The organism is Gordonia sp. SID5947 (assembly GCF_009862785.1).
Classification (GTDB): domain Bacteria; phylum Actinomycetota; class Actinomycetes; order Mycobacteriales; family Mycobacteriaceae; genus Gordonia.
Genome location: NZ_WWHU01000001.1, coordinates 2933098 through 3855843, shown reverse-complemented (window position 1 = coordinate 3855843; position 922746 = coordinate 2933098). Strand labels below are relative to the sequence as shown.

General features: G+C 66.0%; 780 protein-coding genes, 9 tRNA genes, 1 other RNA gene and 45 pseudogenes (2 of these 835 cut by a window edge). 407 read left to right on the top strand and 428 right to left on the bottom strand.

Annotation, left to right across the window (positions count from 1 at the left end; genetic code table 11):
• The 7 genes from GTV32_RS17595 to GTV32_RS17565 form a co-directional block, all read right to left on the bottom strand.
• Positions 1 to 936 carry the beginning of an acetate--CoA ligase family protein gene (locus GTV32_RS17595; protein WP_161061413.1) on the bottom strand. The gene continues 1221 nt to the left of window position 1, outside the view, so the window shows 936 of its 2157 coding nt (coding positions 1–936); the start codon lies at positions 934 to 936; its stop codon lies off the left edge, out of view.
• Between the two features lie 2 nt (positions 937 to 938).
• Positions 939 to 2111: an acyl-CoA dehydrogenase family protein gene (locus GTV32_RS17590; protein WP_161061412.1), complete on the bottom strand. Its 1173-nt coding sequence runs from the start codon at positions 2109 to 2111 to the stop codon at positions 939 to 941.
• A 49-nt stretch (positions 2112 to 2160) separates the two neighbouring features.
• Complete coding sequence (gene fabG / locus GTV32_RS17585) at positions 2161 to 2910, bottom strand: 3-oxoacyl-ACP reductase FabG (RefSeq protein WP_161061411.1); 750 nt, start codon at positions 2908 to 2910, stop codon at positions 2161 to 2163.
• Positions 2911 to 2987: 77 nt separating this feature from the next.
• On the bottom strand, positions 2988 to 3380 hold the full coding sequence (locus GTV32_RS17580) for an acyl-CoA thioesterase (RefSeq protein ID WP_343287369.1): 393 nt from the start codon (positions 3378 to 3380) through the stop codon (positions 2988 to 2990).
• A 37-nt stretch (positions 3381 to 3417) separates the two neighbouring features.
• A complete protein-coding gene (locus GTV32_RS17575) occupies positions 3418 to 4632 on the bottom strand; it encodes an acetyl-CoA C-acetyltransferase (RefSeq protein WP_161061409.1) in 1215 nt (404 codons plus the stop codon).
• A gap of 78 nt (positions 4633 to 4710) precedes the next feature.
• Positions 4711 to 5451 (bottom strand): MBL fold metallo-hydrolase, encoded by a 741-nt coding sequence (locus GTV32_RS17570; RefSeq protein ID WP_161061408.1) that lies wholly within the window; start codon positions 5449 to 5451, stop codon positions 4711 to 4713.
• Positions 5452 to 5525: 74 nt separating this feature from the next.
• Complete coding sequence (locus GTV32_RS17565) at positions 5526 to 7052, bottom strand: MFS transporter (protein WP_161061407.1); 1527 nt, start codon at positions 7050 to 7052, stop codon at positions 5526 to 5528.
• A gap of 239 nt (positions 7053 to 7291) precedes the next feature.
• Here GTV32_RS17565 and GTV32_RS17560 point away from each other — a divergent pair, with 239 nt between their 5' ends.
• The 3 genes from GTV32_RS17560 to GTV32_RS17550 all read left to right on the top strand — a co-directional run bounded on the left by GTV32_RS17560 (position 7292) and on the right by GTV32_RS17550 (position 10701).
• The gene (locus GTV32_RS17560; protein ID WP_161061406.1) at positions 7292 to 7852 is read left to right on the top strand and encodes a TetR/AcrR family transcriptional regulator; all 561 of its coding nucleotides are present in this window, start codon (positions 7292 to 7294) and stop codon (positions 7850 to 7852) included.
• Positions 7853 to 7954: 102 nt separating this feature from the next.
• Positions 7955 to 9466 (top strand): aldehyde dehydrogenase (NADP(+)), encoded by a 1512-nt coding sequence (locus tag GTV32_RS17555; RefSeq protein WP_161061405.1) that lies wholly within the window; start codon positions 7955 to 7957, stop codon positions 9464 to 9466.
• A 125-nt stretch (positions 9467 to 9591) separates the two neighbouring features.
• Positions 9592 to 10701: a class II histone deacetylase gene (locus GTV32_RS17550; protein ID WP_161061404.1), complete on the top strand. Its 1110-nt coding sequence runs from the start codon at positions 9592 to 9594 to the stop codon at positions 10699 to 10701.
• Between the two features lie 49 nt (positions 10702 to 10750).
• Here the strand turns inward: GTV32_RS17550 and GTV32_RS17545 are convergent, their stop codons facing one another.
• The 21 genes from GTV32_RS17545 to GTV32_RS17445 all read right to left on the bottom strand — a co-directional run bounded on the left by GTV32_RS17545 (position 10751) and on the right by GTV32_RS17445 (position 34432).
• Positions 10751 to 12361, bottom strand: a complete 1611-nt coding sequence (locus tag GTV32_RS17545; RefSeq protein WP_161061403.1) for an ABC transporter substrate-binding protein — start codon at positions 12359 to 12361, stop codon at positions 10751 to 10753.
• 74 nt (positions 12362 to 12435) lie between these two features.
• Positions 12436 to 14055 carry an ABC transporter substrate-binding protein gene (locus tag GTV32_RS17540; RefSeq protein ID WP_161061402.1) on the bottom strand — a complete coding sequence of 540 codons (1620 nt, stop codon included), beginning with the start codon at positions 14053 to 14055 and terminating at the stop codon, positions 12436 to 12438.
• Between the two features lie 65 nt (positions 14056 to 14120).
• Positions 14121 to 15938, bottom strand: a complete 1818-nt coding sequence (locus tag GTV32_RS17535; protein ID WP_161061401.1) for an ABC transporter ATP-binding protein — start codon at positions 15936 to 15938, stop codon at positions 14121 to 14123.
• The gene (locus tag GTV32_RS17530; protein ID WP_202421835.1) at positions 15935 to 16846 is read right to left on the bottom strand and encodes an ABC transporter permease; all 912 of its coding nucleotides are present in this window, start codon (positions 16844 to 16846) and stop codon (positions 15935 to 15937) included. The genes GTV32_RS17535 and GTV32_RS17530 overlap by 4 nt, the downstream gene beginning before the upstream one ends.
• Positions 16843 to 17898, bottom strand: coding sequence for an ABC transporter permease (locus tag GTV32_RS17525; protein WP_161061400.1), 1056 nt, complete (start codon positions 17896 to 17898; stop codon positions 16843 to 16845). Before GTV32_RS17525 ends, GTV32_RS17530 begins: the two co-directional genes overlap by 4 nt.
• A 364-nt stretch (positions 17899 to 18262) precedes the next feature.
• Positions 18263 to 19096 carry an MFS transporter gene (locus tag GTV32_RS17520; RefSeq protein WP_161061399.1) on the bottom strand — a complete coding sequence of 278 codons (834 nt, stop codon included), beginning with the start codon at positions 19094 to 19096 and terminating at the stop codon, positions 18263 to 18265.
• Positions 19060 to 19521, bottom strand: a complete 462-nt coding sequence (locus GTV32_RS17515; protein ID WP_161061398.1) for a hypothetical protein — start codon at positions 19519 to 19521, stop codon at positions 19060 to 19062. Before GTV32_RS17515 ends, GTV32_RS17520 begins: the two co-directional genes overlap by 37 nt.
• A gap of 156 nt (positions 19522 to 19677) precedes the next feature.
• Positions 19678 to 21117 (bottom strand): aldehyde dehydrogenase family protein, encoded by a 1440-nt coding sequence (locus tag GTV32_RS17510; protein ID WP_343287454.1) that lies wholly within the window; start codon positions 21115 to 21117, stop codon positions 19678 to 19680.
• 34 nt (positions 21118 to 21151) lie between these two features.
• The gene (locus GTV32_RS17505) at positions 21152 to 21421 is read right to left on the bottom strand and encodes a hypothetical protein (protein ID WP_161061397.1); all 270 of its coding nucleotides are present in this window, start codon (positions 21419 to 21421) and stop codon (positions 21152 to 21154) included.
• Positions 21411 to 21785 (bottom strand): Rieske (2Fe-2S) protein, encoded by a 375-nt coding sequence (locus GTV32_RS17500; protein ID WP_161061396.1) that lies wholly within the window; start codon positions 21783 to 21785, stop codon positions 21411 to 21413. Before GTV32_RS17500 ends, GTV32_RS17505 begins: the two co-directional genes overlap by 11 nt.
• A 9-nt stretch (positions 21786 to 21794) precedes the next feature.
• Positions 21795 to 23036: an amidohydrolase family protein gene (locus GTV32_RS17495; RefSeq protein ID WP_161061395.1), complete on the bottom strand. Its 1242-nt coding sequence runs from the start codon at positions 23034 to 23036 to the stop codon at positions 21795 to 21797.
• A 161-nt stretch (positions 23037 to 23197) separates the two neighbouring features.
• Entirely contained in the window at positions 23198 to 24895 is a 1698-nt protein-coding gene (locus GTV32_RS17490) for an ABC transporter substrate-binding protein (protein ID WP_161061394.1), read from the bottom strand.
• A gap of 398 nt (positions 24896 to 25293) precedes the next feature.
• Positions 25294 to 26748, bottom strand: a complete 1455-nt coding sequence (locus GTV32_RS17485) for an FAD-binding oxidoreductase (protein ID WP_237421924.1) — start codon at positions 26746 to 26748, stop codon at positions 25294 to 25296.
• A 41-nt stretch (positions 26749 to 26789) separates the two neighbouring features.
• Positions 26790 to 27164 (bottom strand): hypothetical protein, encoded by a 375-nt coding sequence (locus tag GTV32_RS17480; RefSeq protein ID WP_161061392.1) that lies wholly within the window; start codon positions 27162 to 27164, stop codon positions 26790 to 26792.
• A gap of 206 nt (positions 27165 to 27370) precedes the next feature.
• Entirely contained in the window at positions 27371 to 28843 is a 1473-nt protein-coding gene (locus GTV32_RS17475; protein WP_161061391.1) for an MFS transporter, read from the bottom strand.
• 229 nt (positions 28844 to 29072) lie between these two features.
• Positions 29073 to 29564: a flavin reductase family protein gene (locus GTV32_RS17470; RefSeq protein ID WP_161061390.1), complete on the bottom strand. Its 492-nt coding sequence runs from the start codon at positions 29562 to 29564 to the stop codon at positions 29073 to 29075.
• A 63-nt stretch (positions 29565 to 29627) separates the two neighbouring features.
• On the bottom strand, positions 29628 to 30080 hold the full coding sequence (locus GTV32_RS17465; protein WP_161061389.1) for a PPOX class F420-dependent oxidoreductase: 453 nt from the start codon (positions 30078 to 30080) through the stop codon (positions 29628 to 29630).
• A gap of 312 nt (positions 30081 to 30392) precedes the next feature.
• Positions 30393 to 31196, bottom strand: coding sequence for a hypothetical protein (locus GTV32_RS17460; RefSeq protein ID WP_161061388.1), 804 nt, complete (start codon positions 31194 to 31196; stop codon positions 30393 to 30395).
• A gap of 36 nt (positions 31197 to 31232) precedes the next feature.
• Positions 31233 to 32645 (bottom strand): FAD-binding oxidoreductase, encoded by a 1413-nt coding sequence (locus GTV32_RS17455; protein ID WP_161062597.1) that lies wholly within the window; start codon positions 32643 to 32645, stop codon positions 31233 to 31235.
• Positions 32642 to 33949, bottom strand: a complete 1308-nt coding sequence (locus GTV32_RS17450; RefSeq protein ID WP_161061387.1) for an NAD(P)/FAD-dependent oxidoreductase — start codon at positions 33947 to 33949, stop codon at positions 32642 to 32644. Before GTV32_RS17450 ends, GTV32_RS17455 begins: the two co-directional genes overlap by 4 nt.
• 129 nt (positions 33950 to 34078) lie before the next feature.
• The gene (locus tag GTV32_RS17445) at positions 34079 to 34432 is read right to left on the bottom strand and encodes a cupin domain-containing protein (RefSeq protein ID WP_161061386.1); all 354 of its coding nucleotides are present in this window, start codon (positions 34430 to 34432) and stop codon (positions 34079 to 34081) included.
• A gap of 134 nt (positions 34433 to 34566) precedes the next feature.
• Between GTV32_RS17445 and GTV32_RS17440 the strand changes: the two genes are divergently transcribed.
• The gene (locus GTV32_RS17440) at positions 34567 to 35331 is read left to right on the top strand and encodes a VOC family protein (protein WP_161061385.1); all 765 of its coding nucleotides are present in this window, start codon (positions 34567 to 34569) and stop codon (positions 35329 to 35331) included.
• A gap of 29 nt (positions 35332 to 35360) precedes the next feature.
• On the opposite strand, the gene GTV32_RS17435 is transcribed toward GTV32_RS17440, so the two are convergent.
• The 7 genes from GTV32_RS17435 to GTV32_RS17405 all read right to left on the bottom strand — a co-directional run bounded on the left by GTV32_RS17435 (position 35361) and on the right by GTV32_RS17405 (position 43228).
• Positions 35361 to 36746 carry an FAD-binding oxidoreductase gene (locus GTV32_RS17435; protein ID WP_161061384.1) on the bottom strand — a complete coding sequence of 462 codons (1386 nt, stop codon included), beginning with the start codon at positions 36744 to 36746 and terminating at the stop codon, positions 35361 to 35363.
• A gap of 5 nt (positions 36747 to 36751) precedes the next feature.
• The gene (locus GTV32_RS17430; RefSeq protein ID WP_161061383.1) at positions 36752 to 37090 is read right to left on the bottom strand and encodes a cupin domain-containing protein; all 339 of its coding nucleotides are present in this window, start codon (positions 37088 to 37090) and stop codon (positions 36752 to 36754) included.
• 147 nt (positions 37091 to 37237) lie between these two features.
• Entirely contained in the window at positions 37238 to 38365 is a 1128-nt protein-coding gene (locus GTV32_RS17425) for an acyl-CoA dehydrogenase family protein (RefSeq protein WP_161061382.1), read from the bottom strand.
• Between the two features lie 10 nt (positions 38366 to 38375).
• Positions 38376 to 39551 (bottom strand): acyl-CoA dehydrogenase family protein, encoded by a 1176-nt coding sequence (locus tag GTV32_RS17420; RefSeq protein WP_161061381.1) that lies wholly within the window; start codon positions 39549 to 39551, stop codon positions 38376 to 38378.
• Positions 39548 to 41680 (bottom strand): acetate--CoA ligase family protein, encoded by a 2133-nt coding sequence (locus tag GTV32_RS17415; protein ID WP_161061380.1) that lies wholly within the window; start codon positions 41678 to 41680, stop codon positions 39548 to 39550. The genes GTV32_RS17420 and GTV32_RS17415 overlap by 4 nt, the downstream gene beginning before the upstream one ends.
• Positions 41677 to 42072, bottom strand: a complete 396-nt coding sequence (locus tag GTV32_RS17410; protein ID WP_161061379.1) for a Zn-ribbon domain-containing OB-fold protein — start codon at positions 42070 to 42072, stop codon at positions 41677 to 41679. The genes GTV32_RS17415 and GTV32_RS17410 overlap by 4 nt, the downstream gene beginning before the upstream one ends.
• A 4-nt stretch (positions 42073 to 42076) precedes the next feature.
• Positions 42077 to 43228: an acetyl-CoA acetyltransferase gene (locus GTV32_RS17405; protein WP_161061378.1), complete on the bottom strand. Its 1152-nt coding sequence runs from the start codon at positions 43226 to 43228 to the stop codon at positions 42077 to 42079.
• Between the two features lie 272 nt (positions 43229 to 43500).
• Here GTV32_RS17405 and GTV32_RS17400 point away from each other — a divergent pair, with 272 nt between their 5' ends.
• On the top strand, positions 43501 to 44418 hold the full coding sequence (locus GTV32_RS17400; RefSeq protein ID WP_161061377.1) for an SDR family oxidoreductase: 918 nt from the start codon (positions 43501 to 43503) through the stop codon (positions 44416 to 44418).
• Positions 44419 to 44452: 34 nt separating this feature from the next.
• Here the strand turns inward: GTV32_RS17400 and GTV32_RS23175 are convergent, their stop codons facing one another.
• The 5 genes from GTV32_RS23175 to GTV32_RS17375 form a co-directional block, all read right to left on the bottom strand.
• Positions 44453 to 44890: a hypothetical protein gene (locus GTV32_RS23175; RefSeq protein ID WP_202422914.1), complete on the bottom strand. Its 438-nt coding sequence runs from the start codon at positions 44888 to 44890 to the stop codon at positions 44453 to 44455.
• Between the two features lie 501 nt (positions 44891 to 45391).
• Positions 45392 to 46465: a 3,4-dihydroxy-2-butanone-4-phosphate synthase gene (locus GTV32_RS17390; protein WP_161061376.1), complete on the bottom strand. Its 1074-nt coding sequence runs from the start codon at positions 46463 to 46465 to the stop codon at positions 45392 to 45394.
• A gap of 72 nt (positions 46466 to 46537) precedes the next feature.
• Complete coding sequence (locus tag GTV32_RS17385; RefSeq protein WP_237421577.1) at positions 46538 to 47935, bottom strand: aspartate aminotransferase family protein; 1398 nt, start codon at positions 47933 to 47935, stop codon at positions 46538 to 46540.
• Positions 47936 to 48022: 87 nt separating this feature from the next.
• A complete protein-coding gene (locus tag GTV32_RS17380) occupies positions 48023 to 48412 on the bottom strand; it encodes a RidA family protein (protein WP_161061375.1) in 390 nt (129 codons plus the stop codon).
• An 84-nt stretch (positions 48413 to 48496) separates the two neighbouring features.
• Positions 48497 to 48859 (bottom strand): cupin domain-containing protein, encoded by a 363-nt coding sequence (locus tag GTV32_RS17375; protein WP_161061374.1) that lies wholly within the window; start codon positions 48857 to 48859, stop codon positions 48497 to 48499.
• A gap of 313 nt (positions 48860 to 49172) precedes the next feature.
• On the opposite strand from GTV32_RS17375, the gene GTV32_RS17370 reads away from it, so the two are divergent.
• Positions 49173 to 50303, top strand: coding sequence for an LLM class flavin-dependent oxidoreductase (locus GTV32_RS17370; RefSeq protein ID WP_161061373.1), 1131 nt, complete (start codon positions 49173 to 49175; stop codon positions 50301 to 50303).
• A 94-nt stretch (positions 50304 to 50397) separates the two neighbouring features.
• On the top strand, positions 50398 to 51174 hold the full coding sequence (locus GTV32_RS17365; protein ID WP_161061372.1) for an FCD domain-containing protein: 777 nt from the start codon (positions 50398 to 50400) through the stop codon (positions 51172 to 51174).
• A gap of 109 nt (positions 51175 to 51283) precedes the next feature.
• On the opposite strand, the gene GTV32_RS17360 is transcribed toward GTV32_RS17365, so the two are convergent.
• The 7 genes from GTV32_RS17360 to GTV32_RS17335 form a co-directional block, all read right to left on the bottom strand.
• A complete protein-coding gene (locus GTV32_RS17360; protein WP_161061371.1) occupies positions 51284 to 52135 on the bottom strand; it encodes an amidohydrolase family protein in 852 nt (283 codons plus the stop codon).
• 676 nt (positions 52136 to 52811) lie between these two features.
• On the bottom strand, positions 52812 to 53672 hold the full coding sequence (locus GTV32_RS17355; RefSeq protein WP_237421576.1) for an ATP-binding cassette domain-containing protein: 861 nt from the start codon (positions 53670 to 53672) through the stop codon (positions 52812 to 52814).
• The gene (locus GTV32_RS23170) at positions 53669 to 54187 is read right to left on the bottom strand and encodes an oligopeptide/dipeptide ABC transporter ATP-binding protein (protein WP_237421922.1); all 519 of its coding nucleotides are present in this window, start codon (positions 54185 to 54187) and stop codon (positions 53669 to 53671) included. Before GTV32_RS23170 ends, GTV32_RS17355 begins: the two co-directional genes overlap by 4 nt.
• The gene (locus GTV32_RS23165) at positions 54187 to 54672 is read right to left on the bottom strand and encodes an ATP-binding cassette domain-containing protein (protein WP_202421832.1); all 486 of its coding nucleotides are present in this window, start codon (positions 54670 to 54672) and stop codon (positions 54187 to 54189) included. Before GTV32_RS23165 ends, GTV32_RS23170 begins: the two co-directional genes overlap by 1 nt.
• Positions 54672 to 55538 (bottom strand): ABC transporter permease, encoded by an 867-nt coding sequence (locus GTV32_RS17345; protein WP_161061370.1) that lies wholly within the window; start codon positions 55536 to 55538, stop codon positions 54672 to 54674. Before GTV32_RS17345 ends, GTV32_RS23165 begins: the two co-directional genes overlap by 1 nt.
• 2 nt (positions 55539 to 55540) lie before the next feature.
• Entirely contained in the window at positions 55541 to 56509 is a 969-nt protein-coding gene (locus tag GTV32_RS17340; RefSeq protein WP_161061369.1) for an ABC transporter permease, read from the bottom strand.
• 127 nt (positions 56510 to 56636) lie between these two features.
• Positions 56637 to 58238 (bottom strand): ABC transporter substrate-binding protein, encoded by a 1602-nt coding sequence (locus tag GTV32_RS17335; RefSeq protein ID WP_161061368.1) that lies wholly within the window; start codon positions 58236 to 58238, stop codon positions 56637 to 56639.
• Between the two features lie 563 nt (positions 58239 to 58801).
• Here GTV32_RS17335 and GTV32_RS17330 point away from each other — a divergent pair.
• The 3 genes and pseudogenes from GTV32_RS17330 to styD all read left to right on the top strand — a co-directional run bounded on the left by GTV32_RS17330 (position 58802) and on the right by styD (position 62350).
• Entirely contained in the window at positions 58802 to 59650 is an 849-nt protein-coding gene (locus GTV32_RS17330; RefSeq protein ID WP_161061367.1) for a MaoC family dehydratase, read from the top strand.
• Positions 59651 to 59738: 88 nt separating this feature from the next.
• Positions 59739 to 60850, top strand: a pseudogene (locus GTV32_RS17325) (NDMA-dependent alcohol dehydrogenase).
• Positions 60851 to 60863: 13 nt separating this feature from the next.
• A pseudogene (gene styD / locus GTV32_RS17320) lies at positions 60864 to 62350 on the top strand (phenylacetaldehyde dehydrogenase StyD).
• A 3-nt stretch (positions 62351 to 62353) separates the two neighbouring features.
• On the opposite strand, the gene GTV32_RS17315 reads toward styD, so the two are convergent.
• Genes GTV32_RS17315 through GTV32_RS17305 form a run of 3 tightly spaced genes read right to left on the bottom strand, consistent with a single transcriptional unit; the run spans position 62354 to position 65146 of the window.
• On the bottom strand, positions 62354 to 62971 hold the full coding sequence (locus GTV32_RS17315) for a hypothetical protein (protein WP_161061366.1): 618 nt from the start codon (positions 62969 to 62971) through the stop codon (positions 62354 to 62356).
• 49 nt (positions 62972 to 63020) lie between these two features.
• Positions 63021 to 64553 (bottom strand): MFS transporter, encoded by a 1533-nt coding sequence (locus tag GTV32_RS17310; protein WP_202421831.1) that lies wholly within the window; start codon positions 64551 to 64553, stop codon positions 63021 to 63023.
• A complete protein-coding gene (locus tag GTV32_RS17305) occupies positions 64550 to 65146 on the bottom strand; it encodes a TetR family transcriptional regulator (RefSeq protein ID WP_161061365.1) in 597 nt (198 codons plus the stop codon). The genes GTV32_RS17310 and GTV32_RS17305 overlap by 4 nt, the downstream gene beginning before the upstream one ends.
• Before the next feature lie 99 nt (positions 65147 to 65245).
• On the opposite strand from GTV32_RS17305, the gene GTV32_RS17300 reads away from it, so the two are divergent.
• Together GTV32_RS17300 and GTV32_RS17295 are read left to right on the top strand one after the other, a co-directional pair.
• Positions 65246 to 66511 (top strand): cation:proton antiporter, encoded by a 1266-nt coding sequence (locus tag GTV32_RS17300; protein WP_161061364.1) that lies wholly within the window; start codon positions 65246 to 65248, stop codon positions 66509 to 66511.
• Positions 66512 to 66675: 164 nt separating this feature from the next.
• Positions 66676 to 67398: an FCD domain-containing protein gene (locus tag GTV32_RS17295; RefSeq protein ID WP_161061363.1), complete on the top strand. Its 723-nt coding sequence runs from the start codon at positions 66676 to 66678 to the stop codon at positions 67396 to 67398.
• Positions 67399 to 67549: 151 nt separating this feature from the next.
• Here GTV32_RS17295 and GTV32_RS17290 read toward each other — a convergent pair whose 3' ends face one another.
• Complete coding sequence (locus GTV32_RS17290) at positions 67550 to 68746, bottom strand: aminotransferase class III-fold pyridoxal phosphate-dependent enzyme (protein ID WP_343287368.1); 1197 nt, start codon at positions 68744 to 68746, stop codon at positions 67550 to 67552.
• A 456-nt stretch (positions 68747 to 69202) separates the two neighbouring features.
• Here GTV32_RS17290 and GTV32_RS17285 point away from each other — a divergent pair, with 456 nt between their 5' ends.
• The 4 genes from GTV32_RS17285 to GTV32_RS17270 are packed head-to-tail and all read left to right on the top strand — an operon-like array spanning position 69203 to position 72427.
• Positions 69203 to 69748, top strand: a complete 546-nt coding sequence (locus GTV32_RS17285) for a flavin reductase family protein (protein ID WP_161061362.1) — start codon at positions 69203 to 69205, stop codon at positions 69746 to 69748.
• Positions 69745 to 70416, top strand: a complete 672-nt coding sequence (locus GTV32_RS17280; protein WP_161061361.1) for a 3,4-dihydroxy-2-butanone-4-phosphate synthase — start codon at positions 69745 to 69747, stop codon at positions 70414 to 70416. The genes GTV32_RS17285 and GTV32_RS17280 overlap by 4 nt, the downstream gene beginning before the upstream one ends.
• A 31-nt stretch (positions 70417 to 70447) precedes the next feature.
• Complete coding sequence (locus GTV32_RS17275) at positions 70448 to 71290, top strand: mycofactocin-coupled SDR family oxidoreductase (RefSeq protein WP_161061360.1); 843 nt, start codon at positions 70448 to 70450, stop codon at positions 71288 to 71290.
• Positions 71291 to 71335: 45 nt separating this feature from the next.
• A complete protein-coding gene (locus tag GTV32_RS17270; protein ID WP_161061359.1) occupies positions 71336 to 72427 on the top strand; it encodes an LLM class flavin-dependent oxidoreductase in 1092 nt (363 codons plus the stop codon).
• 102 nt (positions 72428 to 72529) lie between these two features.
• On the opposite strand, the gene GTV32_RS17265 is transcribed toward GTV32_RS17270, so the two are convergent.
• On the bottom strand, positions 72530 to 73330 hold the full coding sequence (locus tag GTV32_RS17265) for a helix-turn-helix domain-containing protein (RefSeq protein ID WP_161061358.1): 801 nt from the start codon (positions 73328 to 73330) through the stop codon (positions 72530 to 72532).
• A gap of 201 nt (positions 73331 to 73531) precedes the next feature.
• On the opposite strand from GTV32_RS17265, the gene GTV32_RS17260 reads away from it, so the two are divergent.
• The gene (locus GTV32_RS17260) at positions 73532 to 74392 is read left to right on the top strand and encodes an alpha/beta hydrolase (RefSeq protein ID WP_161061357.1); all 861 of its coding nucleotides are present in this window, start codon (positions 73532 to 73534) and stop codon (positions 74390 to 74392) included.
• 55 nt (positions 74393 to 74447) lie between these two features.
• Positions 74448 to 75950 carry an NAD(P)/FAD-dependent oxidoreductase gene (locus GTV32_RS17255; RefSeq protein WP_161061356.1) on the top strand — a complete coding sequence of 501 codons (1503 nt, stop codon included), beginning with the start codon at positions 74448 to 74450 and terminating at the stop codon, positions 75948 to 75950.
• Positions 75951 to 76381: 431 nt separating this feature from the next.
• Here the strand turns inward: GTV32_RS17255 and GTV32_RS17250 are convergent, their stop codons facing one another.
• Entirely contained in the window at positions 76382 to 77014 is a 633-nt protein-coding gene (locus tag GTV32_RS17250) for a TetR/AcrR family transcriptional regulator (protein ID WP_161061355.1), read from the bottom strand.
• Positions 77015 to 77310: 296 nt separating this feature from the next.
• On the opposite strand from GTV32_RS17250, the gene GTV32_RS17245 reads away from it, so the two are divergent.
• The gene (locus GTV32_RS17245) at positions 77311 to 77712 is read left to right on the top strand and encodes a helix-turn-helix transcriptional regulator (RefSeq protein WP_161061354.1); all 402 of its coding nucleotides are present in this window, start codon (positions 77311 to 77313) and stop codon (positions 77710 to 77712) included.
• A gap of 76 nt (positions 77713 to 77788) precedes the next feature.
• Complete coding sequence (locus GTV32_RS17240; RefSeq protein ID WP_161061353.1) at positions 77789 to 78247, top strand: thioesterase family protein; 459 nt, start codon at positions 77789 to 77791, stop codon at positions 78245 to 78247.
• Positions 78248 to 79430: 1183 nt separating this feature from the next.
• On the opposite strand, the gene GTV32_RS23610 is transcribed toward GTV32_RS17240, so the two are convergent.
• Positions 79431 to 79727: a hypothetical protein gene (locus GTV32_RS23610; protein WP_237421575.1), complete on the bottom strand. Its 297-nt coding sequence runs from the start codon at positions 79725 to 79727 to the stop codon at positions 79431 to 79433.
• Positions 79728 to 79772: 45 nt separating this feature from the next.
• Between GTV32_RS23610 and GTV32_RS23605 the strand changes: the two genes are divergently transcribed.
• The 8 genes from GTV32_RS23605 (at position 79773) to GTV32_RS17200 (ending at position 89465) form a co-directional block, all read left to right on the top strand.
• Complete coding sequence (locus GTV32_RS23605) at positions 79773 to 80390, top strand: hypothetical protein (RefSeq protein WP_237421574.1); 618 nt, start codon at positions 79773 to 79775, stop codon at positions 80388 to 80390.
• Positions 80391 to 80530: 140 nt separating this feature from the next.
• The gene (locus GTV32_RS17225; RefSeq protein WP_161061350.1) at positions 80531 to 82738 is read left to right on the top strand and encodes a molybdopterin-dependent oxidoreductase; all 2208 of its coding nucleotides are present in this window, start codon (positions 80531 to 80533) and stop codon (positions 82736 to 82738) included.
• A gap of 723 nt (positions 82739 to 83461) precedes the next feature.
• Positions 83462 to 84319 (top strand): alpha/beta hydrolase, encoded by an 858-nt coding sequence (locus tag GTV32_RS17220; protein WP_161061349.1) that lies wholly within the window; start codon positions 83462 to 83464, stop codon positions 84317 to 84319.
• A 40-nt stretch (positions 84320 to 84359) separates the two neighbouring features.
• Positions 84360 to 85895 carry an NAD(P)/FAD-dependent oxidoreductase gene (locus tag GTV32_RS17215; protein WP_343287367.1) on the top strand — a complete coding sequence of 512 codons (1536 nt, stop codon included), beginning with the start codon at positions 84360 to 84362 and terminating at the stop codon, positions 85893 to 85895.
• Between the two features lie 58 nt (positions 85896 to 85953).
• Positions 85954 to 86925 (top strand): Glu/Leu/Phe/Val dehydrogenase, encoded by a 972-nt coding sequence (locus GTV32_RS17210; protein WP_272918237.1) that lies wholly within the window; start codon positions 85954 to 85956, stop codon positions 86923 to 86925.
• Entirely contained in the window at positions 86883 to 87242 is a 360-nt protein-coding gene (locus GTV32_RS23895) for a hypothetical protein (RefSeq protein ID WP_343287366.1), read from the top strand. The genes GTV32_RS17210 and GTV32_RS23895 overlap by 43 nt, the downstream gene beginning before the upstream one ends.
• Positions 87243 to 87544: 302 nt before the next feature.
• Positions 87545 to 88645, top strand: coding sequence for an alcohol dehydrogenase catalytic domain-containing protein (locus GTV32_RS17205; protein WP_161061348.1), 1101 nt, complete (start codon positions 87545 to 87547; stop codon positions 88643 to 88645).
• Positions 88646 to 88820: 175 nt separating this feature from the next.
• A complete protein-coding gene (locus GTV32_RS17200; protein WP_161061347.1) occupies positions 88821 to 89465 on the top strand; it encodes a DUF1345 domain-containing protein in 645 nt (214 codons plus the stop codon).
• Positions 89466 to 89677: 212 nt separating this feature from the next.
• Here the strand turns inward: GTV32_RS17200 and GTV32_RS17195 are convergent, their stop codons facing one another.
• From GTV32_RS17195 to lysX (GTV32_RS17185), 3 genes are read right to left on the bottom strand one after another with little or no spacing between them, the layout of a single operon-like run.
• On the bottom strand, positions 89678 to 90520 hold the full coding sequence (locus tag GTV32_RS17195; protein WP_161061346.1) for an alpha/beta hydrolase: 843 nt from the start codon (positions 90518 to 90520) through the stop codon (positions 89678 to 89680).
• On the bottom strand, positions 90520 to 91191 hold the full coding sequence (locus GTV32_RS17190; protein ID WP_161061345.1) for a DUF998 domain-containing protein: 672 nt from the start codon (positions 91189 to 91191) through the stop codon (positions 90520 to 90522). The genes GTV32_RS17195 and GTV32_RS17190 overlap by 1 nt, the downstream gene beginning before the upstream one ends.
• Entirely contained in the window at positions 91188 to 94397 is a 3210-nt protein-coding gene (gene lysX, locus GTV32_RS17185) for a bifunctional lysylphosphatidylglycerol synthetase/lysine--tRNA ligase LysX (RefSeq protein WP_161061344.1), read from the bottom strand. The genes GTV32_RS17190 and lysX (GTV32_RS17185) overlap by 4 nt, the downstream gene beginning before the upstream one ends.
• Before the next feature lie 389 nt (positions 94398 to 94786).
• Between lysX (GTV32_RS17185) and GTV32_RS17180 the strand changes: the two genes are divergently transcribed.
• The 6 genes from GTV32_RS17180 to GTV32_RS17155 all read left to right on the top strand — a co-directional run bounded on the left by GTV32_RS17180 (position 94787) and on the right by GTV32_RS17155 (position 101215).
• The gene (locus tag GTV32_RS17180; RefSeq protein WP_161061343.1) at positions 94787 to 95461 is read left to right on the top strand and encodes a response regulator transcription factor; all 675 of its coding nucleotides are present in this window, start codon (positions 94787 to 94789) and stop codon (positions 95459 to 95461) included.
• Positions 95458 to 96594 (top strand): histidine kinase, encoded by a 1137-nt coding sequence (locus GTV32_RS17175; RefSeq protein WP_161061342.1) that lies wholly within the window; start codon positions 95458 to 95460, stop codon positions 96592 to 96594. The genes GTV32_RS17180 and GTV32_RS17175 overlap by 4 nt, the downstream gene beginning before the upstream one ends.
• A gap of 320 nt (positions 96595 to 96914) precedes the next feature.
• A complete protein-coding gene (locus GTV32_RS17170; protein ID WP_161061341.1) occupies positions 96915 to 97865 on the top strand; it encodes a DUF6206 family protein in 951 nt (316 codons plus the stop codon).
• Positions 97862 to 98485: a histidine phosphatase family protein gene (locus GTV32_RS17165; RefSeq protein WP_161061340.1), complete on the top strand. Its 624-nt coding sequence runs from the start codon at positions 97862 to 97864 to the stop codon at positions 98483 to 98485. The genes GTV32_RS17170 and GTV32_RS17165 overlap by 4 nt, the downstream gene beginning before the upstream one ends.
• Positions 98486 to 98705: 220 nt before the next feature.
• Positions 98706 to 99671 carry an AraC family transcriptional regulator gene (locus GTV32_RS24120; protein WP_161061339.1) on the top strand — a complete coding sequence of 322 codons (966 nt, stop codon included), beginning with the start codon at positions 98706 to 98708 and terminating at the stop codon, positions 99669 to 99671.
• Positions 99672 to 99904: 233 nt separating this feature from the next.
• The gene (locus GTV32_RS17155) at positions 99905 to 101215 is read left to right on the top strand and encodes an MFS transporter (protein ID WP_161061338.1); all 1311 of its coding nucleotides are present in this window, start codon (positions 99905 to 99907) and stop codon (positions 101213 to 101215) included.
• Positions 101216 to 101291: 76 nt separating this feature from the next.
• Here GTV32_RS17155 and GTV32_RS17150 read toward each other — a convergent pair whose 3' ends face one another.
• On the bottom strand, positions 101292 to 102293 hold the full coding sequence (locus GTV32_RS17150) for an AraC family transcriptional regulator (protein WP_161061337.1): 1002 nt from the start codon (positions 102291 to 102293) through the stop codon (positions 101292 to 101294).
• 168 nt (positions 102294 to 102461) lie between these two features.
• Here GTV32_RS17150 and GTV32_RS17145 point away from each other — a divergent pair, with 168 nt between their 5' ends.
• From GTV32_RS17145 to GTV32_RS17130, 4 genes are all read left to right on the top strand, one after another.
• Entirely contained in the window at positions 102462 to 103673 is a 1212-nt protein-coding gene (locus tag GTV32_RS17145; RefSeq protein WP_161061336.1) for a cytochrome P450, read from the top strand.
• Between the two features lie 5 nt (positions 103674 to 103678).
• Positions 103679 to 104704 carry a 2Fe-2S iron-sulfur cluster-binding protein gene (locus GTV32_RS17140; RefSeq protein WP_237421573.1) on the top strand — a complete coding sequence of 342 codons (1026 nt, stop codon included), beginning with the start codon at positions 103679 to 103681 and terminating at the stop codon, positions 104702 to 104704.
• 33 nt (positions 104705 to 104737) lie between these two features.
• Positions 104738 to 104929, top strand: coding sequence for a hypothetical protein (locus tag GTV32_RS17135; protein WP_161061334.1), 192 nt, complete (start codon positions 104738 to 104740; stop codon positions 104927 to 104929).
• A gap of 83 nt (positions 104930 to 105012) precedes the next feature.
• Positions 105013 to 105657: an LppP/LprE family lipoprotein gene (locus GTV32_RS17130; RefSeq protein WP_161061333.1), complete on the top strand. Its 645-nt coding sequence runs from the start codon at positions 105013 to 105015 to the stop codon at positions 105655 to 105657.
• A gap of 13 nt (positions 105658 to 105670) precedes the next feature.
• Here GTV32_RS17130 and GTV32_RS17125 read toward each other — a convergent pair whose 3' ends face one another.
• Complete coding sequence (locus GTV32_RS17125) at positions 105671 to 105949, bottom strand: hypothetical protein (protein ID WP_161061332.1); 279 nt, start codon at positions 105947 to 105949, stop codon at positions 105671 to 105673.
• A 139-nt stretch (positions 105950 to 106088) separates the two neighbouring features.
• Positions 106089 to 106162, bottom strand: a tRNA-Pro gene (locus GTV32_RS17120).
• Positions 106163 to 106364: 202 nt separating this feature from the next.
• On the opposite strand from GTV32_RS17120, the gene GTV32_RS17115 reads away from it, so the two are divergent.
• Both GTV32_RS17115 and GTV32_RS17110 read left to right on the top strand, forming a co-directional pair.
• Positions 106365 to 106802: a hypothetical protein gene (locus GTV32_RS17115; RefSeq protein ID WP_202421830.1), complete on the top strand. Its 438-nt coding sequence runs from the start codon at positions 106365 to 106367 to the stop codon at positions 106800 to 106802.
• A gap of 63 nt (positions 106803 to 106865) precedes the next feature.
• Positions 106866 to 107492 carry a lipocalin family protein gene (locus GTV32_RS17110; protein ID WP_161061331.1) on the top strand — a complete coding sequence of 209 codons (627 nt, stop codon included), beginning with the start codon at positions 106866 to 106868 and terminating at the stop codon, positions 107490 to 107492.
• Positions 107493 to 107566: 74 nt separating this feature from the next.
• Here GTV32_RS17110 and GTV32_RS17105 read toward each other — a convergent pair whose 3' ends face one another.
• Positions 107567 to 109219 carry an HNH endonuclease signature motif containing protein gene (locus GTV32_RS17105; protein WP_161061330.1) on the bottom strand — a complete coding sequence of 551 codons (1653 nt, stop codon included), beginning with the start codon at positions 109217 to 109219 and terminating at the stop codon, positions 107567 to 107569.
• A 159-nt stretch (positions 109220 to 109378) separates the two neighbouring features.
• On the opposite strand from GTV32_RS17105, the gene GTV32_RS17100 reads away from it, so the two are divergent.
• Entirely contained in the window at positions 109379 to 110425 is a 1047-nt protein-coding gene (locus GTV32_RS17100) for an acyl-CoA dehydrogenase family protein (RefSeq protein WP_161061329.1), read from the top strand.
• Here the strand turns inward: GTV32_RS17100 and GTV32_RS17095 are convergent.
• From GTV32_RS17095 to GTV32_RS17085, 3 genes are read right to left on the bottom strand one after another with little or no spacing between them, the layout of a single operon-like run.
• Complete coding sequence (locus GTV32_RS17095) at positions 110412 to 111770, bottom strand: dipeptidase (RefSeq protein WP_161061328.1); 1359 nt, start codon at positions 111768 to 111770, stop codon at positions 110412 to 110414. The two genes, GTV32_RS17100 and GTV32_RS17095, sit on opposite strands and share 14 nt — an antisense overlap.
• A gap of 54 nt (positions 111771 to 111824) precedes the next feature.
• Positions 111825 to 112226 carry a hypothetical protein gene (locus GTV32_RS17090; protein ID WP_161061327.1) on the bottom strand — a complete coding sequence of 134 codons (402 nt, stop codon included), beginning with the start codon at positions 112224 to 112226 and terminating at the stop codon, positions 111825 to 111827.
• The gene (locus GTV32_RS17085; protein WP_161061326.1) at positions 112223 to 113692 is read right to left on the bottom strand and encodes an APC family permease; all 1470 of its coding nucleotides are present in this window, start codon (positions 113690 to 113692) and stop codon (positions 112223 to 112225) included. Before GTV32_RS17085 ends, GTV32_RS17090 begins: the two co-directional genes overlap by 4 nt.
• A 331-nt stretch (positions 113693 to 114023) precedes the next feature.
• Between GTV32_RS17085 and GTV32_RS17080 the strand changes: the two genes are divergently transcribed.
• Complete coding sequence (locus tag GTV32_RS17080) at positions 114024 to 114230, top strand: hypothetical protein (protein WP_237422002.1); 207 nt, start codon at positions 114024 to 114026, stop codon at positions 114228 to 114230.
• Between the two features lie 21 nt (positions 114231 to 114251).
• Here the strand turns inward: GTV32_RS17080 and GTV32_RS24115 are convergent, their stop codons facing one another.
• From GTV32_RS24115 to GTV32_RS17060, 4 genes are all read right to left on the bottom strand, one after another.
• On the bottom strand, positions 114252 to 115481 hold the full coding sequence (locus tag GTV32_RS24115) for a helix-turn-helix transcriptional regulator (protein ID WP_161061325.1): 1230 nt from the start codon (positions 115479 to 115481) through the stop codon (positions 114252 to 114254).
• Positions 115385 to 116914, bottom strand: a complete 1530-nt coding sequence (locus GTV32_RS17070) for an AAA family ATPase (RefSeq protein WP_161061324.1) — start codon at positions 116912 to 116914, stop codon at positions 115385 to 115387. The genes GTV32_RS24115 and GTV32_RS17070 overlap by 97 nt, the downstream gene beginning before the upstream one ends.
• Positions 116915 to 117044: 130 nt before the next feature.
• Complete coding sequence (locus tag GTV32_RS17065; RefSeq protein WP_161061323.1) at positions 117045 to 118385, bottom strand: DUF2252 domain-containing protein; 1341 nt, start codon at positions 118383 to 118385, stop codon at positions 117045 to 117047.
• An 83-nt stretch (positions 118386 to 118468) separates the two neighbouring features.
• Positions 118469 to 118651: a hypothetical protein gene (locus tag GTV32_RS17060; protein ID WP_202421829.1), complete on the bottom strand. Its 183-nt coding sequence runs from the start codon at positions 118649 to 118651 to the stop codon at positions 118469 to 118471.
• Between the two features lie 82 nt (positions 118652 to 118733).
• On the opposite strand from GTV32_RS17060, the gene GTV32_RS17055 reads away from it, so the two are divergent.
• On the top strand, positions 118734 to 119681 hold the full coding sequence (locus GTV32_RS17055; protein WP_161061322.1) for a helix-turn-helix domain-containing protein: 948 nt from the start codon (positions 118734 to 118736) through the stop codon (positions 119679 to 119681).
• A gap of 7 nt (positions 119682 to 119688) precedes the next feature.
• On the opposite strand, the gene GTV32_RS17050 is transcribed toward GTV32_RS17055, so the two are convergent.
• From GTV32_RS17050 to GTV32_RS17035, 4 genes are all read right to left on the bottom strand, one after another.
• The gene (locus GTV32_RS17050; protein ID WP_161061321.1) at positions 119689 to 120153 is read right to left on the bottom strand and encodes a hypothetical protein; all 465 of its coding nucleotides are present in this window, start codon (positions 120151 to 120153) and stop codon (positions 119689 to 119691) included.
• A gap of 187 nt (positions 120154 to 120340) precedes the next feature.
• Positions 120341 to 120820, bottom strand: a complete 480-nt coding sequence (locus GTV32_RS17045; protein ID WP_161061320.1) for a DNA starvation/stationary phase protection protein — start codon at positions 120818 to 120820, stop codon at positions 120341 to 120343.
• 55 nt (positions 120821 to 120875) lie between these two features.
• Complete coding sequence (locus GTV32_RS17040) at positions 120876 to 121307, bottom strand: organic hydroperoxide resistance protein (protein ID WP_161061319.1); 432 nt, start codon at positions 121305 to 121307, stop codon at positions 120876 to 120878.
• Between the two features lie 95 nt (positions 121308 to 121402).
• Positions 121403 to 121843 carry a Fur family transcriptional regulator gene (locus GTV32_RS17035; protein WP_161061318.1) on the bottom strand — a complete coding sequence of 147 codons (441 nt, stop codon included), beginning with the start codon at positions 121841 to 121843 and terminating at the stop codon, positions 121403 to 121405.
• A gap of 325 nt (positions 121844 to 122168) precedes the next feature.
• Between GTV32_RS17035 and GTV32_RS17030 the strand changes: the two genes are divergently transcribed.
• Both GTV32_RS17030 and GTV32_RS17025 read left to right on the top strand, forming a co-directional pair.
• Entirely contained in the window at positions 122169 to 123137 is a 969-nt protein-coding gene (locus tag GTV32_RS17030; RefSeq protein WP_237421912.1) for a 2OG-Fe(II) oxygenase family protein, read from the top strand.
• A 7-nt stretch (positions 123138 to 123144) separates the two neighbouring features.
• A complete protein-coding gene (locus GTV32_RS17025; protein ID WP_161061316.1) occupies positions 123145 to 124452 on the top strand; it encodes an amidohydrolase family protein in 1308 nt (435 codons plus the stop codon).
• A 130-nt stretch (positions 124453 to 124582) separates the two neighbouring features.
• On the opposite strand, the gene GTV32_RS17020 is transcribed toward GTV32_RS17025, so the two are convergent.
• From GTV32_RS17020 to GTV32_RS16995, 6 genes are all read right to left on the bottom strand, one after another.
• Entirely contained in the window at positions 124583 to 125233 is a 651-nt protein-coding gene (locus tag GTV32_RS17020; protein WP_161061315.1) for a hypothetical protein, read from the bottom strand.
• Between the two features lie 40 nt (positions 125234 to 125273).
• Positions 125274 to 126668, bottom strand: a complete 1395-nt coding sequence (locus GTV32_RS17015) for a hypothetical protein (protein WP_161061314.1) — start codon at positions 126666 to 126668, stop codon at positions 125274 to 125276.
• A gap of 149 nt (positions 126669 to 126817) precedes the next feature.
• Positions 126818 to 128116, bottom strand: a complete 1299-nt coding sequence (locus GTV32_RS17010) for a lipase family protein (RefSeq protein WP_161061313.1) — start codon at positions 128114 to 128116, stop codon at positions 126818 to 126820.
• 93 nt (positions 128117 to 128209) lie between these two features.
• Positions 128210 to 128686: a gluconokinase gene (locus GTV32_RS17005; RefSeq protein WP_161062588.1), complete on the bottom strand. Its 477-nt coding sequence runs from the start codon at positions 128684 to 128686 to the stop codon at positions 128210 to 128212.
• A 128-nt stretch (positions 128687 to 128814) separates the two neighbouring features.
• The gene (locus GTV32_RS17000; protein ID WP_161061312.1) at positions 128815 to 129840 is read right to left on the bottom strand and encodes an aspartate-semialdehyde dehydrogenase; all 1026 of its coding nucleotides are present in this window, start codon (positions 129838 to 129840) and stop codon (positions 128815 to 128817) included.
• Positions 129841 to 129842: 2 nt separating this feature from the next.
• A complete protein-coding gene (locus GTV32_RS16995) occupies positions 129843 to 131108 on the bottom strand; it encodes an aspartate kinase (protein ID WP_161061311.1) in 1266 nt (421 codons plus the stop codon).
• A gap of 416 nt (positions 131109 to 131524) precedes the next feature.
• Here GTV32_RS16995 and GTV32_RS16990 point away from each other — a divergent pair, with 416 nt between their 5' ends.
• A complete protein-coding gene (locus GTV32_RS16990; protein WP_343287453.1) occupies positions 131525 to 132643 on the top strand; it encodes a hypothetical protein in 1119 nt (372 codons plus the stop codon).
• A gap of 24 nt (positions 132644 to 132667) precedes the next feature.
• Here the strand turns inward: GTV32_RS16990 and GTV32_RS16985 are convergent, their stop codons facing one another.
• Complete coding sequence (locus GTV32_RS16985) at positions 132668 to 133297, bottom strand: TetR/AcrR family transcriptional regulator (protein ID WP_161061310.1); 630 nt, start codon at positions 133295 to 133297, stop codon at positions 132668 to 132670.
• A gap of 174 nt (positions 133298 to 133471) precedes the next feature.
• On the opposite strand from GTV32_RS16985, the gene GTV32_RS16980 reads away from it, so the two are divergent.
• Positions 133472 to 134944 carry an MFS transporter gene (locus GTV32_RS16980; RefSeq protein WP_161061309.1) on the top strand — a complete coding sequence of 491 codons (1473 nt, stop codon included), beginning with the start codon at positions 133472 to 133474 and terminating at the stop codon, positions 134942 to 134944.
• Here the strand turns inward: GTV32_RS16980 and GTV32_RS16975 are convergent.
• Entirely contained in the window at positions 134892 to 135617 is a 726-nt protein-coding gene (locus GTV32_RS16975) for a TetR/AcrR family transcriptional regulator (protein WP_237421572.1), read from the bottom strand. The two genes, GTV32_RS16980 and GTV32_RS16975, sit on opposite strands and share 53 nt — an antisense overlap.
• Positions 135618 to 135779: 162 nt before the next feature.
• Here GTV32_RS16975 and GTV32_RS16970 point away from each other — a divergent pair, with 162 nt between their 5' ends.
• Positions 135780 to 137330 carry an MFS transporter gene (locus GTV32_RS16970; protein WP_161061307.1) on the top strand — a complete coding sequence of 517 codons (1551 nt, stop codon included), beginning with the start codon at positions 135780 to 135782 and terminating at the stop codon, positions 137328 to 137330.
• A gap of 10 nt (positions 137331 to 137340) precedes the next feature.
• A complete protein-coding gene (locus tag GTV32_RS16965; protein ID WP_161061306.1) occupies positions 137341 to 137907 on the top strand; it encodes a nitroreductase family protein in 567 nt (188 codons plus the stop codon).
• A gap of 65 nt (positions 137908 to 137972) precedes the next feature.
• Here the strand turns inward: GTV32_RS16965 and GTV32_RS16960 are convergent, their stop codons facing one another.
• Entirely contained in the window at positions 137973 to 138407 is a 435-nt protein-coding gene (locus GTV32_RS16960) for a hemophore-related protein (RefSeq protein ID WP_161061305.1), read from the bottom strand.
• A 385-nt stretch (positions 138408 to 138792) separates the two neighbouring features.
• Here GTV32_RS16960 and leuA point away from each other — a divergent pair, with 385 nt between their 5' ends.
• Positions 138793 to 140640 (top strand): 2-isopropylmalate synthase, encoded by a 1848-nt coding sequence (gene leuA / locus GTV32_RS16955; protein WP_161061304.1) that lies wholly within the window; start codon positions 138793 to 138795, stop codon positions 140638 to 140640.
• Positions 140641 to 140841: 201 nt separating this feature from the next.
• Here leuA and GTV32_RS16950 read toward each other — a convergent pair whose 3' ends face one another.
• Both GTV32_RS16950 and GTV32_RS16945 read right to left on the bottom strand, forming a co-directional pair.
• Entirely contained in the window at positions 140842 to 141768 is a 927-nt protein-coding gene (locus GTV32_RS16950; protein ID WP_343287365.1) for a hypothetical protein, read from the bottom strand.
• A 505-nt stretch (positions 141769 to 142273) separates the two neighbouring features.
• Positions 142274 to 143488, bottom strand: a complete 1215-nt coding sequence (locus GTV32_RS16945) for a DUF2252 domain-containing protein (protein WP_202421827.1) — start codon at positions 143486 to 143488, stop codon at positions 142274 to 142276.
• A 408-nt stretch (positions 143489 to 143896) separates the two neighbouring features.
• Between GTV32_RS16945 and GTV32_RS16940 the strand changes: the two genes are divergently transcribed.
• Positions 143897 to 144277: a hypothetical protein gene (locus GTV32_RS16940; protein ID WP_161061303.1), complete on the top strand. Its 381-nt coding sequence runs from the start codon at positions 143897 to 143899 to the stop codon at positions 144275 to 144277.
• Between the two features lie 139 nt (positions 144278 to 144416).
• Positions 144417 to 144569, top strand: a complete 153-nt coding sequence (locus tag GTV32_RS16935) for a hypothetical protein (protein ID WP_161061302.1) — start codon at positions 144417 to 144419, stop codon at positions 144567 to 144569.
• A 14-nt stretch (positions 144570 to 144583) separates the two neighbouring features.
• Here GTV32_RS16935 and GTV32_RS16930 read toward each other — a convergent pair.
• Positions 144584 to 145857, bottom strand: a pseudogene (locus GTV32_RS16930) (cytochrome P450).
• Positions 145858 to 146073: 216 nt separating this feature from the next.
• Between GTV32_RS16930 and GTV32_RS16925 the strand changes: the two are divergent.
• From GTV32_RS16925 to GTV32_RS16915, 3 genes are all read left to right on the top strand, one after another.
• Positions 146074 to 146220, top strand: coding sequence for a DUF1059 domain-containing protein (locus GTV32_RS16925; protein WP_161061301.1), 147 nt, complete (start codon positions 146074 to 146076; stop codon positions 146218 to 146220).
• Between the two features lie 152 nt (positions 146221 to 146372).
• Positions 146373 to 147170, top strand: coding sequence for a TetR/AcrR family transcriptional regulator C-terminal domain-containing protein (locus GTV32_RS16920; protein ID WP_161061300.1), 798 nt, complete (start codon positions 146373 to 146375; stop codon positions 147168 to 147170).
• A 134-nt stretch (positions 147171 to 147304) separates the two neighbouring features.
• Entirely contained in the window at positions 147305 to 149392 is a 2088-nt protein-coding gene (locus GTV32_RS16915) for a DNA/RNA non-specific endonuclease (protein WP_161061299.1), read from the top strand.
• Positions 149393 to 149436: 44 nt separating this feature from the next.
• Here GTV32_RS16915 and GTV32_RS16910 read toward each other — a convergent pair whose 3' ends face one another.
• The 3 genes and pseudogenes from GTV32_RS16910 to GTV32_RS16900 all read right to left on the bottom strand — a co-directional run bounded on the left by GTV32_RS16910 (position 149437) and on the right by GTV32_RS16900 (position 152647).
• Positions 149437 to 150180 carry a DUF2182 domain-containing protein gene (locus GTV32_RS16910; protein WP_161061298.1) on the bottom strand — a complete coding sequence of 248 codons (744 nt, stop codon included), beginning with the start codon at positions 150178 to 150180 and terminating at the stop codon, positions 149437 to 149439.
• Positions 150177 to 151649 carry a tyrosinase family protein gene (locus GTV32_RS16905; protein WP_161061297.1) on the bottom strand — a complete coding sequence of 491 codons (1473 nt, stop codon included), beginning with the start codon at positions 151647 to 151649 and terminating at the stop codon, positions 150177 to 150179. The genes GTV32_RS16910 and GTV32_RS16905 overlap by 4 nt, the downstream gene beginning before the upstream one ends.
• A gap of 111 nt (positions 151650 to 151760) precedes the next feature.
• Positions 151761 to 152647 (bottom strand): annotated as a pseudogene (locus GTV32_RS16900) (LysR family transcriptional regulator).
• 108 nt (positions 152648 to 152755) lie between these two features.
• Here GTV32_RS16900 and GTV32_RS16895 point away from each other — a divergent pair.
• Positions 152756 to 153775 (top strand): LLM class flavin-dependent oxidoreductase, encoded by a 1020-nt coding sequence (locus GTV32_RS16895; RefSeq protein ID WP_161061296.1) that lies wholly within the window; start codon positions 152756 to 152758, stop codon positions 153773 to 153775.
• A gap of 39 nt (positions 153776 to 153814) precedes the next feature.
• Here GTV32_RS16895 and GTV32_RS16890 read toward each other — a convergent pair whose 3' ends face one another.
• Positions 153815 to 154828 (bottom strand): cyclase family protein, encoded by a 1014-nt coding sequence (locus GTV32_RS16890; RefSeq protein WP_161061295.1) that lies wholly within the window; start codon positions 154826 to 154828, stop codon positions 153815 to 153817.
• A gap of 39 nt (positions 154829 to 154867) precedes the next feature.
• Positions 154868 to 156427, bottom strand: coding sequence for a long-chain-fatty-acid--CoA ligase (locus GTV32_RS16885; protein ID WP_161061294.1), 1560 nt, complete (start codon positions 156425 to 156427; stop codon positions 154868 to 154870).
• Positions 156428 to 156723: 296 nt separating this feature from the next.
• Here GTV32_RS16885 and GTV32_RS16880 point away from each other — a divergent pair.
• Positions 156724 to 157536: pseudogene (locus GTV32_RS16880) on the top strand (EamA family transporter); the annotation flags it as partial.
• 114 nt (positions 157537 to 157650) lie between these two features.
• Here GTV32_RS16880 and GTV32_RS23590 read toward each other — a convergent pair.
• Entirely contained in the window at positions 157651 to 158709 is a 1059-nt protein-coding gene (locus GTV32_RS23590; protein ID WP_161061292.1) for an alpha/beta hydrolase, read from the bottom strand.
• Positions 158710 to 158772: 63 nt separating this feature from the next.
• Here GTV32_RS23590 and GTV32_RS16870 point away from each other — a divergent pair, with 63 nt between their 5' ends.
• Both GTV32_RS16870 and GTV32_RS16865 read left to right on the top strand, forming a co-directional pair.
• Complete coding sequence (locus GTV32_RS16870; RefSeq protein WP_161061291.1) at positions 158773 to 160056, top strand: MurT ligase domain-containing protein; 1284 nt, start codon at positions 158773 to 158775, stop codon at positions 160054 to 160056.
• A complete protein-coding gene (locus GTV32_RS16865) occupies positions 160053 to 160775 on the top strand; it encodes a glutamine amidotransferase (protein ID WP_161061290.1) in 723 nt (240 codons plus the stop codon). The genes GTV32_RS16870 and GTV32_RS16865 overlap by 4 nt, the downstream gene beginning before the upstream one ends.
• Before the next feature lie 26 nt (positions 160776 to 160801).
• Here GTV32_RS16865 and GTV32_RS16860 read toward each other — a convergent pair whose 3' ends face one another.
• From GTV32_RS16860 to GTV32_RS16830, 7 genes and pseudogenes are all read right to left on the bottom strand, one after another.
• On the bottom strand, positions 160802 to 161527 hold the full coding sequence (locus tag GTV32_RS16860) for a uracil-DNA glycosylase (protein ID WP_161061289.1): 726 nt from the start codon (positions 161525 to 161527) through the stop codon (positions 160802 to 160804).
• 28 nt (positions 161528 to 161555) lie between these two features.
• Complete coding sequence (locus GTV32_RS16855) at positions 161556 to 162101, bottom strand: (d)CMP kinase (protein ID WP_161061288.1); 546 nt, start codon at positions 162099 to 162101, stop codon at positions 161556 to 161558.
• Positions 162102 to 162713, bottom strand: a complete 612-nt coding sequence (gene recR, locus GTV32_RS16850) for a recombination mediator RecR (RefSeq protein WP_161061287.1) — start codon at positions 162711 to 162713, stop codon at positions 162102 to 162104.
• Positions 162714 to 162719: 6 nt separating this feature from the next.
• On the bottom strand, positions 162720 to 163139 hold the full coding sequence (locus GTV32_RS16845; RefSeq protein ID WP_202421826.1) for a YbaB/EbfC family nucleoid-associated protein: 420 nt from the start codon (positions 163137 to 163139) through the stop codon (positions 162720 to 162722).
• Entirely contained in the window at positions 163117 to 163446 is a 330-nt protein-coding gene (locus GTV32_RS16840; RefSeq protein ID WP_161061285.1) for a hypothetical protein, read from the bottom strand. The genes GTV32_RS16845 and GTV32_RS16840 overlap by 23 nt, the downstream gene beginning before the upstream one ends.
• Before the next feature lie 24 nt (positions 163447 to 163470).
• Positions 163471 to 164378 (bottom strand): annotated as a pseudogene (locus GTV32_RS16835) (pseudouridine synthase).
• A 32-nt stretch (positions 164379 to 164410) separates the two neighbouring features.
• Positions 164411 to 164848, bottom strand: a complete 438-nt coding sequence (locus GTV32_RS16830; protein ID WP_161061284.1) for an SRPBCC family protein — start codon at positions 164846 to 164848, stop codon at positions 164411 to 164413.
• 78 nt (positions 164849 to 164926) lie between these two features.
• Here GTV32_RS16830 and GTV32_RS16825 point away from each other — a divergent pair, with 78 nt between their 5' ends.
• The gene (locus tag GTV32_RS16825) at positions 164927 to 166348 is read left to right on the top strand and encodes an FAD-binding oxidoreductase (RefSeq protein WP_161062586.1); all 1422 of its coding nucleotides are present in this window, start codon (positions 164927 to 164929) and stop codon (positions 166346 to 166348) included.
• A complete protein-coding gene (locus GTV32_RS16820; protein WP_161061283.1) occupies positions 166345 to 167673 on the top strand; it encodes a class I SAM-dependent methyltransferase in 1329 nt (442 codons plus the stop codon). The genes GTV32_RS16825 and GTV32_RS16820 overlap by 4 nt, the downstream gene beginning before the upstream one ends.
• Positions 167674 to 167871: 198 nt before the next feature.
• Here the strand turns inward: GTV32_RS16820 and GTV32_RS16815 are convergent.
• The 4 genes and pseudogenes from GTV32_RS16815 to ffs all read right to left on the bottom strand — a co-directional run bounded on the left by GTV32_RS16815 (position 167872) and on the right by ffs (position 173166).
• Positions 167872 to 170183, bottom strand: a pseudogene (locus GTV32_RS16815) (DNA polymerase III subunit gamma and tau).
• Between the two features lie 120 nt (positions 170184 to 170303).
• Positions 170304 to 171698, bottom strand: coding sequence for a glycosyltransferase 87 family protein (locus GTV32_RS16810; protein ID WP_161061282.1), 1395 nt, complete (start codon positions 171696 to 171698; stop codon positions 170304 to 170306).
• Positions 171699 to 171729: 31 nt separating this feature from the next.
• On the bottom strand, positions 171730 to 173007 hold the full coding sequence (locus GTV32_RS16805) for an aminotransferase class I/II-fold pyridoxal phosphate-dependent enzyme (protein ID WP_161061281.1): 1278 nt from the start codon (positions 173005 to 173007) through the stop codon (positions 171730 to 171732).
• Positions 173008 to 173071: 64 nt separating this feature from the next.
• Positions 173072 to 173166, bottom strand: an RNA gene (ffs, locus tag GTV32_RS16800) — signal recognition particle sRNA small type.
• A 206-nt stretch (positions 173167 to 173372) separates the two neighbouring features.
• On the opposite strand from ffs, the gene GTV32_RS16795 reads away from it, so the two are divergent.
• From GTV32_RS16795 to GTV32_RS16770, 6 genes are all read left to right on the top strand, one after another.
• A tRNA-Ser gene (locus GTV32_RS16795) sits at positions 173373 to 173461 on the top strand.
• A gap of 104 nt (positions 173462 to 173565) precedes the next feature.
• Positions 173566 to 174402 carry an NmrA/HSCARG family protein gene (locus GTV32_RS16790; RefSeq protein ID WP_161061280.1) on the top strand — a complete coding sequence of 279 codons (837 nt, stop codon included), beginning with the start codon at positions 173566 to 173568 and terminating at the stop codon, positions 174400 to 174402.
• Positions 174403 to 174582: 180 nt separating this feature from the next.
• The gene (locus tag GTV32_RS16785) at positions 174583 to 175974 is read left to right on the top strand and encodes an acyl-CoA synthetase (RefSeq protein ID WP_161061279.1); all 1392 of its coding nucleotides are present in this window, start codon (positions 174583 to 174585) and stop codon (positions 175972 to 175974) included.
• Positions 175975 to 176042: 68 nt separating this feature from the next.
• The gene (locus tag GTV32_RS16780) at positions 176043 to 177047 is read left to right on the top strand and encodes a DJ-1/PfpI family protein (RefSeq protein ID WP_161061278.1); all 1005 of its coding nucleotides are present in this window, start codon (positions 176043 to 176045) and stop codon (positions 177045 to 177047) included.
• A 173-nt stretch (positions 177048 to 177220) separates the two neighbouring features.
• The gene (locus GTV32_RS16775; protein WP_161061277.1) at positions 177221 to 178045 is read left to right on the top strand and encodes an alpha/beta hydrolase; all 825 of its coding nucleotides are present in this window, start codon (positions 177221 to 177223) and stop codon (positions 178043 to 178045) included.
• An 87-nt stretch (positions 178046 to 178132) separates the two neighbouring features.
• Positions 178133 to 178702, top strand: coding sequence for a GNAT family N-acetyltransferase (locus GTV32_RS16770; protein WP_161061276.1), 570 nt, complete (start codon positions 178133 to 178135; stop codon positions 178700 to 178702).
• 90 nt (positions 178703 to 178792) lie between these two features.
• Here GTV32_RS16770 and GTV32_RS16765 read toward each other — a convergent pair whose 3' ends face one another.
• The 6 genes and pseudogenes from GTV32_RS16765 to dinB all read right to left on the bottom strand — a co-directional run bounded on the left by GTV32_RS16765 (position 178793) and on the right by dinB (position 187463).
• Positions 178793 to 181186, bottom strand: a complete 2394-nt coding sequence (locus GTV32_RS16765; protein ID WP_161061275.1) for a phosphoketolase family protein — start codon at positions 181184 to 181186, stop codon at positions 178793 to 178795.
• A 122-nt stretch (positions 181187 to 181308) separates the two neighbouring features.
• Positions 181309 to 182127 (bottom strand): mycofactocin-coupled SDR family oxidoreductase, encoded by an 819-nt coding sequence (locus GTV32_RS16760; RefSeq protein WP_161061274.1) that lies wholly within the window; start codon positions 182125 to 182127, stop codon positions 181309 to 181311.
• A gap of 93 nt (positions 182128 to 182220) precedes the next feature.
• Positions 182221 to 182886: a response regulator gene (locus GTV32_RS16755; RefSeq protein ID WP_161061273.1), complete on the bottom strand. Its 666-nt coding sequence runs from the start codon at positions 182884 to 182886 to the stop codon at positions 182221 to 182223.
• Positions 182883 to 184604 (bottom strand): sensor histidine kinase, encoded by a 1722-nt coding sequence (locus GTV32_RS16750; protein ID WP_161061272.1) that lies wholly within the window; start codon positions 184602 to 184604, stop codon positions 182883 to 182885. The genes GTV32_RS16755 and GTV32_RS16750 overlap by 4 nt, the downstream gene beginning before the upstream one ends.
• A gap of 34 nt (positions 184605 to 184638) precedes the next feature.
• Entirely contained in the window at positions 184639 to 186111 is a 1473-nt protein-coding gene (locus GTV32_RS16745; protein WP_161061271.1) for an SLC13 family permease, read from the bottom strand.
• A gap of 144 nt (positions 186112 to 186255) precedes the next feature.
• A pseudogene (dinB, locus tag GTV32_RS16740) lies at positions 186256 to 187463 on the bottom strand (DNA polymerase IV).
• A gap of 43 nt (positions 187464 to 187506) precedes the next feature.
• Here dinB and GTV32_RS16735 point away from each other — a divergent pair.
• On the top strand, positions 187507 to 188112 hold the full coding sequence (locus GTV32_RS16735) for a class I SAM-dependent methyltransferase (protein ID WP_161061270.1): 606 nt from the start codon (positions 187507 to 187509) through the stop codon (positions 188110 to 188112).
• A gap of 14 nt (positions 188113 to 188126) precedes the next feature.
• Here GTV32_RS16735 and GTV32_RS16730 read toward each other — a convergent pair.
• Both GTV32_RS16730 and GTV32_RS16725 read right to left on the bottom strand, forming a co-directional pair.
• Positions 188127 to 189403, bottom strand: a pseudogene (locus tag GTV32_RS16730) (GAF domain-containing protein).
• Between the two features lie 146 nt (positions 189404 to 189549).
• Positions 189550 to 190392 (bottom strand): helix-turn-helix domain-containing protein, encoded by an 843-nt coding sequence (locus GTV32_RS16725; RefSeq protein ID WP_161062585.1) that lies wholly within the window; start codon positions 190390 to 190392, stop codon positions 189550 to 189552.
• Positions 190393 to 190429: 37 nt separating this feature from the next.
• Here GTV32_RS16725 and GTV32_RS16720 point away from each other — a divergent pair, with 37 nt between their 5' ends.
• Positions 190430 to 190996 carry a TIGR03086 family metal-binding protein gene (locus tag GTV32_RS16720; protein WP_161061269.1) on the top strand — a complete coding sequence of 189 codons (567 nt, stop codon included), beginning with the start codon at positions 190430 to 190432 and terminating at the stop codon, positions 190994 to 190996.
• Between the two features lie 19 nt (positions 190997 to 191015).
• Here GTV32_RS16720 and GTV32_RS16715 read toward each other — a convergent pair whose 3' ends face one another.
• The gene (locus GTV32_RS16715; protein ID WP_161061268.1) at positions 191016 to 191261 is read right to left on the bottom strand and encodes a hypothetical protein; all 246 of its coding nucleotides are present in this window, start codon (positions 191259 to 191261) and stop codon (positions 191016 to 191018) included.
• A 113-nt stretch (positions 191262 to 191374) separates the two neighbouring features.
• Here GTV32_RS16715 and GTV32_RS16710 point away from each other — a divergent pair, with 113 nt between their 5' ends.
• The 7 genes from GTV32_RS16710 (at position 191375) to GTV32_RS16680 (ending at position 197673) form a co-directional block, all read left to right on the top strand.
• The gene (locus GTV32_RS16710) at positions 191375 to 191794 is read left to right on the top strand and encodes a YccF domain-containing protein (protein ID WP_161061267.1); all 420 of its coding nucleotides are present in this window, start codon (positions 191375 to 191377) and stop codon (positions 191792 to 191794) included.
• An 80-nt stretch (positions 191795 to 191874) separates the two neighbouring features.
• Positions 191875 to 193245, top strand: coding sequence for an FAD-dependent oxidoreductase (locus tag GTV32_RS16705; protein WP_161061266.1), 1371 nt, complete (start codon positions 191875 to 191877; stop codon positions 193243 to 193245).
• Complete coding sequence (locus GTV32_RS16700; RefSeq protein WP_237421571.1) at positions 193242 to 194168, top strand: DUF1365 domain-containing protein; 927 nt, start codon at positions 193242 to 193244, stop codon at positions 194166 to 194168. Before GTV32_RS16705 ends, GTV32_RS16700 begins: the two co-directional genes overlap by 4 nt.
• The gene (locus GTV32_RS16695; protein ID WP_161061265.1) at positions 194165 to 195469 is read left to right on the top strand and encodes a class I SAM-dependent methyltransferase; all 1305 of its coding nucleotides are present in this window, start codon (positions 194165 to 194167) and stop codon (positions 195467 to 195469) included. Before GTV32_RS16700 ends, GTV32_RS16695 begins: the two co-directional genes overlap by 4 nt.
• Before the next feature lie 8 nt (positions 195470 to 195477).
• Entirely contained in the window at positions 195478 to 196281 is an 804-nt protein-coding gene (locus GTV32_RS16690) for a DUF1295 domain-containing protein (RefSeq protein WP_161062583.1), read from the top strand.
• A gap of 71 nt (positions 196282 to 196352) precedes the next feature.
• Positions 196353 to 196925 (top strand): ECF RNA polymerase sigma factor SigK, encoded by a 573-nt coding sequence (gene sigK, locus GTV32_RS16685; RefSeq protein ID WP_343287364.1) that lies wholly within the window; start codon positions 196353 to 196355, stop codon positions 196923 to 196925.
• On the top strand, positions 196918 to 197673 hold the full coding sequence (locus tag GTV32_RS16680; protein ID WP_161061263.1) for an anti-sigma factor: 756 nt from the start codon (positions 196918 to 196920) through the stop codon (positions 197671 to 197673). The genes sigK and GTV32_RS16680 overlap by 8 nt, the downstream gene beginning before the upstream one ends.
• 163 nt (positions 197674 to 197836) lie before the next feature.
• On the opposite strand, the pseudogene GTV32_RS16675 reads toward GTV32_RS16680, so the two are convergent.
• From GTV32_RS16675 to GTV32_RS16655, 5 genes and pseudogenes are all read right to left on the bottom strand, one after another.
• Positions 197837 to 199356, bottom strand: a pseudogene (locus GTV32_RS16675) (ATP-dependent DNA ligase).
• Positions 199357 to 199413: 57 nt separating this feature from the next.
• A complete protein-coding gene (locus GTV32_RS16670; protein WP_161061262.1) occupies positions 199414 to 200052 on the bottom strand; it encodes an MBL fold metallo-hydrolase in 639 nt (212 codons plus the stop codon).
• The gene (locus tag GTV32_RS16665; protein ID WP_161061261.1) at positions 200052 to 201140 is read right to left on the bottom strand and encodes an S-(hydroxymethyl)mycothiol dehydrogenase; all 1089 of its coding nucleotides are present in this window, start codon (positions 201138 to 201140) and stop codon (positions 200052 to 200054) included. The genes GTV32_RS16670 and GTV32_RS16665 overlap by 1 nt, the downstream gene beginning before the upstream one ends.
• 164 nt (positions 201141 to 201304) lie before the next feature.
• Positions 201305 to 202567 (bottom strand): LuxR C-terminal-related transcriptional regulator, encoded by a 1263-nt coding sequence (locus GTV32_RS16660; RefSeq protein WP_161061260.1) that lies wholly within the window; start codon positions 202565 to 202567, stop codon positions 201305 to 201307.
• An 87-nt stretch (positions 202568 to 202654) separates the two neighbouring features.
• Positions 202655 to 203317, bottom strand: a complete 663-nt coding sequence (locus GTV32_RS16655; RefSeq protein WP_161061259.1) for a hypothetical protein — start codon at positions 203315 to 203317, stop codon at positions 202655 to 202657.
• Positions 203318 to 203408: 91 nt separating this feature from the next.
• Between GTV32_RS16655 and GTV32_RS16650 the strand changes: the two genes are divergently transcribed.
• Positions 203409 to 203681, top strand: coding sequence for a Rho termination factor N-terminal domain-containing protein (locus GTV32_RS16650; RefSeq protein ID WP_161061258.1), 273 nt, complete (start codon positions 203409 to 203411; stop codon positions 203679 to 203681).
• Positions 203682 to 203703: 22 nt separating this feature from the next.
• Here GTV32_RS16650 and GTV32_RS16645 read toward each other — a convergent pair whose 3' ends face one another.
• A complete protein-coding gene (locus tag GTV32_RS16645; RefSeq protein WP_161061257.1) occupies positions 203704 to 204522 on the bottom strand; it encodes a LuxR C-terminal-related transcriptional regulator in 819 nt (272 codons plus the stop codon).
• Positions 204523 to 204660: 138 nt separating this feature from the next.
• Here GTV32_RS16645 and GTV32_RS16640 point away from each other — a divergent pair, with 138 nt between their 5' ends.
• Positions 204661 to 206235, top strand: a complete 1575-nt coding sequence (locus GTV32_RS16640; protein ID WP_161061256.1) for an AMP-binding protein — start codon at positions 204661 to 204663, stop codon at positions 206233 to 206235.
• A 202-nt stretch (positions 206236 to 206437) separates the two neighbouring features.
• On the top strand, positions 206438 to 206992 hold the full coding sequence (locus GTV32_RS16635) for a DinB family protein (protein WP_161061255.1): 555 nt from the start codon (positions 206438 to 206440) through the stop codon (positions 206990 to 206992).
• Here GTV32_RS16635 and GTV32_RS16630 read toward each other — a convergent pair.
• Entirely contained in the window at positions 206989 to 207564 is a 576-nt protein-coding gene (locus tag GTV32_RS16630) for a TetR/AcrR family transcriptional regulator (RefSeq protein ID WP_343287363.1), read from the bottom strand. The two genes, GTV32_RS16635 and GTV32_RS16630, sit on opposite strands and share 4 nt — an antisense overlap.
• 86 nt (positions 207565 to 207650) lie before the next feature.
• Here GTV32_RS16630 and hpnE point away from each other — a divergent pair, with 86 nt between their 5' ends.
• Positions 207651 to 209075: a hydroxysqualene dehydroxylase HpnE gene (hpnE, locus tag GTV32_RS16625; RefSeq protein WP_161061253.1), complete on the top strand. Its 1425-nt coding sequence runs from the start codon at positions 207651 to 207653 to the stop codon at positions 209073 to 209075.
• Positions 209076 to 209115: 40 nt separating this feature from the next.
• The gene (locus GTV32_RS16620; RefSeq protein ID WP_161061252.1) at positions 209116 to 210645 is read left to right on the top strand and encodes an NAD(P)/FAD-dependent oxidoreductase; all 1530 of its coding nucleotides are present in this window, start codon (positions 209116 to 209118) and stop codon (positions 210643 to 210645) included.
• On the opposite strand, the gene GTV32_RS16615 is transcribed toward GTV32_RS16620, so the two are convergent.
• A complete protein-coding gene (locus tag GTV32_RS16615; RefSeq protein ID WP_161061251.1) occupies positions 210646 to 212211 on the bottom strand; it encodes a molybdopterin-dependent oxidoreductase in 1566 nt (521 codons plus the stop codon).
• 252 nt (positions 212212 to 212463) lie between these two features.
• On the opposite strand from GTV32_RS16615, the gene GTV32_RS16610 reads away from it, so the two are divergent.
• The 4 genes from GTV32_RS16610 (at position 212464) to GTV32_RS23580 (ending at position 216056) form a co-directional block, all read left to right on the top strand.
• A complete protein-coding gene (locus tag GTV32_RS16610) occupies positions 212464 to 213132 on the top strand; it encodes a fasciclin domain-containing protein (RefSeq protein ID WP_161061250.1) in 669 nt (222 codons plus the stop codon).
• Between the two features lie 132 nt (positions 213133 to 213264).
• Positions 213265 to 214455: a hypothetical protein gene (locus GTV32_RS16605; protein ID WP_161061249.1), complete on the top strand. Its 1191-nt coding sequence runs from the start codon at positions 213265 to 213267 to the stop codon at positions 214453 to 214455.
• A gap of 345 nt (positions 214456 to 214800) precedes the next feature.
• Positions 214801 to 215589 (top strand): DUF222 domain-containing protein, encoded by a 789-nt coding sequence (locus tag GTV32_RS23585; protein ID WP_237421570.1) that lies wholly within the window; start codon positions 214801 to 214803, stop codon positions 215587 to 215589.
• Between the two features lie 2 nt (positions 215590 to 215591).
• Positions 215592 to 216056, top strand: a complete 465-nt coding sequence (locus tag GTV32_RS23580) for an HNH endonuclease signature motif containing protein (RefSeq protein WP_343287362.1) — start codon at positions 215592 to 215594, stop codon at positions 216054 to 216056.
• Between the two features lie 154 nt (positions 216057 to 216210).
• On the opposite strand, the gene GTV32_RS16595 is transcribed toward GTV32_RS23580, so the two are convergent.
• Together GTV32_RS16595 and GTV32_RS16590 are read right to left on the bottom strand one after the other, a co-directional pair.
• Complete coding sequence (locus GTV32_RS16595; RefSeq protein ID WP_161061248.1) at positions 216211 to 217452, bottom strand: fatty acid desaturase; 1242 nt, start codon at positions 217450 to 217452, stop codon at positions 216211 to 216213.
• A 10-nt stretch (positions 217453 to 217462) separates the two neighbouring features.
• Complete coding sequence (locus tag GTV32_RS16590) at positions 217463 to 218575, bottom strand: ferredoxin reductase (RefSeq protein WP_161061247.1); 1113 nt, start codon at positions 218573 to 218575, stop codon at positions 217463 to 217465.
• 132 nt (positions 218576 to 218707) lie between these two features.
• On the opposite strand from GTV32_RS16590, the pseudogene GTV32_RS23575 reads away from it, so the two are divergent.
• Positions 218708 to 219322, top strand: a pseudogene (locus GTV32_RS23575) (phosphatase PAP2 family protein); the annotation flags it as partial.
• 66 nt (positions 219323 to 219388) lie between these two features.
• Here the strand turns inward: GTV32_RS23575 and GTV32_RS16580 are convergent.
• The 8 genes from GTV32_RS16580 to GTV32_RS16545 form a co-directional block, all read right to left on the bottom strand.
• Complete coding sequence (locus tag GTV32_RS16580) at positions 219389 to 220369, bottom strand: 2-hydroxyacid dehydrogenase (protein ID WP_161062582.1); 981 nt, start codon at positions 220367 to 220369, stop codon at positions 219389 to 219391.
• Positions 220370 to 220400: 31 nt separating this feature from the next.
• Entirely contained in the window at positions 220401 to 221735 is a 1335-nt protein-coding gene (locus tag GTV32_RS16575; protein WP_161061245.1) for an enolase C-terminal domain-like protein, read from the bottom strand.
• Positions 221736 to 221745: 10 nt separating this feature from the next.
• The gene (locus GTV32_RS16570) at positions 221746 to 222462 is read right to left on the bottom strand and encodes a sulfite exporter TauE/SafE family protein (protein ID WP_161061244.1); all 717 of its coding nucleotides are present in this window, start codon (positions 222460 to 222462) and stop codon (positions 221746 to 221748) included.
• A complete protein-coding gene (locus tag GTV32_RS16565; RefSeq protein ID WP_161061243.1) occupies positions 222459 to 223475 on the bottom strand; it encodes an oligopeptide/dipeptide ABC transporter ATP-binding protein in 1017 nt (338 codons plus the stop codon). The genes GTV32_RS16570 and GTV32_RS16565 overlap by 4 nt, the downstream gene beginning before the upstream one ends.
• Positions 223468 to 224487 (bottom strand): ABC transporter ATP-binding protein, encoded by a 1020-nt coding sequence (locus GTV32_RS16560; RefSeq protein ID WP_161061242.1) that lies wholly within the window; start codon positions 224485 to 224487, stop codon positions 223468 to 223470. Before GTV32_RS16560 ends, GTV32_RS16565 begins: the two co-directional genes overlap by 8 nt.
• Positions 224484 to 225425, bottom strand: a complete 942-nt coding sequence (locus GTV32_RS16555) for an ABC transporter permease (RefSeq protein WP_237421906.1) — start codon at positions 225423 to 225425, stop codon at positions 224484 to 224486. The genes GTV32_RS16560 and GTV32_RS16555 overlap by 4 nt, the downstream gene beginning before the upstream one ends.
• Before the next feature lie 83 nt (positions 225426 to 225508).
• Positions 225509 to 226435, bottom strand: coding sequence for an ABC transporter permease (locus GTV32_RS16550; protein ID WP_161061240.1), 927 nt, complete (start codon positions 226433 to 226435; stop codon positions 225509 to 225511).
• A 17-nt stretch (positions 226436 to 226452) separates the two neighbouring features.
• Entirely contained in the window at positions 226453 to 228027 is a 1575-nt protein-coding gene (locus tag GTV32_RS16545) for an ABC transporter substrate-binding protein (RefSeq protein WP_161061239.1), read from the bottom strand.
• 380 nt (positions 228028 to 228407) lie between these two features.
• Here GTV32_RS16545 and GTV32_RS16540 point away from each other — a divergent pair, with 380 nt between their 5' ends.
• Positions 228408 to 229451: a 2-hydroxyacid dehydrogenase gene (locus GTV32_RS16540; protein ID WP_161061238.1), complete on the top strand. Its 1044-nt coding sequence runs from the start codon at positions 228408 to 228410 to the stop codon at positions 229449 to 229451.
• A complete protein-coding gene (locus tag GTV32_RS16535; protein ID WP_161061237.1) occupies positions 229448 to 229843 on the top strand; it encodes a universal stress protein in 396 nt (131 codons plus the stop codon). Before GTV32_RS16540 ends, GTV32_RS16535 begins: the two co-directional genes overlap by 4 nt.
• A 62-nt stretch (positions 229844 to 229905) precedes the next feature.
• On the opposite strand, the gene GTV32_RS16530 is transcribed toward GTV32_RS16535, so the two are convergent.
• Positions 229906 to 230799, bottom strand: coding sequence for a LysR substrate-binding domain-containing protein (locus tag GTV32_RS16530; RefSeq protein ID WP_161061236.1), 894 nt, complete (start codon positions 230797 to 230799; stop codon positions 229906 to 229908).
• A gap of 155 nt (positions 230800 to 230954) precedes the next feature.
• On the opposite strand from GTV32_RS16530, the gene GTV32_RS16525 reads away from it, so the two are divergent.
• The gene (locus GTV32_RS16525; protein WP_161062581.1) at positions 230955 to 232139 is read left to right on the top strand and encodes an APC family permease; all 1185 of its coding nucleotides are present in this window, start codon (positions 230955 to 230957) and stop codon (positions 232137 to 232139) included.
• A 13-nt stretch (positions 232140 to 232152) separates the two neighbouring features.
• Here GTV32_RS16525 and GTV32_RS16520 read toward each other — a convergent pair whose 3' ends face one another.
• From GTV32_RS16520 to GTV32_RS23570, 4 genes are all read right to left on the bottom strand, one after another.
• Complete coding sequence (locus GTV32_RS16520) at positions 232153 to 233418, bottom strand: glucarate dehydratase family protein (protein ID WP_161061235.1); 1266 nt, start codon at positions 233416 to 233418, stop codon at positions 232153 to 232155.
• Positions 233418 to 234353 carry a 5-dehydro-4-deoxyglucarate dehydratase gene (locus GTV32_RS16515; RefSeq protein WP_161061234.1) on the bottom strand — a complete coding sequence of 312 codons (936 nt, stop codon included), beginning with the start codon at positions 234351 to 234353 and terminating at the stop codon, positions 233418 to 233420. The genes GTV32_RS16520 and GTV32_RS16515 overlap by 1 nt, the downstream gene beginning before the upstream one ends.
• 36 nt (positions 234354 to 234389) lie before the next feature.
• Positions 234390 to 236000 carry an aldehyde dehydrogenase (NADP(+)) gene (locus GTV32_RS16510; RefSeq protein WP_161062580.1) on the bottom strand — a complete coding sequence of 537 codons (1611 nt, stop codon included), beginning with the start codon at positions 235998 to 236000 and terminating at the stop codon, positions 234390 to 234392.
• Positions 236001 to 236333: 333 nt separating this feature from the next.
• Entirely contained in the window at positions 236334 to 237062 is a 729-nt protein-coding gene (locus tag GTV32_RS23570; RefSeq protein ID WP_237422001.1) for a hypothetical protein, read from the bottom strand.
• Here GTV32_RS23570 and GTV32_RS23565 point away from each other — a divergent pair.
• From GTV32_RS23565 to GTV32_RS16495, 4 genes and pseudogenes are all read left to right on the top strand, one after another.
• Positions 236961 to 237344 (top strand): annotated as a pseudogene (locus GTV32_RS23565) (aldehyde dehydrogenase family protein); the annotation flags it as partial. The gene GTV32_RS23570 and the pseudogene GTV32_RS23565 overlap by 102 nt on opposite strands.
• An 89-nt stretch (positions 237345 to 237433) precedes the next feature.
• Positions 237434 to 238057, top strand: coding sequence for a hypothetical protein (locus GTV32_RS23560; RefSeq protein ID WP_237422000.1), 624 nt, complete (start codon positions 237434 to 237436; stop codon positions 238055 to 238057).
• Positions 238058 to 238157: 100 nt separating this feature from the next.
• Positions 238158 to 241421, top strand: a complete 3264-nt coding sequence (locus GTV32_RS16500; protein WP_161061233.1) for a BTAD domain-containing putative transcriptional regulator — start codon at positions 238158 to 238160, stop codon at positions 241419 to 241421.
• Positions 241422 to 241501: 80 nt separating this feature from the next.
• Positions 241502 to 242230: a hypothetical protein gene (locus GTV32_RS16495; RefSeq protein ID WP_202421823.1), complete on the top strand. Its 729-nt coding sequence runs from the start codon at positions 241502 to 241504 to the stop codon at positions 242228 to 242230.
• A gap of 14 nt (positions 242231 to 242244) precedes the next feature.
• On the opposite strand, the gene GTV32_RS16490 is transcribed toward GTV32_RS16495, so the two are convergent.
• Positions 242245 to 242856 (bottom strand): MmpS family transport accessory protein, encoded by a 612-nt coding sequence (locus GTV32_RS16490; protein ID WP_161061231.1) that lies wholly within the window; start codon positions 242854 to 242856, stop codon positions 242245 to 242247.
• 353 nt (positions 242857 to 243209) lie between these two features.
• Between GTV32_RS16490 and GTV32_RS16485 the strand changes: the two genes are divergently transcribed.
• Complete coding sequence (locus GTV32_RS16485; protein ID WP_343287361.1) at positions 243210 to 244748, top strand: DUF222 domain-containing protein; 1539 nt, start codon at positions 243210 to 243212, stop codon at positions 244746 to 244748.
• Positions 244749 to 244775: 27 nt separating this feature from the next.
• On the opposite strand, the gene GTV32_RS16480 is transcribed toward GTV32_RS16485, so the two are convergent.
• The 3 genes from GTV32_RS16480 to GTV32_RS16470 all read right to left on the bottom strand — a co-directional run bounded on the left by GTV32_RS16480 (position 244776) and on the right by GTV32_RS16470 (position 248097).
• Complete coding sequence (locus GTV32_RS16480) at positions 244776 to 245795, bottom strand: PHB depolymerase family esterase (protein WP_161061230.1); 1020 nt, start codon at positions 245793 to 245795, stop codon at positions 244776 to 244778.
• A gap of 41 nt (positions 245796 to 245836) precedes the next feature.
• Positions 245837 to 246436 carry a TetR/AcrR family transcriptional regulator gene (locus GTV32_RS16475; protein WP_161061229.1) on the bottom strand — a complete coding sequence of 200 codons (600 nt, stop codon included), beginning with the start codon at positions 246434 to 246436 and terminating at the stop codon, positions 245837 to 245839.
• A 62-nt stretch (positions 246437 to 246498) separates the two neighbouring features.
• Positions 246499 to 248097, bottom strand: a complete 1599-nt coding sequence (locus GTV32_RS16470; RefSeq protein ID WP_161061228.1) for an AMP-binding protein — start codon at positions 248095 to 248097, stop codon at positions 246499 to 246501.
• Between the two features lie 85 nt (positions 248098 to 248182).
• Between GTV32_RS16470 and GTV32_RS16465 the strand changes: the two genes are divergently transcribed.
• Positions 248183 to 249154: a 2-dehydropantoate 2-reductase gene (locus tag GTV32_RS16465; protein ID WP_161062578.1), complete on the top strand. Its 972-nt coding sequence runs from the start codon at positions 248183 to 248185 to the stop codon at positions 249152 to 249154.
• A gap of 15 nt (positions 249155 to 249169) precedes the next feature.
• Here GTV32_RS16465 and GTV32_RS16460 read toward each other — a convergent pair whose 3' ends face one another.
• Positions 249170 to 249676 carry a nuclear transport factor 2 family protein gene (locus GTV32_RS16460; protein WP_161061227.1) on the bottom strand — a complete coding sequence of 169 codons (507 nt, stop codon included), beginning with the start codon at positions 249674 to 249676 and terminating at the stop codon, positions 249170 to 249172.
• Positions 249677 to 249764: 88 nt separating this feature from the next.
• Between GTV32_RS16460 and GTV32_RS16455 the strand changes: the two genes are divergently transcribed.
• Positions 249765 to 250607, top strand: a complete 843-nt coding sequence (locus tag GTV32_RS16455; RefSeq protein WP_161061226.1) for a DNA-3-methyladenine glycosylase 2 family protein — start codon at positions 249765 to 249767, stop codon at positions 250605 to 250607.
• Positions 250608 to 250632: 25 nt separating this feature from the next.
• Here the strand turns inward: GTV32_RS16455 and GTV32_RS16450 are convergent, their stop codons facing one another.
• Positions 250633 to 251817 (bottom strand): cytochrome P450, encoded by a 1185-nt coding sequence (locus GTV32_RS16450; RefSeq protein ID WP_161061225.1) that lies wholly within the window; start codon positions 251815 to 251817, stop codon positions 250633 to 250635.
• 154 nt (positions 251818 to 251971) lie between these two features.
• Here GTV32_RS16450 and GTV32_RS16445 point away from each other — a divergent pair, with 154 nt between their 5' ends.
• The gene (locus GTV32_RS16445) at positions 251972 to 252517 is read left to right on the top strand and encodes a TetR family transcriptional regulator (protein WP_343287360.1); all 546 of its coding nucleotides are present in this window, start codon (positions 251972 to 251974) and stop codon (positions 252515 to 252517) included.
• Positions 252518 to 252692: 175 nt separating this feature from the next.
• Positions 252693 to 253163 (top strand): WS/DGAT domain-containing protein, encoded by a 471-nt coding sequence (locus GTV32_RS16440; RefSeq protein ID WP_161061223.1) that lies wholly within the window; start codon positions 252693 to 252695, stop codon positions 253161 to 253163.
• A 41-nt stretch (positions 253164 to 253204) separates the two neighbouring features.
• On the opposite strand, the gene GTV32_RS23555 is transcribed toward GTV32_RS16440, so the two are convergent.
• The 14 genes from GTV32_RS23555 to GTV32_RS16375 form a co-directional block, all read right to left on the bottom strand.
• A complete protein-coding gene (locus GTV32_RS23555; protein WP_237421568.1) occupies positions 253205 to 253432 on the bottom strand; it encodes a hypothetical protein in 228 nt (75 codons plus the stop codon).
• 20 nt (positions 253433 to 253452) lie between these two features.
• Positions 253453 to 254676 (bottom strand): L-fucose/L-arabinose isomerase family protein, encoded by a 1224-nt coding sequence (locus GTV32_RS16435; protein ID WP_237421567.1) that lies wholly within the window; start codon positions 254674 to 254676, stop codon positions 253453 to 253455.
• 112 nt (positions 254677 to 254788) lie between these two features.
• The gene (locus GTV32_RS16430) at positions 254789 to 255829 is read right to left on the bottom strand and encodes a LacI family DNA-binding transcriptional regulator (RefSeq protein ID WP_202421822.1); all 1041 of its coding nucleotides are present in this window, start codon (positions 255827 to 255829) and stop codon (positions 254789 to 254791) included.
• A 68-nt stretch (positions 255830 to 255897) separates the two neighbouring features.
• On the bottom strand, positions 255898 to 256035 hold the full coding sequence (locus GTV32_RS16425) for a hypothetical protein (RefSeq protein WP_237421566.1): 138 nt from the start codon (positions 256033 to 256035) through the stop codon (positions 255898 to 255900).
• Between the two features lie 125 nt (positions 256036 to 256160).
• On the bottom strand, positions 256161 to 257096 hold the full coding sequence (locus GTV32_RS16420; RefSeq protein WP_161061222.1) for a polysaccharide deacetylase: 936 nt from the start codon (positions 257094 to 257096) through the stop codon (positions 256161 to 256163).
• Positions 257089 to 257772: an aspartate/glutamate racemase family protein gene (locus GTV32_RS16415; RefSeq protein WP_237421902.1), complete on the bottom strand. Its 684-nt coding sequence runs from the start codon at positions 257770 to 257772 to the stop codon at positions 257089 to 257091. The genes GTV32_RS16420 and GTV32_RS16415 overlap by 8 nt, the downstream gene beginning before the upstream one ends.
• 11 nt (positions 257773 to 257783) lie before the next feature.
• On the bottom strand, positions 257784 to 258731 hold the full coding sequence (locus GTV32_RS16410) for an allantoinase PuuE (RefSeq protein WP_161061220.1): 948 nt from the start codon (positions 258729 to 258731) through the stop codon (positions 257784 to 257786).
• A complete protein-coding gene (locus GTV32_RS16405) occupies positions 258724 to 259419 on the bottom strand; it encodes a hypothetical protein (RefSeq protein WP_161061219.1) in 696 nt (231 codons plus the stop codon). The genes GTV32_RS16410 and GTV32_RS16405 overlap by 8 nt, the downstream gene beginning before the upstream one ends.
• Positions 259416 to 260756 (bottom strand): amidase, encoded by a 1341-nt coding sequence (locus GTV32_RS16400; RefSeq protein ID WP_161061218.1) that lies wholly within the window; start codon positions 260754 to 260756, stop codon positions 259416 to 259418. The genes GTV32_RS16405 and GTV32_RS16400 overlap by 4 nt, the downstream gene beginning before the upstream one ends.
• The gene (locus tag GTV32_RS16395) at positions 260753 to 261544 is read right to left on the bottom strand and encodes an ABC transporter ATP-binding protein (RefSeq protein ID WP_202421821.1); all 792 of its coding nucleotides are present in this window, start codon (positions 261542 to 261544) and stop codon (positions 260753 to 260755) included. Before GTV32_RS16395 ends, GTV32_RS16400 begins: the two co-directional genes overlap by 4 nt.
• On the bottom strand, positions 261541 to 262326 hold the full coding sequence (locus tag GTV32_RS16390) for an ABC transporter permease (RefSeq protein WP_161061217.1): 786 nt from the start codon (positions 262324 to 262326) through the stop codon (positions 261541 to 261543). Before GTV32_RS16390 ends, GTV32_RS16395 begins: the two co-directional genes overlap by 4 nt.
• Before the next feature lie 107 nt (positions 262327 to 262433).
• Positions 262434 to 263477, bottom strand: a complete 1044-nt coding sequence (locus GTV32_RS16385) for an ABC transporter substrate-binding protein (protein ID WP_161061216.1) — start codon at positions 263475 to 263477, stop codon at positions 262434 to 262436.
• 162 nt (positions 263478 to 263639) lie between these two features.
• The gene (locus tag GTV32_RS16380) at positions 263640 to 264569 is read right to left on the bottom strand and encodes an FCD domain-containing protein (RefSeq protein WP_237421565.1); all 930 of its coding nucleotides are present in this window, start codon (positions 264567 to 264569) and stop codon (positions 263640 to 263642) included.
• The gene (locus GTV32_RS16375; protein WP_161061214.1) at positions 264523 to 265155 is read right to left on the bottom strand and encodes a hypothetical protein; all 633 of its coding nucleotides are present in this window, start codon (positions 265153 to 265155) and stop codon (positions 264523 to 264525) included. The genes GTV32_RS16380 and GTV32_RS16375 overlap by 47 nt, the downstream gene beginning before the upstream one ends.
• A 297-nt stretch (positions 265156 to 265452) precedes the next feature.
• Between GTV32_RS16375 and GTV32_RS16370 the strand changes: the two genes are divergently transcribed.
• Positions 265453 to 266007: an LppP/LprE family lipoprotein gene (locus GTV32_RS16370; protein ID WP_161061213.1), complete on the top strand. Its 555-nt coding sequence runs from the start codon at positions 265453 to 265455 to the stop codon at positions 266005 to 266007.
• Between the two features lie 32 nt (positions 266008 to 266039).
• Here the strand turns inward: GTV32_RS16370 and GTV32_RS16365 are convergent, their stop codons facing one another.
• Entirely contained in the window at positions 266040 to 267695 is a 1656-nt protein-coding gene (locus GTV32_RS16365) for an NERD domain-containing protein/DEAD/DEAH box helicase (RefSeq protein WP_161061212.1), read from the bottom strand.
• Positions 267696 to 267875: 180 nt separating this feature from the next.
• Between GTV32_RS16365 and GTV32_RS16360 the strand changes: the two genes are divergently transcribed.
• Entirely contained in the window at positions 267876 to 269066 is a 1191-nt protein-coding gene (locus tag GTV32_RS16360; RefSeq protein ID WP_161061211.1) for a serpin family protein, read from the top strand.
• A 101-nt stretch (positions 269067 to 269167) separates the two neighbouring features.
• Here the strand turns inward: GTV32_RS16360 and GTV32_RS16355 are convergent, their stop codons facing one another.
• Positions 269168 to 269326, bottom strand: a complete 159-nt coding sequence (locus tag GTV32_RS16355) for a hypothetical protein (RefSeq protein WP_161061210.1) — start codon at positions 269324 to 269326, stop codon at positions 269168 to 269170.
• Between the two features lies 1 nt (position 269327).
• Positions 269328 to 269543, bottom strand: a complete 216-nt coding sequence (locus GTV32_RS16350) for a hypothetical protein (protein ID WP_161061209.1) — start codon at positions 269541 to 269543, stop codon at positions 269328 to 269330.
• 123 nt (positions 269544 to 269666) lie between these two features.
• Here GTV32_RS16350 and GTV32_RS16345 point away from each other — a divergent pair, with 123 nt between their 5' ends.
• The 4 genes and pseudogenes from GTV32_RS16345 (at position 269667) to GTV32_RS16330 (ending at position 273743) form a co-directional block, all read left to right on the top strand.
• Positions 269667 to 270266 (top strand): DUF6642 family protein, encoded by a 600-nt coding sequence (locus tag GTV32_RS16345; protein WP_161061208.1) that lies wholly within the window; start codon positions 269667 to 269669, stop codon positions 270264 to 270266.
• Positions 270267 to 271336: 1070 nt separating this feature from the next.
• Positions 271337 to 271804, top strand: a complete 468-nt coding sequence (locus tag GTV32_RS16340) for a hypothetical protein (RefSeq protein ID WP_161061207.1) — start codon at positions 271337 to 271339, stop codon at positions 271802 to 271804.
• Positions 271804 to 272349 carry a protein BatD gene (locus GTV32_RS16335; RefSeq protein WP_161061206.1) on the top strand — a complete coding sequence of 182 codons (546 nt, stop codon included), beginning with the start codon at positions 271804 to 271806 and terminating at the stop codon, positions 272347 to 272349. The genes GTV32_RS16340 and GTV32_RS16335 overlap by 1 nt, the downstream gene beginning before the upstream one ends.
• A 249-nt stretch (positions 272350 to 272598) precedes the next feature.
• A pseudogene (locus tag GTV32_RS16330) lies at positions 272599 to 273743 on the top strand (IS3 family transposase).
• Between the two features lie 23 nt (positions 273744 to 273766).
• Here GTV32_RS16330 and GTV32_RS16325 read toward each other — a convergent pair.
• Together GTV32_RS16325 and GTV32_RS16320 are read right to left on the bottom strand one after the other, a co-directional pair.
• The gene (locus tag GTV32_RS16325; RefSeq protein WP_202421820.1) at positions 273767 to 274003 is read right to left on the bottom strand and encodes a hypothetical protein; all 237 of its coding nucleotides are present in this window, start codon (positions 274001 to 274003) and stop codon (positions 273767 to 273769) included.
• Complete coding sequence (locus GTV32_RS16320) at positions 274000 to 274179, bottom strand: hypothetical protein (RefSeq protein ID WP_161061205.1); 180 nt, start codon at positions 274177 to 274179, stop codon at positions 274000 to 274002. Before GTV32_RS16320 ends, GTV32_RS16325 begins: the two co-directional genes overlap by 4 nt.
• Positions 274180 to 274594: 415 nt before the next feature.
• Between GTV32_RS16320 and GTV32_RS16315 the strand changes: the two genes are divergently transcribed.
• Complete coding sequence (locus GTV32_RS16315) at positions 274595 to 275809, top strand: hypothetical protein (protein ID WP_161061204.1); 1215 nt, start codon at positions 274595 to 274597, stop codon at positions 275807 to 275809.
• A 282-nt stretch (positions 275810 to 276091) separates the two neighbouring features.
• Here the strand turns inward: GTV32_RS16315 and GTV32_RS16310 are convergent, their stop codons facing one another.
• The 8 genes from GTV32_RS16310 to GTV32_RS16275 all read right to left on the bottom strand — a co-directional run bounded on the left by GTV32_RS16310 (position 276092) and on the right by GTV32_RS16275 (position 297349).
• A complete protein-coding gene (locus GTV32_RS16310; RefSeq protein WP_161061203.1) occupies positions 276092 to 278332 on the bottom strand; it encodes a 3'-5' exonuclease in 2241 nt (746 codons plus the stop codon).
• Entirely contained in the window at positions 278333 to 281056 is a 2724-nt protein-coding gene (locus tag GTV32_RS16305) for a DUF262 domain-containing protein (RefSeq protein WP_202421819.1), read from the bottom strand. It lies immediately after the preceding gene.
• 92 nt (positions 281057 to 281148) lie between these two features.
• Complete coding sequence (locus tag GTV32_RS16300) at positions 281149 to 287523, bottom strand: DEAD/DEAH box helicase (RefSeq protein ID WP_161061201.1); 6375 nt, start codon at positions 287521 to 287523, stop codon at positions 281149 to 281151.
• 135 nt (positions 287524 to 287658) lie between these two features.
• Positions 287659 to 288387: an adenylate/guanylate cyclase domain-containing protein gene (locus GTV32_RS16295; protein ID WP_161061200.1), complete on the bottom strand. Its 729-nt coding sequence runs from the start codon at positions 288385 to 288387 to the stop codon at positions 287659 to 287661.
• Between the two features lie 7 nt (positions 288388 to 288394).
• On the bottom strand, positions 288395 to 288868 hold the full coding sequence (locus GTV32_RS16290; protein ID WP_161061199.1) for a Pycsar system effector family protein: 474 nt from the start codon (positions 288866 to 288868) through the stop codon (positions 288395 to 288397).
• An 83-nt stretch (positions 288869 to 288951) separates the two neighbouring features.
• Entirely contained in the window at positions 288952 to 289869 is a 918-nt protein-coding gene (locus tag GTV32_RS16285; RefSeq protein ID WP_161061198.1) for a hypothetical protein, read from the bottom strand.
• 58 nt (positions 289870 to 289927) lie between these two features.
• Positions 289928 to 294529, bottom strand: coding sequence for a DNA methyltransferase (locus GTV32_RS16280; RefSeq protein ID WP_161061197.1), 4602 nt, complete (start codon positions 294527 to 294529; stop codon positions 289928 to 289930).
• Positions 294530 to 294532: 3 nt separating this feature from the next.
• Entirely contained in the window at positions 294533 to 297349 is a 2817-nt protein-coding gene (locus tag GTV32_RS16275) for a helicase-related protein (protein WP_343287359.1), read from the bottom strand.
• Positions 297350 to 297604: 255 nt separating this feature from the next.
• Here GTV32_RS16275 and GTV32_RS16270 point away from each other — a divergent pair, with 255 nt between their 5' ends.
• The 6 genes from GTV32_RS16270 to GTV32_RS16245 all read left to right on the top strand — a co-directional run bounded on the left by GTV32_RS16270 (position 297605) and on the right by GTV32_RS16245 (position 311184).
• Positions 297605 to 301009 (top strand): hypothetical protein, encoded by a 3405-nt coding sequence (locus GTV32_RS16270; RefSeq protein WP_343287358.1) that lies wholly within the window; start codon positions 297605 to 297607, stop codon positions 301007 to 301009.
• Between the two features lie 257 nt (positions 301010 to 301266).
• Positions 301267 to 305940: a DEAD/DEAH box helicase gene (locus tag GTV32_RS16265; protein WP_343287357.1), complete on the top strand. Its 4674-nt coding sequence runs from the start codon at positions 301267 to 301269 to the stop codon at positions 305938 to 305940.
• 34 nt (positions 305941 to 305974) lie between these two features.
• Positions 305975 to 307771 (top strand): alpha/beta hydrolase, encoded by a 1797-nt coding sequence (locus GTV32_RS16260; protein ID WP_161061194.1) that lies wholly within the window; start codon positions 305975 to 305977, stop codon positions 307769 to 307771.
• A 49-nt stretch (positions 307772 to 307820) separates the two neighbouring features.
• Positions 307821 to 309422, top strand: coding sequence for an AAA family ATPase (locus tag GTV32_RS24110; RefSeq protein WP_161061193.1), 1602 nt, complete (start codon positions 307821 to 307823; stop codon positions 309420 to 309422).
• 11 nt (positions 309423 to 309433) lie between these two features.
• Positions 309434 to 309874 (top strand): hypothetical protein, encoded by a 441-nt coding sequence (locus tag GTV32_RS16250; RefSeq protein WP_161061192.1) that lies wholly within the window; start codon positions 309434 to 309436, stop codon positions 309872 to 309874.
• Positions 309875 to 309942: 68 nt separating this feature from the next.
• Entirely contained in the window at positions 309943 to 311184 is a 1242-nt protein-coding gene (locus GTV32_RS16245; RefSeq protein WP_161061191.1) for a hypothetical protein, read from the top strand.
• A 29-nt stretch (positions 311185 to 311213) separates the two neighbouring features.
• On the opposite strand, the gene GTV32_RS16240 is transcribed toward GTV32_RS16245, so the two are convergent.
• Positions 311214 to 311738 carry a hypothetical protein gene (locus tag GTV32_RS16240; protein ID WP_161061190.1) on the bottom strand — a complete coding sequence of 175 codons (525 nt, stop codon included), beginning with the start codon at positions 311736 to 311738 and terminating at the stop codon, positions 311214 to 311216.
• A gap of 99 nt (positions 311739 to 311837) precedes the next feature.
• On the opposite strand from GTV32_RS16240, the gene GTV32_RS16235 reads away from it, so the two are divergent.
• Positions 311838 to 312245, top strand: coding sequence for an ankyrin repeat domain-containing protein (locus tag GTV32_RS16235; protein ID WP_161061189.1), 408 nt, complete (start codon positions 311838 to 311840; stop codon positions 312243 to 312245).
• A 182-nt stretch (positions 312246 to 312427) separates the two neighbouring features.
• Here the strand turns inward: GTV32_RS16235 and GTV32_RS16230 are convergent.
• Both GTV32_RS16230 and GTV32_RS16225 read right to left on the bottom strand, forming a co-directional pair.
• Positions 312428 to 313549, bottom strand: a pseudogene (locus GTV32_RS16230) (IS3 family transposase).
• Between the two features lie 226 nt (positions 313550 to 313775).
• Positions 313776 to 314312 carry an XRE family transcriptional regulator gene (locus GTV32_RS16225; protein WP_161061188.1) on the bottom strand — a complete coding sequence of 179 codons (537 nt, stop codon included), beginning with the start codon at positions 314310 to 314312 and terminating at the stop codon, positions 313776 to 313778.
• Positions 314313 to 314406: 94 nt separating this feature from the next.
• Between GTV32_RS16225 and GTV32_RS16220 the strand changes: the two genes are divergently transcribed.
• Together GTV32_RS16220 and GTV32_RS16215 are read left to right on the top strand one after the other, a co-directional pair.
• Positions 314407 to 315564, top strand: a complete 1158-nt coding sequence (locus GTV32_RS16220; RefSeq protein WP_161061187.1) for an aminotransferase class V-fold PLP-dependent enzyme — start codon at positions 314407 to 314409, stop codon at positions 315562 to 315564.
• Positions 315565 to 315578: 14 nt separating this feature from the next.
• On the top strand, positions 315579 to 317087 hold the full coding sequence (locus tag GTV32_RS16215) for a Na+/H+ antiporter NhaC family protein (RefSeq protein ID WP_161061186.1): 1509 nt from the start codon (positions 315579 to 315581) through the stop codon (positions 317085 to 317087).
• Between the two features lie 5 nt (positions 317088 to 317092).
• On the opposite strand, the gene GTV32_RS16210 is transcribed toward GTV32_RS16215, so the two are convergent.
• On the bottom strand, positions 317093 to 318064 hold the full coding sequence (locus GTV32_RS16210; protein ID WP_161061185.1) for a DUF808 domain-containing protein: 972 nt from the start codon (positions 318062 to 318064) through the stop codon (positions 317093 to 317095).
• Positions 318065 to 318253: 189 nt separating this feature from the next.
• Here GTV32_RS16210 and GTV32_RS16205 point away from each other — a divergent pair, with 189 nt between their 5' ends.
• The 4 genes from GTV32_RS16205 to GTV32_RS16190 all read left to right on the top strand — a co-directional run bounded on the left by GTV32_RS16205 (position 318254) and on the right by GTV32_RS16190 (position 321845).
• Positions 318254 to 318715 (top strand): hypothetical protein, encoded by a 462-nt coding sequence (locus tag GTV32_RS16205; protein ID WP_161061184.1) that lies wholly within the window; start codon positions 318254 to 318256, stop codon positions 318713 to 318715.
• A 275-nt stretch (positions 318716 to 318990) separates the two neighbouring features.
• The gene (locus tag GTV32_RS16200) at positions 318991 to 320187 is read left to right on the top strand and encodes a hypothetical protein (RefSeq protein WP_161061183.1); all 1197 of its coding nucleotides are present in this window, start codon (positions 318991 to 318993) and stop codon (positions 320185 to 320187) included.
• Positions 320188 to 320959: 772 nt separating this feature from the next.
• Complete coding sequence (locus GTV32_RS16195; RefSeq protein ID WP_161061182.1) at positions 320960 to 321502, top strand: DUF1990 domain-containing protein; 543 nt, start codon at positions 320960 to 320962, stop codon at positions 321500 to 321502.
• A gap of 40 nt (positions 321503 to 321542) precedes the next feature.
• Positions 321543 to 321845: a hypothetical protein gene (locus GTV32_RS16190; RefSeq protein WP_161061181.1), complete on the top strand. Its 303-nt coding sequence runs from the start codon at positions 321543 to 321545 to the stop codon at positions 321843 to 321845.
• A 100-nt stretch (positions 321846 to 321945) separates the two neighbouring features.
• Here the strand turns inward: GTV32_RS16190 and GTV32_RS16185 are convergent, their stop codons facing one another.
• The 4 genes from GTV32_RS16185 to GTV32_RS16170 are packed head-to-tail and all read right to left on the bottom strand — an operon-like array spanning position 321946 to position 327929.
• A complete protein-coding gene (locus GTV32_RS16185; protein WP_161061180.1) occupies positions 321946 to 323370 on the bottom strand; it encodes an aldehyde dehydrogenase family protein in 1425 nt (474 codons plus the stop codon).
• 37 nt (positions 323371 to 323407) lie between these two features.
• On the bottom strand, positions 323408 to 324532 hold the full coding sequence (locus GTV32_RS16180) for an NDMA-dependent alcohol dehydrogenase (RefSeq protein ID WP_161061179.1): 1125 nt from the start codon (positions 324530 to 324532) through the stop codon (positions 323408 to 323410).
• Positions 324533 to 324591: 59 nt separating this feature from the next.
• Positions 324592 to 326517 (bottom strand): alkyl sulfatase dimerization domain-containing protein, encoded by a 1926-nt coding sequence (locus tag GTV32_RS16175; protein ID WP_237421562.1) that lies wholly within the window; start codon positions 326515 to 326517, stop codon positions 324592 to 324594.
• Positions 326518 to 326537: 20 nt separating this feature from the next.
• On the bottom strand, positions 326538 to 327929 hold the full coding sequence (locus tag GTV32_RS16170) for an MFS transporter (protein WP_161061178.1): 1392 nt from the start codon (positions 327927 to 327929) through the stop codon (positions 326538 to 326540).
• A gap of 246 nt (positions 327930 to 328175) precedes the next feature.
• Here GTV32_RS16170 and GTV32_RS16165 point away from each other — a divergent pair, with 246 nt between their 5' ends.
• Entirely contained in the window at positions 328176 to 329381 is a 1206-nt protein-coding gene (locus GTV32_RS16165) for a helix-turn-helix domain-containing protein (protein ID WP_161061177.1), read from the top strand.
• Positions 329382 to 329534: 153 nt separating this feature from the next.
• Positions 329535 to 331157 carry a long-chain fatty acid--CoA ligase gene (locus GTV32_RS16160; protein WP_161061176.1) on the top strand — a complete coding sequence of 541 codons (1623 nt, stop codon included), beginning with the start codon at positions 329535 to 329537 and terminating at the stop codon, positions 331155 to 331157.
• 88 nt (positions 331158 to 331245) lie between these two features.
• Here the strand turns inward: GTV32_RS16160 and GTV32_RS16155 are convergent, their stop codons facing one another.
• From GTV32_RS16155 to GTV32_RS16140, 4 genes are read right to left on the bottom strand one after another with little or no spacing between them, the layout of a single operon-like run.
• Positions 331246 to 331557, bottom strand: coding sequence for a DUF202 domain-containing protein (locus tag GTV32_RS16155; RefSeq protein WP_161061175.1), 312 nt, complete (start codon positions 331555 to 331557; stop codon positions 331246 to 331248).
• Entirely contained in the window at positions 331554 to 331946 is a 393-nt protein-coding gene (locus tag GTV32_RS16150; RefSeq protein ID WP_343287356.1) for a DUF202 domain-containing protein, read from the bottom strand. The genes GTV32_RS16155 and GTV32_RS16150 overlap by 4 nt, the downstream gene beginning before the upstream one ends.
• Complete coding sequence (locus GTV32_RS16145; RefSeq protein ID WP_161061174.1) at positions 331943 to 333838, bottom strand: alkyl sulfatase dimerization domain-containing protein; 1896 nt, start codon at positions 333836 to 333838, stop codon at positions 331943 to 331945. The genes GTV32_RS16150 and GTV32_RS16145 overlap by 4 nt, the downstream gene beginning before the upstream one ends.
• Positions 333839 to 333889: 51 nt before the next feature.
• Positions 333890 to 335239, bottom strand: a complete 1350-nt coding sequence (locus GTV32_RS16140; protein ID WP_161061173.1) for an MFS transporter — start codon at positions 335237 to 335239, stop codon at positions 333890 to 333892.
• A 312-nt stretch (positions 335240 to 335551) separates the two neighbouring features.
• Here GTV32_RS16140 and GTV32_RS16135 point away from each other — a divergent pair, with 312 nt between their 5' ends.
• The 4 genes from GTV32_RS16135 (at position 335552) to GTV32_RS16120 (ending at position 339441) form a co-directional block, all read left to right on the top strand.
• The gene (locus GTV32_RS16135; protein ID WP_161061172.1) at positions 335552 to 336793 is read left to right on the top strand and encodes a PucR family transcriptional regulator; all 1242 of its coding nucleotides are present in this window, start codon (positions 335552 to 335554) and stop codon (positions 336791 to 336793) included.
• A 45-nt stretch (positions 336794 to 336838) separates the two neighbouring features.
• The gene (locus tag GTV32_RS16130; RefSeq protein WP_161061171.1) at positions 336839 to 337321 is read left to right on the top strand and encodes a hypothetical protein; all 483 of its coding nucleotides are present in this window, start codon (positions 336839 to 336841) and stop codon (positions 337319 to 337321) included.
• 172 nt (positions 337322 to 337493) lie between these two features.
• Entirely contained in the window at positions 337494 to 338459 is a 966-nt protein-coding gene (locus GTV32_RS16125) for an alpha/beta hydrolase (RefSeq protein WP_161061170.1), read from the top strand.
• A gap of 184 nt (positions 338460 to 338643) precedes the next feature.
• Positions 338644 to 339441: a hypothetical protein gene (locus tag GTV32_RS16120; RefSeq protein ID WP_202421817.1), complete on the top strand. Its 798-nt coding sequence runs from the start codon at positions 338644 to 338646 to the stop codon at positions 339439 to 339441.
• A gap of 12 nt (positions 339442 to 339453) precedes the next feature.
• Here GTV32_RS16120 and GTV32_RS16115 read toward each other — a convergent pair whose 3' ends face one another.
• Both GTV32_RS16115 and GTV32_RS16110 read right to left on the bottom strand, forming a co-directional pair.
• Positions 339454 to 339858, bottom strand: coding sequence for a hypothetical protein (locus GTV32_RS16115; RefSeq protein ID WP_161061169.1), 405 nt, complete (start codon positions 339856 to 339858; stop codon positions 339454 to 339456).
• A 108-nt stretch (positions 339859 to 339966) separates the two neighbouring features.
• Complete coding sequence (locus GTV32_RS16110; protein WP_237421561.1) at positions 339967 to 340623, bottom strand: hypothetical protein; 657 nt, start codon at positions 340621 to 340623, stop codon at positions 339967 to 339969.
• 111 nt (positions 340624 to 340734) lie between these two features.
• Between GTV32_RS16110 and GTV32_RS16105 the strand changes: the two are divergent.
• Together GTV32_RS16105 and GTV32_RS16100 are read left to right on the top strand one after the other, a co-directional pair.
• Positions 340735 to 341459 (top strand): annotated as a pseudogene (locus GTV32_RS16105) (GNAT family N-acetyltransferase).
• 155 nt (positions 341460 to 341614) lie between these two features.
• On the top strand, positions 341615 to 343468 hold the full coding sequence (locus GTV32_RS16100; RefSeq protein WP_343287355.1) for a DUF3556 domain-containing protein: 1854 nt from the start codon (positions 341615 to 341617) through the stop codon (positions 343466 to 343468).
• A 76-nt stretch (positions 343469 to 343544) separates the two neighbouring features.
• On the opposite strand, the gene GTV32_RS16090 is transcribed toward GTV32_RS16100, so the two are convergent.
• On the bottom strand, positions 343545 to 343931 hold the full coding sequence (locus GTV32_RS16090; protein WP_161061167.1) for a VOC family protein: 387 nt from the start codon (positions 343929 to 343931) through the stop codon (positions 343545 to 343547).
• 150 nt (positions 343932 to 344081) lie between these two features.
• Between GTV32_RS16090 and GTV32_RS16085 the strand changes: the two genes are divergently transcribed.
• The gene (locus GTV32_RS16085) at positions 344082 to 344948 is read left to right on the top strand and encodes a hypothetical protein (protein ID WP_161061166.1); all 867 of its coding nucleotides are present in this window, start codon (positions 344082 to 344084) and stop codon (positions 344946 to 344948) included.
• Between the two features lie 617 nt (positions 344949 to 345565).
• On the opposite strand, the gene GTV32_RS16080 is transcribed toward GTV32_RS16085, so the two are convergent.
• Positions 345566 to 348946 carry a DEAD/DEAH box helicase gene (locus GTV32_RS16080; protein WP_161061165.1) on the bottom strand — a complete coding sequence of 1127 codons (3381 nt, stop codon included), beginning with the start codon at positions 348944 to 348946 and terminating at the stop codon, positions 345566 to 345568.
• Between the two features lie 81 nt (positions 348947 to 349027).
• Between GTV32_RS16080 and GTV32_RS16075 the strand changes: the two genes are divergently transcribed.
• Positions 349028 to 350215, top strand: a complete 1188-nt coding sequence (locus tag GTV32_RS16075; RefSeq protein ID WP_161061164.1) for a nucleotide pyrophosphatase/phosphodiesterase family protein — start codon at positions 349028 to 349030, stop codon at positions 350213 to 350215.
• A gap of 24 nt (positions 350216 to 350239) precedes the next feature.
• Here the strand turns inward: GTV32_RS16075 and GTV32_RS16070 are convergent.
• Positions 350240 to 351157, bottom strand: a pseudogene (locus GTV32_RS16070) (aldo/keto reductase).
• Positions 351158 to 351249: 92 nt separating this feature from the next.
• Here GTV32_RS16070 and GTV32_RS16065 point away from each other — a divergent pair.
• A complete protein-coding gene (locus tag GTV32_RS16065) occupies positions 351250 to 351693 on the top strand; it encodes a MarR family winged helix-turn-helix transcriptional regulator (protein ID WP_161061163.1) in 444 nt (147 codons plus the stop codon).
• Between the two features lie 256 nt (positions 351694 to 351949).
• Here the strand turns inward: GTV32_RS16065 and GTV32_RS16060 are convergent, their stop codons facing one another.
• Positions 351950 to 353359, bottom strand: coding sequence for an FAD-dependent monooxygenase (locus GTV32_RS16060; RefSeq protein ID WP_161061162.1), 1410 nt, complete (start codon positions 353357 to 353359; stop codon positions 351950 to 351952).
• A 106-nt stretch (positions 353360 to 353465) separates the two neighbouring features.
• On the opposite strand from GTV32_RS16060, the gene GTV32_RS16055 reads away from it, so the two are divergent.
• Positions 353466 to 354104, top strand: coding sequence for a TetR/AcrR family transcriptional regulator (locus GTV32_RS16055; RefSeq protein ID WP_161061161.1), 639 nt, complete (start codon positions 353466 to 353468; stop codon positions 354102 to 354104).
• On the opposite strand, the gene GTV32_RS16050 is transcribed toward GTV32_RS16055, so the two are convergent.
• Entirely contained in the window at positions 354079 to 354666 is a 588-nt protein-coding gene (locus GTV32_RS16050; RefSeq protein WP_161061160.1) for a histidine phosphatase family protein, read from the bottom strand. The two genes, GTV32_RS16055 and GTV32_RS16050, sit on opposite strands and share 26 nt — an antisense overlap.
• Before the next feature lie 45 nt (positions 354667 to 354711).
• Positions 354712 to 356124: an NAD(P)/FAD-dependent oxidoreductase gene (locus GTV32_RS16045; RefSeq protein WP_161061159.1), complete on the bottom strand. Its 1413-nt coding sequence runs from the start codon at positions 356122 to 356124 to the stop codon at positions 354712 to 354714.
• Between the two features lie 193 nt (positions 356125 to 356317).
• Between GTV32_RS16045 and GTV32_RS16040 the strand changes: the two genes are divergently transcribed.
• On the top strand, positions 356318 to 357127 hold the full coding sequence (locus GTV32_RS16040) for a DUF1266 domain-containing protein (protein WP_343287354.1): 810 nt from the start codon (positions 356318 to 356320) through the stop codon (positions 357125 to 357127).
• Here the strand turns inward: GTV32_RS16040 and GTV32_RS16035 are convergent.
• The 3 genes from GTV32_RS16035 to GTV32_RS16025 all read right to left on the bottom strand — a co-directional run bounded on the left by GTV32_RS16035 (position 357062) and on the right by GTV32_RS16025 (position 359896).
• The gene (locus GTV32_RS16035; RefSeq protein ID WP_161061158.1) at positions 357062 to 357688 is read right to left on the bottom strand and encodes a hypothetical protein; all 627 of its coding nucleotides are present in this window, start codon (positions 357686 to 357688) and stop codon (positions 357062 to 357064) included. The two genes, GTV32_RS16040 and GTV32_RS16035, sit on opposite strands and share 66 nt — an antisense overlap.
• Before the next feature lie 48 nt (positions 357689 to 357736).
• Entirely contained in the window at positions 357737 to 358453 is a 717-nt protein-coding gene (locus tag GTV32_RS16030) for a hypothetical protein (RefSeq protein WP_161061157.1), read from the bottom strand.
• Between the two features lie 123 nt (positions 358454 to 358576).
• Entirely contained in the window at positions 358577 to 359896 is a 1320-nt protein-coding gene (locus GTV32_RS16025; RefSeq protein WP_161061156.1) for a sulfatase, read from the bottom strand.
• A 194-nt stretch (positions 359897 to 360090) separates the two neighbouring features.
• Between GTV32_RS16025 and GTV32_RS16020 the strand changes: the two genes are divergently transcribed.
• On the top strand, positions 360091 to 361050 hold the full coding sequence (locus tag GTV32_RS16020; RefSeq protein WP_161061155.1) for a phosphotriesterase: 960 nt from the start codon (positions 360091 to 360093) through the stop codon (positions 361048 to 361050).
• A gap of 28 nt (positions 361051 to 361078) precedes the next feature.
• Here GTV32_RS16020 and GTV32_RS16015 read toward each other — a convergent pair whose 3' ends face one another.
• Genes GTV32_RS16015 through GTV32_RS16005 form a run of 3 tightly spaced genes read right to left on the bottom strand, consistent with a single transcriptional unit; the run spans position 361079 to position 363796 of the window.
• Complete coding sequence (locus GTV32_RS16015; protein WP_161061154.1) at positions 361079 to 361699, bottom strand: TetR/AcrR family transcriptional regulator; 621 nt, start codon at positions 361697 to 361699, stop codon at positions 361079 to 361081.
• Positions 361696 to 362961, bottom strand: a complete 1266-nt coding sequence (locus GTV32_RS16010) for an acyl-CoA dehydrogenase family protein (protein ID WP_161061153.1) — start codon at positions 362959 to 362961, stop codon at positions 361696 to 361698. Before GTV32_RS16010 ends, GTV32_RS16015 begins: the two co-directional genes overlap by 4 nt.
• 10 nt (positions 362962 to 362971) lie before the next feature.
• Positions 362972 to 363796 (bottom strand): SDR family oxidoreductase, encoded by an 825-nt coding sequence (locus GTV32_RS16005; RefSeq protein WP_161061152.1) that lies wholly within the window; start codon positions 363794 to 363796, stop codon positions 362972 to 362974.
• Positions 363797 to 363969: 173 nt separating this feature from the next.
• On the opposite strand from GTV32_RS16005, the gene GTV32_RS23160 reads away from it, so the two are divergent.
• Entirely contained in the window at positions 363970 to 364125 is a 156-nt protein-coding gene (locus GTV32_RS23160; RefSeq protein ID WP_190267130.1) for a DUF6131 family protein, read from the top strand.
• A 101-nt stretch (positions 364126 to 364226) separates the two neighbouring features.
• Here GTV32_RS23160 and GTV32_RS16000 read toward each other — a convergent pair whose 3' ends face one another.
• Together GTV32_RS16000 and GTV32_RS15995 are read right to left on the bottom strand one after the other, a co-directional pair.
• Positions 364227 to 365210: a TauD/TfdA family dioxygenase gene (locus GTV32_RS16000; RefSeq protein ID WP_161061151.1), complete on the bottom strand. Its 984-nt coding sequence runs from the start codon at positions 365208 to 365210 to the stop codon at positions 364227 to 364229.
• A gap of 92 nt (positions 365211 to 365302) precedes the next feature.
• Positions 365303 to 367642, bottom strand: coding sequence for an arylsulfatase (locus GTV32_RS15995; RefSeq protein WP_161061150.1), 2340 nt, complete (start codon positions 367640 to 367642; stop codon positions 365303 to 365305).
• 225 nt (positions 367643 to 367867) lie between these two features.
• Here GTV32_RS15995 and GTV32_RS15990 point away from each other — a divergent pair, with 225 nt between their 5' ends.
• From GTV32_RS15990 to GTV32_RS15975, 4 genes and pseudogenes are all read left to right on the top strand, one after another.
• Positions 367868 to 369463 (top strand): ABC transporter substrate-binding protein, encoded by a 1596-nt coding sequence (locus GTV32_RS15990; RefSeq protein WP_161061149.1) that lies wholly within the window; start codon positions 367868 to 367870, stop codon positions 369461 to 369463.
• A complete protein-coding gene (locus GTV32_RS15985) occupies positions 369463 to 370419 on the top strand; it encodes an ABC transporter permease (RefSeq protein WP_161061148.1) in 957 nt (318 codons plus the stop codon). Before GTV32_RS15990 ends, GTV32_RS15985 begins: the two co-directional genes overlap by 1 nt.
• Positions 370419 to 371365, top strand: a pseudogene (locus GTV32_RS15980) (ABC transporter permease). The gene GTV32_RS15985 and the pseudogene GTV32_RS15980 overlap by 1 nt, the downstream one beginning before the upstream one ends.
• Entirely contained in the window at positions 371365 to 373047 is a 1683-nt protein-coding gene (locus GTV32_RS15975) for an ABC transporter ATP-binding protein (RefSeq protein ID WP_161061147.1), read from the top strand. Before GTV32_RS15980 ends, GTV32_RS15975 begins: the two are co-directional and overlap by 1 nt.
• A gap of 360 nt (positions 373048 to 373407) precedes the next feature.
• Here GTV32_RS15975 and GTV32_RS15970 read toward each other — a convergent pair whose 3' ends face one another.
• Entirely contained in the window at positions 373408 to 374250 is an 843-nt protein-coding gene (locus GTV32_RS15970) for an SDR family NAD(P)-dependent oxidoreductase (RefSeq protein WP_161061146.1), read from the bottom strand.
• Between the two features lie 128 nt (positions 374251 to 374378).
• Between GTV32_RS15970 and GTV32_RS24105 the strand changes: the two genes are divergently transcribed.
• Entirely contained in the window at positions 374379 to 375605 is a 1227-nt protein-coding gene (locus GTV32_RS24105; RefSeq protein ID WP_343287353.1) for a multicopper oxidase domain-containing protein, read from the top strand.
• A gap of 8 nt (positions 375606 to 375613) precedes the next feature.
• Complete coding sequence (locus GTV32_RS24100) at positions 375614 to 376240, top strand: multicopper oxidase domain-containing protein (protein WP_343287352.1); 627 nt, start codon at positions 375614 to 375616, stop codon at positions 376238 to 376240.
• A 70-nt stretch (positions 376241 to 376310) separates the two neighbouring features.
• Here GTV32_RS24100 and GTV32_RS15960 read toward each other — a convergent pair.
• A tRNA-Leu gene (locus tag GTV32_RS15960) sits at positions 376311 to 376396 on the bottom strand.
• Between the two features lie 388 nt (positions 376397 to 376784).
• On the opposite strand from GTV32_RS15960, the gene GTV32_RS15955 reads away from it, so the two are divergent.
• The 7 genes and pseudogenes from GTV32_RS15955 to pknB all read left to right on the top strand — a co-directional run bounded on the left by GTV32_RS15955 (position 376785) and on the right by pknB (position 386488).
• On the top strand, positions 376785 to 377996 hold the full coding sequence (locus tag GTV32_RS15955) for a DUF3662 and FHA domain-containing protein (protein WP_161061145.1): 1212 nt from the start codon (positions 376785 to 376787) through the stop codon (positions 377994 to 377996).
• Positions 377997 to 378230: 234 nt separating this feature from the next.
• Positions 378231 to 378698: an FHA domain-containing protein gene (locus GTV32_RS15950; protein WP_161061144.1), complete on the top strand. Its 468-nt coding sequence runs from the start codon at positions 378231 to 378233 to the stop codon at positions 378696 to 378698.
• Positions 378695 to 380136 (top strand): annotated as a pseudogene (locus tag GTV32_RS15945) (protein phosphatase 2C domain-containing protein). The gene GTV32_RS15950 and the pseudogene GTV32_RS15945 overlap by 4 nt, the downstream one beginning before the upstream one ends.
• The gene (locus tag GTV32_RS15940) at positions 380136 to 381566 is read left to right on the top strand and encodes an FtsW/RodA/SpoVE family cell cycle protein (protein WP_161061143.1); all 1431 of its coding nucleotides are present in this window, start codon (positions 380136 to 380138) and stop codon (positions 381564 to 381566) included. Before GTV32_RS15945 ends, GTV32_RS15940 begins: the two are co-directional and overlap by 1 nt.
• Positions 381563 to 383068, top strand: a complete 1506-nt coding sequence (locus GTV32_RS15935) for a penicillin-binding protein 2 (protein WP_161061142.1) — start codon at positions 381563 to 381565, stop codon at positions 383066 to 383068. The genes GTV32_RS15940 and GTV32_RS15935 overlap by 4 nt, the downstream gene beginning before the upstream one ends.
• On the top strand, positions 383068 to 384453 hold the full coding sequence (locus GTV32_RS15930) for a serine/threonine-protein kinase (RefSeq protein ID WP_161061141.1): 1386 nt from the start codon (positions 383068 to 383070) through the stop codon (positions 384451 to 384453). The genes GTV32_RS15935 and GTV32_RS15930 overlap by 1 nt, the downstream gene beginning before the upstream one ends.
• A gap of 106 nt (positions 384454 to 384559) precedes the next feature.
• The gene (gene pknB / locus GTV32_RS15925) at positions 384560 to 386488 is read left to right on the top strand and encodes a Stk1 family PASTA domain-containing Ser/Thr kinase (protein WP_161061140.1); all 1929 of its coding nucleotides are present in this window, start codon (positions 384560 to 384562) and stop codon (positions 386486 to 386488) included.
• A 118-nt stretch (positions 386489 to 386606) separates the two neighbouring features.
• Here pknB and GTV32_RS15920 read toward each other — a convergent pair whose 3' ends face one another.
• Positions 386607 to 387290, bottom strand: a complete 684-nt coding sequence (locus GTV32_RS15920) for an aminodeoxychorismate/anthranilate synthase component II (protein WP_161061139.1) — start codon at positions 387288 to 387290, stop codon at positions 386607 to 386609.
• Between the two features lie 218 nt (positions 387291 to 387508).
• Here GTV32_RS15920 and crgA point away from each other — a divergent pair, with 218 nt between their 5' ends.
• Both crgA and GTV32_RS15910 read left to right on the top strand, forming a co-directional pair.
• A complete protein-coding gene (gene crgA, locus GTV32_RS15915) occupies positions 387509 to 387799 on the top strand; it encodes a cell division protein CrgA (RefSeq protein WP_124709472.1) in 291 nt (96 codons plus the stop codon).
• A gap of 92 nt (positions 387800 to 387891) precedes the next feature.
• Positions 387892 to 388395, top strand: coding sequence for a PH domain-containing protein (locus GTV32_RS15910; protein ID WP_161061138.1), 504 nt, complete (start codon positions 387892 to 387894; stop codon positions 388393 to 388395).
• An 18-nt stretch (positions 388396 to 388413) separates the two neighbouring features.
• Here GTV32_RS15910 and GTV32_RS15905 read toward each other — a convergent pair whose 3' ends face one another.
• Positions 388414 to 389307: a rhomboid family intramembrane serine protease gene (locus tag GTV32_RS15905; RefSeq protein ID WP_161061137.1), complete on the bottom strand. Its 894-nt coding sequence runs from the start codon at positions 389305 to 389307 to the stop codon at positions 388414 to 388416.
• Between the two features lie 47 nt (positions 389308 to 389354).
• Positions 389355 to 389876, bottom strand: coding sequence for a peptidylprolyl isomerase (locus tag GTV32_RS15900; RefSeq protein ID WP_161061136.1), 522 nt, complete (start codon positions 389874 to 389876; stop codon positions 389355 to 389357).
• 144 nt (positions 389877 to 390020) lie between these two features.
• Between GTV32_RS15900 and GTV32_RS23155 the strand changes: the two genes are divergently transcribed.
• The gene (locus GTV32_RS23155; RefSeq protein ID WP_202421815.1) at positions 390021 to 390197 is read left to right on the top strand and encodes a hypothetical protein; all 177 of its coding nucleotides are present in this window, start codon (positions 390021 to 390023) and stop codon (positions 390195 to 390197) included.
• Between the two features lie 895 nt (positions 390198 to 391092).
• Complete coding sequence (locus GTV32_RS23885; protein WP_343287351.1) at positions 391093 to 391374, top strand: DUF4190 domain-containing protein; 282 nt, start codon at positions 391093 to 391095, stop codon at positions 391372 to 391374.
• Positions 391375 to 392830: 1456 nt separating this feature from the next.
• Here GTV32_RS23885 and GTV32_RS15890 read toward each other — a convergent pair.
• From GTV32_RS15890 to dnaA, 13 genes and pseudogenes are all read right to left on the bottom strand, one after another.
• Positions 392831 to 394027, bottom strand: a complete 1197-nt coding sequence (locus GTV32_RS15890) for a hypothetical protein (protein ID WP_237421559.1) — start codon at positions 394025 to 394027, stop codon at positions 392831 to 392833.
• A 130-nt stretch (positions 394028 to 394157) separates the two neighbouring features.
• Positions 394158 to 395012 carry a hypothetical protein gene (locus tag GTV32_RS15885; RefSeq protein WP_202421813.1) on the bottom strand — a complete coding sequence of 285 codons (855 nt, stop codon included), beginning with the start codon at positions 395010 to 395012 and terminating at the stop codon, positions 394158 to 394160.
• A gap of 306 nt (positions 395013 to 395318) precedes the next feature.
• Positions 395319 to 395798 carry an enoyl-CoA hydratase gene (locus GTV32_RS15880; protein WP_161061133.1) on the bottom strand — a complete coding sequence of 160 codons (480 nt, stop codon included), beginning with the start codon at positions 395796 to 395798 and terminating at the stop codon, positions 395319 to 395321.
• A 243-nt stretch (positions 395799 to 396041) separates the two neighbouring features.
• A tRNA-Ala gene (locus GTV32_RS15875) sits at positions 396042 to 396117 on the bottom strand.
• A gap of 60 nt (positions 396118 to 396177) precedes the next feature.
• A tRNA-Ile gene (locus GTV32_RS15870) sits at positions 396178 to 396251 on the bottom strand.
• Positions 396252 to 396576: 325 nt separating this feature from the next.
• A complete protein-coding gene (locus GTV32_RS15865; protein WP_161061132.1) occupies positions 396577 to 397551 on the bottom strand; it encodes a DUF3566 domain-containing protein in 975 nt (324 codons plus the stop codon).
• Positions 397552 to 397611: 60 nt separating this feature from the next.
• Entirely contained in the window at positions 397612 to 400116 is a 2505-nt protein-coding gene (gyrA, locus tag GTV32_RS15860) for a DNA gyrase subunit A (RefSeq protein WP_161061131.1), read from the bottom strand.
• Positions 400117 to 400217: 101 nt separating this feature from the next.
• A complete protein-coding gene (gene gyrB, locus GTV32_RS15855; protein ID WP_161062571.1) occupies positions 400218 to 402293 on the bottom strand; it encodes a DNA topoisomerase (ATP-hydrolyzing) subunit B in 2076 nt (691 codons plus the stop codon).
• Between the two features lie 321 nt (positions 402294 to 402614).
• On the bottom strand, positions 402615 to 403178 hold the full coding sequence (locus tag GTV32_RS15850) for a DUF721 family protein (protein WP_161061130.1): 564 nt from the start codon (positions 403176 to 403178) through the stop codon (positions 402615 to 402617).
• Positions 403175 to 404367, bottom strand: a pseudogene (gene recF, locus GTV32_RS15845) (DNA replication/repair protein RecF). Before recF ends, GTV32_RS15850 begins: the two are co-directional and overlap by 4 nt.
• 1 nt (position 404368) lies before the next feature.
• Positions 404369 to 405295, bottom strand: coding sequence for a phosphogluconate dehydrogenase (NAD(+)-dependent, decarboxylating) (gnd, locus tag GTV32_RS15840; protein ID WP_161061129.1), 927 nt, complete (start codon positions 405293 to 405295; stop codon positions 404369 to 404371).
• A 48-nt stretch (positions 405296 to 405343) separates the two neighbouring features.
• Entirely contained in the window at positions 405344 to 406516 is a 1173-nt protein-coding gene (gene dnaN / locus GTV32_RS15835; protein WP_161061128.1) for a DNA polymerase III subunit beta, read from the bottom strand.
• A gap of 587 nt (positions 406517 to 407103) precedes the next feature.
• On the bottom strand, positions 407104 to 408606 hold the full coding sequence (dnaA, locus tag GTV32_RS15830) for a chromosomal replication initiator protein DnaA (RefSeq protein ID WP_161061127.1): 1503 nt from the start codon (positions 408604 to 408606) through the stop codon (positions 407104 to 407106).
• A 562-nt stretch (positions 408607 to 409168) separates the two neighbouring features.
• Between dnaA and rpmH the strand changes: the two genes are divergently transcribed.
• The 9 genes and pseudogenes from rpmH to GTV32_RS15785 all read left to right on the top strand — a co-directional run bounded on the left by rpmH (position 409169) and on the right by GTV32_RS15785 (position 416482).
• Positions 409169 to 409312, top strand: coding sequence for a 50S ribosomal protein L34 (gene rpmH, locus GTV32_RS15825; protein WP_006337454.1), 144 nt, complete (start codon positions 409169 to 409171; stop codon positions 409310 to 409312).
• Positions 409313 to 409365: 53 nt separating this feature from the next.
• The gene (rnpA, locus tag GTV32_RS15820; RefSeq protein ID WP_161061126.1) at positions 409366 to 409788 is read left to right on the top strand and encodes a ribonuclease P protein component; all 423 of its coding nucleotides are present in this window, start codon (positions 409366 to 409368) and stop codon (positions 409786 to 409788) included.
• Positions 409785 to 410060: pseudogene (gene yidD / locus GTV32_RS15815) on the top strand (membrane protein insertion efficiency factor YidD); the annotation flags it as partial. The gene rnpA and the pseudogene yidD, both read left to right, overlap by 4 nt.
• Before the next feature lie 60 nt (positions 410061 to 410120).
• On the top strand, positions 410121 to 411440 hold the full coding sequence (gene yidC / locus GTV32_RS15810) for a membrane protein insertase YidC (RefSeq protein WP_161061124.1): 1320 nt from the start codon (positions 410121 to 410123) through the stop codon (positions 411438 to 411440).
• A gap of 79 nt (positions 411441 to 411519) precedes the next feature.
• Positions 411520 to 412248 (top strand): R3H domain-containing nucleic acid-binding protein, encoded by a 729-nt coding sequence (locus GTV32_RS15805; RefSeq protein WP_161061123.1) that lies wholly within the window; start codon positions 411520 to 411522, stop codon positions 412246 to 412248.
• A 175-nt stretch (positions 412249 to 412423) separates the two neighbouring features.
• Complete coding sequence (rsmG, locus tag GTV32_RS15800; protein WP_161061122.1) at positions 412424 to 413134, top strand: 16S rRNA (guanine(527)-N(7))-methyltransferase RsmG; 711 nt, start codon at positions 412424 to 412426, stop codon at positions 413132 to 413134.
• A gap of 143 nt (positions 413135 to 413277) precedes the next feature.
• A complete protein-coding gene (locus tag GTV32_RS15795; RefSeq protein ID WP_161061121.1) occupies positions 413278 to 414246 on the top strand; it encodes a ParA family protein in 969 nt (322 codons plus the stop codon).
• A 142-nt stretch (positions 414247 to 414388) separates the two neighbouring features.
• Positions 414389 to 415501 (top strand): ParB/RepB/Spo0J family partition protein, encoded by a 1113-nt coding sequence (locus GTV32_RS15790; RefSeq protein ID WP_161061120.1) that lies wholly within the window; start codon positions 414389 to 414391, stop codon positions 415499 to 415501.
• Positions 415502 to 415642: 141 nt separating this feature from the next.
• Positions 415643 to 416482: a hypothetical protein gene (locus GTV32_RS15785; RefSeq protein WP_161061119.1), complete on the top strand. Its 840-nt coding sequence runs from the start codon at positions 415643 to 415645 to the stop codon at positions 416480 to 416482.
• Positions 416483 to 416484: 2 nt separating this feature from the next.
• Here GTV32_RS15785 and GTV32_RS15780 read toward each other — a convergent pair whose 3' ends face one another.
• The 4 genes from GTV32_RS15780 to GTV32_RS15765 all read right to left on the bottom strand — a co-directional run bounded on the left by GTV32_RS15780 (position 416485) and on the right by GTV32_RS15765 (position 420163).
• Positions 416485 to 417663 carry an N-acetylmuramoyl-L-alanine amidase gene (locus GTV32_RS15780; protein WP_161062570.1) on the bottom strand — a complete coding sequence of 393 codons (1179 nt, stop codon included), beginning with the start codon at positions 417661 to 417663 and terminating at the stop codon, positions 416485 to 416487.
• Between the two features lie 208 nt (positions 417664 to 417871).
• The gene (trxA, locus tag GTV32_RS15775) at positions 417872 to 418210 is read right to left on the bottom strand and encodes a thioredoxin (protein ID WP_161061118.1); all 339 of its coding nucleotides are present in this window, start codon (positions 418208 to 418210) and stop codon (positions 417872 to 417874) included.
• Between the two features lie 44 nt (positions 418211 to 418254).
• Positions 418255 to 419253: a thioredoxin-disulfide reductase gene (gene trxB, locus GTV32_RS15770; protein ID WP_161061117.1), complete on the bottom strand. Its 999-nt coding sequence runs from the start codon at positions 419251 to 419253 to the stop codon at positions 418255 to 418257.
• Positions 419254 to 419407: 154 nt separating this feature from the next.
• Positions 419408 to 420163 carry a hypothetical protein gene (locus GTV32_RS15765; RefSeq protein WP_161061116.1) on the bottom strand — a complete coding sequence of 252 codons (756 nt, stop codon included), beginning with the start codon at positions 420161 to 420163 and terminating at the stop codon, positions 419408 to 419410.
• A gap of 251 nt (positions 420164 to 420414) precedes the next feature.
• On the opposite strand from GTV32_RS15765, the gene GTV32_RS15760 reads away from it, so the two are divergent.
• The 3 genes from GTV32_RS15760 to sigM (GTV32_RS15750) all read left to right on the top strand — a co-directional run bounded on the left by GTV32_RS15760 (position 420415) and on the right by sigM (GTV32_RS15750) (position 423585).
• Positions 420415 to 421794 (top strand): cytochrome P450, encoded by a 1380-nt coding sequence (locus tag GTV32_RS15760; protein WP_343287350.1) that lies wholly within the window; start codon positions 420415 to 420417, stop codon positions 421792 to 421794.
• 3 nt (positions 421795 to 421797) lie between these two features.
• Complete coding sequence (locus tag GTV32_RS15755) at positions 421798 to 422823, top strand: GAF domain-containing protein (RefSeq protein WP_161061115.1); 1026 nt, start codon at positions 421798 to 421800, stop codon at positions 422821 to 422823.
• A 183-nt stretch (positions 422824 to 423006) separates the two neighbouring features.
• Complete coding sequence (sigM, locus tag GTV32_RS15750) at positions 423007 to 423585, top strand: RNA polymerase sigma factor SigM (RefSeq protein ID WP_161062568.1); 579 nt, start codon at positions 423007 to 423009, stop codon at positions 423583 to 423585.
• A 19-nt stretch (positions 423586 to 423604) separates the two neighbouring features.
• Here sigM (GTV32_RS15750) and sigM (GTV32_RS15745) read toward each other — a convergent pair.
• A pseudogene (sigM, locus tag GTV32_RS15745) lies at positions 423605 to 424153 on the bottom strand (RNA polymerase sigma factor SigM); the annotation flags it as partial.
• 135 nt (positions 424154 to 424288) lie between these two features.
• Positions 424289 to 424984: a TetR/AcrR family transcriptional regulator gene (locus tag GTV32_RS15740; protein ID WP_161061114.1), complete on the bottom strand. Its 696-nt coding sequence runs from the start codon at positions 424982 to 424984 to the stop codon at positions 424289 to 424291.
• A 133-nt stretch (positions 424985 to 425117) separates the two neighbouring features.
• Here GTV32_RS15740 and GTV32_RS15735 point away from each other — a divergent pair, with 133 nt between their 5' ends.
• Positions 425118 to 426017, top strand: coding sequence for a sterol desaturase family protein (locus GTV32_RS15735; protein ID WP_161062566.1), 900 nt, complete (start codon positions 425118 to 425120; stop codon positions 426015 to 426017).
• A gap of 13 nt (positions 426018 to 426030) precedes the next feature.
• Here GTV32_RS15735 and murJ read toward each other — a convergent pair.
• From murJ to GTV32_RS15720, 3 genes and pseudogenes are all read right to left on the bottom strand, one after another.
• Positions 426031 to 430100 (bottom strand): annotated as a pseudogene (murJ, locus tag GTV32_RS15730) (murein biosynthesis integral membrane protein MurJ).
• Between the two features lie 1927 nt (positions 430101 to 432027).
• Positions 432028 to 432852 carry a DUF6049 family protein gene (locus tag GTV32_RS24095; protein ID WP_343287349.1) on the bottom strand — a complete coding sequence of 275 codons (825 nt, stop codon included), beginning with the start codon at positions 432850 to 432852 and terminating at the stop codon, positions 432028 to 432030.
• A complete protein-coding gene (locus tag GTV32_RS15720; RefSeq protein WP_161061113.1) occupies positions 432845 to 434047 on the bottom strand; it encodes an NUDIX domain-containing protein in 1203 nt (400 codons plus the stop codon). Before GTV32_RS15720 ends, GTV32_RS24095 begins: the two co-directional genes overlap by 8 nt.
• 122 nt (positions 434048 to 434169) lie before the next feature.
• On the opposite strand from GTV32_RS15720, the gene GTV32_RS15715 reads away from it, so the two are divergent.
• The 3 genes from GTV32_RS15715 to GTV32_RS15705 are packed head-to-tail and all read left to right on the top strand — an operon-like array spanning position 434170 to position 437834.
• Positions 434170 to 435606 (top strand): CCA tRNA nucleotidyltransferase, encoded by a 1437-nt coding sequence (locus GTV32_RS15715; protein WP_161061112.1) that lies wholly within the window; start codon positions 434170 to 434172, stop codon positions 435604 to 435606.
• A 54-nt stretch (positions 435607 to 435660) separates the two neighbouring features.
• Positions 435661 to 436140, top strand: a complete 480-nt coding sequence (locus tag GTV32_RS15710) for a MarR family transcriptional regulator (protein WP_161061111.1) — start codon at positions 435661 to 435663, stop codon at positions 436138 to 436140.
• Positions 436141 to 436160: 20 nt separating this feature from the next.
• The gene (locus tag GTV32_RS15705) at positions 436161 to 437834 is read left to right on the top strand and encodes a chloride channel protein (protein WP_343287348.1); all 1674 of its coding nucleotides are present in this window, start codon (positions 436161 to 436163) and stop codon (positions 437832 to 437834) included.
• A 21-nt stretch (positions 437835 to 437855) separates the two neighbouring features.
• Here the strand turns inward: GTV32_RS15705 and GTV32_RS15700 are convergent, their stop codons facing one another.
• Complete coding sequence (locus tag GTV32_RS15700; RefSeq protein ID WP_161061110.1) at positions 437856 to 438791, bottom strand: YegS/Rv2252/BmrU family lipid kinase; 936 nt, start codon at positions 438789 to 438791, stop codon at positions 437856 to 437858.
• Between the two features lie 20 nt (positions 438792 to 438811).
• On the opposite strand from GTV32_RS15700, the gene GTV32_RS15695 reads away from it, so the two are divergent.
• Both GTV32_RS15695 and GTV32_RS15690 read left to right on the top strand, forming a co-directional pair.
• Positions 438812 to 439414 carry a TetR/AcrR family transcriptional regulator gene (locus tag GTV32_RS15695; protein ID WP_161061109.1) on the top strand — a complete coding sequence of 201 codons (603 nt, stop codon included), beginning with the start codon at positions 438812 to 438814 and terminating at the stop codon, positions 439412 to 439414.
• Positions 439415 to 439427: 13 nt separating this feature from the next.
• Positions 439428 to 440972 (top strand): glycerol-3-phosphate dehydrogenase/oxidase, encoded by a 1545-nt coding sequence (locus GTV32_RS15690; protein WP_161061108.1) that lies wholly within the window; start codon positions 439428 to 439430, stop codon positions 440970 to 440972.
• Between the two features lie 60 nt (positions 440973 to 441032).
• On the opposite strand, the gene GTV32_RS15685 is transcribed toward GTV32_RS15690, so the two are convergent.
• Entirely contained in the window at positions 441033 to 442124 is a 1092-nt protein-coding gene (locus GTV32_RS15685; RefSeq protein WP_161061107.1) for an aminotransferase class V-fold PLP-dependent enzyme, read from the bottom strand.
• Positions 442125 to 442332: 208 nt separating this feature from the next.
• Between GTV32_RS15685 and GTV32_RS15680 the strand changes: the two genes are divergently transcribed.
• On the top strand, positions 442333 to 442644 hold the full coding sequence (locus tag GTV32_RS15680) for a hypothetical protein (RefSeq protein ID WP_161061106.1): 312 nt from the start codon (positions 442333 to 442335) through the stop codon (positions 442642 to 442644).
• Between the two features lie 22 nt (positions 442645 to 442666).
• Complete coding sequence (locus GTV32_RS15675; RefSeq protein WP_161061105.1) at positions 442667 to 443260, top strand: hypothetical protein; 594 nt, start codon at positions 442667 to 442669, stop codon at positions 443258 to 443260.
• Here GTV32_RS15675 and GTV32_RS15670 read toward each other — a convergent pair.
• Positions 443220 to 444554, bottom strand: coding sequence for an MFS transporter (locus GTV32_RS15670; protein WP_161061104.1), 1335 nt, complete (start codon positions 444552 to 444554; stop codon positions 443220 to 443222). The two genes, GTV32_RS15675 and GTV32_RS15670, sit on opposite strands and share 41 nt — an antisense overlap.
• A gap of 135 nt (positions 444555 to 444689) precedes the next feature.
• Between GTV32_RS15670 and GTV32_RS15665 the strand changes: the two genes are divergently transcribed.
• A complete protein-coding gene (locus GTV32_RS15665) occupies positions 444690 to 445253 on the top strand; it encodes a YqgE/AlgH family protein (RefSeq protein WP_343287452.1) in 564 nt (187 codons plus the stop codon).
• A 103-nt stretch (positions 445254 to 445356) separates the two neighbouring features.
• Positions 445357 to 447378, top strand: coding sequence for a CocE/NonD family hydrolase (locus GTV32_RS15660; RefSeq protein ID WP_161062564.1), 2022 nt, complete (start codon positions 445357 to 445359; stop codon positions 447376 to 447378).
• Positions 447379 to 447401: 23 nt separating this feature from the next.
• Here the strand turns inward: GTV32_RS15660 and GTV32_RS15655 are convergent, their stop codons facing one another.
• From GTV32_RS15655 to GTV32_RS15645, 3 genes are read right to left on the bottom strand one after another with little or no spacing between them, the layout of a single operon-like run.
• Complete coding sequence (locus tag GTV32_RS15655) at positions 447402 to 448067, bottom strand: XRE family transcriptional regulator (protein ID WP_161061102.1); 666 nt, start codon at positions 448065 to 448067, stop codon at positions 447402 to 447404.
• A gap of 44 nt (positions 448068 to 448111) precedes the next feature.
• Positions 448112 to 449119: a bile acid:sodium symporter family protein gene (locus GTV32_RS15650; protein WP_343287347.1), complete on the bottom strand. Its 1008-nt coding sequence runs from the start codon at positions 449117 to 449119 to the stop codon at positions 448112 to 448114.
• A gap of 4 nt (positions 449120 to 449123) precedes the next feature.
• The gene (locus GTV32_RS15645; protein ID WP_161061100.1) at positions 449124 to 449570 is read right to left on the bottom strand and encodes an SdpI family protein; all 447 of its coding nucleotides are present in this window, start codon (positions 449568 to 449570) and stop codon (positions 449124 to 449126) included.
• A 105-nt stretch (positions 449571 to 449675) separates the two neighbouring features.
• Between GTV32_RS15645 and leuS the strand changes: the two genes are divergently transcribed.
• Positions 449676 to 452561, top strand: coding sequence for a leucine--tRNA ligase (gene leuS / locus GTV32_RS15640; protein WP_161061099.1), 2886 nt, complete (start codon positions 449676 to 449678; stop codon positions 452559 to 452561).
• On the opposite strand, the gene GTV32_RS15635 is transcribed toward leuS, so the two are convergent.
• Both GTV32_RS15635 and GTV32_RS15630 read right to left on the bottom strand, forming a co-directional pair.
• Positions 452545 to 453489, bottom strand: a complete 945-nt coding sequence (locus GTV32_RS15635; protein WP_161061098.1) for a hypothetical protein — start codon at positions 453487 to 453489, stop codon at positions 452545 to 452547. The two genes, leuS and GTV32_RS15635, sit on opposite strands and share 17 nt — an antisense overlap.
• Positions 453490 to 453609: 120 nt before the next feature.
• Entirely contained in the window at positions 453610 to 453942 is a 333-nt protein-coding gene (locus GTV32_RS15630; RefSeq protein WP_161061097.1) for a TfoX/Sxy family protein, read from the bottom strand.
• Between the two features lie 62 nt (positions 453943 to 454004).
• On the opposite strand from GTV32_RS15630, the gene GTV32_RS15625 reads away from it, so the two are divergent.
• Positions 454005 to 455198, top strand: a complete 1194-nt coding sequence (locus tag GTV32_RS15625) for an acyl-CoA dehydrogenase family protein (protein ID WP_161061096.1) — start codon at positions 454005 to 454007, stop codon at positions 455196 to 455198.
• 25 nt (positions 455199 to 455223) lie between these two features.
• Here GTV32_RS15625 and GTV32_RS15620 read toward each other — a convergent pair whose 3' ends face one another.
• A complete protein-coding gene (locus GTV32_RS15620; protein WP_237421557.1) occupies positions 455224 to 457560 on the bottom strand; it encodes an arylsulfatase in 2337 nt (778 codons plus the stop codon).
• Between the two features lie 144 nt (positions 457561 to 457704).
• The gene (locus GTV32_RS15615) at positions 457705 to 458193 is read right to left on the bottom strand and encodes a helix-turn-helix domain-containing protein (protein WP_161061095.1); all 489 of its coding nucleotides are present in this window, start codon (positions 458191 to 458193) and stop codon (positions 457705 to 457707) included.
• 96 nt (positions 458194 to 458289) lie between these two features.
• Here GTV32_RS15615 and GTV32_RS15610 point away from each other — a divergent pair, with 96 nt between their 5' ends.
• Both GTV32_RS15610 and GTV32_RS15605 read left to right on the top strand, forming a co-directional pair.
• Positions 458290 to 459465, top strand: a complete 1176-nt coding sequence (locus GTV32_RS15610) for an acetyl-CoA C-acyltransferase (protein WP_161061094.1) — start codon at positions 458290 to 458292, stop codon at positions 459463 to 459465.
• A 51-nt stretch (positions 459466 to 459516) separates the two neighbouring features.
• A complete protein-coding gene (locus GTV32_RS15605) occupies positions 459517 to 459906 on the top strand; it encodes a nuclear transport factor 2 family protein (protein ID WP_161061093.1) in 390 nt (129 codons plus the stop codon).
• A gap of 55 nt (positions 459907 to 459961) precedes the next feature.
• On the opposite strand, the gene GTV32_RS15600 is transcribed toward GTV32_RS15605, so the two are convergent.
• Complete coding sequence (locus GTV32_RS15600) at positions 459962 to 460642, bottom strand: SDR family oxidoreductase (RefSeq protein ID WP_161061092.1); 681 nt, start codon at positions 460640 to 460642, stop codon at positions 459962 to 459964.
• A gap of 84 nt (positions 460643 to 460726) precedes the next feature.
• Here GTV32_RS15600 and GTV32_RS15595 point away from each other — a divergent pair, with 84 nt between their 5' ends.
• Positions 460727 to 462067, top strand: coding sequence for a glycogen debranching protein (locus GTV32_RS15595; protein ID WP_161061091.1), 1341 nt, complete (start codon positions 460727 to 460729; stop codon positions 462065 to 462067).
• Positions 462068 to 462179: 112 nt separating this feature from the next.
• Here GTV32_RS15595 and GTV32_RS23535 read toward each other — a convergent pair whose 3' ends face one another.
• Genes GTV32_RS23535 through GTV32_RS15585 form a run of 3 tightly spaced genes read right to left on the bottom strand, consistent with a single transcriptional unit; the run spans position 462180 to position 463949 of the window.
• Entirely contained in the window at positions 462180 to 462698 is a 519-nt protein-coding gene (locus GTV32_RS23535; protein ID WP_237421556.1) for a hypothetical protein, read from the bottom strand.
• Positions 462644 to 463462 (bottom strand): MFS transporter, encoded by an 819-nt coding sequence (locus GTV32_RS23530; protein WP_237421555.1) that lies wholly within the window; start codon positions 463460 to 463462, stop codon positions 462644 to 462646. Before GTV32_RS23530 ends, GTV32_RS23535 begins: the two co-directional genes overlap by 55 nt.
• 16 nt (positions 463463 to 463478) lie before the next feature.
• Positions 463479 to 463949 (bottom strand): MarR family transcriptional regulator, encoded by a 471-nt coding sequence (locus GTV32_RS15585; protein ID WP_161061090.1) that lies wholly within the window; start codon positions 463947 to 463949, stop codon positions 463479 to 463481.
• Positions 463950 to 464005: 56 nt separating this feature from the next.
• On the opposite strand from GTV32_RS15585, the gene GTV32_RS15580 reads away from it, so the two are divergent.
• Positions 464006 to 464230 carry a PLDc N-terminal domain-containing protein gene (locus GTV32_RS15580; protein WP_161061089.1) on the top strand — a complete coding sequence of 75 codons (225 nt, stop codon included), beginning with the start codon at positions 464006 to 464008 and terminating at the stop codon, positions 464228 to 464230.
• A 6-nt stretch (positions 464231 to 464236) separates the two neighbouring features.
• Here GTV32_RS15580 and GTV32_RS15575 read toward each other — a convergent pair whose 3' ends face one another.
• From GTV32_RS15575 to GTV32_RS15565, 3 genes are all read right to left on the bottom strand, one after another.
• Complete coding sequence (locus GTV32_RS15575) at positions 464237 to 466324, bottom strand: PhoX family phosphatase (RefSeq protein WP_161061088.1); 2088 nt, start codon at positions 466322 to 466324, stop codon at positions 464237 to 464239.
• Between the two features lie 113 nt (positions 466325 to 466437).
• Positions 466438 to 468516: a TPM domain-containing protein gene (locus GTV32_RS15570; protein WP_161061087.1), complete on the bottom strand. Its 2079-nt coding sequence runs from the start codon at positions 468514 to 468516 to the stop codon at positions 466438 to 466440.
• A 59-nt stretch (positions 468517 to 468575) separates the two neighbouring features.
• Positions 468576 to 469382 (bottom strand): LLM class F420-dependent oxidoreductase, encoded by an 807-nt coding sequence (locus GTV32_RS15565; RefSeq protein WP_161061086.1) that lies wholly within the window; start codon positions 469380 to 469382, stop codon positions 468576 to 468578.
• Positions 469383 to 469607: 225 nt separating this feature from the next.
• Here GTV32_RS15565 and GTV32_RS15560 point away from each other — a divergent pair, with 225 nt between their 5' ends.
• The 11 genes from GTV32_RS15560 to GTV32_RS23520 all read left to right on the top strand — a co-directional run bounded on the left by GTV32_RS15560 (position 469608) and on the right by GTV32_RS23520 (position 482220).
• A complete protein-coding gene (locus GTV32_RS15560; protein ID WP_161061085.1) occupies positions 469608 to 471131 on the top strand; it encodes an aldehyde dehydrogenase family protein in 1524 nt (507 codons plus the stop codon).
• A gap of 43 nt (positions 471132 to 471174) precedes the next feature.
• A complete protein-coding gene (locus GTV32_RS15555; protein ID WP_161061084.1) occupies positions 471175 to 471597 on the top strand; it encodes a DUF779 domain-containing protein in 423 nt (140 codons plus the stop codon).
• A gap of 401 nt (positions 471598 to 471998) precedes the next feature.
• Entirely contained in the window at positions 471999 to 473093 is a 1095-nt protein-coding gene (locus tag GTV32_RS15550; protein ID WP_161061083.1) for a homogentisate 1,2-dioxygenase, read from the top strand.
• A complete protein-coding gene (locus GTV32_RS15545) occupies positions 473090 to 474274 on the top strand; it encodes an alpha/beta hydrolase (RefSeq protein WP_161061082.1) in 1185 nt (394 codons plus the stop codon). Before GTV32_RS15550 ends, GTV32_RS15545 begins: the two co-directional genes overlap by 4 nt.
• Before the next feature lie 81 nt (positions 474275 to 474355).
• Positions 474356 to 475885, top strand: coding sequence for an AMP-binding protein (locus GTV32_RS15540; protein WP_161061081.1), 1530 nt, complete (start codon positions 474356 to 474358; stop codon positions 475883 to 475885).
• A complete protein-coding gene (locus GTV32_RS15535) occupies positions 475882 to 476703 on the top strand; it encodes an enoyl-CoA hydratase/isomerase family protein (RefSeq protein ID WP_161061080.1) in 822 nt (273 codons plus the stop codon). The genes GTV32_RS15540 and GTV32_RS15535 overlap by 4 nt, the downstream gene beginning before the upstream one ends.
• Positions 476704 to 476899: 196 nt before the next feature.
• On the top strand, positions 476900 to 478396 hold the full coding sequence (locus tag GTV32_RS15530; protein WP_161061079.1) for an ABC transporter substrate-binding protein: 1497 nt from the start codon (positions 476900 to 476902) through the stop codon (positions 478394 to 478396).
• 74 nt (positions 478397 to 478470) lie between these two features.
• Positions 478471 to 479403, top strand: a complete 933-nt coding sequence (locus GTV32_RS15525; RefSeq protein WP_237421883.1) for an ABC transporter permease — start codon at positions 478471 to 478473, stop codon at positions 479401 to 479403.
• A complete protein-coding gene (locus GTV32_RS15520) occupies positions 479400 to 481346 on the top strand; it encodes a dipeptide/oligopeptide/nickel ABC transporter permease/ATP-binding protein (protein WP_161061077.1) in 1947 nt (648 codons plus the stop codon). The genes GTV32_RS15525 and GTV32_RS15520 overlap by 4 nt, the downstream gene beginning before the upstream one ends.
• Positions 481343 to 481909, top strand: coding sequence for an ATP-binding cassette domain-containing protein (locus GTV32_RS23525; RefSeq protein ID WP_237421554.1), 567 nt, complete (start codon positions 481343 to 481345; stop codon positions 481907 to 481909). Before GTV32_RS15520 ends, GTV32_RS23525 begins: the two co-directional genes overlap by 4 nt.
• Entirely contained in the window at positions 481876 to 482220 is a 345-nt protein-coding gene (locus GTV32_RS23520) for an ABC transporter ATP-binding protein (RefSeq protein ID WP_343287451.1), read from the top strand. The genes GTV32_RS23525 and GTV32_RS23520 overlap by 34 nt, the downstream gene beginning before the upstream one ends.
• A gap of 18 nt (positions 482221 to 482238) precedes the next feature.
• On the opposite strand, the gene GTV32_RS24090 is transcribed toward GTV32_RS23520, so the two are convergent.
• Entirely contained in the window at positions 482239 to 484656 is a 2418-nt protein-coding gene (locus GTV32_RS24090) for a LuxR C-terminal-related transcriptional regulator (protein WP_161061076.1), read from the bottom strand.
• 121 nt (positions 484657 to 484777) lie between these two features.
• On the opposite strand from GTV32_RS24090, the gene GTV32_RS23510 reads away from it, so the two are divergent.
• On the top strand, positions 484778 to 488734 hold the full coding sequence (locus tag GTV32_RS23510; RefSeq protein WP_237421552.1) for an AMP-binding protein: 3957 nt from the start codon (positions 484778 to 484780) through the stop codon (positions 488732 to 488734).
• A complete protein-coding gene (locus GTV32_RS15495; protein ID WP_161061075.1) occupies positions 488731 to 489984 on the top strand; it encodes a CoA transferase in 1254 nt (417 codons plus the stop codon). Before GTV32_RS23510 ends, GTV32_RS15495 begins: the two co-directional genes overlap by 4 nt.
• A 68-nt stretch (positions 489985 to 490052) precedes the next feature.
• On the opposite strand, the gene GTV32_RS15490 is transcribed toward GTV32_RS15495, so the two are convergent.
• Together GTV32_RS15490 and GTV32_RS15485 are read right to left on the bottom strand one after the other, a co-directional pair.
• Positions 490053 to 490733 (bottom strand): nitroreductase, encoded by a 681-nt coding sequence (locus GTV32_RS15490; RefSeq protein ID WP_161061074.1) that lies wholly within the window; start codon positions 490731 to 490733, stop codon positions 490053 to 490055.
• A 123-nt stretch (positions 490734 to 490856) separates the two neighbouring features.
• Positions 490857 to 491684 carry a PIG-L family deacetylase gene (locus tag GTV32_RS15485; RefSeq protein ID WP_161061073.1) on the bottom strand — a complete coding sequence of 276 codons (828 nt, stop codon included), beginning with the start codon at positions 491682 to 491684 and terminating at the stop codon, positions 490857 to 490859.
• Between the two features lie 315 nt (positions 491685 to 491999).
• Here GTV32_RS15485 and GTV32_RS15480 point away from each other — a divergent pair, with 315 nt between their 5' ends.
• Positions 492000 to 493586 (top strand): HNH endonuclease signature motif containing protein, encoded by a 1587-nt coding sequence (locus GTV32_RS15480; protein WP_161061072.1) that lies wholly within the window; start codon positions 492000 to 492002, stop codon positions 493584 to 493586.
• 17 nt (positions 493587 to 493603) lie between these two features.
• On the opposite strand, the gene GTV32_RS15475 is transcribed toward GTV32_RS15480, so the two are convergent.
• Together GTV32_RS15475 and GTV32_RS15470 are read right to left on the bottom strand one after the other, a co-directional pair.
• On the bottom strand, positions 493604 to 494572 hold the full coding sequence (locus GTV32_RS15475; RefSeq protein ID WP_161061071.1) for a PDR/VanB family oxidoreductase: 969 nt from the start codon (positions 494570 to 494572) through the stop codon (positions 493604 to 493606).
• A gap of 1 nt (position 494573) precedes the next feature.
• Complete coding sequence (locus tag GTV32_RS15470) at positions 494574 to 495698, bottom strand: aromatic ring-hydroxylating dioxygenase subunit alpha (RefSeq protein WP_161061070.1); 1125 nt, start codon at positions 495696 to 495698, stop codon at positions 494574 to 494576.
• Between the two features lie 130 nt (positions 495699 to 495828).
• On the opposite strand from GTV32_RS15470, the gene GTV32_RS15465 reads away from it, so the two are divergent.
• Entirely contained in the window at positions 495829 to 496413 is a 585-nt protein-coding gene (locus GTV32_RS15465; protein ID WP_161061069.1) for a helix-turn-helix transcriptional regulator, read from the top strand.
• Between the two features lie 11 nt (positions 496414 to 496424).
• Here the strand turns inward: GTV32_RS15465 and GTV32_RS15460 are convergent, their stop codons facing one another.
• Positions 496425 to 497627 (bottom strand): MFS transporter, encoded by a 1203-nt coding sequence (locus tag GTV32_RS15460; protein WP_161061068.1) that lies wholly within the window; start codon positions 497625 to 497627, stop codon positions 496425 to 496427.
• Between the two features lie 99 nt (positions 497628 to 497726).
• Between GTV32_RS15460 and GTV32_RS15455 the strand changes: the two genes are divergently transcribed.
• Together GTV32_RS15455 and GTV32_RS15450 are read left to right on the top strand one after the other, a co-directional pair.
• Positions 497727 to 498617 (top strand): LysR family transcriptional regulator, encoded by an 891-nt coding sequence (locus tag GTV32_RS15455; RefSeq protein ID WP_161061067.1) that lies wholly within the window; start codon positions 497727 to 497729, stop codon positions 498615 to 498617.
• Between the two features lie 135 nt (positions 498618 to 498752).
• Positions 498753 to 499454, top strand: a complete 702-nt coding sequence (locus GTV32_RS15450; protein WP_161062561.1) for a hypothetical protein — start codon at positions 498753 to 498755, stop codon at positions 499452 to 499454.
• Between the two features lie 72 nt (positions 499455 to 499526).
• Here GTV32_RS15450 and GTV32_RS15445 read toward each other — a convergent pair whose 3' ends face one another.
• The 3 genes from GTV32_RS15445 to GTV32_RS15435 are packed head-to-tail and all read right to left on the bottom strand — an operon-like array spanning position 499527 to position 501908.
• The gene (locus GTV32_RS15445) at positions 499527 to 500027 is read right to left on the bottom strand and encodes a hypothetical protein (RefSeq protein WP_161062560.1); all 501 of its coding nucleotides are present in this window, start codon (positions 500025 to 500027) and stop codon (positions 499527 to 499529) included.
• The gene (locus GTV32_RS15440; protein WP_161061066.1) at positions 500027 to 501289 is read right to left on the bottom strand and encodes an ATP-binding protein; all 1263 of its coding nucleotides are present in this window, start codon (positions 501287 to 501289) and stop codon (positions 500027 to 500029) included. Before GTV32_RS15440 ends, GTV32_RS15445 begins: the two co-directional genes overlap by 1 nt.
• On the bottom strand, positions 501273 to 501908 hold the full coding sequence (locus GTV32_RS15435; RefSeq protein ID WP_161061065.1) for a response regulator transcription factor: 636 nt from the start codon (positions 501906 to 501908) through the stop codon (positions 501273 to 501275). The genes GTV32_RS15440 and GTV32_RS15435 overlap by 17 nt, the downstream gene beginning before the upstream one ends.
• A 95-nt stretch (positions 501909 to 502003) precedes the next feature.
• Here GTV32_RS15435 and GTV32_RS24085 point away from each other — a divergent pair.
• Positions 502004 to 503344: pseudogene (locus GTV32_RS24085) on the top strand (DUF2254 family protein); the annotation flags it as partial.
• Between the two features lie 119 nt (positions 503345 to 503463).
• Positions 503464 to 504192, top strand: a complete 729-nt coding sequence (locus GTV32_RS23875; protein ID WP_272918236.1) for a DUF2254 family protein — start codon at positions 503464 to 503466, stop codon at positions 504190 to 504192.
• A gap of 20 nt (positions 504193 to 504212) precedes the next feature.
• On the opposite strand, the gene GTV32_RS15425 is transcribed toward GTV32_RS23875, so the two are convergent.
• On the bottom strand, positions 504213 to 505289 hold the full coding sequence (locus tag GTV32_RS15425) for an alpha/beta hydrolase (protein ID WP_343287346.1): 1077 nt from the start codon (positions 505287 to 505289) through the stop codon (positions 504213 to 504215).
• Between the two features lie 435 nt (positions 505290 to 505724).
• On the opposite strand from GTV32_RS15425, the gene gltB reads away from it, so the two are divergent.
• The 3 genes from gltB (at position 505725) to GTV32_RS15410 (ending at position 513134) form a co-directional block, all read left to right on the top strand.
• Positions 505725 to 510311 (top strand): glutamate synthase large subunit, encoded by a 4587-nt coding sequence (gene gltB / locus GTV32_RS15420; RefSeq protein WP_161061063.1) that lies wholly within the window; start codon positions 505725 to 505727, stop codon positions 510309 to 510311.
• Positions 510304 to 511758 (top strand): glutamate synthase subunit beta, encoded by a 1455-nt coding sequence (locus GTV32_RS15415; RefSeq protein WP_161061062.1) that lies wholly within the window; start codon positions 510304 to 510306, stop codon positions 511756 to 511758. Before gltB ends, GTV32_RS15415 begins: the two co-directional genes overlap by 8 nt.
• Before the next feature lie 119 nt (positions 511759 to 511877).
• Complete coding sequence (locus GTV32_RS15410) at positions 511878 to 513134, top strand: TetR/AcrR family transcriptional regulator (protein ID WP_161061061.1); 1257 nt, start codon at positions 511878 to 511880, stop codon at positions 513132 to 513134.
• A 21-nt stretch (positions 513135 to 513155) separates the two neighbouring features.
• On the opposite strand, the gene GTV32_RS15405 is transcribed toward GTV32_RS15410, so the two are convergent.
• Entirely contained in the window at positions 513156 to 513590 is a 435-nt protein-coding gene (locus tag GTV32_RS15405) for an SRPBCC family protein (RefSeq protein WP_161061060.1), read from the bottom strand.
• 147 nt (positions 513591 to 513737) lie between these two features.
• On the opposite strand from GTV32_RS15405, the gene GTV32_RS15400 reads away from it, so the two are divergent.
• Positions 513738 to 514631, top strand: coding sequence for a cutinase family protein (locus tag GTV32_RS15400; protein WP_202421810.1), 894 nt, complete (start codon positions 513738 to 513740; stop codon positions 514629 to 514631).
• 420 nt (positions 514632 to 515051) lie between these two features.
• On the opposite strand, the gene GTV32_RS15395 is transcribed toward GTV32_RS15400, so the two are convergent.
• Positions 515052 to 515273: an RNA-binding S4 domain-containing protein gene (locus GTV32_RS15395; RefSeq protein WP_161061059.1), complete on the bottom strand. Its 222-nt coding sequence runs from the start codon at positions 515271 to 515273 to the stop codon at positions 515052 to 515054.
• 50 nt (positions 515274 to 515323) lie between these two features.
• Here GTV32_RS15395 and lysX (GTV32_RS15390) point away from each other — a divergent pair.
• Positions 515324 to 518745, top strand: a pseudogene (lysX, locus tag GTV32_RS15390) (bifunctional lysylphosphatidylglycerol synthetase/lysine--tRNA ligase LysX).
• A gap of 172 nt (positions 518746 to 518917) precedes the next feature.
• The gene (locus tag GTV32_RS15385; protein ID WP_161061058.1) at positions 518918 to 519427 is read left to right on the top strand and encodes a hypothetical protein; all 510 of its coding nucleotides are present in this window, start codon (positions 518918 to 518920) and stop codon (positions 519425 to 519427) included.
• Here GTV32_RS15385 and GTV32_RS15380 read toward each other — a convergent pair.
• Positions 519358 to 520350: an MBL fold metallo-hydrolase gene (locus GTV32_RS15380; RefSeq protein ID WP_161061057.1), complete on the bottom strand. Its 993-nt coding sequence runs from the start codon at positions 520348 to 520350 to the stop codon at positions 519358 to 519360. The two genes, GTV32_RS15385 and GTV32_RS15380, sit on opposite strands and share 70 nt — an antisense overlap.
• Positions 520351 to 520485: 135 nt before the next feature.
• Between GTV32_RS15380 and rraA the strand changes: the two genes are divergently transcribed.
• Together rraA and GTV32_RS15370 are read left to right on the top strand one after the other, a co-directional pair.
• Positions 520486 to 521079, top strand: coding sequence for a ribonuclease E activity regulator RraA (gene rraA, locus GTV32_RS15375; protein WP_161061056.1), 594 nt, complete (start codon positions 520486 to 520488; stop codon positions 521077 to 521079).
• Between the two features lie 10 nt (positions 521080 to 521089).
• The gene (locus GTV32_RS15370; RefSeq protein WP_161061055.1) at positions 521090 to 522643 is read left to right on the top strand and encodes a succinic semialdehyde dehydrogenase; all 1554 of its coding nucleotides are present in this window, start codon (positions 521090 to 521092) and stop codon (positions 522641 to 522643) included.
• A 75-nt stretch (positions 522644 to 522718) separates the two neighbouring features.
• Here the strand turns inward: GTV32_RS15370 and GTV32_RS15365 are convergent, their stop codons facing one another.
• Complete coding sequence (locus GTV32_RS15365) at positions 522719 to 523279, bottom strand: hypothetical protein (protein ID WP_161061054.1); 561 nt, start codon at positions 523277 to 523279, stop codon at positions 522719 to 522721.
• Positions 523280 to 523499: 220 nt separating this feature from the next.
• Between GTV32_RS15365 and GTV32_RS15360 the strand changes: the two genes are divergently transcribed.
• Positions 523500 to 525572, top strand: a complete 2073-nt coding sequence (locus GTV32_RS15360; RefSeq protein ID WP_161061053.1) for a glycosyltransferase family 39 protein — start codon at positions 523500 to 523502, stop codon at positions 525570 to 525572.
• A gap of 144 nt (positions 525573 to 525716) precedes the next feature.
• On the top strand, positions 525717 to 526565 hold the full coding sequence (locus tag GTV32_RS15355) for an alpha/beta fold hydrolase (protein ID WP_161061052.1): 849 nt from the start codon (positions 525717 to 525719) through the stop codon (positions 526563 to 526565).
• On the opposite strand, the gene GTV32_RS15350 is transcribed toward GTV32_RS15355, so the two are convergent.
• The gene (locus GTV32_RS15350; RefSeq protein ID WP_161061051.1) at positions 526562 to 527215 is read right to left on the bottom strand and encodes a hypothetical protein; all 654 of its coding nucleotides are present in this window, start codon (positions 527213 to 527215) and stop codon (positions 526562 to 526564) included. The genes GTV32_RS15355 and GTV32_RS15350 overlap by 4 nt on opposite strands.
• 101 nt (positions 527216 to 527316) lie before the next feature.
• Positions 527317 to 528009: a DUF6474 family protein gene (locus GTV32_RS15345; protein ID WP_161061050.1), complete on the bottom strand. Its 693-nt coding sequence runs from the start codon at positions 528007 to 528009 to the stop codon at positions 527317 to 527319.
• Between the two features lie 175 nt (positions 528010 to 528184).
• Between GTV32_RS15345 and GTV32_RS15340 the strand changes: the two genes are divergently transcribed.
• Positions 528185 to 529846 (top strand): TM0106 family RecB-like putative nuclease, encoded by a 1662-nt coding sequence (locus GTV32_RS15340; RefSeq protein ID WP_161061049.1) that lies wholly within the window; start codon positions 528185 to 528187, stop codon positions 529844 to 529846.
• Positions 529847 to 529871: 25 nt separating this feature from the next.
• On the opposite strand, the gene GTV32_RS15335 is transcribed toward GTV32_RS15340, so the two are convergent.
• Positions 529872 to 530831, bottom strand: a complete 960-nt coding sequence (locus GTV32_RS15335; RefSeq protein WP_161061048.1) for a hypothetical protein — start codon at positions 530829 to 530831, stop codon at positions 529872 to 529874.
• A gap of 319 nt (positions 530832 to 531150) precedes the next feature.
• Here GTV32_RS15335 and GTV32_RS15330 point away from each other — a divergent pair, with 319 nt between their 5' ends.
• The 3 genes and pseudogenes from GTV32_RS15330 (at position 531151) to GTV32_RS15320 (ending at position 533329) form a co-directional block, all read left to right on the top strand.
• On the top strand, positions 531151 to 531693 hold the full coding sequence (locus tag GTV32_RS15330; RefSeq protein WP_161062558.1) for a helix-turn-helix transcriptional regulator: 543 nt from the start codon (positions 531151 to 531153) through the stop codon (positions 531691 to 531693).
• 30 nt (positions 531694 to 531723) lie between these two features.
• Positions 531724 to 532230 (top strand): annotated as a pseudogene (locus GTV32_RS15325) (hypothetical protein); the annotation flags it as partial.
• A 31-nt stretch (positions 532231 to 532261) separates the two neighbouring features.
• Positions 532262 to 533329 (top strand): MAB_1171c family putative transporter, encoded by a 1068-nt coding sequence (locus tag GTV32_RS15320; protein ID WP_343287345.1) that lies wholly within the window; start codon positions 532262 to 532264, stop codon positions 533327 to 533329.
• Between the two features lie 22 nt (positions 533330 to 533351).
• Here the strand turns inward: GTV32_RS15320 and GTV32_RS15315 are convergent, their stop codons facing one another.
• The 3 genes from GTV32_RS15315 to GTV32_RS15305 form a co-directional block, all read right to left on the bottom strand.
• Positions 533352 to 534113, bottom strand: a complete 762-nt coding sequence (locus GTV32_RS15315) for an SDR family NAD(P)-dependent oxidoreductase (RefSeq protein WP_161061046.1) — start codon at positions 534111 to 534113, stop codon at positions 533352 to 533354.
• Between the two features lie 106 nt (positions 534114 to 534219).
• The gene (locus tag GTV32_RS15310; protein ID WP_161061045.1) at positions 534220 to 534957 is read right to left on the bottom strand and encodes a TMEM165/GDT1 family protein; all 738 of its coding nucleotides are present in this window, start codon (positions 534955 to 534957) and stop codon (positions 534220 to 534222) included.
• A gap of 114 nt (positions 534958 to 535071) precedes the next feature.
• Entirely contained in the window at positions 535072 to 535596 is a 525-nt protein-coding gene (locus tag GTV32_RS15305) for a peptidase (RefSeq protein WP_161061044.1), read from the bottom strand.
• A 263-nt stretch (positions 535597 to 535859) separates the two neighbouring features.
• On the opposite strand from GTV32_RS15305, the gene GTV32_RS15300 reads away from it, so the two are divergent.
• On the top strand, positions 535860 to 537917 hold the full coding sequence (locus GTV32_RS15300) for an ATP-binding cassette domain-containing protein (RefSeq protein WP_161062557.1): 2058 nt from the start codon (positions 535860 to 535862) through the stop codon (positions 537915 to 537917).
• The gene (locus GTV32_RS15295; RefSeq protein WP_161061043.1) at positions 537914 to 538663 is read left to right on the top strand and encodes an energy-coupling factor transporter transmembrane protein EcfT; all 750 of its coding nucleotides are present in this window, start codon (positions 537914 to 537916) and stop codon (positions 538661 to 538663) included. The genes GTV32_RS15300 and GTV32_RS15295 overlap by 4 nt, the downstream gene beginning before the upstream one ends.
• A 129-nt stretch (positions 538664 to 538792) precedes the next feature.
• On the opposite strand, the gene GTV32_RS15290 is transcribed toward GTV32_RS15295, so the two are convergent.
• Both GTV32_RS15290 and GTV32_RS15285 read right to left on the bottom strand, forming a co-directional pair.
• Positions 538793 to 539422: a superoxide dismutase gene (locus GTV32_RS15290; RefSeq protein ID WP_161061042.1), complete on the bottom strand. Its 630-nt coding sequence runs from the start codon at positions 539420 to 539422 to the stop codon at positions 538793 to 538795.
• A gap of 183 nt (positions 539423 to 539605) precedes the next feature.
• Positions 539606 to 539758 carry a hypothetical protein gene (locus GTV32_RS15285; protein ID WP_161061041.1) on the bottom strand — a complete coding sequence of 51 codons (153 nt, stop codon included), beginning with the start codon at positions 539756 to 539758 and terminating at the stop codon, positions 539606 to 539608.
• A gap of 165 nt (positions 539759 to 539923) precedes the next feature.
• On the opposite strand from GTV32_RS15285, the gene msrA reads away from it, so the two are divergent.
• Complete coding sequence (gene msrA / locus GTV32_RS15280) at positions 539924 to 540628, top strand: peptide-methionine (S)-S-oxide reductase MsrA (protein WP_161061040.1); 705 nt, start codon at positions 539924 to 539926, stop codon at positions 540626 to 540628.
• A gap of 3 nt (positions 540629 to 540631) precedes the next feature.
• The gene (locus GTV32_RS15275; RefSeq protein ID WP_161061039.1) at positions 540632 to 541702 is read left to right on the top strand and encodes a winged helix DNA-binding domain-containing protein; all 1071 of its coding nucleotides are present in this window, start codon (positions 540632 to 540634) and stop codon (positions 541700 to 541702) included.
• 1 nt (position 541703) lies between these two features.
• Here GTV32_RS15275 and GTV32_RS15270 read toward each other — a convergent pair whose 3' ends face one another.
• Positions 541704 to 542456 (bottom strand): VOC family protein, encoded by a 753-nt coding sequence (locus GTV32_RS15270; protein WP_161061038.1) that lies wholly within the window; start codon positions 542454 to 542456, stop codon positions 541704 to 541706.
• A 73-nt stretch (positions 542457 to 542529) separates the two neighbouring features.
• On the opposite strand from GTV32_RS15270, the gene GTV32_RS15265 reads away from it, so the two are divergent.
• The 4 genes from GTV32_RS15265 to GTV32_RS15250 all read left to right on the top strand — a co-directional run bounded on the left by GTV32_RS15265 (position 542530) and on the right by GTV32_RS15250 (position 545911).
• Positions 542530 to 543378 (top strand): S49 family peptidase, encoded by an 849-nt coding sequence (locus GTV32_RS15265; RefSeq protein ID WP_161061037.1) that lies wholly within the window; start codon positions 542530 to 542532, stop codon positions 543376 to 543378.
• 393 nt (positions 543379 to 543771) lie between these two features.
• Positions 543772 to 544107: a rhodanese-like domain-containing protein gene (locus GTV32_RS15260; RefSeq protein WP_161062556.1), complete on the top strand. Its 336-nt coding sequence runs from the start codon at positions 543772 to 543774 to the stop codon at positions 544105 to 544107.
• A gap of 77 nt (positions 544108 to 544184) precedes the next feature.
• Entirely contained in the window at positions 544185 to 545123 is a 939-nt protein-coding gene (locus GTV32_RS15255; protein WP_237421551.1) for a DUF4328 domain-containing protein, read from the top strand.
• A complete protein-coding gene (locus GTV32_RS15250) occupies positions 545120 to 545911 on the top strand; it encodes a glycerophosphodiester phosphodiesterase (protein WP_161061035.1) in 792 nt (263 codons plus the stop codon). The genes GTV32_RS15255 and GTV32_RS15250 overlap by 4 nt, the downstream gene beginning before the upstream one ends.
• Position 545912: 1 nt before the next feature.
• Here the strand turns inward: GTV32_RS15250 and GTV32_RS15245 are convergent, their stop codons facing one another.
• Both GTV32_RS15245 and GTV32_RS15240 read right to left on the bottom strand, forming a co-directional pair.
• Positions 545913 to 546167 (bottom strand): hypothetical protein, encoded by a 255-nt coding sequence (locus tag GTV32_RS15245; protein WP_161061034.1) that lies wholly within the window; start codon positions 546165 to 546167, stop codon positions 545913 to 545915.
• A 30-nt stretch (positions 546168 to 546197) separates the two neighbouring features.
• Complete coding sequence (locus GTV32_RS15240) at positions 546198 to 546476, bottom strand: hypothetical protein (RefSeq protein ID WP_161061033.1); 279 nt, start codon at positions 546474 to 546476, stop codon at positions 546198 to 546200.
• A gap of 302 nt (positions 546477 to 546778) precedes the next feature.
• Between GTV32_RS15240 and GTV32_RS15235 the strand changes: the two genes are divergently transcribed.
• The gene (locus GTV32_RS15235; RefSeq protein WP_161061032.1) at positions 546779 to 547768 is read left to right on the top strand and encodes a DUF5926 family protein; all 990 of its coding nucleotides are present in this window, start codon (positions 546779 to 546781) and stop codon (positions 547766 to 547768) included.
• A gap of 32 nt (positions 547769 to 547800) precedes the next feature.
• Here GTV32_RS15235 and GTV32_RS23870 read toward each other — a convergent pair whose 3' ends face one another.
• Entirely contained in the window at positions 547801 to 548859 is a 1059-nt protein-coding gene (locus GTV32_RS23870) for a C40 family peptidase (protein ID WP_161061031.1), read from the bottom strand.
• Positions 548793 to 549536: a hypothetical protein gene (locus GTV32_RS15225; RefSeq protein ID WP_161061030.1), complete on the bottom strand. Its 744-nt coding sequence runs from the start codon at positions 549534 to 549536 to the stop codon at positions 548793 to 548795. The genes GTV32_RS23870 and GTV32_RS15225 overlap by 67 nt, the downstream gene beginning before the upstream one ends.
• Positions 549537 to 549861: 325 nt before the next feature.
• On the opposite strand from GTV32_RS15225, the gene GTV32_RS15220 reads away from it, so the two are divergent.
• Positions 549862 to 551415 (top strand): Tox-REase-5 domain-containing protein, encoded by a 1554-nt coding sequence (locus tag GTV32_RS15220; protein ID WP_161061029.1) that lies wholly within the window; start codon positions 549862 to 549864, stop codon positions 551413 to 551415.
• Positions 551416 to 551430: 15 nt separating this feature from the next.
• On the opposite strand, the gene eccA is transcribed toward GTV32_RS15220, so the two are convergent.
• Entirely contained in the window at positions 551431 to 553200 is a 1770-nt protein-coding gene (gene eccA, locus GTV32_RS15215; protein WP_161061028.1) for a type VII secretion AAA-ATPase EccA, read from the bottom strand.
• A 13-nt stretch (positions 553201 to 553213) separates the two neighbouring features.
• Positions 553214 to 554743: a MinD/ParA family protein gene (locus tag GTV32_RS23495; protein WP_237421879.1), complete on the bottom strand. Its 1530-nt coding sequence runs from the start codon at positions 554741 to 554743 to the stop codon at positions 553214 to 553216.
• 210 nt (positions 554744 to 554953) lie between these two features.
• Between GTV32_RS23495 and GTV32_RS15205 the strand changes: the two genes are divergently transcribed.
• The 9 genes from GTV32_RS15205 to GTV32_RS15165 all read left to right on the top strand — a co-directional run bounded on the left by GTV32_RS15205 (position 554954) and on the right by GTV32_RS15165 (position 560473).
• Positions 554954 to 555232 (top strand): hypothetical protein, encoded by a 279-nt coding sequence (locus GTV32_RS15205; protein ID WP_161061027.1) that lies wholly within the window; start codon positions 554954 to 554956, stop codon positions 555230 to 555232.
• The gene (locus GTV32_RS15200) at positions 555229 to 555585 is read left to right on the top strand and encodes a YbaB/EbfC family nucleoid-associated protein (RefSeq protein ID WP_161061026.1); all 357 of its coding nucleotides are present in this window, start codon (positions 555229 to 555231) and stop codon (positions 555583 to 555585) included. The genes GTV32_RS15205 and GTV32_RS15200 overlap by 4 nt, the downstream gene beginning before the upstream one ends.
• A 141-nt stretch (positions 555586 to 555726) precedes the next feature.
• Positions 555727 to 556044 carry a hypothetical protein gene (locus tag GTV32_RS15195; RefSeq protein WP_161061025.1) on the top strand — a complete coding sequence of 106 codons (318 nt, stop codon included), beginning with the start codon at positions 555727 to 555729 and terminating at the stop codon, positions 556042 to 556044.
• 20 nt (positions 556045 to 556064) lie between these two features.
• The gene (locus GTV32_RS15190) at positions 556065 to 557408 is read left to right on the top strand and encodes a hypothetical protein (RefSeq protein WP_161061024.1); all 1344 of its coding nucleotides are present in this window, start codon (positions 556065 to 556067) and stop codon (positions 557406 to 557408) included.
• Positions 557409 to 557454: 46 nt separating this feature from the next.
• Positions 557455 to 557760, top strand: a complete 306-nt coding sequence (locus GTV32_RS15185) for a PE family protein (protein ID WP_161061023.1) — start codon at positions 557455 to 557457, stop codon at positions 557758 to 557760.
• A gap of 42 nt (positions 557761 to 557802) precedes the next feature.
• A complete protein-coding gene (locus tag GTV32_RS15180; protein WP_161061022.1) occupies positions 557803 to 558903 on the top strand; it encodes a PPE domain-containing protein in 1101 nt (366 codons plus the stop codon).
• A gap of 11 nt (positions 558904 to 558914) precedes the next feature.
• Positions 558915 to 559709, top strand: coding sequence for an ESX secretion-associated protein EspG (locus GTV32_RS15175; protein ID WP_237421550.1), 795 nt, complete (start codon positions 558915 to 558917; stop codon positions 559707 to 559709).
• Positions 559710 to 559821: 112 nt separating this feature from the next.
• The gene (locus tag GTV32_RS15170) at positions 559822 to 560148 is read left to right on the top strand and encodes a WXG100 family type VII secretion target (protein ID WP_161061020.1); all 327 of its coding nucleotides are present in this window, start codon (positions 559822 to 559824) and stop codon (positions 560146 to 560148) included.
• Between the two features lie 40 nt (positions 560149 to 560188).
• A complete protein-coding gene (locus tag GTV32_RS15165) occupies positions 560189 to 560473 on the top strand; it encodes a WXG100 family type VII secretion target (protein WP_161061019.1) in 285 nt (94 codons plus the stop codon).
• A gap of 81 nt (positions 560474 to 560554) precedes the next feature.
• On the opposite strand, the gene eccE is transcribed toward GTV32_RS15165, so the two are convergent.
• Positions 560555 to 562246 carry a type VII secretion protein EccE gene (eccE, locus tag GTV32_RS15160; RefSeq protein ID WP_161061018.1) on the bottom strand — a complete coding sequence of 564 codons (1692 nt, stop codon included), beginning with the start codon at positions 562244 to 562246 and terminating at the stop codon, positions 560555 to 560557.
• Positions 562247 to 562335: 89 nt separating this feature from the next.
• On the opposite strand from eccE, the gene eccB reads away from it, so the two are divergent.
• Complete coding sequence (gene eccB / locus GTV32_RS15155; RefSeq protein ID WP_161061017.1) at positions 562336 to 563823, top strand: type VII secretion protein EccB; 1488 nt, start codon at positions 562336 to 562338, stop codon at positions 563821 to 563823.
• A gap of 221 nt (positions 563824 to 564044) precedes the next feature.
• Here eccB and GTV32_RS15150 read toward each other — a convergent pair whose 3' ends face one another.
• From GTV32_RS15150 to GTV32_RS15080, 15 genes are all read right to left on the bottom strand, one after another.
• The gene (locus GTV32_RS15150) at positions 564045 to 564545 is read right to left on the bottom strand and encodes a VOC family protein (protein ID WP_161061016.1); all 501 of its coding nucleotides are present in this window, start codon (positions 564543 to 564545) and stop codon (positions 564045 to 564047) included.
• Positions 564473 to 564868 (bottom strand): VOC family protein, encoded by a 396-nt coding sequence (locus GTV32_RS15145; RefSeq protein WP_161061015.1) that lies wholly within the window; start codon positions 564866 to 564868, stop codon positions 564473 to 564475. The genes GTV32_RS15150 and GTV32_RS15145 overlap by 73 nt, the downstream gene beginning before the upstream one ends.
• A 19-nt stretch (positions 564869 to 564887) precedes the next feature.
• Positions 564888 to 566045, bottom strand: coding sequence for a hypothetical protein (locus GTV32_RS15140; RefSeq protein ID WP_161061014.1), 1158 nt, complete (start codon positions 566043 to 566045; stop codon positions 564888 to 564890).
• Positions 566046 to 566051: 6 nt separating this feature from the next.
• Complete coding sequence (locus GTV32_RS15135; RefSeq protein WP_161061013.1) at positions 566052 to 566369, bottom strand: hypothetical protein; 318 nt, start codon at positions 566367 to 566369, stop codon at positions 566052 to 566054.
• 29 nt (positions 566370 to 566398) lie between these two features.
• On the bottom strand, positions 566399 to 566929 hold the full coding sequence (locus GTV32_RS15130; RefSeq protein WP_161061012.1) for a YbaB/EbfC family nucleoid-associated protein: 531 nt from the start codon (positions 566927 to 566929) through the stop codon (positions 566399 to 566401).
• 102 nt (positions 566930 to 567031) lie between these two features.
• On the bottom strand, positions 567032 to 569614 hold the full coding sequence (locus GTV32_RS15125) for a hypothetical protein (protein WP_161061011.1): 2583 nt from the start codon (positions 569612 to 569614) through the stop codon (positions 567032 to 567034).
• Positions 569611 to 570438, bottom strand: a complete 828-nt coding sequence (locus tag GTV32_RS15120) for a VOC family protein (protein ID WP_161061010.1) — start codon at positions 570436 to 570438, stop codon at positions 569611 to 569613. The genes GTV32_RS15125 and GTV32_RS15120 overlap by 4 nt, the downstream gene beginning before the upstream one ends.
• 20 nt (positions 570439 to 570458) lie before the next feature.
• Entirely contained in the window at positions 570459 to 571667 is a 1209-nt protein-coding gene (locus tag GTV32_RS15115; RefSeq protein ID WP_161061009.1) for a hypothetical protein, read from the bottom strand.
• A gap of 5 nt (positions 571668 to 571672) precedes the next feature.
• Positions 571673 to 571984 carry a hypothetical protein gene (locus GTV32_RS15110; protein ID WP_161061008.1) on the bottom strand — a complete coding sequence of 104 codons (312 nt, stop codon included), beginning with the start codon at positions 571982 to 571984 and terminating at the stop codon, positions 571673 to 571675.
• Positions 571985 to 572032: 48 nt separating this feature from the next.
• Entirely contained in the window at positions 572033 to 572533 is a 501-nt protein-coding gene (locus GTV32_RS15105) for a YbaB/EbfC family nucleoid-associated protein (protein ID WP_161061007.1), read from the bottom strand.
• A gap of 250 nt (positions 572534 to 572783) precedes the next feature.
• Positions 572784 to 573407 (bottom strand): DUF3558 family protein, encoded by a 624-nt coding sequence (locus GTV32_RS15100; protein ID WP_161061006.1) that lies wholly within the window; start codon positions 573405 to 573407, stop codon positions 572784 to 572786.
• Positions 573408 to 573555: 148 nt separating this feature from the next.
• Complete coding sequence (locus GTV32_RS15095) at positions 573556 to 574173, bottom strand: DUF3558 family protein (RefSeq protein ID WP_161061005.1); 618 nt, start codon at positions 574171 to 574173, stop codon at positions 573556 to 573558.
• Between the two features lie 230 nt (positions 574174 to 574403).
• Entirely contained in the window at positions 574404 to 574946 is a 543-nt protein-coding gene (locus tag GTV32_RS15090) for a hypothetical protein (protein WP_161061004.1), read from the bottom strand.
• 21 nt (positions 574947 to 574967) lie between these two features.
• Positions 574968 to 575606, bottom strand: coding sequence for a DUF3558 family protein (locus GTV32_RS15085; RefSeq protein ID WP_202421807.1), 639 nt, complete (start codon positions 575604 to 575606; stop codon positions 574968 to 574970).
• A gap of 1 nt (position 575607) precedes the next feature.
• Positions 575608 to 576903, bottom strand: a complete 1296-nt coding sequence (locus GTV32_RS15080) for a hypothetical protein (protein ID WP_161061003.1) — start codon at positions 576901 to 576903, stop codon at positions 575608 to 575610.
• Positions 576904 to 577018: 115 nt separating this feature from the next.
• Here GTV32_RS15080 and GTV32_RS15075 point away from each other — a divergent pair, with 115 nt between their 5' ends.
• Positions 577019 to 577849, top strand: coding sequence for an ESX secretion-associated protein EspG (locus GTV32_RS15075; RefSeq protein WP_161061002.1), 831 nt, complete (start codon positions 577019 to 577021; stop codon positions 577847 to 577849).
• 6 nt (positions 577850 to 577855) lie between these two features.
• On the opposite strand, the gene GTV32_RS15070 is transcribed toward GTV32_RS15075, so the two are convergent.
• Positions 577856 to 578644, bottom strand: coding sequence for a hypothetical protein (locus tag GTV32_RS15070; protein WP_161061001.1), 789 nt, complete (start codon positions 578642 to 578644; stop codon positions 577856 to 577858).
• A gap of 1446 nt (positions 578645 to 580090) precedes the next feature.
• Here GTV32_RS15070 and GTV32_RS15065 point away from each other — a divergent pair.
• The gene (locus tag GTV32_RS15065) at positions 580091 to 580816 is read left to right on the top strand and encodes a hypothetical protein (RefSeq protein ID WP_161061000.1); all 726 of its coding nucleotides are present in this window, start codon (positions 580091 to 580093) and stop codon (positions 580814 to 580816) included.
• Between the two features lie 2688 nt (positions 580817 to 583504).
• Here the strand turns inward: GTV32_RS15065 and GTV32_RS15060 are convergent.
• The gene (locus GTV32_RS15060; RefSeq protein ID WP_161060999.1) at positions 583505 to 583657 is read right to left on the bottom strand and encodes a hypothetical protein; all 153 of its coding nucleotides are present in this window, start codon (positions 583655 to 583657) and stop codon (positions 583505 to 583507) included.
• Between the two features lie 1001 nt (positions 583658 to 584658).
• On the opposite strand from GTV32_RS15060, the gene GTV32_RS15055 reads away from it, so the two are divergent.
• Together GTV32_RS15055 and GTV32_RS15050 are read left to right on the top strand one after the other, a co-directional pair.
• On the top strand, positions 584659 to 585498 hold the full coding sequence (locus tag GTV32_RS15055) for a hypothetical protein (RefSeq protein WP_161060998.1): 840 nt from the start codon (positions 584659 to 584661) through the stop codon (positions 585496 to 585498).
• Positions 585495 to 586166 (top strand): pentapeptide repeat-containing protein, encoded by a 672-nt coding sequence (locus GTV32_RS15050; RefSeq protein ID WP_161060997.1) that lies wholly within the window; start codon positions 585495 to 585497, stop codon positions 586164 to 586166. The genes GTV32_RS15055 and GTV32_RS15050 overlap by 4 nt, the downstream gene beginning before the upstream one ends.
• Positions 586167 to 586218: 52 nt before the next feature.
• On the opposite strand, the gene GTV32_RS15045 is transcribed toward GTV32_RS15050, so the two are convergent.
• On the bottom strand, positions 586219 to 587187 hold the full coding sequence (locus GTV32_RS15045; RefSeq protein ID WP_161060996.1) for a hypothetical protein: 969 nt from the start codon (positions 587185 to 587187) through the stop codon (positions 586219 to 586221).
• A 106-nt stretch (positions 587188 to 587293) separates the two neighbouring features.
• On the opposite strand from GTV32_RS15045, the gene GTV32_RS15040 reads away from it, so the two are divergent.
• The 6 genes from GTV32_RS15040 to GTV32_RS15015 all read left to right on the top strand — a co-directional run bounded on the left by GTV32_RS15040 (position 587294) and on the right by GTV32_RS15015 (position 592191).
• Complete coding sequence (locus GTV32_RS15040; RefSeq protein ID WP_161060995.1) at positions 587294 to 587800, top strand: hypothetical protein; 507 nt, start codon at positions 587294 to 587296, stop codon at positions 587798 to 587800.
• 51 nt (positions 587801 to 587851) lie between these two features.
• Positions 587852 to 589021: a hypothetical protein gene (locus GTV32_RS15035; protein ID WP_161060994.1), complete on the top strand. Its 1170-nt coding sequence runs from the start codon at positions 587852 to 587854 to the stop codon at positions 589019 to 589021.
• A gap of 52 nt (positions 589022 to 589073) precedes the next feature.
• Positions 589074 to 589586 carry a YbaB/EbfC family nucleoid-associated protein gene (locus GTV32_RS15030; protein ID WP_161060993.1) on the top strand — a complete coding sequence of 171 codons (513 nt, stop codon included), beginning with the start codon at positions 589074 to 589076 and terminating at the stop codon, positions 589584 to 589586.
• Positions 589587 to 589627: 41 nt separating this feature from the next.
• On the top strand, positions 589628 to 589939 hold the full coding sequence (locus GTV32_RS15025) for a hypothetical protein (protein WP_161060992.1): 312 nt from the start codon (positions 589628 to 589630) through the stop codon (positions 589937 to 589939).
• Between the two features lie 61 nt (positions 589940 to 590000).
• Complete coding sequence (locus tag GTV32_RS15020) at positions 590001 to 590513, top strand: enoyl-CoA hydratase (protein ID WP_161060991.1); 513 nt, start codon at positions 590001 to 590003, stop codon at positions 590511 to 590513.
• A gap of 385 nt (positions 590514 to 590898) precedes the next feature.
• Positions 590899 to 592191 carry a hypothetical protein gene (locus tag GTV32_RS15015; protein ID WP_161060990.1) on the top strand — a complete coding sequence of 431 codons (1293 nt, stop codon included), beginning with the start codon at positions 590899 to 590901 and terminating at the stop codon, positions 592189 to 592191.
• A gap of 68 nt (positions 592192 to 592259) precedes the next feature.
• Here GTV32_RS15015 and mycP read toward each other — a convergent pair whose 3' ends face one another.
• Together mycP and eccD are read right to left on the bottom strand one after the other, a co-directional pair.
• Positions 592260 to 593636 (bottom strand): type VII secretion-associated serine protease mycosin, encoded by a 1377-nt coding sequence (gene mycP, locus GTV32_RS15010; RefSeq protein ID WP_161060989.1) that lies wholly within the window; start codon positions 593634 to 593636, stop codon positions 592260 to 592262.
• Positions 593636 to 595123, bottom strand: a complete 1488-nt coding sequence (gene eccD, locus GTV32_RS15005; protein ID WP_161060988.1) for a type VII secretion integral membrane protein EccD — start codon at positions 595121 to 595123, stop codon at positions 593636 to 593638. Before eccD ends, mycP begins: the two co-directional genes overlap by 1 nt.
• Positions 595124 to 595263: 140 nt before the next feature.
• Here eccD and eccCa point away from each other — a divergent pair, with 140 nt between their 5' ends.
• Positions 595264 to 599316, top strand: coding sequence for a type VII secretion protein EccCa (gene eccCa, locus GTV32_RS15000; RefSeq protein WP_161060987.1), 4053 nt, complete (start codon positions 595264 to 595266; stop codon positions 599314 to 599316).
• Between the two features lie 13 nt (positions 599317 to 599329).
• Here the strand turns inward: eccCa and GTV32_RS14995 are convergent.
• Both GTV32_RS14995 and GTV32_RS23490 read right to left on the bottom strand, forming a co-directional pair.
• Positions 599330 to 599874: pseudogene (locus GTV32_RS14995) on the bottom strand (ferritin).
• A gap of 81 nt (positions 599875 to 599955) precedes the next feature.
• The gene (locus GTV32_RS23490) at positions 599956 to 600852 is read right to left on the bottom strand and encodes an LCP family protein (protein ID WP_343287344.1); all 897 of its coding nucleotides are present in this window, start codon (positions 600850 to 600852) and stop codon (positions 599956 to 599958) included.
• Between the two features lie 698 nt (positions 600853 to 601550).
• Between GTV32_RS23490 and GTV32_RS14985 the strand changes: the two genes are divergently transcribed.
• Positions 601551 to 602474, top strand: a complete 924-nt coding sequence (locus GTV32_RS14985; RefSeq protein ID WP_161060985.1) for a diiron oxygenase — start codon at positions 601551 to 601553, stop codon at positions 602472 to 602474.
• A 20-nt stretch (positions 602475 to 602494) separates the two neighbouring features.
• The gene (locus tag GTV32_RS14980; RefSeq protein ID WP_161060984.1) at positions 602495 to 603160 is read left to right on the top strand and encodes a DUF4873 domain-containing protein; all 666 of its coding nucleotides are present in this window, start codon (positions 602495 to 602497) and stop codon (positions 603158 to 603160) included.
• A gap of 21 nt (positions 603161 to 603181) precedes the next feature.
• Here the strand turns inward: GTV32_RS14980 and GTV32_RS14975 are convergent, their stop codons facing one another.
• Both GTV32_RS14975 and GTV32_RS14970 read right to left on the bottom strand, forming a co-directional pair.
• A complete protein-coding gene (locus GTV32_RS14975; protein WP_161060983.1) occupies positions 603182 to 603991 on the bottom strand; it encodes a CPBP family intramembrane glutamic endopeptidase in 810 nt (269 codons plus the stop codon).
• A 32-nt stretch (positions 603992 to 604023) separates the two neighbouring features.
• The gene (locus tag GTV32_RS14970; RefSeq protein WP_161060982.1) at positions 604024 to 604779 is read right to left on the bottom strand and encodes a DUF2470 domain-containing protein; all 756 of its coding nucleotides are present in this window, start codon (positions 604777 to 604779) and stop codon (positions 604024 to 604026) included.
• A gap of 128 nt (positions 604780 to 604907) precedes the next feature.
• Between GTV32_RS14970 and pheA the strand changes: the two genes are divergently transcribed.
• Together pheA and GTV32_RS14960 are read left to right on the top strand one after the other, a co-directional pair.
• Positions 604908 to 605849, top strand: coding sequence for a prephenate dehydratase (gene pheA / locus GTV32_RS14965; protein ID WP_161060981.1), 942 nt, complete (start codon positions 604908 to 604910; stop codon positions 605847 to 605849).
• A complete protein-coding gene (locus tag GTV32_RS14960) occupies positions 605849 to 606511 on the top strand; it encodes a histidine phosphatase family protein (RefSeq protein ID WP_161060980.1) in 663 nt (220 codons plus the stop codon). Before pheA ends, GTV32_RS14960 begins: the two co-directional genes overlap by 1 nt.
• Before the next feature lie 4 nt (positions 606512 to 606515).
• Here GTV32_RS14960 and GTV32_RS14955 read toward each other — a convergent pair whose 3' ends face one another.
• Together GTV32_RS14955 and GTV32_RS14950 are read right to left on the bottom strand one after the other, a co-directional pair.
• Entirely contained in the window at positions 606516 to 606866 is a 351-nt protein-coding gene (locus GTV32_RS14955; RefSeq protein WP_161060979.1) for a metallopeptidase family protein, read from the bottom strand.
• 4 nt (positions 606867 to 606870) lie between these two features.
• Positions 606871 to 608052: a septum formation family protein gene (locus tag GTV32_RS14950; RefSeq protein ID WP_161060978.1), complete on the bottom strand. Its 1182-nt coding sequence runs from the start codon at positions 608050 to 608052 to the stop codon at positions 606871 to 606873.
• A gap of 94 nt (positions 608053 to 608146) precedes the next feature.
• On the opposite strand from GTV32_RS14950, the gene GTV32_RS14945 reads away from it, so the two are divergent.
• Positions 608147 to 608557 (top strand): ankyrin repeat domain-containing protein, encoded by a 411-nt coding sequence (locus tag GTV32_RS14945; RefSeq protein ID WP_343287343.1) that lies wholly within the window; start codon positions 608147 to 608149, stop codon positions 608555 to 608557.
• 6 nt (positions 608558 to 608563) lie between these two features.
• Here GTV32_RS14945 and GTV32_RS14940 read toward each other — a convergent pair whose 3' ends face one another.
• Entirely contained in the window at positions 608564 to 609496 is a 933-nt protein-coding gene (locus GTV32_RS14940; RefSeq protein WP_202421806.1) for an SGNH/GDSL hydrolase family protein, read from the bottom strand.
• A gap of 134 nt (positions 609497 to 609630) precedes the next feature.
• Here GTV32_RS14940 and serS point away from each other — a divergent pair, with 134 nt between their 5' ends.
• The 3 genes from serS to GTV32_RS14925 are packed head-to-tail and all read left to right on the top strand — an operon-like array spanning position 609631 to position 612778.
• Positions 609631 to 610887 (top strand): serine--tRNA ligase, encoded by a 1257-nt coding sequence (serS, locus tag GTV32_RS14935; RefSeq protein ID WP_161060977.1) that lies wholly within the window; start codon positions 609631 to 609633, stop codon positions 610885 to 610887.
• 27 nt (positions 610888 to 610914) lie between these two features.
• On the top strand, positions 610915 to 611853 hold the full coding sequence (locus GTV32_RS14930) for an EamA/RhaT family transporter (protein ID WP_161060976.1): 939 nt from the start codon (positions 610915 to 610917) through the stop codon (positions 611851 to 611853).
• 58 nt (positions 611854 to 611911) lie between these two features.
• Complete coding sequence (locus GTV32_RS14925) at positions 611912 to 612778, top strand: hypothetical protein (protein ID WP_161060975.1); 867 nt, start codon at positions 611912 to 611914, stop codon at positions 612776 to 612778.
• A gap of 191 nt (positions 612779 to 612969) precedes the next feature.
• On the opposite strand, the gene GTV32_RS14920 is transcribed toward GTV32_RS14925, so the two are convergent.
• Positions 612970 to 613611 carry a TetR/AcrR family transcriptional regulator gene (locus GTV32_RS14920; RefSeq protein ID WP_161060974.1) on the bottom strand — a complete coding sequence of 214 codons (642 nt, stop codon included), beginning with the start codon at positions 613609 to 613611 and terminating at the stop codon, positions 612970 to 612972.
• A gap of 36 nt (positions 613612 to 613647) precedes the next feature.
• On the bottom strand, positions 613648 to 615228 hold the full coding sequence (locus GTV32_RS14915) for an MBL fold metallo-hydrolase (protein WP_161060973.1): 1581 nt from the start codon (positions 615226 to 615228) through the stop codon (positions 613648 to 613650).
• Positions 615229 to 615322: 94 nt separating this feature from the next.
• Between GTV32_RS14915 and GTV32_RS14910 the strand changes: the two genes are divergently transcribed.
• The 6 genes from GTV32_RS14910 to GTV32_RS14885 all read left to right on the top strand — a co-directional run bounded on the left by GTV32_RS14910 (position 615323) and on the right by GTV32_RS14885 (position 621349).
• Positions 615323 to 616093 (top strand): lysophospholipid acyltransferase family protein, encoded by a 771-nt coding sequence (locus tag GTV32_RS14910; RefSeq protein ID WP_161060972.1) that lies wholly within the window; start codon positions 615323 to 615325, stop codon positions 616091 to 616093.
• A 27-nt stretch (positions 616094 to 616120) separates the two neighbouring features.
• Positions 616121 to 616894 carry a lysophospholipid acyltransferase family protein gene (locus GTV32_RS14905; RefSeq protein WP_161060971.1) on the top strand — a complete coding sequence of 258 codons (774 nt, stop codon included), beginning with the start codon at positions 616121 to 616123 and terminating at the stop codon, positions 616892 to 616894.
• Positions 616891 to 617748 (top strand): HAD family hydrolase, encoded by an 858-nt coding sequence (locus GTV32_RS14900; protein ID WP_161060970.1) that lies wholly within the window; start codon positions 616891 to 616893, stop codon positions 617746 to 617748. Before GTV32_RS14905 ends, GTV32_RS14900 begins: the two co-directional genes overlap by 4 nt.
• A 131-nt stretch (positions 617749 to 617879) precedes the next feature.
• The gene (locus tag GTV32_RS14895) at positions 617880 to 618665 is read left to right on the top strand and encodes an SDR family oxidoreductase (RefSeq protein WP_161060969.1); all 786 of its coding nucleotides are present in this window, start codon (positions 617880 to 617882) and stop codon (positions 618663 to 618665) included.
• 25 nt (positions 618666 to 618690) lie between these two features.
• Positions 618691 to 619500: an alpha/beta hydrolase gene (locus tag GTV32_RS14890; RefSeq protein ID WP_161060968.1), complete on the top strand. Its 810-nt coding sequence runs from the start codon at positions 618691 to 618693 to the stop codon at positions 619498 to 619500.
• A gap of 244 nt (positions 619501 to 619744) precedes the next feature.
• Positions 619745 to 621349, top strand: a complete 1605-nt coding sequence (locus tag GTV32_RS14885) for a DUF222 domain-containing protein (protein WP_161060967.1) — start codon at positions 619745 to 619747, stop codon at positions 621347 to 621349.
• Here the strand turns inward: GTV32_RS14885 and GTV32_RS14880 are convergent.
• Positions 621314 to 622651, bottom strand: coding sequence for a peptidoglycan recognition protein (locus GTV32_RS14880; protein ID WP_161060966.1), 1338 nt, complete (start codon positions 622649 to 622651; stop codon positions 621314 to 621316). The genes GTV32_RS14885 and GTV32_RS14880 overlap by 36 nt on opposite strands.
• A gap of 196 nt (positions 622652 to 622847) precedes the next feature.
• Here GTV32_RS14880 and GTV32_RS14875 point away from each other — a divergent pair, with 196 nt between their 5' ends.
• Positions 622848 to 624380, top strand: coding sequence for a SpoIID/LytB domain-containing protein (locus GTV32_RS14875; RefSeq protein WP_237421548.1), 1533 nt, complete (start codon positions 622848 to 622850; stop codon positions 624378 to 624380).
• Between the two features lie 7 nt (positions 624381 to 624387).
• Here the strand turns inward: GTV32_RS14875 and GTV32_RS14870 are convergent, their stop codons facing one another.
• From GTV32_RS14870 to GTV32_RS14850, 6 genes are read right to left on the bottom strand one after another with little or no spacing between them, the layout of a single operon-like run.
• Positions 624388 to 625065 carry a GAF and ANTAR domain-containing protein gene (locus tag GTV32_RS14870; RefSeq protein WP_161060965.1) on the bottom strand — a complete coding sequence of 226 codons (678 nt, stop codon included), beginning with the start codon at positions 625063 to 625065 and terminating at the stop codon, positions 624388 to 624390.
• A 51-nt stretch (positions 625066 to 625116) separates the two neighbouring features.
• A complete protein-coding gene (locus GTV32_RS14865; RefSeq protein WP_161060964.1) occupies positions 625117 to 625770 on the bottom strand; it encodes a class I SAM-dependent methyltransferase in 654 nt (217 codons plus the stop codon).
• Positions 625767 to 626555: a PIG-L deacetylase family protein gene (locus GTV32_RS14860; RefSeq protein WP_161060963.1), complete on the bottom strand. Its 789-nt coding sequence runs from the start codon at positions 626553 to 626555 to the stop codon at positions 625767 to 625769. Before GTV32_RS14860 ends, GTV32_RS14865 begins: the two co-directional genes overlap by 4 nt.
• Positions 626556 to 626571: 16 nt before the next feature.
• Positions 626572 to 627273, bottom strand: a complete 702-nt coding sequence (locus GTV32_RS14855; protein WP_343287342.1) for a hypothetical protein — start codon at positions 627271 to 627273, stop codon at positions 626572 to 626574.
• Complete coding sequence (locus GTV32_RS24080; RefSeq protein WP_343287341.1) at positions 627270 to 627611, bottom strand: hypothetical protein; 342 nt, start codon at positions 627609 to 627611, stop codon at positions 627270 to 627272. Before GTV32_RS24080 ends, GTV32_RS14855 begins: the two co-directional genes overlap by 4 nt.
• The gene (locus GTV32_RS14850; RefSeq protein WP_202421805.1) at positions 627608 to 628354 is read right to left on the bottom strand and encodes a glycosyltransferase; all 747 of its coding nucleotides are present in this window, start codon (positions 628352 to 628354) and stop codon (positions 627608 to 627610) included. The genes GTV32_RS24080 and GTV32_RS14850 overlap by 4 nt, the downstream gene beginning before the upstream one ends.
• A 171-nt stretch (positions 628355 to 628525) precedes the next feature.
• On the opposite strand from GTV32_RS14850, the gene glf reads away from it, so the two are divergent.
• The 7 genes from glf (at position 628526) to GTV32_RS14815 (ending at position 638418) form a co-directional block, all read left to right on the top strand.
• Positions 628526 to 629737 (top strand): UDP-galactopyranose mutase, encoded by a 1212-nt coding sequence (glf, locus tag GTV32_RS14845; RefSeq protein WP_161060962.1) that lies wholly within the window; start codon positions 628526 to 628528, stop codon positions 629735 to 629737.
• Between the two features lie 40 nt (positions 629738 to 629777).
• Positions 629778 to 631718, top strand: a complete 1941-nt coding sequence (locus tag GTV32_RS14840; RefSeq protein WP_161060961.1) for a glycosyltransferase — start codon at positions 629778 to 629780, stop codon at positions 631716 to 631718.
• Positions 631699 to 632313, top strand: coding sequence for a phosphatase PAP2 family protein (locus tag GTV32_RS14835; protein ID WP_161060960.1), 615 nt, complete (start codon positions 631699 to 631701; stop codon positions 632311 to 632313). Before GTV32_RS14840 ends, GTV32_RS14835 begins: the two co-directional genes overlap by 20 nt.
• Complete coding sequence (locus GTV32_RS14830) at positions 632310 to 633230, top strand: decaprenyl-phosphate phosphoribosyltransferase (protein ID WP_161060959.1); 921 nt, start codon at positions 632310 to 632312, stop codon at positions 633228 to 633230. Before GTV32_RS14835 ends, GTV32_RS14830 begins: the two co-directional genes overlap by 4 nt.
• The gene (locus tag GTV32_RS14825) at positions 633217 to 635352 is read left to right on the top strand and encodes a hypothetical protein (protein WP_161060958.1); all 2136 of its coding nucleotides are present in this window, start codon (positions 633217 to 633219) and stop codon (positions 635350 to 635352) included. The genes GTV32_RS14830 and GTV32_RS14825 overlap by 14 nt, the downstream gene beginning before the upstream one ends.
• A 331-nt stretch (positions 635353 to 635683) precedes the next feature.
• Entirely contained in the window at positions 635684 to 636673 is a 990-nt protein-coding gene (locus tag GTV32_RS14820) for an alpha/beta hydrolase-fold protein (protein WP_161060957.1), read from the top strand.
• A gap of 260 nt (positions 636674 to 636933) precedes the next feature.
• Positions 636934 to 638418 (top strand): alpha/beta hydrolase-fold protein, encoded by a 1485-nt coding sequence (locus tag GTV32_RS14815; RefSeq protein WP_161062549.1) that lies wholly within the window; start codon positions 636934 to 636936, stop codon positions 638416 to 638418.
• 165 nt (positions 638419 to 638583) lie between these two features.
• On the opposite strand, the gene GTV32_RS23485 is transcribed toward GTV32_RS14815, so the two are convergent.
• On the bottom strand, positions 638584 to 638781 hold the full coding sequence (locus GTV32_RS23485) for a hypothetical protein (protein WP_237421547.1): 198 nt from the start codon (positions 638779 to 638781) through the stop codon (positions 638584 to 638586).
• Between the two features lie 144 nt (positions 638782 to 638925).
• On the opposite strand from GTV32_RS23485, the gene GTV32_RS23480 reads away from it, so the two are divergent.
• From GTV32_RS23480 to GTV32_RS14785, 6 genes and pseudogenes are all read left to right on the top strand, one after another.
• On the top strand, positions 638926 to 639210 hold the full coding sequence (locus GTV32_RS23480) for a DUF732 domain-containing protein (RefSeq protein ID WP_343287340.1): 285 nt from the start codon (positions 638926 to 638928) through the stop codon (positions 639208 to 639210).
• Between the two features lie 2 nt (positions 639211 to 639212).
• Positions 639213 to 640213: pseudogene (locus GTV32_RS14805) on the top strand (cutinase family protein).
• Between the two features lie 163 nt (positions 640214 to 640376).
• On the top strand, positions 640377 to 641363 hold the full coding sequence (locus tag GTV32_RS14800) for an LLM class F420-dependent oxidoreductase (protein ID WP_161060956.1): 987 nt from the start codon (positions 640377 to 640379) through the stop codon (positions 641361 to 641363).
• A 250-nt stretch (positions 641364 to 641613) separates the two neighbouring features.
• Positions 641614 to 643515, top strand: a complete 1902-nt coding sequence (gene fadD32, locus GTV32_RS14795) for a long-chain-fatty-acid--AMP ligase FadD32 (protein WP_161060955.1) — start codon at positions 641614 to 641616, stop codon at positions 643513 to 643515.
• 132 nt (positions 643516 to 643647) lie between these two features.
• A pseudogene (gene pks13, locus GTV32_RS14790) lies at positions 643648 to 648958 on the top strand (polyketide synthase Pks13).
• Positions 648959 to 648971: 13 nt separating this feature from the next.
• A complete protein-coding gene (locus tag GTV32_RS14785) occupies positions 648972 to 650522 on the top strand; it encodes an acyl-CoA carboxylase subunit beta (RefSeq protein ID WP_161060954.1) in 1551 nt (516 codons plus the stop codon).
• Between the two features lie 42 nt (positions 650523 to 650564).
• Here GTV32_RS14785 and GTV32_RS14780 read toward each other — a convergent pair whose 3' ends face one another.
• Together GTV32_RS14780 and GTV32_RS14775 are read right to left on the bottom strand one after the other, a co-directional pair.
• Complete coding sequence (locus tag GTV32_RS14780) at positions 650565 to 651797, bottom strand: DICT sensory domain-containing protein (RefSeq protein WP_161060953.1); 1233 nt, start codon at positions 651795 to 651797, stop codon at positions 650565 to 650567.
• A gap of 160 nt (positions 651798 to 651957) precedes the next feature.
• Positions 651958 to 652841, bottom strand: a pseudogene (locus tag GTV32_RS14775) (LysR family transcriptional regulator).
• Positions 652842 to 652933: 92 nt separating this feature from the next.
• Here GTV32_RS14775 and mqo point away from each other — a divergent pair.
• Positions 652934 to 654430 (top strand): malate dehydrogenase (quinone), encoded by a 1497-nt coding sequence (gene mqo, locus GTV32_RS14770; RefSeq protein WP_161060952.1) that lies wholly within the window; start codon positions 652934 to 652936, stop codon positions 654428 to 654430.
• 181 nt (positions 654431 to 654611) lie between these two features.
• Here the strand turns inward: mqo and GTV32_RS14765 are convergent, their stop codons facing one another.
• The 5 genes from GTV32_RS14765 to GTV32_RS14745 form a co-directional block, all read right to left on the bottom strand.
• Positions 654612 to 655847, bottom strand: coding sequence for an HNH endonuclease (locus GTV32_RS14765; protein ID WP_161060951.1), 1236 nt, complete (start codon positions 655845 to 655847; stop codon positions 654612 to 654614).
• A 136-nt stretch (positions 655848 to 655983) separates the two neighbouring features.
• Positions 655984 to 656709: a VIT family protein gene (locus tag GTV32_RS14760; RefSeq protein ID WP_161060950.1), complete on the bottom strand. Its 726-nt coding sequence runs from the start codon at positions 656707 to 656709 to the stop codon at positions 655984 to 655986.
• 78 nt (positions 656710 to 656787) lie between these two features.
• Positions 656788 to 657681, bottom strand: coding sequence for an oxygenase MpaB family protein (locus GTV32_RS14755; protein ID WP_161060949.1), 894 nt, complete (start codon positions 657679 to 657681; stop codon positions 656788 to 656790).
• A gap of 117 nt (positions 657682 to 657798) precedes the next feature.
• Positions 657799 to 661116: an arabinosyltransferase domain-containing protein gene (locus GTV32_RS14750; RefSeq protein ID WP_161060948.1), complete on the bottom strand. Its 3318-nt coding sequence runs from the start codon at positions 661114 to 661116 to the stop codon at positions 657799 to 657801.
• Positions 661106 to 664474: an arabinosyltransferase domain-containing protein gene (locus GTV32_RS14745; RefSeq protein ID WP_161060947.1), complete on the bottom strand. Its 3369-nt coding sequence runs from the start codon at positions 664472 to 664474 to the stop codon at positions 661106 to 661108. Before GTV32_RS14745 ends, GTV32_RS14750 begins: the two co-directional genes overlap by 11 nt.
• A gap of 94 nt (positions 664475 to 664568) precedes the next feature.
• On the opposite strand from GTV32_RS14745, the gene GTV32_RS14740 reads away from it, so the two are divergent.
• Positions 664569 to 667859 (top strand): arabinosyltransferase domain-containing protein, encoded by a 3291-nt coding sequence (locus GTV32_RS14740; protein WP_161060946.1) that lies wholly within the window; start codon positions 664569 to 664571, stop codon positions 667857 to 667859.
• 49 nt (positions 667860 to 667908) lie between these two features.
• Positions 667909 to 671349: an arabinosyltransferase domain-containing protein gene (locus GTV32_RS14735; RefSeq protein ID WP_161062548.1), complete on the top strand. Its 3441-nt coding sequence runs from the start codon at positions 667909 to 667911 to the stop codon at positions 671347 to 671349.
• A 245-nt stretch (positions 671350 to 671594) separates the two neighbouring features.
• Here the strand turns inward: GTV32_RS14735 and GTV32_RS14730 are convergent.
• A pseudogene (locus GTV32_RS14730) lies at positions 671595 to 674923 on the bottom strand (arabinosyltransferase domain-containing protein).
• A gap of 69 nt (positions 674924 to 674992) precedes the next feature.
• Between GTV32_RS14730 and aroQ the strand changes: the two are divergent.
• Together aroQ and GTV32_RS14720 are read left to right on the top strand one after the other, a co-directional pair.
• A complete protein-coding gene (gene aroQ, locus GTV32_RS14725) occupies positions 674993 to 675454 on the top strand; it encodes a type II 3-dehydroquinate dehydratase (protein ID WP_161060945.1) in 462 nt (153 codons plus the stop codon).
• A 30-nt stretch (positions 675455 to 675484) separates the two neighbouring features.
• Positions 675485 to 676453 (top strand): DUF389 domain-containing protein, encoded by a 969-nt coding sequence (locus tag GTV32_RS14720; RefSeq protein WP_161060944.1) that lies wholly within the window; start codon positions 675485 to 675487, stop codon positions 676451 to 676453.
• Positions 676454 to 676458: 5 nt separating this feature from the next.
• Here the strand turns inward: GTV32_RS14720 and GTV32_RS14715 are convergent, their stop codons facing one another.
• Positions 676459 to 676773, bottom strand: coding sequence for an antibiotic biosynthesis monooxygenase (locus GTV32_RS14715; RefSeq protein WP_161060943.1), 315 nt, complete (start codon positions 676771 to 676773; stop codon positions 676459 to 676461).
• Positions 676774 to 676903: 130 nt separating this feature from the next.
• On the opposite strand from GTV32_RS14715, the gene GTV32_RS14710 reads away from it, so the two are divergent.
• The gene (locus GTV32_RS14710; RefSeq protein WP_161060942.1) at positions 676904 to 677353 is read left to right on the top strand and encodes an SRPBCC domain-containing protein; all 450 of its coding nucleotides are present in this window, start codon (positions 676904 to 676906) and stop codon (positions 677351 to 677353) included.
• Between the two features lie 7 nt (positions 677354 to 677360).
• Positions 677361 to 677681: a metalloregulator ArsR/SmtB family transcription factor gene (locus tag GTV32_RS14705; RefSeq protein ID WP_202422585.1), complete on the top strand. Its 321-nt coding sequence runs from the start codon at positions 677361 to 677363 to the stop codon at positions 677679 to 677681.
• A 48-nt stretch (positions 677682 to 677729) separates the two neighbouring features.
• Here the strand turns inward: GTV32_RS14705 and GTV32_RS14700 are convergent, their stop codons facing one another.
• From GTV32_RS14700 to GTV32_RS14685, 4 genes and pseudogenes are all read right to left on the bottom strand, one after another.
• Complete coding sequence (locus GTV32_RS14700; RefSeq protein WP_161060941.1) at positions 677730 to 678491, bottom strand: MBL fold metallo-hydrolase; 762 nt, start codon at positions 678489 to 678491, stop codon at positions 677730 to 677732.
• Positions 678492 to 678504: 13 nt separating this feature from the next.
• Positions 678505 to 680442: a galactan 5-O-arabinofuranosyltransferase gene (locus tag GTV32_RS14695; RefSeq protein ID WP_161060940.1), complete on the bottom strand. Its 1938-nt coding sequence runs from the start codon at positions 680440 to 680442 to the stop codon at positions 678505 to 678507.
• A 2-nt stretch (positions 680443 to 680444) separates the two neighbouring features.
• Entirely contained in the window at positions 680445 to 681206 is a 762-nt protein-coding gene (locus GTV32_RS14690) for a decaprenylphospho-beta-D-erythro-pentofuranosid-2-ulose 2-reductase (protein WP_161060939.1), read from the bottom strand.
• A 51-nt stretch (positions 681207 to 681257) separates the two neighbouring features.
• Positions 681258 to 682675, bottom strand: a pseudogene (locus tag GTV32_RS14685) (FAD-binding oxidoreductase).
• 334 nt (positions 682676 to 683009) lie between these two features.
• Between GTV32_RS14685 and GTV32_RS23865 the strand changes: the two are divergent.
• A complete protein-coding gene (locus GTV32_RS23865; protein WP_272918235.1) occupies positions 683010 to 683138 on the top strand; it encodes a hypothetical protein in 129 nt (42 codons plus the stop codon).
• Positions 683139 to 683192: 54 nt separating this feature from the next.
• Here the strand turns inward: GTV32_RS23865 and GTV32_RS14680 are convergent.
• The 3 genes and pseudogenes from GTV32_RS14680 to GTV32_RS14670 form a co-directional block, all read right to left on the bottom strand.
• Positions 683193 to 683998: pseudogene (locus GTV32_RS14680) on the bottom strand (DUF72 domain-containing protein).
• A 78-nt stretch (positions 683999 to 684076) separates the two neighbouring features.
• Positions 684077 to 685618, bottom strand: a complete 1542-nt coding sequence (locus tag GTV32_RS14675; protein ID WP_161060938.1) for an NAD(P)/FAD-dependent oxidoreductase — start codon at positions 685616 to 685618, stop codon at positions 684077 to 684079.
• A 19-nt stretch (positions 685619 to 685637) separates the two neighbouring features.
• Entirely contained in the window at positions 685638 to 686855 is a 1218-nt protein-coding gene (locus GTV32_RS14670) for a prolyl oligopeptidase family serine peptidase (protein WP_161060937.1), read from the bottom strand.
• Positions 686856 to 686922: 67 nt separating this feature from the next.
• Between GTV32_RS14670 and GTV32_RS14665 the strand changes: the two genes are divergently transcribed.
• Both GTV32_RS14665 and GTV32_RS14660 read left to right on the top strand, forming a co-directional pair.
• On the top strand, positions 686923 to 687753 hold the full coding sequence (locus GTV32_RS14665; RefSeq protein ID WP_161060936.1) for an aldo/keto reductase: 831 nt from the start codon (positions 686923 to 686925) through the stop codon (positions 687751 to 687753).
• Positions 687754 to 687771: 18 nt separating this feature from the next.
• Positions 687772 to 688275: a GtrA family protein gene (locus GTV32_RS14660; protein ID WP_161060935.1), complete on the top strand. Its 504-nt coding sequence runs from the start codon at positions 687772 to 687774 to the stop codon at positions 688273 to 688275.
• A 31-nt stretch (positions 688276 to 688306) separates the two neighbouring features.
• On the opposite strand, the pseudogene GTV32_RS14655 reads toward GTV32_RS14660, so the two are convergent.
• Positions 688307 to 689184, bottom strand: a pseudogene (locus GTV32_RS14655) (LLM class flavin-dependent oxidoreductase).
• 119 nt (positions 689185 to 689303) lie between these two features.
• Between GTV32_RS14655 and GTV32_RS14650 the strand changes: the two are divergent.
• The gene (locus tag GTV32_RS14650) at positions 689304 to 689732 is read left to right on the top strand and encodes a pyridoxamine 5'-phosphate oxidase family protein (RefSeq protein WP_161060934.1); all 429 of its coding nucleotides are present in this window, start codon (positions 689304 to 689306) and stop codon (positions 689730 to 689732) included.
• A gap of 215 nt (positions 689733 to 689947) precedes the next feature.
• Here the strand turns inward: GTV32_RS14650 and GTV32_RS14645 are convergent, their stop codons facing one another.
• Genes GTV32_RS14645 through GTV32_RS14630 form a run of 4 tightly spaced genes read right to left on the bottom strand, consistent with a single transcriptional unit; the run spans position 689948 to position 693109 of the window.
• Complete coding sequence (locus GTV32_RS14645) at positions 689948 to 690862, bottom strand: glycosyltransferase family 2 protein (protein WP_161060933.1); 915 nt, start codon at positions 690860 to 690862, stop codon at positions 689948 to 689950.
• Positions 690859 to 691668, bottom strand: coding sequence for an ABC transporter ATP-binding protein (locus GTV32_RS14640; RefSeq protein WP_161060932.1), 810 nt, complete (start codon positions 691666 to 691668; stop codon positions 690859 to 690861). The genes GTV32_RS14645 and GTV32_RS14640 overlap by 4 nt, the downstream gene beginning before the upstream one ends.
• Before the next feature lie 12 nt (positions 691669 to 691680).
• Positions 691681 to 692544, bottom strand: a complete 864-nt coding sequence (locus tag GTV32_RS14635) for an ABC transporter permease (RefSeq protein WP_161060931.1) — start codon at positions 692542 to 692544, stop codon at positions 691681 to 691683.
• Positions 692545 to 692569: 25 nt separating this feature from the next.
• A complete protein-coding gene (locus GTV32_RS14630) occupies positions 692570 to 693109 on the bottom strand; it encodes a bacterial proteasome activator family protein (protein WP_161060930.1) in 540 nt (179 codons plus the stop codon).
• Positions 693110 to 693173: 64 nt separating this feature from the next.
• Between GTV32_RS14630 and GTV32_RS14625 the strand changes: the two genes are divergently transcribed.
• On the top strand, positions 693174 to 694370 hold the full coding sequence (locus GTV32_RS14625; RefSeq protein WP_161060929.1) for a cysteine desulfurase-like protein: 1197 nt from the start codon (positions 693174 to 693176) through the stop codon (positions 694368 to 694370).
• Positions 694371 to 694550: 180 nt separating this feature from the next.
• Positions 694551 to 694952 (top strand): MarR family transcriptional regulator, encoded by a 402-nt coding sequence (locus tag GTV32_RS14620; RefSeq protein ID WP_343287339.1) that lies wholly within the window; start codon positions 694551 to 694553, stop codon positions 694950 to 694952.
• A 1-nt stretch (position 694953) separates the two neighbouring features.
• On the opposite strand, the gene GTV32_RS14615 is transcribed toward GTV32_RS14620, so the two are convergent.
• The gene (locus tag GTV32_RS14615) at positions 694954 to 695919 is read right to left on the bottom strand and encodes an NAD(P)H-quinone oxidoreductase (RefSeq protein ID WP_161060928.1); all 966 of its coding nucleotides are present in this window, start codon (positions 695917 to 695919) and stop codon (positions 694954 to 694956) included.
• Positions 695920 to 695972: 53 nt separating this feature from the next.
• Here GTV32_RS14615 and GTV32_RS14610 point away from each other — a divergent pair, with 53 nt between their 5' ends.
• Both GTV32_RS14610 and GTV32_RS14605 read left to right on the top strand, forming a co-directional pair.
• A complete protein-coding gene (locus GTV32_RS14610; protein WP_161060927.1) occupies positions 695973 to 696431 on the top strand; it encodes a MarR family winged helix-turn-helix transcriptional regulator in 459 nt (152 codons plus the stop codon).
• Between the two features lie 12 nt (positions 696432 to 696443).
• Positions 696444 to 696528, top strand: a tRNA-Ser gene (locus tag GTV32_RS14605).
• A gap of 41 nt (positions 696529 to 696569) precedes the next feature.
• Here GTV32_RS14605 and GTV32_RS14600 read toward each other — a convergent pair.
• Together GTV32_RS14600 and GTV32_RS14595 are read right to left on the bottom strand one after the other, a co-directional pair.
• Complete coding sequence (locus GTV32_RS14600) at positions 696570 to 697733, bottom strand: site-specific integrase (protein ID WP_161060926.1); 1164 nt, start codon at positions 697731 to 697733, stop codon at positions 696570 to 696572.
• Positions 697734 to 698015: 282 nt separating this feature from the next.
• A complete protein-coding gene (locus GTV32_RS14595) occupies positions 698016 to 698252 on the bottom strand; it encodes a helix-turn-helix transcriptional regulator (RefSeq protein WP_161060925.1) in 237 nt (78 codons plus the stop codon).
• 101 nt (positions 698253 to 698353) lie between these two features.
• On the opposite strand from GTV32_RS14595, the gene GTV32_RS14590 reads away from it, so the two are divergent.
• The 8 genes from GTV32_RS14590 to GTV32_RS14555 all read left to right on the top strand — a co-directional run bounded on the left by GTV32_RS14590 (position 698354) and on the right by GTV32_RS14555 (position 708356).
• Positions 698354 to 698566, top strand: coding sequence for a helix-turn-helix domain-containing protein (locus GTV32_RS14590; protein WP_161060924.1), 213 nt, complete (start codon positions 698354 to 698356; stop codon positions 698564 to 698566).
• On the top strand, positions 698563 to 698865 hold the full coding sequence (locus tag GTV32_RS14585) for a hypothetical protein (protein ID WP_161060923.1): 303 nt from the start codon (positions 698563 to 698565) through the stop codon (positions 698863 to 698865). Before GTV32_RS14590 ends, GTV32_RS14585 begins: the two co-directional genes overlap by 4 nt.
• Positions 698862 to 699635, top strand: coding sequence for a hypothetical protein (locus GTV32_RS14580; RefSeq protein WP_161060922.1), 774 nt, complete (start codon positions 698862 to 698864; stop codon positions 699633 to 699635). Before GTV32_RS14585 ends, GTV32_RS14580 begins: the two co-directional genes overlap by 4 nt.
• Positions 699636 to 699719: 84 nt before the next feature.
• Positions 699720 to 700052: a helix-turn-helix domain-containing protein gene (locus GTV32_RS14575; RefSeq protein WP_161060921.1), complete on the top strand. Its 333-nt coding sequence runs from the start codon at positions 699720 to 699722 to the stop codon at positions 700050 to 700052.
• A gap of 533 nt (positions 700053 to 700585) precedes the next feature.
• A complete protein-coding gene (locus GTV32_RS14570; RefSeq protein ID WP_161060920.1) occupies positions 700586 to 704653 on the top strand; it encodes a phage tail tape measure protein in 4068 nt (1355 codons plus the stop codon).
• A gap of 1 nt (position 704654) precedes the next feature.
• Positions 704655 to 704927 (top strand): hypothetical protein, encoded by a 273-nt coding sequence (locus tag GTV32_RS14565; RefSeq protein ID WP_161060919.1) that lies wholly within the window; start codon positions 704655 to 704657, stop codon positions 704925 to 704927.
• Positions 704928 to 705155: 228 nt separating this feature from the next.
• Positions 705156 to 706328, top strand: a complete 1173-nt coding sequence (locus GTV32_RS14560; RefSeq protein WP_161060918.1) for a phage major capsid protein — start codon at positions 705156 to 705158, stop codon at positions 706326 to 706328.
• A 690-nt stretch (positions 706329 to 707018) separates the two neighbouring features.
• The gene (locus GTV32_RS14555) at positions 707019 to 708356 is read left to right on the top strand and encodes an HNH endonuclease signature motif containing protein (RefSeq protein ID WP_161060917.1); all 1338 of its coding nucleotides are present in this window, start codon (positions 707019 to 707021) and stop codon (positions 708354 to 708356) included.
• Here GTV32_RS14555 and GTV32_RS14550 read toward each other — a convergent pair.
• Both GTV32_RS14550 and GTV32_RS14545 read right to left on the bottom strand, forming a co-directional pair.
• Positions 708340 to 708996 (bottom strand): DUF5701 family protein, encoded by a 657-nt coding sequence (locus tag GTV32_RS14550; protein ID WP_161060916.1) that lies wholly within the window; start codon positions 708994 to 708996, stop codon positions 708340 to 708342. The two genes, GTV32_RS14555 and GTV32_RS14550, sit on opposite strands and share 17 nt — an antisense overlap.
• A gap of 38 nt (positions 708997 to 709034) precedes the next feature.
• On the bottom strand, positions 709035 to 709865 hold the full coding sequence (locus GTV32_RS14545) for a class I SAM-dependent methyltransferase (RefSeq protein ID WP_161060915.1): 831 nt from the start codon (positions 709863 to 709865) through the stop codon (positions 709035 to 709037).
• Positions 709866 to 710020: 155 nt separating this feature from the next.
• On the opposite strand from GTV32_RS14545, the gene GTV32_RS14540 reads away from it, so the two are divergent.
• Entirely contained in the window at positions 710021 to 710695 is a 675-nt protein-coding gene (locus GTV32_RS14540; protein ID WP_161060914.1) for a helix-turn-helix domain-containing protein, read from the top strand.
• Positions 710696 to 710719: 24 nt separating this feature from the next.
• Here the strand turns inward: GTV32_RS14540 and GTV32_RS14535 are convergent, their stop codons facing one another.
• Positions 710720 to 711769 carry a magnesium transporter CorA family protein gene (locus tag GTV32_RS14535; RefSeq protein WP_161060913.1) on the bottom strand — a complete coding sequence of 350 codons (1050 nt, stop codon included), beginning with the start codon at positions 711767 to 711769 and terminating at the stop codon, positions 710720 to 710722.
• A gap of 43 nt (positions 711770 to 711812) precedes the next feature.
• On the opposite strand from GTV32_RS14535, the gene GTV32_RS14530 reads away from it, so the two are divergent.
• Both GTV32_RS14530 and GTV32_RS14525 read left to right on the top strand, forming a co-directional pair.
• A complete protein-coding gene (locus GTV32_RS14530; protein ID WP_161060912.1) occupies positions 711813 to 712931 on the top strand; it encodes an acyltransferase in 1119 nt (372 codons plus the stop codon).
• 53 nt (positions 712932 to 712984) lie between these two features.
• Positions 712985 to 714226 carry a hypothetical protein gene (locus GTV32_RS14525; protein ID WP_161060911.1) on the top strand — a complete coding sequence of 414 codons (1242 nt, stop codon included), beginning with the start codon at positions 712985 to 712987 and terminating at the stop codon, positions 714224 to 714226.
• Positions 714227 to 714256: 30 nt separating this feature from the next.
• On the opposite strand, the gene GTV32_RS14520 is transcribed toward GTV32_RS14525, so the two are convergent.
• Entirely contained in the window at positions 714257 to 714736 is a 480-nt protein-coding gene (locus GTV32_RS14520; protein WP_161060910.1) for a thioesterase family protein, read from the bottom strand.
• Between the two features lie 206 nt (positions 714737 to 714942).
• Here GTV32_RS14520 and GTV32_RS14515 point away from each other — a divergent pair, with 206 nt between their 5' ends.
• Entirely contained in the window at positions 714943 to 715926 is a 984-nt protein-coding gene (locus GTV32_RS14515; RefSeq protein ID WP_161060909.1) for an alpha/beta hydrolase family protein, read from the top strand.
• A 7-nt stretch (positions 715927 to 715933) separates the two neighbouring features.
• Here the strand turns inward: GTV32_RS14515 and hisC are convergent, their stop codons facing one another.
• Positions 715934 to 716992 carry a histidinol-phosphate transaminase gene (gene hisC, locus GTV32_RS14510; RefSeq protein WP_161060908.1) on the bottom strand — a complete coding sequence of 353 codons (1059 nt, stop codon included), beginning with the start codon at positions 716990 to 716992 and terminating at the stop codon, positions 715934 to 715936.
• A gap of 109 nt (positions 716993 to 717101) precedes the next feature.
• On the opposite strand from hisC, the gene GTV32_RS14505 reads away from it, so the two are divergent.
• A tRNA-Ser gene (locus tag GTV32_RS14505) sits at positions 717102 to 717190 on the top strand.
• A gap of 70 nt (positions 717191 to 717260) precedes the next feature.
• Positions 717261 to 717333: transfer RNA gene (locus GTV32_RS14500), tRNA-Arg, on the top strand.
• 56 nt (positions 717334 to 717389) lie between these two features.
• Here the strand turns inward: GTV32_RS14500 and GTV32_RS14495 are convergent.
• Positions 717390 to 717857 carry a hypothetical protein gene (locus GTV32_RS14495; RefSeq protein WP_161060907.1) on the bottom strand — a complete coding sequence of 156 codons (468 nt, stop codon included), beginning with the start codon at positions 717855 to 717857 and terminating at the stop codon, positions 717390 to 717392.
• Complete coding sequence (locus tag GTV32_RS14490; RefSeq protein ID WP_161060906.1) at positions 717854 to 718774, bottom strand: bile acid:sodium symporter family protein; 921 nt, start codon at positions 718772 to 718774, stop codon at positions 717854 to 717856. The genes GTV32_RS14495 and GTV32_RS14490 overlap by 4 nt, the downstream gene beginning before the upstream one ends.
• Positions 718775 to 718894: 120 nt before the next feature.
• Here GTV32_RS14490 and GTV32_RS14485 point away from each other — a divergent pair, with 120 nt between their 5' ends.
• From GTV32_RS14485 to GTV32_RS14470, 4 genes are all read left to right on the top strand, one after another.
• On the top strand, positions 718895 to 719317 hold the full coding sequence (locus GTV32_RS14485; protein ID WP_161060905.1) for an NUDIX domain-containing protein: 423 nt from the start codon (positions 718895 to 718897) through the stop codon (positions 719315 to 719317).
• Between the two features lie 101 nt (positions 719318 to 719418).
• Positions 719419 to 720216 carry an aquaporin Z gene (aqpZ, locus tag GTV32_RS14480; protein WP_161060904.1) on the top strand — a complete coding sequence of 266 codons (798 nt, stop codon included), beginning with the start codon at positions 719419 to 719421 and terminating at the stop codon, positions 720214 to 720216.
• Between the two features lie 219 nt (positions 720217 to 720435).
• Complete coding sequence (locus GTV32_RS14475) at positions 720436 to 721158, top strand: hypothetical protein (RefSeq protein WP_161060903.1); 723 nt, start codon at positions 720436 to 720438, stop codon at positions 721156 to 721158.
• Between the two features lie 79 nt (positions 721159 to 721237).
• On the top strand, positions 721238 to 721861 hold the full coding sequence (locus GTV32_RS14470) for a putative glycolipid-binding domain-containing protein (RefSeq protein WP_343287338.1): 624 nt from the start codon (positions 721238 to 721240) through the stop codon (positions 721859 to 721861).
• A gap of 1 nt (position 721862) precedes the next feature.
• On the opposite strand, the gene GTV32_RS14465 is transcribed toward GTV32_RS14470, so the two are convergent.
• Positions 721863 to 722837: a prephenate dehydrogenase gene (locus tag GTV32_RS14465; protein WP_161060902.1), complete on the bottom strand. Its 975-nt coding sequence runs from the start codon at positions 722835 to 722837 to the stop codon at positions 721863 to 721865.
• Between the two features lie 93 nt (positions 722838 to 722930).
• On the opposite strand from GTV32_RS14465, the gene GTV32_RS14460 reads away from it, so the two are divergent.
• The 5 genes from GTV32_RS14460 (at position 722931) to GTV32_RS14440 (ending at position 724990) form a co-directional block, all read left to right on the top strand.
• Positions 722931 to 723476, top strand: a complete 546-nt coding sequence (locus GTV32_RS14460; RefSeq protein WP_161060901.1) for a tRNA adenosine deaminase-associated protein — start codon at positions 722931 to 722933, stop codon at positions 723474 to 723476.
• A 38-nt stretch (positions 723477 to 723514) separates the two neighbouring features.
• Positions 723515 to 723955, top strand: a complete 441-nt coding sequence (locus GTV32_RS14455) for a nucleoside deaminase (RefSeq protein ID WP_161062544.1) — start codon at positions 723515 to 723517, stop codon at positions 723953 to 723955.
• Positions 723956 to 724079: 124 nt separating this feature from the next.
• Positions 724080 to 724289 carry a hypothetical protein gene (locus GTV32_RS14450; RefSeq protein ID WP_161060900.1) on the top strand — a complete coding sequence of 70 codons (210 nt, stop codon included), beginning with the start codon at positions 724080 to 724082 and terminating at the stop codon, positions 724287 to 724289.
• A gap of 215 nt (positions 724290 to 724504) precedes the next feature.
• Positions 724505 to 724717 carry a CsbD family protein gene (locus GTV32_RS14445; protein ID WP_161060899.1) on the top strand — a complete coding sequence of 71 codons (213 nt, stop codon included), beginning with the start codon at positions 724505 to 724507 and terminating at the stop codon, positions 724715 to 724717.
• Between the two features lie 185 nt (positions 724718 to 724902).
• A tRNA-Ser gene (locus GTV32_RS14440) sits at positions 724903 to 724990 on the top strand.
• 510 nt (positions 724991 to 725500) lie between these two features.
• Here the strand turns inward: GTV32_RS14440 and GTV32_RS14435 are convergent.
• From GTV32_RS14435 to GTV32_RS14360, 16 genes and pseudogenes are all read right to left on the bottom strand, one after another.
• Positions 725501 to 729307 carry a PD40 domain-containing protein gene (locus GTV32_RS14435; protein WP_161060898.1) on the bottom strand — a complete coding sequence of 1269 codons (3807 nt, stop codon included), beginning with the start codon at positions 729305 to 729307 and terminating at the stop codon, positions 725501 to 725503.
• A gap of 13 nt (positions 729308 to 729320) precedes the next feature.
• The gene (gene nuoN, locus GTV32_RS14430) at positions 729321 to 731012 is read right to left on the bottom strand and encodes an NADH-quinone oxidoreductase subunit NuoN (RefSeq protein ID WP_161060897.1); all 1692 of its coding nucleotides are present in this window, start codon (positions 731010 to 731012) and stop codon (positions 729321 to 729323) included.
• A pseudogene (locus GTV32_RS14425) lies at positions 731009 to 732648 on the bottom strand (NADH-quinone oxidoreductase subunit M). Before GTV32_RS14425 ends, nuoN begins: the two are co-directional and overlap by 4 nt.
• Entirely contained in the window at positions 732645 to 734543 is a 1899-nt protein-coding gene (nuoL, locus tag GTV32_RS14420) for an NADH-quinone oxidoreductase subunit L (protein ID WP_161060896.1), read from the bottom strand. Before nuoL ends, GTV32_RS14425 begins: the two are co-directional and overlap by 4 nt.
• A gap of 9 nt (positions 734544 to 734552) precedes the next feature.
• Positions 734553 to 734852 (bottom strand): NADH-quinone oxidoreductase subunit NuoK, encoded by a 300-nt coding sequence (nuoK, locus tag GTV32_RS14415; protein ID WP_161060895.1) that lies wholly within the window; start codon positions 734850 to 734852, stop codon positions 734553 to 734555.
• Positions 734849 to 735658 (bottom strand): NADH-quinone oxidoreductase subunit J, encoded by an 810-nt coding sequence (locus GTV32_RS14410; protein WP_161060894.1) that lies wholly within the window; start codon positions 735656 to 735658, stop codon positions 734849 to 734851. The genes nuoK and GTV32_RS14410 overlap by 4 nt, the downstream gene beginning before the upstream one ends.
• Entirely contained in the window at positions 735655 to 736191 is a 537-nt protein-coding gene (nuoI, locus tag GTV32_RS14405) for an NADH-quinone oxidoreductase subunit NuoI (RefSeq protein WP_161060893.1), read from the bottom strand. Before nuoI ends, GTV32_RS14410 begins: the two co-directional genes overlap by 4 nt.
• The gene (nuoH, locus tag GTV32_RS14400) at positions 736184 to 737521 is read right to left on the bottom strand and encodes an NADH-quinone oxidoreductase subunit NuoH (RefSeq protein ID WP_161060892.1); all 1338 of its coding nucleotides are present in this window, start codon (positions 737519 to 737521) and stop codon (positions 736184 to 736186) included. Before nuoH ends, nuoI begins: the two co-directional genes overlap by 8 nt.
• A pseudogene (locus tag GTV32_RS14395) lies at positions 737518 to 739931 on the bottom strand (NADH-quinone oxidoreductase subunit G). Before GTV32_RS14395 ends, nuoH begins: the two are co-directional and overlap by 4 nt.
• A pseudogene (nuoF, locus tag GTV32_RS14390) lies at positions 739928 to 741987 on the bottom strand (NADH-quinone oxidoreductase subunit NuoF). Before nuoF ends, GTV32_RS14395 begins: the two co-directional pseudogenes overlap by 4 nt.
• Entirely contained in the window at positions 741984 to 743339 is a 1356-nt protein-coding gene (nuoD, locus tag GTV32_RS14385; protein ID WP_161060891.1) for an NADH dehydrogenase (quinone) subunit D, read from the bottom strand. Before nuoD ends, nuoF begins: the two are co-directional and overlap by 4 nt.
• On the bottom strand, positions 743339 to 744025 hold the full coding sequence (locus GTV32_RS14380; protein ID WP_161060890.1) for an NADH-quinone oxidoreductase subunit C: 687 nt from the start codon (positions 744023 to 744025) through the stop codon (positions 743339 to 743341). The genes nuoD and GTV32_RS14380 overlap by 1 nt, the downstream gene beginning before the upstream one ends.
• A 227-nt stretch (positions 744026 to 744252) precedes the next feature.
• Positions 744253 to 744807, bottom strand: a complete 555-nt coding sequence (locus GTV32_RS14375; protein ID WP_161060889.1) for an NADH-quinone oxidoreductase subunit B — start codon at positions 744805 to 744807, stop codon at positions 744253 to 744255.
• A 69-nt stretch (positions 744808 to 744876) separates the two neighbouring features.
• Entirely contained in the window at positions 744877 to 745290 is a 414-nt protein-coding gene (locus tag GTV32_RS14370; RefSeq protein WP_161060888.1) for an NADH-quinone oxidoreductase subunit A, read from the bottom strand.
• An 83-nt stretch (positions 745291 to 745373) separates the two neighbouring features.
• Entirely contained in the window at positions 745374 to 745787 is a 414-nt protein-coding gene (locus tag GTV32_RS14365; protein WP_161060887.1) for a hypothetical protein, read from the bottom strand.
• 124 nt (positions 745788 to 745911) lie between these two features.
• The gene (locus tag GTV32_RS14360) at positions 745912 to 746991 is read right to left on the bottom strand and encodes a D-alanine--D-alanine ligase family protein (RefSeq protein WP_161060886.1); all 1080 of its coding nucleotides are present in this window, start codon (positions 746989 to 746991) and stop codon (positions 745912 to 745914) included.
• 60 nt (positions 746992 to 747051) lie between these two features.
• Between GTV32_RS14360 and murF the strand changes: the two genes are divergently transcribed.
• Positions 747052 to 748371: a UDP-N-acetylmuramoyl-tripeptide--D-alanyl-D-alanine ligase gene (gene murF / locus GTV32_RS14355; RefSeq protein ID WP_161060885.1), complete on the top strand. Its 1320-nt coding sequence runs from the start codon at positions 747052 to 747054 to the stop codon at positions 748369 to 748371.
• A gap of 19 nt (positions 748372 to 748390) precedes the next feature.
• On the opposite strand, the gene GTV32_RS14350 is transcribed toward murF, so the two are convergent.
• Positions 748391 to 749014 carry a TetR/AcrR family transcriptional regulator gene (locus tag GTV32_RS14350; RefSeq protein ID WP_161060884.1) on the bottom strand — a complete coding sequence of 208 codons (624 nt, stop codon included), beginning with the start codon at positions 749012 to 749014 and terminating at the stop codon, positions 748391 to 748393.
• A gap of 54 nt (positions 749015 to 749068) precedes the next feature.
• Here GTV32_RS14350 and GTV32_RS14345 point away from each other — a divergent pair, with 54 nt between their 5' ends.
• Positions 749069 to 750313: a glycosyltransferase gene (locus tag GTV32_RS14345; RefSeq protein ID WP_161060883.1), complete on the top strand. Its 1245-nt coding sequence runs from the start codon at positions 749069 to 749071 to the stop codon at positions 750311 to 750313.
• Positions 750314 to 750323: 10 nt separating this feature from the next.
• Here the strand turns inward: GTV32_RS14345 and GTV32_RS14340 are convergent, their stop codons facing one another.
• The gene (locus GTV32_RS14340; RefSeq protein ID WP_161060882.1) at positions 750324 to 751097 is read right to left on the bottom strand and encodes a MerR family transcriptional regulator; all 774 of its coding nucleotides are present in this window, start codon (positions 751095 to 751097) and stop codon (positions 750324 to 750326) included.
• Between the two features lie 43 nt (positions 751098 to 751140).
• On the bottom strand, positions 751141 to 751575 hold the full coding sequence (locus tag GTV32_RS14335) for a hypothetical protein (protein ID WP_161060881.1): 435 nt from the start codon (positions 751573 to 751575) through the stop codon (positions 751141 to 751143).
• 151 nt (positions 751576 to 751726) lie between these two features.
• Here GTV32_RS14335 and tgt point away from each other — a divergent pair.
• The 3 genes and pseudogenes from tgt to GTV32_RS14320 all read left to right on the top strand — a co-directional run bounded on the left by tgt (position 751727) and on the right by GTV32_RS14320 (position 755538).
• Positions 751727 to 752925, top strand: a pseudogene (tgt, locus tag GTV32_RS14330) (tRNA guanosine(34) transglycosylase Tgt).
• A gap of 184 nt (positions 752926 to 753109) precedes the next feature.
• The gene (locus GTV32_RS14325; RefSeq protein ID WP_161060880.1) at positions 753110 to 754507 is read left to right on the top strand and encodes a hemolysin family protein; all 1398 of its coding nucleotides are present in this window, start codon (positions 753110 to 753112) and stop codon (positions 754505 to 754507) included.
• A complete protein-coding gene (locus GTV32_RS14320; protein ID WP_161060879.1) occupies positions 754504 to 755538 on the top strand; it encodes a hemolysin family protein in 1035 nt (344 codons plus the stop codon). The genes GTV32_RS14325 and GTV32_RS14320 overlap by 4 nt, the downstream gene beginning before the upstream one ends.
• A gap of 123 nt (positions 755539 to 755661) precedes the next feature.
• On the opposite strand, the gene GTV32_RS24075 is transcribed toward GTV32_RS14320, so the two are convergent.
• From GTV32_RS24075 to gluQRS, 3 genes are all read right to left on the bottom strand, one after another.
• Positions 755662 to 756153, bottom strand: a complete 492-nt coding sequence (locus tag GTV32_RS24075; RefSeq protein ID WP_343287337.1) for an HNH endonuclease signature motif containing protein — start codon at positions 756151 to 756153, stop codon at positions 755662 to 755664.
• On the bottom strand, positions 756150 to 756896 hold the full coding sequence (locus GTV32_RS24070) for a hypothetical protein (protein WP_343287336.1): 747 nt from the start codon (positions 756894 to 756896) through the stop codon (positions 756150 to 756152). The genes GTV32_RS24075 and GTV32_RS24070 overlap by 4 nt, the downstream gene beginning before the upstream one ends.
• 171 nt (positions 756897 to 757067) lie before the next feature.
• Positions 757068 to 757991, bottom strand: a complete 924-nt coding sequence (gene gluQRS, locus GTV32_RS14310) for a tRNA glutamyl-Q(34) synthetase GluQRS (protein ID WP_161060878.1) — start codon at positions 757989 to 757991, stop codon at positions 757068 to 757070.
• 35 nt (positions 757992 to 758026) lie between these two features.
• Between gluQRS and GTV32_RS14305 the strand changes: the two genes are divergently transcribed.
• Both GTV32_RS14305 and GTV32_RS14300 read left to right on the top strand, forming a co-directional pair.
• The gene (locus tag GTV32_RS14305; RefSeq protein ID WP_161060877.1) at positions 758027 to 759082 is read left to right on the top strand and encodes an ATP-dependent DNA ligase; all 1056 of its coding nucleotides are present in this window, start codon (positions 758027 to 758029) and stop codon (positions 759080 to 759082) included.
• A gap of 1 nt (position 759083) precedes the next feature.
• Positions 759084 to 760148: a DNA primase small subunit domain-containing protein gene (locus GTV32_RS14300; RefSeq protein WP_161060876.1), complete on the top strand. Its 1065-nt coding sequence runs from the start codon at positions 759084 to 759086 to the stop codon at positions 760146 to 760148.
• 129 nt (positions 760149 to 760277) lie between these two features.
• Here the strand turns inward: GTV32_RS14300 and GTV32_RS14295 are convergent, their stop codons facing one another.
• On the bottom strand, positions 760278 to 761246 hold the full coding sequence (locus tag GTV32_RS14295; protein WP_161060875.1) for a calcium/sodium antiporter: 969 nt from the start codon (positions 761244 to 761246) through the stop codon (positions 760278 to 760280).
• 30 nt (positions 761247 to 761276) lie between these two features.
• A complete protein-coding gene (locus GTV32_RS14290) occupies positions 761277 to 761903 on the bottom strand; it encodes an SRPBCC family protein (protein ID WP_161060874.1) in 627 nt (208 codons plus the stop codon).
• Between the two features lie 254 nt (positions 761904 to 762157).
• Here GTV32_RS14290 and GTV32_RS14285 point away from each other — a divergent pair, with 254 nt between their 5' ends.
• Positions 762158 to 764164, top strand: coding sequence for an aconitate hydratase (locus GTV32_RS14285; RefSeq protein WP_161060873.1), 2007 nt, complete (start codon positions 762158 to 762160; stop codon positions 764162 to 764164).
• Between the two features lie 8 nt (positions 764165 to 764172).
• Here GTV32_RS14285 and GTV32_RS14280 read toward each other — a convergent pair whose 3' ends face one another.
• The 3 genes from GTV32_RS14280 to GTV32_RS14270 all read right to left on the bottom strand — a co-directional run bounded on the left by GTV32_RS14280 (position 764173) and on the right by GTV32_RS14270 (position 767015).
• Positions 764173 to 765111: an NADP-dependent oxidoreductase gene (locus GTV32_RS14280; RefSeq protein ID WP_161060872.1), complete on the bottom strand. Its 939-nt coding sequence runs from the start codon at positions 765109 to 765111 to the stop codon at positions 764173 to 764175.
• A 121-nt stretch (positions 765112 to 765232) separates the two neighbouring features.
• Positions 765233 to 766324, bottom strand: coding sequence for an inositol-3-phosphate synthase (locus GTV32_RS14275; protein WP_161060871.1), 1092 nt, complete (start codon positions 766322 to 766324; stop codon positions 765233 to 765235).
• Complete coding sequence (locus tag GTV32_RS14270; protein ID WP_161060870.1) at positions 766317 to 767015, bottom strand: PadR family transcriptional regulator; 699 nt, start codon at positions 767013 to 767015, stop codon at positions 766317 to 766319. Before GTV32_RS14270 ends, GTV32_RS14275 begins: the two co-directional genes overlap by 8 nt.
• Before the next feature lie 172 nt (positions 767016 to 767187).
• Here GTV32_RS14270 and GTV32_RS14265 point away from each other — a divergent pair, with 172 nt between their 5' ends.
• From GTV32_RS14265 to GTV32_RS14250, 4 genes are all read left to right on the top strand, one after another.
• Positions 767188 to 767577, top strand: a complete 390-nt coding sequence (locus GTV32_RS14265; protein ID WP_161060869.1) for a DUF5318 family protein — start codon at positions 767188 to 767190, stop codon at positions 767575 to 767577.
• Between the two features lie 160 nt (positions 767578 to 767737).
• On the top strand, positions 767738 to 770050 hold the full coding sequence (locus tag GTV32_RS14260; protein WP_161060868.1) for a transglycosylase domain-containing protein: 2313 nt from the start codon (positions 767738 to 767740) through the stop codon (positions 770048 to 770050).
• 61 nt (positions 770051 to 770111) lie between these two features.
• Positions 770112 to 771728 (top strand): glycosyltransferase 87 family protein, encoded by a 1617-nt coding sequence (locus GTV32_RS14255; protein WP_161062543.1) that lies wholly within the window; start codon positions 770112 to 770114, stop codon positions 771726 to 771728.
• Between the two features lie 111 nt (positions 771729 to 771839).
• The gene (locus GTV32_RS14250; protein WP_237421544.1) at positions 771840 to 772241 is read left to right on the top strand and encodes an HNH endonuclease signature motif containing protein; all 402 of its coding nucleotides are present in this window, start codon (positions 771840 to 771842) and stop codon (positions 772239 to 772241) included.
• Positions 772242 to 772249: 8 nt separating this feature from the next.
• Here the strand turns inward: GTV32_RS14250 and GTV32_RS14245 are convergent, their stop codons facing one another.
• Both GTV32_RS14245 and GTV32_RS14240 read right to left on the bottom strand, forming a co-directional pair.
• On the bottom strand, positions 772250 to 772837 hold the full coding sequence (locus tag GTV32_RS14245; protein ID WP_161060867.1) for a GNAT family protein: 588 nt from the start codon (positions 772835 to 772837) through the stop codon (positions 772250 to 772252).
• Positions 772834 to 774282 carry a hypothetical protein gene (locus GTV32_RS14240; RefSeq protein ID WP_161060866.1) on the bottom strand — a complete coding sequence of 483 codons (1449 nt, stop codon included), beginning with the start codon at positions 774280 to 774282 and terminating at the stop codon, positions 772834 to 772836. The genes GTV32_RS14245 and GTV32_RS14240 overlap by 4 nt, the downstream gene beginning before the upstream one ends.
• 206 nt (positions 774283 to 774488) lie before the next feature.
• On the opposite strand from GTV32_RS14240, the gene rpsF reads away from it, so the two are divergent.
• From rpsF to GTV32_RS14215, 5 genes are all read left to right on the top strand, one after another.
• Positions 774489 to 774770, top strand: coding sequence for a 30S ribosomal protein S6 (gene rpsF, locus GTV32_RS14235; RefSeq protein WP_161060865.1), 282 nt, complete (start codon positions 774489 to 774491; stop codon positions 774768 to 774770).
• Between the two features lie 125 nt (positions 774771 to 774895).
• Positions 774896 to 775402, top strand: a complete 507-nt coding sequence (locus tag GTV32_RS14230) for a single-stranded DNA-binding protein (protein WP_161060864.1) — start codon at positions 774896 to 774898, stop codon at positions 775400 to 775402.
• Between the two features lie 18 nt (positions 775403 to 775420).
• Positions 775421 to 775678, top strand: a complete 258-nt coding sequence (gene rpsR, locus GTV32_RS14225) for a 30S ribosomal protein S18 (RefSeq protein WP_161060863.1) — start codon at positions 775421 to 775423, stop codon at positions 775676 to 775678.
• Between the two features lie 17 nt (positions 775679 to 775695).
• Positions 775696 to 776148 (top strand): 50S ribosomal protein L9, encoded by a 453-nt coding sequence (rplI, locus tag GTV32_RS14220; protein WP_161060862.1) that lies wholly within the window; start codon positions 775696 to 775698, stop codon positions 776146 to 776148.
• A gap of 272 nt (positions 776149 to 776420) precedes the next feature.
• The gene (locus GTV32_RS14215; protein ID WP_161060861.1) at positions 776421 to 776684 is read left to right on the top strand and encodes a hypothetical protein; all 264 of its coding nucleotides are present in this window, start codon (positions 776421 to 776423) and stop codon (positions 776682 to 776684) included.
• Positions 776685 to 776733: 49 nt separating this feature from the next.
• Here GTV32_RS14215 and GTV32_RS14210 read toward each other — a convergent pair whose 3' ends face one another.
• Entirely contained in the window at positions 776734 to 777285 is a 552-nt protein-coding gene (locus GTV32_RS14210; RefSeq protein ID WP_237421859.1) for a hypothetical protein, read from the bottom strand.
• 795 nt (positions 777286 to 778080) lie between these two features.
• Here GTV32_RS14210 and dnaB point away from each other — a divergent pair.
• Positions 778081 to 780189 carry a replicative DNA helicase gene (dnaB, locus tag GTV32_RS14205; RefSeq protein WP_343287450.1) on the top strand — a complete coding sequence of 703 codons (2109 nt, stop codon included), beginning with the start codon at positions 778081 to 778083 and terminating at the stop codon, positions 780187 to 780189.
• 376 nt (positions 780190 to 780565) lie between these two features.
• Here the strand turns inward: dnaB and GTV32_RS14200 are convergent.
• A protein-coding gene (locus GTV32_RS14200) for an IS3 family transposase (RefSeq protein ID WP_161060858.1) occupies positions 780566 to 781728 on the bottom strand; the annotation gives its coding sequence in 2 pieces (ribosomal slippage) (positions 780566 to 781441 and positions 781444 to 781728; 1161 coding nt in all).
• Between the two features lie 50 nt (positions 781729 to 781778).
• Between GTV32_RS14200 and GTV32_RS14195 the strand changes: the two genes are divergently transcribed.
• Positions 781779 to 782240: a hypothetical protein gene (locus GTV32_RS14195; RefSeq protein WP_161060857.1), complete on the top strand. Its 462-nt coding sequence runs from the start codon at positions 781779 to 781781 to the stop codon at positions 782238 to 782240.
• A 781-nt stretch (positions 782241 to 783021) separates the two neighbouring features.
• Positions 783022 to 783258, top strand: a complete 237-nt coding sequence (locus GTV32_RS14190; RefSeq protein WP_202422912.1) for a hypothetical protein — start codon at positions 783022 to 783024, stop codon at positions 783256 to 783258.
• 30 nt (positions 783259 to 783288) lie between these two features.
• Here the strand turns inward: GTV32_RS14190 and GTV32_RS14185 are convergent.
• Positions 783289 to 784433: pseudogene (locus tag GTV32_RS14185) on the bottom strand (IS3 family transposase).
• 319 nt (positions 784434 to 784752) lie between these two features.
• On the opposite strand from GTV32_RS14185, the gene GTV32_RS14180 reads away from it, so the two are divergent.
• The 4 genes from GTV32_RS14180 to GTV32_RS14165 are packed head-to-tail and all read left to right on the top strand — an operon-like array spanning position 784753 to position 790218.
• Complete coding sequence (locus GTV32_RS14180) at positions 784753 to 786042, top strand: hypothetical protein (protein WP_161060856.1); 1290 nt, start codon at positions 784753 to 784755, stop codon at positions 786040 to 786042.
• Positions 786043 to 786044: 2 nt separating this feature from the next.
• Positions 786045 to 787421 (top strand): hypothetical protein, encoded by a 1377-nt coding sequence (locus GTV32_RS14175; RefSeq protein WP_161060855.1) that lies wholly within the window; start codon positions 786045 to 786047, stop codon positions 787419 to 787421.
• A complete protein-coding gene (locus GTV32_RS14170; protein ID WP_161060854.1) occupies positions 787418 to 788809 on the top strand; it encodes a CHAT domain-containing protein in 1392 nt (463 codons plus the stop codon). Before GTV32_RS14175 ends, GTV32_RS14170 begins: the two co-directional genes overlap by 4 nt.
• A complete protein-coding gene (locus GTV32_RS14165) occupies positions 788809 to 790218 on the top strand; it encodes a hypothetical protein (RefSeq protein ID WP_161060853.1) in 1410 nt (469 codons plus the stop codon). The genes GTV32_RS14170 and GTV32_RS14165 overlap by 1 nt, the downstream gene beginning before the upstream one ends.
• Before the next feature lie 38 nt (positions 790219 to 790256).
• On the opposite strand, the pseudogene GTV32_RS14160 reads toward GTV32_RS14165, so the two are convergent.
• Positions 790257 to 790430, bottom strand: a pseudogene (locus GTV32_RS14160) (nuclease); the annotation flags it as partial.
• A 300-nt stretch (positions 790431 to 790730) separates the two neighbouring features.
• On the bottom strand, positions 790731 to 792143 hold the full coding sequence (locus tag GTV32_RS14155; RefSeq protein WP_343287335.1) for a DUF222 domain-containing protein: 1413 nt from the start codon (positions 792141 to 792143) through the stop codon (positions 790731 to 790733).
• 364 nt (positions 792144 to 792507) lie between these two features.
• Between GTV32_RS14155 and GTV32_RS14150 the strand changes: the two genes are divergently transcribed.
• Positions 792508 to 793041, top strand: coding sequence for a ferritin-like domain-containing protein (locus GTV32_RS14150; RefSeq protein ID WP_161060851.1), 534 nt, complete (start codon positions 792508 to 792510; stop codon positions 793039 to 793041).
• Positions 793042 to 793162: 121 nt separating this feature from the next.
• On the opposite strand, the gene GTV32_RS14145 is transcribed toward GTV32_RS14150, so the two are convergent.
• Positions 793163 to 793840, bottom strand: coding sequence for a DUF6308 family protein (locus GTV32_RS14145; protein ID WP_161060850.1), 678 nt, complete (start codon positions 793838 to 793840; stop codon positions 793163 to 793165).
• 175 nt (positions 793841 to 794015) lie between these two features.
• Between GTV32_RS14145 and GTV32_RS14140 the strand changes: the two genes are divergently transcribed.
• Positions 794016 to 794498, top strand: a complete 483-nt coding sequence (locus GTV32_RS14140) for a hypothetical protein (protein ID WP_161060849.1) — start codon at positions 794016 to 794018, stop codon at positions 794496 to 794498.
• On the opposite strand, the gene GTV32_RS14135 is transcribed toward GTV32_RS14140, so the two are convergent.
• Entirely contained in the window at positions 794480 to 794953 is a 474-nt protein-coding gene (locus GTV32_RS14135; RefSeq protein ID WP_161060848.1) for a hypothetical protein, read from the bottom strand. The genes GTV32_RS14140 and GTV32_RS14135 overlap by 19 nt on opposite strands.
• A 180-nt stretch (positions 794954 to 795133) precedes the next feature.
• On the opposite strand from GTV32_RS14135, the gene GTV32_RS14130 reads away from it, so the two are divergent.
• The 4 genes and pseudogenes from GTV32_RS14130 to GTV32_RS14120 all read left to right on the top strand — a co-directional run bounded on the left by GTV32_RS14130 (position 795134) and on the right by GTV32_RS14120 (position 797266).
• A complete protein-coding gene (locus GTV32_RS14130) occupies positions 795134 to 795451 on the top strand; it encodes a CD225/dispanin family protein (protein WP_161060847.1) in 318 nt (105 codons plus the stop codon).
• 47 nt (positions 795452 to 795498) lie between these two features.
• A pseudogene (locus GTV32_RS23470) lies at positions 795499 to 795648 on the top strand (type II toxin-antitoxin system death-on-curing family toxin); the annotation flags it as partial.
• 161 nt (positions 795649 to 795809) lie between these two features.
• On the top strand, positions 795810 to 796040 hold the full coding sequence (locus GTV32_RS24065) for a YciI family protein (protein ID WP_343287334.1): 231 nt from the start codon (positions 795810 to 795812) through the stop codon (positions 796038 to 796040).
• Positions 796037 to 797266 carry a sigma-70 family RNA polymerase sigma factor gene (locus GTV32_RS14120; protein ID WP_161060846.1) on the top strand — a complete coding sequence of 410 codons (1230 nt, stop codon included), beginning with the start codon at positions 796037 to 796039 and terminating at the stop codon, positions 797264 to 797266. Before GTV32_RS24065 ends, GTV32_RS14120 begins: the two co-directional genes overlap by 4 nt.
• Here GTV32_RS14120 and GTV32_RS14115 read toward each other — a convergent pair.
• Positions 797251 to 799866: a carboxylate--amine ligase/circularly permuted type 2 ATP-grasp protein gene (locus GTV32_RS14115; protein ID WP_237421543.1), complete on the bottom strand. Its 2616-nt coding sequence runs from the start codon at positions 799864 to 799866 to the stop codon at positions 797251 to 797253. The genes GTV32_RS14120 and GTV32_RS14115 overlap by 16 nt on opposite strands.
• A 161-nt stretch (positions 799867 to 800027) precedes the next feature.
• Between GTV32_RS14115 and GTV32_RS14110 the strand changes: the two genes are divergently transcribed.
• Both GTV32_RS14110 and GTV32_RS14105 read left to right on the top strand, forming a co-directional pair.
• The gene (locus GTV32_RS14110) at positions 800028 to 801605 is read left to right on the top strand and encodes an FMN-binding glutamate synthase family protein (protein WP_161060845.1); all 1578 of its coding nucleotides are present in this window, start codon (positions 800028 to 800030) and stop codon (positions 801603 to 801605) included.
• A gap of 106 nt (positions 801606 to 801711) precedes the next feature.
• The gene (locus GTV32_RS14105; protein WP_161060844.1) at positions 801712 to 802800 is read left to right on the top strand and encodes an alpha/beta hydrolase family protein; all 1089 of its coding nucleotides are present in this window, start codon (positions 801712 to 801714) and stop codon (positions 802798 to 802800) included.
• Positions 802801 to 802845: 45 nt separating this feature from the next.
• On the opposite strand, the gene GTV32_RS14100 is transcribed toward GTV32_RS14105, so the two are convergent.
• Positions 802846 to 807291 (bottom strand): non-ribosomal peptide synthetase, encoded by a 4446-nt coding sequence (locus GTV32_RS14100; RefSeq protein WP_161060843.1) that lies wholly within the window; start codon positions 807289 to 807291, stop codon positions 802846 to 802848.
• 66 nt (positions 807292 to 807357) lie between these two features.
• Here GTV32_RS14100 and GTV32_RS14095 point away from each other — a divergent pair, with 66 nt between their 5' ends.
• Entirely contained in the window at positions 807358 to 807834 is a 477-nt protein-coding gene (locus GTV32_RS14095; RefSeq protein ID WP_161060842.1) for a DUF2231 domain-containing protein, read from the top strand.
• A 42-nt stretch (positions 807835 to 807876) separates the two neighbouring features.
• On the opposite strand, the gene GTV32_RS14090 is transcribed toward GTV32_RS14095, so the two are convergent.
• Positions 807877 to 808518, bottom strand: a complete 642-nt coding sequence (locus GTV32_RS14090; RefSeq protein ID WP_161060841.1) for a TetR/AcrR family transcriptional regulator — start codon at positions 808516 to 808518, stop codon at positions 807877 to 807879.
• A gap of 95 nt (positions 808519 to 808613) precedes the next feature.
• On the opposite strand from GTV32_RS14090, the gene GTV32_RS14085 reads away from it, so the two are divergent.
• Positions 808614 to 809984 (top strand): cytochrome P450, encoded by a 1371-nt coding sequence (locus GTV32_RS14085; RefSeq protein WP_161060840.1) that lies wholly within the window; start codon positions 808614 to 808616, stop codon positions 809982 to 809984.
• Between the two features lie 26 nt (positions 809985 to 810010).
• Here the strand turns inward: GTV32_RS14085 and GTV32_RS14080 are convergent, their stop codons facing one another.
• Positions 810011 to 810238 (bottom strand): hypothetical protein, encoded by a 228-nt coding sequence (locus tag GTV32_RS14080; RefSeq protein ID WP_161060839.1) that lies wholly within the window; start codon positions 810236 to 810238, stop codon positions 810011 to 810013.
• Between the two features lie 77 nt (positions 810239 to 810315).
• On the opposite strand from GTV32_RS14080, the gene GTV32_RS14075 reads away from it, so the two are divergent.
• On the top strand, positions 810316 to 810783 hold the full coding sequence (locus tag GTV32_RS14075; protein WP_161060838.1) for an SRPBCC family protein: 468 nt from the start codon (positions 810316 to 810318) through the stop codon (positions 810781 to 810783).
• Between the two features lie 3 nt (positions 810784 to 810786).
• Here the strand turns inward: GTV32_RS14075 and GTV32_RS14070 are convergent, their stop codons facing one another.
• The gene (locus tag GTV32_RS14070; RefSeq protein WP_161060837.1) at positions 810787 to 811506 is read right to left on the bottom strand and encodes an SHOCT domain-containing protein; all 720 of its coding nucleotides are present in this window, start codon (positions 811504 to 811506) and stop codon (positions 810787 to 810789) included.
• Between the two features lie 74 nt (positions 811507 to 811580).
• A complete protein-coding gene (locus GTV32_RS14065; RefSeq protein ID WP_161060836.1) occupies positions 811581 to 812354 on the bottom strand; it encodes a class I SAM-dependent methyltransferase in 774 nt (257 codons plus the stop codon).
• Between the two features lie 142 nt (positions 812355 to 812496).
• On the opposite strand from GTV32_RS14065, the gene GTV32_RS14060 reads away from it, so the two are divergent.
• The 3 genes from GTV32_RS14060 (at position 812497) to GTV32_RS14050 (ending at position 815550) form a co-directional block, all read left to right on the top strand.
• The gene (locus GTV32_RS14060; RefSeq protein WP_161060835.1) at positions 812497 to 813405 is read left to right on the top strand and encodes a LysR substrate-binding domain-containing protein; all 909 of its coding nucleotides are present in this window, start codon (positions 812497 to 812499) and stop codon (positions 813403 to 813405) included.
• Between the two features lie 91 nt (positions 813406 to 813496).
• Positions 813497 to 814480: an alpha/beta hydrolase gene (locus GTV32_RS14055; RefSeq protein WP_343287333.1), complete on the top strand. Its 984-nt coding sequence runs from the start codon at positions 813497 to 813499 to the stop codon at positions 814478 to 814480.
• The gene (locus GTV32_RS14050; RefSeq protein WP_161060834.1) at positions 814477 to 815550 is read left to right on the top strand and encodes a quercetin 2,3-dioxygenase; all 1074 of its coding nucleotides are present in this window, start codon (positions 814477 to 814479) and stop codon (positions 815548 to 815550) included. Before GTV32_RS14055 ends, GTV32_RS14050 begins: the two co-directional genes overlap by 4 nt.
• A 133-nt stretch (positions 815551 to 815683) precedes the next feature.
• Here the strand turns inward: GTV32_RS14050 and GTV32_RS14045 are convergent.
• From GTV32_RS14045 to GTV32_RS14025, 5 genes and pseudogenes are all read right to left on the bottom strand, one after another.
• Positions 815684 to 817397 (bottom strand): annotated as a pseudogene (locus GTV32_RS14045) (AMP-binding protein).
• Positions 817398 to 817451: 54 nt separating this feature from the next.
• The gene (locus GTV32_RS14040) at positions 817452 to 818795 is read right to left on the bottom strand and encodes an MFS transporter (RefSeq protein WP_161060833.1); all 1344 of its coding nucleotides are present in this window, start codon (positions 818793 to 818795) and stop codon (positions 817452 to 817454) included.
• Positions 818792 to 819331, bottom strand: a complete 540-nt coding sequence (locus tag GTV32_RS14035) for a 3-isopropylmalate dehydratase (protein WP_161060832.1) — start codon at positions 819329 to 819331, stop codon at positions 818792 to 818794. The genes GTV32_RS14040 and GTV32_RS14035 overlap by 4 nt, the downstream gene beginning before the upstream one ends.
• Positions 819328 to 820572, bottom strand: a complete 1245-nt coding sequence (locus tag GTV32_RS14030) for an aconitase family protein (protein WP_161060831.1) — start codon at positions 820570 to 820572, stop codon at positions 819328 to 819330. The genes GTV32_RS14035 and GTV32_RS14030 overlap by 4 nt, the downstream gene beginning before the upstream one ends.
• Before the next feature lie 17 nt (positions 820573 to 820589).
• Positions 820590 to 821465 carry an isocitrate lyase/PEP mutase family protein gene (locus tag GTV32_RS14025; protein ID WP_161062540.1) on the bottom strand — a complete coding sequence of 292 codons (876 nt, stop codon included), beginning with the start codon at positions 821463 to 821465 and terminating at the stop codon, positions 820590 to 820592.
• A gap of 213 nt (positions 821466 to 821678) precedes the next feature.
• On the opposite strand from GTV32_RS14025, the gene GTV32_RS14020 reads away from it, so the two are divergent.
• Both GTV32_RS14020 and GTV32_RS14015 read left to right on the top strand, forming a co-directional pair.
• Positions 821679 to 822479, top strand: coding sequence for an IclR family transcriptional regulator (locus GTV32_RS14020; protein WP_343287332.1), 801 nt, complete (start codon positions 821679 to 821681; stop codon positions 822477 to 822479).
• Between the two features lie 471 nt (positions 822480 to 822950).
• A complete protein-coding gene (locus tag GTV32_RS14015; protein ID WP_161060830.1) occupies positions 822951 to 823574 on the top strand; it encodes a transglycosylase SLT domain-containing protein in 624 nt (207 codons plus the stop codon).
• Between the two features lie 142 nt (positions 823575 to 823716).
• Here GTV32_RS14015 and helR read toward each other — a convergent pair whose 3' ends face one another.
• The 6 genes and pseudogenes from helR to GTV32_RS13985 form a co-directional block, all read right to left on the bottom strand.
• Positions 823717 to 825867 (bottom strand): RNA polymerase recycling motor ATPase HelR, encoded by a 2151-nt coding sequence (gene helR, locus GTV32_RS14010; RefSeq protein WP_161060829.1) that lies wholly within the window; start codon positions 825865 to 825867, stop codon positions 823717 to 823719.
• 282 nt (positions 825868 to 826149) lie between these two features.
• A pseudogene (locus GTV32_RS14005) lies at positions 826150 to 827732 on the bottom strand (GMC oxidoreductase).
• 364 nt (positions 827733 to 828096) lie between these two features.
• Entirely contained in the window at positions 828097 to 828747 is a 651-nt protein-coding gene (locus GTV32_RS14000) for a TetR family transcriptional regulator (protein WP_202421798.1), read from the bottom strand.
• A 25-nt stretch (positions 828748 to 828772) separates the two neighbouring features.
• Positions 828773 to 830052, bottom strand: a pseudogene (locus GTV32_RS13995) (competence/damage-inducible protein A).
• A gap of 60 nt (positions 830053 to 830112) precedes the next feature.
• Positions 830113 to 830367: an acyl carrier protein gene (locus GTV32_RS13990; RefSeq protein ID WP_161060828.1), complete on the bottom strand. Its 255-nt coding sequence runs from the start codon at positions 830365 to 830367 to the stop codon at positions 830113 to 830115.
• 102 nt (positions 830368 to 830469) lie between these two features.
• The gene (locus GTV32_RS13985; RefSeq protein WP_161060827.1) at positions 830470 to 831327 is read right to left on the bottom strand and encodes an LLM class flavin-dependent oxidoreductase; all 858 of its coding nucleotides are present in this window, start codon (positions 831325 to 831327) and stop codon (positions 830470 to 830472) included.
• Positions 831328 to 831419: 92 nt separating this feature from the next.
• On the opposite strand from GTV32_RS13985, the gene GTV32_RS13980 reads away from it, so the two are divergent.
• The 4 genes from GTV32_RS13980 to GTV32_RS13965 are packed head-to-tail and all read left to right on the top strand — an operon-like array spanning position 831420 to position 834599.
• A complete protein-coding gene (locus GTV32_RS13980; protein WP_161060826.1) occupies positions 831420 to 832145 on the top strand; it encodes a hypothetical protein in 726 nt (241 codons plus the stop codon).
• A gap of 41 nt (positions 832146 to 832186) precedes the next feature.
• Positions 832187 to 832663, top strand: coding sequence for a glutathione peroxidase (locus tag GTV32_RS13975; protein ID WP_161060825.1), 477 nt, complete (start codon positions 832187 to 832189; stop codon positions 832661 to 832663).
• 47 nt (positions 832664 to 832710) lie between these two features.
• Positions 832711 to 833352 (top strand): GntR family transcriptional regulator, encoded by a 642-nt coding sequence (locus GTV32_RS13970; RefSeq protein WP_161060824.1) that lies wholly within the window; start codon positions 832711 to 832713, stop codon positions 833350 to 833352.
• A complete protein-coding gene (locus GTV32_RS13965) occupies positions 833349 to 834599 on the top strand; it encodes an MFS transporter (protein WP_161060823.1) in 1251 nt (416 codons plus the stop codon). The genes GTV32_RS13970 and GTV32_RS13965 overlap by 4 nt, the downstream gene beginning before the upstream one ends.
• 93 nt (positions 834600 to 834692) lie before the next feature.
• Here GTV32_RS13965 and GTV32_RS13960 read toward each other — a convergent pair whose 3' ends face one another.
• Positions 834693 to 835157 carry a TetR/AcrR family transcriptional regulator gene (locus GTV32_RS13960; RefSeq protein WP_161060822.1) on the bottom strand — a complete coding sequence of 155 codons (465 nt, stop codon included), beginning with the start codon at positions 835155 to 835157 and terminating at the stop codon, positions 834693 to 834695.
• 90 nt (positions 835158 to 835247) lie between these two features.
• On the opposite strand from GTV32_RS13960, the gene GTV32_RS13955 reads away from it, so the two are divergent.
• The gene (locus GTV32_RS13955; protein ID WP_202421797.1) at positions 835248 to 836264 is read left to right on the top strand and encodes a hypothetical protein; all 1017 of its coding nucleotides are present in this window, start codon (positions 835248 to 835250) and stop codon (positions 836262 to 836264) included.
• Positions 836265 to 836297: 33 nt separating this feature from the next.
• On the opposite strand, the gene GTV32_RS13950 is transcribed toward GTV32_RS13955, so the two are convergent.
• Together GTV32_RS13950 and GTV32_RS13945 are read right to left on the bottom strand one after the other, a co-directional pair.
• Positions 836298 to 837527, bottom strand: coding sequence for an FAD-dependent oxidoreductase (locus GTV32_RS13950; protein ID WP_202421795.1), 1230 nt, complete (start codon positions 837525 to 837527; stop codon positions 836298 to 836300).
• 107 nt (positions 837528 to 837634) lie between these two features.
• The gene (locus GTV32_RS13945) at positions 837635 to 838825 is read right to left on the bottom strand and encodes an ROK family transcriptional regulator (protein ID WP_202421793.1); all 1191 of its coding nucleotides are present in this window, start codon (positions 838823 to 838825) and stop codon (positions 837635 to 837637) included.
• 48 nt (positions 838826 to 838873) lie between these two features.
• Here GTV32_RS13945 and GTV32_RS13940 point away from each other — a divergent pair, with 48 nt between their 5' ends.
• The 6 genes from GTV32_RS13940 to crtI (GTV32_RS13915) all read left to right on the top strand — a co-directional run bounded on the left by GTV32_RS13940 (position 838874) and on the right by crtI (GTV32_RS13915) (position 845449).
• The gene (locus GTV32_RS13940; RefSeq protein WP_343287331.1) at positions 838874 to 840061 is read left to right on the top strand and encodes an MFS transporter; all 1188 of its coding nucleotides are present in this window, start codon (positions 838874 to 838876) and stop codon (positions 840059 to 840061) included.
• A 168-nt stretch (positions 840062 to 840229) separates the two neighbouring features.
• Positions 840230 to 841252: a polyprenyl synthetase family protein gene (locus GTV32_RS13935; protein ID WP_343287330.1), complete on the top strand. Its 1023-nt coding sequence runs from the start codon at positions 840230 to 840232 to the stop codon at positions 841250 to 841252.
• Positions 841253 to 841313: 61 nt separating this feature from the next.
• The gene (locus tag GTV32_RS13930; RefSeq protein ID WP_161062534.1) at positions 841314 to 841982 is read left to right on the top strand and encodes a monooxygenase; all 669 of its coding nucleotides are present in this window, start codon (positions 841314 to 841316) and stop codon (positions 841980 to 841982) included.
• The gene (locus GTV32_RS13925) at positions 841979 to 842830 is read left to right on the top strand and encodes a carotenoid biosynthesis protein (protein WP_161060821.1); all 852 of its coding nucleotides are present in this window, start codon (positions 841979 to 841981) and stop codon (positions 842828 to 842830) included. Before GTV32_RS13930 ends, GTV32_RS13925 begins: the two co-directional genes overlap by 4 nt.
• Positions 842817 to 843950, top strand: a complete 1134-nt coding sequence (locus tag GTV32_RS13920; protein WP_343287329.1) for a glycosyltransferase — start codon at positions 842817 to 842819, stop codon at positions 843948 to 843950. The genes GTV32_RS13925 and GTV32_RS13920 overlap by 14 nt, the downstream gene beginning before the upstream one ends.
• Positions 843947 to 845449, top strand: coding sequence for a phytoene desaturase family protein (gene crtI / locus GTV32_RS13915; protein ID WP_161060820.1), 1503 nt, complete (start codon positions 843947 to 843949; stop codon positions 845447 to 845449). The genes GTV32_RS13920 and crtI (GTV32_RS13915) overlap by 4 nt, the downstream gene beginning before the upstream one ends.
• 86 nt (positions 845450 to 845535) lie before the next feature.
• Here crtI (GTV32_RS13915) and crtI (GTV32_RS13910) read toward each other — a convergent pair whose 3' ends face one another.
• From crtI (GTV32_RS13910) to GTV32_RS13890, 5 genes are all read right to left on the bottom strand, one after another.
• A complete protein-coding gene (gene crtI, locus GTV32_RS13910; protein ID WP_161062532.1) occupies positions 845536 to 847119 on the bottom strand; it encodes a phytoene desaturase family protein in 1584 nt (527 codons plus the stop codon).
• A gap of 5 nt (positions 847120 to 847124) precedes the next feature.
• Positions 847125 to 848033 (bottom strand): squalene/phytoene synthase family protein, encoded by a 909-nt coding sequence (locus GTV32_RS13905; RefSeq protein ID WP_161062531.1) that lies wholly within the window; start codon positions 848031 to 848033, stop codon positions 847125 to 847127.
• 8 nt (positions 848034 to 848041) lie between these two features.
• Positions 848042 to 848581, bottom strand: coding sequence for an isopentenyl-diphosphate Delta-isomerase (gene idi / locus GTV32_RS13900; protein WP_161060819.1), 540 nt, complete (start codon positions 848579 to 848581; stop codon positions 848042 to 848044).
• A gap of 139 nt (positions 848582 to 848720) precedes the next feature.
• Entirely contained in the window at positions 848721 to 849761 is a 1041-nt protein-coding gene (locus GTV32_RS13895; protein WP_161060818.1) for an acyl-CoA dehydrogenase family protein, read from the bottom strand.
• Entirely contained in the window at positions 849758 to 850909 is a 1152-nt protein-coding gene (locus GTV32_RS13890) for an acyl-CoA dehydrogenase family protein (RefSeq protein WP_161060817.1), read from the bottom strand. The genes GTV32_RS13895 and GTV32_RS13890 overlap by 4 nt, the downstream gene beginning before the upstream one ends.
• A 177-nt stretch (positions 850910 to 851086) precedes the next feature.
• Between GTV32_RS13890 and GTV32_RS13885 the strand changes: the two genes are divergently transcribed.
• Entirely contained in the window at positions 851087 to 852274 is a 1188-nt protein-coding gene (locus GTV32_RS13885; RefSeq protein WP_161060816.1) for a hypothetical protein, read from the top strand.
• 19 nt (positions 852275 to 852293) lie between these two features.
• Positions 852294 to 853520, top strand: a complete 1227-nt coding sequence (locus GTV32_RS13880) for a sulfotransferase (RefSeq protein WP_161060815.1) — start codon at positions 852294 to 852296, stop codon at positions 853518 to 853520.
• A 43-nt stretch (positions 853521 to 853563) separates the two neighbouring features.
• Here GTV32_RS13880 and GTV32_RS13875 read toward each other — a convergent pair whose 3' ends face one another.
• Positions 853564 to 854436 (bottom strand): SDR family NAD(P)-dependent oxidoreductase, encoded by an 873-nt coding sequence (locus tag GTV32_RS13875; protein ID WP_161060814.1) that lies wholly within the window; start codon positions 854434 to 854436, stop codon positions 853564 to 853566.
• Positions 854437 to 854460: 24 nt separating this feature from the next.
• On the bottom strand, positions 854461 to 854964 hold the full coding sequence (locus GTV32_RS13870; RefSeq protein WP_161060813.1) for a methylated-DNA--[protein]-cysteine S-methyltransferase: 504 nt from the start codon (positions 854962 to 854964) through the stop codon (positions 854461 to 854463).
• A gap of 102 nt (positions 854965 to 855066) precedes the next feature.
• On the opposite strand from GTV32_RS13870, the gene GTV32_RS13865 reads away from it, so the two are divergent.
• The gene (locus GTV32_RS13865; protein WP_161060812.1) at positions 855067 to 856311 is read left to right on the top strand and encodes an oxygenase MpaB family protein; all 1245 of its coding nucleotides are present in this window, start codon (positions 855067 to 855069) and stop codon (positions 856309 to 856311) included.
• 5 nt (positions 856312 to 856316) lie between these two features.
• Here GTV32_RS13865 and GTV32_RS13860 read toward each other — a convergent pair whose 3' ends face one another.
• The 3 genes from GTV32_RS13860 to GTV32_RS13850 form a co-directional block, all read right to left on the bottom strand.
• Complete coding sequence (locus GTV32_RS13860; protein ID WP_237421542.1) at positions 856317 to 857264, bottom strand: SDR family oxidoreductase; 948 nt, start codon at positions 857262 to 857264, stop codon at positions 856317 to 856319.
• Between the two features lie 101 nt (positions 857265 to 857365).
• Positions 857366 to 857707, bottom strand: a complete 342-nt coding sequence (locus tag GTV32_RS13855) for a hypothetical protein (RefSeq protein WP_161060811.1) — start codon at positions 857705 to 857707, stop codon at positions 857366 to 857368.
• A gap of 146 nt (positions 857708 to 857853) precedes the next feature.
• Positions 857854 to 858471 (bottom strand): MarR family winged helix-turn-helix transcriptional regulator, encoded by a 618-nt coding sequence (locus GTV32_RS13850; RefSeq protein ID WP_343287328.1) that lies wholly within the window; start codon positions 858469 to 858471, stop codon positions 857854 to 857856.
• Between GTV32_RS13850 and GTV32_RS13845 the strand changes: the two genes are divergently transcribed.
• Together GTV32_RS13845 and GTV32_RS13840 are read left to right on the top strand one after the other, a co-directional pair.
• Entirely contained in the window at positions 858470 to 859210 is a 741-nt protein-coding gene (locus GTV32_RS13845) for a DsbA family oxidoreductase (RefSeq protein WP_161060810.1), read from the top strand. The genes GTV32_RS13850 and GTV32_RS13845 overlap by 2 nt on opposite strands.
• Positions 859211 to 859350: 140 nt before the next feature.
• Entirely contained in the window at positions 859351 to 861378 is a 2028-nt protein-coding gene (locus tag GTV32_RS13840) for an oligopeptide transporter, OPT family (RefSeq protein ID WP_161060809.1), read from the top strand.
• A gap of 367 nt (positions 861379 to 861745) precedes the next feature.
• Here GTV32_RS13840 and GTV32_RS13835 read toward each other — a convergent pair whose 3' ends face one another.
• Genes GTV32_RS13835 through GTV32_RS13820 form a run of 4 tightly spaced genes read right to left on the bottom strand, consistent with a single transcriptional unit; the run spans position 861746 to position 864180 of the window.
• Positions 861746 to 862351, bottom strand: coding sequence for a hypothetical protein (locus GTV32_RS13835; protein WP_161060808.1), 606 nt, complete (start codon positions 862349 to 862351; stop codon positions 861746 to 861748).
• Positions 862348 to 862620 carry a hypothetical protein gene (locus GTV32_RS13830; protein ID WP_343287327.1) on the bottom strand — a complete coding sequence of 91 codons (273 nt, stop codon included), beginning with the start codon at positions 862618 to 862620 and terminating at the stop codon, positions 862348 to 862350. The genes GTV32_RS13835 and GTV32_RS13830 overlap by 4 nt, the downstream gene beginning before the upstream one ends.
• Entirely contained in the window at positions 862568 to 863503 is a 936-nt protein-coding gene (locus tag GTV32_RS13825; RefSeq protein ID WP_343287326.1) for an SDR family NAD(P)-dependent oxidoreductase, read from the bottom strand. Before GTV32_RS13825 ends, GTV32_RS13830 begins: the two co-directional genes overlap by 53 nt.
• The gene (locus GTV32_RS13820) at positions 863500 to 864180 is read right to left on the bottom strand and encodes a hypothetical protein (RefSeq protein ID WP_161060806.1); all 681 of its coding nucleotides are present in this window, start codon (positions 864178 to 864180) and stop codon (positions 863500 to 863502) included. The genes GTV32_RS13825 and GTV32_RS13820 overlap by 4 nt, the downstream gene beginning before the upstream one ends.
• A 168-nt stretch (positions 864181 to 864348) precedes the next feature.
• Here GTV32_RS13820 and GTV32_RS13815 point away from each other — a divergent pair, with 168 nt between their 5' ends.
• On the top strand, positions 864349 to 865032 hold the full coding sequence (locus GTV32_RS13815; RefSeq protein WP_161060805.1) for a TetR/AcrR family transcriptional regulator: 684 nt from the start codon (positions 864349 to 864351) through the stop codon (positions 865030 to 865032).
• A gap of 179 nt (positions 865033 to 865211) precedes the next feature.
• Here the strand turns inward: GTV32_RS13815 and GTV32_RS13810 are convergent, their stop codons facing one another.
• Positions 865212 to 865358, bottom strand: a complete 147-nt coding sequence (locus GTV32_RS13810; RefSeq protein WP_161060804.1) for a hypothetical protein — start codon at positions 865356 to 865358, stop codon at positions 865212 to 865214.
• 613 nt (positions 865359 to 865971) lie between these two features.
• Between GTV32_RS13810 and GTV32_RS13805 the strand changes: the two genes are divergently transcribed.
• Entirely contained in the window at positions 865972 to 866748 is a 777-nt protein-coding gene (locus GTV32_RS13805; RefSeq protein ID WP_161060803.1) for a crotonase/enoyl-CoA hydratase family protein, read from the top strand.
• An 82-nt stretch (positions 866749 to 866830) separates the two neighbouring features.
• The gene (locus tag GTV32_RS13800; protein WP_161060802.1) at positions 866831 to 867355 is read left to right on the top strand and encodes a dihydrofolate reductase; all 525 of its coding nucleotides are present in this window, start codon (positions 866831 to 866833) and stop codon (positions 867353 to 867355) included.
• A gap of 3 nt (positions 867356 to 867358) precedes the next feature.
• Here the strand turns inward: GTV32_RS13800 and GTV32_RS13795 are convergent, their stop codons facing one another.
• A complete protein-coding gene (locus GTV32_RS13795; protein ID WP_161060801.1) occupies positions 867359 to 868225 on the bottom strand; it encodes a ribokinase in 867 nt (288 codons plus the stop codon).
• 167 nt (positions 868226 to 868392) lie between these two features.
• On the opposite strand from GTV32_RS13795, the gene GTV32_RS13790 reads away from it, so the two are divergent.
• From GTV32_RS13790 to GTV32_RS13705, 18 genes and pseudogenes are all read left to right on the top strand, one after another.
• Positions 868393 to 868779, top strand: a complete 387-nt coding sequence (locus GTV32_RS13790) for an ethanolamine utilization protein (protein ID WP_161060800.1) — start codon at positions 868393 to 868395, stop codon at positions 868777 to 868779.
• A 6-nt stretch (positions 868780 to 868785) separates the two neighbouring features.
• The gene (locus tag GTV32_RS13785; RefSeq protein ID WP_161060799.1) at positions 868786 to 869334 is read left to right on the top strand and encodes a dimethylamine monooxygenase subunit DmmA family protein; all 549 of its coding nucleotides are present in this window, start codon (positions 868786 to 868788) and stop codon (positions 869332 to 869334) included.
• Positions 869331 to 870263 carry a PDR/VanB family oxidoreductase gene (locus tag GTV32_RS13780; RefSeq protein ID WP_161060798.1) on the top strand — a complete coding sequence of 311 codons (933 nt, stop codon included), beginning with the start codon at positions 869331 to 869333 and terminating at the stop codon, positions 870261 to 870263. The genes GTV32_RS13785 and GTV32_RS13780 overlap by 4 nt, the downstream gene beginning before the upstream one ends.
• Positions 870260 to 871780 (top strand): DUF3445 domain-containing protein, encoded by a 1521-nt coding sequence (locus tag GTV32_RS13775; RefSeq protein WP_343287325.1) that lies wholly within the window; start codon positions 870260 to 870262, stop codon positions 871778 to 871780. The genes GTV32_RS13780 and GTV32_RS13775 overlap by 4 nt, the downstream gene beginning before the upstream one ends.
• 65 nt (positions 871781 to 871845) lie before the next feature.
• The gene (locus GTV32_RS13770) at positions 871846 to 872769 is read left to right on the top strand and encodes a PDR/VanB family oxidoreductase (RefSeq protein ID WP_161062528.1); all 924 of its coding nucleotides are present in this window, start codon (positions 871846 to 871848) and stop codon (positions 872767 to 872769) included.
• Positions 872766 to 873791, top strand: a complete 1026-nt coding sequence (locus GTV32_RS13765) for a DUF3445 domain-containing protein (RefSeq protein ID WP_161060796.1) — start codon at positions 872766 to 872768, stop codon at positions 873789 to 873791. The genes GTV32_RS13770 and GTV32_RS13765 overlap by 4 nt, the downstream gene beginning before the upstream one ends.
• Positions 873792 to 873840: 49 nt before the next feature.
• Complete coding sequence (locus tag GTV32_RS13760; RefSeq protein WP_161060795.1) at positions 873841 to 875199, top strand: ammonium transporter; 1359 nt, start codon at positions 873841 to 873843, stop codon at positions 875197 to 875199.
• A gap of 212 nt (positions 875200 to 875411) precedes the next feature.
• A pseudogene (gene glnT, locus GTV32_RS13755) lies at positions 875412 to 876756 on the top strand (type III glutamate--ammonia ligase).
• Positions 876757 to 876775: 19 nt separating this feature from the next.
• Positions 876776 to 877675 carry a glutamine amidotransferase gene (locus GTV32_RS13750; protein WP_161060794.1) on the top strand — a complete coding sequence of 300 codons (900 nt, stop codon included), beginning with the start codon at positions 876776 to 876778 and terminating at the stop codon, positions 877673 to 877675.
• The gene (locus GTV32_RS13745; protein ID WP_161060793.1) at positions 877663 to 878358 is read left to right on the top strand and encodes a protein glxC; all 696 of its coding nucleotides are present in this window, start codon (positions 877663 to 877665) and stop codon (positions 878356 to 878358) included. Before GTV32_RS13750 ends, GTV32_RS13745 begins: the two co-directional genes overlap by 13 nt.
• Positions 878359 to 878465: 107 nt before the next feature.
• Positions 878466 to 879827, top strand: a complete 1362-nt coding sequence (locus GTV32_RS13740; protein ID WP_161060792.1) for an FMN-binding glutamate synthase family protein — start codon at positions 878466 to 878468, stop codon at positions 879825 to 879827.
• Positions 879824 to 881023: an FAD-binding oxidoreductase gene (locus GTV32_RS13735; RefSeq protein ID WP_202422910.1), complete on the top strand. Its 1200-nt coding sequence runs from the start codon at positions 879824 to 879826 to the stop codon at positions 881021 to 881023. Before GTV32_RS13740 ends, GTV32_RS13735 begins: the two co-directional genes overlap by 4 nt.
• Positions 881024 to 881136: 113 nt before the next feature.
• The gene (locus tag GTV32_RS13730; protein ID WP_161060790.1) at positions 881137 to 882315 is read left to right on the top strand and encodes a 4-hydroxybenzoate 3-monooxygenase; all 1179 of its coding nucleotides are present in this window, start codon (positions 881137 to 881139) and stop codon (positions 882313 to 882315) included.
• Positions 882300 to 883139: a protocatechuate 3,4-dioxygenase subunit beta gene (gene pcaH, locus GTV32_RS13725; protein ID WP_161060789.1), complete on the top strand. Its 840-nt coding sequence runs from the start codon at positions 882300 to 882302 to the stop codon at positions 883137 to 883139. The genes GTV32_RS13730 and pcaH overlap by 16 nt, the downstream gene beginning before the upstream one ends.
• Entirely contained in the window at positions 883136 to 883690 is a 555-nt protein-coding gene (gene pcaG / locus GTV32_RS13720; protein WP_161060788.1) for a protocatechuate 3,4-dioxygenase subunit alpha, read from the top strand. The genes pcaH and pcaG overlap by 4 nt, the downstream gene beginning before the upstream one ends.
• Positions 883691 to 883693: 3 nt before the next feature.
• The gene (locus tag GTV32_RS13715; RefSeq protein ID WP_161060787.1) at positions 883694 to 884926 is read left to right on the top strand and encodes a lyase family protein; all 1233 of its coding nucleotides are present in this window, start codon (positions 883694 to 883696) and stop codon (positions 884924 to 884926) included.
• Positions 884923 to 885315 carry a 4-carboxymuconolactone decarboxylase gene (gene pcaC, locus GTV32_RS13710; RefSeq protein WP_161060786.1) on the top strand — a complete coding sequence of 131 codons (393 nt, stop codon included), beginning with the start codon at positions 884923 to 884925 and terminating at the stop codon, positions 885313 to 885315. Before GTV32_RS13715 ends, pcaC begins: the two co-directional genes overlap by 4 nt.
• Before the next feature lie 326 nt (positions 885316 to 885641).
• Positions 885642 to 886430 (top strand): IclR family transcriptional regulator, encoded by a 789-nt coding sequence (locus GTV32_RS13705; RefSeq protein ID WP_161062527.1) that lies wholly within the window; start codon positions 885642 to 885644, stop codon positions 886428 to 886430.
• Positions 886431 to 886465: 35 nt separating this feature from the next.
• Here GTV32_RS13705 and GTV32_RS13700 read toward each other — a convergent pair whose 3' ends face one another.
• Positions 886466 to 887533, bottom strand: a complete 1068-nt coding sequence (locus GTV32_RS13700; RefSeq protein ID WP_161060785.1) for an alpha/beta fold hydrolase — start codon at positions 887531 to 887533, stop codon at positions 886466 to 886468.
• Between the two features lie 163 nt (positions 887534 to 887696).
• Positions 887697 to 888848 carry a serine hydrolase domain-containing protein gene (locus GTV32_RS13695; protein WP_161060784.1) on the bottom strand — a complete coding sequence of 384 codons (1152 nt, stop codon included), beginning with the start codon at positions 888846 to 888848 and terminating at the stop codon, positions 887697 to 887699.
• A gap of 173 nt (positions 888849 to 889021) precedes the next feature.
• On the opposite strand from GTV32_RS13695, the gene GTV32_RS13690 reads away from it, so the two are divergent.
• Genes GTV32_RS13690 through GTV32_RS13675 form a run of 4 tightly spaced genes read left to right on the top strand, consistent with a single transcriptional unit; the run spans position 889022 to position 891946 of the window.
• Positions 889022 to 889825 carry an SDR family NAD(P)-dependent oxidoreductase gene (locus GTV32_RS13690; protein ID WP_161060783.1) on the top strand — a complete coding sequence of 268 codons (804 nt, stop codon included), beginning with the start codon at positions 889022 to 889024 and terminating at the stop codon, positions 889823 to 889825.
• Positions 889825 to 890676, top strand: a complete 852-nt coding sequence (locus GTV32_RS13685; RefSeq protein ID WP_161060782.1) for an LLM class F420-dependent oxidoreductase — start codon at positions 889825 to 889827, stop codon at positions 890674 to 890676. The genes GTV32_RS13690 and GTV32_RS13685 overlap by 1 nt, the downstream gene beginning before the upstream one ends.
• Before the next feature lie 11 nt (positions 890677 to 890687).
• Positions 890688 to 891200, top strand: coding sequence for a nuclear transport factor 2 family protein (locus GTV32_RS13680; RefSeq protein ID WP_343287324.1), 513 nt, complete (start codon positions 890688 to 890690; stop codon positions 891198 to 891200).
• Between the two features lie 23 nt (positions 891201 to 891223).
• Positions 891224 to 891946, top strand: coding sequence for an alpha/beta hydrolase (locus GTV32_RS13675; protein WP_161062526.1), 723 nt, complete (start codon positions 891224 to 891226; stop codon positions 891944 to 891946).
• A gap of 63 nt (positions 891947 to 892009) precedes the next feature.
• Here the strand turns inward: GTV32_RS13675 and GTV32_RS13670 are convergent, their stop codons facing one another.
• From GTV32_RS13670 to GTV32_RS13650, 5 genes and pseudogenes are all read right to left on the bottom strand, one after another.
• Positions 892010 to 893161: an acyl-CoA dehydrogenase family protein gene (locus GTV32_RS13670; protein ID WP_161060780.1), complete on the bottom strand. Its 1152-nt coding sequence runs from the start codon at positions 893159 to 893161 to the stop codon at positions 892010 to 892012.
• A 38-nt stretch (positions 893162 to 893199) separates the two neighbouring features.
• The gene (locus GTV32_RS13665) at positions 893200 to 893850 is read right to left on the bottom strand and encodes a TetR/AcrR family transcriptional regulator (RefSeq protein WP_343287323.1); all 651 of its coding nucleotides are present in this window, start codon (positions 893848 to 893850) and stop codon (positions 893200 to 893202) included.
• Positions 893843 to 895036 (bottom strand): thiolase family protein, encoded by a 1194-nt coding sequence (locus tag GTV32_RS13660; RefSeq protein ID WP_161060778.1) that lies wholly within the window; start codon positions 895034 to 895036, stop codon positions 893843 to 893845. The genes GTV32_RS13665 and GTV32_RS13660 overlap by 8 nt, the downstream gene beginning before the upstream one ends.
• A 173-nt stretch (positions 895037 to 895209) precedes the next feature.
• Positions 895210 to 895530 carry a putative quinol monooxygenase gene (locus tag GTV32_RS13655; protein WP_161060777.1) on the bottom strand — a complete coding sequence of 107 codons (321 nt, stop codon included), beginning with the start codon at positions 895528 to 895530 and terminating at the stop codon, positions 895210 to 895212.
• Positions 895531 to 895640: 110 nt separating this feature from the next.
• Positions 895641 to 896275: pseudogene (locus GTV32_RS13650) on the bottom strand (TetR/AcrR family transcriptional regulator).
• A gap of 117 nt (positions 896276 to 896392) precedes the next feature.
• Here GTV32_RS13650 and GTV32_RS13645 point away from each other — a divergent pair.
• Genes GTV32_RS13645 through GTV32_RS13635 form a run of 3 tightly spaced genes read left to right on the top strand, consistent with a single transcriptional unit; the run spans position 896393 to position 899062 of the window.
• Complete coding sequence (locus GTV32_RS13645) at positions 896393 to 897457, top strand: Rieske 2Fe-2S domain-containing protein (protein WP_161060776.1); 1065 nt, start codon at positions 896393 to 896395, stop codon at positions 897455 to 897457.
• Positions 897454 to 898539, top strand: a complete 1086-nt coding sequence (locus GTV32_RS13640) for a dihydrodipicolinate reductase (protein WP_161060775.1) — start codon at positions 897454 to 897456, stop codon at positions 898537 to 898539. Before GTV32_RS13645 ends, GTV32_RS13640 begins: the two co-directional genes overlap by 4 nt.
• Before the next feature lie 37 nt (positions 898540 to 898576).
• A complete protein-coding gene (locus GTV32_RS13635; protein WP_161060774.1) occupies positions 898577 to 899062 on the top strand; it encodes a PPOX class F420-dependent oxidoreductase in 486 nt (161 codons plus the stop codon).
• 11 nt (positions 899063 to 899073) lie between these two features.
• Here the strand turns inward: GTV32_RS13635 and GTV32_RS13630 are convergent, their stop codons facing one another.
• Positions 899074 to 899637 carry a type 1 glutamine amidotransferase domain-containing protein gene (locus GTV32_RS13630; protein ID WP_161060773.1) on the bottom strand — a complete coding sequence of 188 codons (564 nt, stop codon included), beginning with the start codon at positions 899635 to 899637 and terminating at the stop codon, positions 899074 to 899076.
• A gap of 128 nt (positions 899638 to 899765) precedes the next feature.
• Between GTV32_RS13630 and GTV32_RS13625 the strand changes: the two genes are divergently transcribed.
• On the top strand, positions 899766 to 900857 hold the full coding sequence (locus GTV32_RS13625; RefSeq protein WP_161060772.1) for an FAD-dependent oxidoreductase: 1092 nt from the start codon (positions 899766 to 899768) through the stop codon (positions 900855 to 900857).
• A 6-nt stretch (positions 900858 to 900863) separates the two neighbouring features.
• Here the strand turns inward: GTV32_RS13625 and GTV32_RS13620 are convergent, their stop codons facing one another.
• Positions 900864 to 902075, bottom strand: a complete 1212-nt coding sequence (locus GTV32_RS13620; RefSeq protein WP_161060771.1) for a helix-turn-helix domain-containing protein — start codon at positions 902073 to 902075, stop codon at positions 900864 to 900866.
• Positions 902076 to 902193: 118 nt separating this feature from the next.
• Here GTV32_RS13620 and GTV32_RS13615 point away from each other — a divergent pair, with 118 nt between their 5' ends.
• Positions 902194 to 903687, top strand: a complete 1494-nt coding sequence (locus GTV32_RS13615; RefSeq protein WP_161060770.1) for an NAD(P)/FAD-dependent oxidoreductase — start codon at positions 902194 to 902196, stop codon at positions 903685 to 903687.
• Positions 903688 to 903753: 66 nt separating this feature from the next.
• On the opposite strand, the gene GTV32_RS13610 is transcribed toward GTV32_RS13615, so the two are convergent.
• Positions 903754 to 904296: a hypothetical protein gene (locus GTV32_RS13610; protein WP_161060769.1), complete on the bottom strand. Its 543-nt coding sequence runs from the start codon at positions 904294 to 904296 to the stop codon at positions 903754 to 903756.
• Between the two features lie 143 nt (positions 904297 to 904439).
• Here GTV32_RS13610 and GTV32_RS13605 point away from each other — a divergent pair, with 143 nt between their 5' ends.
• Both GTV32_RS13605 and GTV32_RS13600 read left to right on the top strand, forming a co-directional pair.
• Positions 904440 to 905762 carry an NAD(P)/FAD-dependent oxidoreductase gene (locus GTV32_RS13605; RefSeq protein ID WP_343287322.1) on the top strand — a complete coding sequence of 441 codons (1323 nt, stop codon included), beginning with the start codon at positions 904440 to 904442 and terminating at the stop codon, positions 905760 to 905762.
• 107 nt (positions 905763 to 905869) lie between these two features.
• Entirely contained in the window at positions 905870 to 906202 is a 333-nt protein-coding gene (locus tag GTV32_RS13600) for a hypothetical protein (protein WP_161060767.1), read from the top strand.
• A gap of 15 nt (positions 906203 to 906217) precedes the next feature.
• On the opposite strand, the gene GTV32_RS13595 is transcribed toward GTV32_RS13600, so the two are convergent.
• The 3 genes from GTV32_RS13595 to GTV32_RS13585 all read right to left on the bottom strand — a co-directional run bounded on the left by GTV32_RS13595 (position 906218) and on the right by GTV32_RS13585 (position 909684).
• Positions 906218 to 907930, bottom strand: a complete 1713-nt coding sequence (locus GTV32_RS13595; protein ID WP_161060766.1) for an HNH endonuclease signature motif containing protein — start codon at positions 907928 to 907930, stop codon at positions 906218 to 906220.
• Between the two features lie 222 nt (positions 907931 to 908152).
• Complete coding sequence (locus GTV32_RS13590) at positions 908153 to 908935, bottom strand: sulfite exporter TauE/SafE family protein (RefSeq protein WP_161060765.1); 783 nt, start codon at positions 908933 to 908935, stop codon at positions 908153 to 908155.
• Between the two features lie 77 nt (positions 908936 to 909012).
• Positions 909013 to 909684 (bottom strand): hypothetical protein, encoded by a 672-nt coding sequence (locus GTV32_RS13585; RefSeq protein WP_202421791.1) that lies wholly within the window; start codon positions 909682 to 909684, stop codon positions 909013 to 909015.
• Positions 909685 to 909770: 86 nt separating this feature from the next.
• Here GTV32_RS13585 and GTV32_RS13580 point away from each other — a divergent pair, with 86 nt between their 5' ends.
• Both GTV32_RS13580 and GTV32_RS13575 read left to right on the top strand, forming a co-directional pair.
• Positions 909771 to 910193 carry a CoA-binding protein gene (locus GTV32_RS13580; RefSeq protein WP_161060764.1) on the top strand — a complete coding sequence of 141 codons (423 nt, stop codon included), beginning with the start codon at positions 909771 to 909773 and terminating at the stop codon, positions 910191 to 910193.
• Positions 910194 to 910215: 22 nt separating this feature from the next.
• On the top strand, positions 910216 to 910977 hold the full coding sequence (locus tag GTV32_RS13575) for a hypothetical protein (protein WP_161060763.1): 762 nt from the start codon (positions 910216 to 910218) through the stop codon (positions 910975 to 910977).
• Here GTV32_RS13575 and GTV32_RS13570 read toward each other — a convergent pair.
• Positions 910962 to 911849: a LysR family transcriptional regulator gene (locus tag GTV32_RS13570; protein ID WP_161060762.1), complete on the bottom strand. Its 888-nt coding sequence runs from the start codon at positions 911847 to 911849 to the stop codon at positions 910962 to 910964. The genes GTV32_RS13575 and GTV32_RS13570 overlap by 16 nt on opposite strands.
• 122 nt (positions 911850 to 911971) lie before the next feature.
• Between GTV32_RS13570 and GTV32_RS13565 the strand changes: the two genes are divergently transcribed.
• From GTV32_RS13565 to GTV32_RS13545, 5 genes are all read left to right on the top strand, one after another.
• Positions 911972 to 912346, top strand: a complete 375-nt coding sequence (locus GTV32_RS13565) for a nuclear transport factor 2 family protein (protein WP_161062524.1) — start codon at positions 911972 to 911974, stop codon at positions 912344 to 912346.
• A 76-nt stretch (positions 912347 to 912422) separates the two neighbouring features.
• On the top strand, positions 912423 to 912890 hold the full coding sequence (locus GTV32_RS13560) for a MarR family transcriptional regulator (protein WP_161060761.1): 468 nt from the start codon (positions 912423 to 912425) through the stop codon (positions 912888 to 912890).
• A 96-nt stretch (positions 912891 to 912986) separates the two neighbouring features.
• The gene (locus GTV32_RS13555) at positions 912987 to 913523 is read left to right on the top strand and encodes a hypothetical protein (protein WP_161060760.1); all 537 of its coding nucleotides are present in this window, start codon (positions 912987 to 912989) and stop codon (positions 913521 to 913523) included.
• 73 nt (positions 913524 to 913596) lie between these two features.
• Complete coding sequence (locus GTV32_RS13550; RefSeq protein ID WP_161060759.1) at positions 913597 to 914076, top strand: hypothetical protein; 480 nt, start codon at positions 913597 to 913599, stop codon at positions 914074 to 914076.
• 43 nt (positions 914077 to 914119) lie between these two features.
• Positions 914120 to 915508, top strand: coding sequence for a ClC family H(+)/Cl(-) exchange transporter (locus GTV32_RS13545; RefSeq protein ID WP_161060758.1), 1389 nt, complete (start codon positions 914120 to 914122; stop codon positions 915506 to 915508).
• Here GTV32_RS13545 and GTV32_RS13540 read toward each other — a convergent pair whose 3' ends face one another.
• The 4 genes from GTV32_RS13540 to GTV32_RS13525 form a co-directional block, all read right to left on the bottom strand.
• Positions 915509 to 916039 carry a DUF1697 domain-containing protein gene (locus GTV32_RS13540; protein WP_161060757.1) on the bottom strand — a complete coding sequence of 177 codons (531 nt, stop codon included), beginning with the start codon at positions 916037 to 916039 and terminating at the stop codon, positions 915509 to 915511.
• A 28-nt stretch (positions 916040 to 916067) separates the two neighbouring features.
• Positions 916068 to 916265, bottom strand: a complete 198-nt coding sequence (locus tag GTV32_RS13535) for a hypothetical protein (RefSeq protein ID WP_161060756.1) — start codon at positions 916263 to 916265, stop codon at positions 916068 to 916070.
• Positions 916266 to 916363: 98 nt separating this feature from the next.
• Entirely contained in the window at positions 916364 to 917623 is a 1260-nt protein-coding gene (locus GTV32_RS13530) for a DUF4185 domain-containing protein (protein WP_161060755.1), read from the bottom strand.
• 99 nt (positions 917624 to 917722) lie between these two features.
• Positions 917723 to 918865 (bottom strand): citrate/2-methylcitrate synthase, encoded by a 1143-nt coding sequence (locus tag GTV32_RS13525; RefSeq protein WP_161060754.1) that lies wholly within the window; start codon positions 918863 to 918865, stop codon positions 917723 to 917725.
• A 98-nt stretch (positions 918866 to 918963) separates the two neighbouring features.
• On the opposite strand from GTV32_RS13525, the gene GTV32_RS13520 reads away from it, so the two are divergent.
• On the top strand, positions 918964 to 920187 hold the full coding sequence (locus GTV32_RS13520; protein ID WP_161060753.1) for a citrate synthase: 1224 nt from the start codon (positions 918964 to 918966) through the stop codon (positions 920185 to 920187).
• Between the two features lie 13 nt (positions 920188 to 920200).
• Here the strand turns inward: GTV32_RS13520 and GTV32_RS13515 are convergent, their stop codons facing one another.
• Positions 920201 to 920971 (bottom strand): methyltransferase domain-containing protein, encoded by a 771-nt coding sequence (locus GTV32_RS13515; protein ID WP_161060752.1) that lies wholly within the window; start codon positions 920969 to 920971, stop codon positions 920201 to 920203.
• Positions 920972 to 921100: 129 nt separating this feature from the next.
• On the opposite strand from GTV32_RS13515, the gene rnhA reads away from it, so the two are divergent.
• The 3 genes from rnhA to GTV32_RS13500 all read left to right on the top strand — a co-directional run.
• The gene (gene rnhA, locus GTV32_RS13510) at positions 921101 to 921580 is read left to right on the top strand and encodes a ribonuclease HI (RefSeq protein ID WP_161062523.1); all 480 of its coding nucleotides are present in this window, start codon (positions 921101 to 921103) and stop codon (positions 921578 to 921580) included.
• A complete protein-coding gene (locus tag GTV32_RS13505) occupies positions 921577 to 922491 on the top strand; it encodes a D-isomer specific 2-hydroxyacid dehydrogenase family protein (protein WP_161060751.1) in 915 nt (304 codons plus the stop codon). The genes rnhA and GTV32_RS13505 overlap by 4 nt, the downstream gene beginning before the upstream one ends.
• A gap of 63 nt (positions 922492 to 922554) precedes the next feature.
• Positions 922555 to 922746, top strand: partial view of a MerR family transcriptional regulator gene (locus tag GTV32_RS13500; protein WP_161060750.1) — the beginning only. The gene runs 276 nt beyond the window's last position; the window shows 192 of its 468 coding nt (coding positions 1–192); the start codon lies at positions 922555 to 922557; the stop codon falls past the right edge of the window.

Below are 922746 nucleotides of genomic sequence, written 5' to 3'. Positions count from 1 at the left end.
GGCGAGCCCACCGCACCGCGCGAGAAGGTCTGACGTCGTGACGAGGTCCTCCAGTGCGCGGACACGAATGACGCCGTTGGCCCGGAAGACCGCGTCGACCACTGCGTCATCGCCTACCAGTGAACCGGTGTGCGCCATGGCGACACGTGCACTCGCCTGACTGCTGCCGACCTTCAGCGCGACGACCGGCTTGCCGGCCTCGAAGGCAAGCTGCAGCGCGCGCAGGAACTCCTCCGGATCGCGAATCGACTCGACGAACAGCGCTATCACCTTGGTATCCGGATCGGCGACGAGATACCTGACCACATCACTGAGTGACATCATCAGTTCGTTGCCCATGGAAACCAGGACGCTGATGCCCACGGCTCGCGAGTGCATGTGTTTGAGCACCGCACTGGCGAGGCCGCCGCTCTGGAGGACGACGCCCACGGACCCGGCTTCGAGCGTCGCAGGGATGCCGAGACCGAACGGGGTGATGTTGTCACTCGCGTTCACGTACCCGTTGCCGTTCGGCCCCAGGATGAGCATTCCGCTCTCGGTCGCGAAGTCGTGCACCTCACGTTCGAGCTTGCGTCCCTCCTCGCCGGCTTCGCCGAAGCCTGCGGTCAGGATCACGGCGTTACGGATGTCGCGCAACGCCAGGTCGCGCAGCACCGGGAGCACATTCGCGACCGACACCATGATGTATGCCAGGTCAACTCCGTCCGGCAGATCCGCGATGGACGCGAACGACTGACGGCCGTGGACCACGTTCCCTCGTGGGTTCACCAGGTGGACGTCTCCGTCGAACCCGCGGCTCACCAGGTTGGAGAACGTCACGGCAGACCACTCGGACTTGTCGGTGGCGCCGATGAGCGCGATCGAGCGCGGGTGGAACAGCGAGTGCACTCGGTCCGGCTCGACACGGTTGCGCTGGGACGCGGCAACAGTCGTCATGATCAGCTACCGACTTCGCCGAGCTTCGCGTAGCCACGAAGAAGGTTGCGGGCGATCGTACGACGCTGGATCTCGTCGGTGCCTTCGTAGATACGCAGCAAACGCAACTCGCGGTACCAGCGCTCGATCGGCAGTTCCTTGGTGTAACCCATACCGCCGTGGATCTGCAGCACCCGGTCGACGACCTCGTTGGCCATGATCGCGCCGGTCAGCTTCGCGACCGAGGCACTGTGGCGGCTGTCGATGCCGTTCTCCAACTGCCATGCCGACAGCAGCGTGAGCCACTTTGCCGATTCGATCTGCACGTAGGAGTCCGCGATCTGCCACTGGATCGCCTGGTAGTCGGCGATCGGACGGCCCATGGAGACACGGTTCTTGGACTGCTCGATGGCCATCGACAGCAGACGCTCCGCGGCACCGACCGCCCCGGCCGGGATAAGGTAGCGGCCGGCGCCGATCCACTGCATGGCCAGCTCGAATCCTCGATCGACCTCTCCGAGAATATTCGTCTCGGGGACCCGCACGTCCTCGAACACCAGCGATGCCGGACCCCACTCACCCATGGTGGAGATGGGTTCGGACTTCCAGCCCATGTCGCGGTCCACGAGGAAGCAGGTCACGCCTTCACCGGCGGACGCGTCGGGATTGGTGACGGCGAAGACCATCACGAAGTCGGCCTCGTTGCCGTTGGTGATGAAGATCTTCTCGCCGCGGATGATCCAGTCCGATCCGTCACGGATGGCACGGGTCCTGATGTTGCGCGCATCCGAGCCCGCGCCGGGCTCGGTGATCGCGAAGCAGGAGCGCCGTTCACCCTCGATCGTCGGGAGTAGGTACTCCTGCTTCTGCTTCTCGTTGCAGGCATACAGAATGTTGTCGGCCTCGCCGCCGAAGCCGAAGGGCACGAAGGTGCGACCGACCTCCATCGCGATGATGGCCGACATCACCGGGCCGAGATTGATGCCGCCGTACTCTTCCGGGGTGTTGATGCCCCAGTAGCCGGCCTTCTTCGCCTTGAGCTGCAGTTCCCGGATGGCTCCGTCCTCGAGGCCGGGCCGGCCTGCGCGCTCGTTGCGCAGGACATCCTGCTCCAGCGGCATTACCTCTTTTTCGATGAAGCTGCGGATCGTGTCACGAACCTGCTTCTCCTCGTAGCTCAACGAGAAGTCAACCATGTCAATTCCTTTCGAGAAATGATGTCTGTGTGTGTGGCGGCCGCGACGCTCAGTCGGGCGAGCCGCTCACGTAAATGACCTGCCCGGTGACATACGACGCGTCGTCGCCGGCCAGGAAGGCGACCACGTTTGCGATGTCCTCCGGTCGACCCACGCGACGAACGGCGATCTCCTTCTCGGCGGCCGCCTTCATGTCGTCGAAGTCGACCCCCGTCCGTTCTGCCACCGAGCGGGTCATCTCCGTCTCGATGAAGCCCGGTGCAACGGCGTTCGCAGTGATGCCATAGCGGCCGAGTTCGATCGCGAGCGTCCTCGTGAAGCCCTGGATGCCTGCCTTCGCAGCGGCGTAATTGGCTTGGCCGCGACTGCCTTTCGCGGAGGTGCTGCTGAGGTTGATGATCCGCCCCCACTTGCGCTCCACCATGTGGCTCTGGACCGCCTTGCTGCACAGGAAATTCCCGCGAAGGTGCGTGTTCATCACCGCATCCCAGTCGTTCACCGACATCTTGAAGAGCAGGTCGTCGCGAATGATCCCGGCGTTGTTCACCAAGATGTCCACCGAACCCAGCTCACCCACGACCGTTTCGACCATGGACTCGACTGCCGACGGGTCCGTGACGTCGCAGGCCACAAAAGTCGCTTTGCCACCGTTCCGTGAGATGTCCTCTGCCACCGCAGATCCGGCAAGATCGACCACCGCCACCGCTGCGCCCATTCCGGCCAGCTTCCGGGCCGTTGCCGCACCGATCCCCCGGCCGGCTCCGGTCACCACAGCGACCTTGCCCTCAAACTCGTTCATTCTTGTCGTGCACTCCTCTTCACCCCTGATCCAGAACCTCCGAATCCGATTCTAGAATTAGTTTTAGGTACGGCGCCTCATGTGTCAAGGGCCACATCGGCACGAAACGACTCGGCCCTCGCGATTTCCGCCCGAGTCAGCGGACGACTGGCACCGCCGTACGGCATGAACGCGACAATCGTTGTGCGACAAGTTGCCACGACCAACCCATCAGGATTGGTCATCTCTTCGTGAAGCGTGAGGCTCGACGTCCCGATTCGCTGGACGCGGATACAGACCGTCAACTCTCGGTCGGCACGCGTGACCTCACGCCGGTAAGTGATGTCCAGATTTGCGACAACGTACTGCTCGACCAGATCAGCTGATACGAAGCGGTGCAGCCACGCAACCCGCGCGATGTCCAGCAGTTCGACGGTCACCGCGTGATAGAGGTGTCCGGACCCGCCGATGTCGCGTTCTCGCAGCGCCACGCGAACGGCACCTTCCGACACCGAGGTGACCGCCACGTCAGGAGAGCCGTTCCACGAGCATCGCCATGCCCTGCCCGCCACCGACACACATGGTCTCGATGCCGAATCGGGCGTCTCGCTCGGCCATGTTGTTCAGCAACGTCGCGGTGATTCTCGCTCCGGTCATGCCGAAGGGATGTCCGAGGGCAATGGCGCCGCCCGACACGTTGACGCGGTCCTCGTCGATCTTCAGACGCCGGATCGACCCGAGCACCTGAGAGGCAAACGCCTCGTTGATCTCGAACAGGTCGATGTCTGCGACCGAGAGGCCTGCGGAAGCGAGCACAGCCTCGACAGCGCCAACCGGTCCGAGCCCCATGATCTCCGGGGACAGGCCGGTCACCGACGTCGCGACGATGCGCGCCAAGGGAGTGATACCCAGTTCTGCCGCCTTGGTGTCCGACATGACGACGACCGCGGCCGCCCCATCGTTGAGCGGACACGCGTTACCGGCTGTGACCGTGCCGTTCTCGCGAAACGCCGGATTCAGGCCGGCCAGACCCTCGAGCGTCGTCGACGGACGTGGGCTGTCATCTGCCTCGACGACCGAACCGTCGGCGAGGGTGAGGGGGCTGATCTCCCGGGCATAGAACCCGCGTTCGATGGCCTCCTTGGTCCGTCGCTGCGACCGCTCGGCCCACGCGTCCTGATCGGCGCGGGAGATGCCATCGAGTTCGGCGACGTTCTCTGCGGTCAGACCCATTCCGATGTAGACATCCGGCAGACGTCCGGAAACTCGGGGATCGACCCACTTATCGCCGGAAGCCGCGCGCTCGGCACTGCGCGCCATCGCCTCGGAGAAGAGGGGGTTCTCGGTGCCCGGAATGTCGGTTGGGCCGAGCGCCGCCGATGAAACCGATTCGACCCCTGCCGAGATGTATACGTCGCCTTCGCCGGCGCGGATCGCATGCATGGCCATGCGGGTCGTCTGCAACGACGACGCGCAATACCTGTTCACGGTCGTGCCGGGCAGGCCGTCCTGGTCCAGGAGCACCGAGATGACCCGCCCCATGTTGAAGCCGGACGGTCCGGCAGGTCCCGCGTTTCCGACGATCAGATCGTTCACGTCACCGACGGCAAGTTCGGGCACCTTCGCCAGGGCGGCGGTGACCATCTGTGCGGCCATGTCATCCGGGCGCATCTCCCGCAACGATCCCTTGAATGCGCGTCCGATCGGGGAACGGGCGTATGACGCAATGACAGCTTCGGTCATGTGAACCTCCTGGTGTGGGGTGTAACTGGTGTCTGGGTGAACTCGTGGGGGTGAACTCGCTCGGACGAGCAAGCAGGATCAGTTGCCGCGGATGGCATCTGCCGCCACGTACCGGATGATCGAGCGGACGTAGACCTCCGCGTCGAAGCGCTTCTCATCGTCGATTCCCGGGTATAGCGCGGCGAGGATCTCGTCGACGGTCGTGATCCCGCGACGGTTCAATTCTTTGACCTGGTCGATCCGGTGTTGTCGCCGAGCCCGCGCATCCGCGAGCGCCGATGTCGGTTCGTCGATCACCGGGCCGTGGCCCGGTAGGAAGATCGCATCCCTACCGGCCGACAGACTGTGCAGGACGTCCAGCGTGCGCATGTAGTCATCGAGGCGGCCGTACACGGCCGACGGACGACCGTTCAGCAACGTGTCGCCGGTCAGCAGGCAGTCGGTGCCGACGATGGAGAAAGAGATCGAATCGTCCGAATGACCAGGCGTGTGGATGACCTCGACCTCGATATCACCCAGCGGGATGCGATCGCCGTCCAAGACCGGATCGGCGACCCCTGTGCCCTCGAAAGTCAGCAGACGGGCCCCGGTCATCGCCGCGAGCTCAGCGGCCCCGTCGAGGTGGTCTTCGTGATCGTGCGTCACCGAGACCCACTTGATGGTCCAACCATGATCGTCGGCCGCCTGCACGATGGCGCTGAGATGCGCGGCCTCCGCCGAGCCGGGGTCGACTACAAGGCAGTCCGACCCGGTCGACTCGGAACCGACGATCCAGGTGTTGGTGCCCTCATAAGACCACCAGGTCGCGTTCGGCGCCAACAGCAAAAGGCAATTCGGAGCAACCGCCCACGGGGCCTCGCCAGGTGGCGGCCATGTCTCAACTCGTCTGCCCTTCATCGACCTTCCTTCTGATATCTGACGAGAGCGGTGCTCGACCAAGCGGCACGGCGGGCCCGGCTCGTCGCCACTGCGAGCAACACACCGATCAGGGCGACCGCAATCATCATTGAGAACCCGACGACATAGGCCGTCACGACCTCGTCCCCGGCTGGACCGTCGTGACCGATCGGCATACCTGCGAACAGGTCGGTTCGGAGCGCAGGGGACAGCGGGGCGGTCAGTACCACCAATCCGACAGCCGATCCGAGCAGGTACGCGATGTTCTGCGCGGTCATCCGGATCGCATTGATCGTGCCCATGCGCGACGCCGGAACACCGGTGAGGATGACGGTGATGTTGGCGGGCAGGAAGGCGCCGCCGCCGAGTCCGGCCACGAATGAGGCCGCCATGAGGACCGCGGGCGGCTGGTGATCTGCGATCGAAAAGGTCAGTGCGATCAGCCCGACGGTGCTGACGACCGCCGCCCATACGGCGACCGAATCAGCCCACCACCGCCTCAAGACGAGGCCCACCAGAAGCGAACCGACGAGTGTCCCGCCGGCAAGCGGGAGAGCTGCGAGGCCCGCGTGGAACGCCGACATACCGGACATGGCCTGGAAGTAGAGCGCCAGTGCCACCACCACCGCGGCGACCGAGCTGACGTTGGCAACCGACGAGATGTTGGCGAGTGAGAAGACCTTGTCGCGGAAGACCGACAGATCCAGCAGTGGGTCGTCGATCCTCCGCTCGTACCAGACGAACAACGGGAAACAGACCACGAAGATCGCGAACGCCCCCAACACCAGTGGATCGCCCCATCCACGTCCGTTCGCCTCCGAGAGCCCGGCCACCAAGCCGCTCACCGTGCCGATGAACAGCACGTTGCCCACGATGTCCAAGGAACGAGGTCGACGAACCGTCTTCTCTCCGCGCCGGAGCAGCAGAGCTGCGGCGACGACACAGATGATCCCGATGGGCACGTTGAACCAGAAGATCCAGCGCCATCCGACCGTTGTCGCGATGAGACCTCCGACAGTGGGTCCGACTAGCTCTGCCCCCGACCACGCGGCCAGATAGAGACCCATCGCGGACCCGAGAAGGCGAGGCGGCATCGCGGCACCGATGATCGCAGCGCTGTTCGCGAGCAACATCGCGGTCGCTGCGGACTGCAGGATGCGGAGGACGATGAGCACCTCGATGCTCGGGGAGAAACCGGATGCCAACGCTGTGATGGCGTACAACCCCATGGCCGCGATGAATACCGCTCGCCGCCCGTACTGGTCTGAGATCCGACCGCAGAAGAGCAGCAACGCGGTGCTGATCAACGCCGGGCTCAGAACCGTCCAGCTCGCAGCGGCCGGGCCGGCATCGAAATAGCGGACCACCACGGGAAGCGCCGTGGTGAGGGTGCTCATGTTCAGCCCCGCCATGATCGCGGCCAGGCTGACCACGGCCACCATGGTCCAGCCGTACCTGGCGTCGCGGTTCTCGAGATCCTCGAGTTCGTCCAGCTCCTTGAGTGGAGACGCGACGTCTGTCATCGAACAGAACCCTTCATCTGGCGGCCCGACGGGAGGATCGAACGCAATTCTAGAATTAGCTGACGCAATTGTGCCTAAGATGGAATGTCAAATGCAACTCCGCCGCCGACGCCGTCGAGACGTCGTGCCAGACCGACCAGGATGTGACTGCCATGCGACCCGATGCCGGCGCCAAGCCCGATGACAGGTCCCGCAGGGACTGGACATGGAAGCGGACATCGCAGACTCGACTCGCTCTCTTGAACGCCGCACGCGACTCCTTCGTCGAGGTCGGCTTCACCCGCTCGAGCATCGCCGATGTCGTCGAGCGCGCGGGATCGAGCGTCGGCAGCATCTACCACCACTTCGGCGGTAAGGCCGAACTCTTCGTGGCATTGTTCGAGGACTTCGACCGACGCACCACGGCCGTGGCGGACGCGGCAACCGACGACGCCCGCGCCCAGGGGATCACCGATCCAGTGGAACTGTTCGTCGCCGGTGCGCGTGCCTACCTCGAGTACACCCGGGACAACCTCGCCGAGTCCCGGCTTTTTGCATCGAGCAGCGACGTTCCGCCTGGCTTCGACATCCTGATCAACAAGGACAGTCGTGTATGGCAACGACGGACCCAGGGACTTCTCTCGGCCATGCAGGACGACGATGTCGAGAGCGCGATGCTACCGACCGTGCTGACGGCCATCGTCGTCGCCGGGGTCCAGGAACTGATCACGACCGAGTCCGTCGCCGACACCGCCCATTCGGAACGAATCATCGATACCACCATCGCCTACGTCCGCCGGGCCGGAACGCGCCCGGACTGAGCTCACCGGAGTGTCGTCTTGCGGTCCGGGACCAGCTCTCGCGCGACGGCTCAGTTTGTCGACCGCCATTGCAGGCGACTTTAAAGGCGCTATGCTTAGACCATGAAAACGGTGACGGCCTTCGATCCGCGCTCCGGCGCGGCGTGCGGCGAATTCGCCACGAGCGGTGTGGACGATGTGCGGGAGGCGGCGCGGGCCGCGGCGCAGGCTTTCGAGAGCACAGAGTTCGGCGACACACTTCGGCGTGCCCGGTTCCTCGATCTGATCGCAGATCGGGTGCGACAGCGTGCGTCCGAGATCATCGAGATCTGCTCCCGTGAAACCGGTCTGCCACTCCAGCGGCTGACGGTAGAGGTGGAACGCACCAGTCGTCAGCTGTCGATGTTCGCGGAAATGGTGCGCGCCGGACGTCACCTCGATGCGGTTATCGACACCGCGGACCCGGACCTCACACCGGTCCCGCGCCCGGATATGCGCCGGATGAATGTACCCATCGGACCCGTCGCGGTTTTTGGCGCCAGCAATATGCCTTTGGCCTTCGGAGTTCTCGGCGGCGACACCGCATCGGCCTTGGCCGCCGGATGCCCGGTGGTCATCAAAGGCCACCCCGCCCATCCCGGAACGGGTCGGCTCCTTGCCGTCATCGCCGCCGAATGTGTCGCTGAGGCCGGGCTCCCCGCCGGCGTTTTCTCCTACTGCCTCGCGGCTGATTTCGAGGTGGGGGCGGCGCTCGCCCAAGCGCCGGAGATCACCGCGGTGGGTTTCACCGGCTCCCTGGGAGGCGGCCGCGCGCTCTCGGACATCGCCGCAGCCCGCCCGGTGCCGATCCCGGTCTACGCCGAGATGGGCTCCCTCAATCCCGTTGTGATCACCGAGGCAGCGCTGCGCTCGCGCTCAACAGACATCGCCGACACGATCATCGGCAACGTCACTGCCGCATCCGGCCAGTACTGCACCAAGCCCGGTCTGTTGTTCGTGCCGGCCGGCACGGCCGGCGACGCTCTGGTACAGACCGTCGCCGACCGCCTACGGCAGGCGCAACCGTGTCCGCTGCTCTCGGAGCCGGTGAAGGTCCGGCTGACCGCCGCGATGGAGCAGTTGGCGTCGTCAGGTGACGGAACTCCGGTCGGAGAATCGACACCACCGTCGGATGTGGGCTATTTCGTCTCTCCCGCTGTCTATGTCGTCGGGGACGGTCCGTTGGACGCAATGCCGAGCGCCATCGAGGAGTACTTCGGTCCAATCGTGCTGATCAGGCGATACGATTCGACTGATGCTGTACTGGAAGACATCTCGCGGCTGGCCGGCCAGCTCACCGGGACCGTGTACAGCGACCCCGGCGACGATGTCTCACGAATCGTGACAGCGCTGTGCCGGCGGGTCGGACGCATGGTGTTCGACAGCTCCCCCGTCTCGGTGGTCGTCACCGATGCCCAGCAGCACGGCGGGCCCTACCCGGCATCCACGGCGGCATGGTCCACGTCGGTCGGATCGCAGGCGATCTTCCGCTTCTTGCGTCCCGTCGTCTTCCAGAATGCGCCTCAGGGGCTGTTGCCCGCAGCCCTGCGTGATGACAATCGACGATCTGTTGAACGTCACCGCAACAGTCGATGAGCTCGAGCTTTGAGCCACTGCCAGAACAGAGCTCGTGCTCCAAATGACATTCCGTGTCGGCCGAGCCCCAACAGCCAGATAAGGACTACTCTTTAGTACTCAACACCCAGCGACGAGGAGACACCTTGACCACCGGCTATATCTGGCACGAGATCATGTTCTGGCACGACACCGGACGCGGGGCCGGCTCGCTGCCCAGCGGCGGTTGGTTGCAGCCCGGTGAGAGTTCGGACAGTGAAGAGCCGAAACGCCGGGTGCACAATCTGATCATGGCGAGCGAGTACATCGATGAGCTGGTCGAGATGCGCGCGCCTGTCGCATCGCGGGAGGCGCTGGAGCGCGTGCACACGACGGCCTATCTGGATCGTGTGGAGGCATTGTCGCAGACCACCGGCGGTGATGCCGGAGACGGATCGACCCCGTTCACCGTCGGCGGATACGACATAGCGCGACGCGCCGCGGGCGCGGCCATCGCCGGCACCGACGCCGTGCTGTCGGGTACAGTCGCCACTGCATATGCACTGTCGCGTCCACCGGGGCACCATGCCGAGCCCGACGCGGGAATGGGCTACTGCATTTTCAACAACATCGCGATCGCGGTCGAACACGCCCGCGCCGTGCGCGGCGTGCGCCGGATCGCGGTCATCGACTGGGATGTCCATCATGGCAACGGGACCGAGACAATCTTCTACGAAGACCCCGATGTCCTCACCATCTCGTTCCATCAGGAGCACTCCTATCCCAAAGGCCGCGGCGAGGCATCGGACCGCGGGTGCGGGGCGGGCGAAGGGTACAACGTCAACATCCCGCTGCCACCCGGAAGCGGCACCGGTGCTTATGAATACGCCATGGCTCACCTGGTCGATCCGTTGATCCGTCGATTCGCCCCGGAGTTGATCTTCGTCGCCTCCGGCTACGACGCATCCGCCGCCGACCCACTCGGGCGCATGATGCTGCACTCCGACGGCTACCGATCGTTGACCACATCGGTGAAATCGCTCGCGACCGACACCGGCGCCAAACTGGTTGTGGTACACGAAGGCGGCTACTCGAGTTGGTACGCGCCGATGTGCGCGTTGGCCGTGATCGAAGCGCTCCGAGGGACTCGGTCCGTGGTGACCGACCCGTATCTGCAGGGGTACGCCGAGGCTCCGGGCCAGGCCCTACAGGACCGTCAGCGCGCGATCGTCGACGCGATGGCCGAGAACCTGCCCGAGTGGGCAAGGGCCGAGTAGCCGCCGACCGTGGCCGTCGTGCATAGCCGGTGCACGACGGCCACAAGGGTCACGCCACGAAGTAGGTGTCCCGGAAGTTGTGCATTCCCAGCGACGCCGACTGCGCGGTCTCACCGATACCGGAGAGATCGGTCGATACGGCGTCGAAAACGTACTGAGCCCCCCAGTTGATGTAACCACCCCGCTCCCACTCGAGACGCATGCAGTCGTGCACGGCCTGGCGACGCTTGGCTTCGTCCGGCGAGCTCAGCGCGACAGACCACGCCTGCGCCCAGTCCTTGTCGGCGAAATGGGTCTCGTTGAAAGGAACGCCCGGAGGCGGCGCCAACGTCGTGTCGGCCTGAGCGTAGTACGACAGCCTGGTCCAGTAGTCCGACGACAAATTCCGGTTGGAAGCGTCACCGGAGTAGAACTGGCCGGTGTCGAGTTGCCTTACGCGAACGTCGACGCCGGCCGCCTTGGCCTGCGCGGCAAACACTTCCGCCGTGCCGATCGCTTCGGCGACAAAAGGAGCGGTGACCAACTCGACCTGGAATCCTTCGTGACCCGCCGCTTTGAGCAAGGATTTGGCCTTGTCCACATCGAGACTGCGCTGTGGAATACCGGGATCGCCGTACAGACCCGGGTAGACGAGCTGATAGTCGTTCTCGATCTCGCCGTGGCCACCGAACACCTGCTTGACCATCTGATCGCGATCGACCAACAGCTTCATCGCTTCCCGGACCCGCGGGTCGGTGAACGGTTCGAGATCGACACGCATGAAGACCGGTATCCACTGGTCGGGGTTCACGCCTCGGAGCACGAGAACCTCGGGGTTCTGTGAAAGCTGGGGAACCGCGGACAGACTGACGGCCTCGATGGCGTCGATTTGACCACTCATCATGGAATTGACGAGGGCGGTCGAGTCGGGGAACGACAGAATGCGGACCTCGTCGACGTAGGGCCGGCCCTCGATCCGGTAGTTGTCGAAACGCGGGAACACACTCTCCCGGCCCGCGGTGAAACTCCCGAACCGAAACGGCCCCGTACCAACCGGCTTGAGTGGGTCATAACCGACCGGGACCACCCGAGCGGTGAAGTCGTTGAGCATGTCCGGGACGGGAAAGAACGGTTGGCGGGTGCGAAACCGCAGAGTCCGCTTGTCCAGCATCTGGTAGCTGTTGTCGTCGATGAGCGTCTTGAACAGCTGCGAACCGCCTGCGGTCGAGGCCTTGATCCGGCCGAACGTGAACCGGACATCCTCGGCATCAAGGGTTTTGCCGTTGTGGAACTCGATCCCGTCCTTGACCCGGATCGTCCACTCGTCACCCGTGGCGTTCGGCTCCACGGATTCTGCCAAGACGTTCTCATACCCGGTGGCATCCGGCTTCAACTGCATCAACGGTTCGTAGAGCTGAGCCAACCGGGTCCCATCGATCCGGCTGTAGTAGACCTGGGCATCGATCGTCTCCGACGACCCGCCGCCGACCAATCCCACCTTCAACGATCCGCCTCGACGCGGGGTACCCGAAGCCGGTGCTGCGCTGGCGAAGCGTTGGCTCTGTCCGGTCTGGTCACCGCCGCACGCGCCGAGCAGTGGCACAGCACCCGCAGCGAGGCCCGCCACCGCCAATCCCCGCAACATCTGTCGTCGTGTGAGCGCCTTGTGAGAAAGATCCATCTGCGTCCTTACTCGGTAGTGTCAAGTGCCAGGCCACGGCGTCGTTGCCGCGCATGATGCCGGTCGTGTCCGAATCATTTGATGAAATAGGTCTTCACATAGTTGTGCCCGCCCATCGGCTCGCCGTCCGAGGTCTCCCCCAGTCCGGAGAGGTTGGTCGACACCGCGTCGAAGACATACTCGGCCCCCCAGTTGATATATCCGCCCCGTTCCCATTCCAGCCGCATGCACTCATGCACAGCGTCTTTCCGTGCGGCCTCGTCGCGCGAACTCAGGGCTGCCGACCACGCTCGCGACCAGTCCTGGTCGACGAAGTGGGTCTCGTTGAACGGCTCGCCCGGCCGTGGGACCAGCGTCGCGTCGGCCTGGGCGTAGTAGGACAGCTTTGTCCAGTAGTTCGACGAGAGCGTACGACCACCGGCATCACCGGAATAGAACTGACCGGTGTCGAGCTGCCGCACGCGCACGTCGATCCCGGCTGCTTTGGCTTGGGTGGCGAACACCTCTGCCGTCGATATCGCCTCCGGAACGAAAGGTGCAGTGACGAGTTCTGCCTGCAACCCTTCACGGCCCGCCGCCTTGAGCAGCGACTTGGCCTTGTCGAGATCCAGGCTGCGCTGCGGGATTCCCGGATTGCCGTACAGAGCCTCGTAGGTCAACTGGTAGTCGTTGGCCACGTCGCCCAGTCCGCCGAACACCTGCTTGACCATCTGCTCCCGGTCCACCAACAGCTTCATGGCTTCCCGCACCCGCACATCGCTCCACGGCTCGGCATCGATCCGCATCTGTATCGGAACCCACTGCACCGGTGACACGGACCGCAGGACCTGTACCGCTGAGTTGCTCCGGAGCTGGCTGACGGCGGTCAACGGGACAACTTCGACGACGTCCATCTGACCGCTCATCATTGCGTTGACCAGTCCGTCGGTGTCCGCGAACGACACGATACGGATTTCGTCGAGATAGGGCCGTCCCTCGATCCGGTAGTTGTCGAAACGCGGGAACACACTCTCCCTGCCCGCGGTAAATCTCCCGAACCGAAACGGCCCCGTCCCAACAGGTTTGCGCGGATCGTAACCGACTGGGACGATCCGAGCGGTGTAGCCGTACAGCATGTCCGGGACCGGAAAGTACGGTTGGCGGGTGCGGAACCGCAGAGTCCGCTTGTCCAGCATCTGGTAGCTGTTGTCGTCGATGAGCGACTTGAACAGCTCCGATCCACCGGCAGCCGAGTCCTTGATCCGACCGAACGTGAACCGGACGTCCTCGGCATCAAGGGTCTTGCCGTTGTGGAACTCGACACCGTCCTTGACCCTGATCGTCCACTCGTCACCGGTGGCGTTCGGCTCTACGGATTCGGCCAGCACGTTCTCATATCCGGAGGCATCTGGCTTCAGCTGCATCAACGGCTCGTAGAGCTGATACAACCGCGTCCCATCGATCGGGCCGTAGTAGGCCTGCGCGTCGATGGACTCCGAAGCGCCGCTGCCCATCACGCCCACTCGAAGCGTCCCTCCGCGGCGTGGCTTGCCGGCGTCGGGAGCAGCGGCGGGAAACAGGGTGCCTGCCGTGTCCGGGCCCGGACTCGAGCTCCCGCAGGCGCCCAGCAGCGTCATCGATCCCGCTGCGAGGCCGCCGACCACCATCCCTCTCAGTAGTTGTCTGCGCGACAACAGGTTTTGTTCCAGAAACAAGTCAGGCGACCTTTCACTGCGGATGGAGAGCCGTTGATTGATCTGCTGTCGCGCCGATACGGCTATCAGATGCTCGATATCTCGAACTGACGACCTGTCGGGTTGTTGGTTGCCTGCCACAGGCTCGGCGTGTCGGCGAGCAACTGCCGTGTGTAGTCGGCTGCGGGATCGGCGAAGAGTTGCTCGCACACACCGGCATCCACCACTCGTCCCTGCTTGAGCACGAAGACACGGTCAGCGATACTCCGAACCAACGCCAAGTCGTGGGTTACGAACAGGATCGACAGACCTTGTTCCTCGATGAGTCCCTGAAGCAAGGTCACGATCGTCGCCTGCACGGAAACATCCAGCGCCGAGGTGATCTCATCGCATATCAGTACGTCTGGTTCGCAAACAAGTGCACGCGCAATGGCCGCACGTTGCCGCTCTCCACCGGACAGTTCCGACGGCCAGGCATCATAAACTGATGACGGAAGCGCGACGCGCTCGAGCGTTTCGCGCACCGCGGTACGCCGCGCTGTCGCACTCAGGTCGGTGAACTCGCGCAGCGGGACCTCGATGCTGGCACCGACGGTTCGCCGAGGATTCAGTGCGCTGTTCGCGTTCTGGAAAACGTACTGCAGCTTTCTGCGGACGTCACCCGGTCTGCGCCGCGCCACTGGATCCACCTTGTCACCGTCGACGAGAATGTCGCCGGTCTGTTGGCCCGAGAGTCCGATGATCGCACGTGACAGTGTGGTCTTACCGCTCCCGGATTCACCCACCAAGGCGACACATTCACGCTGTCGCAGCGAGATCGAGACATCCTGCAGCACAACCAATTCCGCGTATGACACGCTGAGCTCGCGCACCTCGACCTTGACCGGAGCCTCGCTTTGCGCCGGCTGTTCCTGCCGAGCTTCCACGGCCGGACGCACCGAACTCGCCTCGGCATCAGCCCGGATGCACCGGGCGCCGTGGCCGTCGCCGAACTCGAGGATGACAGGTTCATCCGACTCGCATTCTGGCAGCACATCGGGACACCGGGGCGCGAAGAAACAACCACTCGGGCGGCTGCCTGGTGCCGGTGCGCGGCCGGGGATCGGCCGGAGCCGCGTTGGCGCGTTCACGTCCGGGATCGCCTGGAGCAACAGTCGAGTGTACGGATGGGCTGGAACGCTGAAAACCTGATCCCGCGAACCGACTTCGGCGACCCGACCCGCATACAAGACGAGGACGTTGTGCGCGATATCTGACACAACGGCCAGGTCGTGGGAAATGTAGAGCCCGGCGATTCCATACGCCTCGCACAGCGCCTTCACCGTCTCGAGCAAACCAGCTTGGGTCGTCACATCGAGACCGGTCGTCGGCTCGTCCATCACCACGACCTTGGGTCGACAGATCAGCGCGATGGCAATGGTCACCCGCTGTTGCTGGCCACCGGAAAGCTGATGCGGGTAACGGCGTTGGAAACCGACATCGCTCGGCAGGCCGACGCCCCGCAAGGCCTCGGCGACCCGGTCCGCGATCTCGGCCTTGTCGTGGTGGCGTTGATGCGCGCGCAGCGTCTCGCTCAGCTGCGGCCCGATTCTCAGCGCCGGATTCAACGAAGCCGAGGGATCCTGTGGCACATAGGCCACCGTGCTGCCCCGCAGTTGCCGGAGCTCCTCACCGGTCATAGTCCGAACGTCTCGGCCGTCGACCAGTATCTCACCATCGATGATCCGGGCACCGTCGCGGCAGTATCCGAGCAGTGCGCTGCCGATCGTGGACTTTCCGCTACCGGACTCCCCGACCACGCCCAGCAGCTGTCCGGCTTCGATGGTGAAACTGACACCGTCCACAATGTCGACACCAGTTCGTGCGGTCTCGATTCGCAGGTTCCGAACGTCGATGACGGTCATGCCGCCACCCCTGAATCATTACGACGGGCGATTGCTCGCGAATAGCCTTCGGACATCAGGTTGATGCCAATAGCGAACAGCGCGATCAGTAGTACCGGGACAACCACCGCCCAAGGTTGGGTCGCCAACCCACCTCTGTTCTGTTGAATCATCAGACCCCAATCGACGTCAGGCGGTTGGACCCCCAGGCCCAGGAAGCTGATACTGGCGATCAGGCCGATCGACCAGGCCATGCGCACGCCGACCTCGACCAGAAGTGGCGTCGAGATGTTCGGCAGGATCTCCTGAAGCAGGATCCGCCAGCGCGGCTCGCCCAAGACCTCACTCGCCTCGATGTACTCGCGGGTGGACACCTGCGTCGTCGTGGCCCGAGCCAACCGGGCCACCCGGGGTGCGTGTGACAGCGCGACGAGCAACACGATGAGCCAGAGCGACGGCTGCAACATCGAGATCACCATGAGCGGCAACACGAACTGAGGAAAGGCCAGGACCAAGTCCATCAACCACATCAGCACCGAGTCGACACGACCCTTGGCATATCCGGCGATCAAGCCTATGAGGGTCCCTACGACCATGCCGATGGCTGTCGCGGCCGTCGCCATCCAGACCACCGTCCAGCCGCCATGCAATACCGACGACAACACATCGTGGCCGAGATAATCGGTACCGAGCGGGGTACCGGGCGCCGGCCCCGAGAGCGGGAAAGCCACCAGATCTGAGGCACTGTGGGGCGCAACGAGCGGACCGATCACCGCGATTCCCACCACCAGTAAGGTGATCGCGGCGCCGATACGCGTACCCCAGCTCTGAAAAGCGCGCCGCAGTGCACCCTTTCTCCTCGGCGCAGCACCCGCCGGTTCGACGGGATCGATGGGTTCGGCGGTCATCGGATCGAGCCTGGTGGTCATCGACGGCCTCCGGTGCGTAGTCGCGGGGTGGTCAGGACCGTGAGTACATCAGCGAGCAGGTTGGCGGCGATCGTCACCGCGGCCAGCACGAGTGTCACCGACTGGATCAGCGGTAGGTCACGCGTTGTGACGGATTTCTGCATTGCGCTTCCCAAGCCGGGCACGTTGAACAAGAACTCGATGATCACCAGGCTGCCGGCCAGCCACGCGACGGTGAGCGCCACCGCCTGGAGCAGCGGAGCCCAAGTGTTCGACAACGCGTGCAGATAGACGATCCTGCGCTCGGAAAGCCCTTTCAAACGCGCAAACACGATGTAATCGCTGTCGAGGGCCTCGCACAGCGCCGAACGGATGGTCAGCACCAGATACGGAAGCGTGACCAGGGTCAGGGCCGCGACCGGCAGCACGAGCTGGTCGGCATAGTTCAACGCCAATTGGTCGGGCGGAATCAGGGCCACCGCAGGCAGAATCGGAAACACCACGGTGGCGAAGAGAATGACCAGCACCATGCCGATGACGAACTCCGGGATCACCGAGAAGATCATCGAGGCCGACAGCAGCACGCGATCCACTCGGCCGTTTCGGTGCACGGCCGCATAACAGCCGATCGCCAGAGCCAGCGGGACACAGACCAGGAGGGTGAGTCCGATGAGGACCGCCGAGTTGATGGCCGCCGGGACGACGATGCTACTGACCGGCTGCCGCGAGGTGAGCGACGTACCCAGGTCACCGGTGAAGAAGCCTTGCAGCCAACTCAGATACTGCTCTACCGGCGGCCGGGTCAGGCCCAACTGCTCACGCAACGCGGCCAGCTCTTGGGGTTTGGCGCTCTTGCCCAGGATTGCTTGGGCAGCGTCCCCCGGCAGCATCGTGGTGGCCAAGAAGATGAGCACCGAGACAACTGCCAAGGCCAGGAAACCCAACAAGATACGTCGAAAGATCCAGAAACCGAGATGACCGGACTTCGGCCCACGTCTCTTTCCCGAGGCCGCCGCCGCGTTCTCGACACCCTCTGCGTTTTCGGCGCTCTCTGCCTCGACTGCTGTCGTCATGCGACCTCCTTGTCGACGTCGAGTCTGCGGCTGGACGACAGCTCCGAATCCCGACCTGACGACGAACTCGATGCGGAAGTGCCAATCGGAGTGATCGGCCAATCGAAGTGATCCAACACTTGGATCGCCTCCGAAGTGATCGGCATCACCAGTATTAATGGATTGTAATATGATCCTTCTGAGGTGTCCAGTGAAACCTCGGGTGATATCGTTCGGCCGCGAATTGCGTCTGCTAGCTGCGCAAATATGGCCGCCGATATGACGATCCGCGTGTGGATGAGAATCGGACGGCTGGGCAAGAACTCATTTAAAGGTCATTCTAATAGTCCTTGAACGACCCGCTGCAGGTTCCTGCGAGCGGTCCCTACAGGCCGTCCGCGCCCGCTTCGGTCGCGCCGCGCAAGTGTGGCCATCCGGTCAGAACCGTCAGGGCAGCACCGACGGCGAGTGCGAGTGTCACCGCGGCGGCACCTGCCGGTCCCCCCTTGTCGACCGCCATGCCTGCGACCGCCGCGCCGACGGCGCTGCCCACCATGAGTGCCGAACTCAGCCAGGCAAAGGACTCGGTCAGCGAGTTCCCCGAGGCGAGTTCGCCCACCAGCGCGTACGCGCTGCCCAACGCCGGCGCAACCGGCAGACCCGCTATTGCCATCGCGACCAACAGAACCCACTGACCGTCGAGGATCAAGAGGGGAAACAGAGCCACCGCATGCATCGACAGCGCCCAGAGAAGTCTGTTCCTCAGACGTCCGGGAGCTGCGGGCGTCGAAGAGGCCCACAGACCACCGAGGAGTGATCCGACCGACAGCGCGGCCATCGCGTACCCGGGCATGGCCGCGGGATACCCAGGGTGGTCACCAAGGGCGGTGAACACCAACATCACTGCGTTGAACGCTCCGCCGATGAAGAAGAAGGCGATCGCGACGGTGCGCACCGAACTGAGTCGCCACGGAGAGGTTCCTGCGACCTGGCCGCCTTTCCTGCCCACTCGCTGCCCCCGACGTGACCGCGCCGCCCTGGACAGAGCGAAGACCAGTGTGCCCAGCCCTCCACTCGCGGCGGACACATAGATCGCGCCGGTCGGTCCCATGGCGGCGTTCGCGGCCACGACGATCAGCGGAGCCCCGAGGAAGATGATTTCCTGGAGCAAGGCATCGAGCGTCAGCGCACGTTCGCGCAGCGACTGCGAACCCAACAAGGCCGGCCACGCGGTCCGCACACACGCCGGAATAGGAGGGAAGAGGGCGCCCCCAACGCCGCCACCACTGCCGTCATCACGAACATGTGGCGGTCGGCGAACGGGATGATCAGCAACGAGGCGACCGGCGATGCGATTGCCAGCGGCAGCAAGACCGGCGTCTGCCCGAACCTGTCGATGATGCGGGCCAGCACCGGGCCCATCAGCGCGGCGCACGTTGTGCTGATCGCGACGATGGATCCGATCTCCAGATAGCCGAACCCGCTGGCTCGCAGGAACAGCACGACCACCAGGCCAGCCGTGCCGAGTGGGATGCGCCCCACCAGTCCCGCGAGAACCGGCACAATTGCGCCATCGGCTGACAACGGTTCGAGTTGTGCTCTGGCGCGCGCCCGCAATCCTATTGAGAGCTCACCGGTCGACACCATCTGATCGCATTCCTCACCGCATCGGAGAGCATCGAGTGACGCCCTACCGGCAGCAGTTTCCAGTGGATTGAACTCGGGTGTGTCTCCCGTGCCTACAGATCGTCGCGACTCGCGAGATCACGCGGCAGAAACATCATTGGGAGACGACACAACTCAGCGGTCGGCCAGCAAGGCCTTCGTCTCGAGGAATTCCTCCAGGCCGTACACGCCGTTCTCACGTCCATTCCCGGATTGCCGATAGCCCCCGAACGGCACGCCGGTCCCATAGCCGCTGCCGTTGATACGCACCATGCCGACCCGCAGCCGGCGTGCCACCCGTTCCGCTCGCTGGGCGTCCGCCGACCACACGCCGCCGGCGAGCCCGTAGACAGAGTCGTTTGCGATCTCGATCGCTTCGGCCTCGGTGTCGTAGGGAAGGATTGACAGCACCGGGCCGAAGATCTCCTCCTGAGCGATCGACATGCCCGTCTGTACATCCGAAAACACCGTGGGCGCAACAAAATACCCGCGATCAAAGCCCTCGGGCCGGTCCGCGCCGCCGATGAGCAGCCGAGCGCCTTCCTCGACACCCATGCGGATGTAGTGCCGGACACGCTCGTACTGCCTGCTGGTGACGATCGGGCCCACGCTGATCCCGTCGCCGTCCTCGAGCGGCCGCACGACGTTGACCTGCTCCACAGCCTCCTTGGCAATGCGTTCCGCCTCGGGCAACACCGCACGGGGCACCAGCATGCGCGTCAACGCGCTACAGGTCTGCCCGGTGTTGTAGAAGGCATCCGCGACACCGTCGCGCACCGCTGTCTCCAGGTCTGCGTCGTCGAGGATCACATTGGGCGACTTACCGCCCAACTCGAGTGTCACGCGCTTGACCGTCTTGCTCGCCAGCTCGCTGACTCGCGTCCCGGCCCTGGTCGAGCCGGTGAAGGTGACCATGTCGACATCCGGGTGCCCGGCCAGCGCCTCGCCGATCTCCGGTCCGTAGCCACTGACCAGGTTGAACACCCCAGCCGGCAGACCGATATCGGTACACACCTCTGCCAGGATGTACAGACTCAGCGGAGCCACCTCGCTGGGCTTCACCACGATCGTGCATCCCGCAGCGAGCGCCGGCGCGACCTTGAAAGCCACCTGGCTGAGGGGGAAGTTCCACGGGGTGATGGCGCCCACCACCCCGATCGCTTCCCGGGCCACGACAGCAGCCCCGATGTCGGAGTCGAACTCATAGTCCCGAACGAGCTCGGCGGCGTCGCGGAACTGCTGAATCGATCCGCCCACCTGGGAACCGATGGACTGCCTCATCGGCGTCCCCACCTCGCGCGAGATGAGCAACGCGAGCTCGTCGGTCCGGGCCTCTAGCCCATCGGCGATCGCCGCCAGGTAGTCCGCCCGGCGCCCTGCGTCAGTGGCCGACCAGTCCGCGAATGCTGCGCGGGCGGCCCGCACCGCTCTGTCCACGTCGTCCCGATCGCCTTCGGCGACGGTACCGATCGTCTCCTCGGTCGTCGGATCGATGACATCGATGGTGCCATCACCGGCAGAAGCGCACCACTGCCCGGCGATGTAGAGGTTGTTACGGTCGATCACGGATCTCACACCAGCTTGTGCGATGCTCATTACTCGTCCTCGATTACAGACTCGATTGTCCGCGTTGGGTTTTCAATGTGTGAAGGGAGTCGAACATGGCCAGTTCGAAGAACTCGATCTGGGCGCAGTCCAGCAACCTGGATGCCGCGATCGCCGCTTCGGTCTGCGTCAACGGATCCTCGTCACGGAACGGCTGCAGCTCTGGATGGTCCTCCAGGACCGCCGCATAGTCCCGCAACGCGCGAACCAACGCATCCTGCACGGCAACCGGATCGAGGATCTGGCCCTCGGATGATCTGTTCTCAGCTGACATAGATGTCATCACCGTCATAGTTCGCCTCGATGCGCCGCAGCCGATACTTCGGATCGGCGGCACACACGCCGTCTTCGATCTTGAACTCGACTCCGTGCCAGGGGCACACGATCCGCCATTCGTTCTTGTCGAAGCGTTCCTCGATGACCGCCCCGTCGCTGTCGAGAACCGCCTCGACACGAGGCGCTAGCTTCCCCTCGCACACCGGTCCACCCATGTGCGGGCACAAGTTCTCGAAGCCGTACAACCGACCGCGATGCTCGAAGACCACGATCTCCCGACCGTCGACATGCGCCATGATCCGCTTGTTGTCGGCAACCTCGGCGCGTACACCGACCCGGGTGCGCTGACTCACAATGCTCACCAGTCCCACCTATCCCTTAGTGCTCAAACCGACAGAATCCGGGGCCGGCGGCTGCGTCATGGTGTCCGGAATCGGCAGATTGAACACACGGCTTGCGTTGTACCCCAAAATATTCCGCTTCTCGGCCTCGTCCAGGAACGGCAGATCCCAGATCCGTGACGGCGGATCCCAGTCCCAGTGCGGCCAGTCCGAGGCGTACAACACCTGCGTCTTGGCGTTGATCATGTCGAACGTCATCTCCAGATAGTCCAGGTTCGCCGCCTCCAGCGGCTGCGTGGTGTAGAAGAACTCACGCATGTACTCGCTGGGCAGCCGTTTGAGCAGCGGCGCCTCCGACTGGCGCATCAGGTACTCGTGATCCAGCCGCTGCATCAGGAACGGCACCCACGCCAGCCCGCCCTCGATCATCAGGATCTTCAGGTTCGGGTACCGCTCCGGCATACCGTTGATGACCCAGTTGGTCGTCTGGATGATCTGGAAGAGCGGGAACCCTACCGAGTGCACCGAGATGAACTTGTTCAGCTGACGTACCGGGCGATCCTGCGTCGTGAAGCTGGCGTGGAAGCCGAGCAGCTTCCCGCGCTCCTCGATCGCGCGCCACAACTTCGCATACGGCTTCGTGTAGAGCGGGTCGTACCGCAGGCTTGTCACCATGAATCCCTGCACGCCCGGCTTGTCCGCGAACTCTTCTACGAGTTTCAGGGCCTCGTCGGGGCTGCCGAGCGGGAGCGGGAGCAAGGTCACGATCCGCGGATCCGCCGGCAGGACCCGCTCGGTCGCCCAGCGTGCCCACGCTCGCGCCAGCGGTACCTCCAGGTCGTAACCGAACGTCCCGAGATCGAGCAACCAGCCGGGGAAGAACGACAGGAAGTTGCTCCCCATCGAATCCATCGCTTCCCGGCACAATTGCACATCACGCTGCGAAGCGGTGAGTTCGTTGCGCGAATCCGCCCACGACTGCGCCGGGTGGATACGACCGGCGACCTCCTGGATGACGCCGCCGTCGGGCAGGCCTGGAATCCACATCTGTCCGCGGCCGCCCGCTTTCAGAAAATGCTGCAGCACATCGCTTTCAACGTACTCCAGGATCTCCGCCCACGATCGTCGCTCGGTGTGGTGAAAATCCGCGTCCACGATGAAGACATCATCGAATCCGCGCTGCTGCGCCTGCGTTCCTGCGTGACGCAGCAGATCCGCATGATCCAGGTTCGTCCCGATCAGCGGTTCGGGCCCTTCGTACCGTGTATCCATAGCCACCGTTTCCAGCTCCAGAATCTATTCGATGCGATCACTAAGGATCACTGTTTAGACCTTAATGTGGGTCAGCCCACATGTCAATGAGAATCCACCTGCGACCACATTGCGTCGGGCATCGATGTGCGGCCTCTCCCGCCACTCCCGACAATTCGCACTCACTTCGCCGAGCCGATTGCCGCCGCCCAGGGCGCACCGTTGAAATACGGCGAACTCAGGGCTGCTCCGGCCAACCGATTGTTCACGAACGTATTGGAGTTCAGCATGAACAGCGGGATGGTGACGGCCTCGTCTGCCATCTTGGTGAAGATCGGCGTGACGCTGCGCGCCAGCTCCGCCGGGTCGGTCGTACCCACCGCTTTGGCGAGGTTCGCATCCACGTCCGGGTCCGAGAAGCCGAGCATGTTGACAGTGGCGGTCGGTCCGACGAAGGCCGGTAGCAGGCCGAGCGGAGACGTGTTCGTGAAACCGTCGAGATCCCACAGCAGATCGATTCCCGCACGTGACTTCTCGTCGTAGAACATGGTGTTCATCGCCGCCTGCGTAGCAGTCCTGATCTCGAGATCCACACCGATCGACCGCGCGGCCGCTTGGATGATCGTCGCTACCCTGCGATCGGTGTCGGAGTCCTCACCGATGGCCAGGACCAGCGGCCGGTTCGGAACGCCGGCTTGCTGGACCAGCTTTTTCGCCTCGTCGAGGCTTCCTGATTGGACTTGATCCAACCCATCCTGGTAGATGCGAGCGACATCGTCGGAGACCACCGGCGGCGTCATGGCGGCGTCCGGCAGCATCCATTTCATCGGAGTCGCCAGGCCGGGGAGCACAGCCTTGACCAGCGCGTCCCGGTCGATGGCCATACTGAGTGCCCGTCGCAGCCGGACGTCGGCCATCGGCCCTGTCTTTCCGGCCGGTACGAGCTGCACAAACGACAATGACGCCGTCGAGCTGAAGAACTTGCCGTTCGAGGCTTCTCGCAAGGATGGCGCCGTCGCGGCGGGGATCATGAACGAGCCGTCGACCTCACCTTGGGAGAGCGCCCGAGACAACGTGTTGCCGTTCGTGATGAAGGTGAATCGCACCGATCCGCTGTGCGCTCGGTACTCCGGGTCCCAGTAGTCCGGATTTCGCTCCATGTCGATCTCTTTCCCGGGAATCCACTTCGTGAACTTGAACGGACCCGTGCACATCAGACCACCGGATGCAGTCCCGTACGCCGTACCCTTCTCCCGGGCGAACGACGCTTCGGATACGACCGCTCCATTCCCGGCGAGGTACTGCAGGAAGATCGTGCTGGGCACCTTCATCTTGATGGTGACCTCGAGTGGACCGGTGGCCGTGATGCTCTTGACGTCCTGGTAGGCCAATTCGTAGTACGAGGCAACATTCGGGTCGATATTCTGACCGAGGCTGTAAGCCACGTCCTCGGCTGTCAGCGGCGCACCATCCCAGAACTTCACCCCCTCGCGGATCTTGAACACGTAGGTCAGCGGATCTGGATTGGTATAGCTCTCGGCGAGCGCCGGCTCCATCGTGAGGTCTGGCTTGAATCGCATCAGGCCCTCACACATACTCGAGTTCACGGTGTTCGGGCTGTAGTCGTAGGTGTGCGGCGGATAGAGGGTCGCCGGCTCGCCGGTCGGCAGATTCCACGTGAAGGTCGGGATGTCGCCACGTGCGGCGGGCATGGTCAGCAACCGTTCCGCCTGCATGGACGAGGCTGTCTCGCCGCTGCTGTTGCCGCATGCCGTGACGACAGATGCCGCCGCCACCGCGACCGCCGCCACACGCACGAGCCTCGACGTGTTCCCACGCCGGGTCCCGGAACAATGCTTGTACTTCAGTCCCTTGGGCATTGATCTCTCCAGATGGTGTCAGTTTTCGTGAATCCGCCAACGGCGATGGCATGTCGAGCGGGGTGGAACAACGGTCCAGGAAGTGGATTACATTGCGGCCAAGGATTTCCCGATGCGCCTAACGATTCCCTCATGTCGCTACGACCACCGGCTCACTCGCGGTGAGTCGGTCGTCTCGGTAGCGAGGGCCGCCCCCAGCTGCTGTTCCCGACTGCATCAAGGCGTTCCCGGCTCAGCCACGGCGTCCGCGTGACATGTCGTCCGCGATCCGGTGATGGAAGGTCCCAGTAGCTGAACATAATTCTAGAAAGAAACTCTGGATTCCGGACGGGATTCGGCAAAGCACTTATCGGGAGTTCTGCACCCCGTGCAGCGCGCTTCCGGGGCGAAGCTGATGCTCATCCGCCGGCCGGTCGGATACCGATGCTCCGGCGGAAGACATCATTCGGGTCCCAGACCGCCTTGAGCTGTTGCAACCGACGGTAAGAGTGGTCACCGAAGATCTCCCGGACGGTCTCCGTGGTCAGTTCCGATGTCCAGTTCGGCGCCGTGAGGTTCATCCCGCCCCTGGTCAATCCCGCCGCGACCAATCGTGTGATGCCGGTGTCGGCGAATCGTTTCTGGATATCGTCCTGCGCGGCATCTGTGTAGTAGACCTGGATGAGCAAGGAGTAGCCGTCGCTCTTGGGGTAGACGCTCGGCGGGCTGACCTCCCGGCTGACGCCGAAGGCCTTGCTCCCGAACTCGACCATGCGGCCACTGCGTACGGCATCGGGCGCCTTGTCCATCTCGCCGGCCAGATCGAGCAGGATATCCGCCAATCCGGGGGCGCTGATGGTGTCGAACTCGCATCCGGCCAGGTATGCCCGCGAGTACGTGGTGGATACCGCGAGCCCATCTGGTCCGGTGTTCGGGGACGAGTCATCGGGATGGAACAACTCGGGGTATGTGCACGACCGGTGTTGCTGGGTGAGGGGCACACCGATGGAACTCAGTAGATCGAGGTCCAACTCGTACTGGTCTGCGCTGCCGACGTGCGTGTACTCGACCACGAACTCGGTCTGCCCACCAGGCGGCGCCATGAGCAGCCCGTGCCACATGCAGTCTTCGGAGATCTGCCGGTCCCGTGCTTCCAGGCGAGCGACGACCTGCGGCAGCGTCTCGACAGCGAATGTGAACGACCCGGTGTGCACGACCTCCGGAATCGGATGCAGCGCAACCTCGAACGAGGTGATTACCCCGAATGAGTCCCCTGCGCCACGCAGCGCCCAGAACAGGTCGGGGTCGGATGTCGCCGAAACGGTCAGCTGCTCACCTGTCGCCAGCATCAGGTCTGCGGACAGCACGTTGTCACATGCGTGTCCGTGCCGGCGAGACAGCGGTCCCCGCCCGCTGACGCTGGCGAGGCCACCGAATCCGACGTCTGCCAGCGACCCGGTGACCGCTGCGAGTCCGTAACGCTCAGTGGCCCGGGCGATGTCGCCCAACCTGGCTCCCGGCCTGATCCGCGCGGTACGGCGGGCCGCATCGACATGGACGTCGCGCAGCTGGGACACATCGATGACGACGCCGTCATCCACTGTCGACAAACCGCGGAAACTGTGTCCGCCGCTGCGCACCGCGACCGGCAGCGCCGCGGTCCGCGCGTAACGCAGTGCGTCGCCGACGTCGGCGACCGAAGCACACTCGGCTATGAGCGCCGGCGTGCAGTCATGCCGTCGATCGACCAGCAGACGCCGTTCGGCGAAGTCCTCGTCATCCGGACCGAGGAGCCGGCCCTGGAAGTATTCAAGTGCCGGAACAGCTTCGGTGAGTTCTCGTGCGTCCGCCCGGGTACACGTATCGGATTGCATGGTCAATGGACATGTCTCCTCTGTGGAGTCCCGTAGGTCGGTCATGTCGCGGGTGGCGGGACTTCGCCCTCGACAAGGAAATGGCCGAACGACAGCGGATGGAAACTGACGAAGGGCTGTGTGGTGGGGACATGCATGTGCTCGCTGAGGACACGCCCGACTTCATGCAGGAGTGCCGCGACCGCCTCCTGCTCCTTCGGGGCCGACTCGATGCGCACCACTGGGGCGTGGGTGTGGTCTGTTCGCTCGGCGAGGGTGAGACCGTACTCCAGGTGCTCGGCCGGTTCGATCCAGAACGTCGTGACGTCGCGCGCTTCATAGCCCAGACCAGCGCCGACCACCTCCGCAATGGCTCGTATTGTCGCGGCCGTCGCACCACCGGCGGGACGTCGACCGATGACTGTGACGATGGGCATTGATCCTCCTGGAGCTCGAATGCTGAGCGCCCGGTCGCCGGCCACCATGGATGCGCGAGAAGTCATCTACGCATCGAGGCTCATCCACGGCATTCCGGGACCGCATGGAACGGGTCGGGCATGAGATTGAGCGAACATCGCGATCTTTAACTACTATTTAGTAGTCCTTTTTGTTCGACCAGTCAAGACAACCTCGGCCACGGTCTTCACCGATCGACGGACACCCTCCGGGCTCGAGATGCGAACACCGACAACATCAACGCCAACACCGAGATACCGGCCATCACCCCGAAGCCGCCGACGTAGGCGTCAACCAGCTGAGCGCCGGTCGAGCCCCCGCGATCCTGGGGCACGCCGGCGAAGAAGGCGTCTCTGGCACCTGCACCGAGCGAGGCCGTCAGCGCAACCAGTCCGATGGCCGAACCCAGCAGGTACGCGATGTTCTGCAGTGTCAGTCGGATTGCGTTGAGCGAGCCGAGCTGCCCGGGGTCTGCTCGGGCGAGGATGATCGTCACATTTGCCGGCAGGAAGGCACCCGACCCGAGACCCACCATGAAGGTGCACAGGCCGACGACAGCAGCGGGCTGATCCGTCGCGATGGCTGCCAGCACCGCTACCAGGCCCAGAGCGGTTGCCCCGCAAGCCCAGATCGCAATGACGTCGGCCCACCATCGGCGAGTGAGGAACCCGACGAGCAACGAGCCGGCGAGCGTCCCGACGGCAAGCGGCAACACCGACATGCCTGCGTGTAGGGGTGACATCCCTTCGAGTACCTGGAAATAGAGCGACAACGCGATCACGACCGCGCTCACCGACCCGACCGCGGCCATCCCGGCGAGGTTGGCCAGAGAGAAGGTCCTGCTGCGGAACACCCCGAGGTTCAGTATCGGGTCTTCCGCACGTCTTTCCCACACCACGAAGAACACACCGGCGACCGCGAAGACGACCACCGCGCACATGACAACCGGGTCCGACCAACCACGCCCGTTGCCCTCGGACAGTGCAGTCACCAGACCACAGATGGCAACGACGAACAGCATGGTCCCCGGTATGTCGAATGAGCGCTTCTGAGCGGGGCCACGGGGCAGATGCAGGATGGGAAATGCCACCATCAGACAGATCGCAGCGGCGGGCACGTTGGCCCAGAAGACCCACTGCCACCCAAACGCCGTGGTGATCAGCCCACCGATGGTCGGGCCCACCAACTCGGCCCCCGTCCAGCATGCCAGGTAGACACCCATGCCGAGGCCCAGCGATCGTGCCGACAGCACAGATCCGACGATGGCCGCGCTGTTGGAGACCAGCATGGCCGTGGCAACGGCCTGCAGTAGCCGCAGACCCACGAGGACCTCGATCGAATGCGCGAATCCCTGCGCCAGCGAGGTCATCGTGAACAAAGCCATCGACAGCAGGAACATCCCGCGCCGCCCGACGCGATCGGAGATCCTGCCGCAGACCAGCATCAGCGAGGTGCTGGTCATGATCGGGCCGAGTACCGTCCACGTCGCGGCGGCCGAACCCGCACCGAAATACCGCACCACTGCGGGAAGGGCAGTGCTCAGGCCGGTCAGGCTCAGGCCGGCCATCACGGCGGCGAGACTGACCAACGCGACGACTGACCAGTTGTCGCGTTCGGTGGGCTTCTCGCATTCCTGTTCGGGGCGCGCGACCTCGGTCATCGGTGAAGCGCCTTTCTGTCTCGAACCGCCCCAGATTGACAGAATATGATTCTAGAAACTTATACGGATTGTGCCGTCGAACCCCATCCGCGTCAATCGCAGCACCGGGTCAACCGCAGCACCGGGTCAACGGAGCACAGTGCGGTGAGGCAGCGCAGAACAACTCCGCGAATCATCGGCGGCATGGGCGGCTGAAGCATCGAGTCGGCATCGACCCATCCGACGCGAGCTAGCGGGGCGTCAGGCCGCCACCATTCCAGAACTCGGATCGCCACCACACCAACGGATGGCCATCGCGGCCACGCGCCGACGTCACTGTCGAATAGAAAAGGGTGAAACCACCGATCGAATGCCGCTCCGTCACGTCGAGTTCATATGCGGCGAGGACATCGGGCAGCATCGGCGCACCATTGGCACCGGACTGCCAGTCGATGCCCGCGAATCGGTCTATCCCATGCGTCGCGAACTGACCCGCCAGCGCCTTCTGGTCGGCACCGAGCACCGACAGTCCGATCACGGTGCTGGCATAGAGCCGATCGTGAATGGACGCATCCTCGAGCACCCACATCGCGACGTGGTTCGCCCCCAGGGCGGTGAAAGCCGAGACGGTGGTGCCGAACGGAACGCCGTCCGCAATACCCGTCACGATCGTGACCCCGGTCGGGAAGCTGCCCTTGGCGGCAGCTGACGTTGCTCTGCCCTCAGCGGTGTCCGTGCTCATGGTTCGTTCGCCTCTCTTCAGGTGTTGTTCTGTGTTGCTCGCCAGGCTTTGTCGTCTTGTCGGTCAAAGCTCGGTCTGCGCTGCTCCATCGGCAATCGAGGAGTCGACCGGTGGCCTGTGCTGCACCTCGGTGTAGTTGAGGTAGCTCCCCCGCCCGATCTCGACCACCACCAGGATCGATGGTTCGGTCAGCTTCGACGGGTATGGGGCCCCGGTGTATTTCACCGCCACTCGGTCAAGCCACTCCGCCGGAGCCGCCCCGTCGCGGATCTCGCGGACACGTCCGCGGACCTGTGCGCACTCGTACGGGTTGTCCGTGTTGTGGATCGATATGGCCACTCGCGGATCGGCTCGCAGATTCCGTGCCGCAACTGAATCGGCAGCTTTGAGAAAGACCAGATCGTCCCCCTCGACGTCGATCCACACCGGCGTCGAATGTGGAGCTCCGGCCTGGGAGACCGTCGCCACATGCGCATAGTTCGGGCCCGCGAAAAGAGCGCGCACGTCAGGATTCATGCCTAGTCCCACCGATACTGTGTCGGCGACCGGAGAATCAGGGCTCTCGGTTCGGTCTCGATCAACCAGCGTCTCATCTTGTGGAATATACCTTAGTCCAATAACTACCGCCATCAGGAGCGCCCGTCATTCCCATTGCTGTAGCGCTGGCCGCGAAATATCCAGTCCGCACATGGAAATGCGAGTTCAAGGGTCGGCAGAGCTGCGCGATGTCGCACCGCAGGCCGAGATCATCGGCTCACCGATAAAGGCATACATCAAAGTCATTCAAAGTTCGCCGCCCGCCGGTCATCCGAGGTCGGGCGATCAGCGTCACGCACGATGCAGTCCGGCCAACCCTCGCATGAGGTCGACCCGCCGATAGGTCTCGCAGACCGCGCCTCGACGCTGGGCGGACCGGCGTCGCAGAGTCAATGCGAGACGAACACTCGCATCGACCTCGTCCAATCTCGCGCGGCGACGCGCGAGCCATTCCGCGTCGTTCTCCTTCGGGCTCGGCGTCGCCCGGCCACCCGCCGCCGCTCGGCGCCCGGTTTCCCGCTCCCCACCGACTGTCCGCAGAACCGTTTCCCGGTCCAGGGTCAGCGTGACGTTCGCCTCGGATCGACCGTCCCTCCCGCAGATGGAGATGTCGCCGTCGACCACGTCGCCGACCGGCGAGTAGAGGAACGCGTCCGTCATGCGGTCGACCGCCGAGTTCACATCTTTGACGTGGAGAGCCGCCGCCACCGGCGGGCGATCAGGCACTGCCACGCGGGTGATGGCGCGATCATTGAGTGCGTCGAGTACCTGCTGCGGGCCACCCGAGACGAAGACCTCCTTGCGTGCCGGCCACATGTCATACGCACTGAAATCGCCGAACCGGCCGTTCACGTGAAAGACGTAGACCTCTGGATACTGCGCCAGTTCGTCTCGGCGCGACTGTCGCGCTTCGTAATACGCAACCATTGCCAGCTGCATCAGATGACTCGCACCCACCGCGCCGAAGGGTTCCACCACGATGATTCCCAGCCTGTCGTGAGGGTGCCAGGCGGGGAAGACGTCCTCGAGGCGACCGGGCCTGCCATCGATCGCGATCCCGAAGAGCTCTCGGCGCAATTGTTTGATCACGTGCATGCGAGATGATCTCCGCGTGTGCAGCCGACGGTGACGTCAGCCACCCGACTTCCGGATACCGATACTCCGACGGAACATGTCGTCGGGATCGTACCGATCCTTCAAGAGGGTCAGACGTTTCATCGAATTGTCACCGAAGAACTCGCGCAACGCCTCGGGAGGCGTTTCCGACGTCCAGTTGGGCGGTCCGACGTTCATCCCGCCCCGCGTCACGCCCGCGTCGATCAAACGTTGCGCGACGCCGTCTGCGAACGACTTCTGCGCCGCATCGTGGACCGGGTCCGTGTAATAGACCTGTGACAGCAGGGAGAAGCCTGGCCGCTTGGGGAAGACGCTGGGCGGAACGACCTCTCGGCTCACGCCGAACGCCAGGGTGTCGATCTGGACCATGCGCCCGGCGCGCTCGGACTCCGTCGCGCTGTCCATCTGGCGCGCCGTATCCATCAGAACTGCCGCGACGGTCTCGTCATCGATGGTCGGCAGCTCACACCCCGCCAGATAACAGCGCGTATAGGACGCCGAGGCAGGCGCGGCGCCCGCCGTGTCCCTGGGTAGCGTCCGGGCGGGGTTGAAGAGGTCCAGGTAGCCGCACGTGGTGTGGACATCCTTGATCGGCTGTCCCACCGTCTGGAGGATTGCCACGTCACGTTCGCGTTGCTCGGGAGACCCGAGGTGGGTGTATTCGACCGTGAACTGGGTCGTCATCCCCGGCAAGGCGATCAAGAGCCCTGTCCAGCAGCAGTCCTCGGACAACTGCGTGTCGACCTGCGCCAATCGCTTCAGCACGCTCGGCACGTCGCTGACGGCGAACGAGAATCGACCGCAGCTCACCGTCTCGGGAATCGGATGCAGCATCACCTCGAACGCGGTGATCACGCCGAACGAGTCGCCCGCCCCGCGCACCGCCCAGAAGAGATCCGGGTGCGACACGGCCGAGATCGACAACACCTCGCCGGTCGCGGTCACCATCTCGACCGCGAGCACGTTGTCGCACGAGTGCCCGTGACGCCGCGACATCTTCCCACGGCCGCTCACCGCGGTCAGACCGCCGAAACCGACGGTGCTCTGGGTACCGGTGACCGCCGCCAGGCCGAAGCCGGCTGTTGCCCTGGCCACATCCCACAGACGCGCGCCCGGGCGTACTCGAGCGGTGCGCCCGACACGGTCGACATACACGTCACGCATCGCCGAGAGATCGATGACCAGACCGCCGTCGACCGTCGACAGCCCGCGAAAGCTGTGCCCGCCACTGCGAACCGCCACCGGTAGGCCGGCTGTGCGAGCCAGGTTCACCGCATCCTGCACATCCGCGACCGAGAGGCATTCCGCGATCGCCGCCGGGACGCTGTCGTACCGGTGATCGGTGAGTCGTCGACGTTCCTCGAAGCCCGGCACGCCTTCGGTCAGAAAACGCCCCTCGAAATGCGCGGGTGCCCGTAGAGACGTCATTCCCGACCTCGATCCGACCGGCCGAGTGCCCAGCGGACGGCCTGGTCGGCGCTGTGGATCGCACCGTCCACCCAGGTCTGCCACATCGACGTGGCAACATCTGCACCGGCGAAGACGATGCGATTCTCCGGTTCGCTCATGGCGGCGAGGAATGGCCGCACACCGCCGGGACCGTCGGTTCGCCACGTGCCCTTGTAGTTCGGATCGCGGTTCCAATCGTGCGAATCGAACGCCACCAGGTGCGCCTCCGGCAGGTACTCGTGCAGAGCGGCCAGCACCTGAGTGCGATCCGTGAGATCTATGTCGGTGAGATCGTGGGCTCCGAAGGCGGTCAGCAGCTGTCGGCCCGCGCCGACGTCGTCGACGGACAGCACCTCCAGGAACGGCACACCCCAGCCGCGGCAGGCGACGGTCTCGACGAGGTTCTCCACGACCATGTTGACCTTGAAGCCACGTCCGATGTGCGGCTGCGCCAGAGCCTCGCGCTTCTGCGGACTCAACGGTGGATCGAAGGTGATGTCACGGACGGCATTGGTGGGTACCGCCACGATGCAGACCGAGGCGCGGAAGGTGTCACCTGTCGCGGTGCAGACCGACACATCGTCGCCCGACGTCGTCACAGCGGTGACCGGTGACGACAACTCGGTGACGAATCCACCATCTGCGACGACGGTTTCGGCGATGGCGTTGATCCCGTGCGGGAACCGGTCCGCATCGGTGGAGATCCGGTCCTTCACGCCTCCTGCCGCGGCGGTGCGTCCGAGCAACTGCAGGATCGAGGCCGCACCCGAACCCATCTCGCCGGCGACATATCCGCGGAGCAGATCCAACAGTGGTGGAGAAAGACTCTCCGCGCCCGCATCCTTGAGCACGGTGTCCAGATCGGCGTCGAGGTCACCGATGTCCTGCCGGTGCCACGGCACCTCGGGGTCGATCCTGCCGATCAATTCGTCTGCGGCGCGACGCAGGGTCTCCGCATCGGCACGGATCGTGTCGTCCACCGTGATGCGTTGGCCGGCGACCAGGAGCACCGTGTGCGCCGCGTCCTGCTGGGGAACCGTCGGTATGCCGTACCTGTCGACCTCCCGCATCACGTAGGGCTGCAGATCGGGATGAATCCATGTCCCGCCCACCTCTGCGAGGACATCGGTGCCGGGAACGGTCCGGGAGTACGTGCGGCCGCCGATCCGATCACTGGCCTCGAGCAGCACCGTGGACAGGCCTGCCGCTCTCAGGTCACGCGCGGCCACGGCTCCCGCGATCCCCCCTCCGACCACGATCGCATCGTAGTGTCGCTCTGTCATCAGTTCATCCTTTCCAGCCCGGCAATGGTGCGGCACTTCCGCAGCCGCACCGCCGTGCGCACAGACTTCTGTTCCGGAGACTCGAGATCTGGTCCGTCGCGCACCCATGGCGACCGGCGACGGTGTGGGTCAGCGGACGCAGACCCACCGGACGAAGTCGCGGATCGAGTACTTGGCCTTGGTCCCCTTCTCGAAGGATGCGATGTCGCCCGCGGTCAAGGTCTGTGGCTCCAAACCCTCTATCTCCATGACGATCTCGCCGTCGATCACGATGTAGGTGTCGTCAGCCGGAAAGACGTAATCCGGATCCTCATAGGGCCCGTTCCGGAAGTCCGAGAGCACGACACGGGCCCCGTGGTAGTCATCCCGACCATCAGGTCCGGGACGCACGACGTGAAACTCCGTGCCCCCGTCATCGGGCGCATCCGGCCCGGCCAGAACGAAGTCTGCGGTGTCAACTCTGCTGCGGTAGATGCGCGGCACGCTCGTCCTCCATCGGATTTGACAGGCTGTCGCCCGATCGCTGTGGCGATAGATTCACCGAACCGGTGAGATAACATCTAAAGAATATGCCTTTACTGGTGCGGTGGTCAAGACTCGGTGCTACCGTTCCCTTCATGATCGAGCGAACCGCACATCCGGTCGGCGACTTCTGTTTCGCCGAATTGTCGAGCAGTGACCAGGAGGGCTCAATTTCCTTCTACAGCAACCTGTTCGGCTGGGAACGTCGTGACGACCCCATCGGCGACGGGGTGGTCTTCTCGGACATGTTCGTCGATGGCCGTCAGGTCTGCGAGATCACGCCCCAGGACCCGGCCGCGCGGGCAGCCGGCGAACGGCCACAATGGAATTGCTATATCGCTGTCGACAGCGCAGACGATTCCGCTTCCCGCGCAACGCACTTCGGCGGAACCGTGGCGGTCTCGCCGAGGGACGTACCGGGCGCCGGCCGACTGGCCGTCATCGCGGATCCACAGGGCGCCTCTTTCCGGGTATGGGAAGCCAGAGGCCATATCGGCGCGAGCCTGCTCGACCATCCGGGGGCGATCGCCTGGTACAGCCTGGGTTCGCCGGATCCGGCCGGGGTGGCCGACTTCTATCGGGGTCTGTTCGGTTGGGAGCTGACCACATCCGACCACTCCGGCGAGACGCATGTCGACATTCGCAACAATGACCGCCTGCAAGGCTGTATTCGCTCGGTGGCAAGCGACCAGGATTCGGGATGGATCGTCAGTTTCGGTACCGCACAACTTGATTCGACGCTACAACGGGCCCGGCAACTCGGCGGCGACTGCCGGACCGATCCCACCTCGACCTCGCGGGGCGGATGGGCGCACCTCACCGACGCGCAGGGAACCAGATTCGATCTGCTCGGTATCTGACGTCGGTGCGGGGCGTCCCGCCGCCGACGTCAGTCGCCGGTCGCCACGACCGGTAGCGCCCGCCGGAAGACGTTGGCGGGATCGTAGCGATGTTTCAGCTGCGCGAGTCTGCAGCACACGTCGGCTCCGTATGCCCGCTCCATTCGGTGGAGGTCAGCAACACTGACCGCATTGAGGTAGGCCCGACCCATGCCTGCGGTCGCGGTGCGTAGATCCGCAACGCAACCGGTGACCCAGTCATCGAAGAAGGCATCCCGCGACGGATCGTCCCATCCCGCACAGACACTCAACGTCCAGCCAGGCGTCCGTTGTGCGAAGGATGCGGACACCGCCGAGTTGCGCACGAGCGCCTCGCGGTGTGGGTAGAGCTCCACCAGGCCGTGTTCGGCAGTGCCGAAGTCGGCGATGCGCTCGCTGTGCGCGGCGATCTGCCGACCCAGGTCCGCGGTCAGGCCTGCGCTGAAGTCTTCATCCCAGAATGTCCGCATGGGACGGGACAACGGATAGTCGTCGATCGCGAAATGCATGTCGCGGAAGTCCAACGACGTCATCTCGCTCGTCAACGCCGGCGGCGCGGCGGTACGGAAGGCGCCGAAGACTCGATCTGCCTCGTCCCTCCCGCCGAGGAACGAGAGGTTCACGCCGGCCATGACCCTGCCGGCGAAGTCGCCACTCTCCGGTCGGCGCATCACCAGCACCGACATGGTCACGCCGTCGCCGGCCTCACGACTCGTCTGGTCGAGAACCGGCAGCACCTCGCTCAGCGCATCCGGTTCATACATCAGGCGTGCTGCGATGTACTCGGTGGGAAGGGGATACAGACGCGTCACCAATCGGGTCACGACGCCGAATGCGCCGCCTGCACCGCGCAGCGCCCACATCAGGTCGGGATGGTCAGCATCGGAGACCTGCAGGATCTGACCGTCGGCGGTCACCAACTCGCCTTCCAGCACGCTGTCACACGCCCAGCCGTGTCTGTTGGACAATGCACCGATTCCACCATGCAGCGTGGCACCGACCACACCCGTGGGCGCAAAGACACCGGTGATGGCCCCGAGACCATGCCTCGACGCGGCCGACTGCAGGTCTCCGGTGGTCGCGCCGCCACCGAATGACGCTGTGCGGGCACGAGAATCGACCTGGACGTCCCGCATGGACGACAGGTCGATGACGATCCCACCATCATTGGTGGCGAAACCTGCCATGTGGAGTCCACCGCCACGCACCGACAGAGGGAGGCCCGCTTCGCGGGCAGCCCGAACCGCCACCGCGACGTCGGAAGTGTCACGGGGCCGCACGATGAATGCCGGCCGGCAGTCGAACCTCCGGTTGTGGATGAGTCGCGCCTCGTCATACGCGTCGTGTTCCGCGGTGATCACCTCACCGCGGAAGTCAGCATTCAATACTGTTGCCATGGAACTTATTTCGTGGCGTCTTTGCCAACGGTCTTGAGGTAGACCCAACGGAACGTCGAATCGACGATCAACGTGCAGTCGGTTCCGGCGGTGAGCACCACGATGTCTCCCTCGGCGACCCGCATCGGATCTCGGTCGGGAAACTGGACCGTCAGCTCGCCGGCCAGCCCGAGGATGAACTCATCCTCATCACAGTGGTACGGCGCATTGAAAGCCCCGCATTCCGCGATGCTCGCGTGCGTCATCGACGCACCGTCGGCGTCGCGGAAGGTGTGGTAGCTGACTCCGTGCTCGGTGCGTGTGTATTCGGTCGCGTCGGTCCGCGCGGTGTAGACGAGCGTCATGTCGTGCTCCATTCAAGTGTGTTGTTCGGTGATCACGAGCGGCAGCAATGGCGACCCGCACCCGCCGACACGTTGCCTCGGCGGGTGCGGGTCTCGGCGGGTGCGGGTCTCGCTCGATGCAGGCCCGACCCTGCGACAGGTCCGGGGCTATCCGCCGTCGCCGTCCACGGCCACCATGCAGGACAGGCGACGCATGTGGTCCTCGACGGTTCCGATCTCCCGTCCCAACGCCGTGAGCCGGCTGAAGTGATGACCCACGGTGTATTCCGCCGTGATACCGATACCACCGTGCATCTGCACGGATTGCTGTCCGATGAATCTGGCCGCCCGGCCCACCACGACCTTGGCCCGCGACACCGTCACGTCGTCGACGACACCGTCCTCCAGCGAAGCCGCCAGGTAGAAACACATGCTCCTGGCGGCTTCCAACGCAACGTACATGTCGACGGCGCGGTGGGTGAGCGCCTGGAACTGCGACAGTGTCTTGCCGAACTGCTTGCGCTGCTTGAGATAGTCGACGGTCAGTCGCAGCGACTCCTCCATGGAGCCGACCGCTTCGGCACACTGTGCAGAAACAGCGTAGGACTGGGCGATTCGGATGACTTCGGTCGCGTCGCCGCCGGCTCCGAGCGGCTCTGCGGTCACACCGGACAGAGTGATCTCTGCACCGCGGCGCCGATCGTAGGTGCGGTAGGGCGCCCGCGACACACCCGGCGCCGCGACATCGATGACGAACAATCCGACTCCGCCAGACTCCAGCGCGGCCGACACGATCAGGGTGTCGCAGCAATCACCGCCCGGCACAACCGATTTGGTGCCACTGATGGTGAACGTGCCGTCGCTTCCGCCGGCCTTGGTGGAGCACGCCAGGTCCGGCCAGCGCAGACCGGACTCCTCATGTGCGAACGCCACGAGCAGTTCGCCCTCTGCCAAACCGGGAAGGAAGCGGGCCTTCTGCTCGTCGCTGCCCCACCGACCGATGAGGAGTGCGGGCAAGAATGCGCAGTCCAGGTAGGGCTCGGGTGCCAGCCGGCGGCCGACCTCCAGCAGGATCGCGGCCATCTCCAGCGGTCCGGCGCCCAACCCGCCGTACCCTTCGTCGACCATCGCTCCGAGTACGCCCATCTCCGCAGCCTGCGACCACACCTCACGCCGCCAGCCGAGCTCGCTGCGCGCCGCGTCGTTGAGCACTTCCACACTCGGGTAGGCGCTGGCCAACAGATCGCCCACAGCGCCGCGGAACAGTTCTTGATCTTCGTTGAACTCGAGTTTCATCAGCCTGGCCTCACAGTCCCAGAATCGAGGAAGCCACGATGGTGCGCTGCACCTCGCTGGATCCGCCGTAGATCGACTTCTTGCGCATGTTGAAGTACCGACGTGCGGCATGCTGGGTCCAGACCTCGGTCCGCAGTCCGCCATCGGCGTAGATCGGGTCCGCGTCCCGTCCCGAGACATCCAGGAGCAGCTCGGTGACCTCTTGCTGGAGCTCGGAATCCAGAAGCTTCAGAACCGACGACGCCGAGCTCGGCTTGCCGTTTGATGATTCACCGACGACCCGCAACAACGTGATGTCCAGCGCGTCAATCCGGCACTCCAGATCGGCTATCCGAGCGGCGAAGTGCGGATCCTCCAGCAACGGACGTCCGCCCAGCAGTGTCGAGGCAGCGGCACGTTTGGCCTTCTCGATGTCCATTCGCAACGGGCGCACCGAACGGGCCGCGCCACGCTCGTTGCCCAGCAGGAACTTTGCGTAGTCCCAACCCTTGTTCTCCTCGCCGACCAGGTTCTCCGCCGGTACCCGCACGTTGTCGAAGAAGACCTCGTTGACCTCGTGATACCCGTCGATCAACTCGATGGGACGCACCGTTATCCCGGGCGTCTTCATGTCGACCAGTATGAAAGAAATGCCCTGCTGGCGCTTCGGAGCGTTCGGATCTGTGCGAACCAAACAGAAAATCCAGTCCGCCAGATGCGCTTCGCTCGTCCAGGTCTTCTGGCCGTTGAGCACATAGTCCGACCCGTCCCGAACCGCGCGCATCTTGACCGCGGCGAGATCAGAACCGGCTTCGGGTTCCGAAAACCCCTGAGCCCACCAGATGTCCAGGTTGGCGGTCGGTGGGATGAACTTCTCCTGCTGTTCCGGGCTACCGAACTCGATGAGGAGCGGCCCGACCAGCGTGGTGTTGAACGTGTTGGGCATCGGGCTCGATGCGCGGTGCAACTCGTCGAGCCAGATGTGGAACTGCAGCGGCGTCCAGTCCTTGCCGCCGAACTCGACCGACCAGTTCGGAGAGGCGAGTCCACCGTCGTTCAGGATCCGATGAGCCGCCACCATCTCGTCGCGGCTCAGCTCCACCCCGGCGCGCACCTTGTCCCGCAGTTGAATCGGCATCTCGGTGGTGAAAAAGGTTCGCAGCTCGTCGCGGAACTGCTGCTCTTCGGGAGTCAGCGTGAGCTTCATGATTGCCTCCAGGTGATGAGTGCATCCAGCGCCTCGATACGCTCGGCCGTGGCGGACAGCGGATTGATCTCCAGTGACTCGAGATCATCGCCCAGCCGGCAGGCAAGGTCGGCGACCTTGCCGATCACATTCGCCAGCGTGGTGATGTCGACGGGTGCACTACCTCGCACCCCCTCCAGCAACCGGTACGCGCGCAGTCGCTGCAATGCCTGGCGGATGTCCACCTCATCGACGGGGAGCACGAGATGTGAGACGTCCTTCAATATCTCGACCCAGATGCCCCCCATCCCGAGGACCATCGTCAAGCCCCAGCTCGGGTCGCGGACGACACCGACGATCAGTTCGACACCAGTCGACCGCATCGGCTGAACCAGGACCTGTCCACCCGCGTAGCCGCTCGCCGAAAGACCGCTCTGAATGACGTCGAATGCCGTCGTCACCTCGACCGCGTCCCGCAGATTCAACTGGACGCCACCGATATCGCTCTTGTGGCCCAGCCCTTCGGCGGCCGCCTTCAGCACCACCGGGAAGCCCATGCCCTCGGCGGCGGCAACAGCGTCGGCCGCACTACCCACCAACTCCGACGGGACCATCGGGATTCCTTGTGAGGCAAGAAGTCTGGCGGCGCGATGCTCGGCCCAGACACCGGTGGTCTCGCCGTCCAACACGATCGGTTCGTCGATGGTGGCGGAGACGCTGCGTTCCCGGGCGCGGGTTGTCAGTTGCTGCGCCCGCGCCACCGCACCGAAGGCCGTCATCGCATTGTCGATGCCTGCGACATAACGGAACCCGTACTTCGCCTGGACCTCCAGCCCCTGCTCGGTGGTGTCCCCGATGACGGTGGCGAGAATGGCGGAAGGAATCGGCGAACGGGCCATCATCGGCGCCAGCGGAGCCACGATCGCGTCGATCTCATCCCAGGCGGTCTTCGACGTGGACCGCGGGAAGCTGTTGAGCAATACCACCATGTCGTAACCACCGTCCTCGATCACCACCTCGTAGGCCCGGGCCAGCAACGTCGGGTCGACCGAGATGTACCCGGTGATGTCGAGGGGGTTCTGCGGCGTCGCGAAGTCCGGAAGGATCGCCCTGAGGCGCTGTACCGTCTCGGGTTTGAACGCCGGAAGCTGCACTCCCTCGTCCGCCGCCCGGTCGGCCATGATCTCCGAAGCACCTCCGGAGGGAGTCACGATGGCCATCCGGTCGCCCGCCGGCATACCGACCTCAGACAGCAGATAAGCGGTGTAGAGCAGGTCCTCCACACTGCGCACCCGGACGATGCCGAGCTGACGGAAGGCTGCGTCGGCCACCTGGTCATCACCGACGAGCGCGCCCGTATGCGCTTGTGCCGTATGGGCAGCGAGCTCGCTCGTCCCGATCTTCAGTACAACCACCGGCTTGCCCACCGCCGCCGCCCGCATCGCGACCTGACGGAACCGTTCGGGATCTCGGACAGTCTCGAGGAAGAGCGCGATGACCTTGGTTGCCGGGTCGTCGATCAGGTAGTCCATCACATCGGTGACGGTCAGCACGGTCTCGTTACCCATCGACGTCAGCAAGCTCAGGCCGACATTGTGCGCATGCGAGAAGTTCAGGAAGGCAGACGCCAGTGCGCCGCTCTGCAGGACGACGCCCACGCCTCCCGCGATGAGCGGGGTCGGCACCGGCAGACCGTATGGCGCGGTGTTCGCAGTCACGTTGATGTAGCCGACCCCGTTGGGTCCCAGGATCGTCAGTCCGTGTTCACGGGCGAGTTCGCGCAACTCGGCCTCGCGACGGTGGCCCTCTCCCCCGACCTCGCCGAATCCCGCCGTCAGCACGACGAAGTTCCGGATACCCAGGGCTGCGGCCTCGAGCAGCACCGCCGTCACAGCCGGTGTCGGGACCATCACGTAGACGACGTCGACCTTGACGCCGATCTCGGCGAGCGTCTGAAAAGCCTTCTGGCCCAGGATTGTTCCACCGCGGGGGTTGACGAGGTAGAGATCGCCGTCATAGCCGAATTCGGTCAGGTGGGAGACGATGTACTGTGCCCAGGTGGATTTCTCGGATGCGCCCACCAGAGCGATCGACCGGGGCTCGAAGAGCGCGCGCACGGATGCCGGATCCGCTCCGCTCTGACTGTTCATCGGGTCACCTTTCGGAAGCACGGGAGCGTGGGACCGTCATCGATCCCCAGGTCGGAGAAGACCACCTCTGCCCGATCACCGATCGCCACCTCGTCGGTGTCGATGATTCGGGTCATCATCCGCGGACCTTCTTCGAGATCCACCAAGGCGACGATGTAGGGAACCTGATCGGCGAATGCGCCCCACGTCCGGCGCACCACGGTGTAGGTGTACACGACACCGGAACCCGACGCGGTGAACCAGTCGAGCCGATCGGAATGACAGAACGGACAGAGCGCACGCGGGAAGAAGACCGCCTTGTCGCAGTCCGCGCATCGCTGCAAGCGGAGTTCGCCCTCCTGCACTCCGTCCCAGAACGGCACCGTTTCCGGGCTCGTGGCGAATTGTGACATCTGATCATCCCTTTCCGAGAATGACGGTGGACGTCGATGAGAGAGTGCCGCCGGTACCGTGCACCAGAGCCACGTCCGCATCGGATACCTGACGAAGACCTTCGCCGGCGTAATCGCCGCGCAACTGCCGGGTCGCCTCGATCAGCAGAAAGATCCCGTACATGCCCGGATGGGTGAACGAGAGACCACCGCCGTTCGTGTTGAGTGGGAATTCGCCACCAGGTGCGATCCGCCCGTTCTCGACGAACGATGCGGCTTCTCCTGGTTTGCAGAACCCGAGGGACTCCAGCGTCAACAAGACGGTGATGGTGAATGAGTCATAGACCTCGACGAGATCGATGTCCTCGAAGTGAACACCGGCCATCTGCATCGCCGCCGGCCCCGATACCGCGGCACCGGTCACGGTGATGTCGGGACTGTTCGCGATGCTCATGTGGGTCATCGACTCGCCGTAGCCGAGGATCTCGACAGGCTTCGTCGCGATCTCTGCCCAGCGCTCCTCTGCCGCAACCACGATCGCTCCGCCGCCGTCGGTCACCAGGCAGCAGTCCATCTTGTGCAACGGATCGGCGATCATGGTCGAGTTGAGCACATCATCGACGGTGATCGGTTCCCGCAGGTATGCCTCCGGATTCATCCCGGCCCAGGCGCGCGCAGCCACCGCGACCTCGGCAAGTTGGGCGCTCGTGGCACCGTAGGTGTGCATATAGCGTTGTGCCGCCATGGCATACGCACCGATCGGATCCGGGAATCCGTAGGGAAAGACGAATTGGCGCTCCATCACGTCTGCGGCATCCGCCCAGTTGGAGCCACCGGTCTTGGCCGTGCTTCCGTAGGTGATCAGCGCGACATCGATCATGCCTGCCTCGATGGCAGCCATCGCATGGCCCACGTGCGTCTCGAATGAGCATCCGCCGACGCTGGACGTGTCCATGTACTTGGGCTGGATGCCGAGATACTCGGCCAGCGACAGCGCGGGCGCCCACGACCACATGCCACTGGTGAACAGGGCGTCGACGTCGCCGAAGCCGAGTCCCGACTCATCGAGCGCTTTCTTGGCAGCCAGAGCCTGCTGCGACATGACGCTGAGGTGTGGCGTCTTCCCCAAGTCGGAGTGAGCGACGCCGACGACGGCGGCGCGACGACTTCTAGTCACGCTGTTCCTCTTTCGGATACTGTGATTGGCTTGTGTTTCAGACCACTGATGTGGCCATACGGCGCGAGCATTGTGGATTGTGATGCGCGCCGCATACTGGCGAGCGTAAAGGATTAGTTATCGATCCACAAGATCCGCACCTCGCCCCAACTCGGCAGCCTTCACATGCCCGTATCTGATGCAAAGGTCTAAGTAGTGATAGTTTCGAAGCGACCGCGCTCGCGCTGAGCCGGTCGTAGTCGAATCCAGATATCCAAGGAACAGGAGCAGTCATGGCGGGCGTTCTCGACGGAAAAGTGGTCATCGTCACCGGTGCAGGGCAGGGCATCGGTAGAGGTCATGCTCTGGAGTTCGCGCGGCACGGTGCCAAAGTGGTCGTCAACGACATCGGTGCCGACGTGCACGGTGTGGGCGGCTCCGAGCAGCCCGCGGCGGGTGTGGTCGAGGAAATCCGTTCTGCCGGTGGCGAAGCGGTGATCAACGGGGACGACGTCGCCGATTTCGACGGCGCGGGCCGCCTCGTCAACTCAGCCATCGAGCACTTCGGCCGGCTCGATGTCTTGGTCAACAACGCGGGCATCCTCCGAGACCGCATGCTGGTCAACATGACACCCGAAGAGTGGGACGCCGTCATCCGAGTGCATCTTCGAGGGACCTTCGCGCCCTTGCGCCATGCGGCCGACCATTGGCGCGCCCGGGCAAAGGCGGGCGAAGATGTCGACGCTCGCGTCATCAACACGACTTCGTCGTCCGGTATCTACGGGGCGGTCGGCCAGACGAACTACGGTGCCGCAAAGGCCGGTATCGCGGCCATGACCATCATCGCCGCCGACGAGTTGACCCGCTACGGTGTGCGCGTCAATGCCATCGCGCCGGGTGCGCTGACGCGGATGACCGAGGGACTGACTGCCGAACCGGATCCCGATCAGCCGTTCTTCTCTCGCGATCCGGAGAACATCGCCCCGATGGTCGTGTGGCTGGCAACTCCAGCCGCGGCGGCGATCACGGGTCGTGTTTTCAATGTCGCAGGCGGCACGATCAGTGTCGCAGAGGGCTGGCGTGCCGGACCTCGTGCCGACAAAGAGGGCCGATGGGCGGTTGAGGAGCTCGACGAGGTCGTTCCGGGCCTGGTCGCCGAGGCCAAGCCGAATGTCGAATGGACCGGTTACCCAGCCGGCGAGGAACATTGAGATGCCGCTGCGACTCAGCAGCGTCGGTGAGACATCAAGGGCGGTACAGGTTTCGTGGGTCGAGCGGGACACGTTGCTGTACGCGATCGGCGTCGGAGCGGGCATCGACGCTCCCGACCAGGAGTTGGCATTCACCACGGAGAACAGCAATGGTCTGACCCAGCAGGCCCTGCCGACGTTTGGCGTCATCGTCGCATCCGGCTACGACGACGTCGACGTCGGCCCCTACGACGATGCCCAACTGGTGCACGCCGAACAGTTCGTGGAACTGCATCGGCCCTTGCCGACGGCTGGAGAGCTGACTGTCACCATGACGATCGAGGGCATCTTCGACAAGGGTTCCGGCGCGCTGGTCCGTCGGCGAGTCGATGCCGTCGACCCGACGGACGGTGCCGCGGTGCTGACGTCGCGCAGCTCGATGTTCATCCGCGGCGAAGGCGGTTTCGGCGGTGATCGCGGGCCGGCCGACCAATGGGCGAGCCCGACCTCGGCACCCGATTCCGTGGTCACCTACCCGACCCGACCGGAACAGGCTCTGCTGTATCGCCTCAGCGGTGACCGTAACCCGTTGCATTCGGATCCCTGGTTCGCACTCAGAGGCGGTTTCGACCGGCCGATCCTGCACGGTCTGTGCAGCTATGGTGTCGCCGGTCGCGCGCTGTTACACCATGTGGCGGAATCGAATCCCGCACTCTTCGGATCGATGGGCGCCCGTTTCACATCGCCGGTCTATCCCGGAGACACCCTTTCGGTCGCGCTGTGGCCCATGCGGAGGGGGCATACTTCCGGGTCCACCGACAGGACGGAACGGTCGTGCTCGATCGTGGTGTCTTCACCTTCGCACCTGGCGCGACCGCTTAGCCCCGTCCAGGCCGGTTCCGAGCGCCGACGGCCGAGCATTCCCGGAGGCGCTCGGGATCGCCCGAAGCACGGATCTCGTAATGTCGTGCTCGTAGCCGCATCCAGGGTCCGCTCAGAGATCGAGCTGCTCGATCCGGTCTGGGCGCAGCGCACTTCCTGCCGTCACGTCGAAGAGACCCACGCCGAGGTCCGCCAGTATCTGCGCGACGACGTCGTAGGGTACATCCGCGCGATCGCTCTGTCCGCCATCCGGACACGACCCCGTCCGGAAGCCTGTCGGCAGTGGTGATCGCAGGTACAGCAGCACACCGGATCCGGCATCCCGGATCTGTTGTTGCGACTGTGCCAGCAACGTCCGGCACTCGCAGTCCGCAGAACCGAACACATCACCCTTCAAGCATTCGTGATGTACCGCGACCAGGGTGCGTCCCGCATCTCGGATCGATCCGAACGTCAGAGCCAGATGCTCCACACCGTCCAGAGTGGATTCATACCCGATCGCAGTGAAGGCACCGTAAGCAGTCGGTAGGCGTGCTTGTGCCCATCGCCGGATCAGGCTGGTCGTCCGGCGGAGGTGGCGGACGAGATCGGTGAGTCGCACCGCAGGCAGCGTGAGCTGCGCGGCGACCTCGTCGGCGTCGTCACGTCCGACGAGCATTCCCTCGCGGTCGACGAGTTTCGCCACGACGGCAACGGGCTCCAGACCCGCGATCTGGCACAGGTCGACCGCCGCCTCCGCTCGGCTTGCGACCCTGAGCACCCCCTCGGGCCGGGTCCGCAGGGGGAACACACAGCCCGGCATGCTCAGGTCGGTTCGGCGTGTGTGTGGATCGGCGAGCGCACGGATGGTCGCGGCCCGACCGGCCGCGCTCACAACCGGGAAGTCGGATCGGGCGTCGACGGTGACCGCGAACACGTCACCGAGTGGCCGCTCGACCCGAGAACCGACCATCGGGACCAGGCCCAGCCTGTCTGCACGGGATTCTTCCAGCGCGACACACAGCAGTCCGCTGGTGCGTCCGCCCATGCCGGCCACGGCATCCGCGGTGATGCGCTCGGCCGCCATCACCAAGGACACGTCTCCGGTCGCGCAGACACCTGTGGTGTCGTCGACCAGCACCACGGCCAGTCCGGCGCGCAGATGTGTGACTGCGGCGTCGAACTGTTGAGAGACAGCGGTATTCATCGTCATGGTCTCCCTGGGGCAGGGTACGGCGGCCGTGGATCCCGTACGGGATCCACGGCCGCCATGAGCAGGCTATTTTCCGAGGCCCAGCTTGTCGGTGGCGTTCTCCAGGACGGGACGCAGATGACCGAGGATCTCGTCGAAATGCTCCGGACCACAGATCAGCGGTGGCGAGAGCGTGATCGCGGGCTCTCCGCGCCGGTCCGTGCGCAGCAACAGACCACGACGTTCGAGCTCCATCGAGATCAGATCCCTGAGCAACTCGTCCACCTCGGAGTAGCCGAACTTCTCCTTGGTCTCGTTGTCGCGGACCAGCTCGATGCTCCACAGGTATCCGGCACCGCGGACGTCTCCCACGATCGGAATGTCTCTCAGAGAATCCAGCGAAGCTCTCAACGTGCCTTCGTTGGACCGAACGTGCTGCGGGATCTGTTCACGCTCGAGGATCTCGATGTTCGCCAGTGCCACGGCTGCCGACAGCGGATGTCCCGAGAAGGTGTGTCCGTGCTGGAAGGTCGTCGTGCCCTCGAGGAACGGTTCCATCACCTTGTCCGTTGCGATCAACGCACCCATCGGCGCGTATGCGGACGTCAGGCCTTTGGCCGTGGTGAGCAGATCCGGGGCGAACCCATAGCGGTTCGACGCAAACCAGTCACCGATTCGGCCCCAGCCACAGATCACCTCGTCGGCGATCAGCAGGATGCCGTTCTCGTCGCAGATTTCACGAACACGTTCGTAGTATCCCGGCGGTGCCACCAGCGCACCGCCGCCGGCCTGAACCGGCTCCATGATGACCGCACTGATCGTCTTCGGTCCCTCGAAGGCGATGGTCCGCTCCAAGGGAGCGGTCAGCGCCTCGGCGGTCCAGTCTCCCTCACACCGGTATCGGTCGGTGTTCGGGATGAACCGGGCTCCCCCCACCATCGGCTCGAATGGTTCACGGCAGTAGTTCAGAGGTGTCACCGACGTCGCGTACATCGTGCAGCCGTGATAGGCGGTCATACGCGAGATCACCTTGTAACGGCCGCGATCCCCGCGCTCGTAGTGGTACTGCCGCGCGAGCTTGAGCGCAGCCTCGACTGCCTCGCTGCCACCAGAGGTGAACAACACCCGGTTCAGGTCTCCGGGGGCGTAGTGCGCAATCTTGGCCGCCAGTTCGGCCGCGACCGGGTGAGCGCCACCCCATGTGGGAGCGAACGCCAGCGTGCGCAACTGGCGTTCGGCTGCTTCGGCGATCTCGACCCGGCCGTGTCCGATGTTGTTGCAGAACAGGCCGGACAGACCGTCGAGATACTTCTTGCCGGTGTCGTCGAAGATGTAAGGGCCTTCGCCGCGCACCCACATGGGCAGGTCGTCGCGGCTGTAGTCAGACATCCGGGTGAAGTTCATCCAAAGGTGCCGGAGCACTTGTTCACGCTGGCGCATTGCGTCCGGCGCGACCGTTCCGTGCTCCGGGGTCATGATTGACATCGTGAGTCCTTCTGAGTGGTTATCTGGGGCGCGCTCCTAGGCCGCCATGGATTCTTGTCGGTGCATTGAGCTGATCGCGACGCCAGGTCATTTTCGTTTGACTGCGATGGCGTCGAGCTCGACACGGCAGTCGCGGGCTATACCCACGAAGTGCGTCGACCGCATCGGGTACTCACCGTCGGGCCAGTACTCCTTGTAGACCTTGGCAAACTCGGCCTGATAGTTGCGATCACTGAGGTACACCGTCATCTTGCAGACGTGGCTCAGATCGCAGCCCACCGCCTGCAGCTTCTGCTGCATACGGTCCAGACAGATACGTGTCTCGTCCGCGATCGTCACAGCCTCGTCGGCACGGCGCAACTCCGTGTCGTGGTACGCCATCGATGCGACGAACACGAATTCGTCTGTCTCGACACCGTGGGACAGACCTGCCCGCCTGAGATCCGGAAGACCCGGGACCTGGAATGACCGGCGCATACTTGTTTCTCCTCAATCTCTCTGGTGACCATGCCTCGTGGGCCGAATGCGTTGTCAGACGATGCTCACGCGTCCGGCACGAGATCAGTCGTCCTCCATCTCGTTCTCGGACGGTTCCATGATGGCGATATGGGTCATATCGCAATCGTCCAACGCCCCGTGCGCGTGACGTTCGCGTGCCGGGATGAACACCAGGTCGCCGGTCGAGATCTCCTTGCGCCCCTCGTCTGTGGCGATGAAACCGTGGCCGTTGGTGACCAGCAGGTATTGGTCGACGGAGTGCTTGTGCCACACGGTGCGCCCGCCGGGACGGAAGGTGACCTCGAGGACCCGGACGCGTTCGGCTTCGGGCGGGGCGACGAGCGAGCGCATGTACACCTCTCCACGGAACATCGGATTGTCCCCGGTGGATTCCGGAAGCGGCCGGCCGATGTTGACGATTTTCATTTGGCTGTGACTCTCCTTCGAGCGAGGGTTTTCCGGTCGTTCCTGGCGCGACCGATGCGTACCAGAAGGATCATAGCCTAGACCAATACGCCCGGGAAGGGCATCTGCCCATCACGCACGACCGCTACCGCGGCCACATCGAAGGAATGCCTTTTACCTGCACATTTCCTCAGATACGCCGCCCATCGGGCTCACTGAGGACGCTCGCGACGGCCTTCAATTTGAAGGCCTACCTAAGGATTCGGGCGAGGTGGTACATTCTGCATAGGAATATTCAGAATCCTTAAAGAGCCCGCGTCCGAGGAGATGTACTGTGCGTTTCGACTACATGGTCAATGTTTGGACCCACGGCCGAAACCTGCCCTATCGCGATGTAATCCGCGAGTACGTCGAGCAGGTACGGCAAGCAGAGAAGGCCGGCTTCACCGGAGCATGGGTCGGCGAGCACCACTTCCAGGAGGAGGGTTTCGACGTACTGCCCAACCCCACCCTGCTCGCAACTCATATTGCAGCGCACACCGAGTCCATTCGAATCGGCTTGGGGGCGGTCACACTTCCGGCATGGAATCCCCTGCGCGCCGCGGAGGACATCGCCAGCCTCGACCACTACAGCGACGGCCGGGTCGACTGCGCCTTCAGCCGCGGGATCGATCCACGAGACATCGTGCACCTCAACCCCGATGCCGACCGGTCCAACGAGAAGGCAAGCCTGCAGCTGTTCGTAGAGTCCTTGGATATCGTCGAGAAGGCTTGGACCACTTCCGATCTCAACTACTCGGGCGAACACTTCAGCTACCCGAGGCCGGGGCTCAAGGTCCGACCGATGCCATGGCATGAGCGCAGCAGTTCAGTCGTCGACGCCGACGGCACACAGATTGCACTCGATGTGCTTCCGAAACCCCTCCAGTCGCCGCATCCTCCGTTGCACCTGGTCACCGAGAGCCCAGGTGGGGTGAGCCTGGCGGCTGCCCGTGACATGGGTGTGATCACCTGGCTGCCATCCGGCGACCGTCTCCGGCAGCTCTTCGCGACGTACGCGCGCGCCTCCGAAGAGGCGGGGCGACCGGTGCGCCCCGGCGAGCGCACCGCGATACTCCGGCCGTGTTTCGTGGCCGAGTCCATGAAGGAGGCTCGCGCCAAGACCGAAGCCGCGGCAAACCGGATGGGCGGCGCGATGACAGGTGGACCACGTGGCCGCACCGCGTTCTACAGCAGCGCCGACGATGTGGACAACGGTGAGGACATGTTCGATTTCCTGCTGGCCCGCGATCACCTCTTGATCGGCACGCCTGAATCGGTGCGTGATCAGATGATTCGACTGCGCGACGAATACGACGTCAACCACATTCTGTGTTGGACACCGTTCTACGGCGTGAGCCATGAGGATGCATTGTCGTCGATACGACTGTTCGCGGAGGAGATTGCCCCGAAACTCGCCTACTGAGAGATTCCGGCGGCTCGTATTCGCCTGATCCACAAGGTATGTGAGGCCGAGCGTCGGCATCGGCCGTCACTCCCCGACCTGCGACAGGAAGAACATGTCTGATGCAAACATAGTTGATCTCCCGATAGCGCCGATGCGATCCGCCGACCGGCAACCGATGCGCAACCGCGTCATCGCCATCATCGTGGACGCCCTTCGATCGGGTGTGTACAAGGAGGGCGATCGTCTCCCCTCCGAGCGCACGCTGGCAGCCGACATCGGTGTCAGCCGGGCGATCGTCAGCTTCGCCATCGACGAGCTGGCGAGCAAGGGTGTGTTGGAGTCTCGGCGTGGTCGCGGTGGCGGGACGTTTGTGGTCTCGGTGTCGGATCTGCCCACCACCGATGAGCGTCTACCCGGTGACCGACGCGATGTGATGGCGTGGCTGCTCGAGGCACGCGAGCCCATCGAGTTGACTGTCGCGCTGTTGGTCTCTGCCAGAGGGCGAGTCGCGGATTTGCGAGATCTGCGGGCCATCTATACCGAGATGGCGGACGCCCTCGACAGCGCAGGCGAATACGCAGAGGCCGCGATGCGTTTCAACCTACGGCTGGCCGAGGCCTCTGGTAATCCGCTGCTGCGTGAGATCGTCAGACAGCTCGTGAACGAACAGGCCGCACTGCGTCACGAGTTCAGCGGGCAACCGACCTCGGACGAGTTGCGCGAGACGTCCCTGGCCACCCACGCCCGCCTCCTCGATGCACTGGAGAGCGGTGCGCCCCACCAGATCGCAGCAGCCGTGAATGCGCACATGCGCGGAATCCGGCAGATCTATCTGGGTGACGACGAGTCAGAGCACGGGTTTGTGAACACACTGCTTCCAGAGGTCTAGCGCGCTTCTCGATCGACGGTGCGCGAATGGGCCTGCCGAGCACCGCGACAGGCGGGCGCGCGGTAGTCGATCACCGGACGCCCGCACATGCCGTCGGCTTACAGCCTCGTCAGCTCCTCCGAGATGCCGGCTCAACAGCACCTGTGCGCGTGATCAGACTGAGCGGCCGGTTGTGCAGCAGACCCTCGATCACGTCATCGGGGATGGGCGTGACACCCTGCAACCGGGTGTTGAGGCCGCGCAACAGCTCAGCGCCCCGTTGAGGCGTCACCAGTGGGAAATCGGTGCCGAACAGGACTCGGTCGATGGTGTTGTAGTCCAACGCGCCCATCAGTCCGTTGTAGAGCTGCCATGGTCGGGTCAGCCGGGCGGAGACATCGGTGAACACGTTCTTGTGTCTGGCCATCACAGCAGTGGTCTCACCGATCCACGGCTGGCCCAGGTGTGCGATGATCATCGGCATCTGCGGAAACGCGCCGGCCACCGGATCCAGGAGAATCGGATTGGCTGCCGCCAGACTGCATCGCGGGTGGAACACGGTGCCCTGATGGAAGATCAGGAACATGCCAAAGCGATCGGCCAGCTCGTAGATCGCAAAGGCCTCGTCGGACTGCGGATGAAAGTTCTGGTATGGCGGCGAGAGTTTCAGGCCACGCAGCTTCAATTCCGTCGCCGCGCGCTCGAGTTCCTCCAGCGCGCCGGGATCATTGGGGTCCACGGACGCCACGCCCACACCTAGTCCGCCGCTGTTGTTGACGTATTCGGCCACGTAGTCGTTCGGCACTGACATGTTCAAGAACCGACTCGTCAGCGCGATCGCGATGAACCCTTCGACTCCCGCCTCGGCCATTGCCTTGGCGTGCTGTTCGTGACTGCCCTCTTCTGGCGCGCCGTGCAGGTAGTCGCCCCAGTCGCCCAGATGTTCCGGCAGCCACACGTGGGTGTGCCAATCAACGATCAAAGTTCCGCTCCCTTCCGAAGACCAGTCACCGACGATGGCCATCCGGATCTATAGTTAATGGATTGAACTATAGACCTCTAAAGCGGTCAGCACAACGCGCTTGGAGCGCAAATCCGCGGCCTCCGCCATCACCATCGCTTCGGATTTTCGCAGCATATCCGCGAGTGCATGCTCACAGAAGGTCATCCTCGGCTCATCAAAGGCACACAAGGGGCCGCGAGGCACGTTGGACTTTGGGTTTCAGAAAGGCGTTCTTGATAGTCCATACCCTGGGCACAGGGGTCGGAACTGGTACTCCAAAGCCGCGCGATGATCACCAAGACGGGCCGACGACACCTCGGGGTCGGCGGATCGCCGGTACGCAAGACATGAATGTCGTCAGATCAGCACCATTAGGGGCCTGGCGCTTCGATGGACAGCGCTGCAGGCTGTGGAATCGGCAACAGCCTCGATCTGCGCACCTCGCTCGATCTGTCGCACCTCGGCCGACAAGGGGAGCCGGCGGCGTCAGAATGCGCAGGGAGTGTCAGAATGCGCTGCGTGTGGACATGGCGTACTCACACTCGCGCTGTGGTGAGACCTATCAGGGCGGTCTTCTCATGCCGCGGCGCGCCCGGCCTCAGAGACACGGGCGCGCCGCCCCCTCATGGTTGTGGCAGATGGCGTCGGCCATCTCTCATGTGACGGACCGTTTCGTCGGCGTCCACCCCGGCGCGGGCACAGACTGCCGCAGCAGTTGGGTGTAGGCGTTCTGCGGGGTATCGAGTACTGCGTCCGTCTGACCCGCTTCCACGACCTCGCCCTTGCACATCACCAGGACCTGTTCGGTCATCTGGCGGATCACCGCCAGATCGTGTGACACGAAGAGGTAGGCGATACCGGTGTCACGGCGAATGTCCGCCAGCAGGTTCAGAACCTGCGCCTGCATCGACACATCGAGCGCCGACGTCGGTTCGTCGAGGATCAGGACTTCCGGTTCGGTCGCCAAGGCCCGGGCGATGGCAACACGCTGTCGCTGACCGCCGGAGAGCGCACGCGGGTAGGCGCGACCGTGGCGGGGGTCCAATCCGACCTGCTCGAGCAGTCTGGCGGTACGTTCGCGACGTTCGGCGCGACTCAGTGAGAAGTGCATCCGCAGGACCTCGTCCAGTGACTCCGACACTCGCTGCATCGGATCGAGAGACGCATAGGGATTCTGGAACACGATCTGGGCTTCCCGTCCGCGCCGAAGACGCTCGGCCTTTCGCGCCTTCGAACCGATGCGAGGACGACCGGCCACGACGATCTCGCCCGACGTCGGTGTTTCGAGTCCGAGCACCATCCGGACCGTGGTGGTCTTGCCCGATCCGGATTCGCCGACGATCCCGACCGACCCGCCGGCCGGAACCGTGAACGACACGTCGTTCACGGCCACGAACTCCGACGTGCGCCAGGTCCCGGCGTCACGAACCTGGTACACCTTCCGTAACTCACGCACTTCGATGACCGGCTCGGCGATCGCACTCTCACCGGTGTCCGCAACCATCGTTCGTGTCATGAGCTGAGTCCTTCACTTCTGGCACCACTTAGTTCTGCGTGGATTTCCTCGGCACGGTGACACGCGACGCGTCCGCCTCGCAGCGGAGCCAACTCGGGTAGGTCGGTCTCGCACTCGTCCACCGCGAATGTGCATCGTGGGCAGAAGGCGCACCCGGGCGGAGCGTCGAGCGGAGAAATGGGCCTGCCGGGAACAACGTCTAATCTGTCCATGCGCTTGTCGACGCTCGGACGCGATCGTGCCAGTGCGGCCGAGTACGGATGCAGTGGTGCGTCATGCAAATCGACCGATCGACGTTCCTCGACCACCCGGCCGGCGTACATCACCAGCGTTCGATCGCACACCGCCGACGCAAGTTCGAGATTGTGTGTGATGAACAAAAGTGCCATGTCCCGGCTGCGACGTTGCTCGTCGAGGATGGCCATCACATCAGCCTGGGTGGTCACATCGAGTGCCGTCGTGGGCTCGTCGGCGACCAGCAGGCGTGGACCCGGTGCCAGGGCCGCTGCGATCATCACCCGCTGAAGAAGTCCTCCGAGAGCTGATGGGGGTATTGGGTGAGACGCCTTGCCGCATCGTTGATCCCGACTTCCTCCAACGACCTCACCGCGAGATCGACCGCGGCCTGCCGCGACATGCCGGAAGTCGATGTCATTGCCTCGGTGAGGAAATCGCCGATGGTGTACACCGGATTGATGTGCGAGCGCGGGTCCTGAAAGATGAAACCCACGCCGTTGGAGTAGAAATCACGTAGTGCTGAGCCGCGTAGCTGCGCGACGTCATCTCCGTCGAACCGCACGCTCCCCGACATCCGCGCGCCGGGAGGAAGACTCCGGGTGATTGCTCGGGCCGTCATGCTCTTACCGGACCCAGACTCGCCCACCACCCCCAGGGACTCACCGGGCTCGAGGGAGAACGAGCTACCGTAGAGGACGGTCTCGAACTCGTGTCGGATTCTCAGCTGTACCGAGAGGTTCTCGACTTCCAATAGGTTCGCCATCACTCCTCAACTCCCCAGCGTTCTGACATGCGATTTCCGAGCAAGATGACCGTCAGAACGGTCACCACGATTGCCGCACCCGCGAAGAGTGACTGGTATGGCTGTCCGTTCAGGAGCCCCTGCTGGCCCTGCGAGACCATCAGGCCCCAGTCCGACTTGGGTTCCTGCACACCGAGTCCGATATAGGACACCGCCGCCAGTTCCATGACCACGTAGCCGAAGCTGATGGTCGCCTGCGCGAACACCAGCGGCATGACGTTCGGCAGCACGTGCCGCATCGTGGTCGCAAAACCGCCGGCGCCCTGTACCGAGGACGCCTCGACATAACCCATTCGCCGCTCGCGCAACGCCATACTGCGTACCACCCGGGCGATGTAGGGCAGGTAGGCGATACTCAACGCGATCACCGGCCCGGTGAGGCCGGGTCCCGCCACCGCTGTCGCGAGGATCGCCAGCATCAGGCCGGGAAAGGCGAAGATGATGTTGAGGACCCGGCTGATCACGGTGTCCGTCAATCTGCCTCGCCACGCGGCGAACAGGGCCAGCGCGGTGCCCACGACGGAAGCCAGCAACACGATCCCGGCCGATGCCAACAGAGTCGGACGCGCTCCCACGAGCAACCGGGACAGGATGTCTCGACCGGTGTCGTCGGTACCGAGCCAGTGCGCGCTCGACGGTGCTGCCCCGATGTCCGTGAGGTTGAGGGCGTTCGGGTCATACGGTGCCATGAGCGGACCGAAGGCGACGATCACGATGAGGATCGCGATCACGCTCCCGCAGATCCATTCGGTGGCATTGAAACTCGACTTCACACGTGCGAACCCGGCAGAGATGGTCGGCCGTGTGAACGATGCCGCGATGGCCATGATCACGCTCCTTCTGTGCGGCCGCTGAGCCGCGGGTCGAGCAGCGCGTACAGCACGTCCACAACTGCGTTGACGATGACGAAAATCGCTACGAGCAACAACGCGATCGCCTGTACGACGGCGAAGTCCCGCTGATTGATGGCGGCGATCAGGTAGGCGCCCAACCCGTTCAGGCTGAAGGCGTCTTCGACCACGGCGACCGCCGCGAACAAAGAGGCGACGGTCAGACCCACGACGGTGGTGATCGGGATCATCGCGTTACGGAGCACATGGCGACGAAGCACGCGTCCCCGGGACAAACCGCGAACGGTCGCGGTCTGCACGTGTTCGCTCCTCAGCTGATTCCGCACCTCGGCGTTCGCCACGAGGGTCACATACGCCAGACCGGAGAGGGCGAGAGAAACAGCGGGAAGCGTCAGGTGCCACAGGCGGTCGACGAGCCCGCTGCCCTCACCCAGAACCGGGAACCACCCGAGCGTCACCGAGAAGACCGACACAAGAAGCATCGCTGCCACGAACTGTGGGATGGCCATACCCAGTGACGTCGCAGCCACGATACCCGTTCCGAGGAGCCGCGGTCGCAGCGCGGCCAGGACGCCGAGACCGATGCCGCACAACACGATCAACATCCCGGCGTAGCCCACCAACTGAAGCGTCACGACCAGCCGGGAACCGACGAGGTTGCTGACGGGTTCTTTGTAGATCAGTGAGGTCCCCAGGTCACCGTGCAGGACATTGGACAGCCAATGCCAGTACTGAACGAAGAAGGGATCGTTCAGGTGATACTGCTCTTTGAGTCGCTCGATCGAGGCGGGGTCCATCGAGCGCCCTCCGAGGAGCGCGCCCAACGGTCCGCCTCCCGGTGCGATGTAGAGCGCACCGTAGATCAGCAAGCTGGATACGAAGAGAGTCAGGATCAACCAGAACAGTTGCACGCCGAGCAATCTCAGCGCTGGCGTCGCTCGTGTCATTTTTGCTATCCACCTTCAGTTCATGCACGGCGCGCAACGCGCCGCCGCGTGTGGGTACTCGCACGACATCCGGACCGATACCGAGGCCGCATGGCGCCGGCCATCGCGCCCGGATGTCGTTCGGGTGCTACTTCGCGGCGCCTATGGACGGCGCCCAGATTCCGGATGCGAAGAACGGGTCCGCGAGTCCCACGCCCGTCAGTTGTTTGCTGAGGAACGTGTTCGCGTTGGGGGTGTACAGGGTGATCATCACCGCATCCTCCGCCACCTTCACGAGTACCGGCGCCAAGATCTTCGCCTGCTCGACCTGATCATCGGTCGCGGCCGCCTTGTCCATCGCAGCGTCGACCTCGGGGTTCTGGTAGTTGAGGAGGTTGTTGCCGGCATCCGGTCCGAGGTAGGAACCGAACATGCTCAACGGTGACCCGCCGGCCATCGTGTCGTTGTCCCACAGAAGGTCGATGCCGGCACGTTGCTGCGGGTCGTAATACATGTTGTTCAGGTCGGCCGGCGGCGTCACGCGTAGGTCGAGCTTCAGACCGACCTGCTCCGCCGTGGACTGCAAAACAGTCCCCACTCGACGGATCTCCTCATCACCTTCCGGAATCGCAAGAACCAGCGGACGATTGGGCGCTCCGGCCTCTTCGACCAGCTTCTTGGCCTCGTCGAGGCTTCCCTTGGGCACGGTGGCCAGGGCGTCCTTGTAGACCTTCGATGACGCCTCGGTCTGTACCGGGGTGTCCATGACCGTGTCAGGCATCATCCAGTTGAGCGGAGTGCCGAGACCGTGCAACACGCCCTGGACCAGACCCGCACGGTCGATGGCCATGCTCAGTGCCCGACGAATCCGCACATCTGCGATCGGTCCGTCACTCGTGGCCGGCAGCAGCGCACTGATCGTTCGGGTGGCGGTCGAGGAGTACAGGGTCCCGGTACTGGAGTTCTGGAGCCCCGGCACGCTCGCGGACGAGAGCTGGAACGAGCCGTCGACCGCTCCGGACTGCAGCGCCTGCATCATGGTGTTCGACGAGGTGATGAACTGGAAGGACATCGCCGCGGAATGCGCGCGGTGCTTCGGGTTCCAGTAGTCGTCGTTGCGCTGCAACTCGATCTGTTCACCCGGCGTCCATTTCTTCAACCTGTACGGACCAGAGCACATCAGACCACCCGACGGGGTGCCATAGCGTGCGCCCGCGGCACGCATGAACTTTTCCTGGCCGATCGCGCCGCCGGCGCTGTCGAGATAGTTGTAGAACGACACGTCCGGCTTACGCAGCTTCACCGTCACCTCTAGCGGTCCGGTTGCCTTGATGCTCTCGACGTTCTTGTACATCGCACCGTAGTAGGTCGCGACTGCCGGGTCCAGATTGATGCCCAGGCTGTACGCGACGTCCTCGGCGGTGAGCGGATCGCCGTTCCAGAAGCGGACACCATCATGGATTGTGAACACGTAAGTCGTCAGATCGGGATGATCGACCTTCTCCGCGAGCCCCATTCCATCGGTGAGGTCCGGTTCGGTCGTGACCAATGTGTCACAGAGATTCGACATGACCGTGCCCGCGCTGAAGTCGAACGAGTGCGGTGGATACATCGTCGCCGGCTCCCCAGTCGGCAGATTCCACTTGATCATGTCGACGTCACCCTTGGCCGGTGGTGTGTCGTATACGCGAGACGCGCTGTTCTGCGCGGAATCCGACGTCGTGGTGCCCCCGCACGCCGCGATGGACACCGCGAGCGCAGACGTTGCGGCGACCGTGACAACCGCACGTAAGCAGCGGCTCCGATCGAGAACTCCACTGCGGCGCCGGTGAGACGCAGCATCAGCTGACGGTCGCATCATATCTGTTCCTATCCGACAGCGGCCGAGAGGCCGCGACTGACGAGTGATGGTCTACCCCACCCTCACTACACCGTTGTGATCACTGCCACACCGCTGAATGGCCTATACGCTAAACCTTAGAACCAGAACGCGCAACACTTCGTACGACCGTTCGTACTTCTGCCGTTATAGAGGCAGGGACGCTCATGCGATACAGTCGGTAGCCTGGTAGAACCGCCGAGAGTCCGAACTGTTTTGCCGAACCTTCGTTCAGTAACACCTATGCACATCGAGACCGCAGAGATCCAAAATGTCCAACTTATGATATTTTTGCGGCGACCGGAGGCCGTCTGGCGAATCACGGCTCACCCGGTCCTACCCATCCTCTTGCACCCGCGTGGTCGCGCGTTGCTACGCGGTACTCCTCATCGCGGCCGATCCCAATCGGTCTCGCCTCAGAAAGGATCACGACGATGCCGCTGAACCCGGCCAGTGTGGGACAGAAGACTCGACCGGTCGAGGTGTCCTGGACGAGCAAGGACACGCTCCTGTACGCGGTCGGTGTGGGCGCGGGCCTGGGCGCACCTGCACACGAACTCGCCTACACCACCGAGAACAGCAACGATCTGACCCAGCGCGCCTTGCCGACGTTCGCGGTCGTCCTCAACGACGACGGCCCCCAGGTGGACATAGGCACCTACGACGAATCTCAACTGGTGCACGCCGAGCAAGGCCTTGTTCTGCACACATCCCTGCCGCCCGCCGGCACGGTCCGAGTGGCGACCACGGTCACGGGAATCCACGACAAGGGGTCGGGCGGGCTGGTGGCGTACCAGACGGACGCCGTCGATCCCGCCGACGGAAGCCCTGTCTTCACCACGCACAGCACCATGTTCATCCGCGGTGAAGGCGGCTTCGGTGGCGAGCGCGGGCCGGTCGACGAGTGGACTCGGCCGAGCACTCCGCCCGACGCGGTCGTCACCTACGCCACCCGGCCGGAACAGGCTCTGCTCTATCGACTGTCGGGAGACCGCAACCCGTTGCACTCCGACCCTCACTTCGCCGCGAGAGCCGGATTCGACCGCCCCATCCTGCATGGACTGTGCACGTACGGTGTCGCCGGCCGAGCGCTCCTCGAGCACGTGGCAGACAACGACGTCGCGCGTTTTGGCGCGATGCGGTCGAGGTTCACCGCCCCGGTATACCCGGGCGATTCCCTCTCGGTCGCGCTGTGGCGCACCGCCGAGGGCGCCTCGTTCCAGGTCTTCCGAGATGGCGGCGAGCTGGTGATCGACCGCGGCCGCTTCACCCTGCGTTCGTGAACAGAATCTACTGAGCCACAAATATTTCGGACAACCGAGCCGATCACACCATGACGATGGCAATCGTCCGACGACAAAGGATAAGACAGTGACCTTGCAGGCAGCAGTTCTCTGGGAGCCGGGACAAGACTGGCAGATCGAAGAGCTCGTGCTCGACGCCCCCAAGCACGGTGAGGTGAAGGTCGAGCTGGCCGCGTCCGGCATGTGCCACTCGGACGAACACGTCCGCGATGGCAGCGTTCCGGTTGGGCTCCTCCCCTTCATCGGCGGTCACGAGGGCGCCGGGGTCGTCACCGAAGTCGGCCCCAACGTCAGCTCGGTCGAGGTCGGTGACCACGTCGCACTCGGTTTCATCCCGGCCTGCGGCAGATGCCGCGCTTGCGCCACCGGCCAGTCGAGTGTCTGCGACCTCGGCGCCTATCTTCTCGAGGGCTACCAGGTCGGCGACGGCACGGCACGGCACCACGTGCGGGGTCAGGACGCCGGCATCCAGTGTCTCCTCGGTACTTTCGCCCCCAGACGGTGGTGAACGAGGCGTCCTGCGTCAAGATCACCAAGGACGTCCCGCTGGACAAGGCGGCACTCGTCGGGTGTGGCGTGACCACCGGCTGGGGGTCGTCGGTCTACGCCGCCGGCGTCGCGGCAGGCGAGACCGTCGTCATCCTCGGTATGGGCGGTGTCGGTTGCGGAGCGGTCCAGGGTGCGGCCCTGGCCGGCGCCCGGCATGTCGTCGTCGTGGATCCGTCACCCTTCAAACGCGAACAGGCCTCGATCTTCGGTGCCAGTCATACCGCCGAGAACATCGAGGAGGCGTTCGCACTCGTCAATGACCTCACCTGGGGCGCAATGGCCGACAAGGTCCTCATCACCATCGACGTGGCCTCCGGCGCCATCATCGCCCCGGCGATGAGCCTCGTGGGCAAGGGCGGTATCTGCGTGAACGTCTCGGTCGGCGACATCAATCAGATCGACACATCACTGAGCCTGTTCGACCTGACCGCGATGCGCAAGACACTGAAGGGGTCCTGGTTCGGCAATGCCAACATCCGCTTCGACATTCCTCACCTCTTGCGGCTGTACATGGAGGGACATCTCAAACTCGACGAGATGATCACTCGCACATACTCCCTCGATCAGGTCAACGACGGATACGAGGCAATGCGCAAGGCCGAGAACGTACGCGGCCTCATCACCTACTGAAGGAATAACCCAGATGACCACGACAGACGAGACATTCACCGACATCCGACTTCCCGACGACACCGCCACCCGGCTGTTCATCGGCGGGAACTGGCGCAACGCGTCGGACGATCGCACGTTCACCGACATCAATCCGACTACCGGGCGGCCTCTCATCGACGTGGCGTCTGGCACCGCGGCCGACATCGACGCCGCGGTGGACGCTGCCCGCGCGCAGTCGAACGGAGAATGGGGATCGACCCCGGGCACGGTGCGCGGCGACCTGTTGAACCGCCTTGCAGCCCTCATCGAGCGTGACGGAGAGATCCTCGCCTCCCTCGAAGCGCACGACATCGGCAAGCCGATCGGGCAGCCGGCGATGATGGATGTTCCGAACGCCGTCGCCACCTTCCGCCACTTCGCGGGCTGGGCCGACAAGATCCAGGGTTCCACCATCCCGACCAGCGGATATGCCGGACAGCCGACGCATTCTTACACCGTCCGCGAACCGGTCGGCGTCATCGGTGCGATCATCCCGTGGAACACCCCGCTGATGATTGCGGCGTGGAAACTGGCACCCGCCCTCGCTGCCGGGAACACGTTGGTCGTGAAACCGCCGGAGGACGCCCCCCTCTCGGTGCTGCATCTCGCGCGGCTCATCGACGAAGCCGGGTTCCCGGCCGGCGTCGTCAACGTCGTCCCGGGGCTGGGCGAGGTGGCGGGGGACGCGCTCGTCGGACACCCGGACGTCGACAAGATCAGCTTCACCGGCAGTCCGCGTGTGGGAAGACTCATCTCGAAGAAGGCCGCGGACACTTTCAAGCGCACCACCCTCGAGCTGGGGGGAAAGTCCCCCAGATCATCCTCGCCGATGCGGACTTGGAGTCGGCCATCATGACGACCGCGATGGGACTGTTCTTCAACCAGGGGCAGGTCTGTGCCGCGGGAACGCGTGTACTGGCTCATCGTTCGGTGTACTCGCAGGTCGTGGACGGCCTGGCCGCCGCTGCCGCAGGTCAGGTTCTCGGCGACCCGTTCGACCCACACACGACGATGGGCTCACTCATCAATGAGCGGCAACGGGACTCGGTACTCGGCTTCATCGCCGCGGGCCGATCCGAGGGCGCCAGGCTGGCGGCAGGCGGGGGCACCCCCGACCGCGCGGGGTTCTTCGTCGAGCCGACCATCTTCGCCGACGCCACCAACGACATGACCATTGCGCGCCAGGAGATTTTCGGACCCGTGGGCACGGTCATCCCGTTCGACACCCCAGAAGAGGCGGTGTCCATCGCCAATGCCACCGATTATGGTCTCGCAGCGAGCATCTGGACCCGCGACGTCTCCCACGCCCACACGCTCTCGGCTCGGGTTCGCGCGGGTGCAGTGTGGGTGAATGGCTGGGCAGCGATCGACCCCGCACTCCCGTGGGGTGGGATGAAGACCAGTGGTGTCGGTCGTGAACTCGGTTGGGCCGGAATCGAGGCGAACACCGAGGAGAAGGTCGTCACCGTCGTTCTGTAGCAGTCACGGCAACCGGTCGTCGGATCGTCCGCGCACTATCGCCGCCTCGCCGACCTGCCCATCGCGCTCGTACAGGAACACTCCGTTGTCGAAATCGGTTTCGCGTTCCCGCATGAACAGGCCGGGTATCCCGTCCCCCGGTTTCCCGTATCGAAGGATCGTGCCCGCCGTGTCCGTCGTCAGTGTGGCGGGCACGGCGGGTTCGTAAGGCCACTCCGGGTCCTGCGAGCGAGAGACGGGGACGATGTGGAGGTCTGCCTCGGGAACCGCCCGCATGATCTCCTCCGCCGTCGTCCACCCGAATGCGCGAAGTATGGCTCCATCCTGCCGCTCACCGATCAGGATCTGCGTCGCTGCCACCTCACGGGCGTGCCGGCGAATCGCCTCGACCATCTGGTCGGGCTGGGCACGAACGTGCCGGACAGTCCCGCGAGCCGCACCCGCCATCTGCTCGAGGATCGGCAATTCGAGAAGCCGATCGCCGTCATGGTCGTCCGAGAACGAATCGAAGATCAGCACATGCAGCGGGGCATCTGACTCCGTCGCAAGTGTGATGGCACGTTGGGTCAGCGCGAAACCGTTCTCTCCGTACACGACGCAGGCCATGAGCACTTCGGTCATGTGGTGTCCCTTCTGCGGACCGGCGGGGAGCGTATCCCTCGCCGGCCTGTCAGTGATGCTGAGTACTGATATCTGTGCCTTTCGGGGTGGTCACGAACACGACCGCCGCGACGACGAACATGATGACACCACCGATCAGTCCCGTGGTCTGCAGGGAGTCGGTGAACACCCGGTTGGCCGCCGAGGCCAGTTCGGGGATGTGCAGTTCGTCGGCGACCCCGATCGCGCTGCTGATGGATGACTGCGCGTGCTCCCGGACCTCCGGTCCGAGTCCGCTCAGCGAAGGGTCGCCCGCCAGTCCTGATTTGAAGAGCACCGCCGAGGCGCTGCCGAGGATTGCCACGCCGAGTACGTTTCCGAGGTCGTACGACGTTTCCTCGAGAGCTGCGGCATTTCCGGCCTTCTCGTCCGGTGTGTGCGACATGATCATCGCCGAAGCGACGGCGAGCGATGCGATTCCGGCACCGACCAGGACGAGAGCAACGATGGCGCGTGTAGTCGTCAGGTCACCTGGTGGAATGGCGAGGATCACCATCCCCAGCCCCGCAACCGCGAGTCCACCGGCGAGGACCAGGCGAGCGCCGAGCCGTTGCGCCAGCCACGGGACGACGAGCGAGAAAACGGTGCCGGCAACAGCCGCCGGCAGCAATCGGATGCCTGTCTCGATGGGGCTCGCGCCCTGCACCACCTGAACCCATTGCGCGAGAAGCAGCAGAGCCGCACCGAGTGCGAACGTTGTACCGAGCGCGGCCACGATGCCTGCCGAGAACTGCGGACGCCGGAAGAGCCTCATGTCGACCAAGGGGTCGGGTCGTCGGAGACAGCGGACCACGAACAGCACCAGCAGGACGACCGCGCCCACCAGTGTCGCCCAGGCGAGCAGATCGGCGAGGGTCTGTTCCTTCGCGAACCGTTTGATCGACCACACGAGCGCGATCATCCCGGCGAGCGAGAGGACAGTACCCACGACGTCCCAGCGGCCGGGTTCCAACACCCGAGACTCCGGGAGGATCACGGCTGCGGCAACGACTGCGACGAGCATCAGCGGGACGTTGACGATGAATGCGGCGTGCCAGGAGAAGTGCTCCAGTAAGAATCCACCGACGATCGGACCGATGCCGGCGCCCACACCCGAGACCGCTGCCCACAACCCCAGCGCTTTCGCGCGTTCCACCGGATCGTGGAACACCGCGCGCATCATCGACAGTGTCGTGGGCATGATCATCGCGCCGCCGACGCCGAGGATCGCGCGGATGGCGATGACGCCTTCCGCCGAGTCGACGACTGCCACCGCCGCCGACGCCAGCGCGAAGATGGCGTAACCGGTGATCAACAGTCGCTTGCGCCCGAGTCGGTCGCCGAGAGCACTCATCGATATCAGCAAGCCCGCCAGCACCAGGGAGTACGCGTCCACGATCCAGAGGAGCTGACCGGCGGACGGTTCGAGGTCTGTCGCCAGGTCCGGGATGGCGATGTTCAGGATGGTCAGATCCATCGTGATGACGAGAAGGCTCGCCGAGAGCACGATGGCCGACGCCCACCGGCGGGCTGCCGAGGTCACCGGAATGGTGGTGGTCATCATGGCTGGTGTTCGTCCTTGCTGATCAGGGTGCGAAGGGTTTCGGAAAGACTCGAACGGGTGAGGGAACGTCCCTCCAGTACGGAATGCCAGGCTGCGCCGTCGATGAACGTGGCGACCGCGGTCGCTCGCACGCCGCCCAGGTGGGGCGTCAGCACCGCGACGAGGCCGTCGAACCATCGCAGGGCCAACGCACGCGCATCGGCGTCGGTCAGTGCCGCTGTCGCGAGCGACACGTCGCACCGGAGCACACGGGCGTCGGACAGATAGGTGTACAAGCCGTCGACCAGCGTCGCGGTGAGATCGCGGTCGGCCTCGCCGCCCTCGGCGCTCACCAGTGCGGCCTCGATGTCGGCGAGCACCTCGTCGAGATCGTCGGAGATGCGCGTGATCGCGGCTCGGCGAAGGTCGTCGAGGGTCGAGAAGTGGCCTGTCGTCGACCCCACCGAGACGCCGGCGCGATCTGCGATCAGTCGGTGGGTCAGTCCGCCGACACCGACCTCGAGCATGAGCTCCGCGGCCGCTTCGATGATCTGTTGTCGACGGAGGTCGGGGTCACGTCGTCGCCCGCGACTCTGTGCCAGGATTTCGTTCACGAACATTACTGTACATTTGTACGCGTACATTTGTACAGTAATGTTCGTCACCCTCCCAGACGCCGCCAACGACCCTTGGCGACCCGTAGAGTCGTTGCTGTGCAATGGGTTCCACTGGTCATCGGCTTCATCGCAACCGCATGGGCGCTGGTGTCCGCTCCGCTCGAACGGGTCCATGTCCGGGTACCCGTGGTGCTGACCGCAGCGGGGATAGTCACGGGCGTCTTCACTCATGCTGAGCTTGCGGGAGTGCTCAACTCCACAACGACGACCCGGATCGCCGAGATCATCCTGGCGATCCTGCTGTTCGTCGATGCCTCTGAAGTCCGGTCGGGCAAGCCGTTCGGCAACAATCCGGCAATCGCGGCCCGACTCCTCGGGCTTGCGCTGCCGCTCAGCATCGCCGCCGCGGTCGGCGTCGGGGCTGTACTGTTTCCCGGCATCGGCGTACCGGTACTGGTCGTGATCGCCTGCGCCGTCGTACCCATCGACTTCGCCGCCGCCGAATCGCTCGTGCGAGACCGTCGCGTGCCCAAACGGGTACGGGACGCGATCAACGTCGAGGGCGGTTACAACGACGGGATCGTGTCACCCATCTTCACCTACGCGATCTTCCTGGCGGGAGCGACAGCGATCGCGCATCACGGCAGTCATGATCTCGGGTCGGCCGTCAGATCCGTCCTGCTCGCGATCGCCGTCGGCGCCGTCGCAGGATTTATCGTCGGAAAGCTCCTGTCGGCGAGCGAGCACCGGGGACTCACCACCGGCCCGGCGGCGCGAGTCGTCGTGGTGATCCTGCCCGTACTGACCTACGCCACCGCGTCATTCGCCAGTGCCAACGGGTTCGTCGCCGCCTTCGTCTGCGGCATCGTCTTCCGGCAGGTGCGGATCAATCAGCGTTCCGCCTCCGAGGTCGCGAACACCCGGCGTGCGATCGGCGACCACGATCGTGCCTTTCTCGACGATGTGACCAGCCTGTTGACGATGGGCATGTGGTTTGTCTTCGGCAATGTCGCCGTTCTCGTACTGGCCAGCGGATATCTGACTGCGTGGACCTGGGTGTACTGCGCTCTCGTACTCACCGTGGTGCGGGCGATACCGGTGCTGCTGGCACTACTCGGGTCGCGCCGCACCCCGACGGAGCGCTGGCTGATCGCTTTGCTGGGCCCGCGCGGCACCACCTCCATAGTTTTCGGCCTGCTCGCCTTCAACCAGTTGGCTGACCCTGACGCCGCGGCCTCGGTACTCGGGGTGACGGTTCTCGTGGTCCTGGGAAGCGTGCTCATCCACGGACTGGCGGCAATACCGTTGGTGCGATGGATCGACCGTGACCACGGCCGGGCGGTGAACTCGGACACCGCCTGAGGCAGGACCGCCCCGCCGCTGTTTCGCCCGCCTTCTATGGTGGTAGGGCGAGCCGATGTCGATGAGGCGCGCGGCGACCACGATCAACCGGAGGAACCGTGAGTCCTGACTCGACCGTCGTAGACACACCGACAGCTCCGACGCTGTCAGCGGAACGTCAACCGATGCGCAACCGCGTACTCGGTGTCATCATCGACGCCCTCCGCTCCGGCACGTACCGAGAGGGCGACCGTCTGCCCTCAGAGCGCGAACTCGCGTCCGATATCGGTGTGAGTCGGGCGATCGTGGGTTTCGCCATCGACGAACTCGCACAGCGCGGAGTACTGGAATCGCGGCGAGGCCGCGGCGGCGGAACATTCGTCGTTTCGATCTCTGACCTGCCGAGTTTCGGCGAGCGCACGCCTGGTGACCGCTGCGATGTGATGAATTGGCTCCTCGAGGTTCGCGAGCCCATCGAGCTCGCCGCCGCTCTACTCGTTTCGGCTCGCGCACGGGTCGCCGACCTGCGCGCACTACGCGGCATCTACGCCGAGATGTCCGAGTCGATCGACGACGACACCGAATACGCGGAAGCCTCGATGCGCTTTGTCCTCAAGCTCGCGGAAGCGTCGGGAAATCCTCTGCTCAGGAACGTCGTCGGCCAGTTGGTGAACGAGCAGGCCACCCTGCGGCGGGAGTTCAGCGCATTCGAAGAGCCCGAGACCCTCCGCGATCTGCGCCGAGCGTCGTTGGCAACACACGCCGAACTGTTGACAGCGCTCGAGGGAGGCGATTCGAACGAGATCGCGATGGCAGTCGACACCCACATGAAGAATATTCGCGCGATCTACCTCGGTGATGACAGGTCCGCGCAGCATTTCACACAGACCTTGCTCGATTCCCCGTGAGACGACCGTCCTCCGAGACAACCGGTCACCCGGACCATCGGCAAGCGGATCGCGCTCGATGGTCCGGGGTTCGAGCCGACCGACATCCGCAGTCGCTCCTCACACGGCCAGGGGGCATTGCCCGAGAGTGAACTCCGTGGTGGGCGGAGTGTCACACCGCGGCTGCGTCGACCACCCTGAGCGCGGCACGGATGCCCTCGGCGAAGCGATCCGAATCGGCATGGGTGTGCTCGGTGGAGACGAAGACCTTTCCGGACGGCAACGCGAGGATGCCGTGGTTGACGAGTTCACCTGTCAGATCGGACCAGATCGGGGGCCGGTCGCCGGCCTGCTCGTCGATGGCCAGCAAAGACCCGATCCGCCGGACCTCGAACGGCCGCGACGACTCCGCAAACGCGTCGACCAGCCGCGTCCGTAACCCCGACGCGACCGAGTCCAGACCCTCGAAGGTTCTGGGCTCGTTCAGCAGATCCATCGTTGCCTGCACGGCGGCGAGGGCGATCGGGTTCCCGTTGTAGGTGCCCGCGTGAAACACCCCCTGGGTCACCAGATCGATGATCGGGGCGCGCCCGACGACGGCGGCCTGGGCAAAACCGCCCGCTATCGCCTTTCCGAGCACCGAGAGGTCCGGCTCGACACCGTAGCGCTCGGTCGCACCGCCATGCGCAACACGGAAACCTGCGATGACCTGGTCGAAGATCAGGATGACGCCATGCTCGTCGCAGAGCTCTCGAACCTTTTCGAGGAAGCCCGGCACCGGGGCGTAGAGGCCCGAGTTGCTCTGGACCGGGTCCAGCAACACCGCGCCGATGTCCCGCGCGGCCGCGTCGGCCAACAGTTCACCGACCGCGTCGATGTCGTTGAAGGGCAACACCAGAAGTTGATCGATGGCGTGTGGATTCTGTCCCAGGGAGTTCATCGTCGCCGCCTCGCCACCCTCGTGGTATGCCACGCTCGCGAAGACCGAGTCGTGCCATCCGTGATAGCTGTTGATGAACTTGACAACCGTGTTCCGGCCGCTGGCCGCACGTGCCAACCTCAGCGCGACCTGAACGGCCTCGGTCCCGCTGTTGCTCCACAGCAGCTTTTCCGCGCCGGGTATCGCGGCAACCACGGCTTCCGCGGCCTCGTACTCGAGCCGATGACCCATCCCGATCATCTGCATCCTCGGCAGCATCTCGCCAACCGCCGAGATGATCCGGGGGTGGCTGTGCCCGGCGACAAGGGGGCCCCAACCCATGACGTAGTCCACGTACTCGTTGCCATCGATGTCCCACATCCGTGACCCGCGGGCGTGATCGATGAAAAGGGGGTGCGGTTGCATCATCGCGCGGAGGCCGGAAGACACACCGGCTCCCACAATGCGCTCTGTGCGTCGGTACGCCTCCAGCGAACCGTTGAGTTCGTTCACTTCTCCCACTTCCTCTGTGATCGAAACCATACTCGTGGTAAAGTATGACTGTTGGTTCGTAAGATATCAGAACGGAGCGGCCAGATGCAGAGCTTTGCACGCATCTATGTCACCCGTTCTTCCGCCGAGCGTGGACGCGGTTGGTACGTCAAATCCTTCCCGCGAGAGCCAATCAGCGCACTACAACAGCATAATCGCCGCAGGGATCCGATGGATCAGGCCGGAGATCACAATAGCCGGTCACTAATTACTAACGATCGTTCATACATCTTCCCAGTCGAGGGTACGCTCACACCAGTCGGGCCGACGCTCGCACTTCACATCACAGGTCGTTCGCTCGACCGGTCGTGCCGATCGCTCGACCACAACCCATGAAAGGAGACCTCGGTGGCCATGTCGTCAACGATCGACCAGCGCAAGTTCCGGGATGTCGTCGCCCATTTCCCTACCGGCGTCGCTGTCGTCACGTCCGCGACAGCCAGCGGCCCCGCAGGAATGACTCTCCAGTCGTTCATGTCGCTGTCGCTCGATCCCGCCCTCGTTCTCCTGGCTGTCGATCGCAGTTCGACGACGTGGCCGCGCGTCGCCGATGAGGGAAAACTTCTGATCAACGTCCTCGCTGAGGGCCAGTCCGAACTGGCGCGCCAGTTCGCTCGGAGCGGGACGGACAAGTTCGCCGCTGTCGACCTCGTGGAGTCAGATCGCACCGATCACCCGCTGCTCCATGGATCGGTCGCATGGTTCGACTGCACGATCGTCGACCAGCACCCGGGCGGAGACCACCTCATCGCCGTGTGCAGCATCAACGATTTCGATACCACTCTCGACCAGGACTCCCTTCATCCGTCGCCCCTCGTCTTCTTCCGATCACAGTTCCCGACCATCGTCTCCGCGACGCCCGGCGCAGTGCCATCGCGCGAGACAGGTGGTGCACGATGACGCTCCTCGAGACCTGGGATGGCCCGCGCAACGACGGCGTTGTAGACGGCACATGGATCAGCGAGGAATGCGTACGGGCGCTTCTCGACGGAGCGCCGATAATCCTGCAGCTGGGAGCAGGTCAGCCCGGATATCTGATGGCGGCCGGCGACCGGGTGTCCACGTCGACCATGGCATTCGTCATCAAGCACACTGACGGCTTCGTGTGCGTGGCGACCGACGGCTCCGTTCTCGATCGCCTCGCGCTCCCGCCGATGGTTCGTGTCAACGACTCTGTCGACCACCTCGACTATGCCGTGTCGGTCGACGCGGTCAGGGATACCGGCACCGGGATTTCCGCTCACGACCGAGCGATCACGGTGCGCGCACTGGCCGATCCGAACACCCGCCACGACGATCTGAGTCGCCCCGGGCACGTCGTCCCGATCCGCTCGTCCGGCCGATGGGGTGCGGACGTCCATGCCACTGCGGTCAGCATCATGCGGCGCCTCGCGCTCGCGCCGGTGGCTGCGCTGGCACCGATGCTCGACGAACACGGAGACATCGTCTCCGGAGACGAACTGCATCGTTTCGGCGACGACCATTGCGTCCCAATCGCGATGCTGCCGTGTCCCGGTGTACGGACCGCGACGGACCGCCATATGGGCCGATCACCTAACGGCCTTTGAAAACCTCTGCGAGAGAAGAGAAAAGGAACACATGAGTAAGTTTGCTGATCAAGTGGTGTTCATCACCGGAGCCGGTCGAGGTCAGGGCCGTTCGCATGCCGTTCGATTCGCCGAAGAGGGAGCCGCGATCATCGCGACCGACCTCTGCGGCCCGGTCGACGCGGCAGATTATCCGATGTCATCGCGCGACGACCTCGACGAGACGGTACGGGCTGTCGAAGCGGTCGGCGGGCGCATCATCGCGCAACAGGCGGACGTACGGTCACAGGAGCAGCTCGACGCAGCCGTCGCCGCAGGCGTCGACGCCTTCGGTCGCATCGACATCGTCCTCGCCAACGCCGGCATCTTCACCGGCGCGGAGACCACCTGGGACATGACCGAAGAGCAATGGACCACCACCCTCGACATCGACCTGGGTGGCGTGTGGCGCACGTGCAAGGCGACGATTCCCACCCTCATCGCGGGCGGCAACGGAGGATCCATCCTGATGACCTCCTCTTCCAACGGCTTTCGCGCGGAGGCCGGACACCCGGCCTACAATGCCGCGAAGCTCGGCATGGTCGCACTGATGCGTGCCCTTGCCGGAGAGCTCGGACCACACAACATCCGTGTCAACACGGTTCATCCCACCACCGTCAAGACCGGAATGATGTGGAACGACAACATGATCGGCGCCTTCATGCCTGGCGAGTCGACCAAGACCATCGATCCGGACGTCTGGTGGAAGGGGCTGGAGATGATGAACATCCTTCCCGTTGGGGCGATCGAGCCGGGCGACGTGAGTGCCCTGCTCATGTTCCTGGCATCCAACGAAGGCCGCTACATCACAGGCACCGAAGTTCCGGTCGACGCCGGATACATCATCAGGAACTGACGAGGTCCTCGCACTGATCGCGAGGCCGAGAAAAAGGAGTACACAATGCATGTCGGGCTTTTCTACGCTCACCAGCTTCCGGACACACCGCCACACGAGGGTTTCGAGTGGGACCTCCAGGTCACCCGCTGGGCCGAAGAGTACGGGTTCGCCGAAGCATGGTTCTCGGAGCACTTCACCGAGGGGTACGAGCGCTGGTGTGCGCCTGAACTCCAGATCGCAGCGGCGATCCGCGAGACCAGCCGGATGAAGTTCGGTACGGCGGCAAACCTCTTGCCGTACCACAATCCGGTCGCGCTCGCGCACCGGCTGATGGCTCTCGACCACATGTCGAAGGGTCGGCTGATGGTCGGCTTCGGCGCGGGCGCGTTCCCGACCGATGCCCAGCTCTTCGGCACCGAACTGCCCACCCAGAACCACGAGATGCTGCTCGAGGGCCACGATCTCATCAAGGCGATCTGGCAGAACAAGGGCGAGGCCCTGACGATCAAGGGCAAGCACTTCTCGGTCGACATCCCCGAACTGATCCCGGAGGTCCAGCTCGGTGGGCACTGGCGGCCGTATCAGGAAGGCGGTCCCCGCACCGCGATCGCGGCGTTCTCACCGCGCTCCTCGACGATCCGCGAAGGCGGCAAGCGGGGAGACATTCCCCTCAGCATCGCGATCACAAACAGCTTCCTGCAGGGGCACTGGGAGGTCTACAGCGAGGGTGCGACCAGTGCGGGCCTGACGCCTGACCGTCGGGACTGGCGTGTCGTGCGTGATGTCATCGTCGGTGAGACCGAGGAGAAGGCCATGGAGCTGGCACTGTCGACTCCGATCAGCCGCGCCTGGAACGAGTGGATCATCCTGGCGAACAGCCCGCACCTCCAGCAGATGGTCGCGCCGGACCTCGAAGCGGAAAAGGTCGACCAGGAGTATCTGGCCCGCAACGTCTGGATCGTCGGCACCCCGGACACCGTGGTGGAGAAGCTGCGAGCCGAGCAAGAATCGGCCGGCGGTTACGGCACACTTCTCGTCTACAACTACGATTTCCATTCCGAGCCGGAGCTCTACCGTCGTCACCTCGAACTGCTCGGCACCGAGGTCGCGCCTGCACTCAAGGACAGTGTCGACGGTCTCGTGAACGCCGGCTGATCTGTCACCATCGCCGCGATCCCGTCACGGTTCGGCCGAGCTCGGTGTCTGCTCGGTGGTCCCGTCGGCGGGATCGCGTCGTTTCAGTGAGTTCTGTCGTCTTCAGTGCGCATCACCGAGGCCCCTGACCTCCCTACCGATGGCACTGGCGGCGGCACGGAGCAGAGTTGCGCTCTTCTCGAGATCGCGGGTGACGAGCAGATCGCCAACTGCTGCCAGGGTCACCGCCATCGGAGCCGCCCCATCTCCCACCGGAACGAGAGTTGCCATGCCGGAGACTCCTCGGATGGTCAACTCGTGCACCGCGTACAGGCCAGACTCTTCGAGTTGCGCCAGCGCTTGGCCGATCTTTTCGGTGGACGGCGGAATCGGAAGGCCTTCCGGCACCACGATCGCACCAGTGGACAGTCCATTCATGATCTGCTCTCGGACTCGAGGGGAGACAGTGGCCATGAGTGCGATTCCCGCATGAGTGCTCGGCAGTGGCGTGGTGGTGCCGACCTCCACCGAGTAGACATGGACCGGCGCCGACCCCTGACCTCGCGCGACGTAGTAGGCGCGGCGATTGACCAGGGCCGCCGCATAGGCCGTGACCGTGGTCTGCTGTGCGAGATCCTCCACGACCGCCTGGATTGTCTTGTTGTGCAGCAACGGATTCGGTGCCGACAGCGCGAGAGCGAGCGCGGCCGGCCCGATCCCGTACCGGCGCGCCGGAAGGATCTCGATCAACTGAGAGTTGCTCAGCTCCTGCAGGATCCGGTGCACCGTGGGTCTAGCGATCCCGGTGTCCCGCGCCACGTCGACAAGACGCGCACCGACCCTCCCGTAGTCGGCGACCGCCGCCAGGATGGCTGCAGCCCTCTCGACCACACCGGCCGGCGCTCCTTGCATCGTCGCTTCCATCACGCTCCTCCATCTCGAGAGCTGGATCTCGAATAGTCCACTAAATGGACTATTCGAGATATAGCCCATCTTAATCCACTAGCATCTTGACCTCGCAATATCTACGTGTCATTCTGAATGCAGCGGGATCAGTGAACACCCTTTTTCCGCAATTCTTCCCCAATAAGTCCATCTGACGGACTATAACGAAGGACCAAACCCGTGGCATCACCCGCTCCCACCACCCTCGTCGCCGAGCCGATCACCCGCCGCCTACCTGTGGGCGGCGTCGAGGTGACCTACCATGACTCGGGCGCCGGCAGGACCGACCTACCCACCATTGTTCTGGTACACGGCACGGGTGGCTCCACTGACACCCATTACCCCTTCATCTTTCCCATGTTGGCGGGACCGCAGCGAGTACTGTCGATCGACCTCGCAGATCCGGGATCGCCGATCCTCGAGCTCCGGCAACTCGAAGAGCAGGTGATCGGCGTACTGGAGGAGGTCCGCGCGGACTCCGTCACGCTCGTCGGCTACTCACTTGGCGCCGTCGTCGCGACATCCGTTGCGGGACAACGCTCCGATCTCGTGGACAACCTCATCACCATCGCGGGTTGGGCCAAGACCGACGGGCACCAACTGCTCCGGAACAACATCTGGCGACGTACCAAGAACAGTGCCCCGGTCGCATGCGCCGAGTTCAGCGCGTTCACCGCCTACAGCCCCGGCTTCCTGCGTCAGCTGCCTGCCGAGTACCAGTCGTTTCTCGTCGATGCGATGAAGTATGACGACTTCGGCTGCCGTCAGATGGATCTGAACCGCAAGATCGACATCACCGACCTCGCGGGCAAAGTCACCGCGGACACGCTCGTGATCGCCTGCCGGGACGACTACATGGTTCCTCCGCATCACTCAAGGGAACTGTTCTCGATCATCGACAACGCGCGCTACACCGAAGTGCGGTCGGGCCACGGAGTCGTGCTCGAACGGCCGGCGGAACTGGTCCACGTCATCTCGGTGTTCAACGCCGCTCCCCGCGCACACCCGGCCGGCACGATGATCGCCGAGCTCAAGCCGTGACGCGACCGGCCGCCCATCCGCAATCCCTCTCACCATCTAACCCGGAGTGACAGTCATGATCGCAGCATCGACGAAGACAGACCCATTGGCCGACGTGGACATCATCATCGTCGGCGCCGGATTCTCCGGCATCGGAATGGGCGTGCGACTGAAGGAGCAGCGGACCGACTCGTTCGTGATCCTCGAGCGCGCCGATTCTCTCGGCGGCTCGTGGCGGGACAACACATACCCGGGCGTCGCATGTGACGTCCCTTCTCCCCTGTACTCGTTCTCTTTCCAGACCAATCCGGAATGGTCGCGTCTGTTCGCGCCAGGACAAGAGATCTGGCAGTATCTCCAAAAGGTCGCGGACGACGCCACTCTCGGTGAGCACCTGCGATTCGGTGCCGAGATGTCTTCGGCAGTCTGGGATGGCGACAGCGAACGATGGGTCGTCACGACCACCGCCGGCACGTTCACCGGTCGCTACCTCATCTCGGCAATGGGCCATCTCACGGATCCGAAGCTCCCGGACATCCCGGGGATCGGCGAGTTCAGCGGGACCGTGATGCACTCGGCGCGTTGGAATCCCGACGTCGACCTCGACGGCAAGCGGGTCGGAGTCGTCGGCACAGGAGCCTCCGCCATACAGGTCGTGCCGTCGATCGCCTCGAAGGTTGAGCATCTGGTCCTCTTCCAGCGAACCGCACCGTACATCGTCGCCCGTCAGGACTTCGAGTTCACCGAGGTCCAGAAGAAGCAGTTTCGCCGCGATCCCGACGCGATCAGCGAACTCCGTCAGTCGATTTTCTGGCTCGGCGAGTACTCTTTCGCCGCACGCAGACTGGTGCCGGCCTACCTGGAAGAGGCCCGTCGCGAAGCGCTGAGTCACATGCAGTCGCAGATCGAGGACCCTCTGCTTCGTGACCTCCTCACTCCCGATTACGAGATCGGATGCAAACGTATCCTCCGTTCGGACGATTTCTATCCCACGCTCACTCGCGACAACGTGACGTTGGAACCCTCCGCGCTGGCTCGGGTCGACAGCGGCCGCGCGGTCAGCAGCGCGGGACGAGGTTTCGACCTGGATGTCCTGATCCTCGCGACCGGTTTCGAAACGTGGGATCTGCCGTCCTCGTATCTGATCCATGGCCGAAACGGCGAGACGCTTGCCGAACACTGGTCGTCTGGAATGCAGGCGTACAACTCCACCACCGTGCACGGATTCCCGAATCTGTTCCTGCTCAACGGCCCCGCGACGAGCCTCGGTCACAACTCGCTGATCTTCATGATCGAAGCGCAGATCGACTATGTTCTCGGCGCGCTGAGGTGGGCAGACGCATCCCGGCGCGCGATCGTTGAGGTCGAGGAATCCGCCGAGGGACGGTACGCGGATCTCTTGCACGCTCAGGCACAGGAGACTGCCTTGCTGCGAGGGGGTTGCGACAGCTGGTATCTCGATCCTCGGAACGGGAAGGCAACGCTGTCCTGGCCGAACTTCGCACACTCGTTCCGCGACCAGTGCGCAACCTTCGACCCCGCACCATATGCCGACCAAGCGGTTGAGCTCGGCGCGTGAGCGGCTGACGACGGACCATCACAGATGCGCGTCCGCCCACGGCCATCTCCGTGGGCGGGCGTCCGATCTGCCTCCCAAACTTCGTCGACGCCGGCGCCGGTCACCGGGGACCTCGGAGCCTCAGATCAACTCAACCGACGGGCACCGCGGAGGGTCCTCGGCGGTCGACTTCAGGGCGGGCACCACCTCGGTCGCCAGAAGTTCGAGATGCCGCGTTGTGCCAATACCCAGACTTGCGAACCGACCGTCGACAACGGAGATTTCGAGTGTGGTGCAGCCCCCCGGGCCGGCGACGGCTACAGTGGATGTCCCATGAACACAAACAGTTGTTCGTATGTACTTCAGGATCTGGCAGCCCTGAGAGTGATCGCCGATATCCCGGCACAGACGAAGGCCGGGTTCGTCGACCAACACGTCGCGTGCTGCGCCGACTAGCGGAGCCCCAGCAAGTTGGCGGTGAAGAACCAGCATTCGTTCTGGACTTGCACGAGGTCGCGGTCGTCGCTCTCGTGCCAGCGGTTGCAGCTGTCACAGAGGGCGAGTACTGCTTCGACACAGATATGGGTCGAGGGGAGACTGAGCCCGCGACGGTCGCGGAGGTCGTCGATGAGGACGTTGAACAGGTCGCGGTACCGCTGCAGCAACTCCTCGATCTCAGCAGTCGACGAACTGGGCAGTAGCTCACCGGTTTTGACCATCTCGAGAAGTCGGTCTGCTGCGCGTACATCTCCCCGGTTCTGGACCTGCCACCCGACGTGTCGCCGGACGAGTCCTTCGAGTCGGAGCTCCGAGGGCATCCCGTCCTCGTCGGGTGCGATGACCGTGCCCTGAAACTGTTTCAGGCCCGCCACCAGAGCCGCTGCCAGGATCGCTTCTTTGGATGCGTAGTGGTTGTAGATCGACGGAGGGCTGACCCCCGCCTCGGTTGCGAGGTCGCGCATGCTTGTCGCGTGAAATCCCTTCGAGCCGAACAATCGCAGGGCTGCGCGCAAGAGCTGCTCACGGGTGCGGGACCCGCGAAGCAGCCGACCGTCAACCTCTGCCGGGGGTTCAACCGCAGTCACGATTTGTTCTCCTTGCTTGCGCGCGAGCCGGGCGAGTCACTGAACTCGTTCCACGTGGCCACCATGCTTGCGAGGTAGCGGTCACGCACACGACACATCGTTGCTTCTCGCGATCGTTGTGTCGGTCATTCTAGGCCAACTCGTGGGTGGACCACCCACACCGCCGAGTCCGATCAGTGCCAACTGTCCTGTAATATTAACGAACAGTAGTTTGATTTGGGGGCAGAATCGCCGTCCCTGTTCAGAGCAGTCCGAGCGGGTGTCGGCAGATCTGCCCCGAAGACGAGGAGTTCGCGATGACAGCGACAACATCGTCCGGGAGCGAAGGGCGAGTCGCGAACGGAACGGCGCAACTCCTCCTTTTGCACGAGTTGGAACAGCACCTAGGACATGCACCGCTCACGGAGACACGACGTCACCGTTGCCGCTGGCTGGCGCGACGCGCGATCGAACTCGCAGCAACTGACGACGCAGAGCCCGTTCATCCCGAATCCGGCTCATCTGACGGCACACTCACCGAGCGGGAGGCCGAAGTTGCTCATGCCGTGAGTCTCGGATTGACGAACAAGGCGATTGCAGATCGGCTCTATATATCTGCACATACCGTGCGCTTTCATCTCGCGAATGTCCGGCGCAAACTGGGTGCCAAGAACCGCAGTGAGTTGGCCGCCATGATCGCGAGGTCCTCGCCCTTGTGAGTCCACCGTGGGTTCGGCGAACCGCCCCCAGGCCGTCTGAGCGCGAATGTGCGCGCCTCTCAATACACTTCAGGACATGTCCCCCACCACCGAATTCCATCCTCCTGAGCTGCATTCCTATCCGGCGATGTGGCGTATCGACACCCGTTGGGAGGACAATGACCACTACGGCCACGTGAACAACGTCAAGTACTACTCGTACTTCGACTCGGCCGTGAACGGGTGGCTGATGCACGCAACAGGTGTCGACATACGGGAACTCGGGGCCGTCGGACTCGTCGCGGAATCAATGTGCACCTACCTCAGGTCCGTGTCCTTCCCGGACCAGCTGATGGTCGGCCTCTCGATCGAGAGGCTCGGAAGAAGCAGCGTCACATACTCACTCGGGCTGTTCGTCGAGGTGTCCGCCGTCCAGGTGTGCGCGGCAACATGCCGGTTCGTACACGTGTATGTCGATCGCGCGACACGCCAGACCGTCACCATCCCGGACAGAATCCGCACTGCGGCTTCGACAATTGTGGTCGCCGAGGACTGACGACCCGCCATGCGCGAGACCTCGCAGCCCGCGCGAGCACGGATCACGTGGTTAGGGCCGAAGGCCCTGTCGAGTCTCATCGGTGAAGTGCAGGTGAGCACACCCTGCTGCTCACCGACTTCGAAGCATGGTGCCCCGAGGATGGGCACGGCTCAACCCGGCCCCGAGGACAGCGAACCACGCCTTCGCCGACCCTCGAGGGAGTGCTTGGTCAGGTGGTTCCGTCCCGTGTGGGACCAGGTAGAAGCTGGGCGGCGCGGTAAAACTTTTCACGATTGCTCGTTCGATCTGTTGCGCTCGTCACATGATCGGTCTAACTTGTAGACCATTGGCAATGTGGTACCAGCCACATCGCACACACTGGCGGCCGAGGTGTGGTCTCTTTCGCCAGGCGCGGTCGGTTGTCGACCGATGTAGCGACCAGAACAGCCAGTGAGCGACCGCCAGGAGGCGCCTTGCTTCAGCCCCGCCGTGATTCATTCGTCGCCTGGAAGCGGAGCGTCCAATCCGCCGTCACTGTGGTGACAGCGGCTGTCCTCGTAGCGATCATCGCAGCGTGTGGTGCTACGGCTACCCCGGATGCCGCGCAGAGCACCGCGTCTCGGGTGTACGACACGCCGCCGGCGCGAGGTGATGTCAACCTGATCACATGGAATCTGCCATCCGGTGAACCGTCGACGATGTACCCGCCACACGCTTTCGATTTCAGCGTCGGCACGGTCATGTCGAACATGTGTGACACGCTGGTCTCGTCCGAACCGGATCTCACCTATGGCAAGGGGTTGGCGAAGAGTATCGATCAGCCCGACCCGACGACCTACGTGTTCACGTTGCACGACGGCGTCCGATTCTGGAACGGCGATCCACTCACCGCCGAAGATGTCGAGTACAGCCTTGCCATGCATCTGGACCCAGCGGTGGCCACCTATTACGCAGCCATGTACAAGGACGTCGAGAGCATCACCGCAACCGGGCCTCTCGAGGTCACAGTGAAACTACGTCGACCAACCGGGACGTTCTACAACTACCTGGCGAGCCCCGGTGGCGCCATCGGGCAGGCGAAGTTCATGCAAGCCGAGGGGGCACGCTATGGCACACCGTCGGGTGGTCTGATGTGCTCTGGCCCCTTCGAATTCGTGAAGTGGACGCCGGGCAAGCAGATCGAGTTGCGGCGTAACGACGACTACTGGAAACCCGAACTCCGCGCACACGCCGCGGCGATGACGTTCCAGTTCATCACCTCGTCGAACACGATGACCCAGGCGTTGCAGTCCGGAGCGATCGACGGCTCCTTCCAGATCTCCTCCGCAAGCGCGCCGGGACTCCGGAACTCTGGTACCGGGACGTTGTTTTCGTCGACTGCATCCACGACGATGGTCGCTTTGCTTCCGGCGGCGAGCGACGGACCGATCACCGACGTCCGGATCCGACGGGCGTTGAGTATGGCGATCGACCGAGCCGGGCTGGTCGAGGGCGTCATGCCCGGGCTCGCCACGCCACTCGACTGGATGATGCCCCCACGATCATGGACCCACCGATCCAGACCGAGGAGACGTCGAAGATCTACAAGGATGCGCTGGCGACGTTACCCAAGGGCAGTTTGGATGAGGCCAAGCAGTTGGTGGCCCAGGCCGGGGCGCCGAATCGTGCACTGGTGTTGGCGATTCCCGAAGGCAACGAGGAGATCCGCCGGGTCGCGACGGTCCTGCAGGCGACAGCGACGCAGATCGGGCTGGAGCTCGACCTCCGGGTGCCCCCCCCTGCCGATCTGAACACCATGTACTACGACGCCAAGCAGCGCAAGGGAATCGACCTGCTCTGGAACAACGACACCATGGCCGGCGGGTCGCCGTTGAGCATGTTGGGTTCCTACGTGGCGCCGGACGCCAGCAACAATCTGGTCAATTACCGTGATCCGGGGGTCGACGCCGCGATCGCCAAGGCGTCCGCGACTCCGGACAAGGTGGAACAGGCCGAGATCCTGGCGCCGGTGCTGGTGAAGATGGCCGAGGACGCGGTGCTGATCACCCTGTACACCCCGAACGCCAACACATTCCTCAGCAAGCGACTGACGGGCGTCGGTCTGGCGTACCCGTTCTTCGCATCCGGAATCTGGGCGCCGGCCATCGGTAGCGCCCGGTAACCGGAGTCGACGTCCGGTCGAGGCCTTCCGTCGCAAGCGGTTTCGATATCCCGGCGGCTGCGCTGTGAGAAGCCACACGCGCGCACGCCTTGCACGGGTCCGTGCGCCGCGCGTGCCGCAATACTGAAGGGGGAACGAGTATGTCGGAATCGACTACCCGCCCGGGAATCTGCCGAATCTGCTCGGCGCACTGTGGCGTACTGGCCACTGTCACCGACGGCAAACTGGTGAGAGTCACCGGCGATCCACAGAATCCGCTCTATCAGGGATTCACCTGCGGCAAAGGCCGCGCTCTACCTGAGATCCACAATTCAGCAGACCGGCTGCTGCACAGCAGGAAACGACGACCGACCGGTGACTTCACCTCCATTGACGTCGAAGTCGCGATGGACGAGATCGCGGGTCGGCTACAGCACATCATCGATGAGTACGGGCCACGTGCCGTGGCGGTGTACGTCGGTACGGCCGCCCTCCCGTACCCGACCGGGCCACTCGTGGCCAATGCTTTCACCAGGGCCATCAACTCACCGATGTTCTTCACGTCCAACTCGATCGATCAGCCCGGCAAGCAGATCGCGCAGGCCGCCCACGGCCACTGGCTCGGTGGTGACATACTGTTCGATGACGCAGACAGCTGGATTCTCGTCGGCACCAACCCGCTCGTCACCAAGGCGGCCGGCATCCCCGGACAGAATCCCTTCGTACGGCTCCGGCAAGCGCTCAAGCGGGGAATGAAGTTGATCGTCATCGATCCCCGGATCTCGCAGACCGCATGGCGCGCAACAGTGCACATCCAGCCGCGCCCGGGTGAAGACGCCTCCATCCTCGCCTGCCTGGTCAACATCATCATCAGCGAGAACCTCTGCGACACAGAGTTCCTCAGCGAGAACGCGGTGGGGTTCGATGCGCTGGCCGCCGCAGTGGCGCCGTTCACCCCTGAGTACGTAGGCGAACGAGCCGACGTCCCGGCCCAGCAGCTCGTCGATGCGGCACGGTTGTTCGCCGACTCCGGTTCGCGGCCGGGACAAGCACACGGTGCGACAGGCATCAACTTCTCCAAACGCGGCAATCTCACGGAGTACCTGTGCTTGGTCCTGACGACTATCGTGGGCAGTTGGCAGCGCGCCGGACAGCAGGTGGCACAGGCGAATGTGCTCATGCCCCCGTTCGACGCGAAAGCGCAGGCGTTCCCGCCATACCCGGGCTGGGGCTACGGCGAGAAGATGCGGGTTCGGGGCCTGGTGGAGGCGGCGTCCGGAATGCCGACCTCGGCGTTGTCGGAGGAAATCCTGCTCGACGGTGACGGACAGGTCAAAGCGCTGATCTGCGTGGGCGGCAATCCGATGACCGCATGGGCAGACGAGCAGAAGACCTACGAGGCGCTACAGAAGCTCGACCTACTGGTCACCATCGACACGCACATGGCGCTGACCGCCGCCCTTGCCGACTATGTGATCGCACCGAAGGTGCACTTGGAGGTGCCTGCGTCCTCTCAGATGGCCGAGCAGCTCAAGTATTACTCCAGCGGGATGGGGATGCAGTCGGCGTACGCCCAGTACTCGCCCCGATTGGTCGAGCCGCCGGCCGACTCCGATCTGACCGAGGAGTGGTTGTTCTTCCGCGGTCTGGCCAAGCGCATGAATCTTGCGCTGGACGTGGTCAACTTCTTCGGCTCATACGGAGGGCAGTACATGGAGGGACCGCCCGCGTACGTTCGCCTGGAACCGGATACCGACATCACGACCGAGCAACTGATCGCCGAAATGTGTGCGACTTCCCGTATTCCGCTCGACGACGTCGCCACCCATCAGCACGGACACATCTATGACATCGACGCGGTGGTGAAGCCGAAGGACCCTGACTGCACGGACAAGCTCGACGTCGGCAACGCACCCATGATGTCCGAGCTCGGCGATGTGCGGGCCGAGGATTTCGGCGCAGTCCGCGACGACCCCGCATACCCTCTCAGGCTCATTCCGCGACGCCACAAAACACTGATGAACTCCTTGGGTACCACGATTGCCAAGCTGAACAACGGCCGACCGTTCAACACCGTCTTCATGCATCCGAACACAATCGCAGCGCTGGGGTTCCACGAGGATGCACCCGTCACGGTTTCCTCGGCGCACGGCAGCATTCCCAGCGTCATCGAATCCGATCGATCTCTACGCGCCGATGTCGTCGCGATGCACCACGGTTTCGGAGGTCTGCCCACCGATCGAGAACACTTCCCGAAGCGTGGGAGCAATGTCTGCCGCCTCGTCGATGCCGCCGCCGACTTCGATCCGATCACCGGAATTCCCTGGCAAGGAAACATTCCGGTGAACATCACACCGCGAGAGGACTGAATGCCACCGCAGAGTGTCACCGCTCACGAGTGTCCGGACAGTGCCATGCCGACATGGCGTGGTCTACGATCTCGCGTGTACCTCGAACGCTCGGATTGGCTCCACACAAACAGGATTCGTGGAGACACGAGCTCCAGGACAGATCATCGACTCCTTCGTTCGCCACTGCGCGTGACGTGATGAACCGGACCTCTGGAAGCTGTCGGGCAACCGTTGCGTCGTCCGGGTGGACAGCAGCAGCACACAGGCCGCACCGCAGCCATCAGATAGAACGAGGCATTGGGCCTCATCGTGGCGTATATCGATCCCCAGATGCCGGCGAGAGCCGAACCACCGCCCATGGGCCGCGCCGTGACCGCGAGCCCTTGAGTCTTGAACTTCTCTGGCAGGGCTGTGAACTCTCTCAGCGCTTCACCCGAGCGTCGACCCACAGGGCCGCAAAATATGTCCGAACAATCATTAATATAGACCTTTGAATCAGGTGCTACCCGGACGCCCCTGGGAAGAGGACGGGGTAAGGATTCCAATGCTGGACGTATGGCTTTTGGCGTTGGGATGCTCGGTCTTGATGCACGCCACCCAGCGCCATCGACGGCCCGTGTTGCGGTCATGGGTTGAGATCGAAGGCCCGCCTCCGTAGAATACGAACGTCCCTTCATATAGTTTTCGGACGGGACTCCCGAGGACGGTGCGACTGTCCCGACCACAGATAGAGGTGACGCCGTGTCGTCGGCAACGATCTTGGAAGAACTCCCCATCACTACGGTCGAGGTCGACGGAGTGTCGGTCGGGTACACCGACACCGGTTCCCCTACAACAGGTCGGGGCCGTCCGACAGTGGTCCTCGTGCACGGGACGGGCGGGAGTGCTCGAACGCATTTCCCCTTTCTCGTGCCGATGCTCGCGTCACGACAGCGAGTCGTCGCCATCGACCTCGTGGACCCGAACCACAACGAGCTCTCGGTCGAAGCACTCGAACGTCAGCTCTCGGCTGTTCTGGAACATCTGATGCCGGCCGGAGTCACCCTCGTCGGCTACTCCCTGGGCGCCGTCGTGGCAGCGTCATTGGCAGGACACCGCCCCGACCTGGTCGACAACCTCGTCCTGATCGCCGGGTGGATGCGAACGGACGCCCACCAGAGGATTCGCAACGAACTCTGGCGACAGCTCCGTGACTCCGATCCGTCGGCAGCCCAGCAACTCTCGATCCTTACCGCGTACAGCCCCGGATTTCTCAAGTTGCGTCGAAACACAGAACTACAGGCGATGATCGACTCGGTTCAGTTCAGCGCGTTCAAGGACGCCCAGATGGAGCTCAACCGCCAAGTCGATATCTCAGATGCAGTGGGCGCGGTCACCGCGGAGACCTTGATCATCGGCTGCCGGGACGACTTCATGGTTCCGCGCCATCATTCCAAGCAGTTGTTCGGGGCCATCGAGCGCGCCCGTTATGTCGAGGTGTTGTCGGGCCATGCCGTCGTTTCCGAGCGACCGGCCGAGCTAGTCCACTGGATCGACACCTTCAACGCCGACCCCGCGAGATATCCGTGGGGATCGATCATCGACAGCCCCCGCCCATGACCGACCCATTCGCACTGAGCCAGTAGGAGTGAGCAGAATCGTGACCGGAACCTCGACACCGACTGACCACCATGATCCCCTTGCCGAGGTCGACGTGATCATCGTCGGCGCCGGCTTCGCAGGCGTCGGAATGGCAGTACAGCTCAAACAGAACACCGACCTCGATTTTGTCCTTCTCGAACGAGCGCAGGACGTCGGGGGCTCGTGGCGAGACAACACGTATCCGGGAGTCGCATGCGATGTCCCCTCACACCTGTATTCATATTCCTTTGCCATGAACCCCTCGTGGAGCCGGCATTTCTCCCCCGGCAGCGAGATCTGCGACTACATCCGCTCAGTGGCCGCGGAGGCGGGGATCGACTCCGCGCTGCGATTCGGACACGAAATGCTCGACGCTCGGTGGGACGACACCGCGCTACGGTGGACTGTCGGCACCCCCCACGGAGAGTTCACCGGCCGGTACCTCATCGCCGCCACCGGTCACCTCACCGACCCGAAACTGCCGCCCATTCCGGGCCTCGAGGACTTCGACGGTACGATCATGCATTCCGCACGCTGGGATCATGACGTCTCATTGCGTGGCAAGCGCGTGGGCGTGGTCGGTTCCGGCGCTTCTGCCATCCAGGTCATCCCGGCGATCGCCGGCGAGGTCGACGAACTGGTGGTCTTCCAAAGGACACCCGCCTACGTCATCCCGCGGCGTGACCGGGCATTCACCACCGCTGAGCGGCGACAGTTCCAGAGAGACGAAGCTTCCGTGGATGAGTTCCGCCGCCTCATCTTCTGGGGTGGTGACTATCAGTTCGCTGCGCGTCGTCGTGTCCCGCAGTACATCTCGGAGGCCGAACAAATCGCGTTGAACCATCTTGATTCCCAGGTCAGCGATCCCGAGCTGAAACGCAAACTGACGCCTGACTACGAGATCGGATGTAAGCGGATCCTGAAGTCGGACGACTATTATCCCACGCTCGAGCGTCCGAACGTGACACTCGAGGACAGCGCGCTCGGACGGGTCGAGGGGTCGGTCGCAACGAGCGTCGCCGGCAATGGTCACGGCCTCGACGTACTGATCTTCGCCACCGGATTCGAGACGTGGGATCTGCCTTCAGCCCACCGAATCCACGGTCACGACGGCGTGTGTCTCGGAGATCAGTGGAGTACCGGTATGCAAGCGTTCAATTCCACCACCGTTCACAACTTCCCCAACATGTTCCTGATCAATGGCCCGGCGACGAGCCTGGGTCATAACTCGATCGTGTACATGATCGAGGCCCAGATCGACTACGTGCTCGGTGCCCTGCGGTGGATGTCCACGCTGGCCGACGACCAGGTCCTCGAGGTCGACGCGGGCCGGGAGCACGCATACGCGGAATCGCTGCACGAGAATGCCCAGCTCACAGCCCAACTCGCTGGTGGGTGCAGCAGTTGGTACGTCGACCCGAGGAACGGTAAGGCAACACTGTCGTGGCCGAACTTCGCCCATACCTTCCGAGATGACTGCGCGACCTTCGAACCCGCTCCCTACCTGGTGAGTTCGGGACAGCGCGAGACGTCCGGATTCGCTGCCGCGCTATGACCCAGTACTGACTTCACCCGGATAGGCCCCGATCATTTTCTGCTGACAGAGGATTGCGATGACCACCTCGGTGCTGCCCATCACCACGAGTACATCTCACACACCGCCGCCGAGTCCGTGGATGCAGGCGCGCCAACAGTTGCAGTACGCATGCGACAAGCTCGGATATGACGACGCCATGCGCGTCCTGCTCGAAACCCCCCGGCGGGAGTTCACCGTCGCCGTCCCCCTGCGGAAGGACGACGGCACTATCGAGGTGTTCATCGGTCATCGTGTTCAGCACAACTCATCCCGCGGTCCGACCAAGGGTGGCCTCCGTTACAGTCCCGACGTCAACCTCGATGAGATCCGCGCGCTCGCGATGTGGATGACGTGGAAATGCGCACTCGTCGACGTACCATATGGCGGCGCCAAAGGTGGGATCTGCATCGACCCACGCGCATACTCGACCGCCGAACTCGAACGTGTGACCCGTCGTTACACCTCCGAACTCCTGCCGGTCATCGGCCCGGAGAAGGACATCCCGGCTCCGGACGTCGGTACGGACGAACAGACGATGGCGTGGATCATGGACACCTACTCGGTGAATACCGGTTACACCGTTCCCGGGGCGGTCACGGGAAAGCCGCTCTCTCTCGGTGGGTCCGCGGGTCGGGGCGGAGCGACATCGGAAGGCGTTGTGACCGTGTCGATGTTGGCTTTCGCCAGGCGAGGTATCGACCCACGGTACGCACGGGCAGCGGTTCAGGGGTACGGAAAGGTGGGCGCGGGCGCTGTTCGACTACTACACGACGCCGGCGTTCGTGTGGTCGCTGCGAGTGACCAGTACGGAGCGATCTACAACCCGGACGGCCTCGACATCGACGCCGTACAAGTCTATTTCGAGACTTCCGGTAAGCTCGCCGGCGCTCCGGGTACAGTAGAGATCGATCGCGATTCGCTACTCGAACTCGACGTCGACCTTCTCATTCCGGCCGCCGTGGAGGGGTGCTCAACGCGGAGAACGCCCGCCGAGTTCTGGCTCGGGTGATCGTCGAGGGCGCCAATGGCCCCACCACGACCGAGGCGGATGCGATCTTCCATGAGCGCGGAATCATGGTGGTTCCCGACATTCTGGCCAATTCCGGTGGCGTCGTGGTGTCCTACTTCGAGTGGGTACAGGCGAATCAGACCTACTGGTGGTCTGGTGAGCAGGTCGCCGACCGCCTCCGCGAGAAGATGCGTGCGGCGTGGTCGACCGTCGTCAGCCGAGCAGACGCGTCCGACATGACCTTGCGGGACGCGGCAACATGCATCGCCGTCGAGCGCGTGGCCCAAGCGCACAGACGACGTGGCCTGTACCCGTAGCCACACCTCATTTCCGTCACCCACAGACTTGTACTTCACCGATGAGTTGACATGTATGTGGATCTCGGCTGATCTGAGACTCGATCAGTTCGACACGGCGAGGGATGTGCGGACCGCAATACGCCTCGGCCACAATTCAATCTCCCACCTGATCGAAGGGTGGCCGAGCCACTGGATCGAGGCCATGACCTGGATCGACAACGTTCGTTCGGAGAGCCGGTCGACCACGAACCCGCGCGGGATTCGGCCCGATCGCATTGACCGTCTGATCCGCGACTTCGTAGAGGAAGCGAACTGAACTGATGAAGATTCTCGGAGCAGTACTCGAGGAGGTCGGGCGACCCGCACCGTTCGCGCGGTCGCGACCGCTGACTGTCGGTGAACTGGACCTGGCAGCGCCGGGACCGGGAGAGCTTCTTGTCCGGATCGAGGCCGCGGGCCTGTGTCACTCCGACTTGTCCGTCGTCGACGGAAGCCGGGTGCGCCCGACTCCGATGCTGCTGGGCCACGAGGCCGCGGGCATCGTCGAAATGGTCGGGTCGCAGGCCGACGCCGATCTGATCGGCACACGGGTCGTCACGACGTTCCTCCCCCGGTGCGGCGACTGCGCGGGATGTCGATCGGACGGTCGCACCCCGTGCACGGTCGGATCGGTGGCCAACAACGAGGGTGTGCTCCTCGGTGGCGGAACGCGGCTGGCGCGGGACGGCGCCGAGGTGAAGCACCATCTCGGAGTGTCCGGATTCGCCTCGCATGCCGTTGTCGATCGACGATCGGCGGTACCGGTCCCCGACGACGTCCCGCCTGCGGTGGCTGCTGTCCTCGGCTGCGCAGTGTTGACCGGCGGCGGCGCGGTCCTGAACGCGGCCACTCCGACTGACGGCGACTCCATCATGATTGTCGGCCTCGGCGGCGTCGGCATGGCTGCGCTGCTGGTCGCGCTGTCACTGGAGCTTGGTCCGGTCGTGGCCGTCGACGCGATGCCGCGGAAGTTGGCCATTGCCGAGGAGCTCGGCGCGACCGCGGTTTACGCACCGGGCGACGTCGGCGATGTCCGCGCGAACATCGTCGTGGAGTGTGCCGGCAATGCCCGGGCGTTCGAATCGGCGGTCGCGGCCACAGCGGCCGGAGGGACAACGGTGACCGTGGGCCTACCGGCCCCCTCTGCGTCGGCGACGATCTCACCACTGTCCCTCGTGGCCGAAGCTCGCACCATCGTCGGAAGCTACCTCGGCTCGGCGGTTCCCTCTCGGGACATCCCGCGCTACGTCGAGCTGTGGCGCGACGGACGGTTGCCGTTGGAGAAGCTCATCACCGCACGGATCCGCCTTGACGATCTGAACGAGGCGATGGACGTGCTCGCGGCAGGTGAGGAGATTCGTCAGGTCGTGGAGTTCAACTGATGGAAGCGGAGCCGCCGGATCGTCGCTGACGACGCATCATCTTCATTCTGAGGTCGGCGACACGCCGGATCGTCAACTCTGGACCCTCAGCACCCATTTCCTGACATTCTCTGACCGTGTTCAGCTGTGGTGTCGTCCCTTGTCCGCCAGAATCAGATCCGGAACCCACAACGTCATGACTGAACCGCGTAACACCGTTGCCGGCTACGTCAGCACCATCATCGAGTTCTTGGTGGTGGTACTTGCCGTATGGAGCATCATCGCCGGAGACATCTGGTCCTTGATCGCGTGGGAGGCGACTGCAGTCGTCTATCTGGCGGGCGGGGCCCTTGTCTACCGGCGCATGTCGGTCATGGATCTCACGGACAGCCGGTCGGGACTACTCGACACCTTGTCGTGGATCTTTCCGCTGGTGGCCAGTCTTGCTGGGGCAAATGCCGCGGTGTTCTCCCTCATCGGACTGTCCGGAGACGCCGCGTCCTCGGTGTCCGCCGGCGTGGCCGCCGGTCTCGGCGTTCTCGGGATCGTCGTGGCGTGGGCGCTTCTACATCTGGGGTTCAGCAACCTTTACGGCACGTTGTTCGATCGGAGCGCCGATGTGGGACCGGCCCTCAGCTTCCCAGGAAAGAGCGTTCCGGGATTTGCCGAGTTCCTCTATCTGGCACTAACCGTCGGCACCAGCTTCGCCACGTCTGATGTCGAGATCCGCAGTACGTCGATGCGCATCCTGGTCGTGACCCACAGCGTCATCAGTTTCTTCTACAACGCCCTCGTCGTAGCCGCCGCTTTTCAGCTCCTCCAGCGACTCGCCGTGGGTTGAAACGTCGCCGGCGCGCTACCTCGCACTGGTCCCACGACGGCCAGGTCCGGTGGGCGATCAGAACGAATCATCCACACCCCCGGCGAGTTTCGCGATTCCCGCGTCTCCACCGAGGCATGAGTCCGACCCTTGCCGGGGTAGTCGGCGATCAAACTGGCCGCGTCGTCACGCCGACCTCACCACGCTCTGACGGCGTCCGGCCATGGCCGAACCTATTCGGAATGGTCGTTGCGGACGGTCAACCGGCAGATGACCGCCGCAACCACCGGAGCCCGGTCGATCATCACGTGATGTGCTGCCGGTCCGAGGACGACGAAGGCGGCGCTCATCGCCACCGCGAAGCTCTTCTGCTGCTTGATCCACCGTGCCGACGCCCATGTGCGACGGCGACCCTGGACCGCCGCGACCACGCCGGGTCCGCGAAGCGAGAAGCGAGACCTTATGTCGACGACCTCCCTCCCCAGCGAATCGAATGCCGAGAGTTCGACCATCAGCGCCTCGAGATACTCGCCTCGACAGAAGACGCGATCAGCGCGTCTTCGTGTGGAGCTCGACAGACCATCGGGATACTTCGACCCGAGTGCCACGCGGTACACCACCGGTCCGAACAAACTGGTCAGTCCCAGTGCCGTCAGGAAACGAGCGACTCGGCGGGCACGCGCAGCCTTCGTCGAGGAGCGGCATCGACCCGGCGCCGGTTGTGCGAGAGAGGTGTCGAGCCAGACGAGGCCGGCGGTCAGCTCGGGGTACAGACGAGCGAATGCCTCGGCGTAGAAGCCGCCGAGAGAATGACCTACCAGCACGGCCGGGACGTCGACTCCGAGTTCATCGAGTACGACTCGGATCCGCGCGGCCTCACCGCGAACTGTCGGGAACCCGGGCTCGGGCGCGCTCATACCGTAACCGGGCCGATCGATCCTTATCACGGTGTGCTCGTCGGCGAGAAGACCCGCGACCTCGTCCCAGTCGAACCAGTTCCCCCCCAGCCCACCGCAGAGTACGACAGGCGGCCCGGCCCCGTCGACGACGACGTGCATTCCCCGGATCGACCTCATCACGACTGCGTCCGATGTGTCCGACCAAGCGGACCTCGTGCCGCCGGCCCGACGCCCACGATGACCAACCACACGCTGATACCGAGAAGCTGTGCCCGTTGCGCGAGTCCGAGATACAACCACTCGTGATGCTCGACAGCGACTGCCAGCAGAGTCCAGAGGGTCGCCACGCCCAACACCGACACGGCCCCGACGAGCAAAACCCGCATCCACGCCGTCTGCGCGACGCTGCGGGCCGTGGACAGGAACGCCAGAGACGAGAGGAGCGCGGTCGCGGTCGCCGCGGCGCTGAACACACCGTGAAGAGCCTCCGCCAACGGGTCACGCGAGACCGCGGTCGCGCAGTCGGTACGGATCGACGGGGCACATGTCATCGGTACCCGCGAATCAAATGCCGTGGCGATCGCAAATCCGATCAGGCCCCCCCATCCGAGGCGCGTGCGAGGGCCTGTCGACGAGGCCAGACCCATCACACCCGCCGCACCCACAAGAAGGGCCGTGAACAGATCGGCGGTGCGATACAAGGTCCCGTCCGGCCGATCAGAGGCCCCGAGCTCACTCACGTATCCGTGAAACGGATCCACTCCCGAACGCAACCAGATGTCGACGACCCACGATGAATACGTGATCGCACCGACGATGAGGAGCCCGGCGCGCACCCTGGAGCTCATCGCGGCTTCACCAACGGGAAGGCCAACGACTCCCTGATGCCTGCTCCGGTGATGAGCATGACGACGCGGTCGACACCGATGCCCAACCCTCCGGTCGGCGGCATACCGTACTCGAGGGCGTGCAGGAACTCCTCGTCCAGTTGCATCGCCTCGAAGTCTCCGCCGGCCGCGCGCAACGACTGTTCGGTCAGACGGCGCCGTTGTTCGACAGGATCTGTGAGTTCGCTGTAGGCGGTACCCAACTCGACACCCCATGCAACGAGATCCCATCTGGCCGCAACGCCGTCCCGGGACGGGTGCGGACGGGTCAACGGAGACGTCGACTCCGGGAAATCAACATAGAAGGTGGGCGACCCGGTGTGACGCTCCACGAGTTCCTCGTACAGGGCTTGCACGACTGCACCTTCATCCCATGCTCGACGATAGGCCACACCACGCCGGTCGCAGTGCTGATGGAGAACGGAAAGCTCTGTCTGCGGGGTGATCTCGTGATCGATCGCCTCCGAGACCGCGTCGTACACGGAAACGACCGGCCACTCTCCGGAGATGTCCACATCCGCCGGCTCACCGTGAGGTCCCTGTCGTGTGATCACCGCTCGCCCATGAATTGCGACGGCAGCTGCCTGGATCATCTCCCTACACACCGTCATCATCTCCTCGTAGTCGCTGTGGGCTTGGTATGCCTCCAGAACGGTGAACTCCGGATTGTGCGTACTGTCGGCTCCTTCATTCCGGAACACTCTGCCGATCTCGAAGACGCGTTCCATCCCGGCGACACAGAGACGTTTCAGGTACAGCTCCGGCGCGATGCGCAGAAACAGGTCGAGGTCGTACGCGTTGATGTGGGTGCGAAACGGCGCTGCGTTCGCACCTCCGTGCACCCGTTGTAGGACCGGTGTCTCCACTTCGAGAAATCCCCTGCGCCGAAACTCATCTCGGAGAACGGAGACAATCGCACTGCGAGCTTCGATAAGTGTTCTGGCTGCCGGGTTGATCATCAGATCCAGGTAGCGCTGCCGCACGAGTACCTCCGGGTCGGACAAGCCTCTCCATTTATCGGGCAGCGGGTGAAGGCATTTCGCCCTCATCGACCATTCCACTGCCAGGAGCGACATCTGTCCGCCGCGAGTGAGCCCGACAGTTCCGCCGAACTCGACGAGGTCGCCGATGTCGAACTCCGCGGCACAACACCGGACGCGCGGCCGGCCGACGACCGCGGCATCGACCAACACCTGCAACTCGCCGGACCAGTCCCGTACATCGACGAATACGACGCCGCCGTGGTCTCGCATGCGCACCAGTCGACCGATGACCCGTACCTCCGTTCCGACATCGGCGGTCGCAACCGAAGTCAGGTCATGGGTCGGTGTCCGCGCCGTCGGGTATGCGTCGACGCCAGCGGCAGTAAGCCTCTCCAGCTTGGACAACCGGACGCGCACCTGCTCGGGCAGCCGCCGCTGGGGCAGCGCCTGATCACCGTCTGCCCGCGGCGGCGTGCTCCCATCCGCGCAGAGACCCTCCGTAGTGGTCTGTCGGCCTCGAAGTGGTTCGCGAACGCCGGCACCGACTCTGTCCGTGCCCCACAGTCTCGGAAGGGAAACGAAGCCTTCTGCGATCGCCGACGCCAGTCCCACCCGTGGGAGCGTGGCTGCGTCCTCGTAGCACAGGAAGCGAGGCGTCCACTGCGGTCTGTACTTCGCATTCGCGCGATAGAGCGTCTCCAGCTGCCACCACCGCGACAAGAACTGGAGGATTCCGCGCCACGCCCGCAGAACGGGACCAGCCCCCAGACGGGCGCCGTCGCGGAATACCGTCCTGAACACGGCAAAGTTCAGAGAGATCCGGGTGAGACCGAACTCTTCGGAGGCCGCCGTCAGGTCGGTGATCATCAGCTCAATGACCCCGTTCGGCGCCGACGGGTCACGACGCATGACATCCAACGAGACCGCGTGCCGTCCCCACGGCACCAGGGACAGCAGGCCGGCCACCTGTCCGTCCGGTCGAATGGCCTCGACGAGGATGCAGTCCCCGTCGAGCCGATCGCCCAGCCTTCCCAAGGCCATGGAGAAACCGCGTTCTGTCGCCGACCCACGCCACGAACCGGCGAGTCGGACGACGTCGGCCATCTCGTCGACAGGAATGTCGGCATGCCGCCGAATCCTCACTGTCAAGCCCTGCCGGCGTACACGCGTGACTGCTTGCCGCACCTGACGCATCTCCGCACCGGACAGGCTGAAGTCGCGAGTGGAGATGATGGCCTCGTCACCGAGGTGCAGGACACTGAGTCCCGCATTCCGGTATGCCTCACCACCCTTTTGACTGGCACCCATGACAGCCAACGCCCACCCGAACTCGGCGGCGATCCGACGCCACTCGGCGATTGCCTGCGCCCATTCCCGAGGATCGCCGATCGGGTCACCGCTGGCGACGCACACCCCGGTCTCGACTCGGTACGTGACAGCCGCCATCCCGCTCGGCGCGAAGACCACGGCTTTGTCGCGGCGCGTCGCGAAGTATCCGAGGGAGTCCTCCCCGCCGAACTTCGCCAGCAACCCTCTGATCGCCGATTCGTCGTATCCCGTCATCGAATTCCGCGATCGCTGGGCCTGGAACAGCGTGACCACCGCTGCCAGCAAAGCCAGTGCACCGAACGCCCCGAGCACAGCAGAGATCACACTCGGCGGACGACCGGCGACATCATCCTGGTCGATCAGACTGAGTGCCGTCACACGATTGAACGACCACCACAGACGGTCACCGGCTTCGAGACTGCCGGGTATCAGCGTGACAAGCATCCACCCGGCCAGGGTTCCGAGGAGACATCCGATCATCAACACAGCGACTGAGCGCCAAACGGCCCCGGGTCGGACTCTGGCAAAGAACTGCGATCGAGCGGTCATCAAGATGCCGAGCACGGCGAGCAGCACGCCGGATGCGATCATTGCATCCGCATCGTCGGCGGCCACACCGAGTACGACAGTGAAGCTCAGTCGCACAACGATGTACAGCGTCAGTACCCACCACGCAATCCGTTTACCACGAGATAATGCGGCCGCCAGCAAAGCAACAACCAGTGCCCACGACAGGCTCGTGTCAGGCGCATCGAAGTAGTACTCATCGAGGTATTCTCGCGGGACATTCACCAGTCTGCGAAGCGGTGGCACGACGCTCCAGACGGCGAGCAGAACTGCGAACCCACCCAGCATTGCCCGAGCGCGCCGGATAGGCGCGCCGGTGGCCGTCGCGACGCGCGGGGCCGATCAACTCTGGTCGACCGATGTTCGGCACTCGCGGTCTGCACAGCGTCTCTCCCTCGCAGCATGGATGTGGACAAGCGAGGGCGACGATCCCTCCCATTCGACCCCCGGTCGTGACTTCTTTCCCGGTCCGTGCGCCGGCGGATTCAACGCTCTTGCCTGAGTGACTTCCGAAGTTCGTCGCGGTGGGCCTCCCGGTGGCGGAGCCGGGTCAATCCAGTGTCATCGCGCCCTGCGGCCGTGCCCATCCGTCGAGTGACCGCTTCGACCCCGCCGGGTGGCTGGTTCGTCTCCCACGACCGGTCGCCCTGGGCAGCGAGCGTCTACATTGAGGCACTATGTCGAATACAGGCGCACCCGGCCCGGTTCGGGTCGTGATCGTCGACGACGAGGCCCTCATCCGATCCGGCTTCGAGATGATCCTCGATGTTGCCGCCGACATCGAGGTGGTCGCGACGGCGTCCAGCTCGGATGCGCTCGCGACGATCGCCACCACGGATCCCGACGTCGTGCTCCTCGACATCCGGATGCCGCCACCCGACGGGCTGGCGATTCTCGAGGATCTACGACGCAGGTCGGACACCAGGCCCGCGATCGCCATGCTGACAACATTTCACACCGACGAGTACGTGCTCACCGCGCTGCGCAACGGTGCGTCCGGGTTCCTTCTGAAGGATTCCGAGCCCACTCAACTCGCGCAGAGCGTCCGAACGCTCGCCGCGGGAGGGGTTGTGCTCTCCTCGCCGGCGACGGCTGCCCTGCTTCGATCAAGGCGCGCGTCCAGTACGGAAGAAGCTGCGATCGCGCGCGTCGCATTATTGACCCCTCGTGAGCGCGATGTCGTGGTATGGCTCGCCACAGGTCTGACCAACGCCCAGATCGCCGACGAACTGTACTTGAGCACAGGCACCATCAAGGATCACGTGAGCGCGGCGCTGACGAAGTTGCGCGTCGGATCCCGCGTCGAGGCGGCTCTGGTCGCACAGCGCGCCGGCCTACTCGACACGGAATGAACACCATCGGAACCGTTTCACGGTCACGTAACCTGCTTCTCGATCTGCTGGTGCTCACGACGGCATTCGCCGACATCGGGGTGGCCCTGTTGGCCGACGACATACCCATCTCGGCTCTCACGGTCGGGTGCGCGGTCGGGGCGATCACAGGTGTCGTTGCGCGCCGGCGACATCCGGTGGCCGCATTCCTGCTCACCCTCCCCGCTCTGGCGGTCCTGGGTGTTGTCGCCGCGCCCGCCGTCACCGTGTACTCGGTGGCCAGGCGTACGACCCGAGCCACGATCGTAGCCGGATGTGTGGTCGCGAGCGCGGTGACCGCGTCGGTCGCGATGTCGTTACCGGAGCCCCACCGCGCCGGCGCCATCGTCATCGGACTGGCCTACTTCACCGCCGGCGCCGCCGCCCCCGCTCTTCTCGGACGACTGACCCGCGTTCATCACGCGCTTCGCATTCGGCTCGACGAAATCGAAGCCGCCCACGAACACGAACGAGATCTCTACGCCCAGAATGTGCTTGCCACCGAACGTGCACAGATCGGCCGTGAGATGCACGACGTGGTGTCCCATCAGGTGACTCTGATCGCCGTACGTGCCGCCACCATCCTCGTGGACCCGAATCCCGAGCGTGCCCGCGGCGAAGCTGCGACCATCCGACGACTGGCCATCAGCACACTCGATGAACTACGACATCTGGTGACCTTGCTGCGCGCATCCGGGGGGACCGGCGAAGATCGGACCACCGCACCCCTTCCGGCGATCTCGGACATCCGCATGCTTGTCGACTCCTCCGGTATCGATGTCCTGATGCAGGGCGATCTGCCGAGCGAACTCCCTGGCGCCTGGCAGAGAACGATCTACCGGACGATCCAGGAGTCCCTGACGAACGCACGTAAGCACGCGCCCGGATCGAAGGCGACGATCACTTACCGCGTTTCCGATCGGTCCGGCCTGTCCGTCACCGTCGCCAACACGCCGCCCACACGGCCTGCACTTCCTCTGCCTGGAGCGGGCCACGGCCTGATCGGACTCCGTGAGCGGGCCGAGATCCTCGGCGGGAGCCTCGAGGCACATCGGCTTCCGGACGGTGGCTTCTCGGTGTCGCTCACTCTGCCGACTACTGGGGAGGGTCGCTGAGCCCGGGTTGTTCAGCTTCTCGTCGACACCCGGCCTGGCAGCGCGATCCGATCAGGTGGCGCGCATCTTCTATCGGTCCTCGTCCCGTGCCGTAGACAGTGGATCAGCGTGTACGCACCTCGTGACCGGTTGTCCGACAGGGCCATCCGGATCGGTCTACGCACCGGACGCGACGCGAACCGAAGACACCCAGTCGAGTGAAGGAATCCCATGGTCGAAGTCGAGACGACAAAACGATCGCCCTCATGTCGGTGCAGCACTGTATGCGAGACACAACGGGTATCGGAAAATCGGACCGGACACATCTGGTGTCCGGTCCGATGAGCTCCCACGGCGGCGCTGCACTCCCGAGCACACCCGACAGACTGATCGGCACCCCGCATCTGCACGAGGTCGAGACCGTCGTGCGCCGAGCGATCGACCAGCGCCGCAACGACCTCGTGGATGTCGTCGGCAACGGAGAGTTCAGCCTCGCCATGCGCTGGCGCGTCGACAGTGGGCAGATCGTGGTCAAGCGCGTGCCGCCCTTTCGTTCGCTCGCGGCAGCTGCGGAGTACTGCCGCGTCACCCGCGACTACATTGAGGTCATCGAGGAGTCTGGCGTGGCGTGTGTGAGGACCGAGGTCCTCACACACGAGCGTCCGGACGGCAGCGCGGTCGTCTACCACTGCCAACCCTTGATGCCTCCCGAGTCGCTCGTGAGCAATATCCTCAAGGCACAGACTCCCGACGCAGACCATCCGGTCGTCGAAGCGATCGTGGATGCGGCGGGCAAGGTCGTGCGGCCCGGGGTCGCATTCGACGCCCAGGCATCGAACTGGGTATGGCACGGTGATCGGGTCTGGTACCTCGACCTGTCCACTCCCTTCCTACTAGATGAGGACGACAGGGTCCGATTCCCGGATGACGGCTTCTCGCAGGAGTACCCGCTCCTCGTCCGGCCGCTCCTCGATCGCGAGACCCGGAAATGGCTTCCGCGATACACCGAGCTCGAGTTCGTCTTGTACGATCTCGTCGCGCTGCTGCACCGCGAAGCGTTGGAGAATTGGTGCGAGCCTTTCGCAGCGGCGATCAGACGCCAGCACTCCATAGACATCGATATAGACCGCGCACGCGACAACTTCCGGAGTGACGCACGGTTCTATCCGGTCGCACACGCGCTTCGCAAGTTTCAGCGTCTCTGGCTCCAGCGGACAGGTCGCCGATACGAATCCTTACTCACCAACACTTCCAGCTATGGCGCCGACCGACGCGTGAAAGACGACCGATGACCGAACTGCTACTCATCAGACATGGACTGCCGACCCGCGTGAACGTCGACAACGGCTACGCGGATCCCGATCTCGATCCGCGCGGCCACGCGCAATCGGAACTGCTGGGGGAGTACCTCCGGTCCGAGCCGATCAGCACCATCTACGTGAGCTCCATGCGACGCGCACAACAGACCGCGGCCCCCCTCGCTCGAAAGCTCGGGATCACGCCCATCATCGAGCCCGCCGTGACGGAGAACGACACACGCGCGGCGCACTACATCCCTGCCGAAGAGCTGAAAGCCGCGGGCGATCCGCGGTGGCGCGACGGCCTTTCGGCCACGGACTGGCCCGAGTATTACGAGCCGCTGGAGACTTTTCACGAACGCGTCGTCACCGGTATCGACGCCATGATCGCCCGCCATCCGAAGGATGTCGTCGCAGTGTTCTGCCACAGCGGCGTCATCGCCAGGTACACGGCAGCGATGCTCAAACTCCCATGGGAACAGACCGGCTTCTTCTACCCGCTGTACACGTCGATCACCCGCGTCGTCGGCGGCGACACAGGACGAATGATCGTCACTGTCAACGAGACACCCCACCTCCGCGACACCGGACTGCCCACCGGGTCGCTCTTCTGAGAATCGCCCGGCTCCGACGTCGCAGGGCACTCGCTGGGGGAAACTCCATCCAAACTCCCGGTGGCTGACGCGTGATGCGCGACGACCACGGCATGCCTTACACTGCCTGATGAACATGTGAACGTTCGTTCCGTTTGTTTCGTTCGACATGTTCTGCCCGCTCCGGCGCGTCCATGCGCTTCCGTGAGCGGTTCAGAGTCACAGTGAAGGAGATGGTGACGTGGTCGAATCCCGACTCGAGTCACTCAGACTGCAACCGGATGCCTCGTCGGACCGACTCGACGAATGGGGTCACTTCTTCGCGAGCAGCTACCTCGGAGACCGAGTAGATCCCCTCCCCTACGAACGACCGTTCGGCGGGGACATGACCCGGCGCTGGGTCGACGACACACTGGTCGTGAGATTCAAGACGAGTCCATACCGGGCCCGGTATCGGCGCAATTCCGACGCCGGGGACTATGTCGGATTTCTGGCCTCCTGGCCGCCCACCGGGGAAGACGTGCAGTGGCGCGATGACACGCCAGTGATGAGTCTGCATGAATCGATGGGCATCTGGGATAACGCGGCCGTGGCAGAGCATTCCGTCCACATCGTCAAAGAGCAGACCGTCCTCTTCGTCCCCAAAGAGGCTCTGGCCGCCTCCGGCTACCGCTCTGGACAGACTTACGCTCACGCTGTGTCACCGCAGGCACGACCGACGGCCCGGGTGCTGGCGGACCTGCTCAGTTCGGTGCTCAGCCAGCCGGCCGCGATGTCGGCGGCCGATGCGCTGGCGATTCGGAACGCGGCGGTGGGTCTGCTGATCGGCGCGATCCGGCCTGAGGAGCTCGCCGACTCGAAGGCGGTCAGCGACACGATGCGTCAGCGCGTCGAGAACTGGGTCAACGGCCGCCTCCCTTTCGGGCCGATCAGCCCATCTGACGCGGCGGCCGCCCACGGAATCTCCGTACGGTCGCTCCACCGACTGTTCGACGGGCCGGGCAGGAGCTTCGGCAGCATGGTCCGTTCCGCTCGCCTCGAGTGCGCTCGCCAGGAACTCCTCACCAGCATGAGCACGGTTCAGCACATCGCTGCTCGCTGGGGCTACTCGGACATGAGCCACTTCGGTCGTGAGTTCAAACGAACGTACGGGATGACGACCACCGAGTTTCGCGCCTTGCACCACACCCATCCTCAAGCAGGCTGATTCCTGCTCGTCACGCGAGCGCCCGCTGCGTCTCTTCTGCCGGCCCTCGTGGGGCAGTGTCGCCACCTCCATCGGCCTCTCGTTGGCGCGGTGATCCGAAAGATTGGCGCGCAACTTCAATCCGACAGACATTCCGACGAGGTGAGATCTAGAGCACACGAGTGCCCGCGCTCGCGCTCGCTCACCGAGCGCGAGATGCCGGACACTCCCCACACAGTCCACTCGGAGGCAGCATGGTCCACTCGGGAGGTACGTCCACCGACTCGTCGGTGCCGTACGACGGCAACACTTCGGTGCCGCAGATCGGCGCGCCGAACGAGGTGAGCAAGTCGTTCATCTCTCTCTACACTTTGGCCGCGCTGGCAGCGGTGACTGCCGTCAACACCCCCATTTACATAACCCTTGCGCTGCGGGTCGGTGATGTCGCACCCGATGGGAAGACGACGACGTTCTCGTTGCTGTCTGGCCTCGGGATGCTCTGCGCGACCTTCTGCACGCCTCTGTTCGGCGCGCTCAGCGACCGCACACGCAGTCGTTTCGGGCGCCGCGCGCCGTGGATCGCACTCGGGCTCGTCGGCACCGTCATCGGCGCCGTGATCATGGGCGCAGCGGACTCGCTGTTCGGTTTGGTCGTCGGGTGGCTGTTGCTGTCGAGCTTCAGCCCTGCGACCGTGAGTCCGCTGTTCGCAGTCGTGACCGATCGGGTCCCCGAGCACCAGCAGGGACTTCTGAGCGGCTTTGCAGGTGCAAGCAACATGCTGGCGATGGTTGTCGGCAGCATCATCGTTGCGATGGTTCCGCACAGCGGATTTCTGCAGGTCGTCGCGCCCGCGATCTTCGCCGTGGTCGTCGTGACGGCATTCTTGCTCGCCTTCCCTGATCGCTCTGTGCCCAAACAGGCCACAGAGCCTGCGCGCTCGTGGAGTGTTCGCGGGGTGATCTCGAAGTTGTACTTCAATCCCAAGGACTCGCCCGACCTGTCGTGGCTGCTCCTCTGTCTCTTCATACTGACACTGGGCAACGCCTTCGGCTCGACGTACACCGTCTACTTCGCCGAGTTCCATCTGGGCGTCGGCCCCGACGACATCGCAACCGTGGTGGCCCTGTCCATGTCCGCGGCCTGTCTGCCATCGCTTCTCTTCAGCCCTCTGGCGGGTTGGCTCGCCGACAGGACCGGTCGCCATCGCCCGATCCTCATCTCGGGCATCATCATCAGTGCCATCGGGATGCTGTTGGTCGTTGCCACGCGCGATCTGAGTGTGTACTACCTCGGGTCGGTGGTGAACGGGATCGGGTTCTCGATCACGGCCGGTATCACCTTGGCGTACACCATCGCCACCATCAGCGATCGCGACAATGGCGGCCGAGACATCGGTTTCATGAACATCTCGTTGTCCCTACCGCTCACCCTCGCACCGTTCATCGCACCCCTGTTCCTCTACATGGGGTCGACCAGCGGCGAGAATTACGTCAATCTCTACATCGCCGGAGCGATTCTCACCCTCGCCGCGACGCCGATCACCTTCTTGATCCGACGGACCTGACCGGGAACCACCACCTCGAGGCGACCAGGTTCGTGGCGCGCCGTCGTCGCGCACTGGGGCGCGCGGCCTCCAAGTTCTACGGGCAATCGATTGGTGGTGTTGTTCGCCCGCTGTCCCATGCTGGCCGGCCCAGCTGGCTGCCGCGGACCACCTCGGACGGGTTGACGCCGTATCTCCGACGATGGGCGGCCGCGAAACGGCTCGGACTGCTGAATCCCCAGCGCGCAGCCACGTCTGCGACGGTGACGTCGCCGACGTCGAGGTCGTCGCGCGCACGGTCGAGGCGGATGTCGGCGAGGGCCCGGGTCGGGGTGGTCTCCACGAACTCGGCGAACGCCTCCTGCAATCTGCGCACACTCGTCCCACCGATCGCCGCCATCTCGGCGAGGGTCCAGGCGCGGCCCGGGTCGTCGTGCAGGGCGTCGAGGACCCGTTTCACCATCCCCGGTCGCATGTGCCCGTCTGATTCCGCCGCCTCAGGAGTGACCGCCAGGAGAAACGCGGTGGTCACGGCGCTGGCGAGCTGCGGGCCGACCAAGGGATTGGCGAGCAGGTCGACGGGATCCCGAGTCTGAGCGGAGAGGGCCGTCACCAGATTCAGCCACGACGCGCCGTCGGCGCCCGAGACGTCGAGCCGCTCCGGAAGCGAGAGGCGCCGGCGGATCGGAGACAGGTGGATGCGGTCGGCCTCACGCTCGAGGTGGTCGGCGTCGAACTTGACCCCGACCACGTGGCAATCGGCGGTCCAGCGGGTGATCAACGACGGCCGGTCCGCCGTGAAGATCGTTCCCTGTCCCGGCGTGGAGACCAACTCGTCCGACCCGCTGCGGGAGTGCAGGCGTCCCGTCAGCGGAACGTTGACCTCGTATGCGCCGGGATAGTCACACGCGATGGACACGGCGGTGCCCCAGGTGAGACGGCCGATGGTCACGCCACCGAGTTCGATCGTACGAAGATCGAGGTCGACCTCGTCACGCTCGTCGAGTGCGCGCAATTCGTGCGGGAAGTACGCATCGGCGACCGCCTGATGCGCTGTTTCCCAATCCCGGGTACCCACGAGCTGCTCGGTTGTGGACATGGTCTTTGTGTTCTACCGCATCCCGGCGAGGTCGTGCGATACAGATCACAGATTGCTCGCGTGATGTGTCTCGTCGTCGCGCAGGACGTATCGATCGACGCGTCGAGAACCCCTAGCGTCTGTCGGCACCTGGCCCGCAGCGGCCGACCTTCGACGAGGAGCACAGCCATGACCACGACCGTTTCCTGGCTCGACGACATCACCATGACCGAGCTCGAGCGCAATCCCTACCCGGTCTACGAACGACTCCGCGCCGAGGCACCGCTCGCCTACGTGCCGGTCCTCGGGTCGTACGTCGCGAGCACCGCCGAGATCTGCCGCGAGATCGCGACCAGCGACGACTTCGAGGCGATCATCACCAAGGCCGGCGGCCGCACATTCGGTCATCCCGCTGTCATCGGTGTGAACGGCGCCATCCACGAGGACCTGCGGTCCATGGTGGACCCTGCGCTGCAGCCGCAGGAGGTGGACCGATGGATCGATGACCTCGTCCGCCCGATCGCCCGCCGCTACCTCGAGGAGTTCGAGGACGTGGGTGAGGCCGAGCTCGTCGCGCAGTACTGCGAGCCGGTGTCGGTGCGCGCTCTCGGAGATCTCCTCGGACTGCGCGAGGTCAGTTCAGACCAGCTCCGCGACTGGTTCCACAAGCTGTCGCGCTCGTTCACCAACGCCGGTGTCGACGAGAACGGCGAGTTCACCAACCCGGAGGGTTTCGACGAGGGCGACCAGGCCAAGGAGGAGATCCGCGCCATCGTCGACCCCCTGATCGATCACTGGATCGACCACCCCGACGACAGCGCGATCAGCCACTGGCTGCACGACGGGATGCCCGAGGGCGAGACCCGCGATCGCGACTACATCTACCCGACGCTCTACGTGTATCTGCTCGGCGCGATGCAAGAACCCGGACACGCGATGGCCTCGACCCTTGTCGGTCTGTTCACGCGGCCGGATCAGTTGGAGCAGGTCGCCGATGAGCCCGGGCTCATCCCGCGGGCGATCTCGGAGGGCATGCGCTGGACGTCGCCGATCTGGTCGGCGACCGCGCGCATCAGCACGACCGACGTCGAGGTGGCCGGGGTCTCGCTGCCCGCCGGTTCCGTCGTGCTCATGTCGTACGGCTCGGCCAACCACGACCACACCGTCTACGAGGCGCCGTCGGCCTACGACATCACCCGGCCTCCGCTACCGCACCTTGCCTTCGGTGCCGGCAATCATGCTTGTGCGGGAATCTATTTCGCGAATCACGTGTGTCGGATCGGCTTGGAGGAGTTGTTCGACTCGATCCCCACGCTGGAGCGCGACACGGACAACGACGTCGAGTTCTGGGGCTGGGGCTTTCGCGGACCCACCTCGCTTCATGTCACGTGGGAGGTATGACGGCGATGTCGTACACGGTCGAGGTCACGGGGTCCGATCCGCGCACCGTCGAGTGCGCCGGAGACCAGCGCCTGTTGGACGCATTCCTGCGCAACGGCGTATACCTGCCCAATTCGTGCAACCAGGGCACGTGCGGCACATGCAAGGTGAAGGTGTTGTGCGGCAGCGTCGATCAACCTGCGGTATCCGAGACGGTGTTGTCGGCCGAGGAACAGGCCGCAGGTCATGTCCTGGCGTGCCAGTCGTCGCCGACGTCGGATACGCGCATCGAGGTACCGCTCGACGGCGCGACCGGCCCGCGACATGTTTTGCGGGACATGCGCGGAACGGTCCACGAGATCCGCACGCTCGCCGACGAGACGATCGCCCTCACGGTCGGCATCGACGAACCGCTCCAGTTCTCGGCCGGACAATACATCGAGTTCGTGGTACCCGGCACCGGTGCGGTGCGGCAGTACTCGATGGCCAATCCGCCCAGTCGCGCCGACCGCCTCGAGTTCCACATCCGGCGGGTACCCGGCGGGCTCGCGACGGACGGGTGGATCTTCGACGCGCTGACACACGGCCAGCCGGTCGAGATGCGCGGTCCGTGGGGCGATTTCGTCCATGACGTCGACGCCGACGGCCCGATGATCCTCCTTGCCGGCGGGACCGGCCTCGCGCCACTCACCTCGATCGCTCTCGACGCGCTCGAACGCGATCCCCGGCGCGAGATCCACCTGTATCACGGTGTGCGACACCAGCGGGACCTCTACGACGTCGAGCTCTGGGAGTCGTTGAGCCGTACGCATCCCGGCGTGCGGTATGAACCGTGCCTCAGCCGCGAGTCCTGGTCGGGACGGCAAGGGTACGTCGGCGAAGCGCTCGTCGAGGACTTCGACAGTCTGCGCGGCTACGTCGCGTACCTCTGCGGTCCGCCCGCGATGGTCGATGCCGGGGTGAAAGCATGCAAACGCCGCCGGATGCCGGGGCGCAGCATCAAGCGGGAGAAGTACACCCCGGCCACCCTGGCGGAATCGGTGCCGGCATGATTCGCCGCCCACCGGTCTGGGTACGCCGAGGGCATGGCCAATTACCGAGTGATCAACCCCGAAGGTGACGTCGTCGCGACCCGCGACATCGAGAGTGCCGAGGATGCGCACGCCTGGTTCGTCGACCAGAAGGCCGACAACACCGAGCTCGGCTGGCGCATGGAGGTCGAGCACGATGGCGAGTGGTCGTTCTTCGACGACACCGAGGGCAAGGGCAACACCTAGGTTCGTCCGCATACGCGGTAACCGCGTCGGCGCCGGCAGCGATAGACCGGGTAGGTCGGGAGATCGACCACCAGGGGCCAACCATGACGATCCTGCCGGCGCTTCGCGGCGCGCGCCTCGCCGCCGCCGTGCTGCTCGCAACGACGCTGCTCATCGGGGCGACGGCGTGCCGCACCGACGAGGCCCCACCCCCGGACGCGTCGCCGACGACATCGGTGCCGACCCCTGAGGTGCCGACTGCTGCGCTACCGACCACTGCGGCGCCGACGCACATGACCGCGCCCGGCACCGGCCCGCGACCGATGGCTCCGCCTGCCGGCAGCGGCCACGGGGTGTGCCTGGACGCGAACTCCGCGCTGGTCGACGATGCCGTCGCGTCGCTGGGCGCCGACCCCAACGGGGGTGAATGGCAGGTCGAGACGTCCTCCGACAACCGGCTCGCCGACGGCTGCCATCTCGATTTCGTGCTGGTCACCGGGTCGGGATACCACGATGCGACGGCCACCAGCCGCGTGCTGTTGTTCCACGGCGGTGAGTTCGTGGGGACCGTGGAGTCCACGCCGTACTCGTATACGAGCATCGCCGGGTATACCCACCGCTCGGTGAGCGTCCGGTACCGGTGGTGGCTCGACGATGACGCCTTCTGCTGCCCCACCGGCGGGCCGACCGTCGTGACCGCCACCTACGACGACGGTATCCAGCGCAAGGGCACCTTTCCGCCGAGCTGATGACCGCGGGACGCTATGCCTGCCCGCCTGCTTGATCGCGCAACTCGGCGAGCGACGTCAGGACCGTCAGCAGATCGTCGGCCAGAGACTCGTCGTCCCGAGCGACTTCTGCCAGCGCGAACTGTTTGACGTTTGCGAGATTGACGACGTAGACGTCGTGAGCCGCGTTCGTCGACAAACCGATGGGTTGGCGCTCCCGAATCACCTCGCGCACGAACGTCGCGACTTCGGACGCAGCTTCGGTGAAGAGGATCCGGATATCGAGCTCATCCGAGGTCAGAAGTGTCGGCATAACCCATGGTCACACACCTACAGCCGCGGAGAGCCCGAAAACGAGGAAGCCCTGGCCAGGTCTCCCTGGCCAGGGCCTCTACTACTTCTCAACCACAAGAAGGCTCTGGTCGGATTCGGACAAGTCCTCATCCTCCGAGTCGGGGTGGCGGGATTCGAACCCACGACCTCTTCGTCCCGAACGAAGCGCGCTACCAAGCTGCGCCACACCCCGTGTGCAACCTGCGATAGCTTACCCCCATGGCCCCCATGGGACTAAATCGGCTGGTCAGCGCCAAATACTGCTCGCATCATCCGCATGACGCCACATAACGTTTCGATCTGCACGTAGCGTTTCACGCCAATTCGTTTGCTTCAGCAACTTAATCTGACCGTGCACTATCGTCCGATTGCTGTTCGAACGAAGGGAGGCGACCATGACCGCCGAGAGAACCGACGTGACCACACCTGCCCGCGACGCCGACGACGAAGTCAAGACCGGCTTCGCGTTCGGGATCTCGATCGTCGCGGCCGCACTGATCTTCGTGAGCGGTCTGATCGCGGTGTTCCAGGGCATCTCCGCGGTCGCCAGGGACGATCTGTTCGTCCTCGGTGGCGACTACGTCTACAAGTTCGACCTCACGACGTGGGGTTGGATCCACATCGCCATCGGCACTCTGGCCATCATCGTAGCCGGCGGCCTGGCCGTCGGCAGCGACTGGGCACGCGTCGCGGCGATCGTCATCGCGTCGGTGTCGATCATCGCGGAGTTCCTGTGGCTTCCCTACTACCCGTTGTGGGCGCTCCTGATCATCGCGATCGACCTCGTCGTGATCTGGGCGGTCGCCACGTGGAAGCCCGCCGAGGAGTACTGACCCATCCACGCCGACGGCGGCTCCGAATCGCTGACCACACACAGCACACCGAACGGAGCCTCCATGCGCATCACCCGCACGACCCGCCCGCTGCTCACGCTGCTCGCGACTGCAGCCCTCGCGCTCGGCGCATTGTTCGCGACCAGCGCGTCGGCCTCGGCCGCTCCCCTACAGCCGATTCCGAAACTCGACACGCAGCGGTATCTGGGTTCGTGGTGGCAACTCGCCGCGGTGCCGGCGTTCTTCAACGTGAACTGCGCCAAGGACACCCAGGCCACATACACGCCGATCGATGCCAAGACGATCGGCGTCGAGAACACCTGCACGACCTTCACCGGCCAGAGCAATCGGGTGCAGGGTCGCGCCACCGTCGTCGACCCGGTCACCAAAGCCCAGCTGTCCGTGAAGTTCCCGCAGGTTCCGGTCAGCTTCGATCCGGGCAATGCACCCAACTACATCGTCGCGTGGGTCGCCGATGGCAAGAATCCCACCGACCCTTACCGATTCGCCGTCGTCGGCGACCCAACCAGGACATCCGGGTTCCTGCTCTCCCGCGACAAGGTCGTCCCGACCTCGACTCTGCGCATGCTACGCGGCGAGATCGAGAAGGTCGGTTTCAATTCGTGCACCTTCCTCGTGTCGCCGACCACAGGTGGACGGACCGACCATTCGCCGCTCTGCACGGTCTGACATCGCACTCTGACAGCGGACAACTCTGACAGCGCACCGTACTGACGTTCGCCACCTGACGGCCGGCCAGGATTTCATCGCGGGTAGGTGATGATGTCCTGGCCGGTGGTCGGGCTGTGCCAGGTGATGGTGCGGTCAGTGTGCACGGTGGGTGTCCAGAGTGCTTGGTGTTTGCGGTGGTGGTCGGGTGTGCACAGGGGTACGAGGTTGATGTCCACGGTCCAGCCGCCGGCCGGTGGGTGGGCGTGGTCGAACTTCACGAGATGGTCGAGTTCGCATTCGTGAGAAGATCTGCTGCACAGGGGGTATCGGCAGGTGTGGTCCGAATGCAGGATCTGATTGCGTAACCGTGCGGCGGGCTTATAGGTCCACGCTCCGGGTGGTGGATGCTGGTGGCCGCCGTGCCCGGTGGGATCGGCCGGTGGTGCGGGACCGCGGTTGGTGACGACGATCAGGCCAGACGGGCGACGGTGGCCATTGCCATTGCCGCTGCGATTGCCGTCGTCGGGAGCGGTGATGGGTGTGGAGTGCTCGCCCAGCGTGGTGGCCAGGGCAGGATCGATCGCACCGTAACCACGTAGTCGCGGCACGGTGGGGTCGGTGAGGTCGACGATCAGGTTCGGCGCCACATCCTTGCCCACCGGACTGTCTGAGCGACGGTCGACCGGAATCTCCTCGGCTGCACCGTCGTTCGAGACGTGGTCGCCGGTATCTTCGTGGCTGCTGTCGCCGCGGTGTGGGGCGGTCACCGGGTCGGTGGGTGGCTGGGTGGGGCAGTTGCCGTGGCCGCAGCCGCAGGTGAGCGTTTTGCCGGGGACGCCGATGATCTCGGCGAGGGCCATGACGCGGTGTTGTCCGATGCGGCGGGGGTCGCGGCGGCAGATGCGAGCGGCGATCAGCGCGGTGATCCGCTGGGTCAGGTGAACGCCGTCTTCGGCGGGTATACAGGCGTCGAGGTTCATGTGTCCGGCTGCGTCGGCGGTGACGGTGAGGTTCTGCCAGGCGTCGGCGAACTCGTGGCGGGCCTCGGTGGCGGCGTCGGGGTCGAGGCTGATGACGATGTCGGCGAGTTGGTCGGTGAACACTCGGTCGGTGGTCGGTCGCGACGACAATTCCAGGGCCAGGTCCTCGAAATCGAGGACCGGCACATCATCGGCATCAGCTTGCGACACCGCGCCGCGCGCACCCGAATCCGGCAGCTCACCAGAATCGCCGGGTTCCGGGTCGACAGCATCCGGGTGGGCAATGTCGGGGTTGGCAAGTTCGGGGCCGGCAGGTTCAGGACCGTCGGAGCCGCTGGGGTCGACCGGTGTCGGTTCGCCGGTGATGGTGTCGGGTGCGGTCTGGGCGGCGTAGACCATTGTCGACATGCGGTGGGTGCTGAGGTCGCCGGCCAGATAGGCCCGCCGGATCTTGGGCAGGCGTTGCAGGGCGTCACCGAGGTTGAACCAGGTACCGGCCTTGGTGCGCGAGATCCCCAACTGCAGCGAGATCTCACCGATGGCCGCTTTGTCGGCGCCGTGGCGCACCCGCATCTGTCCGGTGGCACTGAGCGACATCACCATGTCGTCATAGACGGCCTGACCCAGGCGGTGGGCCGCCAGCAACGAACGGGCCTCATGCCGGCGGCTCGATCGCAGGTGCGCACGCGCGGCCTCGCCGAGCTCACCCGGCGACGTCGACGCGATCGCCGCCACGGCAGCATCGGGATCAGAACAGGTGAACACGACAGTGGGCCTTCACAGATCGAAACCATCAGGACACCAACAACAACTGCCCGTCATCGGAAACGACAACCCACATCACCATCAACTGACCCCAACCATATCCCGGAGCACCGACAAGAATGAGCGGTTGGTGGCCGGAGATCGTCGTACGCTGACGAGGTGAGCACCGATCCCGAGAAGCGGCGCACCCGACTGCTCGAGGATGCCTACCGTCTGGCCGACGAGCTCCTCTTCCCGGCGGCCGCCGAGGTCGATCACACCGGCGTGATCCCGTCGAGCCACTGGCACGCACTCGCCGATGCCGGGATGTTCGGCATCGCGGCACCGGAGGGTTCCGGTGGTCCGGGACTGGATCTCGCGCACGTCGTCGAGATCATCGAAGTGATGGCCAGCGGCTGCCTCACGACTGCGTTCACCTGGCTGCAGCATCACGGCGTGGTGATCTCGCTGGCGGGCACCTCCAATGCGCCATTGCGGGATGAGCTGTTCGAGTCGACGACCACCGGGCGCCTGCGGGCCGGGGTGGCCTATGCGGGGGTGGTTCCCACCCCACCGCGGATGCGGGCAACGCGGGTAGACGGCGGATGGCGATTCGACGGGTACGCGCCATTCGTGAGCGGTTGGGGCGTCGTCGATCTGCTGCAGATCTCCGCGCGTGACGTGGCAACCGACGATGTGATCGCCGCGATCCTGCCGATCTCGGCGGTCCCGGAAGCCATCAGCGTCACCCCGCTGCACCTGGGTGCCGCGGACGGAACACGAACGGTTGCACTGAAAGTCGACGGTCTCGTCATACCGGATCATCGAGTGGTGAGCGAGGTGACACTCGACGACTTCTTCGCGACGCAGAACATGGGCGTCCGGCTCAACGGCACCCTCCCACTGGGTCTGCTCCGGCGATGCGCCGCACTCCTCGACATCTCGGGCCACACCGACGCCGCCCGCTCGCTGCGTGAACGCGGCAGCGTCGTACGCACCCGCCTCGACGAGGGAATCACCGATGCGGCGGTGCTGATCTCGGCGCGTGCCGAAGCTGCCCGGCTCGCTCTCGACGCCTCGGCCGCGCTAGTCACCGCCGACGGCGGACGCGGCCTGCTCCGCGGCAACCACCCCGAACGGCTCTCCCGCGAGGCGGTGTTCACCTTGGTGGCCGCGAGCCGTCCCCAATTGAAGGACCTACTGGTGGCACGATTCAGCTCCGGCTGAGTCGGGCGGGATAATCACGTAGGAACTTCGCCTCCACCACCGCCATGTTCTCGATCTCGGTGGGGTCCACGCTCTCGTTCGGTGCGTGGATGAGACAGAGCGGCTCCTCCACGCCGAGCAACATGATCTCCGCGTCCGGGAACGTCTCGGCGAACACATTGCACAGCGGGATCGATCCGCCCTGTCCTTGCAGCAGCACCTCGGTGCCGTAGGTGTTCTTCATGGCGTCGACCATGGTGTCGAAACCGGGTCCGGAGGTGGAACCGGTGAACGGCGACCCGTCGGCCTCCCGCTCGAACGACACCTTAACGTTCCAGGGCGCGGCGTCCTGCAGGTGTGCGATGAGCGCGTCCTGCGCGTGTCGGGCATTCATGCCGGGCGGCACACGGAGATTGATGCGCGCGCGGGCCTTCGCCTGGACGGCCGCCGACGACCCCACCACCGGCGGACAGTCGATACCCAGAACGGTCGCGGCCGGGCGCGCCCAGACCATGTCGGACACTCGTCCGGTACCGACGAGGTCCACGCCGTCGAGCACGGTGGCGTCACGCCGGAACGCGTCTGCCGGGTAGTCGACGCCATCCCACATCGCGTCCGACTGCAGGCCCGCTACCGTGGTGTTGCCGTCCGCGTCGCGGAGGCTTGCGAGCATGGCGATGAGCGCCGCCAGCGCATCGGGTGCCGCACCGCCGAACATGCCGGAGTGCATTGCCGACGAGAGTGTTTCGACCGTGACGACGATGTTCGCGATACCCCGGAGGCTGGTGGTGAGGCTCGGTCGTCCCACCGCGAAGTTCCCGGCGTCGCACACCAGGATCGCGTCGGCGCTCAGCAGTTCGGGATTCTTCGGCACAAAGTCCTCGAGCCCGCCGGTCCCCTGCTCCTCGGACCCCTCGCCGATGATCTTGATGTTCACCGGGATGTCGCCGTCGAGTGCCCGCAAAGCCGTCAGGTGCGTTGCGATGTTCCCCTTGCAGTCCGCCGCGCCGCGGCCGTACCAGCGGCCACTTCGCTCGGTCAGTGACCAGACCGGCGAATCCCACGCTGCATCGTCGAGAGGCGGCTGCACGTCATGGTGGAAATACAGCAAGACGGTCGGCGCGTCGTCGGGGCCGGAAAGACTGCCGGTGACCGCTTTGCTCCCGTCCGACGTCTCGTGGGCCGCGACGTCGGCGAGCCCGACCGAGCTGAATGCCTCCAGCAACCAGTCGACCATCTTGTCGCACTCCTCGGGCGGGGACTGTGCCGCATCGTGGACCGAGCGAAATCCCACCATCTCGGTCAGATCCGCCTGTGCCCTGGGCATCAGGTCGTGGACTCGGTCACGCAAGGCTTCGTCACTCATCGCCGTCCCTCGGTTCTCGACTGTGGATTCGTGTTCTCCGACGCTCGTCACCCATCATGCATAACGTTGATCTGCGATGAAATCGCGCACGGTGGCGATGTTCTCCGGGCAGTAGATCTCGACGATCAACCGCAACCCTTCGAACACGTTCTGCTTCACGATGATCGGCCGGACGTAGAACTCACCGCCCACCCCGATCTGAGTCTTGAGCTGACCCAACTGTGTTTCGCTCCCGGCGGCCGCACAGACCGTCCCGCCGTCGTCGCCGAGGACCTTGGCGACCTCATCGACCGAGAAGGGCGTCGCGAGCCCGTTCGCCTCATACGCTGCGATGAGGCTCGTCGCCTTGGCCCGCGCCTCGGGACTGTTGCGGTCGTAGTCGAAGCTGACCAGCATCACCACCAGCAACACCGCGAGCACCGCCCCGACCGTCCAATAGATCGCCTTGGGACTCATGGCTTCTCCTCCTCGACCTCGGCCGGGAGACGCCAGCTCGGTTTGCGGAACGCGATCAGCGCGGCAGGGATGATCAGCCCCAGGAGCAGGATGCCGCCGCCGACGATCCCGACGAACGCCCATGGACTCCCGTCGCCGAACTGGGATGGCGGCACGAAGCTGATGACAATCGCCGCGATCGACGAGATGAACCCCACCGCACAGAGCAGCGGGAGCGCCGGCGCCCGGTAGCCGCGGGGGTGGTCGGGGGCGATCTTGCGCAACCGGTACGCGGCGATGAACAACCACAGGTACACGAGGAGATAGACGGCGGTGGTGATGGTCATGAAGATCCAGTAGGCGTTCGACACCGCGGGGACGAGCGCGAACAGCAGCGCCAGCACCGTGGTCACCCATCCCTGGACCACCAGGATGTTCTGCTGAACACCGGCTTTGTTCGTCCTCTGCAGGTACGGGGGCAGATACCCACCGTCCTTGGCCACGAGCAGGAGACTCCGAGACGGGCCCGACAGCCACGTCATGAATCCGGCCAGTGAGGCGATGACGATGGCCAGCCCGATGAGCGGCACCAGCCATTGCAGACCGAAGTGGGCGAACACCACCTCCACCGCCTGCATCACGCCGGCGGTCAGACTGATCTGATCCGACGGCACCACCCATGAGATGGCCAGCGGCGGGAGGATCAGGATCACCAGGACCAGGGCCACCGCGAGGAACATCGCGCGGGGGAACTGCTTGCCCGGCTCCTTGAGTTCGTTGACGTGCACGGCATTCATCTCCATGCCCGAGTACGCGCCGAAATTGCTGACGATCAGCACGATGCTGGCGATACCGGTCCAGGCCGGCAGGAGATGACCGCCGGTCATCGGCGCCGCCGACGGATTGCCCTGAAGGAGGTAGATGATACCGAGCAGGACCAGCAGCGCACCCGGGATGATGGTGCCGATCAAGACGCCGCTCGACGCGAGTTTCGCGATCACGCCGATGCCGCCACGCAATGCGAGCAGCACACCGGCCCAGTAGACGACGATGATCACGATCGCCGTGAAAACCCCGTTCGACGCCAATCCAGGATCGATGACATACGCCAAGGTGCTCGCGACAAACGAGAGCAACGTCGGGTAGTAGAAGATCGTCATCGCGAACTGATGCCAGGCCGCGGCGAATCCCATGTTCGGCGAGATCCCCTCGGTGACCCAGCGATAGACACCACCCGGCCAGCCGGACGCGAGTTCCGCGGACACCAGCGATGTCGGGATCAGGAACAGGATGGCGGGAAGTACGTAGAGGAACACGCAGGCCAGCCCGTATACCGCCATGGTCGGGGCCGGCCGCAGACTCGCGACCGACGACACCGTCATCAGCGCGAGCGCAGTCCAGGTGATGTAGTTGACCGGCCGTGGGGCCACGCCCGCGCCCGCCCGCGCCTGAGTCGTGGGGCCTTCGTCCGTGGAATGCTCACCCATCCAGCACACTCCTACACCGAGAACCGCCGCTCGCGACGCTTCGTTGAGAGAGCTCAGCATTTCCGACACTCGCACCGACGCGTCGGCCGCGCTTCATCCGGCGCGGGTGAACTGTCCGGTGCGCTCCTCTGGTCTACGTGCGATCTCGTCCAGAACCCGCGTGGCCGTGATCCGACTGCGCGGCATACGCTTTCAGAAGAGATCTCAGTGAGGCCTGCGCACCGCCGAGAACCCGTCACTCACCTCATCCCCGGCGGATGATGCTCCCGCCGTCACCCGTGGAGGAGCATCGGACTGGGTGGATCAGGCCCCGACCATGCGGCAGGTGGACGTGAGCGCAGATGAATACGAGTTCGTCGTCGACGGCGCGTTGTCTGATCGCGCGATCGCCTGCTTTCCGGAGCTGACCGCCGACGTCGATCACCGCCACACCACCACCCGACTCACCGGCGCTCTCCCCGACACTGCGGCCGTCCGGGGAGTGATGGCCAGACTCGACACGCTCGGTCTCGTTCTCCTGGAGTTCCGAACCCGTTGATCGTCCCGTGACGACTCGATGTCAGATCAGGCCGGTGGAACGCGCCGCGATGACGGCATCGCGGCGGGAACCGACCCCCAGCTTTCGATACACACCCCTCATATGTGTCTTGACCGTGTTCACCGACACCGACAGGAGTTCGGCGATCTCTCCGGCCGTCTTGGCCGACGGGAGCATGCTCAGCACCCGCATCTCGGACGGGGTGAGATGTGCATGGTCGATCTGCGCGCGACTGTTCGCCGACTGCAGCACTCGTTCGGCGAGGCCGTCGAGGTGCCCGAACGTCCCGGCGTCACGCGCCAGGGCGTCGGTCAGCGTGGAGCCCGACTCCAGCAGCGGGGCGACCACACCGCTGCGATCGGCGACCTCGAGGGCGGCGTTCAGGGCCAGATGCACGGCACGGTTCTCCCCCAGCTCGCAAGCCACGAAAGCCTCGACCGCCCACGCCGCCGAAGCCGTGTGCGGATGTAGTCCTGCCGCGTCCCGCAGCACCGGCGCGAGTGTGCGCCGCGCGCTGTCACCTCGACCGTGGAAGACCTGGACCGCGGCGGTGGCGACCGCCGCCTCGGAGTGCGGGCCGTGCACGCGGTTCGCGATCCCGACGAGTTCGGTCACCCAGTCGGGCCGGCCGACCACCAGACACATGTGCGCCACACTGATCAGGAGCACACCGGACGGCAGGGGCGCCGGGTCGTGTGACAGCATCGCCGCGAGGGTTCGCCTCGCACGATCCGCCGATGGGTACCGCTCGGTGGTGTACTCGAAACCGGAGATCAGTTCGCACAGCGCGGTACGTGCACCGCCTGCGAGGGCCTGCCCGGACTCGACCACGGCCCCGCCGTGCGGCGCCAGATCGGCCGGGGTGGCCGAGCGGTCCGGATCGCCGAGGAGGTATGCGGCCATCGCCGCCACCGCGGCGCACCGGCCGAGACCGTGCGGCGAAGCGACACCACCGGCATATGACATCGCCTCCACCGCCAGCGATCTCATCGATCTCGCATCACCGCGACACCAGGCGACCGATGCGAGTTCGGTGCCGACCCGCGCACGCAGTGGCGGTCGCGCGGCTCCTTCTGCGAGAGCCATCGCGCGTCCGAGGTGGAACTCGGCCGAGTCGAGATCTCCGCCTGCGGTACATCCGATTCCGGCCGCGATCAGTCCGAGGACGAGGAGATCGTCGCGCGCATCGATCGGCAGGTCCCGAGAGTCGGGATCAGTTCGGAGATGTCGCGGCCACGCCGTCTGGCCCACACGTGCACCAGGAGCGCTCGGTACAGGTACACCACCGCATCGCTCTCGGCCCGGGGATCGTCGAGCGCCGGATCGAGGACGACCGCATGGTCGAGATGGGTGGCGGCCCGCTCGAGATCGTCGGTGTCATGTGCGACCAGCGCGTGCAGCAACGGCAACACGGGGCTCTGCGCCACCATCTGCTGGGCCGAATCCAGCAGAGCCAGAAGACTGTTCAGATAACCGTCGAGCGCCATGGGCACCCCGCAGGCGAGGAGCGTCCTCTCCAGGACATCGCCGTCGGCGAGTTCGAGTGCAAGCCGCACTGCGCCGTGGTGGCGGCGGTTGCGCACGGACCAAGTGATCGCCTCGGTGATGATCTGTTCCCGCGCCCCGGGCCGCCGCGTCCGCAGTTCACCTCGCAGATAGGCGCGGACGATACCCGGATAGGTGTAGGACCGGATTCCGGGCGCCGGTTCGGCCGCGACGACGGGAAAGCTGTGATCGGCCAGGCCACGCAGCGCGCGGGCCGCGTCGACCGAACAGATCGTGTCGGCGAGATCCACTTCGAATTCCGGCAGAGCCGCGGTGACGGAGGCGAATTCGAACAGATCTGCGGGCAGCGCCGTGATCAGGTCGCCGACCAGGTAATCCGAGACCGGCCTCGGCGACCGTTCCAGCTGCGCCAGCGCATCGGCGACGTCTGATCGACCGGCGAGATGGTTCGCCGCGACCCGGACCAGGGCCGCCCATCCACCGGTCAGGAAGAGCAGTCGATCGGCAGCGTCATCGGTCAACTCGGTGTGCTGCCGGGCCATCACGTCGCGGATCTCCGCTGCGGTCAACGACAGTGCGTCTTCACCGATCCGTGTGAAGCGACCCTCACGCGCATACCGATGCCATGACAGCGGGGGGTCGTGCCGTGCGATCAACACGACTGCGACATGAGCGGGCAAGACGGCGAGAAAGGTGTCGAGACTGTGCACCCCGACGGGATCGGCCAATTGGTCGACGTCGTCGAAGATCAGGACCACCGGCCGGTCCGACCGCGCGAGCCGCCGTTCGAGTCGCCGTGCGGTGTCGGCGAAGTCCGTCGCAGGCGCCGCCGCCGGCAGCAGCTCCGAAACGCGGGCGGGGCGTGCATCCGACGCGGCTTCCAACCTCTCATGACACCTTCGCCAGATGCGTTCCATGGTCTCGGCCGACGAGACATCGATCTCGATGATCAGAGCCTCCGGCACAGTCCGGATCCAGTCACCGACCGCGGCGGTCTTCCCGGTGTTGGCCGGCGCGCTCACCAGGACGACCGGCCCACCGCGGGATTCGGCATCCGGCGCCGTCGCGGGCGCGATCGCCCCGTCGAGAAGTGCGGTGATCCGTGGACGCTCGGCGACGAACGGGCCCGCCTCGGTACCGAGGACGTCGGACGGCACGTCCACGGTCCTGGTCGACATCCGCTCCACCGCACACCCTTCTACGCGACCCCGTACACCATCATGCCCCAGTTGCGTGGGCATTTCGTGGATTTGTCGCACTGTTCGACCGGAGTACACCGTCAGCCATCACCGCGTTCTGCCCACTGGCTCACCGCAGCTCATCCGATGCCACGTCGCCGCGATCGATCGCCGCGACGAACGCGGCGTGGTCGCCGTCGTTGAGATCCGCGTATGACGCCGCGAATTCGGAGATGGCCGAGGGAAAACCCTTCCCACTGCGTAGGTAGTCGATGATCGGCCAGCGGTCGGCCGTGCGCGCGTGCGCCTGCGCCAGGACGCGGCCGCAGAGGCGCGCATAGAGATTCATCTCGCCCGGGGTCAATGCCTCCACGACGACCGATCCCTTGCCGTCCCGGAGCTGCCGGACATAGAAGTCGCGCTTCTCGTCGTTCTCGTCGAATCCCGATGTCCACCCGAGGAACAGGTCGCTGGCCGCCTGTAACAACCGCTGGCCCTCCACCACTCGCTGACCCTGGTTCGGATATGGCTGCACCGGAACATGATCCATGAGCACCGACCGTTGCGCCTCTTTGAGCTGCAGGAAGAGTGGGTCGCCCTGAGGCCCCCGCATGAGCACGATCCAGGCACGGGTCCCCACACTCCCGACGCCGACAACTTTGCGCGCGCTGTCGACCACGGTGAACTGATCGAACAGTGCACGGACATAGTCCGGGAGCATCGACCGATACCCCTCGATCCGTACCGCGATGCGTTCGGCGACGACGTCGGCCTGGTGATCGGGGAAGAGTTCGTCGATGGGAACCAGGAGCGGTGGGTCGCTCCGGATCCTCATGTTGCCCTCGTCGTCGACCACGCAGAGCTTCGCCACGGCTTGCACGCTGTTGCGGTGCCGAGCCTTCCGCAAACCCTTGACGGTACGAGCCTCGGTCGAGGTGTCGAGCGTCGAGCCGACCTCGGCCAGCAGCTCGTCGGCATCGATCCGTGCGTACCAGCAATCCATGGTCGACAGGTCTGCGCTGGAGAACATCCATTTCCGATACGACTTCGCCACCTCGCGTGCGATCGCACGACCGGTCTTTGCGTCGAAACCGTTGGAGCGCGCGGCGACCACGAAACTGGCCGCCAACCGTTTCACGTCCCACTCGAAGGGGCCCGCACTGGTCTCGTCGAAGTCGTTGAGGTCGAAGATCATCCGACGCTCCGGCGTGTAGAACAAGCCGAAGTTGCTCAGGTGGGCGTCCCCACAGAGCTGAGTGTTGACCCCCGAGTCAGGTACCGCGGCAAGGTCGGCGGCCATCACGGCTGCGGCGCCGCGATAGAAGGTGAAGGGAGTGGCCGCCATCCGCGCATTGCGTACCGGGATCAACTCGGCGACCCGCGACGTCGCCTGCGCCGACAAGATCTGCACCGGATCGGCCCGCCCGGCCGGCTCCGGACAGATCGCCAACTCGGGAATCGTCGCGGGCATCTGCGCCTCCTCGTTTCCCCCGAACGAGAATTCTCCCACTCCGCCGCGGTGCGTGGCGCGGATTCACGCAGCGCAACTCCGGTTCATGCGCAATCTCGCCGCCGGAGGTTCAGCACCACCAGTTCGTCGTGGATACGTTCCGAGTCGGGACCGAATCCGAACGGCACACGGCTCAGATGTGAGGTCTGCCGGTCGGCCCGATAGACCAGTACCGCGGCGGGCACGACGATGACGGCGAGCAGGATGATCATCACGATGGCGTTCATGACTGAAAGTATTTCTCCACCAAGATTCCGCCACCAGTGGCTCGAATGACATTCCACACAAATTTTCTGCCATAATGGTGAGATGTTGAACAAGGTGGCCGTACTGCTTCACCAACGGGTCTCCCTGTTCGAGTTCGGTGTGGTCAACGAGGTGTTCGGGCTCGATCGCACCGACGACGGCGTGCCCCCGTTCGAGTTCCTGATCGCGTCTCCGAACCCCGGTGTGCCGTTGAGCATCGGAAACGGCGCCTCTGTGATCCCCCCTGCCTCACTCGAGGATTGTCTCGACGCCGACCTCGTGGCCATCCCCGGCGGTAGTTCCGGCCCCGACTTCGCACCGGAGATCCTCGACACCCTGCGTGGCGTGGTCAGCAACGGTGGCCGCGTGCTGACGGTGTGTACCGGCGCATTTGCGGCCGGCGCCGCGGGCCTGCTCGACGGGAGGCGCTGCACCACGCACTGGCGATATGGCGCCCAACTGGCGCAGACGTATCCGACGGCGATCGTCGACACCGATGTCCTGTTCGTCGACGACGGGCCGATCACCACGAGCGCCGGGACCGCCGCGGGCATCGACGCTTCGCTCCATCTGGTGCGCGAGGAGTTCGGCCCGGAGGTGGCCAACCGAATCGCGCGCCGAATGGTCGTGGCGCCGCACCGCGACGGTGGCCAACGTCAGTTCGTCGAGGCACCCGTACCGGAATGCGAGTCCGACGGCTTCGCCGGGGTTCTCGAGTGGATCATCGAGCACATCGACCGCGACATCTCGGTCGAGGTGTTGGCCGACCGGATGCACATGTCCACCCGTACGTTCGCCCGCCGATTCGTCGAGGAGGTCGGCGTCTCACCGCACAAGTGGCTGACCGAACAGCGCGTCCTCCATGCGCGGCGACTGCTGGAGTCGACCGACCTGCCCGTCGACGAGGTGGCCGGCTCGGTCGGTTTCGCCTCTGGCACCCTGCTCAGACATCACTTCAACGCCACTGTCGGCGTCACCCCGTCCACGTACCGGAAGCGGTTCGCGCGCTGACGAGCGGCTACTCGGCCCCCGTCGAATCCGCGTACGAATCCGCGAACGACACCCGCGGCGTGGTGGCGGTGTGGAAGACGGCCAGAGCGGCGAAGCCCACGGCCGCGACGCCGAAGCCGACGGCGGCGATGACGGCCACGATGTGGACGACCGTGTACACCAGGCCGTCGCCCGCTCCGGTCGCCAGCGCGGCAGCCGCCGACAGGGTCATCCCGAGCAGGGCCCAGGCGGCGCTCCGGATACGTGGCGCCACCACCGATGCATAGAAGAGGCGCTGGTAGATGGCCAACTCGAACTCGTCGACGGCGGCCACCCGAACGTCGTCCCCGCCCGCGAGGTCACGGAGTTCTCGCGCCAATGCGACGTCTCGCTGCAAGGTGGTCGTCTCTTGTGCGCGGTAGCGGACAAACGCGATCACGCTCACCGCTGCCGCGAGTAGTCCCAGCCCCGCAAATGCTCCCCAACTGTCCACGCTGACACGCTACATGCGACCCGATCGCCGGAGTGCGCCCGGTCACACCCGGACGATCGCCCCGGAAACGACAAAACGCGCGCCGCCCACTGCGCGTACATGGGTGTCCATGCACGTCGAAGCGGACGGCGCGCGCGTCGGCGACCGGACTGACGGCCGCCATCGGCCTGGGCCGGCGGCCGGGTGGTCAGGCCACCTGTGCCTGCCACATCCAGTGCAGTTGCTCCAGCTTGGACGCGATACCGATCAGCAGGTCCTGCGTCACGGGATCGGCCTTCTCCGTGACGTCGATCCGCTCACGCAATCCGCTGATCACCGACTTGAGGTTGTCGACGATGGCCGCAACCACGTCCGCATCCTGAGTCCAGCCTTCGCCGAATCCCTTGGTGTGCGCGTCCTTTGCCACCGTCTCGGCGCGTCCGTCGGGGCTGACCCCGATCGCCGTCGCACGTTCCGCTGCGGCATCGGTGAACTCGCGACTCACCGTCACCAGCTCGTCGAGTTCGAGATGGACAGAACGGAACTGACGGCCGACGACGTTCCAATGCGCCTGCTTGGCGATCAGCGAGAGATCGATCAGATCGACCAGGGTGTCCTGCAGTGCCCGGCCGGTGACGGTCTGCTGCTCTTCGGTCAATGTGCTGGTGATGGGCGTCTTGGTGGTCAACTCCACCACTCCTTTCGCGGCACGGCAGGAACCGTGCTCATCTGGGGGACTGAGGTCAAACCGTGGCGGTGACGGTTTGCGCGATGTTGCCGCGCGTGGCCTTGGAATACGGGCAGAACGCGTGCGCGCCGTCGGCCAGCTTCTGGGCGGTGGCCTGGTCGACGCCCGGGATGTGCACCTCGATTGCCGCGGTCAGCCCGAATCCGTTGTCGGCGGGATCTTTACCGATGCCGATCGTGACGGAGACCGTCGAATCGTCGGGCACCGGCGTGCCGGCCTGCTTCGACGTGGCTCGTAACGCGCCGAGGAAGCATGCCGCGTAACCGGCGGAGAACAGTTCCTCCGGGTTGCTCCCGTCGCCGCTGCCGCCCATCTCCTTTGGCGGACGGAGTTCGAGATCGATCTGGCCGGTCGCCGAGACGACCTCTCCGTCGCGGCCTCCGCCGGATGCCTTGGAAGAAATTGTGTACACCGGGTCGATTGCCATCGTTGACTCCTCCACGTGGGTCGATTTCATTTCGGTGAACTGCCTACTGCTTGAACAGCTCTCGGTCCGTATTCATTTCCGGCCGTCGTCGAGAGTCACAGAATCGGAACAGATTCTGCGACTTGGCAACTGGGGCACATACCCCAGAAGATGAGCTCCGCCTCGTCGACGCGGTATCCGTGGTCGCGGTCCGGGGCGAGGCAGGGCGCCTCGCCGACCACGCAGTCGATGTCGATGATCTCTCCGCATGCGCGACAGATCAGGTGGTGGTGGTTGTCCGCCGTCCGGGTCTCATACCGCACCGGCGACCCCGCGGGCTCGATCCGCCGCAGCAATCCCCGCGCCGTACAGGCACGCAGCACGTCGTAGACGGTCTGCGTGGACACCGCGCCGAGACTCTCTCGGACGCCGGCCGCCACGAAGTCCGCTGTCGAATGCGGATGCTCATGCAAGATCTCCAGCACCGCGAGCCGGGGCGCGGTGACGCGCAAACCGGCCTCTCGCAGTTGTCGATGAAGCATGTGCCGATCGGACATGGCCCCACACTACACTCGTTTCTGGAATAGCTCCAGAACTTGGAGGAACTCCAGAAAATGAGGCATGCCTCACCTCATCCACGCGTGGCCCCCGCCGTCGAGTCGCGCTCCCCGTCCTCGTGTCCTAATCTGCGTGGACGAGATCGTGTGTAGCAGCGGGCCGAGTTCCCACTGTTCGCGTCCGCGGGGCCCCCTCTCAGGCTTCGCGTCGAAAAGCGCACGCGGCTCACTCACACGAGAGAGACGTTTCATGTCCGACATCACCGCACTGTCCGACGGTCGCCGTCCCGAGGTGGCCGCGTCCCGAGATGGCCGGCCCTATGCGATGGCCGAACTCAATCGCGAAGCAACGATGGGTGGTCTGGGCACCGAGACCAGCGAACGCGAGGTCCGCCGCATCAGCCTCGCCGATCTCGAATCCCGTCGCGAGCAGATCACCGAGGAACTGTGGTCCGCGGCAACGGATATCGGATTCTTTCAGGTCGTCGACCACGGCATCGACCTCGGTGACGTGGCCCGCGCCTTCGACATGTCCGCCCGGTTCTTCGCGTTACCTGCCGACGTCAAGGCGCAGTACCCGCTGAAGAAGGGGCAGAACGCCGGGTGGGAGCACACTTCTCAGGTCCGCCCCTCGGTGGGCACACCGGATCAGAAGGAGTCCTATCAGCTGACACTGCCCAGGATGGCCGGGCTCTGGCCTTCCGAGACCGAACTCGCGGGCTTTCGGACGACGATCCTCGAGTTCGAACACAAGTGCTGGCGTCTCGCCATGGATCTGCTCGGATGTTTCGCCACCAGGCTCGGCTTCGACAGCGAGTTCTTCACCCGGGCACACGATCCCAGCGCCGAGACGTACCAGAGCACGCTTCGCCTGCTCCACTACTACGCCTTTCCGGAGGACTTGCTCGACACGGACACCGCGTGGCGTGCGGGTGCGCACACGGACTTCGACGTGCTCACCCTGTTGTTCCAGCGGACCGGCCAGGGCGGCCTGCAGGTCCTGCCCGGCGCCGAGGCGGAAGGCCAGGCCTGGACTCCGGTCGAACCGTCCGACGACGCGATCACCTGCAATATCGGCGACATGCTGATGCGGTGGTCCGACGACCGGCTCCCGTCCAACTTCCACCGCGTGCGACCACCGCGCCGCGGTGAGGACACCGGCCCGCGCTACTCGATCGCGTACTTCGCGCAGGCGAACACCGACGCGGTGATCGAGAGCGCGGAGGGCAAGTACCCGCCCGTCACCGGGGGCGATTACATCGCCCAGCGGATCGCCGCCAACTTCGCGAAGTAGGTCAGACGTGCTGACACCACCCGACTCTCCATCGTTCACCGACGTCACCGTCTACTCGGGCGGAGCGTGGCGCGCGCATCAGGATGTCCGTATCGCCGACGGCATGGTCGCCTCGATCACCGACACACCGGCGCCCGCAGACGGCGGGCACCGGTACCTGATCCCGGGATTCGTCAACACTCACACGCATCTCCAGCAGTCGTTGATGCGCGGGATCGCCGAATGCACCCCACTCCTCGAGTGGCTGCTGGCGGTGGGCGAGGAATCCGTCGCGATCACACCTGAGCGCGCCTACCTCGCCGCGGTGTCGGCCTGCCTGGAAGCGCTCCGGACGGGCACCACCACCGTCGTCGAGCACATGTGGCCGCATCCCTCGGACGAGGTGCACGGTGCGGTGCTCCAGGCCCTGCGCGACACCGGGATTCGTGCCGTCTTGGGGCGCGGTGTCGCCGATCGCGCAGACGCCTCGCGACGATGGGGCTTCGAGCCACGCCTGATGCAACCGCTCGATGACGTGCTCGATCACGTCGAACACCTGCGCGCTCAAGTCGATGACGCGCCGATCACGCTCGCGCTCGCGGTGCCCAACCCGCGGTCGATCACCGAGAGCGGCATGGTGACCCTTCGCGAGTTCGCGCAGGCGCGGGATCTGCCGGTGTCGATCCATCTGCTCGAGACACCGACCGATGACCGTATGTGCCTCGAGCACGTCGGGACGGGTGCAGTCGAGTATCTGGACCGCAACGGCTTCCTGTGGGACCGCGTGCTCGCCGTCCATTGCGTCGAACTCGACGACGCCGGCCGGCGCATTCTTGCCGAACGCGGCGTCGCGGTCTCCCACAACCCCATCTCGAACATGCGTCTCGGCAGCGGTGTCGCGCCGGTACCCGCGATGCTCGATCGCGGCATGATGGTGGGTTTGGGCGTCGACGGCGCTGCCAGCAACGACACCCAGGACATGCTCGAGACGTTCCGGATCGCGTCCTACCTCCAGCGAGCGGTACACCAGCGTGCAGATCTGCTCGGCTTTCCCGAGATGCTCGACATCGCTTGTGGTGGAGCCAACCTCGCCCTCGGTTTGCCCGCGGTAGTCGGCGGCGTGACGGTCGGTACGCCCGCGGATCTGACCCTGATCCGGTTCGACCGGGACCATGCGACGCTGCCCGTGCGGGACCCGGGTGCATCCCTGCTCACCACCGGGTCGCGCTCGATCGTCGACACCGTGATGGTCGACGGACAGATCGTCGTCGAGGACGGCCGCAGCACGCGGATCGACGAGGGGGAGTTCACCAAAGAACTGCTCGCGCTCGGCTGACCTACCGGGCTGCCGCCCCACCCCACCGACCGGGAAAGTCACCTATCGCGAGTAGCCCCCGCCCCCGAGCGACCGAAGAGTTCAACCGCCGATCGAGTAGCCCCGAGCGAAGCGAGGCGGCGTATCGAGATCACCGCGCCCGCAGCATCTTGGTCGGACGCATCCGGGTGGATTCCGGGAGCCATTGGTTGACGCTGCGGCGCAGCGTGAAGGCCGCCGCGACGATCAGCAACGCGAACTGCACCCACGAGATCACGACCATCGCCGACCACACCTCCGGGTACCGGAACAGGAGATCGATACCGATCGGGATGCACAGCAGATTGACCACCACGGCGGCGAGAAAGAAGTTCCGGCAGTTGCGGCTGCGATAGTGCGCCGCGGCGACGAGCAATGCGTACTCGACCACGAGGAACACCACGATCATGATCAGCATGAACGGCGGGAAGAAGCCGGCCAGGGGATCGACCTGATCTTGAGGGCTGGCGTTGCGCGGGTCGTCGACGACACCGTCGAGTAGTCGTTGCCGCAGGACATCGGTGATCAGCCCCAGGTTGACGAAGCCGTAGACGACGCTGACCAGCCCGGCGACGGCCGCGCCCCAGAACGCGACGCGCGCATGCAAGGCCAATGCCAGGGGTGCGGGTCCCGGATCGGCGTCTCGGGGCGGATAGAGATTCGCCTGGTCCCGGTCCCGCGAACTCCGCGCGATCTCCGCCAGGTCCTCCGCGTCGAGCTCGGCCTGAGACGGGATGCGATCGGGGTCGTCGGGTTGGGTCATGGGGCGATTGTCCCACGCACCGCATCCCGAGCCTGCGTCGTCATCGCTCGATCTTCAGCATCCGGCCGACCGTCGCCTGCCACATCGTCCCGTCCGGCGCGATGGTGCCCGTCAGCTCCAGCGGTTCGTCGACAGGCGCTGTCCCGACCTGGAGGGTCCGCACCCGGCGTCCGGTCGCGAAGTCGGTGGCCACGTAGTCGACGGGTCCGAGTTGCTGAATCGTTCCCGGCACGTACGGCCCGTATCCGAGCGCGTGGATGAGGCCGTCGGCACGTGAGAGTCGCGGCAGTGTCGCGAGCCGGTCGTTGTTCTCCCAGATCCGCCGGCATCCGTGCGACGAGACATCGATCCGGGTCGATCCCCCGACAAACGGCGCGTTCGCCGGCACGCTCGGTCCGGTGACCGCCATCGGCGGGTACTGGTACCCGTAGGTGCTCGGGATGACCAGCGAGTCGCCCCAGGCCATCGGCGAGTTCTCGGTTCCCTGCCCGGACCGGTCGAACGCGGGCATCCGGCAGACCGTCGAGCCGGTGTCACTGTCGTAGACGATCAGCTGTGGGCGACGCGCATTGTCGACGATGGCGACCCAGCCATCGCCACCCGGCCCGAAGTACGTCGGCGTGGTGCCGGATCCCCAGGTCAACTGGCCGGGCATACGGGCGGACCCGCGGTCGTAGGCGCGACGCCACACCACATGTGGGACGCCACTCGCGCCCGCACGCATCTCATAGAGCGCATGGGTGGTGAGAACGGAGGCGCCGTCCGCGCGGATCGACAACCCGTTGCCGAGTTCCTCACCCCGGGGAAGACGCATCGACCGCACGTTCTTCGCCGTGTCCACCGTCCCGACCACACCCCGGGTGGTCGCGAACCAGATCCGCCCGGAGAAGTCGGGCGCCAAACCGGTGATCGCATCGCCGGCCGGGATGTGCCGGGCAACGTCGATCCGGTCGTCGACATGGACCTGCCACCCCCGCGAGGTCTTCCGATGCGCGACACGGAGGATGGCGCCGGAACCGTCGGCCACCACCACTCGGTCGTGGTCGTCGAGGTAGCCGTAGACGCCACCGAGCAGCCCGCCCTTGGCGAGTTGCAGCCGCGCGAGCGGGGCCGCGGTCGCCGGATCGAACAATGTCACCGTCGGAACGACGACGTTCGGCGGTCCGGCGCCGGGAGCGGGCCGATTCGTCGCGGTCCCGACGAACTGGGTGCAGAGCGACACCGGCATCCCGTCGTGCCCGACGAACGTTGCGGCGCAGGCACCCCCCGGTACCGACGATGCCGCGAGCCGGGCATGCCGGCCCGGACCGGGGAACGGTGTCGAGTCGGTGGACCACAGATCCCCGTGCATGAGCGAGGTTCCGGTCGGACCGACACCCGTGGACGGCGACGGCGCCGAGGGCGCAGCCTGCGCCGACCCCCGAGCAGCCCCCACGTCAGCAGGACCGCGACGAGAACCGCAGACCACCGAGAACGACCACCGCGCAACGCTCTACACCCCCACGACACCGCGACAGCAAATCACATTTCGCTGGGCGCCGGAAGCATCTCGGTCATGATGCTCCCGGCACCCGTCAGATCCGATCAGCGGTTGAACTCTCCCAGAAGGAAGTTCGTCGCCGGCAACAGCGTGGTGACCATCGGCAGCGCGTGATTGACGACGAGACCCGGGAAGATCGGCGGGATGCCGTTGGTCACCATCCGCACATCCGCTCCCTGCGCACGCCAATCCCGCTCCAGTTGGGCCACCTGCCCGTACGGGATCACATCGTCGTTGATGCCGCCCTCGAGGAGCACCGGTGCATTCGGGCGCAAGGTGCCGATCCGCTGTTCGTCGACCACCTTCTTGGCTTCCGGGTTGCGGTCGATCACCCGGGAGAGCGGCTCACCGGTTCTGGTCCACTGGTTGGTGCGCTGGAAGCCGAAGGCCAGTCCGGTGTCACCGATGCACTGGGTGGCCACCTGGGACAGCACCCGACGGCCTGCCGGGGTGGTCTCCCGATCGAGGATGGGGCCCAGCGCCGGGTACCGCGCGGTCAGACCATTGATCGCATAGCCGATCCCGCCGACGATGAAGGTGCCGTCGATGCGATCGATCACCTTCGCCAGGTCGGCAGGCGGAGCGCCCGCATAGGTCCCCTTCACATCGAGGTCAGGCGCGTATGTAGCGGCCATCTCCGCCGCCGACGCCGCCGCGCCGCCGCCCTGCGAGTAACCGGAGAAACCGACCGGCGCGTCAGCCCCCGCCTTGGACAGGCGCAGCGCGGCACGGGCGCCGTCGAGCATGGCGGCACCCGACTCACGACGATTGACGTAGGTGTGGATGCCTGGGGTGCCCATCCCGATGTAGTCGGTGATGAACACCCGCACGCCGTTGATGAGCAACAGGTTGAGTTCGAGTGCGGTGTAGTTCACCGCGATACTCGGCTTGGCCGGGTCGATGGACAGCGGGAAGCTCATGAGTTTCGAGCCCGCACACTGGTCGCCCTGGCCCACCGTGCCCGGACCGAGCACGATCGTCGGGCGTTCACCCTTTCCACGCCATGCCGCGGTGGGCTCGACGAGCGTTCCGGTGACCGGCGCCGGCGTCCCGTCCTGGTAGCTGGAGGTGTACATGACGCGGGTGGCGGTCCCCGGCCACTGATTCTTCACACCGGGTATCTGCAGAAGCAGCGGGCTGGGCTGGCTGCGGATGACCGAACCGGGTTCGGCCGCGAAAGACGACGGCGGCGTGTAGAAGTCGCCGGCCGCCGATGCCGCAGGCGACGCGATCGTGATACCGGCCGCAGCGACCAGGCCGGTCGTCACGACGGCCGCCAATCGATGCGTCGACGTCGAACGACGTCCCGACCTACCGAACAGATTCCCCCAGGTTCTCCTCATGGAGAAGTAAGCTACCGCACAGTAACTTGGTCAGGTGACCCGGGCCATCGTTCGGGGCGATGATCGGAAGGCGCAGGTCAGCGCGTCAGCACCTCAGTCACGTCGCCGCAGTGTCTCGACGGCTGCGGCCACCAGGTCGTCGACGTCTCGGGCCACATCCGCCGTCAGGCCCTGTTCGTCGTCGCCGAGCGGTTGCAGGGTCGCGAACTGCGACGTCAGCAAGGAAGCCGGCATGAAGTGTCCGGGACGGTGGGCCTGGCGGCGGGCGATCAGGTCGGCGGATCCATCGAGGTGGAGGAACCAGACCGTCGGTTCATGCGCACGGAGCACATCCCGGTATGCGCGCCGCAGCGCCGAGCAACTCGCGACGCCACCGTCGGCATGGTCGGCAAGCCATGTCCCGACCTCGTCGAGCCATGGGAGACGGTCGGCGTCGTCGAGGGGGTGGCCGGCGGCCATCTTGGCGATGTTCGACTCCGGATGCAGGTCGTCGCCGTCCACGAACGGGACGTCGAGGCGGTCGGCCAGCGCTCGGCCGACGGTGGACTTCCCGCAACCGGAAACACCCATCACGACCACCGGGGGCGTGGCCCTTCGTGACGCTCGCAAGCTCGCTCCTCAGGGATCGGAGGGACCATCCGGCACACTCACCCACCCCGCTCCCTGAGGTGCGAGCGAAGCGAGCCACGAAGGGGCCGTCAGACCAGCAGCTCGGCGATCTGGATCGTGTTGAGCGCGGCACCCTTTCGCAGGTTGTCACCCGATACGAACAACGCCAGGCCTCGACCCTCGGGTGCGCCCTCATCCTGACGGATTCGACCCACCAGCGAGACGTCCTTGCCCGCGGCGTCGAGCGGTGTCGGCACGTCGACCACCTCCACACCGGCCGCGCCGGCCAGGATCTCCCGCGCCCGCTCGGGCGAGAGTGGCTCGGCGAACTCCGCGTTGATCGACAGCGAGTGACCGGTGAACACCGGCACGCGCACGCAGGTGCCGCTGACCAGCAACCCGGGGATGTCGAGGATCTTGCGTGACTCGTTCCGCAGCTTCTGGTCCTCGTCGGTCTCACCCGAGCCGTCGTCGACCAGTGAACCCGCCAGCGCGACCACGTTGTAAGCGATCGGCGCGACGTACTTGACCGGCTCCGGGAACGAAACCGCACCGCCGTCGAGCACCAGCTTCTCGGCATCGTCGGCACCGGCGCGGATCTGTCCCGCCAGTTCCTCGACGCCGGCCAACCCGCTGCCCGACACCGCCTGATACGACGAGACCACCAGGCGCTGCAGACCCGCGGCATCATGCAACGGCTTGAGTACCGGCATCGCCGCCATCGTGGTGCAGTTCGGGTTCGCGATGATGCCCTTCGGCGGATTCTTCGCGAGATCGCCGTTGACCTCGGCCACGATCAGCGGCACCTCGGGGTCCTTGCGCCAGGCCGACGAATTGTCGATGACGGTGACACCCGCCGCGGCAAACCGCGGCGCCTGTTCCTTCGACATCGTGCCGCCCGCAGAGAAGAGCGCGATGTCGAGGCCGGACGGATCCGCCGTCGCCGCATCCTCGACGACGATCTCGCCGTCGCCCCACGGCAGCTTCTTGCCCGCCGACCGCGACGATGCGAAGAATCGCACCTCGTCGGCCGGGAACTTGCGCTCCGCCAACAGGGTTCGCATCACCCCGCCGACCTGACCGGTGGCGCCGACGACGCCGATCCGAGCTCCCATGATCAGCGCCCCGTTCCCGCGTAGACGACGGCCTCTTCCTCGCCACCGAGATCGAAGGCCTGGTGCAGTGCGCGCACGGCGTCGTCGAGTTCGGTGTCACGGCAGAGAACCGAGATGCGGATCTCCGAGGTGGAGATCAGTTCGATGTTGATGCCCGCGTCCGAGAGCGCCTCACAGAAGGTCGCGGTCACACCGGGATGACTCTTCATCCCGGCACCGACGAGCGAGACCTTGCCGATGTGGTCGTCGAAGAGCAACTCGGTGAAGCCGATCTCTTTCTGCAGCTTGGTGAGCTTCTCGACCGCGGTCGGGCCGAGCTCACGCGGCAGCGTGAACGTGATGTCGGTCTTGCCGGTGTCCACCTTGGAGACGTTCTGCAACACCATGTCGATGTTGATGTCCGCCTCGGCGACGGCCCGGAACACCTTGGCGGCGTAGCCCGGCTTGTCGTCGAGCCCGACCACCGTCACCTTCGCCTCGCTGCGATCGTGTGCAACTCCGGTGAGAATCGCTTCTTCCACGGGAATGTCCTCCATCGAGCCGGCGACCATGGTGCCGGGTTTTGTCGAGTACGACGAGCGCACGTGAACGGGAACGTTGTATCGGCGTGCGTATTCCACACAGCGCAGCATCAGGACCTTCGCGCCACACGCCGCCATCTCGAGCATCTCCTCGAACGAGACGGTCTGCAGGTGGCGGGCGTTCGGCACGATGCGCGGGTCGGCGGTGTAGATGCCGTCGACGTCGGTGTAGATCTCACAGACGTCGGCCTTCAGTGCCGCGGCCAGCGCGACGGCGGTCGTGTCGGAGCCGCCGCGACCGAGTGTGGTGACGTCCTTGGTGTCCTGAGAGACACCCTGGAAGCCTGCGACCAGGACGATCTTGCCGTCGTCGAGTGCGCTGCGGACACGACCGGGGGTCACGTCGATGATCTTCGCGGCGCCGTGGGTGCCGGTCGTGATCACGCCGGCTTGCGAGCCGGTGAACGACTGCGCCTGCGCACCGAGGGAGCTGATGGCCATGGCGACCAGCGCGTTGGAGATTCGCTCGCCCGAGGTCAGCAGCATGTCCATCTCCCGCGCCGGCGGCGCGGGGCACACCTGGTTCGCGAGGTCGAGCAATTCGTCGGTGGTGTCGCCCATCGCGGACACCACCACGACCACGTCGTTGCCTTGTTTCTTGGTCTCGACGATGCGTTCGGCGACCCGACGGATGCGCTCGGCCGTCGCGACCGACGATCCGCCGTATTTCTGCACAACGAGTGCCACGTCGAACCACCTTCCGGGATTGTCGGATGCATCGGTTCGGATGCATCGCCCCTGCTCGGGATCGGTCTCCGATTGAGCTTTCGGGGCCTTCCTTGCGGGCATCACCTTACCGGCGGCGCCGTATGCGCCCGAATCGAGCGCTGTTCACGCAGGCCAGACACGACGTCGGCGTGAGCTCTGGACGTGCGAAGAGTCCGACTCGCCTCCGCAGCGGCGCGGGGTTGTGGTCGCCGACCGTCCATCGCCCTAACATCGCTCAGGTGGCCATTGGAACCGACGTCGGCACGACCCCCGCGGGTCGTCGCGAGCCAGATGACCGTCGATCGGGCCCACGAACCACAGCGAAGCGCTCCGACGACCGGCCGTCCCGACCGACATCACGCACTCGGACGCCGGTCCGGACCTGGCTCGAGCCGATCCTCCTGTTCCTCGCGATCCGGGCCGTCGGCATCCTGGTGCTCGCCCGTTTCGCCCAGCTACGCGACACCACGCTCGGGAACACCCTGTGGTTGTGGGACGGCAAGTGGATGGTGGCGATAGCCGAATACGGATACGCCGACGTCCCGTTCACCCAGACCGACGCCCGCGGGCTGCATACCGCCGACACCGCGTACGCCTTCTTCCCCGGTTATCCCATGTTGGTCGGCGGCGTGGCGAGATTGCCGCTGGTCACCCCCTTCGGGGCGGCGATCACGGTGAATCTGCTCCTGGGCTGTATCGCCGCAGTGGGCGCCGCGCGTCTCGGCGCGCTGTGCGCCCGCGCGATGGCCGCGAAGTCCCCGATCGGACCCGCGAGCCCCCGCCGCACCGGATTGTTCCTCGTCGCCCTCTTCGCCGCGACCCCGATGTCGGTCGTCTTGAACATGGCATACACGGAAGCGTTGTTCTGCGCGCTGGCCGTATGGGCCCTGATCGGCGTCCTGGAGCGGCACTGGCTGCTCGCCGGCATCTGCGCATGTCTGGCCGGCGCAAGCAGACCGACGGCGATGGTGTTGATCGGGGTGGTGATGCTGGCCGCCCTGCTGGCGCGCCGCGACGGTTGGCGGGCGTGGGCCGCGGTGGTGATCAGCCCTCTCGGGTACCTCGGCTATCTCGCCGTCGTCTGGGCCCACACCGGATCGCCGACGGGTTGGTTCCGGATCCAGACCGAAGGCTGGGGCACCGAATTCGACTGGGGTCATGCCACCTTCACCTTTGTGAACGACGCCCTCACGCACGCCGGGGAGGTGGCGCCGGTCGCATCCGCCTGGATCATCCTGTCGACGGTGGCGATGCTGGTGATCGCGGCGTGGTCGCGGCTGCCGTGGCCGGTCTTGCTGTACGGGGCGCTCGTGATCGCATCCATCGTGCTGTCGAGCGGATTGATGATGAGCCGCGCCCGCCTGCTCCTGCCCGCCTTTGTCCTGCTCGTACCGGTCGCGATGGTCCTTGCCCGCTGGCGACCCGCCGTCGGGATCGCGACGATGGTGCCGGTCGTCATCGGCAGCGCGTGGTTCGGAGCTCACATGCTGACGGTGTATCCGCACGCCATGTAGGAGCCTCGGTCCAGGACCGGCCGCTCAGCTCCTGGGCGGACGCAGGCCGTCGAGCACCACGCCGATCAATCTCCGGCGCGTCTCCTCGGTGTCCTCGGCCACGCATGTCATCGACAGACCGCCCATCAGACGCGTGATGTCGGCAGGTTCCACATCCTCGCGGAAGTCTCCACTACGACGTCCGGATTCGAGGATGGCGGTCATCAAGTCCCGCGAGTTGTTCCGCGTCTCCTCGAACACGGGTGCGTCGTTGCCGACCGCGACCATGATCGCTTCTCGCATCCCACGCTTGGTGCCCGCCGTCGCCATGTACGCGGCGAACATGCTCTCGAGAGCGGCCACGGCGGACTCGGTGTCCAGCAGACGGCGGCCATCGGCCACGATCTGTGCGGAATAGCTGCGAAAAGTCGCCTCGAGCAACGCCGTGCGGTTCGGGAAGTGGCGATAGAGCGTCCCGACCCCCACCCCGGCCTCGGCGGCGACCTTGTCCAACGCGACGTCGGTGCCCTCGGTGGCGAAGAGGTCTTGCGCGGCGGCCACCAGCTTGTCGTAGTTGCGCGCCGCATCGGCACGCGTGGGCCGCTTGGACGCCGGTGCCGGAGGGTTCGTCTCCTCATCGACGGCCTTCGCGGCAGGACGAGATCGGGCGCCCACGACATCCACTCCTCACGCTCTTCGCGTGCCCGGGACGTCGCGGTGACATCGGCGGACACGGATTCATCGGCACTGCTGTTGCTAAACGGAGGAATCCTCCGTATATTAATCGGAGGAAGCTTCCGTTTCACCGCTGAGTGTACTCCACAATCCCTACTCGAAAAGAGCTCATCAATGTCTCTTTCGCCCTCACTCGAACGCATCCGGATTCCCGGGCAGCCATCCCTGGCCCAGCGGGTGCGATCACGGATCAACACCGACGCACTGGTTCTCCTCGCGGTCCTCGGATGCCAGCTGATGGTGGTGGTGGACGCCACGATCGTCAACGTCGCACTGCCGGATATACAACGGTCCCTTGGCTTCTCGACGTCGAGCCTGTCCTGGGTACTGAACGCCTACACCCTGACCTTCGGCGGTCTACTACTCCTCGGGGCCCGACTCGGCGACATCCTGGGCCGTCGGGGCACCTTCCTCGGCGGGCTCAGCCTGTTCGTCTCGGCATCGGTGTTCGGCGGCTTTGCCACCGACACGTCGATGTTGTTGGTGGCCCGGGCATTTCAAGGTGTCGGCGCAGCCTTGGCCGCACCCGCCGCGCTGGCCCTGCTCATGACCCGCTTCCCGGAGGGGAATCAACGAACTCGTGCGCTGGCCCTGTTCACCGCGGTGTCCATCGGCGGATTCTCCCTCGGCCTCGTGCTCGGCGGCGCACTCGTCCAGTGGCTGGACTGGCGCTGGGTGTTCTTCGTCAACGTCCCCATCGGAGCGGTCGTGATCGTCGCGGGCCTCCTGTCGCTTCCCCGGACCGCGGCCCAGCCCGGAGCTTTCGACCTCCAGGGTGCGCTGTATTCCACCGCAGGCATCGGTGCCGTCGTCTACGGCCTGGTGAACGCAGCCGAACACGGGTGGTCGACGCCGGTCACGATCGTCGCGCTGATCCTCGGATCGGCCTTCCTGCTCGGCTTTGTGTACACCGAAAGCCGTGCACCGCAACCGATCACACCGCTACGGCTGTTCGCCAGCGTGTCTCGCAGCTCGGCTCACCTCGGCCGCCTGGTGATGGTCGCCGGATTCATGGGCATCATGTTCTTCCTGACCCAGTATCTCCAGGAGGTCCTGCATTACGGCCCACTGGCGACGGGCGTCGCCTATCTCCCGATGACGGTGGCCACCTTCGGCGCGTCCCAGCTCACCGCGCGCGTCCTGGTCGGCCGGCTCAGCACCCGCACCCTGCTGATCACCGCGTTCTCGGTGGCGGCGGCCGGCCTCTACTGGCTGACCACCCTCGATGCCCAGACGCCCTACCTCGCCCTGCTGGGTCCGTTCGTGCTGATCGGTGCCGGCGGCGGGATGGCCTTTCTGGCATTGACCACCGCGGCGCTCCGCGGTGTGCACCCGGACGACGCAGGCGCGGCATCCGGATTGGTCAACACCGCACAGCAATTGGGCGGCACCGTCGGCCTCGCGATCATGGTCGCCGTGTTCGGCGCCGCGACACGGGGTCTGACACCCTCGAGCACCACCTTCGCGCACGGCATGACCGTCACGGTGCTCACGGCCGCCGTCCTGCTCACCGCGGGCGCGGTGCTGATGGCGATCACCCAGGGGGAGCGCCGGGCGACGGCAACGGTACCCGCCCCTGTGCGGTGAATCCCGCACACAGATAGGCGATCCCGTCGTCGAGGCGCGATCGAGGGTCGAGAAGCCGTGGCGCCGTGTCACATCCGGACAGTTCGGACAGATGCGGCGCCGCGGCCTTGCTCCGCCCGCCGATCAGATCCTCGAGTCCGTCCGGGCGCTCGGAAGGCTTCTCGGTGCGCAGTAGGTCGTCGCTGACGGCGACCAGTGCCACCCCGTGCACATGCGTCCAGACCGCCAGTGCCATCCCGGTGGCCTCGACGAGGTCGACACCGAGATCGACGAAGCCGGCGGCGAACCAGTCGAGACAGCGCAGCGACTCGTCGCCGAAGCTGTGCCGCGGGGACGAATACGCAAGCACCACCCACGGATGACGCCGATACAACTCCCAGTCGATCTCGACGACGATCCGCACGCGCTCCTGCCACGACGGCGCCGTGTTCACCGGATACGGGAAACGCCGGCCGATCTCCTCGGACATCTGCTGGAGCAGCGCATCCTTGTCGTCCACGTGCCGGTACAACGACATCGCGCCGACACCCAGTTCGTCGGCGATCCTGCGCATCGACAGCGCGCCGATGCCGTCGCGGTCGGCGACGTCGATCGCGGCGTCGACGATCGCCGCAAGGGTCAGCTTCGATCCGACCGCGGATCTGTCGGCGGCCGATCTCTCCTCAGGCGGCAAACCTCGGTTCCTCTCCCTGGTCGCGTCCGCAAGGCACACCTGCGGGAACAAATCACTTGCGTACAGCGTACTCATACTCGTACCCTTCGAGGCGTACGGCGTACGCGGCCCCTGAGCAGCGTGCGCCGTCGCCACTGTTTACGAGTTCCAGGAGAGTTCGAGATGTCCACCCTCATCCCATCGTCAGATCAGCGCCGACGGAATCCCTCCGGCGCCGACCGACGCATGTGGTGGGGACTGGGTGTCCTCACCCTGCCGGTGTTGTTGGTGTCGATGGACTTCTCGGTGCTCTACCTGGCCATTCCGGCGATCACCGAGGCACTCGACCCGTCCGCGGCCCAGCAGCTCTGGATTCTGGACATCTACGGATTCCTGATCGCCGGCCTGCTCATCACGATGGGCAACGTGGGCGATCGACTCGGTCGTCGCCGGATCCTGCTGGCCGGTGCCGCACTGTTCGGCGTCGCCTCGGTGATCGCCGCGTTCGCGCCCACCGCAGGGGTGCTCATCGCCGCACGCGCCCTGATGGGCGTCGGCGGCGCGACCCTGATGCCGTCGAGCCTCTCGCTGATCGCCAACATGTTCCCCGACGCACGCGACCGGGCCAGGGCGATCGGCGTGTGGACGGCCGCATTCGCCGGCGGCAGCGCGCTCGGCCCGGTGATCGGCGGCGTGCTCCTGCACCACTTCTGGTGGGGCGTGGTGTTCCTCATCAACGTGCCGGTGCTGGCTGTGCTGTTCGTCGCCGCCCCACGCCTGGTGCCCGAATACCGCGCACCCAACACCGCCCGGTTCGACGTCGTCGGTGTGGCGCTCTCGATGCTCGGCATCCTGCCGCTGGTCTATGCCGTCAAGACGATGGCTGCCGACGGGGTGAACGGGACGGTTGTCGCGATCGGCGTGTTCGGCGTGGTGATGCTCGCGCTGTTCCTGGCCCATCAGCGCCGGGTGGCCGCGCCGCTGCTCGATCTCGCCCTGTTCCGGAATCCGCAGTTCAGCGCGGCCGTCTCGGTCGCGTTGGTCGGCATGATGGCACTCGGCGGGATGTCGTACCTCACGGGCGTCTATCTGCAATCGGTGCGCGGTTTCGACGTCCTCACCGCGGCGCTGGCGGGGTTGCCGATGGCGGTCGCGGTGGCCGTCTTCTCGATCGGCGCGTCCCGGGTGGTCGCGGCGCTCGGATTGCGCGCGGCGTTTGTCGGGTCGGTGTTGCTGGCCGCGGTCGGCAATCTCGGTCTCCTCGCCCTGTCGATGTCCAGCCCGCTGTGGATCTACCTCGTGTGCACGTCGGTGGCGGGCATCGGCTACGGCATCCAGTTCAGTCTGGTCTCCGACGTGGTCGTCGGGTCGGTCCCGGTGGAGCGGTCCGGTGCGGCGTCGGGAATCTCCGAGACCAGCTTCGAACTCGGCACGGCACTCGGCCTCGCATTGCTCGGTTCGCTGGCAACCCTGGTGTTCCGGGAGAACTCCGACGGCTGGGACTTCGGTGACACGCTCGGCGACACCCTGCACCGCGCGGTCGAGATGGGCGACAACGGAACAGGATTGGCGGGCGCCGCGCAGACGGCGTTCGTGGACGGAATGCATGCCGCGTCGCTGGCCAGCGTCATCACCCTCGGTGTGCTCGCGGTGGTGCTGACGGTTGTCATGCGCGAGCGCACCGCGGAGGATCCGGCGACGCCGGAACACGCCCACGCGGGCGATCGCCGCTAGCCTGGGCTGCGTGCACGAGCTGATCGAAGGCCGCTGGAGCGCGCGCGGCTACGACCCGACTGCGACCATCACCACCAGCGACGTCGTCACCATCCTCGAGGCCGGCCGCTGGGCGCCGACGTGGGGACGGGTGCAACCCATCCGGTTCATCGTCGGCATCCGCGGCGATCACACCTTCTCGGCGATCACCGACGTCCTCTCGCGGGGCAACGCCGGATGGGCACCGGCATCGGCCGCACTCATCCTGGTCTGCACCGCGGCCGAACCCGACGACGAGAAGGCCCGCACCTATGCCGCGGTCGACACCGGCCTGGCGGTGTCCCAGATGATCCTGCAGGCGGCCGACCTCGGTTACAACGGCCACCCGATGGCGGGATTCGTTCCCGACCGCGCTCGGGAACGATTCGCCATCCCCGACGATCGCCGGCCGCTGGTGCTGCTGGGCGTCGGCAAGATCGCCGACCCGGCGGCGGTCGCGCCGGAGATCCGGGAACGTGACGAGAAGCCGCGGACCCGTCTCCCGCTCGGCGAGGTGGCGTTCAGCGAGACCTGGGGTCACGCGTTCGACACCCCGTAGCACGCCGAACCCGCCGATCGGGCACAGGATCGCGCCGATCGGCGAGGGGCGAGGCGCGCGAGGGATCAGTACTGACCACAGGTCGCCTTGGCCTTCTTGATGGCCTCGTGGTTCTTCTTCATCTCCGCGCGCATCGGCGGCATGACGTGGTGATCCTTCAGGAACTGTCGGATCGACGCACGGGTCGGGTGATTCTTGCGGAACTCGGAGCGCTTGGCCTGCTTCTGCTCCTTCGTCATCGTCATCGCCGATTCGAAGTGCTTCTTCAGCTTCGGGTTGCTGTCGATCCGCTTCCACAGGGCCGGGTCCTGCTTCGACAAGGCGTTCTCGACCTGCGACACCGTGCACTTGGTGCCCGGCACGCTCGTGTGCGGCGCAGGCGATGCCGGTGCTGCGGTCGCGACACCGCCGACCGCGATGGCCGATGCGATGCCGGCGCCTGCGACGCTGCAGGCGACACCGCGGGCAAACCGCTTACCGGGGCGAGTGGAATGAGTCATGTACACATCCTTCGTTGTCGGTCGAACGGCAGAGCCGTCGCGTGGCATGCACGGCCGCGACGGACCGGGCATGCGTGGAAAACTAGCGGCGGCGTATGAGACAGGACTGAGAATCACCCAACAGTCCGCGCAGAGGATCTGCTGGTCAGCGCGCTTTTGCCCGGTTTGCACCGGCATGCCGGAATCGGTAGCCGCCGGTTGTGCCCGGGCGGCGCGGGTTCCGGCATCATTTGATCGGCGCGCCCGGTGAGGAGTACAGTGCCAGGCATGCAGCGCGCGCTCCTTCTCGGTTGCCGCGGCGGGGTCTGAATGACCGGCCCTCCGTCGCGGGCCTACTCATGCGCCGGTCATCTTCCCCAATTCGATTCACGGAGATTGACCACCAATGGCAGCAGCAGACTCTTTCACATCCGGTAGCAGCCGTATCGTCGAGCCGTCCGGCCCGATCCCGGCAGGCCAACCTGTCTGGAACACCCAACGCAGTTCGGCGATGCCCGTTCATCGCTACCGCCAGTTCGCCAATGAGGTGGAGAACGTCGCGGTCCCCGACCGCACCTGGCCCGACAAGACCATCACCACCGCGCCGATGTGGTGCGCGGTGGACCTGCGCGACGGCAATCAGGCTCTGATCGACCCGATGAGCCCGGCGCGCAAGCGGCGCATGTTCGATCTGCTGGTCCGTATGGGCTACAAGGAGATCGAGGTCGGCTTCCCGGCGGCGAGCCAGACCGATTACGACTTCGTCAGGGAGATCATCGAGGAGAACGCGATCCCCGACGACGTCACCATCCAGGTGCTGACCCAGTGCCGCGACGAGCTGATCGAGCGCACCTTCGACGCATGCCGTGGTGCCGCGAACGTGATCGTCCACTTCTACAACTCGACGTCGGTGCTGCAACGCCGTGTGGTGTTCCGCGCCGACAAGGCGGCCATCAAGAAGATCGCCACCGACGCCGCCCACAAGGTGCTCGATGAGCAGAAGAAGTACCCGGACACCAATTGGCGCTACGAGTATTCGCCCGAGTCGTACACCGGCACCGAGCTCACCTTCGCCAAGGACGTCTGCGACGCGGTCACCGAGATCATCGCGCCGACCCCGGAACGTCCGATGATCCTCAACCTCCCCGCCACCGTCGAGATGGCGACGCCGAACGTCTACGCCGACTCCATCGAATGGATGCACCGCAATCTGGCCCGCCGCGACTCGGTCATCCTGAGTCTGCACCCGCACAACGACCGCGGAACCGCCGTCGGCGCAGCAGAACTCGGCTACCAGGCCGGTGCCGACCGTATCGAGGGCTGCCTGTTCGGCAACGGCGAGCGCACCGGCAACGTCTGCCTGGTGACGCTGGGCATGAATCTGTTCAGCCGCGGCGTGGATCCGCAGATCAGCTTTTCTGACATCGACGAGATCCGGCGCACGGTCGAATACTGCAACCAGCTCAACGTGCCCGAACGTCACCCGTATGGCGGCGACCTCGTCTACACCGCGTTCTCCGGCAGCCACCAGGACGCCATCAACAAGGGCCTCGACCAGATGAAAGTCGATGCCGACGAAGCGGATTCGGATGTCGACGACATTCTCTGGCAGGTTCCCTACCTGCCGATCGATCCCAAGGACGTCGGCCGCAACTACGAGGCCGTGATCCGGGTCAACAGCCAGTCCGGCAAGGGTGGCGTCGCCTACATCATGAAGGCCGACCACGGCATGAACCTGCCGCGGCGCCTCCAGATCGAATTCAGCCGCGAGATCCAGAAGATCACCGACGGCGAGGGTGGCGAGGTCAACCCGAAGGCCATGTGGGACGTATTCGCCGACGAGTACCTCTTCCCGATCCGACCGCTCGAGCGCATGCGCCAGAAGGTGGAAGCGGCCGAGGTCGACGGCGGTGAGGACAGCATCACCGCGGTGGTCAAGGTGGACGGCGTCGAGCGTGAGATCAGCGGCAGCGGCAACGGGCCTCTCGCGGCGTTCGTGGATGCGTTGTCCACCGTCGGCTTCGACGTGCGCGTGCTCGACTACAGCGAACATGCCCTCACAGCCGGTGGCGACGCCAGCGCAGCGGCGTATGTCGAGACCGAGGTGAACGGCGAGACGGTCTGGGGCGTCGGGATCGCCTCATCCATCACGACAGCCAGCCTGCGAGCGGTGGTCTCCGCGGTCAATCGCGCGAGCCAGGTGGCCGCACCGGCCGACGAGGCGGATGCCGCACCACGCACCTGGGCACCCTGACCGACGCCTGACACTTCCGTACGCAAAGAGCGCCACGGATTCGTTTCGTTGCGCGCCAACACCTTACGGAGTTGCCGCGTCGCCACTCCGTCAGACCCACGGCGGTCGGGTCCGATCCCCGAGCCGACGTGTCGAGGCGTGGGCCGGGACCCATCGATCAGCGGGTGATCCTCGCTGTCCGGGTCCCGGCCCACCCCTGTCTCACGGTCCGTCTGATCCCAGTTCTGCTGTGGCGGGGCCCGTCTCCGCTGTCGCCGTCTCCGCCGTCGCCGTCTCCGCCGTCGCTGTGTCCGCAGCGACCCCGTCGCGGCGAGCGGGCTGCATGAGCACCTCGACGACCGCCAGGACCAGGCACCCGATCACGACGGTCCAGATCACCACCAGCCCTGTCGGGTACGGCCAGAACATCAACACCAGCGCCGCCACCGCGACCACACCGATCCGCACCGGGATGCGTGCCTGCCACAGAACACGTTCGAAGGTGTTCGGCGGTCGCGCCGACCGACGGGAATCGATTGCGCCGACACCCTTGGTGAATCCGTGGCGGACCGCCAGAGCCGCCCGCGACCGACCTGCGAGGAAGGCGACCACGGCGACCACGAGACCCACCACCGCGACTGCTCGCAACGCGAGGCGCAGCGGTGCCACCACGGTGTCGAAGATGACCCGCGCAGCGTCCGGCGAGAGCACGTCGGGCGGGACCTGTCCGAGGTAGATCGCCCGTCCGACGAGGAGCCCGATCGCCAGGACGAGCATGCTGAGCACGATCGCCATCCCGATGATCGCGACCATGCGGAGTCGTCGTCCGGTCCCGATCACCAGCACGGCACCAAGGGCCGCCAGGATCGCCAGCCACGGCAAGATCGACGCGATCTTGTCCAGTGCCCGCACCCACCGCTGCGCCTTGGCAAGATCCGGCGACTGGAACACGACGAACTGCTTGTCGACCTGCGGGATACTGCCGGCGAAGGCGAAGCCGCGGTCTTGGAGCCGCTGCTTCACCTGTTCGATGATGGGCCCCAGCTCGATGCTGATCGTGCCGTCCGACCCGATCTCCACGGCATCACGCTGGGTTTCACCGGTGACAGCGGCCACCACCGACCGATGCGCCGCGCGATTGGCCGCCACCCAGAGATCTTTGAAGGCCGCGGACCGGACGAAGTCGTCGACCGTCTTGTGGACGAACGACTCGGCCTGCGAGGCGAGTACCGGGGCAAGGCCGACGAGCGCCTGGTCGACCCGGGGCGGTCTGCGGGGGTGAGATCCACGATCTGCTGTAGCGCTTGCTCGGTCATCTGCCGGATGTCGATGCGCGAATCGATCTGGTCGGATACCGCCGTCGAAACCTGCGCCTGCACCGCGGGATCGGAGGCCAGCGGGGTCACGGTCGTCAGGTAGTGCTCGGTGTCGAGCAGTTCGCTGCGCACATAGCGGGTCGTCACCGAGGTGAGTGCGAGAAGCGCACACAACACCACCAGCACCGTCGCACCGACTCGGCGCCAGATCGATGGCCCTCGCGGTCGGCGGTCGGCACGGCGCGCCACCTCGGCCCTCAGACGCTCGAGTTCTGCGCGTTCATCAGCATCGAGGGGACGAGCATTGTCGGAACCGGCTTCCGCCACGTCCGTTCCTCCTAGTAATCGGCGATCGCTGCGATCGCACCACGGTCGATGGCCGCCACGAAGGCGGCGTGATCGCGGGCATTGCGCTCCGCGTACCTGACTGCGAATCGTCCCATGGCGCGATCGAATTCGTCGGACGACCCGAGGAATTCCGAGATGGCGATCGGATCGCCGGAGCGCGCGTGGCCGTAGGCGAGAACCCGACCACACACCTGTCCGTACGCGCGCAGGGCATTGGGGTCGAGCGTCTCGATCACCACTGAACCCTTGGCATCCCTCAACTGCCGGAGGTAGAAATCCCGGTGCACACCGTCGAACCCGCGACCGGAATCCCAGCCGAGGAACACGTCACCGACCGCCTGGATAAGGCGCTGACCGGTGACGACCCGTTCGCCCTGGTTGTCGTAGGCCGGACCGTCGAGGTAGCGCGCCAGCACCGACTCCTGCGCTTCCTTGGCCTGCAGCAGCAACGGGTCACCATCGTCCTTGCCGCGGAACAACAGCACCCATGCACGCGTCCCGACACTGCCCACCCCGACCACCTTGCGCGCCATGGAGACGAACTCGAACTTGTCCAACAGGACGCGGTGGTGCGGCGACATCGTTTCGCGGAAGTCGTGCAGACGTTCGCGGAGTTCGGCGTACGCGCCCGGCAGGTCACGCTCGGGCAGGAGCTCCTCGACGGGCACGAGCAGTGGCGGTGAACTGACAAACGTGACCTTCCCGTCGACGACGGTGGTCAGCTTGGAGAGCGCCTGAAGGCTGTTGCGCCGCCACGCCTTCTTGATCTGCTTGGCCAGGTCCTTGGCGGTCCCGGCATCGATCATCTGGCGGATCCCGGCCAGGTTCGGGGCCGGCTCGGCGTGGCTGTACCAGCTGTCCAGGGTGCCCAGGTTCGCCTGGGTCGCCATCGACTCGCGGTACTCGCGGGCACAGGCCCGTGCGGTGGCCTTTGCCTCTTTTCGCCCGAAGCCATTGTCGAGCGCAGCCACCACCAGGCTCGCCGCCAACCGCTTCACATCCCATTCGAAGGGCCCCGGATACGTCTCGTCGAAATCGTTGACATCGAAGGCCAGTCGTCGCTCCGGGGTGGCGAAGAAGCCGAAATTGCTCAGATGGGCGTCACCACAGAGTTGTACGGTCAGCCCGCTGTGTGGGGTCCGCGACAGGTCGTCGGCCATCAGGAGCGCCGCTCCCCGATAGAACGTGAACGGTGTTCGCGCCATCCGGCCGTGACGAATCGGTACGAGTTCGGGCACTCGTGACTCTGCTTGTCGCAGAAGCAATCCCGTCGGGTCACGGGGTTCCGCGCCGGCTCCCCGGTCGTCAGATCGCCGAGATCGCACGGCGCCACTCGCTGCCGCGCTGCCCTGCCGTACTCCGATCGCTCCGCGAACGTGCGGTACCGGGGCGCGGACTCCTCCGATGACTGCCCCAGGATGAGGTCGGTGTCGATCATCAATCGACGATGACAGCCCTTCGGTCGCTCGGCATCATCCGAGCGGCATGAACAACCGGAGGCGGCGGCCGAACTCATCCGGTCCGGATGATCCGCCGACGCTCCGGTACACCGGATGATGAGGTGAGCCCGAGCTCAGAGGTAATCGGGTGCCTCGGCGTCGAAGGAGACGATCATGTGGGATTCATTCTGGGACTTCATCTGGTACACGCTGGTCGTGTTCGGATTCCTGGCCTACCTGATGATCTTGTTCTGGATCATCTCCGACCTCTTCCGTGACCGGGCGCTGTCGGGCTGGTGGAAGGCGGTCTGGGTGGTGTTCCTGATCGTGGTGCCGTGGTTGACGGCGTTGGTCTACCTCATCGCCCGTGGGCGCGGCATGTCGCACCGCGCTGCCGAGTCCCAGGCCGAGGCTCGCCGGCAGGGTGATGATTACATCCGCTCGGTCAGCGGACGGTCGTCGGCCGAGCAGATCACCGAAGCCAAGGCCCTGCTCGATGCGGGGACCATCGACGAGAAGGAGTTCGCACAGCTGAAGGCCAAGGCTCTCGGCTGATCGCGACAGTGCTATCGTTCTGCCAGTGCGTGACGGCCATCGAGGGTCGCACGTCACATTCGCGCGCCTGTTGTGAATCTCCGGACTATCCGGTCCGATCACGTGCCGACCAGGCTGTTCACGCGGACAATGGACTCATATGGATACCACTGTCATCTTCGCTCTGCTCTCTGTTCTCATCGTGACCACCGCCGGCGTCGGCGCGATGATCGGTCTCCTCGCGCACGCGGGTACCCGTCCGGCTCCGGTCCGGGTCGACGATCGCCTGCCGGCGCCCACTCCGTCCCGCTGACCGGCGTCTGCGTCTCAGACGCGACGAATCGACATCCGCTTGATCCCGTGCACGAAATCGCTACGCACGTACTCGGGGTCGTCGAGCTCCACCTCGGGCAGCCTCGTCAGCAGCTCGGTGAAGAGATGCTTCAGCTCCATCACTGCGAGCTGCTTGCCCAGGCAGAAGTGCGGGCCCCGCCGCCGAATCCGACATGCGGGTTGGGGAAACGGTCGAGTTCGAAGCGGTACGGGTCGTCGAACGCCGCACCGTCGAAATTGCCTGAACAGTAGAAGAGGACGAGTTTCTCACCCGCGGTGATCGGTGTACCGGCGATCTCGGTGTCCACCACCGCGTGCCGGGCAAAACTCATCACCGGCGTCGCCCACCGGATGAATTCGTCGACGGCCCCGCCGATCCGTCCGTCGATATCCTCCAGCAGCCATCGGCGCTGTTCGGGATTGTCAACCAGCGCCTTGAAGGCGTGCGATGTCGTCTGCTTGGTGGTGTCGTTGCCCGCCGACGCGAGCAGCACCATCAGGGAACCGATCTCGTCATCGGTGAGCCGATGACCGTCCACCTCGGCAGTGACGATGTTCGTCATCAGATCGTCGCGCGGCTGCGCTCGACGCTCTTTCGCCAGTTGCACGCCGACACCGGTCAAGACGCCGAGCTGTGCCATCAGAAAGGTCGCCCGCTCCTCGAGACCGGCGGCGAACTCGTCGTCGCTGGCGCTGAACAGGCTCTCGGCGGCGAACGCGACCGCCTCGTGCTCGTCGGGATGGATGCCGATCATCTCGGAGATCGTCAGCATCGGGAGCTTCTTCGACACCGCTGCCACGAAATCCACGGCCGATCCGGAATCGAGTTCGCTCAGCAACTCGCCGACGATCCGTTTCGCATTCGCCTGGATCTGGGATTCGATGCGGCGCACCTGTTTGGGCGTGAACGCCATCGAGATCAGTCGCCGATACCGGGTGTGCTCGGGTGGATCCATCGTGAGAAAGAAGGACATGCTCCGCTGGATCTCCGCGGGCATCGGATCCATGCTGATCCCGTTGCCCGAGCAGAAGAGCTCGGGATGCTGGCTCACATGCCGGATGTCGACGTTGCGGGTCACGGCCCAGTAGCCGGTCTCTTCGTGCGGGAACATGGACTCGGTCGGGGGATGCCACGTGAGCCCATCGACTGCGCGCAGCGCGGCGAACGTGTGGTCGCGTTCACGAAAGTGCTTCTCCCAGAACTCGATCGCCGAGATGTCGAGCGGATGAAACGCGTGTGCGGAGGTCAGTTCGCCGATCTCGGGCATGGTTCCTCCAAGGAGTTTTGGCTGCCCGGCCGTGTTTACCGTATGGCATCCAGTACTGTCAATCAGCCGGACTCCCCTCTCGTACCCGCGCCCCGCGGGCGCCCCGCGGGCGGCCCACGGGCGGCAGCGGGTGGCGGGTAATCTCGAACACACCGGCCGGGAATCGCCCCCGGCCGCCACATCCGAGACACGAGACGGAGCACCGAGGTGAAGACCATGAAAACGCGACTGACCTGCCCGTGTGGCGAGATGATGAAGGGCGCCGACGAAGACGAGTTGGTGACGCTGGTCCAGCAGCACCTGGCCGAGAACCATCCGGATCACGACTACAGCCGCGACGAGATCCTGTTCATGGCGTACTGACAGACCGCTCCCCCGGCACGTCGACAAGACTGACCGGACCGATCGGGAAACCCTCCGCGACTCCTGGGTGGCGCGGACCTCGACGACACCGCACAGCCTCCCGTATGCACTACAGTGACGGCGATACGGGCTGTCAGAGAGGCTGGTCGAGGATGGCGCGCAAGGAGAATGCCCCCAAGCGTGAACGGCGGGAGCGTGGATCCATCGATCCCGAGGAAATCATCAGTGGCGCTTTCGAACTCGCCGAGGAGATCGGGGTCGACAACCTGAGCATGCCGATACTCGGCAAACATCTCGAGGTCGGCGTGACGAGCATCTACTGGTACTTCCGCAAGAAGAACGACCTCCTCAATGCGATGACCGACCGCGCGCTCGAACGGTACGGCCTCGCCGCCGCCCTCAAACATACGAGCGACGACTGGCGGACGCGTCTGCATGATCACGCACATGCCATGCGGGACGTGTTCTTGAAGAACCCGATTCTGTGCGATCTGATCCTCATCAGGTCGTCGCTCGGACCGCGCAATGCACAACTGGGTGCCCTGGAGATCGAGCGAACGGTGGCGAACCTGATGCGCGAGGGACTCTCGCTGGAGGACGCCTACGACAGCTACTCGGCGGTGCAACTGCACGTGCGCGGGTCGGTGGTGCTCGAGCGTCTACACGAGAAGAACAAGGCCGAGGACTCCGCCGCACAGGCGTACTACGAGAATCTGATCATCACGCCGGATCAGACCCCGCTGCTCGCCGAGGCCGCCGCCAAAGGCCGCGTCGGTGGTGCTCCTGACGCGCAGAACTTCGAGTACGGACTCAACTGCATCCTCGACCACACCGAGCGACTGATCGACGAACGCAAGAACGCGCCGAAAACGGCTGCCAAACGCTCCCGGGCCACCACTGCTCCGGCCAAGAAGGCGACAAGCCGCGCAAAGGCCACGTCGCGTTCCTGAACTGCGCGATCCCCGCCCGCACGATCGGGTAGTCCACTACCCGTGCGCGGGCGAGCAACCCGGACGATCCTGATATCACCAGGGGTGCCGGGACCGTCCGGCATCGTCGACCCGACGGTCCGGAGGTGGTGGTCATGGCGTCGCTGTTCGCCGAACCCGACCAGGAACGGCTGCGACGCAGGCTCGCCGCGGTCACGAATGGCGACCTCACCGGTTCGGAGATCAAGAAACTGGTCGCCGGGGACGTCTCGATGATCGAGGACCTCGCACCGACCGCCAAGCAGAAGGTGGCCGCGCTCGTCGCGCCCGACCATGGTCTCGAGGCACTCGTCGGCGGTTCGACGCCCGATTTCGTGCCCATCGCCTACCTGGATCTGGCCCGCATGTCGGCAGCCGCGGTCGCCAGGGTCATCGACGGTCGGCGGAGGCCACGCGGCACCGGTGTGATGGTCTCGCCCAAACTGTTCCTGACCAACCATCACGTCATCGAGGACGAGTCGGCCGCCGCGGAGTTCAGCATTCAATTCGACTATCAGCTCGGCCTCGACGACCTGCCCGAACCGGTCAGCGAATTCCGGCTCGCCCCTTCGTCGTTCTTCTGGAGCAGCCGGGTCGACGAGCTCGACGTCAGCCTCGTCGCCGTCGGCAATCGGATAACCGGCGATCGCGACCTCGATCGGTTCGGGTGGACTGCGTTGTCGTCGGCCGGTGACAAACACGCCGAGGGCGACTTCGTCACCGTGGTGCAGCATCCCGAGGGAGACTTCAAACAGATTGCCTTGCGGGAGAATCGTGTCATCGGCCGCGGACGCAAGGGAACGACCCTGTACTACGCCACCGACACGCTGCACGGTTCGAGCGGGAGCCCGGTGTTCAACGACGAATTCGACCTCGTCGCATTGCATCACTCGGGCGGGTCACACAACGACACCGAACTCGACGACGGACGGCCGCTGCCGCCCGAATGCAACGAGGGTATCCGGATCAGCGCCGTGGTCGACACCCTTCGTGGGGTCCACGACTCCCTACCCGCCGCGTGCCGAGATCTGTTGGCGGAAGCTCTGAATCCGCCGCGAGCCGCCGCCGCTCCGGACTCGCGCGCACCCGATCTCAGCGCCGAACCACCTGTCACGGGGAGCGGGCCGACGATCCTGACCGGCGACCTCCGCCTGCCGCAACTGGTCATCACGCACGACCGTGCGCCGACCGTCGGTTCACTTCCCCCGACGGCTCTGACCATGCCGGCTCTGACCGTGCCCGCGCCGGCCATCACCACTCTCGGCAGGGCGTCTCTGTCCACCGCCCCGCCGGCCGCGGACCGCCAGGCGCCCCTCGAACGCAACGATGCCCCCGATGGTCGCTACTCCGCCCGGCGCGGTCACGACGACGACTTCCTGTCGGTACCGGTTCTCCCACCGAGGATTCCGGCCGCCCTGGTGAAGGAGTGCGCGATCCCCGACGGTAGACGCCGATCTGCTGCCAACGTCCTGCTGCGCTACCACCATTTCTCGCTCGCGGTCCACGCCCGCCGCCGCATGCCGGTGTTCACCATCGTCGACATCGACGGGCGCAGACTCCGGTCGATCAACCGACGCACCGGCGAGGTGGAATCCGCCGAGGTCTGGTATGCCGATCCGCGGATCGCACCGGACGAACAACTCGACCAAAGTCACTTCGCCGCCCAACATCCGCGCCTGTTCGACCGCGGGCACATGGTCCGCCGGCTCGATCCCGCCTGGGGCAGTCCGCAGACGGCGAAACGTTCGGCCGACGACACATTCCATTTCACCAACTGCTGTCCACAGATCTCGGCCTTCAACCAGCATCTCTGGCAAGGGATCGAGAACTACGCACTGACCAACGCCGCGGCCGACAAGACACGCATCGTCGTGATCACCGGACCGGTGCTCGGGGTGGATGATCCGCAGTATCGCGACGTCGCGGTGCCGCGGGAGTTCTGGAAGATCGTGGTCCGCACGCAGGACACGCGACTGCGTGCCACCGCATTTCTCGCCGACCAGGGCGATGCGCTCGACCGCGCGCTCGCCTCCGGCCCGGAATCATTCGACGATCTCGGCGCGGTGGACGTGTTCCAGACGACGGTCGCCGACCTCGAGAAGCGCTCGGGTCTGGTGTTCGGCCCGCTCCGCACCGCCGACACCATGCCTACCGCACTGGAATCCTCTGCGGCACTGGATACCCTGGAGGAAGCCACCTGGTGATCCGGAGGCCCGCGGCAGAACACCATCGGGCCGGACGGACGACGTCACGGAAGGGTGCCCGCCCCCCGCATCGACCACCAGGCCACCAACCCGGCCATACCGACGATGCCGAGCGCCTCGGGCGACCGACCGGCCCGTTGATGTGGGTTCGGTCCCGGTCTGCGCTCCGACATCAACATCGCGGTCAACCCGACCATCACGATCAGGCTGTGGGTCACAGCCATCGCCAGCATCGCGACGCCGCACGTGAGCACGCATCGGCGCGCCCGCACGGCGCCGTGTGACGCACAGTCCCGGATCGCCTGCCAACCGTCGATCGCAACGAACGGGCCGCCGCCACAGCGGATCAGCATCCGACGCCGAAAGGGGCTGAGCTGCCACACCGCAGCGCCCAGCAACACCGCTACCGCAACGGATGTCGGCGTGCCCGTCGGCCACCACCACCCCACAACGCCCACCAACGGGAGTCCGACGGCCGCCCACACCGTCAGGTAACCGAGGAGAAAGGCCGCTGCCGATCGCAGGCGACGGCTCCGCAAGCCCGCGTTCGCGGTCCGGACCACGTCGTCGGCCACCAGGGGGAACATCATCACGATGACCATCACGAGCCACCAGGCCCAGCCGGTCGCGGCCGCGGACGGCCAGCCGGCGGCATCCGGCACCCGATGACCATGCCCCGCACCGACTGCGTGATGGATCAGCACCGCGACACCCGCGCACAACGCCAGCACGAACGGCACGATCCCCACGCCGGGTCGTCGGGGCGCCGGCACGAGTGGCAGGGTCATGCCCGCACCACCACCACCCGGGCGGCCCGCAGGTCGGCAGTTCGCGATGGCGGCCGTCGGCCCGGATCGCCCAACACGGCAGGAGCCTCGGGACCAACCGCTTCGAATCGAACCGAGACGGCTTGCGCGTCCCACGCACCGGCAGCCGCGAGCCGGCCCTGCAAGTCGGTGATGTCGAGGACCTTGGTGACTCCCGTGCCCTCTTGTTCTCGCCCCCGGACCGACGACTCGGCGACACCGAACGTCGAGATCGTGCCGGCCAACCGATCCGGGAAATCGGCAGGTACCGCATTCTCGGGCAGATTGAGGTAGACGTTGTAGACCGGCGCGCAGACCGAGCCGGTGATGCCTTCGAGCCGCAGTAGCACCCGTCGTGGTTCGTCCAGTGATTCCAGGCCGCGCGCCGGTCGCGCTGAGAGGCCGATCGTGGTGGTCGCGTCGGACGCCATCGCGACGCCGGTCGCCGCGCCGACCACTTCCGGCGGGCGGCGTGCCTGCGCGCGGCCCGGTTGCAGGCTCTCCAGTCCGCCGCGACCCGCAGACCGCAGCGCCGACGGTGGTTTCACGCTGTCGTACCGGTAACCGAGCGCTTCGGTGTCGACGACCTCCGCGATCGTCCACGACACCGTTCCGCCGTCGAAGGCCGGGAAGCTGAAGCGCGTGTCACGCCAGGCCATCTCCTCGACCGGGTTGGTTCGCGTCGCGTCGGCCTCGAGCCAGACCTGCCACAACCGGTCGATGTTGGCGTGATGCAGCCAGAACACCGGATCGAGTGCGGCCGTGTCGAACTGCCCCATCCATCCACGACGGAGCGGAGTACCCGCATCGTCGGTGATCACACCGCCGACCAGGACGTGCACGCTACCGTGCGGCGCATCTTCGAGCGATCCCTGCTCGCCGCCGCTGTAGGCGGGCCGATCCCGTCGGCCCCCTCCGAACGAGCCCGTCCCGTCATCGGTGGTGTACGTGTCGTCGGCGAGCGAGGCCACCAGAGCCGGACCGAGGAAATCCAGACCTTCCAGCGGCTGCCCGGCATTCATCTCCGGCGACCGCTCGCCGGTGAACAGTGTGTTGGTTGTGGTCGCGTCCCGGAAGGCCGGTGGCAGGACCGCTTTCGCGGGGTCGTCGGGGTCGATCGCATACCAGTACGGCAGAGACCACTCGTCGTCGTCGAGGAATCGTTGGACGAGCATCTCGAAAGCCAGCAGGTACATGCGGTGCCACGCGAGGAAGAACCAGCTGCCGTGTTGGCATGCGCTCCAGCCGTTCTGGGTATCGGGGAGCCCGTCGGGCCGGTTCCGGCCGTGCAACGCGGCCTGGTACCGCCACGAACGTGGTTCCACCGGCGGGCCGCCGCCCGGCGGGTCCAGCTCACGCATCGCCCGTACGGCGCTGCGATAGGCGACCAGGACCTGCGGCCAGTCCCCGTGATCACGGGTCAGTTGCCAGACATCACTGCGGATCCTCATGGCGATCCTCTCCGGAGAAGTCCCTGCTAGGACGACAGTAGAGAGAATCACCCGCCGCCACACGAGTAGTGCGCTACTCGACGACGTCGTCTGGGCGCCTGCTCCGCATGGTCATCGGTTGCGGGCACGCTCCGCCGACTCGACGAGGTGACCGACCACAGTGCCGACAGCGGCGCGAGGCGCCGGCCGCCGTAGTGCCTCATAGACACGGGCTGCACGAACACCCTTGAGCGTCAGCCGTTTCACACCGGGGTGGCGCACCGCATACCGCGGTATCAGGGCGATCCCGTGATCGGCGGCGACGATCGATTCGATGGTGGCGAAGTCCAGCATTCGCTGTGTGACCCTCGGCGCCACGCCGGTGACCGCCGAGATGGACAGCAACACGTCGTCGACAGGGAATCCGCCCTCTACGCTTATCCAGTCGTGATCGGCCAGCTCGGCGACCTCCACTTCGTCACGATGACCGAACGTGGAGTCCGCGGCCACCACGACATCCACGGGTTCGCGCATCAACTCGGTGACCTGGACCCGCGGGAGCCGTGCCGACGCGGTGCGCTCGTCACGATGGGTGACGACGATGTCGAAGTCGGCGAGCGCCGGTGCCGCATCGGCATAGCCGACATCGAGTTCGGACGCATGCACGTCGATGCCGGTCCCCGCGACCCGATCGAGGACCCCGGGCAGCAACAATGCGGCGCCGGACGGGAACATCGCCAGGCGGACCGTGGCCGTACCGGATCGGTACCCATCCATCTCCTCCTGGGCCCGATCGACCGCGGAGATACTTCGTCGGCACGCAGCACAAGTGCGCGCCCTGCCTCGGTGAGGCGAATCCGACGGCCGTCCTGCTCGAGCAGATCCACGCCGGCCTCCTTCGTCAGCACCTTGAGCTGTTGGGAGACCGCCGACGGCGTCATGTGCATCGCGTCCGCAACTGCACCGACCGAGCCGCGGTCGGCGAACTCACGCAGCACTCGGAGGCGCCTGACATCCATGCGGGGATGCTACAACGATTTGGATCATCACTTCAGTCTGTCTACATCGAGCTGCGTCTGGACACTGCGCCGGGAATGAAACGGACCGCGGTTTCAGTTGCTGACAGCATGAAGAAGATCGGCTTCCTGTCCTTCGGACATTGGTCCGACGCCCCCGGCTCACAGGTCCGGTCGGGCGCCGACGCCTTGTTGCAGTCCATCGATCTGGCGGTGGCCGCCGAGGAACTCGGCGCCGACGGCGCATACTTCCGGGTCCACCATTTCGCGCGGCAGCTCGCCTCGCCGTTCCCACTCCTGTCTGCGGCGGGCGCCAAGACGAGCAGGATCGAACTCGGCACCGGCGTCATCGACATGCGCTACGAGAACCCGCTGTACATGGCCGAGGATGCGGGCGCGGCCGATCTCATCTCCGGCGGCCGGCTGCAGCTCGGCATCAGTCGAGGGTCCCCGGAGCAGGTCGTCGAGGGATACAAGTACTTCGGCTATGTGCCGCCGGCGGATTCGAGCGACGCAGAGATGGCCCGTCAGCACGCGGACGTGTTCTTGAAGGTCATCGACGGTGGCGGGTTCGCCCAGCCCAACCCGCGCCCGATGTTCCCGAATCCCCCCGGCCCACTCCCCATCGAGCCGCAATCCCCCGGCCTGCGCGACCGGATCTGGTGGGGCGCGGGAACCCGCGCGACCGCGGAATGGACGGCCCGACAGGGTATGAACCTGATGAGCTCCACCTTGCTCACCGAGGACACCGGCGTCCCGTTCCACCAGCTGCAGGCCGAGCAGATCCAGCGCTTCCGCGACGCCTGGGACGCGGCGGGACATTCCCGTGAGCCGCGGGTCTCGGTGAGCCGCAGCATCTTCGCGCTCGTCGACGACCGCGACCGCGCCTATTTCGGCCGCGGCGCCGATGAGCAGGATCAGGTCGGTGTCATCGACGACACGGTCGCGCGATTCGGCCGCAGCTACGCGGACGAACCGGACGAGCTCATCGAGCAACTACGCGAGGACGAGGCGATCGCTGCCGCGGACACGCTGTTGCTGACAGTGCCGAATCAGCTCGGCGTCGACTACAACGCCCACGTCATCGAGTCGATTCTCACGCACGTGGCGCCCGCCCTCGGCTGCCGCTGAGGCACGGTCCCCGGGCCGGCAGGCGGCAGGCGGCCGTCGTCAGAAGATGGCGATCGGGTTCACCGGTGTCCCGGCGCCGCCGGTGACGTTGAGCGGGGACGCGGTCAGAAAGAACTCCTGTCGCCCTTCCGCCTCGCACGCCGCCGCGAGATCCTCGAGCCACCAGACCTCACCCAGGGTCAGCCCGAGGTCCCGGATCAGCCTGGCGTGCAACGGATAGACTCCGCCCGGCTTCTCCGACGGCTCGACCTCCACGGCGATGTTGTCGACGGCGAGGGCAGCGATCTCCTTCTCGTGAATCCAATCGACCGTGTCCATCGCGAGGCCCGGAGCGCCGGCGGCCCAGAACTGGCTCTTGTCGGCAAGGCTGTAGAACCACGGCACATGGCCGGTCCGCAGGACAAGGATGTCCCCGGACCGGATCTCCACCTGCTGATCCTGCGCACATTGCTCGAGCTGTTCACCCGTGATCGGCACACCCGGAGTGCACCGGTCAACGCCCAGGAACCGCGGGATATCCAGCAGCACACCGCGACTCGTGAGAGATGTCTTCAGGTTGCTGATGGCACACTTCTTCGCCCCGGCGAAGCCCTCGACATTGCCCATCCAGAAGCCGTTGTACATCGCGTCATCGCTGTAGACGTGTGCGAGCCCGTCCCACTGGGTGCTGCCTTGCAACGGCATGAAGATGTAGTCGTCGGCGCCCTGGAACCCGGGTGCGACGCGGCCCAGTTCGGTCCCGGCCGCGTAGTCGGCTCCGCTGTATCCGAACAGGTGGACGACGTTGGGCCGGGACGGATGCACGGGTCCGGTGGCATCGAGAGGGATGGCGAGGCTCACCGTCGTGCCCGATCGGATCAGCGACGCGGCCGCCGCGACGACGTCGGGGGTGATGAAGTTCGCGGTACCGCGCTGATCGTCGGTGCCCCAGCGTCCCCAGTTGTTGGGCGTGTTGGTGTTCTCGTAGCCGATGATCTTGCCGTTGCGGTCGACGCTGAACACCGGAGGCTCCCAAGCCCCTTCGGCGTATTCACCCTGTGCGTTCCTACCCATCTGTTCTCCTTCGTCGGTGACTGTGTCTGCTGTGCGGTTTCAATGCGCGACAACGGAGTCGCGCAGTACGAACTTCTGGATCTTGCCCGTCGCCGTCCGGGGCAGCTGGTCGACGACGATCACGCCGGTCGGCTTCTTGTACGACGCCAATCGCTCGCGACAGAACGTGATGATCTCGTCCTCGGTCGGCGGATCGGACGGATCGGTGGGCACGATGACCGCGATGGGGGTCTCCACCCACCGCGGGTGAGGCGCGCCGACAAGGGCGATCTCGGCCACCTTCGGGTGCTGATCGATGACGGCCTCGACCTCGGCGCAATAGATGTTCTCGCCACCGGAGATGATCATGTCCTTCGCGCGGTCGACGACCCTGATGAATCCTTCGTCGTCCATCACGCACAGGTCCCCCGAGTGAAACCAGCCGCCCGCAAACGCTTCCGCGGTCGCCGTCGGATTGTTCCAGTACTCCTTCATCACGGTCGGACCTCGATAGACGATCTCTCCGACCTCCCCGACCGGGACGGGGACACCGTGATCGTCGACGAGTCGGGCCTCGACGTTGACGATGGGCTTCCCGACCGAACCCATCTTCCGGATCGCATCCTCACCCCGGAGAACGCAGGTCACCGAACTCATCTCGGTCTGGCCGAACATGTTGAAGGTCGGCAGGTTCGGGAACGTGTCGGCCATCGCCTGTAGCACCGACGGCGGTGCGACCGACGCACCCCACGAGATACGGCGCAGCGCGAGGTTGCGATCGGCAACCCCCGGCACCGCGCAGATCTCCTTCCACTGGGTGGGGACGAAGTAGCACGACGTCACCTTCTCCCGCTCGATGATGTCGATGGTCGCCGAGGCATCGAAGTTCCCCGACGGCGCGATGATCGACCGGCCACCGACCGTCAGGTACATGAGGATGCCGTTCAGGCCGCCGATATGGAACAACGGCAGACCCGAATACCACACCTCCCCTTCGGTTCTGATCCCTTGTGCAAGCACACAGTTCACCGAGTTCATCGTCAGGTTCTGGTGCGTCAGCACCGCCCCCTTCGGCCGTCCGGTGGTCCCCGAGGTGTACATGAGGAAGGCCGGATCCGCGTCGGCGACCACGACCTCGACGGGCGAATCGTCCGAATCCAGCGAGTTCTCGTAGTCGAGAGCATGCTCACCGACGGTGGCCGCGGCGCCGCCGGTGACCAGCACGGCATCCAATGTCATGTCCGACAGCTCGTTCGCGACAGGTGCCATGGGAGCGTCGACGAGCAGGACCTTCGCGCCGCTGTTCTCGAGGATGTAGCGGACCTCGGGCGCGACGAGCCGGAAGTTGACCGGGACCGCGATCGCGCCCAGACGTACCGCGGCGAAATAGGATTCGATCACCTCGGTCCGGTTGTACATCAGCACCGCGACCCGGTCTCCGCGTGATACGCCGCATCGTTGCAGCGTTCGCGCCAGCCTGTTGACACGCCGGTCGAGTTCGACGTAGGTCAGGTCGACACCCTCGAAGCTGAGCGCGACCTGGTCAGGATCTCGTCTCGCCTGCCGCGCGAGTTGCTCGCCGTGGGCGATCGAACGGTGCTGGGCGATGTCGGTACTCATGTCAGTTCTTCGCCTTCCCCGTGGAGCCGAGCAGACGACCCGCGACCCCGCGGATCTGGCCGGTACGCCACTAACGATCGTTCAGTCGGCCGACCGGATCCCAGAGTAGGGATGAATGCCGACCGCGGGGCCGAACTGAGGACATTGGTGTTGATTGCCCTTCGTATGCACCATATTTGAGCGATCGTTGCGGAAATGACAGATGCGCCCACCCATTGGACGATGAAGTATTTCTACATCATTTGTGTCAATTAATTCGATTGTGTTACTTCGTTCGGCCCGCCAGCATCGACGTCATGACACATCGCGATCGATTGCTCGGTCTCGGCGTGGTGGTGCTGTGGGGACTGAACTTCATCGCGATCCGCCTCAGCCTCGACCACTTCCCGCCGTTCTTCTGTGCCGCGCTGCGCTTCGCGGTGATGGCCGTACCGGTGGTGTTGTTCGTCCGGTTCCCAAAGGTCCGGGTGCCGTGGTTCCTCCTGTACGCGGTCGGGTTCGGCGTCCTCCAGTTCGCCTTCTTGTTCCTCGCGATGCACCTCGGGATGCCGACCGGCCTGGCGTCGCTGGTCCTACAGACCTCCGCGCCCTTCACGGTGCTGCTGGGGGTCCTGTTCCTCCGGGAACGGATGAGTGTTCTCCAGGTGATCGGTATCGGCGTGGCCGTGGTCGGGATGATCATCATCGGCATCGACCGTGCCACTCACAGCTCGCTCGGGGCGGCCGCTGTGGTCCCGATGATCCTGACCGTGCTGGGTGGCCTCGGCTGGGCATTCGGCAACATCGGCAGCCGGCAGGCGACGCGACGCGGCGCGGGGCCCGACGACCCGCTCCGGATGACGCTGTGGATGTCGGTCGTGCCGCCGATCCCGTTCCTCCTGATGAGCCTGGCGTTCGACGGTCCGACCGCCGGGATCCGATCGATGACGACACTCGGTTCACACGACGGATTCCTGGCGCTGGCCGGACTCGCCTACACGGTGGTCCTCGGCACCGTGGTGGGCTCGGGACTGTGGACTCACCTCATGGCGAGGTATCCGGCGAGTCGCGTCGCTCCGCTGTCGCTCCTGGTACCGGTCGTCGGCATCACGGCAGCCTGGCTGTTCCTGGGCGAGACACCCACCGTCGTCGAACTCATCGGCGCGGTGACCGTGATCGGCGGATGTGCCGCGGGCATCCTGGCGTCGCCGATGTCGAATCCGAAGGCGGTCGCGCCCGAGACGTCAGCCGAGCGCCTCGACCAGGGCGGCGCCGATCCGGTCGACGGCCGAGCGGGCGTCGGGGCTGATCAGCGTCATGTTCGCGAAGCCGTGGATCAGACTGCCGGCACGGTCGAGGGTGACGGGGACTCCCGCGCTCTCGAGCCGCTCGGCGTAGGCGATGCCCTCGTCGCGCAGCGGGTCGAAGCCCGCGACGATCACATAGGCCGGCGCGAGGCCGGACAGGTCGTCGGCCAGTAGCGGTGACACCCGGGGATCGGTGCGCTGGTCGACATCGGGCACATAGTGGTCGAGGAACCAGTCCATGTGCGCATCGGTGAGATACAACCGAGTGGCGAACTCACGTCGAGACGCGCGCTTCGTCGATGCGTCGGTGACCGGGTAGATCAGCATCTGGAGACACGGCGTGACGTCGTCGTCACGGACCTGCTGCGCGACGACCGCGGCGAGGTTGCCGCCTGCGCTGTCGCCGGCCACAGCGATGTGCGCGGTCGACACACCCCACTCCGGCGCCTTGCCCACCGCGAACCGCCAGGCCGCGACGGCATCGTCGACGGCGGCCGGGAAGCGGTGCTCGGGGGCCAGCCGATAGTCGACCGAGAGGACGTCGGCCCCGCTCGACAGAGCGAGCCGCCGGACGAGATTGTCGTGACTGATCCGGTCGCCGACGACGAATCCGCCACCGTGGAAGAACACGACGATCCCTGACGACTCCGGTCGGGCCCGATATCGCGTGGCCGGGATCGGTCCGGCCGGTCCCGGGATGATCAGATCCTCCTCGACCGCCATCGGCGGCAGGGTCTCCGCCATGGCGGACGCGTTGTCGCGCAGATCGGCCCGCGACCGCGCCACGGGTTTGCCCGCGATCTCGAACGAAGGAACCTTGTCGGCGATGAGACCGGTCAGCGCCATCTCCGGCGCCAGCCGGTCGCCGTCGGCGTTCACCCGCCCGCGCCTGCCGACGAAGCGCAGCACCGCGGGCGGGATGGCACCCGCACCTCGCATGAGGACATGCTGGATCCGAGCGGGAAACGAGGGCGACGTCGCTGTGGCCTGACTCACGGTCGTGAGGGTACCCCGCGCACCGTCGTACCGGTCGGGGCCGCTTGTGTCAGACTCGAACCCATGCCCGACCGCGTGAGAACTCCGATGCGCACCAACGTCGCCCTGGCCGCTGCATCCGCGGCTCGGTGGGCGTCGCGGACCGCAGGCCGCGGCAAGGGTTCGATGATCGGCGGTCTGGTGGCCGCCAAGATCGACCCGAACATCATGGGACGGCTCGCCGCAGGCAAACGCACCGCACTCGTCACCGGCACCAACGGGAAGTCGACCACCACGAGGATGACCGCGGCCGCGCTGTCGGAACTCGGCGAGGTCGCCACGCAGGCCGACGGCGCCAACATGGATGCCGGGATCATCGCCACTCTCACGCTGCATCAGTCCGCACCGATCTGCGCTCTCGAGGTCGACGAACTGCACGTGCCCCACGTCAGCGACGCCGTAGATCCGGAAGTGCTTGTGATGCTGAATCTCTCGCGTGACCAGCTCGACCGCGTGGGCGAGATCAACATGATCGAGCGCCGCCTCCGCGAAGGCATCGCCCGCCACCCGGGTACGACGATCGTCGCCAACTGTGACGACGTCCTGGTGACGTCGGCGGCCTTCGACGCGACAGAAGTCGTGTGGGTGGCCGCCGGCGCCGGCTGGGTCGGCGACTCGGTGAGCTGTCCGCGCACCGGCGAGCCGATCGTCCGCTCCGGCGACGACTGGCATTCGAGCGGGGACGAGACCTTCCGCCGGCCTGCACCCGAGTGGTGGTTCGACGACGAGAACATCTATGGGCCACACGGTTTCGTCGCTCCGATGACGTTGTCGGTGCCCGGGCGGGCGAACCGCGGCAACGCCACGCAGGCCGTCGCGGCCGCCGTCGCGATGGGTGCCGATCCGGCCAAGGCGGTGGCGGCGGTGGGGACCGTCGGCGAGGTCGCGGGCCGCTATGGGATCCACCAGGTGGGCAACCACTCGGTCCGCACCCTGCTCGCCAAGAATCCGGCGGGGTGGCAGGAAGCGCTGTCGATGATCGATCAGGACGCCGACGGCCTGGTCATCGCGGTCAACGGTCAGGTGCCCGACGGCGAGGACCTCTCCTGGCTCTGGGATGTGCGGTTCGAGGCCTTCGAGACCATGCAGGTGGTCGCGGCCGGTGAGCGTGCAGCCGATCTGTCCGTCCGGCTGCTGTACGCCGGGGCCGAGCACACCACGATCCCGGATCCGATGAAGGCGATCGCCTCGTGTCCGCCCGGCCGCGTCGAGGTGCTCGCGAACTACACCGCCTTCCGCGATCTCGGCACCGCCCTCGAGCGGGCCGAACGGGCTCGCGGCGGCGATCTCCGAGGAGCCGGTCAGTGAGCGAGTCGACCCTGCGGATCGGTCTGGTCCTGCCCGACGTGATGGGCACCTACGGCGATGGCGGCAATGCCCTGGTGCTGCGACAACGTGCCAGGATGCGCGGGATCGATGCCGAGATCGTCCAGATCACCCTCGACGACGAGGTGCCGGAATCCCTGGATGTGTACACGCTCGGCGGCGCCGAGGATTACGCCCAGCGCCTGGCGACACGCCACCTCACCCGGTATCCGGGACTGCAGCGGGCCGCTGCCGCGGGGCGACCGGTCCTCGCGATCTGCGCCGCCATCCAGGTGCTGGGGCATTGGTACGAGACGTCGGCGGGGGAACGCGTCGACGGGATCTCGCTGTTCGACCTGACCACCACGCCGCAGCAGGACCGTAGCATCGGCGAGCTGGTCACCGACCCCACTCTCGAGGGCCTCTCGGCAGCGTTGACCGGTTTCGAAAACCACCGCGGCGGTACGGCTCTCGGCTCCGATGCGCGGCCGCTCGGCCGGGTACGCCATGGCGTCGGCAACGGGGTCGGCGACGGCACCGAGGGCGTCGTCCAGGGTTCTGTGCTCGGCACCTACATGCACGGGCCGGCACTCGCCCGTAATCCCGAGCTCGCGGACTTCTTGCTGTCTCGCGCGATCGGCACCGACTCGCTTGCGCCACTTGAGCTTCCACAGGTCGACCGACTCCGGAAAGAGAGGTTGGCGGCCGGCCGGCGAGGCTGACCACGCCCCCCAACCGGGTCCGATGATCAGCCGCTCGGTTTTGTTCCCGGCAGCAGGCCGGCATGCGTGGCCGCGGCCGTGAGCACCTGCTCGAGCATCGTCGGCGTCAGTCGACCGGTGAACGTATTGTGCTGGCTCACATGATAACTCGCGAAGACACGCAGCTCTCGATCACCGAGACGGATCGCCGTCTGGGCACCGTGACCGAATCGGGGACGGGGCCGCTCGACGCTCCATCCGAGGTCGGCGAACGCCCGGAGCCCGGCCTGCCAGCCGAAGGCCCCCAGTACGACGACCGAGCGCACCGTGGGCAACAGCAGATTCACCTCGGCGTCGAGCCAGTGCGCGCATCGGTCACGTTCCTCGACTGTCGGCTTGTTCTGGGGCGGCGCGCAGTGGACGGGCGCGGTCATCCGGACCCCGAACAGTTCCATCCCGTCGTCGAGCGACACCGCGTGCGGTTGGTTGGCGAGCCCGACCTCGTACAGCGCGCGGAACAGGACGTCCCCGCTCTGGTCGCCGGTGAACATCCGTCCCGTGCGATTTCCGCCGTGGGCGGCCGGCGCGAGGCCGAGGATCAGCATCCGGGCGTCGGCCGGGCCGAAACCGGGCACCGGACGGCCCCAGTAGTCCTGGTCGGCGAAGGCTGCGCGCTTGTCCCGCGCAACCTGTTCCCGCCACGCGACCAGGCGCGGACAAGCGCGACACTCGGCGACTCGGGCGTCGAGTTCGGCGATGCTGCGAAGATCCACACCTCACGGTAGCCCGCAGACCGGCCGGTCAATCCAGTACGCGGCACCGTTCCCGGGTGCCGTCGACCGCGAACCAGCCACGTTCGAACTGCTGCCAGCGCGCGAGTTGTTGCCGCGACGCCTCCCCGTCACGGGCCACCGCGCGCTCCAGCCGTTCCGGTGCGGGTCCGCCGTCCAGCCAGAGCGACAAGGTGAGCCGTTCGGCGATCTTGCGCCGCGCCGACGACACGCCTTCGATGATCAGCAGTGGTTCCCAGCGCACCCAGACCCGCCGGCCGGGCTCCGGGACACCGCCCCGCCACACTCGCGGACGGTAGTGGTAATCGTGCCGCCGGATGAACGCGTGCAGCACGTCGGTCTCGAGTTCCGGCCACCACGCGACGGGGTTGTCCCACGTCGCGAAGTCGTCGGTGCGGATCAGCGTCACCCCGGTGCCGCGCGCACGCAACCGCGCGACAAGTGCATCGGCCACCGTCGACTTCCCGGCACCGGACGGTCCGTCGATGGCGACGATGCCGGTCATCAACTCGCCGGCGAGCTCGTCGAGCTGCGCCTCGACGGTGGGATCGATCATCTAGGCGAGCGCCCGGCGGCCCGAGAGCGCCCGACCCAGCGTGAGTTCGTCGGCGAACTCCAGGTCACCACCCATCGGCAAGCCGGAGGCGAGCCGGGTGACCGACAGCCCCGGAAAGTCCTTGAGCATGCGCAGGAGGTAGGTGGCGGTGGCCTCGCCCTCGGTGTTGGGGTCGGTCGCGACGATCACCTCGCTGACGTCGACGCCGTCTTCCTGATTGGCCAGCCGACGCAGGAGTTCACGGATACGCAGCTGGTCGGGACCGATACCCGACAACGGGTCCAGCGCTCCGCCGAGAACGTGATACCGCCCGTTGAACTCCTTGGTGCGTTCGATGGCGTGGACGTCCTTGGGTTCTTCGACGACGCAGATCTTCGTCGCGTCACGACGCGCATCCGAACAGATCCGACACAGCCGGTTCGCGGAGACGTTGCCGCACTCGGCGCAGAAGGTGACGTCATCGCGTACCCGACCGAGCGCCGCGATCAACCGGTCGATGTCCTTGTTGTCCACGCCCAACAGATGGAAGGCGATTCGCTGGGCACCCTTGGGGCCGAGTCCTGGTTGTTTGGCCAGCTCGTCGATCAGGTCCTGAATGGGTCCCTCGTACATCGCGGCCTAGCCGAGACCGGGCAGACCGCCGCCGAGCCCGCCGGCGAGTGGTCCCATCTTCTCCTGCGTCAGCGCGTCGCGCTTGGACGCGAGGTCGGCGAGCGCACCGAGGACCAGATCCTGGAGGGTCTCGACGTCATCGGGGTCGACCACCTTGGGGTCGATGGTCACCCCGGTGACCTCACCGGTACCGCTGCCGGTCACCGTGACCAGGCCGTTGCCGGCCGAACCGGTGACCTCGGCGGCCGCGATCTCGTTCTGCGCGGCCAGCAGCTGCTCCTGCATCTGCTGCGCTTGCGCGAGCAGCCCGGCCATCGGGTTGTCGCCGCCGGCACTGTCGCCGCCGCCGAAGAGTGCGCTGGGGTCGAATGGTTGAGTCACGGACTCCAGAGTAATCGTCGGGTCAGCGCAGGAGCCGATCGACATGCTCGGCGAGCTCGTCGACGGTCATACCGTCGCCGGGGGTGACGACGAACGAGATGACGTCGTCACCGAACAGTCTCCCTGCCCGCCTGGTCAGAGCGAATTCGAAACGGTCGCCGACCCGCCGCCACTCGGTGATCCCACCGTAGATCGGGGCGCTGGCGCCCGTGGTCACGCAATACTCGTCAGCCCTCGGTCCGCCCACCAGATCGCGCTGGATCTGGAAGCATGCCATGGACTCGTCGTCGATGAAGACGACCGCCTCGCACCCCAGATCGGGGTGCCGCTCGTATGTCGTCTGAATCGCCATGGGGTCAGGGTAGCCACCGGACCATCAGTCGAACGGGTCGGTGACCGTCCGCTGCGAAACGAAATGCCGGTTCTCTCCCGTCAGGGGATCGACAAAACGCAAGGTGTGCGCGATCAACCGCAACGGTTCGGAGAAGTCGCCGTGATCGGGACGCTCGGCGAGCTCCGGACGAACGTCGGGATACAGCGGATCACCGACGATCCCGACACCGAGTTGCGCCATGTGCAACCGGAGCTGATGTGTGCGCCCGGTGAACGGGCGCAGGTCGTAGACGCCACCCGCCGCGTTCTGTTCGACCAGGGTGATGTCGCTGATCGCGTTGACCTCGCCGGGCGTCACGCGGGCTCGCAGGTCGCCTGCGGTCTTCTCGATCCGGTTGGCGACGGTCGTCGTGATCTCCAGATCGGCGCGGACGGGCGCCAACGCCCGATACTCCTTGATGGCGAGGCGTTCGGCGAACAATGCCTGGTAGGCCGCTCTCACCTCGGGTCGCAGCGTGAACAGGAGCACGCCTGCGGTCAGCCGGTCGAGGCGATGCGCGGGGCCACCAGATCGGTGCCGAGCTGTCGCCGCAATCTCACGAGCGCGGTCTGGGTGACATGGCGTCCGCGGGGCATGGTGGCCAGGAAGTGCGGCTTGTCGACGACGACGATGTGGTCGTCGGCGTACAGCACGGGCAGGTCGAACGGGATGTGCGGCTCGTCGGGGAGATCGCGGTACAGGTAGACCGACGTGTTGAGCCGAGCAGGTGTGTCGAGCCCGATCGGATGACCGTCGGCGTCGACGATCTCGCCCAGCGCCGCCCTGGCCGCGAGATCGTCGAGGGTGATCCCGGCCAGCGATGATGTCGCGAGGAGACAGTCTCCGACGGTCCGCTCCGGACCCGCCCGGAGCACCACGCGTGTGGCATCGACCCCGTCGCGCGGCGGCAGCGGCGTGACGGATCCTCGACGTCGCCTGCGGCTCAGCTCTCCAGACGCTTCTTGAGGTTGCCCAGCAACTCCGCCTGGATGCGGTTGAGGCCCTTGGGCGCGAATGTCTTCTCGAAGAACCCGCCGATGCCGCCGGCACCCGTCCAGGTGGTCGTGGTGGTCACGGTGCTGCCCGAACCGGACTTCGCGACTGTGTAGGTGGTCACCATCGACGAGTTCTCGTCGTTCTCCGTGACGGTGTCCGGCACCACCGAGACGGTTGCCTTGACGTCACGCTGACGCTTCTCGGTGGCCTGCAGAATCCAGTGCACCACCGTGCCCTCCCCGTTGCCGCCGCTGATCACGGCATAGTCGCGGTACTGCGAGGGCAGGATCGCGGGGCGCACCTCGTTGTAGTCGGCCAGCGCGGCGACCACGGCATCCGGGGTGGCGGCGATGTCGATCGTCTGGGTTGCGGAAACCTGGCCCACGATTGGCACTCCTTAGAACAGATTGGCGGGGGCAAACTCACGACCTAGGCTATCCAAGTGAACTCTGACCGGTTGGAGATGGGGGCGCAGGGATTCGACCAGGGTGTCGCAACCCTCCTGACGAGCTACCGTGCCATTCCCCCCGGTGCGACCGTCCGGTTGGCGAAGAAGACCTCGAATCTGTTCCGCAAGCGCGCCGAGAACCCGCATCCCGGTCTCGACGTCTCCGGCCTCGCCCGGGTGATCTCGGTCGATCCGGACGCGAAGACCGCCGACGTCGCGGGCATGTGCACGTACGAAGATCTCGTCGCCGCCACGCTGCCCTACGGTCTGGCACCGAAAGTCGTCCCGCAGTTGAAGACCATCACGCTCGGCGGTGCCGTGACCGGCCTCGGGATCGAGAGCACGTCGTTCCGAAACGGTCTGCCACACGAATCGGTCCTCGAGATCGACATCTTGACCGGCGATGGTGAGATCATCACCGCCACCCCCACCAACGAACATGCCGACCTCTTCTTCGGTTTTCCCAATTCCTATGGGACGCTGGGGTATTCGGTCCGGCTGAAGATCGAGCTGGAAGCCGTGCAGCCATTCGTGGCGCTGCGGCACGTCCGCTTCGACCGGATCGAGGAACTCCAGGAGACGATGGCCGCGATCGTCGCCGACAATTCCTACGACGGCGAACGCGTGGACTACCTCGACGGCGTGGTGTTCACCGCCGACGAGTCGTATCTGACCCTGGGACGTCAGACCGACGAGTCCGGACCCGTGAGTGACTACACCGGGATGGACATCTTCTATCGGTCCATCCAGGAACGCACGGCCGCCGGGAGCGCAGTGAGCGGGGCCCGTGCAATCGGCACCGACCGGCTGACCATCCACGACTACCTGTGGCGTTGGGACACCGACTGGTTCTGGTGCTCACGCGCCTTCGGCGCCCAGAACCCGCGCATCCGCAGGTTCTGGCCCAAGAAACTGCTGCGCAGCAGTTTCTACTGGAAGCTCATCGCGCTGGACCACCGGTACAACATCGGCGACAAGCTCAGCGCCCGCAAGGGCGAGCCGCCGAACGAGCGTGTCGTCCAGGACATCGAGGTGCCGATCGAGAACACCACCGCGTACGTCGAGTGGTTCCTCGACAACATCCCGATCGAGCCGATCTGGTTGTGCCCGTTGCGTCTTCGAGAACCCGCCCTCAGCGGGTCCGACCCGGTCCGGCCCTGGCCGCTCTATCCGCTCGAACCACGACGAACGTATGTGAACGTCGGTTTCTGGTCGGCGGTGCCCATCACCCCGGGCGACCCGGGATATACCAACAAACTCATCGAACGCAAGGTGGCCGAGCTCGACGGCCACAAGTCCCTCTATTCGGAATCCTTCTACTCCCCCGACGAGTTCGACGATCTCTACGGGGGCGAGAATTATCGTCTGCTCAAGAAGCGGTACGACCCGCGAGGCCGTCTGCTGGACATGTATGCGAAAGCGGTGAAACGACAATGACGACATTCAAGGACAGCCCCTTGCACGCCGGGGGCGACGCGGTGGCCACCGGCAGGATGACGTTGGCCCAGATCTTCGAATCATTGATGGGCGGCGACCTCACGATTCGCATCACCGCCTACGACGGCAGTTCTGCCGGGCCCGAGGACGCGGAATTCGGGCTCAACCTCAAGACCCCCCGTGGCACCACATATCTGGTGACCGCCCCCGGCGACCTCGGGTTGGCGCGCGCGTACATCGCCGGCGATCTCGAACTGGTCGGCGCGCACCCGGGTGACCCGTATGGCGCGCTGCGGGCCCTCGCGGCCGATCTCCATTTCAACCGCCCGTCTCCGCTCGTCCTCGCGAACATCGCCCGCTCGCTGGGCATCGAGCACTTCAAGCCGATCGCGCCACCGCCGCAGGAGGCCCTGCCGCGCTGGCGGCGTTTCGCCGAAGGCCTGCGGCACAGCAAGGCTCGTGACGCCGAGGTCATCCATCACCACTACGACGTCTCGAACACCTTCTACGAGTGGGTACTCGGGCCGTCGATGACCTACACGTGTGCGGTGTACCCGGAGCTCGAGGCGTCGCTCGAGGCCGCGCAGGAGAACAAGTACCGGCTCATCTTCGACAAGCTCCGACTCAAGCCCGGTGACCGCCTTCTCGACATCGGTTGCGGCTGGGGCGGAATGGTCCGCTACGCCGCCCACCGCGGGGTCAAGGTCATCGGTGCGACCCTGTCCGCCGAGCAGGCGCAGTGGGCGCAGCAGGCCATCATCGACGAGGGGCTGTCGGACCTCGCCGAGGTCCGACACAGCGACTACCGCGACGTCACCGAGACCGGCTTCGACGCCGTGTCGTCGATCGGACTCACCGAGCACATCGGTGTCGCCAACTACCCCGCGTACTTCAAGTTCATCCGGGACCGCCTCCGGGTGGGCGGCATGCTGTTGAATCACTGCATCACCCGCCCCGACAATCTCAAGAACAGCCGCGCGGGTTCGTTCATCGACCGCTACGTGTTCCCCGACGGTGAGCTCACCGGTTCCGGCAAGATCATCTCCAAGCTGCAGGACATCGGCGGTATGGAGGTGGTGCACGAGGAGAACTTCCGTGACCACTACGCGCTGACCCTGCGCGACTGGAACAAGAACCTGCTCGAGCACTGGGACGAGGCCGTGGAGGAGGTCGGCGAGGGAACCGCCCGCCTGTGGGGGCTCTACATGGCAGGCTGCCGGATCGGCTTCGAGCGCGACATCATCCAGCTCCACCACGTGCTCGCGACCAAGCTGGACGACCAGGGCGGCAACGACCTTCCGTTGCGCCCCTGGTGGAACGCCTGAGCGCCGGCAGTTCCCCGGACACAGCCCCCCGCGCACTCCCGCCCCGCTGACAGCAACCGAGATCCCGCCGACAGCAACCCGTTTTACGCCGACAGCAACCCGGCGACGTCAATTCCAGGTTGCTGTCGGCGGGATTCAGGTTGCTGTCGGCGGCGGGCGAGCGCAGCGAGCACGCCACTACTCGAGACCCGCCAGCTGCTACTCCAGCGGGCGCGCCCCCAGCTCCGACTTGAGCAGTTCCAGCGCCACCTGGTCAGGGTCGAGCCTGCGCTCCGGTGGCCCCGAGTGAGCGTCGGCGACCATCTCGTCACGCTCGGCGTCGGTGATCTCCTCGTCCGGCCGTGGCGGCTCAGGCTCCTCGGGTTCGGGAGTGTGTTCCGGTGGCGGAGAAGCGGACTGCGTCTGGTCGCGCCCGCGACTCGGCCGCGAGTAGGCGGGGCGTTTGGGCGCAGGCCGCGACGGCTCCCGGTCGCCGGCACCGCGCTGAGGCGACGCCTGGACTGCGGGCCCCGACCCGTGGACGCATCGTGCATCCGTCCCCGGCCCGAACACCCGTTGTACGGCGGCCCGGAGATTGCCCGCATGTTCGTTGCTCAATCGCCCGACCAGCATCTCGGTGGTGTGCCCGAACACGATGGTCTGGCCGTCCACCCCTTGAATGAACGCGCCGGAGAGCATGACCTCGAGCACCGGGGTGATACCGCGAGCAGCTTCGCGGATCTCCGGCCACCGGGCCTCGACGTCAGCGGCGGCGAGCCCCGGAGTCGTTTGCGGCTCTTCGGCTTCCGGCTCCTCGACGGTCGCGGCCGGCGAGGGGCCGTCGTCGTACGGCGGGGCGTCGTCATCGGTCGGCTCGTCGGGCAGCGGGATGTCGTCGTCGGCCGATGATGTGGGCGGCTGTACGGCATCCCGCGGTTGCGGGGCGGTCGGTTCTTGGGCGTGCGGTTGCGGGGCGGTCGGTGTCGGCGGCGAAGGAGTCGGAGGTGTCGACTCCGGAACCGACTGGGCGGGCGCCGATTCCTCCTCGACGATGGGCTCGGATTCCCGTTCGGCCGGCATCCGTGCCGGTGGTTGGGGCGACGTCGGGTTCCCGCCACCGCGAGGCGCCCTCGGCTGGGGCACCGGCGGCGAATCCGCAGGCACCGGCTCCGGCGGCTCGGCCGGGCGTGGTTGCGCTGTTCGCGAGATCTGCTCCGCCACAGGTTGTTCGGCCGGCGCCTCAGCCGCGACCCGCGATTCCTCGACGGCCTTGCGTTGCGACGGACGCACGTACTTGGGTTCGGGCTCGGGTTCCGACGGGACGTTGGATGGCCGCTGCGCGCCCGAGGAGGTCTCTCGGGCACCCGACGCGGTCGAGGTCACCACCCCGGACTCGAGACGTTCGAGACGGTGCAGAAGCGCTGCGTCTTCCGTCGAGGCCGCGGGGAGCAGCATCCTCGCGCACATCACCTCCAGCAACAGCCGGGGGAGGTGGTGCCGCGCATCTCACCGAGAGCCGCGTGCACGATCTCGGCGAATCGGGTCAGCGCCGCAGGGCCGAGGATCTCGATCTGAGACTGCATGCGCTGCAATTGGTCTCCGGGCGCCTCGACGAGCCCGCGGTCGGCGGCATCCGGAACCGCCTGGAGCAGAATGAGATCTCGCAGTCGTTCGAGGAGGTCGACGGCGAATCGTCGCGGGTCGTGGCCGGCATCGACCACCTTCTCCACCGCACCGAACAAGCGTGAGCCGTCGGCGTCCGCGAGTGCATCGATCGCCTCGTCGATCAGCGCGATGTCGGTGACCCCCAGCAACGCGAGCGCACGATCGTACGTGACGCCCTCGTCGCCTGCCCCCGCGAGGAGCTGATCGAGGATGCTCAACGAATCGCGCGGCGAGCCACCCCCGGCGCGGATGGCCAGGGGGTAGACGTCGGGCGCGACGGTCACATTCTCGTTCGCGCAGATCTTCTCCAGCAGCCCGCGCATGACGGGCGGTGCGAGCAGGCGGAACGGATAATGGTGCGTCCGTGAACGAATCGTGGGGAGCACCTTCTCCGGCTCGGTGGTCGCGAACACGAAGATGAGATGCTCAGGCGGCTCCTCGACGATCTTGAGCAACGCGTTGAAACCCGCGTTGGTGACCATGTGGGCCTCGTCCACGATGAACACCCGGTACCGCGATTCCGACGGTGCGTAGAAGGCGCGATCGCGCAGTTCCCGGGTGTCGTCGACGCCGCCGTGGCTGGCCGCGTCGAGTTCGATCACGTCGAGATTGCCGGGACCGCCGGGTGCCAGCGCCTGACACGAGTCGCACACCCCGCACGGCTTCGACGTCGGCCCCTGGACACAGTTCAGGGACCGAGCCAGAATGCGGGCCGACGATGTCTTGCCGCAGCCGCGTGGGCCGGAGAAGAGGTAGGCGTGGTTGATACGGCCCGAGTCCAGCGCATGACTCAGCGGATCGGTGACGTGCTCCTGGCCCACGACGTCGGCGAAGCTAGCCGGGCGATAGGTGCGATACAGAGCCACGTGACGAGACTACCGGCGATCGCCGACAGCGGAACCTGCTGCCCCACCCTGTCCACACCCCGCGTCCACGCCGCCGATTCAGAACGTCGCGGCAGGCGACGTTGGCAGGTCATACGGCCGTCAGGCTTGCGGGTGCGATCGTTCGACGGCGTACTCGTCCACCACCGGCGCCTGCGGGGGTCGACTCTCCCTGACCGGTATGTCCTCTGTCGCGGTCGCGTCATCACGCATGGGACGAGGCGCGACCAGCGCTGGATCGGCGTCGGACGACATCGCCCGCTCGCGTCGTCGGAACACCACGATCGTCGCGACGGCCGTCACGAGGAACACCGCGTTGTACGGGTAATAGGTGAACCACCGCAGCCACCCGATGCCCGTCTTGAAGAACAGCCCTATCAGGTACGCGTCTGGGACGGTCCTGTTCACGAACCAGATCGGATGGGCAAGGTAGGTGCGCCAGGAGAACGTGACCAGGATCAGTGCGATGAGCCCCGCCACGACCAGGCCGTAGGTCGTCGGGCGGCGGCCGGGCTTCATCAGCATGTCGAACCCGATCACCACCAGCGGGACGAACCACACCCAATGATGTCCCCAGGACATGGGCGAGATCGCGCAACCACTCATCCCGACGATGGTGATCGCGAGCAGTTCTTTTCCGTTCCGGTGCGCCAGCACCGCCGCATACATGCCGAGCGCCAGCGCGGCGACGACCACGGCGAGCCAGAGAAATCCGTTCGGGTCGTCACTGTGCAGCAGATTCGCGAGCAGACCACGGATCGACTGATTGCCCGGCGTCTGCGGAGCTCCCACCCGATCCGAATCGAACAGTTTGCCCGTCCAGTACGACCACGATTCGCGCGGCAACGCGACGAAGCCGAGCATGGCGGTCCCGACGAATCCGGCAAGCACACCGGCCACCGCGCGCCACTGACGCAGCAGGGCCAGATAGAAGACGAAGATCAGTGGGGTGAGCTTGATCCCGGCGGCGATACCCGTCCCGACGCCGTAGAGGCGACTGCGCTCCGGACGGGCCAGATCGGCGACGATCATCAACAACAGGAAGACGTTGATCTGCCCGTACCAGATCGTCGTGCGGACCGGCTCCAACAGCAGCACCACCGCCACCAGCGACAACCCGATACAGCGCAGAGGCCACGTCGCCTGACGCCCAAGGCTTTTGAAGCTGAGCATGATGATCAGGTAGAGCGCGACGAAGATCCCCGTGGTCCAGATGATCCGCGCCGCCTCGAACGACACCCAGGTGAACGGGGCGAACAAGAAGATCGAGATGGGCGTGTAGGTGTAGTCCATCTGCCCGAGGAACTTGGCGTCGTAGAGGTGGCCGCCGGTGAGTACGGTCCGTGCCCCGTCGAGGTAGACGCGGAGGTCGAGCTGGTTGTCGAACAGTCCCCAGAACGGGGTGTTCAGGGGCACCACCACGTCCTGTAGCCACAGAGCGAACAGCCCGACGAGCACAAAGCCGACGGCGACCAGCGCCGATCGGTGAGTCCTCACGCTCTGCGGGCTGTCACGGGCACGGGTCCGGTCAGGATTCGCGCGACGCCAAGAGGGTCTCCGAAGCGGCCAGCAGCACGCAGGTGGCGACGCCGTCCATGGCGGTTCGGAGATCGTCTGTGGAGGGGAAGGTCGGTGCCAGGCGGATGTTGCGGTCGAACGGATCTTCCTTGTAGGGATACGTCGACCCGGCGGCCGTCAACGCGATACCCGCCTGCTTGGCGAGTTCGATGGTGCGGCGAGCGGTCCCGTCGATGACGTCGAGGCTGATGAAGTAGCCACCCTCGGGCTCCGACCATGCGGCGACCTTCGAGTCGGCCAGCCGGTCGGCGAGGATGTCGAGCACCAGCCGGAACTTCGGGGCCAGCAGTTCCCGGTGTCGGGCCATATGCGCCCGGACGCCGTCGGCGTCGCCGAAGAACTTCGCGTGCCGCAGCTGGTTGACCTTGTCCGGACCGATCGTCTTGAACGACAGATGCCGACTGAACCAGTCCACATTCGCCTTCGACGAGCCGAAGAACGAGACACCGGCACCGGCGAAGGTGATCTTCGACGTCGAGCCGAGCACGTACACCCGGTTGGGGTTGCCGGCCGCGGCGGCCATCTCGATCACCGGCAGCGGTGTCGGGGGCGCCTCGACGAGAGTGTGCACCGCGTACGCGTTGTCCCAGTAGATCCGGAAGTCGTCGGCGGCGGGCATCTCCAGCAGGCCGCGCGTCACGTCCTCGGTGAACGTCACCCCGGTCGGGTTGGAGTAGGTCGGCACCGCCCACAGCCCCTTGATGCTGGGATCGGCGGCGGTGAGCGCGGCACACGCGTCGACGTCGGGACCGTTCGGCAGCATCGGCACCGGGATCATCTCGATGCCGTAGCTCTCGGTGATCGCGAAGTGCCGGTCGTAGCCGGGCGCCGGGCAGAGGAACTTGATGGGCGCCGATCCCCACGGCTGCGCGGAGTCGGGGTTGCCGTTCAAGAGTGAGAAGACCGTGAGGTCATGCATCAGCTCGAGGCTGGAATTGCCGAATGCGATCAGGTTCGCCGGATCCACGGCCAGCAGTTCGCCGAAGATCTCGCGGAGTTCGGGCAGACCGGCGAGACCGCCGTAATTGCGGGTGTCGGTGCCTGCGGCGTCGCGATACTCGGTGCCGGGCAACGCCAGGAGTTCGTTCGAGAGGTCGAGCTGCTCGGGAGCGGGCTTGCCGCGGGTGAGGTCCAGTGACAGACCTGCGGCGCACAGCGCGTCGTAGAGGTTCTGGAGTTCGGACTTGGTTTCGCGGAGCTGGTCGGCACTCAACGAGTGGTAGTTCAACGCGGGGACCTCTCCAGTGACACCGGCGTGGGTTGGCGGTGACGCTCCAAGCGGATGATTGTGTTTATGGGGACCCCGCGCACCCGAGAGAGCCCGTTGACCCTTGCTGCCTTCCGGCCCTGGGGGAGTTCACAGGATGCACGCCGCGCGGGATCCGCCGTCAAGTGTAGCGGGCAGGACACCTCGATCGACAATCCGGTGGTCGACGCCACGCTCGGCGGCCCCGAGATGCCCAGACCGCATCTGTGGTCAGCGACCTTTCGCGTGCGGAAGGTCGCTGACGAGAAGTGAGGTCTCGACCCTTCCCAGCAGGGTGTCACGCCCGGTTTTGGGGTAGCCGCCCCTCGGCCGCTATCATCCCCGGTGGAGGATTCGCCTAGTGGCCTATGGCGCTCGCCTGGAACGCGGGTTGGGTTAACAGCCCTCAGGGGTTCGAATCCCCTATCCTCCGCCACACGAGATCCGCAGCCGTTCTCTCGCTCGTCGATGAGAATGGCTGCGGATCTTTCGTGTGTGCGGCCCCCTGGACCACCGCGTCGGGCTGGTTAGGGTGGAGCCATGACCTATGTAGTACTCGGAGCAACCGGTGGTCAGGGTGGTGCCGTGGTCACCGCATTGCTCGAGGCGGACCTGCCGGTGCGCGGCGTCGTCCGCGACCCGGCATCGAAGCGCGCCGAGGAACTCCGCACCCGCGGCGTGGAGCTGGCGGTCGCCGACATGGTCAGCGGCGACGGTCTCACGGACGCCTTCACCGACAGCACGGCGGTGTTCGCCTTCACCACCCCTTTCGAGAGCGGCGTCGAGGCGGAGATCACCCAGGGCGCCACGATCATCGCCGCCGCGACCGAGGCGCATGTTCCGTATCCCGTCTTCTCGTCGGTGGCCAGCGCGGATCGTGACACCGGCGTGCCGCATTTCCAGAGCAAGTATCGGGTCGAGCAGTTGCTGGCGGACTCCGACATCCCGCACACGGTCGTGGGCCCGACGTATTTCTACGACAACCTCCTGGGCGACCCCGATGCGTTGACGGCCGGCGTGATGCCGATCGCCATGCCTGCGGACAAGCCACTTCAGCAGGTGTCGCGGCGCGATCTCGGCCGATTCGTGGTGGGACTGCTCACCCACCCGGAAGCGCACGCGGGTGAGCGCATCGACATCGCCTCCGACTCCGTGACCCCCGAACAGATGGCGACAGCACTGTCGCCGGTGCTCGGCCATGAGGTCCACGCCGAGTCCTATGACCCCGAGCGGATCGCATCACCGGACATGCGCGCGATGTTCGAGTTCTTGGGCGACAAGGGATATCAGGTCGACATCGTCGCGCTGCAGGAGCGTTTCCCGGAGGTGGGGTGGCAATCCTTCGCCGACTGGGCCGCGGTGCGATTCGCCGGCTGAGGCCGGCAGACGCACTCGGCGGTACCGCGAGAAGCGGTGGAAGTTTGGACAAGACCGGGGGTTTCTGTAATCACCCCGGCCTCTGGTTCAACAAGCGAGTTACAGCATCGCGTGAACGTGAGCCCACCATAGCAGCCCCGCGCACGCATCGACGAATCGTCCGGGTGGGAAGCTGATGGGGTGCTGCTGCCGACACTGACCCCCGACGCACCAGACCTCGCCGACGCGATCACCGTCGGCGACGACCGCCTCTCCCGCGAAGACCTCGTGGGCGCGGCGACCGCCGTCGCCGAGCGCATCGCCGGCGCCCGCGTCCTGGCTGTCCATGCCAGGCCGACGACCGACACCGTGCTCGCCATCGTCGGCTGCCTGATCGCCGGAGTCGCCGCGGTGCCCGTGCCGCCCGACTCGGGCGCCCGCGAGATCGAGCACATCCTCACCGATTCCGGCGCACAGGCCTGGCTGGGCTCGGCTCCCGACGACCCGACGCTCCCGGTCATCCCGGTGCGGCGGTATGCCCGATCCTGGCATCGACACCCCGAGCCGCCCGGTGCCGCCACCGCACTCGTCCTGTACACCTCGGGCACCACCGGACTGCCCAAGGGCGTCCCGATCACCCGCTCCGCCATCGCCGCCGGTGTGGACGCACTGGGCGACGCCTGGCAGTGGACCGCCGATGACGTACTCGCCCACGGCCTTCCGCTCTTCCACGTCCACGGACTGATCCTCGGCATGCTCGGACCGCTGCGTCGCGGCGGCCGACTCATCCACACGGTCAGGCCGACGGGAGAGAGCTACGCCGCCGCCATCGACCGTGGCGCCACGATGTACTTCGGTGTCCCGACCGTCTGGACCCGCGTCGGGACCGACCCATCCGCAGCGCGACGGCTCGCGTCGGCTCGGCTCCTTGTGTCCGGAAGTGCCCCGTTACCGGTCCCGGTGTTCGACACCATCCGCGAGCTCACCGGACACCAGATCGTCGAACGGTATGGCATGACCGAGACGATGATCACAGTCAGTACACGCGTCGACGGGGAACGCCGCCCGGGCTGGGTCGGTGTCCCCCTCGCCGGCGTGGAGACCAGGCTGCGCGAGGGTGACGCCGACCTCCCGCACGACGGCGAGTCGGTCGGTGATCTGCACGTGCGTGGCCCGATGATGTCGTCTGGCTACCTGAACCAGCCGGAGAAGACGGCCGAATCCTGGCTCGCCGACGGCTTTTTCGCCACCGGTGACGTCGCAGTCATCGACCGGGACGGCATGCACCGCATCGTCGGCCGGCGTGCGACCGACCTGATCAAATCGGGGGGCTTCCGGATCGGGGCCGGTGAGATCGAGACCGTACTGCTCGGGCATCCCGCCGTCGACGAGGTCGCGGTGATCGGCCTGCCCGACGACGACCTCGGGCAGCGGATCGTCGCCTACGTGGTCGGTGAGCGCGTCCCCGACGCCGAACTCGTGGATCATGTGACGACACAGTTGTCGCATCACAAGCGGCCCAGGGAGATCCGCCATGTCGACGCGCTCCCCCGCAACGCGATGGGCAAGGTGCAGAAGAAGCTCCTCGACTGAGCTCGCCGTCACGAACCCGGGATGAGCGCTCTGTGCGGTTTCGGACCCGACCGATTAGATTTGGCCGCATGAAGCCTGTTGGTCTGTCCGCGGTACCGTCACGCCGTCGGATCGGCATCGTCGTGTTCGACGGCGTCAAGATGCTCGACTTCTCCGGTCCCGCTGAGGTCTTCGTGGAGGCGAACCAGCACGCCGGAGACTACGATGTGGTGGTCCTCTCACCCGCTGGTGGCGATGTGACGACGTCGGTTCATGCTCGACTGAGTACCGATCCGGTGGCGGGCTCGGGTCAGTTCGACACGGTCCTGGTCGCCGGCAGCGAACTCGCACCGCCCAAGTTCCTGACCCCGGAACTCATCGAGGCAGTTCTCGACCTCTCGACGCGGACCCGGCGCCTGGCATCGGTCTGCACCGGCTCTTTCGTCCTCGCCGCGGCAGGACTCCTGGACGGCCGCGCCGCGACCACCCACTGGAAGTTCACCGCCGACCTCGCGCATCGCCATCCCGAGATCCGGGTCGACGAGGACGCGATCTTCGTGCGCGACGGCGACGTCTACAGTTCGGCCGGTGTGGTCGCCGGCATCGATCTGAGCCTTGCCCTGGTGGAGGACGACCACGGCGCCGAGGTAGCGCGTCGGACGGCGCAGGGACTTCTCGTGTACATGCAGCGCGGCGGGGGGCAATCGCAGTTCTCCGCCTCGTTGCGTGGCCCGATCCCGCGCAGCAGCCTGGTACGCACCGTGACCGACCACATCCGCGGCAATCCTCGACTCCCGCACACGGTCAGTAGTCTCGCGGCACACGTGAACGTGAGCGCTCGGCAACTCACTCGACTCTTCCGCGACGAACTGTCCACCACACCGGCCGGGTACGTCGCCGCGGCGCGTTTCGACGTGGCTCGCGAGAGTCTGCACGCCGGCTTCAGCGTGTCCCAGGCCGCCCAGGCTGCCGGCTACAGCAGCGGCGAAGTGATGCGACGCGCCTTCATCGCGCGCATCGGCATCTCGCCCCGCAAGTACCAGCAGCGTTTCGCAACCACCACACCTCCGGCCCCGACCCCGATCGCGGTCTGACCTGGCGACGTCGGTGCGGGCCGATGTCGCAAATGGGGGTGTTTCTGGCGCGTGAAGTGGGACCGTGGGCGCTGTGATCACGGCAAACTGAGATGGCCGGTCACGACCGGATATCTCATCGCGCGGCAGGCGACATCACAGCACTGTCGTACCCATTTCGAAGGAGCACCCCCATGCCCACCATCACCACCTCCGACGGCGTCGAGATCTTCTACAAGGACTGGGGCAGCGGCCAGCCTGTCGTCTTCAGCCATGGGTGGCCGCTCTCGTCCGACGACTGGGACACCCAGATGATGTTCTTCCTCGGGGAGGGCTACCGGGTGATCGCCCACGATCGTCGCGGACACGGACGGTCGACACAGGTCGCCGACGGACACGACATGGATCATTACGCCGCCGACCTGGCCGCCGTCGTCGAGCATCTCGACCTGTCCGACGCGATCCACGTCGGCCATTCGACCGGTGGCGGCGAGGTGGCACACTACCTGGCACAGCACGGTCAGGACCGCGCGGCCAAAGCCGTTCTGATCAGTTCCGTTCCCCCGATCATGGTCAAGACCGACACCAATCCGGACGGGATCCCGAAGGACGTCTTCGACGACATCCAGGTTCAGGTCGCCACGCGCCGCACCGACTTCTTCCGGACCTTTGCCGAGGGCCCGTTCTACGGCTATAACCGGGACGGCGCCGAACCGTCCGAAGGTGTCATCGCCAACTGGTGGCGGCAGGGGATGATGGGCGGCGCCAAGGCTCACTACGACGGCGTCGTCGCGTTCTCTCAGACCGACTTCACCGACGACCTGAAGAAGATCACCATCCCGACGCTCGTCATGCACGGTGAGGACGACCAGGTGGTGCCGTATCAGAACACCGGCGTGCTCTCTGCGGAGTTGCTCCCCAACAGCACCCTCAAGACCTACCCCGGGTTCCCGCACGGCATGCCGACCACCGAGGCGGCGACGATCAACGCGGATCTTCTCGAGTTCTTCCGCTCCTGACGACACGACAGTGACAACACGAGCGTGACGACTTGACGGGCCCCCGATCGCTTGCCGATCGGGGGCCTGTCGACCATCGTTGATCGCATGGTTATCGAGGTGCGCCCGGCGACCACGTTCGCCGATGTCCGCACGATGGTCGGGCCGAAACGCCCGGATGCCAACGTGTGCTGGTGCCTGAGCTACCGGATTCCGAACAAGAGCAATCAGCAACTCGTGCGCGAGGCACGCGGCGAGTACGTCCGTGAGCTGTGCAGGCAGAAGCCGCCGCCCGGAGTCCTCGCCTACGACGGCGACGATGTGGTCGGCTGGGCGGCGGTCGCGCCGCGCGCCGACTCCACTTTCGCCGGCAACCGCAAGATTCCGCACGTCGACGATCTCGACGTGTGGTCGGTGTGGTGTATCCGCATCCGTCCCGGCCATCGCAAGCAGGGCATCTCCCATCCCCTGCTCGCGGGTGCAGTCGACTTCGCCCGCGACCATGGCGCACCCGCCGTCGAGGGCTACCCGGTGGACAACGGCGGAGAGAAGGTCGACCTGACGATGGCCTATGTCGGGACGCGAAAACTGTTCGAGGATGCAGGATTCAGCAAGGCGGCCGACACGACGTCGGTGCTGAACGGGTTCCCGCGGGTGCTGATGCGGTTGGCTCTGTGATCTCCACCCCTCCCGCTCCCCCGTTTCGGTCCCGCACCTTCGATCGAGTGCGCGGGACCGAAAGGGGGGAGCGGGAGGCTCGATCCACCATCAAGACCACGTCCAGTCCCGGATCTCTGGCAGATCCTCGAAGTACTCACGGACGTGATCGTGGTGGCGGGCCAGTTGCCGATGACAGAACTCGACGAGCTCGTCGGATCGTTCGGGCACCCGCCTCGACCGCCGGAGCGCTTCCATCACCAGGTGGTAGCGGCTCATCTTGTTGAGGACGACCATGTCGAACGGTGTGGTGGTGGTGCCCTGCTCCGAGAAACCACGCACGTGGAACCGGCCGGCGTCGGGCTGGCCGTGCAGGAGTTGGTGGACGGCCCGCGGGTAACCGTGAAACGCGAACACCACATGTCCGTCCCGGGTGAACAGGTCGGCGAACTCGTCCTCGGACAACCCGTGCGGGTGGTCGGCCTGCGGTAGCAGCGACATCAGATCCATCACGTTGACCACGCGGACACGCAGGTACGGCACCCATTCGCGCAGGATCTGCGCCGCGGCGAGGATCTCCTGGGTGGGTACATCGCCCGCGCCGGCCAGCACGATGTCGGGGGCGTCGTCGGTGTCGCCCTCGGTCCCGGCCCACGGCCAGATCGAGATCCCGGCCGCGGCCTGATCGTTCGCCTCGTCGAGCGACAGGTACTGCAGGTGTGGCTGCTTGTCGACGACGAGGAGGTTCACATGGTTGCGGCTGCGGAAGCAGTGTTCGGCGACCGACAGCAATGAGTTGGAATCCGGCGGCAGCCAGATCCGTACCACGTCGGGGGCGAGCGGCAGCACCGCGTCGATCAGCCCCGGCCCCTGGTGGGAGAAACCGTTGTGGTCGTTGCGCCAGCAGGTGGAGGTCAACAGGATGTTCAACGACGCGACGGGTTCACGCCAGTCCAGGGTCGCCGCGTGTTGCAGCCACTTGGTGTGCTGGATGACCATCGATGCGCTCACCATCGCAAATGCCTCGTACGTGGCGAAGAGCCCGTGCCGACCGCTGAGCAGGTACCCCTCCAGCCATCCCTGACAGAGGTGTTCGCTCAGCACCTCCATCACCCGCCCCGACTGCGACAGATTGTCGTCGTGTTCGGTGGTGGGGAGCTGCCAGCAGCGGTCGGTCGCCTCGAACACCGCGGCCAGGCGATTGCTCGCGGTCTCGTCGGGAGAGAACAGCCGGAAGGCGCCGCCGCCGTCGTCTGCGGCCGTGTTCTCCGAGTAGATGTCGCGCATGTACTCGCCGAGCACCCGCGTGGTCTCGTGGATCGTGGCACCCGGCTTGTCGACCTCCAGCGCGTAGCGGGCGATCGGCGGCAGTTTCAGCGGGGTCAGCAACCGACCGCCGTTGGCGTAGGGGGTCGCGCCCATCCGCCGGTCGCCCTCGGGCGCAAGCCCCGCGACCTCGTCGACGACCGCTCCCGACGCATCGAAGACCTCGTCTGGCCGGTAGGACCGCAACCAGTTCTCGAGGATTCCCAGGTGGTCGGGATTCTCACGGACGCCGGAGAGCGGCACCTGATGTGCCCGATGCGTGCCCTCGACGAGTTCGCCGTCCACCTCGTGCGGGCCGGTCCACCCCTTGGGCGTGCGCAGCACGATCGCAGGCCATCGGGTACCGACCGACGGTCCGCCCGCACGTGCCTGCACCTGAAGGTCACGAATGATCCGGTGGGACTGGTCGATTGCCGACTTCAGATCACGGAACACCGCCCTCGGGTCGTCACCCTCGACGAACATCGGAGTCCACCCCTGGCCGCCGAGATAGTCGGCGATCTCGCTGTCGGTGCTGCGGCCGAGGACCGTCGGTCCGGCGATCTTCGCACCGTTGAGATGCAGGATCGGTAGCACCGCACCGTCGCGGGCGGCATTGAGGAACGCCGGGATCTTCCACGACCCCGACAACGGGCCGGTCTCCGCCTCGCCGTCGCCGACCACGCACACCACCGTGAGGTCGGGATGGTCGAAGGCCGCACCCGCGGCATGGACGAGGGCGTAACCGAGCTCGCCGCCCTCGTGGATGCTGCCCGGCGTCTGCACGCTGACGTGGCTGGGGATGCCACCCGGGGTGGAGAACTGGCGGCACAGCTTGCGCACACCCCGCGCATCCCGCGACACATGCGGATAGATCTCGGTGTACGTGCCCTCGAGGTAGACGTTGGCCACCAGGGCAGGTCCTCCGTGGCCCGGCCCGGTGATGTAGAGCCACTCCGAATCCGTTTCGCGGATCACTCGATTGAGCACCGTGTAGATCGCCGACAGTCCGGGACTGGTGCCCCAGTGGCCCAGCAGTCGCGGCTTGATGTGGTCGGCGGTCAGCGGTTCGCGCAGTAAGACGTTGTCCTGCAGATAGATCTGCGCGACGGTCAGGTAGTTGGCGGCGGCCCACCATCGCAGGTCCGCGTCGAGCTCGTCATCGGTGTAGGCGGCGTGATCGGTGCGGGGCTCGGTCAACGAAGGCTCCTTCGGTGTGTTCCGGACGTCGGACACTCCCCCTCCACTGTTCTAGCCCGGCGAACAGATGTGGTCCAGCGACGCCGGCGAGTTCCGCCCGAACAGCGAGACCGATGTCGCGCTCAGTCGACGCCGTTGGACAACGCGAGGGACTCGCCCGACCGGCACCTTCCCTGATCGGAGACCAGGTAGAGCACGGCATTCGCAACATCGGCGGGTTCCAGCAATCCCGGCCGCGGACGCCCCCGCGCGAACATCTCCTCGACGTCGTCGAGTCCGGGATTCTCCAGATCCGGCCGGATCAGCCGGTAGGTGGCCGGGTTGTGGATCATCGCGGTGTTCACCCCGGACGGCAAGACCGCATTGACGGTGATCCCGTACTCGGCCACCTCGAACGCCACCGACTGCACCAACGCGAGGACGCCTGCCTTGGCGGCCGCATAATGACCCGAATCGGTCGCGCCGGTCTTCGCGACGCTCGACGACGTCGCGACGATGCGCCCGGACCGGCGCTCGATCATGTGGGGCAACACGGCCCGGAAGGTGTTGAACACCCCGGTGAGGTTGACGTCGATCATCGTCTGCCATCGTTCCACCGACATCGAGGCGATCGGACCGCTGCTCGCGATGCCGGCATTGGCGATCAGGACGTCGATCCTGCCGTGGACCTCGAGCGCCCGGCCCACCACTGCCTCGACCGCCGTCAGATCGCGCACGTCCGCGGTCACGGCGAGACAGCGCCGGTCATACGACTCGACGGCGCGCACCGTCTGCTCGACGTCGTCGGGCGTGGCCGTCGCGTAGTCGATCTCCGAGACGGGTGCCGCGATGTCACAGAACACGATGTCGGCGCCTTCGCGGGCCAATGCCAGCGCGTGCGCTCGACCCTGTCCACGGGCACCGCCGGTGATCAGCGCGACCTTGCCGTCGAGCAGTCCCATGAGAAGCACCTTCCATTCGACGTGTGTCAGACCTCGATGGTGCAGACCCGCCGGACCGCCCCATCTCATCGCGGAGCCGCAGGCCCGCGACCGTCACCCCGGCAGCCGGTACTCCTGTCGGGGACGTCCGGTACTCCCGTACTGCAGCGACATCCGGAGCCTGCCGGCCGACACCAGATGCGCGAGATGCCGGCGGGCGGTGGCGGGCGAGACGCCGACGGCTTCGGACACCTGGTCGGCGAACAGCGGGCCGTCGGTGGATACGAAGAGTTCGAGGATCCGCTGTTCGGTATGTGAGCCGCCGTCGGGCCGATCCGAGCCACGGGTCCCGAATCGCAATGCCGAGAGCGCGGAGTCCACGGCATGCTGGTCGACGTGGTCGGCGTCCAGGACGCGCCGGTACTGGGCATATCCGGCCAGTCGTCTGGCCAGTTCGGTGTCGTCGAATGGTTTGATCAAGTACGCGAGAGCACCGGCCCGCATCGCCGTGCGAACCGCAGCCGCATCCGTTTCCGCACCGACGATGAATGCGTCGCAGGGCAATTCGGCGACGAGGTCGATACCCGATCCGTCGGGCAGGTACACGTCGAGCAGCGCCAGGTCGACGCCGGGATGCTCGGCGACCGCCGTTCGGGCCGCGCCGATGCTGCCCGCCCGCGCGACGACACGGAAACCGCGCACCGCATCGACGATGGTGGCGTGCAGTGCGGCGACGCGGAAATCGTCGTCGACGATGAGCACCTCGAGGTCGTCGGTCATGGGATGTCATCTCCGTTGATCTCGTCCGCGGTGATCTCGTCGGCGTTGATCTCGTCGGCGTTGATCTTGTCGGCGTTGATCTTGTCGGCGTTGATAACTGACGGCAGCCGGGCCACCAGCACCGCACCGGTGTCTTCGGCATCGGGCCCACCGGGCTCGGCCACCCAGATGTCACCACCGATGCGTCGCGCGATCTGCCGCGACAACGCCAGTCCCATACCCCGTCCTCCCGGGACGCCCGGGTCGGCCTTGGTGGTCACGCCCTCGTCGAAGATCACCTCCGGATCGTCGACGTCGATCCCGGGTCCGGAATCGGTGACCGTGATGAACATGTCGTCGGCGTCGGTGAGCACCTCCACCTCGACGACGGCCTGCCGGTCGGGCGGGTCGGCGGTTGCCGAGTCAGGTGCGCTCGCGTCGATCGCGTTGTCCACCAGGTTGCCCAGCACCGTCGTCACCACCACCGGATCTTGCAGGACACCCTGCACCCACGTCTGGTCACCGAGCCGCAACATCACTCCGCGCTCTCGGGCGTGCGCGGCCTTGGCGTCGAGGAACGCCTGCAGATGCGGTTCGTCGATGTTGTCGAGTCCCTCGAGCCGCGAGCTCCGCGGCCCGGCGCCGGTCAGTTCGTCGAGGTAGGCGATTGCCTCGGCTGTGTGATCGTGGCGCAACAGCCCGGCGAGCACGTGCATACGGTTCGCGGTCTCGTGACGATGTGCGCGCAGAGCGGTACTCATCGCCCTGATCGAGTCCACCTCACGGGTCAGGCGTTCCACGTCGGTTCGGTCGATCACCGACATCACCATGCCGAGGTCTCGGCCGTCGGCTTCCACCGGGTGCGAACTGACCAGCACCACCCGATCCCCGACCGTGGCCGCGATCGGCTCGCGTATCGGCTGATCGAGCACACTGCGGACCCGCGGTGTGAGCCCCAGCTCGTCGACCTTCCGCCCGACCGGATCGGTGATGTCGAGCAGACGCCGGGCCGTGTCGTTGACCACCCGGACGACGCCGGTGCTGTCGACGGCGAGGACACCATCGGCCATCGAATGCAGTACGGCGCCCTGCTCGCGGACGAGTTCGGTGAGCTCGTCCGGTTCCAGTCCGAGCGTCAGTCTCCGCCAGCGCCGCGCCAGCAGCGCCGAGCCGACCGCACCGACGCCCAACGCGGCGAGTGCGATGAGGATGGTGGCGATCGTGTCTCGCCGGGTTTCGGTGGCCAGCTTCGCGGTCGACACACCGACACTGACGAAGCCGACAACGCGGTCGCCGTCATAGACCGGCACCTTGGCGCGAACCGACTCCCCGAGGGTGCCGCGGTCGGTGCTCACCTCCTCGTTGCCGGCGAGTGCATTCGACGGGTCGGTGGAGACCCGCCGACCGATCTCGCCGGGCTCCGGATGTGCCAGCCGGAGTCCGAGGTCGTTGCCGATCACCACGAACAACGCGCCGGTCCGTTGCGCCACCGCGGTCGCCTCGGTCTGCAGCGGACCGGATGCCAGTTCGGCGCTGTCGACCGCCGCACCCTGATGGCTCGCGACCTGACTCTGGACATCGGAATCGGCGGCAACCGATTGTGCGATCGCGAGGGCCCGTTGCGCGTACTCATCCCGCACGCGATCGTCCGAACCGGAGATCACCAGCCCGAAACCGACACCCAGGCTGACCGCGATGACGGCGAGTTGCAGGAGGAGTACCTGCGTTCGCAATCGCATACGGTCAGCCTAGGCATTCGGGGGAGCGATCAGGTCAGAACGGAATCGCACCGACGAGGCATCCGACGACGAGCATCACGATCGACACCGCCGCGGCCCTCCACAGGACCTTCTTGTGATGATCGGCCAGGCCCACCCCGGCCAGCGCGACGAGCAGCAGGATGGCCGGGACCAACGGGCTCTGCATGTGGAAGGGTTGACCGGTGATGGATGCCCGGGCCATCTCCGCAGGGTCGATGCCATAGCGGGTCGCAGTCTCCGACATCACCGGCAGCACCCCGTAGTAGAAGGCGTCGTTGCTCATCAAGAACGTCAACGGGATGGAGAGAACGCCGATGACCACAGCCATGTGCGGGCCCAGCCAGTCGGGGATTCCGGACGCGAGCCAGTGGGCGATCGCGTCGACCATGCCGGTCCCGCTGAACACTCCGGTCAGGACGGCCGCCGCGAGCACCATCGCCACCACCGAGACGATGCTCGACGAATGCCGGGTGATCGCCTCCTGCTGATCCTTCACATGCGGGAAGTTGATGGCCAGGGCGAGTCCCGACGCGATCATGAACAGCACCGGAATGGCGAGGATGTCGAGGCCGAGCACCGCCAGCAGCGCGACGGTGAGACCGGCGTTGACCCAGAACAGCCTCGGCCGCAGTGTCTTACGGTTCGGATCGAGAATTCCGGTGAAGCTCGAGCCACCGTCGTCGTCCGCGGCGTTCTGGTCGTGCGCACCAACCGGGAGGTCACGGGTCGATGTGTCGTCGCCCGAACCGGTTGCCGCGGAGCCTGTGCGGCGGGCCCGGGGTGTGGTCGGCGGGACGTCGGTGCCGGCGCCTCCGCCGGCCGCCACCAGGACCTCCTCGCGTGGCATCAGCATCGATTCCCTGATCTCGATCCGGCCGATGCGGCGCCGCTCCAGGACGCCCAGGTGGTACGAGAACAACAGCACCACAACGAGACCGGCGACGAGCGCGGGGACCATCGGGAGAAAGACCGCGTTGGTGTCGATCTTCAGCGCGCTCGCCGAGCGCGCCGTCGGTCCGCCCCACGGCAGGATGTTCATCGTCCCGTTGGCCAGACCGGCGGCCACGGTCAGAACCACCGGACTCACGCCCAACTTCAGATACAGCGGGAGCAGGGCGGCCGTGGTGATGATGAACGTCGTCGAGCCGTCACCGTCGAGGGAGACGACCATCGCCAGCACCGCCGTGCCGACCACCAGTCGTGCGGGGTCGTTGCGGACCATCCGCACCACCAGCCGGACCACCGGATCGAAGAGCCCGACGTCGATCATGATGCCGAAGAAGATGATCGCGAAGAACAGCATCGCCGCCGTCGGGGCGAGTTCTTTGATGCCGTCGGTGATCATGTCGCTGATGTCGAGTCCGGCGCCGGCGAACAGACCGAACGCCACCGGTACCAGGATCAGCGCGACCACCGGGGTCGCGCGTTTGGTGATGATCAGGAACATGAAGGTGGCCACCATTCCGAGGCCGAGTGCTACCAACATTTGTCATGCTCTTTCTGCGTGTGGGGAACGGCCGCTCTGTCGCCGAATTTCCATGCAGGCCGTTACAGACGCAGTCTTCGGGTAATCCACGTCACAGTCACGCTTTGGCTCATTAGTCGTCTTTTGCGCGTTTTGCGCGTGCCTTCAGTCGGGCAGCATCGGCGCATCGTCGCCGTGATGGCGCCCGACGAGTACCGCCCTCGTCACCGCGTCCCGGCCGAACCGGTTGCGCAGGAGGTCCATCGCGATGTCGAGTTCGACGCCACGGTCGGAGTCGAACGGAAGTGCGAGTTGCACGCTGTCGTGATCGTCGAGATTGGTCAGCGACAATCCGATCAAGGTGCAGCCCCGCTCGCGGATCAACGGCATCGCATCGATGAGGAGTCCGCGGGCCACCGCCATGATGATGTCCGTGCGGTCGGTCGACTCGAGGAACGACCGCGATCGCGTCGCGCGCGCGAAATCGTCGAATCGAAGTCGCAGAACAACTGTGCGGCAGACACGTTCGGCGCCACGAAGCCGTTTCCCCAGCCGTTCGACGATCGCGACGACGGTCGCCTCGATGTCGGCTTCGCTCTTCGGCCTGCGCCCGAGCGCGCGTTGGGAGCCGATCGATCGCCGACGACGGCCCGTCTCCACCCGCCGTGGATCCCGCGCCATCGACAACGCGTGGAGATGCCGTCCCGTGCCGGGTCCGAGCAGTCCGCAGAGGCCGTGCTCCCGAACGCCGCGAGGTCGCCGACGGAGGTGATACCGGCGTCGGCGAGTTTCGCCTCGGTGATCGCTCCGACGCCCCAGAGCCGTCGCACCGGAAGGGGATGGAGAAAGTCGAGTTCGGTGCCGGGTGCCACCTCCAGCAGACCGTCGGGTTTGCCGACCGCACTCGCGACCTTCGACAGGAACTTCGTCCGGGCGATCCCGACCGTGATCGGCAGGCCCACCTCGGTCGCGACCCGTGCACGCAGCCGCGTGGCGATCTCGACCGGCGAGCCGCTCACCCTCCGAAGGCCCCCGACGTCGAGAAACGCCTCGTCGACGGAGATCCCCTCGACCACGGGCGTGGTGTCGTGGAAGATCTCGAAGACCGCGCGGCTGGCCTCCATGTATGCGTCGAAACGCGGGCTCACCACGATCGCCCGGGGACAGAGCGCCCGCGCCTCCCGCCCGGGCATCGGGGTCCGGACACCGCACGCCTTTGCCTCGTAGCTGGCGGCGAGGACGACCCCGCCGCCGACGATCACCGGTCGGCCGCGCAGCTCCGGATCGTCACGCTGCTCGACCGATGCATAGAAGGAGTCCAGGTCAGCGTGCAATATCGTCGCCTCCGGCCGCTCCTTCCGCTCGATTCGCATAGAACATATGTTCGCATGTCACTCCGACAGGTACGGTCGGATCATGACCGAGAACACGGGCGATTTCGACGGCGCAGCCGAATGGGATGACCGGTACCGCAGCGCGGACCGACTGTGGACCTCAGACGTCAATCCCGCGCTCATCGCCGAGGCATCCGACATCACCCCGGGCACAGCTCTCGACGTCGGATCCGGCGAGGGCGCCGATGCCCGCTGGCTCGCCGACCGGGGCTGGCAGGTGACCGCCGTCGACATCTCCCAGGTCGCCGTTGATCGCGCCCGCGAGACAGATGCCCGCGAGTCGATCTCCTGGCTACAGGCCGACCTCACCGAGGACGAGATCCCCGGGGTCGAGTTCGGTCTTGTGTCTCTTCAGTACTTCCCGGTCGCCCGTTCCGATGACCGCACCATGCGCAAGATCCTCGACGCCGTCGGTCCGGACGGTCACCTACTGGTGGTGTCCCACGAAGCCGAAGGTATTCGCGCTCACGGGCGCAACCCGGACGACTATTTCCAGCCCGATGACGTCGCGGCCCTCCTCGGCGACGGGTGGACGACGGTCACCCACGAGACACGGGAACGCGGTGTCGCCGCAGGCGGCGGTGCACACACCCACGACGTCGTCCTGCACGCCCGGCGCGTATCCTGACCCGACGCGCGGATTCAGACGCCGTATCGCTTGTCCAGCAAGCGAATTCGTCCTCCTGCGAGAACCCTGTTCGGATGCCCGGGCGCCAAGCGGTGCTCGAGACGCCGCCACGCCTGCAGGTCGTCGCGACCGTGCACCGACGACGTCCACTTCTGCAGGACACCCACATCACCCTCGGCGATCACGCGTGACCGCACGTCTTCCCTGATCTCCTCGAACAACCCGACGATCCCGGGAGCCGACGACTCGGCCAGCAGCCCACCGCGGCCCAGGTCGTCGATCACCGCCCCGAGTTCGCCACCGCGCGCGACACGATCACGGATCTCGGACACATCGGAGACCAGGTCGGCGGTCAGCCGGTAAGGCCGCGACGCGACCACATCGTTACCCAGATCCCTACGCAGCCGGGAGATCTCGGCGCGTACCGTCACCGGGTCGAGCGCATCCTCCGCGAGCAACGTCGCGAGCTGTTCGGTGCTGAGACCTTCGGGGTAGGCCTGTAGGAGCAACAGGATCTCCGCGTGCCGCGGAGACAGCGTACGTTCGCCCGTCCCGTCTCCCCGACGACGCCAACGATGGGTGCTGCCCGCCAACACCGTCATACGCACTTCACCGGGTGCATCGAATGACGCCGGGTCCGCGAGATCGACTGCCCTCGACTGCATTTCCCGCTCCACCGCGGCCACCACCGACCGCACCGCGGCCAGCGCGAACGGCGCCGCGACCTCGCGGCCACCGGTCACGTCGATCACCCCGAGGACATGACCGGTGATCGGGTCGTGCACCGGCGCAGCCGCACAACTCCACTCCTGGACCGGTCCGGCGAAGTGCTCGGGCCCACTACCTGCACCCCACGGTCGACGGCCAGCGCCAGTCCCGGCGCATTGGTGCCGGCGACCTCTTCGCTCCACAACGACCCCTCGATGAAGTTGATGTCGGCCGCCTTGTCCCGGGCATCGGTCGCACCTTCCACCCAGAGCAGACGGCCGGCCTGATCGGTCAGTGCCACCACCACACCCGAATCGGCGATGTCGTCGAGCATGAGCGACTGCACGAGCGGGCGGACTGCGGTGATCGGGTGAGCGTCGCGGTATTCGGCGAACTCCGCCGCCGTCATCGATGTCGTGCCGGTCCCGGGCGCCGACGCGCTCGGATTGACACCTTTCGTGACCGAACGGACCCATGAATCACGGACCACCGACCGGACGGAGTCCGCGGGCGGCGTGATCCCCGTGAGGAAGTCCTCGTACGCTCGGCGGACACGTGCGGACGCCGAGGCAGAATCGCTCATACGTCCTCCGTCGATCACCTGACCTGGTCGTGTTGTGTGCTGCACCTGTGTCCGGGCAACACGACCTGTGTGCTGTCAGACTAGCGCGCGACCGGAACCGTCGAGGCCGACACTCACTCGCACGCAGGTCGTCACCTGCGCCGACGTCAGTCGAACCGCGCCGCAAACTGCCCGGGTGTCATTCCGGTGACGGTGCGGAAGTCGCGCACCAGGTGAGCCTCGTCGGCATAGCCGAGTTCGGCCGCGATCGTCGCCAGCGTGGTCCCCGATTCGCGGAGCCGTTCCGCCGCCTCCTGCAGCCGGCGGCGCTGGATCAGCCATTTCGGCGTCAGTCCCAACCGACGCTGCGTGAGTCGCTGCAGGCTGCGTTCGGTGAGGTGGAAGCGCTCGCAGATCTGGGTCACCGAGGTCACCGCGGAATCGTTCTCGACGAATTCGACGATCGCATTGACGAGCAGACCGTCGTCGTCGACCGGTAGCAGTGGACGGATCCACGCCTCGACCAGATCGGTGGCGTCATGCTGACGCGCGGAGTCATTCGGGTCGTCGGTCATCACCGACCGGATGTTCGCGGTGAGCTCGGCACCGGCGTCGCCGGCCACCTCGGTGAGGTCGGCGGACCGGTCGGTCCAGTCGGCCACCGCTCCGCCGGTGACGAGGGCGCCGGCGGCCGGTGCGAACATCGTCCCGATCGCCCACCCCCGACCGGTCAGCTCGGTCTCCGACAACCCGGTGTTGACCCCGTAGAAGCGCGCGTAGTCGGCGGTCACCACCGCCAGGCACACCGGATACTGCAGTACACGCTGGGGTGCCGACCGCCCCGCGGGCACCGACCATATCGGCACCCAGAATCGCCTGATGAGATCCGTGACGTCCGGCGACGGCGCCCAGCGGCCGATCTCGAACGACGTGTCGCCGGGGTCGACGAGATGCGCGCGCTCCACGTCGTCGATACGTGTCGCAGAGTCACCTGATCTGTCGGATTTCATCAAGCCCCACTCCGGTTGTTCTCCGTACGGTTCCATCATGACCACTTCATCCGACATCACCCAGACACTGGCCCTCGAGTACGTACGGCTCGCGACCGGCTTCGGCGACGTCCTCGACGCCGTCGCACCCGAGCAGTGGGCCGCTCCGTCACCCTGCGATGGCTGGACCGCACGCGACGTCGTCGGCCACGTCATCGAGACCCAGCGCGACTTCTTGGCGCGCCACGACGTCGACCTCGGCGAGAGTCCCTCCCTCGACGACCCGGCCGCCGCGTGGCGGGCACACCGCACCGTCGTCGGCGACCGTCTCACCGACCCCGCCGTCGGGGCCAAACCCTTCGACGGCCACTTCGGCCCGACGACCGTCGGCGAGACGCTGCTGCGCTTCTACGGATTCGACATGGTGGCCCATCGATGGGACGTGGCCTCGGCGGCGGGGCGGGACCTGCGATTCACCGATGCCGAACTGGAGATGATGGAGACCGCGGCCGCCGGCTTCGGACCCGCGCTCTACGGCGACGGAGTGTGCAAGTCCGGTGTCGAGGTGCCCGCCGATGCCGATCGTCAGACCCGGGTGCTCGCCATGCTCGGCCGCTCCGCCTGACCTCCGCCGCCCGCCGCCCTCACGGGATCCAGCCGTTGCGACGGGGGTAGCGGGCGCGCAGGAAGCTGTAGAGATAGGTGCTGAGCAACAGCACGCCCGCGGTGATCACCGTCGGCCACAGATAGTCGTTGCGCAACGATCCGCGCACGGCCACCACCACCCAGCCGATCGCCAGCAACACCAGGGCGATGGTCGCGAGCAGCCGGACCACCAGCACGATCGTGGTGATCACCGCCCACACGGCTTCGCGTCCCCGATCGCCCATGGGGTCAGGGTAACCGCGAGAGCAGCCCCGCACCCGTCGTGACGAGCGGTGCCCGCACAGACCCGCGGTCGAGTTTCCCGACACCACGGCCGACGGTGGCGGACAATGGTCACATGAAGACCGTTCTCAACGTGATCTGGCTCCTGCTGTGTGGCGTGTGGATGGCCATCGGCTACGTGGTGGCGGGGATCATCTGCTGCATCCTCATCATCACCATCCCGTTCGGTATCGCATCGTTCCGGATGGCGAACTATGCGCTGTGGCCGTTCGGCCGGACCGTCGTCCGTAAACCGTCCGCCGGCGCGATGTCGCTGATCGGCAACATCATCTGGCTGCTGGTGGCCGGGATCTGGCTGGCGATCGGTCACATCGCGACGGGAATCGCCATGTGCCTGACCATCATCGGCATCCCCCTGGGTATCGCCAGCTTCAAGATGGTGCCGGTGTCGCTACTGCCGCTCGGTGCGCGGATCGTCTCCAAGGACGAATACATGCCCGCCGGACCACCACCTGTGCAGCGCCCCGCCTACTGACGAGACGTCTCTCACACGCAGCGGGCGCGCCACGGGCCGGTCCGACCCATCCGAACTGCCGGTAGTTCCGAACAACGGGCATGAGTCAATCACCGTCCCGGTCCGTCGCGGTCGTCGGTGGCGGCGTGTCCGGGCTGACCGCCGCCCATCTGCTGGCCGGACAGCACCGGGTCACCCTGTTCGAGTCCGACCACCGACTCGGCGGACACGCCCACACGCACGACGTCACCATGCCCGACGGTGAGGTGCTCTCGGTCGACACCGGCTTCATCGTGCACAACGACCGCACATATCCCACTCTGCTGCGCATGTTCGACGAACTCGGCGTGGCCACCCAGGCCACCGACATGTCGATGTCGGTGCGATCGGAGAGCACCGGCCTCGAGTACGCCGGCGCACTCGGGGTGCGGGGCCTTGTCCCCACCGCGCGCACGCTGACCCGCGGACGCTACCTGCTGATGCTCGGCGAAGTGATCCGGTTCCATCGCGCGGCGCGACGGCTCCTCGACGGCACCGACTCCGATGAACCGCTGGGCGAGTTCGTCACCCGCGAGGGCTTCTCCGACTACTTCCTCGAGAACTTCCTGCTGCCGCTGGTCGCCGCGGTCTGGTCGTGCGACGACGAGGTCGCCGCTGAGTACCCGGCCCGCTATCTCTTCACGTTCCTCGACCATCACGGGATGTTGTCGGTGTTCGGGTCGCCCACGTGGCGAACGGCGGTGGGCGGCTCTGCCCGCTACGTCGAGAAGATCGCCGACGGCGTGCTCGGCCGCGGAGGAACCATCCACACCGGGTCACCGGTCGAATCAGTGACGCCCGTCGACGGCGGCGTCGAGATCACCGCCGGGCCGACGGGTACCGAACTCTTCGACGCCGTCGTCATCGCCACCCACCCACACCAGGCGTTGACGATGCTGAGCGACCCGACGCCGGCACAGCGTCGCGCGCTCTCCGCGATCCGATACTCCGCGAAACATGCTGTGCTGCACACCGACACCTCGCTCCTCCCCCGCGCCCAGCGGGCCCGCGCCTCGTGGAACTACCAGATCCGTGACGACCGGCCGATCAACCGCGACGTCAGGACCGCGGCGACGCCGGCCGGGCTCGACGGTTCCGGGATCGCGGTGACCTACGACATGACCCGACTCATGCGCCTCCCGACGACGCAACCCCGGATGCTTGTCACGCTCGGTCGAACCGACCTCGTTGACGAGTCGTCGGTGCTTGCCGAGATGACCTACGAGCATCCTGTCTACACCACCGAATCTGTTGCCGCCCAAGCGCTGATGCCCGAAGCGGAGACCGATGTCATCCGTTTCGCGGGTGCGTACCACGGGTGGGGATTCCACGAGGACGGCGCTCTCTCCGGTGCCCGCGCCGCCGAGCTAATCGGGGCGAGCCGGCGGGCAGTCACGACTCGGGTGACGCCCACCGCCCCGGTGACGTCATGACGCCAGAACTCGCCTGTCGGGCACAGTTTCTCGCCCACCGTGCGCAGGATTCGGTCGGCCGGATGATCGAGCGACGACCTTCGCCCGGTCTGCGGAATTCTGCACCCGATCGACGCGAAACGGCGCACGAGCGCGGGGTCGGCAATCCCTATCCCACCCCCTCGGTGGTGGCCACCCGCATCTCGCACACCCGTACCACTCCGATCCGGCATTCGTTCGTCCACCGCAGCGCGTCATGGCTGATCGACATCGACGACCTACCGTCGCCACCTCCGGCACTGCGTCCGTTTGCCCGCTTCGAACCCGCCGACCACTTCCCCGAGCAGCCGATTGCCGGCCAAACCCTGCGCGACCGGCTGACCGCCCACCTGATCGCCGCCGACGTCACGCCGCCGAGTGGGCAGATCATCGCCCTCCTGTCGCCTCGGGTGGCCGGCTACGTCTTCAACCCGCTGAGCGTGTTCTGGTGTCATCACACCGACGGCACGCCGGCGTGTGTCGTCGCAGAGGTGCACAACACCTACGGCGAGCGGCACACCTACGTCGTCACACCCGACGACACCGGGCATGCCCAGGTGGACAAGGAGTTCTACGTGTCCCCGTTCAACGATGTGAGCGGCACGTACCGGCTCCGCCTCCCACCACCGTCGCCGGACGGCCGGGTAGCGGTGTCGGTTACCCTCGATCGCCCCGGGCACGGACCGTTCGTCGCCGCGCTGACGGGCCGCGCCCGCCCCGCCCGGGCGAGCTCCATCCTGGTCACCCAACTGCGCACCCCGCTCGCGCCCCTGGTCGTGGCGGCCCGCATCCGCTGGCACGGAATCCGGCTGTGGCTCAGGCGTCTACCCGTTGCCACCCGTCCCGACCATGAGAAGACAACCACCATCTCCACTGCCGCGACCTGCCGGAAGGAACGACGATGAACGCTCCGATTCGCAACTTCCCCAACGACTTTCCGCCCGATGAAGCTGCCCGGTGGCCCGACGTCGCGCGGGTGCCCGACGGCCCGACCGCGGCTCTGCGCAGTTCGGCGGCCGCGTGGTTGTTCCGGTCCGCGTCACGACGTGTAGACGTACGGATCGAATACCCTGACGGCGCGTTGTCGGGGATACGCCGCGCCGGCGTCCAACCGCGGATGATCATCCGGCGCCCGGACGCGTTCATGCGCCGCGTGGGTGCCGACGGTCTCATCGGGTTCGGCGAGGCCTTCATGGCCGGGGACTGGACCACCGACGACCTCGTCGGTGTCCTCACACCGTTCGCCGCCCGGATGGCCGACCTCATCCCGCGTCCGCTGCAGATCTTGCGGTCCGCGGTGCTGCCGAGTCAGCCCCCTTCCGAGGAGAACACGACAGCCAACACGCGCACCAACATCGCGCGGCACTACGACCTCTCCAACGATCTGTTCGCCACCTTTCTCGACGACACGATGACCTACTCGAGCGCGCTCTTCGACGATCTGACACCGGGCACCCGACCACCGTGGTCGAGACTCGCCGACGGGCAGCGGCGCAAGATCGACCGGCTGCTCGACCTCGCCGGCGTCGGCCCGGGAAGCCGGGTCCTCGAGGTCGGGACGGGTTGGGGTGAACTGTGCCTGCGGGCCGCGGCCCGTGGCGCCGTCGTCCGTTCGGTCACGTTGTCGGTGGAGCAGCAGGAATTGGCCCGGCAACGGATCGCCGACGCCGGCTTCGCCGACCGCGTCACCGTCGACCTCCTCGACTACCGCCAGGTCGACGGCGAGTTCGATGCCGTGGTGTCGGTGGAGATGATCGAAGCGGTCGGCGAGAAGTACTGGCCCACCTACTTCGACACCATCGATCGCGTCCTGGCGCCCGGCGGGCGGGTGGCGATCCAGGCGATCACCATGCCCCATGACCGGATGTCGGCGTCGCGCAACACCTACACCTGGGTGCACAAGTACATCTTCCCGGGCGGCCAGTTGCCGTCGTTGCGCGCGCTCGACGGCGTGACACAACAGCACACCGACCTCCGTCTGGTCGACGTACTGGCCATGGGCGACCACTACGCGGAGACCCTCCGGCTGTGGCGCGAGCGGTTTGTCGCCCGGCATGACGACGTCGCCGAGCTCGATTTCGACGGCATCTTCATGCGGATGTGGGAGTTCTACCTCGCGTATTCGGAGGCCGGATTCCGATCGGGTTACCTCGACGTGCATCAGCTGGTGTTCGCCCGCGACCGCGAGCGGCGGAACACGCGATGATCTCCGGGCTGCACGGCTGGGCCGCGTTCGGTGTGATCGCCGGCGCCTCCCTCATCTTCCTCGTCGTCCTGCACGGCGTGACGATGGCGATCGGGCATCGCATCGGTCGCTACAACGTCGTCGACGTCGCATGGGGCCTCGGATTCGTGGGGATCGCGGTGTTGTCGCTGATCCTCGGTCCCGGCGACCCGCTGCGCCGATGGCTGCTGGCCGCGTTGGTCGCCATCTGGGGTTTGCGACTGGCCTGGCACATGCACATGAAGTCGGCCGGGAAGGGTGAGGACCCGCGCTACATCGACCTGCTGGAGCGCGCCGGCGGCACCGGCCTCGTTGTGGTGGCCCGCAAGATCTTTGCCACCCAGGGCATCTCCCAGTGGTTCGTCTCGCTGCCGATCCAGGTGTCCGCGGTGACCGGTCCCACCGACGGGATCTGGGTCGTGGTCCTGGCCGCGGGGTGCGGCCTGTGGCTACTCGGCCTTGTCTTCGAGGCCGTCGGTGATGCCCAGCTTCGACGCTTCAAGGCCGACCCGGCCAACAAGGTCCGCATCATGGACCGCGGACTGTGGTCGTGGACCCGGCATCCGAACTACTTCGGCGACGCGAGCGTGTGGTGGGGTCTGTGGCTCATCTCCGCGAGTGCGTGGCCCGGAGTGCTCACCGTTCTCTCCCCGGTCGCCATGACCTACTTCCTCGTGTACGCCACCGGGGCGCGCCTGCTGGAGAAGTCGATGAGTCGGCGTCCCGGGTACCGGGCCTATCAGGAACGCACCTCGTACTTCCTGCCCCGGCCGCCACAGCGGACCACGCCATGACACCCCTCGGATCGTTGAGCACCCGGCACCGGCCGGATAGGCTGTTCGACGATGACCACGGAGCGCGCACGGTGACTGCCGATTCCTCATCCGATGTCGCTGCGCTGGCCGCGCTGCTCGACCGGATCGGATCGGGTGATGCCGACGCCTTCGCCCGGTTCTACGACCTAACGTGCGACCGTGTGTACGGCATGGTGCTGCGCGTGCTCCGCGATCCCGGCTACAGCGAGGAGACCACGCAGGAGGTCTTCCTCCAGGTGTGGCGATCGGCGAGTTCGTTCGATCCGCAGGCCGGCTCGGCGCTCTCCTGGTTGATCACGCTGGCGCATCGCCGGGCCGTCGACCGGGTGCGATCGGAATCCGCGGCCACCCGCCGCGACGTCGCCTACGGACTCGAGGACACGCGCGCGAGTTTCGATCAGGTCATCGATACCGTCGCCACGCGGGAGACCACCCGCGAGGTGGTCGGCTGCCTGGAGACCCTGACCGACGTCCAACGGCAATCGGTGGATCTCGCCTACTATCACGGCCTCTCGTACCGAGAGGTCGCCGAGCGCCTCACGGTCGCGCTACCGACCGTGAAATCGAGAATTCGCGACGGGATGAAACGTCTGCGCCGGTGTCTGGGGGACCGTGATGCCTGACGACGAACTGCTCGACCTCGCACCCGTGGTCGGATTGAACGCGATGCACGGCCCTGAACTCGACGCGGTGACGCGGGAAGCGGACGAAGCTGCGCCGGAGATCCGGGACGAGTTCCACCGGCAGGTCCGAGCGACCCGCGAGGCGATGGCCCGCGTGAGCGAGGCTACCGCGGCCGCACCGCCCGACACGCTACGGGAGCGCGTCCTTGCCGCTGCCCGCGCCGAGTCCGCCGACGCAGACGGGGCCACCGGCGCACCGCAGGCCGAGGGCCGCACGGCCACCGTCACAGCGCTGCACCGCCGCCGCCGTGTCGCCTACCTCGCGGCGGCTGCCGTCGTGGCGGTCGCGATCGGGGCGGTCGGGTGGGTGATCGGTGCTTCGTCGAGTTCGGACGAGCCACAACCGCCCACCGCCGAGCAGGTCTTCTCCGCCAAGGACGTCCGCACATCGTCCGGAGCAGTCGCCACGGGACATGCCACGGTCACGTACTCACCGTCGACCGGGTCCGGCGTGCTCGTGATGAACGATGTGCCGCCGCCACAGCCGGGAACCGTCTATCAGATGTGGCTGTACGGCCCCGACGGTGAGACCTCGGCGGGCACGATGACCGACAAGGACGTCGCGCCGTCGACGACAGCGGTGATCAACGGGATCGGCGACGCCACGTCGCTGGCGTTCACCGTCGAACCCCCCGGCGGCTCGACGCAACCGACCGGCCCGGTGGTCGCACAGCTGCCGCTGACCTGACCCTTCGAGACGCTCGCAGGCTCGCTCCTCAGGGAACAAGCAGCGCGAGCGAAACGACCACCCCGTTCCCTCAAGTGCGAGCGAAACGACCACCCCGTTCCCTCAAGTGCGAGCGAAACGACCACCCCGTTCCCTCAAGTGCGAGCGAAGCGAGCCTCGAAGGTCACGGCAACTTCGCACGGATGGCGTCGATGGTGTCCGCCTCGGCAGGCGTCTTGTCGGGCCGGTACCGCACCACGCGCGCGAACCGCAGGGCCACGCCACCTGGATATCGCGAACTTCGTTGCACGCCGTCGAGTTCGATCTCGACGACGAGCTCGGGCGTAGGTACACGGTGTAGGAGTCACGTCGGATCTCGTGGCGCGGGAACTCGTCGGTCTGCCACTGCAGCAGCGCGTCGCTGAGCCCTTTGAACGTCTTGCCGACCATCACCGGCGGCCCACCGTCCGGATCACGCGCGCCCAGATGGAGATTGGACAGGAATCCGGTTCGCCGCCCGGAACCCCATTCGGCCGCGAGCACCACGAGATCGAAGGTGTGCACGGGTTTGACCTTCTGCCAACCCTTTCCGCGCCGTCCGGCCGCGTACGGGCCGGTGAGCGATTTGACCATCACACCCTCGTGGCCGGCGTCGAGCGCGGCGTCGAAGTGTTGTTGCGCCTCCTCGACGCTCGGATCGATCACCGACGGGATCCGCAACCCCGGCGCGACGGACGTCAGTGCATCGAGCCGCTCACTCAGCGGACGGTCGATGAGATCGACACCGTCGAGGTGCAGGCAGTCGAAGAAGAACGGACGTAGGACTCCGGCCGGATCGTCGGTGAGCTCGCCCGCCGAACCGAATCTGCTCATGGTGTCCTGGAAGGGCCTCGGTCGCCCGTCGGCGTCGAGCGTCAGTGTCTCACCGTCGAGGATCACTGTCTCACAGGGTAATCCGCGCACCACCGCGACGAGGTCGGGCACCGCTGCGGTGATGTCGCGCAGGGTGCGTGTGTACACCCAGACGTCATCACCGCGACGGTGCACCTGGACACGCGCACCGTCGAGTTTGAAGTCCACCACCAGCTCCGGGCCGAGCGCCGTCACCGCATCGCCGAGCGAGTCCGCCGGAGTCGCGAGCATCGGCGCGACGCCCCGCCCCACCTGCAGACCGACGTCGGACAGCGCCTGCGCGCCACCGTGGACCGCGAGCGCGGCGGTCTCCGACAGCGAGCCGGTCAGCATGTGGGCTCGCCGGACCATGTCGACGGGCTGTCCGGACGCCGACGCGATCGCATCCACCATCACCCCGGCGAGGGCTCCCTGCCGGAGTTCGCCGGTCATCAACCGGCGCAACAGATCCTGTTCGGCTTCGGTTGCCGATCCGAACAATTCCTCCAACAGCGCGCGCCGGCGGGCGACCGATCCCGACCCGGTCGCGGTGGACAGACGCGTGAGCAGGTCATCGACGCCTGCCACGGTCAGAGTCGGCTCGGTCGCGGGCGCGAGCGCCATCCCCGTCAGGGACCGCCAGCCCACGCCGAGACGCCCTTGCGGGATCACCCCCGACAGCCACGCGACGACGGTCGGGATCTCGTCGGCCGACGCGTCGTCGAGCAGCGCGCCGAGTTCCTCGGTCTTCTTCTTCCGAGACCGGGTGGCGGTGACCGCGCTCGACGCCTCGACGACACGGGAGAGCTTCATCTGCGATGACGTTACCCGCACCGACGACCTCGCCGAGCCCCATCAGCGCAGCGGCGGTCAGCTTCCCCGCTTGATCCACTCCTCGAGGTGCGGCGACTCCGCGCCGACCGTGGTGCCGTCGCCGTGTCCGGTGTGGACCCTGGTCTCGGGGTCGAGGGTGAAGATCTTCTCCTGGATGGACGCGATGATCGTCGGGAAACTCGAGTAGCTGCGCCCCGTTGCGCCCGGTCCACCCTGGAACAGGGTGTCTCCGGAGAACAGCACACCAGCCTCGGGCGCATGGATCACCGAGGAGCCGGGCGAGTGGCCCGGGGTGTTGATCACCGTCAACGAGGTGCCTGCGATCTCGATCCGCTGACCGTCCTCGAGATCCTCGTGCGTCACGTCCGGGTGGGTTTCGTTCCACAGCATGTCGTCGCCCGGGTGCAACAGGATCGGGGCGCCGGTGGCCTCCGAGAGTTCGGGCGCCACGGTGATGTGGTCGTTGTGGCCATGCGTCAGCACGATCGCTTTCACCGTGCGATCACCGACCGCCTCGAGAATCGGTGCGGCACTGTGAGCGGCGTCGATGACGATCACCTCGTCGTCGTTGCCGACCACCCAGATGTTGTTGTCGACGTCCCAGCTGCCGCCGTCGAGGGAGAACTGACCGGACGTGACGACGTTGTCGATCCGCAGACCACCGGTGCCGGCCATCAGAGCTCCACCACCGAACGCAGCACCTTGCCGGCCTCCATCGCCGAGAACGCGGCCTCCACGTCGCCGAGCCCGACCCGCTCGGTGACGAACTTGTCGAGTGGCAACCGGCCCTGCTCGTAGAGGTCGATCAGCATCGGGAAGTCGCGCTCGGGCAAACAGTCGCCGTACCACGAGGACTTCAATGCCCCACCGCGCGAGAAGAAGTCGATCAGCGGCAGATCCAGCGTCATCTCCGGCGTCGGCACTCCGACCAACACCACGGTGCCCGCCAGATCACGTGCGTAGAACGCCTGCTTGTAGGTCTCCGGACGACCGACCGCGTCGACGACCAGGTCCACGCCGTTCCCGTCGGTCAGATCTTGCACCGCGGTGATCACGTCGTCGACCTCGGCACCGTTGATGGTGTGGGTCGCGCCGAGATCCTCGGCCCACTCCAACTTGGCGGGATCCCGGTCGATCGCGATGATCGTCGTCGCACCGGCCAGCCGCGCACCGGCAATCGCCGCGTCACCGACGCCGCCGCAACCGATCACCGCGACCGAGTCGCCACGCTCGACGTTGCCGGTGTTCATGGCCGCGCCGAGGCCGGCCATCACCCCACATCCGAGCAGGCCCGCCACGGCCGGATCGGTCTCGGGATTGACCTTGGTGCACTGCAATTCGTGCACCAGTGTCTTGTCGGCGAAGGCGCCGATCCCCAGGGCCGGGGTCAGCTCGGTACCGTCGGTCAACGTCATCGGGATGCTGGCGTTGAAGGTGTCGAAGCAGTACCAGGGCCGGCCGCGCTTACATGCCCGGCACTGCCCGCAGACCGCTCGCCAGTTGAGGACCACGAAGTCGCCGACCTCGACGTGGGTGACATCCGAGCCCACCGACTCGACCACACCCGCGGCCTCGTGACCGAGCAGGAAGGGGTACTCGTCGTTGATGCCGCCCTGTTTGTACGCGAGGTCCGTGTGACAGACCCCGCACGCCTTGATCGCCACGACCACATCCCGCGCGCCGGGGTCGGGGATCACCACATCGACCAGTTCGGTCGGCGCCCCCTTGCTGCGTGAGATGACTCCCTTGACCGTCTGCGACATATCGGCTTCTCAATCCTCTCGGTGACAACTCCGGACAACGCGATGGCAGTCCGCTACGACTCCCAGTCTCACGGCGCCAGACAATACATGCAGCCATCCGAATGGATGGTTATACCTAGACGAAAGTACAGGGCCACGACGGGAGGTTTCCGCACGCGGCAGGTTCACTCGGCGGAGATCCCGGCCCTGGCCCCGAGCAGTCCCGCCTCGCCCCGGTTCGATACCCGCAACTTCTGGAGGATCGCGGTGACGTGGAACTTGACCGTGCTCTCGCTGACGCCGAGGGCGGCGGCGATCGACTTGTTCCGGCGCCCCAGCGCCAGGTGACCGAGCACGTCGAGCTCACGCGGGTTGAGCGCCGACAGGCGGTCCTCGTCGGGGCGTGCGGCGGGCGTCTCGAGCGGGATCGACGCGGTGACCCGATTCCCCCATCCTGCGATGGTCTCCACCTCGAGGGTCCCCTCGAGCGTCTGAAGCCGACCGGACAGTTGGCGCGCCAACGCGTCTGCGTCCAGATCACCGTCACATTGGTCCCGGATGTCGACGACGAGATCATGGCCGCGGCATTCCCACGCGATCCGCAGACGGGTGACGCCCGGCTGCGTACCGAGGGCGACTGCGACGGCGCGGGCGATCGCGCGTGCCGCATGGGCGATCTCGCCCGGCAGGGATCGACCGTCGGAGGCCGGCCGCACGTACTCGACGTCGGCATCCAGATGTCGCAACACGGGTTCGAGTTCGGCCTGCAACCGTGCGAACGCGGTCGCGACAGCCTCGGTCGCAAGTCTGCGGTCGGTGTCTCCGACCGATCGCAACGCGATCAGCGCCGACGACGCCGTTTCGGCCGCCGACGCGCGCGCGGTCCGATCGTCGAGGTCGTGGGACCGCAGCGTGCCCAGAATCGATCCGAGCGTGTCCTCGTGGGTTTCGGTGAGCTGTGCGATGGTCCGGGCCCGTTCGCTCGATGCTGCTCGCGACTCGGCAAGGTAATCCGGGCTGGCCTGCGCGACCTGCTGTCTGATCGAGGTCGCCACGATGGCGAACCAGCACCGGAGCAGATCCTCCGGCACAGTCACACGTCCCCCGCGGGCAGGCTTTCGCGGCACCACGACAAGCAGGGTGTCGGACCCGTCGCGGACGACCCGGATGGTGCGCGACGTCCCGCCGAGCACGGCTCGACAATCCACCACGCCGCCTCGCACGACCGACTCCTTGATGGCGTCGAGTTCGTCGATGGTCACCCGGTCGACGATCTCCGGCGCCCCCGCGACCTTACGCGGACGTCCGGTGCACTCCCGCGTGAAGATGATCAGTGCGTCGTGCGGGCTGTCGGGCGCCAAGAACTTCGAGAAGCGTTTCGCGATCTCGGGTAGCGGTCCGTCGATGACGGCATGGAGCTGCTGCCAGGGTTCCGGGTCGGTCGTCACGTGCTCATTGTCCCCGACCGACCTCCCGGTCTGTCCGGACGTGATACACCACAGGACGGCCGAACGCGTCTCGTCTGCGCCGACCGGTCAGCCGAGCGCTTTGAGCAGTTGCGCCTTGGTCATCGTCGAATACCCCTTGATGCCCTTGTCCTTTGCCTCCGACCGCAGCTGTGCCACGGTCGGAGCACCGGACGCCCTCGATCCGGACGCCTTCGATCCGGACGTCTTCTTCACGGGCGTCTTCTTCGCGGGCGTCTTGGACTGGCTCTTTGCCGAGGCCGCCGGCTTCGGCGTGGACGTCGCGGCCGGCTTCGGTGCAGCTTTCGCGTCCGGCAGGCCCGGCACCGTGGCGGGGGTCGGGTCCGCGTCAGCAGACGGTTTCAGCGGTTTCGGCGCTGCGACAGCAGGCTTCGCGGCAGCGCCGCCCGAGCCGGCGCTCTTGCCCTGTCCGATCAGTTTCAGGACTTCGGCCCGTAACGCGGTAGCGTCCTGCTCCGCCTTCTTGAGTCGCTTCTTCGCTTCCTTGTCGACGCGGGCGAGCTCCTGCTTCAACCGCTCGACCTCGGTCTCGAGCCGACCGATCAACTTGCGCTTCTTGGTCATGGGAATCCCCTCGTCATCGTGGGTCTCGTCATCGGTGGGTCTCGTCGTCGTGGTCTCGTTGCCGTCGGTCAGGATGTGGCTATCGCCACCATAGAGCGGATCCGACGCATCCGACGTCGACCCGCAGGTGTCGTTTCGATTCCGCAACGAACGGGAACGCTGTCCCGGACCGATCGCATCAGCATCGGAAACGGAAGTGGTCCCGTCACGCGGGAACAGACCATGAGGAGGTCGAGCCATGCCGGGTCAGAAGAAGCCTGGACCATCGGTCAAGGACGACGAGCTGTACGAGAAGCTGCGCGACGAGGGCAACTCCAAGGAGAAGTCGGCCCGCATCGCCAATGCGGCGAACAACGAGTCCCGATCGTCGGTCGGCGAGCGGGGCGGATCCTCCGGCTCGTACGAGGACTGGACCGTCGACGAACTGAAGGACCGCGCGAAAGAACTTGATCTGTCCGGCTATTCGGATCTGAATAAAGACGAGCTCATCAAGAAGCTGCGCAATCACTGATCGCCGGACGGTGTCGAATCGCTCAGCCGGGTAGCAACCCGGCCCGGCGAGCGAGGACAACGGCCTCGATGCGAGTGGATGCGCCGAGCTTGTTCATCGCGTCCTTCATGTAGCCCTTGGCGGTGTGGACGCCGATTCCGAGGTCCTCGGCGATCCGTGCGTTGCTCAGCCCGACTGCGGCGAGCGCGAGGACGTCGCCTTCGCGGCGGGTCAGCGCGGGCGCCGGGCCCGACACCGTGCCACGATCCACAAGTGCCTCGGTGATGCGCGTGATCTCCGCGGCGAGTACTCCGTCCTCGACGGAGCGGCTGAGCACTCGCAGATTGCCGTATGCCTCGGTGAGCCGGTCACGCAATTCGTCGGCTTCGGCCGTGGTGTCTGACCGGCCGATCAGTCGCGCCGCGACGATCTCCTGTTCGAGCGCACGCGCCTCGCCGGAGAGGACATCGAAGGTTCGGGCGCCGATCGGGGCATCGGTGTGCAGCGCCCCATAGAGCACTGCGACTGGCCGCCGGTCGACGATCACCGGAACCGCAGCCATCGCGCGCAGCCCTTCGGTCGCGATGATGGTGTTGTACCGATGGGTGATGTTCGGGGTGCGCAGATAATCGTCGACGGCGACCGGACGCCGCACACTGATGACCTTGCCGCCGAGTCCGTGACCCGCATCGACGGCCACCCCGGCCAATGCACCCGCCGTGTTCCCGACGAAATGCTCGAGCCGCACGCTCTGCCGTCTCGAGGTCGTCGCGGACGAGACCATGCCGGCGAAGGCCAGCGAGACGCCACTCGATCGGCGTATCCGCCGCAGCGCATCCATCACCAGCGATGTCTCGCTCATGTCACCTCCGGTCCCTCATCTCGACCCCTCTTCGGGGGTGTCGGCGGCGCCGCCGGTCGCGCAGAATGTGACTCAGCTTACCCGGACCGGTATCGACCTGGCCCGATCGAATCCTTCCCCGGCACCCAGAGGTTCACCATGACGCAGACCTTTCCCATCCCCGCCGACCACCCATCGGTTGCCGCGACCATCGACAGTCTTCTCGCCACCTTCGGCGCGGATGACGCCAACGCAGCCGAACTCCTGGTGGACCGGCACGATCCCGCTGCCGTCGCGTTCACCACCATCGAGGTCGCGGACGACGAGCTGGTCACCGTCGATCTCACCTACGGCGAGCTCGCCGAATCCTCCCGCCGATTTGCCACCGCGCTCGCCGACGCGGGTATCGGTCGGGGCGACACGGTCGGCGTGCTGATGGGCAAACGCGCCGAACTCGTCGTCGCGCTGCTCGCCATCGCACGACTCGGCGCCGTCTACATCCCCTTGTTCACCGCGTTCGCTCCACCGGCCATCGAGATGCGACTGACCGCCGGAAAGGCGCGCGTGGTGATCACCGAGCCGAGCCAGGCCTCGAAGCTCGAGGGTGTGGACGGCATCACCACCATCGTCGCGGGCGAGCAGTTCGACGATCTCGTCGCGACCAGTCAGCCCATCGCAAAATCGGTGGCCGTCGGCGGAGACGCCGCGCTCATCCTGTTGTTCACCAGCGGCACCACCGGGGCGCCGAAGGGTGTACCGGTGTCGGTGCGCGCACTCGCGTCGTTCTGCTGCTACATGCACTACGGCCTCGACGTGGCCGCCGACGACGTGTTCTGGAATGCCGCCGATCCCGGCTGGGCGTACGGCCTGTACTACGGGGTGCTCGGTCCGTTGGCGCTCGGTCGTCGAAACCTGTTGCTGCACGCCGGTTTCTCCCCCGATCTGACTGCACGGATCATCCGGGAACTCGGCGTGACCAACTTCGCCGCCGCACCGACGGTGTACCGGTCGCTCTCCAAGGACCCGTCGTTCGCGGGTTTCGACCTCCGCCGCGCGTCGTCGGCGGGCGAGCCGCTCACGCCGGACGTGATCGAGTGGGCGAAGTCCGCCTTGAACACCGAGGTACGCGACCATTATGGGCAGACCGAACACGGCATGTTCATCAACAATCACTGGCACCCCGACGTCGCCGAGCCGCTGGTGCCGGGCTCGATGGGCAAGCCGATGCCGGGCTTCGCCGCAGGAATAGTCGACGGGCAGATTGCCATCGATGTCGCACAGAGCCCGCTCCTCTGGTTCACCGGCTACCTCGACGCCCCGGACAAGACCGCCGCGCGCTTCACCGACGACCACAAGTGGTATCTCACCGGCGACACCGGCCGGGTTGACGAGAACGGTCGGTACTTCTTCACCGCCCGCGACGACGACGTGATCATCATGGCGGGCTACCGGATCGGCCCGTTCGACGTCGAGAGCGTGCTGATCACACATCCCGACGTGGTGGACGTCGCCGTCGTCGGGCGCCCTGACGAACTGCGCGGTGAGGTCCTCGAGGCCTTCGTGGTGCTCGCGGACGGAGTCGCCGGGTCCGATGACCTGGAGAAGGATCTGCAACAGCTGGTGAAGACCGGATTCGCGGCGCACGCCTACCCGCGCACCGTGCACTTCGTCGATGCGCTGCCCAAGACCCCGAGCGGCAAGATCCAGCGGTTCATCCTCCGCAAGCAGGACTGAGCGAGGTCTCGATACGTCGACCGGCGAATCGCGCCACCCTTTTCGCGACCCCAACTCGCCGATCGGGTAGCTCCCGAGCGCAGCGAAGGGTGCGTAACGAGATCATCGCCCCGTTCGGTCAACGAGGACCGAACCTGTCCGCAATCCCCCATAATGTTGCCCTCAGCACCACAGAACGCAACCGCTACCGAGAGGCAACATCATGGCCGGCACCTACACCCCCGTCGCATTGCCGTTCACCGTCACCGGTGAGAAAGAGGATCTGCTGACCCTGCTCGCCGATCAGCGGGCCCTGTTCAAGGTGACCGTGCGGGGCATCACCGAGGAGCAGGCACGCAAGCGGACCACCGTGAGCGAGCTGACCCTGGGCGGGCTCGTCAAACACCTGGCGATGGGCGAGCAGAGCACGCTCGAGGAGTTGCGGGAGCGCGATGAGACCGCCGAATTCGACATGACGAAGGCCGGCGACGCCTACGATCTCACCGACGACGAGACGCTCGCGGGCTGGCTCGACGAGTACGATCGCGCGGCCGCCGAACTCGACGAGTATGTCGCGGAGGTCGGCAGCCTCGACGAACTGATCCCCCAGATGACCGCCCCGTGGCAGCCGGAGCGTGAATGGTGGACGATCCGGAAGATGATGCTGCACAAGCTCCGTGAGACCGCCCACCACTCCGGCCACGCCGACATCATCCGCGAGGCCCTCGACGGTCAGACGACGATGGCCGCCATCTACACCGGTCCTGAGTTCTCCTAGCCGGCGGCCTGACGCGGCACGATGGCGTTGCCGAAGGTGACCTGCGCCTGCGCGCGTGCGTCATCGAGCGTCATCGCGCCGCGTTGCACCAGCCCGATCGCACCGATCACCAGCATCGCGAGCTGTCCGGCGGCGAACACCGGGTCGAGCCGCCGGTCGATCTCCCCCTGCTGCTGTGCGCGCCGGATCGCCCGGACCACCGGCGCGGTCGCCTTCGCCTCCGCGTCGAAGAGCCCCGGATCGGTACGGCGGTACATCAGGATGAATCGGTAGCGCTCACCGATGGTGACGGCCTCGTCGAGGTAGGCGCGCAGGGCGGGAACGACCGGCCCCTCGGTCGGCAACTGCGCCGACAACGCCGCCGTATCGGCAAGCACCGCCTCGTGCAACGCGGCGTGTAGCTGCTCTCGGTTCGTGAAGTGGCGGTAGAGGGTCGCGCGGTTGACGCCGGCCGTCTCCGCGATCTGCTGCATCGACGCGTTCGGGGACTGGCCGAGCAGCGCAATCGCCGCAGCGACGATGGCCGAGCGATTCCGTTCGACATCCGCTCGTACTTGCGCAGCGACAGTCACCGGCCTAGCGTACATGCAACACCGATGTCGCATTTCATGTCGACGCGGTGGCAGTCCAATCGCTTTCCTGCAGGGGTCGGGGCCGCATGACAGCAACACAGCACACCACGCGCAGAGTCGATTCCGGACTCTTCGACCCGGTGATCGTCGTCGGAGGTGGGCTGGCCGGACTCGCCACCGCGGTGTGGCTCGCGCGCGACGGCGTGCCGGTGACCCTGGTCGAGAAGCGCGGACGACTCGGCGGCCGCACCATGTCGTTCGAGCTGCCGGGCGGCGACGAGCTCGTCGACAACGGACCACATCTCTTCGCCGGCTTCTACGATGCGCTGTTGGCCTACGTGGACACGGTGGGTACGCGCGACGAGTTGCTCTGGGATGCGCCCCCGTTCGCGATCCGGACCGGCCCCGACCGCCTCCTCGGTTTCGACGGCGGACCGTCGTGGCTGCCCCTGCCACTGCGCCGGGCTCTCGGCGCGTTGTGGATGGCACGTCTCCCGATACCGACCCTCGACCGACCCGCCGCCCTGCTCGCCCTGACCCGGATCGCCCGTGCCGCCGCATCGCCGCCTCCCGGCCTCGATCATCTGACGACCGCTGCCTGGTTCCGCCAGATCGGCGCGCCACGCTCCCTGCGGAAGCTGCAACTCGATCAGCTCGTGATCGGTCTGCTCAACGAGACGCCCGATCGGGTGTCGGCGTACAGCTTCGTCCAGACGCTTCATGTCGGTCTGCAGCGCGCCCTCGACGGCAACCCCCGCAGCATGGACGCGATCTGGCCGCGAGTCCCGCTCTACGACCTCTTCGTCGCACCTGCCGTCGAGTACCTGCTGGATCGCGACGCCACCATCATCACCGGTACCGCGGTTGTCGACGTCGAACTCACCGACGACGGCGACGCCACGGGAGTCCAGCTCGCCGACGGCCGAATCCTGCCGGCGTCCGCACTGGTGCTCGCCGTGCCGCCGTGGGCGCTGAGCACCTTGCTCCACCGAGGGACGCTCGGCGCCTTCGAGCATTTCAGCCCGGTTCACGAGATCGAGGCTGCGCCCATCTCCTCGGTGTACATCTGGCTCGATCGCCCTTTGGGAAACCTCCGCCTGGCCGAGAATCTCCGGGATTGTGCGATCGAGTGGGTGTTCGACGTCGGGCAGATGCAGGGACGGACCGACCACGTCTACGCCCTCGCCGTCAGTGCGTCACGGGACGTGTTGCACCTACCGCACGACGAGTTCGTCGACGTGGCGCTCGGCTCGCTGCGCAAGCACTACCCGGCGTTCGCCGACGCCGACGTCTTGCGCACACATGTCATCCACCAGCCGCAAGCCACATTCTCCGCACAACCGGGCTTCGAAGAACTACGGTTACCTCAACGGACCCCCGTCGGCGGACTGTTCCTCGCCGGCGACTGGACTGACACCGGCCTGCCGTCGACGATGGAGGCCGCAGCCGACAGCGCGCAACGGGCGGTCACGAACGTGCTTGCCCACGTTCGTGATCGACACGGTCCGTGATTGTTCCGCCGTGTGTGCGGAACTCGACGAGGAGGTCCCGGTGAACGAGCTCGACACAACCAACGATGGATCCGGCGCCCAGCGCACCGAACTCCACGACGTCATCATCATCGGCGCCGGGCTGTCCGGCATCGATGCCGCCTATCGGTTGGCGGAGTCGGACCCGAGCACCCGATACCTGATCCTGGAGCGGCGCGAGCAGATCGGTGGCACCTGGGACTTGTTCCGCTATCCCGGGATTCGCTCGGACAGCGACATCTTCACCCTCAGCTTCCCGTTCGAGCCGTGGCGTCGACCGGAAGCCCTGGCCCAGGGCGCCGACATCCGTGAGTACGTCACCGCGACGGCGGCCAAGCACGGGATAGCCGAGCACATCCGGTTCGGGCAGCATGTCCGGTCCGCCGACTGGGACTCGAGCACCGACACCTGGACCATCTCCACCACAGTGAACGATGAGGCGACCGACGCTACGGCGGCGAGCGGCGCGGAGCAGATCTACCGATGCCGGTTCGTGTACTTCGCCACCGGGTACTACGACTACGACGACCCCTATCGACCACGGTTCGCCGGGCTCGACGACTTCGCCGGCACTGTCGTGCATCCTCAACACTGGCCGGAGGATCTGGATCATTCGGGCAAACGGATCGTCGTGATCGGCAGCGGCGCCACAGCGGTGAGCCTCATCCCGTCATTGGCGCGGGACGCCGAACACGTCACCATGTTGCAGCGGTCTCCGTCGTATATCGCGTCGATGTCACAGCAACAACGGATGAACCCGTTGATCCGGAAGCTCTTGCCCGCCAAGGCCGCACACCAGGTCATCCGCGCACGTTATGCCGCACAGACGGCAGCCATGGTGCACGGCATGCACCGGTTCCCGAAGATCGGCCGCAAGCTCCTGCGGTCGGGCGTCGCGAAGGAACTGCCCGACAACTATCCGGTCGACGTCCATTTCAATCCCCGGTACGACCCCTGGGACCAGCGGATGTGCATGGTGCCGGACGGGGATCTGTTCGCCGAGATCACCACGGGCCGGGTGGAGATGGTCACCGACCAGATCGACCGGTTCGACGCGAGCGGGGTCACCCTGAAGTCGGGGCGACATCTCGATGCCGACATGGTCGTCACCGCGACCGGTCTGCAGTTGCTCGCGTTCGGCGGTATCCGCATCCGCGTGGACCAGGCCGAGATCAAACCGCACGATCGCTTCGTCTTCAAGAGTCATCTGCTCGAGGACGTGCCCAACCTCGCGTGGTCGGTCGGCTATACCAACGCCTCCTGGACCCTGCGCGCGGACATGACCGCACGTGCGGTGGCAAAACTCCTGCGATACATGAACTCTCACGGCTACACACACGCCTACCCGCACCTGGGATCCGAATCGATGGGGTCAAAGCCTTTGTGGGACCTCAAGGCCGGGTATGTGGAGCGCGCACCCGACGCGCTGCCCAAGTCCGGGACCCGAGGCCACTGGGCGGTTCGCCACAACTACTACCGCGACGCCATCGATCATCATCTCGACGACATCGAGGACTCGATGGTGTTCGGGCGGGCCCCGGCTCCGGCCTGATCACCCTTCGATCCGGACGACCCGGCTGTGCCATCCCGTGGCGCCGTCGGGGATCGGGGCGACCCGCTGCTCCGGCTGGGTCCTTCCCGCCGCATCCGTCGCCCGACAGTGCAGCGTGTGCTGTCCGGGCGTCGCATCCCAGTCCCAGGTCCACTGGCGCCACGTGTCGACGGAGTATTCGGTCGACATGGTGGCCGGCTGCCAGGGCCCGTCGTCGACCCGAACCTCCACACCTCGGACGCCCCGGTGCTGCGCCCACGCGGTCCCCGCCACCACGATCCGGCCGGCCGGTTGCTTCGACAGCGGCGCGGGACGATCGATACGAGACGCGGTCTTGATCGGAGCTTGCACACCCCAACCCCGTTTCGTCCAGTACGCCTGTGCACGATCGAATCTGGTGATCTCCCAATCGACCACCCACTTGCAGGCCGAGACGAAACCGTAGAGTCCGGGGATCACCTGCCGGACCGGGTAACCGTGTTCGAGCGGCAGTGGCTCACCGTTCATACCGATGGCGAGCATGGCGTCACGGCCGTCCGTGATCGCCGCCAGCGGCGTCCCCGACGTCCACCCGTCGATGCTGGTGGACAGCAGCATGTCGGCGCCGGGTCGCACCCCGGCGCGGTCGAGGAGTTCCCGCATCGGGAAACCGAGCCATCGCGCGTTGCCCGCGAGATCTCCACCGACCTCGTTGGAGACGCAGGTGAGTGTGATGACGCGTTCCATCGTCGGCATCGACAACAGATCGTCCCACGACAGCGTCACCTCCCGGTCGACCATCCCGTGGATGCGCAACCGCCAGTCGCGGGTACTCAGCTGCGGTACCTGCAGTGCCGTGTCGATACGGTAGAACGCGTCGTTCCCGGTGACGAACGGGGTCACGCCGTCGACGTGCAGCTCGGCGCCGCCCGGTACCGGCGGGGCGGGCGAGGATGCCGTGGGCAGCATCGCCCGCGCCCGCTCCGCCATCACCCCGCCGGCGCGCGACACCTGCCGGGCCACGACCACGGATGCCACCGAGACCAGCACCAGCACTCCGGCCACACCGGTGAACCGGCGTCGGGACCAGCCGCCTCCCGGGACGACCCCGTCGCGACTTCCGACGTCGAGGGCGTGATCATCTGAGCGGGGGTTCGACCCGCGACAGAGCACCACCAGCACGACGCCCGACACGAGGCCGGCCACGACCGGCGGGACGATGTAGGACCAGTCGGCTGTCGGACGGGTCGCCGCGGCGATCATGCCGAACGCCGCGACCAACACGACCACGACGAGGCCGAGCGGCGGACGACGAGTCTGCAATGCCCCGGCCGACGTGGCGAGCAGCGCGATCACGCCCACCATGCCGATCATCAGCGCCGACTTGTCGTCTGTCCCGAAGGTGTCGATGGCGAACTGTCGGGCGAATGCGGGTGAGTGGTCGACGAGAAACGCGGCGACGGCTTGATATGGCGACGCGAACGGGGACACGGCCGGCGCCACGAGTTCTCCCGACGCCAGGCCACACCCGACAGCGACGAGTCCGGATATGCCCGCGCGCACATACCTTTCCGTACTGGTGCGCATGACATCCTCCTCGCACAACAGGCGGAGTCGGCACCCGTTGTCGTATGACGAGTGCTATTCGACTGCGGGGACCGCGTGGATTGGTCTGGCACGGGATTGGTCTGGCACGGGACTGGTCTGGCACGGGACGGGCCTCGTGGGCCGAGTTGCGACGCAATCGAAGATCACACCCATCCGGAATCACGACGCCAGCGAATGACTCGATGAGACCTGCCGGGCGGTGGGTCCACCACCGACAAGATTGGACCGATCATGGCGATCAAACGAATGCAGCGCGTAGTGCTGGCGGCGTCGGGTGCCGTTCTGGCAATCGGCCTCGTGGCGGGATGTTCGTCGGACGACAGCTCCTCGTCATCCGATTCGACCGCATCGAGCATGGCACCGATGAGCGGTATGGCCAGTGAAAGCGCCTCTGCCACACCGGCGGCGATGGTCGGATCCGGCTGCGCCGCTTACGCGGAACAGAATCCGACCGGCCCGGCCTCCGTCGACGGGATGGCGATGGCACCGGTTGCCACGGCGGCGGCTGCCAATCCGATGCTGAAGACCCTCACCCAGGCGGTGTCCGGACAGCTCAATCCCGATGTGAACCTGGTGGACACACTGAACAACGGACAGTACACCGTCTTCGCCCCCACCGATGACGCGTTCGCAAAGCTCCCACCGGCGACGCTCGACAAGCTCAAGACCGACTCCGCGATGCTGACGGATATCCTTACGTACCACGTTGTTCCGGGCCAGATGACCCCCGATCAGGTCGGTGGTGAACACAAGACCGTCGAAGGCAAGAGCCTCACCGTCTCCGGCTCGGGTGACGACATGAAGGTGAACGACTCGGCAGGCGTGGTGTGCGGCGGGGTCAAGACCGCCAACGCCACCGTCTACCTGATCGATACGGTACTCACCCCTCCCGCTGCCTGATCGCGGCCCGCCGGGCAGCACCGTGATCTCTCCGATCTCGGCGCCGCCCGGCGGATCGGGCCTCTCCACATTCACCACAACATCTCCGACCCAAGGCATCACGCGCCCATCATGCGACCGAGAGGAGTCGCCATGACTCTCAACGACTTCGACGGCGAGCTCGATGCGGCGTGGCGCCGGTACCGGATCGACCTGGCCGATCGTCTCGCCGGGTTGGTCCCCGGCGGTGCGATGGAGATCTCGACGATTCGGCTCGACAGCAGCGACGAGGGGCAACCGTTGATGACCCTCACCCTGACTGCGTCTCGAAGATTCCGCTGCCGTGTGCACGCCACACAACTGCCCGCCGACGATCGCCGCCCCGACCACGTGCGTCGACTACTGGATCTCGGCTTCCGCAAACTGCGGGGACGCGACGGAGATCATGTCGTCGACACCGGTAAACGCCAGGTCGACCGGATGGCATCGATCGTCGTGACAGCGCTGCGTGAGGTGTGGGCCGTGGTGCATCCCGAGTTCCTCCGAGCGCCGCACGGGGTGTCGATGCCGGCCGAACCCACCATCGAACTGGCCACTCTCGCCCACGACTCGACGCACCTGCTGAGCCTGGTCATGGAGACCCTGGAAGAGTTCACCGGCGTGCCTGTGCACGTCGACCGCCACGGTGAGATCCCGCTGCCGACCGATCCGGTCAAGTCATGGCTGCGCGCGAATCACGACACCGCCTCGATCGAGTGCTACACGATCCTCGCCGACCACGTGACGAGTTCCGGTGCAGCGGATTTCGTCGCCGCCAACGGCAGGCGATGGCCAGGGATCTGCCTGTCCATCGAGGACGGGCGCGTCCACGCGTCGCACCGTGTCGAGTGTTCGGCGTATCATCCGGCCAATTTCTTTGCCGGCCTGGAGATCTGGGACTCATTCATCCGCGAGTCCGCATCTGAGATCGAGGACCGCTGCCGCCGGGCGTGTCAACGGCCGGAGCCGGTGCACCGCGGTGAGATGCCCACCGGCCTCGACGGGGTGCTCGATCTGGTCGACGGCGACTCCGACGCGGACGGATTGACCGTCGCTGCACTGTGCCGCTACGACGAAGCGACCATCCGACGGTATCTGCGTCATTGCGCCCAGCAGTCGAGGCGATGCCGCGGTGACGAACGGGCGTGTCGACATGTCGGCGATGCAGCCCAGGCCGAGCGCCGGGCCGAGGAGGCCCGCGAGTGGCGCCACGTCATCAGATGCCTCGGGACGGCATTGCGCGCCCTCGACGACACACCCCACCGCGGGCATCCGGAGGAATCCGGTCACGAACACACCACCTGACCGCTGCGGTCGGGCGCCCCCCACGTCGTGATCGTGCCGACTCTCAGGGCCTCGGCAGCTTGCGATGCAATGGGTTTCGGCTACAGCCCGGAGCAGGCCCAGCTATTCCGACGCCATCTTCGAGTCCGGTCGCGCCTTCCAAAGGAGGGTCCGGTCACCATCGATCCAGGAATGGGCGCACCGACTGCCAGTTTCCGGTAGAGCCGCCCAGAGCGCGTGACTCATGTGACTCCTGTCCACTGGCGTCTACAACGGTCCACTGCTGTTCACTGGTGGTACCCGAAAAATGTTGCAGTAGCGCAATATTGGGCTTGACTCGAACACCCGTTCGAGTATTGTGGAGGCATGAGAACAGCCGGGGAACTCACCACCACCGTCACCGACGCCGTGGGCGAACTACGGTTCGACGCAGATCTCGGTGCGCGCGACGCCGTCGAGGCGATGCGAGAACTGCTCACCGCACGCAGCCAGATCGACCACCGCGCCGCCGTCCTCGCAGGCATCCTCGACCGGCTCGGGGTCGCGAGAGACCACGGACGGTCGACACGAGAACTGTTGATCGTCATGGGCTTGGCACCGTCGACGGCACAACGATTCATACGCGTAGCGGCCGGCCTCGAGCTGCTCCCGACGCTCGATGCCCACGCCGCCGACGGTGCCGTCTCCGGCGAGCACACCGACGCGATCGTGCGCGGCATCAACCACATCGCGACCCGCTCACCGGAACCGATCGACCCCACACTGCGTCATAACCATGTGACAGATCTCCTCGGACACCACTTCTCCGGCGCCACACCTGCCGAGATCATGGACCGCGCACGCACCCTGGGCAACCAGATCGCCGCCGCGACACCAGACGCTCTGCCCGCAGCCGAAGATCGAGTCCTCAACACTCTCGACCACGGCACAGCCGACGACGGCCGCCTCCGAGTACGCGCCGACCTCGACGCCGAAGTCGGCGAAAAGTTCCGGGCAGCCATCGAGGAACTGGCCACTCCCCGACCCGAACCCGATGGATCACCGGATGCCCGCTCCACCCCGCGTCGCCAAGCCGATGCACTCGAAGCGCTACTCGACATCGCAGCCCGCGGCGCGGGCGATGCGGCCTCCGCCCCCGCATCCAGATGCTGTTGACCGTGCCCGCCGACGCCCCCACCGACACGACGCTGGAGTTCATGGGTTCGATCACGGAGGCCACGATGCGCGCTCTGGCCTGCGACATGTCGGTCACCACCGTGGTCGTCGACGGCGAACGGGTACCACTCGACGTCAGCCGCGAAAAGCGGTTCTTCCCATCCCATCTCCGCAAAGCGCTCTACGTCCGCGACCACTGCTGCATCAAATGCGGTGCACCCGCCGGGCGCACCCACGCCCACCACATCCGACACTGGGCCGACGGCGGCCAGACGAGCCTGGAGAACGGCTGCCTGCTCTGCCCGTCCTGTCACGCCGATGTGCACCACAACGGCTGGGAGGTGTTCATCGGCGCCGACCACCACCCTTGGCTCATCCCACCACCGGCCGTCGATCCCAAGCGCACACCACTGCGCGCCTACAACCGACGCACCCTGACCGTCGACGACCTCGCGCTGGCCGGCTGACACCCACCGAACCAGAACACACCCCGATCCTTCGCACCCGGCACAACGGCTCGCCCGGCCGGGACCGCATCAGTTCCTTGACAACTCCACAGTGTGAACAGCAAGCGACACAGCTGGTCGAGTGACCGCCCATGATGGCGGGGCGGTTACTCGATCAGCTCGCTGCCCGCACCGGTGCGGACTTCAACTCCCGCAACGCCGTACGCAGTCCACGACGACGCCCGGTTTCCGGATCGACACCGAAATGTGTCTGCATCCCCTCACGGACCGCGAAACGCAACTCCGATGCGGTTTCCGGTGCGTCGTCCGAGCTGGCCTTCAGCAATGCGTTGGGCAGCGCGAGCTTCGCAATGGTCCGGAACGACTGGAAGTACTGGTGGAGAATGGATCCCGTTGTGTACGGAAGGTCGTACTTGTCACACAACTCGCGCACCCGCACCCCGATCTCCTCATACCGATTGCTCGGCAGATCAGGGAACAAGTGGTGCTCGATCTGATGACTCAGGTTTCCACTCATGAAGCGCATCAGTGGTCCGGCACGAAAGTTGGCCGACCCGAGCATCTGGCGCAGGTACCACCGCGGCTGATCCTCATTCTCGTATTCCTCGACGGTGAACTTCTCGGCTCCGTCCGGGAAGTGACCGCAGAAGATCACCATGTAGGCCCAGTAGTTGCGGATGATGTTCGCCGTGAAGTTGGCTGTGATGTTGGACTTCCAGTTGGGTCCGGCCAGCGCAGGGAAGATGAGGTAGTCCTTGGCCGCCTGCTTGCCGACCTTGCGACCGATGATCCGGAGATCCTTCAACGCCTGACGGTAGGACTTCTCCTTCTTGCGGAGCTTCTCCGTCTCCAGATGATGGAGCGCCACACCGTATTCGAAGAACGTTCCGAGTGTCAGGTTGTAGAGGGGATTCCCGACATTCCACCACTCCCATGGTTGGTCGCGGGTGACGCGCAGAATCCCGTAGCCCACATCGTCGTCCATGCCGACGATGTTGGTGTACTTGTGGTGAACGAAGTTGTGGGAGTGTTTCCACTGCACACTGGGACACGTGGTGTCCCACTCCCACGACGAGGAGTGCACCTCAGGATCATTCATCCAATCCCACTGCCCGTGCATCACGTTGTGCCCGAGCTCCATGTTCTCCACGATCTTCGCGAGACCGAGGATGGCGGTTCCCGCCACCCATGCCGGCTTTCGGTTGCTGAACATCAGAACCACACGTCCGGTGGCGGCGAGGCTGCGCTGGATGGTGATCGAGCGCCGGATGTAACGGGCGTCTCGTTCGCCGCGCTCTTCCTCGATGTCGCGGCGGATGGCGTCGAGCTCTGCGCCCAATGCCTCGACGTCGGCGTCGGTCAGATGGGCATATTGGTCGATATCGGTGATCGCCATTGCTCCCCCTTCACAGGTCGAGTGTGCATTCACCAGACACGGTGCTGATACATGTCTGGATTCGATCTCCTTCACGATGCTCATCGCCACTGCGCAGGTCGCGCACGTAGCCCCCGGCCAACGGAACAACGCAGGTCTGGCAGATGCCCATGCGGCATCCGAACGGCATCTGGATGCCCAGTCCCTCGCCGGCCTCCATGAGTGTTGTGGCGCCGTCGATCTCGGTGGACTTGCCGGACTTGGTGAAGGTGACGGTGCCGCCTTCACCGCCCACATCGGTCCGCGCGATGGCGAACCGCTCGATATGGAGTTGGTCGCGAAGACCTTCCGCGGCATAGCGCTCCTCGACGGTGTCGAGCATCGCAACCGGTCCGCACGCCCAGCATGAACGGTCTCGCCAATCCGGAACCTCGGCGTCGAGCTGATCGAGCTCGAATTTCCCTTGGTCGCGGGTGAGCTGCAGCTGCAAGCTGTACGACACCATGTCCGAGTTCATCTCCTCCAGTTCGTCGAGGAAGATGACGTCATCTCTGGTCGGCGCCGAGTGCACGTGCACGATGTCGGGTTGTTGCTCGCGCGAGCTCAGCGACCGGAGCATCGACATGACCGGGGTGATCCCGCTGCCCGCGGTGAGGAACAAGATGCTGTCGGGCAACGGCTCGGGCAGATGGAAGTCGCCCTTGGGCGCCGCGAGCCGGATGACCGTTCCCGGGCTCACGCCGTCGACGAGGTGCGTCGACAAGAAGCCGTCGGGATTCGCCTTGACCGTGATCGCGATCTTCCGATCGTCCGAGCTGCCGATCGATGTCAGCGAATATGACCGCCAATGCCAGCGGCCGCCGACCTGAAGACCGATACCCACATACTGGCCTGGTTTGTACGACTCAGGAAAGCCCCACCCCGTCCGGATGGTGACCGTCGCGGAATCCTCGGTTTCACGCTCGACGTCGACGACCCGACCACGCAGTTCCCGCGCACTCCACAGTGGGTTGAGGAGATGCAGATAGTCGTCGGGCAACAGCGGCGTCGTCGCACGCGCGATGAGGCCACGCACGATGTTGACCTCGGGTTTCTTCGCCTCGACGTCGGCGGCCGGGCGCTTGCTCCACTTCAAAAGGTCCATACGAGCTCCTCCCACCCCCTGGTGTACGACTGTACACAGATCTGGCGGTTCGGTCAGACGGTTGACGGCAACATCGGTGGCCCTCAGGTTCCGTCCAGGTCGCTCCCAGACTCGCCCTATAGCGTTGCTGACATGGCCGCGACTGTCACTGGGCGCACCCCCTCTCTCACACGCTCGGTGACGGTCGCGGTCGCGCTCGTCCTCACCGCCGCGGCAGTCTTCGTGATGGCGGTGCGGACATCAACCGGGCAGCGCATCGACCAGTGGCTCCTGGACTCCGGCCGGCGCCTCCCCGACGCCATCCCGAAGGCCGACGTACCCGCCATCGTCACCATCGACGTCGTTTCCAACCCATTGCTCTGGTTGGCGGTCGCGGCGGCCGTCGTGGTGCTGATCCAGCTCGGACGGTTCCGCTCGCGCGCCGATGCGCGGCACACAGTGATCGTCACTGCAGCGCTGCTCTCATTCCCGCCGCTTGCGGTCGTCAGCGCTCGGATACTGCGCGATCACGTTCTGACCCGCCCTCAGCTCCACGACTGGATAACCGAGACCGCCAACTCGGCGCCGAGCGGTCACGCCGCCGCCGTCACAGCCGTCGCCGTGGTCCTGATTCTCTCCACTCCCCCGGTGCTCCGTCCGCTGACGACGCTCGCACTCGGAGGCTGGGCCGCGGTGATCGGTGTCTCGCTCATCGCCGCCGGCTGGCATCGTCCGAGCGACGTGCTCATCTCCGTGTTGCTGGTGGCGGCCGCCGGGGTGCTGCTCCCCGATCCGTGGCGGGGCCCGCGTCGGGATCGCGACGACGAAACGAACTCAGCGCACCCGGCCGACCACCCGCTCGAGCGGGCGGCCTTCGATGAGCCGGACAATGTTGTCGGCGACGTCATGGACCCGCCCGAGAAAGGTGTCGCGCGTGACACCCGACGTGTGGGGCGTCATCAACACATTGGGCAGCTCGTGAAAGGACATGCCTGACGGTTCTGCGTGATCCCCACCCGCCGGATACGAGTACCAGACATCGATCGCAGCACCGGCGATCGCTCGGTCTCGCAGGGATTCGAAGAGATCCTGCTCCACCACCAGCGGTCCGCGTCCGACGTTGATCAGCACGCCGTCGGGCCCCAATTGGGCGAGTTCAGCAGACCCGATCATGCCCGCTGTGCGGTCGTTCAGGGGTGCGGACACCACCACCACATCGGATTCCTTCAACAGTCGTCCGAGCTCGGTGGTGTCGGCGTGCCAGTCGAGACCGGTGTCGTCGGCGACCCGGCCCGAGCCCGTGACCGCGCACCCTCGGGCACCCAACGCACCGAACAGATCCGCGGTGCGGCGACCGATATGACCGAAGCCCACATATCCGATCATCGCTCCCCGCATGGTGGGTGGTTGCGCCACGCCGTCCTGATAGACCGACGTCGCCCAGGTACCTGACCGCAGAGCGGAGTCCTGCGCAATCAGACCGCGACGCAGCATGACCGCGGTCGCGATGATGTACTCCGCGATCGAATCCTCGTGGTGAAAGGTGTTGGCCACCTGCGTGATGGCAGGCAGATCGTCGAACGCCACCTTGTCGGTACCGGCGCCGACGATGTGCACCAGTCGCAACCCCACACCGGCTCGCGCCATCGCCGGGGTCACACGGCCGCCGATGTAGACGTCGGCGTCGGCCAGATCGTCGACCAGGGCCTCCTCATCGAAGGTCCGATGCCAGGACAGTTCCACCGCCGACGGAAGCAACGACACCAGCAGGTCGCTGTGCGGCAGCACGTTCCGATCACCGACGACGACCTTCACCGATTCCCCCTGCGACGATTCGGGCAACGATTCACCTCCGCGCGAGCGCGGGACGCTTGCTGTCGAACGACCAGTTGGGGACCAGGTACTGCATGCCCACCGAGTCGTCGCGGGCACCGAGCCCCTCGGACCGATACAACCGGTGAGCGGCGTCGACCTGATCCATGTCGAGCTCGACGCCGAGACCCGGACGATCCGGCACGGTCAGATGACCGTCCACGATCTCGTAGGGCTCGGTGGTGAGCCGCTGTCCGTCCTGCCAGATCCAATGCGTGTCGATCGCGGTGATGTCACCGGGCGCGGCGGCGGCGACATGGGTGAACATCGCCAGCGACACGTCGAAGTGGTTGTTGGAGTGCGACCCCCACGTGAGACCCCAGGCGTCGCACAGTTGCGCCACCCGCACCGAGCCCGCCATCGTCCAGAAGTGGGGGTCGGCGAGCGGGATGTCGACGGCGTTCGTCCGGATCGTATGGCCGAGTTCGCGCCAGTCCGTCGCGATCATGTTGGTGGCGGTGGGAAGACCGGTGGCCCGCTTGAACTCGGCCATGATCTCCCGGCCCGAGTACCGCCCTTCGGGTCCGACCGGATCCTCTGCGTACGCGACCACATCGCGCAGTCGCCGGCCGATGCGGATCGCCTCCTCGAGCAGCCACCCACCATTCGGGTCCAGCGTGACCCGCGCCGTCGGAAAGCGGTCCGCCAGCGCGGTCACCACGTCGGCCTCCTCGTCCGGGGCCAGCACACCGCCCTTGAGCTTGAAATCGGCGAAACCATAGCGCTTCTGGGCTGCCTCGGCGAGTGCGACCACCCCGTCGGCGTCGAGGGCCTCCTGGTGGCGGAGGCGGAACCAGTCGTCGGTCTCGTCGGCGCCGTCCGCATAGTCGAGGTCGGTCTTGGTGCGGTCGCCGACAAAGAAGAGGTATCCGAGCGCCGGCACCCGATCGCGCTGCTTGCCCTCTCCCAGCAGCGCGGCCACCGAGACCTGCAGGTGCTGACCGAGCAGGTCGAGCAGCGCCGATTCCACCGCGGTCACCGCGTGGATGGTGACGCGCTGATCGAAGGTCTGGTCACCACGACCGCCCTTGTCACGATCGGCGAACGTACGGCGGAGGTCCTGCAGGACCGCATGGTGGTCGCCGATCTTCCGACCCTCCACGAGCGGTCGGCTGTCGTCGAGAGTGATCCGGATGGGCTCGCCGCCGGGGACCTCACCGACACCGGTGTTGCCCTCGGAATCGGTGAGAATGACCAGGTTTCGGGTGAAGTACGGGGCGTGCGCACCAGAGAGGTTGAGCAGCATGCTGTCGCGGCCCGCGACCGGGACCACTCGCATCTCGGTGACCACCGGGGTCGTTGTCGTCATTCTGGTCCTTTCAGAGAAACTGTTGTCCGATGAGCAACACCGCGCCGACCGTGGACACCACGATCGACACGATGCGCAGCCGGTTCTTGTCGAGGTGACGATTCACGTACCGCGAGGCCGCATAACCGAGGATCACCGCGGGGATGAGCGCGACGAACACGCCGGCGATGTCGCGGTGCAGATTGCCGGTCGCCGCCAGCGCACCCATCGACATCATGCTTCCCACCAGGAAGAATGCGCTCAGATTACTTCTCACCGCGGCATTCTCGGCTCCGGAGAGCACCAGTGCCATCGGTGGGCCCCCGATCGAGGTGGCCGTTCCCAGCAGACCGGATGCGGCTCCCGCGGTCGCGAGGTTGCGCCGGAGCGGAGCGGGCTGCCATCCGAGCGAGGCCAGCACCACACCGCCGAGGACCACCGCCGCGAGCAACAACGCCAGTCCACGTTCGGGCAGCCACACCAGGAGCAGGGCGCCTGCGATGGTGCCGGGCACCCGGCCGGCGAGCGCCCATCCGGTGCCCCGCAGGTCGAGCCCGTCGCGCTCGCGGATCACCACCATCAGCGTCACCACCGTGGCGGACATGATCAGGGTCCCGGGCAGCAGCGCCGGGTCCACCAGCGCCACGACCGGCGCGGCCAGCATGCCCATGCCGAAGCCGATCGACGCCTGCATGCACGAGGCCATGCAGACCGCGACGGCGATGACGGCGAAGGCCACGACGCTCACGCCACAGCGGGCATACCGAGCGCGACGCGTCCTCGCGGGTGGTAGCACTCGGCGACATGTCCCGGCTCACGGTGATCGGTGACCGTCGGCGGGAGGTCGGTCGCACAGATGTCGGTGGCGTGCGCGCAGCGGGTACGGAACCGGCATCCCGACGGCGGGTTGAGTGGCGAGGGCACCTCACCGCTGAGCAGGATGCGTTCGCGGCGGGTGGCCGGATCGAGGGTCGGCGCCGCCGACATCAGCGCCTCGGTGTACGGGTGCGCAGGATTGTCGAAAACTGCTTCCGTACTGCCGGTTTCGACGATCCTACCCAGGTACATCACCGCGACCCGGTCGGCCACGTGACGGACCACGGACAGATCGTGCGAGATGAAGATGTAGGAGATGTCGAGCTCTTGCTGCAGTTCGTTGAGGAGGTTGAGGACCTGCGCCTGCACCGACAGATCCAGGGCCGACACCGGCTCGTCGCAGATGATCACCTCCGGGTTCAACGCGAGCGCACGGGCGATCCCGAGCCGCTGGCGTTGGCCACCCGAGAACTCCTGCGGACTGCGGTGCTCATCGCTGGGGCGCAGGCCCACGAGGTGTAGCAACTCCCGCACCCGCGCCGCGCGGTCCCGCTTACGCGGGTACAGCTCCTTGTGGGTACGCCACGGCTCGGAGATGATCTCGGCGGCGGTCATGCGATTGTTCAGTGAGGCATAGGGATCCTGGAAGACCATCTGCACCTTGCGGCGCAGGGCGAGCAGTTCCTTGCCTTTGAGCCGGTACGGATCCGTGCCGTCCCAGCGGACGGTGCCGGTGTCGGGACGTTCGAGCATCATCAGAGTGCGTGCGAGAGTGGACTTCCCGCAGCCGGATTCGCCCACCAGGCCGAGCGTCTCACCGCGACGGAGGTCGAGGTCGATACCGTCGAGCGCCCGGAGTTCCTTGCGGCCGGACTTGCCCGAGACCGAGAACGTCTTGCCGACGTCGCGGACCTCGAGAACCTGGGCTTCGGTTGTGTCAGACATTGCTGGTCTCCTCGGAGAAGTGGCACGCTGCGGCCCGATTCTCACCGACGCCGGCGAGAGCGGGACGCTGCTGGACGCACAGACTGCGGGCAATGGGGCAGCGCGCCTGGTAGACGCAGCCCGACGGGATCGAATGCAGATCCGGCGGGGTTCCGCCGATGGACTTGAGGTCGGCACCCCGCTCGGCGCTGACCGGCACCGAATCCAGAAGTCCCTTGGTGTAGGGGTGTTTCGGATCGCCGAAGACCTCCGCGACCGGACCGGTCTCCACCACGTTGCCCGCGTACATGATCGCTACCCGATCGGCCTGCTCGGCAACCAGGGCCAGATCGTGGGTGATGAGCACAACGGCCATGTCGTGCTCCTCGCGCAGGCGCTGCAGCAATGCCATGATCTGCGCCTGCACGGTCACGTCGAGAGCCGTGGTCGGCTCGTCGGCCAGCAACACCTTGGGACTCAAAGCGACCGCCATCGCGATCAGCAGTCGCTGCCGCATGCCCCCGGAGAACTGATGGGGATAGGAGTCGATGCGCGACTCCGGTTCCGGGATACCGACGTGGCGCATCAGCTCGATGGCCTCCTGCCTGGCCTTCTTCCGCGACATCTTTCGATGGATGCGGAAGGGTTCGGCCAGTTGGGTGCCCACCGGATAGACGGGGTTGAGCGCGGTGAGCGCGTCCTGGAAGACGATGGCCAACTCGGTGCCTGCCATCTGACGTCGGACCGACTCCTTCGCGCTCACGAGATCGACATCGTCGATGACGATCGAGCCGTCGGCGACCTCGGCGATCGGATCGAGCAGGCCGACCAGCGCCTGCGCGGTCATCGACTTGCCGCAACCGGATTCGCCGAGCAGCGCGAGGGTCTCACCGCGACGGGCACGGAACGACACGTGGTCGACGGCGCGCACGGTCCCGGTGGGGGTCCGTAGGTCGACGGTCAGGTCCGTCACGTCGAGCGCGACCCGATCATCGGTCCCGACCTCGGGATGGTCCATGGTGGGGGCGCTCATCGCACTGCCTTTCGTGAGGAGAAGACGCGCTTGCGGGCCTTGGGTGTGGTCAGGCGCCACCGCTGTCCGGGATCGGTGGCGATCCGGGCCCACGCGGCGAGCAGGGTCGCCGACACCGTGGTGATCACGATCGCCAGGCCGGGGAAGAACGAGAGCCACCACGCGGTCTGCAGATAGGTCCGGCCCTGCGACACCATCAGACCCCAGCTGATGTCCGGCGGCTGGATGCCGATACCCAGGAAGCTCAGCGACGATTCGGCCAGCATGACGTAGCAGAAGTCGAGGGTGGCGACGGTGAGCAGGGTCGGGAGCAGGATCGGCAGCACGTGTCCGCGCAGGATCTGACCGCTGCCGGCGCCGAATGTGCGCGCGGCGTCGACGAACACACGGCTCTGCAGTTCTGCCGATTCCGCCCGGGCGGTACGGAGGTAGATCGGGATACGGGTGATGGCGAGCACCGCCACGATGTTCGCCGCGCTCGGCGAGAACACAAAGAGGACGACAACCGCCAGCAACAGCGACGGGAAGCTCATGATGACGTCGGCCACCCGCATCGCGGTGGTCTCCCGCCAACCGCGGTGGTAGCCGGCCCACATACCAACGGCGGAGCCGATCACGCAGGAGATCAGTACGGCCGGCAGCGACACCATCAACGTCGTCTGGCAGGCGACGATGAGTCGGGCGAGCATGCTGCGTCCGAGCGGATCGGTGCCGAGGACGTTCATCCACCCGGTGTCGAGATTGAACGGGGCCAGGTTGGATTCGTCGAGGTTCTGGTCGGTGGCCGCATCTCCGACCAGCCAGGGTCCGAAGATCGCGACGAGCAACACGAAGGTCAGGATGGCGGCGGCAACGGTGGCGAACTTGTCGCGCAACAACAATCGCCACATCGGTGCCTGGCCGGCCGGTGCCTTCTTGGTGGCGACGGAGTCGCCCATGGGATCGGTCGAGGCGACGGGGCTGGTCGTGTCGAGTGGATCGGTGACGATGGACATGTGGGCTCCTTGAGTTCCTTGCGCCTCTAGACCGTGGCCTTGTCGCGAACCCGCGGATCGAGGAGGGCAAGGCCCGCGTCGATCACGATGTTCAGGATGAAGATGCTGACGGCGGTCAGCAGCACGGCCGCCTGCAGGACTGCGAAGTCGCGCTGGAGGATCGAATCGATCATCAGCTTGCCGATACCTGGCCAGCCGAAGATGGCCTCCACCACGACCGCACCGTTGATCAGGCCGACGGCCAGGTCGCCGGCGACGGTGAGCGCCGGGGCGGCGGCGTTGCGCAGCGCATGGTGGCTGACCACCCGTAGGTCGCCTGCACCCTTGCTCCGAGCGACCTTCACATAGGGAGCGGAGAGTGCCGACACCATGGCGCCGCGCACCACCTGGGTGAGTACGCCGAGCGGTCTGATCATCAGGGTCGCGATCGGCAGCACCCACGCCAGCACGCCACCGGTGCCCGATGTCGGTAGCCAGCCGAGGACCACCGCGAAGACCCAGATCCCGGTGATGGCGAACCAGAAGTCGGGAACGCTGGCCGCGGTCATCGACAACAGGCTCGAGAACCGGTCCGCGAGCGAGTTCGGCCGGTACGCCGCCCAGCAACCGATGATCACCGATCCGATGATCGAGAGCAGCAGCGTCACGAACGCCAATTGGAGGGTCGCGGGAAAAGCTTTGAGCGCCATGCCCGCAGCTTCCTGACCGGTCTTGAGCGACTCACCGAAGTCGAGATGGATGACTCCGGAGAAGTAGTCGAACATCTGCTGCCAGATCGGCTTGTCCAGCCCGTGTGCGGCCGCGAACTCGGCTCGCTGGTCGGGCGTGGCCGACACCGGCAGATACAGGTTGGTGGGATCGCCGGTGAGACGAGCCATGAAGAACACGCCGAACAGGACGATGATCAGCGGGATAAGGCTGGTGTACATCCGGCGCCGGAGGAAGGTGAACATCGGTCATCGCCTCTATTTCAGTCGTTCTGGGAAGTCGCGTGGGTCATCTCGGCCAGCCGCATCTCATCGCCGGTCGCCGAGTTGGGCTGGTAGTCGACCTTGTTCGACTTGGCCAGCACGGCTTCCATGTGCGCGATGTAGGCGTACTGGCGGATCTTGGTCGGCTCGTCGGCGAGGACTTTCGCGAGGGCGTCCTGACGCGCCTCACCGGTCAGCGCCTCCGCGGCGACGATCTCCTTGTCGTATGCCGCTGTGCCGTAAGTGCTCTGATAACCGTCGCTGAGCATGTACTGGTCGAGGGTGAACTGGGTGTCACCGGCCTGGTTGCCGTGCATGATCATCAGCAGCACCGGTCCGGAACCGGGCACGAACGGGCGGGTCTGGTACTGCATCTGCCCGGAGGTGTCCATCATCTCGATCTTGACGTTCAGGCCGATCTTGCTGAGCGAGAACTGGATTGCCTCGATCGTCTCGTTGATCTTGGGAAACTGCCCGGTGCGGCCGATGAGGCGGATGGTGCGGTCGACCGGCACGCCGTCGGCGCGCGCCTCGTCGATCAGCTTCTTGGCATGACCGAGATCGTAGGGGGTCGGCGTCAACTGGTCGTTGTAACCGACGATGCCCTTGCCGACGAGTTCTGCGGCCGGCTTCCCGAGACCCTGGAAGAGCGCCTTCACCACGCCGTCGCGGTTGATCGAGTAGTCGATGGCCTCCCGGACCCGGATGTCGTCGAGCGGTGCATCCGTCGCCTGCATACGCAGCGCGGTGGTCTCGTTGTTGACGTATGCGGTGCCGAGGTCGCCGGCACCGTCCTCAGGTCCGAGCGAGGTGGCGAGGTCGGCCTCGTCGTTGGTGACCATGGCCGCTCGCACGCTGCCCTCGGCGCGCCACTGATAGATGGCGCGGCTGTATTGCGGTGCCGCGCCGTGGTAGTTCGGGTTGGCCTTGAGCGCGATCCGCTGGCCGGAGTCCCAGAAGTCGACCATGTACGGTCCGGTGCCGATCGGCTCACGCACCTTGGCGTCCGCATCGGTGGTGCGCGGCACCATTTCGATGAACGACAGTCGCAGCGGCAGGATCGGATCGGGCTTCTCGGTACGAACCTCGACAGTGTTGGGATCGACGACGTTCACGTCGGTCTTGCTGTCGTCGAAGACATAGCCGTTCACATCGCAACCGATCGCGCCGTTGAAGGTGCGCTTGATGGAGAACGCCGCGTCCTCCGCGTCGAAGGTGGCGCCGTTACTGAATTTGACGCCCGACACGGTGGTGAACCGCCAGACGTTCGGTTCCACCTGCTTCCAGGAACTCGCCAACTTCGGCTGCAGATCACCGCTGTTCGGATCGCGTTCGATGAGGGGCTCGGTGATGTTGGAACGGACCACCACACCGGTCGCGGTCAGCGATGCGTCGCAGGGCTCCAGAGTCGGCGGCTCCTGCGGCAAGACGATCCGCAGTGTGTCCGGGCTGGCGGATTCGCCCTGGGTGGTGTTGGCGACGCTGCAACCGCTGACGGCCAACATCGCGGCCGCCGACACGGCCAACGCGCCGCTGAGGCGGCGGCGCGGGGATCGCAGAGATGCGATCTGCATGGGAACCTCCGATGGAAGGGACTGCGAGTGACTCACCACGTGTGAATCCAGGGGGCTGGAACCATCGTTTGTGACGGTAGACACACGCTAAGAGCGGCCGATCGGCGGCGTCAACCGCACAAAAACGCCGTCAACTGCGATTTTGGCGTGTTTCACGGCCTCCCCAGACCGCGGCGTCAACACGATCACACCCCTCGAAACCACCCCTGACCTGTCTGTTCGCTCTCGGCACGGTGCGCCCTTCGAATCGTCGATGGGAGGTCCATACAGTTTGGGTATCGATCCATGTTATTTGCGTGTTGGACAGGTATTCAGAGGTCGACTTACCGTGGTCGTATCCATTGGAGGACATCTGTGTCCCGGACGGTCGAGGAGGACCGATGAGCAGCAGCCTCGCCAACACCTCGGAAGCACACGATGTCGTTGTCGGACAAGATCTTCCGAAATCTGTCGGTAAGGTGTTGCGGGTCGGCCCCCTGAAGCCGTCACTGGAGGAGCGCCTCGCCGACGACTTCGACGCCGACCGGCTCCCCGACGGCGATTCGCGTGCCTCGTTCCTTGCCGAGCACGGTGCGCAGGTGAGCGCGGTGGTCACCTCCGGACGGACCGGCGTGGACTCCGAACTGATGGCCGCATTGCCGAATCTCGGCGCGATCGTGCACTTCGGGGTCGGATACGACACCACCGACGTCGACCGCGCCGCCGAGCTGGGCATCGGCGTCAGCAACACCCCGGACGTGCTGACCGATTGCGTGGCCGACACCGCCGTCGGCCTGGTCATCGACACCATGCGTGGCTTTGCCGCGGCGGACCGGTTCGTGCGTGCGGGCCGCTGGCCGGTGGAGGGCAACGTCCCGTTGACGCGCAAGGTCTCCGGTGCCAAGGTCGGCATCCTCGGCCTCGGCCGGATCGGCTCGGCGATCGCCGACCGGTTGACCGCCTTCGGTTGCTCGATCGCCTACCACAACCGGCGGATCGTCGAGGGCTCCCCGTTCCGATACGAGACCTCGCCTGCGGAACTGGCCGCATCCGTCGACGTCCTCATCGTTGCTGCGGCCGGCGGTTCCGGCACCCGTCATCTCGTCGACCGTCAGGTTCTGGAAGCTCTGGGCCCCAACGGTTTCCTGATCAACGTCGCGCGCGGCAGTGTTGTCGACGAGGACGCGCTGGTGGAACTGCTCCAGCAGGGGCGCCTGGCCGGCGCCGGCCTCGACGTGTTCGCCCGCGAACCGCACGTACCGGCGGCGCTGATCAATCTCGACAACGTCGTCCTCCTTCCCCACCTCGCCAGCGGCACCGTCGAGACCCGGGCCGCCATGGAGGAACTGACATTGCGGAATCTCGACTCCTACCTGCGCAACGGCGATCTGGTCACATCCGTGGTCGCCCCGAACCCCGCCCTTCGCGGAAAGGACGCACGATGACCGTGGTCTTGAGTTATCTGCCCACACCCGAGGGTCGCGGCGCCCTGCCGTTCGGTTTCGCCGAGGCACGGATGCGGGGCGTGGAGGTGCTGGTGGTGGCCGACGGCGACAGCGCATCCCAGCCGGAGTTCCTCGTCGACGTCGAGAACGCTCGCCGGACCGCCGAGGCCGACGGCGTCAATTATCTTGTGGCAGAGAATGATCCCGGCCTCTCGCATGCCGATCAACTCATCGATGCCTCCTACGACGACGCCGTCGAACTGTTGGTGATCGGACAGAAGCGTCGCTCACCGGTCGGCAAGCTGCTCACCGGCAGTGTCGTCCAGCGGGTGCTGCTCGACGCCCAGTGCCCCGTGGTGGCCGTCAAACCCCCGGTCCGCGCCGCCGTCTAGCCCCGCCCCCCCCCCGATTTCGTAGCAACAATCCGCGCCAGGCGCGGGTTATTGCTACCAAATCAGATCCATTCCCGTTCGGGCAGAACATCTCTCATCAGCCGAGCGAGCGCCGGGTTCGGGTTGTCGTCGCGCCAGGCGACATTCATCTGCACCGGCCGATCGCGGATGGCCGTCACCTCTTTGAAGACGACGCCGTCCGGGTGCATCGTCATCGCCGATTCCGGCACCAGTGAGATCCCGAGTCCCGAATGCACCAGGACCAGCATCGTGTGCACCTGGGTGACGTACTGGACGTAGCGCGGTGAGGCGCCGACGGCGGTGAAGGTACTGATGAGCAGCTCGTTGAAATAGCGCGCATCCGTCGGCGAATACATGATCACTGCCTGACCGTCGAAATCCTCGATCGCGAGATGCTCGACCGAAGCCAGTTCGTGGTCGGCCGGCAGTGCCGCCACGAGGCGCTCATGATGCAGTGGGCGCGTGCTGATACCCGGCCGCGAGACGGGCGGACGGACGATGCCGAGGTCGAGGTCGCCGCCTGCGAGCGCCTCGACCTGGGCCGCGGTGACCATCTCACGCAACACCAGGCGGACGTCCGGCAACTTCTCGCGGGCATGCTGCATCAGACGGGGCAGCACGGCCCGGGCCGAGGCGCCGGTGAAGCCGATGTTGACGGTGCCGAGATCCCCGGCCGGCACACGCCGGACCGTGAGGGCGGCGCCTTCTGCCAACGCGACGATCCGACGGGCGTCGGGCAGGAACGCCGTGCCGGCCGCCGTCAGCGACACGGCCCGACTGCTGCGCTCGATCAACTGGACGCCGAGTTCGTGCTCGAGCTGCTGCATCTGCCGGCTCAGCGGCGGTTGGGTCATGTGCAGACGCTCGGCGGCGCGGCCGAAGTGGAGCTCTTCGGCGACCGCGATGAAGCAGGCGAGGCGTGACAGCGAGAACATCGATCCACTTTAAGCATCGCGGGGCGGTGATGTGTTGCGTTGTGTGGATCGCATCGGCGAAGCAGCACCGCGCCGAATCGGACACTCTCCGCTAGCGTGAGCGCGTGACCGGAGAACCGGAGTTGCGTCGGCGACTCGGCGTGGGCGACGCAGTGATGGTGGGGCTCGGTTCGATGATCGGCGCCGGCGTGTTCGCGGTGCTCGCGCCCGCAGCGGACGCGGCCGGCAGCGGGCTCCTCATCGGTCTGGCGATCGCCGCGATCGTCGCGTACTGCAACGCCACGTCTTCGGGACGGCTCGCCGCCCGATACCCGGTGTCCGGCGGCACCTACGTCTATGGCCGCGAACGTCTCGGCGAGTTCTGGGGCTATCTGGCAGGTTGGTGTTTTGTCATCGGCAAGATGGCTTCCTGCGCGGCGATGGCCCTGACCGTCGGCGTCTATGTCTGGCCCGAATACGCGCATGCGGTGGCCGTCGCGGCCGTCGTCGTGGTGACCGCGGTGAACTACCGCGGCATCGAGAAGTCCGCACTCGTCACCAGGCTGATCGTCGCCGTGGTGCTCGCGACTCTGGCTGCCGTCGTGGTGGTGGCGGCGACCTCGCCTCCCGGCGATGCGGGGACCAACCTCACGATCGCCGACGACGCAACCGTGTACGGCGTCCTCCAGGCCAGCGGACAGATCTTCTTCGCGTTCGCGGGCTACGCCCGAATCGCCACCCTCGGTGAAGAGGTCCGCGACCCCGCGCGCACCATCCGGCGTGCGATACCGCTGGCACTGGGCGTTGCACTCGTCGTGTACACCTCGGTGGCGCTCGCGACTCTCGCAGTACTCGGACCGGTCGACCTCGCAGCGGCGGCAGCTCCGCTCGTCGAGACCGTCCGGGTCGCCGGGGTGCCGGGCATGGCGCCCGTGGTGCAGATCGGCGCCGCGATCGCCGCACTCGGGTCGTTGCTCGCGTTGGTGCTGGGCGTGTCCCGAACGACCCTTGCAATGGCCCGCGACGGCCACCTCCCCCGATGGCTGGCCACCGTCCATCCCACCTATCGCGTACCGCACCACGCCGAACTGGCGGTCGGGGTGATCGTGGCGGTCGTGGCGGCGACCGCCGATGTGAGCGCCGCGATCGGCTTCTCGTCGTTCGGCGTGTTGATCTACTACGGCATCGCCAACGCGTCGGCGGCGACATTGAGCCGCGCGGAAGGCCGGCCTCCGCGCGTGCTGCCGATCGTCGGGATCGTCGGCTGCGCGATCCTTGCCGCCACCCTTCCGCTCGGCTCGGTCATCGCCGGTGTGGTCGTGGTGGCGGCCGGTGCGGCGGTCTACGCCCTGCGTCGGTGATCCGGCCCCGGTGTCACCACCGCGGGCAGGTGTTCTCGAAACCCGGATCGATCGACTGCATGTAGCCCGTGTCGTCGCGGTCTCGGATACCGCAGTCGAGATATTGCTGATGCAGGCGTTCGAGCGCGTCGTCGTCGATCTCGACGCCCAACCCGGGCCCGGTGGGCACCGGCACCGCACCGTCGACAAAGCTCAGGGCGCCGGGCTTGACGACATCCTCGGTCTTCCACGGCCAGTGCGTGTCGCAGGCATAGGTGAGGTTCGGGGTCGCCGCCGCGAGATGCACCATGGCGGCCAGGCTGATCCCCAGGTGCGAGTTGGAATGCATCGACAGGCCCAACCCGAAGGTGTCGCAGATTGCGGCGAGCTGACGTGAACGCTGGAGTCCGCCCCAGTAGTGATGGTCGGACAGCACCACCGACACCGAATCCTTCTGCACCGCAGGCTTGAGGTGGTCGAAGGCCACCACGCACATGTTGGTGGCCAGGGGCATCTTGGCCTCGGCGGCGACCTCGGCCATTCCGTCGAGCCCGGGCGTCGGGTCTTCGAGGTACTCGACGATGCCGGCCAGTTCGGCTGCCACCCGCACGGAGGTGTCGACCGTCCACGCCGCGTTCGGATCGAGCCGCAACGGAAGATCGGGGAACTCGGCGTGTAGCGCCTTGATGGCGGCGATCTCCTCGTCGGGCGGAAACACGCCACCCTTGAGTTTGATTGCGGTGAAACCGTACTCGTCGATCATCCGATGTGCCTGACCGATGAGTCCGGCGGGGTCGATCGCCTCTCCCCAGCTGTCATTCGCCGCGCCCGGGTGGCCTGCCCACTTGTAGAACAGGTACGCGCTGAACGGCACGCGGTCACGGACCGCGCCACCGAGCAGATCACTCACCGGACGCCCCACGACCTTGCCCTGGATGTCGAGACAGGCGACCTCGAACGGTGAGAACACCCGGTCGGTGGTACTGGCCGTGGTGATCATGCCCGCGACACCGTCGCCGCCGGTGACCGTGAGCGTGGCGATGCGCTCGTCGATGACGGTGCGAATCCGGTTGAGCGCGAACACGTCGAGACCGACGAGGGCCTCGGCAGCCGCTTCCATCCGGGTGATGTGCGCGGTGTCGGCATAGGTCTCACCAAGCCCGCGCAACCCGTCGCCGGTCTCGATCTGGATGATCGCGCGAAGGGCGTACGGCTGGTGGACGCCGACGGTGTTGAGCAGCGGCGGGTCGACGAAGGCCACCGGCGTGACGGTGACCCGCGTGATGGTCGACGACGCCATCAGGCCGTCGCGTTCGCCGCGAGGGAGCCGGCGAGCACGGCGCGACCGGCAGCGGTGATGCGCTCGAGTTCCACCTGATGCTCTGGGGTCAGTGGCACCAGCGGTGCGCGAACCGGCCCGGCGTCGAGCCCCTCCATGGTCACGCCGTGCTTCACCAGCGAGACGGCGTACCCCGGCACCTTGTTCCGCAACCGCACCAGCGGGTGGAAGAACTCACGGAGCAGGGCTTCGGTCAGCTCCGCGTTGTCGTTCTCCAGCGAGTTGTAGAACGCGAGCGCGAGTTCCGGAGCAAAGGCGAAGGTTGCCGACGAGTAGAGCGTGACACCGATCGACCGATAGGCCTGCTGGGTGATCTCTGCGGTCGGCAGGCCGTTGAAGAAGAGGAATTCCTTGCCGGAGCCGGCAAGTGCATCCTTCACCGCGATGACGATTCGCGCGACATTGTCGAGATCGCCTGTCCCGTCCTTGAATCCGATGACGGTGGGCAGCTGCGCGACCTCGACGGCCGACACCTCGTCGAACACCGCGTTGCCACGGTTGTAGACGATGAGGGGAAGATCGGTGGTCTGCGCAACCGTGCGCGCATACTCCACGAGCCCCGCCGGCGGCATCGTCACCAGATAGGGCGGCAGGAGCAGGATGCCGTTGGCACCATGCGCTTTCGCACTGGCGGCGAATTCTCGGGCCTGCACCAGGGAACCCCCTGCGCCGGCGAAGACCGGCACACGGCCGGCGACCGTGTCGACGGCACACTGGACGATCTTCCCGAACTCCTCGAGTCCCAGGGCATGGAACTCACCGGTGCCGCAGGCGACGAAGACCCCGCCGGGACCTGCCGCGACACCGCGGTCGATGTGCTCGGCGAGGCGCCGGTAATCGACCTCTCCGTTGCTGTCGAAGGGGGTGACAGGGAAGAACAAGACGCCGTTGAGCATTGGGACTCCTTGGAAAGGTATGTGCGGGAGCGACTGTCAGTCGCGGGTGAGTTCGCCGTCGACGCGGCGCCAGATCTGTTCGGGATTGCCATCGGCTATCGACGACGGCAGCAACGATTGCGGGACATCCTGATATGCGACCGGCCGCAGGAACCGCTCGATGGCGAGCGAACCCACCGAGGTGCTCCGGCTGTCCGAGGTGGCCGGGTACGGTCCGCCGTGCACCATCGCATGGCCCACCTCCACACCGGTCGGCCAGCCGTTGAAGAGGATGCGGCCGGCCTTGAGCTCCAGCAGCTCCAGAAGCGCACCGGCATCGTCGTGGTCGGATTCATCGGCATGAACGGTGGCCGTGAGCTGGCCTTCGAGCTTGGCCGTGACCTCGCGGACCTGCTGCTCGTCACGACACTTCACCACGAGGCTCGAGGCTCCGAAGATCTCCTGCTGCAGAGTTTCCGACGACAGGAACGTATCGGCCTCGGTGCTGAAGAGTGCAGCGCGGCACGCGTTGGGCGCCGAGGACTCCGTTCCTCTCGCCACCTCCGTCGCGACACCCTCGAACTCGTCGATGCCACGGGCATACGTGGTGGCGATGTTCGGGGTCAGCATCGGTGTCGGAGTGGATTCACCGACGGCGTCGGCGGCCGCACCGATGAACGTGTCGAGATCGGGGCCGTCGACTGCGATCACCAGACCTGGGTTGGTGCAGAACTGTCCGGAACCCATGGTCAGCGAGCCGACGAACGCTCGGCCGAGTTCGGTGCCCCGGTTCCGGAGAGCACCGGGCAACGGATAGACCGGGTTGATGGAACTCATCTCGGCGTAGACCGGGATCGGCTCGGGACGGGAGGCGGCTGCCCGCACCAGCGCGGTACCGCCGGAGCGGGAACCGGTGAAGCCGACCGCCTTGATCTGCGGGTCGGTGACCAGCGCGATGCCGAGCTCTCGGCCAGTGCCGTACAGCAGGGAGAAGGTTCCGGCGGGCATGCCGGTGGACGTGATCGCCTCGGTGATGGCACGTCCCACGAGTTCCGACGTCCCCGGATGGGCGTCGTGCGCCTTGACGATCACGGGACATCCGGCTGCGAGCGCGGATGCCGTGTCGCCACCCGCGACCGAGAAGGCGAGCGGGAAGTTGCTGGCGCCGAACACGGCGACCGGGCCGAGCGCCACCTTGCGCTGACGGATGTCCGCGCGCGGCGCAGGTGTGCGGTCGGGCTGTGCGGGATCGATGCGGGCGCCGTGCCAACTGCCCTCGCGCAGCACGCCTGCGAACATCCGGAGCTGACCGCTGGTCCGACCGACCTCGCCGGTGATGCGGGCTTCGGGCAGCCCGGATTCGGCCGTCGCCCGTGCGACCAGCGCGTCCTTGGCGGCATCGAGATTGTCGGCGATGGCCGTCAGGAAGTCGGCGCGATCGGCGGATGACGTGTTGCGGTAGACGACGAATGCCTCGGCAGCCGCAGCGCTCGCGCGGACGACGTCCTCGGCGGTGCCGTGGGCATAGGCCGGTTGTAGCCGCTCATCGGTTGCCGGGTTGATGGCGTGCACCGCACTGCCGGTGCCGGTGACGTGATCCCCGGCGATGATCATCTGTCCGGTCAGGGCCTGTGCGGTCGGCAACTCTGTCCGCTCTGCGGTGGTCATTGCATCCATGCTCCGACCGTAAGACCGTGCATCTATACATGTCCAAGTCAAATCTCCACAGTATCGATGCATATCGGGTATCGGACCAGTTGAGGGCATCGGGCCCCGCTGATCGAGTCGGTGACACCCGGGTCGACGCGTCCAACATCGCGTCCAACATCTCGGACGTGCGCGCTCCGGCGAGGCCGGCAAGACGAGCGACCAGATGCGGAACGGAAGTTCCCGGACGTCATGAAGTCGGTGGTGCGCTGGGATCGGGCCCTGTAGCCGACCCTCCCGCGCACCACAACGATCTCGCCGGATCGCAGGACCAAAACCGCACGTCAGAGGCACTCAAAGGTGCCACACTTGGTGGGTATGACCACCATGCCGCACCCTGTGGACCACACGGCGCTCGATCGGCAGATCGACGAGCTCGGCCGCGGGACACGCACGTGGGCATCCATGACCCTCCACGAACGCGCTGCCCTGCTCCTGCGCACCCGCGACACCGTGCGCGACACCGCCGCCGAGTGGGCCGAGACGGCAATCAAGATCAAACAGACCCCGCCGTCCGTGCACGGCGAGGAGTGGTTGGCCGGGCCCTACATCACCATGGCGACGCTGACGGCCACCGCGCAGACCCTGACCACTATGGCTGCCGGCGGCAATCCGCTTGACGGCATTCCGGTCGGTCAGGCGCCGGGCGGTCGCATCACTCTCGAGGTACTGCCTCATGGCACACAGGAAGCATTGCTGCTCAACGGTTTCTCTGGGGAGATCTGGATGCCGCCGGGTGTTGGGATCGACGAGGTGCGCGCGGCCGCTGGGCTGGCCGAGCGACGCCCCACCGAGAGCGGCGGCGTCGGACTGGTCCTGGGCGCCGGAAATGTCACGCTCATCGGCCCCCTCGACGGGCTCTATGAACTCGTCGCGCACAACCGGGTCAGCGTCCTGAAGCTGAATCCGACGTTTGCCGGGATGCTGCCCGTGTACGAGAAGGCGTTCACGCCGTTGATCCAACGCGACCTGCTGCGAATCATCAACGGCGAAGGCGATGTCGGCGAGTACCTCACCGGTCATCCGGAGATCGTCCACGTCCACATCACCGGCAGCGCCGCCACCCACGACGCCATCGTCTGGGGTCGGGGCCCGGAGGGCGAGCGGCGGCGCGCGGCGCGCACCCCGCTGATGACGAAACCCATCACCAGCGAATTGGGCGGCGTCTCCCCCATCATCGTCGTCCCCGGCAAGTGGTCCGCCGCCGATCTCGTCTACCAGGCGCAGAACGTCGCCACCCAGAAACTCCAGAACAGTGGCCACAACTGCATAGCCGGTCAAGCCATGATCATGAGTTCGTCCTGGCCGCAACGTGCACAGTTCCTCGACGCGATCCGCAAGGTCTTCGACAGTCTCCCCCGCGGAGCACGTGGTACCCGGGCAGCGAACGCGCCATGGCCCGGGCCCAGCACACCTATCCCCATGCCGAGCGTCATGGTGGCCGGATGCTGGTCGAGGTCAGTGAATCGACGTCGGACGAGCTGTATCACTCCGAATATTTCTCGCCGGTGTTGGGCCACACCACCATTCCCGGCGTGGGAATCGACTTCCTACGCAACGCGGTGCGCTTCGCCAACGACCGGCTGGCGGGAACCCTGGGCGCAGGCATCATCGTCGCACCTCGCGACCGCAAGGCGATGGGACCGGCCTTCACCGCGGCGATCGCCGATCTGCGCTACGGCACCATCGGGATCAACTGTTGGTCGGCCACGGGTTATCTCGCTCCGGCGATGCCGTGGGGCGCGTACCCGGGTAACACGATCGACGACGTGGGCAGCGGTATCGGCATCGTCCACAACAGCCGACTGATAGCCGATCCCGAGCGGGTGGTGGTGTACGGACCTTTCCGCCCCTTCCCGCGTTCGTGGCTGGGCGGTGAGGCGTCGGTGGCGCCCCCGATGCCCTGGCTCGTCACCTCCAAGGCCAACACCGCGGCGTCCAAGGCCCTCACCCATTACGCCGGCCACCCGGGCTGGGGGCGGCTGCCGGGCGTACTCAAGGCGATTCTGATGCCCTGAGGCGTTCGATCGATCGACACGCAAACTCCCCGCGTGGCGCGCCACGACGCTACTCTCACCACAACAATTGGTTGGGTTTGGGGCGAGGAGCTGGAACGCGATGTCGACACGCGTCGAGGCCGCGGAACCGACCGTGTCGGTGACGATGTCCGGAACCGTGCGCGTCGAGGTCGCCGGCCGGCCCGCCGAGGTCAAGTCCCGACGCGAGCGTGCCGTACTAGCACGCCTCGTCGCAGCGGACGGACACGTCGTGTCGACGGACCGCCTCATCGACGACCTCTGGAACGGCGAGCCACCACCCAAGGCGCTCGGCGGCCTCCAGGTGCACATTTCCAATCTCCGGCGCATCCTCGAACCGAACCGACCACCCCGCTCCCCCGCACGCATCCTGGTGAGCGAGCCGCCCGGCTATGCGTTGCGGATGCCGCGGGAATCGGTGGACCTCTGGCATTTCGCCGACCTCGTACACGCCGACGACGATGACCCGGCCGCTCGGTACGAGCGGCTCGACGCCGCGATCGCGCTCTGGCACGGCGAACCGTTCGGATCGCATGCCGGAGAGGACTGGGCGCGGACTTCGGTGGCGCGGTTCGACGAGCTGTATCTGACCGCCCGGGAACAACACGCCGGCGCAGCCCTGGAACTCGGTCGGCCCGCGGAGGTGGCGGCGCGGCTGCCGGAGCTGTGCGAACGCCATTCAACTCGCGAAGAACTGTTCCGACTCCTCGCGCTTGCCCAGTACCGTCTCGGGCGTCAGGCCGACGCGTTGCAGACCCTACGGTCGGTCCGCGACTATCTGGCCGACGAACTCGGCGTCGATCCGTCGCCGGCCATTCGTGGACTCGAAGCCGCGATCCTGCAACAGGATCCTGCCCTGCAGCTCGCTCCCCCACCGGATGATCCACGAACCGTCCCCGTTCCGGCAGTCCCGCCCCGCACGAAACCCGTCCGAACAGGCCACGAATTCGCGGGCCGCGAGGCCGAATTGGAGAAGCTCGCGACACATGCCAAGTCCGCGCTGCGCACTGGGCTGAGAGTCGTCTGGATCACGGCGGAGGCCGGAGGCGGCAAGTCCACGCTGGCACATCTACTCGTCGGCAGACTTCGTGATCATGGCTGGGCGACGGCGATCGGCCACTGCCCGGAGGTCGACGGTGCCCCGACCGCGTGGGCGTGGCGTGACGTGGTCGACGCGCTCGGCGCCGACAACGAGATCGAGGATCCGTTCCTCATCGCCCGGCAGGTTCGGGCCGCATGTGAGGCAGCACCCACGGCAGGCGGTGGCGTGGTGGTGGTGCTCGACGACGTGCATCGCGCCGACAGTGCGACCCTGCAGGTGTTGCGGCAGGTGGTGACCTGGTTGGCAGAGCAGCCGGTGCTGGTTGTCGCGACATACCGTCCGTCGGAGGCGGAGACGGAACTGCTCGCCACGGCCGCGTCACTGACATCGGTCACCGCCGATCATCTGACTCTCGCCGGCCTGTCCGAGGACGGGATTCGGGAACTGGCGGCCTCGGTGGGATTGGATCCGGTCGACGAGACGACCCTCGAGATGCTGCGCAGGCGAACCGACGGCAATCCCCTGTTCGCACGCGAATTGGCAAGGCTGGTCGCGTCCCGAGGCCCGCGGGATGCGAGCACCGCGGTGCCGAGCGGTGTCCGCGAGGTACTGCTGCATCGTGTCGAACGTTTGCCGCCCGAAGCGGTGTCGGTGATGCGGCTTGTCGCCATCTGTGGCCGCGACGCCGACATCGACACCGTCGTCGCATTGCACCCCGACGACGCGGGTGGTGAAGACGCCGTGCTGGACGCGATCGACACCGCAGTGGTGGCAGATCTGCTGAGCGCGTCGGTCGACCGGGTGCGCTTCAACCATGTCCTCACCCGCGACGCCGTATATGACAGCATTCCTGCGCTGCGCCGACGCAGGTTGCATTGGCGTGCCTTCATCTACCTGCGCGATCGTGCCGAGGTGCCGCTCGACGAACTCGCCCACCACGCTGCGCTCGGCGCCGGGCCGGGGACCGCTGTGGAAGCGCTCCTGGTCGTCGAAACTGCAGCACGACAACGATTTTCGCTGGAAGCCGATACTGCGCAGTTGTGGCGGTCGGCGGTGGACCTACACCTGATGGCCGGCCACGACAGGCCGAGTGCCGCCCGCGATGACCGCACGGCCCTCGTCCGCGCCCTCTGCGATCTGGTGACCGCGCTGGCACACCGTGGCGAGGTGAGCGAGGCCCGGGCTCGTCGCGAAGAGGCGTTGCTGCTGGCACGTTCGGTGGGTGACGACGATCTCGTGTTGTCGGCGTTGACCTCCTGGCGGACGCCGACGATCTGGACCACCCGGCCCAATCGGCTCCTCGACGACGTGATGAGTACCGCCGTGCGCGAAGCGTTGCCCGGCACCTCCGGTGCCGACCGGGTACGGCTCCTGGTGACCGCGGTGTTCGAATTCGAAGGGAACGAGCAGCAGTTCGCGGTCGAGTCTGCCCGTGAAGCGGTGGAGATCGCCCGCGACCTCGACGACATCGACCTCATGTGCGCCGCCCTCAACGCCCGGGTCTACACCTCGATGGGCCCGGACCAGCGCGTTGAACATCCCGCGATCGCCGCCGACTTCGTCTCCGCGGCAAAAGAATCCGGCAACCTCGACTATCAAGCGGTCGCACACTTCTTCCGATCGCTCGTCCGGTCCGGCGAGACCGACCTGCCCGGCGCGACGGCCGAGATGCAGTTGGCGATGCAGTCCGCGACGAGCAGCAAGGTCGGGGAACTGGTGGTGGTGCTGGCAACCTTCCGGGCCGTGCTCGACGTTCTGCGCGGCGACCTCGACCAGGCCGATCAGACCTACCAGGCGATCGGGATGCAATTGGCGGCCGCCGGTCTGCCGGCCGCCAACGAATTCACGTTGATCTCCCATCTCTGCGTCGGCTGGCACCGCGGATCGATCGGACACCTCGTCGATGGTGCGCGGCTGCTCTACGAGTCGGCACCGGAATCGATCGCGTGGGTCTATGTGGTGGCCTTGCTCGACGCGGGGCGCGACGACGAAGCGCGCGAGATCGCCGAGCAGGACATCCCGGTGGTCCGCGACTACTACTGGTCGGCGCTCGCCGCGTTCCATGCACGCGCCCTGGCCCGCCTCGGTATGGCGGAGAAAGCTGCTCGGTTGTACGAGGAGCTGAATGGCTGGTCGGGAGCGATAGCCGGACTCGATTCGGGCAGCGTGGTTTTCGGTCCCATCGACGTGGTTCTGGCCGAGCTGGCCGAGACCATGGGCGACCGCCAGGCAGCCGTACGGCACCGGCGGCTGGCAGCGGAGGTGGAGGAGAAGGTTCGGCGGGGTCTCGCGCAGCTGGGGTAGGGCGACCGCAGGCGATCCGACGGCGGGCAGGCCCGCGCTATCGTGGACGACACGACCGCAACCGAGATGAGATGACTCCGATGGCCGATGCCGACATCAACTTCTACTTCGACCCGGTGTGCCCTTTTGCCTGGATGACCAGTAAGTGGATCCGCAAGGTGCGTGCGCAACGCGACTACACCGTCGACTGGCGGTTCATCTCGTTACGGCAGCTCAACGAACACGTCGACTACGACGCGCACTTCCCGCCGGAGTACGAAGCGGGCCACACCGCGGGACTGCGTCTGCTGCGGGCCGCCGCCAGCATTCGACGCGAGCACGGACGCGAGGCGATGGATTCCCTCTATGCGGAGTTCGGCACACGCATCTTCGACACCCACACCGGCACGTACACCGTGGGCGACCGCGATCAGCGCGGCACCGCGGATTTCCTCGGACCCGTGCTCGCCGATCTCGGCCTCCCGAACCATCACGTTGGCGCGCTGGATGATTCGTCATTCGATGCCGAGATCCAAGCGGAGACCGATGAGGCGCTGAGTCTGACCGGTCGGGACGTCGGCACGCCCATCATCGCGTTCGAACCACCAGATGGCGTCGCGTTCTTCGGGCCGGTGATCAGCCGGTTGCCGAGCGACGAAGACGCAGTTGTGCTGTGGGATCACGTGATCGGCCTCGCTCGCTTCCCCGGATTCGCCGAACTGAAACGCAGCCTGCGCGAGAAGCCGCAGCTGACCGCATTCGGTGTGACCGACGCCGAGGTGGGTGTGCAGGAGGACTGGCACGGCGGCAGCCGACGGACGAAGAAGTGAAGCTCGATCAATGGTCAGTCGGCAGTACCGGTACAGCTCGCCGATGCGCCTGCACCGGATGACGTGTTCTCCGATATCACCGAATCGCCCTGCAGGATGCGGCACTTGATGGTGCCGGAGCCCTCCATGCCGTTACTCGCGAGCAGAGTGACGACTTTACCGAGGCCCGTGATCTGCACTTCCTTCGTCCAAGGAACCGGTACGTCGGTGTCCTGGGCCTGGTCCATGTTTCCCGTGCTGTAGGTCGCCGACGCAGTGGGTCCGTCGCCTGTGATCTCGTAGGTGACCGTGACAGTGCGCTCGGATTCTTTGTCGACTGAATCGATCGCGCCACCGACAATTGCCACGCAACCTCCGACCACGACGAGAAACACCACGACCAGCGCGAGCAGAACCCACGGCCATTTCTTGCGCTTCTTTGGCGGTGGTGGATATCCGGGCGGCGGATACTGGCCCGGATATGGCTGGCCCTGTGAATATGGCTGGCCCTGTGAATATGGTTGGCCCTGAGGGTATTGCTGGCCAGGGTATCCCTGCTGATGAGGCTGCTGATACGGCTGTCCCGGTTGCCCTTCATTCGGCCTTTCGCCGGGGTTATTCGGGTCCGACACGATTCTTCCCTTCATCGAAATGTGTCATGGTGGCCCACGCTTTGAAGGTCAGCGAGCTCACCGTAACAATGTTGAATGCGTCTTTTGGCCGAAATACCAGATCTCGAAACTTGTTCACCTTGCATCGATTCGGCATCTCCAAGCGTCTGCGTACCCGGCGGAACCGCGTCAACGTGGAGCGAATAGCGCTCTACCTGGCCAGATCGTGGTGTCGTTGGACTGAACAGATTCCACACGACATACGAAATTCTTGTCGGTGTCCCGTCATAGACTGTTCGCAGCAGGATCGAAGAGGATGAGAGCAGTACTCCAGAGTTGACGATGATGAGTGATTCTGCGGTCGTGTCCGCAACTGTGGAGGGTCCATCGTGTTCTCATCGTCGGCGTCGTGGCGGGATCTGCCTGCACGGTTTGTCGGCGGTATCGATCCCACCTACCCCGTCGAGGAACCGCTCAACGACCTGTTGATGGGGTTGGTCGAGGTCGATCACGGTCGTTCCTACCTGGCCTATTGCGAGTATGCGTCGGTTGCGGTGATGTTCGATCGGTTGGTCGCCGCGCGCGAGGATTCCGATGGTTTCGTCGTCGACGGCTTCGCTGACTGCGCGTCGCGGATCAGTAAGCTCCGCAACATCTCCCGCCACGGCGCCGAGGTGTTGTTGAACGAATCGATAGCGTTGCGCGACCGGCTGCCGGAGGTGTTCGACTGCTTGGGTGACGGACTGATCGCTCCGTGGCAGGCGAAACTGATCGTCTCACGTACCGATCTTCTCGACGACCGCTCCGTCACACCACTCATCGACGCCTCGATCGCCGATCTGCTGCGCCGCCGCCGCGGCACGTGGTCGAAGCGGCGCCTGCGTGACATGGTGGATCGGATCATCTTCCGCCACGACCCGAACAGTGTGCGCGAACGCCGCAAGGAAGCTCTCGACGCGCGCGGTGTGTGGACCGAATCTCGCGGCGACGGGGTCGCCGAGATCACCGCAGTGATGGCCGCCGAGAATGTTCGCATCGCTGCCGCCGCGGTCGCGGCCCTGGCCGATGCGGCGTGTGCACACGACGGCCGGACCAAGCCCCAGCGCATGTCCGATGCCATGTTCGCGTTGCTCTCGGGCACGGCGTTCGAGTGCCAATGCGGCCGTGATGATTGCCAGGCTCAGATTCCGGAATCCGGCACCCTGCCGCCCGTGGACGCCACGATCGTGCTGCACGTGGTGTGTGACGAGTCAACCCTCGCCGGCACCGCCGCCAACCCCGGCTTCATGGACGGTCATGGTGTCATCTCCGACGAGCACGTCCGCGACATCGCCACCCGCGGCGACACCGCCATCTCATTTCTGGTAGCACCCGGTACCGCCCCGGATGCCGAGGACAGTTTTACCCTGCCCGCCCACCAGCCGTCTGACCCGTACCGTCCGTCGACGGCGCTGGCCACCCATACGCGTCTGCGCGACGGTTACTGTGTCGAACCGGGCTGTGACACCTCGGCATTCGCCGCAGACCTCGACCATGTCAGCGAATACGACCACACCGACCCCACGGCCGGCGGAAAGACGACATCGATCAACCTGAATGCGAAGTGCCGGTCCGGACACCTGCTCAAAACCTTCGGCGACTGGCTCGACGACCAGTACCGTGACGACGACAGCCGCCTGGTCACCGAATTCATCACACCCGAGGGTTTGGTGATCGCCGGCGAGGCCGAAACCAACGAAGACCTCTTCCCCGGCCTGCGCCGCATCAGGTTCCACACCCCGCCGGCCACAGCCCCACCCCCACCATCACCACCCGGCGACCGCCCGGTCCGCGCAGGCACCCGGACGGCGGACAAACACGCGCGTAGACGGGCCGAACGTTCCCGAAATCGCAGACGCAACAACGCCGGACCCGCCCCGGACTACTGACGGAGTGGCGCCGCTACCGGCCTCTGATCACCTCAGGGTGGTCAGCGGGTGCTTGCGGAAGAAGTCCCAGATGATCGCGGTGGCGCTGATCGAGGAGGTGATCCGGCCGGTGATCGGTGTCGCGGCAAGCGTGGGATCACCTCCCGGCCAGTTGTGGCCGCCGCCGAGAATTGTGTAGAGCTCCACCGAACTGCCCGGCGCGCATGCATACGACGTCCGGGAAACGTCAGGAGTGACCTTCCGGGTGGCCGGGCGGGGAGCGCAGCCATTTCGTCGCGCCCACGCGGCCGTCTGCGCGGGGATGCTCTGCGTATTCGGCACCAGTCGCACACGGGCACCGTCCCCAGCCTGCTGACCGATGGTCCTCGGCGTTCCGTCGGTAGCCGGCAGAAGCCGACCGCGGGGCCCGACACCGCCTGAATAGGAGAGGATCTCGTCACCCGTTCCGTGGAATGCCACCACCGGAACGTGCCTGGCCGGACGGCACCACGAGAAGTTCTGGAGTCCCGAGACCGGTGCCACCGCCGCAACGCGGTCGGCGAGTTGGCAGGCGACCGACGAGACGGTGAAGCCACCCATCGACAGCCCGGTCATGTACACGCGACGCTTGTCCACGCACAGAGTTCGCTCGACATGGGTCAGCAGCGCAGAAAGGAACCGGATGTCGACACCACCATTGCCGTAGTCCCATTGTGGCGGCAGCGCATGCGTTTCGGGAGTGATCACGGCAAAGCCGTGGCGGGCACCGTAGGCCGCCATCCCACTCCATGCACTTTGCAAGGCACCGGGCTGAAGGTAACCGTGAACGTCGAACACCACCGGCACCGGGACGCCGGACGCGACCCGCGGAACCTCCCGCAGGTAATCACCGGACCGCCCACTGGCGGTGAAGGCGTGCAGAGATGACCCGGACGGAGGCGGCGACGTACGGCACCCGATCGATGGCACCGGCGCCGTGGCGTCGCCGGACCTGCCGGCCGGTGTCGCGGAGGCGGCGGAACAGGTGGTCACCGCCGCCACCACGGCCGCGATGAGTACGCCTGCCACTCTCACCCGCGCATATCTGAACAACTTCGTCCCCCCTATGATCATCGTGGGCGCCTCGCTGATTCGGCGAGGCCTCCGCTGAACAACTGCCCGGCCAACCCGAGAAGACGGTCGGCCATCGCTTCTGGGTCGAGGGGATCGTCTCCCTCATCCAGCCACCGAGTGAAGAGATCGAAGCATCCGCCGACGACGAACGTGACCGCGTCGTCTCCCGCGAACCCGCGGACCGCCTGCCCACCAACCTGGTTGTGCAGCGATGAGACCGCGCCGAGAACCGCTTGTTTCGCCGGATACGCGCACGGGCCGGTCCCCACCGCACGGTAGTAGGCGCGGTAATGCGCCAGGTGGCGTGCGGCCAGGAGCGTCATCTCGCCCCACGCTTCGTCGTCGCACTCGGTCAGCGCGGGAAACAGTTCACGCTCGATCAGGTCGATTCCCGCCGCCACGATCACCGAATCCCGATCGCGGAAATGCGAATACACGGCCTGCCGGCTGAGGTCGGCATCTTCGGCCAGCTCGGTGAGGGAGATCGCCGTCGTTCCACGTTCGGACACCAACCTCACCGCGGCGGCGAACAACGCGGCGCGCGATCGACGAACACGGCGATCGGCTCCTGCATCGATCGGGACCTGCCTCGGCATGGGAGTGACAGTAGAGGTGACTCACATGATGTGCAATGGTCAATTAATTGACAGTTGTCATATCAGCCACCGTTGCGCCGACCGTTTTGCACCTCGTGCCGCGACCGCAGCACGGTCTTCTGGATCTTGCCGGTCGACGTCTTGGGGAGCTCCGCGAACACGACCTCTTTCGGAACCTTGAACCGCGCCAACCGGTCCCGGACGAACTCGATGAGTTCGTCGGGGTCCAGGTCGGCACCGGTTCGAACGGTCACATAGGCGATCGGCACCTCGCCCCACCGCTCGTCGGCGCGGCCCACCACGGCCGACTCGACCACGTCAGGGTGGCTGTCGAGAACGCGCTCCACCTCGACGGAGGCGATGTTCTCCCCACCGGAGATGATCACATCCTTGCTGCGGTCACGTATTTCGGCGTATCCGTCCGGGTGCATGACCGCGATGTCGCCGGTACGCAGCCAGGCCTTCACCGTCGCCGCGGCGGTGGCCTCGGGGTCCCGGTAGTAACCCAACATCACGTTGTTGCCGCGCGCCACGAGTTCGCCCTCGGTGCTCCCGTCCGCAGGAACGTCGTCGCCGTCTGGTGTCACCACCCGAACCACACCGGCCGAGATGTTGCCGATACCTTGGCGCGCCTTGAGGTTTGCGCGTCCGTCCGGAGTCTCGAGGTCCCATTCGGGCTGCCACTGGTTGACCGCGATCGGACCGAAGGTCTCGGTGAGTCCGTAGAGGTGTGTCACCTCGATGCCGAGGTCTGCCATCCGGGTCAACAGCGCCGGCGAGGGCGGTGCGCCACCGGTGGTCGCCTCCACGATCCGTTCGAGCCGGGCGGCGGACGGGTTTTCGGCGATCATCGTCAACACCGTGGGCGCGGCACTGAAGTGGGTGATGCCGTCGTGGTGGAGGTGCCGCCAGATCTGGGCGGTGTCGATACCCCGCAGACACACATGTGTGGCGCCCGCAGCGGAGACCGCCCACGGGAAACACCAACCGTCACAATGGAACATCGGCAACGTCCACAGATAATTGGACGCCGGCCCGATACCGGTGTGATATGCCATCGCCAACGACTGCAGATACGCGCCCCGGTGGTGGTACATCACGCCCTTGGGACGCCCGGTGGTGCCAGATGTGTAGTTGATCGCGAGGAGGCCACGCTCATCGACGTCACGCCACACAGCTTCCCCGGCACCGTCGAGAAGCGTTTCGTACTCGTCGTCGGCATCTCCGGACACGAGCACACGGATACCGGCCGCGGCACCGACCGCCCGCGCACTCTCGGCGAACTCGACGGTCGCAACGAGCAGGCAGGCTCCGCTGTGCTCGACGATGTAGATCAGCTCCGCCTCCGACAGCCGGATGTTCAACGGCACCAACACCGCGCCGATCCCGGGTACCGCGTTGTGCAACTCCAGCATCTCGTGACTGTTGCTGCAGAGCGCGGCCACTCGATCGCCCGGCTGCACACCCAGCGCATCCAATACCGCCGTCAGCCGCCCCGCTCGCCGATGGAACTCGGCATAGCTGAACGTCCGGTCGCCGTCGATGATCGCCGTGCGGTCGGCGAACACCGAGGCAGCACGGCTGAGAAACGAGACCGGACTCAGCGTGTCGAACGTGAAGTCCGCGGGGGCCGGCGGTGCTGAGCGCTGCTCGTCTGACATCCCGGATCTCCTCGTCGCTGATGGTCGATGACTTCTTCGAGTGTGACCGATGAGCCACCTGGGCGGCACACCTAGTCTGGGTGGCATGCATTTCGTCATCTACGGTGCCGGCGCGGTCGGCGGTGTGATCGCCTCACATCTGGTTCGTTCCGGGAGTTCGACGACGGTGGTGGCGCGCGGCGCCCACCTGCAGGCGATCCGGGACCGAGGCCTCGTCCTCGACACCGCAGAAGGCAGCGAGAGCCAGATGGTCACGGCCGCCGCGAACGCCGCGGAGGTCGAGTGGACCGACAATTCTGTCGTGTTGCTCTGTGTGAAGTCGCAACAGACGGCGGCCGCTCTCGACGATCTCCAAGCCCACGCACCGCGGACCACACCGATGGTGTCCGCGCAAAACGGCGTCGCGAACGAGTCGGCGCTCCTGCGACGCTTCCCCGAGGTCTATTCGATCTGCGTCATGTTGCCGGCCACGCACCTCGAGCCGGGCGTGGTGGTTCAGGGTTCGGCCGCCACCGCGGGCATCCTCGACGTGGGTCGGTTCCCGACTGGGACAGACGGCGTCGCGGAGAACATCTCCCGACATCTCCGGGCTGCCTCGTTCGAGTCGCGGCCACGCGGCGACATCATGGCGTGGAAGTACCGCAAGCTGCTCCTGAACCTCGGGAACGGGGTCGACGCCACGTACCGTCGCGATGGTGATGCGCACGGCGAGTTGATGCGGCGCGCCCGCCGCGAAGGTGAAGCAGTGCTCGCGGCCGCCGGCATCGACGTGGTCAGCGAGGCCGACGACCGGGCACGCCGCGGCAACCACATCGTGCGGCGCGACACCGGCGAGGACAGCCTCGTCAGCTCCACCTGGCAGAGTGTGGCGCGCGGCGCCCACGACGTCGAGATCGATTATCTCTCAGGCGAAATCGTTCTCCTCGGCCGATTGCACGGCGTCGCCACTCCGGTCAACGAACTAGTGCAGTCCGAGACCACACGCCTCGTCACCGAAGGACTCGAGCCCAGCAGCCTCGATCCGCAGGCGGCGTTGGACCGGCTCGTCGGGTCCTGAGGCTTCCCTCGAGCCCTACTCGTCGAACGTCCCCGGCCGCACCACCGCATCGTCACCGAGAGGCCTGCGGATCGACCATCGCTCGGTCAGCGTGCTGGCCGACATCTTCCACTCCCCGTCTTCGACGACGTACTCGTCGTCGTACTCACCCGTCATGATCGTCTCCGTGCGGTCGAGCAGATTCACCTGGCGGAACTTCAGCGTCCACCGTCCGGTCGCGGTGGAATCGGAGGTCAGCGCGATGTCGGGATGCATGCCGTGGTGCATGTCGAAGATGACGTACTCACCGTCGACCTTGTGCAGTGCGACCTGCGCGAAGATCTCCGCCATCGGTTCCGCATCCTCGTAGGCGCCGAGCGGACCGTAGTCGATACGTGCTCCCGCTCGAATGAAGCACTCGCGGAACGCTTTCGGATCTTTGCCGTCGCACGCGCGCCAGTAGCGATGTTTGAGCGCTTTGATCGCCTCGATCCGATCGAGCTGGTCGAGGCGGCGGGTCAGGTCGTCGTCGTCGGGCGTCATCGTCTCACCATAGGTCGGGCCGAGTTGCCGAACCTGTCGGAATCATGGCCTAACGTCGAACGAAGGTAGCCGACAGATCGGATACATCATGGCAACGCACACCGTACGGCGGGAAGTCCTCGGACCCTGGTCGCTGGAGATCAGCCGCGAGTTCTGGGAGGGCTTCGCCCCGGCTGCGCTGAGTGGGCAGACCAGGGACGGCACGTTGACCACGGTGTTCCGAGTCGATGCGGACTGGTCGTCGGCGCGGTCGTCAGTGGTGCAGCGCGACCAGGTGGCCGAACTGTCGGTGACCGGCGACGGCGATCTCGACGCCGCGGCCGACCAGGTCGCTCGCTTCCTCGCCCTCGACATCGATGCCCGGAGCTGGCCGGACATCGGTGAACGCGACCCCGTCATCGGTCGAGCTCAGCAGCAGCTTCCCGGGCTCCGACCGTGCGGCTTTCATTCGGCATACGAGGCCGCGGCATGGTCGGTGCTCTCACAGCGGGTACGGGTTGTCGAGGCCGCCCGGATGCGCACCAACATCATCGACCGCTACGGCGACGATGGCGCGTTCCCGGCGCCCGACCGCCTGACGGGTCTCGACATCGACCTGCCGGGTCGCAAGACCGAATATCTCGCAGCCGTCGCCGAAGCGGCCCTCGACGGGCGGCTCGATACCGCCGCACTGCGCGCGATGGCCCCGGACGACGCGATGCAATCGGTTCAAGAGATCAAGGGGATCGGGCCGTTCGCAGCCGGACTCATCGTGCTCCGCGGTGCGAATGCGCCCGACGCGCTCCCACCGAATGAACGTCGACTCGAGTCGGAGGTCGCCACACAGTACGGCGACGATCGGTCCCTGCCCGACGTCGCCGAGTTGTGGCGTCCGTTCCGGACGTGGGCGGCGGTATATCTGCGGGCGTTGCGGGAGCGGCGAGGAGACTAGCTTCCTGCATTTGCGGTGGTGAGCTTCATGCTGTCACGTTGAGCGTCAGCGTTCGAAGGCGTCGTACCAACAGACTGCGCTCCCATTCGGGTTCGTCGTCGGCGAGGTCGAAGGTGGCAGTGGCGTCGAGGAGATGTTCGAGTGCAATGCGACTCTCGAGCCGAGCCAAGGCTGCCCCGATGCAGAGGTGGATCCCCTTCCCGAAGGCCATATGAGAGCGGCGATCGGTCGAGCCGAGATCGATGGCATTCGGGGCGTCGTAGCGTGCATCATCGCGATTCGCCGCTGCCCACGACAGGTAGAGGCGTGAACCTGCGGGCAGGGTCACCCCACCCAGGGTGGTGTCGGCGACGACGTGCCGATAGTGGCCACGGAAGGGCGACTCGAGTCGCAGCGCTTCTTCGATGAACCTCGGGAGAAGGGCGATGTCGGCGCGCACCTGCTGTTGGATGTCGGGGTGTCTTCCGAGAAGCCAGGCAGCGCTCCCGATCAGACTCACAGTGGATTCGGCGCCCGCGGCGACGAGTTGGAAGAGGATGATCACGGCCGTGTCCTGATCGAGGTCGCCGCCGTGGACCGTGCGGGCGAGGTCGCCCATCACGTTCTGACCGGGACGCTCCAAGGATGCGGCGAACGCATCCGACAGATAGGCGCTGAGTTCGCCGACGGCTTGCGTTGCCGCTTCGATCTGCCCGGTGGTGACCAACCCGTCGAGGAGAACGGTGCTGGCGAACGACCACCGCACGAGGTCGTCGATGTCGTAGGCCGGGAACCCCAGCAGTTCGGCGACCACACACATCGGTAAACGCTGCGCGACGGCGCCAACCCAATCGATGCGTCCGCGATGGAGGCCGGCAGTCCACAGCGAGTTCAGCGTCTCCGCAATGAACGTCTCAAGGCGGCTGACCCTTCGAGCGACCAGAGAGGGCATCACCAGCGCTCGGTGCGTCCTGTGGGTGGGGTCATCGGCGGTTGCCAGCGCATGTAGCGACGACCCGAGTTCGGCGATCGGAAATGCGGTGATGGTGCCGTCAGGGTGCCACACCATCGTCGCGGTGAGGTTCGACGAGAACTCGTCGTGTCGACTGACGACCTCTGAGATCAGCTCCCATGATGTGACGAGAAAGAACGACGAGTCACCGAGTCGGTGGACAGGTTCATCGTCTCGAAGCTGCGAGAAGTAGCCGTACGGCTCATCGAGATCATGCATACGTCAACGTTGTGGGCCGGAGGCGTCTGCTGACAACCGTCGAACAGAAGTCGATACACCCCGGATTCGTCGGCCGAGGTGCCCGTCTCATCGCATCGTTGTGACCTGCACCGATTTGCCGCCATAGATACTGCAGATGTCTCACACTGAGATTGTGAGTTCTGACTGGCTGATCGACGGGAACCGTCCCGACGTCGCCCGCGCACGTCTGATCGCCTGCGCCACGGATCTGATCGCGAGACGCGGCGTGACGAAGTTCGACATCAACGGTCTCGCTCGCCACGCACATTGCTCGCGAGCGACTGTGTACCGACATGCCGGCGGTCGCGCAGCCATCATCGAGGGTGTTCTGGCCGCCACATCGGCTCCCATCATCACCGCCGTCCGCACTGCCACCACCGGCCTGGGCGGTTCAGACCGGGCAAGGGTCGCGATCTCGGTGGCGCTACGGGAACTCCGAGAGGATCGGGTGTTCCGGCAGTTCCTTCGCTCGAGCCACTTGATCACGTTGGCACCCACTGCCGTCGCCTCGAATACCGTTGCCGCCCTTGCGGCCGAACTCATCGGGATAGACCCGTCCGAGACAACCTCGACCGAGTTCGCGATCAGATCGTTTCTGACACTGCTTCTCTGGCCGGCCGAACCAACCGAGGAAGACAGGCTCATCGGATCGATGATCGCCGGTATCAACCACCGCTGAGATCGCGATCGTCGACCGCCACGGCACTCGATCCGTCACCCTGTCCCCCAATCGGTGGACCTCACGTTCCACCGCCCGATCAGCCGGTCGGCGGAGTCCGACGGCGCCCTAAGCAGGGCAAAGTCATTGGTGTCGCCGGAACAACCACCCGGCCCTCACCCAAGGAGACACGATCATGAACACCAAGACCCGCCGCATCGCCGCCGGAATCGCCGCTGTCGCAGCCACCGCAGGGATCGGATTCGCCGTCGCCGGCACCGCCAACGCGGGCACGCTGCCCGTGACCCGTCCCGGCGAGCCGACCATCGCGATGACCATCACCAACCACACCGACAAGCCCGAGTACCTGATCGGAGCCACCGCGGGGCAGAACGGTCAGTGGGTAAACGCCCCGCAGCGAGTGCTGTACCCGGGTGCCACCGAGACGGTCACCGCCGTGTCGCCGTTCGGCAATTATCTGACGGCCAACGCCCAGTACAAGATCGGCGTCTTCGGCCCGACCGCCAACTACGAGATCGAGAACATGAAGGGCAACACCAACACTGCGATGAGCGGCATCTGGGGACCGCATGCCCAGAACTACTGGATGAACCACAACATCAGCAGCCGTTACCCGATGGTGAACGTCGGCTTCGATCAGTGGTGAGGGATGGGGCGGGCGGGGCTCACCGCGCCCCGCCCGTCAGATCATCTGACGATGAGAGAACTGGCATGATCGGTGATGCCGCGAACCTCGCGGAAGTCGATGCCCAGCAACTGCGCCGCGGCCCGGTAGTCACCGGATCGATGGCCGGTCGACAACGACCAGTGGTGTGCGACACCGGTTCCCGACCACTCGTCGACCCATTCACCCGGGTCGCGACCGAAGTCGACCCGGCTCGTCGTGTTTCCGATGGCCAGTAGCGGTCCCGGCACCACGTTTCCTTCAGAGGCGATCAGCGACAGCGAGCCGTCGGCGTCCTGCCCGAGACCGAGCACTGTGATCGGTCCGTGTTGGACGTCGAATTCGACGCTGACGCCCCACCCCCGCTTGCCGTGATAGACCCGAGTCCGCGCAACGTGGGCTCACGCGAGGCCACGCCGAGGTGCGCGGGCCCGTCGTGTCCCATCTCGACGACGTCGTCCTCGAAGTTCAGCGCCTGGATCTCGCAGAACGAGCCGCCCGCGCCCACCACCTGGGTGACCAACTGCGCCACCGACGTTCGCAGCTCGAACTCGCCGGTGGTGGGGATACCGCGTGCGGTCAACAGTGAGGCGCCCAGGATCATCCCGGCGCCGAGTCGCTCATGCTGTTCGCCGTCGAGACCTCGGTGGTAGTAGGCGAGACTGTCGAGCCCGAAATCGTCGACCAGCCGATCGAGTCCGACGGATACCTTGGCGCCCCAGAAGAAGTCGTCCTCGTCGACGGTCGAGTCGACCGCGAAGATCTCGCGTGCCTGCGCCATGCGTTCGGCGACCTCGGCGTCGGTGACCGCTGCGACGCGCACCCGCAGATCGTCGAACTCGAGCACCTCGACATGCGACCCGAACGTGGCCGGTAGGAGGGTCATGTCGGTCGACACGTCGAGCATGCCGGGGTAGACGTGTCCCATCAGACCGTGCCGCGCGTACCGCAGAGCGGCACGCACCTGAGCGGCGTTGATCCATTGCTCGATACGCCGCCAGGCGCTCGGCTGATTCAACCAGCCGGACACAGAGCGGAACGGCACACCGGCCCGCCGGAACACATTGCCGAGCTCCGGCACCGAGCACTGGCCGCAGTATGCGAGCCACGCACCGGTGTCGAATGTGGCGTGGTCCATCTTCTCGGTTGGCTGCAGGTCGATCACCAGGATCGGCGCGTTCGACCGTTTCGCTATCGGCATCACCATGGACGCGGTCAGGTAGGTGGTCAGGAAGAGGACGATGATGTCGCAGTCAGCACGTCGGAGAACCTCGGCTGCCTTGTCGCCGTCCCGGGCGTCGGAGATGAAGCCGACATCGACGACGTCGGCGTCGAACTCCCGGAAGCGTTCGGCGACGAACTGCGCAGACTGTTCCAACTGGGGCAGCAGATCGGGGAACTGCGGCCAGTAGGTGCCAAGCCCGCCCGCGACCAGGCCCACGCGCGCCTTCCGCCGGGCCTGTGCCGGGGGCAATGCGTTTCGAAAACTCTCCATGACCTCCGACATTCGCGGCACTCTCCTTCGATCGATCGGCATAACCGGCGGAATTTAATCGATTAAATCACCTGGTGTGCCGGGTCACAACCTCTACCGAGAGACGCCCGCGTCAGTTCGGCGTCGACTCCCTGACGACCAGCTCGGGCGAGAGGCGTCGGGCCACATGCGCGTGTTCGGTGCCGTCGGTTTCGGCGGCGAGCTCGGCGAGCAGCAGCGATACCGCCAGCTCTCCCAGTTCGTACTTCGGCTGTTTCACGGAGGTGAGGGGGACGAGCGACTCTCGCGCAAGCGGGAGGTCGCCGTAGCCGATCACCGCCACATCGTCGGGCACCGAGAGCCCGGCAGCGCGCAATCCGCGCACCACACCTACGGCCAGCTGATCGTTGGTGCAGAAGACGGCGCGCGGCCGATCCGCGCCGAGAACATCCGCGATGGCCTGTTGCCCGTTGTCGATGGTCATCTCGGCGACGTGCCGCATGATGACCGATCCCGCCGCGACCTTCTGGGCGGCCAGCGCCTGTCGGACACCCTCGTCGCGCTCGGCGCACTGAGGGATGCCGAGGTCCCCGTTCACCACCGCGAGCCGGCCTCCGAGTCGCAGCAGATACTCGGTCGCGAGACGACCGCCCAGCACGTCGTCGATGGCGACCGAGCACCCCTCCGAGATCGACGCACGCCGGTCGACGAGTACCAGGTGGCTGCCCACCAGCCGCAGACGTTCGAGCCTTTGGTGGTCAGCGCTCAAGGTCACCACTATCGCCCCGGCGGCCCGAAGCTCGGCCAGGGCCGCGAAATGGTCTCGCTCTCGTTCCGGATCGTCGGCGCTGACGCAGAGGGACACGGCGTACCCGGCACGCGAGGCCGCCGCGCATACCGCATCGGTGATCTCCGCATAGAACGGATTCACTATGTCGGGCACGACCAGTCCGATCAGGCGATTCGAACCGGTGCGCAACGCGCCGGCGGCACGATTGGGTACGAACTCGAGCTCCTCGATCGCGGCCATCACCCGGGCGCGGGTCGCGGGCGCAACGATCTCCGGCCGGTTGAGGGTGTTGGAAACGGTGGCAGTGGAGACCCCCGCCAATCGGGCGACCGCGGCGACGCCCAGATCTGGTCGGGCGCGGCGAGATTCCCTGCTCCGTCCCACCACTCACCTCTTTCGACAACGACCCGCCCGCGCGCCCATTATGCCTTCGGTGGTCGATCGTCGGGCCCCTACCGTGCGCGAACTATCGCCGGCACATCCCAGCCCGCACCGGTGCCGTCGACATGCTGCACATCGCGATGGCCGAGCCGGTAGATGTTGTTCTCGGCGCCCCACGTCCGCCTCGCCTCATCAGCGCGCACAGGCATCTACGTCTGTCGATTCGGTGCACCGAACGAGCCAGTGAACTCCGGATCTGAATGCTGCATCGACTGCGCATTGGTGCGCGCGCTACTCCGCTGGCGACTAGTGACACCAGGCCGTGGCCGGAACCCTAGCGGCCGCTCGCCGCCGCAACGCGTCGCCCAACGAACTCCGGCCGCCTCTCACCCTCGAACGGAAAGTGCCGTCGAAACTCAATGGCCGCGTCGCCCATGGTCACGAACTCCACACCGTCGAAGGATGCCCATCGGTCCAGTAACCGTTCGAGCATCAGCAACACCTGGGGGCGGCCGGAAACGTCCGGATGCAACGTCATCGGAATCACCGCGTAGTCGAGCTCCCGGTACACCCAATCGAACTGATCGTTCCAGAGCTGTTCGATATCACGCGGGTTGACGAAACCGTGAGAGTTGGGGTGTCCCTTGATGAACATCATCGGCGGAAGGTCGTCGACATACCAGTTACCACAGAACTCGACCAGGTCAATCTCGCGCCCGTGCTTGAGCGGGGTCATCCACTGCGCTGCAGGCTTGCTCGTGTCGATCGGGGTCCATTCGTCGCCCACTCGCGCATAGAACGGAACGAAGTCGTTGTAGTTCTGCGAATGGTCGTAGGCGAAGCCGTACTCGGCCAGGATCGAGGCCGTATGCTCGCTCATCTCCCACCACGGCGCGACATATCCTTGAGGTCGCTCGCCGCTGAGTTGCTCGATCAGCGTGACGCACTTTGCCATCACGTCGCGTTCTTGCTCGACTGTCAGCGAACGTGGATTCTCGTGGCTGTATCCGTGCGCGCCGATCTCATGTCCGGCGTCAACACACATCTGCGCCTGTTTCGGAAACGTCTCGATGGAATGGCCTGGCCAGAACCAGGTGGACACGATGTCTCGTCGCTCCAGCAACCGGAGCATCCGAGGCACCCCGACCTCACCGGCAAAGACGCCGCGCTGCATATCGTTTGGTGAGTCCTGGCCACCGTACGAGCCAAGCCAACCGGCACAGGAGTCGACGTCGACCCCGACAGTCACCTGGATCTTCTTGTCAGGCATCTGCCGCGGCCCCTTCCGTGGTGTAGCCGGCGATGCGCAATGACCACCACAGTGTCGCGGCAATGCTGTCGATGACCGGTCGCCCGAGCTTCTGTTCGACGTCATGCGCGACTACGGAACCGTCGACATTGGTGCAGATCAGCGCGACGGCCTGAGCGTCACCTTCTTCGGCGGCGTCGATCAGTAGGCTCGCAATCTCGTCTGATGACGCGGCAGCGAACGCGAAGTTGTCGCTGAGCTCCCATTCCGCATGAGATACAACAGCGATTCCGTGTTGTGCATACTCGGCAATGATGCGGTCGACGACGTCGATGGTGTAAGGCGTCGCGGCAGCGAGCGTGGTGATCCCGGAGTCTCGGCATGCCGCCAGTATCGCCAGCGTCGATGTGGTTGCCGGGATGCCGGTGGCGTCGGTTATCGCCGCGCAAATTGCTTGATCGTGATCCGTGCCGAGCCACGAGCCGGCCGTGCCGTTCCACACGATCACGTCGACCTTGGCGTCGGCCAGCAGGCGGGCGGACTCAACCATCGACGCGACATCAAACGCCGCGCCGTTGCCGTCGACACTGATGCTCTGGACACGGATGCGCGTCGATACGAACGTCACGTTGTCGTGGTCGTCGAGCAGGCGCGTCGTCGCATCCTCGACTGCGGTGTTCGATGAGGGGACGATCATTCCGATACGGATCATCGGTCAGCTCCTTGGTTCATGTGATCGGTGGAGACGGCATGCTCCGACTCGTGCGCCATCCACCAACGGGCAATATCGATTCGGCGTGCGAACCACACCTCCGGATGCGAGGTCGCATATTCGAGGAATCGGCGCACCGCGTGCGCCCTTGCCGGCCGGCCGGCGAGGCGCAGGTGGAGTCCGATGCTCATCATTCGAGGAGACTCGACGGGGTCGGCGAGCAGTTCATCGAGGGAGTCGATGAGCTCGTCACCGAACTGCCGACCCGTCGCCAGGCCGGGTGACGTGGCGAAGCGCATGTCGTTGGTGTCGAAGGCGTACGGCACCACCACGTGTGAAGTCCCGAAAGAATTTTCACCGTACGGTAATTCGTCGTCATAGGCGTCGCTGTCATAGACGAATCCGCCCTCCTCGATCACCAGCCGGCGAGTGTTCGGGCTGGTGCGACCCGTGTACCAGCCGAGTGGCCGATGTCCGGTGGCTGCAGTCATCGCGCTGACAGTCCGGGCGATGTGAGCGCGTTCGGTCGCCTCGTCGACGTCGTGGTAGTCGATCCACCGGTAGCCGTGGCCACACAGTTCGTGGCCCCGCCGCGTCATCGCGGCGGCGAGTTCCGGATACCGCTCGACGGCCATCCCGCAGGCGAATACCGTGGCGGGCACGTTATGCGCGTCGAGAATGTCGAGGAGCCGCCAAACGCCGACCCGCGTACCGAAGTTGTACATGGACTCGGTCCGCAGATCCCGCGAACGCTCCCTCGGCCGACCATCGCCAACATCGCATCCCGTGTTCTCCGAAACGTCGTCACCGTGCAGGATGTTGTGTTCTGCGCCTTCTTCCCAATTGATCACCACGCTGACTGCGATCCGCTTGCCCTCCGGCCAGCGCCATGCCGGACGATCGGCGGCGTACCCGCGCAGGTCTCGGGGATAGAGGTCAGTCATCGCGCGCCGCCTCGTGTGCCTGGCGATAGGTCAAGTTGGTGGCGTTGACCAGTCGTGCGGCCCACCACACCGTCGCGATCGACGAGTCGACAGCGTGATCGGCGGTGGTGGACACATTCGTGGAGATCACTGCCACCGGTCGGCCTGACGGTCCGGCCAGCGCCGCGATCGTCGCGTCCAGCTCGGGCTGTGGGATCTTTGCGAAGTCGATGTTGCGGACGATGCCGCCGGCCTTGTCGACTTCCACCGTGTATCCCTTGGCAGTGAGGTGATCGAGGACCCGGCGGTGCAGCGCATCAGCGTTGGGCGTGTAGAGCCCGATCCGATGTGTTCCGACGTCTGCCAGCGCGGTCAGTTGCGCCTGATGTGTCGTCGACGCCGGGACGCCGGTGCGCGCGTGGATGGCTGCGGCGATGTCGTCATCGGCCTTCTCGCTCAACCAGAAACCGGTGGTTCCCGCCCACATGATGGCGTCGCACTCGCAGTCGGCCAGCAGTTCTGCGGCATCAGCCATCGCGTCCGGTCGGAACTGATCTGCGACTGCCGTGTCATCGCCGACGGAACGCACCCGGACCCGTGTGCACACCGCTGAGATGCCAAGTGCCGACAGAAGACCGGTCGAGTTCAACAGCCGTTCCATGGTCGGGTTCGACGACGGCACGACGAAACCAATCCGTGGTGTCGTCACGAGACCCTCCCAGCGCCATGGAGGCCCGCGTTCGACAGCGCCGATTCTTGCTCCACCGCCAGTATCTCGGCAAGCGCACACAGGTCCGTCTCCGATCCGGGACCGCCGACGAGTTGCACTGACACGGGCCGGCCACCTGTCCCGGATCCGACCGGCATCGCCAAGGCCGGCAACGCGCTCAACGACACCGCTCGCAGGTGTGCCATCAGCTGATGTCCGCTCATCACGGTGCCGCCAACCTGTACCTGCTCGGCGAATCCGATGGCACCCACCGGGGCGCATGGCATTATCAGTGCGTCATACTCTGTCAGCCGCTGACGTAACCGCCGCCGGATCTCCGTGGCGGTTACCCAGGCATCGCGAACTTCGCTGTCTATCAGACAGTCTCGCGGAGCAGCGTTCAGCACCATCCGGGTCGCATCGCACAGCAGATCTTCGCGGCCGCGGACCAGCGCGCGAATGTCGTTGTGATCGTCGAGCTTCTCCCGCAACAGGCTGTACGTGGACCACGCGTCGCGGAACAGTCCGTCGGCGTCGTCCACGGTTAACCCGTGCGTCCGCGCGCGGTTGGCGACCGTCTCCACGGCCTCGCGGACTTCATCGGTGACCGGAGCGATCTCGGTGCCCAGGGTGACCAGGACACGCCCTCTTCTAGGGTTGATCGTGGTGCGATTCGACGTCGCGCGAAGCACCTCGGCGATCTTGGCAGGTGTGCGCGCCATCAGCCCGGCCACCTCGAGTTCGCCGGCGAGCTGCCAGGGCGCGCGGCACAGTCCTAGAGGATTGTCACGGTGGGCTCCGAGACCGCCGATACGCCCATCGCGCGGGATGACACCGAGACCGGGACGAAGGCCGTAGATGCTCAATGACTGTGCGGGCCAACGGATCGACCCGCCGTAGTCTCCAGCTATCGCGAAGTCGACGATGCCGGTCGCAACGGCGACTGCGTCTCCGCCACTTGATCCGCCAGGCGACAGGTCGGCTCGTTCGGGATGATGGACCCGCCCACCGAGCCGAGTGTCGGTGTCGATACCGAATCCGAACTCGGCGCAATTCGTCTTCCCGAAGAAGAGTGCACCAGAACGTCGGACCCGTCCGACAACGCCAGCGTCGATGGCTGGTCGGTAGTCGCCCAGCACGAGACTTCCCGCCCGGGACGGCACACCGGCCACCGCGAACAAGTCTTTGACGCTGAAGAGGTCGCCGTCGAGTGGTCCGCCACTGGCACCGTGGGCGTCATGACGAACGGCATCGGGATCGACATGCACGAACGCGTTGGTCCACGCGAATTCTTCCCACCGCGACAATGACTGCGCAACATCATGAGTCGACGTCACTGCATCCGCTCGCGTTCTGCACGTACACCAGCTTCGATGCGGTCAGCGATCGCCCGTCGCAGACTGTTGAACTCCTGGGTGGTCGCGTCGCGCGGATGTGGGGAGTCAACCTCGAAGATCTCGGTCACCTGTCCTGCCGCCATGGTCGCAACACGATCGCTGAGGATGAGTGCCTCCTCGATCGAATGAGTCACGAACAGCGTGGTCACCTGCCGTTCCTGCTGCAGCCGCACGGCGAGTTCCTGCATCTCCCTTCGAACGTAGGCGTCGAGTGCTGCAAACGGCTCATCCATCACAAGAACGTCGGGCTGCATGGCCAGAGCACGGGCGATTCCGACGCGCTGGGCCATACCACCGGACATCTGATGCGGGTGCCTGCCTGCAGCATGCTCCAATCCGACCTCGGATAGTTGTTGCAGCGCCATCTCTTTGCGTTCCGCACGCGACAGCTTCAGATGGCGCAGCCCCTCGGCGACGTTGCCGGCGGCCGTGAGCCACGGATAAAGAGTCGGCGCCTGGAACACTACGGCCCGGTCCGGACCGGGGCCACGGATTTCGCGCTCGCCGACCCGCACGCTACCTGAGTTCGGACGCTCGAATCCGGCCAGCAAGTTCAACAAGGTCGTCTTGCCGGTGCCGCTGGGCCCGAGGAGGGAGAAGAACTCGCCCGGCCTGATGTTGAGAGTGCAATCAGCCAACGCTGTGGTGCAGCGTCCCTTCTGCCAGTACTCCTTGGTGACGCCTTGCAGTGTCACCGACGCCGGCATTGTGTTCGCGAGGGCGCTCATGCGCGTACTCCTGTCGCAGTGTGCCAGCGCAGTGCCGAGTTGGTGACGGCGCGCAAGGCCATATCGGTTGCCAGCCCGCAGATTCCGAGCACAATCATCGCGGCGAACACACCGGGATAGTCGAGGTAGTTGTAGCAATTCCAGATCGTGTAGCCGAGACCCGAACGAACGGCGAGCATCTCGGAGGTGACAGCCATCATCCAGGCCAGTCCGAGCCCGATACGCAGCCCACCCACAACGCCGGGCAACGCAGCCGGGAGCACCACCGCGAAGGTTGTCGCCCACCGGCTGCGGCCCATCATGCGGGCAGCACGCACCAGGTCACGGGACACTCCGGCCACCGCCACCGTGCTGGAGGCGGCGATCGGGAAGACGGCGCCGAGGAACACGAGGAAGTAGTTCGTGACGGACCCGATCCCCAGGATCACGATGCACACCGGAATCCAGGTGGTCGGCGGAACAGGTCCCAGGATTCGCATGGTGGGCGTGAGAAGTTCGTCGGCCCACCGGGAGACGCCGATCAATAGACCGAGCAGAACGCCGACCACAGCTGCCGAGAGATAGCCGATGGCCACGCGCTCGAGTGTTGCGGCCACGTCGACCCACAACTTGCCGCTGTAGAACATGCCACCCTGTGAGCCGGTCGCCCAGTCGTTGAGGGTCGACAGCACCATCGAGGGTGACGGGATGAGCGCCTTCGGGAAGATTTCGGCGCGTACCACCACGTCCCAGCCCGCCAGGATGAGAATCGGAACTATCGCCCCGACAGCGACGCGGCGCATGATGGTCGATGTGAATCCGGTTCGGCGCCTGGTATTTCGGGGTGTCAACGTCGAAGCGGGTCCAGGACGGGTGTCTGCTGGTGGTTCAGTCAGCACCATTGCCTCGCTCATCGGGCGTCACCGAGCGCCTGCGACGGCTGGCCCGTGGCGGTGGCCAGCATGGTGTAGTCGATGTGCTCGCGAATCTGCTCGTCGGTGAGGGGCTGCGAGATCAACTTCTGCGCGTACATAGCGTCAGCGATGGCCTTGATCTGTTCGAACGGCATCTCGATGCTCGGTGACAGTTGCGGCATGGCTTGATTGATGGCGACGTCGGACACGTTGGTGTACTGCTTGATCGCTGCGATCCAGTCCTGTTGTCCTTGAGGTGTCTTCAGGTACGGGATGAGTTTGCTCATGCCCTGCGCCACCGCCTCGACCTTGTCGGGTTGTTTCGCGATGTAGTCCTTGCTGACAACCACCACGTTGGTGAGGTCCCCGGCCGCTTGGTCATAGGGGTAGGCGAAGTGCTGTCCAAACTTCTGGTCGATGATCTCGGCGGCGAACGGCTGCGCGGGGATTGCGGCGTCGATGGAGTGGTTGGCGAGTGCCTGACCCATGCCCTCGTAGGGCACGTTGGTCATCTCGACGTCGTTGTTCGGGTCGATGCCTTTCATGGGCAGTTCGAGGCGCAGTTCGATGTCTTGCACGGTGCCGAATTGGGAGCCGATCTTCAACGGGTGCCCATCGGCCTTGGCTTGCTTCGCTGCGCTGTTCAACGCCGCCCAATCACCCTGCTTCAGGCCGAGTCCCGGGTCGACGACGAAGTCCGAGCCGCCGTTGACCTGTCCACTGATCGCGACGATCGGCAAACCTTTGGAGATGAGACTGACCAGGGCGGTGTAGTCGATCTGCCCCACATTGATCCGGCCCGAGGCCAGGCCGGTGCTGAGGTCGGACAGTTTGGTGAAGTTCTGGTAGGTGACGTCCTCGTCGGGCATCTGATCGGGCAGCAGTGACATGGACAGACAATGTGCACATTGCGGTGAGGCCACCACAATCGCGTCGGCGGGGGCGTCGCTGCCACATGCCGCTACGAATGCCGTGGATGCGGCGATGGCAACTGTCGCCAACGTGGTGGTCAGGCGTCGGGTGAATCGTGTTCGGCGCATATCTGCGCTCCTCCATCTCGATGACGTGGGGTACGGCGTGAGCCGACGTCTAAGACGGTAGGGAGGCGCGTTTGCCCGACCGTAACGCGGAAATCAAGCTTGATTACATAAGTGGTCTTACCAATTTGGACGGTGTGCCACCGGCGCGAATCGCGCGACGCCTCATCCGCGGCGTCGCCGGACTCGTCCGATGCCTAAACGATCGCCCCCGAATAGGTCGCCGCCGATACGGCACAGGTGATCCTGCATCGCCTCGGCTGCCCGCTCCTCATCACCGAGCGCGATGGCGTCGAGGATCAGCCGGTGTTCGTCGGCCTGCACGTCCGGTTGATTGGTGGTGGCGCTCGACCCGTTGAGCAATGCCCACATCGGATGTGATGCGACGTCGACGAGTTGCCGGGTCATACCCGCGATCACCGTGTTGCCGCAGTAGCCGGCCAGCTCCGAGTGAAAGGCCTGGCTGAGCTGGAAATAGCTGCCGAATCCGCGATCGCGCAACGCGGCCGAATCACCGGCATCCGATGCGTCAATCAGAGCGTTGAGCCGACGGATCTGGTCAAGGTCCAGCCGTCCGGCGCACATTCTCGCCATCGTCGGCTCAAGTTGCAGGCGGGCCTCCAGCAGCTCCTGCGGGGTGGCGTCGAGGAGCCCGAGCGCCGGGTTCTGCATGTGATGGCCGCGTTCGGTGACGTAACAGCCGGAGCCACGACGGATCTCGACGATGCCAAACAGCTCCAACGCGAGCAGGCCGTCACGCACCGTAGGCCGCGAGGTGCCGCACTCGGCGGCAAGGTTCCGTTCGTTTGGTAGCCGATCCCCGGGCTCAGCCGGCCCGCGCTGATCGCCGTGAGCACCTGGTTGACAACCAGCATGTACTTGCGGCCACCGCCGGGCACCTGGGGGATGATCTCGGACACGGGTTGAGGATAGTTGGTCAGACCAGTGGTTGCTGGGCAAGCGATCGAGGGCTGGAGGCTTGGATCTCGCAACGCCTTCCGTGCGCCGGTTCAAGCGATACCGTCCGTCCTGACCTACAGCGCCGCTGTCACAGAGCGGTGTCGCGACCGGGAATGTCAGGCGGAGTAGGGGCATGTGCGTTAAGCGAGACCAAGTCAGTTGTGTACTCCACCTTTGCTTTTGTCAGCTTGAGGTTGCCCACGAGTGCATCAATTAGCCGGCCGTACTTTGCTTGAATCGACTGCAGTTCCTCTCCCGAGATGGTGTCCTCGTCGGCATTCATGAACAGCTCGTCCCATTCGGTCTGCCATTCACTGGTACCGCTCCAAGCCGCCCTCCTCCTATAGGCACCCGACCGAATGCGGGCATCCTTCCCCCACTCATTGAATGTCGAAAAGCAAGCACGAAGATACTCGTCATAGCATTGCTTGACCCTCGGGTCGAAAAGAGGCATAGCACAGAAGAATTCGTGATCCAACTCCCTCTTCAGCGCGACGATATCCGTCGGTGACTTCGCCGCCCATGTACCGATGAAGGTCATGTAGCACATCAAAGTGTTCAGTTTTGGCACCAGGGACCTGTAATAGTCCATCCTCGCCGCGAGCAGCTGATCGTTTCGTCCTTGCATGCGTGCTAATACGAACGCAAGGACCGCCACCACCACAGGAGTCGCGACTGACCCAACTCCCTGCAGCACTTCCAACCAGGTCGGGGAATTCATATGACAAGGCTAATCCTGTGTCCTAGGACTGCAGGGCATTGTGCTCAGTCGTCATCTCATTGCCTGACGGCCACCAGGGACGTGTGGCCGGTTGCGAACGCTGCCGTCGGTGCAACGAATGTGATGCCGCCATCCCGCGAAAGGGGAGGCCGATCAACTTAGCGGCATCGTGGAGATTCATGGCCAGGCGCTTACCGGCTGATGAAACGATGAATATGTAGTTCCGCACCAACTAAAGTCCGAATCTTGTACGGTCAGCCACGCCAGAGGTCGGGATGTACTCCAGAGGAGCACCTCATGTCGAGCCGTCGATCGAATGTCTCACGCCTTGTCATTGCTGCGGCCGCGGCGATGTTCACGATCAGCCTTGCCGCACCCGCGGCGTCAGCAGCACCCGCCGCCGACGGTCACCCGGTGGCCGGCACGGCAGGTCACGGCTTGTGTCTGGACCTGTCGTCGTCGGAGGTGCAGCGCGGCCTGCGTGCCATCGGACCGCCACTCGGACGTTCCGATTTGCGGTGGGTACCCCGGAACGGGCCGATGGTTCGGTCGACGGATCGCACTCCGAACTGTCCGCCACTCATGTGGGCAACCTTCGACACCTCAGGTGGAACCGTGTCGTCCCCGACGGCGGTGCTGCTCTTCCGGCCCGGCAAGTACCTCGGTGTCACCAACAGACCGACCGGCTACACCAAGGTCAGCGAGTTCACTCCGTTCAGCGTGACGGTCGCCTACCGCTGGCCACAGCGGAACGACGCCAACGCGAACCCGACCGGCGGTCCGGTGTCGTCGTTCTTCTTCCAGGTCTTCGACCGCGTGTACCGGTTCGGAGATCTGCCGCCCGGCGTCTGACCGGGTGTTCCCGTCGACACCGCACGAATCCGTCAGCCGATGCCCAACCTGGTGGCCACGTCCGGACCGCCGACCTCCCGCACGAACTCCGGGTCCCCACACACCACGAGCTGATCTCGCGCCCGCGAAAGCCCCACATACAAGCGCTCTTTCGACCGATTCCGCGGCTTTGACTCGTTGAGCGCCAGCACGACGACCCGTCGTTCAAGTCCCTTGAATCCGAGCACATGTCCGTAGAACACCTGCTCGTCGTCCCAGAAAGTGTTCCAGTACGACGTGTTGCCCTCGGCCTGGCGTTCGGTCTGCTCGGAATGGCGGCTGCCGGTGGTCAGCAACGCGATGTCCTCTGGCCGCCAGCCCTCGTCGAGAAGCACATCGATCTGGTCGTCGGCAGCGTCCAGCGCGTCTGCGGGATTGCAGGCGACAAACCGGACCTCGGGGCCGTCGCCACCACGAAGCTGCATGCGTTGGCCGACAAGCGGACTGAAGGCTGTCGCGATCTGGCGAGTGTTGCGCAGATTGTGATCGAGGACGAGCGGCACCAGCTGCACCGGCGGCGAGCCCTGGCGGTCGAACACGCGTTGCGCTTCGTCGCTGAAGACGTAGATCCCGCTGGTGTCCGAGTCACGTAGGCAGGCCAGCATGGGCTTCCACCACTCGTCGGCGAAGTCTTGGGCTTCGTCGACGACGATCGCGTCGAAACGCTGTCCAGGTGGCAGCTGTTCGGCGAGTTCGAGCATCTGGTTCGGTAAGTCGTGCTCCCAGAAATCCGAGGACTCCGGCGACCGTTCCAGTTCGCTGGGACCTTCCGCGGCACCCCATTGAACGCCGAGGGCGTGGAACTCGCCGACGTATGCCAGCTGGTCGCGTCGCTTCCACGCCGAGGTGAGGCGCGCGAGATACGAGGCGAGCCCGTGCGAGTAACAGACGAGCGCGACCCGCTGCCCGGCCCGCGATAGTCGTCGGGCCTGCTCGACCGCCAGGAACGTCTTGCCGCTGCCCGCTCCACCGCGGATCTCGACGCGTGGCAGTTGACCGATAGCCCCGAGGATGACGGCCTGGTCGGCGGTCAACGAGTCCGCTATGTCTTCGTGCTCCATCGCGCGAGCGACCACGTCACGCTGCGGAAGTCCCCTGCCGCTCAACGTGGTACGCAGCTGATCCATCCCGGTCGCATCGATCGCCGGGACGTCGTTCTCCTGCCTCAGCAATACGCTGCGCGCCAACGGCATCAGCTGCTCGAGTTGAGTGCGGTCGATGATCTTCCATCGCGGACAATCGGGCAACGAGAAGTCGCGAGGGACCTCCGAGTGCGGCAGCACCACCATGTGGTCCCAGCGGAGGCGCCCTTGAGTCCAGCGGGGATCGAGTTCCACGTACTCCCGCAGGGCATAACACGCTTCACGGGACTGCTCGACCGGATCGATGGGTTTGGGAGGCTGGCCGGCCCGAGCCTGCCACCACGACCCGTCCTGATGCCACACCTCGCCACCTTTGATCTCGAGGCAGGCGATGCCGGCACCGTCGATCGCCACCACGATGTCGATCTCATGATCCTTGGCGTGGTCGGTGACGCGCTGCCCATGGATGAGAAGGTCGTCGTCGGGGAGTTGCTCTCGCAGCTTCTGCCAGATGAGCTCCTCGCTGGTGGAGGCGAAGCGCGGCTGCTCGGGTAGTTCGTGGGGCACGACGCGACCGTATCGTCTCCCGCCGACGACGACGCTCGTATCGGATCATCCGCCGCCGATGGCGCGGCGGCTCGTCCTGGACCTGGCATCGTGCCGTTTACGTCGCAAGGGCGCCACCGTGACAGGGTCTCGTCCGCACGTCCTTCAGCGCTGTCAGACCGCTATGCAACGATGCCGATCATGTCGAACCTCAACGCGGCGCCGCCGTCACAGACAGTTGGTGGGGCCGGCCTCGTAGCCGCGGCGAACGCGATGACCGCACGATGGACCGCGCAGTTCGGCGACCAGGACTTCGCGCTGTCGGCAGCGGGGGTCTGGCCGCTCATCGGCCTGCTCGCCTCCGCGGCCGACGACCAGGCGGGGGCCGAACTGGCCGCTGCGCTCGGCAGGCCCGTCGAGTCCGCGCAGCGTGAGGCGCTCGAACTGCTCGACGTCCTTCGTTCGGGCGGCTCGACAGCAGCTGCGTTGGGTTTGTGGGCCCGCAGCGACCTCCCTCTGCATGAGCAATGGACATCGCAGCTGCCGGCGGGGGTGGTCGGGCAGTTGACCGACCAGGAGGCACTCGATCGTTGGGCAGCCGCCGAGACCAACGGTCTGATCGACCGCTTTCCTCTCGCGCTCACCCCCGACACGGAGTTGGTACTCGCCTCCGCACTCGCCGCACGTGTGCGCTGGCGTATGCCGTTCGACAGCTGGCCCCGCGACCGACAAGGTTCGGGCGATGCGGCCGGTGGGCAATGGCTGCAGCGCACCACTTCCGACCTCACGGCTGCGGCCGTGCTCGACGGCACCGTGACCCGGGTGGTGGTAGAAGGTGACCGCGACATCGACGTCCACCTGTTGCTCGGTGATCACGAGCCCGCCGACGTGTTGGCGACTGGATTGCGTGAACTGTCGGGTGAGGCACACGTCCGCCTGGCCGCCGATATCGATGGTGGTGATACCACCGGGTTGACAGTCAGCGTCGAGGAATCAAGCGACCAGCAGGACCGGTTCCGGCTGCGATTGCCGTCATTTGATATCGGCAGCAATCACGACCTATTGGAATACCGCGACGTTTTCGGATTGCGTTCAGTGACAGATCCCGACAGCCCCCACCTGCCGCTGCTGAGTCCGAGTCCCCTGTTCGTGGCGCGTGGCGCACAAGACGTAGTGGCCAGTTTTAGCGCCGAAGGTTTTGAGGCAGCCGCGGTTTCCGCATTTGGCGTCATCGCCACCGGGGCTCCACTCCCGCGGCGATACCGGATCACTGCCGTAGATGTCAGCTTCGACCGCCCCTTCGGCTTCCTCGCTGTACATCGACCGAGTCGCCTCGCGGTCGTCGCCGGGTGGGTCAGGAGCCCATTCGATTCGGCCGGGGAAGAAGAGTAGTGAAGGACCGGCCGAACTGTTTGTTCCAGGCAGGAGCTCTCTATGCGCGTGAGTTGATTCCGCTCACCGGGTCGTGAGAGTTGGCAAGCATTCGCTCACAATCACTTTCGTCGACCTGGGTTGGGCAGGATCGGCAGTTCCCGCGCTCGCACCTTCGCCTCCTGCCTCGTTCTCGTCATCGTCGCGTGGAATCTGTTGTGTCGGTTACCCATCAGATTGAGCGGCAGGTCGAGATCGGCGATGAGGTCGTCCTCGAGCATGCTAGTCGGAGGCGGGTCGGCCGTCGACGCGGATGTGCGGGTGGTCGCGCGGTCTGGGCAGCAATTGGCCGCAGATGTCGGCCAGTTCGACTTCGATCAGCCGGACCGGCATGCGCAGGGCGCTCAGGCGCGCGTCGGTGGCGGCGTCGAGCAGGCTCGTAGCGATACGCAGCCGATCCAGTTCGCTGATCAGGCTACCGGTGAGGTGGCACTGCATCTCGGTGAATATCCGGTCGGACACCTTCGCGTATGCGTGACGTCATCGTGGGCAGCGCGAGTAACGTCGCCGGCCACGACGACGATCTCAGGATGGATACCACCCCGATTATTGGAGGATTCGATGGCGCAACGAAAGGTCTCAGGCGTCCTCTGTCTTGAGGGTGACTGGGAGAGTGATGACCCGACAGACCGCAAGACAATCGAGCCGGCTCTCGAGATGCTCGAGCGAATGGGCACCTTCAAACTCCATCACCGCAACGTGAACACCGTTCAAGAACTCTGGCGCCACCTGGGAAATTGGGACTCCAGGGCATTCAACGACTACAGATTTCTGTACCTCGGATTCCACGGCGAGCCGGAAATCCTGGACATCGGCGGCGACCCTCTGGGTATCGACACTCTCGGAGCCAAGCTAGAAGGTCACTGCGATGACCGGGTCATCTTTTTGTCGTCGTGCGGGGCCCTCAAGAGCTCCGAGGAGTCGTTGAAGAAGTTCTGCAAGAAGACCGGAGCCGACGCAGTAGTCGGCTACACCGAGAACGTCGACTTCGTTGAAGCGGCGGCTTTCGAAATGATCCTCTTCGAGTATCTGTGCGAGATGAACTCAGGCACAAAGACTCCGCGGTCGATGTACAAGGCTGTCACCGAACGGTTCCCTGACTTCACCTACCAGCTCGGCTTCCGAGTTGCGACCAAGACGTGGGTCTCTGAATTCGAGTAGTGAGGGAACGTCGGCAGCACAGGAAGAAGTACGCGAGTCGGGTCCCCCCGGGTGCTTGACGGGTCTTCGACCAAGAAGGCCTGCAGCAGGATCAATGCAACGAGCTCGCTACCAACGGATAACGCCTTTCCCCAGTCAGCTTCGGGTGTGTCCGCTTGGAATCTGCCGTAGTTCAGTCGCTTCCGTCGTCCTCGACGACGCGGGACCACGCGACAACAGTTGGACCTACCGGCGACCGTCGTTTATGTATCGCAGCCGTCACACAGGCCAGTTGCCGGGAGTACCGTGTAACATCTCGGGCACAGCTTCGCTGGCGCATCGCGTCTTGCTTGTCGCTTCTTCCGTTCTCGTGCAGACCTTACCGCCGGCGTCACGGTGGGTTGTCCTCCATCGGCGGGCAGTTCGGCGCCGAAGAATCGATAACACTTGAGCCTTGTCTCCGCGGCATGGTCATCGAGTTGATCGAGGCCCATGGCACCGGTCACGCCCGCGGCAATGGCCGCATGCCGATAACCATCACCGACGGTTCCGTCTTCCCTCACACACAGCGCGCTGAGTTGAGGAAGCCGCTCCCTCTCACAGTGCCCGATCACTCTACTCAGCAGGCTCCCTATCCAATTCGTCAGCAGACCGTCACGTCTGATGCCCGACCGCTGTTGGACAGCCTCACCTAGCTGTTTGTACGTGACGAAGCCGTTGTACGTTTTCGCTGCGTCAATCAACATGCCGACCGCAATGGGCTCCCAGACATCAAGAGCGTCTCTCGTGGATACATACGTGCCCTCAGAGTCATAAGGCAATCGAAATCTCCTCACCGTCTACTTGTCACCCTATCCAGAGGGGAAGATGGTCTGAACCGTCCCGGGTTTGATGCCGCTTCGTTCTTTGTGAAGGATGAAGTACATGTCCAAGGGTTATCCGGCCGAGCAGCCTGAGAGAGCAGTGAAGATACTCCTCGACCACCTGATCGCCGTGAACGATCTCGAACACCTCAGAACAGAGTTGGGGATGCGCGTGCCGGTAAAGGGGAGCTACCGTTCTCCAAGATTCTCGATACGAAAATCGGCGACTTGAGCAAGATCTACCCCAGGCTCGAGAACACGCCGAAGGAGTTGAAGTTCCTCAACGAGATCCCAGGTATCGACGTTGCCATCGCGGGCGTCGGAGCTGGGTTCCAAGCACACGACGACCACGACAAAGGATGGTCATGGAAGAAGGCCGTCATCAACGACGGAACTGCAGCGGCTGCAGGTGTGATAGGAGGCGCGGTGGCGGTTGCGGCAGCCCCCGAGACCATGGCTGCGGGCAGCGTAGTCCTCGTCGCTACCGCCACCGGTATGGGTGTCGGTGATCTCGCCTATCAAACAGTCCATGAGCACTGGGGCGGGGACATTCATGAACATGGCGTCGTCGCCGGGGTTGGACATGGAATCAAGTGCGTAGGGGTGAATACCGGCCATCAGATCGCGTCTGACACAGCCGGGTTAGCCAAAGACGTATCGGCGAGTGCCAAGAAGTTGTGGCACGGGCTCTTCTGATGAAGAGTGAACAACGAAGGCCTCCCATTCGGCCGATCAAGACTCTGGGCACGACTTGGTACGACCGAGGAACCGCGTACTGGGCCAGACGGTTGTACTTCCTGCTGTACGCATTGATAGGTCTAGCATTTGCGGTCGCGATCGTCGGAGGGTTCATCTTCTTCGTGGTCGGGCATCTTGCCTCCGACACGCTTCCGGCGGTAGTGGCGTTAGCCATCAGCGTGCCCGCTATTCTTGCCAGCCTCTTCTACGGCCTAAAGCCACTCAAGCGCAGCCCCGAAGCGAAGGCCCTTGGCCGTCCGATGAGCTATGAAAACCAGCTGTCCCGCCGGCAGCGCATCGCAGCGGGTGCTGGGGCAGGCGCCACCGGGTACGCAGCGTCTGCCGGAAGCGGCGCCGCTGGCGGGGCTATCTTCTTTGCTGCCTTTGTGTTTCTCGGCCAGTGCGTTGGCAGTGTCATTGTGGGCTGCCAGAAGTATCTGACTATCGAGGAGTTTGAGGCTGTGCAAGAGGCGAATCGGTGGATAGAGCGGCACCACGAATAGATTGCGGGTATTCAGCGTGCTCCCGCCCCGGAACTTTCATGTTGCAGCATCGAGCCGTCTGAGGTGAGCCCGTCGCAGTGGTCCAGTCGTATGCGACTCTGTTGCCCGGTTTGCGGGCATGGAAGACGTCGACAACGCCTGGACCACTATGACGGGCTCACCTGACACTGGCGTGTCCCCAGTGAACCGGTCCGGGTGGTTTCAGAGTGCTGATTGCCCTAATGAGGGCGCAGAAGGGACGATGAGGACATGGCAGGACGCAAGCGCCACTCGGCCGAAGATATCGTGCGCAAACTGCGCCGTGCCGATGAGTTGGCCGCCGAAGGCAAGACTGGTGAGGAGATCGCCGCCGATCTCGTGGTGTCGCCAGCCACCTTGTACAACTGGCGCCGCCAGTACGGCGGCATGGACGGCGACGGGGCGAAAGAACTCAAGGAGCTGCGCGAACAGAACAGCCGGCTCAAACGACTGCTCGCCGACGCTGAACTCTAGAAGGACGCTCTTCGGGAGATCGCCAAAGGAAAATTCTGAGCCCAACCGCCAAACGTGCCGCCATCGACATGCTCACAGACGTCAAGAAGATGTCAGAACGTATGACGTGCAGGGTAGTTGGGCTTTCACGGTCAGCGTATCGGCGTCTGCCCTTGGCTCAGACCTCGGCCGATCCTGATGCCGCGTTGCGTGAGCAGTTGCGCACCTACGCGCGTAAGCACCCGCGCCACGGGTTCCGGCGGGCGTGGGCGCACCTGCGGTTCGACGACGGCATCGAGATCAACAAGAAGAAGGTGCACCGCTTGTGGAAGGAGGAAGGCCTGCAAGTGCGGCGTGCTCCGCGACGGAAACGGGCCGGCCAATCATCGGCGCCGGTCGTTGTCGCGAATGCGCCGAAAGTGGTGTGGGCATTGGACTTTCAATTCGATTCCACCGTCGATGGCAAAATGGTCAAGATCGCGTCGATGGTGGATGAGCACACCCGTCTGTCGTTGCTCAACATTGTGGACCGTTCGATTACCGCCGAGCGCCTGATCGAGGAGTTGGAGAGACGTTCGCGATCTGGGGTGGCCCGCCGATGGTGCTGCGCATGGACAACGGCCCTGAGTTCATCTCAGAAGCCCTACAAGCGTTCTGCACAGGGTCGGTGGGGATCTCCTACATTCTCCCCCGGCACACCGTGGAACAACGGGTTCATCGAGTCATTCAACAACCGGCTGCGCGACGAGTGTTTGAACCGCAACTGCTGGCCCACCCTGCTCGAGGCGCGGGTGGTCATCGAAGACTTCACAGACGACCACAACCACCGACACCGACATTCAGCGCTGGGCTACCCAACCCCGGCCGAGTACGCTGCCCGATGCACCCACCAGCACCACCCTGTGGGCTGCGAGACCAATTGAACGATGACAAACAAGAGCTGGCTCTAGAACTGCCTGGACCGGTTATCGGGGACCTGCCACAGCGACTTCAGGATCGCCAGTCTCGCCCGCATCGTCGCATTCTCGCAGGGGGCGTTGACGACATCGCAACACTCCAGGACTGTCGCCTCGAGTGCTTGGCGCGCAACCACAGCGGCGAGCCTCGACGCGTTGCCCGCGGTCGAATCTCCCAGACCCCGCAGCAGCTGTTGGGCGTAGGCGAGGAGTTCGGCCGGCGTCACCGCTGCTCCAGGATATCGTCGACGGTCTTGCGTAGATCTCGGACGTCATCCTTGCCGATGGTGGCGCCTTTGTGTACGCCCTTTGTCGCGATGGCCATCGCCGGTCGACGATGCTGTCGCCAGGATTTCCACCCCGAGAGGTCGGCATCGGTGGCGCCGTGGAGCGCCAATGCCACACAGGCCGTTGCACTTTTCGCCTCGGCCCATCGCGCTTCGGTGTGATGTTGCGGCTGACCGTCGACGTTGCAGCGCGTGAAGTAGACCTGTCGAGCTGCCGCCGCGATGGCGCTCAGATTAGTGGCGACAGACTCGATACACTCGTCGAGGCCAAACTTGTGCCATACAGCGGTCTGCGCGCGGGCAACTTTAACACCTACTTGGGCGAGCGCCGACGCTGCTTGTGTGACGTTGTGGTAGGCGCGATAGAAAAGAGGTGCCAGGCGACATCGGCGAAGACGCTGCTGAAGACTCCGCTCAATTCGTGATCACCGACGATTGAAGAACTGCCTGACGAAGTCGGAATTTATACCGAAATCCACACGCCCGAATTTCTATTCATAGATTGCCGGCACCTCAACTGATTGAGCCTGAATGTATTTTCCATCTCGCGAGGAGACTGCCGAACTATCCTGCACGCCTTCTTTGGTGCGGGCCATCCTTCCGGACCCGGGCTTTCCTGGCCTAGTAGTGAAGGCGAACTCGCTTGTACTCAAGCAGATTCTCCACACCACTCAAATTAAGCTCTCCGTTTTCCTAATTTCCGAGAACCGACTAGCCTACGCGGTAAAGAATACGAGCGGCGATCCCGCGCTGGACGCGACGGTCTGGTCAATAGCCGAGACAGGCCGTGAGGTCGAAGCGTTGCGACAGATACACACTAAATGCACAGTGGATCTGTACTTGTTCAACGAACTCGTCGTCAATGTCGCTCAAGCGAAGCTATCGATCACACGGATTTGGGGCGAGCCGCCCATGGTGTTCGATAGATGCACAATCGGCACGGTCGACCAGTTCCACCTATCGGAAGAGATCGCCGAGCATCTCTCGGCATTCGACGAAGGCGACAGATCCTCGGATCTTGCAGTATTCGATGGTGCCGGGTCTGGCGACTGGAGTTCACCGACGATATACCTTTACGGCAACCAAAGCGCATCCAACCCCCTCTCCATTAGCAGCACCGACGAAGGGGGCCAGCAAGAAGCCCTGTGCGGCTGGCTCCTTGACAATTTGCTGCCGACTGGGGCGATTAGCAATCCGACAGTCGTACGAGGAGATGAATCTCGCGAATTAACAGACGTCATGTTGACGTATGAGTACGGTGTCGTGCTGATCGAGTCCAAAGGCTTGAACATTCTCGACAAGCCAACGCTGCCCGCGATCTCGCGGCTACGCCGATCGACCGCAAAGCACGTTGAGAAGGCATCCCGCCAGCTGGTCGGGGCAGTAAAGCAGTTGCGTCTCGGCTCGTCGGTACGTGATAGCGCCCGAGTCCCCGTGGAGATAGAGCGCCCCGACACGCCTCACGCAATTATTCTGGTACCAGACTTATTCCTACTCGCCGGTAATTCTGACTACGACGCTGGGTATTTCGTGAGAATGACCCAGGAGATCAACGGTTTTTTCCATATGCTGGATCCTGAAGAGCTGTTCAGTATCGTGCGCGCTGCAAACAGATTGGTGGCGCGCCGACCCGAAATCACAAGGATGATGGCATTTGACTTTTATCTGATGGAACGTGCTAAACAGTCTCTGACCACAAGCAATCCGGCTTTCAGAGTGATCTTCCGCGACGGCGACATGGTGTGAAGGCCAAAGCTACTACTTATAGTAGTTATAGCAACTCATCACGAACTATCTCGATGAGCTTTCGCCCCATCTCCTCATCCAACTCAATCACCTGACTCGGCTTCGGCCCCGACTTCCGTGTGTCGGATCCGTAGGTCGTGATCTTGAGAATTTTCCCTCGCTCCGGATCGTCGACCGCCACATACGTCCCGTCGACTTCCGACTGGGGAGGCCGAGCGCTCCCCTTGCCCGGTTCGAGCGATCTGATAAGCGCCATTCGTTCCTCCTCAGTCCTGCAACCGGTTAGCTCACATCCGCAGCCAACAGCTCAGATCTCGCCCCACTCCATGTCACGACCAACTCGTCTCGCGCCCTCGATGCAGCGACGTAGAGCAGAGACCGCTCACGCAGCAACGCCTCGGCCTGTTCCTCCTCTGGCACCGAGCGCAACGTAGCCGCGGAGGGCACGTGCGCTGCATCGACGCCTGCGAGAACAACCCGCGAAAACTCCATGCCCTTCGACCGGTGCATCGTCAGCACCTGCACGTGTCCGGATGTCGCCGGATTGTTGTCGAGCGCGCGTGCGTCGACGTCGCGCTCGCCGAGCGCGCGCACGAACTGGCTCCGATCGTTCTGGCCTCTAGTCAGCACGGCGATAGTGGACTTATCGACGCCGTCATTGATCCACTCCTTGACGAGGTCAGCAACCTTGTCGAGTTCGTCGGCCGGAGAACTGCACTCGACCAGCCGCGGGTTTGGGCCCAGACGTGCAGACCGGTATTCCTCGGTAGACTCCTCGCCCTGCTCGAGGTCCTTGTACTCGGCACCTGAGAGGATGCTCACTGCGAAGTGCAAGTTCTGGGCGGTGGTGCGGTAATTCAACGTGAGGCGTCGAGCCCGGCCAACAATTTTGATCCCGAACTTCGACAACACCACTGGCTGGCCGTAAATCCGCTGATGCGAGTCCTCGGCGATGAAGAGGTCGTTACGATCCTCCGCGACGAGCGCCCGGAGCAGCGCCCAGTGCGCCGCGTGAAGATCCTGCGCCTCGTCTACGAGGACGTGGTCGGCCACGTAGCCGTCTCCAGCTTCTGCTCGCAGCCGCAGGTGCTCGGCCGCCAGGGCAAGCACCTCAGGGAAACTCAAGCTTCCATCGACTCTTTCCTGACGCCGATACGCCTCAACCTGCTTCCAGACTGCAATCCGCTGCGGCCGGCTAAGCCTGACGCCGCGCCCCGGGCGAGGAACCTTCGCGTACTGCTCGAGCGTCGTTGTCCGATTTGCGAGAACCACCGCAACGTACTCATTCTCGAGGAAAGCAGGTGTCGCGAGCTTGCCATCCAAGCCGCTGTTCACCGACTGCACAACGTCCCGCCAGGTCTTGTCGGAGTTGGTCCGGCTGCGTGTCAGTTCCGGACCGCGGTAACCGAATACGTTCTCGGCCGCGTCCCCGATGTCGCCCGCATGATTGAGGACAGCGTTTCCCAACGCATCGATTCCACTCACGTAAACACCAGGCTCACCGAGCCTCTCAGCGAGACCGATATTCGGATCAAGCGTCTGCAACGCAGCCTTGAGGTCGGCCGCGAGGGTTCTGTTGTACGTCGTCAACACGATTCGTGCTGTGGGATCGGCATTCGCGAGGTGACGCGCTCGGTGAATTGCCACCACGGTCTTCCCGGTCCCCGCGCCACCGGAAAGGCGGAACGGACCGCTGAAGTCCTTCTCGACATACTTACGCTGTTCGGGGTGGAGGAAGGTTCGCCACGCCGCAAAGTCCCCACCCTCGATGATCCTGCGAAGCTCCTCGTCATCCTCGACAAAGGTGAACTGCATCTTCGAGGCCGGCTGTTCGAGCGCCTTGAGGATCTTCTCGTCATCGTCGAGGTCGTCGTCTACCGGCGCATCGGTGAAGCCGTGCTTCTCACGGATCGTGTCGATATGCAGTCCGGTAGCGAGGTCGAGGAGGGCGCTGCCCTGCCAACCCACCGCGTTCGCGGCGATATCGACGAGTACATCTTCGCTAGACGCCGCGAGCGCCCGCTCAGCAAGCTCGGTATCCAGGCCAAGTCGCTCGGTGAGGTCGGCGAGGCTGAACCGCTCAGCGAGGTAGGGCTTGGATTCTGGCCGCACGCGCCGGTCGAGTTCTCCGCGCGGATCGGGGACGACGGTTCGCTTCTTGCGGTCGTCGTCGCCGTCGAGCTCGCCAATAATTCCTTCGAGCACACCGTTGATCGGGTTGACCCGAAGCTGCGATCGTTCGGCCAGCTTGTTGGCCTCGTCGTGCGGCCACGTCCCCATGTAGATGAACGTGGGATCGTCACCGAGCTTGTCGTCGACTTTGAACAGAATCGCGCGGAAGTTCAGGTCCACTCGTCCGGTGCGGACTCGCGGATCAACGGCTCCGTTCAGCGGCTCGATGTGAAGGCCGGCAGCGGTGTGATCGGCCGACAGTTTCTCGATGAAGGCCCAGACCTTGTCTTTGATGGTCTTGTCGAGCTTCTTCATCGCCTTCGTGTTCGACGCGATGACCAGATTCGCCACTTAGATCACTCCGTTCTGCAACGCTGCCACGATCTGTGCGGCGTCGGGCGGGCACAGCGTCCAACCCGCGAGAGTCAACGTGTTTGCCGTGTCGTCATCAGGGTCGAGAAGCACCCCGACGCAGCTGTCGGGCCACGCGAAATCCACGACGTCGCCCTCGTCGGTCTCGTGGCCCACCGTCGGCACCGGCAACCCTGTTGCGGCGAGCGCGACCACGAACTGCTTCTCGACGTCGGAGACGGTGTCGTCGAACAGCGCCTGCCACTGCGGGCTGAGCGCCAGCGCGGCCGCAATGCCGGTGTCGACGCTGCCCGCGCTCGTGGGGGCGGGGCCGCGGTCACTGAACTCCGGCGAGTTCGATGCCAGCACCGTCAGCCACCGCGCGACGATTCCGGAGGTGATCAGGCGATGGAACTGGGGCATCAGTCCCTCGACCTGGAACATCATGCTCAGTGCGGCGAGAACGTCCTCGGCCGTTGCCGTTCCGATAAAACCCTCGGTTTCGAGGTCGGGGAGGTTCTTGCCGGGAAGCGCGGTCTGGAGGTTCGTGACAGTGAACGCGGCGAACGCCGAGGTGAATTCGTCACGCAGCGGTCGTGTGTCTTCCTCGGTGGACGACGCGGACGATAGTCCTTCTACTTCTGGCAGGAACTTCGTCAGCTCCGCATACGGACCGGGTTCGACCACGGTGTCCTCGGGCTCGACGGTGTCGGTATTGCGGAGGGTGAAGACCAGGTCGTCGGTGTCGATCTCGAGGTGGTCGAACATCTTTCGCAGGACCGTCAGCTTCGAGCGAGTGGAGGTTGCCGTCATCACGGTCAGTCCTGGAATGACCAGGGATTCACTCGACGACACCTCATGCGAATCGTCGACGACCGCGAGGTCGTTGGATTCTGCGGCGTATGCGAAGACCTCCTCGCGGCGGTCGTCGACGAGGATTCGGATCACGTCCAGGAAGGCGTCCTTCCAGCTGGCGACCGTCTTACGGGTGTCGCCGAACTCGAACGAAACGACCGTGCGGTTGGTGAACGACTCGTCGTCGCCCATCGGCATCGTGGGCAGTGGCGGCACGTACGGCTCGAATTGGGTGGACGGCAGTGGCCAGTACTTCAACGCGATGGCTGTCAACGCCTTGGTCCGTTCCTCCAACTGCGCCACACTCCAGACGTCGGAGCTCTTCAGAAGCGCATTGAGACGATACGGGGAGGCGTCGAACCCGTTATCGCGCTTCTTCTTGCTCGAGAACGTGGAGTTCGAGTAGCTGGAGTTGTAGCCCGTGACAGTGAGATTGCCGATGCGGTTACACCAGGTGGCGTGAATGTCTTCGGCATTGTCACCGAGATCGTTCCGCCATGCCGGGGTGAGCGTTTGCGGCATGATGTGCTCAATGCTGATCGACTGACTCTCCAGGGCCTTCGCGATGTCGTGGGTGTCGTTCGACCAGTTGTTCTCGAGGCACTCGAACAGGTAGCTGCGGTTCTCGCCCTTGATGTTGTACAGGTTCCGGGTCGTGAACGATTCCTTGAATTCGTCGTCGGTGGGGAACCTGCCGGATGCAGTCCGTCGTCGCAGCGAGTACGCCAGCACATCCGAGAACCGGTCGCCCTCGCCGCGGAGTCGATGAACCTCGGAGTACAGGGTGGCGAAGATCTTGTTCAGGGCACTGGTCAGGACACCGCTGATGAAGCGCCGGAACAGGTAGGAGTCGAGAATGACCATCACCTGGGTGAAGTCCTCGGCAGACACCGTCCCGGCCTTCACCTCGCCGAGCAGTGGCATGGTCAGTGGAAGCGTCACGTCGTGCTTCACCATGTTGAAGCGCCGCAGTCGCTTGTCTGCGGCCGCAATGCCGGTGCTGGCGGTGTTGAGCTCGCGGCTGTACTCGGCGTAGTCGCGCATCTCCGCGAGGATGTCGCGGGTGCTCGCCTTGCTGTTGCTCTGATACTCGCGGAACGCCTCGTACACGGCGTCTTGCCGTGGCGTCTTGCCTGTCTTGGAGATCAGATAGAACCGGATGAACCAGTCGGTGCGGTACTCGACCGCCTTCTCGATGCGGTTCCAGTAGTTCTCGTACAGGTCTTCCTGGTCGTGGCTCTGTTCGTGCATGAGCACCACGTTGCGGATCTTGTCGGCTTCGCTGAGCTCGAGGCCGGTGGAGTTGATGCTCTCGAAGATCCGTTGGGGATCGTCCTGCTTTTCCAGGTCGAGCGCCATCACCTGTAGGCGGAAGATGGCATTCCAGATCTGGTCACCGCCGAGTTCACCGCCGGCGATCCGCTCGCGGAAGTACCGGTAGTTGGCGGTGACGGTGGACGACTCGATCGGAGTGTCGCCGCGCAGCAGGCGACTGTAGGCGTCGTTGTCGTTCTTGACCGGCTTGAGCTTGAACTTGACGGCCGCATGCTTGTCCTTGAGGACGAGGTAGCTGTCGCGGATCTTCGCGGCCAGGTTGGAGTCCTTCGAGGTGACGGTGCCGTCTTCGAGCGAGTGAACCAGCGCCAGCATGAGCAGGCTGCTGGTGGTTAGCCGCTGCTGACCGTCGATCACGACGTACGTGAACGAGTCCTCCGGATGCCCGACGATGGCGCCGAAGAAGTGCGTTTCGCGGTCCTGACCGACGATGTCGACCAGGTCGTCGAACAGCCGAGCGCAGTGCTTGAGCTTCCAGTCATAGTTGCGCTGGTACACGGGGATCAGCAGGTGCTTGCTGTTTCCGTCAAACAACTCCGTGATCCGCCTGATACTGCCCTTCACTGTTCACGCCCCCCTAAGACCAGGCGCGCCGCACTATTCGACGCGATGACCAAGTTGGCCATTTACGACACCCCGTTCCTTATCGCAGCTGCGATCGCTTCGGCATCCGGTGGGCACATCGTCCACCCCGCATTCGACATCGTATGAGCGGTGTCGTCATCCGATTCCAGCAAAACACCGATCCGCTGGTCTTCCCACGCAAAGTCCACTACCCCGCCCTCGTCGGTCTCATAGCCCAGTTCAGGTGTCGGAACGCCCGCCGCAGCAAGGGCCAGCACCAGCTGCTTCTCGGCATCCGACACCGTCGCCTCGAAGACGACGCGCCAGGCAAGCGGCAGGTCAGCAGACGTTGGTGTCGCGGCCGGCGCACTGGCATTGGCTTCGAGCAGGCTTCGAGTCGTGATCCGATGGTTGCTACTCAAACCCAGCCAATTGGATAGTCGCAGCCACTCCTTCCACGCTTGCCCCTCGAGGACTTCGAGCCGATCCTCTCGGTCGTCGAGTGCAAGGACCGCATTGGTGGTCCGGGTGCCGGGGCGCATCGTCGCGGTCGCGACCAGCGGTCCTTCCACGTACGACCAGCACATGTCCACGCCGTCGCCGAAGTCCGGAGACTTGCCGTCGAGGACATCGAGCGCGCGAGCACCCACCGTGTCGCCATTCCCCTTTGCGCGTATGCCACCTCCGACGAACATCATCGGTACCCATCGGCCCACTTGCTCCCAGGCATCGACGTCGGGGTCGGTGATGAACGACAGCAGGGTCGTAAGGGGGTCAGCCGAAAGATGTTTCACGAGTGCGGGTCGAAGGCTGCCGGCGGCCATGATCTTGGACGCCGCTTGCTCGGTGAACCACGGCGGTACGGGTGCCGCTTTGTCCCTGAATCGCTGCAGGTCTTCGTGTCCAAACGACCAGACGAGATACCCACTGTCACGCAGAACTGTTCGCTTCTCAGCGTCGTCGGCGACGCGGTTGCAGCCCGGCACAGCGTGGAACTTTCGGCCGTCCGCGAAGATGGCGATTCTCGGAATCTCCGGGTCAGTGGTGGCAAGTTCAAAGTCGGGTTTGGAGTTGACCATATGAACCTGCGGGGTGAGCTTCCACGTGCGGATCTTCTTCCCCGGCAACACAATCGTGGCAGACGGACCATAGGTACCCGGTGTTTCCTTCACCGTCGCACCCATCGCTCGCAGCCGCTCGACGAAGGCGAGGTAGAACTCCTTCTCCAGCGGCGATTCCTCTCCCCCTACCGGCCGCGACGGCGCAACCTCAGTGACGTCCGCGAGCCACGCCTGCAGATCAGGATCAGCGTCACCGTCGACCCCGAGGAGGTCATCGAGGGTGCGCACCGCGGTCTTGCGGGACACCTTGTCGAGTTCGTGCGGCGGAGAAAAGGGCAAGAGGCACTTGTGGCACGCCAGCCTGTCGTGGTCGGCGCAGTCGCACTCCCGCACCACGGTTCGCGCGGCGTCGAGGACTGCCCACACTTTCGCCGGGTCTGCGAACTCGGCAAGGTAGCCAGTTCCTCCGGGCACGGTGTCGTGGATGAGAAGTGCCTGCTGGCTCGGTGCGTGCAGAGCATCGGGGATCGTTGCCGCATCCAGGTGCTCAGGAGAGCCTCCGATGACCTGGCGAAGTCCCAGGAGAATTGCTGCACTCAGGCTGGGCTGGGCAAACGGGTCGTACTCGAGTGCACGAGGTAGGTGCAGGAGAACACCCTGGGTACGCAATGTCCGGGCGAGGGCGATCTCGCGAACGTGTTCGGTCGCCGCGTTGCGATGTCGGCACCAGCTGCGATGCTCGTAGCGACTGTTGCGGCCGGCAGAGCGGTCGAGCTGCCCGCACGACGAACACACTCGGAACAACCCGGTAGTCGTTTCCTGTCCCGCGATAGTGCGCGTACCACCCTGCGAAGTTCGACGACCCATGTTCAGCCAGCGAACATCCATGCGCCGCAAGTACTCAGCGCCAAACTCACGGTCGCCAACAAACCACGCTCGGTCCACGTTGAGCGGATCCACGTCCGCCGCGGTGACCACGGTGAACACTTCCTTGTGTCGTTCGTCGCGGGAGTCGTTGATGGAGGCCTCGTCGCGGCGGACCTCCGCGGACACTCGCGCCATCTCGACCACCTGCAGCCGCTGGCTGACGTCGGCGATGGCGCCGGTGCCGCAGCGCGGGCACGCGGTCACTGTCGGCGGTTCTTCGCCGGCGAGGGTGATGCCCGCCCACCCGCACTGCGGGCAGAGCCGCCATGTGTGGATGTTGGATTCGCCGGCGCCGAGGTCGACGGCGTCGATCCGCGCGGCGAGACCCTGCGCGTAGAAGGTGGCGCCGGGCGCGAGTTCGGTGAGCGCGACGCGGGAGCCGCGCTGGTAGCTGGTGGCCTCGCCCATGTACTGGTTGGTGTCGGGGTCGATCCAGGTGACGCCGACGTCGAGGGTGACGGAGTCGTCGAGCAGGGTGTAGTTGGGCAGCACGCCGTAGCGTTCGAGTACACTGATCCAGTAGTCGTCGGTGAGGTCGTGGATCTGCCCGCCGAGCAGCCGCAGTGAACCCTTCGCGGTGCGGAGGTCCCGGAGGTCGTCGTCGGTGGCGGCGGGGGACGACGCTCGGCGTTCGAACTCCGGCATCTCGGCTTCGACGGCGGCGCGGCGGGCGGTGAGCTCGGTGAGGTCGCGGTTCCAGCGGTGCACGGCCTCCTGCAGGTCGGTGACGAGCGCGCTGGGTACGCCGTCGTCGCCGGGGGTTGCCCAGGCGCGCAACGAGTCCCGTGTGTGCTCGTCGAGGACATCGTCGAACTGCGCGAGGAACCCGTCGACGAGGACGTCGGGGTCGGTGCCGACGGCGGTGAGGAGGTCGGCCATCCAGCTACCCGGGTCGAAGCTGCCGAGCACGGCGCGGGCGCCGCGGGGCGCGACGGTGCCCGGGTCGCGGGCGAGCCGGTCGATCACGTGCGCGACGTACTGGCGCTGCAGGATCTCCTCGGCGGTGAGGAACGTCGCGGGCGGCCGGACGTCGCCCTGGATCACCGAGGTGGGGTCGTACAGCTTGGGCAGGTGCTCGCCGCGCCCGCGGACGAACGCGAGGACCAGCGAGTTGCCGGTGAGGCGACCGGCGCGACCGACCCGCTGCAGGTATGACGACACGGTCCGCGGCAGCGACCCGAGCATCACCGTGGACAGGTCACCGATGTCGATGCCCATCTCCAGGGTGGGGGTGGCGACGAGGACGTTGGGGGTCTGCGGGTCGGTGCCGCCGCGTTTGAACGCGGTCTCGTACCCGAGCCGCGTCGCGGTGGGCAGCAGCGAGGTGTGTTCGCGGGCGACGACGCGCTTCATCTCGGAGCTGTCGTAGAGCCGGCGGTAGAAGTTCTGCGCCTTCGGGGCGCGGGTGAGGGTGCCGGGGCAGCGGACGAGCAGGCAGGGGGCGCCGTCGAGTTCGTCGACGACGGTGGCCGAGCCGGGCGTCGGGGTCTGGCAGACGCTGCACACCAGCAGGTGCCGGCCGGCGGCGAGATCGTCGTCGGTGGGGGCGGAGACGGTGATCGCGGAGGCGGGCAGCCCGTATGCGGTGAGGCCGCTCTCGGTGAGAACCGCAGTGAGGACGCGCTGCTCGGCGAGGACCGAGAACAGGGATCGGGCGAGGAAGCTGCCGTCGAACGACGAGACTCCCAGGCACTGCGAGGCCCATCGCGCGTACCAGGACGATGCTGCGGTGATCGCGTCGAATCCTTCGGGGACGGAACGTGATCCGATGGCGGGGAACGCGGCGGCGGGGCGGCCCTTCGGGAACGCGGGCATGCCCTCGCCCTTGGGGCGGGCGCCCCACACCCATCGGCGGTTGGCGTCCTTCTCGACGTACTTGCGCAGCCACGGGTGGTGGATGGCACCGCGGGTACGGACGCGTTCGACGGTGCCGCGGACCCAGCGGGTGATCGCCGCCGGGGCGGGTGCCTCGAGCGCGAGTTGGTGTTCGGTGGCGTTGAGGGCGGCGCGGCCGAGACGGACGGGACGCTCCGCGCCGCCGAGGTCCACTTCGGCGACCGCACTGCCGGTGAGTTCGAGGGTGCGGCCGAGGCGGGACTGTAGACCGAACTCCATGTCGACGTCGAATTCGAGGCGGCGCAGCACCTTGATGGTGGCCTTCTTGCGGGCAGCCGTGGATGCGTCAGGGTTCCAGAACGCGGCGAACTCGTCGTGGTCGACGATGTCGGGGGCGAGCAGGTGGTAGCGGCGGGCCGGGTCGTCGCCGGCGCGGGCGACGACGGCCTCGCACAGTTCCGGCAGGGTGAGCGTCGATGAGCCGATGGCGCTGCGCAGCGTGGAGCGCAGGCTGAGGGTGTGGGAGCGAGCCTGCACGAAGCCGGCGCGGTGCGCGGCGTCCTGCACGCTGTCGGTGAACATCAACGCCTTCTTCTCGTCGGCGTCGAGGCGGGCGTCGCCGAAGAGGTTCGACAGGGTCACCGAGAGTTGGGTGGCGACGGCGCTGCCGAGGAAGCGGATGCCGTCGGCAGCGCCGCAGGCCGGGCACATGTCGTTCTTGGAGTTCTCCTCCTCGTTCTCGCCGACGAGGACGAGCACCGGCAGGACCTTGCCTTCGAGTTGTTCGGTGCCGTCGGGATCGGGTGCGGTGTCGGTGATTTCGCGGTCATCGATGCGGAACCAGCGCAGGCCCTCGATCTGTTCGTCGGGGCGCGTGGCGGTGAGCAGCGCTTCGGCGGGCGCAGAGATGAGGGCGCGGAAGCGGGAGGCGCCGGCGGCGTGGTCGGCGCGGATGGACTCGTCGGTGACGTCCAGGGTGTGACCGGTGGGGGCGAGGCGGGCACCCCACCCGGAGCGGCCGCAGTGCCGGCAGTACAGCGCAGGCAGGTGCATGACGTCGCTGTCCTCGTGGACGCCGTCGTCGGACCAGCGGTAGGAGGTGCCGGTGGCGATGGCCCGGTCGATGCGGGACAGTTCCCGTATCCACAGGTGCACATCGACGTTCAGGGCGGCGCGGCCGACCTCGGCCCGCAGGTGCGAGAGCGCCGCGAACAGGTAGTCGAGGAAGCGCTGCTGCGCGGCATGCATGCGGCGGGTGTCGCGTTCGGTGGCGGGGGTGTCGAACAGTGCGTGCGCGAGGTCGGCGAGGGAGGTCGCGTCGACGGCGTGGTCGAGGAGCCGCGCCAGCAGCGGGTGGCCCTTGAGCAGCTGCAGCTGCTCAACGGGGTCGAGGTGGCGCAGGTCGGTGGGGGTGAGCCGTCGGTCGGTGTCGAGGTCGTCGGTGGCGGCGAACAGTTCGGTGCGCTCGAAAACCTCCGCCCGCTCGAACAGTTCGGCGAGCACGGCGGCGGTGAGCGCGGCGTTGCCGGGCGAGCCGACGGCGAAGTGGTCGAGGCGTTCGGCGGCGTCGGTGACGGACGGAGCGATGGGCCGGTACAGCCGGTCGAGGGCGGTGTCCCGGTCGGCGAGCCACTCGGCGGCGGTGAGCCGGGTCTCACCGATGACGGCGTCGGCGTCGAACTGTTCACCGAAGACGGTGTGCGCGAAGCCGAGCATCGCGGTGGGTTCGGCTTTGGAGCCGAGGGTGGCGGAGGTGGCGACGGGGGTGATGCGGCCGAGGGGGCGGACGCGGTCTTCGTTGGTGACAGGGGAGCCCTCGGTCCAGTGGGCTTTGACGGTGAGGCCGAGGCGACGCAGCAGCATGGCGACGTCGGTGCCTTGTGCGCCGTCGTAGGTGTGGAATTCGTCGAGGACGACGTACTGCAGCGAGTCGGCGGAGAGGCGCCAGATGTCGGCGCGGCCGGGGTGCAGCAGTAGGTGGTCGAGCATCTTGTAGTTGGTGAGCAGGATGTCCGGGGGAGCGGCGTGCATCAGCGAACGGTCGGTGATAAGCCCCTCGTCGGTGACCTTGGTGCGCCCACCGGTGGATTGCTCGCCGGTATACAGGCCGGCGGAGATACCGGACAGTTCGGGCCACGTGGTGATGAGTTGGGCGAGGCGTTCGGCTTGGTCATTGGCGAGCGCGTTCATCGGGTACAGGATGAGCGCTTTCATCCCGGTGACGCCAGCGGCTTTGGCGCGCAGGACGTGGTCGAGGATCGGGTAGAGGAATGCCTCGGTCTTGCCGGAGCCGGTGCCGGTAGTGACGAGCGTCGGCTGCGGGCGCTTCTGGAATTTGGTGGAGAGACGTTCGAACGCGGCGGCCTGGTGGCCGTAGGGGATAAATCCCATTGGCCACCAGTCCAGGTGCATGCCCCAGTTGCCGCCTGCGGGGGCGAAGGGCAGGCGGAGGCGGACGTAGGGCCCTTTGAACATGCCGGTGTCGGGGTGCCCGACGAAGTCTGACAGCGCGCCCTGGGCGTCGGGGTCGGTGAGGGCGAACGTGGTCGCGAGGTAGTCGGTCAGGCCCTCGCGCAGGTGGTTGGCCTGGAGGGTGGGAAGTAGTACCCCCATGGCAGCGTCCGTTCTGTCGTATGAGTTTGGTAGTCAATAGATTTGGCGGATCAGTGATGGTAGACAATCAGAAGTCAGGCGATCGAGGTCTGGGAGACTGTTTTGTACGGGTCCCCAGCGTGATGCGTGATCCCCTCACGTGCAGTTCTCGTCGTACCAGTCGTTCATCGAGATATTTACCGCGTTTGCTGTGTAGCATTGTCGCGTCCAGTCTCTCGCAACCAATTTAGAGTTGAGCTCACTCAAGTTGGCTGCGAATGCATCGCCGATCATCATCGGCGGTACGAGAATGCCCTCGCTTCCCCGGGAAGCGAGTTTAGCGGCGTGATTTACAACGTCACCCATGTAGATCACGTCGGAGATGCCACTCCCGTTATATCCGGCTTTGATCATCAGTGCCCGGCCGTACGACATCCCGATGCCAATGCTGATTGGTGTGTTGTAGCCGGCCTTGCTGAGCTTGTAGTTTAGAACCTTAACTAGTGAGTTGGCCTGTGCGGCAGTGGAAAAAACTCCATCGATGTGAGCCTTGTATGGCGTGTTGAAAACGCCCCATACGCAATCGCCAACAATGTTGATCTCTCGTGACTGAGTATTTCCGTTAAGAACAGCCACTATTTCAGAGATGAAAGCGCGATAAAGCTTGGCGAGAGCTGGCCTCCTATATCTTTCTGGCAGTTTGGATGAATCCCTGATGTCTACGAACAACGCCGAACAATTGGCATAATAGCCGTTCGAATATGTTAGCTTTTCGCGGTCTGGAAGCTCGTTGACTTCCTCGTAGTTTGACTGAGATTGGGCGAGGATGTCATCTATGCGGGAGAAGCTGGAGATGTAGTTGTAACTCTTGTAGTTGCTATCCATGTTTCGTTCACCAGCCCATTGCAATGATTGTGGATAATGCTCCGAGCGTGAGGAGGTCAAGAACTAGGGCTCGGACCGCGTGATTGACCCACCTATACTTGCGCTGTGCGACGGTGGCGTTGGAGTGGATCTGGTGACTGATGTGTCGCACCAGGTCGTCGGGGCTTGTTGTCAAGGTGTGAAGAACGGAGGCGTAGCTTGGAGCGTTGTCCCTATAGGCGCGCGCGACGTCGTGGAAGAATAGCGGATTGACACCATCTTCCGCCCTTTTCTGTCCGACTCTTACGATTGGATACAGCCCGGTCATGGCACAGATTGCAGCGATAATGATGGCCGCGCAGCAAACGACTGCCGCGACGTTGAATATGCAGCTAGTATCGCTCCGATTCTTGACGAGGTTGAACAGTACGCCGCCGCTGACACCGGCAGCGGTCAGCACGACGGCAAGTTTTGCTTCGGCGTGCTTGACCCAATCGTTCACGAGCGAAAGTGCCTTCCACGCCTGGTCCGGATCAGGCGACGGTGTCGGCGGTTCCAGCTCCGTCGATCTTGTCCCTCGCCACCTCATCGCAGGCCGCGGCGGGATATTTGAGCCGCGCGCTCCGTTCGAGCTTTGGCTCGAATCGCAGTGCGCATCTGACTAGCTACCAGGTCTTTCCGTAGGTCGTTTGCATCGTTCCGACTTCGATCCCCCGCCAAAACTGCGGCGCAGTATTCGTCGCCGTGAGTTGTACACCAGTCAGCACTCAGGAGTCGGCCCTGGGCTTCCGGATCGTCGTCGGGTAATCGCTTAATCTCTGTGTCGGACCATATCTCGAGACTTGGACCATTACCGCATGGACAGCTGACGGATAAGTAGTCGTTCTTCTCGACGACGTCCCAGACGCTTCCAGTTACAATCAATTCGTGTCGTTCGGCGCCTTGTGCGGCTTTGGCGGCGTAGTTCACGGCTTTGCCCGCCCACACCGGCTCTTGTTGCGCCGGATTTCTTGGCGTGCCAATGCGTTTCGCGAGTAGACGGCTGCTCGCGATACCGACCTTGAATCCGGTTTCCGGCAGGTTCGGCCACTTCTTCTCTAGGCGAGCTACCATACTCGAGCTGAATGTCTTGACCGTGATACCTGCACACACCGCTCGCTCATACCGCTTTTCGCCCCAGAAGAGAGCGAAAGCGCCGTCCCCTTGAATCGCGAGAAAATCTGCGTCGAACCGGTCGAAGATCTTGACGACGCCGCCGGTGCTGGATTCATAGATGCTGGCCGTAGATGCATCGTGCTTTCCAGTGCCGAGCTTCGTTGAGTTCTTCAGGTCGGCAACGAGAGCAACAGCGTCGTTGAGCTTGTGCCACCGGCGGGCGATGACCGGGAGATTGTCAACGTCGAGGTCACCGCCCTTGTTCACAACATCTGGCTTAGAGGCAAGTTCAGTTCGCACGGCTTCGTCGAGGTCGCCTAGTAGTCCGGATAGCTGGACCGAGGTCATGGATTTCTCCTTACGGATAAGGCCTCACGGTTGATCGTCTTCATCGGGTAGCTGCTCCTCAGCTCGATTCCCCGGCCGAATCGATCAGGGCGCCGAAATGCTTGTGGGCGAGACTCATATCGCGTTCGCGATCGACTCCGGTGAATGGCTCCTGGTAGGTGACGCCGTCGACGGTGAGGTCAGCCGGCTTGAGGGAGCCATTCTTGCGGTACTCGGATGCGAGCTTGCCGGGTGGCTGGCGGCCGGCGGCGTCATACAAGGCGTCGCGCTCGTACTTTTGCAACACCGGGAACTGGGTGCGGTAGATCGTCAGCAGCTCATCCGCCGTGATGCCGAGCATGATTGCGACGATCGCGTCGATCTCGACGAGGGCCTGGCGGCGGTCGGCGGCGCGACGGAGGGGGGTGGCCGACCCCCACTTGGTGTCTACGTCTCCAAGCATCACGCGGCCTGCGTAGTCGATGCCCACGCCCGGAACCCACGAATCATGTTGCCATGTAGAGTCGTATAGCTCGTTCCAAAGCGCAGCGTAAGGGCGGACAAGGCAGTTTAGGCGGAGGGTTCGCAGGATGAGTTGCTGTTCCAAATAGTGGTTTCGGATGCACGGCAGACGATTGATATTGCTCACATAGAGATCAGAAATACCCGCTGCTTTGACGAAGAAATCGACCGGAATCGAAGCAAGCGATCCAGCGATTACGGCAAGATCGGTGTGTGTGTTTGGTGCCGCCGTTAGGACCGCATTTACGTGACATGGTCCCGGCGGCAAGATTGCGGGATGGACGCTACGAACGGTTGCTGAATCGGCCATACGCCGCCAGGCGAGGCGGAAGAACGATGAACTGGGTTCGTCGTGCCACTTCGGGTAGGCGGCGGCGTAACCGTCGTACTGCTTCGCTACCTGGTAGTTGGTGCGGGGGATGAAGTCAGCGTCGAGTGCACAGAGGTCGAGTTGCTCAGTATCCTGTCGGCTCTTCGGATTCGGCTTTGGTTGCTGATAGAGCGGCGTGGCGACTGTAAAGTGCGGCCCTTGCAGGATCGCGTCCTCCCACCGGTCGGGGGTCGTGGTCCGAGCTTCAAAGAATCCGAGCGTGCGGTCGCGGTCCTCTTCCCACCCTCGTGTCCACTCAAAGCTGACATCGCCGAGCCGCGGCGCAGCCGAGATCTTTTCTAGGACCTCGGCGCTGGCGCGGTTGACCGGATAGAGCATGCGCGCTTCGTCGGCAGGAGTTCCTGGTTCATCAATCAACTCAGCCCAGCCAGTCAGGACTCCCACATCGACGTTAACAACGCGCTGCTCGTGCGGGCGCATGTCCCACTGATCGTTGTCATCTCGAACACCGGGCTCCGGTCCGGAACCGTCATGCACGAGGGACCTTTCGGCGACTGACGGGTGGTACAACCATGCGCCCTGGATGAAGCTCACATTCGGAGACGCGTGCCCGTAGATGTGAACACCGAAGTCTCGTTTGTCGCTGATCTCGCGGAAGATGTAGGTGTTGTTCTTGAACTGCCAGTGGCGCCTGAGCCTATGATAGCTATCTCGACGTAGGTTCTTCGCTCGAAGTTCGGTGAAGTGACTCTCAGGGTGGATCAGTGCCGAAATTCCGCGTGGTGCTGCAGATCTCCAAGTGCGCTCCATGAAGCAGCGATACAGGTCTGGCTGCAACCCCGTGAGGACTGGACGATCAACACCTGACCCGAGGCTTTCCTTCGTGCCAGCCTGGGCTGCCCGTTCGGTGAGGAAGGTATCCCGTGCTGCCGCATCGTTCAGCGTGGTTTCGCGTTTGGCGCGCTTAGCTGCCTCAGCAGCTTTGTCCGCGAGCTGCCACCACGGGTCAAACTCGGCGAGAACCCCGGCTTCATCCCAGTCCGGCCGCACCCACGGCGGATTTCCGACCTGTAGGTTGAAGCCACCAGCCGCGAATACTGGTGCGAAGTCGAGCTCCCAGTGGAAAAAGCCCTGGCGGTCGCCGATCTGTTGCGCGACATCGAGCCACGGGAACTGGTGGTAGACATGACCGACCGCCATCGCGCGCGACAGCAGCAGGTCGTTCTCCTCGGCGAACCCGAGTTCCTGCCAACTGGTGTCGCGCCCAATGCTCAGCTGACCGCGACGCTCGGCGGCGGTTTCCTTGACGGCGACGCCGAGTAGTGCCTCAAGACCGCCGACCCACTGATCCCAGTCTGGCGGATCGAACTGCGACGTAAGCGGCCACGACCAGATCGCGCACCACGCGTCCATCACCCGCCGGAGGCGCTGATATGCGCCATTCGGGTCGCTCAGGACGTTCTCGATTTCCTCACGAGTCACCGCGGGGGTGTGCTCGACCAGGTCCGAACCCCACAGCTGAATGTCGCGGCGGATCTCGGACTCCGCGATCGTCAGCCGACGTAGTGTGAACTCCCACAGCGTCTCCACCCGTTGCGCCAACGACTGCAGGCGCTTGACGATCGCCTTGCTCGGCGACTTACGAATCTCGTTGCGCCACAGGCGCAGTTCCTCGCGCTTCTCCGGCGCGTACGTCTTGGCTTCGGCGGTGTCGATCACAGCGCCCCAACCATCCGACGGCAGGAGGAAGTGGTGGATGCCGGCACCGATCTCCTCGCCCAGCGGCGCGTCCTTGGCCGGCGTTCTGAGCCACTGCTTCTTCGTGAGCAGGCTCGGCGCGTAGACCGAACGCCGCGCACCAATGAGCGAGTTGCCGCGACGCAGGTGCAGGCCAAACCACGGGGCCTGCAGGCCGGCGACCATGGTATCCAGCCACAGTGAGATTTCCGCCAACTCGACGGCGGTGGCGTTGAGGTCCACGCCGTAGACCTGGTGGAGCGCGATGTGTGCCTTCACCTTCTGCAACTCGACAGGATATTTGTCGGGTTCGATCAGCTTGCCCAGGTCTTCCTGCTTGCGCTTGAGGTACTCGGCGGCAAGCTGGCGGACCGCCTCGATGGCGAACGCGCCGGACCCGAGGGCGGGCTCGCAGATGGTCAGGGCGAGGATCTGCTCAGGTGTCGTGCGTTCGTCGTTCTGGTCGAGCAGCTCTTCGAGGGCTTGGGAAACAACGAACTTCGTCAGCACTTCCGGGGTGTAGTACGACGCCGACTGCTGACGTTCGCGGCCGGCGAGGCGGAACACGAACGTGCCCTTGCGGTGCAGCACCGGCTTCTCCTCGCCGGTCGCCTCGTCGACCGCGCGAACAAAATCCTTCTCGTCGAGATGATCAGAGCGGTCCACCGGGACCACCCACGAACCCTTCTCCGGATCACCGTTCTTTGCGACCTCGTACAAATCTTCCTCGGCGAAGAACCCGGTGTAGCTCATCAAGCCTTCGTAGACCGCGCCCAGCTGGTTGATTCCTAGCTCCGCGTAGGAGATGAAGCCGCGCTCGGCGCCCTTACGTCCCTTCGATTCCTTTGACAGCAGTAGCTGTTCGAGCACCCGCTGCGTGGCCTCGTTACCCAGGCCCACCTCGTCGATCAAAGCCGTCGCCTCGGGCTTGAAGAGGTCGGCGCGCAGCGGCTGGAATTCCAGGCCCGGTGCCGGATCGTCCGCGACATTCTCCAGCACTGCCGGCGAGTGGCCCCGGTCGACGAGCCGGAACAGCGTCGCCAGCGACTCGTATAGATGAGTGCCAGTGCGGGCCTGCTCCGACACCAGCTCGGTGAGCGTCAGCTCCCGCAGTCGGTCCAGGCCGTAGCCCTCCTCGTACTCCGCGGCGCCGGTCGGCAGCACCCGCATCTCCGGGGACGCCTCCGCGTACAGCAGGAACAGGATCCGGTACAGGAACCGCAGCGAATGCTTGGCCAGATCCTGCCCGTCGATCCCGTCCAACGTCAGGCCTTTTGCGGCGCGGCGGCGGACCACGTCGTTGGCGATGATCTCGATGGACAGCCGGATGCCCTCACGCAGATCCTTCGACACCCCGACGGTGTGCTTGACCGAATCCTCCAGCACCCCCGCCCACCAGATGTTGCCCTCCGCGTCCGGCAGCAGCGCCTGGCGTCCGAACATCGCGGCGACGCGGTCGATCTCGCCGCCCTTCGCCTCGTGTCGGCGCTCGGCGACCACGAGCAGGTCCACCGCCAGGTAGCGTCCCTCCGCCCACCGTTCGGCCTCGGCGAGCAGCAGCCACTGCCCGGCCTGGACCACCACGAACGACGGCGGCGCATCCGAGCGGAACGCCGCCGACACCGCCTTCGACGCCGACTCGATCGGCTTGCCGTCCTCGACGGCCGGCGAGATCAGCAGACCCGTCTCCAGGTCGAGCAGGTCCTCGATCGACGTCACAGGAACCGCCTGCAGGAACAGCACACTAGCGGTGCCGTCGAGCTTCGCGTCCGGTATCTCCAGCTCGGAGCCGGCGCGTTCGGCGGTGAACGTCGACAGCGCGGCCGGGTAACCGAACGTGGTCCGGGCCAGGGCGTGCGCCTCCGGTGCGGCATCCGGGTTCTCCGCGAGTCCGGCGAGCGCGGTCTGCAGGGCGCCGGTGGCGGCGAGCAGGTGCTCGCGGACCGTCGCCCGGCCTTCCTTCTTCTCCGCATCCCACAGCTTGCGCAGCTCTAGCACCTTGCCGTGGAACGACTCCTTCGCCGAGTCGGTGGTGAAGTAGTGCTCGCTGATCCAGTCCTCGCCGATGACGATGGAATCGAAAGACGCCACGACCTACTGGTCCTTTCCGGAGGCGTTGGGAACGATGAGCAGCAGCGGGCGCACCAACTGCTGGGTGGGGGCGAGGGACTCGGCGAGACGCTGCTCCTCCGCGATCCGGCGGGACAGGGTGTCCACCTTCTTGCGTTGCCCGCCAAACAGTTCCAGCTGTTCTGCGCCGGCGCGCCAGCGGTCGGCGCGTCGCCGCCACCGGTCCAGCCGCTCGGTGGCGGCAGCCTCCTGCGCGTCGAGCACCATCTGCATCGCCGTCGTGGCCTCGTCCACCGCAATCGGCACCAGCTCCCGGTACCGCTCCGCGTCGGCGACCGCCCCTGGGTTCGCCGAGCCCGGCCGCAGCCCGGTATCGGAGGTGAGGAAGTCGAGGTTCGGCAGCGTCTCCACGGCGCAGAACGACGGATTGTTCGGATTGGGGAACTCGGCGGTGGAGAACACCCGCGAGATCAATTGACCGCGCCGGTTCATCAACGTGCCCATCAGCAGCACGGTGGGGGAGTCGACGTCGCCGCGGATCACGAAGATCTGGTTACGGCCCAACGCACTCAACGCGCGGTCACTGGCCCAGTCCAGCACCGGGTGCAGCGGTCCCAGGTAGTGCGCCTCCGGCCACGTCGTGTTGGCGACACCCTTGCCCTCGCGGGCCGCGGCGAGCTGCGCGTTACCCACCTCCGGGGAGGTGGCGAGGGTGAGCCGTTCGAGGACCTTGCCGTGCTGCAGGTAGTTCTGCGGCAGCTGCCCGAGCCGCTGCCGGAGATCCCGCGGCGGCGTCAGCTCCGCGACCGCGTGGTTGGCGTGAACCGTCCACCCGACGCCGCCGTCCTCGAGCGTCGCGTGCGGCACGTCGTGGAACGCGGCCTTGAGGGCCTCGTCGAGGAACGTGAGGTCGTCGGCGTACAGACACTGTCGCGGGGCCTGCGGCAGCGCGGCCTTCGGGTCGTCGTCCGGGGTCTCCGCGAGGTCGAACTGCGCGAAGAATGCGTCCAGATCGTCGCCCGCGGCCACGTCTTCGACGTCGCGGATCTGCTCGTCGAGGCTGGACTTGCCGACCAGGACGTCGCGGATCGCGTTCTCCTCGTCCGTCACCGAATGCTTGCCCATCAGCGACGCGACGTCACCGAGGGTGCCGTGCGCCTGGTTCTCCCGCTCCAGCAGTCTGGAGAGCACCCGCAGGTCACCGGAGAAGTCCGGGTCCGACGGTTCCAGGATCAGCGACGAGATCACCGGCGGATGCTTCTGCCCGTACCGGTCCACACGGCCGTTGCGCTGCTCGATCCGGATCAGCGACCACGGGATGTCGAAGTGGATCAGGTGATGGCACTGCGCGTGCAGGTTCACGCCCTCCGATGCGACGTCGCCGGTGACCAGCACCCGGATCGGGGACGTCTCCAGCTTGAAGCTGTCCACGATCTCCTGCTGCTCGACGTCGGACAGGCCGCCGTGCAGCATCGCGACGTTCTCCGGCTTCAGCCCCAGCTGCTTCGGCAGGTGCTCGGTGAGCCACCGCAGGGTGGCGACGCGCTCGGCGAACACGACCGCGCGGGTGGGTGATTGCTTTCCGACTCCGATGTCTTTGAGGCGCTGCACCAGTGCGGCCTGTTTGCCTGCCGACTCGTTCAGAGCTTTCGCATTCAGGTCGTCGAGGGTGTTGAGGGCGGCGAGTTCGGCGGCTTGGTCCGGGACTGATGCGTTCAGCTTGGCTCGCCGCTGTTTGATCGACTCCGCGAGTGCCGCCGGCGACGAGAGGAACGCTTTGGCCAACGTCCAGGGAAAGAGGGCTGCCGTCTGCCCCGAGTAGGGAGAACGGCCTGTTGGTGGGTGTAGCCACGTGTGGGCGAGTTCGCCCGCGACGGCATCTTCGGCCGGTGATGGAGTCACGAGTGTGTGTACCGGCTCGGCCCGCTCGGCCCAGTCACTACCCACCTCGGCCGCGACCTCCGGGTGGTGGCGGTGCCGTCGAATCAGCAACGACGCGACGTCGTCCTTGGTGAAGGTGCCGTCGGCGGCGACCGTCGTCGGGTCCAGCAGCCGCAGCAGCTCCGCGAACGACTCTTCCTTGCCGTTGTGCGGCGTCGCGGACGCCAGGATCAGGGCTTCGGTGTTCGGGGCGAGGACGCGGGCCAACTCGTTGTTCTGGGTGCCGACGTTCGTCAGGTTGTGCGACTCGTCGATGACGACCGCGTCCCAGTGCTGCCGCTGCAGGTGAGCCTTATAGCGGGGGCTCTTGAGCGTGTCGATCGAGATGATCGCCCGCTTGAAATACGTGAACGGGTTGCGGGTGGCGGGGAGCTTCTGCCGCACTTTCTGGATTCCCGCCGAATCTAGTCGGACGAACGGCAACGCGAACCGGCACCACAGTTCGTGTTGCATCTGCTCGAGTACGTGCTTCGGGGTGACGATGAGTATCCGCTCACCACGTCCTCGTCGAACCAGCTCCGACAGGATCATGCCGATCTCGAGGGTCTTGCCCAGACCCACCGCATCCGCGATGAGGATGCGGGGCCGGATGTGCTGCGGGTCGAGGGCCTTCGCAACCGCTGCGCGCTGATAGCCGAGCGAATCGGCGAGCATCTGCGTCGAGACCGTGAGCGTTTGATCGCCGTACGGGAACGGAGTCTTACGTAGCAGTGCCTCGAGCCACAGGCGTGAGTCGCGGTACCCAGATGATCCGTCGGCGACAACCTGCGCATCGCGCGGGTCCTGCGGTTCGATCTTGTCCAGACTTGAGTAGAACGTGGCGGTCGTGTCTTTGACCAGCTCTGTTAGCCCTCGTCCCTTCACTAGCCAGCCGTCGGAGCCTTGCTCGGCCGCAGTCACCAACCATTCCTCATCGCGCACTACAACAATCGAGCCGGGCGCAACATTCAGCTCTGCGGTCGGTGAAGAAATGGTGCGGCCCTCCGAATCACGTTGTGTGCTCAGAAACGTTATCGCGTTGTCCGAGCGATTCATCACACTGAGGGCCGCAGCGCCGATGGCGCTGTAGCTCGACCAGACGACAGTCGTGCATTTGACCTTCGCTGTCAGTCGCCTATGGGACAGTAAATCGCGCTGACCAGCGAGAGGAAGCACGTGAGTACATATTTGGCGGACCAGGCAAGCGACGAGGACTTCCGGATACGCCAGTTGCTCGACGGAGTGAGCCTGTTTTTCGAGCTCAATCTCAACGAGGACGAGCTTCGTCGCGCCCAGGAACTGTTCGGTCGCCTGACCGCTCGGGAGATCAACAGTGGCACGCAGTCGACGCTGATCAAACGATATCCCGCGCTGACACTCACGACGATGATCGGTCACGCCGGCCTTGCTTACGAGCAGGGCAAATACTGGGATAGCTTCTGGGACGAGCTCAGTATCGACCGTGACCAGGATTTCGAGTCGCAACTGAGGCATTCGCTGCCGGATCTACTCCGCAAGTTCAAGCTCCGCGAGTTTGCCGACTTCACTGGACCGAACTATGTGCTGGCGATGGCGATGCATTCCGGAATTCCGGTGCACTGCCTTGGTGACCTGGTCGATGTGATCGAGGAACAGGTCCAGCAGGGCAGGGATGCCACTGGTGCCGCACTGCTTGAGTGGCTGACCGAAGCGGGGATGGAGTACCGGCTGAACCGGCTAGACGTCCCGGTCCGCAACTTCCTTCGGCTCGGCGGTGAGACCGCCGTCAACATCCTCGATCGCATGATCGAGTTCCTCACCTTCACTCTCGAGCAGCCCGACGTGTGGAACGACTTGGAGCTCGAGACCGCGACGACGGGGCTCCCGACCCTGATCCTTGAAGGCCTGATTGAGCGGGTCCGCGACCGGCCGTTCCTGTCCGCCGTGGGCGGCGGCGGTGGAAGCCGCTCACTTCGGAGGTCCGGCCCTTCGATCACCTATGCGATCGACGCTGACGAAATCGTGGTGGGAGTTCCCTACCCCACTTCCGAGGGCGGTTCTCCGTGGAAGGTGACGGCCGGCGGCAGCACCCGCGAAATTTATGCGGAACGCGGCTGGGGCGTCGACGGCGACGATGAACACCCGCTGACCCCTGTGTCGATCACGACTGCGGCTCGCGAGGTGACGATGCGTCACGACGCGTCAGGCGCCACCTACCGAGTACCGATATTCGATACTGCCGACCCGCTGTTGCTCTTCACTCCGGACGGTCGGCTCATCGCACGCCACAGTGCGCTACCGCGAGGTCTCGTACTGGCTGTTCACCCCAAAGACGCCACCGTGATTGATGCCCTGACACACGAATCGATCCGCGCTGTCGACGACGCGCGGGCGCCGTCCGGTTGGGTCGGGTGGCGGGCCCAGCAACTCGATCTCGCAGGTCACTCCTCGATTCTTCTCAAACGTGCCGACAATAACGGACCAGTCCGGGGCGTCAAATCGCTTGGGTCTCCGACCTTCGTTCCTGGCGCAGCTATACCGGGTCTCCACACTCCCAGCGGCCTCACTGTGTTTTCAGAGCGCCCCATGGTCGATCTGCCGCCACACGTCGGCGACGAGCCTGAGTTGTGGCGAGTTCGAACCCGGCGGGTCGGCGATCCGCACTGGCTGACTGACGAAGATTGGGAATCCGATGCCGAGGAGACGTGCCTAGACCCCTTCGATGGCGCTGAGGAAGCCCTCCTCGGCCAGTACGAGGTCGTCGTCAGTGGTGAGCTGGGGTCCGACCAACGACACACGCTGTTTATCGCCGAGGGCCTCGACATAGACTATGGCCTGCCGTTCCGGCGGCCGGTCTCCCGTGGACTGAGTCCTACCGTTTGCACGATTAGCTCCGCGAGTGACCTTCCCGTCGACACCACCGAGATCACATTTGAAGCGACGGATCGAGAGCAACATCTTCGAGTCGGCACCGCGGGACACGGATACCGACTCGTCGTCCGACCCCCACACGTCGAGTTCCGCATCGACGATATAGGCACACCGGCGCAATGGCGTACCGCTCCCCTTGCACTATCTCCCGCTGATCTCGAACGCCATGCGGTGATTGCAGTGCGCGTTCCCGGTGCCAACCGTGTGACTTTCTCCTTGTTGGCGCAGGACGGGGGTGTCCTACAAAGTGAGGACCAGGACCGTAAATCCAGCAACGTATTTCAGGTGGCGTCGCGACTCTTTGTGGACACTGCGCGTGGTGCTGGAGCGGCGCGACTGGTTGCGGCCGTCACCGATCCCGAGGGGACTCGCCATGAGATCACACTCGCAGAGGTCCGCCCTGCCAGGCTATGTAGCGCAATCTCACTCAACGGTCGAGAACTTGTGTTCACGGATCTGACGGACGCCGATGATCTTGGCGTATGGATCTGGTCCGCCACCGCGCCGTGGACTCCCGTGACTCGACTTTCTATCGTTGGCGGCCGCGCGCACTTGCCGGACGACTTGTACGAGGCCGGCGACTTGATCGCTCAAGTGTTCGTCGACGACCCGTTCGCCGTCATCGCACGTCCGCGGCGGCCGGACAGTGACGCGTTTCGTATTTTTCAGCCCGGTTGGTTTCGGGACCGCTATCGGGTGCTCGACGGTCTCGCTCAGTACCTCGCCGGAGAGGGACAGCTACCGCTCGTGTCCGCGGCCGCTGGTGGTGCCTGGGCAGCGCTGTCCCTACTCCCGTGGGATAAGACCGACTCCCGTTCCGAGCGTAAGAGAGTCGGGCTCATCAGAATCCTCGCGAAGGACCCGCGCTCTTCGCTCGAAGCACTCGGGAACAGCATCATCTCTCGAGACGAGATGATGGCCTTGCTAATTGAAACGCAACTCATCGACCGTCCTTACTCCGCGAGCTTCACGCTCAATGAGCTTCATCAGCATCCGTGGATTGGGTGCATGGTCGAGATCGCTGACCTACCGGCGCTCCAGGAGAAGGGCAACAGCGTCGCAGACGAACGCGCCGAAACCTTGGCCTATCTCAGAACGCAGGGCGGCGATGACCTCATGGCGCTGTTGCGTTCAGGGAAAATGCTTGACGACCGCGCTGGCGTGTTTAGCCACTCCGATGCTCGCTACGACGCGATGGGTGACGAACGAGTTGCCGAGATCTTCGAGTTCGCAAGGATTGTGCCAGGACCACTTCTCGACGCTGACACACGAACGAGTGCGGCGTTCGAAGCATTCCAACGGCGCCTCGAGTGGAGTGCCGACCCGATCTCCCGCGAAATTTCGAGCCATGTGAACCGCGCGCTTTCCGCAGTGAAGAAGGTCTCCCCCGTCCTCTACGACGCAATAAAGGCGCGCAACGAAGGCCTCGATGGCGTCGATCCAGTCGAGCATCCGTGGATGTTGTTGTCGGTGCACTCGCTCACTCTGGCTGCCGTGGCTCGACTCGAATCGCGGGGGGAGTTCGAATACTCCCCGATGACAGCCGACATGCGACGTACGTGGGCCGTCATGGCGGAGTACTTCCCAGCGATGGTCGCCGGAGACCTACTCATTGCCGAGGCCCTCACCGCCTACTTGAACCATGGCGACCTGATCGGAGAAGGCGAATGACTCCCCGGCTCGACCCACTCGCAGCTGGCGCGGCGATTGACGCTAGCTATCGTCGGTATCTCAAGACCCTTCTAGCGCCGCGAGACCCCCAATTGGCGAGTGCGTTCGACAGTGTCCTCGATGGCTCGGACCTTCTCACCAAGGGCCCCCTTCTCGAAGTAACGCCACCGTACGCACCAGGAGCGTCGCTGGCGGACCTGATAGAGGATAGGACGCTACATCGCGACTTATCGTTGTTGGATAGCGACGCGCTGCCCATGACGCGGCCGCTGTACCAGCATCAGGAGACTGCGATCCGCAAGGTCGTTGACGGACGCAACCTGGTGGTCAGCACGGGCACTGGCTCCGGCAAGACCGAGAGTTTTCTGGTACCCATCCTCAACTCACTCATTGAGGAACGCGCCAGGGGAACGCTGGGTCCCGGCGTGCGGGCACTGCTCCTGTATCCGATGAACGCGCTCGCCAACGATCAGCTCAAGCGGCTCCGTGGACTCCTAAAAAAGATGCCGGACATCACTTTCGGGCGCTACACCGGCGAGACTGATCAGTCGAGACGCGACGCCGAATCTACCTTTCGGGCAGCGAATCCTGGCCAAGAGCGGTTGCCCAACGAGCTGCTCAGTCGCGAGGAAATGCGCGCCAACCCACCGCACTTTCTTCTCACCAACTACGCGATGCTCGAGTACCTGCTTCTCCGACCAGCAGACCTCGACCTGTTCGATGGCGAGCACTCGGGCACCTGGCGGTTCATCGCACTCGATGAGGCGCACGTCTATGACGGAGCCCAGGGAGCCGAAGTTGCTCTCTTGTTGCGGCGGCTGCGACAACGCGTCGGCCGGGACCGCCCGTTGCAATGCATCGCGACGTCCGCGTCTCTGACTGGCAAGACTCCAGAGACACAAGGTGCTGAGGCAACGACATTCGCACGCAACCTCTTCGACGTGCCGTTCGAGTTCGTTGCCGACGATCCCGCTCGGCAAGATCTCGTCATTCCGACTCGGCTCCGTCGCAGCGACACACCAACGTGGAGCATCGACGAGACTGAGCTGACCCATCTCGCGGAGCCAAACGCCGACCTCGACGGTCTCGCTGTCCACGCGCCGAACGGCGACCTGGCCGATGCTCTGCACACCGAGAAGCACATCAGCGACCTGCAGGCCATCCTCGCTCGCGGCCCGGTCAGCGTTCACGAACTCGAGTCTCAGCTGTGGCCGGAATCGGCAGATAGTTCTGCCAACCTAGAGGCACTCGTCGCTCTTGGTTCGAAAGTGACCGATTCAAGTGGCAACCCCGTGTTGTCCGCGCGCTACCACCTGTTTGTGAGGGCAACCGAAGGAGCTTTTGCCTCGTTCGGTGACGACGGACCCACAGTCCTCCTAGGCCGCCACGAGGTCGATCCCGCTACAGGTCGCGCCGTCTTCGAGTTCGGCACGTGTCAAAGATGCGGTGCGGTACACCTCGCCGGCGAGCGCGAGGTAGTGCAGGGCCGAGAGTTTTTCCGCCCGGCGAAGAAGGACGGGCGCGTGAGATGGCTTGTTCTGGCGGATACTTCGGCTGACACGATGATCGACGAGGACGAGGCAACCCTGGCTCAGGACGGTGAGTCGCCAGCCGAAACACACGTCAAGCATTTGTGTGCGGGGTGCGGCGCACTGGGCTCCGGCGACTGTTCGAACTCGGCATGCCCGGGCGGGCCGAGCCTTCGGGTTCGTGAGCACGCGCAGTCTTCAGCAGTGATGAGCAAGTGTACGGAATGTGGTGCTCGCGCTCGTCAAGTCATCCGCCGACTCAGGACCGATACCAATGCGGCACCGGCAGTCATCACCACCGCCCTGTATCAGCATCTCCCACCGGCGTCCGACGAGACGGTTGAAGAGGTTGGCGAGGGTCGAAAGCTCCTGATGTTCTCCGACTCCCGCCAGGCTGCCGCGTTCGCCGCTCCATACCTCGGCAAGACCTACGGCCGGATGATTGAACGCCGCTACCTAACGATGGTCCTCACTGATCCGAAGTATCGCGGCGAGGAGCTCTCGGCTGAAGATCTGGCTGACTTCGCTGCCAAGAAGGCTAAGGACGCTTACCACTTCGAGGAGACAGCGACCCGCTCGACGATCAAGCGCACGGTCCATCCGTGGGTGATGGCTGAGTTGATGGCGCTGGACCAACGTCAGTCTTTGGAAGGTCTGGGCCTGATGGCCGTCCGGATGTTCCGCTCTCGGCGCGCACAGCTGCCGCCGGCGTTCGCAGCCCTGGGGCTTACTGATGACGGGGCGTGGGGCCTTCTCGATGAGTTACTCAAGATCGTTCGGCTTCAGGGCGCGGTCACGCTGCTCGACGACGTCGACATCAAGGCGGAGATATTCGAGCCCCGAAACACTCAGGTCCGAATCCGATCGATGAATTCCGATGCCAAGAAGCGGATCATCAGTTGGTTGCCCGCGGGGCGACCGGGGACGACGAACAACCGGATTCTCTTTATCCGCAAGGTGCTCACGGCCCTTGGAGCAGAAATGCCGCCGGAGAAGCTGCTTGATGGATGCTGGCGCTTCCTACTGGACCAAGGGATGTTCGAGACCGTGGCGGACAAGACCGCCGGTGACGTGTACCAGGTCGACCACGCCAAGCTGCGGATACTTCCTGGTGCTGACGCTGATTGGTATCAGTGCTCATCATGCCGCCGGCTTACCGCCAACAACGTCCGCGACGTGTGTCCGCACGGATCATGTGACGGAACGCTTACTGCCTTCCGCGTGCCGGAGGTCGACGCGGATGCCAATCACTACCGCACGCTCTACCGAACCATGCGACCAGCTCCCTTGTCAGCGAAAGAGCACACAGCTCAGTGGGAATCCAAAGCGGCAGCGGCCATCCAGCGCGAGTTCATCGACGGCAAGGTGAACGTGCTGTCGTGCTCCACCACTTTCGAGCTCGGCGTCGATGTCGGTGACCTCCAATCGGTGGTCCTCCGCAACATGCCGCCGAAGACCTCCAACTACGTCCAGCGTGCGGGGCGTGCAGGACGTCGTGCGTCGTCTGCGGCACTCGTGCTCACCTACGCGAAGCGCAGCTCGCACGACCTCTCCAAGTACCAGAACCCGGAATCCATGATCGCAGGCGAAATGCGGATACCGTGGGTCCCGATCGAGAATGAACGCATTGCTCGACGGCATGCCCACTCCGTTGCATTGGCCGCATACTTCCGTCATCGGTACGAGAATCAGGGCCTAATGTGGAAGCATGCTGGCGAGTTCTTCTCGCCCGACGACAGTGGTCAAGATTCCCCCGCATCCCAAATTCGCCTGTTCCTCACTCCAGTCCCCGATCCGGTGGAGTCCGCTATACGGACCGTGCTCCCACCAGCCTTGGCCTCAGATATCGGGATCGATGACGGCAGCTGGGTGGACGCACTGTGTGAGCTGCTCTCGATTGCTGAGCAGGATATCCGCAATGACATCGACACTTACAATGCGCTGATTGAAGATGCAATCGCCTCAAAGAACTTAGGCCTGGGCCGACGTCTCCAAATGACGCTTCAGACGATCGAGAGCCGTCAGCTACTAGGCTACCTCGCCAACAAGAACATCTTGCCGAAGTATGGGTTTCCGGTCGACACAGTCGAACTCCGCACGTTGCATTGTGAGAGCGACGTCGGTGCACGGCTCGAGCTCTCCCGTGATCTCGGCCAGGCCATCTACGACTACGCACCAGGTAATCAGGTCGTTGCGGGTGGCAAACTGTGGACGTCGCGCGGACTCCATAAGCTTCCGAAACGCGAGCTTGTCGAACTGAAATACCGCACATGCGGAACCTGCGGTCAGTTCCAGTGCGGTACTGAGCTTGACCCGGATGAGGCATGTCCAAGCTGTCAGCAAGCATTCAAGCGAATCCGCACCTTTGTCGTACCCGAGTTCGGCTTTGTCGCCGATCGCCAGGTTGAGGATGTGAAATCTGAACCTCCGCAGAGGCGCTGGGGTGGTGATAGCTATGTCGAGGATCTCGGAGATGTGAGCGACCCGTTCCCTTGGGAATCCACCGGGGGCGTCGAAGTTGAAGCGCGCGCCGGCACTCGAGCGCGCATGATCGTCATATCCGATGGGGGCGGACCTGGCTTTCAGTTGTGCGGCCGGTGCGGCTGGGGCACACCGGCCACAGACAACACCTCCCGGGGGAGCAGTCACCGAAGGCCGGCGACCGGTTCCTCCTGCGATGGTTCAGTTCGAACCGTCTCGTTGGCCCATCGATACGAGACCGACATCGCCGAGTTTTCTTTTAGCTCCGTCTCATACAACAAGTCCTCCGAATCACAATGGCTATCCGTTCTCTACGCCCTCCTCGAAGGCGCCTCGGAGGCGCTGGAGATCAGCCGGGACGATATAGACGGAACGCTCTCCTGGACAGGCGATGGTCGGCGAAGCATCGTCCTCTTTGACACTGTTCCTGCCGGCGCCGGAGCCGCCAAGAACATCGCCGAGAACCTCGACCGGGTCATCCAATTCGCTGTCGATCGAGTGACCCGTTGCGATTGTGGCGCCGAGACCTCTTGCTACGGATGCCTCCGCTCGTTCCGGAACGAGCGATATCACGATCAGCTGACACGTGCAGGAGCCCTAGAGATCTTCGCGGCGCTCAAGGTTGAGGCGTCCAAGGACCTTGTCGATGGCCCTTGGGGTGAGACTTTGGCGTACACGCCACCGTCTGTGGTCGAGCTGCTCACGGCGCTGTCCACACGCGGTGTCGCCAAACCTGAAATTGGTGTTGAACTCGGAGAGCACTATTGGCCCGTCGAAGCCGTGTGGGAGGCCGCTCGAGTCGTGCTCGTTGACGATGCCGACGCTGACCGAGATGCGGACCTAACGAACGCTGGCTACACCGTCGTCAGAGTTGCCGAGACGGAACCTGACGTGCTTGTACCACTTCTACCGACGGCGTAAAGTCCCTCGATTTTTAGAATGCTAAGGAGATAGCGTGAAACTGGTGTTCCTCCACGGAGTTGGGGATGGCAATGCTGACCAAGAGTGGCTTGCCGGACTCAACCGCGGGCTCTCTCGAATCGACGCACCGTCGATCTCCCCAGAGGATGTCATCGCACCTCGATATGCGAGTTTGTTGAACACTGACGGGATAAAGTCGAAACACCCGGGGGTTACGTACAAAGTCAAGAATGACCACGATGCCCGCAGAGCATTCGAACGGCGGCAAGCTCGCGTACAGCGCATGCTGCGGCGGACAGGTGATGTTCGAGCGTTCGGCCTTAACGGCTTCCCAGATGTCGTGGTGGAATCTATTCAGACCGTGGGCATTAACGTCGCGCCCCTAACCGTAATGAAGCAGGTCAAGCGGTACCTGTCCAATGAGGAACTCCGGGGCGCGGTTCTCGGCAATATCCTAGATGACCTGCCAACGTCGGGCGAGATTGTGCTTATCGGACACAGTCTCGGGAGCGTCATCGCAATCGACCTACTGGACCACCTGCCGGAGAAGCTCCACGTGAAGCGCTTCATCACCGTCGGAAGTCCCGCCGGTTCAGATCCGCTTCACCGGGGCAGCGATCGCATCCTCAAGCGATCTCCCTATGCGCGAGTTGATGACTGGTCGAACTTCCTGGACGCTCGAGATCCCGTGACCGCAGGACGCGGGCTTGCTCGTATCTTCCCTGGCGCACAGGATTTTCAGATCGGAGGCGCACCCAAACACTACGCCCACCTCTACCTTCGGCACCCAGCTGTCGCACGGCTAATCACTGAGGTGATGCACGTGGACTCCGAGCAGCAGACTGACATCTCCGCGGAAAATAGTGTGGTGCTCCGGCTCGGAGACCAAGAAGCCGGCTCGCTACTCGCCCTCGCGTACGCAAATAATGTCGCGGGCCACATCAGCGATCGCGATACCAAGGACCGTTATGAGGATGCGCTCAACGTCCTGCAGGACAACTTCGTGCAAGGACTCCTCGCGCTCAGCGGAGAGGGAAGGCAGCTCCCGCCCGAGCTTGTCGAACTCAGCAAGGATCGCGTACCTCCGCTGCCTCGCCGCTGGGATCTCACTGAAGCAGTCACACAAGCGGTTGTCCTCGCATTTACCAACGTGCTCGACCCTTATGAGATCGAAGTCGGGGAGGCGCGTGTTAACGCCGTGCCGAACCTGTTTGTTGAGCTGGGCTTCCGCAGTGGCGTTGGAGACAAGGTGAAAGCGGCGGTCACCGAGGTGACCGAGTGCCTCAACAGCGACAAGGGCCTCTTCAGCACAAAGACCCGAGTCATGATGGCTGCGGCCGGTGTCGCCCTTCTCGCTGCCGGGCCAATCGGCCTCGCTGTCGCGGGATCGGCCACTGCGGTGGGTGCCGCCGCCATAACTAGCAGTCTCGCCGCATTCGGTCCGGGTGGCATGGTCGGTGGGCTAGCAATGCTTGGAGGACTGGCGTCGACAGGGGCAGTAGTAACCACCGCCGCTGCCACTGTTCGCGGCGGCGCCGGGCCAGTGTCGCTCGACCCGACCAGTATGGCGATCCAAGTCGCGACAGCTCATGCGCTGAAGCAGGTGGGTGAGCCGCACGACGCGGACTTGTGGTCGCGTCTTACTCTCGCGGAGAGCCAGATCTCGGCACAGCTGAACAGACTGTCAGCATTCAGCGACGAAAGAGCCTCCACAAAGCTTCAACTCGCCAGCACGCTCGTGGTCGTCGAAAAGCTCATGCAGTTCATGCGCGACCACAGCTTGGTGCCCGTGGAACTCGAGGCGATACAGGCAGCGATGGCGCCCAACTGACGTCCTTCAGATTCCTCGGCACCATTCACACCAGACCGAAAGGCTCATTGTGGAGTTCACCGACGCTATCGCCAGCGGCTATGACATCCGAAACGAACGCCTGCGGACTGCGCAGGACCAGCAACGACAAGACTTCCTGGAGAGGTTTCCGCTCCCGTCTTGGAGCGGTATGCCTCTCGCAGACTACGCGCTGAACGCGGGGAAGTACCGCGACAACTACTCCTACTACCTCGAGTGGGGCACGCCGGATCTCGGCAGCATTTCCGGCGGCAGCGCTCACAAGCACGTCATATTCAAGCGAACCACCGGCGAATGGGCCTACCCGAGTGGTTACGGGAGCGTCGATGACGCCTGGGCCTCACTCCGCACCGGTTTCAATCGGATGATTGAACTTGCGCAACAAGGTGACTGGACCTCGACCTCAGAGATCGACATCCTCAGGGGCGCCAAAGTTGTCCGGTTGAAGTCGCTGTACCTCTACTTCCCGGACGACGTCCTACCGATCTATAGCCAGAACCACCTGATGCACTTCGCCCGCGAATTCGGCCTCGACACTTCCGGGGACGCGATTGATATCAACCTTCGCCTCCTGCACCACCTGCGCGGTTACCCAGAACTTGCGGATCGAGACTCGCTGGACTTTATCGGTCTGCTCTATTCCTGGTCGCCCCCTCCAGGCTCTCGATCTCCGAAATACTGGAAGATCGCCCCTGGCGAGCGAGGGCGGCTGTGGGATGAATGCGTCGACGGAGGCTACATCTGCGTCGGATGGGACGACGTCGGTGACCTATCTTTATTCACCACCCAGGACGACTTCACGGCAGCATTCGCCGACGCATACACAGGGGAGTACAAGGGCAACAAATCAATCATCACCCGTAAGTCCAAAGAACTGTGGCGGATGATGGAGATCGCGGAGGGAGACAAGATCGTCGCCAACCGTGGAACTTCCGAGGTGCTGGGCGTCGGTACGGTCACCTCTGCCGCGTACCAGTGGCGCCCAGAACGCGACGAGTACAAGCATACGATCAACGTTGACTGGGATCAGGACATTCATCACAAGCTCGCCGAACCCATCAAGCGTTGGGCGATTACCACGATCGCCAAAATTCCCAACACTAACGTCGAGCAAATTCTTGATCCCGAGCACCACCAGAAGGACGTAAACCGTACTCCTATTGATCCAGTTGATCCTGAGGCCGAGGCCGCCTTCACGAGGTGGAAGAGCATCCTAGACCGCAAAGGACAACTCGTCTTCTACGGACCGCCTGGGACCGGTAAGACCCGCGCCGCGAAGAACTTTGCCGCGTGGCTACTAGGTCCGCGCGATTCCTCCAGTATTGACCGGCAACTCACCGAGGTCACATTCCACGCCTCCTACGCCTACGAGGATTTCATCGAAGGATTTCGACCGAAGTCAGGCCAGACCGAACTCAAACTGGAGTTGCGCGACGGCATCTTCAAGCGAATCGCGAAGCAAGCAACCATCGATTCCCACCACCTGCACGTGATCATCATCGATGAGATCAATCGTGCCGATGTGCCGCGCGTCTTCGGTGAATTGATGACGGTGATCGAGCGGTCCCGTCGCGGACAAGCCGTCACCCTACCAACCAGCGGTGAACGCCTATCGATACCCCGAACGTCATAATTCTCGGCACGATGAACACCGCTGATCAGAGCATCCGTTCACTCGACGCAGCCCTCCGACGCCGATTCGGATTCATCGAATTGCTCCCTGACCCAGACTTGCTCGCCGACACAACAATTGACGATCTTCCGCTCGATCAGTTTCTTCAGCAACTAAACGAACGCGTGGCGCGAATCGCCGGTCGCGAACGTCAGATTGGACACTCGTACTTTCTCGACCAAGGCAGACCGATCGAGTCAGCCGAAGGTTTCGGTGAGGTAGTCCGCACCGACATCATTCCCCTGCTGCAGGAGATCGTGTACGACGACTACTCGCAACTGCGTGACTTTCTCGGCAGCGGAATCGTCGATGTGGGGTCCTCCCGGCTCACGCCAATCGTGAACGACGATTCGCAACTCGTAGCAGCACTCGCCGATAACTACGGCCTCAAGATCCAGTCCACGCTCGAATGATCGAACTCGCCGAATACTCCAGTGGTAGTTGCACTCTGGCTCCGATTCCAGTTGAGGATCAAGGCCGGATGCAGTTGGCGCTGGGCAACAAGCTATCGATCTCATGGCTCTCGAACGATCGAGTGGAGGTCCGCGCATCGTCCTACGTGGGCAGCGTCGACCTCAGCCCGGGACTCCGAGTGCGAGTGGTCCCGAAACTCGCGGGCGGCAATCTGGGTGTTCTGACCATGCTGGCGATCACCAACGGATGCTCGCTCAACGACCTCCCCGAATACTTTCGCGGACTTTCCGACGATTCAACTGAAGACGCCGTCCAACTGCTCTGCCGGCTCGTCGTCACGCATACCGAAGTACTCGTCGCTCGCGGTCTGATCCGCGACTACCGCGGCCACAGCGACGATCTCCCGTTCCTGCGCGGACGACTCGACACCTACCGGCAAGCGACGGTCTACTTCGGAAAGTTCACCGCCCTGGCCTGCTCGTTCGATGAGTTCGATCACGACAACATCGAGAACCACCTACTGCTTGCCGGTGTGCTCATGGCGCGGCGCGTCAGCACGGACGCGCACGTCCGGCGCCGAGCGGCACAACTAGCGGATCGACTCAATCAGATCGCACCAACCCTCCCATCGAACAGCAAGCTCCTCGCGACGCGTATCGTGTACGGACGGCGAACCGAACCCTATCGCGTTGCCCACACTTGGTGCCGATCGTTGCTCGATCTCGCCCGCGTGAACGACACCGCTGATGCTGATCTTCGTGTGGAAACGTTCCTGATTGAGATGAACTTGTTATTCGAGCGATTCGTCGAATGGCTCATCGAACAGGTCACCGCGGGAACCGGCGTGGAAATGCAAACGCAAAAGCGCAATGCATCCCTCATCACTGTTAATGGGGAATCGCGGCGATCTATTGCACCCGATCTCGTGCTACGGCGTGGAGAACGCCAGTGTGCCGTCGACTCCAAATATAAGCGATACGACATTCGAACAATATCCAACGAGGACATCTATCAACTGCTGCTCTACGCACAGTGCTACACGGGTTTCAGCCACGCTCCGACGTCCTACTTGATTTTTCCTGCCGCCAACAACAAGCTGGCCGAATCCACTGTCGAACTCAGTGTTCCCGGCGAAAGGAGCGCGCGCCGCGTCCGGATCAACGCTGCCGGCATTCCGCTGGCATCGATCGTCGACGGTCTGCGGCGAGGAGATTCTGGCGAGATCGATAAGACTCTGGTCGCGCTTCGCGGCGTGTTGTCCGAAGCCATCTCCAGCGAGTCCGATGCATGGGTGAGTATGGACGCGTGAGCTCAATTGACCTGTTCGCAACCCGAAAACTACTTCGGTGTGGCACCCCGACTGCGCTCGATGGCACTCGCAATGGCCTGCTGCCCGGCCTGGGACACCTGCGTTTCGATGAAATCGTTGAGCAGTTCCGGGGATGTTTCGCTGCGCTGGGCCACAACAATCTCGTCCCACGTTTCGTAATCGGCGGGATCGTCGAACACGATCACGCCGACGCCGTGCTCGATGGCGGTTCGCTTGACCGCGTCGAGTTGCTGTCGATGCGCCTCGGCAAGGATGTTTCGCACTTCGATCAGCACGTACGCGTGCGTCGAGGCGCGACGATGTGCGAGCGCCTCGAACACCGCGATGCCGTTGAGATATGCCATCGGCTTGACCTCAAAGGTAACGATTTCGAACTGCTGGTGTGGGACATGTTTGAACGTCTTCATGCCCACGGCGACCAGATCAGGTCGGGTCCACTGGCCGCCGGTTCGGCGCCTGCCTTGGTGCGCGGTCTCCTCGATGGCCTGGAACCCTCGGTCCTCCGCCCACTCGTTCTGCAGCGCGGCGAGCAACCGCAGCCACGTGAACGAGATGCCGCGTTCACAGTGGCCCAAGCCGAAGTAGCCGCGACGAGAAGGAAGACCTGACACATGGCACCGACTGGTGACCCGATGAACCGCGACGAGCTGCACTACGCCGCGCTCGAAAATGATATCGCCCAGCTCGCCAAGCTGCTCGAGGCCGGCACTGATCCCAACGTGCGCGACAAGGCGGACTGGGCTCCCCTGCACTTCGCGGCCCAGGACAATTCGTTCGACACTGCGCAGGCACTTGTCCAAGCAGGCGCAGACGTGAACGCGCGCAACGACCATGGCAACGTACCCCTCTGGGTCGCGATCATGAAGGGTGCGCGACGAGGCGAGACCTACGTGCCCATGATCAAGCTGCTCCAGGAGGCTGGGACTGATCTCCAGGCACCGAACAACTCCGGCAACAACATCGTGAAGATGCTCGGCAACGTCGCATGGGGAAATCCCGACATCATGGCGCTGTTTAAAGACGAGCTACCCGCGAGCTGACGCCGGTGGAGTATCTGCTGCACGACGCAGTCCGTAACCAAGACGTCGAGACTTTACGGAGATTGCTGGCTCTTCCTGATTGACGGTGCGTGAAACAGGTTCTACCGACCACAAGATGTGGGGGTGGCAGGTCCCCGATAACCGGTCCAGGCAGTTCTAGAGCCAGTTCCTCGTTGTGATCGTCAGTCGATCTCGCAGCCCACGGGGTGATGTTGGTGGGTGCATCCGGCAGCGTACTCGGCCGGGGTTTGGTAGCCCAGCGCTGAATGTCGGTGTCGGTGGTTGTGGTCGTCTTTGAAGTCTTCGATGACCACCCGCGCCTCGAGCAGGGTGGGCCAGCAGTCGCGGTTCAAACACTCGTCGCGCAACCGGTTGTTGAACGACTCGATGAACCCGTTGTTCCACGGTGTGCCGGGGGAGAATGTAGGAGATCCCCACCGACCCTGCACAGAACCCTTGTAGGGCTTCTGAGATGAACTCAGGGCCGTTGTCCATGCGCAGCACCATCGGCGGGCCACCCCAGATCGCGAACGTCTTCTCCAACTCCTCGATCAACCGCTCAGCCGGAATCGAGCGGTCCACAATGTTCAGCAACGACAGCCGGGTGTGTTCATCGACCATCGACGCGATCTTGATCTTCTGCCCATCAACGGTGGAATCAAACTGAAAGTCCAATGCCCACACCACGTTCGGTGCATCCGCAACGACGATCGGCACCGATGATTGGCCGGCGCGTTTGCGGCGCGGCGCCCGGCGGACCTGCAGGCCTTCCTCCTTCCACAACCGGTGCACCTTCTTCTTGTTGATCTCGATGCCGTCGTCGAAGCGCAGGTGCGCCCACGCGCGCCGGAAACCGTGGCGGGGATTCTTACGGGCATAGACACGCAGCTGCTCGCGTAGCGCGGCGTCGGGGTCGGCCGGGGTTAGCGCTTGCGGCAGCCGTCGATAGGCGGTACGGGAAAGCCCAACTACCTTGCACGCCATGCGTTCTGACATGTTCTTGACGTCCTTGAGCATGTCGATGGCGGCGCGTTTGGCGGTCGGGCTCAGAATTTTCCCTTGGCGATCTCCCGCAGCGCGTCTTTCTCGAGTTCGGCATCGGCGAGCAACCGCTTGAGTCGGTTGTTCTGATCCCGCAGCTCTTTGAGTTCTTTCGCGGCGTCGCCGTCCATCCCGCCGTACTGGCGGCGCCAGTTGTACAAGGTGGCTGCCGACACCTCCAGGTCAGCGGCGATCTCCTCACCGGTCTTGCCCTGCGCCGCCAACTCGTCAGCCCGGTGGCAGGTCCCCGACAGTCGGACCACCGCGACCTAGAGCCACGGTGTGATTGAATTCAGTCGATCTCGCAGCCGTCCACCGGTTGGTGAGTGTGGGTGCATCCCGCAGCGTACTCCGCCGGTGTCAGGTAGCCGAGCGAGGAGTGTCGGTGCCGATTTGGCAGGTCCCCGGTTACCGGGGACTGCCAGTAGCTCCTCCCGCGAACGTTATTCGGGCACAGCGGAATCACCAGGAGCGAGCGGCCTCCCTGAACTAGAAACTCGGCGGCGAAGCAAACACCAAAAACACTGCCACCGAACCAGATTCATTAAGATACCGATGCGGCAACCGCGAGTCATACGTCGCGCTGTCCCCAGAGCCGAGCTCGATCCGCTCCCCCGCGACCTCGACCACCATCGCGCCGCTCTCCACCACCACACACTCATTTGCCGGGTGCGCGTGCGGTTCTCGGCTCGACACCCCGTTCGGCTCCAGCCGCCCCCGCAGCACCTCGAGCGTCGCGCTCGGCGGTGACAGCTTCTCGTACGTCAGCGAGCCCGTCGGAGTGGTCACCGAGGCCCGACTGTCGGCGCGCAATACGTTCACCGGACTCGGCGCGCCATCCTGAAACAAGTCGAACAGCGGCACGCCGAGCGCCTCCGCGACGCGGCGCAGGGTCTCCAGGCTGGGGTCGGCCCGCCCGTTCTCCACCTGACTGATCAGGCCCTGCGAGACACCGGCCAGCTCGGCCAGCTGCACCATCGTCAGCCCTCGGGTCTTGCGCATCTCGCGAATCGTCGTCCCCAGCACACGAGCATCATTGCAGGCGACACCGCTAACCGGCGGGCGGACCCAGATTAATATTCTGATTGACAGGGTTAATACCGTGCCGCACCATTGCTCCATGACATCAGTCCAGGAAGCCAGCACCGCGGCGGCCGACCAGCTCGCCGCCTTCCGCGCCCGGTTCCCCCACCTCGGCGACGTCACCCACCTCGCCAGCTGCAGCCAGGGCGCGCTGTCGGTCGACCTCCAGCGCCAACTGCAGGCCATGCAGGACGACCTGATCGCCGACCCCGCACCGTGGGGACGCTGGATGGAACTCGTCGAAACCCTGCGCGGCCGCTTCGCCGCCCGCATCGGTGCCGCCCCCGAGCAGGTCGCGATCGCACCCAACGCGTCGATCGCCGCCTTCCAGGTGCGCTCCACCATCCACGCCCGCGGCAGCAAAGCTCTGCTGACCAGCGACCACGAGTTCCCGTCCGTCGGGCACGTGTGGCGCTCGTCGGCCGACGGCACCCCGATCCGTTCCGTCGCCGCCGACGACGTGCTGACCGCGTCGGCATGGACCGCGCAGATCGACGACACCGTCGGCCTCGCGTCGGCACCGCTGGTCTCCTACATCAACGGCACCCGGCCGCCGGTCCGCGCCATCGCCGACGCCGCACACGCCGCCGGCGCCAAGATGTTCGTCGACGCCTACCAGGGCAGCGGCGTCGTACCGTTCACCGTCGACGACCTCGGCTGCGACTTCCTCGTCACCGGCACCCTCAAGTACATGCTCGGCCTCCCCGGCATGGCGTTCCTCTACGTGCGCAACCCGGAGGAGCTCGACAACCCGGGTCTCACCGGCTGGTTCGGACGCAGCAACCCGTTCAACTTCGACCCCGCCAACATCGACACCCCCTCCACGGCAGCCAAATTCGAGACCGGCACTCCCGGAGTGCCGTCGGTGTACGCGGCACTCGGTGGGCTCGACGCCCTCGACACCGTCGACGCCGAGGCCGGCTGGGCACATGTGCAGAAGCTGGCCGCACGCACCGCCACCGAGCTCCGCGCGCTCGGTGAGCAGATCGATCGTCCCGAGGACCCCGCGTTCGCCGGGCCGCAGGTGGCGCTGGTCGACGACGACCCCGACACCCTCGCCGCCTGGCTGCTCGCCGAACACCGCATCAGCACCGCACCCCGCGGTCAGCGGCTGCGAATCTCGTTCCACTACTACAACACCGACGACGACGTCGACCGCATCATCGAGGCGCTCGCGGCCTACCGCCGCCCCTGACATCGGAGTCCCCCATGGAAACCACCACCACACCCGACCGCCTCGAGTTCCGCGGCGGCATGTACGTCGCGTTTGTCGCACCGGCCATCTTCTTGGCCGGCGTCATCTCGTACTTCATCGCGTTCAACGTCTTCGACATGACCGCCCTCACCGCGTCCGGACTGGTGGGCCTCCTCATCGGAGCCCTGCTCGCACGCAAATACTCCAGCTACTGGGACGCGGCACTGCGCGGACTGTCGACGCCGACGGCCAGCACGCTGCTGATGATCCTGTTGGCAGTCAGCCTCTTCTCCATGCTGCTGAGCACCTCGGGTGCGGCGAACGGATTGATCTGGGCCGCACAGGAAGCCGGGGTGTCGCCGAGTCTGTTCCCGGCGATCGCGTTCGTGATCGCGGGTGTGATGTCGATGTCGACGGGCACGTCGATCGGCACGTTGTTCACCGCGTTCCCGGTGATCTTCCCCGCAGGCACCGCGCTGGGTGCCCACCCACTGCTGCTGGCAGGCGCCATCCTGTCGGGAGCATTGTTCGGCGACAACCTCGCCCCGATCTCCGACTCCACCGTCGTGTCGTCGGCGACTCAGAAGTTCCGTCGTAAGGAGGGCGTCGCAGATATCGCCGGTGTCGTCCGGTCCCGGGCGCGTTACTCGCTGCCCACGGCCGCGATCGCGCTTGTGTTGTACGTCGTCGTGGGTCTGCTGCTCACCAGCGACGCCGGCACTGCGACCACCCCGACCGACGTGGGACCGAAGCCGCTGATCATGCTCGTCGCCGTGGTCGGCCTTCTCGCGGTGGCCTTCTGGAAGCGAGACCTGTTCCTGGCCACCACCGTCGGCCTGATCGTCGGCACCGTGATCGGGCTGGCATTCGGTCTGATCACCCCCGCCGACATCATCTCCGCGAAAGACGACGCGGCCGCCGGCTTCCTCGTCGACGGCATCACCGACGTGCTTCCGTTGATCGGGCTCGGCATCATCGTGTTCGCCATCATCGGCGTCCTGGAGGGCTCCGGCGTGTTCGACGCCATCGTCGACGCCGTCACCTCTTCACGCTTCACCACCACGCCCCGCGGCACCGAAGCCACCATCGCCATCGGGGCGATCGTGTCCGGCGGGCTGTTCGCCGGCGTCAACGGACCGACGATGATGTTCTACGGGCCGCTGGTCGACCGCATCGGCTCCCGCGTCGGGCTGCATCCATACCGTCGGGCCAACATCATGGACTGCAACGTCCTCGGACTGGGTTCGATTGTCCCGGTAGTCAGCTCGTTCCTGCTGATCGCCAGCATGCTGACCGAAGGACCGGACGAGGTCTCGGCGTTGGGAATGTTCGCGGCGACGTTCTATCCGCTCGTGCTGACCGTCATCATGGCTATCTCCATCGTCACCGGGTGGGGCCGGCGGTTCGAGGGGCCGGACGGGGAGGCCGTGCGGGAGCCAGTGGAGTCCGAGGATCGCGACGTCGACGCTGCCAATGCCCACGCGCCCGCCCCAGGCACAACCCCGGTCGGCGCCAACAGCTGACGCGTCTAGTGCACCGCTGACCCGTCGGGCGCTTCCTTCGCGCCACGCCTCGGGACGAGGTGCATGATGGCCACGATGATCGCGCCGATCACCAACCCGGCGAGGGCCGAGACCACGGTCCCGGCGGTCCAGGACAGGACGCCGCCGAACCCGTGGGAGAGTTCTTCGAACCAGTGCTCGACGTCGTGCAGACGGTCGGCCGGCCAATGGAATCCGGCTTCGCCGACGTTGACGATCAGGATGTGACCGCCGACCCACAGCATCGCGGCGATGCCCACCACGGTCAGCGTGGACATGACCGTCGGCATCGCCTTGACCAGACCACGACCGATTCGTTGACTCGCCGTCGACTGACGTTGCGCGAGGGCCAGTCCCACGTCGTCCATCTTGACGATCAGCGCGACCACGCCGTAGACGAGTGCGGTGATGAGCAAGGCCACGACGATGAGCACCAGCAACCGCGTGAGGAACGGTTCGGACTCGACCGACGACAGTGAGATCACCATGATCTCGGCCGAGAGGATGAGGTCGGTGCGGATCGCGCCGTTGACCATCGACTTCTCGAACTCCGGACCCTTCTCCGCCGCCGGCGCCTCGACGGCGTGGTCGTGCCCGTGCCCGCCACCGAACGCCTCGTAGACCTTCTCGGCGCCCTCGTAACACAGGAACAGGCCGCCGGCGATCAGCAGATACGGCAGCGCCTGCGGCAGGAACTGGCTGAGGATCATCGCCACCGGCAGGATGATCAGCAGTTTGTTGCGAATCGAACCGACCGCGATCTTGCGGACGATCGGCAGCTCGCGGTCGGGGGTGAAGCCGTGGACATACCGCGGCGTCACCGCCGTGTCGTCGACGACCACACCGGCCGCCTTGATACTGGCCTTACCGGCTGCGGCGCCGATGTCGTCGATCGACGCCGCGGCGACCTTGGTCAATGCCGCGACGTCATCCAACAAAGCCACGAGGCCACCGGCCACAGGAAACCTCCAGAGAGAAATACACGAATCACCGAACAGTATGCCCAAGGCTCGGTCTCCTCGTGGATCCGTCGATGGGTTCGCGCTGCGCCGACAGGGAACGCCGGAAGCCGGCAGAGCATGTCATACCCGACTCGTAAGTTCGTCGTCATCGGCAGCTGCCGGTCCGCCCATCGACCCAGGAGGACCATGACCACCGAGGCGTACGACGACGACTTCGACGGATACGACGACCAGATCGCCGAATCCTGGCGCGAGTTCACCGCGGATCTTGCGGCGCGTCTCGGCGATCTGCGGTTCGGATCGTTCGAATTCATCGACCTCGCACACCCCGTCGGCAATCGCGAACAGCTGCTCATCGCCTTCCGCGCCAACCGGGCGGGTCGTGTCCGCGCGACCGTGCCGAAACGTGCGCTCGTCGGCACGCGGCAGCCCGACTGGTCACAGACGCAGCGGACCTTCGAGGCGCTCGACTGGCGTTACCTCTCCCGTAAGGACGAATACATCCGGGAGTTCGGCCGCAGGCAGCTGTACCAGGCTGCGGTCCAGTCGATCACCCTGCTGCGCGGCCAATGGGGTGTCACCCACCCGTCGTTCCTGACGCTCACCGACCCGATCAGCACAGTGCATCCGTTCTCGCTCACAGGGTGAAGTGTTTCGTTCTCCGACGTCGAGGCCGTGCGAACGGATGGCGCGATCACGACCGTCGAAGGAACTAGACCTGGAGCACTTCGGTTCCTCCTGATCATCCGATCGCACGTCAACGAGGTCCGAAATTGTCGTACCTCTCCCCTACTCTGCAGGTGAAAGGTGATCCACCGGGGCCCGCGAAACACCGCCGGCGGTACCGAGCACCTCACCAGAGTCCAGCGTTCTCAGCCGTCCCGGTCGGATGTGCGCGAACGTACTCACAGAAGGGAGAAGTCATGACCGGCTTCGATTTTGACACCGCGGTCGAGGGCGCCTGGCGCGACTTCCGGAACCATCTCGCGGACCGGTTGTCCGCACTCCCGATGGGTGAGCGGTTCTCCGTCGAGCAGGCCCGCGACTTCCCCGAGGGCACGCACGCGGTCCTCGAGTTCACTGTCACGCGTGCCCATCGGATGCGCTGCACTGCCCACGTCCTAGATCTTCACCCGACCGTCGAGTTCAAACTCGAGCAGCTCACCACGATGACCGACGCCGGTTGGCGTCTGCTCCGCGACAACCGGTTGATCTATGAGGTCGGGCAACGCCGCGTCGACGGGCTCGCCCAGATCGCCGTCGACGCCCTGCGTGTGATCTGGGAGGTCGTCCACCCGGCCTTTCTCTCCGGCTCGGGTCCGACTCCGGACCGCCGCGAGGCACGTGTCGCCGTCGGCGCGATCCCCGAGTCGCGTGATCATCTGCTGGGCATGGTCATCGACACGCTCGAGGGCATCGCCGGTCGCTATATCGCTGTCGACGAGGACGGCGACATCCCGCTGCCCACCGGGGCTCTGCCGTCGTGGCTGCGAGTCCTCGACGACGAAGCATCGGTCGAGTTCTTCGGAACGCTCGTCGACGAGGTCCCCGACACCACCGCGGCCGCCGAGTTCGTCGCGGGCGAGTCGGTCCGGTGGGCCGGAGTCAAGCTGATAGTGCACCAGTCGACGCTGATGGCCTTCCTCAGCGTCGGGATGAGCGCGTACCATCGCGAGAACCTGATCGCCGCGCTCGGAAGATGGCTCGGATTCATGAAGGATGTTGCACCCGAGATCATCTCGGCTGTCACTGGAGTCGATGCTCCCGAACACTCGGAGACCGACAAACGCCTCCCCGATCCGTTGCAGACCCTCATCGTGCTCGATCCCGACGGCACGACGCTCAACGCGCACGAGGTCGCCAAGATCTGCCGCTACGACCAGTCCGAGATCCTCCGGTACATCTACACCACCCAGGAGCAGTACCTGGCGTGGGTGAAGTCCGCCGGCGAGGCGGACGACGCAGACGACCCCGACGAGGCGGCCGCCTGCCGTCACGAAGGTGAGGTCTGGCAGATGACCACCAACAAGCTTCAGGAAGCGCTGCGCCTCGTGGTTCTGCGCGACGCTGGCGGCCCGCCGCAATCCACGCCCGACAACCAAGTGAAGGAGAGCCGATAACCGGTTGGAACGCTGCGTCCACGTGTTCGATGCCAACCCACTGACTTTGTTCATAAAAGGCATTTCGCCTCTCACGAGTCCAGAAGAGACCCGGAGTCGTCTAGGTCCTCAACAGAACAAAACGCCCTGCACCAATAAAACACCACCGGATGATGGTTGCTCGAAAACATGTTGGCCTTCGAGCAGAAAGTACAGTCGGGCACGTCGATGATTTCCGTTCATCCGCCAGTAAGCCAGAGCAAAGGCACACAACAATGCGAAGAAGAAAGAACGTAGAAGAGCAGGGCTCATCGTCTGAGGAAGACAAGGTCTGTCAGCACAGGGTGATCATCGGTCACGAAGTCTATCTGTGCCAGATAGCGTTCGGGCACGAAGGAGCACACTCGAATCGCAAGATTCACGCGATCTGGGAGTGAGAATGGCGCTGGGGTAACGCCTCGGCGGTCGGCGCAAACTACGCCAGGACGGCAAGAGGCTGTTCTCCTCTGGCGGGTCGTCCTCAGCAAAGAGAACGACCAGTCGCGCAAGATCCAGACGTATCAATGCCAATGGATGCAGCGCCCGAAGATCCAAGAGTCACAGTCATGGTTCCCAGTAGCTCTGCGGACTGCCAGGTACGAGCAGCGGATCTGGTTCACGAACAACCCGAACGACACCGGGCCTTCATGGAGACTCAGTACGGTAGGAACGTACTCAAGCCGTAGGTGAAGCGCGAGCGCGTCGAACGTCAAAAGGACACGTGGTGCCGCGCTCATCGAGGTTGAATCATCTCATGACCCAACAACGGCAACCACTGGACGCGAAAACCGAACAGCGACTTCGGCGAGCTTCCCTGACATATCCGGAAGTTGGCGCTTCCAGTGGTCGACTCCCCGTCGGCTACCGCCATCTGAACGAGAGCGTTGATGTCGGCGCCGGCGCCGCAGACTTCACCCTCGCGCGCCGGGCACTCTTCGAATGGCAGGTACAGCTGCGGGCCGGCGTGGCGGTCGCAAGTTCGGACAGAACCGTCGAGCAGGATGGTGTCGCCGTGCTGACGATCGGCATTGGGCGCGTGGGTGTTCGGGCTCCCGTCCGGATCGTCGAGGTGCTCGACGACGAACGCCGCGCCGCCTTCGCGTACGGAACGCTCCCCGGACATCCCGAGTGTGGCGAGGAACGCTTTGCGCTCGAACACCATGCAGACGACACGGTCACCTTCACGGTGACGGCCTTCTCGCGACCGCACAGCCGACTCGCGCGCGTTGCCGGCCCAGTGGGCCACCTCGCTCAGGCGCTCATCACGCGCCGGTACCAGCGGTCGTTGATATCGTGAGCACCCCGCACTGACGCCGACGACCCGAGAAACCACCCAGATGACATCGCACCCCGACCCGCCGACTCCTGTCCAGCACACGCCGCCGTCTGAGAACGGTCGAAGACTGCGTCCGTACTCATTGAAACTGTTCCTGCTCTCCATCCCGGTGAGCTATCTCGTGTTCATGGCGCTGATGTGGGGCGTGGGGGGAGTTGCCGATCCGGCACCCGGCCACCCGAGCCTCTGGTCAAGTTTCGTCGTCGTCAGTATGTGGTACGGCCTCTCGTGTTACGCCTGGATTCCGTTGACGTGGATATCTATTTCGGTCACGACGACGATCGCGGGGCGGCGCAAGCCGTGACCGATAGAGCTCGTCGCACCATCGCGACCTACGCGAGAACAGTCCCAGGCGAAGAATGGTGCGCCCCCGACGGCGGACCGCCGGGGGCGCAACCACTCTCCTAGACCTGAATCGCCTTCACCTCCAAGAACTCCTCCAGCCCGTGAGTGCCGAATTCGCGACCGTTGCCCGATTGCTTGTGCCCACCGAACGGCGCGTTCGGGTTGAAGTCCGCGCCGTTGATCGCGATCTGTCCCGCCCGGATCCTGCCGGCGACCGTTCGCGCACGTTCAGGGTCGGCCGACCACACCGACGCCGCCAGCCCGTACTCGGTGTCGTTGGCGATCCGAATCGCATCGCTCTCGGTGTCGTAAGGGACGAGCACCAACACCGGACCGAAGATCTCTTCGCGATGAATCGACATGTCGGTGGTGACGTCCGAGAAGACCGTCGGCCGAACGTAGAACCCGACCGGCAGGTCGGGGATCGGCTCGGCGCCACCGGTGATCAGCGCGGCGCCCTCGGCGATTCCCTTCTCGATATGGCCGCGCACTCGCTCCAGCTGCGCCTGCGACACCAGCGGTCCGAGGACCGTGTCTTCGGCGGCGGGCGCTCCGACGGTGATGGCTTCGGCGACCTGCTTGGCGATCTGTTCCACCTCGCCCAGTTTGTCTCGCGGCACCAGCAGCCGCGTCAACGCCGAGCAGGTCTGGCCCGAGTTCAGGAATGCCCACTGCACGGCATGCGGGACCACTTCGGTGGGGTCGGCGTCGTCGAGCATCACGTTGGGACTCTTGCCGCCGAGTTCGAGCGCCACCCGCTTGACGCCCTGCGCGGCGAGCTCGCCCACCCGCCGACCAGCCCGGGTGGAACCGGTGAACGAGATCATGTCGACATCGGGGTGGGACACGAGCGCTTCACCGACCGTTGGACCGCGACCACTGATCAGGTTGAACACGCCGGCGGGCAGACCGACTGAGTCGATGATCTCAGCCAGGATCACCGCGTCCAGCGGCGCGACCTCACTGGGTTTGACGACCACCGTGTTGCCGGCTGCCAGCGCGAACGCCACCTTGCCCGCGAGTTGGTGGAGCGGATAGTTCCACGGCGTGATCGCCCCGACCACCCCGATGGGCTCCCGCACGATGAGCGACGGTCCTTCGGTCCGTTCGTACGCGTAGCTCGCGCCGATCTCGGCCACCTGCCGAAAGCTGTTGATCGGCAACGGCAACTGCAGTTCGGCGGCAAAGCTGCGCGGGGTGCCCATCTCGTCGGAGATCAACCCGATGAGCTCATCGGCACGGTCCTCGATGCCCTGAGCAACGGCCTGCAGGTAGGCGGCACGCTTGTCCGGGGCGGTGGTCGACCACGAGGCGAACGCCTCTCGTGCCGCGCTCACGGCAGCATCGACATCGGCAGCCGTGCCGTCGGGCACCACGGCGAGGACGCGTTCGTCCGCGGGATTGATGACCTCGATCGTGGCTTCGCCGGCCGAGGCGACCCATGCGCCATTGATGTACAAGTCGGAGAAATGCTCAGATTTCACTTCTGTTTCCGTTCGTTCGGTCAGTCGTCGGAGGCGATCAGTAGTCGGCGTCGGTGTACCGGATGAGCCCACGGAGGTTCTTCCCGGACAACATGTCCGCGTACCCTTGATTGATCTCCTCGAGCTTGTAGGTTGTCGTCACCAGTTCATCCAATTTCAATGCGCCGCTCCGGTACTCGTTCAGCAGCGCAGGAATCTGGGTGCGCGGCCCGGTCCCTCCGAAGATCGCACCCTGCAGACGCTTCTGCAGCAGGGTGAGTTCGAACAGGCTCAGCGTCACCGCCACATCCTCGAAGTGCCCCATCCCGGTCACCACCACCTGTCCACCCTTGGCGGTGAGGTTCATCGCGGGCTGGATCATGTCCCCTTCCAGCTCACCGACGGTGACCACGGTCACGTCGGCCATTGTCCCCCAGGTGAGTTCGCGGACCGGTTCGAGCGCCTCCTCCATGGAGGCGAAGGCGTGTGTGGCACCGAGTTCCAAGGCCTTGTCCCGCTTGAACCCCACCGGGTCGACGGCGACGACGTGACGGGCGCCGGCTGCTGCGGCCCCCTGCACACCGTTGATCCCCACCCCACCGCAGCCGACCACGACGACCGTGTCCCCGACCTTGGTACCGCCGGCGATGGTGGCCGATCCCCACCCGGTCGCGACACCGCACCCCAGGAGCGCGGCCGCCTCGAGTGGAATGTCCTTCTCGATCTTCACGATCGAGGCCTGATGCACCGTGATGTAGGGCGAGAAGGTGCCCAGCAGACACATCTGTCCGACTGGCTCCCCGTTTGCGGTGACCCGGAATCCGTCGTCGGCGATCGCCTGTCCGGTCAGCAGCCGCGCACCTTCGTCGCAGAGGTTCTGCATCCCACTCGAACACGGCCGGCAGGTGCCGCACGCGGGAATGAACGCGGTGACCACATGGTCACCTTCGGCAAGTCCGGTGACACCGGCACCGACCTTGGTGATCACTCCGGATCCCTCATGGCCGCCGACGATGGGAAGGGGCGCCGGGCTCGCACCGGTGCGCAGATGATGATCCGAGTGGCACATGCCGGACGCGACAAGCCGAACCTGGACCTCGCCCGGCACCGGGTCGGCGAGCTCCACGGACTCGATCTTCCAGTCTTCGCCGACTTCGCGCAGAACTGCTGCCTTGGTTTCCATACGGTCTCCTCAGTTGATGTGGTGGTGCGTTGAATGTGGTTGTGCGTGGCCGACTGTCGTCACGGAGTGACGATGTCGAAGGTGCGGCTGAAGGTGTCGAACAGCGTGAACAGTTCGTAGACCAACTCCTCGTCTCCCGAGAGCTCGACCGCCCCGGTGCGAACCCCCTCGGCGAGGGTGCCGGCCCCGAGGGCGAGGCCGTTCAGTGTCGACTTGGTGAGCCGGAGCGTGCTGTCTGCGCCGGTCTCCCCGTGCGGGTCGACCGGCCTGCAGAAGAGCACCCCGTGGATCAGCTCCGCGAGACGGGACTCTTCGGTATCGGTGACCTGGACGAGCACGCTGAACTTCCGTCCGCTCGCCTTGGGACCGTTGAGCCGGATCGCCAGGTAGTCGAGCAGCATGTCGGTCGTCATCGACGCGAGCACATCGGAGGTGGTCAGTGTGGCCTCGTCGGTGCGCACTCCCTCGCGAAGGTCCTGAGCGCCCGTCAGGTAGAAGTTGCGCCACGGCGCAGACTCCGCCTGATATCCGAGCTGTTCCAAGGTGTCGGCCTGCAGTTCGCGGGCCGCCACGTTGGTGGGCTCGGCGAAGACCACGTGGTTGACCACCTCGGCAACCCAGCGGTAGTCGCCCTCCTCGAATGATCTGCGCGCCTTGGCTAGGACCGTGTCGGCGCCTCCCATGAAGTCCACGTAGCGTTTGGCCGACTCGACGGGCGGATGTGGGTGCAGAGTGGCCGGATTGCCGTCGAACCAGCCCAGATACCGTTGGTAGACCGCCTTGGCATTGTGGTTGAGCGTCCCGTAGTACCCACGAGCCGTCCACGAGGTCGCGAGTCCCTCGGGGAACTCGATCATCTCCGCGATCTCGACCATCGTGTGTCCATGTGCGGCCAGACGCAGCGTCTCGTCGTGGATGTAGCGATAGAGGTCCCGCTGCTCGGTCAGGAAGTCACCGATCTCCTCGGTTCCCCACACCGGCCATTGGTGGCAGATGAACATCACGTCGGTCTTGTCGCCGTATCGCCGGAATGCCTCGTCGATGTACCGGCTCCAGGCCGCCGCGTCGCGGATCTGCGCCCCGCGCGGGGTGTACAGGTTGTGCATGTGGTGAGACACGTTCTCGGCCATACACAATGCGCGCATCTCCGGGAGGTGGAAGTGCATCTCGGCGGGCGCCTCGGAGTCTGGCGTGAACTGGAACTCGATCCGGACACCGTCGAGCACGAGTTCCTGCCCGCTGGCGGAGATCAGATCGGTGGGCTCGATCAGACTGATCTGCCCTTGCGACAAGGCGATTCCCAATCCGGTCGAGACCATTCCGGTCGCCTCGACCGCCAGGTTCTGGCCGTACATGTATTGCGCGCGCCGGTACATCGCGTTGCCGGCGTACACGTTCTCGCTGACCGTGTGCTCCATGAAGCCGATCGGAGCCACCACACGCACACCACCGGCGACGAGGTCGTCTTCGTCGACGAGTGCCTTGACCCCACCAAAATGATCGGCGTGGCTGTGGGTGTAGATGACCGCGCGAATCGGCTTCTCGCCCAGGTGCTCGTACACCAATCCCATTGCCGCGCGGGCACATTCAATAGAGGTCAGAGGGTCGACGATGATGTATCCGGTCTCTCCCACGATCACGGTCATGTTCGAGATGTCGAACCCGCGGACCTGGTAGATCCGGTCCGAGACCTTGAACAGGCCGTGCGTCATGTGCAGCTGGGAGATCCGCCACAGGCTGGGATTGACGGTCTCGGGTGAATCGTCCTGCAGGAAGGCGTACTGCTCGAGGTCCCACACCACCCGACCCGATTCGTCGGTGATCACCAGCGGGTCCATCGTGGCGATGAATCCGCGTCGTGCATCGTCGTAGGCCTTCCGATCCTGGAAGGGCAACTGGTCGACGACCATCCTGTTGGCGTCGATGGTGTGACGGGTTGCGGGTTTCGCGTTGCTGCGCAAGGTATCTCCGTTCGTGGTGGTCAATGGTGGTCGGATATGAAGGTTCAGTTGATGGTTCGCCCCGCGGCGGCCAGCCGGGCCTTGTCGCGTTCCGGACGGATCAGTGTCACGGCGAGCACCCCACCGACGATGACGATGAGTCCGGTGAGGCCGAACACCTGGCTGTAGCCGGTGTCGGTGGCGTCCTCCGCCGATCCGACGAACACACCGGCGACGAACGGTGCGATGACGCCGGCGAGGCTGTAGACCGCGACGAATGCGCCGAGGACCGCTCCACGCTGGCCGATCGGGGCGATCTCGCCACACACGGTGGTCGCGGCGGCGAAGACGGCGCCAGACAGTCCCAGTCCCAGCGCGACCAGAACGATCGTGAAGCCGCTCTCCGGCACGTAGACAAAGCCGAGGGTGCACACACCCGATGCGAGCAGGATGATGCCGGGCAGAACACCTCGCGCCAAGCGGCTGGACACGCCGTTGTGCATCAGGCGCTGGACTGCCAGGCCTTGGACCAGCAGCGTGATCACCGCGACGATCCAGGGCAGGGTCGCGATGAACCCGGTCTCGGTCTTGCTGTAGCCGAGATCATCGGTCAGAAAGGCGGGTAGCCATGCAATCAACAGCGACACCGACCAGTACGCGGCAAAGGAACTCAGTGCACATCCCAGCCAGGTCGGCGACACGAGGATCTGCCACAGCGGCACGTGCATCCGATCGATGGGGCGCGTGAACTGCGACCGTGCCGATGAACTGTGGACGTCGACCGGGCCCTCACGACCGACGACCAGCCACACTGCGCTCCACACCAAGCCGATGACGGCGACGAGGATGAAGGCCGACCGCCATCCATGATTCACGATCATCCACGACAGGGCGGGCGCACCGACGATGATCCCGACCGAGGTGGCGATGGTGAGCAGGGCCGTCGGAATGCTTCGATCGGCGTCCTCGAACCACTTGTGGAGCGCATGCTGCGCTACCCCGAAGGCGGGTCCTTCGGCTGCCCCCAACACGATTCGCGACACCAGCAGCACGGTGAACCCCGCAGGCCCGATGACCGGCAGCATCGACACCGACCAGATCAACGCGAGGACGAACAGCACTTTGCTGGTGCTGAAGCGGTCCGCGAGATGACCGACGACCAGTGCCGCGATGCTGAACAGGAGGAAAAACGCGCTCGAGATGGTGCCGTACTGCTCGGCGGTGATTCCGAACTCCTCGCGGATGCTGGTCGCCGACAGTCCCAGGACCGCCTTGTCGGCGAAGTTGATCATCATCAACACCATCAGCAGGCCGGTGATCATCCACGCCCGCCGGCCACCGACGACCGGTGCCGGCAGACGTCCGCGGCGGAGGCCGTCACGACGTGCCTCCTGCTCCGGTGGTGGCGGCGCGATCGACGTTGGCTCACCGCGGTGCTGGGTGATCGAATGATCCATCAAGATTCCTTAGGTCGAGGACGACTGGTGTCGCCGGAACGGGGTCGCCGGCGTCTCGGATGAATGCGCGTCATGGCTGGCGCCAGTCTTTACGTCTGATATGTCACTGCTGATAGCTGCTGTGTTGCCAGTCACAGTTTCTGCACGCTTTTCACGCTACGATGGTCATCCGACCACCACAAGAACGTCTTTTCACAGTCAAAGTGCCCGTTGAATGTGCGTTCGCACATCGAGGAGGTGTTGCCGATGAGATCGCTATCACCCGCGCCGCCGCCCGCGGGCGTCGAACAGCTCCTCAAACGCCTGCAAACCCGCGTGTCCGAGCTCATTCGGCAATCGACCCTCGACGATGCCGACCTGCTCCGTTCGCTTCCCTCCGAGATCCGGCAGACCGAGCTCCCATCGGTGACCCGTCGGAATCTCGCGGTCATCCTGCGGTCGATCGCCGAGAACGTCGGTCCCGATGACGAGGATCTGCAACCCGCGCGCGAGATCGCCGTGCAGCGAGCGGATGAGGGCGTGCCGCTGTCGCTGGTGATCCAGAACTGGCAGCGTGGCTTCCGGCGGTTGTGGGACGAAGTGTCCGCGGTGGCACACGCCGACGAGACCGCTGAAGTCACCTATCTGGGCACCGCGCTACTGGCTTTGGTCGGGACGTATACGACGACCCTGGCCGAGGCGTACGAGCAGGAACAAGTGGTCCTCGGCAGTGAGAAGAGCGGCGCAGGTCACCTGGTTGCACGCATGCTGCTCGACGGTCAGGATGCCCGCCCATACGCCGACCGCTTTCAGATCGAGCTGGTCAAGCAGTACAGCGTGCTGGCGCTCGAGATCGAGTCGACACCGGACGAACTGGTCGACGACACCACCGGTCGGCTGGTCGCGGGCCGGCGAAAGATGCGAAAGATCCTCGGCTTGACCGACTTTCGCCGCACGAGATCGATGATCTCCACACTCGGTCCGGCCGGGGGACACCTTCTGCTACCCGTGGACCCCGATGACGCGTCGACGCCCTACGACACCGCCTGCGATCTGGTCGACCGGATCCACTCGGCGGTCGGGGTCATGCTGAGAGCGGGACTCGTGGAATGCGTAGACGTCGCGGAGCTCCCTTCCGCCGGCGTCCTCTCGACCGAGGTGTTGCGATTGTCGGCGGGACATCCGTCCGAGCGGACAGTCTACCGCCTCGCAGACGTCGCGCTCGCCTATCAGTTGTCCCGACCGTCCGCTGCTCGCGAACACCTGCGTGGCATGCTCGCAGCCGTCGAACCGTTTCCTGAGCTCATCGAGTTCCTCGAGTGCTATCTACGCTGCGACATGGATCGCGGCCGAACAGCGAGAGCGCTTGCGGTACATCCAAATACGGTCAATAATCGTCTGCACCGCCTCACCTCCCTCACCGGTGTCGACCCCAGCGGCTTCGAGGGGTGTCGGCATTCGGCGCCGCCTTGACGGTCTCCCAACACGAGTAGAGTCGCCGACCACCTGCGCGCTCAGCAGAGAGCGCAAAACCACGACCCGATCCGGCAAATCGGGCAATGATGAACCAGATGGACGCTGTGACACGACCACAGCTGACGCACAGTTCGACGAAAAGGAATCTCGATGCTCAGCACAATGCAAGACGCTCCCCTCTCGATTGCCCAACTCCTCCGCCACGGCAGCACCGTCCATGGCACCGCCGAGGTGGTCACCTGGACCGATGCCGGTGCTCGCCGCCGCAGCTACGCCGAGGTCGGGCAACGCTGCGCACAGCTGGCGCACGCGCTGCGCGGGCTGGGAGTGACCGGCGACGAGCGGGTCGCCACGTTCATGTGGAACAACGCCGAACACCTGGAGGCCTACCTCGCGGTGCCCTCGATGGGCGCGGTACTCCATACCCTCAACATCCGGCTGTTCCCGGAGCAACTGGTGTTCGTCGCCAACCACGGCGAAGATCGGGTCATCATCGTCGACCCCACCCTGCTCCCCCTGCTCAATCCACAGCTGCCGCAGCTGAGCACGGTCAAGCACATCATCGTGACCGGCGAATCGGCCGAGGGCGTCGACGCTCCCGACGGTGTGCAGGTGCATTCCTACGAGCAGTTGATCGCCGATCAGCCGACCGAGTTCGAGTGGCCTGAGGTCGACGAGCGTTCGGCAGCTGCCATGTGCTACACCTCTGGCACCACCGGTGACCCGAAAGGTGTTGCCTACTCGCATCGTTCGATCTACATGCACTCGATGCAGGTGTGCATGACCGACGGACCTGCACTCAAGCAGGGCGACCGTGCGCTGGCGGTGGTGCCGCAGTTCCATGCCATGTCGTGGGGGTTGCCCTACGCAGCGTTCATGATCGGGGCGTCGCTGATCATGCCCGACCGGTTCCTGCAGCCGGAGCCCCTCGCCGCGTTGATCGCCGCCGAGAAGCCGACCTTCGCCGCCGCGGTCCCCACGATCTGGCTCGGTTTGCACCAGTACCTCGAACAACATCCCCAGGACATCTCGTGCATGCACGACGTCCTCATCGGCGGGTCCGCGGTGCCACCGTCCCTGATGCACACCTTCGACGAGGACCACGACGTCCAGGTGCTGCACGCCTGGGGCATGACCGAGACGTCACCGCTGGGCTCGGTGGCCCGGCCGCCCGCCGGCACCGAGGGCGAAGAGCGCTGGCGCTACCGCTATACGCAGGGCCGCTTCCCCGCGTCGGTGCAGGCGCGGCTCGTCGACGATCTCGGCGAGCTCGTCCCCAACGACGGCAAGACCGTCGGTGAGCTCGAGGTCCGTGGGCCGTGGATAGCCGGCGCCTACTACGGGGTCGAGGCGCCGGACAAGTTCCACGACGGTTGGCTGCGCACCGGCGACGTCGGATCCATCACTCCCGACGGCTATCTCACCCTCACCGACCGCACCAAGGACATCATCAAATCCGGTGGTGAGTGGATCTCCTCGGTCGATCTCGAGAACGCCGTCATGGGCCACCCCGATGTCATCGAGGCGGCGGTCATCGGGGTGCCCGATGCCAAGTGGGACGAGCGGCCCCTGGTTGCCGTGGTGTTGCGCGACGGCTCCGACGCCACCGCCGACACGCTGCGCGACTTCTTGTCCGACAAGGTCGCCAAGTGGCAGCTGCCAGAGAACTGGACGGTGATCAACGAGGTCCCCAAGACCAGCGTCGGCAAGTTCGACAAGAAGCGTCTGCGTACGCAGTACCAGGACGGCGACCTCGACGTCACGCGGATCTGAGGTCTGACGACCACGGTTCGTCCCCGAGTATCAGTTCATCCCCCACAAGCACGCGGAGGAATTGACGATACCCGGGGGACGAACGTGGTTACCCGATGGCCGCCAGCACCCCGACACACGCGATCGCCAGCGCGATCAGGAGTAGCAGCGCCGGTGATGCCTGCGCACTGTTGCGCGGATCCGCGCGATACCGGCGTGCCCGCTGGGCCATCCCACCGCACAGTGCGGCGACGAGCAGAGCGGCCACGCCCGCCGCCACCGCATGGGCCGCGGTGTGGTGGACGGCGAGCACTCGACAGCACAGCAGCAGTACGCCGGTCGCCGTCAATGTGGTTCGGCGCCAAGCCAACAGAGTTCGCTCCGGCTGCAAGCCGGGATCGCCCGCCGACGTGGACGTCACAGGATCACGACCACCACGCACACCAGCGCGATGGCACACACACCGCCGACCGTGACACGCACGATGGTGGCAGGCGGCAACGGCTCACTGCGCCGCATTGCCGCCTGCAGCCGACGCCACCGGTAGAAGGCGCCCAGCGACAACACCGTTGCCACCACCACACATGCCACCGCGAGGACGGAGTGATCGAGATTGCCGGTGCCCTTGCCGATCAACTCCTCCGCCGCGACGCCGGCCGCCAGCAGCGCGAGTGCCGTGCGGATCCAGGCGAGGAACGTGCGCTCGTTGGCCAGCGTGAACCGGTAGTCGGGCTCGTGATCCGGTGTCGCCTGCCCCGGGTCGTCGACCGCAGTGCCCGTTGCCTTCTCCTCCATAGCCCGCGAGCTCACGGTGTGACGATGTTGAACGACCGCGTGAACGTGTCGAGCAGAGCGAACAGGTCGTAGACGACACTCTCGTCGCCACCCAGCTCGACCTTGCCGGCCGCCACCGCGTCGGCGAGCTGGACGGCGCCGAGCGCCAGACCGGTCAACGTCGCCTTGGTCAACTGCGCGGTCGCGTCGGCGTCGGCGCCCGGTTCGGTCGGCGTGCCGTTGAGCACCCCGCGCGTCAGCTCGAGCATCCGGGACTCGGCGGCGTCCGAGATGTCGAGCCGCAGGGTGAAGTGACGTCCGCCCGCCTTTGGTCCGTTCAGCCGGACGGCCAGGTAGTCGAGCAGCATGTCGACGGTCATCGCGGCGACCACCTCGTTGGCCCCCAACGCATTCGCGTCGGCATGAACGCCCTCACGAAGGTCCTGTGCGCCGGTCAGGTAGAAGTTGCGCCACGGGGCAGACTCGCTCTGGTACCCGAGTTGCTCCAACGCGTCGGCCTGCAGTTCCCGGGCGGCGGTGTTGTCGGGCTCGGCGAACACGACGTGATTGACCACCTCGGCCACCCACCGGTAGTCACCCTCGTCGAATGCGGTGCGCGCCTTCTCGATCACCGAGTCGGCGCCACCCATGAACTCGACGTACCGTCGGCCCGTCTCGACCGGCGTGTGCGGGTGCAGGTGGGCGGGGTTACCGTCGAACCAACCCAGGTACTTCTGGTAGACGCCCTTGGCGTTGTGGTTGAGCGATCCGTAGTAGCCGCGCGCGGTCCACGAGGTGGCGAGTCCCTCGGGGAGTTCGATCATCTCGCCGATCTCGGTCATCGTGTACCCGTGGGCGGCCAACCGCAGCGTCTCGTCGTGGATGTAGCGGTAGAGATCGCGGTGCTCGGCCAGCAGATCGCAGATCGCCTCCGACCCCCACACCGGCCACTGGTGGCAGATGAACATCACGTCGGTCACGCTGCCGTACCGCTGCAGCGCCTCGTCGAGGTAACGACTCCAGCCCAGCGCGTCGCGGACCTGCGCTCCGCGCGGCGTGTAGAGGTTGTGCATGTGGTGAGACACGTTCTCGGCCATGCACAATGCCCGCATGTCGGGCAGGTAGAAATGCATCTCGGCCGGCGCCTCGGAGTCCGGTGTGTACTGGAACTCGAACCGGATGCCGTCGAGCACCAGCTCCTGACCGCTCGCGGAGATCACGTCGGTCGGTTGCAGCAGACTCATCTGCCCCTGCGACAACGCGATACCCAGACCGGTGGAGATCACCCCGGTCCCGTTGACCGGCAGGTTCTGCCCGTACATGTACTCGGCTCGCCGAATCATGGCGTTGCCCGCATAGACATTCTCGCTGACGGCGTGTTCGAGGAACCCGAGCGGCGCCACCACCCGCACGGCGCCACTGGTCACGTCGTCTTCGGAGACGATGCCCTTGACGCCGCCGAAATGATCGGCGTGGCTATGGGTGTAGAGGATCGCGCGGATGGGACGATGCCCCAGGTTCTCGTACACCAGGTCCATTGCGGCGCGGGCACATTCGACAGAGGTCAGCGGATCGATCACCACATAGCCGGTGTCGCCCTCGATGACGGTCATGTTGGAGATGTCGAAGCCGCGAAGCTGGTAGATGTGGTCGGCCACGCGGAACAGTCCGTGTGCGTTGTGCAACTGGGAGATCCGCCACAGGCTGGGGTTGACGGTGTCGGGTGCGTCGTCGTCGAGGAAGGCGAAGCGCTCCAGATCCCACACCACTCGTCCGGTGTCGTCGGTGATGACCATCGGATCCAGGGTGGCGACGAATCCTCGGCGCGAGTCGTCGTAGGCACGACGATCCTCGAAGTGCAGGTTGTCGAACACGGCCCGGTTGGCGGCCGCGGTGTGGGTGGTTGCCGGTTTGCTGCTGGTGGACAAGAGATCTCCGTTCGAGCTTCGGTTTGTGCGTAGTTGTGTGTTGTGGTCTGGTCAGTCCGATTGGCCGGCGGCCGCGGTCAGGAGCGCGGCGTCGCGTTCCGGACTGACCAAGGTGATGGCGAGCAGACCTCCGACGATCGCGATGACGCCGGTGAGAGCGAACGTCGCGGTGTATCCGGAGGTGGGATCGTCGCCTGCCCGGTCCACCAGGACTCCGGCCACGTACGGCGCGATCACGCCCGCCAGGGAGTAGAACGCGACGAAGGTTCCGAGCACCACGCCGCGCTGACCGACGGGTGCGATCTCCCCGCACGCAACCATCCCCGCGGCGAACGCCGCGCCGGACAGTCCGAGTCCGATGGTCAGCAGCGCGAGCGTCATCCCGTTGCCGTGAGCGAAGATGCTCACGAGAGTGAAAGCGCCCGCGGCGAGGGTGATGAGGCCGGGCATCACTCCGCGCGCCCAGCGACTGGACACCCCGCTGCGCATGAGGCGCTGGGTTCCGAATCCCTGTGCGAACAAAGCGATCACACCGACGATCCAGGGTAGCGCCGTGAGTGTCCCAGAGGTCGCCTTGCTGTATCCGAGGTCATCGGTCAAGAAGGCCGGCACCCAGGCGATCAGCAGTGACACGGCCCAGTACCCGGCGAACGCACTCAGCGCGCACCCGATCCACGTCCGCGTGCTCAGGACCTTGCGCACCGGCACATGAATGCGATCGAGAGGGCGGACGCGTTGGGTGGAGATGTCGGTCGCGTGCAGATCGATCGGGCCGTCGCGCCCGACCACCAGCCACACCGCACTCCACACCACGCCGACGACGGCGACGAGCAGAAAGGCCGACCGCCACCCGTGCGCGTCGATCATCCAGGACAGCGCCGGCGCACCGACGATCACACCCAACGACGTCGCGATGGTCAACCAGGCCGTCGGCACGCTGCGGTCCGCGTCGTCGAACCACTTGTGCACCGCATGCTGCGCGACGCCGAAGGCCGGGCCTTCGGCGGCACCGAGGACGACCCGTGACAGCAGGATCACCAGGAAGCCGGCCGGGCCGATCACCGGCAGCATCGCGACGGACCAGATCAACGCGAGGACCAGCAACACCTTCTTGGTGCTGAAGCGGTCCGCGAGATGACCGACCACCACCGCCGACACGCTGAACAACAGGAAGAAGGCACTCGAGATGGTGCCGTACTGCTGTGCGGTGAGCCCGAACTCCTCACGAATGCTGGTCGCAGCCAGGCCCAACACCGCCTTGTCGGCGAAGTTGATCATCATCAGCAGCATCAACATCACCGTGATGACCCAGGCGCGGGCACCGCCGACCGTCGCGGGTAGGCGACCGGACAGCCGATCTCGTCCATGCACGAGCGTCTGCGCCGGCGCCGTTGGCAGCATCGCCGCTGTATCTGTCGCCGCTGTATCTGTCGCCGCGGTCCCTGTCGCCGCCGTACCCATCTCCGCTGTACCTGGTTGTCGGGTGGCCGACTGACCCATCGTGTTTCCTTGCCGTTCCTAGTGGTCGCGCAATGGCCGGTGGCCTCGTGTGATGGACCCCCGACACCTGCGTCACGCAGGGCATTCGACGTGGTTCGCATCACATTTGCTGCTGTTTCACCACGCTAAGGTGGGCACTTGCCCATCGCAATGTCGAATGATCACAGGTGACGCCGCGATAGCATGTGCGACAGCACAACGTGGAGGTACGTTATGGCCGCTTTGACGCCAACCCCGCCGCCCGCGGGCACCGCTGATCTGCTCAATCGGCTGCACGCTCGCGCCGCCGGCATGATCAAGCAGTCGGCTCTGGACAGTTCGGACGCGTTGAGCGCGCTGCCGCCGGAGATACGGCTGACGGAGTTGCCGTGGGTGACGCGGCGGACGCTGACGACTGTCTTCCGGTCGCTCGGCGGGAATGTCACACCCAACGCCGAGGAGCTTCGTCCGGCACGCGAGATCGCGGTACAGCGAGCCGACGAGGGCGTACCGCTCTCCGTGGTGATCCGGAATTGGCAACGCGGATTCGAACGCTTCTGGAATGAGGCGACGTCGTTGTCCCGCTCAGACGAGAAGGACGAGATGGCCTATCTCGGTGCCGCGCTGATCTCGCTGTTCGGCATATTCTCGGCAACCCTCGTCGACGCCTACGAACAGGAACAGGTGATCCTCGACAGCGAGAAGAGCGGGGCCGGGCACCTCGTCGCGCGGATGATCCTCGATGGTCAAGAAGCACACCCCTACGCCGACCGCTTCCGGATCGAGCTGGCCGACGAGTACCACGTGCTCGCGCTGGAGATCGCGTCGACTCCGGACGAACTCGTCGAGGATGCCACCGGCCGGCTGGTGGCAGGTCGGCGGAAGATGCGAAAGATCCTGTCTCTGAGCGAATTCCGGCGCACCAATCCGACGCTCACCACGCTGGGCCCCGCGGGTGGCCACGTCCTGATGCCGGTGGACCCGGATGGCAGTTCGCTTGCGCACACACTCGCGGGTGAACTCGTCGAGCGCATCCGATCGTCGGTGGGTGTCCCGATCCGGGCCGGCCTCGTGGAGAACGTTCCCATCGCAGACGTGCCCGACGCGGGGAAGCTGGCCTCGGAGGTGTTGCGGCTGTCGGGCCGGCAACGGGCCCGGCACACCGTCGCTCGTCTCGACGACGTCGCGCTCGAGTATCAGCTGACGCGTCCCGGCCCAGCCAACGACCATCTGCGCGGCGTGCTGGCGCCGTTCGACCAGTCCCCTGATCTGATCACCTTTCTCGAGGAGTATCTGCGCTGCGACATGGATCGCAAACGAACCGCCAGATCCCTTGGTGTGCATCCGAACACGGTCAACAACCGGTTGCACCGAGTGGCGTCGCTCAGTGGGATCGACCCGACCGGGTTCGAAGGGGTGATGACGTTCGGCGCCGCGCTCACCGCAGCCCACGGCACGCCGGCCAGATCCCTCTGACCCCCGCTGACTTGGACAGATCGCCACCAACCGAAAGGCACACAAATGGAACTGTTCGCGGCGTGGTGCGGATATCTCGGAGCGTGGCTGCTCGTGGCCGGGCCGATGTATCAGGGTGCGCGGGAGTTGAGCGAGGAGCAACTCGACCGTGCGGCGATCCGGACCCAATCGTTGGCAGTCCCCCATTCCGAGCGCGTGTCGGCGTGGTGGTGGCTACTACCGCCGGTGGCCTACATCTTGATTCATCGCGCCCAGGATGCGTGGCGAGCACAGGTGATGGCCAGCCTGACGATCGAGCAGCGAGAGCAGTTCGTCTCGTACTCGAACAAGGCCACGGGTTGGTTCATCGTCGGCGGGGGTGCCGCACTGATCGGTATCAAAGAGGCTTTCGAACTCGTCGAGGTGTACGAATGGCCGGGATGGATCACCATCGTGCTGTGTGGGGTCGCCATCGCGCTGAGCATCGGGTACACCACCGGCCGCATGCATCTGACCGCACGGGCCCTTCAGATCGAGGACGCGACCTGAGGCGTTGTTGCCCGCACGTGATGGGAAGTGCCTGCCATACCTTCACCGCCGACGCAAGCGCGGCGATCACCCGGTTCGACGCCGAGCTCGGTCGCATGCGACGGAGGTCGCCGACGCGCTGGACGAGTTCGCCGCCAGGGCCACGAGGCATACAGGGCGTTAGGCTGACCCGATGCCCGCCGCATCGTCCACCAGGGTTCTCCACGTCAATGGGATCGATCTCGCGATCACCGAACAGGGCAGCGGCGCGCCCGTCATCCTGTGTCATGGATTTCCCGGCCTCGGATACTCGTGGCGTCACCAGATCTCGGCCATCGCCGAGGCAGGTTGGCATGCCGTCGCTCCCGACATGCGCGGTTACGGTCGCAGCAGCCGACCGACCGATGCGAGTGCATACGATCGCGCAACCACCGTCGCCGACATCGAGGGTCTACTCGATGCGCTGCATGCCGATCAAGCGGTGTTCGCCGGCCATGACTTCGGGGCCAATCTGGTCTGGGACCTGGCCCGATGGCTTCCGGACCGCGTCGCGGGCCTCATCCAGCTGAGTGTCCCCCTGACACCGCGAGCGCCCATTCGTCCCAGCGATATCAACACCATGCTGGCCGACAAACACTTCTTCCACATGCACTACTTCCAGCAGCCCGGCATCGCCGAGCGCGAGCTCGACAGCAATGTCGATGAGTTCTTGCGCCGGATCTTCTGGGCGTTGAGTGACGTCGACCGTTACCTCACGTGTTGGGATCATCCGTCGGCCGGCAACGGTTACCTCGATGTTCTCCCACCCGCTCCACCACTGCCCTGGCCCTGGTTCTCCGCCGCCGAGTTCGACCACTACGTAGCCGAATTCAGCCGGTCCGGCTTCACCGGTGGGCTGAACTGGTACCGGGCCGCCGACCTCGTCTGGGAGCAGAACGCCGACCTCGCGGACACACCGATCCACACACCGACGCTGTTCGTGGCGGGCGACCGGGATCCGGTGCTCGGCATGATGGGCCGCGATCCGCTCGGATCCATGGCCCAGCTCGTCCCCGGCCTCCGTCACGTCGAGATGGTGCCCGGTGCGGGACATTTCGTCCAGATGCAGGAGCCGGCACGCGTGAACGCGGCGATTCTCGACTTCCTCGGCGAACTCTGACTAGTCGGCGGGGTTCGCGCCATTCTGGCCGCAGGACCAGCTTCCGGCTTCAGGCTGGATCTGCGGCCGGAAGCGAGAACTGCGGCCGGAACCGGTGGTCGGGCTGCGCGCACACCAGCCTTCAGCGCCCTTTCAGCTTCGATATCGGACAATCGGTCGATCGCCGACAATCGAGGGAGCACCGATGAGATGGCGTCAACGCGTCCGAGTCGCACCGATCGTCGTGCTCCCGGCATTGACTGCTCTGGCACTCGTCAGCGCACCGTCGGTGGCGGCGACAGCAACCCGCCCCGACACCGCGATCAGTCACGATGCACAGGTGGCACCGCCACCGCCGGGCGCAATCGTCGCGGCGTTCGCTGACAATCAGCTCAAGTACTGCGCGCTCATCTGCCCACACATCGTCGACTTCGTGGTCCAGGTACCGATCGCACTGGTCCGCTCTCCGGGTGTGTATACGCAGGCCCTCGCGGAGACCCAAAGCGCCGACCGTGCAACGGGTATCGCGCTGGCGTCGGTCACCGAGCCGGCGAGGACCTCGATGTCCGGGATCATCGACAACGATCTGAACCTGGTCTTGCCCCGCGCGCAGAATGCACTCGAGGTGGCGACCGTCGAAATGTTCCACGTCGCCGACACCGTGCAGTCGGGCGCGGGCCCGGCCGCGGTCGGCGGAGCCTTCGACGCAGGGCGTGCCAAGATTCTCGACGCCCTGAACGCGCCGATCGTTCCGAACCCGCCGCAGATCGCGGTTCCGACGACATCCGCGCAGGAATCGGTCCTCTCGGCCATCGACATCGGTTCAGCGGTGCTGTTCCAGGCGCCCGAGATCCTCATGACCGGGGCGACCGAGTCGGCCGATGTGGCCGCAGACGACCTCGCTGCCAACGGCGACGTGAACCGCGCCCGCGCGGTGGGAGCCAAGCATCTCGACGGATTCATCACCAAGGCAGGCAACGCGATCGGTCGGGCTCTGCGCTGACGGCCGTTGACGTCATTTACGTTCTGCGACCAGATGACTCGTGACCACCACGAGAACCGCCATCAACCCCGACATGGCCAGCAGGAAATCGGCGCCACCCGCGGCGCGATCGGATACCAACGCCCACACAGCTCCCACCACCGACACGGCGATCACCACCCAGGCCGCGCGACGTACCGAATCCCACCGCAGCGGCGCCTGCACGGCCACCACCACGATCGCGAGGTAGCCGAGGACATTCACCGTCCCGACGACGACACCGAAGACGAGGCCGTGTGCGACCCCCGCGACCACCGGCAGCGACGACAACGCCAGCGTCGAGACGATCCCGACCAATGCCATCACGACGACGAGCACGCGCTCCCGACTGTCGCGGTCGCCGAGCCCGCCGCGATCCGCTGCGTCGTCGTCTGTCATGTTCTCCGCCTGGTCGCTACGGTGTGCGCAACACCGATCTGGCTCGGCCGCAAGCACATCGATGTGCCCTCACGCGTCGACATGAACTGGTTTTGACTCAACGCACCCTCAATGCGCGACCGCGAGCAGCACCTCCGTTGCACCGTCACCTGCCCGGCGCGTCTCGACCGCGAACGGTGTCTCGTGGTCTACCCCGATCCCGAACGTGGTGACGCCCTCGAAGGACCCGGCGAACGCGACCTGCCGCAGACTGCGGTACGTGTGGTCGGCCACGAACCCGAAACCCTGGAAGAGGTCCGGGTTGACGGCCGGCGCGAATATCGAGAGTTGCAGATGGGCCGCGCCCTGCAGCGGCACCGGTGCGCCGGACCCCTCTCGGGTGACCTGCGGAACGTATCGGGCGGTGAAGCCCACCTCCGATGTCGAGTCGGTCCGGAAGACCACCTGGTCGAAGCATGGGCCCGCGCCGGGCGAGACGTCGACGATGCCGCCATCGGCGACCGGGCTGCGCGGGGGCGCGCTGTCTTCAGCGGTGTTCCACGTCGCCGGGTTCATTCCCTCCGCTATGCAGGTGGTGGAATCCGCCGACGACGCCGTCGCGGTCGCAGGATCAGGAGCAAGGGTGAACGTCGAGGTATGGGTGACCGTGGACGTCGCGCCGATGCCGGACTCCCCCGATTCGGACGCGTCTCCGCTGCCGCATCCGGCCAGGGACGCGACGACGACAAGACCTGCAGCGCCGACCACCACCATTCGTCTGTCCATGCCGCACTCCATCAACTGTGCGGTCCATTGTCGCTGATCGTGCCGCGGGACCAGGCGTTCGTGGCGGAACCGATACGTTCACCTGCATCGACGCGCAGGTATCGTCGGGCCGTGGTCACCAGTTCTGCCGTCGACGCCGCGCGCGAGCCCTCGTTTCCGAGTTCCGCAGCCCTCGACAATCCCGCCTTCGCCGCCCTCACCGGGCCCCACGCACATTTCGCCGAACGTCGTGGCGGCGCGGTCCGCTATCAGACGGATGTCTGTCCGATGGCCGCGCTGCCCGACGATCCGACGGACGACGACTGGTCGGACGCAGCGGCGCTCGTCGGACCCGGCCAACCGATGTTCCTCCCGGTCGTCTCCGTCGTCGCACCGCCCGGCTGGGGCGTGGGCATGCACATCCCGGGCGTCCAGATGGTCGACCGCGATGTGAAGCCGGCCCCGGATGCGGAAGCCGTCGAGCTCACGGCGGCCGATGTACCGGAGATGATGGACCTGGTGCGTCGCACCGAACCCGGGCCCTTTCGTCCGCGCACCATCGAGCTCGGCACGTACCTCGGTATCCGCCGCAACGGTCGGCTGGTGGCGATGGGCGGTGAACGCCTGCACGTCCCTGGGGGACAGAGATCAGCGCCGTCTGCACCGACCCGGATTACCGCGGCCACGGATTTGCGAGCCGCCTGATTCTCGCTCTCGCCCATGGCATCCGGCAACGAGGCGAAGTCCCGTTCCTGCACGCGTCGGCGAGCAACACCGGCGCCATCCGGCTCTACGAAGAGCTCGGCTTCGGGCTGCGCCGTGAGGTCAGTTTTCAGGGGTTCACGGCGCCACACTGACACGATCTGCCCGCGCGAAGGACGCGCACCGGCCGTGCAGGCGCGCATGTCGCGACATGAGCGGGAGACCGCTGGGCGCGCGGGAACCATGACGGCGGCGAGCGGGGTCGTCGAACCACTACCAAGCAATCGCTTGGTTTGCTAGCTTCGCAACGGTGGGATTCCTGAAGCAGAACACGCCCGAAATCGACTTCCCGACCTGGAGTCAGGGCACGCGGGCCGAGAAGATCAAGCCGATGGCCCGGCACTGGGCCGAGGTGGGATTCGGGACGCCCGTGGCGCTGCACCTGTTCTACGTCGCGAAGATCGCGCTGTACATCGTGATCGCATGGGCGGTGGTCATCACCACCCCCGGCATCGACGGATTCTTAGACGTGACGAGCTGGTACAACGAGCCGATCGTCTTTCAGAAGGTCGTGCTCTACACGATGCTGTTCGAGCTGGTCGGCCTCGGTTGTGGGTTCGGACCTCTGAACAACCGCTTCTTCCCGCCGATGGGTTCCATCCTGTACTGGCTGCGGCCCAAGACGATTCGTCAGCCACCGTGGCCGCACCGTGTCCCGCTGACCAAGGGCGACACACGCCGGCCTGTCGACGTACTGCTGTACGCGGCATTGCTGGTGATGCTGGTGGTCGCATTGTTCAGCTCGGGGACCGGCGCCATCCCCGAACTCGACACCACGGTCGGCGTGCTGCCCGACTGGGAGATCTGGACGATCGTCGTGCTGCTCGCGGCGGCCGGTCTGCGCGACAAGACGATCTTCCTCGCGGCACGCGGCGAGGTGTACGGCGCGCTCACGGTCACCTTCCTGTTCTCCGGTGTCGACATGATCCTCGGCGCCAAGCTCATCTTTCTCGTCATCTGGCTGGGCGCGGCGACGTCGAAGCTCAACAAGCACTTCCCGTTCGTGATCGCCACGATGATGTCGAACAATCCGATCTGGCGGACGCCGAAGATCAAGCGAAAGTTCTTCGAGGACTTCCCCGAAGACCTGCGACCCGGCCGCCGATCACGCTGGATCGCCCACTTCTCCACCGCCGTCGAAGGTCTCGTGCCGATTGTCCTGTTCTTCTCCGGCGGGGGCTGGCTGACCGCCGTCGCCGCGACGATCATGCTGATCTTCCATTTCGGCATCCTCTCCTCGATCCCGATGGGCGTGCCCCTGGAGTGGAACGTCTTCATGATGTTCGGCTTGGTCGCGCTGTTCGTCGGTCATTCCGACATCGGTCTCACCGACCTCCAATCCGTCTGGCCGATCCTGTTGTTCCTGGTGTCTGCCGCAACCGTGATCACCGGAAATCTGATGCCGCGCAAGGTGTCCTTTCTTCCGGGCATGCGTTACTACGCCGGAAACTGGGACACCAGTCTGTGGTGTATCAAGCCCTCGGCATCGGCGAAGATCGAGAGTGGCATCGTGGCGATCGCCTCGATGCCGGCCGCGCAGCTCGAACGTTTCTACGGGAGCCCCGAGGCGGCGCAGATCCCGCTCTACATGGGATATGCGTTCCGCTCGTTCAACAGTCACGGTCGGGCGTTGTTCACGCTGGCGCATCGTGCGATGGCCGGCGCCGGGAGCGAAGCGAGCGGGCCGAATGTCACCGGCGCCTGGAGCGAAGCGAGCGGGCCGAACGTCACCGGCGCCGGGAGCGAAGCGAGCGGGCCGAAGGTGACCGCTCAGGATGAGTCAGAGTTCGTGCTGACCGACGGGGAGCGGATCACCAGTACGGCGATGGGCTGGAACTTCGGCGACGGCCACATGTGCAACGAGCAACTGATCGCATCGCTGCAACGGCACTGCCGGTTCGAGCCCGGCGAAGTCCGGATCGTGATTCTCGACGCACAGCCCATCCATCGGCAGACCCAGGAGTACCGCCTGGTGGATCCCGCGGTCGGCGAGTTCGAGCGGGGCTTCGTGAACGTCGCCGACCTCGTGACACGGCAGCCCTGGGACGACACGATCCCCGTGACGGTGACGTGGCGGGCGGAGAGCCGGGAGACGGCGGAGTAACCGTGAACGTCTTGCGGCACCAGCCGAATGTCGCCCCGACGAGGCTTCCTGGCAGTTGCTCGACGCGTGAGCGTCGTCAGCCGCCGAGTCCGTGGTGCACGGCTTCGACGTTGTTGCCGTCGAGATCGCGCAGGAACACTCCGTAATAGTTGGGGTGATACTCCGGCCAGACCCGCGGCGCGTGGAGGATCGTCGCACCCGCTGCCCGGGCCGCGGCGAACACCTCGTCGACGGCCTCCCGGCTCGGCGCGCTCAGCGCAAGATGGATCGGACGGTCCCCGGCGTCGTCGAGCGGGCCAACCCAGAGTTGCGGGCGGCCATCGGCACCGGAGAGTCCGATCACCGGTCCTTCGTCTCGTTCGAACCGCATCGCCTCACGCACTCCGACGGCTGAGAACACGCTGAGGTAGAAATCGGCTGCGCGCGCGGGGTCGGCACATTGCAGGGCGACGTGATCCAGCATGCGCCGAATCTACCGGCGGTCGAGCAGGCTGTCTGCCGGACGATGTAACGCATTCGCGGTGTGCTCCGATCTCCAGTCCAAGGCAAAGCCTCACCTGGACCTGTCATACCCGCCTCGTATCGTGCCCCCATTCCCTACGACTGGACCTCCATGACCGTCACCGTCACGCACGACACTCTGGCCTTCTCCTTCCCGGAGATACACGCCGATGCAGAGTTGTACATCGAGTTCGTACGCACCCTGCGCGTGCCCGACGACGACGTGACCCACCCGCTGCGGCCCGGCCTCGGGTCTCTCGATCTACTCTCGGCCGGCTACTTCGGAGACCGCGTGCCGACGGGGTGGCACGGAGACGATGTGCTGCTCCCGATGTGGCAGTCCGAGGCGGCATGCATCAACTTCGCGTCCGTCTACCCGTTCCTCGTCCGCATCTCGGTGGATGGCGTGAACGCGGTGACCGGGACACCTTTCTGCGGTGACCCCGATTTTTCGGCCCACGACTATTTCGAGGTACCCGACCAGCCATGGCTCGACGGTTTTCGGACCGACGACTCGACGGTCCGACAGTTCGTGGCACTCCCCGTCGGGGAGCGGCACAGGCGCGGCCGGTCCGAAGGCGGCCTCGTCCGAATCGAGGCGACCCCGTTGCGCGGGGAGATCTGGGAAGCACGACGAATCGACCCGAAGCATTGCAGCGCCGTCGCGGTCCCCGAGGTGGACGCGTGCGGGGCATCGTTGACCGGCAACATGGGTCTGCATGCCGGCGGATCCATCACCCAGGCCCTCGCTGCACCTGTTGAACCCAGGGCGAACTGGCATCCGACCGCACGGTCCAGCGCTGCGCTGCGCATCGTCAATTCGGTTGCGTGGAAAGGGCTCATCGGCCGAGAACCACACCATCCACCGCTGACGAGCAGCGAGTACCGGCGTCACCGCTTTCCTTGGCTCGAGTGGTACGACGACACGCTGGCCCGGCGAGACACGAGCGCATTGTCGGCCGTGGAGACGATGCATTAGTTCGGCACGTCCGTGCCACAACATCACGCGGGTCGGCGGACCCGACCGAGGCTTTAGTACAGTTCTCCCGACAGTGACCGGAGAACACTCGAGGACCTTGTGACCGCCTCTCCCCTGCCGTACACGCCCGATGGTTCGCGTCGCCCTCCCATCCGAACGTGGGTTCGCCGCGTCCACGTTCCGGAACCGCCGGCGGTCCACATCCCGGCATCGCGCCGACCCACGACAATGCCCACGCGGGTCCCGCGTCCCGTTCACGAAGGGGTGGCGATCACCTGTCACGGCCGCATCCCCGGTTGGCCTCCGCCACTGGTCCGACCGCAGGTGGTGGTCAACGGTATCCCGTTCACCTCAGCCCATTGGGGCGTACCGAACTCCGTCTGTCCGGCGGGGGTCATCACTTTCGTGTGTACCTCCCCGGTGGACGGCGGCATCGCTTTGTCGCCGAGTGCACGGTAGAGGTGCCACCCCACCACCTGGTCGAACTCGAATACCGATTGCCGCACAGATGGTTTCACTCGGCGGTATTGGGCCATCCATGATGTTTCTGGCCGCAGTTTCCGATTCCGGCTTCGAGCCGGAGATGCGGCCAGAAACCGAAGGTGCGGCCAGAAGGGTTACGTACCATCGCCCAGCATCGCTCGCACATCGTCGGGGCTGATCACTGTTCCGAACAGATCACCGTCGTCGACGACAGCGTCGAACAGTGCCCGCTTCTTGTCCTGCAGCTCCACCACCTTCTCCTCGATGGTGCCCTTGGACACCAGCCGGTAGACGGTGACCGGACGGGTCTGGCCGATGCGATGGGCACGGTCGACGGCCTGTGCCTCCGCGGCAGGGTTCCACCAGGGATCGCAGACGAAGCAGTAGTCGGCTTCGGTGAGGTTCAGGCCGAAGCCACCTGCCTTGAGACTGATCAGGAAGACCTTGGTGGTGCCGGCGCTGAACTGGCCGATCGCGGCGGCGCGTTGCTTCGCAGACATCGAACCGTCCAGGTAGCTGTAGGCGATCCCGAGACTGTCGAGGCGTTCACGGATGAGGCCGAGAAAGCCGGTGAACTGGCTGAAGACCAGGGCGGCATGGCCTTCGGCGATGAGTTCGGGCAGTTGGGCGGCGAGGTGATCGATCTTGGCGGACGCGACGTCGCGGTCCTTCTCGTCGACCAGCCCCGCGTGCAGACTGAGCTGCCGCATCATGGTCAGTGATCGGAAGATCGCGAATCGATTCTCCTCCCAATCGCCCAGCAGGCCGAGCACTCGCTGACGTTCCCGGTTGAGACGGGCCTGATAGATGTGTTCGTGCTTGGCGGTCAGCTCCACGGCGAGCACCTGCTCCTGCTTGGCCGGTAGGTCCGCGACGACCTGATCCTTGGTGCGGCGCAGCATCACCGGCTGGATACGACGCCTGAGGCTCTCGAGACGTTCGGGATGCTCACCGGATTCGATCGGTTTGCGGTAATACTCTCCGAACGTGTTGGGCGATGGGAACAGTCCCGGCGCCGTCAGTGAGAGCAGCGACCACAATTCCATCAGGTTGTTCTCCATCGGGGTGCCGGTGATCGCGAGTTTCATCTCGGCGCCCAGCCGGCGGGCGCACTGGTGCGTCTTGCTCTTGTGGTTCTTGACGAACTGCGCCTCGTCGAAGATCACACCGCTCCAGCGGAATCGGTTGATCTCGTCGAACTGCAACCGCAGCAACGTATAAGAGGTGACCACTATCTGAGCGCCGCCCACCTGTTCGGCGAAGCCGACACCGCTCTTGGCCTCGGTGGCCGTCACCGCGACCACGTCGAGATCGGGTACGAACTTCTGCGCCTCGCTCACCCAGTTGCCGACAACGCTGGTCGGAGCGACCACGAGGAACGCACCGGACGGGATCTCCGCGGATGCCTCGGCGATCAGGGCGAGGGCCTGGACGGTTTTGCCGAGTCCCATGTCGTCGGCGAGGATGCCACCGATCCTGTTCTGCCACAGGAATCTCAACCAATCGAGGCCGTCGTGCTGGTAGTCACGGAGGTCGGCGCGCAGTCCGGCCGGCGGACCGCTGCGGGTCGGCAGAGCGGCTTCGGAGAGACGACGGACCCGCGAATGCCATTCGGCGAGTTGGTCGTCGACGACACCGAGGCTCAGCAACTCCTCCCAGAGTGTCGCGTTATAGGTGTTGCGCCGGACCAGGCCGTTCTCGATCTCGCCGAGATCCTGCGCCTCGTGGATGAGTTCGGTGAGACGCCGGAGTTCGGCGCTCTCGAGCGGGAAGTAGGTACCGTCGGGAAGCAGCAGGTGAGTCGCGTGTGCGGCGAGCGCGCGGATGATGTTGCCGAGCGGGACGTCGCGGCCGTCGACCTCGACGGTGATGCGGAGGTTCAGCCAGTCGTTGCCGACCGGGCTGGGGTCCTCGCTGATGACGATCTCCGGCTCCTCATGGGCCGGACGAAAGTCGACGACGTCACCGATGACGTCGACGTCGATGCCGTCACCGAGTTCGGGCACCAACTCCCCGACCAGGACGGCCGTGTCGATGAGCGAGTAGGTGAAGGTCCGGCGTAGGAGATCGGTGCTCGCCTGCTGCACCGCCGCCTCGGTGTCGTCGGCGACCACGGCGTCGAGGTCGCCGTCGACGGTTCGAGTGCCTGCTCGCAATGCCTGGTTGATCAGGCGCGCCGCCTGCGTCTGCCACCGGGTGCACCGGCACGCGACGAGCTCCATCGCGGTGCGCGCATCCTTCCACGCCTGCGTCTCGTCTTCGGCGTTACGGATGCTGCTCGCCGAGACGGGATCGATGGCATCGAATACGCGCCGACGGTCATTGATGCGGTAGCTGATCCGCCAGTTCACCTGTGACGCCTCCGCACCGACCCGGATGGTGAGCAACGGCGTCGGTCCCGAGATCGTCGGCGGCGTGATGGCACCGTCTTCGATGTCGACCGGGACGGTGGCGGCGAGCGAAGGCAGCATATCCACGACGAATTCGTCGAGGTCGGCATCAGGGATCACGATGCCGCCGATCGCCACGAGATCGTCGAGCGCGCGCCTATCGGTCGGCGCCTCGAAAGGGCCCATCAGCAGGACGTCCTCGTCGACGGTGAACGCACCATGTGGGACGGGCGTACCGATCAGGCCGACCGGCGCATCGTGCCAGTCGTGATGGTCGACCTGCAGATACGGCGAGACCAGCGCACCCTCGTCGCCGCGTGTTATCCGGAAGGCGATCCGGGCGCCGGAGAAGAGGTCGACGTGGGTGGCGCCGGTCGACGGGTCGGCGAGCAACGTCACGCCCGCGTCGTACACATCGGCGAGCAGCTCCCAGATGTCGTTGGGCGCCCAGTCGAGGGACATCTCGTCGTCGTGGACGCCGGTGTTCACATACGCTCGCGCCATCGCGACCACTGCCCGCAGCTGTCCGGGCTCGAACTCCGGATCCTCGAGGACCGACGGCAGACCCGCGGCGCGCCGGGCAATCGATCTCCAGGTGACTCCCTTCTTGACCCATCGGCCGCGCTTGCCCTCCTTGACCAGCCGCAACGTGGGCACCGGATGGGGTGCCCACCGACTGTTCGAGGGCAATCCGACCAGGATGCCGAGAGGTACCGGTTCCACCGACGGCTCCTCGCGGACAAATGCGCTCAACGTCGTGCGCCATTGCGCCGGCAACCTGCTCACCGGGGCGAGTTCCGCGGGATCGCTTCGCGAGTCGCTCTCGACCTGCAGTGCGATCAGCAAGAGTGCCACGCCGTGCTTGCACATGAATCCGACCGGGCACGAACATTCCGTGTAGTCGAGGGTCCGGGACGTCGCCACTGCGGTGAAGACGGCCTTGGTGTCGTACACGTGCCCGCCCGACCCACGGCATCGCCCGGTCAGCGTCAGCTCGTCGGCCGACCACATCATGCCGACGATGTGCCCGTTGTCGGCGTAGTCGGAGCCCCGGTCGACGGTCGCGACGTCGAAATCGACGAGTAGATCACTCGCCGCGTCGTGCAGCGGATCGAAGTCGTGCATGGACCCAGGCTAGGGCGACAGGCCCGTCCGACCATCGGATGCGCACGGGTTGTCCACAAGAAATGCGGATACCGTGTGGTTGTGAATGAATCGTCGGACGAACTTCATCCACTGCAATGGAGCAGCTACCCGACCCTTGCCGACGTGTTACCGGCGATCGACGACGCCTTTGACCAGAACCCGACGTCGACCGTGCCGATCCCCACCAGCAAAGACGTCGTCCTGCTGCTGATCGACGGGCTCGGGGCCACGCTCCTCGACGACCATGCAGGCGTCGCGCCGACCCTCACCGCGACGCGCGCCGCCACCATCCGCGCCGGCTTTCCCGCGACGACGGCAACCAGCATCACCAGCCTGATGGCCGGAGCGCCGTGCGGCAGTCACGGCATCATCGGGTACTCGTTCCGAACCGAACGTGACGAGACCCGCGGCCCGAAACGGCGGACACTCAACGCGTTACGCTGGACGTTCAATACATCCGTGGGTCGCTCGGCCCTGGGACTCTATGTACCGGAACGGATTCAGCCAGGCACCGGGCTCCTCGCCGAGATGGCCGCGCGAGACGTGGAGGTGAGCTACGTGATGCCCGCCGCCTACCGCGGATCGGGTTTCAGCCGGGCCGCCTTTCGCGTGGCGGGCACCTACCTCGCCGCTCAGACACCCGCCGAGATCCTGGCCGGAGTCGGTGAGGCGCTCGCGCCGTCCACCCCGCGCCATCGGCTGATCTACGCCTACTGGCCCGATCTCGACGCGGCCGGACATCTCTTCGGACCCGGCTCGCCCCAGTGGGTGAAGACGTTGGGCGTGGTGGACCGCCTGGTCGCCGACATCGCGTCCGAGCTCCCACGCGACGCCACGCTCGTGGTGACCGGGGATCATGGAATGATCCAGGCGGACAACCGGATCGACATCGACACCACCGACGAGATGCTCAAGGGCGTCGAGGCGGTCGCGGGCGAGATGCGGGTCCGGCAGGTGTACACACGCCCCGGCGCCCGCGACGATGTGTACACGTTCTGGACCGACATCCTGGGCGACGACGCGTTTGTGGTGCCGCGTGAGCAGGTCATCGACGAGCAGTGGTTCGGCGCCGAGGTCACCGATGTGGTGGCCGAGCGGATCGGCGATCTGGTGGCCGTCGCTCGGGGAAACACGATCATCACGCGTACCCGGACCGATCCGACTCCGGAGGTGAACATGCCAGGCCACCACGGGGCGTGGACGACAGCCGAACAGCTGGTACCGGTCTCGGTACAGTCCGGACACTGACCGCTGCGTGAGAACTGTTCGGTATCAGCCCAAGTGGCCTTCGCGATGCGGGACGTCGTCGAGCGCGGACAGCAGCTCGGCATCGAGCACCACCGAACCGGCGGCGACGTTCTCCTCGAGATGGTCGGCCGAGGATGTGCCCGGGATCAGCAACACCTCGGGCGCCCGGTGGAGCAGCCACGCCAACCCGACCTGGGACGGGGTGACGTCGAGCGACCGGGCGACCTGCTGCACGATGGCCTCGTCGGTGACCTTCGGCATCCCGGGGAAGGCACTGCCGAGCGGGAAGTACGGCACCCACGCGATCCCTTCTGCCGAGCAGAGGTCGAGCATGTCGTCGTCGGTGCGGGTGACGAGACTGTAGGCGTTCTGGACGCACGCAACGCCGGCCGGCAACGCCCGCCGCAGCTCGTCCATGGAGACCGTGCTGAGTCCGATACCGCCGATCAGTCCCTCGTCGCGCATCGCGACCATCGCGGCGAGCTGATCGTCGAAGTCGACGACCTGGTCTTGCGGGACCGGAATGGGTGCAGTCTCGTCGACGCGACGGAGATTGACCACCGGGATCTGGTCCATTCCGAGACTGCGCAGATTGTCTTCCACGCTCGCGCGCAGCTCTTCGGGCCGCTGGGCTGCTCGCATCGGCGCCGGACCGCCCGGATTCGGGTCGGCGCCGACCTTGGTGATCACGGTGACGTCGTCTTCGGGGCGCACCGCCTCTCGGATCAGCTCGTTGGAGAAGCCGTCTCCTTAGAACTGCGCGGTGTCGATGTGGTCGACGCCGAGTTCGATCGCGCGGCGGATCACCGCCAGGGCCGCCGCACGGTCGTCGCGCCGGCGTTCCAATTGCATGGCGCCGTAACCGATGCGGGCGACCGAGTGGGCACCGATGGTCCCGGCGCCGCCGGGACGAGGGGTAGTGGAGTTGCTGGGATCGGACATGGGAATCCTCGATTCGAACTCGTTTCTCGCGCCACGATCTGGTGCGACCGGCGCTGGTGTTGTAATGTCAACAGTAGGAGCGAGGTGTAGAAATGTCAACAGATGGGGACGAGTCCGGCGTTTCGTTGTGGCTGCTGTGGAAGCGGACCAGCGAGGTGGTCCGGACGGCGGTGATAGACGACGTCACGACCGCCAACTCGATCTCCGAGCCGGAACTGACGGTTCTCGTACATCTCCACAAGGCCGGCGGGACGTCGAGGCAGAACGCTCTGGTGACGTCGACGGGGTGGGACCGGAGCCGTCTCTCGCACCTCCTCACGCGCATGGAGAAGCGCGGATTTCTCACCCGCGAGCGGTTGCGCAACGGCGTCGAGGTGTCGCTCGCGCCTGCCGGCGAAGAGCTGATGGCCGACAAACAGCGGGCTCTCCGTGACGCCGTCGAGCGGCACCTGATCAGCAAACTCGACGTCGCGCAGCAGCGCGCTCTGCGCGACATCCTCACCACTCTCGACACACAGTCGGCGAGACTGACATGAGCATCACCCCACAGACCCGTTGAGCGCACTGCGGCCGACGAGGCTGTGGGGTGACGGGGTGTCAGCTCAACTCACTGCCAGATCCAGAGCCAACGACGCGAACGCTGGTCGTAGTGGCGGACACGCCTGCGACGACGGGCCGGGGCCTGCGGGGCGCGGTGAGTGTTGCGGTTGTCGTTCTGCGGAGTGGGCATCGTCAGCCTTTCTCGGTGGTGTGAGATCCGGTCCGGATCTCGTTGACACCATTGAGATTGCGCTACACGACTTGTGGGAGCCTCGACGCCGGCTGGGAGATTGCTGGGTGCGCGTCGGCGGCATCCGATCGGAGGAACCTGCGCTTCTCCAGCCAGTCGGCAACCATCCGCTTCTGCTGGGATCGCAGGTCTGCGCCGACGTCGCGCACCGAGACCCCCGGGCGACGCAACGCGTGCGTGACGGCCCCGAGCAGCGTGGTCACCGGCATCATCGCGGCCGGGGGCTGCACCCGGTTGTAGATGTCGCTGAGGACCGCGGCGAAGTCGGGCTGTGTCTGCGCCTGACGGTAGAGCTCGTACTCCAATGGCGACGGTGGCGCGCCGGACGCGAGGAAGTTGGTCCATTGGTAGACCTCGATGCAATCGCGTTCGCGTTGTGCTGCCCACGTCGCGGTGGCCCGATCGAGCGCGTCCCGGTCGGCGCCGTCGCGCGCCCCGAGGATGGGTGCGATCGCCTCGCCGAGCAACCGGCCGTACCGTAGCGCATCTCGAATGCCTTGTGCGGTCACCGGATCCTTGAAATGTCCGGCGTCCCCGGGCAGCGCCCATCCGGGCCCGCTGGATTGCCGGAAGTACGATTCGATCCCGGTGCACGAGCGCACCCGGGACACCAGCTCGCACCCGTCGAGCCGGCGTGCGAGCCCGGGAAGCGCTTCCACACCGCGGCGGTACGCCTCCTGGGCCCGCCGTCCACGGAACTCCGGGGCCAGGTGCACGGGCGGTTGCAGCAACGACAACAGATCGCCGCCGTCACAGGGGAAGGCGGTTCCGAGGAGCGAACCGACTCGCCACTGGGACGCGATGTGGCGCAGATCTTCTCGTGTGTCCGACCAGTAGGCGTAATAGCAGGCCCGACCGCTCGGCGCCACCAGCGTAGGCGCTGTGACGCCCACCAGGCGCGCGACGACACTCTTCCGGCCGTCCGCCCCGATCACCACCGGCGCCCGCACCTCGTGGGTCTGATCGTCGTCGTCGGTGTAGCACAATCCAGCCACCCGACCGTCATCGAAGACGAGATCCGTTGCGGTACAACGCTCACGGATCTCCGCGCCGGCGGCTCGGGCAACCGTCACCAGGGCGTGGTCGAGATGTGTGCGGCGCACACACATCGCATAGTCGATCCCCGACACCGGCGAGTAGGTGGTGCGCCAGCCGATGTCATCGAGCACCGCCTCGGCCAACGGCATCCGCGGGGCACCGATCTCCTCGACGGCGGGCAGCGCGCCGAGCGCCTGGATCTCGGCCATCGTGGTGGGCCACAGCAGATGCGTGGAGACGGTGTCGGACGGAAACCGCGCGGCGTCGACGACGAGTACCCGGAGGCCACGCTGTGCGAGCGCGGTCGCCGAGGCCGCGCCCGCACAGCGTCCCCCGACGACGACCGCATCGAAATGTTCGTTGGCTGCGCCCATGCGCACTCCTCCCGACCCACCTGTCAGACAGGGAGTTCGACACAGTGTCAGAACGACGTTATGCCTGTACAACGGGGGTGTCAAGGTGTGGCGTAGCATCACCGACATGGGATCGGTGACCAAGTCGCAGGCGGCGCAGGCACGCGAGCGTCGTGCCGACGCCACCGAACGCGTCCTGGGTGCCGTCGAGGAACTCCTCGGGTCCGGGGAGCGGTTCACGGAGATCCCCGTCCAGCGCATCGCCGAACGATCCGGGATGTCGCGGACGAACTTCTATCAGTACTTCCCGAACAAGAGTCAGGTGCTCATCGACGTTGCCGACGTGGCGTCGGCGGAGTTCTTCGCCGCCCCGACGTCGTGGTTCGCCGACGACGCGTCACTCGACGCGGGGGTCGAGGGTGTGGAGCGAGCCATCGGCGCGATGATCGCCGAGTTCCGTAAACACTGGACGCTCATGCGCGCACTCGGTGAAGTCGCAGCCTATGACACCGAGGTGGCCGAGTTCTGGTTCGGCCGTATCAATGCGTTCATCGACTTCGCGGCGACGAGGGTTGCCGAGTGGCGCGCGTCTGGACGGGTCGATCAGGCGGTGACGTCGGAGGCGGTGGCCGCGGTCACCTGGATGGTCGAGCGAACCGTCACGCAGCACATCCTCCACCCGCGGAACTCGTCGGATGAGCTGTTGGTCGCGGCGCTGTCGCGGACGATCTGGCTGACCATCACCTCAGGTGATCGATCTCGTTGACCGACAGTACCTGCCGGTGACCGCCGTCGAGTGCGAGCACCCGTGTCACCGATGTGTAGTACGGCTCCACGAAGAACATCGTCGCGGTGCCGATGACGTGTGACAGGTAGGCGTTGATGACGCCGCCGTGACAGAAGATGGCCACCACGCCGTCGTCGGCGGAAGCGGCCACCTGCTCGACGCCGGCGACGACACGGTCGCGGAACAGCTCCGGATCGAAGCTGTTCTCCCCCAGGCGCCCCCCGTTCATGTCCTGCAACAACAGACGTCGATCGGTGTAGTTGTGGACGGCACCGTAGGTGGTCCAGCCGTGGTCGAGTTCGACGAGCCGTTCGTCGGTGGCCACATCCAGCGACAGGGAATCGCGGGCGAACCCTGCGGTCTGCGCGGCGCGGCGCATGGGGCTGCTCACGAGTCGGTCGACCTGACCGTACCGGCCGTCGGCCAACGCCACGGCCAGACGTTTGGCCTGTTCCTCCCCATCGGGCGTCAGATCCGGATCGGCACCGTTGGGATCACTCAGCCGGAACGGTTGAGCATGGCGGATGAGCAGGAGTTCCATGCGTTCAGTTCAGCGTATGGGCAACCAGCCGGCGTCGGCGGGGCGTCACTTCAGCGATCGCAGGGCAGACGATGCCGCGTGGTATCCACACAATCCGTGGATGCCCGCGCCCGGCGGGGACGACTGCGAGCACAGGAAGACCCCGTCCACACCGACCGCGTACGGATCGAGCCCGAGCCGCGGACGGACCACCATCTGCAGGCCGTCGTTGGCGCCGCCGATGATGTCTCCGGTCGCGAAATTGGCATTGTACGAACGCAGTTGATCGGTTCCGGTGCTCACGGTGGCGATGATTCGATCGCGGAAGCCGGGCGCGAACCGCTCGATCTGTGCGATGACGGCCTCGGTGGCATCACCGTCGTAACCGCGAGGCACGTGTGCATAGGCGTAGATCGGGTTCACCGGCCCGTTGCTGCGGCTGGGATCGGCGACATATTGCTGACCGAGCAGCACGAACGGGCGGTCCACCATGACGCCGGCGGCGCGGCGGCGCTCGGAGTCACGCACTTCCTCGAAGTCGCCTCCCAGATGAACGGCTCCGGCCCGCGCACAGTCCCGGTTGGCCCACGGGATGTCACCCTCGATGGCGAAGTCCACCTTGAATGCCGAGGCCCCGACGCGATAGCGCTGATAGGCCCGCTTGATCCGGGCCGGCATCGCGTCCCCGTAGATCGAGAGCACCTGTGCCGGGGACAGATCCAGCAGGACGAGGTCGACATCGGGGATGTCGGCTCGGGACTCCACCCGCACACCGGTCTCGATCTTTCCGCCCGCGTCGGTCAACGCAGCGGCCGCCGCGGTGGTGATCGACCCCGACCCGCCCTCGGCGACCGGCCATCCGTAGCGGTGCCCGCTCGCCGCGATCATCAGTCCAAGGGCAGCGGTCAACGGGCGGTCGAAACGTGCGAACAGATGGGCGGCGATCCCGCCGTAGAGGGCCCGTCCACGTTCGGTGCGGAACCAGCGGGCCAACACGGTGGCCGGCAACACCGCTCGCGGACCGAACGCGGCCAGCCGGAGCGGGTGCGACGGAACGTGGACGATGGGCCGGAGGAGATCATGTCCGAGGTCGTCGAAGTTCCTGGCCAGATCGCCGAATGCCATCTGCCATCGCCGTCCGTCCTCACCGAGGCCCGCGGCGGTGTCCTCGACGGACTTGTAGAGCAGGCCGACATCTCCCGAATCGAGCGGATGCGCGCAGTCGATCGCGGGCCACCTCCAGGTGAGTCCGTATTTCTCCAGACCCACCTCCGCCCAGAACGGAGACCCCACGCCGAGCGGGTGGAACGCCGAGCAATGGTCGTGGATGACGCCCGAGACCGTGAGCTCGCCCGAGCGCGATCCCCCGCCCACCGTGTCCGACGCCTCCAGAACCTGCACGTCCACCCCGCTGCGGGCGAGATGGAGTGCTGCGGCGAGACCGTTGGGCCCGGCTCCGACGACAACGGCGGTGGTCACCGCTGCCCCCGATCCCGCTGCGTCCTATCCCGTTGCGTCCTATCCCGTTGCGTCCTATCCCGCTGCGGGAACCGGGCGGTCGACGAGCTGCTGCACTGTTCGGGTTGGGCCACCATCTCAGGGTCCGTCACCACCGGGCAGTCGTCAACGGCCATCGTCCGCCCGGTCACCGCGTCCGACTACCCTCATCGATGTGCCCATCCCGCCGATCACCCCGTTCCCCTCCGGGGAGAAGTCGTCGCTGGGCCGGCCGTTCATCTGGCAGAGCGACGCACCTCTTCCCGAACGCCCGCAGGCGGCATTGAATGTCGGCGCGCACATGTGGATCCCGAATCAGTACGCTTGCGACACCATCGCGCTCGACGACGACCCGGAGGTGCTGCGCACCCGCATCCGCGAATGGTGGGGCATCACCGACGACGTCTCGGCGAGGAAGACCGTCGGCCTCCTGCTCGACGGCATGCACAGCTCGACATTCGAGGTCATCGCACCGTTGGTGGCCGAGGCGATCAGCAGAACCCCTGGCCACGACCCGGAGGTCCATCGAGAATTCCTCGCGGCCCGGGCAGCCGCTCGTGGCGAGTCACCGGGCTACTGGATCGGCCACTACAACGCCCTCTACAACCTGCGGACCGCGAAACTCCTCCGTAATACGGTGTCCGACAGACACTTTCCCACGCATGTCCGCGCCTGGGATCTCGGCAGACTGCCGTTTGTGGTGCGGACCTGCCTGCGTTCGGGCTACCTCGAGGTCGACGAGTGCTGGCCGATGCTGTTCGCCGGGCTCGACTCGGCGCGGAGCTATTACGCCAACTGGCGTCAGTTCGCGCACGGCGTCGTGATCGGGCGCGCCTACTGGAGCGCACTCACCGACATCGGGAAGGCGGGCGATGCCGCGCAGGCCGCCGGCAACTGGGTCAACGCCCTCCTGGTGCGATCAGACAGTCCGTGGCGGCGGATGCCCCTCTGGCCCGAGGAAGAGCCGCAACGTCGCGTTCCGTAACGCGTCGTCGTCGAGGGCTCCGGTGTCGAAGGCGTCCTTGAGCTTGCGGAATCGTGCGAAATCGTCGGTCACGCCGCGGTCGTCGGCGCGCTCGAGGCTGCCACCGCGGTCGTCGAGCATGGTGCGCGAGACGCACCAGTACAGCCGGTCGTAGAGCGATTCGCCGACAAGCGCATTGGTGAAGAACAGCTTCGTCGTCGCCTCGTAGTCGTGCAGGTAGAAGATCCGGTACCCGTCGTCGGTACCACCGTCGGTCATCTCCAGCGCCGCCTCCACAGGCAGCTCGTAGGCGTACCCCTCCCGGGTCTCCGTCGGCACACTCACCATGATGACGCGGCGCGTGGTGACGGCCATGATCCCCCACACCCCACGCAGCCAGGCATTGCGGGCCGCGAGGAGGAGTTCGTCGTCGCGGAGGTAGGCGATGAGCCGATCCAACTTGCCGTTCGGCTCGGATTCCCACCACAGGGCGGCGGCGATGTCGGGACGATGCGGCGACACCGGACCGTGCCCGGTGGCCAGTCCGGTGAGATGTGCGAACGGTGTGTCGGCATCACTCACAGGTTGCAATGTAGTTGCTCGTTTCGGCGGCGCGCGACGGGTCCGCCCTCAGCCGGTGGCAGCCACCTTGTCGATCGCCTTGACCAGCGTGGTGGTGAACACCGCGGTGTCGGGTGCACCGAGCAGGCCACCGGACGTCACCGCGACCGAGTAGCCGCCGACAGTTGCCCACGCCAGCAACGAGGTCGCCGTCACCTCTTGGCCGTTGACCGTGGACGTACTCGTCTGCTCGACCGCGAACACGTCGTCGGCCTTGGTGTCCGGCACGTCGATCGGGGTGTTCTTGATCGTCGACGACGCTCCGGCCGCGTCCCCGTTCTTGATCGCGGCGCTGACCTTTGCGCAGTCACCGGTCATCGATGCGCGGATCGCTGCCATGTCGCCCTTGGCAGGCGTCACCACCTCGGCCAGAGTCGTGGAACCGTGCGCTGCCACGAGCATCCCCATCGCAGACGTGTCCATCGTGTCGGGAACCGTCGTCGGCGGCGCACAGGAGGCCGGACTGATGTCCGCTCCCCTGGTGGCGTCGAGCATGCTGTCGGCGGACTTCTGCATCTGATCCGGCGGGATGGGTATCTCCTGATAGCCCGCCGGCAGCTCGGATTTGGTGAGCACCAGATCCTTTGGCGGAACGGTCACACCCGCACCCGCCGGGGACGTGTCGGCCGACGCCTGGTCGGACCCCGCTCCCCCGCATCCCGCCACCATTGCGATCGCCGCCATCCCGGCGATCGCACTCGTCGTCACACGCACCGATGCACGCATCGGGCCCACCCCCTGGTCGAAGAAACGTCGCTGTGGAGCGTAGCCGACCCACGATGATCCGCTCCGCCGGCCGAATGACCTCTCGCGACCGCTCACACCGATGCCGCCGTCAGCGGTCAGCTGTCAGAACCCGTCGACGATGGTGCCGTCGTCAGGGATCACGTCCTCGGTGCGGGTCCGCCAGTCGGCGAGCATGTGCGCGAATCGCCTGCGGGTGTCGGCGTGGGCCGGGTCGCCCGCGAGGTTGATCTGCTCATCCGGATCGTCGAGCAGGTCGTAGAGTTCGTGACGCGCTCGCGGAGAACGGGTCTCGGAAAGGTCTAGTGATCTCGCGGAGGGACTCTCGGCGATGTCGAGGGGCAACAGCAGACGAGGCCGCTCGGCGTAGCTCTCGATGTAGCTGAACTCCTTGGTCCGCACGGCACGGATCGGATCAAAGGCGTCGTGGTAGGTCTTCTCCGTGAAAACCTCTGTGCGGGCGGGCGCCTCGTGTGGGTCGAGGAGCTGCTCGGCATGGGATTCGCCGTCGACGTCGCCGGGTACGGGCACCGACAGCAGGTCCACGAGCGTGGGCGTGAGGTCGACACCGGAGAACAGATCGTCATAGGTGTGCGGGTCGACGCCGCGACGCGTCGGCGGCCGGATGATGAGCGCGATGCCGGTGCCCTGCGCGTAGAGCGTCGACTTGGCGCGCGGGAACGCCAGACCGTGATCGGTGAAGAAGACGACCCACGTCGTGTCGTCGAGGCCGAGTTCGGCAACCGTGGCGAGAAGACGGCCCGCGGCGGCGTCGGCCCGCGCGATGCTGCCGTGCAGACCGGCCAGGTCCTCGCGAACATCGTCGGTGTCGGGCAGAAAGGACGGCACCGTGATCGACGACGGATCGGCGTGCTCGTATTGCTCGGCCGGGTAGGGACGATGAGCCTCGACGAAGCCGGCGGTCAGCAGGAACGGTCGCTCGTCGGATGCGTGGACGTGCGCGTGTAACCACTCCTGCGCCCTGCCCACCACATGGTCGCACTGTGTCTCGGTGACGTCGACGGTGTCGAAGCCGAGGCGGCCGGGATCGGCACTCTCGTGCTGCATGCCGAACAACGCTGTGCGATAGCCGACCTCGGACAGCATTGTGGGCAGGGTCCGGACGTCGCGGTGGTACTCGAACCCGTGGTGAGCGAGCCCGATCAACCCGTTCCGGTGCGGGTAGCGCCCGGTGAAGATCGAACCGCGAGCGGGCGAGCACAGTGGTGCGGTGGCGTGCGCATCGGTGAACAGGATCCCGTCCGAGGCGAGCGCATCCAGATTCGGACTGTCGACACCGTCGATCCCGTAACACGCGAGATGGCGCCCGAGGTCGTGGCAATGGATCAGGAGGAGGTTCTCGCGGGGGGTCGCGCCGCTGCGCGCTTCAGCGCGTGCCGCACCGTGTGGTCGCGAGGACGACATCTCTCCATGATGCACGGACCCTTCGAGGCTCGCTTCGCTCGCACCTCAGGGAACAGAAACGGTCACTGCGCTCGCATTTGCGGGCACAGCCGGGTTCCCCAGAAGTGGGGATCTTGAAGTTGAACTCATCCTCAAATACAGTCGCGCAGAGTGAGCCAGACCACATACTGGGTACCACGTCGCGAAGGACACACATGAGCACTGTCAACACCGTCACCGGGCCCGTCGACTCCGCCGATCTCGGCAACGTCCTCGTCCACGAGCACGTCTTCGTGCTCGGCGAGGAGTACCGGCAGAACTATCAGGACGACTGGGACGAGGACGAGAAGATCGCCGAGGCCGTCCGCGATCTCCGCGAACTCAAGGGCCTCGGCATGGACACGATCCTCGACCCGACGGTGCTCGGATTGGGCCGCTACATCCCACGCATCCAGCAGATCGCCCAGCAGATCGACCTCAAGATCGTCGTCGCGACCGGCCTCTACACCTACAACGACATCCCCTTCCAGTTCCACTACACCGGCCCGGGCCTGCTCTTCGACGTCTCCGAACCGCTCGTCACGTTCTTCACGAAGGATCTGACCGAGGGCATCGCCGACACCGGGGTCAAGGCTGCGTTCCTCAAGTGCGCGATCGAAGAACAGGGCCTGACCCCCGGCGTGGAACGGGTGATGCGCGCGGTCGGACAGACCAGTGCGCAGACCGGTGCGCCGATCACGGTCCACACCAATCCCCACACCGAGTCCGGACTGGTTGCGCAGCAGGTGCTCTCGGAGGAGGGTGCCGACCTGACCAAGGTGGTGATCGGGCATTCGGGCGATTCGACCGACCTCGACTATCTGATGAAGCTCGCGGACGCGGGATCGATCCTCGGGATGGATCGCTTCGGGCTCGACGTCCTGCTGCCGTTCGAGGACCGGATCAACACCGTCGTCACGCTCGTCGAGAAGGGATACGCCGACCGGATGGCGCTGGCCCACGACGCCGCCTGCTTCATCGACTGGTTCGATCCGGAAGCCAAGCGGCAAGCCGTGCCGAAGTGGAATTACCGCCACATCAGCGAGGACGTGTTGCCGGCTCTGCGTGAACGTGGCGTGAGCGACAAGGACATCGACACCATGCTCGTCGACGTCCCGCGCCGCTACTTCGAGTGATCTGCCGTTCCGGACCGTCGGCCGGACGTCAATCCGGTCGGCGCAGTCCGATCGCGTTGACCCATAACCGGGTGGCGGTGAAGACCATCTCGTCCATGTCGAGCTCGTCGCCGAGAGCGAACCCGTAGTAGGCCATTCGGGAGACCATCCCCGACAGCGCACGCGCGGCCTGCATCGGGTCGAGGTCGGGATCGGCGAGACCCCGGGTCTGGAGCTCCCGGATGCGCTTCGCGTTCCGTTCCGTGAAGACCTGCGCGCGACGACGACGCGTCTCGCGGAACTCTGGGCTGAGCCCGGCGACCTGCTCGCGGACCAGCATCAGCTGGGCGTTGCGTCGATAGGCCTCGAAGTACGCGCGATTGGCCGCTTCGATCACCGCGGTCGGATCATCGTCGGACGACGGTTCCACGTGCGGCAGACCGGGATGCAGCATGTCCTCCTGCGCCTCGGCGAGGACGGCGTCGAGGATGTCCTCTTTGCTGTCGAAGTAGGTGTAGAAGGACCCGGTCGCGCAGTTCGCCTCGGCGGTGATGTCCGTGAGGCGGGAATCTCTGAAACCGTCGCGCTCGAACACTGTCCGCGCCGCGGAGATCAATGCCGAACGCGTCCGCTCACCCCGCGGGGTGAGCGGACGTGGCCCCGTCGTCATCGCGAGACGAGGGCCTGATCCGAGACGCCGTGCACCTGCTCCGGGGCAGACGCGGCGTCACGATAGGGCCGCAGCTCCCGACGTGCGATGGCCCGCTTGTGGACCTCGTCCGGCCCGTCCGCCAGACGAAGAGTCCGGATATGGGCGTAGGCCAGCGCCAGAGGGAAGTCGTCGGTGACGCCGCCGCCACCGTGCACCTGGATTGCGCGATCGATGATCTTCAGCGCGATGTTCGGTGCGGCCACCTTGATGGCCGCGATCTCGGTGGCAGCGGCCTTGTTGCCGACCGTGTCCATCATCGCTGCGGCCTTGAGCGTGAGGAGCCGGACCATCTCGATGTCGATGCGCGCCTCGGCTATCCAGTCCTGGATGTTGGCACGGTCGGCGATCGGCTGCCCGAAGGTCACGCGCGCGGTGGCCCGGGTGCACATCAGTTCCAGGGCGCGTTCGGCGATACCGATGGTACGCATGCAGTGATGGATTCGACCGGGACCGAGGCGTGCCTGGCTGATCGCGAACCCTTCGCCCTCGCCCTTGAGCACGTCCTTCGCGGGTACCCGCACGTCGGAGAAGACGAGTTCGCCGTGACTCTCGCGGTCCACGTAGCCGAAGACGGGCAGGTTGCGCAGGATGGTGAGGCCCGGCGCGTCGGTGGGTACCACCATCATCGACTGCTGACGATGCGTGGCGGCGGTCGGATCGGTCTTGCCCATCACGATGAGGACCTTGCAGTCGGGACGGACCGCGTTGGAGGCGAACCACTTCCGGCCGTTGAGGACGTACTCGTCACCGTCGCGAACCATCGAGAGCTCGACATTGGTGGCGTCCGAGCTGGCCACGCCGGGTTCGGTCATGGCGAATGCCGACGCGATCTCGCCGTCGAGGAGCGGCTTGAGGTAGAGCTCCTTGTGCTCGTCTGTCCCGAAGAGCGTGAGCACCTCGATGTTGCCGGTGTCGGGAGCGTTGCAGTTGAAGACCTCCGAGGCCCATCCGACGCGACCCATGATCTCGGCCAACGGCGCATACTCGAGATTCGTGAGGCCCGGACCCCAGTCCGAATGCGGGTGAAAGAGATTCCACAGCCCGACCTCTTTCGCCTTCGCCTTGAGCTCCAACAGGATCGGCGGCGTGGCGTGCGGATTCTCCGACGCACGCATCTGTTCGTCGAACACCGACTCGTTCGGGTACACATGGCTGTCCATGAACTCCAGCAGCTGCTCACGGTACTTCTCACTGCGCTCGGACGGGTTGAGCAGATCCATCGGTGACTCCTTACGAGGTGGGGGCTTCCTTGAGGCTCTCCTGGTACCGCCGCATGCCGCGCAGCCAGCGGTCGTAGTCGGCACTCTTGTGCCGGTACATCTCGAGAACCTCGGCATGGGGAAGGATGAGGAAGCGTTCGTCACCGAGCGCTTCGATGACGGTGTCGGCGACCTCGGCCGGGGTGAGTACGCGGCCGGCAGTCTCGACTGCACGTTGCATGAGGAGCGCGTCATCGTCGTCGGGGACATCGTCGGGGCGCAGCAGCTTCGTGTCCACGCCCATCGGGCACAGACAGCTGGCGCGGACGCCACGATCGCCGTAGGTGACGTTGAGCCACTCCGCGAACCCGACGGCCGCATGTTTGGTGACGGAATAGGTGGCCGATCCGAGTTGGGTGAGCAATCCGGCCGCCGAGGCGGTCCCGACGAAGTAGCCGCCGCCACGCTCGACCCACTCCGGAACGAGTCGTCGGGCCGCCCGGATATGACCCATCACGTTGACGTCGACGACGTGTTCCCACTCCTCGTCGGAGGCGAACAGTCCTGGTGCACCACCGATACCGGCGTTCGCGAAATAGAGATCGACCGGCCCGAACCGTGCTTCTGCGAGCTCGATGACGGCGTCGATGTGGGCAGCGGATGCGGCGTCGCCGGCGATGGAGGCCACCGCGCCGGGCGTCGAGGTCTCGATCCCGGTCGCCACGGTCTCGAGAGTGTCCGGGTTCAGATCGGTGAGAACGACGCGGGCGCCCTGACCTACCAGCGCTTGCCCGATCGCGGCGCCGATCCCTCCGGCGCCTCCTGTCACGATGGCCACCTTGCCGTCGAGTTGCATACCCAATCCCTCTGCCGCCGAATGTGACCGTGAACCTACTTGAAGTTGCGTTCAGGTTCAAGTGTGGCGAAGTGGTGACAAACGCCCGCCCGACGACGCTGCAGGACTAGGCTGACGGAACGGGCACTTGCAGCAGCGTCGAGTGCGCGTTTGTCGATCGCAAGGAGACATTCGTGATCATTCTCGGCATCGTCCTGCTGGTTCTGGGGTTCATCTTCAGCATCCCGATCCTCTGGACGATAGGCATCATCCTGATCGTGATCGGCGCGATTCTCGCCGTTCTCGGTGCGACCGGCCGCGCAGTCGGCGGGCGGGCGCACTACTACTGACGATCGGGTCGAACGCTCGACCCGGCAGAACCAACGCCGCGGCCGGCGGACACGGATGTCTCGTGTCCGCCGGCCGCGGCGTTTCGGTAGAGCTCAGCCGCTCACGCGGCGAAAGCCTCCAGGCGAGTGGGTTGCTCGACTCCTGAATAGTGCGATGCGTCGCCCTGGAGCACCTGGCTCTGCTCACCACGCACATCGACGGGGATGTCGCCCGCGAGGGTGATGCGATGCAGTTCTCGTTTCTGGTTCCCGTAGTCGGCGATGCCGTAGTGCTGGGTGGCTCGGTTGTCCCAGATCGCCACGTCGCCCAGCCGCCAGTTCCAGCGGAAGGTGTTCTCGAGCTTGGTGATCCGTGTCTGCAGCAGTTGGTAGAGGTCGCCGAACTCGGCAGCCTTGAGCCCGCGGAACTCCTTGGCGAAATGACCCAGCAGCAGGCTCCGCTCCCCCGTCTCGGGATGGACCCGGACCACCGGATGCAGGGTCTGATACTCGGCGCTGGTGAATTCCTGGTAGTGCTCCGCCTTCCTCGAGACGTCCACGCCGCCGGACGGTTCCTTCAGCCCGACATAGTCGTACAGATTGCTGTGGGTCGCCCAGAGTTCTTCGGTCAACGCTCGCAACGGCTTCGGGAGCTGCTCGTACGCGGCCACCGTCGATGCCCAGGTGGTGGCGCCGCCGTATTCGGGCAGGGTGACCGCACGCAGGATCGACGCCTTGGGGATGCGATCGACAAAGGTGACGTCGGTGTGCCAGCTGTTGGCGGCGCCCTCGATGGTCAGGAGCTGGGTGCCTCGCGACGTGACCGTCGGATGGGGTGCGGTCGGATCACCCAGCAATTCGGCGAATGCGTACTGTGATTCGTCGTCGAGGTGATGCTGGCCGGTGAAGACGACGACCTTGTTGGTGGCCAGCGCCAGCCGGATCGCCGCCACCTGCTCGGCGGGTAGCTCGCCGCCGAGTCGGACCTGCCCGATCTTCGCGCCGATGTTCTCGCCGAGCTTGTCGACCGTGATGCCCGCATCACGGTAGATCTGCCGTGCGCGGTCCTCCCGGTCGGTCCGTTCGTCTATCTGTGCCAATGCCATTGGGAATCCCTCTCTGTTATTTCCTTACATTGCCGCATATTTCGGTGCGGCAATCGAGATCTGAAATCACGACGATTCGAAGTCGGCCGCGTTCAGTCCGCGTGATGCTCCGCGCTCTCGTCGATCGCACGCCGGACCCCGCCCGGGACACGCACGGGGCCCGGTCGGTACGTGACCGCGCGAAGCGCCGGACCGAATCGGAAGACGCCGCGACGGGCACGCAGATCGGGGTCCACCGGTCCACGGGCGTCGAGCCCGACCGAGATCCCCGTCCACGGCGCCATCCCTACCAGCTGGAACTGGTCGGGCAGCTTCGCCACCACCGACGTCTGGCCGTCGCGGGTGATCTCGACCGAGAGGTCCCAGCGCACCTGCGGTGTCGCGGCCGCTCGAACGGTCACGGCAGACACCGCGTCGGGCAGGGGTGCCGATACCCGAGTCGACCTGCCATAGCTGTTGAACACGAGATGCACTGCCGCGTCCTCGATGTAGAGAAGATATCCGCCCTGCCGATCACCGTGCGCCACGAGCACACCCTCGTCCGACGGAGTCCACCCTTCGAGTTCCACGTCGATGTCGAAATCCCGATAGGCGATCAGCCGGCTCGACCGATATCGCTCCAAGGTCGGCGTGCCGGCGAGGATACGCGCCGGATCGCTGTATCGGTCCTCGTCGGGACGACGACGTATCTGATCGGCAGGCGAATCGAACAGCGGGAACACCGTATTGCGCCAGGCCGTCTCCTCCCATGCCTGAGCCAGCTCGGCGACTCGGTCTGGGTGTCGCGCCGCCACGTCGGTGGTCTCTGCCGGATCGGCGGTCACGTCATAGAGTTCCCACGCCGGGTCATCGACCTTCGCCGGATTCGTGTGCAGCGAGACCAGTTTCCATCCGTCCCGGTAGAACCCCCGGTGGCCACCGAACTCGGCGTACTGCTCGGTGTGCGACGACGACACCGACCGGTCGCGCAGGAACGATGCCGCGCTCACACCGTCGCGCTCCTGCGCCGGCCGGCCGAAACGCTCGGGCGGGGTCGGTATGCCCGCGAGATCGAGCAGGGTCGGCGCCACGTCGGTGACGTAGGAGTATTGACGGCGGACGCCGCTGTCGTCGTGTTCCCGCCGCAGGCCGTCCGGCCAGGAGATCACGAACGGCACGCGCACCCCGCCCGCGAAGGTCTGACCCTTGTAGAAGCGGAACGGCGTGTTGGACGCCTGCCCCCACCCGCGCGGGTAATGCACGCCTACGGCCGCCGAGCCGATCAGGTCCTCGTCATGCGGCACGTCGCGTTCCCAATCCGGGGGCACCGGACCGTGCACGAATTGGCTGAAGTACGAGCGTGTTCCGACCGGGCCGCCCTCGGCGGTCCCGCCGTTGTCGGAGGTGAACACGATGATCGTGTTGTCCAGTTCGCCCAACTCGGTGAGCGTTTCGACGACACGCCCGACGCTCTGGTCGACGCTGTGGACCATCGCGGCATAGACCTCCTGGTACCGCTGGAAGCGACGCTGCTCGTCGGGTGCCAGGGTCTCCCCGAGTGGCGCGTCGTAGCCCGGTGTGGTGTTGCGCTCGGCCATCGGAGTGTCCGGATCGAACAGACCTTCGTCGATCTGTCGCTCGAAACGCCGCTGCCGGACCACGTCCCAGCCCTCGGCGTAGCGTCCGCGATACTTCGCCAGGTCGGATTCCTTCACCTGGTGCGGACCGTGCATCGCAATGTGGGCGAAGTACAGGAAGAACGGCTTGTCCCTGTCCTGCGCACGCAGTGCCTTGATCTGGCCGATCGCCCGGTCGGTGAGGTCGTCGGTGACGTAGTAGTCGTCGGGGTACTCGTCGACATCGACGACGGAGTTGTCGGAGATCAGCTGATTCGGGTGGAAGAACGAGTTCAGACCCTCCAGCGACCCGTAGTAGCTGTCGAAGCCGCGCTGCACCGGCCAGGAGTCCCGGCTGCGGCCGGGCCCCATGTTCGCATCTCGTACCAGATGCCACTTTCCCACCGCATAGGTCGCATAACCGCTGTCCCGCAGTATCTCTGGCAACGTGAGCACATCGTCGGCGAGTTCGAGCCGAAGGCCCGGATATCCCGGATCGGAGTTCGCCACGCTGCCGTAGCCCGCGCGGTGAGGGTTGAGGCCGGTCAGCAACGCCGCGCGTGCCGGCGAGCACACCGGTGTGGTGTGGTAATTGCTGAGCCGCAGACCTCGCTGGGCCAATGCGTCGATGTTGGGTGTCTCGATCTCGGCCCCGAACGGTCCGATGTCCGAAAAGCCCATGTCGTCGACGAGCACCACGACGATGTTCGGCGCCTCCGACCGTGGGGTGCGCTCGGCCGGCCACCACGGTTCCGAGACGGAGGAAGTCCGGCCGACGGTTCCGCGGAAGTCCGCGTAACCGCGGGCCTGCTCGGGTGGACTCTGGTGTGGCGCCATAGGGATCCAGCTCTCTCGCGTGGTTCTCGGATGCACGGGTGACACCGTGCGTCACAGCACCTTTCAGACTGTCGGCGGAACTGTCAATACTTTCACCGAGCCCCTTTGTAACCTCCGAGCCGGCTTGGCGTTGGGCCGCTCACCTGTCCACAGTGGTGACCTGACCGTTCCTGCGACGCCGCGAGACCGGTCACCCCAGCCCCGCTGAACAGAGAGTTCACAACGATGCCCGGACGCCGTACCCACACCGTGCGAGTACTCGCACTGGCCATTGCCACCGTTCTGCTGGCGGCGGGATGTCAGTCCGCGGTCTCCCAGCAGGAGAACTCCGCCGCCGCTTCGCTCGCGCCCGGCACACCGGCACCGCAGGGAGGCGACCTACGCGTCGGGATTCTCGGCGACTTCACACCCAAGACGTTTCTTCAGATCGGCACCGGGAATCTCGCCGGTCAGGTGGTGAGCAACACGTTCGACACCCTCATCCGCTACTCGCGTGACGACCTCACCGTTCGACCGTCACTGGCGACCGCGTGGCACCTCACACCCGACGGACTGACGCTGACATTGGATCTCCGCCCGGATGTCACATTCCACAACGGCAGGCCGTTCGTCTCGTCGGATGTGCAGAACTCGCTCGAGGCCTACCTCGCCGGTCCCTGGACGCCGCAGTTCAAGCGGACGGCCGCGGCCATCACGGCCTACGACACAAGCGATCCGCACCGTGTGGTACTGCGCTTCGCCCACCCGTTGAGCAACATCTTCGACCTGCTCGACTCCGCCCCGATTCTTGATGCGCAGTCCCTCCCGCAATTGAAGGAGGGTAAGTCCTACATCGGTACGGGACCGTTCAAGTTCGCGTCCTGGCAACCGAACTCATCACTCCGGCTGGTTCGCAACGACTCCTACTGGGCCGGACGACCCAACCTCGACTCGATCACATTCGTCATCATCCGCGACCAGCAGTCGCTCTACACCCGGCTGCGAACCGGCCAGATCGACCTCGCGTACGGGCTGAACTACCACGATCAGCAGTTGGCGACCACGCGGTACGGCTTCCGGGACGTCACCTTCACCGGTGCCGAGTCGCAAGAATATGTCGGGATCAACGTCACCAATCCAGCGCTCTCGGACGTGCGGCTCCGGCGGGCCATCGCGCTCGCCATCGACCGCCCCCGCATCATCGACGACGTCTTCCGAAAGAGCGGCTACGTGGTGAATCTGCCGTGGCCGAAATGGTCGCCCGCCTACGACGCGGCGGCCAACTCGACCTACGGTCGTGACGTCGCCGAGGCGAAGTCGCTGGTGGCGCAACACGGCCCGGTACCGCCGATTCCTCTCGACTTCTCGACGCAGGGAATCGATCGGGTGGTCGCCGAGATCGTGCAGTCGAACCTCAAGGACATCGGCATCCCGGTGACCTTGGTACCCAACGACCGCACTGCGCAGTCCGCCAAGCTGATCGGCGGCAAGTTTCCGGGAATCTGGTTGCTACAGCACGCCTTTGCCCAGTTCACGCCGTCGACGCTGGCCGTCTCGGCCTACCCCTTCAACGCGGCGAAGAATTCCTCGAACTATCTGAACCCGCAGTACGCTGCAGCCGCCGAGGCGGCGTGGAAGGTTCCCGACGGCGCGTCTCCGGCGGCACTGGACGCCTACCGTCGCCTCGACGACATCTGGTTGCGAGACCTCTTCCTCGTCGAGATCGGCATTGTCTTCCAGAAGGTCGCGACGTCGAATGCGGTCGGGAACATCGACTGGGATCGACGTAACCAGTTGCACCTCAAGGACACCTACCTCAACACCACCGGACGGAACTCGTGATGCTCGGCTATGTGATGCGACGAATCCCGACGGCAATCGTCGTCCTGGCGATCGCCTCGATCCTCATCTTCTCGATCTTGCGCCTGATCCCGGGCGGCCCGGAGGCGGCCCTCGCCGGCCCCGACGCGGGGCCCGAACAACTCGCCGCCATCCGGCATGACCTCGGTCTCGACCGGCCGTTCCTCGTGCAGTACTTCGCGTGGCTCGGCGGGATCGTCACCCTGAATTTCGGCCAGAGCTACCAGGTAGGTGGCGCGATCAGCGACCTGATCGGATTCGGGCTCGTCAACACCGTGGTGCTCACAGCTGCCGCCCTGGTGATCGCGGTCGTGCTGGCGCTCGCACTGAGCCTGTCCGCGACGATCTCCCAGAACCGCGCGGTGCACGCGGTGCTCATCGGCATCAACGCAGTCGCCATCGCGATCCCGACTTTTGTCGTCGGCACCGTGCTGATCCTCGTATTCGGCGTGCAGCTGCGATGGCTACCGGCCGGCGGCACGCCTCCTGCCGGCTACACCGACGATCTCCAGGTCACCCTGCAGTATCTGATCCTCCCTGCGCTGACCCTCGGCCTGCCGGCCGGCGCTGTGCTCGCACGATTCCTCACCGAGGCGCTGCGGACCGAACTGCGTCAGCCGTACGCGGTGACCGCTCGATCGCTCGGCGTGCCACGCCATACCATCGTGCTGCGCAACGCACTCCGAAATGCACTGCCGCCCACCCTGACCGCACTCGGACTCGTCGTCGGCGGCCTGCTGGGCGGCGCGATCCTGGTGGAGTCGATCTTCGGCTGGCCAGGGCTCGGGCTGCTCACCGAGGAGGGCATCTTCGCGCGTGACTATCCCCTCGTCCAGGTGCTCGTACTGCTGTCGGTGACGGTGTTCGTCGTGCTCCAGCTCCTCGCCGACATCCTGCACGCCTGGCTCGACCCACGAATCCGATTGGCAGGTCAATGATGTCCCGAAACACCGCGACGAACAGTCCCACATCGTCCGATCCTCTCGCCTCCGTCTTCGGTGCCGAGGCCGTCCTCGACATCGCACCAGGCCTGCTCCCCGAGTCGGCCGCCGACAGTGTCGGGTCCCGAACCCGCCGGTCGGCGCTGCGCGGCTTGCTCACCGGTTCGGGGGCAGCAGGCACCATCCTGGTCGCGATCGTCGTGCTGCTCGCGGTGATCGGCCCGTGGTTGACAACGTTCGGCGCCGACCAGCAGATCGACGGTGCATACCTGCTGCCCCGAGTGCCGAACACTGGCTGGGCACCGACGATCTCAACCGCGACCTTCTGACCCGCGTCCTCTACGGGATCCGGGTGGACCTGCTGATCATCTTCATCGCCGTGCCGATCGGCGCGGTGGTGGGTATCGCGGCGGGCCTGGTGACCGTCAGTCACCCGTGGAGCGACGTCGTCGCGCAACGCACGTTCGACGTCGTGCTCGCGTTCCCCGCCCTGCTGCTCGGGATCGCGCTCACCGCGGTCCTGTCGCCCGGCGCGCAGACCGTCGTGATCGTGATCGCGATCGCCGAGATCCCGATATTCGGCCGTCTGACCCGGACCTCGGTACTCAAGGTCCGGGAGATGCCCTACGTCGAGGCCGCTCGCGTCAGCGGCGCCACCAATCGGCACATCCTCCTGCGCCACGTGCTGCCCAACTCGGTCGAGGCCCTCGGCGTCCAGTTCGCCCTGTCGCTGTCGCTGGCGGTGTTCGTGGAGGGCGCGATGAGCTATCTGGGCATCGGAGTGGTCGCGCCGACGCCGTCCCTCGGATCGATTCTTGCGGCCGGAAACGGATATCTCGAGACCAATCCCTGGTTCTCACTCGGCCCGCTCGTCGTGATCTCGGCCCTGGTATTGGGCTTCTACCTCATCGCACAATCCATCTCCCGAACCCAGAGGCAGTGATGACCACATCAGCAACACACGCCGACGTGACCGTGCCCGCTTTGGAGGTCGAAGACCTGCGGGTGACCTTCGCCTACCCGCGGCCGGCGGTTGCCGGGATCAGTCTCCGGGTCGACCGCGGCCAGATCCTCGCGCTGGTGGGCGAATCGGGGTCCGGAAAGACCATGACGGCCCGTGCCGCGATCGGCCTGCTCCCCGAGACCGCGACCGCGACCGGATCGGTGAAGGTCGACGGCGTGGAGGTGCTCAACAGGTCGGAGAAGGAACTCAACGCCGTCCGCGGGACCCGGGTCGCCATGATCTTCCAGGAGCCGCAGACCGCGCTCAACCCGGTACAGACCGTCGGGTGGCAGCTGCGCCAGGCGCTGCGCACACACCGCCGGATGTCGCGACGAGATGCCCACCAGCAAGCCGTCGAACTGTTGCGTCTGGTCGAGATCCTCGATCCCGGACAGTACCCGCATCAGCTGTCGGGCGGGCAGAAGCAACGCGTGGTGATCGCCCTGGCGCTCGCCAACGACCCGGTCCTGTTACTGGCAGACGAACCGACCACCGCTCTCGACGTCTCGGTCCAGCGGGAGATCCTCGATCTTCTGCTTCGGCTGCGCGACCGGATCGACGCCGGGATCCTGCTCATCACCCACAATCTCGGCGTCGTCGCGGACATCGCCGACCGAGTGGTGGTGGTCCAACTCGGCGAGGTGGTCGAACGGGGGGACGTGTTCGACATCTTCGCCAGGCCGACCCAGCCGTACACCGAGCAACTCCTCGCAGCCGTCCCCACGCTGCCGTCTCCCCAGGATGACCCGACCGTCGACATCGATCCGGACAGCGCCGACCCGGAAAGCGCCGACCCGGAAAGCGCCGACGGGGAGGCCGTCACGTCGCCGGCCGTGGTGCAGGTCGACAACATCACGGTGCGTCACCCGGGCCGGTTCGGCAGCGCGCCCCGCACCGCCCTCGCAGGTGTCTCCTTGACCGTGCATCCCGCCGAGGTAGTCGGTGTGGTCGGCGAGTCGGGGTCAGGGAAGACCACCCTGGGGCGCACCATCGGTGGGCTCATCACCCCGGCGTCTGGCCGGATCACGCTCGGAGGCAAAGACATCGCGCGGTTACCACGCGCCGAGCTCCGCACCGTGCGCCGTACCATCGCGTTCGTTCCACAGGATCCGACGGCGTCACTCGATCCCCGGTTCACCGTCGCCGAGTCGATCCGGGAACCGCTGGAGATCCATCGCCTCGGCGGTCGCGACCAGCGGAACACCAGAGTCGCCGAACTGCTCGACGCCGTGCAGCTGCCGCGCAGCTTCGCGAACCGGCTTCCCCACGAACTCTCCGGTGGCCAGCGGCAGCGCGTCGCGCTCGCCCGCGCTCTGTCCGTCGAACCCATGTTGTTGATCGCCGACGAGCCGACGAGCGCGCTCGACGTGTCGGTACAGGCCCGTGTTCTCGAGCTGTTCGCGCAGTTGCAACGAGATCTCGGCTTCGCCGCGCTGTTCATCAGCCATGACCTGGCCGTCGTCGAACAGGTCGCCGACCGCGTGGCCGTTCTCCGCGACGGGACACTGGTGGAGAATGGCGACGCCCGGACCGTGCTGTCGGCGCCGCGTGCGGACTACACCCGCGCACTCCTGGCCGCGGTGCCCTATCCCGATCCGGTCCGGCAGCGCGCCGGACGTTGACGGCGCGTCACGTTGAGCCGGTTCTGGCCGCAGTTTCTGGTTCCGGCTTCGAGCCGAAACTGCGGCCAGACCCTGCAGGTGCGGCCAGAACTTGAGTGTCATCTGGTTGAGGGAAGGACGTATCCCCAGGGGTGTGATCTGGATTACACTTGGGTCTTCGGCGCACAGACGAGTCGAAGGGAGGTGTCCCTCATGTTCGGTATGATCGCAGATCTGGTTTTCAACATTCTCCGAGCTGTCGGCGGCTTCCTCTGGTGAGCACCAACGCATTTCGCTCATCCGCCACGGGAGACGATGCTCCCGTCCTGCTTCACTTCCCGATGTCTCTGTTCCCCAAGTCTTCCGGTCGCCGTGCGGCGATCAGGTCAATGCCGCGAGCGCTCGATCAGCAGTGCCCGGTGTGAAGTAGTCGATCACCGGCAGGATCGCACGCAGCGCGGCCGGCGCGACGTCGGTGGGCTGATGGGTGATCGCGCGGAGAATCCATCGTCCCGCCTCCTCCACGCTCAGCGCGTGCACGTCGTCGTATTCGGCTGTGGGCGCGATCATCTCGGTCCGCACGAGCGGATAGAGCACGTTGGTCGCGCGGACCGCCGGATGCGGCTTCTCGGCGTTGAGACTGCGCCCGAAGATGGCGAGCGCATTCTTCGACGCGGCGTAGGCGGAGAATCGCGGAAACGTGTTGGCCATGATCCCCCAGGTGCACACGTTCACGAACTGTCCGTGGCCCCGCTCCACCATGCCGGGGAGCAGGCCCAGCGTCAGTTGCACCGGCGCGAAGTAATTGAGCTGCATGGTGCGCTGGTAGTCGTGCAGCCGGTCGACGGAGTCGAGGACGGTTCGTCGGATGGAGTGACCCGCGTTGTTGACGAGGACGTCGACCTCCTCGGCAACGAGATCGGCGATCAGGGACTCGATGGCCGCCTCTTTCGAGAGGTCGCACGTCCGGTGTTCGCAGCCGGTTTCATCTGCCAGAGTGCGCAGTTCGTCCTCTCTCCGCGCGACGGCGATGACGCGCGCGCCTTTCTCGGCGAGCAGAGTCGCAGCCTGTCGCCCGATGCCCGCCGACGCCCCGGTGACGACGATCGTCAGACCGGCGACGTCGCGCCCTGGTCCGGCGAGGGCATCCTCGACGGGCCCGGGGAGGAGACTCCGGCGCTGGACGAGGTCCATCAGTGTGCTGGTCAGGGAAAGTGACGGCATGGGTCTCCTAGGGATTCACGTGGTCGCATCATTCTCCGGCCTGCGGGGGCCGAGTGTGCGCGAGAACACGCGGGGTACCTTCTCCACGGAGTCTCAGATGAGCGCCACTGATCGGGGGATGGGCAAGCGTGAGCGTGAACATAGGTCGTCGACGATTACTCGTCGGTGCGGCTGCTGCCGCTGCAGCGGCGCGACTGGGTAGGGGGACCGCGGCCGCAGAGCCCGCGCCGCCGCCCGCATACCCGACGATCTTCCATTCGCCGCCGATGGAGAAGTACGTCGACGACCTGCCGGTGCCGACCGTCATCAGGTCGTCGCCGACCGAACCGATCGAGATGGTCGCTCGGTCCACCACGACGCGCTTCCACCGCGACCAGCCGCGGGTGCCGGCGATGGGTTACAACGGCGAGTCGTATCACGGCCCGACGATCGAAGCCCATGTCGACGAGCCGACCACCCTCCACTATCGCAGCGAACTCGGCAGGCATACTTTCGCGGCAGACCTCGACACCACCATCCACGGTGTCTCGGAGAGTTATCGCGATCGCCCGCCCACGTCCTTGCACCTGCATGGCGGAGCCACTCCGCCGCAGTTCGACGGGCACCCGCAGCGTCTGTTGCTGCCCCACCACGGGACGTCGGTGTTCGAGTTCCCGAATCGTCAAGAGGCCGGCCATCTCTGGTATCACGACCATGCGATGGGCATCACCCGCGCCAACGTCTATGCCGGGCTCACCGGGATGTACTTCCTGCGCGACGGCCATGACACCGGCGGCGCCGACAATCCTCTCGGTTTGCCGTCCGGACCGAATGAGATCCCTCTCGTCCTGCAGGAGAAGGTCTTTCACGAGAACGGTCGCCAGAGCCTGCGATCCACACCCGTCGTCCCACAGGGGCTGTGGGAAGGCGGTGCCGTCGGCGATCGCGGTGTGGTGAACGGCCGCGTGTGGCCGAAGATGACCGTTGAACGCGGGCTGTACCGCTTTCGCCTCATCAACGCCGCGTCGTTCTCGGTCTGGCGACTCTTCTTCTCCAATCGCATGCGGTTCTGGGTGATCGGCAACGAAGGCGGTCTGCTCAACGAACCGGTGCGGTGCCGCTCCATCCTGGTGGCACCCGCCGAGCGTTTCGACATCCTGGTGGATTTCGGTTCGCTGGCGCCCGGTGAGTCGGTCGAGCTGTGCAACGATCTGACGCCTCCGTTCCAGGCGACCATGCTGGGCGAAGTCGCGCTGTCGAGGTTCTGTCGCTTCACCGCGGGAACCGGCCGTGGTCACCGGGGTCCGGTGCCGACTGCGCTGCGCGGTGGCCGCAATCGGCCGGCGCGTATCCCCCGCCGGCCCGTCCCGAGGTGATCCGACGGGTGTCCGTGTCACAGCCGTACGAGGTCCGTCTGCCGCCGGCGATCATGTCACTGAACAATCTGCGGTTCCGCGACCCGCAGATCGAGAAGCCCCGGGAGGGCACCGTCGAGCGGTGGGACATCATCAACATCACGCCCGACCCGCATCCGATCCACCTGCACCTCATCATGTTCCGTGTTCTCGGGAGACGACCCCTGCGCACTGTCGAGTACCAGGCGGCCAATCCACAGCCGCCCATCGGGACCCGCTGGGCACCCGACCCGAGCAACTTCTACGCCGGGCCCATGCGACCTGCGAGCGCGTGGGAGGCGGGTTGGAAGGACACGGTGCGGGCCGACGGCGGCCACGTGACGTCGATCCTGGTCCGATTCCCCCGGGCCGACGAGCTCGGTTTCGATCCGGACGCGATCTTCTCCTCGGACGCCACGGATTCGCGCACCCGACCGGCGCACGGTCGATCGGTCGCGCCGCACATGACCGCGCCACACATGACCGCGGAGCACCACGCCGGGGCGATGCCGGTCCACGGAACTGCCGCCTCCGACCTACAGGGCTACGTCTGGCACTGCCACATCCTCGACCACGAGGACCACGACATGATGTTGCGGTATCGGCTGGTGCCGTGAACACACCAAAAAGGTCAGGTCGCATCTTCTGCGGCCTGACCTTGGTGATCGATCGGAGCTGATCTGCTCGTGGTGGGCGAAGGGGGACTTGAACCCCCACGTCCCGAAGGACACTGGCACCTGAAGCCAGCGCGTCTGCCATTCCGCCACTCGCCCGTGGCTGTCTGCGTGAGACTGGAAGACGATAGCAAGGCCGACGGGCGGAAGTAAAACCGGTCGGTCGCCCTCGCTACCCGCTGCACGGCCACGTCACGCGGGTGCGGCCGGTGAACGCGGGTCGTCGACGGCCCGCGCGAACCGGATGTACCCGCGTTTTCCGAGAACAATATTCCGATTCGTGATCAGAAATGCGCGCATTGTCGCTGGTCACCTCGTGTTCAGCGCGTAGGGTGATGACCACGACGTCGGTGGTGCTGATGTTGCGCGCGGTGCTGGATTGACGGGGACTCCGTCATAATGGGCACAATCGGTATCATCTATCAAGGCCATACGCACGGCGACACGCCATGGCCGACTGGAACCGAGCCGCGAAGGGAGGTCGCCGGTGGGAATTCTGCAGCGCATAGAGCGCAAACTCGAAGGAGCCGTCGACGACGGCTTCGCACGGGTCTTCGGGGGCCAGGTCGCCCCCCAGGAGATCGAGAACGGACTGCAACGAGAGGCCGAGGAATCCCTCGAGGATCTCGGCGACGGTGCAGTCCTCGCTCCCAACAGCTATACGTTGTTGTTCAGTCCCACCGACTACGAGCAGATCGCGGCCGAGTACGAACTGAATCGCAAAACGTTCTCCAAGCATCTCGAGAACTTCATCTCCGACAATGGCTGGCAGACCTACGGCCGGGTGGTCGTAGAGTTCGACCAGTCGCCGTCGTTGCATACCGGTATATTCCGCGCCCGCGGTGCGGTGAACCCGGATGTGCGCCTGCGGCCTGTCGGGTCCGGTCCGCAGCGACCACCAGCACAGCAGCACCCACAACGTGCACACCGAGAAGTAGGAGCCCCACAAATGACCAACAACCCCGGATACGACCAGCGCAGGGGCACCGACCCGGCGTACGACCAGGGTGGCCAGCAAGGTGGCTACGACTACCCGCAGGGTGGTTACGACCAGAATTACGCCCAGCAGCCCGGCTACGACCAGGCCTACGCACAGCAGCAGGGTTACGGACAGCCCGGGTACGGCCAGCAGGGATATGACCAGGGCTACCAGCAAGGTGGCTACGACCAGGGGTACGCACAGCAGCCCGGCTACGACCAGCAGGCGTACGACCAGGGCTACCAGCAGGGCGGCTACGACCCGGCGTACGCACAGCAGCCCGGTTACGAGCAGGGTTACCAGCAGGGCGCCTACGATCCCGCGTACGCACAGCAGGGTTACGACTACCAGCAGGGCTATGCCCAGCAGCCGCAGTACGGCTATCAGCAGGGTGGGTACGACCAGGGCTACGCGCAGCCGGGTGGTTACGCGCCGGCGGCGATCACGCTGCTGCTCGAAGACGGCAGCAACCGCACCTTCCAGCTGCGGGACGGATCGAACATCATCGGTCGCGGCCAGGACGCTCAGTTCCGCCTCCCGGACACCGGCGTGTCGCGCCGGCATGTGGAGATCCGCTGGGACGGCTCCACCGCGATGCTGACAGACCTGAACTCGACCAACGGCACCACGGTCAACGACCTTCAGGTCAGCAGCTGGGAACTCGCCGATGGCGACCGTATCCGCGTCGGACACTCCGACATCACCGTTCGATTCCAGTAGTCCAGGAGCATTTGCCCGGTCTCCGCTGAATCCGGCCCTTCGTGACGCTCGGCCTGCGCCTCGCTCCACAGGGATCGGACGTCGGGTCGCGCGTTGATACTGAACTGTCACATCTCGATGTCGGCGAAATCGGCGTCTGCCCATAAGATGCAGTCGGGTCCGTTTCAACGACAAGGCGCCCGGGGTGGAACGAGCGGGCCACGAGAGGCGATGGCGCTGGAGGTGAACACGTAAATGCAGGGCTTGGTGCTGCAGCTGACCCGGTTCGGGTTCCTGCTGCTGCTCTGGTTGTTCGTCTACGCCGTCATCCGGACTCTCCGGGCCGACATCGCCACCGCAGGTGGCTCCCGGTTGGCGCGCTATACGCGGGGAGACAAACGGGACCGGTCGGCGGCTCGGACCGCCAGGGGGTCGGCACGCTACCTCGTCGTCACACATGGTGCGCTGGCCAACACCCGCATCACCCTCGGCACGCAGCCGGTGCTGCTCGGCCGTGCCGACGACTCGACGTTGGTGCTGACGGATGACTACGCGTCGGAGCGGCATGCCCGGCTCTCACGGCGCGGCGACGACTGGTACGTCGAAGACCTCGGATCCACCAATGGCACGTATCTCGACCGATCCAAGGTGACAACTGCCGTCAAAGTCCCCATCAGCACACCGATTCGCATCGGCAAGACCGTGATCGAGTTGCGCCCGTGACACTCGTGCTGCGCTATATCGCGCGAAGCGACCGTGGGCTGGTCCGCTCGAACAACGAGGATTCCGTGTATGCGGGCGCGCGATTGCTCGCACTCGCCGACGGGATGGGCGGCCACGCGGCCGGTGAGGTCGCCAGCCAGTTGGTCATCCAGGCGCTGCGCAACCTCGACGACGACGAGCCGGGCGGCGATCTGCTCGCGCAACTCGACCGCGCCACGCACAGCGGCAACGCCGCCATCGCCGCCCAGGTGGACCACTCCCCCGAGCTCGAGGGCATGGGGACCACCCTCACGGCGATCCTGTTCGCGGGCAACCGTATCGGTCTCTGCCATATCGGTGACTCGCGCGGCTACCTGTACCGCGACGGCCAGCTGACCCAGATCACCCGCGACGACACATTCGTGCAAACCCTCGTCGAAGAGGGCCGCATCACGCCCGAGCAGGCCCACTCCCACCCGCAGCGTTCGCTGATCATGCGCGCGCTGACCGGCCAGGAGGTGGAGCCGACCCTGACCATCCGGGAGGCGCGCGCCGGCGATCGCTATCTGCTGTGCAGTGACGGTCTCTCGGATGTGGTGAGCGAGGAGACACTCGCCGACACCCTCGGGTCGATCGTCGACCACAAGGAATGTGCCGACCGGCTCATCGAACTCGCCCTGCGCGGTGGTGGGCCGGACAACGTGACGGTGATCGTCGCCGATGTCGTCGACACCGAATACGGGGATTCGCGACCCATCGTCGGCGGTGCCGCCGGCGTCGATGACGAGGGTTACACCCCCAATCCGGCGACGGCGGCCGGCCGTGCCGCGGCGTTGCGACCGCCACCGGCCGAACCACAGCGACCGACCATCATGGCCGACGACGAACCGCCGCCGCGCAATCGGCGTCACCGGTGGCTCCTCGCGGGCACGGCGATCGCGGTGATCGCACTCATCGTCGCCGGGTTCTTCGTCACCCGGGCGATGGTGCGCAACAACTATTACGTCGGCGCCGTCGAGGGCGACGTGATGGTCTTCCAGGGTTCGCCCGACAAAGTGCTGTTCCTCGACCTGAGTTCGACATCTCAGAGTGCCTGCGTGACCGGTCTCGACCAGACCGACCCGCAGATCGAGTTCGTCGACGACAACGCGTCGGACACCTGCACCCCATTGCAGGTCGCCGATCTCGCCGAACTCGACCGCAACGCGGTGGTCGGCAAATCGATTCGCAACATGCCGCTGGCCGACGCCGAAGAACGGGTGCGGCAGCTGAACTTCCTGCCACTGTGCCCGCGCCCGCCCCGGCGCCTGCCCCTGCCCCTGCCCCGGGGGCTCCGCCGACGCCGGCTCCTGCACCGTCCCCGCGCACCACGGCTCCGGCTCCGCCGACCACCGAGACGTCGACGCAGGTGCAGCCGCAATATGACAGCGACGGCAACAAGATCTGCCGGGGCCACTGATGAGCCAACCTGCAGCGTCCGTCCACGCCCCACCGCGCCAGCCACCCGAACAGACCGGTCGCACGGCGGAATTGGTGCTCCTCGGTTTTGCCATCGGTCTGGTGACGGTGGCGCTGCTCATCGTGCAAGCAGCCCAAGGGCAGAGTCTCACTTGGGATCTGGCGAAGTACGTGATCGCCTACGTCGTGTTGTTCGGCGCCGCGCATGTGGTGGTCCGGCGCTACGCGCCGCACGCCGACCCGTTGCTGTTGCCCGTGGTCGCCGTTCTCAACGGTCTCGGTTTGGTCCTCATCCACCGTCTTGATCTGGGTACGGGACGCAACGGTGAGACGGTCAATCCCACCGACGTCACCCACAATGCCGATCAGCAACTCGTCTGGGCGGCACTGGGCATCATCGCATTCTCGGCGATCCTCATCCTGGTGCGCGATCACCGGACACTGTCGCGGTACTCGTACACGCTCGGCCTGGGAGGCCTTGTCCTCCTGATCATCCCGGCCCTGCTGCCGTCGTCGATGTCGGAGATCAACGGTTCCAAGAACTGGATCATCCTGCCGTTCTTCTCGATCCAGCCCAGCGAGTTCGCCAAGATCCTCATCATCATCTTCACCGCAGCGTTCCTGGTGTCGAAACGTGATCTCTTCACCACCGCGGGAAAACACTTCCTGGGCATGGACTTCCCGCGGGCCCGCGACCTCGGTCCGCTGCTCGCGGCCTGGTTCGTCTCGATCGCGGTGCTCGCCTATTCGTCCGACCTGGGCAGCTCGTTGCTGATCTTCTCGACGATGCTGACGATGGTTTATGTCGCGACCGAACGCGCGAGCTGGCTGGTACTCGGCGTGACCCTGTTCGTCGTCGGTGCGCTGCTCGCCTATCAGCTCTTCGCCCACCTCCAGGTGCGTGTGGAGATCTGGCGGGATCCGTTCAGCGACTTCAACGGAGCGGGATACCAGATCGGTCAGAGTCTGTTCGGCCTCGCCACCGGCGGGTTGTTCGGCACCGGCCTGGGGTCTGGGCGACCGAACATCGTCCCGTTCGCCAACACCGACTTCATCATCGCCACCATCGGCGAGGAACTGGGATTGGTGGGCCTCGCGGCCGTCCTCATGCTGTACCTGATCTTCGTCCTGCGGGGCCTGCGCACCGGCATCGCGGTTCGGGACAGCTTCGGCAAACTGCTCGCCACCGGCCTCTCCTTCACCATCGCCGTGCAGGTGTTCGTCGTGGTCGGCGGTGTCACCAAGCTGATCCCGCTGACCGGTCTGACCACCCCGTTCCTCTCGTACGGCGGTTCGTCGCTGCTCGCCAACTACATCCTGGTGGCCCTGCTGATCCGGATCTCGAACGCGGCACGCGAGCCCGACCCCACACGTAAACGACCGCCGCCCAAGAGCATCGACTCGTTGCCGACACAGGCGGTGCGCCGATGAACAAACCCATCCAGCGGGTGTCCATGGCGGTGATCGTGATGGTCATCGCCTTGCTCGCCAACGCCACGTATGTGCAGGTGTTCAAGGCCGACAAGCTGCGGTCCGACCCGCGCAACAACCGTGTGCTGCTCGACGAGTACGCGCGGCAGCGGGGCGCGATCACCGCCGACGGCGGCTCCGTGGTCGCGGTGTCGGTACCCACCGACAGCAGGCTCAAGTTCCTGCGCACGTATCCGCCGAGTACCGCGACCGCCTTTGCGCCCGTCACCGGCTACTACTCGTTCCAGTACGGGAGTACCGGACTGGAGCTGTACCAGAACTCGATCCTGAACGGCAACGACGACCGCCTCTTCGGCCAGCGGTTCATGGACATGTTCTCCGGCCGGGATCCGCGGGGCGGCAACGTGGTGAGCACCATCGTCCCCCGGATGCAGCGTGCGGCCTTCGACGGCTTGCGCAACGGTTGTCAGGGCGGCTGCCGCGGTGCGGTGGTGGCCTTGCAGCCGAACACCGGCAAGATCCTGGCGATGGCGTCGACGCCGAGCTACGACCCGAACAAGTTGGCCAGCCACGATCAGGATGTGCGGGAGAAGAGCTGGGCGGCGTGGAATCAGCCCGGCGACATCGCCAATCCCATGCTCAACCGGGCGGTCAATCAGCTGTACCCGCCGGGGTCGACGTTCAAGGTGGTGACCACGGCCGCCGCGCTCCGCGACGGTGAGACCCCGGATGTCCGGCTCACGGCGGCGCCCTCGATCGTGCTGCCCGACACCAACACCTCGCTGACCAACTACGGCGGTGAGACCTGCCCGGGTTCGTCCGGCGGCACTGTATCGCTGCTCCAGGCGTTCAAGTACTCGTGCAATACGGCTTTCGTCGATCTGACGACGAACAAGATGAAGGATCCGATCACCGTGTTCCGTGAGACGGCGCAGCGCTTCGGCCTCGACGAAAAACAACCGGACACCCCGCTACCGGTGTCCCGGTCGACCGTCGGTGCCATCCCCGACCTCGCCGCACTCGGTCAGGCCTCGATCGGGCAGCGAGACGTCCGAGTGACGCCGATGCAGATGGCGATGGTGGCATCCACCGTCGCCAACGGCGGCGTCCGGATGCAGCCCTATCTGGTGGACAAATTGCAGGCGGCCGATCTGCGGACGTTGCAGACGACCCAACCGACGACCATCAACGAGCCGATCAGTTCAGATCAGGCCGCGACCCTGACGTCGCTGATGATCGAGTCGGAACGGAGTACACAGGGTGCCGGCGGTCCGGTCTCGATCGCGTCGAAGACGGGTACCGCCGAACACTCGGCGACCTCGGACGTCGAGTCGGAGACGCCTTACTCGTGGTACATCGCCTTCGGGCCGTCGTCCAATGCGCAGGTCGCGGTCGCGGTGGTGGTCGAGAACGGGGACCCGGGTCCCGCGTCGACAGGGGGTACGGTGGCGGCGCCGATCGGACGAGCAGTGATCAATGCGCTTGTGGGAGGTGCACGCTGATGACCCTGCAGAGCGGTACCACGATCGCCGACCGTTATCGGCTGATGCGACTCATCGCCACCGGTGGCATGGGCCAGGTCTGGGAGGCCCTCGACAGCCGGCTCAACCGGCGGGTCGCGGTCAAGGTTCTCAAGGCCGAGTACTCGAACGACCCCGAGTTCACGGCCCGATTCCGCACGGAAGCGCAGACCACAGCGAAACTCAACCACCCGGGGATCGCGAACGTCTTCGACTACGGCGAGACCCCCGACCGGGGTGGCGGCGATCCGCTGGCCTACCTGGTCATGGAACTCGTCGACGGCGAACCGTTGAACGCGGTGATCTCCCGAATGGGACGGCTGTCGCTGACCAACACCCTCGACATGCTCGAGCAGACCGGACGTGCGCTGCAGGCCGCGCACAGCCAGGGCCTGGTGCACCGGGACGTGAAGCCGGGCAACATCATGATCACGCCGACCGGTCAGGTCAAGATCACCGACTTCGGCATCGCCAAGGCGGTCGATTCGGCGCCCGTCACCCAAACCGGCATGGTGATGGGCACCGCACAGTACATCTCGCCTGAGCAGGCGACCGGCGACGAGGCGACCGCGGCGTCGGACGTCTACTCGCTCGGTGTGGTCGGGTACGAGGCGCTGACCGGTCGCCGGCCGTTCCTCGGCGACGGCGCGATCACCGTGGCGATGAAGCACATCCGGGAGACCCCGCCTCCCCTGCCGACGAGTGTGCCCGGCAACGTGCGCGATCTGATCGACACCACGCTGGCCAAGGATCCCCGTCAGCGGTACGCCAACGGCGGCGAGTTCGCGGCCGCGGTGGCCGCGGTACGCGCAGGTCACCGGCCTCCGCGTCCCGGCGCGATCGCCGGTGCCGCCGCGGCGGGTGCCGTGGGTGGCGCCGCCGCAGCAGCGGCCATGCATCCCAACACGCGGGCGATGGCCGATACCGCCGCGGCCCAGCCCGCGACCGCACGCACCACGAGCCGGCCGCCCAGTCGACCGGTACCCCCGGCCGACGACAACAGTTGGACCACGGGTCAGAAGGTGCTGGCCGGCGTCGCCGGGGCGCTGTTGATCGCTGCGCTCGCACTGCTCGGCTACTGGCTGTTGAACCTGGATTCGTCGGGCGCGGAGACTCCGGCACCGTCGTCGACGACGACGATCACCGAGACCACCACCGAGGCCCCGGAGACAACTCAGGAAGAAGCGCCGGTCCCGACGACCACGCGCGAACGACCGACGACCACGACGCGGACCACCACCGAGGAGACGACAACCCCGGAGGCGCCCACCACGACGACGGTTCCCGAGACCACCGACCCCGGTGCTCCCACCGCAGAGCGTCCGAAATTCCCGACGTTCACCATTCCTGGCTTCCCGGGTGGATGAGTTGACCGATAATGGATGAGGTGTCGTTTCGAAGCGCGGTCCGGGCATACCCGCCCGGTCACCGTCCGGACGATCGCGAGCAGCGAAAGATGGTGAGCGCAAGGTGATGTCGACACCGCACCATCTCTCCGATCGGTACGAACTGGGGGAGACTCTCGGGTTCGGCGGTATGTCGGAAGTCCATTTTGCCCGGGATCTCCGGCTTCACCGCGACGTCGCGGTCAAGGTGTTGCGCGCCGACCTGGCCCGTGACCCGACGTTCTATCTCCGTTTCCGCCGAGAGGCGCAGAACGCGGCGAAGCTGAACCACCCCACCATCGTGCAGGTGTTCGACACCGGGGAGGCCGAGACCGAGGACGGCCCCCTGCCGTTCATCGTGATGGAGTACGTCGACGGTGAGACCCTGCGAGACGTACTCCGGGCCAACGGCCAGGTCTCGCCGCGCCAGGCGATGACCTGGATGGCCGATGTGGCTGCCGCGATGGACTTCTCGCACCGCAACGGCATCGTGCACCGCGATATGAAGCCCGCCAACGTGATGATCGACAAGTCCGGCGCCGTGAAGGTGATGGACTTCGGCATCGCCCGCGCGATGAGCGACTCGACGTCGACGATGACGCAGACGTCGGCGGTCATGGGCACGGCGCAGTATCTGTCGCCGGAGCAGGCGCGCGGCATCAAGGTGGATCCGCGAAGCGACATCTACTCCATGGGCTGTGTCCTTTTCGAGTTGCTCACCGGTGAACCGCCGTTCACCGGTGACTCGCCCGTGGCGGTCGCGCACCAGCACGTGCACGAGGATCCGCCGTGGCCGTCGTCGATCCGTTCGGAGATCCCGCGCGAACTGGATTCCGTCGTGCTGAAGGCGATGAGCAAGAACCCGGCCAACCGCTATCAGTCGGCCGCCGATCTGCGATCCGACCTCATCAAGGTGCTCGCGGGCGGCAAGCCGTCGGCACCGATGTTGCTCTCCGACGAGGACCGCACCGAGTTCATGGACAGTGGACCGCGCCGCGCCCTGGCCGCCGAGGCCGGCGTCAGACGTGGCAGCGGGAACCATCGGCGCGATGACGCCGACGGAGTCGCCGACGACGAGGATCCGTCGCGGCGTCGTATCCGTGGTCCGGTGATCGGTGCCATCGCGGCTGTCGTCGTGCTGGTCGCCGGGTTGTTGCTGTGGTCGCCATGGAGTGCGGACTCTGCACGTCAGGTGCCGGTGCCCGCCGTCGCGGGCAAGTCGCTCACCGACGCGCGGGACAGCCTCGAAAGGGCCGGTTTCAAGGTCAAGCAGCTCGAGGAACCCAGTCTCGACGTGGCGAGCGGCTCGGCCACGCGGTCGGCACCGGCCCAAAACGTCCTGGCCACGCAGGGATCCGAGATCACCCTGTACATCTCGACCGGTCCGCAGCGTCACAAGATGCCCGACCTCCAGGGCCAGCCCCCGGACGAGGCCACCGAGGCCTTACGTGTCCTCGGCTTCTCGAACGTGAAGACCGATCGGGTCGATTCGAGCGTGGACCTGAAGGACAAGGTGGTCAGCACCACGCCGCCGATCGGTGCCGAGGCCCCGGTGAATGGTGCGGTGGTGGTGCATGTGGGCAACGGCCCGCGTGAGATCACCGTCCCCGACGTGACCGGGCAGACCGAAGATGCGGCACGCACCGTCCTGGAGCAGGTCAATCTGAAGGTGGTCTCGGTCGCAGGCGATTCGGAGCTGCCGGCCGGGCAGGTCGTGAGCAGTTCGCCGTCGGCGGGAACCACCGTGGAACAGGGCTCGACGGTCCAGATCGTCGTGTCGCGGGGCAACATGTTCGTGATGCCGAACCTGCGCGGACAGACTCCGGCACAGGCCCGGCAATCGCTCGCCGCGGCAGGCTGGTCGGACACGACGCTCACCAGGTCGACGCGGAACGTCCCGATCACCAGTCCCGACGACGGCAAGGTGGTCGGTCAGGAGCCCGACGCCGGGGCACGCGTCCGCAAGAACGGGTCTGTCTCCATCGTCGTCGGGCAAGGCAGTCTGCTACCCGGCTGACAGCCCCCGATCCCGAGGTTTCCCCGCTGCCCGAGACGCAAGCACGCCACCCCGCCCCCGAGATGCGAGCACGGCCACCCCGCCCCTGAGGTGCGAGCGAAGCGAGCCACGAAGGGCGTCAGCCGATGGCGTCGACCATCTCGGCCTCCAGAACCGCCACCCGCGATTCGTCGATGTCGATACCGCAGACCGCCAGCCAGTTCGCGAGCATCCGGTGACCGCCCTGCGTGAGGACACTCTCCGGGTGGAACTGCACGCCGTGGATGGGCAGTTCCCGATGGGCCATCGCCATCACGATGCCGGTCTCCGTACGTCCGGTGACGATCAGTTCGTCCGGGATGGTCTCGGGGAGGACGGTCAGCGAGTGGTAGCGCGTCGCGGTGAACGGATCCGGTAGTCCGGCGAGCACTCCCGCGTCGTCGTGGAACACCAGTGAGGTCTTGCCGTGGAGCAGTTCGGGCGCACGGTCGACAGTCCCACCGAACGCGGCGCCGATCGCCTGGTGACCGAGGCACACGCCCAGCAGCGGCAGCCCGGTGTCGCGTGCGACGCCGACCATCGGAATCGTCGCGCCCGCGCGCTGCGGCGTGCCCGGTCCCGGGCTGAGGAGCACACCGTCGAAACCCTCGACCGCGGCCGCCGGATCGGCGAGCTGCGGATCGTCGTTGCGCCACACCACGGCCTCGACGCCCAACTGTCCGAGATACTGGACGAGGTTGTAGACGAAGCTGTCGTAATTGTCGATGACCAGGATGCGGCCGGAGTCACTTCCGGCTCCCACGTGCGCGGACGGCTGATTCACCCCGTCAGGCTACCGCGGGCGGCCCGACGTGGGTCATCTGGTTTTCGATGACGGTCGACGCCGGAATCGCGACATTGTCGGGTCAGCTACCTGGTGCGATACCGTGGACACGGAACTCTTGCGAGAGCGACGGACCGCCGGAACCCGGTGCGGGCCATCTCCGGCACCGTCGCGCCGACCGACAGCCCGATGCGCTGTTCAGCACTACAAAGGAAGTCATGCCGAAGTCAAAAGTCCGGAAGAAGACCGACTACACCATCAACCCGGCCAGTCGTACGCCGGTCAAGGTGAAGGCCGGACCGTCGAGCAACATCTACGTGTGGATCATGCTCGGACTGATGCTGCTCGGGCTCGCCTGGCTCATCGTGTTCTATCTCGTCGCGACCCCGTCTGCTCTCGGCGCCGAGGGCAAGGCCCTGCATTGGATGTACAACCTCGGTCCCTGGAACTTCCTGATCGGATTCGCCCTGATGGTGGTGGGTCTGCTGATGACGATGCGGTGGCGCTGACCACCGGTGCTGCATCCGACTCACATGTGTGTAATTCATCCACACTGTGGAAATCACATGTGTGTAACTCATCCCCACTGTGAGTAAGTCCTGTGGATAACTCTGCCGGTCTGTCCACATACGAGTGGTCGACACCGCGCCCGGCGGCGTACACACTCGCCGCCGGCGGGCTGATCCTGCTGGTCGCGGCGATATTGACCGCCTCCGACCCAGTCGGTTTGGTCCTCATGGGATTCGCCGCGGTGCTCCTTCTGGCGTTCGCCGGATATGCCCTGTGGATACGTCCCCGGCTTGCCGTGAGCACTGTTGATCCACAGCCGACGATCACGTTTCGCACTCTCGGGGGCACCCACACCTATCCGCGGGATCGGATTGATCGGATCCGTCTGATCGACTTTCGGCGCATCGGCCGGCGGACCGGTCAGCTCGAGTTCGATGTGCTCCGCGACGATGCACCCTCGATGTCATCGAGCGACGGCTTGCGAGAGGACACCCGTCTCGTGGTGTTCAGCAGATGGGATCTCGGCGCAGATCTCGGCGACGTCGTCGACGCTCTCCGGCAAGCCGGTTTCGTCGTCGAGGATCAGCGTCGATAGAACGGGTCCGCGAGGTGGTCAGCCGACCACGACGTGTGTGCTGGCGTAGGTGATCCCGGCCCCGATGCCGATGGCGATGGCGAGCACGAGCAAGACCGCCACGCTTATCCAGCCGACCCGGCTCACCGACGCTGCGGTACGCCGTTGCGGCGAGAGCACCCATTGCGGCAGGAAGATGATGCCCGCGGTGGCAGCCGCACCGAAGACCAGGCCGCCCACATGGGCGAGCAGGGAGATCCCTGGGATCGTCACCGACAGGACCAGGTTCAGGACGATGATCGAGATCACCGGTACCGGTGAGACACGTGCTTTCAGCACGATGATCAGCACCGCGCCCATCAGACCGTAGATCGCGCCGGACGCACCGGCGTTGATGGCGACATCGCCGAACACCATGACGGCCGCGCTCCCGCCGAGCAGCGACGTCACGTAGACGGCCAAGTAGCGGGGGATCCCGATAGCCACCTCGAGGTCACGCCCGAGGATGTACAGCGAGATCATGTTCAGCGCGATGTGGGTGACCGAGAAATGCAGGAAACCTGCGGTGAGCAACCGCCAGTAGTCGCCACCGGCAACCCAGGGTTTCACCAGCGCCCAGTCGACGAACAGCTGCGACCGCACCATGTCGCCGCCCTTCGCCTGCATCAGGCAGATCGCGAAGACGACGAGGTTGACGGCGATCAGACCGTAGGTCGCGTACGGACGGGCGGCCACCATCGGCTTGGCCACCATCGGCCGGATGCCGCGGTCGCCGAACGTCGGCCGCGTCACCGACCGCTGGACGCCGTCGTTGCGGAGACAGTCGACACAGTGCTGGCCGACGGCCGCTGGGCGCAGACATTCCGGGCATGCGGGCCGCCCGCACCGGCTACAGGACAGGCCGGTCGGGCGGTCGGGATGCCGGACGCACACCGCCGGCTGACCGGCGGCGTACTGGGGTCCGGGGTGTTGCGGGCCGGTCAGTTGATTTCGATCTTCTGGATGACGACTTCGTCGAGCGGGCGATCGGAGCGGTCGGTCGCCGTGGTCGCGATGGCGTCGACAACCTGCTGCGATGCAGGATCGACGACCTCACCGAAGATGCTGTGCTTGCGGTTCAGGTGGGGGGTAGGGCCGACGGTGATGAAGAACTGAGAGCCGTTGGTCCCCGGTCCTGCGTTGGCCATGGCCAGCAGGTAGGGACGGTCGAACTGCAGTTCCGGGTGGAATTCATCGGCGAACTGGTAGCCGGGGCCTCCGCGGCCGGTGCCGGTCGGGTCGCCGCCCTGGATCATGAACCCCTCGATGACGCGGTGGAACACCGAGCCGTCGTAGAACGGGCCGCTGTCGCCGCCGGAGGCGTTGGGCCGGCTGTACCCCTGGGATCCGTCTGCGAGGCCGGTGAAGTTGGCCACCGTCTTGGGTGCGTGGTTCGGGAAGAGTTCGACAACGATGTCGCCGCGATTGGTGTGAAGGGTCGCGGTCTGCTTCTGAGTAGTCACATCTCCATCCAACCACTTGACGGCAAGTCTGCACTCTGCCGTCCGCGAACAATGTGGCGCCCGTCAATCGATCGGCGACAGCTCCAGCCTCGTCGGAGATGCCCGAGGTGACACGCGATCAGTCGGGCTGGCACGCTGGTGGGTATGCCGAACAAGTACGTGTGGGCCGTGGTGTCGGTCCTGGCCTCCCTGCTCGCGACCGCGGTCGCGGTGGTCATCGTCCGCAGGTCGCGTCGCGAACCCGCACCTGTGTCGGCGACGGTCCCACGGGTCGAGCAGCTCAATTCCACACCCGGAGACTCGACGACGGCGGCTTCATGAATTCCGCGTCGACCGGGCCACTGCGACGAACGACCCAGCGGTAGCGGCGCGGTCGCTCCGCCGAGACCGGTAATTTGTAATGGTGACCTCCGACGACAGTTCGCGTCCGCCCGCCGAGCCGGAACCCACGGACGGCGGGAAGAACGGCGACAGTGACGCCGCGACGCCGACCCCGCCGGTTTCTGCCCCGTGGGAGCGCCGTCCGACCGCACCGGTCACCGCGCCCGGCCCGGTACAGCCCGCATCCGGACCATCGCGTCAGGCTCCGTCCCCTCCCTCGCCGGGCCCGGGCGCCCCGCGTCCCCAGCAATCCGGGCCGCCGCCTGCCGGTGGGCCCGGCCCGAGGCCGCAAGGACGACGCGGGCCGGGCGGCCCCGCCCCGGTTCCACCAGGTGGACCGCCACCCGCAAACGCCCCGCGCGGAGGTGTCCCGCCGTGGACCAGTGGCCCGGGCGGCCCCCGCAATGCACCGCCACCGCGTCGCGGCGGCCCGCCGCCTCCCGGTTATCGGCCCCCCCAAGGCCAGCGACCACCTCCGCCAGGCCGTGGCGGTCCGACACCTCCTGCTGGTGGCCCACCACACGGCCCTGGGCCCGGCGGGCCGCCCCCGGGCAGTCCACCGCCTGGTGGTCCGCCACCCGGTGCCGCCCCGACGCGTGCCGCCTCCATCCCGGCTGCCGCCGCTTCCTCCGAGGCGACGACTCGCACGCCCGCCGCACCGCAGGGTGATGAGAAGACGACCGTCAACCGCCCCGGAGTCCCCCTTGGGCCATCCGAAGACTTCAGGCCCGCCAACCTGCCGCAGGACGCGAAAACCGAACAGAGCGAGTCCGCCAGGCCGCTCGCCTATTCGGCGTCGATCAACAAGCCTGTCGATGACGTTCCGGAGGAGACCGTGCCGCCACGCACCCGCACCGCTGCAGGTCAGTCCCCCCGTGCCGCTGCATCGAACCGTCCCACCAACCGAACGGCCATCTGGGCGTTGGTCTTGTCCATCCTCGGGATCACTGCGCCTGTCGGTCTCTATCTGGGGTACCGCTCACGCGCCAGCATCGCGCGTAGTCGCGAACTCGGTGAACCCTTTGCGCGCGTTGCCATCTGGATAGGATGGCTCTACATCGCCGTGTTTGTGCTGGCGCTGCTGATGTATTTCTGGATTGCGGGTCAGGGGTCGTAGCGCGGTTGTCCCTGAAACGCTCGTCGGCACAGTCGTAACCGAATTGAAAGGCCTGACGTGTTCCGTCATTCCTTGATCTTGTTGTGCAGTGCAGTTGCGCTGGTTGCTGTATCCGTCGTCGGTGCGGGGACCGCGGTCGCGGCACCACACCCAGCACCTCGGATCAGCCAATACAGCGAAGACATCTGGGCAGTGGGCGGGACCAGTGGCTGTCGTGGAGCCATCCACGTCAAGATTGAAGTTGACCCGAACCGCCCAGGCAACGCGTTTGTCTCCTACACCCCGCGTTCGTTCGTCGGCGATGATCCGGGTTGGCACCGAAACCCCGTCTGCAAGCTACGCGTCGGCGCCCGCATGGACATTGTTCGGGGCGAGGGTTGGTACCGGACTGTCGTCGCGGGTCCGCGTGGTGGGAAGCCTGTCAGGCTGACGCTTCACCCCGGTAGCGGAGTACACATGCTGGAGTTCTTTACTGAGGGAGTGCAATGGGGCACAAGGAATTTCGTTGTGATTCCCTGAATTTCAACGGCCCGTTCCATCGAGAATCACGCGGTGCAATCGGTGGCTGCCGGTGCGCCTCACACGCAGAGGGCTGCCGCTTCCTTATCTGAATCGACGCCCGACCAAGGCCGCGGGGTCTCGCTATCTCGCCGTCGACGTCGCGAGACTCCGGAACGCCTTCCATGTGCTCGGTGAAAACCTCTGCTGCGCATCCCTGTCGAGGGCTGTTCCCTCACCGAGCACGGGCTCGTAGTCCAGCCCGACAACGCCGGCCACTTTCCCTGAGATCACGTCAACCAGCATTTGGGTGAGCGCTTGGTGGTTCAGAGTCGGCACCTGGCAACAGATGACGACAACGGTGCGCGACAACACACCCGAGTGGTCCCATTCGGTGAATATTTCCCGTGCACGATTCAGGAGATCGGGTCTTGGGCCGACCACCAAAACCGGCGTGACATTGTGCAACTCGGGGTTCTCGAGCTCCGTCAGAACCGAGAGTGGTCGAGCTCCCGCGTCGACGACGGGCACCGCACCGAATCGCCAGCTGTGTAAGACCACATCGGTGACTGCAGCGTCAGGGGCCGGCAAGAGTCCTGTGCCTGTCCCAGTTCGTAGCAGCGCCTGATCTCCAGTGGCGCGAAGACGCTGGTGCAAGTCTCCGTCATTGCCGGCGGCGTCCACCCACCATGATGCGCCCCCTAGCGACGCGCCTGCGCGGTACTCGGCCAACAGGGCCGAGACGACGGAAACGCCCACGCCACCCGCCGTCCCGCACACGACCACGCTTCGTTCTGCGGTGTCCGGTGGATGAATCGGGCCGGACTGTCCCTGTGCATCCTCGCTCATCGTCACTCTCGAAATCGGTTGTGTCGGGTGATCCACAAACAGCCGGATCGCAGCTACGTCCCAGATTCCGGGACGCCGCGGCCAGTCTATTCGGAGCGCGTCGACGTGGTCAGCGCGCCGGTGCCGCTTCCTGCGGCCAGTTCACTTCGCCGCCGGGTACCGCCGACTTTATCTGTCCGCTGCGCTGCTTTGTCATGTCACGAGCAGAGTTCTCACCCTGCTTGGCCCCCCCACCCAGGACTCCATACGGTGCCAGCGCCTGGTCGACGCTCCAGTTCGCTCTCCAATTCCCGACCCCGAGGTTGACGTCACCGTGGTGGTTCACCACGTACTCGACGCTCGGAAGACCGGACTTCTTCGCGTCATCGGCTGACAGCTTGTACTCGAATTGGTTTGCACCCGGGTTCGGAAGAGGCTGGGCCTCCGGTGCATGCGGCTTTCCCTGCTTCCATGGCTCCTTCGGATGCGCGCCGGGGTCTCCAGCTCCTAGGGCGTAGGCGAGGGCTCCACCGGCAGTGCCACCGAGCGCGGCACCTAGAGCAGCACCAGCTCCGCCAGCGCCGACCGCGCCCACCGCAGCGCCAACACCAATGCCGATCAGCGCACCCGGACCAGCACCCGTGCCGCCTGCTGGCAGTGTCATGCCAAACCCGACTGCAGCCCCCACCCCGGCGCCGACCACCGCACCACCGACCGCACCCATCGCCGCCGCCGGAATACCCAGTGTGACCGCACCGGCGGTGCCCCCGGTCATCACACCGATGATGGTGGCGGCAGCCTGCCTCGTCGCCTCATCTTCGGGAACACCGACCGAGATCAAGCCTTGTGCGATCTTGGCCTCGCCATACGCTGACCACTCGTTGACCGATGTCACATCCCGCTGCGACATGCCCTTGGGGATGTCGGTGACAAAGTTGCCCACGCGAATCTTCTTGGGCGGCGGCGCAATCGGCCGCACCGGCTTGGCAAGACGCGGCGCCGTCAACGGCTGAGACGGCAGCGGTGTGTACGCGTTCTCGTACGTCGCACCGGAATCCGGTTCTGAGTACGACCGATACGGCGCCTCGCGCGGCGGGCTCGGAATCGAACCCGGCCCGGGGTTGTATGCCGGCTCGACCTGAGGTGTCGGTGTGGTGCCGCCCTGTTCAGGAGCTGGCGCGTCGGGAGTCGTGCCACCTTGTTGGGGCGCGGTATCGCTCGGGCTCGTCCCACCCTGTTCCGGAACCGCCTGGGCCAAGCCCGCACCCAGACCCGTCGCGATCGAGGCCGCCAGCGCTGCGGACGTCATCGTCATCCGGAGCGGCATGCGATGGTCCTCCGGGATGTGGCGGTGGCGAGCCCCGCGCCGGGGTGGGTGAGCCATGGTCGAGAACTTCCTTTCGTTGCCGATTCGCTCGGGAACCGGATAAGCCGGGGGCATCGTCAGAGATCTCTGATCACTCAACGGACTTGATCGATGCGATCCAGGTCTTCCCGCGAGCCTCGACGGTCTGGATTCTCTGCCGATAGACGATCGGGACGGCGCCCGATTCCGGTGGAATCTCCGTCAGGACCACGTCGTATGTGGTCTTCCCGCGCGCGGTGATAGACAGGCAGTACTGCGTGCCTGACGAGCGCTGATCGATATACCGCTGCATGACGTCCCGCGATGCCACGGCGTTGGGCGCGGCGACGGCGCGAGCGGCCGAGGCCGAACGTTCGACGTAGTAAGCATGGTTGAAGGCCTTGATCACGCCGGGGCCGGAATTCTGATCGCCGGCGTCGTTACCGGTCGTGACGCCACGTTCGGTTGTCGACGGGCACGCGGCACCCACGGCCGTCGACGCTGCTGCCGAGCTCGATGGCGCCGCCGCTTGATCAGTGGCCGGATCGTCGCCGCTCGTCGCTTTGCCAATCGCCAGCGCGGCCGCCACCCCGACCACCACGACCGCGGCGGCGGCGCCGACGATGGGGCCGCGGTGGTTGGTCCAGAAGCGCTTCGGGCCCTTATCCCCCTTCGGGGTGACCGTCCGGACTCGCATCTGCTCGAACAGGTCGTCGTCGGACAGCGGAGGACGCTCAGATGGTGCGACCTCGATGGGCTCGTCCGACTGCGGCAGCTCGTCACCGATTGATTCGAGGCGCGGCGCGGACGGCTCGGCGGGTGGGAAGCTCGCAGAGTCCGACCGGGGCGGAGCCGCGGTGACGAGTCTTGCGTCGGCAAGCGCTCGCGCCAGCTCGCGGGCTGGGGATTCACCGGTTGCGGGCCATGCGGGAATGTCGGCGAACCACTCCGGTCTACTTCCGGTCAACACAGCTGCCTCCCCTCCACTGGCCGTTTCGGGAAAACTCGACAGTGACCGGGCACGAGGCATCAGCATCGCTGATGGTGGACAGTTCCCCCTGCGTCGTCAACAAAGCCCCCGAAAACCTAAACGCACCCCGACATAAGCTCGCTGGCAGGATACCCGACCTGCTGTTCTCCAGCGTCGGTGTATCGCCGTCAGGATTGTTTCATGGGCGTGGCTGGCTGTCCGAACCTGGTCGCATGGGATTGAGCCACCCGTACGCTCAATTCATTCGTTTAGACGACGATTCGGAGCCGAGTAAGGCAGCATTCAGGGAACCAGGATCACCCAGCCAGTGCCATAAGATTGTGGCGACCGGACAGCGGTCCCACGAGCGTACGACGCAATGGTGAACTGAACTGGTCCGGAACCAGTGAAGATGTCCTTAACCACCCGCTCTCCACGCCGCGGACCAAACGTAGCCGGAATGAACGTCTGCTTGTAGAAGGCGTTGGCACTCAGGTGCGTTGTCATCAACAACACTCGGCACCTGGGATTCTTAGCCCATCCCTTGCCGTCTCCGGTGAAGCCAAAGGACGTCGCGGTCACCCTTGTGACGCCTCGCTTACCCTTCGGCGAGGTCAGCCCTATGTTCACGCTTCCGCGGCAGAAATCGTGATCGCCGAACATTCCGAAGTTGTCGCCATAGCCGACGCGCGGCAGTTGAGGCTGTGCAACAGCGGCCCCCGCACCTAGCAGCGTCATCGCACTAACGCTGACAACGAGCAACCAAATAGCGAACTTGCGCATCTAGACCTTCGCCCCCAAGTACGACGTCGACACCGACAACCCCCCTAACGTAGCCGATCTCCTGACGCACACCCCCTTGCAGGCGGCGTCGTCGCGAGAGTTGCATCGCAAACGCCCATAGGTCGTCGTCGACTTTTGGCACGCAGAGGACTTCTAACGAGAACCGAGGTGTCCATGAGGGACAGCTCACGCCGAGCCCAAAGGGCCCGAACGCTAACCAGATGAGATCAAGATAGGCCGAAATGGTGGAGCCTAGGAGATTCGAACTCCTGACATCTGCCTTGCAAAGGCAGCGCTCTACCAACTGAGCTAAGGCCCCGTGCCGGCCAGATGATGGCCGAACTGGGTGCGAATCGGGTGTGCGGAACACCTCTCGCAGTGGGCCTAGGAGGACTTGAACCTCCGACCTCTTCGTTATCAGCGAAGCGCTCTAACCGCCTGAGCTATAGGCCCTTGAACCGAGGTGTGAGATTACCCGACCGAAGCCCGAACATACAAAACGGGTGGTCGGGGGGCCTCGATTCGCGGCTCCTTCGTCGCCGCTATTCGGCCGACGGAACGGGACGCGACTGCGTCCGCCGCCACTCGGCCGACGGAAGGGGACACGGCCGCACTCACCGCCACTGGAACAGTGAAACGGGACGGGCTGCCCTCACCCACTCGAACAGCGGAAGGGGACACCACCGCCGCCACCACCATTCGGGAGGGACACGACCGCCGCCGCAACCACTCGGGCGGGACACGACGGTCGTTGCCCCTACTCGAGGCGGAAAGGACGTCAGTCCAGATCCGCGAGCGTCACCTCGGCGCCACCGATCATGTCGGCGCAGAGGTTGTAGATGTAGGCGCCGATGGTCGCGAGCGCGGTCAGCAGGATCGCGTTGATGGCACCCAGGAGCACCGCCCAACCGAACACCGAGCCTGCCCCGATGATGTCACCCTCGCTGCTGGATCCATCTGCGGTGACCAGCGTTCCGAACGAACTGTTGACCTGGTCCCACACCCCCATGCCGTCGAGGATCAGATAGAGCACGGCCACCGAGATCATCCAGATCAGGAAGCCGGCCACGGACAACACAGCGGCGATCTTGAAAGTCGCCCACGGGTCGATACGGCGGATCTGGACGGCCGCACGGAGCGGCCGGCCGCCGATCGACGTCGGCGCCGAGCGGGTGCTCGTCTGCTGCGTGCTGGACGTGCCGGACGGCGAGTTCACATGGTGGATGGCATCGAGGTTCGGCAGCTTCTCCCCGGGCAGTTCGTCGCGCTCGATGTGCCGAGTCGGTGACTCGACGAACTTCTCCGTCTCCTCGGTGGCGGTCGCAGTACTCCCCCGCGGCCCACTCGATTCACCGCGGAAGTTCGACGACGCCGAATCGCCACGGGGATCGTCGAGCTTGGTGATCGGGGCCTGCTGGCCTGCCATGCTGGCGGCCGCCGTGGCACTCACGATGCCCCGCGGTGGCGGACCCGGCTGATGTGCGGTGCCGTTGGACCCGTCGCCGTGCTGCGGTGATCCATTCGGCCCGGTCGGCGCCTGCCCGGCGGCGGTGCCGTTGGGGCCCCGCTGCCACGGCGGCACGAGACCTCCGGGACCGCTCGCCGGACCGTGAGCCGATCCATGCGAATTCGGTCCACTACCGGCTCCGGAAGCACCGGGCGCCTGTGCACCCGGACCAGAGGCCGCATGAGGACCGACATCCCCGTTTGTCGGCTTCTTGTCGTCCGGTGTGTTCGGTGAGCTCACTGGCATTTCCCTCATTCGGTGGTCGTATGACCCACACTAACTGCTACCGGTCGCCGAGCCCGGACGCTACTTGCCCGAACCCGCCGATCCATCGAGTTCTTCGTCCGGTTCGTCCGCGTTGCGGGCTATCGCGAGCAACGTGGTGCCCTCGCCCAGGTTCATCAGGCGCACACCCTTGGTCTGCCGACCAGCACGTCGGACCTGCTTGGCACCGGTCCGGATCACCCCTCCACCCGACGTGATCGCGTACAACTCCGAATCATCGTCGACTATCAACGCACCGACGATCTCGCCACGCCGACGGTCGTGCTGGATGGTCAACACGCCCTTGCCGCCGCGCCCCTGGACGGGGTAATCGTCCATCGCGGTCCGCTTCGCGTAGCCACCGGAGGTCGCGACCAGCAGGTAGGTGCCCTCGCGGACCACGTTGAGCGACAGGAGTTCGTCGTCGCCGTTGAAACGCATGCCCTGCACACCGGAGGTCTGTCGACCCATCGGCCGCAGTGCTTCGTCATCGGCGTGGAATCGGATCGACTGCCCCTTCTGCGACACCAGCAGCAGATCGTCATCGGCACTGCACAACTGCGCGCCGACGAGCTCGTCCTCACCGCGCAGATTGATGGCTGCGATGCCGCCTGAACGGTTCGAGTCGAAGTCTTCCAGCTTGGACTTCTTGACGAGCCCGTTGCGGGTGGCGAGCACCAGATACGGCGCATCCTGATAGGTCTTCAACTGAATGACCTGTGCGATCCGCTCCTCCGGCTGGAAGGCCAGCAAGTTGGCCACGTGCTGGCCACGAGCCGTGCGGTTCGCCTCGGGCAACTCGTACGCCTTGGCGCGGTACACGCGTCCCTTGGTGGTGAAGAACAGAATCCAGTCGTGTGTCGAGCTGACGAAGAAGTGCTTGACGATGTCGTCCTGCTTGAGGCCGGCACCTTGCACGCCCTTGCCGCCACGGCGCTGACTGCGATAGAGATCGGTCCTGGTCCGCTTGGCATAACCGGTCTCGGTGATCGTCACGACGACGTCTTCGCGTGCGATCAGATCCTCGTCGGAGACGTCACCGTCAGCGGCGATGATCTTGGTGCGACGCTCGTCGCCGTACTTCTCGACCACCTCGGCGAGCTCGTCGCGAACGATTGCCCGCTGCCGCTCCGGCTTGTCCAGGATGTCCTTGTAATCGGCGATCTCACGCTCGATCTCGGCGAGTTCGTCGACGATCTTCTGCCGCTCCAAGGCAGAGAGCCTGCGCAGCTGCATCGCGAGGATGGCATCTGCCTGGATCTCGTCGATCTCCAGCAGGTCCATCAGTCCGGTGCGCGCGGACTCGGTGTTGGCCGACGCACGGATCAATGCGATCACCTCGTCGAGCGCGTCGAGCGCTTTGACGAGACCACGCAGGATGTGGGCACGTTCTTCGGCCTTGCGCAGCAAGTACCGGGTCCGCCGCACGATCACGTCGATCTGGTGCGCCACGTAGTACCGGATCATCTGATCGAGACGCAGGGTCCGCGGCACACCGTCGACGATGGACAGCATGTTGACACCGAAGCTGGTCTGCAGCTGGCTGTGCTTGTACAGGTTGTTCAGGACGACCTTCGCCACGGCGTCGCGGCGCAACGTGACGACGATGCGCATACCCGCACGGTCCGAGGACTGATCCTCGATCCTGCTGATGCCCTTGAGCTTTCCTTCGTTGACCTGCTCGGCGATCGATTGGATCAGGTTGTCGGGGTTGACCTGGTACGGCAGCTCGGTGACGACGAGGGTCGTGGTGCCCTTGTTCTCCTCGATGTCGACGACGCTGCGCATCCGGACGCTGCCGCGCCCGGTGGTGTAGGCGTCCTTGATCCCCTGGCCGCCGACGATGAGTGCAGCGGTGGGGAAATCGGGGCCCTTGACGCAATCCATGCACGCGGCGAGCAAAGCCTCGTCGTCGGCGTCCGGATTGTCGAGGGCCCAGAAGACCGCGGCGGCAACCTCGTTCAGGTTGTGCGGCGGAATATTGGTCGCCATACCCACCGCGATACCGCCGGATCCGTTGATCAGCAGATTCGGGATACGCGACGGAAGAACAGTCGGCTCGTTGGTCTTGCCATCGTAGTTGGGCGTGAAATCGACTGTCTCCTTGTCGATATCGCGCAGCATCTCCATGGCCAGTGGCGTGAGACGGGCCTCGGTGTAACGCATGGCGGCCGCACCGTCGTTGCCACGGGATCCGAAGTTGCCCTGCCCGTCGATGAGCGGATAGCGCATCGACCACGGCTGCGCCAGGCGTACCAACGCGTCGTAGATGGCGCTATCACCGTGCGGGTGATAGTTACCCATCGTCTCCGCAACGGGTTTGGCCGATTTCACGTAACTACGATCGGGTCGGAAACCCGCGTCGAAGGACGCGTAGAGCAGTCGGCGGTGCACCGGCTTGAGTCCGTCGCGGACCTCCGGGAGTGCGCGACCCACGATCACGCTCATCGCGTAATCGATGTAGCTGTTCTGCATCTCCTGGCCGAGGTCGACCGGTTCGATCCGGTCGCCGGCCCCGTCGGCGGGTGGCAGCGTGGTGTCAGTCATGTCTTCGGTTTCCCTTCAGCGACAAAGAGTCGAGATTCGCGGTCATCAAGGGTTTCGAGGCTCGTCGCTCGCGCTCCTCGCACCTCAACCGGCGAATGGCGTCAGACGTCCAGGAAGCGAACATCTTTGGCGTTACGGGCGATGAAGCTGCGGCGCGCGGCCACGTCCTCACCCATCAGGATCGAGAACAGTTCGTCGGCGGCGGCCGCATCGTCGAGGGTCACCTGACGAAGCACGCGAACCGAGGGATCCATCGTGGTCTCCCACAGTTCCTTCGCATTCATCTCGCCGAGACCCTTGTAGCGCTGGATGCCGTCGTCGGTGTTGATCTTGCGACCCGCGGCTCGCCCGGCTTCCAGCAGGCCGTCACGTTCGCGGTCGGAATATGCGAATTCCGGCTCGCTCTTCTGCCACTTGAGTTTGTACAGCGGCGGTTGCGCGAGGTAGACGTGTCCGTGTTCGACGAGCGGTCGCATGAACCGGAACAGCAGCGTGAGCAGGAGCGTGGAGATGTGCTGTCCGTCGACGTCGGCATCGGCCATCAGCACGATCTTGTGATAGCGCAGCTTGCTGATGTCGAACTCGTCGTGGATGCCGGTTCCGAACGCCGTGATGATCGACTGGACCTCGGTGTTCTTCAGCACGCGGTCGATCCGTGCCTTCTCCACGTTGATGATCTTGCCGCGCAACGGAAGGATCGCCTGATACATGGAGTCGCGGCCCGATTTGGCACTGCCACCCGCCGAATCGCCCTCGACGATGTAGACCTCGCACTTGCTGGGATCATTGCTGCGACAATCGGCGAGCTTTCCGGGCAATCCGCCGATGTCGGTTGCGGTCTTGCGACGCACCAACTCTCGCGCCTTACGGGCCGCGAGACGTGCTTGAGCCGAGTCGACCGCCTTCTTGACGATGGTCTTCGCCTCGGCCGGATTGGCCTCGAACCAGTGGCCGAGATGCTCGTTGCAGGTCTTCTGCACAAAGCTCTTGACCTCGGTGTTGCCGAGTTTGGTCTTGGTCTGGCCCTCGAACTGCGGATCGCCGACCTTCACCGAGATGACCGCTGCGAGACCTTCGCGGATGTCGTCGCCGGTGAGCTTGCCGTCTTTCTCCTTGAGGAGCTTCTTGTCGTAGGCGTACTTGTTGACCGTGCTGGTCAGCGCCGCGCGGAAACCCTCTTCGTGGGTGCCACCCTCGTGGGTGTTGATCGTGTTCGCAAAGGTGTGGACGGACTCCGAATAGCCGGCGTTCCACTGCATCGCGAGCTCGAGCTCATGCCCGGTGCCCTTGGCCGTGAATCCGATCACCGACGTGTGGATCGCGTTCTTGGTGCGGTTCAGGTGCTTGATGTAGTCGATCAGGCCGTCGGCATAGTGGTAGGTCCGGGTGCGGACCTTGGCCGCCTTCTGCGCCTTCTCGGCCTCCGACTTGATGCTCTCGGCAGAGTCGTCACCCTCCTCCATCTCGGCCTCGGCAACCGCCGCTTCGTCACTGAGACGATTGTCGGTGAGGGTGATGGTCAGGCCCTTGTTCAGAAACGCCATCTCCTGCAGACGACGCGCGATCGTCTCGGCACTGAACGTGGTGGATTCGAAGATCTTGGCATCCGGCCAGAACCGGACGGTGGTACCGGTCTTACGGGTCGCCTCACCCTGGTTGAGCGGACCCGGCTTGGCGTAATCGTAGGTCTGGTCCCAGTGGAAGCCGCCGTAGTTGATCTCGAGTTCGACCTTCGTCGACAACGCGTTGACCACGGAGATACCCACACCGTGCAGACCACCGGAGACCGCGTAGGCCTCGGAGTCGAACTTTCCGCCCGCGTGCAGCTGCGTCATGACGACCTCGACGGTGGGCACACCCGTCTTGTGCATGTCCACCGGAATGCCGCGGCCGTCATCGACCACCTGGACACCGCCGTCCTCGAGGAGGGTGACGTCCACTCGGCTCGCGTGGCCGGCCATCGCCTCGTCGACCGAGTTGTCGACGACCTCCCAGATCAGGTGATGGAGGCCTCGCTCGCCGGTGGACCCGATGTACATGCCGGGCCTTTTCCGGACAGCTTCGAGACCTTCGAGGATGCTGATGGAATCGGCGCCGTACTCGCCTGACTTCTTCGGCTTCCGGTTCTTCTTCGCCGCAGGGCTGTCAGACCGGTTGGTGTCGTTGGTGTCGGCCACGAGTTGCGTCCGCTCCTCTTCTGTCTCGGTGATACCCGGCAGCGATGGACACACGTCGACTCACCCGCGCCGGTGACGCGGACGAGATCGGGATACAGCCCGGGCCCGGAGACCGGCTGACGTCCACCCCTGTCGGGACAACTACTACATAGTACTGCCTGACCCGAACAGAAACGGGCATCCGGGGCCGCTAACGCCCGCGTAGATCGATTTTCTTCATCCGATGCCGGTCCGATCGTGGGTCGGCGGCAAATCTACGTTCTGGGGAAAGCTGACCTCGCTTTGCGGTTCTGGATCTGCTAGGCCCCGCCGGGCCCCTCCTCAACCGTAGGTGTCCCGCGGACCCCGGCCGGAGATGTGTTTGGGTCCCTTGCGCCACGACGGCGCCTTGGGACCGGTGATCCGCAGACTCGTCACCATCCCGTCACCGACGGCGGCGGCGATCTTCGCCAGGATGGTCGACTGCATGTACCGGAGCTGTGTGGCCCACGCGGTGGATTCGGCCTGGATGTGTAAGACGTTGTCGCTCAGCGTTGTTGGCCGCGCGTGCGTGGCGATGTCGGTGCCGACGATCTGCTCCCACATGCCGAACAGAGTGCCCTCACCGATACGCGGCTCCCAGCCACGTTCCTTGGCGATGTGGCCGGCAAGGCGTCCCAGCGGCTGTGGGTCACGACCGTCGGGGCCGGAGCCGGACCAGCGCCGACGGCGGCCTGCGGTGCGGCGAGGACCTGTGATCGGCGAGGAACGTCCCTGGCCGACGGACTTGCCGGCGGCGCGTGCAGCGGCACGCGCCTCCTCGAGCGCCTGTCGCGCGAGTTCATAGCCGGACGACGGTGAACCGGTGCCATCCGGCCGGTCGGGCGCGGCCGAGTCGTCGCTCATGTGGAGCCCTCCCCCATGTCGTCGCCGCTCACGAACGAGCGTCGGGACCCATTCTCCTCCGTCACGTCGACATTGACGCGTCGACCCGCGATGGCCGATGGGATGTCGTCCGCGACGGCAGCGGTGACCAACAACTGCTCGGCGGATTCGGTGAAGGCCACGAGTTGCGCTCGGCGCTGCGCGTCCAGTTCGGCGAACACGTCGTCGAGCATGATCACCGGCTCCACACCATCGGCCCGGACCAGCTCGACGGATCCGAGGCGTAGGGCCAGGGCCAGCGACCATGATTCGCCGTGGCTCGCGAAACCCTTCGCGACGTCATCGCCGAGCACGATGTCGATGTCGTCGCGGTGTGGACCGACCAGACTGACGCCGCGGTCGATCTCTTTGGGTCGCAGTTCGCCAAGACGCGCCAGCAGGATCTCACTGATCTCCTCGGCCGAGACCGGAGCATCGGGCTCGGGCACCACATCGGCTCCGGCGGCAGCACGGTATGCCAGACCGGCCGCACGCGAGTGCGGCGCGATGGCCGCATAGGACTCCGTCACGTGGGGGTGAGGTCCCTCAGCACCTCGATCCTCGCTGCGGTCACCTGGCCACCCAGATCGGCGAGTTGACCATCCCACACGTCGAGAGTGCTGATCACCGAATCCGCGTCGGATCCACCCCGTCGCAACGCGGACCCGGCGGTCTTCAGCAGCGCGGATCGCTGGCGAAGAACGCGATCGTAGTCGGAACGCGTTGCTGCCCAACGTGGTCCACGTTGCGCGACCAATTCGTCGATGAAGCGTCGGCGATCCGACGGGTCGCCGCGGATCAGCATGAGGTCTTCCGGTGCGAACATCACCGCACGAAGGATCCCGAGGATGTCACGCGATCGACGCGACGGGCTGCCGTTCACGGTTGCCTTGTTGGCACCCTCGGCCTTGATCTGCAATTGCACGGTCAGTTCGCGTCCGGCGTTCTCCACCGTCGACGTGACGAGGGCCGCGTCGGCACCACTGTGGACCAGCGGCGCATCGGAACTGACCCGATGTGACCTCAGATGCGCCAGATAGAAGACGGCCTCGAGCAGGTTCGTCTTCCCGAATCCGTTGCGGCCCACAAAGATGGTCGGTTCAGGCCGGAGGGTCAGCTCGATCTCGCGCCAGGACCGGAAGTCGCGCAGACGCAGGTCGCGAACGAACACGTCAATCCGCGAGGGGCGTACCGGTTTCGCCGACCGAACGCCCCTGCTTGTCGGTGACCGCGTGTCCGCCGAACTGGTTACGCAGCGCCGATACCGCCTTCAGCGCCGGTGATCCCTGATCCTGACGTGATGCGAATCGGGCGAACAACGCCGCCGAGATGACGTTTGCCGGCACCGAATGCCGGATGGCCTCCTCGACGGTCCATCGTCCCTCGCCGGAATCGGTGGTGTAGTCGGAGATCTCGGAGAATCCCGGATCCTCCTGCAATGCCCGGACCAGCAGTTCCAACAGCCAGGACCGCACGACAGTCCCCTGCGTCCATGCCCGGAGGGTGCCCTCGACATCGGTGATCAGCGGTTCGGCGCAGAGCAATTCGTAGCCCTCACCGTAGGCGTGCATCAGCCCGTATTCGACTCCGTTGTGCACCATCTTGGCGTAATGACCTGCGCCGACCGGACCGGCGTGGACGAAACCGTCGGCACGATCGCCGGGTGGCCGCAGTGCGTCGAAGATCGGCATCGCCCGCGCGACGTCGTCATCGCTGCCGCCTGCCATCAGTCCGTAGCCGTTCTCCAGACCCCAGACGCCACCCGACACACCGCAGTCGATGTAACCGATTCCCTTGTCCCCCAACGCCTGCGCATTCGGAAGGTCATCGGTGTACTTGGAATTTCCACCGTCGATCACCAGGTCACCGGCATCGAGCAGGCCGGCGAGTTCGGTCACCGTGGAACGCGTCGGATCCCCCGACGGCACCATCACCCAGATCACCCTCGGCGTCTCGAGCGCGGCGATCATCTCCGAGAGCGAGCCGACGTCGGACACCTCCGGCCGTGGGTCATAGCCGACGACCTGGTGTCCGGCCTCCTGGATCCGGGTGCGCATGTTGGCACCCATCTTGCCGAGACCGACCAGTCCGAGTTGCATCGACGATCCTCCGCTCGGTGGCGATTGGGTATGTGACGGATCCGCAGGTCAGCCCGGAAGCCGTACCGGCATCAGCAGGTAGGTGAAGACACTGTCGGGTGCGACGAATGCGCCGGACTCGTCGGCCACCGGCTCTTCGCCGGTCGACGGACGCAGCACCGCCGGCCGGCTCGGCGTGGTGAATCCGAAATCCACCGAGGCGACGCCGATGGCCGACAGCCCGTCCTGCAGGTACCCGGGATTGAATGCGATGGTCAAGGGCTCACCGTGGAACTGCACGGCGAGTTCCTCCTCGGCCTTGCCGGCCTCGTCTCCGCCTGCGGTCAAGAGCAGAGTGCCTTCGCTGAACTCCATCCGCACCTGCGCACCGCGCTCGGCGACGAGGGCGACACGCTTGATCGCCTCGATCAGCGGTGCGCTCTCGATGGTCGCGATCGCGGTGTGGCTGGCCGGCAGCAGCTGACGGAACTTGGGGAACTCGGCGTCGAGCAACCGGGTGGTGGTGCGCTTCGTCTCGCCGAGGATCCCGAGGATCCCTTCGCCACCGATGCCGGATCCGGTACCGAATGCCAACGAGATCTGGCCGGTGGACTCGGATCCCGCAGTCCGAGCGCTTTCGGAGAGGGTCTTGGCGGGCACCAGCACCGCACCGGTGGTGTCGGGGGCGGACGGATCCCACTCCAGCTCGCGAACGGCCAGTCGGAACCGGTCGGTGGCGGCCAGGACCACACGATTGCCCTCGATCTCCACGCGCACACCGGTCAACATCGGAAGTGTGTCGTCGCGGCCGGCGGCGACGGCCACCTGCCCGATCGCCTCGGCAAAAATCTGTGCGGGGATGGTTCCGGTGACCGACGGCGGGGTGGGCAGTTCCGGATAGTCCTCGACCGGCATCGTGGGCAGGGAGAATTTCGCACTGCCACAGGCAATGGCCACACGCGTGCCGTCGAGGCTCACGTCGACCGGCTTGTTGGGCAGCGCCTTGGTGATGTCGGCGAGAAGTCGCCCGGAGACGAGCACCTTGCCGGGCTCGGCGACTTCGGCTGCGACGGTCTCCTGGGCGGACACCTCGTAATCGAACCCCGAGACCTCGAGGCCACCGCCATCGCCGACGGTGAGAACAACACATCCGAGGACCGGAACCGGCGGGCGGGCAGGCAGGCTGCGGGCCACCCAGGCAACGGAATCTGCGAACTCGTCACGCGCGACACGGAACTTCATGCTGGGTGGTTGCCCTTCTTCGTCTGCTGACTCTCGCCCCGTCCACCCGAATCCGCCGAGCACCGATCCGGATCGACCCGGCGCGAGTGCGTGAGCGGTTCGCATGGGGATTCCCGCCGGAGTTCCACGCGCTTGTGCGAATGGGATTCCGGGTGGGGATTCCACTGTAGAACGAGGGTGCCAGACGGGGAGGTGTTGGGGGGAACTGAACGCGACGATGTCGCCGGGCTCGGCACGCTCGAGTGCTCACTGTGCACAGTCCCTTCTCTTAGAAGAGATTCTTTAGAGAAGGATCCATGACAGTAATAGGGCCTGTGGATCTGTGCACAAACGGCGATCGTGGCTGGTCACGGCGGACGGGCGCTTGTGGACCCGCGGTGGATATCTGTGGAGGCGTTCACTCGTTCATGTGGAGTCCGGCGACTGTTCAATGACGCTCCACGCTTGCTGCACAGGCGAGCGCTGGTTATCCCGAGGGTTATCCACATCTGGTGATGACAACAATCTGTCGCCGAATCGGCCCGGATCCAGCGGATCCGTGCATGACAAACCCTGTGGTTCGAGTCGAGAGTTGGTGCCGGTCGGGCTCAGACGGCGCGTTGTTTGATGCGCGCGGTGAGTTCCTGGACGTGGTCGTAGACCTTGCGTCGCTCGGCCATCTCCTTGCGGATCTTGCGCTCGGCGTACATGACCGTCGTGTGGTCGCGGTCGAACGTCTCGCCGATCTTCGGGAGTGACAGGTCGGTCAGCTCACGGCAGAGGTACATGGAGATCTGACGTGCCTGCGCGATCGATCGGGTCTTGCCGGGGCCGCGGAGTTCCTCGACCGAGATATCGAAGTACTCCGCGGTGATGGCCAGGATGCTCGCCGCACTGACCTCGAGCGTCCCGGAATTGGGCAGCAACGCCTGTAGGACGACCTCGGCGAGGGACTTGTCGAGGTCGGCGTTGTTGAGTGAGGCGAAGGCGGTGACCCGGATGAGGGCGCCCTCGAGCTCGCGGATGTTGCGTTCGATCTTCGACGCGATGAGTTCGAGCACGTCGTCGGGCACGGCGATGTTGTCCATCTGCGCCTTCTTGCGCAGGATCGCGATCCGAGTCTCCAGATCGGGCGGTTGGACATCGGTGATGAGGCCCCACTCGAATCGGGTCCGGAGCCGATCCTCAAGTGTTGCAAGCTGTTTCGGTGGGCGATCGGACGACACGACGATCTGCTTACTCGCGTTGTGCAGCGTGTTGAAGGTGTGGAAGAACTCTTCCTGGATACCTTCTTTGCCGATCAGGAACTGGATGTCGTCGACGAGAAGGACATCGACGTCGCGGTAACGCCGTTTGAACGCGACCCGCCGGTCGTCACGCAGCGAGTTGATGAAGTCGTTGGTGAATTCCTCGGTGGATACGTACTTCACCCGCATCCCGGGAAACAGTCGCTGTGCGTAATGCCCGGCCGCATGCAGCAGGTGGGTCTTGCCGAGGCCGGATTCGCCCCAGATGAACAACGGGTTGTAGGCGCGGGCGGGTGCCTCGGCAACCGCCACGGCCGACGCATGGGCGAACCGGTTCGAGGCGCCGATGACAAAGGTGTCGAACGTGTACTTGGGACTCAGGTTGGCACTCGAGGGAGACTGTCCGGCGGTCGGCCGTTCGGCAAAGTAGGTCGACCAGTCGGCAGGCTCCGAGGAGGTGGCACGTTCCGGTCGTCCGTCGAAGCCGCTCTGGGCGGGCGCCGGGGGCGTCACGGTGGCCACGGCGGAATCGGACCGTTCGGTGGACGGCGCCACTGGTTCGGGCAGCGTCTCCTCGACCACGGGGGTGGAGATGCGGACGCCGAGGTCGACGGGCTGGCCGAGGTGCCGGCTGAGCGCAGACCGGATGGTGTCGCGAAGATTGCGTTCGATCTGTTCCTGGACGAGGGGGGTCGGAACGGTGAGCAGCGCGAAGCCCTCGGCGAGGGTGAGTGGCTGGACGAGCGAGAGCCATGCCTTCTGCTGGCGGGTCAACGGCTCGTGGTCGTGGGCGGCGGCATCGTTGTTGAGCTCGGCCACCACGCTTTGCCAGACCTCGCCAAACGTATCGCGATCACTCATCACGGTGCATCACTCATAAATGCCAGGTCCTCCTACCGGAACAACGACCAGCGTTGGTCATGAGGATGTCACCTTGCCGCACCCTGCCCCGAGTTGTCCACATGGTTGTCCACAGCTGTGTACAGATCTGGGGGTGCGCTGAGTGCTCTGGCGGCCGGAAGGGTCCACTGAATCGTTCTCTTCGTTGACTCTGCGCCCGAAGTTAACAGAGTGCAGTCCCGCCGACAAAGTGAATCGGTGGATTAGGTCACCCCGATTGTGTGCCCCGAGGGCGGCCGGTCTCGGACGACCTGTGTGCGACGTCACGTGGGGCGGTGTTTGCCTTGGGCCCGTTTGATTTGCTGAGGCGTACTCAGTAGTCTCGACTGGTCATCCAGGTTGCGTATTTGCGCGGTGGCCTGTGGTTGTGGTGATCGGTTCCGACGCAGCTCGGACCGGTCGGCTCATCCATGGACGCCCAACCGACACCAGTTCGGCACCGCACCGGGATCAGAAGACCACCAAGAAGGATGTGGTTCGCGCGTGCAGTCGGCGCGGCGCCACGCAGGAGCACAAGGAGTCACCCATGGCCAAGGGAAAGCGGACTTTCCAGCCCAACAACCGTCGTCGCGCACGCGTGCACGGTTTCCGGTTGCGGATGCGTACCCGCGCGGGCCGCGCCATCGTCAACGGTCGCCGCAGCAAGGGCCGCGCAAAGCTCACCGCCTGACCCGACAGCGACAACACCGGCGGTGTCCTCGACATCGCCGGTCGCTGGTATCGATGGTGGCTGCTGCGCATCGGATCTCTCGCGGATCCGACTTCGATCGCACGCTGAAAGCCGGTGTGCGGGTGACGACGCGTGACCTCGTTGTCCACGTCCTGCCACTCACCGGCTCGACAGTCGATCTCGACGATCCCCGCAGTCCCGGTATCGCCAGCACAGGCGGACCGTGGCTCGGACTCATCGTCAGCAAGACCGTCGGTAATGCGGTGATCCGGCATCGCGTGGCACGCCGGCTCCGGGCGGCGTTCCAGTTGTGCCGCGGTGAGTTCCCGCTCCCCCAGACCATGGTGGTGATCCGGGCCCGCAGGTCGACAGCAGAACAGAGCAGCACCGAACTCTCAGAACAGCTCGCCGATGCGTTGTCGCGGCGCCGAGTGCGAGAAGCTTTCGACCCTTCCGACCGTCAGGCATTGCGATGACCGACTCCGACCACGGGGATGAGCAGATAACACCGAAGCGGTGGTTCTATCTCCTGCCCCGGCGGATCATCATCTTCCTCATCGAGCTCTACCGCACCTGGGTCTCCCCACTGCGGCTACCCACATGCCGATTCGAGCCGACGTGCTCGGCCTATGCCGTCGAGGCCCTCACCCGCCATGGATTCCTGTATGGCGGGTGGTTGTCGATCGTGCGGCTGTGCAAATGCGGCCCGTGGCACAAACCCGGCTACGACCCGGTACCCGAGCGTGGGATCCGGGAACTCTTCAGAGCCACCGAAAACACACCGTCAGAGGTTAGGGGTAACTGACCCGTGCTCAACTTCATCTACTACCCGGTCTCCTGGATCATGTGGGTCTGGCATTGGATCTTCGCGGAGATCACGCCGGACAACCCGGGAGGCAACGGTGTGGCCTGGGCGCTGTCGGTGGTGTTCCTCGTGTTCACCCTGCGCGCCATCCTCTACAAGCCCTTCGTGAAGCAGATCCGCACCACGAAGAAGATGCAGGAGATCAATCCGCAGCTTCAGGCGATCCGCAAGAAGTACGCCAAGGATCGCGTCAAGATGACCGAGGAGATGCAGAAGCTGCAGAAGGAGCACGGGTTCAATCCCTTGCTCGGCTGCCTGCCGATGCTGCTGCAGGTCCCGGTCTTCATCGGTCTGTTCCACGTGCTCCGTTCGTTCAACCGGACGGCCACCGGGATGGGACAGCTGGGCATGTCTCCGGAGCAGACCCGCGAGGTCGGCAACTATGCCTTCAGCCCCGAACTGGTGCAGAACTTCCTCGACGCACGTCTGTTCGGTGTCCCGTTGTCGGCGTTCATCACCGAACCGGTCGAGCAGTTCCAGGCATTCGTCCAGCCGGGTGCACCCATCGACTTCACGCGCACGCAGATCGCGATCGTGGTGATCCCGATGATGATCATCGCGTCCATCGCCACGCACATGAACTCGCGGGCGTCGGTTGCTCGGCAGCCGGAGGCTGCGCTCGAGAACCCACAGACCCGCATGATGAACATGCTGGCGTTGTACATCTTCCCGCTGGGCATCCTGGTGACCGGGCCGTTCTTCCCCGTGGCGATCCTTCTGTACTGGATGAGTAACAACATCTGGACCTACGGCCAGCAGCACCTCGTGTTCGGGCGAATCGCGAAGGAAGAAGAAGCCGCGAAGCTCGAGAAGCAGGAAAAGCAGAAAGCCAATGCGCCGAAGCCCGGTGCCCGGCCGGATCCCGGACGAAAACTTGCCAAGGGTGAGTCAGCTGGAGACGTGGACGAACAGGCTTCGGCGGCACCGGCCGCTGCGGTGGCGACGTCGGCCGGCCCGCTGAGCGGCTTGCAGCGTTGGCTCCGTCCTGACCGTCGACCGAAGGCTGATGCCGGCACGTCCCCCGCCGAGGCCGATGCTGTGGCGTCGGGTTCGGATGCGACTGATGCCACGGATGCGTCGTCGCCGAGTGTGGACGGTGCGGGCTCTGCGGGACAGACTGCGAAGTCCGGTTCGAGTGCCAAGTCCGGTGGCGGACAGAAATCGTCGGCAGGCCAGAAATCGGGTACTGCTCACGTGGCCGGCAAGAACCGCAAGGGCAACGCGAAGCGTAAGAAGGGCGGCCGTCCCGGCGGACGCCGCTGATCCAAGGGCAGCCACTCCCCTCCCCTTTCGCGGGTGGCACCAGAGACGTTGATCAGAAGCAGAGTTAGGTGGAATTGAGATGACAGCAGAGACCGCTGCACAGGACGAGCAGGAGATCCGCGACGACGCCGCCGAGCCGGCCGAAGAGGCCACCGGTGGCGACGCGGTCGAGACCGCGACAGGCGAGACCGCAAGCGACGAGACCGCGACCGACGCAACGGAGCCCTCAGGATCTGGGACCACGGATCGTGGTGCTGATGACGATGACGCTGACGCTGACGACAACTCCGACGCTGACGATGACTCCGACGACAACTCCGACGACGAGGAAGAAGTCGACGACGAGGAGCGTCTGGTCGAAGAGGGTGAGATCGCCGGCGATTATCTCGAGCAGCTCCTCGACGTCTTGGACTTCGACGGCGACATCGACCTGGACGTCGACGGCGACCGCGCGATCGTGAGCATCGACGGTGGAGATGATCTGACCAAGCTGGTTGGTCGTAAGGGTGAGGTGCTCGATGCACTTCAAGAACTCACACGCTTGGCCGTGCAGCAGGCAACGGGTGATCGCAGCCGGCTGATGCTGGACATCGCGCGGTGGCGCGCCGATCGTCGGGACCGTCTGGCCCGGATCGGCACCGAGGTCGCTGAGCGCGTTCGAGAGTCGGGTGTCCGTGAGGAACTCGACCCGATGACTCCGTTCGAGCGGAAGATCGTCCACGACGCGGTGGCTGCGGTGGACGGCGTCGTCAGCGAGAGTGAGGGCGCCGAGCCGAAGCGTCGTGTGGTGGTGTTGCGTTCCAGCTAGTGTTGCGAGAGCACGCGATGAAGTCCCGGTTCCGGCCGGGACTTTGTTGTATCTGGCACCGGTAATCACATTGGTGTAACTAGGTCGTAGTGGGTGTGGTTTCACGTGGAACACAGCGAGCGAACCTCTGCGTTTCACGTGAAACATGGCTATAGCAAGCGTCGCCGACGAAAGGATGTTTCACGTGGAACCAGCCGAGGGCGACGAGCCGCGGCCCGCTCCCCCAGAGGCGCTCACCGTCTTCGGTGACCGATTGGGTACGGCGGAGAGATATAGCACCGCGCTGGCCGGAGACGGCGTGGTTCTCGGTCTGATCGGACCGCGCGAGGTTCCGCGTCTGTGGGATCGCCACGTCTTGAACTGTGCTGTGATCGGCGACGTCATAGACCGCGGTGAGACCGTCGTAGATATCGGCAGCGGGGCCGGGCTGCCCGGGATCCCACTCGCCATCGCACGCCCGGACCTTGTGGTGACCCTCGTGGAGCCACTGCTTCGTCGCAGTGAGTTCTTGCAACGGATCGTCGACGAGTTGGACCTCGACGTGACGGTGGTTCGGGGCCGTGCCGAAGAGAAGGTGGTGCGGGCGGCGGTCGGTGAGGCCGACGTGGTCACCTCACGCGCTGTTGCACCTCTGGAGCGCTTGGCGAAATGGTCGGGACCTCTCGTTCGTGAGGGCGGCAGAATGGTGGCCATCAAGGGCTCTTCTGCCGGCGAGGAGATTGAGCGAGACCGCGACGTGGTCGGTCGGGCCGGTCTCTCAGACCTGCGGGTGGAACAGTGTGGCAGGGGTGTTTTGGAAGTGCCGACCACGGTGGTGATCGGGACCAAGCGGCGTGGCGGCGCGGGCTCGGGTAGGCATTCGCGAACACGTAACAAGAAGGGGTGACCGGATTGGTGTGGAGTCCACGGAGGGCGCAGAATAGACGGCAGACCGGTGATCGGTCTGCGGCATCTGAAGCCGTAGATGGTCGTGATGCCCACGCGGGGCAGGTTGCCGAAAGTTACGAAGTCGGGCGAAGGAGTCCAAGCGTGGTCGATCAGGACCCGAGTGTTTCACGTGAAACCACAGTCGGCGGCGGGTCCCCTACCCCGCCCAGCCCAGGCCCATCGACAATACGTCCGGAGTTCCATGACACTCCGATAGCCGCCGCCGCGGCTCGCGCGAGCCAGGTCCTCACCCCAGGTGGGTCCGGACAGCTGCCACGCCCGCCGAAGACCCGCATCCTGACCATCGCCAATCAGAAGGGTGGTGTCGGCAAGACGACGACCGCGGTGAATCTTGCCGCCGGCCTGGCGCTGCACGGGCTGGGAGTTCTGGTCGTCGATCTCGATCCCCAGGGCAATGCAAGTACCGCACTCGGTATCGACCACCGCGCTCCGGACATCGCGTCGGTCTACGAACTGTTGCTCGGCGAGGTCACGCTCGCGGAGGCCGCTCAGAAGAGCCCGAACAACGATCGGCTCCTCTGTGTCCCCGCCACCCTCGATCTGGCCGGCGCCGAGATCGAGTTGGTGTCTCTCGTCGCACGCGAGAATCGTCTGCGTAACGCCCTGAATGAGGACACACTTCGCGACCTCGATGTCGACTACGTGCTCATCGACTGCCCGCCTTCTCTGGGCCTGTTGACCGTCAACGCAATGGTGGCGGCCAAAGAGGTCCTCATTCCGATCCAGTGCGAGTACTACGCGTTGGAAGGCGTCGGTCAGCTGTTGCGCAACATCGAGTTGGTCCAGGCGCATCTCAATCCGTCGCTGCATGTCTCGACCGTTGTCCTGACCATGTACGACGGCAGGACCAAACTCGCCGATCAGGTCGCCGACGAGGTCCGCAACCATTTCGGAGACAAGGTACTCAAGGCGATCATCCCCCGCAGCGTGAAGGTCTCCGAGGCGCCGGGATTCGGAATGACCATCATCGAGTACGACCCGGGTTCACGTGGATCAATGAGCTATCTCGACGCGTGCCGGGAGTTGGCCCTGCGAGGCGTGGCGCCATGACCTCCGCTTCCGACCACCCGAACATTTCCTGGCAGGTCCGGCCGCTGCGTGCCGATTGTCGTCGGTCGGTACGGATAGGATTCGAAGTCGTAGTGGGACGGCAGTTGCCGAAACACCCGGTGTACCCAGCGAGAGGACAGCAGTGAGTCAGCGAGATACTGCACAGCGTCGAGGCGGCCTCGGGCGTGGTCTGGCCGCGCTGATCCCCACCGGTCCACCGGAGGGGGATGCACCTACCGGCCCCCGTCTCGGTTCCGCGGCCGCCGATGTGGTCATCGGCAGGACCACACCGGCAGGCTCGGACTCCCCTGGCTCGTCTGTCCGCAACACCTCGGGGTCAGACACCGCCGCCGACGGCACTCAGGGCAACGCGACCTCCGACGCCACGTCTCCGGATCCCAATGCGTCGGCGGCGAACGAGATGGGCGCGGTCTATCGCGAGATCCCACCGTCGCAGATCCAGCCGAACCCGCAGCAGCCGCGCACGGTCTTCGATGAAGAGGCACTGGCCGAGCTCGTGCACTCCATCAAGGAGTTCGGCCTCATGCAGCCCATCGTGGTGCGGCGGCTGTCGGCTCCTACCGACGACGGCGTTCTGTATCAGTTGGTGATGGGTGAGCGGCGTTGGCGTGCCGGTCAGGAAGCCGGACTCGAAGCGCTCCCCGCGATCGTTCGCGAGACCGCCGATGCGGATATGTTGCGCGACGCGCTGCTGGAGAACATTCACCGTGCCCAGCTCAATCCCCTGGAAGAGGCGGCGGCCTATCAGCAGCTGCTCGACGAGTTCGGTGTCACCCACGAGGAACTCGCGAATCGGCTGGGCCGATCACGGCCGTTGATCACCAACATGATCCGATTGCTCAAGCTGCCGGTGCCGGTGCAACGACGGGTCGCGGCGGGTGTGCTGTCGGCCGGCCACGCGCGTGCACTGCTGTCCCTCGAGACGGGAAGCGACGCCCAGGAAGCGTTGGCTGCTCGGATCGTCGCGGAAGGTATGTCGGTGCGGGCCACCGAGGAAGCCGTGACCCTTTCGAATCGAGGCGACCGGGACTCGTCGACACCGGCTTCCCCCGCGAAGCGGAAGCCGATGCAGATGCCCGGGCTGCAGGACGTCGCGGAACGGCTTTCGGATCGGCTGGACACGAGAGTTACAGTCAGTCTCGGGAAGCGAAAAGGCAAGATCGTGGTGGAGTTCGGCTCAGTCGAGGATCTCGAACGCATCGTCGGTGTGGTCGACCCCCGTGGGGTCTCGTGACCCCGTGAAGAGGCCTCACGCGGGTACCCGGGTGATACGTCACAGTGACATTTGATCAGCGAGGACGATGGTGACAGTACGAAATCTCTTGTCGCACTACACTTTCGATCTCTCGCACCCGGCCGAGGCGGCGACTACGCGATGAATCTCGCGGTGACCCGTCTCGATCTGGAATCGTTCGATTCGTTGCCGATGCACACGCGTCGTTGCGTCTTCTGGGAAGTGGATCCGTCATCGTCGCGCGCGACCGAGAACGAGATCTTCGGCAATGTGGGGTCGGCGTTCGAGAGCGAGTTCGACAAAGAGGCGTGGATCTCCGGTGTCCTCCTCGAATGGGGCACTTGCGGGCAGGTCGCCGTGGACGGACAGACCGGCCACTACGTGGGAGCCGCGTTCTACGCCCCGCCCGGTCGTGTTCCGCGTTCGGGCTACTTCCCCACTTCCCCGGTGAGCGCCGACGCGGTGCTTCTCACGTCGATTCGTACCGAGCCAGGGTTCGAGGAAGCGGCGCCCATTCTCCTCGACAGCGTCATCACCAACTTGGTCCGTCGTGGTGTCCGAGCCGTGGAGGCATTCGGTATCGTCCGGACGCCGAAGGAGTCGGCTGATTCGTCGGCGGTCAGCCCGTCTCCGTCCGAACACGACGAGGTGGCAGAGCTCGGCGCACTGGAATCGATCTCGAGTGAGATGCAGTTCTGGTCGGATGAGGCAATCGTCGAGCTGACCCGCGCGATGCACGACAGCCCGCAGACCGATCTGTGCACCGAGTGCATCATCGACGCGGACTTCCTCAAAGACTCAGGGTTCGACTTGGTGGCGTCGCACCCCCGGTTCCCCCGGTTCCGCCTCGAACTCGACGAAGGACTGGGATGGAAGCACGAGGTGGAACACGCTCTCGAGAAGCTGGTGGTGATGGCCGCGATGGATCTGGCCGGGCGTGAGCGACCGGCAACAGTGCCGGTCGGCCGACGACAGCACTGAATTCAGCTGGAAAGACGCTCCGCCGCAAGGAGTTCGGCGAATGTATACGTCCCGGTGGGACGGTCGTTCTCACCGAGCAGGTACAAGCGCTTCACGGCCACGAGAATCGCTTCGGCGATCACGTCACGGGCCTTCGGATCGTTCAGGAGTTCGGCATCGTTCTGGTTCGTGATGTAGCCGACGTCGATCAGCGCTACCGGCATTCTGGTGAGCCGCAACACATCCCAGGTTCGCTCGTGTGTCCGGCAGTCGGTGAGACTTGTGCGGGCGGCGATCTCGCGTTGAATGAAACCGGCGAGGTTGCGTCCGATGGTGGAGAACGACCCGTGCGAGTTGCCGAAATGGAACGACGCCACACCATGTGCGCGGTCGTTGGGGTAATGAGCACAGCGCAGCGAGATCATCAGATCGGCATCCACGAGATTGGCCACGCGGGCGCGCTCATCATCGCTGGGGCGACCTCGGCCGTCGTGTGACAGGAACGTCTCCATGCCGGCGGCGGCCATGCGGCCCTCCAGTCGCGCGCCGAGATCCCACAACACGGCCGACTCGAGTTCTGCGGTCGCTCCGAATGAAAGATCGTGCAGCCCACCGGAACCGGGGTCGATGAGGATTCGCTTGCCGGAGAGCTGTGGGCCGGATCGGCGGACGTGTTCCTCTTCGCGGATGGCGTGCGGTGATCCGCCAGTGACCCGGGTTCCGAGGCGCTCGAGGGAACGCAGGGTGGACGGTCCGCAGATGCCGTCGGAGGAAAGGCCGTACTCGCTCTGATACAGGCAGACGGCGTTGTGGGTGGTCTCACCGAACGTGCCGTCGACGAGCCCGGTGTAGTAGCCGAGATTCTGGAGCCGTGCCTGCAGGGTGGCGACGTCGTCGCCGACCATCGGTGCGGACAGACGATAGAGCAGCACACGTGTGCCGAGTTGGTAAGAGGCCTCACGCAGGGCGCGATACGTTGCCGGGCCGACGATGCCGTCGACGATCAGTCCACGTTCCTGCTGGAACGCCCGGACGGCGCGATCGCACGCATCATCGAAGATCGCCTCGGGAGGCGTCCAGCCACTGAAAGTGCCGGACATGCTCTCGGGTGCCGGACTCGACGTCAGCAGTCTGAGTCCGACGAGGATGTTCCGGATCTCGGCGACAGCCGAGCCATGATCCCCGAGTCGGAACAACGGCATCAGCATCTCCTCGTCCAGGCAGCGCGGTGGATGGGTGTCGGTGTCAGCGTCCCCCAGATCGGTGCTCACCGCACACCGCCGCAAACACCGAGCATTCTTTCAGGTCGCCTGGGGCACGACCAAATGATGGCGCCTCGAGGGGCGCCATCATCGGGCTCCTGCGGCTCCGGTCCGTCGTCTGACGTCCGGATAAACGCAGGTCAATCGGTCATGCGGGCGAGCCGACGACTCCGTCCAGCTCGCGCAGCAGGGCAGCCTTGCCCTTTGCGCCGACGATCGTCTTGGTGGGCTTGCCATCCTCGAACAGGATCATGGTCGGGATCGACATGATCTGGAAGTCGCGAGCCACGCCGGGATTGGCGTCGACGTCGAGTTTCGCGATGGTCAGCTTGTCGCCGTGATCGCGGGCGATCTCCTCGAGCACGGGCGCCACCATCTTGCACGGCCCGCACCAGGTTGCCCAGAAGTCGACGAGGACCGGCTTGTCGGCGCCGAGCACCTCGTCCTTGAAGGTCGCGTCGGTGACGGCGACGGTGTTTGCTCCCATGGTGTCCTCCTTATGGACGTCAGAAGTAGATGTCGGGTGGTAGATCAGGCAGTCGCGTCGACGACCACGAACTCGCCCTCGAGTCCGGCGTCGCTGTCGATATCGCCCTGCTCGGCGAGCCAGCGCTCGGCGTCGATCGCCGCCGAACAGCCGCTCCCGGCTGCCGTGATGGCCTGGCGGTACGTGTGGTCGACGAGGTCACCACAGGCGAAGACGCCCGGCAGCGATGTGTACGTGGTGCGGCCGGCAACCTGCACGTAGCCTTCGGGATCCAGATCGATCTGGCCACGGACGAGTTCGCTGCGCGGATCGTGTCCGATTGCGACGAACATGCCCGTCACGTCGATCGTGCTGGTCTCTCCGGTCCTCGTGTCGGTGACCCCGAGGCCGGTGACCGAGTTGTCGCCGATCACCGAAGTCACGGCGGCGTTGGTGACGAACCGGATCTTCTCGTTGGCTCGGGCGCGCTCGAGCATGATCCTCGACGCACGGAACTCGTCACGTCGGTGGACCAGCGTGACGCTACGCGCGAACTTGGTGAGGAAGGTCGCCTCTTCCATGGCGGAGTCGCCGCCACCGATGACGGCGATGTCTTGATCCTTGAAGAAGAAGCCGTCACAGGTGGCACAGGCCGAGACGCCGCGTCCGAGCAGGGTCTGCTCGTTCTCGACTCCCAGGTAGCGAGCGGCCGCGCCCATGGCCAGGATGACCGAACGCGCGCGGAACACCTCGCCGCCGACCTCGACCTCTTTGATCTCACCTTCGAGTCGGACGGTGTCCACGTCTTCCATGCGCAGGTCCGCGCCGAAACGGATCGCCTGCTCGCGCATCTCGTCCATCAGCTGGGGCCCCTGGATACCGCTCTGGAAGCCGGGGAAGTTCTCGACCTCGGTGGTGGTCATCAGAGCGCCACCGAACTGCGTGCCCTCGAAAACGACGGGCGCGAGCTCGGCACGAGCCGCGTAGATCGCGGCGGTGTAGCCGGCCGGGCCCGACCCGATGATGATCAGGTTGTGGATCTGCTGGCTGTCTGGCTGGGTCATCCGTCCTCCGTGCTCGACGGCGCGGTGGATTCTCGACTCCGCGCCGGGTGTCTCGGCTGTCTCAACATCAGGGTAAGGGCAGATGTTCCCGGCAGCGGGAGGCGTGCGTGGTCGGTCACATGTGGTCGGCCATGCCGACCACCCGGGGGCGGTGTCAGCCGCCGATCGTGGTCCGGCTGATCCGGGCCGGATTGCCGGTGGTGCAGTCGGGTGCCACGACCAGCGCATCGAAGCGTCCGGCGGTCCCTGTGGACAGCAGGATCACGACGCTCGCGAGGCCACGGATCGTGGCCCGCCCGGTGCCGAGGACCACGGTGTCGGATGGGACGCCGTTGGCGCCGGTACAGCGACGCAACGCCTCCTCCGATCCGAACGGAGCAAAGTCCTTCTTGCCCAGGACGGACAACATCGCGACACGATCACCGGGGCCGAGGCCGGGGAAAGTGGACGAGGACGGTTGCGCCTGGACCGGACGGTCGGGCTCCGGTGATCGGAGGACGCCGATGACTGCGAACACCGCCACGAGCGCCGCGGCAACCGCGCCGGCAGCCAACCAGCGGGCGCGAGTGCGTCGCCGGCGGCGTGTCGCGAGTTCACCGACGGTGCCGCCGTCGGACGAGGAGCTCTCCGCCGCGAGGGCATCGAGCGTTTGCCGGGTCCTCGAGGCGACCTCGGCGGGCACGGGCACCGGCGGCACGGTGGCCCCCCGCAGCTGAGCAGTCGTCCGGTCGAGCGCGGCGAGTATGGCACGGGCGTCGGGGTCGTCGGCGAGACGCGACCTCATGTACTCGGCGACATCGGTGGGTAGGGCATCGGCATGGAGATCGGCGAGGAGATCGGCCGGGTAGGGCGGCTGAGGGTAGCGCGACACCGTGTTGTCAGGGTGGTCATCTGCTCCCGGCGGGATCATCGTTCCACTCTCCCACTTCTCTCCCCCGGACCTGGTCCACCGTGGGTGGATTCAGCGCGGCGCCGGACTGGTATCTGGACGTGCCTGTGATCGTGATCGTCAGGATTAAGACGCACCGGTCCGCGGTCCGGTTCCGTCGAATCCGAAACCGGTGCCGGCGGCTCGGAAGTCGACACCGTGTGCTGGCACCATCTGTGGCAGCGTGTTCCCAGGAATGCGGCAATCGTCCCACCATCGAGAGGCAGCGCATCGTGAGCAAGCCGTTGAGTGCTTTGCCACATCCGCCGGGTCGCATCCCCGTCCTGGGTGATATCCGGTCAGCAGATCGTCGGCGGCCGACCCAGCACGAGGCGGAGTTGGCTCTTCAGCTCGGCCCCGTCTTCCAGCGGGAGTTGCTCGGGAACCGTCTGATCGTCGTCGGCGGTGCCGAACTGGCGAATCAGACGCTGGACGAACGCTCCTGGGGCCGCGCGCTCGTCGGACCGCTCGCCCAGTTACGGGAACTCGCAGGCGCGGGACTGTTCACCGCACGGTCGAAGGATCCGCTGTGGGCGCAGGCCCGCAGGATCTTGACGCCCGGTTTCTCGCAGTCGGCGATGCGGGTCTACCACGACGCCATGGCGAGCGTCGCCGACGACCTGGCGGCCAAATGGGACGCCTCACCGGTGGTCGACGTTCACCAGGACATGACCGCGGCGACGCTGGAAGTGATCGGTCGGGCCGGGTTCTCGTGCCGCATGGGATTACTCGGGCGACGTGACGGTGCCGCCGAGGGAACCGAGCAGTTCTTGGCATCCCTTGGGCGCGTGTTGGTCTGGGCAAGTGAGTCCACCAACGACGTGCCGCTGGTGGGAACGGTTCGTGAATTGCTCGGGGCGCGGCGGCGCAACGCCGACATCGCCGCATGCCGGGAATTCGTGAACGGCATCATCCAGGAGAGGTTGCAAGCGGGCGACCACGATCACACCGATCTGCTGGGCTTGATGCTCGAGACCGAGGATCCCGAGACCGGCGCCCGGCTACCCCACCACAACGTCGCCGACCAGGTGCTCACATTCCTGGCCGCCGGGCACGAGACGACCGCGGCACTGATGGAGGTGGCGCTCTATCACCTCGCCGCCGACCCGGCCACGGCCGACCGGATCGCCTCGACCGGCCTCGACCGGACCCCGATGACCTACGAGGACGTGGTGAAGTCTCGGCAGATCCGCGACTATCTCAACGAGTGCCTGCGGTTGTGGCCGCCGGCACCGGGCTTCTTCCGCGTGGCGCGCACGGATCAGGATCTGGGCGGCTATCACATACCGGCCGGGCGAGGCGTGTTCGTGCTGGCCCTGGCGGCACAGCGCGACGCCGATGTGTGGGGCCCCGACGCGCATGAGTTCCGCGCCGATCGTTTCACCGACGAACGCATCACCGCCAGTTCACGAAAGTTCTTCTCTCCCTGGGGGACCGGTCCCCGATCATGTATCGGGCGGCAGTTCGCGATGCATGAGGCGAATTTGTTGCTGACGACACTCTTGTCCAGATTCCGTTTCCGACTGGAACATTCGGACGAGCTGGTCATGCGTGAGCGGGCCACCCTGCGGCCGGAACCCTTCACCATCATCGCGACGTCGCGGAAGAGCTGAGCGATGACCTGGTATCTGATCGAGTGCCTGAAAACGGACACGATGTCGATTGTCTTTCGCGAGGGCGAGTTTCGCGAATGGGGGTCGGTGCGCGCGCTGACCCGTTCGGACGGTATCGATGTCGCCGGTCCGGTCGCCGAGGTCATCGCGTCCGGACAGGCCCTCAGTCGAGTGGTCGCAGGCCGACTCGGGGACCGCCGGATCGTCCTGAAGCCGGTCCTCGGATATGAGGGTGAGGTCTACGGCGTCAAGACCTGGGTCGGGAACCCCGACGAGCCGGTGTCACCGGAACGTGCGATCGCGTCCGTCAACTGGGATCCCCAGACGCTGATCGCGCGCCACACCCTGGAGTCGTACATGATGTCGTCGCACGACGCCGACGGGTTCGGAGATACCCGAGACCCAGGCCAGTTCCTGCGCAAGGTCGTTCAGTTCGATGCGTTGAACGAATTGGCCGAGTTGTGTACGAACAACGGCACGCGCACCACATTCCAGGGTCCACTCACCGTCCTTCACGACGACAGTCACCTCATGACGTGGCGCGGTCTGGCGCGCAGCGGTGCCGGTCCCGAAGGTGACGAGGTGCGCGGCCTGTTCCACGACGTCACCGACACCGAACCGATCCGCGTCGATCCACTCACCGCACTGCGGTTGGCCGACCTCGACCGTGACGGTGATGTGCCGCCGGCGGTGCTGGTCGCATTCCGGACCAATCCCGCCGATCCCGACGACGTGGTGCCGTTCCTCATCTACTGGCTGTCGGCACGTCCCGGGTATGTGGCGGAATCGGCGGTCGTCCACCATACGGATCTGCCGGGAAATCTCATCCATCCCGACGACTTCGGCGAATTCTTGCGTGCGCGTGAGCGATTGGGAAACGGACTCGACGATTACGAGGTGCCGTCGGCCGTGCGACTGCTGGCGCCGGACGGGTCGTGGGTGCACGTGCGATTCAGACTGCGGTGCTACCCGGGCGCGGTGGGTGAACAATTGCTCGTCGGGCGCTTCGCACGCGTCGCCACCTCCTGAACCGGCTGCTAGCATCAACGACACAAACGCGCGCCTCTCGAGGCGGATGTTCCCGAGCTCCGGATGTCCGAGTTCGGTCGCACACAGAGCCTGAAGCGGACCGTCTTCCCAGGTCGTCCGCTTCTGCTGTATGCGAGAGGTAGAAGCGTGTTGACGTGCGCCGTGGTCGGCGACGTGGTCGCCATGGATGGAATCGATGAGGTCGATCGGTGTCCGCGCACCGACCGTTCGGATTCCGAGCTGTTGGCCGCCCACACCGCCGGCGACCCAGCGGCATTCCGAGCGCTGATCAGCCGTCACGAACGCTATCTCTGGGCCGTCGCGGTGCGTACGACGCGCGATCCCGACGATGCTGCAGACGCGCTGCAGGAGGCCCTGCTCAACGCACACCGCAACGCCTCGCGGTTCCGAGGAGACGCGCAGGTGCGCTCGTGGTTGCATCGCGTCGTCGTCAATGCGTGTTTCGACAAGCTGCGGCGGAACACTGCGCGAGTCTCCGTCGAGTTGCCGGAGGAGGATGCGCCGGATCTCTCCGACGGCATCGACCCGGCCGATCGGGTCGTCTTCCGGCTGGACATCACCGCTGCGCTGGCCGCCCTACCCGAACACCAACGCCTCGCCGTCGTCGCGGTGGATGTCGAGGGTTTCAGCGTCGCCGAGACCGCTGCCCTGCTCGGGGTCGCACCGGGGACCGTGAAGAGCAGGTGTGCCCGTGGGCGCGCCGAACTCGCGAAGCTGCTCGGTCATCTGCGAACGCCGTGAGGTTCTGCTGGTCGGACGGTCAGCTGTCGCGCAGGTGACCGAGTGCGTGGGCGAGCCGAAGTCTGCCCCGTGAACAGCGGCTCTTGATGGTTCCGACGGGCACGCCGAGTCGCTCTGCTGCCTCGCTGACCGAATAGCCTTCGACATCAACGGCGATCACGGCTGCTCGCTGATCGGGGGGCAGCGTGGCGAGCGCATCGCCGATGGAGAGCGAGAGGTCGACGGCCGCCATCTGGTCGTGATCGTCGGCGAGCGGCAGAAGGTCGTACTCAGGGATGGGGACGGTCCTGCGCACGCGATTGCGACGCATGCGGTCAAGGCACGCATTGACCACGATCCGGTGCAGCCAGCTCGTCACCTTGGCATCGGAACGGAATCGCGCGGCCATCCGATGTGCGTTCAGCAGGGCATCCTGTAGGGCGTCGGCGGCATCGTCGGGATTGTTGCTCGTGCGGCAGGCGAGCGACCACAGATAGGTGTGATGCCGTTCGATGAGGGTCGCAAAAGCATCGGGCTCGCCGGCGATGTGGGCGCGGAGCAGATCTTCGTCGCTCCGCGCGTCGCCGCTCCCCGAGTCATGCGATGAAGGTTAGTGGATTCCTACCGTTGTCGGCTCACTGACCTGCAGGTTGTCCACAGTTCTGGGGACACGGGAGAGGTTGTGGACGGGTGCGTGATCCGCGTGACGGGAGACCTCTGCGCCTCAGCCGAGCAGGCTCTCGTAAGCGGCGACGAACAGTTCGACGCTGACGTCGAGGATCGCGTCGAGGTCGAAGAGATCGGGTCCGGCGTCGTCACTCGCGCCGAACTCTCCGTTGGCACTGGTGTACCAGTCGACGAGAAGCTGTGTCACGGCGCCGACGAGTCCGATGGCGGCCAGTCGCTGCGTGCGATCTGGGTTCCCCTCCCCCAGCGCCAGCGTCAGGATCAGATCGGCCCATCCGTGGATTGCGTTGAGCCGCAGCCGTTCCAGATCCGGATTGACACCGACCACCTCGACCAGCATCACGCGGGCGCGACGTGCGTCGTCGGCCAGACACCGCACGAAGGCGGTGAGCGCGCCTCGAGCCACCGCAGGCGCATCCGAAGCGGCGACCCCCGCCGCACCCACTCCCCCACCTTCGGACACGACACCGGCCGCGGCATCGATCGTCGCAGCGCGGGCGAATGCCACACAGTCGTCGTAGACCGCAGCCAGTAGAGCGGGACGATCCGTGAACGATTCGTAGAAGTAGCGCTGTGTCAGCCCGGCATGCTCGCATACCCGCTTCACCGAGGTGTTCGGATAACCCTCGGAGCCGAACAGATCCAGTCCTGCCGAGATCAATTCGGTTCGGCGCCGGTCCCGCCGCTCGTCGGCGTCGGCGCCGCCGTAGCGGCGGCCCTCGGGGTTGCTCATCGTTCTCCTCGGCGTTGTCGGTGGTCACGACGGCGGACTTCTTTACATGACGTCATCTGACACGCTATCGTGTCAGAAACTGATCTGACATGTAGCCGTGTCAGATATTCTGACCGACCAGCAGGAGAGCCCGATGCTCGACATCCTCCCGGAGGCGATGCGCGAGCCGACCGTGCTCGCCATCCCGTTCTTCGTCCTCATGGTGGCGCTCGAGTGGACGGCGGCGTGGAAGCTCGAGCACACCGAGACCGAACGGCCATCCCGACGCCGGGAGCGCTCGTCGGGACCGCCGGGGTCGTACAACGCCCGAGACTCGCGGGCCAGCCTCCTGATGGGGCTGGTGTCCATCGGCACCAGCGCGGCATGGAAATTGCTTGCGCTGCTCGGGTATTCGGCGGTGTTCGCGTACCTGGCGCCGTGGCAGCTTCCCGCCACCGCCTGGTACACGTGGGTCTTCGCCTTTGTCGGACTGGACTTTCTCTTCTACTGGGAGCACCGAATCGCCCATCGAGTCCGGCTGGTCTGGGCGACGCATCAGGCCCACCACTCCAGCGAGTACTTCAATTTCACCACCGCGCTGCGCCAGAAGTGGAACAACAGCGCGGGCATCATCATGTGGCTGCCACTCCCCTTGCTGGGAGTGCCGCCGGCCCTGGTGTTCGCGGCCTATTCGCTGAATTTGATCTACCAGTTCTGGATTCACACCGAGCACATCGGAAAACTCTGGGCGCCTGTCGAATTCGTGCTCAACACGCCGTCCCATCACCGGGTACACCACGGCAGCGACACCGACTACCTCGACCGCAACTACGGCGGGACCTTCATCATCTGGGACCGGATGTTCGGGACCTTCCGCGCCGAGACGTACCGACCCACCTACGGATTGACCACACCGGTTGACACCTACAACATCTGGCGATTGCAGACGCATGAATACCGTGCGATCGCGCGGGACGTCCGCTCGGCGGCCGGCGTGCGCGCACGCCTCGGATACCTGTTCGGCCCACCCGGGTGGCGTCCCCGCCGGAGCTGATGACGGTGGACCGTCAGCCGGTCATCGCGATCTTGCCGATCTTGGCCTGATATCCGCCGGGACCCGGGGGCAGCGACGTGAGCCAGACCATCAGGTACGGGCTCTGCTGCGGGTTCGGGATGGCGATGGTGGTGGTCTGCTGGGAGACAGATCCGGTCGCCACCTCGGCGGTCTGCGCGAGCGTCGGCTGCGCGGTCGGGGATGTACGGATCGAGACGTTGAAGCCGGGCGTCGGGGTGGAGATCGTCACCGAGTTCACGGCGTGCTGGCCGCCGAGGTCGAACATCAACCCCAGGCCTTTCTTGAGACCGCCGAAGTCGGCCGAACCGCGGTAACTGTCGGTCTGCCAGGGCGGGGCGGCGCCGCTGATCACGTTCTGCAGATTCGACGCGTTGTCGGGAGGTTGTCCGGAGACGTCCACCAGCGTCACGTTGCGCAGGGCGATGGGGCCGGCCGCCGGAGCCGGCGGAGCGGGCGCGGCAGCACTGGGCGAGGGTGGTGCGGACGTGGTGGTGAGGATCGAGTCGATGTCGGTGGAGCCGTCGTCGGAGCCGAACAGGTTGGTCGCCCACACCACCAACGCGAGGACGATGAACAGACTCAGCAATCCGGCGCCGACGAGCAGGGCGATGTTGCGACGCCCGGGCTTGTCGGTCTCGCCCGAGGAGCGATCGGACGGGGATCCCATCGCCACCGGAGGAGCGTCGCCGATGGCAGGCAACATGTCCGTGTTGAGGTCCAGGACCGTGGCCTGGTCGAGGACGTGCTGCACGGTGCCCGCGGTACGTATGCCGCGGCTGCCGTCGAGCGCCCGTGCCGCGACGGCGGAGATCTCGAACGGTGTCTCCGGGCGCGCTTCCCGCGGCTCGATCGGTGTGCCGTCCTTGCCGGGTGCAGCGATCGGCAATCCGCCGACCGGTTCGGTGGTGTCGTCGGTGGTCACCAGCGACGACCCGGTCTCGCTGTCGAGCGGCCACCGGGCGAGCAGCAGTGCGTAGAGCACCGCACCGAGCCCGCGCACGTCGGAGGACTTGTCGTCGGGGGTGAGGGTGCCGGGGAACGCCAACACCGCGTTGCCGTCGGTGCTGATGCGGATGCGGTCCGGATGGTCGATCGACAGCGTCCCGCCCGATCGATGGGTCGCCTCGGCGGCGGCAGCGAGCGCCCGGACCGCACGCGCGGCGCCGATCGGGGACGGACCGGACTGCGCGACCTCCGCCAGCGACGAGCCGGGAACCCACTCGCTGACGACGATGCCGCCCGACGACCCGCGCACCACGTCGAGGACGCGCGCGACACCCGACGACGAGATCTGTCCCAGCCGCAGTGTCCGCGACAGCACCGCCTGCGGTCCTTCGTCGGTGACCTTGGCGGACTCGCCCCGTTCCGGCGGGGGTGTGAGTTGCTCGGCGTCGACGAAGGTGAGGGCGACCTCGCGGTCGAGGTTGATGTCGAGGGCGCGCCAGAACTGCAGGCCACGCGAACCGCCGTGATGGTCGAGCAGGCGGTAGCGGCCGCCCGCCACGGCGGCGCCGGGCACCAGTCGCGGACCGCGCGGTCTAGGGCGTGTGACGGGAACTGTCGCGCTGTCGGATGTGTCTGCGTCGGAGGACTTCTCGTCCTTCGACTCGCCCTTCGACGGCGACGGCGTGGCGGAAACCGGGGAATCGGTTCCCGGTCGGTCCGATTTCGCCGACTTGTCGGCGTTGCCGTCGCGCGGCTGTGCCGGCTTCTCGTCGACGGTCACCGAACCACCGTCGGAGGTCGGGGCGTCGGGGATGATCTCGGTGTCCTGTGTGGTACCGATCTCGTTGTCACTCAAGCGCCGAGCTCCTCTCCTGCGGTAGCGCATATCGCGGGGCGAATGGACCCGCATCTCGCCGCCATCACGAAGGCGTGCGGCCCCACCACTGTGAACCGAGTACGACTGCCAGGTGGCCGTGCCCCGGTCGAAACGGCGGAGCACCTGTACTTGTCCAGAGTACGGGAGCGACTCGTCCGGAGTGATACGCGGAAACTGAACCGTGATGGTCGGTGCCGATTCTGTTACCGAACTCGGTGGCGGAGCGAGGGCAGGGATGAACCGACCGAGCATGCGCCGCACCGACATTCCGATCGCAACGACGTCGGGGACCTTGGCCGCGGCTAGTCCCGCGTAGGTCACACCCAGAACGACGACGGCGGTCACCAGGAGGTAGACGAGCGATCCGAACTTTCCGACCTCGGTCGCGAGGTGATGGAGTCCCGAGAGGTTCGCGATCACCCAGACCACGGCTGCGATGCCGATCGAGACGCCGAGCGTGATGACCGTTGTGCGGTACACGTCGGTGAGCCGAGCATTGTGCAGACGGTTGCGCAGCAGGTAGTGGCCGACGACGGCACCGACCAGATAGCCGAGCCCGTTCGACAACGCGAGCCAGCGAACCACCAGTTCGGGATCGGAGAACAGCACGGGTCCGAGGTAGGAGGCCGCCACCTTGACGACGGTGATGCCGAGCACCATCACCGTCGGCGTCCAGGCGTCCTGACGCGCATAGAACACGCGTAGCTGGACCAGCGTCATCGAATAGGGGATGAGCGTGAAGGCGCCCCACGCCAGGACGGAGCCGAGCTGTGAGGCGGTGTCGGCATCGAATTTGCCGAAGTTGAACACCGCGATGCCGATCGCCGGACCGAAGAAGGTCATGTAGGCGACCACCGGAACCAGCGCCACCATGGTCAGCCGCGTGGCGAGGGACAGGTCGTCGACGACGGCACGATCGTCGTCGGCGGCGGCGTTGCGCGACAGCCTGGGCATGATCGCGGTCAGGATCGTCACGCCCAGCACGCCGTAGGGGAGCTGCAACAACTGCCAGTGGGTGGCGTAGACGCTGATGCCCGACGCGTCGGCGTGCGCGGCGATGCGGTAGGTGATGACCAGTCCGACCTGCAGGATAGCGACATAGAGGACGATGGCCAGCGCCATGTTGCCGAAGCGCCGCAGGCGCGCGTCGAGCCCCCACTGCAACTGCAGACGAACTCCGGCCCGCTTGAGCCACGGCACCAGGACCGATGCCTGGACCACCACGCCGAGGGTGGTGCCGATGCCGAGTACCAGTAGCTGCGGATCCGACATCCGGACCGGGTTGAGGGTGATCTCGCCGGGCATCAGGGCGTACAGCACCAGCGTCGCGATCTGGACGATGTTGTTCATCACCGGTGCCCAGGCGCCGGGCTTGAAGAAGCCCTTCATGTTGAGGATCGCGATGAACAGCGCGGACAGCCCGTAGAACAGGATCTCCGGTAGCAGCAGGTAGGCCAGGGCGGTGGTCAGCGGCCGGTTGACGTCGCCGTCGCCGACGTTGAGGAAGGTCAGGAGGGGCGCGGCGATCAGGGCGATCACCGTCGCGGTCCCCAGCGTGGCCAGGGTGAGGGTGAAGATGCGGTTGATGAACGCGCGGCCGCCGTCGGGGTCCTCGGCCTCGGCGCGTACCAGGACCGGGATCACGATCGCGGTCAGCACCGCCCGAGGACGACCTCGGCGATCATGTTCGGCAGCACATAGGCGGCCTGGAACGCCGATGCGATTGCGGGGCCCAGCATGGCCAGCACCAGCACGGTCCGGATGAATCCGGTGATGCGACTGGTCAGGGTGGCCAGCGCGATGGATCCGCTGGTCCTGAGGATGCTCGAGTCGGAATCGCGCTCGAGACCGCTGGGGCTGCCCTCGTCGGGCCCGGTGTCGTCGAGCGGGGGCCGTTCACCGGTGTCGGTGAGAGTGTCGGAGGGGCGCCGGGACGGGATGAAACGTGGCGGAGGCGCGGACTGGCCGGCGGGTACAGGCCCTGGTGTGCGCGGACCGGGTGCAGCAGGCCGGGGTGCAGCGGGCCGGGATGCAGGGGGCCGGGGTGCAGGCGGACGCGGACCGGACGGGGGAGGTGCGGAGGGCGGCGTCCCGGCGGGCCGACCGGCCAGCGGCGGCTGATCGGCGACGGGGCCGGTCATCGGCGGGGGACCGGCGGCGGGCCGTCGTCCGTCCGCCCCGCGGGGAGGTATCCGGCGGGGCGACGCGCGGCGCGGTTCGCGTGGTCCTTGGTCGGTCATGGTGTGTCTCGGTCGTTCGAGCCCGTCGTCGCAGGCGGGGCCGTGTCCTCTGTCTCGGGGTCCTCTGTCTCGGGATGTGACATCTCTTGATGCAGGGTACGGCGACGCTCCTGATAGGTGGTGCCGGCCAGCAGTCGTTCGTGTTCATCGGGGTCGGGCCGGTCTTCGTCGGCCGGGTCGGGCTCGCCGCGGAACCGGTGCCAGAGACGTCGCACGGTCAGCAGCACCAGCGCGACGGCCGCGCCGATGGTGATCCAGAACAGCGGCTTTCCGTAGGCGTTCGCGTGGACGGACAACCGGATGGGAGAGCCGAGGGAGACACCGCTCGAGGTGGACATGCCGATGGTGACGGTGATCGCCTCGGAGTTCTCCGCGCGTGTGGGCAACTGGATCTGGCGCGTCCCACGGGCGGGGATCTCGATGACGCCGATGTCGCCGACGTCGAGTTCGTGTGGTGCGGTGACGTTCATCCGTACCCGGATCGGCAACGACAGCTCATTGCGGACGACCAGGAGCAGGGGACTGCGCTCGGACGCGAGCGTGTACCGCCCGCCGGGGTCGAGGATCGTCACGGCGCCCCGCATCCGCGTCAGGGTGTCGCCGGATGCGGTGACGCGGGCCGCGCGTTGAGTCCGGATCTCGGCTCGTTCCGCAGCGCCGGCGCGGTCCGGCACCCGGATGGCGCGCAACAGGTCCTCGCGTAGCGGCGCCATGTATCGCTCGGGCGTGGCGGCGACGTCCTCGGATTGCATCAGCGATGCCTGCAACTGGTACGACAGCTCGGCGTCGTCGCGCATCCTCGCCGCGGTGCGGTCGGAGACCGACACGCCGAGCGACGCGAGCGAACCGACGCCCGGAGGTCTGACGAAGCGCGCGGTGGATCCGGTGCGGCCGAGCTCGTCGACGACGTCGGTGAGCGAGGTGGGTGCGGCCACTCCCGACTCCAACAGGAGGGTCGCGGTGGTGAACAAGGCGTTGGTGTCGTCGGTGGACGGAGACCAGTAGGTGGGCGGCACCACGAAGGCGCTGCGCCCGGCCGCCGGCAGTCGAGGTCGGGGCTCGCCCCGTTCGGTGCGTTCGGGCGCGGAGATCGACGGATAGGCCAGTGCGGCGACGGCCGCCTGCCGCCGGCCCGCGGCCGACTCTCCCGCGAACGACACCTCCTGCTCGGGCGGAGTGAGCGGGGTGGTCGACGGCGCGGGGCCCAGGCCGGCCAGGGACGCCGTGATCGGGGCCTCGGCGGATTGGACCCGCAGGTCACCGATTCGGTATTGGCCGGTGGCGCCGGGGCGCGTGGTCGCCATGCTGCTCGTCGAGGTGACGGCTTTGTCGAGGGACGCCGATGTCAGGACGCTCGCGCCGGTCGCGTCGAGAGCTCCCAGCGCCGGGATGGTGATGCCCCGGACGCTGCGCACCCCGAGGATCGCGTCGACGACGTCGGAGGGCGTGGTGAGCGCGTCGTTCGTGAGGCCGGTGTTGCCGATACGGGCAAGCGATGTCAGATCGGCCTGCGCGAACGGCAGAGCCACCACACACATCTGCCCGGCGAGCTGACGCAGGTCGGTCAGCCACTGCAGTGCGGCCGGCTGTCCGGAGCCCGTGGTGGTCGACGACGTCGGGTCCATCGGATCGCTCGAGACCTGGTAGCCGAGCGACATGGACCGGACCGTCACCAACAGGTCCGGATCGATGGCCAGGCACATGCTCTGTTCGAGTTTGGACGGCTTTCGCCCGGTTGCACTCCCGGAGTCGTCGGTGGTGCCGCTCTCGGATCCGCCGCCGGTGTCACCGGACGGCGGCGCGGAGGACTCCGCGGACTTCGACGCCCCGTTTCCGCTCGTCGCGGTCTCCGATTCGGAGGCCGCGGAATCGCTGTCGGGTGGATCGGTGTCGCCCGCGACCGACCGGGCCGCCGCGAGCAGGGTGTTCAGCCGGCCACCGGGCTCGAGTGACCTGGCCAGTTCTTCGCCCACCAGGCGGACCGGCTCGGTCTGCCCGCCGAGCACTCCCGGGGTGAGCTGCGGTGGTGCCGCCAGCGGCCAGAGCATGGTGAACCGGGCCGGACTCGACAGATTCGCCGAGATCGAGCCGTCGGCGCCCAGATCGGAGTCACGCGGGTTGGGCTCGCTCGCCTCCGAACTCGGATCGACGTAGCCGGCCGCACGGTCACGGTCGGGGGCAGCGACAGCACCGGCAGGAGCGTGCGCGACTGCGCGAGCTTGGCCGGGTTCCCGTAGTCGGGAAGTCCGTTCACGTTGACCTGTAACGGAAACACCCCGGTGCGCTGTATGTCGAGCCCGCCGTCGCCCGACAGCGGGGCCTTGACGGTGAACGGGATCGACCGACCAGGTGAGAGATCGTCGGAGATGGGCCGGAACGGGGTCGCGGCGCTGACCGGGACGGGCGTCACGGCGAGGCTGCTCCGGAGTCCTGCGGCGTCGGCGACCGGATCGCCGCGTTCGAGGCGCACCGACAGGTTGTGTAGCTGCCGGTCACCGATGTTCTCGATCTGTCCGGTCACGGTGACCACGGATCCGCCGCTGCTGGTGACGAGAGAGGGGGAGACGGTGTCGATGGACAGCCGCAGGAAGTCGTCGGGGATCCCGTCGTCGGCGGTGGCCGACGCGTCCGGTACGGCGGCCGCCGGAGCAGCGGCCAGCAGCACGATCGTCAGGACCGCGACGATCGCCGCGGAGGTACGCGCGATTCGACGACGAGAAGCAAGAAGCCTGATCACCCGGCGGTCAGGCATCGCCGGCCGGAGGTCGCCGGGGACGTCGCCGGCGCCGACGGGACCGCGACGGTGGTTGCGGTTCGTTGCGACGCTGGTTGCGTGCGGCTGCGGCTCTCTCATAGGCGTTGGGTTCGGTGCGAATGCTCTCGGCCTCGGACTGGGCCAACCGGTTCGGGTCGGCGGCGAGATCGGCGATGACGCCGCGGGCCATCCGGGCCAGTCGCCGCTCGTCAGAGTACGTGAGCTTCCTGGGTAGTTCGGCCAGCGGCACCCAAGCCACCTCGCTGACCTCGTAATCGGCGTCCGACAGCTCGCCGCCGATGCTGCGCAGGAGATAGTGGTGAACCGTCTTGTGGATGCGCCTGCCCTCGCTGACGAACCAGTAATCGATCTTGCCGAGCGGCGCGACGACGGTGCCGCTGATGCCCGTCTCCTCCGCGACTTCCCGGATCGCGGTCTGCTCGGCGGTCTCGCCGGTCTCGATGTGGCCCTTGGGCAACGACCACATCATCCGGCCGCGGCGGTCCATCCGGCCGATGAGCGCGGCGCAGAGCTCATCGACGGGGAGGTCGAGGTCGGAGATGACCAGCCCGCCGGCCGAGGTCTCGCGAACGGTGCGCAGGCGTTCGGGTCCCTGTCCCTGACCGCGTTCGGGACGGGTACCGGTACGTCTGCGGTTCTTGGTCTTGCCCGCGGTGGTGGTGCCGTCGGAGCCCGCGGCGTGGGTCAGGCCGGTCTTGGTGATCTTCGCGGTCACCGCGACCAGATCCGATGGCTTCGGCGGCGAGACCCGGGTGTGTGTCGGCGTCCCTTCGTCGCCGTCGCCGGCGAGCCGTTCGGGATCCGTCGGTCGTTTCGGCATCGGCCCGGGCTTGGGCGCGTCGCGGCGGTCGACCGCACGAGGTGTGTCGGCTGCGCTGTGATGCGCCTCGGTACCCGACGGCGTCGTGGACGGCCGCCGACCGCGCCGGCGGCGTCCACGGCGGCCGCGACGGGCCTGTCCGGGCTTCGGCTCCTCGGGGGTGGCCGCGGCGGCAGGGGTTGCGGCACCCGGATGCGAACCCCGTGCCAGATCTGCCGGGGTCACGCGTCGGCCGGACCCGGCGTCCGACCGCGCGGATGAGGTGTCGCGGGTCACATCGCCGGTGCCGTGACCTCCCGCGGTGACGTCGGAGGCGACGTCAGAGGGGTCGGTGGACGGATCGGCGGACACGCCCTCGATGCTAGCCGTTGGTCACCTGCTGTTTGCCCGGATGGCCGGTGGGCCGCCGGTCGCGTGTGGCGGTTCACGACGATTTGTGGTCGTCGGACGTCACGACGGTAGGCTGGCATGCCGTGACAGAGCCCGAACGCCGCACCCGTCTGCTGGCATCAGCGGCCGTCACGCTGCAGGGGCTGTCCGACGTGTTGGTGCCACTCGGCGCGGCGTTCGCGGATGCGGGCCACGAGCTGTACCTGGTCGGCGGGTCGGTCCGGGACGCAGTGCTCGGCAGGCTGTCGGGCGATCTCGACTTCACGACCGACGCCAGACCCGAGCAGGTCTCGGCATTGATGGCCGCCTGGGCCGACGCCCGATGGGACACCGGCATCGAGTTCGGCACGATCAGTGCGCGCAAGGGCGACCACATGGTGGAGATCACCACCTTCCGATCCGACGCATATGACCGGGTCGGACGCAATCCGGAGGTGGTGTTCGGCGAATCGCTCGCCGACGATCTGGTGCGGCGCGACTTCACCATCAACGCGATGGCCGTACGGATCGGGGCGGACGGCCCCGCGGAGTTCTGCGACCCGCTCGACGGGATGACCGCCCTCCTGGCGGGAATCATCGACACCCCGGCCACCCCGCAGGAATCCTTCGCCGACGATCCGCTGCGGATGCTGCGGGCGATCCGGTTCGTCTCTCAGCTCGGCTTCCGGGTCACGCCGCGGGTCTCGGATGCGATCACCGAGATGTCGGCGCAGATCGATCGGATCACCGCCGAACGTGTCCGTACCGAGTTGGACAAGATGATCCTCGGTGAACATCCGTTGGAGGCGATCGACCTGATGGTGGACACCGGCCTGGGTGAGCGGGTGCTCCCGGAGGTGCCGGGGATGAAGCTGACCATCGACGAACACCACCAGCACAAGGATGTCTACCAGCACTCGCTGACGGTGCTCAGGCAGGCGATCGACCTCGAGGAGGGTGATCCCGATCTGATCCTGCGGTGGGCCGCCCTCCTGCACGACATCGGGAAGCCGGCCACCCGACGGCACGAACCCGGTGGCGGCGTGAGTTTCCACCACCACGAGGTGGTCGGTGCCAAACTGGTCCGCAAGCGGATGCGGGCTCTCAAGTACCCGAAATCGATCGTCGAGGATGTCTCGAATCTGGTGTTCCTGCACCTGCGCTTTCACGGCTACGGCGACGGCACGTGGACGGACTCCGCGGTCCGTCGCTACGTCAGTGACGCCGGGCCACTGCTGGATCGCCTGCACAAACTCGTCCGGGCCGACTGCACCACCCGCAACAAGCGTCGGGCGCGGCGGCTCCAGGAGAACTACGACCACCTCGAACAGCGGATCGCGGCTCTCAAGGCGGCCGAGGACCTGGATCGGGTACGGCCGGACCTCGACGGCAACGCCATCATGGAACTGCTGGACCTCCCGCCGGGCCCCAAGGTCGGCGAGGCGTGGCGCTACCTCAAGGAGCTGCGACTCGATCGTGGGCCGCTCTCGTACGAGGAGGCGGTCGAGGCGTTGCGGGAGTGGTGGAGCGAGCAGGGATAGGGCACCGCAGATCCTTGCACAAGGCAATTCTTGCACTATGCAATACTGCCAGGCATGCCATCGAGTCAGAGCACCGGCGCGAGCGCGCCCGACGTCGCGACGTTGCAGTTGGCGACCCGCGACCTCGTGGGCATCGCCTTGCACAGCGTCGCGGCGGCCACCGGGGATGTGTCACTCGCCCAGTTCCGGATGCTGTGGACCCTGGCCGCGATCGGTCCGAGTTCATCTGTCGACGTGGCACAGGCACTCGGTGTCGGAGCGTCGTCCGTAACGCGCCTGGCCGATAGGCTGCAGAACTCCGGTTACCTCGCGCGCGGCTCGGAACCGACCAATCGACGGGTGGTGACGCTGGATCTGACCGAGGCGGGCCACGGTCTCGTCAAACGCGTCCTGCAATGGCGCGAGGACGAGTTGACGAGAGTGCTGTCGCAACTCGAACCCGAAGAGCGAGCCGGCATGGTCGCGGGCCTACGTGCCATGCATCGGGTCGTCGGCGAGGAGTATGCATCCGAGACCGGGCCGTTGCCGCTGTGAGGCCCCGGATCCGGCGGCCGGTGGTCCGCAACCGCCCTGCCCCCGCCGATGCAGTCAGCCCGTCACCCCTCGGTGACTTCGCGGTCGACCGGCGGATGCTCTTCATCGTCGCGTGGGCGGTCCCGGTCGGTGCACTCGGCGCCGGAGCGGCGTGGTTGCTCCTTCATCTGATCGGGTTGGTCACCAATCTCGTCTTCTACCAAAGGATTCGATTCGACCAGATCTCCCCGGGCGCGCAGGGACACCCGTGGTGGTTGATTCTCGCGGCACCGATCCTCGGCGGCCTGTTGGTGGGACTGATGGCACGCTTCGGCTCCGCTCAGATCCGCGGTCACGGTATGCCCGAGGCGATCGAGGCGATCCTGATGCGGGGAAGCACCATCGCCCCTCGAGTGGCCGTACTCAAACCGGTGTCGTCGGCGGTGAGCATCGGTAGCGGCGGCCCGTTCGGGGCCGAGGGCCCGATCATCATGACCGGCGGCGCGATCGGTTCCATCCTCGCGCAGCATCTGCATATCACCGCCGACGAGCGCAAGACGCTGCTGGTGTCGGGAGCGGCAGCGGGCATGGCCGCCACATTCAACTCGCCGGTCGCCGCAGTGCTGCTGGCGGTCGAGCTGCTCCTCTTCGAGTGGCGCCCAAGAAGTTTCATCCCGGTCGTTGCCGCGGTCGCGACGGCAACCGTGGTGCGGGCGTCCATCCTCGGCTCGGGTGCGGTCTTCGCCGTCCCGACGTCGCAGGGTGTGTTTCCGTGGACGGTCGACCTCGGTGCCGTGCTCGTGGGCCTCAGCGGGGGGCTGTTGGCCGTGGCCGCAACGTGGTTGGTGTACCGATCCGAAGACGCCTTCGGGCGCCTGCCGATCCACTGGATGTGGTGGCCGGCCATCGGCGGTCTCGTCATCGGTGTCGGTGGACTGATCGAGCCCCGCGCACTCGGCGTCGGCTACGACGTGATCGACGACCTCCTGACCGGCCACGCGACGACGAGCCTGATCATCGGGATCCTGACGGTGAAGACCGTCATCTGGTCGGTCTCCCTGGGGTCGGGGACATCAGGGGGCGTGCTTGCGCCGATCTTCATGATCGGCGCGGCGCTCGGCGCGTGGGAGGGGAACATCCTGCCCCACACCACACCGGGGCTGTGGGCGATGCTGGGACTGGCCGCGGTCCTCGGCGGTGTCATGCGCTCACCACTGACCGGTGTCATCTTCACGGTCGAGCTCACCCACGCCTGGTCGGCGTTGCTGCCACTCCTCGTGTCCGCGACGGCTGCCTATGCATTGTCGGTTCTCGTCCTCAAGCGCTCGGTGCTGACCGAGAAACTCGCCCGCCGAGGACAGCACCTGACCCGCGAGTACTCGACCGACCCGCTCGAGTCGTTCACCGTCGCGGATGTGGTGCCGACCGATGGGGCGGCGCTTGCCCGGGTCGCCGAGCACGTCGACGACTTGCCGCACGTGTATCCGCGGCAGACCCTTCGCGAGGTGGCATATGCGCTGGCCGATCTGGGGGCCACCAGTGCCGTGGTGGTCGACGACGTGGGCCGCCCGACCGGACTGCTCACCACTGCCGATCTCCTCACCGCACGACTACACGACCTGACCGAGTCGCGACATCGCGAACGGCACCTGACGGTGCCGCGTCGTCGGGCGGCGGTTCCCGCAGATAGGGAGCTGTCGACGGTCGATCGATGACGCGTCGTGCGCGCCATCAGCTCACGCCGACGGCGGGGCGAAGATGACTGCGGCGCCGGGGACCGCCTCGAAGGTCGCCGGCAACTCGCCGACCAGATCGCCGTCGATCGAGACCAGAGCCGTTGGGTCGCAATAGAATTCGATCTCGCGGCCACGCAACGTGCGTACCATCGGGTGATTCACGTGATGCCCGGAGAACACGGTGGGGAAAACCCTGGCGAATGTCAGTCGCGGGAACCGCGAGGGACGGGCGGCCAGGGTGACGTCGAGCATTCCGTCGTCCATCGCCGCCGCCGGGGTGATCTGCATGCCGCCGCCATACGACGTCGTGTTCCCGATGGACGCGAACACCATGTCGTCGTCGACGTCCACGTCGTCGACCCGTACGTGATAGTGCCGCGAGCGCAGGCCGATGAGTTCGCGCAGTGCCGCGACGGTGTAGCGGGCCTGGCCCTTCGGCCACGACATCCCGATGGCGCGCGCGGTGACCGATGCGTCGAAACCGGTCGCCGCGACGGTGGCGAACAACGAGCATTGCCCGTCGGGAAAGGTCACCCGGCCGAGATCCACGGTGCGGGTGTGGCCGAGCGCGATCACCTCGACCGCCGCCGCCACGTCGTCGAGGGGGATGCCCAGGTTGCGAGCCACGTCGTTTCCGGTGCCGGCAGGTATCACCCCGATCGGTGTTCCGGTGCCTACGGTGGACTCGAGTGCGAGGCGGACGCTGCCGTCGCCGCCGACCACCGCGATCGCGTCGGTGTCGGTGCGAGCGGCTTTCGCGGCGCGCTCGGCGGCATCCTGCGCATCGAGTCCGATGATCAGTTCCACATCGATGCCACGCGCCTCGAACTCGCGGACCGCATGTTCGGCCGTCACACGGCCGGCGCCGTGTCGCGAGTGCGGATTGGCCAAGACCGTCGTGTGACGAACCCGATGGTCGTGGGAAGTGGAACCCATGGGTTACAGTGTTACATATCATGTCAATCTGTAAAGAGGACATCGGGGACCAGGTCCTCGACGCCGCCCGCCGATGCCTGGTGCGTAACAACGGTCGCAAGGTGACCGTTGCCGAGATCGCGCGTGAGGCCGGGGTCAGCAGGCCCACGGTCTATCGACGCTGGCCCGACATGTCCGAGATCATCCGTTCCCTGCTGACACGCGAGGTTCTAGGCGTCGTCGCCGCGGTCAACGATGTCACGCCGCTGCGCACCGCCGACTTCGACGCCACGGTCGACGTGGTGGTGCGGGTGGTGGCCGCACTCCGCGACGACGAGCTGGTCTCGGCGCTCTGGCGCGAACAACGCGAGTTCATGATGCCCTACGTCTTCGACCGGCTCGGGACCAGTCAGCAGGGGGTGCTCGCGATCCTCTCCGATGCGATCGCCAATGGTCAGACGCGTGGCCAGGTCCGCGACGGTGACCCCGACAAGATGGCCGCGATGGTCCTCTTGATCACCCAGTCGTCCATTCAGTCGAGGGCGCTCGTCGAGTCGATCCTCGGCGACGAGTGGAGCCGCGAACTCCACCACGCACTCGCGTCCTACCTACGCCCGCCTGACGATCTGCCGACGGCCACCTGATGCGAGCGCCCTGATGGCAGCGTTGAACGCCGACCGCCGACGCGACGGTCTGAGCGTGCTCGCCGAGGCGACCGAACCGCTCGATCTGCTCGTGATCGGCGGCGGGATCACCGGCGTCGGGGTGGCCCTGGATGCCGCGACCCGGGGCTTGCGGGTGGCGCTGGTGGAGGCACACGATCTCGCGTTCGGTACGTCACGATGGAGCAGCAAACTCGTGCACGGCGGGTTGCGCTACCTCGCGGGCGGTCATCTCCCGATCGCGCACGAGAGCGCGGTCGAGCGTCACCATCTCATGACCACGATCGCCCCGCACCTGATTCGCCCACTGCGGCAGGTGGTCCCGGATCTCGGGACCAGGGGCTCGGCCGCTCTGATCCGATCCGGCTTCCGCGCGGGTGACCTGTTGCGGAGGGTGGCCGGTACACCGACGGACGTCCTACCCGCGCCCGCGCGACTATCCGTCGAGGAAACGATCGCGCTGTGTCCCGCAGTCACGAGAGACGGTCTTCGCGGGGGTGCGTCGAGCGCCGATGGTCAGCTGATCGACGACGCGCGACTCGTGGTCGCGGTCGCGCGGACCGCGGCCACCTTCGGTGTCACGGTGTGTACCTACACTCGCGCCGACGACGTCACCGGAACCGGTGCGCGGCTGACGGACACCCGCACCGGAGAGAGTTTCGACGTCAGGGCGCGCACGGTGGTCAACGCGACCGGGGTCTGGGCCGGGACGCTGGATCCATCGGTGCGGGTGCGGCCCAGCCGTGGCACGCATCTGGTGTTCGACGCGGCGACCTTCGGCCATCCGACCGCGGCGCTCACCGTGCCGGTCGCCGGCTCGGTCTCACGGTTCGTGTTCGCGCTGCCCGAGCAGCTCGGCCGCGTGTATGTCGGGCTCACCGACGTCGACGCACCGGGACCGATCCCCGACGTCCCCGAGGCATCCGACGACGAGATCGATTTCTTGATCGATGCCGTGAACGTCGCACTGCGGCAACCGGTCTCGCGCTCCGACATCCGCGGCACCTTCGCCGGGTTGCGGCCGCTCATCGACACCGGCGAGCGTGGGACAGACCGCGGCCGCGGGGATCTCGCCGATGTCTCGCGACGGCATCGGATTCAGGTGACCGACGGCACCCTGGTCGGTGTGTTCGGCGGCAAACTGACAACTTATCGCCGGATGGCGCAAGATGCCGTCGACGCTGCGGTCGCGGCCGGAGGTCTCACCGCGGGCGCCTGCGTGACGGCGACGACGCCGTTGGTCGGTGCGGCCGGACTCGTCGAGTCCACCGGCCTGCCGCCGTCGATGATCCGTCGGTTCGGTTCGGAGGCAACGAAGGTGGTGTCCACCGCGCGCCTTCAGCGGCCGCTGGACCCGATCGCGGGCGACATCGACGTGACCCGCGCCGAAGTGGAGTTCGCGGTCACCCACGAGGGTGCGATCACCGTGGACGACGTCTTGGAGCGACGGACCCGGATCGGATTGGTCGCCGACGATGCCGAGCTGGCCCGGGAGGCGGTCACCGAGATCGTCGACGCAGCGCTGAACTCGTCCTGCTGAACTCGTCCTGCTGAACTCGTGCAGCGGGGTTGGTGCCGGGATCGGGAGTGGTCGCGCCGGTCAGTAACCCATCGTGCGCAGGGCGTCGGCGAGGCGGTCGAGATCCTCACGCTCGACGTCGAGGTGCGGGCTCACCCGCAGCACCGACTGCTCGGTGGCGAGCGGCGCGCGCCACGAGTCCGCGGCCGTGACCAGTATTCCCAACGCCAGCAGGTTGTCGCGCGCGGCCGCGACATCGGACGGCTGCCAGCCGGGCGGCGGGGCGAGCGTGGTGATCGCCGAGGGCTCGTCGATCGGTTCCAGGACCTCCCAGCTGGCGATGCCGTCGAGACGCTCGCGAGTGGTGCGACCGATCGCGGCGAGCTCCCGGAAGACCCGCTGCTGCCCGATGGTCAACATCTCCGACACCGCGACGCCCAGGCCGAGGCGACCGGCGACGAAGGCTTCCGAACTCTCCACCTCGACCGGGCGCAGCGAGTCCTTTCGCACCGCCACGAAACCGACCCCACGCGGGCCCGTCAGCCACTTGCGACTCGTCCCGTAGACCACGTCGGCCCCGGTCACGGTCGGAACATGTCCGGCTGACTGCGCCATGTCCACCACCACGGGCACGCCCGCGGCGTGGGCGATCTCGACGATCCGGGTCACGGGTTGGACGACACCCGACGCCGAGCCGATCTGACAGATGTGGATGAAGTCGGGCTGCTCGAACTGCAGCATGTTCTCCAGCGCGTCGGTGTCGACGTGTCCGGCGACATCGGCGTCGGGCAGCGGTCGTACCGCGTACCCGCGGCGTTCGAACTCCACGAGATTGGGACCGAACTCGTTCTTCGCCACCCACACGGTGGTGGAGATCGGCAGGTTCCAGTAGGTGAGGAGCGCGCGAAGGGCGGCTCGGGCGCTCTCGCGAAAGGCGAGTTCGTCGGCGGTGTGCCCGATCAAGGAAGCGAGATCGCGTTTGTCGCGGGCGATCTCGTCGTCACGGTCGGCGGCGGCGATATAGGAGCCGCGTTCGGTCTCCCGCCACAGGTGGGCGGAGATGGCGCCGATCACCGCGTTCGACGACCGACCGGCGGCCGCCGAATCGAGGTGGACGATCTCCGGGCGGAGGCGAGCGCGTCGCCACTGTTCACCCAGTTCGCTCACGTACATAGACCCTGAACCTACCGGTTTGCACAGACGCAACGACTCTCGGGTGCGATGACGTCGGAAACGGATCGATCGCGAGCCCCGATGGGGTTTGCGAGGCGCGCACCCACCTGCACGGTTCGGTGGGTGCAGCGGCGTGACCTCACCTACCATGGTGTTGCCTGCGGGCATCGGCCATGTCGACGATCATCAAGGCGCGCAAGGAGAATCAATGCCCCAACGCGAACCAGCCGGACCGGTGGACCGGGCGCTCATCGGTGATCCGGTGACAGTGGACGAGCACACGACGTTCATCCCCGTCATCCGCAGGGGTATGCGCGGCCGGCCGGTGGCGGTGGGAGCGTTCACCGTGACTGACGGGACCACCACGTGGACGCCCGCGGTCGACAGTGGACGCGTCGCGGTCATCGGTGTGATCACCGGCCTGGTGGCCGCAGCGCTCGGTTCGGCTGCGGTGTTGCGGCAACCGCCCTGGCCGAGGATGACGATCACCGAAGAACGCCCGCGTACCGGAACCCGATAGGTCTGCGCTGCGTCGAACCCGTATGGACCCGACCATCGACTACCTGTTCGGCACCGGCGACGGTCATACAACTTCCTGGACCTCGGTCGCGGACGCCGACCTCGACGGAGACGGCACCGCCGACGCGGTCTGGCTGGACTTCGACGGTGACGGGCGTCGTGACGATGCGATGTGGGACACCGACGGGGACGGCACGGCCGATGTCGTCGCCCTCGACCGGGACGACGACGGCCGGCCGGACGAGCATTATCGGGACAGCGGCGTGGGGGTGTGGGGCGAACGTACGACCGACCCGTCACGCGGCGAGGAATCGTCGGAAAGTGGGGGCGTGGTGCCACCGCCGAGGGCAGGGCGCGTCGACGCTCCGGCGCCCCGTCCCGGCCCGCCTGGTTCCACGGACGTTTCCGTCGCGGTCCGGACCGAGGATCTCGACGGCGACGGGACAACCGACATCGAGATGAGGGGTGATCTCCGGGCGGGGATCCCGGTGGCGCATCGGCTGTATGTAGACGACGACGGGGACGGCCGCTTCGATCATGTCTTGATCGACGAGAACGACGACGGCCGTGCCGACGTCAGCTTCGACTCTCGTTCGCCTCGATTCGATCGTCGGTGAGCCCACCGTGGCGCGGGTGGTAGGGGGTGTGGACCACCCGGACCACGAGTGACCCGACCAGGTACAGCACGGTGCCGAAGATGACCAGCACCACCGACTTGCCGTCGTCGGGGATGGCGAGGGCCGCCAGGGTGACCGCGCCGACATAGGCGATGTTGAAGACGGCGTCCTGCACGGAGAACACCTGACCGCGCACCGCGTCACCGATGTCCACCTGCATGGCGACGTCACCGCAGAGTTTGGCGACCTGTCCGATCAGGCCCAGGACGAACGCGGAGATGCAGAGGGCCACCGGGTTGAAGGTCACCAGGGCGACTTCGGCGACGGCACCGATGAGCAGGGCTGCGATCAGCGTCTTCTTGCGGCCGATCCGGTCCACCGAGTAGGGGGTCACCACGGCCGCGAGCAGAGCGCCGCCTGCGGTGAACCCGGCGACCACGCTGACCCCGGCGAGCCCGTCGCCGGCACCGGCCTGCTTGCTGATCACCAGCAGCATGAGTGTGTTCATGCCGAAGACGAGCCGATGGGTGCCGATGGCCGACAGCGCGGCGGAGACCGTACGGGAGCCGGCGACGGCCCGGGCGCCGTGCAGCAAACCCACCGTCACGGCGTGTACCGCCGAGCGTCCGGGATCGTCCGGCTCATCGGGGCCGAGTTGCAGTCGGGCGAAGCCATGAGCCAAGGCGCCCGCGATGAGAGCGATGACCACCCCGCCGAGGGTGGTCAGGGCACTTCCCGAATTGTCCGGCCCGAACAGCGCGCGCAACACCGCCGCGATGCCCGCGCCGACGGCGAGCATGCCGGCCCCGAGGGTCGTGAACAGGGCGTTGGTCGCGACGATGACATCTCGGTGGGCCACGTGTGGCAATCCTGCGGACAGACCGGAGGCCACGAACCTGCTTGCTCCCGTCACGGCGAGCGCACCGATCAGCACGATGGTGTCGGCCGCGCCCGCGGCGATCGCCACCGCGACGAGCCCGATCATCCCGGCCCGAATCACGTTGGCGTACATCAGGACGTGGCGTCTGTCCCAATGGTCGAGCAGGGCCCCGGCAAACGGGCCGATCACCGAGTAGGGGAGCAGCAAGACGGCCAGCCCGCCGGCGATGGCCAGGGGATCGGCGTGTCGTTCGGGATTGAACAAGATCGCACCGAAGAGCGCGGCCTGGAAGACGCCGTCGGTGATCTGGCTGGTCAGGCGGACCGCGAGAAGCCGTCCGAGCCCGGGTGAGTACGCGAGCGAGCGAACGAACCCCCGGAGGCCGGGGGTGGCATGCTGCAAGCCTGACGTCACTGATTCAGACTACCGACCTGATCGGCCCGGCCATGCGATGATGTCTGAGTGGCCGGCGGCGACGATTCAGAGGAACCGACCCCCGAGTTCTACTCGGAGGGCGGCGCGCCGGATTCCGCGCGCGACTTCTCGTCGGTGGGCCGGGTTCGGCCCGGGACCCTACTTCTCGCGTCGACCGATCTCCTCGAGCCGACCTTCGCCCGCACCGTCATCTACGTCATGGAGCACAACGATGCGGGCAGTCTGGGCGTGGTCCTGAACCGGATGAGTCAGACCGCTGTGCACAACCTGTTGCCCCAGTGGTCGGATCTGTCGGCCTCGCCTCGGGCGCTCTTCGTCGGCGGACCGGTCAAACAGGACGCCGCCCTCTGCCTCGGGGTGGTGAAACTCGGCGCGGACATCAGTGGCCACGAGGGGTTGCGTCCTCTGGACGGCCGCGTGGTGCTGGTCGATCTGGACGCCGACCCGGCCGAACTGTCCGAGGTCCTCGTCGGTGTCCGGGTGTTCGCCGGCTACTCGGGCTGGGGCATCGGCCAGCTCGACGGCGAGCTCGAACAGAACAGCTGGATGCTGGCCTCGGCGCTGGCCAACGATCTGCTCGTGCCACCGACCACCGATCTGTGGGCCGACGTCCTGCGTCGCCAGCCGTGGCCGCTGCCGCTTGTCGCATCCCACCCGATCGACGTGAGCCGGAACTGAGCTGACCCGCACAGCCGAGAGGACGGGTGACGTAGCACACCGTCTCTGCTAGATTTTGGACGCTTGGTTCGGTCAGACGGGGGTCGATGACGTGCGGGTGGGGATGATCAGCGGGATCTTCGGGATCCTCATGGCGATGGTGATGGTTCCGGCGACCGCGGGTGCGGCGCCGTCCCCGACCGGGGGAGCCGCCGCAGCGCGGTGGGCGGCGTCTCATGACGGCCCGCAGCCGTATGCGGGTGTTGCCGTCACGTGGGATGTGCCGATCCGGATGAGCGACGGAACAATTCTGCGCGCCAATGTCTATCGGCCTGCCGACGGTGCCGGCCGCGCGACGACGAGGCGCAATCCGGTGATCGTGAACATGACGCCGTACACCAAGCTGATCACCGCGGTCGGTGCTGCGGTCACCCAACATCCGGTTCTCGAGCCCCTCCTTCGGCAACTCGTGACGGCGGTCAACCAGGTCGCCACACCGATCCGCGACATCGCCGACGTCTCGCAACTCACCAACACGCTTCGTGATGGCGGGGCCAAGACCTTCATGGTCGACCTCGATCTGGTGCGAAGCGGGTACACGCAGGTGGTGGTGGACGTCCGCGGCACCGGCTTCTCGCAGGGCAAGTGGGATGTCTTCCAGAGCCGCGAACAGGCCGACACGCTCGAGGTCATCGACTGGGCGGCCCGACAGCGCTGGTCGAACGGCAAGATCGGCATGTCCGGGGTCTCGTACTCCGCGATCAATCAGATCCAGGCGGCCAACAAGAACCCGGCCGCGCTCAAGGCGATCTTCCCGGTGGAGCCCGGGGGTGACCTCATCCGCGACATCGTCGCACCCGGAGGGGCACTCGGCGTGGGCTTTCTGCCGATGTGGCTGACGCTCGTCAACACCACCAAGCTGGTGCCGAACGTGTCGTCGATGCTCAACGGGACGTTCGACTGGAAATGGTTGGCCGACCGGATCTCCGACCCGCTGACCTTCTACCCGCAGCTGTTGGCGGCGCTGGTGACGCCCGACATCAAGTCGGTGCCACCCGAACTCGATGAGCTGCTCACCGACAGTTCCGAACCGCGAAAAACGTGGCAGGACAACGCTGAACGGATCACCACCCCGACCCTCATCTATGGCGGCTGGTTCGATCTCTTCACCAACAGTGAAGTGCGGATGTACAACAAGATCCCGCTGTCGCCGGGCAAGAAGCAGCTGATCATGGGCGACGGCTACCACTTGACGATCGGCGGCGGCCAGCAAGGCCGGGCCGGCACACCGCCACGTCTGGATGTCCTGCAGAAGGCATGGTTCGACAAGTGGCTCAAGGGAATCGACAACAAAGTCGACGCCTACGGTCCGGTGAACCTGAAACAGGTCGGCGATCAGTGGATCTCCGCGAAGCAGTTCCCGCGCGCCGGCATGTCCCGGCAGCGGCTGTACCTCGGCGACCGGCGGAGCGGGACCGCCCCCCATGCGGTGCGGGACGGCAGCCTCACCACTGCGGCCCCGGCATCACATGGCCGGATGACGGTCTCGCCCGGGCTGCTGACTCTCTGCTCGCGGGACGCAGCTCAGCAGACGGCCGGTGCGCTCGCACTGTTCCCGTTCTGCGCCAGGGATGCCCGGATCCCGGAGCGGGACGCACTCACGTTCACCACCGCGCCTATGCGCACCACGCGCAGCGTCTCCGGTTACACGAACCTGCACCTCAACACCGTCATGGACGCGTCCGACGGGTACTGGACGGCCACGCTCAACGACGTCGCGCCGGACGGCACGTCGAAGGTGATCAGTTCCGGCCAGGTCATGGCGTCGCTGCGCGGTTACGACCGCTCCCGCTCGCAGTTCGCGCCCAACGGGGACGTGATCGATCCCTTCTACAACCTGACGCTGGCCTCCCGGCAGCGGGTGACACCGGGGAAGCAGGTGGCCCTCGACATCGGGTTGCTGCCCACCGAAGCGCTGATCAAGCCGGGTCACCGGTTGCGTGTGGATGTCTTCGCGATGAACGTGCCGCGGGGGCTTCCGCTGCGCCCGTTGCTGAACGAGTCACAGCTGAAGCCGCAGCACATCCAACTCGATCCGCAGCGGCCGAGTTTTGTGAACCTGCCGCTCTCCACACCGATCCCGTAGCGCCCGCTCACCGCGCGGCCGGTTCACTCCGCTTCGTGGTTGTCGGGGTACGCGGTCACCGCGAGAAAGCGGATGGGCAGACGGACCAGATCATGCGGGCCGTGGATACCCTCGCCGTCGAGCAGCAGGCAGTCGCCCGGACGCAGCGTGTATTCGGCGTTGCCGTGCCCGTAGACCATGACTCCCTCCAGCATGTAGAGGAGTTCGGTACCCGGGTGCTGGAAGCGGGGGAACACCTCGCTGTCGTCGGTCAACGTGACCAGGACGGGTTCGAGGCGCTTGTGTTGTCCGCGCAGCGCACCGAGGTGCTCGTAGTGATGACCGATTCGGGTACCGCGGCCGACGATCACCGCCCCCTTGCCCGACTCGGTGTAGACGGCTTCGCGCTCTGCGTCGGCGCCACGGAACAACGAGGTGACCGGGACGTCGAGACCTGCGGCGAGGCGGGCGAGAGTCGACAGACTGCAGGAGGTCTGGGCGTTCTCGATCTTCGACAGCATGGCCTTCGAGATGCCGACCTTGGCGGCCATCTCGGCGACCGAGAGGCCGGCGTTTCGGCGGAGCAGCCTCACCTGATGGGCGATCGCGGCCTCCAGGTCGCCACCCGTCGGCGGATCTCCCACCACCTCACGCTGGACGGGCGCGGGGTCACCGGTGTCGCGGACGATGTTGGAGGCGTCACCTGTCATGGTCGCAGTTTAGCGACCATTGTTTCCTGACAGTGGACGGACGCTCAGACGGCGTCGACGAGTTCCGGCTCGCGGCCGTACCGCGTCGCCAGCCAGGAACACAGGATGAGCTGGATCTGGTGGAAGATCATCAATGGGAGCACGATCAGGCCCACGGTCGAGCCGGCGAACAGGACCGTCGCCATCGGGAGACCGGTGGCGAGACTCTTCTTGGTGCCGCAGAACTGGATGGCGATCACATCGGCGCGGTCGAATCCGAGTCGCTGTGGCACCCATCGGGTGACCACCAGCATCACGACGACGAGGATCAGCGAGATCACCGCGACGGCGACGATCTGTGCCGCGTCGACCATCGACCAGATGCCCTCGCGGACACCTTCACTGAAGGCGACGTAGACGACCAGGACGATGGAGCCGCGGTCGGCGAACTTGGTGGCGTGGGCATGGCGGGAGAAGAAACCACCCACCCACGGCCGTGCGATCTGTCCCAGGATGAACGGTACGAGGATCTGCCCGACGATCTTCACCACCGACGACGCGTCGATCTGCATGTCGTTGTGAGTGCTCATCAAGGCGACCACGAGCAGTGGTGTGAGGAAGACGCCCAGGATGTTGGAGGTCGAGGCGCTGACGATCGCGCCCGGTACGTTGCCGCGCGCGATCGAGGTGAACGCGATCGACGACTGAACGGTGGAGGGCACCAGGCACAGGAACAGTAGACCGTTGGCGAGATCGGCACCGACCATCGGCGTGACCAGGGGCCGCAGTGCCAGGCCGACGAGCGGGAACACCACGAAGGTGAATGCCAGGATGGTCACGTGCAGCCGCCAGTGCTTGAGCCCCTCGAGCGCTTCGCGCGGGTGCAGGCGCGTGCCGTAGAGGAAGAACAGCAGTGCGATCGCAGCGACGACCACCCAGTCGAGGACGTCGGCGGCGGCGCCGCGCGCGGGTAGGAAAGCGGCCACCAGCACCGCACCGAGGATGGCGAGCACGAAGCCGTCGACCGGCGAGCGGTTCAGCAGCCCACGGATCACCGCGAGAGGAGAAGACACTGATTCACGCCTGGGCGGACTCGTTCGAGCAGACACTCTTGAGGCTGCAGGCACCGCAACTCGAGGTTCCGCAGGCATCCGACGCTGTTTCGTCGTCGGGCAGCGCGGCAGCGGCGCGCACTCCGTAGGCGCTGACCAGGCCGACCACGAACAGCGCGGCGATCACGCCGACCACCGCGAAGGCGACCGACCAGTACCCGCCGATGCCGAGGGTGACGATTCCACTCAGCACCAGGATGGCGGCGGCGGCGAGTAGTCCGGGCGCGGCCACCCGGTTGGCCACCTGGAATGCCTCCTCCGAGCGCATCGACTCGTCGGCACGGACACCCACCCAACGATTGCGGGGGAGCCGCCCGACCATCCCGAGCACGCCGACCACCAGCCACATCGCGGCGAGCGCGAAGACGACCACAGCAGCGACGACAGACAGGACGATCACATCGACCACCATACGACTGACTGTCGTAGCACACCGAATCGGCCGTTGTCGCGGGATCGGCATCCTGGACCGCTCCCCGTCGACGCGATCGCCGAACCGAGGATTTACGCTGGTCGGGTGACTTCAGCTGATTCTGCCCACACTGCGTCGACCGCCCCGGCCGCCGGCTTGCCCGGCCATCGGTACACGGCGGAGCTCGCCGGTGAGATCGAGGCGCGTTGGCAGCGCAACTGGGCGGACCAGCACGCGTACGAGGCGCCCAACCCGGTGGGACCGCTTGCCGGAGATCTCGCGGCGTTCGGCGGCGGTGCGGCCGACGCCGAGGCGAAGGTCTTCATCCAGGACATGTTCCCGTACCCGTCTGGTTCGGGTCTGCACGTCGGCCACCCCCTGGGGTTCATCGCCAGCGACGTGTTCGCGCGGTACCAGCGGATGATCGGACGCAACGTTCTCCACACGATGGGCTTCGACGCCTTCGGGCTGCCCGCGGAGCAGTACGCGGTCCAGACCGGCACACATCCGCGGACCACCACCGAGGCCAACATCGAGCGTTATCTCGGCCAGATCCGCCGCCTGGGGCTGGGCCACGACGAGCGTCGACGTGTCGCCACCACCGACGTCGAATTCTATCGGTGGACGCAGTGGATCTTCCTGCAGATCTACAACGCCTGGTACGACGCCGACCAGCGTAAGGCCCGTCCGATCGCCGAGCTGGTCGACGAATTCGCTTCGGGAAAGCGCGAGGTCGGCGACGGGCGAGCGTGGTCGTCCTTGGACAAGGCCGGGCGCAACCAGGTCATCGACTCGTATCGTCTTGTCTACGAGAGTGATTCGTTGGTCAACTGGTGCCCCGGCCTGGGTACGGTGCTCGCCAACGAGGAGGTCACCGCCGACGGTCGGAGCGATCGCGGCAACTTCCCGGTGTTCCGCAAGCACCTGCGTCAGTGGATGATGCGTATCACCGCCTATTCGGATCGTCTGCTCGACGATCTGGACCTGCTGGACTGGCCGGACAAGGTCAAGACCATGCAGCGCAACTGGATCGGCCGTTCCCGTGGTGCGCAGGTCACCTTCACCGTGCCCGCCACCGACAGTTCCGTCGAGGTCTTCACCACCCGGCCCGATACCCTGTTCGGCGCCACCTACATGGTGCTCGCACCCGAGCACGCGCTGGTCGACACGGTGACCGCCGCGGCGTGGCCCGCCGGCACCGACGAACGTTGGACCGGCGGTGCGGCCGATCCGGCGGAGGCGATCACGGCATACCGTGCCGCGATCGGGGCCAAGTCCGATCTCGAGCGCCAGGAGAACAAGGAGAAGACCGGCGTCTTCACCGGCGCGTTCGCGACCAATCCGGTCAACGGCGAACAGATCCCGATCTTCATCGCCGACTACGTGCTGATGGGTTACGGCACCGGTGCCATCATGGCGGTGCCCGCGCACGACAGCCGTGACTACGAGTTCGCGACCGTCTTCGGGCTGCCGATCCGCGAGGTCATCGGCTCGGAACAGGGCATCGAAACCGAGGCGTTTCTCGGGGACGGCCCCGCCGTGAACTCCGGATTCCTCGACGGTCTGCAGGTCGACGACGCGAAGGCGAAGATCGTCGAGTGGCTGGAGGAGCAGGGGACCGGTCGGGGCACCATCCAGTACAAACTGCGCGACTGGCTGTTCGCCCGGCAGCGCTATTGGGGCGAGCCCTTCCCGATCGTCTACGACGAGGACGGGAACGCGCACGCACTCCCGGAATCGATGCTGCCGGTGGAGCTCCCGGAGGTCGACGACTACGCGCCGGTGTCTTTCGACCCCGACGACGAGCACAGCGAACCGTCTCCGCCGCTGGCCAAGGCAACCGATTGGATGACCGTCGAGCTCGATCTCGGTGACGGGGTCAAGACCTATACGCGCGACGCCAATGTGATGCCGCAGTGGGCCGGTAGCTCGTGGTATCAGTTGCGCTATATCGACCCGACCAATGAGGACACGTTCTGCGCCAAGGAGAATGAGGCCTACTGGATGGGTCCTCGCCCGGCCGAACACGGCGTCGACGATCCGGGCGGACTCGATCTGTACATCGGGGGCGTGGAGCATGCGGTTCTGCACCTGCTGTATTCGCGCTTCTGGCACAAGGTGCTCTTCGACCTGGGATACGTGACGAGTCGGGAGCCGTACCGAAAACTGTTCAACCAGGGCATGATCCAGGCCTACGCGTACACCGACGCCCGTGGCATCTACGTGCCGGCCGATGAGGTCACCGAGCGCGACGGCGGGTACTTCTACAACGGCGAGCCGGTGACGCAGGAGTACGGCAAGATGGGCAAGTCCCTCAAGAACTCCGTTGCGCCCGACGACATCTGCCGTGACTACGGGGCGGATACGCTGCGGGTCTACGAGATGTTCATGGGGCCGCTGGATCAGTCCCGGCCGTGGGCGACCAAGGACGTCGTCGGGTCGCAGCGGTTCCTGCAGCGGATCTGGCGCTTGGTGGTCGACGAGGAATCCGGTCAGATGCGCTGCACCGAGGGCGATCTCGACGACGACACCAAACGACTGCTGCACAAGACGATTGCCGGTGTGCGCGAGGACTACGCCGAGCTGCGCAACAACACGGCGGTGGCGAAGCTGACCGTGCTGACCAATCACCTGACCAAGAACTTCGAGAAGTCGGGTGCGCCGCGTGCGGCCGTGGAGCCGCTGGTCGTGATGCTCGCGCCGCTGGCTCCGCACGTCGCCGAGGAGCTCTGGCATCGGCTCGGGCACCAGAGTTTGCTGGCACGCGGCCCGTTCCCCGGGGCAGACGAACAGTGGCTGGTCGAGGACACCGTGGAGATCCCGATCCAGGTGAAGGGCAAGGTGCGCAGTCGCATCACGGTCGCGGCCGACGCCGACGAGGCGACGGTCCGCGCCGCCGCGCTTGCCGACGAGAAGATCGCGCCACTGCTCGACGGCGAGCCGCGGAAGGTCATCGTGGTGCCCGGCCGGATGGTCAACGTCGTTCCCTGAGCGAGGCGGCGCCCGCGCCGCGTGCCGCGCCGACGCGCACCCGTCGTCCATCCGCGCATGTCGCGACGTGCGCGGATGCGTGGCGGGTGCGCGTTTGCCTCTTCAGGCGGCGCAAACCATCCTCGCGCTCCTTCTCCCGTTTCATCGCATCGAACGGTGTCTCTCCGGGTCGGAGGTGATTGCGATACTTGACGTCGCCGTCGAACTCACCGACCAACCGGCCCGACCAGTCGTAGTCGGTCCGGCCGACAAGGTTCCCGTCGGCGTCGCGGAACTCGTGCTGCAGCCGAGGCACCGGTAGGCCGGCCTCGATCATCTGGGCGCGACCCCACGATTCGCCGGGATTCTCGGCGTCGCCGTCGGCGTGCAACAGCGCTCGTCGTGCCTGGCCGACACCTGACCGGCGCCGGCGCAGCATCGTCGAGATCAGGTCCCGGTCGGCGCCACGCCGGAGTGCGGCGTCGAATACCGCGAGTGCGCCCGCGAAACCCATCGTGGTGGTGCGGGCGACGTCGACGGCGGTCCGTTCCAGCGACGTCACCCGCACCCCGTCGACGAGCACCACCTCCGCGGGTTCGAGGCTGCCGATGTGTGCGTGTCGCTTGGCGCTGCGGTGGCCCCCCGAGCGAGAGCCCGTCGTCACGTGGACGCGACGCAGACTCGGTTTGAGCATCGGGAGGTCGTGCAGCGTCGCGGCGGATTGGTGGCTGAGCGTGTGGTCGGGTCCGGTCACCGCGAGGGTTGCGATCGCGGTGAGGCGGTGCAGTTGCTCGGGGGTGCGTTCGGCAGGCAGCGCGGAGACACCGGGGATGATGTGGACGAGTCGGCCCTGACGATGGGCGCGGGCGAGGTCGGTGTCGGTGAAGCCTGCGGCGAGTGCGCGGGCGCGATGTACGAGACCGTGGCGGTCGGTGGGGTGAACAGTCACGGGGATAGGACGCGCGGTGGCCCCGGCTGGTTTCATCCGAGATGAACGCGCACCCGCTACGACGACGCGCACGTCGCGACATGCGCGCGAGCCTGTTCGGTGCGCGTTTGCGGGCGCGAACTATTTGGGCGGGAGCTTGCGGGCGCAGTCGGCGCCGATGCTGACCCACCGACGCAGTTGGCGTTCGGTTCGGATGCCGTCATCGGAGATACGCAGCCAGCCGCGGGTGTCACGGCCGGACATCACCATGGGGGCGGTGTGGTCGAACTCGAGGAGTACCTCGGTCTCCTCCGGCGGGACCCGCACCATGAGGCCGCCCTGCCCACTGGCGGCGAGGGCCATGTTGCCGTTGATCAGAAAGGCGAGGCCGCCGAACATCGACTTCTCGTTCAGTCCGCATTCGGCGGCCAACATCGCGCGAATACGGTGGGCGAGGTCGTCGTCGTAGGCCACGCCTCGAGAGTAGGCCGACGGGAAGGGTTGGAAAAGAACTTACCGATGAGTAAGATATCGGCATGGCGATCAACCTGGAGCTCCCGTCGACTTTTGACTCGGCGGTCGAGCGCACCCATCTCGCGGCCGAGCACATCTTCCGGCCGATCTCCCGCAAGTACGACAAGGCTGAGCACGAGTACCCGACCGAGCTCGATGAACTGGGCAAACTCGCGAAACAGGGCCGTTCGAAGGAGAACGAGTCCGACGGTGACGCCCCCGATTCGGACGCGCCCTCGCTGAACGGTCCCAACATGCGCGCCCTGATCTCCGCCCGCGAGATGAGTTGGGGAGATGTCGGTCTACTCCTCTCGATTCCCGGACAGGGGCTCGGCAATGCCGCCATCGCCGCCGTGGCGACCGAAGAGCAGCTCGAGAAGTTCTCCGGCGTGTGGGCCGCAATGGCCATCACCGAGCCGAGCTTCGGCTCGGATTCCGCGGCGGTGTCGACCACGGCCACCCGCGATGGCGACGACTACGTGATCAACGGCGAGAAGATCTTCGTCACCGCCGGGTCCCGAGCCGACCACGTGGTGGTCTGGGCGACCGTGGACCGGAGCGCGGGCCGCGCCGCGATCAAGAGCTTCGTGGTGCCGATGACCACCGAGGGTGTCACGGTCGCTCGCCTGGAGCACAAGCTCGGCATCCGGGCCTCGGACACCGCGGTGCTGCGATTCGAGAACGCACGTGTCCCCGCCGACAACCTGCTCGGCTCACCCGAGGTGGACACCAAGAAGGCGTTCGCCGGCGTGATGCAGACCTTCGACAACACGCGTCCCGTGGTGGCCGCGATGGCGATCGGACTCGGCCGCGCAGCGCTCGAAGAACTCCGGCGCATGCTCTCCGAGGCGGGGCACACCATCGACTACGACAAGCCTGCCGCGGCCCAGCACGCGTCGGTATGCGAGTTCATCCGACTCGAATCCGATTGGGAGGCATCGTGGTTGCACACGGTGCGGGCGGCGTGGATGGCCGACAACAAGCTGCCCAACTCCAGCGAGGCGTCGATGTCGAAGGCGAAGGCAGGCCGCACGGTCACCGATGTGACGAACAAGGCCGTGGAAGTCGGTGCCACCGCGGGGTTCTCGGAGACCATGTTGCTCGAGAAGTGGGCGCGCGACGCCAAGATCCTCGACATCTTCGAGGGCACCCAGCAGATCCAGCAGCTGATCATCGCGCGGCGGGTGCTGGGGAAGTCGAGCGCGGACCTGAGGTGACGGGTCTCGTCCGGCCAGCCGGTCGTCAGGACAGGTAGCGGACCTTCACCGTGTCGATCGTCCCCTCGAACGGGAACGGTGCGCGATCGTAGTAGTCCATCGACACGGGGCTACCCAGACACGTGCCGATGTCGAGGCATTCGTTGGCGGAGAACAGTAGTGGCACGCTGATCGGCACCGACCCGGTCGCCACTGTGTCGCCGTTCGCGGACATGGTGATGGTCAGCGGGCCGCCGGGTCGGGTCTCGGCGAACTCCGTGGTGATCTCCAGTGCCACACGGCCCGCCGGTATCGGCTCGGAGCTCCGAAACTTGGTGCGCTGCATGATGAACAGGTTGTATTCGAAGCAGAGGTGGCCGTCGTCGAAGTAGCAGGTGAGGCCGCCACCGGCACCGCCGAGGGCATAGAGGACGCCATTCGCGTGGTCGGGGAGCTCAGCGTCGATCTGCACCGAGTTGGCCCGGTTGCCGAGGCCGGGCGCACAGAACTCCGGCATCCGGACGATGTCACCGGTGAACGTCCACTCCCGGTAAGGGGTCGAGATCCGCATCTCCGGGTGATAGACCGGCACCCACAGCCCGCCGCCGACGGGATACACGCTGTTGCGAGCTGCCTCGATCGCGAAGATCTCTTTGAGCTGGGTGAGTTTCTCCGGGTGTTCGGCAGCCAGATCGCGAGCCTGCGTCCAGTCCTCGTCGAGATGGTAGAGCTCCCAGACATCTTGGTCGGGAGTCCAGTCCTCGATGCCGGGTGGCAGCCCGGGAACCCAGGGCGACCGCGGCCCGAACGCCGATGCCATCCAGCCGTCGTGGTAGATCGCACGGCTCCCCATGATCTCGAAATACTGTGTGAGCAGCCGCCCGTCTGCCTCCGCATCGTCGAAGGTGTACGCGAAGCTGACGCCGTCGAGCGGCTGCTGCTCGACACCGCGGACCACGCGGGGCGGCGTGATCCCGATGACCTCGTAGATGGTCGGCACGATGTCGTTGCAGTGGTGGAATTGCCTGCGAGGCCGCGAATCCGGAGTGATCGCCTTCGGCCATCGAATCGCCATCGGGTTGCGGGTCCCGCCGAGATGTGAGGCGAGCAGTTTCATCCCCTTGTACGGCGTGCTGCCCGCCCACGCCCAGGCGGCGTGGTACTGGTTGTCGGTCTTGGGTGAGCCGAGCACATCGAGTCCCCCGAGCTCCTCGAGCGCTTTGATGTGCATGTCGACGGTGGTGGGTATGCCGTTCTGCGCGACGAGCTCGCTGATCGTGCCGTTCTGTCCTTCTCCCGACGATCCGTTGTCGCCCCAGATGTAGAGGATCAGGGTGTTCTCGTCGTACCCGAGATTCTCGATCTCGTCGATGAGGCGGCCGACCTGGACGTCGACGTGTTCGGCATATCCGGCCGCCACCTCCATCAGTCGCCGCTGGAACGGCCGCTGATCCTCGGGGATGTCCTCCCACGCGGTGAGACTGGGGTCGCGTTCGGTCAGTTCCGCATCGTCGGGGATCCAGCCCTGGGTCTTGGCACGCTCGAACACGCGCTCGCGGTAGGCATCCCACCCGTCGTCGAACTTGCCGGCATACTTGTCGGCCCATTCCTTCATGATGTGATGCGGGCCGTGCAGGCAGCCGCTGGCCCAGTACATGAAGAACGGTTTGTCGGCCTCGAAGGCCTTGTGCTGTCGTAGCCAGTGGATCGCGTCGTCAGCGAGATCCTCGCTGAGGTGGTAGCCGTCCTCGGGTCGCTTGGGCGGGAGGACGCTCGTGGTGTTGCGAACCAGGTTCGGCTCCCACTGCGACGCCTCTCCCGCCAGGAATCCGTAGAAGTACTCGAAACCTTTGCCGGTCGGCCAATTGTGATACGGACCCGCCGGCGTGGTCTCCTCGGCAGGCGTGTTGTGCCACTTGCCGAAAGCTGCTGTCGCGTAACCATAGTCGGTGAGGACCTCGGCGCACAGGGCGGTGCTGGTCGGGATGTGACCAGAGTATCCGTCCCAATCGTTTGCCAGTTCCGCGATCTGACCGTTGCCGATCCGATGGTGATTGCGTCCGGTGAGCAGCGAGGCACGGGTCGGCGAGCACATCGCGGTGGTGTGGAATCGGTTGTAGCTGATGCCCTCGTCACGGATCCGCGTGAGCGTGTCGGTTCGCACCTCGCCGCCGAATGTGCTCGGCAGCCCCGGCCCCGCGTCGTCGATCAAGACCACCAGGATGTTCGGGGAATCGGCGGGCAGCGGACTCGTCGCGGGCTGCGGCGAGTAGACGGACTCTTGCATGGTCCGACCGGCCAGGGAGCCGGAGGTCTTGCCGGGGAACGGCAGTGAATCCTGTGGCGGGAGTGTGGGAAAGGCGGAAGCGGGACTCTCGGACATCGGCGTCGTTCCTCATGGTGAAGTGGTCGACAGGCCGCCGGCGCAGACCAGTCGCTCGCGCTGCATAGATATCACCACGAACGGCCGGTTCCCGCACCATATTCACCGAAACCGGACACCGGGCGGCGTGCCGTCACCGCGTATTCAGTCGGTGTTCGACGAGCGCTCACCACGGGGCGCGAGACGCACGTCGATCCCTTCGGCGCGGGAACCGGAGATGGTTCGGACATCGACGGTGACCGCGTCACCGGACGCGGAGTCGTTCAGCCGCAGCGGAGCTCCGTCCGGCTGCAGGTATCGATCGCCCCACTGCAGCAGCCCCACGATCACCGGCAGCAGGTCGTTGCCCATCTGGGTCAGCCGGTACTCGCTGCGGGCTCGCTGTCCGGGTTCCCGATAGGGGACCTTCTCGAAGATGCCCGCCTCGGTGAGCTCCCGCAGACGTGCCGCCGCGACGGCATCGGTGATACCGACGCGTCGCGCGAACTGATCGAACCGCGTCGCACCATAGAAGGCCTCCCGAAGGATCAGGATCGCCGAGCGCGTGCCGACGATCTCGAGGGCCCTGGCGATCGAGCAGTTCGTGGCCTGCCAGGCATCCCGATCGGAGAGCGGTCCGGTCAACGTCATCATGTGAACCATCCTATATCTGACTTGACAGCACTATAGTCAGCGGCGTACCCCGTAACTATGGCCGACAAAAGTCAGCCCTGAGATGGAGGTACTCCCATGACCAACGCTGTCATCGTCGACGCAGTCCGGACGCCGATCGGCAAGGGCAAGAGCACCGGCGCCCTGCACGATGTCCACGCTGTCGACCTGCTGGCACACAGCCTGTCCGCGATCGTCGAGCGCACGGGCATCGATCCGGCGTCGATCGACGACGTGGTGACCGGCGTGGTGAGTCAGGTCGGAGAGCAAGGTTTCAACATCGCTCGGCGTGCCCTGCTGGCCGCGGGTTTCCCGGAATCCGTGCCGGGGGTGTCGGTCGACCGGCAGTGCGGGAGTGGTCAGCAGGCGATCGCATTTGCCGCTCAAGGGGTGATGTCGGGCGCCTACGACGTCGTCGTCGCGGCGGGCGTGGAGTCGATGTCTCGGGTTCCGATGGGTTCGGCGGTCGCGGGGACGGCAGATCTCAACGGCGCGGCCTTCGACAAGCGATACCCCGATGGGCTTGTCGGGCAGGGTATCTCGGCCGAGCTCATCGCGGCGCGCTGGAACATCTCACGAACCGCCATCGACGAGTTCGCGTTGCGTTCCCACGACCTCGCCGCGGTGGCCACCAAGAACGGTCTGTTCGAGAACGAGATCGTGCCGATCGCCGGCCTGGACGCGGACGAGGGTATCCGTACGGGTGGCACCGTCGCCGATCTCGCGAAGCTCCGGCCGGCCTACCTCGACGAGGCGATGGCGGAGAGATTCCCGGAGATCGACTGGAAGATCACGGCCGCGAGTGCCAGCCAGATCAGCGACGGATCGGCCGCGGTTCTGATCATGTCCGAGGAGAAGGCGCGCGCGCTCGGTCTGCGTCCGCGGGCACGTGTGCACTCGTTCTCGGTCGCCGGCGACGACCCGCTGTTGATGCTCACCGCGATCATCCCGGCGACCCGCAAGGTGCTGGCCCGCAGCGGCCTCGACCTCGCCGATATCGGATTGTTCGAGGTCAATGAGGCGTTCGCGCCTGTCGTGCTGGCCTGGGCAAGTGAACTCGCGGTCGACCTCGAGCGGGTCAACGTGCACGGCGGGGCCATCGCCTTGGGGCATCCGCTGGGCGCGAGCGGCGCCCGGCTCGCGACGACGGCGATCAATGCGCTCGAGCAGCGGGGCGAGCGGTATGCACTGCAGACGATGTGCGAGGCAGGCGGTCTCGCGAACGCGACGATCTATGAGCGTCTCGACGCCTGACAGTGCTACGGTCTCGAAGTAGAACTTGTTCTACTTCGAGGAAGGCTTGTGATGACGGTTGACCAGGGCACAGTGAGCGAGAAGATCAACACGGCGGTGGACGCCTACGTCGAGCTGCTCAATTCGGGGACCGCCGAGCAGATCGCCGATCTCTATGCGGCGGACGCATCGGTCGAGGATCCGATCGGGGCCGACCTGCGCACCACGCGTGAAGAGCTCATCGAGTTCTACTCGGTGATCACCGGCATGGACGAGCGCACCGCGACGCTGAAGTGGAAGCGGGTCGCCGGAGACACCGCGGTCTTCGAGTTCACCCTGGTCACCGGGACGTCCGGGATGAAGTTCGAGATCACCCCGATCGACATCATGGTCTTCAACGCCGAGGGCAAGGTGTCGTCGATGCGCGCGGTCTGGGAGCAGTCGGACCTCAAGCAGCTCTGAGGACGGCACTTCGCCGGTCCGTCAACCCCCTCACGGAGCGGGAGCGGCTTGGGTGTCAACCACGCCCCGTCGGCCGGAGCACGATCTCTTCGGGATGTGCGTCGGCCGGCGTGGCGATCGCCTGCACCACCGCGCCGGCCACCGACGAGGTCGTCAGGAATTTCGACGGGTCGTAGTCCTCGCCTTCGATAGCGACGATGTCGCGTTGCATGTCCGTATCGATGCGGCCGGGGAAGATCGACGTCACCCGCAGCGTCGGCTCTTCGGCGCGCAGCGCGTCGGCCAGCGCCCGTAGACCGAATTTGCTGGCCGCGTACGGGGCCCAACCCGGGTTGGCCCGCCTCCCCGCGCCGGAGTTGATGAACACCACGTGTCCCCGCGCCTCGCGCAGGGCCGGCAGCAGCAATCGGGTCAGTTCGGCGACGGCCACCAGATTCACCTCGAGAACCTGATGCCATTCTTCGACCGGGGTCTCGGCGATCGGTTCCAGGCTCGTGCCGACACCGGCGTTGTGGACGAGGACGTCGAGCGCACCGATCGCCTCCGTCGCGGCCTCCACCTCGTCGTAGTCGGTGAGTTCCACCGGGAAGGTGCTCGCCCCGTCCAGCTGCGTGGCGAGCGAGTCGAGTTCGTCCGATGGACGTCCCCCGAGCAGAAGGTCATGGGTGGGGGCGAGCCGGCGGGCGATCTCGGCGCCGAGTCCGCGGCTTGCCCCGGTGATCAGAGCGGTGGGCACGGTATCGAGGTTACGGGGTCTCCACGTGTCCACGCTGCTTCCCCTCGATGCGCGGCAACGCGGCGCGCAGTGCAGAATCGACCCGTGGCCCGGTATGGATTCACCCCGACTCAGCTGTCCGCACGTGCTGCGTACCTGCTCCGCGGCAACGACCTGGGCACCATGACGAGCGCCGCGCCCAAGCTGTACCCGCACATGTGGAGTTGGGATGCGGCGTTCGTGACCGTCGGTCTGGCCCCGTTGTCGGTGGAGCGTGCCGTGATCGAGATGGACACCCTGCTCTCCGCGCAATGGGAGAACGGGATGATCCCGCACATCGTGTTCGCGAACGGCAGAGACGGCTACTTCCCGGGGCCGGCGCGCTGGGAGTGCGCGCGACTCGCCGCGTGTGCACCGGACTACCCGGACACCTCGGGCATCACCCAGCCTCCGGTGCATGCAATTGCGGTGCAGCGCATCCTGGACCACTCGCGTCGGCACGGCCGGACCACGCGGTCGGTCGCAAACGAGTTCATCGATCGGCGCTGGAGTTCGTTGGTGCGGTGGCATCGGTGGCTCGCCCACGCACGGGATCCCAACGGCCGTGGTCGCATCACCCTGTTCCACGGCTGGGAGTCCGGGATGGACAACTCGCCGCGCTGGGACCGGCCGTACGCGAATGTGGTTCCCGGCGACGACCTTCCGCCCTATTCGCGCGCCGACCTCGATCATGTCGCGGATCTGTCGATGCGGCCCAACGATCTCGAGTACGACCGCTACATGTGGCTGGTCGAGCAGATGAAGAGGGCCAACTACGACGACGACATCCTCCCCAAGGTGATGAGCTTCGCGGTGGAGGACGTCTTTGTCAGCGCGATCTTTGCGGTGGCCTGTGACGTGCTCGCGACCATCGGCGAAGACTATTCGAAGCCGCGGTCCGACGTCCGCGACCTGCGTGCGTGGGCCGATCGTTTCCGCGCCGGAGTGGTCGCCGCCGCCAACGAACGAAACGGTGCAGCAAGGGATTTCGATCTGCGCGCCGATGCGTGGATCAACACCGAGACGATCGCGGTGTTTGCCCCGCTCATTTGTGGCGGGTTGTCGCGGGAGCGTGAGCGGGCGCTGTTACGGCTGTTCGACGGCCCGCGGTTCTGTGGTCATCCGGACCTGCGTTACGCGGTTCCCCCCTCGACGTCACCGATCTCGATGGACTTCCGACCGCGGGAGTACTGGCGCGGCCCGGTATGGCCGGTGATGACGTGGCTGTTCAGCTGGGCGTTCGCGCGTCGCGGATGGACCGAGCGATCAGCGCGTCTTCGGGAGGAAGGATTGCGCCAGGCCACCGACGGTGCCTTTGCGGAGTACTACGAACCCTTCACCGGTGAGCCGCTGGGCAGCATGCAACAGAGCTGGACGGCCGCCTCGGTGCTGGATTGGCTCGACTAGCCCGTTGCCGGACCAGCCGTTGCCGGGGTTCTTCCCCGGGTATCGACTCTTCCCCCGCATGTATTCGGGGAAGAACGCGTACCCGGGGAAGAACGCGTAGCCGGGAAGAACGTCAGTACTCCTCGGCGCCGACGAGCGCGGCGTCTTGCGCCACGTGGTGAGAGTCGGCTCTGGCCGATCGGACGAGGGAGACCGCACCCACTGCGATGGCGCAGTAGGCGACCGCGAACCAGAACGGGGCCGACGGCGCGAACCACTCGGCGAGGTAGGCGACCATCACCGCCGATGCCGCACCACCCATCCAGCGCAGGAAGCTGTACCCGGCGCTCGCGACCGAACGCGGCTTGTTCGGATCGGCCGACGACATCGCGACACCGGTGAACAGGGTGTTGAGAATGCCCGACGGCAGACCTGACAGCACGATGGCAAGTCCGGTCAACCACACCTGCCCGGCGATCACCCCGACGCCCGCGAGTGCCATCGTGACGCCGTAGCCGCCGACTGCGACGACGACGCCGCCCTTCTGGCCGAGTGCATCTGCGATCCGTGGCGCCACGAAGACGCCCGAGACCGCGGTCAGCAGGCCCCAGCCGAAGAAGACCATGCCGGCCGGGATCGGGGAGAGACCCATGGCCAGCGGTGCGTACGCGATGACGGTGAACAGCGCACCGGTGTAGAACGCCGAGCCGATCGAGGTGAGCAACAGCGTTCGGTTGCGCAGGGCCTTGATCGGGTCGACGACGCTGACGGCGACGCGGTCACCGCGGGGTCCGTCCTTGGGCAGCATGAGCGCGCACAGCACCGCCCGATGAGCATGAGCAGGGCGGTGCCACCGAACGGTCCGCGCCACGTCCACGCACCCAGCAGTGCGCCGACCAGCGGCCCGACCGCCAGGCCGACGCCGAGTGCGGCCTCGTACAGCAGGATGGCGCCGTGCTGACCGCCGCGGGCGGCGCCGACGATGAAGGCGAGCGCGGTCGCCATGAACAGCGCGTTGCCCAGACCCCACAGCACGCGCAGCGCGATGAGCTGGTCGATGTTGCCTGCGAAGGTCGAGACGCCCGCGGCGACCACGATCAGCGTCAATCCGACGGTCAGGGTTCGCTTGGGCCCGAACCGATAGGCAGCCCAACCGGTGATCAGCATCGCCACCACCTGCACGCCGAGGTAGACGGCGAACAACAGGGTCAGTTTGGAGGGCGGGGCGTTGAGCTCCTCGCGAATCGTGTTGAGGATGGGGTCCACCAGGCCGATGCCCATGAAGGCGATGACGGCGGCAAAAGCGGTGACCCACACCGCGCGGGGCTGTTGCCGAAAGGTCTCCAGCAGGGACGGGTGGTGATGTTGTTCGTCGGTCTGCACTGTGGGCACGGACCGGTCCTCGGTGACTGTCATGCTTTCCTCGGATTCGTCATTCGTCCGATGCGATCTCGCTGTGCGCGGGGACCGCGTCGAGTTGTTCGCGGAGTGCCTGCAGGGCGGGGGCCGCGGCGGCGAGGGCCGCGCGCTCGGCGTCGTCGAGTTCGGACAACGCCGCGGTCAGGATGCTGTCCCGTCGGCCCCGGACCCCTTCGAGAACGGACCGCCCGTGGTCGGTCAGTCCGACGAGCACGGCTCGACGGTCGGCCGGGTCGGGGCGCCGCTCGGCGAGACCGTTCCTGGTGAGGCCGTCGATCAGCGCGGTCGCCGTCGGCATACGAATGGACTCGCGGTCGGCGAGTTCACCCATCCGCATGGGACCGTTGTCGAGGAGGACCGCCAGCGCGGACGCCTGGGCGGCGGAGTACTCGGCGATCGGGGTGCGTCGGCGTAATGCCAAGTAGAGCCTGGTGAGTATCGGGCGCAGGGCGACGGCCAGATCGGAGACCTCTGAATCAGACACATTCGCAACCCTAATACTTAGGCTTGCGAAATAAAAGGCTGTCTACTGTGAACTGTATGACAGGCTCTTCGAAAAGGTTCTCGGATCTCCCGACCAGGTCGCGCGCTCTGATCATCGTCGGCGCGGTGGCCCAGTTCATTCTCCAGGGTGCCGCGTTGCGCGATCTCAAGCGGCGACCGGCGGGCCAGGTCAACGGACCCAAGCCGCTGTGGGTGGGCTTGAGCTTCGTCAACTACTTCGGTCCGATCGCCTACTTCGTCGTCGGGCGCAAGGGCTCCTAGCGGTCCTCAGACGCCGATCGGCGAACCGCCGTCGCGCCAGATGGCGACCACCGCTGGTCGGGGCTGGCTCGTGCCGCCGTCCGGCCAATGCGAAGCCGGATTGTCGGCGGAGTGGTCGTCGAGTTCGCCCGGATGCTGCACGCACACCAGCACTCGGTCGCGGTCGATGATCGGCCCGCACGTCTCGGCGCCCATCGGTACCGTCAGGAACTGCTTGGTCTCACCGCGGCGATCGCCGTCGAGGGCGACGGCGAACAGCCCGTCGTTGGTGTCGAGTGCGTTGCCGTCGGTGGAGATCCACAGGTTCCCGTGCGGATCGAACGCGACGTTGTCAGGGCAGGAGATCGGACTGACCTTGGTCTTGTCGAAGCCGCCGAAGTATGTGTCGGCCTCCGCGGGGTCACCGCAGACGAGCAGCAGATCCCAGGTGAAGTCGGTGCCGGCGTGGTTGTCGGTGATCTCGATGACCTGGCCGTTCTTGTTCTCGTTGCGCGGATTGGCGCTGTCGGCGCCGGCCTTGCCCTCGGTGCCGCGCTTGCTGTTGTTGGTCAATGCGCAATAGACCTTGCCGGTACGCGGGTGCGGTTCGATGTCCTCGGGGCGATCCATCTTGGTGGCGCCTGCCTTGTCGGCCGCGACGCGGGTGAACACCGCGACCTCCGCGGGGTTCATGCCATCGACGTGGGAACGCGAAGTACCGTCGGCGCCGACGGTGAGCAGTGGATGCCATACCCCGCGTCCGGCGAATGATCCACTGGGCGGGAGCTTTCCGCTGCCGTCGATCGCGTCCGGTTCGTTTCCGGTGAACGACGCCACGTACAGCGTTCCCTCGTCGAGAATGCCCAGGTTGTGTGTGCGTGCCGTCTGCGACAGGCCGGTCTTGATCCGGCGGGACGACACGAACTTGTAGATGTACTCGAACCGTTCGTCGTCTCCGCTGTAGGCCACCACGGTACCGGCATCGGGGCCCGACGACACCACATGAATCGTCGCGGACTCGTGTTTGAGCCGTCCGAGTGCGCTGTGCTTGACCGGCATCGAAGCCGGATCATGCGGATCGACCTCCACGACATACCCGAACCGGTTGGCCTCGTTGGGTTCCCGGGCGAGATCGAAACGCTTGTCGAATCGGGCCCACTGGTGGTAATCGGCGTCGTCTTCGAAGCTGTACCGATCGAGCCGGTCCTTGGCGGCCGCATCGGTGACACTGCTCGCGTTGGCGAAGTAGTTGTTGTAGTTCTCCTCGCCGGAGAGCATGGTGCCCCAGGGGGTGAGCCCGCCAGAGCAGTTGGCGATGGTGCCCAGCACGGTGGTGCCCGCCGGATCGGCGGAGGTCGTCACGAACTCGCTGCCCGCGGCGGGGCCGGTCAGTCGGATCGGCGTGGATGCGGTGATGCGGCGGTTCCGTTGTCCCACAATGGGCGTCAAAGCGCCGGTGCCGGGCGTCGCCGCGACCTCGACGACCGTGATCCCGTGCGCCGCCATCGAGATCAGCGCCTGCTGCTCGGTGGGCTCCTTCGGCTTGTAGCCGGTGAACATGAACTCTTCGGTCGTGTACTCCTGGTTGCACACGAGGTAGTGGTGGTTGGCCACTCCGTCGACGGGGATCAGCCCGGCGAAGTCGTTGTTGTAGCCGAACTGCTTCGCCTGCGCCTCGGGCGTCTGATTCGCGAAATCGAACGCAGGCGCGCCCGGGATCACCGGATCACCCCAGCGGATCACCGTCCGCTGGGTGTAGCCATCCGGAATCACCAGGGCATCTTCGGTATTGGGCACGACCGGATCGAAGTTCATCCCGGGCGGGGGAGTGCCGTCGGGGACGGCCGAACTGTCGGTGCCACCGGCATCGTCCGAGCCGCACGCCGCGAGCAGCGACGTCGCGCCGAGTGCGATGGCCGCACCGGCCGATGAGCGGAGCACAGCCCGGCGGGAGGCGCCGGCGCGCAACAGATCCCGGAAGTAGGGGTTGTCGCTGGTGTTGCCGGGCTGATGCCAGCAGGCTTCGCCGCATTTGTACCGGCAGGTCACGTGGGCACGTGCCGACCGGCCGACATCCTCTCCGGACGACGCGAACAGCTGCAACGGAATACGCACGTGGACCCTCCCCGGGACGCTCTCTGTGGGCTGAATCGAGAACTGCCCGAACGTTAGGGAGGGAAAGGAAACCCGTGTGGATCAGCGCGTGAACACCGGACGACCAGGGCGTGTCAGAAGCGCCCGCCGACGCCGATCCGACCTGAGGTACCCGACCCGCCGAAGGAGCCCGGGCTGCGGCCGCCACTCCCGTAGCCACCGCCCCCGAATCCGCCGCCCCAACCACGGCCCCCGCCCATCCCGCCGCGGAGGAAGCTGTCGACGAGGATGCCGCCGAGTACGGCCCCGGTGACCGAACCGCCGGTCTGATGTGGTTGCTGATTCTGGTGCCACTGGGCGACGTCGCCCTGGGCGGCCATCAGCGCCTGGTCGGCGAGTGAACCGGCCCGTCGCGCCGCGTCGGACGCCTTGGCCGGATCCGTGGCCGAGGCCTCGTCTGCTTCCTGCAGGAGCCGCTGTGCCTCGGACAACCGGGTGCGGGCGATCGACTGGATCGCGCCGCGTCGGGTCGAGATGAAGTCGCTCGCAGCGGAGACCTTCGCGTGGGCCGAAGTCATCGCGGCGGTGAGCAGTTCGGAGCGGCGCCGGCGCTCTGCGGAAGCCGATCGTGCGGAATCGAGGGCCCGGTCGAGTTCGGCGTCGGCGTCGATGAGCGCGGTGAAGGTGCCCAGTGGGTCGTCGGCGAAGCCGGAGCGGGCGGCCGAGAGCGCCTCTGTCGCCGACGACACCGCGGTCGCCAGGGCGGGGCCACCATCGGCGGTGAGTGCCGCGGCCTCGGTCAGTTCGCCCTCCACCTCGTCGATCAATGCGGGCATCCGGGAGTGAGCGGCCGCGATGTTGCGGTCGGCGTTGTCGATCGCGTCGAGCAACCTGTTCGCCTGCTCGAGTGCGCCCTCGGCCGAACGGATCGCGGCGACCGCCGGTCCCTGCTCGCCCGCCGGGGCCTCGGCTGCTTCTCGGCCCTGGTCGGCACTGTGCTCGGCGAAGTCCAGCTCCTCGTGGGCGAGGGTGATGTTGTTGGTGATCGAGGCCAGCACCGTCTCCCCGTGCTCGGCGATCAGCGTGTCGAGCTGATTCTGGGACTGCTCGATCCGTGCCCGCACGGCAACGATCTTCTGGGTCAACTCGGCCAATCGGGAGTCGGCGTTGATGAGCAGGTTGCGCATCGCGTCGAAGCTCTCCACCTGCGCGTCGAGAGCGGCGTCGACATCGGTGCACGTGGTGATGATCTGGACGAGCATGGACCGCTGTTCGTCGGGGGTCTCCGAAATCGCATCGTCGAGGCGCTGGCGCAGCACGAACGATTCGGCGAGTCCCTTCTTGGCCTTCGTCAACGCGTCGGAGAAGGGCGTCGTCTCCGTGTCACCGAACTCACTCACCGCGAGCTGCAACTCCTCCTCACTGGTCCGGATCGCGTTGTCCGTGTCGGTGAGGACCTCGCGCGACCAGGGATCGAGCACCTCGAGCGGTTGGGCGATGAGTTGATCTCCGGTGAGTTCCTGTTCGCGCATGGCCTCGAGGCCGGCGTCGATCTGCCTGCGCTTGCGCCGCCGGGTGTAGAAGAGGGCGCCGGCGCCACCGACCACGACGACACCACCGACGGCCGCGGCGGTGATCGCGCCCGTGTGCGACGGCGTCATGGCGTCGGAGATCCCGGTGACGGCGGCTTGTCCGGCTCCCGCCCAGTCGCTGTTCTTCAGGGCCGGCACGATGTCGCCGCGGGCGATGTCGTCGAGTGCGTCCTGATCGAGGCCGTCGATCGACTCGGGTGAGTCGAAGTAGTACGCGCGGTCGTCGGCGGCCACCGCCAGGAGCACGTCTCGGTCGCCGAGGTTGCTCTCGGCCACGGTCTGCTCCGCCCATTGTTGGGCGGTGAGCCCGCCGAAGTCCCGTACGTAGACCACCCAGAGCTGTACCTCGTGATCGGTGTAGAGCTGATCGATCGAATTCTGCAGGCGATCGCGCTGCGCGGTGGTCAGCACATTGGCCGAGTCGACGACCTGTGTGGGCAGCCGTGACGGCGGTTCGGCGTGCGCCGACCCGCCGAGGCCGGCGACGAGCGCCGGGCCGACCAGCGCTGTTGCGGCGGCCAGGACGACGAGGCCGAGACGGATGACAGCCGTGGCAGCGCGGGCGCCGGCGAGTCGGGACTTCCATCGGGGTGACGAGAGCAACCGTGCGGTGGAAAGCATGGGCTCCAATCTATCCGGACGGCCCGACGCGCCGGCGCGGCCCGGTCATCGGGTGTCGGTCAGCTGTTCTGCGAATCCCGCCACTTGCAGACCGCTTCGAGGACGCTGAGATCGTAGTCGGGTCCCGACGACCCGACGGTGATCAACGAGATCCCGGCGGCCACGAGTTGCTCGGCCTCGCGGATGGCGTCGTCGGGGGTCTTCCCCTGCACACCGGCGGAGTGTTCGATGGCGTTCGGATCCCGCCCGGCCTTCTCACAGTGGTCGGCGAGGATCCCGGACTTGCGTTCGTAGCTCGGCACATCGACGAAGTAGTGCCAGATGTTCGCGTACTCGGCGACGTGACGCAGCGTCTTCTTCTCGCCACCGCCCCCGATCAGGACCGGTATGTCGCGAGTCGGCGCCGGATTGAGCTTGCCGAGCCGGGCACTGATCCGAGGCAACGACGCGCCGAGATCGTCGAGCCGGCTGCCCGCGGTACCGAAGTCGTAGCCGTACTCGTCATAGTCCTTCTCGAACCAACCCGACCCGATGCCGAGGATGAGCCTGCCGTCGGACATGTGGTCGACCGTGCGTGCCATGTCGGCCAGCAACTCGGGGTTCCGGTACGAATTGCAGGTGACGAGTGCGCCGATCTCCACGCGACTCGTCTGTTCGGCCCAGGCTCCCAGCATCGTCCAGCACTCGAAGTGTTCACCGTCGGGATCGCCGTAGAGCGGATAGAAGTGGTCCCAGTTGAAGGCGATGTCGACGCCCATGTCCTCGGCGCGCCGGACGGCGTCGCGGATCATCGAATACCGAGGAGCATGCTGCGGCTGGAGTTGGACGCCGATACGGACAGGGAAATCTCGTGCGGTGAAGGTCATGTTCTCCAGTCTGCCCAAGCTTGCGGCCTAAGTCATCGAACGATGTCCGCATCCCGAAAAAGCCCTGGTGACCAGTGCATACGGATCGTTGCAACGTTGTGTACCCGGCTGCAACGTAGGTGCAACCGGCTCCCTCGTAGTGTGTGTAGCAGATCACATGTGGTTCATCACGTGGCGCATGCGACAACCCAGACACCTCGATCGGACAACACTGAGGAGCACCAGATGACCGTCTACGCGAAGCCGGGCACCGATGGATCGGTGATGAGCTACGAGTCCCGTTACGACAACTGGATCGGTGGTCAGTGGACCCCGCCGGTGAAGGGCCAGTATTTCGAGAATCCGTCACCGGTGGACGGCAAGACGTTCTGCGAGGTCGCCCGGTCGACCGCCGAGGACATCGACCTCGCGCTGGATGCTGCGCACAAGGCCGCGCCCCAGTGGGGCAAGACGTCGGTCGCCGAGCGATCCCTGGTGCTCCTGCGCATCGCCGACCGCATCGAGGAGAACCTCGAGAAGATCGCCGTCGCGGAATCGTGGGACAACGGCAAGGCCGTTCGCGAGTGCCTCGCCGCCGACATCCCGCTCGCGGTGGATCATTTCCGCTACTTTGCCGGCGCACTGCGCGCGCAGGAGGGCTCCATCTCCGAGGTCGACGAGGACACCGTCGCCTATCACTTCCACGAGCCGCTCGGCGTGGTCGGTCAGATCATCCCGTGGAACTTCCCGATCCTGATGGCGGTGTGGAAGCTCGCTCCCGCCCTCGCCGCGGGCAACGCCGTCGTGCTGAAGCCTGCGGAGCAGACACCCGCGTCGATCCTGTACGTGATGAGCCTGATCTCGGATCTGCTCCCGGCGGGTGTGGTGAACGTGGTCAACGGCTTCGGCGTGGAGGCAGGCAAGCCGCTCGCCTCGAGCAACCGCATCCGCAAGATCGCGTTCACCGGTGAGACCACCACCGGGCGTCTGATCGCGCAGTACGCATCCGAGAACCTGATCCCGGTGACGCTGGAACTCGGTGGCAAGAGCCCGAACATCTTCTTCGACGATGTGATGAGCTCCGACGACGGTTTCCTCGACCGGGCGCTCGAAGGATTCACGATGTTCGCGCTCAACCAGGGCGAGGTCTGCACCTGCCCGAGCCGTGCACTGATCCAGGAAAACATCTACGACGACTTCCTGGGCAAGGCAATCGACCGGGTGAAGCAGATCAAGCAGGGCAACCCGCTCGACACCGACACCATGATGGGCGCGCAGGCCTCCAACGACCAGTTCGAGAAGATCAACTCCTATCTGGCCATCGGCAAGGAAGAAGGTGCGGAGGTCCTGGTCGGTGGCGAGATCGCCGATCTCGGTGGCGACCTGTCGGGTGGCTACTACATCAAGCCGACCGTCTTCGGTGGCAAGAATCAGATGCGCATCTTCCAGGAGGAGATCTTCGGTCCGGTCCTGGCGGTGACCAGCTTCAAGGACTACTCCGAGGCCATCGGCATCGCCAACGACACCCTGTACGGACTCGGTGCAGGCGTGTGGACCCGTGACGGTGCGACCGCGTATCGGGCGGGCCGGGAGATCCAGGCCGGCCGGGTGTGGACCAACACCTATCACGACTACCCGGCGCACGCGGCCTTCGGCGGTTACAAGCAGTCGGGCATCGGCCGGGAGAACCACCTGATGATGCTCGAGCACTATCAGCAGACGAAGAACCTGCTGGTTGGTTACGCTCAGAACGCCAAGGGCTTCTTCTGATCGGTGCGGGCCGGACGACAACGAGAAAGCAGAGGTGATACCCGTGTCGGACCAACAGGTTCCTGATCGGGTGGTCGCCACAGATGCCGCCGTGCAGCTTCTGACGAAACTGTCAGAGCTGCACGGCGGACTCATGATCCACCAGTCCGGTGGATGCTGTGACGGCTCGGCCCCGATGTGTTACCCCGTCGGGGAGTTCCGCGTCGGGCAGCGCGACGTCCTCGTCGGCGAGATCGCCCTCCCGGAACCGATTCCCGATGTGCGGGTGTGGATCAACGGCGACCAGTTCGAGTTGTGGAAACACACCCAGCTGATCCTCGACGTGGTGAAGGGCCGCGGCGCCGGGTTCAGTCTCGAGGCTCCTGAAGGCGTTCGGTTTCTTTCCCGCGCAAGGGCTTTCAGAGAAGAAGAAAATCAGACACTCGCAGCGCATCCGCCGCTGACGGGTGCTGCGCTGGGTGTTTGAGGCGGCGAACAACACCTGCTCCCACGTGCCGTCGCCATCGGTCGTTCGCGTACGGCCGATGGCGACGAATCACGCCCGCTGACCGCCCAGAAGACCGATCTCGGCCAGGCTGAGCCCACGAGTGCGCGCCGAGTCGACCACGTGACCGGCTCTCGGTTGTCGTGCGTACCGACGGCGGGGTGAGTGGATCACGGGACGTGCCCGCCGGAACGTCATACCCGCAGGGTGATTGCAGGGCGTCGAGGCTCGGTTTTGATCGAAGAGACCGATCGACGACCACTTCCGGGAGGAATCGCAGTGTTGAACCGGGCACCGGCCCGACCAGATGAGACACGAGCGGCCGTCCCCCTTCGCCAATCCATGAAGCGCGCCACCGGCTGCGCACCAGCAAGGAGCCATCAATGGAGTCTTTTGTCCAGTTCCGCAAGGGCACGACGCCCGTGCACGTCCACCGTGACCTCGACGGTCTCAAGGACGAGGAGCTAGGTCGTCAGGGATTTGTCGGTCGGCAAGCGCAGCTCTATCACGACAACGATCCGACGCAGTATCGCGCGGAGGGCCCGATCTCGATGACGGATGTGCTCGTGGACGACCTCGAGCCGACCGACCTCACCGATGCCGATGGCGCGCCGTTGGTGTTGTTCTCCAACGAGGACGTCCGCTTTCTGCTCTCTCGCCGCAGTCAGCCGATGCCGTTCTTCGCCCGCAACATCGGCGGCGACGAACTGTGGTTCGTCCATCGGGGCACCGGGGAATTCCAGACCGAGTTCGGGACCATCCCCTACGAGCCCGGCGACTGGGTGCTGCTGCCGAAGGCCGTCACCTACCGACATCTGCCGGCGGCAGGCGAGGAGCAGGCATTCCTCATCATCGAGGCGGTCGAAGAATTCCGCACCCCTCCGCCCGGCGTCCTCGGACGCCACCATCCGTTCGACTCGTCGGTCGTCTTCGTCCCGGAACCGGAGGTGCATTCCGACGGTGGCCCCGAATGGCGCGTCCGGCTCACGCGCCGCGACGAATGCGGTTGGCTTGTCTACCAACATCATCCGTTCGACGTTCGGGGCTGGAAGGGTGACTATTTCCCCTTCAAGTACAACATCCGGGACTACAACCCGATCGGATCCGAATCGGTGCATCTCCCGCCGACCGCCCAGATGTTCCTGAAGGCAGAAGGCGTGGTGGTGCTCAACTTCCTGCCGCGGCCGGCCGAGGCACGCAACGGTGTCGAGCGGCTGCCGTGGTTCCACCGCAACGCCGACTACGACGAGGTCGCACTGTTCCATTCCGGTGATCTGTTCGGCGTCCAGATGCCACCGGGGCTGTTGTCCCATGCCCCACAGGGCATCCACCACGGCCCACCGGAACGGGCACGCGCCCGGGCACGCCGCAAGTTCGCCGAGTACGACCGCGTGAACTGGTCGGTCATGTCGATCGATTGCCGCAAGCCACTGACCGTCAACCCCGAAGTGCGAAAGATCAGCGAGGCACAACGATGAACACATCCACCCCCGCGGCGAAGACCTACGAGCGTTCGCCGTTCCTCGTCGTCTTCCCGGATTCCTCGACGGCCCGCGACACCTACGGCGGTACCGGGGAGAACGTCGCACTCGAAGGGCACCTGCTGCGGCCGGAGGCCGACTCCGACACCGTGATCGTCTTCATGCACCCCATCGGGGGAGGCGCTTACCTGCCGATGACGAATGCCCTGGCCCGCGCCGGACACCACGTCATCTACTGCAATTCCCGCTACCGGGGCGCCGACTACGCGCTCATCATGGAGAAGGTGGTCGAGGACCTCGGAGCGTGTATCCGCTACGCCAAGGAAACCCTCGGCTACCAGAAGGTGGTTCTGGCCGGCTGGTCCGGGGGCGGGTCGCTGTCGGTCTTCTATCAGTCGCAGGCCGAGCACCCGACGGTCACCTCCACCCCGGCGGGGGAGGGGCCGGATCTGACCGCACTCGACCTGATCCCTGCCGACGGCCTGATGCTGCTCGCCGCCCATGTGTCGCGCCACGTGACGATGACCGAGTGGATGGACGCATCCATCCTCGATGAGGCGAACCCTGCCGACCGCGACCCGTCACTGGACATCTACGACCCGGCCAATCCCGAGCAGCCTCCCTACAGCGAGGACTTCGTGCGCCGCTACCGGGAGGCGCAGATCGCCCGCAACCGCCGGATCACCGCATGGGTGAAAGACAAACTCGCCCAGGTGAAAGCAGGCCCGCGGCCGGACGACGAATTCGCTTTCGTGGTGCACGGCACCATGGCGGACCCACGCTGGCTGGACCCGAGCCTGGATCCCAACGACAGGGAGCCGGGAACCTGCTATATGGGCGATCCGCAGACCGTCAACATGAGTCCCGTCGGCCTCGCGCGGTACTGCAGCCTGCGTGGATGGTTGTCGCAGTGGAGCTACGACGATGCCAACGCAGACGGCGTGCGGTCGGCGGCCGGCGTACATGTCCCGGTCCTGGTGATCGGCAACACCGCCGACGACGCGTGCACGCCGAGCCACACCCGTCGGCTCTACGAAGGTTTCACGAACACCGAAGCGCAACTGTGCGAGATCAAGGGCGCGACCCATTACTACGCCGGGAAGGATCAGCGTGAGCAGTTGGCCCAAGCGGTCACCCGGATCTCGGAATGGATGACCGACAACGGTTGGGTGAGCTGAGTGCCGCCTGACGGAACCCTGTCCGGCGAAACCCTTTCTGGCGAAACCCTGTCTGGGCTCCGCTGTCGGAACTGGCAGGAGATGATCCGCGACCGCAAGGCGCGGACACCGGATCTCCCTGCGATCACCGACGACCGGTCCGACACCGTCACCTTCGACCAGCTGCACGACCGGATCGCCGCGAACTCGGCGGGGTGGTCGGCAGCAGGCGTGGGGCCGGGTGACGTGGTCGCCGTCCTCGGTCGCAACAGCATCGAACTGGTGGTGAACACGATCGGGATCGCCGCCACCGGTGCGATGCCGATGATGTTGAACTGGCGCCTCACGCCGGTCGAACTGACCGAGCTGGGTCACCTCGCCGAGCCGGTGGCGGTCGTCGCAGACGAGGCGTTCATGGGCAACGCGGCCGCGGTGTGTCCGGCAGGTCGACCAGTGGTGCTCGACCACCGCGCGGGTGGCCCGGCCGCACCCACCTCCCACGATCTCGCTCAGCAGCAGCAGCAGCCGCCGCAGTCGCTACCGCTGCCGGATCAGGAGACCTTCGCTCTGCTGCACACGAGTGGCACCACCGGTCTGCCGCGCGTCATCCCGCTGACCTACGCCGGACATATCTGGGGCTGTGGCCGTCTCAGCGAGATGGTGGGAATCACCGAGCAGGATGTGCATCTGCGGTTCACCCCGCTGTTCCATCTCGCCGGACTGCAGGAGATCTTCACCGCACTCATGAGTGGCGGGCACACCATTCTGCGCGAGGCGTTCGACCCCGAACAGTGGCTCGACGACGTCGAGCGGCACGGCGTCACGTTCGGTCACCTGCCCCCGGTGACCATGCGGCGGGTACTCGAGGCCGTCAACGGTCGGTCGGCGGCGCCGCGCCTGGGAACACTCCGTGAGGTCTGGTACGGCACTGCGCCGGCCGACCCCGCGATGGTGGCCACCGCGCTCGAGGTCTTCGGATGCGGGCTGCGCCAGGTCTACGGCATGACCGAGGCGCAGAGCCCGGTTTCGATGCTGACACCGGAGGACCACCTGCAACCCGACTCCCGTCTCGCGAGTGCAGGTCACCCGCTCGCCGAGTGGGACGTACGTCTGCTCGACGCCGCCGGTGCGGAGGTGCCGATGGGCGGGGCCGGCGAGATCACCGTGCGCGGGCGGCAACTGTTCCCCGGCTATTGGACGGCCGACGGCGCCTCGTCCGAGGTGATTGATCGCGATGGCTGGTACCGGACGGGCGACGTCGGTCGATTCGACGAGCGTGGGTTCCTCTTCGTCGTCGATCGGGTCAAGGACATGATCGTCACCGGCGGCGAGAACGTCTTTCCCGCCGAAGTGGAGGCCGCCCTCGTCGACCACCCAGACGTCGTCGAGGCGGCCGTCATCGGCGTCCCGAGCGACGAGTGGGGTGAGCAGGTCCATGCCGTGGTCGTGCTCGGCGCAGGTTCGACGGCGAGTACCACCGACGTCATCGCCCATGCCCGTACCCGGCTCGGCGGGTTCAAGGTGCCGCGCTCGGTCGAGGTCGTTTCCGAACTGCCCCGAAATGCCAGCGGGAAAGTCCTCAAGAGGGAGCTCAGGCGCTCCTCATCCCCATCACGTGAAGGAATGACATGACCGACTCCCCACCCACCGGCCTCACCGAGCGGCTGGCCGGCCGACTCGGCGACGGCAGCTATCGGCGTATCCGGCTCAGCGTGGACGATTCGATTGCCACCGTCGAACTGTCGAATCCGGAGCACCGCAACGCCATCGACCATGACATGCATGCCGAGATCGACGACGTGTTCGCGGCCATTCATCGCGACGGAGCCATCCGCGCAGTGGTCCTCACCGGAGATCCGGCCGGAAAGGCGTTCTGCGCCGGGGGAAACTTCGACTGGTTGGCCGAACAGGCCCCGACCGGTGAGGGGTACTCCGAGATCCTGCGTGTGGGAACAGATCTGGTCCGGTCGATCATGGGCACGAGGCAGCCGGTCGTCAGCGCCGTCACGGGTGCGGCCATCGGACTGGGCTGCACGATCGCGCTGCTCGCCGACGTGGTCTATGTGGGTGAGGACACCGTCATCGCCGACCCGCACGTCGGGATCGGGGTGGTGGCAGGAGACGGCGGTGCGGCCCTCTGGCCGATGCTCGTGGGGCCCCACCGCGCCAAGGAGTTCCTGATGACCGGCGACCGATTGACCGGCCGGCAGGCCGCGGACATGGGGCTGGTCAATCACGCGGTGCCTGCCGGAGACGTCCTGGACAGCGCATACGCCATGGCGCACCGACTGGCCGAGGGGCCGCGCCTGGCCGTCGAGTTCACCAAGTCGTCGGTCAATCTGCTGATGCGCCAGCAGCTGGAACAGGTGCTCACCGCGTCGCTGGCGATGGAAGGCCTCAGCTTCCACAGTGAGGACCATCGCAGGATGCTGGGTTCCATGATGCGCTGACCGACGCGGTAGACACGATCCTCCCGGGCCTCGTGGCGACAACAGTCGCCACGAGGCTTTCGGCGTTTCCGGGCCGCGCACCGACAGCGCCCCAACGGGGTGAGAGCCCAATCACCCCGCAAAGGTGATTGCACTCACACGCGTTGGCTACAAGCTGATCGCATCACATCTCGAGTGGGAACGAGGAGAGGTTTCGATGAGACGCTGCCTGTGCTGGTTCGCGGTGGTGGTCGCCGCGCTGATGCTCACCGCGTGTGGTCGCGGCGTCAGCAGCCACCCCGACGACGAGCTCCACTTCAGCATGCCCATCGGGCCCCGAACCTGGGATCCGCACCCGGAGACGCGCGCGTTCGCCTATGGGTGGTACTCGTTGCTCTACGACGGCTTGATGACGACCGACGCCCACGGAGCGATCGTCGGAGACCTCGCCCGGTCATGGAATCTGTCGGCCGACTCGCTCTCCATGACTCTGGCCACCGGTGTCACGTTCGCCGACGGAACCCCTTTCGACGGGCAGGCGGTGAAATGGAACATCGAGAAGCAGCAGGCTCAGACCGGGACGTCGCCGGTGCTGAAGCTGATCTCCGCGGTCGACGTCGTCGATTCCTCGCACGTGGTCTTCCGCCTGGCCCGGCCGGCCCCGAATCTGGTCCATCAGCTCGCGGGAATACCCGGCCTGATGGTCAGTCCGAGGGTTCCGGCGGAGCAATTGCAGGCCGGAGCGCCGGCGGGTACCGGCCCCTATGTGCTCGATCGCCATGCCTCGCAAAAGGATACGAAGTACACCTTCGAACCGAACCCGACGTCGTGGCAGGCCCGGAGTGCCCATTTCGCGCGGGTCGTCGGCAACATCACGGCCGACGAGGTGGCCAGCGCGAACGCGCTGCGGTCGCATCAGGTGGACGTCGCCTACCTGACACCGTCACAGGCCGTCAGCATCGGTGACGACTTCGATGTCGCGACGGCCCCCGCATATGTGCAGAGCTTCGTCATCCTCGATGCGGGCGGGAAGAAGCTGACACCCCTCGCGAAGGAGAAGGTGCGTCAGGCGATCGCACTGGCCGTCGACCGAGACATCTTCGTCTCGAAGATCAACGGTGGCTACGGGGAACCTGCCGATCAGCTCTTCACCGAGGGGCCGGGCCATCTCGACGGGTATCACGCGCCGAAGCGCGACGTCGCGCGTGCCCGGAAACTGCTGGCCGAGGCGGGCGTGGACACGGTGACCATCGGGAGCGAGACGTGGGGTTCGTTCAGCATCGGGAACCTCGCGCTGAAATCGATGTTGAGCGACATCGGTGTTCGGCTCCAGCTCGAGAACGTCGCGCCCGGACAAGACATCGTGGGGATCACCGGTGGCGACTACCCGGCGGTCTACACCTACATCCCGGATCGCGATCCGCAGAGCATCTACGCCAAGTACCTGGCGGCGAACGCGCCTTACAACCCCTACCACCACGTCGATCGCGGTATCGATGCAGCGGCGCAGAAGGCGGCACGAAGTATGGACGATCCCGACGCCATGAAATCGGCCTACGCCGATCTCATGCGAGACGTCTACGACACCGGCTGGATCATTCCGATCGCGCGATACGAAACGCTCATCGGCTATGACCCGTCGGCGGTCACCGCCGTGGCCGCCTGGACCGGCATCACGTCGGCCTTCTACATCCGCGACGTCACGCCTGCCTGAGCAGGACGCCCGCGCCTGTTGAGAGCGTCCGGACGTCACAGTCGGGCGCAACCGAAAGGAATCATGTGTACAAGATGGTGCTCGACCGGCTCATCTGGCTGGTCCCCATGCTGTTCTTGGTCTCGCTCGTCACGTTCTTGATGTTGGCCTTGGCCGGCGGGGACACGGCGGCGACGATCCTGGGAGATGCGGCCACACCCCAGGCGGTCGCGGCCAAGAAGAGTGAGCTGGGGCTCGACCAGGGCCTCGTCGCCCAATACGTCCATTGGCTCGGTGGGATCTTCTCCGGTGACTTCGGGAAGTCCTTCATCGACAACTCGTCGGTCGGCACCTCGCTGGCCAAACGGTTCCCCGTGACGCTGGCCCTGACGATCGGGGGACTGCTCGTCGCCGTCGTCGCCGGAGTGTCGGGCGGAGTCCTCGCCGCACTGCGACCAGGGGGTCTGGTCGATCGGGCCATCACCGTGCTGACGTCGGTGGCCCTCGCGCTACCCGGCTTCTGGATCGCCATGCTGCTCTCACTGTGGATCGGGGTCCGCCTCGGCTGGCTTCCGGCCGGTGGATACGTCGCCCCTTCCGACAGCGTGATCGGCTGGCTGCAGTGCCTGATCCTGCCGAGCCTGGCCCTGGGTGCGACGGCCGCGTCATCGGTCGCGCGCCAGATGCGGGCCGCGATGATCGTGGCGTTGGAGTCCGACTATGTCCGAACCGCGCGCGCAAAGGGCATGCACGGCCTTCCGCTCATCCGGCGACACGTGCTGCGCAACTGCTGGGGTCCGGTCGCGACGATCATCGGTTTCCAGGCCGCCACGATCCTGGGCGGGTCGATCGTGATCGAGGCGATCTTCGTCTTGCCGGGGATCGGCGGCATGGTCGTACCCGCAGTCCAGAACGGCGACTACCCGGTCATCATGGGCACGGTCCTGCTGGTCGCCGTCGTCGTCCTCCTGGTGAATCTCCTGGTGGACCTCATCTACTCCTACGCAGATCCGAGGGTGCGTGCATGATGACCGACACGAAGAAGACGACCTCTGAGGATGCGGCGGCTTCCGCATCCGCGCCGTCCGGACTGTGGCGGCGCTTCCGGCGCCGGTACGTCGCGGTGGGCGCCGCCGCATTCCTGATCCTGTTGTGCGTCGTCGCGGCGCTGGCCCCGATCATCACCCCATACGATCCCGACGCGACCGACTTCGCCTCGGCGTTCTCGGGCTTCTCGAGCAACCACTGGCTGGGCGCCGATCAGCTCGGCCGGGACACCCTGAGCCGTCTCATCGAGGGAACGCAGATCGCGATGATCGCCGGTCTCGAGGCCATCACGGTCGCGGTGGTGCTGGGCGTGCCGATCGGTCTCGTCGCCGGTTACGCGGGCGGCATCACCGACCGAATCCTGATGCGGCTCGTCGACGTCTTCCTCTCGCTACCTGGCATGCTCGTCGCCCTCGCCATCATCGCAGCGCTCGGCCCGGGTCTGGTGACGGCCATGTTCGCGGTCGGCATCCTCTTCGCGATTCGCATCGCGCGATTGGTGCGCGGCTCGGTGCTCTCGACGCGCGAGGAGCTCTACGTCACCGCCGCACAGCTCTCCGGTGCGCCTGCGGGGACGGTCATGATGCGGTACGTGCTCCCAAACGTGGCGATCCCGCTGCTGGTCGAGGTCGCCCTCTACTTCGGGGTCGCGCTGCTCATCGAGGCGATGCTGAGCTTCCTCGGTGTGGGCGTGCAGCCGCCGCAGGCGACCTGGGGGGTGATGCTGTCCGAGGCGCGCACGTACTTCTATCAGCAACCGCTCCTCGCGGTGGTGCCCGGCGTCATGATCACGCTGACCGTGCTCGCGTTCAATCTGGTCGCCGACGGACTGGCGGCCTCGGTGAACCCGCGGTCGGCTCGTCCTCGACCGAAAGCCGCACCCGCAGAGGCTGTCCCGAACATTGTCGAACCGGTCGAGGCCGCCGCGCCGGAAGCCGTGCTCTCGCTGCGGAACCTACGTGTCAGCCTGCCCGGCGACGACGGCCCGGTTCCGGTGCTACGTGGTGTCTCCCTTGACGTCTGCCGCGGTGAGGTGGTCGGACTGGTCGGGGAGTCCGGGTCGGGGAAGTCGATGACCTCACTGGCGAGCATCGGGTTGCTGCCACCCGGTGCCGCGGTCAGCGGTCACATCCGTTGTGGCGAAAGAGAACTCGTCGGCGCACCGGAGAAGGCCTGGCGAGACGTTCGTGGGGCCAGGATCGCCATGGTGTTCCAGGAACCCGGCAAGGCGCTGAACCCGGCGATGACCGTGGGACGTCAGCTCGAGGAGACCGTCAGGTTGCACCGTCGGGTCGACCGGCGAGCGGCGCGCGCCGAGGCGATCAGACTGCTCGCGCGGGTCGGTGTCCCCGAACCGGAACGCCGCGTGGAGGACTACCCCCACCAGTTCTCCGGCGGCATGGCGCAGCGCGTGGTGATCGCCATCGCGCTGGCATGTGAGCCGGACATGTTGATCGCCGACGAGCCGACCACGGCTCTCGACGTCACCACCCAGGCCCAGGTACTCGACCTGCTGATCGACATCAAGAACGATCTGGGCGTCGGCATCCTCTTCATCACCCATGATCTGGGGGTCGTCGCCGACATCTGTGATCGGGCCGCGGTGATGTATGCGGGTGAGATCGTGGAGACGGCTTCGGTCGACGACCTGTTCACGGACCCGCGTCACCCCTACACGCGGGCTCTGCTGACGGCCACTCCCGACGACGGCGCCGACCTGGACCGGCTACCCACCATCCCGGGCCAGGTTCCCCGACCCGGGGCCCTCGGAGACGGATGCGTGTTCGCCGGTCGCTGCTCGGCGGCGGTCGACGGCTGCGGTTCCACCGAGCCACCGTTCGTCCGAATCGGGGACGGACGCCAAGTTCGTTGTCTCCTCGTCGATTCGGCTGTGCCCGCCATCCCTGAGAAGGAGACAGTATGAGCCCCCGGGCCTCTGGACAGACCGCGACATCGAGCGTGGACCGCACTCCGCTCTTGGTGGTCGACGACGTCCACATCTCCTACCCCGGCCGGCGCCGGCTGTTCCGCCCGACCCCACCCACCGAGGTGATCAAAGGCGTCAGTTTCGACGTGGGTGTAGGGGAGACGGTCGGATTGGTCGGCGAGTCGGGATCGGGAAAGAGCACGATCGGCAAGGCCGTCCTGGGGCTGCTGCCGGTCACCTCGGGATCGATCACCTTCGACGGCCGGCCGATGCCGACTGATCGGCAGGCGACGAAGTGGTACCGCCACAACGTGCAGGCCGTGTTCCAGGATCCCGTGAGCTCGCTCAACCCGACCATGACGATCGGCGCCACGATCGCGGAGCCGATACGCCGGCTCCTCGGCGCGACCGATCGGCGGGAGATCACCTCTCAGGTCCACGATCTCCTCGATGCGGTGGGACTACCTGCGCGACAGGCTCATTCCTACCCGAGCGAACTGTCGGGGGACAGCGACAGCGGGTCGCGATCGCCCGGGCCCTCGCTCCGCGGCCCCGTCTGATCGTGGCCGACGAGGCGGTCAGCGCGTTGGATGTGTCGACTCAGGCGCAGATCGTGAACCTCTTCGCCGACCTGCAACAGGAGATGGGTGTCGCCTATCTGTTCATCGCGCACGACCTGGGTGTGGTGCGTCATCTGAGCAACCGCACCGCGGTCCTGTACCAGGGTGATCTCGTCGAGTGGGGTGATGCCCGCGAGGTGCACGATCATGCGGAGCATGCGTACACCCGACGCCTGGTCGCGGCGGCACCTGTTCCGGATCCCGCCCGGCAGCGGGTCAAGAGAGAGGCCCGCAGGGCCGCGAGGCGGTGATCTGCGGCTTCTCGCGACTCACCGGTCGAGGATGATGCCGAGTTCCTCGAGCTTGCGCACCGCCTGGTCGCGCTGCTCCACGCCGAGCTTCTGGTAGATGTGCCGCAGGTGTGTCTTGACGGTGTTCTCCGAGATGAAAAGCTGTTCGGCGAGTTGGCCGTTGGTCAGCCGACTGTCGAGGTAGCGCGCGAGCTCGAGTTCCCGCGAGCTCAGGAGGACCTGGTTCTGCTCGGCCATACGGGACAGGTGCGAGATCACCCGGCGCGTGAATCGCGGGGTCGGACCGGCCGTCGGATCCGTCGCCTCGGCGGCGCGCGCGACGATCGACTCGAGGCCGGTCGCGAAGTCCAGCACGGTGTGCCACATCTCCTCCTTCTCGGCGAGCCGCAACGCATGGAGGACGTACTCGGTCGCGGCCTGCGGATCCTTGTCGCGGCACGCATGTGCACGGCACAGGGCGGCGGCGACGTCGGTGGCGGCGGTATGGACCGCGTCGAGGTCGGCGGCGATGGCTGAGAGATCGGCCGTCGAGCCCAGGACCAACGCGCAGCGCAGCCGTTCGCGGACCGCCATCCCGGGGGCCTGGACTCCACGTAGCCGCTGGCTCGTCTTGGCGAGCTGGGTGGCGTCCCGGGTCAGCGCCTGCATGACGGCCGACGTCGCGAGTACCCGGCTCTGGAGCACCGGGTCTCCGGTATCCCACGTGGCCTCGACCACGCTGTCGAGTTGTTCCTGAGCCGCCTGTCGGTCGCCGAGCCGACCGAGGACCTCCGCCAGAGCAAGATCGATGCGCACCCTGGTGGTCGGGAACAGTGCCGTCTCGGCAAGGTCTCGGGCGCGCTGGAAATGGTCGCGGGCCTCGACCAGATCACCGTGTTCGGAGGCGACCAGGCCGAGGGCCAGGTGCGCCTCGGTGGTCAGGTGCGAGTCGTCGAGACCGCGCCGCGCCGCGACATTGAGCGTCGACTGTGCGCGCTCGGCACCCTGCGCGAACCTACCTGCCTCGCAGAGCACGACGGCGGTGATCCCCATGGCGTGAACGAGCGACACGTCCCGATAGCCGTGTGGCGCTTCGTCGTTTCGAGCGCCGAACATGTCCTGGACCGGATCGAGATCGCCCTGCCAGGCGCGGACCTCTTTGATCTGTTCTTCGGCGATCAGACGCAAGAAGTTCGTGCGGCTCGCCGAGCACATCAATCCCTCGGCGATCACGTCGAGCGCGTTCTGTGCGGCGTCGATCGCTTCGGTGTGGCGGAACCTCACCCGGTAGGCGATCGCGCGTACGACAAGGAATTCCGCGAATTCGTCACGCCGCTTCCAGGATCGAGGGGTGGACCGCTCGAGCAGTTCCTCGGCCTCCGAGACGTATCCGGCTTGGATCAGCGCCAGCGCCAGTCCCAGCACGCCCGACGGCTGGGCACGGAGATCGCGGGGTAGCCGACGGAACCATGTCAGAGTGTTGCTGGTGCGTCCCAACGGTTCCAGAGCGCCCAGCATGCGACTCAGCTGCCTGACCGCGTGCTCCGGAGTGGCCTCCAGCATCAGGGCCACGGCATCATCCCACTCGCCGCGCCGCTCGTACAGCAACGAGACCGAATGCCGGATCGCGCGCAGCTCCTCGGCATCTGGACCCTGGGGGTCCGCGCGCAGCGCGGCGGCGGCCACCGGCGGCAGGTGGAACGTCGGCGGGGACCCGGGGGTGCGCAACAGCATCAACTGGCGACTCGCGGCATCGTCGAGCAGTGTCGCCGCGTGCCGCGACTCGAGGGCGACCCGCGCGACCTCGTCATCGAGCGACGGCAGAAAGGCCAGTCGATCGAGCAGTCGGCGGAGCTGATCGGGCAGCGCCTCGACCACCTCGCTGCGCACGTAGCGCACCGCGTCCGTGGTCGACCAGTCGTCGCTGCCGGTGCGGCGTCGCTCCTCCACGCACAGCAGGGCCGGTGCGGCCCAGCCGGCGGTGAGCCGGTGCAGTTCGTCGACGTCGTCGACCGGTATCCCGGCAGCTTCGACCAGCGCGGCCAGTTGCGCGGGATCGAGCAGCAGATCGGCGAATCCGACCTCCACGGCCTGACCGCGGCCCGACCACCGTCGCCAGGAGACCGGCACCTGGTCGCGCCCGGCCAGCACGGTCCACCGACCCTCGCCGATGCGGCGGACCACCGCCGCGTCCAGTTCGTCCGAGGGTGCGAGGACATGGGCGTCATCGATGCACACCACGTCGGTGTCGCCGGCCAGCGCCTCGAGGACACTGCTCGGCCCGCTGATGAACGCGTCGAGGGTCACCGCATCGAGACCACGTGTGCGCATCGAATCGGCGATCGTGGCGAGGTACGTCGTCTTGCCGGCCCCGGCGGGCGCGATGACGGCCACCAGATGGCCGGGCAGCAGATCGTCGGCAGCACGCAGCGTGTCGGATCCTGGAGCGGCGCTCACACCAATCACCCTGTCCGGTTGATGAGGTTGTCCACAACGGTGGCGAGACTGAACGAGACGTCGGTCACCGGCGATCCCCGATCGCAGACCGCGATTGTATCCCACGTCAGAGAGGACGATGATGGCCGCAGAAGCCGCGCCCGACCGCAGAGGCGTGCCGCCTTATGCACGGGGCTACGACGATCACGCCGGCCGGATCGGCCGGACCATCACCGAGTCGGACCGGCACTGGCCGGCCGAGCAACGGGCGCCCGAGGGCGCCCCGAACGTGGTCGTGATCCTGCTCGACGACATGGGCTACAGCGACATCGGTCCGTTCGGTTCGGAGATCGAGACACCCAACCTGGATCGGCTGGCCGACGCCGGTGTGCGGTTGACGAACTACCACACCACGCCGGTCTGCTCGCCCGCTCGGGCCGCACTGCTCACCGGGCTCAATCCTCATCGCGCGGGCTACGGCTCGGTCGCCAACTCGGATCCGGGTTTCCCGGGAATGCGGTTGGAGATCGCCGACGATGTGCTGACACTCCCCGAGATCCTGCGTGGTCAGGGTTATGCCACGTTCGGGATCGGCAAGTGGCATCTGACGCGCGATGCCCTGATGAACGACGCGGCCGACAAGGGAACGTGGCCCCTGCAACGCGGATTCGATCGCTTCTACGGATCGAACGAGGGCTGCAACAGCTTCTTTCACCCCAACCGGCTGATCATGGACAACTCTCCGGTCGTCCGCGACGACTATCCGGACGACTACTACCTGACCGATGACCTCACCGACCGCGCGATCGAGATGATCACGGGATTGCGCGCGAGCGATTCCCGTAAGCCCTTCTTCCTGTACTTCTCCCATGTCGCGATGCACGGGCCGCTGGGTGCGAAACCGGACGATCTCGACCGCCACCGCGGCCGGTATGCGGCGGGATGGGACGAGCTGCGACGGTCGCGGCATGCCCGCCAGATCGCACAGGGTCTCTTTCCGCCGGACATGCCACTACCGCCGCGGGACGGCGGCAAAGCGGCGTTCGACGTACCGGCGTGGGACGACCTGAGTGCCGAAGAGCGGGATCTCTATGCCCGGTACATGGAGGTGTACGCGGCGATGGTCGACAGCGTCGACCAGTCGGTCGGCCGGGTCATGGACACCCTCGAGGCGCTCGGCGAGCTCGACAACACGATCATCGTATTCACCTCCGACAACGGTGGCACCACGGAAGGCGGGGTGGAGGGGACCCGTAGCTACTTCTCCCGCTTCGTCCATCTCGACGGCATCCCGAGTGACTGGGAAGCCGACGTGGCCCGCGACCCCGAACTGATCGGGGGCCCGCGTGCCATGGTCCACTACCCCCGCGGCTGGGGCATGGTGTCCAACACGCCCTTCCGTCTCTACAAGGGCCAGACCTTCGCCGGCGGGGTTCGTGTCCCCTTCCTGATGTCGTGGCCTCGCGGGCTCCGTCGTGATCAGGACGAGGACGGCATACGGACGCAGTACCAGTACGTCACCGACGTCGCGCCGACGATCCTGGATCTCCTCGGGCTGTCGTCGCCCGGCGAACGCCACGGCCGCCCCGCACAATCGGTCGACGGAGTGAGCTTTCGTCGCGTCCTCGGTTCTCCGGATGCCGACAGCACACGGTTCGAGCAGTATGCGGAGTTCGGTGGCAACCGCGGCTACTACCGGGACGGCTGGAAGCTGGTCACCCAGCACCGCCCCGGCGCCCCGTTCGATGATTCCGAGTGGGAGCTCTACCACCTGCGATCCGACCCGAACGAGCTCGTCGACGTCTCCGCGAGCGAGCCGGCCAGGCTCGCGGACATGGCGGCCGCATGGGAGCGCGCGGCATGGGAGAACACCGTGTTCCCGCTCAACGACCGTGGCCGCAAGGAGAATTCGGTTCGCCGGCCGGACGAGGACGAGCTGACGAACCCGGTTCGCCTGCTGCCGCGGACGCCGACGCTGGAGCGGTATCGGGCCCACCAGCTGATCGCGCTTCGGGACTTCGTCGCGGACATCGACTTCACCTGGTTCGGCGACGAGGGCGTGTTGCTCTCACACGGGGACCAGGGCGGCGGATACGTGATCTACGTCGAGGACGGCCGAATCCACCTGGGCTACAACGAGTACGGGCGGATGCACGTGGTGGGGGCATCGAGTGAGCTGAGCACGGGAAGGCAACTGGCGCGTCTGAGCGCTGTCGCCGAGCCCGACTTCCGATGGTCACTGACCCTGGACGTGAACGGCGTGGTGGTCGCCGAGATCCGATCCGTCGCGATGCTCGTGGGCATGGCGCCGTTCAGCGGCATCGACGTCGGCCTCAGTCGGGGCGGGCCGGTGTACTGGGAACTCCACCAACGCCGTCGCAGCTTTGCCTACACGGGCGCCCTTGCGCACGTCACCTATGTTCCGGGCGATCGTGCCCCTACGATCCGGCGCTCGTCGAAGCCGCCGAACTGGCTGTCGCAGCCGCAATGGACTGAGAGAGAGAACGTGAACCCCACCCATCCCGAGAATCCTTGGCGGCCACTGCAATGGGTACAGCAGGTGGCGCGACACGCATCGCAGTGTCCCGACGCCGCGGCACTCGTGTTCGACACCCGGACGATCAGCTGGTCGGAACTCGACGACCGTACCCGCCGCCTGGCCACCGCTCTCGCCGAGCGTGGCGTGCAGCGCGGTGATCGGGTCCTGCTCGTCACGACCAATCGGCCCGAGTTCGTCGAGACGCTGGTCGCCGTACACAGGCTCGGTGCCGTCCTGGTGCCGGTGAACTTCAGGCTGGCCCCCGCCGAGATCGATCACATCGCCGCGGACTCCGGGGCGGTCGCCGTCGTCACCGATACAGCGGTGCGCTCGGTTGTCGAACAGACCCGCGTGATCGAGGGCGGTATGCCGTGTCTGGTGATCGGCGGAGAGGGAGCGCAGAGCTATGAGGGCGCCCTCGAGTCCTGCGCGCCGGACAAAGGTGTCGGCCCCGACGATCTGGGTGAGTTGGCGTTCGTGATGTACACGTCGGGCACCACCGGCAAGCCCAAGGGGGCGATGCTCACCTACCAGAACCTGATGACCCAGACGATGACCGCGATCGGTGTGCTGCGTCTGGTCGAGCCGGACGAGGTCGCCGCCGTGACGTCTCCGCTCTTCCACATAGCGTCGATCGGACACGTCATCCCGAGCCTCGTGCTGGGCCACACGATGGTCCTCGTCGAGACCGGACGGTTCGAACCGGGCAGCTTTCTCGACCTGCTGGCCGCCCATGCGGTGACGTCGGCCTTCCTGGTGCCGACCGTCTGGCATCGGGTATGCGAGGAGCAGGCGCAGCGACCACGTGCGCTCGCGCTCCGCAGCCTGGCATGGGGTGCGGAACCGGCGCGCGCGGCCACCCTCGACCTGATGGCCGCGACCTTCCCCGAGGCGTCGATCTGCTCATCGTTCGGTCAGACCGAGATGTCGCCGATCACCCTGGTGGTGACCGGTGCGGAATCCCGGGCGAAGCTCGGCTCGGTCGGCAGGCCGGTGCCGCTGGTCGAGGTCCGGGTCGTCGACGATGAGATGGTCGACGTCGCCGCGGGAGAGGTCGGCGAGATCGTCTACCGCGGACCGGGTGTCACCGTCGGTTACTGGAATGCGCCGGAGGCGACGGCCGCCGCATTTCGGGGTGGCTGGTTCCACTCCGGCGACCTGGTCCGCGTGGATGCGGACGGCTACTTCTACGTGGTCGACCGCCTCAAGGACATGATCATCTCGGGTGGCGAGAACATCTACAGCGCCGAGGTGGAACAGGCCGTGGTCGCCCACCCCGGTGTCGCCGATGCTGCCGTCGTCGGCGCGCCGCACGAGCGTTGGGGCGAGACCCCGGTGGCCTTCGTGGTGCCCGACGATCGCTCGGCACCGCCCGATCCCGCCGACGTGATCGAGTTCTGTGCGGGCAGGCTGGCCAGCTACAAGAAGCCGACGGAGGTGCTCGTGGTGGACGAGTTGCCGCGCAACGCTTCCGGCAAGGTGGTCAAACCGACATTGCGGGGAATGGTGATGGCCCGCACCGACGCATCATCGTCCGACGAGCCAGGAGGCAATCGATGAGCACCGCAGCCACAGGAGCAGCCGGCGGTGTGGCGACCGGTGCGCTGTCCGGGATTCGGGTCCTCGAACTCGGAACACTGATCGCGGGACCCTATTGCGGACGACTCCTGGGTGACATGGGAGCCGACGTCATCAAGATCGAAGCGCCGGATCGGCCGGATCCATTGCGCGACTGGGGCCAAGGCGGTCAGAAGCTGTTCTGGCGGGTGCACGCTCGTAACAAGCGGTGCATCAGTGTGGATCTGCGGACCGACCCCGGCCGGGAGATCTTTCTCGACCTGGTACGCACCGCCGATGTCGTCGTCGAGAGCTTCCGCCCCGGAACGCTCGAGAGGTGGGGAATCGACTACGGCGTCCTGAGCGAGCTGAATCCTCGCCTGATCCTGGTCCGGGTGTCGGGTTACGGGCAGACCGGTCCCTACGCAGCGCGTCCGGGCTATGCCTCGGTCGCCGAGGGGATCAGCGGACTGCGTCACCTCAACGGGTTCCCCGGCGAGGCTCCGCCCCGAATCGCGTTGTCACTCGGCGACAGTCTCGGCGGCATGTTCGCGTTCCAAGGCGCGCTCGCCGCGCTGTACGCCCGCGAGCGGACCGGTCGCGGTCAGGTCGTCGACGCCGCGCTGAGTGAGGCGTCGCTGGCGATCCAGGAGTCGACGGTGCCGGATTATCACAAGACCGGCCATGTCCGGCAGGCTTCCGGCACCCGGCTCGAACGCGTTGCGCCGTCCAACATCTACAAGTCGAAGGACGGCCGGTGGGTGATCATCGCCGCGAACCAGGACACTCTCTGGATGCGGCTGGCCGCGGCGATGGGCCGCCCCGAACTGGGCACCGATCCGCGCTACGCCGATCACAACGCGCGCGGTGACCATCAGGACGAGCTCGACGAGATGATCGCCGCGTGGGCCGCCGACCACCTCGCCGACGACCTCGTCGCGATCCTCAACGACTTCCAGGTCGTCACGGGGCCGGTGAACACGGTCGCCGAGGTGATGGTCGACCCGCAGTTCCGTGCTCGGGAACTGTTCGTCGATCACGACGACCCGTCGCTCGGACCTGATGACGAAGGCTACGACCCAGAGCCGGTCAAGGGGGTCGGGGTGGTCCCCAAGCTCAGTGACACCGCCGGCGGCATTCGTTTCGGCGGCGCGAGCCGACCCGGCGCCCACACCGACGAGGTGCTCGGCGAGGTCCTCGGCTACGACGCGGAGACGCTTGTCCGTCTACACGAGGCCGGGACGATCGCGTGAGTGCCGTCTGGTCGCGACCGGCACCGCGTCCCCGGGCCGGATCACGGACGTCCTGACGCGTGTGGTCGCTACCGTCCGAACCCCACAAAGGTGGCGGCTTCCTCGACCGACTTGCGCTCGGAGACCACGGCATTGGCCGGGAAGGCGTCGTCCGGCCAGCCCAGTGCGATGCTCTTCATGATCACCTGGTCGTCGGGGATGCCGGCGTGTTCTCTCACCACCGGCGATTGCATGATGCCCTGACTGTTGATCACCGCCCCCAGACCGCGAGACCAGGCCGCGTTGACCAGGGCGGTGGAGACCGCGCCACAATCGAACGGCGTGTCGTCACTGCCGTCGAGGATGCGGTCGTAGGTCACGATCACGCACACCGGGGCATCGAACTGACGGAATCCTCGCAGCACCCAGTCCATCCGCATCTCTGCGTCGTCGCGGGCGATGCCCATCGCGCCGAACAGTTGTTTCGCGACCTGGACCTGACGGTCACGATGCGTGCCGGTGAACTTCTCCGCTCCCGTCCGGAACTCGCGTGAGTGGGGTACGCCGGCAAGGTTGCGCTCGGTGTTTCCCGCCCGGATGCGATCCAGCGGTTCTCCCGTGATCACGTGGAAATTCCAGGGCTGCGTGTTCATCGACGACGGGGCCCGCATCGCGAGGGTGAGGATTTCCTCGATCAGCTCCCGGGGGACGGGGTCGGGGGTGAATCCGCGGATGCTGCGACGCCCCAGGATCACTTCGTCGTACTGCATCGTCGATCTCTCCTTGCGCGAATAGCCGAAAGCCCGTTTGCCAGGTTACATCCGAGAGTTTCACCCCGGAGTTGTGCTTCCCCGACAAGCGGAACGGAGACCTCTGACCGACCCACCGGTCCGCTAGTCCGTCGGCGGCTCGTCGAGCCACCAACCGCGCACCATCCCGGCCGGCCGGCCGGGCTCCATGTAGTGCTCGGTGCCGAAGGCGAACGGGAACATCTCCACCGGTATCTCGAGGAGTTGCTTGACGTCGGTCTGACTGGCGTGGCATGCGAGCGCCTCGCGTTTGGTCATCACGTCGTCGCCGAGGTCGACCGCCCAGTGCAGTTCGGCCTCGGCCGTGCCGATCGGGTTCCCGTCGTCGCCCGCGGTGTCCGGGTCGAATCCCTCCATGCCCATCTCGGTGGTGAGCACGAACATCTGGCGCATGAGGTCCCGGTTCATCGTGACCTCGAGGTAGCGCGGCCGCTGTGCCGCGAGTTCCACTGCGGCGACGGTCGTCTTGTGCAACATGATGTGATCGGGATGGCCGTAGCCACCGTGCCAGTCATAGCCGACGACGACGTCGGCGCCTTCTTCGTCGAACAGGTCGGCCAGCCGCCGCGCCGCCTCGCTGACGTCCGCTCGGGCGAAGACCCCGTCGGTGTGGTTCTGCGCCCAGCCGGTCATCCCCGAGTCTCCGTAGCCGAGCCACGCCACCCGTGCGGTACCGGTGATGGCCGCGGATGCCTCCGCCTCGCCGCGCCGACGACTCGCCACCGTCTCGCCGGGCGCCAGGTCGTCGGGCACGTCACTGGCGATACTCCCCTCGCTGCGCTCGACCGGATCGCCGTCGGTGCAGTAGACGACGACCACGCGGTGACCCTCTCGCGACGCTCGGATCATGCTGCCCGCGGTGCCGGTTCCCTCGTCGTCGGGGTGGGCGTGGACGAAGACGATTGTGCTCATGGGTAGATCATGCTCGGTGCCGCGTGGGTCGAGTTGACGGCGTCCGACACTGCGACCGGTTGAGGCGATTTCAGTGCTACCGGTGTCAGTGAATCGACGGGTCACTGGGACGGGGCCGCTGGTGAGCGTCCCACGTTGCGCGAGAGGCAAGGCCCCGAGCACCGCAGAGATCGAATCGTCACAGGTGGCTCCGGCATTGGCGACCGCTATAGCCCGCAAGCCGCCGACAACATCGGGAGTGAATTGGTCCACAGCTCGATGTGCCTATGAGATGAGCCGACGAAACTTGTCGGTGGCCGCCGATAGGTTGGTGTCATGCAATCGAGCGCACCGGCGTTGGCCCAGATGGCCGACGATGAGCAGCACTCGGCCACCGAGTTGGTCGAGGTGCTCCATCACACCACCGCGGTGCGCGCAGCCGCCGACTACCGGATGTTGCAGGCCGCCAGTCTCATCCACGACGAACGTGAACAAGACCACCTTGTACGCCTGGCCGCCGAATTGGGTGAGCAGTCGACATCGCTGGCCAACCTCGAACGCCTCGCCCAGCGCGCGGCCGCCGGCGACAACCCACGCGCCCGCTTCGGCCCCACCGGCCTCGAGGCCGCCATCGCCGAAGTCGGTGCCGCGCTGACCGTACCCCCGGCCCGCGCGCGGGAGTTCATCGAAGCCGGCAGCGTGCTGCGCCACCAGTTGCCGTTCGTCGGTGCCACCCTGGGCACCGGGCGCATCGATCTGCACCGCTTTCTCGCAGTGGTGCGTCGCACCGCCCTGTGCACCCCCGAGAAGCTCGACCTGCTCGACAAGATCATCGCCGCCGACATCGAGACCCGCGAACCGATGTCGATGACCCGCTTCCTGGCCATGATCGACAAACACATAGCCACCCACGATCCTGCCGCCACTCGCCGGCGCCGCGAACTCGTCGATTCCGACCGCAACATCAGCGTGCGGCCCGACCGCCACACCCCCGGCCAGTCCCGCATCGGGGGGTCGCTGCCCGCCGAACACGCCGCAGCCATCGACGCCCGCCTGACCGCGATGGCCGTCGGCGTGCACGGCGACGATCCCCGCACCGCTGCGCAACGCCGCGCTGATGCGCTGGTCGCGCTGGCCAATGGTGCCGGCGCCCTCGACTGCCGGTGCGAAACCTGTACCCCCAGCCCCGACGGCGCTGACATCGACCCGGCCGACGTGGATTCCACCGACGTGGATTCCACTGACAGCGATCCCGCCGACAGCGGCACCGGCGTCGATGTAGTACCCGCCGACTCGCCGTGTGCTCCGCGCGCGACTTTCCACATCGTCGTCAATCTGAGCAGCCTGCTCGGCCTCGACGACGACCCGGCCTTCCTCGACGGCCAGGGCATCCTCGATGCCGACACCGCCCGCCGCCTCGTCGCCGAGGCGCGACGCAGGTACGTCCGGCCAGACGTCGTCGCCGAGCCGCAGTCCATCGACCGCTACGCGCCGAGCAAGAAGCTCGCCGACCAGGTCCGGTCGGGCGAGTTGTGCTGCAGCTTTCCCGGCTGCAACAACAGCGCCTTCCACGCCGACGTCGACCACGACATCCCGTTCGCCCAGGGCGGTCGCACAGATCCGCGAAACCTCAAGCCGCTGTGTCGTTTTCACCATCGCATCAAGACCTTCGCGGCGGGCTGGCGCGACTACCACGACCCCCTCGGTGAGGTGTTCTTCCAGTCGCCCACCGGCCACACCTACCTGGGCAACGCTTTCACCGGCCACGACCTGTTCGCATCCGTCACGCGCACCACTCGACCACCGGATGATCCCGCACGACAACGCATAGACACCCTCCGCACCCGACGTGCGACGTCGATCAAACGTGCCGACAAACGGGCGATGGACCGGTGGAACGCGGAGAATCCGCCACCTTTCTGAGGTCGGGCACTGCTAGGTCACGGCACATCCAGGACGAGCCTGCCGCCGCCGCGCGGATGCACCACCCGCGAAACGCAGCTGCACAGCTTGTCTGATTGTGCTTTCTGCTTCTCGCTGAAGAACACATCTCGATGGTCGATGGTGCCGTCGGTGTCGATCACGTCGACCTGGCACAGGCCGCATTCGCCCTTGCGGCAGTCGAACATCATGTCCACGCCCGCCCGCTCGAGGGCGTCGAGGAGTGAGTCGCCCTTTCCGACCGACGTCGTCACATCCAGACGGGGGATGCTCACCACGAAGTCCTCGGCCTCGAACCAGCCGCTGTTGCCGAACGTTTCGTAGCGAAGGTTCGGCAGAGGCAGTTCACGGTCGAGCCAGGCGCGTCGTACCGCGTCCATCAGCCGGATCGGTCCGCACATGTACATCTCGGTGTCGGTCTCCACCTCGCCGACCAGCGACGGGACGTCGAGCCCCTGACCTTCGTCGTCGACGTGCACCTCCAGGCGGTCGCCGTGCGTGGCGACGAGATCGGTGAGGAAGGCCATGTCGGCCCGACGGCGTCCGACGTATACGAAGCGGTAGTCGGCGCCGACCCGGCGGAGGACCGCGGCCATCGCCGCCATCGCGGTGATCCCGATGCCGCCGGCGACCAAGACGTAGCGAGGTGCGCCGACGCGGAGCGGGAAGTTCTGGATCGGTGCGGTCAGGTCGATCTCGTCGCCCGGCCGCAATGAGTGCATGAACTGCGATCCACCACGCGACGTCGGGGACAGGCGCACGCCGAGCGTGACACTCCGGCCGTCCGTTCCGCCGGAGACGATGGAGTACGAGCGGATGTCTCCATCGTCGATGCGGACGTCGACGTGCGCGCCGGGGGCGGCACGTTGGGCCTGTTCGGTCGCGATCACTATCTCGGCGATCCCGTCGGCAGCGGCGCCGACGGAGGTGACGCGACCGCGCTGCCAGCTGATCTTGTTGTCCGCCATGTCAGTTCACAACTTGCGCGGCGAGAGAACTGATGTCGGAGGGGGAGTCGGACCGCTCGGCCTCGATCATCCGCTGGATGATGCGACGCACCCACATCCCACCGGCGTCGATGTTGAGGTTGTAGAACTCGTGGTCGGGGTGCGCCTCGATCGCCTTCTGCTGCGCCGTCAGCATCAACTCGTCCTCACCGAAGACCCGGTGGACGCCGTCACGGAGCTGGGTGGTGATCAGCTGGCTGTCGAGGCAGTAGTTGCGCATGAAGGCCCAGAAGTACAGCGAGGTCTTCCTGTCGACCGGTGTCATCGTGTTCATCACGAACCCGTTGACGCCCTGACCCCGGTCGCCTTCGGGAGCACCGGTGCCGGCCTTGGCGACGCCGACATCGATGCGGATGGTCCCGGGCGCCTGGAACTCGATGATCTGCCAACGGTCGACCTTGCCCTCGAAGCCCGGGAACTTGTCACGCATGTTCTTGAGCCAGAACGGCGGAGCGTCGATGTCGTACATCCACCGGCTCACCGTGACGGTCCGTTCGTCGTGAGTGACGGAGAAGCCCGAGTCGCTGAGTTCGTCCTGACCGATCGAGGAGGCGTGGACGAACTCCTCGTGGGTCAGATCCATCAGATTGTCGAGCACCAGTTGGTAATTGGCTTCCACCTCGATGGTGCGTCCGTCGCCGGCCCAGTCGGGTGAATCCATCTGGAACATGTCCGGGATCAGGGCGGGGTCTGCGAGCGTGGGATCGCCCGGCCACACCCAGAAGAACCGATGCCGCTTCTCGACGGGGTAGGAGGCCACCATCGCGGAGGGATTGATCGTCTCCTGCGCCGGCATGTGGGTGCAGCGCCCGGCCGAGTTGTACCGGAGACCGTGATATGGGCATTGCAGCTCGTCGGTGCCGACCCGCGTCCCCATCGACAGCGGGGCCAGCCGGTGCCAGCATGCGTCGGCCAATGCCACCGGCCGTCCTTCGGAAGTGAGGTACAGCGCCATCGCCTTGCCCGCGACGGTGCGTGCCACCGGTGTCGCGGTGGAGAGTTCGTGATCCCACGCCGCGACGTACCAGGCGTTCACGGGGAAGTCCATGTTGGTGGCGGTCGCGCCACCCGGTCCGAGGTCGGTCATGAGAGGTCCTTGCGTGTCGATGGCGGTCCGTTCCGGGCCCACTAACTATGTCCATAGTGAGTTAGTGAGGTGGAGCACACACTATCTACGGATATAGTGATTCGCAACACGGACGACCGTCTGAGGAGACATGAGCCTTCGTCACGCGCTGCTCGCCCTGCTCACCGCGGGGCCCCTGACCGGCTATGACGCCGCGAAGCGATTCGGCGGCTCGGTGGGCCACGTCTGGCACGCCCCGGATTCGCAGATCTATCCCGAGTTGAAACGCATGGAGCGGGACGGGCTGGTCGCGGGCGAAGAGGTCCGGTGGGGCCCGCGCAGCACCAAGACCCAGTACAGCGTCACCGACGACGGGATCGAGGCATTCCGTGCGTGGATGAACACACCCCTCGGTCACGCTCCGGTGCGCGATGCCCACCACATGCAGGCGGCCTATTTCGAGTGGGCCGAACCCGATGCCGCGCGCGAGATCCTGCGACGGCACATCTGCTACCACACCGAGCAGGTCGAGCTGCTCACAGAGGTGCGCGACGGGATCACGGCCGGCACGGACCCGGCCATCGTGCGCAGACTCGACAGGTATCCCGCGAGCGAGCACGCCCGGATCATCGCCTACAAAGCACACACCTACGAGGGCATGATCAGCCGCGCGCAGGCTGAAATCGACTGGGCGCACAAGGGTCTCGAGCTCATCGAGCGGCTTGAGGGCACCTGAGGCGTCTGGGCTCAGCGCCTCGACAGCACCGTGAGCGCAAGACCCACCGCGACGAGCACTCCGACGTAGCCCGCGACCCCGGCCCAACCGAACGCCGAGAAGGCCAGTCCGCCGAGCGCTCCGACCACCGAACTGCCCAGGTAGTAGTGGAAGAGATAGAGCGACGAGGCCTCCGCGCGGTGCTCGGTGGCACGTGCGGACACCCACCCACTGGCCACCGAGTGCGCGGCGAAGAACCCGGCGGTGAACAGGAGCATGCCGACCAGCACCAGGGGAAGGGTGTCGGGCACGGTCAGCGCCAGCCCTCCGAGCATCGTGCCGACCGATGCGATGAGCACGCCTCGCCGACCCAAGCGGTCCGACAGCCGTCCCGCGTAGGTCGACGAGAACGTGCCGGCCAGGTACATGAGGAACACGGTCGCGACCACGGCCTCGCTCAGGTCGAACGGGGGACGCAGCAAGCGGTAACCGAGGAAGTTGTAGACGGTTACGAAACCGCCCATCAGGACGAAGGCGAGGACGAACAGCGGCAGCAACCGTGGGTCACGCAGGTGGGCCATCAGATGGCGTGCAGTGATCTTGGGTGAGACGCCTTGAGGGCTGAAGAACCGCGATGCGGGAACTGTCCGCCAGAACACGAGCGCAAATCCCAGCGAGACCAGACACGCCGCCTCCAGTGCCCACTGCCAGGACACCAGATCCGCCGCGATACCGGGGACGAGGCGGCCCGTGAGGCCGCCGATCGTGGTGCCCGCGACATAGCGACCCATCGCGGTGCCCAGCGACGCGCCGTCGACCTCCTCGGCGAGATAGGCCATCGCGACCGCCGGGACGCCGGCGCACAGCGCGCCCTGTAAGGCGCGGCCGACGAGCAGGACCTCGATCGTCGGCGACCAGGGGAGCACGACACCGATGATCGAGGCGGCGAGTGCGGAGATCACCATCACCCGGACCCGTCCATACCGCTCGGACAGCACGCTTGCCGGGATGATCGCGACCGCGAGGAATCCGGTGGTCAGCGAGACCGCGAGCGCAGAGGTGGTGGGGGAGACGCCGAAGTGGTCGGAGAGTTGCGGCAACAGGGCCTGCACGTAGTACAGGGCCATGAATGTCGTCATACCTGCCGCGAACAATGCGGTGGTGGCGCGACGATAGCCAGGCGAGCCCAGTTTGTGCCGGGTGGTCGGCGGTGAGGTGGTCGTCGTCGAGGTCATCGTGGTCAAGCGTGGGCCTGCCCGGCTACCGATCAAAATGAATCGATGATCACGAGCACATTCATATCTGAATAACACCAGCTAGGATCGACATCCAGTATGAATGTGCACCACGAACTCGATTGGTTCATCGTCATCGCGGAGACGGAAAACCTGACCGCAGCTGGTGAACAGGCCCACGTCTCCCAGCCGACCCTGTCGCGATTCGTCGCCCGGCTCGAACGTGACGTCGGGGTGGCGTTGTTCGACCGGCACGGTCGGCGTCTCGTTCTGAATCGTTTCGGGCAGGTCTATCTGGAGCGCGCTCGCCGCGCCCGCGTCCAGCTCGATGCCGCCCACCGGGAGATCGACGAGATGCGACGGCCGGCGCGAGGTGTGGTCCGGCTCGCCTTCCTGCATTCGTTCGGTGTCGCGATGGTGCCGGGCCTGATCAGGCGGTTCCGCGACGAGAATCCCGAGGCCCGGTTCACGCTGACCCAAGACGCTGCAGCCACCGTCGTCGACCGCGTGATCAGCGGCGACGCCGATCTCGCGATCGTGTCGCCGCGACCGATGCGCGCCGACATGGCCTGGTTCGCCATCGCCGAACAGAAGCTCGCGCTGGTGGTGCCACGGGAGCACCGATTCGCCGACCGCTCGGCCATCGGACTCGCGCAGGCGGCCGACGAGGAGTTCATCGTGATGGAACGGGGGTTCGGCATGCGCCGCATCTTCGATGAACTGTGCGCGGCCGCCGACATCGCACCGACGATCGCGTTCGAATCGGCGGAACTGTCCACCATCACCGGGCTGGTCGGTGCGGGTCTCGGGATCGGTCTCGTACCCGTCGACGAGGCGGGCGTGTACAGCCGGGGCCCGGAGGTCTCGCTGATCCCGTTGTCGGGCGAATCGCGCGAGATCGGGGTGACCTGGTTGAGGTCGCGACCCCTCCCGGAGACGGCAGAGCGTTTCCGCGCATTCGTACTCGCGGATACGGGGGCTGTGCAGTAGTTTTCGTCGACCGCATCTTTCTATTTCGGATATCGAATGAAGTTGGGGGTGGATATCCCGGAGAAGTCTTTGTTAGCTTCGTGGAGTTGTCCGTCGAAAGATGACGCCGAAAATGAATTGGAGGCGAAGCACCAAATGCGACGAAATATGATCCGTGGAATTGTTGCCGGAGCAGCTGCGGTCGGCGCCGCAGGTCTGGCGGTACCGGCGGTGGCCACCGCCGCGCCGGTGAACGCGATGAACTGCGCCAAGGTTGCCACGCCTACCAGCCCGAACGGGTGGGGGAACACATTCCCCGACGAACGTGGTCAAGCGGGCAAGGTGACGGCGACGAAGGTCGTGGATGACGATGGTTCGCTGGAGTTCATGACGACCGAACAAATGCCACGTCAAGCCTCATATCACGCGGCGGGAAAACTCCCTCTAGTTGATGTCGCAAAGAATCCACTCAGCTTCGAGAAGTCGGCAGGGAACGCGAATTGGCAGATCCGCGTGACCGGCGCGAATGTGAACTCGGCTGACGGATTCGCGACACTTGTCTGGTCCGCCCCGGCCGGCGCAGGCAAGGAGGACGCCAGCAAGTCGAACCAGTGGTGGGCCACTCGCGACCTCCCCGGCATCCCGAAGGGTCAGAACGCGACGCTCGAGAAGCTCACCGAGGCGGCCAACAGCGACAGCCACAAGACCGTCGTCGACCACTACGGCATCTCCAGCCAGCCGAACGACAAGACCGGCAAGGTGAACGTCGACAACGTGTCCTTCAACGGCTGCACGACGAACTTCGCCGCGACCGGTGGAGCCGGAGCCTTCGGCTCGCTCGATTCGCTGATTCCCTGATACAGCGTCACGACCACGGACGGGCCCGCGACCACTGATGGTCGCGGGCCCGTCATCATCGGACGGTGGCACTCACCACTGGTCGAAGACGACGTTGGTGGCGGGGTAATGGCTGCCGAAGGTATGACCGAGCCAGTACTTCGACGCGCCCGGACCGGAGATTCCGCTGGTGCCGATGTTCGTGTTCGACTGCGAATTGAGGATCTCGTAGGTCGCGGTAGGTCCGCTGGTGCCGATCCGGTACGCGACGTTGACGGCCAACTTCGTACCGTGGGGCGCCACGGCGGTGACGGTCTCGCTGGCTCCGGGGCCGAGAGTCTGCCTCGGGCCGTTGACCCAGACCCCGTTGCCGCTGGTGCCGGAGCCGACGAGATGCTCGACCTTGTCCGTGTGGTTGGTGATCGTCATCGCGACCGACGGCTCGCCGGGGTGGGTGACCGGCATGGTGCCGGCATGTGCGGCCCCGGCGCCGGCGAGTCCGATGCCGACTGCGGCGGCGACTCCGGCGATCCCGACGGTGGCTGCGGTGATCCGGGGGGGGCACCCCGTGGACGCGGCCGGGCGACTGAGCATCACGGCCGTGGCAGTGGGATCTCCGCGATCGCGACGGTGCCACCGCGAGGGTGCGGCCCGACGCGCAGCGTCCCACCCTGTCCTTCGAGACGCACCCGCCGCGAAGCCAGGCCGATATGGCCACCGGCAACCCGTCGGTCGAGCTGTGCGGGATCGACGCCGACGCCGTCATCGACCACCACGATCCGCGCCATACCTTCGTCCGCCTCGGCGGTCAGGTCCACCGCGGTCGCGCGAGCATGCTTGACGACGTTGGTGAGGAGCTCCCGAGCGGTGGCGAACAGCACCGGATCCACCGGTGTTCGCCGGTCGTCCGGCCATCCGGCAGTGTCGACGGTGACGGTGAGGGACGTGCGGTGTTCGACGGACCGGGCGAGGTCGGTGAGGGCGACCGCCAGACCGGCTTGTTCGAGGACGGCCGGATGCAGCTCGCCGAGCGTGGACCGCAGCAGTCGCGCCGACTCGCGCAACGCCTCGTCGATCCGCGCGATGCTCTCGGAGTCCCGGCCGTTGTCGCCGAGCGCGGCGAGTTCCTGTCTGGCGCCGAGCACGTACTGTAACGCGCCGTCGTGCAGATGCTCGGCCAGATCGCGGCGTTCACGCTGTTCGATCTGCATCACGTCGTCGAGCAGCCGACTGCGTTCGGCGGCCAGGGAGCCGATGGTCACCACTCGGGAACGCTGGAGCCGCGACAGCAGGACCGCCCCGAGCGCGAGAACCCCGATCACCGCGGTGCTCAGCAGGATCACCGACCACGGCCGCCCATTGGGCACACGGGCGATGGCGTTGGCCACGAAGTAGACCGCGACGGTCGGGACCACCACCGCCGCGCACACCAGGGGGCGCATGCCGATGGCCGCGATCATCGGGAGGAGCGCGAAGCCGGCAACCAGAACGTCTGTGGTCCAACTGATCTGGTCCGACTGGCTGGCGACCGCTGTCACCGCCACCAGCACCACGAGGTCGACGAACACGGTGAGCCACGCGAAGCGGATGGCGAGCATGCCGGCGCGCGGCGCGAGGAGTACACCGAGCAGGCACCACGCGACGTACAGTGCGGCGATCACGATGCAGACACCCGCCGCGTATGCCGGAGGCTGCAGGGCCACCGCCAGGAGGACGAACACCGAGAGGAGGAGGCGCAGCAGCACCTGAATCCGAATGCCCTGCAACGCGTGGTCGACCAGGATCGTGTCGATACGTTGCTCGTCGGCGAACTCGGCCGGCCCCAGGAGAGGGGCCGGGCTACTCGAGGAGGCCACGGCGCATCGCCTCGGCGACCGCTGCCGCGCGATCGGAGACGCCCAGCTTCTCGTAGAGCCGCTGGGTGTGTGTCTTGACCGTCGACGCCCCGATGTACAGCTCGGCGGCGACCTGCGGGATCGAGAGTCCCCGCGCAAACCCGGTCAGCACCTGACGTTCGCGCTCGCTGAGCGTGGGTGCATCCGGTTGCGAGCGGATGCGGATCTCACCGACGAGACCGGCCGCGAGATCGGGCGGAACCACCGTCTCGCCCTTGGCCACCCGGGTCACCGCGCCGACGATCTCGTCGCGGTCGGCATCCTTGGCGAGATAGCCGGCCGCACCTTCTTCCAACGCACGGAACACGATCGGGCCGTCGGTGACCGCGGACAGCAACAGCACCTTGGTCCGTAGTCTGTCGCGTGCCACCGCGTGGGCGACCTCAACCCCGGTCATGCCGGGCATCTGATAGTCGACGACGGCCACATCCGGCAGTTCCCGGCGGATCACCTCCAGACCTTCGGCGCCGTCGCCGGCCTCTCCGACCACGGTCACGCGCCCGCTCTGAGTGAGGCCGCGGGCAACCCCGTCGCGGAAGAACGGGTGATCATCGACGACGACCACGGTCACCAGGTTCATCGGCTCAGGATAGGGCGACCCGTGCAGCGGCGACGGGGAATCCGTCGGCCGCGGAACCGCCGAACCCGGCCGTCGGGCCGCAGTAGTGTCTGAGCATGGCGCGGTGGTTCGATCAGACAATCGTCGACACGGGTCGGCTGCCGCTGTTCTTCCTGCTCATCGCCTTTGTGTCGACGTTCCTGTTCATCCGTTTCAGCGTCCGTATGATCCGCGCGGAGGTCAGCTGGTGGCCCGGGAACGTGACCCCAGGCGGAGTCCACGTCCACCACGTGTTCTTCGGGATGATGCTGATGCTGTTGTCGGGGTTCGGTTTCGTGGCCGTCGACCCCTTCCGCACGCCCGTCCTCGACTGCACGCTCGCCGCCGTCTTCGGCATCGGGAGCGCTCTCGTTCTCGACGAGTTCGCGCTGCTGCTCCATCTCCGGGATGTCTACTGGTCCGAAGAAGGTCGAACCTCGATCGACGCGGTGTTCGTCGCCGTCGCCGTCGGTCTGCTGTTCCTGGTGGGGCTCCAGCCTTTCGGGGTCACCGACGTGGTCGGCGAGTATCGCGACGCCCAGGACGCGGTGACACGCATCGTCGTCCTGGTGGTCGTCGTGTTCGATGTCGCGCTCGCGACCATCACCCTGCTGAAGGGCAAGGTGTGGACAGGCCTGCTCGGCCTGTTTGTGCCGATCCTGCTGTGGTTCGGCGCGATCCGTCTCGCCCGGCCACACTCACCGTGGGCACGCTGGCGTTACCGCACCCGCCCGCGCAAGCTGGCGAAGGCGATCTCCCGCGAGGAGCGATACCGGAAACCGTTGGTGCGGTGGAAGATCGTCGCCCAGGAGGCAGTCGCCGGACGTTTCGGCGTCCCCGAGAAGCCGGTCGTCGCGCCACCACCCGCCCCCGCCGCCGCGAACCGGAGGGAGCGGATGCCCGGAGCCGTCGCCTCGGCGATCCGGTGGCGGCGAACCAGACGTCAATTGCGTACGGTGCCGACCTGGCGTCTGCCCGTCGTGCTCGTGACGGTGGCCATCGTCGCGGCCTGGGTGACTGTCGGGCTCGACGAGGTCCTGGAGCTGCAGGTGGACGCCGGAACACTGGCCACCTTGCTGAGTGTGATCGCCGGGTCGATGGCGACACTGACCGGCCTGGTGTTCACCGCGGTGACCTTGGCCATGCAGTTCGGGGCCTCGTCGATCTCGGTGCGGGTGATCCCGATGCTCCAGCAGGAACCGGTGATGCGGTGGTCCACGGGATTCTTCCTCGCGACCTTCGTCTACAGCGTGATCATCGCGATCGACCTGTCGGTCGGGGACCCGAACGGGCCGACCCCCGGATTGTCGACGGCGATCGCATTCGTGCTCACCACCGTGAGCGCGTATCTCTTCATCGCACTGGTGGTGAAGGTCGGTGCCATCCTCAACACGGCGCATCTGCTCCGGTGGATCGCGCGCGACGGCCGGACAGCGGTGTACCGGCAGTACCCCTCGAGGAGTTCACCGGCAGCGACGACGAGGTGGGCACGGCCTCCGTCGCCGACGCGGTCGATCTCCCGGTTGCGGTCATCACGATGGCGGAGATCGCGACGCGGGGCCGAACACTGCTCGCCGTCGACGTCGCACGGCTCGAGCGTCACGCCATCGACTGGGACGTGCGGATCGAGGTCCTGGTGTCGGTGGGCGACCACGTACCCCAGGGCGTGCCGGTGGTGGAGGCCCGCGGGGACATCGCCGATGTGGACCCGGCGCGCGTACGCGCCTGTCTGCTCTTCGGTGACGCGAATCAACCGTCGGTGAGTCCGGCCGCTGCGCTGCAAGCGATCTCCGACATCGCGCTCAAGGCGATGTCGTCGGGCGGCAACGATCCGACCGTCGTCGTGCAGGCACTCGACCACACCGAGGAACTCCTCCTGATGCTCGCGCCCCGCGTCCGCGCGGCGGAGGCCTCGGCGCCGTCGGCGGTCGTCACCGGCGTACGGAGACGGTGGCCGGATTATCTGGCGGTGGGCACCGACGAGATCCGCAGGCACAGCGTCGGGCAGGCTCAGGTGCAACGCCGTCTCCGGGCGTTGTTCGCGACCCTGCTCACGGCGTGCGCGCCCAGCCAGCGGGCACCGATCCAGGAACGGCTGGTGATGCTCGATGCCCAGGCCCGCCGGGACTGGGCGGACGATCTCGATCGGGAGCTGGCCTCTGCGGCGGATCGCCAAGGCTATGGGTCGGAGTGGGGGCGTTTGCACGCGCCCGCACACTTTCACCGGCCCGCCACGCCGGGAGAGCTGCCGGAGGATGGTCGGTGACGTGGCGCGGCCGGTGACGGCTACGCAGGGCGACGCGGGGGCCGTGAGTCCGACGTCGGTGTGCGACCGGCGCTGGGCAGGCCGGTCATGAAATCGGCTGCGAGGCCCAGTGCTCGGCCCGACTCGCGGGAGAACCGCGGGAACATCTGGAAGACGTGGCCTTGGTCGGGCCACTCCTGCAGTGTCACCTCGGCGCCGGCCGAACGGAGTGCGCGGTGCATCGCGCGCGCGTCGTCCCCCATCACCTCGAGACCTCCCACCTGGATCAGCGTCGGCGGCAGCGCCATCTCGCGATGCAGCGCGATCCGCATCCGTCGGTGATCGGGATCGGCAGATCCGGTGTAGAGGCGCAGGATTCGTTGTGCTGCAACGGCATCGATGATCGGATCGCGTACTCCGCGGAGCTGGCTGGCCACCGCCAGAGAGAACGTCGGATCGTACAGGGGCGAGAACATCACCACCCCGGCCGGTTGTGGGGCGCCGGTTCGATGGTTGTCCGCCAACAGATCGGCGGCGAGGTGGCCACCTGCCGAGTCGCCGGCCACGACGATCCGATCGGCGCGGAACCCGGCGGCCAGGAGCCAGTGATAGCCGCGAATCGCGTCGTCACCGGCGGCCGGGAACACGTATTCGGGGCCGAGACGGTAGTCGAGGCTGAAAGCCGACCACCCGGTACGGCGGGAGAGTCGGGCGACCAGTCCGCGATGGGTCCGGGCGGAACAGACGACGTATCCGCTGCCGTGGAGGTAATAGATGATCGGTTGGTCGGTGCTCGAGGGGTGGGCGGGGCCGGCGTGTGCGCTGACCCACTCACCGAGGACCCGGCCACCGCGCACCCCCTCATGGTCGTCGGCGGCGAACACATCCCGCACCGCCGCCACCCTGGTACCGGCCGGCGCCGGCGACATGGCGGCCAGTGACCGGTTCAGCCCGGGCCGCATCGCGCTGATCAGTCGGGCCGGTGGAACGGCGCCGCCGAGGCCTGCGGCGGTCATCAGAGGGTGGGAGACTCGCGAGAGGTATCCGTTGACGGCGCGCGAGCGCCACGAGCCGCGTCCGGTTGGCGGCCACTGCTGCGTCGAAGTGGGCGATCGCACCTCTTCGACGCTAGAGGATCCGGGCAGGTGCAGCAGCGGATCCGCCCGAGTGTCCCGGGTGGGCACCGGTGGGCGATCGCAGAGGGCAGGCGCGTGGGGCCGAAACGGGGGTCAGATGGCGGGTACGCTGCGGAATCATCACGGTTGTGCTATCCGGATTTCGATACCGGGCACCCGGCGTGAGAAAATGACTCACAATGCTTTCGCAGAGCAGGGTGGTGCCGGGTAGACGAGGTCTGACCCGGGTGCGCCGTCAGCAACGACGCTGACACGGGCACCGCCACTTGGCCGAAGAAGACTCCCAGGTCAGCCCAAGGATTCGGGGGGATTCGCGACAAGCCGGTGGTCGGTGTCCACGAAGACACGTCAACGGTGTCCCACGGACACATAACGGTGATTGCGTGCGCAGCGTCGCGCACAGAGTGAGGCGAACTTATGAAGCATGCTCCGGGCCCCATCGGGCTCTATGACCCGGTCAACGAGCACGACTCCTGCGGTGTCGCATTCGTTGTCGACATGCACGGACGACGCAGCCGCGACATCGTCGACAAGGCGATAACCGCACTCGTGAACCTGGAGCATCGCGGAGCCGCGGGCGCCGAGCCGAACACCGGCGACGGCGCCGGGATCATGATCCAGGTGCCCGACCGCTTCCTGCGGGAATCCGTGGACTTCGAATTGCCCGCCGAGGGCTCGTACGCCACCGGCATCGCCTTCCTCCCGCAGGGCTCCGAGGATGCGCGCATCGCGACCGAGGGCGTCGAGAAGATCGTCGAGGCCGAGGGCCTGACCCTGCTCGGCTGGCGCGAGGTCCCCACCAACGAGAACTCGCTGGGTGCGCTGGCTCGTGACGCGATGCCGACGTTCCGCCAGGTCTTCATCGGCGGTGCCGAAGGGATGGATCTCGAGCGGAAGGCCTTCGTCGTCCGCAAGCGTGTGCAGGCCGAACTCGGCACCAAGGGTGCCGGCGCCGACGGCCCGGGCCGCGAGACCGTGTACTTCCCGAGCCTGTCCGGTCAGACCTTTGTCTACAAGGGCATGCTGACCACCCCACAGCTGCGCGAGTTCTACATCGATCTGCAGGATTCGAGGGTGGAGAGCGCGCTCGGGCTGGTGCATTCGCGCTTCTCGACCAACACCTTCCCCTCGTGGCCGCTGGCCCATCCGTTCCGCCGAGTGGCGCACAACGGTGAGATCAACACGGTCACCGGCAACGAGAACTGGATGCGGGCGCGCGAGGCGCTGATCGACCCGGCGTTGTTCGGAGACGGTGACGTCGCCGCCAAGATCTTCCCGACCTGCACCCCGGGCGCCTCGGACACCGCACGTTTCGACGAGGTGCTCGAGCTGCTCCACCTCGGCGGCCGCACCCTCCCGCACGCCGTGCTGATGATGATCCCCGAAGCGTGGGAACGCCACGAATCGATGAAGCCGGAGCACAAGGCGTTCTACGAGTACCACTCGGCGCTGATGGAGCCGTGGGACGGACCGGCCTCGGTCTGCTTCACCGACGGCACCGTCGTGGGCGCCGTGCTCGACCGCAACGGGCTGCGCCCGAGCCGGGTCTGGGTCACCAAGGACGGCCTCGTGGTGATGGCGTCGGAGGTCGGCGTGCTCGACATCGACCATGCCGACGTGGTGCAGAAGATGCGGTTGCAGCCGGGCCGGATGTTCCTCGTGGACACCGCCGCAGGCCGCATCGTCGACGACGAGGAGATCAAGGACGAACTCGCCGGCGAGCACCCGTACCAGGAGTGGCTCGACAAGGGTCTCGTGCACATCGACGATGTGGAGGCACTGCCGCACGTCCACATGGCGCATGACCGCGTCGCGCTGCGTCAGCAGGTGTTCGGTTACACGAACGAAGAGCTGAACCTCCTGGTCGCGCCGATGGCGAAGACCGGCGCCGAGGCCATCGGCTCGATGGGTACCGACACCCCGATCGCGGTGTTGTCGGCCCGTCCGCGCATGCTCTTCGACTACTTCCAGCAGATGTTCGCCCAGGTGACCAACCCGCCGCTGGACGCGATCCGCGAAGAAGTGGTGACCAGCATCGGCGGCACCATCGGCCGTGAGGCCGACCTGCTGCATCCCGGCCCGGAGTCGTGCCGGCAGATCATGCTGCCCCAGCCGGTGCTCGACAACGACACGCTCGCCAAGCTCGTCCGCATCGATGACAACGCCGAGCTGCCGGACTTCACCAGCGCCCACATCCACGGCCTCTACCCGGTGGCCGAGGGCGGCGAGGGTCTGCGCCGTGCACTCGACGAAGTGCGTGCCAAGGTCAGCGCGGCGATCGCCGACGGCGTCTCGATCATCGTGCTCAGCGACCGGGAGTCGGACGAGAAGCTCGCACCGATCCCGTCTCTGCTGCTGACCGCGGCTGTCCACCACCACCTGGTGCGTGAGCGCATGCGCACGCGCGTCGGTCTCATCGTCGAGTCCGGCGACTGCCGCGAGGTGCACCACGTCGCCACCCTGATCGGTTTCGGCGCCGCCGCGGTGAACCCCTACATGGCCTTCGAGTCGATCGAGGACATGGTCGAGCGGGGTGCTCTCGGTGACATCGACTTCCCCACCGCGCGCAAGAACTACATCAAGGCCGCGGGCAAGGGCGTGCTCAAGGTGATGAGCAAGATGGGTATCTCCACCCTCGCCTCGTACACCGGTGCGCAGTTGTTCCAGGTCATCGGCCTCTCACAGGACACCGTCGACGAGTTCTTCACCGGCCTGAACAGCCAGCTCGACGGCATCGGTCTCGACGAGATCGCCACCGACGTCGCGACGCGGCATGCGCTGGCGTTCTCCGACCGGCCGACCGAGCGCGCCCATCGCGAGCTCGAGGTGGGCGGCGAGTACCAGTGGCGTCGTGAGGGCGAGTACCACCTGTTCAACCCGGACACGGTGTTCAAGCTGCAGCACTCCACACGGACCGGGCAGTACAAGGTCTTCAAGGAGTACACCAAGCTCGTCGACGACCAGGCGTCGAAGATGGCATCGCTGCGCGGCCTGTTCGACTTCAACTTCGGCGACCGCGACCCCATCCCGATCGAGAAGGTCGAACCGGCCAGCGAGATCGTCAAGCGGTTCTCGACCGGTGCGATGAGTTTCGGCTCGATCTCGGCCGAGGCCCACGAGACACTGGCGATCGCCATGAACCGCCTCGGCGGGCGATCGAACTCCGGTGAGGGCGGCGAGGATCCGCGTCGTTTCCACCACGACGAGAACGGCGATTGGCGCCGCAGCGCGATCAAGCAGGTGGCGTCCGGCCGTTTCGGCGTGACGTCGCACTACCTGAGCAACTGCACGGACATCCAGATCAAGATGGCGCAGGGCGCCAAGCCCGGCGAGGGTGGACAGCTGCCGCCGCACAAGGTCTACCCCTGGGTCGCCGAGGTTCGTGGTTCGACGCCGGGCGTCGGCCTCATCTCGCCGCCGCCGCACCACGACATCTATTCGATCGAGGATCTCGCGCAGCTCATCCACGATCTGAAGAACGCGAACCCGCAGGCTCGGATTCACGTGAAACTGGTGTCCGAGGTCGGGGTCGGCACGGTCGCCGCGGGTGTCTCCAAGGCCCACGCCGACGTCGTGTTGATCTCGGGCCATGACGGCGGCACCGGCGCCACGCCGCTGACGTCGATGAAGCACGCGGGCGCACCCTGGGAGATCGGCCTCGCCGAGACCCAGCAGACCCTGTTGCTCAACGGACTCCGCGACCGCATCGTCGTCCAGGTCGACGGGCAGCTGAAGACCGGCCGCGACGTCGTCGTCGCTGCCCTGCTCGGTGCCGAGGAGTTCGGCTTCGCGACCGCACCGCTGGTGGTGTCGGGCTGCATCATGATGCGCGTCTGCCACCTCGACACCTGCCCCGTTGGTGTCGCGACCCAGAACCCGTTGCTGCGGGAGCGGTTCACCGGCAAGCCGGAATTCGTCGAGAACTTCTTCATGTTCATCGCGGAGGAGGTGCGCGAGCTGCTCGCCCGCCTGGGCTTCCGGACCCTGCAGGAAGCCGTCGGCCACGTCGAGACCCTCGACACGGCAAAGGCGCTGGCGCACTGGGGCTCGGCCAAGGCCGGCAAGCTCGACCTGTCGTCGGTGCTGGCCATGCCCGAGTCGCCGTTCATGAACCAGGACCTCTACTGCTCCGGGGTCCAGGATCATTCGCTCGACAAGGCACTCGATCAGCAGCTGATCGCGCAGAGCCGTGAGGCCATCGATCACGGCACCCGCGTGTCGTTCAGCTCCAAGATCACCAACGTCAACCGGACCGTCGGCACGATGCTCGGTCACGAGGTCACCAAGGCCTATGGGGCACACGGGCTTCCGGACGGCACCATCATGATCGACTTCACCGGGTCAGCGGGCAACAGCTTCGGCGCGTTTGTACCGAAGGGCATCACGCTCCGCCTGGAGGGCGACGCCAACGACTTCGTGGGCAAGGGTCTGTCGGGCGGGCGCCTGGTGGTGCGGCCGGCGCGCAACGCCCCGGAGGGCTTTGTCGCCGAACAGAACATCATCGCGGGCAACGTCATCGGATTCGGCGCCACCAAAGGGAAGATCTTCCTCCGAGGTGTGGTCGGTGAACGATTCTGTGTGCGCAACTCGGGTGCGACCGCTGTGGTCGAAGGCGTGGGCGACCACGGCTGCGAGTACATGACCGGTGGACGCGTGGTGGTGATCGGCGAGACCGGGCGAAACTTCGCGGCGGGCATGTCGGGCGGTATCGCCTATGTCTATGACCCGGGCCGCAAGCTCGGTGACAATCTCAACACCGAACTCGTGGAGATCGAGGAGCTCGAGGACGAAGACGTCGAGTTCCTGGCAGGCATCGTCGACGAGCATCGCGCCGAGACGGATTCGCCGGTCGCGGCCGCCATCCTCGATGACTGGGATACGGCGCAAAAGCATTTCGCCAAGGTGATGCCGCGTGACTACAAGCGCGTACTGAAGGCGATCGATGCCGCCGAGCGCGAAGGACGAGACGTGAACGAAGCGATCATGGAGGCCGCACGTGGCTGACCCCAGAGGTTTTCTCAAGCACACCGAGCGGGAGCTGCCCGACCGTCGTCCGGTCGAGCTCCGGCTGCTGGACTGGAAAGAGGTCTACACCGACTTCGACAAGTCGGAGCTGCGCACGCAGGCCAGCCGCTGCATGGACTGCGGTATCCCGTTCTGCCACAACGGTTGCCCACTCGGAAATCTGATCCCGGAGTGGAATGACCTGGTCTACAAGGACCAGTGGCGTGAGGGTATCGAGCGGCTGCACGCCACCAACAATTTCCCGGAGTTCACCGGGCGGCTCTGCCCGGCACCGTGCGAATCCTCGTGCGTGCTCGGCATCAACCAGCCGGCCGTCACGATCAAACAGGTCGAGGTCGAACTGATCGACAACGCCTTCGAGAACGGCTGGGTGACCCCGGTGCCGCCGACCGAGAACACGGGCCGATCGGTCGCCGTCGTCGGTTCGGGCCCGGCGGGTCTCGCCGCTGCACAGCAGCTCACCCGTGCCGGACACGACGTGACGCTGTTCGAGCGTGCCGACCGCATCGGTGGCCTGCTGCGCTACGGCATCCCGGAGTTCAAGATGGAGAAGCGGCATATCGACCGTCGCCTGGCCCAGATGGAGGCCGAGGGCACCGTCTTCCGGACCGGGGTGAACGTCGGCGTCGACATCACCGTTGACCAGCTGCGTGCAGACTTCGACGCCGTGGTGCTGGCGAACGGTTCCACCATCGGTCGTGACCTGCCGATCCCGGGTCGCGAACTCGACGGTGTGCACCAGGCGATGGAATTCCTGCCGCAGGCGAACCGGGTCCAGCTCGGTGACACCGTCGAAGGTCAGATCTCCGCCAAGGGCAAGAAGGTCGTGATCATCGGCGGCGGTGACACCGGTGCCGACTGCCTGGGCACCGCACTGCGGCAGGGTGCCGAGATCGTGCACCAGTTCGAGATCATGCCCAAGCCGCCGAACGAGCGTGCGCAGTCGACTCCGTGGCCCACCTATCCGCTGATGTACCGGGTGTCCTCGGCCCATGAAGAGGGCGGCGAGCGGGTCTTCTCGGTCAACACCGAGGAATTCACCGGCGCCGATGGCACGGTGACCGCGTTGAGGGCGCACGAGGTGGTCATGCGCGACGGGCGGTTCGAGAAGGTCGAGGGCAGCGAGTTCGAACTCGAGTGCGATCTCGTCCTCCTGGCCATGGGCTTCGTCGGACCCGAGCGCGCCGATTTCCTCGACAAGCTCGGCGTCGAGTACGACCAGCGCGGCAACATCAAGCGCGACGACAACTTCGCCGCCATCGGTCAGCCGGGCGTCTTCGTCGCCGGCGACGCCGGTCGCGGTCAGTCGCTGATCGTGTGGGCGATCGCCGAGGGCCGTTCGGCCGCGGCGGCCGCCGATGCGTTCCTCGCCGGCCGTAGCGACCTGCCCGCCCCGATCGTCCCCACCCAGGTTGCGCAGCGCTGATCCGCTGATCTGACACAGGCGGGATCGTTTGTCCCGGATTTCATGATCCAGGGGCGAATCATCCGCGGATATGTGGTGCGTCGAGCCGGACATGTAGCAGAGTGGAGGGATGCTCCCGCATGGGTGGCATCTCGACACGCCGACTCGACGGGACGACCATGATGACGACAGGCGTGGATCGTCCCGCGCGACGAACCCGTCCGAAAGACCGCAAGCAGCGGATCCTCGAAACGGCCGCCGATCTCTTCCGCGGCCGTGGTTACCACGGGGTCGGGATGAGCGACATCGCCGGCGCCCTCGGTATCGTGCCGAGCGCGCTGTACCGGCACTACCGGAGTAAGCACGATCTGCTGGTCGCGGTCTTGGATGCGGCGTTGGTCCGCTACGAACAGGCCGTGGAGGGCGTGGACGACTGGGCGACGGCGAGCGGTCGGATCGCCCAGGCCGCGCTGGACGTCCAGGCCTTTGACGTGCTGTGGTCGCGGGACAGCGGGAATCTGTGTCCGGCGGAGTACGAGGTGCTCTTCGGGCGGCTACGAGGCGTCGGGCGGCGGGTCGCCGCGATGATCGACGTGGGTTCCGAGACGGGCTGTGTGCCTTCGTGGACCACGGCGTGGGCCGTCTTCGCAGCGCTCGACTGGCCCGGTCACCGTCCGCTGTCGGTGCCGGTAGCCGATCAACGGCGGACGCTCGCGTCTGCCGTCGACGCGATCGTGGTCGCCGGACGGCGCGATGTCGGACGCGAATCCGACACCGGCTCGACGTCGTCGGCCGACGAGCTGTCGGCGCGTGATGCCCTGGCCGGCCTCCGTCCGGCATCGCGCCGGGAAGCATTGCTGAGCACGGCGATCACCATGTTCGCGGTACGCGGGTACCAGACCGTGAGTCTCGACGACATCGGTGACGCGGTCGGTATCGCCGGCCCGAGTGTGTACAACCATTTCGCCAGCAAACGCGAGATCGTGGCATCCGGGGTCAGCCGTGCGTTCGAATCATTGTGGCTCACATTGGGTCAGGTTCTCCGCAGCACGTCGGACCCACGGCAGGCCCTCGACGATCTACTCGACCACTACGCTCGTTTCGCCTACGAGCATTGGGATCTGATCACCGTGTGCCTGTCGCACTCGGGGATCCTCGACGATGCCGAGCGCGCGGTGCTCGGGCGGACCTACCTCGACTACGTCAGCGAATGGCGTCGCCTCGAGATGGAGTGCCGGCCGGAACTGAGTCCCGACGAGGCACAGACACTCGTCGACCTCGCTCTCGCGGTGGTCGACGGCGTGGTGCGAATCCCGACCCTGCGAGAGCCCGGCCTGCCTGCGGACGCACGCTATCTCGCGCAGGCGGTGCTCGACGCCCAGATCACCTCCCGCTGAACGGTCGTACCGTGTCGGGCCTCACCGTCCCGCGAGCGCCGCAGTCATCTGACGCTCCACGGTGTCGGCGAGCCGGCCGAAACCGATCTGGGCAAGCGGGTCGGCAAGGCGGGCAACGCCGTTGAACTCGACATGTGCGTGATACGTGATGATGGTCGACGTACCGTCGCTGGTACCGAACGTCATGTCGTCGACGGAGGTCGCGGTCTTGTTGGTGCCGGTGAACGTGAGGTGGTCGGTCTCGTCGCGGGTGAGTTCATAGGTGAGCTCTGTGCTGATCCCGTAGAGCCGGGTGACGTTGTGCCACTTGGTACCCGGACCCACCGGATCGGCGCCGATCTGCTCGCAGCTCTGAGTGCCCGGATCCCAGTCGACGGCATTGGCGAAATCGCGGAGATATGTGACGACCTCGTCGAGCGGGCGGGCGACGGTGAACGTGCGGGTCACATCGACCACGGTTTCTCCTCTGGGTCGGAACGGTCGGCGGGCACACCCCGATCTGCTGTCGGGAGGCGAACCCACTCATGATTCGGCGCCGAACCGGTTCCGGATGGGCGTCCACGCACTAAACTCGTGAGACGAACCGCGCGAGGGGAGTGGTCGATGATGCATCCGCGGGGCATGATCGCCGCTGCGCTGACACTGGTTTCGGCCGTCGGGATCTCGCTCGGTGTGGGGTCGCCGTCGACTGCCGCACCGGGACGCTGTCCCGAGATCTATGTGCTCGCGGTTCCCGGCACCTGGGCCGACGGTCACAGCCCGGGCATCCTCGGGGCCGTCACCTCCGGTCTCGGGCCGGAGACCCGCGTCCAGTTCGTGGGATACGACGCCACCGCCTTCCCCTGGGAGAAGGCGGTCTACGGAAAATCCAAGGCGCAGGCGGTGGCGAACACGACCGGACTCGCCACCTCCATGGTGCGTCGGTGTCCGCGCACGCGAATCGCATTGACCGGCTACAGCCAGGGCGCCGACGCCGTGGGGGACGTGGCGTCGGAGATCGGTACCGGACGTGCGGCGATCCGGCCCGGCCAGGTGGCCGGGGTGGTGCTGATCTCGGATCCGCGTCGATCGCGGCGGGACAACCTGATCGGGCCGCCGCTGTCCGGTGAAGGCAGCGGCGGACCTCGTCTGGATGGCATGGGATGGGTGAAGCCCAGGGCTTTCACGATCTGTGAGCCACTCGACCTGTACTGCAACGTTCCTCGCGACTACTTCATCACGAGGATCGTGGGCTACCTGGCGGAGACCAGCGACCCGACCCCGAGCCAGATCAGCCAATACCAGGCGGAGGCGGGAGCCATCGTCGCCGAGCTGCTCACCCTCGGTGGACCGGGGAAGATCGTCGAGGAATTGGGAAATGCCCGCGCTCGCGAGCAGATCACGATGTTCAACAGATTCCTGAAGTCGGGTGCGCACGGCAACTACGCAACCTTCCAGGTTCGCCCGGGCGTGACCGCTGCGCAGTGGGCCCACGACTTCCTGGCCGGCCTGGCCTGAATCTGCGTGGCTCCGGCGGCCGTCGCGACCAGGGATGTAACAGACTCCGTGGGATCATCGATGTACCGGATAGTTGACATGTCGGCGGGCGGTCCCGGCGAATCGAAGTTCTGGTGTGGCGGAGAATACGTTCTCCGAAGGACCAAATGACTTGGGTGCGGCCGTCCGACCGATTACAGTAAGTCGAAGATCGAGTCCGTTGTAGCGAACCAGGGAAGTGATTGGTCATGAGGTTGGCTGATACATCCTCCAGCCCACGTCGAAGCTCGATGCTGAGCTCCATCACCGGTGGCAGATTCCGCCGAGCGCGCGGCACCACCACTCGCGCCTTTCCGGCCGAAGCCGAACGTCTTGTCACGCAGGCAGAACTCCGACGCCTTCATCTGTGAGCACCACCGCGCGGATCACGGCGGCCGCTGATCACTCGGCGGTGACCCGCGCGGACTGACCGCCGATCTCCACCACGTCGCCTGGCTCGAGTTGCCGGCCCCGGCGGTCTTCCACCTCTCCGTTGACCGAGACCATTCCGTCGGCGATGACACCTTTGGCCTCGGCGCCGGAGTCGATGAGGTTGGCCAGCTTCAGGAACTGACCGAGGCGGATCGAGCCGTCGCGGATGGGTACGTCATACACCGCAACCATCTTGCCGAACGATGCCGTGTCGAGCGAGTCCGAACGGCTAACGTTTATCCATGACGTTGGAAGCGCCGCGCTCAGATCTCGCTGCCGAAGGGACCTCTGAGGACGAGACGATCGATTCCGCGCCGCGAGCGCATACGCCGGCCGAACGGCGATCGCGTGAACTGATCGAGCGCATCCGTACGCCAATCGGATTCGGGCGACATGCGCCAAGGATCGCCGGGACCGTCGTCGGCGTGCTCGCGACGATCGCGCTGCTGTCCAGCGTATTCCCGTGGTTCCGGCACCTCGTCCATGTGCCGCGCGACTACGTGGACACCTTCGTCATCACCCTGCCCGACACAAGCTTCGCGTGGGCCTTTGTGCTCGCCCTGGTCGCCTTCGCGCTGTCGATGCGCAAGCGCATCGCGTGGTGGATCTGCGTGGTCTTCCTCGTGCTGTACACCCTGGGCAACGCGCTCTACCTGATCCCGTCGCTCGCCGACGACCTCGCCGTGACCGACAACGACCGCATCAACCTATGGATCGGCATCGTCGTCGATGTGGCCGCGTTGACCTTCCTGATCGCCACCTACAAACAGTTCCACACGCGTGTCCGGCGCGGCGCGGTGCTGAGGGCTGTCGGGGTCCTGCTCGGCGGTCTCGTCATCGGCAGCCTGCTGGGCTGGGGACTGGTGTGGTTGTTCCCGCACACCCTCACCCGTGCCGACCGTCTGCCGTACGCCGTCAACCGGGTGGTCGCGTTCGGGTCGATCGACCAGGAGGCGACCTTCGACGGCCGGCACAGCTACCCGCCGATCAACGGATTGCTCGGCCTGTTCGGTGCATTGGCGCTGATCGCGGCGGCGATCGTGCTGTTCCGATCGGTGCGGCTCAAATCTCTGATCACAGCCGACGACGAGAAGCTCATCCGTGCACTCATCACGCGCTTCAACGACGACGACTCGCTCGCGTATTTCGCCACGCGTCGTGACAAAGCGGTGGTCTTCGCGCCGGACGGGCGTGCGGCCATCACCTATCGCGTCGAATTGGGGGTGGGCCTGGCCGGTGGCGATCCCATCGGCGATCCGGAATCCTGGGATGACGCGGTCGCCGAATTCCTGACCCTCTGCGATCGGTATGGCTGGCATCCCGCGGCGATGGGTTCGAGCGTGCGTGGCGCCGCCGCCTACGATGCGGCCGGTTTCGGCTCGTTCTCGATCGGGGACGAGGCAATTCTCCCCACACGTGACTACAGCATCAACGGACCCGCGATGAAGGGTGTCAGGCAGGCCGTCACGCGCACCAAGCGAGCCGGGATCACGGTCCGCATCCGGCGTCACGAGGAGATCGCGGCGAATCCTGCCGAGATGGCTCAGGTGGTGGCGCGCGCAGATGCCTGGCGCGACACGGACGAGGAGCGCGGATTCGCGATGGCGCTGGGCCGTATCGGCGACCCGTCCGATGGCAACTGCCTCCTCGTCGAGGCCGTCGAGAACGCCGGGGACCCCGGGGAGAAAGTCGTCGGCATGCTGTCGTTCGTCCCATGGGGTCGGACGGGTGTCTCGCTCGACCTCATGCGCCGGGACCGGGGCTCGGTGAACGGCATCGTCGAGACGATGGTGACCGAGCTGGCCAAGAATTCCGAGCAGTACGGCATCACCAAGATCTCGCTGAATTTCGCCACCTTCCGCGCGTTCTTCGAACACGGCGCCGAGATCGGGGCCGGCCCGGTGATGCGGGCGACCTACTCGGTGCTGATGTTCGGATCGAGGTTCTTCCAGATGGAGTCCCTCTACAAGTCGAACGCGAAGTACCGGCCCGACTGGCAGCCGCGCTATCTGTGCTTCGAAGATGCGCGGGTGATGCCGAGGGTGGGTCTCGCGGCCATCGTGACCGAGGGCTTCGTCCGGTTGCCACGGATCGGCCGCGCGCGACATTACATCGAGGGTGCGTCGTCGATCCCGGCAGGCGTGGACGTCGACGGACTGATCGCGACGTTCGAGGCAGAAGCCGACGCCACCCAGGTGGATGTGCATCGGCCCGAGCAGGTCCGGGTGCGCCTCGCCAAGATGGAACGGCTGGTCGAGGAGGGTTTCGACCCGTATCCACCGGCCGACGCACCGACCCACACGATCGCGGAGGCGGTCGCCGAGCCGGCCGGCGCCGTGGTGACCATCGCGGGCCGGGTCACCCGGCTTCGCGACTTCGGCAAGGTGGTCTTCGCCGACGTCCATGACTGGTCGGGTCAGGTGCAGGTCCTGGTGGAAGAGTCACGGTTGATCCCCGGGACGCCGGATTTCGGTGGTGACGTCGATCTCGGTGATCTGATCGAGGCGCGTGGCGTGGTGGGAGCAAGCCGCTCGGGCGAACTGTCGATCCTCATCGACGCCTGGCGATTCAACGGCAAGTGTCTGCGGCCGCTGCCGGACAAGTGGAGCGGCCTGACCGACCCGGAGGCCCGGGTCCGTCAGCGCTACGTCGACCTGGCGATCAACCCGAAGAGCCGCGAACTGCTCGCGACGCGCAGCGTGGTGGTCAAGTCGTTGCGGGACTTCCTCGCCGAACGCGGCTTCCTGGAGGTGGAGACCCCGATCCTGCAACAGATCCACGGCGGGGCGAACGCCACCCCGTTCCAGACCCACATCAACGCCTACGATCTCGACCTCTATCTGCGGATCGCGCCCGAGCTCTACCTCAAGCGGCTCTGCGTCGGCGGGGTCGAGAAGGTGTTCGAGATCGGCCGCAATTTCCGCAACGAGGGCGTCGACTTCAGCCACAACCCGAGTTCACCAGTCTGGAAGCATATGCGGCGCACAGTGATTACCTGCAGATGCTCGATCTCACCCGTGAGATGATCCAGCACGCGGCCACCGCCGCCTACGGCGAACCCGTGATCGTGCGGACCGACGCCGACGGGAACGAAGAGCGCGTGGACATCTCGGGCCCGTGGCCGGTCAAGACCGTGCACCAGGTGGTCTCCGAAGGGGCGGGCGAAGAGGTGACCCCGGAGACACCGGTGGAGGCCCTCCGCGCGATCTGCGACCGGCTCGACATCGCCCACCGGCCGGACTGGGACGCGGGCCAGGTCGTGCTGGAACTGTACGAGCATCTCGGTGAGGACCGGACCACGTTCCCGACCTTCTACACCGACTTCCCGACGTCGACGTCACCGTTGACGCGCGCGCACCGAAGGGTGGCCGGGGTGGCCGAACGCTGGGACCTCGTGGCGTGGGGCGTCGAACTCGGCACGGCCTATACCGAACTCACCGATCCCGTCGAACAGCGCAAGCGGCTGACCGATCAATCGATCCTGGCTGCCGGGGGCGATCCCGAGGCGATGGAACTCGACGAGGATTTCTTGCAGGCCCTCGAATACGCTATGCCGCCCACCGGTGGGCTCGGGGTCGGCGTAGACCGTGTCGTCATGCTGATCACCGGGCAGTCGATCCGGGAGTCGTTGGCGTTTCCGCTGGCCAAGCCGCAGGAGAGCTGAGACCCGTAGGGGTCCGCGCGATGAGCCTGCGCAAACAGGCGAGGCCTGGCACAATCGGCATTGTGTCCGCGATCTCAAATAGTGTTTGTTGAGCTGAACTGTCGGACGGCCATGCGGGCAGATCTCCGCCACCAACGGAGGTCGCCGGATGTGCGCGCGAGAGGACACGCTCATGAGATCAGTGGTTCGACTGTTGGTGACGTTCCTCGTGGCAGCCGGGTTGGTGGCGGGATTGGGTTCGGTTGCATCTGCCTCGCCGGCCGCGCGACCGGGCGAGGCGGGCGCTGTGCTCTCGGGAATGCGGGTCCAGGCCGGAGGTAGTTGGGACTCGTTTCCGGCGATCTATCGGAACAGATACTGGCCACAGGCCGGCGTCTGGATGGAGTACAACACGCTGTTCAACGCCGCTCAGACCAGGGCGATCAATGCATCCGGGCTGGTGCCGCCGTTTGCCGACTCACATCTCCCGTTCGCCGGCGTCGGTGCATGGCTCCGGTCCGATACCGGTCTGGATCTGTTGGTGCGTCGGGGCGGTTGCTTCGCGATGGGCGTCCGGAAGGATCCGGTGTGGTCGCCGATGGCCAAGAAGTGGGTGTCGGCCATCGTGCAGCCCTACTCGAGTCCGCCGTATCTGAAGTCGTCGACGGATCTGGTCTGCGAGAACCGGCCGTCGCAGAGATGACCCGAGGCATCGGCGTCGTGAGTGGGCACCACATGCACCCGGTGACGGGCGAGGTGTAGCCGGTGCAGGGTGGCGAACGCTGCATCGCGATCCTCGTCTGCGAACTCGCCGGGAATCGCAGGCTTCTGGCGTACCCGTTGGACCTGTTCGGTGTGCCATGCGGCGTCTCCGGCCAACAGCACCCAGCGTGTGGTCGTCCGGGCCAGCACGCCGACGCTGCCCGGAGTGTGCCCGGCGAGGTCGACGACGATCACGGAGCCGTCACCGAAGAGGTCATGGCTCGCGGTGAACGTCGCGACCGGCGGGCCGTCGAGGTCGTAATCGATGATCGGACGGCCGTCGCTCAACGACGAGCGCACGCCGCCCGCAGGTGCGTGCGCGCCGTCGAGAGCCCACTGTCGTTCGGTGGTGCGCAGCCGGACGGGGAGATCGGGCAGATCGAGCAGTCCGCAGACGTGATCCCAGTGCGCGTGCGTCGGCAGCGCGAAATCCGGTGGGCGCGTCGGCGGGTGTGCCAGGAGCCCGTCCGCGGAGCTGATCGTGTCGGCAGGCGGGGTCACCAGCAGACGGGCCAGCCATGGGAGTTCGGCGATGGCCCGCGACGGTGCGTCACGGCAATAGCCGGGGTCGACCAGGAAGGTGGCATCGGGATGCTCGACCACATAGGTCGTCATCGCGTTGGGCAGCAACCCGAGACCCGCACCTTCCACGACACCGACCGCCGGTACGCGCCGGACCACCTGTGGCAGCGCCCGAACCGTGACCGTCACGTCGCCTGCCGGCAGCCCGCGATCCTCGATCGAGGCGAGCAGGCGTCGGTCCACCGGTCGCGGTCGTACCAGGCCACGGGCGAAGCGAGCGGCAGCGCCGGCGATCTCGACGACACCGATATCGTCGGGACCAGTGGGATCATCGTTCGACATCGGGATCTCCTGCAGCCTTTGTGGGTGCGGTGGCGAACCGGGCACCGCCCACCCTATGCGGGCCACGTGTTCGCTGACGAGGCATCGCACCACCACCTATAGGTGTTGCACCTGGTAACACCTAAACTATTGGCCATGAGCGACCTGACCTTCACCCCGACCGCCGACCTCGTCGATGAGATCGGCGACCTCGTCCGGAGCTGCGACACCCAGTTCACCCAGTACGGCGGACGCCGTGAATTCGTGGGCCGGGTGACCACGGTCAAGTGCTTCCAGGACAACGCGCTGCTCAAATCGATCCTCTCCGAGCCCAACCCCGACGGCGTGCTCGTCGTCGACGGTGCAGAGTCGGTGCACACGGCACTGGTCGGAGACATCATCGCCGAACTCGGACGATCCAACGGCTGGGCCGGGATCATCGTCAACGGCGCCATCCGCGACGCCAAGGCGATCGGCGAGATGGAGATCGGTGTCAAGGCACTGGGAACCAACCCGCGCAAGTCCACCAAGACCGGCGTCGGTGATCGCGACATCCCGCTGACAATCGGTGGCGAGACATTCAACGCAGGCGACATCGTCTACTCCGACGACGACGGCATCGTCATCGTCGCGGGCGCGCAGACCGACGACGAAGCGGTCGCCACGGCCGACACCGAGGCGGCCGACACCGACACCGAGGCGGCCGACACCGACACCGCCGACACCGACACCGCCGACACCGAGAGCTGAGGAACCGACCATGCCGAAGCCCACACCCGAATACTTCCGTCGGCTGGCCGCGCTGGTGGCCATCGACGACGCGGCAGCGCGACCCACCCGCCCGGTCCTCGAGGCGTTCAGTGGTGTGGAGATGACGACCATCCCGGTCGGTACCGCGGAGGATCTGGAGACGGCGGTCGCTCGAGCGCGCGCCGCGCAGGAGGGCTGGGCTCAGCGCAGCGCCGAGCAGCGGGCCGAGGTGCTGGCCGCGTTCTCCGAACTCGTCCACTCCCATGCAGCCGAGCTCATGGACATCGCACAAGCGGAGACCGGCAAGGCGCGGATCTATGCACAGGAAGAGGTCATCGACGTCGCGCTCACCGCTCGGTACTACGCGACGACGGGCCCCAAGACCCTCGCCGATCACAAGGTGAAGGGCATGCTGCCCGGCGCGACGAGCGTCCGGGTTCGCTACCAGCCCAAGGGCGTTGTCGGTGTGATCAGCCCGTGGAACTATCCGCTCACCCTGGCGGTATCGGATGCGGTGGCCGCCTTGCTGGCCGGCAACGGTGTGGTGATCAAGCCCGACAGCCAAACCCCTTATTGCGCATTGGCACTCGCAGAACTGCTGTACGAGGCAGGCCTGCCACGGGAGCTGTTCGCTGTGGTCCCGGGGCCGGGAAGTGTTGTCGGGCAGGCGATTGTGGCCACCACCGACTACGTGATGTTCACCGGGTCCTCGGCGACCGGCGCCACCCTCGCCGAGCAGGCCGGAAGACGGCTCATCGGCTTCTCCGCGGAACTCGGCGGCAAGAACCCGATGATCGTCACCGCCAAGGCCAACATCGACCGGGCGGTCGAGGGCGCTGCGCGCGCGTGCTTCTCCAACTCGGGTCAGCTCTGCATCTCCATCGAACGGCTCTACGTGGACAAGGCGATCGCCGAGGAGTTCACCGAGAAGTTCGCCGCACATGTCGCCGCGATGAAGCTGGATGCCACCTACGATTTCGTCGCCGACATGGGCTCCCTCGCCTCCGCCGCGCAGATCGACACGGCCGAAGCCCATGTGCAGGACGCCGTCTCGAAGGGAGCGAAGGTACTCGCGGGAGGTCGTCGCCGAGCGGATCTGGGCCCGTTCTTCTTCGAGCCCACGGTGCTCACCGACGTCACCGATGGGATGACCTGCTACGCCGACGAGACGTTCGGGCCCGTCGTGTCGATCTACCCGGTCGATTCCACCGACGAGGCGATCAAGTCGGCAAACGACACCGCGTACGGCCTCAACGCCAGCGTCTTCGCGGGGAGCAGCGCCGAGGCCAACGAGATCGCCGACCGGTTGCGCGCCGGCACGGTGAACATCAACGAGGGCTACGCCGCGGCCTGGGCCTCGACCGCCGCGCCCATGGGAGGCATGGGGATCTCGGGTGTGGGCCGTCGACACGGCGAGGAGGGGCTGCTCAAGTACACCGAGCCGCAGACCGTGGCCGAGCAGCGTTTCATCGGCATAGACCGCGCGCCCGGCATCCCGCAGGGCGTCTACCGGGCGGTGACGCCGTACGCCGTCCGCGCTCTGAAGTACCTTCCCGGGCGGTAGCAACGCCGGTTTCGTAGCAATAGATCGCGGTATTCGCGGTCTATTGCTACAGACTCGGGGAGGGGGCGGCGCAGTTCAGCGGGACGCCCAGCCGTCCGCAGCGCTTGCGAGTCGCCACTCGAGGTCCCAGCGATCGGTATGGCGACGAGCGACTCGCAGGCTGAGCATGCGCACGGAGGCCAGCATGACCGCGGCGACCGTGAGCCATCCGAACACCGCGACCGCACCCGCGCCGACGATTCGTCCCAGCCGGTCCGGCGGCTGGGGCACCACGTTGCCGGAGGCATCCGTCCAGACGATCGTCGTCGTCCCTGGCCTCGTCGTCGACGGGACGGACGCGGTGTCGGTGCGGGCCACGCCATGGTCCATCCACTTGACGGTGGCGCCGGTGTTCAAGGCGGTGGGCTCGGCGGGCAGGACATCCACCACCTGTGCGGACACCGATGTGGTCGATTCGGCACGCGCGGCCACCTGGTCGTACGTCGCACTGGCAGCCAGCACGGCGAGTGGGAGCGCGAGGACGGCGAGCACCGCGGCCACGAGACCCGCGACGCCGACCACCCGGTCGCCACGCCGTAGGAGCGGGTTGGACGACCACGGCATCCGACTGCTGATCGAGCCGAGCGCGTACCGCAACGTCGTCCTCCCATGCGATGTTCTGAAACGGGACCTTCTCCCAGCATCGGCCGAAAACGTCGGAATGGCGAGCAACGATGGTGCATGCGGTCATTTCTGTGACTGACGTGACAGACCGCGACGGCTGGCCGACCCTCACAGGGTTCTCCCAGTCACCGTCCAGCCTGGAGAGAGTCCCGGGCCCCACTGTGGGATCAACACATCCGACACAGGAGGACCCATGACCACAGTGCTGGCCCGCCCGGGCGCCACGCCGCCCGGCGAACCGCCACCCCCGACCGGCCGCCACGGCCGCCAGGCCGGCGAGATGCCGACGCACAAACACGCCGTGCGCTGGAGTCCGCTCGCACTCACCGGGCTTCTGGTGACCACGGCGGTGCTCTACTTCTGGAACCTGGCAGCCAGCGGATATGCCAACACCTTCTACGCGGCGGCGGCTCAGGCGGGCTCGCAGAGCTGGACGGCATGGTTCTTCGGATCCCTCGACTCGGCGAACTTCATCACGGTGGACAAGCCGCCGGCGTCGCTATGGGTGACCGGGCTGTCGGTACGGGTGTTCGGGATGAACAGCTGGGCGGTACTGGTTCCGCAGGCACTGATGGGTGTGGCCGCGGTCGCGCTGCTCTACTGCGCGATGCGGCGAACCTTCGCCGACCCGCGCCACGGCACCGCCGCAGGTCTCATCGCGGGCGCCGTGCTCGCGTTCACCCCGGCCGCGGCGCTCATGTTCCGGTTCAACAACCCCGACGCACTGCTCGTCCTGCTGATGGTGGCTGCGGGTTACGCGTTGACCCGCGCCATCGCGACCAATTCGGGCCGCTGGCTCGCGCTGGTCGGAGTGGCACTGGGCTTCGCGTTCCTCACCAAGATGCTGCAGGGCCTGCTGGTGTTGCCCGCGTTCGGGCTGGCGTACCTGATGTTCGCCGACAACGGTTGGCTCAAGCGGATCGGCCACTTGATCGGTGCAACCGTCGCGCTCATCGTGTCGGCGGGATGGTTCGTGGTGGCCACCATTCTCGTGCCGGCCTCGGCGCGCCCGTACATCGGTGGCTCAACAGACAACACCTTCATGGACCTGGTGTGGGGCTACAACGGGGTCGGCCGCATCAGCGGAGGCGGAGGTGCCGGCGGTGGCGGGGGACCCGGTGGAGGCCAGGCCGGCGGTTCGTTCGGCGGTTCCACGGGCCTCAACCGACTGTTCAGCTCGGAGATGGGCAACGAGATCTCATGGTTGCTGCCGGTGGCCCTGCTCGCGCTCGGGTTCGCGATCTACCTCGGGCTGCGTAGCTTCCCGATCTTCCGCTTCACCGACGGGATCAGCCGTGTCGAGGGAGGCGCCGTGGTGGCCTGGGGAGGCTGGCTCGTCATCACCGGACTGATCTTCAGCTTCATGAGCGGCACGATTCACCCCTACTACACAGTGGCTCTGGCACCCGCGATCGGTGCGATGGTCGGCATGGGTGGTGTGTTCGCCTGGCGGCGAAGGGATCACTGGGACGGCCGCATCGCGCTGGCAGCGATGATCGGTCTTGCCGGCTGGTGGTCGATAGTCCTGCTGAACCGCAACGACTTCGGGCCGGTGTGGTGCCGGTGGCTGATCGGTGCGCTGGCGGCGATCAGTGTGGCGGCGCTGCTGGTGGGCAGCGTGATGGCCTGGCGAAAGGCCGTGGCGGGCGCCGTGATCATCGGTGCCCTCGCCGGAGCCGGCGGTAGCGTCGGGTTCGCGATCGCGACAGCCGCGACCGCACACAACGGTTCCATCCCCACCGCGGTCAACACCGCCATGGAGAGTGGCGGCATGGGCGGTCCCGGCGGCGGTACACCCCCGTCGATGAACGGGCAGGCTCAGAACGGGCAGACTCAGAACGGTCAGACGCAGAACGGTCAGACGCAGAACGGGCCAACGGCCGCCGGCGGCAAGGGCCAGGGTCAGGGCCGGTCCGGTCGTGCGGGCATGGGTGGCGGCATGGGCGGCGACGTCTCGTCGAACACCGAACTCGTCTCCTTGCTGAAGTCCTCGGGCGCGACGTGGTCGGCGGCCACCAACGGTTCGCAGTCTGCCTCCGGTATCGAAATCGCCACGGGTACAGCGGTGATGGCGATCGGTGGATGGAGCGGTGATCCCGCTCCGACGCTTCAGCAGTTCATCGACTACGTGAAGGCAGGAAAGATCGGTTACTACATCGGCGGCGGCCAGGGTGGCCCCGGTGGCAACTCCGAGATCAGCACGTGGGTCGCGCAGAACTACACCGCGACCACGGTCGGCGGCACCACGGTGTACAAGCTCAACTGACCGCGAACATCAACTGACCGCGAACCTCTACTGATACGGGCCGCGAGGAGAGCCGCTCACCCTGCAGGGGTGGGCGGCTTCCCGCGCTGTCGGGTGGCGCAGGCAAGGTACTGTCGGGGTCATCCGCCGGGAAGGATGCCAACGATGACAGACCGACTCACCGAGTTCGCCAACGGCCCCTACGTGTTCGACGTGATCGACAGCGGACCGATCGACGGCACGCCGATCGTCTTGCTCCATGGTTTCCCGCAGCGCGCGACTGCCTGGGACTTGGTCACACCGATGTTGCACGACAACGGGTTTCGGACGATCGCCCCGGATCAGCGTGGCTACTCCCCGCGAGCACGGCCGCCCGCTCGCCGTGACTACCGTATGGGCGAACTGGTCGGCGATGTGGTGACACTGATCGATGCGCTGGGGGTGGATCAGGTGCATCTCGTCGGACATGACTGGGGCGCCGCGGCGGCCTGGACGGTGGCGGGTGAACATCCCGATCGGATCCGCACGCTCACGGCGTTGTCGGTGCCGCACCCCGCCGCCTTCGTACGAGCGATGCCGCGCGGACAGCTTCTGCGGTCCTGGTACATGGCGTTCTTCAATCTGCCGAAGATCCCGGAACTGTTGCTGTCCAGGATGCTTCGGCCCTCGTCAGGTGGCGGGAAGCGCATCGGGTTGCCGGAACCGTTCGCCGGGCGTCTCTACGACGACATCGTCGCGTCGGGGGCGTTGACCGGGGCGTTGAACTGGTATCGCGGAATGCCCTTCTGGACGCGCAAGGACCGACGGTTTCCGAAGATCGTCGTCCCGACCACATACCTGTGGAGCGACGGCGATTTCGCGCTCGGCCGCACAGGCGCGGAGATGACCGCCGGCTGGGTGGATGCTCCCTATGAATTCCGGGTGATCAACGGCGCCGACCACTGGTTGCCGGAGAATCGGCCGGCCGAGGTCGCGTCCGCGATCCTCGACCGGGTGGCGGCCGGGACGGCCTAACCGCGGCGACGGCGGAGAATCGCGATGAGCACCGCCACGACGGCGGCGAACGATGCCGCCGCCACGATCGGGACAGTCCGGTTCGCGGATGGCAATTCAGTGGGCGCACCGGCACGGAGTTGAGCGAATGTGGCTCGCTGCGCGTCGGATTCGGCGACGGCGTCGACAACGGCCGGTGACGGACGCGACGACGGGGCCGACGGTGCTGTCGATGCCGGTCCCGACGGTCCGGTCGGCGCCTTCTTCTTGACCGGCGGCTTGGCCGAGGCTGACTTGGCGGAGGCTGACTTCGCGGTGGCCGGCCTCGGCGCGGCGACGTCGGGCTTCGGAGACGGGGTGTCGGCAGGCGGCGACGGTTCGGTCGGTGTGTCGGCGCGCGGCGCCTCCTCGACGGCCGGCTTCTCGGCGGGGGCCTTCTTCGCCACCGGCTTCTTGGCGGGCGCCTTCTTTGCCGGAGTCTTCTTCGCCGCCGGCTTCTTGGCGGGCGCCTTCCTCGGTGGAGTCTTCTCGGCGGGCTGCCCCGAAACCGCAGCGCCCTCGCCCGCTTGCTTGCCGGGTTGGGCACCCGAACCCGGCGTCCCGTTCACGTCGGACGCCGAGTCGTCGGACGGCGAATCCTGAGGAGTGTTGTTGGGGCCGGGTTCGGTCATGTGCTCACGCTCCCTTGCGCGGTGAATCGGTGCGGCGGTGGGGCCCAGTTTATGACGTCGTCACGGGCGTCCACCTCACGATGGAAGATCAGACGTGGAGATCAGGCGCGCACGCCCAGCCGCGCCAAGATGTCGGCGTCGATCGCTGCGAGCTCCGACTCGATCGATTGGTGTGCGGTCCGCCGCTGAGCAGCCGGCATGGATTCCGCGGCGTCGACGGCGATCGCGAGATTGTCGAGACGGGCGGTCATCGCGGACACGAACGCCGAGCCCTCGTCGGAGGTGTCCTTGGTGGCGACTTTCTCCAGCGAGGCCCGGGTGGTGCTGATCCGTGCCGACAGCGTCGCCCCGTGACCGGAGAACTGACGCAGCACGTCCGGCGACACGCCGGCGCGACTCGCCTGCAATGCGGTGACCTGCCCGCGCGCCGCGACTGCCGCGCGGTAGGCGATCGGCACCACGATCGGTGAGACCAGCCGCACCACGGTCAGATAACGCCGGACACTCGCCGGACTGAACGCCTGCGCGTCGGCCGCGGCCTTCGCCTTGGCCTCGGTGGCCTTGGCATCGGCTTTCGCGACCTTCGCCTGGACCTTGCCGGCCGACTTGGTGGTCTTGCGCTCTTGCTTGAGCTCTTTGGCGCGGAGCTTTCGGTCGTGACGGCGGCGCGCCTTCTCCTTCTTCCGCGCGCTCTTCGCCTCGAGCTTTGCCTCCAACTTCGCCTTGGTCTTCAGCGCCTTCGCCTCGGCCTTGCGCTGGGCGCGAGTCTTGCCATCCGACGAGAACAATCCCATCTGAGGAACCTACCTCCTGTGCGGTGTCCCGGAGCTTGAGATCACACCCGGCTCAGAAACCGAGCGGGAGTGCGTGCATCGGTACAAGCATTACATAGGGTCGACATGGGCGGTCCCGCGTGAAGCGTCGTCGCATGACGGCGCGCTGCGGACCGATGTCGGAAAGGATGGGCGAGTGGCGGCAACGGCAGTGGTGTTGCACCCACGCGACCTCGCCGGCTGTGAGCATCGCCTCGCACTCGACCAGGCGCACCCCGACCTGGTGCGTGCGCGGCCCGATACGCCCGAGGCGCAGCGGCGCAAGGACGCCGCCGCAGAGCACCGTGCCGGTGTGCGTGAGATGGTGCGCGGACTGCACAGCGACCAACCGCCGGGCACGGTGGTGATGGTCGACCCGACGCTCGATCACGCGGCCCGCGTCGAGGCCACCATCGCCGCGTGTGAGGCCGAGGCAGCCTGGATCTGGAACGCCACCCTGCCGACCGATCTCACCCGCGGCAGGCGGGGCCATGCGGAGTTGCTCATCCGCGACGGCTCGGGCTATGTGCCGGTGATCGTCGTGAACCATCGCGTGAGCTACGACGTCAAACCCGAACGTCGGGCGAGTGGCGGCAACGGTGGGTCGACGCTGACGAGTCCCGTCTGGACGTGGGCGCCGAGGCCCGACGCCTCCCGCAACGGACGCAACCAGCGCCGGGACCAGCTACGACTCGCCCAGTTGACCGCGATGATGATCGATCTCGGGCTGACCCCCTCCACCGATCCGGCGGACCTCAAGGGCGGTGTCATCGGCATCGACGCCGACTGCATCGTCGTGTACGAGATGGCCGGGCTGCTCGAGGATTACGCCGAGTCGTTCGAGCGCCGGATGGCGATCGCCCGACAGACCATCCCCACCACACCGCGACGCATCGGTGAATGCCGGAGCTGTCCGTGGTGGTCGCGGTGTGGGCCCGAGCTCGAGGAGCGGCGCGATGTGAGCCTCGTGGTCGGCGGCAATCAGAGCACCGCGCTCGGGGAGATCGGGATCACGACCATCGACCAACTCGCCCGCTACCAGGGCGATCCACCGCCGGAGTGGCCGGGCAACATCCGATTCGACGACGCGGTGCTGAACGCGATCGCCTGGCTGAGCGACATCCCGCTGATCCGCCGCCTGGAAGAGCCGCAGGTCGAACGCGCCGACGTGGAGGTCGACGTGGACATGGAGAGTTACGGAGAACACGGCGCCTATCTCTGGGGCACGCTGCTGACCGACAACACCGACCCCGCGCGACCGGTCCGATATCGGGCGTTCGTCACGTGGGACCCGCTTCCCACACGCGACGAGGGCAGGTCGTTCGCGGAGTTCTGGGCGTGGCTGAACGCCGAACGCGATGCAGCCCGCGCTGCCGGCAAAACGTTTGCCGCATATTGCTATTCACAACAGGCGGAGAACCGGTGGTTGCTGGGTTCGGCGCAGCGGTTCGCCGGTGACGACGGTGTGCCGCCACGCGCCGACGTGGAGGAGTTCATCGCCTCCGACGAGTGGGTGGACATCTATGAAGCGGTCGGGCGCAATTTCATCTGTCCCAACGGGAAGGGACTCAAACGCGTGGCCCCGGTGGCGGGGTTCGCATGGCGCGACGCCGAGGCGAGTGGCGAGGCGTCGATGGACTGGTACCGCGACGCCGTCGGTCTGGGCGGCACGACACCTGATCCCGAACAGCGACAACGGCTTCTGGAATACAACGAAGACGACGTCCGTGCCACCAAGGTGTTGCGGGAATGGATCGACGGTGCGGCGAAAGACGAAGTCCCGCACGAGGATGCGGTCATGGAGTTTCGGAACCGCTGAGCCCGGTCGCCCTCTCGGGTGACGGTCAGGACCGCGTTGCGCGGAACGCCTCGAGGAACGAGCCGCTGCCGAGCAATGCGATCGCGCCGAGCAGCAACAGTGCCCCGGGCGCGAGACCGAGAACGATCCGCCGGGCTTTCGTCAGCACGGTGTCGTCGGTGGGCGGTGCGGCGGTGGGTTGGGCAGAGGCGGGCTGAGCGACGAGAGCCGGTGTGTCGGAGCCCTTTTCCGGAGCTGACGACCGGGGGACGGGCGCCGGACGGGGAGCGGCAGGCGCCGCAGCAGTGGGCCGCGCGGCCTTCGGGCCTGCGGGGGTCGGGGCGACTGCATCGGCCGTCGGCAAGCTGGGGACCTCAGGGTCCCCCTGAGGCTGGGGGCGGCCCGGTCCTGGCCCGGCGGCCGGGGCGTCGTCCGCGCTGTCGCCCTCGTCTTCGTCGGTCGAACTGCCGGGCATGGTTCCGCCGGTCTGCGGAGTCGGCGGCCGAAGCGGGGGGAGGTCGACGGCAGGTGCGTCGTCGCTGTCGCCGGCCGAGGGCTGGGTCGGGTCCGCTGGTGTCGGGTCCGCTGGTGTCGGGTCGGCGGTGGTCGGATCCGCTGTGGTCGGTTCCGGATCGGTCGGTTCAGGATCGTCTGTCGTCTCGCCCGGTCCGGTCGGCGGGTGCAGGCCGCCGCCCCAGTCATGACCGTGCTCGCCGCTGGATCCGCCACTTCCGGATTGATCCTCGCTTCCGGGTCCGTCGCCGTTCGGTCCGTTGCCGTTCGATCCGTTGCCGTTCGATGCGTTGCCGTTCGATTCGTCGCCGGAACCCGAACCGCTGTGTGAACCGCTGTCCGAACCACTGCCAGAGCCCGACGACGAATCAGGGGCGGAGAACGCGACCCCGGCGCCGACCCCGAGCACGGCCGCGACGATCAGAGCGATCAGAGCAGCAAGAGCGCCGAAACGTCGGCGCGGTGTCGACCGCCGCGTGGCACGGTGCTTCATCGGACCCCCCGGTTCGCTCGCGTGTACTGCAACGATGATGGTTTGATCGTCGCCCAGAGTTCACCTTCCGGTAAGCTCTGATTTGCGCCACCACAGGTTATTCACTATCGAGTGTGAACAATGCCACACTAGGCATTCGTTACAGCATCGGCACAGGTGATACGCATGGGTGGTTGCGTTCAGGTACGTTCGGATCGTAACGGGCGTTGCATTTACGATGCACGCCGGTCTTAAATGTTTGCAAGTTCAAGCTTTGAATTTGCCGGGGAGAAGAATGACTTCACGTATGGCCGATGTGTCAGTAGGGGGCGACCGTCGAATGAACGTCGAGAAGATCGGCTCCGCACCACAATCCGCACCACCGCAAGAAGCGCTGGATCCAGGTCTGTTCGCCCGCCGCCTCGAAGAGCTGTTCCGTACGGTTCCGGGACCGAATGGGCGTGCGTACAGCGCAAAGGCGATCGCGGCGCGGTCGACCGAACGGGGATTCCGGCTCGGTGAGTCCTACCTGAGCCAGTTGCGGTCGGGTAAGGCCAAGTCGCCGTCGTTCCGGACCGTCGAGGGCATCGCCGCCGCGTTCGGAGTGGACGTCCATTACTTCCTCGAGGACCGCGCGGCTCAGCGCACGCGGGACGAGATCGACCTCATGCGTCTGCAGGCCGACACCAACGTCCAGCTGGCGGCCTTCCGTCTCGCCGGCCTGTCGAGCGACTCGGTCACCGTCGTCAACGAGCTCATCAAGGTCTTGCGCGAACAGCAGGGTCTGCCCAAGGATCCGCCGGACATCCTCGCTGCGGGGATCTCTGACGCCGCAACCGAGGAAGCACGTCTGCGCGTCGTCGGCGCGCCCGCGGGCGACTGAGCCTGCTTGTTCCACGGGGCCCACTGATCCATGCGAAGTCAACGTGCACTGCGCGCGTTGTGCCGTGACACGCTCAAGAGCCTCGATCTCGATCTCCCGCTCGACGTCACCCAGCTGTGTGATCGCTTCGGCGCGCAACGTGGCCGCCCCATTCGATTGATCGCCCATCCCCTCCCGGCCGGTGTGCCCAACGGGATCTGGCTGGCCGCCGAAGACGCGGATTACTTCTTCTACCAGGCGAATACGTCCAAGCTGCATCAGGATCAGATCGTCGTGCACGAGTTCGGCCACCTGATCGCCGGGCACCAGATGCTCGGCACTGTCTCGGCCGCGGCGTTGACCACACCGTCGGATCAGCAGTCCGAGGAGGCGCTGAGCCGGACCTGCTATGCGGATGACCGTGAATGGGAAGCCGAGATGCTGGCGTCGATGATCCTCAACTGGGCCGCCGAGGCACGTCTGACCATCGGCTCGACGCACGACGACACCCATCTCCGCGGAATCCAGCGCGTCCTCGGCGGCCACAAGGGATGGCTGTGGCGTGATCGTCGTCGGCGTGGTCAATACGGTGGCCGCAGTGATCTTTGCCGCCGCGCTGTGCTGGCGGCTCGAGCAGATCCGGCGTGAGGGCGGTGGTCTTCAGGCGGTTGCGATGACCGTCGCCATCGCGGCCCTGACCTTGGCCTTCGTGGTCTCCGGCGACGACGTCACCGATGCGATCGACGAGCTGACGTTCACCGGCGCCGACCGCGTCATCTTCTACGCGTTGCTGGCGCTCGGCGTGGCCGCCCTGATCGTCGTCTTCTTCTATCCAGGCCGGTCGACCACCCGCGAACGCCGGGCGGGCATCGAGGCCATCCCACTGGTGGTGGCGCTGATCGGCCTGCAGGTGACGATGCTCGTCATACCCCCGGACCTCCGCACCGAGCAGGTGTCCGAGTGGACGGTACGCAACGTCGCGTTCGCCCTGTTCATGCTGATCGCCAGCGGATATCTCACCTACGGTTTCGTGGCCTGCGTCCGCAGCGTGGGCCGCGTGATCGTCCTCGCGGACGGCTACCTGCGGATATCGCTGGGGCTTCTGCTCGGTGGTCTGATCTTCTTGTCCGTCAGCACGGTGCTCCAGATCGCGTTCGTCCTCGGCTCGGCGGCCGACGTCGTCCGTCTGCCGTGGCTGCTCGACGTGAGCCGCGTCAGTTCGATCATCGGCGTGGTCGCCTTCCTGATCGGCATCAGCTTCCCGATGCTGCGATCGCGCTGGCATTCGATCACCGTGGGCCGGCGGCATCGCCGCGCCGCCGACGACCTGCTCCCGCTCTGGGAGATGGTGACCGGTCCGGTCCCAGAGGTGGTGCTGCCGACCTTCGGCTCGCCATCGGCGTCGATGGTGTTCCACCGCCGGGTGGTGGAGACGCGCGATGCGCTCACCCAGCTCAGTCCGTTCCTCACCGAGGATTTCGAGGTCGTCGACGACGACGCCCGGGTCGACATGCTCTGGGCTGCGGTGGAGGAATACGAGATCGCCGGGCGTCCGCGGGGCGCGGTGCGCGAGGTCGTGCCCGGCGCAACGGACATCGACGCCGACGCGGAACCTCTGTTGAGGTTGTCGAGGGCCGTCGCCGCGCAGTCGGTGTAGAGGCCCGGGCCGAACGCGACGATCAGCGCGGCGCCATCCTGATCGCGCCGTCCATCCGGATCGTCTCTCCGTTGAGATAGTTGTGCTCGACGATCATCTGGGCGAGCTGCGCGTACTCGTCGGGGTCGCCGAGCCGCCGCGGGAACGGTATCGCCTCGGCCAGCGTCTGCTGGAATTCGGGCGTCACGCCCGCCAGCATGGGGGTCTTGATGGTGCCAGGGGCGATGGTGCACACCCGGACTCCGGCCCGGGCCAGGTCGCGGGCCGCCGAAATGGTCATCGCATGCACACCGCCCTTGGAGGCGGCATAGGCGATCTGGCCGATCTGCCCTTCGAACGCTGCGACGGAAGCCGTGTTGATGATCACGCCGCGCTGACCGTCGTGATCGACGGTCGGCTCGGCTGCCATTCGTTCGGCGGCCAGGCGCATCACGTTGAACGTGCCGACCAGATTGATGTTGATGATCTTCTGGAAGAGGCTCAGATCGTGTGGGCCGTCCTTGCCGAGGATGCGTGCTGCCCACCCGACGCCTGCACAGTTGATCGTGGCACGCAGTGGGGGAGCGGTGTCGGTGACGGTGTCGATCGCTGCCCGGACGTCGATTTCGCTGGTGACGTCGGCGGCCAGCAGCGTCACGCCAGTGACTGCTTCCGCCTTGTCGATGGCGGGCTGGAGGTCGAGGCCGAAGACCTGGGCACCCGCACCGGCGAAACGTGCGGCTGTTGCCGCCCCGAGCCCCGATGCCGCACCGGTGACCAGTACGGATGATCCGGCAACGTCCATGAGCGATCCTTTCGAGGTGCACCGGCCGCCGAATGGCCGGGCGAGCTGACGGTGTCACCGATCACACTAGACAGCGTGCCTGCGGACTCGCCCCCGGCCCGGAAAATCACCGAACGATCGTTCGGGACTCTTCGTCGCCGGTCTCGGATGCATCATCGTCGACGGTGGGAAAGGCCTGCTGCGGGGCGCGGCGCAGATGCCTGAGGTAGACCGCGCCGATGCCGAGCAGGACCACCACGGCGCTGAGCGTCGCGATCACCGTGACCGCGCCGGCCTCGGAGAGTCCCTCCCACAACAACCACGCCGCGAAACCGAAGAACAGGACGGCGGCAGCGCGTGCGATCGTCCGTTCCGGCAGATGCTTGCCGAGCAGCGCACCGATCGCGATCGCGAGCGCATCGGCGGCGACCATGCCGACCGTCGAACCGATCCACACCCCGAGCCAGTCGTTGTTGGTGGACAGCGTGATCGTCGCGAGCATCGTCTTGTCACCGAGTTCGGCGAGGAAGAACGACGACATGACGGCGAAGAACACCGATTTGCCGACCCGGTTGGCCTTGGTCGCCTCGTCGTCGTCGAGGTGGTCGCCGCGCAGAGTCCACAGCCCGAAGACAAGCATCGCGAGGCCGGCGAAGATCGACATGACGTCCGAGGGGATCGACATGCCCAGGAAGTGGCCGAAGAAGACCGACACCGCATGCACCGCCGTGGTGGCGACGGTGATGGCGAGCAACACCACCCACCAGCGATAGCGCAGGGCGTAGGTCATGGCCATCAGCTGCGACTTGTCGCCGAGTTCGGCGACGAAGATCACGCCGAAGCTCAGCAACAGGGCAGCAATCATGAACGCTAGGTTAGTGTGGCCTCACTCGCCGGAGCAACAGATTGCCGAGCCGTATTTACGCAGGTAGGAGGCTCAAAACAAAAAGTTTGGGGACCCTAATTCACAACCCGCAGGTCAGGCGGCCAGCAACATGGCGAGTACTGCGGTGTCGGGGTCGGAGTTGGGATCTATGCCGACTTGGTTGCGCAATGTGACAACCGTCCCGTCCGCTTCCGCCTCGGCCCAGCCGGCCCGGTGCTCGAGTCCGAGCTCGGGCAGCCCGGGCAGCAGAACGCATCCCGACGCGACGTCGGCACATTCCGGCAGCGACGGTCGGGTCTGCGACGGCGGATGCAGCATGACCAGGGCAGGCGGATTGGTGAGGAATCGGCCCGCCTCCACGAAACTGTCGTCGATCACGTTGCCGACCGCGAGCATCATGCCGACCGCGTCGGGTTCGGCGTCGTCGGGACGTTCTTCGACCACTCCGAAGATGGTGGTGGTCGGCAGAAAACCCGGGCGACAGGCGATGCGCACGGAGGCGACGAGTGTCTGCGTCCACTCGAGCGTGGATTCGGGCCAGCGACCCGAGATCAGGATCCCGTTGAGCTCCCCGTCGAAGTGAAACGGCGTGAGGCCGATCGGGATTGATGTGGTCATCGCTGTTCTCCCTCGTCCACAGGGCGGATCGCCGGACTCGGACCTGAGCGCGGAGATCCTGTGGAAGAAATATCCACCCGCGGTGCCGCGCAGACAACTCGAACACGACTGTTGTGACGGTTCTTTTACACGCCGTCGACGCCGAGCGGGTGTCAGCCGGGGACCACCCGAGCCACCGCGTCGCGATATGGCCGCCGCCACACCGGCGAGCCTGCGGGAACAGGCACACTGGACGGGTGAGAAATTCCGCCCCGCTGCGTCCCATGGAGATGGCATCGGTAGCCATCTTCGGTGGACTGACCGTCGCGGCGATCGTGGTCGCATCCGTGGTGCCACTGGCGACCGCGGTCGGCCTGCTGGCCCCGGTCCCGTTGGCGCTGGTCGCCGCACGCACACGTCCGCGGGCGCTGATCGCGGCATCGGTGGCGGCCACCGGCGTGAGCTTCGCGATGGCGGGCACCGGCGCCGCCGCGACCGTCCTGGGCTCGGCGCTGGTCGGCGGCATCGTCGGCGACACGAAACGTCGCGGCCGGGGCCTCGGGACCATCACCCTGGCAAGCCTGATCGCGGCCCCGATCATCGGAGGTCTGTCGGTACTCCTGTTGCTGGTCCTCGTGCCGTTGCGGACACTGGCCCTCGAGGCGCTCGGCAACACCATCGGCGGACTGGTGAAGCTCCTCGACAACTTCCCGGCACTGTCCGGGCTCGCCGATACCGTCGAGTCGCTGGGCGACAGCATGGTCGACCAGTGGTGGATCTGGATGTGGGTGTCGGGTGCCCTGGGCACCGCGCTCTCGCTCGCGGTGGCGTGGTGGCTGCTCGGTGGTGTCGTCGGACGGCTCGCAGACATCCCGAGTGAGGACACACTCGACGCCGGCGATGTCGCAGACGACGATGCGCCGGTCGGACCGCTGCCCCTGTCGATGGCGGGTGTGGGATTCCGGTACGGGCCGCGGATGCCGCAGGTCCTCGACGACATCCACCTGACTTTGGTGCCGGGCGAGTTCGTCGCAGTGGTGGGCGCCAACGGGTCCGGCAAGTCGACGCTCGCGAAGATCCTGGCCGGCCGGTCGCCGACGTCGGGTGTCGTCACCCGCCCCGGTGCGGCCGGTCTGGGTCGGCACGGCGGCACCGCGATGGTGCTGCAGCGTCCCGAGACCCAGATGCTCGGCTCGCGCGTCGCCGACGACGTGGTGTGGGGCCTACCGGCCGGCGTCGACGTCGACGTGGAAGGGCTGCTCGCCGAGGTCGGACTCGAGGGACTCGGTGGGCGCGAGACGTCAGATCTGTCCGGCGGACAACAACAGCGCCTGGCCGTCGCCGCGGCCCTCGCGCGCGAGCCCGCCCTCTTGATCGCCGACGAGGTGACCTCGATGGTCGATCCCACCGGCCGCGACGAACTCCTCGCACTCCTCGCCGACCTCCCGTCCCGGCGGGGGATGACGGTCGTGCTCATCACCCATCGCGGCGCGGAGGCCGCGGCCGCCGACCGCGTCGTCCACCTGCACCTCGGACGGGTCATCGACCATCCGCCACAGTGGGTGCCGCGGCCCGGATCCGTCGAAGAGCCTGTCGTGCCGACGATGTTCGACAGTGGGGCCGGGATGGCGACCGGCGAGCCGCTGCTGGTACTCGACCGTGTCGCGCACACCTACCTGCCGGGCTCGCCCTGGCAGGTCAAAGCGCTGCACGACGTGTCGCTGACGGTGTATCGGGGCGACGGCGTGCTCGTGGTCGGCGGAAATGGTTCGGGCAAGACGACACTCGCCTGGATCATGGCCGGGCTCATCGCCCCCACCTCCGGCACCGCCGACCTGCGCGGCAAGCCGGTGACAGGTCAGGTCGGCGACGTCGCCCTGGCCTTCCAGCACGCCCGGTTGCAGTTGCAGAAGCAGACCGTCGGCGACGAGATCATGGCCGCGGGCGGTATCGAGGTCGGAACCGCGGAGGTCGCGCGGGTCCTCGAATCGGTGGGTTTGCCGCGTGAGATGGCGGCCCGGCGGATCGATTCGCTCAGCGGTGGTCAGATGCGCCGGGTGGTACTCGCCGGACTCGTCGCGCGGCGCCCCAAGGTCCTCATCCTCGACGAACCGCTTGCCGGCGTGGATCCGTACGCGCGCACCGAGATCGTCGCGATGCTCGCCCGCCTGCGCTCCGACGGACTGACCATCGTGATCATCTCCCACGACCTGACCGACCTCGATGCGGTGGTGAACCGCCGGGTCACACTCACCGACGGCACGCTGACAACGCTGTCCGAACCGTCGACGACACCGGGGACCCCCGACTTCCAGCCCGCGTCACCGGAGGTGTCCGAATGAGCGTCCAGACAGTCCCGCTCCGGCAGGTGCCGGGTGATTCGCTGATCCACCGCCTGTGGGCGGGCACCAAGCTGATCGTCGTGATGGCGCTGGGCGTGATGACCTGGGTGCTGCCGTCGTGGCCTGCGCTCGGGCTCGTCGCCGCGGTGGTGCTGCTGACGGCCATCACCGCAGGCATCCCGATCGGCGCGATTCCCCGTCCGCCCTGGTGGTTCTGGGGCCTGATCATCGCCGGCGGCGCACTGAACCTGACGTTCGGCCCCTCTGCGCTCGTGGTCTATCTGCGTGCCGTCACGCTGGGGCTGGTGCTGGTCGCGAGTTCGATCCTGGTGATCTGGACGACGCCGATGGCCGAGGTGGCGCCCGCGATCGCGACTTTGATGCGGCCACTGCGGATTCTGCGTCTCCCCGTCGACGAGTGGGCGGTGGCGATCGCGTTGTGCCTACGCGGTCTGCCGTTGCTCATCGACGAATTGCGGATGCTGCGGGCCGCCCATCGCCTCCGTCCGTCCGCACCCTCACGCAGTGGGCATCCGGCCGCGGAAATGGGTGTGGTGGACATGATCACGGCGGCGATGTCGAGCGCGCTACGTCGCAGTGCGGAGATGGCCGAGGCGATCACCGCGCGCGGGGGCACCGGACGTCTCACCGCTTACCCCTCGAGGCCGGGGGCCCGCGACGTGGTGGTGCTCGTCGTCATCGGAATCGCTTGTGCCGGTGCGATCGTCGCGACGATCCTGCTCTGACCCGCCCTTCGTGACGCGTCCTCGCAGGCTGCTCAGGGGCCGCCGTTGTGAACGAACAGCAGCCCGCACAAGAGTTGCCGCCCGACTCGTCTTGCGAGTCGGGCGGCAACTTCTGTCGGACAGGACCGCTCAGGCAGGGACGATGAGGCCCGCACCCTTGCTCGAGGCCGTCGCGAAACGCTCGGCCGCGTCGGCCCAGTTGACCACGTTCCACCAGGCCTTGACGTAGTCCGGCTTCACGTTCTGGTAGTCGAGGTAGAAGGCGTGCTCCCACATGTCCAGCATGACGACCGGGATGATCGCCGCAGGGATGTTGCCGCTCTGATCGGTCAGCTGCAGGATGATCAGTTTGCCACCGATGGTGTCGTAGCCGAGGATCGCCCAGCCGCTGCCCTGCAGCGTGGTGGCGGCCGCGGTGAAGTGCGCCTGGAACTTGTCGAAGCTGCCGAACTGATCATCGATGGCCGCTGCGAGATCGCCCTCGGGCTTGTCGCCACCGTTGGGGGACAAGTTCTTCCAGAAGATCGAGTGGTTCGTGTGGCCACCGAGGTGGAACGCCAGGGTGGACGACAGGCCGTACACCTTGTCGGCGATGGTGCCGTCCTCGCGAGCCGAGGCGAGCTTCTCCAGTGTGGTGTTGGCGCCCTTGACGTAGGTGGCGTGGTGCTTGTCGTGATGGAGCTCCATGATCCTGCCGGAGATGTGCGGCTCGAGCGCCGCGTAATCGTACGGGAGATCCGGCAAGGTGTATTCAGCCACGATTTTCCTCTCTGAGGTGCTGTGCGTTTCTCACTGTGCGCGTGAAAAGCTGCGACGTCTGGCGTCGGTCACGCGGGTACTTCCACCCTTACCCACTGCATGGGGGATTGCAAACATTGCGGGTGAATCCACTTCAAGTGCGGTTGAAGTTCTCGATGGTGAGATCCGGTGCGGACCAGCTGTTCAGATGAGGATCAGAACGACGAGCAATGCGATGAGTCCGGCAATGCTCACCGCGGTACCGAAACACGCGGAGCGGACGTCGTACGTCGCCCTCGGCGCCGCGGGCCGACGGCTGATCGCTCGACGGAGTTCCGTGCTCGCGTGCGTTGCCATCGAAACCCTTCCTCGTCACTGGTCGCGGGCAAAAGCCGCGGGGCTGGACCGCCAGGCAGTGACCTGTAGTGACTATGGTCACACACCCGATAGTCGGTCATGATAGGCAGACCGTCAGCCATACATCAACTCCGACAGTTGCCCCGGCGAGCGTAGGATCGGGGCATGTCATGGCTTGACCAGCTACTTTCCGGACACTCCCACAAGCGTCAGCTCGTCGCGGCCGATCAGGCGCTGCCGGGCCGTGAGGCCGCGGTGCCGGTCGCGGCCGAGCATCTTCTCCTGCACCACCCGATGAAGGGTGCCACCGACCCGCACCACAACGGGATCGGTGAGTTCGGTGACGGACTCTCGGCCGTGGTCCTCGCCGGCGGATGTTTCTGGGGTGTCGAGGAGATCTTCTGGCAGGTACCGGGTGTCTACACGACGGCGGTCGGCTATGCGGGTGGCCACACGTCGAATCCCTCCTACGAGGAGGTGTGCACCGCGCGCACCGGGCACACCGAATCCGTTCTGGTGGTGTTCGATCCGTCGGTCATCGACCTCGAGGGCATCTTGAAGATCTTCTGGGAGAGCCATGACCCCACCCAGGAGATGCGGCAGGGCAACGACGTCGGGACGCAGTACAGGTCGGCGATCTACACGCTGTCGGCCTCCGATGCCGAACTCGCCAGGGCCACCGCCGAGAAGTTCGGCAAGGTTCTCGCCGATGCGGGGCTGGACCAGATCACCACCGAGATCAAGCCGCTCGCGGAAGCCGGTGACGGCCGGTTCTACTACGCCGAGGATTATCACCAGCAGTATCTCGCGAAGAACCCGCACGGTTACCGCTGCCACGCGGCCACGGGTCTGCACTACCCGGCCGCCTGATCGGTGGCCGACGAGATCAGTCCGGGGCAGTGGAACCGGACGCTGTTGCAACGTCAGCACCTACTCGAGCGGGTCGACGAGGACGCCATCGAGGTGCTCGATCGTTGCGTCGGCCTGCAGGCCCAGGATCCGAAGGCGCCGTTCTTCGGTTTGTGGTCGCGTATCAACGATTTCGATGCGGCGGAGCTCGACGGTCTGCTCGTGGACCGGGAGGTCGTCCGGATGGCGCTGCTGCGCTCGACGGTCTTCCTCATCGACGCCGAGGATGCGCGTTGGATACGGCCGATCGCGCAACCGGTGCTGCACACCGAAGTCGCGATCCACGAACGCCGACTCTCCGGCACCGCGGCCACCGACGTGCTGGCCGATGCGGCGGAGCTGCTGGCGGGGCGGGAGATGTCGGGTGCGGAGCTGGGTCGTGAACTGGCACAACGCCACCCCGACGACGACCCGTCGACGCTGGTCTCGGTGGCGAGGTGTGGTTTACCGCTGGTCCAAGTGCCACCCCGCGGTCTCTGGCGGGGTTCGGCTGCGCCCACCTATCAGCTCTTCGACGACTGGGTCGGTCCGGGCGAGCCGGCGGTGGTCGACGACGAGGCCCTCAAAGACCTGATCCGGCTCTATCTCCGAGGCTTCGGCCCCGCGACCGTGAAGGGCATCCAGACGTGGTGCGGGCGTACCCGCCTGCGTCCACTGCTGGAAGCGATGGAAGCGGACTGGGAACTCGTGATCCGGACCGGCCCGGATGGCGAGCAGCTGTTCGACCTCGACGGTCTCGACATCGTGGACGCGGATGTCCCCGCACCGGTCCGTCTCGTCGCCCCGTACGACAATGTCTTTGTCGCACAGGCAGATCGCCGTCGGATCGCCGACGACGACCGGTATCGCCGACTTCTCACCGCGAACGGCCGGTTTCCGGGATTCGTGCTCGTCGACGGCCGTCTCGCCGGCTCATGGCGTCTCGAGAGCGGTCGCGTGGTCACTGACATGATGGTCGATCTCACGCGGCGGGAACGCGCTGAGCTCGACGCCGAATGCCTACGGCTCCAACAGTTCTGCGACTCCCAGGCCTGAGTCACTCGCCGGTGCGGGGGTTACGGTCGGTGATGCAGTACCGCCGGCCGACCGGATCCGACATCACCGTCCACCGAGGGAATTCTTCGACCACCCGTGCGCCCCAGTCCTCGTGCCGTGCGACCTCGTCCTCGACCGCGGTGGCAGCGAGATCGAGATGCCCGGTGGCATATGTCGCATCGTCGTCCCGATCGTTGCGCTGCAACAGGATGCCGACGGTCAGCGCGCGGTCGCGACGTAACCGAAGCAGCTCGGGACGGCTGGTCGCCATGGTGGGCATGCCGGTGAACTCGGCCCAGAACGCCACCTCGCGTTCGTAGAGCCCGTGCGGGATGTCGATGCACACCTGGTCGATGATGCTGATGGTGTCACCAGGCCACCGGATCGGTCGCGACCGCACGGACTCGCCCTGCCAGTCGACCAGGCAGAAGACGAAACCGGCGGGCGAGGCCAATGACAAGCAGGCCGGACCGGCGTGATCGTGGACCACGGTGGCACCCAGCGCGATCGCCTCGGCGGAGGCCGATCGTGGGTCATCGACGTGGAAATCGAGGTGGATCCCACCCGAACCGGTGTCGACGCGTTGCACGCGAAGATGCGGATCCCCGTTGAAGGGTTCCAGCGAGGCGAACTCGCGGTGTTCGCCACGCGGCGGTGACACTGTGCTGCCGGCGATCGCCCGCCAGAACGTGACCTCGGCGCCGAACTGCTCTGCGGGAAAGTCGAGGAATGCGGTGAGCCATCGGATCTCCACGGGAGAAAGTCTAGTGTCGCAACCGCCGTCGCCGGGCCCGATGGGCATCGAGTCGTGGCACTACACTCGGCACATGACTCGTGGACCGTGGAACAAGGTGGCCGAGCGGGTGGCGCGGTCACGGGCCGATCGGGTGGCCGTGGTCCGTCTCGACGGGCCGATCGGCACCGGCGGGCCCGGTCGTTCCGGGTTGACCGCCGACAACGTCGAGTCGGTCTTGAAGCGCGCCTTCGACACCGAACACGTGAAGGCCGTGGTGGTGGTCATCAATTCGCCGGGTGGCTCGCCCGCGCAATCGGAGTACATCGCCGAACGAATTCGTCAGCTGTCCGCGGAGAAGGGTGTCCCCGTCATCGCCTTCTGCGAAGACGTCGCGGCGTCGGGTGGGTATTGGATCGCGTGCGCCGCTGACGAGATCTTTGCCGCGCACACCTCGATGATCGGGTCCATCGGGGTGGTGTCGTCGGGGTTCGGTCTCTCCGACGTGTTGACGCGGTTCGGTGTGCAGCGCAGGTTGTACACGACGGGCGACAACAAGGCCCGCCTCGACACCTTCTCGCCGGAGCGCCCCGAGGATGTCGAGTGGCTCAGGGCGTTGCAGGCCCAGTTGCACCAGGCCTTCACCGCGTGGGTGCGGCAGCGCCGCGGCAAGCGACTGAGCGCCCCCGAGGCGGAATTGTTCAGCGGCGACATCTGGGTTGGTAGCCGCGCCGTCGAGGTAGGTCTCGTCGATGGGATCGGGGTCATGCGTTCGGTGATCGCCGAGCGATACCCGGATGCCGAGATCACCGTGGTCGAGGCACCCAAGCCTCTTCTCGCCCGTCTGGTCGGCGGTCAGGTGAGTATGAACAGGTTGATGGAGAGCGCCGTCGCCGGAACCGTCACGGCCGTCGATCGCGCTGCCGGTATGCGCCTGCGCTGATACTTTTCCCCAACTCTCCCCAAGTTATCCACAGGATAAGCAGCGATCGCGAAGAACCTTTGACTGTGACGTGGGTCTGCACGTTGTCGAATAGTCTCAACCGTTGCGCAACCAGATCGGTGACCCGCATCACAACGGATGTGGTAGTCATCACACAACAGTGCTGCGTGTGGCCTGGTTGTCCACAGTTTCCACAGTCTCATCCACAGCTTTATGGTGCCCGATGCACACGTCGGGGGACTCGCGCAAACCGGCATGTGGATAGTTATATGCAGACCTACATAGCGCCATTTTGAACGTGTCGGACGTGTCAACTCGTGCGGCTGCAGGCCCGGCGGTTGTACACAGGGCGCGCCGCCGTCCGGGCGGCTGTGCCACCATGGATTCGTGAGCATGGGCGACATCCGGCAGGTGCCGGTCACGGAGCTGCCGGACGATTTCACGGACGAGGTGGACCGCGTCCTGCTCGATGTCCGCGAGGACGATGAGTGGGCTGCCGGTCACGTCCGGGGCGCATTGCACATTCCGCTTGGTGATGTGCCCGCCCGCATCGACGAGATCGACCTCGACGCAGACCTCTTGGTGGTGTGTCATTCGAGTGGACGGTCGATGCGCGTTCTGCAGTACCTCGCGCAGCAGGGCTACGAGGGCAGCTGTGTCCGCGGCGGCATGCTCGCGTGGGTCGAGAACCAGAAGCCGGTCGAGGCGGGGAGTGCCGGGTCGAAATGATCGACCTGTGTCCGCGGTGCCGAATCCAGGCACCGCATCGTCCGGGGCGTGACCGATGTCCGCGCTGCGGTGGTCCGTTGCGCGTCGTCGACGGCGAGCTGGTCGGTGGCCCCGCCGGCTCGCCTGCACCGCAGCACGAGACACCGGTTCCCGCGTCCGCGTCGCCGTCGAGTCATCCCTCGAGCGGCCCACGGAGCAGTCGGCTCTACCGGAGCAGGCATGTCCGGTGGGTCGCCCGCCGACCGCCCGAGGCCATCCCGGCCCGGCGTCGAACAGGGCCTTCCGGCCCGCGACCCATCCCGCGTTATGTCTATGTCCCGCGCTGGGGCCTCCGCGATGCGCCGCCGGAAGCCACCGTCGACAGTCGTGACCCGTTCGAGGAATTGACGGCCACCCTCCTCTCCGCCCTCCGGCTCCTCACTGCTGCTCTCGGATTCGCGGCGGTCGTCCACTTGCTGCGATACGTCCTGGCCGTGGTGAACAGATCGGTACCGGTGGCAGGTTGGACGGACCGGGCAACCGCGTTCCTGGTGATCTTCGGTGGGCTGGTGGCCTTCGGCGTCTTCGTTTACGCGTCCGTGGTCTTCGCACGGTGGATCATCGTGCTGCGAGCAGATGCCTACCGGCGGCACCATCTCCGTGACCCGCGGCCGCGCTGGCAGATCGCGGTGCTGGCTGCGGTCCCGCTCGTGAACGTCGCCGGGGCAGCCATCCTGCTGCATGAGGTCGCCCGGATGCGCGACGACCTCGACGCCGAACGCACGCGGAGCAGGCTCACCAAGCTCTGGGTCGCCTGGACGGTCGTCAACGTGCTCGCGCTGGTCGCAGTGGTGACACGTACGGTTGCGGCGGTGTCGGGTTCGATCCAGACGTCGGCCAACGGCCTGGCCGCAGTGGTCATCAGCTCGGCGGTCTCCGGCGTCTTCGCGTGGTGGCTCGGCAAACGCCTGCTGACGGTCTTCGGAGCGCCGCAGGACGAGCCCGTGCCGGCAAGACGCTGGGTGGCTGTCGCATGACGGGCGTGGAACAGATCTCTCGGTCAGGTAAGCCCGCCGTGGTGGCGCACCGCGGCGCGTCGGAGGCGCTGCCCGAGCACACGCTCGCGGCCTACGAGTTGGCGCTGACTCAGGGGGCGGACGGACTCGAATGCGACGTCCGGCTCACCAGCGATCACGAACTGGTCTGCGTCCACGACCGTACGGTCGACCGGACGTCGAACGGAACCGGCGTGGTGAGCGAGATGTCGCTGGCTGAGCTGCGCGACCTCGACTTCGGCAGTTGGCACCAGGCGGGCCGGCCTGCGACTGTCCTCACCCTGCGGGAGCTGCTCTCGCTCACGTTGGACTGGCGACGTCCGGTGCGGCTGTTCATCGAGACCAAGCATCCGGTCCGCTACGGGAGCCTCGTCGAGCAGAAGCTGCTGTCGCTCCTGCACGAGTTCGGTGTGGGGATGCCGCCGTCTGCGGATCACAGTCGTGCGGTGGTCATCTCGTTCTCTTCGGCCGGGGTGTGGCGGATCCGACGCCATGCACCGATGCTGCCGACGATCCTGCTCGGCGACACCGCCCGTCTGCTCGGCGGCAGCGCCGCGACGGCGGTGGGAGCCACCGGTATCGGGCCATCTGTGGAAACCCTGCGGCTCAACCCGGATCTGGTGGACCGAGCGGCTGCGGCAGGCCGCGTCACCTATTGCTGGACGGTGGACGAACAGGTCGACGTCCAACTCTGTGCGGACCTCGGAGTGCGTTGGCTCGCGACGAATCGTCCGGCGAAGGTCCGTGACTGGCTGGTCACCGTCGACTGACTCAGTCGCGTGTCCGGGCCGCGACATCGGCGATGTCGGCGGGCAGACGAACACGCGCACGGTCGGCCAGGTCGGGCAGCCCGAGCGCGTGCAGATACGTCGACCACGTGGGCCCCGGAGTGCGCAGTGCCGCAACCTCATCGAACGCGACGTCGCTGCGGGCTCTCGACGCCGCGGTGATCCGTGCGTGATCCTCGGAAGTGAAGATCTCGGCAGAACTACTGACCAACTGATTGCCTCCCCTGACAATCGCCATGTCGCACTCCGTGAGTGCGCTTCGGTTCCGCTACGCGCGCGGTTCGATCGTGTCGGTGAACGCCAACTCGCCGGTCGACAGCTTGATGGCCCACCGCTTTGCGCGGATGGGACGGGAGCCGATACGAGTCAGCGAGGCGTCGGTCTGTTCGCCGAAATCGTCCACCACGATCGCCTCCACCACGGTGCCGTCGTCGAGGGTGGCCGACACCGTGGTGCCGATGACGATCTCCGGCTCGGCCGGCGTGGGTGGTGCGGACTCCGCAGCTGGTTCGGACTCGGCCTCGCGCTTCTTCTTCAGAAGAGCCATGACTGCGCGACCTCCTCTGTACCGCGAGCGGTACCGGCCATGTCGTGCTGCTGCATGTGTCCTCCTCTGGATTCGGCGTCGAGCGCTGTGACTCCGGTGGTTGCGCGGTGATGAACGGGGTTCGCAATCGCGCGACCACTCAGGTGAACTGCATTCACTATCATAAACTACCGCCACATGGTGGTGTTCGCAGTGTGAATTCACTTCGCAATTCACGGGGCGCGAGTAGGCGCCGGATCTGAGGGCGTTGGCGAGTCCGCGGTCGTGATCTCGGCCAGGTCGCCACGTGAGAGGGTGGACAGATGGCGAAGAAGAGCAAGCGGGGCAGCGGACCGCGTCCGGGGAGCAATCGGGCCGAGCGTGTGGCGGCACGTAAGGAGCGGCAACTCGCCGCGATGGCTCCGCCGCCCAGGCCCTTTGCCGGATTGGCGGCCGAATGCGACCTGGTCGCGTTGCGCGCATTCGTCGCCTCGGCGATTGCCGACCTCCCGCTCGTCGAGCCCGGACCGACGAAGCCCGAACTGACCTCGGCGGTGCCGGACGACGCCACGCCGCAGGCGAGTTCCACACGCCCGGAAGGGGTCCGGAACGAGGTTCGGCTCGCGACGATCCTGCCCGGTGCGGTGCCGGCGTTGGTCCGCGACGCGACGAACGGACCGGAGGGGCTCGTCGCCATGCAGACCGATCCGGAGCCCGCCGACCTGCCCGGCTCCCTCGCCGACGCGATCGAGTGGGCGGCGCACGCCGAGCCGGACGCCGACTACGAGCCGGTCGGCACGGAGCGGGTTCTGACCGAGTTGCTCGACGCGGACGCCGCGCTGGATCTTGTCGTCTACGACGACTTCTCGTGGTGGTTCCCGGCCGGCTCGGACATCCCGCCGGAGATCGCCGACATGCTGGAGCGGGCCAATGACTCGATCATGCCCACCGCCCGGTTGAACCCGAAGAGCGGTGTCGGTGCACCCTGGTGGGTCGACGCCGGGGAACGCGCCCATCTGCGGTGGGTGCGGCCCGAGGACGAGGACGACCTGATGACCGCGCTGGCCCGACTGCACGCCGCGGATCGGCTGACGCTGGGAGAGGGTTCACGTTTCGCCGGGTCGTTCCGCACCCACGGGCTGCTGGTGCCGGTGTTCGACCTGGACAACGAGCTCCACCACGAGGAGTGGTACCCCGGGCTCGACCAGTTCGACGAGTGGTTGACCGAGGCGATGGCACAGACCGGTGACCTCACCACCGCAGAGCTCCGGTCGCGGGACGGTATCCGCGGCCGTCAGGTCACATTGCGGTAGCTGTCGTGGCGGGCGGGCAGCGACCGTGGTCCTCAGGCTGCGGCCGCACCGCCGGCCGCGGTCGGCCGGTACACCCCCATGTACTGCATGCCGATGTTGTCGGTTCGCATGCCGGAAATGGCCACCGGATCACCGGCCTCGATCAACGTCCCGTCGCCGAGCGCCATCGCGACGTGCCCGTCCCACACCACCAGATCGCCCGCCATCGCCTGACCGTCCGGCACGCGCTGGCCGATGGCCTGCTGATCGGCGGTCCGGGGTAGTTCGACCCCGGCCTGCCGATACGAATACTGGGTGAGCCCACTGCAATCGAGGCCCTTGCCCGGCGAGGTTCCGCCCCACACGTACGGAACACCCTGCTGGGTCAGTGCGGCGCGGACTGCGTTCGCGGCCTTCTCGTTGGGCGCAGTCACCACCTTGCCGTTCGGCAACGTCAGCCGCACGCCGCCGCCCGGTAGGCTCTCCGACGTTATCCCTTGTGCGGCAGCATCTTCGGCGCTGCCGGACGATGACGGCGACGCACCCGACAAGGACTGTCGGGCCCGGTCGAGCTGCTTGTCGCGGTCACTGAACCTGCGCTGGTCGGCGGATTGTTGCTCGGCGATCCTCTGCAGCTTCCGGGCTTCGCCGGCCACGTCAGCCCGGACCCGTTCGACGACGGACACGGCACGTCGGAGATGCTGCTCGGCCACTTGCGTGAGTACCGGCCAGCCCGCGGGGGTGAGCAATGACGGACCGGCAGCGGTGGTGATCTCCACGAAGGACTCGAGGATCGCCGCGAGATCTCGGTAGCCGCCGTTGACGATCTCACTGGCCGTCTCCATCACTGTCGCGATGTCGTTGCCCCGATCGGACGCATGAGCGGTGTCGAGGTGCATCGCCTCCATCACCTCGACGGTCCGCTCGGCCGCGCCGCCACTCCACTGATGATCGAGGGCCGCGGTGGCGGTGACTGACTGTCGCCGTACGTGATCCAGGACCTCGCTGGTCTGACGCAGCTGAGCGGACGGACCGTCGACGGGCATCAGGCCGGTGCCGAAGGAGTGCAACAACGCCTGCAGTGGCGCCAGCAGGAGCGCAAGCGGGAACATCTAGATCTGTACCTCGGGCCGAGGGCCCGCGTTGGCGCCGGAGGCCGCGCCCCGGTCACGCCGGCCGACGTCAACGAGTGGTAGAGCGTGGAGGCCGCCCCGAGTTCCTGCGCGTATCGATCCGGGAGGGCTGAGCGCTGGACCTGCTGTGCGCGGTCGCCCGGGGAGCCGGAGGTGTGGCGTAGCTGCTCGTAGTAGGACGTTGCCGCGTCATCGACGTTCGTTCGACTGCGGCCGTTGACGGTCCACGGTTCGAAGTTGCGCTGCTGGAAGACACCGACGCTGTCGCGGTCGCCGTGGTCGAGATTCTGGAGGTTCGACTCCACGATGCCGGTCGCGAGGGCGGATTTGATCTCGTCCTCTGACATGCCCATCTTCTTGCCGCGGTCGATGATGATCGTGGCGACCTGCTCGCGGGTCAGGCTCTTGCTCGACGGATCGAGACCGGACGCCGTTCGCGCCCCGCGGGATTCGCCGTCTGCCCGGGTCGATGCGCCGGCGAAGTGTCTGCCGTTCTCTGCGTCGGCTTCGGTGTAACCCGCGGAAACGCCCATCACCGCGCGGCCGACGCTCGTGTACCGCTCACCGATCTCGGTCACCTGATGGTTGTGGTTGTTGGTCACCAGGGAGGCCACCGCCATGAAGTCGGCGCCGATCACCCCGAAGACCGAGCCCATCACCGCGGTGTCGAACTCGCCTCGGTGCCCTCGACCGCGACCGTGGTCCCCCGGTCTTCGGTCTGCAGGCCGAACTTGCGAACGGAATCGGTGTCGACGTTGAGTTCCGCCACGATCTGACCCCCTTGCCCGGTGGCACACGCCCGAGCGTCACAGCTTTCGCAATGTAGGTTATCAAGTCACGAGTTTGCTGCGCAGTCATGCGCATGACCGACCCCGTCTCCGGCGGCCGGCCCGCGCAGGGCAGAGTGGGTCCGAGCAGAGTGGGGTTCCGAACATACCGTGCACCGGGCCGGTGCACGTCGGGGGTGATCGAGGAATGTCGATGCGCAAGGCGCAGATCGCGGCAGGCGCGATGGTTGCCGTGCTGGTTGTGGTGATCGTGGTGACCGTCAGCGGGGTCGTTCCGCGCTCGACGACGGGTGAGGCGGTGTCCGACGCGCCGACCCGCGCCCAGAAGGAACTCGACCACGCGACCACGGCGATGGCCGACGCCCCCGCCGCTTCCTACAGCGGTGAGATCGTCGCGGGCGGTCAGTCGATGCAGGTGCAGGATCTGACGGTGACGGCTGCCGGGGATGTCCACGGCACGGTGACCCTCGACGGGCAGCCGGCCGAGGTGCTGATGATCGCCGGCGGCACGTATCTCAAGGCCGGCGCCGCGTTCTGGGATGCACACAGCGCGGGCGCGGACCGCTCGGTCCGGCACGATTCGTCTGGGGCCGCGGGCAATTGGGCGCTCGTGCCTCCGGACTTCCTGGGCATCGACCTCGGAGCCACCTTGCGGCCGGCCTCGTTCGGGCTCGGTTCCCAAGACCAGGACCAACGAATTTTCGAGAGCGACAACACGACACCGGTTCCCGAGGCCGATCAGACACCTGATCGTCGCGTCCGGTCGACCTCTGACCCGCAGGGGCTTCGCGCCGGGCCGGTCGAATCCGACGGCCAGACCCTCGTCGCCGGGGACAACCCAGTACGCGTCAACGCCGACGGCAGCATCTGGGGCATCGCCGGGCCGGTCCGTACCGCACCCACCGATCGTCCGACCACCACCAAGCTCAAGGTCACACTGCTCACCGATGACGAGGTGAAGTCCTTCTATTCGACGATCCAGGGCTTCTCCGACCCACTGTCGAGAGTCGCGGCGCCGCAGGTCGACGTACCGAAACCCAGCGGCAATCTCGACGCTTGTACAAACACCTTCTGCGTCCTCGAGTACCAGTTCACCAACAGCATGCCCGGTGCCGACCGCGGCACCGTGACCATCCAGCAGACGTCGTCGCTCACGGTCAACGGTGCGCCGGCCGGATCCTGCGCGCGGACAGTCACCATGCCCATGAACGGCGCGGGGCAGTCGACGTGCACGTTCCGCTTCCCCGATCCCCGCACTCGGACCATCAATTATCACGCGGACAGCAACTTCGACATCTCCGCCACCGCGGAGAAGGATGTCAGGGTGATCGTGGAGTCGGCCGAGAAGGGTCGCGACATCGCGACCGCGCAACCGGGCCACTGGTATCCGGGCGGGTACAAGGCCGATCCGGTGGCGCGCCGATTCAATCAGCAGATCGCCGGTGTGCCTTCCGGTTTCGGCTACCTGGTGGGTGACGTCCCGTTCGACGGCCGCGACGCGGACGGCACGTTGCTGATGACGGCCGCACCCGGGTACGACGATCACGTGCGCGGTGGGAGTTTCGACCCGTCGTGGGCCGGGACGCAGCAGGTGGCCGAGCAGGCGAAGAAGGCGAAGGCCGCGGCCGGCGATCAACCCGTGCGCTGGGTGTTCGCCGAGCAGAACTCGGCGAACGCCATGTCGAAACTGTTGGCCGACAACCAGATCTCTGGGATCGACGTGGCGACGGTGCCGGCCTCGAGCTGACCGGGGCCGCGCCGGTCAGCGCTGCAGCATCCCCAGCACGCTGTCGAGGGCCGCGTTGATGTCACCGGCATCGATCCGCATCAGCGCCTCCTCGTCGAGATCCTCGATCCCGATGTCGCCGCTGCTCAAGCGGAACTCCCGTTCCTCCTCGGCCGCCTCGATGACGTTGCGGATGAATCGGCCGTTGCCGGCGAGGTCGATGCTGCGGCGGACCTCGCCGCTCTGATCGACCTGCGTCGTCTCGTAGAGCGGCGCGAGTCGCTGGACCAGTACGTCGAACGCCTCGTCGGCGATCACCGAATCCCGTTTGCGGGCCATCAATGTGCCGATCCGTCCCAGTTCCTCCGGAGAGTACGAGTCGAATCGGATACGGCGGGCGAACCGAGATGCGAGACCGTCGTTGGATGCCAGGAACCGGTCGATCTCACCGTCGTACCCCGCGATGATCACGACGAGTCGATCGCGGTCGTTCTCCATGCGGGCCAACAGGGTGTCGACCGCCTCGCGACCGAATGCGTCACCGCCGGACAGACCGGTCTGGATGAGGGTGTAGGCCTCGTCGATGAACAGCACGCCGTCGAGGGCGCGATCGATGAGCTCGCCGGTCTTGATGGCCGTGGAACCGAGGTGCTGGCCGACGAAGTCCCGGCGGCTGGCCTCGATGACCGCGTCGGTCTTGAGAATGCCCAGTGCGCAATAGATCTTGGCGACGACCCGGGCGATGGTGGTCTTGCCGGTACCGGGCGGCCCGGTGAACGCCAGGTGCTGGCTGCGAGAGGCGCTGGCGAGGCCGCGTTCGGCCCGCAGGCGGGCCAGGGTCGCGGCCGACTCGAGCTTGGCGACCTGGGCCTTCACCGACTCGAGCCCGATCTGCTCGTTCAGTTCCTCCTGGGCCTGCTTCAGCAGGTCGGGTTTGGCCTCGGCGGTCTCGGCCTCCGGTTCCGGGACCGAGCTCGGATCCCAACGGTCCGTGCGTGAATCGATCTCGGCCTTGGTGGTCACCGTGATCCGGAACTTGGGATCGTTGAGCGCCGCGGCGTTGTCCTCGAATCCGGGCTGGCGCGAGTACACCGTCTCGAAGATGCCGCGCGCCTCGGGCTCATTGCCCATCTCGCGCAGACAGAGTCCGCGAGTGAACATCGCCGGGATGTGAGCGGCGGCGAGCGGGCCTGCCTCGGCCGCCTCCAACCGCTTCACGGCCTCGCCGAACAGTCCGAGCTGCGCGCACGACGAACCGACCATCAGGTCGCCCACGGTTTTCATGTACTCGTCCGGCCAGTTCTGCGACTGGGCGAGAGATGTGAGGACATCGGGCCACCGCTGGGTTCGAAAATGCAGGAGACCACGGGCGAAATCGACGATCGGTGGCTTGTCCGGAGTGCTCACCGAATCGATCGCGGCCTCGGCACCGTCGTGGTCGCCTTCACCGATCATGGCGCAGGCGTAGGCGGCCGCCGCCTCGAAGGGATCGGAGACGGGGTAGTCGATGAGCAAGCCGGTCGACGCCCGCCCGGCCAGGGTCCGCGGCGGCAGGCCCAGCCGTCGCTGCTCGACGAACAGCGAGTCCCGGTACTTGTAGATGTTGAACAGCACGTCGACGGAGTTGTCACCGGTGGCCAGCCGACCGAGCCAGGCATCGGCCATCATCGGCGCGTACTCGGTGGCACGCTTGAATGCCAGCGACGCGTAACGCTCGTCGCGTTCGGCCTCCTGGCCGTCGACCGGGATTCCCCACGCGAGGACGCCGGCATCGAACACCCTGCGGGCTTGCATGAAATCTGCCATCGTTGTCGGCCTTCTAGTGAGTGAACCGGTGGTCGCCGGGTTCGGACGTGAGTGCGAAGCCCTCGGCCACCGTCGCCGCCAGCTCGACGTAGGCGCGCCGCGTGGCCTTGTTCAGCATCGCAAGATCCACTTCGGCGCCCTCCGCGAGGTGGTCGTCGTATGGAATCGTCTGAACGGCACGGGTGCGCGCGAGGAAGTGCTGACCGAGTTGGTCGAGGTCGATCTTGACGTCGCCACGGCGCGGGCCGCTCAAGACCACCACCGCACGAGACACCAGATGACCGTAGCCATGCGCCTCGAGCCAGTCCAGGGTGGCGCTTGCACTGCGCGCACCGTCGATGGCCGGTGTGGACACCAGGATCAGCGATTCCGCGAGGTCGAGGACTCCGTCCATCGCCGAATGCGACATACCGGTTCCGCAGTCGGTCAGGATGATGTTGTAGTAGCGCTGCAGGATTCGCATGACACTGCGGTAGTCCTGCTCGTTGAAGGTCTCCGCCGTCGCGGGATCGCGTTCGGAGGCGAGCACCTCGAGTCTGCTCGCGGCCTGGGAGGTGTGGCGCCGGATGTCGGAGTACCGGAAGATCGAGTCGTCGAGCAGCACGTCGCGCACGGTGGAACCGGTCTGCAGACGCACGCGCTGCGACAAGGTGCCGAGGTCCGGGTTGGCATCGACCGCGATGACGCGATCGCCACGCAGATCCGCGAAGGTGGAGCCCAGGCCCACGGTCGTGGTGGTCTTGCCGACGCCGCCCTTCAGGGAGAGCACCGCGATCCGATAGTCGCCACGAACGGGTGCGTTGACCTTGCGGACGAGTTCGTCGAAGTAGACGGTCTGTTGCGAGTCGCCCGGGTTGATGGTGCCGCCGGAGATCTTGTGCACGGTGCGACGCCAGCCGGTCTGCGGCGCCCGTCGCGACTTGCGCAGCAGGGCGTGCGGGTCCAGCGTCGAGTCGGAGTCGGGCGCCCCGAACCCCTGTGGACCGAACCCCTGTGGACCGAACTGCTGTGGCGCGAATTGCTGTGGCGCGAGCTGTGGTGGTGCGAACTGTGGGGGTGCTGCGTACTGCTGCGATTCCTGCGGCGGAACGGATCGATCCCGGTTCGGATCGTGCGGTTGCGGCGGGGTGCCCGGGCGCGGCGGAAGCGGTTGCTCCGGCTGCGGATACGGCGGTGGCGGATACGGCGGCGGCGGGTAGCCCGCCTGCGGAGGTGACGCGGGGGTCGGACGAGGAACCTGCGACTGCGGCGGCGGTGCCCACCCGGTGGGCGGGGCAGGCGGATAGGGGGCCGGCGCGGCCTGGACCGGCGCGGTGTCGGCGCCCGACTCCTTGCTGGGTTCGACGGGTGCCGAAGAATCCGTTTCCGTTTCGTCTGCTTCCGTCCTCGGTACAACCCGCAGGGGCGGTCGTGACGGTGGCGGTGGCACTCTCTCGTCCGGCGGAGTCGTTTGGTCAGCGGACCGTTCGGGCCTCGGCGCCGACGCCGGCGGGGGTGGCACGCTGGGCCCTCCCCCGAGTAGCCACGGTGGCGTGGCAGGCATTCGGTTCTTGTCGAACGTCACGGTTTTCCTCGCATTTTCCCCGGTTTCCGTGCCGAGGATACAGCCGGGCAGGGCCGATTCAGAATCGTGAATACGCACCGTTCCCGTGAACCGGCGCTTGGGGCGCGCGGCGCTCGCACCTATCATGGCGCCCGAAGAGAAAGGGGGACTCTTGTGACCACCGCGGCCAGTAGGAACGGCGCGCTCAAGGTGACCACCACCGAAGCGGGTCTGCCCACCGCACTGACGATCGACGATTCCCAGTTGCGGCGAGATCCCCGTGTGCTGGGCAAAGACATCCTCCGGCTCTGCAGGCAGGCCGCGCAGCGAGCCGGGCTGGAGCGACGGGCGCAGATGGTCGCAGACGGGGTGCCGGGGCATGTCATCGAACTGTTCGATCTGCCCAAGCCCGAGGACGTGGCGCGTGAGGAGATCATCGCCGAGGCGGACGACGACTACGACCAGCAGACCTGGATGAGGTCGACGTGAGCTGGGCGATGGACGAATTGGAGGCGCGGGCACGTCGTCAGCTCGACAGCCTCACCGATGTCAACGAACGGCTCGCGCGGATCGTCGCCACCGAGACCTCACCCGACGGTGAGGTGCGTGCCGATGTCGATGGCATGGGAGCGCTTGTCGGACTGCAACTTTCGGACCGAGTAGGCAAGCTGACCGGTAAGCAGCTGGAGCAGCTCATCATCGCGACCGCGAACGTCGCATGTCAGAAGGCCTTCGCGCAGCGAGCGAAGATCTATGAGGAGTTCTCCGAGGAGTTCGCCGGCCTCGTCGCCGCCCCGGGTTCGTCGCCGGATGATTCGTCTCCTGAGGCTCGCCCTGAATGAAGTTTCTTCACTGAGGTCGATGTACGATCCCGAAGTGGATCGATCGACCCGAAAGGTGTCGGTCGAACGGCCGACATGGTCGGCGATGTGGTCAAATCGTGCGATACGGTGTGGCCAGGGGCATGAACGATTGGGGGCGTCATGGAGAATCTTGTTGCAGATGCTGCAGCTATTTCGGCATACGGTGATGCCGAGGCCGCCATCGCCGCAGAGATCGCCAGTGCCGGAGCCGTCAATGTCGGGGCGATCTCCGCTCTGCTGACACCGGTTTTCGGGCTTCTCGGAACAGAACACCTCATCGCCACCGTCGTCGCCATGACCACCAACCTCTTCGAGACCGGCCAGCTCGCGGCCGTCCATGCCGGTCAGGCGGCCGCCGCCTACGGGTCAGCTGCTGCATACACCGCCACCGAGGCGGGCCAGGTCGAAAGCTTCAACTCAGTCCCGCTGAACCTCTGACGCAGGAGTCGACCTTCGTCATGACGCACGGTAACGCGCCGTTCGACAGCACCAACTCGCTGGTGCCCGCACCCATTGACCAATCCCTCATCGACATGCTCGAGAACAGTCCCCTCGGGCCGATTCTCGAGACTCCCGTCGGAGACGTCTTGTCCAAGCTGGGGCTTCCGCCCCTCCCGCAGATGCCGGCTCCACTCCCACCCGCCATGCCGGGCCTCCCCCCGTTCCCGCCGATCGACATCGAGCACCTGTTCAAGCCGCTGACCGATCTGGCGCAATCGTTCGGATCGGGCGATCTCGGCGAGAGCGGCTTCGATCCGACCCAACTGTTCACCGGACTGTCATCGATCATGCAGTCGATGATCGGGATGTCGGGCGGCGCACTGAAAGCCGCCGACCAGGTCTGGCAAGGACAGGCTGCGATGTCGAACGCGGCCAAGTCCGCCACGGCTGCGGGCCAGGCCGGTGCGGTCGCAGGCAAGTCGTCCGGCATCGCCGCGAACACCCAGGCCGGGGCCGGGATCGTCGGCACTGGCAACGCGTCGATCCAGGGCGTGATCGCCAAGTTCAACGTCGAGGTCACGATGACCTTGCCGCTACTCATGACACCGCCGACGGCACCGGCCGGCATGATGGCGATCTTGGCGGCCGCGAGCGCCGCCCTGGGAGAGGCGATCGCGATCGTCACCGGGACCAAGACCGCTCTCGCACCCGAGACAGCGACACAGACGGCCAACGGCGCGCAGATCCCGATCACCGGTGCGCCGACGAGTCCGTCGCCCTTCGGTATCGCCGCGTCCGTGCTGGAATCCGTCGGTCAGCCGATCAGCGGGCTTGCCGGTACGGGCACGTCGATGATGGGGTCGATGACGAAGCAATTGACCGCCGCTCACCAGGCAAGCCTCGAGAAAGCCAAGGGCGAGAAGGGCGCAACTGTGCCCGCGGGTCTTCATTCGGGCGCTGGCGGCGCCGGCAAGAAGGGCGGCGGCGCCGGAGGCGGTGGCGCAGGCGGTGGTGGGGTCGGGGCGCCGGCCACGCAGCTGCAAGCGCGTCCCGGGGCACCGAACCTGGGCACCGGGCCGGTCGAGGGAACGACGGGTGGTGCCACCTCGGCGCCTGCTGCCCGTGGCGTCGGCGGGGCCACCACCGGTAGCGGGATGATGCCGATGGGCGCAGGGGCGGCGGGCGCGGCGGGAGCCGCTCGCGGCGCGGGCGCAGACGACGGACATGGTTCCCCGGACTTCCTGGTGACCGCAGATCACGGAACCGAGGTCGTCGGGGACATGCCGCACGCCGCGCCGCCGGTACTCGGCGGCGACAGTGAGATCGAAGTCGAATCTCCGGATGTGGATCTGCGGCTCTGATGCCGCCGACCGAGCCGAGACCACAGACAACAGGGAGGACAGCACCATGAGCGAGAACGAGCTTTCGGTCGACCCGAGCGAGTTGCACACCGCCGCAGCGAGACTCGACGCGCTGGCGCATCGCCTCGAGTCGACGATGAACACCCACGCGGCGGGGCTCAAGGTCCCCGCATCGGGATCCGACGAGGTCTCGGTCCGAGCAGCCGACACCTTCAACACGGTGGCCGAAGATTTCGGTACGGATGGCGACAACGCCGCACACGAGCTCCGCAAGATCGCTGCCGTGCTCCGACTGCAGGCGAACACCTTCGGCCGTGCCGAGGACACCAATCTGACGACCTTCCTCGCCTGAGGTCGGACGTCGGGGTAGCGACTACAGGTTGAGGATGAGGTCATGATCGTCGGATTCACCGGTGTGATCTGGGAGGGGCGTCCCGCGGAGCGGCTCGCCCACGACCTGCACAACGGGCTCGGTCCTGCACGAATGGCCGAGAGCGGTGCCGCGTGGACCGCGGTGGCGGGTGAACTCGCGGAGATCGGTGTGGAGTACGGCAAGATCCTCACCGAGCTCGGGGTGCACTGGGAGTCGCACTCGTACAACCATGCTTTCGAGAAGCTGATGCAGTTCGCACCCTGGTTCGCCGACGCGGCGAACCAGGCGGTCCAGACTGCGGCCGCGGCGGAGGGGCAGGCGGTGGCCACGACAGTTGCGCTGACCGCCATGCCCAATCCGGTGGAGATCCAGGCCACGAAGGCCGTGCAGGAGGCGTTGTCCCATGTGCACGCCGCCGCCGGCTCGCCGCTGATCGCGGCTGCGGCGAACACCGAACGGACACAGCAGGATCAGAAGCAGCGTGCCTCACGGGTGATGGAGAGCTACGAACGTGCGTCCACACCGATCGAGAAACCCTGGACGCTCCCCAAACCCCCGCACATCGTGTCCGAGGCGGCACTGAATGCCGAGGCCGCCGCAGCCCGTGAGGCCGCGGAGAAGGCAAAGGCAATCGCGCAGGGCACCGGCATCCAGGCCGGTCTCGCGATGGCGCCGATGTTCGGCGCGGCTCGTGGGATCGACATCACGCGCGAGAAATCCAGGTACGCCACAACCGAATTGGCGGCGAGCGGCGACGCTCCCACACAACTCGTGGAGGGCACGGGATCGTCCGAGCCCGACCGTTCGTCGGGCTCGGTCCCGATGGCTGCGGGCGCAGGCGCGGGTGCGGCGGCAGCGGGCGCGCGATCGGGCGATGACGAGCACCGGCCGGCTTCCGCCGAGCCGACGCAGAGCAGTGCCGGCGCTTCGTCACCGGGTGTGAATCTCCCCGCCGGCTGGGTTCAGGCCGATCAGCACGACACCGAGGTCTCCTGGTCCGACATCGCCGGACGGTACGAGACGCCCTCGGCGCCGACACTTCCCGAGGGCGTGCTCGATCTCGGTGACGGACAGGTCTCGCCCGCCGTCCTCGGTGCCCCCGACGACAGGGGTCGCGACTGATGTGGGACACGATGACCGATCTGCTGCACACGATCTCGGTCGACGCTTTGTGGCGAGCGGGCGAGCTGATCGATGTGCAGATCTGGCCGACGGTGCTCGACATGTCGGCACGGTACGACACCATCGACGCATACCAGGCCGGTGTGGCGGAGGCCGACGCCGAACTCCGGACCGCAGGCCTACTCGGCCCTGAGGGTGTGGACGAGAACTTCCACCTCGCGTTGCGCATGGTCACGGCCCCCGAGGTACAACTGCAGGCCAGGGTGTTCGGCGAGGGTGGCGTACGACGGATCTTGTTGGCGCGCCGCGGGCGTGAGCATGTGTTGGTACTTCGGTACGGCAGCTCGGTCACCGTCGAGACGGTGTCGGTCGACGGAGTCGACTCTGCGGCACAGAAGATCGTGTCCTGCCTCGGGGCGGCCGATGAGGCGAAACTGACGTCGGTGAGCCTGCCGACCGCCGAACTCGCCGAACGTCTCGACGCCGCGACCAGCTCTGCCGAGTATTCCGAAGTGCTGTACGCACTCGGGGTGGATCAGCAGGAATCGATGAAACTCGGTACGGCGTTTGCCGATTGCCGTGGCTACGCCGAGATCGTCGCGTACGAGACCTGGGAAGGCCGTACCCAACAAGCGTCTGGTGCTGTCGCCGTCTACGAGACCGCTCGCGGTCGCGTGGTGGGCAGTCCCAGTGTGTCCCCAGACGGGCAGATGTGGACCACATTGTCTGCCGGTTCGGGACATCGCATCAAGCAGGCCATCGGGCTGCTGGTGGAAACCTTGCCGAATGGACGGTGGCTCGACTGAACCGTTGGCGGGGGAGGAGATTCGGTGCGCCGGTGCGGTGACCGAGAGGAACACAGGACTGCGGCCGCGTTCATGCGGCTGGAGATAACCACTCACAGATGGAGGAAATCAGATGGCGGAAGGTAACAACTTCGAACTCGACCTCGATGCCGGGTTCAAGCACACCGACACGGTTCACGAGGTGATCGACAGTCTTCGTCAGACGCTGAAGGTGATCAGTGGCGAGGTCGACACCGCTCGGGCGTCGTGGGTCGGCGACGCATTCAACGCGTTCCAGTCGACCGCGACCGAGTGGGATTCCGAGGCCGCGCGTCTCAATGCGAAGCTGAACGATCTCGCAGAGACGCTGAGCGGCACCGTGTTCAAGGGTTCGGACACCGCGAACCAGGACATCGCGTCGAGCTTCTCGAGCATGCAGGCCGGCGGCCTCAACCTCTGATCGTTCCGATCACACCTGATCCGAAAGGAAACAACTCATCATGATGAAGTACAACTTCGGCGAGATCAACGCTCTGGCCGACGCGCTCCAGCAGAACGGGCACAACCTGATCTCCCAGACCGAGACCCTCGAGTCGGCGGTCAAGCAGCTCAGCGGCACCTTCACCGGTGGTTCCTACGAGGCCTACCAGGCGAAGATGGCGTCGTGGAAATCCGAGATGAGCGACACCCAGCAGATCCTGGCCAAGATCGCGAACGCGGTTCGGGAGGGTGGCCAGCACATGCACCAGACCGATCAGGCCGGTGCCAACGCGATCGGCGGATGACGCACGACGTCCCAGTAAACGTCAACGCCCGTATCGGAGCATCAGGCTCCGGTGCGGGCGTTGTGTTGTGGTCTGCGAAGATCAGCGGCGGTGCCTGCTGAGTTGCCGGTCAGGTGCGTTGAGAGACGAACCGATGTAACGCATCTCGTCATCGGTGGCGACCATGACCACCGGCGAGGCCTCGGTGCCGCTGCGGACCATCACCCAAGGACCGACGTCGGCGTCCTGTAGGAGGGCGACGTCGGCGCCGGGCTGGGCGTCCAGTCCGGGCGCGGTCACGGTGATGATGGTGGCCTCGGCACTGATGGATTCCTGTGCCACACCGTCGAACACCAGTACCGAGTAGCCCTGTCGCTGGCCTGCGACCTGTGAACCGGCGGCGGCGCCGGCAACCGCGAGGGTGCGGGGGTCGCCCACCGCGTGCGCCATCGGCATCCAGTCGGCCGGTCGATCCGTGCTGACCATGACGCGGGCGCCCAGCGCGATCGCGCGCAGCACCACCTGTTGGCAGAGGTTGAGGGTGCCGGCGATCTCGACCGTTCGAACACTCGACCCGACGAGGGACAGCGCCACGGCTCGGCCTTCCTCGTCGGCGCCCACGAGCTGACCGCAACCGGCTGCCGGAAGAGCCACGGCGGCGAGGGAATCGCGTGTTGTCAGGTACTCCATCTGGGCGCGATCGTCGAACGGATCGGCGAGTGGCAGGCCCGCAACGTAGGCGTCGCGCTGGTGACCGTTGCACGGGTGGAAGCCCTCGGGAACCGGAACGGGATCTGCCGTCAGAGTGTTGAAGCGGGCCAACGCACTCAGGTGAACCTCGTGATTCTCGGCGGGCCGCAGATGCAGCGTGAGCACCGTGCTGAGGCTCGGCACCGTCCACGGGGCGCCGAGGCCGGGATCCGAGAGTGCGGTCTGGTCGAGCCGGTAGTTGTGCGAGTGCATCGAGCCGACCTGGACGTGATCCCAGGACTCGACCAGATCGTCGGGGCTGGTGCCCTCCATCAGCGCAGTGAACACCGAGTTGATCTCGGCCGCCGTGAGGATGGTAGCTGCGTGGCCTTTGCCGGACAGGCGATTCGCGACGCGACGAGTGGCGACGATGGCGGTGCGGAGCACACCGGTTGGGCCGCCTCCGCGACGTTCGATGGCGTCGGCATTGGCGAGCGGGTTGAGCCTCAGCACCACGGTCACCGAGCGGAAAGCGGTCGCGGGCAGGGGCCCGAGGATCTGGCTGTAGATGCGGGCGATGTTGCCGTTGCCGTAGGCGCGCGAACCGTGACTGACGATGTCGGCCGATTCGAGCTCGATATCGAATTGGTGCAGGCACTCCGCGATGAGATCGAGGGGCACCACATCGTCGGTGATGACGCGGCCCGGCGCGAAACGGGTGACAGCGCGGGGGTTGGCCTCGATGCGCACCATAGTGATCAGGCGGTCGCCGTCCCATCGCACACCGCAACTGCCGCCTTCGGCGAGCGGCACGTCAAACGGGGGCTCGTACCAGAACTCAGGGCGGCGCATCCGTCGACGAATGAACCCCATGCGTGCAGAGATCCTGTGGGCCACCGAGTTCCCGCGTGATCTGACGAGGGTGGGGATGGCCAGTACGGCACCGATGATCGCGCCGATCCACCAGGGTTGACCCAACACTCCGGCGATGAAGGTCGCTGCGATCACCACGCCTTCGGCAAGTAGCAGGACGGGAGTCGGCAGCCACCGTTCCGCCCAGAAGGTGTCGGGCGCGTGGACGTTGAACGACGTACGATCGGTCACCCCGCGCAGCCTCCCCCATGCGTATTACCAGTGCTCAGCCCCTGTACGATACCGTCCAGCACAAATGTACGGGGACGAGGGGAGGGTTTGTGCCCGCACAGTTGACGACGCGCCAACAAGTCAACGGCTACCGCTTCCTGCTCCGTCGTCTGGAACATGCATTGATGCGCCGCGACGTGCGCATGCTGCAGGATCCGATGCGCTCCCACTTCCGAGCAGCGATCGTCGGTATCGCCCTCGCCCTGCTCGTCACGGGCGGATGCGCGGTGTACGGCCTCATCAAGCCGGCCGGCTCCGTCGGCGACAGCAAGATCGTCGTCAGCAAGGAATCCGGCGGACTGTTCGTCATGATCGACGACACCCTGCACCCTGTGCTGAACGTGGCGTCCGCGCGACTCATCATCGGTAGCCCGGAGAAGCCGTCGTCGGTGTCGGAGTCCAAGATGACCGATTACAAGCGTGGTCCGCTCGTCGGCATTCCCGGTGCCCCACAGACGCTGCCGGGTCCGCAGGACGGCGGCCACTCGTATTGGACGGTGTGTGACACCGTTGCGGTGCCGACCGGTTCGGGCTCGATGGACGGCGGCGTCACCACCACCGTCCTGTCGTCGGCACCGGAGAATCAGGGTGCCAGCCGCGCGCTCTCCGGTGGGGAAGGCCTGCTGGTCCGGACCGGAGACAAGACCTATCTGCTCAACCGCGGTAGACGACACCTCGTCGACACTGACGATCCCGCCGTGGCAAGGGCTTTCGGCCTCGACGACGCGACCGTCCGTCCGGTCAGCGCGGGCATGTTGAACGCCTTCCCAGATGCAGCCGAACTGACCACCCCCGACATCCCTGATCGAGGGAAGGCGTCGCGGACCGGACTCGGTGCGGTGGGCACGGTCATCGAGGTCGCCGGTGTGGGCGACGCCGACCCGACGCTCTATGTGGTGCTCGAGAACGGGATTCAGAAGATCGGCCAGGCTGCCGCCGACGTGATCCGTTACTCCGACGACGCCGCCGGCGGGCAGATCGACTCTGTGGCGCCGGCCGCGATCACCGATGCGGCCCAGTTGCATGACCTTGCGGTGGAGGACTTTCCGGCGACCGCCCCGAAAATCGTCGACCAGCGTTCGGCACCTGTCGGCTGCCTCGCCTGGGATCGTTCCTCCGGCGACAACGCGAGTGCGTCGCTGCGGGTCCTGGCCGGCTCCGGGTTGCCGCTGGCCGAAGGAAAAGCGCCCGTCGCTCTGGCCACCAGCGACGGTTCTGGACCGGGCCTCGACACTGCGTACATCCCACCGAGTACCGGCAACTACGTGGCGACCACGGGTAGCGATCCGGATTCACCACGCCGCGAATCGCTGGTCTTCGTCAACGACGCAGGCGTCCGGTTCGAGGTCGCCGACGACGCCACCGGAAAATCCCTCGGGCTCGGCGATCAACCGCAGGTGGCACCCTGGCCGATCGTGGGCTTGCTGCCGACCGGACCCGCTCTCTCCCAACACGATGCGTTGGTCGAACGGGACACGGTGGAGTCGGACGGTATGGGGTCTGTGGTGGAGGCCGGGTCAGGTGGGTCCGGCGGATAGCTGTCGATACGGCAGACCGGAATTGGACAGTCAGATTCTCCGCGGTCGGTGGGTGGCTCGATGAATGCGACGCGGTCCGTTTGTGTTCAGGCGCCCCTGATGGACGCATGGACCTAATGATCCCAGTCGCGAATCGGAATCAGCGTGGCCGCGAACCGGACTGTTGAATACTGTGGATGACGTGAGCTACCGAACCGGAGGATGTTGCGGGAGTACGCTTCTCACAACCGGAGCGACGTCGGATAGCCGGCGTTGTCGTCGACCTCGGAAACGGCGTGCCTCGAGTTGGCGCCGCGTCCGTGGTCGGCCTCCATCAGGCCGACGATTGCTCCGTGCGGGTCCCGGATCAGCGCTGTGGTACCGGGAATCGTCGCCGACGGAGGGGATAGGACCTTGCCTCCGATGCTTTCGGCTCTGCTGAGAGTGGCACTCAGATCAGAGACCGAAAAGTAGATGCGCCAATGTGCTTTGACCGCAGATCGGACCACTCCCGATACGGGAACGTCGTCCACGCACAGTACGCGATAGCGGCGGTCCTCCAGAGCGATTGTTCGCGCATTGAGGTGCAGGAGGTTGTGATAGAAATCTGCGACGGAAGACGGTTCGTCGACGACGAGTTCCGCCCAAGTGAGAGAGCCGGGGACGTCGGTCAGTAGACGCCCGACAGTCCGAGGTTCCCAGAGGCTGAATGTGGCGCCGGCCGGGTCTTGGACCGTGGCCACCACCGCGGCTCCTCGGTAGTCACCTGGCCCCAGAGGACCGCCTCTCGTGTCTCCGACAGTCGTTCGAGTGTGGTGTGGATGTCGTGCACCTGCAAGTAGGTGTGCCAGTACGAAAGTCCGGCAGCGAGTTTCCCTGAGTCGGGCCACAATCCGCATACGGGACGGCCGTCGAGCATCGCAATCGACTCGTGGCCCTCATCCGTATAGACCCATCCGAACAAGGTTCGGTAGAAGAGCTTCGACTGTTCGAGATCGGGCGTGACAAGGTCGATCCAGTACGGCGGGCCCGGCACGATGGGAGAATGCGGAGCTTCGGTGGTCATCGGGTAGCGCCTTCAGCCGTCAGGGAGCGATGCCGGGCACGGTGCCGTTCGCGGCGGGAGTCGCGGTTTGGCTGTCCCTCGAGGAGACGATCGGGCCCGATGCAGGTCCGATCGATGGCGATGCCCCACTGCGCTCGGCGCTCGGCTCGGACGGAATGGAATGGGGTTCTTCTGTTCCCGGCTGTTCGCCCCTCTCCCAGTTGGACTCGAGCCCGGGGCCGACGATGCGTTCTTCTGCGTACTTGGTTGCGGGCCCGATGAGCTTGCCCGGTAGAGTGTCTTTGCCCCACCAGTTGCCGAATCCGACCAGAGGTTCGATTGCTTTCTGACGAGCCGAGGGTTTGTCGGCGGCACGACCGGGGCCGAGTATGTTCACCAAGCCTTTGGCGGTGTCGTCTCCCCGGTTCGTCACCAGATCGTCGACCTTGGCGGCAATCGGGCTGAGGGCTGCCCCCGTGACGGCACTGACCGTGGTCTTCTCGATCAGTTCCTTGGGGTCCATCGGCTTGTCCCACAACACGTTGTCGCGAACCTGATCGAGCGAGGTGAAGGCAAGTTTCTTGGAACCCTCGATGATCGCGGCGTTGAAAGCCTTGCCGCGAACGTTGTGCAGAAGGTCTTTGCCGAGGAGCTTGGCCATTTCCTTGGTCGATGCCGAGCCGAATTCCTCGATACCTTTCTCGAGCAGCTTGGCGAGGATGCGTCGCGCGACCAATTCGACGGCTTCGGTGAGGGTGAGCCTGCCCTCGAGCACTGCTTGGGCGATTTCGATCGGAGCCGACCAGTTGAACTCCGAGGTCGCCACCAGAAATGCCACATAGGTGGCCAACGCAACCAGTTCGGTGATGAAGATGACCTTGAGGACCAAGATCTCATTCGACATGGTGTTACAGCACTCAGCGATGTCGGCGGCCTGCGTGATGAGCTTCTCCAACGACTGGTCGCCCGAGAGAATCGCCTTCAGCTGCGCGTCCAGTGCGGTCTGCATGTCGCCGTCGATGGAATGGCCGATCCCGCCGGCCACCGAGTTGAGCTCCGATTGGATGGCGCTTACGTTGCGCGCGAACCTTTCCCAGTCGTCGTTCAACCGATCCATCGCGGACTCGTCGCCCTTGGGCCACTCCATTCCGACCCACCCCAGGGGGCCGGCGATGGCACCCGGCAGTTCCATCCCCATCGGCGCTCAACTCCCCGCGTTGCGGTTGGCGGAGGAAGTGGCGGCCTCCTGATCCTTGGCGCGATTCGACGAATCGACCAGTGCCGTATGGAGTTCGCCGAGGTGTCTCGCGACGCTTTGCGTATTGCCGAACGCCGTTTCGGCCTTGGGCCCGTACGCGCCGGCGAAGGACTTGCCGGGGTCGTCGTCGCCCCAGCACTCACCTTCGTCGTGGAGGTCGGAGGCAAGGGCGAGTTCTGCGTCTGCCAACGCGGCGCCGAGCTGCCCGATGAGGGTCGCGTACCGGTCGAATTGCTCCGGTTCGATCAGGAAATGATCTGCCATGGCGGTCTCCTAGATGACGTGTCCGGTGCTCACCAGGCGCGATCGGTGATGGTGCCGCGGCGTGGCTCGCGCTCGCTGGTCTCCTCGTAGTGGGGTTCGTCGTCGATGGCCGCAGTCTCTTCGACCTCGACGTAGACCTCGTCCGGATCGTCGTGGCGATGCGGATGCAGCGGAGGTTCGGATCTGGTGCCGAACATCGTCGTGATGTCGGAAAGACCGTCGAGGAGGTTTGATGCGCGAGGCAGTGACTTCTGCTTCTCGATGATCGGAGCCCACAGCTCCTGGGCCTTTTCGGCAACCTGCTGGGCCGCCTTCTGGGTCGCTGACGTGAACGCGGCCCCGAGATCACGGGCGGTCACGGTGGTGAGGGCGTCCTCGTCGACCACTGTCTCCACGACGATGCCGCGGGCGTTGACGGTCACCTGGACACGACCGCCGAGTTCGGTGGCTGTCGCGGTGAGGGCGGCGGCCGTCTGGCGGATCTCGCCCATCTCGCTCATCAGCGAGTTCATCGTGTCGAGTAGTGGTGCGACGTCGTCGGCGGTACGTGGAAACTCCATATCTGTCCCCCTACAGATAGTTGACGGCGCCAGGCTATCAATGCAGGTGGCCGGGGCTGTCTTCGGCATGCTGAATTGTCGGTTGCGTGGATGACGGGCGAGTCAGAGCCAGTTGAGCAGGTGGGCCGGCAACAACGGGATGTTGCGAAGTTGCACAGACCGGGTACCGAAGGCGGCGGCCAGTGCCAGCGTCAGCGCGATGTGGGTGGCGTCCTGATCGTCGGTGGTGCTCCCGAGCAGGGTGAGAGTGATCCGTCCGTCGCCGTGGCGCCGGGCGATCGGTCGCAGCGCGTATGGCCGGATTCCGCGATGGGCTTGCATCTCGTTGCCCGACACGAAGTACGTGGGCTTCATCAGGAACAGGCCGCCGGTGCCGTCGGTGATGGCGTACTGATGTCGGCGAAACGTGACGAAGTCCCGCTGAACGCGCGCCGGCTCGACCGAGGTGCCGTCCACGGTGATCGCCAACGACGAGAGCTTTGTGGTCCCGATGGGGATCGCGTGACGACGGCGACCACCGTGACGCTCGATGCTGACCGTCGGTATCCGTTCGCCGGAAACCCGAATCCGGGTTTGGTCGGGGAAGTACTCGGTGAGAGTCGCCCCGTAATCGGGAATACGCAGCGTCACCGCAGTGGAGGCGTCGCTCGTCGTGAGGCTGCCGCGGAGACTGCGGTGTGTGGAATCCCCGGAACCGTAGCTCGTGACCGGCACGTTGACGGCCTCTGGGAATCCGCATTCGGCAGCGACGTCGGGCCGGTACCGCCAGAGGTGTCTGGCGATCTCGTTCTGGTCGAAGAACACTTCCGGATCGATGTGGACGGGCCCCCGGCGCCCTTGTCGCGATCGAAAACTGCCGATGTGGCGGATCGGGAACCAGTGCGAGCGCAACAGTCCTGAGCCGACGATCGTCGGCCGAACGATGGGTGGTACGCCCAGGATCCGCGCCTGTCGACGGTTCATCGGATGCGGCTCCACCCCGGTGATGCCCGCCCAGCTCAACCACTCGGTGCGACGTCGGCCCGTCAGGATCAGTCCGTCCGGCGTGACGGCGAGATGGCAGCCTGCCCAACGGAATCGGTCGGGTTGCCGGCCACCGGCACGGATCATCGAGGTGATCACCGGTTTGAGCGCGATCACCCCGAGGAGCGCGAACACTGCAAGCGCGACCGCGTGTTGGATCGGCTGGGTAGCCAGCGCGACGACGAGTCCGCCGAGCACGGCGATGGCAGCGGTGATCACCAGAAGCACCGTGAGAATCGTTCCCATCGAACTGAGTTGGGAGTCCGCCAGCCATTCGTCACGTTGTCGGCGCCTCGCGCGACGGCCGTCTTTGGTGGTCGTCGGTGCGGTCACCTCCACGCCGGCACAGTTCTGACGCAGTGTTGCGAGCAGCCGTCCGTAGCTTTCGGAACCGGCGAGCGACGAAACGTCGTAATATACGGTCGTCGGTGATCCGGAGCGCGCTTCCGCCCAGTCGCCGATCGCCCGCCACCGGCGAGAACGCGGAATCGCCACGCCGTCACCGACGATCAGTGTGGAGGGTGGCATTTCGGATACGGGTGTCGGTGAGCCCGGTGACGCGATGGAATGCGGCGCGGTACGGATGCCGGCCCACGGGAGGAACTCCGTCATGCGTCGGTGGTCGATGATCAGGCCGCCCGGGGTGGCTGTCAGTCGTGAGTTCATCCGGTGGAGCCGGTCGAGATTGACTCTCCCGATGCGAGACAGTGTGCGTACCAGTCGGTTTCGGCCGCGGAACCAGACCACCACGACTGCCCAGGCGGTGACCGCGGCAGAGGTGATGCGGGTGTCGCCGGTACCGATGGCGAGATCTCCCACCACATACAGGGCGGGGAGGCCGATGAAGACAAGGAGCAGGAGCGCTGGACCGACGCGCGGGGGACGGTCGGCCGATACCAGGGGGATGTCCTGCACTGGGGCCTTGGGCGCCGAGGACCCAGAGGGTGCGGTCGGCAGAGTGGTCGATGGCCTCATGCCGGTTGTCGCCGCAGGGTCCGTGCTCACGGGCCGTTCGGGCAACGTCGTCACGGTGGCCATTGCGCGGTCGATCTTGGTGCCGAGTTCGGGACAGTGATCGCCGATGACGGCCAGCACGGCGCCGAGCGCGCCGCCTGGGTCGAACGTCGGGGTCAGAGGAATCCGGATACGTTCCGGATGTGCGTCGACACGCGAGGCCCAGGTCGCGACGCGACGTGACCGCCGTCGCCCGCGGATAACCGCCCCGTCGACGACGATTGCGATCTTCGGGTACTTGTCATGCGGCTTCATCGCGCCACGATCCACACTCAGATCAGCGGTCTGTGCCAGCTCCGCCCAGGTGGCGAAACCGCTGGTGGACAATGTGTCGACGATCAAACCATCCGCGGTGGCGACGACGTTGTAGCCCATCATCCGGAAGCGGCGTGCCGGGATCCGAAAGGACGAGAGGAGGCGCGACAGACCGTCCCATGCACACCAGCCGATGAAGAACACCGTCACAACGGCGAAGACCGCGTATGCGGGGTACGGGTGGCCTGCGGCATGAATCCCCCAGCCGATGGCCGCGGTCAGGAGGACGCCGAGCAACACCAGCAGGCCGGATAGGGCGTCGGTGGAATGTGCAGCGGCCAGCCAGGCGTCGCGATGAGTCGCCTCTGGGGCGCGGGTGCGGTTACTGGTCATAGTGAGAGGGTCGTCGGGAAGCCGGCGTTGTCGTCGCGGCCGGCGCCTGGGTCGGGTTCGGGATCGGCAGAGTGCGGGGCGAGTTCGATCAGACCGAACGGCGCTCCCACAGGGTCACAGAGTCTCGCGATGCGGCCGACTGATCCGAGTGAGGTCTCTTCGAGGGTGATTTCCGCATCCATGTCGACGGCCGTCTCGATTGTCCGGCTGAGAGATTCGGTCCGAAAGTAGCTCACCCACCCGGTCGTGCCGGTGGTCGGACGGACACCGGCAACCGGGACATCTCCTTCGGAGACGAACAAGTGGTATGGCCCGTGCTCGAGTTGGGCGGCGATGGCATCGACGTCGAGGAGGTCGCGGTAGAAATCGGCGATCGACACCGGGTCGGGGGTATCGAGTTCGAACCACACCGGAGCGCCTGCGACGTCGGCGTCGAATCCGTGGAACTGGAGAGGTTCCCACAGCGAGAACGCCGCACCAGCGGGATCGGTCGCGGATATCACGCGGGCAAGGCCCTCGATATCAGCAGGACCGGAAAGCAATTGACCACCGGTGGCGCCGGATCTTCTGGCCAGCTCCTCGAAGGGTTCCGAAGAGAAGTAGACGTGCCAGTACGAGTGACAGCGGGTCGCCTCGGAGGGTGTCGGCGTGATCTGCGCGACTGGTGCGTCGCCGCACATCGCAATGATCCGACCGCGGTGGTCGGCGTACTTCCACCCGAGCAGTTCGTGGTAAAAGGTTGTCGACGACTCGGGATCGTCCGTAGCCAGGTCGACCCAACAGGGAAGCCCGTGGGTCATGGGAGTGGTGACGGGTTGGCTCACGTCGGTGTTCTCTCAGACTGTCAGGGCGTGCTCGGGGCGGGGGCGCTCGGTGGCGGCGCCGGGACGGATCCGGGCGCTGCGGCCGAAGTAGGTGTGGCGGGCGTGTTCGGTTCCGGTGAAGGAGTGGCACTGCTGGTCGGGGGTGTCGCGAGCTGCGGGCCTGGATCGCCGGCAGGGGCCTCGTCCGACGCCGAGTTGTCCTCGATGCCCTGCCAGACTTCGCGTCCCACTTCGCCGGTGGGCGTTGCGCCGTCGAGTCCGGGCAGCTTCTTCACTGCGGCGGTGGGCAATGCGGTGACCGCCGACGTGGCGACGAGTGCTTTGAACGCTGCTGTCGTTGGGGCGGAGGCAGTTCCGCGGGCTACCGCGGTTCCCGCGGAGACGATGTCGAGTGCGCCGGGAGCCTGGTTCGGGTTGACCACCGGGAGCCAGCGCATCTTGTTGCCGAAGTATTGGGCACCGAACTTCTTGGCGAACATGTTGTTGATGGGCATGGCGGCAGGTGCCAACAACAGGCCGGCACCAGCACCCTGCAGGCCGGTCAGCCCGACCCTTCCCCAGTCGAAATCCTTGTCCGCGAAGACATTGAGTGCCAGCTGTTTGCCGAATTCCATCCCGCTACCCGAGAGCGCGCCGACCCCGGCCTTGATTCCCAGCTGGATGGCGACGTCCTTGAGAGTGTTGGCGCCGATGCTGCGCATGACCGCCGCGCCGATGTCCTTGATCGTCAACTCGGCGAGCTTCGCGATGATCTGCTGGACGGCCCGTTGAATCGCGGCGCGCAGCGTGAGTTGTGTGGCGATCTCCGCAGCGGCGATCTCGGCGGGGGCGCCCCAGTTGATCCACGCGGACGCGATGGCGATCGCGATGAACGCCGCGAGCGCCACCAGTTCGACGATGTAGAAGATCTTGAGGGTGAGGATCTCGTTGGAGGTGTTGTTGCAGCAATCGGCGAGATAGGCCGCGTCACTCTGGAGCTGGTCGAGCGACTTCTCGCCGGCGAAGAATTGTTGGAGATGTTGGGTGAGCGCGTCATGTGTCGGACCCTCGATGGAGGCGAGGATTCCGCCGGCGAGGACTGTCAGGTCGTCGGCGAGGTCACCGACGTCGGAGCCGAAAGTCGTCCAGTGGTCGTTCATTCGGTCGAGTGCGGTTTCGTCGCCCTCGGGCCAATCCATCCCGATCAATCCCAGCGTTCCGGTGAGTGCACCGGGGAGCTCCATGCCCACGGCGGCTACCTCGGCCCGAGCGAGCTGGTGTTGTGTTCTTCGGTGGCCGAATAGTTGTCGGCGACCTTGATCAAGAGGTCGGCGAGACCGTTCAGGTGTTCGGCGTGCGCTGTGGCGTTCTGAAACGTAGTCGTTGCTTTCGGTCCGTACCCGTCAGCAAAACTCGATCCGGTGTCGTCGTGACCCCAGCATTCACCTTCGTGTTGTAGGCCGTCAGCGAGAAGCTGTTCCGCGCTGGACATCTGACCGGCCAGCGTATGAAACTCGTTGGCCTTCTTGCGGAACGTGTCTACATCGACTTTCAGGTGGTCGGGCATGAGCTCATTCCTCCCATGGAAAGTAGCGCGTGATCGAGGCGACGTCGGTCACCACGCGCTGTCGCGGAACGATGTGCGTGGCGGGTCTTCGCGGTCTTCTACGTTCTCGAAGTACGGCTCGTCGTCGACGGCGGGAGCATTGTGTGGCGGCGGCGTCATCGGGGGCACGGGCGGGTCAGCCGACAGCTCGTCGAACCGCGGAAGGCCGTCGAGTGCTTCCGAGGCTCGCGGTAGGGCGTTGCGGCGCTCATTGATCGGTCGCCAGACTTCCGCCGCTGCCGTGTTCACCTCGGCCGCCGCCTTCTGCGCTGCACCGGTGATCGCGGCACCGAGCCGCTGGGGTGTCACCTGCGTGAAAACGTCCTCGTCGATGAGGGTTTCGGTCACGATCCCCCTCGCGTTCACCGAGACCGTCACGCGTCCATCCAAATCGGTCGCTGTCGCGGTGAGCGCGGCGACCTTCTGGCGAGCGTCGGTGATCTCGCCGACGAGCGAATTCAGACTCCCCAGAAGCGAATCGACGTCGTCGGCCGTTCGTGGAAACTGCATCTGTGTATCTCCCCCGGACCCGCTTGATCAACAGACTCACATGCGCCGGCTCAGACTATCAATTTGCCAGTATTCGGAAGATTCTGTCGGTCGGGCGGATGACAGTGGGCGGGTGGGCGCGTCAGAGGTGATGGCGGTCGCCACAAGTGCGCCTTGGTCGCTGCGGCACCGCTGCCGTTTGGCGCGGATATCCGATCGAGCTATGAAGCTGTGTACTTTGTATCTGCCGGCGTGTTTGCATCGTTGCGCCCTATTTCGGCACGTGTGGGTATGCTGCACTGGAGAAGGTCCTCAGTAATGAATCTGAGTCGATCGGGAAATAACCTGTGGGAAACAGGTTTATCGCCACCGATCCATACGACGTTCCCCAGACGACATCGACTCCAGATTTATCGTTAGCGCCGACGCTGCCACCCTTGTCGTCGGCGAGGAACGCGGGGTGGCCATCGCCCACCGTCGCTGGTCGAACGTTGCGATACTTATTGTTCTCCTTCATTTGAGCGAAAGAGTACGTGGAGACCTGGACATTAACTCCGTACGAAGGGTCGCCAGGCCCCGGACCAGTTCCGGTGCCGTAAGAGCAGGTGCGCCATGGTGGGATGCTGTCGTCGTTGCGGGTGCGATCAACCAGGTTGATTGACTCCCTGACTTCTTTGGGCAGCGAGCAGGGGTTCCAGAGTTCGGCTTGTTGGATGGGGTTTTGTGAGGCGGGGACGGTGGCGGTGCCTTCGGGGCCGGTGATGGGTGGGGTGCTGGTGGGGTTGGCGTCGTCGGTTGAGGATGTAGAGCAGCCGATGAGCGCTGCTGTGCCGATCACTGCGGCTGCGGCGGCGCACGCGCCGGCGCGGGCGACCGTTCGGCGTCGGGATCTCATGGGGGTGACCTTAGCGTTGTCTTCTTTGATGGGGCCCGGTTGCCGTTCAAGAGCATCGCGATGGGAGCGGTGGCCTCTATTTGGGCGTGGTGCTGTTTGATGTTCAACGGTGAGATCCTGGAAGGCCTCATACGGGCCCTCTCTGTGCTTACGTTGGAATATGAGGATATGCGGATCCGGCAAACGTCCACAATAGTGATTCTTGATCGAGGGGCACCGATCCGCCCAACGGGAAAAGATTCACCGCCACCGAACCGAAAGACGTTCCCCATACGATATTCACACCTGGCATGTTTCCGTCGACAAGATCGCCCTTGTCATCCGCGATAAAAGCCGTGTGGTGATCGATGCTGGTTGGTCGGATATTCGTGTATGCGTCGTTTTGCTTCATTTGATCAAAAGAGTATGTCGATACCTGAACATTCACGCTGTACCGCGGGTCCCCAACGTGTTGACCGGGATGTCTATAGGAGCAAGTGCGCCACGGCGGGATACTGTCGTCGTTGCGGGTCTTGTCTCGAAGTTGGATCGAGCCTCTGACTTCTTTGGGTAGTGAGCAGGGGTTCCAGAGTTCGGCTTGTTGGATGGGGTTTTGTGAGGCGGGGACGGTGGCGGTGCCTTCGGGGCCGGTGATGGGTGGGGTGCTGGTGGGGTTGGCGTCGTCGGTCGAGGATGTGGTGCAGCCGATGAGTGCTGCTGCGCCGATCACTGCGGCTGCGGTGGTGCACGCGCCGGCGCGGGCGACCGTTCGGAGTTGGGTTCTCATTTCGGTGACCTCAGTCGGTATCTGGCTTCTTTGATTAGGGCGCGGTTGCCCTGAGGAAGCGCGCGGAAGACAGCAGCGGCCACCATTGTGGGCGGGGCATTCAACGCCGATCGGTGACACTTGGATGGGCCAGTGCCAGATGCAGCCGACAGCTTTGGATCGGTGAGCTGCCCTTCGTGCCGTAATCAAACAATGCGGGATTTGCGATCTCGAGGCGCAGTGCGAGAAGGTTAGAATCGTCCGGTCGGGGTCAGGTTGGTCGGTTCCGACGGGCTCTTGACCGGGCTGGGCGATGGCTCTGGCTCAGCGCTCTTCTTCGGCTCACCCGATAACGTGATGTCTTTCTCGGTCACCATGTGGTCGGGCAGACCTGAGCCCGCAGTGGGGTTCGTGTTCAGTGATGTGAAATCCGTCTGGATCTTACCGTCGGTGTCGATATAACCCTTGCCGGCCTTTTCGATCGCGTCGCGGAGTGTCTTCACGGTCAGTAGGTGCTCAGTGACGGCTTGACGAAAACCGCCATCAGCTTCGCCGCCACGATCGCCGAGGCCCTTTGAGAGCGCTTGGGCCGAGTTGAATTTGTCTAAACCGTCGATCTTTTCGAGATTCATTGACCATCTCGAAGATTCCTCTAAAACCGCAATTAGATCTGTGCACGCCTGAACGGCATCACTAACTGCGGCCTGATCAAAATTTAGAGAACTGCCTGCTTGCTGAATCCTATCGCGGGCGACGGACAAGTCTAACTTCTGAATATCAATGCCGGTGCTCATACTTCTTGTTTCCTTGTCTCGCTATTTTGGAATATGAGGATACGCAGAATCAACAAAAGTGCGTGCAAGGCCATCTACGTCAATGGGGCCAGTTCCTCCCTCGGGGAAGAGGTTAATCGAAACTGATCCGTAAGATGTTCCCCATACGATGTTGATGCCTGGCTTATTTCCACCGATAGGTTCGCCGTCGTCGTCGGCCATGAATGCAGGGTGTCCCGCTCCGACCGTTGTGGATCGAATGTTTATATACGCGTCATTTTGTTTCGCTTGCGCAAACGAATATGTAGATACCTGAACATTCAGGCCGTAGCTGGGGTCACCCACGTGTTGTCCAGACCGACCATACGAGCAGGTGCGCCACGGTGGGATGCTGTCGTCGTTGCGGGTGCGGTCGCCGAGTTGGATGGAGTCCCTGACTTCTTTGGGTAGCGAGCAGGGGTTCCAGAGTTCGGCTTGTTGGATGGGGTTTTGTGAGGCGGGGACGGTGGCGGTGCCTTCGGGGCCGGTGATGGGCGGAGCGCTGGTGGGGCTGGCGTCGTCGGTCGTCGATGTGGAGCAGCCGATGAGTGCTGCTGTGCCGATCACTGCGGCTGCGGCGGTGCACGCGCCGGCGCGGGCGACCGTTCGGAGTCGGGTTCTCATGGGGGTGACCTTAGCCATGTCAGGTTTCCTTGATGACGGCTGCGGTCACCACGGGCGGGATACCGATGAGGACCTCGCCGTTGAGTGTGGTGCGCAGGAACTTGTTCGCTTTGTGCTCTTTGTCTTCACCGCCGGCTCCGCGACCGCCGCCCGCGCCGCCCATGGGTGCGCCGCCGGTCGGGGTTGCGCCGCGGGCAGCAGACAAGGCGCCCCTCTCGGCGTCCACCGCGGTCTTCATGCCGCGTGAGAGTGCGCTCTTCTCCGCGTCGGTCAGGGCTTTGGAAAGGCCACCGAGCTTTGCGCCGCCCGCACCGCCGGCGCCACCCCCTTTGCCGCCGCCGGCCCCGCCGCCTTTGGCCAGGCGCGCCAGTCCGGGTGCTTTCTTCGCTGTGTTCAACGCATGTAGGCCGGGCGCAGTGCCGAGTGGGTTCTTCGCCAGCCCCGCCAGTTTCGATGCCGCGCTCTGGGCCTGCCCCAAGCCTGATTGACCGAGATTCGATGCCTGTGACAACCCCGAGGTCAGTGCGCTGGCGGGATTCGTGCTCGGCGAGGTGGAGGGCATTTTCGCCGCGGATTCGGAGAACTTGTCCAACGAAGGTATCGACGGCGTGCCACCGGCCGGCATGGATGCGCCGCTGCCGCCGCCGCTTGGAGTGAAGCCCCCACCACTGGGAACGCCCGACGGATCGGGCATGTCCGGGTTGGCCTTCTTCGTTGGGGCGCCGAACACCGGTGCGGCCACCGCGGTCTGGGTCATCCCTGGGTTGTAGGTCCCATCCATCACGCCTTGGGCGTACTGGGCCAAGTCGTCGAGCGTCGACTTCTGCTCGGAAGGCTCGAGCGGAGCAATCCCGTCGTTGATCTCCTTCTCAGTCGGAATGCTGCCCTTCGCCCGATTGACGGTATCGGCACCATGCTGCACCACCGAACTCATGAAGTTCGCCCGCTCGGCGAGCGTACGCAGCGATGCGGCGTAGTCCTGCATCGCCTTGTTGGCGGCGTCGTTTCCCTCACCCTGCCAGTGGCTGACGTCCCGACTACCGATATAGGTGAGAAATGCCTGATGGCGGTCCGACAGCTTGCCTGCGATGACACCCCAGTTGCGGGCGACAGCTCCCGCGTAGCCCTCGTTCATCTGATGGAGCGGGACCGCGATGTCGTAAACGCTCTTGCCGGCCCAGATCTCAGGCGTGACGTCGAGTGGAGAGTCGGTCTTGGCGGCCTCTGAGGCTGGTGTCAGTCCCGGTAGGTCCTTCTTCAGGCCCGGCAGCTTGTCCGTGGCGTAGGGGTTATCGTAGTTGTCGTCACCACACACAACGATCCCCCGTGCTCGCTCCTGCACAGCCCCCCGCCGGAGCTGCCACCCCCATCGACAACACGCAGCCGAGGTTACCCGACCACGGCGTCGCTGTTCAGGGGAGGATTGTCGAATGTCATCTGTTCGATCTAGTGAGCAAGTCGGATCGATCGAGTCGTACGCGGTAAAGGTCTACTGCGAGCTCCTGGGTTTGGACCGGATGCCCTACCCCTTCATGGGTACCCCGACGTCGAGAATCCCGGACGAGGTCGACCGAGAGCGCCAGAGCGTGCTCGATCGCATCGAGAACAATCCGCCCGACAATCTGATCCCATGGATTCGGGCCTCGATGCGGCCGGACCTGAGCATGCAGTTGTTCGGTGTATATCCGGAAGACGGCTTCGACGCCCAGGTTGATCGCACAGTGCGGATCAACGCAGTTCGCCAAGGCGAGGTCGGCTTCGTGGCAGTGCAGAAGCCATCCGAACCCCAAGGCAGGTCGGGAGACATAACGATTCTCCGGACCGACGCGACCAGGTTGGCGGACGTCGTTCTTGCGCTTGCGCCGAAACAACCGGCAGGTCGGCTGGGGGACGTCATGGTGAAGGCGCCGCAGTCGACGGAGCTGCAACGGGGGAGCAGCCTCTTGGAACGCAACGCCGACGACGCCTCGATGGCGGCGCAGAAGTTCGAATCGGCGACGACGACCTTCTCGGCGTTTGTCCAGGTCAACCCGTTTCGTCTGAGCGACTGGGGGTACTCGGAGAGGGCTGGACATGTGCACTGGTCACACAAGGAAGACGACGGCCAGTACCTCGTCGACCGTAGCGACGGGGGGTATGTCGCGAGGGCGATCGATCAGGCGTCGTTGGTCCGCGAAATCAACAGAGAAGTAGCACGAATGCTGCGGATTGTTCGAGAGAAGCGCGCCGGCGTCACGGCCGACACCTACGCGGGGGACTGATCGCGATCAGATCCGCAGCGCGACATTCGGGCTGCCGTCGCCGAACGGGTCATCGCCCTTCGTTGATTCTGCGACCGTCTGGACGGGTGTGGTTTCGTCGGACGCCGACGCTCCGGCCACGGCGTGCGGATCGCCCAGAACAAGGGTCTGCGCTGCCTCGACGGCCGATCGAAGCGCGGACTGCTGCACGTCCGACAGCACCCCCGCGTCGTGGAGTTCGCGCAGAGCGAGCACGAATTCGGCGCCGTGATCTGCGGTGCCACAACCCGTTACACGTGTCGCGAGAACGTAGGCGAGGGGGCCCAGCGCGTTGTCGCGCTGAAGCAGTTCGATGAAGTCGTCGACCTCACGGCATGACCCAGGTGCGACATATCCCGTGGCCTTGAGTCCCTCATAGATCACGCTTTGCAGGAGCGCAGCCTGAGGTGCCGAATCGTCCAGCACGCGCAGGGCTCGAGCAGCGGCCAGGTACTGCTCTCGGGCGCCCTCGCGATCGCCGACCTCGTAGAGCGCTGCTGCCGACGTGATGTGCAGCGTCGGCAGCAAGGGGTAGATGCGTTCGTCGTTCTCCTCTGCAACCTGAGCGGCGCACTCCACACTGGTGCGTGCCCACGCGAGGCGCTCCTCTGCCGACTGCACGACGCGGGCCCGATAATGCGCAGCGACGCTCCGGTCGAACGCATGCTCGGCGTTGTCCCAGGCACGGGCATAGAGGACCCGTGCTTCCTCGAGCTGATCGGCGGTCTCTGCTGCGAGTCCCTGCTCGCACAGTTCTGCCACCAGTTCCGTCGACAATGTGTCCCCCTTGCTCAGTCGACCGCCACTCTACTGCGTGAACGATGCCGATTGGCCCCGGTGGCGAGCTTGGGAAGCTGGTGACAAAGTTGGTGTCGTTCAGCTGAACGATCTCGCTGGATCGACGGAGCCCGAGGCCCAGCCCGGCTGTCGTATGGCGAGAGCTGGACCGAGGCTTTCGGCAGAATTATGAGCCGTGGCGTCCATCTGCTGTGCACGAGCGCGAACGGATGCCCCGCCGTTGATAGCGTTGGCACGCGGTGGTTGAGCAGGGCGAACGCGTGGATGACCTGCCTGCGTATCGCGCCCGGCGGAGGAGTTCTGTGGAGGCGATGACGGCGAAGGGAGCGGACGGCATGGTGGCAGGTCCGATTTCTGAGCAGCGGATGACTGATCAGTTGTTCGAGCGGCTGCAGGCGACGCGGTCTGCTGGGTCTGGGGAGGTGGGCTGATGGTTGCGGGACCGATTGTGCCGCTGGATGGTTCGACGCTGTACCCATCGGGGATGTACGTCCTCGCGAGGGGCCGATGGTTCGCTGCTGATCGGGGAAAGCAGTGGGCGGATGGCGAAGCGATCGCCGGTGTCCGACCGGGGGAGGAGATCCCCGATGATTTCAGCCGTGCACCAGATGACTCCGAGTTCATCGCAACCGGCGTCATACCCCTTGCTGACGTTTCGGCCCTCTGCTCGGTAGAGACGTTTTGCACCTGGAAGAACAAGGTGTGGTTCGTCGATCGTGTGGATACCGTGAATCGGATAGCCCTGTTGACGGTCGCAACGTACTTGCCTTTCGAGTACGCCGAAGACACACCGACTCCTCCATGGACCGAATTCTTGACATGGCCTGGCGTGGACGGTCGCGATCGTGAGTGGATCAGCGTTCGAGTCCGTCCCGATGAGATGGCTCGTGTGCAGATGGAGATCACTCCGTTCGAGACTCCACCTCCGATCGCACGGCTCGATCGCGAGATCATTCAGGGTCTTCGAGTCGAGTCGCTGCCCAGGTCGCCGTGGTTGCCTGCTGAGGATGCGTTGGCGGTGGTGCGTGGGCGGATTGCTGGTGAGGATGTGGGGTCCTATCCGGTGGATCGGTTGCAGGCTGATCGGTTGCGTGATGGGTGGCGGGTGTGGGCGGTGCCGCCGGTGTCGGATGATCCGTTGGATGTTCGGTTGGGTTGGGCTGTGTGGTATGTGGCTGATGATGGGGTGGTGTGGCGGTCGTCGACGTCGACGGAGTTCGGTGTGGCTGAGCAGCGGTTGACCGATCAGTTGTTCGAGCGGTTGCAGGCGGCGCGGTCTGCTGGGTCTGGGGAGGTTGGCTGATGGTGGCGGGACCGATTGTGCCGTTGGATGATTCAAGGCTGTACGCAAGTGGCTTGTATGCCCTGTACGAGGGCCGATGGTTCAGAGCCGATCGAGGGAAGCCCTGGCCCGAGTATGTTGTCGTGGGCGTCGAGCCGGGTGAGTCGATCCCGGAGGGATTCACCGAGACAACGAACGATTTCACGTTCATTGCCACGCGACGCGTGACGCCGGCCGAGTTGTCAGCACTGTGTTCAGTGGACACGTACTGCACGTGGAAGAACAGCACGTGGAAGATCGCACGGATCGATCGGGTCCGGAATGTCGCGACATTGAAGATCGCACTCACATTGAAAGGCGATTATCCGGAGGTCAAGCCTTGGCCCCAGCCCATCGACTTTCGCTCCGTTCCGACGGTCGACTACATGGATCGTGAATGGATTGCTGTTGACGTGCGTCCCGAGGAAATGGCGCGAGTGATGCTGCTGGTCACCGCCTTTGAAACTCCACCACCAGTCACAGCGTTGCTGGACGACGAGGTTCAGGCGTGGCCGGATTCGGTGGGGTTGTCGCCGTGGTTGCCTGCTGAGGATGCGTTGGCGGTGGTGCGTGGGCGGATTGCTGGTGAGGATTTGGGGTCCTATCCGGTGGATCGGTTGCAGGCTGATCGGTTGCGTGATGGGTGGCGGGTGTGGGCGGTGCCGCCGGTGTCGGATGATCCGTTGGATGTTCGGTTGGGTTGGGCTGTGTGGTATGTGGCTGATGATGGGGTGGTGTGGCGGTCGTCGACGTCGACGGATTTCGGTGTGGCTGAGCAGCGGTTGACCGATCAGTTGTTCGAGCGGTTGCAGGCGACGCGGCGAGGTTGACGATGTTTCGGGGGCTCCGGTGACGTCGGGGGGTGATGTTCGTTGACCATCGGGTTTCCGCATGAGTTGGCATGGCTGGGCGTCATCATCGGCATGGAATGGCCTGAGGGCGATGAGGATTCACTTCGGCGGATAGCCTCGGCATGGAACGACGCGGCCGGTGAGATCGAGGCATTGCGGCCGGACTTGCAGGCAGCAGCGCAGTCGGTGCAGCGCAATCTGGACGGTGCCACTGCGGACGCGCTGTCGGAGGTTTTCCGCCAGCTGCTCGATGGCGACCTGTCACCAGAGAAGATGGCGGAGGCTGCTCGCACGGCCGCGGACATGTCGGACTCCAGTGCGACCAACATCGAGTACGCAAAACTGTCGTTCTATGCCACCTTGGTGATCACTGCAGCCCAGATCGCCTGGGCGATGGCGATGGCGGTACCGACGTGGGGAGCGTCGCTGGCGCAGATCGGCATAGCCGAAGCGCTCGCACAGGTGGCGGTACGGGTCGGCCTGAAGGAACTTCTGGACAAGATCCTCACAGAGGTCGGCAAACGGGTCGTGCTGAAGGCAGTCCAGGCCTCGGTCACCAACGCCGCGTTGGCTGGGTTACAGGACGCCGCCATTCAGGGTTACCAGATTGCGGCCGACGGTCGTAAAGAGTTCGATGGCGGACAATTCTCGAAGACCCTCGCGACCTCCGCAATCGGAGGTGCGGCCGGCGGTTTGGTCGGCGGTGCGGCCGAGAAGGGTTTGGCGCGACTCGCTGGTCGTGAGTTGGAAGATCTCAGCAGCACGGGTGCGCGGTGGCTTTCGCGGTCAGCGGTCGGCGCGACAGATGGCGTGGTCAACGCGGCAGGCGCCGGAGCTGCGGGGACGTTGATCTACGGTGATGCGTTTGATCCGAAAACGCTTCTCGGGGGTGGCCTTTCCGGAGGGCTGTCGGCTGGTCCCGGCAAGCCGGACTCGGCTCGGCCGTCCAACAGTTCAGAAGGTTCAGGATCTGGTGATGGCACCACACGGCCGAGCCCGAGTGGCGACGGTTCGTCCTCCTCTGGCGGCCATTCCGATCGCGCCGGTGATTCCACCGGTTCTCGGGATGGCACGCCGGAATCATCGTCATCTGAACAGACTGAGAGTGGGCGTGGCGCGACGCCGTCTGAGCAAGACGGAAACGGGGATTCCAGCGGAACGCAGGTCGGACAACGCGATTCCACCTCGCCGCTGCAGACGGAACCTCGCGCCGGTGCATCGGAGTCCACGCCGACGGCCGCGACAGACGGCCGGCAGACTGAAAGCAGTACGAGCGCCTCGACAACCAACGCCGATACACCCACAGGCCCGGAGCACTCTTCGGTACCCGCATCCGGCACGGACTCGTCCCCGCCGTCGGCGGCCGAACCGCCAGTGCAGTCATCGAATGATCCTGTGCTGTCTGGTGACCAATCCGCGCACTCGGACGGTGGCTCAGGCGCCGGAGCGGACCCGACGCCTGCTGAAGTTGTAAGTCCGCGCGTCGATTCGCAGGCTGATTCGCCGGCGACCGCAGGACAGGCCGCACCAACTTCGAATTCGACCAACGACAGTCCATCAGAATCAACGAGCCCAATGCCCACTGCGTCGTCTCCGGGAGTCGTCGGTGCGCAGGCAACTCCCGCGGGGACTTCGCCGACCGCGGTGCAGGCGTCGACGTCTGCGGGACAGACGAATCCAACCACGGGTTCACCGCAATCTACCCAGCAGCAACCGATTTCACATTCAAGCCGGGCGGAGGCGCAGAGAGGCGACGGCGGAGGGCCGCCTCCGAGATCGTCCGACGCTGTCGACAACCGTCCTGCGCCCCGGAGCGACGGAGCTGCCCGAGGCGATACCTCGACGCGCGTTGAGAGCCCGGTGCGGGCCGAAACACACTCGGCACGTGCCGAATCCGCGATCAGGCGTTCGGATGGACCTGAAACTCTGGCGCGATCAGCAGATTCTTCGGGTCATATGCTGGCGGAGGCTGAGCGGCCCGCCACTCCTCATGCCGAACACGCCACCCCGCACGACGCCACTGCCCCCCAACATCCCCGTCACGAAGAGAGCCATACCGAGCCAGGAGTGGTGGACCGCTCGCTCGACCACACCTCGGCTGCCGACAATGAGTCCTCCGCCGCTGACAATGACGCGGTTGGGACTCCTGACACGCAGGTCGAGGAACACGCCGGCTCCCACAGCGATGTGTCACCAGAGGATGCGTCGAGAGTTCATCCGTCCGAGTCGCCACCCACTTCCGGCGACCACGAATCTGCACGTCGCGCCGGCCCTCCGCCAAGAGATGGTGAGCGGCTCTCGCGGGACGGCGAAGTCACCCGCGCCGAGGAGTCTCAGGATGGTCGAGATACAAGCGGCGCAGGGAATGATGCCGCGGATGCGGATGCGGTTGGCCTGTCGCTGCTGCCAAATCAGGCTCCTGCCACAACGAGCGCGCACACGGGGACTACCAGTACTCGCGAGACCACTCAGACGCGTGCTCGGTTGGATGCGGAACGTGCGGCACGAACTGGTGCTGCCGACGACGCGGCTGACAGCGGCGACGGCGGTCCGCCCATGGGGCCGGACGAAACAGGGAGTGGTGCGAAGCCACCCCGGCCCGACGTCCCTGCTCTGCTCGAATCAGTGGCCGCCCGTCACGGCTTTCAGCCGCTCGAGATCCGCGATCTACTCCACCGCATCGCCGAAGACGGTGCTGGGCGTGAACACCTCGAGAGGCTGAGTGACTCCGAGCTCGAGGTCCTTCTTGCCATGGACGAAGCCGTCCCCCGCCCGGATCTCGCCAACGACGTGATGCGGAAAGTTGTCAGCGGTGGACAACTGGATTCGATAATGAGGCAGGCTCGAGATGGTGGGGATCCGTTTGGCCCAACTTTCACCGCAGACGGTGTCGGGGGATGCGTGTCGGTGAAGGCGGATGTGGACCAGATGGGCGCTCCCGCTGGGATAATCGAAGGTCTTCGCCTGGACTACGACCTGACGCCTCCAGATGTCAATCCCTTCGACAGGGTGGGCGTGAAGGACCACATCTTTGTGATCGAGGGAATTCTCGAGCAGGAAAAGGGCCTGATCGACAGCCCCAGCAAGCACCTTTACGACGAGTATGACAGGCGGCACCTGGGCGAAGAAAGCTCAGCACCCAAGTGGTCTATGGAGATGCCGCGTGGGGAACCTCCTCACACCGGCGTTGGATTTCCCGGAAGCCAGCGAGTCCTCACTCCGGAATATTATGTCGCCGAGCGCACCACCTTCGCCGACGGCGCAGAACTCAAACGCATCAACCCCGATGGCACCGCCGACGTCATGGCCCGTCTCGAGAATGGCGAGTGGAAGGCAGTGGTCTCACCCGCTGAGCTCGATCCGGGTGTCACGGGGGCGAATCCACCTCAGAGCGCGTCCGGAACGCAGGACGGCGGGCTGCCAACGCAGACGCACGATCTCGATGTTCCGACCCACGGCGGGGATCTCGGTGCCTCCGACGAGCGTATGGTCGCAGATCATTCGCTCGACGATTCGGCCAACAACTGCGGACCTGATGCTCTCGCCGACATCAGTGATCTGACCGGTACGCAGATCGATTCGATGCCGAGCCGTCCCGCTGGACCAGATGGCGTGTCTGCACACGAGCTCGAGGCCAGAGGCGGAGGTGAGCTTCGCGCCACAGATCCAGACGCTCTGGCCGAACGACTTCGCGATCTGGGCGATGGGGCGACAGCTGTTGTGGTGGTCGAGCACTCACCGATTCCGGCGGTCGACTCAACTGGTGAGACGCGAACTGTCGGCGCACATGCGTACACGGCAGTCAATCGCGGGGCGAGGTCATGTTGCGCGACCCCGCGGTCGGATCCGAGACTCCGTTGCCCGCCGACTTCGGGCACCGAGCGTGGGCGATGGCATTCCATCCCGACGGCACGCCTGTGCACCCGATCTCGCACGATCCCGGGCACGTCGGCGCGGATCGCCAGCCCGGTGAGCGGGGCCCCGAATCAAGGATCGGAGGCCATCCATCCGACAGCACTTCGCGGCCGGAGGGGGAGCCGAGCCAACACGGGCGTGACCATCCGCCCGATCACGCCGTGGACGAACATTCCATCCCACTCGACCTCGGTGACGAGCTGCCCGTCGATGATTCGAGCCATGACGAGCGCTCCGCGTCCACCTCAGACGACCCCCCGACTGGTGAGGACACGTCAGCCGAGCCGGGCTATCGATCCCCCGACCCTGGCACAGCGGAATTCGATGCGCGGGTGCAAGAACTCGGCCACGATCCATCGCATCAAGGCGTCCCGCTGGACGCCAAGGGTATTCAAGAAGTCAGTGTCGGCCTGGCTGCGGAGCGCCAGGGGATCATTCCGGGTCCGATCGAACGCGCCGAGCTCGGACCCGCCGGCGAGGACCGCGGCGATTTCGTCGACGCGAACGGGGATCGGTGGGACGTCAAGTCCTCACCCGATATGCGGCCCAGCTACGCAGACCGTCCGGGCGAGCCGATCAAGCCGAAGTCCGACGAGAAGTTCATCCGCAGCATCGACCGCGAACTGGACAAGGGCGAGAACATCTTGATGGATACCGACGGGATGAGCCCAGAACGCCAAGCGCACCTGCGGGAACTGATAGACGGCAAGCCAGAATGGAACGGACGTGTGAGGTGGGTGGAGTGACGGATTACCGGACTGACCGTGACGCGGTGCGTCGATGGCCTGATGATTCGGCGGCGCGTGCAGCACTGGAGGAGTTCTTCGTGCGCGCGTCCGAACAGGACTCTGTCCCGACACTCGGCGGCAGCGACCTCGACTTCCGCGGTGCCGATCTCTCCGGGCTGCACCTTGGTGGTGCGTGGTTCGCGAACGCGGACCTTCGGGGCGTCGCCTTGCGAGAGTCGTGGCTCGAAGGCTGCACCTTCTCTGAGGCGGACCTCCGCGGCGCCGACTTCACCGGCTCCCGCTTGCGTAAGGCGGATCTATCGGACTGTCAAGCGGCAGAAGCGGTTTTACGTGGGGCACACCTACAGCGGTGCGACCTCGATTCAGCTGATCTGCGTGGTGCCGATCTCACCGACGCGGACTGCCGGAACGCATTCATGCCCGACGTCGACCTGAGATCGGCGGTATTGCGGTCGGTGAAGTTCGACGGCGCAGAATCGTACACAGATCTGGGTGGCACCAGAATCTTTGGAGCCACAGTGGACGGTGCGTCCGGACGGATCGCCGGGCCGCTCGATGTGGGTGAGTCGCAACCACGCCTCGTCGCCGGCGCCGTACTCCAGGCGTGGTTGGCAGCGCACGGTGCCCAGATCGAGGTCGTCGGTGCCGGCCCCGACCACGACTGATCGGGTCGCCGCCGGGGCCGCTGCTTCAGAGGTGGGTGTGAACGCCCAACCGCTACTTGCGGCCCGAGATGCGGCGGCGGTCCGCGAACGCTACGTGCGGGGCCAGTTGGTGGATGATGGGGATCAGATGTTCGATCGAGGGCTGGTAGTCCTCTCGGTACTCGGGACGTTCCTCGTGGTTGCGGTTGTGCTTCGGATCGACATGTCGAGTGATGACGACGAGACGGTTGGTGCGTGTACTGATGTCGACTCCCGCTGATTGCGATGTCGATACATCGGTGAGGGCCACCAAGCCCGTCACGTCTGCCCACACGATGCGCCTGCCGTTGTCGAGGACGATTCCGGCCGGGTCGACAGCGAGTTTCGCTCGTCCCTTTCGGTCGTGGATGCTGATCATCCCGGCCGCCGAAAGCTGTTGCCGCAGCGCCGACGTACTCGCGGGGTCCGGAGTGTAGTCAGAGCTGGTGAGATAGGTGCGGAATTGCACGTGGGAGGCGAAATATCTTACCGCGGCACGGAACTCGTCCTCGTTGCGCGTGTAGTTGTTGACCATCGTCTGGCCGTATTGAAACGGGCGGCCGTTGGCATCGGTCCGGATGGTGGTCACGACAACCGAGCACAACCGCTGGCGGGACGCCACGGTCGTCTCGTTTCCCATTAGTGAGTATCGGAAGGTGCCCTCGACGAACTCGAGCGCGCGGATCTCATGCCATCCCAGCTCGAAACCCCTTGTCCAGATGCCATCTGCACTGGCGGTGACAAATGTCTTTCCGACATTGGAGAACGCCGCATACCACTGGAAAAGGCTGAATCCACCGAACAAGATCAGGAAGCCGCCGCTCAGAAAGATACCTCCGACGGCACCGGCGGCGATGGAGACGAGCAGCAGCACCGCGACGACCGCGTTGATCGCACCGAGAACCCAATACGCAGTCCAACTCTTCGGGCGGGCGCCACAGATGCTGACGGGCGGCGGTGTGGTGGGCAGATGGTGCGGAGCCGGCTGTTGATGGCTGTCCATGGCGGTCATGCTAGCGATGGGGGCGGCGTGCGAGGCGGAGCCGGTGTCGACGGCCCGGCCCACTAGTCTCAGGGCGAGATCAGATCGTCTGGTCGGGAAGGTGGCGATGGCCGGGGGAGTTGGTGACCCGAACGTGGATGGCACGGTCGTCCTCCGCTCGTGCATCAGCTGGCATCCGCGGCGTTCGCCGGGCGCGGTGGCGCGAGGGCTGGGCAGCGCGATCGTTGTGGCCGCCATCGTGGTGCTCATCGGCTACTTGTGGGCGCGGGCAAAGACCGGATGCGGCGACACTCCGACCTCGCATGGTGGGACGTGCGTGCGGAAGGTGGGGAGCCGTGCGTACATCGGCTACCCGACCGAGGTGGAAGCGCGTCCCGGCCTGCTGATCGGCGCGGTGGTGCTGGCGGCGCTGATCGTGGTCGCCGCGTTGATCTACCTACTCCGCCCGGTGCGGCCCAATCCGATCGAGGTGATGGAGTTCGAGCGTCGAGTGGTGGCGGCCCGCAGCGACCTCGCGGCGCGGTACGCGCGCGAGCCGTCCGCGTACAACGCTCACGTCCTCCAGAGCTTTGACGCCGAATACGAGCGACAACGGCCCGGGAAAGCCTCGTAGACCGGGGACGTCCGATTGCCGTGCGTCCGAACTTCCTCCTATGGTGGCGAGGTGAGTTTGCCGTCCCACGATGCCGACGTTCCGCTGAGCCTCGGTGCGGAGCCGGCACCGAGCCCGGCCTTCGTCAGCGACGATCTGCGCGGCCGCACGGAGGCCGGCAACGATCGAATCGTCCGTACTCTGTTGGACCAGGCGCCGTCGAACTGGAATGTCATGGCGGCCACCTTCTCCCTGACCACCGATCGTCAGACCGGAATGGTGCTTTTTGCCACCGATCAGGCGTCCGTGCAGGTGATGCCGTCGTCGGAGGCATTCGCGCTCGTCCGTGCTCAGCGTGAGCTCGCGGCCACGTCGTCGACGGGGCCTTGGTGGCGGATCTCCTTCCGGCTGGAGCGGTCCGGACGACTCGAGGTGGATTTCGACCACGGTGAGCGTCCGTTCGGTCCGGACTTCTTGTTCGCCCCGGCCGATTACCGTGTCGACTTCGTTGCCTACCCTCATCGCGAAGTCCCACTGTGGTTGGCCGCGTACGTCTTTCACGAAGGACGACAACTGCGCACGCCCGTCACCGCGCTCGCTGCCGTGACCACTTCGGCCGGTGCGGCAGACAACCAATGGCCGGATCTGAACATCCTGTGGGCCAGATGGGCAGCGGTGGCTGCGGTGTTCGCCGCGATGGCGCCGAGCTCGGGCCCGAGCATGGCCCCGCACATCGGGATCTTCGAGTCGTCGACGAACAGTGGCTCAACCTTGGTCAGGCTGCCGGGGGATCGGGCGGTGCTCTCCGGCGGGGTCTTCGACTCACCCGAATTGCAGTCCGCCTACCTGGGTTCGGGCGATTTGCCGGATCTCTATGCCGGAGCGCCGATCTGGGTGGGTGATTCGACTCTCAACGCGCGGACCCGAGCCGGCATGCTGTCGTTCTGCTGGTGGTACGAGAACGGCCGCTGGTATCGCGGCGAATCTCCGGACGCCGCGGCGTGTGCAGCAGCGGTGCCTGCCGTGCGGAGTACCGGTGAGACCGCGCGGGTCATCGGCGAAACGTTCACCGAGGCGCCGTCCGAGTCGCTGCTGACCGTCGCGAACGCGTTCGTCGGCGCGGTCGAGTTCGGCACACTCACCCGTACCCTCGTCGAGACCTTGCTCCCGCGCACGCAGGGTTTCGACACCGACGCGGCATTGGTGTCCCTGGCCGTATCGGGACATTTCGACGACCGGTGACGGCCATGGCAGCATGAGCACCAAATCCGGGACGCCGAATGGGGGTGGATGAATGGCGAATGAGGAGATGAAGGAGATGCTGCACGGCCTGCTGCAGGACCTCGAAAAGCAGAAGGCCGACATGTCGACGCTGCAGCAACGGCTCGCGGCAGTCACCGCCAGCGCTACCTCCAGCGACGACCTGGTCACGGCGTGGGTGAACACCAAAGGCATTCTGATCCAGCTGAAGTTCCATCCCGACGCCGTCGATCGGGCAGGCGGCCTCAGCAACCTCGGTCGCTACATCACCGAGGCGACGCAGAAGGCAGCACAGCAGGCGCAGACGCAGATGGACGAGATCATGGCGCCGATGAAGGCGCGGATGGACACGTTGCCGCAGATCTCGGAGATGTTCCCCGGGCTGCCCGACCTCGACGATTTCGTGCCGGAACCAGTGGCGCCGTCGACCGAGCCTCCGGACTCGCCGAAGCGTGTCGCATCCGACGTCGCAGACCCCGAGGAACACTATGAAGAGCTCGACGAGACCCGACCGAGAGGGAAAGGCCCGCTGGACCAGGCGTGGTGAACGGGCCATCATGGGTGGGACGCCGAACAGGGGGATGAGCGATGAGCGGTGACACAACGCAGGTCGAGGCACAGCAACTGCTTGCAGGCGCAGGACAGCTCGACGACGTGGCGAACGCGTTGACGACGATTCGCGACGAACTCCGTGGTCGCCTCGAAGCCGAGGGTCAGGCCTGGGGAGCCGACAAACCGGGCACTTCGCATGCCTCCGGCTACGAGCCGCAGACGCAGAACATCATGGACGCCACCGAGACCAAGGTCGACTCGATGATCCAGTACGTCCATGGCATCGAGAACGCGGCGAAGAACTTCGTCGGTTCCGAGTCGGACAACGCGTCGCGTTACGGCCGCTGATCACCTTCAGGCGTGACGGCACGACGTCAGACCGCTGTTGGCGTCCCAGAGCGAGCTTTGTATGATCGGCGAGATTTCAGTAAATGTCGGGGGGGACGAAGTGCGTAAAGCGTGTTTGCTGCTGGTGGCTGTAGCGATGTCGGCGATGACTTGGTGGGGGGCTGGCAACGTGACAGCCGAGCCGCAACTTCCGCGGGTGACGCAGTACAGCGAGAACGTAGGCACTTTCGGAGACCACGATTTCTGTCACGGTGCCTTCAACATCGGAATGGTCGCGCCGAAAGGGAAGCGGGGCGTGGTTCGGATCACCCTCACATCTTTCGGATTCACCGGGAACGGTTCCGGATGGGCCCGCGACCCGAAGTGTCGCTTTTTCGCACTTGTCAACACGACTGCAGGGTTCGGTAAGAACGAGTATTTCCCGGTCGCGTTCGGGCGACGACCCGGCGAGCGTGTGACCATCGAATCTCATCCGGGTTCCGGGCCGAAGGCGGTCACGGTGTCGACTTCATCGAGTGACAGGCGCAGCGACATCCAGAGTTTCGGCGCCACCATGTACACGATCGTCCCCTGACGCTGGTCTCCGTCGGTCACCCGACCGACCCGACTATCACAATCTCGCAACTCTTCGCTATCCTCACATCCAGCATTGTCGGGGTAAGGATTGTGGATGCTGTATTTCGGGGGAACTGAACGCGGGAATGGGGCGCCGCGAGCCGCAGGGGAGCGGTCCGCGAAGTCGACCCACCGCACTGAAGCGATACCGGTGTCGACCATGTGTCGAGCCGGCTTCTCGCGTGGCAGTGCCACGCGCGCGCCGCTCGACTGAGTCGGGCGCGAATGTCTTGAGCGGCAAGGCGGTCTGAGCCTCGCTGCGCCGCACCCTGCTGCCTGTGCAGCACATCACCTCATCCCACGCGGCCTTCTGTCGGGGGCGTGAACGAAAGGAATCACCACGCATGGCCCACACATCCAAGCGGTCACGGCATCGCTGCCCAGCGACCACGGATCGACGTAGTCCACTCCTACTGAGCGTCACCTCGGCAGCACTGGTCGCCTCCATCGCAACCGGCGTCGGTGCGGGCCTGGCGCAAGCGGCCGAACAGGGTGGCACGAGCCCCACCGACACTGCCCCGCAACAGGGCGGCACCAGCCCGACCGAACCCGCCCCGGAGCAGGGCGGCACCACGCCCACCCCCGAGGTCGCGCCGGTGGTGGAACCCGGGCCAGGCAGCATTCCCGCTCCGCCGCAGGAGGCTCCGTACCAGTCGTATGTGGAGCCGAGCACCTACACCGCACCGACGTACGAGAGCACCTACAACCCGGTGCCCGCGCAGCCACTCACCGCGCCCAAGCCGACCGCTCCGGTGCGCCCGATTGCTCCGCCGCCCGAGAAGATCCGCGTCGGCAATTTCATCACCGATATCCCGAAGGGGATGTCGACCCGTGACGTGAACTCGATCAACGCCTGGTCCGCATATGGTGAGGCCAAGATCGCGCAGAACCTGATCGCCGTCGGTGTGCCCGAAGATCAGGCCTCTCGTCAGGCGGCCTCGACGATCATCGGCGTGATGGCCGGTGGCACGGCAGGCGCTGTGGCGCTGGGGATTCCGGCGGCCGCGCTCGGTGCTGCCGGCGGTGCGATCGTCGGTGTGCCGGTCGGTGCGGTGGCGGGAGCCGTGTACAACTCGGTGGTATTTGCGCCTGCTATCGCCGCCACCGGAGGGCTTGCTAGTCCGTTGGTCGGCCTCGGCGCTCTCGGCGGTGCTGGCATAGGTCTTGCAGCCGGAGGCGCCATCGGTGCCGCCGGTGTCGGAGCGGCCGGCGCGGCCGCCGGCGCCGTGATCGGAGGCACCATCGGCGGTGCCCTCGCCTACAGCCTCGGCGCGGGCGACCCCGGTGCGAATCCGAAGGAACCGTGGAAGCAGAACGCGCCAAAACCGAAGCCGCTGCCCAACCCGCAGGCGAATCAGTTCGAGTTCAAGCTGCCTGCTGAGAAGGCCGCGAAGTCTGGCCTGCCAGCCGTCGACTACACCGTCAACGTGCGCGGTGACGTGGACCTGCAGGTCGGTGGTTTCACGACCGGATGGTCGGCCGCGCAGGCGGACGCCCCCTACAAGGCGCTGGGTGCCGGGGGACCGCAGCAGAAGGACAACGCCCGCACGTTCACCAAACAGAATGCGCCGCAGGCGAAGCAGGTGCTGCCCGGCGTGCAGATCTCCTGGCCGCAGGAAGTCGCGCCGGCCCGCTGAGTACGAAGTCCGCACGAGACCAGGTCGTCCCGCACAAGCCCGAACCGGGTGCGTGCGGGACGACTGTCTCAGTAGTCGTCCTCGCCGAGTTTGCGCAACCGACGGCGTGGGATCGAGATCGCCCACCACACCAGCGCGGTCAGCAGGCAGACGCCGGTTCCCGCGAGTGCGACGTTGCGGGCGGTGTGATCGGGGCCGGTCGCATCCGGCGGTGCTATCGGTCGCGATGCCGCGGCGTCCACCGATGAGTCCACGACGGTGTCGCTCAGCGCGGCCACGGGATCCACCACGCCGTAACCGACCACGTCGTTGCGTCCGGACCCGGCTCCGTGCGCGGTCGCGGTGATCCGGCGCATCACGTCGGCCGCCGAGATCCCCTTGAACCGAGCCTTGATCAGAGCCGCCAGGCCTGCGACGTACGGGCTGGCGAAGCTTGTGCCGTCGACGGTCACCGGGCCCTTTTCGCCCTCCTGGCGATTCACAGCCTGACCCCGCAGTCCGACGCTCACGAGCCCGGTCGCGGGCGCCGCGACCGAGACCCAGGGGCCGTGCAGACTGAGTGGCCACGGGCTGCCCGTGGCCGAGTCGACCCCGCCGACGGTCAGCAGATATGGGCTGTACCAGCCGGGGCTCACCACCGTGTTGAGCGTGTCCCAACCCTTCGCGGCCGGGTTCGCCGGGTTGACCCCGGTGTTCTGCGTCTTGCACGGATCCACCAGGTTGCCCGCTGCGGCCACCACCACCACGTTGCGGCGATAGGCATACTGCAGTGCGGCGCCGAGTGCCCCGTCGTGCATGGGGGTGCCGGCGGGCCCACACGCCACCTCGGAGATGTTGATGACGTCGGCGCCCTTCTGGACAGCAGCCACCACCGCGTAGGCGAGGGTCTGCACATTGCCGTAGCTCGAGGCCGCGATGTCGGCCGCGGAACCGCCGCTCTTGTTGTCTTTCGGGCCGTACGACAGCGAAGTCTGTCGGATGGCGATGACCTCCGCCGCCGGCGCCACACCCGCGAATCCGTCACTCGTGCTGGGCTTTCCGGCGATGATGCCGGCCACCATGGTGCCGTGGCCATCGCAGTCGGTGAGTCCGTTGCCGTTGCTGACGAAGTCGCCGCCGCCGATCACCTTGGTGAACCGTTTGGATGGCTGCACCCCGGTGTCGATGACGGCGACCTTGATCCCCTCCCCCTTGCTGTAGCGCCAGGCCGCCTGCACCTGCATCAGCTGCTGGGCTGCCGACGGGTCTCGAACGTCAGCGCTGCTCGAGGCGAACGGCTTGCCGCACAAGGCTTTCTGCTCAGTGGCCTGTGGCGGCCCGGACGGGACGCGCAGGGTCAGATCAGACGGCGACGCGGTCGGCGGCACAACTGCGGCAGCTGGGCCGGCCGATGCCCACAGCGCACAGCACACCACCGCAACGGACGCGGCCCGCACCCCACGCATCAGAGACTGCGCACGGTGCCGTAGATGTCCATCACCCAGAAGGTCAGCGGCGCGATGATCCCGACGAGGATGTATTCGAGGATCTCACCGGTACGTTTCATCACCGGGGAGAATTCCTGCTGGGGTGCGACGACGCCGGTCAGGATGGCCAGCAGGGCGAGCGCCAGCACGCAGCCGAAGGCGATGTACATCCACGTCAGGTCCCCGACGGCGAGGCCCGCCATCAGCAGGGCGAACACGATCGCGCCGGTCGCGACCAGGATGGCGGTCTGCGCGACGTCGCTGTGGGCGCGGCCGCGCAACGCCAGCACGACCGCGACGATGATGGCCAATGCCGTGGTGCGCCAGTCGAAACCGTTCAGCGGATCAGCTGCCAGCAATGCCCCCACACCGGCGAGGACGGCGATACCCAGCACGATGCCCGTCAGATACTGGTTGGCGGTGTACGCCCGGCGCTCGAGAGCGGCAGCCGACGGCAGGGCCATCGCGCCGATCGCACCCACCCCTTCGATCGTCGGCCGGACCTCGGCGTCGATCGGATCGATGGGGCCACCCGAGGTCGGGACCGGCGGCAGTGGCAGTCGCGCCAGACCGATGGTGAAACGCGGCGCGAGCAGCACACACAGCACCGACAGGGCGGCCATCGCGGCACCGACCTTGGCAACGTCCGAGCCGAAGAGCGTCACCTCTCCCGCGGCGATGAGTCCGCCGATCGAGGCGAACAGGATGGCGCTGTGCATCATGGGGCCGACCGTGGTGACGCGATAGACGATGACGGCGGAGACGAGCGACGCTGCGCACGCAAAGGTCAGGTGCGGCGCACCGAACCCATGTGGAGTCAGAAGCATTGCACCGGCGAACACCAGCGGCTGGGCGCAGAAGGAGAGGACGGTCGCGGTGCCCTCGTCGCGGTAATACCTGACCACGATGGTCGCGGCCACGATGAACCCGATCGCCAGGACCACGCTGATCGCACCGGGCAGCACGTTGTCGGCCTGCCCGCGGGACATCAGCAGGATCAGCGCCGCGGCCACGCTCGCGACCATCGCGACCACGTAGCCCATGATCCGAGCCGAGCGGGCGGACCAGCTCGTGAAACGAGATTCATTCAGACGACCGACAGCGTCGATGACATCGTCGAAGAGGGCCGGCGTCTCGCGCGAGACGACCGATTTGAGGATCAGCAGGTCGCCGTCGAGGATCTGCGCCTCGTGCAGGGTGCGATGCGATTCGATGGGATCGCGGCCCACCTTGCTCAGCGTCCAATGCTCGCGCTTGTCGTCGTCGGCGGGATTGTCCTTGTGCCGCCGGGGGTTTCGCGACTCGATCAGGGCGACGAGATCGGGGAGCAGGGCTGCCACGGGCACCGAGGACGGCAGTGCGACGTCGAGCTGGGTGTTGCCGCCGAGGATCGAGATGCGCGTCAGGTCGGGCTCGCCCGTGTGCGCCTCCTGATCGAGGACGGCAAGCGGGTCGTCGATCGTCATTGTCAGACATTCCCCCAGGTCACGTGCTTTCGGGGCAGCATTCAACGCCCCGGTCGTTTAGGCAATCTACCGGATTGTCGATAGCATCCCGGACACAGGTGTGATGCGCCGCCTCGGGAAACGGCGCGTGAGGGGGACCATTGGCGACCACGGGATTTGTGCGTAAGCCGCGGATTTCTCCACCGCGGGCACCAGGCGGCGAGGTGGCGGTCCAGCCGCCGCCGGACGTACCCCGAGTGATCCCGGGCAGCATCATGATGAAGATGCTGCCGATCGTCATGATCCTCGCGGTTGTCGGCATGGTCGCGATGATGTTCACCGTCGGCGGTCGCTCGATGCTGACCAATCCCATGATGCTGATGTTCCCGATGATCATGGTGATGTCGACGGTCGGCATGTTCATGGGTGGTGGCCGTGGCGGCGGGAAGCGCGCTGCCGAACTGAACGAGGAGCGCAAGGACTACTTCCGATACCTCGCACAGCTCCGCGAAGATGTGCAGGCGACCGGCAAGACGCAGCGTCAGGCGCTCGAGTGGAGTCATCCCGAACCGAAGGCGCTGCAGGGCGTGGTCGGCAGCCGGCGCATGTGGGAACGCAGGCCCGGCGACCACGACTTCGGCCACGTCCGCGTCGGCGTCGGCAATCAGCGTCTCGCCTCCCGGCTGATGCCACCCGAGACGGGGCCCCTCGAAGATCTCGAACCCGTGTCGACGGTCGCTCTGCGGCGCTTCGTGCGCACGTATTCGGTTGTCCACCGCCTGCCGACGTCGGTGTCCCTGCGCGGTTTCCCGGCCATCAGTGTGGAGGGCATCCGCCAGGAGACGCGCGGATTGATGCGGTCGATGGTGATGGAACTGTGTGCCTTCCATGGGCCAGACCATCTGCGCATCTTGATCGTCTGCGCCGATCCGGAGGCCGAGTCCTGGTCGTGGACCAAGTGGCTTCCGCATGTGCATCACCCGACCAGGCGTGACGCGGTGGGTGCCGAACGGATGCTCTACGGTTCGGTCGCCGAGGCGGAGGAGGCCATCGGTTCGGATCTGATGGATCGCGGAAGGTTCTCGCGCACCACGCCGCCGACGCCGGGACGCATGCACTACGTGGTGGTCATCGACGACGGCTACGTCAACGGCGATGAGCGCCTGATCAGCGATGCCGGCATGGACGGCGTCTCGATCCTGGACCTCACCGCTGCGCCCGACGGTCTGGCCGCGCGCCGCGGACTGCAGTTGATCGTGCGGGACGGAACGGTCGCGGCGCGGAGTGCGGCCGGCGACGAGACGTTTGCCGACATCGACACCATCTCGGTCCCCGACGCCGAGGTGTTCGCGCGGGCGATGTCGCGCTACCGCATCGCCACCGCGGCGCAGATCGTCAGCCTGGAACAGGACAGCACACCGAGCGATCCCGGACTGATGGCACTGCTGAAGATCCCGGATGCAAATCGCATCGACCCCGCTGTGGTGTGGCGTCCTCGGACCCCTCGGGAGAGACTGCGGGTGCCCATCGGCGTCTCCCAGAACGGCAGTCCGGTCGAACTCGACATCAAGGAGGCCGCCGAGAACGGTATGGGCCCGCACGGGTTGTGTATCGGCGCGACCGGCTCGGGAAAGTCGGAGTTCCTCCGGACATTGGTGCTGTCGCTGATCGCCACGCACTCGCCGGACGCGCTCAACCTCGTCCTCGTCGACTTCAAGGGTGGCGCGACCTTCCTCGGTCTGGATGCGGCTCCGCATGTCGCAGCGGTCATCACCAACCTCGAAGACGAGCTGTCGATGGTCGACCGCATGAAGGATGCACTCTCCGGCGAGATGAACCGTCGTCAGGAGCTGCTGCGTTCGGCGGGCAACTTCGCCAACGTCGGTGACTACGAGCGGGCACGCGCCGCAGGCAAGCCACTCGATCCGCTACCCGCACTGTTCATCGTGGTCGACGAGTTCTCCGAACTCCTCTCGCAGAAACCCGATTTCGCCGAACTGTTCGTCGCGATCGGCCGGCTGGGTCGTTCGCTGCACATGCACCTGCTGCTCGCGTCGCAACGCCTGGAAGAGGGCAAGCTACGCGGTCTGGACAGTCACCTCTCCTACCGCATCGGCCTGAAGACGTTCTCGGCCAACGAGTCTCGCACCGTGCTGGGCGTTCCGGATGCCTATCACCTGCCGAGCGTCCCGGGATCGGCATACCTGAAGTGCGATTCGGCCGACCCGGTGCGGTTCAACGCCAGCTACGTCTCCGGCCCCTACACCACTCCCGACAGTGTGGAGGCGGCGTCGCCGGAGCATCAGGGCCAGAGCCACATGAAGATGTTCACCGCGGGCCGCGTCGCCATCGACTGGGACGATCAGATCCCGCAGAAGACGACGCCGTCGGGACTGCCGTCGCTGGAGGAACTGGAGGCGCCGCTCGCGACCGGTCCGGCGGTCGGACCGACCTTGCTCGACGTGGTGGTGTCGCGTCTGGCGGGCCATGGCCGGGCGGCGCACGAGGTGTGGCTCCCGCCGTTGAACGAGTCGCCGACGGTGGACATGCTGGTGCCGTTCGCCGATTGGCGTGAGGGTGTGAACACCCTCGGCGACTTGCGTTTCCATATCGGCGTGGTGGACCGGCCATACGATCAGCGACGTGATGTGCTGATCCTCGACGTCGGTGGCGCGGCAGGCAACATCGCGATCGTCGGTGGGCCGCAGTCGGGTAAGTCGACCGCGCTGCGCACGACGATCATGTCGGCCGCGGCCACCCACACCCCGGAGCAAGTGCAGTTCTACTGCCTCGATCTCGGCGGTGGCACGCTGTCGGGACTCGCCGAGCTCCCGCACGTCGGCACCGTCGCCACCCGCTCGGACGCCGACGGCGTGCGACGATCGGTCGCCGAACTCGCGACCCTGCTCCGCGAACGAGAAGAACGGTTCCGCGAACTCGGCATCGAGAGCATGCGGGACTTCCGCAAGCGCAAGGCCGCGATCTTCGCCAATACGGATGCGACAAGCCAGGATCCCGTCGCGCAGGACGCGTTCGGCGACGTGTTCCTCATCATCGACGGCTGGGCGGCATTCCGCGCCGATTTCGAGCCGCTGGAGACCACCGTCACCACGCTCATCAACCAGGGTCTCACCTATGGCATCCACGTGGTGCTCACCGCCTCGCGCTGGGGTGAGATACGGCCTGCCATCAAGGACCTCATCGGTTCACGGCTGGAGTTGCGCCTCGGCGACCCGATGGAGTCGGACATGGCGCGCAAGGTCGCGGCGCTGGTGCCGTCGGCGCGTCCGGGCCGCGGCATCTCCGCAGAGGCGCTGCACCTGCTCGTCGGTCTGCCTCGCCTCGACGGCGAGAGTGACCCGGAAAGTCTCACCGAGGCGGTCGCGTGGTCGGTCGATCAACTCCGGCGGGTCTACCCGGGGCGGCAGGCCCGCAAGGTTCGCAAACTCAGCTTGGGGCTCCAGCGGGCCGAGGTCTACCAGCGCGCACGCGAACTGGGCTTGTCGCTGGGCACCCAGCAGATCCCGGTGGGACTCGGCGAGAACGAACTCGCCCCGCTGGTACTGGACTTCGACGCACAACCGCTCCTGTTCGCCTTCGCCGACAACGAAAGTGGGAAGACCACACTGCTGCGCAACATCGCGATGGGGCTGATGGAGCAGGGCGAGGGAACGCAGAACAAGATCGTCCTCGTCGACTACCGCCGTACCATGCTGGGCGCCGTCGAGGGCGACCACCTGGCCGGCTACGCGACATCGGCACAGGCACTCGGCCCGATGATGAAGCAGCTGCACCAGTTCTTCACCAACCGGCTGCCCGGGCCGGACCTGACGCAACAGCAACTGCGCGACCGCAGCTGGTGGCAAGGGCCGAACGTGCACATCCTGGTCGACGACTACGACATGGTCGCCTCGGCATCGTCGGGCAACCCGTTGAGCGTGCTCGGGGAACTGCTCCCCTCGGCTCGTGACATCGGCCTGCGACTGGTGATCTGCCGGCGCTCGGGCGGCGCGAGCCGGGCCCTGTTCGATCCGGTGATCGGCAAGCTGAAGGATCTCTCGTCGGACATCCTGCTGATGAGCGGCGATCGAGACGAAGGAAACATCGTGGGCCGCACCAAGATGCAGAAGCTACCGCCGGGGCGCGGCGAGTTCATCTCACGCGCACGAGGGCACGAGATGGTGCAGATCAGCAACCTGCCGCCGCTGATCTAGCGCGTCGGCAACGTCAGAGATTCCCGCCTGCCGCAGCAGGGGCGGGTGCCGCGGAGGCTGTCGCACCGTTGACCTCACGCTCGACGAAGTTCTCCAGATCGAACAGGTTTCCCTGTGCTCGTTCGGCGATGGTCTGCAGGGTGGTCATCGTGGCCACCTCTTCGACCTGCTCCGCGAGGAACCACTGCATGAACTGCTCACCGAGGTAGTCACCGCTGTCGCGGGCGGCTCGAGCCAGATCGACGATCTGCTCGGTGACGGTCTTCTCCTGTGCCAGAGCGAGTTCGATAGGTGCGCGGTAGTCGACGAAGTTGTTGCGGGGGCCGCGACCCCGGGGATCTCCACGTCGATGTCGCGGTCGAGGAAGTACTGCACGATCATCATCGCGTGATTACGCTCTTCGACGGACTGGGCGTAGAAGTGCTTGGCCAGCTGCGGCATGTCGTGGTTGTCGTAGTAGATGGCCACGGCGATGTACTGCTGGGCGGCGGCGAACTCGTTGCCGATCTGGTCGTGCAGCAGCTTGTGGAAGACGGTCTCGTCAGGTGTCGCTGTCATGGGCCATCGTAGAAGGCCCGAAAAGCACGGTTCGGCCCAGTTGAGCCTAACTGAGTTCAGCCTCACCAACTTTCGGTCGACTCACTTGCCGAATACGCCGCCACCTGCCGACAGCAGATCGTCGGGTACCGCCACACCCTTGCGGATGTAGGTGAAGAACTGTTCGGTGTTGTCACCGACCGCGAGTGAGTCCCCGTCGGAGGTGTATTCGTCTCCGCCGGTGGGTGTGGTGGTGGTGATCGGGTCGCCGCGCAGCGCCCACGCCAGGCCCATGAGGTTCCAGATGTGGTCGCCCTCGTCGACGGTGACCGCGTCGACCGCTCCGTTGACGAACGGGATCAGCCGGAACGGGTTGGCGAGCACCGACGGACTCGTCGCCTTGGCCATCAGGGCATTCAAGAACTTGCGCTGGTTCACCACACGCTCGAGGTCGGCATTGGGGAAGGCGCGGGTGCGGACGAGGCCGAGGGCCTGGCGGCCGCTGAGCTCCTGACACCCCTTGGGCAGCCGGAGACCGGCCTTGGGGTCGTTGAGTGGTTGGTCGAGGCAGATGGTGACGCCGCCGACCGCGTCGACCACACTGTCGAACCCGCCGAAGCCGATCTCGGCGTAGTGATCGATCCGCACACCGGACAACTGCTCGACGGTCTGGGTGAGCAGTTGCGGCCCACCGAAATTGAATGCCGCATTGATCTTGTGCGACCCCTGCCCGGGGATCGGGACGTACAGGTCACGCGGGATGCTGATGATCATGGCCGAACCGCTCGGCGGTTTGTGCACCATCATGATGGTGTCGGTCCGAGAACCGTCGCTGTCGCCGGTCGACAACTGCTGACGCTGATCGTCGCTGAGGTCCGCGCGTGAGTCGCTACCGACGATCAGCCAGTTCGTGCCCGGCGTGTCGGCCGGGCGTCCCGCGTAGGGGACGAGCGCCTCGGTGCGGTGGAGCTTGCCGTCGTAATAGAAGAGCAATCCCACCGACGCGACCACGAAGAGCAGCAGCGCGACGAGGATGATCCGGCCGATCCGCAGCCGACGGAGTTTTCGCTTGGGTTTGGGAGTTGGCGCTGGAGGTGCCGCAGCCGACTTCGACCTCGGGCGTCGGGGCGGGGCCCCACCAGATCTGCGAGACCTCGCCGAGGGCCCCGGGACGGGCTCGGGCCGCTGGGTCGGTGCATACCCGGCCGGGCCCCCTCGACCGCGGGGCCACCCGCGGGTTCGGAGCCCGGCGTATCGGACCACGCGAGCGGCGGCTGATAGCGCGCACCGTCGGGCCGGGGCTCTCGAACACGGGCGGTGGGCTCCGGCGTCTCGGGTGGGCGTGGCGGCGGGACCGGACCGCGTCGGGGTGGCATCTGCCGTGTCGGACCGTTCTCGACCGGCGGGACCGGGGCCGGGTTGCGCCGAGGCGGGTGCCCGCCGGGCGCGCCCCGTCGAGCAGGGTCGCCGGAGCGCGGCGCAGGCCCGGGCGGGGCACCGCGCCTGCGCATCATCGGCGGCTCTGGCGTATTCATCCCAACCAATGTACGCATCGGCGATCGGGATCCGGCCTCGTGAACGGCGGCGTGCGACCGATCCCATAAACAACATCAACAAATGTAACAGTGAGTATTGACACATAGTCCGTGCGTACTTAGTGTCTGAGGTCACAGGCAGTACCAACCCGGAGGTGTGCGATGACCGCGACAACCCAGGCGAAGACGCAGGCGGAGCGCGGTGACACCGCGGGTAGGGAGGCCGTTTCCCGGCGTTTGATCAATGGTTCGGTGAAGCGGTCATATGCGCCGGTCGTCGAGCTGGACTGGGATCGGGCGCCCGAACCCGATCGCTACTTCCTGCCGCCCAGCGTGCTCAGCCTGGTCGGCACCGACATCTGGAACGACCTCTCCCCGCAGCAGCGCATCGATTTGTCCCGGCAGGAGATGGCGAACATCCTCTCGGTCGGCATCTGGTTCGAGAACCTGTTGAATCGCACCCTGCTGGCCAGGCTGATGGTGGCGGACCCGGCTTCCGCGACGACGCATTACGCGCTGACCGAGATGGGTGACGAGTGTCGCCACATGGTGATGTTCGGACGTGCCATCGAATGGTCGGGTGCCCGGCCGTTCCGGATGCGATGGTGGGAACGCGTCGGGATGGCGGTGTTGCCCCATGCGCTCCGGGGCAGTCTGCTGTGGGTGGCCGCGCTGGTGGGCGAGGAGATCTTCGACGCGTTGCAGCGCGAGATGCTCGACGACCCGAGGCTGCAGCCGCTGGTGGCACGCCTCATGCAGGTGCACGTGGCCGAGGAGGCCCGCCATATCGGATTCGCCCGCGACGGGATCATGCGGCGCAAGCCGGTCCGCGGTCGATGGGAGACGTTCGTCGCGGCCAACGGGCATGCGTTTGCCGGCGTACTGTTCCGCCGGCTCTTCACCAATCCCGCGATGTACCGGCGGGCCGGACTCGACGGTCGGGCGGCGGCCCGTGCCGCGCGCGCGAACCCGAGGTTCCGTGAGGCGCAGGTCCGCGGATTCGCCTCACTCGCGGCGTTTCTCGAGAGTGCGGGGCTGATGAGCAGGCTGTCGCGGTACGGCTGGCGTCGTGGCGGTTTCCTGTGACGGCGCCCGAGGCGACGTCGGTGGCAGTGGTCGGGTGTGGGCCGCTCGCCCGGCGTCTGAAGACGCGGATAGACAACTCGCCGTTGATGATCGAGATCGTCGACGACCCGGCTCCCGGGGACCTGACGGTACGTGAGGAGTCGGCGCCGGCCGGTGGTTACCTCGGCGTCGCATCGGCGTCGCGGCCCGGTGAGTTCTTTCTTGCCGATGATCGGGCGATCGGTTACATCCTGGACCTGATCGAGCATTTCGTCGTGTCCGGGGCGAGATCGGCGGTGGTGCGGCGCCCGATCGAGATCGAGTGGGCTGCAGTTGGTTCCCGGCGTGAACGTCGCAAGCGGATACGGAGATTCCGGCCGGACGACTACGACTGGATCGGGACCGAGTCCATCGACGACGACGTGTTCGACGGTGACGCAACATTGTCGGCCGACGGCGACGAGATCGCCGCTCGTCTGCGGATATGCGGGTATCTCGACCCACTCGACGGCCAGTATCACTGGGCCGGAACGGCATTCGGCACCGATGTGCGGACGTGGAAGGACGCGCGGGTGAAGAATGTGACCGTGTCCGTCGGAGGGCGGGATCCGGTGGACGCGCGCCTGGCCGAGGTCACGCCGTCGGGGACGGTGCGGGTTGTCGGGGTCGGCGAGCCGCCCTTTGCACTGGATTCGCTGACGGTGTGACCGTCGCGATCGATGCGGCGGTCACCCCACCCAGCCCAGTTTGTCGTGGAGCAGCGCGTATCCGACGAACGCGACGACGTCCATCAGCGCATGTGCGATCACCAACGGCCACACGCGTGAGGTGATCTGGAAGAACCGTCCGAAGACGAGCCCCATCACCACGTTGCCGAGTCCGGCGCCCACACCCTGGTACAGGTGATATCCGCCGCGGAGCACCGAACTCGCGGCCAGCGAGGTGTTCTCCGACGTGCCGAGCTGTCGCAGGCGGGTGATGAAGTAGGCGACCACGATGATCTCCTCGGCCGCCGCGTTGCCGATCGCGATCAGGATCAGGATCGGCCAGCGCCACCACACGCCGTCGACCTCACTCGGCACCAGATGGGCGTTCATACCGAGAGCGCGGGCGATGGCGACCAGTGCGAGGCCGGGGAGGCCGATCAGTGCTGCCAGCCCCACGCCTGCGGGGATGTCGCGGCGTGGGCGCCATCGCCCGAGGCCCACCCGGCCGAGACCGATCCCGCTGCGCCACAAGAGGTAGATACCGAGAGCGCCGATCGCGAACAGGCGGATCGCGCTCATCAGCTGGCGCACGAAGTCGATCCAGCCGAGGTCCGACCGGGACGGATTCAGTGCGACGGTGGTGTTCCCGATCCCACCGGACAATTGCGCCTCGATCAACGAGAGCGCGGCGGCGATGGCGGAGAAGAGAAATGTCAGCACTCCGACGATCACCAGTTCGACGACGATGGCACGTCGTTCGGTGGGGTCGGTGACGACCGCGATGGTCTGCGGTCGGCGCGGATTCAGTACCGGTCGGAGGCTGGCGCGCATGGCGCACACCTTACGGGTGCGCGCCGGCCGGATCAGTCGGGCAGGCTGTTGATGAACGGGCAGCCTGCGAGGTTGCGCAGGGCCTGAGAGAGTTCGTAGACGTCGGTGACCGGCCGGGTGAACGGCAGCCGCACATCGGAATCGCCGGTCGGGCCCTCGATGCGGAACCGGATCCCGAAGCGATCCAGTCCGAGCGGCCGGACACGTCCGTTGCGCAGCGCTCGGGGCAGCTTGCGGGCCAGTTGGCCGACCACGTCGGCGTGATCTGAGTCGAGGTGCGCGATCCAGTCGCCCTCGTACTCCCAGAAGGGATCGGGGAGAGCGTCGGCGAGTTCGGCGGCCGCGACCGACGCCGCACCCGAGCCGGTGGCGATGACCGCACTGTCGACCTGCAGCCGCAGCATCGAGTGACCGTGACCGACGTCGAGGAGCCCGTCGTCGGGATGCTCGGCGGCAATCTCCACCGCGAGATCACGCTCGAGGTTCGACGGTACCGCGTGCAGGTGGCCGTTCAGCCAGATGAGCGACCGCACTCGTTCGCGCAGGTCGATGGGAGCGCAATCGGTGACCTCGACCATCGCCGCCAGCCCGTCGGGACTCTCGCCCGCGAGCAGCATCGCCTCGCCGTCCGTCGGTACGAGCACGAAGGCCTGTGATTCGAACAGGTGGATCACGTTGACGGGCGTGGTCTCGGCGCCCTCGACGGCCAGCGTCGCGGCGCTCACACGCCGGCAGGCGGTCTGGATCAGTTCGGCATCCGACGGGTGGCAGGTCACTGCGTGGGTCATGCGCTCCCTCGCTCTCGTTCAATGAAGGTAACCCTAACCTAAGAGATGCATGCACTGCCCGTCAACGTTTCGTTCGGGACGGGCTGAAGGCGAAACCGGCAGGGTGTCCGCTCGACTAAGATCTTGTCGTGTCAGTGTTCGCTTACTTCGGGCCCTCGGGGACTTTCACCGAGATCGCCCTCGACAAGATGCTCGCCTCCGGTGTTCAGTTGCCGCGAGCGGCGGGTGACGTGCAGAAGATCGCGGCAAACAGTCCGGCGGCGACCATCGAGATGGTTCGAGGGTCGGTCGCCGATTTCGGGTGCGTACCGATCGACAGTTCCGTCGAGGGTGCCGTGCCGGCCACCGCGGATGCGCTGGTGCCGCCGGACCCGGGCACCGCGGGGCGCGTCCAGGTGTTCGCCGAGGTGATTCTCGATGTCGCCTTCACCATCGCCGCCCGTAGACCGATGCCGGCCACCGAGGTGCGTACTGTCGCCGCCTATCCGGTCGCCGCCGCGCAGGTCCGCGAATCGGTCGAGAAGCTGTATCCGAATGCGCAATTCGTGACGGCGTCGTCGAATGCGGCGGCGGCCGCCGACGTCGCGGACGGACGTGCCGATGCCGCTGTCACGACATCGCTGGCCGCCGGCCTGTCGGGGCTGGTGACTCTGGCCGACGGCGTGGCCGACGCCGACGACGCCTACACCCGATTCCTGTTGATCGGGCGGCCCGCACCGCCGCCCGCCGCGACCGGGGCCGATCGCACCTCCGTGATCCTGGACCTGTCCAACGTGCCGGGTAGTCTCATGGCTGCGATGAACGAATTCGCCTCGCGCGGCATAGATCTCACCCGTATCGAGTCACGTCCACGCCGAGATGTGCCGGGATCTTATCGGTTCTTCCTCGACGCCGTCGGCCACATCGACGACGACGCCGTCGGGGAGGCCCTCCGGGCGCTGTACCGACGGTGCGAGCGGGTGGTCTACCTGGGCTCCTGGCCGGCCGATCGTGGGACCGGCGCGCCCCCACCGGATCCGTCCGACAGCGTCGACTGGTTCGCCGCCGTGCGTCGTGGGGAGGTCCGATAGTGGCGCGGCTGCACCTGGTCCGGCACGGCGAGACCACCTCCAACGTGATGCGGCGACTCGACACGGCACTGCCCGGCGCGGGCTTGACGGATTTCGGCGGACGCCAGGGCGTGCGGTTCGCGTTGGAGCACCCACCGCAGGACCGTGTGGTCCTGGTCAGTTCGGTGGCCCGCCGCGCCCAGCAGACGGCCGAGTTGATCGGGTCGGTCTGGGGGACCGATCCGGACGTGGCCGACGGCATCCACGAGGTGCAGGTCGGTGAACTCGAAGACCGGTCCGACGATGACGCGCACGGGGTGTTCAAGGACATCGTGGAGCGCTGGCACCGCGGCGAGATCGAGGCGCGAATCCCGGGCGGCGAATCACTCGCGATGGTCTACGAGCGGTATCTGCCGGTGATCGACGACCTCACCGCCCGGCACCTGGCGGGACCCGATCAGCGCGACGTGTACGTGGTCAGCCACGGCGCCGCGATCCGGCTGATCGCCGCTCGGCTGGCCGGGGTCGACCCGACCTTCGCCGCGAGCACCCATCTGCAGAACACGGGCAGCATCGAGCTCGAGTACGCCGACGGTCTCTGGGTGCTGCATCGATGGGGTGCGGTCACCGGGCCGTTCGGGCCGACGGTCGACGAACCCCTGGTCACCGAGCCGATGGGCTGATCGTTCAGCCCCAGCCGTTGGCATGCAGCCAGGCGTCGTCGATGCCGAAGTGGTGCGCGATCTCGTGGATCACGGTCACCGCGACCTCCCGGACCACCTCGTCGCGGTCGCGACACATCGCCAGGATCGGTTCGCGGTAGATGGTGATGGTGTCCGGCAGGAAGCCGCCGTATTCGTGGTCGCGCATGGTGAGTGCGACGCCGTGATACAGACCGAGGATGGTCGGTTCCTCGGGGTTGTGTGCCTCGACGAGGATCACCACATTCGACATGTTGTCGGTCAGCTCCGACGGGATGGTGTCGAGTGCATCGGACACCAGCCCGTCGAACTCGTCGTCGGACACGTGGATCGGCATCACATCACCCGGCCGGAGCCGGTGTCTCGATGGGGTTGGGCTCCACGCCGGGCGGGAGGGGCACCGGTGTGGGCAACGCACGTCCAGGCGGTGCCTGCGGAGGCGGGACCGGCAGTTTGCCGTTGATCAGAAGCGTGGACCGAGCGTCGCCGACGAGGGTGGCGAACCCCCCGCCGTCGGGAAGACCCAGATAGCAGACGACGGTGCGGCTGCCGGCGAGCCAACTCGGCTCCGACAGCACCGACCACTGCACGTTCAGGGTCGTCGCGTCGAGCTTGTTCTTGCCGCCGAGGAACCTGTTGGCCTGCACCGGACAGATGGATTGCAGGTAGTCGTTCTGCTGTTGGGCGGCGGGCCACGGTTTACCGGAGAGCCGATTCCCGAATCGCGGGGCGAGTGAGACGGTGCCGGTGGTCTGGAATGCGTGGGCCTCGGTGCAGTTGACCGTGGTCCCGGTCGGTTTCTTGGTGGCCCGGTCGATGCCGATGCAGGTGCCGGCGGGCCACTGGAAGGACTGATCCTGGTCGGCGACCCGGCCGACGAACTGGTCGGGCGCGCCGTCCTTGCCGGTCTGCTGCAGTCCGCAGCGCAGTTCACGCGCTCCCTTGTCCCACTGCACCTGAGAGGGATACATCATGCCGACCGAGAACCGCCCCTGCGGGTCGAGTCGTCCGTCCAGGTACTGGTCGACGATCACCGGACACTGCTCGTCGCGGATGGCGGCGAACCGTTCGGTGCCCGGCCACACGGCCGACTCACCGAACTCGGAGCCGGGGAGCACCGCGGTGTCGAGCGGGCCGGCGACCTCGAACCGATGCTTCTGGTCGCAGCCCACCTTGCTCGGTTTGCCCGGGTCACCGGCCGGCCAGTCGAGGCAGTCCCCGGTCACCGATTTCGTGAAGGCGTTCTGAGCGATCCGCTCGTTCTCCCCGATGTCGGTCCCGCCCACGCTGCCGCTGTCGTTGAAGACTCCCAACGCGAGTGCGATACTGCCCGCCACGATCGCGCCGATGACCACCGCCGACAACACCACGCGTGTGGGGTGGGCCAGCATGGTGGTGAGCCAACCCGGCGACTTCGCCTCACCTGGGGAATCGTCGACGGCATCCACATGGTCGGTGTCGTCGTCGTCGGGGAGGCGTACCCAGTCGTCGGCGTCGTCGGGGGTGGGGTCGTCGTCGTTCATCGGGATCCATCATGCCTGTTGTCCGGAGGGCGTAGTACCCCCGCCGAGCGGCCACGATCACCTGCTACCCGTTTCCGCCACTAGACTGACGCCCGTGACCGCAGACAACTCGGAGGTCCCCGACGAGGTCGCCGAACTCGCCGGCCGGCTCTTCGACATGGCCCGGGCCGGCGACGCGGAGATGTTGCGGGCCTATCTGGAGGCCGGGGTGCCCGTCGATCTGCGGAACCAGGCAGGTGATTCACTGCTGATGCTTGCTGCGTACCACGGCTCGGCGCCTGCCGTGAACGCCCTGCTCGAGCACGGCGCAGACGCGAACGGTGCCAACGACAAGGGGCAGACCCCGCTGGCCGGCGCCGTGTTCAAGGGCCACGACGACGTGGTGGAGATCCTGGTCCGCGCCGGGGCGGATCCGCACGCGGGCACGCCATCGGCACACGACGCCGCGCAGATGTTCGGCCGCGCCGATTACGTCCGTTTCTGGGAGGTCCCGCCCGCCGGGTGACCCTCCTCAGCCGGCACGGTTGAGCGTTCGGAGAACCAGTTGGGCGACACCGGATTTGCCGAGCCTCGTCGGATGGTAGGGCGCGGGCGGCTCGACACCCGAAAGCCACGGCCGCGGCGAGCACGCGGTGTGCGCGGCACCAGCTTTCGACGCCGTGACGAGCGCGGCCCCGGACGTACGCGCGGCGCGGGCCGTCGCCGCGGCCAATCCGTCGAAGACGCGTATGGTCTCCGCGGTCTGCGCGACGGTCAACGGGATTCGACTGCACATCGGTGCGCGCGGATCGATCAGGGGTGGATAGTCGACGATCACGACCCTGGCGTGCGGTGCGCGGGCCCGAACCTCGGAGACGATCTCGGCGATCGCATGTTCGACCGCCGTGTAGGCGGCGGCAGACGGTTCCGGGTAGGTACGCGCACCGACGCGACAACCACTGATCACGCTGCCGCGCGACAACCGGGCAAGGGTGTTCGCGCAGGCCTGGGCGGCGACCCGACTGATGTAGGACAGATCGTTCCCGCCGATGGTCACGGTGACGAGATCCGTGTCGGGGGTGACCGCGGTGATCTGCGGGACGTCGGCGTACGGTTTCTGGGCTGTGCGGAGGATGTTCGCCGTGGTCGCCCCGGAACACGTGACGTCGGTGAGCGAGAGTCCGCGGGCGGCCGCGACCTGGTGAGGATAGTTGTCCGTGGTGCGCAGGCATCGTCGGTCGGCGAGGCGGGTGACTCCCGGACCGGCCGCGTACGAACTCCCCAACGCCACGTAGGTCGACCCCGGCCGGGCGGTACCCGCCACGCCCTGGTTCCGTGCCGCGGACGCCTCAACGTCGGGACTGCTCAGCTCGACCACCGCCATGCCCACCGCGACGATGGCGACGGTAGCCAGAGAGGCCGCGACGGTCGCGGCACGCGTGAGAAACGCACGGGTGACGTGCATGTGGGGAGTCCTTTCGAACCGGGCGGAGCCGGGGTGCGCCGGGCGAGTGCGGGGCGCGACGGTGTCGTGATGAGGATCGGCGGGCGGCTCGACTCCGTTACGGGCGCAACGACACCTCAAGTAGGGTTTGCTACGTGATCGACCTCAAGATTCTTCGTGAGAACCCCGACCTCGTGCGCACGTCGCAGCGGACGAGGGGCGAGGATCCCGGCCTGGTCGATGTCCTGCTCGACGCAGATGCCACGCGGCGGGCGGCCATCGTCGAGGCCGATACGCTGCGCTCGGAGCAGAAGGCGCTCGGCAAGCAGGTCGGCAAGGCACAAGGTGACGAGAAGGCGGCATTGCTCGCCAAGGGCAAGGATCTCGCCGATCAGGTGAAGGCGGCGGTCGGTCGCCAGCATGCGGCCGACGAAGCGGCCACTGCCGCGCACCGCGCGATCTCCAACCTCGTCGAGGACGGCGCACCCGCCGGCGGTGAGGACGATTACGTGGTCCTCGAGCATGTCGGTGAACCGCGCGCGATCGACGATCCGAAGGACCACCTCGAACTCGGGGAGTCGCTGGGGCTCATCGACATGGAGCGCGGCGCCAAGGTGTCCGGGTCGCGCTTCTACTTCCTGACCGGTCAGGGTGCGCTGCTCCAGCTCGGACTGCTGAACATGGCGGCGCAGAAAGCCGTGGCGAACGGCTTCACCCTGATGGTCCCGCCGGTGCTGGTGCGGCCGGAGATCATGGGCGGCACCGGTTTTCTCGGTGCCCACGCCGATGAGGTCTATCACCTCGCCGACGACGACCTCTACCTGGTCGGCACGTCGGAGGTGCCGATGGCCGGCTACCATTCCGACGAGATCATCGATCTCGCCGACGGCCCGAAACGCTATGCGGGATGGTCGAGTTGCTTCCGTCGTGAGGCCGGCAGTTACGGCAAGGACACCCGCGGCATCATCCGGGTGCATCAGTTCGACAAGGTCGAGGGCTTCATCTACTGCAAGCCCGAGGACGCCGCGGCCGAGCATCAGAAGCTGCTCGGGTGGGAGCGGGACATGCTCGCCGCGATCGACGTGCCCTACCGGGTGATCGACGTCGCCGGCGGCGACCTCGGATCGTCGGCGGCGCGCAAGTACGACTGCGAGGCCTGGGTGCCGACCCAGAACACCTACCGGGAGCTGACGTCCACCTCGAACTGCACGACCTTCCAGGCACGTCGGCTCTCCATCCGGTATCGAGACGACAACGGCAAGCCTCAGATCGCGGCGACGCTGAACGGGACCCTTGCGACGACCCGGTGGCTGGTGGCGATCCTGGAGAACCACCAGCAGCCCGATGGCTCGGTGAAGCTCCCGCCCGAGCTCGCGCGGTTCGTGGGCGCCGAAGTGCTCGAGCCCGCATGATCAGGTACTCGGGATAGTCACCGTCCGATGACCACGGGCATCATCATCGCCGTGATCGGCTCCTTCTCGTTTGCCGCGGCAGCCGTGCTGCAGGCGCTGGGAGCCGATCAGGTCGCGCAGCGCGCAGCGATCCGGGAAGAACGCCGGAAATCGTCGAAATCCCATCCGTCGCTTCGGTCAACCGTCGCGACGATGCTCACGGTGCCGTTCCTGATCGGGTTCGTGTTCGACATCGTCGGCTTCATCGCCACCATCCTGTCGGCGAGGCTGATCCCGTTGTTCTTGTCGCAGACCATCATCTCGGCCCGCCTGGTGGCAACCGCCTTGTTGGCGATGGTCGTCTTGCACGTGTCGCTGACCATGCGCGACTGGCTGGCCGGGACGGTGGTGGTCGTGTCGCTCGTGTTGCTCGCGGTGTCGGCAGGACGCGAAGGCGTCGACGACGAACGCTGGATGCACTGGGCCGTCCTGGTGGCCGGCCCGATCCTCTTCGGCCTCGGGATCGTCGTGATGCGCGTGATGCACAAGCACATCGCCGCCGCGACCGGGTTGATCGCCGGCGTGGTCTTCGGTGTGATGGCGGTGGCGTCGCGCATCCTCGACGGTCTCGACCCCTTTCAGCCCGGTGCACTGTTCACCGACCCGGCGCTCTACGGCTTGCTGATCAGCGGGATATGCGGTTTCTACCTGTTCACCGTGGCGTTGCAGACGGGATCGGTCAACGGTGCGGCCGCGGCCCTGGTGGTCGGTCAGACGGTGCTCCCGGGCGCGGTCGGCATCCTGCTGCTGGGTGATGTGACGCGCGGGGGTTGGGGGCCGGTCGCGATCGTGGCCTTCGTCGCCGCGGTCGTCGGCGGAGTGGTGCTGGCCTCCTCGGGGGCGGTCACCGCGGTCGAATCCGCCGATGTCACGAACATGCCCCGTGGCTATGGCCGTACCCACCGCGAGGTCGATCGGCAACGTTGACCTCCGTGGCCGCCCGTGACTGCCACCTCGGGCGTGCCGAACGGGACATACTGAGCCGATGATCATCGGGATCGTCGCCGCCGTCGTCGCTGCGCTCGGATACGGAACCGCATCCGTGCTCCAGGCCCGGGGCGCCCAGAGTGTGGCGGTCCCGACCGCGGACCCGGGGGCCTCGGGCCGGCCGCACGCTCCCAGCCTGCGGTCGACGGTGGCCGCGATGCTGACCGCCTCGTTCCTCGCCGGCCTGGTCCTCGACGGTATCGGATTCGTCGGCAACCTCGTCGCGGCACGACTCGTACCGTTGTTCCTCGCCCAGACGATCGTCAGCGCGAATCTCGTCGTGACGGCGGTCCTGGCGACGGTGATCCTGCATGTCCGCCTGCGAACCCGCGACCAGATCGCCATCGCGGTGGTGGTGGTCGCACTGATCGTGCTCGCGCTTGCCTCCGCCGACGAAGGTCGCGGCCACGACGGGGCGTGGTTGCACTGGTCGGTGCTGATCATCGGCATCGTGCTCATCGCCTGCGGGCTGGCGATGGTCCAGGTACTCGGTGCCCGCATCGCGGTGGTGGCAGGGCTACTCGGTGGTGTGGTGTTCGGGCTGATGGCGGTCGCCGTTCGCATCGTGCACGGTATCGACCCGTTCTCGCTGGGCGAGTTGCTCACGGATCCGGCCGCGTACGCCGTCGTCGTGTGTGGTGTCGGCGGCTTCTACCTGTTCACGGTCGCGTTGCAGACCGGATCGGTCAACGGGGCCGCCGCGGCCCTGGTGGTGGGAGAGACGGTGGTGCCGGGTGCGGTGGGGGTGGCCCTGCTCGGCGACGTCACGCGTGCCGGGTGGGGGCCGGTCGCCGCCATCGCGTTTGTCGCGGCGATCGCCGGTGCGGTCACCGTGGCGTCGTCGCCGGCCGTCCCGCAGGGGTAGCGGAAGTCCGCCACCGGAGCGGCGCCGAAGAGATCTCCGCGCACCGCTCCGGTGACCCCCAGACCGACATGACCTCCCGCGCAGGCGGGACGCCGCGCCGTGGTCACCGGCGACGCCGGCAATGTGAGAACACGCGGTTCCACATTGCGCAAGAAAGTAACACGGCGGGTCGGTGCGGGCAATATCTGGATTCAGACGTCGTTCTGTGTGGACCGGCCCGCGGCGAACGACAGGATGATGCCGACCAGCATCTCCACCACGGTGTCCCGGTCGGGTCGGTGATCGCTGCTCGCCCAGAGGTGACCGGTTTCCGTGAGCGCCCCGATGAACGCGGCCGCCTCGTAGGTGAAGCCGAACTCCGACTCCGACAGTCCGGTGAATTCGGAGGCCGCGGTGGAGAAGAACTCGGTCCACTGTTCCCTGGTCTGCACGCGGTGACTCTCCACCCGACTGCTCACCCCGCCCACCTCGACGAAGGCGATCCGCATGCGGCGGGGATCGGCCGCAACCGAATCGAAGAAGGCCCGCACCGCTGCGCGGGTCCGGTCCTCGATCCCGGCGTCCACCTCGTCGACATCGGTGAATGCCGCGAGAACGGCATCGCGCGCTTCACCGTGGATCATGTCGTAGGCCGCGATCAAGAGGTCTTCGCGGGTGTCGAACAGTTCATAGAACTGCCGGCGCGACAGCTTGGCCGCGGCGCAGATCGCCGACACGGTGCCGCGCGCATAGCCGCTGGTGCCGAAGATGTCGAGGGCGGCAGCCATGAACCTGGCCCGGCGTTCGGACTGCCGTTCCTCGACCGTGCGACCACGATAAGAGCGTTGTGCCACTGCGTTTCCCAGCTTCAGAGGCCTCTACCGGTCAGCTCAGCCGTCGATCCGCTGGGCGCGCAATTCGTGTCCTTTGGATGTGAGGCACCGACCGCTGGGCAGGTCCCACTGCCAGCCGTGCAGATTGCAGGTCAGTTTCTCACCCTCGATCACACCGAACTTGGAGAGGTCCGCCTTCAGGTGTGGGCAGCGGCGCTGTAATTCCCAGCCGTCCTTGGTGATCGAGGCAGAATCGTCGTGTGCCTCGGCGAACCAGCCGTCCGCGTAGGCGATCCGCTCGTCGCTGAGACATTTGAAGAACGTGTAGAGGTACTCGTTGTAGCCACCGATCCGCCATGTGGTGAATCGGGTGGACAGGAAGATGGTGTTGACCCAGTCCGGTTCGTCGTCACGGAGCACGGTGCGCACCAGTTCGGGAGCGATCCGGAAACCGTAGCGGTACTTGCCCTCTCCTTCTTTGGGCTCTCGGACGATCCGGTTCGGGAAGTCGAGCACCACGGTCTGGTCACCCATCACCAGGCCGACCGGATAGCCGATCCCGTCGCAGATGAGATCGGACTGTCCCATGATCGGCTCGAAGAGCTCTCGCAGCGCGGGTAGCAGCGGCTCACTGTCGTCGACCGCCCAGGTCGCCTTGTCGGCGGCGATGACCGGCGCGAACTTCTCCTTCATCCGCTCCAGGTACGCTCGCTTGTTCTCGCCGAAGACCTCATGCGGCGCATACGGATGCGAGACCTCGTTCAACGTGGGCCCGGTGAACTCGGCGACCGATCCGGAGACCATCATCAGACCGCGATGGCGCTCGCCGTCGTCGGTGCCGTGAATCCGCATCTGCTCCAGGAAGGTCTCCTGGTCCGGGAAGATCGACGTCTCGTCCGCCCCGTCCACGCCGGAACCGAAGTCGTTGAGGCCGAACAGGTCGTCGTCGAGGAACATCGGCGGTCCGGCGGACGGGACGACCCAGCTCGCACCGACCTGCTCGATGTAGGACCGCGCCCGGTCCATGCCACGCTGCCGCTTCTGCGCCGCGAAGTTGGCCTTCGACTTGCGCGGGATGTCGTAGACCATCGGGTACCAGATCGCGCCCGAATACTGCAGCAGGTGGACGTCGACGTGACCGAAGGCCTCGTCGATGACGTCGAGGTCGATGGGGCGGGCGTCGTTCATGTTGAAGCAGGTGGTCTCGCCATCGGAGACGATCAGCCCGCTGTCGCCGATCGGTCCGTCGGCCGGCGCGCGCAGTGCGATGATCATCACATCGAGCGAGCCCTTCTCGTTTGTGACCGTCGTCTTCACCGAGTCCTCGGTCTCCACGAAGGTGTGGAAGCCGAGGTCCTCGAGCTCGCGTCGCAGATCGGGCACCGGATAGTCGGGCAACAGGACGGTGGCGTCCTTGTTGACGTTCTCCCGCAGATTGCGCTCGTCGAAATGGTCGCGATGTAGGTGTGAGACGTACAGGTAGTCGCAGTCGCCCAGCGACTTCCAGTCCAGCTCGGAATTGTCGGGGAACGGGACCCATGACGCGAAATAGGCAGGGTTGACCCACGGATCGCAGAGGATGGAGCCGGCGCTGGTCTGGATGTGGAAACCGGCATGACCGATGCTGGTGATCTGCAACTTCTCGCCTCCTGAGCACTCGGACCGAACGGGGATGGTCCGAGATCAAATCGGCCTTCAGGGTAGCGCTTCGACCATGACCTAAGCTCGACGCATGGAACCCGTCTACGACGCTGTGATCACCACCGCACGACTGTTGTGGCTGGCCGAGGGCCTGAAGTTCAAGGTGTCGGGCGTGGAGAACGTGCCGAAGGACGGACCGGGCGTGGTGGCGATCAACCACACCGGCTACATGGACTTCACCTACGCGGGAATCCCGGCGTTCCTCCAGCACCGGCGCAAAGTCCGTTTCATGGCGAAGAAGGAGGTCTTCGACAACAAGATCTCTGGTCCCATCATGCGTGCGCTCAAACACATCCCGGTCGACCGCGCGAGCGGCGCGCAGAGCTACCAGGCCGCCGTGGACTACCTGAAACGCGGCGAACTCGTCGGGGTGTACCCGGAAGCGACCATCAGCCGCAGTTTCGAGCTGAAGGAATTCAAGTCCGGAGCGGCCCGGATGGCGCTCGAAGCCGACGCACCCATCATCCCGACGGTCATCTGGGGAGCCCAGCGCGTGTGGACGAAGGGTCATCCGAAGAACCTGGGTCGCAGCGGCGTCAAGGTCATGATCGGCGTCGCCGAGCCCATCGACCCGGTGGGTACCGCCGACGAGATCACTGCACGCCTCCACAAGGCGATGAGCGAGAAGCTGCTCGAACTGCAGGATGCCTACGGTGACCATCCACAGGGTGAGTACTGGGTGCCCGCCCGACTGGGCGGTTCGGCCCCGACGCTCGAGGAGGCCAACCGGATGGACGCGCAGGAGCAGGCGGCCAAGGCCGCCAAGCGGGCGCAACAGGACGCACCCGACACGGAATCCTGATCGTTCACGCCAGATAGGCTTGCCGCCATGGAACCGGTCTACCGGACGCTCGAGATCATCGCGAACGGCTTGGTCCGTGCACAGGGCCTCGACCTGCGGTTCTCCGGACTCGAGAACATCCCGCGGACCGGGGGAGCGGTGCTGACCATCAACCACACCGCCTACACGGACTTCCTGCCGGCGGCGCTCGGTGTGTACCGCGCCGGCCGTCGTACGCGGTACATGATCAAGTCCGAGGTGATGGACATCGCGATCATGCGCTTCCTGGTGAACCACACCAAGACGGTCCCGGTGGACCGCTCGGTGGGGTCGGAGGCCTATCGCGCGGCGGTGTCTCGGCTACGGGAGGGTGAGATCGTCGCGGTGTATCCGGAGGCGACCATCAGCCGCAGCTTCGAGCCGAAGGAATTCAAGACCGGCGCCGTCCGGATGGCGATCGAGGCGCAGGTACCCATCGTGCCGTCCATCGTATGGGGTGCGCAGCGGCAGTGGACCAAGACGAAGACCGGTCACCGGCAGATGGGACGCAGTCACCTCCCGGTCTCGGTCCGGTACGGCGAACCGCTGACCGTCCGGGCCGATGAAGGTCCGGAAAAGGCGACCGCACGACTCAAGGAGACGATGACCACCCTCCTGCACGAGGTGCAGGACGCGTACGGGCCTCACCCGGCGGACGCCTTCTGGGTCCCGTCGCGACTGGGCGGCTCCGCGCCGACGCCTGAGGAGGCGCATGTGATCGAAGATGCCGAGGCCGCCGAGAAGGCGGCCGCGCGGGCGCAGAAAGCGCGTGACGAGCGGTGACCCGAACTGGCCTGGCGGCAACAGGTTTCGGTCCGCCCACACTGATCGCCACCGACGTCGACGGCACGTTGATCGACGACCACAACCGCGTGTCCGACCGGACCATCGGTGTCGTCGGCCGCGCGGTCGAAGCCGGCGTGGAGTTCGTCATCGCCACCGGCCGGCCGCCCCGCTGGATCGCCGAGATCACCGACCAGTTCGAGGGCACCGCGGCGCAGGTTCGCTATGCGGTGTGCGCGAACGGAGCCATCCTCTACGACGTCGCACATGATCGGGTGATATCCGCGGCGACAATGGATTCCGAGACACTGGAGAAGCTCGTCGAGCGCGCCTACCGGCAGATCCCGGGATGCGGCATCGCAGCCGAGCGTGCCGGACGATCGGCGCACGACGCCGCGACGTTGCCGTTCGTCGCCACTGCCGGATACCGGCACGCGTGGCTCAACCCCGACCACATCGAGGTCGGGGACGACGAGGTGTACGCCGAGCCGGCGGTGAAGCTCCTCGTCCGCCAACCGGATATGCGGAGCGACGAGATGGCGGCACGTCTGCGCGACGCGATCGGTGACCTCGCTCAGATCACGTTCTCGACCGACAACGGGCTCATCGAGCTGTCGATGCCGGACACCCACAAGGCGGCGGGACTCCGGGATCTCGTCGGGCTGGCCGATCTCCCCGACACCTCGACCATCGCGTTCGGTGACATGCCCAACGACGTCGAGATGCTGACCTGGGCGCACCATGGCGTCGCGATGTCGCATGGGCACCCGGCGGCCCTCGCCGCCGCCGACGAGGTCACCGTCACCAACAACGACGACGGGGTCGCCCGGGTGCTCGAGCGGTGGTTCGGGTAAGGCGAGATCGCAGCTGACGGCGTCCGTGGGGAAATGCCGGAATTGGGACTGTGCAACGCGCCGATCCGGTCTATCATCCGGAAAGCACACAGTCGCGATCTGCGGCCGTTCCTTCTACGAGTGGATTCACGATGGATCTCGGCCTCATGGGAAAGATCGCGGTCGTCACCGGTGCCAGTAAGGGCATCGGGCTCGCGGTGACCAAGGCGTTGACCGCTGAAGGCGCGCACGTCGTCGCCGGGTCGCGAAGCGGCGGAGCGGAACTGGAGCGTCTCGAAGATGCCGGGACGGTGTCGTTCGTACCTGTCGACCTGTCCACGCCGGGCGGACCGATCGCCCTGATCGAACGTGCCGAGGCTTTGGGTGGTGTGGACATCCTCGTCAACAACGCGGGCTCGGTCACCCCGCGGCCGGACGGATTCGCCAGCGTGACAGATGAACAGTGGCTCGCGTCGTGGACGCTCGGGGTGATGGCGACGGTCCGGACCACCCGGGCGGCGATCCCGCAGCTCGTCCGGCGTGGCGGCGGGTCGATAGTCACCATCAGTTCGGTGAACGCATTCCTGCCCGACCCGGGCGTGATCGACTACTGTGCGGCGAAGGCGGCCCTGAGCAATATCTGTAAGTCGCTGTCGAAAGAATATGGTGCCGAGGGTATTCGGGTGAACACGGTCAGCCCTGGCCCGGTGGCCACCGATCTCTGGCTCGGCAAGGGTGGGGTGGCCGAGACGATTGCCGGTGCCCCGGGCGAATCGGCCGCACGGGTGGCCGACACCGCGGCGGCGGAATCGGTCACGGGACGGTTCACGACACCAGACGAGGTCGCCGACGTCGTGCTGTTCCTGGCCGGCGACAAGGCGGGGAATGTGACCGGATCGGATTTCACGATAGACGGCGGCTTGATCAAGACGCTGTGACCCGACAACTCTCGAACGGAAGCCGATGACCGGTAGCACCGCCAAGACCAATCCTGTCGTGTTCGTCCACGGATTGTGGATCCACTCGAGCGCTTGGGGTCCGTGGGTCGACCTGTTCTCCGAGCACGGCTATTCCGCGACCGCGCCGGGATGGCCGGGTGACCGCGAAACGGTGAAGGAGACGCGCGAAGCCCCGGAAGGTATGAACGACGTCGGCATCCAGCAGATCTGCGAGCATTACGCCGACCTGATCGGGACGCCGGACGTCAAGCCGATCATCATCGGTCACTCGTTCGGAGGACTGATCGCACAGGAACTGCTCGCACACGACCTTGCCGCCGCCGCCATTGCCATCGATCCGGCTCCGATCAAGGGGGTCAAGGCCCTCCCGTTCTCTCAGCTCAGATCCGGCTTCCCGGTGTTGTCGAACCCGGCCAACCGGAAGACGACAGTGGCCTTGACGTCCAAGCAGTTCCATTACAGTTTCGGCAACACGCTGACGCCGGAGGCCTCCGACGAACTGTTCGAGAAGTGGACGATCCCCGGCCCCGGACGACCACTGTTCGAAGATGCCGCCGCGAACTTCCATCGTGACTCGCCTGCCGCGGTCGACACGCACAAGGCGGTCCGGGGTCCGCTGCTGTTGACCTCCGGCTCCGAGGACCACACGGTACCGGCCAAGGTGACCCGTGAGGTCTACGACATGTATCTTGGGAGCGATTCGGTCACCGAGTACCAGGAGTTCGCTGGACGCGGGCACTCACTCACGATCGACAGCGGATGGCGGGACGTGGCCGACGCAGCCTTGACCTGGCTCGGCGCCAAGGGATTCTGAGCTGAGCGCGGGATAACACCGCAGATCGCCCGTGTGCTCAAGCGGTGGTTCGGGATCCATTCGGTGGTGACTGTCGCCGAGTACGCGCCGAAAGTTGTCGGTGCCGTGTCGTAGATTGTTCTCAGCGGAATCGAAGCGTTGACGTGATGTCGGATCGGTCCTGGTGGGGCTGGTCTTCTTTCAGAGATAAGTGGGACAAGTGGTTCCGCTATGTCCATGAGTCTGTCTCTGAAAGGCGCCGGTCATGTCGGGTCCGGATTGGCGGTTGTCGTCGTGGTGGGGTGAGGCTTCGCCGTGGCCCGATCTGGCGTCGCTGTTCACCGGCCGTGTGCACGCCGACGACATCGGTGAGGTGGAAACCAACGAGTTGCTCGGCTCGATGGCTGCCACACAGCGTGGCCGGGCATATCTCGCCTGGCACGACTACCGGCTGGCCGCCGAACTGCATCACCGTCTCGTCGGCCCGGACGAACGGCCCGAGGACATCCTCGTGGTGGATGGCTTCGCCGACTGCGCCGCACGGATCGCGTTGGCGCTGAGCATCTCCCAGCAGTCCGCCGAACAACAAATCCGTGAGGCGCTGGCCCTGCGGGATCGGTTGCCGCAGGTGTCCGAGCGGTTGCGTGACGGGCAGATATCGCAGGCCCGCGTTGCCTCGATCATCGCCCGAACCGATCTGCTCGAGGGCCGTGAGTGCATGGCCGACGCGGATGCGGAGATCGCCGCCGAACTCGACCTGCACACCGGGGCGTGGTCGGCCGAACGGCTACGCGACATGGTGGATCGCATCGTCTTCCGACATGACCCGGACGCGGTGCGCGAAGCCCGCCGCCGGGCGTTGAACGAGCGGAGGGTGTGGACGGTACCGAAACCGGATGGGGTGGCGCAGATATCGGCGACCATGCCGGCGGAGAATGTACGCATCGCCGCAGCGTCCGTCAGGGCGCTCGCCGCCACCGCGTGCGAGCATGACCGGCGCACCACACAGCAACGTGCCTCCGATGCGATGTTCGCCCTGCTGTCCGGCACGCGGTTCGAATGCAACTGCGGGCGTGCGGACTGCACCGCCACCATCCCAGGGACGGGGGCAGTACCGCCGGTGGACGCCAAGATGGTCATCCACGTGGTCTGCGACGAATCCACGCTCACCGGTGAGGCCGAACATGCGGGATTCGTCGCCGGGCACGGCGTGATCTCCGATGAGCATGTGCGTGGTCTGGCCGCCCGTCGCGATACGGTGGTGAAGCCGTTGGTGCCCAACGGGACTCCGCAGGACCCCGACGGGACGTTCGTGCTGCCGGCACATCTGCCGTCGGATCCGTACCGGCCGTCGACCGCGCTGGACACCTATGTGCGGGTGCGGGACGGTTACTCCATCGTGCCGGGCAACGCGACGTCGGCGTTCGATGCCGATATCGACCACGTCCGCGAGTTCGACCACGCCAACCCGCGGGCGGGCGGGCAGACGGTGCCGGAGAATCTGAATGCCAAGGATCGGTTCTCCCATGTCCTCAAGACCTTTGGGAACTGGCTGGATGAGCAGTTCCGCGACAGACGTGGTCGCTTGCGAACCGAGTTCACCACCCCCGAGGGGTTGGTGATGGCCGGCGATGCCGACAACCTGGAATCCCTGTTTCCCGGGTTACGTCGAATCCGATTCACGGCCTCGCCCGCTCCACCCGACACCGTCAACCACCAGGCGCCGCCCGCGCGTCCCACCCGGTCGGTCACGCGGGTGGCGGCCAAACACGCTCGCAGACAGCAAGAACGAGAACGCAATCGCCGGAGACGGGAGCGCGGGTCACGCGGGGACTCAGGCTGCGGGCGCGGGTGCAGGCGCGGAGGGTGACGGGGGTGCACCGCCCACCATCGACCTGATGGCCGTCAGTGCGCCATAACCGAGTTCACCGGGACAGCTGGTGTTGTTGTAATCGCGGTGCCCGCTGATCGCCGGGAGGCTGGTGACGGCTCCGGCGGGGAACTTGCTGTCGGTGAACGCTTCTGCGGTGAGCTGTGTGGTGCTCGACGGATTCACGCCCGCCTTGCCGAGCCGCCACCGCAGAAACCGCGCGACCGACGAGATCATCGGCGGGGTGGGTGCGACCTGGTCGAGGTTGCCGATCATCGACACCCCGATGCTCGACTTGTTGAAGCCACCCGTGTGCGTGCCCTCGACGTTGCGGTCGAGGCCGCCGAACGCACCTTCGAAGATCTGTCCGTACTTGTCGACGAGCACGTTGTAGCCGATGTCGCACCAGTTGAGAGTGCGTGCGTGGTATGCGTAGATGCCCCGCACGATCTCCGCGGATTGCTCTGGCGTGTAATCGTTGCTGCCGGCCGTGTGATGCACGATGGCGGCACGCGCCGCAGGTGAATAGGCCGGCTGTGAGCACCGGATCGACTCGTCGGCACCCCATTGCGCGCGAGCGACCACCGACGGCCCACCCAACAGCGGGGTCAGCAGCGACGAGCCCAGCGACAGCAGGCTCTCCGGACTGATCAGCGTTGCCGTCATCGCCGACATCGCGGTGGTCAACAGCTTCTCGACCACGGCGCTCGCGGTACCGATGCCCCATTCGACGAGCCCGCCTGAGGGTGACTCGGCGGCCGGTATGGCCAGCCCGTCGTCGGTGACCGCGACCTGCACCTCGCGTGCGTCACCCACCCAGATGGGCTCGGTGCCCATCGGGTGTTCGGGAGTCGGGGCATCGGCGGTCTCGATCGGTTCCAACTTCGTCCAGTCGCCCCAGGTCCCGTCGGTACGTTTGGCGCGCAACAACATCGACGCGTCGACGGCGCGTTCCCAGGTGAAGCCGACCATCTTCAACGGTTTGTCCTGGGTGATGTGTTTGACGACGGCGCCGACGGGTCGGTCGTCGGCGGACGGGTCCGCGCGCCGCGGGTCCGGTTCGGGCAACCGGATTCCGGCTGCGGCCAGGCCTGATTCGGCGATGTCGAGAACCGTCGACGGAACGTCGGCCAGACCGAGCTCGTCGATGGTGGTCGACGGGATCTCGCGATGGCTGTCGGCCGGACGAGGATCCGATCCGGCGACGACGACGGCAAAGGGACTCGCGACGATCGCCGCGGCCACAGAGGCGAGCACGATCGAAGGTCGGGGACGGGATCTGCTGAGACGGGGGCGGCGCATGGTTCGCCATCGTGTCGGCGGGATGGGGCACGGGTCCACGCCGCACGCCGACGGCGTGAAACTCGTGATGCGGTTGTTATCTCCTGGGGTTGATGATTCGCCGGATACTTCACTAGGGTCACAACAGTCACATCAGTAACACGCACTCCGCAGACGTACGAAGCACTCCAAGCCTCACGGAAGGTCTTCCGAGACGTTGGTCAGAGCACGCCCTCGGCACGCCCGGACCCGATCGCTGTCCTTTGCCGCGATCGGGCTGGCGCCTGTGCTGATCGCCGGTGGTCTGCTGGTGGTCAGCGAGGCGAAGAGGTCGTCGGACGACGTCACCCTGACGGCCGGATCGCAGATCACCCTGATCGGGCACGGTCTCGGCCACGGCCGCGGGATGGGGCAGTGGGGTGCGTTCGGCTACGCCCGTAAAGGCTGGTCGGCACAACAGATTTTGCGCCACTATTACGGCGGCACCACCGCGGGGAAGGTGGACAGGCCCGAGATCTCGGTCATCTTGACCGGCAAGAACTCGGTGAATGTGCACGCGGACGCCGGGATGCGAGTCGGTGGCCAAATGGTGGGTCCCGGGCAGGCGGTCAGTCTGTCCGGGAACACCGCCACCATCACCAATGGCTGTGGCGGCGGTCCCGTGCGGACGGTGCAGGCGCCGTTCGTCGAGCCGATCAACATGGGGCCGAGTCGGCCGGGCAATGAATTCCTCAAGATGTGTGGATCGAATCAGGCCTATCGCGGTGCGCTCGGGTTCGACGGAGGGCGGGTCGTCAACCGCCTCCACATCGACGACTATGTCAAAGGCGTGATCCCGAAGGAGAGTTCCCCGGGCTGGGCCGACGCCGGTGGCGCAGAAGCACTCAAGGCGCAGGCGATCGCCGCACGCACCTATGCGCTCGCCGCCATCGCCGGTGGCAAGAGGATCGACGACACCCAGAACTCCCAGGTCTACGGGGCCGTCGCCGGCGAGGACCCGCGCACCAACCGTGCCGCCGACGCGACCGCCGGACAGATCCTCCGTCAGGGCGGCCAGCCCGCGTTCACGGAATTCTCTTCTTCCACAGGTGGTTACACGGCGGGCGGACGATTCCCCGCAGTGCGCGACGACGGCGACGCGGCGTCGCCGAACCGGAACTGGACGGCAACGGTGAACGCCGGCAGTGTGGGCGCCGCATTCGGGGTGGGCGCGCTGCGCAGCCTCGACGTGGTCGAGGCCAACGGCCTCGGACCCGAGAACGGACGCGCGATCAAGGTCCGCGCCGTGGGATCGTCGGGCACCCGAGAAGTCTCTGGCGAAGAGGCGCGCACCATGCTCAAACTCAAGTCGTCCTGGTTTGCCGTGCAGGGACAGGCGGTCAAACCGAAGATCGTCAGACCGCCGACCGGACCTGACGGCCCTGGTGGCGGTCCGATCGACCTCGGCAGCCTCAGCTCACTGCCGGACAAGCTGATCCCGGGCTCGTCGCAGCTGCTCTCCATCGGGACCTCCGCGTTGAACGGCAAGTTCGACGATCTCGGAGGCGTCACCGGCCCACTCGGCCAGGCCATCGGCGTACCGAACCTCACTCCCGACGGCGCAGGCGTCATCCAGCTCTTCCAGCGAGGACTGATGTTGTTCAGCCAGCAGACGGGTGCGCATGCCCTGGTGGGTCAGGGACTCGCGGACTACCTCGTCCGCGGCGGTCAACCCGTGGTCGGGTTCCCGCGATCCGACGTGCTCCGCTAGCGGGGAGTCATGACTCCGGCCCCGAGTCGACGATCCGGGTGGCCACCTCGACGAGCTTGATGTTGCCGTCCTGCGATAGGCGGGCCATCAGGCGGAAGGCCTCGTCGGCATTGATCTTGTAGCGCTCCATGATCATGCCCTTCGCCTGTCCGATGATGTCGCGGGAGCTGAGCGCCGCCCGTAGCTGCTCCTTCTCCCGGACCGCCGAGAAGGCGGTCGCGCAGTGCGCGGCGAACAACTCACCGACCGAGATGGCGTCCTTGTCGAACACATGCGGTGTGGTGCTGATCAGATTGAGCGCACCGAAGTCGCGGCCGTCGACGTAGAGACAGAAGCACGCCATCGATGCGATACCGAGTTCGTGGGCGGAAGCCGCGAACCGCGGCCACCTCTCGTCGTCGGACATGTCGTCGATGACGATCGTCTCGGCGTCGACGGCGGAGCGCACGCACGGCCCTTCGTTGAGCTCACGCTGGAGGGCGTCGGACTTGTCGGCGAGATCGCCCACCGCCACCGGCGTCTCGATCCGGTTGGCGGTGACGAGGGTGACGCTGGCGTAGTCGGTGCCCGGGACCGATCCGACCGCAGTGTTGGAGATACCGCGCAACACAGATTCCGTATCGGAACTCTCTGCGCGGAGCTCGCGGACGATCTCCGCCATCCGGACCGTGTGATCGGAATTCATACCGACTCCTCGACGCCATCCCGGACGGACCGGGTACCGATTCTGACCGGGTCAGCCTACGAGACCGTCGCGCTGAGCGACCGATCCTCGCGCCTGTGGGCTGAACAGGTCGAGGCGAAGATCTGCGTCGCGATACCCGGCACAGTGGACGAGAGTCGAGTCCAGCAGACGATCGTGGACCTCGTCTCCGGACTGCGGATACTCGGCAACCGTGTGTCGCCAGTGTACGACCACCACCTCACCGTCCGCGGTGAGTGAGCCGGGTAGCCGATCGACGATCATGTCCAGCTGCTCGGGTGTGAGGTAGTAGAGGATCTCGCTGAGCACGATCAGGTCGAACTCGCCGGCAGGCCAATCGCCGACGACATTGCCGGTCAGGACCTCCACGTGGCCGCTGTACCGGGCCAGCCGGCGCTTCGCCAGTTCGATCGCCCGCGGACTGAGGTCCATGCAGAGGAGGTGGTCGGCGCACAGCGCGAGTTCGGCGCTGAGCACACCGATCGAACAGCCGGGCTCGAAGACGCGTCGGTACCGTTCCGATGTCAGCGACGCGAGGGTGAGCGCGTACTTTCGGCGTTCGTACCAGCGGTCGGCGAAGCCCCACGGGTCGTCGTCGGCGGCGTACATCTCGTGGAAGTAGTCGTCGGCGAGCGGCCGGGCGGCAGGGGTCGACGCCGACGGTGTCGAAGAGGCATCACCGGTCATGCGATCACGAACTCCCAGGGACGGGTGAGGTGTGCCAGGACGTGCGGCGGAAGGATCGCCGCGTCGGCCGGGTCGGGCGACAGCGGTCTGACCTGGGTGTCGAAGGCGTGGATGGCGGCATGCTTCGCGGCGATGGCGGACGGCTCGAGCCGATGGGCGCGCAGCCGGTCCCACGGCACCGTCGGGTCGCCGGGGGCCGCCCAGTGCCACATCCAGATCGGGTACATCCACAGTGGCAGACCACGACGCCGGGCGACCTCGAGCGCGCAGCGCCCGACCGCGTCGTGATCGGGGTGGCCGTCGTGCGACCACACCGACACCAGGCCGGTGACGAGATCGGGCTCGTCGTCGAGGATGGTGTCGACGATGCCGGTCATCGTGTGCACCTGTTCGGCGAGCCCGCCATCGCGCAGTCCGAACCAGCGTGGCGTCGGGAGGCCGAGCAGCGCGGTCGCGGTCTCCAGTTCGACGTGACGTCGGGTGGCCAGCTGCTGCGGGCTGAGGGTCGGCGAGCCGGGATGTGACCCGCTGCCGTCGGACATACAGACGACCACCACCTCGATACCCGCCGATGCCGCGGCGGACATGATCCCGCCCGCTCCGAGCACCTCGTCGTCGGGATGCGCGCCGAGGACCACCAGGCGTTCCACGTCGAGCACCAGGGACGGCCAGGGTGCCCGCTCCTGCAGCCAGCGTTGCCACTGGTCTTCCGGGGTGCCGTCGGCGCAGACCGGCGTCACCGCCAATCCTTCCGACGCGCCGGAGGCGGGCCCCGCCGAGCTCATCGCAGGATCGCCGAGCTCATCGCAGGATCTCTGTCGGTATCGCGCTGGGAATGACCGTCGAGTTGCCGTCGCTGTTGCCCGGCATCACCGCCAACGGGGGTTGTTCGTCGGAGGCATGCCGCTCCACGGCGAGCCTGCCGAGCTCCACGAGGTCCCGGTCGGCGTGTGACTGCCGGATGTAGACGGTGAGGTCCGCGACGGCCCGCGAATGTTCACGGTCGTGGACGAGAGGTCCTGGCCCCAGTGCGCGATTCACCCGGTCGACGACGGCGGTCGCGATCTGTTCGACGCCCCAGCGCACCTGGTGGGCGGTCAGACGGGCCGCCACCGCGTCCTTGGGAGCGGCATCGACCGTGATCGCCGCCTGCTCGAGCATCGAGCGCCCGCCCGCCAGCATTGCGTCGACCGCGCCCAGGTGCATCAGCGTGAGCTCGTCGTCAGGACGGTCAGCCGCACGCTGGTGGAGAACGCCCGCAACCTTGCGTGCCCCACCGAGCCAGCACGCCGCCACCCCGATGCCGCCGTGCCAGAAACCCGGCCGGGTGAGGTACTGCCCCGGCTCGCCGATCGGGCGCGCGGTTGCGCGGTCGAAGCGGGCGGTCCCGGTCTCGGTGGCCCGCATCCCGGCGGCGGCCCAGCCCCCACGCTCGGCGCGGACGCCCGGCTGCCGCAGGTCGATGGCGAACAACTGGCGCTGCGATCGGTGTTCCGCTGTCACGAGGGCGTGGGTGCAGGCCGCGACGCCCGAGCACCACGGCTTCGCGCCGGACAGCTCCCAGCGGCCGGAACACTGCTCGGCGGTGACCCGCGGCTCGGGTGGTTCGGCCGCCCACACCCCCACAACTCGTCCGGCCCGACGCGTTCACCGGCGATCTCCGCGAGAATCGCGTCGGCATCGAGGTGGGCTTCCACCAGTCGCCCCACCGAGATGTCGCGATGACAGAAGTCGGCGAGGGTCCGGAGCCGGATCGCGGTGTCGCCGTGACCAGGCAACGGGACGTCCAGAGCCCCCTCGTTGACGATGCGGTAGGCCAGTCCGGGAGCGTCGACGATCACGGTGACACCTTTCTCGTGGGTGGATCCGCGTCCGCCTGGCGTCCGAGGATCTCGAGTCGTTGGAGGTAGGAGGAGAACCCGGCGTCGGTGCGGCCGTCGATGCGGGTCGAGGTGGTGACCGGCGACCGTCCGCTCCGGGCGATGCGGGCACCGGCCGCCTCGAGACGCCGGACCAGATCGACGTCCTCGTCACCGGTGCGGGCGACGAAACCGCCGAGTCTCCGGTACCAGTCGGCGCGGACACCGAGGTTGGCGCCGTGCACATGGACGTGGCCCTCTCCGGGCTGGTAGCGGTCGCCGAACATGGTCGCGGTGCGCGCCGACCAGTTGTCCCAGTTCTTCGGGACGATGGTCCCGACGAATGCCTCGGCTCCGCGGCCGGCGGCGCCGAGGTGAGTCGCGAGCCAGTCGGGCGGCACCTCGGAGTCGGCATCGGTCGTCGCGAACCAGGTCCGTTCGGGGCGCGCAAGGCCGAGGTGGCGGTCGAAACCGATCCGGCGTGCGGCGCCCACCGATCGCGCAGAACTGACGACGGTCGTCACGTGGGCGGGAACCAGCCGGGCAGACCCGTCGGTGCAGGCATCGAGCACCACCACCAGCTCGGTCGGGACGGCGACCGCACGCATCGCGTCGTCGAGTGCGGTGATGCACGCCGGCAGCAGGCGTTCCTCGTTGTGCGCCGGGACGACCACCACGATGCGCTCGATCGCGGGTTCATCGACGGACGAAACGGGAGGAACCAACACAAGCAGCCTCTGCACTCAACGGTGGATGTCCAGGCCCGATGGCTGCAGGCCGAATGGTTCGAGGCTACTCGTGTTGGGCGCCCTCGTCACGGCGTCCGACGTCGCGACCACGCGGCGGGGCCGTGTGCACGGCGATTACTCAGGAAGGGTCCGTTACCCTGAACTCCCGTGGCAAGCAATAGTCAGGGCACCCGCGCCGAGGCCCCCTACGATCTGATCATCGTCGGATCCGGCTTCTACGGCCTCACCATCGCAGAGCGGACGGCGACCCAGCTCGACAAGCGGGTCCTGGTCATCGATCGGCGGCATCACATCGGCGGCAACGCCTACTCCGAACCCGAGCCGAACACGGGGATCGAGGTGCACAAGTACGGTGCGCACCTGTTCCACACCTCCAACAAGAGGGTGTGGGATTACGTGAATCAGTTCACCGACTTCACCGGTTACCAGCATCGGGTGTTCGCGATGCACAAGGGCCAGGCCTACCAGTTCCCGATGGGCCTGGGGCTGGTCTCGCAGTTCTTCGGCCGGTACTTCAGTCCGGACGAGGCACGTGCGCTCATCGCCGAGCAGGCCAGCGAGGTCGACACCAAGGATGCGGCCAATTTCGAGGAGAAGGCGATCAGCCTGATCGGTCGCCCCCTCTACGAGGCCTTCATGAAGCACTACACGGCCAAGCAGTGGGAGACCGACCCCAAGAACCTGCCGGCAGGCAACATCACCCGGCTGCCGGTGCGCTACACCTTCGACAATCGCTACTTCAACGACACCTACGAGGGCCTGCCGGTCGACGGCTACACCGCATGGCTGGAGAAGATGGCCGCCGATGACCGCATCGAGGTGCGGCTGAACACCGACTGGTTCGACGTGCGCGACGAGCTACGTGCCGCCAGCCCCGACGCCCCGGTGGTCTACACCGGCCCGCTCGATCGCTACTTCGACTACTCGGCCGGCCGGCTGGGTTGGCGCACACTGGATTTCGAGACCGAGGTGCTCCCGACCGGCGACTTCCAGGGCACCCCGGTGATGAACTACAACGACGCCGACGTGCCGTACACCCGGATTCACGAGTTCCGTCACTTCCACCCGGAGCGGGACACCTACCCGGACGACAAGACCGTGATCATGCGTGAGTACGGCCGATTCGCGAAAGACGACGACGAGCCGTACTACCCGATCAACACCCCGGACGACCGCGCAATGGTGGCGGAGTACCGGGACCTCGCCAAAACCGAGACCGCCGCACGCAAGGTGCTCTTCGGTGGTCGGCTGGGTACCTACCAATACCTGGACATGCACATGGCGATCGCGAGCGCGCTCACCATGTTCGACAACACGCTCGCGCCGCACCTCGCGGAGGGTGCGCCGCTTGCCGAATGACGACCGGCGCTTGCCGACCGACAACGACCGAGGCGGAGACATGACCGTGACCCCCGTGGACCAGACCGACATCCCCGACGCGGGTGCGGGCCCGTCGAAGGCGGCCTCGCTCCTGCAGCGGGTCATCTTCCCGCGCCCCGGTGAGCCGATCGACGTGCGATCGCTGTATCTGGTCGAGTCGGAAGACAATTCGCGTCGGGCGCACGCCCCGAGCCGCACGTCGGTGCTCGTCGGTGGCGAGTCCGAGGTGAGTTTCGAGACCTACTTCAACGCGTTCGCCGCGTCGTACTGGCGGCGGTGGAGCATCCTGGAATCGGTGGTGCTGCGCGTCGAGGTCATCGGCACCTGTCGGGTGGACCTGTACCGCTCCAAGATCGACGGCTCCCGGATCGGCATCGGGGGAGACCTGATCGCCACCGATGAGAACGGCCGTGGCGTCGCGGAATTCGAGCTCGACCTCGGTCCGTTCGAGGATGGCGGGTGGATCTGGTTCGACATCACCACCGACACCGACACCGAGATCGTCGCGGCCGGCTGGTACGCGCCGATCGACAGCCCCACCGGACCGGAGACCCGCCGCGTCACCGTGGGCATCCCCACGTTCAACCGTCCGACCGACGCGGTCAACGCGCTGGCGGCGCTCACATCGGATCCGTTGGTGGACGAGGTGATCGACGCGGTCCTGATGCCCGATCAGGGCACCCGCAAGGTGATCGACGAGCCCGGCTACAGCGAGGCCGCCGACGCACTCGGCGACCGGTTGCACATCTTCGAGCAGCCGAACCTCGGCGGCTCCGGCGGTTACGCCCGCATCATGTACGAAGCGTTGCGGCTCACCGACTCTCCGTACATCCTCTACATGGATGACGACATCATGATCGAGCCCGATTCGATCCTGCGGGCGCTCGCCATGTCCCGATTCGCCAAGACGCCGATGCTCGTCGGCGGACAGATGCTCAACCTGCAGGATCGCAGCCACCTGCACTGCATGGGCGAGGTGATCAACCGCCACAACTTCATGTGGACCGCGGCGCCGTTCGTCGAATACGACCACAATTTTGCGAAACATCCGCTGCGCGACCGGGAGAACTCCAAGAACCTGCATCGTCGGATCGACGTCGACGGCAACGGGTGGTGGATGTGCATGATCCCGCGCGAGTGTGCGGAGTCCATCGGGCTGCCCATGCCGCTGTTCATCAAATGGGACGACTGGGAGTTCGCGCTGCGCGCGGCGCGGGCCGGATATCCCACGGCGACCGTGCCGGGCATCGCGATCTGGCACATGGCCTGGAGTGACAAGGATGATGCCATCGACTGGCAGGCCTATTTCCACCTGCGTAATCGTCTGGTGGTCGCATCGCTGATCCAGGACGGTCCGATCGACGGAATCCTCAAGTCGATGGTCAAGGCCACGTCCAAACATCTTCTGTGCCTGGAGTATTCGACAGTCGCGATCCAGAACGAGGCGATCCGCGACTTCCTTGCCGGTCCCGATCACATCCGGGATCTGCTCCCGACCGCGTTGCCGAAGATCGCGGCGATGCGCAAGCAGTATCCCGACGCGGTGGTGCTGCCGTCGGCGACCGCGCTGCCACGTACGAGCGGTGAGGCGACCCATCTCGGCACCCGGGTGCCCGTGGGCACCGTCGCGAAGATCAAGTCGCTCGCGGCGTCGGTGCTCAACAACGCGCGTCCGGCCGATCCGCGTCATCACGAGGTGCCGCAGGCGAACTATCCGCCGATCGAGGCGCGCTGGTTCAGCCTCGGCCGAGTGGACGGCGTGACGGTGACCACGGCAGACGGCCGCGGCGTGGTCTACCGACAGCGCGACCGTGACAAGATGTTCGCGCTGGCCAAGGAATCTGCCGCGCTCGTACGGGAACTTCGCGAACGATTCCCGGAGATGCGCGAGACCTACCGCGCCAAGCATCAGGAACTGACGAGTCAGGAGAGTTGGGCGCGTGTCTTCGGAATCGACTGATTCACGCCGCGTGGGGGCGGAGGGGGTCATCGGCCCGATAACCGGTGAAGCGGGACTGCTGGTACGTCTGCAGACCGCGATCGCAGACCGGCCCGGGGTGATCCCCGCGGCGCGCGGGCTCTCACATTTCGGTGAGCACTCCCTCGGCTGGCTGACGGTGGCCGGAACCGGCGCGGTCCTGGCGCATCGTCGCGGGGACATGAGCGCGCGGCGACGGTGGATCGAGGCGGGGGTGGGAGCGTTCGGCGCCCACGCCGCATCGGTCGTCATCAAACGTGTCATCCGACGTCCTCGACCCTCGCATCCGGACATCCGGATCGGGGTGTCCACCCCCAGCAAGCTGAGCTTCCCGTCGTCGCATGCCACGTCGACGACCGCCGCGGCGATCCTCATCGGTCGCGCCGCGGGTCTGCCCCCGGCCGCGTTGCCGGTTGCCCTCGTCCCGCCGATGCTGGTGTCGCGGCTGGTCCTGGGTGTGCACTACCCCACCGATGTGCTCGCGGGAGCGACGATCGGTGCCGCGAGCGCGGCCGCCGTGGTGGCGGGTGACAGACTGTTCGCGACATCCAGGAACGAGATGAGCCCGAGGACATGAGCGAAGAGCCGATCGAGCACGAACCGGTGCTGGGACCCCCGAAGAATCTGGCGACCGGTCTGATCAAGGCCGTTCGGCCGCGACAATGGGTCAAGAACGTCCTCGTCCTCGCGGCGCCACTGGCCGCGGGCAGCGTCGGCGACGGCGATGTGCTCGGCCCGGTGGCGATCGCGTTTGTCGCGTTCTGCCTCGCCGCGTCGTGCATCTATCTGGTGAACGACGCCAAGGATGTCGAATCCGATCGCAATCACCCGACGAAACGGTTCCGGCCGATTGCCGCCGGCGTGGTGCCGGTGCCGCTCGCGTACGGCCTCGCCGCGGTGTTGTTCATCGCTTCGCTCGGGATCGCCTTCATCGCCAACTGGCAGACCGCGATGGTCATCGCGATCTATCTCGGCATCCAGTTCGGATATTGCTTCGGGTGGAAGAACCAGCCCGTCATCGACATCTGCATCGTGTCGTCGGGATTCCTGCTGCGCGCGATCGCCGGTGGTGTCGCCGCCGAGATCGAACTCTCGCAGTGGTTCCTGCTCGTGATGGCCTTCGGTTCGCTGTTCATGGCGGCGGGCAAGCGCTATGCGGAACTCCAGCTCGCCGAACGGACCGGCGCCAAGATCCGCAAGGCACTGCAGTACTACACGACCACGTACCTGCGATTCGTCTGGACACTGTCGGCGACAGCAGTCGTCGTGTTCTACGGACTGTGGGCATTCGACAAGAATTCCGGGCACGACACCAACGTCGCCTACGCCATCTCGATGGTCCCGTTCACCATCGCCATCCTGCGCTACGCCGTGGACATCGACGGTGGCCAAGCGGGTGAACCCGAGGAGATCGCGCTCGGGGACCGCGTCCTGCAGTTGCTGGCCGTCGCCTGGTTAGTATGCGTGGGTGTCGCGGTCTATGCAGTCTCCTGAGCACTCGTCCTTCGCCCAGAGTCCCGCCCACGATTCGGATTCGGACGAGTCCGTCACCGACAAATTCGAGACTGCCGACGCATCTCTGACGACGCGCGCGGGTGTGCGCGGTTGGGGTCCACGGCAATGGGTGCCGACGATCAGCTTCGTCATCGGGGCGGCGGTGACGGCCACGTTCTTCGCGATAGGCGCGTGGGAGCGTCGCTGGATCGCCGACGACGGGCTCATCGTCCTGCGCACCCTGCGCAACCTGTTCGCCGGCAACGGTCCCGTCTTCAACGCGGGCGAGCGCGTGGAAGCCAACACGTCGACAGCCTGGACCTACGTGCTGTGGTTCTGGGCCTGGGTCACCGACGGCCGGCTCGAGTACGTGGCCCTGTGGGTGGCACTCGTCCTGTCCGTGGCGGCGATCCCGATCGCGATGTACGGCACCGCGCGTCTGTTCCGGACCCGCCTCGGCGGGCTGGGCGGCGACGGATGGACGCTTCTCCTGCCGTTCGGCGCGATCGTCTACATCGCTCTGCCACCGGCACGCGACTTCGCGACCAGCGGGCTGGAGAACGGACTCTGCATCTTCTGGGTTGCCGTGCTGTGGTGCCAGCTCGTCGCGTGGAGCCGCCGCCAGGGCGGTGGTGTCACGCTGGGCGGCCGAGCCGCCACGATCGCGCTGGCCTTCACCGCGGGGCTGGCACCGCTGGTACGTCCCGAGCTGACAGTGGTGGGCGGTCTCGTCCTGCTGCTGGTGATCCTGGCCCCGTCGTCGTGGAAGATGCGGCTCGGCATGGTGTTCGCGGCCGCCGTCTTGCCGGTGGGCTATCAGATCTTCCGGATGGGCTACTACGCCCTCCTGGTGCCGAACCCGGCAGTGGCGAAAGATGCCAGCGGTTCCAAATGGCATCAGGGCTTCATCTATGTGGGCAACCTCTTCGGTCCCTATGTGCTCGTGTTGCCGGTCGTCCTGGCCGTCGTCGCGGGGATCCTGATCGTCGTCGCGAATCGGATGCGTGTCACCGCCGCCGACGACACCACTGCCGACGACACCACTGCCGACGACACCACTGCCGACGTCACCGCCGCCGACGACGATCCCGCGCATCCGGCAGCCCGGCAGCCGGGGACACGCCTGTCGCGGTGGTCGGCCTCCTTGCAGAGCCCGACCGCTGTGGTGGTCCTGATCCTGGTCGCCGGACTGATCAGTGGGATCTACTGGATCCGGCAGGGTGGCGACTTCATGCACGGCCGGGTTCTGCTCGTGCCGCTCTTCACCCTGATGCTGCCGCTGATGGTGATTCCGGTCACCATCCCGGCCCAAGTGCGTGCGGCCTTCCGTCGTACCCCCGAGACCGCGGCCCGCGCGCGGCGCACGCGCGTCCAGCTCGTCGGCTCGGTCGTGATGGCGGCGATCTGGGTGACCACCCTGGTGTGGGCCGTCGACAGCCACGAGAACGTCCTGCCGAACGCCGGCATCGACATCGGGCGCAGCGGCATCGTCGACGAGCGCCGGTTCTACACGACCAACATGGGCAATCCGAATCCGATCACCGCGCAGGATTACCTCGACTACCCGCGCATGCGTGCGATGGTCGAGTGGATCGACAAATACCACCGTCAGGGCGGCGTGATCCTGCCGTCGTTCAACTACGACGAGTGGTACATCGCCAAGCTGCCCGGCGACATCCCGCCCCAGAAGCGCAAGCTGTCGGTCTACTTCCTCAACCTGGGTATGACGAGCATGAACGCGCCGCTCGACGTCCGTGTCATCGACCAGATGGGCCTGGCATATCCGCTGGCGGCCCACACCGAGCGGCTCGAGGACGGCCGGATCGGCCACGACAAGGTGCTGCCGTCGGAATGGGTGGTCGCCGAGGCACACGCCTTCCCGCGTAAGCCGGTGCTGCCGGGCTATCTCGACGAAGACGTGGTCCGGCAGGCCGAGGTGGCACTGAAGTGTCCGGAGACCAAGGAGCGGTTCGAGTCGTACGAGGGCCCATGGACCTTCGAGCGGTTCAAGAGCAACCTCAAACGATCGTTCACCTTCACCGACTACCGGATCGAGCGTGATCCGGAATACGAGATCGCACGGTGTGGCCTGGAGATGCCGCCGCGCATCCACCCGCGCTGACGCCCGGTTTGCCGTTCAATATCTCGAATCGGTAACGTTCGGCGGGATCTGGTCGATAGACCAGCGTGACCAGGACACCCGTGCGCTGATTCGCCATGGAGGGCCGGCCCTGAAGCTGTGACAGCCATCACAGCGTTTGTCAGGGTCAGGGGTATGCAATAGGCTCCCCAAACGGTGCCGAATGGCCGAATGTCGCCTGATGAATGAGTGATTCACTCGTCGATCGGGCGTTGGTTCGGGGAGGGCCAGCGGCCGGGTGTCGTAGAAGATCCGGTCGGGCCGGGGACAACAGGTCCCTGACCTGACAGGTGACAGAGGGAGAAAACAGTCGATGCGCGAAGGTGCTGCCAAACCGCGAATGGCCGGTCGGACGAATAATCGTTTCGTCGCCGTGTTCGTCGCGATGGCGACAGTGATCGGACTCGCCGGAGTAATCGGGGGAGCGGGCCAGGCGGACGCCCGGATCGGTGGGACGTCGGTCGGACGTGAGCAGTTCTTCGTGAACGGCTGCGGCATGCCGAATGTGAAGGTCCGTGCCTGGAAGCGTCCGGGCAACTACAAGACCGTCATCCTGCTCGACGGCATGCGTGCCCAGTACGACTACAGCGGCTGGGAGATCAACAGCAACGTCCAGGAGATGGTGCGCTCCGGCGTCAACGTCGTCGAGCCCATCGGTGGCCCGGCGAGCTTCTACTCGGACTGGGATGCGCCCAGCAATTTCAACGGCCAGAAGTACACGTACAAGTGGAACTGCGTCATCACCAACACCTTGATCCGCGCCCTCGACGCGCGCGGTTACCGCGTCGGTGCCGGCCGCAAGTACGCCATCGCCGGTCTGTCGATGGGCGGTAACGCGGCGCTCGTGATCGGCGCGCAGAACCGTCGCAACTTCGACCGCGCGGCATCGCTGTCGGGATACAACTTCCTGAACGCGCCGGGCATGCGCAGCGCGCTGCGTCTCGCGATGCTGGACGTCGACCCGAAGCCGTGGAACATCGACAGCATGTGGGGCCCGCCGTGGAGCCCGCGCTGGATCGACAACGACCCGTTCATGAACATCAACCGGATGCACGGCATGAAGATCTTCGTCGGCTCGGGCAACGGCTTGTTCGGTCAGTACAACGCCCTTCCGAACGTCTTCGACGATCTCTTCAAGGGTTCGACGCTCGAGGTGCTGGCGTTCACCCAGGCCAAGGCCTTCGAGGCGGCGGCCGCCCTGCAGGGACTGCCAGTCATGACGTACGACGCCAACGGCACCCACGCGTGGGGCTACTGGCAGGACATGTTGTGGAACGCCAAGAACCGAGGCTTCTTCCGCTGACCGCGGCGGCGGGGTAACCCGCCCGGCAACATTAGTCACACAAATCCCACGCGTAACAGCGTGGCGCACGCAAATCAGAACGCCCTACGTGTAAGAAACACGTAGGGCGTTCTGTTGTCTGTGAGGTTGATGTGACTTCTGGGGAGAAAGTTACCGGCTCACCAGGACGGACGCCGTGATGCTCAGGTGTGCGAAGGAGTCCGAGGGTGAAACGGCGAGTGGTTCGGCGTCACGAGACGCAGCATGATGGGGGGCGCAACATGGTGATCGCCCGGTGGACGTCGGCAGGCGTGGCGAGCGCCGCCGCGGTGGTGCTCATCGCAGGGGCTGTGGTGACCCCCGCGAGCGCCGAACCCGCCGCTCCGCCGGCACCCGCCGCCCCTGCGGCTCCGGCCGCTCCGCCCGCTCCGGCTCAGCCCCGCGGGGCCGCCCCGGCTGCCCCGCCCGCCCCGCGGGCTCAACCGCCCGCCCCGCAGGCGCAGCCGGCCGCACCCGCGCCGATGGCCGCTCAGCCGGTCGGCGAGGTCAAGGTCACCAAGACCTACTGGTACTCCGACCGGCGCGTGGCGCTGTGGGTGCATTCGCCTGCGATGAACACCGACATCCAGGTCCAGCTGCTGTTGGCCCGTGACTGGTGGGCCAAGCCCAAGCAGACCTTTCCGCAGTTGGTGACCCTCGACGGCCTGCGTGCCCAGGAGGATCAGAGCGGTTGGATCATCAACACCGACATCGAGGACTTCTACCGCGACAAGAATGTCAACGTGGTGCTCCCGATCGGTGGCGAGTCCAGTTTCTACACGGACTGGAAAGAGGGCGACAAGGGCAAGCTCTACCGCTGGGAGACCTTCCTGCAGAAGGAACTCCCGCCCGTTCTGGAAGGCCAGTGGCGATCCAGTGACGTGCGCGGCATCCAGGGCCTGTCGATGGGTGGTTCCGCCGCGATGATGCTCGCAGCACGCAATCCGGGCTACTACAAATACGCGGCGTCGTTCTCCGGCATCCTGCAGATGACCTCGTACGGCATGCCGCAGGCGATCCAGTTCGCGCTCCGTGACGGTGGCGGCTACGACTCGATGAAGATGTTCGGACCGCCGAGTGACCCGGCCTGGAAGGAACACGATCCCTACCTGCTCGCCGACAAACTGCGCGGGACGAGTCTCTACGTGTCGTCGGGCAACGGCCTGGTCGGCCCGCACGACAAGCCCTCCGACATCCCGATGCTGGCCACCAACTACTCCGGGGTCGGGCTGGAGATCCTGAGTCGGGTCACCTCCCAGCAGTTCGCCATCAAGCTGAACCAGCTCGGCATCCCCGGACAGGCCGTGTACCGGCCGTCGGGCACGCACACCTGGCCCTACTGGCAGTTCGAGATGGAGCAGTCGTGGCCGCAGGCCTCCGCCGCACTGGGACTGGGCGGCGATCGTCCGGTCTGCAAGGTCGGGTTCCGCAAGGCCTACGACGCCAACCGGAAGTCGCTGGGCGAATGCCTGACCCCCGTCTACGCCGTGCCCGGCGGCAAGGCGCAGGACTTCCGCGGCGGCCGCATCATCAGCGGGCCGAAGGGCCCGAAGGTGGTCGGTGGCGGCATCGGCGGTGCCTACGTCGGCGCCGGGGGTCCCGGTGGCAAGCTCGGCCTGCCGACCAGTGACGAGCTTCCCACCCGTGACGGCAAGGGCCGGTTCAACACCTTCGAGCACGGCAAGATCGTGTGGACCGCCAAGGACGGCGCTCGGGTCACCAAGTGAGGAACTCGCGCCCGGGTCGTGAATCTGAGCGCAGGTGTCACCCGTGCTGAGACTTCGCTGAGGAATCGGCGTGTTTCCGCAGGTCGGGCGGGTCGCTGTGCCGGAAGCCTGCCTCTGAGCGGGTAGCCTTGCGGCAGGCCGATCGCCGGAAGGCGAGGTGCGGCATCAGGTGAGAGTCGGGGCGGTCGGGGTCGATGGATCACCGTCGAAACCACTGCCCGGGCGCGACGAGGAAGTGACGATGACCAGAAAGTTTCTGCAACTCGCGATGGTCGTGGCGGGCGCCGCGCTGACGCTGGGTTCGGTGTCGGCCTGCTCCGACGACTCGACCGCCACCGCGCCGATCACGAGCAATCCGGTCACCACCACGTCCATGTATTCGACACAGCCCAGTTCGGCCTCCCAGAGCGCCGACGACTCTGCGGCCCCGTCGTCGGCATCGGGGACGGTCAGTCGGCCGCAGCCGGATCGGCGCTGCCCGCCACCGCGCCCAACCCGAGTACCGGCGTGCCGCAGAGCTTCCCCGGGCCGGACGGGCAGAAAGTGAACGCAAAGGGCCAGGCCTATCTCGCCGCCCTGAAGACGCAGAAGGTCACGTTCATGGGCGACACCGACAACTCGGTCGCCCTGACGATGGCCGAATATGTCTGCAACGAGCGTCGCAAGGGCACCGATCCGGTCACGGTGAAGGCTTTCGTGACGGCATCGGTCGGACCGGGCACCAAGACCGTGGCAGAGGCCAACTCCAAGGCCGACAAGGTGATCAAAGCCGCTGACGAGCATTACTGCTGACGGTGAACGCACGGAAGGCGAAGCCGCGCGGAAGGCGCCGGCTGCCGAAATTGCTGCTGTTCCTCGGTCTGCTCGCGGTCATCGCGATCATCTTGATCGTGATTCTGGTGATCACTCTTCTCCAGCCGGGGCCCCCGCGACTCCCGACCCCCGGGGCGGACCCTCGACGTCGGAGACCAAGGAGCGTCCCGACGCACAGTCGGCTGATTGTCCCGACGTGTTGAGCCTGGTGATCCCGGGCACGTGGGAATCCGCGCCCGACGACGACCCGTATGACCCCACGGCCAACCCCAGGTCGCTGATGCTGCGTGTCTCGAGCGCGCTCGCCGACGAGTTCCCCTCCTCGCGGACGAGCGTCTACACGGTGCCCTACATCGCGCAGTTCCGGAATCCGACCAATCTGACGGACCGGCAGGCCGACTACAACGTCTCGCGAACCCAGGGCTACAAGCGCGCCGCGGGAAAGATCATCGACACCAACAAGAAGTGCCCGCTGACCCGATACGTGATCATGGGCTTCTCGCAGGGGGCGGTGATCGCCGGCGACCTCGCGAGCAACATCGGCAACGGGCGCGGAGTGCTCGACTCGTCGGATCAGGACCTCGTTCTCGGTGTCGGACTCATCGCCGACGGCCGACGCGAGCCGGGCAAGCAGAACGACATCGGGCCCTCTCCGGACGGCGTCGGCGCCGAGGTCGCACTGTCGGGAATGCGCGGCATCGTCCCGGGCATCACGATGACCGGTCCGCGTACGGGCGGCTTCGGCGATCTCCGTGACCGTGTCCAATCCATTTGTGCGCCGGGGGATCTCATCTGTGACTCGCCGACGGTGACGAACCCCATCGGGGCGGTGAGTCAACTCGCGGGCGCGATCAACAATCCGGTGCACGCGATGTACGCAACGCCTCGGTATTGGTCCGACGACGGCTCCACCGCGACGCAGTGGATGTACGGCTGGGCGAGCGACGTGATCGACGACGCGCCTCGTCCCGCGCACAACTGAGTGGCCCCGACTGGGTCAAAGGTCCCAGATGTGGTCTACGCCGTAAAATGCCGCCGACCTTCACCGATTCGTTTGGTGGTGCCCTCTCGCTCCATTAACGTGTGTTGGCGATCGGGCACCCGCCCCAGACGACCGCGCACACGCGCATGAGGAGATATTTCGAATGAGCGAACCCGGGAACCTTCGAAAGTTCCGGTTCGGCGCCGGCGGCGAAGGCAACAAGGACGAGGGCGGCGCGCGCAAGTTCGTGAAGCTCGCGCAAACGGCCGAAGAGTACGGCTATGACACGTTCGCCATCCCGGACCACCTCGGCAACCAGGTCGGTCCCATCGCAGCGCTCGGCGCGCTGACCCAGGCGACCAGCACCATCCGGCTCGGTACATCCGTGTTGGCCAACGGTTGGCGGCACCCGGCGTTGCTGGCCAAGGAGGCCACCACCATCGACGTGCTGTCGAAGGGGCGGCTGGAACTCGGCATCGGCGCCGGCTGGATGAAGGAAGAGTTCGACAAGGCGGGTATCGAGTTCGAGTCGCCCGGCGTGCGGATCCGTCGCCTCGACGAGGCGCTCACCGTCCTCGACGGTCTGATGCGCGGCGAGACCGTGAACTTCGAGGGCGAGTTCTATCAGATCAACGGGCTGGAGGGCAGCCCGCGACCGCGCCAGGGGCCGCGTCCGCCGATCGCCGTCGGCGGGGGTGGGCCCAAGATGCTGGCACTGGCCGCCAAGCACGCCGACATCATCTCGGTGGCGCCGAGCACCACGCCGGACGGCAAGATGAAGCTCTCGGACATGACGATCGAGAAGACCGCCGAGCGGGTCGACCGGATCCGTGAGGCCGCGGGTGAGCGCTTCGACGACATCGAACTGAACTGGACGATCGCGGTCATCGTCATCACCGACGACCGCGAGGCGACGGCGGAGATGGCCCTGAAAGCCCTCGAGCAGGGCTATCCGCCCAACATCGAGCGCGACACCGAGTTCACCGTCGAGGACGTGCTGCACTCCCCGTATCTGGCCATGGGTACCTTCGAGGAGATCGCGGACCAGATCCGGGAGGTTCGACGACGGACGTCGATGTCCTACGTCGGGGTCTTCCCGACTCAGATGGATGCGTTCGCGCCGGTGATCCAGCTTCTCAAGGGAGAGTAAGATTGCCGACGGCCTGAACGCATATGACCAGGTGAACGGACATCGGGTGCCGGCAAACGGGGGAAATGCCCGGTCTGCGCCGGCACGAAGATCGAGTTGACGATCATGAGCATTTCGAGCAGATAACGAGATTGGACTACCGTGACCGCGGTAGTACACAGGGCGTGGAAGGCGCAGGCGGACGGCATCGCGGGGAGTGCCGAACGACCAGCGGGTGCTGCCTGCCACGTGGGGGCCACAGGAGTAACGGATGTTGAACACAGAATTCGAGCAGTTCCTCGATGAGAACGGCCAGCTGCATTTCACCGAGGACGCCACCCTCGTCGACTATGTCGAGCGCAATGTGCGCGACAAGGCCGACACCCTCGCCTACCGCTTCATCGACTACAGCCGCGAGCGTGACGGTGAGGCGCAGGACCTGACGTGGGCGCAGTTCGGTAAGCGTCTGCGGGCAGTGGCGGCGCGACTGCAGCAGGTCACCAAGCCCGGTGACCGTGTCGCGATCCTGGCGCCCCAGTCGCTCGAGTACGTGATCGGCTTCTTCTCCGCGCTCTACGCGAGCAACGTCGCGGTCCCGCTCTTCTCGCCGGACGAGCCCGGACACACCGATCGTCTGCACGCGGTCCTCGGTGACTGCAAGCCCACCGCGATCCTGACCTCCACGAAATCCGCCGAGGCCGTGCGCGACTTCTTCAAGCCGCTGCCCGCCAAAGAACGCCCCCGCGTCATCGCCGTGGACGCCGTTCCGGACTCGGTCGGGTCGAGCTGGGTGGCCCCGGTCGCCGGCAAGGACCACAACAAGGACACCGTCGCCTACCTGCAGTACACGTCGGGATCCACGCGTGTGCCCGCGGGCGTCGAGATCACCTACCAGGCCGTCGCCGCGAACGTGCTGCAGATCTACGACACGATCGAGATCGACCGCAACGCCCGTGGCGTCACGTGGCTGCCGATGTTCCACGACATGGGTCTGCTCACGGTGATCCTGCCCGCGCTCGGTGGCCGCTACATCACGATCATGAGCCCACAGGCCTTCGTTCGCCGGCCCGGTCGATGGATCAAGGAACTCGCCGCCGCAAGCGACGGCGCGGAGACCTACGCCGCCGCGCCGAACTTCGCCTTCGAGCACGCAGCCGTCCGCGGCCTGCCGAAGGATGGCGAGAGCCTGGACCTGTCCAACGTCATCGGCCTGATCAACGGCTCGGAGCCGGTCACGGTCAGCTCGATGAAGAAGTTCAACGACGCCTTCGAGCCGTACGGGCTGCCCAAGACAGCCATCAAGCCCTGCTACGGGATGGCCGAGGCGACCCTCTTCGTCTCCGCGACTCAGCGCGAGAACGAGGCCAAGATCATCTACGTCGACCGTGAGGAGCTCAATGCGGGGCAGTTCAAGGTCGTCGACCAACACTCACCGAACGCTGTCGCGCAGGTCTCCTGCGGCCAGGTGGCGGTCAGCCAGTGGGCTGCGATCGTGGATTCCGACACAGCGACCGAGCAGCAGGACGGCCACGTCGGCGAGATCTGGCTGAGCGGCCTCAACATCGGAGCCGGTTACTGGAACAAGCCCGAGGAGACCGCGGAGACCTTCCACAACAAGGTCGCCAATCCGCTTGCCGAGGGCAGCCACACCGAGGGCGCCCCCGCGGATGCCATCTGGATGCGTACCGGCGACTATGGCGTCTGGCTCGACGGCGAGCTCTACATCACCGGCCGCGTCAAGGACCTGGTGATTGTCGACGGCCGCAATCACTATCCTCAGGACCTCGAGTACAGCGCACAGGAGTCCAGCACGAGCCTGCGGCCGGGTTTCGTCGCGGCCTTCGCCGTGCCGTCGAATCAGCTCCCCCCGGTGGTGTTCGAGCAGTCCACGAGCGGTCTCAAGTTCGACGCCGACGACGCGTCCGAGCAACTGGTGATCGTCGCCGAGCGTGGGCCCGGCAAGAGGCACGATCCGCAGGAGATCGCCGACACGGTCCGCGCCGCCATCGCGTCGCGCCATGGCGTGATGGCGCGCGACATCTTGCTCGTCCCGGCCGGATCGATCCCGCGGACCTCGAGCGGCAAGATCGCCCGCCGCGCCACCCGCGCGGCCTACATCGACGGCAGTCTCCGTGGCGGCTACAAGCAGACCGCGTTCCCTGACGCCGAGTAGTCACGGCTTGCTGCCCTGAGGCGCGAGTTGTTCGACCGCCACGATCCCTGAGGTGCGAGCTACCTACCGTCCACGATCCCTGAGGTGCGAGCTTGCGAGCCACGAAGGGTCCCGATCAGTAGTCTGGAAACGATGTCTGAACTGAATACCGAAGAGTCCAGCAATCCCGAGCCCGGCGACGATTCGTCGTCGAGCCGCGCTGACGACGCTTCGCACATCGAGGGACACACCGAGGGCACCGCCGGCGAGACAGCCGGCGATCTCACCGTCGCCGAACTGCGCGATTGGCTGCGCGCCTGGGTCTCGGAGGCCACGGGTATCCCCGCAGACCAGATCTCCGATGATCGCCCGATGGAGGAGTTCGGACTGTCGTCGCGCGACGCGGTGGCATTGGCCGCCGATGTCGAGGACAAGACCGGTGTCATCCTCACCGCGACTGCCGCCTACAACCACCCGACGATCGCGATGTTGTCCAAGCGCATCATCGAGGGCGATCCGGACGAGGGGCTCGAGACCGACGACACCTTCTGGCAGCGCGAGCGCAGCGACGACGACGACATCGCGATCGTCGGTCTGTCGACGCGATTCCCGAAGGCCGGCGGCACTCCGGAGTCGACGTGGGAGGCCCTGATCGAGGGGCGCGACGGCATCTCCGATCTGCCCGAGGACCGCTGGACCGAGTTCAAGTCGGACCCGCGCATGGCCGAGGTCCTCGCCCAGCGGAATCTGCGTGGCGGCTACCTCGACAATGTGAAAGCGTTCGACGCCGACTTCTTCCAGATGAGTCCGCGTGAGGTCGAGATGGTGGACCCGCAGCAACGCCTGGCGATGGAGCTCACGTGGGAGGCGCTCGAGCACGCGCACATCCCGCCCAGCGATCTCAAGGGCGGCGCAGTGGGCGTCTTCGTCGGCACCTCGACCAACGACTACCAGCTGATGGCGGCACTCGGTCTCGGTGAGGGCTCCGACGATACGGCGGCCTATGCGCTCACCGGTACGGCGACGTCCATCATCGCCAACCGCGTCTCCTACTTCTTCGACTTCCGCGGGCCGTCGGTGGCCCTCGACACAGCGTGCTCGTCGTCGCTGGTCGCCGTGCACCAGGCGGTCCGCAGCCTGCGTTCGGGTGAATCCGAGGTCGCCCTGGCCGGTGGTGTCAACATGATCCTGACCCCCGCGGCGACCGTCGGCTTCGACACCATCGGCGCGGTCGCCAAGGACGGGCACATCAAGGCCTTCTCCAGCGATGCCGACGGCATGGTCCGCTCCGAGGGCGGCGGGTTGTTCGTGCTCAAGCGGATGGCAGACGCCCGACGTGATGGCGACCAGATCCTCGCGGTGATCGCCGGTTCCGCGGTCAACTCGGACGGGCGCTCCAACGGCATCTTCGCGCCCAATCCCGAGGCGCAGGTCGAGGTGTTGCGTGACGCCTACACCGACGCCGCCATCGATCCGCGCAGTGTCGACTATGTGGAGGCCCACGGCACCGGCACCATCTTGGGTGACCCCATCGAGGCCGATGCGCTCGGTCGCGTGGTGGGCCGGGGCCGCGTTGTCGGAGCACCGGCATTGCTGGGATCGGCGAAGACCAACTTCGGGCACATGGAGTCCGCGGCGGGCGCCGGCGCGCTGGCCAAGGTCGTGCTGTCGATGCAGAACGACACCATCCCGGCCTCGTTGAACTACGCGGGACCCAACCCCTACATCCAGTTCGGATCGAACGGGCTGAAGGTGGTCCCCGAGACCACCGAATGGCCGCGCTACTCCGGACATGCGATCGCCGGTGTCTCCGGCTTCGGGTTCGGCGGCACCAACGCGCACCTGGTGGTCCGCGAGGTACTGCCGTCGGATCTGGCCGGCGACGCACCCACCGCCGGTCGAGTGGCGAATGAGGAGTCTGCTTCCGTCGGCGTATCGACACCCCTCGACGACGAAGACGACGACGAGTACCTCACCGAGGCCGAGCGGGCCGTGCTGGCTGCAGCCGCCACCGCGGAACCCCAACCCGACGACACCACCGCGAATGACCCGGCCGACGGCTTCGCACCGTGTGCCGCCGAGGGATCCGTGGTGCCGCTGGTGATCTCCGGATTCCTGCCGTCACGTCGTCGCAAGTCCGCGCAGGACCTACTGGACTGGCTGGAATCCGAAGCGGGACAACGGACATCGCTCGCCGACATCGGTCGGGCGCTGGCTCACCGCAACCACGGTCGCTCACGCGCCGTGGTGATGGCCCGGACCCACGAGGACGCGATCACCGGTGCGCGGGCGATCGCCGAGGGCAAGAACAACCCTCTGGTCTACTCGGCCGATTCTCCCGACGCCGCTTCGGCGGTCTGGCTCCTCTCCGGATTCGGTTCGCAGCACCGCAAGATGGCCAAACAGCTCTACACCGAGAACCCGGTGTTCGCGAAGTATGTCGACCGCGTCGACGAGTACGTGCAGAACGAGCTCGGCTACTCGATCGCCGAGATGTTTCTCGACGACGAACAGACATACGGCATCGAGACGAGCCAGGTCGGCATCTACACCATCCAGGTGGCGCTGGCCGACACGTTGCGGCACCACGGTGTGGAACCCGGTGTGCTGGTACCGCATTCGATGGGCGAGGCCTCTGCCGCCTACATCAGCGGTGGATTGTCGCTCGAAGACGCGACCCGTGTGATCTGTCAGCGTTCGCGACTGATGGGCGAGGGCGAGTCGATGCTCGTCGGCGACGACATCCGTCTCATGGCCCTCGTCGAATACAGCGCCGAGGACATCAACGACGTGCTCGTCGACTACCCCGACCTCGAGATCTGTGTGTACGCGGCACCGACCCACACGGTCATCGGTGGCCCCGAGCCGCAGGTCGATGCGATCGTCGCGCGTGCCGAGGAGGAGGGCAAACTCGGTCGCAAACTGCAGACCAAGGGTGCCAGCCACACCTCGCAGATGGATCCGTTGCTCGGCGAACTCGCCTACGAGCTCACCGGGATCGAACCGCTGCGTCCCACCGTCGGCTTCTACAGCTCGGTTGACCGGGAGACGTTCTACCGCCCGGCCACGAGCCGGTCCACACGATCGAGTACTTCACCAAGGGGTTGCGCCACAGTGTCTGGTTCAGCCAGGCCATCGGGAAATCGGTGGAGAACGGGCATCGCACGTTCGTGGAACTCTCGCCGAATCCCGCCGTCCTCATCTCCGTCGCCGCGGTGACCTTCTCGGCCGGCCTGCACGACGCCGAGCTCATCGAGACCTTGCGGCGCAAGGAGGATGAGAGCTTCGGGCTGGTGAACGCGTTGATGAAGCTGTATGTGCACGGGCACACCGTCGATGTCGGATCGCTGTTCGGTGTCGGAGGATTCGGCGACATCCCGCGAACACGCTTCGAGCGCAAGGACTTCTGGCTCAAGGCGCAGTTGTCGTCCGGCGGGTCGGCGGGTAGGGCTCCCGGCTCGCATGTCGCGCTGCCCGACGGCCGCCATGCCTGGGAGGTGAACGCCTCGGCGATCACCGACCCGCGCGAACTGGTGCGCGCGGCTGCGGCGCAGGTGCTGCCCGACGTCGCGGTCGGCGCCGTGGTCGGCCATGGTGACATCCCGGCCGCGGGTACCCTGACCACCACGCTGAGCCCGCACCCCGGCGGCGCCTCGGTGACCGTGCATGCCAAGGAGGACAAGAACTTCCGCCTCCTGGTCGAGGCGGTCGTGACCGGAGGCGGGGCCGCGGCGTCGCCGGCGGCGACCGAGGCTGCCGAATCGCCGGCCGCCGTCTTCGCCGACGACAAGGTGGTGGTCGAGGACGAGGTCGTCGATGACATCGGCAACAAGTGGAACCCCGATTCCGGCGAGTCCGTGGAGAATCGGCTCGCCGTGATCGTCGGCGAGTCCATGGGTTACGACCCGGAGGACCTGCCGCGTGAGATCCCGCTGATCGAACTCGGTCTGGACTCCCTGATGGCGGTCCGCATCAAGAACCGGGTCGAGTTCGAGTTCGACATCCCCCAGCTGCAACTCCAGGCGATGCGACAGGCCAACCTGGCCGACGTGGTGAAGTTCGTGACCTACGCCGTCGAGCATCGCGACGAGGTCGCTCAGCTGGCGGAAGGCGCTGCGGGACAGGGTGATCTCGACACTGCGGCGCTGAACGCGCTGATCGATGCCGACAGCAACCCGGCCCCCGCCGACAGCAACCCGGCCCCGCCGACAGCAACGTCAAACCCGCTGAGAGCAACGTCCAACCCGCCGAGAGCAACGTCAAACCCGCCGAGAGCAACCCGAGACCCGCGACCAGCCTCACGGATCAGTCGGCGGTCGCCGATGCTGCGGGTTCGGATGTGCCGCCGCGAGATGCCGCCGAACGACTGACTTTCGGTGTGTACGCGGTGGTCACCAAGAAGTCGGCCGGTGGTGTCTTCAACAAGCTTCCGGTGCTCACCGACGAGGTGGCCCAGCAGCTCACCGACCGCCTGAACGAGCGAACCGGCGGCGACATCGACGTCGAGGACATCCTCGATTCGGAGACCATCGAGGAGATGTCGAACTACGTTCGTGAGTTCCTCGATGCCAGCGCCCACACCGACGGCTTCCTGCGGTACCTGAGACTGGTCCCGAACGGGAAGAAGAGCTACGACCCGGCCGCCGGCGATCCGGTGCCCGCCTTGCTGTTCCATCCGGCGGGTGGCAACACATCGGCGTACGAGGCACTGCTGAAACGCCTGCCCGACGACCAGCCGGTGATCGGTTTCGACCGCGTCGAGGGCTCGATCGAAGAGCGGGTGCGGCAGTACATGCCACGCCTGCGTGAGGTCCAGCCGAATGGTCCATATGTGCTGATCGGGTGGTCGCTCGGCGGCGCGTTGGCCTATGGCTGTGCCCAGGTGCTACGCGAGGAGGGCGAGGAGGTCTCCTTCGTCGGGCTGATCGACGTGGTCCGTCCGTCCGAGCCGGTGGTCGAGACCCCCGACACCAAACGGGCCCGCCTCGAGCGGTGGCGCGACTTCGCGGTCAAGACCTATGACCTCGACGAGGATGTGCCGATCCCGATGGATCGGCTAGTCGAGGCCGACGACGAGGGACAGTTCCAGATCATCATGGAGATGATGTCGATGTCGGGGACCAAGATTCCCGGTGGCATCATCGAGCACCAGCGCACGTCGTTCCTCGACAACCGCGCCCTGACGAACATCGAACCGTCGACCTATGACGGCACGGTGATCCTCTACCGTGCCGACAAGATGCATGACGGCGCCATCGAACTCGAGCCGCAATGGGCGAAGATCGACGAGGACGGCCGGTGGGGCGAGGTGGTCGACGATCTGGAGATCATCCACATCGGCGGCGATCACCTGTCGATCGTCGACGAGCCCTACATCGGCAAGATCGGGGCGGACCTCACCACACGTCTGAAGAATGTCGGGCATTCGAAGAATGCGGGTCGCAGCGGCGACACCGGCGAGTGAGAAAGAGAGCACCGTGACTGACACCACCGCCGGCAAGCTGGCCGACCTCCGCGAGAAGTTGGAGTCCGCCAAGGACCCCGGAGGCGAGAAGGCCGTCGCCAAGCGCCAGGCGAAGGGCATCTGTTCGCCTCGTGAGCGCCTGGCGATGTTGTTCGACCCGGGGACCTTTGTCGAGATCGGTGCGCTGGCCAAGATGCCCGGGGCCGCACAGAGTGGGTACGGCGACGGCGTGGTGACCGGCCATGGTCTGGTGCACGGCCGTCCGGTTGCGGCGTTCTCGCACGATCAGACGGTGTTCGGCGGGACCGTCGGAGAGATGTTCGGCCGCAAGGTCTCCGCACTGATGGAGTGGGCCGGCAAGATCGGCTGCCCGATGGTCGGCATCAACGATTCGGCGGGTGCTCGCATCCAGGACGCGGTCACGTCGCTGGCCTGGTACGCGGAGATGGGCCGTCGAAATCTGTTGCTCTCGGGTCTCGCTCCACAGATCTCGGTGATCCTGGGCAAGTGTGCCGGCGGCGCCGTGTACACACCTGCCAACACCGACATCCTCGTCGCGGTCGAGGACAAGAGCTACATGTTCGTCACCGGGCCCGATGTGCTCAAACAGGTCAACGGCGAGGACATCTCGGCCGAGGACCTCGGTAGCGCCCACAACCAGGCGCGGTGGGGCAACATCCATCACGTCGCAGTGGACGAGAAGACGGCGTTCGAGTGGGTCCGAGAGTATCTGCAGTACATGCCGTCCAGCGCATATGAGCTGCCGCCGATCATCAATCCCGGTCTGGAGCCGGAGATCACCGAGTCGGATCTGTCACTGAACGAATTCATGCCGGACAACGACAATGCCGGCTACGACATGCACGACATCGTCATCAAGCTGTTCGACGATGGCGCCTTCCATGAGGTCGGCGAGCTGTTCGCGCCGAACATCCTGACCGGATATGCGCGCGTCGACGGTCGGGCGGTGGGCGTGGTCGCCAACCAGCCGAACGTGATGTCCGGTGTGCTGGACACGGATTCGTCGGAGAAGGCAACCCGCTTCGTACGGATCTGCAACGCCTTTCACATCCCGCTGGTCTTCCTGGTGGACACGCCGGGCATCCTCCCGGGGCTCGCCGAGGAGCAGAAGGGCACCATCCGTCGTTCCGGCAAGTTCCTCTACGCCTATGTCGAGGCGGATGTCCCCAAGGTGACCGTGGTGCTGCGCAAGGCATATGGCGGCGCGTATGCGGTGATGGGCTGCAAACAACTCGGTGCCGACATCAACCTGGCGTGGCCGAGCGCGAAGATCGCGGTCATGGGTGCGGAGTCGGCGGCTGCGGTGCTCACGCGCCGTCAGACCGAGGGGATGTCGGCGGCCGACTCCGACAAGGTTCGCCGCGACTTCATCGACTTCTACAACACCAACATGGCCACGCCATACCTGGCCGCCGAGCGCGGCTACATCGACGCCGTGATCGAGCCCGCGGAGACCCGGCTGCAGCTGCGAAAGGCGTTGGCGCAGTTGCGCGACAAGACCGAGTACCGGACCCCGCGCAAGCATTACCTGATGCCGATCTGAGTCGGCCACATCTGAATTGGCGGGGCGGGGCGGCGCAGCCGTCTAGCCGAAACGCATCAGGATCGACCTGACTGCCTGGGTCACGGTCATCCGGTCGTAGGTCTGCACGAAGTCGAAGGTGCGGTCGAGGTCGGCGTTACCACTGTGTTGGTCTCGTGCCGACAGCAGAGCGGCGAAGTGTGGGCCGAGAACAGCGACGTTCCACTCGTCGACGAGGTCGTCGTCGGACCGCAGCGGCGCCCGATGGACGTTGCCGTCCCGCAGATCGGGTAGCCCGACGCCGTAGACGCCTGCCAGCCCGGTCTTCTCGGACATCAACCGCCAGCGTTCCGCGGTCCGCGGGGTGAAGTGCTCCGCTTGCTGGAAGGTGCCCAGCACGATGGCTGCGCCGCCGATGGCGGCCTGGTGTTCGAGCGCCTTGCTCATCTCGATGAGCAGTCGCTTGTCGCCGCGGCGCGGGACGATCGAGGCCGAGGCGATGGCGTACGGGGTGGCCTCATCCGGGCCGGGAGTGGACCACACCGGCATCTCGGGCAACGGGACCACCGGGACATTCGCCAGCGCTGTCGGATTCTCCACCGGAGGGTAGAGGGCGCCGATGCCGAAAGAGGCGCCCATCGTGATGGCGGTGATCCTCCGGGCGTCGTCGTCGACACCTTCGGCGATCACCACGGCATGACTTCGCTCTGTGTGGGCGGCGAGTATGTGAGCCAGGCGGGCCGAATCCTGAGTCGCATTGTGTTGCAGCAGAGCTGCTCCGGTCACGATGATGTCGGGCTCGATCAGGGAGAGCAGAGTCGCGGCGTCCTCACTGGTCTCGAGGCCATCGACGCAGATGATCTTGCCGGCCGCCCGGGCCCGGGCCACTCGTGCGAGCGTGTGTTGCGGACTGCGGGAGACCGCGCTCGGCATGACGACCACGATCTGTCGTTCGAGGGTGACCATGGTGTCTTCCTCGAGTTGATCGAGGAGTTCGAGATCCATCGCCACCAGCAGCGGCAGGATCGTGGCGACGGACCGGGCACGAGCCGATCGCGCGAACTGTTGCCGACGGCGGTCGATGACGTGATGTTGCTCCATCAACCTCGCCGCCCGGCCCAGCGCGTCGACCGTCCCGAGTCTGGTCCCCGAAGGACCGCGGAGCTGTAGTTCGAGCGCGGCGACGGCACCGTCGGTCAAGCGGCACACCGGCGCGAACTGCATGTGTAGCTCGAGATCCTCGAACAGGGTGAACCCGGTCTCGGTCGACGATTCCCGTCGGGAGTCATGCGTCATGGTGGATCGACCTTCTGGAACACGGGACCATCGGGCCTCCCGTCGGGACGGACGATCGCTCACATCGAGATGAGCGGACGCGAGATTCTTCACATCCTGGGCATGGCAATCGCGGTGCCTGTGGTCAGGATAACACCGGGGTCCGTCGCGGCGCGGATGACTAAAAGCGTTGAGCGACGATGAAAGTGCTCAATCGCTGTGTGGTGGGGCTTTGGGTGGCCGTGGCCGATGTCAGCGCGATCTGACGCGTGTGTTCGCCGCCTGCGATGGTCGTCTCGACGATGCCGCGGAGTCGGTGCTGGGCGCGCGGAAGAAGAGCTACGCCCAGCCCGCTGCGGACGAAATCACGGATGGTCGAGAACTGGGTGATCTCGATCCCGATGGCGGGTGTGAATCCTGCTGTTCGGCACCATGCCTCGGTGATCTGCCGGAGATGATAACTGGGCGGATTCGCGACGAATCGCTCGCCGGCGAGTTCGTCGAGGCGGATCGATGTACGCCCGGAGAGGGCGTGGCCCGTCGGCAGAGCCGCGCAGATCTCCTGCGTTGCGAGCAGCCGGTGCGGCAGGTCGTCGGGAGGCGGGATCGTGATCGCGAGGTCGAGCCGTCCGTGGCGGAGATCGTCGCTGAGTTCGGCACCGTGTGCCTGTTTGAGTTGGAGATGGATGCCGGGATGGCGATGGCTGAAGGCGACCAGGACGTCGGGAACCGGTCCGGCCCCATCGTCAGTGGAAAACCGAAACGGACGGTGCCGTGCTCGGGATCTGCGGTGTCGGCGATCTGCGCGAGGGCGGCCTCGACCTCGCGCAGCGGTGCACGTACCGAATCGCCGAGTGCGACAGCAGCCGGCGTGAGGCGCACCGTCCGGCCGTCGCGTACCACCAGGGGCACGTGTAGCGCCTTTTCGAGTGCATGGATTCGCCTGCTCATCGACGACTGCGGGATGCCGAGGGCCGTGGCCGATGCGGTGACGTGCCCGTCTTGGGCAACCAATTCGACCAGGGCGCGTAGCTGCGGCGCGAGCTCGGTGAGCCATTCATCCATGAACGGATCGTATTGGACCGATAGTTCATTGGACGGATTATTGAGTGGTGCGGGACGGTGAATGTGTGGCCGTCAACCGAAGGAGCCGTGACATGGGCACCGGAACACGCATCGACATCCGCTCTCCCCGCGAAGCCGACGTACTCCTCATCGGCGGAGGGATCATGTCGGCGACCCTCGGATCGATGATCGCGGTCCTACAGCCGGACTGGCGAGTTGTCCTGGTGGAGCGAGCCGGAGGCCTGGCGGAAGAGAGCACCGGCCCATGGAACAACGCGGGCACCGGACACATGGGTCTGTGCGAACTCAACTACATGCCGGATCCGACGGATGGTCGACAGGCGGCCACCGTCGCACAGCAGTTCCATCTGAGCAGACAGTGGTGGGCATTTCTCGCAGACCGCGGTCTCATCGCCGATCCGTCCGGATTCATCAACACCGCGCCGCACATGGATGTCGTGTTCGGTCATCGCGATGTGAACTACCTGCGCCGCCGCTTTCAGACCTTGAGCACCGAACCGATCTTCGCGGAAATGGAGTATTCGGAAGACCCTCAACAGATCAGGGCGTGGTCGCCGCTGATCGTCGAGGGTCGTGACATCGGTGAACCGATCGCCGCGACGCGACATCCACGCGGTACCGACATCGATTTCGGCGCCCTGACCAAGGCCCTGACGGGCATCATCGTCGATCGGGGCGGATCGGTGGTGTTCGACCACGATGTGCGAAGCCTTCGCCAGAATCCGGATCACAGTTGGTGTGCGAGTGGCCGACTGACGCACGGCCGAGCGGAATTCACGGTGCGAGCACGGCATGTGTTCGTCGGCGCGGGTGGGTTCGCTCTGCGACTGCTCCAGCGTGCGGGGATCCCGGAGGTCAACGGCTATGCGGTGCTACCTGTCGGTGCCGCGTTCTACCGCTGCGCGACCCCGTCCGTGGTAGCCCGGCACGATGCGAAGGTGTACGGGCAAGCAGCCGTCGGTGCCCCGCCGATGTCGGTGCCACACCTGGACAAACGCATCGTCGATCACGAGGAGTACCTCATGTTCGGACCGTACGCGACGTTCAGTACCAAACTCCTCAAGCAGGGTAGGCTCACGGACTTCTTCACCACGCTGCGATGGCGCAACCTACATGTGTTGGTGGCCGCGTGTCTCCACAACCTGTCCCTGATCCGATTTCTGCTCTCAGAGCTCCTCGCCGGTCCGCGCCGGAGGTTCGGTCAATTGCAGAAGTTCCTTCCTTCCGCGCGCTCCGACGAGTGGGAGCTGATCCCGGCCGGTCAACGTGCCCAATTGGTGACACCGGACAAGAAGCGGATCGGTGTGCTCCGACAAGGAACGGAGCTCATCGTGAGTGACGACCGCTCCATCTCGGGACTGCTCGGCGCATCGCCGGGTGCGTCGACGGCGGTTCCCATCATGCTGGACCTGCTTCGGCGGTCCTTTCCAGACGAGTGGGAGATGAGCTGGAAAAACTCGGTGGCGGAGGCGATCCCGGATCTCGACCGCACGGACTGGGGCCCGGAGGCTGCGACCGACAGTCTCGACCGGACCGCATCCGCGCTGGGTCTGAACCGCGCATCGTGACCGGCGGGCCCGTTGCCCTGGAGGCTGCGTCTCACGCTCCAGGGCAACGAGCTCCCACCTGCCGCTCTCACACTGTTGAGTTGTCAAGGGTCGTGCGTGGCCCGGTGGTGGTCGGTCACGCGGTGAAGGTGCGTCGCGAAATGTGCTGCGCTGTGGTCTGTTTCGCTGCTGCGGTCTGGCGTCAGGCGGCGGTCTCGTGGAGGTGCATGGTGCGGCGGTTGTGGGCGGGTAGTGGTGTTCGGTGTGGGTCGGTGGTGGTGGGTGGGATGAGCCAGGGGTGGCGGTCGATTCCGATCACGATGTCCCAGCCGTGGGCGTGGACGTGGGCGTGGCAGGACGGGCAGAGTAGGCAGCCGTTGTCGAGGTCGGTGGGGCCACCGTCGTGCCAGTGGATCATGTGGTGGATGTGGCTCCAGGCGGCGGGCCCGCCGCATTTGATGCAGCATCGATCGCGGGCGGTGATGGCTGTGCGTTGGTGTGGGGTGAACAGGCGTTGTTCGTAGCCCATGTCCAGGGGTGCCCGGTTTCCGTCGATGATGATTTCGGTGATGCCGGCATCGCAGGCCAGCATCTTCGCCGTCGCCTGTGATATCGGGCCCAACCATGTCAGCGACGCGAGGTCGGGGGTGTCGACGGGGATGGTCAGGGTGAGGTGGGTTTTCGGTGCGGTCATGAAGGGGGTGTCTGCGGTGGCGGCGGCGTCGAGGATTTGTTCGAGGGCGTCTGCGCGTCGAGCGCCGATGGTGCGGGCATCGGGGGAACCGTCTGGCTCCGGGCGTGGTTGGGCCAACGAGTTGATCGCCGCGATCAGCTTTTCGCCGATCACGACATCAAGATCACCGGTGACCTTCACCCGCCCGTCGGGGGTCGGGACAACTGTGAATTCGTTGAGCCGGCGATCTTCCCCCGCGGGTAGTCCCCCGGTTTCGGTGGCGATCTGGTTGCCGATCGCCCGTGCCGTCTGCTCGAGCTCCTTTGTTGTCGCACCCGAGAGCGTCTGGGCGATCAGTGCCCGTTCGTGCTCGAGGCGTTCCTGCTCACACAGTCCGTCGGCGGCGCGCCGGGCGATGTGGGCCAGCCCCTGCACCATCGCATCGACGTGTTCGCCGGAGAACACACCGTCACCGGCGTAACCGGGTAGTCGCTGCAGCGACGCCAGTGCGGCGCCGATGCGTAACCAGCGGGCGGCCACACTCGGTGCGGCACCCATCTCCATCAACAGGTTCCGGGTCTTTGCTCCGGACTGTGTCGCCACTCCCAGCCGGTCGAGCGCTTCGGCGTGTACCGCCAGCAGGTGATCGACCAGGTTGCGCAGTTCCATCAACGCCTTGGTGGCGTCGAACACCTGCCGGCCCGACGCCGCATCGGCGACGGTGACCTCACGCATGACCTCGATGGCCGAGCTGATTTCCCCCATGCGAACCAGTCTACTCGAACATGTGTTCGAGTCAAGGAATTCTTCAGTGCTGCAAAGAATTTGGTCGAATCGACCCGCGGCGAACCCCATAGACTACCGAGCGACCCCGACAGCTTTTGCCGCTGCGGAGCCGGGATCACGCCACGGTCTGCCCGACCAGCCGGCCGATGGCGAACGTGACGACCATCGCCAGCGCACCTCCGATCACCACACGCACCATCGGTCGCCACGGACGGGAACCGCCGAGCGTCGCGCCCACGGCGCCGGTGAGTGCGAGCGCGATGATGACGGCCATGAAAGCGACCGGGATTCGCCAGGCCGCCGGCGGCGTGAGGATCGCTACCAAGGGCAGGAGGGCCCCGGCGGTGAACGACACCGCCGACGAGAACGCCGCCTGCCACGGATTGGTCAGCTCGTGCGGGTCGATGCCGAGCTCGGCGTCCGCATGTGCCTCGAAGGCGTCGCGGTCGCTGAGTTCCCGCGCCACACGGCACGCGGTCTCGTGGGTCAGTCCCTTCAACTCGTAGAGACCGACGAGTTCGTCGAACTCGGCTTCGGGTTGCTCGAGGAGTTCGCGCTCTTCCTTCGCGAGCAGGGTCTGTTCGGTGTCGCGTTGCGTGCTGACCGAGACATATTCGCCCAGTGCCATCGACACCGCGCCCGCGGCAAGGCCGGCAACGCCCGCGGTGAAGATCGGTGCTCTCTCGGCTGTCGCGGCGGCGACGCCGACCACGATGCCTGCCGTGGAGACGATCCCGTCGTTGGCGCCGAGAACGCCGGCGCGCAACCAGTTGAGGCGATTGGCGAGTCCGCCACCGCGGTGGGGCTCACCTGTGTGCTGGTGTTCGTGGCCGACGGTCATGGTTCGACTCAACTGCCACAGCGGCATTCACGCAAGCAAGGACACGGTTGCCTTAGTGATGCGGTGAGAAAGAGTGACCTAGAAGACCTTGATCCCCAGCCGGCGTCGCAGACGCATGTCGTAGAGGTAGGCCTGCAGGAGTCCGCGCACGACACGTCCGGTGGCCGGATCGACGAAGCGTGCCACCCGCAGCGTCCGGTCGTAGGCCGCGTCGTCCTCGGCGCTCCAGCGCCAGTGCATCATCGTGCGGAACTCCGGCGGCAGTCCCGCCTTGATCAGGTAACTCATCGGACGACCGAAGACCTTGTGGGCCAGGGTGCCGGCGGCGCCGATCCGGTACTCGAGGAACGACAGGTCCGAGAGTTGTTGCAGCATCGCGCGAACCGGTGGGTCGATCGTCATGTCGTCCAGTTGGCTGCGCCAGTACTCCTGCAGGTCGGCGTAACTGTCCGGCCACTGCTGCGCGGTCACGTTGAGGGTTGTGCCGAGCCAGCGGGAGTCGTCGACGACTCGGTCCTTCTCGGCAGGGCTCAGTGGCCCGTAGAGGAGTTCGTATTGATCGAGGAAGTACTTCACCAGGCAGACCGCCACCCACAACTGGAGCCGGGAGTCGTTGGCGCTGTAACGAACAGGGCTCTCGGCGGTCGAGTAGACGAGATCATGGATGCGTTCGAGCTCGGCACCGACAAAAGCCCGGTCGTCGGCGTCGCCCAGCAGCGCGACCGCGAGAAAGGTGCCGGTGGTGCGACTGCGCTTGATCGGATGTTTCACCGCGTTACCGGAGTCGACGCGGCTCTCCACCACACCGTGGCCGACTTTGGGATTCGCCAGTTGCATGATCACGTTGGCGCCCGCGATGGTTGGGCCGAGCCCGGTGACCAGGTCGCCGGTCCGCCGAACACGACGACGCGCGCGAGCCGGCCTGACCTCGGCGACGTGCTCGTGCTGGTACGTGTTCACCACACGGTCCATGAGGTCAGGCTAGCGCAGCCTGGGCCGCCGATCGAGTATCCGGCGAGGCGCCGCTGCGTTCGCGACCACTCGACCGGCGGCCGGGGCACGGACTCGACCTCGGTCGGCAGTGGGGCGTCAGTACCCGCTCGACCGCATCGGGGCCGGGTTGTAGAGCCCGGAATGGCGTGCGGTGCCCAACTCCAGCTCGGCCGGAGGTGCCGGATCGATCTCGGCGAACCGCTGCAGGCCACCCCAGTCTCGTCCCCAGTTGTTGCGGAGATACGTGGGGAGCAAGGTCGGGGTCAGCATCGCCTCGGTGATGCCCAGTGGACCGCCCGCCTTGCCGGACATCCAGGTCTGGCTGTTCTTTCGGGTGGCTTCGGCGTCGGGCATGATGCGCCACTTCGGTACCTCGAGCACACCGTCACGAACCTTCATCGGCTGCTGGCACGGGAAGACCATGCCCGGTAGCCAGTCGATGAAGACCGGATCGGTGGTCCCGACGACGTCGTTGAGAGTGCGCAACTGGGTCACCCGCGGTGGCGTGATCGCCACCCATTCCGACGGTGCACCAGCGGTGTCACTGACCTCCACCCGTACCACGTCGGCGCGTGGCGGGGCGTCGGCGAGCGGAAACCGCAGATTCCGCCAGGTGGGTACCTCGCCGATGTCGATCGGCGACCTCACGCCGACCGGGGTGACGCGACCGTCGGCCCCGGTCCGGCCGAACCGGACGATGACCTGCTGGCCGCTGTGCTGCACGCCGAGCCCGTCGACGGCCTGTATCGAGCCGGCCGCGGCGATGGTGAGCAGTGGCGCGTCGGCGTTGCGTTCGGGAAGTGAGTACCAGTCGGTGGTCAGCGAACCGGTCCCGCTGGGGGAGCCGTAGGAACCGAGTACCGGAGTGTTCGCCGGGTTCAGCCCGAACGGCAGTCGCACAGTCGAGCCGTTGACACCGCGCGCACCCTGCCCGCCCTCGGTTCCACCTTGCGCAGACTCGGTGGTCTGAGTGGATTCGTCGGAGCCCGCGCCCGACTGGGCGGTGTTCTGCGCCGTCGAGGTCGCGGTGTCCTGCTCCTCGGTGGAGTCGATGGACAGCCGGTTCGGTACGCCGTTCGGTGTGAAACCGTCGGGGTCGGGTAGGCCGTTACCCGTCCCGGCCAGTGCCGCCGAGACATTCGGTGCCGGCCGTCCGTCGACCGCGGCCGGCGGCAACAGGCCGGTGTTGGGATCCTGTTCCACCAGAACGTCGTTGGCGAGAGCGCATTCGTTGCCGGTCATCGCGCGCGCATTCGACTTCATCCACGACCAACTGTCACGCTGCTCGTACCCGCCCTTGGCGAACGACAACACCATGAAGATCACGACGAGTCCCGAGATCACCGGCAGCGGTGAGAACTTCAGCTTCGATGCCCAGCCGTCCCCGCCCTGCGTCCTGGTCTTCTCGTCGACGTAGTCGTCGCGGAAGTGGAACCACAGACCCACCAACGCGGTGATCACCGCGAATGCCAGGATGACCCAGCCCACCTTGATCCCGGCGATCGACGGCGGGCGGTCCCACCACGGGATTCCGTAGCTACCGACGAACCACCAGCCGTTGGTGCCGGTGAACGAGATCGCGGTCACCGCCAGCACGGCGGCCGCGAAGAACGTCCGGTTGCGACGCGATCGGAGAATGGCGGGGGCCATCATGGCGCCGGCGGCGGCGGCGAGACCGGCCGCGATGCCCGCGTAGACGCCGAAATGATGCGTCCACTTGGTGGGGGTGAAGGCGATGAAGAACATCGTGCCGAGGATCACCGCGATCAGGCGCCAGATCGGGGCGCGGGCAATGCCGTTCGGATGCACGCGACGCAAGAGCCGGAGCAGCACGACGACCAGGCAGAGGATCATCAGCAGCACACCGAAACGTCGTGCGAGCGTGCCGTCGGCGGTCGGCAGGATCAGGTAGTAGTACCGGACCGGTTCCTGCCACCACTCCAGCGTCGGGCCGACGTCGGTGGCGACCTTGTTGCCGACGATCAGCGGCATCAGTGGCTGGTCGAAGAAGATCTGGTAGAGCACCGCGGTTCCCGCGGCGAGGACCGGGGCGAGCATGGGCAGCAGGCCGTCCCGCTTGCGCCGTGTCACCAACGTCTTGACCACCGGACGGATACCGGCGAGCAGCGCGGCGACCGCCATCAGCCCGCCGGGCGCGAGTGCAAGGGTGAAGGCCGCGACCACCACCGCGATGGCGTACGGCAGCATCCGGCGTGTGGCTATCGCCCGCTCGACGCAACACCACGTCAGCAGGGCGCCGACGGCCTCGGCGGGTTCGGGGCGCAGACCGTTGTTGTAGGGCAGCCAGATGGCCAGGAAGACAAAGGCCGCCGACCACACCGCGGGCGTGCTGTTGCGGACCGCGCGGCCGAGGCGGGGGATCACCTCTCGGCTGATGAGCCACCAGCCGAGGAGCCCCAGGAGAAAGGCGGGCAGACGCATCCACGGCGCGGCGAGGCTCACGTGTGTCATCGCGGCGATGACCTGGAAATGCCAGCCGAACGGGTCCTGTGGCACGCCGAAATAGCGGAAGTAGTTGTCCGCGTAGCCCGCATCCCCGGCGATCCGGCCGACGGTGAAGTTGTAGCCGTCATCGGACGTGTTGGCCCCGGCGAACCACCAGAAGGCCAGGATGAGGAACACCGCGACGTCGGGGCCGCGAATGGTGAACCAGCCGGCCGGCAGGAACCGCTTGTGCCCCCTGCCGTCCCGGCGATCGAGAACACCCAGCGCGATCAGCGACAGGATCGTCATGATGATGCCGATGACGATCACCGCGAGCTTCAGCGCCGACGGCGTGCTGACATAGCGGGTGTCGATGGTCGCGTGCACCGACAACCCGTCCCGCGGCGCGGACTCGGGCAGATCGGTGTAGATACCGACGATCTGGGGTCGCATCTCCTGATCGGCGACCGAGAACGTGTGCAGTCCGTCGCCGGGCGCGTTCTCGAAACGGGCCGAAACGCCCGAGCCGTCGGCGTGGAACATGATCCGGCAGTCGGGATTCGTCTGGGCGCCTGCGCGATCGGTGTTGAGGATCACGACGTCGCGATCGGTCACGGTCAGTGCGTCGTCGGTGGCCCGGATCATCAGTGCGCGGGCGCCGGCATCCTGCCCGCCCTCCGGGATGGTGGAGAGCAGGAGCCCGCCGTCCCGGGGCAGTTGCGCGGCCAGTGAACACGGAACCGTGACATCCATGTCGATGGGGACGTACGAGACGAGGGGCGCGGCCACATTGCCCACACCGTTGCCCTGCGGCCAATTGAGTTCCGCGGTGGACTGATTCACCGGCAGCAGTGGCGTGATGATGGCCGCGAGGAAGCCGAGCACACCTGCCACCACGGCGACGATCTTCGCCGTGCGGTAGTTGCGGGAGCGGGTCTCCGAGGCGGGGGTCGCTGTCTCACTGGTCATCTGATTGTGGCTCCACCCTGATCGAACCGGCGCGTGACCAGCCCCACTGTGTCGTCTGCGACGTGGTCACCCGCGCCGCTCCCGCGTCCTCGGCCAGCGGCGTCAGACGCTCGAGGGCTCCCCACTCGCGTGCCCAGTCGTCCTTGAGGTAGGTCGGCACGGCCTGCGCCGAAGTGGTCGACTCCGAGATCGACAACAGTCCGCCGTCGACTCCCGACTGCCAGGTCTTGGACTGCGAGTTGGCCAGTGGGTAGTCGGGGAGGATGCGCCACTGCGGGACCTCGGCGACACCGTTGGTGATCCGCAGTGGCCGTTGGCATGGGAAGTGTGCGCCGACGGTGAAGTCGATCAGTGTCGGTGACTGTGAGCCGACGACATCCTGCAGGGACCGCAACCGGGGCGCCCGCGGCGGGGTGATACCGATGAACTGACTCTGTCCGAGATTGTTGTCCAGCAGCGACAAACGCATCGCGGTGGCCGCGCGCGGCGCCGCACTCATCGGCACCCGTAGGTTGCGCCAGGGTCGGTTGGTGATGACCGGTCCCGGGTCGATCGGCAGCACGTCCGGTCCGATCTGTGTGAACGATCCGTCGGGGCCGGGACGTCCGAACTGGACGACGAGCTTCTGCCCGAAGTTCCGGACGCCGAAGGTGTCGATCGTCGATACGGCACCGGCCGTACTGAACACGAGCAGTGGCGATGTCGCGCGCACCGTGGGCAGCTGGTACCAACCGGTCGTCAGGTGCGCCTCGCCCGGATAACCGTAGCTGCCGAGGACCGGGGTCGTCGAAGGGTCGAGTCCGTAGGGAAGCGCGACCGTCGACCCGTTCACGGTGCGGGGTCCGGTGCCTCCCGTGGTGCCCGCGCCGAGCCCACCCGTGATGGCGAAGGGTCTGGACACACTGGCCGATACGTTCATCTGTCCAGGACGCTGGTTGCCCGGATCGGGGGACAGGTCGCTGGGAATCCCATCTGGCGTGAATCCGACGGGATCGGTCCCACGCAGAGCCGCGGACACCGACTTCCCATCGGCCGGCGCCAACATCCCGGCGTTGGGATCCGACTCGACGAGAACCTCGTCGGCCATGCCGCAACCGTCGCCGCGGAGCGCGCTCACGTTCTCGGAGAACACCGTGTTGGCCGGATACCTGGTCACCGCGGCTTTCGCGAACACCAGGAGTTCGGCCACCACCATCAGGCCGGCGATCACCGCGATCGGTGACGACGCCAGGAAGAGTCGACGACGGTCGGCCTTGCTCTCTCCTCCGCCGTCGACGGTATGGGTGAGGCCCTTGTTCTCCACGTAGTCCAGGCGCAGGTGCTGCCACACCGCGATGACCGCGGTGATCACGGCGAGTACCAGGAACAGCGTCGACACCGGTCGTCCGGCGAGTACCGGAGCCCGATCGAACCAGGAGATCCCGTACTCATAGGCGAACGGCCAGGCGTTGTAGCCCGCCATGGCGGCGGCGAGCGCGAAGAACAGGCCGGAAACGAACACGGTCAGGTTGCGCGCGGAGCGGGCCGCCGATTGGGCCACCGCGAGGGTGGCGGTGGCGGCGATGGCGGCGGCGAGTCCGGCGAAAACGCCGAACTGGATGGTCCACTTGGTCGGTGTGAAGGCCAGCAGGAGCAGCGTGACGCCGATCGAGCCGATGAGTCGCCAGGTGGGGCCGGGATCGACAGCACGGATCTTGTTGCGACGCAGCATCACCGCGACCGTCACGATCAGACCGGCCAGCAGGAGCAGGACCGGCACGCGTCGAGTCAGTGCGCCATCGTCGGTGGTGACCGAGATGAAGTAGTAACGCAGGAACTCCTGATGCCAGCTGATCACCGGTCCCACCTGGTACCGGATCTTCATCGCCTCGAGCACGGTGGCCAATGTCTGATCCCGGAACACCACGATCAGCACCAGGAGGCCGGCCGCCGTCATCGGCGCGATGAGTGCGAGCGTGCCCGACTCGCGTCGACGGTCGAGCATGATGTGCAGCAGGGGACGAGCCGCCACCAGGAGGATGGCCACCGCGATCACGCCCTGCGGGGCGAGCGCAAGGGTGAACCCTGCGGCGATCGCGCCGAGGGCGGCGGGGAACAGGCGGCGGGTGGCGATCGCCTGTTCGGCTGCCCACCAGGTGAGCAGCGAACCGAGCACGATGATCGGCTCGCTGCGCAGGCCGCTGTTGAACGGGAGCCAGAACGCGATGAAGACCAGTGCGGCGGCCCACACCGCCCATCCGCTGCGGCGGACACCTGCGCCCAGACGTGGCAGCAGCACCCGGCTCAGGATGAACCAGGAGACGAGGCCCGCGGCCAGCGACGGAAGGTGTGTCCACAGAATCGTCGGGGAGATCGACGACCAGTGGGCAAGGAAGCTGTAGTACCAGTCGAACGGGGCCTCGGGTATGCCGTACCAGCGGTAGTAGTTCGCGAGATAGCCGGACGCGTCGGCCGTGCGTCCCATGTTCAGGATGTAGCCGTCGTCGGCGGTTCCGGCCCCGAGCAGAGCCCAGATCAGCAGGACGAGGGTCACCGCGACGTCGGACGCGCGCGGGATGAGACTGCGCCACCAGGAGCCGAGGCGGCTCGGCCCGTCCTCACCGTCGGCGCGCCTACCGATGCGACGGTGGTGACCGTGTGCCCGATCGAGCAGGTACAACGCGACCAGTGCGACGAGCACCGCGATCACGGCCAGCACCATCACCACCAGCTTGAGAACCGAGGGCGAGCTGACGTAGCGATTGTCGATCTGGACGTGCACACGGAGACCGGCATCGGCCGCCGACTGCACCTGCCGGGTGGAGAGGTCGGTGAAGATGCCGTCGACCTGCGGACGCTTGTCCGGCGGGAGGACGGTCGACTCGCCGAGGCCGACGAATTGTGCGCCGGGTCCGGTCGCAGCCGACCAGATGTGCAGCTGTGAGCATCCGGACAGTTGGTCACGTGGGGCGCTTGCCGCCACCGTGTTGCGGAAGGTGACCGTCACCGTGGTGCGGTTCGCGTTGACGTAGAGCGCTGACGACCTGCTCTTGGGCGCGTTGGTGGGCATCGTCGCGAAGACCAGGCCGCCGGCCGCGGGCATTTCCGACAACACGCCGCACGGTATGCGGGCGTCGAGGGCCTGCGGTGTCTGGGCGATCAGGGGCGCGACGACGTCGGCGGACTCGGCCGACAGACCTTGCCCGGAAGGCCAGTCGAATGACGCGTCGGTGGCCTTGACCGGGAGGAATGGTGTGATGGCGCACAGGACGATGCCGATGATGCCCGCTATGACGGCGACCGCACGGACGGTGCCCACAGACACCCTGGATGTCGGCGGCGCGGCGTCGGGCGCAGCGTTCGAGGCTGTCACAGGCACGATGTCTGATGTTATGGGACTTCCCTGAGAGGACCTAGTCAGACCCGGACTGCGCTACAACAGGGTTCTTCCCGTCAACTAGGGTCACCGTCTGATGACTGCCTCTTCCCGACGAGCGCCCACACGTGTCTGGGCCGCGATCGCCATCGTGTCCGGACTTGTCGCGATCGTCGCTGCCGTGCTGACGCCATTGCTGCCGGTCAGCCAGCACACCGCGTCCATCGACTGGCCCCAGGAGACCATCGGCTCGAGCGCGTCGGTGACGGCGCCCCTGGTCGCTCAGACGGCGTCAGGACTCGATGTCACCGTCGGGTGTCGCGCTTTGGCGCAGACGCCGGCCGACGAGACGACCGTTGTGGTCTCCACCATGCCGTCTGCCGGGCGCAACTCGTCGAACAAGGCACTGTTCGTGACCGCGGACCGCCAGGCGGTCTCGGTGACGATGCGCGGCAAGGAACTGGTCCGTGCCGATCGCGCCGACCTGAACCGATGCGACCGACTGACGGTTCGTGCGTCGGCGTCGGCGACCGAGGCGCACTTCGTCGGGCTCGGTCCGGCCGTCGCCGGCGATCCCGGTGATCGACCGCAGGTGTCGGGAGTCTTCACCGGGCTCCGCCCGGCCGCGGTGCGTCAGGCGGCCGGCGAAGGGGCCCCCGCCGATCGGCTGGCAGTCCACGTCGACATCGACAACCGCTTCGACACCGGACCGTCGGTGCTCAAACTCATCGTGATGATCATCGGGCTGATCGCCGCGGCGATCTCCTTCGTCGCGATCGCCGTACTCGATGTACGAAACGGTTATCACCGCCGGATCGGTCGCCTCGACCTTCGGCGGCTGTTCGCGCCGCGTGCGGCCGACATCGCGGTGACCGCGGCACTCGTCGTCTGGCACTTCCTCGGGGCCGGATCGTCCGACGACGGCTACATCCTCAACATGGGCCGCACCGCGCACGATGCCGGCTACCTCGCGAACTACTACCGTTTCTTCGGAATTCCCGAGGCGCCGTTCGACTGGTACTACACTTTTCTGTCGCATTGGTCGACCGTGTCGACGGCGGGCGTCTGGATGAGACTGCCCGCACTGGTGGCCGGACTGATCAGCTGGTTCGTGCTGAGCCGGATCCTGTTGCCACGGCTGGGTGGTGCGGTCCGTCGCTCGCAGTGGGCGATGTTCACCGCCGCCGCGGTGTTCGTGGCGTTCTGGATGCCGCTGTGCAGCGGGTTGCGCAGCGAGGGAATCATCGTGCTGGGATCGCTGCTCACGTGGTGGGGGGTCGAGCAGGCCGTCGCCACCCGTCGGATGCTGCCGGCGGCGGGAGCGGCATTGAGCGCGGGCCTCACCCTGGCGGTGGCCCCGCACGGCGTGATCGCGCTCGCCATGCTCATCGCCGGATCGCGACCGATGTTGCGCACCATCCGGACCCGCCGTCGCGAGAACGGGATGCTCCCGTTGCTCGCGCCGGTGGCCGGGGCATTCGCGGTGGTGGTCATCGTGGTCTTCCGTGACCAGACGCTCGCCAACGTGGCCGAGGCGGTGCGACTTCGATACACCGTGGGGCCGACACTGGCCTGGTATCAGGAACTCCTGCGTTTCTACTATCTCTCGCTGACCACCCAGGATGGTTCGCTGGTGCGTCGCGTACCGCTGTTGCTCCTGGTCGCCGCACTGTTTGTGACGTTGGCGGTGATGTTGCGTCGCAAGCACATCCGCGGTGTCGACCCCGGACCGGTGTGGCGACTCGTCGGCTCGATCCTGCTGACGGTGTTGTTGTTGTCGTTCACGCCCACCAAGTGGACCGTCCAGTTCGGGATCTACGCGGGCGTCGGCGCGGCCATGGCTGCGGTCGCGACGGTCGCCGTCGCGCAATCGGCGCGGCGTTCGCCACGAAATCTGTGGATGTACATCGCCGTGCTGCTGTTCGCCTGCGCGGTCGCTGTCGCGGGTGAGAACGCGTGGGGCTGGGGGTACGACTTCGGCATCTCGTGGTTCGACAAGGCGCCGGTGGTGGCGGGGACGCCGTTGTCGTCGGTCTTCCTGGTGCTCACCGTCTTGGCGCTCGCAGTCGCGACCTGGTATCACCTGCGGATCGATGTCGACGCAGAGCGCGGAAAGGTCCGCGGTGACCGGACTCGCCTGTCGCGCACACAGATCGCCGTCGCGTCGGCCCCCATGCTGGTGATCGCCACGCTCGTGGTGGTCGGTGAGATGGGGTTGTTCGCCAAAGCCGCGATGGACCGTTCGGACACCTACACCACTTTTCACGCCAACACCCGTGCGCTCGCGGGCGATCCGTGTGGAATGGCCGATCAGGTTCTCCTGGAACAGAACCCGAACCTCGGTGCACTCGCGCCGATCGGAACCCGCGACATCTCGCGTGCGCTCGCCGGCGAATCCACCGGCTTCACCCCGGACGGTGTGGCGGGTGACCTGACGCCCGACCCGACATCGCTGGGAGCGGGCACCATCAACACCTCTGGCGACCTGTCGCGCCCGTTCGTCGTCACCGGCGGGCCTCCCGGTACCACCGGCGGCACCGGGCCGAAGACGATCAACGGATCGTCGGCGGCGCTGCCGTTCGGCCTCGACCCGAAGACCACGCCGGTGTTGGGCAGCTACGGACACGACAACGGCACCGCGGAACTGACCTCCGGCTGGTACCGGCTGCCGTCCCGCGATGCGTCGCCGCTGTTGGTGATCACGGCGGCCGGACCGGTCTTCTCGGTCGACCAGGACGGCGTCGCAACCCCTGGGCGGTCGTTGCAGGTGCAGTTCGGTCGAACCGATGCGGCCGGTGGTTTCAAGCAGGTGGGCAAGGCCTACACGCCGATAGATCCGGGACCGGGCAGGCCGAATCGGCCGTGGCGGAACCTGCGTATCCCGATGACAGCGGTGCCCGGTGGCGCCACGGCCATGCGGATCGTCGCCGTCGACGACAACGTGAGTCCGGACCAATGGCTGGCGTTCACGCCGCCGCGGGCGCCGCAACTGCACACATTGCAGGACGTCGTCGGTTCGCGGACGCCGGTGCTGCTCGATCTGTCGGTCGGCAGTCAGTTCCCGTGTCAGCATCCGATGAGCACGCGCGACGGCGTGAGCGAGGTGCCCCGCTGGCGTATCGTGCCGGACCAGACGACCACCAACTCCAAGTCCAAGACGTGGCAGGCTTCGGTCAACGGTGGCATTCTCACCACGCCGGAGGCGTTGACCAGTGCGACGACGATGGCCACTTACCTGGAGAACGACTGGTTCCGCGATTGGGGTGGGCTGCAGCGCTTGTCGCCGTTGGTCGCGGATGCGACACCCGCACAGGTGACCACCGGTACCACGACGACGTGGGGATGGACGCGACCGGGATCGATCAGGGTGGTGCCGCAAGATGACTGAGCCCGAGACGCCAGAACCGAAGACAGCAGAGCAGAAGACGACACGATCCATGCGCTTCGCCCCGGACAGCAGGACCATCAAGGTCGCGAAGATCGTCGCGGTGGTCGCCGGTGCGCTCGGCGTGCTGCTCGCGATCGCGGCTCCGTTCCTGCCGGTGTCCTACACCAAGAGTGAGCTGCAATGGCCCCAGGGTCAGGCCGGCGCCGGGAGCGCAGCGAGCGGGCCGAATGAGGCCGGCGCCGGGAGCGCAGCGAGCGGGCCGAATGAGGCCGGCGCCGGGAGCGCAGCGAGCGGGCCGAATGGGGCCGGCGTCGTGCAGAACGTGGCGGCGCCCAATGTGTCGTATGCGCCGGTGTCGATGGACATCTCGGTGCCGTGCCGACTCGCCGCCGATCTGCCCCCGGCGGGCGGTGTGCTGCTGTCGACCGTTCCCGAGAACGGTGCCCAGGCGGGTACCGTCGGCCTGTTCGTCCGTGCCACCCACGACCGTCTGCTGGTGACGCAGCGAAACGCGGTGCTGCTGAACGTTCCTCGCGCCGCCGCGCAGCAGAATGCGCAATGTCGCGTGGTCATCCACGCGGACACCACCGGTAGTCGCGGTGCGGTGGAAGGCGTCGATCCCGGTGCGGGAACGCAGAGCTTCCGCCTCGACGACCCCAATGCGCGACCGCAGATCATCGGCGTCTACACCGACCTTCCGAAAGATGTGTCCACGGAGGGCCTCTCGTATCGATCGGCGATCGACACGCGATTCATCTCCAGTCCCACCACCTTCAAGGGTGCGTTGCTGATCCTCGGTGTGATCTCGACGATCATCTCGATGATCGCGCTGGCTGTGCTCGACGCACGCGACGGGCGGCGGTTACGGCGCATGGTCCGCGCCGGCGCGCAACGGTGGTGGCGCATCAAGCCGCTTGATGTGGTGGTCACGGGTGTGTTGCTGGTGTGGCTGTTCGTGGGAGGCAACACCGCCGACGACGGCTATCAGGTGACCGTGGGACGCGTGGCGCCCGGTGCGGGCTATCTCGACAACTATTACCGGTACTTCGGTGCGCCGCAGGACCCGTTCGGCTGGCACTACCGCTATCTCGCGCTGTGGATGCAGGTGAGTACCGCCACCCCGTGGCTTCGAGTGCTGCCGTTGCTGTTCGCGTTGGCGGGCTGGTTCCTGATCAGCCGCGCCGCGCTGCCCCGTCTGGGTCGCGCGGTCCGGTCGTCGAACGCCGCCCGATGGACGGCGGCACTCGGGTTCCTGGTGGTGTGGTTGGCGTTCAACAACGGTCTGCGCGTGGAGCCGGCGCTCAGCGTCGGCATCCTGCTCACCTGGGTGCTGGTCGAGCGATCGATCGCCACCGGCCGATTGTTCCCCCTGACCCTGGCCGTCCTGTCGGCGGCCTTCACGCTGACGATCCACCCGGCAGGCGCCATCGCGATCCTGCCGTTGCTGGCGGCGTTGCGACCGCTGCTGCGGCGACTGCGTCGGCGTGCCCGGCGTGACGGCCTGCTACCCCTGGTGATGCCGATTCTGGCGGCAGGATTGGCGGTGCTCTTCGAGATCTTCGCCGACCAGCCCCTCGCGGCGATCCGGGAGGGCATCAAGGTGCAGGGCATCGTCGGTCCCACCAACGAATGGTGGACCGAGGCGATGCGGTACTACATCCTGTTGAACCCGACCCCCGACGGTTCCATCGCCCGGCGTGTCGGCATCTTCGTGACATTCCTGTCGGTCGCCGTCATCGTTCTCACGCTGCTGAGCAAGCGTCGGGTGCCGGGTGTGCCGAGCGCGCCGCTCTGGCGTCTCGTCGCAGTCACCTCCGGTGCGGTGGCGGTACTGGCGTTCGTCCCGACCAAGGCCACGCACCAGATGGGTGCATTCGCCTGTCTCACCGGTGTTCTCGCTGCTGCGGCGACGGTGTTCCTCCAGCCGTCCGTGATGCGTCGTCGATGCAACAGGACCTTCATCGCAGCCGCCGCTGCATACGCCCTCGCGGTCGCCTTCGCCGGCCGCAATCAATGGTGGTACGTGGGCAGTTACGGCATCCCCTGGGCCGACGACACACCCAACGTGGCGGGTATCGAACTCTTCGTCCCGATCCTGGCGGTCGCGGTACTCCTCACCCTGTACGGCGTCTGGCAGTACTACCGTGACGATCAGCGTGCGCAGCGCGGCGAACCTGTTGCGGTGCAGACAGATTCTGGCCGCAGCATCGTCCAGCGGATGCCGACCTATTCGCTGGCGATCATCTCCACCGTGGTCCTGCTGTTCAACTTCGTATCGTTCGCCAAGGCGGCGCAGACGCAACAGGATTCGTGGTCGTGGACCAGCTCCAACATCGATGCGCTGCGCGGCAACCCGTGCGCGCTGGCAGATGCGGTCATGGTCGAGGGAGATCCCAACAAGGGCCTGTTGGCACCGGCCGAGGTTGCCGGGCAGAACAATCCGTCGCCGGGCGCGACGCTGGCCGGCCAAGGCATGACCGGCTTTGACCCCAACGGTGTGTCGACGCAGTTGGAGAGCGAGGCCGACTCCGGTGAGGACTCGTCGGCAGACTCCGACAAGAGTTCCCCGGGTCTGGACCGTTCCCAAACGGATCCGTCGTCGGCGCAGGAAGAGCCGAGCGGCTCGGCAGGTGCCGCCGACACGGGTGGCGGCACCACCGCCACCGAGGGTGTCAACGGGTCGTCGGTGCGATTGCCGTTCGGTCTGGATCAGCGCCGGGTCCCGGTCCTCGGTACCTATCAGTCGCCTTCTGGCCGAGGCCATCTGACGTCGGACTGGTATCAACTCCCGCCCCGAAGCGATGACGCGCCGCTGGTCACGATGTCGGTCGCGGGCAAGATCGAGTACGTCGACCACCTCGCCGTCACGCACCCGGGCCAGAAGGTGCGGCTCGAGTTCGGCCGGGTGGAGCCGGACGGGCGCGTCTCCACCGTGGCGTCGGTGGTTCCGCTGGGCATCGACACCGACCCCGAGTGGCGCAATCTGCGGGTGCCTCTCGATCAGGTGCCGCCGCGCGCGACGGTCACCCGGATCGTCGCCGACGACACCTCGACGGACTCCCAGCAGTGGCTGGCGGTCACCCCGCCGCGTGTCACGGAGATGACGACTCTGAATTCCCTGGTGGGTAGCGATGATCCGGTGTTGCTGGACTGGGAGGTGGCGCTGGCCTTTCCGTGTCAGCGACCGGCCGCGGCGGTCAACGGGGTGCTGGAGACGCCGATGTGGCGGGTCACGCCCGACGCCGAGGGCGAGCGGGTGAACTCCCGTCGATGGATGGCCGGCGACTACGGCGGCCCTCTCGGCATCGTCGAGAACGAGTTGCGTCCGGTCGTCCTCCCCTCCTACCTGCGTAACAGCTGGGCGAGGGACTGGGGCAGTCTGCAGCGGCTGGTACCGCTCAAGCCTCAGGTCGAGGCCGAACTGAAGATCACCGACGACGTCCACGGAGGTCTGTGGACGCCAGGACCGATGCGCGCGATCAAGAACTGAGCTGCTGCCGATTCGCATGCGCTGCTTGATGTTCTGCGGGTGATCGAGTGGCCCCGAGCGTCCGGCCCCGTTGATCGAGTGGCCCGGAGCGTCCGCGGAGACCGTATCGAGACCTGGTGTGGTGATCTCGATACGATTCCTCGCTGCGCTCGTCGCCCACTCGATCGGCGAGGGGAGGTTGCCACCTATTCGATCGGCGGGGGAGCTCGTCATCTACCGATCGTCGAAAAAGGCCGGTTGCCCGGTCAGTGACGGATCGGCGCGGGACTCCACAGCCCGCTACGGGTCGCGGTACCGGTGTCGACATCGGCAAGGGTGGTCACGTCGCCGTACGGTGTGTACCGCTCGAGGGCGCCCCAGTCACGCCCGATGTCGTCTTGGAGGTAGGTGGACATCGCGGTGGCCTGCTGAGAGACCTCGATCCAGCCCAGGGGCCCTCCGCCGAAGGAGTCCTGCCATGCCGAGACCGCGGCCGCCAGGTCGGACCCCGGCTTGATCCGCCACTTCGGGATCTCGGCGACCCCGTCCTTGTGGGTGAACGGTCGTTGGCACGGGAAGGAGAGGCCGGAGGTCCAATCGACGTGCACCGGGTCCTCACGCCCGACCACCTGCTGCAGCGTCTGCATCTCGGGGAGCCGAGGCGGGGTGACCACGATGAAGCGGTCCTCCGAGAGGTTGTCGTCGGTCGCGACGATTCGTACCGCGGTGATGTCGTCCGGGAGCGAATCAGTGGTGACACGGACGTTTCGCCACGATGGTCGCGGGCCGGGGTCGATCATCTCGGTGTCGCCGGTGGCATGCAACGACGCGTCGCGGGTGCCCGGTCCGACCGGGTCGGTGGTGTACTCGAGCAACAGGTCCGGATTGTCGAACAGACCGGCGACCGAGAACGCCAGCAAGGGGCGCTCCTTGAAATCAGCGGGCAACGTGTACCACGCCGATGTCAGGCGAGCGGGGACCTGATCGGTCTTCGAATAGGAGCCCATCACCGGTGTTTTCGCCGGATCGAGGAAGAACGGGAGTTGTGCGTAACTGCCGTTGACTCCGGCGGTCGTCTCCACGCCACCACCGGTACCGCCGGGGTTGGCAGTCAGCACGTCCGGTGACGAGACTGCGCTGCCCGCCAGGACGCCCAGCGAACCCTCACTCGCGGTGGTCTCGAGATCCTCGTCCACACCATTCGCGGTGAAGCCGGTGGTGGCCGGCTGGGTCGCGTCGGCTGGTGCGGTCGGCGGGCCTGCCAGCGGGTCGGTGATCGATCCGTCGACGGGGGTGAGCTGGTAGCGGCTGGGGTCCGTCTCCACCCAGACCTTGTCTGCCATACCGCATTCCTCGCCCGCGAGGGCCTCCAGGTTCGCGCGCGGTACCGAGTACGACGAACTCTGCTGGATGCCGGCAAACATCGCGGTCACCAGGGCGAAGATCACCACCGCCGCGCTGACGAAGGCCAAGGGGCCGAGGCCGGTACCGTCGCGGCACGGCGGTACCACGGCCGAGCAGAGCGGTCGGGGGTCTCGTCGGCGGGATCGGCACCGGTGAACGGCTCACGGAAGTGGAACCACAAGGCCGCCAACAGGAGTGCGAGTGCGGCGTAGAGGAGCAGATTTGCCAGGTTCACGCCGGCGATGGAGACCTGCATGACACCCCAGGGCATGCCCCAGGCGGACGAGTAGTAATACGAGTTGGGTGCGGTGAATGCCAGGCCGGCGATGAACAGGACCAGCGCCGCGAACAGTGTGCGGTTGCGCCTGGAATGCATGATCTGATTGCTCGCCGCGATCGCCGCGATGGCGGCGAGTGCCGCTCCGAGTCCGGCGAACACCCCGAAATGGTGTGTCCACTTTGTCGGGGTGAACATCAGGAACACCAACGACGCGAAGGTGATCCCGACGATACGTCGGGACGGACCCAGCGCGGTGCCCGGGATGCGGGACCGGCGGATCAACATCGCCGCGGACACCACCAGGCCCAGGATCATCGCGAGGACGGCGAACCGTCGGGCGATGGAGCCATCGGCAGAGAAGGCGAACAATGACGAGTAGCGATTGATCTCGTTGTACCAGTGGCCGGATGGTCCGAGGGCCGTCTTCATCTGCGACGCCTCGACGAATGATCTCAGTGTGAGATTGGAGAACACGACGAAGATGATGAACGTGCCGGCGGCGAGAATCGGCGCCACGAGGGCGACGTAGGCCCAACGGCCGCCGCCGATGACCTTCGCGCGCTTGATCAATGCCAGGATCATCGGTCGTGCACCGGCGATGAGCGCAGCTACGGCGAGGAGCCCGGTCGGGCCGGCGGCGAGGCTGAACGCGCCGATGAGACAAGCCACCGCGGCGGGCAGCAGGCGTCCGGTCGCGATGGCACGCTCAACCGAACACCACGTGAGCAGGGCACCGAGACAGATGATCGGTTCCGGGCGCAGCCCGTTGTCGAACGGAAACCACGACACCAGAAAAACGAAGGCGGCGGTCCACGCGACGGAGGGCCGGGTGATGGCGGCACGACCGAGTCTCGGTAGCACCTCGTGGCTGATGATGAGCCAGACGCCGATGCCGCAGATCAACGCGGGGATGCGCATCCACGGGCTCGCCACGCTGACATGACTGAGGAGCCCGAAGACCTGGTAGTACCAGCCGAACGGCGCTTCGGGCGCGCCGTACCAGCGGAAGTAGTTGGCCGTGTACTGCGCGTTCTGCGCGACGCGGGCCATGGTCAGCAGATAGCCGTCGTCGGAGGTGTTGGGTCCGATGAAGTGCCATACGATCAGCGCGCCGATGACCACGTAGTCGCGAGCGTTGAGTCGCCACCAGCGTGCCGGGAGGATGCGCCGGTGCTTGCGGCCGTCGGTGGAGTCGAGGACGGCGAGCGCAGCCAGCGACAACAGGGTGCAGATGATGCCGACGATGAGGACGAGCCACTTCAGGATGGTCGGAGCCGTCGAGTAGCGGGAGTCGATGGTGGCGTGAGCGCTGAGCCCGGGCTGACTGGCGGCCGGCCCGGAGAGATCGGTGAACAGCCCGGTGACCTGCGGTCGCTGGTCCTTGTCGTAGGTGTTGGACTCCCGGCCCGCGGTGGTGCCGTCGAGTGGTTCGCCCTGGTCGTTGTGCATTCCGACGAACTCGGCCGAGACCGCTTCGGAATCGGCGTGCACGACGATCTCGCGACAGTCCTGCTGTCGGACCTGCGCCACCGTCGCCGACACCAGCGGGAGATTGCGGATGACCACCTCGACGGTCTGTCGGGCGGCTGGATCACCCGGCTGTCCCGTCTTGCGTATGAACAGACCGCGTTCGGCAGATTTCTCGGCCTCTTTGGGCGTCGTCGACAGCAGTACCGATTCGTCGTCGCCGAGTTGATCGATGGCGCTGCACGGGACGTGCGCGTCGAAATCGATGGGTACATAACTGATCAGCGGGGCGGCCACCGATCCGAGGGTGTTGTCCTGAGGCCAGTTGATCTGCGCCGTGGTCTGTTGGACCGGCATGAGTGGGGTGGCCAGTGCCATGAAGAGACCGAGCAGGCCGGTGATGATCGCGACGATCTTGGCTCGTCGAACCGTCTGCTCGGGCACAAAGAGAGATGGTAACCGGTACCCCTCGACGCACTTTGCCCCTCAGCACCCTCAACTAGTGTGAGGGGCATGCCGGACACCGCGACGAGCCCCGAACCCTTGCCGATTCTGCTGCTCAACGGCCCGAACCTGAACACCCTCGGCGTGCGGCAACCGGAGGTGTACGGCTCGTCGACGCTCGGCGATGTCGTCGAACTCGCCGAACGGACCGCATCCGAGCTCGGATTCGGCCTGCGTGCCGCCCAGACGAATCACGAGGGCGAGATGATCGACTGGATCCATGAGGCCCGCGGACAGGTCAGCGGCATCGTGATCAACCCGGGTGGGTGGACGCACACATCGGTTGCGCTGGCCGATGCGCTGGTGGTTCCGGAGGTGCCGATCATGGAGGTCCACATCAGCAACATCCACCGGCGCGAGTCCTTTCGGCATCACTCGTACGTGTCGCCGATCGCGGTCGGGGTGATCGCCGGCTGTGGTGTACGGGGTTATGAGTTCGCGATCCGACGGCTCGCCGACGTCATCGACTGATTCCGGCGACACCGGCGGCACAATGACGACGTGCTGCACATCGAGGTGTCATCACCTGCGCATCTGACCGACGACCTACTCGGCCTGGTCTCCGACGACGAAGCAGTGAGTGCGGTGTCCGTCGTCCGGGGCGCCTCGGTGAAGCCCGCAGGCGATCTGGTGACGATCGATGTCGCGCGCGAGGCCGCCAACGATCTGATCATCGCGCTCCGGGACCTCGGAGTGGCCGCGGACGGTTGCCTGCGGGTGGAAGAGGTCGAGACCTTTCTGTCCCGTCGCGCGCTGCAGGCCGAACGGCGTGCGCCCGGTTTCGGGTCGGACGCGGTCGTGTGGGCCCAGGTGGGCCGACGGGCCTATGGCGATTCGGAACTCAACTTCACCTACCTCGGCTTCATGATCCTGGCCACCCTGCTCGCGGCCGTCGCCGTGGTGCTCGATTCGCAGATCCTGACGATCGGTGCGATGGTGCTCGGCCCAGAGTTCGGTGTGATCACCGCGATCGGGGTGGCGGTGGTGCTGCGGCGACCGCACCTGTGTTGGCTGGCCTGCCGCACGCTGATCGTGGGCTTCGTCGTCGCCATCCTGGTGACCTTCCTGGTCTCCATGGCGGCACGGGGGCTGGGTTGGGTGACGGCCGACGACGTCCACCACCATCCCGAGACCGAGTTCATCTATTCCCCTGACCGGTGGTCGTTGCTTGTTGCGGTGCTCGCCGCCGTCGCGGGCGTCCTGTCCATCACCTCCGCCCACACCGGGGCGCTGGCCGGGGTGTTCATATCGGTGACCACGATCCCGGCCGCCGGCAACCTCGGGCTGGCCGCTGCTTTCGCGGAGTGGGGTGAGGTGCGTGGGTCCGCTTTGCAGCTGGTGATCAACATCGTCGGGATGACCGTCGCCGGGTGCATCACGTTGTGGGTGCAACGGCGTCTGTGGGAGCCGTTCTCACAACGTCGTGTAGCCAAGGTCCGGGCGGTGGGCCGGATGGATCCGGGCGCCTGACGCGGTCAGGACGCATACGTGCCGAAGTCGGCGGTGACTCCGAGACGCCGAAGGAATTCGGCCCGGTCGAAGCCACTCGCCGCGACATCGGCGGCCACCGCTCGGCCTGCGTTCTGGAGGGCATCGCGTGATTCCCAGGTCACCGCGGTCACCACGTTGTAGTCGCTCTCGCCGTCGACCAGGGTGACGACGTCGTTGCGGAGGATGCCCGGTTGGGCGCCGAGGATCCGGTGCGTGTGCCGTACCCGGTCCAGGAACTCGGTCATTGCCTCGGTGGGCACGGAGAATTTGTCGATGCGATGCAGAAGCGTTGAGGTCATCCGTCAACTCTGATACCTCAAGTTCACTTGAGGTCAAGGCTTCTCATCATATTGCAACCGGAGGGTTGCATGACCTGGCGTCGATATGCAACTATGGAGTTGCAGATAACCCCGAGTGAAGGAGCACATCATGGATGCCCGATTCGATCGCATCGAACGTGAGATCAGCATCGACGCCCCCGCCGACCGTGTCTGGGCGCTGGTCAGCGAGCCGGGCTGGTACATCAACGACCAGCAGATTCTGGACCACCAGATCACCAAGGACGGCGAGATCTCGTATGTCACGGACCCGACCCACGGCCGGTTCGCCTTCCGCACAGTGACGCTCGACGAACCCGATTACGCGGCCTTCCGCTGGCATATCGACGTCGACGACCTGTCGAGTTCGTCGACGCTGGTGGAATTCTGGGTCACCCCGACCGACACCGGCGTGGTGCTCAAGGTCGCCGAGTCCGGATTCGCGTCGCTCTCCGAACCGGAGGCCGATCGCCGCTCCCGATTCGACGATCACACCGAGGGCTGGCGTATCGAGCTGGATCTGGCTCGTGCCCACCTCACCGGAGCCGCTGCCCGTGCCTGACGCCGCGATGGCCGACGCCCCCGTCGAGCTGTTCGCGGCGCTGGCCGACGACAGCCGGTGGCAGATCCTCGTCCGACTCTCCCGGTCGCCGGCGTCGGCGTCGGCGCTCGCCTCGGAGCTGCCGATCTCACGGCAGGCGATCGCGAAACACCTTCGCGTCCTGGAGGACGTGGGGCTGGTGGACGGCGCGAAGGCCGGTCGCGAGGTGCGCTACGAGCCGGTCGGCGCCCGCCTGAGTCAGGTCGCCCGACAGCTCGACCTCATCGCGAGCGGGTGGGAACGGCGCCTCGATCGCATCAGGTCGCTCGCCGAGGGCGGGAACCGGTAGTACCCGGATGAGTACCCGGATGCGCATGCACACAGGTACCTCGGAAGTTCAGGAGACCTGAAGTGCCCGGCGGGCCGCGTCGGCGACGGAACCGTCGACGCGCGGCCCGTGGCCGGGGAACAGAACGGTCGCGTCGAGCTGGGTGAACGATTCAACCGTGCGCCGCGCCGTCTCGACGTCGTGCTGAAAGGTATCCGAGATGCATTGCGGGCCTGCAAGCGCGGAGATCGGATGTCCGCTGACCAACGCGTCACCGGACACCAGGACTTCGCCGTCGGCGACGAGGTAGGCGCTGTGGCCGTCGGTATGCCCGTGCGCGGCAACCGGAGTCGGGCCGCCGGGAAGGTCGAGTGAGGTCCCGAAGGGCTTGGCGTCGTCGATCCCCTTGCGACTCAACACACCCAGCGGGGTGACGGTGGCCAGCCACCGCAGGACGCGTGGCCGATACGCGATCGGCAGGATGTCGAGGGGGCCGGCCTGCTGGAGATGGTCGCGTCGGGCGTGTGCCACCTCGACCGGATCCATGTAGACGTCGAACCCGTACCGCTCGCTCAGCGAGATCAGTCCGCCGAGATGGTCGACGTGGGCGTGGGTGAGCAGCGCGCCACGGATGTCCTCGGGCCGTCCGCCGATGTGGCGGATCGACTCGACGACGTCGGAGGCCTGGCCCGGATACCCGCCGTCGATCAGCGTGAGGTCTGAACCCTCTTGGAGCAGAACCCAGTTCACGACGTCGGTGTGGACGAGGTAGGCCACCGACGATCCGGCGTCCACTCGGCTGATGAGGAACTTGCTCTTCGGCACGATCACTCCTGGGTCACGATCATCGGCGTACCACCACCACGAACGGCCCGACCTCGGTCACGGCGAACCGGGGATCGGCGAACACCGCGGGGTCGAAGGTCACCGAATACCGGCTGACGTTCGGGTCGTTCGGGTAGACGTCCTTTGCCAACCTCAACGTGTAACCGTCTGCCCCGTAACGGAACAGGAAGACGTTCGGTGGCTTCCACGGCGCGCGGTCGAGTTTGCGGATGATCTGATCCGGTGTGGTGGATTTCGACCAGCGTTCGATGGTGGCCGCCCGCTTGTCGAACTCGGCAAGCGGATTGGCGTAGTGCGACGTCAGCCCTTGGAAGCCCCAATACGGATAGATGGAGAGGAATCCGTAGTCGGCGGTGAGCACCACGTTCTGGTCGGCGGGCAGGCGGGTCTGCTTGTGGATCAGGCGGTTGATCTCGGGGAAGTACGACTCGGCGCCCGGTGGCCGTTGATCGGCGCGCTTCCCGTATCCGTCGGTATCGGTGTAGGCGGTGGTGATCTCCGTGGCGAGGTAACCCGGCACGCCCTGCGCGAGGGCGATCGCGGACACGGTCGCGACCGCACCGATCGCGAACCGGACATCGCCGAATCTGCCGACCGCCCAGCGCGACAACTCCGCCACCCCGAGCACGCCTGCGGCGCCGAGCGTCGCGTCGAGGATCGGATCGAGGCGGAACGAGAGGAGGGTGGTGCCTGCGACGGTGGCCAGCATCGACAGCAGGCAGAACAGATACACGGTCACCACGGTCAGGCCCAGCGCGAGCGCGACGGTGCGCTTCCGGAAGCGCAACAGGATCCAGACCAGCCCGATGAAGGTGATGATCCCGACCAGGGTGAAGTGGAAGAAGGGGAGCGGCAGGATGGATCCGCGCTCGGGCAGATAATGCTCGGCGGTGCCGCCGCTCGCCGGTTCGCTTCGCGCCCTCGACCACAGGTACGGCGCCCACACCAGCAGCGCGATGAGACCGGCGATCACCCCGACCGACACCAGTCGCCCGATGACGGCGCCGATCGTCGAACGGCGCCGCGCGGACACCGTCTCGTCGGGAACCGCCTTGTTGGACGCCCCGATCCAGCCCTGGACGACGAGGTAGAACGCCATCAGTACCGCGGTGAGTGCGAACAGGCCGGTGTAGAGCGTGTAGAAGGTGGCGCTGAGTCCGAAGAACACACCCGCGGCGACCACCGCGGGCCAACTCGTCCCGGTGCGCAGGCCGCCGACCGGGCCGTCGGCCATCCGGGATCGGCCGCGCAGAGCGTAGAGCAGCGTGATGAGCATCGGCGTGCCGATCATGACCAGCACCGCGGCGTACGGCTCCGGGGAGGCGTACATCAGGGTGATGGTGGTGACCGCCAGGGCGATCGGGATACCACGGGTGGCGCCGACCATCCGGGTCCACAGCAAGATACCGACGGCCGCGGCCACCGACATCGAGATGATCGCCCACGGTTTGTAGGCCTCCCAGCCGGGAAGGCCCTCGAAGTTTGCGAAACGTCCGCCCCACCAGAACCATCCCGCGGGGTAGTACGGCGGGAGGTCGATGTAGGTCATGTCGGCCAGCCGCGGACTGCTGGTCATCCGGGTCAGGTACTCGGTCCGGAACTCCTGGTCCACCGAGAGCCCGAACAGATAGAGCTTGGTCGCGCCCAGCGGCATCCCGAGAGTGACCGTCACCAGGCCGGCCGACGCGATCACCGACAGGAGGCTCGTCAGCCACCGCGCACGGCCCGCGCGATGGACGACCACCGCGATCACCAGCAGCACTACGGCAGCCACCTGGCCGACGGTGGTGAGCGCACGGCTCACGTTGGACGAGTTGAACGCCGGCCAGTCGACGGCGCCGATGATCTTGAGGCCGACGAAGGCGATCAGGGCGGCAACGGCCGCACCGACGACGAGTTCTCCGACGTCGCGGGTGCGGCGAGCGGGGACTCCCATCCTCAGATGGGCAGTCGACGGAAGATCGGACGCGGGATGTGCCGCAGGATCATCATCACGAAGCGGAACGGTCCGGGCGCCCAGACGATTTCCTTGCCCTTGTCGGCGGCCGCGACGGCCAGGCGGCCGACGTCCTCCTTCTCGACCGTCATCGGTGCTTCCTTCACATGTGCCGACAGGCGGGTGCGGACCTGCCCCGGCCGGATCACCAGCACACGGATGCCGAACGGCCGCAAGGCGTCGCCGAGGCCGAGATAGAAGCCGTCCAGACCCGCCTTGGTGGAACCGTAGACAAAGTTGCTGCGCCGCACGCGCTCACCGGCGACCGAGCTCATCGCGATGATCTGTCCGAAGCCCTGCGCACGCATCTTCTCGCCGAGCAGCACGCCGACCGACACCGCGGCGGTGTAGTTGATCCCCGCCTCGGTGACCGCGGTCTTCTGGTCCTGCCAGGCCTTCTCGTCGTCGGGCTGGATACCGAAGGCCACGATCGCCACGTCGATGTCGCCACCGGCGAATGCCTTGTCGACTACCGCCGGATGGGTTTCCGGCGAGAGTGCATCGAAGTCGATCAGCTCGACACTCGACGCGCCGGCCTTGGTCATCTTCTCCGCTGCCGCTGCGGCGGCCGGGTCGCCCGGGACGGTGGCCAGCACCACCCGCATCGGGCCCTTCTTCAGGTATTCCTCGGTGATGGCCAACCCGATCTCGGAACTCCCGCCCAGTACGAGGACGGACCGCGGCACGCCGACGGCATTGATCATGGTGTCGATTCTCCTTTGGGAAGTGTTGTGGCCCTGGTGGTTCGGGCTGGTTCAGACGAGTTCGAGACGGCGGCCCATGTCGGACATGAACACCCGCTCCGGGTCGACGCGACGTCGCGTCGAGATCCACTCGTCAATCCTCGGGTACATGGCATGGAAGGTCTCGGCGGAGGTCCGCGAGTCTTTTGCGGTGTAGAGGCGGCCGCCGATCGACATCACCCGCCGGTCGAGTTCGTTGCAGAACTCGGCGAGGCCCTTCTTGATCGGGAAATCGACGCAGATGTTCCATCCGGCCATCGGGAACGACAGTGGCGCCTGGTTTCCCGGACCGAACAGTTTGAACACGTTGAGAAAACTCACGTGTCCGGATGCCTGGATGTCGATGATGATCTGCTTGAACTCCTCGACGGCCTCGGGCGGCACGATGAACTGATACTGCAGAAATCCCTTGGAGCCGTAGGCGCGGTTCCAGTTCCCGAACAGATCGAGCGGGTGATAGAACTGCGTCAGGTTCTGGATCTTGCCGGTGTAGTTGCCGCCCATCCGGTAGTAGGCCTCGCCGACGATGGAGAAGTCGAACTTGTTGGCCAGGCCGTTGGGGAAGATGTCCGGGAAGTTCATCAGCGTCAGGGCGTCGAACTTCAGCGGGTCCTTGGCCAATTCCGGTGGGAGCTGATCCACGGTGGCCAGTGAACCGCGGGAGAAGGTGCCGCGGCCCAACTTCGGCGGCTTGCTGATGGCGTCGAACCAGCCGGAGCTGTAGGTGTAGTTCGACTCGCTGCCGTCCTGGTGCAGGGCGATGGTCTCGTCGAGTGTCGACGTGACCGTGCCGTCGGCGATGAAGTACGCCGTCTCGGTGCGGGTCATCCGGATCTTCGCCCGCAGGATGATGCCGGTGAGGCCGATACCGCCGACAGTCGCCCAGAAGATCGAGGCATCGGGATCGTCGTCGGTGCCCTCGGGGTGATCGTGATGACCTTCCCGTTCGCCAGCAGCAGCGTGATCTCCACGACGTGATTGCCGAAGCTGCCGGCGCTGTGATGGTTCTTGCCGTGGATGTCGCAGCCGATGGCGCCGCCCACGGTGACCTGCCGGGTGCCGGGCAGGACCGGCACCCAGAGCCCGTACGGCAATGCCTTGCGCATCAGGGTGTCGAGATCGACACCGGCATCGACATCGACGACGGCGGTGTCGGGGTCGATCGAGTAGATGCGGTTGAGCAACGACATGTCGATGGTCAGACCACCGGCGTTCTGCGCGTTCTCACCGTAGGAGCGACCGAGTCCGCGCGCGATCACTCCGCGTTTGAGATAGTCGGGTTTGTCGGCATTCTGGTCGGCGACACGTGCCACCGCCTCGGCGATGACCTCCGGGTAGGGGGTTGTCAGCACGTGGCCCTGGATGGGCATCGTGCGTCCCCAACCCATCAGTTTGCGGGTCTCGATCGGCAACAGCTCTTCTGTAGACATCGCTCATGAGGGTACCTCTACCGCTCACATGGTCGGTTCGCGATGAAAAACACCTGGTCGCAGGCATGGAGGGTTGGATCATCCGTCCCGTCGATCGTCTACCTCCGCTTCCCGGTGCCCAGTCCGCGTAGAACTCGGGGCCCGGCTGTCGAGGAAGATGAACCGCACGAGATCGGGCTGGTCTGCCTCGAAGTGCTGCGACGGCAGCGCGCGCATCCCATGAGGTTTGCGGCGATCAGATCCTGTTGCGCGTTCACCACGACGGCGGGGCCGTGAACGTGTCCAGGACGCGCTGGACCGACGGCCGTGCCGCAAGACCGGTGCGGTGCGGGTGATGGCGCAGGAGCTCGACGACGCCGGCGAGGTCGTGCACGTCGCTCTGACTCTCATCCCGGCCATCGAGCTCGCGCTTGTGAACCGTCGCAGGCAGGCCATCGCCGACGACATGGGCGTGGCACCATGACCCAGATCGGAACGATCCAAGGTACGGCGTGGCTGTCTGGGGATCAGAGCCCCGTCACTTCTGCACGCGCCTCAGCAAAGACAGGGCGTCGTAGGGGGCGTAGACCTTTGCGTCGTTGTCGAAGTACACGAACACATCGCCGAGTTCCGCTTTGGCCAGGAATCGTCGCGCCCAGTCGTCGAGAGACTCTTCGCTGTATCCGCTCACATACAGCTCCTGATCACCATGCAGGCGGGCGTAGCTGAAATCGGCTGTGGTCTCGTCCAACACCGGGAATCTGTCCGCGGAGTCGGCGAGCACCAGCGCCATGTCCAGTTCTCTGATCGTCTGTACCGCAGACGGTTCCATGAAACCGGGATGTCGCACCTCCAACGCATGACGAAGTGGACGGTCGGCATCGGTGCTGGTCCATGCTCTCCCGTTCATACGCTCACCGTGCGCGAGGGACAACTCGGCGGCCTGAGTTGTGCTCCGCGGCAACAGATCTGCGAAGGTGCGCAACCGATCCTCGTGGTACCCCAGGTTCGGGGGAGTTGCCACAGGATCGGACCCAGCTTGTGTCCCAGCCTCAGCACGCCCGAGGCGAGGAAATTGGCCAGCGGCTCCTGCACGTCGGCCAGCTTCTTCATATGGGTGATGAAGCGGGGGCCCTTCACCGAGAAGACGAAGTCATCCGGGGTCTCGTCGAACCACGCCTGATAGCTCGACGGCAACTGTAGCGAGTAGAACGACCCGTTGATCTCGATGGAGTTCACCTGGCGGGAGAGGTATTCGAGCTCCCGGCGCTGCACCAGCCCTTCGGGATAGAAGGTGCGCCGCCAGCCCGCATAGCGCCAACCAGAAGTACCCACTCTGATCATGTCGCCTCGATGACCATCCCTGTCGCCACGTCAGCTCGACAGTACGCCACCGACCTCCCGCGAGGCCGGTGCCGAGGCCTATCCGCCGTCGATGACCTTGGTCGCCGCGTTTCGGCCCGGGATGCCGCTGACGCCGCCGCCGCGTCGGGCGCCTGCGCCGCAGAGCAGGAGTCGCGGGTGCCGTGTCTCCACACCCCAGGCGCCGACCTCGGAGTCGGTCTCGGCCCACGGCCACTGCAGGCTGCGATGGAAGATGTTGCCGCCGGGCAGCCCGAGTGTGTCCTCGAGGTCCTGCGGCGTCTTGACCTCGATGCAGGGATTGCCGGTCACATCGTGGGCGATCACCGACTGGATGGGCTCGGCGAGGACGGAGTTCAGCGACGCCAGGGTGGCACCGACCGCATGTTCGACGGCGCCGGGCGCCTCGAACACCTCGGGCGGCATGTGCAGCGCGAACAACGTCAGCGTGTGCCTGCCCTCGAGTTCGGGGCCCAGGATGGAACCGTCCGAGAGTGTGTGGCAGTAGATCTCGCACGGAGGGACCTCGGGTACCTGGCCGCGGCTCGCCTGCTCCCATGCGGTACGCAGTTGGGTGGCCGATTCGTTGATGTGGAAGGTACCGGCGAAGGCGGCTTCCGGCGACGTCGACGTGTCGCGCAGGCGGGGCAGACGCTCGAGGAGCAGATTGATCTTCATCTGCGAACCCCTCGGGTCCGCCTCGGTGTCGACGGGGTCGTCGAGGAGACCGTTGATGACCTGTGGCGCACAAGCGGCGTACAGCATCGACGCGGCCTCCCGGCCCTCGGCGAGTTCGACGGTCCCGTCCGACGGGTCGACACCGAGCACGCGGACGCCCGTGCGGATCTCGGCACCCGCGGCGATCGCCGCCTGATAGAGCGCCCCGGACACCGTACCCATCCCGCCGACGGGCACATCCCAGTCGCCGGTGCCCCCGCCGATCAGGTGATAGAGGAAGCAGATGTTCTGCCGCAGTGCCGGTTCGTCGAGGTCGGCGAAGGTGCCGATGAGTCCGTCGGTGGCGGCGATGCCGCGCACCACGTCGTCGTCGAAATACTGGCCGAGGAGCTCACCGAGTGGACGCCTGGTGAGCATCTCCCAGATCTCGGCGTCCGATGTGTCCGTGCCGACCACCAGATCGCGCATCTGTTCGGCGGACCGGAGGGGTTCGATCATGGTCGGAAAGACCCGCTGAGCCACGGTACGCATCCGGGTGCCGAACGACTCCCATGCGGTGAACGCCGCTTCCGACCCGGTGGCCCGCCGAAACGATTCGGCGGTCGCGGCGGCGTCCTCGTTGTCGACGAGGATGCCGGTCGCCGGGTCGGTCGGGAGGGGCGTGTACGACGAGAACCGGCGGCGGATCAGCTCGATGTCGAGGTCGAGATCGGCGATGATCTCCCGTGGCAGGAGCGACACCAGATATGAGAAGCGGGAGACGCGTGCGGGCAGACCGGGGAACGGCATCGCCGACACCGCGGCGCCACCGACGTGATCGGCGCGCTCGAGCACCAGAACCGAGCGTCCGGCAGCCGCGAGATATGCCGCCGCCGTCAGGCCGTTGTGTCCGGCGCCGATGATGATGTCGTCGTAGGTCGTCATCACCGTCCAGCCTGGCAGATCACCGCATGATGCGTGCCAGGAACGGCGTCGAGTCGGCCATCGACGCGATCACTGTGCCCGAATGGTCTTTGTTCGGGTAGACGTGCAACTCGACCGGCTGGTTGTTGGCACGCATCTGGGCGTACAGCGAGAGCGCCGACGGCGCAGGCACATCGGTGTCGAGCAGTCCCTGGCCGAGGAAGATCGGGCGGTCGTAGCCGGAGTAGGGGGTGCCCATGTACTCGGTCAACGCCGCCTGGCCGCCCGGGAGCGACGAGATCGGCTTGCGGAACATGGTCCGCAGATCGCGCCCCTTCATGAGCGCGGTCATCTCCGGATAGCACAGTGTCCGTGCGGCATCGAGAAGCCGGCGGCCGGTCGGGGTCATGATCGACATCGGGTCGAGATCCGGGCGCGCGTCGGCGAACCCGGCCAAGATGTAGGCGGCATAGGTGTTGAGCGCTCCCGGCAGGGTCACGGGCGGGAACGTGGGCCCGCCGAGACCGAGGATCAACTCGAGGTTCGCCGGTGTTCCGGTGGCCACCACGCCCCGGTAGTCGAGGCCGCTGCCCGCGGACAGCTCGGTCGCCCGACGTGCTCCGCCGAGTGCGGCACCCGCGCCCTGTGACTGGCCGACGATGGCCCATCGCGACGCGAGGGGAAGGCCCATCTGTCGCGCCGCCTTCACCGAGTCCACGATCGAGTGCGCCTCGGACTCCCCGTTGAGGTAGCTCATCAGACCTGGGGTGCCGAGGCCGACGTAGTCGGTGGCCACCACGGCGTACCCCTCCCGTAGCCAGTGCCCGAGGTAGGCGGAGTCGCGCGCGCTGCGGGGCTGTGCGGACGGGGTGCAATCGTCGCCGAGTCCGGTGGTGCCGTGCGCCCAGGCGATCATCGGCCAACCGCCCGGCGGCGGTGTCCCGCCGGGAACGAAGACGGCGCCGGTGCTCGACGCCGGACGACCGTGCTGATCGGGCGTCGCGTAGTGAATCCGGTATGACCTGGCCGCGCCGGGCACGCCGAGTCCGGCGTCGAGGGGGACCTGCGAGATCAGGGTGCCGGCCTTTGCGGGTACCGGACCGGGGTAGTCGCGGACATCCATTCCGGACCACTGTGGGGCGGCGGTGCCCGGTTCCGGGGCGGCTACGGCCGACGGCGACACCGACCAGGCGGCGCCGGCGACCGCGAGGGCGACGATGGATGCGGCGGCGCCCCGGCGCAGCGAGTGAGACTTCATGAACGGCAGCGTAGATCACGTCTTCGACCAGCTCACCGAGATGCCCGGATACGCCTATCCTTGGTGAGTGGACATTCCGTCGGTGAAGCTGAACAACGGGTACGTGATCCCGATGGTCGGGCTCGGGACGTCGGGCCTGTTGGGACGACCCAGTGTCTCGGCTGTCGCGGGAGCCCTGCGGTCCGGCTATCGCATGATCGACACGGCGAGCCGGTACAGCAATGAGCGCAGCGTCGGGATGGGTCTGCGGCAGTCCGGGGTCCCCCGCGACGACGTGGTGGTGCAGACCAAGCTCGGCGGTGGAGACCACGGCTTCGACGAGGCGATCAACGCGGCGAAGGACAGCGCGCGCCGCCTCGCTGTCGACCACATCGACATCTACCTGATCCATTGGCCCTGTCCGAGTCTCGGCCGCACGGTCGAGTCGTGGAAGGCGCTGCTGACCCTTGCCGACGAGGGGTTCATCCGTACCGCGGGTGTCTCGAACTTCAAGCAACACCAGCTGCAGGCGCTCTACGACGAGACCGGCCGCTGGCCTGCCCTCAACCAGATCCAGTGCTCGCCGGCGATGGCGCGGACGGAACTTCGCGAATTCATGGAGGACAACGGCATTCACGCCCAGGCGTGGCACCCGACCGGGCGGAAGGAGGGCATGCTCGGCGAGGCCGCGGTGATACGGCTGGCCCGCAAATACGGGAAGTCGCCGACCCAGATCGCGCTTCGGTGGGCCGTCCAGCAGGGGATCAGCGTGGTGCCGAAGTCGTCACATGCCGGCCGGCAGATCGAGAACGCAGATCTCTTCGACTTCGAGTTCGACCCCGACGATTTGTCCGCTTTGGCCGAACTCGACCGCGGTGAGAAGGCCGCGCGCGACTCCGACGTGGAGGAAGAGTTCTGAGGGGTTAGGGTTGCAGGCGTGTCTCGACCCGAGTCCGGCGCGGAGGACAAACATCCGCGCCACGACGATTTCACGACCCGCCATGCGCCGACTCCGGTCGAATTGCCGTTCAGCGACGGTGAGGCGTCCACGAATGTCGACCTCAAGACGCAGATCATCCGGTTCGCCATCACCGGTGCGGGGTCCGGGGTCCTCGACTTCGGCCTGACCCTGCTCCTCCAGTACGTGGTCGGGACGCCGTTCTGGATCGCCAAGTCGTTCGGCTTCATCCTCGGCACCACCACCGCGTATCTGCTGAACCGTCGGTGGACCTTCGAAGCGGAACCGAGCGCGCTGCGGTTCGTCGCGGTGGCGGCGCTCTACGGTGTGACGTTCTTCGTCAACGTGGGCCTGTACACCTGGTGCTCGCACCTGTGGCCGCAGACGATCGTCTACAGCTTCGCGGCGTACGTGATCGCGCAGGGCACCGCGACGGTCATCAACTTCGTCGTGCAGCGGCTGGTCATCTTCAGGATCCGCTGACGCGACCACGTACCCCCATCGGTGCTGCGGGTCAGCCGTTCACCTTGGCGATGACGTTGTCCGCGTACCAGTTCAGGTGGTCGATCTTCTTCTGCAGCGGCTCGGTGTCGGGCCCCTTGATGTAGGGCAGCCGGAATCCGACGATCACGTCGGTCACGCCCTTGTCCTCGAGGCGCTTGCATCCGTCGACCGAGTAGGCGTCGACCGAGATCACGTGGATCTCGAAGGGGTCGTTGAGTTTTCCCTCGGCCTTGCGGATGTCGTTGATCTTCTCGATGAGCGCGTCGAGCTCCTCGCCGTCACCGCCGCCGTGCATCCATCCATCGCCGCGTACCACCGCCCGTCGCAGGGCCGGGTCGGCGTGGCCACCGACGAGCATCGGGATCGGCTCGGTGGGTGCCGGCGACATCTTGATCTTGGGGATGTCGTAGAACTCGCCATGGAACTCGAAGTACTCACCGGTGGTGAGGCCCCGGATGATGTCCATGCACTCGTCCATCCGCTTGCCGCGGCGTTTGAAGTCCACACCCATGAAGTCGTAGTCCTCGGGCCACGGGCTGGTGCCGACGCCCATCGCGAAGCGGTTGCCGGTCAGGAACGCGACCGAACTCGCCTGCTTGGCCACCAGCGCGGGTGGGCGGACCGGGAGTTTGACGACGAACGGGGTGAACCGGATGGTCGAGGTGACCGCCCGAGTGCGGCCGCCTGGATGAACGTCTCGATGAACGCCTTGTCCTCGAGGAACTCGCGGTTGCCGTCCTCGGTGTAGGGGTATGTGGCGTCCGATTCCTCGGGATAGGCCAGCGAGTCCGGGATGGTGAAACCCGCATAGCCTGCCTTCTCCGCCGCCTGGGCGAGCGGAGGGTAGAACGTGGGGTCGGTCATTGCCTCGGCAAAGGTGAAGCGCATCGTGCTCCTCAGGACGTGTGGCGGTCTTCACCAAGAGTAGAACACGTTCTAGTTTGGTGGGGAAGGGATCGACGGTACCGGTGCCGGAATTGTCGGGACATGGTCCGTGTTGCCGGATCATGGGCAACGACACCACTTCGCTGACCGCCGACGACCTGGAGTTCCTGCGCCGGCCTCTGCACGGCTTCCTGTCCATGGCCGCAGGCCCGGTCCCGCCGCAACCCAGACCGGTCTGGTTCGAGGCAGGCGACGACGGGACGATCGCACTGTTCACCGGGCCCGAGTCCATCAAGATCCGCCATCTGCGTGGCGACCCGCGGGCGTCGATCGTCATCGCAGCGCCGGTGGGGGAGCGGGAGCGGTGGGTGTCGGTGACCGGCCGGGTCACCGTGGAACCCGATGGAGCACACGACCTGGCCGCCCGGCTCGCCGAACGCTACTGGGACCTCGATGACCCGGTCCGGGCGCGAGATCGCGACGAGCTGCTCGCCGAGCCGCAAGTACGTCTTGTCATCCACCCGGAGGCGGTCCGCCGGTTCAGCTTCTGAGAGTGGGGCGACCCTTCGTGACGCTCGCAAGCTCGCTCCTCAGGGGCCGGGTGACGTCCGCACGCTCGGACCGGGTGGCGTCCGCACGCTCGCCCCTCAGGGGCCGGGTGACGCTCGCACGCTCGCTCCTCAGGGACCGGGTGGCGTTCGCACGCTCGCGGGGAGGATTGATCCCTGAGGGCGGCGCGAGGTACGAGCGGCGCGTCTGGAAGGGCCTACGGCCGCGCGAACCGCTCCTTGCGACCCAGGCGCCGCAGCCGCAGCCATTCCGCAAAACCCTTCGGATCGCGTTGTTGGACAAGGAAATACCAGCCGAACCGGGCGTATTCCTGAGGCAACAGTTTACGCATCCCGGGTTGGCTCATCAGGTACCCGCGGTTGCGGTAGGTGAAGAAGCGCTTCGTCGGATTGTCGGGATACTGGGTGTGCATCCGACCGCCGAGGATCGGGCGGAACTCGTCGGAGCCGTCGGGATGCAGATAACCGGCGGTGAGACAGGTGCCGAACGGGAGGCCCGACCGCTGCAGGCGGCGGTGGATCTCGACCTCGTCGCCTCGGAAGAACAGACGCAGGTCGGGTACGCCGACCTCTTCGATCGCGCGCGCAGAAAAGAGTGCGCCATTGAACAGTGACGCGATGCCCGGGAGCAGATCGTCGTCGTGGGCGGGGTTGTCGGGGGTATCGGCGAACAGCTCGGATCGCTTGCGCCGCCACACGAGTCCGCGACGCAACGGGAAGGCGAGGGCGTCCGGATCGTCGATGTTGGCGACGACGGGCGAGACCTCCTCGAGTCCGTGGCGGGCAGCGCAGTCGAGGAGAGTGCTCAACACCGCCGGTCCGTCGGGGCGGCCGTCATCGTCGGCGCACCAGATCCAGTCGGCGCCCATCGCCAGCGCATGCAGGATGCCGAGCGCAAAGCCGCCCGCGCCACCGAGATTCCGCTGTGAGCCGAGGTAGGTGGTCGGGATGGGCTGTTCGGCAACGAGTTCGGCCACCTGTGGTTCGTCGGCGTTGTCCACCACGATCAGATGATCGACGGGCCGGTCCTGGTTGGCGACCACGGCCAACGATCCGGCGAGGAGCTCGACCCGGCGATGGGTGACCACCACTGCGATCACGCGGTCGGTCATGTGCCCGGTGCCTCCAATTCGGCGAGGACCTTACGGACGTGGGCCGCGGCGGCCGGCCCCTCGTAGGCGCCGACGACGTCTTCGATGCCGCCCTCCATCCGGATCTGACCGTGGTCGACCCAGAGTGCACGGTCGCAGAGCTGCGCGAGGAACTCGTTCGAGTGGCTGGCGAACACGAGGATGCCGGACCGTTCGACCAGTGCCTGCAGCCGCGTGCGGGCCTTCTTCATGAAGTCCGCGTCGACCGCGCCGATGCCCTCGTCGAGGATGAGGATCTCGGGGTCGATGCTGGTCACCACGCCCAGCGCCACACGCACCCGCATGCCGGTGGAGTACGTGCGCAGCGGCATCTGCAAGTAGTCACCGAGTTCGGTGAACTCCGCGATGTCGTCGATCTTCCTCAGCATCGCCTTACGGGTCATGCCGAGGAACATGCCGCGGATGATGATGTTCTCGTAGCCGGAGATCTCGGGGTCCATGCCGACGCCGAGGTCGAAGACCGGGGCGACCCGTCCGCTCACCCGGCACGAGCCGCGGGTGGGCTCGTAGATCCCCGACAGCAGACGCAACAGTGTGGACTTGCCTGCGCCGTTGTGTCCGACGAGTCCCACCCGGTCTCCGTGCTGCAGGTGGAGGTCGATGTTCTTGAGCGCCTCGACCACCACCACATTCGATTCGGTGGCGCCGATGACGCCGCCTGCCGCCCCCATCACCGACTTCTTCAGGGATCGGGTCTTCGCGTCGAAGATCGGGAAGTCGACACATGCTCCCCATGTGTCGACGCGAACTCTGTCGTCAGGTGCCATTTCTCGCCCGTCCTAAACCCAGTACGCCACGCGGGCTCGGTAATTGCGCATCACCAGCATGGCCATCAGCCAGCCGACCACAGTGCAGCCGATCACGATCGCCCAGTGGTAGAACTCCACCGACTGGCCCAGGAGCGGGCCGCGGGAGATCTCGAGGTAGTGGAACATCGGATTGAGTTCGACGAGCTTCAATCGCGACGACTTCTCGCCGGCCGCGGTGTTCCCGAGGCTCTGGGTGCTCCAGATGATCGGGGTCATGAAGAACACCAATTGCACGACGGTGGTGAGCAGCTGACCGATGTCGCGGAACCGGGTGGAGAGGATGCCGAAGACGATGGAGACCCACACCGCGTTCAACACGAACAAGATGATGGCGGGGATCACCAGCAGCACCGACCAGTGCAGAGGCGGCGGAAAGATCAGGAAGATCGCCACGATGATCACGATGTTGTGCGCGAAGATGATCAGCTGCCGCCACACCACGCGATAGACATGCACGCTCACCGGTGCCGGGATCTGCTTGATCAGCCCCTCGTTCTTGGAGAACACCTCGGCGCCCTCGAGGATCGAGCTCTGGATGAAGTTCCAGAAGATGAAGCCGAGCGCCACGTACGGCAGGAAGACCTTGATGTCCATACCGAAGAGCTCGCCGTACAACAGTCCCATGGCGACCGCGGTCACGCCGGTGGCGATGGTGATCCACAGCGGACCGAGCACAGACCGCCGATAGCGCTGCTTGATGTCCTGCCACCCGAGGTGAAGCCACAACTCGGAGGTGGTCAGGCCGTCACGGAGATCCTTGACCGCCCGGCGGAGCGTGCGGGAATCGGACACCGCCGGTGCTGGGGGTACCTCGCTGTTGACTACCGATGACACGGGGACTCAGCATACAAGCGGGGCATCAGAGGTATTGCCCCGTGCTGGGTCCGTGCGGTCCGCCGCCGGTCATGACGCCCGGCGGCAGTGCTCCTTGCCGCATCTGTTCGAGCTGCGCGCGGGCGGCCATCTGCTGTGCGAACAGTGCGGTCTGGATGCCGTGGAACAGCCCTTCCAGCCACCCGACCAGCTGCGCCTGGGCGATCCGCAGCTCCGCGTCCGACGGCGCCCCGTCGTCGGTGAACGGCAATGCCAGCCGCTCGAGCTCCTCGCGCAGCTCGGGCGCGAGACCGTCTTCGAGTTCGCGGATCGACGATTCGTGGATCTCGCGGAGCCGGTTGCGGCTCGCCTCGTCGAGAGGAGCGGCCCGCACCTCCTCGAGCAGTTGCTTGATCATGGTGCCGATCCGCATCACCTTGGCCGGCTGTTCCACCATGTCGGCGACGCTGCTGCTGTCGCCGTCGGCGTCGCCGCCGGACTGGCCTCCCACGACGATCACGTTCTCCGGTTCTTCGCCGGGAACGCCGGTGCGTGGGTCGTTGCCTCCGAACGGTCCAGATGTCATGACACCCATTGTGCCGAAGGACGTGTGTCGGTTGTCGTGATACCCCATGTCTATCGTGTGAGCTATGGCCTTCGACGTCGCACACGTGCGTGGATTGTTTCCCTCGCTCGGTGACGGCTGGATCCATCTCGACCCGCAGGCCGGCCTGCAGATACCGGACTCGGTCGCGTCTGCCGTGTCCAAAGGATTTCGGCAGCTCGGGGCGGCACCCGGCGGCGTTTACCCGGCCGCGCGGGCATCCGCCGAGGTGGTCGACGGTGCACGCCGTGCCGTCGCGGATCTGATGGCCGCCGACTCCGCGGCCGTGGTCCTCGGACCCTCGCGATCGGCACTGGTGAGCGGCCTCGCCGAGGCGATGCCGGTGTCGTCGTGGCTGGGCGGCAACGTGGTGCTGAGCCGCCAGGACGACGAACCCAACATCGTGCCCTGGCTACGCGTGGCCGACCGGCATGGCGCCCGTACCCGGTGGGCGGAGGTGGACGTCGAGACCGGCGCCCTGCCGACCTGGCAATACCGGGATCTGATCGACGAGCGGACTGCCGTCGTGGCGGTGACCCTCGCGTCGTCGACCGTCGGTGCGATCACCGACGTCGGTGCGATCGCCACCAGGGCACGGGCGGCGGGCGCCTTGCTGGTGGTCGATGCGACGAGCGCCGCGCCCTACCTGCCACTCGACATCGCCGAGCTGGGCGCCGACGTCCTGCTCGTCTCCGCTGAACGATGGGGTGGGCCGCGGGTGGCCGCGATGGGTTTCCGAAGCGCGGCTGTCATGGATCGCCTGCGGTCGCTGGCCATGGATCCGCGGGCCGTCGGGCCGGCACGGCTCGAGCCCGAACCGCATCAGGGCGCGCTGCTGGCAGGTCTCGTGGCGTCCGTGGAGCATCTCGCCGCCCTCGACGACGACGCCATCGGCAAACGCAGGCGCAGGGTTGTCACCGCCCTCGACGGCGTCAACGAATATCTGCGGCGTCTCACGTTCTATCTGACCACCACCCTGCAGCATCTCAACCAGGTCAGCCTGGTCGGCACGGTGGAGGATCGTGTCCCTGCGGTGAGTTTCACCTTCGACGGTGTCAGCGCCGACAAGGTGGTCCGACGCCTCGCCGACAACGGCATCTGCGCGCTCGCGGACGTACCCAGCCGCGCGCTGAGCCGGCTGGGAGCGGGGGATTTCGGCGGTGCGGTCACGGTGGGTCTCGGTCCGTATTCCACGCCGTACGAGGTGGATCACCTCGCGCGTGCGTTGGGGTCACTCGGCTGAACGACGCAAGTGGGTCACTTGTCTGAGAAGTGGGTCACCTGACTCGCAATTCGGCATCGCGGCCATTAGGTTTACGACAATGAAGGTTGTCGCGATTTCGTGCGGGCACTGATGCGCCGCGATTCGGGAGGGTCTGACCGGGACCTGAGTTCTACGGAACTGGATGTCTGGCGAACTGTGGTGAAGGGGGGCTGGGGTCTGCTCGCCGAGATCAACGCGGCGATGTCGGCCGAGGGGATGTCCCAGGCCGATCTGCGTGTGCTCGAGGCACTCGGCGACTCCCGCACGCGTGGGATCAGCGAGCTCGCCGCTGACGTCCATATGACTGTGAGCACGGTGTCGCGACAGACTGCGCGGCTGATCGCCGACGGGTTGATCGAGAGGGTCGAATGCGGCACCGACGCCCGCCATCGCTACGTGCGCATCACCGAATGGGGACTGCAGGCGCGGGACAGGCACGTGTCGGTGCGGAACAACCTGATCCGGCGCCTGGTGGTCGACAAGGTGACGGCCGACGAGTACCAGACACTCGGTGAGGTGTTCCGCAAGATCGGCAGTGGATTGGCCGACCACCCGGAGTGAGTCACTCCATCGTGAGCAGTACCTTGCCGATCGCGTCGCCGCTGTCGAGGTGCGCATGGGCGGCCTCCACGTCGGCAAGGGGGAAGGTCGACTCGATGATCGGACGTACCGTCCCGTCGTCGATCAGCGGCCACGTGATCCGGCGGGTCGTCGCGACCACCTCCGCCTTGGAACCGATGCCCTCGACCGGTCGGGAGCGCAGCATGGTGCCGTGGACCGTGGCGCGTTTGGACAGCAGGGTGCCGATCGGCAACTCGCCCTTGATTCCGCCCTGCATGCCGATGATCACGAGCCGGCCGCCCGTCCGCAACGCCTTGACGTTGCGTTCGAGGTAGGCCGCACCCATGATGTCGAGGATCACGTCGGCGCCACCGCTGTCACGGACCACCTCGACGAAGTCGTCGGTCGAGTAGTTGATCAGGATGTCGGCGCCGAGGTCCTGGCAGCGGGCGAGTTTGTCGGCGGTGCGGGCGGTGACCGCGACCCGCATCCCGAGCGCGTGGGCGACCTGCGTCGCGTGGGTGCCGATGCCACTCGACCCGCCGTGCACCAGCAGCATCTCCCCGTTGGCCAGGTGCGCGGTGTCGAACAGATTCGATGCGACGGTGCACGCGACCTCCGGCAAGGCGGCAGCGGACGTGAGGTCGACCCCGAGCGGCTTCGGTAACACCTGCACGGCCGGGACGGCCACCTTCTCCGCGTAGCCGCCACCGGCCAGCAGGGCGCACACCTCCTCACCGATCGACCAGTTCGAGACGTGGCTGCCCACCGCCGAGATCCGTCCCGACACCTCGAGTCCGAGCGTGTCCACCGCGCCAGGCGGTGGCGGATAGTTGCCCGCCCGCTGCAGCAGGTCGGCCCGGTTGACACCCGCCGCGACGACGTCGATGACGACTTCGGTCGGCGCGGGCTCCGGGTCGGGCAAGGTGATCACGGAAAGCTCGTCGGTTCCGGCTATGGCGCGCACATTGCCGATGCTGTCACAATCTGCGAGATCGGGTCGGGGAGACAGGGGAGGGCATGCCCGTACCGGAGGGGTTGTCCGAGGAGCAGTACCGCGTCTGGCTGACCGTGTTGGTCGGGTCGATGCTGCTGATCAATCACCTCGACGAGCGGCTGAGCGCGGAGCACGGGATCAGCCACGCGGAGTACCGGACGATGGTGTCGATCGCCAGGCAGGGCCCGCATCGGATGTCGGAGCTGGCACAGGCAGGCATCGTGTCGCGCAGCGGCATCAGCCGGTTGGTCGGCCGACTGGTGGCATCGGGATACGTCGAACAGTTCGCCGAGGGCTCCGACGGACGCAGTCGGTTGGTCCGACTGACCGACGCAGGCCGCGACCTGGTCGCAGCCGCTTCCGCCGATCACGCCGCACGAATCCGCAGGCACTTCTTCGATCTGATCGACCAGGAAGAGGCGCGTGCGCTCGAGTCGGTCTTCGGAAAGGTCGATGCGAGCCTGACCGGGCCACTCCAGTAACCTCGTCGGCAGGGAAGCGTGGCAGAGCGGCCGAATGCACTCGCCTTGAAAGCGAGCGTGGGTAAAACCACCGGGGGTTCAAATCCCTCCGCTTCCGCACATGGCCCGTCACCTTTCTCCGCAGGTGGCGGGTTATTTTCATGCCTGGCCGCGTTCGCCCTGGACCTCGTCTGGGCACACTTTGGGCACACTCGACGCCGATCGGGCCGCATCGAGCGCGAGCGCGACGGCATCGAGATCCTCGTCGAACAGGTCGGCGTAGGTGTCGAGAGTCATCGCCGCCGAGGCGTGGCCGAGCATCCGCTGTAGCGCCTTGATGTTCACGCCGGCCGACACCGCGAGACTCGCCGCGGTGTGCCGGAGGTCGTGGATCGTCACCCTCGGGACGCCCGAGCGGTCGACAGCACCCGCGAACCATCCCGACCACGAGACCGGCCGTCGGAGATAGCCACCGCGCCCGTTGTCGAACACGAGATCCTCGCGGGCCTTGCCCTGGCAGAGCTGGGCGAGCTCGACGACGAGGAACCCCGGCACCGGCACCGAACGGGCCTCGTGACTCTTCGGTGTCCCGACGATGACGCGCTGGTCAATCTGCACGGCGTTCTCGACGACGCTGATCCGCTTCCGCAATAGGTCGAGGTGCTCGACACGCAGCGCGATCGCCTCACCCCAGCGGAGACCGGTGTAGGCCAGGAGCAGCACGAGCGTCCGGTGGCCCTTCGCCTCGTCGGCGAGCTGGTCGACCTGTTCGTGAGTGAGGTAGGTCCGCGGCTTCGGTCGCTTCCGTGGGAGGTTCTCGGGGGTCCGCGCCGGGTTGCGTGCGATCCGACGGGCCTTGACTGCCGAGTCGAGGATCGCCGCCAGCACGCCGTACGCCCGGATGACGACGGTCGCCCCTGATCCCTTCTTCGAGACTGCTCCGTCCGCATCGGTCACTGTGCGGCCCATGTCGGCTATCCACCGCTCGACCGCGTCGAGGTCGACGTCGGCGATGCGCACCTTGCTCCATCGGGGTTTCACGTGCCGGTTCCACGACACCTCGGTCGTGCGGTATGTCGATGGCTTGAGGTCTGTCCGCTTCCGCTCCAGCCAGTCGGTCGCGAGTTCGCCGACGGTGACCTGTCCCAGCTTCGGCGCGACGTATTCGCCGCGCAGCTTCTCTACCTCGACGGTCGCCGCAAAGGCCTCCGCGTCGCGCTTCGTGGTGAAGCCGCGTTTCTTGGTCTGCCTGTGATCCGGTGTGCGGTAACGGACTTGGTACCGCTTGCCTGAACTCGTCGAGTAGGACTCAATCGTCGCCACGGGGCGCCTCTTCTGCGTTCCTGGCCCGAGATTCGATTTTCTGAAGGTCTCCGACAAACCGGCCGAAAGCGTCAGCGAGGGCGCCCGAGCCGTCAGCGTCCTCCGCGATGGATGTGAGCCATTGAGCAAGCAGCCTGGTCGGTGTTCTCCTGGGGTCAACCCACCACTGTTCGACGGGATCACCGGGTGGCGGATCGAGCTCGAGGTACGCCCACACGTGCGCGGCCGACGTCATGCCGAATGCGCTGTCTACCTGAGACTCTGACGTACCTGCTTCGGGCATCAGCAATAGGTTCGGGGGATGTCGAGTGCGATCGCGAGAGCGAAGAGGTCATCGACATCGACGCGTCGAGCGCCGTTCTCAATCTGGGAGATCGCCGAAGCTGAGATCGGCCATCGGCGCTGCGCGAGATCCTCCGCTAGGTCTCGCATCGTGAATCCCTGACGCTTGCGGTAGCGCGTGACGTTGGCCGCCACCGTGCGCCCAACCGGGCCAATCTCCACTCGTCTCGTCGCCATGATCGAAACAGTAGCGCCAATCTTGTACTAGAGCCAGCGACCGTGTATATGTGGACATGATCGAATTGAAACAATACATAACCGAAACAGGAGGGTCTTCCATGGATCGCGCCATCGACAATCTCGCGACCGCCGAAGAGGTGGCCGAGTACCTGCGCACGAGCAAAGCGCAGCTGGCCCAGGACCGCTACCGCGGAATCGGTCCGAAGTTCGTCAAGCACGGCCGGCGGGTGCTCTACCGCTGGACCGACGTCTACGCGTGGACCGAAGCGAACACCATGCAGCGCACCGACGAGCGTGCGGTGCCGGCGTGATGGTCGCCGACCGTTACGCCGCGCTCGAGGCCCACGCCGATGCGGGCCTGGGCGCCGAGGAGCTCGGCACTCGGCGATTCACTCGCATTTGCGAGCGCCTGGACCTCGCCGCCGATCGAGCGTGGGCACGCTTCGAAGACTCTCCGCGCGACCACCCGAACCGAGACATGCTGCGAGACCTCGCGTTCGCGGCAAAGGACCGAGCCGACGAGTTCGCCAGGTCCGGACAGAAGAAGCCCCCGACCAGCCGGCAAGCCATCGGGGGCAACCGCATCATCACGAATGGAATCGATCAATGACGCACGACAACGATAACCCGCCGACCGACTGGCGCATATACGCCGGCCGGCTGACCGGCGAGCAGATCCGCCGCCTCGCCGCCGACGAGCGGCACGCGCTACCCCCGGACGACCTCGTCGCTGCCGCACAGGACATGGTTCGCCAGAACGATTTCCAGCGCCTGTGTGACAGTGCCTATGAGGGGGCGGTCGATCGCGAGGTGGACACCTCGGACTGGATCGAACCCGAGTTCGACGGTGATGGGAAGCCGTTCGGCCCGCACGACGAAACCTATCGCGAACTCACGCTGAGGCATGGCGAGTGCCGCGACCTCGAGGCAACCGATGCCGTGCGCCTCGCGGTCCGCGCCCACGAGTTCCTGTCGGGCGCGCGACCTCTACCCGCGTGGGTCGAACTCGAGATCCGACCGCGTCACGACCGGGCGGAGCTCAGCCCGACTCACGCCCGAGCGCTGGCGGCCAGGCTGATCGAACTCGCCGACATTGCTCAGCGGACACCGAGGGCCGCGCGGAAAGAGGTCGAGATGGTCGACCTCGACTCGATCATGCTCAACGTCCACGTCGGGTCGAGTCTCGCTGCGGTGATGGAACGGAGCGCCACCGATCCGGCGAGGCTGGCCGAGATGATCGGCCTCACGCCCGACGAGTTCGACGAGCGTGTCCAAGCTCGAACGCCGTTCACCATCGCAGAGATCGTGCAGGCAACCGACGTCATTCGGTGCCGGCCAAGCGAGCTGTTTCCGTCCTGGGGCCAGCGTCTGGCGACCTGAGAGGCGCCACCGTGGCGCAACGGCAAGGGGAGCCGTCGACATGAAGGGAATCCACTCACCACAAGACAGACAGGAGCCGCACAGATGGCCGAGCAACGGCCCACGATTCCCTGCGGACGGTATGACTGGGAGCGGATGATCCGTGAGGAGCGGATGGATCGATCGACCAAGCTCGTGGCCCTCGTGTTCGCCTCGTTCGCGAACGTGAAGGGTGAAGGCATCTTCCCCGGCAATGACCAGTTGGCCTACGCGGCCTGCATGAGCCTGGCGACGCTGAAGCGCAATCGTGACGCCTTGGTGCGGACGGGGTGGCTCACGAAGGTCAAGCACGGCAACCGCCACCGCGGACTCTCCGACGAGTGGCGGTTGTCCATGCCGGATCTGCTTGAGCACCGGGAGGATTGGGCCTCAGCATGAACTTACGGGCAAACCTTCCCCTAACCGTTGGGGTAAATCTACGGGGTAATCCTGGAACAGCGACGATCTCTATAGCTCACCCAGATGAGCCGCAGACTTTGACTCTGTGGCTCATCTGGGTGAGCCGCAGATATTTCCATGGCTCATCCAGGCGAGCCACAGACTTTCAGCATGCGGTGTGTCTGACACAGGGCATCGGTCACATGACTGTCACGCGTGACCGTCGCAGACCATGTCTGTGGCTCATTTCGACCCATGTCTGTGGCTCATTCCAGAATGTCTGTGGCTCATTTCGGCCATGTCTATGGCTCACCCAGATGAGCCACCAAATGCCATATCTACAAATGCCATATCTACAAATGCGCCATCGCCGCCGCGGGCGCAAATGCCACACCGCCACAGACGACGACGAATCGTTGCGAAACGTACGCGCGCGCGACCGCGACGGTCGACGTCCGAAAAACTGCGGAGTATCTGACCTGCGATGAAACAACGGTCCTCCCCCAACCCATCGAAACCGAAGGAGCATGACCATGGCACAGAAGGTTGCAGACCTCTACGCCGACCTGTCGATCCGCGGAGATGACTTCGACGATCGACTCACGGCGTCGAAGCGAAGCCTCGACCAACTCGGCAAGGCCGCCGACAGCTCGTCCGAGCAAGTTCGGCAGTCGGCCGTGAAATCGGCGAATGCCTACGAGCGGGTGCGGACCGAGACCGAGAAGGCGGCCAGCGCGGCGCGCACCGCGGGGCAGAAAGCCGCCGATGCCGCCGAACGCGAGAAGATCGCTGTCGATCGACTTGCCCAGGCCCAGAAGAAGTACGGCGATTCGTCCGCTGAGTCCGTCCGTGCGCAGCAAAGAGTGACCGAGGCACACCGGGACACCGAGAGGGCCACAAAAGCCGCCGAGAAGGCCGCAGACCAGCACACAGTGACCCTCAAGCGCGCGTCCACCGCCGCGACGCAGGCCGCCCAGGACATGCGCCGCGCGAACCAGCAGATCGATACCGCGACACCGGACGGCAGCAAACTCGACGGCTTCATGAGCAAGCTGGGGTCGCTGGGCGAGAAGGGGTCGGAGGTCGGCGGCAACTTCGGTGGGTCGTTCATGGCCGGGTTCGCGCCGAAGATCGCGAGCCTCGGATCGAAGGGCGGCCCGATCGGTGCCGCGGTCGCCGGTGTCGCGGTCGTCGGCCTGGCGGCTGGCGCGTTGCTGGCGAAGTCGATCGCCGACGGCATGGACCGCGAGCAGATGCAGGACACCATCCAGGGTCAGCTCGGTGTCGACGAAGCGACCGCGAGCAAGATGGGCGCCGCAGCGTCCGAGGCGTACATGTCGGCATTCGGGGAATCGGTGCAGGGCAACATGGAATCGCTGCGCGGCCTGTTCGACTTCGGCCTCATCGACACCTCGGCCACCCAGGAGGACATGGAGGCGCTCATCGCGAAGGTCGAGGCGCTCAACACCGCACTCGGCAGCGACACCACCGACACCCTGCGCGGCGTATCCGGGCTGGTGCGTAGCGGTCTGGTCGCCAACATCGACGAGGCTGCAGACCTCATCGTGAAGGCCCGCCAGAACGGACTCAACGCCCAGGGCGACCTGCTCGACTCGCTCTCGGAGTACTCGGCGGGATGGAAGAACACCGGGCTGTCGGCCAAGACCGCGCTCGCGCTGGTCGACCAGTCCCAGACGCTCGGCGTCGACAACACCGACCGGGCCGCAGATGCGCTGCGTGAATTCGGCCGGCGCGTCACCGAGGAGGGCGGCACGATCGTCGACGCGCTCAACGGGATCGGTCTCAACGGACAGCAGATGTACGACGCATTCAAGGAGGGCGGTCCGGCCGCCGAGCAGGCGTTCGACCAAGCCTTCGACAAGATCCGGTCCATCGAGGATCCGGTGAAGCGCAACCAGGCCGCGATGGCCCTGCTCGGTGACACCGCGGGTGACTTCATCGGCGCGTTCACCCAGTGGGACCCGTCCAAGGCGGTCAACGACTTCGGCGAGGTGGCCGGCGCCGCCGACAACGCGTCGAAGGTGATGAACGACAACGCAGCATCGTCGATCGAGAGCCTGCGACGAACCATCGGCGAGTCGACCGGCGAAGTGAAAAAGGCCATGGCCGAGGCCCTCGGCCCGACGGTCCAGGACATGGCGAACGGGCTGATCGCCAACAAGGACGAGATCACCGCGTTCTTCGCTGACGTCGTCTCGGCCGCACTGACCTTCGGTATCGCGATGGGCAACACCGCGGCCGGATTCCTGCACGTGTGGGGATCGACCGCGGGCGAGCTCGGCAAGTTGCTCGGCCAGATGGTGTCGGGGATCGGTAGCGCAACATCGTTCATCGGTGGAATTATCTCGAAGATCCCCAGCCTCGGTAGCGTCGGCAACGCGATCAAGTCAGCGGGTGACGCCGCGAAGTCGATGGGCACCGACATGCAGGGGATGGGCGACGCCGCGCACGGTGCCGCGAACTTCATCGCCGACGAGCTGGTCCCCGGTATGGCCGGTGCCCGCGACCGCGTCAACGAGGCCGGTGACGCGGCCCGCAACTCGGCCGGCGCGATGGACACGCTCCGCAACTCCGTCGTCCAGATCCCGGACGCGAAGACCATCATCATCTCCGACAACAGCCCCGAGACGCGCAAGAAGCTCGAGGACCTCGGGTTCATCGTCACCACGCTGCCCGATGGCACGGTGAAGGTCGTCGCCAACACCGACGAGGCCAAGGCCCGTCTCGCCGACATCACGAAGACCGAGACGAAAACGGTCAAGATCTTCTACGACGACCCCGACGGACCGAACTACCGGACGCCACAGCAGCGCGCGATCAATCGCACCGCGATACAGGCCGACGGCGGCGTCCGCCAATACGCATCAGGCGGCATCGACGGCGCTCTCCCCGACCAGGCTGTCATCCAGCCCGCACGCGGACCTCGGGGGCTCATTCAGTGGGCAGAAACCGCCGCAGGACCATGGGAGGCATACATTCCCGGGGCTGCATCGAAACGACCACGCGCCACATCGATCCTGTCGGAGGTCGCCGGTAGGTTCGGGTTCAAGCTCTACCGCGCCATGGCCGACGGCGGTATCAGCACCCCGGGCCTCACGACCACCGATCAGCAGTCGATGTGGGACGCGATCCACGGCAAGTTCCCTGCCGCACAGATGACCTCAGGGACTCGCACCGAGCAGACCGAGGGCCACGCGGACTATCACAACGCCGGCAAGGCCATCGACATCTCAGGCGGCGATATGGGCGCCATCGCAACCTGGATCGCCCAGAACTACCCCGACAGCCTCGAGCTGATCCACTCACCGTTCGGCCACAACATCAAGGACGGCAAGAACGTCGGCGACGGCATCGCGTTCTACGGCGCCGACCAGATGGCCGCCCACGCCGACCACGTCCACTGGGCCCTCGGCCACACCGCCACGAAGGCCGCCGTCGCCCAGGCCAAACGCTACGACCCCTCGAAACTCACATCGAAGCAACGCAACATCGACGAGATCGTCGCCGAGGGCCAACGCCGCGGCAAGTCCGAGAAGGAAATCCGTTCCGCAGTCATGGCCGCCCTCGCCGAATCCAACGCCGAGGACCTCGACCACGGCGACCGTGACAGCGTCGGAGCCTTCCAGCAACGCCCCTCGCAGGGGTGGGGCAACGCCCAGGAACTCCAAGACACCACGATCGCGGCCGGCAAGTACTACGACGCCCTCGACAAGGTGCAGGGCAAAGACTCAATGACCGAGGCGCAGATGGCCCAAGCGGTGCAGCGCTCAGCGTTCTCCGACGGCTCGAACTACCAGGCCAAGGCCGCCGAGGCCGACAAGGAACTCGCCGCATCGATCGGACGGCTGGCCGCGGGCAGCGACGGCCCGGCCGACGGCACCGCCCCCGCCGGTGTCCAGCAGGTCTACGTCACGAACTGGCCCAGTGGCATGACCGCCACCACCGCCACGCCGACCGCGCCGGCACCGAAGGCCGCGGTGACCCCGAAGGCCGACGGCGAGCAGTTCGTCATCACCACCCCCACGATGAACGGTCGAGCACCGATCGTCCGGACATTCGCCAACGGCGGCCTCGAGGACCACTCGGCGCAGATCGTCCGCCCAGGCGACTACCGCGTGTGGGGCGAACCCGAATCCGGCGGCGAGAGCTACATTCCGCACTCGCCCAGCAAACGCGCTCGCTCGCTGGGGATCTGGGCGAAGACAGGCCGCATCCTCGGCGTGAAGGGATTCGCCCGAGGAGGCTTCGGTGGCTATACGGCAGACACGAGCGATGCCGCGGCACCGAAGAACCTCTACGACCTGCTGTCGCTGGGAGTCGGTAGTGGCCTGATGGTCGCCAACACCGCCGCCCCCTACGTCACCTCCGCACAGTCGGGCAACTGGACCCTCGGCGACCTGGCACCCAACGTGAACACCGGCGCCAACGACATCCCCGGTGTCAGCGCCGCAGTCCGCCAACAGACCGAGGTACTCAACGACATCCTCACCGCGATCAAGCAGGGCAAAAACATCACCGTCAAGATCCAGGGCGACCCGAACGGGTCGGCCGGCTTCAACTTCACGAGAGCAGGTATGTGAGATGTCAGCGTCAGAAGCACAGATCCGCATCAACGTCGAACGCGCAGCGAACATCACCCGCGCACGCCTCGACGACGACATCGACACCATCTACGCGATCCTCGACGAAGCGTGGAGCGACAGCGGAGTGACAGCATTCTCCGGCATCATCGACGCCCTCACGAGCGCGCTCGTCGAGCAGCTCCTGTACCTGTCGAACGGTGACATCGACGCGACGCCGCGCTCGATCGACTTCGCGTTGCTCGACATGGACCTTGAGCGACCGAAGCAGTGAGTGAGCGGTGCTATGTTCGTCGTGGCAGGCGAGATCCGCCAGCTCCGTTCGGAGTCCGCGCCTCGCTGCCACACCTGAAGACCAGGACCAGACCAGCAGTGAAGGGAACCGCCCCCGGCGACTTCGGTCGGCCGGCCACGGCCACGCCCGATGGACTGTCCGTCTCCCCGGCACTGAATCGGCGCACATTCGCGCCATCCATTCATCCTGTAGGAGAGGACTATTCCCATGAGCACACGACTGAAGGCGTTGCGTGAAGCCGCCGAGGGCGCCGCGAAGGCCGCCCGGGACATCGCGGAGAAGGCCGAATCCGAGAGCCGAGAGATGACGGACGCGGAGAAGGTCGCTTTCAACGCCGAGCTCACCAAGGGCAAGGATCTTGTCGAAAAGGTGAAGGCGGCACGCGCAGACGATGATCTGACCCGAGAAGTGTTGGACATGGCGGACGCAATCGGCCCCGCTGGCCCCAGCGACGAGCTCGCTCGCAAGTCCGGCCGACTCCCGCTCACCGGCGACGGCGTGAAGTCGCTCGCGCGCAACCTCACCCGCGCCTCGTACGACACCGAGCGCAAGGCCCTGGTGTCCAGTGGTGCCCGCATCACATCACTCCCGCTGCGGTCCGGGGTCGTCGAGATGGGCAAACTCCCGCAATCGATCCTCGATGTGATCGACTCCGAGGTGACACAGCCGCAGTTCTCGTTCCTGCGTCAGACCGTGCGGACGAACAACGCTGCACCCGTGGCCGAGGGCGCCACCAAGCCGACGTCGATCTACTCGATCGAGACCGTCGACAGCAAGCTGACCGTCATCGCGCACGTGTCTGAGCAGATCCCTGAGTACACGCTCAAGGACAACCGGAACCTCGAGCAGTTCATGGAAGTCGAGATGCTCTACGGACTGCGCAACGCGATCGAGACTCAGGTACTCAGCGGCAACGGGACTGAGCCGAACATGCGCGGCATCCTCAACACGTCGGGCATCCAGGTCCAGGCGTTCGCCACCGACAAGCTGACCACGTTCCGCAAAGCCATCACGAAGATCGAGACCACGGGCTACACCGCCTCGTCGCTCGTCGTCCGGCCCGAAGACTGGGAAGCGATCGAGTTACTCACCGCGACCAGCGGGGCCACCGATGTGCAAGGGCTACCCGTCAACACTGCCGCGCGCCGGCTCTGGGGAGTACAAGCCGTCGTGTCCAACGCGCTGCCCGAGGACACCGCGCTCCTGCTCGACCAGACCGCGCTGGCCCTCACAGGTGATGCGCAGTACGAGCTGAAATGGACCGACGCGATCTCGGACGACTTCTTGAAAAACTACGTCCGCGCGAGGCTCGAGGGCCGCTACGGCCTGGCTGTCTACAAGCCGATGGGGATCGTCCGGGTAGACACCGCCGCCTCCTGACCCCACAGACTCGGATGCGCCCCGTTCCTGGTCCGACTGCGTGCATCCGACGCCGCCAGCGGAATTGGTGACCCGCTGGAACAGCGCCCCGACCCATGTCTCCTGGGTCGGGGCGCTTGGCTGTCCAGGGGGTAGGGGGGGTCGAAATCTCTGGGTGCCGCAGGGGTGGACACCGGCTGGGGAGCTGCGTCTTTACGCGCTCAAATTAGAGAGATCGGGGGGGGCATCGCTCAAATTCGGCGGGAAAATGGTCACGTGACCAGATCCGTCACAGGATGTACACGGCGACTCGCCCCCGGAGTCGCGACCCCCTACGACCAGGGATGTTGACCCCCCTGGGCGTCCCCTCCGTTGCGTGGGCACATTTTGGGCACACTTGGGCACGAAACACCGTGATTTCCGGTGATGCGCAGCGACGAGTAATGGCAGGTGAGAGGCATTATCGACGCCTGACCAGCACCGTCGATTGGGGTTCAAATCCCTCCGCTTCCGCAGTTGGCCAGGCGCGTGCCTGCCGGTGGTGCCGGTTACCGGTGGTCGCGGCGAACCGTTGTCGGGGCGCAGGCGCGCCGGCGATTCTTGTCGGTGGGTGCCGTTAGTGTTTCGGTAGTTGATTCTCATGCACGCGTTCGTGGTGATGTCGGGTAGTTGACGAGGGTGTCCCTGCCGGTTCACACGGAAGTCGCGCGCATGTTCTCGTTCACCGATCCCGTCGCCGATGATGCAGCCGTGTCGTCGGCGCCGTCTGCGAGCCTGGCCGATGCCGCCCGTGACATGCAACGCCAAGGGCGCCAGCGGGAGGCACGGATGGTGTTGCTGGCCTATCGGCTCGGACTGTCGGTGTCCGACGACTTCGTCGTGAACCCGGTGCGCCAGAACGGGATTCGCGACGCCGCCGACAAAGCAGCGGTCGGTGAGGTGTCGCTCCAGCTCGGTGTCTCGAGATCGCAGGCGGGCAAGTGGCTCACACTCGGCGCGCAGTTGCAGCGGATGCCCCAACTGCGGTTGGCGTTTCTCGAGGGTGACTTCGCCCTGCACCGGATCTCGGTGATCTCCGCGATTCTCGGCGTCGTCGACGACGACCTGCGCGGCGTCCTCGAACCACTGGCGTTGGGGTTGGCGCGGCGCGCCACCACCGATCCGATGCTGCGTTCGCAACTCGAGAAACTACTCATCGAACTCGACCCTGATGCCGCGGCTGCCGCTCGCAAGGATTTCGCCGAACGCAACCAGAATGTCATCGTCAGACCTGATGCGTTCGGCCACAACACCGTCGACGCAACAGTTCCGGCCGAACACGGCGTGTTCCTCAGGGAGCGACTCGCCGCGTTGCTCGCTCTCAGGGTGTGTAAGCACGATCCGCGCACGACCGGTCAGCAGCGTGTTGCGGCGTTGGCCGAACTCATGGGATTTCCGGCCGCGCGCTTGACCTGTGCATGTGGTCGTGACGGCTGCGGTCGCGGTGTGGATGAACCTGCGCCGGCATCCGGGCTCGAACCGGAGGCCGCGTCCGGCATCGTTGTGGTCGTCGACCCCGATGACGGCCGAGCACCTCATCTGCGCGGCCACGGTGCCATCGATCCCGGCCATGCGGCCGAGATCGGCGACGCCGCACGGCAGATCGAACTACCGGCTGAGTCGATCGTCGCCGGCGCTGGTGGCGGCGACGGTCCTGCCCCGCCGATCGACCCCACCGGGCATGGCGGGTTCAGCGTCCCGCCTCCTGGAGCTCTGGTCTACCAGCCGTCGAAACAGTTGCGGGCGCAGATCCTCGCGACGGACCTGTGGTGCAGATATCCATACTGCGGCAACCCGTCCCACGCGTGCGAGATCGATCATCTGGTCAAGTTCGACCACGCCGATCCGAACGCGGGAGGCTGGACCGTGGCCTACAACCTGATACCGATGTGCACTCCCGATCACCACCGCAAACATCTCGGCGTGTGGATCCCGACCATGCACACCGATCGCAGCATCACTTGGCGCAATTCCGTGACCGGACAGCAGATTGTCACGTACCCGCGGTGATCGCCCGGCGATCGGCTGCCGACGCAAACCCGAGCCACGTGTGACGGTTACCCGCCCAGCACCAACCGACCTTCGGCGCGCCCTTGCGCTCCCGGCCGTCCCGGCCGGTGCCGCCGGAGATCCAGATCGCCGGGGTACGGGCGTCGAGGCGACCGCTCGCCCTCGTCAGACGCGACCCGATGGTCATGAAGCAGTGGTTCGGCTCGAGCTGGTCGGGTTGTTGCAGCAGCCACGCGATTCCTTCCCCGATGGTGAGTGGGGTGCGGGCGGCACCCGTGATCGCCGGCAGCGCCTCGTCGGGACTCCAGTTGGCCATCTCGTCACCGCGCTCGATGCCGGAGAGCAGGTAGAACGGCCCGTTCGGCAGGTCGACCCCGGTGATCGGCGCGAAGTCATCGAGGTCGGTCATGTCGACGACGACAAATCCGGGCTTGTCGGCGCGGGTGAGCAGTGGCGCGGCCACGGACGGCGCGAGCACGTCCGGGTGTGGGACGAGAAGCGCGTCTGTGGTGTCACCAGCGGACGCGGCGGCATCGACGAGCGCGGCGTCATCGATGCCCGCGAGACTCGCCACTCCGAGGTCGATGAGCCGGCGGGCCTGTGTCGGGAGGTCGGGGAGGTGAACACTCGTCGGGTGCATCCGGTCGATTATAGTCGAATCTCGAAATTGATTCTGGCTCAGCGCAATTCAGTAGCGCCACCGACGGTGGCCGCGAACAGCAGATATTCCCAGGCCATCTGCCCGTTGTCGAGGTATTCGTCGGCGAGGGCCGCCATCGCCGCATCCAGTTCGGCGATCCGTGCGGCATCGTCACCGATCGCCTTGTATGTCATGATCGTCGGCCCGTAAGCCGCCTTGAAGAAGTCCCGGAACTCCGCGCCGTCAGCGAATCGACTGACGGGCAGCGATTCGGCCGTCGCGGTGACGTCGCGGACACGGTCACCGAACAGGGTGCGCACATGATCGGTGTCTCCCCACAGCACGCCGGGGCTCGCGCCGGGCGGAGGCGGCGGTGCGTATGGCTTCATGACGGAGAAGAGCTGGCCGATGAAGCCGCTGGGCGTCCAGTTGATCAAGCCGATCCGGCCACCGGGCCGACAGACCCGGACCAGTTCGTCGGCGCAGCGTTGATGGTGGGGCGCGAACATCACGCCGACGCAGGACACGGCCACGTCGAAGGTGCCGGAGTCGAACGGCAGGTCCTCGGCGTCGGCGGTCCGCCAGACGATCCCGAGGTCGGGTTCGGTGGATTCACCTGTTTGGAGCAGTTCGGGGGTCAGGTCGGTGGCGACCACGTGAGCGCCGGTCCGTGCGGCCGGGATAGCCACATTGCCTGCGCCGGCGGCGACGTCGACCACGCGATCGTCGGGGCCGATCTCGGCGGCGTCGACGAGACGCGGTCCGAGTTGGGTGATCACATCGGCGACGGCTGGATAGTCTCCGGACGCCCACACTGCGCGGTGTTTCGCTTTCAGCGCCTGGTCGGTGGTGATGTTGTCGACGGACATCGTGTCTCCTCGGTCGGATCGAATGACGTAGTCAGCATCTCGCCGAGCCGTCCGACGGTCCAGACCAGGAAATGAACCACCGGTGGTACTGAATCTGTACTGGTCATCGTCGCCGCCCGGGTGTGTACTTGATGCACCGAAGGAAGGGGTTCCGGATGACTTCCTATGGACAGTTCTGTCCGGTCGCCAAGGCGATGGAACTGCTCGACGAGCGGTGGACGATCCTCGTTGTCCGCGAACTCCTGCTGGGCAGTAGGCATTTCAACGAGCTTCGCCGGGGGGTGCCGAAGATGTCGCCTGCCCTGCTCACCAAACGGCTGCGCAGCCTCGAACGCGCCGGGGTGGTGCGGCGCGCCGAGGTGGGTGGGCGTTCGGTCTACGCGCTCACCGAGAAGGGGGAAGAGCTGACCGAAGTGGTGACCGCGCTGAGTTCGTGGGGAACGCGCTGGATCTCCGAACTCGGCGACGCCGACCTCGATCCCCATCTGTTGATGTGGGACATCCATCGGACCATTCCCATCGACCGCTGGCCCCGACGTCGCACGATGGTGGAATTCACCTTCCACGACATCATCGGCAAGGCCGGTTCGTGGTGGCTGGTGGTCAGCGACGGCGAGGCGCAGGTCTGTGATTTCGATCCCGGCTACGATGTCGACGCCACCGTGGTCACCGATCTGCGTACGCTCACCGAGGTGTGGCGAGGCGACATCGACTGGCGAACCGGCCTGCTCGACGACCGGATAACGGTTCTCGCACCGGCGGACGTGCGGCGCGACGTGCCGGAGTGGATCGGTCAGAGTACCGCGTCGGCCATCCCGCGTCCGGCCTGAGGCCTGACCGGAAGTGCTTGTGGCTCAGATCCAGTCACGCCGACGGAAGCTGAAGTAGAGGCCCACGACGATCACCACGATCAGCACTGTGCTGATGATGAACCCGGCGGTCTGATCGTAGCCGGGATACGGCACATTCTGGCCGTAGAAGCCGGTGATGGCGGTGGGCACGGCGATGATAGCCGCCCACCCGGTCAGCTTCTTCATCACCGAGTTGAGTCGCGCGTCGGCCAGCGACAGGTTCGTCTCGAAGACGGTGGTCACCATGTCCCGCAACGATTCTGTCCATTCGGCCGCACGCAGCGCATGGTCGTAGAGATCGGAGAAGTGCGGATCGAGCTCGGATGGGGCATCGTTCTCGAATCTGCGGCGCTGGATGGATCCGATGACCTCGCGCATCGGGAGGATCACCCGGCGTAGCTGGACCAGGTCCTTACGGATGGCGTAGGTCTGCCGTTGCAAGGTGCGGCCGGGTACCTTCTCGTCGAACAACAACCCCTCGATGTCTTCGAGCGCGTCGTCGAGTTGCTGCACCGCGTCGAAATGCCCGTCGACGACGACGTCGAGGAGGCCGTGCAGCAGAGCGCCGATGCCGTACTGCTCGCCACCGATCTCGTCCCATCGGGTAACCACCGACTCGATGTCGAAGTGTGGCGTGCGCCGGACGGTGATGATCGCGTTCTTCTTCACGAACACCGAGATGCGGTGCAGATCAAAGGCGTCGGCTCGTCGAGCCGGACTCTGCGGGTCATCGTCCTCGCGATCGACGTCGTGATCTTCACGCTGGGCGGAGTCCGGCGCATCGGTCGCGGTGACGGCGTAGACCATCAGGAACGTGTGGTGCGCGTAGCCGACGGCCTTGACCCGCTCGGCTGTCGCGACGGTGTCCTCGACCGCGAACGGGTCGAGTTTCAGTTCCTCGGCGAGCGTCGCCATGGTCTCACTCGTGGGACATTCCAGATCTGCCCAGACGAGCAGGGCGGGATCGTCGAGGCAGTCGGAGACCTTGTTCAGCTCGAATCCGTCGACCTTTTCGCCATTGCGCCAGATCTGTCCGCGGATTCGTTCTGACATGGCCCGCATTCTGCCACCGCGACGCCGATGGCAGGATCGCAGCATGGCCGCGCGGATCCCATCGCTCACCGGAATCCGCACCGTGGCGGCACTCTCGGTGTGTCTCACCCACGCCGCCTTCTGGACGGGCCACTACACCGACGACTTCGTCGGCCGACTCACCGCCCGCTTCGAGGTCGGTGTCGCCATCTTCTTCGTGCTCTCCGGATACCTGCTGTTCTCTCCCTGGGTGCGGGCGCTCGTCGAAGGCCGTGCCGTCCCGGCGGTCGGGCGCTACTTCTGGCATCGGGCGCGACGCGTCCTGCCGGCTTACTGGGTCACGGTCATCGCGGTCTATGCGCTCTACCTCGTCTACGAACCTGCCGATGCGTCACCGACGGGCACGGGCTGGTCCGGCTTCGTGCGCAACATGACCCTCACCCAGGTCTATGGGCTGGGCCATCTGCACTCGGGTCTGACGCAGATGTGGAGTCTGGCGGCCGAGGTGGTCTTCTACCTGGTGCTGCCGCCGCTCGCCTGGCTCCTCGTGTCGGTGGTGTGTCGTCGACGATGGCGTCCCGACCTGCTGATCGTCGGATTGCTCGCGCTGATGCTGGTGTCGCCCGTCTGGGCGGTGGTGGTCGCGGGCAGTGCCGGGGTGAATCCGACCGCACGTCTGTGGGCACCGGCGTTCTTCGGATGGTTCGTCGCGGGCATGCTGCTCGCGGTGTGCGTGCATCTGATCCGGCGATGGAACGCGACATTGTCGGTGTCGATCGCGGTCGGCGCGTTGCTGCTCTCGGCGACCTCCATCGCGGGCGAACCGACCATCACCCCGACCACCGCGTCCGCCACCATCGTCAAGCACGTGCTGTACCTCGTGGTCGCCGTCGGTTTGATCGGTCCGCTGACCGTTCGCGATCAGACCGACTGGTGGGCACGCCTGTGCGGAAGCCGCCCGATGGTGTGGCTCGGGGAGATCTCCTACGAGTTCTTCCTGGTCCATGTGCTGGTGCTGGAGGTGGTGATGGATGTCCTCGGATACGGGGTGTTCACCGGCTCGATGGCGGTCGCGTTTGTCGCCGTGACCGCGGTCAGTATCCCCGTCGCCTGGCTGCTGCACCGTGTCACCGCGCCGTTGTGGCGCGCTCGCACACCCGGGCACGTCCACACCCGCGGGTAGCATCGACGATGACGTCCGGCCGCTGACCGGACGGGAAATCGAGGGACATCCGTATGGTCGACAACCGGCGTCGTGGTCTCCCGGCCACGGGCACGACGAGTGACGAGATCCGGTCGTGGTGTGACCAGTCGCGCCTGCCCGGCGATCGTCCCGAACTCTCCGACACCGCAGCCATCCTCATCGCCTCGGGATTCCTGACACCATCCGGACGAGCCATCGTGGTGCGGCGAATCTCCACGGGTCTGCCGGTGCCGGTTCTCCACGGCGGGTTCGGCGATCTGCGGCGGCTGGGACGCGCGATCGCGCAGAGCGAGCATCAGCTGGCCAATCCGATGATGCCGAGCGTGGTGGCAGCGGTCATGCGCAACCGCGTGAACGGACTGCATCGCCGTCGCGACGACGCACGCAAGCTCATCGTGACGGCCAAGGGTGTGTTCGCCGGGGGAACCCGGGCGATCCGGCGTGAGCGTCGCGAGAATGTCTACCTGGAGATCGAGGAGCGGGAGCGTCTGTTCGCCGGACTGATGTGCACGCCCACACCGGACGTGAACACGTCGGGTTACATGAAGCGGGCCGGCACCGCCGCGATGGATCGACTTGCGGGCGTGGTCGGCCAGGTGGCTTCGAAGTCGGGGTATCCGCAGGCCGGTGAGTGGGCCACTCAGATCCTGGCGCCTGAACAAGACGGCGGCACGACGGCACCGGTCGCCACCCCGGGTTCGGTGGCGTTTGTCGACGGCTACGAGACGCTCTTGTTCGTCGCCGGTCATTTCTACGATCGCATCGTGCGGAACCCGGCCTGGCTGTCGGACCATTTCGAGATCCAGCGCACGCAGGTCAATCTCCACGCCGAGCTGGCAGAGATCGCCGCCGACGTGATCGCGCTACGCGCGGTGCGGATCGACCTCGATCGCGCCAAGCGCAACGGCGGCTTCGATCGGTCGTTCGCCGAGCACATCGACCGTCGAGAGGCCGCGCTGCGCCCCGTCTGGACCGAACTGATCGACCGGGTGCAAGCGCTCGGTGAGGTCGCCTCCGTCGTCGAATCGGCCGCCGTCGAATTGCGGGTGCTCGCCGAGTACGACCGGGCCAGCACGATCGACGACCGGATCGACGATCTGATCGCACGTTCGGGCGATCGGGAGATCTCGGTGGACAACGCCAAGCGGCTCACCGAACAGGTTCGCAGCGGCGAAGAGCAACTCCGGATCTATCGGGACGTGTTGCAGGGCAACATCGCCCGGATCTCGCCGGCCGTGCCCCGCGAACTCCCGGCCCGGTACGAGCCGTCCTGAATCGCGACTCGGGCCGGTTCTACCGGCCCGTCACCGCGACCAAGAACGCAGATACTCCTTCTCCGTCGGTGTGAGCCTGCGCAGCGTGTGCGCCTCGACGTCGACGACCGCCATCTGCGTGCTCGCCACGCATGCCGCCTTCGCGGACGGGTCGTCGCCGGCAGCGCGGATCTCGTATCCGATGGTGAAGTCGACCGACCGTGACCCTTTGATCCACATGCCGATCCGCAGCGGCGAGTCGTCGTGCCGTAGCTGACGCTGATAGCGGATCTCGACGTGCACGATCATCGCGCTCTTGATCAGCGGGACGTACTCGTCGCCCGCCGACAGCAGCCATTCGATGCGCGCCTCCTCCATCAGCGTCACCATCCGAGCGTGGTTGATGTGGCCGAATGCGTCCATGTCCGACCAACGGACCCCCACCTCGGCGACAAAGGCGAAGCCGTCCGCGTCGAGACCGGTCCCGGCCACCGCCGGGGTGTCGTCGAGGTCGTCGTGGGCCGGAGTCATAGCAGCCGCCTTTCGGATTTCGTCGAATCGGGGTCACATACCGCACCAAACCCCGGTGTTGGGGTTACGCGAGACGGTTACTCATCAGTACTCTGTCAGCAGGAGGGTGCGGTGTCGGGGGGAAACGGCACTATCGATGTTTGCGATGCCCGCGACGACGAGGTCGGCGGGCGGGTGCAGCCGTGGTGTGTGCAGCGAGGGAGAACATGCGGAAGTCGAGACGCTGGGCGGCGGTGGTCGCCTCACTGATGGTTGCTGTAGTCGGAACGGCCGGAGCAGCCCACGCCGACGACCTCAAGGCAGCGCAGATCTCGAAGACATCCAAGTTGAGCCCGGAGCGTACCGACGTCTGGGTCCGGTCACCGGCCATGGGTGGCAAGGTCAAGGTGTCGGTCCTGACCCCTCGGTACGGGAGTGGACCGCGCTCCACCGTCTATCTGCTCGACGGGGCGGATGCCGGCGAGGACGTCAGTGACTGGATCACCAAGGGTCGGGCAGGCAAGTTCTTCGCCGACAAGAACGTCAACGTGGTGCTGCCGACCGGCGGCGCAGGCAGCTTCTACACCAACTGGGCGCACCGCGATGCCAAGATCGGCAAGCCGCAGTGGGAGACCTTTCTCGCGAAGGAATTGCCGCCGCTGATCGACGCCAAGTTCAACGGCACCGGCCGCAACGCCGTCATCGGCCTGTCGATGGGCGGCCAATCGGCCTTCACCCTGGCGTTCCGGCACCCGAGTCTCTACTCGGGGATCGCGTCACTGAGCGGATGCCCGCCGGTGTCCGGGCCGGTGAACGAGAGTTACGTGCGCACCACTGTCGCGAAGTCCGGTGGCGACGCGACCAACATGTGGGGACCCTTTGGTTCCGCCAACTGGGACGCGCACGATCCGAGCAAGCATCTCGACAAGTTGCGGGGAAAGAACATCTTCATCGCCGCAGGTTCGGGAGCGGTCGGGCCGCTCGATCTGACCGCGCCCTACGACCCCAAGGACGGTCCTCGGTCGGCGGTCACCGCGGCCGGCTCTGCCCTCGAACTCGGTGCGTGGCGTTGCTCGCTCGAGTTCGCGGCGACCCTGCGGGCGCACAACGTCCCGTTCACCGACGGGTTCCGAGTGATCGGGACCCACAACTGGGTCTATTGGGAACGGGATCTGCCTGTCGCCTGGCCGACCATCTCCCAAGGCCTCTAGGGCCGGCTCACGCCGTCCGGCTCCACTGCTCGGCGAAGCGCAGGAAGACGTCGTTCTCGCCCGGATTGGTGACCGTGACGCGGACGCCGTCGAACGGACGCACCACCACTCCGGCCTCGACGGCTGCCCGGGAGAAATCCATCGCCGCCTCGCCGAGTTCGAGCCAGACGAAGTTGGCCTGGGAGTCGGGCACCCGGTAGCCCAGCTCGCGGAGTCGTGTGGTGACCCGCGTCCGCTCAGCCACCACGGCGTCGGTTCGTGTCAGCAGTTCGTCGCCGGCCTCGAGGCATGCCAGTGCGGCGTGCTGGGCGACACTGCTGACCGTGAAGGGGACGTGCACCTTGCCCAGCGCGGTGATCACCTCGGGGTCGCCGACCGCGTAGCCGACCCGTAGTCCGGCCAGGCCGTATGCCTTGGAGAACGTCCGCAGGACCACCAGGTTGCGGAACTCGCGGCAGAGTTCCATGGCGTCGTAGGCCTGGGTGGGGCCGAGCCTCAGATACTCGAAGTAGGCCTCGTCGAGCGCGACGATGATGTCGGAGGGGACGGTCCGTAGGAACTCCCGCAACGCGTCCGCCTCGACGACGGTGCCGGTCGGATTGTTCGGGTTGCAGACGAAGATCAATCGCGTGCGGTCGGTGATCGCCGCGGCCATCGCAGGCAGATCATGGACCAGGTCGGACGTCAGCGGCACCTGCACCGGTGTCGCACCGGCGACCCGCGTGGCGAGGGGATAGGTTTCGAAGGACCGCCAGGCGAACAGCACCTCGTCACCGGGCCCACTGGTGGCGGTGATCAGGTTCTGGCAGAGGATCACCGAGCCACAGCCCACCTGCACCTGGTCTTCGGTCACCCCGAGCTTCTTCGCCAGCGCGGCGGTGAGCTCGACCATGCCGTTGTCGGGGTAGCGGTTCGCGGATCCGGCCGCTGTGACGATCGCCTCGAGAACGCTGGGCAGCGGGCCCTCGGTCACCTCGTTGCTGGCCAGCTTCACGGCGCCCGGAAAGGTCTTGCCGGGCACGTAGACGGGCAGATCGTCGAGGTCTGGACGGATGCGCAGGGTCACCCGTCAAATGTAGGTGTACCGGTCGTGAACGGCCAAAATGGTCGCGGTTTGCTTACCGCCGCGCGAGGTGTGTAATCTTTCGCTTCGGCAGTTCGAAAGGACTCCGCGAGGAGGCGTGCCAGAGCGGCCGAATGGGACTCACTGCTAATGAGTTGTCTCGCTAACACGGGACCGGAGGTTCAAATCCTCTCGCCTCCGCCGAACCGCAGTCGCGCCGACTGTGGAATGCCTCTGCTGTCTCCGACAGCGGGGAACAACTGAAGACCACGCGCCCGTAGCTCAACGGATAGAGCATCTGACTACGGATCAGAAGGTTTGGGGTTCGAATCCCTACGGGCGCACAGAGAATCCCCCGCCACCTACGCCAGGTGGCGGGGGATTCGTTTATCCGGTGTCATCAGGGCGCCGGGGTCGCCGTGGTGGTGATGCGCGTCTCGCCGTTCAGGATCGCGCGGCACTCCTCGACGCTGCGCGTCTTGATGCAGTTCTCCCAGGCTGTTTGGTCGTCGGCCCACGGATGCCGCGCCACCTGGCCTTTGTCGAGGACCCAGACGTAGTCGTCGCAGATGATCGGGGTGCCGTTAGCCTCCGTGGTTCGCCGTCCGATGTCGGCGCCGATGCACGGTGCGCCGATCGCGGGTCCGGTCGGCGGCGGGGGCGGCGTGTCGATCGTGGTCGTCATGGTGGTCGTGGACACCGTTGTGTTCGGGGTGTCGGCCGGCGCCGACGAGACCGATGATGAACGCACCACGGACGGGTACGTCGTCGACGATGAGGTGACAGCTGGGCCCGGCTCGGAGGTGGTGCACCCCGTCGATGCGATCGCGCACGTTGCGGCGACGATCAACGCGATGAGGTATTTCATGGCCGATCGCGCCTGTACTCGGTCTCGTGCACCGAAGGCCCCGTCGTCTTCGTCCGACCGGTTTCCATCCGCCCGATCCTGGTGACCACCACACCGAAGACCACCGCGAGTGGGAACATGACGATCCCGTAGACGGCCGGTGCCACCGACATCTCCGAGCTGTCGAGCACGGTGAGCGTGACGGCGAGCGCGAGGGTGGCATTGTGCAATCCGATCTCGAAGCCGCCCGCGACGCATTGCGCGGCCGACAGGCCGGCCAGTCTCGGGATCACGTATCCGACCGTGAGAGACAGGGCGCAGAAGACCGCGGTCACCGCGCCCGCCTCGGTCGCGTACTCGAGCGCCCGGTCCTCGCCGAGCAGCGCGCCGACGACCACCACCGCGATCAGGACGCCCGATGCGATCCGCACCGGCCGGTCTGCGCGGTCGGCGAACGAGCGCGCACGCGCGCGGACGAGCATGCCCACTGCCACGGGAATCAGGACCAGCGCGAAGACTTGCAGCATCTTGGCCGGCTGCACACCGATGCCGTCGGCGGTGTCGAGAAACCAGGCCGCCGAGAAATTGACCACGATCGGCAACGTGATGAGCGCGAGGATCGAGTTGAGGGCGGTCAGCGTGATGTTCAGCGCGACGTCGCCGTGGAACAGATGACTGTAGAGGTTCGCGACCGTGCCACCCGGCGCAGCGGCGAGCGTCATCAATCCCACGGCGAGCAACGGTTGCAGGCCGAACGCGACCGCGAGTCCGAATCCGAGCAACGGCAGCACCACGATCTGACACCCGAGGATGATCGCGACCGCCCGAGGGTTCTTTGCCACGCCCCGGAAGTCGGCGACCGAGAGCGACAACCCCAGCCCGAACATGATGACCGCCAGGGCGAACGGCAGCCCGACTGTCGCGAACGATGATTCCATCGTGCCCCTCGCGTGCCCGTGACAGTGTGCGACTCTGCCACATCGACGGTCGTGAATTGTGAGTTCCGCGCATGACCTCGTGCTGCGAATCCCGGCGTTCGGCGCAGTAACATCTCCCGGGTGTCGAGCCCCGCACCCATCGTCGTGAGCGGAGTCGTGATCCGCGACCGCGACGGACTTCTGCTGACCGTGCGCAAACGTGGCACTCAGCGATTCATGCTCCCCGGCGGTAAACCCGAACCGGGCGAATCTGCGGTGCGGACGGCGGTCCGGGAATGCGCGGAGGAGGTCGGTCTCGCCGTTGACGAGGCCGACCTGTACGAGTGGGGCCGATTTCGTTCGGCGGCCGCGAATGAGGCCGGATGCGATGTGATCGCAACGGTTTTCGAATGTGCGCTCATCGAAGACGACGTTTCGCCGGCAGCCGAGATCGACGAGGTCAGATGGCTGAACGTGAATGGATGTTCGATGCCCGATGATCTTGCGCCACTCGTGATCGAACATGTGATTCCGGCATTGCGGCTCCGCGGTCACGATTCCTGACCGGATATCACAGTTTTCACAGCATTCACCGAACTTCTGTCCATTTCGGTTACCGTGTCCACGCGGGGGGACCTATGCGCGGACCTAGCGAAAGGATCAGTATGACCTCTCCATCGCCTGTGGCGAAACTTGCAGCGGAGTTATTCGGTACCTTCTGGCTCGTGTTCGGTGGTTGCGGCAGCGCGATTTTCGCCGCCAAGCAAATTGCTCAATCCGACGATGGTCAAGACACATTTCAGGTCGGAATCGGTTTTCTGGGTGTGGCGCTCGCATTCGGTCTCACCGTTGTGACCATGGCGTATGCGGTTGGGCATATCTCTGGCGCCCATTTCAACCCCGCGATCTCACTGGGTGCAGCCGTCGGTGGCCGCATGCCGTGGAAGGAACTTCCCGGCTATTGGGTCTGCCAGGTGATCGGTGGCCTGCTGGCTGGTCTGGTGCTCTACATCATCGCGAAAGGACAGCCGGGATTCGAGGCCGAAGGAAATATGGCGGCCAACGGATATGGTGAGCATTCACCGTCCGACTATTCGCTCACCTCGGTGATAATCGCGGAGATCCTGTTGACCGCCTTCTTCCTCATCGTGGTCCTCGGTGCCACCGACGAGCGGGCGCCCAAGGGTTTCGGTCCCCTCGCAATCGGTCTCAGCCTCACCCTGATCCACCTCGTCTCGATCCCGATCAGCAATACGTCGGTCAATCCGGCCCGGTCGACCGGTGTTGCCTTCTTCAACGGCGATGGCGCGCCGGGGCAGCTCTGGGTCTTCTGGGTGGCGCCTCTCATCGGTGGTCTCATCGGTGGCCTGCTGTACCCATTGCTCTTCGAGAACGCGAAGTTCATCTTCGGTGGGCGCCCTCCCGGCACCCTCGACACCACGGACGTCGTCAACACCGACTAGGGGGCGCTCCCGCCCAGTCGATGAGGTCCGTCCCCACGACCGCGACCTTCTTTCGTGCCCGTGACCTCAGCCGAGGTCGCGGGCACGGGTCGAAGCCGCGAAAGCTCACCGTGGCGGCAGACGTCGCTCGCCGGTCGTCGTAGTGTCGAGGTGTGGGTGTGCGCACCCACTGCCGGCGAACGTCGGTGAGTCGGCGACGTGATGGGACGGGAGGCGAGGATGGGACAGCCCAGCGGGCCGCCGCCTCGTGCGGGTGACCGGCCCCCTCCACCGCCCGACGATCTCTACCGGATTCCGCTCTACCCGCATCTCTACCCGCCGTTGGGTTACGCACCGGATGGCCGGCCCATCTTTGTGCCCGGTGAGCCGGAAAAGCCGTCGACCGCGGTCGACGGCACGGAGGCCCCCGACTCCGGCGTTCTGACCGACGAAGCCCCGACCGCTGTGCGCGTCCGGTCGTCGGAGCGCCGTCTCGTGGGCGTGCTGGCCCTCGTGGCCGTGGCGGCCCTCGGGCTCCTGGCCGTGACGGTGGGCCGGGCGTCGCTGCGCGACGACCCACCGCCCACCGCGGACCGAGAGATGCCGGTGATCATCACGCAGCTTCCGACCCAGACGCCCACCGCGCCGCCCGGTGGCGACACCGACGAGATGCCAGGAGCACCGAACTCTCCCGGGTCCCCGGCCGGCAAGGAGATCGTCTACGAGGTGACCGCATCGAGCCCGACCACGATCCTCTACGTCGATGCCGATGGTCTGCGCACCACGATCGGTGCGCCGACCACGTGGACGGTCAGTTTCACCGGCACGGCCAATCCGTTGCGGGTCCTGGTCCTGGCCGGCGACGGAGACGCGCAATGCCTGATCAAGGTCGACGGCCGGCCGGTGGCGGCCGATCGGATCAGCGCCCAGTCACCACGACGAACGGTTTCCTGCCGCGCGTGAGTGACAGACGTCACCAGCCGAGGTCCCTGTCGCTCGCATCGACTGTGTATCGACGCACTCGGGTCGCTACCGTAGATCCGTGAGTTCTTCCCAGACAGCCCCAGAGGGCACCGCTGCGCACGACGGCACAGCGCCGTCTGCCGATTTCAAGACCATGGTCACGTGGCGTGGCGAGGGCGCTGACCGGCTAGAACAGGTACGCCTGCACGTCACCGGCGCCCGCATCAAGGCCTATGGCCGCATCATTGCGGCGGCCTCGAAGGAGCACGAGGCGTTCTCGGCCTCCTATGAACTCGTCACCAACGACAGCGGCGTCACCAAGCGTCTCTCCGTCAATCTGCTGCGCGCGAGTGGGGAAACACAGCTCGGTATCACGCGTGACGGAGAGAACAACTGGCTCGTGCAGACCTCCGAGGGCACCATCCGCGAGGATTTCAACGGCGCCGAAGATGTCGACCTCGCGTTGTCGCCGATGTTCAACGCCCTGCCGATCCGCCGTCATGGACTGCAGAGCGGCGCCGGCGAGATCGACGTGCCGGTCGCCTACCTCTATCTCCCCGCCGGCATCGTCGAACCGGCGACGCTGCACTACACAGCGAGTGAGGGATCGATCGCGGTGGTCTCACCGGTCGCCACCTCGACGCTGACCGTCGACGACAACGGATTCGTGGTGGATTACCCCGGATTGGCCACCCGCGTCTGATTCATCCCAGCCAGACCCGCGCCTGATGCGCCTGCCGCCGTAGTTCCTGGGCCCAGCCGTCCTGGCCGATCGCGACACCGGTGATCGGCGCGGGGCCGGCGCCGGCGATCGCCTCGTAGGCCGATCGTGCGCGGTGGCCGTCGTCGACGACGATCTCGACGCTGCCCTTCTCCCGTAGTTCGTCGCGCGCCGCGATCAATCGGTCGATGGTCTCGCTGAGCACGTTGAGCAGCGCTATGCCGTTGGCTTCCAACATGGCTCGCTGCAGCGCGGGGGCGGTACCCGCCACCCTCGTGCCGTCGCGGAAGCTGCCGGCCGCGAGGCGCAGCGCCAGATCACTCTCACCGGCCCCGACCGCAGCGGTGGCCGCGGCCGTCAGGTGCGGCAGATGCGAGATCGCGGCGACCGCACGATCATGTGCCCCGGCTGCGGCAGGTACCACGAACGCGCCGGCCGTCCGGGCCAGGGTGGATATCGCCAGCCAGTCGTCGGGGTCGGTGTGATCCTCGGTCGTCACCATCCACATCGCGTCCCGGAACAACTCGGGATCTGTTGCGGCCCAACCGGACCGGCTCGTCCCCGCCATCGGGTGGCCACCGACGTACCGCACGCCGGGTGCCAGCCGGGTCACCGACTCGGCGACCGCCTGTTTGACGCTGATGACGTCGGTGAGTAGACAGTTCGCGGCGTGCTCGGCAATGCTGGGCAGCAGATCGTCGATGGTGGTGACGGGCGTCGCCAACACCACGATCGCCTCGTCTGCGGAGGCCTGACGCAACGTCGCGACGAGGTCCGTCGACGCCCGGTAGCCGTCCGACGTCGCGGCCGACACCGTCTCAGCGGACCGGTTGTACCCGAACGCCGATCGACCCGCGTCGTGCAGCACGCGAAGCAGCGACCCGCCGATCAGTCCGAGTCCGAGTACACAGACCGGAGCGTCGGCGGACGGGGCAGGACGGGCAGCCGCGGCAGTCACCTGTTCAGATTCCCATACCGGTTCCATTCGCCGAACAGCGAGCCGAGGCACCGAGACTTGGGTGGCCCGAGGATTACGGCTACGGTGACCTGCATGGCAGGTGCCGGCGCAGGTGTATCGGGTGGTTCGAACAAGCAGGACGTCAACGACGAGATCGAGGGTTTCGCGGTGGCGGTGGTACGCGACGACGGTGCATGGAAGGTCAGTGCGCTGAAGCCGTCGGCTCTGCTGACCCTCGACGACGCCGAACGTCAGCTGCGTGATCTGCGCGCCGCGGGTGCGGTGTTCGGTCTGCTCGACGTCGATGACGAGTTCTTCATCGTGGTGCGACCCGGACCGTCGGGTGCGCAACTGCTGATCTCGGACGCCACCGCCGGTGTCGACTACGACGTCGCGGCTGACGCGCTCGATGCGATGAACATCGACGTCCCCGATCTCGATCCCGACGAACTCGACGACATCGACCCCTGGGAAGAGGGGGACCTCGGCATCCTGGCCGATCTGGGTCTGCCGGATGCCGTGATGAGCGTGATCGTCGGTGACACCGACCTGTATGCCGACGAGCAGGTCGGCATGATCGCCGCGCGGCTCGGATTCGCAGACGAGCTGTCCAAGGTGCTCGACTCGCTGGGTCATTGACTCCTGACGTGGGACCGCCGCGCGCCGTCTGGGAGACCATGATGCGCTCGGCGCTGGCCGCCGCCGGTGACGCCGGCGTCGACGACGTACCGATCGGAGCCGTCGTCTTCGACCCGGACGGAATCGAGATCGCGCGCGCCGCGAACCGTCGCGAGGCCGACGGTGATCCGACGGCCCATGCCGAGATCCTCGCATTGCGCGCGGCTGCACGGCGTTTCGGTGACGGTTGGCGGTTGCCCGGCTGCACCATCGCGGTGACCGTCGAACCGTGCACGATGTGCGCCGGGGCGATCACACTGTCCCGGGTGGGCGCGCTCATATTCGGGGCGTGGGAGCCCAAGACGGGTGCGGTGGGATCGCTCTGGGATGTGGTCCGCGATCCACGGCTCTCTCATCGTCCGCAGGTGGTCGGCGGCATCCTCGAACCGGACTGCCAGGCGTTGATGATCGACTTCTTCACGGTGCGCCGCGCGGACTGACCCCGGGTCTGCGGGTCGCAAGAATCAGGGTGGAACTCAGGGTCCGTCTGCGCCCATGCTCTGGCAGATTGGGGACATGGGCGCGGTGCCCGCCGCGTTCGCCCGAATCCACGAGGAGACTGACATGTCCGAACCCAGCGACAAGGTCACCGAGGCACTCGAGACCGTCAAGGAAAAGATCAACGAGTTCGCCGAGAGCGACACGGTGCAGGACGCTGTCAGCACGGCCAAGGACAAATTCAACGAGTTCGCGGAGAACGAGAAGGTGCAGGATGCCCTCTCCACGGCGAAAGACAAGCTCGATGAGCTGAAGGCCAAGATCAGCGGGAGCTGAATCACGCGCCTCGGATGATTGTGACGAATCCTTCCCGCGCACCCGCCGCCAGTCTGCGCACGTCGCGACGTGCGCGAATGCGCAGCGAGCTCGCATCTGTCGTCGTCCACGCGCTGACCAGTGATGCTGGCCGGTATCGACCATCCGTGGCACGGTGGGAGGTGCTCGTGAACCCGGCGACAACACGGTCCCGGGCAGATCAGAGGAGGCAGTTCATGGGAGTTGCAGACGACGCCAAGAACAAGGCCGAAGAGTTGAAGGGGCGCGGTAAAGAAGCTGCCGGCGACCTCACCGACAACAAGGATCTCAAGGACGAGGGCCGCGGCGACCAGGGCGTCGCACAAGGCAAGCAGAAGGTCACCGAAGCTGCCGACAAGGTCAAGGGCAAGGTCGATGGCCTCAAGGACAAGCTGACCGGCAACGACTAGTTGCTCGGCTCCCTTCGGTCGCCGGCCCCCTGAGGAACGCGACGTTCCCCGTTCCTTGAGGAGCGCGACGTTCCCCGTTCCCTGAGGAGCGCGACGTCCCCCGTTCCCTGAGGAGCGAAGCGTCTCGAAGGGCCCTCTGACCGGTCAATTTAGGCCTGAGCGCGTCCTGCGGTACAGTCTTCCGCGGTGGCGTGTCCGAGCGGCCGAAGGTGCAGCACTCGAAATGCTGTGTGCGGTAACCCCGTACCGAGGGTTCAAATCCCTCCGCCACCGCAGAGAATGACCCCCTACCTGTACGGGTAGGGGGTCATTCTGCGTCTTGGGTCTCTGGGTCTCTGGGGACCGGCACCCGCCGCGCGGGGAAGCCACCACCCCGCCCGCCGCGTATCTCCGACACGTCTGCGACGCGTGTTGCCGACCGTTCTGCGCCGGATCCGTCCGGACCGGAGAGTCGGAATATGCCGATCTAGCTGGGAAAATGGACGTCGGCGCCAGCGCGGGGTTGGTCAAATGGGCGAGTCTGATGTCGCACCGAAAACGGCGCGATCAAGGTAACCCGAACGAAAGGACCAACTGACATGTTGTCCGGATTCACCCAGTTCTTCAACGACCTCACCTTCTTCGGAGGCGACCTCCTGCACGTGGTTCTCACCCTCGGCGCCTGAGCCATCGGGTAACAACCGATCAGTTGGCACTGCCGCATGGCGAGTCGTTGGGGGACTCGCCATGCGGCAGCTCCGTATCGGACGCGCGTCGGCGGTGCCGGCCGGGACGCGATCGCGGCTAGTCGCAGGCATCGGTGAGCGCGGAGTCCCACGCCTGCTCGTCGGTGTCGAGCTTTGTGCCATATGTCGCCGTGCACACGCGGTCCGCGGTGGCATCCTCGTCGGTGGTCCACCAGCGCAGCGCTCCGTTCTCGCCGCCCGCGGTCAAGACCCCTCGTGGGTTGAACGCGACCCGCCAGCGCACCGTCCCGGTGGGGGACAGCGAGTTGCCGATGGCGGTCGGCGCCCCCGCGCCATCGACGGACCACAATCGGACCGTCTGGTCGTCACTGCCGGACGCCAACAGGTTCGACGTCGAATCGAAGCTCACCGATCGGATGGTGCTCTCGTGACCCTTCACGCGAGAGACTTCCCGCACCGCGTCGCCGTCGAGCTGCAGCACATGGATCATCAGGTCGTCCCCGGCGGCCGCGAGGAGCGTGCCGTCGGCGTTGATCGACAAGGTGTTGACCGGGCCGCCCTGCTCGTCGACGATCCTCGACGCCGGACGCCCGCCGTCGAGGTCCCACATGTGTACGTGTCGGTCGGTGGAGGCCGCGAAGAGCCGGGAACCGTCGGGGGCGAACGCCACCGCGTTGATCCAGCCTGCCGGTCCGGTCAACGGGTCGCCCCGCGGAACCGGTGCATTCGGCACGGTGAGATCCCACAGCTGGACACTCGTGTCGTCGGAGGCGGTGGCCAGGGTCGACGAGTCGGGGGAGAACGCGATCGCGTGGGCGTATCTCGCCCGCGGATTGGGGAGTCTGGTCAGGTACCGGGGTGCGGCGGGAGTGCTGGTATCGATCAGGGTGACCGCACCGGAGTCGAGCGTGGTCACCGCGAGGGTTCTGCCGTCGGGGGCCAGGGCGACGTTCTCGATGCGGACGCTCCCGCCGAGCGGGGCGACCGGTCCGATGAGCGTCGGGGTCGAACTCGAGGTGTCCCACAGAAGGACCTGCCCGTCCCATGAGCCGGTGGCCATCAGGTCGCCGGCCGAGTCGAACGCCGGTGCCTGAACTCGTCGCGTGTGGCCTGCGACGGCCGCCGGTGCCAGCGTCCACGTCCGCACGTTGCCGTCCTGACCGCCGGTGATCACGTGCGTGTCGTCGGCGAACGAGACGGTGGTGAGTCCTCCGCCGCTGCCACTCATGGGCTGTCCCAGCATGATCGGGCTCCGTGGATCGTCCAGACTCCACAGCTTCGCGATGCCGTCCCAGGCCGCGGTCGCGAGCATCGACCCATCCGGGGAGAACGCCAGCGACCACACCGCCGCGGAGTGTGCGGCCACCGGCGGACTCAGCGGGACGACGTCGCCGGGGTTGCGTATCGACCACAGTCGGAAGGTCTGGTCGTCGCTTGCCGTGGCCAACGTCGACCCGTCGGGGCTGAAGGCGACCGAGTGGATCGTCAACGTCTGCCCGGTCAGCGGTGCTCCGACGGCATGGGCGGTTGCCGGGTCCGAGGTGTCCCAGGTCCGCGCGGTGCGATCGTCACTACCGCTCACCAGCGTGTTTCCGTCGGGACTGAACTCGACGGTGCGCACGGGTCCCTCGTGACCGGACAACACGCGAGTCTGGTCGGTCTCCAGGTCGTGGAGGCGCACCGTACGGTCGTCGCCCGCGGTCGCGATCCAGCGTCCGTCGCCGCGAACCGCGACGTCGTAGGCGGTGCCCACATGGCCGACGTCGATCGGACTCAGGCGCTTCGGATGGGCGGGTTCGGAGACATCCCAGACACGGACCCGACCGGTGGCGTCGGTGGCATACAGCCGTGTCCCGTCGGGCGAGAACGTGACGCATGTGACCCACGACGGCGTCGTGAGTGGCGGAGCGACGGCCACCAGTCCACGGTTCGGGCTACGTCGCCACAACCGGACGGTGTTGTCGTACCCGCCGGACGCGACGAGTCCGGACGCGGACCGCGCTGTCGAGTAGACCGCTCCGCGGTGCGCGTCGACGGTCGACGCCAGCGGCGAGGACTGCGACGCCAGCAGCAGGCCGCGTGCTCTGGTGTCGTCCGGGCGCACGGTGTCGGCGGCGAGCGCGAGTTGTGCCGATTCGGTGGGGTTGCTGGACTGCTCGCGTAGTCCGGTTGCGATCAGGGTGTCGAATTGGGCGTCGGCCCTTTCTTGTTCGGCCTTGTGCGCCTGCCGCAGTGATATGAGTGCCAATACCGAGGTCACCACCACCCCGATCACCAGGAAGACCGCCAGTGCGCGTCGGGCATGGGTCTGGTTGCGCCGGACGAGCTGCGCGGCGTCGATGAACTCGATCGCACGCGGGCGCAGCGACGACGGTGCTCGCGTGCGCAGATCGCTCGCAATCGTCAGCCGGCTGCCCTGGTACAGCAGCGACCGCTCGTGATCTGCCGCTGCCCACTCGTCGGCGTCACGCTCGATCCGATGTCGGGTGAGCGCGTCCTCGCGATCCTCGGCAATCCACTCGGAAAGCCGCGGCCACGCGCCGATGACGGCATCGTGTGCGAGGGAGGTTCCGTGCGCATCGAGCGTGATGATCCGTGCCTCGGCGAGCGCATCGAGCACCGTGTCGGCCGATTCGTCGCTGTCGCAATGTCGGTACAGCTCGTCGCGGTCGACGTGTCGCGCGACCGCAGACCCGTCGGGTACCGGCGTCACGAGTTGCAGCAGAATCGTGCGGGCGGTGTCCTGCTCCTGCGCGCTGAACGAACTCCATTGCTGTTCGGCGCTGCCGGCGATGGCTCCGCGTACGCCACCCGCCCGCTCGTAGGCCCGCACGCTCAGCACATTTCCGTCGCGGAAGTGCCACGTGCTCCGAAGCGCGTGCGCCAGTAGCGGAAACGTCCCTGCCGGTACCGACTCGGATTCGCCGCTGCCCCTCGCGCCGAGGTCGGTCAGGACGAGTTCGACGAGGCCGTCCCCGATCGTCATACCGGAAGTCCTCGCCGGCTCGACGATCGCGGCGGTCAGCTCGGCTGTGGTGGGCGGCCCGAGCAGCATCTGGTTGTTCTCGAGCGCTGTCGCGAGCGTCGGATGCTGGGCCGCCTGGGCGTAGAAATCGGCGCGCAGCGCCCCGACCACACCGGCGCAGGTGGCCGTTCCGACGGTGCCGTGCGACGCCAACCGCTGGAGTACGTCGATGTAGTGCGAGGCATACTGCTCGTCGAACGGAGCGACGAAGAGTTCTTCGAGCTGGTCGATGACCAGGACGAACGGCTTGTCCTCGGCAGCGCGGTCCTGGGCCCACGATTCGAGGTCCTCGGCCGCGACGTTCGGCGGCGTGACCAGCAGGACGTCGTACTCGTCGCGGATCGCTGCGGCGAAACCTGCTTGTAGCAGCGAGGATTTACCCGAGCCGGACGCGCCGACCAGCATGATCAGGTGGCCGCTCCCGACATTGCGTGTGAAGCGGTCGACCAGCATCTCGACCTGGCTCTCCCGGCCCGCGAAGAATTCACTGTCGCTGATCGTCAGCGCGGCCAGCCCCGGGTATGGACATGTCGCCGCCGCCGTCGGTTGCGACACCGAACGGCCGCGTTGCGCGGTTTCCCAGCGTGCCCGCCAGTCGGTCGCCGAGTACAACCCGGTCAGGGTGGGTTCGGGATGGTTGCGCCTGGCTTCCGCGATCAGCACACTCAGCACTGCCGAGAGCCCGTCGAACTTGGCGGGGACACTGCGCCCGAGGCGCCAGTCGGAAATGCGTTGTGCCGTCACCTCGCGACCACGTGGGTTGCGCGCGCGCAACTCCCGGGTCGCTCGGCTGCTGACCGCCTTGAGCGGCGGTGAACCGGCGTCGGCGTAGAGGGCATCGAGACGCTGAGCGAGGCTGGCTCGCGGGTCGGTCTCCACCGCTTCTACTCTCTCACGACATGAACTGGGCGGCGTTCTCCGCGAGCTCCAACAGTGGCTGCGGGAAGATCCCCGCCACGATGGTCACGACGGTGCAAACGGCGATCGACGACGTCGTCAGCACACTCGGCTTCACGACGTGGGGTGCGTCGACCGGCACGTCGGCGAAGAACATCGCGACGATGATCCGGATGTAGAAGTACGCGGCGATGGCGCTGCTGATGACGCCGATCACCACCAGCACCCCGCCTCCGGCGCCGGCGGATGCGGCGAAGACATCGAATTTGGCGATGAACCCGCTCGTCAACGGGATGCCCGCAAAAGCGAGCAAGAACATCGAGAACATCGCGCCGACAAGGGGATACCGTCGTCCGAGCCCGGCCCACTGGGCGATCTCGGTGGCCTCACGACCCGACAGATGCGGTCCGGAGACCCGGTCGGGCTCACGCACCACGGCCACCGTGGCGAAGGCCCCGAACGTCGAGAACGCATAGGCGGCCAGGTAGAACATGGTCGCGGCGAGCCCGGCAGCGTCGAAGGCGATGAGTCCCAACAGAATGAACCCGGCATGCGTGATCGACGAGTAGGCGAGCATTCGTTTGACGTCGGTCTGTGTCACCGCCATCACTGCGCCTGCCAGCATGGTGGCGATCGCGACTGCCCAGAGCGCAGGCTCCCAATCGTTCTTCAGGTCCGGGAAACCCACATAGAACACCCGCAGCAGGGCCCCGAACGCGGCGATCTTGGTGGCCGCCGCCATGAACGCCGTGACCGCGGTGGGGGCGCCCTGGTACACATCCGGGATCCACGAATGGAACGGCACCGCGCCGATCTTGAACATCAGGCCGACCGACAGCAGGCCCAGTGCGATCAGCGGGAGCGTCGTGTCGGTCCCCGGTGCACCCACGGACCTTCCGATCTCCGCGAGTTGCAGCGAGCCGGTCGCACCATAGGCGAAGGCGGCACCGAAGAGGAAGAAGGCCGACGAGAACGCTCCGAGGAGGAAGTACTTGAGCGACGCCTCCTGGGAGATCAGTCGCCGGCGACGTGCGAGACCGCACAGCAGATACAGAGGGAGGGAGAAGACCTCCAGCGCGATGAACATCGTGAGCAGGTCGCCGCACGCCGGGAAGAGCAGCATGCCGCCGACGGCGAGCAGGGTCAGGGGGAAGACCTCGGTGGTGATGGCACCCGCCCGGGTCGCCTCGAATTCGGCGTCGGTGTTGGGGACCGAGGCGCCCGACGGGGTGAACATATCGGTGTCGACCGAGTCAAGGGTGGCCCGCGCGGCGGCGCCGGGACCGTCGCTGACCCGTAGCGTGATCGCCGGCGCGGCGACCACCCGTTCGAGTCGTCGCTCGGCCATGAACGCGATCGCCAGGATCGAGATGAGCAACAGGAGGCCCTGCAGGAACAGGGTCGGACGGTCGATGACGACCGCACCCGACATCGCGACCTGGCCGTTGCCGCCGTCGCGTGTCTCGGCGACCGTGACGAGTACCAACGCCACGAACGCGGCCACCAGACCGCCGAGAGCGAGTGTCAGCTGCGTCGGGTAGCGAAACCGGCGGGGCGCGAACGCCTCCACCAGCACGCCGACGACGGCCACCCCGAAGACGATCAGCATCGGCGACAGCAGACCGTATTCCACGCCGGGGGTTTCGAAGGCCGGCGGGTCCACGGCGGCGAGATACTCGGAGGTCACTTCGGCACCCCTTCTGTCGGTACCCGATCCGTCGGCACCGCGACCGTGGGGCGCGGGTCCGGCTCGTGAATGGTGGTCATCGTGTGCGAGACCGCCGGATCGATGAGCTCGAGCAACGGTTTCGGATACACCCGAAGACCAGTAGCAGCGCGATCAACGGCGTCACCACCACCAGCTCCCGCCCGTGCAGATCACGCATCGACCGTGTCGCCGCGCCCGGCCCCTCCAACTGCTTCGCCGGGCCACCCATCATCCTCTGATAGAGCCACAACACGTAGATCGCGGACAGCACCAGCGCACTGGTCGCGATGATCGCGGCCACCGGGTATCGGGTGAATGTGCCGATGAGGACGAGGAACTCACTGATGAACGGCGAGAGCCCCGGCAGGGACAAGGTGGCGAGGCCTGCGACGAGGAACGTACCGGCCAGCATCGGGGCGATCTTCTGTACGCCCCCGTAGTCGGCGATGAGCCGGCTGCCGCGGCGTGACACCAGGAACCCGGCGATCAGGAACAGTGCGGCCGTGGAGATCCCGTGATTGACCATGTAGAGCGTCGAGCCGGTCTGTCCCTGCGTCGTGAGGGCGAAGATGCCCAGGATGATGAAGCCGAAATGCGAGATGGACGTATAGGCGATCAGCCTCATCACATCGGTCTGCCCGATCGCGAGAATCGCGCCGTAGACGATGCCGATCACCGCGAGCGCCGCGATGAGCGGCGCGAAATACCGTGCCGCGTCGGGGAACAGTTGCAGGCAGTAGCGCAGCATCGCAAAGGTGCCGACCTTGTCGACCACGGCCATCATCAGTACGGCACTGGCCGGGGTGGCCGCGACCGCGGCATCGGGAAGCCATGAATGGAACGGCCACAGCGGCGCTTTCACTGCGAACGCGAACATGAAACCGAGGAAGAGCAGCTTCAGCAGGCCGCCGCCGGCGTCGAGTTGTCCCGATGACACGGCATCGACGACGGCTCGCAGGTCGAAGGTGCCACCACCGTCGACGCCGAGACCCGACCGCGCGGTCACCACGTACAGACCGATCACCGCGGCCAGCATGATCAGGCCGCCGAACAGGTTGTACAGCAGGAACTTCACCGCTGCCCGGGACCGGCCGGTGCCGTTCGCCCCGGTGCCGAAGCCGCCGATGAGGAAGTACATCGGGATCAGCATCGCCTCGAAGAAGATGTAGAACAACAAGATGTCGAGGGCGACGAAGCTCATCAGCACCATGGCCTCGACCGCGAGCGTCAGCGCTACGTAGGTGTGTGGGCCCTTCTGGCGCCGACCCCCCGAATGATCCAGCGAGCCGGCATGATCCGCGTCGTTCCAACCGGCCAGGATCAGCAGCGGCAACAGCACCGCGGTGAGGAGTACCAGCACCAGACCGATGCCGTCGAGTCCGAGGGCGTATCGGGTTCCGAACGCCGGTATCCAACTGTGGTCCTCGACGAATTGGTAGCGCGCGCCGTCCGGCTCGAAGCCGATCGCGATTCCCAGCGCGACGGCGAAGACCGCGATCGAGACCACCAGCCCGAGCCATTTCGCGATGTCCGGCCGCGTGTTCGGGATCGCCAGCACCGCAACGGAACCGACCGCCGGGAGCAGCCACAGGATGCTCAGCCACGGCACGCTCACAGGACGTTCACCACCATCACCATCGCGACGATCAGGACGGCGCCGGCAAACATCGACAAGGCGTAGGACCGGACATACCCGTTCTGCCAGCCGCGTATTCGTTGCGACAGTGCGCCGATCGCACGACCGAGGCCTGTGGTGAGACCGTCCACACCGTCGTTCTCGACGAGCACGAGCCCGCGCGTCACTTCCTGGCCGGGTCGCATCAGCAGGTTCTCGTTGACCGCATCACCGTACAGATCGCGCCGTGCCGCCACGGTGAGCGCGGACACGTCCTCGGGTGCGACCTCCGGAACGGGACGAGTGGCGTACTGGCGCCAGGCGAGTCCGACCCCGAGCGCGACCACGGCGAGGATCGTCACCGTGACCACCCAGGTCGGTACCGCCAGCTCGTGGTGTTCCTCGCCGACCACCGGTTCGAGCCAGTGGACCAGCGAATCACCCCATGCCAGTAGCGCACCGGAGATCACCGAGCCGATCGCGATCAGGATCATCGGTACGGTCATGGTGCCGGGTGACTCGTGCGGATGCAGGTCCTGGCGCCAGCGTCGCTCACCGAAGAACGTCAACAGCATCACCCGCGTCATGTAGAAGGCGGTGATGCCGGCGCCCAGCAGCGCCGCACCGCCGAGCAGCCAACCGTCGGCGCCACCGGATGCGAACGCCGCCTCGATGATCGGGTCCTTCGAGAAGAATCCGGCAAACGGGGGCACGCCGATGATCGCGAGGTATCCGAGGCCGAAGGTCACGAACGTGATCGGCATGACGGTACGCAGACCGCCGAAGCGTCGCATGTCGGTCTCGTCGTTCATCCCGTGCATCACCGATCCGGCGCCGAGGAACAGTCCCGCCTTGAAGAACCCGTGGGTCAGCAGATGCATGATCGCGAACGCGTAACCGGCCGGGCCGAGTCCGGTGGCGAGGATCATGTAGCCGATTTGACTCATCGTCGACGCCGCCAGCGCCTTCTTGATGTCGTCCTTGGCGCAACCGATCACGGCGCCGAACAACAGGGTGACCGCACCGACCACGGTGACCCCGACCTGTGCTGCCGGGGCGAGGTCGAAGATCGGACCGGACCGTGCGATGAGGTACACGCCGGCGGTCACCATGGTGGCGGCATGGATGAGCGCCGACACCGGTGTCGGGCCCTCCATCGCGTCACCGAGCCACGATTGCAGCGGCACCTGCGCGGACTTTCCGCAGGCCGCCAGCAACAGCACGAAACCCAGTGCGGTGAGTACGTTCTGCCCGGCCTGGCCGGCGCCGGCGAACACGGTCTCGAAGGAGACCGCACCGAAGGTGGCGAACATGATCATCAACGCCACGGCAAGCCCGATGTCGCCGACCCGGTTGACCACGAACGCCTTCTTCGCGGCGGTGGCGGCCGTCGGCTTGTACTGCCAGAAGCCGATCAGCAGGTACGACGCCAGGCCAACGCCCTCCCATCCGAGGTAGAGCCCGAGGTAGTTGTCGGCCAACACCAGGATCAGCATGGCGGCCAGGAACAGATTGAGATAGGCGAAGAATCGCCGCCGGTCGGGGTCGTCGGCCATGTACCCGATCGAGTAGATGTGGATGAGCGATCCGACGCCCGTGATGAGCAGGACGAAGCACATCGACAACTGATCGAGCTGCAATCCGAAGTCCACGTGTAACTCACCGACCGGGACCCAGGAGAACAGTATTCGGTGGACCGCACGGTCATCGGTGGGCCGGCCGAGCATCCCGAAGAACATGACGAGACCGAGAACGAACGACGCGAGCGCCAGGCCCGTGCCCAGCAGATGTCCCCACCGGTCGGTGCGCCGGCCCGACAGCAGCAGGACCACCGCACCCAACAGGGGTAGTGCCGGCACCAGCCAGAGCAGATCCGCAGTCGCCTCAGTGCTCACCGTGCCTCCTTACCGCTTCAGCAGATCTGTGCCGTCGACCGAGGCCGACCGCCGCGACCGGAAGATGGTCATGATGATCGCCAGACCCACCACCACCTCGGCCGCTGCGACGACCATGGTGAAGAACGCGATGACCTGACCGTCCAACGACCCGTGCATCCGGGCGAAGGTGACGAATGCCAGGTTTGCCGCGTTGAGCATCAACTCGATACACATGAAGACCACGATCGCGTTGCGGCGCAGCAGTACCCCGGCGGCACCGATGCTGAACAGCAGTGCCGAGAGATACAGGTAGTTCTCGGGATTCATCGCCCCGCCTTCCCCGGCGTGCGGTGGATGCCGTGCCGCTCCGGCGGAGGCGGCGTGGGGGCCGGTCGCGGACGCAGTGTCGGGTTCACCGAAAGCTCCGACGGCGTGCCGTCGGGCAGCAGCGCGGGCACGTCGACCGCGTTGTGACGGGCGTACACCCCCGGACTCGGCATCGGCGTCATGTCCACGCCCTGGCGGAAGCGCTCCTCCGACAACTCGCGCTGACTCCGCCTCGGCCCGAAGCGTTCCCGGTGCGCCAGAACCATCGCACCGAGGGTCGCGGCGATCAGCAGCGCACCGGTGAGCTCGAAAGCCCACAGATAGCGGACGAAGATGAGCCGTGCGAGCGCCTCGATGTTGCCGTCGGAGGCGGTCGCGGGAATATTCGGCCCGGCCGTCGACGGCGCCCCCGCGAACACGGCCAACGACGCATTCGCGGTCGCCGCTATCAGCAGGACACCGAACCCGATTCCCAGGACGACTGCCGCGACACGCTGCCCGCGAAGGGTTTCCACCAACGAATCCGAGGAGTCGACGCCGATCAGCATCAGCACGAACAGGAACAGCATCATCACCGCGCCGGTGTAGACCACCACCTGGACGACTCCGAGGAACAGCGCACCCTGGGCAACGTAGAACACGGCGAGCACGATCATGGTGGTCGCCAGGAAGATGGCCGAGTACACGGCTTTGGTGGCGAACACGACCCCCAGTGCGCCGGCGACCGCGACCACGCCGAGCACCCAGAACTGTACGGCCTCACCCGTCGACGTCTGAACGATCTCGGCGGTCACTGTCGCTGTCACGAATCTTCCTTCGCGATGAGCTGACCGTCTTTCGACACCTCGCCCCGGTAGTAGTTCTCCTCGGTGGAACCGGGTGCCATGTCGTGGGGCGCCGGGGTTGCCCCGGGCTCCAATGGTGCAAGCAGGCGGTCCTTTTCGTAGATGAGGTCGGCCCGGTTGTCGTCGGCCATCTCGTAGTCGTTGGTCATGGTGAGGGCGCGGGTCGGACACGCCTCGATGCACAGGCCGCAACCGATGCAACGTAGGTAGTTGATCTGGTAGACGCGACCGTAGCGCTCCCCGGGCGAATAACGTTCGGTATCGGTGTTGTCGGCGCCTTCGACGTAGATGGCATCGGCGGGGCAGGCCCACGCGCACAGCTCGCAGCCGATGCACTTCTCCAGCCCGTCGGGATGCCGGTTGAGCTGATGCCGACCGTGATATCGAGGCGCCGTGGGCGTTTTCTCCTCGGGATACTGCTCGGTGATCGTCGGGGCGAACATCGACGAAAAGGTCACCCCGAGACCGCTGATCGGTTTGAGGAACTCAGGCATCGGTCGTCTCCTTCGCGGGGTCGGACGGAGGTTTCTGGACAGGCGCACTCGGAAGAACCTGTCCGGGCATCGGCGGGACCGGGAATCCGCCGGCCATCGGGTCGAAGGCTTCCTCCGCCGCTCGGGTAGCCCCTTGGCCCGCCGGTCGAGTAGCGGCGACGGAGGAGTCGCGTAGCGAGACCCGGGGCAGCCGCATCAGCCGCCAGATGGCGTAGCCGATCAGGGCGGTCACCACGAGGCCGGCGCCGGCCGACACCAGGGATCGGGCCAGATCATCGTCGTCGGACGTGCCGATCGCGGCTCGGATGACGGCCACCACCATCACCCACGTGAGCGAGATCGGGATCAGCACCTTCCAGCCGAGGTTCATGAACTGGTCGTAGCGCAGTCGCGGCAGGCTGGTCCGCAGCCAGATGAAGACGAACAGAAAGACCCAGACCTTGACGGTGAACCAGAGGATCGGCCACCAGCCGGAGTTGGCCCAGTCGAACATGCTGATCGGCCACGGCGCCTGCCAGCCGCCGAGGAACAGCGTGGTGGCCAACGCCGAGACGGTGACCATGTTGATGTACTCGGCCAGCATGAACATCGCGAACTTGAGCGACGAATACTCGGTGTGGAATCCACCGACGAGCTCGCCCTCGGCCTCGGGCAGGTCGAACGGCGCGCGATTGGTCTCGCCGACCATCGAGATCGCGTAGATCACGAACGACGGCAACAGCAGCAGGACGTACCAATGGTGTTCTTGCGCAGCCACGATGCCCGACGTCGACATCGTGGTCGCGTCGAGGAACACCGCGGCGAATGTCAGGCCCATCGCGATCTCGTAGGAGATCACCTGGGCCGTCGAACGCAGACCGCCGAGAAGCGGATACGTCGAGCCCGACGACCATCCGGCCAGCACGATGCCGTACACACCGACCGAGGTGATCGCGAGGACGTAGAGCACGCCCACCGGAAGATCGGTGAGCTGCAGGGGGGTCTGATGTCCGAACACCGACACCATCGGACCGAACGGGATGACTGCGAATGCCATGATCGCAGGAACCACCGCGATGATCGGCGCGAGCAGGTAGATCGGTTTGTCGACGCCCGACGGGATGATGCCTTCTTTGAGCGCGAGTTTCACGCCGTCGGCGAGACTCTGCAGCAGCCCGCGCGGCCCGACCCGGTTGGGCCCGATCCGGGTCTGCATCCGCGCCATGATCTTTCGCTCGATCAGGATGGCCGCGAGAGGGTTCGCGACGAGGAAGGCGAAGACGCCCACCGCCTTGAGCAGGATGAGCCACCAGGGATCATGGCCGAAGTCGGCGAGGGTGGGGAAGTTCATCCTGCCTCCCGAGTGGTGGCCGGAGCTATGACGATCACATCGCCCGCGCGCGCCCGTAGGTGCGGGTACACGCCCTTGCCCGGTGCGTTCATCGGTATCCAGACCACACCGTCGGCCATCTCCACGATCTCCAGGGGCAGCGTGATGGCGCCGCGATCGGTGCCCACCTCGACATCGTTCCCGGCGGTGGCACCGATACCGGCGGCCGTGGCCGGCGACATACGGGCGACCGGAGTACGCGCCGTGCCCGCGAGATGTGGTTCGCCGTCCTGCATTCGGCCGGCGTCGAGCAGCATCCGCCACGTGGCGAGCACCGCCCGACGGGTCTCGGTCCCACCCTGCCGGGGGATGGACCTCGACTCGACCGCGGGCATCGTGGGCCGCGTCCCCCGCCATGCCCCGATACGTTCGAGATCGCCTCGGATGGCGGTCGGGTCCTCGCACCGCAACGCCACCCCATCTGCGTGGCCAACGCATCGAGTACGCGGTGGTCCGAGAGTGTCCCGACCTCGGGGAGTGCCGTCATGAACGGCCGGGCACGTCCCTCCCAGTCGACGAACATGCCGGGCTTCTCCGCGGCCGCTGCCACCGGGAACACCACGTCCGCGTGCTCGGTGACCGCGCTGCGCCGCATCTCCAGGCTCACCACGAAGTCCGCCTCGGCCAGCGCCGCGGCGGCCGACGCGGGGTCCGGTAGGTCGTCGATCTCCACCCCGGCGACCACCAGAGCGGAGATCTCCTGACGCAGTGTCGCTTCCAGGATCGCCGCAGTGTCGCGACCGGGGACGCTGGGCAGATCGGCGACCTGCCACGCCAACGCGATCTCGGTTCGTGCGGACAGGTCCGCGACGGGACGACCACCCGGCAGCAGGTTGGGAGCCGCACCGACCTCGAGCGCACCGCGTTCCCCGGCGCGCCGGGGAATCCAGGCCAGCCGTGCGCCGGTGCGCTCGGCGAGCCGGACGGCGGCGGTGAGGCCGCCGGGAACGGACGCCAGCCGCTCGCCGACCACGATGACGGACCCCTCGGCGGAAACAGCGTCGGCGACGGCATCCGAATCGAGCACGGCCGGTTCATCTCCCGGCACGGTCGGTACGAGTGTACCGTTCAGCTTCGCGACCCCGGCGCTGCGAACGGCGGCGACCGCAGTGACCTGCTGGCCAGCGGTACGCACTGCCCGGCGCAGCCGTAAGAAGACGATCGGTGATTCCTCTTCGGGTTCGAACGCCACGAGCAGCACGGCCGGGGCGGCACCGAGCTCACGGTAGGTCACGTCGTCGGGCCGGGCCGCGATGTGGGTCGCGAGGAAGTCGGCTTCCTCGGCGCTGTGGTCGCGAGCGCGGAAGTCGATGTCGTTGGTGTCGAGGACAGTACGGGCGAAACGCGAGTACGCGTACGCGTCCTCCGCGGTCAGCCGGCCGCCGGTCAGCACCGCGGTCCGACCGCGGGCCGCGGCGAGCCCCTCGGCGGCGTGCCGCAGGGCGTGCGCCCACGAGACCTCGGCGAGTGTGCCGTCGGGCCTGCGGATCATCGGTCCGGTCAGCCGATCGTCGGCGGTGGCGTAGGCAAACGCCCACCGTCCCTTGTCGCAGTTCCATTCCTGATTGACGTCGGGGTCGTCTCCGGCCAGGCGCCGCAACACCTTTCCGCGACGATGATCGGTCCGTTGTGCGCAACCGCTGGCGCAGTGCTCGCAGACGCTGGGCGACGACACCAGGTCGAACGGGCGGGCCCGAAAGCGATAGGCGGTACTTGTCAGCGCGCCCACCGGGCAGATCTGCACCGTGTTGCCGGAGAAGTACGACTCGAACGGGTCGTCCTGGTAGATGGTGACCTGTTGCAGCGCTCCGCGATCGCCGAAGCCGATGAGCGGATCGCCTGCGACCTGCTCGGAGAATCGAGTGCAGCGCGCGCAGAGCACACATCTCTCCCGATCGAGCAGCACCTCCGACGACAACGGGACCGGCTTGGTGAAGGTTCGCTTCGCCCCGGTGAAGCGTGAGTCGTCGCGCCCCGACGACATCGCCTGGTTCTGTAGCGGGCATTCACCGCCCTTGTCGCAGACCGGGCAGTCGAGGGGATGGTTGATGAGCAGGAGTTCCATCACCCCGCGCTGGGCCTTCTCGGCTACCTCGGAGCTGCGCTGGGTGTGTACCACCATGCCGTCGGTGACCACCGTGGTGCACGAGGCGAGGGGCTTGCGTTGTCCCTCGACCTCCACGAGGCATTGGCGACAGGCGCCGACCGGATCCAGGAGCGGATGGTCGCAGAACCGCGGTATCTGCGTCCCGATCATCTCGGCGGCCCGGATCACGAGGGTGCCCGGTGGCACCGCGATCCCGACGCCGTCGATGGTCACCGACACGAGACCGGGCTTCTGCCCGGTGGTGGAGTCGTCTACCGCGGTCATCGCGCATCTCCTCCCGCAGTGGCCGATTCGGCGAACAGCGTCGACCGGTGATGATCGAACGAGCACCCGTCCTCCACATGGGCCAGATACTCGTCACGGAAATACTTGAGCGACGACACGATCGGGCTTCCGGCGCCGTCGCCCAACGCGCAGAAGGATTTCCCGACGATGGTGTTGGTGACGTCGGACAGGGTGTCGAGATCCTCCGGACGTCCGTCACCCGCCTCGAGGCGCCGTAACAACTGAACGAGCCAATATGTGCCCTCCCGGCAGGGTGTGCACTTTCCGCAGGATTCGTGAGCGTAGAACTCGGTCCACCGCAGCACGGCGCGCACCACACACGTCGTCTCGTCGAAGATCTGCAGTGCCTTGGTGCCGAGCATCGAACCGGCCTCGCCGACACCCTCGTAGTCGAGCGGCACATCGAGGTGTTCATCGGTGAGGATCGGAGTCGACGACCCGCCTGGTGTCCAGAACTTCAGTCGATGTCCCGACCGCACACCGCCGGCCCGATCCAGCAGTTCCCGCAACGTGATTCCCAGGGGTGCCTCGTACTGACCGGGGCGGGCGACATGGCCGGAGAGGGAGTACAGCGTGAAACCGGGCGACTTCTCGGTCCCCATCGCCCGGAACCAGTCGACACCGTTGCGGATGATCGGCGGCACACTGGCAATGGATTCGACGTTGTTGACCACCGTCGGACTCGCGTACAGACCGGCGACCGCCGGGAACGGCGGACGCAGGCGCGGCTGTCCGCGGCGGCCCTCCAGCGAGTCGAGCAGCGCCGTCTCCTCGCCGCAGATGTAAGCCCCGGCGCCGGCATGAACCACCAGGTCGAGATCGAATCCGGATCCGAGGATGTCGTGGCCGAGATAGCCTGCCGCCCCGGCCTCGTCGACGGCAGCGCGCATCCGGCGCAGCACCGATGCCACCTCGCCGCGCAGATAGATGAAGGCGTGCGACGCCCGGATCGCGTAGGCGGCGATGATCGCACCCTCGATCAACGAGTGTGGCGAGGACAGCATCAAGGGCATGTCCTTGCAGGTGCCCGGTTCGGACTCGTCGGCGTTGACCACCAGGTAGTGCGGAGGCGCCGCGGGATCGGCCGGCTGGTCGGGATCCTGCTGAGGAATGAACGACCATTTCATCCCGACCGGAAAACCCGCGCCGCCGCGGCCGCGCAGCCCGGACGCCTTGACCAGAGCGATGATGTCGTCGGGCGGGGTGGCGAGCGCCACCCTCAATGCGGCATAACCGTTGTGCGACTCGTAGTTCCGCAGTGTCCAGGAATCCGGCTCCGACCAGAACCGAGTGAGTACCGGTGGTCGGGCGGGCTCGGCGCCGTTCACGAGCTCATCGTGCGGCGACGTGCCGGTCATGTCCGCTCCTCCCTCTCGGGAAGCCCGGCGAGCAGCCGGGCGGTCTGCCGGAAGGAGCACACGGTGCCGGTACCACGGGCCGGCGTGAGAGGGACGCCCGCGCGCAGATCCTCGACCAGTTCCACACTGCTGGTTGGGGTCTGGTTGTCGAAGAACTCCCAGTTCACCATCACGACCGGCGCGAAATCGCATGCGGCGTTGCACTCGACGTGTTCGAGTGTGATCCGTCCGTCGGCCGACGTCTCGCCCGGAGAGATGCCGAGGTGGTCGGCGACGGCGGCCAGGATCTCGTCGCCGCCCATCACCGCGCACAGCGTGTTGGTGCAGACCCCGACGAGGTACTCGCCGGTCGGGGAGCGGCGGTACATCGAATAGAACGTGGCGACCGCGGACACTTCGGCCGTGGTCAGGTCCAGCTGGTCGGCGCAGAACCTGACGCCGGCCCGGGTGATTTGGCCGTCCTCGGATTGCACCAGATGGAGAAGGGGGAGCAGCGCCGACCGGGACCGCGGATAGCGGGCGATGATGTCGGCGGCGTCGGCGGCGAGTCGACGGCCGACATCGTCGGGATAACCGGCGGGACCGTCGAAACGGATCGTCGGGTGTGGCGCCGGTATCTCTGGCGGGACGCCGTCTGCAGGCGGCGCGGTCAAATCCACGAACACCGGATCGGTCATCGGTCAACCCCTCCCATCACCGGGTCGATGCTGGCGACGGCGGTGATCACGTCGGCGACCATGCCGCCTTCGCACATCGCCGCCACCGCTTGCAGATTGGTGAACGACGGGTCCCGGTAGTGCACCCGGTACGGTCGTGTGCCGCCGTCGCTGACCATGTGGACACCGAGTTCCCCGCGGGGGGACTCCACGGCGACGTAGCACTGTCCGGCAGGGACCCGCATGCCTTCGGTCACCAGCTTGAAGTGGTGGATCAGCGCCTCCATCGAGGTACCCATGATCTTCGCGATGTGCTCCGGCGAGTTGCCCAGACCGTCGGGTCCGAGGGCGAGGTCGGCGGGCCAGGCGAGCTTACGGTCGGCCACCATCACCGGACCCGGACGCAGGCGGTCGAGGCACTGTCGCACGATCCGTACCGACTCCTGCATCTCCTTGACCCGGATCAGGTAGCGCCCGTAGGAGTCGCAGGTGTTCTCGGTGATGACGTCGAACTCGTAATGCTCGTATCCGCAATAGGGTTGGGACTTGCGCAGGTCGTGCGGAAGGCCGGTCGACCGCAGCACCGGACCGGTGATCCCGAGCGCCATGCAGCCGGTGAGATCGAGGTAGCCGACCCCCTGGGTGCGGGCCTTCCAGATGTAGTTCTCGTTGAGCAGGTCCTCGAGTTCACCGAGGCGTGACGGCAGGACGTCGAGCAGTGCGGCGACCTTGTCCGTCGCATCGTCGGGGAGGTCCTGCGACACACCGCCGGGCCGGATGTAGGCATGGTTCATCCGCAGCCCGGTGATGTGCTCGAAGACGTCGAGAATCATCTCCCGTTCGCGGAAACCGAGGAACATCGCCGTCACCGCACCGAGTTCCATACCGCCGGTGGCCAGCGCGACGAGATGCGATGAGATGCGGTTGAGTTCCATCAGCATCACGCGGATCACACTGGCGCGCTCGGGGATGTCGTCGGTGATCCCGAGCAGACGCTCGACACCGAGGCAGTAGGCAGTCTCGTTGAAGAACGGGGAGAGGTAATCCATCCGGGTGACAAAGGTGACGCCCTGCGTCCAGGTCCGGTACTCCAGGTTCTTCTCGATCCCGGTGTGCAGGTAGCCGATTCCGCAGCGAGCCTCGGTGACGGTCTCGCCCTCGATCTCCAGGATCAGCCGCAGCACACCGTGTGTGGACGGGTGCTGGGGACCCATGTTGACGACGATGCGTTCGTCACCCGGTTGTGCCGCAGCCCGTTCCCGCACGGCGGTGACGATCTCGTCCCAGTCCTGGCCGGAGACGGTATACGTCTGGGTGGGGTGCACATCCGCGGGATGGTGGGTGGGAGTATTTCCGTGGCCGGTGGTGGTCATCAGCTGTAGGACCTCCGTTGATCGGGCGGTGCGATCCGGGTTCCCTTGTACTCCACCGGGACACCGCCGAGTGGGTAGTCCTTTCGCTGCGGGTGACCCTGCCAGTCGTCGGGCATCTGGATGCGGGTCAGCGACCGGTGGCCGTCGAAGACGATGCCGAAGAAGTCGTAGGTCTCGCGTTCGTGCCAATCGTCGGTCGGGTAGATGTCGGTGAGGCTCGGTATGTGCGGGTCGTCGTCGGCGACGGACACCTCGAGTCGGAGTCGCCGGTTGTGGGTGATGGAGGCCAGTGGATAGACCGCGTGGAGTTCACGGCCATGGTCGTCCGGGTAGTGAACCCCGTTGACGCCCAAGCACAATTCGAAGCGCAGCGTGTCCCTGTTCCGTACCGTCAGGGCGACGGCCCGGAGGTGATCGCGATGGACGTGCAGGGTCATCTCGTCGCGGAAGATCACCACCTTCTCGACGGCCTGCTGGTAGTCGGTCCCGGGTAGCTCCGCCAATCCGGCCTCGAGCTCGTCGGCAACCTCGTCGAAATAGCCGCCGTAGGGGCGGACGGAACTGCCCGGGAGCGTGACGGCTTGCACCAGTCCGCCGTAGCCCGAGGTGTCACCACTGCCGTGTACGCCGAACAGTCCGCGCCGCACACCGATCTGCTCGGGACCGGTCTGTTCGGCTCTGGTCATCTCGCCTGCGGTGCCGACGGTCTCCGGGCCGGCGGTTCCCGGCGCGGGTTCTGATCGGCCCGCTCCCTCCGGTCCCGGCGCCGGTTCTGATTGGCCCGCTCCCTCCGGTCCCGGCGCCGGTTCTGATTGGCCCGCTCCCTCCGGTCCCGGCGCCGGTTCTGATTGGCCCGCTCCCTCCGGTCCCGGCGCCGGTTCTGATTGGCCCGCTCCCTCCGGTCCCGGCGCCGTCATCGGAGCAGCCCCTTCATCTCGATCGTCGGTTTCGATTGCAGCGCCGCCTGTTCGGCCGCCCAGATCGCCTGTTCACGATTGACACCGAGCGGCATCTGGGCGATCTGCTCGTGCAGCTTCAGGATCGCGTTGAGAAGCATCTCGGGTCGGGGCGGACAACCGGGCAGGTAGATGTCGACCGGGACCACATGGTCGACGCCCTGCACGATCGCGTAATTGTTGAACATGCCGCCCGACGACGCGCAAACACCCATGGCCAGTACCCATTTGGGCTCGGCCATCTGGTCGTAGATCTGACGCAACACGGGCGCCATCTTCTGGCTGACACGGCCGGCCACGATCATCAGGTCGGCCTGGCGGGGTGAGGCACGGAACGCCTCCATCCCGAATCGCGCGAGGTCGTAGCGACCGGAGGTGGTCGCCATCATCTCGATGGCGCAGCATGCCAGCCCGAAGGTGGCCGGCCACAACGAACCCTTGCGCATGAACCCGGCCAGATCTTCGACTGTGCTCAGCAGGAAGCCGCTGGGCAGTTTCTCCTCGAGTCCCATGTCGCGAACCTCCTTGCGTGTGCCGGCAGTCGCGGCGCGAACCCCGGCGGGCGTGCGTCGCGACCATGGTCATTCCCAGGTCAGTCCCCCGCGTCGCCACTCGTAGGCGTAGGCCACCGACACATTGACGATGAACAGCGCCATGGCGGCGAGTCCGAACCATCCGAGAGCGTCGAAGGCGACCGCCCACGGGTAGAGGAAGACGATCTCGATGTCGAAGATGATGAAGAGCATTGCCGTCAGGTAGTACTTGACCGGAATGCGCTGGACCACGCGATCGGTGATGCGTGGCGTGGTGGTGACCGAGGCCCCGCCGGGGGCCAGACTGTGCGATTCCGTGAGCGGTTCGATGCCACACTCATACGGTTCCAATTTGGCGCGGTTGTACCGCTTCGGACCGACCAGGATCGCGATGCCGACCGAGAACACCGCGAATCCCACAGCAATTGCCCCGAGAACCATGATCGGGACGTAGGCATTCATAGGGTGGCGGCTCCCCACATTCGCGGCCTGATGTGAGCTGTGCCACAAGCCTACTAGCGGGGGAGGGCCGGTTGTCGAGCTTTCTACAGTTCGGCGTTTCGGAGGAGTTCGACAACCGTGGTCGACAACGTGATCGGGTCGACCGGCAGCGTTGCCGTGGCGTCGGCCCGTGACCAGTCCGCCAGCCAGCGATCGTCGGCCCGCCCGAGCAGGACCAGCGTCGGCGGGCACGGATCGATCTCGTCTTTCATCTGTTTCGCCAGGCCCATCCCGCCGGCGGGGGTCGCCTCACCGTCGAGGATCGCCACGTCGATCACGCCGGCGTCGAGTTGCGCGAACACCATGGGGGCGGTGGCCACCTCGACGAAACTCAGCTCGGGCAGGGCCGGGTCGGGACTGCGGCCCAGTGCGCGGATCACCGCCGCGCGCGTGTCCGAATGATCCGAATAGACCAACACGCGCAGCGCCGAGATGCCATCGCGGTCGGGGTCGGTCACGTCGAGCACATTACCGTCAGACTTCCGCGGATCGTGCGCAGAATCGCGCCGACCGGGCGCACAATCTCGCCGACCGGGCCTTCGAACTCGCCGACCGTGCGCGGAAACTCGCCGACCGTGGGCCTCAGTGCTCGGTCGAGAAACCGACCCGCCGGCGATGGTTGTCGAGCGCCAAGGTGACGAGCCGATCGATGAGGTCGGGATAGCTCAGTCCCGACGCCTCCCACAGCTTGGGATACATCGATGCGGGGGTGAACCCGGGAATCGTGTTGACCTCGTTCAACAGCCAGCCGCGTCCGTCGGCCTCGTAGAAGAAGTCCACGCGTGCCATGCCCGCGCAGCGCAACGCGGTGAACGACTTGGCCGCGAGCTCGCGGACCTCTCCGACGACCTCGGCGGGCAGATCCGCCGGGATGACAAGGGTGGCGGCGCCGGTGATGTACTTGTCTTCGTAGTCGTAGAACTCGCTGCCGGGCAGGATCTCACCGGGGACCGACGCCTCCGGCGCGGCATTCCCCAGGACGGCAACCTCCACCTCGCGGGCGGTGACGTTCTCCTCGATGATCACCACGTCGTCGTAGCGCAGCGCGAGGTCGATGGACTTGTCCAGCTCAGATGCGTCGTGAGCCTTGCTGATGCCCACCGACGACCCGAGGTTGGCCGGTTTGACGAAGACGGGAAGGCCGAGTTCGTCGACGGCGCGGGCGACGATGGTGTTCGGGTCGTCGATGCCGTCACGGAATTCGATCCACCGGCACTGCGGGATACCCGCCTGCTCGGCGACGATCTTGGCCATGGCCTTGTCCATGCACAACGCCGACGACAGCACCCCGGCGCCCACATACGGCAGCTTGAAGAGTTCGAGCACCCCCTGGATGGTGCCGTCTTCGCCGTGCGGTCCGTGCAGGAGCGGCAACACCACGGTGATGGTCGACGCATCGGCATCACCGCGGATGGCGGCCAGCGGCTCGACCTCGGTTCCCGCGGTCTCCAGACGATCGGGCAGCTCGCCACCCTCGGCGAGCGTCGCGATCGCCTTGTCGTTGCGCAGCCACACCCCGTTCTTGGCGATGCCGATCGGCACCAGCTCGTATTTGCTGCGATCGGCGGCTGCGAGCACATGTGCGGCCGTGACGCATGAGACGTCGTGTTCCGCGGATACGCCGCCGAAGAGGACGACCAGACGCAGCAGGGGTGAAGCCATGGCAGACACGATACGGCCACCGCAACAGCCGATCGGACGCGGTGCTTGTAGCGTTGCGGTGTGCATTTCAGGGCGAGTGAGGTCGCTGCGGCCGTCGGTGGACGGCTCGTCGGCGACGACGTGCAGATCGAGGGTGCCGGCATCGACTCCCGGAGCATGCGCCCGGGTCAGTTGTTCGTGCCGATCGTCGCGACACGCGACGGCCATGAGTTCGCGCGCGCCGCGGCCGACGGAGGTGCGTCCGCATACCTGACGTCGGAGGGGACCCTCCCCGGTATCACTCTGCCCGCGATCACCGTCACCGACACCGCCGCGGCGCTCGCCGACCTCGGCGGGGCCGCCCGCGATCGACTGCCGGACAGGGTCGTCGGTGTGACCGGCTCGGTGGGCAAGACATCGACGAAGGATCTACTCGCGGGTGTCCTTGCGACGACGTTTCGCACCACGGCCAGCGAGAAGTCGTTCAACAACGAGCTCGGCCTGCCCCTCACGCTCGCCGGGGCCCCCGACGACACCGAGGCCGTGGTGGTCGAGATGGGCGCGCGCGGCGTCGGGCACATCGACTTGCTGTGCGGTATCGCCCGCCCGACCGTCGGCATCGTCACTCGCGTCGAGGGCGTGCATCTGGAACTGTTCGGCGACATCGAGTCCGTCGCGCGCGCCAAGGGGGAACTCGTGGAGTCGCTACCGGTCGACGGCCTCGCGGTGCTCAACGCCGACGACGACCGGGTCGCGGCGATGGCCGACCGCACCGACGCCGGCGTGCTGACCTTCGGACTGAGCCCCTCGGCGGACGTGCATGCGTCCGGAATCGCGCTCGACGACCAGTTGCGTGCCTCGTTCCGACTGCACACCCCGTGGGGGGAGACCGACATCCGGCTCGCCGCGCGCGGTGAACATCAGGTACCCAACGCCCTCGCCGCCGCCACCGCGGCCGGGTGGCTCGGCGTCCCCGTCGAGGAGATCCCGGCCGGTCTGCTCGGGGCGGCGTTGTCGGGTCTGCGGATGGAACTCGTCACCACCTCGGCCGGTGTCACGATCCTCAACGATGCCTACAACGCCAACCCGACCTCGATGTCGGCGGCTCTGCGGTCGCTGGCGGCACTCGACGCGCGACGCCGGATCGCCGTGCTCGGCACGATGGCCGAACTCGGCTCCGATTCCGCCGAGCAGCACGCCGCCATCGCCAAGCAGGCGGATGACCTCGGGATCGAGGTGATCGCCGTCGACGAGCCGCACTACGGCACCGTCGCCCGGCACGTGGTGGACGTCGACGGCGCGCTCGCCGAACTCTCCGATCTGGCCGACGGTGACGCGGTGCTGGTGAAGGGCAGTCGAGTCGCCGCCCTCGAACGGGTGGCCGAGGGGCTGCAGCGCTGAACTGTCACGCGGACGAAGGTCACCGCGGCGTTCCCGTGTTGCCGTGGGAGAGTGCGTCTTCGACCATCCGCACGAGCGTGTCGACGGTCCTGGCCTCGTCGAAGCCGTGCTCGTGCCGGAACTGCGACCACGTCCGGACGTCGAGGAGTACGCAGAGTTGGTCGATGACCCCGTTGCGGTCGTCGCGGACCGCGGGAAAGCATCGGGTGACCCATTCGCGGTGTGCCACCCGACCTGATTCGGCGACCGTGGTCATCGTCGGATAGCGATCGGCGGTGGCGAGTACCCGGAGCAAACCGATGCCGGTCTGCTCGTAGTCGTCGACCGCCGTCTCCACCACCGATCGCACCTCGCCCTTGCGTGCCCGGTCTCGGCGCGCGCTGATCCGCGGACCGACCCGCTCGCCGATCCCGGTGATGTAGAGATCCTCCTTGGAACCGAAATGGTTGACGATCGTCTGCTGTGACACACCCGCGAGCCGCGCGACGTCGGCCAGCGTGACGTCGTCGAACCACTGATCCTCGAAGGCATCCTCGGCGGCGTCGAGGATCGCCTCACGCGTGCGGGCGGCCGCCGCGGCGCGTGCGCCCATCCGGTAGGGACGTTTCTCGGACTGCTCCGAATTTTCATTGGATCTTGACACAATTCAATTGTGTCATATCCTAGCTAAATACGCACGCCTCGAACGGAGCCCACGATGAGCACGATCCTCGCCTACACCTCACCCGCATCCGGGCACGCGTTCCCGCTGATGCCAGGCCTGCTGGAACTGGTCCGTCGCGGCCACCGGGTGCATTTGAGGACCGCGGCCTCCGCGGTGCCGCGATGTCGGGCGGCCGGAATCGACGCCTCACCCGTCGATCCGCGCATCGAGGGGGTCGAGGTGACCGACTACCTCGCCGACACCGACCGGGATCGACTCGTGGCCGGCTTCCAGGATGTCCTGCGTCGCGCGCCCATCGACGCCGCCGACCTCGACGACGCCATCGCGACGTATCGGCCCGACGTGCTCCTCGTCGATGCCAATGCGCATGGCGCGCTGGCGCACGCCGAAGCCAGTGGATTGCCGTGGGCGTTGGCGATGCCGTCCCTGCTGCCCTTGCCCGAACGCGGCATACCTCCGTACGGAATGGCTTTGCGGCCGGCACGAGGGCCGTTGGGCCACATCCGGGATCGGGTCCTCTGGCCGATCGTGGAGCGTGCCTTCGGAAAGGCGATCCTCCCGCGGCTCAACGAGGTCCGTCGAGCCGCCGGTCTCGCGGAGTTCCGGTCCACACTCGACCAGTGGGACGCCTGCGATCTGGTGCTGTGCCTCACCGGGAGCCCGCTCGAATACCCGCGACACGCGTTGCCGTCGCACGTCGCGATGGTCGGTTTCCAGCCGTGGGATCCCCCGGGCGAGGTGCCGGCATTCCTCGACGAACCAGGGCATCCGTGGGTGCTCGTCACCTGTTCGACGGACTATCAGGGCGATGAGCAGCTTGCCCGGGTGGCGGCCGAGGCATTGCGTGATCGTCCGTACCGGGTACTGCTCACCATTGCCGACGCCTACGACCGGGCCGGTGTCGACAACGCCGGGAACGTGTTCGTTCGTCGCTTCGTGCCGCACGATGCCGTGCTGGCGCGTGCCGCCGCGGTGGTCACGCACGGCGGCATGGGCATCGTCGGCAAGGCAACCCGCGCCGGCGTGCCGATCGTCGCGGTGCCGTTCGGGCGGGACCAACCCGAGATCGCGCGACGCATCACCGAGGCCGGGACCGGCGTCAGCCTCCCGCCGAAGCGTCTCACCGCCGAGCGTCTGCGTGCGGCGGTCGACGAGGCGGTGTCGCTGGCCGAACACACCCGGGCCGTCGCGGACGAACTCGGCCGCACCGACCCGGCGGGCGACTTCGCCGATGCCGTGGCCGAGCGGCTGCTGCCGCGTCCGCGATGCCGGGCGTGAAGCACGAGGTCTACGACGCCTGCCGCGCGTTGGCCACGATCACGTCGTGGACGTATTTCGCCAGGCCGGGCGCGACGCCGTCGTAGTGTTCGGTGAACCGAGGGTCGGCGACATACATCCCCGCCAGATTCACGTGCATCTCGTACCCACAGTCATAGAACCGGTTGATCGACTCCCGGTGCTCTTCGGCCAGCACGTTCGCCTCCGCCGATCCGGGAACCACATCGGCCCGCATCGCGTCGGCGAAACGCCGCTCCAGGGCCTCGGTCTCCGCTTTCACGGCACGCCAGTCGTCTTTGGAGAAGCGCGCGACCCGCTCCCGACTCTGTTGCCACGCGTCGGAATCGCCCCAGCGTTCCTCCGCCTCGGCGGCATACTCGTCGCCGGGCCAGTCCCGCCCGAAGATCTCCGCCTGTTCCTCGGCGGTGAGCTGGATTCCGTTGTTCTTCGCGTCCATCATGTCCTCCACAGCTGCGACCATCCGGCGCAAGCGATCGATCCGTCCGATCAGCAGCGCGTGCTGATCGCGCAGATGCGCCGACGCATCCGCCGCCGGGTCGTCGAGCAGGGTCGCTATCTGCTCCAGCGGAAAACCCAGTTCACGGTAGGTCAGAACCCGATGCAGTCGTTCGACGTCGACGTCGTCGTACACCCGATAGCCCGCCGCGGTACGACCCGACGGCACCACCAACCCGATCTGGTCATAGTGGTGCAGCGTGCGGACACTGACGCCGGTCAGACGCGCGACCGCACCGACCGTCCGAGAGGTCTCTCCGTCACTCACACCGGACACTGTCGGGCCTCACGTCGCGTCAGGGTCAAGTCCGCTATGGCGCCAGCCCGAATTCCTGGTCGCCCTTGGTGCACGAAGCCAGGATTCCCGCAGTCTCCGACGGCCCGCACTGCCAGCCGGACACCTGCTGCGGCTGCCCGGTCGCGATCTTGGGGCTGTATTCGGTGGCCACCTGCTTCGCGGTGTCGCAGGTCAGATCGCCCTGCAGGACCACGATCCGCAGCGAGCCGTCGGGGCCTTTGGTGACCCCGCACTGGGTGTGCCCGGCGTGATCGTCGGCGACCGAAGTGGTCGGCGAAACCGGCTTCGGACCGCCCACCACTGATGCATTCGGGTTCTCCGAGATGGTGGTCGCCGTGGTCTCCGACGACGACGATGTGGCCTCCTGTTCGCCGCCGCATGCGGCGAGCGCGATGCCGGTGAATCCGACCAGGACAGCGAGTGAGATGCGACGGCTGCTGCTCGACATGTGATCACCGTACCGGGTGCGGGTTGCCCTCCGAATGCCTGCTGGGTTTGGGTTACACCCGCCCACCTGCAAGGATGCATCGGGTGAGTTCCAGCGACACTGCTCTGCCCCCGACCATTCCTTCACCGTCGGCACGTCGCTGCCCGGCACGATGGGCCGCACCGGCGTCATCGAGACGCCGCACGGCCGCATCCAAACCCCGGCGTTCGTCCCGGTGGGTACCAAGGCGACGGTCAAGACGGTGCTGCCCGAATCGGTGGAGGCGCTCGGCGCGCAGGCGGTACTCGCCAATGCCTACCACCTCTACCTGCAGCCGGGGCCGGAGATCATCGACGAGGCCGGTGGGCTCGGTGCTTTCATGAACTGGCGTGGCCCCACCTACACCGACAGCGGGGGCTTCCAGGTGATGTCGCTCGGTGTCGGGTTCAAGAAGGTCATCTCGATGGACGTCGCCGGCGAGCAGGACGACGACGCGACCGCGCCGGGCAAGGAGCGGCTGTCCGCCGTCGACGACGACGGGGTCACCTTCAAATCTCACCTCGACGGCTCGGCACACCGGTTCACCCCCGAGGTGTCGATGCAGATCCAGCATCAGCTCGGTGCCGACATCATCTTCGCCTTCGACGAGCTCACGACCCTGATGAACACCCGGGCATACCAGGAGAATTCGCTGGAACGCACCCGGCTCTGGGCGATCCGCTGCCTGGCCGAACACAACCGGCTGTCCCGGGAACGGGTGCACCGCCCCAGCAGTCGCTCTGGGGTGTCATCCAGGGCGCCCAATACGAGGACCTGCGGCGCAAGGCGGCGCGCGACCTCGTCACGATGAGCAAGATGGACCAGGCCGACGGCGGCCGGGGTTTCGGCGGGTACGGGATCGGCGGCGCGTTGACCAAAGACGACCTCGGCACCATCGTCGGCTGGGTCAACGAGGAGCTGCCCGAGGATTCGGCCAAGCACCTGCTGGGCATCAGTGAACCCGACGACATCTTCACCGCGATCGAGAACGGTGCGGACACCTTCGACTGTGTCTCGCCGACGCGGGTCGCCCGCAACGGTGCGATCTACTCGCTCGACGGGCGCTACAACATCACCAATGCCAAATACCGCAGGGACTTTCGACCGCTCGATCCCGAGATCGAGAACTACACCTCGCAATACAGCCGGGCCTATCTCCATCATCTGTTCAAGGCGAAGGAGGGGCTCGCGGCCACCCTCGCGACCCTGCACAACGTGTCGTTCATCGTGGCGATGGTCGATCGGGCGCGCCAGGCCATCGAGGACGGAAACTACCTCGAGTACCGCGACGAGTTCCTCCGGCGGTACTACGCGGGTGCGCGAGGGAACTGAGCGGACGTCGCAATCGTTCCGTTTGCGTACATCCACCCGGCGCGGCACCCTGAAAGGGTCCGCCGAGCCCCAACCCGAGAGAGACGATGCGACGCGCAAAGCGCCGAAAACGCCGACGACGATCTGGCCACTCCCGCTTCACCTTGCCTGACGACCACCCCGTCGGGGCCGCCTGGAGGTCGTCGTGCTGACGATTCTCGGCATCGCCGCCGGCATTCTGGTCGTCCTCCTCATCACCGCCCTGACCGGCTATTTCGTCGCTCAGGAATTCGCCTTCATGGCGGTCGACCGCTCGCGTCTGAGAGCTCGTGCCGAAGCCGGTGACGCTGCCGCGGCGCGCGCATTGTCGGTCACCCGCCGCACCTCGTTCATGTTGTCCGGCGCCCAACTCGGCATCACCGTGACCGGCCTGCTGGTCGGCTACGTCGCAGAACCGCTGATCGGCAGTGGCGTCGGCGAGTTGCTCGGCGACGTGGGCATTCCGGTTGCCGTCGGTGTCGCGATCGGCACGGTGGTCGCCATCCTCTTCTCCACCGTCGTCCAGATGGTGATGGGCGAGTTGTTCCCGAAGAACCTCGCCATTGCTCGTCCGGAACCGGTCGCGCGTCGCCTGGCCGGGTCCACCACCGCGTATCTCACGGTCTTCGGCTGGTTGATCGCGTTGTTCGACAAATCGTCGAATCTCTTGTTGAAGCTCCTGCGGATCGAGCCGGTACACGACGTCGAGCACTCGGCAACGCCTCGCGACCTCGAACACATCGTCGCGGAATCGAGAGAGGCCGGTGAATTGCCCGCCGACCTCTCCACCCTGCTCGATCGGATTCTCGACTTCCCCACGCGCACAGCCGGGCACGCGATGATCCCGCGGACCCGAGTCGACAGCGTTCGGGCCGACGAGTCCGCCTCGAGTGTGCTCGCCAGGATGAGCACCGGCCACACCCGCTACCCCGTGGTCGACGACGATGCCGAGGTCATCGGGGTGATCCGTCTGCACGACCTGCTCGACTGGCAGGTCGCCGCGGCGGCCCCGGATGCCCTCGAGGCTCTACCGGACGCAACCGCAGCGACCCTCTGCCGTCCGGCGGTGATCGTCCCGACATCACTTCCGCTGCCGGAGGTGCTGACCCGGATTCACGACGCCTCCGACGAGATGGCCGTGGTGATCGACGAATACGGCGGATTCGACGGCGTGGTGACCGTCGAGGACATCGCCGAGGAACTCGTCGGCGAGATCGACGACGAGCACGATCCGGAACGGCCCGACGTCATCGAGCGCACCGACGACGGATGGCGCATCCGTGGTGACGCGCACCTCGACGAGGTGTCCCGCGAGATCGGTCACGACCTGCCCGACGGCGAACACGAGACCGTGGCCGGACTGGTCATCGGCCGCTTCGGCGGCCTGCCCGAGGTCGGAGATGCGGTGTCGCTGGAATTGGCTGCCGATCACGCGGTGCCAGAGCATGATTCGATGTCGCCCACCGTGAGATTCCACGTCCTCGCCATCGAGCGACACGTTCCGTCGTCGGTGCTGCTCACCGTCCACGACGTCACGAGCGCCGACGAGGGAGGTATCCGATGAGCAGCCCGTGGGTCGTGGGGATCGCGACCATCGCGTTGATCGCGGCGAGCGCCTTCTTCGTCGCCGTCGAGTTCGCCCTGATCGCCGCACGGCGGCACCGTCTGGAAGATGCCGCCCCCAACAGCCGCTCCGCACGGGCAGCACTGCGTAGCGCATCGGAACTGTCGGTCCTGCTGGCTGGTTCTCAGCTCGGCATCACCGTCTGCACGCTGGCCCTCGGCGCCATCACCAAACCCGCTGTGCACCACTGGCTCACACCGGCATTCGAGATTTGGGGGCTGCCTGCGTGGTCCGCCGACATCGCAGGCTTCGTCCTGGCATTGGTGATCGTCACGTTCCTGCACCTCGTTGTCGGTGAGATGGCCCCGAAGTCGTGGGCCATCGCGCACCCGGAACGTTCGGCCACGTTGCTGGCGATCCCGATGCGGGCGTTCATGTGGCTGACCCGTCCGGTCATCGTCCGGCTCAATCGCCTCGCCAATTGGTGCCTGCTGCGTGTCGGCGTCGAACCCGTGGATCAGCTGGGCGCAGGCCAGGATTCGGAGGCGCTGCGGCACCTTGTCGAGCACTCGGCGACCGTCGGCACCCTCGACGGGCGCTATCACGCCCATCTGACCAGTGCGCTCGAACTGCAGTCGTTGACCGTCGCAGATGTGACCGGACATGGTGACGTCACCGGCGTCCCGCGTGACGCCTCGCCCGCTTACATCCGCAAGGTGTCGCGCGAGAGCGGACACCGTCGACTCCTGGTGCGGACCGACGATCTGGCGGGGAACAGGGATTCCGGCGATGTCCCGATCGACGGCGTGGTGCACGTTCGCGACAGTCTGGCGGCACCGTCCGAGGCGATTGCCGCGGACCTCATGCGGCCGGTTCTGTCGCTGGCGTCGACCATGCCTGTGTACGAGGCGCTGGCCACGATGCGGGAGACCCGACAGCACATCGCCACCGTCGTCGACGATGGCCAGGTGATCGGCCTGCTCACGCTCGACGACGTGCTGGAGCGACTGCTGGCCACCACATCCGGGTGATCCCGCGGCCCACACTGTTGAGTTGTCAAGGGTCGTGCGTGGCCCGGCGGTGGTCGGTCACGCGGTGAAGGTGCGTCGCGAAATGTGCTGCGCTGTGGTCTGTTTCGCCGCTGCGGTCTGGCGTCAGGCGGCGGTCTCGTCGAGGTGCATGGTGCGGCGGTTGTGGGCGGGTAGTGGTGTTCGGTGTGGGTCGATGGTGGTGGGTGGGATGAGCCAGGGGTGGCGGTCGATTCCGATCACGATGTCCCAGCCGTGGGCGTGGACGTGGGCGTGGCAGGAGGGGCAGAGTAGGCAGCCGTTGTCGAGGTCGGTGGGGCCAGCGTCGTGCCAGTGGATCATGTGGTGGATGTGGCTCCAGGCGGCGGGCCCGCCGCATTTGATGCAGCATCGGTCGCGGGTGGTGATGGCTGTGCGTTGGTGGGTGGTGAACAGGCGTTGTTCGTAGCCCATGTCCAGGGGTGCCTGGTTTCCGTCGATGATGATTTCGGTGATGCCGGCGTCGCAGGCCAGCATCTTGGCTGTCGCCTGTGATGTCGGGCCCAACCAGGTCAGTGATGCGAGGTCGGGGGTGTCGACGGGGATGGTCAGGGTGAGGTGGGTTTTTGGTGGTGTCACCCGCCTCGAATCTGCGGTGGCGGCGGCGTCGAGGATTTGTTCGAGTGCGTCGGCGCGTTGCTGGCCACGGGTGCGGGTGTCGGGGAGCCGTCTGGTTCGGGTCGTGGTTGCGTCAATGAGTCGATGGCGGCGATCAGCTTTTCGCCGATGATCATGTCGAGGTCGCCGGTGATCGCTGCGCGCCCATCGGTGGTCGCGACGATGGTGAATTCGTTGAGCCGGCGATCTTCCCCCGCGGGTAGTCCCCCGGTTTCGGTGGCGATCTGGTTGCCGATCGCCCGTGCCGTCTGCTCGAGCTCCTTTGGTGTCGCACCCGAGAGCGTCTGGGCGATCAGTGCCCGTTCGTGCTCGAGGCGTTCCTGCTCACACAGTCCGTCGGCGGCGCGCCGGGCGATGTGTGCCAGCCCTTGCACCATTGCATCGACGTGTTCGCCGGAGAACACACCGTCACCGGCATAGTCGGGTAGCCGTTGCAGCGACGCCAGTGCGGCGCCGATGCGTAACCAGCGGGCGGCCACACCGGGTGCGGCACCCATCTCCATCAACAGGTTCCGGGTCTTTGCTCCGGACTGTGTCGCCACGCCCAGCCGGTCGAGTGCTTCGGCGTGTATCGTCAGCAGGTGATCGACCAGGTTGCGCAGTTCCATCAACGCCTTGGTGGCGTCGAACACCTGCCGTCCCGACGCCGCATCGGCGACGGTGACCTCACGCGCACAAGCAATGATCGAGCTGATCTCCCCCATGACAACCAGAGTACTCGAACATACGTTCGAGTCAAGCAATTCTGCAGTGCTGCAGTATATTTCGATGAATCGCCACTACGCAAACCTTCCGACTCTACCGGAGCCGTCCGACAATCTCGGTGTCGTCCGAGTCGTGTGAGACCGCCCTCGGCTGGGAAAGAACCCGCCGGGTCACTTCCACTCGTCAGGCGTCAGAATCCACGGCTCACGCGGCAGGGCGTCGGACCGAAAGCGTTCGGTCAGGCCGGCGAGATCGACCATCTCGCCGGGACCGGCGAGCCGCAGCGATCGCGCGATATGTGTCAGCACCCGCGCCGCCGTCACTCCGTGCTCGGACAGGTCGGTGAGGGTCACCGCGCCGTCTCTCTTGCTCAATCGGATGTGCTTGGCGTTGAGCACCATCGGCACGTGGGCGTAGGTCGGCGGGGAGTACCCGAGCAGCGATGCGAGGTAGGCCTGCCGGGGTGCCGACGACAGGAGGTCGTCACCCCGGACCACCTGGTCGATGCCTTGCGCTGCGTCGTCGACCACCACCGCGAGGTTGTACGCGGGCGTACCGTCATTGCGCTGGATCACGAAGTCGTCGACGACCCCGGTGTGGTCGCCGTGCAGGATGTCGCGCACGGTGAAGTGCGCGATCTCGGCGCGGAGGCGGATCGCCGGTGGCCGGCCGGTGGCGTGGCGTTCGGCTCGCTCGGCGTCGGTGAGGTCGCGGCATGTGCCCGGGTACGCACCCTGCGGCGCGTGCGGTGCCGAAGGTGCCTCGAGGATCTCTCGTCGCGTGCAGAAACACTCGAAGGTGCGTCCGTCATCGCGCAAATGCTCTATCACCGTCTGATAGTTCGTCAGGCGGTCTGTCTGGTACGCGACCTCCGGCTCCCAGTCGAGGCCGATCGCGGCGAGATCGTCCAGCTGCTGTCTGTCGGCGCCGACGACGGTGCGGTCCAGGTCCTCCATCCGGATCAGGAACGATCGGCCGGTGGTTCGGGCGAACAACCAGGCCAGCACGGCGGTTCGGAGGTTTCCGACGTGCAACTCACCGGACGGTGACGGTGCGAACCGTCCCGCCGGTGGCAGGCTTTGTCCCGGGTCCATTGCGCACGACACTACAAGTGACGGACGATGTAGCCGTGGACCTCCCGGTTATGCCGCCGATCGCACCGATGCTCGCCAAAGCCGTCACCGCGGTTCCCGACCAGCCCGGTGGTGATGCGGTGTGGTCGTACGAACCCAAGTGGGATGGCTTTCGGGCCTTGATCTTTCGGGACGGCGACGAAGTCGCCATCGGGTCGCGCGGCGGCAAGGACCTGGCCCGCTACTTCCCGGAGCTGGTCGCGGCCGCCAAGGCGGAGCTCCCGGAGAAAGCGGTGGTGGACGGCGAGATCGGGGTCCCCGCCCTGATCGGTGACACCCACCGCCTGGACTGGGACTCGCTGGCCCAGCGCATTCATCCCGCCGCATCCCGGGTCACCATGCTGGCCGAGAAGACGCCTGCGATCTTCATCGGCTTCGATGCGCTGGCGCTGGGCGAGGCGAGCGTCGTCGACGAACCGTTCCCGGTGCGGAGGGAGGCATTGCTGCAGGCAATCGACCCGGCCGGTCGGGGAGACCGGCGCCTGCGGGTCAGCCGGGTGACCGATGATGCCGCGCTCGCCACGGACTGGTTCACCGCATTCGAGGGTGCCGGACTCGACGGCGTGGTGGGTAAGAGACTGGACGGACGTTATGTCGAGGGCAAGCGCGAGATGGTGAAGGTCAAGCACAAGCGCACCGCCGACTGCGTGGTTTTCGGCTACCGGGTGCACAAGAGCGGTACCGGGCTCGGATCGATGCTGCTCGGGCTCTACGCCGGCGGTGAGCTGCGCATGGTCGGCGGCGCCGGTGCGTTCTCCGATGCCAAACGGATCGAGTTGCAGCAGATGTTCGAACCGATGCGCACCGATCCGGACAAACCCAGTCCCGGCGAGCCCACGCGATGGCGGTCGGAGAAGTCGGGAGAGTGGATTCCGATCCGTCCCGAACTCGTCGTCGAGGTCGCCTATGACCAGATGGAGAACCACCGGTTCCGTCATACGGTCAAGTTCCTGCGGTGGCGCCCCGACCGCGAGCCGTCGAGCTGCACCTACGACCAGCTCGAGGTCCCACTGACCTACGACCTGCACGATGTTCTGGAAGGAGCATCTTGACATGCCATCTCGGTCGCCCGCAGAGGAACTCGATGTCGACGGCGTCGCCGTCCGGATGAGCAATCCGGACAAGATCTATTTCCCGGAGCTGGGCGAGAACGGCGGCCGTAAAAGGGATCTCGTCGGGTACTACCGGGAGATCGCCCTGCAGGGCGCGATCATGACGGCCGTGCGCAACCGGCCGACCTTTCTGCAGCGCTTTCCCGACGGGGTCGAGGGCGAGGAGATCTATCAGAAGCACATCGCCAAGAAGCGACCCGACCACGTCGAGTCGACTCGCATCGTCTTCCCTTCGGGCAGAACGGGAGACGCGATCAAACCGACGATCCCCGCCGACATCGTCTGGGGTGCCAACCTGGGCACTTTCACGTTCCACAGCTGGCCCACGATCGACCCCGACAACGACCATCCGGACCAGTTGCGGATCGACCTCGATCCTCAGCCGGGTACCGACTTCGACGATGTCCGTCGCGTCGCCATCGAGGTCCTCGCACCGTTGTTGGACGAGTTGGGCTACAAGGGATTTCCGAAGACCTCCGGTGGGCGCGGCATCCACGTGTACGTGCCGGTCGAACCGAGGTGGGACTTCATCGCCGGCCGCCGGGCGGTGATCGCGATCGCACGCGAGATGGAACGCCGCGATCCCGAGAGCGTGACACCGTCGTGGTGGAAAGAGGAACGCGGCGAACGGATCTTCATCGACTACAACCAGAACGCCCGTGACCGCACGATGGCGTCGCCCTACTCCGCACGACGGAGTCCCAACGCACGGGTGTCGACGCCGGTCACCTGGGCGGAGCTGGCCGATGTGAACCCCGACGACTGCACCATCGCCACCGTGCCCGATCTCGTCGCACGACGGGGAGATCCGATGGCCGACATCGCCGATCACCGCCGCGGACTGGAACCACTGCTGGAGATGGTGCAGCGCGACGACGCCAACGGACTCGGCGACATGCCGTATCCGCCCAGCTATCCCAAGATGCCGGGAGAGCCACCTCGCGTGCAGCCCAGCAAGAAGGTCGCCGCGCACTGGGACGAGAAGGGCAATCGGGTCGAGGACTGAGCGTCACGAAGGGCCGGAAGTCGCCGGCGTGCAGGAACTCTGGAGAACCGGTTGCTGTCGGCGGGATCGCGGTTGCTGTCGGCGGTCGTGGGGGCCTGTCGGGTGAGGAGTTCGGCGAGGTGGACGGCCTCACACCCGCAGCGCGATCACCAAACCCAGATACACCGCGTACGCCACCACGAATGCCGCCCCCTCGATCCTGCTGACCCGGCGCCCGGTGAGGAACACCGGCACGCAGATCAGCGCTACCGCTGCCATCATCGGGAGGTCCACGCGGATCAGTTCGTCGGTCACCCCCAGCGGCTGCACCAGCGAGGTGGCGCCGAGGATGAAGGTGATGTTGTAGACCGACGAACCGAGCAGGTTGCCGATCGCGAGGTCGCGGTTGCCGCGGATCGTCGAGGTGATCGTGGTGACGAGCTCGGGTGCCGACGTCCCGATCGCGACGACGGTCAGGCCGATCAGGGCCTCGCTGACCCCGAGATCGGCGGCGACGTCGACCGCACCGGTCACCAGCCACTCGGCGCCGATGACGACGATCGCGATCCCGCCGACGAGCTGCAGAGCAGACCACCACCAGCGTTCGGTTCCGGCGGGCGCCGGGGTGCGTTCGGGTACCGCTGCGTCAACGGACCCGTCCGGGCCGTGTCCGCTACGCAACTCGGTGCGGACAACCGTGATCGTGTACGCCACGGCGAGCAGGAACAGGATCATCCCGTCCAGGCGCGACAACGTGCCGTTGGCCGCCAGCGCCCAGAGCAGCAGCGCGCTGATCACCATGACGGGCAGGTCGATCCGGATCGTCTGACGGCCCAATGCCAATGGCACCATCGCCGCCGACAATCCGAGCACCAGCAGGATGTTGACGATGTTCGTCCCGGCGATGTTGCCAACCGCCAGCGGACCCGCGTCGTGCACGGCGGCGTCGATCCCGACGGCGAGTTCCGGCAGACTCGTGCCGATCGACACGATGGTCACCCCGACCAGCAGCGGCGAGATGCCCAGGCGCGTCGCGATCGCCGACCCACCACGCACCAATCCTTCGGCGCCGATGATCAGCGCGGCGAGCCCGATGACGACGAGGACGTAGTCGTTCACCGGGCCCAGTGTGCTCCATGTCGGAGGAATTCACGCTCGATCGGCCGGCGCACGCCTCTCTGCACGCTCCTTGATACCGAGCAACATCTTGCGTTCCATGATCAACGAGCCCGGCTCCATGGGGATCATCCCGATCCGGTCCCGGAGTCGGGGCAGACGAAACCTGTTGCGGCTGACAAGACGTGTGGTGTCACCGCCGCCGGCGACCAGTGTGAACGCCCACACCCAGTTACCGTCGGCCGATCGCGTTGCGAACGAGTGCCCCGGTTCGGCGATCTCCACGCGCATCCGGTTGGGTCCCAGTGCGATCTCATCGCCGATGGCGGGGTGCTGGAATTCCTCGAGGATGTGGTCGGCGCTGTGCATGTGCAGGCCGAGTAGATTCTCGATCCAGTCGTAGGTGTAGGCGCCACCACGGGGAGCCGGACCCATCTGGGCGAGCCACGGGTAGATCTGGTCGGGTCGAGCGTGGATCGTGATCGCGCGCGTGGACGTGCCGTCGGCGTCGGGCAGCAGGTCGTCACCGGGCAGCATCGCTGCCACCTCGTCGGCGGTTGCTCCCCAGGTCAGGATCGGCTGCCGAAGGTAGCGCCGGTATCCCACCGCCGTGGCGCCGACGGCCGATGCCGCGGCCAGCAGAACGGTTGCGATGCGCATGCCTCCAGCATGCGCCGGCCCCGAGCGCCCGTCGTGGGCCGAACGTCACTGATGTCCGTCGCCGATCATCCCGATCCCGTGACGCGCACGGCGTGAGGCTGGAACCATGGGAGACAGTCCGAGCGCAATGTCAGATCGCGTCGCAGTGGCCGGGCCCGAGGCGGGCTCCGCCGACGGTTCGACGACAGCCCATCTGCTCGGACACGAGCTGTCGGGAGACGTCGCTGCGCACGATCTGCGGCGAGGAGTGCGTGATGCCCGACAACGTCGCCCGCAAGCTCATCGGCTCACATCTCGAGCGTGGCGAGATGACGGCCGGCGAAGAGATCGCGATCCGGATCGATCAGACGCTGACGCAGGACGCCACCGGCACCCTGGTGATGCAGGAACTCGAGGCGCTGCACCTCGACCGCGCCCAGACGGAGGTCAGCGTGCAGTACGTCGACCACAACCTGTTGCAGACCGACGAGAAGAACGCCGAGGATCACGAATATCTCCGCACCGCGTGTGAACGATTCGGGCTCTGGTTCTCCAAGCCCGGAAACGGTGTGTCCCACCCGACGCACATGCAGCGTTTCGGCGCGCCGGGCAAGACGATGGTCGGATCCGACTCGCACACCCCGGCCGCCGGATCGCTCGGGATGCTGGCGATCGGGGTCGGTGGGCTCGAGGTGGCGCTGGCGATCGCCGGACACCCGCTCAACATCCGGATGCCGGAGATCTGGGGGATCCGGCTGGAAGGTGCACTACCGGAATGGTGTTCGGCCAAGGACGTGATCCTGGAGATGCTCCGCCGTCACGACGTGAAGGGTGGGGTGAACCGGATCATCGAGTACCACGGTCCGGGGCTGGAGAGCCTGACCGCGATGGACCGCCACGTCATCGCCAACATGGGCGCCGAACTCGGCGCCACCACAACGGTCTTCCCCAGCGACCACGAGGTGCGAGAGTTCCTGCGCGCCGAGGGCCGTGAGGACGACTGGACCGAACTGGTGGCCGACGAGGGAGCCGAATACGACCTCACCGAAACCATCGATCTGGCCACCATCGAGCCGTTGATCGCCAAGCCGTCGTCGCCCGGCAACGTGGTGCCGGTCCGAGACGTCGCGGGAGAGGAGATCTCCCAGGTGGTGATCGGTTCGAGCGCGAACCCCGGGCTGCGCGATTTCGCCATTGCCGCGGCCATGATCGACGGACGACAGACCGCCCCCGAGGTGAGCTTCGACGTGAACCCGACCTCACGCGAGATCCTCACCGACCTCACCGAGATGGGTTCGACGACACAGCTCGTGATCGGCGGGGCGCGGATTCACCAGGCCGGATGCATGGGGTGCATCGGCATGGGACAGGCACCGGCGACCGGCCGGAACTCGTTGCGCACCATGCCACGCAACTTTCCCGGACGGTCGGGTACCCGCGAGGACGCGGTGTGGCTGTGTTCACCGGAGACCGCGGCGGCCTCGGCGCTCACGGGACAGATCACCGATCCTCGGGACTGGGCCGCAGATGTCGGCATGTCCTACCCACAGCTCGAATTCCCGCGCGAACATTCGATCAACACCGCCATGCTGGTGGCGCCGATCGATCCGGAGGCAGCGGTGAAGGTGGAACCGGTCAAGGGGCCCAACATCTCCAGCCTGCCCGAACTCGACGAATTGCCCGACGTCATCGAGGCGCCGGTGCTGCTGACGGTCGGCGACAACATCTCCACCGACGAGATCTCCCCGGCCGGTGCACGGGCGCTGCCGTTCCGATCCAACATTCCGAAGCTGGCCGAGTTCAGCTTCACCCAGGTCGACGAGACGTACCCGGAGCGAGCTGCCGCGGCCGAATCCGGCCACATCATCGTGGGAGGTGAGAACTACGGGCAGGGATCGTCGCGGGAGCACGCCGCGATCGCACCCCGACATCTCGGTCTGAAGATGGTCATCGCGAAATCCTTTGCCCGCATCCATTGGCAGAATCTCGCGAACTTCGGCGTGCTGGCGGTCGAGTTCGACGATCCGGCCGACCACGACGCGATCGATCAGGACGATGTGCTGAAGGTGTCCGGCCTCCGCGACGGACTGGGATCGACGGACGAGCTGACGATCGAGAATGTCACGCAGGGGACGACGTTCCTGGCGAGGCACCGGCTGTCGCCGCGGCAGGTGGCCGATGTCCTCGCGGGCGGACTCATTCCGCGGCTGGCGGCCGAAGAGGAGTCCGACGTCCAGGAGGCCAAGGAGACCGTACTGCAGGACAGCGGCGAGATCAGCTGACCTGCCGATCAGGGAATCAGAGCGACCTTTCCGCCCGGGTGGCCACCGCTGACGAACTCGAGAGCGGCACGCGCATCGGCGAGCGGGAAGGTGCGCGCCACCGGGACGACGAGGTCGCCCGCGGAGGCGAGTCGTATGAGGCTCGAGCGCACGGCGTCGCGGAACTCGAGGCTTTCGGGCTGACCCCCGCCCAGTGCGACGAAACCATCGTCGGCAGCACGCTGATGCGACACGATCGTCACGATGCGGGAGCGATCCGTCACCAGGTCGAGGGAGGTGTCGATGGCCTCGTCGGTGCCGGCGGCATCAAGCGCCGCAGCGATCTCGCGGGACCCGGCGGCGCGGACACGGTCGGCCAGCCCGGGGCCGTATTCGACAGGGACACCACCGAATTCGCGGACCCTCTCGAAGCTGTCCGCGCGCGCGGTGCCGATCACCGTGATGCCGCGCAGCCTGGCGAGTTGCAACACGGCGACGCCGACCGCGCCGGATGCGGCATGCAGGATGATGGTCTCATCGCGCTCGACGCGCGCCGCGCGGAGCATGTCGGCGGCCGTGCAGCCGGCCAGCAGCAGATTGGCGGCAGACGGCTCGTCGAGAGATGCCGGCTTGGCGAACACCTTCGACGCCGGCACCGTGAGCGCGGTGGCGTAGCCACCCTGGACCCGAAAGGCCAACACCGCGTCCCCCACCGCGCCGTCACCGGACGCGATCTCGGTGTCGGGGCCGATCGCGAGGATCTGACCGGACACTTCGTAACCGATGGCGAGTGGTAGCTGCGACGGGTCGGTACCGCGTTGCGCGTGCTTGAGATCAGCGGGGTTGACCCCTGCCGCCCGCACGCCGATGGTCACCTCGCCGGGTCCAGGCGGTGTGAGCTCATCGTCGATGAAGGCGAAGTCGTCGAGACCACCGAACCCGGTCGCCACCCAGCGTTGTACCCGCATGTTTCCAGGCTAACGCCGACGGCGGACGAAAAATCGTCCCCGTGGGCGGACGGCCCGGGAATCCCGCGGGCCCCGCTCACGGGGACGATCTCGGTGTTCAGTTGTGCAGCGAGTCAGATGCTCACGCGCCGGCGATGAACGCCTCGAGCTGCTGACGCGCGATGTCGTCGGCGAGCTGCTCCGGCGGGCTCTTCATGAGGTAGGCCGAGGCCGGGAGGATCGGGCCGCCGATGCCGCGGTCCTTGGCGATCTTCGCCGCGCGCACGGCGTCGATGATGATGCCGGCCGAGTTGGGGGAGTCCCAGACCTCGAGCTTGTACTCCAGGTTGAGCGGCACGTCGCCGAAGGCGCGGCCTTCGAGGCGCACGTAGGCCCACTTGCGGTCGTCGAGCCACTCGACGTGGTCGGACGGGCCGATGTGGACGTTCTTGTCCTCGACCTTGCCCGCGAGCGAGCCGGTCAGGTTGGACGTGACGGCCTGGGTCTTGGAGACCTTCTTGGACTCCAGGCGCTCACGCTCGAGCATGTTCTTGAAGTCCATGTTGCCGCCGACATTGAGCTGGTAGGTGCGGTCGAGCGCGACGCCGCGGTCCTCGAACAGCTTGGCCATCACGCGGTGGGTGATGGTGGCGCCGACCTGGCTCTTGATGTCGTCGCCGACGATCGGCACGCCCGCGTCGGTGAACTTCTGTGCCCACTCGGGGTCCGAGGCGATGAACACCGGCAGCGCGTTGACGAACGCGACCTTGGCGTCGATGGCGCACTGGGCGTAGAACTTGTCGGCCTGGTCGGAGCCGACCGGCAGGTAGGACACGAGGACGTCGACCTCGGCGTCCTTGAGCGCCTGCACCACGTCGGCGCCGTCGCCGTCGGCCTCGGTGATGGTCTCGCGGTAGTACTTGCCGAGCCCGTCGAGGGTGTGGCCGCGCTGGACGGTCACACCGGTCGGCGCCACGTCGGCGATCTTGATGGTGTTGTTCTCGCTCGCGAAGATGGCGTCGGAGAGGTCGAAGCCGACCTTCTTGGCATCGACGTCGAACGCGGCGACGAACTCGACGTCGCGGACGTGGTACGGCCCGAGCTTCACGTGCATCAGGCCGGGCACCGTCGCGTTCTCGTCGGCATCCTTGTAGTACTGCACGCCCTGGACCAAGGATGAAGCGCAGTTTCCTACGCCCACAATGGCCACGCGCACCTTATTTGGCTCACCCATGGTCGGGTTCTCCTTCTAATCGGGGCGTCGCAGATCGCTGCGCCACCGGTGTTTTCTGGTGTTCGGTTTCTTCTTGCCCCACGTCACGGCTCTGCTCTGAGTCCGCAACATGGAAGTCACTGTCGACGGTGTCCGTCAGGGGATCCCGCCGGGTGTCGGCGTCGGTCTCGTTCTCGGATGCCTCGGCCGCGATCAGCTCGTTCAGCCACCGCACCTCGCGCTCACTGGACTCGAGACTGAGTTGGTGGAGTTGACGGGTGTAGCGGTCGACGGCGCGATTGGACCTACCGACGATCTCGCGGAGACCTTCGCGGCGCTCCTCGACCTGGCGTCGACGGCCTTCCAGGATTCGCATTCTCGCGACCGCCGGTGTCCGGCTGAAGAACGCGAGGTGCACCCCGAACCCGTCGTCGGTGTAGTTCTGCGGCCCCGTGTCGGCGACCAGTTCACTGAAGCGTTCCCGTCCGACATCGGTGAGCTGATAGACGCGCCGTCCGCGGCGCACCTTCACGCCGGCCGGCGCCGTTGCCTCGTCGATGATGCCGTCGGCCTGCATGCGGCGCAGCGTCGGATAGAGCGACCCGTAGGAGAACGCGCGAAACGCACCGAGCAGCCCGGTCAATCGTTTTCGCAGCTCATAGCCGTGCATCGGGGATTCGAGTAGTAAGCCGAGAATCGCGAGCTCCAACATCGGCGCTCACTCCTTCCCGTTCGACACGTCGCTCTGATGTGATTGTCAATGTATCGCAGCGATATAACTCGCGTCTACAGCGGGTGCACCGTGTGGGCGATCAGTTCGACACGCTCCGGCGGGATGACCGTCACACCGACAGCTGCCGTATCGACCACGTACCCTTGAACACGTGCAACGCCAGATCGTCGACTACGCCCTGCAGAGGAGGTCACGGCTGTCCGACGTCCATTCCGGACGGACCGCCATGGCCGACGTCTGCGACGCGAGTCCGTATCTGCTGCGTGCGGCCAAATTCCATGGACGGGCATCCGATCTGCTGTGCCCGATCTGCCGGAAAGAGCAGGTCACCCTGGTTTCATGGGTGTTCGGCGAGAAGCTCGGGCAGGTGTCGGGTTCGGCCCGCACCAATGACGAGATCGCCGGCCTGGCCGCCACCGCCGAAGAGTTCTCGGTGCACGTCGTGGAGGTATGTCGCACGTGCAGTTGGAACCATCTCGTGCAGTCGTACGTTACGGGTTTGCCGCCACGTTCCACGCGTACGCGACGGGTGGCGAAGTAACTGCCGGGTGCCCGCCCCGCCGCGGATCACCCATCGACCCCGGACGTCCGATTTTTGCTTGGACACGTCTGCGTGGGTCACAGTGGGATAACGAAGAACGACGGAGAAGGTCTGTGAGAAGCGCTGAATTGATCGGTCGCGACGAGAGGAAGGTGGGTCGATGAGTAGCACACGCGGAACGTCGTCCGCCCCACGCGGCGGCGGTCGGACGCCGCGCGCGCAGGCCGACGACCCGGTGCGCCGACGGCACAAGCGGCTCGCCTGGGGCTTCGGGATCATCGGCGCGGTCGTCCCGGCCATCGCCCTGGTCGGCATCCTGGCGTTCATGCTGACGTACTTCGGTGCGTCGGTTCCCGCGCCCGGCGACATCAAGCAGAACCAGGTCGCGACGATCACCTATACCAACGGCAAGACCCTTGCCCGGGTGGTCCCTCCCGAAGGCAACCGCAGCGACGTCAACATCAGCGAGATCCCCAAGTCCCTGCAGGATGCGGTCATCGCCGCAGAGGATCGCGAGTTCCGCAGCAACTCGGGCTTCTCCGTCCGCGGTCTCTCGCGCGCCGCGATCGGTCAGGTGACCGGTAACGGCGGCGAGGCGGGCGGTGGCTCCACGATCACCCAGCAGTACGTGAAGAACGCTCTCGTCGGTGACGAGCACAGCTACGAGCGCAAGTTCAAGGAACTCGCGCTCGCGACCAAGATGTCGAATGAGTGGTCCAAGGACGACATCATGGCCGCGTACCTCAACACGATCTATTTCGGTCGCGGGGCCTACGGTGTGTCGGCAGCTGCGCAGGCCTACTTCCGCAAGGACGTCAAGAATCTGAAGCCGGAGGAGTCCGCGGTGCTCGCCGCGGCCATCCGCTCCCCGTCGTACTACGACCCCGAGGTCAATCCGGAAGCCGCCGAGGCCCGCTGGAACTACGTGCTCGACGGCATGGTCGCGATCGGCGCGGTCACCCCGAGCGAGCGCGCAGCGATGAAGTACCCGAAGGTGCCCAACGCCCGCGCCCAGAGCGATGACACTCCCGGCGCGAACGGGCTCATCAAGCAGCAGGTGCTCGCAGAACTCGGTCGGCTCAACATCTCCGAGCAGCAGGTCCGCACCGAGGGTCTGAAGATCACCACCACGATCGATCCGCAGGCGCAGAAGTCCGCGGTCGAGGCGGCGAACGACCAGCTCAAGGGTGAGCCTTCGGACCTGCGGACCTCGGTCGTGTCCGTCGATCCGCGCACCGGCGGGGTCCGGGGCTACTTCGGCGGCAACGACGCCAACGGGTGGGACTATGCCCAGGCAGGCCTGCAGACCGGGTCGTCGTTCAAGGTCTTCGCGCTGGTCGCGGCGCTCGAACAGGGCATCCCGCTCTCGAAGGTCTACAGCTCGTCTCCCTACGAATCGCCCGGCGGACTGACGGTGGAGAACTCCGACGGCGAGAGCTGCGGATCGTGCAACCTGGCCACCGCGATGAAGATGTCACTCAACACCGTGTACTACCGGCTGATGATGGATCTCGACGGCCAGGCGAAGGCCGTGGCCGCCGCCGCGCACAAGGCCGGCGTCGCGCAGAGCTTCGGCAACATCAAGCAGACCCTTCAGGGCAAGGACGGCGACATCGAGGGTGGCGTCGTGCTCGGTCAGTATCCGTCGCGGGTACTCGACATGGCGTCCTCGTATGCGACGCTCGCCGCGTCTGGCGTCAAGCACGAGCCCTACTTTGTGCAGAAGGTGGAGACCTCCGACGGCGAGGTCTTGTACGACCACCAGGCCAGCCAGGGCGAGCGGGTCTTCCCGGCCAAGGTCGCCGACAACGTGACCTCGGCTCTCGAACCGATCGCCTCGTACTCGAACGGGCATGGCCTCAGCGACCCGAGCCTGGGTTCACGGCCGTCGGCAGCCAAGACCGGTACCGCCCAGCTCGGCGACACCGGCCAGAACAAGGACGCATGGATGGTGGGGTACACCCCGCAGCTGTCCACCGCGGTCTGGGTCGGTACCGACAACGGCAGTGCCCTCAAGAACTACAGCGGCTCGTCGATCTACGGCAGCATGCTCCCGTCCGACATCTGGCAGGCCACGATGAACGGTGCGCTGGACGGCAAGCCGATCCAACAGTTCCCCGAGCCCGAGGCCGTCGGTGGCCAGGCGGGCGTGCCCTATGAGCCGCCGCCGGTGACCTACGACGACTCTCCGAGCACACGGTCACCGCGGGGCGACGACGAAGGCCCCACGCAACGATTCCCCGGTGGGGGTGGCGGCAGCATCACCCTCGCCCCGGGCGTGACGATCCCGTTGCCGGGCAACGCGGCACCAGGTGGCGGCGGGGGCCAGGGTAACGGCAACTCGGGTGGCGGCAACTCCGGTGGCGGCAACTCGGGTGGCGGCGGCTTCGACGGTGGTGGCACCGGCGGCGGTGACGACACCGGTGGCGGCGATACCGGCGGCGACGTTCCGGAGCCCCCTCCGGTCGGCTGAGCCGACGGTCGCCGTGACGGAGGAGAACTCGACAGGTCCGCAGTCGCCGGACGCGAATCAGATGCTCGTCGAGCATGATCCGGGTGCCGCCGAATCATGGGACGCTGCGGCCCCGCTCGCGGCAGACCTGCGCATCGACACCGATCGCGTCCTGCCGAGCCGCACCGACGTGGTGGCCCGGGAGGCCGCCGAGGTGGTCGGGGGTCCGGTCGGCAGACATGCGGCGATCGGACGCAGCAGGCTGTGGACGCCGATCCGGGTCCTGTTTCTGCTCGCCCTCTGCGCCATGGCGTTGGGCTGGTTCGGCAAGGCGGCCTGCCTCCAGCAGGCTCCGGCCGACGGGAATTCCGCGGCGGGAACACAATTGCGCCTGGACTGGGACAACCAGCGGCAGTACACCAACCTCTGCTACTCGGATGTGATCGGGCTCTTCGGAGCGGAGAAGCTCGATGACGGGGCGCTGCCGTACCGGACCTACTGGTTCGAGAAGGGCGCCGACGGGCAGCAGGTCAAGCGATACATGGAGTACCCGGTCGTCACGGGTATGTACATGTACGGGGTGGCCTGGATTGCGCACCAATGGGATTCGGCACATCAGAAGTGGGGCGTGCCGGGCGCGCTGGAGGTGGTGCTGTTCTTCGATCTCGCCGCGTTAGGGCTTGCGCTGTTCTGGCTGGTGACCATCTGGGCCACCGCACTCACCGCCCGGACCCGGGTGTGGGCCACCTGGATGGCGGCGCTGTCGCCACTGGTGATCGTCCACATCTTCACCAATTTCGATGCCATCGCGATGGCGATGGTGGCGCTTGCCATCCTCTTCTGGGCACGCCGCAAACCTTGGCTGGCAGGTGTTTTCATCGGCCTCGGGACGGCGGCAAAACTCTATCCGGTGTTGCTCCTGGTGGTATTGCTGATCCTCTGTCTGCGCGCCGGCCGCATACGGGAGTTCGCCGCAGCGGCCGCAGCGGCCGCGCTCACCTGGGTGGCGGTGAACCTCCCGATTCTGATCCTGTATCCACAGGGTTGGTGGGAGTTCTTCCGTTACAACAGCGATCGTGCAGCCGAACAGGACAGCCTCTATCGCATCGTCAGCGACGCGGCCGGGTTCAGTTGGAACGTCGACGTGCTCAATCTGTTGTCACTGGGCCTGGTGGTGCTGGTCGTCGCCGCGCTCGGTGTGGTGGGATTGCGCGCACCCCGACGGCCGAGGCTGGCGCAGATGGCGTTCCTGATGGTCGCCGGCTTCCTCCTGGTCAACAAGGTGTGGAGCCCGCAGTACTCGCTGTGGCTGGTTCCGCTTGCGGTGTTGGCCATCCCGCACACGCGACTGCTGTTCGCCTGGATGATCGTCGATGCGCTGGTGTGGATTCCGCGGATGGCGCTGTACCTGGATCCGGATCGTCGATGGCTACCCGAACAGTGGTTCACCGCGGCCATCGTGCTGCGCGCCCTGATGGTGCTCGCGCTGTGTGCCGTGGTGCTGTGGCAGATCTGGCATCCGGAGGACGACCTCGTACGCCGACGCGCGGGAGACGGATTCCGCGCCCGGCCCGCGGGCGTGCTCGACGACCCGGCCGGCGGAGTCCTCGACGGCGCGCCCGACCGGCTCACGATGCCGTCGCGACCACGCGCAACCCAACCGCCCACCGAACCCGTCCACGCGCCGACAGCAACCTGATTCCCGCCGACGGCAACCTGATTCCTGCCGACGGCAACCGGGATTGTGTCGACGGCAACCGCCGTGTCGTGCCGCACCATCTGGTCGCGCTCGTCCGCCTACGATCTGTTCATGGTGAGCAGCAACTCCAGGCGGGCGCGGGCCGGTCGCAAGCGGCAGCGTCGGATGCGCACCGCCGACAACGACCTCAGCCCCGCGCAGTGGCTCGAGATCAAAGAGGTTTGGGGTGGGTGTGCCTACTGCGGACGGTCCGGCGTCCCGCTGCAACGAGATTGCGTGCAGCCACTCTCGGTGGGTGGCCGGTACACCGTTGGCAACATCGTGCCGGCCTGCCGTTCGTGCAATGCCAGCAAGTGCAACGCCGAGGTCACCGGGTGGATGCGACGGAAAGGCCTCGACGAAGAAGCATTTCTCCGCCGTCTGCGCGACGTGATGACGCCGACGCCCGATCTCGCAGACGTCGATTCGCCGGATCATCCGGATCCCGTCGAACCCGAGGCGCCTCGCGGCTGACGCGGACGTCATCGATCGTCGGCGGAGATCCGTTCCCAGAGGGTCTGTTTGGCGGCGGGCCAGTCATCGTCGACGAGTGCGTACTGTGCCGTCGTCCGCCATCCGTCGCCGAATCGTCGGTGCTTGCGCATGAGTCCCTCGAAGGTGGCGCCCAGTTTGGCGATCGCCGCCCGTGATCGGGCATTGCTCTCGTGGGTGTGCCAGACCAGCCGTACCGCCCCGCATTCCTCGAATGCGTGACGCATCAACAGGAACTTCGCGGTCGGATTGACCACGGTGCCCTGGACGGCCTCCGCGTAGAACGTGTATCCGATTGCGGCGCTGAGGTTGTCGGCGTCGATGTCGTAGAAGCTGGTCGACCCGATCAGTTGTCCGTCATCGTTGTCGACAACCGCATAGGCCACGCGGCGTGACGGGTCGGCAAGCGCGGACTCGATCCACGACAGGGCGGCGTCGATGTCCGTCGGTACCGTCGTCCATCGGTAGGAGTCCGGGTTGCATACCACCCGGGCCAAGTCGGTGGCATCGTCGAAGGTGAACGGCCGCAGGCTCACCCGGCCGATAGACAACCTGCCGGTGCCCAGCCAATCGCTCATGATCGGGCGAGCACCTTCTCGGGTTCCGGCGAACGCGGGCGACGGCCGAAGGAGGCCAACGGTTCTCGGAGCGGAGCGCGGGCGAACGCGACGATCAGGTAGGCGAGCGCCACCGCGTGCACCCAGACGCCCACGTTGACCCCGGTGATCACCCACCATTTCATCGGCGAGCCCGACGTGTAGATACCGAAGAGCCGGAAGATCGTCAGGTCCAGGATGAGGTCGGCGACGAGGTAGGCCGCGATGACGGGCCAGCGGATCTTCAGCAGGACGAAAAACGGCAGAATCCACAATGTGTACTGCGGCGAGTGCACCTTGTGGAAGAGCATGAACCCCGCCAGCATCGACGCCGAGACCCCGATCCACGGGTACAGCCCGTCGCGCCGGTAGACCCGCCAGCCCAGGTAGACAGACGTGGCGAAAGCCGCGACGATCAGGATCGGGGAGAGCAACCCCACGAGTGAGTTGTAGGTGTCGTTCTGGCCGCCGGTGAGATGCCGGAGTCCCCAGTACCAGATCGAATTGGTGTCGACGTCGGACTTCCGTTTGCCCTGGAAGGAAAGAGCTGCCTTCCATCCGTCGAATCCCAGCACCATGAAGGGCAACTGGATTGCGACGACCGTGATGGTCGCCGCGGCGGCCACCCAGACGGCGCCGATCCAGTCGAGTGTTCTGCGCGTCGGGGATTCGCCGAACGGGCCGGGCCCCGTGCCGTACGTGAGGACGTAGATGGCCAGCGGCAGGACGAAGAAGCCGGGATAGAGCTTCAGGCAGAAGCCGATGCCGAGCAGGATCGCGGCCAGCACCGCTGCGGTACGTACGGACAGTCGGCGCCGGTCGGTGCGTGGGCTGATCGTCGAACCCCACGCCATCACCGCCACCGCACCGACGGCGGCCGCCACCACGGGCAGTTCCCAGTTGTGGAAGGCGTAGAGCACCAGCGGCGGAGTCGCCGCCCAGAGCAGGACCCACCACCGGGTCATCAGCGCCAGCATCACCGTGATCGCGAGGCCGAACGGGATGAGCAACCACACCGAATGCTGGAAGAACTCGGTGTCGGTGTGGGCGCCGATGGCGCCCAGCCACATGAACATCCCCGAGAGCACCGGGTACTCCACCACGCCGCCGAACAGATGTCCGTCCGGGGTGATGCCACCGTGGACATACGGGAACACGTGATTGTTGATGTCGCGGCCGACCCAGAGGTACATCAGGTCCGAGTAGCAGGGGATGGCCGCATTCGGGTCGCCGACCGGCCAGTGTGAGCTCCGGCCCTCGGCGAGGAACGGTGGCCCACCGCACGCGATCTTGGCCTGGTAGCTCCACAGCATGCACAGACAGGTGGTGAGCAGCGAGGTCAGCAGGACCACGGCCATCTGGCCTCGGCCGGCCACGGTTGTGGAGATACGCGACGCCCGCGATGGCGCTCGGCGGACGTCGGACATGCGCTACAGACTAAGTGGTCCGCGCCCCCGACCCGCACTCTCCCCAACCTCCGCCCGAACCCGCCCCTCTCCGCACCCGCGGGTGTGGGAGGCGATTTCGCTGGTCAGGGGTATGTCGTGTATCTTGGAGCGGTTGCCGACGCAGGCGACCCTCCTGCCACGGACAGTCCGTGGCCGAACTAGCCCATAGGAGGTGATGTGGTCTTATGCGTCACTACGAATTGATGGTCATCCTCGATCCGAATCTGGACGAGCGCACCGTTGCACCCTCACTGGATACCTTCCTCAACGTTGTCCGTAACGACGGCGGCAAGGTGGACAATGTCGACATCTGGGGCAAGCGCCGTCTCGCCTACGAGATCCTGAAGCACAACGAGGGCATCTATGCCGTCATCGATCTCAACGCCGAGCCGAAGACGGTCACCGAGCTCGACCGTCAGCTGAAGCTCAACGAGTCGGTCCTGCGCACCAAGGTCCTGCGGAAGTAATCCACAGTTCCTCGATCGACACGTAAGCAGTCGGTACCGGGCTCTAGGGTTGAACCCATAACGTTGAACCATTGCCCGGTGCACGTCGATCAACGAGTGCCCAACCACGACCCAAGGGGAGACACATGGCAGGCGACACGGTCATCACCGTTGTAGGCAACCTGACGGCGGATCCGGAACTCCGGTTCACACCGTCGGGCGCCGCGGTGGCCAACTTCACGGTGGCCTCCACGCCGCGCACCTTCGATCGTCAGACGAATGAGTGGAAGGACGGCGAAGCGCTGTTCCTCCGCTGCAACATCTGGCGCGATGCCGCGGAGAACGTGACCGAGAGCTTGTCCAAGGGAACCCGGGTCGTCGTGCAGGGTCGCCTCAAGCAGCGATCCTTCGAAACCCGTGAGGGTGAGAAGCGCACAGTTGTGGAACTCGAGGTCGATGAGATCGGCCCCTCACTCAAGTACGCCACCGCGAAGGTCAACAAGGCCTCGCGTGGCGGCGGCGGTGGCGGGTTCTCCTCCGGCGGCGGCGGAAGCCGCGGCGGCGGAGGAGGCCAGCAGGTCGCCGACGATCCGTGGGGCAGCGCGCCCGCGAGCGGATCGTTCGGCGGGGGCGACGACGAACCACCTTTCTAGAAACACACTGGAGTACCAATGGCAAAGGCAAAAAGCAGCCGGAAGCCGCGCGTCGAAAAGGTCACCAAGACCAAGGCGTGCAACTTCTGCAAGGACAAGAAGGCTGTCATCGACTACAAGGACACCGCTTTGCTGCGGCGCTACCTGTCCGACCGCGGCAAGATCCGTTCGCGTCGCGTCACCGGCAACTGCGTTCAGCACCAGCGCGATGTCGCTGTGGCCGTGAAGAACTCGCGTGAGGTGGCCTTGCTGCCCTTCACCTCGACCGGTCGCTGAGCGGAAAGGGAGCTGACATGAAACTCATCCTTACCGCCGCCGTGGAGAACCTCGGCGAAGCAGGCGACACCGTTGAGGTCAAGGACGGCTACGGCCGCAACTACCTGTTGCCCCGCGGCCTGGCCATCAAGGCCACCCGCGGTGCGCAGAAGCAGGTCGACGGCATCCGCCGTTCCCAGGAGGCCCGTGAGGTCCGCGGTCTCGAGCACGCCAACGAGCTCAAGCAGGCCCTCGAGGGCCTGACCGAGGTCTCGCTCGGCGTCAAGACCCACGACTCGGGCAAGCTCTTCGGTTCGGTGACCGCCGCCGACGTTGCGGGCGCGATCCGCTCGGCAGGTGGGCCGGTCGTCGACAAGCGTTCGGTCGAGTTGCCGCAGGGCCACATCAAGGCCACCGGTAGCTACCCGGTCGTCGTGCGGCTGCACCCCGACGTCGAGGCCACCGTGGAGTTGGCCGTCGTCGCGGGCTGAGCGCACCGACGTAGTACCTGGCACGAGGCCGGGCGGACATGGTCCGCCCGGCCTCGTCGTTTTCGGTGCAGCATCCGGTGAGTACTCCGATCCGACCACGTGCTGCCGACTCCGCTGACTGGGGTAGTGAACTACGCGTTCCCCCTGTCATCCCGGCCCGTAATTTCGGTGCTACGAGTTCACCAGATCCGGGGGCCGGATCGACCGCACGAGGAGCGCAACGTCCAGGACTCGTGAACAGATCCACACGTTCACACCAGGAGGCGTTTCCCATGGTCGTCACAGTCGTCATCGTCGGCACCGCCATCTTTGTGCTGGCGTTCTTCTTTCAGCCCTCGTTGCACTACGACGGCGACCAGGCGCGGCAACTCAGCGCGGCGCGCGACCGCGCTCAGCGGGAGGCGCTGCGAAAGGAGTTGAGTTCGGCCTCCGTCGAGATGGCGCCGGACGCGACCGATGTCCCCCGTACGCCGGCGTCCCGGCCTGCGCGCGCATGGGTTCTGGAGTTCGCCACGCAGATGAGATCGATTCTCTGACGGCTCGGCGCTCGAACTGCCCGTGGTGCAGCACGTCTCGCGGCGTGGGTCAGCGTGGTGGAGCAGGTGTCGCCGGCAGCTGATTCCAGTACCGCAGTCTCGGCGGTAGATACGTCGGCGCCGGGTTGTTGCTGTGGGCGGTGTCGCCGCTGGGGAAGAAGAACTTGTGCCAGCCGGAGGTGAGGATCAGTGCCCGGGCGCCGGTCCGGCACGCGACGGTGTCGGGGCGGGGAGCGGTGCAGGTGACCCCGGCGAGCGTGACCCGTTTGCCGACCGGCAAGGTCGGTGCGCGAAATCCGGACGGAGCGCCGAAGCGGTAGTTCGACCAACCGGGCACCCACCACGGGCCTTGTTGATCGCCGGAGATCGCCGCGCCGCGGACGTCCCGCGGAGCGGTGGCCGGGGTGCCCTGACAACCGACGTAACGGTACGTCGGACCGATCCGGCAGAGCCATCGGCCGGCGCGGAGGAATCCGCCTCCGTTGTCGGCGTAGGCCAGCGCGCGGTAGGAGGCCGGGTCAACCGGTTGGTATCGCGAGAGATCGAATTCGACCGGCATCGTCGGTCCGGATGCGGGTGCGGCCGACGCGGTGACGGGCATGGCCGTCACCGCCACCACGAGCGCGGCTCCGGCCACCACGAGTCGACGCCACCGGAATACGAGTTGTCGTGTCGCCAGGTTCCGCCCCATGCCCAACATTGGAACACGCCGCACGTCGGGTGGCACGAGAACCCGGGAGAATGTGGGACGGTTGACCACACCGAGAGATGCGGGCCCCTCTGAACAGGTGTAACCCAGCTCACATCGAATGTTTACCGAGTTGTTGGTTGCAGATGGTCCGACCTTGACCTGCAACACGCCGAATGACGCATCCAGCGTGACACGCCGAACCGAATTTCTGGACTTGCTGTGGAAAACTTTGAGGGCTTTGACCTGCGGTTACTTGATTGCTCACAGAACAAATCCCCACGCTGTACACAGGGGGTGCACAAGCCACTCGCCAGCGTCCACAGACGGTCCACAGTTTGCTGACAATGTTGTGCACAGCCCCGTTTGAACCGGACGCGAAGGTCGCTCTAGTGTGCTCCGACAGTGCCTCCGCGATCGCTGTGGGCGTGCCGACGGAAATTTGTCGGTGGGCCTCGATATCACGGAACCAGCACTACCGACGTCGACGGCGGATGCCGTGGACGCCACACAGAGTCGGACCCACTCGAAGTCGAGTGGTGCAAGCACTGCGAGAGGTTTGACACGCGTGGCAGTTGTCGATGACCGCGGGCACGATCCGGGACACCTGGAGTCGGTAGCCGGCGGGCGAGCGGGCCGGGGGACGATGGTGTGCCCTCCGAGGATTTCGGCCGCCAGCCACCTCAGGATCTGGCTGCGGAGCAGTCGGTGCTCGGGGGCATGCTGCTGTCGAAGGACGCGATCGCCGACGTCGTGGAGAAACTCAGGTCCGCCGACTTCTATCGGCCTGCGCACCAAGCCGTCTACGAGGCGGTGCTCGAGCTGTACGGCAAGGGCGAACCCGCGGACGCGGTGACCGTCGCCAACGAGCTGGAGCGGGCCGGTGAACTTCGCCGGGTCGGTGGGGCACCATATCTGCACACGCTGATCTCCACGGTGCCGACAGCGGCCAATGCGGGGTACTACGCGGAGATCGTCGCGGAGAAGGCGATTCTGCGCCGGCTCGTCGAAGCCGGAACTCGCATCGTCCAGTTCGGTTACGCCGGCGCGGACGGTCAAGACGTCGCCGAGGTCGTCGACCGCGCGCAGGCCGAGGTCTACGAGGTCACCGAGCGTCGCACCGCCGAGGACTACGTGCCGTTGGAAGAACTGCTCCAGCCGACCATGGACGAGATCGACTCGATCGCCTCGCGGGGCGGTATCTCGCTCGGTGTGCCGACCGGCTTCGTGGACCTCGACAAGATCACCAACGGCCTGCATCCCGGGCAGATGATCATCGTCGCCGCGCGCCCAGGCGTCGGCAAGGCGCTGGCGCTCGACACCCCGCTGCCCACACCGACCGGCTGGACCACGATGGGCAAGGTCGGGGTCGGTGATCTGCTCCTCGACGCTCAGGGCACGCCCACCAAGGTTGTCGCCGCGACCGAGGTGATGACCGAACGTCCCTGCTACGAGGTCGAATTCAACGACGGGACCATTCTCGTCGCAGACCAACAGCACCAGTGGGTGGCCGACATCGACGGCAAACGGCAGACCGTCACCACCGAGGCGTTGCGCGCTCACGTCGGCTGCGCGGTGGTCCGCAACACCCGGCCGTTGGAATTGCCGCGGAAACGTTTCGCGTACGGGCCGTACACGGTCGCGGCGCTCGCCGGCATGGCTTTCAACGACCCGGAGATCGCCATGCGGATCGATGCGGAGGGTCCCGTCGACGTGATGACGTTGATGGCCGACCTCGGCGGCCGCATCCCATTCGAATATCTTCGGGGGTCGATCGCGCAGCGTCGAGCACTGCTCGCGGGGTTGCTCGACGCTCGCGCCACGGTCGACGACGACGGCTGGATCACCGTGCCCGCCGCCACGCGGCACATGACCGCCGTCGTCGCCGACCTGGTGGCAGGCCTGGGTTACAACTACAAGCGCTCGGTCACGGGCTGGCTGCGTGTCGATGCCGACGACGACGTCTTCACCGTCCACCACAAGGCCATCCGCCACAAGGAACTCCGGCGTCGGGCCGGGGTGCGGCGACTGATCGCGGTGCGGCCGGTGGACAGCGTGCCAGTGCGTTGCGTGCAGGTCGACAACGACGAGCACATGTACCTCGCGGGCGAAGCGATGGTACCGACCCACAACTCGACGCTGGCGATGGACTTCCTGCGCTCGTGTTCCATCACCAATCACCTGACCAGCGCGATGTTCTCGCTGGAGATGAGCAAGACCGAGATCGTCATGCGCCTGCTGTCGGCGGAGGCGAAGGTCAAGCTCGGTGACATGCGCGGCGGCACGATGACCGACGACGACTGGACGCGGCTCGCGCGACGAATGGGTGAGATCTCCGAGGCGCCGCTGTTCATCGACGACTCGCCGAACCTGACGATGATGGAGATCCGCGCCAAAGCGCGACGGCTCAAGCAGCGCCAGGATCTGAAACTCGTTGTGGTGGACTACATGCAGCTGATGACCTCGGGTAAGAAGGTCGAGTCCCGCCAGCAGGAGGTCTCCGAGTTCTCTCGTCAATTGAAGCTGCTCGCAAAGGAACTCGAGGTTCCTGTGGTCGCGATCAGTCAGCTGAACCGTGGTCCGGAGCAGCGTACGGACAAGAAGCCACAGGTCTCTGACCTGCGCGAATCGGGATCGCTGGAACAGGACGCCGACATGGTCATCCTCCTGCATCGTCCCGATGCGTTCGAGCGAGACGACCCGCGCGCCGGTGAAGCCGACATCATCCTCGGCAAGCACCGAAACGGCCCGACGGCGACGATCACCGTTGCGCACCAACTGCATCTGAGCAAGTTCGTGGATATGGCGCGGGGATAGTTCCAGCTGTAGGTTCTCATTCCACTTTGCATTTTCTCACCGGAGTTTGCACTACATTGCATCCGTTCCTGGGGTTTCTCTCCTAGTTTGCATCTCTGCAGGTTGCACGACGTCGTCGGCAAAGGTCGGCACCTGCCTCTGCGCTTGCAGAGTAGGCCCACGATTTTTGATCAGCGCCGCGGGGATGTTTGGCCGAGTCAGCTGTAGGTTCCGACGGAGACTGTCATATCCAGGGTTCGTGGCAAGTGTTTCGGCAATTTTTCGGACATTTAGGACATTCTGACAACTTCGACTATGCGGGTCGGGTCCAGATTTTCCAGCGACCGTGGCAATTCTGATGAAGGGACTGCTGCACGGATGGGTGACAGTTACGGTGTCATGCCGCAGTTGCGGCATCAATGATGATGGCTTCGTATTCGATGGGCGTCAACCGGCCGAGACGGGCCTGTCGGCGACGGCGGTGATAGGTCCGTTCGATCCACGTGATGATCGCGATCCGGAGTTGTTCGCGGGTGTCCCAACGTCGGCGGTCGAGCACATTGCGTTGCAGCAGAGCGAAGAAGCTCTCCATCGCCGCATTGTCACCGCAGGCTCCAACTTTGCCCATCGAGCCGACCAAACCGTGCATGTTCAAGGCGTGGACGAACTTTCGCGACCGGAACTGCGATCCTCGATCGCTGTGGACGATGCAGTCGGCCACGTCGCCGCGGCGGGCAACAGCACTGTTGAGTGCTGCCACCGCCAGTCGGGACTTCATCCGCGAATCGATGCTGTAACCGACGATTCGCCCTGAGTACACGTCTTTGATCGCACACAGGTAGAGCTTTCCTTCAGTGGTGTGGTGCTCGGTGATATCGGTGAGCCACAACTGGTTTGGAGTATCTGCGGTGAAGTTTCGTAGGACCAGATCGTCGTGAACTGGTGGACCGGATCGCCGGCCGTTGCGGCCTCGCTTCTTTCCGAAAACTGACCACCAATGGTTGTCGCGGCAGATCCGCCAGGCGGTCCGCTCACACATCGATACCTCGACCAGGGCGGCTTCGCCGACCAGGAACCGATAGCCGAACTCCGGGTCCTCGCCATGGGCATCGAACAGCGCATTCGCCCGATACGCCCAGGTCAACTCGGCATCGGTGACCGGGCAGACCAGCCACCGGTAATAGGGCTGACGAGAGAGCTTAAGGACCCGACACGACACCGCCACGGGCACCCCGTTGGCGGCGAGCTCTTTCACGAGCGGGTAGAGCCTTTTCCCGGCAGGTTCGCCTGCGACAGGTAGGCCGCGGCCCGGCGCAGGACTTCGTTCTCCTGCTCTAGCAACCGGATCCGCTTATTGGCCTCACGCAATACGGCAGATTCTGTCGAGGTGACACCCGGTCGATGCCCCGCGTCGATATCAGCGCGTCGCATCCACCTGGTCAAGGTCATCGGATGCACACCGAAATCCTTGGCGACCTGCTCGATCGTCACTCCATCGCCGCGATCGCGGGCCACCCGTACAACGTCATCACGAAACTCTTGAGGGTAAGGCTTGGGCACAGCTACATCCTTCCCGACCGCCCGCAGGCAAGCCAGATCAGATGTCACCTATGTGTGCAGCAGTCCCGCGTGATACTGAATTCGATAAGTTCAAGCTTGAACAGTATAGAGATCTTTATGCAAGGTACCTAGCCGCCGCGAACTCACTTGCCAGCAAGAGCGCAGCTATATCCGTAGCATTCACGTCGATTAATGATCCGGAGAATCCCTTTGAATACGCCGATCAGCTCTCCGAACTGCTTACCACTCGGGATGACTACTCCGCCGTTGCTGCAGAAGTCGATCTAGTGGGTTCACCGGAGGTCGTCGGGGTTGTATCGAAAATCGATTACGTTGCCCGTTCCGTTACAACGACCGCAGCGAATGCGAGCAAACCCTGGTATGCGACTCCTCGGAACGCCGAGGAGGTTCGGAGCTTCGAACTGCAGTTCAACCTCAAGTACAGCGAGCTTGAACCTTTGATCCAAGAATTTGTCTCCAGAGCTCGGCCAGATATACTGGCCAACGAATGATACAGGCTGGGATTCGCGCACCTGGAAGACCGCTTGAACGACGGTCTCGTGGATTACGTTTGATTGAACGGACTACTTGGCCTCGCGGTGTTCTTGGTCTCTGATACCTTCGTGGCAGCTTCCTTCGATTCCTTCACGATCTTCTCGCCTCAGCCTTCGCCTCCGTGGCTATGAACTCGGCCTGCTTGAGGCGGTCTCGTTAGATCTTCTCGGCCTCAGCCTTCGCATCCGCCAGGGTCTTCTTCGGCTCGTCGACGATCGCCTTTGCCTTGTCCTCGGCGAGTGCCGTGCTCGTGTCCGTCTATTCTCTGGGAGCCTTCGGGTCGCGAGCTGCGCCAGCTTCGATCAGCTGGGCAACCGTCTGGTCGTCACCTTCAACGTCGCGCCCGTTTGGTACGACACGTTGTTGTGCACCACTGCGTGTCCTAGTTCCACTTTCGCCATCGAGATGTCTCCTACGGTTCTGTGGCCGTTTCACTTTCGCCATCGAGATGTCTCCTACGGTTCTGTGACCGTCACGTAGGTGTTAGTTGCTGTTGCGTTCGCCGCGAGCGTGACCGCGAGGGTCGTGCCGCTGATCGCGACGTTGTCGACGAACTGGTCTCGATTCCCTGCCGGGTTGTCACTTGCCACGGTGAAGGGACCGCTGTGAGCTGATTTTTGCCATCGGGATGGGACCACCTGGATTGCCAGTTATGGGACCACCGGCGCGTTGCGCTGGTGGTCTCTTGTTTTGTCCGTTGACTCGGCCGTGACGAGCAGTCATGGAAGGGGCGGCGGCATGGGCTATCGGGAGGTTGCTGTGGAAGAGATCAGAGAAGTCCTGCGGTTGTGGCTGGGTCTGGCGGTGGGGTTACCGTCGCCGGGGCTGCGCACGATCGCCGCGCATGCGGGGGTGGACCGCAAAACGGTGCGCCGCTACGTCGTGGCCGCGCACGCGGCTGGGGTGACGCGCGAGTCAGGGTCGGCGGGGTTGAGCGATTGCCAGGTCCCCGATAACCGGTCCAGTCAGTTCTAGAGCTAGTTGCTAGTTGCTTGTTGCGGTGGATCAGTCGATCTCGCAGCCCACGGGGTGGTGCTGGTGGGTGCATTGGGCAGCGTACTCGGCGGGGGATTGGTAGCCCAGCGCTGAGTGGCGGTGTCGGTGGTTGTGGTCGTCTTTGGAGTCTTTGATGACCACGCGGGCTTCGAGCAGGGTGGGCCAGCAGTTGCGGTTCAAGCATTCGTCGCGCAGCCGGTTGTTGAACGATTCGATGAACCCGTTGTTCCACGGTGTGCCGGGCGGAATGTAGGAGATCCCTACCGACCCTGCAGAGAACACCCGCAGGGCGTCTGAGATGAACTCAGGGCAGCCGTTATCCATGCGCAACACGAGCGGCGGGCCGCCCCAGATCGCGAAGGTCTTTTCCAACTCCTCGATCAGCCGGTTGGCGGTGATCGAGCGGTCGACGATGTTGAGCAACGACAGGCGGGTGTGCTCGTCGACCATTGGCGCGATCTTGATCTTGTGCCCATCGAGGGTGGAGTCGAACTGAAAGTCCAATGCCCACCACACCTTCGGTGCGTCCGCGACAACGATCGGCACCGACGATTGGCCGGCCCCTTGTGGCGCAGCGCTCGGCGCACCTGCAGGCCTTCGTCCTTCCACAACCGGTGCACCTTCTTCTTTCGCGGCATCGCCTTCATCGAAGCGCAGCCATGCCCAGGCCCGACGGAACCCATGCCTGGGGTTCTGGCGGGCGTAGGTGCGTAACTGTTCGCGTAGTCCGGCGTCGGGGTCCGCGGGTGTCTGCGCTTGGGGTAGTTGGCGGTAGGCTGAGCGGGCGAGCCCAACGACCTTGCACGCCTTGCGTTCTGACATGTTCGTCACGTCTTTGAGCATGTCGCTGGCGGCGCGTTTGCCGGTCGGGCTCAGAATTTTCCCTTGGCGATCTCCCGCAGCGCGTCCTTCTCCAACTCCGCGTCGGCGAGCAGCCGTTTGAGTCGGCCGTTCTGCTCGCGCAGCTCCTTGAGCTCCTTCGCGGCGTCGGTGTCCATGCCGCCGTACTGGCGGCGCCAGTTGTACAGGGTGGCCGCCGACACCTCCAGCTCAGCGGCGATCTCCTCGCCGGTCTTGCCCTGCGCCGCCAACTCGTCAGCCCGGCGCAGCTTGCGCACGATGTCCTCAGCCGAGTGGCGCTTGCGTCCTGCCATGGTCTCATCGTCCCTTCTCTGCCTTCACCAGGGCAATCAGGACTCCAAAATTTGGCCACAGCGGCTATTTCGACCTGACCAGCGTCCGCACGGGCCTGAAGGTCCGGTTCGGTTCGGACACCACGCCGTCGGGCGCCCGGCGGGTACATCAGGACGGCGTGGCATTGACGCTGTTCTCGTGAGCGAGCGGAGGAGACGACCGCCATAAGCCCAATTCTCGATCCGCTCCGCAGACGGTGGCACCGGGTATACCCTGATTCATGATTCGCTGCACCGGAACCTACCGACATCGTCGGACACACGACCTCGGAGTTGCAGTATGACGACCGCAGACAACATCCCGTGGCAGACGGTGCCGAGCGACCTCGGCGACGTACCGTTCTACGTTATCCAGTTCGACAAGGACGGCGTGTGCACGTCTCCTGCCGCGCTCGATCATCTTGTCGAGACGAGTAAGTCGAAGACCGACGTCTTCGTGTTCTCCCATGGCTGGAACAACGATTGGGAGTCGGCGACGGATCGGTACGACCGTTTCGTGAATGAGTTTGTCGCCGTGCGGCGCCAGCACTGGAACCCACCGACCCGCGAGTTTGCGCCGGTCCTCGCGGGGGTGTTCTGGCCGTCGACGGCACTGGTGGCACCGTGGGAGCGTGGGCCCGACATCGCGGCCGACGGACTGGCCGACTCGGATGTCGGTGCGCTCGCCGACGTCCTCGACCCCGCCGACGCGGCCCGGCTCCAGGCGATCGTCGCCGATCCCACCCTGGCCGGCGTCGACGACCTGGCGACGCTACTCGCGCCGGTGGTCGCGGCCGGCATCGACGAGGTCGGCGCCGGCGGTGCCGCGGTGACGAAAGAAGACCTGCGCGCCGTGTGGGAGGAGATCGAGTCTACGACGGGGCTGGACCAGCCGCCGGACGGCTTCATCGACGAAGGTGCGGCTGCCGGACCGCCCGAGGCTGCGTTCAGGTTCAACCCCATTCAACTGATCCGCGACGGTATCCGGGCGACCACCGTGTTGTTGATGAAGGACCGCGCGGGCCGCGTCGGTGGCACGGGTGTGGCGCAGATGCTGCAGCGTCTGGCCGATGCGTCCGCTGAGCCCCGGATCTCGTTGGCCGGACATTCCTATGGGGCGAAGGTGATGCTCTCGGCGCTCTGCAATGGACCCGCGCCTAGCCGCCTGATCGATTCGGTGCTGCTGCTTCAGCCCGCGCTGTCGTGCTACGCGTTCACCGCCAACCTCGACGGCCGGCCCGGCGGCTACCGCCCGGCACTGGACCGGGTGCGGCTGCCGATCATCACGACCCGCTCACGGCACGACGATCCGCTGCGCAAGTTCTTCCACCTCGCCGTGCGTCGCAAGTCGGACCTCGCCGAGGCGGTCATCGCCGCCGAACAGCCGCCGTCGAAGTTCGCCGCACTCGGCGGATACGGGCCGCAGGGTGTGGACGCCGAGTCGATTGTGATGCCGGATGTCGGTGAGACGTACCCGTTTTCCACCACGAAGCGGATCATCGCGGTCGAGGGTACCCCGTTCATCGCCAGTCACGGCGGGGTCGAGACACCCCAGACGGCCTGGGCGCTGCTCAGCCAGGTGCGGGGCTGACCATGGCGATCGCGATCCGATCGGAACTGGAGTTACCGACCCTGCGGATCTTGCTCGACCCGCAGCGCCGGAATTTCAGCGAGGCGGTGTTCCAGGTCGTGGTCGGCCGTGCCACGCCACAGGAGGTCGCACGCTGCCAGCTCGAGGACCTCGGCATGCCGAACACGCTCACCGGCAGGAATCCGGTGGAAGGCAAACAGTTGACGATTCCCGAGGACGTCGTCACCGCGATTCAGGAAGCGGTGTCGGGGCTCAAGTCGCCGCTACCGCCGCACCGTGCCTTGTGGCTGGAGTTCCCAAGCCCGCGTGGGTTTCTCTACGTCATGCCGTGGGAACGACTGCTGGAACCGTTGGATCGGCCGCTATTCCGTCTGCCCAATCACCTTGTCCGGCCTCAGGTTCCGGGCGACACCCTTGAGGTGGCGCTGTGTAGCAGTGCGCCGATGGCAAAATCGGCCTTCGTGCCGCCGTATCACCTCGCGATGCTCGCCGAGCACTATCAGAGCATTCCGCAGCGGGCCGTGACGGTGCATGTGTTCACCGACGAGCGCTGGTTTCCCGAAATGCGCGACACGTTCGCCGACAACCCGTCGGTGGTGGTGTACGACCCGGACGCCGCACGCCGCTACGACCTTCCCGAGCGCGATCCGCAGGTGGCGACGGTGGGCGGTGTCTCTAGTCCGTGGCTGCAGTGGATGCGTGATGTAACCGGCGACAAGCCAATCGATTTCGTCCATTTTGTAACCCACGGCTATCTGTCCGGCGATCTGGGGGCGATCGCCCTTGCGAGCTCACCCGTCGTCAAAACCGACCAACACTGGTCGCGCTTCATCGGCTCCGTCGAACTCGACATGTTCATGTCTCAGGTCGGGGCGTGGGGGCTCGGTCTGACCAGCCCGCCACACAACTTCTCCGAAGCCGGCCTGCGGGCCCTCGCCGATTCCATCGCATTGATTCGATCCGGAGTGGCCATCACGCACATCAGCGATCGCGATCCGGACGGTGCACAATTGGGCGCGGTGTTGCAGGCGGTCTTCGCGCCGGACGTCGACCTCACACCCGTGCCCGGAGTCACCTGCTGGACTCATCCCCTGTTCACCGAGGTCCCCGACACGTCGTACGAGGCCGCAGGCATCGACGACAGCAGCTCGATGTTCGCCACCGATACGATGAAAACCGCTCTGGCGGAAGCTGACACCGCGTCATGGGTGGCATCGGCGTCGCGAGTGCTGGAGACCCAACAGATGCGCTGGCTTCCCGACTCGGCCGATGAGGCCCCCGACCTGGCTGCCGTGACCGCGCTACAGAATGTCGCAGCCCTGGTGGAGCGCCACGTGAACCAGGCCTATCCGCAGCAGTTCGAGGGCGGCGCGTCATGAGCGGAATCGTGCTGCGCCTCAGTGATGTGACGGGCCCCGATGGGGTTTCGTTCGTCGGGGTTTCGCTGGCCGACGGCAAGGTGCGACCATTCCAGTGCCCTGCCGATGACCCCCTGTTCCGAGCTTTGAATGGCGCAGTACTCGACGATGGCGCGGTGAAGTCAGCGGGACAGCGGCTGTTTCAGGCGCTCGGGGCACACCCTGACGTCGGGCGGCATCTCCAGACCGCGCTGCATACAGTTGTGGGACAGCGCTATCCGGTGTTCATTTCATTGACGGAGCCGGTCGGGCCTGAGGCCCTCCCGTGGGAGGCGCTGTGCTCTCCCGCCGGCGAGTTCTTCGGGCTTGATGAGCGGTTCGCATTGGCGCGCACCGTCCCACAGGTGGACCCCGTGGGCACCGTCCTGGACCTCAAGCCCCCGATTCGCATTGCTGCGGTGCTGTCCTGCTTGGACATCTCCGCCGAGGGGGAACTGAATGCGTTGCGAGCGGCGATCAATCAAGTCGGTGCCGAGCATGTGCGCCTCATGGTTGTGGCCAGCGAGCGTGAGCTGGTCGAGGAGCTGCTCGCTGAAATGGAGGCGAACACTGCCCCGGAACTGGCGAAGGTCGAACTGATCCCTTCCGATCTCGGCGAACTGCAGGATCTGGTCGCCAACTTCAAGCCGCATCTGCTGCATTTCTTCTGCCATGGCTCGCGACAGGGCAGTCCGCATATCTCGCTTGCCCTCAAGAGCGATTGGGAGGCGGAGCCGCCACGGATCAGCAGCCTCGGCGTCGAGGCGGCCGACTTCCGGAAGTTCAAGAAGGACACCGCTGACACGCCGTGGCTGCTGGTGCTGAACTGTTGCGAAGGCGCCGCAGTAGGCGCCGCGGCCGAGGATCACTCGTTGGCCTTCTCGGTCGCGATGGCCGGTATCGCCCCGGCAGTTGTGGGTATGCGAGAACCGGTGACCAGCGACACCGCGAACCTGTTGACGAAGGCGCTCTATGGCAAGTTGTTGTCCTCGCTGAACGCGCAACTCGCCTCTGCTTCCGAATCGGTCACTTCGCTGGATTGGCCGCAGCTTGTGGCTGCCGCCCGCGACAAGATCGCCCGGTCCCGCCCGGGAGTTGTGCTGAGCGAAGCGGCGGCCTCGACAAAGGAGTGGACCCTGCCGGTCGCCTACGTCCGGCCGCAGGAGTTCAGCTTCAAGGTGGTGCCTCGACGCGTGGCCGACGATGATGCCACCCGCGCCGCGCGCATCGAAATCCAGATGCTGCTCACGCTGCTCGCCAATCTCGCACCCGGTCAGGCCGCCGACCTGCGGGCCGAAGCGAAGGATCGCATCATCGAACTCGGCTCCGAATTCGGCATCAGCATCGAGACTCCCGTGGAAGATCTGTGATGGATCCATCGATCGAGATCACCGACACCATCACAATCGATGCCTACACCGGTGACGCACCGGTGAGTGGACGGTTCACCGCGGATTACCGTGCGTGGGCTCTGGCCAAGCCGATGTACGGCAGACCGACGATGCGCCCCGCAGAGCCCAATCTGGCCGACTGGTGCGACACGCGGGTGGGTTGGGGGCTGATCCTTCCCGAGAGGCCGGGGCTCACCGCTGAACAGTTGGCGGGCGCCGGCGACGCACCGGAGCCGATCCGGGAACTCGTCGCGGCCCGCAACGCCAAGGTGTTGCGCTATCGCGCCGGCGCGCAGTTCGGGGAGTGGGCGCTGCGCGACTATGCCGGTGGCGGCGACCGGCTCAACGCGGACTCTCCGGTCGGCACCGGGCCGCAGGATGTGCCGAAGTATCTGCTCATCTACGCCACACCGGCCGAAGTGCCGTGGCATATCCAGTACGCGTTGAACCCCGTTCGTTTCGTCGGCCGACTCGACCTCACCGGTGATGCGTTGGCGAATTACGTTGCCGCGTTATTGAACGACTGGAACGACGCGACGTGTTCCTACGCCAGCCCGGTGGTGTGGGCGGTCGACCACGGCGCGGGCGACATCACCACGCTGATGCGTGACACGGTGGCCGCGCCGATCTTCGAGGCCTTCGCCGCGGACAACGAGATGCCGTCGGCGACCTTCATCGACGGCAGCCCCGGGCAGGCCACGGCTGCCGAGTTGCAGTCCGCACTGGCGACGAAGAGGCCGGCGCTCGTGGTGACCAGCAGCCACGGGAGGACGGGACCGCTCGATGACCTCGACGCGATGCGCGAGAACTTGGGCATTCCGGTCGATCAGGACCACCAGGTGATCTCGCCCACAGCACTTCTGAAAGTCTGGCAGCCGGACGGTGCGATCTGGTTCGCGCAGGCGTGCTGCTCGGCGGGAAGCGACAGTCCGACCTCATACGCCCGCTTGTTCGAGCCCGGGACGCTGCTGGAACAGACCCTCACCGGGATCGCGAAGGTCGGTGCGATGACCGCGCCGCTGGCGCGTGCGTTGCTCGGCGCGCCAAAGCCTTTGCGCGCCTTTATCGGTCACGTCGAGCCGACCTTCAACTGGACGCTGAGTTTCCCGCTCAACCGGGAGGTGCTCACCGACGACCTCAAATCATCGATCTATGGCGGGTTGGGTCTGGGCAAGCCGGTCGGGCTTGCCATGAGTGGCTACTACCCCGCCATCGCCACGAAGCTGCAGCAGTATCTGCGGGCCAAAGAGGACTACGACGCACAGGTCGGCCCGGCCGAGAAGAAGCCACTCGACATGCTGGTCTACAGTCGGGTCACCGCGCACGACCGGGCGAGCACGGTCATCCTGGGTGATCCCACGGCGGCACTTTCGTTGCCGGGGAACTGAGTGCAACCAACTCCCAACGCACTTCCGTCGCGCCGACCCTACAACCCCAACCGCTTCGCGACATCCTGCCCACCGACCTTCCGCACGAACTCCGGGTCCCCGCAGGTGACCAGTTGGTCGCGGGCCCGCGACAGCCCTACATAGAGCCGTTCGGTGGAACGATCGCGCGGCCGAGACTCGTTGAGCGCCAGCACCACGACCCGACGCTCGAGTCTGATCCCGAAGGTGCTCGATTGCCTCTTTGACGTGATCCTCGAAAGTCAGCCCAGGTGAAATGTTGCTTGTACCGTCACGTGACGAAAGGCGGTTGGCGGGCCGGGCTCTTGCCGGCCGCACACGCCCTTGCTCGTACATTGACCCGAGGCGTCCCGAATAGGGCGGCCTGCACCCGCGTAGGAAAATGCAAACTGAGTGAGAATTCTGGGCCACTGGGCGATGCAAAGTAGCTGAGAATCGCCAGGACGTACTGCAAAGTAGAATGAGAACCTACACCAGCAGCGTTCCGCGGAACGTCACGCGGCGGCGAGATCGCCGTCGGATTGCTGTGCTTTCCACGCCCACGCGGCGTACAGGACCTCGGTCGCGTAGCCGGCGTCGAGGTGACGCCCGGGACTGATCGGCAGCACTGCGTCGTCGTCGATCGTCGTATCGGGTTGCCAACCGGCGGGTTTGCCGACTTCCGGTGCGCGCTCGATGGTTGACCCGTCAGATCTGTGGAAGCTGAACTGTTGGCCACCAAGGGCTTTGATCGCGAACTCGCCTCGGTGCAGCGCGCGATGATGGGCGGAACACAACAGGATCAGGTTGTCGGGATCGGTGGGACCGTTTTGCGACCAGAACTGTACGTGGTGGGCGTGCAGGTGGCGGGTGCGGCCGCAGCCGGGATGCCGGCAGCAGCGGTCCCGCTCGAACAGGACGCGCATCAGTTTCCTGGTCGGCATGCGGCGTTTGCGACCGTAGTTGAGCACCACTCCGCGTGTGCCTCTGCGTTTCTTGGCGTGCTTCACTTTTCGCACCGCTCCGCCACAGGCGGCTTCGTCGACGTCCGCGTCCTCGAGCGCGGGCCCGTCATCGAGGTGGGGGTCGGCATCGTCGTGGGTGTGGACCACGAGTTCGGCACCGGGTACGAATTCCGGTACGCCGATCACCGTCTGCATGGTGTCGCCCATCGCGACGACGGCCGGGGCGATGTCGGACGGGACGTTGCGCCAGAGATCTGCCGATCCTGGATGGCCAGGCGGTTTCTCGGCGACGTCGGAGGCGTCCTCGCCAGGAGCGGGCTCGGTGGGCAGGTCGGGGTCGCCGGCGGTGCGAGTCCGTTCGTACTCGGCACGGACAACGCCGGCGAGGAATCGGGCACCGTCGAGCGGCGAGAGCCGAAGCTTCACCGATAGTGAGCCGTCAAGGTTCCAGCTCCACGAGCTGCTGGAATCGATGGTCCCGCGCTCGGATTCGTCTCGGTGGCGATCGACGTTGCGGATGGACCGCACGAGACGTTCGACCTGAGAGGCAGTGGCAGACAGGGCAACGCCGAGGAGCTCCTCTTCGCGCTCTGGCGTGGCGACCCGGGTCAGGGCGCGCACCTTCGAATAAGACAGCCGCCCCTCGCCGAAGGCCTGCCGCAGGAGCGGAAGCTCAGGCAACGCATGTGCGACGCGGAGGTGATCTTGCGCGGTTCGGATCGACAGGCCGGTCCGCCAGCTCAGCCAGTGTGCGCACGACATGATGCCCTCGCCGCCCCAGCCGCTTCGGCGGTCGAACTCGGCGAGCAGTTCGAGGAACCGTGCCGTCAACGCCGCCATCTGACTGGCGTATCCCACAAGGCGGGCCCCGATCTCGTCGGTGGTCAGGTCATCCGGGGCCACGTGGTCGAAGATCGTGGCCGACTTGCTTGTTGGTGACGCCTCGTTCGCAGACGACGGCACTGTGGCAACCGACATCATGACCCCCTGACAGATGTGAACCGGTTACCGCCCAATGTATCGACGGCCTCTGACATGGTTGAACGTTCCGCGGAACGCTCACGGACTGTTTGCGGGGTCTCCTGGATCGATGGTGCGCGAAGACGTCGCCATGATCGCCGGGATCAGGGGCGCGTGCTATCTACTCCTCGAGCAGGGCTGCGACCGGCGGCTCCACCGTCCATGCCTCGTGCCCCACGTGCCCTACGGTGTCTTTCACCGGGGACCGCTATCTCGACCTGCTTGCCGGCACATCCGCTCGCCACCGCCACGGCACCGCGCCTGTACCAAGTCGGGTCGGGAATGAGTCAGGAGAGGTGACACAGCGATGAGTTCACAGGTGGAATCAGGCAACTGGTCCGACGGGTTCCGCACGCGGGCTGTCCAACGGACCGAGGGGAGCGACCCGCCCTGGTCGGATGGGAGTCGGCTCGATCCGGCGATCGTCCGGAGTCTGCAGAAATTCCAGGTAGGGGAAAGCGGCGACGGTGCTCATCTGATCGCCAACGCCGCCGCCACAGGGGACCGCGACTACGAGGCCGCCGCGCGCCTCTTCGTCGCGGAGGAACAGAATCACGCACGGATGCTACGCATCCTTGCCGATGAGCACCACCACGTCCCGTTCCAGATCCGGCGTCTGCGGCTCGGGTTCCGCGACACCCCGGCAGCGGCCCGGATCGCGATCAAACAGATCTGGCGGGCCATGGCGGCGGCCGTGATCGTCGTCGTCGCGCTCGACCACGGTCGGGCCATGCGTGTGTGCGGGGTGTCGCGCCGAGAGTTCGTGACCGCCACCATGCGGATCTTCGACGACTCTGCGACGTCGGTGTTCTCTCGGGCCGACACATCAGATCGACATTGATCTGATCCATCCTGTTGTATCCGCGCCGACCCGTTCGTGGAGTCGGCGCGGTCTTACCCGGGTAGATTCGGTTGCGCCGCGAGAGCATCTGAACCGTTGCGACGCCGGAGAGCGGAGTAGCTCAGTCGTCGGCACGCTGGTCCATCCGCCCGGATCGTTGGTGAGTGGCGATGGGCGAGCCCTGGTGCTGCATCCATGCGATGACATCGAGGACGCGGAGCTCGCTGATCGTGTCAGGCAGTTCGGCTCGTTTCCGCGCGGCGACGATTCGGCGTCGCAGGTCGGGGTCGGTGCGCAATGCGGAGTGGATCGGGACCAGGTGCGGTCCGCCTCGGGTGCCCAGGACCTCGGAGACCACGGTGTCCCAGATGGGGTAGAGCCGGGGTCGTTTGCGTGCGATGAGTTTGGTCGCGATGGTGAGTCCGATACCTGCAACCTCGCGGAGCTGGTTCTCGAGGTGCCAGGCCGGCCACTTGTTGTCGATGGGTCCGGGTTCATCGGCGAGGTCTCGGTCAGGGCCGATAGCGCCGAGGAGATCGGCGAACTGGTCGCGCTGATCCCGCAATAGGGTGCGCGCTGCGACCGGGCCCGCGTCGACGGACAGTAGTCGGATGGCGACGACGTCATCAGCGGTGAAGATGTTGACGTCAGCGGCGCGTGTTCCGAGGGAGTCCCAGTCGTCGAACGAAGCTCCGGTGAAAGCCGTTCCGGGATACGGGTTGCCGAAGTAGGCGCGCAAATCGCTTGCGGCGTCGTCGTAGTCGTCGGTGGTCAGTGCGCGCGGAATTGTGATAGCCATCGATTCCCACCCTCCCAGAATTGGCAGGAGTGGCAGGCCGACCCGCTCAAACCAACTGTTGAGCAGGAGCCACCGAGGCTGCCGGTGCGGCTCTCGCCCGACCCGGAGTCGGATCGGCGAGGTGGAGGCGCAAGCCTTGCGGGTGGATGTCGTAGTGGACTGTCACGATCCCATCGTGAGTTCATCAGACCAGTCCTTTCACTCGATCAACCCCGCCGCTATCGCCCGGAGGTACTGGAACACGACCGAAGCCGACATCTGGGCTGCTATCGCAGGGAGGGTCATCGGTGTCGAGGACGACGGTATGGTTCGAATCACCGGACGTGTCTGGGAGCGTCCCGAGGATCGTCCACCGCTGCATCCGGCGATTCTTGCCGAGCGAGGACAACGGGACGCCCGTGATCATCTCGTCATTCGCACCATCACACAGGCAGCTGAACTCACCGGCCTGCCCGAAAGCACTTTCATCGCAGCATGGTTTACGGGAGCCCTCCGTGATGACAACGGTGACCGTGTCGACCTGCTGGTGAACACTGACCGCGAACCCCTGTGGCGCCTGAGCGACATCGACCGCGTGACGGCAATGGCGCAGGACGGCCGACTCGATCAACACCTCGAAGACTGGGTAGATGCAGGCGGTCAGATCACTTTCGGCTGATCTCGCATCGGGCGAATGGAACACTGATCGCTGGGGTGTCGTGGCGGTGGGTGAGGTGATCGGCGATCGGCGGTGGGGCAAGTTCGGCGGGCAACAGAACCCGCGACCCCGCCGGCGGTGATGTGTATCGCGGTTCCCAGCTCCCTGACGCGGTCGACCTGCTCGAGGGGGATACGGCGGAACTGGCCCAGGAAAAGAGCGATGACGTCGCGTTCGTAGTGCACCGACATCGGTGTCCCCGGCGGTAGCATCCGCCGCCACTGGGCCGACACGATCAGCATCGTCGCCCCTGCGGCGAACCACCCTGCCAGCGCCACCGCGGCCGCCACCGCCACTACCAGACCGGCCACCGACGTGGTCCCGAATGCGACCGCGACCGCCACCACGGCGAACACCAGCACGACCGCAACCGCGACCCGACACCGAGCGGTCGCCCGCACGGTGGCCCACCCCATCCTGCGGTGTTACCTGTGGTGTGCTGGGGGTGATCTCCTCGGACTCCAACCACGGGACCGCGCTCAACGCCAGTGCATCTCCCGGCGGGAACATTCTGCTCTGGTCGCTGCATCCAACGTGTGGCCGCGATCGACGCGGGCCGACCACAGCCATGAGGAGATGCCGTGTACCCGAATCCGATGCCCGCCCCCAACCGCGCTGCCGCACCGACGCCGAGTTATCCGTCGGCTCCGCCGGTCCCGCCCACCAACGCCGGGTGGGTGGTGGCTGCGGTCATCTTCTTCTGGCCGGTGGCGTTTGCCGCAGCGAATCACTCGTCGCGGGTCTTCGGCCTGTGGTCGACCGGCGACTACGTCGCCGCCCGTGAGGCGTCTGAGCGCGCCAAGACGCTCGGCAAGATCGCGCTGGCCGTATGGGCGGTGCTGTTGGTCACCATGGTCGTGTTCTACGGCGCGGCCATTGCGATCGCCATATCGGAGAGCTCGCCGGCCTCCTGACGAGAGCTGTTCGCGGCGCGCCGGGGCTGGTCTCGGAACTTCTCCGGAAGGCCGCTGCGCGTCTGTGCTCCCTGGCACGCAACCGCGCTCTCGTCGCTGGAAACGAGCGCACGGCGTGGGCATCGTCTGCCACCCTGATTCCCATCACCTTCATCGGACCCGCCTGTCGTACCCGGCCCGCCCCGTTCGTGGAGTAGGTAGAGGCAGCCGACCGGCAGCCACTGACGAAGGGAATTCGAGATGGCCCACTACATGCTTTCCGTGATCGGCGCCCCCAGCGTCTACGACATCCCGGCCGAGGATGCGCAACCACAGATGGAGGCGACCAGCAAATTCAACGACGACCTGAAGGCCGAGGGTGTGTGGGTCTTCGCCGGGGGGGCTCGGACGCCCCGACGAGGCCACCACGGTCGATGGCACCGGCTCGGACGTGATCGTCACCGACGGGCCGTTCGCCGAGACCAAGGAAGTACTCGGCGGTTTCTGGGTCGTCGAGGCCGCCGATCTCGACGCCGCGCTGAAACTCGCCGGCCGCGCGTCGAAGGCCTGCGAAGCCAAGATCGAGATCCGGACATTCGATCAGGCATGACCGATACTCGCGCACAGATCGATCAGATCTATCGCGAGGAGTACGGCCGCGTGGTGGCCTCACTCGTACGGCGTTTCGGTGATCTCGACATCGCCGAGGACGCAGCGAGTGAGGCCCTGCTGGCCGCCGTCGAGCGGTGGACCGCCGAGGGGATCCCACCCAATCCGGGAGGTTGGCTGACCACCACCGCGGGCAATCGCGCCATCGACCGGATCCGACGTGAGTCCCTGCGCGACGCAAAACATCAGGCAGCCATGATCATCGACGACCCCAACCCGCACGAGGCCACCGGGCCGGTCGACGACGACCGCCTGCGCCTCATCTTCACCTGCTGTCACCCGGCTCTGGCCCCCCAGGCGCGTGTCGCGCTGACCCTGCGACTGCTGGGCGGGCTCACGGTCGGTGAGATCGCCCGGGCCTTCCTGGTCGCGGAAACGACCATGGCGCAGCGCATCACGCGTGCCAAGTCCAAGATCAAGTCGACCCGCATCCCATTTCGGGTGCCCGACGAGAGTGACGTCACCGACCGGGTCGGCGGCGTCCTCGCCGTCATCTACCTCATCTTCAACGAGGGTTATCTCCCCGGTGCGGGTGACGACCCGACGCGTACCGACCTCACGGCGGAGGCCATCCGGCTGGGCCGGATGATGCGGCAGCTGCTGCCCGACGACGGCGAGGTCGCCGGACTGCTGGCCCTCATGCTGCTGGCCGACTCGCGACGTGCCGCCCGGGTCAGCAACGGGGAACTGGTTCCCCTCGACCAGCAGGACCGCGGCGGCTGGGACCACCAGCGCATCGCGCAGGGACATGACCTCGTCCGGGAATGCCTCGCCCGGGTGGCCCGGCAACACTCACATCCCGGCCAGTATCAGCTCATGGCCGCCATCCACGCGGTGCACACCGATGCCCGCGACGCGCGTGACACCGACTGGGGTCAGGTGGTCGCGCTCTACGACCAGCTGTACGCCGTCGCGCCGACCCCGGTGGTCGCGCTCAACCGTGCGGTGGCCGTCGCCGAGGTCGACGGCCCCGACGTCGCATTGGCGATCGTCGGCGCTCTCGCCCTCGACCGGTACCACGCGTGGCATGCCGCGCGCGCCGACCTGCTGCGGCGACTGGGGCGCAGCGCCGAGGCGCGCCAGGCATACGCCGCCGCCATCGCTGCGACCGCGAACCCGGCCGAGCGGGCGTATCTCACCAGACGTCGTGATCAGCTGGGTTCCTGATCCAGGTGTCCTTGCCACCCCCGCCGCGCGACGAATTTGACTATGAGGCTCCCGGCCGGCGCCACTCGGGTCAGGGCTGCGGGGGCTATCTGGGCGTCCACACCGGTTCCTCGATCGGGCCGCAGATGGACGAAGACCCGCAGGTCCACGTGATGCGGATAGAAGGCATCGCCGTCGAATGTCGGATGAGTGGAGAGGGTGACCACGTCCTGGGCGATGAACCGCTCCGGCTGGGCCATCAGTTCGTCGCGTCGTGCGGCGAGTTCGGAATCGGTGCACTCGGGACCGATGGTGATCCCGGCGCCGCCGAATCCGTCGATCGGCTTCACGACCAGGCGGTCGAGGTTGTCGACCACGTGATCGCGCTGTCGCCGGTCGGCGCACACCCAAGTAGGGACTTGCGCCATCGCGGGTTCCTCGCCGAGGTAGTAGCGGATCATGTCCGGTACGTACGCGTAGATCGCCTTGTCGTCGCCCACGCCGTTCCCGAGCGCGTTCACCAGCGCCAGTCGGCCGTGCGCGAGCGCCCCCAGGATTCCCGGGCGTAGCGGCCGATCGTCGTGTCCCGTCGACGAGAGCAGCATGTCCTCGTCCATCCGCACATATGCGGTGTTCACCGGCCGCCGGTTGTGCCCGTAGTGCACGAAGATCCGTCCGCTGCACGGTCCACGCGGGGATGCCGTGGAGAGATGCTCGGGCGTCGCCAGATGCAGGCCGGTCTCCTCGGCGAGAAGCGTGTGATCGAACCACGCCGAGTCCCGCGGACCGGAACTGATGATGATGTCGATACCGTCGTCGTGCGTGTCCGGAGGCGCGGCGGCCGTGATGGTCTCGGCGAGCATCCGAGGGACGTCGTCGGTCGGCAGGATGTCTGCGGGCATGGGTATCTCGGGAAGTGCCTGCATCATGAGCCGGCGATTGGACAGCGCGAAGGCGACTCCGGACGGGACGCGCAGATTGTCCTCGAGAACGAGATACTCCCCGGGCGCAGGCGAGACGATGTCGATGCCACAGATGTGGGCGCGGACTGTCTGCCACGTCGGCACCCGGCCGGTGTGACGATAGCCGGGTGCCCGGTCGAGGGCGTCGCCCGGGACCACCCCGTCTTCGACGATCCGTTGCTCGCCGTAGACGTCGACGACGAACGCGTTGAGGGCCCGGGCCCGCTGTGTCGCACCGTCGGTGATGCTCGTCCAGTCTTCTGGCCCGATACACCGGGGGAGCACGTCGAGCGCGAAGACCTGTGCGTGCGACTCACCGGCCGTCCGGAACATTGCGCCGTCGATGCTCTGCTCGTGTTCGATGTCGTATTGACGTTTGCGGAGTTCGACCGCTCCGAGAGCTGTCGCGGCGTCGAAGATCTCCCGGTAGCCGGACCGAAGCGTGCCGTCGGGGGAGACGGCCTCGTCGTGGGCCGGGGCGGGGTCCGAATCCTCGGGACGGTCGGCGTCCGCGAAGTAGCCGTGCAGGAGCTGGGCCGGGGTGTCGTCCGGAATGCGCACCGGGGCGACCCGGCCCGCGGTCTCGGCGACGAGGCGTTGGACCACGGCACTCAACCGGCCGCGTCGCCGAAGCGTCCGGCGTTGGCGCGCCGCCGAGCTGCCGACCTGCACAGCGATGTCTGCCAGTTCGGTGACCGTGTGCCAGTCTCCGGTGCACTCGAGTTGGGGACGCACGAGCCGGATGAGGTCACCGATCACTTCGGCGGCAGGTTTCGGCATGCCGGCAGCGACGTCGATGAGGTCTGCCTCCAAACCGTCGCGAGCGGCCTGCCAGATCGCCGCGCGGTACAACGTCGACTGCGTCTCGGGTGTCGGCTCGTCCAGCCGGTCCGCCCCCCGCAGCACCAGGGCCCGGAACAACCCGGCGATCAGGGCGATGGTGGCGACGTCGGGACAACTGTCGCAGAGACGCAGTTCGAGGGTGTCGTAATGTGCGGACGGCCGTACGTCGAAGTACACCATGCCGGGATCGGTGATGACATCACTGGCGATGAGTTGCTCGACGAGCCGGTCGTACTCGGCAGCGCTTGTCACAGACGGGAATTGCCCGGCCGTCGGCCATCGTTGCCAGACCAGTGTGCGGGCGCTGGCATAGCCGGTGTCGGAACCGTCGGCGGCAAACGGTGAACTCGCCGACAACGCCAACAGCGTCGGCAGGTGTGGCGCCACCCGAGCCGCGATGGCGACGGCCTCGTCGCGGTCGCGTACCGACACGTGCACCTGGGTGCCGCAGATGAGCTGCTCACGCGCCAGCAACTGGAAGTCGGCGAGCATGCGACGGTACCGCGGCGTCTCGGTCACCTGTAGCTCGATGGGCGCGGCGAGCGGTACCGAGCCCGCGGCGACGATCCCGATCCCGAGGGTTGCCGCGCTCTCCACCAACCTGGCCCGATGTCGTCGCAGATCGGACCGCAATCCGTCGAGAGACCCGTAGACGCCGCTGTTGGACTCGATGACGCACCGTTGGAGTTCGGCGACGAACGGGCCGTCGTCGGGCAGGACCTCCAGCAATTCGGGCGCCCGCGAGGTCAACTTCGACGTCGTCAGATCGACGAGGTGGAACTCTTCCTCTACACCTACGGTGCGAACGTCAGGCATCACACGCGTATCTCCTCTCCCAGCGAGACGTGATCGCAACCGTTCCTGGGCGATACGCACGGTGAGAATGCCCGAGCCGCACGCGTTCAAACATCTGGACGCGGGCGCGATCTGTGGCGCTGCGAGGTTTGGACCGGTCCTCGACCGGCAACTCGGTGCACATGAGCAGATCGAGTTCTGCTGCCGTTGCCGGAGCCGTGTCGGCGGTCGCGGCGGTGGTTGCGCGCGACCTCGTCCAGAAGAAGCACGCCCTGCTGCGCAACTATCCGCTCCTCGGTCACGCGCGATACTGGCTGGAGTCCATCGGTCCCGAGTTGCGGCAATACATCGTCGCCGCCAACGACGAGGAGCGGCCGTTCACCCGCGACCAGCGGCGGTGGGTGTACGCCTCGGCGAAGAAGGAGAACAACTACTTCGGGTTCGGGACCGACAACGATCTCGAGTACACGGCTGGGTACGCGGTGATCAAACACCGGACGTTCGCCCGCGCGGTTCCCCGATCGACACCCGACGCCGGACACGAGGCCGTGGTCCCGTGCGCCAAGATCATCGGTGCGGCGCACGATCGGAAGAAGACGTTCCGACCCGGATCGGTCGTCAACATCTCGGCGATGAGTTTCGGCTCGCTGTCCGGCAACGCGATCGAGGCGCTGAACCGCGGTGCTGCGCTGGCCGGCTGTCTACAGAACAGCGGGGAAGGCGGTATTTCGCGCTACCACCGCCACGGCGGTGAACTGATCTTCCAGATCGGTACGGCGTACTTCGGCTGTCGCGACGACGAGGGACGTTTCGACCTCTCCAGGCTTCGTGACGTGGTGGACGGTGCACCGGTCAGGGCGTTGGAGATCAAACTCAGTCAGGGAGCCAAGCCGAGTCTCGGTGGGCTGCTGCCGGCCCCCAAGGTGTCCGCGGAGATCGCCGAGGCGAGGGGCATCCCGCCCGACCGCGACTGCGTCAGCCCATCGCGGCATGCGGAGTTCTCCGACACGGACAGCCTGCTGGACTGGATCGAACTCCTCGCCGCGGAGACCGGGCTACCGGTGGGCATCAAGGCCGCCGTCGGCGACCTCGAGTTCTGGACCGAACTCACCGACCTGATGCGCAGCACCGGCCGCGGCCCGGACTTCGTGACGATCGACGGCGGCGAAGGCGGAACGGGCGCAGCGCCGTTGATCTTCACCGACAGTGTCTCGTTGCCGTTCCAGCTCGGTTTCGCCAAGGTGTACCGCATCTTCGCCGAGCGAGGCCTGGCCGAACAGGTCACCTTCATCGGCGGGGGCAAGCTCGGTCTGCCCGACAATGCGATCGTCGCGTTCGCGCTCGGCATCGACATGGTGAACGTGGCCCGGGAGGCGATGCTGGCGATCGGGTGCATCCAGGCGCAGAAATGCCACACCGACACCTGCCCGACCGGCGTCGCGACCCAGAATGCCTGGCTGGCGCGTGGATTGGTACCTGAGGTCAAGGCGGAACGCGCGGCGAACTACATCACGACGCTCCGGCGCGACCTCCTCAAGGTCGCACAGGCCTGCGGTGTCGAGCATCCGGGACTGATCGGCACCGAGTCGGTCGACATCCTCACCGGACGTACCGTTTCCACGCCGCTGCACGAGGTCTACGACTATGTCCCGGGGATGGGACTTCCGTCCGAGTCCGATCGTGAACAGATCATCCGTCTGATGGAGACCGGCGGAACCCAAGGCGGGTCTGCGCCGCCCTCCGCGTCGAGTGCCGGGTGAACGGCCCGGGAACCAGATAACAATGGTGCGCAGTTGGTGGTGAGACTACGATGGCAGAGCCCGGGCGGGCAGTCCCGGCTCCGCGTCGACATGGGAGTTTCACGTCATGAACCGCAGACCTCACGTGGTACTCAGCGGAATCATCTCGCTCATACTGTCGCTGGTCGTCACCACCGGGGCGCTCGTGGCCGGTACTGCTGCCGCGCAGGCCGACACCTTGCACGGCGTCCGATACGCACATGCGACCGCCGCGCGACCGTATGTCGAGACCCCGGTCTCCCCGAGGAATCGTGTCGCGTCGGTGTGGTCGCGCTCGATGCACACACAGGTGCCGGTGCTGGTGCAGACGCCGGCGAACGGGAACGCCGGTGCGCCGGTGATGTATCTCCTCAGCGGCTCGACAGGTGGTGAGCAAGGCGACGATTGGACACACGCGACGGACGCGAACGCCTTCTACGCGCGCAAGAACGTGTGGGCCGTGACGCCCATCGGTGGTGCGGCAAGCTTTTACGCGGACTGGCGGCGGGTGGATCCGGCGGCGAACTTCCGCTTCGGGGTGCGCACCAACAGGCCGCTGCGGTGGGAGACCTTCCTGACCTCCGAGCTCCCGGCCGCGTTCGAGAACGCGCACGGACGATCCGGTCCCTCGCGTGCGCGCGGCATCGCGGGGATCTCGATGTCGGGGACCGCGGTGGTGCGACTGGCCGAGAATCATCCCGGCCTGTACCGCGCCGTCGGCGCCTACTCCGGATGTGCGGACACCGTTTCCGTGCCCGGTCAGGTCATCGCCCGTGTCGTCGCCGCGTTTCCGGGTGGCGCCGACGCCAGCAACATGTACGGCCCGCCGGGAGATCCGGAGTGGGCTGCTCAGGACCCGGTCCTCAATGCGCACAAGCTGGCCCGGCGAACCCCCGCGTTGTGGATCAGTGCCGCCACCGGTCTGCCGGGTGCGCACGACAACCTCGCCGACTGGCGGATAGCGGGTGACGGAACCAAGCTCGCACGACAGGTCGTCGAGGGTGGTCTCGACGAGGCCGCGTCGCGGTACTGCACTGCGACTCTCGCGCAACGTCTGGCTCAGCTGCGCATTCCGGCCACGGTGCGATTTCCGGCGGTCGGCAACCACTCCTGGGGCTATTGGCAAGACCAGATGCACGAATCCTGGCCGATGTTCGCCCGCGCGCTCGGCGCATGAGGGACGGCGCCACGGACTAGCGGTGAAAAGCTGTGCGCCAGAGCCTCAGAGAGCGGAGACGATGTCGATCACGGATCGGGTGAGTTTCTCGATGGTCTCGTGGTCGAACAACGCTGCGGCATACAGCACGTCCACCTGACCGTCGTCGGTCTGCTCGTGGGGCGCGACAACGCTGATGTGTAGATCGCATTTCGCGTGGTCGACCGGAAGTGCGGACACGGTGACATAGTCGGCGAACGCCTCGACAGACGTTCCGACCGGATCATCTGCGGTCAGCATCACCTGGAACAGTGGGTGGGCGTTGCCGTCGCGCGCGCCGAGCTCCGCAGCGAGTTCGGGGAACGGGAGATGGGCGTGAGCGAATGCGCGATTCTCGGCCGTTCGAATGGCTCGGACGGTCTCGTCGGCGGACGCACCGATGTGGCACGCCACCGGGACCGTGCTGACGAACATGCCGACGGTGCGCTCGAAACGAGCGTTGTCGCGTCCGGAAAGCACTGCGCCGATATGGATCGTCCGATGGCCGGTGACGTTCGCGAGGTGCAGCGCGAGTGCCGTGCGGACGATGGTGAGGGGTGAGGTGTGGTGGCGGCGTGCTGCCGCGGTGATCTGGTCCCACGCTGCACGTGGCAGCGAACCACGGTGCCGTCCCGCGCGGGGGTCCCACGATGCGCGACGGGGCCGATCGGTATGCCCGTCCAGAACACGCAGTCCGTCGATTTCCTTGTGCCAGAAACGAAGATCGGCCTCACGCGCCGACTCGCAGGCGTTGTTCGCCTCCCGGCAGTACTCGACATACGGCGCAGACGCCTCCGCGTCCGACGCGTCGGTGATCAGTGATTCGGCGATGAGTCGCAAAGAGTGACCATCGACGGCGACGTGGTGAAAGGCGACCGCGACGTCGGTATGCCCACGGCGGTGCGCGACACCGATCCGCAGCGGATAACCGGTTGCGAGATCGAATGGCCGATGCAGGTATTCGGACGCCCACCGCGGGTCGGTGCCCCCGGGTATCTCGTCGACGGCCCAGCGCGCAGGATTGTTGATCGGCTCGACCGTGAACTCGGTATTGCCAAATGTCGCGCGCAGTATGTCGTGGCGATCGATCAAGGCGCGCAATCGATCACGGACCACCGTGGTCGGGATCTCGGCGTCGACGCTCAGGACGAACGGAATCAGATTGGCGATGCCGTGATCGGGGAGGGAAAACGCTCGCTGGGCCGGCGCCATCCGAACCCGGGTCGGTGCGGCCTCACTGACCGCGACACGACCGTCGAGCTGTCCCTCCGCCTTCGGTGACGGCGGAGCCGGAGCGTCGAGTCGTTGTGCGAGTGCGCGGGGTGTGAGTGCTTCGAACACGTCGCGGACGTGGAGCTGCCGGCCGGTTCGGGCGTTGAGGACTGCGATGATCTCGGTGGCGATCAGGGAATCGCCGCCGAGATCGAAGAAGTCGGCGGTGACACTGATCGGGTCGAGTGTGTCGAGGCCGCGCCGAAATGCTTCTGTCACCAGACTTTCCGTCGACGTGGCAGGCGCGACGAAGGGGAGCGTGGTGGCGTTGCCCGGTGCGGGGAGCCGCGAGTGATCGAGCTTGTTGTGGATCGTCATCGGAAGGGCGTCGACGACGGTGATGGTGGCGGGCATGAGGGGTGACGCGATGAGGGCGGCCAACGAGGTGCGGAGTGCCGGGACATCGACGTCACCGTGCTCGGCGACGACATAGCTGTGCAGACGGGTGTGATCGTCATCCACGTGGGCGACGGTGGTCGCAGCTGTGACGAGGCCGGTCGAGAGAAGCGCCGAGTCGAGCTCGCCGAGTTCCACACGCACACCGTGAACTTGGACCTGACGATCGGCGCGCCCGAGGAAGACCAGATCCCCGTGGTCGCTCAGTCGCACGCGGTCGCCGGTGCGATACAACCGTCGACCGGGCGGCCCGAACGGGTCGGCGACGAAATGGGTGGCCGTCTGCATCGGACGATGGAGGTAACCCATCGCGAGACTTGGTCCGGCAATGTAGATCTCACCCTCGCCGCCGACGGGGACCGGTAGCAGACGTTGATCGAGCACCCACGCCGTCACTCCGCTCATCGCGGTACCCAGCGGGATGTGGTGGTCCCGGTGGCGTTCGGGTTCGATCCGCTCGGTGAGCAGTACGCTACAGGTCGTCTCGGTCGGGCCGTACGCACATCGTGTCGTGGCGTGACGGGCCCAGCGGTTGATCAGCGGTGCTGGGCAGTGTTCGCCTCCGACGACGATGTGGGACAGCCACGGCAAGGCGCGTGGACTGAGGGTTGCGAGCAACGACGGGGTGATGAACAGGTGTGTGGCCCTGCTCGCCGTGAGACACTCGGCGAGTTCGCGGCCGCTCCGGATGTCGGAGGGGACGACGGCCAGCGAGGCCCCGCGATGCGCCGCTGCCACCATCTCGACGATCGAGGTGTCGAACCCGGGCGAGGTCATGTGGCCGACGACGTCTGACGCCGTCAACTCATAGCTGTCGTCGACGGTGGTGAGCAGATCGGCGATGCCGCGGTGGGTGACGATCACTCCTTTCGGTCGGCCGGTCGTCCCGGAGGTGTACAGGACGTATGCTGGCATGTCGACCGAGAGTTTCTCCGCGGGTGGGAACCCGACCTCGGCTGTGAGTTCGAGTGCGCGCATGTCCAGAAGCTGCTGTGACGCCGGGTGTTCGGGCGGCACCGCGTAATAGACGACAACTCGTGGACGAGCATCCTCGAGCATGATGCGCTGGCGGCGGTGCGGCAACGCGGGGTCGATCGGGACCACGCCCGCGCCCGCCCACATGCTCGCCCAGAACGCGAGCACACTGTGCCGGCTGCGCGTCATCGAGACGGCGACCAGGTCGCCGGGGCGGACCCCGAGATCTCCGAGATGGCGCCCGAGCGACGCTGCCTTCTGCACCAACTCCCGATACGTCAGGACGCCCGCGGCGTCGCGCACGGCGACGTCGTCGTTGTCGCGGTTGCGGACGAGCAGTTGCGACAGCGTCGTCGGCTCGACCGCAGATGGGCTGCTGCTCCCAGGAGACGCGCAGGGCACCGGGCGTCGTGTGAGCCGACGGTGCGACGGTGCGTTCAGCAGGTAGGTGAGACTGTCCAGAAGCTCTGTCAGGAGCCGCTCCGTCCCCGGCCGGGTGTGGGTGGCGGCGTTGGTCTCGAGTTCCACGCGGTGACGTCCCGGCGCGGTGGGATAGACGTTGACGTTGACATCGGCCACCGGTCCGGTCGAGACCACCCGGTATCGGGCGTGGATGTCGGGGTGGAGATCGGCGGGTGGGACGGGGGCCAGATTGACGACCGGACCGTGGTGGGTGAGTGGCGAGTACATGCCGCGGCCGTCGCGCCACATCTGCTCATACCGGTACCGCTGGTGCCTCAGCGCGCCCACCGATCCAAACGCCACCGCGTGCACGAGGTCGTCGACCGTGTCCGACGGACGGATGGGCACGCTGACCGGCAACAGATTGGAGAGCGCACCACCGGCGCTGCGCAATGAAGGCGACGTCCGCGCGGAAGTGGCAATCGTCAACGGCACCACCGAAACGTCGCGTAGCCGAGCCGTACACCATGCGACCGCCGCGACGAGCACTGCGCTGAACGGGTATTCGGTTTGGCCGTCCGCGGCCTCGTCCGGTGTCATCATGTCGTCGTCGAGGTCCACGCCCACCAGATGGCGGTGGGCCGACAAAGAGCCCCTGCCGGTACCGAGCACGACTGATGCCGGGAACCCGTCGAGCACCGAACGCCAGTACTCCCGATCACGGTCGTGGCGGGCAGAGTGGTCGTAGCGATCTTCCGCGACGATCGGAGCTTTCCACCGTGCGACTGTGCCGTCGAACCAGTCGTCGTCGCGAGTACCCAGCCCCTGGTAGCGAACTGCGGTGTCACTCAGGAGTGTCATGGCTCCGTAACCGTCGAGAGCGATGTGGTGAGCACGCGAGTACAGGAGCCAGCGATACTGCTCGAGCCGGATCAGCGCGCAGAACACCAGTGGCTGCGAGGGATTCAGCGGCCACGGACACGACGCGTCGGCAGACATCCAGTCGTCGGCATCGCCGAACGGATCGTCGCGATCACGGAAGTCCATCTCACACACCGGGTGCGGGACGAGTTCGGCGTCGAGCACCATCATCGGATCGCCGTCGGGGCCCACGTGGACACGCGCGATACCCAGACCATGGAGCGTCTGGGCTTCCCGAGCTGCGTTGCACAGCATGGCCGTATCGACATCGCCCGAGAGGTCGACGTACTGCGCGATGGTCAACGGTACCGTGTCGCCGACCGCTTGCTGAGCGAACCAGATGGCACGCTGGGCGGCGGTGAGCGGCAGCCATTGGGTCGCGCCGGGCCGGTGGACTTCTTCTGGATGGCCGGGAAGCGTCAGGGTCGCCCTCCTCGTCTCAGCCCCGACCTGTGAACGCGGCTGGTCTGATTCAGCCTTATCCAGTCTGCGCGCCCGCTGGATCACGTGTCCAGGACCTGGCGTGCCTTCGCTCTCAGCGTCCTTTCAACTGGCCTCCGATACGGTCGCGCAATGGACACGATCAACGGTCTGCCGCTTCACCCGCTGATCGTCCACGGCGTGGTCGTCTTTGTGCCACTGACGTCGCTGTTGGCGATCGTGGGCGTGCTGTGGCCTGCGGCTCAGCGCCGCCTTGGTGTTGTGACGCCGGTGGTGGCGCTGGCGACGCTGATCGCGGTGCCGTTGGCGACGTCGGCGGGAGAAGCTCTCGAACAGCACGTACCGCACACCAGTGCAGTCGAACGTCACACACAGCTCGGTGAGCAGATGATCTACTGGGCCGGAGCGGTGTTCGCGCTGACCGCGGTGTGGTGGATCCTCCACGAGCCGAGGACGATGGGATATCTGACACGGTGGTGGCAGCCGTCGAGCTCCGCGCAACGCGCGATGAACGTGGTCGTCGGGTTCGTCCTGGTGTGTGTTGCGGTGGGGGCAGCGGTCATGGTGTATCGCATCGGCGAGTCCGGCTCACGAGCGGTGTGGGGCTGAACATCTGAGGCACACAACACGCCGCCGCGCGAGCGGGGACCGTCAGCGAAGCATCGCGACCGCGGCGGCGGTCAGTGCGCCCTCGAGGTGGGGCAGGTCGGCGGCCGCACCGGCGCGGACCTCGCGACCGACGAGTTCGGTGATGCCGCCCACCAGTGCGACGTAGTGCTCGTTCGGCCGGGACAGTCCGCTTCCGTGCTCGCGGTCGAGATCGCGCATCAGCGCGGCGAATCCGTCGAGATATCGGTCGCGTGCCTCGATACCCGCCGGGCCGGCCGCGGCCAGTTCCAGCACCCACGCGCGAGTGTGGTCGGGTTCCCGCGCGCACGTTTCCAGATATGACCGGCTGATGGTACGCACCACTGCCTCCAGTGACGCGTCGGACACCTCGGCCATGGCATCGGTGATGCGGGAGGTCACGAGTTCCCGGCCCGATTCGATCGCGGCCAGAAAGCAATCGAGTTTGCCGTCGAACTCCCGGTACATGACGCTGCGCGACACGCGGGCTCGTTGGACGATGTCGGCGATCGTGGTCGCCTGATAACCCTTCTCGGCAACCGCTGAGACCACCGCACGTAACAGCCGGCTGCGCTGCGCGGCGATCGCGTCGACTGGATCGAGACTTGTCCGACCACGTGGCAGCCCGGGTTCGGACTTCGGGAAGGAACCCGACAGTGTGCTCACCTCCTGGACCTTACCTGCATCGGATACAACCTTGATCCGCAATAGTACGTATGCGTACTATTGCGCCGTACCAGTTGCCGATCCCAGGAGTTCCGATGACAACGACGACACCGACACCGGTGACACGGCAGGTCACGACGCTGGACTCGCTGCCGCGCCCGAAGATCTCGGTGGCCGCTTGGGCCAGACTCTTCGCGGCACCGGAAGCCTCTCGGCGGCAGTTGGCCGAACTCGGTGACCGCTTCGTGCTGGATGTTCCCCTGATGCCGACGATGTTCTGGACATCGTCGCCCGACGACGTGCGAGCCGTCTTCGGCGACAAGACCCGGGCGTTGTCGTTCGGCACGGCGCTGCGGCGATTGGCGCCGCACGAACTGATCTTCGGCGAGCGGATCATGTCCTGGTGGGCGAGTGAGGATCACACGGCGGTGCGTCGAAAGGTGGCCCCGGCGTTCATGGGCAAGGCGCTGCGTGGATACGAGCCGGTGATGGAAGATGTTGCCCGCCAGATGATGCGCGATCTGCCGACAGACAGGCCGATCCGGTTCCACGCCCACGCGCGGACGCTCGCCCGCGAAGTGATCATGTCGGTCGTCTTCGGCGTCACCGACGGGGAGCGGCGCTCACGACTCGCACATCACATGACCGAGTTGGATCGTCTGGTGGGGTCGCGCGGCCTCGCCGTGCGCTACGCCGCATCCATGGCGATGCGTGGGCGATGGCTGCCCTTCCCCGCGCTGGACCGAGTCCTGAGCGGGCTGGACGAGGTGACCTATGAGGAGATGGCCGTCCGTCGCGCCAGCTCCGACGACCTCGACCGCCGCGACTGCCTGGCGGTCTTCCTCGAGCTCGCCCGGGCAGACGACCAAGGCCTGATGGACGACGAGATGATCGCGGGGTTCCAGCGGCTGTTGCTGGTCGCCGGCAACGACACCACCGCGGCAACCCTGTCCTGGGTCATCGAGCGTCTTGCCCGGCACCCGGTCGTGCTGCAGCGGTTGCAGCAGACGCTGGCCGACGGCGACGACACCTACCTCGATGCAGTCATCACCGAGACCCTCCGATTGCGGCCCACGGTGCCGTTCACCGTGCGTGCGGTGAACCATGACGTCGTCCTCGACGACGTCTTCCTGCCGCGCGGGTCGATGGTGTTCCTGTACATCAACGGTATTCATCGCCGTGCCGATCTCTACGACGCACCGGACGAGTTCCGGCCGGAACGGTTCGTCGGTGTCACTCCGGACCCGTCCCACTGGCTGCCGTTCGGTGGCGGGATCAATCGTTGCCTCGGTGGTCAGATGGCGATGTTCGAAGCCCGGGTCCTGCTGCGCACCATCCTCCGCGAGTTCACGCCGGTTGCCGAGGCGACGGCGGACGAGGATCAGGTGGCGAGCACCATCATGTTGTTGCCGGAGCGGCGGGCCACTGTCACGCTGCGTCGTCGTACGGCTCCCGCAGCGGGGTGAGCCGCATCGCCGCATGGGCATGCCGATCAGATCAACAGCACCCAGACGAAGCGCATCGCGATGACCGTGAAGCCGAGCAGCGCGGTGGCGATGAGCCACCTCCGTGCCAGACGATCTCGGGCCGATGCGTCCCGGTCGGGCTGGGCGTGAAGGTAGACATAGGCTGCCGCGACGGCACACCCCGAAGCAGCGACACCTACGGCGATGACGACGATCAGCATCACCAGGTTCGTCGGACTGCTGAGTTCTCCCATGGGCGTGCTCTCACGGTACGACGACGGCGGTTGGCCGGTCGCGGTTCTGTGCCCACGGCACGGCGTACGTTGGGACCATGGCAGACGCAACCGTCACCACCGTCGAATCCGGGCCCCACCAGGTGTCGCGCCGGGTACGGGTGAATGCCTCGGCAGCTCACATCTTCGGTCTCGTGGCGAACCCGCACCGGCATCCCGAACTGGACGGTTCGGGGACCGTGCGCGAGACGCCGGTGACCGGTCCGGACACGCTCGGTCCCGGTGCGAGGTTCAGCGTGGGGATGAAGCAGTTCGGCGTCCCGTACACGATCACCTCCACCGTGACCGCCTTCGAAGACAACAAGGTCGTGGAGTGGCAGCACCCGATGGGACACCGATGGCGGCGGGAGCTGAACGAGACGTCGCCGACCGAGACCGAGGTGACCGAGACCTTCGACTACTCGACGATCAAGGTTCCCAGGATCATCGAGATCCTCGGTTACGACAAGAAGAACGGCGCCGGCATCGAGAGCACGCTCCGTGCTCTGGCCGCACGGTTCGCCTGAGCGTCACAGCCGCCCCAGCAGCTCCGCCTTCTTGGCCGAGAACTCCTCGTCGGACAGGATTCCGCGTTCGTGTAGACCCGCCAGGGACTCGATCGCCGCGATGATCGCCGCGGCGTCCTCCGACAGCGCTGTGTCGGGTGCGGCCGCCGGAGGTGCGGACGCCTGCCGGCTTCTGAGTTCTTGCAGCTTCTCGACGTCGAAGGTACCGAGCTGGCTGGTGAAGGTCACCGATCCGTAGGTGTTGCCGCCCTGTTGCTGTTGGACGCCACCGATGTGGTGTTCGCCGGTATCGTAAACTCTTGTGACACCGTTGATCTGGATCGCAAGCCGTCGGACCTGAGGAAAGATCGCATAGCGTGTGTCGTTCTGTCCTCCCGACCGGCTCGGGACACCGAGGTCGTCGGGCCACCAGTCCCCGAAGGTGGCGTCGCCATGGGAAGCGACCTCGAACACCGTGATGGTGGACGGTAATCGGGCCAGTTCGCCGCACAGCGCGTCGACCCGGGCCTTCGCCGTGTGGTCGGACATGTTGCCGACCATCGTCATGCCGCCGTGTATCCATTGACCAGGACCGCCGAGTTCCGGGATGGAGAACTGGGCCATCGTCCCGCCGCCATTGCTGACCGCGAGCAGCATGGCCAACACCGCCTCGCGGGACAGTCCGTGCCGATGCGCGATGTCGGTGATGGCGTTCTCGGCTTCCGGGGTGAGCGTTGCGTCCATGGTGGATCTTTCGTCGTCCGGTGTCGGTTTCGAGCGTACCGAGGTGGCAGGCCGCTCTGACGAACTACGCAACCTCACCCGAGCTCCAACTCCACCCGCATCTGACCGAAGTGAAGGGTCGCAGGCTCTCCGATGGATTCCTGGTATCGCTCGACGACCTCGTGTGCGAACGCGGAGGCGGAGTCGTCCGGAAGGCGGCTCGTCCAATCGGAGGCGCCGACTCCGAACCAACTGGCGAAGGCGTCGATGGATTCGAATTGCCAACGCAAGTCGCTGATCTCGATGCCGGAGACGGTCATGCCCGCGGTCGTCGCCGACTCGCGGAACTGATCTGGTGTGGCATGCAGATAGGGCGCCGGGAAGTCTTCGAAGTGCGGCTGCCAATGTGGCGTGGCGGCCACGCCCATCGCCACATCCTCGATGCTGCGGCGTTCGGTGGCGCAGACGATCTGGACCACTGCGCGGCCTCCGGTGTCGAGACTGCGAGCGATCCGGGCCAGCGCCGCGGGATGGTCGTGGACCCAGTGCAGCATGTTGAACGAGACGACGATGTCGAAGTCGCGGTCGAACGGGAGGGCCAGGACGTCGTCGACGTGGAACTGAACTCCCAGCTCGTCGGCGGGGTCACGGGCGCGGGCATTGTCGATCATCCGTCGTGACGCGTCCACGCCCACGACCGATCCCGCCGGCAGTCGGCCGGCCAGCTGCATGGTTATGAATCCGTCACCGCAGCCGACATCGAGGAGCCGTTCGTCTCCGGCGAGTTCGAGTCCGTGGATCGAGGCCTCGGCGACCATGCGCTGAAGCGCGCTGACATCCCCGTATCGATCGCCGTCCCAGTCGACCATGGTGCCGCCTTCTCACCGACTTCACGTCCCATCCACTGTGCCTCAGACGCGGGGAGCAAACAATTGATCCGCGGTCTGCACCACTGACCCCTCCGATGGCGATATGCCACACTGTCGGTGTCCGCCCGGGTAGGAGGTCATCGTGGATCTCACCGCCGCGCATCTGCGGTACTTCATCGCAGTCGCCGACGAGCTTCATTTCACGCGCGCCGCCGAGCGTCTGCACATTTCTCCACCCTCCCTGAGTCAGCAGATCCAGCAGCTCGAACGTCGGGTGGGCGTACCCCTGTTCGAGAGGACTTCCCGGCACGTCGCGCTCACCGCCCGCGGCGCCGAGCTGCTGCCCCTGGCCCGCGCCGCAGTGGCCGCGATGGACGATGTCGTCGGGTGGATCGACAACGGGCGTGCGCCGGCCGGCATCTTCCGGATCGGGATCGCGGCGGTCAACGAACTCGGGAGCGCGGTGCTCGCGGCGGTCGTCGAACGCTATCCCGACGTCGAATGGCAGGTTCGCAGCCTCGGGCTGATCGAGCCGCTCGCCGCAGTGGAGAACGGTGAGGTCGACGTCGCCCTGGTGTTCAGTCCAGAGGTTCCCCGGATTGACGGAATCATGCTGACGCCGCTGTGGTCGGAGGATCGGGTCCTGGTGGTCCATGAAGGGCACCGGTTCGCCGACCGCGAGTCGCTGAGGCTCGCCGAGACCGACGACGAGACCTTCATCGGTATCCGCGACCACAGTGGGACCCAAGAATGGTTCGTCGATCCCCGCTCGGGCGGGAAGCGGCCGAAGATCCTCCCGCTGGCAGCACATTTCGACGAGGTCCTGCAGCTCTGCGCCGCAGGCGTCGGGGTGAACATCTGCGGGTCCGGCGCCGCCGACACGTACGCCCGCCCCGGCCTCCGCTACATACCCATCGTGGATCTTCCCCGCGTGACGACCTTCTTGTGCTACAAGGCTTCCCGGACCGACGTGCTACTCAAGGCATTCGAGCGGATCGCCGTCGAGGTGGTCGCACGTCGCGGGCAGGCGGCGTCTCGCGCATCCGAGTGACGTCACGGCCCACGATCATGAGGCTGAGCCGAACGATCGTGTGCCATTTCCATGTGGACTCTGATCATGCTCAGCTCACAGACTGGACGGCGTGAGTCCCACATCTGCGTCGGTCCGACGCCGCGACGTGATCTATGCCCAGCGTGCTTCCGGTGATCTGCACCTCGACCTGGTCATGCCGGCACAGTCCGATGCCGTGCCGGTCATCGTCTTCGTTCATGGTGGCGGGTGGTTCACCGGTGACCGGCGGCTGTGTCCTGACCTTCGTGAACACTTCTGCGCGCGTGGTTTCGCGATGGCCAGCGTCGACTATCGGTTGACCGGCGACGCGTTGTTCCCGGCCCAGCTCCACGACGTGCGGGCCGCCATCCGCCATCTTCGAGCGAATGCCGCGGAGCTCGGGCTCGACCCGACGCGTATCGGCATCTGGGGCGCATCGGCCGGCGGGCACCTGGCCGCGTTGGTCGGTCTGCTGTCCGCCGTCGCGCAACTGCCGGGGGAAGAATCCGCGGATGGCGATGCGGGCGTACAGGCCGTCGCGGAATCGTATGGTCCGGCGACCCTGGTCGAGGGTGACGTCGATCCGGGAGTTCCGTTACCCGGGGTCGAGTCGGCGGCCGAGACGCCCGAAGGACGACTCATCGGTGGTGATCCGGCGGAACTACCCGTTGCCGCGCGCGACGCCAGTCCGCTGTACTCCGTCACCTCGGACGCGCCACCATTCCAGATCTCGCACGGCACAGGTGATCTGATGGTCGGACATCGACACAGCGAACTCTTGTACGATGCCCTGGCCCGTGCAGGTGTCGAGGTCGACCTGTACCTGGTCGACGGCTATCGGCATGGATTCCTCAATCCCCCCAACAGGTCCGACGTCCCGATGCCACCCGCGATGGACAACGGGCGACTCTCGTCCGAAGGTCCCGCGCCGGCGCGTCATCTGTCGGCGCGCGGTACGGAACGTACCGAGGCCCGGACACGGTTCGGGTTCGACGACATCGGTGACTTCTTCGCCCGGCACCTCGCCATCAGCCACGATCTGACCACCACCACCATCTCAGGAGACAACCGGTGACCTTCCCCGTAGACCTCAGCGCCGTCCATCAACTCGCCCCGGTGGTCGATGCCCTTCCCGGAGAAGCGGTTCCCTATCACCTCGCAAGTGGCGAGGGGCTGCGCTACGAGGTCGACAATCAACTCTGGACGGTGATCGCCCGCGCTGCCGACACCGGCGGATTGTTCGATGCCGCTTTTGTTCTCGGACCGCGTGGCGCGGGCGCAGGGTTCCACAGCCTGCCCGACCACCAGCGCTCGTATTACGTGTTCGACGGGTGTGCGCAGTTCTGGCTGCCGGGCGAGAGCCGCATCCTGACGCCGGGCGACTCCGTCCACGTGCCGCCCGGAACCCCCGTCGCCTACCGGATGCTCGGCCACATGACCAAACTCCTCTTCTGGTCCGCACCCGGCGGAGCCCTTGACGCACTTGCCCACTCGGGTGGCGAGGTGTCGGCCCGCATCTACTCTGCGGACGGAACGGCAGGTGTGCGGCAGTCGCCGGAGCAACTGTTCGCACCGTCGGCGGCGTCGCTGCACGACCTGCCACTGGTATCAGCGAGTGAAACCTGGGACGAGGTCTTGCCCGACGCCGCCGAAGGCTATTTCCTGCGGGCTCACACCGGGGATCGTCGCGCCTGGCCCGACTCCATCAATGCCTACGGTGCCCGCGGCCGAACAACCGGTGGCCGGTACTTCTCGGTGTTGACCCTGGGTGGCAAGCTTCCCTACATCCCCCAGCACTTCCATCGGCAGCACACCGAGAACTTCTTCGTTCTTTCCGGTCGCGTCTGGTTGTACGCCAACGGCATCGAGACGCTGCTGACTGCCGGGGACTATCTGCACGCGCCGGCCGGAACCATTCACAGCTTTGCCTTCGACGCGCACAACACCAAGATGCTCGGGATGCTCACCTCGGATGTCTTCGAGAAGTTCTTCGACGTGACCGGTGTGGACACCGACGACGTGGTGCACACCGAAGGGCTGATCAACCCCGGCGACATGATGGCGAAGTTGGGTGCGGCGGCGGCCGATCTCGACCTCGAATTCGTCGGACCGCCACCGGAACGGACGCGCGCGACCGATCTGTGAACGGTTCTCGGCACGACGATGAGGACAGGTCGTCGAGGACCGCCGACCGGAGCTGAGTCGCGCGTACCCGAGGCGTCAGATCGAGGTCGGGCATCGGTGGTCGCGAAGATGGCGATCAACATCCGCTCGCAGGTCAGACCGACCTCGCTCCCGCGTGATCATCGCGCAGCGCTTGCCGCCGAATCTTTCCTGTCTGGGTCTTCGGCAGCTCTGCGACGATGCTCACGGTTCTGGGCCTCTTATAGGGAGCGAGTCGGTCTCGGGCGAAAGCGACGAGCTCGTCGGGAGTCATCATCTGGCCGGCTTTCAGGGACACGTATGCGGCGACAGATTCTCCCTGATAGTCGTCAGGGAGACCGATGACGGCCACTTCTAGTACCGCCGGATGTTCGTAGAGGACATCTTCGACTTCGCGGGGCCAAACCTTGTAGCCAGAGACGTTGATCTGGTCTTTGATCCGATCAACGAGGTATACCCAGCCGTTGTGATCGATTATGGCGCTGTCGCCGGTATGGAGCCGACCAGCGGGCAAGGTGGCCTCTGATGCGTCCCTGTTGCGCCAATATCCCGGAATGACCTGTGGTCCCTGCAAAACCAGTTCACCTTGTTCCCTGCCGGGAGGGGCGGTCTTCGGTGTCGACAACCTGAACCCGCACGCCTGGGAGGGGAATGCCGATGGAAAGGGTGCCGCTCATGGCATCGACAGGCGCGGTCGAGCCGGCAGGTACGGCGATCACCCCTGAGGTCGTCTCTGTCATCCCGTACGCGTTGTGGATGTAGTGCCCGAATCGTTCGTCGAAACGGGCCACAGTGCTGGGTGGAACCGGCGCGCCACCACTGAAAAGTGTTTTGATGGTGGCGAAATGATCGGCAGTGGCGGCTTCCGAATTGAGCATCGCATTGAACGCAGTGATCGAACCGATGGTGTACGTCACCGAGTGCTCGCGCATCGCATCGAGTGCTACTTCGACCTGGAAGCGTCCCGTGAAGACCAGCGTCGTCTGCGCGGTCAATGCCAGCGACCCGATGATCACCGCACCGGTGATGTGGAACAGCGGCGCGAGCGCGAAAACGACATCACCTGGTCTGATGCCGGCGAATGCACCAAAACTGGTGGTCACCGCAAGGACATTGGCGTGAGTGTTCATAGCACCTTTGGGCGGGCCGCTCGTGCCGGAGGTGTAGGCGAGGAAAGCCAAGTCGTCGCCACTCAGCGGGACCTGCGGCGACGGGCTTCCGATCCGTTGGCCGATCAATGTCATCAGATCACCGTTGCCGGGACACAGGTTCTCCCCAGCTGGGCCGAATACCCGTGGGTCATCACGCTTTTGCAAATCCGACTCGGCAGTACCGAACACCCATCGAACCGAGGTGCCGGAAGCGCTCTCGCGGACGCGCTCGATGTCGCGGTCGGTGGTTATCACCCCGACCGGCTGGGCATCTGCGAGCATGGTGCTGAGCTCGCGGCCCCGGTACATCGGATTGAGCAACAATGCCACGGCGCCGAGTTTCCAGAGCGCGATGAGGATCAATGCGTACTGGGGAATGTTCTGTAGATGGATGCCGACCCGATCGCCTTGCCGCACGTGGTGTTCGGCGAGCACGGCAGCCAGTGCCTCGGCGAGCTCGTTGGTCTCTCTGACGCTGAGGACCGCATCGAAGTAGGCCAGCGCCCGGGCCTCGGGTTCGTTCTTCACGCGCCAGTCCCAGGCCTCGGCCAGGGTGGCGAAACGGGGGTTCACGTCGTGGGGCAATCCCGTCGGGTAGAGAGCGGGCCACCGTGGCTTCTGGGTATGAGGATCACTCGCGCGTACTTCGTCGACTGCAGTTGTGATGTGCTTGTTCATCGGCTCTCTCCAAACGGCCTGGTGGTTGTCCCGGTGATCACCTGCGGTCAAGCGCTACGTCGGCAGAGCGGCCCTACCGGTCTCGCGAATCGTCAGGACCGTGAGGAGTCCAATGACGCAGACTCCGATGACCCAGTACGCCGGCGACATTGCACTTCCAGTTGACTCGACCAACTGGGCGGCGACGTATGGTGCGGTTCCTCCTGCTGCGATGGTGCCGATGTTGAACCCCAGTGACACACCGGTATACCGGACAGTGCGAGGAAACAGTTCGGTGAACAATGGAAACGCCGGCACCTGTACGACACCGTTGAGCACCATGTACACGAAGTACACCGAACCGACAACGACGATGCTCGTGGTCGCTCCCAACACCATGAACGCCGGTATCGCCACAAAGAGATAGGCGATGTATCCCCCGGCCAGGACGGGTTTGCGTCCAAATCTGTCGGTCAACATGCCGCTGAGCGGGAATGTGGCGCATGCCAGAGCAATGCTGACAGCAGATGTCCAATAGACCGAGTCCTTGGAGAATCCCAGATCATTGATGAGGTAGACGCTGAAGTACGTCAACCCGATATAGCCGGCGCCGTTCATCGCGATCGCAACGCCGATGACTTGAAGAACGGAGATGGGGTTCTTCTTGATGACGTCGAGGAGGGGGCTCTTTGTGACTTCTTCTTTGTCGGCCATCTCTTCGAACTCGGGAGTGTCCTCCAACTTCAACCGCACACGGAGGCAGATCAGTGCAAGGGGTAGTGCCAGTAGGAACGGAATGCGCCATCCCCACACGTCCATCTGTTCGTCGGTTGTCACCAGAGCGACCAGTCCGACGACCGACGCGGCGACTGCGAATCCCAAAGTCGACCCGATCGGCGTGAACGAACCGAAGAAGCCACGGCGATTCGGTGGTGCGGATTCTGCGATGTAGGTGGCGGCCCCGCCGACCTCGCCGCCCGCTGAAAAACCCTGTGCAAGTCGCACGATCACCAGAAGAAACGGCGCGAGCACGCCGACTGAGGAATGAGTCGGGAGCAGGCCGAGAATGCCGCACGCCACGCCCATGCACACCACGGTGATCACCAGCGCCGACCTGCGTCCGCGCCGGTCGCCGAGGCGTCCGAAGAAGATTCCGCCCAGTGGCCGTGCCACGTACGCGACACCGAAGACTGCGAGTGTGGCAAGTATTGAAGCCCCGGAACTCTCCGAGGGGAAGAACAGTGGAGCGATGGTGACGGCGAGAAATCCGTATACCGCGAAATCGTAGTACTCGATGAGCGTGCCCACGCCGCCCGCGATAGCAGCACGTCTGGCCATGGTCGTCGATCTCTGGAGTGACGTCGCAGACGTCGGGACGGCATCACTTTCGACACGGATAGGGTGCTCTACGTTGGTCATCGTGTTTGTCCTTGATACGTGCGGGAGTGCTCGGCGAGGAGGAGTTCATACGAACCGCCGGCCTCGATGACCTGGACGGTTCGAGGGCTCGGGGGCGTGCCGATCAGTTCGGTACGGTCGGATGTGCGCAAGGTTGCGGTGCGCCAATCAAGCGTCACCGTTTCGTCAACCGACACTGCTGCCGATACGCCGGGGATCGTGATGAGTGGCATCCCGTTGAACGTTTCACCGCGCCAGAAGCCCGGGGAGAACGACTCTGCGACGATTGCCGCGATACCTACATTTCGAAGCGCGACCATCGGTGGGTAGTGGGGATGTCCGTACCCGAAGTTGCGGCCACCGATGATGATGTCGCCCTGCCGAACTCGGTCGACGAAACTGGGATCGTACGCTTTCATGCACACCGACCGAAGATGGTCGGGGTCGTACGACTTTATGTTGGAGACGCCGACAACGAGATCGATGTCGAAGTCGTCACCGAAGATCCAGGCGACCTTTCCCGCGATGAGGTCGGGGGGCGGTGGATAGGCGCTCATTGAACTGACTCCTGTATCGACCCATGCAGAGCGCTCGCTGCCACGGTGTACGGCGAGCCCATGTAGATGTTGGCAGCAGAGCTCCCCATACGTCCGGATATGTTCAACACGCCGGTCGAGATGCAGTTCTCACCGGGCTGCAGTGGTTTCTGATAGCCAAAGCAGAAGTCGCAACTGGAAACGGCGATCTTTGCACCTGAGGCGCGGAGAACATCGAGAATCCCTTCCTTCTCGGCCTGCTCGTAGACTCTGTGCGACGTCGGAACGACGTTCAGCTCGACCCCCGGGGCCACCGTTCGACCGTCGAGAATCATTGCTGCGGCGCGTAAGTCCTCGATGCGACCGCTTGCGCACGAGCCGATGAATGCCTTTGTGATCGGCGTGCCCGCAAGTTCCTTTGCCGACTTGGTGTTCGCGACGCGCGCTGAGCCCGGCTCCACAACTCGCGGCGTCAGACGTGCGAGGTCGATCGTGTGCCGTGCCGCATATGTGGCATCGGCGTCGGGGTAGATCGGATCGAATTCTTCTCGCGCCACGTTTCGTGCGTATGCCAATGAAGTATCGTCGGGTTCGAATATCGCGGACACGGCCCCGGTGAACATGGCCATGCCGCACAAACCTTGGCGGTGGTCAATCTTCATCGATCGTGCCCCGGGCCCGCCGAATTCCATTACCTGATGGGCACATCCGTCTGCACCGACCAGCTCGATGATGGAATGAACGAGATCGCGGCTATCCACGCCCGGCGGAAACTCGCCGACCAGATCGAATCGCGTCGTTGCCGGAATATCGACGAACACCTGTCCTGTGACCCAGGCCTCGATGAGATCACGCCGGATTCCCCATCCGAGTGCACCAAAGGCTCCGATACCACTGATGTGCCCATCGAAGTGCACGAGGAAGTGGCCCGGAATCGCCAGTCCGAGTTCCGCTGTCAATTGGTGACCGATTCCTCGGCCCTCGTGCAACTCGATCCCGTAGAACTCGCACCAGTCGCGGGTGACCTTGTGAACCTCGGCCTCCTTGTCGTTGTTCTTCGTCAACATGTGATCGATGAACACGATGTAGCGATCTGGGTCGGACAATTCTTCGATTCCGAAGTCGTTGCGCATCTGTTGGAACATGACGTCGGTGTACCCAGGGAAGTCGTAGGCGATCATCCGGGCAGGACGAACCGCGTGGTTCTCGCCGGCGCTGACGAGGCCGTGAGCGGTGGTTCGTCCGAGGATCTTCTCTGCCATTGTGTGTCCCACAGCAGTCACCGTCCGATCTCAGTGGGAAGGTACTTGCGCTGCATGGCTTCCACTTGGGGAAAACCGATCAGGTCGACAAATTCATGGTGTGCGAGAGCATCCCGGCTCACGTCGGCGGGTGCTTCACCGGCCGCGAGGCGCCGGAGGGCCTCTCGCACCGCGCCGGCGGCCGCCATCAGTACCTGAGTCGGCAGCAGCGCCAGACGTACGCCGATCTGATCGAGTACCTCGGGCGTGAACTCGCGCTCGGTCCATGTCGATGCGGTGAGTGTGGCCATCAAGGGAACACCGACCTCGCGGTGGCAGCGGTCCCATTCGTCGACGGTCTCGAAGGTCTTGGTGACCGGCATGATCATGTCTGCCCCGGCGTCCACGTACGCCTGCGCTCGCCGAATGGCCTCGTTTCCGCGGGCGTCCGTCCGGGCGATGAGCAGGACATGATCCGGAACTGAATCGCGGACCGCACGAATCTTTCCGGTCGCTTCGGTGACGCTGATGAGATCAACCGGGTCCCCCACGCAGATCGGGCACGATTTCGGGGACACCTGATCTTCCATGAACATCCCCTGGACACCTGCGTCTACAAACTTGGTGGCTGTGCGCGCGGCGTTGACCGCGTTTCCGTACCCGGTGTCGATGTCCGCGACCAGTGGCAATTGTGATGCTTCTCGAATCGTGCGTACGGCGTGCAGGTTCTCCGACATCGTGTAGAGCTCCGCGTCGGGGAGCCCCAACGCAGCGGATATCGCGAATCCGGACGCACACAGGGCGCTGAACCCCGCCTGGTCGGCAAGGCGTGCGGTCAGCCCATCCCATACTCCAGGCGCATAGACGATGCCGTGTGAGGTGAGGTCCTTCAGGGTGGGGGTGGTCAACGTGATCGTCTCCGTTTCGTAATGCGGAATGCATTTCGCATCTCGATATGGACGCTAAGGTGGCTTGAGTCACATGTCAACCCTTTCGGGTTCGACTCTGTCCGTATGATGTCGACACCGATCCGCGCCCAACGGAAGTGAGAACCTTCAGTGGCCTCTCCAATCGAACCCGAATCCTCAACAGGTCGAGAGGTAGTGGGAGCCGTCCTCAAGGCGTGCGTGCTCCTTGAGCATTTCGGCGCAGATCGACCGGTGTGGACCCTGAATGAGCTGACCGAGGCCAGTGGCATGAACAAGACAACCGTGCACCGTCTGATGGCCACGTTGATTCACGCCGGATGGGTTGATCGGACCGGCGACGGTGCGTATCGAGTGGCGATGCCGGTGTTCGAAGTCGGCTCTGCAGCGCTCATAAAACTGGATATCCGTTCGGCGGCAAGGCCGTTCATGGTTCAACTTGCGGAAAGATTTGGGGACACCGCATACCTGATGGTCCCTGCAGATCAGGGGGCTGTGTGTATCGATCGTGTCGAAGGCAGCAACCCGCTCATCGTTGCCGGGATCAACATCGGCTCGGTGATGCCCTACCACGCGGCCGCGGGTCCGATCGTCATGCTTGCCAACTCGGAAGAACTTCGTGCGCAATGGGTTCGCGCCGGCCTCACCTCGTTCACCGAGCGAACTCTCACTGACGTCGAAGGCCTCACCTCGCACCTCGCGAGTGTCCGAGAGGCGGGCTACTCGGTGAGCGATTCTGACTATCTGGCCGGCGTAGCTGCTGTGGCCGCGCCGATCTTCGGGCGCGCGGGAGTGGTGGTGGCGTCGATCAGCGTCGGCGGCCGCGTCGAGGCGTTCAGGGGGCGGCGCTCGACGAAAAGGTGGATGGCGTGCTCGATGCCGCTGCTCGCATCACCAGAATTATGCAGGCGCTACCGCAGCGCGGCTGACGAGACCGTCGGCCGGGGCGACGTTAACCCCCAATCGGTAACGAATTCGCCTCGAATCGGCCTGTTGTCTTGACAGGATTTGTGAGTCGGGTCACGCGGGTGTGAAACGTTGAAATACCAGCGCACAGGTGGTTTTGGCACTGTGTGACATGACGTCGAAGGGCGCATGAGGACACTCGGCGGTGTCCGTCTTTGGGCTTTTCTCAGGTTTGTATATCAATCTGTTATCTGCCACGACAACAGACCTCGAGTCTGTGCAGCACGAGAAAGTCGAGTAGCTATGCGGATCAACCCCGCATGCGCAACCCGCGGTCTCGCTACGGCAATCGGGGCCAAGACCGCCGCCGTCGCCGTCTGAGCGAAGCTCGGGCCGGACCCAGACAACGGGTAGGTCGGTTGCGTCATGCGTCCGGGACGGCAGCGTCCCGCAGTCAGTACAAGTCCATTCACAGCGGTACGCGAGTAGCCGGTGCGCCCAGCGCGTCGGAGGCTGTCCGCTGTCGGCCGACAGACCGGCCGCACAACGCATCAGGAATCCAATCTCATGTTCGTCATCACCAAATCGCTGAAGCATGCCCGCAGCATGTCCCGCAAACGCTTCGCCCACGCCGTCGGCGCCGCGACCCTCGCGGTCACCGCCGTCGCCACCGTCGGATCGATCAGCAACGCCGAGCCCGCTCAGGCCGAGCAGCGGCACAGCGCGGCTGCGCCTGCCACCGAGAAGGTCAAGCCGGTCGCCGACACCGTCGCTGCGGCGAAGCCCGAGGCCGCTCCGGCGCCCGCTCCGGCTCCCGCTCCCAAGCCGGCCGTCGCGCCAGCTCCGGCGCCTGCACCCGCGCCGGTGTACGCGAACAACCTCGACGGTTGGATTCGTCAGTCGCTCGACATCCTGGCCAAGAACAACATCCCGGCCAGCTACGACGGCATCATGCGCAACATCATGCGTGAGTCCACAGGCAACCCGCAGGCCATCAACCTGTACGACTCGAACGCCGCGGCCGGCATCCCGTCCAAGGGGCTGCTGCAGGTGATCGATCCGACGTTCGCCGCCTACCACGTGGAGGGGACCAAGTTCGACGTCTGGGACCCGGTCGCCAACATCGTCGCCGCCTGCAACTACGCGGCACAGACCTACGGTTCGATGGACAACGTCAACTCCGCATACTGACCCACCCCCTTCCCCTCCTCGGGTACCCTACCCCGCAGCCGCGACGGTTCCCGTCATCCGCGACGGCATTTCGGGGGCGCGGATGACGGAAACCGTCGCGGCTGCGGGGAGGGGTTGGTGTGTGGGGAGGGAGTGTGGGGGGTTACGGGGTGCGCAGGATGACCAACTCCTGCGTCGCACGCGTCATCGCGACGTAGCGGTCCACCGCCCCCTCGATACCGCTGCCGAACCGCTCCGGATCAACGATCACGACGAGGTCGAACTCGAGGCCCTTCGCATGCTCGGGTGTCAACGATCGCACCCGAGGCCGCTCTACGAATCCGGAACCGCCTATGACACAGGCGGTTCCCTCGTCGTTTGCGCTCAACCACCGGTCGAGGATCGCGTCGAGATCCGATATGGCCCCGTCGACGACGGGGATGCCACTGCTACGGATGGATGTGGGGACATTCGCGTCCGGAAGTGCCGACCGGATGACCGGCTCGGCCATCGCCATGACCTCCGCCGGTGTCCGGTAGTTCACCGACAGCGACGCCAGGGTGACTTCTCGGATCCCGATGCGCTCGAGGCGTTCTGACCAGCTCTCGGTGAACCCGTGTCGTGCCTGGGCGCGGTCGCCGACCACCGTGAAACTCCGAGAAGGGCAGCGGGACAGCAGCATCTGCCATTGCGCATCGCTCAGCTCCTGGGCCTCGTCGACGATGATGTGGGCAAACGGTCCGGCAAGGGCGTCCACGTCCGCTGCCGGCGAAACCGACTCGTCGACAAGGCTGTTGCGCATGTCCGCGCCGCGCAACATCGGCATCACGCCCTCCCCGTCGTCGTGGGCATGTGCATCCAGAAGATCTGTCACCACCTGGTCCATCCGCTCCCGCTCGGCGGCCAGTACAGACGCACGCCGTCGACGACGAATCGAGGCCGATGCGTCGCCGAGTCGTCGTCGCGCCGCGTCGAGCATCGGCAGATCCGAGACCGTCCAGGCCTGTGGATTCCCCCGCTGGAGTTTCCTCACTTCGCCGGGACTCAGGTGGGGAGCACACATCCGCAGGTACGCGGGCACCGACCACAGGTCTCCGACGAGGTCGGTCGCGTCGAGCATCGGCCAGGCGCGGTTGAAGGCTGCGGTCAATTCGTCGTTCTGCGCCAATGACTTACGTAGTCGCGTCATCGTGACGTCGCTACCTTCGTGCTTGTCGTGGATGATCGACACCAACGACTCCCACACCTCGTCACGGCCTTCGTTGTGCGGTGTCCCCGGTTCGGGCGCCCCGAAGGCCTCCGTCCAGTCGGCAGCGGTGATCCAGACTTCGGACCACGGCGTCTCGACCAACAGCGGATCGGTCGGCGCCTCCTCGTAGAACCGGACGGCGGGTTCGATCGCCGCGACCATGTCCGCCGAGGACTTGAGCCGCGCCACCTCCCGGTCTGCATCGTCGGCCGCCACCGCGCCCTCGGGGAGCAGATCTCGCAGGGTGCAGGTCTGCACGCTCTCCTCGCCGAGAGCGGGCAGCACGTCCGCCACATAGGCGAGGTAGGGCTCGTGAGGTCCGACCACCAGCACCCCTCCTCGGTTGCCGGCGAAACGTGGGTCCGCGTACAGGAGATACGCCGCCCGGTGCAGCGCGACGACGGTCTTCCCGGTGCCCGGGCCGCCGTCGACCACCAACGCTCCACGCGAACTCGCACGGATGATGGCGTCCTGGTCGGCAGCGATCGTGCCCAGGACGTCGCGCATCCGCGGTGACCGACTCGCACCGAGGCTCGCGATGAATGCCGAGTCGTCGTCGAGGGTCACGTGACCGTCGAGTCCTTCGGCGGTGAAGACCTCGTCCCAGTAGTCGGTGATGCGGCCATGCGACCACCGGTACCGTCGTCGACTCGCCACGCCCATCGGGTCGGCGTGCGTCGCCGCGAAGAACGGTGCGGCGGCCGGTGTGCGCCAGTCGATCAGGAGTTGCCTGCCGGCCGGATCGGTCAGGCCGATCCGGCCGATGTACTGGGGGTCGTCGCCACCGACGACGACGCGGCCGAGACACAGATCCAGGCTGTAGCGGCGCAACGTCCGCAACCGTTTGCCGAGTTCGTGCACTTCGAGGTCGCGATCGAGTGCCTGACGGCCGTGGCCCCCCGGCGCCTTGCGGAGAACGTCGAGGCGGGCGGTCAGCCCTGCGATCGACTGCTCGAGGCTGCGGGCCATCGCGGCGAAGTGCCGTTCGTCGTCGGCGATGAGGGTCGGGTCGGCTTTGGCGGGGTGACGGTTGAGGTCGAATGCACTGGTGGCGCTGGGCGTCATGAGTGGCGGCTCCAAGGGTCGGTGGGGCTGCCGGGTGGGGAGCGCCTGTCGATTGATTCGATTGCGCGCGTGCACATTTCGATCTGGTCGACGGTGGCGGCTCATCCCGCGACGGCGGTGGTTGCCTCCCCGACGGCCGGGGAGGCAACCATTGTGCCCGGTGCCCCGGCCCTTGCGGCAAGCCCGGGGCCACGCTATAAGTTGGAAGGGGCGGAGATAGTTCTCCCCGCCCCTTCCGGTCTCCACACGCCCTACCGTTCGTATACGGGTGGCGCGCCCAGGTCAGATGACCGTCCCCACATCCTTGGCGACGATGTTGTCGAGGGCGCGCTCGGCGAGCGCTGCGATGGTCATCGATGGGTTGCAGGCAGCGGCGGTGCCGGGCAGCAGCGCGCCGTCGAGCACATAGAGGCCGCGCTGTCCGTGTACCCGACCGTCGAGATCGCACACCGACCCCATGCACGCCCCCCGAGGCTGTGCCAGGTGCTGTTGACGACGGCGTTTGTGTCGATGAGTCGCCCGGTCGGCCCGGCGATGCGTTGGGCCGTGGGTTCGATGCTCTTGAGGTGGATCGCGGAATCACCGTTCTTCGGCCATCGCAGGAATGCGTCGCCACGCCCTGTGTCGAAGGCGAAATGTCCGCGGTCGCGGCTCACGCCGTAGCCGACCATCATGGTGCTGTGTGCATCGACAGGCATCGGTGGAATCGATGCCTGGATGACAGTGTGTGCCGTGCTCGCGTTCTGCCAGTTCAGGGACCCGTAGACGACCGGCCCGCCCTGCTCGGTGCCGAACGCGTCCGTGGGGCTGTTCCAGACGTAGATACGGTCGGCGTTTGTTCCCCAACCGCGTCCGACGGCGTCGGGGAGATCGGGGATACCGCCGTTCGCGGCGGCCCGCACGAGCAGCCTCGTGGTGTGCACGCTGCCCGCCGCCATGATCAGGGTCGGGGTGGTGAGGATTTTTCGCTCGAGGACCTTGCCGGTCAGGTCCGTGCGGTCGACGTGCACCTGCCAGTGGCCGTTGGCCGCGCGCGCGACGTCGGTGACCTCGTGCATCGTCGCGATGGTCAGCAGCCCGGTGGCCTCCGCCGCCTTGATGTAGGTGACGTCCACGCTGTGCTTGCCACCGTTGTTGACACCCATGGCGCCCGCGCCGTTGGTATAGGAGGGCTTCATCTTGCCGTGGATCTCGGCGAGCGCGTAGTTCCAGTCGATCGGCATCGGGATCTTGGAAACGGGAAGGCCTGCCCGGCGCGCGTTCCGGGCGAACACACGCGCCGCGAGGTAGTTCTTGCTGCGGATCAGGGCATCGGGGGCCGTCTCGATCTGCAGCATCCGGGCCACCCGCGGGTAGTGCACACGATTCAACGTCTGCCAGTCGAGTTGTTCGGGCAGGAACTCGTTGAACACGTGCTCGGCCGGTTGCAGGGTCATGCCCTGATAGACCAGGGATCCACCGCCGAGTCCTGCCGGGGCGAGTGCGGTCATGTTGTCGCCGACGACCGCATCGACGAGACCCAGATACGGTTCGAACTCGAACTTGGTGCCGAGGATCTGGCCGGTCGACTTGTGCCACAGGAACCGCTTGTCCGGGGCGGTTGCCAGCGGAAAGGTGTTGGAGTTGGGGCCCGTTCGCCATCGCTTTCCGCGCTCGAGCATCAGCACCGGGACTCCGGCCTCGGTGAGTCGGAGGGCGGTGACGCCACCACCGAAGCCCGACCCCACGACGATCGCCCGATGATTTTCGCGGGTCAACCGAACGCCGCGGCCCGCCCCGGGCGCCGCCGTGGCCGTGGCGGGCAACAGGCTCGCGGCCCCGGCCACGGCCGCGCCGGTGAGAAACGAACGTCTGGTCACAGTCATCGGTGAAACTCCTTGAATCGCGCCAGGATTGACGGTATGCGGGCAGATCGATCGGACCGTCCCAGCTGGTGGCGGCGGCCGATGGGGCAACGCCGTGAACGTGACAAGTGCATTCGGCTCCCCCGTGGCGATCCCGGCCGTCGACGAAATGCGTTCAGCATCAGGACCGCTTGTGCCCCGCGCGGATTCGTCTCGACCGATCGTCTGTTGATCGCGCCCGCCGCGGTGATGTCCTCCCCCTCCGCGGTCGGCAACCAGCGACGACCAACCGGAAATATGATCAGTCATGTGACTGAGATAAGAAAGGCTTCCCGGCGATAGTGTGACCCGCTTCACATCTCCCGTACGGTGGGGAAGCCTGTGATCAGCGGCTTGTCGTCGGCGCGAGCCAGAGGCCGACGGCCCCGTCCACCAGGAGATCGCAGTGATCGGACCATTGGTCGGCGATGGTCGAGGCTTCGGCATCCTCGATCGACCGCTCGATGTCGGCCAAAGAGTGGATGATCATGTTCTGCGACATGCTCACGCGCGCGTCCATCACGCGCTTGGGTATCGAGGGGAGAGCGCGGTAGAACCCGGTCATCACCTCGGTGAGCGGATGCGACACCGCGACTGACTCGTACAGGAGGTAGCCCGTCTGCGGATCGGCCGCCATGTGCGCGCAGAACCGCGCGTAGTGCGACGGCGCCCCCAGGCTGACGAGGTGTTCGATCTCGGGTCGGATCAGGCACTCGATCCAGTCGCGCACTCCGGGGTCGTCCCCGAGTTCCGCGAGGCGCTCGGCCCGGATCACGTCGATCCGGGCATTGTGGGTTTCGAGGATCGATCGGATCAGCCCGGTCTTGTCGCCGAAGTGGTGGCCGACCGCGTAGTTGTTGCCCTGGCCGGCCGCTTTGCTGATCTGCCTGCTCGACACCCCTGCGATCCCGTGCAGTGCGAAGAGCTGCTCGGCAGCCGCGAGCAGTCGCTCGCGGGTACGTGCCGTCTGATCACTGCGCGATGCCACCACGAACATGATGATGCCTCATGTTCGCGGTGGCTCAGTCGGCAGCGGCCAGACTGTCGGCGATCAGGTGCATGGCCGCCGTGGTCGACAGAGCGCGCACCGACGCACGGTCACCGGGGAACCGTCGGGTGACGGTCACGGTGGGGCGGCCCGCGATCGCGACGCCGAAACACACCATGCCCACCGGCTTGAGTTCCGTCCCGCCCCGGGGCCGGCGACACCGGTCGTCGACACCGCGGTGTCGACGTCGAGCCGGCGCAGGACGCCCTCGGCCATCGACGAGGCGACCTGTTCGCTGACGGCCCCGTGCTCGTCGATCAGTGCAGCCGGGACATCGAGAAGTCCGGTCTTGGCCTCGTTGGCGTACGACACCACGCCGCCGACGACGTATCCCGACGATCCCGCCCGATCGGTGAGCCGTGCCGCGACCATCCCGCCCGTACAGGATTCCGCCGTCGCGATCCGTCGGCCGGTCAGCGCGGTGGCCACCTGGTCGTCGATGGTCGTGCCGTCGAGCGAGAAGATCTGACGCGCGTGAACGGTCGTGATCAACTCCGCGAGATCGGTGTAGGCGGCGCCGTGTTCGGCGGGGAACCGTGTGACCATCTCGACCTCACCGTGCCGTAGGCAGGTGGTGATCTCGAGACCGTCGAAGCCGGTGATCTGATCGTGCGCGTTCCGTAGGGACGCGGCGAGCTCGGCTTCGGAGAGGCCATAGGCGCGGATCGTCTCCTGGCGCACCTCCGTCCGCCCCGACAATGCCGTGGTCACCGCGGCCGTCTGCATGGCAACGGGCCACATCGCCTGGAGTTCTCGCGGCGGGCCGGGGAGGATCAGGATCGCCGGTCGGTCGGCAGTGCCGGGAATCGCGACGCCGGGGGCCGTGCCGGTCGGCGGGATAGATTCTGCGCCTTCGGGTACCAATGCCTGCTTCTGGATGCCGGCGCGGGTCGGTCCGGACGCCGGTTCGCCTGCCGGTAGACGCTGCCAGCGCCGGATGATGTCTGCAATGTGAGCCTCGAGTCCGGCGTCGAGGTGCAAGTCGAGTCCGCAGAACTGTGCGACCGTTGCGACGGTGAGGTCGTCGGCGGTCGGTCCGAGGCCGCCGGTCGTGACGATGAGATCGACCTGTTGATCCGCCAGGAAGCCCAACTGCGCGACCAGGTCGTCGGGACGATCGCCGCACACCGTGATGTGTGCGACGTCGATGCCCATCGCGAGCAGTCGTGTCGACACCCACGGGCCGTTCTCGTCGGTCACGCGACCCGTCAGGACCTCGGTCCCCGTCACCAGTATTCCTGCGCGAACACTCACGTGACCGAGCCTAGGGCACAGCTGTCCCGGTTCACCGTTCTCGCGGCGGCGCCGCTCGTGTCAGCAGCCGATCCTCTGCACATAGTCGATGATGCTGTCGACGGTCGCCAGCATCCGGATGTCCCGATGCGGGATCCCGATGTCGAAGACCTCCTCGATCTGCACCGTCAGGTCGATGGCCGAGATCGAATCGAGGCCGTACTCGGACAGTGGTGTGGCGGCGTCGAGTGCGGTCGGTGGCACCCCCAGCACATCGGCGACCGCTTGGCGGACCAGGATCGGCACGAGTTCATTCGTCGTCAGTTCCGCTTCCATGCTGCCTCCCCAGAGCACGTCGGAATGTGAGTCACTTGACTTGCGAACGCGACGATACTAGGCGTGTGCGGTAGATCACAACCGGGTGGCGACCCGTGGGAATCAGCCGAGGCCGCGCGCCGCGATCGACTCCAGCACGTCGAGGTGTGCACGGTACGGCTCAGTCGTCCTCGGCCAATGCACGATCACGTCGGTGAACCCGAGTTCGCTTGCGCGACCGACCATGTCGTCGAAGAGGGCGATGCTCTCCAACGAGTTCCGCGGGGATGAGTCGATGCTGAGATACCGGTCGACGACGCGGCCATCGCGCCGATCCGCCGCGGTTTCGTCGAGAATCCGGCAGTTGCGCGCGACGCCGGCGAACCAGTCGTCGAGGTCGTCGGCGCGGGCGCCGGTCGTCACCCACCCATCTCCGTGCCGCGCCGCGAACCGAACCGAACGGGGGCCGTTGCCCGCGAGGATCAACGGGATCCGATCTCGGACGGGGCCTCCGACGAGGCGCATGTCCCGGACCGTGAAGTAATCGCCCTGCGCACTCACGTGATCGTCGATCAACATGCGGTCGAGAAGCAGGGCGAACTCCTGCAACCTGTCGACGCGTTGGCGAACCGTGACATCGGGCTGTCCGAGTATCCCGTCGTCGGGCGACCCGCCGGCGCCGAGTCCGACCAGCAGCCGACCGTCGGCGATGTCGGCGACCGTTTGCACCTCACGTGCCAGGGTGGCGGGATGGCGAAAGTTCGGCGAGATCACGAAGGCGCCGAGGCCGATTCGGGACGTGACACCAGCGGCGGCGGTCAACGTCGGGAGACAGGAGAACCACGACGAATCGGGCAGGCCGCCCCAGACGAGATGGTCGTAGGTCCACGCATGGTGGAAACCCATCTCTTCGGCGCGCTGCCACAACGGGCGGGTGTGGCGCCATTGCTGCTCGGGCAGGATGCAGATGCCGAATCGCATGTTCGGACTCTAGTGCCCCCTTCGCGTGCTCACTAGCGTTGAGACGTGTGGCAACGCCTCTCGTAAAGGGATACCGGTGAAACGAGGCAGAGATGAGACGTTGGTCCTCCCTTGCGGTGGCGGTGCTGGCGTGTGTCACCGCTGTCGTCCTCGGCCGGCAGTCGGATGCTCACGCGGCGCCGTTCCGGACGGTTGCGGTCGAGCCGGATCTCGCTGCCTGTCACGGCGAACCGGCCGCCGCGAACAATGCCGCGTGCGCAGCGGCACTGACCAGGCTGTGGCTGGGCCATCGAGGACGGTCGTCGGTGGTCCGGGAGACGGTGATGGTCCAGAATCCGGGCGCCGGGGTGTCGTGGAACTCGGAGAACAGTGACATCTGTGTCTACGCCGAACTCGGGACGCTGCTCAACCTCGGGCTGCATCATTGCGACAAGACCACATTTTTCAATCCCCAGACCGATGCCGCTCTCATCTCGACGCGCAACCGGGCGGTGACCACTTTCGTCCACGAGTCGAGTCATGGAGTTCAGGAAAGCATCGGTCTGAAACCGGTGTCCACCACCGTTTTCGGCCCTGCCGACGACATACGCCGCCTGGAGTTGGCAAGTGATTGCTGGTCTGGTGCCGGGTGGACCTGGCTGATCGCGCAGGGGCATCTGACACAGTCGGATCTCGGCCAGGCGACGGCGTTCATGTATTCCCTGCCCGATCGGGCGACGCACGGCAGCGGGGCCGAACGGGGACAGGCTTTCGAGCGTGGCGTCGCCGAGGGGGTCGCGGCCTGCGATGAGATACTGGGCAGGTCCGCCTACACCTAGACGTATCTGCGTCACCGATGCGCGACCACGGGGAGAGATCCATGACCACCGCCTACGACTTCACCGCCGACAACATCGATGGCAGCCCAGTTCCTCTGTCCGATTTCGCCGGCCTGCCACTCCTCGTCGTGAACACGGCCTCCAAATGCGGTTTCACACCGCAGTACGAAGGGCTCGAGGCATTGCACCGTGAGTATGCCGGCCAGGGGTTGCGGGTGCTCGGCTTCCCGTGCGACCAGTTCGCACATCAGGAGCCGGGGAATGCGGAGGAGATCAAGAACTTCTGCTCGCTGACCTATGACGTGACGTTCCCGATGTTCGCGAAGGTCGACGTCAACGGCCCCGACGCACACCCGCTCTATGCGTGGCTGCGTTCGGAGAAGCGGGGCCTGCTCGGAGGCCGGATCAACTGGAACTTCACCAAGTTCCTGATCGGCCGTGACGGCAGGGTCGTCGATCGATTCGCCCCGACCACCAAGCCTGCCGGGCTGACCGGGGCGATCGCCAAGGTGCTCTGACGCTACCCCTTGCATGCAAGCTTGCATGCAAGGGGTAGCGTACCCGCATGACCACCAGCACCGGGCCCGTGGCTGCCGAACGGGCCTATGCCCACACCAAGGCGCTGATCATCAGCGGAGAGCTGCCGGGCGGCGCGCTGGTGAGCGAGGGTGCGATCGGTGCCGAACTCGGGATCAGTCGAACTCCCGTCCATGAGGCGTTCCTTCTGCTCAGCGCCGAGCAATTGATCGAGCTCGTCTCGCGGAAGGGTGCGATCGTGCGGCCGATGTCGCACCGCGAGGCCGCCGATGTACTGGCGATGCGCAAGGGGATCGAGGCGGCGTCGGCGTCCCAGGTGTTCGCTGCCGGCGGCCCGGGAGAACGGTGTGCGGGTCTGTTGGCGGACAACCTGAATCGGCAGCGCGAGTATGTCGATGCCGGGGACGTCTCCGGATTCGTCGCTGCCGACGACGACTTCCATGCGCTGATGGTGGAGGCATCCGGAAATCCGGTCGCGCAGCACTTCTACGAGGAACTGCGGAGTCGTCAGCAGCGCCTGCGCAACCTGTTGCTCCGGGTGGATCCGGCCAATCTGATGTCGTCCTACCGTGATCACCGGGAGCTCGCGGACTGCTTTCTCGCGGGTGACGCGACACGATTCGCCGACTCACTCGACGCCCATCTCAATCGGTACCAGGGCGCGATATGAGTCTGGGAACTCAATCACGTTCTCCCGCGGTCGACGCCGAAGCAGGCCGCCGGGTACCACCGTGGGTGCTCGTCTTCGGGGCGGTGTTCGTCTGTTCCTGGGCGGGCAACCAGTTCAGCCCGATGTTGCTGTTGTACAAGGAGGCCGAACACTATTCGGCCGGAACGGTCACGAGTTTCCTGGGCGTCTATGTGGCCGGGCTGGCGCCGGCGCTGATCATCGCGGGCGCTGTTTCCGACCATGTTGGCCGGCGGGTTCCGATGTTCTGGGCCGTGTGTTTCGGTCTGACGGGCAGTGTGCTCCTCGCGCTCGGCGAACTCGGTTCCGTCCCTATCTATCTCGGCCGCCTGGTCTCCGGTGCGACAGTCGGCACGGCGATGGCCGTCGGGACCACCTGGCTCAAGGAGCTGTCCGGAAAGCCATACGACTCCGGCGCCGATACCGGCGCCGGAGCACGTCGTGCATCGCTGGCCTTCACCCTCGGCTCCGCGCTGGGCGCACTCGTGGCCGGCAGCATCGCGCAGTGGGGGCCGTGGCCCGAGGTGGTGCCCTACGTGATCCACGTCGCGGTCACGCTGCCGTTCCTCTGGCTGGTCCGACGCCCGCCCGAGACGTGCTTTCCCGGTGCGGATCGCCCGCCCCTGCGGACTCGCATGACGGTCCCGTCGGCGCGGCACCGGCGGTTCCTTCGTGTGGTGGTGGTCTGCGGCCCATGGCTTTTCGTGGCTTGCGGGCTCTCGTACGGTTATCTGCCGGTCCTGCTCGGGGATGCGGCGGGTGGCCTCGGACTCGCGTACGCGACGACGCTCAGCGTCATCGCACTCGTTTCCGGTGCGGTCATCCAGCCCGTCGCCAAGCGGATCGACTCGTCCTCCAGTGCGCGCGGGATCGTGGTGTCGCTCGCGACGCTCACCGTCGGCATGCTGGTGATGATGACGGCGGTGGCGACCGGTCAGCTGGTCATCGGTGCCGCTGCGAGTGTGGTGTTCGGCGCAGGTTTCGGAATCGGCCTCGTATCAGGTCTTCTCGAGGTCCAGCGCATCGCTCCGGCAGCCGATCTCGCGAAGCTCACCGGGGTCTTCTATGCCGTCGCCTATCTGGGGTTCGCCGTCCCGACGGTCCTCGCCGCGTTGACCCCGCCGTTCACCACCATCGAGTTGCTCACCGCGCTCGTGGTGCTCCTGATCATCTCGACGCTGGTGGTGCTGGTCAGCTATCGGAAGCATCTGCCGGCATCCGGCTCGTGACCGTGAACAGCGGGACGATGCAGGTACGGACGATTTCGGCGATGTCGTCGTCGGAAACCCGTCCGTAGACGAGGGTGTCGTGGCGCAGGACGGTCAGCGGCATGGACAAGACCCGGGGTGGGAGAGGCGAGTCGCCGAGCTCTCCGCGCGCGCGGGCCTGTGCGAGAATCGGGCTGAGCACATCGCTGATGCGGTCGGAGAACAGTGACTGCCCCAGCCGGAGTCGTCGGGCCGGAAGTCGGCCAGGAGTCCGGCCACCATTTCCCGACGCCGGTCGAGGATGTCCCGCCCACCCCTGAGCGCGAGTTCGAGATCGCCGGTCAGGCTACCGGTGTCGACCGTGAAGGTCAGATCGATCTGCTCGTCGGCCGCCATCGCGGCGAGCACCATCTGGGCCTTGGTGGCCCAACGTCGGTACAGGACGGCTTTTCCGGTGCCGGCGGCCGCCGCGATGCCTTCGTAGGTGATGCTCGTGTACCCATGACGATCCACCTGCTCGCGGACCGCGTCGAGGATCGCTCGCTCGAGTTCGGGGCCACGCCGTCGGTGAGTCGACATATCCACCTCCAGAGGAAACGTTGCGTTTCTTATCCCCGGACTCTACACTTCGGTTATTAGGAAACGAAGCGTCTCTTAGGGGTGAATGTCATGGCATTGCCGACGTCGAATGGGGCAGGGCAGATGTCCCCGCGAAAGATGATCGGACTGATCGTGGGCATCGCGGTGCTGCTGACCCTCATGGTCATCGCGTTCGCGCTGCCGGCCGCGCGGTCGACGCCTCACGACGTCCCGGTCGGCGTGGTCGCGGCGCCGGCGCAGGCCGCCCATTTCGCGGAATCCGCAGATGGTTTCGCGGTCACGTCGTATCCCGACCAGTCGTCGGCGACCGACGCGATCCTCGATCGAGAGATCTACGGCGCGGTTGTCTTCGGCGCGAACGGGCCGGAGACCGTGGTGGTGTCGAGTGCCGCCAGTACCGCGGTCGCCACTGTGCTCGGGACGGTGGGCAGGCAGATGGGTGTCACCACTCAGCCCATCGACGTGCAGGGATTCCCCGCCGACGACCCGAAGGGCGCGGGTCTCGCGGCAGGGGCTCTCCCGCTCGCGTTGGGCGGCTGGATCGGTGCCATGGTGATCATGCTGCTCATCCCCGGCAACCGCGCTCGTCTGGTGGCCGCCGCAGGTGTTTCGGTCGCCGGCGGGCTGGCGTTGGTGGCCACCCTTCAGTTCGTCATCGGGACATTTGACGGAAACTACTGGGTGACCAGCCTGGCGGCCCTGTTGGGCATCGCGGCCACGTGTTTCATGGTTCTCGGTCTCCGTGAACTTCTCGGCGGAATCGGTCTCGGCATCGCCGCAGTGCTCTTGATCTTCTTGGGGAATCCGTTGTCGGGGTTGTCCAGCGCGCCCGAACTGCTTCCCGCGCCCTGGGGGACGCTCGGCCAGCTGCTGCCACCCGGCGCGACCGGGATGCTGCTGCGCGACGTCGTCTTCTTCGAGGGACATGGGATCGCGCGATCGATCATCGTGCTGTGCGCCTGGCTGACGCTCGGACTCGTGCTCTACGGGGCCGGCGTTGTGCGAGCGCGGCGCACCCGGCAGAACGAGTCCGGTGGCGAGGGCGCGCCGGCCGACGGGACCGTGCCCGCCGGAGCGGCGAGCTGAGCACCGGCGGATCTCACCGGAACCGCCGGCCGCTCATGAGACGAGTTCGGCAAGTGGCACTTCCGGATTCGCGAGCCTGTCGGTGTCGACCGCGGTCCCGGCGGTGATGAGCTTCTTGATCTCCTCGAGCTGATCCCAGATGTTGACCTGCATCCCCGCGAGGACACGCGCGTCTCCGTCGAGCCAGAACACGACGAACGCCCGCGCCGGGACGTCGCCGCGGAACACCACCTGTTGGTAGCCCGTCGACAGTCCGGCGTACTCCATCCCGAGGTCGAACTGGTCGGTGAAGAAGTAGGGGAGATTCGAGTACTTCTCGTCGCCACCGAGCATGTTGGCGACGGCCACCGCCGGCTGGTTGAGCGCGTTGGCCCAGTGCTCGGTGCGGACCCGGGTGTGCAGGAGCGGATGCTCGGCATTCGCGATGTCGCCGACCGCGAAGACGTCGGGATCACTGCTCCGCAGACCGGCGTCGACCACCACGCCGCCGCCCGCGGTCGCGAGCCCGGCGTCTTCGGCGAGTTCGATGTTCGGCGATGCGCCCGCCGCGATCAGCACCACCTCGGCGTCGATGGTGTCGCCGTCGGCAAGCCGGAGGCCCCGCGCGGCACCGCCGTCGGTGACGACCTCCGCCACCTCCACGCCGGTCCGGAGGTCGACCCCGTGCTCGCGATGCAGATCTGCGAACACCTCGGCGACCCGCGAACCCAGGATGGTCAGCAATGGTTGAGACGCGTACTCGGCGACGGTCACCTCCGCGCCGCGCTGTCGTGCGCTCGCCGCGACCTCCAGGCCGATCCAACCACCCCCGACGATCGCGACCCGCGTCGTGTCGGTGATCGCATCGCTCAGACGCTGGGCGTCGTCGATGGTCCGCAGGTAGTGGACACCGTCCGCGTCGGCACCCGGGAGGTCGAGGCGGCGTGATCGAGAACCGGTGGCCAGCAACAGTTTGTCGTAACCGATGCCGCTTCCGTTGGGAAGTCCCACGATCTTGTCCCCGACGTCGATCTTCTCGATGACGGTGCCTGGGCGGAAGTCGATCCTGTTGTCGCGGTACCAATCTCCGTCGTGAACGGTGAAGTCGTCCAAGAATTTCCGACCTGCCAGGAACTCCTTGGACAGCGGCGGTCGCTCGTAGGGCAGACGCTCTTCCGCGCCGAACAGGATCACGTCTCCGTCGAAATCCTGTGCGCGCAACGCCTCGGCCGCTTTTGCACCGGCCAGGCCGCCGCCGACGATCACGATCGTGGTCACGAGCATCGCCTCCCTCTTGCGTGCGATGCAGACGATGACCTGCACCGGCTCTCGGGTTCGTGCGTCTGTGCCCGACTCTACTCGCGACGTCGGGCCTCAGAGGGGTTGCGCGATCAGCGGTCTGCCCATTCGGCGAGCGCATCGACGGTGGTGATGCGATCGATGCCGCGCAGCGCTGCACCGTGTAACGGTCCGTCGTCGCCGTGGATCCCGTCGATCACCTCGGGCGGTTGCTGCTTGCGGAACGACATCAGGCCACCGAGGTATGCGGATTCGAAGCGTTCGCGGGCCGCCGCGCGCAGCGGCGCGGCGAGACCGCCGAGCGTGACGACGTCGGGATCGTGGATGTTGACCAAACCGGCGATCCCGCGACCCAGGGAGGAACCGACCAGATCGAACGCACGCTGGATCCCGGGCCCGGTCGTGGAGCGGCGCGCGTCGAGGAGGTCGTAGGCGTAGCGCAGCGGGTTGTCGGGTGGCGGGTCCCGTAGGTGCCGGGCGAGAGCGCGACCGTCGACGCTGAGGTCCCAGCATCCATGGGCGCCGCACGGACACAGGTCCGAGGGGTCACCGAAGGGGACGTGGCCGTACTCGCCCGCGCCGCCGTGCGCGCCGATCATCGGCGCACCGTCGACGACCAGCGCGCCCCCGAGCCCGACTGCGACGATCAGGTGCAGCGCGGTACCGACGCCGCGTGCAGAGCCGGTACGCGCCTCGGCCAGCCCGGCCAGGGTCGCGTCGTTGCCGACCAGGACCGGGAGGTCGACGTCGGCCGGCAGTTCCGCGGTGACGCGCGACAGGTCGATGTCCGACCAGTCGAGCGGGGTGAACTGCACCAGACGGTCGTCGCGGACCGCGCCGGCCACCGACACGGAGACCGCGCGGAGTCGTTCGCCGTGTCGGGCGTGGATATCGCCGACGACGTCGGCGATATGGGCCAGCACCGGCAACGGATCCCGTCCCATCCGAGTGACATGGGCCTGCACCCGTGGGACACCGTCGATCTCTGCAATCGCCACTCGCCAACCGGTGAGACTGAGTTCCACCGCGATCACGAGCGGGCCGGCTGGGTGCGTGTGCAGAACGGTGGTCGGCCGGCCTCGCCCATGGGCCGGGGCGGGGCTCTCGTCGAGCAGCTCCGCACGGCGCAGCCGGGCCAGCAATTCGGTCGCCGCACCGCTGCGGATACCGAGTTCCTGAGCGGCCGACGCCCGTGTCACACCCGGCCGGGTGCGCACCACCTCGATCAGACGGGCTGCCGTCAGCCAGCGGGTGGCAGACGGACCGGCGGACGGGGTCGACATCGGGTCATCCTCGCATTTTCAATAAACTCGTATGACGAGTATATTCGCATGATGCTCACGACCAGCGCCGATGCGCCGGACACCCGTCAGGGAGTCCGGCACAACGTGCCCGCCCTGGCATCCCTCGCGGTTGCCGGATTCCTCGCGGTCACCACGGAGATGTTGCCGGTCGGTCTGCTTCCCGCGATCGGCGATGCATTCGGAGTGGACGATTCGGTCACCGGTCTGCTGGTGACCGTCTTCGCGGTGATGGTCGCCGTCTTCGCTGTGCCGCTGACCATCGCCACCAGGCGATTCGACCGCAAGCGGCTGATCATCGCGACCGTGGTCGGGTATCTGATCAGCAACCTGTTGATCGCGACTGCGCCGAGTTTCGCCGTCGTGGCCGCGGGACGGGTGGTCGGCGGACTGGCGCATGCCCTGTTCTTCTCGGTGTGCATCGGCTACGTCCCGCGGCTCGTCGAGAAGCGCCAGGTCGGACGGGGCCTCGCTGTCGTCGCCGGCGGAACCACGGCGGGCTTCGTTCTGGGTGTGCCGCTGTCGACGGCCCTGGGCTCGGTGATCGGCTGGCGCAACGCATTCGTCGCGCTCGCCGTGGTCGCGCTCGTCGCATTGGTCCTGATCACGCGTCTTCTTCCGGCCGTGAACGGCGCCGCGCCCGGCCGCAGGATCGAGAAGCCAGGCGCGCGGGCAGACCTCGGTGTGGTTGTCACGTCGAACACGCTGACCTTCATCGGTCAGTACACGCTCTACACCTACATCAGTGTCGTCCTGCTCGATGCCGGTGCGCAGGAGTCGTGGATCGGACCACTCCTGCTGCTGTGCGGTCTCTGCGGTCTGATCGGACTCGCGGGCGTGGGCCGCACGATCGATCGTCGCCCACGGACCACGGTGCTCACCGTGCTGGTGCTGCTGGCGGCGACCATCCTCGCAGTGGGGTTGTCGCACCGGTGGTTCATGGTGCTGGTGGTCGCAGTGGCCCTGTGGAACGGACTCTTCGGTGGAGTGCCGTCGATGTACCAGTCCGCCGCGGTCCGTGCGCTCACGGATGCGCCCGAGGTCGCCGGCGCCTGGATAAACGCGACGTCCAACATCGGCATCGCGCTGGGCGCGTTGATCGGCGGATCGTTGCTGGGGTCGGATTCGGCCACGGTCCATCTGGCGTGTGTGGGCGCGGCGTTCGTCATCGCCGGGTTGGTGGTCGCAGTGATGGGACGTCGCGCGTTTCCTGAGTGACCTCGGCAGCTCGGCGGCTGCCGTTCACGGCCCCGACACGATTGACCCATCCACTTCGGGCACGGCTCCGAAACACTTCGCGTGCGACCCTCCGAAGCACCCACCGTGCCATCCGTCTGCCCTGGGCGAGAGCGAACGCGTCATGATCTGACGAGCGTGGAGACGGTGGTGCGCGCCCACGTCGCCGAACGTGCTCACCGACTCGCGGAGATCGATCGCGATCTCGTCCCGGTGACCGAGCTACTGGCCGACATGGCCTCGCGCGGCAAGCGACTTCGCGCCGCATTCTGCCTGGCCGGCGCCCGTGGAGCAGCAGGGGGAACGCTGCCGGCAGGTGCGGCCGACGTGGCCGCCGCGCTCGAACTGTTCCACCTCGCCGCGTTGGTGCATGACGACGTGATGGATCACAGCGACCAGCGGCGCGGGCTGCCGACCGTCCACCGTCGCTGTGCCGCCGAGCACCGCCGCGCCGGGCTGTCCGGTGACGCCGATGCGTACGGGGAGGCCGCGGCGATCCTCGTCGGCGACTTCTGTCTGTCCTGGGCGGACGACCTCGTCGATCATGGCTTCGTCGGCCACGACCTGCGGACGCGCATGTCGGGACGCGCGGTGTGGTCGCAGATGCGGGACGAGACCATCGGCGGCCAGTTCCTCGACGTCCTGGGACAGGCGCAGTTGAACACCTCACCACATCGGGCGCGCGTCGTCCTGCGTTTCAAGAGTGCGCGGTACACCGTGGGACATCCACTACGGCTCGGTGGCGTCCTCGGTGGTGCGGGTGAAGAACTGATGGACGCGTACGAGCGGATCGGGCTGACCGCGGGCGAGGCGTTCCAGTTGCGCGACGACGTGCTCGGTGTGTTCGGCGATCCCGGGCTGACCGGTAAGCCCGTCATCGACGACATCCGCGAGGGGAAGCGGACACTCCTCGTCGTGATCGCCGCAGAGCGCGCGAATCATGTTCAGCGGCAGCATCTTGACCGTCATCTCGGCGATCCGGACCTGACGGAGCAAGGCCTGTCCACGGTGCGCGAGATCCTCGTCGACACCGGAGCGGTGGACCTCGTCGAAGAGCGGATCGAACAGCTCACGCTGGAATCCCTTCGCATCGTGGACGAATCGACCTCGGACGCGGTGACGCGCATCGCGCTCAGGGATCTCATCGAGCGCTGCGCGTGGCGGCGCTCATGAGTGTCGCGCCCGGACGGACAGGGGTGACGTGACGGACAGCGACGAACGGCCGGTGGTCGAGATGCGGATCTGGGGTGTGGAGCACGTGCTGTCCGCGTTGCCTCGGGTGGCGCGCAGCCGATCAGCGCTGCGACAACTGCCGGGGCTCGGGTTCGGGAAGATCATGGGGACGGGATCGGCACGCACCTTCACTCCGCGTGACGCCGATCTGCACCACTGGGCGTTGTTGACGGTGTGGCACAACCCATCCGCTGCAGGGTCGGCGTCGGACGGGGTGATCCGAGCATGGGACTCGGCGTGTTCCGAACGGTTGCACGTGACGATGCGCCCGCTCACCTCCCGTGGCCGATGGGCACGCCGTGAACCATTCGGCAGGCCGTCGGAGTTCGACGATCGAGACTGGACAGGTCCGGTGGCCGCCATCACCAGGGCGCGCCTGCGGCCGACGCGGGCGATGTCGTTCTGGCGAGCGGTCCCGCCCGTCGTCGAGGAACTCGATCACTCGCCGGGTCTCCGGATGGCGCTCGGGATCGGCGAGGCGCCGGTCGGGTTGCAGGGCACATTCTCGGTATGGGAATCGAGTGAGGACCTCACGGGATTCGCCTACCGCTCACCCCGGCATCTGGCCGCCGTGCGACGCACCGATCCCGCTCGCTGGTATGCGGAGGAACTGTTCGCCCGACTCGCGGTGACCGACATCAGCGGAACCTATCAAGGTCAGACACCATGATCCCCACGACCTTTCGTCGGCGACTGCCGTCTGCCACGGCCGGCCGTGCCATCTCCGCGAGGAGGCGGTTGTCGCCGGTCGCGTGGATCCTGTTCGCGGCGGGCGTGGCGGCGCAGATCGCCTTCCCGTACACCGACGGCGGCACGCTCGTCCTCACGATGGTCAGCGTGGGGTGTCTCGCTGCCGCGGTGGTGGCGGACGCGGCGACCACCCACGGATGGAAGGCCGCGCTGAGCGTGCTGTTCGTCGCCGGTGGAGGTGGGCTGCTCGCCGAATCGGTCGGAGTCCACACCGGATTCCCCTTCGGCAGTTATGCCTACACCGGTGAGCTGGGTGTCGAGATCCTCGACGTCCCGATCGTGATCCCGTTCGCCTGGGTGATGATGTCGTGGCCCGCGCTCGCCGTGGCCCGGCGCCTGGTGGGACCGGGCCACCGCTGGGCCACAGCGTTCGTCGGCGCCTGCGCGCTCACCTCGTGGGACGTCTTCCTCGATCCGCAGATGGTCGATCAGGGGTACTGGACATGGCAGTACCCGCGCCCCGCTCTGCCCGGGGTGGAGGGCATTCCGCTGACCAACTTCGCCGGCTGGATCGTCGTCTCGTTTCTCCTGATCGCCGCGCTCGATCGCCTCATCGGGTCCACTCCGGACCTGCACTCGCCCGACGACGCGTTGCCCGTGGCCCTCTATCTGTGGACCTATTTCTCTTCGATGCTCGCGCACGCGGTGTTCTTCGGTCGACCACCCGTCGCGCTCGTGGGCGGTGTGCTGATGGGGATGGTCGCCATCCCGCTTCTCGTGTCGGTGCTGCGTGGACGTTCGGTGGGGGGTCGTCGTGCGACGTCGTGAGATCTGGGAGACGGCAGTACGTGTGGGTAGCGTTGTCGCGGTTTCGGCGTTGATGCAGACCCTGCACAATGCTTGCGTGATCCGGCGCCCGGCCGCGGGTGCATTGCCCGACACGGAAGCGCTGACAGTGCTCATCCCGATGCGAGACGAAGTCGTCAACGTGGCCGACTGCATGGACGCGGTGCTCGGCGCGCTGGGCGAATGGCCAGGTCCGGCGAGCGTGGTCGTCCTCGACGACGACTCGACCGACGGCACCGCGGAAGCGCTGGCCGACATCGCCACTCGCGACAACCGGGTGCGGGTGGTGACCGGCGCACCGGTTCCCGCCGGATGGCTGGGCAAACCGTGGGCATGTCACCAGTTGTCGAGCCATGTCGGCCACGAAGGGGTGATGGTCTTCGTCGACGCCGACGTGCGAGTCGAACCGGTTGCGTTCGTCGCGTCGGTTGCACTGTTGCGGGAAACGGGCCTCCAACTCGTCAGCCCGTACCCTCGGCAGGAAGCGCACGGGCCCGTCGAGCGCCTCGTCCAACCGTTGCTCCAGTGGTCGTGGATGAGCACCTTGCCGCTCCGTCTGGCGGAGCGCTCTGCGCGGCCGTCACTGTCTGCGGCAAACGGCCAACTGCTGGTGGCCGACGTCGCCGCTTACCGTCGTGCAGGCGGCCATTCATCCGTACGCGCGGAGATCCTGGAGGACATTGCGCTGCTCCGTGAGGTGAAGCGTTCCGGCGGAAGAGGAGTCGTCGTCGAGGGCAGTGAGGTGGCGTCGTGCACGATGTACGACGGATGGCGACAGGTGCGCGAGGGCTATCGCAAATCGCTGTGGTCGGCCTTCGGATCGTTGCCGGGCACGATCGCGGTGGTCGCCCTGCTGAATATCGCCTACGTCGTGCCGGCCGTCGCGATGCTCGGCGGGTCACGGGTCGGGTTCATCGGGTACCTGGCCGGGGTGGCATCGCGCGTGACAGTGGCGCGTACCACCGCTGGCCGGATCTGGCCGGATGTTCTCGCTCACCCGTGGTCGATCCTGGCCTTTACCGCGCTGACCGCCGATTCCGTTGTGGCGCAGCGTAGGGGATCGCTGACCTGGCGAGGGCGCAGCGTGGCGGTGGGTCGATGAGCGACATCATCGTGGTCGGGGCGGGCGTGGGAGGACTGGCGGCCGCGCTGCGGCTGCAAGCCCACGGACACCGCGTGACGGTGCTGGAGCAATCGGGCGAGATCGGCGGCAAGCTCGGGGTGATCGACGGCGACGGCTTCCGGTTCGATACCGGTCCGTCCCTGGTCACCATGCCACATGTGCTCGCCGACCTGTTCGCTTCCGCCGGGGTCGCGCTCGCTGATGCGCTCCCGCTGACGAGGCTCGACGTGGCCGCCCGGTACCGATTTCCCGATGGCACCCGACTCGACCTCCCGGGTGAGCTGACCGCGATCCCGGGTGCGCTCGACGCCGCACTCGGCGTCGGCGCCGGTGCGCAGTGGGCGGCGTTCCTCGGTCGCGCAGAACAGATCTGGGACCTCACCCACGAGGCGTTTCTCGAATCGCCGCTCGGCGTGCGGTCCCTGCTGAGACGGTCCCGGCCCGCCGATGTCGCGACCATCGCACCGTGGCGATCCCTACGGGGGCTGGGTCGGACGTATCTGAGCGATCCTCGACTGCGCATGCTGTTGGACCGCTATGCGACATACACCGGATCGGATCCGCGGCGGGCTCCCGCTGCGCTGGCTTCGGTGCCCTGGGCCGAGCAGGCGTGGGGATCCTGGTATGTGCCGGGCGGTCTCGGTCGCATCGCCGGCGCAATCGGTGATCGTCTCACGGACTTGGGTGGAGAGGTTCATCTCGACGCCGAGGTCGCCGAGCTCACCGTGGACCGTGACGGTCACATCGGCGGCGTGCGGATGGCCGACGGCGGCGTGCGGAAGGCCGACCTCGTGGTCGCCAACGCCGACGCGGCCGAGGTCTACGGACGGCTGCTGAAAACGCGGACGGCACGGCGTGTGTCGGCACGTATCCGGCGAGCGACGCCGTCTCTGTCCGGGTTTGTCATCCTTCTCGGACTCGACGACCCGCCACCCGATCACGCGCATCATCACATCCTGTTCGCCGAGGACTACGACGCCGAGTTCGACGGCGTGTTCGGACGGCGAGCGTTCGGTAGGCATGGCGCCCCGCGACCGGTTGATCGTCCGACGGTCTACATCTCGGCGCCCGACGACCCCGAGATCGTGCCGGAGCCGGGCACGGCATCGTGGTTCGTGCTCGTCAACGCTGCGCGACACGACCCGCGCAACGGTGTCGACTGGGATGCCCCGGGACTCGCCGCATCGTATGCCGATCGAGTGCTCTCGGTGATGGCCGACCGCGGACTCGACATCCGCGACCGCATTCGGCATCGCTCGATCCTGACCCCGGCCGATCTGGAACGTCGCACGATGACGCCGGGCGGTTCCATCTACGGTTCGTCGTCCAACGGACCGCGTTCGGCCTTTCTCCGCCCGGCCAACGCATCTCCGGTTCCCGGCCTGTACCTCGTCGGTGGATCGGCGCATCCCGGTGGCGGCCTGCCGTTGGTCATGATGTCGGCGGCGATCGTCGCCGACATCATCGGGCGGGCCTGACCGCATCACTCGCCCCGTTCTCTGAGGAGCGAACGCTTTCTGCCTCCTGAGGTGCGAACGTTTTCTGCCCCCTGAGGAGCGAAGCGTCACGAAGGGTACGCCGACGGTCCCACCGACGTGTCCCTGCGAATCCTCTTGCGTACCAACTCGGCGCTGATGAGGCACATCGGTAGGCCGATGCCGGGGGTGGTACTCGATCCGGCGTAGAGCAGGCCGTCGACCTTGCGTGAACGATTCGATGCGCGGAAGAACGCGCTCTGTCCGAGCGTGTGGGCGGGCCCGAGGGCACCACCGGACCAGGAGTTCAGATCTGCGACGAAGTCCGCCGGCCCCATGGTCCGCCGTACCACGATCCGCTCGGCGAGGTCGGGTATGCCGGCCCACTGCGCGACCAGATCGATGGCCCGGTCGGCAGTCTCCTCGATCAGGTGGTCGCCCTCCCGGTCGACACCGCCTGCTCCCAACCCCGGGTCCGGCGGAACCGGTACCAGGAGAAAGAGATTCTCGTGACCGTCGGGTGCCACCGTCGAGTCCGTCGCCGACGGCCGACAGACGTACAGTGACGCGGGATCGGGTATCCGGGTGGGTGTTTCGAAGATGGCGTCGAAGTTTCTCGTCCAGTCGGCGGTGAAGAAGAGCGAGTGATGACTCAGCTGCGGTGTCGCACCGCGGACCCCGAGGAACACGAGCACCGCTCCCGGGCCGGACACTGCGCGCTCCCACCGTCGCTCGGGAAAGGTCTGCAGCTCGCGCGAGAGGAGCCGGGTCTCCACGTGATGCAGATCGGCGGCGCCCACGACGATGTCGGCAGGCAGTTCCTGCTCGGTCCCGTCGGCATCACGGACGCGAACCCCGGCCACAGCTGCGCGCGGTCCGCGCGGGAATCGGCGGGTCCGTGGCGTGGTGATGATCGCGGTGGCGGCACAACCGGTGTGCACCTTGACGCCCCGCTCGGCGGCCAACGCCGACAATGCTTCCGGCAGCCGGACGAACCCGCCGTCGGGATAGCGGACCCCATCGGCGAGGTCGAGCCAACTCATCAGGTGATACATCGCGGGTGTCCGGTCCGGCGACGATCCGAGGAACACCGCCGGGTACCCGAGGATCTGCCGGAGCCTGCGGTCGGAGAACCGTTGTCGCACATGGGCGTCGAGGGTGGTGGTCAGCAGGCGGATCAAGGTGGCCGCATGCCGCAGTACCGGGAGTCCGGTGTAGGCGCCCGTGGTGTCGAAGTTCGTGTAGAGGAATCGTTGCACGGCAAGGTCGTACACTTCGCGCGCCGACGCAAGATAGTCCGTCAGGGCGGCGCCTGCGCCTGGTTCGATCGACTCGAAAAGCGAGCGGTTGCGGTCCTCGTCGCCGGTGATGTCGATGCTGTCGGCGATACCCTCGAAGAAGACCCGATAGCCGGGGTCGAGGCGGACGAGGTCGATCTGTTCCTCGGTGCTCGTACCGAGCAGCCGGAAGAAGTGGTCGAAGACCTCCGGCATCAGCCACCAGGACGGTCCGGTGTCGAACCGGAACCCCTCCTTCTCCCACGAGCCCGCGCGCCCGCCCACCTCGTCGTTCTTCTCCACCAGCGTCACTTCGTGACCGTCCTCGGCGAGCAGCGCCGCGGTGGCCAGACCGGCCACACCGCCGCCGATGATCACGATGCGTCGTCCCGACATGTCGGTCACGCCGCCGGTCCGGCCGTCGAGGGGACGCCACGGCGCATGGTGGCGGCCGCGGCGATGCGCGCCTTGGCCGGTGTCGACACACGGACACGGGTGCGGCAGGCCACCTCGGGTGGGGTGGCGCGCAGACGCCGTGCGAGTTCGGCGAACAGATCGTGAACGGTACAGACCGCGACTCGGGTCCCACCGGGGAGAAGCGGTATCGCCCGTGCCGCAGCGGTGAGGTCGCCATCGATGTCGTCGAGCCAGCGGGTCCAGGCGTCGCGCGAGGGATGGTCGGCTTCCAGTCCGATCAGATAGCGGCGGCCGAGGTCGTGATCGTCCTGGGCGAGGTCGCGGAGGAAGTTGATCTTCTGGAACGCGGCTCCCAGACGACGAGCGCCCGGGGCCAGTTGGTCATAGCGCGCCTTGCGGTGTGGCTGCTCTGCCAAAAATGCGTGGACACACATCAATCCGACGACCTCCGCGGAACCGTAGATGTAGGCGGCGAGGCTGTTCTCGTCGTGGACGGTGCAGTCGAGGTCGGCTCGCATCGATGTGAAGAACGGATCGACGAGTGCGTCGTCGATCCCGGTGCGGCGTGCGGTCCGGGCGAACGCATGCACCACGAGGTTGGTGCTCCAGCCCGAGGCCAGCGCTGCGGCCACATCGGCGGCGAGTGCGTCGAGCGCGTGGCGACGTTGCTCGACGGATTGCTCGGGTCGTGGGGCGTCGACGATCTCGTCGGCCAGGCGGACGAGTGCGTAGATGTTGTGGACGTCGCGTCGGATCGGGGGCGCAAGGAGTCGCGAGGCGAGTCCGAACGAACTCGAGTAGGAGCGGATGACGAGTGCGGCGCTCTGCGCGGCCACCTCGTCGTAGTGGCGGAAGGCGGGCGTCGCCGACTCGGCGGTTCGGCCCAGGCGCATCACGGGGTTCACGATTCCTCCTCGAGGTACGGCCTCGGGCCGAGAGCATGCACCTGGTCGACGAACCACGGGCTGAACACCCATGGAGTGCGTTGCGCGGATTCCCAGACGTCGTCGATCGGCGCCCACACCATGTCCATCACCTCGGCCGGGTTCGGTTGGGGGGTCCCGACCGGGTGCGCCCGGAAGACCGGGCAGATCTCGTTCTCCACCACCCCGCCGGCGTCGACCGCCCGGTAGCGGAACTCGGGGAGTGCCGGGACGACGTCGGTGATGTCGAGGCCCAATTCGCGCGGTGCGTAGCGTCGGACCGCGTCCTCGATGTCCTCGCCGGGACGCGGATGGCCACAGAACGAGTTGGTCCAGACACCGGGCCACGTGGTCTTCGACAATGCCCGGCGGGTCATCAGAATACGGCCGCCGGAGTCGATGAGATGGCAGGAGAACGCCAGGTGAAGAGGGGTGTGCGGGCCGTGGACGGTGCCTCGCGGTGCCGTGCCGTCCGGTCGCCCGTCGGCGTCGATGAGCACGACGAGGTCGTCGGTCATGTGAGTGCCTCCCTTCGCCGGCTCCATGACGTAGGAGCCCGGCAGGTGTCCGGACACGGGTTGTTCGTCACCGACGCCGAAGTGGATGGATCCCTGACGGAGACGATCACCGGATGCCGGTTGTCGAGCACGGCGACACTCATCCGGCGATGAGCGGCCACAGTCCGTCGGCGCCGGCGTCGCGGGCGGCATCGGCGACGATCTGTTCCCATTCGTGGACCGACCCGAACTCCGAGCGCCACGCGAGTGCGGGCAGCGTGACCTCGTGCAGTGGGTGCTCGTGCGTCGTCCCGATGGCGCCGTGGACCTGATGGGCGTGGCGGACCACCGTGGACGTCGCGCGTCCGGTGCACGAGCGCGCCACGGCGACGAGAAACTTCAGATTGGGTGCGGACCAATCCGATCGCACGGCTGCGGTGAGAGCGGACTCCGTCGTGGCTCGGGCCAGTGAGGTCTCGGCGGCGATGTCGGCGACGAGGTTCGTGACGGCCTGGAATCGGGCGAGCGGCCGACCGAACTGCTCACGCTCCACGGCGTGCCTGCCGGTGAGGTCGAGGGTGCGTTCGAGCGCGGCGCAGGTCTGGACGGCGCGTGCCACCGCGCCGCGCAACCGGAATCGTTCGATGACTGTTGTACCGACCTCGGTGCCGGCGAGCGAATCAAGCCGCGCGACAACAGCATCCCGGGGCTCACCGGCCACGTTGGCGCCTGCGGTGATGTCCAGATCCGAGACGTCGACGTCCGCGACCCGGTAGGTGTCTCCGGACGGCCAGGCGACGACGACTCGCTCCGCGCCCGCGGCCCAGCCGACATCTCGTGCCGTTCCGTGCGGGTCGACGACACATGCCGACCGACGCGCATCGTCGACGGGGAGACCTGCCTCGGTCAGCAACCAACATGCCAGCAGGTCATGCTCCACGATCGGTGTGCGAACCCCGTGCGCGGCCGCGGCGCGCAGCAGTGCTGCCGCTGCGAACCAATCGGCGCCACTACCGCCGCTCTCCTCGTCGCCGGTGAGACGGGCGAGCCCGAGGTCGGAGAGTTGTTGCCACAGATCCTCATCCCAGGCGCCGGGATCGCGGTCCGTGGAGGCGGCGGTGCGCGTGCGTTCCCGGTGCGCGGCGAAGACCGCAGCCAGCAGGTCTGTGAGTTCGCGGTCGACCTCGGTGCCGGCGCTCATCGCAGCCCCAGTCCGCGGGCGATCACTCCGCGCAACACCTCGTTGGTCCCGCCGCGCAGCGTGAATCCCGGGCGCTGCACGACGGCGGCGTCCACCATCCGGCGATGTTCGGCGAGGACAGGATCGGCGTGGTCGCTGAGCACATCGGCCCAGTCGGCGATATCACCCTCGGTGGTGGTACCCAGCACCTTGACGACCGCGGCAGCGGTGTCGGCGGGCTCGCGCCGGGCGAGCGCGCCGGCTACGGCCGTCGACATCTGATGCAGTCCGGCGACCCGCGCGACGTAGCGGCCGAGATCGGGGTGCCGGGGCAGGGTCCCCCCGGACATCTGTTCGGCCGTTTCGGCCAGCAGCGGGAACGTCGACAGAAACCGTTCGGGCCCGCTGCGTTCGAAGGCCAGCTCCGACGTGACCTGGCTCCACCCCTCGCCGAGGGTGCCGAACAGCTTCGACTCGGGGACGAACACGTCGTCGAGGATCACTTCATTGAAGTGATGTCGACCATCCATCGACCGGATCGGGCGGATGTCGACACCGGAGCGATCCAGATCGACGATGAACTGGCTCAGCCCGCGATGTCGATGGGAGGTGTCGAGGGGCTCGGAACGGGTGAGGCAGATGAACGCTTCAGCGAGATGGGCGCCGGAGGTCCACACCTTGGTCCCGGTGATGGACCACCCGCCGTCGACCCGGGTCGCCCTGGTACGGACGCTGGCCAGATCGGAACCCGAGTCGGGTTCGCTCATCCCGATGGCGAAGTAGCAGGTGCCGGCGGCGATCCTCGGGAGATAGTCGCGCTTCTGTTCCTCGGTCCCGTACTTCAGCAGCGACGGGACGATCTGGCGGTCGGCGATCCAATGAGCCGCGACCGGTGCGCCCGCGGCCAGGAGTTCCTCGGTCACGACGAAACGCTGAGTGGCGTCGAGGCCGTGGCCGCCGTACTCGACCGGCACGGTCATCCCGAGCCATCCACGTTCGGCCAGCGCGCGGGTGAAGTCTTCGTCCCAGCCCGTCAGCCAGCTGTCGACGTCGCGGTCGATCCGTCCGGCAGCACGCTGCTCGTCGACGAACTCCCGGACCTCGACGCGTAGCGCGTGATGTTCGGCGGGGTCGTCGATGATCGGCGGGACCAGACGCGGATCGGGCATGACCTGCACGATAACCGGTGTGGGCTGGTGCGGTGGTGGGGGTCTCGATACGCGACTCACTTCGTTGGCCGCCACTCGACCAGCGGTTGGGTGTGACCCGGCCGGTCGTTCGCCGTCACTCGACCAGCGGTTGGTGGTTGGGTGGAGCATGGATGCACCCGACATGAAAGGTGGGCGATGAACGGACGGACGATCGCGACAGCCGCACTGGGTCAGTTCAAGAAGGCGCGGGTGGCCTATCTCAAACTACGCGGGCAGACGCCGGACAGTGTCGCCGAACAGCGGGTCGCGGCCGGCACCTCGTGGGACGAGTTCTGTGACACCCTGAAGTCGGCAGGTGCGGCGATCGTCTTCCCCGGAACGCCCACCGACCCGCTGACCCAGGCCGAGGGCTACCGCTACCTGAGCAGATTGACGCGGGCGGGACTCGAGGCCTTCGTGGAGTACGCCGATCCACAGGCTCCGGTGTTGCGCCGGATGATCCACGAAACCGCCAAGATGGGATCCGACAACCCGGACAATCACTATCTCAACGCCACGATCGACGGCACGCTCGACTACCGCATCACCGGCACCCGCGGCACCGTCGACTACCTCGGATTCGGAACCCAGGAAGGCAATTACGGCGAGGGCGGTCAGATGCCGACCACCGGCTACGTGGAGGCCGCAGACCTCGACATCGGGCCCGACGGTCGATTCGAACTCGTCCTGAGCGCCACCGAACACGAAGGGAACTGGTTGTCGATGTCCCCGGCGACGGGGCTGCTCATCGTCCGGCAGACCTTTGCCGACCGTGCCAACGAGGTGCCGGCCGATCTGCACATCGAACTGCTCGACGGCTCGGCATCACCCGCGCCGTTGACACCGGCGCAGCTCGACGCCGGGCTCGGCAAGGCGAGCCTGCTCGTTGCCGGCGCGTCGATGCTGTTCGCAAAATGGGCACGCGACTTCCAGAAGCACACCAACGAGCTGCCGATGTTCGATCCCGAACGCTCCACCAAGGCCGGTGGTGATCCGAACATCATCTACTACCACAGCTATTGGCGGCTCGGACCCGACGAGGCGTTGGTCATCGAGAGCGAGATCCCGGACTGCGACGGGTGGAACTTCCAGCTCGACAACCACTGGATGGAGTCCCTCGACTATCGGTATCACCAGGTGCACGTCAACAAGCACACCGCGGCATACCGTCCCGACGGCACCGTGCGGATCATCGTCGCGCATCGGGATCCGGGACAGCCCAACTGGATCGACACCACCGGCCACGACTGCGGCGGTATGACCTTCCGCTGGATCCGCGCGTCGACCCATCCGCAACCTCGGACCAGGGTCGTGACGACCGCCGAACTGGCACAGCTGGATTGAGTCCGATCGTGACAACGCGATGACCTCCACGTTCGAGCCATTCCGGCGCCGGCCCGTCCGGGCGATCAACCGCGTCGGATCGATGCTCGACCACCGTGGCGTCTCGATCGCCGACCTCTCGGCCGACGCGCTCCGGCGACGCGCCGTGGCGGCGACGGGGCTGCCATGGACCGCCGACGAGCAGGCCGACGAGGCGCTCGAGGTGCTGTGCCGGTCGATCATCGACGAATCACAGCTGAGCACCTTCGGTTCCCTCGTGATCCACGCCAGGTTGCACGGAATCCTCACCACCCGGCTGCGTGTCGCGGAGCTGTTGCGACAGCGACCCGAGATCGCCGACATCGCCATCGAGCCGCCCATCGTGATCGCCGGACTGCAACGTAGCGGAACCACGATGCTGCACCGCATCATCGCCGCCGATCCAGACGTGCGGGCCGTCGGATCGTGGGAGGTCCTCCACCTGCTACCCCGTCGCAGGGAGAAGCCCGGCTCGCCGACGATGCGCATCGCGCAGACCAAGATGGCCGAACTGGCCCTGCGCTACCTCAACCCGCGGTTCTTCGCGATCCACGCGGTGGAGGCCGACGGTCCAGAGGAAGACGTTCTGCTGCAGGAGTATTCGATGCTCTCGCAGGTACCCGAGGCGATGCTGTCGGTGCCGTCGTACGCGAATTGGCTGCAGAGTCAGGACATGCACGGTTCCTACCGGTACCTTCGTACACTTCTGCAGGTTCTCCATGACCAGAACCCGCAACCGCGCTGGGTGCTCAAGACGCCGGCGCATCTCGAACACCTCGACACGCTGCTCGACGTCTTCCCGGATGCGGTGATCGTGCAAACCCATCGAGATCCGCTGCGAACCACCGCGTCGTTCTCCAGCATGCTGGCCCATGGACATTCGATGTTCAGTGACCACGTGGATGCCGAAGAGGTTGCGCGGCACTGGCTGGTGCGCAACGGCACGATGGTCGACCGCGCACTCGACGTCCGCGCGGTACAGCCGGCTGCCTTCGTCGACGTGTATTACGACGATCTCGTCGAGGACCCGATTGCGCAGGTGCATCGCATCTACACTGCGGCCGGGCTGACCCTGACCGCCGGCATACGTGCCCGGATGGAGGAGCACCGCGCCGGCCACGCCCAGCACGCCCACGGTGTGCACGCCTATCAGTTGGCGGATTTCGGCCTCACCGAGGCAGAGGTGAATGCCGTGTACGCGCGTTATCGCTCGGCGTTCGACTTCTGACCGCGGTTTGGTAGCAGTAGTCCGCGGTGGGCGCGGACTACTGCTACGAAATCGGGGAGGTGGTGCCGGTCAGCTTCTCCGCCTTCGCCCACAGTCGTGCGGCGGCATCGAAATCACATGCAGCCGTGGATCGTCCGAACAGGACAGGTTGACCACGCAGCCCCCAGATGCCGTCGACGCCGACGTAGCTGCCCGGCGCGATCGGCTCGGTCAGGCAGTAGAGGGTGGTCTGTGCACCGGCGTCGACGTCGTTGGCGAAACGTGATGCCGCGCCCTGCACGAGCTTGTGGGCGATCCCCAGGTGGGGTTTGTTGGAGATGTTGGACGCCACCCACCCGGGCGTCGTGAGCATCATGCTGATCGGTGAACCGACCGCGCGCAGTCGCCTGTCGAGTTCGAGTCCCCACAACATCACTGCGAGTTTCGAACGCGCATACGATCGCGGTGGGGTCCAGCGGGTCCGGATGAGATCGAGATCTTCCGGGTCGATTTCTCTGGCTCCTCGATGCGCATCCGAGGCGACCGACACGATCTGCCGTTCGATGCGTGGGAGGAGCAGATTGGTCAGTGCGAACGGACCGAGGAAGTTGGTCCCGATACCCAACTCGAAGCCGTCGGCGGTGCGGCGGTGCTGGTGCGGGAAGACGCCGGCGTTGTTGATGAGGTAATCGATCGGGCCGTCGAGAGCGTCCGCGAACGCCCGAACCGAGGCAAGATCGGCGAGGTCGAGTGGCAAGACCTCACAGTCTCCGCCGAACTCGCGGGCTCGTTGCTCGCCCAGCTCGACGTTGCGTGCGGCGAGCACCACCCGGAGACCTGCCTGCGCCAACGCCCGTGCGGTTGCCATCCCGAGTCCGTTGGTCGCGCCGGTGACCACCGCGCGTCGCCCGGCCAGAGCTGTGAGTCGGTCATCCATGCCACGAGGGTAGGGGAGGTGCGATCAGAAGAGGCGTGCCTCGCGGACCTCGGCCGGCTCCTCGAGTTCCAACAGCTGCCGTTTGCGTTCGAGTCCGCCGCCGAAGCCGGTGAGCGAACCGTCGGCGCCGATCACGCGATGGCAGGGGATGATGACGCCGATCGGATTCTGTCCGACGGCGCGGCCCACCCGGCGGGCGAGCGCTGGGTCGCCGAGACCTGTGGCGACGTCGCCGTAGCTGACCGTGGTTCCGAACGGGATCTCACGAAGCGCTGCCCACACCCGCTCCTGGAAATCGTCGCCCTCGGTGCGTAGTGGGAGGTCGAAACTGACGCGCGTGCCCTCGAGGTACTCGCCCACCTGCTGGGCTGCCCGCCCGAGCAATGGGTCGTCGCCAGGCGCGACGGGATCGCCCAGCGTCGAGGTGTCAGTCGGCGGGAAGTGGCAGCCGACGACCTGGTCCCCGTCGGCGACCAGGGTCAGACCACCGATCACCGTGGCGATGGTCGCGTGACGTCGAGTACCCATCGGTTCTCCTCGGTCGGGTACGACCACCGTACGACGGCGCACCGACAATTGGATGGGTCGGCGACCGTTGTCCCGGATGAGACGAATTGATAGAATTGTCTCATGTCTGTGACCTCGGAGGCTGCTGCCGCCTCGACACGACCGCCGCGGCGTCATCGGGCGGCGGAGGAGCGCGGACGCCGGATGGGCAAGCTCCTCCGGATGTACTGGCGTCTTGCCGAGCCGTCCCGGGACGATCTCGCACTCCTGGGTCGGCGGCTGATGATGCGCGATGAGAAGGCGGCCGCCTTGGTCGCGGCGATGAGGCTGCCGAAGGACGATCCGGGCCGGGTCTCGATGGGCCAGTTCCAGGAGGCACTGGAACGAGGTGTGAGTGACGCGAGTCCGGCGGCTTTGCGCACGTTCTTCGCCATGGTGGAGGACACACCGTCCTGGGTCGATCGAGAGCTGTGCGAACGTGGGGCCGCGGTGTTCCGCCGCTTCGGACAGAACGCCAACGACGTACTCCTGCAACTCTCGCTGATCGGTGGCTACCGTTTCGGTGGGCCGGTCGACCTGCTCGCCGAAACGGGCGGACTGTCGGGCAACAGCACACGGCGTCGGCTCGGGGAGACCCAGACCTGGGCGATCGCCGTCGGGCAGCCGGGCGGGATGCACCGAAACGGTGACGGCTGGAAGCTCACCGTGCACGTCCGCCTGATGCATGCGCTCGTCAACGAGGCCTTCGAACGAAACGGCCGATGGGACAGTACAGAGTGGGGCCTGCCCATCAACCAAACCGACCTGGCGTCCACCCTCAATCTCTTCAGCGGAGCCTTGATGATGGGCGTGCGTGCGCTCGGGGTGCCGATCTCGAAGGACGACTCGCGCGCGCTGATGCATCTGTGGAAATACGCGGGTTGGCTCATCGGCGTCGATGACGACTGGTTGTTCGACGAGGAACGTGACCAGCATCAGCTGAGCTACGCGATCCTGTTGTCGCAGAGTGACGTGACCGATGCGGGAGCCCAACTGGCGAACGCGCTCGTCGAGGTCCAGAGCGAGCTGCACTATCGGTACGCACACGAGTTGTCTGCGCGCTACACCCGCGAGCGGCTGCTCAGCATGCTGGAAGGCTTCCTCGGCAGTCACGGGATGCGCGATCTCCGTCTGCCACAACGTGTGCCGTGGGCCTTCGGCGCCGCGTGGGTCCGGAACACGGTCAGCTACCGGGTCATCGGACGTACCTCAGTCGGCCCCCGCTATCTCGAATGGCGCGGTCGAACAGCACGGGAGCGCGCCATGTTCCGGCATTTCGGTGCGGACGCCGCCGAGATCGGTGTGTTGCCGGTGGGCAAGCACGGCTGAGGCGCTCAGCCGTCGACTGCCGGGTCAGACGTGGTCGGAAGATGACCGACAGCGATGTTGCGCGCACTTGTGGAGCGGTGCAGGGCGGCGACCTCGGCATCGACCCGGCCGAGATGACGAGACGAGATGTCGGCGTACTGCTTGTCCATGATGCGAGACGCCAGAACAGGTTTGAGCCAGTTGGTCACCGAGACCCACCGCGGTACATAGATGCGACGGCTACGCTGAGCCAGCCCGTTCGTGATGGCGGCAGCGCAGTGATCGACGGAGATGATCGCGCGTACCGCCGCGGGAAGTTCGTCGAGCGCGGCGAAGAAGGACGGTAGGTCTGCGGCGACCTCCCGGACGAGTGTTGTGTCGATGACCATCATGTGGGCGCTACCCACCGCGACGCCACGATGCGCGACCTCGGCGCGCAACGAGGTGGCCAGATGATCGATCGCTGCCTTGCTCGCGTTGTACGGTGACTGGCCGATCAACGGGATGAAGGCTGCGGCGGAGGACACGATGAGGACGTATCCCTTGCGTTCGATCACCGATGGCAGCGCGGCTCGAAAGGTGTTGAAGACACCCGTGACGTTGACGTCGACCACCCGCGCGAAAACCGCCGGATCCACCTGCAGCAGCGAACCGTATGACGCGATGCCGGCGTTGGCGAGAACAAGATCGATCCCACCGAATCGCGCGACACCGAGTTCCACCGCGGCGCGCACCTGCTCGAAATCGGTGACGTCCACGCGATGCGCCACCGCGTGGTCGGGTCCGATCTCGTCCGCGAGCTCGCGCAGCGGTGTCTCGTCGATGTCGAGCAGGATGAGGTCCGTGCCGCGCTCGGACAGCATCAGTGCCGTGGCCCGGCCGATGCCCCGCGCCGCGCCGGTCACCAGCGCGACCTTCCCGTCCAACGAGGCGGCATCGGTGGATGATGAACGTCGCATGCGCAGTCTGGGCATGGTTTCGGACTCCTCGCGCAGGACGTCGGACCGTGTCAGTATGCGCTTCGGTGCACCGCTGTACATGCATCGTCGGGTCGCACGGAGTGGGAGAAGGACTGTCAGCAAAAGGAGGCGGGCACGGGGCGGGACGCAACAGGTGCGGGAAGCCCGGCGTGGCGGCCACCGCCGCTCGTCAGCGCGCGTTCCAATCGAGCGGTGAATGCGGCGGGAGGCCGGACGGGATTGGTGCCGCAGACGCTGTCGGCCGGCTCGCTCGGCACGACCGGGACGACATGACTCGGGTGTCCGGCGTCGAGGACGACGACACTGCCTGGTGAGCATCCGACGACGCCGAGCGTGACGGCGCCGGTGATCGCCGCGATCCGACGGCTGAGATGACCCCGCCGAGCCGTTGCCGCGCGACGAGATCTCGCGACCGGGGGCGGATCGTCGGCGTCCATGATCGAACGCTAAGACCGCCGAGCGCGCGTGCCACGCGTAGCCCGGTACCCGACCTCGCACGATCGGGTACTCAGCCGTGGACCGGGCTACTCGCCCCGTGCAGCGGCTGCCGGCCGGTCGAACCTCGTACCCGCCGGCCGCGGCGCTAGCTGGTGCTCTCCGCCAGCCGCCGGAGGAGGTCGGCGAGTTGTCGGACGTCCTCGGGGTCCCATCGCGACAACTGGTCCCGCCAGTCGGCGAGGGCGGTGAGCGCGACGTCGTTGAACCGGGAACGCCCACTCTCGGTCAACGCCACGAGTCGGGCGCGCGCGTCATCCGGGTCGGGATGCCGCTCGACCAGGCCGAGGCGCACCACCGAGTCGATCTGACGTGTCAGCGTCGACTTCTCCAGCGCGAGCTCGCCGAGCAGATCCGACATCGGTAGTGCGTCGTGGCGAGAGAGCAGCACGAGGATCGGGTAACACACCGGATCGAGTTTCGGGTGGATCGCGCGGGCGCGCTCACGGATCTTGATGCGGCCGCGACGCCAGATGTCGACGAGCTCGGCCTCCAGGTCGGTGATCGGATCCGGGCCCATCGTCGCAGTCGAACCTTCCCCCTCGATGCGGTCGGCCATGGCCGACTGTGCTCCGACAGAGTACCGACATGCGCGGGCGGCATCCGGCTGTCCGCCGATTCGTGGCGGAACATCGGGGCCGCCGACGGCGTTGGAGTCACCGTGTCCGCCGTCCGAGAGCTGCGGACGGAGAGGACTGCCTGCCATGACCGTGACGGTCGACATCTGGACCGACATCAACTGCCCCTTCTGCTACCTGGGAAAGCGACGTTTTGAGGAGGCTCTCCGGGAGTTCCCGCAGCGAGACGGCGTCACGGTGGTGCATCGCTCGTTCGAGCTCGACCCCACCTTGGCCCCGGGGACCAGCGCGCCCGTCGTCGAGCACATCGCGCAGAAGTACGGGATCTCGGTGGAGCAGGCGGCGGCGAATGAGCGGGGCATCGCCGCCCAGGCCGGCGAACTGGGTCTGGCTTATCGAACACAGGGCCGCGACTTCGGCAGCAGTTTCGACATGCATCGCCTCCTTCACCACGCGCTTGCCGAAGATCGGCAGGACGCGTTGCTCGATGCTCTGTATGCGGCGAACTTCGCCGACGAGGAGCCGGCGTTCGGAGATCGTGAGCGGTTGGTGGAGATCGCGGTCCGGGCGGGACTCGACGAGGTACGGGTGCGTGCGATCCTCGACGACCCCGAGGCTTATGCGGACGCCGTCCGCCGGGACGAGAACGAGGCCGCCGCCATCGGCGCAACCGGCGTGCCGTTCTTCGTGTTCGGTGGCAAATATGCGGTGTCGGGTGCGCAACCGTCCGAAACGTTCGCCCGGGCATTGCAACTCGTATGGGACGAGCAACTGGTCCCGATCGGGGTCGAATCTGCCGACACCTGCGGCCCCGACGGGTGTGCCGTTCCGGACGCCGACGTTCCGCGCGCCGGCAGCGGCGACTGACTTCTCACCGAAACCGGCTTCTCGGACCCCTTCACAACCAGCGTGGCCGACGCTGGACGGAATCCCTGCGGATCACCCACCCCCCTCCTACAGTTGTGTGAGTCCACAACACCGAACAGGTCGGGTAAGGGGTCGCCGTCATGTCCACGCCAGGCTCCGCCGTGAAGGGCGCCGCATCCGCGGGGTTGAAAGAACTCACCATTCGCGGGATCGTCCTCGGCGGGCTGATCACCTTGGTGTTCACAGCCGCGAACGTCTATCTCGGTCTGAAGGTGGGTCTGACCTTCGCCACCGCCATTCCGGCGGCCGTCATCTCGATGAGCCTGCTGCGGTACTTCGCCGATCATTCCGTCGTCGAGAACAACATCGTGCAGACGATCGCGTCGGCGGCGGGAACCCTGTCGGCGATCATCTTCGTCCTGCCCGGACTCATCATGATCGGCTGGTGGACAGGCTTTCCGTATTGGACGACCGTGGCGGTGTGTCTCATCGGCGGCATTCTCGGCGTGATGTACTCGATCCCCCTCAGACGTGCCCTGGTGACCGGCTCCGACCTGCCATATCCAGAGGGTGCGGCGGCGGCCGAGGTCCTGAAGGTCGGTGACACCGCGCAGGGTGCCGAGGAGAACCGGCGCGGTCTGCGGGTCATCGTGGTGGGAAGTGTTGTCTCCGCGATCTTCTCGTTGCTCACCCAGACCAAGCTGATAGCCGGGACCATCTCGGGTTTCGCGCGTATCGGCCAGGGCGGGACGATGTTCGGCGCCGGGTTGCTGTTCTCGCTGATCGGTGTCGGCCATCTGGTCGGCATCACGGTGGGCATCTCGATGCTGATCGGCCTGATCATCTCCTTCGGTGTGCTGCTGCCGATCCGCACCTGGGGCGACCTCCCGGCGACCGGTTCGATCGAAGACGTGGTGAGCGATGCGTTCACCAACGACGTCAGATTCATCGGCGCGGGTGCGATTGCGGTGGCGGCCATCTGGACGCTCATCAAGATCATCGGGCCCATCGCCCGTGGCATTCGGGATGCGATGGTCTCCACGCGTGCGCGCCGCGCAGGAACGACGGTCGACCTCACCGAACAGGACATCCCGGTCACCATCGTCGCCGGGGTGATCCTGGCCTCGCTGATCCCCATCGGTTTCATGTTGTGGGACTTCGCGAGTGGCACGGTGCTGCACGGGAGCGCCGTCGGGATCATCATCGTGAGCATCGCTTTCGTGTTCGTGATCGGTCTTGTCGTCGCCTCCGTCTGCGGATACATGGCCGGGCTGATCGGTTCGTCGAACAGCCCGATCTCCGGGGTCGGGATCGTGGTGGTGCTGGTCGCCGCCGTCCTGATCAAGATCACCTTCGGTTCGGCGGATGACTCACAGTCGACCGCTCTGGTCGCCTACACGCTGTTCACCGCAGCCATAGTCTTCGGCGTCGCGACGATCTCCAACGACAACCTGCAGGACCTCAAGACCGGCCAGCTGGTCGGCGCGACACCGTGGAAGCAGCAGGTGGCGCTGGTCATCGGGGTGGTGTTCGGGTCGGTGGTGATTCCGCCCGTTCTGCAGTTGATGCAGACGGCGTTCGGGTTCGTCGGTGCGCCGGGAGCCGATGAGGATGCCCTCCCCGCCCCGCAGGCCGGCCTGATCTCGTCGCTGGCCGAAGGGGTGTTCGGCGGCGATCTCGACTGGGCGTTGATCGGGGTGGGTGCGCTGATCGGGATCGCGGTCATCGTGGTCGACGAGGTACTGGGCAGGACCACGACCAGACTGCGGGTGCCACCGCTGGCCGTCGGTATGGGTATGTACCTGCCCATGTCGGTCACCCTGGTGATCCCCATCGGTGCCTTCATCGGCCGCGCCTACAACAGATGGGCGGAGCGAACCGGCCGGAATGTGGAGCGCAAGAAGCGGATGGGCGTGCTCCTGGCGACCGGCCTGATCGTCGGCGAGAGCTTGTGGAACGTGGTCTTCGCGGCGATCGTCGCATCAACCGGCAACGACGCCGTGCTCAACCTGCCGTTCATCGGCGACGGGTGGGAGACCGGTTCGGAGATCCTGGGTGTGGTGCTGTTCGTCGCGGTGGTGGCATGGCTCTACAGGTGGACGCGCAGGTGGGCTTCGAAGGAGGAATCGGGGGCCGGCGCAGCCGATGCCCGGACTCCGCTCCGTTGACGGCCTCGCGACGCGGCGGCGTCGAGGCCCCGATGTATTCGTCGTGACCCGCCAGATCCCGTCGTCGTCGCCGAAGCGCAACGACGAGACATCGTGACCGAACCTCACGAGACGGCGCACGTCTCGCTTCTCGACGACGTCCAGGATGTAGTCCTGGATCCCGGCGCCGTCCGCGTAAGCCTGCTCCAGGTCCGCGGTTCGAACGGCCGCCGACCTCGTTACCGCGCTCGAGCACGACGAAGTCGTCGATCCCCCGTTTCGCGGAGTCTGATCGCGGCCCCGATGCCCGAGAACCCGGCACCGATCACCAGCACCGTGAACACGCGGCCAACCGTGTCGTCGTCGCGTGCCGCGTCCGCCGCCGGTATCAGTCGGTGGTCCGATACGTCAGCTCGTGGGACCACGTCGGGCGAGTCGGCCACTTGTCGAGGGGGATCCGGTTGGCGTAATCGATCATCGCCGACTCGATGCGGGACCAGACCGGGTGTCGTTCCATCACCAGCCGCGAGTATCCGCGGACGATCTTGTAGTACCGGTTCGACTCCAGCCGGGGATCGCGTTCGCCTGCCTTGCGATAGCGGTCCATCGCGACCGAGAGCCGATCGCCGTCGAGTCCCATCGCATACAGCTCTTCGCGCATGTTCCCGATGATGGGGAGTGTGGCGATGACACTGCGAAGAGAGACGACCCGCATGCTGTACGCGAGCTTGAACAGTACGAGCGCCGTGCGTCGGGCCCGCGCCCCGGACAGCATCCCCATCACGTGGAAACCCACTGCGAGATGGCGTGATTCGTCGGCGTTGATCTTGTTGAGGACGACCTTCAACAGTGGGTCCTCGACCTCGTCGGTCAAGAACTTCAACAGCGCACCGTCGAGTGCAACCTCCAGCATCGGGATGATGGTGGCTTGATACTCGAACGGCGCGGTGTCGGCCATCTTGTCCATCGTGTCCAGCGAATGCGAGATCATCACACCCGGCAGGGGATCTCCCCCTCCTCGAGGAGATTCCAGCGCTTCATCAGCGCCAGTTCGGCATTGGCGTGCTTCTGCTCCTCGGCGTGGAAGTACCGATAGATCTCCTTGAGTTCCTCGGTCGGTGCGTGCAACGCCAGTCCCGCGAAGGCGCGGGCACCGACATGCTCGATCCACATGAGATCCGACATGAACGCCTTGAGATCGTCCCGCTGGTCATCGCGGATGAGATCCGCGCCGGGCGCATTCCAGTCGATGTCGGTCAACATCCACTGACGGGCTTTGATCGTGGCCAGCGTGTCGGCCAGATTCAGATTCGTCACGAACTGTCCTGTTCTCACGACGTCCGGCTGCGTTCGAGGTAGGCGCGCCGCTGGGCCGGATCGAACGCGCCGTACTCGGCGCCGCCGACGAATCGCTTGAGGCGCCACATGATCCACGGGGGATCACTTCCTCGAAGATCCCCATCGGGGCGAGGTACCGCGGCACCGTCACCTCGCCGCGGGTGTGGTTCGCACTGGCGACGATGGCGGCCGCCACCTGCTCGGGTTGCAGCGTCGGTTGCAGGCGCAGACGCACCCCGGCGGTCAGCTCGGTGTTCGTCGCCGCGGGCATCACCGTCGTGAGGGTCACCCCGGTGCCGGCCAGCTCCGCACGGATCGCCCGGTCCAGCGCGACGACGCCGAACTTCGAGGCGCTGTACGTGGCGATCCCCGGTGTCGTGATCTTTCCCGCCATAGACGACACGTTGACCACGTGTCCGCGTCCACGCCGGATCATGTCCGGCAGCACCAGGTGAGTTCCGGTGAGGACCGCACCGAGGTTGATGGCCAACTCGCGCTGAAGGGCCTCGAGATCTTGATCGACGAAGCGCCCCATGTGCTGGATACCGGCGTTGTTGACGAACATGTCGATCGGACCGCGATCGGACACGGTACCGACGAAGTCCTTGAACGAGGACTCGTCCGTGACGTCGAGATGCAACGCATTGACCCTGCGCCCCAGTGACTTCGCGGTCTCGGTCGCCGCGGCGAGGTCACGATCACCGATCCACACCGTTGCGCCGCGCTCGGCCGCCGCGGCCGCGGCGGCGGCGCCGATTCCCCGCGCGCCCCCGGTGATGCACACCTGGGCGCCGGCCAGCGCGATCACAGCGGGCTGCCCACGGGATGGCGCAACGCGAAATAGGCGATGAGGCGTGGACCGCCGGCGGCGGTGAGCAACAGTGCCCGGCCGAGATACACACCCGGAACCAGTTCGACGATCTCGTCCCGGGTCTTGCGGATGGGAAAGGTACGTACGCCGGGATTCTTGTACTTCGGGACGCCGTAGTCGAGCGCCCGCACCCGGACCCGCGGCTCGATCAGACCCTGGCTCGGGCCGTGATCGAAGTGGAAGCCCTCCATCTCGCGACCGGCCAGGCGGAGTCCGAGGTAGCCGAAGGTGATGATCGGCATGACCACCCCGGCGATCGGGGACAGCCGGTTGAGACCGGTGCCGGCCGAGAGGTCGAAGCTCTTGCCGCGCCAGGTGGGGTCGATCTTCATGAGTGGGTTGGCCAGTCTCGCCTCCGGGATGCCGAAAAGCTTCCCCACGATCAGGCCTTCCAGCTTGCCATCGAGATTCTCCGGTTCCGTACCGGCGCCGAACAACAGGGACAACGCTTCGTGATCCTGTCGATCGCCCAGCTGCCGGACGAAGTCCCACGTGTCGATGCGCGCCCGTCCCGGACTGTGTTCGGCCAGCGCCCGCATCTCGGCCAGTACGCCGAGGGGTGTCTCCGTCTCGTCGTCTCGGACGATGCTCGCGTCTCTCAGTTCCGCACTCATTGAATGTCCTTCGAGGTGATTTGGTTGGTGACGGCGCGAAACGCGGCAGGTCCACCGAGCTGCACACCGGATCAGGTACTTTTGAGTACCAGTTGTACTGGTACAGGACTGTGCCAGATTCGTTGGTGTGCCGTCAACGAAACGGCGCAGTAGTGCCAAGATGTACGGGTGAACGCGACGAGCGCCGACCGCAACTACGGTGGCCGGTCCGCGCCCGAAAGGGCAGCGCGGCGGCGGGCCGCGCTCGTCGACGTCGCTGTCACGGCGATGTCCGAGAGCCGGTGGCGGTCGGCAACCGTGGCCAGCCTGTGCGGCGAGGCGCAGCTCAACAAACGCTACTTCTATGAGAGTTTCGCCGATCTGGACGCGCTGGCCATGGCCGTGATCGACGACATCTCCGCCGAGGTCACCGAGGCGGCTGTCGTCGCGTATGTGGCTGCGCTGCAACGGCCTCAGCCCGAACAGGCACGCCTGGCCGTGGACGCGATCATCGGCGTACTCGGCAACGACTGCCGCAAAGCGCGGGTCCTGCTCGGCGGGGCCGCAGGTACCCCCGCGGTCGACGCACGGCGTACCGACGCCATCGAAGGTCTGACGGGAGTGCTCATCGATCACGCCCGCACCATCCACGACGTGCGTCTCGAAGTCGACTCTCTCGCGCAAACCGCGCCGGCGTTCGTCATCGGCGGTACCGCCCAGGCAATCCTGTCCTGGGCCGAGGGAGCGCTAAAGGTGACCCGGGACCAGCTCGCCGAGGACCTCGCGTCCCTGTGGATGACACTGGGCACGTCTGCCGCCGAGATCGCGCGCGCGCGGTTGGCGGAGCCGCCGGGAACCGTGGACCCGGCCTGAGATCCGGGTGTCAGATGCGCCCGATTCGGACATCCACAGCGCTGAGCGCTTTGTGTGGGTCACCGCAGGTCGCGCTCTCGAGGTGGGCACCCAGCGGCGGTCGTTGATCAGACATCATTCGTGGTCATGACGAGCGGGTTTCCGTCACACAGTCCGTCACGTGACGACTACGTAGATCATCACTGCTCGAATACGCCTCTGCCGCATCCTATTCCGGCGTCGATAAGGCGGAGGTGATGGAAGCCCAACTGGACCACGACCAGCCCGGCCGGCACTGCCGCGGTCACCGCCTGCTGCCAGGTGTCGCCAATCGTCAGTCGGCTCATCGGAGTAGATTGTGCTCGGGCCGACAGTGCGACCTGTGTTCCCCTTCCCCGCCGGTGTCGGAGTTGTCTGCGGGGGTGCCGGGTCGCGCGTCTTCGTGGTCGGCGGCGGGACAGACGAGGAAACTGAGGGTCGAGTCGCTGGCGGGGTGGTGGCTGGAGACTCTGGGGTGGGCGGCGTAGCTGTGGCGGGCGCGGCAACCGCAGCAGGCCGGTGTGGCGAGGCGGCGGCATCGAACGCGCCTTCGCGCGCTTCTGACGTGCCCGGGCCATGTCATCGAGGCCGCCCATCGACACACAGTCCTGGACGAACTTTGCGGTCTTCTCGTAGGCCTCTGCGACGGGCTGCAGTGCCTTCGCTGGCGGATTCTCGCAAGCAATTGCGATCCTCTACGTGCGCCGCTCGACCGAAACAGCTCGAGGAACCGGGGGGCAAACCTGAACAGGAGTGCCTTCAACGGCCCTCGCGAGTCCTCTGAGGCGTACCACGTGCCTGTCCGGCAGCGAGTCGCCGAGCCTCGGGGGTGAGATGTTTCCGCCACCGTGGTTGATGGGGGATCGAGCCGCGGCGTCGTAGGGTGCAATCAGCGATTCCCAATCGAAAGGCGGCACGACCGTGCACCAACCTCTGGACATCAGCACCGACGACGGTGTCTCCGTGTGGACGATCAACCTCCCGGACGTCGGCAATGCCATCACCGGTGCCGATCTCGTCGCCGCGTTCGAGGATGCGGTCGACGCCGCCAATGCCGACACCGACGTCCGGGCGGTGATCCTCACGGGTGCGGGGCACATATTCTCGGCCGGTGGGAACGTCCGGGAGATGGCCGACGAGCAGGGGCTGTTCGGACTCGGCGGTGCGGATCAACGGCACGGCTATGCCGATGGGATACAGCGGATTCCCCGCGCCATGCTGCGTTGCGAGGTTCCGGTGATCGGGGCGGTGAACGGCGCAGCGGTCGGTGCCGGATGTGACCTTGCGATGATGTGCGATCTACGTATCGCGGCCGAATCCGCCTTCTTCGCCGAGAGTTTTGTTCAGATCGGGCTGATCCCCGGAGACGGGGGTTCGTGGTTCCTGCAACGGGCCATCGGATACGAGCGTGCCGCCGAGATGACGTTCACCGGTGATCGTGTCCATGCCGCGACAGCGCTTGAGTGGGGCATGGTGAGCCGGGTGGTGCCCGATGATGAACTCCTTGCTGCAGCAGGGGAATTGGCTGCGCGTATCGCGAAGAATCCGCCCCACGCACTGCGGATGGCCAAGCGCCTGCTGACCGAGTCGCGGACCAGCTCGCTCGACACCGTGCTCAATCTCGCCGCCGCGATGCAGCCACTCGCGCATCAGACGGCCGAGCACAAGGAGCGGGTGGCGAGGTGGTCGAAGCGCTGAGGTGGTCGGGCACCGACCCCTTCGGTTTTCACGTCAGACGCGCGACGGTGTGGTATGACCGAGATCAGGACATCCGGATGAGGTGACAACGGTGATCTTCTACGGCATGAATGTCTCGGCTGACGGCTACATCGTCGATGCCGAGGGCGGCTTCGACTGGACCGAACCGGCCGACGACGTGTTCGCGTACTACATCGGAGTGCAGCGCGACTCCGTGCTCGATGTCTACGGGCGCAACCTGTGGGAGACGATGCAGCCCTGGGTGCAGCCGCCGCCGGAATCGTCGCCCGCCGAGCTGGAGTACGCCGAGGCATGGCAGTCGACACCGCGCCTCGTCGTGTCGACGACGCTGACGGAGGTCGACGGCGCCGAACTCGTCCACACCGTCGACGACGTCACCGATCGTGAGGGTCCGGTACAGGTCGGAGGCGCTGCGCTCGCTGCGTCGATGATCGACCGTATCGAGCAGTTCCTCCCCATGATCCATCCGGTGACGGTGGGCGGTGGCGTGCCGTTCTTTCCGGCCGGCGTGCGGCTGGACCTCGAGCTGGTCGAGACGCGTCGGTTCGACTCGGGGCCCGTCCTACATCGGTACGTTCGCCGGTAGTGCTCACCGATCACGCGGCCGCGCAACGAATTCGGTGGCCGCGGCCGACGCCAGCGCGGCCGCGTCGGCCAGCGCAGTACCGCGCGCGAGATGCCCGGCGAGGGTTCCGGCGAACAGATCTCCCGCACCCGTGGTGTCCACGGCCCGCACCTGTTCCACGTCGATGCGCCGCACGTCGTCTGGTGTCGCCACGACCACACCGTCGGAGCCCAGCGTGATCACCACCGAGCGAGCGCGGTCGACCAGGCGACGAGCGATTTCGGTGGGATCGCCGGTCGAGCCGCCGCCGGCGTAGTACACGGCCTCCCCCTCGTTGAGGATCAACGGGTCCGCAGCGGCGATGACGTGGTCGTCCAATCTGCGGACAGGGCTCGGGTTCAGGATGAACCGGCGCTCGTTCGCGGCGGTCCAGGCCACCGCGGCGGCCGTGACGTCGGGTGGCGATTCGAGTTGTGTGAGAACAATTGTCGGCGCCAATCCGTCCAGACCCGCCTTGACGTGGTCGGCGGTGAGGGCGGCATTGGCCCCGGTCAGGACGACGATCCGATTGTCGCCCGCGTCGTCGACCTCGATGATCGCCCGACCGCTGATCCCGACAGCGTGATGAAGCCGGCTGATCTCGACCGCTCCATCCTGTTGGTTTCGCACCAGCCGCTGTGCCGCGTCGTCGTTGCCGACGGCGCCGATCAGCGCGGTACGTGCCACCCCCGCGGCGGCCAGGGCCTGGTTGCCGCCCTTGCCGCCGGGCCGCTCGGACAGTGAGCGGCCCAGGAGGGTCTCTCCCGTGCGGGGCATCCGACCGACCTGCACGATCACGTCCATGTTCAGGGTCCCGACGACCGCAACATCGATGGCCGAAGACGATTCCATGGTCTCGAGTATGCCCCGACGATCGTCTACTCACGGTAGACCTGGTTTTACAACAATAAACGGCGCCGTCATGCAGCGGTAACACGGCAGGAGTTTCATCAGATCGAACAAAGTCTACTGCTGTTATGTCGGCAGAAGAGTAACCCAAAGGATTCCGGAGGATGCAGATGACCGTGGAGAGCACCGACACCGCGACACCGTTTCTCGTCACCAGCGATGCCTGGCAGAACTTGCCCAAGATGCCCGACGCGGAGTACCCGGGCACCGAGGGATTCATCGGCGACGTCTACGAGAACCCGCAGGGCAGCGTGATGTGCTCCGGCTACTTCGAACTGCGTCACACCGACGACCCGCTGTACTACGAGTACGAGTACGACGAGATGAAGGTGGTTCTCGAAGGCGAGTTCCTGCTGGAGAACAAAGAGACCGGACAGACCGCGGTGGCCAAGGCCAAGGACGCGATCTTCTTCCCCAAGGGGTCGAAGATCCACTTCAGCACACCGAGCTATGCCCTCGCGTTCTATGCCGGGCATCGCGACGCAGATCTCCTCTGAGGACCGATGTCACAGATCTCGGTCTCCAGCATCCCCGTCTGGGCGCGACCAGGGGCGCCGATCGGTGACGACCTGCCCGAGGTGTCGGGCAGGTCGTTCCTGCTCATCGGCGTGGGCGACCCTGCGCTCGTCGAGATCGCGCGATGGAGAGACGCGTTACCGGGCGACGCCGAGCACCGGGTGCTGACCTTCTCCGGACCCGATCGAGCCGCATCCGCGTTGCGGGTGGAGCTGATGGAGGCCCGGGTGGGCATCCGGGTGATCATCGTCGGGCCCGCGGGGGCCGCGCTCGCACTGCGCGGCGTCGCCCACTCGGCGGGGTTGGAAGACGACGAGATCTATGTGACGACAACCGAATTCGGCGACCTCGAGGTCTCGTGCACCCATTGCCGAGCGGTGACCGCGACGCCTGCGGTGGTCGGCGAGGTCGTCGTGTGCGCGGGCTGCGACCGCAATCTGCTCATCTACCACCACGTCTCCCGACGATCCGGCCGGTACCTCGGCTACATGGTCGACGCGGAGACGGCAGTGCCGCCAGGGGAGAACGCATCATGAAGCTGGTCGTCACCTCGGTCGTCGACACCGCGGGAGGGGTCCGCGAGATCACGTTCGCGGCTCCCGACGGCGCCGAGCTTCCCGGGTTCGTGCCCGGGAGCCATCTCGTCGTCACGGCGGGGGAGCGGACGAACGCTTACAGCGTGACGTCTGATGGCGTTGCGCCGACGCACTACTCCATCTCCGTGTTACGCGTCGCGGAGGGCAACGGTGGATCGCGGTGGATGCACGACCGTGTCTCGATCGGCGACGTCATCGATGTCGAATCGCCCCGTAGCGCCTTCGCGCCGGCGGCGCGGGCCGGCAAGCACCTGTTCTTCGCGGGTGGCATCGGCGTCACGCCCATCGTCTCGCACCTGCGGGCCGCCCGCCGCTGGGGACGAGATGTGCAGGTGCTGTACGTGTTCCGTGAAGGGCATGCCGCACACATCGACGACGTCGTCGATCTGGCGGGCCGAGATGCGGAGCTGTTCATCGACCGTGAGTCCTTCGCCATACGACTCGCGCAGGTCCTGGCCGATCAGCCGGTCGGTACCCACATGTACGCGTGTGGCCCGGTCGGCATGATCGACACCGTGGTCGAGTCCGCGGCCGCCCTGGGCTGGCCGCAGTCGAGGATCCACGTCGAGCGTTTCGGTGCGGACGCGCTCGAGGCCGGTGACCGGTTTGCCGTGCGGTTGACCGAATCGTCCGCCACGCTGGACATCCCATCCGGGACCTCGGTACTCGAAGCTCTGGAAGATCACGGGATGTCGATACCCAACCGTTGTCGACAGGGCGTATGCGGTGAATGCCGCCTACCCCTGTCGGGCGGAACCCCGGTCCACCGGGACCTCTACCTCACCGACGAGGAGAAGAGGGCCGGGGACGCGTTCATGCCATGCGTCTCGCGCGCATCCGAAGGATGCACACTGGAGGTACCACTGTGACCCTCGCACTTTCCGGCCCGTCGCTGCCGGCACGGTTTCCGTTTCCTTTCGTCGACGATCGCTACCGGTACAGCACCAACGTCGAGCCGGCGGATCACGTCGTCACCACCGCGATCGGTCAGTGGGGTGAACGGGTCGTCGACATCGACGACGAGTACCACCACGAACTGTCCGAGCGCTCAGCTGTGCTCGACGCGGATGGCACGCGTCATGCAGTGCTGCCGCATATGCGGCCTGCGGCGTGGGACGCGATGCTGACCCTGATGCGCGAGCTCGCGACGAGTTATCCCGACGACTTCGTTCTCCGTGCTGTCGGAGATGAATGGCATTGGGAGAACAGTCTGCTCGGAATCGAGGACACCTTCGTCTACGGAGACGACGCGACGCTTCCCGAGGAACCGTTGCGATACATCTGCGGCCAGATCCAGGAGGATGTGGTGCTGCTCGATCACCGTGCCGGGCAACTCTTCGCAGATGCCGGTGTGGTGACATTCGCGGCCGACTGGAGCTTCGGCTTCGACGTCGGCATGAGCTTCCTGGAGATCCACGGTCCGGTACCGAGGGTCCGCGACGAGGGGGTCATCACCCGTGCGCACGAGTTCCTCAAGCGTCTTCAGCCGCACAGACCGTACCGGCGGACCAACTGGACGTTGACGATCGGACGGCGACTCGACGTCTCCACCGAGCGGTACCCCGAATGGGGTCCGGATCGCGAGATGATCCTGCAGGCCGATGACGCCACCTTCGGCCGACTCGTCCATCTGCGCGTCGAGGTTCAGCACTTGATCCGACTGCCCGATTCGGGCGCGGTGATGTTCCTCATCCGGACCTACATGTTGCCCCTCGATGTCGTTGCCACCGTTGAGCCGTGGCGACGACGTGCGGCCGAGGTGTTGGACGAATTACCTGACGACATGGCCGATTACAAGGGCATCATCAAGTACAAGGACCGGGCCGCGCGATGGCTCCGCGATGCGGTCTCGGCCGAGCGGACCACCGCGGAGGTGCGCAGTGACCACGGCCTGCCCGTGTGGCCGACCACTCCGGACGCGATCGATCCGGCGGGGACGTCGTTCCTGGTGGTGGCGGTCGGCGACGAGGCGGTCGTCGGGGACGTTGCCCATACGTGGGTGTCGACGGCCGAGGCGATCGCTCCGACTCGGCTCCTGGTGCTCGATTCTCTTGACGCCGAGGAAGATCGGTCAGCATTGGTCGCGGCACTGGAATCGTCTCGCACCGGGGTGCGCATCCACATCGTCGGCGGACAGTTCGATGTTCTCACCGCACTCGCACTCGCACGTGAGAAGGGCGCTGTGCCCGAGGAGCTCTCGGCTTTCGCGAGTCACACCCGTGACCTGCCGCTGTACTGCGTGCACTGCCGCGACACCCATCGTGTCGAAGCGGAGGCGGGCGGCGTCGTGGATTGTCCCGGGTGCGGCCGGCGGCTCGAGGTGCACGCGCATCATTCGGCCACGCTGGGAAGCTTTCTCGGCTCCTGGGCGGAGGGCTCCTCGTGACGGTCGTCGACGAACCGATTGTGTCGGCTCATCGTCACCCCGGGTACGACACCGGTCGGCGCGTGATGCGGGTGGTCGATGTGACGCCGTTGACCCCCGCGATCAACCATTATCGGCTGGTCCCGGCGGACGGTGGGCCGCTCACTCCGTTCCGGCCCGGAAGCCATGTGATCGTCACCGCAGGTGAACATCGCAACGCCTACTCACTCGTCGGCGACGGCATGCTTCCGACGGACTACGGGATCTCGGTGTTGCGCCGTGGCGCCGGGGGCGGCTCGGACTGGTTGCACGAGAACGTCGCCGAAGGAGATGTGCTCCATGTCGAGGGTCCGCGATCGATGTTCGGCCCGGTATGGGATCAGCACCATGCGCTTCTGATCGCCGGCGGCATCGGTATCACGCCGATCTTGTCCCATGCGCGTTCCATCGCCCGCCTGGGCGGTACCGCAGACATCGTCTACTCCTACCGGCCGGGCAGCGCGGCGCACCTCACCGACGTGCGGTCGCTCGCCGAGAGTCCGTCGATCACCCTGTTCGAGGTGTCGGGCTCCGACGACACGCGATGGGTGCTCGCCGACCGTCTCGTGCAGCAGCCGCTGGGCACCCACGCCTACGCCTGCGGGCCGGCTGCGCTGCTCGACCTGTACGAGGATGCCGCGTACACGGCGGGATGGGTGGCGTCGCGAGTTCATCTCGAGCGATTCTCGGCGCCTGAACAGGATCCGGGGCAAGCCTTTCAGGTCACGGTGGCGAGCACGGGTGCGGTGATAGAAGTGCCGTCCGGTGTATCGCTGTTACAACGTCTCCTCGATCACGGTGTCCGGGTGGAGAACCTCTGCCGACAGGGTGTCTGCGGAGAGTGTCGTATCGGTGTCCGGTCCGGCGTGATCGACCATCGGGACTTCGTGCTGAGCGTCGACGAGCGGGCGGCCGGCGACACCATGCTGTGCTGTGTCTCCCGCGGCCGGGACATCGAGGTGGACCTGTGAACGTCACTGCCGGATCATCAGCCACCGCGCCGGGCGACATTCTCCCGGGTCCCGCCGATCACCTGGCCAATCTTCCGTGGCCGTTCCCCGACGACCTCGCCGAGTTCCGATACTCCGTCAACGTGGAGCCCGCTCGTGTCCCCCGAGCCACCAGGGCAGGCGAATGGGGGCGACACATCGTCGACCTCGGCGGCGCCGACTACCCGATCATCATGGCCGAGCGGCGACGAATCCTCGACGCGGATCCGCCCCGCGTCAAGGTCCGTCGCGGGATGGAGCCTGCCTGCTGGGATCTGCTGCTCTACTACTTGCGGGATCTGGCCGTCGGCCACCCTGACGTGATGCGGCTGACCGAATACGGCGATGCCCGATTCCATTGGCGCAATGATCTTCTCGAGACCGATCAGTACTTCGTGCTGAACGACGGCGGCTCCCTTCCGCACGGTCCGCTCGACTTCCTGGCGCGTGAGGTGCCCGACGACCTCCTGCTGGTGATCGAGCGGGATGGCCGACTGTACTTCGATGCGGGCGCCGTCACGTTCGCCGCCGCATGGTCGGTGACCTTCGACGTCGGCATGGACATATACGAGATCCATGCGCCCGTCCCGGGTCTGATCCGCGACGGAGTCGTGGCGCGGGCCGAGCAGTTCCTCCGCAGGTTGCCGGCCGACCAGGTCTACCGCAGGGTGAACTGGACCCTGTCGGCATCGGACTCCCCCAAGCTCGACGTGAGTCTCGAGGAGTTGCCGTCGTGGCGTCATGACATCCCACAGATGATCGACGACAACGACTTCGCTCGCGCGCGACTGCGAATCGAGCTCGAGCACTTCATCCGGTTGCCGATGACAGGTGCGGTGACCTTCAACATCCGGACCTTCATGGCATCGCTGGAGGAAGTCCGGCGTATCCCTGCCTGGGCGCAGCAACTCGCGACCGTGATCGAGACGCTGAGCGACCCCATCGCCTCGTACAAGGGCTTCCTCGACTACCGCGACGACGTGGTCGCGTATCTCCGCAGCTGACCACCCGCACGACCCGGCCCACCGTCAACTCTCACCGAAAGACACACTCATGGAAGCAGTTCTCTCCGCGCACGCGGATCTCTCCTGGATGCTCGCGGCATTCGTGTTCGTCCTGCTGATGTTTCCCGGCCTGGCGCTCTACTACGGCGGCATGGTCGGAGCACGCAATGTGCTCAACATGATGACCATGGTGCTCGCGACCCTCGGCATCACCTGCGTTCTCTATGTTCTGTTCGGCTACGGGCTGGTCTCCGGGCCGTCGGTGAAGGATTGGGGGATCATCGGCAACCCGGCCGACTACATCGGATTGAGCCAGTGGATGTCCGACGACGGGTCCGGCGGCATCCAGGTGCTCTACATCGCGGCATGGTTCATCCTCTTCGCCGCGATCACCGTGGCCATCGTCGCCAGCGGTGCAGCGGGCCGCATGAAGTTCACCGCATGGCTGGTGTTCGCACCGATCTGGCTGACGCTGGTCTACTTCCCGGTGGCGCACTGGGTGTTCGCCGCCGACGGCGACGGCTACAGCGGCGGTTTCCTGTTGAACGACATCAAGATCCACGACTATGCCGGCGGTACCGCGGTGCACATGAATGCGGGTGTCGCCGCGCTCGCGCTGGCGATGGTCCTCGGTGCACGTCGTCGCCGGACGGAGCGACCACACAACGTCCCACTCGCACTGCTCGGTGGCGGCATCCTGTGGTTCGGATGGTTCGGGTTCAACGGGAGTTGCGCGGGCGGTGCCAACTTTCTCACCCAGTTCGTCATCCTCAACACGTTGCTCGCGGGTGGGGCAGGCATGATCGGCTTCTGCATCGTCGAGCGTATCCGCGAGGGGCATGTGACCTCGCTGGGCTTGATGACCGGTGCCATCGCGGGCCTCGTCGGTATCACGCCGTCGGCGAACACCATGAGTCCCGTCGGTGCGCTCGGTGTCGGCATCGTCGCGAGTGGTGTTGTCGCCCTGTGTCTGAGCTTCAAGAGCAAGTTCAAGGTCGACGACACCCTCGATGCCTTCGCGGTGCACGGCATCGGCGGCATCGTGGGCACACTCTGCATCGTCCTGTTCGCCTCGGGGTCGGCCCCGGCGGGGGTGCAGGGCATCCTGTTCGGCGGTGACATCGCGGTCCTGTGGCGCGAACTCGCCGGCATCGTCATCACCTGCACGTACTCGTTCGTCATGACCTGGTTGATAGCCAAGGGACTCAACAAGGTCATGAGACTGCGTGTCGACGAGGAGACCGAGATGACGGGCCTCGACTCGACCGTTCATGCCGAGACGGCATACGAGATCCCGGCAGCAGGGGTCGGTCACGGATCCGGGTTGACGGAGGCCATGATCGGGCGGGCAGCCTCCGCCGAGCCCGGGGACGTCGCCGGGCCACCACGAGATCTTGCGACCTCCTGACCTCCAGTGCCCCACCGGCTCCCCACCGGCTCCCCTTCTCCCGCATCGGGAGAAGGGGAGCTTTGTCGTCCCTGACCGACCTCCGGCAAGTGACACCAACCGCTCATCAGCGCGTAACAGGACCGAAACACCCAGGCGGTCTACTAGAACTAGACAAAGGTTCACAACAGTAGACATACTGATCGCATCGGCCTCACTCTGGAGACATCATCATGACCGACACACACGCTCTCGCCGACCTCTGTGCGGCCGCCGGGACGAAGTTCATCCTGGCCCTCTTCGTCGACCTCCGGGGCAAGCCATGTGCCAAACTAGTCCCGATCGAGGCAGTCGACGAACTCGCCACCGACGGAGTGGGTTTCGCGGGCTACGCCGTGGGGGCGATCGGACAGGAGCCGAAGGATCCCGATCTGGTGGCGATCCCGGACGTGTCGTCGTTTCTCCCGATCCCCTTCATCAAGGAAGGGCTCGCACTGGTTCATTGCGACCCGCATGTGCAGGGCAAGCCGTGGCCGTTCGCGCCCCGCAACATTCTCAAGACGCTGGTCGCCCAGGCCGCCGATGCCGGATTCGAGCCATGGGTCGGCGCCGAGGTCGAGTACTTCCTTCTCAAGCGTGCCGTCGACGGGTCGCTGATCACCGCGGATGCCGCCGACGATTCCGATCAACCGTGCTACGACGTTCGCGGCCTGACCCGCATGTACGACCATCTGACCGCGGTGTCGACCGCCATGAATCAACTGGGGTGGGGCAACTACGCCAATGACCACGAGGACGGGAACGGTCAGTTCGAGCAGAATTTCACGTACGCCGAGGCGCTCACCACCGCCGACCGGGTTGTCACGTTGCGATACCTGTTGTCCACCATCGCCGCCGAGCGTGGGATGGTCGCGACCTTCATGCCCAAGCCGTTCGCGGAGCGCACCGGTTCTGGGCTGCACCTTCACCTCTCGCTGACCTCGGGCGGTGCCCCGGTGTTCGCGGGGCGCCGGACGAGGACGAGCGAGGCCTCGGGTTGTCATCCACCGCGTACGGCTTTGTCGGAGGTGTGCTCGAACACGCCGCCGCCCTGCAGGCGGTGATGGCGCCAACGGTCAACTCGTACAAGAGAACCGGTGCGACGGCCACACGTTCGGGGCGTCGTGGGCGCCTCGGCGGCCGACCTATGGCGGCAACGACCGCACTCATTATGTCCGCGTGCCCGACGACCAGCGGGTGGAATTGCGCGGCGGAGACGGTTCGGCGAATCCGTACCTCGCCATCGCGGCCGCGCTCGGCGCCGGGCTCGACGGCATCAAGCGCAGTCTCGACCCGGGGGCGATCGGCACCTGCCCCGAGCATGTCGGAGCCCTGCCGCTCACCTTGCTGCATGCCGTCGACGCGCTCGACGCCGACGCCGTGATCGGCGGGGTACTGGACGCGGCCGTGCCGGATGACTGGGCCGGTGGTGATGCTCCGGTGTCCGAATACTTCTCGCGACTCAAGCGGGAGGAGTTCTTCGCCTGGCACTCCGCGGTGTCGCCGTGGGAGATCGACAACTATCTGACCGCCTTCTGACAACAGGGAGAGACAAGAAATGTGTGGAATCGTCGGGTTGCACCTGCGCAACCCCGAACTCCATCCCCGGCTGGGGGAGTTGCTCAGCGGCATGCTGGGCGAGATGCAGGATCGAGGCGCCGACTCGGCAGGCGTCGCCGTCTATGGTGACCCGACCTGGTCACCGTCCGGACACGGTTGCGTGTCGATGCTGGAGACCGGCGTCGACGACACCGCGGCCGCACGAGCGATGGTGGGTGAGGTCCTCGGCTCACCGGTGGATGCTCGGCTGGTGGACGACACACTCCTGCTGACCGCGGCGGTGAGCGCAGAGGAGGTTCTCGCGGCGGCGAGAGCGGTGTACCCGGAAGCGCTGGTCGCCGGATTCGGTGCCGATCTCACCGTGCTCAAAGGTGTCGGCGCACCCCGCGACCTCGTGCAAGCCTGGAATCTTCCCGCGGCGACGGGCTGGCAGGGCGTCGGGCACACCCGGATGGCCACCGAGTCCGCGGTGACCCCGTCGGGGGCGCACCCGTACGCCGTGGGTCCGGAGCAGTGTCTGGTCCACAACGGGTCGTTCGCGAACCACGCCACCATCCGTCGCGAATTGCGGGCGCACGGAATCGAATTCGACAGTGAGAACGACACCGAGGTGGGTGCCCGCTTCGTCGCACATCAGCTCGCGCAGGGCAAGGATGTCGAGACGGCGCTGAAGGAGGTGTGTGCCACCTTCGACGGCTTCTACACGCTGGTGGTGTCGAATCACGATTCGTTCGCGGTGGTACGCGATGCCATCGCCTGTAAGCCGGCGGTGATCGCCGAAACCGACGACTGGGTCGCGATGGCGAGCGAGTATCGCGCGCTCGCTGATCTGCCTGGCGTCGAGAATGCACGCATCTGGGAACCCGAGCCGGAGGTGGTCTACGCATGGACACGCTGAACCCCAATCATGTCTTCGATCTCGCGACCACGTCGCTGCGTGACGTCAACGCGGCACTGCATGGTGACGAGATCGCCGGCGAGATCGTCGTGGAGAACCCGTCGGGCGCCCACAGCGTCGCGGCGGGGGTCGACGCCCCGGTGAAGATCACCGTCAACGGGCATGTCGGTTACTACGCGGCCGGGATGAATCAGAAGGCCGAAGTGATCATCAACGGCAACGCCGGAACCGGTGTGGCCGAGAACATGATGAGTGGGACCGTGGTGGTCAAGGGCAACGCATCGCAGTCGGCAGGCGCCACCGCACACGGAGGTCTCCTGGTCGTCGAGGGTGACGCCGCGGCACGATGCGGGATCTCCATGAAGGGCGCCGACATCGTCATCGGCGGGAACGTCGGTCACAACAGCGCGTTCATGGCACAGGCGGGTCGGTTGGTGATCCGTGGGAATGCCGCAGACGGCCTGGGTGATTCGATCTACGAGACGCACATCTATGTCCGGGGCGACGTGGGATCGCTCGGTGCGGATTGCATCTCGAAGCCGATGCGTGCCGAGCATCTCGAAGAACTCGCCGGCCTCCTGAAGGCGGCCGGGTTCAGGGATGACGACCCCGCGGACTACACCCGCTACGGGTCGGCTCGCGAGCTGTACCACTTCCACGTCGACAACTCGTCCGCGTACTGACATCGGGTGGTCTCGATACGCCGTGTTCCGCCTTCTCGCTGATCGAGTAGGCCCCGAGCGAAGCGAGGCGCCGTATCGAGATCCACCCTCTACCACCGGAGAACACCATGACCGACAACCTGACCGTCGAACAGCGTGGCCTGCGTGAGTCCGCCACCTTCGACCGCACCACCATCGCAGCGATCCAGCGGGCCGCCGAGACCGGCATCTACGACATCCGGGGCTGGGGCGCCAAGCGGAAGCTGCCACATTTCGACGACCTGCTCTTCCTTGGCGCATCGATGTCGCGCTACCCGCTCGAGGGTTACCGCGAGAAGTGTGACACCGACGTCGTGCTGGGGAGCCGAAACGCCAAATATCCGCTGCACCTCGACATTCCGGTCACCATCGCGGGCATGAGCTTCGGTGCGCTCTCCGGTCGTGCCAAGGAGGCACTCGGCCGTGGTGCATCGGAGGTGGGGACATCGACCACCACCGGCGACGGCGGGATGACCACCGAAGAGCGAGGACAGTCCAAGAACCTCGTCTACCAGTATCTGCCGTCGCGTTACGGCATGAACCCCGACGACCTGCGCCGCGCCGACGCCATCGAGATCGTACTCGGCCAGGGCGCCAAACCTGGTGGCGGTGGAATGCTTTTGGGACAGAAGATCTCCGAACGTGTCGCTGGCATGCGCACTCTCCCCGAGGGCATCGATCAGCGCAGCGCGTCGCGTCATCCCGACTGGACGGGTCCCGACGACCTGGCGATCAAGATCAACGAGCTCCGCGAGATCACCGACTGGGAGAAGCCGATCTATGTGAAGGTCGGGGCCAGTCGCACGTACTACGACGTCAAGCTCGCGGTGCACTCCGGCGCCGACGTGGTGGTGGTCGACGGCATGCAGGGTGGGACGGCCGCCACGCAGGACGTCTTCATCGAACATGTGGGCATCCCCACCCTCGCCGCGATCCCGCAGGCCGTACAGGCGTTGCAGGAGTTGGGCGTCCATCGGACCGGTGTGGGCGGAGGCACGGGCGACGGTGGGGTACAGCTGATCGTGTCCGGTGGGATCCGCAACGGTGCCGACGTCGCGAAGGCGATGGCGCTCGGTGCCGATGCGGTCGCGATCGGCACCGCTGCCCTGATCGCGCTCGGTGACAACGATCCTCGCCATGCCGCGGAGTACGAGCAGCTGGGTTCTGCTGCCGGCTATTACGACGACTTCCAGGACGGCAGAGACCCGGCGGGTATCACCACGCAGGATCCGCAACTCGCCGCACGATTCGATCCCGTCGAGGGCGGGCGCCGGCTCGCCAACTTTCTGCGCGTGATGACGATGGAGGCCCAGACCATCGCCCGTGCATGTGGCAAGGCGCATGTCCAGCATCTGGAACCCGAAGACCTCGTTGCGATCTCGATCGAGGCGTCGGCGATGGCGAGGGTTCCGCTGGCGGGCACGAGCTGGATTCCCGGGACGGGCCTGTGACGGCCCGCGCCGCTCAGACCGCGTCGATCGTCATCATCGGCGGTGGTCTGGAAGGTGTGGCCACCGCGTGGGCGCTCGCCCAGCGCGGCATCACCGATGTCGTCGTGTGCGAACGCGACACCGTCGGTGGCGGCATGACCGGCAAGTCGTCGGGCATCGTGCGGTGCCACTACGGTGTGAGCTCTCTGGCGGCGATGGCGGCGACCGGTCTGGAAGTGTTCGAGAAGGCCGAGGAGATCTTCGGCACCGACATCGGGTTCCGGCAGACGGGCTACGTCGTCGGCGTCGGGGCGCCCAACGTGGAGAATCTGCGCAAGAGTCTCGCCGCCCAGCGTGAGGTCGGCGTGCAGACCGAGGAGATCGACCGGTCCGAGGTCGCAAAGCTCTGGCCGGCAGCCGATCTCGACCCCTTTGCCGCCTTCGGGTGGGAGGAGCGCGGCGGCTACGGCGACGCGTATCAGACGGCGCAGGCGTTCGCGGCGTCGGCGCGCGCCGGCGGTACCCGTATCCGGCAATCCACCTCGGTGGCGGGCCTGCTCATCGGCGGTGAGAAGGTCGTCGGAGTCCGGCTCACGGATGGGTCCACGATCTCCGCTGACACCGTGGTCGTCGCAACCGGCGTGTGGACGCGCCCGTTCCTGGCCGCGCACGGGATCGACGTCCCGATCGACGTGCACCGGGAACAGATCGTGATGATCCATCCGGGTGTGGAGCTCGGGGCGGTGCCGGTGTTCTCCGATCTCGTCTCACTCCAATACGTGCGGCCGGACGTGCGCGGCGAGATCCTTTTCGGCAACAGCGACCTGGCCGAACTCGAAGTCGCGGACCCCGACGGTTACCTCAACCGTGCCGACGAGGCATTTCTCGAGCTCACCGTCGACAAGGTCGGTACGCGGTTCCCGGCATTCACCGATGCGGCCATCACCAGCAGTTACGCCGGTTGCTATGACGTGACGCCGGACTGGAATCCGATCATCTCGGCCGGTCCACTCGACGGCCTGGTCATCGCGGCGGGGTTCAGCGGACACGGCTTCAAGATCTCACCGGCCGTCGGGCGTCTCGTGGCCGACATCGTCGTCGAGGGCCACAGCACCGACCCACGGGTTCCGGAGAGCGACTTCCGGTTGTCGCGGTTCGCCGAAGACGATCTGTTGCGGACCCGGTTTCCGTATGTGGGAGCGGGTGAAATGCGCTGATCGAGCGCTTTGGCTCGCGCCAATTTCACTGAGTGAAAGCACCGGGTCGACATCTGTGAGGGTGGACTCATACCGTTCTGTGCATCGCGGCAGATCACACGAGCGGAGAAGACATGAGTACAGCGACCACGACTCAGGTGGCCATCGTCGGTGGCGGCCCGGCCGGGTTGATGCTGTCGCACCTGTTGCACGTCGCCGGGATCGACAGCGTGGTGGTCGACAATCGTACGGTCGAGCAGATCGAGACGACGCACCGCGCCGGTATCCTCGAGCGCGACAGTGTTCGACTGCTCGTCGATTCCGGTGTCTCCGACCGTGTCCTCACCGACGGCCACGAGCACGAGGGGATCTCGCTGCGGTTCGGCGGGGTCAGTCACCGTATCGATTTCCAGAAACTGACCGGTGCGTCGTGCTGGCTTTACCCCCAGACCCAGGTGTTCGTCGACCTGCATCGTGCGCGCACGCGAGACGGCGGCGACATGCGTTACGGCATCACCGGCACGGAGGTGACCGGCATTCTCGACTCGCCGACGGTTTCCTACACGGATGCCGACGGCACACGGCACGAGATCTCCGCGGACCTCGTGGTCGGTGCGGACGGGTCGCGGAGCGTCTGTCGGCAACTCGTCGCCGGCGCCCATCAGTACTACCGCGAGTATCCCTTCGCATGGTTCGGGGTGATGGTGGAGGCGCCGCCGAGCGCCCCGGAACTCATCTACACACGATCGGCCCAGGGATTCGCGTTGATCAGTCAACGAACCGACACCGTGCAGCGGATGTACTTCCAGTGTGATCCCACCGAGGACCCGAACGAGTGGTCCGATGATCGGATCTGGGATCAGCTGCACAGCCGGCTGGCCGGGTCGGACGGGTTCCGGCTGAAGGATGGACCGGTCATCGAGCGGACGGTCTTGCCGTTCCGCAGCTTTGTCCAGTCGCCGATGCGGCACGGGCAGCTTCTGCTGGCCGGCGACGCCGCACACACGGTACCGCCGACCGGTGCCAAGGGGCTCAATCTCGCCCTGTCCGACGTCCGGGTGCTGGCCGAGCAGATCGAACGCGCCGTGCGCAAGGGCGACGACGATGCCCTCGACAACTACACCGACCGGGCATTGTCGCGCGTCTGGAAGGCCCAGCACTTCTCGTACTGGATGACCACGATGCTCCACAACGCCTCGGACGCTTCGGATTTCGACGAACAACGGCAACTCGGAGAGCTGCAGTCCCTGGTCTCCTCGGAGGCCGGGTCCACCTATCTCGCAGAAGGGTACACAGGATGGCCACACCATTGATCACCGGCGCCGACGATGAGTCGGAGGTGTTCGACGAGCACGGCCAGGTCTCCTCGGATGTCGCGCAGGGTACGCAACAGCAGATCAGCGATGAGATCGCGCGGATCGGTGGGGATTACGCGGGGTCGCTGTCGGACGGCGCGCGACCGGAGACCGCGACACGGCTGGACTATGCGCCCTATCGGTCGAGTTTGCTGCGCCACCCCACCAAGAGTTTCCACCACTCCGACCCGGAGGGCGTCGAACTCTGGTCGCCGGCCTTCGGTCACCGGGATGTGGACCCGTTGGAGGCCGACCTGACCATCGCGCACACGGGCGATCCGATCGGCGAGCGCCTGGTGGTGACCGGGCGAGTGCTCGACGGGAACGGGCAACCGATCCGGCGTCAGCTCGTCGAGATCTGGCAGGCGAACGCGGCCGGCCGGTACATCCACAAGCGCGACCAGCATCCCGCTCCGATCGACCCCAATTTCACCGGCGTGGGCCGCTGCCTCACCGATGACGACGGCTGGTACCGGTTCACCACCATCAAGCCGGGTCCCTACCCGTGGAAGAACCACCACAATGCCTGGCGTCCGGCGCACATCCATTTCTCGGTCTTCGGCACCGCGTTCACCCAGCGACTGGTCACCCAGATGTACTTTCCGGGTGACCCGCTCTTCGCCTTCGACCCGATCTATCAGGCGATCGTCGATCAGCAGGCCCGCGACCGTCTCGTCGCGGCTTACGACCACGATCTGACCCAGCACGAGTGGTCCACCGGATACCGTTGGGACATCGTGCTCACCGGCAGCCGCGCGACCCCGATGGAGGAGGAGCAGTGACGCTCGCACCCACACCAGGCCAGACCGTCGGCCCGTTCTTTCACTACGCGCTGCCGTTCGAGGGAGGCGCCGAACTCGTGCCTGCCGGTCACCCGGATCGGATTCGTCTGCACGGCACGGTGTTCGATGGCGCAGGCGATCCCGTGCCCGATGCCCTGATCGAGATCTGGCAGGCCGACGGCGCGGGTGTGGTGAGCCGGGAGACCGGGTCGATGCGACGGGACGGCTTCACCTTCACGGGCTTCGGTCGCGTCCAGACCGACCGGACCGGGCACTACTCCTTTGCGACGGTGGCCCCCGGGCCGACCGGCGAGGGTGCCGCGCCGTTCTTCGCGATCTGCGTCTTCGCCCGCGGGCTGCTCGACCGTCTGTTCACCCGCGCGTATCTACCCGGCAGTGCACGCACTCTGGCGTCGGACGCGCTGCTCAACTCGGTGCCAGATACTCGGCGGTCGACCCTGATCGCCACGGCGGAAGACGGCGAGTATCGATTCGACATCCACCTGCAGGGCGAGGACGAGACCGTGTTCCTCGCCCACGGCGGTCGATGAGCGGTGGCGGATCTGCTCTGGCCAGGCGATCACCATGCCGGTGAGATCCTCACCGACGCAGCGATTCTCGATGCCATGCTGCAGGTCGAGTCGGCGTGGTCGACCGCCCTGGTGAAGTCCGGTATCGCACCGCCGGATGCCGAGGTGGCCGTCGGCGCCTTGCGTGACCTGATCACCGATGATGACATCGAGCAGATCGCTGTGGAAGCGGAGTCGGGTGGCAACCCGGTGATCCCGCTGATCCGGAGGCTGCGCGATCGCTTCGGCGCCTCGCCCGCGGCCACCTGGCTACACCGCGGTCTGACCAGTCAAGACGTCGTCGACACGGCGCTGATGCTCTGCGTCGCTGATGCTTTCGTGGAGATCGGGACCGAGATCGATCGTCAGATCGAGGTGCTGGTCGAAGAGATCGCCGATCATCGTGACACTCGCATGGTCGCGCGCACGCTCACCCAGCACGCGGTCCCGATGACGTTCGGGCTCAAAGCCGCGATGTGGTTGCGGGGCGTCCTCGACTCCCGGGACCTACTCTCCGGACTGACCTATCCTGCTCAGATCGGCGGCGCGGCCGGTACCTCTGCGGCGGTCGTCGAACTCGCCGGAGTCGGGGCGGACGCCGGCCGCATCGCGACCGACACGGCGTCTGCCGCCGCAGCGGAACTCGGGTTGACGGCAACCACCCCATGGCACTCGGTTCGCACGGCGATCACCCGCATCGGTGACGCCGCCGTCGGCTGCACCGACGCCTGGGGCCATATCGCCAACGACGTGATGACGTTGTCGCGTCCGGAGATCGGCGAGCTGTCCGAAGGTGCGGGCGGCTCGTCGTCGACGATGCCGCACAAAGCCAATCCGGTGTTGTCCGTGCTGATACGCCGTGCGGCGCTCGCCGCCCCCGCTCTGGGGTCCACACTGCACCTGGCTGCGGCGGACGCGCTGGAGGAACGAACATCGGGGGCGTGGCACGTCGAGTGGGACACGCTGCGATCCCTGGTGCGCCGGACGCTCGTCGCGGCCCGGCAGACCACCCGGCTGCTCGCCGAACTCCGCGTGCACGACGATCGGATGGCCGCAGATCTGGCGGATGCCGGTGACGCCGTCACCTCCGAGCAGTCATCCATGGCGAACGTCGCCGGACATCCGCCCGGTGATGACTATATGGGCGCCGCAAGCCACTTCATCGATACACAACTCGAACGCGCGCGTACCGCGTCACCGACAGGAGAAGGCAGATGAGTCGATACGACGACGGTATGGCAGTGCGACGCGAGGTGCTCGGCGACGTGCACGTGGACCGGGCCACCGACGCGATCACCGACCTCACCCGTGACTTCCAGGAACTGATCACCGAGTACGCGTGGGGCAGCATCTGGACCCGCCCGGGACTGGACCGTCGCAGCCGCTCGATGATCACGCTGACCGCTCTGATCGCCCGGGGCCACCACGAGGAACTGGCCATGCACCTGCGGGCCGCGCTGCGCAACGGCCTCACCCGCGACGAGATCAAAGAGGTCCTGTTGCAGTCGGCGATCTATTGCGGTGTGCCGGATGCGAATACCGCGTTCCGCATTGCCAATGGTGTGTTCGCGGAAATCGATACAGCGGAGACTGACGCGGCGGAATGACGCCGCGTCAGTCGTGCTCGGCCTCTGTGCGTCGTCTGATTGCGTTCTCGTTCCGGTGCGGCCGTTGGCGAGACAGGCGCGCCCACGTTGCGTCGAGGCCATCGATCCGATCAGGTCGTTGGTCTGAAAGGTGACCGGCCCCGCGGGCCGGTCCGGCATCACACATCAACGATTTCGCTGACGCCAATCCACGACACCCCATCGACAAGATCGATCGACGCATGTCGTCGGTCGACACGTGTGCGTCGGCCGGTAGTTACACTCGGTTCCACTGAGTGGAAGATCGGGTGGTGGAAGATCGGGTGGTGGAAGATCGGGTGATGGTGATGGCCGGCAACACGGGCACTCCGGGGCAGTCGGTCGCGGCACGCCTGCTCGCCGTGCTGGGGGCATTCGACCGATCCCACCGCGCCCTCACGCTCACCGAGATCGCCGATCGGGCACAGCTGCCGTTGCCGACGGTGCACCGACTGGTCCGGGAACTGGAGACCTGGGGAGCCCTCACCCGCCGAGCCGACAGCCGCTTCGTCGTCGGCCGACGGCTGTGGGACCTTGGTCTGCTCGCGCCGATCCAATCCGGCATCCGTGAGGTCGCGGCGCCGTTCCTGCAGGACCTGTATGCCGCAACCTTCGCGACGGTCCATCTCGCGGTCCGCGACGGGATCCAGGTGTTGTATCTCGATCGGCTGTCGGGACGCGCATCGGTCCCGGTCGTCAGTCGTGTCGGCAGCCGCCTGCCGCTGCATTCGACCGGTGTCGGGAAGGTGCTGCTCGCGCATGCTCCCGACGACATCCGCCGAGCCGCGATGGCCGACCTGCGGCCGATGACCCGCCACACCATCGTCGCGCCGGGCGTGCTCGACCGGCAACTTCGGCAGATACGGCAGCAGGGGTATGCGACCACCACCGAGGAGATGACCCTCGGCGCGTGTTCGATCGCGGTCCCGGTGCGCAACGGTGACGAGGTGGTGGCCGCCCTCGGTGTGGTGGTCCCGTCGCTGGGGCGCAATCGGGCCTCTCTGGTGGCCGCGGCCCAGGTGGCGGCCCAAGGTGTGGGACGCACGCTGTACGGGGTGGTGCCGACCGGGACAGGACCCGTCGACGGCCGCACGTGAGCACGGCGGGCTGAGCGGGCGGGCTGAAGGTGGGTCTACGCCTCGTCTCTGCCGTCGAGGGTGCCGAGGAACTTCTCGATCCGCGGCCAGGTGTGCGCGGCGGCATCGCTGCCCGCGATCAGCCCGAGGTGGCTGGTCTCGACAGTGGTGAAGTGGACCTCCGGTGAATCGGCGAAGATCTCCACGCCGTGCCGCGCGGCGGCCCAGCTGACGATTGCGTCGCGATGGCTGCCGAACAACTGGATCGGCACTCGCACGGAGGTGAGGTCCACCTGTCTGTCGACGAAATCAAGCACGCCACAGGCGATTTCATCTCTATAGACCAGATTCTCCCACATCTGTTCGGCGAGCTTCCCCGGATAGCCGGGCAGTGCCTCCTGGAACCAGTCGATCACCTGCATCCGGGCCAAGGCCTCGGTGTTGTCGGCGTTGCGCAGGATGTAGCCGGGCTTCTTGATCTCCCGTTCCCATGCGGTCGCCCGATAGGCAACGCGTACCAGCGGGGCCGGGATACCGCCCATCGCCTTCAGCGCGTAGGTGACGGGTGACGGTCCGATCGGCCGGACGATGCGCTTCACCAGCGGATAGGGCTGCACCAGAGAGTAATTCAGCGGAGTGCCGATGGCGGTGATCGATCGCACCGGCAACTCGGGGTGAGCCCCGGCGGTCAGGAATGCGACTGTCCCACCGAGGCTCCAGGCCGCCAGATCGATCTGACCGGCCCCTGCCGCGAAGTCGGCGATCACGTGCGCGATGGTCTCGGGAACGATGTCGTCGAAGAAATCCGCGAAGCCGAGATGTCGGTCGGCATAGCCCATCTCGCCGAAATCGACGACGTAGGGGATGCGTCCGGTCGACAACAGGAAGGCCACCGACGACATGTCCGGCGCCAGATCGTAACAGCGGGCCGGGACGGCCAACGGCGGCACGAGAAGCACCGGTGTGCGGCCGGCCGATCGAGCTGCGGCGAGGTCCGCGTCGGACCCGTATCGCACGAGCCGACGATGCGGTCCGTCGGTGAGGAGAGTGTGCGGTGTCGGTCGGTCGTCGACCACCCGCTCGCCGCGGGTCAGCCGGTACAGAGTGCGGACGCCGTCAAACATGTGCGAATATCCTCCGAGTGGTCACGTCGTGCGATGGTACGACGGGTTCGCAGCGTGACCGTCGGCACACTCATGGAGGTCGGGAACGGCGTTTCTGTCCGGGCTCGCGGCCCTGATCTCACGCTACTGATCTCACGGCCCTGGTCCCGGCGGCGATGCGAGATCATTCACCGGCGGCCGCGAGGATCGCCCGCGTGTAGGCCTCCGACCGATCCGACCCGATGATGCCCGGTGCCATCTTGTTCATCACGTACGAGACCGTCATCCGCTGGAGAGGGAACATCATCGTCATCGAACCGCCCCAACCGCCCCAGAAGCAGATCCGATCGTCGGGGAGGTAGGGCAACGTCGCGGGCTCCGGCAACCCGAAACCGATTCCCCACCGCAGCGGGACACCGAGGACGAGATCTGGGCCACGTGCCTGTTCGTCGAAGATGTGGTCGATGGTCTTGTCCGACAGCAGATGTGGCCCGTCAACCGCACCGCCGCGCGATATCGCCGACATCACGCGTACCAGGGCGCGCGCGTTGGTGTGACCGTTGAGGGCGCCCATGTCCGCGCGGCGCCACGGGATGGTGTTCGCTGCGCTCGCCTGGGCAGCGGGACCGGTGAACGTCTTGAACATCGGCGAATCGGTGGGCAAGGACGCGAAATCGATCGCCAGCGGGGGCGGGGGGATGATCTCGGCGATCCGGTCGTCGTCGGCGGCGCTCGCGCCGATCTGGAGGTCTGCCCCGAGTGGCCCGGCGATCTCGTCGGCCACGAACTGCTTGAGATGTCTGCCGGTCACCCGTCGCACGATCTCGCCGAGGAGGTGACCGTAGTTCTGTGCGTGATAGCCCGATGCCGTTCCGGGTTCCCACCATGGTGCCTGCCGGGCGAGGTGGTCGACCGCCGTGTCCCAGTCGTACATGTCGGTGACGGCGAAGGGGGTCTCCCACCCCGAGACACCCGAGGTGTGCGCCATGAGGTGGCGAACCTCGATGGACTCCTTGCCGTTCTGGGCGAACTCCGGCCAATAGGTGGCGACCGGGGCGTGCAGGTCGACCAGACCGCGCTCCACCAACACGAGGATCGAGAGGGCGGTGATCTCCTTGGTGGTCGACCACACGTTCACGATCGTGTCGCGCTCCCACGGCAGACTCTGGGCGGCATCGCGGTGACCACCCCAGAGGTCGACGACGACGTCGCCGTCGATGTCGACCGCGATGGCGGCCCCGACTTCCTCCCCGGCGGCGAACTGGGCCGCGAGCTCGTCGCGGACCCGTTCGAATCGTGCATCGGTGTGGCCGTGGATCTCGACGGTATCGGCCATGGTGGCCTCCTCTCCGGTGCTGACGGGTCCGCACACCTGCGCTGACTGTAGATCCGGGGGTCGGGTCCGCGGTGGCAGATGACGAGACCGGGCGCCCGGCGGGAACAGGTCCGGTAACGTCCCGACCAAGCATTTGTTTGGTGGTCCGGTAGCCGGGCACGAGGAGGGCGCTGATGATCGACGTGGACCGCTATGGGCCGTGGGCCGTGATCGCCGGTGGGTCCGAGGGAGTCGGTGCGGGATTCGCGCGCCTGCTCGCCGATGCCGGCGTCAACCTCGTCCTCATCGCGCGCAAGGCCGGGCCGCTCGAGGACACCGCGACACAGATGCGGAGGCGCGGAGTCGAGGTCCGCACCCTCGCGCTCGATCTGACCGATCCGTCGTCGATCGAGCAGATCGGTTCGGCCACAGACGACATCGACGTCGGGTTGCTGATCTACAACGCGGGTGCCAACAGCTACGGCCGGAGCTTTCTCGACGGCGAGCTCGACGGCTTCCGTACGGTTCTGGAGCTCAACATCACCAGCCAGTTGGCTCTGGTGCATCGGTTCGGCCTGCGGATGCGGAGTGCCGGGCGCGGCGGCATCATCCTGGTGGGATCGATGAGCGGCTATCTCGGCTCACGTGAGCAGAGCATCTACGGCGGCGTGAAGGCATTCGGGCGGATCTTTGCCGAATCGCTGTGGCTGGAACTCCGCGACCACGGGGTCGACGTCCTGGAGCTGGTGCTCGGCGTGACCCGCACGCCGGCGATGGAACGTGCCGGACTGAACTTCGACATCCCGGGCATGCGGGTGGCCGAACCCGACGACGTCGCCGCCGAGGGGCTGGCGCATCTGACCGACGGTCCGGTGTGGATCGCCGGCGGCAATGCGCGAGGTGTGGAGGCGCGCAACGGGATGGATCGCGCCGCCCTGGTGTCGGGTGCCGACGAGGCGATGCGGCGGATGCTCCCGCGCGATCGGTCCGGACGCTGATGCGGCTCGGCATCAACAGTCCCATCGTCACGCAGTTCCCGGGTGCCCACGCGCAGTGGGAGGCCGACGCAGGCATCGGCGATCTCGCGAGGATCGCCGCCACGGCAGACCGCCTCGGATTCGATCACCTCACGTGCAGCGAGCACGTGGCAGTTCCGGTCACGGTGGCCGACGAACGCGGTGGTACATACTGGGACCCACTGGCCACCTTCGGCTTTCTGGCCGCCAGGACCGAACGGATCCGGATGGCGACGCAGGTACTGGTGCTGGGATACCACCATCCGTTGGAGATCGCCAAGCGGTACGGGACCCTGGACGCGATCAGTGGCGGGCGGCTCGTCCTGGGCGTCGGGGTCGGCTCGCTCGAGCAGGAATTCGAGTTGCTCGGTGCGTCATTCGGCGACCGGGGGGCCCGCGCCGACGACGCATTACGCGCACTGCGGGTCGCCTTGTCGTCGGAGCGGCCGGAATACCATGGCCCACACTACGATTTCGCGGACGTCGTGGTCCGGCCGGCGGCCTCTGCGCCGCGGGTACCGATATGGGTCGGCGGACGAACCGTTCGGTCGTTGCGACGTGCGATGGAACTCGCCGACGGTTGGGTGCCGTTCGGACTCGGCCGCCGGCGCTTGTGTGAGATGCTCGGCGAAGTCGACTTGCCGGATGGTTTCGACGTGGTGCTGGCGGCGGGCACGATCGACCCGACGGCCGACCCGGAGGCAACTCGCGACGCCGTCGGACGAACCGCCGAGGCGGGTGCGACGATCGTGGACGTCACGATCTCGGCATCGTCGGCCGATCATTACCTCGATCAGCTCGCAGCGACAGCCGAGCTGTTCGGTACGAGATGAGCTGTCCGTACGTGGATTCGAGCGACAGGTTGGAGAGCGCCGTGGACGACCGGCTGGCAGCACTCGAGGCGCGTGTGCGTCGACTCGAGGATCGAGAGGAGATCGCACAGTTGATCGCGTCGTACGGTCCGCTGGTCGACGACGGGGACGCCGAGAACGTCGCGCGACTCTGGGAGGAACAAGGCACCTATGACGTCGACGGCCTGTCCATGACGGGGCGCGCGGACATCGCCACCATGGTGCGCTCGCGTCCGCATCAAGGTCTCATCGCCGAGGGATGCGCCCATCTCCTCGGGCCGGTGCACGTCCGCGTCGACGGCGACAGCGCTGTGGCGGTGTGTCATTCGTTGCTGGTCCGCCACCGCGAAGCGGGCTTCGTGGTTCACCGCGCGACCGCCAATCATTTCACCCTCGATCGGACCGTCGGTGGCTGGAAGATCGGCCGCCGGACGAGTCGGGTGCTCGACGGGCAGGAGAGCGCTCACCTGCTGTTGGGCGACGGAGTCCGGGGCGGGGATCGATGACATCCGTCGGTGGCGACCCGGCCATGCAGTTCACCTCCCAAGAGCGTCTCGACGACGACTGTCTGGAGCGCGAGTTCACCGTGGGTGAGATCCCCGGCATCCTGTGGACGCCGGCATCCTCGCCTGCTCCGCTGATCCTGCTCGGCCATCCGGGAGGCCTGGACAAGATGTATCCCCGGCTCCTGGGACGAGCCCGGCAGTCCGCGGCGAACGGCTTCGCCACGGCCACCATCGAACTGCCCGGAAGCGGCGAGCGGCCCCGATCGTCCGATGCCGACGAGGCCCGTGGCGATCTGCGGCGGGCGCTGGCGGCCGGCGAACCGGTCGACGAGATCGTCGACCGCTTGATCCTGCCGCTGGTCGACAAGGCGGTACCGGAATGGCAGGCCGCCCTGGACGAACTCCTGTCATTGCCCGACGTCGGCGGCCCGGTCGGGTATTCCGGCGGGTTGATCGCGATCGGAGTCCGTCTGGCGACGGTCGAGCCGCGCATCGTGGCGGCCGGCCTGTTCGCCGGCAGTTTCGTGCCCCGCGTGATGTTCGACGAAGCGCGTCGGGTCACGATTCCGCTGCACGTGCTGTTGCAGTGGGACGACGAAGGAAACGACCGGCAACTCGCACTGGATCTGTTCGATGCCTTCGGTTCTCAGGAGAAGACACTGCAGGCCAACATGGGTGGGCACACCGGCGTCCCGCCCTTCGCGGGGGATGATGCGGCCAGGTTCTTCGTGCGGCACCTGGCCTGAGACCGAGCCGCCCGGCCGGCGACTTTCGTCTGCCGGCCGGGCGGAGTTCCGGGTGTTCGGTCGCTACAGGCCCAGATCGCGACCGATGATGTCCTTCATGATCTCGGTGGTGCCACCGAAGATCGTCTGGATGCGAGAGTCGGTGTAGGCGCGGGCAACCCGGTACTCGTTCATGTATCCGTAGCCACCGTGCAGCTGCACGCACTGGTCGATGACCTTCTTGCCGAGTTCGGTGCACCACCACTTGGCCTTCGAGGCATCGACGGCAGTGAGCTCGCCGTCGACCACCGCACGCAGGCAGCGATCGAGGTACTGCTCGGCGATGTCGAGCTCGGTGGACTGCTCGGCGAGCACGAACCGGTTGTGCTGGAAGGTGCCGATCGGCTTGCCGAAGGCCTTGCGGTCCTTGACGTACTGCAGGGTCTCCTCGTGGACGGCGCGCGCTCCGGAGATCGCTCCGATCGCGATGGAGAGGCGCTCGGACGGCAGGTTGTGCATCAGGTGGTAGAAGCCCTTGTTCTCTTCACCGAGCAGGTTCTCCCGTGGCACCCGTACATCGTTGAAGTGGAGCTCCGCGGTGTCGGCCGCCTTGAGGCCCATCTTTTCGAGCTTGCGGCCACGCTCGAATCCCTCCATGCCCCGCTCGACGACGAGCAGGGAGAAGGCCTTGTGGCCCGCCTCGGGATCCGGATTGGTGCGGCAGACCACCACGACGAGGTCGGAGTTGATGCCGGCCGAGATGAACGTCTTGTTGCCGTTGAGGATGTAGTGATCACCGTCGAGCTTTGCCGAGGTCTTGATGCCTGCGAGGTCGCTGCCGGCGCCGGGCTCGGTCATCGCGACGGCGAGAATCGTCTCACCGGTGGCCATTCCGGGCATCCACCGCTTGCGCTGTTCCTCGTTTGCGAGGTTGAGGAAGTAGGGGACCAGGACGTCGTTCTGCAGGCTCAGTCCCGGGGCGGCAGCGCCGAACCGCGCGAACTCCTCCACCACGACCGCGTTGAAACGGAAGTCGTCGGAGACGCCACCGCCGCCGTACTCCTCCGGGATGTTGAAGCCGAGCAGCCCGGCCTCGCCGGCCTTCAGGTACGACTCGCGGTCGACCTGACCGGCGGCCTCCCACTTCTCGACGTTCGGGGCGCATTCGCGGGCGATGAACTCGCGCGCGGTCTCTCGCAGTTGCTCGTGCTCGGGCTCGAAGGCGGTGCGTTTCATGGTATTACCTCAACTCCTCGGTGTCGTTCGGGTGATGGTCAGACGTTGGTGGTCGGGCCGGCGCCGACGGCGCGCAGCGAGGTCGCGGCGTAGGAGGCCGCCACCTGGGCGGGCGAGCGGGCACCGGAGGGGTGGTACCAGGTGGTCACCTCCTGGCATGCGCCGAGCAGGTAGCGGAGCAACTCGCGGGCGTCTCCGTCGACGTGGAAGTCGCACGAAGCGATGCCACGTCGCAGGATGTCGTCGAGGAGATCCTCCACCTCCGTACGCATCCCCACATAATGCTGACGGTGTGGATTGTCATGATCCAGATATCGGAGTTCGCGAGCGACACTGGCCAATTCGAGGTCCGCCGTCATGTGCAACACGATCGCCTCGATCGCGTTCGACAGCTGCTCGGTCGGCGTGGTGGCGTCGGCGATCGCCGCGCGGACGCGGCCCAGCACCGAGTTCATACCCGCCTCGAGAAGCGCGACCAGGATGCCCTGCTTGTTCTCGTGGTGGTAGTACAGCGTCGGCAGCGAGACGCCGGCTCGAGCCGCGATGTCGCGGATCGAGGTGCCATGGAAGCCGCGATCGTGAAAGGCGTCCTTCGCCGCCGACAAGGTGACGGGGAGAGGGGTCGGCTCGATCTGTCGCCAATCCCCCGGTGTGGCCCCGACCGTGGTGGCAGGCGCCGGTTCAGACACGTTCGATGATCGTGGCATTCGCCATGCCGGCGCCTTCGCACATCGTCTGCAGACCGTAGCGGCCGCCGGTCGCCTCCAGATGATTCACCAGAGTGCTGAGCAGGCGGGTGCCCGACGATCCGAGCGCATGTCCGAGAGCGATCGCACCGCCGCGCGGGTTCAGCTTGGCCGGGTCCGCGCCGAACTCGTGGGCCCAGGCGAGCGGCACCGACGCGAAGGCCTCGTTGACCTCGTACGCGTCGAGGTCGTCGATCGAGAGACCGGATCGTTCGAGGATCTTGCGCGTCGCCGGGATGGGTGCGGTCAGCATGAATACCGGATCGTCACCCGCGAGGGAGAACGAATGGAAACGGGCTCGCGGGGTCAGGCCGAGCTTGGAAGCCATCGTGTCGCTCATGATGAGGGCGGCGGATGCGCCGTCGGTCAGCGGCGACGAGTTGCCCGGTGTGATGTGCCAGTTGATCTCCGGGAAACGCTGCGCGTACTGCTCCGAGTAGAACGACGGCTTGAGACCGGACAGCTTCTCGGCCGTGGTGGAGGCGCGAACGGTCTCGTCGACGGTGTGGGTACTCGTCGCTCCGTCGGCATTCGCGACGTCGATGGGAATGATCTCCCGGTCGAAGAATCCGTCGGCCGCCGCCTGTGCCGCGCGGGTGTGCGACTCGGCGGCGAAGGCGTCGAGGGTGTCCCTGTCGAACTTCCATTTGGCCGCGACGAGTTCGGCGGAGATGCCCTGTCCGACGAGACCGTCGGGGTATCGGGCCGCGATGCTGGGGCCGTATGGGTTCTGCCCTGCGACGGTGAACCCCATCGGCACCCGGCTCATCGACTCCACGCCTGCCGCGATGACCACGTCGTAGGCGCCCGCGATGACGCCCTGGGCGGCGAAATGGGCGGCCTGCTGGCTGGAACCACACTGGCGGTCGACGGTGGTGGCCGGCACCGACTCGGGGAAGCCAGCCGACAACAGGGCCGTGCGGGAGATGTTCAACGCCTGCTCGCCCGCCTGCCCGACGCAGCCGCCGATCACGTCGTCGACCAGTGCAGGGTCGATGTCGTTGCGCTCGACCAGGGTGCGCAAGACGTGGGCGAGCAGTTCCACTGGCTGGGTCTCGGAGAGCGCGCCGCCCGGCTTGCCCTTTCCGGAGGCGAGGCGGACGACGTCGACGATGACGGCTTCAGGCATGAGGGTTCCTCCCGATCTAACGCTCGTTCTACGTGTCTAGCATGGCGGAGCCCACGGAATCAATAGTTCCGCGGGCTCCGTCTGTGCTGTTTGGCTGAGACTGTGCTGTTTGGCTGAGACCCAGCTGTCTCGCTGAGACCGTGCTGTCTGCGCCAGACAATCGCTGGCCGGGGCTAGATGGCGCCGCGGTCCGCGTCTCCGGCCGGCACCGCCGAGAATGTCTTCACGTCCAGAGGTCCGGCCAGCAGGTTGCCGATGGCTGCGCCGAGTTCGGTGAGGGCGGGCGCTCCGCCGTGGGTGGCGAGTGCGTCCATGGACTCCCACTTCTCGATCATCACCAGGTCCGTCGAGTCGCCGGTGGCCTCGTTGAGCGAGTACTTCAGGCACCCGGGCTCGGCGTGGACCTTCGGGATCGCGGCGAGAACGGCATCCTTGACGGCGGCCTCCTCGCCGGGCTTGGGAGAGATGGTGGCGACGACGATCACTGGCGACATGGGAGATTGCTCCTTGGGTAGATCTCGATGATGAGGATTACCGTCCGACGTTAGGCCATCGGCGGGTGCTGATGGGGTTTTCCCTCAAAACTGTTGTCCGACGCGGTTGTTCAGTCCTTCCGTGTTTGTTCGAGGTACGCGACGATGGCGTTGGTGAGACCGCGACGGGCCTCGTCGAGGTCGGAATATGTTCCGAGCTGTGCCTCGGAGACCATGCCCGTAGCGCTCCCGGGATGAACGCGGCGACCTCGCGCACGCGCACGGGATCGACATCGAGGTCCGCGAACGCCTTCTGGCAGGACCGCGCCCAGCTCTCCTTCCATGAGGCGAGTTCGGCTGCGGTGTTCGGGTAGAGGCGTTCGAGTTCGGCGTGGTCGCGGGGCAGCGCCGCCCGGAGGTTCTCGATCGCGCGGGAGTCGATCGACGTGGTGAGACCGACGAACAGCATCTCGACGATGTCTGCCACGCGTTGGGGCAGGGGTGCGGTGTTGTTCTCGCGGTAGGGGAGCTCACCGCGTCGTTCCGCGGTCCGCCGCAGCACCGCCGCCCAGAGGCCGTCGACATCGCCGAACTGATACTTGACGGTGCCCCAGGTGGCCCCGATGTCCTTCGCGATGCGGTTCGCGGACACGGAGCCGGGGCCACCCGACGCCAGCGATCTCAGCGCGGCGTCGAGTATCGCCTGCCGCGTGGCGAGGCCGCGGCGGTTGGTGCGCCGGCCGCTGACGCCCGCTCCGGTGGTCATGCCTGCCGATCCTAGCCCGGGTCGGCGAGGTTTCGTAGAGGCCCCTGTCATTCTTTCGTAGAACCCACTATCATCTCGAAAGACCCAGAACACGGCCGTGCGGAGAGGACGAACGACATGGCGAAACCGCCCTTGTCCATGGAGCCGACGGGTTGGTTCCAGGTCGCGTGGTCGGCGGAGATCACCGAACGAGAAGTACGCACGATGAAGTACTTCGGCAAGGAGATGGTTGCCTGGCGGTCGGCGTCGGGCGTGGTGTCGGTGTTCGACGCCTATTGCGAACACCTCGGCGCCCACCTCGGCTTCGGCGGTCACGTCGAGGGCGAGAACCTCGTGTGCCCCTTTCATGGATGGGAATGGAACGGCGAGGGCCGCAACGTGTGCATCCCTTATGAGAGTCGTCCCAACAAGGGCAGGCGTATTCGCAGCTACCCGGTCGTCGAGCGGAACGAGGCGGTCTGGATCTGGCACGACGTGGACGGCCGCGCGCCGTACTTCGAGGTGCCGGACATCTTCGCGGACTTCGGCGATGGGCGGACCGCGGCCGACTACTACCCACCGGTGCCGGACGCGACGTTGCTGCGCGAGGGTCTCGAGATGCATCCGCAGTATGTGATGGAGAACGGGGTCGACTTCGCACACTTCAAGTTCGTGCACAAGACGCCGTTCATGCCGGAGTTCACTCGTCACGACTTCTCCGGGCCGGTGTCCTACGTCGATTTCACCATTGCCTTCGACGAGGGCGCCACGCTCGAGAATGCCACCAGCGGAGTCGAATCCATCAACTCAGGACTGGGATGTTCGGTCACCAAGAGCTGGGGCATGGTCGACAACCGGACGATGCCGGCGGTGACGCCGGTCGACGAGTACACGTCGGATATCCGGTTCACGGTGTGGATCGGACGCAAGCCCGGTGACGACGACGCCGCAATGACCACATACGGCAAGACGATGGCCGACTTCGTCATCGAGCAGTTCGCCGCCGACATCCACATCTGGTCACATCAGCGGTACTCGGACCCGCCTGCGTTGTCGCGCAAGGAGTATCAAGGCTTCACGGCGTTACGCCAGTGGGCCGAACAATTCTATCCCGGCGGCGGACCGGGCGGCCCGGATCCCGAACGGCCACAGAGTGGCGCTGTTCTCGCGGCTTCATCACGACAGGAAGGCACGACCAGATGAGTACTCTCGACAAGATCCGGGTGTTCCAGGTGGCCACCGGAAACCTCGGCACCGAGATGATCGGCAGGATCAGCAACCATCCGGACCTCGAGCTGGTCGGATTGCACTGCTACACAGCGGACAAGATCGGTCGTGACGCCGGCGAGATCGTCGGGATCGGGCCGGTGGGCGTGACGGCGACGGGTACGGTCGCCGAGATCGTCGCGGCCCGGCCGGACGTGCTCACCTTCCACGGCGTCTTTCCCGACGAGGATCTCTACGTGCAGGTGCTCGAGGCCGGCATCGACATCGTGACCACGGCGGACTGGATCACCGGCTTCCATCGTGACACCAATCATCCCCATCCGAGTGGCCGCAAGACCACCGAGATCATCGAAGAGGCCTGTCAGAAAGGCGGTTCCACGTTCTACGGGACCGGCATGAATCCGGGAGCCTGCCAGGTCTTGGGGATCGTCGGCTCGATGGATGTCGCCGACATCGAGAACGTCACGGTCACCGAGTCGGTCGATGTCTCATGTCACCATTCGGTCGACACCTGGAAGGCGGTCGGATACGGCCGTCCGGTGGACGACCCGACGATCCCCGGTTCGCTACGCAAATACACCGAGGTCTTCGCTGATTCGGTGTATCTGATGGCCGATTGCTTCGACCTCGAACTCGACGAGGTGACGTTCACCTACGAACTCGGAGCGTGCACCAAGGACATCGATCTCGGGTGGTACAGCCTCCCGCAGGGCTCGCTCGGCGGGAGCTACATCAAGTATCAGGGCATGGTCGACGGTGTGGCGCGGGTCGAGTCGCACCTGGAATGGCAGATGACGCCCTACACGGACCCGTCGTGGGACATCAAGGGCTGCTACCTCACCCAGATCACCGGCGACCCCTCGATCTACAGCAAGCACATGATCTTCCCGAAGGCCGGTGTGGACCTGTCCGATCCGTCGTCGTTCGCGTCGATCGGTATGACGGTGACCGGATTGCCTGCGCTGAACTCGATCAGATCCGTGGTGGCGGCGCGGCCCGGCATCCTCACCAGTGCCGACATGCCGTTACGGGGTTTCGCGGGGCGTTTCAAGCTCTGAAGCGTGCCGTCGACGTCCCGGGCGTAGGGTCGAATCCATGGCCAGAACTGTTGCGACCGCAGACTCCGTCGACCGTTCCGCTCTCCTCGACTTCGTCCGTCCGCGGCACCGGATGGTGCTGAGCACCGTCCGCAGCGACGGCACACCCCAGCTCTCACCGGTGTCCGGCGGCGTCGATGAGGAGGGACGGATCGTCATCTCCACCTATCCCGGCCGGGCCAAGGCGGCCAATGTCCGTCACACCCCGGTGGTGAGTGTCTGCGTGTTGTCAGACGAATGGAACGGTGCATGGGTTCAGGTGGACGGCGACGCCGAGGTGCTCGACATGCCCGACGCGGAAGACGCTCTCGTCGACTACTTCCGCAGCATCTCCGGCGAGCACCCGGACTGGGACGAGTACCGCGCCGCGATGCGCCTGCAGAACAAGTCGTTGATCCGCATCACGCCGACCCGCTGGGGGCCGGTGGCCACCGGCGGGTTCCCCGCCGATGTCGCGACCAGACTCGACGAACAGGACGGGTGACCCGGCTGGGCTCACGCGTGCGTCTTGGCGAACTCCGCGACCAGTGATGCGTTGAAGGCAGGCAGGTCATCAGGTTTGCGGCTGGTGATCAGCGTGTTCGGACCGGACTTGTCCACCACCACTTCCTCGTCGACCCACGTGCCGCCGGCGTTGCTGACGTCGGTACGCACGCTCGGGAACGATGTGAGGGTTCGGCCGCGGATCACGTCCGCCTCGACCAGCGTCCACGGCGCGTGACAGATCGCCGCGACGGGTTTGCCGGCGTCGAAGAAGCTCTTGACGAATGCCACCGCGCTCTCGTCGGCGCGCAGGAAATCGGGGTTGGCCACCCCTCCGGGCAGCACGAGCGCGTCGTACGCGTCGGCGCCGGTGGCGTCGGTTGTCGCGTCGACCGGGAAGGTGTCGGCCTTGTCGAGGTGGTTGAACGCCTGGATCGTTCCGCTCTCGGTGGAGACCAGCTTCGCTGTGCCACCGGTCGCCTCGACGGTCTTCCACGGCTCGGTGAGTTCGACCTGTTCGGTGCCTTCGGGCGCGACCAGGAATGCGACGGTGATGCCGGTGAGTTCTTCGGGCATGAGCAATGTCCTCTCGGCGTGGGGGAATCCCGACCGCCTGCCACGCTGCTGGACAGACTCTTCTGGTCCCGACCGTACCCCGGTCTGTCGAACTGTCCACCCGTTCCCGGGCGCGTAGCCTGATCGTCATGTCCGTAACGTCCGATGTCGCCGTCATCGGAGCCGGGATCATCGGTCTGTCGACGGCCTACCACCTTGCTCGACAAGGCCTTTCGGTCACCGTGTACGAGTCCGGACCGCCCGGCAGGGGCCAGTCGGCCGGACAGTCGAGGATCTTCCGACACGCCCACGACGACCCACGCCTGATCGACTTGGCGATCCGGGCGCGTGAGCAGTGGCGAGGGTGGTCGGAGGAATTCGGCGCCCAGCTGGTATCCGACGACGGGTCGCTCGCGCTCGGTGATGCGGCGCCCCGCCGGGCGGCATTGCTCCGGCAGGCCGGTATCCCGGCCGAGGATCTCGACAGCGCAACCGTGCGCGAGATCCTTCCGGCGCTGGCCGACTACGACGGCCACGCGATGTTCGATCCCGGCGGCGGCTCCATCCACACCCGCGCCGCCATCGAGGCGTTGTCGTCGCGGTTCGCCGCCCGCGTCGTCAACGAGCAGGTGATCTCCCTTCACCATCGCGGTGATCGTGTCACCGTCCATGCTCCGACGACACTCGGTGAGCACGGCGCCGTCGCCGTCTGCGCCGGCCGCGGAACCGCGGCGCTCGCTCGTGGCGTCGGGTTGGCGTTGCCGGTGCGGCTGGGTGCACATGTGCGAGTGTCCTTCGCGACGCGCGAGCGTGTCGACCGTCTCCCGACGCTGCAGGACGGTAGCGGGGTGTTCGGGGCCACCGGTGTGTACGCGGCCGCGTATCCGGACCGTTCCGGCTTTGGCCTCGGGCTGTCGGACAGCGTCGATGCGCATGACGACGGGGCCATCGACGACGGACCTCGACTCACACAGTTGGCTTCCGCCGCAGCGGAATACGTGGAACGCGCGTTGCCGGGGCTGGACCCGACGCCTCGAGATGTGGTGCATTGCTGGGTCACCACCCTGCCCTGGGGTGACGACGGTGTGGGGATCTGGCAGGCGGACGGCGTGTTCGCGGTGGCCGGTCACAACCTGTTCAAGCATGCGCCGGTGATCGGAGAGGCCGTCGCGACCGCGGTCCGGGACGGACGGGTGCCTGCCGGGTTCGCCGCCGGCGAGCGCCTCGGCGCCGCGCAGTGACGTGCCTCAGTTCGGCCGCCAGCGCAGGATCTCCAGCGCGGCGGCCACGTCCACGAGGTTCTCGGCGATCGGGCGGGGGAGGAGTTCGTCGGCGCGGGCCAGACGGCGGATGACGGTGTTGCGGTGAGCATAGAGTTGTTCGGCGGTGCGAGAGGTGTTGCACTGCTGGGAGATCCAGGTGCGCACGGTCTCGATCACGTCGTTGTCGGCGGTGGCGAGTTCGCCGAGGGTGTCGGTGAGGAACTCCTCGGTGGCAGTCGGGTCGGTGGTCAGCAGGGCGACCAGCCGGACATCCTCGTGGCGGGCCACCTGCTGAGGTGACGCCAGCTGGGCGACGAGGCGCTGGGTGGCCAATGCCTGGAAGTGACTGCGGCGGAATCCGTCGAAGTCGTTGCCGGGTCGCCCGAAGGCCACTCGTACCCGTGGGTGCTCGCGAATCGTGCGGATCGTCGGCAGAACGGTCGTCGGCAGCCAGATCCACAGTGCGGCGGCGCTGGCCACGACGGTGAGTCTCTCCCGCTGTTCGGTCGCCCTGGTCACGGTGTCCGCGACGGCCTCGAGATCGCTGGCCGCGTCGCTGCCCGCTTCGCTCCAGATCACCGCTGCGGTGTGTGGGCCGCTCAGCCGGTAGCCCAGTTGCGCCTGTGCGCGGGCCGGCGGGATCGGTGCGCCCTCGAGGAGTAGTGCGACCGTCTCTCGGCGCTGGGCGTGCGTGCCCCGGGTCAGGTCGGCACGCTCGGCCTCCATCCGCGACGACATCGCCGAGACGGTGTCGTCGATGAACGTCGAGATCGACAACGACGACAGCTCGAGCAGTTCGCGCAGCTCGGCCGGGTCGTCGGTGAGGCCGAAACAGATGTCCATCCAGCGGCGCCACGCCACTGACTGTGCCGTCCGGTAGGAGTCCAGAGAGGATTCACCGAGCCCGCGTCGTACCAGGTCGCGTGCGGTGTCGAGGGTGTCTGCAGTCAGGTTCACCGGCACCCGACGGCCGGGTTCGTGAATGTTGGCGGCCGCCCAGTGCAGCATGTTGGCGAGGTTGGTGCGGCGTGCGCCCTCGGCGAGCACCGGGTCGTCGGCGACGGTACTCATGCGGACGCCGCCGAGGGCCGCCGAGTGCATCTCGTCGATCCACTCGTCCGGCGGGTTCAGCGCGATCTCGGCGCCCCGCCTCAGCAGCTCTCGGATACGCGCCGACGGTCTCGGCCACTCAGACATTCACACAGTCTGCACCATGGGGCATGGGTCCCAGTTGCACTTTGCCCCTGGCGTCGAGGTCTGAGGCTGCGCATGCTGGTAGTGACACCATGACCGCGAGCGACCAGGGGAGCACCGGGTGACAACTTCGAACACCACCGAGAACGTCGACGTCCTCATCGTCGGTGCCGGGATATCGGGTATCGGCGCAGCCCGATATCTGATCACCGAGCAACCCGCGAAGTCGTTCACGATCGTCGAGGCGCGTGCCGCCGCGGGTGGCACGTGGGACCTGTTCCGTTATCCGGGTATCCGCTCGGACTCGGACCTGCACACCTTCGGCTACGAGTTCAAGCCGTGGACGGACAAGGAGGCCATCGCCGATGCGCCGCGCATCCTCGACTACCTCCACGAGACGATCGACGAGAACGGGCTCACCGACCACATCCGGTATCAGCACCGGGTGGTGTCGGCGGCGTGGTCGTCCGACGACGCGCGCTGGCTGGTGGAGATCGACCGGGCGGATACCGGCGAACGGACGCGGATCAGCGCCAACTGGATCTTCTGCGGCTCCGGCTACTACGACTACGACGAAGGCTTCACCCCGGAATTCGAAGGGCGCGAACGGTTCCAGGGTCAGATCGTGCACCCGCAGCACTGGCCGGAGAACCTCGACTACGCGGGCAAACGGGTCGTGGTGATCGGCAGTGGTGCCACCGCCGTGACGTTGCTGCCCGCCATGGCCGACGATGCCGCGCACATCACCATGCTGCAGCGGACGCCGACCTACATCATCCCGCTGCCTCGTGAGGATGCGATCGCCAACGCCCTCAAGAAGGCCCTCGGCGACAAGCGCGGCTACGCGCTGACCCGCCAGAAGAACGTGGCCCAGCAACGACTGCTCTTCGAGTTGTGCCAACGGTTCCCGAAGGTCGCGCGGCGGATGATCCGCAAGATCAACGCATCTCAGCTACCCGAGGGCTACCCCGTCGACGAGCATTTCAATCCGCCGTACAACCCCTGGGATCAGCGTCTGTGCGTCGTGCCCGACTCCGACCTGTTCCGCACGATCCGCAAGGGCAAGGCGTCGATCGTGACGGATCGGATCGACACCTTCACCGAGACGGGGATACTTCTCGAGAGCGGCGAGGAACTCGAGGCCGACATCGTCGTCACGGCCACCGGCCTCAACCTCAAGATCATCGGTGGCATCGACCTGACCGTCGACGGGCGCCCGGTCTCGATGCCCGACACCGTTGTCTATCGCGGGATGATGCTCTCGGGGGTGCCCAATTTCGCTCTGGCGATCGGCTACACCAACGCGTCGTGGACGCTGAAGATCGGCCTTCTGTGTGAATACTTCTGTCAGCTCCTGGGCTACATGGACAGCCACGAATACGACAGCGTGTGGGCGGTCGCCGACCCGGCGATGCCGACGCGCCCGCTCCTCGATTTCGGCGCCGGTTATGTGCAGCGTGCGCTGTCGTCCCTGCCCAAACAGGGTCCGGAGGCGCCGTGGGTGATGTCGATGAGCTACTACGCCGATCGTCGGCTGCTGCGTGGGGATGTCGCGGACGAACACCTCCATTTCTCGGGTGCACGTGATCGTGCAAGTGCATCGGTCGGTGCCTGACTCCCCGCCTGCTTCTGCGCCTCACACATCAATGACTGTGGCATCGATCAATGACTGTGGCGCCGATCAATGACTGTGGGCCAAGACCTGGATCGCGAGGACGACGAAACCGATCAGGACGAGGGTGAACAGGGCTGCCAGCTTCTGCCACCAGTTGATCTCGGCCTTGCGGACCGCCAGCCAGCCGATGAGGGCCAGCGTGCCGATGTAGATGTAGCCGGAGATGAGCAGTGCGGTGTCGAGTTCCAGGATGTCGAGCCATGCCAAGGTGATCAGGACCAACGGGAAGACCAGGGTGCCCAGTGCGCCGGTGGAAATGCCGACGATGGTGCGCAGGTCGCGGCCGGTCGGGAAATGTCGGTGCACGGCGAGATAGGCGATGCCGTCGGCCGCGAATCCGGCGAGGACCACCGCGAAGACGCCCAGGGCGAGGATCTCGAACGCATAAGCGGCGTCGTGATGGCCTGATCCGCGGTACATGACGAGCACGAGCGCCAATCCGGTGAAGGTCGCGTAGACCCGCTCCTTGAGATAGCTCACCGCCATGTGCCGAGGAATGGCAACGGGGTCGGCCGGGCTGATCGGATCAGGGACACCTGGTTCGGTCATGACCACATTGTGGGCCAGTCCTGTCCGTCATGAGCGACAACCGCACAGTCTCCCCCTCCGTCGGCGATGCGATGACCTGCAGAGGGTGACTCGCCCACCACGATCAGCCGATGCCCACACCTGCGGTCTGGAAGAATTCAGTCGTGCGTACCCGTAACGAGAACGGCCGGACCCACGTGGTGATCATCGGCGCCGGATTCGGGGGCCTGCATGCGGCCCGACGGCTGCGGCGCGCCGATGTCGCGGTGACGGTCGTCGACCGCGGCACCAGCCACCTGTTCCAGCCGTTGCTCTACCAATGTGCGACCGGGCTCCTGTCCCAGGGCGCGATCTCGAGCCCGATCCGGCATCTGCTGCGGCGTCAGCGGAATGCGAAGGTGGTGCTGGGAGAGGCCAAGAACGTCGACGCGGAAGCACGGACAGTAGCCGTCGAACGTCCCGACGGATCGACCATGACGATCCCCTACGACCACCTCGTCGTCGCGGCGGGCATGCGGACCGCGTATCACGGCAACGACGACTTCGCGGAGTTCGCGCCGGGCATGAAGACGCTCGACGACGCACTTGCCATCCGCCGCAAGATCATCGGCGCATTCGAGTTGGCCGAGTCACTACCGGAAGCGGCCCAGCGACGTCCGTGGCTCACCTTTGCGGTGGCCGGGGGCGGCCCCACCGGAGTCGAGCTCGCCGGCCAGATCCGCGAACTCGCGACGCTTGCGCTGCAGAACGAGTTCCGCAGTATCGACCCCGGGGAGGCGCGAGTTCTGTTGCTGCACGGTGGCGACCGGGTGTTGCCGTCGTTCAGTCCTGCGCTGTCCCGGCGGGCACAGAAGACGCTCGACGAACTCGGTGTCGAAACGCACCTCGGCGTGCACGTGACCGGCGTGACCGCCGACCAGGTGGAGACCACCGGCAAAGCCGAGCCGCATGAGGTGGTCCACTACGAATCGAAGACCGCGCTGTGGACCACCGGCGTGGAAGCCGTACCGTTCGCCGCGGCTCTCGCACACGCGCTCGGCGTCGAGCAGGACCGTGGTGGGCGCGTCCCGGTCGAGGCGGACCTGTCGGTACAGGGTCATCCGAATGTGTGGGTGGTCGGCGACATGAGTTCTCGTGACGAACTGCCCGGGGTGGCCGAGGTGGCCATGCAGGGTGGTCGGCATGTTGGGGCGGTGATCGCACATCTCGCAGGCGGTGGGACCGATCGTGCACCGTTCCGCTATCACGATCTGGGTAGTGCGGCCTACATCGCGCGACGGCACGCCGTGGTGCAGGCGGGCAAGTTGCAGCTCTCCGGATACACCGGCTGGTTGGCGTGGGGAGTCATCCATATCGCCTTCCTCGCCGGCATGCGTAACCGCATGGGCACCGTGATGAATTGGAGTGCCACGTTGCTGACCGACTCCAGGCGAGAACGCGCCATCACCTACGGGGACCCGGAAACCGCCCGCCAGCCGTATGGCTGAACGGGTTTCGTGTGAGGCTCGCGGTCTGAATTCCGTTACCTGAGAGGTAGTGGAACCCGAGCCCTTCTGGTCGCACCATGGAGTTACGAGGCGACCAGGAGGGCGACATGACAGCGCAGACGACAACCGTTCGTATTCCCAGGAGCGCGCCGACCGCGTCGAGCCCACGCTGGCTCTCGATCGTCATGCGTTGCGACCGTTGGGGTTCCTATTGGTTTGTGGCGGTCGGGTTCTTCTTCGCCCCGCTGCTGCTGTTGCTCGCGCCGTGGTCGATCGCGGTCGCGATCGCGTGGACACTCATCTCGCTGTCCGGGCTGTGGCTCGGCATACTCGGCATCTTCATGGCATTCGGCCTCGCCAAAGTACTTCGGGCGGGAGAGGAGATCCCGGAGGAGTACTGGTGGTCGCTGTTGGGCAAGCTCCCTCCGTCTTCGCGTTGACGGCCGAACCGGCCTTCATCGCGGGTGGGTGGTGATGTCCTGGCCGGTGGTGGGGTTGTGCCAGGTGATGGTGCGGTCGGTGTGCATGGTGGGTGTCCAGAGTGCTTGGTGTTTGCGGTGGTGGTCGGGTGTGCACAGGGGTATGAGGTTGAGGGCCACGGTCCAGCCGCCGGCCGGTGGGTCGGCGTGGTCGAACTTCACGAGATGGTCGAGTTCGCATTCGTGGGAGGGTTTGGCGCACAGTGGGTATCGGCACCAGAGGTCGGTGCGGAGGATGTGGTCTCGGAGTCGGCGTGATGGCCGGTAGGTCAGCGCGCCCGGTTGCGGATGGGTGTGTCCGCCGTGGCCGGTGGGGTCGACCGGTGGCGCCGGGTCGCGGCCGGTGATGATGAGGCCGGACGAACGCCGGCACGCACCGTCGGACGGGGCGTGCAGTGTCGGTGCGTGCGTTGCGGAATGGTCGATGAGGGTGGCGGCCAACGTCGGGTCGATGGCACCGTAGCCACGTAGTCGCGGCACGGTGGGGTCGGTGAGGTCGAGGATCAGGCTCGGCGCCCTGTCTTCGCCCGCCCCGCCGTCCGAGACGTCGTCGTCCCGGACATCCTCATCCGGGTCATCCTCATCCGGGTCATGCTCGTCTGCCCTATCGCTCGAGGCTTCCTCGCGCACATCGTCGCTGGTGTCGTCGTCGCGGGTTGTGTGGTGGTCGCTGTTCGGGTCTTGCTGGGCCGGTGCGTCTGACGGGCCCACCGGGTCGGTGGGTGGCTGGGTGGGGCAGTTGCCGTGGCCGCAGCCGCAGGTGAGCGTTTTGCCGGGGACGCCGATGATCTCGGCGAGGGCCATGACGCGGTGTTGTCCGATGCGGCGGGGGTCGCGGCGGCAGATGCGAGCGGCGATCAGCGCGGTGATCCGCTGGGTCAGGTGAACGCCGTCTTCGGCGGGTATGCAGGCGTCGAGGTTCATGTGTCCGGCTGCGTCGGCGGTGACGGTGAGGTTCTGCCAGGCGTCGGCGAACTCGTGGCGGGCCTCGGTGGCGGCGTCGGGGTCGAGGCTGATGACGATGTCGGCGAGTTGGTCGGTGAACACTCGGTCGGTGGTGGGTCGCGACGACAATTCCAGGGCCAGGTCCTCGAAATCGAGGACCGGCACATCATCGGCATCAGCTTGCGACACCGCGCCGCGCGCACCCGAATCCGGCAGCTCACCAGAATCGCCGGGTTCCGGGTCGACAGCATCCGGTTGGGCAAGGTCGGGGTTGGCAAGTTCGGGGCCGGCAGGTTCAGGACCGTCGGAGCCGCTGGGCTCGGTTGGTGTCGGTTCGCCGGTGATGGTGTCGGGTGCGGTCTGGGCGGCGTAGACCATTGTCGACATGCGGTGGGTGCTGAGGTCGCCGGCCAGATAGGCCCGCCGGATCTTGGGGAGGCGTTGCAGGGCGTCGCCGAGGTTGAACCAGGTACCGGCCTTGGTGCGCGAGATCCCCAACTGCAGCGAGATCTCACCGATGGCCGCTTTGTCGGCGCCGTTGCGCACCCGCATCTGTCCGGTGGCACTGAGCGACATCACCATGTCGTCATAGACGGCCTGACCCAGGCGGTGGGCCGCCAGCAACGACCGGGCCTCATGCCGGCGGCTCGATCGCAGGTGCTCACGCGCGGCCTCGCCGAGCTCACTCGGCGACGTCGACGCGATCGCCGCCTCGGCAGCATCGGGATCAGAACAGGTGAACACGACAGCAGGGAACACGACAGTGGGCCTTCACAGATCGAAACCATCAGGACACCAACAACATCTGCCCGTCATCGGAAACGACAACCCACATCACCATCAACTGACCCCAACCATATCCCGGAGCACCGACAAGAATGAGCGGTTGGTGGCCGGGGGGTTGGTGGCAGGGGGTCGATACGCTCCCTCGCTACGTTCGGGGCTATTCAACCGGCAGGGGGACACTCACGCTGTCAGCAAGCGCCACAACCCGATCAGGCCCACGACGACGATGACCGCGCGCAGCGCGGTGGGCGACAGTCGGCGCCCGTAGCGGGCACCGAGTACCCCGCCGAACAGCGACCCGATCGCGATCAGTGCGGCGACGGTCCAGTCGATCCGATCAAAGGCCACGAGCGTGTAGGTGACCGCGGCAACCACGTTGACCACCAGCGCGAGAAGGTTTTTCGCGGCGTTCATCCGCTGCAGATCGTCGGGGACGATCACGCCGAGCGCGCCCATGAGCAGGATTCCCTGGGCCGCAGTGAAGTATCCGCCGTAGACGCCGACCGCGAACGTGGCGGTCACCATGGTCGCGATCCGGGGACCGGTGAGGTCGACGGTCGGATGACCTGGGCCGGTTGTCCGATGCCCGACCCACTTCTGGATGCGCGGTTGCGCCACCACCAGGACCAGCGCCGCCACCAGCAGCGCCGGCACGATCGCCTCGAAGACCTTCTCGGGCAGATGCAGCAGCAACCAGCAGCCCACGATCGCTCCGAAGAACGACGCGGGCATCTGCCACCGCAGTCGCGGCCACTGGCCGGCCAGCTCGCGTCGATAGCCCCACGTACCGGAGACCCCGCCTGCGACGAGTCCGACGGCGTTCGACATGGTTGCGCTGACCGGCGGCACTCCGAACGCCACCAGCGTCGGGAAGGTGATCAGTGTCCCGCTGCCGACGACGGCGTTGATCGCGCCCGCGCCGACCCCGGCGGCCAGTACGGCGAGCAGCTCCCATGTGGTCACCCCAACGAGAGTGCACCGCGCGGATCAGGCCGGAGACAGCGGGGTGCCGCAGTCCCCGGAACAGTTCGTCGCGACCGTCAGATCAATTTCGGGAACGTGGCGAGAAAGACGATCCCGACGATCATCAGTACGACAGAGGCCGCCAGCATGGCCCATCGGAGCCGCGGTGCATCGAAGCGACTGGAGAATGCCGCGAAGAACAGGACAAGCGCGAACAGCACCGTCAGGATCGTGTAATTGTCGCCACGCTGGTTGTTGCGCAGCGCCGTCTGGAACAAGCGATCGGCGCGCGCGTCTGCGGCGGCCGCCTCCCGTTGTCCGGGCGGCGAGTACGAAGCGAGCTCGAAGGGGCTCTTCGGCGCGTTCGGATTCATCAGCGGCTTGGACGCCAGCCACTCGTCGAAAGCCGGTCGGAAACGATCGGTGAAGCGATCCTCGGTGAATCTTGCGAGCAGGTCGTTCTTCTCCGCGACGGCCTGCACGTACAGCGAGAACGTGGCGAGATCGATCTGCTTCGCCGCGTTGGCGGCACCGGCGTCCCGCGCCGCCTCGATGCGTGCAGATGACGCCTGGGAGAACGAAATCGACATGGCGCCGCCCCACTTGCTCGCCTCGAATCCGCTCCACGCCGTGAGGATCGCGGTCACCGACAGCACGACGACGCCAACCGTCTCGAACCAGCGCACTCCACGTTCCGCGTCGGACTGCGAGTGCGTGGGTTCAGCCTGGTCGTCTCGAGCGTCGCTCACAGACAGAGAATATTTGGGCGTCGGCAGGTGCGCTCGCAACACGCCGGTCGGGCCACGAAGGGACCGACTCCTCCTAGACTCGGCCCATGAGCACAACCGACGAGATCGTCGAACAGATCCTGCGCACCTACGACACCATCACCGTGGTGGGGGCGAGTGCCAACCCCTCGAAGGCCGCCAACGAGGTTCCCGCGTACATGGCAGAGCACGGCTGGCGGATCATCCCAGTGAACCCGCATGCCGATGAGATCGTGGGCCAGAAGGTCCACCGCACACTCGCCGACATTCCCGAACAGGTCGGACTGGTCGACGTGTTCCGTCCGTCCGAGGACGCCGCGGAGGTCGCGCGGCAGGCGGTGGCGGCGGGCGCGAGCGCGTTGTGGCTGCAGTTGGGCATCGAATCGGCGGAGGCCTGCGCGATCGCCGAGGACGCAGGCCTGCTCTATGTCGAGGACCGGTGCCTGATCATCGAGCAACGGCGCACCGGGCTGGTGGCGCCGAAGTCCTGAGCGGACGGGTCCTGGCCCCCGGATGCACATCGACATGGCCGACGTCACCGGTGCGCGGCTGCCGTTGTTCCTGTTGTTCCTGTCCTTCGTGGTGACGTTTCTCCTCACGCGTCTGATCACCAGACTCATCCGTGCCGGCCGAGGCCCGTTCAAGGACAACGTGCGTGGCGGAGTGCACATCCACCACGCGGTGCCGGGCATCATCGCGACCGTCGGGGGCGCATTCGTCTCGGTGGCGGTCGACGGAGCATCTCCCGGCGCGGAGATCAGTGCCGTGCTCATCGGCATCGGGACCTCGCTGGTGCTCGACGAGTTCGCCCTCATCCTGCACCTCGAGGACGTTTACTGGACTCGCGAGGGCCAACTGTCGGTGCAGGTCGTCTCCCTCACGATCGCGGCCCTCGGACTGTCGGTGCTCGGCATCAACCCGCTACAGCAGGACGATGACGACACGGTGTCGCTCGGCCCGGTGGTCTTGTCGGTGAACCTGCCGATCACCGTCGTCGCTCTGCTCCTGTGCGTCGCGAAGGGCAAATACTCCACCGCCGCGATCGGCGCCTTCATCGCCCCGGTCGCGTGGGTCGGCGCGATCCGTCTGGCGCGCCCGCGCTCGCGATGGGCGCGCAAGCGGTACTCACCCGAGAAGCTCGCCTCGGCGAGCGAGCGGGCGAAGAAGTTCGACGCCCGGTACGGGTCATGGGGACTCGACGTCGAGGACCTCGTCGCAGGCCGTCCGACCGGCACCGACCGGGCCGTCACCGGCCCGGATCAGGACACCGCCTGATCGGCGTCGAACCCGAACTCGCGGCCGGCCAGACCGAGAAACGCCTGCACCGCCGGGCCGGCGGGCGTGCGCCACACGAAGCCGAGCGATGCCAGGTCATCGACCCCCCGGATCGGTCGGCCGATCACGGCATCGGCGCGGTCGGCGACGATCGACTCGCTCAACACCCCGATGCCCAATCCACTCGCGACCAGTTCGACGACGGCATCCGGCGACGACGCCTCCAGTGCCGTCCGCACGTCGCCGGCGCCCCGATCGAATGCGGTTCGGATGCCCGCGCCGCGCGGCAGGCCCAGCACCGGGTGGTTGTGTAGATCACGAAGTGACAGAACCTTTTTCGAGCTGAGCGGATGGTTGAGCGGTAGCGCCGCGACCACCCGTTCGCGCACCACGGGCAGTTCGTCGACACCATCCGGGAGATCGCCGGCATACCCGGCCAGCGCGACGTCGAGTTCGCCGCGCAGCACCCGTGCGACGAGACCGTCCGAGGCGCCCTCGGTGAGCGACAGTCCGACGCCGGGATGGCGGTCACGGAACAACCCGAGGGTGGTGAACAGTGGCCGCACCGTGCATCCGTCGACCATTCCGACCGACAGATGGCCGCGCAGCACCTGGTTGACGTCGGCCACTGCCTGGCGGACCGACTCGGCGGCGGCCAGCGCATCGCGCGCGGCGGGCAACGCCGCCCTGCCCGCGTCGGTGAGGGCGACCCGTCGTCCGGATCGATCGAACAACTCGGCGCCCAGTTCACGTTCCAGACCGCGGATCTGTGCGCTGATGTTCGGCTGAGTGGTGTGCACGCGCGCTGCCGCAGTGGTGAAACCCGACTCGGCGGCGACCGCGACGAAGTACTCGAGCTGACGCAGTTCCATAATTTTCGATGATAGTCGCAATACATTAAATCAGTTGGACTTCTTCTTACGAACGCGCGACTGTGGACACAGGTGAGAACGACATCCAGTTCACCCACATCCACTTCACCCAGGAGGCGAGAATGTCCGGTCAGCACATCGACAAGGCCACCAACCCCGAGGACATCACCCGGCTGTTCGTCGAGTTCTCGAATGCCGGCGATCCGGATGCCGTGGCGTCGCTCTACCACCCGGATGCCGTGATGGCATACCCGCCGGGCGAGGTCACCCGTGGCCGGACCGCCATCCGTGAACTGTGGGCCTCGGTGCTGGCCCACAATCCGACCTTCACCCCGGAAGCGCCCTTGCCCACGCTGTATTTCGGCGACGACCTGGCGTTGACATCGACCCCTCCCCGCGACGGTGCCGGCGCCCGTGCGCAGGTCGTCGCGCGACAGGACGACGGATCCTGGGTGCGCATCATCGACCAGCCCGAGTTCCAGACACCGACCGGCTGATGCAACGCGCGACATGATCGTGCGCGACCGAATTCCTCTAGACTCGTGTGGACGAGCGGTCGAGAGGTGAGGGCGAATGGGCGACAGCATGACGGTCGGCGAGAATCCGCTGCTCCTCGAGAGGCAGGTCTGCTTCGCGCTCGCGGTGGCCAACCGCTCGGTTCTCAAGATCTACCGCCGCCTTCTCGAACCGCTCGGTCTCACCCACCCGCAATATCTCGTGATGTTGGCCCTCTGGGAGAGTTCGCCCCGGGCGGTGAAGGACATCGGTCATGTGCTGCAACTGGATTCGGCGACATTGTCACCGCTGCTCAAACGGCTGGAAGGGTCCGGGCTGGTGATGCGGCAGCGTCGTGACGACGACGAGCGCAACGTCGACATCGCGCTGACGCCCGCGGGTCGCGAACTGCGCGTCCGGGCGCTGGAGATCCCGCCGGCGGTGGTGGAGGCCCTCGGCGTGGATCTCTCCGACCTCGAAGAACTGCACGCGGTTTTGACCCGGGTGAACGCGGCGGCTCTCCGAGCGGAGTCGGCCGGGCGGTGACCGCCCGCGTGGCTGGTCGTCGAGACAGGTCACGAGGCCGGCTCGCCGGTGTTAGCGTCGAAGGAGTTGTCGTCGATCGCCCCGAGGAGGCGAATCATGAGCAACTCACGATGCCGTGCCCTGCTGATCACTCTCGGCGTTCTCCTGGCGACGGTGCTCGCCACGGGATCGGTCGCAGACGCCCAGATCGACGTCGCACGCGGCAAGACCGGCCAGGTGCTCCTGGCCAAACAAGCAGACTGTCGCGTGTCACCGAACGGACTCACCGCGCGCGATGCGTCGTTCACCGTCCTCTCGCCCGAACGGACTCCCGGTGCCAACATCCGCACCCGTGCGATCCGGCTGATCAACGGGCGGGCGGTGCCGCTGGCAGGCGCGAGCTGGTCGGGCTGGCAGCAACTCCTGCCGAGCAAACCGGTGCAATTCCGCGGTGCGAGTGTGTGGACCGGGGACCGGCGCGCCCGGTTGGAACTCGCCCATGTCGTCGAATTCTGGGGGCTGCGAGGAGGATTCCTCGGGGCGAAACTGGCAATTCAGAACCGCTACCTGACCACCAGCAGCAGTTTGCCCGATCTCGGATCGCTCGGCCCTTGGTTGCCGGTGCAGCGGTTCTGCCAGGTGCCACGCCGCTGATCCTTCGTCCGACCGCCGACGGCTAAGGTCGATACATGGCTGAGCCGACGATCGCAGAGACGAGGTGAACGGCGTGGTTGCGATCCTGGTCATCGTGATCACCGTCGTGGTGGCACTTTTCATCCTGGGCGGCGCGGCGTGGTTCGCCTGGGATTCCGACAAACGGGTCAAGAAGTTCGCCCGATCGACCGATCTGATCCCGGGCAAGCCCGGTCGGGCACCCGTCGAATGGACGTCGGCGACCTCCCGGGAGGCGCTCCTACATCGACGGGTGCGGTATGCGATCGCCGATGTACACGCGAACCCGGCGATCCCGCACGACCAGGACCTGGTCGCGGCCCGTGATCGTCTCGACGACGCCGTCTTCGACCTCGACGACAAGCTGATCGCGGCGGCGGAGCTGGCCGACGAGGACGAGAAGTCGGCCCGGTTCGACGCCGCGGAAACGGCCATCCTGGTACTCGAAGAGCTCCCGCGGAAACTGTGGGAGGCACCCAAACAGACCCAGCTCACGGACCTCGAGAAGGTGACGTCGGCGCTCGCCGCCGCGTGACCCGAGTGGTCGATGTGACCGCACGGTGCGACGTGGGTGACCGTTGACAGCGGCCGACCGGGGGCCCGACGACGAGCCGTCCGCCCATGCCGGCGTCACCGAGGACCTCCTCACCGGTCGCACGCTCTGGGTCATCCTCGTGCTCGCCGCGATCGCAGGAGCCGTCGCCGGATTCGTGGGCGGTGCCTTCCGGTGGGTCCTCGAACACACCGATCATTGGCGTGGCGAGATCGTCGACTGGGCGCACGGGCATGCGGCGTGGGGCTGGCTGATCCCCATCGCGGTGTCGGCCGTCGCGGCGGCCGCGGCGGCCGCGATCGCCAGGTGGCAGCCGCTCTCCGCGGGTAGCGGCATCCAGCATGTGGAAGCAGTCGACCGCGGTGAGGCCGACCCGCCGCCGCTGTCGGTGGTCCCGGCACGGTTCGTCGGCGGGCTGCTCTCGGTCGGTGTGGCCGGCATGGTCCTCGGACGTGAGGGCCCCACGGTGCACATGGCGGCCGCGATCGGTGCCGCAGCCGGACGATTCGCGAACCGAGCGCAGGACGAGGTCCGGCTGCTGCAGACCGTGCTGTCGGGGACCGGTGTCGCGGTGGCCTTCAACGCCCCGATCAGCGCGGTGTTCTTCATCTTCGAAGAGGTCACCAAGACCTTCCGCCTGCGCGAGGCGATCGTGACGATGGTCGCGGTGGCCATCGGTGTCGGTGCGAGTCGACTGGTCCTCGGGAACGAGCCGGACTTCACGCATGTCGGGTCGGTCCCGACACCGTCGTTGACGACGCTGCCCATCTTCGCCGTCTTCGGCCTCGTCGTCGGGGTGCTCGGCGTGGTCTACAACAAGCTGATCCTGGTGTGCCTCGAGGGGTTCGACATGGTGCGGCGCGTACCGGCGATCGTGAAGGCCGGACTCATCGGCGCGGCCGTCGGCGCCCTGCTCTTCGTCGAACCGGTGGTGGTCGGTGGCGGGGACGGGCTCGCGAACCTCATCCTGGCCGGCCAGCGGTTCGCGCTGCCCGTCGTGATCCTTTATGTCGCGGCGCGATTCATCGCCGGTCCGGTGTCGTACGCGGCAGGCACCCCCGGCGGCATCTTCGCGCCGATCCTGGCGCTCGGAGCGCTGATGGGACTCATCGCGGGTCGCATCACCGACGTCGTGGTACCCGGACTGCACACCGACCTCACGATCGCTTTCGCGCTGGTCGGGATGTCCACGTTGTTCGCCTCGATCGTCCGGGCGCCGTTCACCGGCCTGGTCCTCGTGATCGAGATGACCGCGGTCACCACTGTCACCATCCCGATGCTGATGTCGGGGGCGATGGCGGTGGTCGTCGCGTCATTGCTGCGGTCACCGCCGATCTACGATGCGCTCCGGGTGCGCATGCTGCGCAAGCATCCTCCGCCGACGGCGACCTACCAGCCACCGCCCACCAACTGATCAGTCCCTGTCGGCGAGGTCGATGAGTGTGCGGACCGTCTTGAGATTGCGCCCGGTGCCCTGGACGCCAAGGCCTTTGGCGATCACCGGTGCGCTCAGTTTCGACTTGCCCGCCCCGGCGGCGAACCGGATGTGCAGGTCGTTGCCGATGACGGTGAGCTCGTCGTCGCCGAAGTCCCGCTTCTCGAACTCGGCGGCCTTGGCGGTGCTGGGTACGCCCGTGAGGCAGTAGACGTACGAGAACTTCGGGTCGACGACGGTGAACGGGTGAGCGTCGAGAGCGGCGGCCAGGTCGTCGCGCGATCGGCTGATCACCTCGCGTTCGTAGCCGAAACGCTCGGTGATCGCCGCCTCGAGGGCACGGTCGAATTCGTCGGTCGCCGCTGGCGGATCGCAGAGGAGATTGCCCGATGCGATGTAGGTGGACACATTTGTGGCGCCGAGTTCCTCTGCCATCGCCCGAAGATCGGCCATCGGGAGCTTTGCTCCACCCACGTTGATCGCGCGGATCAGGACTACGCGACGGGGCATCGTTCTCCTCGGTGGGGTGGGGGCCCGGTCAGATGATGACCGGCCGCGGCGGCGGATCTGGTTGCGGTGGACCGGGTTCCGGCCCCGGATCGGGATCGGGACCCGGCGCAGGGATCGGCTCGGGTTCCGGCACCGGGATCGGCGGCTCCGGTGGTGGTTCGGGGATCGGCTCCGGAGCGGGGACCGGTTCCGGCGGCGGCGGTGGGGGAGGGGCGGGTTGACCCATGATCACACTCCTCACTGAGCATCGGTGGGTCGGCGACTGGTCCCGACGTTACGCCGCGGACCCGACAGCGGCCATGACATGCGAGCGAATCGCCCGTCTCAGCCGACCTTGGCCAGGTCGGTCCGAATGAGCATGACGTTGTAGTCGTCCCAGCGGGATGCGACGAAGTACAGGGAGCGTCCGGTCGACCGCGGATGGATGTATGGCGCGTAGAGACCGTGCGGCTGCGCGGCCGGCACGATCACCCGCTCATTGCTCCACGGCCCGACCGGGGTGGGTGAGGTGCGCAGCACGATGTTGCCTGCGCGTTCGGAGAGCATGACGAACCGCTTCAGGTATCGGTTGTAGGCGACCGACAGCTCGCTCATCGGTGGTCGCACGATCGGCACGGCGTCGATCGGCCGCGGCGACCAACCGCCGCCCCGGTAGTACTCGTATCGGTTCAGATTCAAGATGTCCGCCGGGCGGAACCTGGAGACGAAGGCCGCGCCGAGCCGACCGTTGGGGGTGCCGTATTGGTACACGTATCCGCCGGAGCGCAGAAACGCACCCATCTGGAAGCGGCCGTGGCCCTGTGCGAGCTGGGTGATGCCGGGCACCGTGAGGTCGAGATTCGCACGGACGGTGTTGTCGTCGGTGGTCCAGGTCTGTCCGTTGTTGCGGGAGACCGCGATCCCCGAGTAGTTCGTCACCCACCTGCCCGGCCCCGTCCACCGGTGGATCGACATATAGCTCATGTACTGGACGCCGTTGATCGAGATGCCGCCGGTCGGGATCTTGCCGACCTCGGTGTTGCGGACCGCGACCGCGTTGAGCATGGGTTGCGCGAAGGCCGGATGTGCGGGCGTCACCGAGGCTCCGGACCGGATGGCCCCGGGGACGGCGTTCGGGAAGGTGATGCCCTTGTCGAGGTCCGTGTTGCCGCTGCTCCGCAACATCGTGTTGTGACGCCACACCATCTGGCCCGCGCATCTGCCCCACGTGTCCCCGAATGCCATCAGCACCTGTCCGGAACCGTTGTCCCACGGCACTCCCACGTCGGTGGCGGTGATGGAGAACCGTTGGTCGGTGCGGTTGGGGCTGCGTGGGCCGGTCACCCATTGGATCGCCTTGCTCGCGCCGCGGAGCTTGACGAGGGGGCCCTGTGGCTTCTTGCCGCCCGCCCGGTAGCTGCCGAAGTCCATGCTGCCGAGGCCGATCTGACTCGATCCGGAACTCCCGGTGCTGCCGACGTCGCCGCCGTGGAAGCCGACCGCACTGCAGAGCGACGCGTGGGCGGGCGCGGACACCAGCGCGGTGCCGGCCGCGCTCAGTGCCGCGATCGTCGTAGCGGTGAGAAGCTTCCGCCATCCGGACATGGGTACTCCCAGGGGCCTGTGACAAGTGGTGCCAGTGTTGCAGAACTGTCGTGTTCAACCCCAGGGCGTACCTCGAACCGAGACGCAGGCGTTACCCGATCACCGTGACGTCGGCGCCACCGACACGGCCGGGCCGACATAGCGCGCACGCGGGCGGATGATCTTGCGTGACCGCGCTTGTTCGGCGATGTTGGCGCACCATCCGACGACGCGACTGACCGCGAACGTCGGGGTGAACATGGACCGGGGGACCCCGCAGGCCTCCATCACGACACCTGCGTAGAACTCGACGTTGGCGTATCGAGGCTGGTCAGGATGGGCCTCCCGCAACACCGCGACCACCTGGCGTTCCACATCGACGGCCTGGTCGACGGTCGGCCCACCGAGTTCGAGGGCGATGGACCGCAGCAATTCCGAACGTGGATCGACGGTCCGGTACACGGCATGCCCGAAACCCATGATCCGGCGGTGCGCGGCCACCTGCTCACGAGCCCACGCGGTCGCGTCACCGTGGCGGGCGATCTCGTCGAGCGCGTCCAGGGCACGGTCCGGTGCGCCGCCGTGCAGCGGACCCGAGAACGCGCCGAGAGCGCCGCAGACCGCCGCGTAGACGTCTGCGCCGGTCGACGCGATCACCCGGGCGGTGAAGGTGGAGGCGTTGAACCCGTGATCGATGGTCGCGATCAGGTATTGCTCGATCGCGCGAGCGTGGGCGGGTTCCGGACGCCGCCCGGTGACCTGATACAGCCAGTTGGCCGCCACGGAGAGGTCCGGAGCGGGGGCGACCGGCTCCTCACCGATGCGGATTCGGTGCACCGCGGCCAGGGTCGTGGGGGTGAGGGCCGCCACCCGCATCGCATCGCGCCGGATGGATTCCGCGTCGCTCTCCCAGAGCGGGGCAGCATGCTGGGCCGGTCCGGCCGCCGACAGCACTGTCCGCAGGCCGGCAAGTGTGTCCCGCTCGTCACCGAGCACGGCGACGGTCCGGAGCAGGCCGGCCAGTTCGTCGGGCAGCGTGCCCAGCGGTGCCGCCGCGGAACGGAATCCGGACAGCTCGGCGCGGTCGGGAAGTGCGCCGTGGACGAAGAGATACCAGACCTCCTCGAAGGTCCGGGTCCGTGCGAGCTCGATCGCGGAGTGCTCGCGATAGTGATAGAACCCCTCGTCACCGCGCACATCGCCGATCTCTGTGTCGGCGACGACGACGTTCGCCAGTCCTTCCGGTGCGATCAACTGATCCATCACGACACCACCTCTCTTGTGTGGCAACCCCTTCGGCGTGCCATTCGCTCACGATGCGCGATGTTGATCAGTGGGGTCAATGTTGATTTGATCAATATGTGCCACGGACCCATACGCGACGTTTCCCGAAACCGATCCACCACGACGGCCGCGACTACCTGACTACCGAGCAGGTGGCCCGGTTCCTCGGCGTGAAGGTCGCCACCGTCTACGCCTATGTGAGTCGCGGACGCATGACGAGCATCCGGATCGACGGCGTCGACGGGAGCGTCTTCGCGGTCGAGGAGGTCGAGGCCGTGGCCGCGGGGCGTCCGCGGCGCGCGCCCGCCGGAGTGGTGGAGCGGATACGGACGCGGCTGACGCTGCTGCAGGACGACCGGCTGTACTACCGCGGACACGACGTGGTCGCGCTGGCCCGCGACCACAGCTTCGAGGAGGTGGCGAACCTGTTGTGGGACACGGATGGTCAGTGGCCGTCCGCAGCGGTCGACGCATCGACGACGGCGGTGATCCGAGAGGCGGGCGGGCCGGCTGCGCGCGGTCTCGACCTCATCCGACTGTCCGTCGACGTCCTCGGTGCGCGTGATACCCGTCGACACCGCCGCGATCTGCCGACGGTCGCTGCCACGGCGTCGAGGGTCATCACGGCATGTGTCGATGTCCTCGGCGACGGGACCGGGCAGCCGGGGACGATCGCCGAACGTCTGTGGCCGTGTCTCACCGACGACCCGCCGTCACCGCAGAAGATCGCGCTCCTCGACGCCGCGCTCGTTCTGCTGGCCGATCACGATCTGTCGGCAGGCGCGGTGGCCGCGCGGGTGGCGGCCAGTGCTCGCGGCAGTATCTACGCGGTGTTGGGCGCAGGCCTCGGCGCGTTCGACGGCCCGGTCCACGGCGGAGCGACGACATTGGCCCGCCGCTTTCTCGTTGCCTCGCTCGACGATCCGGCCGGGGCCGTTGCCGAGCATCTCTATCTCGGCGCAGAGATACCCGGAACCGGACATGTGGTCTACCGACACCGGGATCCGAGGGCGGAACATCTCGTGAACGTGCTCACCGACGCCGACGGCGGCGATCCGCGAGTGCTGCCGGCCCTCGAGGAGATTCGTGCTCAACTGCCCGAAGCGACGTTCGTGAACTCGGATCTCGTGCTGGCCGCCGTCGCGCTCCGCTACCGGATGCGATCGGACGCCGCCGAGACGATCTTCGCGCTCGCCCGGATGGTCGGATGGACCGCCCACGCCCTCGAGGAGTACGACGAGCGGCACCTCCGGTTCCGGCCGGAGGGCGTGTACACGGGAGTGCGGCCGGCCACGCGGTGACCGGCGGGCCGACTCAGTCGGAGGGCACCGCCACCGCGAACGTCCGCCGGAACGGCAGCACCGTCCCCCAGGGCTCCGCGGGGTACGCCGCGCGCAGGCGGTCCTTGAGTTCGCTGACGAAGACGTCCCGGGTGCCGTCGTCGAGGGCCTGCAGGAACGGGCGCGCCGCCGTTCCGGAGATCCAGTCGTACACCGGGTCGTCGCCGTGCAGGACATGGAGATAGGTCGTCGACCACGCATTCGTCGAGAAGCCGCGCTCGGTGAAGAAGGTCAGGTATTCGAGCGGACCGAAACGCGGTACCCGCCGGACCCCGGAGAGCTGGTCGGCGAAGCGCGGGTCGTCGGCGAGTTCGAGGATCGACCGGTAGGTGGGCGCGTCGACGTTGTCGGGAACCTGCAGGGCGAAGACCCCGCTGTCGGTGAGATGTGTCAGCAGTCGCTCGATGACGTCGAAATGGTCGGGCACCCACTGGAACATCGCATTGGAGACGATGAGGTCGACGGGTTGGTTGGGCGCCCAGCCGGCCGCGTCGGCGATGTCGTAGTTGGCCAGCGCATCGGTGTTCTCACGGATCGCCGTGTCGATCATCTCGGCCGACGAATCGATGCCCAGCACCTGCGCCTCCGGCCAGAGTGCGCGCAGGTGGCGGGTGAGATGACCTGGACCGCAACCGAGGTCGACGATCGTCGACGGTGCCGTCGGGATCTGGGCGATGAGGTCGAGGTACGGCCGTGCGCGGTCATCGGAGAATTGCAGGTAGCGGTCCGGATCCCAGGTCTGCATGGTTCCAGCGTAGTGCGCGTGGGCGGTCACGAGCAGCGAAGAAGACGGCAATCGTGGCCGGCACGGCCCCGGGAGGGGTGCAGTACCCTTCGTTGGGTGACCGACGCCGTGTTCGACGACCCGCAGATCGTGACCCCGAGCGACACCGTGGAGCCCGGCTCCACCGACGTCGTGGAGATCTCCTCCGACGGCGCGTGCTTGGGGAATCCGGGTCCGGGAGGCTGGGGCGCGGTGCTGAGATACCGGCAGCACGAGAAGCGGATCTCCGGCTCCGATCCGGACACCACGAACAACAAGATGGAACTGACGGGCGCCATCGAGGCGCTGGCCGCGCTGAGGAAGCCGTCGACCGTGATCCTCTACACGGACTCGAGTTATGTCCGCAACGGCATCACCAAATGGGTCGCCGGCTGGCAGCGGAACGGCTGGAAGACCGCCGACAAGAAGCCGGTGAAGAACGCCGACCTGTGGCGGCGCCTGATCGACGAGGAGAAGCGGCACCAGGTCACCTGGAAGTGGGTGAAGGGGCACGCGGGCGACCACTACAACGAGATCGCCGACGAACTCGCGACCACGGCCGCGCGGCAGATCGCGGAGGCGCGACGATGAGTGCGGGGCTGCCCGTCGCCGTCGAGCCCACCCCGGACCGGCACCTGGTGGCCGCCGTCGAGGACGCGGGCGGGCGGGTGGTCGGGATCGACGAGGCACGCGTGCTCGTGTGGATCGGCGCAGGCGCGGACTTCCCCGAGTTGCCGGACCACGTCGAATGGGTGGCCCTCAAGACCGCGGGCATCGAGGAATTCGTCTCCGCCGGGGTCATCGACGACCGACGCCTCTGGACCAATGCGAGCGGCTTCTATGCCGAGAACGTGGCCGAGCACGCGTTGACCTTGCTGCTCGCCGGCCTGCGACAGGTCAACACCGCGGTACTGCGCCACTGGGACAAGGAGCCGATCGACGCCGCGGTCCGTTCGCTGCACGGTTCGACGGTCGCCATCATCGGTGCGGGCGGGATCGCCGCGTCGCTGATACCGCGACTGACCGCGTGCGGTGCCGATGTGGTCGCGGTGAACAGGTCCGGACGGACGGTCGAGGGCGCGGCCCTCACGCTGCCGTCGGACCGCACCGACGAGGTGTGGGGCCAGACCGATCACGTGGTGCTCGCAGCCCCCGCGACCGCGGAGACCCGGCACATCATCAACGCGCGGTCACTCGCCGCGCTCCCCGAGCACGCGTGGGTCGTGAACGTGGCGAGGGGTCCGCTGGTCGATCAGGCTGCGTTGCTGACCGCGTTGCGGGAAGGGCAGATCGCCGGCGCGGCTCTCGACGTCACCGATCCCGAGCCGCCCGCGCACGACGACCCGCTCTGGTCGCTGCCGAATGTCATCATCACCCCGCATGTCGCGAACCCGTCGTCGGGGCTCACCCGCACGATGGCGCCGTGGCTGGCCGAGAACATCCGTCGGTTCCGGGCCGGCGAGGAACTCCTCGCGGTCGTCACGCCGGGCAGCGACTACTGACCGAGTACCCCGGAACCGCTCGGCCTTGCGTTGGAGTGCGCTCGAAGGCCTAGCGTCATCTGCATGAGCACAGATCACCTCATGAACAAGGCGCTCGCCGCGCTGGGTGAACACGACGGGCCGCTGTCCGTCGAGGTCATCCATCAGTTGGTGGAGGCCGACGAGATCGACGGCGTTCTCACGATCGCGGAGGCCGCGGACCTGCTCGGGGTCTCCGCGCACACCCTCCGTTACTACGAGCGCATCGGCCTGGTG

Coding starts and splice junctions, on each gene's coding strand:
- GTV32_RS15550 (WP_161061083.1), top strand. CDS start 471,999: ATGGAGTCTTTTGTCCAGTTCCGCAAGGGCACGACGCCCGTGCACGTC.
- GTV32_RS15940 (WP_161061143.1), top strand. CDS start 380,136: ATGAGCCAACCTGCAGCGTCCGTCCACGCCCCACCGCGCCAGCCACCC.
- GTV32_RS15690 (WP_161061108.1), top strand. CDS start 439,428: ATGGCAGCGTTGAACGCCGACCGCCGACGCGACGGTCTGAGCGTGCTC.
- GTV32_RS14930 (WP_161060976.1), top strand. CDS start 610,915: ATGACCACGGGCATCATCATCGCCGTGATCGGCTCCTTCTCGTTTGCC.
- GTV32_RS16755 (WP_161061273.1), bottom strand. CDS start 182,886: ATGACCGACGACCTCGAGGTGCTCATCGTCGACGACGATTTCCGCGTC.
- GTV32_RS15220 (WP_161061029.1), top strand. CDS start 549,862: ATGCGCAAGGCGCAGATCGCGGCAGGCGCGATGGTTGCCGTGCTGGTT.
- GTV32_RS16250 (WP_161061192.1), top strand. CDS start 309,434: ATGAACACCGCTGATCAGAGCATCCGTTCACTCGACGCAGCCCTCCGA.
- GTV32_RS14040 (WP_161060833.1), bottom strand. CDS start 818,795: ATGACCAACGTAGAGCACCCTATCCGTGTCGAAAGTGATGCCGTCCCG.
- GTV32_RS17390 (WP_161061376.1), bottom strand. CDS start 46,465: ATGAATACCGCTGTCTCTCAACAGTTCGACGCCGCAGTCACACATCTG.
- GTV32_RS17085 (WP_161061326.1), bottom strand. CDS start 113,692: ATGGGTGAGCATTCCACGGACGAAGGCCCCACGACTCAGGCGCGGGCG.
- GTV32_RS16315 (WP_161061204.1), top strand. CDS start 274,595: ATGTATTTTCCATCTCGCGAGGAGACTGCCGAACTATCCTGCACGCCT.
- GTV32_RS17060 (WP_202421829.1), bottom strand. CDS start 118,651: ATGAACGCCATCGTGATGATCATCCTGCTCGCCGTCATCGTCGTGCCC.
- GTV32_RS15100 (WP_161061006.1), bottom strand. CDS start 573,407: ATGAGATCCCGACGCCGAACGGTCGCCCGCGCCGGCGCGTGCGCCGCC.
- GTV32_RS15805 (WP_161061123.1), top strand. CDS start 411,520: ATGACAGCAGAGACCGCTGCACAGGACGAGCAGGAGATCCGCGACGAC.
- GTV32_RS14735 (WP_161062548.1), top strand. CDS start 667,909: ATGCGCTTCGCCCCGGACAGCAGGACCATCAAGGTCGCGAAGATCGTC.
- GTV32_RS17420 (WP_161061381.1), bottom strand. CDS start 39,551: ATGAAGCTCACGCTGACTCCCGAAGAGCAGCAGTTCCGCGACGAGCTG.
- GTV32_RS17035 (WP_161061318.1), bottom strand. CDS start 121,843: ATGTCCGATCGGCACATGCTTCATCGACAACTGCGAGAGGCCGGTTTG.
- GTV32_RS14270 (WP_161060870.1), bottom strand. CDS start 767,015: ATGTTGGAGCTCGCGATTCTCGGCTTACTACTCGAATCCCCGATGCAC.
- GTV32_RS15410 (WP_161061061.1), top strand. CDS start 511,878: ATGGGTGGCATCTCGACACGCCGACTCGACGGGACGACCATGATGACG.
- GTV32_RS17355 (WP_237421576.1), bottom strand. CDS start 53,672: ATGACACGAACGATGGTTGCGGACACCGGTGAGAGTGCGATCGCCGAG.
- GTV32_RS14750 (WP_161060948.1), bottom strand. CDS start 661,116: ATGACCAGTGAGACAGCGACCCCCGCCTCGGAGACCCGCTCCCGCAAC.
- GTV32_RS16970 (WP_161061307.1), top strand. CDS start 135,780: ATGTCCACCCTCATCCCATCGTCAGATCAGCGCCGACGGAATCCCTCC.
- GTV32_RS15300 (WP_161062557.1), top strand. CDS start 535,860: ATGGAGATGGCATCGGTAGCCATCTTCGGTGGACTGACCGTCGCGGCG.
- GTV32_RS14360 (WP_161060886.1), bottom strand. CDS start 746,991: ATGGCTTCACCCCTGCTGCGTCTGGTCGTCCTCTTCGGCGGCGTATCC.
- GTV32_RS16920 (WP_161061300.1), top strand. CDS start 146,373: ATGGCGCGCAAGGAGAATGCCCCCAAGCGTGAACGGCGGGAGCGTGGA.
- GTV32_RS16700 (WP_237421571.1), top strand. CDS start 193,242: ATGACGCCAGAACTCGCCTGTCGGGCACAGTTTCTCGCCCACCGTGCG.
- GTV32_RS16005 (WP_161061152.1), bottom strand. CDS start 363,796: ATGCAACTCGACGGCAAGGTGGCCATCGTGACAGGAGGCGCCGGAGGG.
- crtI (WP_161060820.1), top strand. CDS start 843,947: ATGAGCGACATCATCGTGGTCGGGGCGGGCGTGGGAGGACTGGCGGCC.
- GTV32_RS17070 (WP_161061324.1), bottom strand. CDS start 116,914: ATGTCGACCAGGACCGTGGACGTGCCGTCCGACGTCCTCGGTACCGAG.
- GTV32_RS13770 (WP_161062528.1), top strand. CDS start 871,846: ATGCGGGTGGTCGATGTGACGCCGTTGACCCCCGCGATCAACCATTAT.
- GTV32_RS16170 (WP_161061178.1), bottom strand. CDS start 327,929: ATGGATCATTCGATCACCCAGCACCGCGGTGAGCCAACGTCGATCGCG.
- GTV32_RS16465 (WP_161062578.1), top strand. CDS start 248,183: ATGCATTTCGTCATCTACGGTGCCGGCGCGGTCGGCGGTGTGATCGCC.
- GTV32_RS15350 (WP_161061051.1), bottom strand. CDS start 527,215: ATGACCGAACCCGGCCCCAACAACACTCCTCAGGATTCGCCGTCCGAC.
- GTV32_RS17590 (WP_161061412.1), bottom strand. CDS start 2,111: ATGGTTGACTTCTCGTTGAGCTACGAGGAGAAGCAGGTTCGTGACACG.
- GTV32_RS15935 (WP_161061142.1), top strand. CDS start 381,563: ATGAACAAACCCATCCAGCGGGTGTCCATGGCGGTGATCGTGATGGTC.
- GTV32_RS15660 (WP_161062564.1), top strand. CDS start 445,357: ATGATCAGCGGGATCTTCGGGATCCTCATGGCGATGGTGATGGTTCCG.
- GTV32_RS14780 (WP_161060953.1), bottom strand. CDS start 651,797: ATGACGCATGACTCCCGACGGGAATCGTCGACCGAGACCGGGTTCACC.
- GTV32_RS14035 (WP_161060832.1), bottom strand. CDS start 819,331: ATGAGCGCCTATCCACCGCCCCCCGACCTCATCGCGGGAAAGGTCGCC.
- GTV32_RS13555 (WP_161060760.1), top strand. CDS start 912,987: ATGAGCAACTCACGATGCCGTGCCCTGCTGATCACTCTCGGCGTTCTC.
- GTV32_RS14755 (WP_161060949.1), bottom strand. CDS start 657,681: ATGGACCGTGTGGTGAACACGTACCAGCACGAGCACGTCGCCGAGGTC.
- GTV32_RS16390 (WP_161061217.1), bottom strand. CDS start 262,326: ATGCGCCGCGTCGCTGTCGGGGCGATAGTTCCGATTCTCATCCTGGCG.
- GTV32_RS17140 (WP_237421573.1), top strand. CDS start 103,679: ATGTCGTACACGGTCGAGGTCACGGGGTCCGATCCGCGCACCGTCGAG.
- GTV32_RS13840 (WP_161060809.1), top strand. CDS start 859,351: ATGTCCACGCCAGGCTCCGCCGTGAAGGGCGCCGCATCCGCGGGGTTG.
- GTV32_RS14645 (WP_161060933.1), bottom strand. CDS start 690,862: ATGACCGACCGCGTGATCGCAGTGGTGGTCACCCATCGCCGGGTCGAG.
- GTV32_RS16750 (WP_161061272.1), bottom strand. CDS start 184,604: ATGCGATTGCGAACGCAGGTACTCCTCCTGCAACTCGCCGTCATCGCG.
- GTV32_RS14825 (WP_161060958.1), top strand. CDS start 633,217: ATGCAGTCTCCTGAGCACTCGTCCTTCGCCCAGAGTCCCGCCCACGAT.
- GTV32_RS16720 (WP_161061269.1), top strand. CDS start 190,430: ATGACCACTTCATCCGACATCACCCAGACACTGGCCCTCGAGTACGTA.
- GTV32_RS14760 (WP_161060950.1), bottom strand. CDS start 656,709: ATGACCGTCGGCCACGAACACCAGCACACAGGTGAGCCCCACCGCGGT.
- GTV32_RS15985 (WP_161061148.1), top strand. CDS start 369,463: ATGCTCGGCTATGTGATGCGACGAATCCCGACGGCAATCGTCGTCCTG.
- GTV32_RS16265 (WP_343287357.1), top strand. CDS start 301,267: ATGACGCGGCCGCTGTACCAGCATCAGGAGACTGCGATCCGCAAGGTC.
- GTV32_RS16790 (WP_161061280.1), top strand. CDS start 173,566: ATGACCTATGTAGTACTCGGAGCAACCGGTGGTCAGGGTGGTGCCGTG.
- GTV32_RS17380 (WP_161061375.1), bottom strand. CDS start 48,412: ATGCGCCGGTCATTCCAGGTCCCGGGTCTTCCGGATCTCAGGCGGGCA.
- GTV32_RS17505 (WP_161061397.1), bottom strand. CDS start 21,421: ATGTCAGCTGAGAACAGATCATCCGAGGGCCAGATCCTCGATCCGGTT.
- GTV32_RS14595 (WP_161060925.1), bottom strand. CDS start 698,252: ATGGCGACGAGACGAGTGGAGATTGGCCCGGTTGGGCGCACGGTGGCG.
- GTV32_RS15355 (WP_161061052.1), top strand. CDS start 525,717: ATGACAGACCGACTCACCGAGTTCGCCAACGGCCCCTACGTGTTCGAC.
- GTV32_RS13830 (WP_343287327.1), bottom strand. CDS start 862,620: ATGTTGACCGACATCGACTGGAATGCGCCCGGCGCGGATCTCATCCGC.
- GTV32_RS14840 (WP_161060961.1), top strand. CDS start 629,778: ATGACCGTGACCCCCGTGGACCAGACCGACATCCCCGACGCGGGTGCG.
- GTV32_RS13940 (WP_343287331.1), top strand. CDS start 838,874: ATGATGCTCACGACCAGCGCCGATGCGCCGGACACCCGTCAGGGAGTC.
- GTV32_RS16055 (WP_161061161.1), top strand. CDS start 353,466: ATGGGATCGGTGACCAAGTCGCAGGCGGCGCAGGCACGCGAGCGTCGT.
- GTV32_RS14815 (WP_161062549.1), top strand. CDS start 636,934: ATGGTGATCGCCCGGTGGACGTCGGCAGGCGTGGCGAGCGCCGCCGCG.
- GTV32_RS17450 (WP_161061387.1), bottom strand. CDS start 33,949: ATGACAGAGCGACACTACGATGCGATCGTGGTCGGAGGGGGGATCGCG.
- GTV32_RS14075 (WP_161060838.1), top strand. CDS start 810,316: ATGGCAGACGCAACCGTCACCACCGTCGAATCCGGGCCCCACCAGGTG.
- GTV32_RS16710 (WP_161061267.1), top strand. CDS start 191,375: ATGAAGACCGTTCTCAACGTGATCTGGCTCCTGCTGTGTGGCGTGTGG.
- GTV32_RS14215 (WP_161060861.1), top strand. CDS start 776,421: ATGGTCGTCACAGTCGTCATCGTCGGCACCGCCATCTTTGTGCTGGCG.
- GTV32_RS16565 (WP_161061243.1), bottom strand. CDS start 223,475: ATGTCTGACACAACCGAAGCCCAGGTTCTCGAGGTCCGCGACGTCGGC.
- GTV32_RS17255 (WP_161061356.1), top strand. CDS start 74,448: ATGATCGCAGCATCGACGAAGACAGACCCATTGGCCGACGTGGACATC.
- GTV32_RS16375 (WP_161061214.1), bottom strand. CDS start 265,155: ATGAATTCCCCGACCTGGTTGGAAGTGCTGCAGGGAGTTGGGTCAGTC.
- GTV32_RS14475 (WP_161060903.1), top strand. CDS start 720,436: ATGGGACAGCCCAGCGGGCCGCCGCCTCGTGCGGGTGACCGGCCCCCT.
- GTV32_RS16715 (WP_161061268.1), bottom strand. CDS start 191,261: ATGGGCGATCGGGGACGCGAAGCCGTGTGGGCGGTGATCACCACGATC.
- GTV32_RS15890 (WP_237421559.1), bottom strand. CDS start 394,027: ATGCCGCTCCGGATGACGATGACGTCCGCAGCGCTGGCGGCCTCGATC.
- GTV32_RS14550 (WP_161060916.1), bottom strand. CDS start 708,996: ATGCACCCGACGAGTGTTCACCTCCCCGACCTCCCGACACAGGCCCGC.
- GTV32_RS15380 (WP_161061057.1), bottom strand. CDS start 520,350: ATGTCGAACGATGATCCCACTGGTCCCGACGATATCGGTGTCGTCGAG.
- GTV32_RS15990 (WP_161061149.1), top strand. CDS start 367,868: ATGCCCGGACGCCGTACCCACACCGTGCGAGTACTCGCACTGGCCATT.
- GTV32_RS13860 (WP_237421542.1), bottom strand. CDS start 857,264: ATGCCCAGACTGCGCATGCGACGTTCATCATCCACCGATGCCGCCTCG.
- GTV32_RS17475 (WP_161061391.1), bottom strand. CDS start 28,843: ATGACCGAGGTCGCGCGCCCCGAACAGGAATGCGAGAAGCCCACCGAA.
- GTV32_RS13870 (WP_161060813.1), bottom strand. CDS start 854,964: ATGGGTACTCGACGTCACGCGACCATCGCCACGGTGATCGGTGGTCTG.
- GTV32_RS14030 (WP_161060831.1), bottom strand. CDS start 820,572: ATGGCAGAGAAGATCCTCGGACGAACCACCGCTCACGGCCTCGTCAGC.
- GTV32_RS17435 (WP_161061384.1), bottom strand. CDS start 36,746: ATGGCAACAGTATTGAATGCTGACTTCCGCGGTGAGGTGATCACCGCG.
- GTV32_RS16060 (WP_161061162.1), bottom strand. CDS start 353,359: ATGGGCGCAGCCAACGAACATTTCGATGCGGTCGTCGTCGGGGGACGC.
- GTV32_RS17170 (WP_161061341.1), top strand. CDS start 96,915: ATGAGCTCCCACGGCGGCGCTGCACTCCCGAGCACACCCGACAGACTG.
- GTV32_RS15360 (WP_161061053.1), top strand. CDS start 523,500: ATGACCACAGTGCTGGCCCGCCCGGGCGCCACGCCGCCCGGCGAACCG.
- GTV32_RS16415 (WP_237421902.1), bottom strand. CDS start 257,772: ATGATCGTCCCCTCATCGAACACCGCAGTCGAGGATGCGACGACGCGC.
- GTV32_RS16560 (WP_161061242.1), bottom strand. CDS start 224,487: ATGAGCGCCCCCACCATGGACCATCCCGAGGTCGGGACCGATGATCGG.
- GTV32_RS15765 (WP_161061116.1), bottom strand. CDS start 420,163: ATGATCCCGCCGGGAGCAGATGACCACCCTGACAACACGGTGTCGCGC.
- GTV32_RS14565 (WP_161060919.1), top strand. CDS start 704,655: ATGTCAGCGTCAGAAGCACAGATCCGCATCAACGTCGAACGCGCAGCG.
- GTV32_RS14460 (WP_161060901.1), top strand. CDS start 722,931: ATGGCAGGTGCCGGCGCAGGTGTATCGGGTGGTTCGAACAAGCAGGAC.
- GTV32_RS15930 (WP_161061141.1), top strand. CDS start 383,068: ATGACCCTGCAGAGCGGTACCACGATCGCCGACCGTTATCGGCTGATG.
- GTV32_RS15610 (WP_161061094.1), top strand. CDS start 458,290: ATGACCAACGCTGTCATCGTCGACGCAGTCCGGACGCCGATCGGCAAG.
- GTV32_RS16025 (WP_161061156.1), bottom strand. CDS start 359,896: ATGTCGTCCTCGCGACCACACGGTGCGGCACGCGCTGAAGCGCGCAGC.
- GTV32_RS15180 (WP_161061022.1), top strand. CDS start 557,803: ATGATCGTCGGATTCACCGGTGTGATCTGGGAGGGGCGTCCCGCGGAG.
- GTV32_RS16910 (WP_161061298.1), bottom strand. CDS start 150,180: ATGACCCTGCCACTCGTGCCGGCGCCCCGACGACCCGGCGTGGGGATC.
- GTV32_RS23525 (WP_237421554.1), top strand. CDS start 481,343: ATGAGCCCCCGGGCCTCTGGACAGACCGCGACATCGAGCGTGGACCGC.
- GTV32_RS15305 (WP_161061044.1), bottom strand. CDS start 535,596: ATGACCACATCAATCCCGATCGGCCTCACGCCGTTTCACTTCGACGGG.
- GTV32_RS16735 (WP_161061270.1), top strand. CDS start 187,507: ATGACCGAGAACACGGGCGATTTCGACGGCGCAGCCGAATGGGATGAC.
- GTV32_RS17010 (WP_161061313.1), bottom strand. CDS start 128,116: ATGAGGAGAACCTGGGGGAATCTGTTCGGTAGGTCGGGACGTCGTTCG.
- GTV32_RS17145 (WP_161061336.1), top strand. CDS start 102,462: ATGACCACGACCGTTTCCTGGCTCGACGACATCACCATGACCGAGCTC.
- GTV32_RS17195 (WP_161061346.1), bottom strand. CDS start 90,520: ATGAGGTCGATCCGGGGAATGCACGTCGTCGTCGACGGGGCCGGGCCG.
- GTV32_RS14625 (WP_161060929.1), top strand. CDS start 693,174: ATGGCCTTCGACGTCGCACACGTGCGTGGATTGTTTCCCTCGCTCGGT.
- GTV32_RS14230 (WP_161060864.1), top strand. CDS start 774,896: ATGGCAGGCGACACGGTCATCACCGTTGTAGGCAACCTGACGGCGGAT.
- GTV32_RS15465 (WP_161061069.1), top strand. CDS start 495,829: ATGAGCCTTCGTCACGCGCTGCTCGCCCTGCTCACCGCGGGGCCCCTG.
- GTV32_RS17150 (WP_161061337.1), bottom strand. CDS start 102,293: ATGTCCACAACCGAGCAGCTCGTGGGTACCCGGGATTGGGAAACAGCG.
- GTV32_RS15130 (WP_161061012.1), bottom strand. CDS start 566,929: ATGGAGTTTCCACGTACCGCCGACGACGTCGCACCACTACTCGACACG.
- GTV32_RS17180 (WP_161061343.1), top strand. CDS start 94,787: ATGTCGAATACAGGCGCACCCGGCCCGGTTCGGGTCGTGATCGTCGAC.
- GTV32_RS14210 (WP_237421859.1), bottom strand. CDS start 777,285: ATGCCCGTCACCGCGTCGGCCGCACCCGCATCCGGACCGACGATGCCG.
- GTV32_RS15025 (WP_161060992.1), top strand. CDS start 589,628: ATGAGCGGTGACACAACGCAGGTCGAGGCACAGCAACTGCTTGCAGGC.
- GTV32_RS16030 (WP_161061157.1), bottom strand. CDS start 358,453: ATGCGTGCATCGGTGCGTGTGACGACGAGTGCGATCGCCGGGATGGCG.
- GTV32_RS15040 (WP_161060995.1), top strand. CDS start 587,294: ATGGCCGGGGGAGTTGGTGACCCGAACGTGGATGGCACGGTCGTCCTC.
- GTV32_RS17225 (WP_161061350.1), top strand. CDS start 80,531: ATGTCGGAATCGACTACCCGCCCGGGAATCTGCCGAATCTGCTCGGCG.
- GTV32_RS17040 (WP_161061319.1), bottom strand. CDS start 121,307: ATGGCAATCGACCCGGTGTACACAATTTCTTCCAAGGCATCCGGCGGA.
- GTV32_RS14705 (WP_202422585.1), top strand. CDS start 677,361: ATGGCCGACGCCCCCGTCGAGCTGTTCGCGGCGCTGGCCGACGACAGC.
- GTV32_RS13560 (WP_161060761.1), top strand. CDS start 912,423: ATGGGCGACAGCATGACGGTCGGCGAGAATCCGCTGCTCCTCGAGAGG.
- GTV32_RS16205 (WP_161061184.1), top strand. CDS start 318,254: ATGACCACCGAGGCGTACGACGACGACTTCGACGGATACGACGACCAG.
- GTV32_RS17175 (WP_161061342.1), top strand. CDS start 95,458: ATGAACACCATCGGAACCGTTTCACGGTCACGTAACCTGCTTCTCGAT.
- GTV32_RS14765 (WP_161060951.1), bottom strand. CDS start 655,847: ATGGGGGAAATCAGCTCGGCCATCGAGGTCATGCGTGAGGTCACCGTC.
- GTV32_RS13885 (WP_161060816.1), top strand. CDS start 851,087: ATGAACGGACGGACGATCGCGACAGCCGCACTGGGTCAGTTCAAGAAG.
- GTV32_RS24095 (WP_343287349.1), bottom strand. CDS start 432,852: ATGCCTGACCGCCGGGTGATCAGGCTTCTTGCTTCTCGTCGTCGAATC.
- gluQRS (WP_161060878.1), bottom strand. CDS start 757,991: ATGGACCCGGGACAAAGCCTGCCACCGGCGGGACGGTTCGCACCGTCA.
- GTV32_RS17245 (WP_161061354.1), top strand. CDS start 77,311: ATGACAGCGACAACATCGTCCGGGAGCGAAGGGCGAGTCGCGAACGGA.
- GTV32_RS15240 (WP_161061033.1), bottom strand. CDS start 546,476: ATGGCTCTTCTGAAGAAGAAGCGCGAGGCCGAGTCCGAACCAGCTGCG.
- GTV32_RS14145 (WP_161060850.1), bottom strand. CDS start 793,840: ATGGCTATCACAATTCCGCGCGCACTGACCACCGACGACTACGACGAC.
- GTV32_RS14165 (WP_161060853.1), top strand. CDS start 788,809: ATGGATCCATCGATCGAGATCACCGACACCATCACAATCGATGCCTAC.
- GTV32_RS16535 (WP_161061237.1), top strand. CDS start 229,448: ATGACCGTGGTCTTGAGTTATCTGCCCACACCCGAGGGTCGCGGCGCC.
- GTV32_RS16550 (WP_161061240.1), bottom strand. CDS start 226,435: ATGTTCACCTTCCTCCGGCGCCGGATGTACACCAGCCTTATCCCGCTG.
- GTV32_RS16110 (WP_237421561.1), bottom strand. CDS start 340,623: ATGGACAGACGAATGGTGGTGGTCGGCGCTGCAGGTCTTGTCGTCGTC.
- GTV32_RS15970 (WP_161061146.1), bottom strand. CDS start 374,250: ATGCCGTCACTTTCCCTGACCAGCACACTGATGGACCTCGTCCAGCGC.
- GTV32_RS15625 (WP_161061096.1), top strand. CDS start 454,005: ATGGCGATCAACCTGGAGCTCCCGTCGACTTTTGACTCGGCGGTCGAG.
- GTV32_RS13640 (WP_161060775.1), top strand. CDS start 897,454: ATGAGTACTCTCGACAAGATCCGGGTGTTCCAGGTGGCCACCGGAAAC.
- GTV32_RS17000 (WP_161061312.1), bottom strand. CDS start 129,840: ATGGGAGCTCGGATCGGCGTCGTCGGCGCCACCGGTCAGGTCGGCGGG.
- GTV32_RS16635 (WP_161061255.1), top strand. CDS start 206,438: ATGGCCGGCACCTACACCCCCGTCGCATTGCCGTTCACCGTCACCGGT.
- GTV32_RS13980 (WP_161060826.1), top strand. CDS start 831,420: ATGAGACGTTGGTCCTCCCTTGCGGTGGCGGTGCTGGCGTGTGTCACC.
- GTV32_RS16050 (WP_161061160.1), bottom strand. CDS start 354,666: ATGGAACTCCTGCTCATCCGCCATGCTCAACCGTTCCGGCTGAGTGAT.
- GTV32_RS14370 (WP_161060888.1), bottom strand. CDS start 745,290: ATGAATGCCTACGTCCCGATCATGGTTCTCGGGGCAATTGCTGTGGGA.
- GTV32_RS13855 (WP_161060811.1), bottom strand. CDS start 857,707: ATGGACGCCGACGATCCGCCCCCGGTCGCGAGATCTCGTCGCGCGGCA.
- GTV32_RS14910 (WP_161060972.1), top strand. CDS start 615,323: ATGGAACCCGTCTACGACGCTGTGATCACCACCGCACGACTGTTGTGG.
- GTV32_RS15480 (WP_161061072.1), top strand. CDS start 492,000: ATGCAATCGAGCGCACCGGCGTTGGCCCAGATGGCCGACGATGAGCAG.
- GTV32_RS14135 (WP_161060848.1), bottom strand. CDS start 794,953: ATGGGGTGGGCCACCGTGCGGGCGACCGCTCGGTGTCGGGTCGCGGTT.
- GTV32_RS17495 (WP_161061395.1), bottom strand. CDS start 23,036: ATGGATACACGGTACGAAGGGCCCGAACCGCTGATCGGGACGAACCTG.
- GTV32_RS16940 (WP_161061303.1), top strand. CDS start 143,897: ATGTGGGATTCATTCTGGGACTTCATCTGGTACACGCTGGTCGTGTTC.
- GTV32_RS15075 (WP_161061002.1), top strand. CDS start 577,019: ATGTCATCTGTTCGATCTAGTGAGCAAGTCGGATCGATCGAGTCGTAC.
- GTV32_RS16300 (WP_161061201.1), bottom strand. CDS start 287,523: ATGGGGGTACTACTTCCCACCCTCCAGGCCAACCACCTGCGCGAGGGC.
- GTV32_RS15645 (WP_161061100.1), bottom strand. CDS start 449,570: ATGGTGGTCGATGTGATCGTCCTGTCTGTCGTCGCTGCTGTGGTCGTC.
- GTV32_RS15520 (WP_161061077.1), top strand. CDS start 479,400: ATGATGACCGACACGAAGAAGACGACCTCTGAGGATGCGGCGGCTTCC.
- GTV32_RS14710 (WP_161060942.1), top strand. CDS start 676,904: ATGGATGCCCGATTCGATCGCATCGAACGTGAGATCAGCATCGACGCC.
- GTV32_RS15685 (WP_161061107.1), bottom strand. CDS start 442,124: ATGTACGTGAGCGAACTGGGTGAACAGTGGCGACGCGCTCGCCTCCGC.
- GTV32_RS15045 (WP_161060996.1), bottom strand. CDS start 587,187: ATGGACAGCCATCAACAGCCGGCTCCGCACCATCTGCCCACCACACCG.
- GTV32_RS15185 (WP_161061023.1), top strand. CDS start 557,455: ATGAGCGAGAACGAGCTTTCGGTCGACCCGAGCGAGTTGCACACCGCC.
- GTV32_RS15235 (WP_161061032.1), top strand. CDS start 546,779: ATGGCGAAGAAGAGCAAGCGGGGCAGCGGACCGCGTCCGGGGAGCAAT.
- GTV32_RS16855 (WP_161061288.1), bottom strand. CDS start 162,101: ATGATCGATCCCACCGTCGAGGCGCAGCTCGACGAGCTCGCCGGCGAG.
- GTV32_RS16770 (WP_161061276.1), top strand. CDS start 178,133: ATGGTTATCGAGGTGCGCCCGGCGACCACGTTCGCCGATGTCCGCACG.
- GTV32_RS17490 (WP_161061394.1), bottom strand. CDS start 24,895: ATGCCCAAGGGACTGAAGTACAAGCATTGTTCCGGGACCCGGCGTGGG.
- GTV32_RS14830 (WP_161060959.1), top strand. CDS start 632,310: ATGAGCGAAGAGCCGATCGAGCACGAACCGGTGCTGGGACCCCCGAAG.
- GTV32_RS14580 (WP_161060922.1), top strand. CDS start 698,862: ATGACGCACGACAACGATAACCCGCCGACCGACTGGCGCATATACGCC.
- GTV32_RS14260 (WP_161060868.1), top strand. CDS start 767,738: ATGAGTAGCACACGCGGAACGTCGTCCGCCCCACGCGGCGGCGGTCGG.
- GTV32_RS15975 (WP_161061147.1), top strand. CDS start 371,365: ATGACCACATCAGCAACACACGCCGACGTGACCGTGCCCGCTTTGGAG.
- GTV32_RS17135 (WP_161061334.1), top strand. CDS start 104,738: ATGGCCAATTACCGAGTGATCAACCCCGAAGGTGACGTCGTCGCGACC.
- GTV32_RS13635 (WP_161060774.1), top strand. CDS start 898,577: ATGGCCAGAACTGTTGCGACCGCAGACTCCGTCGACCGTTCCGCTCTC.
- GTV32_RS13575 (WP_161060763.1), top strand. CDS start 910,216: ATGCACATCGACATGGCCGACGTCACCGGTGCGCGGCTGCCGTTGTTC.
- GTV32_RS15400 (WP_202421810.1), top strand. CDS start 513,738: ATGATGCATCCGCGGGGCATGATCGCCGCTGCGCTGACACTGGTTTCG.
- GTV32_RS16905 (WP_161061297.1), bottom strand. CDS start 151,649: ATGAGGATCCGCAGTGATGTCTGGCAACTGACCCGTGATCACGGGGAC.
- GTV32_RS15310 (WP_161061045.1), bottom strand. CDS start 534,957: ATGATTGCTGCCCTGTTGCTGAGCTTCGGCGTGATCTTCGTCGCCGAA.
- GTV32_RS16370 (WP_161061213.1), top strand. CDS start 265,453: ATGTCGAGCCGTCGATCGAATGTCTCACGCCTTGTCATTGCTGCGGCC.
- GTV32_RS16885 (WP_161061294.1), bottom strand. CDS start 156,427: ATGAGTACCGACATCGCCCAGCACCGTTCGATCGCCCACGGCGAGCAA.
- GTV32_RS17535 (WP_161061401.1), bottom strand. CDS start 15,938: ATGACCGTCATCGACGTTCGGAACCTGCGAATCGAGACCGCACGAACT.
- GTV32_RS16345 (WP_161061208.1), top strand. CDS start 269,667: ATGGCGCAACGAAAGGTCTCAGGCGTCCTCTGTCTTGAGGGTGACTGG.
- GTV32_RS17530 (WP_202421835.1), bottom strand. CDS start 16,846: ATGACCACCAGGCTCGATCCGATGACCGCCGAACCCATCGATCCCGTC.
- GTV32_RS15135 (WP_161061013.1), bottom strand. CDS start 566,369: ATGGCAGATCATTTCCTGATCGAACCGGAGCAATTCGACCGGTACGCG.
- GTV32_RS16215 (WP_161061186.1), top strand. CDS start 315,579: ATGGAAACCACCACCACACCCGACCGCCTCGAGTTCCGCGGCGGCATG.
- gltB (WP_161061063.1), top strand. CDS start 505,725: ATGAAGCATGCTCCGGGCCCCATCGGGCTCTATGACCCGGTCAACGAG.
- recR (WP_161061287.1), bottom strand. CDS start 162,713: ATGTACGAGGGACCCATTCAGGACCTGATCGACGAGCTGGCCAAACAA.
- GTV32_RS13580 (WP_161060764.1), top strand. CDS start 909,771: ATGAGCACAACCGACGAGATCGTCGAACAGATCCTGCGCACCTACGAC.
- mqo (WP_161060952.1), top strand. CDS start 652,934: ATGGGCACCGGAACACGCATCGACATCCGCTCTCCCCGCGAAGCCGAC.
- GTV32_RS14445 (WP_161060899.1), top strand. CDS start 724,505: ATGGGAGTTGCAGACGACGCCAAGAACAAGGCCGAAGAGTTGAAGGGG.
- GTV32_RS17090 (WP_161061327.1), bottom strand. CDS start 112,226: ATGAGTCCCAAGGCGATCTATTGGACGGTCGGGGCGGTGCTCGCGGTG.
- GTV32_RS16235 (WP_161061189.1), top strand. CDS start 311,838: ATGAACCGCGACGAGCTGCACTACGCCGCGCTCGAAAATGATATCGCC.
- GTV32_RS16395 (WP_202421821.1), bottom strand. CDS start 261,544: ATGAGCGCCCTCGCGAACACAATGCCGGCGTCGGTGACACTGCAAGGC.
- GTV32_RS15145 (WP_161061015.1), bottom strand. CDS start 564,868: ATGACCACCGAAGCTCCGCATTCTCCCATCGTGCCGGGCCCGCCGTAC.
- GTV32_RS15540 (WP_161061081.1), top strand. CDS start 474,356: ATGATCCGCGACCGCAAGGCGCGGACACCGGATCTCCCTGCGATCACC.
- GTV32_RS17115 (WP_202421830.1), top strand. CDS start 106,365: ATGACCGCCGAGAGAACCGACGTGACCACACCTGCCCGCGACGCCGAC.
- GTV32_RS14455 (WP_161062544.1), top strand. CDS start 723,515: ATGATGCGCTCGGCGCTGGCCGCCGCCGGTGACGCCGGCGTCGACGAC.
- GTV32_RS13540 (WP_161060757.1), bottom strand. CDS start 916,039: ATGCCCCGTCGCGTAGTCCTGATCCGCGCGATCAACGTGGGTGGAGCA.
- GTV32_RS14690 (WP_161060939.1), bottom strand. CDS start 681,206: ATGATCAATGCCGTCGGCGTGCCGCGGTCCGTCCTCGTACTGGGCGGG.
- GTV32_RS15170 (WP_161061020.1), top strand. CDS start 559,822: ATGGCGGAAGGTAACAACTTCGAACTCGACCTCGATGCCGGGTTCAAG.
- crtI (WP_161062532.1), bottom strand. CDS start 847,119: ATGTCGGGACGACGCATCGTGATCATCGGCGGCGGTGTGGCCGGTCTG.
- GTV32_RS23530 (WP_237421555.1), bottom strand. CDS start 463,462: ATGACAGTCACCGAGGACCGGTCCGTGCCCACAGTGCAGACCGACGAA.
- GTV32_RS15435 (WP_161061065.1), bottom strand. CDS start 501,908: ATGAACCTGGTGACCGTGGTCGTCGTCGATGATCACCCGTTCTTCCGC.
- GTV32_RS14380 (WP_161060890.1), bottom strand. CDS start 744,025: ATGACCAGAGCCGAACAGACCGGTCCCGAGCAGATCGGTGTGCGGCGC.
- GTV32_RS15020 (WP_161060991.1), top strand. CDS start 590,001: ATGATCGGCGAGATTTCAGTAAATGTCGGGGGGGACGAAGTGCGTAAA.
- GTV32_RS16540 (WP_161061238.1), top strand. CDS start 228,408: ATGAGCAGCAGCCTCGCCAACACCTCGGAAGCACACGATGTCGTTGTC.
- GTV32_RS16525 (WP_161062581.1), top strand. CDS start 230,955: ATGGTGGGGCTCGGTTCGATGATCGGCGCCGGCGTGTTCGCGGTGCTC.
- GTV32_RS14115 (WP_237421543.1), bottom strand. CDS start 799,866: ATGCCTGACGTTCGCACCGTAGGTGTAGAGGAAGAGTTCCACCTCGTC.
- GTV32_RS16775 (WP_161061277.1), top strand. CDS start 177,221: ATGCCCACCATCACCACCTCCGACGGCGTCGAGATCTTCTACAAGGAC.
- GTV32_RS14925 (WP_161060975.1), top strand. CDS start 611,912: ATGATCATCGGGATCGTCGCCGCCGTCGTCGCTGCGCTCGGATACGGA.
- GTV32_RS15030 (WP_161060993.1), top strand. CDS start 589,074: ATGGCGAATGAGGAGATGAAGGAGATGCTGCACGGCCTGCTGCAGGAC.
- GTV32_RS16420 (WP_161061222.1), bottom strand. CDS start 257,096: ATGCCTGACAAGAAGATCCAGGTGACTGTCGGGGTCGACGTCGACTCC.
- GTV32_RS17095 (WP_161061328.1), bottom strand. CDS start 111,770: ATGAGTGACGAAGCCTTGCGTGACCGAGTCCACGACCTGATGCCCAGG.
- GTV32_RS14545 (WP_161060915.1), bottom strand. CDS start 709,865: ATGTCCGTCGACAACATCACCACCGACCAGGCGCTGAAAGCGAAACAC.
- GTV32_RS15225 (WP_161061030.1), bottom strand. CDS start 549,536: ATGGGCTCGGTCTTCGGGGTGATCGGCGCCGACTTCATGGCGGTGGCC.
- GTV32_RS14610 (WP_161060927.1), top strand. CDS start 695,973: ATGCCCGTACCGGAGGGGTTGTCCGAGGAGCAGTACCGCGTCTGGCTG.
- GTV32_RS15470 (WP_161061070.1), bottom strand. CDS start 495,698: ATGACCGACCTCGGACCGGGTGGCGCGACCGCCACCAACATGGACTTC.
- fabG (WP_161061411.1), bottom strand. CDS start 2,910: ATGAACGAGTTTGAGGGCAAGGTCGCTGTGGTGACCGGAGCCGGCCGG.
- GTV32_RS15695 (WP_161061109.1), top strand. CDS start 438,812: ATGTCAATCTGTAAAGAGGACATCGGGGACCAGGTCCTCGACGCCGCC.
- GTV32_RS16530 (WP_161061236.1), bottom strand. CDS start 230,799: ATGTTCTCGCTGTCACGCCTCGCCTGCTTCATCGCGGTCGCCGAAGAG.
- GTV32_RS15565 (WP_161061086.1), bottom strand. CDS start 469,382: ATGACCTTCACCGCACGAGATTTCCCTGTCCGTATCGGCGTCCAACTC.
- GTV32_RS16295 (WP_161061200.1), bottom strand. CDS start 288,387: ATGGATAGCAACTACAAGAGTTACAACTACATCTCCAGCTTCTCCCGC.
- GTV32_RS14290 (WP_161060874.1), bottom strand. CDS start 761,903: ATGCGCATCGCAACCGTTCTGCTGGCCGCGGCATCGGCCGTCGGCGCC.
- GTV32_RS14880 (WP_161060966.1), bottom strand. CDS start 622,651: ATGCGCCGCCCCCGTCTCAGCAGATCCCGTCCCCGACCTTCGATCGTG.
- GTV32_RS15755 (WP_161061115.1), top strand. CDS start 421,798: ATGACCTGGTATCTGATCGAGTGCCTGAAAACGGACACGATGTCGATT.
- GTV32_RS16125 (WP_161061170.1), top strand. CDS start 337,494: ATGCCCGCCGCATCGTCCACCAGGGTTCTCCACGTCAATGGGATCGAT.
- GTV32_RS15995 (WP_161061150.1), bottom strand. CDS start 367,642: ATGGCGCCACACCAGAGTCCACCCGAGCAGGCCCGCGGTTACGCGGAC.
- gnd (WP_161061129.1), bottom strand. CDS start 405,295: ATGCAACTCGGACTGGTCGGTCTCGGCAAGATGGGTGCCAACATGCGC.
- nuoI (WP_161060893.1), bottom strand. CDS start 736,191: ATGCCTGAGTTCCTCAAACCGATCAGCGGTCTCGGGGTGACCTTTTCG.
- GTV32_RS13990 (WP_161060828.1), bottom strand. CDS start 830,367: ATGGAAGCGGAACTGACGACGAATGAACTCGTGCCGATCCTGGTCCGC.
- GTV32_RS13625 (WP_161060772.1), top strand. CDS start 899,766: ATGTCCGTAACGTCCGATGTCGCCGTCATCGGAGCCGGGATCATCGGT.
- GTV32_RS23495 (WP_237421879.1), bottom strand. CDS start 554,743: ATGCCTGCCACGCCACCGTGGCTACTCGGGGGAGGGCCCAGCGTGCCA.
- GTV32_RS14495 (WP_161060907.1), bottom strand. CDS start 717,857: ATGAAATACCTCATCGCGTTGATCGTCGCCGCAACGTGCGCGATCGCA.
- GTV32_RS23155 (WP_202421815.1), top strand. CDS start 390,021: ATGCCGAACAAGTACGTGTGGGCCGTGGTGTCGGTCCTGGCCTCCCTG.
- aroQ (WP_161060945.1), top strand. CDS start 674,993: ATGCCGGACACCGCGACGAGCCCCGAACCCTTGCCGATTCTGCTGCTC.
- GTV32_RS14650 (WP_161060934.1), top strand. CDS start 689,304: ATGGGCAACGACACCACTTCGCTGACCGCCGACGACCTGGAGTTCCTG.
- GTV32_RS16140 (WP_161061173.1), bottom strand. CDS start 335,239: ATGCTGCCAACGGCGCCGGCGCAGACGCTCGTGCATGGACGAGATCGG.
- GTV32_RS14070 (WP_161060837.1), bottom strand. CDS start 811,506: ATGGACGCAACGCTCACCCCGGAAGCCGAGAACGCCATCACCGACATC.
- GTV32_RS15015 (WP_161060990.1), top strand. CDS start 590,899: ATGGCCCACACATCCAAGCGGTCACGGCATCGCTGCCCAGCGACCACG.
- GTV32_RS17125 (WP_161061332.1), bottom strand. CDS start 105,949: ATGCCGACACTTCTGACCTCGGATGAGCTCGATATCCGGATCCTCTTC.
- GTV32_RS14970 (WP_161060982.1), bottom strand. CDS start 604,779: ATGACCCACGCAGTGACCTGCCACCCGTCGGATGCCGAACTGATCCAG.
- GTV32_RS14490 (WP_161060906.1), bottom strand. CDS start 718,774: ATGGAATCATCGTTCGCGACAGTCGGGCTGCCGTTCGCCCTGGCGGTC.
- GTV32_RS16665 (WP_161061261.1), bottom strand. CDS start 201,140: ATGTCGCAGACGGTCAAGGGAGTCATCTCACGCAGCAAGGGGGCGCCG.
- GTV32_RS15345 (WP_161061050.1), bottom strand. CDS start 528,009: ATGGGATTGTTCTCGTCGGATGGCAAGACTCGCGCCCAGCGCAAGGCC.
- GTV32_RS14695 (WP_161060940.1), bottom strand. CDS start 680,442: ATGGGAGTCCCCGCTCGCCGCACCCGCGACGTCGGAGAACTCGTCGTC.
- GTV32_RS16165 (WP_161061177.1), top strand. CDS start 328,176: ATGAGATCGCTATCACCCGCGCCGCCGCCCGCGGGCGTCGAACAGCTC.
- GTV32_RS13745 (WP_161060793.1), top strand. CDS start 877,663: ATGGACACGCTGAACCCCAATCATGTCTTCGATCTCGCGACCACGTCG.
- GTV32_RS16495 (WP_202421823.1), top strand. CDS start 241,502: ATGGCCGATGCCGACATCAACTTCTACTTCGACCCGGTGTGCCCTTTT.
- GTV32_RS15190 (WP_161061024.1), top strand. CDS start 556,065: ATGACGCACGGTAACGCGCCGTTCGACAGCACCAACTCGCTGGTGCCC.
- mycP (WP_161060989.1), bottom strand. CDS start 593,636: ATGCGTGGGGTGCGGGCCGCGTCCGTTGCGGTGGTGTGCTGTGCGCTG.
- GTV32_RS15370 (WP_161061055.1), top strand. CDS start 521,090: ATGCCGAAGCCCACACCCGAATACTTCCGTCGGCTGGCCGCGCTGGTG.
- GTV32_RS13930 (WP_161062534.1), top strand. CDS start 841,314: ATGCGGATCTGGGGTGTGGAGCACGTGCTGTCCGCGTTGCCTCGGGTG.
- GTV32_RS15620 (WP_237421557.1), bottom strand. CDS start 457,560: ATGTCCGAGAGTCCCGCTTCCGCCTTTCCCACACTCCCGCCACAGGAT.
- fadD32 (WP_161060955.1), top strand. CDS start 641,614: ATGTTGAACACAGAATTCGAGCAGTTCCTCGATGAGAACGGCCAGCTG.
- GTV32_RS14175 (WP_161060855.1), top strand. CDS start 786,045: ATGGCGATCGCGATCCGATCGGAACTGGAGTTACCGACCCTGCGGATC.
- GTV32_RS14890 (WP_161060968.1), top strand. CDS start 618,691: ATGACCGGTAGCACCGCCAAGACCAATCCTGTCGTGTTCGTCCACGGA.
- GTV32_RS14080 (WP_161060839.1), bottom strand. CDS start 810,238: ATGGGAGAACTCAGCAGTCCGACGAACCTGGTGATGCTGATCGTCGTC.
- GTV32_RS17340 (WP_161061369.1), bottom strand. CDS start 56,509: ATGACACGAGCGACGCCAGCGCTGAGATTGCTCGGCGTGCAACTGTTC.
- GTV32_RS14110 (WP_161060845.1), top strand. CDS start 800,028: ATGAGCAGATCGAGTTCTGCTGCCGTTGCCGGAGCCGTGTCGGCGGTC.
- lysX (WP_161061344.1), bottom strand. CDS start 94,397: ATGCTGGGTGGGTTCGCAGTTCTGCTCGCCGTCTGGAGCGTCGTGCCA.
- pcaC (WP_161060786.1), top strand. CDS start 884,923: ATGAGTCGATACGACGACGGTATGGCAGTGCGACGCGAGGTGCTCGGC.
- GTV32_RS15950 (WP_161061144.1), top strand. CDS start 378,231: ATGCAGGGCTTGGTGCTGCAGCTGACCCGGTTCGGGTTCCTGCTGCTG.
- GTV32_RS14170 (WP_161060854.1), top strand. CDS start 787,418: ATGAGCGGAATCGTGCTGCGCCTCAGTGATGTGACGGGCCCCGATGGG.
- GTV32_RS13975 (WP_161060825.1), top strand. CDS start 832,187: ATGACCACCGCCTACGACTTCACCGCCGACAACATCGATGGCAGCCCA.
- GTV32_RS16190 (WP_161061181.1), top strand. CDS start 321,543: ATGACATCGCACCCCGACCCGCCGACTCCTGTCCAGCACACGCCGCCG.
- GTV32_RS14245 (WP_161060867.1), bottom strand. CDS start 772,837: ATGAGCGATTGGCTGGGCACCGGCAGGTTGTCTATCGGCCGGGTGAGC.
- GTV32_RS13895 (WP_161060818.1), bottom strand. CDS start 849,761: ATGAGCGCCGGCACCGAGGTCGACCGCGAACTCACAGACCTGCTGGCT.
- GTV32_RS14885 (WP_161060967.1), top strand. CDS start 619,745: ATGTCGGGTCCGGATTGGCGGTTGTCGTCGTGGTGGGGTGAGGCTTCG.
- GTV32_RS17310 (WP_202421831.1), bottom strand. CDS start 64,553: ATGATGACCACCACCATTCCGGTGACCTCGGCAGCCCGCCGGTGGGCG.
- GTV32_RS14275 (WP_161060871.1), bottom strand. CDS start 766,324: ATGGGTGAGCCAAATAAGGTGCGCGTGGCCATTGTGGGCGTAGGAAAC.
- GTV32_RS15740 (WP_161061114.1), bottom strand. CDS start 424,984: ATGAGCAACCCCGAGGGCCGCCGCTACGGCGGCGCCGACGCCGACGAG.
- nuoK (WP_161060895.1), bottom strand. CDS start 734,852: ATGAATCCCGAGAACTACCTGTATCTCTCGGCACTGCTGTTCAGCATC.
- GTV32_RS15265 (WP_161061037.1), top strand. CDS start 542,530: ATGACTCGTGGACCGTGGAACAAGGTGGCCGAGCGGGTGGCGCGGTCA.
- GTV32_RS15445 (WP_161062560.1), bottom strand. CDS start 500,027: ATGCTCAGTCGCCCGGCCGCGTCCACGGGGTGCCCCCCCCGGATCACC.
- GTV32_RS16845 (WP_202421826.1), bottom strand. CDS start 163,139: ATGTCGATCGGCTCCTGCGCTGACCCGACGATTACTCTGGAGTCCGTG.
- GTV32_RS13690 (WP_161060783.1), top strand. CDS start 889,022: ATGATCGACGTGGACCGCTATGGGCCGTGGGCCGTGATCGCCGGTGGG.
- GTV32_RS16935 (WP_161061302.1), top strand. CDS start 144,417: ATGGATACCACTGTCATCTTCGCTCTGCTCTCTGTTCTCATCGTGACC.
- GTV32_RS13820 (WP_161060806.1), bottom strand. CDS start 864,180: ATGAGTGCGGAACTGAGAGACGCGAGCATCGTCCGAGACGACGAGACG.
- GTV32_RS14530 (WP_161060912.1), top strand. CDS start 711,813: ATGGCCGCGCGGATCCCATCGCTCACCGGAATCCGCACCGTGGCGGCA.
- GTV32_RS15535 (WP_161061080.1), top strand. CDS start 475,882: ATGACCGACTCCCCACCCACCGGCCTCACCGAGCGGCTGGCCGGCCGA.
- GTV32_RS16285 (WP_161061198.1), bottom strand. CDS start 289,869: ATGACCTCGGTCCAGCTATCCGGACTACTAGGCGACCTCGACGAAGCC.
- GTV32_RS17205 (WP_161061348.1), top strand. CDS start 87,545: ATGAAGATTCTCGGAGCAGTACTCGAGGAGGTCGGGCGACCCGCACCG.
- GTV32_RS13730 (WP_161060790.1), top strand. CDS start 881,137: ATGAGTACAGCGACCACGACTCAGGTGGCCATCGTCGGTGGCGGCCCG.
- GTV32_RS14820 (WP_161060957.1), top strand. CDS start 635,684: ATGCGCGAAGGTGCTGCCAAACCGCGAATGGCCGGTCGGACGAATAAT.
- GTV32_RS14895 (WP_161060969.1), top strand. CDS start 617,880: ATGGATCTCGGCCTCATGGGAAAGATCGCGGTCGTCACCGGTGCCAGT.
- nuoH (WP_161060892.1), bottom strand. CDS start 737,521: ATGAACTTCCCCACCCTCGCCGACTTCGGCCATGATCCCTGGTGGCTC.
- GTV32_RS17575 (WP_161061409.1), bottom strand. CDS start 4,632: ATGACCGAAGCTGTCATTGCGTCATACGCCCGTTCCCCGATCGGACGC.
- GTV32_RS16670 (WP_161061262.1), bottom strand. CDS start 200,052: ATGGCCGGCACCGGTGGTCTGCGGATCGACAACGTCGTCACGTCCGGT.
- GTV32_RS13950 (WP_202421795.1), bottom strand. CDS start 837,527: ATGCTCGTGACCACGATCGTGATCGTCGGCGGCGGCCTGGCCGGTGCA.
- GTV32_RS14555 (WP_161060917.1), top strand. CDS start 707,019: ATGTTCTCGTTCACCGATCCCGTCGCCGATGATGCAGCCGTGTCGTCG.
- GTV32_RS17425 (WP_161061382.1), bottom strand. CDS start 38,365: ATGAAACTCGAGTTCAACGAAGATCAAGAACTGTTCCGCGGCGCTGTG.
- GTV32_RS16470 (WP_161061228.1), bottom strand. CDS start 248,097: ATGTCAGACGAGCAGCGCTCAGCACCGCCGGCCCCCGCGGACTTCACG.
- GTV32_RS13945 (WP_202421793.1), bottom strand. CDS start 838,825: ATGTCGACCCCGTCCGCCGGTCCGTCTGCCACCCGCTGGCTGACGGCA.
- GTV32_RS15090 (WP_161061004.1), bottom strand. CDS start 574,946: ATGAGCACCGGCATTGATATTCAGAAGTTAGACTTGTCCGTCGCCCGC.
- GTV32_RS15850 (WP_161061130.1), bottom strand. CDS start 403,178: ATGAGCGACGACTCGGCCGCGCCCGACCGGCCGGATGGCACCGGTTCA.
- GTV32_RS17155 (WP_161061338.1), top strand. CDS start 99,905: ATGGTCCACTCGGGAGGTACGTCCACCGACTCGTCGGTGCCGTACGAC.
- GTV32_RS17265 (WP_161061358.1), bottom strand. CDS start 73,330: ATGGAAGCGACGATGCAAGGAGCGCCGGCCGGTGTGGTCGAGAGGGCT.
- GTV32_RS13850 (WP_343287328.1), bottom strand. CDS start 858,471: ATGGCAGGCAGTCCTCTCCGTCCGCAGCTCTCGGACGGCGGACACGGT.
- GTV32_RS13880 (WP_161060815.1), top strand. CDS start 852,294: ATGACCTCCACGTTCGAGCCATTCCGGCGCCGGCCCGTCCGGGCGATC.
- GTV32_RS17280 (WP_161061361.1), top strand. CDS start 69,745: ATGACGCTCCTCGAGACCTGGGATGGCCCGCGCAACGACGGCGTTGTA.
- GTV32_RS14450 (WP_161060900.1), top strand. CDS start 724,080: ATGTCCGAACCCAGCGACAAGGTCACCGAGGCACTCGAGACCGTCAAG.
- GTV32_RS17375 (WP_161061374.1), bottom strand. CDS start 48,859: ATGAAAATCGTCAACATCGGCCGGCCGCTTCCGGAATCCACCGGGGAC.
- GTV32_RS17525 (WP_161061400.1), bottom strand. CDS start 17,898: ATGACGACAGCAGTCGAGGCAGAGAGCGCCGAAAACGCAGAGGGTGTC.
- GTV32_RS15385 (WP_161061058.1), top strand. CDS start 518,918: ATGAGATCAGTGGTTCGACTGTTGGTGACGTTCCTCGTGGCAGCCGGG.
- GTV32_RS16645 (WP_161061257.1), bottom strand. CDS start 204,522: ATGAGCGAGACATCGCTGGTGATGGATGCGCTGCGGCGGATACGCCGA.
- GTV32_RS23170 (WP_237421922.1), bottom strand. CDS start 54,187: ATGATCGCAGCGGCCCTGGCACCGGGTCCACGCCTGCTGGTCGCCGAC.
- rraA (WP_161061056.1), top strand. CDS start 520,486: ATGAGCGACCTGACCTTCACCCCGACCGCCGACCTCGTCGATGAGATC.
- GTV32_RS16135 (WP_161061172.1), top strand. CDS start 335,552: ATGGCCGCTTTGACGCCAACCCCGCCGCCCGCGGGCACCGCTGATCTG.
- GTV32_RS15295 (WP_161061043.1), top strand. CDS start 537,914: ATGAGCGTCCAGACAGTCCCGCTCCGGCAGGTGCCGGGTGATTCGCTG.
- GTV32_RS14670 (WP_161060937.1), bottom strand. CDS start 686,855: ATGAAGTCTCACTCGCTGCGCCGGGGCGCCGCCGCATCCATCGTCGCC.
- GTV32_RS15395 (WP_161061059.1), bottom strand. CDS start 515,273: ATGGTTGCGGTGTATGACGTACCCATCCGCGACGGCTCGATCCGCCTC.
- GTV32_RS16705 (WP_161061266.1), top strand. CDS start 191,875: ATGAGTCAATCACCGTCCCGGTCCGTCGCGGTCGTCGGTGGCGGCGTG.
- GTV32_RS14865 (WP_161060964.1), bottom strand. CDS start 625,770: ATGACCGGTGATGCCTCTTCGACACCGTCGGCGTCGACCCCTGCCGCC.
- GTV32_RS17485 (WP_237421924.1), bottom strand. CDS start 26,748: ATGCAATCCGATACGTGTACCCGGGCGGACGCACGAGAACTCACCGAA.
- GTV32_RS15250 (WP_161061035.1), top strand. CDS start 545,120: ATGACGGGCGTGGAACAGATCTCTCGGTCAGGTAAGCCCGCCGTGGTG.
- GTV32_RS17030 (WP_237421912.1), top strand. CDS start 122,169: ATGGCCGAACTCAATCGCGAAGCAACGATGGGTGGTCTGGGCACCGAG.
- GTV32_RS14130 (WP_161060847.1), top strand. CDS start 795,134: ATGCCCGCCCCCAACCGCGCTGCCGCACCGACGCCGAGTTATCCGTCG.
- GTV32_RS14740 (WP_161060946.1), top strand. CDS start 664,569: ATGACTGCCTCTTCCCGACGAGCGCCCACACGTGTCTGGGCCGCGATC.
- GTV32_RS14560 (WP_161060918.1), top strand. CDS start 705,156: ATGAGCACACGACTGAAGGCGTTGCGTGAAGCCGCCGAGGGCGCCGCG.
- GTV32_RS13785 (WP_161060799.1), top strand. CDS start 868,786: ATGTCACAGATCTCGGTCTCCAGCATCCCCGTCTGGGCGCGACCAGGG.
- GTV32_RS17210 (WP_272918237.1), top strand. CDS start 85,954: ATGACCACCTCGGTGCTGCCCATCACCACGAGTACATCTCACACACCG.
- GTV32_RS14190 (WP_202422912.1), top strand. CDS start 783,022: ATGGGCTATCGGGAGGTTGCTGTGGAAGAGATCAGAGAAGTCCTGCGG.
- GTV32_RS15680 (WP_161061106.1), top strand. CDS start 442,333: ATGCCCCAACGCGAACCAGCCGGACCGGTGGACCGGGCGCTCATCGGT.
- GTV32_RS16455 (WP_161061226.1), top strand. CDS start 249,765: ATGGCAACGCACACCGTACGGCGGGAAGTCCTCGGACCCTGGTCGCTG.
- GTV32_RS16520 (WP_161061235.1), bottom strand. CDS start 233,418: ATGGCGTCGTCGACCATCACGCGGGTCACCGTCACGCCGGTGGCCTTC.
- GTV32_RS14250 (WP_237421544.1), top strand. CDS start 771,840: ATGGTGAGCAGCAACTCCAGGCGGGCGCGGGCCGGTCGCAAGCGGCAG.
- GTV32_RS16760 (WP_161061274.1), bottom strand. CDS start 182,127: ATGGGACTGCTCGACGGCAAGGTCGCGCTGATCACCGGCGGTGCCCGT.
- GTV32_RS17240 (WP_161061353.1), top strand. CDS start 77,789: ATGTCCCCCACCACCGAATTCCATCCTCCTGAGCTGCATTCCTATCCG.
- GTV32_RS14345 (WP_161060883.1), top strand. CDS start 749,069: ATGAGCACGATCCTCGCCTACACCTCACCCGCATCCGGGCACGCGTTC.
- GTV32_RS16980 (WP_161061309.1), top strand. CDS start 133,472: ATGTCTCTTTCGCCCTCACTCGAACGCATCCGGATTCCCGGGCAGCCA.
- GTV32_RS14000 (WP_202421798.1), bottom strand. CDS start 828,747: ATGTTCGTGGTGGCATCGCGCAGTGATCAGACGGCACGTACCCGCGAG.
- GTV32_RS13845 (WP_161060810.1), top strand. CDS start 858,470: ATGACCGTGACGGTCGACATCTGGACCGACATCAACTGCCCCTTCTGC.
- GTV32_RS15175 (WP_237421550.1), top strand. CDS start 558,915: ATGACCGATCTGCTGCACACGATCTCGGTCGACGCTTTGTGGCGAGCG.
- GTV32_RS14240 (WP_161060866.1), bottom strand. CDS start 774,282: ATGTCCGACGTCCGCCGAGCGCCATCGCGGGCGTCGCGTATCTCCACA.
- GTV32_RS14515 (WP_161060909.1), top strand. CDS start 714,943: ATGCGGAAGTCGAGACGCTGGGCGGCGGTGGTCGCCTCACTGATGGTT.
- GTV32_RS14640 (WP_161060932.1), bottom strand. CDS start 691,668: ATGGCACCTGACGACAGAGTTCGCGTCGACACATGGGGAGCATGTGTC.
- GTV32_RS15110 (WP_161061008.1), bottom strand. CDS start 571,984: ATGCCCGACCACCTGAAAGTCGATGTAGACACGTTCCGCAAGAAGGCC.
- GTV32_RS13600 (WP_161060767.1), top strand. CDS start 905,870: ATGACAGCGCAGACGACAACCGTTCGTATTCCCAGGAGCGCGCCGACC.
- GTV32_RS14950 (WP_161060978.1), bottom strand. CDS start 608,052: ATGAACGACGACGACCCCACCCCCGACGACGCCGACGACTGGGTACGC.
- GTV32_RS16490 (WP_161061231.1), bottom strand. CDS start 242,856: ATGAAGGGAAGAATCGTGTCGGACCCGAATAACCCCGGCGAAAGGCCG.
- GTV32_RS17275 (WP_161061360.1), top strand. CDS start 70,448: ATGAGTAAGTTTGCTGATCAAGTGGTGTTCATCACCGGAGCCGGTCGA.
- GTV32_RS17430 (WP_161061383.1), bottom strand. CDS start 37,090: ATGACGCTCGTCTACACCGCGCGGACCGACGCGACCGAATACACACGC.
- GTV32_RS17330 (WP_161061367.1), top strand. CDS start 58,802: ATGCCGCTGAACCCGGCCAGTGTGGGACAGAAGACTCGACCGGTCGAG.
- GTV32_RS15245 (WP_161061034.1), bottom strand. CDS start 546,167: ATGGCGATTGTCAGGGGAGGCAATCAGTTGGTCAGTAGTTCTGCCGAG.
- helR (WP_161060829.1), bottom strand. CDS start 825,867: ATGACGCCCAGCGCCACCAGTGCATTCGACCTCAACCGTCACCCCGCC.
- GTV32_RS16680 (WP_161061263.1), top strand. CDS start 196,918: ATGCCTGACGACGAACTGCTCGACCTCGCACCCGTGGTCGGATTGAAC.
- GTV32_RS16610 (WP_161061250.1), top strand. CDS start 212,464: ATGGCGATCAAACGAATGCAGCGCGTAGTGCTGGCGGCGTCGGGTGCC.
- GTV32_RS14320 (WP_161060879.1), top strand. CDS start 754,504: ATGAGCAGCCCGTGGGTCGTGGGGATCGCGACCATCGCGTTGATCGCG.
- pknB (WP_161061140.1), top strand. CDS start 384,560: ATGTCGACACCGCACCATCTCTCCGATCGGTACGAACTGGGGGAGACT.
- GTV32_RS16895 (WP_161061296.1), top strand. CDS start 152,756: ATGAAGAAGATCGGCTTCCTGTCCTTCGGACATTGGTCCGACGCCCCC.
- GTV32_RS13965 (WP_161060823.1), top strand. CDS start 833,349: ATGAGTCTGGGAACTCAATCACGTTCTCCCGCGGTCGACGCCGAAGCA.
- GTV32_RS23875 (WP_272918236.1), top strand. CDS start 503,464: ATGGCGGAGATCGCGACGCGGGGCCGAACACTGCTCGCCGTCGACGTC.
- GTV32_RS16640 (WP_161061256.1), top strand. CDS start 204,661: ATGACGCAGACCTTTCCCATCCCCGCCGACCACCCATCGGTTGCCGCG.
- GTV32_RS16180 (WP_161061179.1), bottom strand. CDS start 324,532: ATGGAAACCAAGGCAGCAGTTCTGCGCGAAGTCGGCGAAGACTGGAAG.
- GTV32_RS14955 (WP_161060979.1), bottom strand. CDS start 606,866: ATGCCGATCCACGTGTCCGACGACGAGTTCGACGGGCTGGTGTCCGAT.
- leuA (WP_161061304.1), top strand. CDS start 138,793: ATGGCAGCAGCAGACTCTTTCACATCCGGTAGCAGCCGTATCGTCGAG.
- GTV32_RS15570 (WP_161061087.1), bottom strand. CDS start 468,516: ATGCTTTCCACCGCACGGTTGCTCTCGTCACCCCGATGGAAGTCCCGA.
- GTV32_RS16575 (WP_161061245.1), bottom strand. CDS start 221,735: ATGACGACAACGACCCCGGTGGTCACCGAGATGCGAGTGGTCCCGGTC.
- GTV32_RS23870 (WP_161061031.1), bottom strand. CDS start 548,859: ATGTTCCCGCTTGCGCTCCTGCTGGCGCCACTGCAGGCGTTGTTGCAC.
- GTV32_RS13760 (WP_161060795.1), top strand. CDS start 873,841: ATGGAAGCAGTTCTCTCCGCGCACGCGGATCTCTCCTGGATGCTCGCG.
- GTV32_RS17020 (WP_161061315.1), bottom strand. CDS start 125,233: ATGACCCAACCCGACGACCCCGATCGCATCCCGTCTCAGGCCGAGCTC.
- GTV32_RS15330 (WP_161062558.1), top strand. CDS start 531,151: ATGAACGTCGAGAAGATCGGCTCCGCACCACAATCCGCACCACCGCAA.
- GTV32_RS13795 (WP_161060801.1), bottom strand. CDS start 868,225: ATGGAATCGTCTTCGGCCATCGATGTTGCGGTCGTCGGGACCCTGAAC.
- GTV32_RS17190 (WP_161061345.1), bottom strand. CDS start 91,191: ATGAGCTCCAGGGTGCGCGCCGGGCTCCTCATCGTCGGTGCGATCACG.
- GTV32_RS17555 (WP_161061405.1), top strand. CDS start 7,955: ATGAAAACGGTGACGGCCTTCGATCCGCGCTCCGGCGCGGCGTGCGGC.
- trxA (WP_161061118.1), bottom strand. CDS start 418,210: ATGGGAGCAAACACCGTCGCCGTCACCGACGCGACCTTCAAGGACGAG.
- GTV32_RS14540 (WP_161060914.1), top strand. CDS start 710,021: ATGACTTCCTATGGACAGTTCTGTCCGGTCGCCAAGGCGATGGAACTG.
- idi (WP_161060819.1), bottom strand. CDS start 848,581: ATGACCGACGACCTCGTCGTGCTCATCGACGCCGACGGGCGACCGGAC.
- GTV32_RS13655 (WP_161060777.1), bottom strand. CDS start 895,530: ATGTCGCCAGTGATCGTCGTCGCCACCATCTCTCCCAAGCCCGGCGAG.
- GTV32_RS14180 (WP_161060856.1), top strand. CDS start 784,753: ATGACGACCGCAGACAACATCCCGTGGCAGACGGTGCCGAGCGACCTC.
- GTV32_RS14590 (WP_161060924.1), top strand. CDS start 698,354: ATGGATCGCGCCATCGACAATCTCGCGACCGCCGAAGAGGTGGCCGAG.
- GTV32_RS15285 (WP_161061041.1), bottom strand. CDS start 539,758: ATGGCAACGCACGCGAGCACGGAACTCCGTCGAGCGATCAGCCGTCGG.
- nuoD (WP_161060891.1), bottom strand. CDS start 743,339: ATGACCACCACCGGCCACGGAAATACTCCCACCCACCATCCCGCGGAT.
- GTV32_RS14985 (WP_161060985.1), top strand. CDS start 601,551: ATGACCGCGACAACCCAGGCGAAGACGCAGGCGGAGCGCGGTGACACC.
- GTV32_RS13925 (WP_161060821.1), top strand. CDS start 841,979: ATGATCCCCACGACCTTTCGTCGGCGACTGCCGTCTGCCACGGCCGGC.
- GTV32_RS16380 (WP_237421565.1), bottom strand. CDS start 264,569: ATGCCCCTACTCCGCCTGACATTCCCGGTCGCGACACCGCTCTGTGAC.
- GTV32_RS13670 (WP_161060780.1), bottom strand. CDS start 893,161: ATGAAACGCACCGCCTTCGAGCCCGAGCACGAGCAACTGCGAGAGACC.
- GTV32_RS13530 (WP_161060755.1), bottom strand. CDS start 917,623: ATGTCCGGATGGCGGAAGCTTCTCACCGCTACGACGATCGCGGCACTG.
- GTV32_RS14520 (WP_161060910.1), bottom strand. CDS start 714,736: ATGACTCCGGCCCACGACGACCTCGACGACACCCCGGCGGTGGCCGGG.
- GTV32_RS16080 (WP_161061165.1), bottom strand. CDS start 348,946: ATGCACGACTTCGATCCGCTGCACGACGCGGCGAGTGATCTACTCGTC.
- GTV32_RS16615 (WP_161061251.1), bottom strand. CDS start 212,211: ATGCGCACCAGTACGGAAAGGTATGTGCGCGCGGGCATATCCGGACTC.
- GTV32_RS16695 (WP_161061265.1), top strand. CDS start 194,165: ATGAACGCTCCGATTCGCAACTTCCCCAACGACTTTCCGCCCGATGAA.
- GTV32_RS16890 (WP_161061295.1), bottom strand. CDS start 154,828: ATGGGTAGGAACGCACAGGGTGAATACGCCGAAGGGGCTTGGGAGCCT.
- GTV32_RS13890 (WP_161060817.1), bottom strand. CDS start 850,909: ATGCCCGATCCGCGTCTGGTCCCGCCGATCATCGACGACCCCGCCGAA.
- GTV32_RS14105 (WP_161060844.1), top strand. CDS start 801,712: ATGAACCGCAGACCTCACGTGGTACTCAGCGGAATCATCTCGCTCATA.
- GTV32_RS14905 (WP_161060971.1), top strand. CDS start 616,121: ATGGAACCGGTCTACCGGACGCTCGAGATCATCGCGAACGGCTTGGTC.
- GTV32_RS14255 (WP_161062543.1), top strand. CDS start 770,112: ATGCTCGTCGAGCATGATCCGGGTGCCGCCGAATCATGGGACGCTGCG.
- GTV32_RS13790 (WP_161060800.1), top strand. CDS start 868,393: ATGACCGTGGAGAGCACCGACACCGCGACACCGTTTCTCGTCACCAGC.
- GTV32_RS14870 (WP_161060965.1), bottom strand. CDS start 625,065: ATGAATTCCGATCACACGGTCCGGATGGCGGAGATCGTCCGCGAGCTC.
- dnaN (WP_161061128.1), bottom strand. CDS start 406,516: ATGAAGTTCCGTGTCGCGCGTGACGAGTTCGCAGATTCCGTTGCCTGG.
- GTV32_RS16195 (WP_161061182.1), top strand. CDS start 320,960: ATGACCCAACAACGGCAACCACTGGACGCGAAAACCGAACAGCGACTT.
- GTV32_RS15260 (WP_161062556.1), top strand. CDS start 543,772: ATGGGCGACATCCGGCAGGTGCCGGTCACGGAGCTGCCGGACGATTTC.
- GTV32_RS16015 (WP_161061154.1), bottom strand. CDS start 361,699: ATGACGACGGGGCCACGTCCGCTCACCCCGCGGGGTGAGCGGACGCGT.
- GTV32_RS14120 (WP_161060846.1), top strand. CDS start 796,037: ATGACCGATACTCGCGCACAGATCGATCAGATCTATCGCGAGGAGTAC.
- GTV32_RS16385 (WP_161061216.1), bottom strand. CDS start 263,477: ATGCGCCGAACACGATTCACCCGACGCCTGACCACCACGTTGGCGACA.
- GTV32_RS14575 (WP_161060921.1), top strand. CDS start 699,720: ATGGCCGAGCAACGGCCCACGATTCCCTGCGGACGGTATGACTGGGAG.
- GTV32_RS14195 (WP_161060857.1), top strand. CDS start 781,779: ATGTGTGCAGCAGTCCCGCGTGATACTGAATTCGATAAGTTCAAGCTT.
- GTV32_RS16460 (WP_161061227.1), bottom strand. CDS start 249,676: ATGACGCCCGACGACGACGACCTGACCCGCCGCCTCGACCAGCTCGAT.
- GTV32_RS16515 (WP_161061234.1), bottom strand. CDS start 234,353: ATGCTCAACGGCGTCTTGTTCTTCCCTGTCACCCCCTTCGACAGCAAC.
- GTV32_RS13740 (WP_161060792.1), top strand. CDS start 878,466: ATGACCGACAACCTGACCGTCGAACAGCGTGGCCTGCGTGAGTCCGCC.
- GTV32_RS16915 (WP_161061299.1), top strand. CDS start 147,305: ATGGCGTCGCTGTTCGCCGAACCCGACCAGGAACGGCTGCGACGCAGG.
- GTV32_RS13875 (WP_161060814.1), bottom strand. CDS start 854,436: ATGGATGACCGACTCACAGCTCTGGCCGGGCGACGCGCGGTGGTCACC.
- GTV32_RS23560 (WP_237422000.1), top strand. CDS start 237,434: ATGGCCCGGGCCCAGCACACCTATCCCCATGCCGAGCGTCATGGTGGC.
- GTV32_RS14335 (WP_161060881.1), bottom strand. CDS start 751,575: ATGTCGAGCAGCAGCCGTCGCATCTCACTCGCTGTCCTGGTCGGATTC.
- GTV32_RS16595 (WP_161061248.1), bottom strand. CDS start 217,452: ATGGCGATCACCGATATCGACCAATATGCCCATCTGACCGACGCCGAC.
- GTV32_RS16945 (WP_202421827.1), bottom strand. CDS start 143,488: ATGGCGCGAACACCGTTCACGTTCTATCGGGGAGCGGCGCTCCTGATG.
- GTV32_RS17545 (WP_161061403.1), bottom strand. CDS start 12,361: ATGGATCTTTCTCACAAGGCGCTCACACGACGACAGATGTTGCGGGGA.
- GTV32_RS14975 (WP_161060983.1), bottom strand. CDS start 603,991: ATGCGCGCCAGCCTCCGACCGGTACTGAATCCGCGCCGACCGCAGACC.
- GTV32_RS17315 (WP_161061366.1), bottom strand. CDS start 62,971: ATGACCGAAGTGCTCATGGCCTGCGTCGTGTACGGAGAGAACGGTTTC.
- GTV32_RS13645 (WP_161060776.1), top strand. CDS start 896,393: ATGGCGAAACCGCCCTTGTCCATGGAGCCGACGGGTTGGTTCCAGGTC.
- GTV32_RS13610 (WP_161060769.1), bottom strand. CDS start 904,296: ATGACCGAACCAGGTGTCCCTGATCCGATCAGCCCGGCCGACCCCGTT.
- GTV32_RS16090 (WP_161061167.1), bottom strand. CDS start 343,931: ATGCTGGATCACGTCGCCCTGCAATGTGCCGACCCCGCGCGCGCAGCC.
- GTV32_RS15495 (WP_161061075.1), top strand. CDS start 488,731: ATGAGCACCGCAGCCACAGGAGCAGCCGGCGGTGTGGCGACCGGTGCG.
- GTV32_RS17415 (WP_161061380.1), bottom strand. CDS start 41,680: ATGAACAGTCAGAGCGGAGCGGATCCGGCATCCGTGCGCGCGCTCTTC.
- GTV32_RS13955 (WP_202421797.1), top strand. CDS start 835,248: ATGGCATTGCCGACGTCGAATGGGGCAGGGCAGATGTCCCCGCGAAAG.
- GTV32_RS15710 (WP_161061111.1), top strand. CDS start 435,661: ATGCCATCGAGTCAGAGCACCGGCGCGAGCGCGCCCGACGTCGCGACG.
- eccD (WP_161060988.1), bottom strand. CDS start 595,123: ATGACGATCGACGACCCGCTTGCCGTCCTCGATCAGGAGGCGCACACG.
- GTV32_RS16475 (WP_161061229.1), bottom strand. CDS start 246,436: ATGCCGAGGCAGGTCCCGATCGATGCAGGAGCCGATCGCCGTGTTCGT.
- GTV32_RS16130 (WP_161061171.1), top strand. CDS start 336,839: ATGGAACTGTTCGCGGCGTGGTGCGGATATCTCGGAGCGTGGCTGCTC.
- GTV32_RS14630 (WP_161060930.1), bottom strand. CDS start 693,109: ATGACATCTGGACCGTTCGGAGGCAACGACCCACGCACCGGCGTTCCC.
- GTV32_RS14535 (WP_161060913.1), bottom strand. CDS start 711,769: ATGTCAGAACGAATCCGCGGACAGATCTGGCGCAATGGCGAAAAGGTC.
- GTV32_RS13960 (WP_161060822.1), bottom strand. CDS start 835,157: ATGTCGACTCACCGACGGCGTGGCCCCGAACTCGAGCGAGCGATCCTC.
- GTV32_RS13630 (WP_161060773.1), bottom strand. CDS start 899,637: ATGCCCGAAGAACTCACCGGCATCACCGTCGCATTCCTGGTCGCGCCC.
- GTV32_RS13700 (WP_161060785.1), bottom strand. CDS start 887,533: ATGTTTGACGGCGTCCGCACTCTGTACCGGCTGACCCGCGGCGAGCGG.
- GTV32_RS23610 (WP_237421575.1), bottom strand. CDS start 79,727: ATGACGCCCTCGACCAGCCCGGCTCGGTCGATCGCCATACTCAACGCC.
- GTV32_RS16500 (WP_161061233.1), top strand. CDS start 238,158: ATGTCGACACGCGTCGAGGCCGCGGAACCGACCGTGTCGGTGACGATG.
- GTV32_RS17270 (WP_161061359.1), top strand. CDS start 71,336: ATGCATGTCGGGCTTTTCTACGCTCACCAGCTTCCGGACACACCGCCA.
- GTV32_RS14570 (WP_161060920.1), top strand. CDS start 700,586: ATGGCACAGAAGGTTGCAGACCTCTACGCCGACCTGTCGATCCGCGGA.
- pcaH (WP_161060789.1), top strand. CDS start 882,300: ATGGCCACACCATTGATCACCGGCGCCGACGATGAGTCGGAGGTGTTC.
- GTV32_RS17470 (WP_161061390.1), bottom strand. CDS start 29,564: ATGAGCACGGACACCGCTGAGGGCAGAGCAACGTCAGCTGCCGCCAAG.
- GTV32_RS17110 (WP_161061331.1), top strand. CDS start 106,866: ATGCGCATCACCCGCACGACCCGCCCGCTGCTCACGCTGCTCGCGACT.
- GTV32_RS17055 (WP_161061322.1), top strand. CDS start 118,734: ATGTTGAACAAGGTGGCCGTACTGCTTCACCAACGGGTCTCCCTGTTC.
- GTV32_RS13570 (WP_161060762.1), bottom strand. CDS start 911,849: ATGGAACTGCGTCAGCTCGAGTACTTCGTCGCGGTCGCCGCCGAGTCG.
- GTV32_RS14150 (WP_161060851.1), top strand. CDS start 792,508: ATGAGTTCACAGGTGGAATCAGGCAACTGGTCCGACGGGTTCCGCACG.
- GTV32_RS17005 (WP_161062588.1), bottom strand. CDS start 128,686: ATGGGTGTTTCCGGTTGCGGGAAGTCCACCGTCGGCCGAGCGCTGGCC.
- GTV32_RS16000 (WP_161061151.1), bottom strand. CDS start 365,210: ATGGCATTGGCACAGATAGACGAACGGACCGACCGGGAGGACCGCGCA.
- crgA (WP_124709472.1), top strand. CDS start 387,509: ATGCCGAAGTCAAAAGTCCGGAAGAAGACCGACTACACCATCAACCCG.
- GTV32_RS16925 (WP_161061301.1), top strand. CDS start 146,074: ATGAAAACGCGACTGACCTGCCCGTGTGGCGAGATGATGAAGGGCGCC.
- msrA (WP_161061040.1), top strand. CDS start 539,924: ATGTCATGGCTTGACCAGCTACTTTCCGGACACTCCCACAAGCGTCAG.
- rpsF (WP_161060865.1), top strand. CDS start 774,489: ATGCGTCACTACGAATTGATGGTCATCCTCGATCCGAATCTGGACGAG.
- GTV32_RS16115 (WP_161061169.1), bottom strand. CDS start 339,858: ATGACAGACGACGACGCAGCGGATCGCGGCGGGCTCGGCGACCGCGAC.
- GTV32_RS17400 (WP_161061377.1), top strand. CDS start 43,501: ATGGCGGGCGTTCTCGACGGAAAAGTGGTCATCGTCACCGGTGCAGGG.
- GTV32_RS16780 (WP_161061278.1), top strand. CDS start 176,043: ATGAAGCCTGTTGGTCTGTCCGCGGTACCGTCACGCCGTCGGATCGGC.
- GTV32_RS13905 (WP_161062531.1), bottom strand. CDS start 848,033: ATGCGCCTGGGCCGAACCGCCGAGTCGGCGACGCCCGCCTTCCGCCAC.
- GTV32_RS13660 (WP_161060778.1), bottom strand. CDS start 895,036: ATGCCTGAAGCCGTCATCGTCGACGTCGTCCGCCTCGCCTCCGGAAAG.
- GTV32_RS16555 (WP_237421906.1), bottom strand. CDS start 225,425: ATGGGCGACTCCGTCGCCACCAAGAAGGCACCGGCCGGCCAGGCACCG.
- GTV32_RS16870 (WP_161061291.1), top strand. CDS start 158,773: ATGCCCGACCGCGTGAGAACTCCGATGCGCACCAACGTCGCCCTGGCC.
- GTV32_RS17385 (WP_237421577.1), bottom strand. CDS start 47,935: ATGTCAATCATGACCCCGGAGCACGGAACGGTCGCGCCGGACGCAATG.
- GTV32_RS15165 (WP_161061019.1), top strand. CDS start 560,189: ATGATGAAGTACAACTTCGGCGAGATCAACGCTCTGGCCGACGCGCTC.
- GTV32_RS13505 (WP_161060751.1), top strand. CDS start 921,577: ATGAGTGCGGGGCTGCCCGTCGCCGTCGAGCCCACCCCGGACCGGCAC.
- GTV32_RS15785 (WP_161061119.1), top strand. CDS start 415,643: ATGAATCTCGCGGTGACCCGTCTCGATCTGGAATCGTTCGATTCGTTG.
- GTV32_RS15460 (WP_161061068.1), bottom strand. CDS start 497,627: ATGACCTCGACGACGACCACCTCACCGCCGACCACCCGGCACAAACTG.
- GTV32_RS14940 (WP_202421806.1), bottom strand. CDS start 609,496: ATGCACGTCACCCGTGCGTTTCTCACGCGTGCCGCGACCGTCGCGGCC.
- GTV32_RS15780 (WP_161062570.1), bottom strand. CDS start 417,663: ATGCCGTTGTTCCGACTCGGGGATCATGGCTCGGCTGTCGCCGAGATC.
- GTV32_RS16590 (WP_161061247.1), bottom strand. CDS start 218,575: ATGGACCTTTTGAAGTGGAGCAAGCGCCCGGCCGCCGACGTCGAGGCG.
- GTV32_RS14280 (WP_161060872.1), bottom strand. CDS start 765,111: ATGCGGGTACAACGCTGGGTGGCGACCGGGTTCGGTGGTCTCGACGAC.
- GTV32_RS16245 (WP_161061191.1), top strand. CDS start 309,943: ATGCAGTTGGCGCTGGGCAACAAGCTATCGATCTCATGGCTCTCGAAC.
- GTV32_RS15455 (WP_161061067.1), top strand. CDS start 497,727: ATGAATGTGCACCACGAACTCGATTGGTTCATCGTCATCGCGGAGACG.
- GTV32_RS13685 (WP_161060782.1), top strand. CDS start 889,825: ATGCGGCTCGGCATCAACAGTCCCATCGTCACGCAGTTCCCGGGTGCC.
- GTV32_RS14675 (WP_161060938.1), bottom strand. CDS start 685,618: ATGACGACCTACGACGACATCATCATCGGCGCCGGACACAACGGCCTG.
- sigM (WP_161062568.1), top strand. CDS start 423,007: ATGGATGGAATCGATGAGGTCGATCGGTGTCCGCGCACCGACCGTTCG.
- GTV32_RS16085 (WP_161061166.1), top strand. CDS start 344,082: ATGACCGTCACCGTCACGCACGACACTCTGGCCTTCTCCTTCCCGGAG.
- GTV32_RS16725 (WP_161062585.1), bottom strand. CDS start 190,392: ATGAAATCCGACAGATCAGGTGACTCTGCGACACGTATCGACGACGTG.
- GTV32_RS13525 (WP_161060754.1), bottom strand. CDS start 918,865: ATGGATCAGTTGATCGCACCGGAAGGACTGGCGAACGTCGTCGTCGCC.
- GTV32_RS16410 (WP_161061220.1), bottom strand. CDS start 258,731: ATGACTGACCTCTATCCCCGAGACCTGCGCGGGTACGCCGCCGATCGT.
- GTV32_RS15450 (WP_161062561.1), top strand. CDS start 498,753: ATGCGACGAAATATGATCCGTGGAATTGTTGCCGGAGCAGCTGCGGTC.
- GTV32_RS15490 (WP_161061074.1), bottom strand. CDS start 490,733: ATGCAGTACGACGAAGTGATCCTGGGGCGTCGCAGCATCCGCGGATTC.
- GTV32_RS15055 (WP_161060998.1), top strand. CDS start 584,659: ATGTTGCGCGACCCCGCGGTCGGATCCGAGACTCCGTTGCCCGCCGAC.
- rnpA (WP_161061126.1), top strand. CDS start 409,366: ATGGTGGCTGCTGCGCATCGGATCTCTCGCGGATCCGACTTCGATCGC.
- GTV32_RS15335 (WP_161061048.1), bottom strand. CDS start 530,831: ATGAAGCACCGTGCCACGCGGCGGTCGACACCGCGCCGACGTTTCGGC.
- GTV32_RS23865 (WP_272918235.1), top strand. CDS start 683,010: ATGGCGCAGGAGCTCGACGACGCCGGCGAGGTCGTGCACGTCGCTCTG.
- GTV32_RS23165 (WP_202421832.1), bottom strand. CDS start 54,672: ATGGCGAACCTATTGGAAGTCGAGAACCTCTCGGTACAGCTGAGAATC.
- GTV32_RS16065 (WP_161061163.1), top strand. CDS start 351,250: ATGTCAACAGATGGGGACGAGTCCGGCGTTTCGTTGTGGCTGCTGTGG.
- GTV32_RS13695 (WP_161060784.1), bottom strand. CDS start 888,848: ATGGCCGATACCGTCGAGATCCACGGCCACACCGATGCACGATTCGAA.
- GTV32_RS13865 (WP_161060812.1), top strand. CDS start 855,067: ATGTCTGTGACCTCGGAGGCTGCTGCCGCCTCGACACGACCGCCGCGG.
- GTV32_RS16840 (WP_161061285.1), bottom strand. CDS start 163,446: ATGGCGATTCAGACGACATACGAGCGGCACCCCGATCTGGGGTGCGAG.
- GTV32_RS13985 (WP_161060827.1), bottom strand. CDS start 831,327: ATGCGATTCGGCATCTGCATCCTGCCCGAGCAGCAATGGCGCCACACC.
- rsmG (WP_161061122.1), top strand. CDS start 412,424: ATGTTTCACGTGGAACCAGCCGAGGGCGACGAGCCGCGGCCCGCTCCC.
- GTV32_RS16200 (WP_161061183.1), top strand. CDS start 318,991: ATGACCGGCTTCGATTTTGACACCGCGGTCGAGGGCGCCTGGCGCGAC.
- GTV32_RS15525 (WP_237421883.1), top strand. CDS start 478,471: ATGGTGCTCGACCGGCTCATCTGGCTGGTCCCCATGCTGTTCTTGGTC.
- GTV32_RS13565 (WP_161062524.1), top strand. CDS start 911,972: ATGTCCGGTCAGCACATCGACAAGGCCACCAACCCCGAGGACATCACC.
- GTV32_RS15865 (WP_161061132.1), bottom strand. CDS start 397,551: ATGCCAGTGAGCTCACCGAACACACCGGACGACAAGAAGCCGACAAAC.
- aqpZ (WP_161060904.1), top strand. CDS start 719,419: ATGACCTCTCCATCGCCTGTGGCGAAACTTGCAGCGGAGTTATTCGGT.
- GTV32_RS15675 (WP_161061105.1), top strand. CDS start 442,667: ATGGACCCGACCATCGACTACCTGTTCGGCACCGGCGACGGTCATACA.
- GTV32_RS13970 (WP_161060824.1), top strand. CDS start 832,711: ATGACCACCAGCACCGGGCCCGTGGCTGCCGAACGGGCCTATGCCCAC.
- GTV32_RS17200 (WP_161061347.1), top strand. CDS start 88,821: ATGACTGAACCGCGTAACACCGTTGCCGGCTACGTCAGCACCATCATC.
- GTV32_RS16440 (WP_161061223.1), top strand. CDS start 252,693: ATGAACACCAAGACCCGCCGCATCGCCGCCGGAATCGCCGCTGTCGCA.
- GTV32_RS24070 (WP_343287336.1), bottom strand. CDS start 756,896: ATGGGGGAGATCAGCTCGATCATTGCTTGTGCGCGTGAGGTCACCGTC.
- GTV32_RS13705 (WP_161062527.1), top strand. CDS start 885,642: ATGGCCGGCAACACGGGCACTCCGGGGCAGTCGGTCGCGGCACGCCTG.
- GTV32_RS16425 (WP_237421566.1), bottom strand. CDS start 256,035: ATGCCTGTGCGCGCTGATGAGGCGAGGCGGACGTGGGGCGCCGAGAAC.
- GTV32_RS17480 (WP_161061392.1), bottom strand. CDS start 27,164: ATGCCCATCGTCACAGTCATCGGTCGACGTCCCGCCGGTGGTGCGACG.
- GTV32_RS23585 (WP_237421570.1), top strand. CDS start 214,801: ATGAGAACAGCCGGGGAACTCACCACCACCGTCACCGACGCCGTGGGC.
- GTV32_RS15125 (WP_161061011.1), bottom strand. CDS start 569,614: ATGACCAGTAACCGCACCCGCGCCCCAGAGGCGACTCATCGCGACGCC.
- GTV32_RS14375 (WP_161060889.1), bottom strand. CDS start 744,807: ATGGGACTCGAGGAGAAACTGCCCAGCGGCTTCCTGCTGAGCACAGTC.
- GTV32_RS14065 (WP_161060836.1), bottom strand. CDS start 812,354: ATGGTCGACTGGGACGGCGATCGATACGGGGATGTCAGCGCGCTTCAG.
- GTV32_RS13780 (WP_161060798.1), top strand. CDS start 869,331: ATGAAGCTGGTCGTCACCTCGGTCGTCGACACCGCGGGAGGGGTCCGC.
- GTV32_RS23510 (WP_237421552.1), top strand. CDS start 484,778: ATGGCCGCAGAAGCCGCGCCCGACCGCAGAGGCGTGCCGCCTTATGCA.
- GTV32_RS16545 (WP_161061239.1), bottom strand. CDS start 228,027: ATGCAGATCGCATCTCTGCGATCCCCGCGCCGCCGCCTCAGCGGCGCG.
- gyrA (WP_161061131.1), bottom strand. CDS start 400,116: ATGACTGACACCACGCTGCCACCCGCCGACGGGGCCGGCGACCGGATC.
- GTV32_RS15655 (WP_161061102.1), bottom strand. CDS start 448,067: ATGACAGGTGACGCCTCCAACATCGTCCGCGACACCGGTGACCCCGCG.
- GTV32_RS15140 (WP_161061014.1), bottom strand. CDS start 566,045: ATGGGGATGGAACTGCCGGGTGCCATCGCCGGCCCCCTGGGGTGGGTC.
- GTV32_RS17460 (WP_161061388.1), bottom strand. CDS start 31,196: ATGCACGTGATCAAACAATTGCGCCGAGAGCTCTTCGGGATCGCGATC.
- GTV32_RS16335 (WP_161061206.1), top strand. CDS start 271,804: ATGAAGAGTGAACAACGAAGGCCTCCCATTCGGCCGATCAAGACTCTG.
- GTV32_RS15530 (WP_161061079.1), top strand. CDS start 476,900: ATGAGACGCTGCCTGTGCTGGTTCGCGGTGGTGGTCGCCGCGCTGATG.
- GTV32_RS14715 (WP_161060943.1), bottom strand. CDS start 676,773: ATGACCTCAACGCTTCTGCATCGCATCGACAAATTCTCCGTGCCCACC.
- GTV32_RS17295 (WP_161061363.1), top strand. CDS start 66,676: ATGCGCAACCGCGTACTCGGTGTCATCATCGACGCCCTCCGCTCCGGC.
- GTV32_RS16160 (WP_161061176.1), top strand. CDS start 329,535: ATGCTCAGCACAATGCAAGACGCTCCCCTCTCGATTGCCCAACTCCTC.
- GTV32_RS17130 (WP_161061333.1), top strand. CDS start 105,013: ATGACGATCCTGCCGGCGCTTCGCGGCGCGCGCCTCGCCGCCGCCGTG.
- GTV32_RS15475 (WP_161061071.1), bottom strand. CDS start 494,572: ATGGCGGACAACAAGATCAGCTGGCAGCGCGGTCGCGTCACCTCCGTC.
- GTV32_RS15195 (WP_161061025.1), top strand. CDS start 555,727: ATGGAGAATCTTGTTGCAGATGCTGCAGCTATTTCGGCATACGGTGAT.
- GTV32_RS17285 (WP_161061362.1), top strand. CDS start 69,203: ATGTCGTCAACGATCGACCAGCGCAAGTTCCGGGATGTCGTCGCCCAT.
- GTV32_RS17565 (WP_161061407.1), bottom strand. CDS start 7,052: ATGACAGACGTCGCGTCTCCACTCAAGGAGCTGGACGAACTCGAGGAT.
- rpmH (WP_006337454.1), top strand. CDS start 409,169: ATGGCCAAGGGAAAGCGGACTTTCCAGCCCAACAACCGTCGTCGCGCA.
- GTV32_RS16435 (WP_237421567.1), bottom strand. CDS start 254,676: ATGGAGAGTTTTCGAAACGCATTGCCCCCGGCACAGGCCCGGCGGAAG.
- GTV32_RS13620 (WP_161060771.1), bottom strand. CDS start 902,075: ATGTCTGAGTGGCCGAGACCGTCGGCGCGTATCCGAGAGCTGCTGAGG.
- GTV32_RS16825 (WP_161062586.1), top strand. CDS start 164,927: ATGGGGGCGCAGGGATTCGACCAGGGTGTCGCAACCCTCCTGACGAGC.
- GTV32_RS17165 (WP_161061340.1), top strand. CDS start 97,862: ATGACCGAACTGCTACTCATCAGACATGGACTGCCGACCCGCGTGAAC.
- GTV32_RS15095 (WP_161061005.1), bottom strand. CDS start 574,173: ATGAGAACCCAACTCCGAACGGTCGCCCGCGCCGGCGCGTGCACCACC.
- GTV32_RS16450 (WP_161061225.1), bottom strand. CDS start 251,817: ATGCATGATCTCGATGAGCCGTACGGCTACTTCTCGCAGCTTCGAGAC.
- GTV32_RS15545 (WP_161061082.1), top strand. CDS start 473,090: ATGAACACATCCACCCCCGCGGCGAAGACCTACGAGCGTTCGCCGTTC.
- GTV32_RS14085 (WP_161060840.1), top strand. CDS start 808,614: ATGACAACGACGACACCGACACCGGTGACACGGCAGGTCACGACGCTG.
- GTV32_RS16350 (WP_161061209.1), bottom strand. CDS start 269,543: ATGCAGTGCCACCTCACCGGTAGCCTGATCAGCGAACTGGATCGGCTG.
- GTV32_RS15735 (WP_161062566.1), top strand. CDS start 425,118: ATGCTCGACATCCTCCCGGAGGCGATGCGCGAGCCGACCGTGCTCGCC.
- GTV32_RS16120 (WP_202421817.1), top strand. CDS start 338,644: ATGAGATGGCGTCAACGCGTCCGAGTCGCACCGATCGTCGTGCTCCCG.
- GTV32_RS15560 (WP_161061085.1), top strand. CDS start 469,608: ATGACCGTCTACGCGAAGCCGGGCACCGATGGATCGGTGATGAGCTAC.
- eccA (WP_161061028.1), bottom strand. CDS start 553,200: ATGGCAGATTTCATGCAAGCCCGCAGGGTGTTCGATGCCGGCGTCCTC.
- GTV32_RS15700 (WP_161061110.1), bottom strand. CDS start 438,791: ATGGGTTCCACTTCCCACGACCATCGGGTTCGTCACACGACGGTCTTG.
- GTV32_RS14525 (WP_161060911.1), top strand. CDS start 712,985: ATGGTCGACAACCGGCGTCGTGGTCTCCCGGCCACGGGCACGACGAGT.
- GTV32_RS23570 (WP_237422001.1), bottom strand. CDS start 237,062: ATGACCGGTGAGGTACTCGCCGACATCGCCTTCGCCGTTGATGATTCG.
- GTV32_RS17410 (WP_161061379.1), bottom strand. CDS start 42,072: ATGTCACAATTCGCCACGAGCCCGGAAACGGTGCCGTTCTGGGACGGA.
- GTV32_RS14300 (WP_161060876.1), top strand. CDS start 759,084: ATGCCATCTCGGTCGCCCGCAGAGGAACTCGATGTCGACGGCGTCGCC.
- GTV32_RS15085 (WP_202421807.1), bottom strand. CDS start 575,606: ATGGCTAAGGTCACCCCCATGAGAACCCGACTCCGAACGGTCGCCCGC.
- GTV32_RS16010 (WP_161061153.1), bottom strand. CDS start 362,961: ATGGATCTGCTCAACCCGTCCGAGCGCAGTGAGAAGTACCGTGAGCAG.
- GTV32_RS15485 (WP_161061073.1), bottom strand. CDS start 491,684: ATGAGCACAATCGTCTTCGTCCACGCCCACCCCGACGACGAGGGAACC.
- GTV32_RS17065 (WP_161061323.1), bottom strand. CDS start 118,385: ATGCCCGCGACGATTCCCGAGTTGGCGATCTGTCCGGAGCCGGCCGGG.
- GTV32_RS16650 (WP_161061258.1), top strand. CDS start 203,409: ATGCCGGGTCAGAAGAAGCCTGGACCATCGGTCAAGGACGACGAGCTG.
- GTV32_RS13750 (WP_161060794.1), top strand. CDS start 876,776: ATGTGTGGAATCGTCGGGTTGCACCTGCGCAACCCCGAACTCCATCCC.
- GTV32_RS13675 (WP_161062526.1), top strand. CDS start 891,224: ATGCAGTTCACCTCCCAAGAGCGTCTCGACGACGACTGTCTGGAGCGC.
- GTV32_RS14800 (WP_161060956.1), top strand. CDS start 640,377: ATGAGCGAACCCGGGAACCTTCGAAAGTTCCGGTTCGGCGCCGGCGGC.
- trxB (WP_161061117.1), bottom strand. CDS start 419,253: ATGACCCAGCCAGACAGCCAGCAGATCCACAACCTGATCATCATCGGG.
- GTV32_RS17455 (WP_161062597.1), bottom strand. CDS start 32,645: ATGACGTCTCTACGGGCACCCGCGCATTTCGAGGGGCGTTTTCTGACC.
- GTV32_RS16360 (WP_161061211.1), top strand. CDS start 267,876: ATGTCGAACCTCAACGCGGCGCCGCCGTCACAGACAGTTGGTGGGGCC.
- GTV32_RS15880 (WP_161061133.1), bottom strand. CDS start 395,798: ATGCGCAAGTTCGCTATTTGGTTGCTCGTTGTCAGCGTTAGTGCGATG.
- GTV32_RS14015 (WP_161060830.1), top strand. CDS start 822,951: ATGTTCGTCATCACCAAATCGCTGAAGCATGCCCGCAGCATGTCCCGC.
- GTV32_RS14860 (WP_161060963.1), bottom strand. CDS start 626,555: ATGAGCTCGGCGGGGCCCGCCTCCGGCGCGTCGGAAGGATTGGCGGTG.
- GTV32_RS15615 (WP_161061095.1), bottom strand. CDS start 458,193: ATGATGACGTTGACCGGACCGCTCTCCGATCGGGATGCCTGGCAGGCC.
- GTV32_RS14095 (WP_161060842.1), top strand. CDS start 807,358: ATGGACACGATCAACGGTCTGCCGCTTCACCCGCTGATCGTCCACGGC.
- GTV32_RS17365 (WP_161061372.1), top strand. CDS start 50,398: ATGTCTGATGCAAACATAGTTGATCTCCCGATAGCGCCGATGCGATCC.
- GTV32_RS16745 (WP_161061271.1), bottom strand. CDS start 186,111: ATGTTGGTAGCACTCGGCCTCGGAATGGTGGCCACCTTCATGTTCCTG.
- GTV32_RS17465 (WP_161061389.1), bottom strand. CDS start 30,080: ATGAATCCTGACGTGCGCGCTCTTTTCGCGGGCCCGAACTATGCGCAT.
- rpsR (WP_161060863.1), top strand. CDS start 775,421: ATGGCAAAGGCAAAAAGCAGCCGGAAGCCGCGCGTCGAAAAGGTCACC.
- rplI (WP_161060862.1), top strand. CDS start 775,696: ATGAAACTCATCCTTACCGCCGCCGTGGAGAACCTCGGCGAAGCAGGC.
- GTV32_RS16355 (WP_161061210.1), bottom strand. CDS start 269,326: ATGCTCGAGGACGACCTCATCGCCGATCTCGACCTGCCGCTCAATCTG.
- GTV32_RS17345 (WP_161061370.1), bottom strand. CDS start 55,538: ATGGCCATCGCGGCATCGTTCACACGGCCGACCATCTCTGCCGGGTTC.
- GTV32_RS16020 (WP_161061155.1), top strand. CDS start 360,091: ATGAGCACTGTCAACACCGTCACCGGGCCCGTCGACTCCGCCGATCTC.
- GTV32_RS23535 (WP_237421556.1), bottom strand. CDS start 462,698: ATGGGTCTCTCCCCGATCCCGGCCGGCATGGTCTTCTTCGGCTGGGGC.
- GTV32_RS15105 (WP_161061007.1), bottom strand. CDS start 572,533: ATGCAGTTTCCACGAACGGCCGACGACGTCGATTCGCTTCTGGGGAGT.
- GTV32_RS16820 (WP_161061283.1), top strand. CDS start 166,345: ATGACGACATTCAAGGACAGCCCCTTGCACGCCGGGGGCGACGCGGTG.
- GTV32_RS17440 (WP_161061385.1), top strand. CDS start 34,567: ATGATCGAGCGAACCGCACATCCGGTCGGCGACTTCTGTTTCGCCGAA.
- GTV32_RS23605 (WP_237421574.1), top strand. CDS start 79,773: ATGGACCCACCGATCCAGACCGAGGAGACGTCGAAGATCTACAAGGAT.
- GTV32_RS16605 (WP_161061249.1), top strand. CDS start 213,265: ATGACTCTCAACGACTTCGACGGCGAGCTCGATGCGGCGTGGCGCCGG.
- hpnE (WP_161061253.1), top strand. CDS start 207,651: ATGACAGCAACACAGCACACCACGCGCAGAGTCGATTCCGGACTCTTC.
- GTV32_RS15315 (WP_161061046.1), bottom strand. CDS start 534,113: ATGGACGTTGCCGGATCATCCGTACTGGTCACCGGTGCGGCATCGGGG.
- GTV32_RS15605 (WP_161061093.1), top strand. CDS start 459,517: ATGACGGTTGACCAGGGCACAGTGAGCGAGAAGATCAACACGGCGGTG.
- GTV32_RS14285 (WP_161060873.1), top strand. CDS start 762,158: ATGCCCGACAACGTCGCCCGCAAGCTCATCGGCTCACATCTCGAGCGT.
- GTV32_RS13515 (WP_161060752.1), bottom strand. CDS start 920,971: ATGCAGACCTGGGATCCGGACCGCTACCTGCAATTCTCCGATGACCGC.
- GTV32_RS16960 (WP_161061305.1), bottom strand. CDS start 138,407: ATGACTCATTCCACTCGCCCCGGTAAGCGGTTTGCCCGCGGTGTCGCC.
- GTV32_RS13535 (WP_161060756.1), bottom strand. CDS start 916,265: ATGGGTCAACCCGCCCCTCCCCCACCGCCGCCGCCGGAACCGGTCCCC.
- GTV32_RS15580 (WP_161061089.1), top strand. CDS start 464,006: ATGACAGGCTCTTCGAAAAGGTTCTCGGATCTCCCGACCAGGTCGCGC.
- GTV32_RS13810 (WP_161060804.1), bottom strand. CDS start 865,358: ATGAGCCGACTGACGATTGGCGACACCTGGCAGCAGGCGGTGACCGCG.
- GTV32_RS16510 (WP_161062580.1), bottom strand. CDS start 236,000: ATGACCACCGCAGAGCGGACAGAGTTGCCGACCGCACAGGCCCTGACC.
- GTV32_RS16220 (WP_161061187.1), top strand. CDS start 314,407: ATGACATCAGTCCAGGAAGCCAGCACCGCGGCGGCCGACCAGCTCGCC.